The sequence below is a fragment of the Fluviicola sp. genome, from assembly GCF_029266855.1.
In the GTDB taxonomy this organism is placed as follows: Bacteria; Bacteroidota; Bacteroidia; order Flavobacteriales_D; family Crocinitomicaceae; genus Fluviicola.
Genome location: NZ_JAQSWB010000002.1, coordinates 57,672 through 721,077 on the forward strand (window position 1 = coordinate 57,672; position 663,406 = coordinate 721,077).

Below are 663,406 nucleotides of genomic sequence, written 5' to 3' on the forward strand. Positions count from 1 at the left end.
CGTTGATCTGGACAGGTCCTGCATCTGCTGTGATGGTTCTTCCGAGTCCTGCACCGCCTTGGTCGTATGCACCGTCTAAAGTGACCCCGCCGCTTCCGCTTGGTAAAGTGATTGTATTGCCTCCGGAAATCGAAAGACTTTGTCCTGCAATGGATAATGTCTGAATCTCGTTGGTCGGATTTGCATCTGCATCATTCGGGTTGGTGATATAACCTGCATCATTTGTAAATGCGCTCACATTTGTCGGAGTATTGGTCAGATCGTTGTAATCACCGCTAAATGAGCTTCCGCTTCCTGCTTCCTCCGCATATAATGCGTATGGTACACTCAGAAGCTGCGAGGTTCCACTGATGCTGTAAACTGTTCCGCCGGCAGGATCTGTTTCTGTTTTTATGTAATAATTTCCGGTCGACCAGTCAATGGAAGCAAAGGTTCCAGCTACCGGAGTTCCGGCGCCAATTTGTAAAGTTGCTAATCCATTGGCATTGGTTGTTGTGGTATGTCGCTCAATATAGACTGCACTTCCTGTCGGAGAACCTGTGAGGATCGAAATCTGAATCCCAACTGGCGTATTGGATATCAATGTATTTGAATTGTTTCTGATGACCGATTGATAAGTCATTTTTTGAGGTGCCTGTGCAAAAGTCAGGATGCCTAAAAGCAAGAAGGATGTTGTAGCAATGATTTTTTTCATGATTAATGTTTTACGATTTTAAGTGTTTGAATTAAAGCATTTCCCGAAGAGATATTTAGCAGATACTCTCCGTACGCAAAAGATGTTAAGTCAATAATGGTTTGGGGTGTTTGAATCACCGATGAGGCCAGGATACGGCCGCTTAAATCTACCAGCTCATAATCGAGTTCCGGATCTGAGTGGTCAATGTCTAAATAAAGGATTCCGCTTGTTGGGTTCGGAAAAACAGCTGTAAGCAATGACGGAGATTCCTTTATTCCCGAAATATCTTCAACTTCGTAGACTTGCTGCACACCCTGGTTGATTGAACCTGTACTGCCCGAACTGTTGATATAGTCTGTTTGCCCGATTGAGTAGCTGACAGATCCGCCGCTTCCGCTTGCATTTCCTCCCGAAACAGTTGTGTTCTGCTGAGAAAATGAGTAGAAACAGAGGTTGCCAAATAAAATAAGTGACAGGAGTTTTTGTTCCATAGTAGTATATTTTGTTGAGTCCCGAATATACCAAATTATTGAAGTTTCCAATGGGCGTGAATTGTTAAAAACACCTGATTTATTTTGTCCCCCAATATTTATCGGTGCTATTTTGAGCTTAATTGCAAGTCAATCAGTCAACTAAAATCAGGAAGGTTCGAATTTGACCTTGTTGACTGCTGTGGCTGGGTAATCACTTTATTTTCACTATTGTTAATTAATTCTTCAATTGTTAAAAATGAAAAGTTTAACAAAGATAATTGTTTGAATTAAAACGATAATTCGTAATATTCCATAACTAATATCAAATACTATTTTATGAAGAAAATGGAACTTTTAGCGACTTCTTTACTATGTATGGGAAGTTGGATGAGCACTTATGCTCAGGAATTTAAGAAGGTACCTGTTCCAAAAGGAACCTACTCGGAAACAAAATCTTTTGAGCGGATTAATCAGAAACGTGTGAATAATGCATTCCAGGGAATAAACGAGGTTTACTCCTTCGATTTTACCGGTACACGAACGAAATCTGTTTCTCAGGAGATTGAATCTACAGCAAATCTTGCACTCAAAAAATCCGGATTTATCGGCTATTCAAATGCTGCTTCTATCTCCGGTTTGCTGGCAATGCGCCCGGAAGTACTTTCGGTTCAATTACCTTATGAGGATCGGATCTTAACCCTTGACCTGGTTCAGGTGAATATTTTTACGGATGAGTTTAAACTGGAAACAAGTACCCCGGGGATGGAGAAAGGAGTAAATTTCGGATTGTATTACCAGGGAACGGTTCGCGGCGAAGATGCGGTAGTGGGAGTTAGTTTCTTCCGGGACGAGTTCTTTGTTTTGGTTAACAGAAATTCGGAGGAAGATGCAACGATCGAAGCTGGTCTGATACGCCTTCCGGAGAATAAGACGGGAATACATGTGGTTTATTCAGATGATGATTTGAAAAATAAACCTGTTTATTCATGTGGCTCAGAAGAATTGGAGCAATACCAGGAAGCTGTTGAGCGGCTTTCTTCTCAAAAAGAGAACCTGGAGCAAATGGAAAAGGCAACTTACAAGTGTGTGACTTATTTTTGGGAAACACGGTATAATTTGTTCACTTCGAAAGGAAGTGCGCAAGCCGTTACAAATCACATAACCAACATATTCAATAATTTCAAATTGCTGTATGAAAACGAGCAGATCGGTTCGAAACTCAACCAGCTTTATGTATGGACAACAGCGGATTCTTATAATGATGATCTGAATACGTTCTCGGCTAACCGTTCAAATTTCGGGGCAAATATTGCTACACTGTTTTCGAACACAGGTGGCGGAGGTGTTGCCTGGTTAGACCAGTTGTGTGGAAGCAATGAATATTACAAACACGGATTTTGCGGGGCCGTCGGAGGAACGGTAAATGCAATCCCAACTTATAGCTGGGCGGTAAACGTTACGGCGCACGAAATTGGTCATAATTTGGGATCACCGCATACTCATGCATGCAGCTGGACAGGCGGCGCGATTGACGGATGTGGTCCTGCAGCAGGTTACAGTGAAGGATGTAACGGCCCGATTCCTTCGAATGGCGGAACGATCATGAGCTACTGTCATTTGACAAGTACCGGAATGAACTTTACACTTGGGTTTGGTCCTCAACCGGGAAACCTGATCAGAAGCCGCGTGAATAGTTGTATCACACTGACTTGCAATACTGATGGCGGTGGCGGAACTTGTACAAGCGCATTTGAACCGAATGAAACTCAGGCTGCTGCCACAACACTCACAAGCGGAACACCGGTTTCAGCTGCAATCGCAACTTCCGGAGATATCGACTTCTTTAAGATTACTACTTCTGCAGTAACAAACAATGTCTTTAATCTGGTAGGACCTTCGGGTGTGGATTTCGACCTGGTAATTTACAATAGTGCCGGAACTCAAATCGGTTCAGGAGCGGGAAGTACGGCAACGGAATCCGTGACGTTGAACGGACAAGCTGCAGGAACGTATTATGCGAAAGTGTTCGGGTATAACAATGCGTTAAGTGCTACATGCTACACGTTTACCGCGACTGCAACTGTTGCGAATTGTTCATCGGCTTACGAACCGAATAATTCACTGGCAGCTGCTGCAACGATTCCATTGGCAACAACGATTTCGGCTGCAATTTCTTCAAATACGGACCAGGATTACTATAAAGTCACAACTACAGCGGCAGGAACTCATCAGTTTGCCCTTGCCGGACCAAGTGGAGTTGACTACGACCTGAATGTATACAACAGTGCAGGTACAGTAATCGGATCCGGAACCGGTTCCACAGCCACCGAGAATGTATCAATCGCAAACCTTGCGGTTGGAACTTATACGGTTCGTGTTTTTGGTTATAACGGAGCAAACAGTGCAACTTGTTATACCTTGAATGTCGCGAGAACTTCAGCTGCTTTCTTTGGAGAAGAAACTACTGCTTCAACGTATTCGGTTTATCCGAACCCGACAAAAGACAAACTTGCCATAAGTTCATCAAACCGGGATGAGGTCATGAATGTTGAAGTAATGGATATCAACGGTAAAGTGCTCTCAAGCCATGAGTTACGAAGTGATAATGTGATTGATGTTTCAGACATCAGTTCGGGAATTTACTTTGTGAAAATTGTTTCAAAGGACAATGAAGTAACACAGATTAAATTTGTGAAGGAATAAGAGATCTGCCCAAAGCTGATGGGCATTAAAACTGTTACGGAGGGGACGCGGTGATCGCGTCCCTTTTTCTTTTATAACAACAATCAGTGAATAGTGACTACTCTCTGGATGGTATTCGACCTTTTTTTTACACCCAAAACGGTATTGGTTCAAGCCTGAAACGGAATGTAATTTTGCAAAAAATATCTGAAGCCAGATAAACAACACTTTTGTGAAAAATATATTTCTTTTTATTCTTTTAATGTCAAGTCCGCTTTTGTTTGCTCAAAACGGAGTGATAAGCGGGAAGATTCTCGATAATGATCAGGCAGTTCCATTTATTACCATTGCATTGGAAGGGACGGAATTGATCGCAACGACGGACGAAAACGGAAAGTTCCTGCTTTCAAATATTCCATTCGGGAAATACGTGTTGAAAACACAGAGCGCAGAGCATGAGCCTGTAGAAAAACAAGTTGATCTGAATCAGCCGGCACTTGATTTGGGAGTTTTAAAAGTGATCAAAATTGCCCAGATTGATGAAATAACAATTTTAGCTAAATCCAAAGTCCAGGAGGTGAAAGAACAGCCCTTTGCTGTGGAATCGATTGACATGAAACCGGTTCAGAACTTGAATCTCAATGTCAACCAGGTCTTGAACCAGTCAACCGGGGTCCGCATTCGTGAAAGCGGTGGCCTGGGTTCCGATTTTGTTTTCTCACTGAGTGGCTTTACTGGAAACCAGGTGCGCTTTTTTGTTGACGGATTACCAACTGATGTAATGGGAAGATCTTTCAGTATCAATGCAATTCCGGTTAATAACGTGGAACGGATTGAAATATATAAAGGGGTTGTGCCGATCAATTTGGGGTCGGATGTTTTGGGCGGCGCGGTCAATATCGTCACAAACAACGGCATTAAAAATTTCCTGGATGTTTCATATGGCTTTGGGTCTTTCAATACGCACCAGGTAAGCTTGGTAGGAAGATACACCACCAAGAAGGGGTTCATTGTCAGCGCAAGCGCATTTTACAATTATTCGGACAATGATTTCAAGGTCGATATCAATTTATTTAATAAGCAGACAGGGAAGATTGATGATCAGACTACTTCTGTTCCCCGTTTCAATGATGCTTTCAAATCTGCAACCGGGATGCTGGAATTTGGCGTGGTCAATAAAAAATGGGCTGACCGTTTCTTGTTTGGTTTAATTGCGAATACCACATATAAAGAAGTACAGCAGGGAGCAAACATGACTATTGTTGCAGGCGAAGTACACCGCACGGAAAAGAGTTTGATCCCAACCCTGAAATACGAAAAGAACAACCTCTTCATCCGGAATTTGAGTTTAAAAGTATCGGCTCTTTATAGTACCATCGAGCAAATGACAGTGGATACGAGTTCCCGGATCTATGATTGGAGCGGTAATCACACGATTAAATCTCTGTCGAATACTTCGGGAGAATTGAACTGGTATAAAACCCTTTACAGGTTTAATGACCAGGCTGGATTGGCAGTTGCAACTTTGAATTACAAACTGGGAAAATACCATCAGTTTACTTTGAATAATACGTATTCCCGTGTCAGGAGGGTAGGGAGCGATCCGCTGAAGGTTGATCCGCTTCCGTTTGAGGATCCGAATATTTTGGAGAAGAACTTTACGGGAATTGCTTACCAGTTGAAACTATTCCGCGACCGTTGGACAACTTCGGTTTTCGGGAAGATGTTTAACATGAATTCGGTTCTGTATAAATCAGATGATAATACCGGTGAAGTTCGTAGGGCAGATAACCAATTTCAATTGCCGGGATATGGCATCGCAAGCAGTTTCTTCGTGCTGAGCTACCTGCAGTTGAAAGCTTCTTATGAAAATACTTACCGACTGCCGGAAGGACATGAAGTTTTTGGAGATGGATTGTTGCAGCTTCCCAACCCGGATTTGCAGCCCGAGAAAAGTCAGAACTTCAATGCCGGCTTTCTCTTTGGAAAACGTTTCAAAAAGCATTTGGTGAATGTCGACTTCAATTACATGTACCGTTTGCCTGAAAATTTAATCCGCTCGGTGGCTATTGGAATTACTTCCCGTTACGAAAACCTGAGCCAGGCAAAGGTGAATTGTTTTGAAGGAGCGATCAGTTATTCTTATAACGACCAATTCAAAGTGGAATTCAATGCTACTTACCAGAACATTCTGAATGCTTCTTTGAAACCAAACGGGGAACCGGATGAATTGTACCTGGATCGTTTGCCCAATGCTCCGTACCTGTTCGGGAACGGTTCCTTCACATATAACTCAAAGCAATTCGGGAAGCACAAACAGCGTGTCGGATTCAACTGGACAACTTCTTACATCGAAGAGTTTTATCTGAAATGGCCGAGTCTTGGATCTTTAAATTCAAAATTCATTATCCCGAGACAAGTGGTGAGTAATGTTTCCCTTAGTTTCACAAGTCATGCAGGCCGGTACAATGTTTCCGTATCCTGTATGAATCTCTTTGATGCGATGTGCTACGATAATTTCCGGATTCAAAAACCGGGCAGAAGTTTTAATGTCAAGCTTCGCTACTACCTGCAAAAACAATAATTAGAATCAAAAAAAGTCAAAATGAAAACAAGAAGTACACTTGTAATTGCTGTAATCTCCCTTTTGGGAATGACAACAATTGCTTCATGTAAAAAGAAAAAACCGACTGAAGAGGAAACACTGATTCCTTCTTCAGGATATGTTTTGGGATTGAAAACCACCAGTGCCGGTGCAGATGCCGAATATTTGGTAACTGCAACAGATCTGATGTCCGGAACAATTTCGGCTACAGGTAACGGAATGGAGCAAATGGGGTGGATGTATTACCACCAGGTAGGAAATAAGTATTTGGCAATAGATTACACCAATAATGTTTGTACGGGATACCAGATCGCAAACAGCAGCTTGTCATCTACCGGAAGTTTTGTGTTTGACCGCCTGGATGCATTGACCAACGATCCGTCCGGAAATGTATTTGCGGTAAGTGCGCCTTGGGGTGGAGGTTCATATGATTGTAAGTTCCAGACGATCAACCCGGGTTCAATGTCGATAACAAGCACACAAAATGTGGTGTTGAATGTCCTGTACAACGATACAATGGCACAATTGAATATGTGGCCGACACAGACATACATCGAGAACGGGAAATTGTTCGTGTCTTACTACCCGCTTCATGGAGCTTCATGGGATACTCCTCAAACAGACACAGCTTATGTAAATGTGTACACTTATCCGGGTCTGAACTATGTTTCAACATTTAAAGATACGCGTACCGGCCCGATTGGGTATTACGGTGGTTCTCCGGCAATGATCGTGGACGAAAACGGAAATCATTATACCTTCTCTACTTGTTCATTGGCAGCAGGATTTACACAGTCTACAAAACCTTCCGGGATTTTGAAGATCAATGCAGGCCAGCAGCAATTTGATAACAGTTATTTCTTCAACATTGAGTCTTACGGTTATAAAATGCTTACGGGAACATATGTTGGAAACGGGAAAGTGGTAGCTCGTGTAATTCCAACAGGAAGTGATAATCAAATGTGGGGAGCTTTCAGTATTGATAACCCGATCTGTAAGATTGCTGTCTTGGATCTGAATAGCCAAACGTTCACATTGGTAAATGATGTTCCTGCACACGGCGGACAATATTACACGCCATTCCATATCGAAAATGGCAAAGTATTTATTTCAGTGAATACAGGTACAAGCGCTCACATCTATCGGATTGATCCTTCAAATGCATCAGCGCAGCAGGGCGCAGCAATTGACGGGAAATCAATCCAGTGTTTCTTCAAATATTAAACACATACCTATAACCCGTTTACTGCGAACAAAAACCGTAGGGTGATTTACTCTACGGTTTTTTAATGTGAAGTCACAATAACTGGAAAAACCCGTTTTGATCAATCTTGCTTCCGTCCTGGAAAGTTCCTTTTATAGTAAAGAAATAGGTTCCGGGATTTTTTTCCTGTCCCTGCCAAAGATGATCCAATTGATTGGAAATATAGAGTACATTTCCCCAGCGGCTTATGACTTTGATTTCTAATTCAAGAAGCGGGCAGGTACTCTCAAAATGTACTTGGATTTGATCACTGTCAGCTTCTTTTTCAAGCTTGCTCGGTGCTTTAATAACACATTGGGTTGACGTTTGTGCAGATAGGATTCCGCAGAAAGCCAAAAACACAATAAGAAGGGCGAATTTTTTCATATACCTGTTTACAATCGGAAGCAGAATAGGTTCATATTGAGCATACTTGGATGGAAATCTATCGAAATTAACGTTTACTTCGTGAAAGATTTCTAATTTTACGGCAAACTTAAAAAATGAAATCTGCAGCTCTCCTTCTAGCTCTGGCTATTGCCACACCTATTGCTATTGCCCAAAAAATCGAAATATGGAAGCCGAATAAAAAAGGCTCGTTTTATGTTTACTGGGGTTGGAACCGGAGTGCTTACACCAAATCAGATATCACCTTTTGGGGTAAATCATACGATTTTAAGTTAAATAATGTCATCGCAAATGACCGCCAGTCCTTATACCGGGCGAATTTGTATTTGAACCCGTCTACCATGACGATTCCACAATACAACTTAAGGTTTGGCTATTACCTGAAGGATAAGTACGAAATCTCAATCGGGGCAGACCACATGAAATATGTGATGAAAAGCATGCAGACAGTTGATATGGAAGGAAATATTGAGAATTCCGGAACTGCTTATGATGGTGCTTACGACCACAAACCAATGGTGATGGATACTTCATTCCTGATGTTCGAACACACGGATGGTTTGAATTATTTGAACGCGGAAATAAGAAGATCCGATGCCCTGATCAATGTGAGAGGTTTTAATTTGAGTACTGCTTATGGTGTAGGTGCCGGAGTATTGGTACCGCGAACAAACACAACGCTTTTAGGAAATCAAAGACACGATGAGTTTCATCTGGCGGGTTACGGGCTTGGTTTGGTTGGAGCATTGAAGTTGAATTTCTTCAGGTATTTCTTTATCCAGGCTGAAGCGAAATACGGCTTTATTCATATGCCGGATATCCGTACAACTACAGATCCTGCCGACAAAGCGAAACAGCATTTCTTCTTCATGGAGTATGACGTGGTTTTCGGGGCTCAATTCCAGTTAACAAACAGGGTTAAGAGTTCCGTCAGGTTTAATCGTTAATTCTTTTCTTCGGAGAAGAGTAAGATTTTCGGATTGCCGGCCTGACCTTCGTTGGAAATGTAGAGATCGCCGTTTTGCATAATGGCAATTCCTTCTGCTTTATTAAATTTTTGAGGATCTAAAACTTCCAGATGCTGAATCTGCCCCTGTTGGTTGAAGACGAATAAATAGTAATCGGAGGCACTTAAAACGTACAGTAATTGACTTTTCGGATGAATGTATAGGCCTGAAAGCTGGAACTTCAAAGCAACTTCCTGCTCTTCCGGATTTTTCCTGCTTTCCTTTGTAGGTAGCTGAATCTGATTTGATTCTGCAAATTCTTTGATGGTTGTAATATCGTAGGTGTACAAAGGACTTTTTACCAATTGTTTCCTGCGGTAATCAAAAGCATAAATTGTGCGCAGATTTTTATAAGCAGGACCTTTCCCGACTTTACTTTTTGAACCGATCAGCAAGCGTTTGTTCTCTTTGTCGAAACACAAGCCTTCGTTGTCTTTGTTTGGAATCCCGGTTTCAATAGAATCAATATCAGGATTGTTTTTGGTAAAATCGTGGATTTGAAAAAGCACACCGTCACTGCGCAAAACATAAAGGTCTTTTCCAACAGGAGCAATTCCTTCATAATCCCCCGGTCCGGCGAAATGGATTTTGCGGCTGACGGTTTGTGTGGTCAGATCAAACAGAAACGCAATTCCGGCTTCATCCTGAACACAAGCCAGTGTTTTGGAGTCAATAACTGTTAGTCCGGAAACCTCGTGAAGTTCGTTCGGCAGAATAATGCATTGTTTTTCCTGTTTCAGTTGATAGGGTATAGTATTTTGAGCAAGAATAACCTGCTGACCAATAAAGATAAAAAGTCCAAGAAACAAACTTGTTTTCATGTGGTAAATTTAAGAAAGAGCAGACAGCTTGGTCTTTGATTTAAGACAAATTAACTCCCGGAAGTCATTTCGTGGAACAGCTTTGCATTTCGGATGAGTTCGAGAAGTTCCGGTTTTTTGAGTAAGCTGGAACTCAGTTCGACGTACCGTGTTTTTTTTCCTGCCCCCTCCAGTAAACCGTGCTTATTCGAAAGTTCTGCTCCTTTACTGAAAGAGAGTTTTACTCCTCTTTGAGAAGGGAGAAGCACACAAACCATTCCTTTGTATCCGGGTCCATAGCTGAAAGCAAGCATCTTTGCCGGAATATCCAATTCCTGGTGACTGCCGGGCAGTTCGCGTTCAAGTAAAAATTGGGCTTCAAGAAATAATTCTCTAACCGGATGCGGATATCCTCCTAAAAAGATTGCTAAGGCAGAACTCATTAAAGATCAAATTTTCGTTGGTTCAAATCCTTAAATTTAGTAACCTTTTGAATATAAAGTGCCCAAAGAATACTTCCCCGGTAGAAGGAAACGGGTATTTTTTTGTCCAGTTTCTTCCATTTCCTGCGCTCTTTGATGGAAGATGGAAGGTGATTGTAGAAAGACATGTGGGCTTTAAACACGGCACCGAAATGCGGAAATTGCCCTTTCAGTAAAAAGATAAGAGCTGCAAGTCCGTCGAAGCAAAACCTCCTGAAAAGTACATAGGTCAATGCGGTGCGCTGATTTTTGTGGATCATCAGAAGACTGTTCCGGAAGTTCAGGAAAGTCTTTTTGGGGTTCATGTAATTAAGCGTTCCACCACCGACGTGATAAACCACACTCAGCGGATTTACTTCAAAATGAAGTCCCATTCGTTGAATTCGCCAGCAAAGATCGATTTCTTCCATGTGGGCAAAAAAGCGCTCGTCCAAACCTCCAGCTTCCCAATAGATCTCCGACCGGATCATTAAACACGCTCCGGTAGCCCAGAATATTTTGGAAGGATAATCGTATTGACCTTCGTCTTTTTCTACATGGTCCATAATTCGCCCGCGGCAGAAAGGGTAGTGGTATTTGTCCAGGAAACCTCCCGAAGCTCCGGCATGTTCAAAGGTGTCGCGCAATTTGAACGAATGAACTTTTGGCTGACAACCGGCAACTTCTTTGTTATTCATTGTTTCAACCAAAGGTAGAAGCCAGTTTTCACTTACTTCCACATCGCTGTTGAGCAGGACATAATAATCTGCTTTAATTTGTTTCAGAGCATCATTGTAGCCTTTTGCAAATCCCCCGTTTGAACTGTTGACTACCAGTTCCAGGTCTGGAAAATGTTCTTTCGTCCAGGCTACGGAACCATCCGTCGAGGCATTATCTGCCAGGACCACGCGAAATGGTTTGGAATGCATGATAACTTCCGGCAAAAATTGCTCTAAGAAATGTAAGCCGTTCCAATTTAAAATGACAACGGCAATATCAGGATTTTGCACAGATGAGGTTAATCTTGTTTGTAATAGTAGTTGCTGTTTCCTCCGTATTGACTGTTTCCTTCTGTGTTGTCAACACTGTTGCTTGAATTGTTTCGTTTTACGAGCATTTCCTGCCATTTGTAATTTTGCTGCTCTCCGACCATATCCGAATGAAGCAAACGGTATGCATTGTTTACAAGGTCGGGGTTGTAGAAGACGAAGCGCTTATTGCTGAATGTTTTGATTTTGTAATAATGCCAGATCTCATACGGGTATTCCGATGGGGAAGTTTCGCGCACAATGATCGTGTTCGGCTGTCCGTATTGCAGGAAGACTCTTCCGCGGTCAGTTTCAAATCCGTCCTGGAAATTGTTCCCGTAATTCTGTTGAACCAGGATGACATTTTTCTTGTAGATCAGCCATTGGGAAGTTGCATTTGCCCCGGATGTCTGAACCCAAAATTGCTGAATGTGTTTGCGGCACAAATCAGGACTGTTTGCTTTCAGTGTTTTAATAATGGATTTCACTTCTGCAGGTCGTGCGATAGGAATCAAACTTGCCAGGTAGTACTTTAACGAATCATCTGTAATGGAAGCCTGGAATGCGGGATCGAGGATGATCTCATCTACAGTTTCCGCAAGTTCAATATCATTGATGCGTTCAAAGAAGTAATCAGTCGTCTGACCGATTGTTTTGCTGTTGCGGTCAATGATCTCCAACGTAAGGTGATAAGACCCGGAAGGCAATTTTGAAATGTCTATATTTCTAAGGATCGGAACAACCGGACTGGGTTTGATTTTTGTAAAACGCGAAAAGCCGGGCATTACTTGGTTTGTCTGGGTAGAAACAATTTGCTGTCTCAATCCGAAGCTGCTGTCTTGGATCAGGTTCGTATTGTATAATTCCACGTAATAGGGAATATTTGTCATGTATTGATTATAGAAGTTGGAGATTCTGGGGATAATCTCGTAACCGCTTTTCTGAAAAGGAGATTCCATATTGTTGCTTGGTGAAGCAACTTCTGCAACTAGGATGTCTGAAGTGGATACTTTTGTGAAATGGTCCGGAATCGTGATCTCAAGTTGTCCGTCAAGGGTTTTGTCTTTTCCGTTTAGGTCCATTAAACTTACATGCGCAATATAATTTCCGGGCTGCAGAGGAATGCGGATATTGTCAAAAAAATCTTCCACGATCGAATCGCGCATTCTAGGACTTTCCAATGCAAAAGCATTGGTGTAAACAGTATCTCCGCTCGGCTGGCTGGTTACGATGGTAGAAACGGCAATCTTTGCCTGTAGCGCTGAGTCAACGGCTGTAAATTTGATAGTATATGCTGCATATTGAAACTGCAGATCGATATATGGTCCTTGTTCAGGTGAATAGTAACTTTTATAATCAATGAATGCTTTCATCTGATTTTTCTGTCCAAAAGAATTTGAAACGAGAATCAATAAAGTCAAAATCACCAAAAGTGGCTTTTTCATAATTCTAAAAATAGTTATTGTAAAGTTAATGAATTTGAAAGGATTTACCGAAATGGAATACTGATAAAAGAAAAATCATTGATTAAACGGTGCTGATTTTCAGGTAACAAGTAAATAACTTTTATTTTTTTTTCAATTAATACTTGTCAAAAAGGAAAATAGCACTACTTTTGTCGCGGAGAATTGGCAGAGTGGTCGATTGCGGCAGTCTTGAAAACTGTTGTACCGCAAGGTACCGTAGGTTCGAATCCTACATTCTCCGCAGGAAATTGAATCCCGACAACCAAAGGTTCGTCGGGATTTTTCTTTTGCGGCTCATCGAAATGTATTTCGATAGAGACACAATGTTTGAGGCGCTTACCAGTCGCCTCCGTATCTCATAAACAGTATTAATCATTGCTTATTTGGTTCAAAAGCGAGTGTCCGCCGCGGCGGAAGCCAATAATTTGCGTATTTGTGGTAGAAAATTAAGTCAGGGTATCAATTGTGATTAATTCCCGATGCACCGCGTCCCTACATTTTACATCATATTTCAATAAATTATTTACACATACAATTTCTGGCAGTTCGCACAGACGAAACTGCGGCGTTTTTTGACACCCGTAATTTTTCTGACGATCGGCAGGTTACAGCGCAAACACCAATTCTTGGTATGTGCCAGCCAGTGTTTTTTCAATTCGTATTGTTTTTTCCATTCCAGGAATTGGAAGCTGTAGATCCGGGCTTCTTCAATAAGCTTGTTCAGTTTTGCAGCTGGCAATTTCCCCACCAGTGATTCCGGATGGACTTTTATGCGGTAGAGGACCTCGTTCTTGATAATGTTCCCGACCCCTGCAAAAATATCCTGTTCCAGCAAGGCATCGCAAACCAGCATGTTTGGACGTTCTTTGAGCTTTGTTTTCGCTTTTCCGGGATCCCAGGCATCATTCATTACATCGACACTCCAGTCGTAATGAGAATCCAGGTCGTCTTCCAGGAATTTCACCGAACAGGAATAAAAATTCAGTTCACCGTTCTCAAAAGTAAAGGACAAACGCGCCGCTGCGTCCGGTTTCTTTTCATCGATCCGGTAACTGCCGAACAGCAGGAAATGGATCCGGAGGGTGAAGCCGGTGAAGCAGACCAGGAAATGTTTTCCCCAGCTTGCAAATGCGAGAACCTTTTGTCCTTCCAGGCGGGACTGATCAATTTTGCTGTTGCCGCTCACTTCCAGGATCTTTCTTCCCGAGAATTTCAGGGCTTCTTCTTTTAAAATAACGATAGACGGACCTTCGGGCATAGTGCTTTGTTTCGTGAGAAAAAAACTGCCGATGCAGTCTCAATTGTCAGTGCATCAGCAGTTCGATTATTGAAAGAGTATTAATCACACGGAAGATCTGCGCGATCCTTTCTGCGATTATTTACCACCAGACTTTTTCTTTTTGGATGCTTTATCCGGGTCGATATCCCAGTTGTATTCCCCATTTTTAGGCAAAGTAGCCAAATCAACCTCCGCTTTGCGTTCTGCACTTAAAGCCTTATTGGTTTCTTGCACGGATTTTTCTGTCCGGTTAGTTCCTGAAGCTTTCTCATTCAGCAGACTTTCCGTATCTCTGATGTGTTGCACCGGTTCTTCAACAACTTGCCATTCTTCACCCATTTCCGGACTTTTCCCTTCGTTCCATGGACCGGAAAAACTTCCTTCCGACATATTGAAGTATTTGTTGCTAAATTTGGGATCGCTTTGCAAAATACCCGGAGGGAAGTTCGGTTGAATACTTTCCAGTGCTGCCTGGAACATCTGCAGATGAGCCACTTCACGTGTCATTAAAAAACGCAGGGTTTCTTTCACATACACATCATCCGTAAATTTCATGAGGTTCTCGTAAACGAGTTTGGCAGTTGCTTCTGCTGCAATATTCACGCGCATATCCACCGTTGGATCGCCCATTCCCATTATGTAGGTTGCTGACCATGGATTCCCGTTGCTGTCGGTCAGAGTTGGTGTTCCTCCGCTCACCAGGAAGAAATGCGGATCTACCAATGCATCGTGAATATAGGTTTCTTTAGCAGCTGTTCCGTCCAGCAATTTATTCAGATCAGACTCGTCCGCTGCATTTTTTAATTCGCCATTCACACCGGTAAGCAACATCTGAATAGTTGCCCCGACAATCTCCAGGTGACTGAACTCTTCCGTGGCAATATCCATCAGCATATCATACTTATCCGGATAGGGTTTCCTGCAGCCAAAGGCCTGTACAAAATACTGCATGGCCGCTTTGAGTTCTCCATTGGGTCCGCCGAACTGTTCCAATAACAAGCGGGCAAAACGCGGATCCGGTTTCGAAACCCGTGCTTTAAACTGTAATTCTTTTACGTGATGAAACATAAGATTTATTTTTAGTAATGAATATTGACTATCGGAAGCCGCACTGCAAATACTGTGGCCTTTCTCAAATTTGACGAGAACCTGCCGGGAATGTGTTATATACCTTCCCTGAAAATTTGCAGGATTTACAGGTTGTGTCGTAGGTTAATATTGGGGTTTATACCAAATTTTAATAATATAGCTTACTATGGCAAATACTCAATATAGATCACGTACTGATCAAGTATGGATCAAGTATGGATATAGTATGAAGGATGTATGCGAGTGTGAAGGATTTAACAAGAGTCCGTCGCGGCAGAAAAACTGAAGTTCCATCTTACGTTCTCGATCCGAAGCGATCAGTTTGCGAATACTCTTCATGCCTGATTTCGCATGCAAAACGCCATTACTTTCCTGTCGGTTTGAACTTTTTTGTATCTTTAAATAGGAAAGATTATCAGATATGACACCCAAAGAAGTTTTAGAGAAATGGATTCTCTTGTTCAACCAGGCAGATGCTGAGCAACTGGCTGAATTGTATGCTGAAAATGCAGTTAACCACCAGGTGGCTAATGAACCGGTGATCGGGAAGGAAGCTATCAGGGAGATGTTTGTCCGGGAATTCACGCATGCCGAAATGGTTTGTATCCCGGAAAATATTTTTGAAGACGGGGAGTGGGCGATCATGGAATGGGTTGATCCGAAGGAAATGCGCGGCTGTGGTTTTTTCCATGTTATTGACGATAAAATTGTCTTTCAGCGTGGATACTGGGATAAGCTGTCCTTTCATAAATTATATGATATTCCTTTAAGTATTCATTAACACTCTCCCGGATAGGATGAAACCTGCAGACCTGATCGAACTGATCAAAGCAAATAAACTGGTAGAAAAGGAAATCACCGTTGAACGCAATGGGTTTCTGAAAACAGCCGGAAGTACCGATACCAACATTTATTTCATAGAAGAAGGGAGCTTACGGGTATTTGTGAGGGATCAACTCGAAGAACGGACCATCCGATTTGGTTATCAGTACAATATTTTGGTTTCTCTTGATTCGTTCTTAACCGGAAAACCTTCGGAATTCGTGATCCAGGCGATCAAAAGAACGCGTGTGAAGGTCATCCCGAAAAAAGGCTTCATGGATTTTATATCCCGGGATGAAAATCATTTGAAATTGTGGATTAAGATCCTTGAAGACCTGGTGATTCAACAAATTGAACGTGAAAAGGATCTCCTGACAGCTTCTCCCAAAGAACGTTTCGAACGCGTATTGAAGCGAAGTCCGGCCTTGTTCCAGGAAATTCCTAACAGGCATATTGCAAATTACCTGAGAATGACTCCGGAAACACTTTCCCGCTTAAAAAAGTCTTGATTTCAATCAATGTTTTTTGGCCTATGTTTCAGGACCTTTGTCAAAAAAAAAAGATCATGAAAATACAGACGGAAGTACTCCTGGTTGATTTGACAAACAGAACAAAACAACTGATCCGGGAAGCCGAAGCCTTCAAAGACCTGGCGGAACAGACCCTCAATTATAAACAGGATCCGGAGAGTTGGAGTGTGCTGGAATGCCTTGAGCATTTGAATTTATACGGACGTTTTTATCTTCCTGAAATTGCAAAACGGATTTCAGAACAATCTTCGTCATCCTCCCTCTCAATCCCCCTCCAAAGGGGGAAGAATGAGTCCGTGTTCAAAAGTGGCTGGCTGGGGAATTATTTTGCAAACAGCATGCTTCCTAAGGAAAAACTGAATAAGATGAAGACTTTTAAGAATATGAATCCACTGAATAGTAAACTGGATAAACAAGTAATAGAGGAATTCATCGGTCAGCAGAACGAAATGCTTCGCTTATTGGAGGAAGCCCGCAAAGTTAACCTGAATAAAACGAAAACAGCGATCAGTATTTCAAAGCTTATCAAATTGAAATTGGGAGATACCTTCCGTTTTGTGATCTATCACAACCAACGGCATATGGTTCAGGCACTAAGAATAAAAAAATGAAAATGTAAAATTGATAAGGATTGGAACGGAATTTAAAATCTTTTCAATTCTTTATTTTACATTTTCAATTACCCAATTCGTGTTCCGTTTTTCACCGGTCGTTCCGGCTGGAGTAAAGTAACTTCTTTGTTCTCGCCAATTCCACCCAGGATCAGGCATTCGCTCATCATATTGGCAATTTGTTTGGGAGGAAAGTTGATAACGGCAACGACCTGTTTCCCGATAAGTTCTTCCGGCTGATACAGATCGGTTACCTGTGCGGAAGTTTTCCGGGTGCCGAATTCCCCGAAATCAATGGTGATCTTATATGCAGGATTCCGGACTTCCGGGAATGGTTCTGCGAAAATAACTGTTCCGACTCGCATTTCGACTCGCATGAATTCGTCCCAGTTAAGGGTCTTGTCTGTTTTCTCCATGTTTAAAATCAATTGACCCAAAGTTAAGGACAAAGGTCAACTCTCTAAACAGATTCCGGCATTTCCTTCTGAATTTATAATTGTGCAAAGGAATACTAGTTCGTTTTTTAAATTTTTATAAACCTGGATTTACACTGCTCCCAGCAACCATGCCCGATAATTAGTGTATAGCCAATTAGTTTATACTCGATTCCATCGCAATTGGTGACAGTAATTGTTTTGTTTGAATGAGAATAAGTTCCGGAGGATGGAGATAAGGCATCTGTTTCGGGAATACATAGATTTCCATTGGAAGTGATGGTGCCGTCCGAATGAAAAGTAACCGTTTTTTCACTTGTAACCGTTTGGAATTCTCCATCATCACCCGGAGAATAATAATACAGACCGGTCAATTTATAAGTGCCCATCAACATGCCGCTATTCGGTGTGTTTTCTTTTTCCTTTTTACAGGCAGGGAGCAAACCGATCCCAAGAAGAGCTAAAAGTAAAAATGCTGTTTTCATACTCATTCAATTAAGCAGGTGATTCATCGAATATAGGTTCTTTGTAATGATTCCTGCGAGTGAAAGGTATAAAGCAATAAATCTGCTGATTGATTGGTGTTTAAAATTGATTCTGATATGAAATACCCAGACACATTCTCCCATGATCACGCAGCTTGGTTCTGTTCATTTGGAACCGCTCAATTCCGGTTTTCTGTCCTCTGTACAAAATTGATGTATTGAAAACTCAACTGTTAGTAAATCCTAAATTCGGTCCGGAGCTCGTTAAATTAAGCCAAAATATTCCAGTCGATTTCTTTTGACATCTTAAGTTTGAGACCTATCATTTAAATTATATCTATGGAATTGCCTAAATTGTTTCAAGTCATCGGTGCGTCCGGTGCAATTTTTCTTACGAGTTTCGGAACATTTGCCCAAATTGAAAATCCACCATCGGTAAAAGGTCGGTGGGGAGTGAGTGCCGGATTAACAATGGACCGATATAAAACAGATGTTTCTGTGTATCGTGGAAATAAGACCATGGGTTTACTGCCTATGCTGACTTACACCCATGGAAAAAACCAATTTGAACTGGGGCCACAGTTTTCACTTTTAAAATCAGGTCATATGGATATTCACCGATATTTTGGAGTGAATCTCAATTACAAACGTTATTTCAATGGATTTGGAAACCGCTTTGTACCGTATTTATATAGTGGAATCGGGTTTTCAACCACTAGTTCTAATACGGTACAGGATAACGGGAGTGGAGTGATTACTTCAAGATACCCTTATAACTACAAACAAGTGGGGGTTAACCTTAGTATTGGTTACGGATTGGAATGGCAGATCGGGAAAGGATTTTATATAGGGTCATCTGTTAGTTTCAACCCAGGTATTTATTCCGTTCGGAAATCTGATTTTATGTCTGACATAGACTGGATTAATAAGAGTAGCGGAACCTTTGGAAGACTTGATTTCAATGTTAATATGCAATTGGGATACCGTTTTGGGAAATAGTTTTAGTGAAGTTGTTGAGACATAAAAAAATCCCCGGTCACTGAGCGTAGTCGAAGTGCCGGGGATTTCTATTTTGATCGGTTTATCTTCCTAATAATACATCAACCGCTTTTTTCAATTGTGCGTCTTCGCCTTTCAACATGGTGTTGTAGTCGTTGGCTACCTTGAAATCCGGCTCACATTGGTTGTTCTCGTAATATTTTCCGTCCATGGTCATTACGCCCACTTGTGGAATTCCGAATACCAGGGAGTTGTCCTGCAGGTTTTCCCACCAAACGGCTGTTCCTGTTCCGGGAACAGGCATTCCGATTAGTTTTCCAATGTTCAGTGTTTTGTAAACAACCGGGAACATGTGTGCGTCGGAATAATTTCCTTCTCCCATGATCACACAGCTTGGTTTGGTCCATTTGGAACCGGGCTCAATTCCGATTTTCTGTCCTCTTGGTACAAAATTGATGTATTGTTTTCCAGACAGGAAGGTCGCCAGGTCGTCATGCAGCCAGCCGCCGCCATTAAACCGGGTATCTACGATCAAGGCTTCTTTATTGATGTATTTACCCATTACTTGGTTGTAGAACTCACGGTAGCTGTGATCATCCATCCCACGGACATGCATGTAGCCCAGTTTTCCGCCGGATAACTTTTCAGTCATTGCCTGCATGCGTTTAATCCAGCGCTGATAAAGTAATTCACTTTGCGCTCCTGCAGAGATTGGTTTGATGATCTCTTCCCAGCGCTTTCCGCTTGCAGGATCAAAGATTGAAAGCAAAACCGTCTTACCTGATTTCCGGTTTAAAAGCGAATAGTAATTCAGATCGGGTTTGATCTCTACACCGTCAATTTTTTCAATAATCGCTCCGGCTTTTACTTTTGTTTCGGAACTTACTAAAGGTCCTTTATCCAATACCTCGGCAATTTTGATTCCTGTTCCTGTAAAACTTTCATCTGCAATGATGCCAAGCTGAGCTGTTTCATCTGCATTTTCACGAGGCGGATAGTAACGGCATCCGGTGTGTGATGCATTTAACTCACCCAATAATTCACTGCACATTTCAGCGAAATCATAATTGTTGTTGATATGCGGAAGGAAGCGGGAGTAAGTTGTTTTGTAATAATTCCAGTCGGTTTTCTGCAAATCTTCCACATAGAATTTTGTTTTCACTTGTCTCCACATATGCTCAAAAAGGTAAGCGCGCTCTGCATAACTGTCCTGTGTGCGCTCTGCTCTGAACGGAATGTCTTTGCGTTCTCCCTTTTCCAGGTCCAGGCGGGTTAATTTTCCTTCGATAACGGCATAGATGTTTTTACCTTCCTTATCCATCGATGTGCTCCAGACGCCACCTGCCTTTAGCGGAATGAGCATCTTTGTTTCACGATCTTTGAAGTTGCGTACATACAAGTTGGTCCCATCCTCATTCGGAGTCAGGTAGTATAATTTTTCTCCTTTTGGATCCAGGAATGCATCCTGCAGGAACGAAGAGTTCTCTGTCAAACGCACCTGGCGGTCCATTAATCCGTCCAGATCAATTTTCAGGGGTTCTGCTTTTTTGCTGGAATCTGCTTTCTCACCTTTTCCTTTTTTCGCAGGTTCAGCTTCTTTGGATTTCTCTTTTTCCTTATCGTTTTTCTCTTTTTGTTCTTTCCAAAGTTCGTAATCAGCCTTTTTCATTTTGAAAAGGTCATAAGCATTCTGATCCAGGAAGATGGCGTATGCATCCTGTTGTGAACCATGACTGGCTACATTTTTCATTCCATCCCTGTTCGAGAACCATAAGACTGCTTTTCCATCCATCTGGAACTTTGGTCCGCCGTTTGAGAATCCATTCTGAGTCAGTTCCAGCATCGGTTTGCTGCCGGTCACATCTACCAGTCCGATCTGTTCGTGCCAATTTCCATCCTGTAGGAAAGAGACCAAAATGTATTTACTGTCGGGTGCCCAGTTAAAAGTTTGGTCCCCGTCACTGTATGAATAGTTTTTTGTTGAAGGCAGAACATTGCGGATCTTCTTGCTGGCGAGATTATAAACACTCACTGCAGTTCTGTTTTCAAGGAAAGCGATCTCCTTACCATCCGGAGAATATTGCGGTTGGAAAGATTCGTTTTCAGTTACGATCAGTGCTTCTTCTTTTAAAAGAGTGGAGGCATAGAAGTAGCTGTCTTCTTTCCGGATCATGCTCGTTTGATAAATTCCCCAGATCTTGTTTCTTTCGGAAGCATATAAAACAGCTTTACCATCGGGTGAGAAACTGATGTTTCGCTCTTCTTCCGGTGTATTGGTAATTTGCTTGGTAACTCCATTTTCCAGTGAAACAGCAAAAACATCCCCGTGATTGGTAAAGACAACTTCCTTTCCGTTGGGAGAAACGGCAATTTCCGAAGCGCTCCCGGTTTCTACTTTGTTTTTAGTATCTGCATTCCGGTCCTCAGCATTGATTTGAATACTGATCTTTTCAGGGTTCTGACCTTCTTTTTGAGTGTAAATCTCCCCGTCATAACCATAACAAAGCGTATTGTTTTCGGAAACCGAAAGAAAACGCACGGGATTTTTATCAAATTTGGAAACCTGGGTCGCTGAGCCTGGTGAACTAGGATTCATTTTCCAAACATTATAAGAACCGCTTTTCTCACTTAAATAATAGATACTGCTTTCGTCGTTCGTCCAAACCGGGTTTCGGTCCTCGCCTTCAAAATCTGTCAGTTTCGTGAATTTATCACCGCTCTTTTCATACATCCAGACATCGCGTGTTACAGATGACTGATGGTGTTTTCTCCAGTTATCCTCGTATCCTTTTTTATCGTGGAAGATCATTTTGGTTCCTGCTTTGTTCCAATGAATGTTCTCAGCAGTAATTGAAAGTTCCTGTTTTTCACGACCACCTTCGACTCCTATAGAATAGATCTCTCCCAAAGCGCCGTATGGAAATTGTGACATAGCTGCATTGTCAATACGCGCAGCAATGAATACAACCCGTTTTCCGTCCGGGGAAACACATTGAGGATAATCATTGCTGGAATGGAGTGTCAGTCTTTTGGTACTTCCACCCTGTAAGGGCACAGAGAATACATCAAAATTCCCGTGGCGGTCTGATGCGAAATAAATGGTTTTTCCATCCGGAGAAAATACCGGCATGAAATCATATGCATCGCTTAAAGTGACAGGAGAAGCCGTTCCGCCTGAGGCAGACACCTGGTAAATATCTCCTTTGTAAATAAATACGATCGTTTTTCCGTCGGGTGAAATAACGGGGTAACGCATCCATAATGGTGAGTTTGGTGTTTGTTCCGGTGGGTTAGGCATTCGAAGGCTCATAACCATTGCGCCAATCATGACCCAAGCAAATAGTTTCTTCATAAATTAAGTTTAGGTTTTAAAAATAGAGAAATATTAGGGAAATACCGCCAGGACAAATGTGGGACGGATAGAGAAAAGTTCAAACGGTTTAAAAAGTTGAAAAGCGAAATTCGGTTCCTGTAGTAGGCAATAATGAATTATTTTTGATTTAGGTTTCCAACCTTTCTAAATATTACGCGTTATATTCTTAAATAAATATTTAATAATATAACCATTAATTAAAAACAGTAAGCTTATGAAGAAATTTACTCAATTATTTATGATGTGTTTGGCACCGGTAGCTTTCGGACAAACAAACCATCAAATTGACGCGCAGGCGGCATCCTGGTCACCAAATGATTTGACTATTGATCTTGGAGATTCGGTAACATGGGTAAACAATGGTGCAGGTTCGCATAATTTGAACGGGACTACGGCAACTTATCCTGCGAACCCGGAATCGTTTTCCATGTTGACAATCGGAACAAACTGGACATTTGGAAAGCGCTTCAACGTTCCAGGGATTTATATGTACCGTTGCAACCCTCATTCTGCTATGATGACAGGAAAAGTGACAGTTGTTGACCCAAGCCTAGGTTTAGGAGAAAATACAGCTTCAACAATCACTTTTGGTCCGAACCCGGCAAACGAAACGATTACCATTCAAACAAAGGCAACAGATTTCAATGTTGTAATTTATGACATGGCAGGAAGCCAGGTATTGTCAGAGAATTTGAAAAACAAGAATCAATTGAATATTTCTTCTCTGAAACAAGGGACGTATGTGATTGAGATCAATGCAGAAGGAACAATCCTTCAGGACAAGTTTATTAAGAATTAAGCCTGATCAAAAAAATCAAAAAAGTATGGGCCGGGGTGGAATCTTTCACTCCGGCTTTTTTGTGTAATTTCATTTTTCGTTTCAGGTTTGCCAACAATTGTGTATATTTTTGCCACACTAATTTAAAGTAGTCATGGATACAAAAAACGAACTTTCGACTCTTCGTGTTTCTAAATTGGCAGAACATATCATCGGTTCTGAGATCATCAAATTAGCGGCTGAAGTTAATGAGAAGATCAAACAGGGTGAAAAGGTTTACAATTTAACTATCGGAGATTTCAATTCGAAAGTTTTTCCAATTCCAGCTGAATTAAAACAATTCATCCAGGAAGCATATGAAGATGATCAAACCAATTATCCTGCCGCAGACGGAATGTTGGAATTGCGTCAGGCAGTTTCTCAATTATTGAGTAAGCGCGGTGATTTGGAATACGCAACGGACGAAATTGTTATCACAGGTGGTGCACGACCGGCGATCTATGCCATTTTCAAGGCTGTTGTTGATCCGGGAGACGCAGTTATTTTTCCTGTTCCGTCTTGGAATAACAACCATTATACTTATTTGAATGAGGCACGCCCGATTTTAATCGAGACAAGTCCTGAGAATAATTTTATGCCACGTGCCGAAGAGATTGCTCCCTTTCTTCCGGAAGCAAGTTTACTGGCATTGTGTTCACCGCTGAATCCTACCGGAACTGTTTTTACGAAAGAGGATCTGGAACAGATTTGTGATTTGGTTATCGCGGAAAACAAAAAGCGTGAATCTGCAGGTGTGAAACCCTTGTATGTCATGTACGACCAAATCTACTGGCCATTAACCCACGGAACAATTGAACATTACAATCCTGTATCCCTTCGACCTGAAATGCGTGAATATACTTTGTTCGTTGACGGGATCTCAAAGTCCCTGGCAGCAACCGGAGTAAGAGTAGGGTGGACAATGGGTCCGAAATTCGTGATCAATAAGATCAAATCCATTTTAACTCACGTAGGAGCCTGGGCTCCTAAAGCAGAGCAGCTCGCAACTGCAAAGTATTTAAATGAATTAAGCCAGTACGATACTTATCTGAATCATATCAAGTCGGAAATTAATGCACGTTTACTTGGTTTCTATAATGGAATTCAATCCTTGAAATCGGCTGGACACAAAGTGGATGCAATTGCTCCGGAAGCAGCAATCTACTTAACCGTTCAGTTCCAGTTACATGGTTTGAAAACTGAATCCGGAAACGTATTGGAAACAACACAGGACGTTACAAAATACATCCTCGATGAAGCCAAAGTAGCTATTGTACCGTTCTACGCCTTCGGTTCTTCTGCTGATTCAAGTTGGTACAGACTTTCTGTCGGTACATGCAAACTGGAAGATGTGGATGGAGTCATTTCTAACCTGAAAGCAGCATTGGAGAAGTTGAGGTAATTCGTTTTTATTATCGATTAAAATATATAATTCAGCACGGACCTCTGGTTCGTGCTTTTTATTTTGGCTTCTTTCAAAATTTTTTTAAAACCCGGCTAAGTTGAATTTCACAAGGTTTTACGTGTTTTTGTGAAATAATAATCAATCCTTTTTCCGGGAAAAGATATTCACATTTTTAATTTATTGAGATCGGGATGCCATTATTGAAGCGATTTTTTATTTAAATTTCACTCCAGAACTACAAAACTATATTCAAAATTAAACTACGCTTATGAGAAAACTCGTCTTTTCTGTGACCTTGTTGTGCGGATTTACTTCCTTTTCGCAGGGTCTTCAACCAAAAAATCAACAGCTTGCCTCTCCTCAAGAAGTTGAAAAATGCAGCCAGCATCACCACATGCAGGAAATGCAGCTAAAGGATCCGGCCCGTTTTGCCACGATTTTTAAAGATCCTTTGCCCAATCAGGGAACAAAATTCAAGCCGAATACCGGAACTGAGAAATTAACCGGAGTTATTTATACCATTCCTGTTGTTTTCCACATTATTCACAATAATGGTTCGGAGAATATTTCGGATGCTCAAATACAAGATGCTTTAAATATTCTAAATCGGGATTATCGAAAATTGAATACTGATACAAGTACAATTGTAAGTGCTTTTCAAGGTGATGCTGCAGATGTGGAGATTCAATTTGTTTTTGCTACCGTAGCTCCAAACGGTGCATGCTTTTCCGGTATTACGAGAACGGTTAATGCGATAACCAATAATGGTGATGATGGCGAAGTTCAAGTAGCTGCAGTCGTTAGCGGAAATAATGTTTACCAGGGAATCTGGCCTCATAACCGCTACTTAAATATCTACGTAGCGAATGATATTGGTGGAGCTGCCGGTTACACCTTTAATCCGAACAACGGGGGGACAGCTCAGGAACAAATGTATTACAATGGTATTTTTGTTCTGGAAAATTACACCGGATCCATCGGAACTTCGAATGCTACGAACAGCAGAACGCTAACGCATGAAGTTGGTCACTGGTTAAATTTATCTCACGTATGGGGGGCAAATAATAATCCCGGTTCGGCAGGTTGCGCTGGTACAGATAACGTAAACGATACGCCGGCAACACAAGGATCAACATCATGTACGCTTACCCAAAATTCCTGTTCAACCGACAATGCATATTGGGGATTTGATCAGATAGATCAGGTTCAAAATTACATGGATTATTCTTACTGTACCAAAATGTTTACACAGGGCCAGGTAGACAGAATGCGTGCAGCAATAATAAGTTCCGTAGGTGGAAGAAACAATATCTGGACAACTGCAAACTTAAACTTAGTTGGCGGCGGCCCGGGAACATCTCTTTGTGCATTGGATTTTAACGCAAACCAAACAACGATGTGTACGGGAACAACCGTTACATATACACCAAGTCAGACAACGGGAATTGCAACATACTCCTGGACTTTTCCGGGTGGAACACCTGCAACATCAACGGCTGCGAGCCCAACGGTTACATATTCTACTACGGGAACTTATAATGCAAGTTTAACTGTAACAGCAACTTCCAACGGAGCAAGTTATTCGAAATCGAAAACCAATTATATTACTGTCTATTCAGCGACAACTGTTAGTTTGCCAATCAGCGAAGGGTTTGTGTCAACGACATTCCCGCCAACAGGATGGACAATTATTGATCCGGGAGCTACTACAGGAAGCTGGACGAGGTCTTCAACAGTAGGTCGTGCGCCAACTGCCGGCAATTCATTAAGATTTGATAATTATAACCTGGAATCCGGAATTGATGAAATGCGCTTGCCTAAAGCTGATATAGCGGCTTATTCCAGTGCCCAGTTGGTATTCGATGTAGCTTATGCACCTTACAATGCAGCTTATTACGACGGATTAGATGTATTGGTTTCTACTGATTGCGGGAATACTTTTACTACAGTTTACTCGAAATCAAATACAACTTTAGCTACTGCCAATGCAACACAGTCTTCTTTTTCACCAACGACAGCGCAATGGAGATCCGAGACTGTGGATTTGACTCCGTTTGTTGGGAACAGTTCCGTTTGGATCGTTTTTAAGAATAACGGAGGAAACGGAAATAATTTGTACATAGATAATATTAATGTTACCGGAGTAAGCGGAACACCAGCTGCACCGGTTGCGTCATTCAGTTCAACGGGAACTACTGTCTGTGCAGGACAATCCGTTACTTACACCAGTACTTCTACGAACAATCCTACTTCTTACAGCTGGTCATTCCCAGGAGGAACACCTGCTACATCCACTTCTGCGAGCCAGGTTGTAACATATGCTGCAGCAGGAACTTACAATGTCTCTCTGACCGCTACAAATACCGGCGGATCAAACGTATCGAATCAAACGGGGTATGTTACGGTAAATGCCATTCCGGCAGCACCAACTATTTCAGCAGGTGGAGCAACGACTTTCTGCCAGGGAGGTTCGGTTACATTAACTTCTTCTGCAGGCTCAGGGAACACTTGGTCTAATTCATCCTCAGCAGCTTCGATCACGGTATCTTCTTCCGGAACTTATACTGTTACAAATACAGTTGCTGCTTGTACTTCACCGGCATCGAACAGTATTTCTGTAACAGTTAATTCAAATCCGAATGTTACTTTCAGCAGCGTACCGACATTGTGTTCAACAGATGGTCCGTTTACATTCACGCAGGGGAATCCGGCAGGAGGAAACTATACGGGAACCGGTGTAAGCGGAAATCAGTTTAACCCGGGAACTCTTGGGGTAGGGTCAACTGTGGTAAGCTATAACTATACAAATGCGAATGGTTGCTCCGGTACGGCTCAAACAACTGTAACGGTTGACGCTTGTGCGTCTATCGGTGAAAACGAATTGGATTTGATCTCGGTTTATCCGAATCCCTCAACAGGATCGATCACTATTCATTCGGGTGAAGTGAATCTAAATGCGATTAAAGTATTTAATGCACTTGGTCAGGTTGTTTACGAAGTAAATGGTTTGAAAACTGTAAAACAGGATGTAGATTTGAGAAACATGGCAAAAGGTGTTTATACACTTCGTGTTTTAACAGAGATCGGAACACAGCATATTCCGATTGTATTGGAGAAATAAGAATTAATAATTGAATTTAGAGAAGGCTGTTACATTGCGTAGCAGCCTTTTGTTTTTTTTAATATGATATCGTGATATAACGAATGGTAAAAACAGGGTGTTAATTTTCTGAACAAAAGATTGAGCTATTGTTTTATTTAAAAAACCTGTACGGAAAATCGCAACTCATAAAAATCAAGTGCAGAATTCCGTTTTTAATTCCTATGCATACCTAGCAAATTTGTCCTGAAACTTAAAATGAAAACCATGAAAAAAATAGTTCTAATGTGTTTGGGTTTATATGCATACAACTCCTTTGCACAAACACCTCAGTTGCCTTCTATGGTGATTGCGGGTATAGAAGTAAGAAACATCGCATCCAATGAAGACATTCTCCGCTCTGTGATATACAAAAGCCTGGTAAATTCTAAGAAGTATGTTGTCAATGACCGTTATGATGTAGCGGAGAAATTGGGTGACAATAAAATGAAAGAATGCATGGGAAAGGAATGCCTTGGAAAAGTTGGGGCTCAATTGAGTGCAGATTTTGCTATGAGTGCCAGCTATGAGGGCTTGGGAGACAGAATCCTTATTTCCATGAAAATTGTCAATGTGAAGACCGGTGAAATTGAGCAAAACGAGATCGAGCAATTTGAAAATCAGCCCCGGGAACTAAACAGGATGACTGATATTATGATCTATAAATTATTGAAAACAGATGTGGACTTAACGGTTTACAAAGCTTTGTTCTTTAAAGATGGTCCGACAGCGAGTGCAGGATTGGGGAAAATGAATAATTCCGGTCCTCGGATTGGATTTGCTGTAGCAACAGGAGAGAACGGAGAGTTTTTTACCCGGAATGAGCGGGACGGAGGAGTAGGGACTATGCCTGTTCTGTTCAATATCGGATATCAATTGGAAGTACAATATGCAGGAAGCGAAAAGTTTAGCGGTTTGTTCGAGTTTTTAGGAAATGTTGCGGGAATGGAACACGGAACTCCAATTCCTTCACTTGCGATTATGCACGGTGTCCGCTTTGGAAAAGGGGCTTGGGAAATTGCCATGGGTCCCTCTTTTACAATGAAACGTCTTGTCTCCGGAACAACAGATTACGATGGAAGTTTTAAGACTTACCAGGAGCTCTATAGTTTGGGAGTAAGTGACGCAGCGAGTATGGATTATTTCAAAAGACCTGATACCAGGGGAGCAACTTACTTTTCTACTAATTTCATTTTCGCAGTTGGAAAAACATTCCGCCCCGGAGCTTTGAATGTTCCCTTGAACTTTTATGCAAGTATGAATAAATATGGAACTACCTATGGAGTTTCCTTAGGGATCAATATTACCAGATCACGTAAATATACCTACACCAAATAAAAATAAATTAACAGAAAAAATCCCGGTTTCCATAAATATGAGAGCCGGGGATTTTAAATTTGAATGATTTTTAACATATAGTTATAAGTAACTATTTTTTGTGATTTATGAGTGTTTTGGTGTGGTTTTTGAGTAAATCATATTTAATGAATCAATCTTAAAAATCTAAAAATCATGAAAAAAATTTTACTCTTTTGCCTTTTGATCTATTCTACCGGATTTGGTCAAAATTTTACAATTTCGGATCAACACCATTATGGTTCTTCGGATTCAGATAATCTCATAAAAACTATTAAATGCCAGGATTCCGGATTTCTAATGGTCTTGAAATCAAATGGAAGCAATCACGATAAAACACAGGCTAGTTTTGGAGGGAATGATATTTGGGTAGTCCGTTTGAATGCAGACAAAAGCATTCGCTGGGAAAAATCGTTCGGTGGAAATTCAGAAGACATCCCTTATTCGGTTGTTGAATTATCCGATGAGAATATTTTGATATTGGGGGCAAGTGCTTCTGGAGTTAGTGGGAATAAAACAAGTGGAAACTTTGGATCAAATGATTATTGGGTACTTAAATTGAATGCTTCCGGGACTAAAATATGGGATAAGTCCTTCGGATCATCCAGTTATGATAACCCCATAGCTATTCTTGCAATTTCCCCGCTAAACTATTTTATTGCAGGTATTTCAGGGGGAGGAGTTTCTGGTTCCAAGAACAGCCCAAGTTATGGAAGTTCGGATGTTTGGTGTATCGGAATTGATTCTTCCGGAACCGAGATCTGGCAACAAGCGTATGGAGGAACCGGTAATGATGGAGGAGTTATTTCTGCCGTACCAACAGGGATTTGTCCATTACAGAACGGGAATGTGTTATTGTTAACAGCATCTAATTCCGGAGTTTCCGGAGTTAAAACCTCTCCGAATTACGGTATAACGGATGCATGGGTACTTGAAATAAATCCGGCTGACGGGCAATTAATTCAACAAAACGGTTTCGGGGGAACAGATGGTGATTACCTGTACCAAGCTCTCCAGATAGGAAATACAATTTACCTGGCTGGAAGTTCCTCATCTGGTGTGAGTGGGAACAAGCAGTCCGTTTTATATGGAGATCATGCTGCCTGGTTGTTGAAATTGGATGAAAACCTATTGATTCTTTCGGATCAATGTTTTGGAGGAACAGATCAGGCTAGTTTTCATGCCGGAATTACCAAAATAAGCAATGGATTCGTTGCTTATGGCGTTTGTGACAGTGATGAGAATCCTTGGGTTACAAGAGCTGTTAACGGAGATCATGATATTTGGTTTATGGGATTCGATGATGCAGGGAATTACCAATGGAATTATTCATTCGGGTCTGCAACTGGTTACGATAGGGTTACTGATCTAATAGAGAACTCACCGAATGATTATACAATTTCGTTTGGGCTGAGTGGAGGAGCTGCGAATGGTGATATTACTATTAATGGATACGGATCTGATGATGCTTACTTACTGGATTTGACTACCAGCTTGGGAGTTCCCAATCTTTCTTCCGATTCATTTTCCATTTACCCCAACCCGGTAACCAGTTCGTTTTCGATTAACGGATTAAATGAATCTGCATCCTATGAAATTTCTGATTTGAAAGGTTATACAATAGAGTCAGGTAATTACAGCGGTGCTATTGATACTGAAAAATTCATTGCGGGCATGTATACTATTCGCATCGTTTCGGGTTCTCAAACAATAATCAAGAAATGGATTAAAAACTAACTCGTACTTGATTTCGAAATCCCGGCCCTATCTATAGGACCGGGATTTTGGTGTAACTCAAACTTTCAATCGTCTGGTAAAGCTCATGATAGCGGCAAGAACTACAAATAATCCCAGGCTGCCTACAATTAAGGCATAGGTTTCAAGATTAACAATCACATAAAGGAAACTGTAAAGAATTGAAATTGCCATAAAAACAGTGAGCGAAAACTTCAGCGACCGAAGAACGGAGTAGGCATACCAACTTAATAATGATATGATTCCGATACTTGCTGTGAGGTAAGAGTATGCGAATCCGAATTGCTCAGAGAAAGAAAGCAGAATTGCATAGAACAGAATCAGCGAAAGCCCAACCATCAGGTAGTGAATCGGATGGATTACCATTTTTCCAATTAATTCGATGAGGTAGAAAACGGTGAATGTTAGCAAGATGACAAGGATAGCGTATTTCACTGTCCGTTCATTCAGTTGATAATGATCAATACTTTCCAAAAATTCGACGCTTGCAAAATCAGTTGAAGAAAAGCGATTCGGTTCTAAATTCCCATGCTTTGGATTTTGGGCAATGTTCATGATCTTCCAGGAACTTGAGAACCCTTTCTGCTGTTTGAATGAATTTGGATCGGGCAGGGAGCTTCCTGTAAAAGACGGTTTTGTCCAATTGGAAGTCATTGTGAACTGGTTCTTTTTTGCGTGACCCTGAAGAACAATTTTCCCGGATCCGTTTACAGAATAATTCAGGTCGACATTGATTTTGGTGGTTGATTTGTCGATAGCGAACGGAGCAGTTGCATAGAATAATTTGGATGAATTGGATTTGGCATAAGTCTCTTCTTCGATTTCCAGTTCTTTTCCGTTTAGTTTAAGTTTTCCGATATCTGAAATGCGGCAGCGCGGATCACTAAGTAACCCGATTTGTGCGTGTTCGAGATCCAGGTTCGGGTCGTTTAGTTCCGGAATAAAGTTGGCTTTGCTGAAAACCGAACATTGGAAAACCGGGAAGTGGTAGATTCCGCGTTTTTTTGAGCTAACCTGTACATTTAGCTTATTACTTTCTTTTTCGGGGAAATAGAAGAGATAGGAGGCTTTTTTCTTGGCATCCTTGAAAGGGATACGAAGCGCAATTCCACTATAAAAAAAGTCATTTCCCCATTCGGAGCGTATTTCTTCCTTAATATTTTCCGCCCGTTCTTTCCGTTCTTCAATTAGAAATATTACTCGTGCCAGTGGAATCAGAAGCATGATGGTAACTGTCCCGATTAAGATAAAACGTCCGAAGGATGAATTGAGAAACTTCATAAAATTGCTTGTTTCCAGTTTGTCTGCTGTTCCTGATTGATTTTCCATTTTGTTAGATTTAAAAGAACTTTGAATTTCAAAGTAGATGAATAAAAAAATAGCTATTTGCTTGTTTTGATTAATTGCTCAAGCGCGGCCAGATGCTTGGCAAAGGTCTGTTTTCCTAGTAGAGTTGCTTCATAAGTCGTATTGGGTTTTTTGCCGATAAATTGCTTTTTAATGTCAATATATTCCGATTGTTCCAGGGCTTTGATATGCGAAGCCAGGTTTCCGTCCGTCACATCCAACAGTTCTTTCAGTCGGTTAAAATCCACCGTGTCATTCACCATCAAAATAGACATGATTCCCAGCCTGATCCGATGATCAAATGTTTTGTTGATATCTGATATAATACTTGTCATTGCTTCTTATCGTATTTCAGATACATGAATGCGCCATATATAATGTGGCAAACTCCGAAACCGAAGGTCCAAAAGTATAAACCATATTCGACAAAGAGACTATTTGCCAAGCCTAAAATGATGAAAATAAAACCTAAATTTCTCAACGTTTCGAAAGAATAACGACTGGCGTTTACCAGGCTGATTCCATAGAACAACAATGTAACAGGGGGAACAAGCGCGAATTCTCTTTTTGAAACCAGGATGATTGCAAACAAACCTCCGGTAATCAAAGGGACCATGAAGCTCATAACGAACAGCTTGGATATTTGATTCCAAACAAGTTCTTGTTTCTTTTTTGCTTTTCGGATGGAAAAAATGACACCGGTAATAAATGATAATACCATCACAAGTACAGCAATGATTGTGACAGACAAAAATTCAAAGGAGTTGAACTGAACAGGAAACTCAAAATTGTCCCTCATTGCGTAAACTATTCCACCGCCAATCAAAGCATAGGTTCCTGCAAGGATTCCCGAAACTCCGGACAAGGACAAAAACTTCGAGGATTTTTGCATCATTGATTGGATCTCCTGAAGCTGGGCTAAATATTTTTCACTTTCCATAAAAGAACTTTGAAATTCAAAGTAAATTAAAATAAATGAATCCGGAAAATATTTTTGTGTTTTTTTTGAAAAAATGTTTTAGTCTTCCTTGCAGTTACATTTCTTCTCCGGAACAGGATCATACCCATGTCCGCCCCAGGGATGGCAGCGACTGATTCTTCTTGTTCCGAGCCACAAGCCTTTTATTGGTCCGTGAATTTTCAATGCTTCGATCATATAAGCAGAACAGGTAGGATCATATCTGCATGCATTCGGCAGAATGGGGCTGATGATCCACTGATAGATTTTCACAGGGATGACCAATAGGGAAATAAAAAACTGCCTGATGTATTTCATGATTTCTTACGGGCAAAGTTACGCAAGAATGGAACACATATTTCGTAATTTTAGCCAATACTTATGGAAGAAATTCAAAAGAAGCGAAAAAAGAGCATTGCATTTCGATTGGGAAATACTTATTTGAGTAAAAAAACGGCAGGTATTCGCAACAATGAAAGGCATGGTTATACGCTGAATGCTACTCAAAAAGTGCAATTGAAAAACTTGCAATTGCGAGTTTACCTGGTTGCCGGGTTGATTGGTGCAGCTGCTGTATTGATTGTCATCTTCCCCTTTCATTTTACCCGGTTACTCGATGCTCAGCGCTTTGATCTTTTCGGATATCAGTTTGATTTTGAACTTTACTATACGATATATGCCGTTGCAATGATCTTCCCGGAAATCTGGCTTTTGAATATGTTGAATATTTATGCCGTGCGACGAATTTGTGAGATTTATAAATACCCGTCGGTTTCCCAGACTGATTACCAGGAGCAGGTAGCATTATTAACGGAAGCCGGGTTGGAAATGCCTGCCAAACACATGCAGCTCCTGGAAATTAATCCATATATCGGACTCACAAAGTTTTCTTATTACGCACTTTTGATCGGAACAAAATTAAAAGCAACACTTTCGAATGTTTTGATGAAGTTTCTAGTGAGGCGTTTACTTGGAAGATATGCTTTACGAATTGTAACCGATTTGCTTGGAGTTCCGATTTTTGCTTTTTGGAACGCATGGAGCAGCAGGCAAGTGATGAAGGAGGCACAAATGCGCATTGTTGCAACAGCTGCCACCAAGGATTTTATGAATGAATTTTCGGAAGAAGAGTTGCTTCGTGTCGAAGAAAAACTAAACAAATTATTTCATTTCATTGCCCAGCAAAAGAGACAATACAATTTCGCGTTGTACTCATTCATGAAAGAGATGTTGCTTATTTTTCCGGATCTCGATCTGAAATACGATCGTGAAGTAAAGGTGGATGAGTTATTCGGTGAGGATTCTGAAGTAAATAAGACGATTGCACGTTTATTGATTTTTGGTTTGATTGTAGATGGAACACTTTCTGTCAAGGAAAGATTGACCATGAGAAAAATAGCAAAAGAACCCTGGTTTCCGGTTTCTATCGATGAAGTGGAAGCGATCCTGAGAACGTATGTAAATGGTGAGGGATTAAAGCGTTTTTGAAAAATTCACAAATCTATTGCTTTTTTCACCTTCTTTTCTTAATTTGCATCACCCAAAACCCACAAGACATGAAACGCAAAACTCTCCTTGCAATACTTGCGTGTATTCCATTTATCGGTTTCTCACAAAATTCCACATGGGAAAAAGAAATGATTGCTGTTACAGAAGGTACTTCTGAGCATATTATTATGGGATCTGCAGGAATTCAGTCCGCACAATGGGATCAACTTCAGCATCCCAAATTTTGGCAGCAGATCATGACTCTTTCCCCGGATTCTGTTTTGGTAAATGTAGGATCTACCCGGCAGATTATTGCAAAAATGTCGAACAAGGATTGGCATTCTCAAACTGAAGTTCAAAAAACAGAATTTAAAGATAGTGTTCGTACTTTATTGGGTTTGAATACGGATGAACGGATCAATGTCACTACCGGGAAGAATGATTTCTATCGTTTTGACCTGGTCTTTGAAAGTTTGCCTAAAGGAGTTTCTGCCTTCGAACAGTTTGGAGTAGATCCCTGGTATGCACAATCTATTTTATTGATTGAAAGTCCCGGTAGAATGCAAAAATCATCGGTTGGCGCTTATGGCCCGTTTCAATTGATGCCGGCAGTGGCCCGCTCCATGGGATTGACTGTTAATCGTTCTGTAGATGAGCGGAGGGATTTCATGCGGTCAGCTTATGCTGCCTCCCAATTGCTAAAACGGATTTGTATTCCTTCGGCAAAAGGTATTGCAGAAGGTGCAGGTCTAACTGTCGATGAGCAATCAATCTGGTTTCGTTTACTTACCATGCACGTGTATCATGCGGGGGCTTTAAATGTGAAAGCAGTGGTAAATGCAATTGGTCCGGTTAGCTCAGGAGAAGAGTTGATTCAAAAGATGTGGGTTACCAGTGCCGCAAGTTTTGGAAATGCATCTCAGAATTATTCCCAATTGGCTTTGGCTGCACATATCCAATTGAACCAGATCATCCAAGGAAAAGGAATCCCGGTTTATAGCTGTAATATAGTTGAATAAGAAATCAGGCTTTCTTAAACAGGATACTTAATGAATTGACACAATGACGAGTGTCTTTGGGAGTGAAATGTTCACCGTTAAAGACATGTCCCAAATGGCCGTCGCAGTTTGCACAAACAATTTCTACCCGTCTTCCGTCCGGATCGGGAATACGTTTAACGCTTCCGGGAATTTCATCATCAAAGGAAGGCCATCCGCACCCGGAATCAAATTTGTCAGAACTTTTATATAGTGGAGCTTCGCACCGGCGGCAAACGAAGATGCCTTGTTCATCCCATTTGTTGTATTGACCGGTGAAGGGATATTCTGTTCCTTTTCGAACAATAATTCGTTCTTCATCAGGAGTTAGGGGATTCCAATCTTTCTTTTCTTTCATCAGGTTTAATTTGGCACTACAAGGTACAAAAAAAATGCATGTGATGGAGTGCTTTGTTTGAGTAGGTGTAGAATTTAATGTTGTGGTAATATGTTGATTTTCAACGTTGTCCCAATATTGGGGCATGGGGTTATTGGGATTTCCCAAAATCCCCGATTTGCAATAAAAAAAGGCTGCCATTTTACCTGGCAGCCTTTTAACGAATTAAAAGAAATTATTACACACTCATACCATCAATTTTTCCCATGATTTGCTTTGCGTAAAAATCAGTGATTTGTTTCAAAATATTGGTTTTCTTATTCTTTGCAGCAATAACTATTGTCGAGCCATCTCTGTTTGCATTGATCGTCACGTATTGAAGAATTTCAACCACTTTCGCTTCGTCTTCCAAATCCAAACTTGCGATATCCATTTTTTCAAATGCTATGAAGAGGGAGAAACTGTCTTCGCCAAAATTCTTTGCATAAGGAGGCAATTTTAATTTTCCTCCGCTTGCTTTCCCGCTTGAAGTAAAGATTCCTTCTTTATTCGATTTAATGCGGACATCCCCCATAATGTAAGTATCTCCTTTCTTTTCTCCAAAAACGGAAAATTGATCATCCATTATTTTTTGCAGAATGTCGCCTTTCGGACCGAGGCCAAGGAAACTTGTGTATTCCAATTCCATACCCATTGCAGATCTGGCATCTCCTTTGAAAACAATACCGGCGTGACCAGAAAACAATTTTGAGAAAGGGTTTTCTCCTAGAGCCATTAACGCAAATTTTGCTTCACCCGGAAAATCCTCTGTCAATCGTTTTTGAGCAGTTGGCAGGTAATCGTCTAAAAAGCTTTCACCTTTTCTCAAATCCAGGTTCATTGCAATTCCCATCCACGGATCGCCACCACCAAGCTTACTTACTAAAGTCGAGCCATTTTTATCCTTAAAGAACAACTCATCTTTCAAATCGTCGGAGAAAAGATTTGTAGATTCAACAGTAGCCATTCCGTTGGTGAAATTTGCGACAGTTTTGATATAAGCATTCTCCACCAAAGCATCCAGGTGTTCTTTCTTTTCGGTAGAAAGGTTTGTCAATTCTGTATTTGATGTCGCCAATAAACGGGCAATGTCAATTCCTGAAACAATATCTCCTTTTTCCTCAATGATTTCTTCAGCTATATCTTCCGAAAGATCACCTTCAGTTAAAGTGAATGCTTCTTTTATTTCGGCTTTGCCGTCGTAATCACCAGGTTTACTGATAATAATCAGAAGTTTGTTCCGGATCCCGAAAGTCACATCGTCTTCTTGGTGATAAGAAATGTCGCCGTCTTTGTCAAGCGCATATCCCATTTCACTGATGATCGACGCCAGGCTATCCTGGTCTTTAATATTGATTAGTGCGTAAACTGTTTCCGGAGTTGCGTCATGACCAAAAGGAGCTTCCAGTGCATAGTAAATAGGCTTGTCAATTTCCAATCCTTTTTTCCAGTTACCCAAAACACTTCCTAAGATGGTATTCACTTTCGGAATGCTTTTATAATCTGCATTATTCAGGATATTCATGGCGCTGATGTGACCAAAAGCAACTATTTTTTCATTACCTTCAATCATAGCTGAAGCAGCTTCTGCAGCATCCCGCTCTTTTGAATCGGATGAACATGAACTGATGAATAGAATCCCGCAAAACGTGAAGATGCTGATTATTAACGATTTATTGTATTTTTTCATGGATAAATTTTTGTTTCAAATTGACACTCAAATGTAGACTTTCTTTTTAATTTCGAAGTTCATATTTACAATTTTTATTCCAAACTTAAAACATTGATCCCGTGCATTTTATTGAACCATATTTTAATTGGAGACACTTGTACATCGCATCTGAGGATTCACTTTCTCCGTTTTATGACAGAGAGTACAGCGAATTTGAATTTACAGACCGGATCTACAATTTCCTGATCCATCCCCAATGGGATAATATCGGATCGAGAACCTTATTCACAAAAATCTTATTTGTGGATTACGAAGAGGGATATGCAATCATGGAGTTTATAGGTGAATGGAACGATGCGATCGAAAACGATGTTATGACACTTAAGCGGAATGTGATTGAGGAAATCATGTCGCATGGAATCAATAAGTTTATCCTGATAGGGGAAAATGTATTGAATTTCCATTATTCGGACGATTGTTATTATGAAGAGTGGTTTGATGATGTGGAAGAGGGATGGATCGCATTAGTTAATTTTCACGATCATGTTATCAGTGAGTTCGAGAAGGCGCGGGTAGATCATTATTTTGTAATGGGTGGAGATCTCGAAGATATCGAATGGAGAACAAGTACACCTTCGCAGGTGTATGAGCGGGTGGATGAATTGGTTCAAAGAAGAATTGGTTAATGAAAATGTGGGCGCGCGATTAATTACGTACTCACAGACGAATCCACAACGCGGATAAAAACACAGTTGGCACGCGATGAGTCGCGTACCAACTGTGTTTATGATGTTTAAATTACTTTGAAATAAAAACCCTTTTCATTGTCATATTGTTGTCAACAGAAACATGGACCATGTAAATCCCACTGTTTAGCTCATTGTCAAGTCGTACGGAAAGTGAACTTTCACCGGCGCTAACCATCCCCAACTTTTCCGTGAAAACAGATTTTCCATTCAAATCCACTAAATTGACAAAAACGGAACCATCTACTTTACTGTCGAGGTGAATATTTAAGGAATTCGTGTTTGGCTGGTAGCCAACCTGTGTTTCAAGTTTATTCGTGATCTCTTCCATTGATGCTTGAGAACCGAATTGATGTTGAGAAGTACGAATAACATCTCCGTCACTGCTGCTGCTGCTGTTAGTTTGGTTGGTTGCCAGGTAGAAAGTAACTGTCCCTACATTGGTAGCAGGTGATGTCCAGTTAAATGACCAGCTGTTTAGGCTTGTACCTGCCAGTTTGTGAGTAACACGTGTTTTCCCTCCCGAAACAATGGATTTAGTATGTGTTGCATCCGTAATTGCAATAGTTCCTGCAAGGGTGTTATTTGGATTTAAAGCAACAATTTCAAAACCATTTTTAGGATTGTTTGAAGCCATTGTTACCTGGACCTGGTAAGTAGTACTTGGTTCGTACTCTGTTACAGGATTTCCGGCATGCATAAGCGTAACCGAATTAAATCCTGAACCGCTTTGTACTGTTCCTGCATGACATTGGGTGCAGGTTCCATCCCCTGGTGCCCCGGTTCTTCCGCCCGGACTTCCAGCCTGATTTAAACCTGAGTGAAAATTCTTACTGAATTTTTTTACTTTTTGGACGGATTCATTGCCTGAAAAACTCACAAGAAACCCTGTGGCTGCAAGGAGTCCGATATAGATGTAATTCTTATTCATAGTCATTTTTTAAGTTGTTTCATAAACTGATTGATACAAAGCTATTTAAGTCAGCGCTGTTTGTTGTTATGAAATTGCGGTAATAAATTATGAATTTCCGAAGTCTAATTGTTCATTTTACCCTGTTGCATCCAGCATTGAAATTGTTGTAGGAGTGAATCTGCCAATGCCGGGCCGCCTTGTGGCATTAATTGAGGAGTTCCGTGCATTGCATTTAACATAGCATGCGCATTTTCCGAAATCTCAGTGTAATTGGATAAAACCGGAGATGTTCCGGCACCGCTTCCATGACAACCGGCGCAGTTTTCCTGAATCATCGGAGCAATTTGCTGACTAAATGAAATCGTACTTGTACAAACTATTTCTGGCTGCGTGGGCGGAGCTTTTGCCTTGGAGCATGCACTTGGTATGAACAAGGTAAGAACAGTTATGCTGCTCAATGCAAAGAAAATATTAATCGTTTTTTTCATTCGATCATTTAATAAATAAAGGTTTAAAGCTCATCCATGAGAGTGCAGGAATGAATACAAAAGGAATCATATATCCTTTGAAATAGTCGATCATAGCCATTGCATCTTCATTCTTAAATTCGGGATCGTCCATGGCTAATACGTAAAAGACAAGTGAAACAGAAAACCCGGAAAGAATGAAATGGGCAATGAAAGCCGCCAGTGATTTGTTTTTCAAAAGCGCATAGATTCCAGCGCTAAGAATACTGATTCCCAAAGTGATCATCAGGGAAAAGCAAAGCAAATGCCAATAGCCGGTTGCTTCGGTAAAATCGACAATGGTGTTTTTATAGAAAGACGAATAAATCCATGCAACTACCGAAGAAAATAATCCGGCTGTTATTGCTAAGAAAAAAAAGCGTTTGAACATACCGAATCTATTTTTCAGTTACAGGTATAGAGTAGGAAATATTCATTATATCCGGAACGGCATCGCTTTTATGTCCTACACCATAATCAATCCGATTAACTGTGAATTTACCAGAAAAGGTCAGATCATTTCCGGATTTGGTTACGGTAGCAGGAATTTTTTTCTCCTTGGTAACTCCCTTCATTGTCAGTTTACCTGTAATGGAATAATTATCACCGGCTTTTTCCACTTTGGAAGAAACAAACTTGATGGTAGGATACTTACTTGCTTCGAACCACTCGGAAGTTTGTGATTTTTTATTCTGCATGGAATTTCCGGTATTGATGGAATTCACCTCAATTGTAATGTCGAATTTAGCATTATCCAGATCACTCTCGTCAAACTTGATGGTTCCTTTTGCCTTTTTGAATTCTCCTGACGGATCTTTACTTTTGAATGCAATCGTAAATCCTTCTTTGAAAGTATAATCTTTTGTTGCTGTAAGTGTCACAAATGCTGAACTTGCAAATAGACATAAGGCCAAAGCCGGGTAAATTATTTTTTTCATAATCAGTTGTTTTATTGTTTTTTAGTCAATAGCCATCAGTAATCACATTACTGTCCGAACTCGAACTTTCTTCCGATACAAAAACCAATCCTAAATTGACCTTTTAACCAGTTGTCGTAAGTATTGGTGATAAATTGCGTTTCTCCGAAGCCACGGGCATTGGTCAGGTAAATGGTGAAGTTATGTCCGAAAGTCAACCACTCAACGGCAAAGCCGAGGCTGTTGAAATTGGTTTTCCGCATTCCTTTATCCTGGAATACCTGGTAATATTCAACCATAATCCCCAAACGTTGTGTAATAGACCAGCGCATTGCACCGCCTAAAGAAAAGAGCGTGTTTTGATCATCCGCAGCAACATAATTCCGGTGTACAACAGTTGGTATCACTGCAAGACTAACCAGGTCTCCGAATTTACGGGCAATATTTAATTGTGCCGAATACGAAAAACGGTGTTCCTGCTTCGGGAAATGAGCAACAGCAGAGATATCCGGAAGAGCTTTCATATAAGTATAAAACATGCTTCCTGAAACAGCCAGTGAAATGGGCATTCCTTTTTTACGCTGCTGAAGGATCCGGTATTTGGCAAATCCATCGAGCAATGACCGGTATGGAGCTCCTGTTCCTTTACTTCTTCCCACGCCAACCATTAAATGATCGGTAATCCCGTATTCGAATGCCAGGCGAATATCACTTGAGTTGTCAAGGCCAAACCAATTTTGGACTCCGCCACCTGAACCTGCCAAATCACCAAAACGGTGTTCTACCCGAAATTCCAGTACGCCTTTGCGTAAACATTCTACCGAATGGCCGCTTACAATCCGGGTGGACTGGAACGTTTGTTCAACCAGGTTTGTATCAACAGAACTCTCGGTTTCCTCTACTTCAAGGGAGTCTTCCTGGGCGATTGAAAAATGTGTAAAGCAACAAGCTGCTCCTATAAATAATAGTTTATTAATCATTCTAGTTAGTTTCTTTTTGTTTGCCAAGATAATATTTACCCGGATAAATAACTATGTTTTAAATACAGAAATCCGTTGATGGTTGGAATGCTTTTTCAAAAACAATCTACTTTGCCGGTAGGAAACAGGTTCTAATATAGGAATCCTAAAATAGCTTATTTGTTGGTTAGTTGAGCTCGTTTAATTAACTAACTTTGTAATACTGAAATGTATAATGACAGTAAACAACTTAATAACTTGCGTATTTTTATTGTTCTTTTTGAATGTCCATTCGAAGGAGCAATATGTTATTCTTGAATGGAAATTCAAAGGAATAGAGGAGGGGTATGACCATTTGAATAGGAGTAAGATAAGTGTTGATGGTAAAGAAATGCCAGTTTCAAAATCATTTCATCAAAGTGAATGGGGTACTTATCAATTGAAACTTTCGAAAAAAGAACACAAAATCCGCCTGGTCAATGAAGCCTATTACAATGGAAAATGGGCCGAACACACGTTTGAAAACCAATTTAGCATTAATGCCATTTGTGAGTTTGAATTGAATGCAAGGGAAGTTTCCAAGGTTCAAATCGAATTTAATCTTGACGGGGGGAATGTTTCAATTATCCGCTTCGATACGAATGGTATTGAATTGATCAGGAAAAAAGCAGCCTTCAAAGGGAGGCATTATCCGATGAAAATTGACTGGAGCTTTATTCATGTGGAAGAGGGTTACGACCATTTATCGAGAATGCTAGTTTTCGTAGATGACATTGAATATGGAATTTCCCCCCAATCACAAGAAAGCAAAGGCGGGGGCTTTTCTGTAAAGATTCCTAAAGGCTCACATCGAATCCGGATCGTTAATCAGTCATTTGTGAATGGGGTCTGGCAGGATCACACGATCATTAACAATTATTCCGTAGAAGCTATTTATGAAAAATCACTGGAAATAAGGAAGTCAATACACGTCACTCTGATCATTGACCTCAATGACGAGCATACGGTAAATACGTGGGAGTTTAAGAAAATATAAAGGGATCAGGGGGCAAGGTTCCAAAAATAAAGGCCATCCTTTTGGATGACCTTTTTAATATGGGAAAAAGTTCTTTTTAACTTTGAACTTCTCTTATCCGTTCCAAACACCCATTGAATTGAACTTCTCGATTCGTTCTTCAATGCGTTGTTCAGGATCCTTCGGATCCAATTCTTTCAAGTATTCAATAATTTTTGTTTTTACCGTTTGAAAGCTTGCTTCCTGGTCTCTGTGAGCTCCTGCAAGAGGTTCTTCAATGACATCGTCAACCAATTTCAAACGTTTCATATCTGAGCTGGTCAATTTCAATGCTTCGGCAGCTTTTTCCTTGTAATCCCAAGATCTCCATAAGATGGACGAACAGGATTCCGGAGAAATAACGGAATACCAGGTGTTTTCAAGCATTACAACCTTGTCTCCGACACCGATTCCCAAAGCTCCACCGGAAGCACCTTCACCAATGATGATACAAATTACAGGAACTTTCAACTGCATCATTTCATAGATGTTGCGCGCAATAGCCTCTCCTTGACCTCTTTCTTCTGCCTCAAGTCCCGGAAATGCTCCAGGAGTATCGATGAAGGTCACAATCGGTTTGTTGAATTTTTCAGCCAATTTCATTAAGCGTAAAGCCTTGCGATATCCTTCCGGATTCGGCATTCCGAAATTACGGTACTGGCGCATTTTGGTGTTGATCCCTTTTTGCTGACCGATGAACATCACTGTTCTTCCGTCAAGTAATCCGAAACCACCGATCATCGCTTTGTCGTCTTTTACCGTCCGGTCACCATGTAATTCCTGGAAAGAAAAACCAGTAATCGCATTGATGTAAGCAAGGGTATAAGGTCTGTCCGGATGACGGGACAGCTGAACGCGCTGCCAGGGAGTCAGCTTGCTGAATATTTCCTTTGTTTTTTTTGTGAGATTCTCTTCCAAAACACGGATTTTATCAGACATATCAACACCAGTGCTGTTTCCGATCTCCCGCGTTTGTTCAATTTGTTCTTCTAAAGCCTTTAAAGGTTCTTCAAAATCTAAATATGTTGACATAATTGCTATTTTGAGGGGCGAAATTTACGAAAATAGTTCGCATCTATTATTTTTACAGCATGATTAATTTTCCAACATGCAAAATAAACCTTGGTTTACACATCTTGCAAAGACGGCAAGACGGATACCACGACATCGAAACTGCCATGTTGGAACTTCCCTTCAATGACATCCTTGAACTCATTGAAAGCAGAGAGTCCGGGTTCACTACTTCCGGTCTAGAGATTCCGGGATCCGGCAATTTAGTGTCAGATGCCGAAGCAGAATTCAGGAAGCATAAATCAATCCCGGCACTTGCTTTTCATTTACACAAACTGATCCCGATGGGAGGCGGGTTAGGCGGCGGATCCTCGGATGCAGCGTTTGCCCTGAAACTGATGCGGGATGCCTACGCACCTGAAATCGGGAATGAGCAATTGAAAGTTATGGCTTCAAAAATTGGTTCGGACTGCGCTTTTTTTATCGATGGCGGACTTCAGTTTGCTGCGGGAAGAGGAGAGATCTTAACTCCCTTGACTTTCGATCTGAAGCATAAATATGTGGTCCTGGTGAATCTTGGAATTCACGTTTCAACAAAGGAAGCGTATGAAGGAATTACCCCGAATAATAATCGGGTATCGCTAAAAGAAATTCTGGAAAAACCGATTGGGGAATGGAAAGATCAGTTGATAAATGACTTTGAGGAGTCAGTTTTTCTGAAATATCCTGAATTAGCGACGGTCAAAAATGACTTATATGAGCACGGAGCAGTTTACGCTTCTATGACGGGATCCGGCTCGACAGTGTTTGGAATTTTTGAATCGGAAATTCAGTCCGTTCAATGGTCGCGGAAAGTGCAATATGAAAAGTATCTGAAAATTTAGTGTTTGATGAAGTTCAAATGTTCGATTCGACCATCTGTTTCCAGTACAAAATAATAGGTGCCGGCTTTTAATCCGCTGACGTCGATACCTGTTCCTAAAAGCTGGAGGTCTTGTTTTTGTCCAAGAATATTATATGCCCCATGAAGTTTCAGACCGGTGAGGTGTCCATCCTTTGAAAGCACATGGATCAGCTCATTTCCTGGATTGGGGAAGAGCACCAGCGTTGATTCTATTTTCATTTCAGGAACAGAGGCCGAACTTAAGGGATCTGCTTCAAACAGAAACAAACCTCCCAAATCTTGTCCTACGAACATATTAAGAAAACCATTTCCGTCAATATCATCCACGAAAACGGTACTGTAAAGACCAACCTCCAAATCAAGGTAGCTGTCAGAATACAAACTGAATACATCCCCGTCAGCCAGGTGCCCGTCAATGTTGTGGTAATAATTGAGTTTTCCGTTATAAGCTCCGACAAACAAATGGGTTGTATCATTTACCCGGAAGAAATGAGGTGCGGCATATCCGTCCGGATTCGGAGAAATATCTGCCTGACCTACGTTTGCACTGATAAGTGTGAAAACCGGGTTTGAACTTGTACCGGTATTTTGATAATAGGAAATTTCCCCTGTTTTCTTTCCGATGACTAAATCCTGTAAACCATCCTTGTTCAGATCGAATAATTGTGGAAATGCGTACGAAACTACCTGGATGGGAGTTCCTGTGTGGTCGTTTACCGGGGTAGAGGGGCTGAAAGCCATTGGGTTTCCTGCTCCGGCAGTATTTGTTAAACGGATTAAGCTCCCATTTTCCCGGCCAATGATCAGATCCTGGTCGCCATCGCCATCCAGATCTCCGAAAGCAGGCACTGCTCTTAGTCCCAGTCCAAGTGATGAAAGGCTCAGATAATCATTATTAACCAGGGTGAATTCAGGATTTGCTGCCGAACCGGTATTTCGATAGAGCTGAAATACGGATTCGAGACTTAATGTGGGCTTGTACCGGATGAAGTTAGCAATTAGAAGATCCTTCAATCCGTCTCCGTTCTCGTCTACTAAAACAGGGATGCTTCCCAGCCCATGGTCGATCATATCTTTTTGCAGAAAGTTATCTTCCTGGAAGACAAAGTTCGGAAGTGCATTTGTTCCAGTATTTTTGAATAACTGGACACTGTTTTGATTTTCGGAAACTGTTCTTGCATTCGGTGCCACAATCAAATCCTTGTTTCCATCAAAGTCGACATCTTCCCAATACATAGCAGGAAACAGCTGCATATAAGCAGGATGCGAAACAGAAGGGTAATTATGGTCCTGACTGATCATTGCTGAATTGGTGTTCGGAGCCGTTCCGCCATTCATTAAAAGCGTAATATTGGGATAAGCCACATCTCCCAGGATTAAATCCATTACACCATTGTTGTTGACGTCAATTGCCAGCAGGGTAGAGCCGGAATGACTCCCGCCACTTTCGTTTTCCTGTTCTCTTCCCGGGTTCTCCGGCCTTAAAGGATTTGGTATATCCCCATTTTCGCAAGGATATTCCGTTTCATTTAAAAACAGGTTATTATTATTCGGGTCCTCACTAAATTTCCCCCAGCATTGGTTTTTCAGTACAAAGGTGAGGGAATCCGGAATTCCATAAAGCTCCATACTTTGATTCTGATGGTATTCCACGTTTTGCCCGCCGATGTGAAAGGTCAAAATATCCATGTCCCCGTCGAAATCCACATCGGTGTAAGCCGGTATATCACTTGCGCTTACGTAGAGATTGGAGATATCACCGACATAATCCGTCTGAAGAATTTCCGTGATCAATTGCCACTGCAAGCCCAGTGATGAACTTCCAATGTTCCTGTAAACCTTTATTCCCCCGATTCCATAAGTGAACAAGTCCTTTTTTCCGTCCGAGTCATAATCAACAAAAGCAGCGCGGTATTTACAGTCCGGGAAATAGAGGAAACCTTTATAAACGTAGTTGTATCCATGCACGGATGCATTGATCACATGTTCCATGAGAACGAATTCATCTCCGCTACGATCAAAGATCACCAGATCTTCCAATCCGTCGAAATTATAATCGATACTTGAGAACTGACCGTAATTGATACCTCCGGCCCAAGGGTTTTTCAGGGTTGTGCTTCCTGTTTTTACAGGAATATTCGGGTTGTACTCAAATCCCAGGTATGTTTGGCAAAGCGCGGTATTCTGAAAGCCAATAAGAGTCATTAAAATAAGAAAGGCCTTTTTCATTTAACAGGATTGCAATACTTCTTCAAATTAAGGTAAAATATCGCCCAACTCCAAACCTGTTTTTGGGGTATATAAAACAAAAACACTGAATTTTATCAGGGTCCCAATAATTTGTTAAAATTTCGTTTTTTAAAATGTTTGTACTTAAAATTAACATAAATCTTCATATGATAACAAGGTTGGGCTTTTTAAAACGGTCTAAATTGCGATTTGGATAAAATATTGCTAATTATTACGTTAAATAATTAACAAATCAATAATTTCTTTTTTACCCTTGTTTTAGGATGCTTCACCCTGAATTGACTTGGATTTAACTATTTATTTAAGTTTTTACTTTTTCTACTAAATCGGTTTACCACCTAGTGTTTTAGGATCTCAATTGGCATATCAATTTTGTTTGTAGCAAGGATAGTAACACTTTTGCAGTGTTACTTAAATTATAGATTATGTTGAAAAACAAAACCATGAATTTTTCAGGGTTCATTTTGTGCTTTGCACTATTGATACTTGGATCAGGAAGTTTGTTTGGACAGGTATCCGGAATAAAAACCATTCCGACTGATTATGCCACCATTGCAGCCTTCGTTACAGACATCAACGCAAACGGAATCGGAGCGGGGGGTGTCACTTTAAATGTTCCTTCCGGACACACAGAAACAGCACCGGCAGGAGGATTTACAATCACAGCTACCGGAACAGCGGCAAATCCGATTGTTATTCAGGGAACTGGCGGAGCGCCTTTTCCAATTATAACAGCTTCTGCGGCACTTACAGCCGGAAACCTCAATGACGGAATCATTCGATTGAGCGGGTCTGATTATGTAACGATTTCCGGATTGGACTTACGTGAGAATTCAGCAAATACAACTACAACAGCTGGGTCTAACAACATGACTGAGTGGGGAGTGGCATTGATTTATGCTTCAGCTACAAATGGCTGTAACAATGTAAGCATTCTCAATAATTCAATTTCCTTAGGGGTCACTTATCAAAATGCATTTGGTATCTATGCGAATTCAACGCATACAATGGCGGCTGTTACTACCGGTGCAACTGCCACGGGCGCCGCAGGTGGTAATTCCGGATTAACAATTACTGGAAATACGATTACCAATGTAAATAACGGTATCGTAGTTGTTGGACCTACTGCAGCTGCGGATATGAACGATGGAATCGTTATCGGTACATTAGCGAACCCGAATAATATCACTTATGGTTTGACCGGAACTTTTTCAAGTTATGTGAATGTTTCAGGTACTGTAAATGGAATTTTGGTAAGAAACTCAAAAAATATAAGTCTTGCTTATAATACTTTAACAAGTAATGGAACAGTAACTGGGGGTACTTTGAACGGAATTTTAATTCAAGCTTTTTCAAATACACCAAGCGGTACGTTTACACAAAATGTAAACAACAACACAATCAACATAAAATCCAATGTTGTTGGTGGTGCTGTTAATGGAATCAACCAGCCGAGCGGTTCGGCTTCCGCAACATCAATTTGCAACATCAATAACAATTCATTTACAGGGTTTGGTCATACGATTGCAGCTGCATCAGGTACATTAGCGATGATCAGTTCGGTGAGTGCACATTTAACTACCAATATTAATGGAAATACTTTTAACAATTTAACTGTAAATACCACTGGAAGTGTGACTTTTATCGGGCATAGCTATACAATGCCTGCGAATGGGACAAAATCTGTTTCAAACAATGCGATAATTACTGGATTTAATAAAACAGGTGGGGGAGGAACCGTTACATTTATGACCACCGGAGCAAGTTCTCCAAACTCTGCGACATGTAATTATTCAAATAATATCATGACGAATGTTATATTGACAGGAGCGACTGGTTTTGTGGGTATTACTGATTCAGACGGATCTGGTTCTTCGCCATCAAAAACATTTAACGGGAACACTATTGGTTCGATTACCGGCGGTACTTCTTCAATTACTGGAATTACCGTAGCTTATTTGGGTGGTAATTCCAGTATTTCATCTAACAATATATCAAATATTACGGGACAGTCATCAATAACTGGAATCAATATTGGTAGCAGTTTTAATGGTGCCACAGTTGCTAATATTACCGGAAATACCTTAGCATCATTAATTTCTTCTGGTACTGGAGCTGCCGTAACAGGAATTGCTTGTTCGAATACCTCGCCGCTAATTAATATTTCGAATAATGACATTCATGGGCTTTCTTCTACCGGAGCAAGTTTGGTGAATGCTATTGGAATTTCAGGTGCAACGCTTACAAATTTGAATGCGAACCGTATTTACAGTTTGACAAATTCTAATGTTGGAGGTACTGTATTTGGAATTAGTGTTACAGGTGGCACAAGTGTTAATGTGTACAATAATCTTATTAGTGATCTTACTGCACCGATTGCAAGTGGCGCAGATGTTATTAGAGGAATCAATATTAATTCATCATCCACTTCTGCTGCGTATGGAGTTTATTACAATTCCGTTTATTTGAATGCGACGTCTTCAGGCACAAACTTCGGTACAACGGGAATTTATCATCAGGCAAGTGCAACAGCTTCAACGGCTGCTCTTGATATGAGAAACAATATTATTGTTAATGAGTCTACTCCAGCTGGAACCGGTTTAACTGTTGCGTTCCGTCGTTCTGGGATTCAGCTGAATAATTTTGCTTCTTCATCGAATAAGAACCTGCTTTATGCTGGAACTCCTTCAGCATCACGTTTGATTATGCATGACGGAACTATTTCATATCAAACTATGATACCTTATCAAGGAGCAGTTTTACCGCGAGAAGCAAATTCATTTACCGGAGAAGCTACATTTACCGGTTCGGGTTATGGAACAGCTGGAAACTTCTTTATTAACTTAACAGGAGCAAGTTCAGATTTCTTGCGTCCGGTTGCCGGAATTGTCACACAGGTTGAATCAGGTGCTTCTCCAATAGGAACACCATCAATTACAACAGACTTTACAGGAGCGGTTCGTCCAGGTATGCCAGATATCGGGGCATATGAGTTCTCAGGAACTACACCTGCTCCAGTAATTACACTGAATTCAGTTACACCTCCCACTTCTACACAATGTGTTGCAGCGGCTCGGTTAGTATCTGTTAATATAACCACTGCTTCAGGAACAATCACCGGGGCAACTATTGGCTATTCTGTGAATGGTGTCCCGCAAACAAATATTGTAATGACGAATACCTCAGGATCTACCTGGGAAGGGACAATTCCTGCTCCAACACCTGGGAATGCTGTAATTGCATGGGGGGTAGCTGCTACAAATTCACTTGGTTTGAATGGTTCGTATACAGGAACAACCTATACTGACGAGCCACTTACAGGTGTCACCGCAACAGCGAGTGCTTCTTCAACTACCCTTTGCGTTGGTTCATCTTCTGTTTTAACTGCAACATTAGCGAAAAACGGAGCTGCTACAATTGGAACAGCTACAACTTTAACAGGGGCAATTGTACAACCAACAGCATTTTGTAACAGATGGTCTTCATATCGTATGCAGACTATTTATACCGCTGCCGAATTAACGGCAGGAGGTTTGACTGCGGGGCAGATAACTTCAATGTCGTTCAATATTGCGACATTAGGGGATGCTGCAACCAATGCAAACTTTGTTGTTAAGATTGGAACTACAGGATTAACGGCATTTACGGATTTCGTATCTACTACAGGTTATACAACTGTTTTCCCAGCTGCAACATATACACATGCTATCGGTGTGAACGTTATCAACTTCTCAACTCCTTACATCTGGGACGGAACGTCTAATATTGTTGTTGAGGTTAGTCATGACGGTGCAAATGCAACGAATAATGCTCAGACATATTATACCGCAACTGCAGGAAACATGGTCGCATGGTCCACAAATGGAGGAGCAACCGGAACGCTGAGTACTAATAGATTGAATGTAACACTCACAGGAGCTGTGGTGCCAGCAATTCAAGCCATTTCATGGTCTGATGGAGTGGGTACAGTTGGAACAACAAATCCATTGACAGTAACACCATCTGCAACAACAACTTATACCGCAACAATTACAGCTGCAGGTTGTACCGTTTCACCATCTCCGACAACAACAGTTACGGTGAATCCTTTGCCAAGTGCTCCAACAACAGTAAACAGTGCACAGTGTGGTGTTCAGGTACCAACAGCAAATGTTACGTCTACATCAGGCTTACCGACTCCGACATTTAATTGGTATGCTGCTTCATCCGGAGGAACTGCTTTGCAGTCAAATACTTCCACTACATACACATCTGCAGTAGCAGCAACAACTACATTCTATGTAAGTGAGTTGAATACGGTAACAAGTTGTGAAAGTGTGCGAGTACCGGTAACGGTTAACGTTTCAACTCCGGACCAGGTTTCATTGACAGCGTCTGCTCCTGCAATTTGTATCGGCGGATCAGTAACTTTGACAGCTGCTAATCTGAATCCGACACCATTCCAGACTTATACTTATTCAACTGAAAGTGCAACAAGCGGAAGCGGTGCTGAAACTCCACTAACAGGAGCTTCCATTTCTGTTACTCCGACTGCTGCGGGTACATATACTTATACACTTACCGGAACGGACGGCGGCTGTGCTGCTTCTGCAACGGCTACAGTACTTGTGAATGCTCTTCCATTGCTTGCAGCGGTAACTGCTCTACCGGCAACTGTTTGTAGTGGAGATAATATTGCGCTTACTGCAAATGCAATCTCTTCTAACGACGGACCATTTGCGGTTGGAGCCGGTGCGCTTACCGGATCATCTGATTATTTCAGCCCGTTCTATCACAATTATGGTGGAGTTAAAGAACAATTTGTGATTCGTGCTTCAGAATTAACTGCGGCAGGTTTAACTGCAGGGAATATTACCTCTGTAGCACTGAATATCGGAACAGTTGGAACTACTTATGCAGGATTTACCATTCATATGGGAACAACTGCAAGTGCAGATTTGTCTGCGGGTCTTATTCCTACGGCTTCTTTGACCCAGGTATACTCAAACGCTGTGCTAACATTGACTCCTGCGAGTTTGAACACCTATACTTTATCTGCTCCTTTTGTTTGGGACGGAACAAGTAACCTGATCGTTCAAACATCCTGGAGTAATAACAATGGCGGAGGATCATCTTCTGAGGTCAGTTATGATAATACAGCTTATGTTTCAACAGCATACTACCGCGCAGACAGTCAAACACCTGCGGTTGTTTTAGGAGCTACAACAGCAACGGCAACAAGATCTTCCAGACCAAAAATGACTTTTGGAATGAATCACAACAATTCATATACCTGGTCATGGGCTCCGGGAACCGGGTTAACTACTCCGTCAGCAACTACTTCGATCATAAATACAAGCGGATCACCGGTAAACCAGGTGTTTACAGTGACTGTTACTGATATGATAACAGGATGTTCGACTATGGGATCAACTCCGGCGGTAACGATCAACAATGCAACAATTGCTCCTACAGCAAATAACAGTATTCAGTGCGGAACCGGAGTTCCAACAGCTTCCGTTACCGGAACAGGAACACCAGGAAATACATTCTCCTGGTATTTAGCTGCTACGGGTGGTACTGCAATTTCAGGACAGACAGGAAGCTCATTAAGCGGATACTCTGTTTCAGCAACAACTACATTCTATGTTTCAGAAAACAACGGAACCTGTTCAAGTGCGAGAACTCCTGTAACTGTTACGGTTACAAGTCCACCGGCAATTGCAATTGCAGGAACGACAACTATTTGTAACGGAACATCAACGTCTTTAACTGTTACAAGTTCCAATGATCCGAACTATACCTATACCTGGTCAGGAGGATTAGGAACCGGAGCAACAGTTACTGCTTCTCCAAGTGCCAATACTTCTTATACAGTTACTGCAACAGACGCAAGCGGCGGGGCCAATAACGGATGTGTTACAACAGCTACAACATCCATCACTGTTAACCCAGCACCGGTAAGCTTCCCGGTTACTCCTGCTACAGCAGTAATTTGTAACGGAGCTGTTCAGCAATTGACCAGCGGAGGATCTGCAGGCGGAACGGCTATTTTAGGAACAGGAACAACTGCTCCAGGAACAACTTCATTCCCGAATCCATTGAGTGCTTACTATGGTGGTACCAAACACCAACTGTTATTTACTGCGGCAGAACTTACTGCTCAGGGAATGATAGCGGGAAGCAAGATTAATTCGGTAGCGTTTGACTTAAATGCTTTTGCAGGAAATGCTTGTACAAACTTTACAATTCGTATGGGGAATACTGCGAGTACAGCTCTTACAGGATTTGTTACCGGAACGACTACCGTTTATGGACCTACAACATTTACTCCGTCGGCTACAGGTTTGGTAACCTTTACACTTGTTACTCCATATACGTGGGATGGTATATCGAACATTGTTGTTGAAACTGTTCATAATGCCGGAAACGGTGGAAACGGTTCGGGAACACGCACGAATACAACTACGACAGCAACAAATACGGTTTACTACGGTTCTTCCGATAACATTGCCGGTGGTATTGCAGGATTTGATGCATTGACAAGCTGGGGTACTTCAGGTGCTAGTGCTTTAAGACCAAATATGCGTTTTGTTTATACGAACATTCAACCGACATGGACTCCTTTAAGTTCGTTGTATACGAATGCAGCTGCAACAACCGCATATACAGGTACAACTTCAAATACTGTTTATGCAAAACCTTCGACAACAACGACTTATGTCGCGACTTATACCGGAGATAACGGTTGTACTTCTCAAAGTACTTCAACAATTACTGTTAATCAGCCTTCAAGTTCATCTTTGGCGGTGATTGCATGTGATTCTTACACATGGGCACAAAACAATACTACATATATAACTTCCGGAGCTTATACGGCTACGATTCCGAATGCTGCAGGTTGTGATTCAGTGATTACTTTGAATCTTACAATTAATAACAGAACATTTGCTTCTGTTAGTGCAACAGCATGCAACAGCTATACATGGGCTCAAAATGGAACTGTTTATAACACATCCGGATCATATAATGATACTATTACAAATGCTGCCGGGTGTGACTCGGTGGTTACATTGAACTTAACAATCAATCAGCCAACAACAGCCACTTTAAATCAAACGGCTTGTCAAACGTATACATGGCCTGTTAACGGTATGACCTATATTGCTTCCGGAATATATACAGCAACGATTATGAATGCTGCAGGTTGCGATTCGGTGATTACACTGAACTTAACAATCGGTGGTCCTTCTGCATCCCTGGTTCCTGTTACAGCGTGCGTATCATACGTATGGCCGCAAACAGGTTTGACATATAATACATCAGGTGCTTATAATGACACAGTTCCGAACATGTATGGTTGCGACTCGGTAATTACTTTGAGTTTAACAATCAATCAACCGACAACCAGCACGGTGTTCGAAACGGCATGTACTTCATATACATGGGCTCAAAGCGGAACGACTTATATGACTTCAGGTTTGTATACTGCAGTTATCCCGAATGCGGCAGGTTGTGATTCAACGATTACGCTGAATCTGACAATTAACCAGCCGACAACGGCCAGTGTTTCCGCTACTGCATGTACATCTTATGTATGGGCACAAAACGGAATGACATACAATGCATCCGGATCATACAATGATACAATTCCAAACGCTGCAGGTTGTGATTCAGTGATTACATTGAACCTGACAATTAACCAGCCGACAACATCAAGTGTTTCCGCTACTGCATGTACATCTTATGTATGGGCACAAAACGGAATGACATATAATGCATCCGGATCATACAATGATACGATTCCAAATGCTGCAGGTTGTGATTCGGTGATCACTCTGAACCTGACGATCACACCATTTGTTGCAACAGCAACAGATAATGGAAATGCTACAATTACTGCATCTGCCGGTACAACTTACCAGTGGATTAATTGTACTACCAACACTGCGATTTCAGGAGCAACAGCGCAAACATTTGCTCCAGCTGCAAACGGCACCTATGCCGTAGTAGTGTCAAATGGCACGTGTTCGGATACTTCCAATTGTGTGAACATTTCGAATGTTGGAATCAAAGAAAACACGATCTCTTCCATTTCTGTTCATCCGAACCCGACTCACGATATCGTTATTGTGACAATGGATGCTTCTTCAGCTCTTGTTGAAGTAATGGATGTTCAGGGGAAATTGATTCAAACAACTCAAATTAAGTCAGGTGATCCGATTGATCTGAGCACTTATGAAAGAGGAGTTTATACTTTAAGAATTAAAACCGAATTCGGGACTTCTCTAGAAAGAATTGTGAAGAACTAAGAATCTGATCTTATTTTTCTAAGAAGTTAAAGCGGTCATTCGAAAGAGTGGCCGCTTTTTTTGTGACTGAACTTTACCGTTTATAACGTCTTTAACTGTGTTCTAAGAGCTTTTGCAGATAAGAAGAGGATTTCCCCGTTTCGGTATTAATTCGTTCGCCCTGAAGGCTTACTCGAAAGAGCAAGTGTAAGGCGGAGAGCTTTTTTTTAACCCCAAAGAAGAAAAAGCAAGGCTTTGAAGACGAAGCATAGTCAGAAATGACGTGATGCAAGGTAAAAGAGCGCAAAGAGTTCCATGGCGCAAACTTTGCTTCTTTGAAGTTAACTGTGAAAACTACTCTTCCTTCTTGTTTTAAAGAATACAGAACCTATAAACCAAAAACCTCCGCTGTCGGCTGACGAACGGAGGTTTCCTGTTAAAAATGTTTATTGATTATTTAGTTAAAGGCTTTATTTCCGATTCCACCGGAACGAACTGCCCGATCACATCTTTAATGTCTTTAAGTTCAACCCAACTTTCGTGTTGTATGATCAGGTTGTTTTGTTCGTTCAAGGTACAGGAAACGTAACCGTCTTTCTGTTCCATAGCGGCACTGATCTGTGTAAAATCCGAATTACTGATGGTAGTTTCAGCGTAAAAGATATGTGAAACGATTTGTGAAACGTTTTTGGACTGATTGTAACGTGCTTTTTCCTGATTTAATTCAAATACAGATGTTTGTGAAAATACACCATTTGAGAAAAAACATATCGCGAATATAAAGAGTGTTTTTTTCATCTTAGTCAATTTTAATAATACGTTGTTTTTGAGAGGATGTACTGCTTGTAACAATCAGGGTGTAAACTCCTGAAGTTAAAGAAGAAATATCCCGATACAGATTTGTAATTCCTTCGTTGAGGGAAACTTGTTCTTTCAGTATGGAAACTCCTTTTTGATCCGTAATGTCAATATTCATTATTTCTTTCCGGGAGCTTTGAAGCTGAATTACCAGTTGATCCTTCATAGGATTCGGGTAGGCACTGAACAATCCGTCCGAATCTTCTTTGGAATGAACCGAGATGATTTTTGAATCTGTTCTTTCCCCGTTCAGGTCCACCTGTTGTAATTTGTAGAAACTTGTTCCAAGCGGTACTCCCTGATGAATGAATTGGTATTCCTGAGCCTCGGAACTTGTGCCGACTCCCTGGATAATGCCGATCTTTTCGAAATGTTCTGCATCCCTGGAATACATCAATTCAAAGTAATCGTTTTTGTATTCGCTTTCCGTTCTCCAGGAAAGAATATTCCCGATGCTTTCCGAATTTCCATTAAATTCTGATAGTTCGACTGGCAATATTCCGGTACCAGTCCATCCCGAAATGGTGAATTCACATCCGTCACCCGAATTCCCGTCAATCATTAACATGTAATTATTTCCAATTGTAAGGCCTGTGGCAGTTACCGTTCCCAAAGTGGTGTTTCCGGGATTGTAGCAGTTAGACATAGAAGTAAATCCGGTACAGCACCCTGACGCATCATAAGTTACACTATATACATGGGCCTGGATTCCCCAACCACTTACGCATCCTGTTACAGAGGCAATAGGGAAGGAGTGAGAAGTGCTGCTGGCAGTAAACTGATACCAGGAGTTGTTTTCGATGGAACCACAGAATACAGAGTTTACGTTACCAGGCAAATCTGCAGTAAAGGTTACATCCGTTGAAGCACTGAACGTTCCGGGTCCCTGGGTTAAAATTGCAGGGGAGGGGCAATTATCGTTCGTCAGTGCCCCTCCACAAGGGGTCCCAACAATTACACATATGGAAAAGGTTCCTGTTCCTCCGCCGTAATCCCACATTCGAATATAAACTGTAGATCCAGGGGCCAGTCCGCCGTGATGAATGAATGACATGTTTCCGTTAGGGGAACTATCGTCGTCACATTCCAGCAAGGTAAGGGATCCGCAAGTTCCCGAGTATAATGCCATTCCGCTGTCTGTCATTGTTCCTGTGTTCGTATTGATCTCAATCGCTCCTGATGAAGGAACCACCGCTGAAAACCAAACATCCTGACCTGAGTAGGAGGCACAACCCGGAGCTGTGACTCCGGCAGTATTGGTTGCAGCTACATTCGTTCCCGCTGTATAGCTACAGGAAGCATTTACTGCCAGGGCAGTTGCCGAACAAGGGTTGTCGTTAGCGGGTTGGGCAAAACATGAGATAGGAGGTAACACGGTTAGTGAGAGCAGTAGTAGTCGTACGTTCATAGTTGTTATTATTTGTTTTAATAATAACGAAAACTTTAGGTGGTGCTTCATTAAATGAACATGTGTGTTAATTTAATGAACAAATTAAACCTTAGAGAAAACAAAAAGGCAGATCGAAACGACCTGCCTTTTACTAAATCTGTTTACTAAACTTATTGCTTAACTAGTTGAATTTCACCACGTAATTTCACGTCTTCTCCAACCAACACACCACCTGTTTCAAGGGCAGAGTTCCATGTAAGGCCGAAATCTTTGCGGTTAATGGATGATTCAAAGCTAAAAGCTGCTTTTTCATTTCCCCAAGGGTCTTTTCCCACTCCGTGGAACTCAATGTCCAGAGGAATTCTCTTGGTAATTCCGTGTAATGAAAACTCACCTTCTATGACACCTGATTTTAATTCGGGAAGTTCCGCTTTAAAAGTGATTTGCGGGTGGTTTTCCACATCGAAGAAATCTCCGCTTTTTAAGTGTCCGTCGCGTTGTTCATTACGTGTATTTACAGAAGATGTATCTATCGTTGCATCAATTACTGCATTTTTAAAACCGTCTTCGGCTTCAACAGTTGCGTTTACGGTATCGAATGTTCCGGTTACTTTTGTGAACATCATGTGTTTTACGCTAAATCCTACTTCACTGTGAGAAGGGTCAATTGTCCATTTTGTTGTACTCATTTTGATTGATTTTTTTGATTATTAATTGTTTGAAGTCATTAGGTTTAAAGATGTGTGGATTCAATCCGTTTAGTCTTGAGGTCTTAATATCCTAAAGTCTAAAAATCCTAATATCCTAATGTCTACTTTATTGTTACTAATTGGTCTAAAGTCTTCCGGACTTTTTTGTGATGTTGTGTGTGATCTTCTTCCGAGCGGTAACCAAAGGTGAGGACCAAAACTGCATGATCATCCGTTAATCCTAAGATCTCATCGTATTTCTCTTTTTGAAAGCCTTCCATCGGGGTGCTGTCGATTCCTAAAGTTGCCGCCATTACCAATCCGAATCCCAATCCGATATATGCTTGTTTTGTATTCCATGCAATAAGCTCTTCCGAACTTAGGTTGGACAATACTCCGACAATATTTTCCTGGAAACGGTTGAGTCTTTCCCGTTCTACCTCACGCACTTCAACGATGCGCTGCATGTAAGTGTCCAAATGCCGGTTCTCCATATTGCGATTCACCGTGAAAACGATCAGATCCGAAGCATCCGTAACGGGAGACTGGTCAAAAGCTGCGGCTCTCAGTTGCTGACGCAATTCCGGAGACTTGACGTGGATCAACCTGAAAGGCTGTAAACCGTAGGAGGTCGGAGCGCTGTTAATTGCTTCCAGGATCTCCTGCATATCCTCAGTACTGATTTTCTTCGTCGGATCGTATTTCTGTGTGGCATACCGCCATGCTAAGGCATTCTTCATTTCTCTTTTTGTTACAATTTCACTTCCATTGGAACTTCCATGAGCAGGAGCGTAGAGTCTTTCGTGATATGCAAAGTTACGGATGAAGTATCCATTATTCCTAATGCATCCCGACGATTTAACTGTTGTCCGTCGATTACAGAACTTCCTTCAATCTGCATCACATATAAACCGTTAGCCGGATTTTTGAATTCGTAAGTAAGCGTTTTGTCCTCAGTAAATTTCCCCATGTGAAACCAGGCATCCTGGTGGATCCAGACTCCCGCATCGTCTTTGTCGGGCGAAAGGATCTGAACGAACTCGTTCGGATGTTCATTCACAGCGATCTTTTGCTGATCGTAACGCGGTTCTACATTGCGTTTGTTCGGGAAGAGCCAGATCTGGAATAATTTCAGGTCCTGGTCTTCATTCGGGTTGAATTCGGAATGCTGTACACCTGTTCCGGCGCTCATTACCTGGATTTCCCCGGCGTTGATAGTTGCACTGTTCCCCATAGAATCTTTGTGCGCAATTGCTCCTTCCAAAGGGATCGTGATGATCTCCATATTGTCGTGAGGATGTGTTCCAAATCCCATTCCCGGTGAAACAGTGTCGTCGTTCAATACGCGCAGCGTGCCGAAGTGAACTCTGTCCGGGTTGTACCAAGAAGCGAAGCTAAAAGAATGTTTAGCGTTCAGCCAGCCATGGTTGGCGTGACCTCTTGAGTTTTCTGAATGGAAGATTGTTTTCATATTATATTCTCCTTTTTGGATGATTTGATGAAGCAAAGATACAACTTAATTTGAATTAATTACCATGGTAAATATTATTTTATCATTTTTTAAGAATTGATTTTAATATGGGGTGCAGCGGGCTAAATCATGTATTATAATTTAACATTTATAACTATATCTATGCTTTATCTATGCTTCATCTATGCTTCATCTATGCTTCATCCATACTGTAAATATGCTTTAACTATGGAATGTAGTGACTAGGGCGCTGTCCTTCGGCTTTCCTGTCCGTCAAATGACAGACAGAGCCTCAGTCTTCGTCCGCTAGCGTGTTATCCCTCGGTTTTTCCGTCTTGTGAGACGGAACCTCAGTCTTCGTCCGCCGCGGCGGACTCTTATCTATGCTTCAATCATGGTTCATTCATGCTTGAAAGACGGAGTACCTATACTAGAACTACGTTATGTCCCTCGGCTTTTCACTCTTGACCAAAGCAGATCAAACAAATGATCGCTTCGGGTCGAGTGAGACGGAGCATTAGTCTTCGTCCGCCGCGGCGGACTCTTTTGAATAGGATTTGAGGTGCGATTAATCTTCTGATTTCTAGCAGCAACGGGGCTTGAGAAGAACAAAAATTACTTTTTTTTCAAGTTTTCCTTGTTAAAATGAAAATACAGTGTATCTTTGCAACGCTTTTAACGTAAAGCATTACACAATTTCTTAATCAGGCTGTTGCCTGATTCGTGAAAACGGAAAGAAAATTGGTTTGGTAGTTCAGTTGGTTAGAATACATGCCTGTCACGCATGGGGTCGCGGGTTCGAGTCCCGTCCAGACCGCAGAAGCGGTTTCCGCAACAACGTTAAAAGCATAGCTTATATGGCTGTAAGCTTAGAAATCCTCAAGATGTATCAAATGTCTTGGGGATTTTGTCTTTTATGGCAATTTCAATTCCCTTGTAAAAAGTAACTCTTGTGTTAACTCCGATGAATTTTTCGGAGTTATTTTTTGTCTTTTTTTACCGGACTTTTACTTTTTGTTTTATCCTATTTCCTCTAAGTTCGAAGTCCTAAAATTCCATGTTTAAAACTTTTTTTCGATTCCAAATCCCTTGCTGGGACTGGCTTGTATGCTTTGAAAATTGTTAAATGACATCGATCTTAGATTCAGAAAATACGCTTCACGGGTATTATGTAATGAAAAGAGAGATGAAAAAGAAAACAAATTTGGATCTGCCGAAAATCAATTTGCTGTTGAGATCGGAAAAAAAGATGGATGGAAGAAGCCGATTAACTTATGTAATTCGGTTCAATGGTGAAACGATTAGAGTTGCGTCTGGTCTCACACTGAATAAAGAGGATTGGAATAGTAAGAAACGAGATATTACGGGAAGTGGGGACGACGCTTGGCGAGTACGAATGAAGACACGTGCTAAAATGGCTGAGTTTGATAAGTATATGCGCAATTATGAAGCGATGGGTGGAACTATTACCCGATTGGTGATTGAAGATTTCTTTAATGATAAGCGTTACGATGATTTTTATTGCTACTATGAAACTGTCATTGAGAGAAGAAATGATCTAAAAGCCCCGACACGCGAAAAGTATGCTCTCTGCTTGAAAGTATTGAAGGATTACTGTAAAAGAAGTAAGATAAACAAAGTGAAATTTGTTGACATAACACCGGCTTTCTTGTCTGATTTTGATAATTACTTAGTTTATAATCTTGATGTTGCTGATGCGACAGCGAATAACTATCATAAATGCTTGAAGTATGTATTTAATAGAGCGATTGTTGATGGAATCATGACTGTCTCTCCATACAAGGGATTTAAACCGATTAAGACAGAGGAACGTGCTGGAAGAGAAGCCTTGACTTTAGAAGAGGTGGAAAGTATAACGCATTTGGATATTCCTGAAAGCGAACGTTTGATGATTCGTATTCGAGACTATTTTGTTTTCCTATTGAATACCGGACTTCGTTTCCGTGAATTGTTTGAATTAAGTACGGAGAAATTAAAGTCAGAGGAAATTGTTCGGGAGAATGGTGAAAAGGAATTGGTAACGAGCATACTTGTTCGTGCTACGAAGACAGAGAAAACATATTGGGTACCTCTTAATGCAAGGGCAAGAAGAATTCTATTGCGCTATCGCACGAATAATGGATTAGAGGATGGATTGATTTTCCGTGAAGTTAAGAACCAAGTGTTTAACCGTAAACTTAAGATGATTGCTGCCCTTGCAGGAATTAAGAAAGACATGATTAGTCATTTGGGACGACATAGCTTTGCAACCAACTTGCGAAGAAATGATGTTTCGTTGGAGGATGTTTCTGAATTATTGGGGCATAGTAGTACGAAAATGACAAAACGTTACGCGAAGGTAGATATGGGGCATTTGAGTAAAGCGGTTAACCGTCTATAAATCCTGAAAAAATTCTGCTAAACTGATCTTGTGAATATCCAGTATTTTGAGGAGGGTTTTGAGAGTTGCGTTTGTTCCGCTCTCGACCCTCCAATACTGAACCCTATTTAAATTATGGTCATAGGCAAAACTCTCTGCGCTCGTGTAGTTCGCTTTGATCCGTAACTCCTTGATTTTCTTTGCAACAAGAAGGATTCGTTTGTCTTGTATGTCTGCCCCTTTTTCCATTGACGGGGAGCAAGTTGCGCCATAAAACTGTAAATTGTAACCGCATAAATGCGAATTTATTTTTAGCTTAGATTCAAAATGCTGAAAATGAAACGATTTGTAACTATGGTTTTTGTGGGATTTACCGTTTTTTGTATTGCCCAGAATAATGCTGTTTCCCTTGAATTTGTAAGTGAGACTAATGAAAGGGTTTTGCTAACCCCAATGAATGATTCTTTGAAAATCGAATATCCGGCTTATCGGTCAATAGCAATATTATATTTAGATACTGCTGTAATAGAAGTAGGAGGATTTGCTTTCTATTCTGGAACTTGCGGAAACTTTGAGGTCAATGTTCAATTTATCGAAGAAAGTGAATGTGCCATTGATTCGGAGTGTAAAGAATTAAACTTGGGCTTATGTAAATTGAAAGAAACAAATCCATTTAAAGTTGGTAATTCTTCCTCTCCAGGAAATGATAAAAACGATAGGAGCGGTTCGGGTTCGGCAAGGAATAGGAAGATGATTCGTAAACCAAATACTGATGCTATTCAGAGTGATGAAACTTGCATAATCGTTTTGAGAATAAATGTCGACGGTGAAGGAAACATAGTTGGTGTTCCTATCGCAGATCGAAGTCAAACTACCACTACAAACTCTGCTTTGATCAAAAAGGTAATTGAAGTCGTTAAGAAGGAAACGAAATACGCCAAAGCAAATGGAAAAGCAATGGAGAGCATGACGATCCGAATAAAATTAACCGCTAGTTAGATTATTATTCCAAACTGCAATCTAAATACTTTTAATTCTGCTATTCATAATTGGCTTAAAATAGCTAGATTCAGCATTAAACCATATCACTACGAAACAATGAATAGGTATTTAGATATAGAAGATCGAAATGAAGATTACAATTTTATTCAAAAAGAAACCTTTAGAGCCGAAAAGGGAATTCGAGCAATAGGTATTATGTACCATGATCATTCGAACGACCGCAAATCTTATGATAATGTTTTCCGCTTAAAGGATAATATTGAATATAGATTAATGGCTGCAACCCACCAATACTTAGTGTTTCTTAGAGAGTTGGCATTATCTGAAAGAACTTTACACGAAAGATACATGGAGAATCCAAACAGCTTATATGAAGTTGTTCCTGGGAGAAACCCATATCTTATAAAAGTTGAAACGGAACTTTCTTCAATATTTGACAGCATTGTTTTTCATTTATCTTCTGTCTTTGATTATTTAAGCCATTCTGTTTGTTATATGTATTTTACAAATAAAGAAAAGACGGTTTACTGGACCAAGCTTGCAAAAACTGTTAGAGGAGAATTTAAGGATAAGTTTGATTTTTCCCTTGCTTTGGATGAAATGGATAGACGATTTGTAGGCAGGTTATATGATTATCGTTCTAGGCTTTTACATAATACTCGGGATAAACATAGATTTGACGTTTACGTTCAAAATAATGATTCTTCGGTGAGGTTAAAAATTGCTTCATCTGATTCGGTGATGAAACATTTTACGCTTGCAAAAGAAAATATTGTTGAAGGACAAGAAATTACATTGACATATCTTGCATCTTGGTTGCTTCGAAGAACGTTCATTGAAATTGAACACCTGTTGGATGCTATAAAGATTGATATTCAAAAAAATTCCCACTTTCAAAAAAATGTTAGGGAGCCAAAACCGCAATTCGGGGATTCATTATTTACGATAGCAATTGCAGAACCCGGTACACCTTTCTTACGACCCGTTTCTGACGGAATATGGGAAGATTATAAATCAGAATGATTGTATGAATCCTATTGAAAAGCTATATGTTATTGGGAACGGGTTTGACCTACATCATGGTATCCGATCTTTGTATACAGACTTTAAATTGTACTTAGAAGAAAAGGATAATGAGTTAATTGAAGCTCTTGAGAAGTACTTTATTGCGGATTATCTTTGGTCGGATTTCGAAGCTACATTGGCTGATTTAGATACTGAGGAAATAGTTGATGAATGTTTAATGTATTTTGAATCTTACGGTGTTGATGATTGGAGTGATGCATACCACCATTCTTACCAATATGAAGTGCAAAAGAGAATTGATATTCTTACGAGCAAAATGAAAGAACGATTTACAGAATGGATTATTCAACTTGAAATTCCTTCAGTATTAGATGAACTCGTTTGCCTTGACCGAGAAGCCTATTATATAAATTTTAACTACACTTCTACGCTTCAACGATTGTATAAAATTCCTGAAAGCAGAATTCTACATATTCATAATAAAGCTGTTGACTTAAATTCTACACTAATCTTAGGGCATAGTCGCGATCCTAACGAGCAAGATAATCTTTCAGGATATAATGATGAAGACACAGATGTTAGGATAGCGGAAGGAAACGAGATATTGGATAAGTATTTTGAAGAAACATATAAATCGACGAATACAATAATAAAAGAGAATAACTCCTTGTTCCGAAACTTGGCTAATGTTCGTGAAATCTTTGTTTTAGGACACTCTTTATCTTTGGTTGATCAACCATACTTTGCGGAAATCGTTCGTAACATAGATACTACTTCTGTAAAATGGACGATTAGCTATTATAGTAGCAAAGCTATCGGAAGTTACGAAGCTGTCATGACAAAATTAGGGATCGATCCAATGTTAATCCAATACAAGAGAATTGGTGAAATTGGTACAATGCAATTGTCTATATTCTGATTCTTTTAACCACCATGAAAATGAAAAACAATTTAGAAGAACTAACTATTTATTGCGATGAATCTGGATTTACTGGAGATGATTTGCTGAAAGAAGACCAGCCATATTTTATTTATTCGGCAGTAAATATGACCGAAAAAAATCTAACGGAAATTAAAGATTATATTGAGCGCAATTACAATTTACAAGGTGGGGAGATAAAAGGCAAAAATATTGTAACACGTGCTGCAGGGCAAAAGGTAATTAAATACATTTTTGAAAAATATGCACATCTTGCAAGATTGGTGTTTCATGATAAAAAGTACGCTCTTGCGGGAAAATTAGTTGAGTATGGTATTGAACCGTATTTAAAGTCAAATGAGTTATTCTACAAATCTGAACTACATATTTACCTTGCTTCTGGTTTTTACTTGGATCTAAAATTGAAACATGAATCTGCCGAGCGATTATTCGAAGACTTTGTAGCTTTAGCAAGAAGGCAACTTACATTTGAAGATTCTCTGTTTGCTAGTAAATCTAAATTATCGGGTCAACTAAATTGGATGTTTGAAATAATCCGCCATAAACCGGAAATCATGTTAAATGAATTGAACTATGATGATACTTCTCCTCAGTCCAACTGGCTACTTGATCTTACGACAACTTCCTTGTTTGGTCTGTTAACAGAATGGTCTAAAAACAACGAAATACTGGAAGTAATTTGCGATGATTCTAAGGTGTTTAACAACAGTTCTATTATCGAATCATATAATAGTATGGGACTGAATAATCGACGGTCGGATTTCTTGGGTACACCAATCGGTTTTAACCTGAAAAAAGATATTGTAAATAAAAGTTCGAAGGATGAAATCGGATTGCAAATTGCCGACTTGTTTTCTGCAACGCTAAATTATTGTCTAAAGAATAGAGAATTGGAATTCAGCAAATCAATTCTGAAAATAGTTCATGAGACTTGTATATGCACTCCCGAATCATTTTGCTTAATGCCAACGATACAGGAAAATGTTAAAGAATACACCGATGAGAAACTAGTGTTTTACCACCAATTTATGTATAAGATTTATGTTGATGCGATGAGTTTATAGGAATAAAGGAGTTTTCTTTAATTTCTAATGAGCTGTACAAATTGAACTTTCTTATTTGAAATGATCGATTAATGCTTTGATCTTTCTGCTATGCCATAGATATTCGTTCTGATGAAAAAAGGAAAGAAAAAAGATGTTCTGACATTGATTGAAGGAGACATTGTAAATGCAAAATTGATAAACACTTTCCGTGGACTGGGTATAGACGCGGATATGTATCTTACTGATTCTTCGGAGGTGATTTTTCGAATGCTTAAAATACAGAATCCCGAAGAAGAGTTGCTTGAAGGCTATTTTGAACTGCTACGATTAGGTGATAGAATCGACTTTTCCAATTCGAGGCATGAAGCAAGGAAGCTAGCTAAAAGAATCTACTCACTAATTTGTCAGGATTCTTGTTGAATCTTATTAGTTTTCAAGCTTTGAACGACAATCTTGTCGAGGTATGAAAATCTTAATAAAAGATCAGATGGAATTGTAGTAATCGCAAGTATCACATTACCTTCTATATAATCCAAAGCTGGAACGTTTAAGGGATGAGCGAAAATTACATCTTTAATAATGTCCTCTATATAAGGCATTATCATCATTTTTGGATTTGAGTCAAATTTTATAACTCTCTGGATAGTTTTGCAAATGGGTAATTCCGGATTTGTTGTAAGTTGCATTTTGTTAATGGGATCGGTTGATCGATTAATGATTTTTAATCTTACGATAAGATACTGCTGATTATCCTCATTATGCAACCGACTTTCTTGATAATTGATGTTTACCAGTAGTTCTTTAGCTTTTTCTTCTTTTCTCTTAATTCTTTTTCTTCTTTGAAGAGCAAATACTCCGAGTATTATAGCTAAAGCAATTCCTGAAATTACAGGCCAAAAGAAACCAGAATTAATGTTTTCTTGGCTAAAAAGCGTTTGAGATGTATCCGAACTAAGTATAAACATGATTTTTTAATGTAAATATAGATCAAAAAGTAGCCCTTATATTGGTGTCTTCAAATGTTAATTATTGTTAATAAGCAATGTCGCTCATTCGTTTTTTAGTGGCTCGCGCCTATTACATATAGAAAAGGAAATGGACAGCAGTAAATTATACATTGGGAATCTGAAAAACCTATCCTACAAAAATTTAAAACCAAAGAATCAAAAATATAGTCCTGGAGAAAAATATCTTTTGTACAGAACCGATAATCCCTCCGATAGGGACTGGCATATCTCGGTTTATGTAAAAGAGAAGAACGGAAAGACCAGTGTTACCCTTTATGGAAGTATTCGGAAGTGGTTTTACGGTAAGTATACTTATCGAAATTTGACAAAAGAGGACTTTGTTGAATGTATTGATTTGATTTCTGAACGTCTGGGAGTTTCCGAAAATGAAATGTGGGGAGCAAGGACGATGCAAATTGAAATTAGCCTTAGCTTAATATTGAAACCCGACATGGCGTACTTCTTAAATACCTTTGTTGATTACAAGGGATTTGATGTAGTTCCTTATGGGCATAACTATCGTGCTTTTGTAGGAAGTAGTAAAGTATTAAAGTTCTACAATGCAGGAAGAAAAATTGGTAAAGGATTGGGGTTTTCTGAAAGTAAAATTGAACGGATCGAAAGCTATTTTCTTCGTTATCGAGTTGAAGTAAAGATTGATGATTTGTTACATGTAGAAAGAAGGATGGGAGAAATATTAATTACTCCCGGAACCATTCTTAAAAATTGGAATGAAATTTACTCCTATCTCAGAATGTACATTGCAGATATTGAATGTTACGGAATACCAAGTAGTAAACGAATCCAGTTGAAAGAAGGTAGTAGAAGGGATTATGAGAATTATCTCATCGAAGCCGGAGTAATGTACAATACAATACAGAAATGCTTTGAAGATATTCGACTGCTAAAAAGTGGAAAGCCGAGATTTGAAGCTAAAAAGCAACTAAAAAGAACTTTAGAAAATATGGGATCGCATACTTCTGACAAAGATCGTTTTTTGGAATGTTTCGACCGCAAATGCGCCCAGATCTGCCCACCCTAATAATAAGAGGGAAAGATACCCTAAAAAAGGAATAGAATAAAAATGATAAACAAGTAAATGAAGAAGGAAAAGCGAACTTGAGAATACAAGTAAAAACAAGTTTGATTATTCTAAACGAAATATGTTTGATTGCTTGATATGTTCTTAAAGATTAGAATAAAGAAAAATCTCTTTTAGAGAGGAAATTGGAAAGGAAAGAATGAAGTTCGTTCGAGAATGGTGACTTACTGGCGAAAATTCGGCTTCTCCTACCTTTTGACGGTAAATCGGGACGAAAGGTTAGATTGCATTTTTGAAGTGGCGTTAAATGAGCCGAAATTGAGTTTGTAATTAACTACGTAAATAGATTACGTTCTTTGGTTCGAAATTCGCATGTTAAACGGAAAACGATATGAAAGGAAAAAACATTGTAATTGTGGTTCTACTTGGACTTTTGCTTTTTCTTCTTGGTTGGACAATGAATGAAAGAGAAAGGGCAAGAAGAAAAGATAAAATGATGGATCGACTAAGAGAGGAAAACAAAGAATTGAAAATGGCTTACCTCAGTTTGCTTGAAAAGTTCTTAAAAGCAAATGGGGTTGAGCCGAGTGTGCTTGAAGAACTACATAAATTGAAGTCGGAAATTGATGAAATGGAAACGGAGATTCATGTAGAACTTGAATCTGTAATTAAACGCATTTCAGACGGAGAAGGAACCAAAGCTGTAAAGGATTTGGCTAAAATAGTTGAGAATACATTGAAGGAAAAGGCTAAAACTGATGAATCTTTTACAAATAGAAGACCTATGTTAAACGATCTTCTTTTGTATGCTAAAGAAAAGGGGCTTATTTGTTCCAGATTGTATGAAAATGGTTTGAAGTTAAAGGAGCTTAGAAATTTGGAAAGTCATGAACTTGCTCCTTCTTGTTCGAAGTTGGAAATTGGAATGTCTGTTTTTGCAGGAATTGAGATTATTAGTGCGGTTCGTTAAATTCTAACATCGAGAAATCGCAAAAACACATTAGAATCCAATTTTGATGTTATTTTTGTTATGAAAATTTAACCATTATGAATGATTTTTTAGCTTGGTCGGGTTGGGCTTTTGGACTTATATCTACCGTAATTGCTGTTTTCCAGTTTAGAAAGAAGGAAGAACTAAAGAAAGAGGTTAGAACTGCACAGGCTAACATCGATAAAGTTGTTATGGAAGCCAGAGATAAAGGTGTTGCGATTAACATTAATAATGGTGATATAACGATTAGTTAGTGGCTAAGAATAATATTGAAATAAAAACAAATTTTGGGAATATTATTCTAACCGATAATAATCCTGCTAAAACCAGTTTACTTGGTGATTTAATCGTCGAATTTTCAGGGTTAGCAAGTGAACTCGATTTTGAAGATTCTGATGTCGCTGTTCCTTTTGAGATTGAAGATAAAATCACCCATAATTCCGTTGTTAAATATCTGTTTTTGTTCGAAAATTATATTTCTAATGAGGCACTATTAAGACGAGTTTACTCTATTGTTCATGAAACAAAGCCTTTAGCTAGAGCAATGATACTTAGGTTGGTGAATCAAGAATATCGTAAGTGGAAAGGGCACTTATTAAGAGAGACAAGTGATGTTGCTAAGACCGAAATTGAGCATATAAGAGAAAAAAGTGATTTTCTAATTGAAAAAGTCTTGATGGATGTAAAGCAAAGACTTATCGGTATTGTGAGTATTACTAATGTTGAGGAAGAGTTTATTAATGAATGTATATGCATTGTTATTGCTGACGCATTTTTTGAATGTAAAATTTTAGAGAACCCAAATACATGATTGTTACTTCGGACATATCCCCAGAAAGAAACCTATATTTTTTAGGTGGGAAGATATTGGAAAAACTTCCGAAGGATGAGCCAATGGATTCTCTTACTGTATTTGAATATTTGAGAGAAAAATTCGGGATTTCGTTCCCACTATTTATGTATGCTTTAGATTGGTTGTATCTAGCAGATTTAATTGATTTAACCCCAAACGGAGATATTAGAGTATGTTTTTGAGAACTTTAAACATATACAAGGGAACTGAAATCCTTCGGTCTATATCTTTCAAAAAGGGTATGAACTTTATCGTTGATAATACTCCTGTAAATGATGTTAAGCAATCGGGCAATAGTGTTGGTAAAACTACTGTTTTACGTCTAATTGATTATTGTCTTGGATCAAATGGAGACAGTATTTGGAAAGACTCTGAATATAAAACTAAAGAGAATACTGAGGTCAAAGTTTTTCTTGAAGAGAATAATGTTGAAGTTGAACTAGAAATAGTCGATTCTTTGGATGAAGCGAAAAAAATCACTTTGTTAAGGAGGAATTTCTTGAACGGTAGGGATAAGAAAATTTGGATCAATTCTGAAAAAAAATCGGATAACGAGCTAAAGTTATTCTTAAATAAGGAGTTTTTTGGAATCAATGGAGTAAATCCGAGTTTTAGATATATGATCGCAAAGTTCGTCCGAAACGATCATCATCGAATGTCGAATACTCTACGTTATTTGCATCAGGCTACTACTGACACTATTTACGAATCGATTCACCTAAAATTATTAGGGATCAACTTTGAACCAGAATTAATTAGCGAGAAAAGCCAACTTAATGAATCTCTTAAAACAGAAGGAAAAATAATCGATCGCTTAACTAAGGATTTTTCTGAAAATGCTTTAAAGCAAGCTTTAGCTGTAATTGAGCGTGATATAGAAAAATTGAATACTTCTAAAAATGCTTATAAGATTAGTGGAACAGACCAAAATCTAATTGATGCCCTAAATGAAACTAAATACCAATTAAGCAAAAAGTCTGAGGAGATCGCTGAATTAGAGTTAAAATTGAAATTAATCGAAGAGTCTGTAAATGAGCTTAAAATCGGGATTAGTAAGACTGATTTAGGTGCCTTAAAGGCAATTTACGAGAATGCTAAAATCTACCTTTCTGAACTGCATAAAAAATTTGAAGATGTAATTACTTTCCATAATTCTATGGTAGATAATAAGATTGCTTATCTAACGAGAAATTTGGATTCTGATAAAAGGCATTTAGAAATTATTAAACTTGAACAAAGTAAGTTGTTAAGTGAAGAACGGAAACTGGTTCAAGAACTCAATTCGATTATATCTCTTGATATCTATAACGACTTGATTTTCGAATTAAATAGAAAATTTGAGGAGAAAGGAAGAAAAGAAAGTATGTTAAATCAAATTCAAGAAGTACAAAAATCGATCAATGAGAAAACAAACCGCTTGGAAGAGATCAATAATATCCTAGCATCTTATGAGGAAGAGTTAAATAGTAAAGAGTTAACTTTTAATCAGTTTTTTGCTGAAATTTCTAATGATTTGTATGGTGAACAATGTATCCTAACTCATAGTAAAGTGAATGAAAACTATAAGTTCGGAATACAGGATTTACAGGCGAATAAAGGGAGCGGTAAAAAGAAGGGGGAAATAGCTAGCTTTGATTTGGCTTATATCAAGTTTTCTGAACTAACTGGAATTAGAGCCCCAAAATTTGTTTTACATGATAGTCCCGAAGACGTGTCTATTAACCAGCTTTTGACCTTGGTAAAAATTGCGAATGAAATTAATGGGCAATTTGTTGTATCTGTTTTAAAGGACAAATTCCTTAGTTCGGAAGATGCAAAGGCTGTTATTGATAACAACAAAATCGTTGAATTGTCGGAGTCAAATAAACTGTTTAAGTTTTGAGTTTTCACTCCGATTCTAACTCCGATTACTCATATACGATTCTATATCCCTATATTTACAACGATACTAAAGGAAAGGATGTAGTCCCGTCCAGACCGCTAAAAAACGTTAGAAGAAAATAGCTTATATGGCTGTAAGCTTAGAAAACCCTAGAGTGTATCAAATGCTCTAGGGTTTTTGCTTTTATGCAACTATTTACTTTCAAATGAGACAACTGTTTTACTATTTAACGATTCTTTTATTGCTTTCCTCTTGTGGCCAGCCAACGAAGTATGTCGTTAAGAATAACCTTGTTTATTTTCAAGGTTGGAACGAAGCAAAAGGAAATTATGAAGTACTTTTGAAAGGAGTATCAGCAAAGTCTTTTAAGGTGATTGATACCGATTGCAACATGATTGTAGGGAAGGACAATAAAAGTGTTTTTATTGACTATTCTAAATTGGAAAATGCCGATGCGTCATCTTTTGAATATATTGGAAATTATTTTTTTAAAAGCAAAGACTCCGTTTACTTTTTTGGTTTTTACAACTCCTTTGATGATTGTGAGGTTGTTGGAGTGAATCCGGCAACTTTCCAAATAGACAAGAAATATCCCTGGGCTTATGACAGACACCTTGTTATATATGGTCATACCGTTTTAGATTCAGTAGATTTTGAGTCATTCAAAGTGATTGATAAATTAAAAGCTCAAGATAAATATGCAAATTATGTTGATGGGAAAAGAGTCATCAGGAAATAGAGAAAGAAACTTAAGATGTATCAAATGTCTTGAGGGTTTTGTCTTTTATGGAAATTGATTTTCATGGAAAGCTACTTCGTTTATATCAACTATTTTGAGAAGTTTGACAAGTATTATATTGGTCAAACAGAAAACTTTGAATCACGATTACGTCTTCATAATTCGGGTTTAGTTAGATCTACAAGCTCTTTCGATAGGCCATTTATCTAGAAATTCAGACAGTTTTTGGTGTGGGTTGGAAGTGTTTAATTGTGACATAGTGATTTTTGTTAAATGAAATAGTGTTGCTAAAATCTTACTAAAAGGCCTCCCGTTCCAACCACTCCAATCCATTTGGTAAATCTAAAGAGCTAAACTCTAAATGAATCACTCTTCTTCGTTTTTGATTCTGTGTTTTAGAGGATGAGTGTAAGAGAAGTGGTTTCATTAATTGAACACCTCCTTCTTTCACTTCCATTAGTGCCGGATGAGCGCCTGCTGTAATAGTTTTGATTTCATCATCAGTAAATCTTTTGGTGTGTGAGCCCGGAATTACTTTCAACGCTCCGTTTTGTTCAAGAGTAGTGTCTAAATGAATTCGAATCGTAAAGATGTTGTGGAGAAATTCTTCTGGTGGACAAACTGAATTGATCTCTTTCTTTTTGGTCCAGGATGTAAATCCAACGGTCTCAATTTTCTTCTGAATATTAATTGGAATATCCTGATGCCAACTGACGAACCAATTAGAATCATCCGGCTTATCAAAATAAATCGACTTCACAAGAAAAGCATTCGGATCTATTGATTTTACTAAACGCTTTAAGTTTTCGTTAAAAATGAATTCTTTTAATGAAGGAATACCTTTGATTAAAGTTCTTTTCCCGAAAGTTGGTTCATCATTGTCAGTGAAATAATCATGGAGTTCTTTGCCTATTCTTCGAATTTCTTTCCTTGTATAAAGATCATTGAGAATTGAATAACCGTTTTTCACCAACTTCTTACTCGCAGTTAGGGCATCAGAAGCTGATAATTGTGAATTATACATATCCAACCCATTCTGAAACTTCTCTTGAATTCTGCGTTTCAATGAAATAGGCTTCAACACTTGCATAGCTTCTCCAAAACCAAGGATCAATCGTTCCAACTCAAAATTCTGATGAACTGAAAGTTCTATGATTACTGCTCCATTGTTGAAGGTCTCTCTTACCTTTTGCGTATGATGTAAAGGTTTTGTCAGAACATACGGAGCATTTTTCTCATCTACTTTTAAGACAATTCGATCCACATGCTTCTCGTCTAAGACCGTTACACCAATCGTGTTCTTATAAAAGGTGTCGCCATCAAAATTTTCGTTGATATGATCAAGTTTCGTGTCGTAGTCAATACTAATAATCCGGTCTAAAGCAAAAGTCAGTACATTACCCTTTTTGTTTTTTTTACCTACCAAAAACCATCTGTTGTTGAATTCTTTCAAAATAAAAGGGTGAATAGTAATCACTGAACTTTCATTGGCTTTAAATGACTGATAGCGAAGTTTTAGAACCATCTTTTTTAGAATCGCCTGATACAAGACATCCAAGTGTTCCAGCCCCTTCAATTGATCATTCTTATCCAAATGAATAATTGCCGGTCGATGTGTTTTTTCTGTATAAATCTTATCCTCCAACCGTTGAATGATTCCTCCTAACTCTGAGAATAATGAAAAATCTTTGAATTGCTTCAACATCTCCACAGTCTCTGAAAGTACATGCATGTCATTTTCGTTCAATGGAATATCTGTGATTGTAAAATCCGGATCTTCGTAACGATAGAATTTCTTATCATATACTTCAATTGGAGCATTGTAGCCCAATTTATCACTTCGCATTAATTGAATATCGAGTTGAATGGTGCGTTTGCTAACGTTTGCATCTTTTCCTTCGTATTCATATAATGCGTCTGAACACGCTTCAATCAAATCTTCCAATGTCCAATTTCGATAACTGTTTTGTAAACATTTATCAATTGTTCTATAACGAATTAGTGCATTTTTGTTTTGTGCCATGAACTAAAATTAATTCTTTTTTAAATGTGCGCAGAATAATTGCGCAGTTGAGTTAAATCTTTGTATTGTTCTTAGAAACAAACATAGAAGAACCTCCGTCAATAATGGGATTGGCGGAGTAATCAAAAAAGAGGAAAATGAAAATTGACGGAAATACAATTATCGAATTAGGATTCAGACCGGGTAAATGGTTTAAGGATGCTATCGAACATATTAATACAAATGAATTGAGTGAAACGGAAATGTTGAATTACCTAGAGCAATACCGATTGCCTGATCAGATTCCTTTAAACTTGGAGCCGGCTAAATTCGCTATCAATATTAAAGCTGAAAATGAATTGGAAATTGATAATGTGGAAAAAGTAATTGATTCAATGAATGAGTTAATGAAGACCCCAACTATTGTTGGCGGAGCAATTATGCCAGATGCTTGTCCTACAGGTCCGGCCGGGTTGATTCCCGTTGGTGGTGTTGCAGTGGCAAAAAATGCGATTCATCCGGGAATGCATAGTGCGGATATTTGTTGCTCAGTAATGTTAACGGATTTCGGTAAAGCAGATCCAAAAACGATTTTAGATGCTGCTCATGCATGTACACATTTTGGTCCGGGTGGTCGCCCGAGAGGGAAACAATTTGCTTTGCCCGCGGAGTTGATTGCACAATTTGAATCGAATCCGTTTTTGAAATCAGTGAGAATGTTGTCATTGGCACAGGAGCATTTAGGAACTCAGGGAGATGGAAATCATTTCTTATATGTTGGGAAGTTAAAATCAACAGGAAACACGGTTGTGGTAACTCATCATGGATCAAGAGCTCCGGGGGCTAAATTATATGAACAAGGAATGCATGTTGCGGAAAAGTTCAGAAAAGATTTGTCTCCTGAGACAATGAAGCAAAATGCATGGATTCCATTTGAAACAGAAGAAGGACAGAATTACTGGAATGCGTTGCAAATTATTAGAGAATGGACAAAGTTGAATCACTCAACAATTCATGATTTAATTGTTGCGGAAACAGGGTCAACAGTTGAGAATAGATTCTGGAATGAACATAATTTTGTGTTCAAGGATGGAGATTTGTTTTACCATGCTAAAGGTGCAACGCCATTGGACAGTAAGTTTATGAACGACATTACTGGTCCACGATTGATTCCATTAAACATGTCGGAACCAATCTTAATTGTCGACGGAGAAACAACGACTAACAATCTAGGATTTGCTCCTCATGGTGCAGGAAGAAATATAAGTAGAACGGCGCATAGAAAAAGTAAAGGTGAGCAATCAATTGAAGCCGTTTTTGCAGAAGAAACAGAAGGCTTGGATGTGAGATTTTTCTCTAATGAGATAGATATTACGGAATTGCCGAGTGCTTATAAAAGTGCTGCAACTGTTCGGAACCAAATGAAAGAATTTGGATTAGGAACAGTGATTGATGAAGTTGAACCTTTTGGTTGTATTATGGCCGGAGACTTTGAAAAAAATGCTCCCTGGAAAAAGAAAAAACGTCTAAACGCTTAGAAATAGTAAGCGTTAGCGAAAACGTAACAACAAGAAAAAATGGAAACACTAAAGAAAATGTTATTTAAGTTAATGTCTCAAACTCTTTCAACGAAAGAGTTTGAGACTTGGCTTTATACTGATGATTATATTAAAAGTCAATTATTGGAAAACGAAATGATATTTGAATTAGTGAGCATTAATCTAAGATCCAAGCATGCCTTTAAGGAATTAGAAAAGTTTTGCTTCAATCATTTTGATCAAGAAGAATGTTTAGTCCAAATCGTAAAATACAATTGTGAAGTGTATTTGGATACTAAAACGGATGAGGCAACTGAAAATTTCATTCGAAACATTTGTTGTTTCCACGATTGGAACAATGATTATTCACTGATTTCACAAATTTATTATTTGGCTGATGACTGGGACCTGGTACTTGATGGTTATACCGACAAACAACAGGTGAAAAACGAGCTTTACAGCTATGCAGAAATTTTCTTAGAGAGATTGCAAAAATTGGATGCAGAAGAATCAATTCAATTGCTCCGAAATGGAATAGAATTTAAGAAAGTAATTCCAGAACCACCAAAAACTGATGTGATTGAGACTAAAAGTAAAGGATGGTTTCAGTTTTGGAAATAAAACTTTTAACCTGCGCAAAATAACTGCGCAGGTTTGGTCTTCCTTTGTCTTATCGAAAAAACAACAGATTCTCTCATGCAATTTGGCGTGAGGGATTTATAATAAAATGAATTTATGAAAGATCAAATACTTAAGAAATTGCAAGAAGTTGAGCTTAACCATAGCATTGAAATTCTTTTTGCCGTGGAATCTGGAAGCAGAGCTTGGGGATTTGCTTCACCTGATTCAGATTATGATATTCGTTTTGTTTATAAGCGAAAAATGGAAAGTTATCTCAGTTTGTGGGATTCAAAAGATAGCATCGAGTTCATGACGGAAGATGATTTAGATGGCTCAGGCTGGGATTTGAAAAAAGCAACTTTACTATTGGCAAAATCGAATGCTTCATTTTTGGGATGGTTGTTTTCACCAATTGTCTACATAGATCGTGGTGGAACACTGGATGCGATGAAACAGTTGGCAATCGAAAATTTCAATCCGATTGCAGGATTTTACCATTATCATAGCATGAACAAAGGTTTCTATGAACAATTGGAATCAAAAGAACTCAAACTCAAAGCTTTTTTCTATGCAACTAGAACCGCTTTTTGTGCGAATTGGATCTTAAAGAATGAAAAAATACCACCAGTTTTATTTCAGGATTTGTATTCTCTCATTGATGAAGAAAATGCCCAATCTTTAGATAAGCTTATCGCACGAAAAGCACAAACGAATGAATCCGGATTCTCTGCTATTGACGACAAATTAATCGCTTTAGTAAAAGAGATTGTTCTGGAAAATAATAACTTGAAAGACTCGATCAAGGCTAAAAAAGCAAATGTTGCTGATTTTGATCGGTTTTTCATCAATCAATTATCATGACTATTGACGAGCTGAAAAAATCTGGATACATCATTTTTGAATGTATCAGTGGTAGTAGAGCTTATGGATTAGATACGCCAAACTCTGATACAGATATTCGTGGTGTTTTTATCTTACCAGTAGATGATTTCTTTTCCTTGGAATACATTGGGCAAGTAAATAATGAATCCAATGATATTGTTTACTATGAATTGAGAAAGTTCATTGATTTGTGTGCGAACAACAATCCCAATATTTTGGAGATGTTAAATGTTCCGGAACGATGTGTTTTGTATGAACATCCACTTTTCAAAACAATCTCAATGAACATTTTTCTAAGTAAGCAATGTGAGTTATCATTTGCTAACTACGCTTATTCACAAATAAAAAAGGCACGTGGTTTAGAAAAGAAGATTGTGAATCCAATGGAAAAGGAACGGAAATCGATACTGGATTTTTGTTTTATACTCGATGATGGAAAGTCTGTGGAACTTAAAAAGTTTCTTGCAACTCAGAAATTAGATCAAACTAATTGTGGACTCAGCCGAATTCCGCACATGAGAGACTGTTACAACTTGTATGTTTCAAATGAATGGAGTTTTTCAGGAATTGCCAGGAATGAATTATCCAATGATGTTAACCTGAGTAACATTCCAAAAGGAGAAACCCCTATTGCAATGCTGTTTTTCAATAAAGATGGTTATTCTTCCTATTGCAGGAAGTACCGGGAATATTGGGATTGGGTAGAAAAACGAAATGATGTACGTTATTCCAATACAATCGTCCATGGGAAAAATTATGATTCAAAAAATATGATGCACACCTTTCGCTTGTTGCACATGGCTAAGGAAATAGCGGTTGAAGGTAGGATCATTGTAGAACGTTCGGATCGTGAATACTTGCTTGAGATAAAAGATGGAAAGTATGGATATGAAGAATTGGTTGAAAAAGCTGAATTATTGAAAGCAGAACTTGTAGAGCTATATCGCCATTCATCGCTTCCAGATTTTCCGGATACCGATTTAATTAATATGCTTTTAATCCAAATTAGAAAAGAATTCTATTTGGAAGTAGAGCAACTATCAACTTGATTCTACGTCAACTTGTGGATTATATGAAATAAAATGATTGAAAGAATGAAATATATGTCACAACCCTCGCTGTATTACAGTTTCTGTCCGAATTATTTTCAGGACATGGGGATACTTTGTGCAAATTTTTCAATCAGTATGAGTTAGAAATAAGGAATAATTGAAGATAATAACACGAGCGTCCATAATTTGGACGCTTTTTTTTTGATTTTTTTTTCAGAAATGAGAAGATAAATAATAGATATAGAAAAAGCGTAGTTGAAACATGAATCAATTGGGAGACAGTCAATTGGAAAAAATGTACAATACTCACAACAAGTGGGGTGGAATTCTATTGCTCAAAAACACAGTTAACTAATTGATTTGCAGGTTGTTAAATTCATTTTTTATTTGGTTTATTGAAAAGGAATACTAATATTTGCACCGTCGAATTGAAATGACAAAATGATTAGAAAAATGACACATATAGAATTACATATACAGTTTCAGCCATTATCGCTGCCGTGTTATCCAACACAACGATTTTGTAGTCCGAAGTCGCGCACTAATATTCGGGAGGATGTTTTAATAGAATAGATATATCATTAAAAAGACAATCTAATTCAAGCATCTCCTCCATGAGATGCTTTTTTTATGCGCCAAAAACAGGAAGGGAGAATAGGTAAATATTGGTTTGTTACGCTCACCTGCTAAGTGAGTTCACGGCAACGTGATGAAGGTTCAATTCCTTTGTTCTCCGCAAAAGACAAGATGGCCGAATGGTTAAGGCAACGGATTGCAAACCCGTTTTTTTATGAGTTCGAATCTCATTCTTGTCTCTTTACTCGGGTAGTAGAGGAGTTAGGTTTATCTCGCCTCATTTGGGATGAGGAGCACGTAGGTTCGATTCCTACCTATCCGACTTAATGGAAGTGTTGAGTCAGCCGCGGCTGAGTTGGCTCACCAGACTGTAAATCTGGTCTCTTAGGAGCGTGTAGGTTCGAATCCTGCCACTTCCACAATGGCACTGTGGCTTTAGCCAGAGCACTCGACTGTCTCTTGAGTTGTTCGTTTCGAATTCTCGGAATCAGTGCCATGAAACTGGGAAGATAACGATGGTTGTTTACCCGCCTTGGACGCGGGAGGTTGCAGGTTCGAATCCTGCTTCTCAGACGAAGTAACCAAATCAAGTTTATTTGAGTTTGGTTCAAGCTGAGACACGCAGGAAAGACAAAGTCAATCCTGCTTCTCAGACAAAATGCCCTGTAGTGTAAAGGCAACACACAAGAATTTGATTCTTGGACTATAGGTTCGACTCTTGTCAGGGCAACAATAAATGCGGAGATGGCGGAATGGTATACGCGTCTGTTTTAGGAACAGAATTTTGAGAGTTCGAGTCTCTCTCTCCGTACAATTGGAACAGTAGCAAAGTTGGTCAATGCGCCGGATTGAAGATCCGAAGATACAGGTTCGAATCCTGTCTGTTCCACAATTAGGAGTTTGAGGATAAAACGTTGGGATATGGTTCTAAAGATGCGAGTCCTAACCTTGATATTCCTACAAAAAATAAAAGATTTTCTCTACGCAGAATAATTGCGCAGCAGGTATTAATCTTTGTTGTGTCGAAAGACAAAACGTTCATTTAAATATTGCAGGTCAAGAATAAGTTACTTCAAAAACTACCCGTCACGTAAACTAACTTATTCAATTACCTACTTAATTGAGGCAGTAGCTCAGTTGGTAGAGCAGGTTAGCTTTTAAATTACCCATGGTCAATAAAAGCTTACTTCAGCACTCCTAATGCCCAGGTCGTGGGTTCGAATCCCACCTGTCTCACTATTAAGGTCAAAACCAACTTACTACAGATTGGTCTTACGGTTCGAATCCGTCTTTGAGAGTTAGTTAATTACCTTATAAAACAATGGGTCAACATGATCTTACTTCCATGTCCAGGTTCGAATCCTGGTCTCCGCAAGGAGGGCGACTGGTTGAATTAGATCATGAATTACCCCTAAAAATAATATGGTCAATTGTTTCTTACTTCTTGGGTATAACCCATCACTTATAGGAAATGACAGAGAAACAAAATTACCTGATTATTAAAATTTAAAAAACTAGAATTATGAAAACAGAATTATTAAAAGTATCAATCAGAAAAAATGCCATTGTGATTCCACAAGAGTGGATTGTAAGTGATGGCGCTAAACATATTAACGAGACAACAAGTGTACTTTTAGCGAATTGTTCTAAGTTGGGATATACTTTTTCTGAAGATTTACTAAACAAAGTGAATAGAATTTCTCCAAAGACACAATTGGAGTTGTTTGAATTATTGAAAGGCGTCACAGGTGTGAACAAGAACTGGACACCTTTAGTAAAGCAATGGAATGTACCAACCGGAGAATCTGTTATTGATCATATTATTACTTGGTTTGCCAATGTTTTTCAAACCAACAAAGGAACCAAACTCCCTTGTGGACACTTAATTCCGAATAATACGTTTCCAATTGAACGATACAATGGGTGTCCATTCTGTGGAACTCCATTTGAATTTGATAAGTTGGATTATGTTTCTGGAGCGAACAAATTGAAAACATTGGAGTTATGGACAGAAGATGATTTGAAAAAATACTTTATGAGTCTTTTGGAATCACCTGTTGCTTTAGATGCTACCCAAGTCGACGACCTTAAAGTCCTAGTGACTCATTTCGACATACCATCAGGTGTTGAAGTTAAGATAAAGGAAACGTTGATGGTTGTCATTGACGTTCTCGTTGAACAAGATCATTCAGAATTGGCAGGTCAGTTTTTCAAAACACCTAATGATGTATTGAGGTACTTATGGTATAATCATACTGGGTTTTTACAAATTATCGAACCAAAAACAATCGTGAACCGATTGGAGAAAAATGCAAAAAACTTGCACCCACAGCTTGACAAGAGTATGGAGACAAAGATTAAGTCATTGGCTGATTTGAAGTTAAAGTATACTAGAAGTGAATGTCAACGATATGCGACGTGGTTAAACAATTTAACCTTAGACATTGTTGACCAATGTGAAATGATGCACCCGAAAAGAAGTATGTGGGTTCGAGTAATCAGAGCATTGAGATTAGCGGAATACAGTAAACGAAAAGGATTTGAAAACTTAGCTGAATTATTGGATACGTTCTACAACGAAAAATACGAGGTATGGCAAGGTAAAGTAAATGAGAACAAATTGAAATCAGATACTGAAGGTACTTTTGCTTTATTAAAGCAGAGACCAGGATTATTTACCAGATCATTGTTTTCTTCCATGTTATGGTTCGGGCCAGATGTGTCGATTAAACACTTCAAAGAAGTAATGGATAAAGTTCCATCAAGATTGATTTTTACATTGAATATGTATGCTGAAATATATTTCGATAAAAGTTCATCTAGAACTGTAAAACCTTTGGGAGGAGTGAGTAAGAATATTCCTTCGAATAAATTACTTCAATTGTATACTGATCAGGAATTGAAAAGAATGCAGTCATTAGTTCAGTCCTTGAGTTTAGAAGTCATCAAAAGTAACTTCAGTAAAGTGGGGAATACGAATAGCACGATCTACATTGACAAAGGGTTATTTAATATTCCAATAGCTATTGGAGATAGAAGTGAACATCTTCAAGACTTACCAGGTGCTTTAATGGGAACCAAATTCAAGGTTGAAGGAGATACTGTTCGATTATTTTTACAATGGGGAGAGGGGCTTCCTGCTCAGCATCTTGATATGGATTTGAGTTGTAGAGTAGTCTATGAGAAAAAGAATGAATTTTGCTCCTATTCACAACTTGTGATACCAGGTTGTAAGCATAGCGGAGATATTCAAAGTATTCCTGATAAAACAGGGACTGCTGAATACATTGATGTTGATTTGAATGAATTAACTCGATCAGGAGCAAAGTATGTGAGTTTCGCTTGTAATGCTTATACGAATGGCAGCTTGGCACCAAACGTAGTAGTTGGTTGGATGAATAGTAACTCTCCAATGAAGATTTCTTCAAGTGGTGTAGCTTATGACCCTACAGCTGTTCAACACCAAGTAAGAATTAAACAAAGCCTTACAAAGGGTATGGTGTTTGGGGTTCTTGATGTAGAGAATAGAGAGATCGTTTGGTTAGAAATGAGCTTTGGAGGACAAGTAATTCAAGATTTCAATCTTTTGACTTTAGAAGCATTATTGAACAAATTGGATGCTAAGTTAAAGATTGGAGATTTATTGAACATGAAAGCAGATGTACAAGGTTTAGCTATCATCGAAGATGCTGAAAAAGCAGATGAAGTGTATGACATGAATTGGGCTTTAAATACAGCTGAAGTTAGTAGGTTGTTCTTGGAATGATGAAGTCAATTTGCTTCACCATTGCTTCGTGTTGATTTATTAATTGTCCAGAAGTCTTTAATGTCAAGCATTTTGAAATGCTACTCTGAACTGTAAGCTTAGAAACCCTCAAGATGTTGGAAATTCCGACCTTTAGCGTCAGAATATCAAATGTCTTGAGGGTTTTGTCTTTTATGGAAATTGATTTTCATTGAAATCCAGATTGTTTACTTTTACTATCGGATCAATCTCAAAATTTGGGACCAGACATAAACTTAAAACAAAAGTCACATCATGATAAATCATAAACTTCAAGACAACATATTAAGTGTCTCAATTGCCAATAAGGATTTTTCGTATCGCATTTCTCTAAAGAAATTGGGAAATAGAATAGACTGGAAAATAGGCGGGAAGGATACGGAAGGTATTGTTATCAAAAGTGTTTCAACCTGGACGCTTCAATTGTTTACAAAAGCAATCACGGATTTCAAATATGTTGAACAGTTTAAGGCCTTGGTCCAGGAACACTGTCCAAATAACGCGATACATTGGGATGACACATTCATGGCTGTGAAAATTCAAAACGAATACAATGCATTGACTAAAACCGATGATTCACTGGATAATCAAAACGAGATTATAGCGATGCTGACTGAAAAGTATGATCTTGATTATTGAGTAATTTCGTTTTCGTGAGAGTAACTATCATTTCCAATAAGCCATGGAACAAGTATTCCGGATGCTACAGGAAATTCTACTTCAATACATATCCTAGTGTCACAAACCAGGAAAGCCCGGATAGTCCGCCAATCTTATTCGAGTAGGGTGTTAAGTTGTTTTGATGTCCCGGGCCAAACCAGGTTTTACGCCATTTGTCCTTGGTGAGGTCAACTCCGTATTCCGCAAAAAGAGAGAGTGCCACAGGTCCCATTTTTACTTTGGGCTGAACAGACAATTTCGGGGCGAAATAGAGGTTTCGCTGATGCAGTCCGGGATTTGTCAGCAAAATTCTTCCTGCGTCAAAACCCAAATTGAAGATCAGATCGAAATTTTTGACTTGAGGAAAAGCATCCAAGCCCAGAAAGGTCAGCCCGACATTAAATCCACCTGATTTTGCTGTCACACTATCGTTTATAGAAATCCGCTGGGGCAGGTAGGCAACGATCTGTATATTCCCGATAAAGTATTTTCCACCGGTATCCAGAGAATCTCCCAAAACCGTGATTCCTGCTCCAAGAAACTGCAGAGGAGAGGACCATTTAAAATCAGAGAAGGTGCTGTATCTTTTTTCTACTGCAGAGCCGAACATTGGCTTATGTAACGTCCGGAAGCCATAGATCAGATCCACAGAGGGGATATCCCGGCTGTTTCGCTGGCCAAAGGTCAGGAAGCAACTGAAACAAACTAAAATGGTTATTCCGATTCTCACAGCTTAAAATTAGGGATATTCCCGGATAAAGTATGAAGGGATTTACTTTTATCGGTACGAGAGCCAGCTTTGGGAGGTTGCGCAGTGAGTCAATAGCTTCTGATTTAACATTCGCGTGAACTGGGGATAGTTAACTATCCCCTAAACGCAATTTGTTTCAAAAAGTTATTAAATTGATTTTCATGTTGAAATCAGATTTTTCAAGTGTTACCAACACAGCTGAAACATTACCCAAAATGCTGTACTGGGTTTTCAATAAATCTATTTTCTTAATACTTAGGTGCAGATTGCATTACCAATTGTTTTTTTTAACTCAATCATCTTTTGAAAACCACGTTTGTCTTAAGTGATCGTTTCCTGATTTATATGAGCTCCAATGAATAGAATTTTGAACTATTTCATTGGCTTTTGACAAACTAAGGTTGTAAATCTTCATTACTATCTTAGTACATGTAATTTGAGTAGCACCCTTATTTTTAACAATATGGATAACATCTTCATAGTTCATATCTGAATTTACAAATTCTAAATACTCATTTTCATTTTGAATCATTACTTTAATTTTAGTTAGGTCAATAGTCCAGTCCAAAACCATTCCAGGGTTTGCGGAAGAACTATTTTCTACACGTACTCCTTTATAGTTTAATTCAGTAAATCCTTGATCTTTAGCCCATCTATTTACAGAAGCTCTAAGCTCTAATAAATCTTTTCTTGATAAATCCCCAAGCTGGCGCGAGCATTTTTCTCGTGCTAAAATTAACAAACAATGGCATAAAGAATATCATTTTGTTTTCCTTTCCGAATACAAGGTTCATTAATGTGTTTTGAGCTTGCAGAATGCATGAAAATGAAATAGGTGAAGAATAATCCTCACCTGTTTTTAAAATTTCACGATGATATTTTGCTTAATAATCAGTTAGTTATATATTTTGAATGGTCGAAAGTGATTATTGATAACACTACCTCTTTTTCTAATGGAGGTGCAATTTTGAGACAGCACCAAAACGAAAAACCCAGTACAAAATGCTGTACTGGGTTTAATAAATCTATAATCTTTTATAATATTCATAGGTTTCACCTGTCTCCCTCAATTTAAATCTTACCAACCCATAAACTTTATTCCAATTAAAAAAATCAATAAGTGCACTTCTACCATTACTATAATTACCATTCGTAAAATACAGGGTTTCAATACTATCCTTAAAAGCTGGAATTTTAATTTTCTCAGTTTGAATTTTTTTATCCTGATCAATACTTTTAGTCACCCAATAGAGCCCAAATGCCCAAATAACTCTTTTGTTATAACCATATATGCTGTTTCCAGTAGTCCCCCTTATTCCAGCTGTAGCACTCTCGGTTTTGCTCATTTTTTGAGAGAGGAAAGTATAATGGCTAGATTCATATTGATTTGGCCCTAATTCAAATCTATTACAAGGAGAAAATTCTTTTTTCTTTTCGATCAACTCCAATGTGTCGAAATTTCCCTTATCACCAGAGAATATAATTTTATCTGAGACTTTATAACTCTTAACCCAATCAAAATCTCCTTTAGGAATACTTATTTTTTTACATGTATTCCCCGAATCACAACTAAAATTACTAATTATTAGTAACAGAATAAACAGTACTTTGTTCTTATCCATATTTTTATATTTTAGCGAAATCCTAATGATTTAATCACTTCATTCATTCCATGAAGTTCCAATCTCCAATCAAAAAACTTTTTACTGGCAGACATTGTATTCAAATCTTCTCCTTTTTCAAAGGGTAACGGAAGCTTAGGAGCTAATGTATGTATTTTACCGTTAGCCCCGAGGTCTAGTGGTCCTAAAAGATAATTGAGAACTTCATATTCGATCACATAAGCTCTAATCGTGGATTGAGATTTACCTTCAACCCCATACCTTTTCATTGTCCTTGTTGATAGACCCGCAGCATTAAAAGTATAGGCCGTTTTACCAGAAACAAGGGATGCAAGGCTTGCTAGTCCACCTCCAAGTGAGTGGCCTACAAAAATTGTGTTTTTCGTATCCTTATAAATGTTTCCAATTCGCGCCGCCATCTCATACTGCTCTTCTGATCCACCACCTCCTTGCTTCACGTTTGTCAACCAGTCTTTTCCCTGATTAGTTCCAGCAAAAACGACTCCATAAAAATCGATATCATCAATAGTTCGTTTGTAAATCCCAACTCTTAATCCACTTTTACCTGCGATAATCTTCTGCAAATGATAACCACCAACAGTATTATTATCTTCTTCGCTTTCTTTTTGACTTAGTAGGGTTTCAACACCTTCAGTATAGTTGTTTTGAAGATATATATTTTCCTCTAACATTGCCGATTCTCGGAGAGTTGGTCCAACATATTCATCGCCTTGATCCCAGTAGATGCCAGACTTATCATTGTTTTGTAGCAGTTTATAATAAAAAACTTGATCTTCTAGCCCGCTTGCTTGAGAACGTGATAAAAATGTTTTTCCAACATTTTCAGGTATCATTAAACCATTTTCAGGTTCAAGCCCTTCTAATTCAACCGTATGAATTACTTGATTTCCAGAAAAAGCATATGGAGTCCAATATGGGTATTTACCTGCCAACGGATCAATCGCAAAGAAACGACCGATTCTCGGATCATGCATACGATACTCATAGTTCAATGAATTCCCCGCCCCTTTGATCTCATCATCTCGCTCTTGCCCCTGAAACCCATAGCGGTAGGTGTTGTCATTTCCATGTCTGCCGGCCAGTAATGTTCCGTATGGGCTGTAATCTGAGTAGGAAACAATATCTGCCGCATAGCGGGGAGAGGACTGGATCTTCAAACCATAGATGCTGCGGTTTACCTCGTAAAAGGCAAAGTCTATCAGCATCGGAACCGTCGGGTTCTGATCGGCACTGGTATGTTTCAGTACTCCGTTGTAATAATACTGGATGCTGTTATTGGACCGCGAGATCTTCAATACTCCGCCCGGGGCATAGGCACCGTGTGTTCCGTATGTTTGCCCGGAGACAAGCACCCCGTTTTCCAGTACGGTTAAACCGCTTGCGTGAGTATACCAGCCGTAATTGATGGTCGACGCCCCACTGCTTGCATTTATGTAGGACAAGCCAACATCAATGTATTGATTCGCAGCTGCATTTGCGCCACCCAAAGTCCATTCGAAAGAATCTCCCTGTGACAGGGTTTCAACGGAAGCTCCGCCGCTTGGTCCCCAGCCGGTGCCTGCGGTTGTTCGGGTAATTATTCCTGAACTCACCGTAACACCTGCCATGTCCTTATATAGAGGCTGAAGCTGGGAGTTTGTTTCGGAAGGGGGGGCTTTTACTTTCCGGTCGCTGATCACTTCCAATACGTTTCCAAGGTGGTTGGAAAGTTCATAACGCTTATCTCCAACAATTCGTCTAGTGTAATCCGGGGAAGAAACTCCTCTTGGCGGAGTCACCATATTCCATCCACGAGCAATTTCCACGTCGGTAGATTCTGATGTTGACTGAGTGTATTTCTCATCAAATAAGATCACATTTTCCAGTTCCGTTCCCAGCCTTTCAGCTCCATGGATGAAGTGGTCATTGATTTTATAATTGTCGGTATAATTGTTCACCGATCCGGAAGTATTTACATAGGTGCGTGTACGCCCGTAAGTCGCCATGACATTCCCACCTGCATCGTAACTGTAATAAGTCCACTTAATGATCGTATGCAGGGCGTTCATGTACTCCATTTTGGCAATTCTGCGGTCCATCGGATCGTAGATGTATTTCAGGTCATGTGAGCCGTCAGATAAAAAATCAATCTTTTTGACTTTCCCGGTCACCGTCCACTCAATCTTTCCTATTCCTTCCTGGGCATCTGAAATGAGCTGCCCGTTGATATTGTACTTATAGTTTACGTTAGTTTGACCATTTTCAATATCCTCCGAATGAGGGTCGCCTGTTACTGCATCCAAGACCCCTCCGAGACGGTTTCCATTAGTCGGATTCAGAACTGAACTTCCGGACTGTGTATAATACATGTATGTGAAATCGTCCATTGGAAGACTTGCGGCGCCTCCTAATCCTTCACCGTTGCGCTTGAGAGAGGAAAGGTTTCCATTCTTGTCAAAAGTGTAACTTTCCTGAAAAGCACTTGAAGAACCTCCTCCGGAACGGTACAAAGCAGCCCCAGTGAAATCATTGTTCGTCTGAAGGTTTGTGGCATGATATACCTTCATTTCACGGATGCGCTGCAACTGATCGTATTGATAATTGTTTGCCAGGATGTCGATCTTTGCCTCATTCAGATCCCGCAAGGCAGTCACCATGTGCGTAATATTTCCATTGTACAGGCTGGCCATTGACAAGCCGAAAGCATGGGAGTCCGTGTTCAGGTTTTGATCTGTAACGGCACTTGTTCCTGCAAAGTAATCGTTGGTATAGACCTGTGTACTTTCTGCAGCGTCTTTAATTGCCTGGTAATCCTTGTCAAAGTAACCCAAGGAGAAACCAACCGCATCTACTCCAAAGAATTGGTTATCCGCATTGGAATTTCCGTCCTTTCCAATATCTCGTGTACGATCCAGGGTTGAGCTATTTGCTCCTTTCAGCCAGCCTTGCAGGTTGTAGGCGTAATCGGTACCCTGCACCTGGTCATGACCCAATTCCCTTCTTGCAAGCGAACCATGCAGGTAGTAGAAGTATTTCGCGTCCAGTTCCCAGAAATCACCGTTATGAGAAGTGTAGGACCTTACCAGTCGGTTATTTGCATCATAGTGGTACCGGTGGCGGTACTCATCGCTAGCTCCTTTTTGGTACTGCACTTCTTCCACATTTCCGGAAATCAGGTCGTAAATATAATTGGTGCGCTTGTGTTGCATACCGATGGATGCCAGGTGATTATTGGTAGCAATCATGGTTTTCACATTTTTGTGCACATCATAGCTATATGATAGGACCGAGATCACCTCCGTTCCTGTGGATACTGTCACATTTCCATTTCCGTCGAGCACATTGATCCCGTTTGCGTCTACAATATAATCTGCTTGCCGGTGCATAACAGCTCCAATGGTATTTCGCAGGTTCTCCTGTCCGTCGGTGCCGAAGGCCGAAGCCAATGTAACGTCAGGGGATGCATTAGAAGGATAGAAGGCTGTTCCCGAAGGTGGATTATAACCAGTTTCGTAAAATGTATGCGTAAAATCCAGGATACGGGTTGTCGGGAAGTTCTGATTGGTTTCATCTGCCGCAATTGTCGCCAGGTTTTCGTTTGTCAACTTAACAAACTCACCTGCGTCGGTCACGCGTCCCAACTCATCGTATTTATTGAAGGTGGCCCGTCTTTTTGCCGATTGTTCGGCATTTTGTGAAAAGCGCACACGGTACAATTTATCCAGGAACAGATCAGATCTACCACCATCAGGAGTGTAACTACTTACTAGCGCATTGAGTCCATTGTACACATACCGGGTTTCCATGTCGTGGGCCGGGAAGGAAGGGGTATTACTTGGCAGTAAACAGTTATCGATCTGAGTCTGGTTGAAGGGGTGAACTCCCTGCGGAGGAACCGTTTGGGTTAAATTACCAGCCAGGTCATAATAATAGAGTGTATACTGATATTCCATCAGTTTATAAGTCATTCTGAAATCTTCGCGTGCATTCAGGCAGGATTTCATTTGTTCGTAGAACTGGCTCCACAAGTTTTCTATTACCTGGTTGTAGAGCACCTGTGCATCGGCAGTTGCCTGCTGGATTTGGGATTGGATACAATCCGTTTCCAATTGAGAAGCCATATCCGGGATCAGGTCATTGATTGTTTCAAAGGAACTTCCAAGGTCACCGGAAGGATCTCCGGCGCCGGCGCCGCATTTATAGTCAATAGGTTGTGAACATCCATACCCAGGAGCGTTATACATACAACGGGTATAGAGCGCGGAAATTACTCCATTCGGACTTGGATCAAGCGGTGCTGTTCCCGGAATAAGAGATACAGTCAGGTTCAGGCTGGAATTACTATTGCCGTAAAAAGGCGTCTCATTGTAATTTGAAACGTTGTGAGTATATGTGAAGGGATCTAGTTCCAATGCTCCGTCGATGTAATTCTCGCAGAAGTAAACTCCATTCGTGGGGTCTTTCAAAGGAATATCAAAATCTTTTGAAGAGTAGGTACAACTCCCATCTGTGATCTCAAATTGAAGGTAATGTTTCCTATATGGTCCATGCTGGTATGTGGGTGTACATTGAAATGCAAGCATTGAGTTATTGGAAATAACCACATTCGTATTCGGATAAATATATCTGACAGAACCGATCGTTCCGTTAGGCAAGGTAACATTTGTCAATGTTTTGACATACCACATCGGGATATTTTGTACAGGTACGTTCTGAACTCCGACAGTGGGACAGGTGGTACAGGTAATAACCGATTGAATCAGGGTGTTCAGATCCTGGTTCATTGCAGTGAAGTTTGTTGTTCCAGCGTTTCCGCCACCTGTGCCTGAAGAGGTAGGAGGATCAACTTCGAAAGGTAAATTCGAAGTTGTACTGTAACTGCATCCGGTCGTTGTCAATAAACTTTTAATCGCATCGTATTGAACTTCTCCTGGCGCATTCGTAATGGTGTTTGCCGGATCCGGATCATAGAACAGACCCAGGACATTCTCATTTACAGGACTTGGTGCTGTTGTAGCTTCACAAACCGATCGTGAATAATTGTAGAATAACTGGACCAGTCCGCCACTTGTTGAAGAGGAGGAATAAGCAGACTGCAAAGCAAGGGCAGCAGTCGAATTGTAAGGAGTGATTGTCGTAAAGCTGCTGATGCCAATTGCCGATAAACATGTTGGAGATAAAGAAGTCATCCAGATATTGACGTTGTCGATCGCTTTTTCGTGGCAGGTTTTTGTATTCAGTGTTCCATTGATAGCAGCATCTGCAATTGCATCTATTGACGCATAAGTCATTGGCGGGATCATGAAAATGGCATTCTGATCATCGTAGAACGTACAGCCAGCCAATTGTTTCACCAACTGCCATTTCACCTTTAAATACAAGCCTAAAAACAGCTGTTTCTTTAAATCGGTAATTTCATCCGTTGTCATCGGATCCCCTTCACACGCTGATAGAGATGCAATACGCGCTGCCATTGCAGTAACCACTGCGTAAAGATTCCCGCTGTTTACCAGGGGCCAATTGGTCGAACAATCGCTATATGCCGGCAGGTTATTCGCCGCACCAAAATTATTGATCTGGGAAGTCAGTGAAGCCAGCATTCCAAATGTATTGTTTGCGTGGTCATAAGCTGCATCATATGGCTGGTAAAATACACCGCTGGTAGGGGTCGTTGCCGGCCAGGGAGTACTCATAATAATTGCCGTAATATCCAGGCTGGCATTCTGAACATCGATCCATTTCTCACATCTGCCGTTCAAAAGCATACAATATTCTCTGTGTACCGGTAAGAGTGCTGTTGCCATTGCAGAAGTATAGATCAATGGATCTTGAAGTTGAGCAATGGTATAAGAAGTTCCATTGATGGTCACAGGACCAGCTCCTAAAGATGTCCAGAAAGAACTGGAATGATTTTCATACAGTACCCCACCGACTGAGATCTGGTGAATGAGCCTTTGGCGCTGTGCTTCGCAACCCTGTACTTCATCTACTGCGATTGGTTCTGTGTCCGAGTTATGGTTTTCAATACCACACTCATTGAGAACGCATGCATCGATCAAAGCTGTTTGCCCGGATTTTCCCAACCCAACCCAGGCTGCCTCACCATGTTGCTGGATGTAGTCCAAGCGAACAGAGTATGCACATAAGTCTTCACAATCTGTGAAACAGGCTGTTATATCTACCGTTGACAAATAACTTTGTAAAAAAGAATCAAAAGAACTGGTTCCCTGTGCGTCCAATTGTGCCTGGAAAGAAGCGATCATCGACTCTTCGTCGACAGTAAGCGTTTTTATAATGCGGTATTCACCAACTTCGGGTAGGGTTACCACATAAGCCGAACTTGTATAGGCAACCAGCTGACAAACCGAAGAAGGAGTGATCGATTCCTGGATAGGAGTTCCGATCGTTTGCCCGAATTGATCTTTTACTTCGATGCGTAATTTATAGGCACAATCCGGACAAAACTCACCAAGGGATAACTCGTGTCCTTCAATAACCAGTATTTGCGATGAAATATGCTGTGCGATGGTGGTCAATGAATAATTCAATGTAATGTTTGATCCCGGGATCGTATTCAGGTAGGTATGTTCCGAAATCATCGAATTTCCTATCTGCACATTATTGTCATTCAGTGGCGTCGTAATGATTTCTTCCGTATAATCCAGTTTGCGTAAAGCTTCCGGGGCATCACCTGCCAATGCAGTTGCGATGGTGTTTCCCCGCTTATCGTAATAGGTCACACTCAACTGATCATTTGCATCTTCCACCATATCTTTGCGGTAGCCCTGCGGGAAATCACTCACATTGTCACCGAATAAGCGTTTCAACTCAGCCACATTGGTACTTCCATACCAGGTCCGGGCAGCGTGAATTCCGTTTGCCTGGAACTCTTCACCGATCCCTCCGACACGTTCAATCCGTCCGGTTCCGTCGTTGCGGAAAATCGTCTGACTAAAGACATAACCATTCGCATTGGGAATGGCATCGCGGAACAGATCCCCGAAAAAATCATTGTTCTGACTGAAGTATTTTGCAGAACCTGAAGTATTCAATAAAGGAGGAATAACTGACTGTTCAATTTCCTCTTCATCAAAAACACTTCCGGAAGCCAGGTTAAAATTGTTTTTAAACAAGAGGTTACGCCCCGCAACCGGTGCAGGTATCACACTAACTGTCTGACGGCCTTCATTATCATACTTGGACTCACCAACCAGGGTAACGTTATCCGAAGTGTTATAAGTCAAATTCTGACGTCCGCGGTTGCTCCCATCGAAGTAGGTGAGTGTGCTCACACTTTTCCCATCATCTGCATAAGATATTCCATACAGCCAGGTCTTCGTTGAATCAAATTCGGATAGATTTGTAATCTCATATTTACAAATTGATAGCTGTACACTGGAAGTAAGATAACCCCATTTTCCGGTCCGGATATCATCTGAAATTCCATTCGTCTGATCGGCAAAAGTGCTTACTGGCCTTACGCGGAAATAGAGTTTTCCCTCCGGATATGTTTTATCCAGTTGGTAGCTGTTCCCCCATACACGTACGCGAGTCGGTTCTAATAATTCGAAGGGTAAGGAAAAACCCGTTAATTCATTTGGAGATGTCGGTTCAGCAAGAATGACCTGTGCATATTCCGGACTGTACTTATCGATAAAAACCCATTCCAGGTCATATTCTTCCGCACCCTGCAGGTAATTCCAATACAATTTATATTCTGCAGGGACAAAATTGATCCTGCTGATATCTTCCACAACTGCTGAGGTATTCAGATTATAAACACGTTCAGGTCTTAGTTCCATGATCAGATCAATATCTGACGGAATCGTATTACTTCCCTGCGGATTAGATACTGCGGTTGTTGCCCCTGCATTCAGATTGCCATAATTTCCTGTCACACTTGTGATCTTGATAGCATATCCGAGTGCGGAAGCAGGGAGAGGGATCTCAAGATAATCCTCGTATACCCTGCTACTTGCTTCATTACTGATTTGCAAATTGCCAGGAGTAGTGACTCCGTTTAGCAAATAAGTGAAATTAACCTGCATATTCCAATCGTAGTTATGAGAAACATCCGATTGCATATGTCGGGTATAACTCAGACGAACGAAGGCTCGCATTTTATTAAACGATCGCGTATCTTCCCCTGATATGCGCTGGGGTTCAAATAAATTATACTGGGTTACCAGTAAATCTTTTTTAGCTACCTTTCTTAGCCAGGTACCATCACCTGCGTAGGATAAAAAGACAAAGAAAGAACATAAGGTGAGGAGGATAGCTTTCATAAATCGGTGGAAATAGAATAGGATTTATACTTATTCCCGGGAAGAAATTTCCCGGATTGCTGGATATAATAATCTTTTTGGTCCAGGTCAATTTCTTTGGAATTGATCAGGAATTTGGTGTAGTCCAATAAAATATAATGTTGTTTTTGCTGACTTGATTCTACATATTCATAACTGATTTTTTCAATCGTGTGATTCGTTACATTTATAGAAACTATTAACTCTTTTAAATCATCTAAACTCGTGACCGAATAAGACCGGATCCCAGCTTCTTCGGAAATTAAAACAGGTTTGAAGTCTACTTTGGTTTGCTGTTTTTTCATCCAGGAAACGAACTCGTTCATATGTTTATCTCCCATGGAATTCAAGCGTGCGGCATGTTTGCTTTTGGAAACAACCATAATGGATTCATTTTCCTTGTCCACATATACACCATATTTTTCATTGGTGAAAATTTCCAGGTTATCAAAAAGGGAAACTGACATTTTCCCTTTTTTAGTAATCCCGGTATTTATCGAACTGACCAAATCACCTCCCTTTTTTGAATAAACTTTACAGACAACCTGAATTTTAACGGACTTCGCCGTATCCAAGACGGAAGAGACCGCTTTCAGATCATCGATCAAACTTTGAGCCTGTGATGAATATGAGAACAGGAATAAACCAGCTATAATCGTGCAAAACTGTTTCATAGACATTTATTTTTTTAATCTGCTTCTGCTTTCCGAAACACTGAAAATTCCTTTTTCCGTTTCCTGCTTCGTTAAAGTCAATGCACCCTGTTCGTTGTAATGATAAAAAGTCGCATAATTATCTACATTCAGAGTAGCTTTTAGCCAGAAAGTAATCGGATCGTAAACAAAGGTTTTCATTCCCCCGGTTTTCGGAGATAAGCGTACATCGTCTACATATAATGGCGTACTCCCGGTATTGAAGCGGATGGCAAAAATATTATTATCAAATACGCCATCATTGCCAATGTTAAATTCAATATCCACTTTTTGCCAGCCTTCGATTATTTTACCATAAGTATATTTCACGGTAGTAGTTGCCGAAGGTGCTGGCGGTAACACCCAGGCCAAAGTGCTTTGGTTAATCATAATAGGCTGCACCAAATTGGATGTCTGATAGGTTTTGACGTCCTGATTTGTACGGGATACCCACATGGAAAGAACATATGTTTTATTCTTTTCAAAACAGAATTTTTGCTGTTCAAACATCAGTGAGCCGTTTACCTTCATCATTTTCTTTCCTGAATGTGCTTTCATTCCGTCGGTGCCGCTTGCAGGAAAGGTTGTTGTCGCTACTACGGAACTTTCCACATTCGCAACAGAACGTTTTTTCAGCATGGTGATTTTCCCGTAATAGTAACTGTTGTTTGGAAGGAATTTATCCGCGTCACCAGGTTTACATACATAAGGTTTAAACGTACACTTCACTTCATAAGATCCCACAGCAACACTGCCCTGGAGCCTTCCGTTTAAGGAGAGTGATTGGTTTCCTTTTTTGTTCGCGGAAGCTTTGCTCACCAAAGTGATTCCAAAGGTATTCTCCAGCTTACTTGATTTGTTTTGATATGTCTCCAGTGTCGGAGTATTATTCCCCATATTGTAATTACTTGCATCAACCAAAGCTGCAAAGGCAGTGGCTTCATCCGGTGTTTTAAACTTAAAGGTGATCTCCACCACATCATTGTTAGCGGTATACAATGCATTTGAGAAATTCACTATTTCCGTAACAAGTAATTTCTTAGGAGCATTGACGGTATTGTTATAGAAATTCAAACCATTTTCTCTCAATGATTGTCCGAAAGGAACGCTAGCAGTTGAAAAGGTTTCAAAATCCATTACACCCAATTCATGCAAGGAGGCATTTCCACCAACTCCAATAGATAGAGAATTATCATATCCGTACAGAGCAGAAGAATAAATTCCCAAACGGTTTACATTTTCCGTTTCATAAGCTTCCGTATTGAAGCGGGTGATTTCATTGGTCCATTCCCAGTCTTTATAAGTATACGGGCCTCCAACACCATTTGTATAATCTTCGGGAAGCCCCAGGTTCCAGTCAAACATCGGAACTGCTTCGTCAAAGACGCCGTCATCGTACAATTTCGGATCTGTATCTGTTGCATTGTATGACAACAAAGCAGAAGATTTGCGTTTACCAACATAGGTATAGGATTTATAGGATCTCCAGATCCCGGCGTTTCCTGTTAAGTAAGGATTCACCTGATCATCTCCAATAAATGTTTCGCCATACATAATAATAGGGTTTCCTCTTTCATCGAGCATGGTATTTCCCAGACGGTCTTTCATTGGGAAATCTAAGGTTTGGTAGGTTCCGGGGATCTCATCTCTCCAGCTGTCCATGAATAGGCTGGCAGTTGCAGAAAGTACGTTTGCGTTTATTTTCTTCGCGGTATACGCAGTTCCATCTCCCAATGTCAATGAGATATTGCTTAAGCCATTGTTTTCAATACTTCCTTTCGTCAGGTAATTACCGGCCATCGTAGCATAATGGTTTCTTCTTCCGGAACGGATAACACGCAATGACGCATCTGTAAGACTCCCTGGGATAGATCCGAATGGAGCATGAATCATTCCCGATGCTTTTAAATCCCCATTGTAAGTCCAGCCCAGGAAATAACATTTCACACCATTCACAAGCAATTCATCTCCCCGAACCAACTCATTTGTGCGATCAACCGGAGTTGTGGCGTTAAATGTATAATAGCAATTGCCGGAAGCTAAATTTAAGGTTGTTTTGAAGCAGTAGTCAATGTTCCTGGAAGCATGCCCCATTAAATCGTACTGATAATACGCAGGAATACTATAACTGTAGAAATCATCTCCAAATTCATTTTTGGTTTTTACCAGGATCGGATTCCCGGAAATTTCATCGTATGCCATAATTTCAGATTCATTGCTGCTTTGCAAATCCCTTGAAATTGTTTTCTTTAAGATTCCGGCACGATGAATCACCTTATTAGTCACATAGGTTCTGAAAAGCTGTTTTGTGTTGCTATACGAAGGCCATACACTTGGTAAAGGGAAAGGGAGAGGAGCAACGTCGAGGTTAAATGCCGCACCGGCACTTACATGGAACGACTTGGATTCCCGCTGATCGGTAAACAGATCAACTTCCACGCCCAGTAATTTCGTGCTTGACGGGGTGTGTGAATTGTCATTCGGTATAACCGATACTTCGTTGTTCAGTTTCCAAACCTGTTCCCCCATATATGAAATGGGGTCGCATTGGTATTCATAACTTGTTTCGGTGATCGGACTGATATTTTTTACGTAATTATTAATCTCATAGGTCTTGATTCCTTTCGGTTTCCCATGCATGTCATTCAACTCAATTTTGAAGGCTTGAGTACCATGATAGTAATTGTATTTCAGGGAACCGATCAATGGAATCGGGATCAACAAATTATAACTATCCAGTGTACTGTTCTCTTCCTTCAGCTGACTTGCTTCCACCATCGTGGGGAATTCCTTTGCAGTGTAGAAATAGTGCTCCGTAATTCCACCGGTGCGGCCAACAGGAGGAGCCCCCCCAGGAGCTGCATTTTTTATTTGGTTATCTGTATTGATAGAAGAAACTGTTACTTTCCGATATCCGACATTTGCCCCCGGGAAAAGCGCTTCGTTGAAGGGAGCCTCTGTAAATAAATTATTCTTGCTGAAATAGTTTTGCTTTTCCGCATAAAAGTACGGGTATTTTAAGGCGTTCTCATCGCCACCGGCTTGTGGTTCATAAGCAGCTACACCGCTGGAAATCAGCTTTCCGTTTTCTTCGATCGTATATTCGTAACGCTGACCGTATGTCCGGTTATCCGCTGTTCCACCACCTGTAGAAGTTCCCCAGTCATCCGTAATGGAAATTTCCTTAACACGGTGCCCGCCTCCGAATTTAATTTTATCCGGGCTTGCCAAACGAATACAGGAAAGATTCAGATTGATATCACTGCAGAATTTCTTACCTGCGCAATAATTTTTAACACCACCCCAATTTATGAGCATTTCGGGCAGGATATTCATGAATGCCCCGATTTTGCCCATGAAATTACTTTCATTCACATCATCAGAAAAACCGGCCTGATCCTGGAACAATTCCGTGGCGCTTGTTTGAAGATAGGTCCACCCGGCAATAGCCATCGGGTGGTAAGTATATTTCTGAGAAGGTTTACGAATCTTGGAGGTTGATTTGACCGTAACATATCCGTAAGTGTAACAGGATATTCCGTCAACAGATGCAATATGTGAATTGTTCTCCAGGTCTACTTCAGCAACTCCGTATGTGCGTACGTCAAGGACTTTCGGACCATTTTCCATAGGCAGGTATCCGGACACATAGTCATGTACACCGGAGGTCAATTTCATTTTGGTCTTAAAATAGAGGTAACGCTCACCATTTTCCTGGTGAATAGGTTTGACATAATCATTAAAAACGATTGCGGCACACTCATCCAGGGTATTAGAAGTTGGGATAGGCTTCTCCAATTTAAAGTAAACCCGTTTTTTTTCCGGATCCGTTTCAAAATTTTCTTGCTTGTCTTCGTAAATGCGTCCCGGGTTATTCGTATTCCCTAAAGAAGCTATTTTGAACATCTGATTGGCGGTTTTATGCTGTACATACCCGTAATCGTCCGCCTCGTATTTGACATTGATCTCTCCTTTACTCGGTAAGATGATTTTGCTTAAACTCCAGGCAGAAGCAAGTCCGTCCTGGGTAGATTTTGTAATCTCCCTGGTGGCCTGATCTTCAACAGAATGCGTGTATGGCGGTTTCCAGGTGATTAAGTCATCCCAATGTTGGTTAAACTGATTTACATAAGGGAAGTTGTTTGCAAATTCATGATCAATCCTGGGTTTGTACATTCCCCAGGAATCGTAAGCACCCGTTTGAAAGTAGGGATTGGCATACGTTGTTCCGGCCGGACCGTCAGCAGCTGCTTGGTATTGGAAACTATAACTGTTATTTAAGCCCCTCGTCGAGCCATTGCTCATAAAAGAAAGTTTAGTGAGCATCAGTTTTCCATGACTATTGATTGTGTTTTTTGAATTAGGAATTCCCCTGCATAATTTATACTCATAATCAAAAACGATCTTTTGCAAGAAACGTGCGTTCTCTCCCAGGTCTTCGAATGATTTTTTATCATAGATAACAATAGCATCTAATTTCAAAGGAACTTGCTGGTCCGATAAATCCGTATCCGTTGTAGTTCCGATTTCCGCAGATGCTTCCACCATGTCTTCCCGTTCGCTCATCTTGAAGATAGCCACGTGAGTCTTGGTTTCCATCCGACCCATATACCACAATTCTTTTTCTCCGTAGCTGTAAGACGCTTTATCGTCTTCATCCGTATAAGACGCTCCCTGGCTAAAGAAGGCCTTGGAACGGTCATAAGGAGCTCTCCATTTGTAATTCGTTGCTTTGTTTACATAAGAGAATTTCACCCAATAACCCAAATCATCATTCGAAGGGCCGTTATTGGTAATATCTACATAATCCGCTCCCTGAACCGAAGTCAATAAATAGGAGTGTGCAAAGGGTGATTTTTTTACTTTTTTGATATACTGATGGCCTTTAGCATATTGCTTGTAATCCACTTCATTGTTTTTGAGATCGATATTTGTCAGATAGGTTCCGTTTTGGATCCCACCTTCTGTGGAAAATAAATTTTCAACTTCTGCATTGTTATAAGCCGGAAGTGCATACACATAGTGCGCTCCTTCTTCGTTCAAAACCTTGAACCCGGCATAATGAGAACCGATATTTACACCATTTCGCGTACTTCTGTTAAAGCTTACGGATGGCTGCTGTGTGAGGTCAAGTGAACTCCAGTTATAATGTTTAACCTGGTATTCTCCCAAATTGGTTACATCCGAATTTTTTAAATTGCTGATCGTGGTATTTCTTTTTGAGCGGGGCTTTCCTATAGTTTTTTTTCCAGTAGAAAAGGTCGGGAAATCTGCATCTTTCATGTGGCGTTTCCCACCATACATCGTTGTACCACTTCCCGAAGTTCCCTTTGGTGCAAACTTCAATTTCGGAAGAGATAGGTCAAACTGGTAATCGATATCTGAATTCTCCAGGATAGCGGGTTCACCGTGAGCTTTGTAATATACGTTTTCGTCTAAGGTGGTTGTGGTAGAGGATGAAGGATGTGAAGCTCCGAATTCATTGTTCAATTCGTTGTTCTCATCCCAGGCCCCCTGGGAAGTATATCCATAATTCAAATTTATCTGGATTCCTGCCTCAGCAACTCCACCGGCGCCAACTTCTACATTCAAACTACCGCCGTAAATATCGTTTCGCAATTTTGGATCGTGTACCCTTCCCACATCATTGCGGTGCGGACGGAAGTAACCGCTCAATCCCTGACCTGATGAAGCGTATGTATCATAGGTATAGTTTGAAACAGGAAGATAGGGAGCCGTAGCAGTTATTTGCCCGTCGCGCTCCCTGGAGAAGTCCTTTGAGTATTTTTCTCCCGATCCTGCACTTGTATTACCAAAATTATCGTAACCGAGAACCAGGTGCTTGCGCCCACTTTTGTTCTCATCATTCATGTCTTCCGTATTGAAAAAGACTGACCCCCCATAACCTGCATAGACATAAGTAGTTTGCACACCTCCGTATAATCCGAAAGAAGCATTCCATTTGTTCATTTTAAAGGCAAGAGACGGGGAAAAAGCACTTCGGGCAAAGGTCATAGAAGAACCTGCATGTGATTGTTTGTTTTTAAGTGTTATCCCAAATGTCGCAGCAACCAATCTCACCAACGCACTCGGTTTTTTTGTCCTGGTAAGGGAATAATCCATAGATAGTTTTCCATCAAACGTAAGTTTGAACTCATGATCCATCTGGTTGCGTTTGTAATTATCCTTAAAACCTAACTGAGTACTTACACCCACTCCATTGTCCGAATCCAAAGACAAACCTGTTCCACCTTGCACATCACCTATTCCCGCAGAGATACTCTTATCCATCGAAATTCCAAGTCCGCGATAATTGTTATAGTATATAGAAGTAGAATAACTTGACGAAGCTGTAAAATCCGCACCAACCAATTCAAGCTTGGTGTTGAATGAAGAACCGACTGTCATGTTTTGTTTCATATCGGATTTCACTTCCAGGTAATCCCCGGTGGCAGCAGCATTATCACCGGATTCCGTACTTTTGAATTCATCCGGTAAACCGCGCATATTGCGGACCAAACTTCCGGGATTGATATTCCAGCCCAATCCAACCCAGGATGCTTCATCATCAACGGAAGCCCCTGCGTGATAAGCCAGGTTAATCGGATAGCCACCGTTTGGACCGGGCAAGTTAAACAGGGGAATGTTGTAGTTGAAATCACCGCTGAAAACATCTACCATGTCTGTTGTTCCGATCGGTTCAAATGACTGAACCTCCGGTTGCGACGGACCCTCCGTAAGTGCCAGTGAAACCGTTGGCTGAACGATCTCGAAAAAGATACTCAGCATTAAAAGTGTGCAAAGACCTTTAAATCCTCTGGAGGATCTGATCCGGGTTAACAATCCTTTATTTTTTAACATAACAAGTGGTAAATAATTCTTTATCAAATTCTATTTTAATCAATCCTTCTCCGAATTGCTGATCCCTGTAAAGGAACACCGGGTTTTCCTTCGGATCCTCCAAGGCAGGAAACTGGAAGAATACATCGATGGAAGGTTTTAAACCGTAATTGCGCTCGTAATGATGGAAGACACAAGCGACTGCCTTACCGTCATACTCAACGGAAACGTCTTTGGCCAAATCAAATGAAAGGTAGCCTTCGCGTTCCAGAACTTCTGATTTGGAAGTGGTATTTGTTTCCAAAACAGGTTTTCTATCCAATCTGCTAATGCGCATTTGAATCGTAAACTGCGGATGGGGATCATCCGCTAAAGGCGGATTCAGTTTTGCTTCAAACAACAGGTCTCCTGCTTCATCGCTTTGGATATAGCCATTGTCCACATCATTGATATATGCTTCGAATTCCTCTCTGGATTCAAAATCCTTTTTGGAGGAAGAACAGGCAGCAACAAGGAAGAGTAAAACAGGAAGTAAGAAGCGCATGGTTATTTATCTATAAATTCCTGGAATTCTTTCGTCACATCATTTTTATCAGAAGCATACATGATGGTCCCGTCACCCATTGCGGCAAATAAATAAGTATACCCTTTCTTCTCTGCAAACAAGCGTGCTTTATCATTAATTTCTTTGCGGATCTGAGCAGTATATGTATCCTTCAGACGCATATTTTCCTGTTCGTAATTCTCCTGGAGTGTCAAAAAGCGTGTTTTCGTATCTTCAAATTTCTGAAGTTCCAAACCGGACGCATTCTTTGATTCGATCTTACCTGAAATTAAGGAAAGCTCCAACTGCAAAGAGTCTAACTCACTTTTGCGTGCGCTAAAGACTTTTTCCAAGTCAGTTTCCAACTTTTTCTTCAATGAACAGTCATTGTAAACTTTGTTGAACTCAAAATATGCGGTGTTATCACTTTTTCCAAAAAAGTAAAGACCGATCAGTACCAGATTGGTAATAATTAGCACTGAAAAACCGATGTAATTGATTTTTTTCAAAATTATTTGTTTTAGTTATTATATTATGAATTATCCGCCAATTCCTCCCGGGGCACCTTCCCCTTCAGGTGTACACGAATTATACTCATTGTAAAAACGGAGGACCATTTTCTCTTTTTTATCACTGATCACTTCAAGGATAAAGAAACCCTGACCAATACAGCCGTTTGTTGTAGTTAAGTCGAGTGTAAGGTAATTCTCTCCATAAATCACCTGAACCGCTGGAAAGCTGGTCTGTGTTTTCATTAGAAGTCCTTTTTGATCGTAAATATTGAACTTCATGTTGTTTTGAGTGTCGTAATTTTGATTGAATACAAAACGTAGTTTCCCGTTTTTCATCGTATAGTAATAACCATCCAATTCATGAAAAAGCGTTGCATAAACATCACCGGATGAATTACACTTAAGGGAGGTAGCGATATTTACCCCATCGTTAATAACCGTTGTAAAAGGAGTTAAGACAAGCTGGGTACTAAGGCTTGCTATATATGGACTAGTGGCACCCGATGCCAAAGCTGTGACAGTGTGATCTTTGTAAAAAAGCAGGTTTGAACCAAATTTGACCACCCGTATCTTGTCGGTATAAGTCACTCCAGTGAGTTTAAATGTACCGGAAGTACTTTTGTAATAAACTCCATCGCCTGTAGCAGGGTCGGAGCCTGCTTTCCGAAATTCCAGGTACCCATTTTGAGTAAGTGGGTTGAATGAAACTAAAGCCGCTGTATTTACCAATGACACATAAACACTGCGATTTGTTGCGTTCCCCGAATTAAAAAAAGGAGTTGCCAAAACCCAACAGTCGCCAATATCTGTATTAGAAGCACGGGCACCGGCGTAGGTGGAGGTTGGTGTGGTTACATTTTGAAGAACGGTTGAGCTAAGGGTTTGGATTGCCATTTCCTTTGTTTCGGACCATATTGCTTGATAACCGATGAAAAAAGAGAGAGTAGCGACCGAATGAATATTCACCGCCATTGTTGATGTGTTGTACCCATTGATAGTCCCTGATAATGTATAACTTCCTACAGGTAAATTGGATATGGGGAGAATCAATGATGTGGAACCTTGTATGACACTGCTTGTGAACGTTGAATAATAAGCACCATCCTTGTTAAGCACTAAAGTATATCCGCCGATAACTGTAGAAGCGGGAGGATTAATCAGCAGCAAATTAATATTCGCATCTCCCATGGAACCATAACAAGTTGTTTGATTCACTGAATTTAATAATATCGCGGCTGATGGACGAAGTTGGGCCCTACTTTTAAAGGCAAATGCCAAAAGTATGACCAATAGAAATAATCTTTTAATTAGATTCATAACACCGATGTTATTTGTAATACGTTTCATAGATCTTTTCCTCATCCCTGAAAAGTGTTAAGCGAAACATCAGGTCAGAATTATTGAATACCCCGCATTGAATTGAAAATTCATTTGTTGCGGAATCAAATTGAAGTTGACTGTTGGTAGTATGAAGATTTTGATCAAATCCGGATTGCATGGAAAAAACGGTAGATAATGAATCAGGATAAATTTGAACCAGTTCTATTTGAATATCAAGTGAATCGTTTATTTCGAGATAACCACTGATTGAATAGGAAATGGAATCGCTTGCTATTGAATCCTTTACCATTGGATTGAAAACAACAGATTGGGAATATATTACTCCATTAAAAAAAAATAATGTAAGACACGCAAGGAATAATTTAGGCATAAAGGTTTAAATTAAGTTGAGTTGTTACTCCAAATTTGGTTAGAATCAGTTTCTGTTACAAAATTAGAAATCCTACTGTAATAAATACTAATTTTGTCAAAAAAATATAAAACCAAATCAACTAAATCTATGGTTGCCAATTTGTTTAAAACGATTTTTTTACTGGGACTTATATTATCTCATTCATTTACAGGTTTTTCTCAAAAGATCGAAATCGAAAATAAGTTCCACATCAAGCAAGATGATAAGTCCATTATTTTTCACGTGCTGGATACTGATGAAAGCCGGTTAAAAAAATATAACCCGAACAAAAGTTATTATTGGTTCAAGTCTCAAAAAGTTTTGATTACCCAGGGGGGAAGTTCGGGAAGTTTATTGAATGGTGATTATGAATCTTTTTACAAGAACAATCAGTTAGCAGAAAAAGGACTTTTCAAAAAAGGATTGAAGCATGGTGTCTGGAAGCATTGGGCTCCCAACGGGATCTTAATTCACCAGGAAAACTGGTCGAAAGGAATTCAGATCGGCAAGCAGTTATATTACAACCGGGAAGGGATCATTCAAAAGACAATTGTTTATAAATCCAGCGAGGTTCAGATTATTTCGAGAGACACAACGATCCTGAAAAATAAGAAGATGGTCCTGACAACTGTCAATGATTCCACGGGTAAGCTAATTTCCCAGAGCCGTTATTCGAATTTTAAATTGGATGGTACTCAGATTTCCAGGGATCAAAACGACAGTTTGATTAAAACAAACTACAAAAAAGGGGTTCTGGTTACAGAGAAAGTTAAGGCAGGGAAACAAAAAAACGAACATTCCGGTTCTGAAAAGAAATCCTTCAAGGAGAAAATGAGCAACTTTTGGGGAAAACTGAAATTCTGGAAAAAGAAAGAGAAGTCAAAGGAACCAAAACCTAAAAAGAACAAAAGTACTGACCGGGAAGAGACACAACCTAAAGAAAAGAAAAAGCGAAACAAATGATTCGCGCTTCAGCCATATCTTACGCCATCGTTTTCGCGTTGTTTATCGGACTCCTTGCTTCAAGTGTATTCTTCATTTTCAGTGCTCAAAAACGCATCGAGTTTGTACATACAAGCCAGGAGCACTTATTACTTGATTCGTACCAGGGAATTCAATTGGGTTTGCAGCAGGTTAAGGTAAACGACTCACTTCAGTTTGTTCATGAAAGCGGGGATACCAGCATCATTCATAAATCAATTTGGGGATCTTATTACCTGGTGACGAGCCAAACGTTTAAAAATGAGCGGTCGGTTAACAGGTCAGCACTTATTGGAAGTGAATTTGAAGGATCACTACCGGCTCTTGTGATAAGATCCGGTTCGGACGGATTGCGCATCTGCGGAGAAACGTTCATTGAAGGAGCTGTTTATTTACCCAATAAACGGGTTGAACTGGCATATATCGGCGGAAAGAACTATTCCAATCCCGAATTGGTTTACGGTGAAATAAACGACTCAAAGGATTTGAAACTCAATTTGTCAACCCATTTCGGAAACGTTTCCCCGAAAGATTTCGTAGGAAACCTGAATCCAACAGCTTATAGCTGGAAAGATACCAGCATTAGCTTCCTGGAAAACGGGGCCTACTATCAATCACTGGATCCGATTCAAATCCGGTCGAAATTCCGCGGAAAGATTATTATTCAAAGCTTCGATTCATTAGTGGTTTACAAAGAAGCCCAATTAACTAATGTGATTTTGATTGCTCCTAAAATTTATATTAAGCAGGGGTTCTCGGGAAATCTTCAGGCCTTAGCATCGGAGTCAATCGTTCTGGAAGATTCAGTGACCTTGAGTTATCCGAGTACATTGATCCTTAATGAGCACGCAGCGAGTACGAATTACAAACCTCACTCGGTATACTTAGGAGCTAACAGTTCTGTATTGGGCGGAGTATTACTGACCACCCAACAGTATGATTTCAGAAAACAACCCAAATTGACCATTCAAAAAAACAGCGTAATTGCAGGAGTTGTTTTCAATTGCGGGATCTCCGAAGTCTACGGATCAATCATCGGAAGTTTGAATACGGGCGAAACACTGACTTTGGCAGGAGGAGGCTCTTATACGAACCATTTACTGGACGCGATCATTTCAACCAAACGGCTCCCGCAAGATTTTGTTTGTCCTGCCTGGTTTGAATTCTCAGGTTATTCACGAAAAAAGATCATTTCATGCGAGTTAGAAAGTTAAAAGCTTCCAGCATCGCTGAAATCGCGATCGCGCTGTCAATCATTGCTATTTGTTTTGCACTGGCTTCGCGGCTCTTTATCCAAAGTGCGCGCTCTACGGTTCAATTCCAGGAAACAATAGAACAGAGCGAGTTCCAGTCGGTTTTGTTTACGAGTTATTCCCTGGATTCGAATGTTTATAATCCCAAGTTGTGGGAAGACAAATTAACGACGATCGAAACAGTCATTACTGAAAAGGATTCTGTCAGAACAGAACAATTATTATTGAAAAACAGTGTTAAAACAAATTGGATGCAGGAATTTACCTGGCCGAAAGAACGATGAGGAGAGAAATTCATATAGCAGCATTTTCCATTTTGGAACTGGCAATAGTGCTTTCCCTTACCGGGTTGTTTATCTCCTTGTTTTTCCTTTCCGTAAACAGTTTCAATAAAGCACTGCAACAGGAGATTGTCATCAAAAATGAATTGAATTCCTTTTTCCAGTTTCGATCGAATTTTTGGCTGGACATGGAAAAGTCGGACTCGTTTCAACTGGATAAAAACAAACTAAGCTGTTTTCATGCGGCTGACCCGGTCATTTATGAAATAATTGATGAAAAACTAAGCCGCTCGCACATGGAACATCAAACTGTATTTGATATCGGAGCGATTGCAATCGAAAAAAACCTTATCGGTAAGAGGGATATAGTAGAATTTAAATTGGAATGGAAAAATACAGGGTTCTCACTGTCCTATCCGCTTCAGAAACAAAATCAAAACCAGATAAACACATATTTTAAGAGAGGATTATGGAAGAGGTAGCCAAAACGAGTTTTTTAAAAAAAGAGATCGTTTTAGGTAAGCCTTTAAACGATAAGTTCAAGGAGCATTTCTACGGCGAATTTGCTACACTCATTGAAAGTGGGATCGATATGCGCCGCGCTTTGCAATTGATCATAGATGAACAGGAGAAGAAAAACATACGCGGACATATTGAAACATTGCTGGATGATTTGGTAAAAGGAAATTCACTTTCCGAATCCATGCAAAAATCTACACACTTCACTCCTTATGAATACCAGAGTATTCGCATCGGGGAAGAATCCGGGAGGCTGAAGAATGTGCTTTTTTCCTTGTCAAATTACTTTGCCTCGAAGGTAAAACTGAAAAGGCAGCTGGTGAGTGTTTTCACTTACCCGGCATTTGTATTTTCAATTACAGTCGGGGTACTTTATTTTATGCTGAACTTTGTGGTTCCGATGTTCAAAGATGTTTTCAAACAGTTCGGACAAGAATTGCCCTGGCTCACACTGAAGATAGTTTGGCTGTCTGAAAATTTCGGATCCTTCGTGTTCTATTTCCTTCTGATCGGCCTTGGAACCGGATTTTATCTTTTCTCACAGAAGAATGAAGAATGGTTCCGGAAATTTAGCGGGAATTTCATTCTTAAAATCCCGATTTTCGGCAAACTCATTCAGAAGATTTATATTGCGCGTTTTTGTCAGAGTATGGCGTTATTGCTGGAAGCCAGGACACCCCTGGTAAAAGCCCTGGACCTGGTTTCGGAAATGATCCGTTTTTACCCGATGCAACAAACGATCCTGGCTGCAAAAGAAGAAATTTTAGCAGGAAATTCACTGCATGAAGGACTAAGTAAGTTCGATATTCTGGATAAAAGATTAATTTCGCTTATTAAAATCGCCGAGGAAATCAATCAGTTAGATCAAACTTTCCACCGATTAACCATTCAGTACAACGAAGAAATTGAATATCGGACAAAGATGATAGGAACGATAATCGAGCCAGCCATCATTGTAATCATCGGTGTAATTGTCGGAGTAATCATGGTATCCATGTACTTGCCAATGTTTAACTTAAGTAATGTCATTAAATGATGAAATTGAATAAACATAGAAAACTAAAAGCATTCTCACTTGCAGAAATCCTGATCGTTCTTGCAATCATGGGAATTCTATTGATGTTGGTTATTCCAAATCAAAGTGGTATTGCTACACGGACCAAAAGTATGGAAGCCCAGCAGGAATTACGCATGATCCACAATTTACAATATGCCTATTTTTTACAGTATTCCAAGTATTCAATGGATGGTAAGGAGATCAATTACATTCCACATAAATTAATTACCGAAGGGGGCACTGCACTTTACAGAATAAGTATAATCGAAGCATCACCTTCCGGATTCAAGGCAAAAGCAGAAGCCGTACAGGATTTCAACGGTGACGGGAAGTACAATATTTGGGAAATCGACCAGGAAGGCCAACCAAAAGAGACACAAGTAGATTAATGATTTTAATCGCAATCATATCCCTTTTAATAACGATCCTTTACCAGGATTTCCGCTACCGTGAGATTTGGTGGTTCACTCCTCCTTTGCTTTTGATCAGCGGTTTTTGGTACAAATGGGACATCATCAACTGGGAATACTTCCTGTATAATTTTCTGTTTATCGGTGTGCTTATCGGTTTTTTGGTCATTTACGTCCGGATTCGTTTTGGCTCAACCAATTTATTCAAAGACTATTTTGGGCTGGGGGATGTGTTGGTTTTATTGGCAATTACGCCCTTATTCGGATTCCCGTTTTTCATCTACTTTTTCACATTCAGCACAATTGTCAGCTTGATCGGATATGTGTTGATGTCGCTTTTCAAAGCTCAGAAGTCGATTCCTTATGCAGGTTATATTTCCTTATGCACGATTATATTTCTGGTATTTGTTCACTATAAAATAACTTCATTCATCGACGGAATATGAGTGATTTGAACAACATACAGGTTTCTGCAGAATTGCAACAGTTGATTCCATCTGATTTGGCATGGCATTACCGGGTAATTCCGGAAGAAATCACAGACGAAGCAGCAAAATTTTATGTGGACGGGGCTCAAAACCTGGCAACCGTAGAAGAGGAACTAAGTGCATTATTGGGAAAAAAAGTTGAATTAACAGCTGGTAAAACCGAAATTATTCAACGTGCGCTCGGTAAGTTTTTCAGAAGGGCAAACCAGGAAAAACAATTGGTCTTTAATTCCAATATTGATTTCGTAGACCGGATTATACAGGACGCGAATCACCTGGGAAGCAGTGATATTCATATTGAGATCTATGAAGATCGTGCACGTGTCAGAATCCGTATCGACGGGCATCTGATCGAGCGTTTTTCCATCGATAAATCAGAATATTCTGAATTGATCAACAAGGTAAAAATACGTTCCAACCTCGATATTTCCGAAAAAAGATTGCCTCAGGACGGACGCATTCAATACGAGAACTTTGATATCCGGGTTTCCATATTACCCACACTGCACGGCGAGAAAATCGTAATGCGTATTTTGGGAAAAGATGCGTCTTCGATCAATATTGCCCAACTAGGATTAACTGAAAATGACCTGCGTAATTACCTCGAAGGAATTAAGAAACCACACGGTATTGTACTCATCAGCGGACCAACCGGTTCAGGTAAGACAACCACTCTGTATGCTACCCTGAAACAACTGAACGATGAGAAGCGGAACATCGTAACCGTCGAAGATCCGATCGAATACACATTGGAAGGGATCAACCAGGTCCAGCTTAAAGAACAGATCGGCTTGACCTTTGCAAGTGCCTTGCGTTCGTTTTTAAGACAAGATCCGGATGTAATTATGCTTGGAGAGATCCGGGACGGTGAAACAGCACAAATGGCAATCCGGGCTGCATTGACAGGACATCTTGTTTTGTCTACGATTCACACCAATTCTGCCTGGGGAACCATTTCACGTTTGATCGATATGGGGGTTCCTTCGTTTTTGATAGCGAGTACAATTAACACCTCTGTTGCTCAGCGACTGCTAAGAAAGTTATGTGTCGATTGCAAACAGGAAGTAATTACTTCTCCGCTAGACTGGCCGCGAAGTTTTGACGAGAGTAATATTCCCGAGAAGGTATTTGAAGCTGTTGGCTGTGATAGTTGTCATTTTACAGGCTACAAAGGAAGAACAGCAATTTACGAGGTAATTCCGATCGACTTTGAACTCTCGGAAAGTATTAAAAACAATGAATCCACTGTTGAGCAACAACTGATTGACAGGAACATTATAACATTGAATAAACAAGCACTTGAATTAATTAAATCCGGAATAACTTCTTTGGAAGAAGCCTACCCGATATTAACTGAAATCTAAATGAAACAAACCCTTTTTATTTTCTTCCTGCTTTCTATAATCAGCATTCCGCTGGGAACGAAAGCGCAGAATTTTACCGAGCCATTACTGAGGGCAAGACTCGACAGTTTGAGTAACACCTCAAAAGGTTTGAACAATACCTTCCAGCTGAATGTTTCAGGATTGCCGCTTTCTGAATTGGTAAATTCCATTGCACTCGAAAATAATCTGAATATCAGCATCGACCCTGTGCTTAACAATGCCGTCTCATATAACTTCTTTGATGCAAGGGTGAAAGACGTACTGGTATTTCTTTACGAGCATTTCGATATCGAATACCGGTTTGTGGGAAATATCCTGGCGATTACCAAACGCGAGTTAAGAAAAGAAATTCCGCAGCCAAAGATCGAAAAGAAGATAGACGTCAAATACAATCCCTCCAACGAATTTTTATCTGTTGACCTGAAGAATGACAGTCTTTACAAAGTGATGAAGGAAATCAGTTCTTTAAGTGGAAAAAACATCGTTATTTCTCCGGATGTCCGCGACAAACCGATTACAGGATACTTTTTGAACCGTCCATACGACCAGGTGATTCAAATGACTGCAAAAGCAAATGGCCTGGAAAGTTCTATCGACGAAAGTGGGATCACCTATATTTTCGCAGCGAAACCTGAAAAAAACAACACCGCTCAAGGTGGTGGAGCCGGATTTAAGCCCACAACAGATTTTGAGCAAACAGGTGTTCAAATCAAGAAAAATGAATTTGGAACCTTGGACCTGATAGCAAACAATGCGGAAATGTCTGATATTATCAAATATGCCTCACATGAACTCCTGACTCCTTATTTTTTCTACAACAAACCGGAGGGAAAGGCAAGTTTTCAGCTCCAGAATGTGACTTTCCCGGAAATTCTGAATCTATTGTTTGTGGGAACTAAATATGCTTACAGGGAGGACAATAAACTGTTCCTTATCGGAGAGAACAAATCCGAAGGTATTCGTGTAACAGAGGTAATTCGAATGGAGAACAGGACGATCGAAAATGTAAAAGCATCTATTCCGAAAGAATTAATTCAGGACCTGGACGTCAATGAATTTACGGAACTCAATGCCCTGATCGTTACGGGACCTGCAAGAAAAGCAAGTGAATTACGTGCGTTTCTTTCGTCCATAGACATTGTTGTTCCTTTAGTTCAAATCGATGTAATGATCCTGATCTCGGAACGTTCCAGCACGATTAAATCAGGAGTTAAAATGGGATTGGGGGATAAGCCTACTGTAACCAGCGGAACTGTTTTTCCAACCTTGGATGTGAACCTGGGAGCGAGCACACTGAATAGCATCCTGAATACGATCAATGGCTTTGGTATTGTGAATTTGGGGGCTGTAACGCAAAACTTCTATATGTCACTTCAGCTTCTTGAATCCAATGGAATGATCGATGTAGAAAGCACACCAAAGATCACAACTTTGAGCAGCCATCAGGCAACAGTTTCCATCGGGCAAACAACTTATTACCAGGAACAACAGGTCAACTTCCAGAATACGGTTGTGAACCAGGGAGTATTGACCTCCAAAATCTGGAAATCAGTAGACGCAAACCTGACAGTAAAAATTAAACCTTTCGTTTCTTCGGATGGAAATGTTACAATGGATATAACGCTGACCAATGACGATTTCGACGGCAGTAAGGTAGATCCGACAGCACCGCCAAATGCCACAAAACAAACCTTCGAATCGGTTATCCGGGTTCAAAATGGAGATGTGGTATTGTTGGGTGGTTTGGATAAAAAACAAAACAATAACAGCGGAGAGGGAGTTCCTTTATTGTCCCGTGTTCCGGTAATTAAATGGTTGTTCAGCAGCCGCAATAAAGTAAAGCGTAAATACAAACTGCATATCATTATTCGACCAACGGTAACTTATTAATGAAAATCCCTTTCCAAAATAGCGTCCCCAAAAAATATAACCTGATTCTGATTCACAATCAATCAGGGGAATTGCTGTTTCATTATACCTGCATGCATGAGCGAACCACGGTTCATGATCTGACTTCCTTTGAATCGATCGAACAAATACTAAAGAAGGCAGATAAAGGCATTCCGTTTATTATTCACGTAAGGGGTGCAGGAATTCTGGCAAGGAGTGTTGAAAATGCTCCCAACTACAAAGAACGCTTATTGGTTTCGGGAAGAGAAGACGAATTTTACTTCAATAGCTATCAACGGTCAGGGTCTGTTTTGGTGTCTTTTGCGCGAAAGAATATACTCGACGAATTTTTGAATCCCGTCAGGGCTGTCAAAGGATTCATTTGGGCTTTGTACATTGGCCCGTCCTTGCTTCCGTTCAAATCGGAAAATCCGGTTACCATTCAATCTGATTATGTGCTTTCGTTTCCATCTTCGGACCAGGTAATCATTTTAAAGAACGAAGAGGAACTCTCAGAAAAACAAGTCCTGAATTCTTACCTGGAAGCAATCGTCAATTATACCTTCGCCAAGAATAACAATCCGGATCAATTCCACCAGGGAATCGACGAGGAAACTTTCAGGCAAACGAAGAGTAACTACAAAGATTATAAGCTTTTCAGAACGATAGGAGTCAGTATTTTGGCCTTTTTCCTGATTGCGCTTACAATCAATTACTTTGTGGTGAATCATTTGAACCAGCTAGCTGCAGATTATGAACAGGAAATTGCCGGATACCAGGATAATTTTGCTGTCAGGGATCGCACCAAACAGGAAAAGCAACGCAAACTGGTCTTGTTTCAAAACTCAGGGATGCAATCGGGTAATCTGCTTTCTTATTATGCGGATGAGACCGGAGCCACTGTACCTAAAGGGATTCAGTTCACAGAAATGCAATTATTCCCGCTTGTGCAGCCACTCAAACCGAAACACAAAGTAGAAACTGATAATTCAAAAATCATTATCAAAGGAATTACCGTCAATAGTAAAGTTTTAGATGACTGGATGGAGGATCTGGAAAAGAAGGAATGGACTCAAAGTGTGGAGGTTATTAATTATTCCAGAGTGGATGACCAGCACGCAATCTTTCACATTATAATACATATCCGGGAATGACGCTTTTTGAAAAATATAGCTACAAACAAAAGAACCTGGCATTGCTTATTATAGCTGTGCTACTTTTTGCTGTATCCTATAAAAGAGCTTTCAGTAAAACGATTGAAACGAATAGCTATATCAATGAGTTGGAAATTAAAAAACTGGAAGCATTAAACTCCCAAAAAGAAATTCAAATCCTTCAGAAACAAGTTGCTCAACTAAATAAATTGCTTGGAAAGGAAAACGTTTCGGTTGAAGAAGTTCAACAAGGTTTTTTAAACTTTCTGGCCCGTAAATCACCCAGAATTTCAGTGAAACAAATCGATGAAGTTTATGGATTTGAGCATCCAGATTTTAAGATCAATACGTTTAAGATTGAATTAAAAGGAGACTTCATTTCCATATTGAAATTTATAAACACATTAGAACAGTCCTTCGATGATGCACGTTTGATCCATTTTCAAATGAGCTCTGAAAAAGACCCGGTTACAGGTAAAATAGATTTAACAACAACCTTATTAATTCAGAATTATGTCCAGAAAGTATATCAATAGACTTTTAGTGCTTTTCATTTCTTTTAGTCTTTTCGGCTGTAAAGATTTCATTGAGAAGAACATTTCCGAAGATACTCCGATATTAGTTCTTCCGTCAAATAATGCAACCATTAATGCAAACCCTGTTCACATCAAATGGGAAGAACTGGAAGGGGCAACCAAGTATCGAATCGAAATCGTAAGTCCCGAATTCGGGAATATTCAAAGCTTTCCTTTGGATTCAATCGTGACCGGAACCAATTTTTACTTCGGATTGGATTCAGCGCAGTACGAAATCAGAATCACAGCAATGAATGCCGGATTCAGTTCAAAACCTTCTGCCATCAAGCGTTTTTGGGTCGGAACATCACAGGGAGGAGGAAATTCTGTTGTGCTGCTAAGTCCAAATGGGAATGCATACGATAACGAGGATTTTAACGGGAATTTTTCCTGGGGTATTGTGGCAAATGCAGAAAGCTACACTTTTGAACTTCACGAATCGAATACCTTTGCCGGTCCGAATGTCATTCCTCCTATAGATCAAATTGGTATAACAGGAATAAACGCTGGTATTACCGGAAACGATTTGGCAGAAGGAACCTATTGTTGGGGTGTAAAAGCATACCTTATCGGTGGCGGTGAAACTAATTTCTCCAAACGTATTTTCTATATTGACAAAACAAATTCCCCGTTGGCAAGTCTCAGCTCTCCTTCAAATAACTCAGCTATCAGTACCGGGACAATTACTTTTACCTGGAGTTTACCTGCAGACATTGGAGTTGTTCAATCTCCCCGAACAAGCAAAATCCAAGTGGCACATGATACCGGGTTTACAGATCTGGTGGAAATAACTCCAGATGTTTTCGATGATGAGAACACAAAAGAAATAGAATTACTTACTCCAGGAACCTATTATTGGCGAGTTATTGTAATGGATGAAGCTGGAAATATAACTACTCCGACAACTTATTTTACCTTGACATTGTCTTGAAAAACAAACGATTCACATATATTTTACTGCTTGTTGTAGGATTTATCTACTTCAAACTCTTTGTACGCATCAGTTCCAATATTTCCGAGGAATCTAATTTACCTGTTGCCCAGATTAATGAGATGCAAATTGAAAACATCCGCTCCAAAAAAAGCTTCCGTCTGAAAGCAAATTACCCGGACCCGTTTTTAAAGAATTCAGGAATAGTTCAAAAAACTGCTGCAAACCTGGATCCTAACGCTCCTCCGCCTTTACCTAAACCCAAAAAGGAAAAACCGATTGTTTACTGGCCGAGCATTAAATACTATGGAATAGTCCAGAAAAGCAGTTCAAAAAAACCACGGGCACTCATTTCTGTTGATGGGACAATGTATAAGATTTATCCCAATGAAGAGATCTTTGACGGTTTAGTGGTAAAATCAATTAAGCGGGAAAGCATTGAATTCTATTTCCAAAGGGAAACAAAAACGATTCAATTGAATTGATAGGTTTGGGTTTCCTCCTTTAGATCATTTCTTTATCTTTCGTTTTGCGTAAAGCCACATCAGTCAGGGTAAAGCAGATACATTACCTAAGGGGATAAATCCGAAGATTATTTCAAAAGAATAAAAAGCCCAAAATCAGGAAATCCTGCATACAGTGAGAACCAGCTTAAGCGCAGTGTCAGGGAGAATCAGCGCAGCGGAATAACAATTTATTCCTGATTTACAATGATTTACCGGTTGCAAAAGCTGATTGTAATTCAATATTTACTCCGGGCCTTAAATAAATTGTATGTACCTTAATCAATATTATTCACGAATCAGAAATTAAAACAAAAATTATTATGAAGAAGATCGGAACAATCATGCTTGGCTTATTGGTAGTAACCACCTTTTTGGGTGCATGTAAAAAAAAGGAAGTCGTTGGTCCAACTGGTCCGGCAGGTGCAGCAGGAAATGCGAATGTTAAAAGTTTTACAGTTGCAACAGTTGCGGCGGATTGGACGGGTGACCAGGTAGCGGGATATTCGATCACTTTAAGTGTTCCGATCATTACTGCTGATATCGTTGCGACCGGTGCCGTGATGTGCTATCTGGAATACGGTGGAACAACTTATGCACTTCCATATTCTTATTTGTATGGAGGAGGTTATACCAGACATATGTTATTTAACTATGAATTAGGAACTTTAACGGTAGACCGGGTAGATGATGACGGATTAACCGTTAATCCCGGAAGTTCTTCTACAAAAATCAAAGTAGTAGCAATTTCATCTACCGGATTAATTCAACATCCAAATGTAGATTTAACAAACTATGAGGAGGTAAAGCAGGCATTTAATTTATAATTCAAACAAACCGAATAAAAAAACGAGGACATAATCATCCTCGTTTTTTTATTGAATTTTTTTACACTTATGAGTTAATTAAAACCGGCGTACCGCTCTTATTTCAAAAGCTGCAGCTTTGTTAATTGTGAAAAGATTTGTTCCGATAGGAGTGATATTCACTGCGATTGCATCCGAATTGTTTGCTTCTTTTGAACTCCAGTAGGGAGATGTCAGTAAATTGGTTCCGCCGTTCGCTGTTGCAGTTGCATCAACAATAGCATAGTTAAGCCCAAGACGTTCTAATTCTGCAGGTGTTGGAAGGTACCAATCGGAATAGGTGGTCGTTCCTTCGGTAATTTGCAGTTCATTACAGGTTGCCGCTGCATACGGGCTGCCATCATCACCTATAGCCAGGTGTGCTGCAATGATGATCACATTGTTAGCCGCACCTGCATAAATACCATTTCCATCAGCACGTGTTTTACCATAAGTACCGGCGAACCATTTTATAGCAGGCAAATCGTTTTTAGTAACTGCCAAACCATGCTGTCCGGTCTCATCTACGTAAAATACGATCCCACCTTGTGCAAAATCACCTACTTCATATTTCACCAGGCCGGCAACATATCCCATGCCGGCAATGTCTGTGGAATCAGTGTGATTGTTCCAGTTTGCAGTATCTGCAGCTGTAATTCCTGCTGCAACAGATGCATCAAAAATAGGGTCGTTCTCATTCGCACTGTTTGCGTGCAAAGCATACGGAACGCTTAATAACTGTGTGGTTCCGCTGATCGTATAATTCGTTCCGCCTGCAGGGTCTGATTCCGTTTTTACAAAATAGGGTCCGGCCGACCAGTCAATTGCCGAAAAAGTTCCCGAAATAACTGTTCCGGCTCCGATCTCAATACTCACTAAACCATTGATATTGGACACTGGTACTTGTGTTTCCTGGTAAACTGCACTTCCGCCGGGGCTTCCCTGTAAAATACTCACTCGCATACCAATGCTTTGGTTTGTTACCAGGGTATTGGATGCGTTGCGGATTACAGCCTGATAGCTCATTTTTTGAGGTGCCTGTGCAAATAGGTTAAAGGCAAGCAAAAGCAAGATTGCGGTATTTAAAATGTGTTTGTTCATGTGTTAGTTTTTAATGATTTTGAATTCTTTTACTAACTGACCATTATCAGTTATTTTTAATAAATAAGAGGCCGGAGCTAAGCGGTCCATCGAAACGGTGGTTTCGTTTTGGATGATCTCTTTTTCCTGAACAAGTTTTCCCCCGATATCAAACAAGTGATACGAAAGTTTTCCCTGTGTGTGCTCACTTACCGAAATAGTCATTGATCCGCTGGTTGGATTTGGAAAAGCAAATAGTTCCAAAGTGATGTTCTGATCTTCTATTCCGGCTGTGGTGACGATTTCATAGGGTTGTTGAACTCCCTGGTTCACTTCTCCGCTTGTTCCGGAATTGGATGTGTAAGCAACCTGTCCGATGGTGTAGCTGCATGTTCCTCCGGTCCCGCTGGCTTCATTGCCTGCAGCCGCAACAGTTTCCTGTGCCTGCAGTCTGCCCGAGCCGGCGACAATGAGTAATACGGCAACAATTAGTTTTTTTTGATCCATACTTTTACATTCATTTGATTTATGTGATGAATAATGTGTTACGATTTAAGACGGACGGATAGTTTCGGAGTTGCATGGATTTTTATTACTAACGTTTTAATAATTTATCGTTGAATTTTTGATGCTATGAGATGATGGTAATGAATAAAAAAAGCGCAGGATTTGCTAATCCTGCGCTGCTATTCAATGACTTGTCACATAAAACTATTTAATAAAGCGCATTCAGAGACTTATCATGCGTTTTTAGGATTCAAATTTTATTGCTTATAAAACTTACCGGACTGGGTTAATGTCTTCAATAAGTAAATACCGGCAGGGAGCTGGGAAACGTCTATTTTTAGGCTATTTTTGCTGCTTTCAATGATTTTGGTCTGCGAACTGATTTCCTGTCCCTGACAATTATAGAGCAGGTAGGAGTCAGTTTCTGAACCTGCTGACTCAATACTTATTTCATTCATTGCAGGATTCGGATAAATGATTACCTGCCTGCCTGAGTAACCGTCAATAGTTATTGCTGCCAACTCCGAATAGGAAGTATGTCCATTAAAATCCACTTGTTTTAAGCGGTAATACGAAATCCCCGAATAGGGATTTTCGTCCAGTGAAGCGTAACTAATAAGCCCGGATGAATTTCCGCTTCCGTCCACTTTACTTATTTCTTCCCAATGATAGCCGTCTGTGGAACGGGTAACCACGAAATAATCATTATTTGTTTCGCTGGCGGTTTGCCACAGAATCACCACCTCTTTTTTGTCATTTAATTCGGCACTGAATGAAAGTAGGGTAACCGGCAGCGGCGTAGCGTTCATTCCCTGGGTGCCAAAATACAATTGCGGGTAAATCCACTGGCTGTAAACCTGTCCGTCTTGAGAAGTTGCCGGATCGTATTGGATACGGGCGCGTACTTTTGTCTGGAACCCGGGTTTTGTAATATCATTTGTTAATTGTGTTCCTGTAATTCCCAGGTTGCTGTAGTTGGTTTGCTTTGCCGTAAACAGTGTGCTTTTGGTGATGGTTGAAGAACTGGTGAAAGGTTGACCTTCTTTTTTAACTTCCCATACTAATTTTCCTTTGGTCCGCCCCTCTGGATTTTTAGCAAATAATCCGGCAGCAAACTGTACGGATAAAATGTTTGATTGCATGATAGGGGTAGTAGTACTTGTATTGTATAAAACCATATTCCTGCGGAGTCCGCCGCCTGCATTTCCTTTAAATGTAAACAAGGCTCCTTCCCCTGTCTGCACATTGGTATATGTGGTAGCTCCTACCAGGATATCACTGTAACCATCTCCGTTTATATCGCCAGCACTGGCAACGCTGATCCCAAAACTGGAGTTTGCCTGGTTGCTTTCAAGAAACGTGGATCCTGAAGTACTGATCCCGGAAGAAGATCCGTGATAAACAAAAACGACACCCTCATTTGTTTGACCGTTATCGTATTGATATGCCCCCACAACCACGTCACTATAACCGTCGCCATTTACATCACCGGCCCCGTGTACGCTGAAACCGAATAAAGAACTCGCTTGATTCGACTCCAGTGAGGTAGCCGGTGTGCTGTTGATCCCGCTTGCGGAACCGTGGAATACAAATGCTCCTCCCTCATCGGTTTCACCATTGTCATAATATTGTGCTCCTACGATAATATCGCTGTAACCATCTGCATTGACATCTCCTGCCGGGAATAAATTCCTGGCAAACCAGGCGCCTGCCGAATTCACTTCCAGCATGGTTGAATACGTGGTATTGATCCCGGCCACTGAACCGTGGTATACGAAAGCTGCTCCTTCATCGGTTTGCCCGTTGTCGTAATATTGTGCTCCTGCAATGATATCATCGTATCCGTCACCGTTTACATCGCCGGCCCCGGAAGAACGTCCAAGTTTAGCGCCGGCCTGGTTGCTTTCAAGAAGTGCGGTCGCAGTGGCAGCAATTCCTGTGGAAGACCCGTGATATACAAAAACAACTCCTTCATCTGTTTGTCCATTGTCGTATTGGAATGCTCCTACTACGATATCACTGTATCCGTCTCCGTTGATGTCTCCCGCGGAAGCAACACTATTTCCCATTAAGGCACTGGCCTGGTTGCATTCAAGCATTATTGCGGCGGTGGTATTCAACCCGGAAGAAGAGCCATGAAAAACAAAAGCTGCTCCTTCATCCGTTTGCCCGTTGTCATATTGATGAGCACTTATGATCGCATCCGAATATCCATCACCGTTTACATCACCGCAACTGGAAACACAATACCCAAAATTCGCACTTATCTGGTTAGATTCTAATATCGATGTAGCCGTTGAACTCAACCCGGACGAAGAACCTAAATATACAAAGGCAGCGCCTTCGTCAGTCTGTCCGTTGTCGTAGAGCCAGACACCGACAATTACATCGCTGTAACCGTCTGCATTCACATCCCCAATGCTGGAAACGGAAAAGCCCAATTGTGCATTTGCCTGGTTGCTTTCAGCAATTACGGCCACAGTTGTGCTCACACTGCTTGCAGAACCATGAAACAGGTATACGGTTCCTTCATCGGTTTGCCCGTTGTCATAATTATAAGCGCCTATTGCGATGTCGCTGTATCCGTCTCCGTTTACATCGCCCGCTCCCGAAACGCTGTAACCCAGATAAGCTGATGTCTGGTTACTCTCGATCGTAGAACCGGCTGTTGTGTTAATCCCGCCTGATGATCCGTGATATACAAATGCAGCACCTTCATCGGTCTGTCCGTTATCGTATAAATATGCCCCTGCAACGATATCACTGTAACCGTCTCCGTTTACATCACCGCCGCCTGAAACACTGCTGCCCATAAATGCCGAAGCTTGGTTGGATTCTATTGTTGCTGCAGCAGTGGAATTAATACCGCCTGATGAGCCATGGTAAACAACTACTGCTCCTTCATCCGTTTGTCCGTTATCGTATTGATATGCTCCAACGATGACATCGCTGTAACCATCTCCGTTGACGTCACCCGCACCCGATACGCTGAAACCAAACGAAGAGCTTACCTGGTTATTTTCCAGTGTGACAGCGGCTGTGGTATTGATTCCTCCTGAAGAGCCATGATAAATAAAAGCGCGACCTTCGTCTGTCTGTCCATTGTCGTATTGATAAGCACCTACAATCACATCGCTGTATCCGTCACCATTCACATCACCGGCTCCTGATACACTGAAGCCCATAAATGCGCCTGCCTGGTTACTTTCGATCGTGCTTGTTGCCGCAGTGTTCACTCCACCCGAAGAACCATGAAATACAAAGATCCTTCCTTCATCAGTTTCCCCATTCGTACAGGTATGCGCTCCAATAATCACATCGCTGTATCCATCCGCATTTACATCACCTGCTACGGATACGCTTCTTCCGAAATTGGCGGAGGCAACATTGCCTTCCAACACAGATGAAGCCGTACTGCTGATTCCCGTTAATGAACCATGATAAACAAAGGCAGCACCTTCGTCGCTTTGACCGTTATCGTATTGTCTTGCTCCAACGATTACATCGTTATAACCATCTCCGTTTACATCACCGGCATTTGAAACACTGGTGCCAAAAAAAGCATTTGCCTGATTGCTTTCCAAAGTGGTGATTGCGCTTGTACCGATACCACCGGAAGACCCGTGGTAAATAAAGGCAGCACCTTCGTCAGTTTGTCCGTTATCGTATTGGTGAGCACCTACGATCACGTCACTGTAACCATCTCCATTCACATCACCGGCACCGGAAACACTGTAGCCCAAGCCTGCAGAAGCCTGATTGCTTTCCAATGCGGTATTCGCATTGGTGGGACTCCCACTTGCAACAATAGGATCTATCGTAACAGGATAGGATGCATTTTCTGCGTCAACGACCAAAGCAAGCTCCTGTCCATTAATTTCTATATGTGCGTTTAAGGTTCTTTTTTCTGCGTCCCACACTTTTAAGTCCGAATAGGTAAGTGTTTGATTTTCGTTGCTAAATTCCACTGAAGCAGACGATATTGGTTTTACAGTGACCCCTTTAACTTGTAAGGATATGCTTAGTGTTTTACTTCCTGCCGGGGCACTTTCCACAATAAAGTTCTGTCTTACTCCTTCCGTATTGTTGATGTATTGTTCGGTAAAACCTTCGTGCTTATATTCTATCACATTGTTGTTATGCGCAACTCCTGCCTGTTCCTGTGGAGCAGCGATCAGTTTGTCGTCCGCATATACACCGATTGTTTTTAATGTTGCCTGCCAGTTGTGATTTAAGCTATCTTTCCTGTTTTGAAGTTCCAGTTTACCGGGTGAATAATAACTCCGGATATTTTGACTACGATTGGGACTTTGAAAAAGTTTCTTTTCAGTATCGTAAGTTATAAAGTACTCTCTCTCCGAAAGGTCTTTTTGAATGGCAGCATACCAGTCACCGGAAATGTCTGTCTTTATCTTTGAGTCCGGAACTTGAATATCGGAAAAAGAGTCGACAGTTTGTTTCTCAGCTTTCGCATTTTTGATGTTTATTGTAAAATACCCCACAGCAAGGATACAAACCAAAAACGAGACAATTAAATTACTTTTCATCTATTTAGATTAAATGGCATCCACCATCTTTTTTAGTGGAATGATTCCAATTTTAACTCGTTAGGTTTGATAAATAAACAGGCCCCGAAGGGAAAAATAGCGTGCAAACTTAAAAAATTCATTAAAATAATTGTCAGTTAATTTTGCTTTTCCTTGATGTTGAAGCTATGTCAAATCAACCTTTTCCTGGAATGATGGCTTGAATAAAATGGGGTAAAGGAATTGTTGGGAAGCTGTTTTTGTCTTATTCTCAGTGGAATAGTGTTTTGATAATAATAAAAAAGCCGGTATTAAGCCGGCTTTTTTTTATAGTCTAAGATGAATGTCAACTTATGATATTTCAATCATCTTTGGCGCTTGCTTTTTCGCTTCCTCTTTTTTAGGAATTGTCAGACACAACAGTCCGTTTTCATAGCGGGCGTTGATGTTCTCCTGGTCGACCACATCCTTAGGAAGCTGAAAACTTCTCTGGAAGGACTGATAGCTGAACTCTCTGCGTGTATAACGATCTTCGGTTTCCTCGCTGCTTTGCTGTTTTGAAGAAGAGATCGTTAACAGGTTGCCGTCGAGCGTGATCTGAAAGTCCTTTTTGTCCATGCCCGGAGCCGCAACCTCGACTTCAAAATTGTCGCCTGTCTCGCGGATGTTTACTGACGGCATGGTAGTACTTGTTGACGAATAATTGTTGTTTCCCCAGTTAAAAAGTTCGCGGCCAAAAAAATCGTCGAACAGCGGGGAAAATGCGGGAAATCTGTTCCCATTTCTTTTTGCTGGATTCATAACCTACTTTTTTAAGTTAAACAATATTATAAAGAACATAAGGCAATAGCCTTGTAATGAGATCTGTACAAATAAAATGCCACTCCGGATTAACTGATATTTTTTCAGGATTTGTGACAAAATTTCTGGTTTCATGAAATTTTTGCAGGATTTACAATGCTAAAATGACCTGCAAAATAAGAACAAGCAAGAAAAAATTGTTTGAATCCGGACACAAAAAAATAGGCCATCTTGGAGACGGCCTATGTATCTCGGTTCTTCTTTTTTTCGATCAGTTGCGTGAAATAACGACCTTTTCATGAAAGGTTCCTCTTGCGGTATCTATCCGGATAAAATAAACTCCGTTCGGCATTTCGTTGAAATCTATTTGTTGAAGCTGAAGGTCAACCGGAGTTCCGATCACTTTTCCTTCCGGGTTCATTACGGTTATTCCTGTCACTTTTGCTTCCGTAAGAATGTTTACGATACGCTTTGCAGGATTAGGGTAAACGCTGACGCTGTTTTCCGGAAACGAGCAATTCTCGAGATAATCGATATCATGAATAATCGTTTGACCGTTATTGTCGGTTTGAGATAAACGATAATACATGCTTCTCCCCGGGTTTGAGGCATCGATCCAGGAATAATTCGTCAGCGTTGTTGTAGTTCCCTCACCGTTAACTGTTGCTACGGCCTTCCAATCTGCGGCATCAAGACTGCTTTCGATTGTGAAAAAATCATTATTAAATTCACTGTCAGTACTCCAGCGGAGAACAACCTCTTCGTTTTCACATGTTGCGGAAAAAGCTAAAAGTTCTACCGGTAAAGGATTGGATGAACTAATAGATGCAAGGGTGAAAGGACCGAAGTCTGTAACCGCAGCGCCCGAGACAACTGTTCCGGAAGCAGTGGTTCCTGTTGTACCCCCATTTCCTTTATCGGTCCATTGTGTACCGTCCCAGCGAGCAACACGCAGATCACTTAGAATAGTGACCCCGCAGCTGCGCGTATCCCAGCTCAGGGTTGTTGCTGCATTCGAAGTACCCGTTGTCCGATCGAGCATCCAGTATTCACAATCTGACACATGGTGCAGCGTTGGTTCCAGGCTTGAAGTGCTGTAAAGCGCATTCGGTGATGTCTGGAAATATTCGGCTCTGAACTGGTCCGTGATAACTCCGGGTGCAGAAATAGCAATCGGTGCGTAAACCACGTTTTTCCCAACCGGGAAAACAAAGGCGGTATTTCCTGTTTTCACTGCCGGACCCGAAACAAAACTGTTGTTGCTGGTACCCGTAACAGCTGATGTAGCTGTCAGTGTCAATATGTTTGTCGTTGTCGTATTCAGGTATCCGTCCGTAAAGGTCAACAATCCGCGAACGTTCAGTGCCTGGGCAAGTGTAACTCCTGTTGCATTGGTATTGTTCAGCCGCAGGTTGTTTAATGTGGTGACTGAGCTTCCGCCGAAGGTTTGCAGGTTAGAACCCGCAAGCGTAACGAGCGTCCCCGAATCGGAAATGGTTCCGTTGTTGGTAACGTCGCCGTATATGGTCACATTTGCCCCGGTGAATGTCCGGAGATTCCCCGAATTCGTTAGTTGCGCCCGGATTTCCAGAGAGCCGGTGAACAATACAAAACCGATAATAATGAACTTTTTCATAATAACTCGGGTTTTTATTGGATCGAAAGGTTTAGCGTCTGAACGGTAATATCAGTTATAGCCGTTTGATTCGCTACCCAAACTTCAATGTAGTCACCAGGTGCAAGCGATACACGACAGGAGATCGGCAATGACACCTGGTCTGTGCTGTTTACCACTTTAATATCTTGCCGGGATTCCGGGATAATAACTCCGTTCTTCGCAATATAGAATGAGAAAAATCGGTTACTGTTCGGCTGAGAAATACTCATTGCACCTGATACAAAGAACGAACGCGTTTTACTTCCACCATAGGTAAGCCGGTTATTTACAGGACTGGTCATCCGGAACAGACTCGTTGAAGTTGTTGTGCCCAGAACTTTTACAGGAGTATTCATGGTGGTAAATGTTGTTGCAGTTGGGGTGCTGATATAGATGTTCCCACCTGCGACATCATCTTTCTGAGTATTCAAACCATTGGCTTCGACCTCCCATGCGTTGGAGAAGGATCCGGTTACGTAAGTTCCTGTTCCCACAAACATGATCACTTTGGCAGCTCCTGCGTTGAGACTGGTAATTCCACTAATGTGAAGTGCAGTTGCGGTGTTTGCTGAACTTGTCAGGCGGTCACCACCAAGAATCTGGATCACGTTAAAAGTACCGATAAAGCGTTCGTAAATATTGGAGTTAGAGATATCCCAAAGGGTATTGTTTAACACCACGTTATTATCATTCTGAAAAGTGATCCCGTTTGTGTTTACAAAATAGGCCGTTGTTGCGAAGAAAACAGTTCCGCCCACTCCTGCGATTGTTCCGATACTGTTACAACCGAGGAAAAAACAGTTCTGTACGACCAGATTCTGATTGGCGCCCAATGCGTCTATATTGAAAACGCTTCCTGCGTTTGCTGTTATTGAAAGAAAACGGAGGTTTCCTGTTGTGTTACCTGAAAACATCGCGCCTCCCCCGGTATAGATAAGTTTATCGTTCGCGGAATCCTCACCCTTTATGGTACAGCCATTCAGGGCGATAGAGTTCGTTAGAATAATTGTCCCGTTGATCTCGTATTCAACCCCGGCAGTAAGGGTGATCACACCGGCTACGGGAGCAGGAAAATCTGCAGCTGATCTTACACGTACATAATTATCGCGTGCACTGCTCAGTAGGATCCATCTGGTTGAATTCCAGTAATAAAAGCCGTCAGGAAGTGTTCCTCCATCACTGTACACAACTGTTCCTTCCGCAATTGCTGCAGTCATCGGAGCAGAGCTTGTAAGACTGTTCAGAGGAACTCGTGGAGGCAAAAACCCCTTGTTGGTGCTTTCCAATTCAAGCATGGAATTGGCGTTAATCGTATTCGGATTATCACCGATCTTCACCTGGGCTGTCAGGTTTGTTATACCGGCAGCAATAGTAATTAAAAGAAATAGTTTTTTCATAACTCTTATTTATGATTCATTTTAAACACTCTTTCCCTGGTTACCCAAGACAATACGCAGTAGTTATGAAGTGATATAGTATTGAATAGTAAGTTACAATAAGTAATCGGAACTTCCAAATATTAACAGGTAGTTAATTTTTTCATATTATTTGTATATAAAAAAGCCCCGTCTCCTTTGGAGACAGGGCTATATGCTGGCCAATAATTTCCTAAGACACTTCTTGATCTTCCGGAGGTACGTCTGCCGGTGGATTAGTATTGGCCTTTTGTATCTCTTCAACCTGTTGTACAAATTCCGACACTTTCTGATCGGTATAAACACCGTAAGCATCAGTAAGTGTACCTTTTTCACCTGTACTGGTTTCAATTACATAAAGAATTGCATTGTCAGAGGGATCAGATTCTCCTTCAAAACGGTAAAAATTAATGATCTTTACCTGGGCAGGTTCGAATACCTCATGAGTTTCAAGTGATTCCAGCCCGTTCTTCAATGCTTTGAACTGTGTGGAATAACCCTCCCGCGATAGTTTGATTGTGGTTGAAGACAGCGTTTTCATCGAATCGTGATCGCTTCCTTCTCCTTTATCAGGTCTGTCCTTGAATTCCTCTGTTTCCATCCTTTATGATTTAATTAACACTCTATTTTCCTTATTCTCTCTTACCCTCATTCTGATTTTTAGAGAGCTGTCCTTCTAATTTAAGACATTCAATGCTGGGGAAAAAACGATATAAGATCATTTAAGATAATTTGGCGACTCATATTTAGGCTGAAAAGATTTTTACCTTGACCGTATTAAAACAGGAATCCATGATCCGATGGTGAGTATTTGAGCAATGGTGTCGATGAGGTAAACTTTACTTATAACGTCGTTTAAACTATAGTACAGATCAATTCCCATAAGTCCTACCGCGGAACTTATCGAAAGGCAAGTAACTGCCGAAGAGTTTTCCCTGTTAAACAGTTCGACTATGAATGCTGCTGCTGTCTACTTAAACATATTATCAGCGTCGAGATGTTTTCTGAACGTTTCGGCAGAATTTCCAACTTCCCGGACAGCTTCTTTAAATTCTGATTCTGTACAACCAAATTTTCTTGTCCAATAAGCAATTTTTCTCTCTTCGTTTAAATTGATCCGGTTTCTGTCCTGAATTCCGCGATCCTCTAAATTGTCTGCCATAATTCGTTTATATTAGGGAATACATGACCATTATCTTCGATAATTAATCTGGGCAAAGTTCTCTAAATCAGTTAAAAGGGATGTTACATGCAAATACTGTAAATGTTACATAATTCACACCCAGTAGAAGGTTGCAATCTCCATTTGTTGCAAATGTTTTGGATTTTTGGTTTTGGTAAAAATGACTCTTATATTTCAGAATATGGAATTTGAAGTAAATGCGGTACAGTGGATAGGGATCTGTCTGATGGTTGTCGGTTTAATGCTGAATACAGCCATTTTTATATTTTCTTATTATAAGATCGTTGCTGTTATTCATCAGCAGCAGGAAGACAACGAGAAAGAACACGAAAAGAAAAGTTTCCCGGTGATCCGGTTTATCTTTCGGTTCAGAAAAGTGCTCAAGGAGATCTCGGAAGGTGAAAAAGGCGAGAATTTTGAACTGATTATTGCTTTTTTGAAATGGACCTTATTACTGGCAGTAGTTATGATCATTCTTGGTTTACTGCTGTTCTTGGTCGGACTCTTATTTTAACATCCCGAAGTCCTAACATCCTAATATCATAACATCTTAAAATCTTACAGTTATGGCAAAATATGGGGAAAAGGCTGGCGAGAAAGTGGAAAAAGCCATGCATGAAATGAAAGAAGGCAAGTTGAAAACAGGCTCAGGGAAAAAAGTAACAAGCAAAAAACAGGCAGTAGCTATCGGACTCTCCGAAGCCCGCAAAGAGGGCGGGAAAGTTCCGAAAAAGAAAGATAAATCCTGAACGGAAATTATTATTGGTTTATAATGGATCATCAGGTCCTTGTGTTCTTCGTGTGCTTTGCAGTCGAACTATACTGCAAAGTGCACAAAGAGCATGAAGAAAATTGAGAACACCTATTTTTCTTTGTACAGCTTGTAATAAGAAAAAGCCGCCACTCCTCCTATAAGTGAAAACACTCCAAGCATCCAAAAGACGTGTTGATACCCGGCTATTCCTTTCGTATCATCCAATAAAAATCCCATAACCGGCCCGGCAAAAATATCGGGGGTGAAACCAATAAGAGAAATCAGGCCAACTGCCGTTCCCGTTAGCTCCAAAGGAATCCGTCCTTTTCCCATCACTGCAAAATACAAACAGCGCGCTGCATAAACTCCGCAGGCAACAATTAAAATAGAGATCAGGAACAGGGCAGGAGCGGAAGCTGTAACCAATCCGAAGGCAAATAGCAGCGATCCCGAGAATGTAATGACAAAACTCACAAACAATAAAGCAGTAGTTTGCCAGCGGTCAGCCAGTAGCCCGATAATGATCCCCACGATCGGTCGGATAAACAGCAGGAAAGTACCTGTTTTGGCAGATTGCACCTGGTCGTAATGCATCACATCCTGTGCATACAAGGAAAAGATGTCTGTGATTTTGTATCCGACATAAGCACAAAGGATGATGGTCATAAGCAGCCAAACCGAAGGCAGCTTTAAGACTGCGCGAATTTGTGAAAAGGTGATTTTGTCGACTTTCAGTTCCGCTTCCGCTTTGGGATCCAGTTTCATGAAAAGCCATACCAGGATTCCCACAAGAATAACAATAACAGAAGAGATCAGGATGACTTGTTTAAATGCGGTTTTACTTTCGTGGATCGTTGCCTGTGAAATCTCAGAAGTAAGGAAGAGTGAAAAAACAAGTACGCCCATCGTAGCGAATAAAGCTCCGACCAATCCGCGCCCGCCATCTAAAAAACCAAAAGCTTTCCCCTGGGAAGTGGATCCGCCCCAGGCACGGGTAGCCTTGATCATCGGTGCCCAGAACAGGAAGATCGTTGTAAATCCCCAGTAACCGTAAAGAATTTTCAGAAGGGTGAAATTCGGGAATGCTGCGTAAACAAAACCACCGAGCGCTGTCATCCATAAGGCTATGGCAATTAATTTCCTCGGGGCAAATTTGTCGGCCAGCGGACCTCCGGAAATATATGAGAACAAAGCAACAATGCCGTAAATCGAAAAGCAGACCCCGAGTTGAAAGTTGTCCAGGTCAAAAGCTTCCAATACGATAGGGCGAAAGACACGTGAAAGCACAAAGGGAAGAATGAAAACCGATTCACCTGCAAGGATAAGCAGCAACAGAAAATACCAGGGAGCCTTTTTCGGGTTCATTGTTTTCGCAATTGGATACTAAACATACATATAAACAATTGAAAATTGAAAAAATTAAGACTCAAGATAAAAGCCTTAGGCGGATTCCAGCATTTAGTCTTAAAATCTTAATGTCTTAATGTCCTGATATCTTCAAGTCTTGACACAAAAAACTTTTTTTATTATTTTTCCGGGATGAATTTGGACGCAGTATCTTTTTTAATTGAGCAGAGTCTTGCTGAATTAGGAGTGGATCCGGGATTATGCCGAGCTGATAAACCCGGACAATGGAATTTAACCTATAAAGGTTCAACAGTGTGGATTGATGTATTCAACTTTCCGCAAAACCCCGAGAAGTATTATTTCCAGGTGATGAGCCCCTTAACGCGTATCCCTGATCGCAACCAGGAAGCTTTTTTCAAGAACCTGCTGGAGATCAATCACACGATGTATGGATCCTGGACAAGTTTAAAAAGTGACTGGTCCTACGTGCTTTCTTTACGTGAGGCCGATAACCTGGATAAAAGTGAGATCGACGCAACGTTGGATCGCGTGGCTTTTTATTCCTCGGATTATTTTGGTAAACTGACTTTTAAATTTGAAGGCAGCTGGGATCCGAAACCAACGGATAAGCCGGTGAATTTTAATTAAATGACAAAGCAGTTACTCAATTACAAACAGGCCGTTTTTTACTGCATACACTACTAATCCGGCAGCATTTTTCGCGCCTGTTTTGACAATTAAACTTCTGCGGTGATTATTAATGGTGAGAGGGGAAACAAACAGGTTAAAAGCAATTTCTTCCGTGGAAAATTCGCGGCAGATCATTTGAAGCACTTCAATCTCTCTTGAAGTCAGCTTATTGGCTTTTTCAATAAAGGTGTGCTCTCTTCGGACAAGTTCTTTTAAGAAGGGAGTGCGGAGTGCTGATGCATAATATTCTTCTCCCCTGGTAACGGTTTCAATTGCGGAAATCACTTCTTTGACCGATGAATCCTTGGTCAGGTAACCATTGGCCCCGAGGTCGTAGGCCTGTATCATTTGTTTCAGTTGATTATGCATGGTCAGCATGATTACCGGGACGGATGAAAAGGTGCTTTGCCGCAACGCTTTCAAACATTCCAGCCCGTTCATTTCAGGCATTTCCACATCCATTAAAACAACATCGATTCCATTTACTGGAATCAGTGCAAGTGCATCTTTTCCGTTGGAAGCCTCCACTATTTCAAAATCCGGGTTCGACTGTTTTAGTAGTAGGTGCACTCCTTCGCGGAATACAAAATGATCATCAACGATTAGTATTTTCATAATTGATTTTTTGAAGTGGGATCATGATCTGTAAATTCATGCCGGATGCACTTGGAAGTTCGTTCCATAGCTGCCTGCCCCCTATAATTTCAATGCGCTTGGTAATGTTTTGTACTCCCAGCCCAAGGGTAACCAATTTCATCTGAAATCCTTTCCCGTTATCCTGGTAACTTAAGAATAAATAATCGCTCGTTTTTTCTATTTTGATAGCGACCTGCGTAGCATGGGCATGACGAACGGTGTTGACGAGCAGCTCCTGGAAAACTCGTATCAGTGAAGTTCCCTTAACGGGGTCAATTACAGGGAAATTATCCGGCATGGAAAGTATAATGTCGATATTCCCGAATTCATTGATAAAGGCGATCTGTTCCCGGAGCACGGTTTGGAATGACTTGGCAGAGTTGACTTCAGATGAGATCATATGTGCAATATTCCTGCATTGATGAATAGCTTCCTGCACCTGTCTTTGCATTTTTACCAATAACTCTTTTTGCTCGGAAGCCTGGGTTTGTTCCACCAGGAAACCGATTTGCATTTGAGTAATGGAAAGCATTGGTCCCAGGTTGTCATGCACTTCCCTGGAAATAGTTGCCCGTTCCCGTTCCTGTGCAGTAATAATGGATTCGATGGCATTCGCCTCATTTTTTCGTAACTGCCTGTAAAGTCTCGTCATCACATAATAGATCCCGATTCCAAAAATAACGATGAGCAAGGTTACAACAATCAATATGACGAAAATGATATTATCCACGGCGTAATTTGATGATTTCAGAGGTGAAAATAATTGCTAAAACACTATAAAATAGGAAAATATTGAAAAGGTGAATATGAAAGAATAGTTTATATGAATATACATTCATTATCATCTCCTGCCAATGGAAGGTCGTGACAATGGTGGCGATAAGTGAATAAATCAAAAAGCTTAAATTGATTTTTAATTGAAACCTAAAATCGTCCGATTTCGGAGTGAGAAGTAAATCAGTTAACTGCAGCAGAAAAGCCAGGAAGAAAAAGCTGAAAATGATTAGGCTTGAACTACTGGGGAGAATGCATCGCGGGTGATAATACCCGCCGTAAATAAGATGTACGACTAAAATGCTGTATAGAATGAAATAGGTATATCGCTTCCAGGCCATCTGTGTATTGATAGATAGGAAGCCGAACAAGAAAGGAGTTGATAAAGTGTAATAGATACTGAATACAAAGCTGTTGTAAATGTAATGTCTTGCAAGATATAATGAAACACATTCAGAAAGGAGGACCAGAATTAAGTAGATCAATAGAAAAGAAACTCCGGAACTAAAGTTGTTTAAGGGTGACTCTCTTTTCCATGGTTCGGGAAGTTTGTCAATGGATCTGCGTAACTGAAACAACAGCGTTCCTGCCAAAATGATTTCCACACTGATCACTGATAAATAAATTATATCAAATAACATGTCTTTTTGAGTCACTATCCGTCTAAAAGTAAGCAGATCTTAAATATGTTTTTATTTTGATCTAAAATAACTCATACAAACCGCAAGATGTATTGTTTCATCTTACGGCTGTTGAGTGGTGATAAGGTGGTGGATAAAGCTATAAATAGGATTGTTATATAAATTTCCTTGTTGTACCAGATCAAAAGTATAGATGTTTAAAAAAAAACAAATGCTTAGTTCTAAGCATTTTTTAGGAAAAAAACCTGCTAATAAGCGATTCTTTATTAGACTCCTTTCCTGCGATACAATTTGATGATTTCAGAGGTGAATACGCACCCGAATGAAAAATAAAACAGGATCATGTTTCCTATCTGAAGAAGGAAAATAAAAGGGTGATTGATTATATGATCTGACGTAATATCTGACCAGTGAAATGACGTAAGAATATTACCTATAAGCGGAAAGATTAAAAAGACCAGGCAGATTTTTAGTTTAAACGTAAAGTAATCTGTTTTAGGGTTAATCAGCAAATCAGTTAAGTGCAACAGGCCGGCCAAGAAGAAAACGGTGTTTAATATGATGTATGTGGCAGTAGGATGACTGGAAAGTGGATGAAAATATCCGCCTTGAATCAGGTGCCCTACCAGAATCGCATACAATACCACATAACCGTACCGTTTCCACCGGGTTTGTGTATGTATAAATAAAAAACTGAACAAAAGTAAAGTCGCAATACTAAAATAGGTGCTGAACACATACGCGTTGGGAATACGATGTCTGGCAAAATAACTTGTGATGAGTTCGTTTAAAAGAGCAAAGAATAAAAAGATTATAAAAAAAGAAATGCTTTGGCTGAAATTTTTAAAGGGTGCGGATTTTCTCCATCCTTCTGTTAATCTGGCTGTAGATTTGCGCAACATTATCAGGTAGATACCGGAAGAAATGATCCCGAAAGTTATTGCCAATAGATATAAAATAGATACTAACACGCTCTTTTTCTGATATTAAAGTTTCAATCTTTTTAAAGTATAAATCAATCAGATATGCTTTTCGAATAATATGGTTTCCTGCAGGCTCTAAAAATAGACTTTTGTATATAATTTAAGTAAATCATTGTGATTAAATCCCTGACAGATTCAATTTAACCGCAAGATGTACGAAACTTCCTGCGGTTTTTTAGAATGATTTGGTGTTAGATAAATGGGGTGAATATGTTAATCCCGATCTTAATCTTTAGAGAATTCAAAATTAGAGGAATCCAAATAAATAAATATGGTTAGAACTAAGCATATTTTAGAAAAAAGGGATTGAGGTTGTTTTTTTATCTCACGTGCCCGCGACGCAATTTGATAATTTCTGAAGTGAATACGCATGCAAATGAAAAATAAAACAGGAACATATTTCCAAGTTGAAGCATGAAGAGAAAAGGGAAATTAATCACATGGTCTGAAGTCATATCGGACCAGTGAAAGGAGGTGAGAATGTCGGCCATAAGACCGAAGACCAAAATGATCAGGCAGATTTTTAGTTTAAACTTGAAATGATCTGTCTTTGGATGAATCAGTAGATCAGTTAAATGCAATAGTGCGGCTAGGAAAAATATACTGTTCAATAATAGGGAAGCGGTGGTGGTGTGACTGGAAAGCGGGTGGTAATATCCCCCATTTATCAGGTACCCGATAAGAATGGAATACAATATAATATACCCGATTTGTCTCCAGCGGGCTTGCGTGTTGATAAATAAGAAACCGAATATCAGGAAGGTCGCCGTAGTGAAAAAGATGCTTAATACATAACCGTTTGGGGTATTGCTCCGGGAGAGATAACTTGTAATGAACTCGTTGAAAAAGGCAAGTACCAGAAAGATCACTAAGAACAGAATACTTAACTTGAAATTTCTCATGGAAGCGGATCTTCTCCAGCCTTCCGGTAATCTGGCTGTGGATTTACGCAACATAATCAGAAACAGAATGGAAGTAATAATTCCCAACGCGATTACTGACAGAAATAGTATGGATACAATTAACACGTTTATTTTTTTTGATACATGGTTTTAATCATTGGTTTCTTTTCCGCTTTAAAAGTAGCCTTTTTGGGTCGGATAAATCAATAGACATAGTTCTAAGCGAATTTTACTTAAATTGGATTATTGCATCCTTCATATTATTTGCGACGTAATTTCAGAATCTCACTGATGAATATAAGTGCAAGTGAGAAATAAAATAACATCATATTAATAAACTGAATCTGGAAGTAAATTTCAAACCAGTTCTCGTTTCCGTCAAGTGACCATTGAAAGGAAGTTGCAATACTTGCAATTAACATGTTTATCGAAAAACTCAGATTTATTTTCAATTGAAGTTTAAAATAATCTGATTTTGGATTAAGAAGCAGATCCGTTAAATGTAAAAGTGCAGCTATGAAATAAATACTGTAAATCAGTAATGCTGATGTGCCCGGAAGTATACACTTTGGATGGTAATATCCTCCGTTAATCAGATATGCAATGATAATAATATAGAGCAGGAGATAGGTGTATTGCTTCCAAACCGTTTGTGTATGCTTATATAGAAAACCGAATAAAAATACACTGCTTATTGTGAAATCGAAACTGAAAATAAAACTGTTGTAAATATGTTGTTTTGCAAGATATTGAGAAACAAATTCAGTAGTAAGATTACATAACAAGAAAATGGTTAAGAAAGAAATACTGAGAGTGAGGTTTCTTAGTGAGAAGGAATTTCTCCACGCTACCGGTAATTTTTTATCGGATTTTATGAGCTCGAATCTCAATATAATTGAGGAAACGATTGCTGTACCGATCAATAAAAAATAAAAAACACTTTGAAATAGCAGCATAGTGATATTTGGCAATAAAAATACAATTCCATCGAAGGAGTAGGTTCAAAAGAATTGAAATTTATCAATCGGAAAAATAGTACTGACTTTCAATTCTAACTCATACAAACCGCAAGATGCTTAGGCTCATCTTACGGTTGCTGAGTATGATAAGGTGGGTAGATAAAATGGATTCTATGATTATGTAATCAGATGATTACCTCTTTATCTGGGATCAAAAGTACGCGTGTAAAAAATAATCCATATGCTTACTTCTAAGCATTTTTTCAGAAAAATGACGAGTAAAGTTAATCCGTGAAAGGATTATTTTTTTAAAACAGGAAGGAATTCGGAAGATTCTTTAGCTCTATAGTTTATGGAAAATACGTGTTTATGAACAATAGGATTTTAGCTACATAATCGTTTGATTGAGTTGTGTTCCAATTGCCATGTCCCGCTCCCTGGTACATTGTAGCCTGGTTGTAAACCCCATGGGCAGTAAGTTCATCATGTAAACGGGCCATTTGTGTTGAAGGGATCAATAGATCCGAATCTCCGTAAAATGAAATTGTTGGAGGAGAAGCTGCGGTTACCCTGAGCGCCGGACTGACTTCTTCAATCCCAGCCTGATTTTGGATGCCTCCGGGGATCAATATATTGTAAACAGAAGCATAAAGCGGATTGTTCAGGTAATTCGGGTCCGTGAGATCGGTCGGTCCGACCGTATTGCAAATCGCTTTTACATGATGATCCGGGTCAAATGCGTATGAGTAAAGCAGAGAAAGGTGTCCGCCGGCAGAATTTCCGAATAGAAAGAACTGTGAAGAAACATTGTATTTCGGATCACTTATTTCCGTTAAAGCCGATTGAATATCGTGGATTTGTTTCGTATAAGCCGGGCTTGTTTCCGAAGCCAGGCGATAATTGATATTGATAATCGCATGATTCGGATAGTAAGTCTTCAGAGAATTCAATAAATAGGTGAAATCTGCCTTGTCACCACCGGTCCATCCGCCTCCGTGGATCAACACGAAAACTTTGGTTGAAGCTGAACTCCGGTTGGCCGGAAGATAAATATCCATTTTCTGCTGACTTTCGGTGCCATAGGAAATATTCTGTAGATCGTAAGCCTGATCCGTATTGTAGCTTGGTTCAGGATCCGGATCGTTCTTTTTACAGGCCGAATTAACCAGGACCAATAAGAAAATCAGCGGGGTAATGAGTGTTTTCGAAAACCGGAAATTGAGATACATAACTTAAAGCCTTTGCACTAAAATAAGTTTTTTTATTCGCCTACAAAAAGCGTGCTGGGTTTATGTATCTCAAATCAGGGTTTGTACAGGCTGAATTAACACTTTTTGGCATTGATTTTGTTATTCACGGGTTTTTGCAAATGAATATGAATAAACTTCTTACTCTTTTAATGATTCTTATTGGTTTCTCAACAGCTTACGGTCAGATAGCTATCGGAACCCCGGGGGCGCAGCAAATCTTTGGTGCGGTTTCAAGCCTGGGAAGAGATATTGTCCGGGCTGCAGAATACAAGAAGGAGAAAGAAGCACAGGAAGCGCGCGAAGCGGAATACGCTGGTATTATTGCACAAGCGGATGAATTGTTTATTGCCGGGAAATACCGGGAAGCCGGTGAACTTTACAATCAGGCTTTAGGTCTCAAACAGGATCAATACCCAAGAGATCAGATCGCCAGATGCAATGCCGAATTAGCCCGGCTTAACAAAGAAGAATACCAGCTCCTGGTCGATAAAGCCGACAGTTCTTATGCACAAATGAATTACGATTTGGCGCTAAAAAATTACACGGAAGCACTCGCGAAAAAAGATCTGCAGTATCCGAAGGATCAGATCAGGAAAATCAAGGCAGATCAGGAACGCTGGGACAAAGTACATTTCAGTGGCTTACTGATTTCCGATTCCCGGACAGATGAACTTTCTTCCCGGGCATACGCCAATGATCCTTTTTCTGATTTTATAAAAGCCGGGAAGTATTTCCTGATCGATGAATTTTTGGTTTATTCCAACTTTCAGACATTGGACGGAATTGCTGTTCCTGCCAACACCCGGCTGGTTATTTACAGCGAACCGTATTTCAAAGGACAGGTACTGCTTGATGTGGTTGGTCCGGTAATCATTAATAATCAAACTAAAAAGTCTCATGCTGCTTCTGCGGAAGCTCATTCACGTGAGTTTATCGCACCGCTTCAAACGATTTTCCCTCCGTCGGTTCGAAGCTGGAGCAGTAGTGATATGAATAAATGGATCAAAGGTTCCATGGAAATTAGTACCCTTTAAAAACAAGATAATTATGAAAAGCATTCTTACATCTGCCTTATTGATTGGTTTTGCCGCTTTCTCCCCGGCGCAAAATTCCAGCAGAACACCTTCAGGTAATCAGGAAACAACCGGAAATAGTCCGCTTGCTGTTCGAAGTCCGGATGAAAGCTCAACTTCTGAAGCTATTGCAGTTTTGAACACCATTCGACAGGGCCTGAAAACAGAAACCAAAACGCAATCCGTTTTTACAGAAGCGGAATACCGGACACTAATCGGTAACGCGGATAATTTCACATTGGAACGGAAATACGATAATGCATTGGTGTTATATAACGAAGTCCTGAAAAACAAAGAGGATCAATATGCGAAAGACCGCATTCTTGAAGTTCAGGCATTGCGTGCAAAACAGCAGCAACAGGAAGAGCAACAGCAAAAAGATGACATCCTGCGTGCAAAGGCAGAGTCTGCATCATCCAATAATTCAGTGAAACACATCGTTCATTTTACAGGAGCCTTGTTATCGGATGAATTCTCTTCTTCTGGCGGGACTACTAAAATTTTCGATAGCCAGGATCCGTATTCTAATTTCCTGCGACCGGGGAAATACGACATACTTTCTCACTATTTGCAGAAATCCGGGCATCATACCCTGGATGGAATCGCGATACCTGCCAATACCCGCTTGATTGTTTATAAAAATCAATACTGCAGAGGAGAAATTTTGCTCGATATTACCGGTCCGGCAATCGTGAACAATGTCATCTGGTCTGAAATGGACGCTTACAAACAGGTCAACACAAAAGAATTCAACGAACAGCTTCAACCTTATTTTCCGCAGGCTACCCGCAGATGGAGTACGGGTAATATGCACGAATGGACAAAAGGATCCATGGAGATTCGGATGGAAGTTTCTGAGTGAGGTTTTTGAATGAGATCTCTTTAATCGGGAAAGGCCGCTTGTATTCCTTATTTACGGGATGACGAACGGCCTTTTTGATCAATAAAATAGAAAAAGTCGTCTGCACCCAACCGGGATTTCAGACGACTTTTCGTTTTTAAGCAAGAACAGCAGATTAACCAATCAGGTGAAAACGCATGATACTGTTTGCAGGTTGAGTTCCTGTCAATTCAACATACACTTTTTTGTTGTTGATAATAGCTGAAATTGCTGTTTCGTTGACCATGGAAGCAATCAGGGTCGGTACATAAAACCACGTGTTTTTGAATGCCCCGCTTTGGTCAGTAAGCATGACGTAAGCCCCACCGTTTTCGATTGGTCCTGATTGATTTACCGTTGCTACGGTCCATGTTGTTGCTACCGCTTTTTCTACAGCTGGTGTTCCTTGAGGAGATGCAATATTTGACATAATTTATTAAGTTAAATTTTCCTACTTATGAGGCTTTCGGATAGTTGCCTCCTGTTGATAACTGAACAGGAACAGGTCGTTTTTTTGAGTGGGTTCTGCTCCACCTTGTGAAATACTGGCTATAGCTGATGCAAAGATTGGAAGGAGTTTCGGCTTAGGTAAGAGTAGAAATAGGGGATTATTCGAAACAGTTAGATTCCCCTGTTTTTTCATTTTTAGCGGGTATTTATACCTGTTTTGGGTTGGTCTTAGTCAGGTCAGCAGAACTTTTAATTAGATTTGAAGTGTTCCTGAAAAGGAATGAAACTGGATTTTCACTTTAACTGCATTCACATGAAAAAGAAATTGCTCCTAATCAGTTCATTGATCCTGAATTGTACATTAGTCATCCTGTTGGCTTTCCGAAATTCCGGAAAAGACTCTCAAACTTCTCAGCATCACTTCCCGGTTGTTAATTTAACAAGTCATAGAGACAGCTTAACTACGGTTTTAGCAAATGTGAAACGTTTTGTTACTGTTTTTGATAGCACGGATCATGATATTCTTCGCGCTTTCACCATTTCCGGTCATGACATGCTGCAGGTAATGGGTGCGGACACGACTGTTATGAAACAATGCGTTTATGATAGTTGCAGGGCATATTTGGGATACGACATAAATCATCATTTCAAATTGTATCTCACTCCGGTTAAAAATCAAAGAGATGTGTTTTTAAACTTTGATCTGCGAAAAAGAGTCAACAATGTTCCGGACAAAAGCAGTTATGTGCTGGATCTGATAGCTCCATGTCCCAATACCTGTGATACTGCAAGTGCACTTTATACCTTTAAAATGCCCAATCGATGAATACCACCAAGCTGATGCTGGTATTATTTCATCTGCCGATATTTGCGGTGGCGATTCACGCTTTCTTTTTGTACAAAAAGCTAGATCTTGGACTGAAACTGCTTGCCGGATACTTATTGGGTACCGGAATCTTATACGCCATATCACTTTTTCTTTGGTTCCTGCACATCAATAATCTCTGCATTTTACATGTGATGGTGCCATTGAGGTTTGTGTGCCTGGTTTTGATCTACAAAAACATCCTGAACGGATATGTTCGTTGGTGGGCACTGTATTTGCTGGCCGCCGGATTTTGTGTTTACTCCGTAATAAATACTATTTACTGGGAGCCCTGGAACACTTTCAATTCAGGGGCAATGACTATCGAAAGTATTTTGATGGTGATCCTGTCTTTGTCAACTTATGTTTTTTTGATGGACAAACGCATGACAGAACATCTCAGGCATTCCTTGCGCTCTGTTGAATGGATTAATTCCGGAGTATTCATTTATTACACATCCTCATTGATTCTGATGTACTTCGGAGTGCATATTATCCAGGCGATCAATCCCGAATTGAGCAGATATACATGGATTGTCCATGCAATTCTCTCGGTAATTATGTATTATTGTTTTTGGAAAGCAATATGGAAACGAAAGACCACATAACATTCATTGAAACCCTTTTACCCTTTGTGGGGATCGTTTTCCTGATAGCCCTCGGGGTCGTTCTGTTGACCCAGCAATTCCGGAAAAATCTTTACAGGGAACAACTCGAACAGGAAGCTCTTAAGAATCAGCATCAGACAGAATTGCTGCGATCCAGTATTTTGGTGCAGGAACAGGAACGTAAACGAATAGCCCAGGATATGCATGATGATTTGGGAGCGGTACTCTCGATTACCCGGATGCATTTATTGCAGGCAGAACGAAAGATTGGCACTTCTAATGAAGAATTGCTTGGTGACTTGCAAAATATCCGTCACCTCACTGAAAACTCCATAGAAAATATGCGCCGGATCAGTCATGAACTGATGCCTCCCCAATTGGAAAAATTTGGAGTTCTCCAAACCCTGGAAACCATTTGTGAGCAATTGACTTCCGGAGGAAAAATAAATGCGGAATTGTTGGTGAAGGATCAAATTGTCATCGCGGATGAATTGATAAGTCTGACTCTTTACCGGGTTTGTATGGAATTGATTAACAATACGATCAAACACGCGGAAGCAACTCAATTGAAATTAATCATTTCCGCTTCGGATGAAAAAATTCGGGTACATTTCAGTGACAACGGAAAGGGAATACCCGGGGAAACCAAAAACCAGGGGGCAGGATTGAAAAACATAAAAAGCAGACTAAGTTTTTTTGGCGGAGACTTTACGATTGATTCCCGGAAAAATGGATTTAATGCTCTTGTTTCACTTCCGTTTCAACCAATTAAAGCAGTAGAATGAAAGAACGCATTGCGATCGGATTAGTAGAAGACCAGGCCTTATTCCGAAATGGAATCAAAGCTATTTTGGGGGGCTGGGACGAACTGGAGGTCATTTTTGAATCGGGAGACGGTTATTCGGTCATCGAACGCTTGCAGAAAAGTACAGACGTTCCCGACGTAATGTTGGTAGATCTTTCTCTTCCTCCCGACGGTGCCAAGGCCTATTCCGGCGAGCACTTAACACTTGATCTGGCAGCACATTTTCCTGAAATGAAAGTACTGATCCTGTCGGCCTATCAGGATGAACAGTTCATCGCACGTCTGATTGAAATCGGTGCACACGGTTACCTGGTGAAAGATAGTGATCCGCTCGAAGTATACCAGGCAATCATTAGTATCCGGCAAAACGGAGTGTACATCAATCAATTGGCCCTCAGGGCAATTCAGCGCAACTTCGGGAAAAAGACCAAAAGTTTGCTTCCTCCGGCCACCGATCTTACCCGGAGAGAAATCGAAATCCTGCAATTGACCTGTGAACAACTAACAGCTGAAGAAATTGGTGAGAAACTCTTCATCAGCGTAAAAACCGTCAATGGTCATAGAGCAAACCTACTCTTGAAAACCAATTCCCGTAACGTTGCCGGTTTGGTGATGTATGCCGTAAAGAACGGTTTGGTGGAGGTGTGAGGAATTTTATCTTGTCATTATTTAATAAACAAGAAAATCCAATGTGTTGAGCATTGGATTTTCTTGTATGTGAGCAGCAGTAGATAATGGTAATACAAAATCAATTCACGACTAACTTATAGCGAAACAATTTGCGTGTTTGAATTTCTACAATATAAGTTCCGGCAGGCAGCTGTTCTGAAACCATCGAATATTTTTGATTTGCTACGTTATCTGTCCGGTAAACAACTTTTCCGGTATTGTCAATGAGTTGAATGTACTCGATCGGATATTCGGAAGAGAATAATGTGAGTTTTTCATTGTTTAATGGATTCGGGTAAATATTCACACCATGATCAACATGCGATTCCAGTCCTGCACTTTGATCAATGATGGAAAAGTAATTTCTATTGGAAACTTCCGTATAAGAATCGTTGGTAAACATGACGATAAAATAATTTCCGATACTTGCAGGTAATAGAGAATCAGTCAGTGTTTTGCTTCCGGAAGCTTGACCGTTGAAATAAGAATAACTGACTAAGGGATCAATATTCGGATTGTCCTGCGCATGATAAATTCCAAGCCAGTCTTTTGCAATTCCGGGAGCATCGGTCCAGGTTGCGATAATAGATTCGCCCAAATCATAGATTGGTTTGTCGATCCATAAATTGGTGATTGTATCGCCAACGCTGAAGAAATAAGGTTCGCCGATCACCTCTATTCCTTTGAAATAATATTTGACACTGTAATACCCTTTTGGAATTGGGTTTACCACAAATGATTCGGAAGTTTGATTCACTTTTGCCGCAAATGCAGCAGGTTGAACACCATGCGTAAAACCAACTTTGATAACTTCAATGGAGTCAGCAATATGTGGCGCATTTTCAACGTATAAATTAATGGATTGACCAACAGGATATGAATTGGTGTCTGAAGTAATTGTCGGAATCAAACCATAATAGAAATAATCTCTCGGAGCAATTTCATTATAAGCATCCAATTCAAAGTAAGCAGCAAAATAAATATCGGAAGCAGTTAGAACATTCGATCCGAAATTCATTGTTCCATTTCCACCGGAGCAATACTGCCAGGAAGTGGAAGCGACAGGCCCTGGTGTTTGTCCGGTATGATAAATTCCAATCCAATCTGTTGCATTTCCGGGACCATTTGCATAAATGACCTGCAAGGGTGAGCCAAGATGGTATGAAGTGGAATCCATAGTGAGGTAAGGCAATGCAGAAAAGGAATTGTAAACGACTAAAGAATCAATCGGACTCCAATTCGACCAATTCAGGTTTCGATCACGGTGGCGGACTCTGATATAATGCTTTCCATTGCCCAGTGATCCGGATGGAATGGTGTAATTCAGGATGTTTACTCCCGCGTTCAGATCCCGCGTCGAATCAGCTGCCTGTCCGGGAGCCTGACCAAATAAATTTTCGTAATCTCTTAATTCATCCAGTTCCAAAACAGAGAAATCAGATGCTTGTGAAACCTGGAATTCCGTTGAGTTCAATAATTCGGTTGTTGAAGTACTAAATACGGATGATTGAACGGTGGTGGGCAATTCCAATGAATCTCCGAAATTAGTGGTAATTGAAGGAGTATTCGGAATTGCTTGGTTTTTATATCGATGAAACTCATCAACCAGTTCATTATTCTTCCATTCGGAGTTGGCAAACATCATAGGACTTCCGATCGAGTAAGTTTCAATATCTACTTTCCCATTAGTCACATCAAAGTCCATGATTTGATAACACCAGTTAGAAATGGTTTTTTGTATGTATTCAAAATCCTGCTCAGTTGATTGACCCCAATATTGATCCCAGGCAGTACCACCGGAAATAATATTATATACTGGTTTTTCTTTGAACTGACCCCGGGAATAAATGTGATGATGTGCACCGACATGCATAAAATATTTTTCGTGTTGCATACACATCGGGACAGCATTGTTTTTAATCCACGAAGAAATATCTCCGACATATTGTTCAGACTCATACGGGCGGTGACTGAATGTTAAAACCCAATCTACTGTATTGTCATTGTCTGCAGCGTTTAAAACTGATTGTAACCAATTGTATTGAGCAGTCCCTGTATGTTCCGAACTCAAACTGATAAACAACACATTTCCAACCTGCATAGAATAATAATTTTCCGTTCCTGAGCTTATGCCCTGATAAGCTAATTGATCCAGGTAAAAATGAGCATAGTAAGCGTTCATCCCCATTGCACCATATGTTTCATGATTACCAACGGTTGTTTGAATTGGGATATAACCCGACAATTCTTGATTGTAAGCAAAGTGAATATTTTTGTATTGTGTAAGATTTCCTAAATCCACCTGGTCACCAACCATAAAAGTCAGTTCAATAAAATCAGATGGATCACCACCATATTTTTCGAAGATTTTCTCTTTTGCACGATGCACCAGAGTATCATATCTTCCGGTAGTTTGAATTTGATTATCACCCATAATAAGGAACCGTAAGTGGCCGTCAGAAGAAGCCGCCTGTCCCGGAAGAGGTTTTGTTTTAAAACTCAGGGTATCCGATGAAAGTCCATTGGAATGAACACAATAATAATACTTCGTGTTTGCATTTAATCCGTTCAAAAGCCCGGTATTGTAATAATAACTGATTGTTCCATCATTAAACAATGATTGGTTACCGGTTACGGTAAGATTCAAATTGCCAGGAGAAGTTCCCAAAGAAATAGTTGAACTTCCTGCATTTTGCGAAATCCAATTGACATAAATCGAATTTGGAGTAGGAGCCTGAAGATAGGGCTTAATGGTCTGTGCAAATGTAAAAACTGAGAGTCCCCAAAAGCACAGTAAAATAACTGATTTCATAGTAATTTTTCTTTTGCACAAAGAAAGCTTGGAAGAATTACTAGCCTGTTAAGAGCTTATTATTTGACTGGCAAGAAATGGTGAGCTAAACAATAAATCGATTTAGTTCTGTAAATCAGCTTCCCAAAAGTGTAACCAAAAACACCTGCCTTCTTTCATCGGAAGTTGATAGATTTCCGGTTCACACCTAGGTCATGTATAGATCAAGTACGGGTCAAGTATGGATCAAGTATGGATATAGTATTAAAATGTTATGGATTTAACATCCCGAAATCACTCTCTTTAAGGACTAGTTCAACATTGATAACCGAACTTCCGTGTTCATCTGTGCTCCTCCGTGGGAAAGAATAAGCTTTAAGTTTTAAAATAAAATTCTCACAAATGTAAAATCCCTGATTGTAATTCGCAATTCGACATTAATTAAACTATTTTTGGCACAACTTTTAGTCCCTCACTAAAAACGAAATCTGAAATTATGCACAATACCTTATTACTCATCCTTCTTTTCGTTGTTTCGCTTCCTTCGCTCTTTGCTCAGGAAGCTGAGAAACTGAAAAAATATCAGTCAGCGGTTTCCAAACATACTTATTCCAAAGGTGATACGATAATTGTTGGTGAACCGGGGAAGAACGTGTTCAGTGCAAAGAAGAAATACAGCGGTATCTTTGTTAAAGACAAAAAGAATGTATGCGGATACAGCGAACTGGATTCTGTAATTTCAGGATCAATGTGTGTGATCAAAAATATCTTGTCATTTCAGGAACATTGCACCTTTGAGTTTAAAAATTCAGTGGTCTTCGAATTACAAGGGCCAAATAACCGCATCGTATACATGCCGATCGATAAGGCCTTACAGGCAAAGGAATTGATCGTATTCACCAGTCCGGTCAAAACAAGCGGTACGGAGTGGCTGGATGAACAAAACATGTTTCTTTTAAACCTGGAACAATCCAAAGGAAGTTCTGCGGATAATGCCCTGCGGTACTGCAAGCTGACTGATCCCCGGAAAGGAAAAGAATACGAACTGAATCTGAATCAGTTTGAAAAAGAAAAGAATGAATGGATCAAAAAACTGGATGTAGCCCGTAAACAGGTTCGAATGAAAGATACTTTCCTTCTTAGTTTGCCCGCCTACCTGGGGAAATACGCATTCGACAAGGGCGAGTTCCTGATTGTAGATAATCCTGCAGCTTACGGCTCAAAAGCATTGAAAGTTTCCAGCGACAATAAGGTGCTTTTTGATAATTATAAAAGTTTTTCAAGCATTCGGTCTGCTAAAGAGAATGCTGATTTTTTCCTCAATGTAAACACTCCCGACTACAACGGTAACCGGAAAGCATATGCCCTGATCAAAGTGATCTGTACTTCCATAACCAAGGAACCTGTTCCTGGCGGAGCAACTCCTGAAAATCCGGGGAATAACATTTTCCACCTGACGATCCTGGAGATTTCCATGACAGATTCCGAAAACCAGGATTACAATTACATCGGGATGAAGAAGTTGAAATGACTTTCCGCAAAATCGGTCTGAAGCGGAAGGCTGTTGATGTCTGTAATCGGGACAAGAGGTCGCGTAGCGAGCGAAGACGAATAGCAACAAACGTCAGTTCGAAAGCTATGAGGTAGCATTTTTGCCTACTTTTTTTGCCTTGGAAGAGGCCGCAAAGCGGGTGAAGACGAACAGCAACAAACGTTAGTGCGAAAGCTGTAAGGTAAAGTAGGGGTAATTCACGGTAACTTCCTATTGCGCGAAAACTGTCGCATCAACGGTAAAACCACCACCATCAGGATCGGCATACAAAACAGAAGTGAGGGGTTTTCATTAAGCGATGTACTTTCATCTTCGGTACACATGTTTTGGAAAACAACCCCGGCAAGCATGAAGAATTCGATCGAAAAAACAATGGCAGAAGCTAAAACGATTCCCATATTCTGGTTCAGGATATAAGAGAAAGGAGGGTAGAACAAATAAAGGAGCACAATGAGAATTACAAAGACCAGTAATCCGATCAGGAACCACAGGTAAGATTCCCAGTTGTTTTCAGGAATATCCCCCAAAGCAATTTCGCGGATCGCATCCACTGAAAAATCGGTAATACTATCCCTGATCTCCGGGTTCCCATTGGTAAACCGGGCAAGGTAAAAATGACTGTTCATGCGGGTAAACAAACCAACATTCTCAATATCGTCCTTCGAAAAAGGATCGCCCTCCACATAATAATCATCGATTACGTTCGTCGGATTCAGCAGTACTACTTCACTTGCCTTGATCATCAAACTGTAAAGAAAATCCTCTCCGATAATTTCAGGGTCCTTTTGTGTGTGAAAGAACACTTTGAGTTTCATCTTTGAAATGTCGTAATCTTTGGCAGCGTTCAGTACCATTCTTACTGATTTCACAAATTGAGCCATAGCCCTTTTTTCCTTGAAATTGAAATCCGGGAAATAAAGATTGATTGAACGGATCTGCGCAGTATCGGATTGAAGGGTTTTGAAAATGTAGGAAATTGCCCGGACAACTGCTTCCTCGTTGGTTAGAAAACGATTGGTGCGATAAGCCCCGGTGAAACGGAAAAGAAGCTCGTTACTTACGGCCCCGGCTACAGGAACGCCCGAGTTAAACTGTCGCTGTTTAAATTGCAGGTCCTCATCAAGGGAGAATTCCTTAATGGAAATACTATTGGACAAAGCTCTTGGGAACCGGTGGTTTCCAAAGTAATTGTAAAAAAGCTCTTTTCCCGAGACACTGCTCAGGTGACGTAAAATACTGTCAAGGATCTGCTGATTCTTAACCAGTTCATTCAAAGTGATTTTACCCTTGTAGTATTTTTTCAAAAAGGCGTCCGCATCGGAAACATAAACGGTATCGTGAATGTAGATGGTATCAAAATAAGGTTCGAAAAAGTAGGGGTCTTCCAATGCCGGAATATCCCACGGCGCCACGTAAGTTTGTCCGCGCTGTCCTTGCCCCGAAACCCGGAAAGCAAAGGCAAATAGTATCAATAGTCCTGCAATAATTTTCATAATCAATTCTTAATTCACAAGTTTTCCTTCTTTTTCCAGTTCTTTTCGGATGGTGGTTTTAAGCATTTCAAAATCGAGTTTCCCGGAAGCTTTAGGATGGTATAATTGTAAAGCACAGGATTGCACCACGTTGAGCATGCTTCCCCCGGAAAGTTTGATAATGGCCGCTTCACGCAGGAGTTCTTCCGATTGATCATCGAGCCATTCTTTCGGGATCAGGCGCTTCCATAAGTCATAGCGCAGTTCCTGGTTTGGAACAGGGAAGTACAAAATAGACTGAAACCTGCGGAAAAATGCCTCGTCCAGGTTGTCTTTAATGTTGGTTGCCAGGATGACCATTCCGGGATAATCTTCGATGCGCTGAAGCAGGTAAGCGACCTCCTGGTTCGCATGACGGTCATTGGAATCGGATGTTTCTGTTCGCTTTCCGAATAGAGCGTCTGCCTCATCGAAGAACAAAATCCAGTTCTGATGCTCAGCCCGGTCAAAGATCTTGGCCAGGTTCTTTTCCGTTTCCCCGATATACTTGGAGACCACCATCGACAGATCGATCCTGTAGACGTCCATCCCGTTTTGTTTTCCCAGAAGTGAAGCGGTAAGTGTTTTCCCGGTTCCCGGCGGACCATGAAACAAACAGCGGTAACCCCGTTTCAGAAACTTATCGAGTTTCCATTGCTCATTAATGGTTTTCCCGTGTTCCAGCCAGCGCGTAATCTGATCCAGCTCTTCCTTTAAATTATATTGAAGCACCAGGTCATCCCATTCCAATGGTGTTTCCATTCGACGGGCAGGAAAATCACTGCTGTAATCCGGACGATAATTTCCATCGTGATACACTTTGGCCAAAAGTTCATCTGAGGCGCATAGTTTTCCGCTTAAGTAAGGTTCTCCGGCTCCCTGGCCTTCCAGTCGAACAATATTTTCTTTATAAAACCAATGACTTTGATCAAACAGGTTCACCACCACTTTCCGTTTTTCCTCCGAGTTAAGAGCCAAAAGAAAAGCTGCAGTTTCACCTGTTGGCAGAAATCCGGTATGGGAAGTTCCTTTCCATCCTCCGAATTCGGTATACTGACGATCCAGGTTTTTATTGAGAATAAAAAACAGATCCAGGCTTTGCGGGCTCACATGTGGCATCAGGGCCAACAATAGAATTACCTTCTCTTCCCAGGAAAGTGCTTTGCCTGCCCACTTTTCCAGCTCATCGGTTTTTGGAAATGGAATTTCCTCCAATGATTTGTACTCGCTTTCCTGCCCGAAATAGAGCGCAAAAGCTGTGTGAAGCAGTGTTTGAAAGTATTGGATGGAGTTTTTCATATCTTATTTAGTATCCTGTTTTGGATTATAAATCCTCATTTGATATTTGTCCCAGAAGACGCGTGGATTGCCCGAAATCCGGGTCTCTCACTTCACCTGTGGGTAAATCGGTTTGCTCGGGTGAAGAAATTCTCCATCGTTTATTAACAGAAGATGAACTATTATTGAAAAGGTCATGAGGAGTTGTCTGTGCTTCCTGAATAGTGATCTCTTCCGGGATATCTTCTTCTCTGCCTGCATCAATATATTTTTGACGTACTGCTTCTTTAGCACCGGCGATATCGAAGCCCATACGCTGATAAAACCCCTGTTGAGTTGTTGCCGGTTTGGATACGACAGCTCCTGTTGCTCCTTTCGACAGTGCATCCATGGCCATAAGGTTTACAAGCAGTGCACCGAGTCCTGAACCCTCTTCAGGATGTGATTTTACATGTTCCAGAACAACATACAACTGATCATGGCCCAGGTTTATGTATGAGTATATCAGTTTCCCTGTTTGGGCTGTTTTTTTATTATGAGTCCCTCTATTACCGTTTTTACTAAGAGTTACTTCTTTGGCTTTTATACTTGTACCGGTGTGTTCTATATCGAAATAGCGGTTTGTCTCTTTGTTGTGATACCATTCTACAAGTTGGGCAGTTTCTTGCTGAGATTTGGAATTGCTCAGCGTTTTTTTTTCTGTTACTTCCGTTGCAGACAAACTTTTAGCTCCCATTACATCGGCTTCTTTTTCCAATGCACTGTCATCATTGATATTGGTAGTCCCTTTCAATTGCCGGGTGGGCTGTACACGTCCCTGTTTTTGCTGAACCACATGCCATGCCTCGTGAGGCAGATGCTTTTCCTGTCCCGGAGCTACATGGATATCTGTTCCCTGTGCGTAGGCATGCGCTTGCAGGGCTGAAGGCTTGTCGGAATTGTAATGTACTTTCACATCATCCAGGCTGTGCCCGGAAAGATTTTCAACACCTGATTTTAAGTTATCGGGCAAACCTGTTTTATTCTCCTTAAGTTGAGTTGTTTCAGGTTTCCCCTGAACAGGTTCTTCTTCCTCCGCAGCCAATTGAGTAGTTCCGCTTTTGTAGGCCTGAAGAATTGATTTTTTCGGTGCCTGGTTTTTAGCTTTCGTTTGAACGGAAGGATTGTTAAGCTGTTTTTGTTTTACACGTGTTTTCATAGGAATGATTTTAATTACCATAGATGTACTCCTCCGTTATGGCCATGTTTCCGGTGAACTTCCATGTCTACCAATACCATTTTATATGGGTTCTTCAAATGATGCCAGGTCCATTTGGACTTTCTGTAACTCGTAATTTGAGATGCTTTTCCGCTCTTTCCATACTTAACTTTGGATAATAAATGATCCCCGATTGCAAAATGTTGTCCCCGGTCTTTGGTGTTGATCGTTTTTCCTGCCTTATTCAAATCCACTTCAGTATTTGGATCAACCGGATTGCTCCACGCTGTAGGAGTACCATGAGGTGTGTCAAAGTTTATACATCCTTTATCGTCAGTTTTGTAAGCAACATTCTGGTAGCTTCCGTAACTTTTCGGACCTGAGACAACATTCGGTTTTCTTGCAAATTGCGTCACATTATTCGTTTCAATATAACCATCAATTGCTTCTTCGTCATCGTACTCTTCCAGTCCCTGGTGGTCTGCCCAGTTGATTGCTTCTTCATCACTATCGTCATAAGTGTCTTTTTCTGCGGATCCGCTAAATTCGCCATCTATAAATCTGCCTACAATTTCGTCCAGGCGATCTTCATATCCTCTGTTGATAAGGAACATACGCAAGGAATCCATGTCTTCAGCCGTTTTTAATTTGGTTTCGGATAAAATCTTTGAAATGGATCGGGTTATCGGTTTTAACTGGCTGACATTACCGGGTATTGCCTTTATGGAAAGAGATTGAGGACTTTCGCTATCGTTTTTTTGCTGAACAACCGCCTTAGCTCCCATCACGTCCGCTTCTTTTTCCAAACCTGCATCGTCATTGACCGCAACGGTTCCTTTCATCTGCATGGTTGGCTTTACCCGACCTTGTTTTTGTTGCGCCACATGCCATGCTTCATGCGGGAGATGCTTTTCCTGTCCGGGGGCCACATGAATGTCTGTTCCTTGCGCGTATGCATGCGCTTGTAAAGAAGCAGGTTGCGAAGAGTTGTAATGTACTTTCACATCATCCAAACTATGTCCGGAAAGGTTCTCAACTCCTGATTTTAAGTTATCCGGCAAACCTGTTTTATTTTCTTTTGCTTGTACTAGTCCTTCTTCACCGGATTTTAACTGGGCAATACCGCTTTTATAAGCCTGCAGAATAAGACCTTCATTGGCTTGATTCTGAGCTTTTACCTGAATGGAAGAGCCTTCTGATTGTTTGGATTGTGAATGTGTTTTCATACTCTGCAATTCTGTTTAACTACCTCTTTCGATCAGATAATTTCTTCGTCCTCCTCTGCTAATTGTGTTGTGTCAAACTTTCCCTGAAGGGGCTCTTCTTCTTCAGCAGCCAATTGTGCTGTACTGTTTTTGTAAGCCTGAAGAATAGATCCTTCCTGTGCCTGGTTTTTCGCTTTTGTCTGAAAAGGACTGCTTTGCTTTCCTCCACCTGTATTGATCTTACTTGCTTTCATATATTGTTCTTTTGAAATTTAATTTTTCTAAATTTTGCATTTTCAATTAACTTACCTCCATTTCACCTGAATTGCTTTCTGCATCCAGCTAAATTTAATAGTTCTGAAACTCCAGGGCACGTGGTCCAGCAGCATGTCGTATGCTTTGGATTCGACGGTGAGTAAATGCAGATCCTCTTGTTCTTCCAGCCTTCCTTCCCTGCGTAAAAAGCTTTCCTGTAAACCGGTAACGGTAGTGTTTGTCAAACGTCCCCAATTCTGTAAAACTCCCTCCAGCATTGCATGCACTGTATTCTTTTCTTCGTCACTGAGATTTGATTTGGCCGGGATTGGGGTTCCCGTTTTGAAATTGGTCAGAAGTTTATCTAGCTGCATGGTATATTCAGGAAAATCTTCGTCCCCGAAAACGGCGTATTGCATCAGGAAAATGGCTTTTATCCGGGCATCCCTGTTTTTAAACTTCCCGTTTTCCGTTAAGTCCATCATCGCAAAAAGCCGGGGAAGAAAGGGAGAGATCAAAACCAGGCCTGCATTGTCTATGTATTGGTTTGTATTTGCGTTCTCTTCTTCGGGTTCAAGTTCAGGCTCAGGTTCCGGATCGTTATCGGAATCTTCTTCTTTTACTTCCCCGGGAAGATTGTCCGGATCTTTTTCAAGTGCCAGGTGTAATTGCTTGAGCAGGACGTCCTGGCTTTTTGCTGCGATAAATTCCCCGATCAACTGGACCCGCTGGCCGCGACTCAAACTCTTTTTGATCAGGTTCCACAATTCATAGATGAGGTCTTTTTGACTCCGGTGCCTTGCATTTTTTGTAAACTGGAAAACGGTTTGCAAAAACAATTGGTTATGAATACGGATGTTCCATTTGCGCTGGATGAAGTCCATCATTGTCTTAACAGAATCCAAAATGGGAATAAGGAAATTCATCCAGTCCAAATCCTGTGAAATCGCATTCATCATAGGTGTGCTCCGCTCATTTTCTGCGAAGTAACTTAATAGCAGCTTCTTGTTTTCTTCCTGCTTCCTGATAAGTAAGGATGCACCGGCAGATTGTTCGGAAACCTCCGAATCGATCTTCAATTTGATGGAAGTTAGTATTTTGAACAGGTTGAAGGGCAGTGAGAAATTCGAGTTCTTGAAATCCGAACAGAAAAAATCAACCAGTTGTTTCAAGGTCAAATTGTAATGAGCTCCCGTTTTTTCTAAAATGCGCTGCACAATGTGTTCCTGATTGAATACCTGGTTTTTGACCTCTTCCAGCACATCAAACAGGAAAGTCCATTTCAATCGCTGAATGGAGACAATGGTACGTCCTTGGATCTTTGTTCCGTTTCCCGAATAATTCAGTACTTGCATGAATGCAGAGAGTTCGCTGGATTTTGAAGGAAGGATGACAGCTAATAAACGATGTCTGGCAGATTCTTTTAAACGGTCGAGCAATAGCTCTCTGAACAGAACAGAACTCAATTTTGCTTTTAGGTCAAGGATTTGTTCTTTATTCAATTTCGAATTTTCTTCCAGTAACTGGATTTGGAAATGAACGGAATCGAATGTTTTGCTCTGCTCGGATTTTGGTTTTCCCTGGATCCATTCTTGATAAAATTGCCGTATCAGTTCGCGGAGCCCGTTTTGAGTTTTCCACGAACTTGTTTCCTGGTAGGCAAAGGCTATTATTTGCCAGACTTCAATGTTGTACCGGGCAGAAAGGCGTTTAAAGACCTGCCACACCAGGTATTCCCTGTTGATTGAAGAACTTTTTGAAAGTGCCAGCAGAGGAAGAATGACCTGCCATTTGAAAAGTAAAAATTCGCCGCTTGATTTCCCCTGAAGTGCTCCGCTTTGGTTTTGCTTATTCAAATGCTGTGAGTATTCGATAACAAAATCCGCATCGGCAGGAACAAGTAAGCGCACGAGATCATGGATCTCTGTTTCGCGGAGTGGTTTAATGATTTGAAGAACGTTTTTCTCATTCTCAAGCAAAACACGCAGCTGGTTCAGATCATTTTCCTGTAATTTGAGTTTTTGACCGGACGATTTCAATTCGCGCAAGATGTGCGGCCACTCATCCGGTTTCTGGATACGGATCGCCATAAACGAATGGTACTCTTCTTTTTTTAATTCGTTTAGAATAACCTGTAGACCGGATGGAATGACATCCCCGAAATCCTGATCAAGAATAAATGTGAGTGTTTTCAACAGTTCACCATAGCTCAGGTTGACGTGCGATGCCAGGTTCGCGATCGTCTCACGGACGAAGAGTTTCTTATTGAATGCGGAACTCTGATTTCCCAATAAATAAGCATAAACCACTTTCCAGATGATCACCTTTCGTTCTTCTTCCCGGATAGGAACGCGCGGTGCTTCTGCATACTTGATACGCAAAAATGTTACGTAGGATCGAATGAACGAAAATTCCCTCGGAGCCATCAGTTTTACAATGTCAAACAAACTGGAATCTTCGAACTGGTAGATCATGCGGTGTTGAACACTTGTGTAATGGCCGTATGATTTCAGAAACGAACTCAATTCTTTGGACCTGTTTTTAAGCACCTGCTGAAATAAGATGCTTATATTTTTGAAGCGATTGGCTAAATTCCAGTTTAAAGTTCCATGGAGCAGAAATTGCTTTAAGGCTTCCAACTGGTAATCCGCTTCTTCGAGCCGTTTATCTTCTTTTCTCGTCGGGTATAAAAGTTCTCGTTGTAAAGACTCTTCTAACTTTTCCTCCAAAAGCCGTTCGAAATCTTTTTCGAAATCCTCTTCGGCAATGCTTCCCAGGTCTATGTCGAGTTTTGAAATTTCAATTTCGAATCCGTACTGATCGCAACGCATCAATACCCGGTCTGCAACGGCTGTTATGTGTTTTTCGGCAAAGAGCTCAAAATCGCGATACCAGCTCTGAATAAAAGATTCACTGCTGGCATTTACATGAAGCGCTATGGACGAAATACTGTTCATTGAATATCCTTTAAGAAGGGTTTACTCACCCGGAAAAATGCCTTGATTGATTCTGAAAAATGAACCAGTTCTTTGACTTTTCTGCTTGCAAGAGCTTCCCGCCATTTGTAATAGATTTGTTCAAAATCATAGATATAGTCAGGCTGTACCTGGTATAGTTTAATTCTTAAATGCGCGGGGAGTCGTTCTCTCAAAAGTTGCTCAAGGCGTTCGTGCATTTCTTCATTCTCAAAGCGGCTGGAAGCAATAATGGATAAGGTGTTCCCTTCATTTTCGTCGTGCTTATCCGGATGTGCAAACTGCAATAAGCGGTGCTCCACCAAATAAAATAAGTGTCTTTCCGGGTTCAGGAAACGTATGAATGCCCAAAATCGATTGGCGGAACGGATCAAATGCTCTCTGGTTCTGTAAGAGCCTAAAATCATCCAGTCTTCCTTTCCAGGATAGCGAAAAACCAGAATCCAGCGGCCGTTTTCGCTCAGCTGGATCATGCGGTAATTGCCGGCATTAGCCCCAACTTCCAGGAAGCTTTCGAATAGTGCATTCCTGCGGATGAGGCTGATCTCTGCTTGCAGGGAGGGCAAATATTCTTCTTTCCAATCCATTTCCTGCACCGGAATATTTTGTGGAGATTCATTAAAAATAGGATTGTAGAACACTCCGGAAATCGGAGCAATGTCTAAATAAACTTCGTATTGTTCGAAGAAAACGGAATCCGGAAGCAGGTCAAGCCCCTGTTTTTGGAGCAGTTCCCGGATCGGAATTTCAGACTCGATTTTCTTTCCGTGAAGCAGGGAAAACAATTCTTTGAACACCACATTGCTTTCGGTGGGACTTAATTTATTGAAAGACCGGAAACGGTTTCTATTGAGTTCGGGCAGTTCTTCTGTCAATGTTGCCCGGTAATTGATCTTTGATTTCGGAGGCTGGAAATCCTGGAAGAACTGTGCGGTATCTTCTCCGTACAAGGTGTCCAGGATATCAATAAATCCGGATTTTTTATTCTGAATGGATGTCGAATTCTGTAATTGATTGTTCTTACTGAATTTGGCCCTGTCGACTACTTTTGCCACGTCCGGGATAGAAACCAGTGAAACTGTTCCCGCCGGAGGAGTGTCCTTGAAGCTGATCAGCTGCGGAGCGCTTTGGATTTGTTCGGTTACATTCGCCATCATGAAATCCATCATAAGCAAATAGCCTTTTAACTGTAAAACGTGTGCTTTGTTGCGTTCGGAAGCTTCCTGGGGAAACCCGCGTGTACCGATTCCATAAACATCCGGGAAATCCAGTTGAAAGGAATGATAATTGTGGATTTTGATTGCTTCTTCGGATTTATCTGGTCCGTACGTCTTTTCAATCTGGGGAGTGTCTTCCTCTCTTTTCTTGCGTTTCCCCGCTGATTTTGTCAGGATTTGAATATCATCCCAGCGCAGATCTTCACAGAGGTTCCTGTTTTTATGATATAGGACAAATAACTCTTCTTTAATGTTCTCACTTGTAATTGCCGGGTTTCGTGTGGAAACAGAAGCACGGATGGAATAAAAGCCTTTCTTGAATTCCACTGAACAGCTTTCAAGGTTTTCAATGTTGTCGAGGAATAACTGCTCGTAATCCTCAGGTGTGACGATCGATTGAGCAAAAATAAGTTCGGCAGGTAAAATTCCTTTGCTCGCATAATCGGCACTGTCCGGACCAATGAATGAACGAAAAGGAAGTTCAAGCTTATACTGAAGTTCAAACAAGGCGTAGTTCATGTTGTCCGAAATGGTAACACCGGGATCATGGACGTTGAAATCTGTCCAGACATCACCGCTTAATTCCTGCAGGCGCTCCAGTGTTTTTTCCTGGAGTTCCTGGTAAAAATTGTCCGTACGTTCTCGTTTCCTTATAAACATAGCCTACAAATTTTCCATCAATGGGTTATCCCATAGTGATGTGATTGAACCTTGAATAGAAATATTGCCCCCAAGCATAAATCGTGTTCTGACCTGCAATTTGCAGGCACGCTCATTCCTGGATTTTACCCAGCGGATCAGCAGCTTGTTTCCAAACACGCCGAAATGAGACCTGATTTTTCGGATCCTGGGTTTTGCTCCGAAACAATGAGTAGCGTGTGCAACCAAAACGGCGTGTTTTCCGGTGTGGCGTTTTCCCATAACACAGATGACTTCCAATGCATGAATTCCTTCCAGGAAATCCGTCAGATCATGCCATTTTCCATCTGCTGAGATATTCTTCAATACTTTTTTTCCTGCGCGTTGCTCCGAATGCAGGGTTCCTTTCACGTTGATGTCACAACCTTCCTTGCCGATCTCAATTTCACCGTTTTGTTTCAATAGGATCAGTTGTCCCTTTCCAGTATCGTTGACATGACTGATCTTTAAATCGTTATTGAGTACGTCGAATTCCCAACGTCCACCGATATCATCTGTCATGTTTTGGAGAAAGGTCATTACTGTTCCTTCCTGTTCGGAGATGGGAGCAAGTTTAATCCCGGATTGGGCATCTTTGGAAAAACCGTCATCCAGGATATTGACAGTTGAATCAATTAAATTTTTAAAATCATCAGCGCTCGGACGTTGTCCCTTACTAAAACCTTCAATTAATGTATTTCTGTTTCTGATAGCCATGATGCTGTTATTTTCAGAGGATAAATGTTTTTCCGATCTCCATATCGCCTAAACCATAAGGATCGATCGATTTGTTTTTTTCCTCTATTTGTATAATGTGTGTTTCTGCCGGAACAAATAATTTGTACGGCCTGTTGGGAACAAGCAGCTCGGCTTCTTCTTCGTGTGTGTACAGATGGTAATAATTTCGTTTTCCGGCTTCGGTTTTATCCTGCGACACGCGAATAATGGCAAAATAATCTATCTCAGCCACAAAATCGATTTCCTTGATAGCATTGTAGATCCGTGAAATATGAATGGGCTCACCGAATTTCGGAAGGACATTCTTGGCTTGCCATGGTGCGATGAAATTGTCACAGATCTCTTGAATTGCTTCCAGGGATACTGCCTGGTTTTCATCCTTCAGACGGATCACACATTTTACCTGCAGTTCCTCGTAAACAGGATTGACAACGTCAACGATTACATTTTTGGAAGCGCGCTCACTCAGGTAATCTTCAATACGGGATAGCAGCCCCGAAGGAACCATCGGTTTTGAATTATTGATTGTTTTTAATTTGTTTTGTGGAATTACAACTACGGTAACAACACCCTGTTTGTCATTTTTCAGGTTGGTATTCGGAAGGCACAACACTTTGCCGATGTCCGAAAATTCCTGGAGTGTAAGTAGCTCAAAATCTCGCGCGGTAACTGCTCTTCCTCGATGTGTAACAAATTCCGAAACACGTACCTGCATACTTTTCAGATCTTCAAGTTCCTGTCCTGCATAATAAGAAGTGATCTGCTCAATGCTCGTAATCCCTGGGAGTTTTTTCTCCGGTTCAAGAAGTCCGTTTGAGTTTTTGAAGGACTGCATCTTTTCAACGGAAGCTTCATCGGTTTCCAGTACAACCAAACCGGCATTATTATAAACTGCACGTATTTCGGGAACAAACTCGTGGTTCTTCACAAATCCGGTCCGGATCCATAAAACACCATCTTTGTCATATAGATTCGGAGGAATGTGAGGCGGAAAGTGATAAACTAAATTCCCGCTTACGGTCATTTGCTTTGTTTCGTCTTTCAAAATAAAACCGCGTGGAATTTCTTCCCAGTGGTAACCATCGCCCCAGTACATAATGATCTTGGGAATATCATCCACGGTCATCTCGTTGCTGACGGCTTCAAAAACGATAAATGTTGAAAAGACCTCGTCTCCTTTTACATTTTTAAAACCCATTAAAATACTGGCATCTGTTTGCTGTGAAAAAACAAAGGGAATCCCGGTATTGGTGCTGGAATCAACAGACGACACAACCCCGAAAGGATGCAGCTGGTCTACCAGTACATGGCTGTTTCGGGTATTTTTCCGCAGGTCAATAATGTCTTCCGAACGGTAATTCAGAGTGATGTTTTCTACATGTGGAAAAATGGGAGGAAGTAACACCGGTAGGCGTTTTTTTCTCCATTTCTTCATCATCATGCGTTCCGTGAATAAATCCCGGTATTCCTGGCTGCCAAATCCCATATCCGGACTTTCAAGCGTTAGTTTTACAAAACCGGTACGGGTTTTAATAGTGTATTTGTAGGTGTCTTCGGAATGCTCGAAGGGTACCATTTTTTTGACTGATATTTTCGGGAAATCACTTTCGTCTGAAACAGCCTTATCCAGTTTTGCAGCATTCGGATCATCCACCTCGGCATCCCGGAATAGCGAAAAGCCACTTTTCCCTGTAGTAGGAAACCAGCTGTTGTCGCTCAAATAACGTGTGCGGATTTTAAAACTGTTATTGTCAATCTGTCCGGGATATGCGGCATAATGTCCTTTTAATCCCTTCGGATGCAAGGGAAGCTGGTTCCATTTGACGCAAATATCGATACTGCTGGTGTTTTTAATCGCCATTTCGTAATTCCCGATTGCCATCCAGGTTCCTGCAGAAGTATTGATTCCAAAAGGAGGAAATGATTTCGAATTGTCAATTTTACCTAATTCATTGTAAACCTGGACATCATTGATTCCTTCCACTTTCGTTCGGATCAGGATTCGCTGAATCCGCAATTTGTGGATCCACGAATAAGGGTAGAGCCAGGCATCGAAATTGAGCCGGATTTGTATTGCAGGGAATTCCGATTGAAAATGATGAACTTCTTCCGTACATCCAACTGTGGAAGGGAAATCTTCCGGAAGCAAAAACTTCAGGATCAAACGGTTTCGGGTCGTGTCTTTTTTTACTTCGAAAATAGTCACGTTGGTCCAGCCTGTCGGAGTACTAATGGTTATGTAAAAGAGGTTGTTGAAAATGTTTGCCCGGATTTTCTGACGAACTCCCTGGACCCTGGTTAATTCCCGTCGGTCTAATTTCAACGCACTTAATTCCTGTTTGGTGAATTTCAGTTTATGTCCTTTCAGATTGCTTAACTTGATCTTTGCTAATTCTTCCTTTACCAGTTTGAGTTGCTTCGCTATTTGCAGATCGGTTGTGTTGAGCGACTCTAATCTTTGCTTCTCCCACTTGAGTTTCTCCCATTTGAGTTTCACTAACTCGAGTTTTACTAATTGAGGTTCTATCTTTTGAAGCGTTTTGAGCCATTCTTTATTTTCGGCTTCGAAGTAAATATTCACTACCCGTTTTCCTTCTCGTAAGAGTAGAGAAGGGGCAGCAATCCGGATCCCGATAGCACGGGTCTCGCGTGAAAATTCATTGTCGAAGATCAGCGTGCGGTCCTGAACGGGTTTATCGTGCAGGAGATCCCGTGTTTTAATTGCTGTTACAAAATTCAGATTTGCGGCAGGGTAGTGGTAAGGATTTCGCTCAAAACAAACGGTGTACGCGCTCAGAGCTTCAATATCCTGGACAACCAATTCGTTTTCAAGACGATAGGTCAGTACGTTTTGATCTGTGTTTTTCCGGTTGAAGCCGGTATTTTTTTCAATAGTGATTGTTCCCGGAGTGGCTTTGTCGAATGCAAGCCATACGCGATCTCCTTTTACGGAAAGCGGACTTACTTTGAGGTATTCGGTCAGGTACCAGTTTGCAAAATCATTCCAGCGACCATTGTATTTCTCTGTTACCTTCTGGAGGTTTTCTATAAAAGCAAGGAGCAAAGCCTGGGAAGGTTCCATTTTACCGATCGCCTCGTGGGCATGCTTCATCTGGATGTTTTCACGCAAAGCTTCCAGTTCGCCCAGGAAATCTTCAAAATAGCCTTCCGGAATCTCTTTTTCGTTGTAAAAGCGGATCCATCCTGCAATTCGAATCAGTTTTTGGAGCATAGCGGCCTTGTCGTTGTCCAGCATTTTAAACGTGCCGGGAACGTGCAAGCGATCCAATCGATCCTTTCTGCTATGTCCGTCTCTTGATTTCATTTATTACCTTTTCAATTCAATTTTACATTAATTCGTAATTACAGCTGTGTTCCCTCCAGGAAGTAGAACGGATAAACCATACTGCTTCGGCTGTTTGTTTGTCGAATAGTGAATTCGATCTTAATCCATAAGATTCCCTCCATCGCATCACGGATTTCCACATCCACAGAATCTGTAGTAATCCGCGGTTCACCTTCGCGAATAGCCTGTTCGATGATGTCTATGATCATGGTGCGTTCCGAAAGATCAATCTTTGAGAATACCCATTTATCAATCGGACAACCGTAGTTGTAGCGGAATACGCGTTCCCCGGGAATGGTTGAAAACAGGATTCGCAAACTTTCCCAAATATCTTCTTCATCGGAAACCAGGTGAACGCCGCGCTGATTGAATCGCACGGGAAAACCCCAACCGGTTCCTAAATATGTTTTGTCTTCCATTTTATCCTCCAATTAGTACGGTTGGACATCCAAGTACGATTGCTCCTCCGTGTGCACAGGTGTCACCCATGCGGGCAGCGGGTTTCCCACTGATCATGACGGTTGCCGATCCTTTGACAATGCTGTCGGGCGGACCAACACAAACACACATATCACCCATAACAGCCGCAGGCAATCCGCCGATCAGAACTGTTGGTGCTCCGGGTCCGGTAATTGGTCCGCCAACGTGTGGTACAGGAGGAACTCCCGGTGTCACCATCGGGCAAGTGTGCATATCTGTTAATCTGGCTGCTAAACTCATCGTATCTTAATTGATCATTACAATTGCTCCTTTCACTGCCGTTTGACCGGCCGCAGAGATTTCTGCCGAAGCATTTCCTTTCGCTGTAAAACTGGCATCGGCGGTCAGCTCTACATTCGTGCCTTTTACGGCTACGTTCACTCCTGCCTTCACATTAGCGTTTGTACCCGCATCTACTTTTACTTCTGTTCCGGCTTTGATCGTAATTTCTTTGGCCGCCTGGATCAGGATTCCGCTGTCGGAAAGCACGATTTTGTTTCCGTTCTGATCTGCCAGGGTGACGGATTTGTCCTTATCACTCAGCACCACTTTATTAGCTCCCGGAGTTGTTACCGTTACAACCTTGTTTTCATCGTCCATTTCGAATTTGATACCGGCTTTGGTTTTCAGAAGCTGAATCGGGTTTTTGGCATCGATCTCTAGTGGAGCTGTATTGGCCGAACTATACATGCTTCCCAAAATAACCGGGTAAGTAGGGTCGTTGTTGAGAAAACCGAGTACCACTTCATCGCCGACGTTGGGAATAAAAAATGCTCCGAAACTTTTACTGCTCCAGAAATTGCTCATGCGCGCCCAAACCATATTTTTATCGCTGTTCAAAAGTGGAATTTCCACCTGGATCCGGTATTCTTTACCGGGGTCGCCATCAATTTTATGAACCACTCCAATGTGTAAACCTTCAATTCCCGGAAGAAGCCCTGAAGCGGGAGGAGCTACGACATCCGGATTTTGAGTTGCCATTTCGGGGTTGATTCCCATCCCTGCAGTTGTTAACCATTCACCGTCCTGGATTTCGTGTTCTACAGATCCGATAAAGGCATCTCCGTTGAATCGCTTTCCAAGTCCATCCAGGGTGATCAGGCATCCTGGTACCGCAAGTGAACTTCCCTGGAACTTGATTTCGCCCTGGATCCGGGCTAAACCGGCTTTCAATGACTGGGCATCTGCCCAGGCCTGGAGCTGTGAAGAATCACCGTAACTTTCGGTTTGGATTCCCCAGCGGTCTCCACCGATGGCCTCCGATAAAGCCGAAGCTGTCTGATCTCCCTGTTCATTTAAAGTTTGTGTAGCTGATGCTGCGGTAATAACTGCTTGTGTAGCGATATCCCAGGCATAGGCATCAACCCCCAATGTCTGATCGGAAGTTTGAAGTTCTCCCCGGAAAGAGATGAGGTCTTCGCCATAGGTTACTTTCAGGACCGGCGAGCCCGAAACAACCGGTTTGATCACCTTTACATTAGCCCCATCCGAAAGAACAATTAAGCCGTTTGCATCTGCGCGCGAGCAGATGAAATCCCAATCGGAGCAGTAATATTGGACCATTTCCGGGTGAGTAACCGTGGTAGCATCTACCGTAGGTGTAACTCCGGAATAGGTGCCGAGTATTTCATTGATAATAGCACTGTCTGTTTTTTGGTCGAAGAAGTTGTTTTTCCGCGATAAAGTTGAGGGAAATACCAGATCGGCACACTCAATTTCTAAAGTTGTCGCTCCTTCTTCCGGAATATCTACGTTGTGTGCAATAACCACTCCTTCGAAAATGATGTGTTCATTGCTTTGGTAGCCCGCTTCAACACGGACTTTTTTCCCGGGAGCGAATGTTTCGTCGTCGCTTTCCGGAATTTCCTTGGTGGGCATATTCCCGGCTTCAAAAACCAGGGTTGCCCGACTGATACGATTGACTTCTTTTCGAATCCGGATAGAGACCGCTTCGAAAACATCACTTATTTTGCTTCCATCACTGTAAATGGAAAAAGTTACAAGGCCTTCACTATTTTTTTCCGGTGATACACTCATTTTCTTGCTAATGGAGGGAATTGAATTTTTGTTCCCGGTTCAATCTTGCGGAATTCACTCAGGTTATTGTATGCAGCTATTTCATGACAAAAAGAGGCGTCGCCGTAAATTTCATCACAGTAACGGGCAATGCTGTCGCCCGCACGGAATGTAATTATCCTGGAAAGATCCGGGGAGTTCATTTGTGTCGTGTCTTTGTCAAAATAACCTGCAAATGAGAAAGTAACTTTGACTCTTAAAGGTTTTCCGTCGGGTGAAAATAAGCTGTAATCATAGTTGATGCTTTCAACTCTTCCCCGGAAGATAAAGGTTCCCCAAATCACCTTGGTGTAACTTGGTTCGTGACTTTCCGAATTGATGCGATAAATGGCTTTCTCCAATTGATTGATCCGGTCTTTGATCTTTCCTGTTTTACTTGGAATGATTCCGGTGTCATCCATTAGTACATCAAAAGAGAGACTGTCAAGCGACTGAGACTTGAATTTTTTCAAATTGGCTACCCCATGAGCTTCTCCGTTCGCGGAATAGTTCAATTTTTTTCCAAGTTTCAAAGTTGCAGGATTCACTTGTGTAGTGAATTCCCCGCTTTTCTTTGACTCGGAATAACTCTGAGTCTCATACCCCAGGATCTTCAGCTTGACTAATTCACCCATTATCGATCTCCTTTTTTGATTCGTTGTTTGCGCAATGTGTCCTGAACCTCTCTCAAAATATCTTTTTTGAGTTTGGCTACTTTTAAATCAAGATCACCCCTTGAGTTCGTTTTTCGCTCAATGGTAGTCCGTATACTGATTTCTTTGATAATTATTGACATAGTATTAAGAACGTTTCAGGGTCGTGTATGCAAATTCAAGGGTTTCGATCAAAATGGTGTTGGATTGTGAATCGAGACCTGCGACATCCCATTTAACCGGGTATGCTTTTGAGCAGGTCCAGGTGTAAACGGGGGTTCCGTCCTGACCCAGCAAATTCACAATGATATCCCTTGGAACAATGGTTTGTGAAAAATCACCTTCCATTATTTTTTTGATCCAGACAACATCATTGCGGTTAATGGGATTCAGGGCTCTTTTCAAAACCAGGTTACCATGCTTCACTTGTTTGGGAAGGAGGTGCGTATATTCATTCACACCCCCTTCTTTAACACTTTCTGTTTCTATTTCAGCTGATAATCCAGTCACTTCTTTGAACGCAAACTCTTCATTTCCAATTTTCACCTGGAAATAAAAAGCAACCGGAAGTTCCCATTTTTGCTTACTCATGATACATTAATTATTAACTGTTAGCGATTGTTAAGCCTTCATGCGCAATCTCAACAGTCTCAACTGCAACTTCGTTACCATCTGATTTCATATCGGTTCCGGTAATTTTGGTTGGCCAGGCATTGTTGAGCGTCCATACCATTGTCGGTGCTCCGGCTTCATCCAATAAACTGATAACTACTGTCTGACGTTCGATGGTGTTCATTTTGATTTTGTTGAACCAATCCCAGAATCCGTTGTCTTTCACAAAAACTCCTTTTTTCAGGGTTACGTTCCCGGTTTTCTTAATTCCCGGCATTTTAATAGTTGAAAACTCTTTACTGTTTCCATGTCTGTACTCAATGATTTGAGCTTCGATGTCCAGTCCGGATACTTCTTGAAACGGAACTTCTTTATCACCTAATTTTACCTGAAAATAAAACTTCGGTAATGGCCATACATTATCTTGCTTGTCTCCTGCCATGATTTCTTATTTTTTAATTTAATTCGATTAGTACTTGGATTTAATCCAATTTTCCCGATAACTATCGGGATTCAATTTTGAATTATTTTAGCTTTTCTGCATTTGTTGCTGGAATGTGATCTCAATGAACTCTGCTGGTCTTGAAATTGCTACCAGAATAGTAATGCGCATAATTCCTTCCAAGATGTCTTCCGGGGTCATGGTATCGCCCAGTCCGATGTGCACGCTGAATGCATCTTCCGGACTTGCTCCTGCCAAACCGCCTCTTTTCCAGATTCCGTTTAAGAAATTACTGATCATACTTTTTACACTTACCCACGTGTTTGCAACGTTCGGTTCGAATACATAAGCTTTTGAAGCATTTTTAATGGACTCCTCCAACATGATCATGGTTCTGCGTACATTGATGTATCTCCAGTCCAGTGAATTCCCATCCAAAGTACGTGCTCCCCAAACTTTTACTCCTTCACCTACGAAATAACGGATCGCATTCACTGCTTTACCATCCATCGGAACGTTTAAGTCTTCCTGGTCTCTGAAAGAAACACTTACAGTCGGACTGATTACATTAGCAACCCCAATGTTTGCTGGTGCTTTCCAAACCTCTTTTGTCCCATCTACCAAAGAGTAGATACCTGCCATAGCAGTTGAAGGCGGAAGCATGTTTACGATTAACAGCATTTCACGCATTAATTCACTGTAAGCTGAAGAGTGACGAGCCAGTACTTTATGTGTAGTTTCAATATCCAAAATATCTAGTGTCGGAATTTTCGCTTTGTTCACATTCGCAATAAAGTCTGTCAGTTTTCCGTCTTTATCAGTCTCGGTAAGAATTGCTGAAATGGCATCCGGATCTTCAAAGTTCAGGAAACTGATATCGGTGTCCGGAACAATGGAAGTGTTTAACCATGGGTAATAAACTGCACCGTAATCTAAAAACTCGGTAAGAATTTTCTCACGGAATTCAGTGATATTCTTGTTGTCAGCATCATCCCGGTATCCGTCGAATACATCAAAAATAGCCACGCGGTTTTGCATTTCTCTACCGCAGTGTTTCAGGATCTCTACCTGAACATTCGAACAGCTGTCGACTGTTTCCAGGAAAACTGCTTCGGGTGCCAATACCATGGTTGGTTCCTGCTCTTTCAAAAGTGCAGTGATTCCTCCCATCAATTTTGCTTCTACCAGGTCATTTTTATACCCTTCGTCAACTGAAACAATGTAACAGGGGCCACCGCCATTCGCGAAGAAAAAACGCATCTGGTAGTAGAAATTGTACTTGTCGTTTCTTTGAACAGTGAACTTCTTGCCGTTTAATTCAAGCGCGGCAATTCCCAGTTTCGGATCTGCATCATCACCTTCTTTCGCTTCAGAAACTGAAAATATTGGAGTTGGAGCTCCGCCAAAATATTGTCTGAATTCTGCTAAAGAGCTCACTTTCCATGGCTTGTTTAACAAGGATTTGTTTCCGTCTTTGGCAAACTCCGTATACCCGATAAATGCAGGTACGGCAGTAGCAGCTTCGACAACGGAATTGGGAAACGCGTTCTTTTCAACGACGTATACTCCGGGTGTTTTCATTGTACTCATATTTGGATTTATTGTATTGATTTATAAATAGATATAACTTGTTATGGTGTCCTTCGGACTGAAGGGTGAAAGTGATTGAACGAGTGGGAAATCGGGTAGTCTGCTCAATAAATTCTCGCCGCTTTTTCGGAGCTCCCACAAGTGGAACTGGTAGGCGCTTTTTTGTTTGAGCGGCAACGTCTCGGATGATACGAAGCGGTAAAGTGTTTTTTCTGTTCCCGGAAGGCTTAACTCTTCCCGTTTATCAAATAAAACCTTTCCGCGCTGTTCGCGAACTTCCAGTGGATCCATCGCATATGTCTGGGAAGGAAATACTAAAAATTCAATATGTTTTAAGGCACTGTTCAGTTTTAGTTCGATCGTTTCCGGGTTCGTAGCACTGAGCCTTTTATCAGTGACCGGAATGTTCAATAATTTCCAGGTTCCGTCTTTGTTGTAATCGGTGAGTGACCAGTCGGAATCATCCGTGGTAGCTTGATCAGTGTAATAGTAGAAATCTGCTTGCTTGGTTTTCAGCTGGAAACACAAAGTGACATCACTTTCCAGTTGGAGTTCATTTTCTGAAATGAGGATCCAGGTACACGAATTCTGCTGTTTGAAAAGTATTCCGGCTTTTTCAAGTTCCCGTTTCGTAATTGAATTCGGTTCAAGGAGCAAGCCACATTGCTGCGTATCAAAGTATTCATGTACTATAACAAGCTTCAGCCAAATGCGGTATGAGTTCTCCCGGATCATTTCAATTGAGTATTGCTTTGAGGTTTAGAAATAATGTAGGAAAGATCCATGATCTCTCCGGCGTCTACTTCCAGTAAGCGGATCTTGCAAAGCACTGACGGATAATAATTTTCACCTGAAATACTCCAGAGATTCGAAAGTTCATGCATGCTGAGATTCACAACTTCCAAAGAAAAAACAAGGCCTTCGTTGGAGCCTCTTACCATGTTGTTTTTTTGAATAAAAGCAACTACCGCTGAGAATAAACGAAGCGATTCTTCGTATTGCTTTTCCTGGAAAATAACTGAGATCAAAATATTCAGATTGATTTGCCACGAAGGAGCGCTTTGAGCCGAAGTGGAATCGGAAACTGTTCTCCGCTGAAAATTGACTCCCCCGGCTGTTTCACGTTCTAAACCAGCAAGCGTGATTGCAACGCGGTTCGGAAATGCTTTTGCTGTGTCTTTGATGGGCGAGATAAATACAATATCTTCTGTTAACCTGAAACGGATTTTCAAGTAATCATTCAATTGTCCGGAAAGCAGTTGTAGTGCCTCGAAAATCATTTCAGTGAAGGGTTATCATTTAATTTACTTACAAGGATAAGTTTAGATGGCGAAGTTTTATTTCGCCATGTATCTTTTCTTTATTTTAAAAAGAACATCACCGAGAATGGCTCGCTGGTCCGGTTTTAAATGCCTCGAAGCAATACTACAGACGCTTTCCAGCAAGTCAACTTCAGATAGGTTTAGTTGCTGATAACCAAACTGGTATTCGGAATCTTTGTAGAAATAGGCTTTCCGCTTACTGCAATATTCAATGGGTGCGAAAAGGCCCAGGAAAGGATCGTCCTTCATGGAATTCAAATCCAGTTGAATAGTACGGCGGGAAACCTCATATCCGAGATTTCTTTTGCAGGTTTCAGTAATAGTAGAAGTTTTTACATAAGTATTCTTCTTCAGGAGCTCATCGATAATGGTATATCGGGCAATAGCAAATTTGTTTTGAGGCATGTTGTAATGAATAGTGATATTCCAATGGCTTCCAAAAGAATAATACCCCAAGATGACACCTGTGACGCAAGAGTTGTGAAATATGGAATAATGGTCTTTACCATTGAAATGAGTGAACAGTGAGCGCTAAAGGTAATAATTGTTTTAAACCGGCAACATTTCCGTCAAAAAATAAATGAAATTTTAAGAAGTGGTTGAATAAGTGGGGAATCAGTAATTATCAATTTTATACTTGTCAAGTATGTTAAATTCTAACCGCTTGATAATTAATAACTAACCCGTTTATAATTAATGATTAACCAAAAAGATCTCCTGTTTTTTCGATCAGTTTGGGAACTTCCAGCGATAAGCCACAGCTCTTATTCAGCTGCCTGATCAAATAATCCGTTAACTGTGGCGTATACAATTCATCGGGTTGGTGCATGTAGAAGTGAATTTCTCGGATGTCTTTTTGCTGCCACGATTTGATGCGCTTCACCCAATCGTCAATGCGCTCATAATCTGTCGGGTGAAGCCCGTTTCCTACGAAGCGTATGAACGTTACGGGAGAACTTACTTCCATGTGGGCACAATCTCTTCTTCCCGAAACATCTGTTATGACTGCTCCGACAGATAATTCATGCAGAACCTGGAATAATTCGCTTCGAATTTCAGAATCTTTAAACCAATCCGGGTGGCGAACCTCCAGAGTAATATCCAGGTCTTTGGGTAGTTTTTGCAGATAATTGAAAAGTGCTTCTCTTCGCTGCGGACCAAAACGCTCGCTTAACTGCAGGAACAAAGGGCCTAAATGTTCACCGAAGTTAACCACTGAGTCCAGGAAACGGTCTGTATCGGAATGTGCTTTTACACTGGAAAGATCGCTGTAATGACTGATTGATTGCGGGAACTTCGGACAGAACTTAAAATTGGTTCCGGCTGCTTTCTCTGCCCATTTTTGAATCGTCGCTGCCGGATAGATCTGATAATGGGTAGTATTGAGCTCAATCCCATTAAAGTTTCGGATATAATGATCAAGGTATTCGGATTCTTTTGTTTTGGCAGGATAAATCAGTCCGACCCATTCTTTCCGGCCCCATTTTGCTCCGCCAATAAATAATTCGGGCTGTTTGGCAGCTGGTTTTAACTGTTGCGTAAAAACACCATCTTCAGGTAAGCGAAAATTTACTTTCTCCAATAAAGCACGATCTGTTTTTCCGAATTCCATAGATTAAAGTTAAATCAAAAACGATTACCTTTCGTCCCCAATCAAATGATACCCATGAAAAAAACCATTATTTTCTGCTCTGTAATTGTTTTTGTAGGTCTGCTTTTTACCATGTACTATACGGCGACATTTTCAAAGTTTAATAAATCCGACTGGAATCATAAGCAATTCAATGGAACTTACGACAGGAGGGATGATATGCTTGAAGACTTGCTGAAAAATTATCACCTCAAAGGAATGAGCGTGCCTCAATTGAGAAGCTTGTTCGGATCACGTGATGCGGAGTTGTTTATGATAAATGATACGTTAAAAATGGAAATGATTATCTCAAGGGGAAATGGATGGAAGCCCTTAACCAAAAGCCTGGTGCTATACCTGGACAAAGATTCGATTGTGACCTCATGGAAGATAAGAAAATACCGCAAAAAAGATTTAAAGGAATTCAAACAACTCATTTTGAGATATAAATCTACAAGACAAGTTCAGTAATCCAATGTTACCTTAATGTTAAGTTTAAAAACTGTTCAAAAGTTCTTCTAACAAGCAAAAATTAAAAATCGTAACTTTCCGGTGTAATCAAAAACAGCAGATTGAATTTACCTGTAATTGGCTGAAAGTGAAAATGTTGTGTTATGGCTATACCTGTTAGACTTGTCAAAGATTTGATCGAATTCTCTGACACTATTCCGGATCTTCAGGGAACCGGTATGAAAGTATTCGCTTACGGAAAAATCAAGAATATTTACTGGCTCGCAAAAGACATTATTAAAAGTGTTGAGATCGTTCAGTACCGCAACCTGGAAGATTATTTTAATGCTGGAAGTGGTGATCCCGTTTCCCGCTTGTTTGGCCGCACAAATCTGCCGGCAGAAATTGAGTTCTTTATTAATCAAAAGGACGAATACCCGGCTTTGTTTGTGAATTAAGCAGAACTATTTTTAACCACGAAGCCCACAAGATTTTGTATACTTGGTGCATCGATATTTTCTTTAGAACACTTCTTTAACCGCTAAGAAACGGAGGTCGCAAAGTTCCTGAAATCCTCTTTGGGCCTTTGCGGTTAAATAAATTTTCACAATTTTTTGTTTTGAAAAACATTAAATAATATACCAATTGGTATTTAATTAGAAAAAAGACTTACATTTGTTCTTGAAATTGAATCAAAAATTCATGACAAAGGCAGAACGTACACGTCAGTTCATTATAGAAACAACGGCTCCGATATTTAACAGTAAAGGATACGAAGGAACTTCTATTTCGGATATTACGGCTGCAACCGGACTCACGAAAGGAAGCGTTTACGGGAATTTCAAAGACAAAAATGAATTGGCTGCCGCCGTTTTCGATTACAACCTGGAGAAAATAAGAAATGGGATCGTTAGCCGGTCTCTGGGATTAAAAGATCCTACGGAGCAATTGCTTGTTTATGTGGATTTCTATGCTGAGGTCTTTGATAAAGTGGTTATTGGCGGAGGTTGCCCGATCATGAATACTGCCATTGATTCGGATGATTCTAATCCCTTGTTGTATGATCGTGTTCGTTTGGCTTTAACGGATTGGCATGCACATGTGGAAAGTGTGGTGGCATACGGAGTAAAGAAATCGTTTTATGCTCCCGGAACCAATCCGGCTGAATTTGCGGATAACTTCCTGTCATTGATCGAAGGCGGTGTTTTACTGTCGAAAACCCTGAAGAACAAAAGACATTTAATGTCGAACTTGAATCTGATCCGGAAAATGATCGGGGAAATGACAATTTGATTTTTTTTACCTAAAAATATACCGGTTGGTATATTGTGGAATTACGAACGAGTTAAAAATAAAAAAAACGTGGAAAATAAAGCATACATTTTAGCAGCTACCCGAACAGGAACCGGAGGTTTTATGGGGTCCTTGAGCTCGCTTTCTGCACCGCAACTTGCTGCGGAGGTCATAAAAAGTGCACTGACAAAAGCAGGAATTGAACCAGCTAATGTGAACGAAGTGATTTTGGGAAATGTGCTATCTGCAAATATTGGCCAGGCTCCTGCAAGACAGGCAGCTCGTGCTGCAGGAATTCCCGATGAGGTGGATGCCACAACGATAAACAAGATTTGTTCTTCGGGAATTAAATCTGTTTCCTATGCGGTTCAGTCTGTTCTCTTGGGTACGAGTGATGTGGTGGTTGCCGGCGGAATGGAAAGTATGTCGAATGCGCCGTATTATATCGAAAACCACCGGGAAGGACATAAAACCGGTCACCAGAATATCATTGATGGAATGCTTAAAGATGGTTTGTGGGATCCCTATCACGATTTCCATATGGGAAGTGCTGCCGAATTAGCCAATACGAAATATGGAATCTCGCGTGAAGAACAGGATGAATATACCTTGAGATCATTTGCCAAAGCAAAAAGTGCACACCTCTCGGGAAGTTTTAAGGATGAAATAACGCCGCTTACGATTCGAACAAAAAAAGGAGAGTTTATTTATGATTCCGATGAGGATATCGAAAAGCTGAACCCCGAAAAAGTGAGCCAGCTGAAACCGATCTTTGAAACCGATGGATCAATTACAGCTGCGAATGCTTCGAACCTGAATGATGGTGCCGCTATTCTGATCATTGTCTCAGGGAAATTCCTGGAAGCACATAACTTAAAGCCTCTGGCCCGTATTGTTGCTTTTTCGGATGCTGCTCAGTCCCCGGAATGGTTCACAACTTCTCCGTCCATAGCCATTGAAAAAACACTTCAAAAAGCGGGGATTGGAATCGATGAGATCGATTATTTCGAAATGAACGAAGCATATGCGAATGTTCCGATTATTAATGCGCGTTTGGCAGGAGTTGATCCGGAAAAGGTAAACATCAAAGGCGGTGCGGTTGCGATGGGTCATCCTTTGGGAGCTTCGGGAGCCAGGATCCTGGTGACACTGACACATATCTTACAACAACAAAACGCAAAATATGGCATGGCTGCTATCTGTAACGGTGGGGGCGGCGCTACGGCAATGCTGATAGAAAATATACAAACGAGGTAAAATATCAAAGACTAAAAATGTAAGACCTCGGGCTTTTGACAGATTCTGTCTTTGATCTTGAGCCTAATGGTCTTTCAGTCTTCTTTTTCAAACAAACAAATAAATAAAACAAATGAAAACAAACGGAAACACAATCTTAATTACAGGAGGTTCTGCAGGAATCGGGTTCGAATTGGCAAAACAATTTTCTCAATTGGGAAACAAGGTCTTGATCACAGGGCGAAATGCAGACAAACTAAAACAGGCCGCTGATCAATTGGAAAATGTTATTCCAATTGCAGGAGATGTAACGGATCCTGAAAGTACGGATCGGCTGCTTGCTAAAATCAAAGAGGACCACCCCGAATTGAATCTGGTCATTAATAATGCAGGTTATACGGATGTGTATGAATTGGCTGCGAATGCAGGTGCTTACTCAAAAGCAAGTCGTGAGATGGAGACAAATTATTTGTCTGTTGTCAGTTTGACTGAGAAATTACTCCCGACATTATTAAAAAATGAAGATTCAGCTATTGTAAACGTTACTTCTATCGTTGCCTATTTTCCTCAAAAAATGCTTCCGACTTACACCGCAAGTAAATCTGCGTTGAAGGCCTATACGGATATTCTACGCGAGACTTTTGAAAACCGTGTGAATGTATTTGAATTGATCCCGCCTTTGGTAAATACAGAGTTTTCGAAGGAAATCGGCGGAGAAAACGGAATTCCGCCAAAAGAAGTTGCCGATGAATTGATCCGCGCTTTAGAGAAAAACCAATGGTTGGTCCCTGTCGGAATGTCAAAGGAATTTGTAACAGTATAAGTAGTTCAAAGGATTCAAAGTGTTCAATCAGATCAATTTTGAACTTGTTTAACTTATAACGTATGGAAGCAATCAAACAACGCGAACGCATGTATTCCTGGGGAAATCCCCTGGAGGGAGTGGAATTGTCGAAGAACCTTTCAGGTTTGGATTATTTGTTAGCGATCAAAAGAGGGGAGGCTCCGGCTTCTCCTTTGATGAATACACTTGATTTTTCGATCGGGGAAATCGAAGAAGGGAAAGCGGGTTTTTATTTTGAACCGCAAGCATTCCATTACAACCCCAATGGAAGTGTGCATGGCGGAGTGATCACGGCGATCCTCGATTCGGCAATGGGTTGTGCGCTGCATTCTCTTTTACCGAAAGGAATGGTTTACACCACCTTGGAATTGAAGGTCAATTTCCTGAAAATGGTTCGTGCCGGAGCAGGGAAACTTACTGCGAGCGGAAAAATAATTCATTTGGGAAGTAAAACGGCATTGCTGGAAGCTTCACTAACGGATGAAAACGGAAAAAAATATGCGTACGGGGTTTCAACTTGTATGCTTTTAAAAAACGAATAAATGAAACGTGTAGTTATAACAGGAATGGGAACTGTAAATCCCTTGGGTAAAACAGTAAGTGAATTTTGGGAGAACAGTTTGAAGGGGAAAAGTGGTGCACGCAACATTACCCGCTTCGATGCTGCTCATTTTAAGACTCAATTTGCCTGCGAAATTGATTCCTTCGATCCTGCCAGGTATTTGAGCCATGCGGAAATCAAGCGAAGTGATCTCTTTACCCAGTACGCGCTGTATGCAGCTGCCCAGGCCCTGGAGGATTCGGGATTGGACCTGGAGCGGATCTCGCCTTTTGATATAGGCGTTATTTGGGGAAGCGGACAGGGAGGAATGGGAACTTTTGAAGAAGAAGTGAAGCAGTATACCCAATCGAACTTCATTCCGAAATTCAATCCCTTCTTTGTTCCGAAACTCATTGCCAATATGGCTTCCGGGATGATTTCCATTAAATTCGGTTTACAGGGAATTAACTATACCACGGTTTCAGCCTGCGCTACTTCCAATACTGCCTTGATGGATGCCTTCAATTATATTCGTTTGGGAAAGGCGAAAGTATTTGTTTCCGGTGGTTCCGAGGCCCCGATTACCGAAGCTTCCGTAGCCGGATTCAATGCAATGAAGGCCATGTCGACAAATAACGCTTCTCCTGCAGAAGCGAGCCGTCCCTTTGATACGCAGCGCGATGGATTTGTGATGGGAGAAGGTGCCGGAGCGTTAATCCTGGAAGAATACGAACATGCAAAACAACGGGGAGCGAAAATTTATGGGGAAATGGTCGGTGCTTCCATGACGGCTGATGCCTATCACATGACTGCCACACACCCGGATGGGATAGGGGCGATCAAAGCAATGGAATTGGCAATGGAAGAAGCGGGTTTGAATCCCCGGCAGATCGATTACCTGAATGCACACGCCACATCCACTTCGGTAGGTGATTTAAGTGAGATCACGGCTATCCGGAGTGTATTCGGAGATGAGAGTCCTTTGAGTATCAGCGCAACCAAGTCTATGACCGGACATTTATTGGGTGCAGCCGGGGCTGTGGAGGCGATTCTGTCTGTTAAGTCCATGAATGAGAACATCATTCCTCCGACGATCAATCTTCACAACCCGGATCCGGCAATTCCGGGGAAATTACATCTTGTAAAGAATACAGCCTTTGAAAAGCAGGTGAAAGTAGCAATGAGCAATACTTTCGGTTTCGGCGGACACAACAGCATTGTCATTTTCAAAGAAATTTAATTGATAAAGACTCGAATTAGCCTCAATAAGCAACTAATTGCAAGTTTATCTCAAATTCCATTCATTCGTAATCAGGAATTCGCAATCCGTAATTATTTTTAATAGTACATTTACTACAACTAAATTCAGACGAATGAAAAATTTAAAACTAATTGCTGTACTTGGATTGGGATTCATGACAATTCAATCTTGTACAAAGCAGAGTGAGTTGTGTGATTGCACAGACATGGCTACTGAAATGATGAAAGGCGACCGTGAGCACAATTTTGACGGAACGTTCCAGAAAAAGTATATGGAAGAGCACAAAGCGGAAGAAGCTAAGTGCAAGAAAATTTACGAAGGGAAGGAGGACAAAGCAAGCCAGGAGAAATTGCGTAAAGAGATGAAAGAATGCAGTGGTTACGGTGAATTTAAGGAAGAGACTATTAAGTCTATGGAAAACCTGAAAAAACAAATGCCGGAACTTTCCAAAGAAATTGATGAGTCTATCAAGCAGATAAAAGCGGAATGATTCATTCAAATAAATTGAAAAGCCTTGACATTTATCGTCAGGGCTTTTTTGTTAAAAGATACTTCGTAGATAAGAGTCAGCGCTAGCTGACGAAGACTGAGGCTCTGTCTCACAAGACAGAATAGCCGAAGGACAGCGCTAGTCCGCCGCGGCGGAAGGCTCCGTCTCACTCGATCCGAAGCGATCATTTGTTTGATCTGCTTTAGTCAAGACGGAAAAGCCGAAGGACATAACGTAGATAGAGCGTAGATAGAGCGACTATAAAGCGACTTTTGTATTGAAATTTAACAGCTTGTCTCTCCAGCTAGCGCGAGCGTCTTGCATGTGCTAACCGGAATTGCTGGTAGGGCTGAATTTTTTTTTCGCTCCTACTGGTAAAAAACCACTTCTTCCAACGTTAAGAGGGGATTCTTTTGTATTTTCGTTACTGAAAAATTGAAAGTAGAAAAACGCTTCATGAAAAATAAAATCACTGAACTTTTTCAGATAAAATATCCCTTGATTCAGGCCGGAATGATCTGGTGTTCCGGGTGGGAACTAGCCAGTGCAGTTTCCAATGCCGGCGGACTTGGAATCATTGGTTCCGGTTCCATGTATCCCGAAATTTTAGACGAACATATCCGTAAATGCAAGGAAGCAACTCAAAAACCTTTTGCAGTAAATCTCCCGATGCTTTATCCGAATATTGAGGATCATATTCAAACGATCATTAAACATCAGGTTCCCATTGTATTCACTTCAGCCGGAAACCCGAAAACGTATACCGCCCGCTTAAAAGAAGCCGGGATTACGGTTGTTCATGTAGTCTCTTCGGCAAAGTTTGCACTAAAGGCGCAGGAAGCGGGTGTTGATGCGATTGTAGCGGAAGGATTTGAAGCGGGTGGACACAACGGTCGCGATGAAACGACTACCATGTGCCTCATTCCATTGGTAAAAGCAGCAGTTTCTATTCCCTTGATCGCTGCAGGAGGAATCGGAACAGGAAGGGGAATGCTCGCTGCTATGACCCTGGGGGCGGATGCAGTTCAGATCGGTTCCCGTTTTATTGCTTCACCTGAATCTTCTGCTCATCAAAATTTCAAGGAAGTGGTTTTGAAAGCTAAGGAAGGTGATACCATGCTGACACTGAAAGAACTGACGCCAGTGCGCCTGGTTAAGAATGCCTTCTTTGAAAAGGTGGAGGAAGCTTACGAACGCTGCGCTACCGATGAGGAGTTGAACGAACTGCTGGGAAGAGGCAGGGCAAAACGTGGCATGTTTGAAGGCGACCTGGTGGAAGGCGAGCTGGAAGTAGGACAAATTTCGGGGCTGATCTCTGAAATGAAACCCGCCGGAGAAATTGTCGAAGAAATAATAACCGAATTTAAGCTTGCTTTGAATGAACGAAGCGAGGCAAAATATGCATTTGAATGATCGCATTTAATCGATTTAAATTAGAGAACGGCTTGACGGTTCTGCACCATTTTGATCCCACCACTCCGATGGCGGTAGTCAATACGCTTTACGATGTCGGTGCGCGTGACGAATCGGAAGAGAAGACCGGCTTTGCTCACTTGTTTGAGCATCTGATGTTTGGCGGCTCTGTCAATATTCCCGACTTCGATTCACCTTTACAGCGGGCGGGCGGAGAAAGCAATGCGTTTACCTCAAACGATATTACGAACTATTACGATGTGCTTCCCGTTCAAAATATTGAAACTGCCCTGTGGCTGGAAAGCGACCGGATGCTGTCGCTGGCGTTTACGCCAAAAAGCCTGGAAGTGCAGCGCAATGTGGTCATTGAAGAATTTAAACAGCGTTACCTGAATCAGCCTTACGGAGATGTATGGCTGGAACTGAGACCGCTGGCCTATAAGAAACACCCTTACAAATGGGCGACGATCGGGAAAAACATTCAGCACATTGAAGATGCGACAATGGATGATGTAAAGGCATTTTTCAAAGCCCACTATCATCCTGCAAATGCCATTCTGTGCATCGCGGGAAATATCTCGCTGGAAGAAACCCGGCGTTTGGTTGATAAATGGTATGGAGACATTCCTGCATCCCTGAAACCGGAACGGATTTTACCGAAGGAACCGGTACAGAAAGAATACCGGGAATTGACCATTGAGCGGAAAGTCCCGAGCGATGCATTCTACTACTGTTTTAAAATGCCTGAAAGAAAAAGTTTCGAATATTATGTCACGGATATTATTTCTGATGCCCTTGGACGCGAAAAATCTTCCCGCTTGTATTCCGGCTTGAAAAAAGAACTGAAACTGGTTACCTCGATCAATGCATACATTACCGGATCAATGGACGAAGGTTTGCTCATTATCGACGGGAAACTGAGTGATGGCGTTTCCTTTGAAGAATTGGATGCTGCGCTATGGCCTTTGCTGGAAGTGATCAAAAAAGATCTGATGTCTGAAGCGGAAACTTCCAAGCTTTTAAATAAGATCAGAACGGTGAAGGAATTCCAGGAACAAGGTTTGTTGAATCGTGCAATGAACCTATGCATGTACGAATTATTAGGTGATGCAAACGGTGTGAACGAAGAAAACAATTTATACCAAAGCATCACGGCTCAGCAAATGAAAGTAGTCGCAAATCAATTGTTTAAGAAAGAAAACACTTCTCTTTTACGCGTTAAATCCATCAAAGAATGAATATGAGAACCATGCAGCCTGAAACGAAACAGGTAGATCATATTTCGTTTGTGAAACCTCAGATTTTTGATGTTACACAGCATGTGAAACTTCTTTGGATGAAGGAGGTTCCGAATGATACTGTGCGCCTGGACCTGTTCTTTGATGCGGGAATTACACGCGGAAATAAAAGTATTCCGGCAATTGTTCATAGCTTATTGCTCAGCGGAACAAAGGAATTTTCATCGGTAGAAATCCATGAGAAAATTGATGCCCTGGGCGGATTTTTGGATACGGATATTTCTTTTGAAAATGCGGTAGTAAGTATTTACTGCCTGCGCGAACACATCCGCCAGATTTCCAATATCGTTGCAGACGCTATCCAGGGACTTGCTTTCAGGGAAACAGAAGTAGAAGATGTTTTGCGTTCCATGAGACAACAGTTTGCTGTTAATCAGCAGAAAGTGAAATATGTGGCACAGCAGCAATTCAGAAAGTATTTGTTTGCCTCCAATGCAGATTATTCCACTATTTCCGAAGAATCCGATTACGATGAACCGGCTGTTTTGGCTTATAAGAAATACTGGAGAGAACATTACCTCGAAGGACTTACACGGATTACCCTTGTAGGAGACCTGGAAGTGGATGAGGTGGATGCCCTGATCGATTTATTCGGTAAATGGGCTGTGGATGGAAAAGTACAACATGCCGGGGATTTCAAATTCCAGGCACAGCGTATTGACTTTCCCAAGAATGACGCGGTACAGTGTGCTGTCAGAATGGGACGGTTTTTGTTCCCGAAATCGCACCCGGATTACATTGATTTCCAAGTGCTGAATACCATTTTAGGAGATTATTTCGGCTCGAGACTGATGTCTAATATCCGAGAAGACAAAGGCTATACTTACGGCATTGGTTCGGGAGTAATGGATATGAATAAGACCGGCTATTTCGTCATCGTAACTGAAGTAGGAAAAGAGGTATTGGATCTTACCCTGCATGAGATCAAATTTGAATTGGAGCGTTTGCAGAATGAATTGGTTTCTGACGATGAGCTGGACCTGGTCAAAAATTATATGCTGGGTCAGCTGCTGAAAAGTGCAGACGGACCTTACGCCATGCTGGATATGTACAACAGTGTGGATATGTACGGCCTCACATTGGAATTTTACGATGACGCCATTCAGAAGATCAAAGAGATTTCTCCTGCCCGGGTACAGGAATTGGCCCGGCAATATCTGAACTTTGAAGACTTTTTAATCATTACAGCCGGCTAAAAACACAACGCATTCGCAATTTGTACGTTTTTAAAGTAGGTAACGTAAGAAATTGGATGATGACAATTATAAAGTAGTGTTCCAACCTTTGCGCTCTCCTTTTCTTTGCGGGTCAAAAAGAATTGTTTTTTAATTCTTACCGTTAAGCAAATGATACAAAGGAATCTTTTGAATAGAGATTTGCGCTAAAACTGTCACTTCAATTCTTATGTTGGATTTTAAACTAAAACGACGATTTTTACGTTAAATATATTTATGATTCGAGTATTTCTCCTGGTGATCTTAAGTGCTTTCTGCCTGAAAGCTAATGCTACCCACGTAATGGGTGGTGAGATTACATGGACGTGTACTGGAAACGGCTATGTCTTTCAATTGGTGTTTTACCGCGATTGTAACGGCGTGGACGTGAACCCGGTCTCTGAAAATCTGAAGATCTGGAATCACCCTTCTTTGTCGACTATCCCGGTATTATTCGTCAGCAGAACAGATATTTCACCCGCTTGTACTCCCGTTGCAGGTTCCCCGAATCCTCTATCTTGTGGTTCAGGCCCTAATGCCGGAAATGGAGTGGGAGCAATCGAAAAGATCATTTATCAGTCTAATCCCGTTATCTTGTCGGGTGTTCCTCCCGCTCAGGGCTGGATTATTACATACAGCAATTTTTCAAGAAACAGCAGCATTACCAACCTGTCGAATCCAACCAATTACGGGGTGACGATCAGGGCTACAATGTATGCTATTCCCGGAGCTGTAGCCGGAGTTTGTTCGGATAACTCTCCAAGGTTCCTGCAGGATCCTTATTTGGTGCTTTGTGCCGGTGAGAACTACGAATACAACATGCACCCGGTTGATGAGGATCTTGATTCGGTTGTAACGATTTTAGGCGCTCCAATGGACCGGATTGAAGGTACAAGCTATAATCCGCCTGTTGATCCCGATTTTGTGCTTTTTGAACCAGGTTTTAGTGTCACAAATCCAACCCCGGATGCTTCTTTCAATGCTGGAAATGTTCCTCTGACCCTGGATTCTCAAAACGGACATTTGAGTTTCCGCTCGTTTACCATTGGCGGATTTGTAGTGAAAGTTATTGCACAATCATACCGGAACGGAGTATTGATCGCTGAAGTAGAGCGTGAAATGCAGCTGATCGTTACTAATTGCCCGGCGGCTAATAATGCACCGGTGATAAACGGACCTTTTGCAGGTCTTTTCGAAACAACAGTTGATGCGGGAACACTTGTCAATTTTACACTTACAGCAACAGATGCTGAATTTTTACAGGACGGAACACCGCAAAATAATTACCTGATAGCAAGTGGTTCTCAATTCGGAACTAATTTTACCAGTACTTCCGGTTGTGATGTGGCACCGTGTGCAACTTTGAATCAAACTCCTGTAATTACAGGAGTTCAGGGAGTGTCGACCAATTTTTCATGGCAGACAGACTGCGCGCATTTGATTGATGCGTTTGGAAATACAGACGATGAGAAAACCTATACTTTCGTATTCAGAGTGCAGGATAATTTCTGCCAGATTCCGAAAACAACTTTTAAAACAATTACCATTCATGTAAAGAACCCGGGAATCATTCCGGCTACAACGATCAATTGTATCTCTTCACAGCCGAATGGTGATCTGAATATTACCTGGGATCCCGTTTTAAATCCCAATAACACCTTTGTTGATTTCGAATTGTATTCCATCCAGAACGGCCTGATCGGGAATTACCCGATTGGAACTACTACGGTTACTGTTCCGAATCCCGGTGTTGAAAATGATTATTATGTACAGGTGCAGTCAGGGTGCAATGTTACTTTGTCTAGCGATACGGTTAAAAATGTGCATCTGGACCTGCTGAATCCCGCAAACGGAACGGCAGTATTGGATTGGAATCTTCCTGCTCCGAATCCGCTGCCCGGAATGGATAACTTTTGTACGATTTACCGCGAATACCCGGCCGGAACATGGACATCCATAGCTGTTCTTCCTTACAATACCACTCATTTTATAGATACCATCGATATTTGTTCCGCTTTCCTGAATTACCAGGTAGTTTATTCAACGCCGACCTGTCAATGGTCTTCCAATATTGTCGGGGATAACCTGCAGGATGATATTACCCCGAAAATCCCGGTTATCTCAAGTGTTTCCATTGATACGCTTACGGGGAATGTGATCATTACCTGGGATCAGAACTACGAACCGGATACTTACGGTTACATTGTTTATCACAAAGATGTGAACGGATTTATCGTAGAGATCGATACCGTTTGGGGAATTGCGAATACCACTTACACACACCCGATTCCGGTCACGGGCCCGGAAACGTATTCGATTGCCGCGTTTGACTCTTGTTTTACACCTGCGATTCCGCCAACTTATCAAACTTCGGCTAAGGCTGAGCTGCATTCCAGCATGTTCCTCACTTACAGTACGAACAGTTGTACAGCCCAGGCAGCGTTGTCGTGGACACCTTATCTCGGATGGGGAACAAGTCTGACCGGTTACACCATTTTTGTCCGGGAAGGGACAGGACCGTGGATTCCGGTTACAACAACTACCGATGAGTCTTACAACCTGGATTGCACTCCGCTCCAAAATTACAGCGTCTTCATTCGGGCGAATAACTCGAGTGGGTTTGAATCCTTTTCAAATATTCAATCTTTTACCATTACGGCACCAACTCCTCCGGCAATCAATTATTTGCGCGTGGCAACGGTAGATCAAAATACCATTGTGCTGAGACATGAGATCTCAACGGGAACAAGTGTACAGGCGATCCGCTTTGAAAAGTTCAACCTGTCTACCGGTCAGTTTGATCTCCTGGGTGTCGTTCCTGCTTCAAGTTCTACCTTGTCAATCACCGATTCGGATGTCGATGTAGACAATTTCAGTTATACCTACCGTGCAATTGTTGTGGATAGCTGCGGAAACCTGGGTGCAATTTCGAACAGGGCAAGAACGGTGTTACTGCGCGTTACAGCCGATCAAACCCGCTTATCGACTTATTTGAACTGGTCTTCTTACGGAGATTACGATGGAGGTGTCTTGCAATACCAGGTTTACAGGGGGATTGATGGTGTTTTCCCTTCTGCTCCAACAGTAATTCTTCCGCCGGATCAACGCTATTATGAAGATTTGGTCGACGAATTGGGCTTTGAGCACAGCGGTAAAGTGTGTTATTACGTAATAGCCGAAGAGGCGATAAATCAATACGGCTTCCAGGAACTAAGTCTTTCAAACGATGTGTGTGCGGTGATAGAACCTTTGGTTTATGTACCGAATGCCTTCACTCCGGGCGGATTAAACCCCATTTTTATTCCGGTCGTTTCATTCCAGGATGTTTCCAAGTATGAATTTTCCATTGTAGATCGCTGGGGCCAGGTAGTATTCCAAACAAACGATCCGACAGTGGGTTGGGATGGAGTTCATCAGCAGAGCGGGAAATTAGTTGCCCCGAATCTCTACGTCTACGTTCTGAAAGTAGTCGATGGAAATAACCAGGAGTATTACTTCCGCGGAAATGTGAGCGTTATACATTAATAAATCGTTTTCCTCCCACCTCAATTCCTCCAAAAGGGAAGCTCAAAACTGGGTACTCAGAATCGATCAATTCAAACTGTTCAAATAAGTTATTCTACTTGTAGTTCCATTTTTTTTGAAAATCGGATCAAATTTCCCCCTTTGGAGGAGGATAAAGGGGGAGGACATAATTATAAGTTGTATTTTTAGCTTATGTTGTCACGATTTTTGCGAAAATTATCCGGTGGAATCTTCTTTCTCAGAAATAGTTTAACTCCCCGGCAGTTCTTATTGATTTCAAGTGTGATTGTCGGACTCTCATCCGCACTTGCAGTGGTGATACTTAAATCCTTTGCACACATGGTGCTGGTCTTCGCCAAAGAACTCAATCAGCAATTGCATTTTAAGTATGTTGATTTCATTTTACCGGTTTTCGGAATTGTATTGACAATCTTCATTACGCGCAAACTGCTGAATGGTAAACTGGAGAAAGGAACCTGGCGCATCATCTACGCAATCAATAAGAAGTCCAGTATCATGCCCCGGAAGCAGATGTATGCACAAGTCATAACCTCATCCGTTACTGTCGGTTTCGGCGGCTCTGCCGGACTGGAATCACCGGTTACGATCACCGGCGCGGCCTTCGGTTCCAATTATGCACGGGTTTACAAGCTCTCGACAAAAGAACGGACTTTATTACTCGCCTGCGGTGTTGCAGCCGGAATAGCAGCAGCTTTTAATGCACCGATCGCCGGAGTCTTGTTTACGATGGAAGTGCTGCTTGCCGATGTCGGGATCACCGCTTTTATTCCCTTGATGCTGGCTTCGGCTTCGGGTGCCCTGCTTTCAGCTGCTATTCTGAACGAGAGCATTCTTTTGTCCTTTAAGAACATGGAAGCTTTTGAAATCCACAACGTTCCTTTTTACATCGTTCTGGGTGTTCTGACAGGAATCATTGCCGTGTATCATTCACGCGTTTTCAACCGGATCGAAACCTGGGTGGAGCACTGGAAACTGAAACCTTATCAAAAGGGAATAGCAGGAGCTCTACTTTTGTCTACACTCATTTTTATTTTCCCATCTTTATTCGGTGAGGGCTACGATAGTATCCGTTCGCTTTCGACCGAGAAAGTCTTCAACCTGCTGGATGGAACCTTATTTGAATCCTTCAAGCAATCGTGGTTCCCCTTGCTGTTTATCGGGGCTGTTATTTTCATGAAAGCCATTGCAACCGGCTTGACTCTGGGCTCGGGAGGAAACGGCGGGAATTTTGCCCCTTCGTTATTCGTAGGAAGTTATACCGGCTTTGCATTTGCCTATGGCTGGAATCTGACCGGAATCGGTTTTGCGCTTCCGATCACCAATTTCACCATGGTGGGGATGGCCGGTTTGCTCAGCGGTTTGTTTCATGCACCCCTAACTGCAATCTTCCTCATTGCAGAGATCACGGGAGGTTATGGCCTGATGATTCCTTTGATGATCGTTTCTTCTATCAGCTTTGCCATTTCAAAACGCTACCTGAACCACTCGCTCGATATTGTAAAGCTTGCAGATGAAGGTCATGTAGTGCGCGCAGACAAAGACCGTCATATCTTGTCGTCGATTGACAGCGAAGACATCCTGGAGGAAACCCTGGTAGTTTTGAAACCCGACGATACCGTTTCGACCTTGTTCTTAACTGTCCAATATTCGCCCCAGGCCTTAATCCCGATCGTTTCGGATAATGGAATCCTCCTAGGAATGATCTACCTCGACGATCTGCCTACTATTTTACCGGTTTATTCTTCCGAACCGAAAACACCTCTGGAACTTGTTATGGAGCCTATCCGGTATTCCCTGAACCCTCGAAACACAATGGAACAGGTGATGGAAATGTTCGAACATTCCAAATTGAACTACCTGCCGGTGATCGACAACGACCAGGTAATGGGTTATTATTCCAAGCATCGTCTTTTGGAAGCGTATAGAAAACGGGTGATGGAGAATATTGTGGAGTGATGTTCACCTAACCCTTAACAATAGATAAAATCAGGATTATGCATCAAAAAGAAACTCTTGAATTAAAAAACGGCGATTTCTGTCTTGTCATAGCAGGAACGCATAAAGGCAAAAGCGGAATTGTCCAGGATCTGAATACAAGTAAAACGGGGCATATTACAATTACGGTTTTACAGGAAAACGGAGTGCGATTTAAAACCTTGGGGAGAAATGTGCAAATACATATTAATCCCACGGACGAGCGCGGAGGGACACAGATGTAGCTAATACATTGTACAATGACAACTCTGCTACGTTTTGAGAATGAATACGGATAGATATTCCGAACCAGCGGGACAGGTTGTGTCTATTTGATTAGTAAAGTTAAGGCTCGACAAGAAAAATTTGATTCCAACTTCCCGTACTAAAATCTAAAGTACAACCTCCCAGGATTTAATACTCCATGATTCCAGGATACTGGTACCTTGAAGAACTTCCCATTTAATAACCCCAACACCATTTGCAAAATAGTAAATGATATCATATGCGGGTAAATCCACCCGAACTTTTTTGATATGTTGGATACTGTTTCCATTCAGGTTCATTGATGGGATTGTTTCCAGCAGCTGAACACCATTGCCAGAAGTAAATGACTCCGCATTACTGAAAATATACGCCTCATAATTACCTGGAACAAACGTCTGTTTGTAGAGGGAACTCCCAATAATATTATAGTTGAAATGTTGATTGTTAAAAGAGCACTCTATCTGCATTTGGTATTTCTCTGCGTATGCACTGCCACAAGAACTTCCTCCCCCGGATCCGATTTGGGTATTGATGGTAGAAACGACCCGTTGGCTGTCAATTTCAGTAGTTGAATCATTTCGGTAGACCCAATAAGAATTTTCTTTGAAAAGATATGAATCAAAAGAAGAACTGATAGTGGTGTATGAATGGGTATACTTTCCTTCACAGGGATGCTTGCTTTTCTTGCAGGAAAATCCAACTAATACAAGGATGATATAAGGTAGGATGTATTTCATTGTTAAGATGGTTTGTTCAGATGATGAAATTAGTTGTGAATAGTTGGAAATTCTGCATATTTAAAACTCCGTGTTCTTCCATTTACTACCTCAGGCTATTCCTTCATTGAAGGAGCCTTTGTCTTCATGTGCTTTGCACATTCTTATGGGAGAGAAAAATCAAATCTTCAAATACCTGCCGAATGACATTCTCCAATGTCTTCACTTCGCTAACGAAGATCAGCCAGATAATGAAATTCCAAAGAGCTGAACCTCCAATCATTATAAGAATCCGAGACCACCAGTGTATGTTGGGGTAACGGTTAAAAGGACCGAAAAGGGTAACAGCAATAATCCCTAATTGAACGAATACCAGGATCATCCATACAATTTCCGAGAACTTCAACTTTACATCAACTCGCGTAAGGTTCTCAGACAAGTGAACCAGCCGAATATGTGCATCAGGCTCAATACCCGCCCGCTTGGACATGGTTGCTTTGCGGGAGACCACGAATTCATCCCAGTTGAATTCAATGGAATAAGACTCAGTTTCAAGTACATTTCGATAGATCTGATCTTTACCTTTCAGGTTTTTCAAGCAGCCAGTTAAAACCTCCTCGTTTTGATTTATTTCGAAGCTGTATTGTTTCTTTAAAAACATGTCCGAATAAGATCAGCGGGAAATATATCCCAAAAACACGATTGACTCAAATACAAAAATTCCTAAACCAATGTAAACCAATAAACGGCCTCTTTTCACTTTGGAAATGGAACTTTCTTTGTAAAGATGTGGAGATGCTTTGTATGTCTCCAAGGCAATTTTAGATTCATCAAAGCACATCTTTGTAAGAATTAATGCAATCATAAAAAACGGAACAATAAAGAAAATGAGTGCGAAAAGTCCTTTTAAAAAAATGCTTTGATCGTTTGGCAGGATAACTTGTTTGGCAGGGTCAATAATCTGTGGGAAATCGTTATCAATTAGTTCAGACATTTTTTTGATTTAAAGTAGTTGTTTTGGCAAAAGTAAGTATTATTTCTCTGTACCATCGCCAAATGCAACAACACGGAGTTACTATAAATCTGCGCTCCTCTGCGCAATGCGCCAACGCTGTGCGCCTATGCTGAAGCTTCGGCGTAAGCATAAGCTAAGGCGTAAGCGTTCTGCGGGAGCAATCTTGTACAGCTTCTTTAAACAACAAGAGTCCTGCGTAAATCTCGGATCTGCGTGCTATACTTGGGTTTATGAATCTGCGCTCTTCCGTGGGAGAAAATGCAGCAGCTTTTACGGCAGCAGCTTCATAATATCAGCCGGCTTATTCGTCAAATTGAATTTCAATGTAAATCGAATCCGTTCGGCATAGTTCTCAGTCAGGTAAGCCTGGGTAATGTTGTCCGATTGGTAAACGGGGAAGTAAATCCCGAAAATACTCCCCAATCGCATGGCTAATCCAACATCAAATACTTGTGTCGGTTGTGTTTTGAATGCCTGGTCGAATATTCCGAAATCGGCATAGATCCCGAAGATCTTCGGTCCGATGGGGGTTTCCAGGTAGAAATTTGCAGCGGTCATCCAGGTGGTCGTGGTTCCGAAATAACCCGATTGACCATTCCCGACAGTGGAACGGAATCCGCCCATGTTGTCCAGGCGCTGTTGCGACCAAATACCGCTTTGTTCCGAACGGCCGAAGAAATAATCCTCAATAAACAAATCCTGGCTTCCGCCTGCACCACTTAAAGCGAAGGCATAATCTGTTACATTCCCGGATTTGTACATGTCGAAATTCCAGTAGTTTCCTGCAAATAAACGCAATTCAACCCAGCGCGAACGCTTGTTTTTGATGTAGCGGTATTTGTAGGTTGCTGCGACCGATGAGCGGGAAAGGTTGTCGCTGTTTACCGGGTTTGCGGCATAATCTGTTCGCACCTGCAGATCTACCTTGTGATCTTCTTTGGAGTAGTTGAAATCATATTGCAGGTAGCCGCCGATCAGCTCGCGTTGTTTCGGACGGAATACATCCAGGCGATACATGCTTTGCAAGCGAATGGTCTGACTGATCGGTCCGCCGATGCGATTGCCGATCTTTGCCGTCCAGTAGGGCAGCACTGCGACATAATATCCATTGTTCATTCTCGTGGTATCATTCTTAAATGATCGCAGGGAAATCCCGAGGCGGGAAAGTTTGAGATTTTTCTTTGGTAAACAGGTAATGCTTGCTTCTGCGATCCCCGAAATTCGCTGTCCGTAGAACGAATACATGGGAGCCAGGAGGAATTGAAAACGCTTTGTCGGAAGGCTGAAGTTGTGAAGTGCCAGGCCCAGCATAAAGCGGTCGTACTCGTTCCCACCCAGGATCGGGCTCCAGAACAGGTTACTTCTTTTCGGTTCGTTTTTTCCAATGAGAAACTGTAAACGGGGCGGCTCGATCTTCCCGAACAAGCCTTTTTTGTGCCAGTAATTATTGCTTTGAACAATTTCCGGAGCTCTTCCGCTGGCATTGATCTGCACGGCATCCATCTCCGAATCAAAAGTCACTTCTGATTTCTCTGCTCCGTTTTCGACCCACAGTGTCTGGATCTTTTGCCCGTCGCGGAAACCCGCTACTTCGATCGGTCCGTTGACCTGCCCTGTATTTTTTACGGTAACAGTTGTTTTTCCCCCAAACGATCTCACTTTTGTAATCTTGTAGTCGATGTGGTTTGTAGTCTGAATGAGATCATGAAACAGCCACGACAGATCTTTTCCCGAAACGCGTTCCAATACCGCACGCATATCTTCGGGTTGCGGATGCTTGAAACTCCATTCCCTGTAATAGGTTTGCATGGCCTGGTCGTACAGCGAATCGCCCAGGTATTCTTTCAGGTAATTAAAAACCAGTCCGCTTTTCATATACATCACCGCGCCGTAATTCGTTCCCGAAAATTTAGCAGAGTGTGTTTCTATCGGCTGATCTTCCCCGATTCCTGCTACGATGCGGTAAATAAAATCGCCTGAATCGTAATGACTCAAATGATCGAAATGGAATCTTCCGTTCAGAATCTGGTCGGATAAATAGGTGTTTTTCGGATATTTCGTATACATGTAGCGCAATTCGTTCATGGTATTCATTCCTTCGTCCATCCATCCGTGAACGCGCTCATTACTTCCCAGAATTCCGTAGAACCAGTTGTGCCCGACTTCGTGAACGATCACTACTTCCAATGCTATGTCCGAACTTGCATTTCCGATCACGGTTACGTTCGGGTATTCCATTCCACCGCCGGCAGAGATAGTTCCGTCTACTGCTGTCACCTGGTTGTAAGGATAATCACCGTTCCAAAGTGAGTAGTAGTACGTTCCGTCGTGAATGTATTCAGGAGCCTTCTTCCATAAACCTGCGTTTTTTGGAGTGAACAGGGCCCAGGTCGTTACTTTCCTTTTGGAATGAGGCAATTCAACTTCGCCTTTCAACACGGCATAACGTTTATCGGCAAACCAGGCAAAATCGTGTACATCTTTTTGGGTATAACGAATCGTTTTCCATTCAGGAGATGAGGCGGGAAATTTATTCGAGCGGTTTTCTTTTTGCAGCAGCGTTTGAAAATTTTCTTTGGTATAAGCTGCTTTTTCATTCATGAAATCAATTTCGGATGCTGTCTGCAGATCTCCCGTTGCTCCGACCACATAGTTTTTGGGAAGTGTAATCGACACATCAAAGGTTCCGTATTCGGAATAGAATTCTCCTTGGGTCAGATAAGGCATCTGGTTCCATCCGTTTTTGTCATAAACTGCAGGTTTCGGATACCATTGGGTGATTTGATACGATTGTCCGACATGTCCCAACCGTGAAACTTCCCCGGAAGGAATTTTGACATGAAAAGGAGTAGTAACGGTGATTGATTCGCCCGGTTTAATTGGTGTATTCAAATTTAGTTTACCGATATCCGGGTTTTCGGGATCAAGTGTAAAAGAAACATCCTGTCCGTTGACCTGGAAATGCAGCGAGTCAATTCCTCCGCGGATGGAATCTTTCCCGAAGCTAAGGATGGGATCTCCCTGTTCATACAACTGTTTCCCCAGTGCTGTTTTTCCGCTCGCATAGGCATTTGGCCACAGGTGAATGTAAATGAAATCCAGGCTTTGGGGAGAATTGTTGTGATAGACGAAACTTTCGAACCCGCTCAGGCTGTGTTTTACATCATCCAGTTTGACCGTGATCGTATAATCGACCTTTTGCTGCCAATAGGATTGGGAATAGGAGGGTGTGTAAATGAACCCTAAAAAAAGGAACGCCAGGAGTAGTTGCGATTTCATAGTTTGGAAATAAGAATACAAATTTAAGAATAATGAGTTTCCAGTGGGTAATTTTCTATTTTACCACAAATGCACAGATTTTTCATGGCGCTTACCAGTCGCCATCTAAGCGAGACCGGTAGGCGAGCAATTAATCTGTGCATCTGTGGGAAATGAGTGGAGAAAACCTGTACTTTTACTCCATGCAACGCTTTTTAATTATTCAAACAGCTTTTTTAGGGGACGTCATTTTGGCCACTCCCGTGATCAGTGAATTGAAGCGTCTGCATCCGGAAGCAGAGATCGATGTGCTGGTACGAAAAGGCAATGAAGCGATCCTGCAGAATCACCCTGCCATTCACGAAGTGTTTTCCTTCAATAAGAAACAAGGGAAGTGGAAAGAGATCAAGCGTTTGATCGGGCTTTTCAGATCCAAAAGATACGACGAGGTGATCAACCTGCAGCGTTTCGGAAGTTCTGGCCTGATAACCTTTCTTTCCGGTGCAAAGAAGAAGGTTGGTTTCAATAAGAATCCCTTTTCTTTTTGCTACAATATCAAGATTCAACATGAAATAGGAAAAGGGAAGCATGAAGTGCAGCGCAACCTGGAATGTATTGCCCATCACGGAGCACAGTCTTTGGTTCGTCCGGAAGTTTTTCCTTCAGACCAGGACCGGGCGAAAGTTGCGGCTTATACAAACGGTCCGTTCTATACACTTGCTCCGGCTTCCGTTTGGTTCACCAAGCAGCTCCCGGAGAAAAAATGGATCGAACTGGCTACAAACCTGAAGCGAAAAGGAAGTGTTTTCCTCGTAGGCGGACCTGCTGACTTTGAATTGTGTCAACGCATTCTTCAAGCCGCGGATTTACCGGGTGAGAATAACTTAGCAGGAAAACTGAATTTATTGGAATCCTGTGCACTGTTTGAAAAGGCTGTGCGCTGTTTTGTAAACGATTCCGGTCCTTTACACATGGCCACCGCGGTGAATGCTCCGGTAACCGCGTTTTTCTGTGCTACCGTGCCGCGTTTTGGTTTCGGACCGCTTTCGGATGACAGCGAGATTCGTGAAACGAAGGAAGCACTGATCTGCCGGCCTTGTGGTTTACATGGCGGAAAGATCTGCCCGGAAGGCCATTTCATGTGCGGAAGGATTGATATAAGCGTTTAACCACAAAGTACACAAAGATCACGAAGTCTATTTATAATTAGTTATTTATATTGTTAGTATAATAACACATACAGTTGTAACTATAATGGGATATAACCAGGTTTAATTATACCCTCGTGTGCTTAGTGCTCTTCGTGGTCATTTCAATGGCAAACTCACCCGGATCGTTGTTCCTTTCCCGATCTCGGAGTGAACAACATATACTTTCCCTTTGTGATATTCTTTTACAATCCGCTTCACCAAAGATAAGCCCAATCCCCAGCCGCGTTTTTTGGTGGTGTAGCCGGGTTCGAAGATGGATTTGAACTGTTTGGGCAATAAACCTTTCCCGGTATCGGAGATTTCAATGTAGACCCGTTCGGGAACTGTTTTAATACTCACGTCCAGTTTTCCTTTGGATTCCATGGCATCCACTGCATTCCGTATAATGTTTTCCATTACCCATTCCATCAGTGATTTGTTGTGACTAACCATGATGGGCTCACTTCCGAAATGCGTCGTCATTTCTACTTTTTGCGAGATGCGCGGACGCAGGTAATCCATCACTCCCTGGATGGTTAAGCGAATATCGCTTTGCTTGAGTTGTGTTTCCGACCCGATCTTTGAGAAACGCTGAGAAACGGTATCCAGGCGTTCGATGTCTTTTTGCATTTCTGCAATGATGTTCTGATCCACGTCCTGTGTTTCCAGCAACTGGATCCAGGCCATTAAAGACGAAAGCGGTGTTCCCATCTGGTGGGCGGTTTCTTTTGCCATTCCGGCCCAAACCTGGTTTTGTTCCGCCTTCCGGAAGGTGCTGAAGAGCAGGTAACCGATAAAGATGAATAGCCCGATGATCAGGAACTGGATGTAGGGGAAGAACTGCAGCTGTTTCAATTCATCCGAATTATCGAAATAGAGCAGGTTGACCTCATCGCCGCCAAAAGAGATCTTGATGGGTTCGTTTACTAATTCGAGCGAATGCAAGGTCTTTTCAAGATTTTCAGCGGAGGTTTTTTCTTTGGGTAAGTTGCTTGAGATCAGCGAGTCCTTGTTCTTATCCATCAGAACAACCGGGATCAGCTTCGAGTCATTGATGAGTTCGTTGTTGAAAGCTGAAATCAGGGAATCGCGCTCTTTTTCCAGTTGGATGGTTCGTTTGGTATCGGTATAAAAGGAAGTCATGGTCAGGCCTTGAACTACTTCGATCCGGAAAGGCTCGTGGTTTTTCTCCCAGATTTTGGTTAATGACAAAAGGCTGTCTTCGTATTTCCGGATCAATTCTTTTTTGGACAGATCGGGGTACATTGAACGCAGATCCGCCGTGTCGAAATCGATATTGGTGTAGCTGGAGATCTGGTTTTGATCGTCTACCAGGATTACCGGGATGTCTTTGTTTTCGTTGATGATGCTTATTGGGAAGCGGTAATCGGGAAATACATCGCCTTCAATAGGTTTGGAGATTTCCTTCGTTGCGTCGAGGTATAATTTGATCTTGCGGCGCTCGTACCCGCGCAGCTGCTGGAATGCCCTGTTGGTAAACTCCACCAGTTCGGCCTTTTTCTTGATGGCATCTGCCCATTGTTTTGCACGCAAACGTTCCCGGTCGGATACTTTTTGCACGGTTGAATTCGATACCCAAAGCGAAGCCGCAACTGTGATGAGAGCGATCACCAGCAACACGATTTTCCATTTCTGTTTGTTGGAGTATAAATTCATTTGTTACGAATGTAATTAAAAACGTTGTTTTGGGTGTGAAATTGCCTCAGGATACTCTTTTTTACCGCAAAGAGTGAAAGAACGCAAAGTACAATGAATGTTCCATTACTCTCTGCATTCTAAGAAAAGAATTAAAGGAATTATTTTTTTAAGATGGAAAGAGGAGGTTCCTAAGTTGAAAAATTCTTCTTAACTTAAGAATGATAACTAATTACTATTCGAATGACTGAAAACGAATTATCATCGATTATTATTGGAGCTGCTATTGAGGTTCATACAGAACTAGGACCGGGGCTTCTTGAAAATGTTTACGAAACTTGTTTGTATTACGAATTAAAACAACTTGGGTTAAAAGTTGAAAAGCAAGTAGAACTTCCCTTAACCTATAAGAATATTTATCTTGAAACTGGATTGAGAATAGATTTGATTGTTCAGGATAAGGTAATTATAGAACTTAAAGCTGTAAAAGAGTTATGCGATGTTCATGTTGCACAAACCTTAACATACCTCAAACTGACTGATCTCAAACTTGGTTTACTGATTAATTTTAATGAGGCACGGCTAAAGTATGGGATACAGCGAGTTGTAAACAAGTTATAACGACAATTTAAAAACCTCTGCGCTCTTTCACTCTTTGCGGTTATAAAGTGTCTTATTTATCTTGATTCTGAATTAATGATTTCAATCTTTCAATCCCTTTTTCATTAATTTTGCACCTGCAAAACAAAATTATGGCTGACTTTTTTTACCAGGAACCTTATCCGATCCAAAAGGATACGACCGAATACCGCAAAGTTTCTTCCGACTATGTAACTGTGGAACAGATCGGGAACAGGGAAGTGCTGAATATTGATCCCAAGGGATTGGAATTTTTGGCCCAGGAAGCATTGAGTGATGTTTCGTTTTACCTCAGAACTTCTCACCTGGAGAAATTGCGTGCGATCCTGGACGACCCGGAAGCAACGGATAACGACCGCTTTGTGGCTTACAACTTACTGCAGAATGCAACGGTTGCAGCTGAAGGACAGCTTCCTTCCTGCCAGGATACCGGAACGGCGATCGTGGTTGGTAAAAAAGGAGAAGACGTTTACACCGGCGCGAATGATGCCGAATACCTTTCGAAAGGAATTTACAATACATACCAGGAAAAGAACCTGCGCTATTCCCAGATCGTGGCTTTAGACATGTTCGAAGAAAAGAATTCGGGTTCCAATCTTCCTGCACAGATCGATCTTTACGCCGGTCAAGGTGCGAAATACGAATTCCTGTTTTTGGCAAAGGGTGGTGGTTCTGCCAACAAAACATTCCTGTACCAGAAAACAAAATCCTTACTGAACGATGCTTCACTGGAGGAATTTATCAAGGAAAAGATCAAAGACCTTGGGACTTCCGCTTGTCCGCCGTACCATTTGGCCTTCGTAGTAGGCGGAACTTCCGCTGAAGCGAACCTGGCGGCTGTGAAAAAAGCTTCTGCAGGTTATTACGATCATCTGCCTACGGAAGGAAACATGGGAGGTCAGGCTTTCCGTGATTTGGAGTGGGAAAAACGCATCAACAGGATTTGCCAGGAAAGTACGATCGGTGCGCAGTTCGGTGGGAAATACTTTACGCACGATGTACGGGTGATCCGTCTTCCGCGTCACGCGGCCTCTTGTCCGGTTGGATTAGGAGTCTCGTGCTCGGCTGACCGCAATATCAAGGCGAAGATCACCAAAGACGGTTTATTCGTTGAGCAGCTGGAGAAAAATCCGCGCCGATTACTACCTGAAATTCCTCCGCATTTGGAGCCGCCGGTAACTATTGACCTAGACAAACCGATGGCTGAAGTATTGGCCGAATTATCCAAATATCCGATCAAAACGCGTTTGAAGTTGAACGGAACATTGATCGTTGCGCGCGACGCAGCTCATGCCCGCATCAAAGAAATGCTGGATGCAGGTGAGCCGATGCCGGATTACTTCAAGAATCACCCGGTATATTATGCAGGTCCTGCGAAAACCCCGGAAGGAATGGCTTCGGGAAGTTTCGGTCCTACAACGGCCGGTCGTATGGATTCCTACGTGGACTTGTTCCAAAGCAAGGGCGGAAGTATGATCATGCTGGCAAAAGGAAACCGTTCGAAAGACGTAACGAATGCCTGTAAGAAATACGGCGGATTCTATTTGGGATCGGTTGGTGGCCCGGCAGCGATCTTAGCGAAGGAAAACATCCTTTCGGTAGAGGTTGTTGACTTCGAGGAAATGGGAATGGAAGCAGTGAGAAAGATTACGATCAAGGATTTCCCGGCGTTTATTATTACGGATGATAAAGGAAATGATTTCTTTGAGAATTTGTAAAAAACTCATCTCAAAATAATTTCCACCTTTTTGTCATTGCCACAAAAAAGTGGAGCCAAAAAGGTCTAGGCCTATACTCGAAAATCTAAAAACTACGCGACATTCCGCGAAAGCATTCGAAACTCACCGTCATACTGACGGTTCAAACAAGGAATGCTTTTTTTCGCTTCATTTGCTTGTTTTTAACGATTTCCAGCGTAAGGGCCGGTTTTAGATTTCCCTTAGTTGATCTATTTCTGGCTGCGAACGAGAAAAGAAAAAGGGATCACCTTCATATAGATAATCCCTTTCACACTAAACAAATAAAACCTCGTGCTCTTTGTGTGCTTCGTGGTTAATAAAAACGGACCTTACTATGCTGCGGCACTTCCTTTTGGTCCGTTCTTCGGTCCTCCGTTGTTCCCGATGATCTTCCGGGAGGCTTTGTAGGTGTCGAAGAAGGGCTTGTTGGTGCTTTGGAAGAGGCTGATAAAGCGGTCGAGCTGGTTGATGAGCAGGGCGTTGAGCTGTTTCTCCAGTTCGCGGATGCTTTTCGTCTCGATGGAGCGTTCAATGATCGCTTGTCGTACGGAGTTCTTGCGTTCTTCGAGGACTGTTGCCATGTCTCGGAATTCCTGGATGCGCTGTGCATCGATTCCTACACTTGTCAAAAAGCTTTCATAGGTTTCAAGATCTTCCAGTAATGTGGCACTGACAATTTTCAAACGTTCTGCTCCCATGCTTTTGAGTTTGGTGAGCGACTCCCTGTGGCGTTCAAGCAGAATGAGGTTGTTTGTCTGTGTTGCATGGAGGAACAATCCTTTTTTGAGGTAGCTGATGTCCCGGATCAGTTGATCCATGAAGGCTTCTTTGTCTTTAGTGATCCCCTGCGTTACGGTGTTTTGCTGGTTGAGCCTGTTGTTCAGCTCGTTGAGCAAGCTTTCGAATTGATCTACTGTGTTTACGAATGCCGGAACTCCGCTCCAGGTGCTTTGATGGTCTTTACCACTGCGAGTACATTCTGGTACATGGCCAGGTGGTTCAATGTGGTCTTTTTCATGATTTACCGAATTAATGGTTAATACCTGCATAATGAAAATGGGTGCCAACTTATTGTTTCACCGATTGTTAAGGGCCGTTAAAACCCGGGGTTTATTGAGCAAAGTGCAGTTGCTTTTTTTCAAAGCGGCGGTTTGAATGAGCGACTATTTTCGTTTCCGGAGCTTCTTGTGGGGTCACTTAAGAGTACTTGCAGGGTTCACTTCGTTCACTTGTAGGGTTGGTTGGAAGTACCTGTGGGTCTAGCTGCTTTTGGTTGTGGGGTATCACGGGAGTACTTGCAGGGTAGTCTCTTCTTACTTGTAGGGTTCATCTACTTTAAAGGGAGAGAATGAGAGCGAGCATGATGATTTAATTCCTCATTCTGTTTCTGATTCTCGTTCTGATCTGTGGGGTTCACTTTGTTCACTTGTAGGATATGATGGAAGCAGTTGTGGAGCATGCTTCGATTACTTGCGGGGTAGGATGGAGATATTGTAGGATTCCCGGGTTTCGTATATGAACTACCTCGAAGTACTTGTGGGCTTAGTTGTTTTCAGTTGTTGGGTGATTTACTATTTTTATTGTATGGAAAAACCTGACTGGGTAAATGACGATAAATTGCGGACGTGGAATAATGGCTGGACAATTGGATATTACGCACTTCTTTTTTTGACCTTTCCTTCCGGATTTATTTTAGGATTTAATCGCAATCCGTCAAACTATGTACTATTAATTATTGGAATCGTTATTTTCTACTCGGTTTATGAGTTAATACTTTTGTCTTATACCCGTGTTACCTATTTGAACGGGAATCTGGAGTTTAAAAGACCGCTTCTTAAGTTCAGTCTCTTATTTCGCAATAAAAACAACAAAATGCGCATTCGACCCGATGAATGGACAGAAGTGTACCGCTATTGGCATAAAGGCGGCACGGCTTATTATTTTCGGAATAATGACTCTGATGCTTATTTTGTATCAGCCGAGGGATTGACTATTTTCTATTCGGATCTGGGGGCCCTTTTTTCTCATGGGGTTAAAATAACTAATGCTTTTCCGAGAGATGCGAAAAGGAGGATGAGGAAGGTGCAGGGGAGGGTGATGTGATCGGAGCGATGGAAAAAATCGGAGATAAAGTTATTTATCTAATGCGTTCAACAATTCATCAATCCGATTATTTGAAAAGTCATAAACTCTGGAGCCATTTTCACCAACATGTTTCATTTTCGAACCCCTAATCCACAATTGATCTTTTTTCAGCCGTCCTTTCAAGTCATCAAACTCATTTATATAGAAACCAACTGGAATGAAATTCTCATCTAATGCGATCAGATAAAGTTTGTCAAACGCGCCTGTCCCCATGTTCAACGGTGCAATTGTTTTTGTATTAGAATGAGCAGAAACACATTTTACTTGAACTTTGATCTTACTCTTTGTTTTAGAATCGACATATTTAATATCATATTTCTTTCCAGATTTCGCATATTCAATCAATTCACTATTTGATAATGATTCGATATGTTTTTTTGCATAGTACTCACCTATAACACCTGTCTTCTGATCGCCTTTTGGAAGGATTTCACTATGTTGAATCGTTTCAAATTCTTGGTAAACACTGGCATAAGCCTTTATGAGGTCTGTAATGGTTTTGTGGTTTGACATAGTTGTAATTATTTTTATTGTTACGATGATGGAATATTTTAACCTACCAACGGCCAATCCTTAAATTGACCCTCTGCTTGTTCTATAATTACTTTTAGTATGTTATCGAGTTCAGAAAATGGAACTTTACCTTTCAGTTCTTTTTTGACTGCCAAACGAATAGCTGCTTTTGCATTTTCTTTCTTCGTCCAGTCCAATTGCAAATTTTTCTTCATAGAATCTACCACGCGGTGAACCAAATCTTGAATTGGTCCTTGTACGTTCAGTAGTTCGGTCCTAGTGGAAAGCAAATCATAAAAAGCCAATTCATCTGTAGTTAAACCAAGCTCTTTCAATCGTTTGTCTTCTTCCAAAAATTCCTTCGCAATATCCAAAAGGTGCTTGATTGTAGCAATGCTATCTAATGTGTTTTTGTGGTAACTGCTCAAAACTTTTTCCAAAGCTTCTTTCAACGATGACATCTTGGTCATATTAGACATTAAACGTGCACGGATTTCATCGTTGATGATGCGTTTGAGTAATTCAATTTTTACGTTTTCGTTTCCTTTGCTCTTCGCAATGGCTTGAAAACGATCGTCAATAATAGAGATGTCGGCGTTCTCAATATCATACATTTCCGCCAAATCAACAATCTTATTGGCAGCAAGGGATTTGCTAATCAAATCCTTTATAGCTTCTTGTTTCTCTCGTTTTTGTCCGGGTGGAATTTTTATTTTTCGGATAACCTGTCTGAATTTTTGAATGACTGCAACGTCTTCCTGAATTTCCCAAATCCGTTCATCTGAAGAAGTCATCGCGACCAGTTCTGTCAACTTCCTTTCTTCTTTCAAGAAATTGTCAGTAGTGGCGTCATCTTTCATTAACGCATTTAAAACTTCACTAGACCAATTCATAGATTGGGAAGCGGAAAATTGTTCGATTTCGGTTATTTCAAATCCGCCAATTAAGGTTTTTGTAAGGTCTAATTGATTCAAACACAATTCCACTGCTCCATCCAAATCAAATGTTGGTTTACCTGTTCCACCACCACTGGTATATTTTTTTGTTGCGTCTGCGAGAAAATTTGAAATACCAATGAAATCCACAACTAAACCGGAAGGCTTATTCTCAAAGACACGATTTACGCGCGCAATAGCTTGCATCAGGTTATGGCCTTTCATGATTTTGTCAACATACAGAGTATGCAAAACCGGAGCATCCATTCCTGTAAGCCACATATCTCGTACGATGACCATTTTCAAAGGATCATTCGGTTTTTTCAAACGCTCTTTGATGGCTTCCATTTCATTACTGGTGCGAATGTGCGGATTCCACGCAATAGGATCTTTCGCGATGTTTCCAGTCATTATTACCGCTATTTCCGGACAACCTTCTAATGCATTCAGAGCATCAAACATTTTAACACAGTTTCTTCTGCTCATGCAAACAATCATAGCTTTCCCATCTAGTGTTTGGGTACGCTTAGTGAAATGTTCGAGAATATCTTTTGCGATTTTATCTACTCGTTCTTTTGCTCCGGCAGCATCTTCGATAGCTGCCCAAACTGCATTGCTTTCGTCAGTGTCATCGGCAGTTGTGGCTTCCAATTCCTGGGTGTATTCCCCTTTGATATTCATCGGAATCATCTTCGGCTCATAATAAATAGGAACCGTTGCTCCATCCTGAACCGCTTGTTTTATATCATAAGTATGTATTGTTGGACCAAATACCAGTTCGGTATCTGCATCTTTTCCATCTACCGGTGTTCCTGTAAATCCCAGGAAGGAAGCATTTGGCAGAGCGCGACGTAAATTTTGAGCGTATCCACCATCATTAAAACCGTATTGTGTTCTATGGGCTTCATCCGCCAGGACTATAATATTTGTTCGTTCTGAAAGAACCGGATGTTTATCTTCCTTCCCCCTTTGTTGTGAATCAGAGGATTGAGTTTCCCCCTTTGGAGGGGGATTAAGGGGGAGGACATCTTTTAACCGAAACTTTTCAATGGTCGTAAATATTACCCCACCACCGTCTGAACTTAGTAAATGTCTCAATTCATCGGTTGACGTAGCGTGTTGTACATCTCCTACCAAATCTTTGCAGAAAACAAAATTATCGTAAAGTTGTTCATCCAAATCATTACGATCTACCTGAATAACAATAGTCGGATTCTTCAATTCTGCCTTGGCACGAAGAATTCCTGTAAGAATGGCCATTGAAATACTTTTTCCGGAACCCTGGGTATGCCAGATAACACCTAAGCGACCATCACCTTTCGGTTTGATATTTTCTAAGGTGCTTGAAACAGCTTTCCTGATTCCGTAGAATTGATGATACTTTGCTCCTTTCTTGATCAGTTTTCCATTGTGATCTTCATGGAAAATGAAGTTTTGGATATAGTTCAACAATACTTGCTTCGGAAATAAGCCTGCAATTAAGGTGTTTAATTGTTGTTGATTGTTTTGAATAATTGTTTCACCATCTATGGTCTTCCAGGGAGCAAACCATTGGAAAGCTGCATGATACATTCCGTGCAATGCTTCTCTACCGTCTGAAATAATTGTCAGGGCATTGAAATCAAAAAGCTGTGGAATATCCAGGGTATAGTGCTGTATCTGACGATGTGCTTCCTCTACGCCAACTTCCTGATCGAATAAATTCTTAAACTCGAAAAGCACCAATGGCAAACCATTAATGAATACAACTAAGTCCGTTCTTCGTTTGTTCTTTCCCAGAATAGTAATTTCATCGGAACAAATGAACGAGTTGGCCTCCGGGTTTTCATAGTTAATAGGATAGAGATGTTGTGCACATTCTTTTCCATCTTTGTCTTTCCAACTAACCGCTTTTCCTTGTGTTAATTTCAAATGAAACTCACGGTTGCGGTAATCCAGATCCATACTTTGCAGCTGAGTAAACTCTGCCATTGCTTCATTGATGGCAGTTGATGGAATATTCGGATAAGTCTTAGTAAGAAAGGAACGCAGTTCTTCTTCCAAAACCACTTTTTTGAGGTCACGCTGCAAGGCATTTCCTCCAATATAGAGATAACCCAGATCTTGCAACCATTCGATGGCTGCTTTTTGGATGGTTATTTCGAGGAGGTTGGACATGCTTACTTTTTGATGATGAAAGTTAAAAACTTTCTGCAAATATCGGTAACAATATATTTCGAAGTACTTGTTCCTCTTGGGGCCGTTTTCCTAGAAATTTCCTTGATTAATCCAAGTGAAGCTAATTCCAACATATAAAATTCAATTTCTCCGTTCTTATCTTTTGTTGCGTATTCGTTTAAAGAATCACCAGGGAAGCTTGGTTTAGTTGAATGTAGGTTCACATACGATTCCAGTATTGTATAACTCTTATGTAAACCTATACCAAGTTCAAACTGTTCGTTCTGCGCCAATTCCTGGATAAGGATAATTTGAATCTCGTTTACTTTATCCAACAGATCCACAAACTTCATGAACAATAAGTGATCGGTATCTATTTTAATCTTCAATAGGAGAATATCCCTATAACGGTCTTTTTTAAACTCCGATTTGGTGTTCTCCACTTTTTTCAATACCTGGTCCAGCAGGTCGCTGAACGATTCATTTTTTAAATTGTCGAAATTGAAGTCTTCACCAAATTCCGAACGGATTTTTGTGATTAAATCATCCAAAAAAGAGAGTGCACGTTTTGTTTTTACATCTGACTGGAAATTCAGGATATCATGAATTATTGGTCCGTAAATCGGAATATTTTGAAGGATATATTTTTGAGCCAGCCCGGATGCTTGCAGCAGTGAGTCTTTCCATTCCTTGTTTTTCTCAAATTCATCATTAACGCTTAGATCGTTCATATTGATTCGTGGATTAGTTTTTCCGCATCTTTTACACGGATTTCACCACTGATTAGTTTGGGGAGAAGGGTGTCGCGGAGAGTGGTGAGGGCTTGGTTTTCGAGGATGTTAGCATCTACTTTGTTTGCAAATCTTTGAAGCTGATCTTCTATCTTATCTTGTATTGTCAGGGGTGCAACTATAACTTTAATTTCACCTAATGCTATTCTACTTAATTCCGTTTGCCCTGTACTGCCCTCGCCTAATGATTCAACAATTTTCTCTATTGAAATCATTAGTCTTCCGAAAGTGTATAGTCTTAATTTCTCAAGGTCACATCTAACAACAGTGACATGAGAATCAACCACAGTATCTTCGTCTAAAGATAAAATTGGGGCTAATCTACCTAGAGTTCCAACTCCAGTCGAGTTGACCAAAACATCTCCAACTCTTAACAAACGACCTTCTACCGATTTACTAATTGAATCATGACGTCTTGTTAAAGAGAAATCAATTAGGTGGTTTCTGATACATTTTTGATTGATTACTCTCACTCCTTTTTCTTCAATATATTTTGGAGAAACTCCTCTTCTCAATTCAGTTGATATCTCAGACAAATTTTTCACCTCCCAATCTTTTGGAATCATTCCCAATTCACTTTCCACAAATTCGCTATCCTGAAACGGACCAAAATCCACAAACCAATGCTTGTAAAGGGTCATGGCCATTTCCTCCAGGGTTTTGTTTTGTTGGAGGTTGAGCTCAATCTTATCGTCCAAGGCAGAGAGGATGGAGGCTATGGCTTTTTGTTCTTCAATTTCTGGGAAATTTAAGTTAACTTCATTTAAAGTACTCTGGGTTAATAATGGTTGGCTTGATCCGCCAGCGAATTGATTTAAATTGGTTTTTTTTAATAAATAGAAAAGAAACTTACTGTCGAAACCTTCTAAACACACCGCTTTCATTGCGTTATCTGATAACCAAATAGGTCTGTTTTCAAAGTATACCGAACCGCAATATGCACCAACTCTGCCAATAATTATAATAGTGTCAACTGAATTGAATTGGTTTGTATAACCTAAAATTCCGTTTCCTCCGTATATGGGAACTTCACCAGTTTCATTAGGTTTGGATTTACCATTGCTTATTGCTGCAACTTCAGAAAGTTTATATGTTTTCCAGTTTTCCGGCATTTATTTCTTCTCCAGATTAATTCCTAAAATATTAGCAAGTTGTTCTGCTTTCATTTCTCCGCCGTGTTTGCTTTCCTTGTCAAAATACAATTTATCGAATTTTTCTTTGTCTTCTATTTCAGCAAAGAGTTTCTCCATTTTAGTGGGATCAGGTGAACTGAGATTACTTTTAATTTCTGATGCAATAATTGGATACGAACTTTCCAGAATGATCCAACGGAAAAGGATATCACTGTTGAATTGAATGCGTTCCGCCCATAAAATATTACGGTACATAGTATATTCATTCGCTAAGCGAATAATAGATCGTGGGTTTGGCTCAATCAATGCATGATGTTCAGTCAACAAATGTTTGATGTCTTCCTGGTTTTCATCCAATATTTCGAGCATGACATCCGATACTTCGGCTTCAGTTGCTCCGTATCTTGTTTCTAGTTCATTTAATTGAGACATATCCGTATTTCTTCCTGTTTGATTCAAGCTTCTCAATTCCTGCTTGATATCTTCACGTGTTCTTTTGGAGATTGCTGTTGGTTCTTCATCATTACTCCCCAAAATATAATTCCAGTACTTCTTTTTGGACGATTCGCTCATTTGAGGCAAGCGGATAGACAATTGAAAGGCTTTTTCGAGGAACAGCTCACCTAATTTTTGGTTTCCACTAACCACTTTATCAAATTCCACATAATTCTTTTCGAAACAGGTTGCGATCCAGTCCTTGTCGCCGGCCACAACATACAAAACACGCTTTTCTTTAAACAAAGTTTGAATGCCTTCAAGCAGTTCTATAGTGTATTTCTTATTACAACGGTCTAAATCATCAATAAAAACAGCTACTTCATTTTTTTCGCGATTGATATTATTGATTAATCCCTCAAAGTGAGATTTAATGGATTGCATAGGATCTGCAGATCTTTTTACAAAAGATTCAGCGTCGGATGCATTTCGCATAAAAAAGGGAGTAGAAACGAATTTCGACATGGTATAAATGACACCTACTGTTGCGCCAATACTAACAATGAGTTTTGCAAAAACATCCAAGGCAAGCCCTTTCGTTTCAGGATCGTTTTTAACACTTGACGGATAATTTGCTGCTGCTTCAACAAAAGATTTACCATATATCACTAAAAGAAAAACGGAAAGTAAGAATACACCGAACTGAATTACCTTTTGCCATTTGGTGTATCTAAGAATCCGTCGTTTGTTCTCTGACCATTTCATACTTCTTCTGCTGCACCAATTTGCGTTTTCTTTTCTTATCGACTGTTGATAGATTTGGTCAATGAACGACCACCAAGGTGGAGTAATATGTTGATTTTGCCAAGCATTGTATTTTACAACAATCCAGTTTCTTTTATCCGTTTTCAGATTCTTTTCAAGAAGATTTAAAAAAGTGGATTTTCCGGATCCCCAGGAACCCTGAAGATGTACCATGAACGAGTTCCTAGGATTCTTATCGAAAATATCCTCGTTAATTAATCTCGCCAAAGATTTTGCAACCGGTTCTCGATTTAATCGATCAATCGTTTCTACAACATCAAGGTGGAAGGGGATTTTGTCATTGCTTAATTCTATTTCTGGCTCTTCCGGTAGGCGATCAAATTCTCCACTTCTTTTAGTTGTGTAACTCATTAATGAATCGTCACTCAACAGAAAATCAAACTCACCTAAACTTAACCCATTGAGTTTTAAAAGTCTTGTAAATTGGTTTGCGTTAAGGGTATTTAAAGGTGAGCTCCATTTACTTTTAATTAAGCTACTCTCATTGAAATAAGAATCAGACAATAATTTAGCTCTTTCAATTCCTTCCCGAAAAAGAAAAATAACCTTAAGAGTTGCGAATTCAGCGGATTTATTGACAACAATTAAAAGACCGTAAGTTCTTTTCGTTCCTTTAACATCAAATCCAATAAGTAAATCACCAACTTCTAATTTTTTAAAATTATTTTTGAATTGACTGTTTTTGTCTCGTATTGGGTAATCATAGGTAGATCCAACTTTTAGTTGCTCTTCTTCATAAAACTGAATAGAAGCATTGATCCACCATAATGATCTTTTTGACTCAAGGATATATAGTTGGAAGTTTATTAATTCTTCACTTTCATCATAATTTTCAGAATCAATTAGTTGTGTTTTATCCAAATCGATAAATTGAAATGAACTAGACAGTTTGTTAGAACCTTTTTGACTTTTTAACCAATCCCTTGTACAGGTAACAAAAATTGACAGGTTTGGATAATATTCTGTCAATTCAGCAACTTCTTCAATATTTCTGTCAACACGGTCAATGTTTTCAATAAACACAGTCGTTTCTGCAGATTCGATATTATGAGATTGAAATCCAATTCTTTCTACAACTTCCTTCAGGGGAGTATGTTCATTAATTGCAAATAAGTCTATAAGAATGCTATTATCAAATTTTTGTTTGAGTTGTTCAACCAAGGTAGTCTTCCCGGTACCCCATTCACCAACTATAATAGCACGATGAAACAATTCAGGAATATCGTCAGTTATTACAGATATGTAGTGAACACCAGAAATTAAGCTAGAATAATCTTTGGCAACCTTTAGAAGTCCAAAATCACTTGACTCTACTACTTTTTTCATACCATATAGTTCAGATAATGTTTTATTGCCTCGCTATTTTTTAATTTTTGAAAAATTCTTTTTTATTCGCTCTTGCAATTCCTTACCCTTCTCAAACTGTTCCAATAACTGCGCTTGCAAACGTGCTATTTTTTCTTCAAAAGGTTCACTGTCTTTTTCAGCAGCTTCTGTTCCTACATAGATTCCGGGAGTGAGTTTGTAATCTTGTTGTTGTACTTCTTCCAGCGTTGCTGCTTTTGAGAAGCCGGGTATGTTTTCATACTTATTAGTACTGGTCATCCTCCCCCTCGGTCCCCCTCCAAAGGGGGAAGTTTGCAAATTCCGCCATAAATGATACGTTTCAGCTATTTTTTGGATATCCGCATCGGTGAATACGCGTAATTTACGGCTTGCCATGGTTCCCATTTTGGAAGCGTCCAGAAACAAGATTTCATTGTTGCGTTTGCGGTGAACTCCGTCTTTACCATCCCGATTTTTACTCAGGATAAAAATGCATGCAGGAATTCCTGTAGTCAGGAATAATTTATCCGGTAAACGCACAATGGCATCAATCATGGAATTGTCCACCATAAACTGGCGTACATTCTTTTCGCCTTTGTTGTTGGAAGTCATAGCGCCATTAGCCATTACAATTCCGGCTGTTCCGGTATCACTTAAATGACTCCAGAAGGTCTGCATCCACATATAATTGGCTGAACCATCTGTAGTAAATTCATCCCGTGGCCCAAATAATCGTGGATCTGTTTCTGGTAAATCTTCCGGATGCCAGTTACTCACATTAAATGGAGGATTGGCCAGGATGAAATCTGCTTTCAGGTTCGGGAATTTATCATCTAACAAGGAGTTCCCAACTTTGATGTCAAAAGATAAACCACGCAGCATCAAATTCATCATACATAAACGGGATGTTTGCGCTGTCATCTCTTGTCCATAAATGGAGATGTCTTCTTTATTTCCACCATGCTCCTGAATGAACTTCAAACTTTGAACAAACATTCCTCCGGAGCCGCAGGCAGGATCAAATATTCTTCCTTTATAGGGCTCTAATAATTCGGTTAAAACACGTACAACACTCCCTGGAGTAAAGAATTGCCCTGCACCAGAACCTTCTGCTTGTGCGAAACGCCCAATATAAAATTCATAGATTCGCCCAAGAATATCACTTTCGGGATTTTCCTTTTCAGAAAATTTCGGGTGAGAAAGTAGGTTGATAATTCCAGCAGTTTGCTTATTGGAAAGTTCACTGCGGACAAAGATGCGTGGCAGGATGTTTATCAATTGCGGATTGTATTCAACTAATAACTCTTGAATCGTTTCAAATGCATCATCAATGATTACTTTAATGTTGTCTTGCTCTGCATTGTCTTTCAGAAATTGCCAGGAAGCGGTTTTCGGAATCACAAACGTATTTCGTGCACGGTATTCGTCACGATCCTCCATTACATAATTCTTTTCTGAATCATCTATAGTGTAATAGGAAGATTTCGGATCATTCAGTTGTTCTTTGATTTCTTCCCGGACGATTTCAAATCGCTCACTTAAGTGTTTCAAAAACACAAGTGGCAGAATGTAGTTTTTATAATTGTTCTCAGAGACAGCACCTCTCAATTCGTTAGCTGCGTCCCAGAGTTCTTTTTCAAAATTGATATCGGCTTTAGCCATTGTTTGTGTTGTAAAATTTGAAGAGTATAAAGCTAGTGAAATTGTTGGTTTTGGGAGGGTATTGAAACATTGTTTTTAACCAAGTATTCCCCTACCTTTACCAAAAAAATCAATCAATGGAACCACTCGACCAACCAATCGACCTTCATTTTAGAAACGGGAAGGTATTTCCTTCGAATGTACTCATCCTGGGATATATTTTTCTGGGATTGTCTCCGCTGGTCTTTTTTGGGAATATGTTCCTGGGGGCCGGTTTGTTTTTGGGTGGGGTGTTTATCGCCTTTACGAGCAATCATGTGGTGGTGGATCTGGAAACTCAGACCATCAGGGAGTATACAGCTTATTGGGGGTTTATCAGGATCGGGATAACAACGGATTACCGGAAGTATGGCATTTTAACGGTGGTTCCGGTCAGACAAACTACAACAACATATGCCCGCTCGATACATTCTACCAGTTATACGGATTATTTGTTCGCTGTTTGCCTGCTGGGAAGCAATTATCGGGGGAAAAAGGAGCTCACTAAATTTCCGCAAAAGTCACTGAGTGAGAACCTGGCAAAAGAATTGACCCACCGCATGGGAATGGAGTACTTTGATTACGATCCGATGGTGATCCGAGAGAAGATGCTGGGAAGGTGATTACCTTACTTTTTCATTGCCAAAAAGTAAGCAAAAGGCTAGGCCTGTACTCGAAAATCTAAAAACTACGCGACATTTCGCGAAAGCATTCGAAACTCACCGTCATACTGACGGTTCAAACAATGAATGCTTTTTTTCGCTTCATTTGCTTGTTTTTAACGATTTCCAGCGCAAGGGCCAGGTTCAGATTCCTCTTAGTTGATCTATTTCTAAGAAGTGAATAGCTGACTCATTTTTTAACTCCAAATCTACCTGTCGGCGGAAAGCGAGTGGGAGAACACAAAGTTAAATGCTTTAACCTCCCGTCCTCTGCGCCTTTGCGTTTAAAGAAAATGAGGATCGTTGCAGGCACGATTTTTGTTGCAACCAGCATTTTTCCGGCGGGGGAATAAACCTTTCGCGCCGGGAGGAATCAAAGCTTGTACACAAACCCATTTTATGCAGATCCGATTCAAACTCGTTGTACTTCTCATTTCCTTTCTATCCTGCTGTATTGGCTACGCACAAACCGAACTTTCCGGTAAGATCACCGACAAGCAAACTTCCCTGATGGATGCACGCATTGAGCTGCTTTCGTCCATGGATTCTTCTGTGGTCAAAGTCACGGCTTCGGATGAGAACGGGGCGTACAGGCTCACCGGATTGATACCTGGAAGCTACATCGTGAAGGTCAGTTTCTTTGAATATACCGACCAACTGAAACGCATCGTACTTCCGGAAGGACTTACGGTGATGGATTTCGAGATGAAAACCGATGCCAAACTGATCGAGGGGGTGACAGTGGAAGCAAACGCTGTGCGGGTAGAACAAAAGGGAGATACCACGCAGTACAATGCGGATGCTTATAAAACGAACCCGGATGCAACGGTACAGGACCTCATCACGAAGATGCCGGGAATTACGTTGGAAAACGGAGTGGTAAAGGCACAAGGCGAGCAGATCACGAAGGTGATGATCGACGGACAGGAATTCTTTGGCGATGATGCCGCAGCGGCGATGAAGAATCTCCCGGCTGAGATCGTTTCGAAGATCCAGGTTTACGACCAGGCAAGTGACCAGTCGAAGTTTACCGGGATCTCGGATGGCAATGAGGCGAAGGCTTTGAATATCGTAACGAAAGCGGGAAAGAACCAGGGACAATTCGGGAAGATCTACGCGGGTTACGGAACTCCGAACGACTTGTACATGGCAGGAGCAAATGTGAATTTCTTTAAGGGCACGCGCCGCATTTCTGTTGTCGGGATGTCGAACAATGTGAACCAGCAAAACTTTTCTACCGATGATATCTTAGGAGTTACAGGTTCTTCCGCCAGCTCACAGGGCAGGGGCGGACGTGGCGGAATGGGCGGCGGAGATAATGAGAATTACCTTGTGTCGCAGCAAAACGGGGTAAGTACCACGCACGGGATCGGCCTGAACTATTCCGATAAATGGGGCGTGAAAAAGAATACGCGCGTTACGGGAAGTTATTTCTTCAACGGATCGGAAACGGATAATTCACAGGTCACTAGTCGGAACTATGTCTTATCAACCACTGCCGGTCAGCGCTACGACGAAGACTTTAATGCCTTGATGAAAAATGCCAATCACCGCCTGAATTTCAAATTCGATATCGCACTGGATTCGATGAATTCCTTGGTAATCACTCCGAAACTGAGCTACCAGGGGAACGACCGCACGCAGGGGACATACGGAACAACTGTGGATGGAAGCAACGTCCTGATCAATCAGGTCAATAACAACACTTTCAGTGACAATAAAGGTTTGAACGCAAGTACAAGTGTATTGTGGCGTCACCGCTTTGCCAAACCGAAACGCACGTTTTCAGCGAATATCACAGGAACCTATAACATCCGGGAAGGAAACAGCGGTCAGCAATCTGTTTCACACTATTACGACGAATTCGGTCAGGATTCGATTGCGGGAATCAACCAGCATTCGGACAATGAAACGAACGGTTACGGTGTGAACGGCCGCTTTTCGTACACGGAGCCGCTAAGCGAAGCCTGGTCGAGCGAGTTTTATTATGCTCCGGCGTATTCCGTAAGTAACGCGGATAAACGCACCTACGATTTTGATTCGCTGACAAATACCTATGCTTTTATGGACACGACGCTTTCGAATGTGTTCGAGAACCAGACCGTAGTGCAGGAGGGCGGAACCAATTTCCGGTTCCAAAAGAAGAAAGTGGGATTGCAGTTGGGAATTGCTTACCAGAATTCGGTCTTGATGAATGTACAGGAATTTCCTACTACGCGCAATGTGAATTTACCGTTCAACTCCATCCTGCCGAATGTGCGCTTCAAATACGATTTCACGAAGTCGAAAAGCATGATGCTGGCTTACAGGGCCGGAACGCGGAACCCTACAATAGATCAGCTTCAGAATGTCATCGACAACTCGAATCCCTTGTCCCTTTCCTCAGGAAATCCCGATCTGAAGCAGCAGTACAATCACCGCTTATTCGGTCGCTTCAACGCAACGAATGTGCAGAAGGCAACGAATTTCAATGTCTTCTTCGGCGGCGAAGTAAACAACAACTACATCTCGAACAGTACCATTATTGCAACAAGCGATACCGTGGTAAACGGGAACGTGGTCCTGCAGCGCGGCGCGCAGTTTCGTCAGCCCGTAAACCTGGAGGGAAGCTGGAATGCACGTTCAACGATCTCCTATGGTTTTTCACTGACGAAATTGAAACTGAACGTGAACTTCTACCTGGGCGGAGCTTATACGGTTGCACCGGGCTTAATCAACAATGTGGTAAACAAAGCGAAGACAGCCAATTCAAATGCCGGGCTGACCCTTTCGAGCAATATCAGTGAGAACCTCGATTTTACGGTCGGGTATACGATCAATTACAACAACGTGGTGAATACCCGTCAGAATGTAGCTCAAAACGAATACTTCGTGCACAATGTCAGCGCGAAATTCAACTGGATCATCAAAGAACGTTTGGTAATCAATACGAATTACTCGTTGAACTCCTATGCCGGTTTGGGCTCGGGCTTCAACCAGACGATCATGCTGTGGAATGGCGGGATCGGCTATAAGCTCCTGAAGAAGAAACAGCTCGAATTGCGTGTTTCGGTATTCGATATCCTGAATAACAATAACAGCATTACACGCAACGTCACGGAATCCTATATCGAAGACGTGAAGTCGAACGTGTTGAACCGCTATTATATGTTCACGGTGACGTACAACCTGCGCAATTTCGGAACGAAGGCCCCGGCTCCGGAACCTCGTGGCGAAAGATCCCCCTTTGAAGGTCCGCCAGCGCATTGATTGGGTATTGTGCTGCTTCTCCCCTTGAGGGTCTGATGACTCTGACGAGTATCAGACTCCGTCATGAGGAGACCGAGAGGGGTGGTATCGAGACAAACACGTGCGGGATACTCGAACTGACAAGCGGAACGCGAGATACATTATGGTGTTACATATGTGTGCAGTATTTTCCTCTGACACTTGTCTGTTTTACCACAGATACACAGATTAGAGCTAGCCTACCGGCCTCGCTTTAAAGAGGCGACTGGTAAGCGCCTCAAAAAATCTGTGCATCTGCGGGAGAAAAATAGGAGTGGGTGTCATCCCCGATAGCTATCGGGAGTAATTAATTCCCGATGCTCGCGTACCTACCACAGGTCTTTTCAAAAAAATCTCAACCTCCCATAGGGGTAAATTGATTCTCAGTTGTCTTAAATTCAAAAGATGATAACTTTGCCCTTGTGAAATACACCGGGGTGGAAGAAAAACAAGTGATAACACAAGTTGTGACAGGAGATCTAAAGACATTTGAGATGGTATTTCGCGATTATTATAAACCGCTGGTTCGCTACGGCAACACTTTTCTGAAGGATTCGGATGAAACGGAGGACGTTGTTCAGCAGGTATTTGTCTCCCTTTGGGAAAAAAGAACGCAGTTGGATATTCATACTTCAATCCGGGCGGTTTTGTACAAGTCTGTACAGAATGCCTGTTTGAATAAGATCAAGCACCTGAAAGTCCGCGATACTTATGCGGAAGAAATGATGGCAGTGGCTGTTCCCGAAGAGACTTCCGACCCGGTCCAGGTGAATGAACTCAATGAACGGATTCAACAGGCACTGGAAAGTATGCCCGAACAATGCGGACGCATTTTTAAGATGAGCCGCTTCGAACAGTTGCGTTACCAGGAAATTGCCGATCAATTGGGCTTGTCGGTGAAAACCGTGGAGAATCAAATGGGGAAAGCCCTCAAAATTGTACGTGAAGAGTTGAAAGACTATTTGCCGATACTTATCCTTTTTTTCATTCAAACGCTATGAAAACAGTACATGATATGGATGCGCTGATCGGCAAATTCCTTACGGGCGAAGCGAGTCCAGAAGAAGCAATGTTCCTGGAGGACTGGATTGCTGAGTCGGAGGATAACAAGCGGTATTTTGAACAAAGTGCCAAAGCATTGGGCTTGGTGGAGAAAGCGGTTTCAAGTGATGCTGCCTGGACGAAGGTGGAAGCACAGCTGAAAGAAACTCCGGTCCGGAAACTGAATGTCGGATGGATCTCTTCGATTGCTGCGATCCTGATCATTTCTTTTGGTGCGTTACTATATATGCTGAATCCGGGTGAGGAAAACACTGTTTTCACTGCCGGGAATAAGGAAAAGAAGATTGAGCTTAACGATGGGACGGATATTCGCCTGGCTGCACATTCGAGCATGGAATTATCTGCCGGTTACGGAAAGGAGAACCGTTCGCTGAAATTGAAGGGCTCGGGCCATTTCTCTGTAAAACACAGTGAAAAACTTCCGTTTATTATTGATGCCGGACCGATTCACATCAAAGATCTCGGGACCGAATTCGATGTAATAACGACCGATGACACGATTTATGTCCGCGTGGAAGAAGGAATTGTGGTAATCTACGACAACAAAGGAATGCAACTTACCCTTCATGCAAATGAAAGTGCTCATTATATTATTTCCAGCGGTGATTTGAAGTTGGACGTGCTGGCGGAAAACCTGAAGAAACAGTATAAAACCATCCTGCTTGACAACCAGCGCCTGGAAGATGTGGTTGATCTGCTCAATAAAACTTATAAAGTAACTATTCGAATTGATAATCCCGCCTTGAAAGATTGCCGGATTACGACCGAGTTTTTGAATGAAGATCTGGACACCGTCCTGATGGTCATCTCCCAGACACTCGAAGTAACTATTATCCGGGAAAAAGAGAATAACTATGTGATTAAAGGACTGGCATGTATACAATGATCCGTTTTTTAGGTACCGTTTTCCTTTGCTGCATTGTTTTTACTTCAAACGCGCAAACTCCTTACCTGGAGAAAAGTGTAACCATTCGCTCGGGGATGTATGCTTACGAGGATTTGTTCAAACAGATTTCCAGTCAGACCGGTGTGGTGTTTTCCTATACCGGCTTCGACGATAAACAGCGTGTATCTGCAAAGTTTGACAAACAGCCGCTCCGGATTGTTTTGAATACGCTTTTCGATAACGGGAGTTGTGGCTTCAAGCTAAAAGGAAAATACGTGATCATTACCTGTAAATCAGCTCCGAAACCGAAGACGGATAATGCCTCGGCAAGTAAGTCCGGTGTCATTGTGAACGGGTACATCCTGAATGCGGAAGATTCTTCGGAAGTGGCCGAATCCAGTGTTTATTTACGACAAAGCAAACAATCGGCGCTGACCAATGAGTACGGTTATTTCAACCTGTCCCTGCCTAAAACTGCCGATGTGCTTTCCATTTCCGTGGCAAAAGAAAATTTCAGGGATACGACGGTTGTGATCTTTTCCCAGCAGCGAAACACGATCGTGATTTACCTGCAGCCCAAATCGACTCCGGTAAGCATACTGACAGATGATTCCACGCGTGTAACTCTTTCGATCGATTCCGTAAAACCGGCAGCAGCACAAGTCCGGGATACCATTCCGAACCCGACTCCATTCTGGAAAAAGTTCGCAGAAAGCCGTGCCAACCTGAGAAATATTTCAGACACTTTGTTTACCAACGTTTCGTTTTCATTGATTCCGCCTCTTAGTACCAATCGCCTGCTTTCGGTAAATACCGTGAACAAATTTTCATTCAATATATTGGCAGGATCTTCTAAGGGAATTGATGTTTTCGAGCTGGGAGGCCTGTTCAATTTCGATTACGGGAATGTACGATATGTACAGGTCGGTGGTTTGGCTAACCTGGTTTCGGGAACATCATCCGGGGTGCAGGTGGGCGGATTGTTCAACACGGTTGGAAAAGATGTGAGCGGAGTGCAGGTCGCGGGTTTACTCAATCTCGACCGCGGAAAAGTAAAGTATGTCCAGGTAGCCGGAATTGCCAATGTGGTGAAGGATACGGTTACAGCTATCCAGGTTGGCGGAATTACGAATATAAACCGTTCTTACACGCAGGGAATTCAGATCGCAGGGATTTATAACCAGTCGAAAAATGTGTTTGGAGGCCAGCTTGCCGGAATTGCCAACTACGGTGATACGGTTTCCGGTGTGCAGATCGCCGGGTTGGTGAACACAGCGCGCGCAGTCAATGGGTTCCAGCTTTCAGGCTTGCTTAACAGGGGCGGAAAAGTAAACGGTTCGCAGCTCGGTTTCATCAATGTGGCCGATTCCATTACCGGAGTGCCTATCGGATTTTTGAGTTTTGTAAAAAAGGGATACCACAAAGTGGAAATTGCCTGTGATGAAAATTTACTGACAACGCTCAGCTTCCGCACCGGTGTGGATGTGTTTCACAATATACTTATCGCCGGTGTGCAAATTGACAAAGGACCTGCCTTGTGGACCTTTGGTTACGGCTTGGGATCTGCCATTCGACTAGGAAGAAAATGGTACCTGGACCTGGATCTTACGATGCAGCACCTATATTTGAACAACACCGACTTTAGCTACAATACGCTGACGAAAAGTTTTCTTGGTGTCGAATACCGTTTCGGAAAGAATTTCAGCATTGCCGCCGGACCTACTTTGAACTGGTACAGCACCGAAACCACTGCTGCGGATACGGATCCGATCTGGAGTAAGATCAGTCAGCGGACATTGGAGAGTCCTGAAGGATCTTATTCCAATGGAAATCCTGTTAGCTCTTATACCAATCGTTTGTGGATCGGGGCAAGATTGGCTTTGCGGTTTTTCTAGGGTTTTTGTTTCCTCCCTCAAGGGGAGAGGCTGAAAAAAAATCATTTTCCAATAGGGGTAAATCCGGGCTCAGTTGTCATAGATACAACTAACAAAATAAAGTCTTTATGAAACATTTAAAATTGATGATTCCGGCGCTTGTGATCCTTGCCGCTTCATTTACATCTTGTAAGAAACACCTGTTTAATTCGATTAAAGGAAAAGGAGAAAAAGTAACTGAGACCCGGAATTTGAGTGGTTTCAATAAAATTTCATTTTCTATTGACGGCGATCTGAGTTATGTGCAGGACTCGGTTTATTTTATTGAAATAACGGCACAGCAAAATGTTTTGGAAGTTATTACGACAGAAATGGACGGCGGAACGCTGAAAATCGATTCCGATAAATGGATTCGTAAGCACAGCGGAATTAAGATCATTGTCCATTCACCCAACATGTATGAGTTTGACCTGAGCGGAAGCGGAAACATCGAATCATCATCCGCAATTTTAACGACGCAGCTGGACTTAAATATCAGCGGTTCCGGGAATATAACACTTGCTTCGGTTCATGCAGATGAGTTGGAAGTGAAGATCAGCGGTTCGGGAAATATTGCAGTTTCAGGCGGAGTGGCTACTAATCAAAAAGCGACGGTAAGCGGCTCCGGGGATATTGAAATGGCGGGTCTGACAGCAAATTATTCAGACTCTAAAATCAGCGGATCGGGATCTGTTACCGTTTGGGTATTGGATCAGCTGAACGCTAACATTTCGGGAAGCGGGGATATCCGGTATAAAGGAAATCCGATCGTAAATACAACAATCAGCGGTTCAGGTTCCGTAATCCATCTCTAGCTAATTACGAATTTCTAATTACGAGTTACGAATTGATTGATTTGAGACAGCTTTACGATTTGCTTGACTAGTAAAAAAGCGTCTCTTTAAGGTCAATTTCTTTAACTCGGAATTAGGAATTCGGCATTCGTAATTTAATCTTTCAAAAATCATGTTTCAAAAAACAACGAAATACTTCGTGTCGGGAATCCTTTGTTTTATTGTCAATGCCTGTTTCTCCCAAACACAAACGGTTCGGGGCACAGTTATCGACAATATTTCCCAGTCTTCCATTCCGGGTGCGGTCATTCAAATAGCCGGACCGGATTCCGTGATCCGTGCCGTAACAGATGAGGCCGGTAAGTTCAGCCTGTCACATATTCCCGTAGGAAGCAGGACGATTGAAATCACAGCTTATGACTACAAACCGGTAGTAATGCAGAATGTTACCGTGAATGCGGGGAAAGAATTGGTCCTGACTATCAACATGGAAGAAGACCTGAAAAAAATAAGCGAGGTTGTCATCACGGCCAAAGCTGATAAGAACAAACCGCTGAATGAACTTTCTACTGTCAGCACCCGGACGTTTTCCGTTGAAGAAACACAGAAGTTTGCAGCTGCGGTAAATGATCCGGCGCGCATGGCGACTTCTTTTGCCGGTGTGGTAGTTGCCGGCGACGGGAATAATCATATTTCGATTCGCGGAAATTCACCCAACGGTCTTTTATGGCGAATGGAAGGTGTGGAAATTCCAAACCCGAATCATTTTTCGAATGTTGGAACAGCGGGCGGCGGAATCTCTATTTTAAGTGCACAGCTTTTGAGTAATTCCGACTTTTCAACCGGTGCTTTTGCCGCTGAATACGGGAATGCGCTTTCCGGGGTATTCGACCTGCGATTGAGAAAGGGAAATAATGAAAAGCGCGAATACACCGTGCAGCTCGGAATTTTGGGATTGGACCTGGCAGCTGAAGGGCCGTTTAAAAAAGGGTACGAAGGTTCTTATCTCATCAATTACCGCTATTCTACTTTAAACGTATTGGGGAAGATCGGCATTCCGATCGGAGACGCAAATACCAATTTCCAGGACCTTTCGTTCAATGTTTATCTCCCGACCAGGAAGCTGGGCAAGTTTACCCTATTTGGTTTCGGCGGATTGAGCTACCAGACAACTACCGCTGAAAAAGATTCTGTTCGCTGGGAGCAGGATGATTTTCTCCGCTTGAACACGAATTTTTACAGTAACACAGGTGCGGTTGGAGTTACAAATACCAAGCTTTTCAAAAACAAATCGTATTTAAAAACTGCTTTGGTTTTTTCCGGGACTGAGAACGGATACAAACAAGATCGGCTGGAGTTTGATTATGCTACATTTACACGCGAATACGAGCAGCGATTTGTACAGAATAAACTCACGCTTTCAAGCACCTACACTCAAAAGATCAATGCAAAGAACAACATCCGGACCGGGTTCATTTTGAATCATCTTGGCTACAGCTTAATCCAGAGCGATATGGGAGATTCTACCGTTTTACAGGAACAGATCAATGAAAAAGGCGGAACAGAAACCATGCAGGTGTTTTTCCAGTGGAATATGCACCTCACGGAAAAGCTGACAGCGAACCTGGGAATCCATTCTTTTCAATTATTCCTGAATAACAGCAGTTCGTTGGAGCCGCGGGCATCGCTGCGGTATGATGTTCATCCGAAACACCACCTTACCTTGGGTTACGGTTTACACAGTCAGCTGCAGCCAATAGGTGTTTACTTCGTGGAGCATACTGAAAACGGCACAACCACACTTCCGAACCGCAATCTGAAGTTAAGCAAAGCACATCACTTCGTTTTCGGGTATGATTTCGTCCTGAACGAACACGAGCACATCAAAACAGAAGTGTATTACCAGCATTTATTCGGTATTCCGATCAGTAAAGATCCCACAAGCACGTATTCGATCCTGAATTCAACAGATGGATTCCCTTCCGAACCTTTAAGTAATTCTGGGCTTGGGAGAAACTACGGTTTGGAGCTGACTTATGAACGCTTCCTTTTCAAAAATCTTTATTACCTGCTTTCTGCTTCCTTGTATGAGTCCAAATACAAAGCAGCTGACGGAGTTTGGTATGATACGCGATTCAATACCAATTATGCAACTTCCTTAACTATCGGGAAAGAATGGAATTTGAAAAACAAAGAGAAAAGCAGAACTCTTGGTGTAAATATTAAATCCATCTATGTCGGAGGGTTCCGCTATACCCCGATTGATCTGCCTGCATCCGTAGCAGCCGGTGAAGCGAAGTATGACAGGTCGCAAACTTATCAAAAGAGAATGCCCGATTATTACAGACTGGATATTCGTTTGAGTTTGAAACGGAATTATAAAAAGGTTACAAGTACTGTTGCGATTGATATTCAGAACACAACAAACCGAAAAAATGTCGGAGGGCAGTATTTCAATAACAAAACCGGCGAAGTGAAGTACTGGTACCAAACAACCCTGATCCCGATATTAAGCTATCGTCTGGAGTTTTGATGAAGGTTTTTTAGACTCTAAGACCAGAGACACAAGACTAAAGACAGGAATCCGTCTAAAGGCTTGTGTCTTATAGCCTGATCTTTTAATTCTTTCGAAAACGCAATAAACACTATCTTAGATGCAATAACAAGATGTAAATGCTCGATTTTTATTTCATACCTAACGATCAGACAAAACCACCTTATCCCACGGATCTGGAGTTTGCCGGTGAATTGGATGGGAATGTTTTTGGACGCCTGCAATCGAAAGGAATTATTGATAAGCGCTTTGACTATTATTCAGATTTTCGATGGAGTGAAGTGCTTTTGAAGCAGATACGTAAAACAATTGATGATAAACAACTGCATTCGGATACGGATGTGAAGAAATTGCTTCAATTCGTGGATACTGCACTTGAAAAGCAGAGTGGATTGATTGCTTATGGAGATTAAGCTGTGTTAATCCCTTGCCCATGGATTTTCCAATTCGGCATACGTAATTATTTAAACCATATTCTCAGGAACGACCCATTGATCAAATTCTTCAGCAGTCAAATAACCCAATTTCACAGCCATTTCTTTTAAGGTTGTTCCTTCTGCGTGTGCTTTTTGAGCAATTTCCGCTGCTTTGTAATAACCTATTTTGGTATTGAGTGCAGTTACAAGCATTAAGCTGTTGTTGACGTGTTTTTTAATGTTAGCTGTGATGGGTTCGAGTCCCACGGCGCATTTGTTGTTAAAGGAAACACAGCCGTCGCCGATCAATCGTGCGGAATGCAGGAAGTTGGCAATCATAAGGGGTTTGAATACGTTCAGTTCGAAATGTCCGTTTGAACCGCCGATACCGATTGCTACGTCATTTCCCATAACTTGTGCAGCGATCATTGTCAGGGCTTCACATTGTGTGGGATTTACTTTTCCTGGCATGATGGAAGACCCCGGTTCGTTGTCGGGAATGTGGATTTCACCGATCCCACTGCGCGGACCTGAAGAAAGCATACGGATGTCGTTGGCAATTTTCATTAAGCTTACGGCCACTGTTTTCAAAGCGCCGTGTGCTTCTACGATCGCATCATGTGCTGCCAATGCTTCGAATTTATTTTCGGCTGTAACGAATGGTAAGCCGGTCAGGCTTGCAATGTGTTTCGCTACATTTTCGGAATATCCCGGAGGTGTGTTGATGCCGGTTCCAACTGCTGTTCCGCCAAGAGCTAATTCGCTCAAATGGTCGAGTGAATTCCTAATGGCTTTCAGTCCGTGGTTCAGTTGGCTCACATATCCGCTGATCTCCTGGCCTAAAGTCAGGGGAGTTGCATCCATGAAATGCGTTCGTCCGATCTTCACAACATGCATGAAGTCTTTGCTTTTTTGAGCAAGCGTATCACGCAGCTTCTCTATTCCGGGAATCGTGACATTGATCAAAGTCTGATAGGCAGCAATGTGCATGGCGGTGGGGAAGGTATCGTTGGAAGACTGTGATTTGTTCACATCGTCGTTCGGATGCAGCACTTTTTCCTTGTCTGTCAAAGATCCGCCGTTCAATACGTGTGCGCGGTAGGCAATCACTTCATTGACGTTCATATTGCTTTGTGTGCCGCTTCCTGTTTGCCATACAACCAAAGGGAACTGCTCGTCCAGTTTTCCTTCCAGGATCTCGTCCGCCACCCGACCAATGAGGTCGGATTTTTCCTGTGACAGAATTCCGGCATCCAGGTTTGTGAGGGCAGCAGCTTTTTTGAGATAGGCAAAAGCGCGGATAATTTCTTTGGGCATTCTGCTAATATCCTGAGCGATTTTGAAATTCTCGATGCTGCGTTCGGTTTGGGCTCCCCAGTAGGCGTCGGCCGGGACTTTCACTTCTCCCATTGTATCTTTTTCGATGCGGTATTCCATGGTGTTTTTGATTGAATTTAAAAAAGAATCCGTCTAATAAGTCTCCCGCAGAGGAGAACAGATGTATGTAGCGGATTTTTCACTTTTTGTTTGTGTGTTTTAACTCCTAAAATTATCGATTATTAAGTTACGGAATAATCGTCTTTTTGGGTTGTTTTTTTGGAATTAGTTTGTCTCTGCCGGTTCGAATAATTCTGCTTTATGTCGTTCCGGATACATTTCACTGCGTCATGAGACGAAAAAGAAGTGAAAGAGATCTATTTCTTAAAAAAACATAAGCCACTATACTAAAAGTGATAAAGTGCGTAAATTTAAGAGTACTCCGATTCCAGGTTGTCTCCATAAGAAATTAATTCACATCCAATACTGTTTAAACTGCGTAGTTATGGAGATGAATATTCGAATGAGTTTACTGGTACTGTTGTTCCCATTGATGAGTTATGGACAATTGGCAGATTCACTTTACGAATTCCAGTCTTTCCGGCTAACGTATGAGAACGACATTTTCACAGCAAGTGACCGTTATTATTCACAGGGAATTTTTCTTCAGTACGAGCATCACAATATGAAGCTCAACTGGCTGGAAAAGTTTTTCATCCGGGTTCCGGATATTGAGCGAAACTTTCAAACCGGGGTATCACAAAGGGCCTATACTCCTTCAACGATTTTGTCGGATACCTTACTGGTTGGCGACAGGCCTTACGCCGGGACAATAACTTATGGCGCTCAATTTTTTTCAAGGAGCAGAAGCAGGAATTATACCCTGAACTGGGGCGTCAACGCCGGCTTCATTGGAAAACCCGCATTCGGAGAGTACACCCAGACAACTGTCCATAAGTGGATTGATAATGCCATTCCGATGGGGTGGGAGCACCAGTTAAATACCAGTTTTGTTGTGGACCTGAACTTCGGGGTGAGCAAGTCTTTCTTTAGCAGAAGCAGGTGGATCCGCCTGAGTCTGACTGACCTGGTAACGATGGGGACACTAACGAATGATATGCGCTTGCAGGGATATTTGAAGCTCGGTTACATCGGACTACGCAGGCAGTTTTACCTGTATTATTTACCCGAATTGCGGATTGTCGCCTATGACGGGACTCTTCAGGGAGCTATTTTTGCCGTGCCGAGTAAAGCCGCGCTCCCGGCCAGATCGATCGAACGCCTGGTCTCTGAGCAGCAAATCGGGATTTACCTGCAATACAGTCCTTTCTTTGCAAGCGCTCATTTTCACTACCAATCCCGCTTGTTTAAATATGCCTGGAACCATATGTGGGGTGGACTTACAATTGGTTACATGATGTGGGATAGTTATAAGAAAAAACGGTAGGGACGCGATGGATGGGGGAACAATCACTCCCGGTAGTTATCGGATCGCATCTATCCTCGTGTGCTTCGTGTTCCTTGTGGTTAATCTACCACGAAGAAATTTTCCCTGATGTTGGTGGAGGGTTTATTTTTTATGAACCGTCAAATATGTACTCACCACCCGGAACCCGATGGTTGGCCGAGCATCAATAATTCCTGTGTTGGGATCGGGAGCATAAATTTGAATTTCCTCTCCACTACTTCTCCATGAACCTCCTGCTGTTCCGGGTTCAGTTTTATCAATTCCTTCATAAACCATTTCAGCAACGTTACCCGACATGTTGTATAAACCCAATGCATTCGGCCAGAATGATCTGGATGGAGCCGTTAAGTCGGAATTATCATATTTAATCTTAGAGAATCCGGTTGTATCAACTTGATCTTTGATAAGGTCATGTGTGAAGTTGGCCTGGTACATTCCGTCTGAATTTCTACGATATTGCCCATTCCACGGATAGGGAAGCTGTTTGCCCTCGTTTGATGCAGCTTTGACCCATTCTACACGAAGCGGCAAACGAACATCGTTGTATTGCACCTGTTTTTCATCACCGACATATTTTCGCACTTCTTCCGAAAGCCATTTACAGTACAATTCGGCCCCTTCGCGGGAAACGTTCACAATCGGGAAGTCATTATAAGCTTTGTGAGAAAAGTAATGCTCCTGATAAGTGTTTCCACCGTTCTTGAATTCTTTGCTCCATGCCGATTGATCCGGCTTCGCTTTCATGAATTCGTCTTTCCGTCCCTGGATGATCAAATCAAACAAAAAGGTGCGGTATTCGAAATTGGTAACTTCCCCGATTCCCATATAGAAGGCCTGAACGGAAACTTGTTTACCGTTATAGTCAAACGTACCGCTTGGAATGTAGACATAGGCACTCTTGTCGTGCTTTGCCAGGGCTTTCAGCATGGACCGTTTTTTCTTTTTGGTGATGGCAATTTCTTCTTCCGTCAGCCTGGGGAACTGGTAGGGAAGTTCGTCCATTCCTTTCGGCGGAAGCATTCGGCGGTTTTGGTTATTTTCTTCCGGTTCTGCCATTCCCGTGTTTTCAGGAATGAAAGGAAGTTCGGTAAACAATTCCTGGATTGCGACCAGGGAGGAGGTGGATTTGTGAATGGAGTTTTGCTGACTTTTAGTTTCAGGCTGAATTTGCTCTGCTTTCACGGAACTGTTTTGTAAAACTACTTCTTTGACAGGTTTATTGACTGAATTTTGATTCGGGGTTTTGCTTTCTCCCTTATTCCATAACAGGAATACAGAAAGGCTTATTGTGCTTACAGTTGCTAACATGATGATCCATTTTTTGGTGAATACTCGGGTTGTTTTGGTCTTATTCACCGAAGGGCTGTTTACAGCAGAAATGAATCGCTCTTTGGTCTGTTCAAACGACTGTACGGCCTGATCCTGCTTTGCAAGCCGGAAGAGCTGGTCTAAATTTCGTTGTTTATCCATGGCTTTGTACTGTTTTTAAAGCAGATTCATAAGTAAGGATCTCCATCAGTTTTTCGCGTCCGCGTTTCAGCCGTTGTTTTACCGCTGATTCGGATGCGTTTTGAATGATGGTAATCTCCTGAATACTGAATCCCGAAATTTCAAAAAGGATAATGCTCTCGCGCTGTTCGGCAGATAACTGCGCCAATGCTTCGTACAAATAATGAATATCTGCATGCGACTGTGGATTGGCGTTTCTGTCCGGAACTTCCAAATGAACATTTCCTTCCGGAATCCGGTTTTCCCGCTTCTTTTGGTGATAATTCCCTAAAACACGTACACAAATGCTAAACAGGAAGGAGAGGAAGGCTTCTTTTGATCTGAGGGAATCGAACTTTTCGTAGGCAACCAACAGGCTGTCGTTCATCAGATCCCTGAAATCCATTTCATTGTAAACCCGCGCTCTGCAGAAGCGTTCAAACCGTTCATGAACCGGTTCGTAGAGTTTGAGAAATGCGTCTTGCTTGTCCTTCATTCGTGTTAATCATACATTGGGTACAACTGTATGTTTGACAAAAATGGAAAAAGTTACATTGATAATTGAAAATTAAAATATAATCCCGATAACTATCGGAATCAAAAAACCCAGCAGGGGCGCGATTAATCGCGCCCCTGCTGGGTTTATAACGGATAAGTATTTGTTTTTTTACGATATTAATGATTGCGTCGTGTGCCTAACTTGTTCTCTGCAACACCACTTTCCCGCTCAGCCAATGATTGTTTTCATCTAAATAGCGGATGAGGTAGATCCCGGTGGCGTAATTCGATAAATCGACCTGGATGCGTTCGTCTTTTTTCAATTTCGGAAGGATCTGAAGTACTTTCCCGCTCAGATCGGAGACATACAATTCTTTGATATCTGTATTCGGAAGGATGGTGATCATTCCATTTGTCGGATTGGGATAATAGCTCCAGGTAATGTTCAGGGCTTTCGGATCGGGTTTCACTCCGCTCGTATCACTTGAATCTGCAGCAGGAATTGTCGACACAATGGAATCCGGGATATTCAACGCCAGGTCGGGAATGTTCTGCTGGCAATCCGGCATGTAGGTATAACTTTTCAGGATGCGGACCATGATGGCATTCAGCGTTTCCACTTCGTAACTGTCTGTCGATGGTTTGATGTGGCTGTTCCCGATTCCGCTGTGATCGGTCAGGAAAGTATAGGTTCCGTTCGTTCCCAAAGCCAAAGTGCGCATTAAGTATTCGGTACTTTTGTCGATCCCGCTCGCCCCGATAGGAACAATGCGAATGCCTTTCTCAGCTGCTTGGAGAATTAAACGCTGAAGGCGTTCGTTTACAACGGCATTCTGGTGCGGCGGTGCATCCAGAACCAAAAATAAGATCCGCGCCCGTGCATTTTCGCTCCAACTCAGGTTATTAATGGCAGAATCGAGACCCACGTCCATCGCTTCGGGGAAGTCGCCACCACCACCGGCATACTGCTGGTTAATGAAAGCGTCTGATTCGGATAAAATGCGGTTAAAATCCATGCTTTTAGTAACATATGAATCTCCTGCGTCCCTGTAATAGACATTCGCGAACCGGAAATTCAATTTGTTACTAATTTGTTTTGACTGGAAAATGACATCACTCATTTCCGCTTGCAAAAAGCTGATTTCATCGCCCATGGATCCGGTTGCATCTACTACAAAGGCCACGTCGACATTTTCCACTTCCTGGCAGGAGATATCCAATTTTTGGTGATTCAATCCGTTTTCAAAAGCTTTGACTTTATTGATGGTGGACGTTTTCCCGTTATATGAGATTTGGATGGATAGTTTTCCATCGATCACTGGTGTTTCGTTTTTAATGGTCAGCCAGCATTCTGCTTTCCCGCTATTATCGGTTCTGCTTGTAAAAACAACATCCCGGTTCAAAAGCAATTGAACAACCGCATCCACAATTGGAATTCCGCTTTCGGATTGAAGCATGACCGTATATCTTCCGGATGGAGCGATTTGCCAGGTTTTTTGGTAGCTTGCCAATTCTCCTTTGGAAAGATCCTGCCACATTTTCCACTTGGAAAAATCATTTATTTCACCCGCTGTAAGTAGTTTTGAACTGGCAGAAGCTCCAACACCAAGCCCGCCAGAGGTTCCGTCGACAGAAGCCCAACCGCTTGTGGTGACACCGGGCGTAGTAGCCATGACGGCCCCAACCCGGGTGGGTGTTCGGGAAAGATCTTCCCGCTTGTACGCTTTGGCAGATTTGGATTCAACGCGATAAGATTCAACGGCAAGTTCTTCCAGGGCTCTTCCTTTAAAATCGCCGTCTTCGGATCTGGTGGTGTGCGTTGGAGGTTTACTCGGATCAGCTTTCATTTTGAAATCAGCGACTTCATCTCCGGTAACTTTAATTTCTTTCGTGATGGGTGAGTAGCCGGCATAATTCATGACACAGACGTATGTTCCGGTGTCAAGCGCAACGGCAAAGTTCCCCAGTTTATCCGTGAGGACAGAAGCAACTAATTTATCTCCTTTGTAAATGTCCACATTCCCGTAGCGAAGGGCTTCACTGTGGGCCTCCGTGTTCATGTTTCCGGAAAGTGATTGGGAAAAGGCAGCGCCGGTTCCAAGTAAAAGGATGCAAAGTAAGGTAACGAATCTCATAACATGCAGTTTAGAATTATTACTAGTTACACTTGAGATGCGTTTGGGTTCAAAAATCCATAAATAATTACGCATGCCGAACTCCAAGTTCCGAATTAAAAAGAGTATGCTTAGAAAACACCTTATTTACGACTATCCTGAAGTTTACATCGGATCAAATAATTCGTAATTATTCAACGGTAAATTCCTCCTTTTCATCCGGTTTGGATTTTTCTTTCAGCTTTTCACCGAACTTTTTGAGTCCTTTTTTCTCCTTTTCGATCTTTTTCTTTTCTTCGAAGGGATTCACTTCTTCTTCCTTTCCGAATTCGATTTTCAGTACTTCGTAATCTTTCTTCGGCGGCTGGTATTTTTTAATGGTGGTATCTTTTTTGAATAAACCCAATTCTGACTTAAGAATGGAGATTGCTTCCTGTTTTGCTTCCTCGCGGTTTTGTTTTGCATCTTCCTTGCGCGAAGTTTTATCCCATTCGATGATCGGATTGTCCAGGTTTCCGTACATGCGCACGAAGACTTTGATTCCCGTTCCGTCGTCTTCTACAATCCCGAATTCGGATTCGTCTTTTTGCTGCTTTAACTCGCGGAAACGGAAGGCAAATTTGTAGTCAATATCGTTATTGAACTTGTGTTTTCCGTCTACAGTAATATTAAGAGCGCTGGTTTTGATCTCCATTTTCGGGATAATGATCACGCTCTTTTTGATGAAAATGGTGTTTTCGAGCGTTTCGAACTGGATGTTGTTTAATTTATCCTGCAAAGCATCAATTTCCCTCGACTTCAGGATCATTTTGGTCTTGGTGGTTTTCAGATCTTTTGTAAGAGCTGTAAAAGTGCTGACGTTTTTCAACTGTCCACCGATTATTTTCAACTGGATCTGGGCCTCGAGTTCGTCTTTCAGAATACCGTAACTTAAATCAAAGGGAGCTTTCAGGTCCAGAATGGCTTCGGCACGACCGCTGATATTATCTTCTTTAATCACCTCCTGGTCAAAGTTGTTCCATTCGCGGAAGATCGGTTTGAAATAAATGTCTTTTGAGCTCAGACTGGTTGCCAGCTGAAAATATTCAGGAGCAGATTCTACAACGGCAAACGTTCCGCGAACAGTTGCATTTGCTGTGATTCCATGCAGTTTTTGAATTGAAATACTCCTGTTTCCAACCGTCATCTCACCATTGATCTGTGAGAAGGTATGATGATCCATGTGAATTGCATCCACGTTCAATTTGACATTTCCGTTGATCAGGGTAGGGAGCATCCACTCCCGGTTTGTGGTCGTGGTTTTCGGATCTCCTGCAATGCTGTTGGTAAAATCTTTCAGGTTGATTTTTTTACTTTCTGCAATTACGGCTACATCAAGAGTGTGCTTATCCTGCAAGAACAGATCAATGTGATTAAAGCTTCCGTTCAGTTCCAAATCCGATTCACCCAGGCGTACTTTCAGGCCTTCCAAAACAGCATCGCTCCGGTTTAGAATAAGATTCCCGTAAATATCATAGAACTTGCGTGAATCGTTTTGGAGCCTGAGATCGACATTATCCATCAAAGCTGTTCCATTTCCGTCAACGATCTCAACAAGGGCTTCACCGTTTTCAATCACAGTTTCCAGGTAAAAATTGGTGTTGACCTTTACTTTTCCGGAAAGCTCTTCGATTTTCGGTATTTTGAACAGGGCGTGAATTACTTCCAGGTCCAGTGAACCTTTTGCCGCACCGCGGTAGTTGGGTTTCGAGAATCTGTGAATAGCCAGGTGTCCTGAAAAGGGACCGCTGATGGTTTGGAAGGATACGTTCTTAATGCTTAGTTCTTCTCTGTCCTTGCCCTTCAAGGTGGAATAATAGCCTTTCAGATCAATGTTGCGAAGTGTCAATCCTTTGGTTGGTTCCGTTAGTCTTCCATTGTCAATAGAGAAATTACAATCCACTTTCGGATAGGAATCTTTTTTTAATTTGTTTTGGAAATCCAGGTGAAATGTTGCAGTTCCGGAACCTTTCAGTTCGGAAACGGTTTTCACTTCCTTTACCGCCAATTTATTCGCCAGGTCAGCTAAGGGGATTTTATTCGCATCAATGCGGAGTTTGACCTCACTTGTATCCACATTCACATCAAAGTCAAATGGAATTCCCGAAAGCAGTAGTTTTCCGCGTGTAATATTGAAGGTCTCAGCCACCTGGTCAATATGAACGGAAACATTTGTTGAAGCCTGCTGATTAATGATAAAGGGAACCAACCCGTTTTGAATCCGCTGAATATAGAAATTGGCTTTTGTTGCAATATCAAATTTATCCTGGGTGAAATTACCAACCAGGCGAATATCCTGAACATGTGTTCTGTAGCTGTTTTCATTCACCCTGTTCGAATAGGAAAAGCGGATCCCGGTTGCATGGATGGCTTCCAGGGTCAGGTTGAAACTCGTTTTTTCTCCGGATTCAGACTCCTTAAAAATATCGTAATTGACGGCTCCTTTTTTGTCGACCTTGAGTTTAAGAGTTCCCGGACGGATATCAATTTTCTTTACATTGTATTTCTCGTTCCAGATATCCATCGGGTTGAATTTCAGACGGATTTGTTCGGTAAACAATAAGGTGTCGTTCTTCGTGGAGTAGGAGAAAGCATCCTGGATGAAGACATTATTGAAGTCGAGGCTCAGATTTGGGAAGGTTCCCCAAAATGTAACGTCGATCTCATCCACATGAACTTCGGTTTTTAACGTTTTATTAATTTCAGAAATAGCGTAATTGATAATGTCGTCTTTGAAGACATAAAGCAGGAAGCTGATGACCATAACAAGGCTCACAAGGATCCCAAAGAACCACTTCACAGATTTCACCAGCCACTTCTTCCACTTCATACATCAAATTTACACCGAAACCAGGCTTGAAATTAGCCGGCACCCAATAGTAATTAACGTTCGATTTTTAATTTGTTTCAGTTTTGGGTAGATGATGTTTGAAATGGTGGGGCTATTTGTAGGTTTTAAGCGTATAGTTATTTTGGAAAGTCACTTTTTTAGTGGCTTAATTGATTGTTGGTCAACTTGTTATTGCGGGTTTGTAAACCATTTTATTAATACGTTAACGGATTAAGAGTATAAAGTTGATTTACAGGTTTTACACCGGATTTGTAAACCATTTTATTAATAGGTTAACAAATAGGTGCTCTCTTAATTGATTCACAAGTTTTTTACACTGGGTTTGTAAACCATTTTATTAATTGGTTAAAAAAAATAGCTTCTAACAGCTTGATTCAGACACCTAATCATCCCCGTAAGTAATTTACTTACAATTCATCTTGATTCACGGTCAGACAAAAAAAGGAGCCAGCTGCGACTGACTCCTCTCGTGTTAACCTCCTCTTCTTCCAGGGGACGTTATTGGTTTCGATGGTGTTGAACTTGGTGTCGAAACGGGAGCGCTTACGGGGCGCTGCACCGGAGTTGACACCGGTTTTACCGGTGGTGGTGTATATCTTGGTTCTGTTTTGACAGGTTCCGTTCTAACCGGCTCCGTATAAACAGGACGTGTTCTGATTACTTCCGGTTCTTTGTAAGGTTCAGGTGTTTTAACCGGTTTTACAGGCTCATTTTCGGTGGACGAACCGGAATTTGTTGTTTCTACAGGCTTGCTGCTAATCGGCTCTTTTTTAACCGGTCTTGTTACTCCTGTTGATGTGCCTTCTTTTCCGGTTGACTCAGGATTGCCGGAACTTGTAGTTTCACGGTTATTAACAAGGGGTTTATCACTTACTGTGCCAGGAGCAGATCCTCCGGAAGCTTGGTCTCTTGGAACTCCGCCATTGCCTGTGCTCCCGTGATCACCTAGTCGAGGTTCCGGATAACGCTCTCTATATGGTTTTTGTCCCGGGTTTACATTTGGTGTCGGATTTCTGATCGGATCCAATTGTCTTCCTGCTGTACGATCCGGAATATTCGGTTTTGGAGTTGGCTCGATACGAAGGAAACCGTTGTCGTAGATACATGCACTCAAATCACTTCCTGTAAATCCTCTGCGCTCACATTCTCTTTGTGCTCTTCTGCGGTCGTCTTCATTCATATCACCTAAAGTTCTGTGAACTCTTGGGAAAGATTCATCCGTGAATGCATAAGTGCTTTGGTTGAATCCGTAATCAAATAAAGATTCTTCCGGAGTTATGCGGTATTGTCTTGCAAAATCCTTCGCTAAAAATGCCAGGTATTCTTTTTCCAGTACCTGGTCACGCTGATTGGTCGAACCGAAAACTCCCATGTTCCAGTTAGAGGAAGCAATTCCTCCTTGCTGGTTGCGAACATCAAAGTCGTCTGAGCTTCTTCCGTTTGCGTTCCCGAGGATTCCGTCGTAATTATCTGCACATGGGTAAATTTCTACTGCAATATTGTAAAAGCCCATTCCACCGGTTTGAGAAGCGTCTAATTTTACGCGCTCTCCTGTAGGCCAGGTTACTACATAGTCGTTTTTACCTGAACGGCTGATTGTTCCTCCATGTTCCAGGTAGTAATTTGTTCCCTCAACGTAAACCGGCTCTCCGCCGATTCGAAGCGGTGTTGTGGTGTTTCCGTCCGGTTTTTCATTGGCATAAAAGCAAACGCGGTCGCCACCGACATTCATCGCTACGGCAGTGTTCAGCGAAAAGTCGTCTGATTGATTGCGCTGGCGAACCTGCACGTTGACATTTCCGCTTCCTGATTTTACAAGTGTAAATTCTCCTACGGTCTGGAACGAATAAGTAGCTCCGTCAAAAGATTTTAAATGCGGGTCACCGTAAGTTCTTCCCATGACCGGTTTACAATCAGGAGTTCTGCTTGTGAAGCTGTTTAATCGTGACCATTGGGAACGTGAAGCACTATCGCTTGTGTTGGTACTCGATCGCTGAATATGAGATCGGACTCTGTCTTGAGTAGTACTTGGCATTGCGCCAAACATTTCTGCGGGGGTGTATTCTTCCGGGAAATTACGATCCGGTGTCGGTTTTTTATTCGCCATTGCTTCCATAGAGGAAGCAAGCCACTCGCCCCGAACGGCATCCCAGGCAACCAAATCTTTCCTGATTGGCTGGAAGTCTGTTCCGAAGTTTGATTTTTCCTGCGCGTTTACTGTTCCAAGCACTGCAAGAGCGAATAATCCAAAGAATGTAACGTGTTTTTTCATAACAGTTGGTTTAATTCGAAATGCAACTAAACAATAAACGTACCGAAAAATGAAGAGATTAAAAAATGTTAAAATAAAAACGAATTATCATTGAATAAAATAAAAATTTAAAACAAGATCTATTCCTATAGAAGTATTACCAACAAATAGTTAATGGATTCCGAGCGATTTATACCTAAATATTTGCGTACATTTGCCCAAATAAATTAAGAAAATGAGTCTATTGACAGTTGGTAGTGTGGCATTTGATGCTATTGAAACACCATTCGGAAAAACAGATAAGATCGTAGGTGGTGCAGGAACCTTTATTGCATTGTCTGCTTCAAACTTTATAAAAGATCAGCGGATCGTTTCGGTAGTAGGAGATGATTTTCCACAGGAAACATTGGATCTGCTTCGTTCTAAAGGTGTTGCGCTTGAAGGGCTGCAAATCAAAAAAGGCGAAAAGACATTTTTCTGGTCAGGTCGTTACCACAACGATATGAATTCAAGAGATACTTTGGTGACGGAATTAAATGTATTAGGTGATTTTGATCCGATCATTCCGGAATCATACCAAGGTGCAGAATATTTGATGTTGGGGAACTTGAGTCCGCAGGTACAGCGCCAGGTGATCGAGCGTTTGACGAAACGTCCGAAGCTGATCGCAATGGATACGATGAACTTTTGGATGGATATCGCTTTGGACGATTTGAAGGAAACCTTAAAGCTGATCGATGTGTTGATCATCAATGATGAAGAAGCTCGTCAGTTGTCTGGAGAATATTCTTTGGTAAAAGCGAGTCGTGTAATTCGCGCAATGGGTCCTAAGACTTTGATCATTAAAAAAGGAGAACACGGAGCATTGTTGTTCCAGGACGATAAAGTATTCTTTGCACCGGCTTTGCCTTTGGAGGATGTATTCGATCCGACCGGAGCAGGTGATACGTTTGCGGGTGGATTTATCGGGTACATTGCGTCAACGGATGACACTTCTTTTGAAAATATGAAACGTGCTATTATTGCAGGTTCTGCATTGGCATCTTTCTGCGTAGAAAAATTTGGAACACAACGTTTATTGGAAATTACAAAGGATGAAATCGAGGCGAGAATTGATCGTTTTGTTTCCCTGACAAATTTCGAAATGTCAACTGTAGTTGGTTAAATATTTGTAAATTGAGAAACCACTAAAAGCTTTATCATGGAAAAGGCAAGTTTATTAGAGTCGTTAAAAAATCTCGTGCAGCAGGAAGATGCGCTGGCTGTAGCGCGCGAAGTGAGTGAATTACGGAATCAGTTCGAGGATGTAATTCTGGAGGAGGATCGTCAGTTCCAAATAAAACAACTGGAAGCTCAGGAAAAAGGAGAACCGGTTGAGGAACGTCCGACAGATCCGGTACGAGAAGAATTTTATAAACTACACAATGAATTCCGTGATCGCAAAGGAGGATTGCAGAAAGCTAAAAAAGAAGCTGAAGAATCAAACCTGCGCCGTAAAAAAGCATTGCTGGAGCGTCTCAAGGATGTGGTAGAAAAAGAAGAGAACATTGGTGCGGCGATGACTGCATACAAAGAGATTCACGATGCCTGGAAAGAAGTGGGAGATATTCCCCGCGAAAAGCGCCAGGACATTCAATCGGAATATTCCCGCTTATTGGAAACATTCTTTTACCATATCAAAATTTACCGCGAATTACGCGAACATGACCTTCATCGGAATCACCAGCTGAAACTGGATGTGATACGCCGGATCCAGGAATTGTCAAAAATAGAACACGTTAAGGATATTGAACAGGCGATCAAAACGCTTCAGAACGAATGGGACGAAACAGGTCCGGTTGGAAATGACGCATGGGAAAGCCTGAAAAACTCGTATTGGGATGCCGTAAGAGCAGTTTACACACGAATCCAGGCATTCTACGACGAAAAACGAACGGAACTGGCGGCAAACCTGGAACTGAAAAAGGAGATTGCACGAAAAGCAGCCGAACTGGTAAAGGATTTCACTTCAAGTAATACGAAGGAATGGGATACGGCAACGGCTTCTCTTTTGACTTTGCAGGAAGAGTGGAAGAAGATCGGTTTTGGTCCGCGGAAGGAAAACGAAGAGGTTTGGAAGGAATTCCGTGCTTCTTGTGATGACTTCTTTGCTAAGAAAAAAACATTCTTTGATTCGATCAGGGGGAAGTTTGATGAGGTAGCTGCCAAGAAACAACAATTGGTTGATAAACTGGAAGCCATTAAAGATTCTACGGATTGGAAGAAGACCACCGACCAGATTTTAACGATCCAGAAAGAGTGGAAAGCATTGGGAAGTGCCGGACAGCGGTTTGAACAAAAATTGTGGAAAGAATTCCGTGCTGCCTGTGATCATTTCTTTGAAGCAAAACAAGCTCATTTCAGTTCGAAAGACAAAGAGTTTGAAGAGAATTTAACGAAAAAGATGGAATTGATCGACCGGATCAAAGCGGTTACGATTCCTGAAGATAAAAAAGAAGCATTGAACCTCCTGAAAGGCTTTGCAACCGAATTCAACGAGATCGGACATGTTCCGATGAAAGAAAAAGACCGTGTTTTCAATGCATACAAAGAGGCTTTGGATTCTCATTACAAGAAATTGAAATTAGAAGGTGCGGAGCAGGAAAAAATGCTCTTCCAGGCACGTTTGGATACAATGAAAGGCGATCCGAATGCTGAAAGGGCTCTGGCAAGAGAGAAATACGACCTGCACGATAAAATTAACAAGCTGAAATCCGATATCTTACAATTTGAAAATAACCTTGGTTTCTTTGCGAAATCAAAAGGGGCAGACTTGTTGAAGAAAGAAGTGGAAGCGAAAATTGCCGCTGCTCAACGCAAAATCGAAGAGCTGAAAGCAAAGATTAAAATGATCCAATAATCGATGAATCGCTCCATAAATATTTTACTGATATTCTTCTCTTTCCCGGCATTTGCATTTATAATCTGTGTAGCGTTCGACATCCGCTTTTTAAATATTGCGATTGCGGAGCTTCCGTTTAAGTTTCACATTTTCATAGGAGTAGCAACCTTTTTATTGCTGCTGATCATCCGGAGATCTGTGAGTCGTTGGGTGGGAGTTTCCATGACGCGAAAACCCGAACGTTTTTTGTGGAGCACACCGGTTTCGGCTGAAAGGAAGAAGCAGGTTCGCTTATTTTTGACCATTGAAGCGCTGATAGCACTTTTCGCCATGATCACGGTATTTCTTATTACTATGGAAGCCTGGCCGATTGGGCTTGTCTACGGAATTATGGCGCTTGATCAATTGGTGTTTTTGGCGATTGCACAATCGTGGTTCCGGGTGGGTGTTACTCATAAGGCAGTAGTTGTGGCGGATCGCGAGGTTCGTTTGTTGTTCTTTTCCGGATTGAGAAGAATAGAAACGCATCAACAAACACTTTATTTCGAATACATTGAGGACCTGCAGCTCTTTTTTCCCATAAACTGTATTCCGGAAGGAAAGTATGGCGAATTCAGAACGGTATTGGAAGAACGGATTAATCGCGACCGGGTGTTCTTTTCGGAAGGATTTAAAGCATTAAAGTAGCCAGGATTGCAGGAAGCAAGATTAGAAACACTTGACTTCTGTCTCTTCAAAAGAATAGTTAACGATCAAAATAGCACTGATGAGAGGATTACTGAAAAAACCATTATTACTCGGATTTTTGATCGGGCTGATTTTATTGGTCTTATGTATTTTTGTTCCCATTCCGATGTACGACGGGATCTTTTACTATGATCGGGAACTGGTTCATTTCCAAGTAGAGTCGAAAGTTGCTTTGAGTTATTATTTTGGGTTCGGTTTGGATAAAACGCTAAGTAATGGAGTATTGCCGACCCGCTTCGAATTGAAACCGATAGGATATGCGCTTTTTGTACTGATCCATGTTGGTTTACCCGCTTTAGTTGGTATTCGCTTCAAGATGAGCAATGCCCGTAACGCTTATTCCGAATCCTCTTCGGCGAAGACAGAAGAAATCGAAAACACTTCGAATGACTAAAGATTTCCGCAGCTGGCTGTTATTATTTATTTTAGCATTGATCTGGGGCAGTTCGTTTATTCTGATGAAAAGAGGGATGTATGACGAAGCAGGAATACCCATTTTTTCAGATTCGCAGGTCGGAGCACTAAGAATAGCCATTGCCGGTTTGGTGATGCTGCCTTTTGGCTTGATGAATTTGCGTAAGATTAAGAATTGGAAACAAGTTGTATATCTTTTACTGGTCGGGACTTGCGGCAATTTCTTTCCAGCCTTTTTATTCACTTTTGCCGAAACCAAATTATCGTCAGGCTTAGCCGGAATGCTCAACAGTTTTACCCCGTTTTTCACTTTGATCTTAGGCTTTTTGTTCTTTAAGCAGACCATTAAACTAAAGCAGGTGATCGGACTTTTTATTGCCTTTTCCGGGATTTGCATCCTGGTTGGAATTTTGAACAATGCTCCCCTTGAAATTTCCCTATTGCATGTAGGAGCAATTTTGCTGGCAACGGTGATGTATGCAACCAGTTTGAACACGATCAAATTTAAGCTTAGCGAATTCAAATCTTTGGAAATTACTTCCTTGTCTTTTAGCTTCCTGGCAATACCCGCCTGGATTATTGTCTTGAGTTTGGATACATCGAGCGTTCTCAAAACAAATGAACATGCCTATGAAGCCTTGGGCTATATCAGTATTCTGAGTATTTTCGGAACCTGTTTGGCTTTGCTTTTGTTTAACCGGATCATTGCTTTGAAATCACCAATGTTCGCAAGTTCGGTAACTTATATGATCCCGATCGTTGCTGTCATCCTGGGAGTATTTCTAAATCACGAGCAGTTCCATGTTTCCCAGTTCCTGGGGATGATTGTGATTGTCGGCGGGGTTTATCTGGTGAATTCGAAGAACCAGAGGTAATTCCACATTATAAGCACGCAGATTTGCAGATTTTCGCAGATAATTAGTTCATTAGATCTTATTTGCTATACGAGCAATTCCTTCCCGCATGTTTGATGCATTGAAATTAACTAATAGTCCAAGTTTTACTTTTGTCAATTTAAGATAAGTTGTTAACTGCTTAAAATGGATAGCGGAAAAATCAGTCACTGATTTAATTTCAACTATTACTTTGTCTTCCACAATTAAGTCAAGTTTATAACCAACATCCAGTTTTACATCCTTGTATTGAAATGGTAACTGTAACTGGCGTTCAACTTTTAATCCGGCTTTTTTAAGTTCATAATATAAGGCTGCTTCATAAGCGCTTTCTAATAGTCCGGGACCAACCGTATTGTAGATTTCAAAGATCGCTCCTCTTATTTTATAAGATATTTCATTTTCTGTCATAGATTGAAACTAGTAACAAAAAAGAAAAATTGAGCTATTGATTTTTTAGAAAATTATGTTTAACTTATTGTAAGTGAGTTGTTAATGTGCTTTTCGCGCTCTTTTGTTAAGTGTCCTTTTAAACTACTAACTAAAGCAATGGGATCTGCGAAAATCTGCTAATCTGCGTGTGTTTTAAAATATTCAAGCTCACACGATTTTCTTTCGGAACCACTTCCCGGCATCTATATAGAAAAGACCTTTCACTGAAAAGGAGTTCAAATAAGGATTGTCGAACAAATTGCGGAAGGTATTGAAGTAACCGTAATCCAGCCCGTTTTTCGAAGCATAAATGTTGTATTTCCAGACGAAGCGAATCTCACTTCCGGGATAAATCACCCAACGCAGGTCAAAATCAACTGTAAAGGCATTAAAACTGGTGTTATGGTAGCTCTGACCTAAAGAATCTGTTCCGCTATAAGAAGACGCATGATAACTTCCGTCATCCGATAATGCCATAAATGATCGGTAAGAAACTTCCTGCCAGTAGTGATTGAACTGCAGTTTTAAACGAAAGGTTTTTGTAAAGGTGTAATCCAGGGAAATGGAGTTGGTAACAATCCAGCGTTCCCGGTTTCCAAGTGTGATCTGATCTGTGTAATTGGTATCACTGACTCTGACGTACCCGAAATTATGGAAGTAACGGTTAACGGTAGAGCTTAATACGGTGAAAACCTTTGGAGCAATTCGAATCCGCGGACTGATGTTCAAATCCAGGTTCGACATACCCTTTCTGTCGAAAATACGGTGATATGCATAGAAATCCAGTGCAAATCGCTTGGAATAATCGCTTGAATAAAAACCTCCGTACTGGAAGGATGCGGGAAAGTGAACCGGGATTCCGAATGTGCGCGATTCAAAGTAGTCTCTTTCCCCCAAGGGATAATAATTCAGAGATACTCCCGTGGAAAGGAATTTTTTAGTAGTTACAATGTATTCCGAATTGATCGACCAGTAGCCCAGTTTGGTAGGCTTGTACAAATACTCGATGTTGCTTTCTGCAGAAAAGTTTCTTCTCAAAAGCCGCTTGGTAGCCTGGTAACCTGTCCAGCGGTAACGCCCGTAAAAACCTAAGAAGTTATTCCGGGGTAAAAAGCCCAGTTCATTGGAATTGTAATTATTATCGGAATCATAGTAGTCGATATTGAACTGGTTAACTCCCTTTACTTTTTGAAAACTAATGGAGGAAGCACGACCTACACTTACATTGTTCCCGGTGGAATTAATTGAAACTTGCGTATTTGCCGAAATACTGTAGACTTTCGATTTATTGAACACCAAACCTTCCAGTGTGCTGACATTGGAAACAAGATTGATCTCCGGCCGGAATACATTTGTGTTTAAGAGCGAGATATTGGCGTTGTTTTTTAAGTTCTGGGATAAAACGAAAACATTGTAATTCGAAAGGGGATGAGCCAATACTTTGTGGTCGTTTCCAGCAGAGTCTTCATAGTGAAGAAAGGATCTGTTTTCAATGGCATTGAACACCCCGATTCCCAAACCACCTTTTGTTCTTCCCGATATTTTCAGGGCATTAATCAATTGTGCCCGGGCAGGAATGGAACTGATGCGGTTGTTCGGATCTTGTGCAGCTGAGTCGATTGCCTGCTCTTTCAAATAGCTTTCTGCCCCGATTCGTCGTGAGTAGAAGAGATCTCCGATTCCAAATAAATCCATTCCTTCCAGGAAGAAAGGCCTGTTCTCCGGGTAGCGGACTTCAAACGGAGAAAGATTCAAAATCAGCCGGTCAGAAACGGTTTGACCGAAATCCGGTATCAATGTGGCATCCAGTGTAAATGATTCGCTTAGTCCGACCTTCATGTCCATGCCGAATCTTGGACGGAATCCCCAGTTTTGAGTCTGGGTGTTTTCATCGTAGCTGTCTTCCAGGTACATGGTGGAGTAGGGAGAAAATGAAAGTCGCAGGGGATTGCCTAAGTTTTCAAGGCCTTTCAGGTAACCACTTTGTGCAATTTCACCGTATTGCTGCGGATCAACGGCTGACCAGTGAGAAGTTTCGCGGTTCCTGCGTATGTTTCGAACGTAATTGATCCGCCAATTCTGGATCAGTTCTTTAGGAAAGCGCAATTGGGTAAGCGGAATCCGGATCTCAATGCTCCACCCTTCAGCGATCCGTTTTACTTTACTCCTCCAGACTGCATTCCAGGAATAATCTTCTTCGTTTTGATTGATAATTGCATCCAGTTCGGTTCCGGCAGCGGTTACGTAAAACCCGAAAGCATTTTGTCCCGAACCATAAGGATCAATTAAAACTCCGAACCAGTCCGCATTTCCGTAGTCATCTCGCTCGGATAAGAAAGCGATAATGGAGTCTGGCTGGTTGTCTGTCAGTTTAGCACCGATGTAAATGTATTGGTCGTCGTACAAAAACTTCACTTCGCTTTTGAACCGGCTTGCAATTCCCGGATTCGGATAGTTATTGATAAAGTCCGTTGCTGTCTCGGCTTCATCCCAGGCAACTTCCAAAAGCATACCGTCTAAAAGAATGGCATGATTTGTTTTCTTCCCTGAAACAGTTTTTTGAGCCAGAAAGGAAAATGAAATCAGAATAAAAGTTAGAAGTATATGGTAGCTTAATTTCACCCGACAAAATTCGTTATTTTTGATAATATAAAGTCATACATATGTCAGGAATAAACTTTCTAAGTCGTTTTACCCTTATTTTCCTCATTGCCGGAGCAGTTACTTCCTGTGGTTTAAAGTATGTTCCGGGACCAAGCCTGGAAGATTTGGCACAAAGCCGGAAAGCAAGCCTGGAAGCACAACTGGGAAGAGATTTTGCAGCGGTAAACAAGAAATATATTCCGCTGACTTATGGTGAGACGGTGGTTGTAAAGCCGCAGTCTTATGAGCGTTTGGATTCGCTTTTCGAAGTGAAATACCGTTTGAGCCAAAATGGTTTCCCGACTAAAGAGATTGATCCGCTCATTGAAGATCAAAAGATGGCTTTGCTTGCGGATACTACTGAAGTTCTGTATATGGAAACTCATTGGTTCGAGCTCGTTCAGGATACGACCTGTGAATTTATCGTTGCCCAGTGTTTTTTAAATAACCGCAATGTACTTCGCAAAATGGATTTCATTGATGAATTTAAAACAGGGATTTCCAACCAGTTTTGGGCGGAGAAGTACATGAAGGAAGAATGGCTGACAAGAGATTTGGGCTACACTTCTAACGATGATCTGAGCTTTTACACGATGATGAAGAACAAGGAGTTTAGCTTACAGGGAGAAGAAAAGACCCTTTTCCTGGAAAACCTGTTCGTCGTAATGCGTATTGCAAGTGAAAATAGAAGTACGGCAGCTCAGGGGATTGTACTCAAACTGGCTGCCCGTCAAATGAAAAATGAGATCCCTGGTTTCCAGGTCGCAGATTATGTCTTTTCATTCAAAAAAGAACTGGATCCCGAAACCAAACAAAGTATTTATGTTGTAGAAGCGGCCTCGAATAAGGATAAAAATGTTGTAGTTACCAGAAGGTACGATAGTTTTTTTATGCCTTTAAATTAAATCGAAATGCAAAACGGTTTGATCTTCTCGTTCGGATATAGATAATGCTGTAGTCGCTGTGAAAGCAATTCCTTCCTGTGGTGTTTTCCGGGAGTTCCGCTCATTTGGTAGTGGAATGTGAGTGTATCAATCTTCAGATTCCAGCCGGTGTTGGCTTTGGTGAACAAAATTTCTTTCTCTCCCAGGCGGATCTTATTGCCGGATTTCAGAATGATCGATTTATTCGGATTGAGTCCCGAATCCCGTACAGCATTTTTGAGTGTCTGAAGGATTTGCTTGTTTTTCGGTGTGTTTTCAGCAAAAGTAAGAAGCTTCCCTTCGTATTGGATCATTCCGCAAAAGGATTTTCCTGAAAAGATCTGAAGTTGGTTCTTCTCAAATTTCTGTTCTCTTTTCCATGAAATAAAAATAAAACATACGCATAAACCAATTAGTGAATTTCGTGGAATGCTTTGTTTGATCAGTAATTTGTACGAACAATACCCGATGAATGCTCCGATCACCAGGAATTGAATGAAATTGAGTTCAAATCCGGCGGAAACTCCTCCCGGAATTTGATTCACGTACTGAATTCCGATAACCAGCACCTGGAGTGAAATGACTGTCAAAAAGATGATCAGTAAATTGAAGTAGGGAATCCATGCTGTGAAGATGAGTATGATCAAAAATAACAGGACCACAAATCCCAGGAGCATTACCACAACATTGGAAAGTAGGAAATAATTCGGGAATTGGTGAAACCAGTAAAGCATGAAAGGAGTTGTTGCGATGGTTGCTGCAATTCCCACTGCACTTCCTTTCCAAAGCCAATCCAGCCATTTTTGCTTCACTAAAATGAGCTTGTAAACGGGTGTTTGAAATAAAAGGATCCCGATCAAAGCAACATAGGAGAGCTGAAAACCAATGTCGAATAAATAATAAGGATCGTACATCAATAGTACAATTGCAGATAAAATCAGGTTGTTCATTCCGCTGTTTTTCCTGCTGAGTAATTGTCCCAAGGCCAGGATGCTGAACATCACAACTGCCCGGATAACCGAAGGTGAAGCGCCACTTAGCAACCCGAATCCCCAAATAAGGATCACAGAAAAAAGAATGGCTTGTTTCTTTGAGATCCACCGGCTGAAGAAACCGAGGACATATTGGAAAATGATCAAAATAATTCCCACGTGTAAACCTGAAACTGCAAGTACATGCATTGCTCCGGTATTGGAAAAAGAATCCAAAACTTCCTGGTCAATATCGGCTTTGTTTCCCAGGAGAAGTGCAGTGCCGATTCCGGCTACGGATCCGGGAAGCCAGGATTTCAGTTTGTCTCCGATCTGGTTTTGCCACTTCGAAAAGAAAATACTCGGGTTTTCACGCGAACCGACCTTTGAAATAAAATTGGACGCAATGAAAGCCCGCCCCGAATAATAATGTGTTCCGTAGTAGTATTCGGCATCAAAACTGCCCGGATTAGTTTCGTTCCTGAAAGCTTCTACTTCGGTTCTGAATGCGACATAATCACCGATAGTATATTCTCCTTCCAGCGTATCGAGTGTTAAAATGATATTTCCCTGTGCAGGAACCTGGCTGCTTCCGGTGCTTGTTTTTTCAAGAGATATATGAATGGTTTGATAACCGGATTCGGAAAGTTTACTTTTAAAAACAGTTCCGAAGTTTACTTTGTTTGAAAGTTCTTCCGGACGGGAAAGATCTTTTTTTGCCAGTTCCAGTTTGCAAAATCCCATCAGCATGAAAAAGCAGCTGAAGGCAGCAATTGGAATACTTCTGAAAAAAGAACCTGTTTTAAACAGATGACCGAATAACAATGCTAAAAGGCAAAGAGCAAAAACGGAGGTAATTGTTAGTCCGGCAACTTCGGAATTTTCCCCGGAAATAAATGAAAAGAGAATACCCAGTATGAGACCCAGTGAAATCGATAATAGTGGCATTGTGTGTCGTTCTTTTTCAATTAAACAGTACTAATCTAATAAATTGTTCAATTGAGAACACCCCAAATTAATTTTTCTTTGTTTCTTTACAATCAAAACTTTACAAACCAAATTATGTTGAAACTGAATTATTTTGTACCTGCTATTGCCCTAACCCTAAGTCTGGCATCGTGTGGAGGTAGCGAGACTGAAAAGAAAGAAGTCGCTACTATAGAAACTACAGAAGGAACAGATGGATCATCCGATGATGATTATGTATTGCCTCCTCCTATTAGTATTGCAAATGCGTTTAAAGCTGCAGGTTTGGCTTACAAAGCCAATAAAACTAACCCGGTTGAGAATGCTGATAATTATTCGGTGAAAATCGATCAATTGATCAATTTGGGAGTTTATTCTACCGACATGGCTTATTGCGCAATTAATTCGAAAACACAGGAAGCGCGCGATTATTTGGCGGCGATCCAGAAAATGGGATCGAAAGTAGGATTGGAAAGCGTGTTTTCAGATAAAGAATTGATTACCAAGTTCGATAAAGGATTGGGGGATACAGAAGCATTGACCGATGTGATTTATGAGATCCAGGACAAATCCGATGAATATATGGAAAATAACGACCTGAAATATTTGGGAGCTATTCAATTCTCAGGAGCATGGATCGAAGGACTGTATTTGGCAATCGACAATACCAATGATAAAACAAATGTTGGAAAATCCCTGGTTGAACAAATGAGTTTGTTGAAAAACATTATCAAAGGTTTCAAAAGCCATCCGGCACAGGAAGATGCCCGCTTAAAAGCAGTAATTAAAATGTATGAAGGTATTTTGAGTACTTACGAGGGCCTTGCATCCGTAAAGAAAGTGTCAAAAAACATCAATATTGAAACGCCGCAATTGACAGAAGCTGAATACCAGGCTTTGGCAAAAGAAGTGAAAATGGTACGTTCAAATATTGTTAAACCTGGAAAATAATTTTTATGATCAAGCTATTTAAGATAAGTCTGCCGTTTGCCATTTGTTTATTGTGGATCGGATTAGTTTCCGGAGGAAATGATAGTGTACTGGAAGCTCAAATGAGCACCCTGAAACAAGAGTGTAAAGAACTAATCAAAGGAACCCGTTACGAAGGTTCTAAAATAACCTACTTTACATTGGGTTCTTCCAAACAGATTAAGAATATCGAGGTTTACACCTTTTTACTGGATGAGTATAAATTTGCAATCAGTGCAAAGAAATGTTCTGCACCGCTGACAGTGAAGATTTATGATGCTCCTGCTGATAATAAAGAACGCGTTTTAATCAAAGAGTTTAAAAAAGCGCAGGGTAAAAACCTGAAATTCAGCACCGCTGAATTGAATGACGCATACGTGGCAAAAATCCCGGATGCAGACCGTTTAAGAAATATACATATCGAATATACGATCGGTTCCGGAAAAGGAAGTAAAGAAGGAATTGTTTTAGTATACGGTATTGAACCTTAATTGCAGAAAGCAGGCATATTATCATAGATAAAGCCTATCTTTGCACTAAATTTTATAAGTGATGATTAATGTAACTCTTCCTGACGGATCAGTTAGACAATACGAAGCAGGAGCAACAGCATTGGATGTTGCTCTTAGCATTTCTGAAGGATTGGCCCGTAACGTATTGGCAGCCAAAGTGGATAACGTGGTAATCGACGCAAACCGTCCGTTGACCGGTGACTGTGCATTGCAGTTGCTGACCTGGAACGACGCGGAGGGAAAATCGACCATGTGGCACTCTTCAGCTCACTTAATGGCAGAAGCACTCGAGTTTTATTATCCGGGAATTAAACTGGCTATCGGACCTCCGATCGCAAACGGATATTATTACGATGTCGATTTTATGGATTATACTTTCAAGGAAGAGGATCTGGAAAAAGTCGAACAAAAAATGAAAGAGCTTGCAAAGCTGAAAAATCCTTATGTACGTAAGGAAGTTTCTAAAGCGGATGCATTGGCTTACTTCACTGAGAAAGAAGATCCGTACAAATTGGAATTGATCCAGGATTTACCGGATGGCTCCATTACCTTTTATACACAGGGGAATTTTACGGATCTGTGTCGCGGACCTCATATTCCGGATACAGGCTTCATTAAAGCTGTAAAACTGATGTCGATCGCTGGTGCTTATTGGCGTGGTGACGAAAAAAATAAACAGCTGACGCGTGTTTACGGGATTACTTTCCCGAAACAGGCCGAGCTGACTGAATACCTGGAGAAAGTGGAAGAGGCAAAACGCCGTGACCACCGTAAGCTGGGTAAGGAATTGGAATTGTTCACATTCTCTCAGAAAGTAGGACAAGGTTTGCCATTGTGGTTGCCGAAAGGAGCTGCACTGCGTGAACGTTTGGAAAATTTCCTGAAGAAAGCACAGCGTAAAGCAGGGTATGAGCAGGTAATTACTCCGCATATCGGGAATAAAGAATTGTATGTGACTTCCGGTCACTATGAGAAATATGGAGCAGATTCTTTCCAGGCAATTAAAACTCCGGATCCGGATGAGGAATTCTTATTGAAACCGATGAATTGCCCGCATCACTGTGAGATCTTTAAAAGCAAGCCGCGTTCGTACAAAGACTTACCTGCCCGCTTTGCGGAGTTTGGAACGGTTTACCGTTATGAGCAAAGTGGTGAGCTGCACGGTTTGACTCGTGTTCGCGGATTTACCCAGGATGATGCACACATTTTCTGTACACAAGACCAGGTAAAAGAAGAGTTCAAGAAAGTAATTGACCTGGTGTTATATATTTTTAAGACACTTGATTTTCAGAATTTCAAGGCGCAGATTTCTTTGAGAGATCCTGAGAACCCTTCAAAATACATTGGTTCGGATGAGAACTGGGCGAAAGCTGAAAATGCAATCATTGAAGCAGCTGCTGAGAAAAACCTTCCAACCATCGTTGAATTGGGTGAAGCGGCATTTTACGGTCCGAAACTGGATTTCATGGTTCAGGATGCTTTGGGAAGAGAGTGGCAGCTTGGTACAATCCAGGTGGATTACAATTTACCTGAGCGTTTTGAGTTGGAATACACAGGTGCGGATAACCAAAAACACCGTCCGGTAATGATTCACCGGGCACCGTTTGGTTCGATGGAACGCTTCGTTGCCGTATTGTTGGAGCACTGTGCGGGAGACTTCCCTTTATGGTTGGCAACAGAGCAATTTGCCATTTTGCCGATTAGTGATAAATACAACGATTATGCGAAAGATGTTTTAGAATTGCTAAATAATTCCGATATTCGCGGATTCGTTGATGACCGTAACGAAAAGATAGGCAAGAAAATACGTGAGGCGGAACTGAAAAAAATCCCGTTCATGCTGGTTGTAGGAGAGAAAGAAGCTGAAGAAAAGCAAGTATCTGTAAGACAGCGTGGAGATGGGGATAAAGGTTCGATGGCAGTAGAAGCTTTCGAAACTTTGGTTCGTTTAGCGATAGAAAAAGAATTGTCGACAAATGTTTAATTAACTGAATGAGAAAAGACAGTAGAAAACCAGTAAGAAAAGAAAATAACGACGAACACAAAATAAACGGGAAGATCACCGCTCGTGAAATTCGTTTAGTTGTTGAGGGAGAAGAACCACAAGTATTGAGCTTGGCTGCAGCATTGCAATTAGCCGAAGAGCAGGATTTGGATTTGGTTGAGATCTCTCCGAATGCCGTTCCCCCGGTTTGTAAGATTATGGATTACCGTAAATTCTTATACAACCAAAAGAGAAAACAAAAGGAGTTAAAAGCGAAGCAAAGTAAAGTCATCTTGAAAGAGATTCGTTTTGGTCCGAATACAGATGATCACGATTTCCAGTTCAAACTGTCGCATGCGCGTAAGTTCCTGGAGGAAGGTTCAAAAGTAAAAGCATATGTATTTTTCCGTGGTAGAACGATTGTCTTCAAAGACAGAGGAGAAATTCTCTTATTGAAATTTGTTCAGGAATTAGCTGATTTGGGAACATTGGAGCAAATGCCGAAATTGGAAGGGAAGAGAATGATTGTAATGATCAACCCTAAGAAAAAATAAATGTAGAATGCCGAATGAAGAATGCAGAGAGAATCTTCTCATCATTCTGAATTCTACATTCTGAATTAGAATAAAGTTGATAAAGTGTTCATTTTTTAAAAGAGAAAAGAAATGCCAAAAATGAAAACAACATCCAGTGCAAAGAAGAGATTCACTGTAACTGGGTCTGGTAAGATCAAGAGAAAACACGCTTTCAAAAGCCACATTCTTACGAAAAAAACCAAGAAGCAAAAACGTAATTTGACTCACGCAGGTTTGGTTCACCAAGCTGATTTGTCGAACGTTAAATTAATGTTGAATATGAAGTAAAGCAGGTCCGCTAATGCGGAACGCTTCACTTTGTAAAATTTAAGCTCCGATTCGATACGAGGTATCTGTTTACGGAGCGGTATTGTTAACCAAGTAATGAGTACAAAGTCAGTTGAAAAAATACTGCACTCCTTATTAAAAACGAAAAAGTTATGCCAAGATCGGTAAATCACGTTGCTTCAAGAGCTCGCAGAAAGAACTTTATGAAGTTGGCCAAAGGATACTACGGCCGTAGAAAAAATGTTTGGACAGTAGCAAAAAATGCTATTGAAAAAGGATTGAACTATGCTTACGAAGGACGTAAGCAAAAGAAAAGAAACTTCCGCTCATTGTGGATCACGCGTATTAACGCTGGTGCACGTTTACACGGAATGAGCTATTCTCAATTCATGGGAGCTGTAAACAAAAGCGGTGTCGAATTGAACCGTAAAGTTTTAGCTGACTTAGCAATGAACCACCCTGAGGCGTTCAAAGCTGTAGTTGACTCTGTGAAAAAATAAAAATCGAAAATACACTTTATCAATAGGAAAAGGCGGTTCGTAAGGATCGCCTTTTTTTGTGTTTGCTATTTGAATAAAACTTATTTTAGAATAATAAAAAACACCATGATAAAATCCCTGTTCTTTTTGTTACTGCTCTTTTTTACAAATTACACTTTGTTTGCCCAATATCCGGACATAGTAAAAAGCGACTCGATCACTTATCCGGTTCACAAGAATAATATTGGTAAGATTACTTTCATGGGGAAGACTATTCCTATTGAAGTGTTTAAAGAATCCGACTTTCTAACCAATTTCGTGCTCAAAGAGAAAACAGATTTGAATATCCGGGTTTTTATGGGGAATTCATTAACCAATTACCTGCACGTACTTTCGCCTCAATTACCTGTTGATGAGCTTGTCAAAAACGGAAACTATCAATTTACTTTTCGGGTTGACGGAAAAAAAATATACGAAGAGAATCTGAATCCAGGAGCGGGAAGTGCTGAGAGTAAAAATCAGAAAACGATTTTTCGTGTTCCATTCATCAGCTCTTCAAATGAAGATTCGTGGGGAATATTCCTCTGGAATCGGTTTTTAATGAGTGGTGGACAAGATGCATTAACAAGTGGGGAACATACACTCAAAATAGAAATCAGGCCTTATGTGAAACTAACGGAGGTTCTCGTTGGAGAACTCATTGCTGAAGGACAAATCAAGTTAGTGGTTCCGGAAGTAAAAGTCGCTGAAAAATTGGCCAGGATCCAATCAATTAAACCACTAAAAGATTGGGTGCTGTCAACCGATCATATCGATACAGCGAAAATAGAACTATTGAACAAAAAGATTCTCACAAAGGATTACAAAGACATTACAAGTATTGTGGTGATCAAAGAGGGGAAACTGTTGTTGGAAGAATACTTTAACGGTGCTAAAAGGAATACGCTACATGATACGCGGTCTGTGGGGAAATCTTTTGCTTCGACCTTATTGGGAATTGCTATCCGGGATGGATACATTAAAAGTGAAACACAACCGTTGAATGCATTTTACGACCTAAAGAAGTATCAAAATTATTCACTCTCCAAAGACAGTATCCAACTCAAAGATTTGTTGACAATGAGTTCGGTCTTAACGGGTTTTGATATGGATCAGCAATCTCCCGGAAATGAGGAAAAGATGTATCCAACAGCTAATTGGGTCGATTTTACTTTAAATCTTCCTGTAGATGAATCAAAATTGATAGAAAAGAGGTGGGAATATTTTACAGCTGGTGTTGTTGTGTTGGGAGATGTAGTTCATAAATCTGTTCCGGATGGTTTGGAAAACTATGCAGCCAAAAACCTTTTTCAACCACTTGGAATTACCAACTACAAATGGCAATTCACACCTCAAAAAGTAGTAAATACGGCGGGAGGTTTGCAGATGCGCTCTTTGGATTTCGCTAAATACGGACAGCTTTATCAAAATCAGGGTTTATGGAATGGGAAACAGATTTTACCGAAAGATTGGGTGGGGAAAAGCCTTTCCCATCAAATACCCATTGCGAAAGATGAGTATTACGGTTACCTGTTTTGGAATAAGATCTACGAGGTGGAAGGCAAGGAGTACGAGGTTTATTATTGCAGTGGAAATGGCGGGAATAAAGTCATCATTTTCAAAGATCAGCCTTTTGTGATTGTTATTACTGCAACAGCCTATAATCAGCCATACTGTCATTCCCAGGTAGATTCGATGATCCGGAATTATTTGATTCCGGCGGTTGTGAAATGAATCCTTTTAGAATAGACGGTAGATAAGTTTATGAATAAATAAATTCTTATTCTTTCTCCTTCAAAATAATCCGTGCAAACTTCCAGGTGCGGTTCACTTCCGGACTGAAATTAAAAACGTATTGCATTTCGCTATCCATCAGTTTGGGACTTATCGTTTGCTGAAAATCCGCTTCGAATTTGGAAATTAGTATCAGCTCATCCACTTTTTCACTGCTTTGGTAATCAAAAACACTGATGGAGGAATGTTCGGTTCCTCCCCAATCGGTCCGAACTTCAAATTTTAAAATATCTCCCACAGAAACTTTCAGCTCCAGTATTTGATTGTTTCCCTCGTAAACGGTTGCAACTAACTTCTGGTTAACGTAGATCCGCACTTCATCCAAACCGTCCGCATAGGTAAACTTTCCCACCAGGAGCATGAGAAGAAAAAGAAACTGTTTCATGACACTTATTTTGTTTAAAAGGTACGGAAAATCTACAAATTTCTCATCTTTTTTTGAACCTAAATAGGAAAAATTGGAAGTCTTCACTGGTCGTAAATACTTTACGTGGTTGATAAGTATCTTTGTATTGTTGATTAATTATTAATCATTTTATGATTTTTAATTAATCAAAAGTGTAATTTTGTAATAGGAATGAAGATAAGAAAAAATTTTAAAATGCAAGTGAATATGCTCACTTCGCATTAAAAGATTTATCGCGACTTAGTGTTCAAAAAACCATTGTTTGGTAGTTGATTCCACACCTGTCGTATTTCAAAAACTTCGTTTTCTCTTGTTCGGAAACGTTATGCAGTCGTAAAAATTTAAAAATACGAGACATGAACGAACAACAACGCAGTATCGTTCACATGGATTTAGATACCTTTTTTGTCTCCTGTGAACGCTTGGAAGATAGCCGCCTGAATGGTTTGCCAATCTTGATTGGCGGAGCATCCGACCGTGGGGTGGTAGCCAGTTGCAGTTACGAGGCCCGGAAGTTTGGTATCCATTCCGCAATGCCGATGAAAATGGCCAGGGAGCGCTGTCCGGAAGCAATTGTTATTAGTGGAAATTCGGCGAATTATACGAAGTATTCCCGCATGGTGACGGATATTATCCAGGAAGCAGTTCCGGTGGTGGAAAAATCATCTATTGATGAGTTCTATATGGACCTTTCAGGAATGGATCGCTTTTTTGGCTGCTATAAATATGCAGGTGAATTGCGGCAGAAGATTATGAAGGAAACAGGACTCCCGATCTCGTTTGGCATGTCGGTAAACAAAACGGTTTCGAAGATCGCAACGGGAGAAGCGAAACCTAACAACCAGATCAATATCATTGACGGAGCAGAGAAATTGTTTTTGAATCCGCTGTCAGTGCAGAAGATCCCAATGGTCGGGCTGAAAACCTATCAGCTTCTTTGCAATTTGGGAGTGAAACGCATTGGAACCATTCAGCAAATGCCGGTAGAAATGCTGGAAAGCGTGCTCGGGCAAAACGGAATTGCGATTTGGAAAAAAGCACAAGGAATCGATAACAGTCCTGTAATCCAATACAGTGAACGAAAATCGATTTCCAGTGAGCGCACATTTGAAAAGGATACGATCGATATAGTCCGATTGCGTTCCATTGTTTTCGCTCTGGCTGAGAACCTGGTATTCCAGTTGCGCAAAGAGAAAAAAGTGTGTGCCTGTGTGACGGTGAAGATCCGCTATTCCGATTTTCAAACCAAAACCTTGCAGCAGCGCATTCCTTATTCTGCAGCAGATCACGAGATTATCCCGATTGTGATGAACCTGTTTGAAAAATTGCATAATCGCCGGCTTTTGGTGCGCTTGGTTGGAGTACGGATGAGTGAGTTGGTTCATGGGAATTACCAGATGCGCCTGTTCGATGAAGGTTCCAGGTTAGCCACCCTGTATCATTCGATGGATGATATCCGGGAGCGGTTCGGTGAACGGGCAATTCAAAGAGCTATAGGAATGCGTGTGAAAAGTATCGGGCATTTCAATCCTTTTAGAGGGGAAACTCCAATGATAGTTGCAAACCGGATTGTCTGACATTTCCGCTGAAGGAAGAGAAATGGGAGCGGAATTATCGAATATCCGGATCAACCAGGGTTTAAAACTATTCGGAGAAATACTTTACTGAAAAACAGAACTGATTATTACCGAACCAACCACGAATACAACTAACCTGACTGCACCGGTTGTTTCCCTCCGTTTACCACCTGAAACCTAACAAACGGAGGGGAATGACTTTTACAAAATGAAACAAATGAAAACCTAACCACAACATAGATCAGTTTCCCTCTGTTCACTAACAGCTGCCTAACCTGCTGCCATCTGAACACCTAACCACAGATGGAGGGGAATGATTGGATCAGGTTCCTGGATGTCACGGCTGCTGCCGGATTAAAAGAGAAGGTATAAGTACCGTGACATCAGGAATTTGGTTTTTTTGTTGCGAATTCGCGATATCGCGAACAGCCCTTTGTTTTAAAGGGATTCAGAGCTTTTTTAGGTCAAATAATTAAATAAGATGATATGCTGAATGTTCATTCGTGTTACAGCTTAAAATACGGAATGGTTAATCCGGAAGAATTGGTTAAATGGGGCATGACCTCGGGATACGAACGCATCGCATTGACGGATATTAATAATACTTCAGCGGTCTTGAATTTTGTCCGTTACAGCCAGGAAAACGGTCGGATTCCGGTTGTAGGGGTTGATTTCCGGAATGGGGTTTCCTGTTGTTATGTGGTACTGGCTAAAAATAACGAAGGGTTTACCGAAATAAATCAGTTCCTGAGCAAGCATACGCATAAAGAAGAGCCTTTTCCGTCCAGGGCCCCGAAGTTTGAACATTGCCTGGTGATCTATCCCTGGGGAAAGGAACCTGATAATCTTGAAACCTATGAGTTTATCGGTGTGGATGTCTGGCAGTTAAATCGCTTCCGGATGAATTCTGCCAACCACTCCGATAAGTATCTGGCACTTCCGGTTATGACCTTTCGATCCAAACGCGATTTTAATACCCATCGTCTGCTTCGCGCGATCGATGAAAATGTACTGCTTTCAAAACTCACCCCTGAGAATCAAAGCAGGGAAGATGCACTGTTTTTGAAGAGATCGGATTTATTAAATAATTATGGAGAGTTTGAATATTTGGTCCTTCGTTCGGAGGAAATACTGAAGCAATGTTCCATTGAATTTGACTTCGCTCCAGTAGCAACTTCCCAAAACCTGGCACTTTATACGGATTCCCGGGAAAATGACCTGGCACTAATCCGCTCGCTTTGCGAAAAAGGATTAATGCAGAGATACGATATCAGTACGACTGAAATCCGGGAACGAATTGAAAAAGAGATCAAAGTCATTGATGAGAAAAATTATGTGACCTATTTTTTGATCGCCTGGGATATTATTTCGTACGCAAAATCAAAAGGATATTATTATGTGGGAAGAGGAAGCGGTGCAAATAGTTTGGTCGCTTATTTACTGGGGATTACAGATGTTGATCCGCTGGAACTGGATCTGTATTTTGAGCGTTTTATCAACCTGTACAGGCAGAATCCACCTGATTTTGATATTGATTTTTCATGGCGTGACCGGGACGATGTGATCGAATATATATTTAATCGTTTTGAAAATACAGCTTTGATCTGCACGTACAATACCTTCCAATACAAAGCTACACTGCGCGAGTTGGGTAAAGTCTTCGGTCTGCCGAAAACGGATATCGATATTCTTTCGGGTGATAAAAATGATTTGCGGAAAAATGATCCTATCCAGGAATTGGTGTTGAAGTATAGCAAGCTGATTGCCGGGCTGCCTTCACATTTGAGTGTTCATGCGGGAGGAATGATAATCAGTGAAAAACCGATCAATTATTTTACGGCCACATTTTTGACTTCAAAAGGGTATAAAACTACCCGGTTTTCAATGATAGAAGCCGAAGATGTAGGTTTGTATAAGTTTGATATCCTTTCGCAAAGAGGCTTGGGAAAGATTCGGGATACACTGGATATTATCGCATATAATCAGCCTGAAAATCCGCCCCATGATATTCACGACGTGCGGAGATTTATTGCAGATGATAATATCAATAAACTACTTCGGGAGGCAACAGCGATAGGTTGTTTTTATGTCGAATCTCCCGGAATGCGTATGTTGATGATCAAATTAAGAACGAATACTTACCTGGAGTTGGTTGCCGCAAGTTCAATTATCAGGCCGGGTGTAGCTTCTTCGGGAATGATGCGGGAATACATCCTCCGGCACAGGGATCCCGAACGAATCAGGCAGGCACATCCTGTTTTACTGGATATTATGCCGGATACTTACGGAGTAATGGTTTACCAGGAAGATGTGATTAAGGTAGCCAACCAATTCGGTGGATTGGACCTGGCTGAATCGGATGTGCTTAGGAGGGGAATGTCGGGCAAGTTCAGATCCCGCGATGAATTTATGCTTGTTCAGAATAAATTCTTTGAAAATTCAAAGCAAAGAGGCCATTCGGAAAAGGACATCCGGGAAATTTGGCGGCAGATCGAAAGTTTCGCCGGGTATGCTTTTTCCAAAGGTCATTCGGCATCGTATGCTGTAGAGAGTTACCAGTGCCTGTATCTGAAAGCTTATTATCCACTGGAATATATGGTTGCAACGATCAATAACTTCGGAGGCTTCTATCGTACAGAAGTTTACGTGCTGGAGGCAAAAAAACTTGGCGCGCGTATTGAAGCTCCATGTATCAATAAAAGCAGGGGAGAGACAATGCTTGAGGGAAAGGTTATTTACCTGGGATTTCAACACATTGCAGGAATTGAATTGAAACAGCTTCAGCGCTTAGTTCGGGAACGCGACCTGGGTGGTGAATTCAAGGGGTTTAATGATCTTTTACAACGGATTTCTCTTCCCCTGGAACAATTATTATTGTTGATCCGTGTCGGAGCACTTCGTTCATTTGGAGTTCCAAAGAAGGAGCTTATGTGGAATGCGCATTTAAACTTTCACAAAGTACTGGTGAAATCGGAAACTCAGCCGCAGTTATTTTTACAGGAACACCGTGAATTTGTGTTTCCCGAATTAAGTGAGACTGATTTCGAAGAGGTTTTTGAACACATGGAATTGCTGGAATTCCCCTTATGTAATCCCTTCGATATTTTGGAAGAAAAACCGGTTGATTATGTACTGGCAAAAAACCTGGTGAATCATATCAATCAAAAAATCTGCGTTTATGGTTATTTTATTGCATTGAAAAAAATTGTGAGTGCCAAAAACCAGATCGTACATTTCGGGACGTTTTTTGATGTAGAGGGAGAACAATTGGATACTGTTCAGTTTCAGGATGCTGCATTAAAGTATCCGCTGAGGGGGAAAGGGATTTATGCGATTCACGGAAAAGTTGCGGAAGAGTTCGGTCATTTTACTATTGAAGTTGAACGGATGGAAAAAGTCCCATATCGAAAGGATGTGAGGTATACGGATTGATTGACTTTAAGAGAAACAAAAAAAGCCACACAAATAGTTTTTGACAAGTCAAATAATTAAAAAAGTTGTATTTTCGCAGACACGAAACTACACTACGCATCTAATCAGAAAATCAACATGAAATTGTTTGAATTTTTCAAGTATAAAAAAGCTCCGGTAAAAGATAAAGAGCCTTCATTAGTATTGAGTTCAGGTGATAATATCATTGACAATATCCAGCAGGAATTCATCAGCATGGCAACGGGTAATGCTGAAAGAATTGTTCGTGCATTCAATTCGAAATACGATGGGGCATTCGATTATTCGATCCGAAGTTTAAACGTCCTGGACAGCCTGATCGAAGATTTTTCTGATTTTGCAGATCTTTCAGACGAAGAAATAATTGATGATTTTTGTGCTCAGGCAGGATCCTATATCCTCGAAGTAGCAAGAAGAAATTATGGCGGAACTTACTTTTGGCAGGATAGTTTGAGACAACCGCTGCTTAAAACGGGGCTTCCTGATTTTGAAATATCCATTTTGACCTTTGAAAAAGTAAAAAACCGCATCGTTAACGGCGATGAGGATAATATTCCTTACTTCTTCAAAGGATATTCGGAACGTGTCCGCAAAGCGGCAAAAGGAGATGAAGTGATATTTGTTTAACGAAATATCCAATCGACTCTAATCCGCTTTTTTCTTCTTTCCGAAAAATTTCTTTTTGCGATTCTTATTATTTCCCCCGGAAGAATTAGTGGAATGACCTGAAGTCTTCCATTCGGGAGTAGGTCCAAACTCTTCAGGAAGAGCTACCCGCTGGATTTCCATTTCAATTAAGCGTTCGATACGTGAAAGCTTCGGCATATCTTTTTGATTAATCAAAGTATAGGCTTCTCCTTTTGTATTTGCACGTGCCGTTCTTCCAATTCGATGAACGTAATCTTCAGCATCTCTCGGCGCATCGTAATTGATCACAAGGTTGATTTCTTTGATATCGATTCCGCGACTCATTACATCCGTTGCAACCAGGATCCGTGTGCGTTTGGAACGAAAACCTCTCAATACTTCTTCCCGTTCTTCTTGTTCCAGGTTGGAAGAAACACCCTGCGTGTTTTTGTATCCCGCTTTTCTAAGTGCATAAACGATTTCGTGTACCTTGCTTTTTGCAGAAGTAAAGATGATTATGCTGTCGTAGTTTACACGTTCTTTTAAAATGAAATCAAGCACGGCGTTCTTTTGTTCATCAGAGCAAAGAATCACATTTTGACTAACTCCCGCCGCGGGTTTCGAAATAGATAAAGCAATTTCCTTCGGATGAATCAGGATCTTGGATGCCAGGTTCTTGATTTTCGAAGGCATTGTAGCACTGAAAAGTAAGGTTTGTCTCTTTTTTGGGAGATGAGAAATGATGCGTTCGATATCCTCCGAAAATCCCATGTCCAGCATCTTGTCAGCTTCATCTAAGATCAGGTGTTCCAATTGAGAGAAGTCAACATAACCCTGCATGATATGAGATAGTAATTTTCCGGGAGTCGCAACAATAATATCCGTTCCTTCAACCAGCGCATTTTTTTGCTCTTCCCAGCGAGTACCGTCGCCGCCACCGTAAACTGCAGTAGAACCAACAGAAACGAAATAAGATAAGCCCTGAATTTCCTGTTCTATTTGGATGGCAAGTTCTCTGGTGGGAACAAGTATTAATGTGTTTATCGAAGCATCTTCTTTTCCCGTCAGTTTATGTAAGATAGGAAGAATAAAGGCGGCCGTTTTACCTGTTCCTGTTTGTGCGCAAGCTAACAAGTCACTGTTTGCAAGGATTTCTGGAATGGAAAACTGTTGGATAGGAGTTGCGTTTTCGAAGCCCATATGATGGATGGCTTCAAGGACCAAATCGTTTAATCCTAGTTCATTGAATTTCATAAAAGCAAAGTTAGTTAATCTTATTTAAGGAGATACTCTTTTTGATGAATAGATCGTTTCTTAATAAATTGTTAAAAACGAAAAAAAAGAGCTTCTTCAAGCAACTAAATAGTTACTATATCCGTTTAGTATTTATAGATTTGCGTTATGAAGAAAAAAGTTTTAGGTGCAAAATATTGCCTGGCCTTACCATATGTCTTTACCTTTGATTATACATCCAGATCCATTTGTATGAAAATGCTCTCCTTAATCATCGCGTTAGTGAGCTTTACTCACATTTCCAGTGCTCAGATAGCTTCTGATAACTTAAATTGGGTTTCCGGAAATTCTGTCACTTCAGCTGCAAGTCCGTCTTTTAGTATTTGTGGTGGTTCTGTAAATTATACAATCACTTCTCCTATTGGATTTAAACATGTTTCTACAGCAGGGAACCCTGCCTTGACAGATGGAATTATCATACCGGCTGCTATTTTCGATCCGTCGCAAATTATTCCAATGACCATTACGTTCTCCCAGCCAGTATGCAATTTACGTATTCGATTTGATGATATAGATGGTGCTCAAAACGAATATTTGAGTGCAATTTCTCCGGCTTACAGTGGTTTGACTGATGTAATTGGCAATCTGTTTGATCCTGGTGCAGCTTCCAATCAAATGATTTCTGATATTGATAATGCACGTGGATGGATAGAATGGGACGGTCCGATCACAAGCATTTCGTTTAACTACAACCGTCCCGGGGGTGGTTTCGGACTTGTTATTGATTCTATGATTTTTGAATGTTGTTCGACATCTCCATGCAGCCAATATCCGCTGTTGAATATTGGAAATGATACAACGTTGTGCCCGGGAACCTCGATGACTTATTCAGTTCCTGCAGGATATGATTTCTATAATTGGAATATCGGCGCAGGAAATCAATCAAGTGTAACGATCACTTCTCCTACTACATTGATCTTAAATGTAGCGAATTTCACTCAGAATTTAGTTGTTAATGGGGACTTTGAAGCGGGAAACACCGGTTTTACAACTGGATATAATCCGGGCATGGGAGGAAGCTTCGGTTTGTTGTCAAGTCCGGGTACATATGCCATTACTACAAATCCCAATTTGGTTCACTCAAATTTCGGAACCTGCAGTGACCTTGGAACAACCGGTCCAGGAAATATGCTGGTTGTTAATGGATCGGATATTCCGAATACGACTGTTTGGTCTCAAACGATTGCAATTGATCCGAATACAGATTATTCGTTTTCTGCTTGGGTTACCAGCGTAGAAAACATTACACAGGCAAACGTTTCGGTTTTGCAGTTCTTCATTAATAATGTGCAGATCGGACCGGTATTCAGTCCTACATTATTGTCATGCAATTGGCAGCAATTTACCCAAGTATGGAATTCTGCTGCAAATACTTCCGCTACGATCAGTATTGTAGCCCAGGTTTCCAGTGGGAATAATGATTTTGCTATAGATAATATTACTTTCAATACAATTTGTCCGCAAACGGATACGATCGTGATCTCATATGATCCGTCTCAGATCAGTGCAGGGCCGAATTTAACTTTCTGTGAAAATGAGTCGGAAACGATCCAGGCCACTGCTAATTTTGCTAATCCGAATTTCACATGGGTTTCGGGACAAACAGGCGCTACGATTACTCCAACTTCTTCCGGAAATTATATTGTACAGGCAACTTCACCCAACGGTTGTAATTTATCTGATACGGTTTCGGTAAATATCAAAGCGATGCCTTGGGATTTTGATACTGTTGCTTCAGTTCCTTCGGATTGTGGAATTAATAACGGGGCAGTTTATGTATTGATGACCGGAAACTTTATTGGTCAGCCGCTTTATACCTGGAATGGTCCTGGAGCAAATAATCCGAATCAGATCAATGCTTCCGTATGGCAAAATCTTTCTCCTGGATGGTATTACATTGATGTGGAGAATAATGGCTGCCACCGGACGGATTCTGTTTTGGTTATGCCTTTAAATCCTCCGGTAGCACAAGTTTCTGCAAATCCGACTTCCGGTTATGGTCCCTTACCGGTTACATTCACGAACGGAAGTACGAATGCCAATACCTTTGACTGGTACTTCGGAAACGGGAACAGTACCACTACGACTGATCTGTCATCGCAAAACCAGGTCTATGATTCTGTCGGAACGTATACGGTTATGTTGGTGGCTATCAATGGAAGCTGTACAGATACCGCTTTTGTTACGGTGACAGTAATTCCTCCTTATGTACCACCTGTTATCCCACCTATCGTACCTGTTGATCTGAAAACTCCAAATATCTTTACACCGAATGGGGATCATGTTAATGATTTCTTCACGTTCGAATTGCTGAACATAAAGGCGTTAGATGTGACGGTTGTCAATCGTTGGGGAAATCCGGTATATGTTTCCAGTGCAGTACCATTTAGCTGGGATGGAAAAGATTCTGCCGGAAATATGATGGATGAGGGCGTGTATTTCTACAAATACACCGCAAAAGGCGCACAAGATGAATTGTTGGAAGGACAGGGATTCGTGCAGCTGTTTAAATAGTAAAAACCGCAACACTTAATATTTGGCGGGCTTGGATCATTTTTTCTGAGCCCGCCATTCTTTTAAACTCAATTCCTGATCCTCCACCGGATCGTAATAATAGATCGATTTATCGGGATAAATTCTAAATTCAAAATAGGTTGCCAGGGCTTCTCCGTTATCTTCTGCAACTGAAACGCCGTAATATTCCTGGTCGTCGGATGGTTGGGAAGAAATGCGTCCTACCAAATGCCGTTTTCCCTTTGATTCGCGTTCTATTTTATCTGATAAAGCTTTCACCTCCGGGAGTTGCCAAACTTTGCTGATCAGCTGGTCTTCCGTATTGGTGATTTTTACATGCGTATCTTCTTTCGGCTTTTTTGTTTCTTTCTTCTCTTTGCTGTCGCCGGAATCCTGTTTCAATTCTTCTTTGATGTTCTGAGATTCAACCGGGACTTCACTGATCTTCTTTTCGTCCTGGTTATCACCGCAGGAAAGCAGAAGGCTTGTTAAAAGAATGGCTGTTATTGGTGCGTACTTTTTCATGTAAACAAGTTAATATAATTTGGTATATTTAGTAATAAATTTAACACCTCTTGTATGAAAATAATAATTGGTTTAATAGCATGTTTTGCCAGCACGTTCAGTTTCGGACAAGTTGCTTTGGCTATGCCTGAATATAATGTCGTTTACCGCGGTTACGATAACAAGTTTGAAATCGGGGCAGGTGCAGATACCCGCTTTATAGTTTTGGAAAGCACCCAGGCTGAAGTTTTCAGGGGAGATTCGTGTTTTTATGTCAGACCTACCGGGCCTGAAAAAACAATTACACTTACCATGAAAAACCTGAAAGAGAACAAGGTGCTCAAAACATATGAATACCGGGTTTTGAATTTACCGGTTCCTTCTGTTTATATCGGAAATGCTTTGGAAGGCACAACGGTGGTTACTTTGGATCAGGAGCTTGTACGTGTTGGTTATGAAGAGACTACGGTTATTCAAAGTGCGGGATTTGAGGTGATCAGTTACGAGGTCAATTCGGTATCCATTGAAAAACCGCTTGGTGTAATTAACGGAACGAGGATCACGCAGGAAGTAATGGATGCACTGACAAAAGCCAAAGCAGCTAATAAGGGAAAACAGATTACTTTTAATTTGGTTGTCCAGGCAAAAGGCAAAGACGGTCTGATCCGGAAAAGAACTGCGGCGTTTATTTATTAGAACAATAAAGAAACCAGGAACTTTCGGCTATTAAATGACTTTGAAGAAAGAAAAGATTCGTTGAAGTTTTCCTACCTTTGCGCCATGATTTCCGGATTTTCTCGTTGTATATTCCCTGTAATGTTCTTTTTTTTGCTTTTTGGCTGTAAGTCGGAGCCTAGAAATTCTAAAAAAGAAGAATTGGTATCTTCCGTGGATCAATTTCAATTTCCTGTTTTTAATCCTGTTCCCAAATCGTTCGTACCTCATTATTACGACAGTATCAGTTTATTCTACCGCAACCGCATAGCACCTGATTTTAACGGGATGTTCCTGGTTGCAAAAAACGGGGAGATTATCTATGAGCGCTACAAAGGAATGGCAAATCACCGGTTCAAACAACGGGTTGATAAGCATACGCCTTTGCATGTCGCTTCGATTTCGAAAGTCGTAACGGCAGTTGTAATCTGTAAATTGGCTGATTCACATCAGATTATCCTGGATAAGGACATTCGCTCCTATTTACCGGAAATCATGTATGATGGAATTACGGTAAGAATGCTCCTGAATCACCGAAGCGGGATTCCTTATTACGGCTACTTTCCTTATTCGATATGGCCCTCAACAAAAATGCTGACAAATCAAAAAATTGTCCAGCTTTTGAATACCTACAAAATGCCTCTGTACTTCCCTCCGAATTCGCAATTTTCGTATTGTAATACCAATTATGTTTTACTGGCTTTAATCGCCGAGCGGATTACGAAGAAGAAATTTCCGGCGCTTGCCCGGGAACTGATTTTCGAACCATTAAAGATGACCGATTCTTTTATCAATGACGGATCGAAGAATTCGGATTCACTGGCACAATCCTATGATTCAAGGAACAATGTAGAACCGTTTACTAATTTAGATGGTGTGTATGGGGATAAAAACCTGTATACAACTGCAAGGGACTTATTAAAACTGGATAAGGCAACTTATTCGAATGCCTTTTTAAGTGATTCTATCAAGAAAGAAATTTTCCGCGGCTACAGCTATGAACGGAAAGGGAAAAGTAATTACGGATTGGGTTACCGGATGCGCGAAGATAAAGGGAAATCAACTTTATTCTTTCATACCGGCTGGTGGCACGGAAATACCGGTTGTTATGCATCCTTGCGGAAAGATACTATTTGCATGATTATCATTTCCAATCACTATACCCGGAAAGTGTTTGCAATCAATAGGTTGTCTACTCTTTTTGGAAATTATCCTTATGAACCGTTGATTGATACAAGGGAAAACTTCGTTCGTCCCAATGCTGCTAAATTACATATGAGCCAGGCAATCCGAAGAAAGAAATGAGTTTGAAATCAGATAATTTATGTCATTGCGGAAGTCAAAAATCGTTTGAGACTTGTTGTGAACCCTTTCTTTCGGGAATAAGTTTACCGGCTACCGCTGAAGAGCTGATGCGTTCACGTTATTCCGCTTATGTAACGCGAAACGTTTCGTATATCCTGGAAACAACCTCTCCTGAATTCAGGAAGTACTACAATCCGAAATCGATCATGGAGTGGGCAGTCAACAGTACCTGGATTAGTTTGGAAATCCTCTCTTCTTCGGAAAATCGTGTCAAATTTGTTGCTTCTTACCTGGATGAGAACGGCAGCTTAATGCGGCATACCGAAAATTCCCGGTTTGAAAAAATAGCCGGACGCTGGTATTTTATGGATGGGAAATAATTACAAATGTTTTTTTAGTCCTGTATTTCAACAATTCGGCATTCGTAATTAGAAATTACTCAAAGAGTTCAGTCAAAACCCGTCCTTTCCCGGTTGGCATAGAGAAGTGCAGTATTTCCGCAATGGTTTTACTGATGTCTAATTGTTCGGAACAATTTTTCGATTCCACGTTCTTTTTGAAGTCAGGCCCGATGGCCAATAGACTGATGTGTCTGCATCCTTCACAATTATCGCCGTGACTGATGTATCCGTCTTTGTGCCCGTCGAGGTGGCGGCCGTGGTCATTTGTGACGATAAGTGCGGTTTTGTCCTTTAGTCGTTCATTTGACTGAATCAGATTCCACAATTGAAAAGCATAATCGTCACATTTTTGGATCGATTTAAGATACATATCCCATTGTTTCGAATGAGCATATGAATCGGCAGCTAACAGATTAATAAGCATCAGGTGAGGCGGATTGTTTGCCGAAAGCACTTCCGTGACCTTGTCGAATGTTTCCTGGTCGCCCGTATAATCAGCCCCGTTACCGTGAAGCCCGCAATAAGTGGAGGGTTTATAAACATTCCACCATTTTTTATAGTTCGTATTCCCCAACACTTCCAGCTTTCCTTTGCTTGAAATAATCCAGGCATCGGTTTTTGGAACTCCTTTTTCTTTCAGATAATACTGAAACATGGATGGGTATTTGGGCAATTGTTTTCCTGCATTCGAAATGCTGTGATACCGCCCGGTAATAATTGCGGAATGTCCTGAAATAGTATATGTTGGCCCGTTGTTTCTGAAATTACTCAAAAGAACCCCTTCCTTTTTTAATTCATTTCCTAAATGCGGAATGTATTGGTAAGTAGTATCGCCAAACGTCTCAGTGAAGCGCGGACCATCTATAATAAGAACAATAACATATTCTGTTTTGTATTTTCTTGTCTCATTATTTGGTGATTTATTGAGATTGAAGGAGGAAGTAAGAAGTACTCCAACTGCAATTACCACTGAAAGTAACAATTTAGCCATGTTTCATTTTGAAGCCTTAAAGTTACTTTTTTAAATGAAATACGGAGGTTGTGAATTATTGGCAATTTAAAATATATTCAGTTTTGTAACGTTTCCTAATTTTGGAATTCTAAACTGAGATTTCTGCTTATGGTGAACTTTTTAAAGAACAGCTGCCTGCTTCATTATGTTAAATTTTCGGACCCGAATAGGAACAAAATGTTGTTTTTTATTAAATTACTATCAATTAGGTCAGATGAGGTCCAGTTCATCACAAACACATTACGGTAATTAACAGATTTGCTCAAGGAGATTACAACTATTTATATTTCAACTTATGAAAACGAAGAGAGTATTAATTATTGATGATGAAATTGACGCCAGGCGAGTAATCTCTAAATATTTAGAGCGTTATTTTCCGAACTTCCAGATTCTTGGTGAGGCGGATTCCTTTAAATCAGCAGTGCAATTAATCAATGAAACAGAAGCCGATCTAATATTCATCGACATTAATTTAGGTGATGGAACCGGCTTTGATGTCTTGGATGAAAGCGATGCTTTTGCTGCTCAAATCATTTTCACTACTGCATTTGATCAATATGCTGTAAAGGCATTCAGATACCAGGCGCTCGATTATTTAATGAAACCGATCGATTCCGAGTTATTCGTGGAGGCAGTAAATCAGGCGCTGGACAAAGTAAGGGAAAGACGCTCAATGAGCGCTGATCAAATGGTGATTTCTTATGGAAACGGTGAACGCAAAATCTCTATTCCAACCGCCGACGGAATGTGTTTTGTCCGTTTGGATTCAATCGTTTCTTTCGAGGCTGACAGCTCTTATTGTAAAGTATTCCTGGATGACGGGAAGGAAATACTGGTTTCGAAACCACTGAAATTTTTTGATGATAAATTGAGTACAAACGTGAATTTCATTCGTCCGCATAAATCATTTATTATCAATATGAAATATGTCGAAGAATACCTTAAGGAAGAAGGTGGTTATATCAAAATGAGGAACGGTTTGAAGATTCCGATCTCACGTCAAAAGAAAGAAGATGTGATCCGCGATCTGCAAATGCATTTTCTGTAAGGATGCGACGCATAGGGAATTATCACAACACACCCACTTTTATTTTCTCCCACAGATGCACAGATAATTAGAGGCGCTTACCAGTCGCCTCCTTTTTTGTAAACCTCTAAATCATTGATATTTTTAAAAAAGCGAGTGCGATGCGCCTATGGAAAGTGTTGTACTTCAGAAAATGGCTTGGGCGCGAATAATACATATATCCCGACGCATCGCGTCCCAAAAAAATGACGTGTTACGTACCCCGAAAAAGATAAATCGCGCCCCAAATACTTCACGTATCTGCAAAAACCGTGTCTTTATGGGATCAATTTCTTATAATCTCCCGTAAACAATCCCACATTCAATACCGCAGTCCGCAAATTGAATTCGGAACTTAACTGGCGGTTCTTTGCCTGGATAATAGAAAACTGGATTTCACGTAATTCGAATTGCGTTAATGAACCGTTTTCAAATGATTTCTGCGCAATCTCAAACATTGCCGTGGTGTTAACGACCGAACTGTTTTCCAGGCGATACATACGTTCTGAATAAGTGTAATCCTGCCAGGCTTTGTCTACTTCCGTTTTGATCGTTTGCTCTTGCTTCTGAACTGCAAATTCCGCATTTTCTTTTTGAAAGCGATTGTTTTTTACTGCTGTTACATTGGCTAAACCATCCAAAATGGTCCAACTTAAAGTAAAACCAATCCCAGGTCCGATACTTCGGTTTGAAGAAAGCAGTCCGACTTCACTTTGTGATACGGCCGCCGAATAATTTGCGTAAAAGGACAATTGAGGGTAATAACGGCTTTGGATTTCTTTTCGCTGCTGATCTATAATGGCAATCTGACTTTTCTGAACCAGTAAACTGGTGTTTTGTGATAAGGCATTTTCCAGGATAATGCTTTTGTCAAGTGCGGGAAGTGCAGGTATGTTATCATCCACATCGAAGGATATTTCTCCGGCTTCACCCATTACCATTGCCAGGTCTGCTTTCATTTTACTGATAATATTCAAATGATTCAGGTAATTGGAACTATCCGTATTCAAATCCAGTTTTGCCTGAAGTAATTCCAAATCACTTGCGGCGCCATTCTTCGACCTTAACGCAATAAGATCAAATCGTTCCTTCGAAAGTTGGATGGCCTCTTCGTATACAATTTGCAAACGTTTATAATATTGCAAGCTGTAATACAAAACTGAAGCCTGGTAGATCGACATTTCCATCTGGGCAGTCAGGTTTACTGTCGCCAGGTCCTCGGTTAACTGAAGTCGCTTGTCTCTTGCAAACATGGCGAATCCGTCGAAAAAAGTCCAGTTCAAACGAGCCGAGGCGTTCAGTGAGTTGTTATTTGCTCCTGTTTTTTCATTCACCTGCCCGGAATAGAATTCCTGTCGGGTATTGGTTGTTGTCCAGGTCTGATCGGCTGTTATGGCTATTGTCGGTAAATATCCCGCCGTACCGATATTATTGGTGTTATCAGCGATTTTCAGATTGTTGCGCTGGATCAGTACATCGAAGTTTTTTTCCAAAGTGCGCTTAATGACTTCTTCCAGGCTCAGGACTTGTTGTGAAAAAGCGAGCTTACCTGAGAAGAGTATGAAGAGAAGAATGATTTTTTTCATGCCTTTATTTTCGATTTTTTGGATGTCAAATAGATGTATAATCCCGGAATGACAAATAAGGTAAATATTAAGGAGAATGCTAAACCACCCACAATGGTGATTCCCATTGAGATCCGGCTGGTTGCAGCGTCACCAAGTGCCAGTGCAATCGGAAGTGCTCCTAAAATAGTTGCCAGCGTTGTCATCAAAATTGGTCTGAAACGTTGAGATGAGGCATCAATAACGGCGTCTTTGATGTTTAAACCTTCTTCGCGGCGCTGGTTTGCGAATTCCACGATTAAGATTCCGTTTTTGGTTACAAGACCAACCAAAACAATGATCCCGATCTTTGAGAAAATATTTAATGTTTGATCTGTAAGCCATAAGGAAACGGTTGCTCCCGCTAGAGCAAGCAGAACCGTACTGATTATAATGAGCGGATCGCTGTAACTTTCAAATTGTGCGGCAAGGACCAAATAAACCAGGACCAGGGCCAAAAGAAATGCAAAGATCACACTGTTTCCGCTTTCGGCGAACTCTTTTGAGGTTCCCGCTAAACTGTGAGAGAAACTTTCGGGTAGTACTTTCTCAGCGATCTTATCCATTGCTGCAATCCCGTCTCCGATTGTAAATCCATCGTTTGGTTGTGCAGAAACTGTTGCGGCGACGTATCGGTTATAACGGAATAATTGCGGCGGGCTTGATTCATTCCGGATTGAAACTAAGTTCTCAAGCGGGACCAGTGTTCCGGAATCTGTACGAACCTGGATGGCATTCAGATCCGAAGGATCATCGCGTTTGTCTTTTTTTGCCTGACCGATCACCTGGTATTGTTTTCCGTTCATGATGAAATAACCGTAGCGCTGTCCGGAAAAATACAATTGTAAAGTTGACGCAATTTCGTTTTCGTCCACTCCCATACTTGCTGCCTTATCGCGGTCAATCTCAACTTGTAACTCGGGTTTGTTGAATTTCAGGTCTACATCTACGATCTTGAAGGTTGGATCGCTCATGGCCTGTTCCATAAACTTGGGGAGCACATCTTTCATGGCTTCGAAAGTGGGAGCCTGGAGTACGTATTGAACAGGGAATCCGGCAGAGCGCCCACCACCGATAGTCTGTTCCTGGATAATGAATGTGCGGGCAAAATTGTACTCACCCAAACGTGCATTCAACAGGTTGACAATGTCTTCCTGTGAACGTTTTCGGTCTTTTACAGGAACCAGGTTCAGACGAATAAATCCTTTGTTGACTCCTCCTGCATTAAAGCTGGGGGAAGTAACGGCTAACAGGTTGCTTTTTTCCGGAAGGGTATCTACCAGGTCGATCAATTGCTGCTGATGCAGGTCCATGCGTTCAAAAGAAGTTCCTTCCGGTGCATTCGACATGATCTGGAAACGGCCTTTGTCTTCCATTGGTGCTAATTCGTCCTGCAGCCCTAAAAAGGTCAAAACAACCAGGATTAACGATATTCCCATTAGGATAAATGCAATCCAGGGACGTTTCATGAATTTTGAAAGTGTGTTTTTATACCCGTTCATTAATTTATTCAGCCAGACTTCAGACATTTTGTAGAAGCGCGAATGCTTTTCTTTTTTTCGCAATATCCTGGAACTCATCATGGGGGTGAGGGTGAGGGAAATGAATGCGGAGATAATAACAGATCCGGCCACTACGACTCCAAACTCGCGGAACAAACGCCCTGTTAAGCCTTCTAAGAAGATTACAGGAAGGAAAACGGTTGTTAAAGTGATTGTTGTGGAAATAATTGCAAACAGGATTTCTTTCGAACCTTTATGGGCGGCTTCTTTTGGGTTTTCACCGCGTTCAACACGGGTATAGATGTTTTCCATTACTACAATGGCATCATCGACCACAAGTCCGGTTGAAAGCACAATTCCCAGTAAAGTCAACAGGTTGATTGAGAAATCCGAGATATACATGATGAAGAAAGTCCCGATCAATGAAATCGGAATAGCGATGATCGGGATGAGGGTTGTTCTCCAGTCGCGAAGGAACAAGAAAATAATGACCACTACCAGGCCGAAGGCTATCAGGATCGTTTCTTCTACTTCCGAAATAGATTTGCGGATATTTTGAGTAGAATCGAGCGCCACTCCCAGGTGCACATCTTTTGGAAGTTCTTTTTTGATCTGTTCTACTTTTTTATAGATCTCATCCACTATTTCGATATAATTTGCTCCCGGCTGCGGGTTAACAGCAATACCGATCATTGGAATTCCATGATTTCCGCGTAACAGCGTACGTTCATTTTCCGGCGCTAAAACTGCTTCACCAATATCTTTCAGGCGAACGATCTGTGTTCCTTTTTTGGCAACGATGAGTTTGTTGAATTCCTCTTCAGTTGTTAAGCGGCCAAAGGTTCTGATGGTTAATTCAACTGTATTTCCTTCAATTCTTCCGGAGGGTAATTCCACATTTTGATTCAGGAAAGCATTTTTCACATCCAGGGCTGTTAAATCCAGACCGGCCATTTTTTCCGGGTCGAGGTTGAACTTCATGGAAAACTTTTTCTCCCCCCAAATCCGGATTTCACTAATCCCTTTGATCGTTTGAAGACGTTCTTTAAAGACATTGTTCCCCAATTCGGTCAGTTCAAGTAAACTTTTCTTATCGGATTGAACGGTCAGAGAGAAAATAGTCTCTGCATTGGCATCTGATTTTGCAACGATAGGCGGGTCCGAATCCTGGGGAAGATTCCGGACAGCTGCCGAAACTTTGTCGCGTACATCGTTTGCCGCTGCATCCAGGTCAACGCTCAAATCAAATTCCACAGTTATGGTACTTCTGCCGTCTGAACTGGTTGAACTGATGGTGCGGATTCCCGAAACACCATTGATCGATTCTTCCAGTGGTTCTGTAATTTGCGATTCGATAACATCGGGGTTTGCCCCGGGATAATTGGTAGTAACCGTTATAATGGGCGGATCCACGGAAGGGAATTCACGGATTCCCAAAAACAGGAACCCGATGATACCAAAGAGTACCACGATAATTGACAAAACGGAAGCAAGTACCGGTCTGTTAATGCTTAAGGATGCGATATTCATTTGGATGCGATTTTAGTTTTCACAGGCATTCCCGCACGAACTGCCAATAAACCTGAGATTAAAACCTGGTCTCCTTCTTTCAGTGCTCCGATAATTTGAACTTTTTCAGGAGTCCGGATCCCGATTTCTACAGGAATCTCTTCCACTAATCCATTACGGACCACAAAGATCTTTTGACCTTTTAGGATCGGAACGATACTTTCCGATGGAACCATGAATGCGTTTTCTTCTTTCCCCATGTCGTAACTGATTGAAACAAAAGAACCGGCAATGAGGTTCCCCAGGTTCGGAAGTGAAGCGCGAACGGTCATCATGCGGGTGCCTTCATCGATCCGTGGTTCAAAAGCATATACTTTTCCTGAATACTTTTTGGAATCCCCGTCGGTTTTAAATTCAATGATTTGCCCGATTTTGACATTTCGTGCATATTTTTCAGGAACCGAGAATTCAATTTTTACCGGGTTTTCCTGTACAATGGAAGTGATTAGGGTGCTTGTAGAGATGAAAGCTCCTTCACTTACATGCCTTAATCCGATCTTCCCGGAAAAGGGCGCGCGGATAGTTGCTTTCGAAATCTGTACATTCAACAGGTCCAGTTTGGCTTTCGCATCTGCAAGTGCTGATTGGGATACCTCATAATCCTGAAGGCTGATTCCTTTTGCCTGGTACAAACTTCTTTTCCGTGCTTCATCTTTTTCTGCCAAATCCTGCTCTACCAGTAACTGGGCTTTTTGAGCTTTCAAAATATCAGAATCCACCTGGAGAATAATACTGCCTTTGCTTACATGTTGTCCTTCTTTGAATGAGATACGCTGGATCCGGCCGGCTACTTCAGAATATACATCAACTTGCTCGTTTGGTATCACAGATCCGGGAATTGCGATGGAACGAGCGACCTCTCCAGCTTTTAGTTGAACAACATCTACGGTAACTACCGGAGCTTTTTGTGCTTTTAAATCTTCTTTTTCTTCGCCGCACGAATGTAAGAAAAGTGCCAGTGCGAGCATAATTGGTGAGTGTTTGAATATCATAGGTTTACTTTTTATTGTAGAAAATTTCAAATTGGTCTGCCGGTATTTCTTGTGTTTTTGTAATGAGCTCAGTGAGTATTAACTCAAAATTAGCGTGTAAACTCGGGTCTAACAAGCTAAAGAAGTAATCATTTGTTTCTTTGATTCCCTTTTCGATTTCCAAAATCCAGGGTTCTGCTTTTGGTGTAATACTGAGCAAATGCTGTCTTCGGTCGCATGGATTTGTTTTGCGCTCAATAAAGCCGTCAGACTCCAAAGCATCCAGGATGCGGACCAGTGAAACCTTATCTGTCAATAGCTGATTTGCTAATTCCTGCTGACAGGCAAGGCCGTTATTTTTTCCAATCAGATACAAAGGAAAATAATAACGCTCCACTGGTGTGTGTTCCATCCGTTGTGCTAATTTCCCGATATATTGCTTCGTTAAAAAGCTGAAAAAGCGGCCCAGTGGCCATTCTTGTGTTGTCATTCGCTATTTAATAGTTAACAAAGCTAACTATTAAAGGTGTGTACTAGTTTTGATTTTAACTTAAATTGACTAAAATTATCAGATTCTGTTACATTTGTTCCTCAAACGTATTCTTATATATTCACTTTGATCAGGTACATTTTATGGGGGCTTTTTTTGGCGGGATTTACACTAAGTGTATCTGCTCAGTCAAACCGCATTTCATGGGACTATAATTACAAACATTTTGGAATTGACAACGGCTTGCCCAGCTCGGAAACTTACCAGGTTTACCAGGATAGGTCAGGTCTTTTGTGGATTTTGACCGACCGGGGAATCGTCAGGTATGACGGTTTTCGATTTAAAACCTACACGGTTGAAAATGGCTTAAGCGATAATGTCAATTTTAGAATACATGAAGATCCAAATGGAAATGTTTGGTTTATTGGGTATAATGGATTGTTGAGTGTTTATGAGGATGGGGAAATGAAACCTTATCGTTTTAATTCGATCCTTCAAAAAAGATTTTTTACCGGACACAATATTTTTGCCTCAATTTATGTCACTAAGGATGGCTCTGTGGTTTACGGAACCAACAGAGAGGAAATTGTATCCATAAACAAGAAAGGGAAAGTAACTGTTTTGTTGAAAAAATTAATAGATACAATACACTTTTTCGAGTTTGAAAATCAAATTGTATTCAGTAATTATTCAATGACGAATAAACCAACCACAGCTTTTTTTCATCGGAATGGCAAGCGTTTTTTTTGGGGTAAAATTTATTTTAACGGAACTGTAAGGCTGAAAAAGCACCAAGGGTATTACTTCATCATGTGCGGTAGAAGTTTATTTCTGAATTACGACCGGAAGTTTAAATTGTTTCCAGACACACACGAAGTGATCTCGCTGGATTCAGATGGTGAATTCCTGTATGTCGGGTATTACAAGAATGGAATGAAAAAATACCGCTTCGATAAAACCCGGAAGCAACTTGTTCTTGTTCAACATTATCTGTCGGAACATTCGGTTAGTTCTGTTTGTAAAGACCGGAATGGCGGTTTGTGGATAACGACTCTTGAAAAAGGGGTGTTTATGATCAGTGATGAAGCATTTACCCAATTGTCTTACACAGGAAAACCCGTCAAAGAAGATATCCGGTTTATTAACGGGAATAAAAGTAAAGTTATAATCACCTATTATGTAGGAAAATGGCAGCAGCTATATCCCCCTTATTTGTTGAAGGATTACGGGAAAACGCTCCTGTGGAGCAACCTGATACCGTACAGGGATAGATTTGCATTTCAGAAGAATCAGCTCGACTGGAGTGACTGGCCTGAGGTGGATGATTCCTACGAATTTAAACCGCACTACGCTTCAGGTTCTTCTATTGTTGGAATCCGGCTTGATTCGTATAAAGTAGATGAGGTGCGGGATTCCTCAAGGGAGGTTTTTGATTTACATACCCTGCATAAGTTTAAAATCCCGGGTCCGTACTTGCGGTTTTATTTGGTGCCGCACAAGAAAATTTTCTTCGTATTGAATGAAGGAGTATTTGCTTTTGACATAAGATCCAGTTTGAAATCAAGCTATAAGAATATTCTGAAGGGAAGGATCTCTCAATTGAAATATCATAAAGATTGGGGGCTGATTGCCTTTTCGAATGTTCAGGGTCTTTTCAAAATAGATATTGAGCATGAGAAAGCGCGGGAATTTGCACCCGATCTTAATTTAGGCAAGCAAATCTTAACGGTTTTTTTCGATGAGCAAAACCGGCTTTGGATAGCCAGCGGAAAAGGAATACACCTGCTGACAAAAAAGAACGGGAAAATTTCCGCAAAATTGCTAAGCAGGGATTTGTTGTCCAGCCGGGAAATCAACGATATGTATTCTTATGAAAACCTGCTTTACCTGGCAACTAAGTCGGGGGTCCAAAAAATAGATTTCCTGAATGTTAAAAAGGAAATGAGTGCAAATCCTATTAACATACTTTCTGTTCGTGCCTTTACTAAAAATAAGCTCTTGAATGTTGCGGAAATTTATCCCGCCAAAACGGATCTGATCCGGATTGCACTTGGCAATATTGACCTGAACAGGCGTAATGTGTACCGTTATCGTTTTAGAAAAGATCAAACCTGGACAAAATCTGATAAAGGTGAAATTACATTGAGTGACCCGGCCGATGGAAAATATAACCTGGAAGTAGCCTACTTAAACCTGAACAATGAATGGTCAAAACCGAAGCAGCTATTTAGCTTTGAAGTGGAAAAGATCATTTTCCTCCGGTGGTATTTTATTCTCCTTTATGTTGTGTTGATTGTGATCCTGTTTTACATTATTCTGAAACTTTCGATCCAATCCGTGAATAAGAAAAACTACATGTTAAATCGAATGATGGAGTTGGAACGGATGGCTTTGGCTGCACAAATGAACCCGCATTTTATTTTTAACTCCCTGAATTCAATTCACAGTTTCCTCTTGTACGAAGAAAATGAAAATGCAGAAAAGTACCTGGTTCGTTTTGCTAAATTGATTCGGCAAACCCTCGCGAATTCGAGAGTTTCTTATATTACCATTGAGGAAGAATATGATACTCTGAAAAATTATATTCTGCTTGAGAGCATGCGGTTTAAACAGGTTTTTTCATTCCGGATAGATTGTGATTACCGCCAATTACCTTCAAGTCCTTGTATTCCACCGATGCTGATTCAGCCTTATGTTGAGAATGCGATTCTTCACGGATTGGTAAAAAGAACCAGCGGAGGTGAATTGTACCTGAAATTTTATGTGGAGGACGAAGCGTTGAAAGTGATGATCCGTGACAACGGGGTGGGGTATTCGGAATCCAGGAAGAAAAAGCGGGACTCAAATCATAAATCTTACGGTACCCAAATTACCGAAGAGCGTTTGAAGTCATTGCAGGGGAAAAACAAACAGGCATTTACGGTTTCAATGAGCAGTGTGGATGATTCAAACCAGGAATTCCCGGGAACCTGCGTGATAGTAAGTATTCCACTTCCCGGTTAAATTCCAATACCGTGCCTTCGGCTCCGTTCAGTCCGCTTTTCAATTGATTTCAGGACGCTGAGCGCAGTCGAAGCGTCAATTTACTTAACCATGGATACTCTCTCCTTTTCCGTATTTATCCATCAGCGAAGCTTCAAATTCCAGGAATAATTTCCAGCGGGCATCGACATCAATCCCTTCGCCATATTTGCGGGCGAAATTCAAAAACACCGTATAATGCCGTGCTTCACTTTCCATTAAACTGCGATAGAATCCGCGTAGATCTTCATCATTGATTTCTTCTGACAGAATTTTGAACCGTTCACAACTGCGGGCTTCAATCATAGCTGCGAAAAGCAGTTGGTTTACCATGTGCGATTTTTTGGGATTCCCGGAATGGGTTACTTTGAGAAACCCATGAAGATCGTGCACATACGGATCGCGGCGTTCGAATCCCAGCTGGTAGCCCCTTTCCAGGATTTTGTCATGTACCATACCGAAATGTTCCATCTCTTCCTGGCAAATTTCAATCATGGCTTTGACCATATCAGGATACTGCGGATATTGAACAATGATAGAGATTGCGTTACTGGCCGCTTTTTGCTCACAAAAAGCATGGTCTGTCAGAATTTCAGCAATGTTTTTCTCTACAATATTCACCCAGCGTGGGTCAGTTGGCAATTTTAAACCTAACATAATTGAAAATTTACTGCAAATTTCGTTATTTCTTGAATTCAAATCCTAGTTTTGTCAGAATAATGTTCGGTGGAAAAAATGTTGTTATCATTAACATCCGTGTTCTTTCGCGTTTCTCCGTGGGAAAAATCGGACATTCGATTTAAAAATAGTGAATTATGAAGTTTCTATTGTTACTGTTCTTTGTTTGTTTCGGCCTGATCTCGAACCACGCATTCTCCCAAAAGAACGCCCCGAAAGTGGTGGTTGGAATTGTAGTGGATCAAATGTGTTATGATTACCTGTACCGCTTCTATCCGCAATTCGGGAAGGACGGGTTCAAACGTTTGATGGATAAGGGAACTCATTTTAGAAATGTGACGTATAATTATGTTCCGACTTACACAGGACCCGGACATGCATCCATATATACTGGAACGACCCCGAGTGACCATGGAATTGTTGCGAATGAATGGCATTACAGGCCCTTCGGAAGAGAAGTGAATTGCGTAGAGGATACTACGGTTTCAACTGTCGGTTCAAATAGCTCTTTTGGAAAATGTTCTCCGGCTTTTTTGCGCTCCAACACAATAACCGATCAATTGAAACTTACTTATCCCGGCTCCAAAGTAATTGGAATTTCAATCAAAGACCGGAGTGCGATTTTACCTGCCGGACATTTATCAGACGGGTCGTACTGGTACGATTATGCAACCGGTAACTTTATTACTTCCACCTTTTACAGAAAAGAACTTCCAAACTGGGTTAGCCGGTTCAATGCACAGAATCTGGTCTCGAAATACGTAAATCAGCCCTGGAATTTACTGAAGGATTCGACTTCTTATACCTATATCAAACAAGACAATTCACCTTATGAAGGATTGGTTGGCGGAAAGACCAGCCCTGTTTTTCCTTACGATTTCAGCAAGGTAGCAGCGTCTGATCAATTTACTTTGTTTACAATCATGCCTGCCGCAAATACCTTTTTGACAGATTTCGCGATCCGTGCACTTTCGGAAGAACAATTGGGAAAACATGCAAATACCGATTTCCTGACGATCAGTTATTCTACCCCGGATATTGCTGGTCACGCTTTTGGTCCGTATTCTCTGGAGATGGAAGATATGTACTTCCGCCTGGACCAGGAATTGGCACGTTTGTTTCAAACAATGGATAAGGAAGTAGGTAAAGGGCAATACGTAGTTTTTTTAACTGCGGATCATGCTGTAGTTCCTGTTCCGCAATTCTTGAAAGACCATCAGTTACCCGGAGGCTATTTATTCCTGAAAAATAAAATGGATAGCCTGAGGGCGGCTTGTGTTGCTAAATTTGGAAAGGATTACCTGAATACTATTGAGAATGACAATGTTTATTTGACCAATGATGTGCTCGGTACCGACAAGGAATCCCAGGTTATTTCGTTTTTCAGAACAGAAATCACAAAATGGACGGAGGTAAAACGCGTTTACACCAAAGAGGAATTGCTTTCCAAAACGGATGAAAATTGGCAGCAAATGGTTGCTTCAGGTTACGATAGGGAGCGAAGCGGTGAATTGATCTTCATTCTTCAACCCGGTTATTTACCTAAGACTTCAGATACTCCCGGATCACACAAAGGAACAAGTCACGGCTCTGCATTTAACTACGATACGCACGTTCCTGTATTGTTTTATGGAAAAGATATTTTGCCGCAGGAAGTATTCACAGCTTATGAGATCGTGGACATTGCTGCCACTTTGGTGCATATATTAGATGTACAGCGCCCGAATACGGCAACCGGGAAACCGATGCTGGAGTTGTTTAAAAAGAAATAAGCGATTTAGTAAATAAACCTATTAGTTAACTTACTAATCATTTGCAATTAATGAACTCACAGACAGGTTTTTATAGGATTAATTATTTATAGTAGAACGGAAAATGCACAATAATTAGGATGCAACTGAACATCAGGATATGGAAGCCATCCTTGTTTTTTTTACATTTTTTATTGAAAAATCTTTCCTTCTGCTTGCAAGAATTGAAATAATCACTAATTTTGTGCACCCAATACGGGAAAAGGGTTTGAACGAAACCCTGAAAATTGAAATAGAATTTAATCCTTTAAATAGGAATTAAATATGCGGATGTGGTGAAATTGGTAGACACGCTAGACTTAGGATCTAGTGCCGAGAGGTGTGCGGGTTCGAGTCCCTCCATCCGCACTTCAAGATGGTCTCGTTGTTTGTCAATGAAGACCATTTTTTGTTTATACAAGTTTTAAGAATTAAAAGAAAACGGAATGAACGTAACACGTCAAGAAGTTAATGCAGAAACAGCATTGTTAACAGTGCAGGTTTCACCGGCAGATTACCAGGGTAAAGTAGCTGCTTCCTTAGAAAAATACCGCAAGCAGGCAAAAATTCCGGGATTCCGTCCGGGAAAAGTTCCAATGGGCTTGATTCAAAAGCAATATGGAAAAGGTGTTTTAGCTGAAGAAATGAACAAATTGGTTTCCGATGCTTTATATGCTTACGTACAAGAAAATAAATTAGAAATTTTAGGAAACCCGATCCCCAAAGAAGGAACGGAAGTAAAAGGAGATTTCGACAATCCGGGAGATTTTGAATTCGTTTATGAGATCGGGTACTCCCCGGCAATTGATTTGAAATTGACTAATAAAAGCAAATACGATTACGTACAGGTTAAGATCGACGATAAGTTGATCGATCAGCAAATTGATGATTTACGTCGTCGTTACGGAAAAATGACTTCTACTGATGAGGTTGGTGAAACGGACATGCTTTTGGCTCAATTTGTTGAGTTGAACGAGGACGGATCGATCAAAGAAGGTGGAATCATGCATTCTTCAACAACTTCCATGGAGTTTATCGAAGACAAAAAAGTGAAAAAATCATTGATTGGTAAAAAAGTAGGAGACAAAGTAACCGTTTCTGCTACGGCAATTACCCGTGGTGATTCGGATAAAGCAGCAATGCTTGGAATCAAACCGGAAGAATTGGCAAACCATTCTGATTCATACCAAATGACGATCAACGACATCAAACGCATGGAATTGGCTGAATTGAACCAGGACCTGTTTGATAAATTGTTCGGTGAAGGTGCCGTTTCTTCTGAAAAAGAATTGCGTGAGCGCATCGGAAATGATTTAAAGAACATGTTTGCAAATGATTCGGATCGTTTATTGACTCGCGAAGTTTACCGTGATTTGGTGGAAAATACTCCGGTAAATCTTCCGGATACGTTCTTGAAGCGTTGGATCCAATTGTCGAATGACAAACCGATCACGATCGAACAAATTGAAGCAGATTACGACAGCTACGCAAAAGATTTGAAATGGCAACTGATCCAGGGACATATCTTCAAAGCGAATGATATTAAATTGGACAATGCTGAAGTGATTGAATTTACAAAAGGATTGATCGCTAATCAGTTTGCACAATATGGAATACCTGCACCGGAAGATGCAGAGTTGACAAAACAAGCTGCAAGTGCTTTGCAAAACCGTGATGAAGCAAATCGTATCTACGATATGATGGCAGAAACAAAATTGACACAATTCTTCAAAGAAACCGTGAAATTGAACTCGAAAGAAATTTCTTACGATGAGTTCGTTGAAATGGCATCGAAATAATTATAAATAGCATTGATTAAAACATAGGGGCGGAAAATTTTCCGCCCCTATGTTTTTTATACCCACTTTGATCCCTACTTTTTTTATTTTTGATTCCATGAATAATACATTATCTCCCGGACTGATTACCGCAATTCTTATCGGATACTTTGGATTACTGATCCTGATGGCATATCTGACATCCAGAAAGGCTGATACGGATTCCTTTTTTACAGGAAATCGGCAGAGCCCATGGTATCTCGTGGCTTTCGGGATGATTGGGACCTCACTTTCAGGAGTCACGTTTATTTCTGTTCCGGGGAAAGTATTTTCAGAGGGAATGGCTTATTTTCAAATAGTCTTAGGATATATTTTGGGCTATGTGGTAATCGCCCAGATTCTGATGCCGCTTTATTATCGCTTGAATGTCACATCTATTTATGAATACCTGAACAAACGTTTCGGAATTGTCAGCTATAAAACCGGTGCCGCATTTTTTATTTTGTCCAGGACACTGGGTTCTGCAACCCGTCTCTATTTGGCAACGGAAGTACTTCAAATGTTCCTTTTCGAAGATCTGGGAGTTCCGTATTGGGTAACAACATTAACAACGATCGTGCTGATTTGGGTATATACTTTCAAAGGTGGGGTACGGACGATTGTTTATACCGATGCTTTCCAAACCATCTTCCTGGTTTCATCCGTGATTATTTGTACGATCATTATTGCACAGACATTGGGAGTCGACTTCTCCGGCTTGTATAACAAAATCACTTCTTCGAGTACGAAGAACGGTTATTCGATGTCGCGAATTTTCTTCTTCGACGACCCGAATTCTCCCTTGTACTTCTACAAACAATTTTTCGGAGGAATGTTCCTGGCTATAGCCATGACCGGTTTGGATCAGGATTTAATGCAGAAAAACCTGACATGTAAATCGATTGGTGATGCACAGAAAAACATGTATTCCTTCACTACCATTCTGGTGATCACAAACTTCCTGTTCCTGCTTTTGGGCGGTGCATTATACGTGTATATTCAATCAACCGGTTTAGAGGTTCCGGCAAATACCGATCATACTTTCCCTACACTGGCTCTGAACAATTTCGGTTCCATAGCCGGAATTTTCTTCCTGCTTGGGATCACCGCGTCATCCTATGCTTCGGCAGATAGTGCTTTGACGGCCCTGACCACTGGTTTTTGTATTGACTTCCTGAACTTCAACAGGAGGGAGGAACAGCAGAAAAAACGCTATAAACTGGTCGTTCACATTGGCTTTTCACTCTTGTTCCTGCTGATTATTCTTGCCACCAACTGGTATGTGGATACTACGCCAGGTACAGATCTGATTGGCTTGATCCTGAAACTGGCAGGTTACACTTACGGACCTTTACTCGGCTTATTTGCCATTGGTATTTTCACCAAACGCGTTTTGAATGAAAAATTGGTTCCTGTAGTTTGTGTTTTGATCCCGGCGCTGTGTTATTTCATCAGTAAATACTCTCAAGCCTGGACCGGCGGCATTTTACAGCCCGACGGAACCTATTTGGGTGGATACATCTTTGGAAATGAACTCTTAATCCTGAACGGACTATTGACTTTCATTGGTCTTTGGTTCATCTCCGGACGTAACACGAGTGAAAGCTTTTTAATGGAGAGTAAATAATTCGTTTACATTGAACTGGAACAGCGTTAGTATATTTACAAGTTTAGTGGATTAATTCGCGTTGCAGTGCCATTCCGGGAACGAAGTAAGAAAAATGTTATTTTCGTTATGTTTGCCAAAAGCCCGTCCGGCAGTTGACGGATCGGGGTTTCAGATCCTGATCTGCTACTTTTGGCCTAAAACATAGAAAAGAATATTTTTCACGAGTGACTTTGAATGGCACAATTAAGATAAGGATGTTTTGCATACTTTTTCAGCCTTAGCAAAAAGTATGAAAGAAAATATGATTATGAAGAAAAAAGCATTTCTCTTCGACCTCAACGGTACCATGATCCACGACATGGACTTTCATTTGGAAGTTTGGAACAAGATCCTGAATGAAGACCTCAAAGCGGGTTTAACCTTAGCCCAGGTAAAGCAGCAAATGTATGGAAAGAATCACGAGCTGCTGGACCGTGTTTTCGGAAAAGGGACGCTCGATGAGGAAACGATCAGTCGATATTCCCAACGAAAAGAAGATCTCTACCAGGAACTGTATCGTCCGCACCTTGCACTGATTCCCGGTTTGGAAGATTTGTTGAGGAAAGCAGGTAATTCCGGAGTTTCCATGGCGATCGGATCGGCGGCAACGCGCTTCAGCATTGATTTTGTACTGGATAACCTGGATCTCCGTTCTTACTTCAAAGCAATTGTCGGTGCAGAAGATGTTTCAAGAAGCAAACCCGATCCGGAGGTGTTTTTGAAAGGAGCGGAACTTTTGGGCATTGAGCCGGAATCGTGTATCGTATTCGAAGATGTGCCGAAAGGAGCAGAAGCAGCATTGAATGCGGGAATGAAGGCAATAATTGTTACAACTACCCATTCTCCTGAAGAATTTGCTCAATACCCGAATATCTTGTTTTTCATCGAGGATTATACTGATCCCCGTCTTACCTCTTTGTTTTAAATAAATCCCAATTCATCATTCGGAATTCGATATTCGTAATTCAGATTTCCGTATCTTCACTTTAACAAATAGCATTACCATGAATATCATTCTTCACGATAACGAATTGCACCTGCGCTTTGCACCATTAACGCTTACACGGCCTATTGGTGATCTGAGAGTGGGAATTTTGACCAACAAGGAACGATGGGAAAAATGGATTCCGGAAGCTACGATTTCCTTTCAAACCGAGAAGTATCTTTCTAAGAAGTTTCCGCGTTTAGATGGTGAAGGAGAAGTGGAAGTAAATGCTGCAATCATTCCGAATGAAGCTATTGCCGCGGCAGTGGTGCATCTGGAAGAAAACCAGGTCTTGATTTCAGAGAATACCTGGATCGCGCGAAGAGGGAATGCTACTGAAAAAATCAAATGGACGGAACAGCATCCTTTGGAACTGACCCAGCGCTGGGATTTATTCCAGAAGAATGATGAAATTTTGATAGCTGATTACTTTTTACTTACTGGCGGACGGGAATCGCAATACATACCGGCTTCAAATACAATTATTGGCGATCCTTCATTGATCTTCCTTGAAGCTGGAGCATCAGTCGAGGGTTCCTTCCTGAACACGTCTTCCGGACCTATTTATATTGCCAAAGATGCTGAAATCATGGAAGGATCAATGATCCGCGGACCGTTTTCTCTTGGCGAACATGCAGTAGTAAAAATGGGTTCCAAGATCTACGGAGCAACCACTATCGGGCCGTTTTGCAAAGTAGGAGGCGAGATAACCAATTGTGTGTTCCAGGCATACTCCAATAAGGGCCACGATGGTTTCTTAGGGAATTCCTTGGTAGGAGAATGGTGCAATTTTGGTGCGGATACCAATACCTCGAACCTGAAGAATAATTATTCCATGATCCGTTCCTGGTCGTATGAAACGGGTGCTGAAGTGGAAACCGGTATGCAGTTTATGGGTGTTTGTATGGGAGATCACAGCAAATGTGCGATCAATACCATGTTCAATACGGCAACGGTAGTGGGTGTTTCCTGCAATATTTTTGGCGGAGATTTTCCTAAGAAATTTATCCCTTCGTTTTCCTGGGGAGCTGTGAACGGAACCGAATTATTCGAACTGATCAAAGCCAAAGATGCTGCCAATGCAATGATGAAAAGACGCGGTTTGGAACTCACCGAAGGCGATCACTACATCTTTGACTATCTGGCAAAACACGGCGGATAAGCTGTTCCGGCTTTTGCTTATTTCATGAATAAAAAATCTGCGTTGATCTATCAAATCTGCGTGAGATTTATCTTACATGTTGGTTGCTTGAAATACGCTATTTCTTCTGTGTTCCTGCGCCAACGCTAAGGCGCAAGCGTTCTGTGGGAGATAATGATCCAAATTAAGCCTAGGACTTATTTCAAAGTCGTTTATGGATGGAATGTTCCTTCTTTGTGTTCTTTTACCTTGCATCACGTCATTTCTGACTATGCTTCGTCTTCAAAAGCCTTGCTTTTTCTTCTTTGCGGTTAAAAACACACCTGTTTACATAAATGATACAAAAAGAATCAGCGTAATCAGCATACCCGATAGCTATCGGGATGCGGGAAAAAGTGAATGTGTTACTATCTGCGCTCCTCTGTTTTAATCTCCCCCGTGCTGCGAACACAAACCATTCGGACTTTTAGTCTTGTGTTTACATCTTTTTTTGGCCTGCGTTTTCCCGGAACACTGAACAGCTGTGCTTCTTTCCTCTTTTACAGCGGGCTCGTGCTTTTCTGTTTCAACTGAACTTTTTGATGAGTTCCAGGTCCAGCAGTCAATGCAAAGTGTCTTTTCAATAACTGTTTCCTGGTCGTCAGGCAGGCCAGGATAAAAATCAATTCCGCTTAGTTTTTCAATGCTGTCAATGGATACCGCAAAGGTGCGCGGATCATTTTTAGAAGCAGTATTTGGCATAATAAATCCGATTCCTTTTACACCGGGATCGGAATAATCCAAAACAACTTTGTAGTAATATTTCGGAACGGAGACTTTGTTTTTTCCGATTGTTTTGAGCCCTTTTGAGAGAAGAGGCCCGGTGACGATATAAATGGAATTGTTTTCAATGGCCCATTCTCTGACCAGTTCTTCTGTTTTCTTCCAGATTCCCCTGTTGAAACTAGGTTCCTGCGGACTCATATTGCTGTAGTAAAAACTTTCGGCAACCGTAATTTCCGACCAGCCCATATCTGCTGCGGGAGCTAAGTGACCTCTGTCATAACCCGATCCCAGGTAATCCTTATCACAAGCCGTCCCTGTTTTTACTTCCGGATCCAAAAGGAATTTGTCGGTTCTTTCAAACAGATTATTGGTCTCTTTTTTCGTCAGTTCATAAGCCACCCACTGTGCCTGTTCATGCGTTTCGTTATATACAAAAGAATAAGCAGCATGAGTAATTACCAGCTCGTTGGAACCGGTTTTCGGGATTTCCAATTTCAGAATTGATTTCGGTTTAATGAAATTCAATGAACTTTCCGGTTTTGTAGAAAGGCTGTCATCGTGAAGCGCAAGGTCTTTTCCGGTGGTTTTATTCTCTGCTTGTGCGAAAACAACTGATTGAACGGATAGGCAAATTAAAATGATCAATGCTTTCATAAGTTCCTGTTTCAGAGTTCAGAGTGAACACACAAACCTAGTCATCTCAAGCTTGAAAACCAACAGTGTTTTCCACATTTTTTCCGTGTGGGAAACCACAAGAATAATTCACCTGAACACCTCATGGACATAGTTCTGGAATAGTATAAGTATACAGCGTAGGTAGAGCGACTATAAAGCGACTATATCCCGTAGTTAAAGTATAGATACCCCACCTTGAGACGTAGCGACTGTAAAGTCTGCTACTGTCTCCTTTTACACTGCGAAACTTTAGTGAAGCAGTGTTTTACATTCAAACTACGAAGCTCGAAAGAGCGTTGAAAGCCCTGACCGTAGCGACTGTAAAGTCTGCTACTGTCTGTACTGAATTTTAAAGATCACCTGATTCAAGTTGTTTTTTTCATCCAACCCTTTTGGAATCATCATCGTTCTTCCTGTTAGGTAACAAGAATGTTTAACACCTAAAAAAATCAACATGAAGATAATTTCTACCTGTCTCGTTCTGTTAATAAGCGGATTTGCTTTTTCACAATTCAACAGAACTTTTATGCACGCCAACTGGTCTGGTGCCGCATCTTTTACTAACTATAGCTATTACGATTCTCAAAACAAAGTTGTCCTGTGCAGCGCACAGGGAAGTGGAGCGAATGAAGCCAGTATTGTTACGCAATACATTTCCAAATATGGCGACCTGGAATCATTTGATCAGCAGACATATCCGGTAGACCTCCCGGGGACAATGCAGTTTACCATGTTGCTGACAGCCATTGAGCAAGGGAACGAACGCTACTATGTTTTAGGTGCAGGCTCTCCTTCTTCCATGAAATTGCTTTGGTTGAAGGTGAATAAAACTACCGGAGCCTTGTTAAGTACTCTCACAAGTACCGGAAATTACAAGACTTCCTATTTCGAACCGAAATTGATAGGGAATGAATTGGTAACTTATGCAGTGAAAAGTTCTGGTGGTTTGGTACGCATTGCCTTAAATACCGGGACGTTTTCTGCACCCACAGAGGAATTGGTAAGTGCTGCTATCACAAGCACAGCTACTTTTACAAATACATTGACATCCGGTTTTAAAAGTGGAAATGTATTTGTTCTAAACGGACTGGAGAAAGTGGTTTGGGGTGTTGGAGTTCCTTCGGCAATTATCTATACACGTACAGCAGCAAATACCTATACAACGCAAAATATCGGAATTACAACTCAACGTTCGGTAAGCTCTTTTTTAATCGATCCAACAACCATTGGAATTACAAATGGGATCAATATTGAACACTACAATGCAGCGGGAACATTGACCAATACCGGATTCTTCTCATGGCCGGCAAATTCGATCGCAAGCCAGGTTGAATATGCAAATAATCAGTACCATATTTATTACAAGTATTCAAATGTAACGAACGGAATTTTCTTTAAGACGGATCAGGCTTTTCAGATCCTGGACTCGGTATCTACGAATGTATCGATCTATCATTTGTTTAAATCTTCCAATGGCATGCTAGTGATTGGTTCGGATAGCGAAAAGGGATTATCCCTTGATTTGACCGGAAATGTGAAAATGGGAAGAACAGCTTATTGTGAGGCATACTCATCTCTTCCGGCTTTAAGATACGAGGAGTATGGAACGGAATTGACATCTGGTCAGAATTTAAGTGCAAGCATCGGGTTGGGAACAAAAGTAATCACAAGTCCTTACGGATTACCCGGAGCAACTTACGACGGTCTCTCTGGCTGTTACAACTTAAGTGAGCACTTTGTAGGCTTTATCGGATCGAATGATACGGTTTCAAATCCCTTGTCAAGCTTTTCGGATCAGTACGATGAACTTCCCGGTCCATATACCACAAGCGCATTGTATGATGAACTTCTCGAGGCAAAATACAATCGCCCGTATCATTTAAGCCTTCAAATGATAGAAGATCATATTGATTCGGTGCAATCTGGTTCTTCAACTTATATTCCTGTTTGGCAAATTAGGAATTGGCCGGCACACGGGAATGCAGCTTTAGGTCAGGCAGCAGATCTTGCCCCTTTTGTAGATAATAATTCAAACGGAGTCTATGAACCGCTTCAGGGTGAATATCCAAAAATATATGGAAACGATTGTGTGTTCAGTATTACGCATTACAGAGATAACGGGAACACCGATAAAGCGCTTGAATTTCACAGTTATGTCTACACCCAGGCTTGTGATACCACAGAAACTTTTGATAATGTATTGATGCGCAAAGTTCAGATCCATTCTCGTGGAGCAATCATTGATTCGTTGTTCTTTGGCGGACGTTTTGACGGGGACCTTGGAAATTTCAGCGATGATTATGCAGGAACAAATGTAGGGCTTGGATTAGTTTATAATTACAATGCCGATGCGTTTGATGAAAACAACTCGGGAAGAATCGGTTACCAGGATACACTTGCTGCTCAGGGACTCATGGTGTTAAAAGGATTCAAGCAGGCCAATGATGGCTTAGACAATGCGATCGGGATTCTACCCGGGCAATCGGTAAATGGTTATGGTTTCAATGATGGGATTGTAGATAATGAATACACTGGCCTGTCTTCAGTGAATATATTCTCCGGAACCAATGCCCCGATTGGAATGTCTGACCCAACTTCTGCTACTCAATGGTACAATGTATTGAATGGATTGTTCCGGTTTGGTGATCAGATGTATTATGGAGGAAATGGATTTCCCGGAGGATCATGTGTAACAACGATTGAGACAAATTACATGTATCCAGGAGATTCAGACACTTTGAATTGGGGGACTGAAGGTGTTGACCCCGGATTTGCGTGGTCGGAATTTGAACCATGTGGAAGCGGATCAACTTCAAATCCTGCTGGCGATCGCAGAGGTGGATACTCCTTTGGTAAAACTGCTTTAAACAATGGCGGTGTTGTTGAATTGGATTATGCGTATTTGATTAAACGCCAGTCTGCTCCGGCAGCTACTATTTTCGAACCGGTAACTGATTTATTCACGAAAGCGAGTGCAATTAGAAGCGCATTTTTATCCAATGACGGACCATGTGGAATTAACTTTGATCCGATCCCTGAAGATTTGGGAATTGGAGAGAACTCAACAAACGGGGAAGATCTCTTCACAGTCTACCCGAATCCGACTGCCGGTCTTATCCGCGTTAACGGAATTTCAGAAACAGGAGCAACCATCCGTATCTTTGATATGAATGGAAAACTCTTGCAAACGGTAACGGATTACCAGGCAATGCAGGTAATTGATCTAAGCGAATTGGAAGGAAACCTCTTCATTCTGCAAATTAGCTCGGATTCTAAAACAGCACAGGAAAGAGTTGTTAAATATTAACCGCTGTCAGTTCGAGTTCCCTTAGCATAGCGAAGGAGTATCGAGAACGACACAAACCTTTATTCAAAACCCATTCGTCATTGGATGAATGGGTTTTTAATTTTCTAGTTCATACATCTTCCTGGAAACACGCACACGTAATTCTTTTGAAACCTGCTGCACCAATTCCATAGTCTCCCGATACATCCCTCGTACTTTCGGAGCATTGCACTCATCTGTTTTCGATTTGAGTTTGTCCCATGAATTTCCTTCTTCTGTCCAGGATCCCACCAAAACACCGTACCTGTAGAGTGAGGCACTGACTACAAAACGAAGGGAAGAATAATAGACGTAATTAACCGGATTCCCAAAAGAACAACTGTCAATATATCCTTCCCGGTTCATTGATTCGTTCAGGTTCATAGATGTTATTATCAGCACATAATCGGCGGTGTCGTTTTGAAGAATGACCTTGTTTTTATCCAGGTAAGAGATGAGTTTCGAATTAAACCTGGAAGCAATTTCATTAGTGGAATAATCATGTGCATAATTCGGGCTGTGCCACGATTCGGTGGGATCATTCGGGTCGAAAGGCGGGAAGTAACCTTCCGGATAAACTTCTGAATTGGCAGGTGTAATGAATTGAACATCAACTGCGTGTTTTAATGTTTTACCCTTTTTACAGGAAATAAAAAGCAACGACAACATCAAAATGGATAGAACAGGTTTCATGCATGTAGTTTAATCACCGACCGAAATCAAATTGCGTGCCAATCGTTAATTTTTTGTTAAGCTAAATGCTAAGACTTAATTATTTAGTCCTGATGTCTTATAGTCTTAATATCCTGATATCAAAAAAAGTTATCTTCGTTAAAGAAACTTTCGGCTTATGAAAAAAGAATACTGGGACGTTAGCGACGAGCAAGTCATTGAAAAAACCGGCAAATCGATTGCTTTTTGGATGGAAACCCTGAAAGATTTTAATGCAGGAGAAAAGAAATCCAATGAAGTGGTCGCATTTCTGCAGGAAATACATGCCGTTCCCCGTTATTGGGCAAGAACACTTACCACCCTTTTTTTGAAAAGTACCGTGAATTGACGCTTCCAAAGTTTACCTTCTTTAAAAATGGACATCAATCGGTATGAAAAAGTTAATTTCGGTTAGCCTGATTTTTGTTTTCATTCATTTCACCGGAAAATCACAGGGAACTTTCACCTTTTCTGATACTGTCGTTGTAGCAGGTCAGCAGCGCGAACTGACAGATATTCGTTTCGCAATTTGCAATCATTCACCATTGATATACGATAGCACGAACATAAATGAACTGGACAGCCTGATTGATTTTCTGCAAAAGAACAGGCAAATTTCAATTGAGATTGGAGTTCATACGGATTCCAGGGGAAGTGATTCGATGAATTTAAAGATTTCTCAAATGCGCGCCGATTCCGTGAGGGAATATTTAACCAAACGTGGTGTGGAAAATTCCAGGATGCTTGCAAAAGGCTACGGAGAAACGCAATGCCTTGTTTCTGAAGAAGAAATCAATCGATACAAAAAGACAAACAAAGCGCAATACAATAAATTGCACATAGCAAACCGCAGAACCGTAATAACAATTATCCCTTAAACAATCCTAAGCAGGAACTGCAACAGGTTCAGGTTTCCCTAACTGGTACAAAAAGGCGAAATGTGAACTCACGGCACCCATAAATGTCTGGTTCTCCAAATATTCAACCCCGAATTCTTCAGCCGTTTCTTTTACGATCTCCGCAATTTGAGGGTAATGAACATGAGAAATATATGGAAATAAATGATGCTCAACCTGGAAGTTCAAACCACCGACATACCACGAGATCCATTTGCTCTTGCGGGCAAAATTCGCTGTTGTCTGAAGCTGATGAATTGCCCAGTCGTTTTCAATAATCCCTTCTTCGTTTGGAAGCGGGTGGCTCGTTCCTTCAACAGTATGTGCCAGCTGAAAGACCAAAGCAAGAATAAATCCGGCAATTGCCTGCATGATTATAAATCCGGCAATGGTAGTTCCAACCGGTAACCCGATGATCCCGATAGGCAAATAGATTGTTGTAAAAAAGTAAACTATTTTCAGTAAAATGATCTGTGTGAACTTCCGGATGCTGCTTTTCTTTTCCTCACAAAAGGTTTTGTGCTTACGGTATTGAATGAATTGAACGAAATCTTTCAGCGTAACCCAATATAATGTCAGGATCGAATAAAAGAAAACAACATAGATGAACTGGAAACGGTGATAAGACTTGCGCTCGGAATGAGGACAAAAACGCATCAGTAATTTATCGTCAATATCTTCATCCATATTTGCCACATTTGTATAGGTATGATGCAATACATTGTGCTGCATTTTCCAGTTACAGACGGAGCCACCCAATAAATTAAGGGTGTGTCCCATGAAATAGTTCAAAGTCTTGTTCTTTGAAAAAGCACCGTGATTGGCGTCGTGCATTACGCTCATTCCAATTCCTGCCAATGCAAATCCCATAAAGGACCAGATCAGTAATTGAGCGTAATTGGGAAGAGGAATAGTAAGAAGTAAAACGAAGGGTGTAAGGTAGGTCGCTAACAAAACAAAGGCTTTAATGTAGAGCTTTCTGTTTCCTTGTTTTTTGATCTTGTTTCCGCTGAAGTATCCATCAACGCGTTTCTTTAGTGTGGGAAAGAAGTGTTCAAGATCCTTCTTCTTCCATTTTACGGAACCTATTTCGCTCATTCAGTTTTTTTAGAGTCCGGCAAGATAGAGATAAAAAACCGCTTTGTGTCATTTATCCAAAATCTTTAGACTAACCCTTTAGTTTTGACGATTGAATTGAAATAATGAAAATATTTAACGACTGTTGAATCAGTGTTTTAAAGAAGTTGTTTAAATGCTGGGATTCCAATTTGCAGCCTTAATTTAACCGTATACCAGTTATTTGTAATTCGCAATTTGTAATTCGGAGTTGCCATGTCAATTCGTCAGGGATTTCGGATTGGCACAACACTTGACAAACCATGTCGTCAGCAGTTTTTTGTGCTTTAGAATAAGAACAATGACATTTTGACGTTAAATATACACATACAATGAAAGATTCATTCGATAATACAATTATAGTCTCATCTGAAGAAGACGCAGAGTTTTTGCCTTTGATGTCTCAGGACGACGAAGACAATATGAACAAAGAGATCTTCCCGGAAGATCTGCCTATTTTGCCTTTGCGAAATAATGTGCTTTTCCCCGGGGTAATGATTCCCATTACAATTGGTCGCGACAAATCCTTAAAACTATTGCAGGATGCCAATAGCGGGAAAAGGGTGATCGGAGTGGTTTCCCAAATTGACCAGGAAGAGGAAAATCCTGAATTCAATGACCTGCACCGCGTTGGTACAGTGGCTCAGATCGTTCGTTTGTTAAAAATGCCCGACGGAACTTCTACAGTGATTATTCAGGGAAAAAGACGCTTTGAGATTGCGGAACCTTATCAAACGGAACCGTACATGCGGGCGAAAGTAAATTTCCTGACAGAGATCTTACCGGAAAAAGACGATAAGGAAATGGAACTCTTGTTCCGGAATGTCAAGGAATTGGCACTTCAGATTATCAAAGACAGTCCGAATATTCCTTCGGAAGCTGCATTCGCAATCGGGAATATTGAATCACCGACATTCATGGTGAATTTCATTTCCTCCAATATGAATGCGGATGTAAAAAAGAAACAGGAGCTCCTGGAAGAATTGGATTTCCGCAAGCGTGCACGCATGGTGGTGGAACATTTGACTCTCGAATCCCAACTGCTTGAAATGCGTAATGAGATCCAGTCGAAAGTTCGCATGGATATGGATCGTCAGCAGCGTGAATATTTCCTGCATCAGCAGATCAGGACTATCCAGGATGAGTTAGGGGATAATCCGCAGGAACAGGATGTAAAAGACCTGGAAGACCGTGCAGAGAAAAAATTGTGGAGCAAGGAGGTTTCCAAACTGTTCTATAAGGAACTGGCGAAATTACAGCGTATGAACCCTCAGGGTGCGGAATATACTGTTCAGCTGAATTACCTGGATACCTTACTTGATTTGCCGTGGAATGAATATTCAATCGATGACCTGGATCTGAAACGCGCTGCAAAGATCCTGGAACGCGATCATTTCGGACTGGAAAAAGTAAAGGAGCGTATTTTGGAATACCTGGCTGTGTTGAAACTGAAAGGCGATATGAAATCTCCTATTTTATGTTTCTATGGCCCTCCGGGAGTTGGTAAAACTTCTCTTGGTAAATCGGTTGCTGAAGCTTTGGGACGCAAATATGTACGCATGTCACTGGGTGGTGTGCATGATGAAGCTGAAATTCGCGGTCACCGGAAAACATACATCGGTGCAATGCCTGGTCGTGTGATACAGCACTTGAAAAAAGCGGGAACCGCAAACCCGGTGTTTGTTCTGGATGAAATTGATAAGCTTGGAAGAAGTAATCACGGAGATCCTTCTTCTGCTTTGCTGGAGGTACTTGATCCGGAGCAAAATTCCTCATTCTATGATAATTACGTGGAAACGGAATTTGATCTTTCGAAGGTCATGTTCATTGCTACTGCAAATAGTTTATCTACCATTCAGGGGCCTTTGCTCGACAGAATGGAGATCATTGAAGTGAATGGTTACACCATTGAAGAGAAAATTGAGATCGCGAAAAAGCATTTGTTGCCGAAACAATTGGAAGCTCATGGTATCACGAAAAAGAACCTGGTATTAGACCGCAAGGCTCTTGAACGTATTATTGAGAATTACACCAATGAATCCGGTGTTCGCGGTTTGGATAAAAAACTGGCGAAATTGGCTCGTCATAGAGCAAAACAGGTTGCTTTGGAAGAAGAATACTCTGAAAAAATAGCTATTGAAGAACTGACAGGTATTTTAGGAGCCGGACGCGAAAAAACGAAATACGATAACAATGATGTGCCGGGAGTAGTTACCGGATTGGCCTGGACTAGTGTCGGAGGTGACATCCTGTTTATCGAATCTTCTCTGACGAAAGGAAAAGGGAAATTGACCCTGACCGGAAACCTGGGAGAGGTAATGAAGGAATCTGCAGTAATTGCACTGGAATTCTTAAAAGCTCATAGCGACTGGCTGGATTTGGAACAGGAATTATTTGATGAAAAAAATGTCCACATCCACGTTCCGGAAGGCGCAACTCCAAAAGACGGTCCTAGTGCCGGGATCACCATGCTGACCTCTTTGGCAAGTTCTTTCTCGGGTAGAAAGGTGAAGAAAAACCTGGCTATGACGGGTGAGATTACTTTGCGAGGTGAAGTGCTTCCTGTTGGCGGGATCAAAGAAAAGATCCTGGCGGCTAAACGCGCAAATATCAAAGAAATTATCTTAAGTGAGCGCAACCGGAAAGACGTGGAAGAGATCACAGCCGATTATGTGAAAGGACTGAAGTTTCACTATGTCAAGAAAATGAAAGAAGTCATTGATCTGGCATTGGAAAAGCAAGGTAAATAAGAAAGTTATTAGGTTTGTTTTATAGTGGGGACGCAATTGTATTGCGTCCCCACATTTTTTTATCTTTGAAAACCAAATAATCAAAACAAGTGGTTTTTAGTAGTACACTTTTTCTATTTTACTTCCTGCCATTATTCCTGCTTGTTTATCATGTGGTTCCCAAATCACTGAAGAATTGGACAATCTTCTTTTTCAGTATCTTATTCTATGCCTGGGGAGCTCCTGTTTTTGTTTTTATTCTTTTGGGTACTTCCCTCCTTGATTTTTTACTGGTCAGGTCTATTCACCGGTCCGAAGAAGAAAGAAAGCGGAAAGTGCTGCTTATTCTCTCTCTTGTTATCAATTTAGGTCTTTTGGCCTATTTTAAGTATTCCAATTTCTTTATCGGAAATGCAAACGAATTACTGGAAAGTTTCGGTTTAAAGGAGGTAAGCTGGACCAAAGTAATTATGCCGATCGGGATTTCGTTTTTCACTTTTGAATCGATTACCTACACGGTCGATGTCTATCGCAGAAAACACGCTCCTCTAAATAACCTGAAGGATTATCTTTTATACCTCCTGGCTTTTCCCAAGTTAATTGCAGGACCAATTGTCCGTTTCCAGGAAATTGCAGATGAGGTTATTGAACGCAAAGAGAATATTGACGAAAAGCTCATTGGGTTTTACCGCTTTTCTATTGGCTTGGCAAAGAAAGTATTGATTGCGAATGTTATGGCTGAACAGGCAAAAGTGATCTTTGAAAGTGATTTCCATCAATTGAGCGCTTCAACAGCCTGGATCGGGATTTTAGCTTACACCATGCAAATCTATTTCGATTTTTCGGGGTATTCGGATATGGCCATTGGCTTGGGTAAGATCATGGGGTTCCATTTTCCTGAAAATTTCAATAGTCCTTATAGTTCAAAAAGCATTACTGAGTTTTGGCGTCGTTGGCATATGACGCTGGGAAATTTCATGCGCGATTACCTCTATATTCCCTTAGGAGGAAACCGGGTGTCATCGAAATCCCGTTTATACTTCAATCTGATCCTGGTGTTTATTTTGTCGGGATTTTGGCACGGTGCATCCTGGAACTTTGTTGTTTGGGGAGCATTTCATGGTTTTTTCCTGATTCTGGATCGCATTTTCCTCGTCAAACTTTTAAACCGCCTGGGAAGTGTTCTATCCATTGCAATAACCTTCCTGATCGTAATGATGGGCTGGGTCATTTTCAAGATCGAGGACGATATGAGTAAGGTAGGACTTTATTTTGAGCGCTTATTCGATTTCAGCTGGGATAACACTTTTGTGCCGCTTGCAAATTTCTGGCCTGTATTGATCGTAGCAGCGTTCTTTTCCTTCCTTCCGGCCTTATCAATCGGGAAGAAAATGCAGGATTTTGTTTATAGCAGGAATACCTATTCATTGACTGCAAACGGCTTGTTTCTTTTCGTGACTATTGTTTTGTTTGTGCTTAGCGCGAGTTCGGTTACTTCGTCAGGTTTTAATCCCTTTATTTATTTCCGTTTTTGATGAATCAGCAACCGGCATATAAACGATTGAAACAGGTTGTTTTCTTTGGAATCATCGCTTTATTGTGTATTCCGATGATTCAGCATAAGTTTCGTTTTTTTGAAGAGAAACCTTTGAACGGATCGTTTGAACTTTCATCCAAACCTAAATTGACCAAGGAAAGCTGGTTCTCGGGGAAATACCAGGAAGGACAGGATAAATACATTACGGACCACACAGGTTTCCGGCCGGCTTGGATCCGTATATATAATCAGTGGAATTACAGTTTGTTTAATATAGCACATGCTTCCGGGGTGATAAGGGGAAAAGAAGATTATCTCTACGAGGAAAGTTATATAAATGCTTATTATGGAGCTGATTTCCTGGGAGAACAGAAAATTGAAAGGATCACAGCAGATTGGAAATCCATACAGGATACTTTGAAGGAAAAGGGAATTGATTTGGTGGTGATTCTTGCTCCCGGAAAAGCCAGCTTCTATCCGGAGTATATTCCTGAAACATATAAAAGACCCCGGACCGGGAATACCAATTATGAGGTGTTTAAAAAACAATTCCACAAACACGCTGTAACTTACATTGATATGCATAGTTGGTTTGAATCGATGAAGAAGGAGTCGAAATACCCGCTGTTTTCAAAAACAGGAATTCACTGGAGTGCCTACGGTCAGTTTTTGGCGATGGATTCGCTTAGTAAATTTGTCTCAAAACGCTGTAAAACTGAAACTCCTCATTTGGTGTTGGAGACCATTGTGGAGTCTGATAAGCCAATGCTTGGTGATGATGATATCGGGCGTGGAATGAATTTGATAGTTGGAATTCCGGATTTGAAACTGGCTTATCCGAGGTTTCATCCGAACCGGAAACCAAAGAAGGATGATCCGAAAGTATTGGTTATTGCGGATAGCTTTTATTGGCCTTTATTCAATTCAAATTGTTCCAACTTCCTGTTTAACGGAGGCAAGTTTTGGTATTATAATGAACAGATTTATCCGGCTAGCTATACTAAAGCCACCTTGGTGAAAGATCAGTCTTTGGATCAAAAGTTAAAAGAAAATAAAGTGGTTTTTCTTCTGATCACCGATGCTAACTTGCACAAATTCAGTTTTGGTTTTATAGAAATGGCCTGCGCAGAATATGGAATCAAAAAATAAAGGGACCGTTTTCACGAGTCCCCTTACTGATTTAGGTGTAGGTGTAGAATCTATTGTTAATTATTAAGGTTTTACTTCTTTCGGTGGTTCAGGCTCAACGATCATTGCCGGTTTTCCGGCAAGTGGAATTTCTTCCTCGTACGGAATCATTTCTCCTTCGATAACAGGCTCTCCCGGGATAGGGATCTCACCGTTTTTCACATCGCATTTAACGGCTTCGGCTTTCAGTGTTAAGATTAACTTCTTTCCCCTTGCAAAAGATTCTATGCTTTGTTTCTGTAAAGTATCTCCTGTATGATTTTTTGCCAGGTAGATCAGGTCAAAAGTTTCCTCCTTCAGATCTTTTCTGTTCACTGTTAGTTCAAAGTTTCCGTCTTTATCCGTAATGCCTATCAGGATCGTTTTACCATCCTGCTGGATTTCAACGGGAGATTTTGCTAGCGGTTTTCCTGTTTGTTCATCTTTCAGTTGCCCGCTTATTTTTAACGGAAACTTGAGTTTGTTGAATGCTTTTTGTTTCACAACTGTTGCATCATCCGGTGCCGACTCACAGGATGAGATTACCGGACCCAAAAAACCAAGTATACCCAGTAAAGATAATCCCACCCGATAGGAAGCGATGGACAATGCAACATGTGAAGTTTTAGAACTGATTTGATGATTATGAAAAATTCCGCAAACCTTTCCCGGGTTCGACGTAATGATTTGTTTGATTTCAGTTTCTGATTTATGACGGAAATCCGTCAGTACTTTTTCACAACTGGAACAATAATAGCCGCCATTGCGTTGTTCCATTCGCGTATGCGACTGATTACAAGGAAGTGACATGATGGGCTTGTCCATAATTGCAGTTTAGTAAAATGAAAGTAGGAATTAATTAATTCGCTCATTTCAAAAAAATGTGAAGTGTATGTTTGCTTTATTCGGAGGGTTTGTTTCTGGTTTTTAAAGAAGGAATGGTACAAGCTGTATGGTGAATTGTTTTCTGCGGAAATCTGCGAAATCTGTGGGAGAATTATTTATTTGTTGTTTACCTCTTTTTAATAAGTAGTAATTTTACCTTGAAAAGTTAGTTGCTGAAAGTCTTTTAGCTAATTTAAAAGAGAATTCGAATCGATGAGAAAATTGAATAGCGTTTCACTGGAACAGATCAATCAATATTCAAATAATACCATGCTGGGACATTTGGATATTAAATGCGTGGAAATCGGGGAAGATTACATTGTGGCAACTATGCCTGTGGATCACCGGACACACCAGCCTATGGGCTTGTTACACGGTGGGGCAAGCGCTGCCCTGATCGAATCGATTGGCTCTATCGGTTCTACATTATTGCTTGATATCAGTAAAGAAGTACCTGTTGGAATCGAGATCAATGCCAATCATATCGGGAGCGTAAGAACCGGTTCTGTGAAAGGAATAGGGAAGATCGTGCATGCTGGATCGCGTACACACATTTGGCAGGTAGATATTTTTGATGAGTCGAACAATAAATTGATTTGTACTGGTCGTTTAACAGTAATGATTGTTCCAAGGTCGTGAAAGATTTAGTCATTTATAGATTACCTAAAGAAAAAGAGCCTGTAATCAAAAGAGGTACCTTTTTTGCTTTGAAGGAAGAGGAAAAGCCTTCGGGCTTTGTTGTTTCGGATTTTCTCCATGAACGGACCTATCATTTCAAAGAATCCGCAGACCTGGATATTGCTTTTGACTTTCATTACAGCAAGGAAATACCAACCGTCATTTCACGAAGAGATTACCAGATCGAAGCTCAGGCTTTTTTGAACTCGTTTCCCCTTCTTGGTGTGGAAAAAGGTGTTTTTTCGAGAGTAAAACAAACGCCTTTTGAAGGTGAAAGAGCCTTTGATCTGTTCCACATGCTGGAAAATACTTATCCCAATGCATTTTGTTACCTGATCTCTTCCCGGGAATTCGGAACCTGGATCGGGGCCACTCCCGAATTGCTGATGAACCAGGAAGGAATGGTTTGTAAAACCGTTGCGCTGGCAGGAACCCACGGAGAAAATGAAGAACACGAATGGACACCGAAGGAATTGGAAGAACATGCTTTTGTAGTAGATGCGATCAAGGAAAGTTTGGAACGGAATGCCTGCGTTGAAATTGAATCTGAAGGCCCATATGTTGTTCAGGCTGGACCGGTTCAGCATTTAAAAACTGACTTCAAAGCACTTCTTACAAAACCGAATGCATGGTCCATTGCTTTGGATCTGCATCCTACTCCAGCAGTTTGCGGAACACCGAGAAGAAATGCAATTGAAGCAATTGCAAGCAGGGAAATGCATGACCGCGGATTATATACCGGATTTATTGGTTTGTTTGAAGAGGGAAATACCAACCTGTTTGTAAATCTTCGTTGTGCACAGCTCTTCCAGGATAGAGCCTTTTTATATGTTGGCGGAGGTTTTACCATTGATTCGATTCCGGATATGGAATGGGAAGAAACAGAACACAAGGCTGAAACGCTGATGCGTGTGATGAAAAAAATTTATTAATCACCTTTCCGGTGTTAATTCGCCAATTGCACTAATTTCACCGAAGTTTAAATTATACTGATTTATGAAAGTCCTGGTTCTCGCTGCTTTAACAGCATCCGTAGTCTTGTTTAATAAGATCTGTGCTCAGAATTTGAAGCCTGAAAAAGCTGTTTCCTTAAGCATAGATGTTCCTCCAGTGAACTTGGATTATATTGGGAATACAAGAATCTTTGTTGATCCGGTTCCAAACGATTCTTACAATATTCGGGGAATGTTCATTAAGAAGTTTAATGATCGTATTTACTCGTTCGTAACATCCATCGAAGCAAGTGATATGTATGTAACTTTCTCAATGAACAGGATTACCAAAAAGAACGCTGCTCCTTCAACTTCCTCTTCTACAAATACAGATAAAAAGGGAAATAAAACAACTACGACGACATATCGCTACGACGGAGAAGAACAAATTGACCTTGTTTTTAACTTGATACTTGCGAATGGGCTTACTGTTAAAAGCTATCGGGAATCCGGATATAGCCAGTTTTCAGGTACTTCAGCTAAGAATTACGAGAGTGCAAAAATAGAGTATAACAACAACAAATCGAAAAAAATAGCTGGTACAGTAGAAGATTTGGTTGGAAAAATTTATGCTAAAATGTGTGCAGATTATTTCATCGGGAACAGGAATATAGATTTGTATGCAATCGGTGCAAAATCTAAGAAACAGGATTATTCGGACCTCAATGAGGCGGGAAACCTTTTAACTAAATGGTTTACAACCAATCCTACAGATAAGTCGGCCCCGGAAGTAATGAGAGCATTGCAGCTTTATGACGAGGCCTTATTGGAATATGAACCGGGATCAAAAAAGAACCGGGTGGACAATGAAATAGCTGCGGTCTGTTATTATCAGAAAGCATGTGTTGAATTCTACTTGAAGGATTACCGCAAAGCGGAGGAATTAATCCTGAAATCCGAATCACTGGATAAACGGATCCACTTCAGCCAGGAAAATATGAAAGACCTGCTGAAGTTGTTGAGAGACCGGAAGGTATTTAATTGATATTTTGAACTTTGACACTTTGACTCGGCTTTGTTACCATAGTTTGTCTTAATTAAAGGTGACTGAGCGGACTCGAAGGCAACTTTTAATTAAATTTACACCATGATTTCAAGTGCAAAATTGGAAGTACAGCTTTTGGTTGACGGCTGTAAAAAAATAGGTGTAACACATGTGGTTATTTCTCCCGGATCCAGAAATGCTCCTTTGAGTATTGCTTTTGACGAAGATCCGCACTTCCGGGTTTTTGTGGTGCCTGATGAGCGTGTTGCAGCATTTTATGCACATGGAATGGCTCAGAAATTGAAAGAACCTGTAGTGATTACCTGTACTTCCGGATCCGCGCCCTTGAACTATTACCCGGCAATTGCCGAAGCTTTTTACCAGGAAACTCCTTTGATTGTTATTTCTGCTGACAGACCCTTGGAGTGGGTGGATCAGGGAGATGGACAAACAATCCGGCAGGAACGCGTATTTGATAACATGGTCTTGAAAAGTGCCCAGTTGAATGAAATTCACTCGGACAACCAGCGCTGGCATTTCGAACGGAATTTATCGGAAGTGCTGCAGGCTGCAATTGGAAACAGGAAAGGTCCTGTTCATTTGAATATCCCTTTTTCGGAACCTTTATATGAAACGACAACGGATATCCATATTCTGAAGAATTGGGTGGAATTGGCTGAAACGGAATCCGTTTTGTCAAAGAGCAGTAAAATTAAACTGGAAAATTTGTGGTCCGGTTCTGAAAAGAGATTGATCATTGTAGGGCAACTTCAAAAAGATCCGGATTTACAGGAGCAACTGGAAAAATTAGCTTTGGACGGTTCCATTGCTGTTTTGGTAGAGCATACTTCCAATATGTATAGTCCGTATTTTGTTTCCAATATTGACAGAACGCTGAATATCATGCCTGAATCGGAGGTGCAGTCCTTTCATCCTGATTGCATTGTAACCATTGGAGGAGCAATTATTTCAAAGAAGATTAAAGCGTTCCTGCGTCAGTCCAAAGCACCAGTGATTCGTTTCGGAGCAGATTTTCCGTTCATGGATACTTACCAGAATCTGCGTTTTACAGCAACGGTTTCTGCTTCTGCTGGCTTGGAATTCATTCAGCAGCTTGTAGCAAGTAACCCGCATAAATCGCGCTTTGGTTTTGCATGGAAAAAGGTGGATCAATATGGATCGGATGACCAAAAACAAGTTTGTGCTGCCCAGCCCTGGAGTGACCTGAAAGCGATGGAATTTGTCATGGATGTCATTCCGGATTATTGTAATCTGCATATTTCAAATAGTTCCCTGATCCGTTATGCCTTGTTGTTTGACCCGATTAAAACGGTGAATTACTGGTGTAATCGCGGTACTAGTGGGATTGATGGCAGCAGCTCTACAGCGGTAGGATCTGCAATTGCTTCTCCGAACGAAGCACATATACTGATTACCGGAGATTTATCGTTTTTCTACGATTCCAATGCTTGGTGGAGTAAGCATTTACCATCTAATCTGAGGATTATTGTGGTCAATAATGGCGGTGGAGATATCTTTAATATTATTCCGGGGCCTAAATCAACAAAACAATGGAAGAAGATTTTTGTTGCAGAACAGGAATTATCTGCAGAAGACATTGCTAAGACTTATCAGTTGGAATACTTCGCGGCTTCTTCTCAAATCGATTTGGATGAACACCTGGATACCTTCTTTTCGGAAAGCACTAACGGGAAGCCTAAACTTCTGGAGATTAACACCATGGATGAGCAGAATAGTGCTGTCCTGGAAGCGTATTTCAAAGCCTTTACGAAAAGAAGTTCCTGAGAAAATTTCGAACTGTGACTGAGCAAGTTTGGAACGGTGATTGAGCATAGTCGGTGACTGAGCGTAGTCGAACCGAAAAAAAACAAAGAGAGCCCAAACTGCTAAAAACTACTACGAAAAAGACAGCTGGACTCTCTGATTGGTTTGAATGCCTCTAAATAGGGCAAGGTTCAATATTGCTAATGTAAGTAAATCAGATATTTAAAACAAAATTTAAAATCCAAAAATTCTGTTAAAAATGAAAAAAATCACAAATCCATTTTTTATAGTTTAATTGACATTAAATTTGTCACAAAAAAGGAATAGTGGAATTTGAGATATTAACAACAGGCATTGGAATTTTTTACCTTGTGGTATTAACCTTATTGGAGATCGTATTGGGGATCGACAATATTATTTTTATCTCAATCATTACGGATTCACTTGTAAAACAAGATCAGCGAAAAGCCCGGCTTTTAGGTTTGAGTCTGGCCTTGATAATCCGATTGCTGTTGTTGAGTGTAGTCTCATGGATTATGCAATTGGATCAGAACTTTTTATTTAAAGGAATAGAATGGCTCCACTATTTTCCATATACGGATGAAAAAATTACAGGTCACAGTTTAGTATTATTGATCGGAGGACTTTTCCTGATATACAAATCGGTTGGAGAAATGCACTCAAGTGTAAAAGGAAATCACAACGAACTCAAGAAAAAGAAAAAAGTGCGTTTAGGATCGGTTGTGATGCAGATTGTCGCAATCGACTTTATTTTCAGCTTCGACTCCGTAATTTCAGCAATTGGTATGACGAATGATATTCGCCATGAGGCACATGGACAAGATCCGTTTGTAATTATCGTTTTGGCTGTAGTCATTTCCATGATCATCATGTTGATCTTTGCAAGGCCAATTGCCAATTTCATCAATGCACGACCAACTATTAAAATGATTGCGTTAGGTTTCCTGGTTACGATCGGAGTATTGTTAATTGCGGAATCATTCGGTCAGCATATTCCGAAAGGATATATTTATTTCGCGATGGTTTACGCCTTGTTTGTTGAGTTTCTCAATATCCGTATGCGTAAAAACAAAAAGGAACCTGAGTTGTGAATCCGGAAGAAATCCTGACGATTCTTCGTGTTGAAAGCCCGGATGAGGTAGAAGAAGCAATTGAAACGGAACTTTTTGAGATCAAAAAATCCATTCTTGCAAAACCCTTGTTAAGATTGACACTTAAATCGAAACTGGCTCGTTTGGATTTGCTGGCTAAAATTTCAGAAAGTCAGCAGCTTTATCAAAATGATCAGGTGCCTCAATTCCGCTACGATCTGCATACAAACGAAGAGGTGCTTGTTTTATGGGAAAGCTACATGAAAGCCAAAAGTCAATGGAAAATTGCTTTTACTCAAATGCAGACACCACGTAGTTTAATCGGGATTCTGGAAGAGGGATTGGCGATGGAAAGAGCCTTTTCGGAGCAGTTTGAGCCTTTGACTTGGTTGGATGAAGAGCCTGTTTTTGGAGTTGAGCCGGATCCCATGTTGATCCAAAATGGTTTGAAACAGGCCGCACGAAGAGGATGGCTTACATTCTCAGACCTGGAAAAGAATAAAAGTGAACTGGAAAAAGACCTGTTGCTAGCGATAAAGCGCTTATCTTTGCTGCCGAAATACCTGTAAAGCAATATCAAAATAGTTAAAACAATGAGTGAAGGAGTGTTTGATAAATTAAGAGAACAATTAAGCCTGGAAGAATGGCCGAATGTCTATTTCTTTAAGTTTATTGTACCAAATACTCCGCAATCTTTAGCTCAAACAACTGCCTTGTTTGATGAAACGGCACAGATTCAGTTTCATGAGTCGAGCAACGGTAAATTTGTTAGTGTAAGTGTAAAAGAAATGATGCTGGATGTAGATTCGATCATTGCAGTGTATGAAAAAGCTCAAGTAATCCCGGGAATTATTTCCTTGTAAAATATGAAAAAAAGAACCGTATTGACCTTGGTGGGTCTCAGTCTCTTGATTACCCTTTTGATTTTATTCCGGGTGAATTTTGTGAAAGGAATCCGTTCCTGGGAAAGTAAAGTTTTAGGGACTCTAATAGCATTGGCCGCAATTACGATGTTGTATATTGCGTATAAGTCAGTGATCAAATATTTTTCAAGAGGCACATTGAAAAAAGAGGATTATGCTTTGCTTTTTGATTTGGAAAGCAAAACCCAAAGTGGTGAGGTAGAATTCTATTTTACGATAGAACAAAACAAAAAAGTTGTGTTTTCAATTTTGAATGCAAAAATGGAGGCTATCAAAGTACTCCAGGACAGAGAGTTTCCTTCCGGGGGGCACATTGTTCGCTTTGATGCCAAGGACCTGGACAACGGGACTTATTTCTATTGCCTGCAAACAGATAATCAAAAAACAATGAAGAAAATGTTTGTTCAGCATGACAATCTGACAGTGTAAATTGTCTTGGCAAAGCTTTTGACAAACAAAAAACAAATAGTAACTTTAGACCGACGAAAAGAAGTCGCATAAAATTGAAACAATTATGGCATTAGAAATCACAGATGCAAACTTTGAAGAGCTTGTATTGAAATCAGACAAACCGGTAATGGTAGACTTTTGGGCAGAATGGTGTGGTCCATGTAGATTGATCGGTCCAATCGTTGAAGAAATGGCAAATGAATACGAGGGTAAAGCAATCATAGGAAAAGTAAATGTTGACTTAAATCCTGGAGTTTCTGCTCAGTTTGGAATTCGTAATATCCCTACAATCATTTTTGTTAAGGGTGGAGAAATTGCTGACAAATCAGTTGGTGCTGTTCCGAAAGGTCAGTTGACTGCTAAGTTGGATGCATTAATTTAATTTTAGAATTCAATAGAATAAAGGTCCGCAAGTCGGACCTTTTTTTTGAAATTCACAACCAGTTTACATGAAAAATTTTTGGAGGCGCCTGCGATTGTACGGATTAGGCTTTGGAGTAGGATTGATCTTTGTTTTTTTCTTTTTTAGAAACAGGGGCTGTACGTGGTTGCCTGAAAACAGGGTTAAAAACACCTTCTTGGGGAAAGTGATCGTGGTGTCGGAAGACAACCAGCGGATTTTTGATCAGCATGAGTTAAGTGATGAGGAAATCATATCTTTTTTGAATGACGGGTCAATTTCCTTCGGTTCAAGTAAAAAGCAGGGTGCTACGAAAGTTTATAAGATCGAAAAAGAAATAGACGGTAAAAATATAGCCCTGTGGTTTTCCATGCCGGAAGACGCTTTTGTTGCTGAAGCTGTATGGCCAAAAGGGTCTATTCAGAAATTTAAAAGCACAACGGAAGGCTATGGCCGCATGATTAGTTTTCCGCATGTGAACAGCCTTGTTTATCTCAAAGAAAGCGATGAGTTGACTAAGCAAATGGCTGAATTTGGAATTGTAGATGAAGAACATGTTCAGTATTTGTTGAAAAAAGCCGGTTTAATAGACTTCTCGAAAACAAATTTCAATGCAGAACCGATGCCTGAGCAGTTTGTTGTTTTGCCTCGTAAAAACGGTGATACATTAACTGCCAGAACTACCTGGTACAAGGATCATATCGAATTTTATGAATTTGAACGCAATTAGCTTTGGATTTAAGGCATTTCATCACAATGTTCTGTTAATAAATCCTATTTTAACACTCACATAACCTAAAGGTTTTTACTAATTTTGTCCAATGGAATTTTCAGCGCTGCAAATAGCTACTATCCTAAACGGTGAAGTCGTTGGTAACTCGGATGTTACAGTTGCTGGCTTAGCTAAAATTGAAGAGGGAACTACAGGTTCACTTTCGTTCCTGTCTAATCCCAAGTACGAAGAATATATCTATACAACGCAATCAAGTATTTGCATTGTAAATAAATCATTTACTCCTGCGAAGGCACTGCCTGAAACACTAACCCTGATTAAGGTGGATGATGCTTATGCATGTTTTGCAAAACTACTGGATGTTTACAACCAGATGCGCCAAAAACAGCCGAAAATCGAAACTCCGTCTTTTATTGCTGAATCTGCTAAAGTTGGAGACGGCTTGTATTTGGGGGCGTTCGCTTATATTGGGGAGAACACGGTAATTGGCAAGAATGCTAAGATCTATCCGCAGGCATATATCGGGGATGGAGTGGTCATTGGTGATGACTGCACGATCCATGCCGGTGTAAAAGTGTATGCCGATACGAAGATCGGGAATCGTTGTGTACTGCATGCCGGTGTTGTAATTGGTAGCGATGGGTTCGGTTTCGCTCCGGATGAGAACGGAGTTTTCTCAAAAGTACCCCAGATCGGGAATGTAGTTTTGGAAGACGATGTGGAGATCGGTTCGAATACGACGATCGACTGTGCAACAATGGGTTCTACTATCATTCGTCAGGGAGTAAAAATCGATAACCTGGTTCATCTGGCTCACAATGTAGAAGTTGGACATCATTCCGCGCTTGCAGCACAGGTTGGTGTTGCCGGTTCTGCGAAAATTGGTAAACACGTCATGGTGGGTGGTCAGGCTGGAATCAGCGGGCATCTTCATATTGCCGATGGAACTAAGATCGTGGCACAATCCGGAATCCCGAATACGGTTAAAAAAGCGGAAGTACTCATGGGTTCACCTGCTATTCCAATGGACGATTATAAAAAATCATTTGTCGGATTCAGAAGGCTTCCAATCATTATTAAGAAATTATCAGAACTAGAAGATAAAATTAAAACCCTTTCAAAACCTGCAGAATAATATGTCGGAAAAACAATTTACCCTTAAAGAAAAAATCACATTCAATGGAGTTGGTTTGCATACCGGAGAGTCCGTTACAATGGAAATTCATCCGGCAGCTGAAAATCACGGATACAAATTCCAGCGACTGGATGTAGATGGTCAACCGATAATTAAAGCAGATGCGGATTTGGTGGTTTCTACTGATCGTGGAACTACGCTTGAATCAAATGGTGCTAAAGTATATACGACAGAGCATGTTTTGGCGGCATTGTACGGATTGGAAGTGGATAACGCATTAATTACACTTACCGGGCCCGAGATTCCGATTATGGATGGTTCATCTCTTCTGTTTGTGAAAGAAATTCAGCGTGTTGGAAAGCAAGAGCAGAATGCTGAACGCCAATACCTGGAATTAACAGAGAACATTAAGTGGGAAGATGCTGAAAGGGGAATTGAATTTTTGGCTGTTCCGGATAAAGAATATCGTGTAACGGTAATGGTGGATTATAATTCACCAGCTTTGGGAACACAGCATGCAAGTATGTACCACATCGGTGAGTTTGAAAAAGACATCGCTGCATGCAGAACATTCTGCTTCCTTGGAGAATTGGAATTCCTGGCACAAAACAACCTGATCAAAGGTGGAAGCCTTGACAATGCAATCGTTTTGGTTGAACGGAATGATGTGAAGGAAGAAGAATTGGATCGCCTGGCAAAATTGTTGGGAAAAGATAAGTTAAAGGTGAACTACGATGGGATCGGGGTTTTGAACAGCTTGAAATTACAGTTCGAAAATGAACCGGCTCGCCATAAATTATTAGACATCGTAGGTGATTTGGCTTTGGTAGGGAAATTTATCAAAGGACACATTTTAGCTGCTCGTCCCGGACATTCGGGAAATACGCGTTTTGCAAAAGTCTTGAAAGAAGAGATTAAAAGACAGGAAAAAGGTAATCGCAAATTTGATTTGGAACGCGAACCACTCTATAACATTAACGATATCGAGCGCATGTTGCCTCACAGATATCCGTTCTTATTGGTTGATAAGATCATGGAGATCACGGAGGATAAAATTGTTGGTGTGAAGAATGTGACAATGAATGAGCCGATGTTTCAGGGACATTTTCCCGGAAACCCGATCTTTCCTGGAGTTCTTCAAATTGAAGCTACAGCTCAGTGTGGAGGTATTTTTGCCTTGAGTAAAGTAGAAGATCCGCACTTGTATTCGACCTATTTCATGAAGATTGACAATGTGAAATTCAAGCAAAAAGTTGTTCCGGGAGATACATTGGTATTTGAATTAACATTAATTTCACCTATTAGACGCGGATTGGTTCACATGCGTGGAAATGCTTTTGTGAACGGCAAACAAGTTATGGAAGCTGAAATGCTTGCACAAGTCATTAAAGATAAAGCAGAAGTATGATAAGTCCACTAGCACATGTTTCTCCCAATGCAAAATTAGGAGAAGGGGTAGTTATAGAAGCATTTAGTACAATTTACGATGATGTAGTAATTGGAGCAGGAACGAAGATCCATCCGAATGTGACCATTTATCCCGGTGCTAGAATTGGAGAAAACTGTGAGATCTATCCGGGTGCAGTTATTGCTGTAATTCCTCAGGATTTGAAATTTGACGGCGAATACACTACTGTGGAAATCGGTGACAGAACCGTGATCAGAGAGTGTGTTACTATCCATCGCGGTACAAAAGATATGTGGAAAACAACAGTTGGAAACGATTGTTTGTTAATGACTTATGTGCACGTTGCCCACGATTGTCAAATTGGAAATAATGTCATCATGGCAAGTTATTCCGGTTTGTCGGGTCACTGTGTAGTGGGAGATTATGCCATTTTGGAAGGCCGCTGCGGATCCCAGCAATTTATACACGTTGGTGCACATGCATTTATCGCAGGTGGATCACTGATCCGAAAAAATGTTCCTCCTTACGTAAAGTGTGCACGTGAGCCGCTTACTTATGCAGGGATCAATTCCGTAGGACTTAGAAGACGTGGTTACACAGACGAACAGGTGCGTGAAATAGAAGATATTTACAGAATCATTTTCGTTCAGAACAACCATATTACGAAGTCACTGGATATTGTAAAAGAATCCATTCCCGATTCTCCTATCAGAAGAGAGATCTTGTCATTCATCGAAGCTTCGGACAAAGGAGTAATTAAAGGATTGATATAACAATTGTTTTTCGAAATTAATTGTAAATTAGCTCAGTAGACTGTTATTCATGCTATCAAAGAAGACAAAATATGCATTACATGCTTTGACCTACCTGGCAAAGAAAGATGCTAATGAGCCAACTTTGATTCTCGAAATTGCAGAGAATAGCCGTATTCCCCGGAAGTTCCTGGAATCTATCTTGCTTGATTTAAAAAAACAGGGAATCCTGAATTCAAAAATGGGGAAGGGCGGAGGTTACTTTTTAAGACAACAACCTGCACAAATCCAGATCTCAACGATCATTCGACTATTTAACGGCCCGATTGCCTTGCTTCCGTGCGTTAGTCTGAATTATTACCAACGTTGCGATGAATGTACGGATGAAATGACCTGTGGCTTAAATAAAGTGTTTATCGATGTTCGGAATGAAACACTCCGTATTTTAGAAAATAAATCAATTCAGGATATTGTAAATCAGGAATTGTAATCAGTCAGCCGTGGCTGGATAAGACAAACAATCAAGTGGTACATAGAAATCAAATTATTGAAGTTAAAATCGACGATTTTGCATTTGGCGGTCAAGGTATTGCACGCATGAAATCGGAAGAAGGGGATTTTATTTTATTCGTTGAAAATACCTTTCCGGGTCAATTCGTAAGAGCGCGTGTTGACAAGAAAAGAAAACGGCATGCCGAATGTAAATTACTGGAAGTTTTAGAGCGTTCTCCTTTGGAAAAACCGCTGCCATTTCAGGAGATTTCAGGTGCGCCATATTTGTTTGTCCCGATTGAAGTTCAGCAAGAGTATAAGAAGAAATCTACATTGGACGTTTATCGTAAGATTGGAAGAATTCAGGACCCGAATGCTTTGTTTGACACCTTTATTTCTTCCCCTGAGGCATTCTTTTACCGGAATAAAATGGAATACAGCTTTTCATGTATTGAGCACGTTCCCGAAACAGGCGAAGAAATTGATGATGCTTTTGCTCTTGGATTCAAACGAAGAGGAACCTGGTGGAAGGTTGAAAACCTGAATAAGCCGAGTGGTTTGTTTGATGAGCAGTGGGAGACCATTCTGCCTGAATTTCGGGATCTTTTGAAAACATTCGGACTTCCTGCCTGGCATCCGCCGAAAAAAGAAGGTTTCTTCCGGCATATTGTAGTCCGTAAATCTTTCGAACAAGATCAGTTGCTTTTACACATCGTTACAAGTTCCGTAGGAATTAAGAAATTCGATACCAAACAAGTTGTCGCTTTTCTGAAAGAGAAATTAGGAAATCGTTTGGCAGGTATTTGGCATACGATCAATGATAATATTGCTGATAGAGCGAAGATAGAGAACGGGACAAGTACCCTGCTTTTCGGAGATTCTGTGGTGGTAGAAAAAATGCTCGGACTTTCCTTCGAGATCAGTATGGAAAGTTTCTTCCAGACAAACCCCAAGAGTGCCGAACGTTTATATACCAAAGCCATCGATTACGTTTGTGATCATGCGAAAGACGGTGGAGTAATTATGGATTTGTTCTGCGGAACAGGAACTATCGGCCAGTTAGTGGCACAACGTGTCAATGCAGGTGAGATAATCGGAGTAGATATCGTGGAGGAAGCGATTGAAGATGCCAAGCGAAATGCAAAGCGCAATAAACTGGAGCATCTTCATTTTTTTGCTGCAGATGTAGGTAAATTCCTTTCACTTCACCCGGAATACTTAAATCGTATTGATACCATCGTTCTGGATCCGCCAAGAGCCGGAATTGCCCCGAAAACATTGCAAAAAGTAATGGCGCTGGGAGCATCTCATATGGTGTATATTTCGTGTAATCCTTCAACACAGGCGCGCGACACTGAAACTCTGGAAAAAGGCGGTTATAAACTGACTAAATTGTCTTTGGTAGACCAATTCCCGCATACCAGCCACATTGAGGCAATTGCGGTGTATGAGAAAATAGATTAACAGGTAGGGCGAAAAATTTTTCGCCCCTACCTGTTTTAATCACCAAATAAAAGGAATCACCGCTTTGCGGTCTCTCGGATAATCCGGAAATGTATGCTTATACCACTTGTGATTGGCCAATGCTCTTGGAAATAAGTTGCAAAAGGTAAAGAATGCAAAGCAAAATGCCGGAAGATTCCAGCACAGGATTGCAAAACCGATCCACTCCAATAATTCTCCTCCCAGATTTGGTGCAGAGATCAGTTTAAACGGCCCTCCGTAAGGAATTTTGTACCCGTCTGACGGGTTCTTTCTCAAGTTGATTAAAACAGTGTCAGAATAGATGTTGGTAAACATTCCGATTACGAACAGACTTGTCCCAAGAATAAATTGCCAGGAAGTGAACCAATCATTCGTATACGAAGAGAAATGGGTGAGGTAATAACCGATCAGGAACCCGTTCGCTAAATTGTGGAACATGGCCATTCCAACAATGCTGACAGGAATTTGCTTGCCTTTGGTGCGTGTTCTGAATGGGTAAATAAAACTTCTGTTGACATAATGGGCGCTAAATAAACCGATAATGGTCCAGTCGACGGCTGAGAGGGTTTTCGGACTTGTTAAAACAAAGTAATACAATACGACTAAAACAAAGGTTTCCATAACTACCCATCCCCAGCGATTTGGCATGCTTGGGCCCCATTTGGAACTGGCAAATTTCCCATAAGGTGCATCTTTGAATTGAAGACCTAAAAATGCGATAATTCCCACACCGATCCAGGCGTAGCAGTAGAAATAGAAAGTGTCTTGCGTCATATCAGTGATTCTCGTGGTGCCAAGATAATAAATCTTTCATCGTTTCATCAATTGGTCGGGGATTATGACCCAAATCCCTTTTTGCTTTTTCGGATTCGATGAATTTGTTCCCGAATTCCAGAATTTCAATACTTTCACGTGTAACGGAAGGATCTTGTTTGCGGATTTTGTAATAGAAACTGATGAAAGGGAGAAATGACTTTACCAGGCTAGCCGGAACTTCAAAACAGGGAATGCGCTTGTTGGAAACTTTAGCAACTACCCGCGACAGATCTTTTAAAGTATAATATTTCCCGCCGAGGATGTAAGATTCTCCCAATTGTCCCTGGGTTAAAGCATTGCAAATGGAGTTTGCAATATCGCGAACATCGACCCAGTTATAACCGCCCTTAAAGACAAAAGGAACCCGTCTTTTCGCCATGGAAATGAATGCATTGTTTTGTTTGCACCGTGCATAATTCGGCGGACCGAAAACACATGTCGGATTCACAACAATGACCGGTAATCCTTCTTCGAAATATTTGCGGGCGATCAACTGGCCGTCTCTTTTACTTTTGTCGTAAGAATAAGCCTTGTCAGAAACAAAATTGCGCGTTTCGTTCAATGTTTGATCTATTGGAAGGTGATCGTAGGCATGCACGGAAGACAGGTGGACAATGCGCTTTAAGTTACTTTTTTTAGCTGCTTTCAACACATTTTCGAGCCCTTCGATATTGGTTTTCTGAACCAGCTGATTCATATCGCCGTTGATTGAAATAAGTGCTGCACAATGAATAAGGTAGTCACAGTCTTTCATTAATTCAAGCAATGATTCTTCATCGTGTAAAGAACCTTTTACGGTTTCAATGTTTCGGCTTTCGAGGAAATTGCTTTTTGAATGAATAAGAGCTTTAATAGTGTAGTTGCGGCGGATCAGTTCTTCGATAACCGCATTTCCGATATGACCGTTCCCACCAGTTATCGCAACTTTCATTACTTTCCTTTTGCCTTTACAATAATCAGAACTGTGTGCATCAGGATCTTTAAATCCAAAGCAATGGATCTGTTTCTGAGATAAAGCAGGTCGAATTTCATGCGCTGAATCATCTGGTCCACATTTTCTGCATAGCCGTATTTTACCTGTCCCCAGGAAGTAATTCCGGGTCTTACCTTGGTTAGTTCCAGGAATTGAGGTTCTCTTGCTTTTATCTGATCGATGAAAAATTGTCTTTCCGGTCGGGGCCCCACCAATGACATATCGCCTTTCAATACATTGAAGAATTGAAGAAACTCATCCAGGCGCGCCTTGCGCATAAACTTGCCGATCGGAGTAATCCGTGGATCATCCGTGCTTGAAAGCTGCGGGCCTGCCTTTTCAGCGTCCACATACATGGTTCGGAATTTTATGATCTTAAAAGGTTTCCCGTTCAAACCGATGCGTTCCTGGAAAAACAGGATAGGTCCCGGAGACGAGAGTTTAACAGCAATTGCAAGAAACAGGTAAACGGGGATAAGCAGGATAATTGCAACCAGGGAAAAGACAATGTCGAACAAACGTTTGGCTGCCCGCTGCCAGTAAGGCATTACTTCCGCATTTACTTCCATCAGCAACGCACCGAAGATATTGTTCAGCTTTACGGATCCTGATAGAATATCATACATGTCCGGAAGGACCTTGATCACAATATTGTCGTTGTTAATTCTGGAAACGATCGTTTTCAGGCGCTCATGCTCTGTACTTTCGAGAGCAATAATTACTTCTTCGACCCGGTTTTCCGAGATAATTTCCTCTAACTGGTCAACATGACCCAAGTAAGGGATTTTGTTTTCCAAAAGTTTATCAATCCCGTTCAGGTTAACAAATCCGACAAATTGATTTCCGCCTCCTTTTTCAATACCTTCGATTTCCTGGTAGATCGCAACTGCTTTCTCCGATCCCCCGATCAGCAATGTTTTAAATCCGTCTCTTCGCGAGTGAATTCTTCTTACAAGAATGCTGGTAATAACAAGCCTGGAAAAAAAAGTAAATCCGAAATGGAGCAGAGCTAACGTTAAGAGTGAACGGTAATAATTGAAATATGTATTTACATCGTCATCTATCAGTAAGGCAAAGAATAGAACGATGGATCCGAAAATTGTTGCAAATGCAGTATAAGAAAGGATTTTTAAGCGATATAGTCTTCGGACATCCTGGTAGGTTCCCTGAAGCGTGTAAAACAAGAGCCAGAGCAAAGGAATGAAGAGAATTCCGTAGTAAAACGTTTGATTAAATGAGAACTCTTCGCCTTCAATGTTGGTCTTTCGGTAGTAATAGAATAATGCCCACGATAAAGCTGCCGTTAAAAAATCACTCCCAATAAATAAACCTCTAAACAATTTTTGCATTCTCAATGATGATTCTAGAAGTGTACTACTTTAATGTTATCGATATAGACTTCACTTGAACTTAAACCGTCATCTAAGAGCATTCTAAGGTATTGTTTGTAGGAAATTCCGTTTGGTGTATTCGAAACAACGTCTTTCAAATCAATATAGATTTTCTTCCACTTCACATCACTGGTTTGCTGTGAAACAGTGAATCCGCCATGATCAACCTGGGCTCCGTTTTGTATTTCAATCATTCCGGTCAGAATTGAATTGGTGTTTTTGTAATCAAATTCAAGATAGACTTCCGCCCCGCTTTTAGGCAAAGGCAATGCCGGTTCTGTTATTCCCACCCATAATGATTGGGCAGAATTCAGGGCGATGTGTCCGTAATTCCCCCAGGGACCGTTGCTGCTATTACTCTCTACGGTCATTTCTGCAGTGGAAACAGAAGCATCCTTAACAAGTTTCACAGAGGAATCTTCGAAATCTTCGATCCAGAATTGAGTGTTCGCAAAATACCTGGTTGACGGATTAAAGGTATAAGTCTCTCCTTCGGCAAGGTCCATGGTAACTTCATATGGTTCTGCGAAGGGGTAGATCTTTTTGGTTGAGGCAAGACCATTGTTTTTAAATGCCGGATATAAGGTAACCTTGCAGGAACCGGAAACAAGAACAGGGATTTTACATGGAACTTCAAACACACCGATTATCTTCCCGTCAACATACACCCAAACATCTGAGAAATTGTGGGTCAATTCACCGGTAGGATCATTGGAACTTGGATTTGAATTAAGGGTCCAGGTGTTTATTTCAAGCCACACAGGGAGTGGATTATTCTTTACACAACTGGATAATCCGAACGAAAGAAGAACAAAAAAGTATAAATATTTCATAGATAAGCCTATCCGCATCTAACGCAAATTTACGTTAATTATTGTCGAAAACCGAGAGATGTGCGGATTTCAGTTTGTCAATAATCTGATATGCTACATCTAAGGCGCGGTAAGCATCATCGATCGAAACCACAACAGGCTGATTATGAACGATAGAGTTGTAAAATGACCGGAGCTCTTCCTGGATTGCATTCGTCTTTTTAATCTCGGGTTTTAATGCCGAAAAATTGACGTCATCATTGAGCTGAAAACTGAAAAATCCCGGGGCTTCCTGGTCTTTCGGAGTAATCATGATCTGGTCAACCGACTGATTTAAGAAATCAATTACGAGGTAGCCTGTTTTTTGGAAAATCCTCGTTTTCCGCATATTGTTCAGCGACATCCGCGATGCGGTAAGATTCGCAACACAACCGTTATCGAATTCGATTCGAACAGAAGTGATATCGGGAGTTCTGCTAACAACGCTGACTCCACTTGCAGAAATCCTTCGGATAGTTGAATTTACGCAGCTCAAAACGATGTCCAAATCGTGAATCATCAGATCCAGGATCACGGAAACATCGGTTCCTCTCGGATTGTATTGTGCCAGACGATGAATCTCGAAGAACATCGGTTTCACGATCAGGGGTTCGGCAGCCTGGAAAGCAGGATTAAAACGCTCAACATGACCAACCTGGACAATGACACCGGCTTCCCTGGATAGGTCCAGTAAGATCTTTGCCTGTTCCGTAGTTTCAGCAACCGGTTTTTCAATGAATACATGCTTACTGGAACGGATTGCTTTATACCCGATATCAAAATGGTGAAGTGTAGGTGCAACAACATCCACACAGTCGGATGCATCGATCAGTGCCTGCATATCTTCCCATCGCTGAACATGATATTCTGATTTTGTTTTTTCTGCGGATTCGTCCGAGGGGTCATAAAAACCAACTAATTCGAATAGATCACTTAATTCCAGGATCAATCGAATATGGATTCTGCCCAGGTGTCCAGCTCCAAAAACGCCGATTTTAAGTTTCTTATCGCCCATAGGACAAATTTAAGGATTCACCCAAACGAATCCGGTAATGAAGATTAGTGTTATTAACAACGAATGTTTAGTTGCGAAAATGAAATCTGAATTGCCTCATTTTCTGACGAATACTGCATGAAAGAAAAAAAAATCAAATTAGCTATAGGATTTTCAATAGAAATACTTATTTTTGCGCCACAATACGGAGGTTGTAGCTCAGTTGGTTAGAGCGCTGGTTTGTGGTACCAGAGGTCGCGGGTTCGAGACCCGTCTCCCTCCCTAAAACAGAATGAGAAACAGTGCGAGAGCGTGTTTCTCATTTTTGCTTTATCTCGTTTTCAGGGTTCAAATAAAAAAGCGCGGTAAATAATTTACTGCGCTTTTTATGTTCGGGAACTTATTGTTTCGTTTCATCTGTCGTGAATCCCTTCTTTGAATTCTTCAATCATTTTCTTGTTGAAAGCAGGTAAGTCCTGTGGCGAACGGCTGGTAACCAATCCTTTGTCGACCACAACTTCTTCATCTGTCCAGGCTGCTCCTGCATTTTGCAAATCAATTTTAACGGACTCAAAAGAAGTCATCTCGCGACCGGCCACGACACCTGCGCTGATTAATACCTGCGGTCCGTGACAAATTGCAGCAACCGGTTTTTTTTCGTTAAAAAAATCCTTGACAAAATCGAGTACCTTGTTTTCTCTTCTCAGTTTGTCCGGGTTGATCACGCCGCCCGGAATAACCAACCCATCGTATTCCGAAGCTTTCACATCGTCTACAATGTTGTCAACGGGATATTCCTTTCCCCAATCACCTTTATTCCATGCTTTGATTGTTCCACCCTTCAGGCTTACAATTTCAGCCAGCCAACCTTGCTTTTCAATTGCTTCTTTCGGTGATTGCAACTCACTTTCCTCAAATCCGTCTGTAGCCAAAATGGCGATCCTCTTGCTCATATCACTATCATTTAATGTTCAATCTGCAAGTTACGGGAGCATCGCCAACATTAAAACTGTTTGCTGTTAAAGTGTGATAAAGGATGTTAAAGCTATCCGGAAGCGAAGGATGAGTGGACTAAAAATTCAGACGGAACTGCACCGTAATATCTGATTTTCGGGATCCCTTTATTTCTTCCGGACCGGAACTCAAAACTGTTCTGTTTGAATATAAGAAAGTTCCGTAACGGATCCACAGATCGCAATGTCTCAGGAAGGAAAAACGAATCATGGCATAAGCTCTCGAGCCTTGGTAATAATAGGCAGGAATAGAGAATACATAAAGCGCATTGTTCTCAAAAGTATAGATTCGGGTGTCATAACTATCCGTATCAAATAGGGCGTAACGCAGGGTCAGATCGAACGGCAGATTCTTAGGTTTGAACAAAAAGTCCTGGGTAAAGATCCAGCCGTCTTCCGCTGCATTGCTTTTCCTATTTATGGTTACGTATTCCAATCTGCTTTTGAGTGTAAAACTTTCAAGCACTTTATATGACATGTTCAAACGGTAATTGTTCTGAACTACATTCTCTATTTCAGTGATGCTACCATCTGTATTCCTCGAATTCTTTTGCCGTGTCTGCTGTCTGAAACGAGCATAGATTTCGAAAACTTTATTGGGTTTGTAGGTCGGTTGAACTAAAAATTCGTGTCCTTTCGAAGGAGCATCAACCTGATATTTTAACCATGGGAAACGAAAGAAGTCGACGTAAGAACTGACTGACCAGGCAGGGGCAAGCTTCACTTTGATCCCGGAAAAGATTCCCGTCTCATTTTGAGTATTGCTCCCCTCCGAAAAACCGTTGTTGTAGAACGAATAGTATCCCTTCGAATAATTTCTGTAAATAACGGAAATGGAAACATTGGGATCCAGGATAGCCATCAACCCGTGAAGCTGGGCAAATGATTTGGAATGTGTACTGTAGGAAACCTCTCCGAAGAAGTTGAAATTCCGGAGCACGAAGTTGTAATCTCCACTGATAGCTGTCGTGTTTTTGCCTCTGAAAGCGTACAAGTTGTAGGGAACAGTGTCTTTTTGAAGTTCCTGGCTGTATTGTTGGTTCACTACTGCAAGACCGGCATTGAAGCGGGTAGAGTTGTAGCTTAAATAATTGCCGATCACTTGTTCGCTAAGTTTATTTTTTCGTGCAATCTCACTATTGGTGCGATGCAGTCCGGAAAGGTCGATGGTAGTTACAAATTCCAGGTCATCTGTTAAGGTGTCGCTTATTCCGGAGCCGTCGATTTTCTTGTTACTGTAAAACGTCAGCAGGTTCCACTTTTTGTAACCGATTATTGCTGCGCCTCCTCTGAAAAAACGGTTCTCATCTACAGAAGTATAGGGTCTCAACAGATTAGCTGCTTTTTTGGACGAAAAAATATCTGCACTTTTCCCAAAGGCATAACCGCTCCACGTGTTCAAGCCCTGCCCGATTTGAATTTGGTAATCTCCGGCAGCAACTGCGCGGTTGTATTTTCCTCCTTTATAAAAAGCGTGGAAGGAGTAATAGTCAAAACCATTCTTCTGCGATCCTTTAAAAAATTCTTCGCCGGCATCTTTTTCTGCCGTAACACCTAAACTGATGTTTGTTCTGTAGGTGTATCTGAACCGGGTGTAATATTTATCCGGATTCCCGCGGTAAAAGCTGTTTGAGTTGTTTAAAACTGAATCTGAGACAGGAGTATATCCTTTTTTTTGTTCGGGAGTTCGTTGATAGCGTGTATACCATTCGATCTTCCCGTTTTTAATGGCGTCCTTGAATGTTATGTGCATGTTTTCAAGGCGATCATCTACTTTTACGAATGGGAGTACGAGAGAGATCGTATTTAAATCCCAGTATTTTAAGGATTGAAGTTCGTAAATACTGATAAATTTCCCGAATTGTTCCACATGCAAAAGTGCATCTGTGATTTGAACTTCTGTAAGCAAACCTAAAGCACGCAATTCATCGGGGTTGGTATTGTTCAGGTTGATCGGATTGTCGAAGAAGTAATTCAATTGATCAAAAATATTGGTGAGATCCAGTTCTTCTGATTCGGACTGCTCGGCAATGAATTCTACGCGTTGCTGGATAATCTCATTTCTTTCCTGGCTAAAAAGACCGGAACTGATGCTGATAAAAAAAATAAATAAGAGCCTATTTTTCCGCATCTTCTTTGAATTGGTAGTTTAAGCCGAAGTTAGGAGACCAGCCAAGAGTTTGGTGGTATTTTGAACCCAGATCAATTGAGAATCCCGCTACCTTATAACCGATTCCAAGAGCTAGTTCCATCGGTGCACTTTGAGCTCCGAAACGGATAAAGAGCGCTTGTACGGGCTGATATTCCACAGCACCTTTAAACGAGATTTTAGTGATAACTTGTTTTTCGACTTCTGCAAAAACAGATACTTTTTTAGAAGGCTTAAACTGGCATCCGCCACGAAGGACTGTGGCAAAGCGGTCGGTGACGGGATTGATCCGCTGTCTTCCGATATTCATAACTGAAACACCGAGGCTCCATTTTTCTGAAATTTTTGCAAGGAGACCGGCTTCTATGGTACCGCTAACTGTCGATCCGTAGTTTCCCCCAAGACGAAGTGTTTGAATGTTTCCCTGGACACCAAGCTGAAGAAAATCGGTGAATTTCATGCTGTATCCCAAACCGGCACGGGTATTTCGGTATTGTTGGTATCCAAAAAATTGTGCTCCGGCAGTAATCACTCCTACTTTCAAAGGAATGGCGATTGCCAATGCCTGCGTTTGAAGTTCTTTGGTAAGAAAGCGCGTTTCGTAATAAGCCCCGAAAGAGATGGTTTTAATAGAGGCGGCTGCACCCGGATTGTGGTGATAAGCCCAAACATCATCCAGGCAAACGCTGGTATTTGCTAGCGATACGGCCCGGGAACCAACAGGATTCCATCCTTGTCCAAATGAGAAGAGGAAGGAATATGTGAATAGTAGAAGTAGTATTGATCGTATCATGTGTTATTTTGAGAACAGTCGCTTTTTGAGGGGTATTTTCTTGAGAAAGTAATCTTCTTCCGTGAGAAAGAACCAGTTATTCCCGCCGTCTGATGAAATGGCATACAATTCATATGAGTTGTCAGATTCTTTATCTGATTCTTTGCGAATAGTATATTTGCGCTCTATCCATTTCCCCTCGCTTTTCATTTCTCTGAATAGGGGATTGTCCAAATTACTTGCTTGCTGATTTGGATTACTGAAATGCTGAATGAATTGAGAGTCTCCAAGTGAAGTATAATACCGCACAACCGCCGGATGGGTTAAACCCGCATATTCGAGCGTATTATTGGTATTGTAAGATTTGATGTATTTGGACAGTTGCTTGTTTAGCCTGTTTTCCTGCTCGGCAGAAAGTGTACAGGCTGCCGCCAGTAGAATTACAATCAGGAAACTTAAATACTTCAGCACGGATAATTGGTTTTTGTCTCTGACTAAAGTAATTTTTTTTTGGATAAAATTCACCTGTAGGAGATGAATAATTTTTACTGGAAATACGCTGCTATTTCTTCTGAACTCATTGGAACATAATTAAATGAGCACGAGATCATGTCCTGGATCCGCAGTTTCTCGGGAAATTGAACAGCCTGGATTGTCTGATGCTTCATTTTTCCCTGTTGAATGGTGACCTCGGTAAACGAATCGGCACTTTCTATTTTATAGAAACGGTCAAAACCGTCAAGTTTTCGGAATATCGGGAAGGAATTTTCCATAAATCATGAAAATGTGATAAAAAAAGTAGGGGCGAAAAATTTTTCGCCCCTACTTTTTATTTAAAGATTGTTTAATTCACTTTGAAAATAACGCGTCTGTTTTTCGCCAGTTTCAAATCTTCATCATCTGTTTCTTTCACTTCAGGACTCGGAGTTTCACTTCCTTTGCTCTCTGATTTCAACCTGGAAGCATTAACTCCTTTTGAGATCAGGTATTCCTTAACCACTTGGTTACGCTTGGTATCCATGTCAGCATAGAAATCTTTTTTCTCAGCGAGTTTATCCTCTTCTTCATTGTTATGTCCTATAACTGTGATTGTCATAGCCGGGTTTTCATTCAGTACTTTTGCTACAATATCAAGAGCAGCCTTTGCTTGAGGAGTAAGGTATGTTTTGCCAAAACCGAAATAAACTTCTTGTTTTTCGATACGATCTTTTGTAGACATTTTATCGTTATCGGCAACTTGTTTCATGTAAACAGTTGTTGACAGTTCATTTTTGTCCTTATCAGCGTCATAACACTTACAGTCTTCATCTTTATCCAGCATTGTTACAACAACATCGTCGATGTAGTAATAAGCTGCAACAATTTGAGAGATCTTTGAATCTTTCGGTTTTTTGTTTGTTTCGTATTTTGTGTCCTGGTCAGAAGTGAAGTTTCCGATTGTAAGGAATTTCTCACCACCTTCAGCTTTATATGAAGCACAAACCTTTTCCCAGTTATAAGAAGCATTGAAAACTTTATTGTCCGGGTGTTGGATTTGTGTTTGATCGATCAGATGAACTTTTTGGTCTGTTCCGAATTCTTTCTTCGAAATATTTGCACCGATTTGGTTACAAGCATACTTCGACGATTCAGACATGGAAACGTAGAAAGAAATACAATATGTAACATCTTTTTTCAAAGGTGTTTTTAATTTAGTCATAATGTAGGTTCTTGGAAGCTTGTTTCCATAAGAAAAAGCATAGATCCCGGCGTAGTTTTCACCTTCTTTGGCACCTTCTTTTCCAAAAGAATTCTCAGGTACACCAACATCCGGTACTTTTGAATCGCTTAAAAAATAGTCTGCCCGAGCCCCGGTTGGAGATTTCCATCCGGTTGCCAAATCGATTTGACCTAATTTTTTTGGTTTCCCTGCATTGGATTCGAATCCACCATTATCTACAAGGTTGTCCCCATTTTGTGCAGATGCAATAAGTGGCAGTCCAATTAAAGCACCGAATGCAACAAGTTGTTTTAGTTTCATACTATTTGGTTTCATAAGATTTTACAGTTTTAATGAATGTTTTAACCTTTTCTGGGTCGACATCCGGATAAACACCGTGGCCTAAGTTAACAATATGTCTTTTATTATTACCGAACGAATTTAACATTTTTATCGTTTCAGTTTCAATACTTTGGTGAGAACCGTATAATGCACAAGGATCTAAATTCCCTTGAAGCGTTTTTGAATTACCAACCAAAGATCTCATTGCAGGAATATCCATATTCCAATCGAGCCCAATCGTATTACAATCCAGTTTCGCCAGGGCAGGGATAGAAGTGATAGCTCCTTTTGAAAATAAGGTAACAGGAACATCCTCAATAGCTGACGCTATTTGTGAGAGGTAAGGAAGTGAAAAAGTTGCGTACTGTTCCGTTCCTAAAATTCCAGCCCATGAATCAAAAACTTGTATCATACTTGCTCCGGCTTTAACTTGTGCTTTTAAATAAGCAATTGTAATATCTGTGACGTGCTGTAGCAATCTATGTGCCAAAGTCGGATTGGTGTACAGTAATTTTCTTGCTTCACTGAAAGTTTTTGAGCCGTGACCTTCTACCATGTAACAAAGAATTGTCCAGGGCGCACCCGCAAAACCAATTACCGGAACTCGGCCATTTAGTTGTTTTACAGTTAGGCGGATTGCTTCCAGTACATATCCCAAACGGTCTTCGACATCAAAATCAAACTCCAGGCGTTTCGCTTGCTCTTCAGATCTGATTGTATGTTCAAACCAGGGACCGCGCTTTTCGATCATTTGGTACGGAATATTCATTGCTTCGGGAACGACCAGGATATCTGAAAAGATAATTGCAGCATCAACGCCCAGGATATCTACAGGTTGAATGGTTACTTCAGCAGCTAATGCCGGATTTTCAACCAATTCCTTAAAACCGCTCACGCTTTCGCGAACTGCGCGGTATTCGGGTAAAATTCTTCCCGCCTGACGCATTAGCCAAACCGGGTATCGTTCAATATCTTCGCCTTTCGCAGCACGTAAGATCAAATCATTTTGCAAATTCATCGTTGCAAAAGTAAGGTTTTATGGAAAAGAGTCGGAACGAAATATCAGGAAAGTTTATTCGGAGTCAAACTTTTCCAACACTTCTTCCAGGTGTTCATTATCGACTATTTCGGAACGTTTGAAGTTTTTTTGAAAAAGAGCTCCTTTTCGATGATGCTTTTTATTGTAAGATTGAGCATAACTATTGAATAAATCGGATAATCTTCGGCTTAGGAATTTATTTGATTGGAATGGTTGTTTAGCTGATGCTTTTAAAATTTGAAGCTGATTGAATTCAATCACAAGGTGAAACTCTGTCGGGGAAAGTTTTAAAGCGTGTAATAGACCAATTGGTTCCAGGTACTTTTCAATTTTCGTTTGAAACAGCTTGTAATCATCAGCTTGTCTGAATAGTAATTCCGGTTGGACGGAAGAGTTGTGAATGTAGTATGTAAATGTGGCTTCCATGAATGTGATTTTAGAATGAAATTAAAATGGAATATTGATAAATCCAACTAAAATTCACGGATTTTAAAAGCTAAAAATCGTTCTAGGGTTTATAACCCTAGAAGGGTGGTCAACTTTTTTTGATGTAATTTAATATATGCGCGACCCCACCCAATTCCATTTTCACGCCCATTTAATCTCCGCTTTTCCCCTCTGAACCAAAATCTCATTAATCCTCGAAAAGGGCTTGCTTCCGAAAAAACCTCTGTAGGCTGACAAAGGAGAAGGATGCGGCGCTTTGAGAATGAAATGTTTGTTCGGATCTACCCGTGAAGCTTTTGCCTGTGCCGGTGATCCCCACAATACAAAGATCACTCCTTCCAATTGATCATTAATGGTTTGGATCACATCGTCCGTGAATTTCTCCCAGCCTTGATTTGCATGTGAAAGTGGTTGGCCTTCCCGAACGGTCAGAATGGAGTTTAACAGTAAAACCCCTTGCTTTGCCCAGTGATTCAAATCTCCGTTCGGAGGCGCTGGAATTCCCAGATCGTCTTCCAATTCTTTGAAAATGTTTTGTAAACTTTTAGGCAATGGACGTACATGCGAATCGCAGCTAAAACACAATCCGTGCGCATGACCCCTTGTAGGGTAAGGATCCTGGCCCAAAACGACTACTTTGATCTGATCAAAGGGACAACTGTCAAAAGCCCTGAAAATATACTTTCCTTCAGGGAAAATCTGGTTGGGAAAGCGTTGATATTCTTCTTTTACGAAATGTGCCAGTTTTTCAAAATAGGGTGCTTCAAACGACTGATGAAGTGCTTTTTCCCACGAAGGATGTATCGAAACTTTCATTCGGCGAAGATAATTAATCTGTTTTTACTATGTTCGCAATCTAAATTGAATAAATGAACTTAACAAAAACCTTGATCATGCTCTTAACCGGAGTGATTATTTCCACCGATTGTTTTTCACAGCAAGATCCAAGAGCTTCCTTCTTCTGGAACCAATATATGCATACCAATCCTGCAATGACAGGTGCGATTTACAAGCATCACGCAAATGCACAATGGCGGAATCAATGGACGAAAGTCAACGGAGCTCCAACAACCTTGTGGCTCAATTATGCTATGAAGCTGGATTCGATCAATAGTGGGGTTGGGGTGAGTTATGAATACGACGTGATCGGATTGAATAAGCAACATACGGCATTGGTTTCATATGCTTATCATATTCCCATTAAAAAAATGTTCTTGTCACTAGGTGTTTCAGTCGGTACATTGACTATGTTGTTTGATAAAACCGGAATAATTTTTAATGACCCGAATGATCCGGGAATACCCAAAAGCAGCCAAACTTATTTTCGTGGAGATTTGGGAATCGCTTTACACGGAGAGAAATGGAATGCCGGACTGAGTTGTACCAAATTGAACGGGTATTTCACAAGAAATTCCGGTACATACGATATCGCTCCTCATTATTGGTTTTTCGGAGATTATACTTTTCAGTTAGGACAAAATTGGAAATTGACTCCGCGTGCTCAAGTAAGCACTGATATGTTGAAAGTACATTCTATTGTGGCTTTAGTTGCATCCTGGAAAAATCTATGGTTTGGGTCCACAGCTGCATTTCCTGGGAATGGATTTGAACTTGGACCGATGATCGGTTACGATATAGCTGGAAAATTTCGTTTGGGTTATTGTTATGAATTTGGAGTCAACACCCATTTTAGCAATGCAATTAATAACAACAGAACCCACGAAATCATCCTTTCTTATCAGTTGAAATAATTCCTTTTACGGAAGGTCATTGAGCGTAGTCAAACTGCCTTCTCGCCTTTACCTTTTCACTTTGCTTTTTTTGAACTACTTTTGCACCCAATAAACAGCAATCATGAGCAACGACGTAGAAATTGAAAAGCGTAGAACCTTTGGGATTATCTCGCATCCCGATGCAGGTAAAACAACCCTGACTGAAAAGTTATTGCTTTTTGGTGGTGCAATTCAATCTGCTGGAGCTGTGAAGAACAATAAAATCAAGAAGACAGCGACATCCGATTTCATGGAAATTGAAAAACAGCGTGGGATCTCCGTTGCTACTTCCGTGATGGCTTTTGAATATTCCGGAAAGCAGATCAATATTCTCGATACTCCCGGTCACAAGGACTTTGCCGAAGACACCTATAGAACGCTAACTGCGGTCGATAGTGTGATTTTGGTGATCGACTGTGCGAACGGGGTAGAGGAACAAACAAAACGATTGATGGAGGTTTGCCGTATGCGTAAAACGCCGGTAATCATCTTTATCAATAAAATGGACCGTGAAGGAAAGGATCCCTTCGAGTTGCTGGATGAATTGGAATCTTCTTTGGATATCAAGGTTCGTCCATTGGCCTGGCCGATTGGAATGGGTGATCGCTTCAAAGGAGTTTACAACATTTACGACAAGAATATCAACTTATTCGCTGCAAATAAAACAAAGATCTCTACCGATATCGTTTCCCTTTCGGACATTGATTCGGCTGAGCTGGATGAATTGGTAGGAGATAAACCTGCGGCGGAATTGAGGGAAGAACTGGAAATGATTGAAGGTGTTTACGATGCATTTAATCGTGAAACGTACCTTTCGGGAGATGTTGCACCTGTGTTCTTTGGTTCTGCAGTAAACAATTTCGGAGTAAAAGAATTGCTGGATACATTTGTTCGTATTTCTCCTTCACCGAGAGGAAGAGATGCAGATACAAAACGGGTGGAGCCGTCCGATAAGAAATTCTCGGGCTTTGTATTTAAAATTCATGCGAATCTGGATCCGAAACACCGAGATCGGATTGCTTTCTTGCGAATCGTATCCGGGAAATTCGAACGAAATACCTTCTACAACCACGTGCGGTTGGATAAGAAATTCAAGTTTCCCAATCCGACCTCATTTATGGCACAGGATAAAAGTGTTATTGATGAAGCCTATCCGGGTGATGTGATCGGTTTATACGATACGGGAAATTTTAAGATTGGTGATACGCTGAATGAAGGAGAAAACTTTATGTTTAAAGGAATCCCAAGCTTTTCACCCGAGCTTTTCCAGGAATTGGAGAATTTGGATCCGATGAAATCCAAGCAATTGGAAAAAGGAGTTTCCCAGTTAATGGACGAAGGAGTAGCACAGTTATTTATCCAGCAACCCGGGAACAGAAAGATCATTGGTACCGTCGGACAGCTGCAGTTTGAAGTAATAGCTTACCGCTTAGACCATGAATACGGTGCAAAATGTCGCTTCGTTCCTAAAAATTACCACAAAGCCTGTTGGGTCACTACCGATAACGAAGACCAGTTGAAAGACTTCATGCGTGCGAAATCACAATACCTGGCAAAAGATAAAGATGGTAATTTGGTATTCCTCGCTGAAACTTCATTCTTGCTTCAAATGGCAGAAAAAGACTACCCGGATTTGACATTCCACACAACCAGCGAATTCAAGCTGGAAGCGAAATACATGTAATTGATTCAAAGGTTTAAATTTTTGGTGAAATTTAATCTGCGAAAATCCATTAACTTCTCAAAAGTGTAAACAGCTATGAATGAGAAAACACGCATCTTCTCTGCTTTAAAAACAGTGAAGTATGGATAGAGTGTGGATAGAGCGTAGGTAGAGCGACTTTAAAGCGACTATAGAGCGACTTTTGTTAAATATTTAACTCGCAATTTTACTGCATTTTCGCGTTAATCTACCATCTGTTTGAAGAAAATCCAGTCTTAAAATCCCAAAGTCTAGTATCTAATTGTTTTTCTCAAAAATGTAAAGTGTTTCCCCTACACGAATATCAGAGTCTTTTGTTTTCGGTCTTAAGTCTCTTCTTAAAATCCTAATGTCTACAAATCCGGTAATTCCTCCAAAAACACATCCGGATTCATACATTCCACGATCACGTGGTTCAATCCATTGGTCATCCAGAAATAAGCAGCCTTACTTTCCTGGATATAATTACTCGTCTGCAAAAACACCTTCTCATCCAGTGAAATTTCCGGTGCCTTGCATTCAATGATCAGTTTCGCTTTACCATAACTGTCAACTATAACCACGTCACAGCGCCTGTTTTGCCCGTTGATCTTAAGCAAATGCTCGCTGTTAATGCGCTCAATCGGAGTGTTCTTGTGGTAGATGAGGTAATGGATTACATGCTGGCGAACCCATTCTTCAGGTGTCAAAAGCAATTTCTTTCTGCGGATAACGCACCAAACGAAAAATTCGTCCTTCTCTTTGGAAAGCTTTAAGGAAGCAGAGGGTAAATTCAACGAAGGGTAAGACATAGATGCAAAATTACGAATTCCGTTCAGTGAATTACGAATACCGAATGCCTAATTCCGAATTCATTCGATTCTGCTAAGTAGGAAATTTACTCCTGGTTAAGGTGATTTATCTTTAAAAGGAGACTGAGCGTTGAAAACCTTGACCGAAGCGTCAATGGGAGTCGAAGTTGCCTTTGTAATAAAATCAATCCATAATTCGTGATTCGTAATTCGTAATTGATTTGTAATTTTGGTAAATGGATCACAAAGCGCTTCTGAAAGACATCAAGAACGGCCAGTTCAAGCCCATATATGTGCTGCATGGTGAAGAACCGTATTTCATAGATTTGCTCTCCGATGCCTTGATCGAACATGCTGTGGATGAATCCGAAAAGGATTTTAACCTTGCTGTTTATTACGGAAGAGACCTGGATGTTCTGACTTTAATGAGCGAAGCCCGCAGCTTTCCCTTCATGGGGACAAGAAAGGTCGTTGTCGTTCGCGAAGCACAGGATTTAAAAGATATTTATGAACTGGAAAAATTGCTTCCGAATTTGGTCGAAAGTAATATCCTTGTTCTCTGCCATAAATACAAAGCTCTTGATGGAAAACGGAAGTTCACCAAAGAGATCGCGAATGTTGGAGTAAACTTCAAATCAGAGAAAGTAAAAGATTATAACCTGACGGAATGGATCGCAACCTATGTCCGTTCGGAAGGATATGAAATCACTTCCAAAGCAGCCGCCTTATTGGGTGAGTTTTTGGGAAATGACTTGTCCCGGATTGTGAACGAATTGGACAAACTGGCAATAGTTCTCGAAAAAGGCACGAAGATCTCTGATGTACATATTGAAGAAAATATCGGAATTTCAAAAGATTACAATGTTTTCGAGCTGGTAAATGCCATCGCAATCCGCGATACCTTAAAGGCGTTTCAAATAGCTGATTATTTTGAGAAAAACCCCAAGGAACATTCCATTATCGTAGTCATTCCGTCTGTTTTTAAATTGTTTACCAACATGATGCGCGTTCATTTCGCTCCCAATAAAACACCTGAAGCTATTGCCTCTTCGGTTGGATTGCATCCTTTTGTAGCGAAAGAATTGATCCGTAATTGCCCGAACTATCCGCCAAAGATTTTAGCCCGGAACGTAGAGATCCTGCATAATTACGATTTGAAAGCAAAAGGAGTAGGGAATAGCTCTACCTCTGACGGTCAGTTATTAAAAGAAATGTTGGTTCAAATACTCAATTGATGAGACGCTTTTTTCTCCTTGAAATCCCGGACTCGGAAACCTTCACGCTGCCTGAAGAAGAATCGAAACACATCATTCGCGTATTGCGGTACGAAAATGGAGATCAATTCCTGCTTCTGGATGGTTTAGGATTAATTGTAACAGCAGAAGTGATAGAAGCGCATCCGAAGAAATGCCAGGTGAAAGTGGTTTCCAAGGAACAAAAGACGCGAAAAGAACCCGGGTTTCATTTAGCCATCGCCCCGACAAAAAACCTGGATCGCATGGAATGGATGGTCGAGAAAATAGTCGAAATAGGAGCAACAAAACTGACTTTTCTGAATTGTGAACGCTCGGAACGGGTTCAGCTGAAACCGGAACGTTTGCAGCGCGTGGCTATTTCTGCTATGAAACAGGCACAGCATGACTTTTTATTGGAGATCGAAGAACTTCAGAGTTTTAAGGATTTCGTAACAAATAACCCGAATGGCGGATTGGCTCATTGTATGGAAGGAGACAAAAAACCGGTCAGTGAGTTGAAGCACCCTTATCGAATCCTGATCGGCCCGGAAGGCGACTTCAGTGAAGCTGAATTGAAACTTGCTTTGAAACACGGTTATGAAGCTGTACATTTGGGCGAGGCGCGGTTAAGAACGGAAACAGCAGGAATGGTTGCTTGTGTTTTAGCCATTAACAGTTAACTAGATGAAAGCATTAATTATAATTGTCACGTTTTTTCTTAGCACACTATCCCTGGCTCAGGGAAGTTATCAGATTGCATTCCTGAAATATAGCGGCGGTGGAGATTATTATGCCAATCCGACTGCTCTGCCAAACTTGGCTCAATTTTGTAATACAAATCTCGGAACTACGATCTCAAAAGAAGCTCCTTATGTAGATGTTGGTAGTCCTGAATTGAGTTTGTATCCCTTTATCCACATGACAGGTCATGGAAATGTGGTCTTTTCATTGACTGAAGCTGAAAACCTGAGAAATTACCTGTTGGGCGGCGGATTTTTGCATATTGACGACAATTATGGAATGGACAAGTTTATCCGCGAAGAACTGAAAAAAGTCTTTCCGAATAATTCATTGGTGGAACTTCCTTTTTCTCATCCCATCTTCCATCAGAAATACGATTTTAACGGTCTGCCGAAGATCCACGAGCATGATGGTAAAAGACCACAAGCTTTCGGAATTATTATTGAAGGAAGACTTGTTTGCTTGTATACCTATGAAACGGATTTAAGTGATGGCTGGGAAGATCAGGCGGTTCACAACGATTCGGAAGAGAAGAGGAAGCAGGCACTTCAAATGGGTGCAAACATCTTAATGTATGCCTTTTTGGGCAATTCCAAATAAATAATTTTCTACTGTTAACATAAGCTAAAAGGTTTAAAACTTCTTTTATTGCTCGTTCATTTTAGCTAAATTACCCGTAAGTTCACATCTAAAATATAGATATATGAGTTGGTTATGGGCATTAGTAATTGGAGGCGTTGCCGGCTGGCTGGCTGGTGCGATTATGGACAGTTCCAGAGGTGGGATTTTATTCAATATCATCTTGGGGATTTTAGGAGGTGTTGTCGGTACCTGGTTATTCGGCTTATTGAATATTTTTACCGCTGATAATATTTGGGGAGTTTTATTGACTGCTACGGTCGGCGCGGTAGTTATCATTGTTATAGCCCGCTTGATTACAGGCGGCAAAGTTTAATATACACATTACACATTAGCAAAAACTAATGTGCAATTGACATCAGTCAATTGACTGGTTGTTAGAGTTAAAAAAGGGGTTCTGCACTAGCGGAACCCCTTTTCATTGTAGGACGCGATGCATCGCGTCCCCAAAAAGGTTATTTACATTTTATTTGGTACAGTAATTCCCAATAGGTTCATGGAACTTTTAATCACCTTGGCAACGTTTTTACTGACAGTTAAACGCAGTGCCTTTTGCTTTTCATCCGTTTCACTTAAGATCATTACGTTCTGATAGAAATGATTGAATAATTTCACCAGTTCATACGTATAATTCGCAACGGTCGAAGGAGTATAGGTTTTTGCAGCTTCCTCAATGATGGAAGGATACAGAGCCAGTTGCTTGATGATTTCCTTTTCGGCAGCCCCGATTTCAGTGTTTGTGTCTAATTTGAAATCGCTCGCCTTTCCAAGAAGGGATTGGATCCGTGCATGAGCATATTGAATGAAAGGACCTGTGTGGCCGTTCAGTTCAATGGATTCGGCAGGATTGAATAGCATGCGTTTCTTCGGATCGACTTTTAGTAAATAATACTTCAATCCACCCATTCCAATCGTTTTGTATAAGGTTTCACGCTCTGCATCGTTCATTCCGTCCAAATGACCGCGTTCTGAAGTCATTTCTTTTGCACTTTCGATCACTTCGTCCATCAGGTCATCTGCATCAACAACAGTTCCCTCCCGCGACTTCATTTTCCCTGAAGGCAGATCCACCATCCCGTAAGACAGGTGAAAACAGGATTTTGCCCAGGAATAACCAAGTTTATCTAAGATCAGGAAAAGCACTTTGAAGTGATAATCCTGCTCGTTACCTACGGTATAAATAATTCCGCTTAGTCCGGGATAGTCATTGAAACGGTCTACTGCAGTTCCCAAATCCTGTGTCATGTAAACGGATGTTCCGTCCGAACGCAGTAAAAGCTTGTGATCCAGTCCTTCGCTGGTCAGATCTATCCAGACCGAACCATCTTCTTTTTTGTAGAAAACGCCTTTGCTCAATCCTTCGTTAACGATGTCTTTTCCCAGAATAAACGTGTCGGATTCGTAATACAAACGGTCGAAATCAACCCCCATTTTCTCATAGGTTTGTTTAAATCCGTCGTAAACCCAGCCATTCATAGTTGTCCAGAGTAAATAGACTTCCGGATCACGCCCTTCCCAGCGAACCAACAAATCTTTCGCCTCGCGTAAAATAGATGTTTCGTTTTTAGCAAGCTCTTTGATCTTGTCATCTAAACCGGCAATTGCTTTCTCATCTTTACCCGCTTTTGCTTCGGTGAATTCGTGATATTTAGCAACAGCTGCTTCGGAGTAACCTTCGAAATTCCCGGCATTCCACTCAGCAATAATTTCTTTTGCTTCGGCATTGAACTGTTTGTCGAATTCAACATAGTATTTCCCAACCAGTTTATCTCCTTTGAGTCCCGTATTGTTTGGGTTCTCGCGTTCTCCCTTTTCATTCAGCGGGGAAAACTTTTGCCAGGCAAGCATGCTCTTACAAATGTGAATTCCGCGGTCGTTAATGATCTGGGTTTTGATCACCCGGTGGCCATAAGCGTCCAGGATTTGTGCAACGGAATAACCCAAAAAGTTATTGCGTAAATGACCTAAGTGCAATGGTTTGTTGGTATTCGGAGACGAATACTCTACCATGATCTCGGATTTTGAGTTTTTTTCAGCCGATCCGAAATGAATGTTCGAATCAATTTCACTCAATTGCTGTGTCCAATAATCGTTCGGGAAACTTAAGTTTAAGAATCCGCCAATAACCGAATAATCGCTCACACAGCGAATATCGTCCCTTAAAAAATCACCAAGCACGTTTCCAATTTCCTGCGGGGATTTTCCTGCAAGTTTGATCAAAGGAAATAATACCAAAGTGGTATCTCCTTCAAATTCTTTCTTTGTTTTTTGAAACTGAATCAGCGAGTCAGAACATTCAAAACCAAATAACTGATTTGATTTTTCAATGATTGCCGACTTGATTAAATCTTCCATTGGGACTGTTTATGTTATTATTTGTTTTATTCAGACTTTTCTCCGTGGTGAACTCAGTCTTTTTTCAAGAATGCTAAGCGCTGAGCGGAGTCGAAGCATCAATTATTCAACACAGCTGCCACCGAATCCAGTAATGAAAATGCGGTTTCTGCCATGGTGTTTGCTTTATTGTCCAGGCACGGATTTACCTCTACGAATTCGATACATACCGTTTTTGGGTTTTGTGCCAGCAAAGTTAATATTTCTTCAGCTTCCTCGGGAAAAATACCGTTTCCAACCGGAGTTCCGGTTCCGAAAGAAGTGATTTGCGGGTCCATTGAGTCTACATCAAATGATACATAGATCAACTCACAGCCTCCCAGTTGCTCCAAAACCCGTTGAACGATAATTTGGGCACCTTCTTTTCTAACCGCTTCAACAGTGTGATTTGTGATATTGTTCTCGGCGATCAGTTGATTTTCTTCGAATTCAGTATCTCTTACCCCGATGAATACCAGGTCTGAAGCCTTCACTTTCGCTGCATTGGTGTACTTTGTTTTAAGTTCTTCCCAAATGCTCACTGTTTCTTCCGAAGGCGAATTGCGTTTGTATTTTAAATTGTCGTTTCCAAGTGAAAGGCTCAAAGGCATTCCGTGAATGTTCCCGGATGGAGTCGTATATGGAGAATGTAAATCCCCATGTGCATCAATCCATACAACACCTAAACGTTTTTCGGGAAATGCAGCTTTTATTCCGGCAATAGTCCCGGCGGCTGAACCATGGTCTCCCGCTAAAATAATAGGGAAGGAGCCTTTGTTCAGCAAGTCTTTTGTGGCTTCTGCAACTGATTCGAATACCAATTTATAGCCAATCAGGTTTTTGGCATGTTCTGTTTCGTTCTTTTGATCTAAAAATCGATTGTAATCAGGTAAAGGATGAAGCGGGTATAATCCGAAAAATGGATTGTTTGCTTTTCTTGCTGCTGTCATAATAGCCCCGGGGCCAAGAGATGAACCTCTGGTGCCGGCTGCCAATTCCGAGTTGTTTACAATGATTTCAATTTTCCGATGCATAACATAGTGTTAATAGCGCAAAAATACATATTTGCTTTAGTCTGACTATTTTAAGTTATGCATGGTCTCGAAACCTTTTCAACAATTTGGCGTATTAACTTATTATTAAAGAGTTTATATGTTGGTAAAGCATTCATCCATACTGATTGGAATTTGCATCGTTCTCCTGTGTTCATGCTCTTCGAAAGAAGAAGTGATCAATGAAGGGACGATCATTTATTCGGCGGATTACCCAAATCACAAAAAGAATATCTTCTTGTATAATATTCTTCCCAAAGAAATTGAGATCAGCTTCAAAAACGGAATCGTGCGAAACGATATCAGTAGGGGAAACTTTCAGAATATTTTACTTTTTGATTGTAACCAAAAGCAAATGGACATTTATTTCCAGTATGGTGAAGAGGCATTTAAAACAAAACTCACTCCGAAGGAAATTCAACGTATGCTAAATGAACAAACGCAGTATGATATTCAATTCACGGAAGTAACGGATACTCTGGCCGGGTTTAATGTCAAGAAAGCACTCGCTGTAAACAAAAAAGATAAGAAGGATGTTATCACGCTTTGGTATACGGAGGAAATTGAATTGAAGAACCCGAATTGGTACAATACCTTTAAGGAAGTTCCCGGTGTTTTACTGGCATATTCTGTTGACCGATTTGGAATCCGAATGGATTACAAAGCCACCAGGTTTATTCCGAAAGTAGATGAGTCAAAAAAACGCTTGTTTACTTTGCCGGCAAAAGGTACATCCATCAGCTATGATGAGTACAATCAAAAAATGAACAGTTTATTCGCAACATTCGAATGAGAGATCGACCACAGCGGATTAGCGTGATTTTACGGTTTAATAATGAGTGTTTACCTTATCATTGAATAAGCGTCGCTGGAAATTTAAAACTACCTTCACACAAAAAAAGAGAAATGAAATTAATCTGTATTATCAGTACGGTTTTATTGACCGCATTTTTAGGATTTTCCCAAAAATCGTTTTCAGGCATCCTGAAATACAAAGCAACCGTAATGGCTCCCGATACGAATGCAGTTTGGAAATCCTGGGGCGTTACATTGTATACAAATGATACACTTGTTCGCGTGGAAACAGAAACAGAACAGTTTGGAGTTCAGGTGTATATTCGGAATATGTCTTTGAATAAAGCATACCTCTTGTTGGAACTGGATGGGAATAAATATGCTATTCAAACGGACTTGTCAAAGAAAAATGATTCTGTTCCCACTAGTTATACAGTCAAAAAGAAAGGGGGATCTAAAAGAATTGCCGGGCTAAAAGCCAAAAAGTATTTGGTAAAAGATGAAAACACGGATGGTTTCTACTGCTATTTCTCTACCAAACTGAGCAACAAATACCTGCAGGTTTACCCTGAAGTAAAGGGCTTGGCACTGGATTATTATATCCCTTCTCAGGACGGTTTGATCCATTATGAATTAGTGGAGAAAAAGGATCAGCAAATTAATCGGGATTTGTTTGGAATTCCGTCAGATTATAAGCGGATCAGCTTCGAAGAATTTATGCGGGCATTCTATTCGAATAATGAACAGTAGTTTGTTTATAGTTAAATGAATTCCTGTTAACCAAAGCTGCTTTCTATCCTTATCTTCGTAAGATACTTCGTGAAGAATGACATTGGAAAACGAATACAGGCAGAAAAGCGAGCAAGCAGCAGAAGATAAAGCGAAAAAAGAGACGAAGGGAAAGCCTGCGAAAGAACGCAAGCCTTCCGATAACGCTTTGATGGACCGCTTGTCTAATCGCTTCGATAAAAAGCGGGTCAAAACGATCTTGGGAATTGCAATGGTTTTGTTCTCCTTCTTCACCTTTCTTTCGTGTTTTTCCTATTTTTTCACCTGGACTTCAGATCAGGACCGTGTGCTGGATGTTTCTCTCTTTGGTTTTCTGTTTGACAATAATCCGGAACCGGTAGAGAACTGGCTCGGTAAATTCGGCGCATGGATGTCTCACTTGTTTATGTACCGCTGGTTCGGAGTTTCATCTTTTGCAATCTCGTTCATTATTTTCCTGATCGGGTTTAAATGGATGCTGAATATTTTATTGCTCCCGATTAGAAGGTCGATTGCAGTCGCAGTTCTATTCATGGTTTGGAGTTCTGTATTCTTAGGATATTTTGTTGAACACATTGATTATTTGGGTGGGACTTTTGGTTTCGTGATTAACCAATGGTTGAAACTGACAATCGGAAGTTTCGGAAGTTTTATAGCAATCGTAGCTCTTTTATGGATTGTTTTGGTAATTCTGTTCAATGCCGATATCATGTCCTGGTGGAATCGTGCAAAGGGAGCAAAAGAATCGTTTTTTGAGGATGATCAGCCGCTTGCAGCCAACATGACGGATATTCATGTGGTCAATACGATTCGTGAAGATCAAATTCGTGCTGAACAGGAAGCCGCAGAAGTGCGTTTCGATGAGGAGGATGAGGAAGATGAATCGTATGGTGATGGCGAAGAAAGCTTTATCGTGATTCAGCCCGGGGCCGAAAAAGAACCGGAATTAGAACCCGAAGCACCGCAAATAATTGATGAAGAAGAGGAGGAAGATGAAGAAAGTGACTTCAAAGTAAGCATTGCCAAAACAGAAGCAACACTTTCGGATGATGAGTTTAATTCGATCCGACAAGAATATGGCGATTATGATCCTACCTTGGATTTATCGGGTTATATGCTTCCTCCGATTGATTTGTTGAAGGATTACGGAAACGGACAAGTTTCAATCAATAAACAGGAATTAGAGGATAATAAAAACAAGATTGTCGAGACGCTCTCTCATTATAAGATTGATATTGCCAAAATCAAAGCAACGGTCGGACCAACAGTTACTTTGTATGAAATCGTACCTGCTCCCGGCGTTCGTATCTCGAAAATCAAGAATCTGGAGGACGATATCGCTTTGAGTTTATCGGCTCTGGGAATTCGTATCATTGCACCGATCCCGGGCAAGGGAACTATCGGTATTGAAGTTCCGAACAGCAGTCCGGATATGGTTTCCATGAAATCGTTGATCGCTTCGGAGAAATTCCAGAATTCTGATTTCGAATTGCCGATCGTAATGGGTAAAACGATCACGAATGAAACCTATACCTTTGACTTAACGAAAGCACCTCACTTACTGGTTGCAGGAGCAACAGGTCAGGGTAAGTCGGTTGGACTGAATGCTATTTTGGTTTCCATTCTCTACAAGAAACATCCGGCCCAGGTTAAATTTGTACTGGTCGATCCGAAAAAAGTGGAGCTGACGCTGTATAATCGCATTGAACGCCATTTCCTGGCAAAACTGCCGGGAGAGGAGGATGCAATTATTACCGATACCTCGAAAGTTGTTGCTACGCTGAATTCTTTATGTATCGAGATGGATAACCGCTACGAATTGCTGAAAGAAGCGCAGGTTCGTACGATCAAGGAATACAATGCCAAATTCATTGCGCGCAAACTGAACCCGGAAAAAGGACATCATTATTTGCCATATATCGTTGTTCTGATCGATGAGTTCGCAGATTTGATCATGACAGCAGGAAAAGAAGTGGAACATCCGATAGCACGTTTGGCGCAATTGGCCCGCGCAATCGGAATTCACCTGATCGTTGCAACACAACGGCCTTCGGTTAATGTAATTACCGGTATGATCAAGGCAAATTTCCCGGCCCGTATTGCATTCCGTGTACTTTCCAAAATTGATTCACGCACCATCCTGGATTCTTCCGGAGCCGATCAGCTGATTGGTCGCGGAGACATGCTGATCTCTCTCGGACAGGACCTGATTCGCGTTCAATGTGGTTTTGCGGATACACCTGAAGTGGAAGATATTTGTAAATTCATCGGAGAACAAAGAGCGTATCCGGAAGCATTGATCCTTCCTGAGTACGTGGGTGAAAATGGTGGAGAGGACCGGGATATCGACCTGGATGAGGTAGATTCCATGTTTGCCGATGCAGCCCGAATTGTTGTTATTAATAACCAGGGTTCGGCCTCTTTGCTGCAGCGCAAACTGAAATTGGGTTATAACAGGGCGGGCAGAATTGTTGACCAACTGGAGGGATATGGAATCATAGGACCTTTCCAGGGAAGTAAAGCGCGTGAAGTACTTTTCAGTGATTTGGAAAGTTTGGAAGAATTTCTGCGCGCGAAAGGGATCAGCTAAATCAATTAAAAATTGAGAAGGGGAAATACTGTCCTTGTGAAAGGAAAAACGCCCATCAGAGTTGTTTTCATTATTAAACTTTTCAATTCGCCATTTTAAATTATTAATTGTGTCAATTATGTAACATGATTCTTGGCACAATTTCTGATATTTGCAGAGAAAATTGTAAAACATGAAATACTTATTTATTTGCTTAACCTTATTGGGAAGTACTTTATCTTATAGCCAGGATGCAAAAGCAGACGGAATTCTTGATAAGGTTTCAGCGAAAATAAAAGGGCTGAAGACATTTTACGTTGAATTTAGCGCAACAATCAAGAATAGCTCAAACGGAACAAATTCAAATATGTCCGGGAAAGGATGGGTAAAGGGTGATAAATTCAGTGCAACTTACGGTGAAACAACTCTTATCTCTAATGGAATTAAGACCTGGAGTATTGTAAAGGAAGAAAAGACTGTTTACGAAACAGATGCATCAGGTGCGGATGAAGAATCGATCAATCCGAAAAAATTGATGACCATTTGGGAAACCGGTTTCAAAAGCAAATATGAGAAAGAGGAAACGTTGAACGGAGAAAAAGTGCACGTAATTTACCTGTATCCAAAGACCCCGAAGAAAGCAAATTACCATACAATCATTATTTACATTTCGAAGGAAGATAGCGAATTGAAAAAAGCGATCCTGAAAGCAAATGACGGAACTGTTTCAACATTCACGATGACAAAATTCACGTCAAACCCGGCTATAGAAGACAGCAAGTTTGTATTTGACAAATCAAAATATCCTGGTTATACAGTAGTGAAAGATTAATATGTAGGATGCGATTAATCGCATCCCCATAAAAACAGTAAGGGCGGAAAATTTTCCGCCCTTACTGTTTTATATCGTTATTGAATTAGAATTCATATAGTTCAATCAATGCCTGTTTGAATCGGTCCAAAGGCAGGAATTGTTTTTCCAATGCTACTGCAAACGGAACAGGTGTATCCAGTGAAGCTACACGTTTAACGGGAGCATCCAGTGCATCAAAACAGTTTTCGTTGATCAGAGCGACTAATTCCCCGCCAATTCCGCCGGTCATGCAATCTTCATGAAGAACGAGTACTTTCCCTGTCTGGCGAACAGCATCGTAAATGGTTTCCGTATCCAATGGAAGCAATGTTTTTAAGTCGATCAAGTTTGCGGAAATCTCAGGATGTGCATCCAAAACTTCCAGTGCCCAATGAACTCCCAATCCGTAAGTGATAATCGTCAGATCATCTCCCTTGCGGACATAACCGGCTTTTCCAATCTCGGCAGTATAATAATCATCAGGAATATCCTCACGTATGCTTCGGTACAGGAATTTATGTTCAAAGAACAGAACGGGGTTCGGATCTTCAATAGCTGCATTCAATAATCCTTTCGCATCTCCCGGGAAAGCAGGATAAACCACTTTTAACCCTGGTGTGTGGAAGAACCATGCTTCGTTGCTTTGGCTGTGGAATGGTCCGGCAGCAGTATTTGCCCCGGTTGGCATACGAACTACTACATCCGCATTTTGCCCCCATCTCCAGTGTATTTTGGCTAAATTGTTTATAATCTGGTTGAAACCGCAAGTCACGAAGTCTGCAAATTGCATTTCGACAATAGCTTTCATTCCTGCAATGGATAAACCTAATCCTGCTCCAACAATAGCAGATTCACAGATCGGTGTATTGCGAACGCGTCCTTTTCCAAATTCCTCTACGAAACCTTCGGTGACCTTGAACGCACCGCCATATTCAGCAATATCCTGTCCCATGATAACCAATTCCGGATAGCGGATCATACTTTGTCTCAATGAATCGGAGATCGCATCAATGAAACGTTTTTCAGTTTTTGTTTCACTTGCCGGATGAATGACCGTTTGAGTGAAAGGAGCGTAAATATCGTCGAGTTCTCTCTGAAGATCTGCTTCGATCGGACTTTCGGCAAATGCAATGTCCAGCCCGTTTTGAATTTCTTCTTTAATTTCCTGTTGAATCTCTGCAATCAATTCGTTCGTTAAAACACCTTGCTCCAATAAATAAGCTTCATAATTTGAAACCGGGTCTTTTTTCGCCCATTCATCCTGAAGTCCTTCAGGATAATATTTGGTCCCTGAAGCTTCCTCATGGCCACGCATTCTGAACGTCATACATTCCAGTAAGAATGGTCTTGGTTTCTGACGGATAGAATCTGCGATTTTACGCACGGTACGAATTACGTCCAATATATTGTTTCCATCAACCTGGAAAGCGTCCATTCCGTAACCGATCCCTTTATCGATAAATTGTTTGCAGCGAAACTGCTCGTTACTTGGAGTAGATAATCCCCAGCAATTATTTTCGATTGCAAAAATTACCGGGAGATCCCAAACTGCTGCAACGTTCAGTGATTCATGAAAGTCGCCTTCCGACGCACCACCATCTCCTGTAAATACAATTGTTGCGTTATTGTTTCCTTTTAATTTATTTGCCAGTGCAATTCCATCTGCAATTCCAAGTTGCGGACCAAGATGAGAGATCATCCCCACAATATTGTAGTCTTTTGTTCCGAAATGGAAAGAGCGGTCACGGCCTTTTGTGAAGCCCGACATTTTTCCCTGGAATTGAGCAAAAAGACGATTCAAAGGAATTCCACGTGTAGTGAATACACCCAGATTACGGTGCATCGGAAGAATAAATTCTTCTTCCTTCATCGCATATGCAGATCCCACGGAGATACCTTCTTGTCCCCAACCGGAAAACCACTTGGTAATCTTCCCCTGGCGAAGAAGAATAAGCATCTTTTCCTCGATCAGGCGCGGTTTTGCAAGCGCTTTATAAATAGTAACAAGCTCTTCGTTTTCGAAGCCTGCTCGATCAAAATCAATCAATCTTTTAGTCTTTTCTTTCTCCATACTGAATATCGCACACAAATGTATTTTTAATAAACAGAACATGAAAGTCAAATCCTAAAAAGTTGACAACAATTCCTAGTTATTTTTGACAGTTCCTAAAAATGAGTTCTTGTTAACAATCAAAGCATTTTATTCAAGAGAGTTAAAATACTCATTTCCAATTTGCTGATTCGATCACTTTTATTAGATTTAATCACTAACTCAAAACACCATGAAGAGAATGCACTTGCTTACGACACTTTGTTTTTCATTGATTTCATATACCATGACATTTGCTCAGGATGTAGAATTTTCTTGGGCTAAAGCTATGGGAAGCAGTATGCAGGATGCTGCATATGAAATGGTAGTTGATGATTTTGGGAACGTATATACTACGGGTATTTTTTCGCAAACTGCTGATTTTGATCCCGGGCCGTCTGTGCAGAATATGGTTTCCAATGGGTCTTACGACATGTTCATTACAAAATTGGATGCTGCGGGTAATTTAATCTGGACAAAGCAAATAGGGGGAACACTTCAGGATGAATCCAGAGCAATTGCAATAGACCCATTGGGTAATTTATATATTACCGGGCTCTTTCAAGATACGATAGATTTTGATCCCGGCCCCGGTAATTATGAACTGATCGCTGCTGAGGCAGATGTATTTATTTGTAAACTGGACTCTGACGGGAATTTCATTTGGGCAAAACAATTCAAAGCAACTGAATTTGGATCTAATTATGGTTTATCAATTAAAGTGGATGAAATCGGAAGCATATTTACAGCAGGTCAATTTGGGGGAGAACTGGACTTTGATCCGGGAGCAGGAGTAACAAATCTGGTTTCTGAAGGAGCTTCAGATGGGTTCATTTCCAAATTGGATTCCAACGGCGATTTTCTATGGGTAAAGCAAATTGCAGGTCCCGGTTTTAATCCAATCATGTCTCTTAACCTGGATGATTCCGGAAACATTCTCACAACTGGTTTTTTCCAGGAAACCACGGATTTTGATCCTGGAACGAGTGTTTTTAATTTGTCTTCAGCAGGAAGTAACGATATTTTCATTTGTAAGCTGGACCCTGACGGAAACTTCGTTTGGGCAAAACAATTTGGAGGCGTTGGTCAGGATGATGGGAACTCATTGATTACGGATTCTTCGGGGAATGTTTATACTGTAGGGCTTTTTAATGGAACAGTAGATTTCGATCCAGGACCAGGTATTCAAGATCTTTCTTCAATGGGTAGTTATGATGCGTTTGTTTCTAAACTGGATTCAGCAGGAAGTTTTCTTTGGGTTAAACAAATTGGAGGAGCGCATACTCAGACAGCATCTTCAATCGCTATGGATACTTTAGGTGATTTATATGTGACCGGATATTTCTCCGGTACTACAGATTTTGATCCTGGTTCGGGTGTTTATAATTTGTCTGCATCGGGTGGGGGAACAGTAACGGTTGACGCATACATTTCCAAGTTGACAGAAAACGGGGACTATTTATGGGCAAAGAATTTTGGGCAGTTTGGAAATGAACGCCCAACTTCTATCGTAGTGGATGAGTCAAGGAATATATATACTTCCGGGTATTTTAGCGGTCTGTCTGACTTTGATCCAGATGCTGGAACATATATAATTCCGGGTGTAGGAAGTGTAGATGTCTTTGTTTCAAAACTTGAATTTGTATGCAATTTAAACGCTTCGGCAGTTTCTTCGCATCCTGTTTGTTATGGTGATTCGAGTGGCAGTGCAGCTATTAGTACCGTTGGAGGAACAGGAGCAATCTCGTATTCCTGGCCTTTAATCGGAGGGAACGGAAATACAGTCGGTGATTTACCTTCTGGCTCTTATTCATGCGTGGTATCCGACCTGAGTTCCTGCAATGATACTGTTACGTTCGAAATTATTGATCCAGATGAAATATGGAATACGCAATCCATTACGCTTTGTTATGGGGAATTTCTTGCGGTTGGAAATAATAATTATTCAACAGATGGAGTCTACGTTGATACCTTGCTCACGTCAAATGGCTGTGACAGTATTTTAACAACTACCCTTTCGGTAGAAAACCCGATAGATGTTTCAACGACCAGCTTGGGGCAAAGTATGTTTGCAAATTTTGTGGCATCCGCTTATCAATGGATTGATTGCGCCAATAATCAGCCTATTGCAGGTGAAATCAATCAATCTTTCCTGGCGTCACTTGATGGGGATTACGCGGTGATAGTTTACGATGGTAGTTGTTCAGATACTTCAGCTTGTATTTCTGTCACTACTGCAGGAATAGAGGAGAGTAATCGGAGTGTTCTTGAAATTTATCCGAATCCGGTAAGTTCAATGCTGTATGTTTTCTTGAAGGGGCCTTCAGAAGTTTCTATTATTGATTTGACAGGGAAGCTGATTCTACAGGAAACACTAAGCGGAGCGGAGAATGCGATTGATGTGGAAAGACTGGTTGCAGGAGTCTACTTACTGCAAGCAGGTAATCAGGTGAGACGCTTTATTAAAAAATAAATTTTACAGACTAAAGGTGCCTTTGTTTAGTCACACTTTCCTGTTCCGAACAGATTAGTGGTTGATTTGCTTATGAGCCAAAAAAAACCGCCCTGATTGTTCAGGACGGTTTTCAGGATATTTATTTTTTCGATTATACCAAACCTTGGTCAATCATAGAATCAGCAACTTTTACGAAACCTGCAATGTTTGCACCTTTCACATAGTCAACATTTCCTTTGGCATCTTTACCGTATTTAACACATGCTTCGTGGATAGAAATCATGATATTGTGCAATTTAGCATCTACTTCTTCAGCAGTCCAGCTTAGACGTAAAGAGTTTTGAGACATTTCCAAACCTGAAGTTGCAACACCACCTGCGTTAGATGCTTTCCCCGGAGCGAATAACACGTTAGCAGCCTGGAATGCACCAATTGCTTCAGGAGTAGAAGGCATGTTAGCACCTTCAGCAACACAGATTACACCATTTGCGATCAATGCTTTTGCTTCGTCACCATTTAATTCGTTTTGAGTAGCACAAGGCAACGCGATGTCAGCTTTCACTTCCCAAGGACGTTTTCCTGGAACAAATTTTGCAGATGGGAATTGTTTAACGTATTCTTCAATTCGACCACGTTTTACATTTTTCAATTCCATTACGAAAGCCAGTTTCGCAGCGTCGATACCTTCTGCATCATGAATGTAACCTGATGAATCGGAAAGTGTAACTACTTTACCACCCAATTGAGTAGCTTTTTCACAAGCGTATTGTGCAACGTTTCCTGAACCTGAAACAACAACTGTTTTACCTAAGAAAGAATCTTCTTTTGTCGCCAGCATTTCTTTTGCGAAATATACAGTACCGTATCCTGTAGCTTCCGGACGAATCAAAGATCCTCCCCAGTTGCGTGCTTTTCCTGTTAATACTCCTGTAAATTCGTTACGGATACGTTTGTATTGACCAAACATGTAACCGATCTCACGACCACCAACACCGATATCTCCGGCAGGTACATCCGTATCAGCACCAATATGACGAGAAAGCTCAGTCATAAAAGATTGACAGAATTTCATTACCTCGTTATCTGATTTTCCTTTAGGATCAAAATCAGAACCACCTTTACCACCTCCCATAGGAAGAGTCGTTAATGAGTTTTTGAAGATTTGTTCAAATCCTAAGAATTTCAAGATAGAAAGGTTAACAGAAGGGTGGAAACGAAGTCCTCCTTTGTATGGCCCGATCGCAGAGTTAAATTCTACGCGGTAACCACGATTTACCTGAATTTCACCTTTATCATCCAACCACGGAACTCGGAACATAATCGTTCTTTCCGGCTCAACGATTCGATCCAAAATTTTTGCAGTCTTGTATTTTGGATTTTCTTCCATAAAAGGAATAACTGCTTCAGCAACTTCATGAACAGCTTGCAAAAATTCTGCTTCATGACCGTTGGTTGCTCTTACTTTGTCCATAAAAGCGTCAATCTGTGCTTGGTATTTACTTGACATATTATTAAATGCTTTTGTTTTACGTGGGGCAAATGTAACTAATTTTAAAAATGAAGCCGAAATTTTATAGAACATTATAAGTAATCGAAATATAATCGGTGTGAGACCCGTTTTGTTTCTTCAAAAGAGGGTATTGATAATATTTAAAAAAGGAAGAGACAACCTATCCTTAATAATTTCGTCTTTTGCATGTGTTATCAATAATTTATAGATGAAGAAAATTGTTCTACTAATCACTTTTAGCCTTGCTTTATGCAGCTTTCAGTCCTTCGGGCAGGTGTATGAAAAAATTTACGAATTATCCGGTTCCGCAGTTCAAAATAAGATGAATCAAAATAAGATAGACGGTGTTGATATCTTATCTGGTGTGAAAGCACATCATGTTATCGGACTTAGCGGAATAAGCGTTTCTCAAAAAGGAGCCCTTGAAACTTTATTAACTAATGATGCCCGAATTACTTCCTTTGTTTTAAGTGATGACGTGACTTCTATTATTATAGAATCACAAGCTGTTTTTACAAAAGAAGAGTTTGCAGCATTGATTCAAACCATGAATGGTGTAATTACCGGCTATGCAGCCGAATATTCGATCTAACCCAATTACTAAGAGATTTAATACTATGAGAACGATTAAAAATACGTTGCTTTCATTAGGACTACTACTGAACCTGAATGTACTTGCACAACTTGCTCCCGGAGCAAATTGTAATCAGGCAGGATGTTCAACAGCAGGTTCCTATGCGAGTAATACAGGTGTTCCAAGCATGGGGAGTTACCAGTGCTTAGGCTCAACGCCCAATGCAAACTGGCTGGCATTTTCCATTGGAACCAGCGGAAGTATTCACTTGACTTTGACGCAAACAACTGCCGGTGGAGGTGGAATTGACGTGGATTTTGCCTTATACGGACCTTATACCAGTGTTGCTGCCGGTTGCCCGATCGGGCCGAACACACCGACTGTAGACTGTTCTTATTCCGCGTCTTCTACGGAATTTGTAGATATTGCAGGTGCAGTTGCCGGACAAGTCTATATTCTATTGGTAACGAACTTTAATGGTTCCCCAGGAACAATCAGTTTGCAACCGAATACCTCAAACCCATCAACAGGTGGTGTTAGCTGTAATGGTATTAGCTTCAGCGCTACTGCTACTTCAACTCCTGCAACTTGTAATCAGGCTACAGGCTCGGTATCAGTAACTGTGAACGGAGGATTTGCTCCATATACTTATATTTGGAATATCCCTGGAAACCCAACAACTCAAAGCGTCAGCAACGTTGCGCCGGGAACATATACTGTTCAGGTGTCTTCAAGTCCGAACCCGGCTAATGGGGTTGCTGTGCCTCCAACAACAGCAACTGTAACGGTAGCAAATATCAATACAACATATAGTGGAACTACCACCAATGCTTCTTGTCCGATGGGACATAACGGTACTGCTACGGCAAATTATAACATTCCTGGTAACCCAACAAGTGCTGGTGTTACAGCTACTTACCAATGGAATGATCCGGCGGCGCAAACTACAAAAACGGCTTCTGGACTTTTACCTGGAACTTATAGCTGTACTATTACTTTATCGAACGGATGTACCGGAACAACTACTGTAACAGTTGGTGCTAACCCGGTTGCATATTCTGCTACTTCTACTTTGGTTTCATGCCCTGGAGGTTCGGATGGTACTGCAACTGCAAACATGGCTCCTGTAGTTGGAACTTTATCTTATGCATGGAATGATCCTTCCGCTCAGAGTACACAAACTGCAACAGGTTTATCTGCTGGCTCTTACTCTTGTGTCATCACATCAACTATCGGATGTACAGGAACTGTGAATGTAACGGTAAATGAGATTCCGGGAATGACAGCAAGCTTTACTACTATTAGTGATGTAACCTGTAATTCAGCTAATGATGGAATTTTAACCGTAGCTGTTGCTCAGGGAACTCCTCCTTACAGTTATGCTTGGGATCATTCGGCTTCAACTTCTGCTACGGCAAATGATTTGTATGTTGGAATGAGTACAGTAACCGTTACGGATGCACTGGGATGTATTATTACCAGAACCGAAACCTTAGCTCAACCACCGGCTTTACAAATTACTTACGTAACTCCTGATCAAATTATCTGCCCGGAATCTTCAACAACGATCAGCGTGAACGGAACTGGCGGAAATGGCCCCGCAAATTCAAATTACACATTTACCTGGAAAGAAAACGGAGTGGTAATCGGAACAGGAACATCAATTGTGGTAGATCCAATAGACACAGGGACACAATATTGTGTGGAACTAACGGAAGCATGTGGTTCTCCAAGTACCGATACTTGTATGATGATCACTTTCCCGACATCGCTTGCGCCTGTTTATCTGGCAAATAAACCATATTCTTGTCTGCCTGGAGATTTGATCTTCTATTTGGATCCGGCTTCTATAGACAATGATGATCCGATTGATTCAGTATTGGTTCAATTGGGTAATGGTGATGAGAGTGTTGTTTATGGGAATGACAGTATTCATTATATCTACACAGCGGCAGGAATTTATACGATTGATGTCACTGTTATTTCAGAATTGGGATGTGTAACAACAGCCTCATACCCTGGAATTGCAAATGTTATTGCAAACCCGGTGGCTGACTTTACAATGTCTGCAAATCCTACTACGTTTTTTGAAACAGTAGTGAAAATGCAGGATAAATCTAGTCCGACTGTCGTTCAATGGACGTGGTCTTCGCCTGGTTCGGATCCGAACAACAGTACATACCAGAATCCGACATTCCATTTCCCGGAAGGAATTGTAGCAACTTATACGATTCAATTGGCGGTTGAAACTCCGGAAGGATGTGTGGATACGGTTGAACGAATTTTGACAGTGAACAGCGACATCATTTTCTATGCTCCAAATGCGTTCACACCAGACGGTGATGAGTTCAACCAAAGCTGGAAGTTCTATGTTTCGGGAATTGATGAGTATGATTTCGAATTAATGATCTTCAACCGTTGGGGAGAAGTCATTTGGGAAACTCATGACGTAAATTCAGCATGGGATGGAACATATAATGGCACTCCTGTTAAGGAAGGAGCTTATACCTGGGTTGCCAGGGTGAAAGATCTGTATTGGGACGATGCGAAAGTATTCAACGGAGCCATTAACCTTATTAAATAAAACACCAGACTACTTTTAATATAGATCAGGGAATCCCGGTCCGCTTCGGTGGACCGGGATTTTTTTTGTAATTATTTAACATTGAATGATTTACAGTTAGATATGGTGTTTTACCATGGTGTTTCGAAAATAAAAAGTTAATATATTGAAAATGAAAGGAATATGTAATGACTATTCATCATTTATTTATGTGGTTTTGTTAAATAAATGACTTCTGAATTATTTGTTAAGCGTTGTTTTTCAGTTGTTTATACCGTTTACCTGTTGTTTTTCTTTATTTATATTCATAATAAGCAACTATGAATTAAAAAAATCGTTTTAAAAGCAACACAATAAGGTAATTATGAAGAAGATAATTTTAATATGTGCGTTGTTGTTTGTTTCAAACAGTGTATTAAATGCCCAGGTAGCACTTTGTCTGGGTCAGGATGCGACAGTTTGTGCCGGTCAAACGGTTCAAATAACAAATTGTTCGGGGGGAGGGCCAATATTAGGGTCGGGAATTACTTTAAATAATGCGACAACTCTTCCTCAGCTTTCGGATGATTCTTATTCAGGATTGATTCCAATCGGATTTACATTTAATTTTTATGGAGCTAATTACACCAATTGTGTAATCGGATCAAATGGTCTGATCAGTTTTAATGCTGCAAATGCAAACACCGGCTGTCCCTGGAGTTTAGTAGGGATGGGTACCTTGCCACAAACGGCAAACCTCACCACAACGCGAAATTCAGCGATGCTATTCTATTCGGATATCAATCCTTCTCAAGCACCCATCGGACCTATCAAATATCAGACGATTGGAACTGCTCCGAACAGGAAGTTTGTGGTCTTGTTTGAAAGTGTGAATGCCTTTCAATGTCAGAACACTTGTTATTATGGTGCTATCGTATTTTATGAGACAAGTAACATCATTGATATGATGATCGGGCAGAAACCGAATTGTGCAACCTGGAATGGCGGTTTGGCAATTCAGGGGGTTCATAATTCAGCGGGTACAGTCGCAACAATTACACCGGGAAGAAATAACACGGTTTGGAACGCGAATCAGGACGGTAAACGATTTACACCGATTGCGCCAAATAATACTTCTAATTATTCTGTAGCAACCGTTCAGTATTATACCGTTACATCAACATCGAATAACAGTATTCAGTGGGCCAGTACAAATGGGGGACTATTCCCATATGGCGGTGGGGTATTAAATATAACAACCGTTCCTCCGGGGACCACGGGTTATTATTTAACAGCTACTGCATGTAATGCGGCGGTCGGAGGAGTAAGTGATACCACTTTTATTACGAGACAAGTCGTTTCGGGCACGGCAACGGCAACCACAGATTATTGCTTTGGAGGCGTTGGTACCGCAACCGTGAATCCGACACAAGGGGCGGCACCCTTCACTTTTACCTGGTCTCCAGGAGGTCAGACAACTCAAACTGCAACAAATTTAGTCTCGGGACCTTATACTGTTCAAATAACAGATACATTGGGCTGTAGTGCAAATGTAAATGTGAATGTACCGAATACCAACGCCACATTCAGCGGTTCTTCCACATTGGTAAGTTGTCCTGGAGGCAGCGACGGAACTGCTACGGCAACGATGACTCCTCCACTTGGTGTTGTTTCGTATAACTGGTATGATGCAGGCGGACAAACGACACAGACTGCCACAGGTCTAAGTGCGGGTACTTATCATTGTATTGTTTCTACATCTCAATCAACCGGCTGTACGGATACTGTTGAGGTAATTGTTTCAGAAATTCCAGGTATGGTATCGACCATTATTAACCAATCAGATGTTACGTGTAATAGTGCAAATGACGGAATAGTGGAAATCAGTGTAGTGGATGGAACGGCTCCCTATACTTATTCATGGGATAATTCTGCTTCAACAGGTCCTTTAGCGAATGATTTGTATGCGGGAACTCATACGGTAACAATAACAGATTCAAATAACTGTGTAATCACAACAACCACAACAATTGGTGAGCCGGCCCCTTTAAAAATAACGAGCCTTACTCCGGATACGATTATATGCCCTGAAGCTTCTATAGTGTTGAATGTACAGGGAACAGGCGGTAACGGCAGTTCATATTATACTTTTACGTGGAGGGAGAACGGAACTGTGATCGGCACGGGAACTTCTATTACGGTAGATCCGGCTGCTACGGGAACTCAATATTGTGTTGAATTAACGGAGCAATGCGGGTCGCCAAGTACGGACTCATGTATGATGATCAATTTCCCTACTGCAATTGTTCCGAATTATGTTTCAAATCTTCCGTATTCCTGTTTACCTGGTGAATTTGTTTTCATTAATCAATCGAACAATAGTGCGGAAATTGATTCGGTTGTAGTCGATTTTGGAAATGGGGATATGGGTGTGTTTTATGGTGATTCGAACTTAACATATACTTATACAACAGCCGGAATTTATACCATAAGTGTTGTAACAACTTCTATTCAGGGGTGTGTTACTACCAATACATTCCCGGGGATCGCGAATGTAATTGCAAATCCTGTGGCAGATTTTTCCATGTCGGCAAATCCAACAACTATTTTTGAAACGGTTGTTAAAATGCAGGATAAATCGAGCCCTAACGTTGTGAACTGGGAATGGACTTCAATTGGATCAAATCCAAACAGTAGCACTTATCAGAATCCAACGTTCCATTACCCGGAAGGAGTTGTCGCAACATATACCATTCAGTTGATCGTTGAAACTCCTGAAGGATGCAGAGATACTTTAGAACGGATCTTGTCGGTGAATAGTGATATTATTTTCTACGCTCCAAATGCGTTTACGCCTGATGGTGATGAATTCAATCAAACATGGAAATTCTATGTTTCGGGAATTGATGAGTATAATTTTGAACTAATGATCTTTGACCGTTGGGGGGAGGTTATTTGGGAAACACACGATCCTAATACTGCTTGGGACGGCACCTACAATGGTAAGGTTGTTCAGGCCGGAGCTTATTCGTGGATCGCTAGTGTGAAGGATTTGTATACGGATTCCAGGAGAACATTCAAGGGAGCAATTAATATTCTTAAATAGATTACCGACTACTTTTAATATATAAAGGAAGGCCCGGACGATAAATGTCCGGGCTTTTTGCTTTGAAAGCATTTATTCCATGCTTATTTTTGCACGCTTTAATGCAACCATTTATCCCTGGATAATTGATTGGGGAATCTAAAGCAGGAAATTATGAGAAACTTAATTGTTGGATTGACCTTGTTCGTGTTGGCATACACAGTAAATGCTCAAACTGCAAAAGATTCAAGCAGGATAATTATTCCTGAACTCAAGCTAAATATTAATAAATCAGGGACAAACTACATTAAAGGTACTTTTTTGGCCCAAACCTGGGCCAGGTATTCTGATTTCAATCCGGGAACTACTATTGACGGAACACCGAAAGCAAGTTATGGCGATATTGGCATCAGGAGATGGCGTATCCAGGCTTTTGGACAGCTGACAAACAGGGTTTATTTCTACACCCAATTCGGTCAAAACAATTTCAGTTTTTTGCAACCAAGACACACCGGTGCTTTTTTACACGATGCAGTTACGGAATTCAGGGTGCTTAATCAAATACAGATCGGAGGAGGATTAACAGCTTGGGGCGGTGTTTCACGCTTTTCGTCACCCGCTGTGGCAAATATTATGGGATTGGATGCTCCGATTTACCAGCAGGCAACAAATGGAATCAATGACCAGTTTGCCCGTAAATTATCACTTTATTTAAAAGGTGAAGTTTCTAAATTGAATTATCGTATAGCCCTGAGCAGACCAATGTCCGTGAAGAATAGTACCGTACCTGTTCCACCGATTAGTTCAAGCTCGAACTTTAATACGGAAGCTCCCCGGGCTCAGACTTCAGGATATTTGTTTTGGCAGTTTTTCGAGAAGGAGGTGACACCAAATCCATATATGAGCGGGACTTATCTCGGTAAAAAGAAACTATTGAACCTTGGAGCAGGCTGGGTTCAGCAAAACCAAGCAATGTGGCATACAGATCCTGTGGGAGATACAATTCGTACAAGCTTGCTGCTGCTTGGAGTGGATGTATTCCTGGATCTTCCGATCGGAAAGAAAGGAGCAGCATTGAGCGCTTATGTAGCTTACAATAATTTCAACTACGGGAAAAATTATATCAGGATGCTGAATGGGATGAACCCCGCAAACGGAGTAAATGCGGAAGGAACATTAAACGGACCCGGTGTAAACTATCCGATGATCGGTACCGGGAACATCGTCTTTGCACAATTTGGATACAAATTCAAAGATGATCTCTTAAAAGATAACGGAACTCTGATGCCTTATTTGGAAGTCCAATACTCGCAATTCCAGGCATTGAAAGACCCGGCTGTAATGTTGGAAGGTGGAATTAACTGGCTGATTCACGGGACTCATGGTGCTAAATTATCTTTGGGTTGGCAGAACAGGCCTGTTTTTGAAAATAATGCTTTGGGAGAGGCTGTTCAAACGAGACGTAAAAATATGTTGGTGCTACAATATCAAATTGCATTTTAACTTTTCTATATTTATACATTATACTATCAACATCACAAACACATGAAGTATTTAGGCATGCTCGTATTTGCTCTGGTGCTTTCTTTCCATGGCAAGACACAAAAGATCCAACGTTGTGATTCCATTCCCACGTTGAATTCAGAGATTTTGAAAGTTTTAAAACCTTATATGGGACAGAAGATCCTGAGGGGGGAATGCTGGGACATTCTTAGTTTGGCATTGAATGAAACCCATGCCAAGTGGAATGGGTATGATGTTTTTGGAACGCCTTATGATTACAAAAAAGAATGCGTTGCTCCGGGTGATATCATTGCATTTAAAGGGGTGAAATTCGGTGGAATGCAGAATGGGATCAAGTATTTCGAAGAAATGGAAAAACATTTTGCCGTTGTGAAGGAAGTAAGAGAAAATGGAGAATTGCTGTTACTTCATCAAAACACAGGTAAATTTGGAAAAAAGTTAGGTGAATCGAGTATCTTCATCGGAGATCTGAAGAAAGGGAAACTGGATTTTTTTCGCCCGACGTATTAGTCAATCCGCATTCTGATCCGCCATTCTTTCGGGAAAAGATTATTGAATCTGTTCCCCAGATGTTTGATCCAGCCGAGTCTTGTCCCTTCGAAGGAGACCGTATTAAATCCGTGCTTTCCATCGAGGCTGAATGTTTCACCTTTCAGGTAATGCAATGCCTGTTCGCGCGTCAAAGGAATATCGGTGACGTGCTCTGAAAGAAGCTTTGAGTCAAGAGCGAGTGCTTCATTCGGAATTAATCCTTTCCTGGAAATTTCCCCGAGTTCTGTCCCCAGTTTGATGATCCGAAGATTGGAATGCAGTGTCTCTGCCAATTCTGATAAGCCAGCCGGAATAGCAAATACGTAATTGTTCCATTGAATAAATTCGGATGTTGAATCGCCAACCCATTCGTTGAACCAGGCCTCCGGTTTTAATCGCGTCAGTGAGCTTTTTTTCTTTGATTTGATCTTGTGTGTACGCTCTTCTCCTTGTTTTTGAATGACAACGACATAGAAACCTTCTGTTTTCAGTTCCGAAGGAAGTGCATAATATCCGATCCCATCACGTCCTTTTTTAGCAAAGGGAATCTCCATGGAATGAATTTTGGAATCCGTCTGGTCTAAGATCCAACGTACGTTTTCTTCGTTCTCATCGGTGTTGAAAGTACAGGTTGAGTAGATCAGATATCCATTTGGTTTCAGAGAATCCCAAACATCCATCACGATTCTTTTCTGCCGTGCCGCACACAATTTTACAGATTCGACGGACCACTCGTTGCGTGCTTCCTGATCTTTTCTGAACATCCCTTCACCTGAGCAGGGAGCGTCAATCAGGATGCAGTCAAACAAACTTTTCAGACCTTCGAAATCTGACGGATCATTGTTGCTTACCAAAGTGTTTTTAGCACCCCATTTGGTCAGGTTTTCCTTTAAAATCTTCGATCTGTTCTGGATCACTTCATTTGCAAGTAACAAGCCTTTTCCATTCAAAAAATCCGCAATAAGCGTGCTTTTTCCTCCCGGTGCAGCGCATAAGTCTAGTAAAACAGGCTCGTCAGGAAAATCCAATTGTCTTAAAATCCAATCGATAAATTGTGAACCGGCTTCCTGCGGATAGTACCGGCCCCCATGAAAATGCGGATCCAGGGTGAAAACGGGTCTTTCCTGGAGATAAAATCCGGTTTTCGACCACGGAATTTCTTCCAGATCTTTAAAAACAGAAGGGCCTTTAGATGAATTGATCCGGATTGCAATCGGCTGTTCTTCATTCAAAGCCCGGAGCAGTGAATCTCCCAGGAATGGATCATGGCTTACTCGTTCAACGAATGCTTCGGGGAGTTCAACTTTTTTCATGGCTTCACAAATGGTAATCGTGCGTTTGCACTAACAGTCTGATCTGCAAATTGATTGTTTTCTGCCAGGAACTTTCCGGCAATTGCGATCATTGCAGCATTGTCTGTACAATATTCAAATTTTGGAATAAATACATTCCATCCGAGTTTTTTTCCTTCTTCCTCCAATTTCTTTCTCAAGCCTGAATTTGCAGAAACCCCACCGGCAATTGCGATGTCTTTGATTCCCGTGTCAGCTGATACTTTCCGGAGTTGTTTGAAAAGAATCTCCAAAATGGTAGCCTGTATAGACGCACACAAATCAGCCTTATTTTCCGCTATGAACTGCGGGTTTTTGGCTACTTCTTTCTGGATGAAATAAAGTACGGAGGTCTTTAAACCACTAAAACTGAAATTGTAACCCTCAACCTGAGGCTTTGCAAAAGAAAAGGCAGCGGGATTTCCTTCTTTCGCGTATTGATCAATTAAGGGACCGCCCGGATAAGGGAAGCCTAATATTTTTGCTGTTTTATCGAAAGCCTCTCCGGCTGCATCGTCGATAGTTGTCCCAAGCACGATCATTTCTGTCGGAGAATCAACCCGGACCAATTGCGTGTGTCCACCTGAAACGGTCATGCAAACAAATGGAAAGTGTGGTACGGGAACTCCTTCATTGATGAAATGAGCCAGAATATGGGCATGCATATGATGAACAGCAACCATTGGTTTGTTCAGTGCAAGACCCAGTGATTTTGCAAATGCAGTACCTACAACCAATGAGCCCATCAGTCCGGGACCTTGTGTAAATGCAATTAAATCAATATCTTTAAGTGAAACAGCGGCTTTTTTTAAGGCTGCGTCAACTACGGGAATGATGTTCTGTTGATGTGCACGTGAAGCTAATTCAGGGACTACGCCACCATATTGTTCATGAATTGCCTGGCTGGCCGTAACGTTAGATAAAATGGTATCATCTTTGAGTATGGCAGCTGAAGTATCATCACAAGATGACTCAATTCCTAAAATTACTAATGATTGTTGGCTCAACTTTGTTAAATTTGTATATAATACATGACAAAAGTACTCAAAATACTAGGTAGAATAGTAGGGATTTCTTTTGAATGGGTGCTTTTGGTGCTCATACTCTTGGCATTTGCCATTCGTACAAGCCAATTTCAAACTTATTTGGGATCGCTCGCGACTAATTTTTTATCTAAGGAACTAAATACGGAATTGCGCATTGGCAAGATCGATATTGTTTTTTTTGATAAGATTTATTTGAAGGACGTTTTTGTGCGGGACCTTCAAGGGGATACTCTGGCCTCGCTGAATCAGATCATGGTTCGCGTCAAGAGCTTTGACCCGGGAGGTGAATTCATCAACCTGAGAAGCGTTGGGCTTCTGAAAGGAAGAGTAGGAATTACACGGGATTCGATCAATGGAGATTACAATTACGAGTTTATTGCTGATTATTTCTCAGGCAAAAAATCCAAGAAACCCAAGTCGGATCCGCCTAAAGTTACGATTGATAATGTGAATATCGAATGGGTGACTATTTCCTATGACGATAACCGGAAGGGCCGGAATACCTACGGAATGGATTATGACCATTTGAGGTTTAATGATGTAATCCTTCACATAGTTGATTTCGAGGAGGAAAAAGGAGTTCTGTCATTTCAGTTAAAGCATTTGCAAACCCAGGAAAAATCAGGTTTTTGGTTAAAGCGCTTATTCGCGAACGCGGTTATCGATCCGCATAAGGGAATTCTGTTGAGTAATGTGGAAATCAATACTTCGCGTTCCACGATCTATGCTTCCAAATTAAACATGTTGATGAATTCCCTGAAAGGAATTAATGATTTCGTGGATAGTGTGTCATTTGATGCGGTAATAGATTCTTCGCGGGTTAGCTTTTGGGATGTCTCCCAATTTGGGACAGCTTTGGAAGGGATGAACGAAATGGTTTCATTGAGTGCCGTTGTAACTAAAAAAGTAAAGAATTTAAAAATAGACAACCTGGATTTGCGTTTTGGCTCCCGAAGTGTTGTACGCGGGAATTATTCCCTGCCGGATTTCAGGGATCTTTCAGCTTCGGGTTTTAATGAACAAATTGATTATGCATTCATTGATTTTTCGGATGTAGAAGAAATCAAACTTCCCAAAGATGCAGGAAGGAATAATATGAACTTTGCTGAAATGATAGACAGGCTTGAGTATGCCGAACTTCAAAATACCAGTGTGAAGGGTTCTGTAGACAAGTTTGCCCTGAAAAGTGATAAATTGAGATCAGAACTGGGTTCTGTTCAAGTAGATAACGAGATCATTTTTAAGAAACTCAAAGAAGGAGGCTATTCATTTGACCGGACAAGCGATAAACAATACGACATTGTAGTTGATAGCTTTAACCTGGCGAAATTCCTCGATAACTCCCAGTTTGGAAATGTAGCCGGCCAGGTTTATTTAAGTGGTGTGGTTGGCCAAAAAGATATGATCCGATTGGAAACACTCGAAGGGGATATCACGAAATTCAGGTTCAATGAGTATACTTATTCCAACATTAAAGTAAGCAACGGTTCATTCATTGAAAATGTCCTGGATGCGGACCTAAACGTTGATGATCCTAATTTAAAGCTGGCATTTAACGGAGCTATTGATGTCTCTAAAGTCCAGCATTTCGATTTCAAAGTTCAGATTGAAAAAGCGAACCTGGGACATTTAAACTTTGTGAAAGACCCGGAATCCTCATTTACCGGAAACCTGGACCTGGATCTCAGAGGAAGTTCTCTGGAAACGTATGAAGGTTTAATTAATGCCAACAGCATTGAGTTCATTGAGAAAGGTAAAAAAATGACTTTGCCGGAATTAAGTCTTTACATCGAACGGAATCCTGAAAGTGACCGCTTTGAGCTGCGAAGTGATATTGTGGATGCCGATATAAATGGAAAGATCAATTTCAAAACGATTCCTATCGCTGTTAATAACGGACTTTCCGATGCATTCCCTTCTTACTTTTCTCCTAAGCCTTTTCCAAAGGGAATGGAATCGAAAGATCATTTTGACATGACTGCTACGATTAAAAATTCACAGGACTTCTTAAATATTTTCGCCCCGAAATTAGAGATCGCTTACGGGACTGTTGTGAAAGTTGAACTTGATTCACGGGCACATCACCAGATGCTGGATATACAATCGTCCAAAATAAGCTATGAAAAGCTGATGAACGAGAAGAGTGATGCTTACATGACCAATGTGGTTTTACATCAGGAATTTACACACGGAACCGGAACGCTAACATTGAATGCCGGCAAGACCCAATTAAGGGATTCCCTGGATGTGGAGAATATCCAGCTCACAATGGACGGGACTAAAAACATTTATAAGACAGATTTAAGCTGGAATATTGGGGTGCCGAATACTTCCGAATTTGATTTTGTTGTAGACGTTCGTGAAGAAGGGGAGTTTGATATCCAGGTAAAACCTTCCTATTTCTCAGTTAAAAACCACAAGTGGGAAATTATGAACACCGGTCAGCTGATCTACAAGAAAAAACACCTGGAGATTAAACACCTGATGCTGGAAAGAGAGAATCAGTTCTTATCGGTTAATGGTATTTTATCCGAAAACCCGGAAGATTATCTGACAATCAATGCGAATGAATTGCATGTGGAAGAATTCTCATCACTTTTGGGATCGGAAATCAAAATGCAGGGAAGTTTGGATGGAACTGCCCGCCTGGCAACACCGTTTACAGATATTAAAGTTGACGGAGATTTTGTTTTGAGAGATCTTTTCCTGGAGGGACAGGAAGTCGGGGATGTTCACTTGAACGGTATCTGGGTCGACCTGGAAAAAAAGATCATTCTGAACGGCGATTTAAAATACCGCGATCTGCAAACATTTGATTTCAACGGCTACATTTTGCCGATGAAGAAGGATGATAACATCAACTTCGACCTTGAGTTTAAGGACATGAATTTATCTTTTGCAAATGCTTTCATGGATCCGAAAGTCATTTCAGATATTTCGGGAACCATCAAGGGAGTTATTCAAGCAAAAGGAAGCTTGGAAGAACCGGAAATTACCGGAAATCTGCAATTGAAAAACGGAGGTCTGAAAGTTGGGGTTCTGGGAACGCACTACAGCCTGAGCGGTCCGCTTAAATTTGACGGAAAGAACGATGGTATTTATGGAGCGTTCCCGGTACTGGACGATGATGGAAATACTGCTTATGCACTTGCAACTATATTCCACAACAATTTCAAAGATTTCTCACTAAGTTTTGATGTGGCTTTTGATGAATCCGTGGGTGGGTTCAGGGATCCTGTCAGTAAACGGCCTTTGCGTCCTACAGATAAATTCATGGTATTGAATACCGGGTACAAGGAAGGAACAGTGTACTATGGAAAAGCATATGCAACAGGTACGGCGAGTATTCTGATCGAGAAGGGAAATACTGAAATTGATGTCAGGGCAAAAACTAAGAAAGGAACTGAAGTCATTTTGCCAATGTATGGCGCAAAAGAGATCGGTGAATTTGATTTCATCGACTTTAGTACGGATAGCATTGAAGCAGAGAGGAAGCTGGATTTAACGGGAGTTAACTTGAACCTGGATATTACCGCAACACCTGAAGCAAATATACGCTTGATACTGAATGACCAGACACAGGAAGAAATACGTGCAACAGGCCGGGGTAATATTCTTTTATCAGTCGATAACCTGAACCAGATCCGAATGACTGGTCAGTACATTATCAACAGCGGACAATACGATTTCGTTTTGAACCCGATCAGGAAAACCTTTGAAATAGACCAGGGAAGTAACATTACCTGGACAGGAAGTCCGTACGATGCAAATCTGGATATTAAGGCGTACTACAGGGTAAATGCAAGTTTGGACGAATTGAACCGCGACCAGATCGGTGGATCCTCGGAAACGAAATCGGAGGTGCGTTGTGTTCTGAATATTGGTCAGACGCTTTCGAATCCTTCCATTACACTGGATATTGAGGTTCCGAACGTCAGTGAATCCGGGAAAGCTGTACTTAGTAAGATCCGGTCAGATAAAGACGAATTACAAAAACAATTCTTCACCCTTCTGGTGTTTAACAGGTTCCAGGGAGTGGGAGGAAGCTCAAACGGCAGTTACGGTGGAGTTGCAGAAGTAATTACACGCCAAATCAATGCGGCTTTGGATCAGTTGTCCAAAGATGTGAAAATGAACGTTGGTTACAATGATAACTCAGTAACGGGCGATAAGAATTTCCAGTTCGGGTTGCAGCGCGCATACGGGGCAAAACAAAACATTGTGTTAAAAACCTCTTTGGGGGTTTCGAACAATACTTCTACCGGTGCTACTCAGAATTCCCTGATCGGTAGTTTTAACCTGGAATACCTGATCAACGAGGATGGAACTTTCCGGGTTTCGATCTTCAATGAATCAAATGACAAGGGAATTCTGAGTAATAAGGATAAAGGGGAATTCACCCAGGGTGTTGGTTTACATTACGAAGAATCTTTTAACAACATCAGCGAATCGCGGATCATTGAGTTTTTTGCAAACTTGTTCAGAAAGAAAAATAAGGTAAATAACTCCAAACGGAAAAACCGCGTTCCCGTAGATTATATTCCGGGTCAGTCGCCTGCTATTCCGGAGAAAAAAGAGGATGACGTTCCTATTGTACCTGAAGAACCAAAAACAGAACCTGAAGAAACAACTCCCAATCCTTAATTTCTTCCATTTTATAATTAAAGTATCCCGATCTTATAGGTCATTAATTGCACTTTAATTACTTTTACTCCATTGAAATTGTCTATGAAAAAAGTTTTAATTGCAAATAGAGGAGAAATAGCTCGAAGAGTAATCCGCTCGTTAAAGAAAATGAATATCGCTACCGTAGCGATCTATTCTGATGCCGATGCCTTGGCTCCGCACGTTCAGGAAGCGGATGAAGCAGTGTATGTCGGAAAATCCCCTTCGTCGGAATCTTATTTGCAACAGGACCTGATCTTAAAATATTGCAAGGAATTAGGGGTTGAAGGAATTCACCCGGGATATGGTTTCTTGTCGGAAAATGCAGGTTTTGCGCGAAAAGTAAAGGAAGCAGGTATTAAATTTATCGGACCTTCCCCCGAAGCAATGGAATTGATGGGAGATAAGCTTTCCGCAAAACAGGCAGTGAAAAGTTATAACGTTCCTTTGGTTCCCGGAGTTGACGAAGCGATCACCGATGTTGAAGCTGCTAAAAAAATTGCTGCAGAAGTCGGTTTCCCGATCCTGATCAAAGCATCCGCCGGTGGTGGTGGAAAAGGAATGCGCCTGGTAAACAACAATGAGGAGTTTGAAGAGCAAATGAAAATGGCTCAAAGTGAAGCGCGTTCTTCTTTTGGTGATGATGCGGTTTTTATTGAAAAATTTGTAACAAAACCTCGTCATATTGAAATCCAGGTTTTTGCCGACCAGTTGGGGAATACAGTGTACTTGTTCGAACGTGAATGCTCTATCCAGCGCCGTCACCAAAAAGTTATCGAAGAAGCACCTTCTGCCATTTTATCACCTGAACTCCGCCGTCAAATGGGAGAGGCTGCAGTGGCTGTTTGTAAAGCATGCAATTACGAAGGTGCAGGAACAGTGGAATTCCTTTTGGATGCAGAATTGAATTTCTACTTCCTGGAAATGAACACGCGCTTGCAGGTAGAGCATCCCGTGACGGAAGAAATTACCGGGACCGATTTGGTTGAATGGCAGGTACGCGTTGCAAGAGGAGAGCGTTTACCCAAATTACAGGACGAATTAAATATTCACGGTCACTCCATTGAAGTACGTGTTTATGCAGAAGATACACTGAACGGATTCATCCCGGATATCGGAACATTAAACAGGTACCGCAGACCGAGAAAAGATATGGCGCGCGTAGACGATGCGTTTGAAGAAGGAATGGAGGTTCCGATCTACTACGATCCGATGATTGCCAAGTTGGTTGTTTGGGGTGAAACACGTGAGGAAGCTATTGAAAAAATGATCACTGCGATAAACAATTACCAAATTTCAGGATTGAAAACTACTTTGGACTTTGGTAAATTTGTGATGATGCATCCGGCATTCCGCTCAGGCGATTTCGATACTAATTTCGTGAAACATTATTTTGAAGACCCGACAGTAATGTGGGATATGTTTAAAGATGAGAAAGCGGCCCTGGAGGCAGGGATCGGTCAGATCTGGAATGACCTGACTGAGAAAGCAAATAAAAATGCTGCTTCAAGAAACATTACTTCCACCTGGAAATTACATGCACATTAACGAATTTGATGAAATATAAAAAGGCTACTGATTCACAGTAGCCTTTTTTTGTTTAGTATAACCTGATTTTCAGAACCAGTTGCAGCCTGCTGTTTCTGTCAAAGGTCTTGTTGAACGAATTGTTTTTGGTAATATCGGTGAAGCCGAAATGATAAAGAGCATGTGCCGACATGTATCTGCTGAATTGAAATGAATACCCAAGCGAAGCAGAGAAGTTGAAACGATTAAAAGTGCTGTAGTACAGTTTACTGTTTACTCTGCTGTTTTCCTCAGAAGTATAATTCTGAATTTCATAACGTTCCCCCGGATCTTTAAGCAGGTATTCAACTCCCAAGCCTGCTGTCAACCTGTGTTTCGCTGCCAGCTGAAAACTCATTTGTGGAGCAAAACTGATGTAATTCAGGGTAGTTTTATTCAGAATGGTAGTTGTATTATCCGAATCTGTGGTGTCACCGACCTTCCGTTTGTAGGAGATCCTGGAGATGGAATGGTATTCCAACCCTGCTCCGATAGTAAATCTCGGGTTGATCTGATAACTGTAAGAAACTCCGATACTTTCTCTGAATGTTGCCCGGTTTTGCAATTCTTTCATTCCAAACAAAGTATTCACTCCCAGGTTGATATACACAGAATGTTTCCTGAAATCAGTATCCGCTTGATGCGGAGGATTCGGTATAGTGATTAAATACTGAGTTGAGTCCCCCGGAAAAGCTAAATATGCCGGTCTTGTCGGTAAAACTGTGAGATCGGATTGTAACAAGGAATCACGGATTGTTTTTCCGGTTAATTTATCCTGAGAGTCATCGGAATCCGGACTTGTGTTCCGTGTATCTTTTTGTTTCACTGTATTATGCTCGGATTCATCCGGATTAACTTGGTCCGAAGCAGCAGGAATGAAAGTTGATCTTTTGTGTTTTTTCGTTTTGTTTTTGGTGAATTTACTTCTCGTTTTATCTTTTTGATTTGTTACACTAATGTTTGAAGCAGCTCTGGTTTTGCTTTCAGTATTATTTTTTACAGATTTTTTATCGTCTGCAAAAGGTTTTTTCACCCCCTTTGTTTCCGCAGATTGTTCCTTGTTCCCCTTAGCCTTTGTTGAAATTGTCGAACCGGTTTGAGTATCCGGTTTTATGCTGCCTGAAACCTTGTTTTCGGCCAATGGATGTCTCGTATCCGTATTTGAAGGAGCTACTCCATTTGTGAAGAAATAAATCCCGATCAACAATAAAGCAGCAAAACCTGTCGACGAAATGATCCACCAAATCAACAGACGGCGTCTGCGCTTTTGTTTTTCCGCGTCGTACAATGCAAAGGCATCCTGCATGTAGCTTTCGTTGAATTCCAATCCTTCCGGAATAGGATAGTCTTCTGTGTTGTTAAAATCTTTCATCTTCACCTTAATTGAGGTCTAACATTTTTCGCAATTTCTTCTTCGCATCGGAATAGTGCCACATGCTGGTATTTTCATTGATGTCCAGCAAACTGGCAATTTCATGATGTTTGTAGCCGTCAATCGCATATAGATTGAATACACTTTTGGTCATAGGAGGCAACAGGTTTGCTTTCTCCCTGATCAGTTCAATTCGTTCCTGCAGCAATTCATCCACTTCCGTATCCCATGATGTTTGGGAATATTGAGTAATATCTTCAATGGGCAGAACGCGTTCTCTTTCGCGTTTTTCCTTTTTCAGTTCGTTCAAAATGGTATTGATCAGTACGCGCTTTGCCCAATAATCAAATGGATTCTCAGGATGGTATTGCTTTAGGTTAAGCAAAATGTTTACAAAACCCAAATTGAAATAATGAACTGCCTGCTCTTTTCCATTCGCATAGCGATAAGCTGTACCGATAAATTTGGCATAACATTGCTTATAGAAGAGTTCCTGCGACCTTCTGTCTTCTTCAATACAACGCTTAATCAATTCGCTTTCCAAGGGATACGTTTTTAGTTGTATTAAAATTTAGCTGTTAAACCGATCGATAATAATGGTCCGCCAAGTCCTACTTCAGTGAGCAAACTCATGTTTTTACTGAAGTTGTAGCGTAATCCATAGCATAACCTGCTTGCAATCGGGAAACCGCGTGAAAGATCAAAACTTGAATCGCCCGGGACTCCTTCCTGGTCATCTTCTCTGAACTTGCTGAACTTCAGGTTAACTCCCAGTGCAGTGTAGAAATAAGTATTCACTTTCGGACGGTCAACAAAAAAATGACGGGTATATACTACCTGGAAACGCAAACGGTTCATGCTGTAAAATATCCCTTTGCTGGAAATGTCATAAGATGAAGAAGTGCTGTTCCAGATAGAATCGGTTCGCGTACCTGAAGCCCGGTATCCATTGTAGGTTGCCATGAAACCAATGCTGTTTTTTTTGTCCCATTTGTAATCAAATCGCAGGAAAAGTGGTTTGATTTTCACATCCGTAACAACGATGTCTGTCTGAGAAGACCGGATATTGTTAATGGAATCACTGACATAATACATCGTTACTTCCTGGTTAGGACTGTGGAAATAGCTTACTAATCCATATCCCAGGGAAAGGTTGAATTTTTTATAGGTGCTGTCAGCTACTTGCGTGCGACCAACTACCGGTATTAATATCCCGATTAAAAGCACGAGTTTCCAAATGGAATGTTGAGGTGTTCTTTTCATATGCTACTCAAAAGATGAGGTTCCGGTGAATAAACAATTGTCAAATCAAAAACCTTTGGTCAAATGTTGTTTTTTTTTGAAAAAAAATTCCGCTGTAAATTTACAGCGGAATTTTGATAATAAAATTAGCAAATGGAAGTGGTTTAGAATCGATAGTGAAAACCGACATTTAATATAGGTCCGCCGATTCCCAGTTCCGCATTTGCACCAAAATGTTTCGAAAAGGAATAACGCAATCCGGCATAAGTTCTCAATGAAATCGGGAAGTAAAAATTATATGGATATTCTCTGCTGGAGGTCAATTCTCCATTGATCAGCAATCTCCTAGTTTGATTGTTGATACCAATACCTCCTCCCAGGTACACATCTAAATTCGGATTTGAAATAGGGAAGTGATATGCCAGGCGTATTTGTGTTTTGAAACGGTTGATAATGTATTCGGCATCATTTTGTATCCCGCTGCTGTCTGTCATTGTTCCGGTAGATCTTCGTTGCAGGTAATAAAAGTCAATTCCCAAACTGAACCCAGGATTCAATAAATGATCATAACGAAGACCAAAAGTTCCCAGGTTATTAAAATGATTGAATTCAAACTGATCCTGGTCGCTGTTTATGGCCGATAAAGCCTGGAGATTTAAATTAGTTTGCGGACCATAAGAAACTTCCAGGTAGTTCTTCATTTTTGAAACGGGTTCTTCCTGCGCTGATGCAAATGTTCCGCTTAATAAAATAATTGTTGCAAGGGTGCCTGCTTTTTCGATTATTCTTTTCATGATATTTAATTTTAGTTGTTCTGTCTATAAGACAATTTTCACTTCAAAATCCTTGGGTTGAAATGAAGAAAAAAACGTTTTTCTATCAAAAAAGGTCCGCATTTGCGGACCTTTGTACCTCGAAGTAGGGGTGACTGACAGGGTACTTATTGCTTGATGAATTTTTGTTGTTGGGAGCTGCCGTTTTCAAAGAATAATGTACAATAATATATTCCGTTGGTGAAGTCAGCTGTTTCCACCTGGTAATTGAATTGGTCTGCATCCGTTTCAAAAACAGTTCTGCCATTTAAATCGGTAATGCGGATGTTTTGCATCGGCAGATCGCTTTGAATTCGGAGTGCCGATGTAACAGGATTGGGAGCTAGTATGAAAGCGGAGGTTTCCTCTTCTAATCCGGCAGGAGTGTTGTAAACGAAGCTTAAGTCATCTATGAATAGTTGGTTGCCGACACCGGATCCATTATAGGTATTGCTCATAATAATCTGGATTGAATCCGGATTGCCATTTTCCGTATAAGTAATCGGAATACTGAAACGAACATAGCTTGAACTGGCGTTTCCCAGATAACTGGCAATACTAATTGTTTCTGTACTTTGTGTTCCGACATCCCATTTCGTTGAACTGAACTGCAGTTGAAAGGGTACATTGGTCGGGGAAATTAATTTGTACCAGCCTGTCAATGAATCCGGGCGCTGAGTGAAAGCAGCTCCTGCGGTTCCTGTCCCGCTCATCATATCAACATTTCCCAGCATGATAATTCCCGGTACTGTGTCCATTTCGCCATCACCTCCAATATCGCTCACACTCGTAACAAGCTTTAGTGCGTAATTGCCGGAATGTGCATCTGTTGATTTGACTGCTGTCGGATCAGCTCCGAGCATGGTCATAACGTTCATACCCGACCAGTTTTGCGGATCTTCATAAAAAGTATAATCTACCCATGTTTCAAATCCACCGTTTGGAATTGACTGCGCATTTAAGAAAGATGTTGCGCCTAATAGTGCAAGTAATAAGAAATGTTTTTTCATCGTTTTTTCTTTTGATTTACACTACAGACAATTTCCTGCGAAAAAACCTTTGGTCCGAATGAAATTTTTTTCACCCTGCCAATTATTGGTCCGTTTTCCTGGTTTTCCAATTCTCATACAATTCACTGATCTTTTCTACCAAACGGTGATCGCGTTTAGTGATTTTCTGCTGATCGTGTGAGTAAACCGAGATACTCAGTTCACTGCAATGCCTGATTGTTAAATCCGGATGATGATCCATTTGATCTGCTAATTGTGCCACTTCGACCAGGAAGAAAGCAAGTTCTGTTTGGTTTGCGAATTCTACGACGGTTCTAAATCGATTCGCTATGATGCTCCAGTTCATGAGAGTATAATTTAGTAAGTGTTTCTATTGCTTTTTTTAATTGTGAAATATCTTCAATCACGAAGTATTTCTGTTGGATCTCGCTCGTGCAAAAATCCGTTTGAAGAATGGTTTCCACCTTGAATTCGGAATGGGTCGTTCCCTTTGTAGAAATACTTGAGATGGATTCGTGAAAAGAGGAAATGATTCCCGCTCCGAAAATACGTAGTTTGTTTTCTTCCGAAATCAGTCCGAATTCAATGGTAAACCAATACAGGCGCTGTAATTCCACTAAGATACGTGAATCATGGCTAAACCGCTTGCCCAGCATTCCGAACTCATGAACAAATTCCGAATACCCCGGATTGCAAAGCAAGGGAATATGCCCGAAAATATCGTGAAACATGTCCGGCTCTTCCAGGTAATCAAGTTTCTCTTTTGAACGCAGCCAGGTAGACGAAGGAAATTTCTTTTCCGACAAAAGGTCGAAAAATTCCTCCACTCCGATCAATCCAGGTACACAATAAATTTCCCAGCCTGTACTCATTTTAAACCACTCATTGATGCGCTCGAAATTGGGTAATTCCATTGGGTTCAGCACCTTTCTCATCTTTTCCAGTGATTCCAGGTAATCGGAACATGCCTTTTCCTGCAGGTTATTCACTTGCCGCTCGAACAGCAGCGACCATACGGCCAAATCCTCACTGGTGTACTTTTCAAATTCTTGTTCCATTTCAAAAAAAATTAAATAAAAAAAGCCCGATTCATAAGAACCGGGCTTTTCAGCTATAAAAGTTTACATAACGACTTATTCGGTTCCCTGGATTAGAAACTGATAATAATAAGTATTGCTATGCATGTGTTTGTTCATGAGGCAAATGTAAGAAAATGTTTTATAAATAACGATTAAGGAAAAGATTTGTGAATATGTGTTTAGCTATGTTTGATGATTTCAGTAGGATTCTTTTTGGAAATTAATTCAATAAAAAGATATGGATAATTCCCACATTTCAAATGACGCGCGAAAGGATTTAATGTTTACCTTTAGCGCACCAAAAAATTTAAAAAGTTGTCATGAACTTACACGAATATCAAGGAAAAACAATTTTACAAAAATACGGCGTGGCAATCCAACGCGGAGTTGTTGTAGAAAAAGTAGAAGATGCAGTTGCTGCAGCTAAGAAATTGACAGAAGAAACCGGAACTGGTTGGTATGTGGTTAAAGCACAGATCCATGCTGGGGGCCGCGGAAAAGGTGTCGTTGAAGAAACTGGTTCTCATGGTGTAGTTCTTGCAAAAGGAATTGATCAGGTTGAAGAAAAAGTAAAAGGAATCCTTGGTGGTCATCTTGAAACAGCTCAAACAAATGGTGTAGGGAAATTGGTTAGCAAAGTATTGCTTGCTGAAGACGTTTATTACCCTGGAGAAGCTGAAGTAGAAGAGTTTTACATGTCTGTTTTATTGGATCGCGAAAGAGGTCGTAATACGATTATGTATTCTACTGAAGGAGGAATGGATATTGAAACAGTTGCTCACGATACACCACATTTGATTTTCAAAGAAGAAATCGATCCTCGTGTTGGAATTCAAGGATTCCAGGCGCGTAAAATCGCTTTCAATCTTGGTTTGTCCGGAGAAGCATTCAAGCAAATGACAAAATTCGTTGTGAACTTGTATAGTGCTTATGAAGGATGTGATGCGGCAATGTTCGAGATCAACCCGGTATTGAAAACTTCAGATAATAAAATTATTGCAGTTGATGCGAAAGTTACTTTGGATGGAAACGGATTGTTCCGTCATCCGGATTACGTAGCAATGAGAGATACATTGGAAGAAGATCCATTGGACGTTGAAGCTGATGCAGCTGGATTGAACTTCGTGAAATTGGACGGAAACGTTGCTTGTATGGTAAACGGAGCTGGTCTTGCAATGGCAACTATGGATATTATTAAATATTCCGGAGGTAGCCCGGCAAACTTCCTGGATGTTGGTGGAACAGCAAATGCTGAACGTGTTGAGAAAGCATTCCACATCATCTTGAAAGATCCGAACGTGAAAGCAATTTTGATCAATATCTTCGGTGGTATCGTTCGTTGTGACCGTGTTGCTCAGGGAGTTGTTGATGCATACAAGAGCATTGGAAATATTCCTGTTCCGATCATTGTACGTTTGCAAGGAACAAATGCTGTTGAAGCGAAGAAGATCATTGATGATTCAGGATTGAATGTGCATTCAGCTGTATTGTTGCAGGAAGCAGCAGATAAAGTGAAAGAAGTATTGGCGTAAGTCAAAACAGAATAAAATAGAAGAAGCCTTTTTCCGCCATGGTGGAGAGGGCTTTTTTTATTTCCTGTTAGACATCACAGATTGAAAAAATGTCACAAGAATAAACCCTGCTGAAAACGTTCTGCAATTTGTCCTGAAAGCCTTGCTATCACTGGCCAGTACCTAATATCGCGAACATGCAACCGGTTTAGTGAGAATCCTGCTGAAAGTGTTCTGCAATTTGTCCTGAAAGCCTTGCTATCACTGACCAGTACCTGATATCGCGAATATGCAACCGATTTAATGAGAGTCCTGCTGAAAATATTCTGTAATTTATCCTGAAATCCTTGCTATCAACCTAATATCGAAATCCCGATAAACTTCGCGTGAGTTCAGTGGAAACCTTATCAGATGCAACTTAAAGTCTGTGCATCTACCGTTTCAACCTACACAAACGTAAAATAAGTTGCCAGCAAGAACATAACAATCATAATCGCCCACAAAAATCGTCCTGCCCGGATATAATCGATACGCTCTTTGCAACGGAATAACCAAATACAATAGATGATCAGCAAAAGAGTTCCCACACCGAATGTAATTCGTTGATTCGGATAGAAATATTGGATGAATAATCCGCTGATCACAAATGTAAAGAGTAGAAATACGACTACCCATTTGCTTTTTTGCTCGCCGATCTTAGCAGGAAGCGTGTAACATCCATCACTGAGGTCACCCTGTAAATCAGAAATGTCTAAACTCAGTTCGCGGGGTACAATGATTGCGAACGAAATAAGTGCAAACAAATCAAAGAGTAGTTTTAGTTTTTCGCTGTTCAAAGCATGAAGATCTGCTGCCAGGTATTGTTTAATAACCAATGCGATACAAGCTGTCATCGCAGCCATGAGCAGGTTTCCGAAAAGAGGAGTACGTTTGAGCCACAGGTTGTAAACAAAAGAGAAAAACACGATGCTGATTGATATCCACCACCAGTCGGGAAAATAGAAATAGGTCAAAGTAATACTCGAAACTAAAACAAGGATCATGAGCAAAACAAAAAGTAAGTAACTTTCTTTCAGACTGTAAATGCGTCCGATAATTCGTGTATTGGGTTTGTTCACTGCATCGATATCCCTGTCCCGGATGTCATTCAAAACACAACCCGCAGCAATCAGTAATTGAACGGTGAAACACAGTAATAGAATGCCCGACAACGGAGTTTGAATGTTAGATTCTCCGAAATAATAAGTACTCAGATACAATGCAATAAATGGAATCATAACAACCAGTTCATGAAACCAGCGCATTAAGGTAAATGCTGCTTTTACTTTACTAAACATCTTATGAAAACAGTTTAAATGAGACATATTGTTTGGCACTTTGAGCTAAGCCTTGTGTACGACTCTTTGCCGGAAGGATCACGATCCAATGATCCGCTTGATGGTGTTTTTGTTTTCCAACGACATGAAAACCCAATCGTAAGTATTTCGTCAACAAACGTTCATCCAGACTTGAACGGGCCATTAAAATAATATGATGTTTGGGATAAGAGTTTAAAACACGCAGGTAGTAATTCATGAATATCCTTTGTCTCATGTTGGTAAAAAGCGGATGGGCAGAATTTCCCGACAAGCGATCCAGGAAAACGTAGGGTTCATCCGGAACGAGTGAAAGTGTAAGGTAATCTGTTGTTTCATGCGGTTGAAGTTGTTTACTGATGAGCCTCTGATCCGTATAAGATCTGCTTGAAAGTAAGGGAGTTTTGGTTTTCCGGTCTCGTACAACAATGAAATCGAAAGCAGCTCCCATGTCTTCATCGGTATAAAAAGCTTCCGTGCGAATCATTTGAACTTCAGCATAAGCCGTTTTTCTTAAGTGCCGTTCTGCCTGAACCAATGGATCATTTGATTTTGTTTGGAGCACATTAATGGATTCGAAATGAATCCGATGAACGGAAATGTTCCGTTTCAGCCGCCATTTGATGAACAGATAACACAGCAGGAAAACTCCAATGATTATAAGAATGGCAAGCATGATCAAATAAAATAAGGAATCGTTTCTATGACTTCGTTAGAGGTATTTGCGCGAACCAAAGTGGGTCTGAACTGTGATGCATCTTCTTCAGCGACTAATCGATAACTCAATACATGAATGTGATCTCCTTTTTTGAAGTGATGTGAAGCCGCTCCGTTTAAACTGACAAATCCGGGATGTTTACCGATCACAACATAGGTACTGATTCGTTCTCCGGTAGTTTTATTATTGACGAAAACTTGTTCGAATTCCTGAAGCTTTGCCGCTTGAACCAGTTCTAATGGAAGAGAAATACTTCCGGGATAGTCCACAGAGCTTTCATTGACAATGAGTTCTTGAATTTTGCTTTTCAGTAAGTTTATCATGGCAGCTATAAGTTTGAGTCAAATATATTAGTCGTGTTTGTGTTATTAGTTGCGATTTTCCGTACTCGTTTTTTTGGGGTAATGAAAAATGAAAAATATTCTCCTGAAAAGCTTGATGGTACTGGCCAGTTCGCAATATCGCGAATTTAGATCCGGAAGTAAAATTTTACCGGATTAAGACTTATTATCTCCCACTGAGGAACATGGAAGTACACGGATGAATGTTAATCATAAATGATTAAACCTCCGTGATCCTCTGTGCACGTCTGTGGGATTAGTTTCTAACCAACTCCTCTTTTGCACAGGATTCCCTTCAAGTTTCTTTACTAATTCGAAATACATGGAATACTGCCCATTCTACGACGAAAAAACGCAGACTTTGTACTTCACAAGTAAACGAAATCTTCTCCAATCCAAAGACTTCAAAAACGTTCAGGAATTCCAGGAATACGTGAACCAAAATGAGAATGGGTTGAGTAAGATTTATAAGGTAAAGATTAAATTGTAGAAATTACTTATTAGTATATTTACCAGTCCTTTAATGAATGATGATTAAATAATACAAAATGAAAATAGTCCACCTAGCATTAATACTTTTGGGTTTGGGATCATTTAGCTTTTTTATAAAAGGAGATATCCCTAAATTTTTCGCAATCGAAAAAGTAGATGATTCCACTAAAATTGTTGCTTATGGTGGTTTTCTGGATGAAAATGGCAAAGATTTTAATTTTATTATTGAGAAACCAGATGAAATCAAGGAGTTTATTTCCGGAATAGAATATGGAGAAAAGGTTTACAACGTGTTTTCTGAAGAGTCGATTGAGATACACGTGGTTCAAAATTATCAAGATATTACATCTTTGACAGTTATTCCTAAATATAAAAGGGTTTTCACAAATAACGGGTATTCATACCAATTCGATTTAAACCAATTAAACTCATGGCGAAAAAAATATCATTCGTTGAAATATACTTACAAGGGAATGGATTTTAAAACCAGAGAAGAGTTCGAACAATTCTTAAGTATTCAAAAGCAAAATCCAGATTTTTTATATTCATCCAGACCAGCGTTTAGATACGAAGGGAGTTTTGAAATACAATTTCCTAAAAACGAAAAGTTTAAGAATCCTCAAGCGATTATGGATTATTTGAAACCTATTATCAATGAAGTCGAACCCGATGAGGAAAAATACGGGATGTCTTACATTTTAGGCGATAAAAACTTTAATAATAGTGATCAATATACTATAACAATATCAGGATCAAAAAGAATTTTTAATGAACTCAAAGTAGATAATTATAAAAAATCAAATTGGGTTTTAACAGTCGAAAACGCAATTTTCTATTACAAAGAAAAATAATTTCAGGATGAAATAAAAAGATTAGTCATTTTCCTTATTACGTAGTAATAAGAAACCACTCTCAATTATTTTTTTTCCATTCGCACACAACCATGTCATTTTTTATGCGTTATCTTTGCACTGTCGCTCAAGGGATGTCGACAAAAACAAGTAGTAACAATTTTAAAACCGAAGCAATGTTCAAATTACATACAACATTAGGAGCTCCAACTGGTCTAGAGACTGGTGTGCTCGGGCTTTGGGTTTTTCAATAGCGATTATCAAAATCAATCATATGAAAATCCGAAGCTCTTAGAGGTTTCGGATTTTTTTTTGTTTCAAATGCTCCTTACCGAGAGATTCGGTGATTGAGCGGAGTCGAAATCCCGAAATCTCTTGAACTCACATTGAGTTAATCAAAAATTTTTAAAATGATTGGATCGAACTACTTGTTCGAATTCCACTTGGATTGAAAGAAAATTTCAAGGTCAAGGCTTTCTGAAATTTTTGTTGCGAGTTTACTGAGGTAAATCACCAACTGAAAATTTCGGAATGATGCAGAGATTGGAATTTTACTTCAATCCTTAGAACCAAATATCATGGGAAATAAGATAAAGGGGAAAGACCTGCTAAAAATAGGCTTCCCCAACGACAACTCTGTAAACATCGCCTTAGGGTTGATCAGCAGATATAAAAAGAAAGAAAGTAAAGACCGGGTTCTGAAAGAGCTGTCCGAATTGCTTTACGCTCCGGATGAATACATCGGAGATGGCGTTTGGGGCAAAGTTGCCGAAGGATTGGTCGCACCTGTCGAGGTGAAATTTCACGAACTGAAGATTGAGCGCGTTCCGTTTTTGATCTACGGGGAAAACGAGATTGATGACAAAACAAAACATCAGTTTTACCAGGCTTTGAAACTGCCGGTTTCCGTTCAGGGAGCATTGATGCCGGATGCACATTATGGCTACGGTTTACCGATCGGTGGTGTGCTTGCAACAGACAATGCCGTGATTCCTTACGGTGTGGGTGTGGATATCGGTTGCAGAATGTCGCTGAGTATTTTTGATGCGCCGGCGTCTTTTTTCAACGGAAGAACGCACCAATTAGAGAATTTACTTTCGGATCACACGAAGTTCGGAATGTACGAAACTCATAAGATCAAGCACGATCACCCGGTTATGGAAAGTGCTTTGTTCCGCGAGATCCCGTTCCTGAGGAAATTAAAAGGAAAGGCTTACCAGCAATTGGGAACTTCCGGCGGAGGAAATCATTTCGTGGAATTCGGAACGGTAAGTATCACTGCTCCGGATGCCGGAGTTCCTCCAGGAGAATATTTCGCTTTGCTGAGTCATAGCGGATCACGGGGAATTGGTGCTGCCATTGCCAAACAATACACGCAATTGGCCATCAAGCAATGTCCCTTGCCAAGACAGGTTCAGCATTTGGCCTGGCTGAATCTCCATACGCACGACGGACAAGAGTACTGGAATGCGATGAACTTGGCCGGTGAATATGCAAAAGCTTGTCACGATGATATTCACGCACGATTGACCAAAAAGTTGGGGCTCCGCATGTTGATGACGATAGAGAACCACCACAATTTTGCATGGAAAGAAACCGTGAATGGCAAAGAATGTATTGTGCATCGGAAAGGTGCAACACCGGCAGGAAAAGGCGAATTGGGAATCATTCCCGGAAGTATGACAGCACCGGGCTTCATTGTCCGCGGTTTGGGAAATGCTTCCAGCCTGAACTCCGCATCACATGGGGCAGGACGTGTGTTTTCACGCTCTGAATGCAAGAGCAGGTTTACAAAAAGTGAGATGATGAAATCATTGAGCTCTGCAGATGTAAGCCTGATCGGTGGAGCAGTGGATGAATGCCCGATGGCTTATAAAAACATCCACCAGGTGATGGGAAACCAGCAGGAATTGGTGGAAACAATCGGGACATTTTCTCCGCGGATTGTGAGGATGGATAAGAGCTAAGTAACAGCTTAGCGAAGACTGAGCAAAGCAATGACAAATTGCTTGATGCGAAGGACAGTTAAATACAATACATATGGAAACTAAATTAATACATATCACAACAGCGAAAGGTCCTTTGGAATGCCAGTTGGCGGCCGGGAAAATTTTGGGTGCTTTGCTAGCAGATCTGAGACAGAAGGGCTTGCAGGCCGAAACAATGGATCGCATTGCGGGAGCTGAAAATGGGACGATTTTATCAGCAACGGTAAGGGTTAGCGGACAGGATGTTCAGTCAGCCATTCAAACATGGTTAGGGACGGTTCAATGGATTCAGAAGAGTCCGTATCGTCCCAATCATGGGCGAAAGAATTGGTTTGTCGGGATCTTTGAGGTAAATCAGGCGGAAGCCCTGTCGTGGAACGAGAATGACATTGTTTATCAATCCGTTCGGAGCAGTGGAGCAGGCGGACAGCATGTCAACAAAGTAAGCTCCGCAGTTCGTGCAACGCATACTCCCACAGGAACGACCGTTTTTGTCCAGGAAAGCCGCTCACAGCTTCAGAATAAGAAGATTGCACGTGAACGTATTCGCGAAAAGCTGGAAAAAGTTCAAAACGGAAAGTTGGTGGAAATGGTGAACCAAACGTGGTCGCAGCATCACGAACTGGAACGGGGCAACCCGGTAAGAACCTTCACCGGAATGGACTTCAAACCGAAAAAGGAAACGAAGACATACAAGAAACAACGCAGTATGTTGAAAAACGAATTGCATAAAGAACTAAAATTATGACAACAAATAGTTACTTGGTTAAGGCATTGGATTATTATCCATATAACCTGGAAGAAGCTCTGGAATCATTGAATTATGCAATGGCCTACGAAGAAAATAATCCGATTGCACTTTGCCTGATGGGAAGGGTACATTTGGAAATATTCAAAAACTATACTGAAGCAAACAGTTATTTCAGGGAAGCACTTGCGGCAAGTGTAGATTACCTCGAAACGTATGCTTACTTTTTGGATTGCCTGTTAATTCAGGAAGATTTTGAAGAAATGACCAAACTGTTGGCCTTTGCCCGAAAACGTAGAGGAATTGACAGAGGATTACTCTTCTATTATGAAGCCTTGCTTTTGGAAAAGCAAATGAAGTTCAAAAAAGCACAGAAGATGATCAAAGAGGCGATGCTTTTGGCACAAACAGGTTCCTTCATGTCTGATTTGGAAGAAATGAAGAAACGGATCGAGAAGAAGATCGGGTTGAAGTAAATGTAAAAAAAACAAAGGCGCCCATTATCGAGCGCCTTTGTTTTTTTGTTAGTTTTTGACAATCCGTATCATGGATTGATGTTTATTGTCTTCTACATAAAGCAGGTAAACACCATTGGCATATTCACTAATTGATAAGCTCGTTTTTAGATAAAACTCATCACTTTCTAAAAGACGTCCATTGGAATCAAACAACTTAAACTTGGTGAGCGAGTTATTGTCAGATTCAAGAGTTACCGATGAACTGCTTGGATTTGGATAACAACTAAAATGGGTGTTTTCAAGTGCAGTTAATTCTGCAAATTCAATATCTCCATTGTTGAAGTAAATAGCTTGTGTTATGCCAAAATACTGATCCATTGATTTTTGGCTGCAGTATATTGTCAATTGAAGCAGATAAACTCCGTTACCATTGTTTAGTACATAATTTGCCGTGTCAAAATTGGACCCGTTCGAATCAATAATATTCCAAATAACGGTAACCTGGTTGCCATTGGCCCAGATCGAATCAATGTAGGCAGTGTCAATACCATTGTAATAGATGTCACAGTTGCTTAACGTATAACCCAACGAATCTGTAGCAAGAGAATCAATAAATCCATTGTTGTAAACAAAATTACTATCTGCCGGAATGACCACTGTATAGTTCGAAGTATCTCCGCAGTTCTCAATTACAGACAATGTATGCAGACCAGGACAAAGGTTACTTACCAGAGTATATCCGGATGAAGAAATTGGAGTACCTCCATCTAGGATAATCGTTGTCGGCATTTGCCCGGTTAAGTCAACAGCAAGTTGCCCATTGCAATTTTGATCGTCTGAAGGAATGGAATACGTAATCACTCCAATAGGTACTGATGGGGTAATCGTGAGATTCAGTACTATTAAAGAGTCACAACCCTGTGCATTACTGTAAGTTGCGGTATAAAAACCACTTACAGTATATGTTTGATTGGTTTCTGTCCATGAGTAGGAATTTCCACAGTGATTAACCGCAATGGTATCAGAGCTATTTGGTAACAGGATCAAATGCAACACTACTACCGAATCACATCCCTGAGCATTCGTAAAGGTTGCAGGGAAATAGCCACTGGTGCTATAAGTCTGGTTAGTTGATGGCCAAAAATAAGATGTATCACAGGTGGAAACTGCAATTGTATCACTTAAAGGAGTAATTGCAATAGTAAGATCTAAGTGAACAATTGAGTCACAACCATACATCGAATAAACGGTGTCGGAATAAATTCCGCTTATAGTGTAAATTTGATTGTTGGCAGCCCACGTATAGGAATCGCAACTGGTCGCTGTTTCAGTTGTTTCATAAGAAGTTACAAAGTCTAGATTCAAAACAATGACCGAATCACAGTTGTTGGAATTTATGAAATTTGCTGTGTAGAACCCGGGACTGTAATAGAAATTGTTGGTGACGCTCCAGTAATACGCTGTACATGCATTGGAAACAGTAACAGTATCATATGTGCTGTATGATTGTAAATCCAGGAATTTAATGACCTGGCATCCGGTGTTATTTACAATCGTATCACTGTAAAGCCCTGATGTGTAATAAATTTGATTGTTAAATGACCAATGGAATCCACAAGTATTGCTTACATGAATCGTATCAGTAGGAAAACTCATGAGTGAAAGGTTGAGTGTTACGATGGAATCACATCCGTAAACACTTTGAACGGTATCGGTATAATTTCCTGATAGATTATATGTTTGGTTGTTTAAAGGCCAGGTATAACTATTCCCGCATTCAGCTGTATTCTCGTAAGTATGTGAAATTGGCTGAATGATTAGGTCTAAGGTAATAATCGAGTCACAACCGGAAGAATTGCTTAATTGTGCCGTATATTGCCCGGACGTTTGATATGTAATACCTGTTTCCGGCCAGAAATAATCTCCACAACTGTTTACAATTACCGTTTCGTTAAGCGTTCCGTTGAAGTTAAACACTAATTGATTCACAATGTCGTCCTCTCCGTTGGTTTCACTCGCAAAAATAACGGAGTCTGCATCTGTAGAATAAGTCAGACCATTGATCCATGTGTATGGTGTACAGGATTCAATACTGTCCGTTTGGATTGAGAATTCAGGCAAAGGCAAATTCGCCAGGTTTGGTGCGAAAAACTGGTTGACATTATCAAAATTACCTGCAAGGAATATGCGGTCTCCACTCACATGTAAATCCTTCATGTTGCTACAATTCGGATACCAATTAGAAACCATTTGACTGGAGATTAAAACTGCACCGAACTGGTTTCTTGCTGCAGACTGTATTTGAGTAAAAGAACCCACTCCAAACAAATAATCATCAGACAAGGTGATTGTAAGTACTTCTCCGTTAAACTGCGGAGACCACTGCATGAGTTCAAAATTGGAAGCTTTAAAGCGGCCCACATAATTAGCAGCTCCATCGAGACAACCCAGGAAATTCCCGGCAAAATACACACTGGAGTCAGAAATTGCAATATCATTTACACGCCCGGTAAATCCTAAATTGAGACTGTTAATGGTTCCTGCACCCAAATCAAAGGAAGCGAAGTTTTTCCTTGTTTGTCCTGAAACAGTTGTGAATTCACCTCCAACCAATAATTTCCCGTTGAGCTGTTCGATGATATTCACTTTTCCGTTAGCAAAAGGGTTCCAGGAAGTTAGTGAAAGTGTCGTTAAATCAATTGCAGCTAGTCTTCCACGAGATTGCCCGCCTACCAATGCGAAATCTCCGCCGGCATACAGAGTTTGTCCGCTTAATTCAAGTGTTCTAACTTGACTATTGAAGGCAATATTATTGCCCAATACGGCACCGGTAGAATAATTAACTGCAGCGAAGAAGCTTCTATTAATACCATTAATCTGGCTAAAATTTCCGGCAAGGAATAAAGTGTCTCCCTTCATGGCTAAATCATGAACAAAGGTTGAATTAGTTAATGCGATCTTTAAATCACTTGCTTTACCGGTTGTTTTATCAATTTCAGCAAAACGGGTTCGGACTTTTCCTCCAAACGACTTAAATCCTCCTGCGAAAAAGCGATAAGAATCACTTGTTGCGAAGGCCATCAAATCATTGAACGCATCATACCAGTAATCCGGGATTGAAACAGGACTCAGTGCACTTCTGCTTACCTGGATATTGTTTGAAACAGCCTGTCCGGAGAAGGAGGTTAAACTTCCAAATAGGTAAATATTCGACTGGTCGGTATATACCTGTCTGATTTGTCCTACGGCATTAAAATTCACCGGTAACAACGTTCCATTCTTAAATGCTGCAATGGACTGACGAGGTTGTCCGCTTACGGTGGTGAAATTACCGTAAACCAGTAAGGTGTCTTCTCCCAGTGCTTTTAAATAATACCCCGATGAACTGCCCACATTTGGGTTTGGATTAAAGGAAGACAAGGAAAGATCCGAGCGGTTAAAAGCTTTAAATACAGAAGGACTTCCTGAATAGGTAAGAGCTAAGACATGAATAAGGTCACTGGTGATTGCTAAGGACAGGATTGATTGTCCGATACCTGTTTTACTGGTAATAATAGCTCCTGTTTGAATATTGTAAAAGCGAACTACATTTGTAGCTACTGCCACTAGGGTATCACCCATCAAATCGAGCATTTTTGCATTTTGAAGAGCATAGGAAGTAAGGATAGCTCCGGAAGTATGAGAAATCCTTACTGCGAACTGATTGATTTGTCCGCTGACGGTAAAACTTCCGCAAACAACAGGGTCATTGTCATATAATTTAATATCCCACACTCTTCCGTCTAGGTTAGGATTCCAGTTAGTGATCTGAAGATTTTCATCCAGGTGTACAAGGTAATTACGAATCGAATCGCCTACCCGTGTAAAATCGCCACCGATAAAAAATCCGTTTTGTCCGTCAGAAACAACCGTATTAATTGCTCCGTTGAATTTAGGTCTTGGAACGTTATTGTTAAAATCACTGTGATTGTAAACAGCGGCAAATCGCTGGTTCGGACCGATGTAATTGAAACTTCCGGTAACAAACAAGCTGTTAGGTGCCTGAGGTGTTTCAAATACTTTGGTCACCATTCCGTCAGTAACCCACGTAGAATCGCTATAATCTTCCGTATTGTTTGTGATCGTCAATGATAATCCATTGTAAGTATCTTGTCCGTTGAAAATGGTCGTTTTCCAATAGTCACCACTTTCATAAATCCGAACCATTGGTGTATACGGATTGGGCTGCCAATCGTAAAACAAATCAGCAGTTACGGTATCGAGGAAAGTAACTTCATCAATTGTTGGAATAATATATAACGTAGAATCACATCCAAATACATTGGTGAAATGCTGCGTGATATTCTGATCTAATTTGGTGTAATTAATCCCATTAACAGTTACATAATATTGTCCGACAGGATAAATAGTGTCTGCTGAATTTTGTAAGCTTAGGTGTAAAATTGCTGTAGAATCACATCCGTTTTGACTGGTAAATTTTTGAATATGATCTCCTGCTACGTCGTACGTCACATTATTCCAGGTATAGCTGCATGAAGTGCTTATTGAAAAATTGCTGGTATCGGCACATTGTATTTCCATAGCCTCAATGCGTTTTCCCGTAGAACAAATGAAATCTCCTACAACTTCCAATTTAGGATAAGGCTGGGGAGAAGCCATGCTTGGAGTAAAATGGTAGGACTCATAATTGGATGGATGCCTGGAAATTTCAATTCCGTCATCAAAATGCACAAAATGATAGTCTTCCGTGCGGGTAATGTAGTAACCATCTTTAACCACAAGCCTGGAGTGGAAGACATTGGGAGCGTTATTATTCCCGAAATCAGTCAGGGATTGCGTATTTAGATTGTACACCGCAATATACTCACGATTTAAACCATTCACCTGGTAGAAGGCGCCTTCGGCAGTCAATAAAGAATCAAATATGTTTACACGCGTAATTGCGTCATTGAATTCGATGTTCAGGGGAGAAATTGTAAAGTTATCCAGGTTGAAAGCGGCAAAATTCATTCTTTCCGAACCCATAATGGAATCGAAATTTCCACCGATGTAAAGTAAATTGTCCTTCACAGCCATGTCTATGATTCCCTGGAAATAGAGGTTGTATGTATGCGGAGATTGATATTGTAACTGCTGCGTAGCTTTGCTGTAAACTGAAAATGCATAGATTGGATTTCCGGTTGTGGAATTTGTTCCGTTAATAATCAACTGATTTTCACTTTGAACCATCTTTTCAACAGAGATCAATCCCGGAATTTCAAAATCAAGTAATGCTCCTGTGTGAATGTTTAATGCAGCCACGCCATTACGTGGAACACCATTTATTTGGGTGAAAACTCCGGCAATAAATAAAGTATCTCCGGAGCCAAAAGCAGAATTAATCTCCAGGTTGTTGTTCGCGTAACCGTCAACAGCCTGGAAGTTAAGGCACCAGTTTTCAAGCTGAAGTGTTTCACCGTCAAAGACTGCCAGGTTGGTCAATCCTCTTATTTGTTCAATTTCACCGTCACATCCCGAAAGAACCACTTTTCCCTGCAATGGAAATGTAAATGAAGTCAAACGCAGGTAGGTTACACTCAAAGAATCTACGGAGTTGGTTAGCAGATCATAAATGAAACACGCACTGCTTGCATTATTGTTGCCCCAATTCACAGGAGCACCTGAGATATAGAGTTTATCCTGCTCAATATTGAATGAAAGAACTTCGGTACGGAAATTAGGATCTGTTCCGTTCAACAATTCGGTGGTAGTTTCTGTAACAGTATTTAATCGTTGAATGGTTTGTGTAGCTCCCACATTCCGGGGAATAAACAGATCATTCCCATAAACTGCCAGATCTCGACAACCATCCGCATTGGCTAACTGGAAATTGCCTAGCTCGGCAGTGTTGGCATCCAATACGGCAAACTGGTCTCTTGAAAGGCCATTAACTGTTGAAAAACCTCCCGCGATGTAAATTTTCCCGTTTAATTCTTCAATTGCAAGAATTACTGCATTGGCGTTTAAATTAACCGTATAGGAACTTAAGGTAGTACCATCGTTTTCAAGCATAAAAAGCTTGTCTTTGGTAATTCCGTTGACTTTTGAGAATGCTCCGACAACAAAAATGTGATCGTTTTCTCCTGTGATATCATACACTTCTCCATCGGTGTTGAAAATCTGGTTTGTAACAGTAAGATCTGCCAGGTTGATTACTGCGAAATTCTTTCGGGCTACCTGGTTTACATGAGAGAAGTCCCCGATCAGGTAAAGCAGGTTTCCACGACGAAACAACTTGCGAATGGTTCCTTCAGTGATTCCCAGGTAAGTTTCTTTTGTTACTGAAATGTTGAAACCGGTGATTTGTCCCTGAGCGTTAACATGTGCAAGAGAAGATCGGGATACATTCAAAAAAGAGTCGAATTTTCCCCCAAGGTATTTTCCGCCGTTCCCATCCGGAAATTGACAATACACGCTTCCGTTGATCGATTCGGTATTTTGAATTCCAATTCCGAAATGATCTGTGAATTGGGTTTCTGAAGCTTTGAGGGTCTTACTCTTGAATTTTCCTACTGCAATGTATTTGTCTGTTTCAGCAGAATAACTAAAACTCTTTACGTCCAATAGCCCGGTAAAAGCATCCACTTTTTTTAAAACCTGGGATTGAAGCGTAATGGGTAATAATAGAAGAAAAATCCAAGTTGATTTAAGGTAGTTTGACATGAGTATAAAGTTTGAGCAAAAGTATTAAATGAAGAGGACATTTCCATGTTTTTAACAATGGTTTTCAATGAAATGTAAGATAAAGATTCCAGCAGACTTTCGCTGTATTAAAATTCATACTACTTTTGTCGTTGAAAAATACTTACTTTGCGTTTAAGATCTTTATTGACAACCACCTTATTAGTTACCATTATTTCTTTTAATTCATCAGCAGGAGAACCGGATTCTTTATCTGTCAATGTCCGTTTATTGGTGAAAAAAATCCAGGGTAAGCATGTGAAACCAAGAACGGTTGATGCGGTATTCGGTAACCAGGTACATGAATATTTGTGTTCTTTTGTGGATCGGGAGAAAGAGATTCTACGAAAAGAAGACTTGACCTATTTAAAAGATTTGAGCTCAAAATTGAATGAAGATATTCAAAACGGCAGGCAATTCTATTTCTCGGAATTCAACCGCATCGCGCTGGAAAGATGTAAAGAGATCCAGGCTATTCAGAAAGCTTATTTAAGTAAACCGGTTCTGCTCAATAGCACCAAAAAACACGACCCGAAGGAACAGGATAATTTAACTGAGAAGAATTATAAAACCTACTGGGAGAATAACCTGTGTTTGGCTGTTATCTCTGAAATCATTTCCCTGCATCCGGAAGATGCTAAAGTTCTGTTGAAAGATTCCCTGACCCGGTTTGAAAAGAAAGCCCGGTTAAAGATTGAAAAGGAATACGCAAATTACTTTGAAGCGATTCAGACCAAAGGTTTCATGCAGGAAATGTATTTGAATGCCATCGCAATGAGTTTTGATCCGCATACCCTGTATTTCAGCCCGGAACAAAAGGATGGCTTTATTGAAGAGCTTTCAACCCAAAAGGAAAAGTTTGGCATTACGTATGGTTTGGATGAACAGAACAGGGTGATTTTAACAGATATCCTGCCGGGAAGTTCAGCCTGGTTAAGTAATGAGCTTTTCTCAGGTGATCAGATCCTGAAGATCAAATTCGGTTGGAAAAGTGGAGCATGGCTTGAAATCGGTAACGGAATCAGCGGGTTGACGGAATTATCTGATGCTTTTGGGAAATACCAGGGAAAGGAAATTTCCATTTTGGTAAAGGATAAGGATGGCTACGAAGTTCAGGTCGATTTGGAAAAGACGTTAGTTTATAGTGATAACGATAATATCAAAAATGCTTTGATGGCAGGTCCGAAAAATATCGGTTATATCAGCCTTCCCGATTTCTATACCGCTTATTCTGCTGATATGAACGAGCAGGGATGCGCAAACGATATGGCAAAATGCATCCTGAAATTAAAGAAAGACGGTATTGAGGGACTGATCCTGGACTTACGCGGAAATGGCGGCGGATCACTCTATGAGGCAGTTGCACTTTCCGGTATTTTCATTGATTATGGACCGATCTTAGCCATGAGTGACAATAAGGGAATGGTCCAGGTTTTAAAAGATATTAACCGTGGGTTTATTTATGACGGACCTTTGATGGTGCTGATCGATGCAGAAAGTGCTTCGGCTTCTGAAATTGTAGCTGCGGTTCTGCAGGATTATAAGAAAGCAATCATCGTGGGTGTTCCAAGTTTCGGGAAAGCAACCAGTCAGATCGTTTTCCCGCTGGATCCTTTGGTAGGTGATTTTTCGACCCTTCAGGAGAATCCCGATTATGGCTATGCGAATATTACGGAAGGATTTCTTTACCGCGTAAATGGAAAATCGAATCAGGCGATAGGTGTGCTGCCGGACATCGAATTGGGAATGAGCTCTTTTGATTCGATCGAGGAAAGAGAACGTAATTATGAGAATGAATTGATTCCGGATCCGATTGATAAGAAGATCGTTTATACACCTGCACCAAATCCTTTACCTGTTGAGACACTTGCTGCATTTGCCGTAAAACAGCGCAGTTCGGGAATTTATGCGGCCTACTACAAAGTCTTGGACTCTCTTGCAGCAGGCTATGATGAGAATCAAACTATTTCCCTGGATCTGCTTGATCACTGGAACGAAAGACTTCAGAGCAAAGCTTCAAAAGAGCACTTTAAAGTAGTGAAGAACAATACGAACTGGGGTCATGGAATTCGTTCCAATTCGTTCGATAAAACGGTTTATGCCAAGAACCCGGTACTTCAAAAATACTTCGAGGATTTTGCAAGCCGTTTGAAATCGGATATTGAACTTTTTGAAGCAGTCGGGATAATGAATGAATGGTTACAGACAATCAATAAATAAAGGCTACACGAAAAAGGTCCGTTAACGGATCCGATAATAAATACAACAAAAACAGAAACAATGAAAAATCGATTACTTAAATTAACCTTAATGATTGCCTTCCTGGGGGCGGTAAATACTTATGCCCAAACAGCGGTAGAGTACATGAATGTATTTACAGCTGAATATGGCAAGATCCAGCAGGATATGTGGGACTATACAAGTTCTGTTTCACATGGTAAAAGTGCCCGTAAAGTAGAGAAAAGAAGAGCTGAATTAATTCAGACTTCGACCGCAGCTTTGAACAAGGCAAAATCTGCCAAAGCATATAATGGTTCAACTCAATTCCGTGATTCCGTTATCGAATTCCTTCGCATCAATAACATCGTATTGAAAGAGGATTATGCGAAAATTGTAGACATGGAAGCAGTATCTGAAGAGTCGTATGATGCAATGGAGGCATACATGTTGGCACGTGATCGCGCGAATGATAAATTGGTACAGGCATCTGAGATGGTAGGAAGAGAACAAAAGGTATTTGCCGGGGCAAACAATATCAATTTGATCGTCTCCGAAGATGCATTGGATAAAAAGATGGCTGTTGCCGGTGATGTTTACCGCACGTACAATGAAATTTACCTGATCTTCTTCAAAAGCTACAAACAGGAGCTGTACCTGATGGATGCGATCAATCGGAAAGACATCAATGCAATTGAGCAAAACAGGAATGCACTTATTTCGGCTGCAAAAGAAGGTTTGAAAAAACTGGAAGGGGTAAAACCGTATAAGAATGATAAAAGCATGGTGGAAGCAACCAAAAAATTGTTGGAATTTTATATTGATGAAGCAACAAATGAAACTCCGAAAATGGCTGATTATTTCATGGTTACAGAAAACTTTGATAAAGTGAAAAAGGCTTTTGATGAGATCCCGGAAAAAAAGCGTACCCAGTCTGATGTAAATGAATTCAATAAAGCAGTGAATGATATGAATGCAAGCGTAAATACCTACAACGCAACAAATCAGTCATTGAATAAGAAACGTTCGTCTTTAATTGACAACTGGAATAATACAGCAGGTAAATTTACGGATACCCACGTTCCGAAAGGAAAGTAAAAGATCAGCAATTGCTGAGATTAACGACAAAAGAAACCCAAAACCGATTCAGAAATGAGTCGGTTTTTTTGTAGTAGGTACGCGATTTATCGCGTACCACTATTCATCGCGTACCGCTATTTATCACGTACCACTATTTATGACAGGTCATAAGCATAAGAGTCCGCCGCGGCGGACGAAGACTGAGGCTCCGTCTCACTTGATCCGAAGCGATCATTTGTTTGATCTGCTTTGGTCAAGACGGAAAAGCCGAGGGATAACGCACTAGCTGACGAAGACCGAGGTTCTGTCCGTCATTTGACGGACAGGAAACCAAGGGGTATAGCTACTATATTCCATAGTTAAAGCATATTTACAGTATGGATGAAGCATAGATAAAGCATAGATAAAGCATAGATATAGTTACGTTTGTATATGTTTTTAACACCTAACAGGTATATTTAACTATTCAAATTCGTAATTCGGCATTCGCAATTCTCTCTGTTGGCGCGAGGCTCCGGCTCGTGCTGCCATTGTCTTTAATTTTTCGTGCCACAGTTTCGTCTTAAGTCCTAATATCCTAATGTCCTAAAATCCCCCGTTAATCCAAATATTCCTTATCTTACTCAAAACTTCTAAACCCTAATAATGCGTTTCTTCCCTCTTTCCGCGTTCTCAGTAACGGTACTTCTTTTTATAACTGGCTGTGAGCTCAATCCTTCCAAAACAGTGAATGGAGTTTATGCAGATGAACAATTAACAGATACTTCCGGGACGAGTATTGCAACGCGTTTCCTGCCCCCCGACGGTTATGAACGAAAACCGCAGGACAGCAGCAGTTTCGGATTCTACTTGCGCAATCTCCCGCTTAAAAAACATGGTTCCGCTGTTCATTTATACGATGGAAGTTTAAAGGGAAATCAAAGTGCACATGTTGCGGTGATTAATATGTCTGTCGGAAACAGGGATTTACAGCAGTGTGCGGATGCGGTAATGCGTTTGCGCGGAGAATACTTGTTTCGTAACAAGATGTTTTCGGACATTCATTTTCGCTTTGTAAGCGGATTCAATTGTGAGTATACTAAATGGCGTGAAGGAAACCGTGTAGCACTGAAGGGAAATGCTGTTTTTTGGCAGAAATCGGCTGCGGCGGATAAAAGTTATGCTTCTTTCCTGAAATACATGGAAACGGTGTTCAATTACGCAAGCACACTTTCATTGAACAAAGAGTTGCGTTCCATTGAATTGAAGGATGTGGAGATCGGTGATGTGCTGATCCGTGGCGGGTCACCCGGACATGCAGTAATTGTGGTGGATCTGGCAGAAAACGCGGATGGTGAAAAACTGGTGCTCTTAGCTCAAAGTTACATGCCTGCCCAGGAAATACAGGTATTGATGAATCCGATGAACAGAACAATTTCGCCCTGGTACAATCTGAATGAAGGAATGAAGATCTATACTGCTGAGTACACCTTCGAGAAGTTTCAACTGAAACGGTTTTAGATAGAATCGTGAACTCCAAATTCCAAATACAAAATAACCTGGGTTCGCCAGAGTAAACCTTTTGCATTTTGCATTTTCAATTTTGAATTTAAAAGTATCTTTGCATCAATGAATTTCCTGAATAAGAGTATGATTAAATATAAGACAGCCGAAGAAATTGAAATTATGCGCCAGGCAGCTCTGGTTGTTAGCAGAACATTAGGGAAGGTGGCGGAAATGATTCGCCCGGGAATAACCCCGCTTGAGTTGGATCAAATGGCCGAAGCTTATATTCGCTCTCAGGACGCAATTCCGGGATTCTTGGGATTATACGGATGCCCGAGTACCTTGCTTATTTCGGTAAATGAACAGGTAGTTCACGGCTTGCCTACTGAACGACCAATCCAGGAAGGAGACATCGTTTCTGTGGATTGTGGAGCTGTTTACAAAGGATATTACGGAGATCACGCTTATACTTTTGCAATCGGTAAAGTTTCCGAAGCAAAGAGAAAATTGCTCGATGTTACTTTGGAGTGTTTGTATTTGGGAATTGACCAGGCCCAGGTAGGAAATAGAATGGATGATATCGGTTGGGCAATTCAAACGCATGCTGAAAAACATGGTTACGGAGTTGTTCGCGAACTGGTAGGTCATGGTTTGGGAAAAACACTGCATGAAGATCCGCAGGTTCCGAACTATGGAAAAAGAGGTCGTGGAAAAAAGATCATGAATGGTTTAACCATTGCCATCGAACCAATGATCAATATGGGTACGGAAAAAGTTATTCAATTGGAGGATAACTGGACGATCGTCACTGCTGATGGTCAGCCGAGTGCTCACTTTGAACACGATATTGCGGTAGTAGACGGTAAACCGGTAATTCTTTCAACATTCGATTACATCGAAGAAGCTTTGGCTAAGAAAAATGACTAGTGAGCGCATTGTTCTTTTAAGTATTCTGACGGCTTGTATTTACGCAACAACCATTTTTGCGGAAAGCGGTATGTTTATCTTACCTTTTGGTGTTTTCAAACCGGCTCTTTTTGCATTGGCTGTTCTTTTGGTAATTGTCAATAAACGGTTCGGATGGCAGGAAATAAGTTTGTTGCTTGCCACTTTTTCACTGGCTCTGTCATCTAAGCTATTATTGCAATTGGTGATCTCGGATGAAACATTGAATACACACATACCGGAGGTAGAAACATTCGTTTCGTTTTCCTTAATAGCATTCACCTTGTTCTTTTTGTTGTGGCAGGTTTTGATCGCATGGGATGATAAAACCCAGTTCAGGTGGCTTCAAATCGTAAACGCATTGGTGATGCTGACATGTATTTGGATGAACATGTATGCCTGGCTGATTGTGCCCACGTTGATGTGGCTGATGAGTGTTTTCCTAAGCCGCAATCAAAATCCGATGCATAAATCGTTTGCCGGATTGTTCGGATTCGTTGTATTCGGTACCTGGATTTCAGCCTTGGTATTTGGTGCCGATGTGGTTCTTGGAAGTTTGTAACTTTTCAGGTTCCGGGGCATTATTTTGTAAGAATCGACTGTTTATGCAACACCTTTTACTCCTTATTTGCTTATTCCCCTTGATCCTGAATGCTCAAACCATGCAGGAACAAATTGATTTCGTATTGAAAACACCACCGCGAAGCAGTGAAAAGTATTCCAAACCGGCTAAAAAAGATCTGATATTCCTGGAAACAGCATTCAATAATGCCATTTTTTCTGATAAAACCGTGCTGAATGCGGTAAAGGATAAAGTGATTCAGAAAATCGAACTGGTTTATACAACTTACAGGAAATCTGAGAAATTCGACCAGCACGGATTGAACAGGAAACGATTGGAGAGCTTATTTTTGGCTGCTCCCAACTGCTTGTCCCAATCGGGAATTGAATGGGTCTTAGTTGCCCAGACAGGATGTAAATCTGCAGAAGAAGGAACGAATTTCTTTCATGGCTTTGTAATTACTTACCGTGATCTTCCTGACGAAGTTTCTGTAAAGGTGGAATCGAATTTTCTTCGCGAAGTTGCATCCGGGAAGATCAAATCATATGCTTACGACAACTATTTGAAAAGAGAAACCGAAAAACTGGAAAGAGATTCCCTGGAAGATGTGGAACCGGTGATCGTTCTTCCGAAATTTCCGCATAGCGAACAGGCACGCATCAACTATTTTTCGAAATACCTCAATTTCCCACCTGAGTCATCGAAACCTGCAAAAGTAGATGTTCAGTTCATTATCAGCAAAGAGGGAAAGATCACGAAGATTGTTTTCCCAAATTCTCCCGGTCCCTCGCCTTATAAAGATGAGGTAAGTGAATTCATTAAGAATATGCCGGATTGGACTCCGGGAACCCTGAATGGTAAACCCACGGAATGCATGGTCCAGTTTTCTGTTGACTTTATGGAACGGGGAAGCGTAGTGCCTTCTCCATTGGAAGTTTTTGCAACCGAAGTTCCCCCAAAAATGAAACCGAAACTGCCTGCATATGACTACAGTGCGATTAAGCCGTCTCCTTCTTCCAACCAGGTAAGCAAAGCACTTACAAAAATGGATTGGTCCAAAGCTACTTTAGTCTGCGATGTAACCGGTAGTATGGCACCATTTAATGCACAGGTAATAGAATTTATCAGTAATCAATTGAAAAATAAGCTTCAGGCTCCTAAGCAGTTTGTGTTTTTCAATGACGGTGATAATCGAAAAGACAAAACAAAGAAAATTGGTCAGACAGGCGGAATTTATACCTATACCTCAGCTAACCTGGATTCGATTTCCGAACAGATGATCTTTGCTATGTCAAAAGGCTCGGGTGGCGATTTGCAGGAGAATAATGTGGAGGCTTTGATCCAGGCTCTGAAAAGTTATCCGAGAACAGAAAAGTTGATCCTGATTGCTGATAACTTCGCTTCTCCCCGGGATATGTCTTTAAGTGGTAATATTGGAATTCCCGTTCATGTGGTGGTTTGCGGCGGAACAGTTTTAAACGAAGATTATTTGGATTTGGCATATCGCACAAAAGGAGCGCTAAGTTTTAATGGGATTGATTATTTAGACTTTCACACTTTTGAAGATGGTTCTACGATGCATATCGGGAAGACAACTTATATTCTAAAAAAAGGTCATTTTGTTCAGAAGAGAGATTGAAAAAAATAAGGGTTTGAAAATCTTTCACCTCTACTTTTTTTGATGTTTTAACAAGCGGTGATAAATCTTATTCCTACATTCACTTAGAAACCAATCGAAACTGAAAACTATGGAGTCTGACAAGGACAAAATTATTCGCCTGGAAGAAGCCTATCGGAAACTGTGGGCTGAACACGAAGATCTGAAGATTCGAATCAAAGAAAACTACGCTGAATTCAAAGTTTTGCGTGATCAGATCGGAATTGAAAAACCAGTTGTTTCAACCCTTTCCGAAGCGATTCCTGTATCATCTGAGGTAACACCGAAACCAGTTACGGCAACTATTCCGGGATCAGAACGGCCAACCCCCGCTCCCAAAAAAGAGAAAACTTCCTGGGAACAGTTTATCGGTGAGCAATTGTTGAGTAAGATTGGAATTGCGATTGTACTGATCGGAGTTGGTATCGGCGCGAAATATGCCATCGACCATAACCTGATCGGAGAAAGCGGGCGGGTTTTTGCAGGCTTTGCTGTTGCATTGGTGTTGGGAATTTTCGCATTTGTTTTCCGTACAAAATACAAATCATTCAGTGCTGTGCTGGCAAGCGGAGCAATCGGTGTCGCTTACTTTATGACATACGCAGCTTACAGTTTTTACCAGTTAATTCCTTCGTCAGTGGCTTTCGGCGGCCTGTTGGTATTGGTTCTGATAGCTGTGTTTTTGGCAATGTATTACAACATGGCCATCATTGCCCATTTGGGATTGATCGGAGCTTATATTCTTCCGCCATTGGTATCAGACGGATCGAAGCATATTTCTTATTACTTGCTGTATATGCTTATTATCAATATCGGGATGCTGATCATTTCAATTGTACGCAAGTGGCCTACTATCCAGTATCCGGTAATTATCTGGACAAGCGCTATCTTCTTGATTTGGTTTAATACCGATTTCAATTTTAAAGCAGATGCAAGTATAGCAGCATCGTATTTAGTAGCTTTCTTCGCTTTGTTCGTTTTCGGAATTGTTGGAAGGAATCATTGGAAGAAAGATGAACTGGTGGGACATCAGCTGGTTCAGCTTGTTTTGGTCGGGATCTGTTATTTCGGAGCAATAGGTTTTGTGCTGGACAAAGCACCTTTCTGGCAAACGATCGCCTGTAATCTGATCGGTGTTGGAGTATATTATCTGAATAAGATTCTTTTTGAGCGTGAAAACCGACTCGAATTCAAACGTATTTTCCTGGCATTATCCCTGTTCGGCCTATCTAATTTACTCACCTCGTTTTGCGGCGATTATTCTTACATCTACGTGATGGTGACCGGAGTTTTGCTTCTGTTCTGGCTGTCCAAAGAGATTGCACGAAACCTGGAAGAAATCATCGGGATTATTTTATTGGGACTGGCAACACTTTGTGTTCTTATAGAAGTTTTCATCCAGTCTTTCCAAAAGACAGAACTTCCTTATTACCAGAATGAATTAGTGATTACTGTCGGACTGGCTGTAATTGCAATGGGAATAACTTTTGCACTCTTATCCAGGTATCAACCGGAATCCCATAAAAACATCGCCTGGAAAACGGCAGGTATTTTTGCATTACTGTTCGTGCTGTTTGTTGGTTGCTATGCGCTTAGCGTACACATGGAGTACATTCGGGGAACCGAGCTCAAATTGAATGTCGCTGATGTGAAAAAGAGTATGGAGCAGTATCAAAGACTAAACCAGTTCGGAGATACGATGATCTTATGGCAGTATGCCTGGATTTCTCTTTCTGTTCTTGGGATCAGTATCTTCAGAAGATTGGTCTTACGCCGTCAGGAGAACTATTCGAATGGAGCAATGATATTAGGTACTGTGGTTCTTGGAATTTCCCTTTTAGGATTTACCGGAAGTATTTCAAATGTTTTATCTGTTTCTGAAGGAGAAACTTATTGGAATTCTTTCAATTTGGCACATTATGCCTTGTTTGCGGGTGTGATCGGGACCGTTTTATCTGTTCGTTCTTATGGGAAACAGGAGGATTGGACAAAAGCACTTGCTTTGTTAATGATCTTATGGATACTTTCCCTGGAATTGGTGCAGTGGTCTTTGGTTTCCGGATTTGGAGCAGGTTACAAGATCCTTTTATCGGTATTGTGGGTATTCTTTGCTGTTGTCATGATTGTAATTGGGATCAAGCGAAAACAAGCCATTATGCGGATTACAGCTATGGTTATCTTGGGTCTTACCATGTTGAAGATGTTCTTTTATGATTTAAGTACTTTGAGTACGATCTATAAAACGGTTGTATTTATTGCAATCGGAGGATTGTTGCTGGTCGGTGCTTATTTCTATCAGACTTTATCTAAACAGGAAGAAGTGCAGAATGAGTAAGTGATATTAGGGTACTAAGACTTCAAGACTAGAAGAGATTCGGTCTTAATGTCCTAATATCTTAACGTCCTAAAATCTAAATTCTCTATCTTTGCACCATGGTAAAAATCCGTGATATCGAATTGGGTGAATTTCCACTTCTTTTGGCACCGATGGAAGACGTGAGTGATCCGCCTTTCAGGGCTCTTTGTAAGAAACATGGAGCTGATTTGATGTACACTGAATTTATTTCCTCGGAAGGATTGATCAGGGATGCGATTAAGAGTCGGCAGAAACTGGATATCTTTGATTATGAAAAGCCGATTGGAATTCAAATCTTTGGTGGTGATGAGGATGCAATGGCTATGTCAGCAAAAATTGTAGATGCCACGAATCCGGATCTGTTGGACATCAATTTCGGTTGTCCGGTAAAGAAAGTGGTTTGCAAAGGGGCTGGGGCCGGAGTTTTAAAAGATGTGGATCTGATGGTTCGCCTGACAAAAGCCTGTATCAATTCCACCAAATTGCCTGTTACCGTTAAAACCCGCCTGGGTTGGGATCATTCGATGATCAACATTATGGAAGTTGCAGAAAGACTTCAGGATATTGGTGTGGAAGCTTTGTCTATTCATGGGCGAACACGTGCCCAGATGTATAAAGGTGAAGCGGACTGGAGTTATATTGCAGAAGTAAAGAACAATCCGCGAATCAAGATACCGATTTTTGGAAACGGAGATATCGATACTCCCGAAAAAGCGCTGGAATATAAAAATCGTTACGGAGTTGATGGGATCATGGTTGGTCGTGCAAGCATCGGTTATCCATGGATTTTTAATGAGATAAAACACTTTATGGCGACTGGAGAACACTTAGCTGCTCCGGGAGTAAAAGACAGGGTAGAGGCAGCCAGGGATCATTTGATGATGAGTGTGAACTGGAAGGGAGAACGTTTGGGAGTTGTTGAAATGAAACGCCATTATACGAATTACTTCAAAGGAATTGCTCATTTCAAAGAATACAGAACCAAATTGGTAACTTCTTTTGATTTGCAGGAGATCCTGGACACGCTTTCCTACCTGGAAGAGAATTCGGAAGAGTTTATCTTTTCGAATCCGGTTTAGAAAACACTATTGTTTCTGGTTGAAATCATTGGTTTAGTTGCATGTTCGCGATATTGCGAACAGCCCTTTATTTAACTGTGTTTCCGGATGATAATTGGTCGCAGATTCGGAATTAATTCACTGTTTTTTTATAGGTATACTTCACCCGCACATGTTCGAATGGTGCATAGCGCGTTCCGGCAGTAAATGTCAGTTTTTTAGCCGCATTTTCAGCTTTCATTCTGGAAGGGGTAGACTTGATAGTTGACTGCTCGCCGATGATTTTTGTTCCGGTTACAATTCCTTCGCGGTTAACGGCTAATTCTACGACAACTGTTCCATCAGCTATACTTGGAATAGTGAAGGTCTCTTCGGTTGTCAGTAATTTGCGGCCCGAGTCAACCAGTGTTCCTGTAAGTACTTGTGATTCAGCCTGGGAATAGCTCAAAAAAGCAATTGTAAGTAGAAATAATTTTTTCATTGTTCAAGTTTACGAAATTTCTGCCCAATTTGGTTTGTCCTGAAGCCTTTTTATTGCCTCAATCCGCAAGAACGTATGTTCCGGTTTCTCCAATCTTGGATCGTCTGTTAAAAGCTCTCTTGCTTTCTCCCTGGCTAATGCAACAAGCGGGCCATCTTTTGCCAGATCTGCAATTTTCAAATCCAGGTTACCGCTTTGCTGGGTTCCCATGATGTCTCCCGGGCCTCTCAATTCCAAATCGACTTCCGAAATTTCAAATCCGTCGTTGGTGCGAACCATGGTGTGAATGCGTTTTTTGGTGTCAGCAGACAACTTATTGCCCGTCATCAGTAAACAGTAGGACTGCTCAGCTCCACGTCCCACACGGCCCCGTAACTGGTGCAATTGAGATAATCCGAAGCGCTCGGAACTTTCGATCACCATAACCGATGCGTTCGGAACATTTACTCCTACTTCAATGACCGTTGTTGCAACCATTATCTGGGTTTTACCTTCAACAAACTGCTGCATTTCGTAGTCTTTCACATCGGGTTTCATTTTTCCGTGCACAATGCTTACACGGTAATCCGGAAGCGGGAATGAGCGGCTGATCGCTTCGTAGCCATCCATCAGGTTGTTGTAATCCAGGGTTTCGGATTCCTGTATTAAGGGATATACAATATAGATCTGTCGTCCTAAAGCAATTTCCTTACGGATAAAGCCAAAAACCAGGGAACGGTCTTTTTCAAAATGATGTTTTGTGGTAATTGGTTTTCTCCCCGGGGGAAGTTCATCAATAACTGAAACATCGAGATCTCCGTAATAGGTCATTGCAAGTGTTCGCGGGATCGGAGTAGCAGTCATGACTAATATATGCGGTGGCGAAGTGTTTTTCTTCCACAAACGCGAACGCTGTTCCACACCAAAGCGATGTTGTTCGTCAATTACTACGAGCCCCAGGTTTTTAAACTGAACAATGTCTTCCAGGAGTGCATGTGTTCCTACCAGGATGTCTATTTCTCCGCTAAGAAGTTGTTCGTGGATAATCTTCCGTGTTGCTTTTTTCGTGGATCCAGTAAGTATGGCGATTTTAACAGGGGTACCTTCAAGTAATTCGCTTAAACCTGTGAAATGCTGATTCGCTAAAATTTCTGTCGGAGCCATAAGTGCTCCCTGTAATCCGGAACCTATTCCCATTAAAATGGTGAGTAAGGCTACGACTGTTTTTCCACTTCCAACATCTCCCTGCAGCAAGCGGTTCATTTGAAAACCAGAACCAATATCCCTTCGGATTTCTTTCAGTACTTTCTTTTGGGCATTGGTTAGTGGAAAGGGTAGATGGTGTTCGTAGAAATCGTGAAAGATTCTCCCTACTTCCGAAACAACCTGGCCGCTGCTTTTCTGCATGTTGATCGACTTTCTCAGAAGTAATTCGATCTGGAGATGTAATAGCTCTTCGAGCTTGAAACGTGTCCGTGCCCTTTGAGCCAACGTAACATCTGCCGGCATGTGAATTGCACGAATAGCAGCTCCAAATGCCGGAAGTTTTAATTCTTTGATAAATTTCGGAGGGATCGTTTCTTCAAAATATACTTTTGTCGCCAGATCCAGAAGACCTTCTACCAACTTCTGAATACCTTTCGAGTGTAAGCCAGAAGCATTCAGTTTTTCGGTAGAGGAATAAACAGGCTGCCATCCCATGCTTGCTTCGTTTCCTGTTGCAGGTGTTAATTCGGGATGGGAAATGTTCCAGGTATTCAGATAAGGTTTTGCTTTGCCAAAAACAATGTAGGTGGTGTTTAATTTCAGGTTCGGTAAAATATACTTGTAACCCTGAAACCAGAGTAAGTCGATAATGCCCGTATTGTCCTGGAATTTTACATTCAAACGCTTTTGTCTTCCGGTTCCGGTCTCCGAAACAGAGATGATCTGACCTTTCAATTGCACGTAGCCATCCATTTCAGGAATGTCTCTGATCAAATGAAATTTGGAGCGGTCAATGTACCGAAAAGGGAAGTGGTAAAGCAGGTCGTAATAAGTCGCAATCCCTAATTCGTCCCGGAGTAATTTGGCTCTTTGCGGACCAACTCCTTTGAGGAATTCGATGTGAGTTTGCAACCATTGATTCATGTTGCGAATTTAGCTAATTGGATATTAAGATGCTTGAAAAAGAAGGGAAGTCTTAAATATTTAATCGATGGATTAAATTGAAGGTTTTCAGTCGTAGTGAAGCAGGAACCCTGTAAATGATAAATGGAGTCCAGACAGGCGTCCGAACTCCATTCACTAATCAACCTAACCTAACCACCTAAATCAGTACAAAGTTACATGTATTTTGTGATTAAGGAAAATATTTTTAGTTAAAATTATTTTAATACAGGGTTTTTATAGATGAACGGTAACAATGGATTATTTTTTGTAAGAATCAAGTCCGTTTTCCAACCATTTTTTAAACTCACTGGGATCTTTATGTGTATCGTAAGTTGCTGCTCCTACGTTATGCATTGGCTTTCCATTCTCGTCATACATTATATAATAGGGCTGCGCAGAAACATTAAACTCTTTAATTTCCATGTAACCCCATTTATCACCATAGGTTCGGAGCGTTTTGAATTTTCCTGGAACAAGCTCTACTTTAACTTGTTCATTTTTAGGTAATTTTTTCCGGTCGTCTGTATGTAAAGAAACTATTACCACATCTTTTGTCAAATGTTCAATGACTCCAGGTTCGCCCCAAACACTTTCCTCCATTTTACGACAGTTTACACATGTATATCCAGTGAAATCCACGAATAATGGTTTTCCTACTTTTTTAGAATGCGCCAATGCCAAGTCAAAGTCGTGAAAAACATTTAGTCCTTGAGGACCCAATTCCATGCCCTCGATAAAGGTCTGTTCTCCTTCAGGTTTAGTGGACTCCCCAAGTAATCCTCTTGGAGATTCACTGTAATATTGAGGAGGAGGGAATGCATTAATTAATTTCAAAGGAGCTCCCCATAAACCGGGTAACATGTAAAATACAAACGATAAGGTGAATATTCCGAAAATCCCACGTCCGACAGATACTTTTTCAATTGCATCATCGTGTGGGAATCGGAAGAATCCGAATAGATAAAGGGATAGAACCAAAAAGATACCAATCCAAATTGCAATAAATACTTCACGTTCTAAAATATGTGCCTGCCAAGTGAAATCAGCATTTGATAGGAATTTGAAAGCAAAAGCCAGTTCCAATAAGCCTAGAACAACTTTTACCGTGTTTAACCAGCCTCCTGATTGAGGAAGAGAGTTTAGCCAGCTTGGAAACAATGCAAACAAAGCAAATGGAAGAGCAATTGCACTCGAGAATCCTATCATCCCAATGATTGGTGCAATTCCTCCTTTTTCAACAGCAACTACTAATAGGTTCCCAACAAAAGGTCCTGTACATGAAAACGAAACCAATGCCAAAACCAATGCCATGAAAAAGATTCCAACTACACCGCCTTTATCAGCTTTTGCATCCGCCGAATTCACCCATTTTGCAGGTAATCGAATTTCGAATGCTCCAAGAAATGAAATTGCAAAAACAACTAATAATGCGAAGAAGAATAGGTTCAAATAAGGGTTCGAAGAGATGTTGTTAATTGCCTGTGAATCTTTAGTTACCGCAGTAACGACAGTTCCTAAAACGACATAAATAAGTATGATTGAAAGACCGTATAAAAAGGCATTTTTAATCCCGGTTTTACGATCTTTACTTCGTTTTGTGAAAAAACTCACCGTCATAGGGATCATTGGAAACATGCAAGGAGTTATTAGTGCCAAGAGGCCGCTTCCGAAGGAAATCAGGAAAACTTCCAGCATACTCTTTTTTTCGAGTTCATTTTCGTTTGCCGGTTTCGATTCCTTTTGAATACTTGCGCCTTTTTTGTTCTTCGACTGGTCAATTTCATTATTGTTATCGGGCTGTTTGGAATTGTTTGCTGAAGCAGTGTTTTCTTCTCCAACTACTTCCAATCCCAATTTTCCGTCAGCAGTTTTACATCCCTTCACCGTAACTGAGGCTGTGGATTCAAACGGAGCAAGACAATAACTATTGACTTTACATGTCTGGTAACCGTATTTGATCTTTACTTTGAAGTCTTTATCAGACAGAACTTCAATTTTTTGTCTGAATTTGACAGTTCCGATGTGATATGCCAGATCTTCATCCGATTCTTCGTCGTGATGCAAAATAGGTTTCGGCTCGGTTTGTTTTCCAACCAATTTGAATTCTTTGGAAGGAAGCACGTCAAAGTTGGTAGCAATACCGAATGATCCTTTCGGCAGGAAAAGTGCATTAATTTCCCAGCCCGGAACAACAGTCACTTCTGCTACGATGGTTGACTGACATTTGTCACCTTGTTCAACTGAAAATTTCCATTTGACCATGTCTTCTGGAAATTCAACCTGAGAAATGGATTGGAAAGAACTAAAAGCTAGAATTAGCAGCGAAAAAAATTGGGTAATCCTCATGTGTGATAATTGGATATTATGGAATTGTTATGGAAAAATCGATGTCGACAGGAGGGAGGCACATAACTTCGTTACAAACCATGAAGGTCACATAACCCTTTATTACCTCTCCTGATTTTGCTTTGGCTACTTTGCGCGAAAATGTGACTTCCGTTTTGAAGAAATCCAATGCAGCTTCAAAGTTTTCATCGTATTCGTGAATGGCTTTGGGTTCAATGACTTCACCTTCAAATTTTACATTTGGATTTTCAGTAAATGTAAAGCTGGTTGGAACCGGTCCGATGGTGTTATTAATGTGCTGGCTATATAAATGCCAGCCTTCGGAAATGATTGCTTTCATTTGAATTTCCTTCGTGCCCGGATTGAATGAGAAATCCCATTTCACCCGGTCCTGGGCAAAAAGTGAGGTGCCAATCAATAAAAAAGAGCATAAAAAAAGCAGTCTACGCATGGGCTTTAGTTTGTTTATCCAAAGCTACAAAACGAAAACTGCCTGACAATAGGAGTTTATATACTTTTCTTGAAAAGCTAAAACTTTAATTCCACGATATGATCAATGGGAATCCACATGCCGCCTTTCAGACAAATGTATTTTTGCCCGGTGGCCCAAATGGTTGTATTGACCCGTTTGAGACCTTCGTCATCGTGAAAAATAATGCCGATCTTGTGATGGTAACCATTACCTAATCGTGTAGCTTCTTCTAGTTTTGCGCGAATGTCTGATTGTTGTTCAAACTCAACAGGATGTTTGAAAGACAAATCTTTCACCACCTCTTTTTCGACTGTAACTGGTTCCATTGTGTAGGGTTTTATAGCATGTTCAATCCGAAATTTAATAAAAAAATAATTTCAAAATAACATTTCGTGAAAAAAAATATTCCCTCTTGCTTTATACCTTGTATAGTTTGATTATCAATGAAGTAGCTTGATGAGCTGTGTGGTTTTTTGAAATTGCAATCCCGGGAATCCAAATTATTTCCTCTCCGCTTTTGAAAACGGGGTAGGTCTTTCTCCATTGTTCCGGAATCCCGGAATCCTTTAATAATTTGAAAACCGAACTTTTTCCTTTTACACCGATCCTCCAAATGATATCCGCTGGCCCGGCAATATCTTGTTTGATCGGACCCTTACATTTTCCAGGATCCAGGTACGCTTCCCAATGATTGAAATTTTCCGGTAAGAATTCAACTTCTTCAATCTTGAATTCCCATTGCATTAAATCTGCGAAATTTGAATTCCATGAAAAGCCATCCTTTGTTTTAAATATTGGACTGTTATCGATTTTGGCACTCAACTTTGCGTCTTTCAATTCCCGGATGCGTTCGATAATCCAGAAAGGCCATTTAAACTGATAGCAGCAAACGATCTGCTCTTCAAGTGTGAGGCTTGTCCATTCCTCAAAGGAAATATAAGCTTGTTTCTTCCAGGTTTCCAGTTTCGGGCTTAAGGCAGTTTGAAGCTCCTCTTGTGTTTCGCGAAATGCTTTTTGGATCACTTTAACGGAATCCGTTAATTCGGGATTGGATTCCAGCATTTGAGGAATCAGGACGTTCCGGAGCTGGTTTCGTTTGTAATGGTTTTCCTGATTACTTGCGTCTTCTCTCCACTCTATGTTGCGGTCTATCGCAAAGCGTTTCAAATCGCTTTTCGTGATCTCTAAAAACGGGCGGATAATTCCATTTCGTTCGCGGTGCATTCCCCCCAATCCGAATAGACCTGAACCGCGAAGCAGCTGCAAAAAGAATGTTTCGATCTGGTCATCCTGATGATGTGCCAGGAGAACCCGGTTATTCGGAGATCTTTGAATGAAAGATTGAAACAGTTCATGGCGAAACTTCCTGGCCGCTTCCTGTAAATTGATTCCTTTTCCTTTGGTTACTTCTACCGGGCAGCGAACCACTTCGATCTCCAATTGGTGTTTTTCCGCCAATTCGTGGACAAATGTTTCATCTTTGTCGCTTTCTTCACCTCGTAGCTGGTAATTAACATGAAGAATCAGTGGTTTGTAGCCCAGGTGAACCAGCACTTCGAGTAAAACGGTTGAGTCTAGTCCGCCCGAACAGGCAACGCACAGGTTAAAAGATTCCAATTCTAACCCGGAAACCGCTTCTTTCACCATTGACATGTTCCGAAAAGGGATAAGATTTTGTTTACTTTCACCTTACACTCCTCGTATTCAGCCTCTGCATCCGAGAGAATGGTAATTGCACCGCCAACTCCGCAGGTAAGTTTCTTTGTATCCTTATTATAGACTAAAGTACGGATCAATACGTTCAGATCGAAGTCAGAGTCGGGATAAATTACACCGAAAGAGCCGGAGTAGAATTCACGCGAAAAGCCTTCGTGTTTTTCTGCCAGTTCGACGGCCGCTTTTTTAGGAGCACCGGTCATAGAGCCCATTGGAAAGCTTGCTTTCAGGATATCCGAAAAAGTCATTCCTTCTTTCAATTCACATGAAATAGTTGAGATCATTTGATGGACAGTCGGGAAGGAATAGATTTCACAGAGTTCATCCACCTTCACACTCCCTTTTTCGGCAAGCTGTGACAAATCATTCCGAACCAGGTCCACGATCATGATATTTTCAGCCCGTTCTTTTTGACTGCTTCGCAGGTTGTTGCGATACTGCAGATCCTCCAGGTCTGTTTTTCCTCTTGGAGCAGTTCCTTTAATCGGCTGGGAACTTAAGCGTGTCCCTTTCTTTTGAATAAAACGCTCGGGACTTGCCGAAGCAAGCATCCAGCCCGGAGTTTCTGCCATGGCTGCAAAAGGAGTCGGGTTCTTCTCCCAAATGGTATTAAAATAAGGCTGGATCGACTGAATTTCAATAGGAGAAGATTCAATTAGCTGACAGAAATTCAATTCGTAAACATCGCCCAGCTGAATGTGTTCTTTGATCTTATTTACGCGTTCCAAATAACTTGCTTTGTCGATTTTAGCAGTCCATTCAACAGTTTGTGGGGCTTCATTTCTTTCGAATAGCTGTTCGGCTAATAACTGATGGCTTTCATTGTATTCTCCTTCTAAGAGATAAGCTGTTGTACTCTCATATGAATAGGTGCTTTCAGGTACCCAGACACGAAGTAAAGGTAATTGGTTCGCTGTATGCGGAACATTTAAGATATCCAGTCCCAACTGGTAATTGATAACTGTAAACAAGGTTCTTCCTTCGCGCTCACGCATAAATGTATCGAGTGCATTCCAATTGAGGTCGGGACCCAGGATAAATTCAGATTCACACCCGATTCCAATAAGGAAGGAGTTTTCTGAGTTTCTGAAAAGGGCACGTTCGATCATGATACAAATGTAATTGCGAATTGCAAATTACGAATTACGAATTACAATTTTTTGGGACATCAGGGTGGGAGGATTTAGACAAAAGGCTGTAAACGAAAAACCATAAGACAATAGCTGACACGAGCCGGAGCCTTGCGCCAACAGAGAGGAATACCGAATACCGAATTACGAATTTGAATAGTTAAATATATCTATTAGGTGTTAAAAAGATATACAAACGTAACTATATCTATGCTTTATCTATGCTTTATCTATGCTATATCCATACTGTAAATATGCTTTAACTACACTTCATTTATGGATTTTCCTGATCCTAAAATGACTGTACGGTTTTAGTTTGGACTTTGAATCAAAGGAGGATTTATAAGTGAATGAGGGAATGGGTGAAATTCAGAAAAATGTTTAAAAATTGATGACTGACTGATTTTGGGATTTTGCAAAAACCCAATGTCCCAATATTGGGACCGATTTGATATTCAGATGATTAAATTGAGTCTCACTATTGAATTGAGTCGATTTTTCAATTCTAAAAGTTATCCGTTAAACTATTTGATTTATGTCCAAATCGCTTCATTTTATTGGAAACGATTAAATTCGTTCAAAACCCAAGCATGTTATACCGACTCTTAAAAGCGATTATTTCATTTGGAATCCGGCATTATTACCGTGAGATCAAAGTAGTGAATGAGCATATACTGGATAGGGAAACCGGCCCATTGATCATCATAGCGAATCATCCGAATACTTTGATGGATGCCTGGATGGTTGGGTTCGTGAACAGAAGGCGGGTACATTTTATGGCCAAGGCCACTTTTTTCAATTCACCGTTTAAGCGCAGATTACTCGGAGCCCTGGGAATGATCCCGATCAACCGGAAGTCGGATGGTGCAGTTTCTGGGGTAAACAATAAGGATTCCTTTGAGGCATGTTACCAGTTATTGGAAAGAGGGGATATCCTTGTGATTTTCCCGGAAGGGACCAGTTTTTTGGAGCGGAAACTCCGGGAAATCAAGACCGGAACAGCCAGGGTAGCACTGGAAGTTGAACGAAGAAACCAAGGGAAACTGGGATTGAAAGTGATTCCGATCGGGTTGAATTATATCTCTGCGGATTCTTATCGTGGGAAAGTACTGGTTCACGTGGGAAAACCCATTGAACTCGATGATTTGTGGAAGGAATACGAGGTGAACCAGGCTAATGCTGCGAAATTGCTTACGGAAAGATTCCGTGTTGAGTTATCACGTGTATTTGTGAACATGGACGATTCTGCCCGTGAGGACTTGGTGGAGCAATTACGAAGTTTGTTTGTAACAAAGTATACGAGCCGCACACGTTTAGGCGGACAAGCAGATGTAGCCAATGAAATGAACTTTATGAAATCGGTACAGGCCCGGCTGGAGGAATACAGTTTGACATCGCCGTGGAAGCTGGATGAAATTCAAACGGAAACCAGCAATGTATTTGCCTCACTCCAGTTTTTAGGGATAAAGCCCGATTTCCTGGACCGACCTTACAGACCCGTATTGTTTTTAAGGCAATTTATCCAGAGCTGGTTATTTGTGATTGTTACCGTTCCGGTATTCCTGGTTGGTTTCGTTCATCATGTTGTTCCCTATTGGCTGATCGGTTGGATCGTTCCGAAGATGAGCAAAGAAGTGGAATACCACGCACCCTTATCCATTTTACTGGGATTGCTTTTATATCCATTGAATTACCTCGGGTTTGGTTTGACCGTACACTTTTGCCTGGATCTGAGCTGGCTGGAAACCTTGGTCTACTTAGCTTTACTTCCCTTATTCGGAACCTTTGCACATTTTTATATGCGTTACATGCATCATTTGAATTCAAAACAGCGATTCGGGCGATTTGCACGAAGACGCAGTGCGATTCTACAGAATTTGAGAGAACAGCGCGAGCAGTTGAAAGACTTGATTTTTAGAGATTAAGCAAGTGTTAAGGTCTTGTGAACCGGGGTGAAATTATTTTTTTTACTTTTTTTTAAGTAAAATCCTTTGATAGAACGATGCATTTATTAATTTTGCGCCTGTCTTAGCTAGTCCTAAGACACGTTCTTTGTAAGAATTTTGGAGGGATGGGTGAGTGGCTGAAACCACCAGTTTGCTAAACTGACGTACTGGTAACGGTACCGCGAGTTCGAATCTCGCTCTCTCCGCATAAAAAGTCAGGTGAAAGCCTGAATTTTTCTCTGAGGGCTTGCAAAAGTGAAATAAGTGAGTATCTTTGCACCCTCAAAACAGAGAAAAACTACTTCAAAAACGATTGGAGTAAATTGAAATAAAAGCCTAGTTCGGGGCGTAGCGTAGTCCGGTCATCGCGCCTGGTTTGGGACCAGGAGGTCGCAGGTTCGAATCCTGCCGCCCCGACACAAGAAAAGGGGATGAGCAATCATCCCCTTTTTTAGTTTAATGTAGTGAGTCACTTTCCCGATACGCCGCATTTTCCAAATGAATTAGGCCCCGTAGCTCAGTCCGCCGCGGCGGAAGCAACTGCCTAGGTTGTGAGTTAAAAAAGAAATTAGGCCCAATAGCTCAGCTGGATAGAGCAACTGCCTTCTAAGCAGTAGGTCTCAGGTTCGAATCCTGATTGGGTCACGAAAAAGCCGTACCGGATTTCCGGCACGGTTTTTTTTTGTTTATATTAGTTACATGCCATACTATTCATACGTACTTCGTTCATTAAAGAATGGGATCCTTTATAAAGGCTCAACTGAAAATCTTGAACAGCGCTTACAGTCGCATAATTCAGGGTTGGTGAATTTCACCTCAAAGCATGTGCCTTGGGAAATGGTGTTATTTGAAGAGTTTGAAACACGGTCAGAGGCAATGAAACGAGAGAAATGGTATAAGACTGGAGTCGGGCGAGATTGGATTAAGGAGCAATTGGGCCCGTAGCTCAGTCCGCCGCGGCGGAAGCAACTGCCTTCTAAGCAGTAGGTCTTTGGTTCGAATCCAAACGGGGTCACCAAGCGAGACATGCAATTTACATGTCTCGTTTTTCTTTTATTCTGTACCAATTGATTTTATTAGTTTTTTGAATTAATTTTTGAACTAAACCTTTGTCATTACTACAAGTAATTATTCTTTTTTGGTTCGAATCTAGTTGACTGTTGGATTTTAATCTAAGAAAGACGAAAAGAAATGCCTATTTTGCATTATGTAATTCTAGTTCTTAAATAGAACCATATTATTCGCTTTTATCGCAAAATAAATTTACTTCATACCAATGTCTGACTATTATACTCCCGACCCAATTTGGTTGGATTTCAAAATAGAGAACCGGGAAGATTATGTAGATAAATATGTAATCAAAGGAAACTTCCATTCAAGTGTTCACGAAGACATAATCAAGAGTTTCAAAACCGTTGAATACTTAATGGCTCACGCATATTACCATTGGGAACTTTACGATCAGGTTTTAGTAAAGCTGCTTTCCATCTTTGAAATGTCCGTCAAGTTGAGATCCAAAGAACTCAATAATCCATTGCAATTTCAGACTAGAAATGGAAGAACACGGGACAAAAAGCTTGTCCAATTGATTGATGAATTAAAAAACTTCGGATATCCGGCCAATTTGATCCGAGATTTACAGTGGTTAAGAAAACTAAGAAATATAGAATCACATCCTGATGGTCATCATTTCGCTGGAGCAATGAAAAAGAGAGCTGTGATTCCAGGACTGAATATGATTAACCGGCTTTTTATTGATCCCATTGTATTGACTTATCAAAACGAAAGCAACGAACAGTTATTGAAGAGTAAAAACACATTTACCGATGATGTGTTTATTCACTCGTTCAAAGGAAAAAATGTGTTGGTTCATGATCTCGAATTCTTGGCAAATATTGAACTGAAAGGTAATACATGTGAATATTGGAAAGCAAACCCAATATTGACCGATACATATGCTTCATTCAGCGAAATGAAATTCTCAAGTCCATTCATATTCTTCCTAACTGATGTCCAAATTGAAAACGGAAACTTAATAGCAACAGATTTCCAAACTAAAAAGCCTGTAATACTTCAAAGAACAAAAGTCGATGTAAACCTCCAGGCTTACCAGTTACACATAGACGCAATTGAAAAATTGGAACATACCCCAAAATTTGGCTTGGAATCTTCACATCGAAACTACCTGAACACTCATTTAGAAGAATTCACTTATATAAATTGTTGGACTAATTGATTTATGTGTTTCTTAACCAATTTTTTAGCCATATTACTGTCCCATCAGGATAAAATATAGCCCAATCGGTAACAGAATTGTCTTTACTATTAGCCTCCTTCACATAACCGTATATTCCAAAATATTCTTGCTCATTCCATGTCAGTGATGAATCTGTTAGGGGCAAAATAACTGTATTTTCATACCCATCAAATCCATCTCCAAGCCCAAGTTCCCATGGAATCCATTTTGAATCCTTACTGTTTGGTGTAGCAAGAAGGATAAATTTGTCTGAAGACTTTATTTTTCTTCGAAGAATACCTGCAGTTGAAGTACTTGGAGTATCTGGTAACTGATCGTCTAGATAATCAATATAAACTCTAACCCCTAAGGATTGGATAAGGTCAACAATTGGTTTTACCCACAATTTATCTTTTCTACGATATGAAAGAAATACTACTTTATCACTCGAAATGGAAAAACGCTTTGATTCATTAAGTACTTCAGATTTTTGAAAAGTTTGGCTACTTAATCTATTAAAAGTTAGATAACTCATATCTATATTGAATATTTTCTTATTGCTTTAACTATTGAATTTGTATTCCAATTTACCATTTCAATTGCATTTTCCCTGACAATAGAAGAAACACGCTGCTGCCCCCAAGGAATTATTCCAATTATTGGTTTGTTATATTTAAGAGCTAGCTTAAGTTCTCGCTTAATCCATTCACTATGAGTTGCATAAATTCCAGACATTATTAGGATACAATTCACTGGACGAATTTGTTTTTCTAATTCATTTGTTAAATGTCCAATACTTACTTCACTGTTTGGATCTACTTTAGGTCTATGTATTGGAACACTGTAATCCCTAAAGTAGAAATATGGAGCCTCTCTAAGTAAATTTTCCAATCGGTAGTAATGATCATTATACCTCCATGCGTGGCTTAAAAAAAGATCATATGTTTTTAACTTAGGCATATTAGCTAGTTTTTGTTTTTATGATTAGGTCCTTTGTTTTATTGAATGTTTCTAATTCCCATTCTACTGAAGTTAATTCCGTAAATAACTTTTCATATTGTGAAGCAGTTTCTTCCTGATCCAACAGTAGACTACAATTGGAGTAACTTGCATAAATCCATTTCAAATCGTTTCGCCATTCATAATCACCCTCGTTAAATACATCATTCAAATGGTCAATAATTTCTGAGCATGTCCTTTTGGCTTCTACCTTATAATAAATTTTATCTTCAAGATTTTCATCTATACCAGATAACAATAACAGGCATAAAGCATAGTTCTCACCAGTATAGTAATCTGTATTTACTGTGAATCCTTTTTTATAATACTTGAGTGCGCTTAAAAGAGATTCTTTATCCTGGGTGCTTTCCCATAATCTTTTATAAATTGCGCCAGTAATTCCCAATGTTTCAGGATCGTTAGTTTCATCTGGATTATTGCTTTGAATGATTGTTAAAGCTTCAGTCAAAGCAGAAATTTTTGACGGGGATTCGCTTTTGTAAACTGACAAAGCAAACTGTTGAGTGAAGTATGTTTCGTTAGGAACCATTTTTTGAGCTCGTTCCCATAATTTTCGTGCTTCAATAAAATTACTTTTGTTCATTTCCGCACGTGCATGTTCAACAAGAGTATAGATACTATCTCCTTTTTCTGTAAGTTCTTTAATAATTTCAATGTATTCCTCCTCATTTAAATTGTGAGGAGATAGAGTTTGAATGAATTCAAATAAAGGACTGTCTGTTTCTTTTGCTTTGGAAACTGTTTCAATTAATTGTTTTAAATCTCTAACACAACGATCAGCTTCACTTTTTCCAATATCATCTCCTAAATGTTTATAATGGAAAATTTTGCTATGACTTAAATCAAATGGTAACTTGCCCTCATCTTCTTTAATAATTATAGTTGAATAAGGTTTTGCAGCATGTCTGATTCCTAATTCATAGATCGCATTTGGATTATATGTTGATATATCTGCAATGACTAGATCGGCATAAACAAGCATAGTGTACATACTTTTATCAATCAATCCACTTTCAATAATTTCATCACCTCTTACACATTGATAACCTGCTGCCGAGGCAGCAGGTTTAATGACATTTAAATAAGTCTTATCAAGATCAAATGTCTTTCCTGTTTCCAGATCGGATTTCTTTCCGTATCCCATTATAACAAAACAAATTGGTTTTTTCATCGTCGAATATTTTTAGAGTTATTTTGGATACACGGTTACTTTTTGTCTAACGTCCGCAAATCGTTTTTCAAAAGCTAAGTCAATATATTTGTTTGGGTCTTCAATAAAATCTTCCCATTTTACTAAAACGCAATATCTTTCATCTTCCGACCAATGACATTTCCCAATTTCTGGAATATAATAGTTACGACTAAACTCTTTAACAACTGTTTGATCATTAATAAATACAGAACCACAAGTAATTCCACAAGAGCAAGTGTAGGTTCCTTTATATATTGCATTATAGGATTCCGGCAAAACGACTCCAAGAATACCATTTCTGGTATTATCTGCCCCATGATATAATGATGCTTGCAATTCACGTTTGATATATCTTTGTTCATATCCCACGTTTTCTGAACTACGACTACCAATTAGGTGAATAGTAACGGTGGAATCTGAAAGGTGGTTTTTGCGAATTTTTCGCATTATATAATCCTCATCTTCTGAATCAATTGCATCATTCAGTGATTTGTCAATTATATCAATTTCAGGATGATTCTGAATAGATTCTTTGTACTTATAATCTTCAGTTTTGAATGAAATAAAACACTTATGCCCCATGATCTATCCTTTAATATTTTTAGGGTCATTTCCATACGAATTTTTCTCGCGAATTTTTCCATCTTTCCCGTGGATTAAAACTTCAGATTTTTGATTTGTTGCTATCTTTTTAGCAATAGTATCCGCTTCTTTTTGTGTTTTAGTTATCACAGTAGCTTTGCTGTTTCCAGCACCTTTCACCTGCCATCCGTCCGGATGAGGTGTTACATGTTGATTTTTCCCTTTCGACATTTGTTCGAATTTTGAGATTTGTAATACATGCCAACTCTCGTAATGACACACGAACCTGAAGGGAGAAATTGATTAATTACATTTTGATAGTAGTAGTAGTTCTAAAAAACTATGTACTTTCGTACCTGTCAAAACTGATTGTTAGTGAATCTTTGGTCGGTGACACTTCCAGTCAGGCAAAAAATCAACAGCTCTCTTCAGGGCTGTTTTTTTGTGTTTTGAATTTAGTCAACTTGTATGCCAAGGCACCCAAACTGCCAAAAAGACATAAATTTTAACATAATAGATTGCTTCTATGACAGTATTATGACATTTTTGTCACTTTTTATGATAATAAATGTCATAACGGGACGCTAAATAAATTGATTTTTTCCTTAGTGATTATTACAGCTTCAACACAAAAGAATAAAATCTAATAGCTCTTTTCGACATTACATTTTATTCTTTTGTGTTCGACTCTAGTTGCGGTAGGGTCACAAAAAGAAAAAAGCATCGCGAGAGTGATGCTTTTTTCTTTTTGTCCCTCTTTGCTCACACTCCACACTCACACTGATTAGATGCTTTTTTCTTTTCAGTATTGAGTGTGAGGACTGAGTGTGGGATTCGTGTTCGAAGCTTGAATTCTATTTCCCCCTTCGGAGGGGGACCGAGGGGGAGGACAGGCCTAATCTCCCGCAAACCATTGATTTTATTGTGCTTCCTTATCGGATCAAAGTCGTTCGAATCTAATTGGGTTTTCAGGTGAAATTTCTATTCGATGAAAAGTTTTAAATCTTGTATCAAATGGGTCGAAATATATCTATACGGGATCACTAAAAAAAAGGGAAGCGTCAATTAACCGCTTCCCTTTTTTATTTCCTTTTCTTCCCTCTTAAATACGAGGATTTTTTTAACCATAAAATTGAATCTGAAAGTTATATCCGGTTCTTCTTATTTCTTGTTGATCGCGGTAAACCCGATGATTCCAGTGATTACTACGAGAGCAATAAAAATAAAGAATATAACTTTTGCTATGGAAGCCGCTGCTTCTGCGACCCCTCCAAATCCGAATATCGCAGCTACAAGTGCGATAACAAGAAATACTGCTGTCCATTTTAACATGACTATCTGATTTTAGTGAATAATTTTTATCTATATCTTCTAAACAAGAAACAACATTCATAATCATTAACCTAATATTTTAGTGTTGTTTAACAGACTTGAAATCCTGACAATTTAATAAAGCTCTGGCGCGGGTAATTGTTAAACATCCCCTATTATTACAGAGAAGTATAACTAAATAGATTAAAAAGTCTTCAACAGAATTTATTTGATGCTACTATTTATGTCGTAATACAAAATGAAACAATTACGCCTGCGTTAGGTAAACGCATTTACTGCAAAGCGTGTTTCCAACACCTGTCTTTCGATGTGTTATTCACGTTTTTCCACGTTAAGAACCAGTAAACCATCGATTTTATCCACGGTCGAAATCTATTAACTTTCTTACAAGATCAATTCCCCATTCGAATCCGTAGTTAACACTTCACTCATGTAATCGAAAAATGGGCGAAGTTCCCGGAATGTTCGATCTAGTCTTTCAGCGAAGTCTGACTGCAGTACTTCTTTGTCCGTAAAATCATGTCTCAAAATAAATTGCTTTTTCCGCAATAGCTCAATAGCAGGATGATCCTTATCAAAACCTTTTGGGGCTGTTTTTACCCCATCACCCTTTAATTCCCCGAATACCTCTATAAATTTAGGTTGACTTACCAGCTCCTTCCATTCTTCGTAATTGAAACTGATATCCTCCCGAATACGTTTTAAATCATCCTGATTCGGAGAAAAGAATCCGCCGGCCATAAAACTGTTTCCAGGTTCCATGTGAAAATAATATCCGCCTCGCAAATATGCTGTTGCTCTGCTTAATCGGATTCCGAAATGTGTTTTGTAGGGAGTTTTATCTTTTGAAAAACGCGTATCGGCATAAATACGAAACAAACTTGCTTTCCCTGATGGTGTTTCAATGGAGTCATGAATCTTCATTTTTTCGAGCAGAGAATCCGCAAAAGCAATGGCGTTTTGATGTGCCTTCTCATAAACCGATTTGTTTGTTTGGAACCAATCACGGTTATTATTTGCTTTTAGATCGGACAGGAAATCCAGCGTATATTGTTGTATCATAGTATAAAGGTATGAAGAAGTAAGTCCTATGCTGATACTTAATTTAGACTTTTTCTTTTTTCAGCATTGAGTGTGAGGAATGAGAGCGGGATCGGTGTTCGAAGATTCAATTCGGTTTCCCTGACGTCCCGATAGTTATTGGGACTGACGCTTATCAGACTCTGTCAGAGGGAGGATAAGCCAAATCTTCCGCAAGCCTTTGATTTTAGTGTGTTTTTCTGTCAAATCAAAGCGGTTCGAACCCTATTGGCTTTTGGGTAAAATTTTCTTCTAAAAAAAAGCCGTTTCCCTATCCGAAGATAAAGAAACGGCTTGTATTACTTAGTATTTGCTTAGCGTTTTGAAATAGTCACTTTGCGAACAGTATGTTCCGTACCATTATCTATTTCCACCAGAATTACTTCCGCTGCAACAGAAGAAGGGATTGCTAGTTGGAAATGCTGAGCACCAGCTTCGGTAATCCGCGTTTCGCGAGTGATTTCCTTGCCGTCTATCGTTCTCAGTGTCACTGTAGCTTCACCAGATACCGAGGTCGTGAAATCAACATTCAGTTCGTCGGTTGCAGGATTCGGATAGAGGTTCACCGAACTATTCTCTCGTGACGACTGCACTCCTTTTCCGGATGATGATTTCGGGCAGTTAGCCATTATATCCTTGCAGATCTGCTTCTCACATTTTTGTCCGTTCGGTTTAACTGTCGAAATTGTCAGACAAACCACATACGCACCGCTTCCTGGAAGTGGAACGCTGAGATTAGGACCTGTTCCTGCGTAAGATCCGTTGATCGTCCAGGTATAGGTTGTCTTGATCATACATGCCGGGATGAGCCCCTGAGCGGTAAGGTTCAGGTTACAATTTACGACGTTATAGAGGAAGTTTCCGTTCACCTGTGCACAATTACAACCCGTGCAGTTCTCCACTCTTACATCTTTGCAAACCTCCTTCTCACAGATCGTTCCATCAGGAAGAATACTCGAAACTTTTACACACACCACGTACACTCCGTTACCAGGGAATACGAATGGCATTGTCGGACCATTACCTACAACCACTCCGTTCACAGACCATTCGTAGTGGAAGTTTTGCATGCAGGAATTGCCCTGTGCAACAGCGTTGAAATTACCCTGGCACAGATCTACGATAACGTTCATATCGGCTGTTAAACCTTCGCAGTTACAAGGATTGCATTGTACTTCGACATCTTTGCAGATTTCCTTTTCACATACCTGTCCGTCGGCTGTAACAGTAGTTACTTTGAGACAAACGGTGTGCATACCATTCGTGGTGAACGGATAGTCGAATGTTTGACCTGTTCCTGCCGGAGATCCGTTTACTGACCATTCGTAATTGGTATTACCATAACAACTGGAATTTGTATTGCCTGTGAAATGACCGTTGCAATCAGCATCCAATGTGTAATTGAAGTCTGCAAGCAGGGATTGACAGTTGCATGGCGGTGGCGGATTATTACCGCATAGCGTAGAAATGTAACCGGAAAGAAGGAATCCTCCAATCTGATCAATGAACTGCACTTTTGCACGCACTTTCCAGGTTCCCGGTACAGGGCTCACAACTGTATAGTTTACAGATGGTCCTATCCAGTACTGGTTTGGAGAGCCCATTGTAAACGTCAGTGGAATACTCGGACCGGATGGAGGAACAAGTTCCAGGGAAGTTAGCACATCATCCCAGGCAACTCCGAAATTAGTTGTGAATGAAGCAATTCCTGCCGGAACATTGAAATCGCGGTCGAATGTTTGTATACCACTCGGATCATTGTAAGTACCTGTCGAATTTATCCAGCAGGCATTTGTCAATGCAACCGGAGTTGGCTGCCAATAACCCGGAAAGCTGGCAACACGACGCGTAACCGGTCCGCCGGTACCTGCAGAAATGATCCAGTTCGGATCTGTAGCACCCAAGGCAATTGCAGCTCCTGAGTTATCGATTCCCGTGCTGATGTTATATTTCGGACAATGCTTTACTTCTCCTGAAAGAAGGAATCCACCGACGCTATCAATGAAACGGATAACTACACGGATTTTCCACGTTCCCGGTACGGGGTTCGCAACGGTATAGTTTACTGATGGTCCTACCCAGTATTGGTTTGGAGATCCAACCGGTACAGTCAGCGGAATACTAGGACCGCTTGGAGGAACCAGTTCGGCAGACAGGAGTACATCATCCCAGGCCATTCCGAAATCAGCAAGAATGCTGCCGTCTAACGGGCTGACTGTGAATGAACGTTCGAAAGTGTAATCTCCGGGCGTACTTCCGAAAATAGAGCCTGTTTCATCAATCCAGCAGGCATTGGTGGTAGGCATCGGAGTAGTTTGCCAGTACGGGGAATAGGTTGCTTCACGGCGAGCAAGCGTGGCACCGTTAGGGCCGGCAGTAATCTGCCACCAGGAATCAGGACTACCTACAGATACAGGTGCAAAAAAAGCATCCAGTCCTGTGCTGACATTTTGAGCGAATATGTTGTTTACAAATAACAGCAACAACAAAAGTGAATAGTGAATTTTTGTTTTCATGTTATGAAAAATGAATAGGGTTAATAACTTGGTGGTTTTCAGGGAGGAAGACGGCGGATGCGTTCGGGTTACGAACTATTGAATAGTGTTTCCATAATAAGATGTGAAAGTGTTCCAGCCAAATTATTGCAATTTGAGATTGAAATAAATAGGCATATCAATAATTGTTGAAAAAAAATAAAGAGAATGTCCCTATTCATTGAGAAATCAGAAATGAATTTGTTTTGATTTAAACATAAAAGCTTGTTAATGTGTTTTTTAACAGTATTATTTTCATTCAATATTCAGCGATTTATCGTTTTTGTTCTCTTCGAAATAGCTAAGATTAGTATATAAGTGAAATGTTTTTTACTTTTGGGTACTTTATCCTGAATCAGGATCAAGCAATGGGAAATTAGCTCATCTGGCTAGAGCGCAACGCTGGCAGTGTTGAGGTGATCGGTTCGAGTCCGATATTTTCCACCTTCGCCCTACGTAGCTCTGCAAGAGCGAAGTAGGGCTTTTTTTATCTAAACTCGTCTCGAAACGATTCCACAATGGGCTTCGGTGGACTCGGTCCACCATTCTTCTACAGAAGTGTAGCTCTGCAAGAGTGAAGTAGGGCTTTTTTTATCTAAACTCGTCTCGAAACGATTCCACAATGGGCTTCCGTGCTTACGCTGAAGCTTCAGCACAAGCGTAGTGGACTCGGTCCACAAAACCTTTCCTTCAACCGTTTTTTGACCCCATATTTTTCACTATCTTAAGTAGAGAACAACAAAATAATTATCACTAATGCAATACGTTTACCTACTCAAATGCTCTGATGGAACAACTTATACAGGTTGCACTCAAAATATCGAAGAACGATTAAAAAGACATAATAAAGGCGAGATCCATTATACTTCAACCCGGCTTCCACTAGAACTAATCACTTATATCGCATTCACTGATAAATACAAAGCATTTCATTTTGAGAAATATTTAAAATCTGGTTCTGGAAAGGCATTTTTGAATAAGCGTTTTTTATGATTCTTGATTTCATTAAGTTGCTTAACCTTCAAACTGATTCGATCCCTTTGCACGAGAGGTGTTGTATTTAGATTTTTTGATAGTACCGAATCTTAATTATTACTAGCCAACATCATCGTTCGGGCTTTCTTTTTGATCAAACTGACGATGTCCTGATAGTCGGGATTCGACTAAGTTGATTGCAAATATTTCAGCTAAGTGTCAAGTTTTCAAAGTGTGAAAGAAGCATAAAACATTCCTGAAAGATTTGTTAGGACATAATTAAGACCTACCTTATAACTAACCAAAGGGATTAAAATAGTTTATAGCGAGCTATTTTCTTGGGGTCCTGAAACCAAAACAACTAAATAGACAGAATTAGTTTTAATTTAAAAGTTTAGTGTTTTGAAATTATTTATAAAGTATATGGTCAGTCTTCGTTGTAAGATGGTCGTGAAGGAAGAATTAGAAAGTTTGGGTTTACAACTCGCAAGAGTTGATTTAGGAGTCGTTGAACTCCGGGATAAAATTCCCGAGGAAGTAATTGAAAAATTACGCAAAAATCTAACAAGGTGCGGATTGGAATTACTTGATGACCGGACAAGTATCCTGATTGAACAAATCAAAGGTGTTATTATTGAAATGATCCATTACTCTGATGAATCTCCTAAAATGAATTATTCGGATTATATCAGCGAAAAATTGAAGTACGATTATACGTATCTATCGAATTTGTTTTCCAAAGTAAAGGGGATGACGATTCAGCAGTTCATTATTATGAACAAGGTTGAGCGTGTAAAAGAACTCCTGATGTACGACGAATTGAATTTGACGGAAATTTCCTATAAACTCAATTACAGCAGTGTAGCGCATATGTCCAATCAATTCAAAAAAGTCACGGGACTCTCGCCTTCAAGTTATAAGCAGTCGAATGTAAAGAGAACCAGCCTGGAAAATTTTTGATAGTATATATTCACTATTCATACAATCAAAGTTGATTGTAATGTAGGAAATGTGTAAATCGTTTATGGAGAATTGTATATTTTTCAATTCTCCATTCCATATCTTAGGATTTATTGAAAGTTGAATAACAAACAAGTTAATTCATGCTGGAATGAAAGCTTCATCGGGTCTCTTAAAAATTTTCGATATGGAAAATTATAAAAAGGATTTTATCCATTTCGAGCAAGTAATTAATCCTACCGTTAAAACCGAACTTTTACTTGGAAGATCTTACCAATTCGATTTGGGTTACAGAAGAGTAAATGAGAGGGGGAAAGATTTCATGATGAAATTCAGAATCTTAGTCCCAAAAAGCAGGGATGAAGCTGTAGTAATAATTCATGGTTACAAATTTTCAGTTCACAATACATTCGTCATAAATCAGAACCTTGAAAAAGTGGCTGATTTTTTCACCTTTCTTGTCCTTAAATCTTTGAAACAAGTTAATAAATCACTTCCCGAAGGGAAAATTGAACTCCCACCACATAAATCACTTTTAAAGGCTATTCTTTTAATGCTCATTTCCAGGTCTAATTGATCCTGGTAATTCTTCGTCCGACAGAAAAACTTTAACTAGTCTGTATAGGACAGGCAACCTTTGACCATCTTGAATTGTATATATGTCACAAGACATTAAAACAAAACAAATACAATGAAAACTATTCGAATTAATATACTCCTGTTGTTACTGATCCTGGCAGGGAACTCTTTTGGTCAGCTGACTTATTTGGGAACACCTGCTCAAAAATTAACTTATACTACCAACGCACTTATAAAATTAAAGCAAGACACCCTCTATGTGCCGACCGAAAACGGCTTGTTCAAAAAATCGGTCATGTCTACCGATACACTCTGGATTCCCGCGGGATTTCAAGGAATGAAAATAAATGATTTTGTATTGATCGGACCGGACTCGATTATTTGCGTTGTTGATAGTACGGAAGGAAATACGGTATTTAAATCAATCAATAACGGGATGTCCTTTTCGAATGTCACAAATGGTTTTGGCGGTACGGGAATTGATTTTCTGCAAGGAACCAGAATTGATGTGAATCCGGAGAACCATCATGAAATTATCGCAATGACCGGATCATGCGTTGCCCGTTCTACTGATTTTTGTGCGAGCTGGACACCGATTTATCTGGATTGGGGATATTCGCTCTACCAGCCTTGTGTGCTCCGCTATCACCCCTTGAACAGCGCCCGGATGTATTCCGGAGGTGAGCTTTCACTTTTTGACTCTTATTTGGCATACTCCTTTGATTCGGGAACAAACTGGACAATGTCGGCTGTGGAATCCAATAATGCTGTAAATGGTATTGCCTTCCATCCGACAAGCGCTGATACTATTTTTATAGGAAAAGAGGGCAAGATAACCCGCTCTGCTGACGGAGGTGTTACCTGGTCGGATGTGTTTCCAACTCCCAACTATGAATACATTTATGCGATTGTTTACGATGAAAACAATTCTAACATCCTGTATGCGGCAGGTGCGGTAAACGGAGTTAATGATATCGTCCGGATTTTCAGAAGTCTTGATGGCGGCACAAGCTGGGCGGAATGGGTAACACAATCCTTCCCCAACAGTGATAAACAGGTAATAAGCATGGTGATGTACAACACTGTTTTATGTCTGCTTACCCGTGATCATAATGCGAATTTAACGGGTGTATATAAACTGGATCCTTCTACCGCATCTGTTCCTGAAATAGCAAATAATAAAATCAGCATTTTCCCCAATCCATTTTCTTCGGAGACAACTTTGCATACCGACAAACCCTTAAAGAATGCAACTCTCACAATAGAGAATTCTTTCGGTCAGACAGTGAAACGATTAAAACATATTTCCGGAGAATCAGTTACTCTTTCCCGCGTCAATCTCCCGAACGGCATGTATGTTATCCGCCTGAGAGAAGGAAACGAAGTCTATACGGGAAAATTAATAATCACCGACAACTGATTTCGATATAGTCATTTTTAAACTTGGCTTTTAGATTAACAAAGCAATCCTAAAAAGGGAAGACCGTTTTACGAAAGTTTAACGGTCTTTTTTTTGATTAACCTGTGATTTTCATAAGCTATTTCTGAAATTGTATAACAATTATTGCAAGGAAGGTGACTAATTTTTATTCCTAAAGAATTGTCAACTGCTTAAAAATAATTGGATATGAAACAGATTATTTTCTTTTTGGGCTTACTCATATTCCCAATATCAGCCCTTACACAAACAAAAAAACAAGTACAGGAAGATACTTTGCCTGCTCCGTTTGCTACTAAATCCACAAGGAATTTATGTAAAGTGATCGGCTGGGGAGATCAAAAGCCTGTTGCGCCAAGTGGTTTTGTGGTTGAGAAATTCGCCGAGGGATTTGATAATCCGCGCTGGATGTATGTGACGCCTAACGGTGATGTTCTGGTTGCCGAATCAAATACCAACCTTTCTGTTGTGGAACAAGTGGGAGGGGCCATAATCGGTGCGGGCCAATCAAATACCTTACGCCGGAGCGCAGACCGGATCACTTTGTTGCGTGATACGAATAAGGACGGAATTCCCGACCTGAAAGATACTTTGCTCACAGGATTGAACCAGCCTTTCGGTATGCTGGTTATCGGGAACTGGCTATATGTTGCAAACACCGATGCCCTGGTTCGTTTTCCTTACAAAGCCGGACAAACTGAAATCACAGCCAAGGCTGAAAAAATTGCGGACATTCCTGCCAATGACAAGAATCAGCACTGGACCCGGAATATTATTGCGAATGAAGACAATACCAGAATTTATATTGCTGTAGGTTCGGGAAGTAACATTGCCGAAGGCGGGATTGATAAAGAATTATTGCGTGCTAATATCCTGGAAGTGAATTTAGACGGTTCGGACCTGAAAGTTTATGCTTCCGGACTGAGAAATCCGGTTGGAATGGGTTGGGCTCCGGGTACCAAAACACTTTGGACGGTGGTCAATGAGCGCGATGAACTGGGAGATGAACTCGTTCCTGATTACCTCACAAGTGTTCAAAGAGGCGGATTTTACGGGTGGCCTTATTGCTATTTTGGTCAGCATATGGATCCGCGTGTGAAAGAAACACAGCCCGAATTGGTAAAGAAAACAATTGTGCCCGATGTGAACTTAGGTGCTCATACGGCATCCTTAGGCTTGGCTTTTTATACCGGAACTGCATTTCCTAAAAAATACCAGGGTGGTGTGTTTATTTCTCAGCATGGTTCATGGAACCGTTCGGTGTTATCCGGGTATAAAGTTGTTTTTGTTCCTTTTGCAAAAGGGAAGCCTTCAGGTAAACCGGAAGATTTTTTAACCGGGTACATTGCCGACCTCGAAAAGGATGAAGTGCGCGGAAGACCTGTGGGGCTGACGTTATTGCCCGATGGTTCACTTTTGGTCGCGGACGATGTGACAAACACCATTTGGAGAGTTCGTGCCGGTAAGTAATAACAACGTATGAAAAAGGCAGGCGTCTTAGTTTTTATTGCAATGAGTTGTGCTTGCATGGGGCATGCACAGAATGACTCTATCCGAACCCTGGGAGAAGTGACTGTAAATGCTTATCCTTCCAAACCCCTTCTTTTGCATTCTGCATCCAGCGTGTCAATTATCGGGCAAGAGCAGATTCGTGATTATACCAATCAATCACTGGTACCGGTGATGAACTCAGTTCCCGGCGTCCGTATGGAAGAACGTTCTCCGGGCAGTTACCGTCTATCCATCCGGGGTAGTTTATTGCGGTCGCCGTTCGGGATTAGGAACGTTAAGATCTATTTGGATGAATTTCCTTTGACAGATGCGGGAGGTAATACCTATTTAAACCTAATCAACGCAGGCAGTATCCATGCTATTCAAATCATCAAAGGACCTGATGGCAGCATGTTCGGAGCAAATACAGGCGGCGTGATTCTTCTCGATCCGGAAAATAGATCAGATTCAGCGATAGCAGGTGTTTCCATCAAAACGGGCTCATACGGTTTGTTTGACGAGCAGCTAAGTTTTGATAAAAAGTGGAAACGTTATTCTTTAAGTATCGATCAGTCGTATCAGCGCTCAGATGGTTACCGGGAAAACAGTGCCTTACAACGAAATTACCTTCATGCTATACAAAAATGGAACTATAAAAAAGGGAGCGTGAAGTTATTGCTTTTAGGGTCACATCTTCATTATGAAACACCGGGCGGACTTACCTTATTACAAGCAGAAGCAAATCCCCGGCAAGCGAGATTGGCAACTGCAACTTTACCGGGAGCATCAGAACAAAAGGCCGGTATTTACAACACCACGGCTTATGCCGGAATTTCCAATGAATTTCATTTTTCACCCATTTTTAAACACGTACTTACCTTGTTTGGCAGCTATACCGATTTCAAAAATCCCTTCATTACCAATTATGAAACACGGAAAGAACAATCTTCGGGTGTTCGTACTTATTTTGAATTGGGAAAAAAATGGACTATCCTGGATTGGAAATGGGATTTGGGAGTTGAATGGCAGCAAACCAAAAGCCGGATTGCCAATTATGACAATAATTCGGGGAGTAAAGGAGAACTGCAGGCATCCGATAATCTGAAAGTGACCCAAAATTTCATATTTACTCAGTTTTCCCTATTAATTAATAAGCGGCTGGGGTTGGAAGCTGCACTTAGTTTGAATCAATATTTCTACCATTTTAAGAATACCTTTCCTGATCCACAGGAGGCGTTTACAAGAAGAGAATTAACTCCACAGTTCATGCCGCGTGCCGGGATCTCCTATCGCATTATCCGTCAGCTAGTTTGGCGGGCATCGGTCAGTAAAGGATATTCTCCGCCAACTTTAGCAGAAATCCGTCCATCAAACAACACGATCTACAGCGACCTGCAATCCGAATCAGGTTGGAATTATGAAACGGGTTTTCGTTTTAAGTCATTGAATCATCGCTGGTATGGGGATGTGGCGGTGTTTAGATTTGATTTGCAGCAGGCAATTGTGAGAAGGGTAGATGACAATGGAGTTGAATATTTTGTGAATGCAGGTGGTACAAATCAAACCGGACTGGAACTTCAATTGTCCGGAGAACTTGTCCGTCACCAGACACAAGGTTTCATACGTGGGTTGGATGTTCAAAACAGTTTTACGTATTCTGATTTTACATTTACCAATTATTCCATTGATGCCATCTCGTACTCAGGAAACAAACTAACCGGCGTTCCGAAGTTTGTAAATGTCACCAGCCTGAAACTCTTTTTTCCTTTAGGCTTCAGTTTATTCTTTTCGGATAACTACACCGACAAAATACCGCTGAATGATGGTAATTCTGCTTATGCTTCGTCATATCACTTATTCTGCTCAAAACTGAATTGGGAGTACAGACTTAAAAACAACATTCGTTTTCAGGTATTCGCCGGGGTGGAAAACATCCTGGATGTGTTTTACAGTTTAGGAAATGATTTGAATGCAGCAGGAGGAAGGTACTACAATCCGGCGCCGGGAAGGACTTATTATTTTGGGATCCAGTTAAGGATTTGAGTTTTCGTTTTTTCGAATTATTACGTACTATTGAACTGTCAAAACAAGTCTTCATTTTATGGACGTACAAGAACAGATCAAAGAGTATATTGCCAGCCAACCTGAAGCAAAGCGTGCTGATATGGAAGAACTGCATCGAATTATTCTGGGAATAATGCCGGGATGTAAAACCTGGTTCCTGGATGGGAAGAACAGTGAAAATAAAACGGTTTCCAATCCAAATATCGGATATGGAGTGCAAACCATGAAATACGCCGATGGAAAAACCAGGGAGTTTTATCAAATCGGTATGAGCGCGAACACAACGGGGATTTCTGCCTATATTCTTGGTATTGAGGATAAGAAATACTTGGCTGAAACCTATGGAAAAGATCTCGGTAAAGCGAGTGTAAGTGGATATTGCATTAAGTTCAAAGCGCTGAAAGATATAAATATTGAGGTACTTGAGGCTGCCATACGATATGGGATTACTCAATCACGGTAGCCTGGAAGAAAAAAGCTGGATCAGAACAGTAACCGTAAGCTAACATAGGCATTATCATAAAGCGATGACTAAATTCTTTCTATTTCCATTTTTGCTGCTCCCTCTGTTTTCGGTTGCGCAGGGTATCAGTCAAATTGAACAAGCACTTCATGGAACGTGGCACTTACAACACACAACAGAAGGCTCTATTCCCGATAGTTTGTATTCGCAACTTAAATCCGAGGGCGTCCAGTTTATGGTTTTTGATGAAGAGGAAGAAGCATTTATCAAGTTTTCATTCCTGAGAGAAACGGAAGATTATAGTGATACATACAAAGGTAACTACCGGGTATACCGCGATCAGAAAAGTCATGCTATCCGGATTAAACTGAAAGGACCATTCGCAGGTTGTGAGCAGCGATACATCGAGATTGTTTCAATAAGCGACACCACGCTCACCATTCGATCTTGTATCAATCCCATAGATCTGGTGTTTGTGAAAAGTCCATTGCCCAAGGATCAAATTGTACAAACCAAAGCAACACTTCAGGGTAAATGGAACCATGTTAAAACAGAGCATAGTTGCACTATTGAAGATTCGGTAAAAAGAATTTCCAATCGCTATGATCACGTAGAATCTCTTCAATTTTACCAGGATTCAGTACGGATTTTATTCAGCAAAAATCAGCAAGTGATCAGTTCTGAATATTATATTCATCATGACCTTCGATTTGACTTATTAAGTTTGGAGATTCCAATTTTGTCGAGTCATAAATGTGATGCACCATCTTTTGTTGAGTTAACGAACGATCGAATGGTTCTGTTTTTGTGTGATTGTGATTTTTCCAGGGTGATCTACGAGAAACAATTCGAAGTGAAGGAAGAATAGTTGTTAAGCAATCGTTTGTAAATCAGGTTTTATGGCGCAAATTATTTACTGATTTCCTGTGTAATAAAGAACTGCAGAATCAATTGGTTTGGTTTATCCTGAGTTGTTTTTGGTTTCTGAAAAAAGGCGCTTCCCCCCCCAAATCCAAGCGGGCTGCTTCTTGGTAGAACAAAAAAATCTGTTATCTTTAGACAAACCGGATATACTATGAAATTAAAATGCACCATGACCCTTGCAGCTATTCTGCTGATAACAAACTATTGTTCCGCTACCGAATGGTATGTAGGAGCTACAAGAACATATACTTTGCCCAGCCAGGTGAGAAACCTTGTAGCTGATAATGATACCGTTTATCTTGACGGCGGGATCTATTTAAATGATGCTACAAAATGGACCAAAAAGAATCTGAAGTTTATTGGGCTGGGAACCGGCAGCAACAGAAGTATTCTTCAATTTTCAGGTGATATCGCTAACGGAAAAGGCATCTTTGTTTTTGAATCACCCGGAACAACGGATAATCCATACCTTGAAAACATTGTTTTTGACGGAGCCCGGGTTTCGGATGCCAACGGCGGAAACGGTGCAGGAATCCGATTCCAGGCAAACAATATCACCATCAAGAATTGCCGTTTTGTAAATTGCCAGAACGGAATCCTGGAAGGAAACGGAAGCGTTACTACCAGCAATGTGATTATTCTCGATTCTGAATTTGAAAACAATGGTTACCAATTACCGAATGATCCCACTCATTCGGGATATGAACACCATATTTACATCGGTGCCAGTACAGATACACTATTGGTACAAAATTGTTATTTCCACCATCCCCGCGGACAGGCGAATTCAATAAAGACGCGGGCTCAAAGAAGCTATATTCTGTATAATTTAATTGATGAGGAAGCAACGGGTTACGGAAGCTGGGAGCTGAATATAGCCCAGGGAGGAATGAATGTGATTATTGGAAATGTGTTCATTCAGGGTACTTCCGGTGCCAATCACGGAATTATTGGATACGACGCGGCTACTAATCCGCTGGAAGATTTTTATTTCGTGAACAATACGGTGATTAATCAATATCCGGGCAACATCAAGTATTTCAATACCGTTCCATCTTCAGGAATAAATACGTTCAAAATCTATAACAACATTTTTGCCTCGGTTCCGGGTGCCAGTAATACCTTATTCAGCACCAATACACCGGCTGCCCTGGATTCTGCTGGGAATGTGTTGTCGTTGAACTATTCAACTTTCGGCTTTGCTGACATCAGCTCAAATGATTATTCACTTACTGCAGTTGCATCAGCTGCAATTGATCAGGGTGTAAATGCGGGTGCTACTTCATTGGCTTATTCATTACTTCCGGCTTATATGTATCAGTCAAACACATCAGCTTTAATGTCCAGAATCACTTCAGGAAGTGCAATTGATATCGGCGCATATGAATATGCAGGCTTCGCATCAATTGATCCGGAATTTCTATTGGAAGACTTGATCGTATATCCCAATCCTTCTTCGGGCTTGGTGTATATAAATCTTCAAATGCCTGAGGATAAGCAAACAGGAACAATTGAGGTGTACAACACTCTTGGAGCACTCGTGTTTTCAGATTTAAACACGCAGTGGACGGAAACTTACCTGCTGGATTTATCGTCATCGCCTGAAGGTGTTTACCTGCTTAAGATCAATAGCGGGGAGACAGTTACTGAGAAAAAGATTGTGATCCGGTAAACTTCTTTTTGATTCGCTGAAATTGAGTCATTGTAAGGACTAAACTTTAACTTTGAATTCAAGTCTAACAGATAATGGAAATTCCGGTAAGACAGATTTCAGATACGGATCGGATTGAACTGTTCAATATTAGAACAATTGAAGCTTTATTGGATGGGAAATCCATAAATCATGATCTGCACAGACATACTTATTTTTTCATACTTGCTATCCGGAACGGTTCGGGAAAACACGAAATTGATTTTATAGATTATCCGGTTGGTGATCATATGATTTTCATACTTCGCCCCGGGCAGGTTCATCAGTTAAACCTGGATAAAAACTCCCGGGGATTTTTAATGGAATTCAATTCGGAATTTTACTTCCAAACCGATACTGCAAGCAAACAACGTTTCGGGAAAGCGACTTCCAAAAGTTTTTGCTCCTTGGCGCAACTCCGATTTGACCGGCTTTATGATATCCTGGCTGCTATTCATACCGAATATATCCATAAACAAGCAGGGTATTCTGATGTGATCAGGGCAAACATGGACATTTTTTTTATTGAATACCTGCGGGAAAGTAAGTCGCCTGATCAAAGACGGATTACCTCATTCTCATATGAACAGGAACGTTTTGAGGCGTTTCAGGAATTGCTGGAAACCAATGTTGTAAGCCATATACCGGTGATCCGGTATGCTGAGATGCTGGGCCTTTCGGTATATCAACTCAACCGGATTGCGAAAAACGTAGCAGGAAAAACGGTTTCCGAATTGATTAACGACCAACTCATTTTGGAATCTAAAAGATCTCTTTTAGCAACCTTGAGTCAGGTAAAGGATATCGCTTACTCTTTGGGTTTTGAGGATGTCTCTTACTTTATCCGGTTCTTCAAAAAACATACGGGGTCTTCTCCCGAAGCGTTTAGAAATCATTTTAAATAAATCCTGTTAAAGTCAATAATTGTCCTGTACCCAGGACTTTTATCGCATGTACTTTTGTCGGAAACTAATTCATTCATGAGTATGAAGACAAAAGCCCGATTAATGATGGCATTGAAAATTTGGATTGTCATTTATCCTTCCATTACATTTTTTCTGTTCCTTTTCTCAAAATCCTTATCCGGATTAGCGCTTTATGAGCGTACATTCTTATTGACAATTACCCTCGTTCCATGGACCGTATTTGTAGGTGTCCCATTAGTGGATATTCTTTTAAACTATGTTTTAAATAAGAGAAAAAAGCAAAGTGAAGATTCTGATCCCGAATAGTTAAATTCTCACGCAAATATTAAACTTTAAATTAAATCAATATGAAAATCATTCTGGTAGGTGCCTCAGGTACTATGGGAAAACACTTGGTTAAAGCCTTTGAAAATGAGCATGAAATCATCAAAGCAGGTTCCAAAAGCGGAGATATCCTGGTGGATATTACATCAACCGAATCAATTGAAAATATGTTCAGGGAGGCAGGAGAATTCGATGCACTAATTTCTACTGCGGGTCCAACGCATGTGGGATCCTGGAAAACACTTAATGATCAAACTTTCAGAAAAGGTGTTGAAGGAAAAATGATGGGACAAATCAATCTTGTCCTGATCGGTCAGCATTACATTAATTCAAAGGGATCGTTTACTTTAATTAGCGGAGCTCTTTCCCACGATCCCCAATTGAATTTTGCTAATGCTTCGGCTGCAAACGGCGCTATAGAAGGCTTTGTAAGGGCAGCAGCAATAGAGCTTGAAAATGGTATACGGATTAATGCGGTCAGTCCGACAGTTATTGAAAATTCCCGACAATATTTTCCTTATTTTCCGGGAGATATTCCGGTAACAATGAAACAATTGGAATACGGATTTCGGAAAAGTGTTTTCGGAGCAAATACAGGACAGATTATCAAACCGTATTAATCCTGAATTATTTGGCAGGCAAAACCATTAATTTACGGGTAAACAGTTCCGAGGATGTTTGCAGAATAACGGAATACATCCCCGCTGTCAGTTTATTCTCCAGGTCCAATAAATATTCATCCTTATTTCCGGGATAAATGGTTTTTGAATAGATCGTTTTACCCGACAAATCCGTAATGAATAAGACGCTTTCGTTTTTCGGTAAATCCCTGAGATGAAAATGTAACTGATTATCACTAACAGATAATGGATTCGGATAAATTGAAAAAGCGTAACCATCGGGAAGATCCATGTTTACGGCCTCCATACCGAGGTAAACAAATTTACCATCAGTATCGGTTTGTTTGAGTCTGTAATAAGAAACTCCGTTCCAGGGATCGAAATCGTGAAGCGTATAATTTTGCACCGATTGATTGTTTTCACCTGCCTGAACAATGCCCACTTCCTCGAAAGAAGTACCGTCATTGCTTTTTTCAACTGTGAAATAATCGTTGTCGTTTTCTGTTTGAGTTACCCAATTAACATCTACTTTCCTTCCATTGATCAGAACGTTAAAGCTGAGTAATTCTACGGGCAAAGAATTTGCTGCCTGGGTTGAAGCCAATGTAAAAGGACTGAAACTGCTTACGGCTGCACCGCTAATAATGGTCCCGGCAGCAGCAGACCCGGTTGTTCCTCCGTTTCCTTCGTCAGTCCAGGAACTTCCATTCCACCTGGAAACACGCAATGATGAAACATCGGTAATATAGGATGCCCCGCAATCAGGTGTGTTCCAGCTCAAAGTTACACTTACATTCGATGTTCCGTTGGTACGGTCAAGAATCCAGTATTCACAAGAACTCAAAGTGGCGAATGAAGGATCATACGTTGTGTAATCACCATACGACTGGCCTGCTTTGAAATACTGTGCAGTAAAATGGTCCGTTGCATTTCCGGGAGCGGAAATTGAAATACCCCTGTATATCCCGCTATTTCCAACAGGAAAGGTAAAGGCGCTATTCCCTGTTTTTCTTACCGGACCGTTTACGTGACTCGCATTGCCAAAACCTGAAGCAGTACTTCCTGATATGAAATTCAGATAATTGCTTGCTGTAGAATTGATGATCCCACTTGTGAATGTTGCTGTCAAGCCGATATTCAAAGGCGCATTCAGTGTAAGTGTACCTGCAGATTTATTCATTACAAAACGCTGGATCAATGGAGTTGAGCTGGCGGATGTTAGCGATTGATTGCTTCCCCCGGTAAATTCAACAATTCCCGCTCCACTTCCGAATGTGATGCTTGTAGCACTATTTATAACGATGTCACTTGAAAAATAACTGGTCGAATTGTATGCAGGAGACATCGCACCGGAAGAGGATTGAACAAATGTAATCGCCGCATTATAGGTGTCACCTGTTGTATTTCCCAGTCGCCATTCTGCAGTACTGCTGTTTGTGAGGTTGGTTGTTCCATTGAATATATTCGATCCGTTTGAAAGCGTTGCGGTATTTCCATTTTTGACCATGTCTGCGGTTCCGTTATAGGTGCAACCATTCAAATAAATTTGCGGGGCAGTAAAATTCACATTTCCATTAAAGACACAGGAAGGTCCGATCCGCAGGATTCCTGTTCCGGTAAACGTCAGGTTTTGGGCAGTTCCACCAACGGTTGTTCCCTGTGTGAATCTTCTGATTTCAAGTGCTCCGCCTGAAAACCCGGTGCCACCGACACTGATTGTTTTTCCTTCGGCCATGCTGGAAGCTCCCGGTGCATTCCATCCGATGGTAACTCCCACTCCTGCGGTTGAGTTCACAATAATATTCCCGTTAAACCGTGTTCCTGCTGAAATATCAGATAATCCGACCGAAGATGATCCGGTATTAATAAGGGTGAGGTCTGTATTAAAAGTGTCGGCAACCGTCGCTGCCGTTACAAAATATCCGGTCCCGGAATTGACAAGCGTTGTTGCCCCATTGAATATGTTTCCACCGGTTCCGGAATTATTGGTTGCACCTTTCTTTTCCAGGTAAGCTGTCCGGTTGTAGGTACAGTCATTCAAATAAATTTGAGGAGTACGGAAATCCACATCGCCATTGAAAGTTGAAAGGGGGCCCAGATACAGGATTCCGGTACCGGTAAAAATCAAACTTTGCGGGGTAGTTCCAAGTTGGGTGAAGCACTTCAACAGAAGCCTTCCTGCTGAAAACCCGGTGCTACCTACCGTAATTGTTTTCCCACTGGCTAATGTGGATGATATGGCGGTTCCGGGTCCGTTCCCAAAGGTAATTCCGGCACTAGCGGTACCATTGGTGGAGTTGATAATGATGTTTCCGTTATATTGGTTTCCAATTGAATGATCGGACATGGCGATCCAGGCTGAACCGGTATTTGTCAGGGTTAAATCGGTATGAAAGATATCGGGTGTAATAAAAGCCGTTGCAAAAAAACCGCTTCCTGAGTTTGATAAGGTAGTAAGACCGTGAAATACGTTTCCTCCGTTACCCAGATTATTGGTTCCACCTGTCTTAGCCAATGAAGTTGTGCCATAAAAGGTACTGCCGTTTAAATAAATTTGCCCGGCAGAACAAGTTAAAACAGGGGCAAAGGAAGTGCTTGCTCCAAAGGTCGTTCCGCTGAAAGTAACGATCCCCGTAGTGCTTATAGCACAGCTTGCTGCAGTTCCCAGACTATTTGTAATGGTTCCGGAAGAAAAGGTCATGTTGGCAGTACTTGATACAGTCAGGTTGTTTCCATTCAGGTCGATAGTACCGCTATATCCGCTGCTTGTCATTCCGCCGATGGTTGGTGCAATATTAAGAATACAGTTACCGTTACTTCCGCCTGCACCATCGTAAATTGCAAAATCACCCGAGCCCGGAACAGAAGCTCCACCGGTTCCACCCGAAGTGGCTGACCAATTGGCAATATCATCCCAGTTTGCTGTTACTGTAGCTATCCAATAGCGATTGGCAGCTAATGTTCCCTTTGCGAAAAGGAAGAACAATCCGAATAGAAGAATGAGTTTTGTATTATTGATCCGCATAGTGATTATAATTAACAGGACGTTATTAACTTAACAAAAATACAGCTAAAAAACTACTCATTTCTATTATTTGGGGTTATTTACCATTTGGATCGAAGGTCTAACTGATTATTTTCAACCTTCACGTCCTTTTATCCGATTCAATGCAGAATCCTAGTGAGCTTTTTAGTATTTGATATGCTCTGAAACAGACCGTTTGCCGGATCCGTCACTTTTTCAACACCTGCTTTTTTTGTCAATGGCAACAGAACATACGATATTTGGCTTAACTAACATTTTAAATGAGACAATATATGTCAATAAAACCTTTTCATTTAATGCTGCTAAGCAACTTGATTCTCATAGCCCTGAGCACAGAATCATTTGGACAAAACTTACAGTGGACAAAACAAATAGGTAGTGCCGGATGGGATGAAGGAACTTCCATAAAAACAGACCAGAATAACCAAGTTTATACAGTGGGACTTTTTATCGGGACTGTGGATTTTGATCCGGGTACTGGGGTTTTTAACCTGACCTCTGTGGGAGAAAAGGATGCCTTTGTATGTAAATTTGATGCTGCCGGTAATTTTATCTGGGCGAAACAATACGGAGATAGTGCAGCTATTGATGAAAAAAGTTCGCTCGACATAGATGCTTCAGGTAATCTGTATATCACGAATTCTTTTTTGGGAACCGTAGATTTTGATCCGGGTGCCGGAAGCTTTAATTTAACCTCTCAAGGGGTGGACAGGGATGTTTTTGTCCAGAAATTGGATCCAGATGGTAATTTTATCTGGGCCAAACAGATTGGGGGACCATTTGTTCCTTCATTTCCAACTCCTGCTCACAGCAATGCGATCTCAGTTGATCCATCCGGAAATTTGTACCTGACCGGCTATTTTGACGGAACAATAGATTTTGATCCGGATGCAACGTTGACCTTCAATATGACTTCTCAATTCAATGCCAGTGATGTTTTTATATGTAAATTAAATTCGGACGGAGATTTTGTTTGGGCCAAACAATTCACCGGCACCCTATCTAATGGTGGAGTTGGTTATGCTATTGACGTAGACGATAGTGGTAATGTATATTCTACCGGAACAATCGGAGGCGGAGTTGATTTTGATCCGGGTCCGGGTACTTTTTATCTTAATCAGTCGGTGTCTCTTCAAACTGAAATTTATCTTAGCAAATTAGATGCATCAGGCAATTTCGTTTGGGCGAAAGCAATGGGGCCGGGTGATGGTTCTGCCATTTTGGTGGACGGAAATAGTAATGTATATTCCAGTGGTTGGACTCCTTCCGGGTACATAGCTGCTATCAACAAGCATGATTCGGCCGGTAATCTTCTATGGGCGAAAGAACTTGGCGGACTAAGCGGGGAATCTATAGCATTGGATAACAACGGCAATGTATACACAGCAGGTCTTTGTTTTGGTACAAACGATTTTGATCCGGGACCGGGAGTTTTTAATCTTACGGGAGGAAGCAGCGACTCTTATATCAGTAAGTTGGATTCTTCGGGTAATTTCATTTGGGCCGGTTTGTTAACGGGAACCGATCAGGTTTGGGTAAATTCCATAGATACGGATACGAATAACAATGTTTATACTATAGGTTATTTTGACGGAACAGCTGATTTTGATCCTTCCGCAACTGTTTTTAACCTGACTGCTCCGGCTATGGCTTATGACATTTTTATCCATAAACTAAGCACAAATGTGGTTGCAGGAATTACCCAAAATAGTTTTGAAGAAGAAATCACAATATACCCGAACCCAACCGAGGGTGAGCTTGTGATTGAATTTGCAAAAGAAAAAGATGACCTGGATTTGGTTCTCAGGAATAGTTTCGGACAAGTAATTAATACAAAATTTATAAGTACTGAAAAAGGGATAGAACTACAAATTAACGGAGAGAGTGGTATTTATTTGTTGGAAGTATCCGATGATAATAATCACAAGGCGGTGCTTAAAATTATCAAGAAATAAACTACTTGTAAGAAAGAAAAAGAGCATTTGACAGAAGTTAAATGCTCTTTTTTTGTATGGTTTACCTAAATTATATTTATTGGAGAACGATCACTTTTTGAGTGCCTGTTTTTCCGTCTTTATCGGTAGTTGTAAGTGTATAACTTCCCGGTTTTAATTGTTGTATATTGATCTTTAGTTGAGCGGCATTTGCAGTTCCTTCAAGTATTGTTTGTCCCAATTGATTTGTAATTGCCCAGTTGCTGATATTGTTTTTGGAAACGATTGTAAACTCGTTCTCGGCTGGGTTGGGATAAACACGAACCCGAAGTTCTGTTTTTTCGGAAACACCGTTTGTACTTCCGCCACCGTCAATTCCCATTCTCATTCCGTTACCAAAAGTCGTGGTCCAGATAGTATTGTTGTTTTGCGGATCAAAGAAAACACGTGTGGGATGCTGAAAGGGATATTCTTCCAGGTTGGAGAAAATTGGAGCTGGTGAATTCAGGTTGCTGCTGTACCACAGGCCGTCTGCCTCGGTTGTTACGTAGATTTCGTTCACGTTCTGCGGATGGACTGTAGCAGATTCCACACGGTGAGAATCAAAAATACGCGCCCAGTTTGTTCCGCGGTCTGTTGTTCTGTATAATCCTCCCAAATCGTTCGAAGGACCTCCCCAGCCACTATACACGGCCACGTACCAGGTGTTTTGAGCAGCATCGTGTGGATCAATGATAACATCCTTTGTCCAGTAGTACATACCCGGCGAACTTACATCCTGCCAGCTTGTACCACCGTTTGTCGAGATAAAGATTCCCGAACTTTGTGTGAATGCGCTGTTAAACCGGCGTCCGGACCAGCTTGAAACCAGCGTTCCGTCGTTAAGAATACGAATGTTGTAAGGATGACCTTCCGTACGCGGCGGAGTTCCGGTAATAGCCCAAGTAGAAGAAGCATTACTTCCCAGGTTGGTGGTTTTATAGATTCCACCGTTCTGACTATGAATAACACTCGCATATAGTTCATTGGCATTATTCGGGTTGATTGCCATCCAGATTACAGGCATATCGAAATCATGCAGCATGTTCCAATCCTGACCGTCGTTGGTGGAGTAAAGGATGGCTCCTGAACCATTATCAATTGCGTTATCCTGCAGGTAGGTACTCTGATACATATCGTGAACACTGGAAACTGCTGCATACAATGTTCCGTTCGGGGCTTCTATAACCTGGTAGACCGTATTGTAATCGATTCCCGTATAATTTTTGGCCCATTTTTGTCCCCCGTCCGTACTTCGGATTGCGGTAATATCCGTATATGCTGCGAAAACAGTATTGTTATCGGACCAGTGCATGTACCAGGACGCGGTGTTTTCCAGGCCATTTCCCGCATAAGATTGTCCGGTTGGAGTGGCACTTCCTGCCGGATTTGCATCGGCTGCCTGAACGTAGGCCTGTGACCAGTTTGCACCTCCATCAGAACTGATGTGTGCAAATCCGAAATCGGTAATGATTACCGTATTTGCATCATTTGGTGCTGTTTCAAGCCCGAAGACGATCTCGCCAAACCACCAGTTCTCATCTCCCTGGTATCCGCTCCATCCCGTAGTGATATTCTGATTGTTTACACCCATGAACGTTTCTGACCAGCTTGTACCGGCATTCGTTGTTTTGTAAACTACCGGGAAACTGTTGTTGGTATTCGTCCCTCCGACATAAAAGGTATTGATATCGTTCGCAGCAGAGGAGATCAGGAAAATCTCATGATCGGTATCGATACTGTTATATGCGTTTGTCCAGCTGGCTGATCCAACGTCCAGTTTAATGATCCCGGTGCAAATTCCGATGTCGAGCGCTTTGATCCCCGGGTAAAGGTCACCCTGATCAGCCGTCGTTCCCATTAGCCGTGTTGTGCCTCCGGACTTCGCCCCCGTAAACGAAATGAAACCGTTTCCTGCCGGAATCCCCGGAGTACTGCTCAGTGAGAAAGAGGTGCCTCCGTTGGTTGAAACTAGTAATCCCTGTCTTGTTCCGATGTATATATTATTTCCATCCCAAAAGACTCCTGCAATATGGAAATCACTCATGGAGAATACGCTTTGGAAGCTTGTACCGCCGTTGCCTGAAAAGAACAATTCATCATAAGAAGCTACCAGGAGCCGATTGCTTGATTGCGGATCGGCAGACAAGTACCATGTTTCTGAACCGGTAGGATCTTGGGCAGTAGGTGACCAGTGGATTCCGCCATCGGTACTTTTGGCGGGAAATCGCTCTTCCGTAAGATAATCCATATTCACAGCGTATAGAATATTGGCGTTAGAAGTAAACTCAACCGTATTGATTCCACCGGTTGAGATCATTTCCCGGAAATGAACGATATCCCATGAGGCACCTTTATTGGTAGTATGAAACACTTCCGACATATCGCATTGCAGATACATGTTGTTGGCGTCAACCGGACTGATACTCGGACAAAATAACGCACCTCCACCGCCAATTCCACGACTCTGCCAGGAGGCCGGTTGGGCTATGGCAAGTACTGGAATCAGCATCATTAAGCTTAACGTTTTCTTCATATTTTGTTTTTTGATGATTCAAATTACAATTTTTATCCGAAGCAATTGTAATCCGTTTTGGGTTCTTATTGTAAATAAATAACGATTCCTATAAGGTAGAATAAAACCAGTTTTAAGTTCTTTTAAGATACCTGCACGACTTTTTGTTATACATTCATGAGAAATCCTTCAGTTATGTCTCTTTTCTCTAACTTTAAAAATGCCTACCGTTTATTTAAACAAGTGGATCTGGAACAACTTTCCCAATTGTCGCAAAAAGTGGACCTGGCCGAGGTGATAAAGAATGTCGGGAAAATGGATGACAAACAATTATCCGGCCTGGTAAAACTAATCGGGGGCAGTAGGAGTAAAAAAGAACTTCCTTCAATTGACGGCGATTTTTATAATATCAGTCATACATTAACTCCGCAAGAAAGAGCATTGCAGCTAAAAGTCAGGGCTTTCATGGAAAATGAGATCAAACCCATTGTAAATGATTATTGGATAAGAGGGGAATTTCCTCATCACCTGATTCCAAAAGTGGCGGAACTGGACATTTGCGGGATTACTTATGAGGGCTTCAGCAGTCCTCTCAGGTCTTGTTTGCTGGAAGGTGTTCTGGCGATGGAAATGGCACGGGTGGATGCTTCTTTTGCAACCTTTTTTGGTGTGCAAAGCGGATTGGTCATGGGTTCCATTTATTTGCTTGGATCCGAAGAGCAAAAACAGGAATGGCTTCCGGAATTGAAAAGCTTCCGGAAAATAGGAGCCTTTGGCTTAACGGAACCGGAAGTAGGCTCAGCAGTTGCGGGTGGCTTAACGATGAAAGCAAAGCGCAGCGGGAACAGCTGGACTCTGAATGGACAAAAAAAATGGATTGGCAATGCCACTTTTGCAGATGTGATTATTATCTGGGCAGAAGATGAAGAGGACAAGCAGGTGAAAGGATTTTTGGTCCGGAAAGATACTCTCGGACTGGAGGTGGAAAAAATGGAAGATAAAATGGCATTGCGGATCGTTCAGAATGGTATTGTGACCTTAACAAACTGTGTCGTAGAGGAAAAAGACCGTTTGCAAAATGCCAATACGTTTAAAGATACAGCAAATGTTCTGCGCATGACCCGTGCCGGCGTAGCTTGGCTTGCGGTTGGATGCGCCCGCGGAGCTTATGAAGCGGCCTTAAAATATACCCGTGAGCGGAAGCAGTTCGGGAAACCGATTGCCTCTTTCCAGATGATACAAAATCACTTGGTAGAAATGCTCACTAACTTAACCGCAATGCAAACCATGGTGGCGCGTTTGTCGGAATTACAGGACCAAAAAGAACTGACAGACGAGCATGCCTCGCTGGCAAAGGTGTTCTGTAGTCTGCGTACCCGCGATATTGTGAGCAAAGCACGTGAGGTAATGGGTGGAAACGGAATTCTTTTGGAATACGATGTCGCGCGATTTGTTGCGGATGCGGAAGCGATCTATTCTTATGAAGGCACTAGGGAGATCAATACCCTGATCGTCGGACGGGCAATTACGGGATACAGTGCCTTTGTGTAAATACCCAACAGTTCTTCACTAAATCTTTATATTTTCTTTACACCTGCGAAAGTACTTTTGACTGTTCATTCCCACAAGAGGGATAGTATAAACATTCATTCGTATCAACATGTCAAAGAACCATCATCACGCCTTATCGTTTGCGGGATTGATTATCACAGTAGGAATTATCTTCGGGGATATTGGAACATCACCACTTTATGTATTAAAAGCAATCGCAGGAGACAGGAAACTGACCGAACAACTGATCCTGGGAGGCTTGTCCTGTATTTTTTGGACGCTCACTTTACAAACTACGATCAAGTATGTTATCATTACACTGCGTGCTGATAATAAGGGTGAGGGCGGTGTTTTTTCATTGTATACTTTGGTCAGAAGGCGAAAAAACTGGCTTGTAATACCTGCCATGATCGGAGGTGCTGCTTTACTGGCAGATGGAATTATAACACCTCCCATATCGGTTTCTTCGGCAATCGAGGGCTTAACATCTGTTTATCCGGGAATTGAAACCCTCCCGATCATTATCGGAATTATTGTTGCACTTTTTGTAATCCAGCAATTCGGAACTTCTTTTGTTGGCAAAGCATTTGGCCCGGTGATGATGATCTGGTTTCTTATGCTGGGAACACTCGGGATTTCTCAACTCCTCACAGACGTGAGTGTTTTAAAGGCATTGAATCCCTATTATGCTTATGATTTACTGGTAAATTATCCTGGCGGATTCTGGCTGTTGGGTGCTGTCTTCCTATGTACAACCGGTGCAGAAGCTTTATATTCCGATTTGGGTCACTGTGGAAAACAAAATATCCGGGTGAGCTGGATTTTTGTAAAAGTAATGCTTGTAGTTAACTACTTTGGGCAGGGAACCTATTTATTGCATCATCTTGGAAAGCCGATCAATGATGAAAATCCGTTTTTCCTGATCGTCCCTGACTGGTTTCGCCTCACATCCATTATTATAGCTACAGCTGCTGCTATTGTCGCCTCGCAGGCCCTGATCTCCGGATCGTTTACATTGATCAATGAAGCAATCCGCTTGAATTTATGGCCAAGAGTCCGTGTTCGTTTTCCGTCGGATATCAAAGGACAAATTTATATTCCGTCTGTAAACTGGTTTATGATGCTTGGATGTATTGCAATGGTATTATACTTCCGAAAGTCGGAGAATATGGAAGCTGCCTACGGATTGTCGATTGTTTTGGCAATGGTCAGTACCACCATCCTGTTGTATTTTTACATGGTGCGCAGGCATTGGAATCCGGTACTGCGGACTTTACTCACATTCGTCTTTCTGCTGGTGGAGAGCGGCTTTTTAATTGCCCAGGTCGAAAAATTCCCGCACGGAGGTTATATTACTTTGATGCTTGCTGTTGCTTTGATAAGTTTGATGTTTATCATCTTCCGAAGCAAGAAGATCCGTACTAGCTACCTGGAATATGTCAAGATCAAACATTATTTGCCGATTCTTCAGAAATTATCTGCAGATGATCAAATTCCTGTTTATTCTACACATTTGGTTTATCTGACAAGTGCTGAAAGGGTTGATGAGGTTGAATCGAAAGTGTTTTATTCCATACTGGAGCAGCAACCCAAGCGTGCGGAGCGTTACTGGTTTGTGCATGTAAAAACAGACGATGAGCCCTATACGCTTGAATACAAAGCAACCAAGGTTACCACGCAGGGAACTAATGATATTATTCGCATCGACTTCAAACTGGGGTTCAGGGTGCAGCCTAAATTGGATACCATGTTCCAGCAGGTGGTTTCGGAAATGGTGGCAAATAAAGAGATTGAAATCCATAGCAGATATGCCAGCGAGTATCATCGTTCAGACAACATTGGTGACTTTCGTTTTGTAATCATTCGTAAATTTCTTTCCAATGACAATGAACTGCCCTGGTTCCAGAAGATTGTCATGAATGCGTATTTCGTTTTAAAAGGTTGGGCGCTTACGGAAAGAAATGAGTTTGGACTCGATCCGAGCAGCTTGGTGGAAGAACAATTTCCGTATGTTTTATCCAAATCAACTCCTCAGAATGTTAAACGTGTAGATTAGGCATGACATGCTTATATTTGAATTATCATGACAGGACTAAGTGAGATCCGTTTAAAACCTTTGTTGTGGCAGATCATCGTTTGTATCCTGCTCATAGGGATCCCTGCGGGAATCTGTTTCATATTTGCAGATTTGATCGGTTACCAGGTAGTTGCCTTTATTTTATTATTGATCGTTTCGCTTATTGCTGCCATTTTTGACCGGTGGCCGGTATTGATCTCGGCTACATTAAGTGCGTTTATCTGGGATTTTTTCTTCATCCCACCCAGGTTCACCATCACCGTTTCGTCAAGAGAGGATTTTTTCCTGCTCTTAATGTACTTCGTAATAGCCTTGTTAAATGTGGTGATTACACGTAAGATCAAAGAAACGGATCAGAAAAAGCGAGAGCAGCATGAGCAGGAGCGAACAATTGCGCTTTACAATACCTTACTGCAAACACTTTCCCACGAACTTAGAACGCCGATAGCAACAATAATCGGTTCAGTAGATACACTCAACGAACAGAAAGACCGCCTGACTCCTGCGCAGGAAGCTGCTTTAAAAGATGCCATTCACGATTCGGCATTGCGATTAAATGACCAGGTCGAAAAACTGCTCCGGATGTCGCGGATTGAGGCAGGTGAATTTCCCTTGCTTAAAGATTGGTGCAGTATTCCGGAATGGGTTCATTCCTCTTTGCAGCGCAATGAAAATCTGCTGAGCGGCCACACGATTAAAGTGGAGGTAATGGAAAATTTACCTTTGTTTAGCCTGGATACGGGCCTGATGGAGGTTGCTTTGTTCAATTTGCTGCAGAACGCACATTTGTATACTCCCATGGGAACAACAATTACCATCCGTTGTGCAATCGAAGATACTCATTTCAGGCTGGACGTTATGGATGAAGGCCCTGGTTTTCCGGAAGAAAGTAAAACGGAAGTATTTGAGAAATTCTTTCGACTGCCTCAATCAAAAGTGGGAGGAACCGGCCTGGGACTTTCCATCGTGAAAGGAATTGTTGAGGCACACGGAGGTACGGTCATTCTGGAAAACATCCCGGAGTCGGGTGCTAAATTTATCATTCGGATTCCTACGGAAATGTCTTACTTTAATACATTCGGACATGAGTAAAGCAGAAATTCTTGTTATCGATGACGAACCCCAGATTCGTAAATTGCTTGAAATTAACCTGGAAAGCAATGATTACAAAGTATATATGGCAGAAACGGGGAAAGAAGGTTTGCTGATGGCTGCAAATCATCCGCCCAACCTGATCATACTCGATCTCGGACTTCCTGATAAAAGCGGACATGCGGTTCTGAAGGAACTCCGCGAATGGTACAATAAACCCATTATTATACTTTCTGTACAGGACGATGAAGAAAGTATCGTTAAAGCTTTGGATAACGGTGCGAATGATTACCTCACAAAACCCTTTCGTTCCCAGGAATTACTTGCCCGGATCCGTTCAGGATTAAGGCATTCGGATCATCAGACTATCCAGAATGTACTTTCATTCGAAGAATTGGAACTGGATTTAATTGCCCGTGTTGTGCGCAGAAACGGTCAGGAGATCAAACTGACATCAACTGAATATTCGCTTTTGATCCTGCTTGCAAAATATGCGGGAAAAGTATTGACCCATCAATTCATTCTGAAAGAAGTTTGGGGTCCCGGTTACCAGATGGAGACGCAATATCTCCGGGTATTTGTAGCACAACTGCGAAAGAAAATCGAAGAAAATCCGAACCAGCCAAGACATCTGCTGACAGAAAGCCGTGTGGGGTACAGGTTCGTCTGAATGGATCTTTATAAATTCTTTATGGCAAAGGGCTGTTCTTTTATTCGGACCTTATAGCTGAAACTCTTCCTTTGTGCCAACAAACACAAACGATGAAACAATTTCTCTTTCTCTTTTTTCATGCCCTTCCGGCATACTTTCTTTCTCAAACGAGCCCAACCGATAAAAAACCATTTGCTGATATTGATATGACCTGGCAAAATGGCTCTGACCGCAGGGATTCGCTTATTTGGGATGGAAAATATTTCACCCCTTCTTTCATGATCGATGTAAATTATAATTACGCTTTCAATAACCCGGTTGATAACACAGTCATCGGGTCAACAGCTTTAGCCCGTTCCAATGAAATTCAGCTGTCTTCTGTAAATCTTGGCGGTGACTTTGTCTATAAAAATGCCCATGCAAGAATAATGACACAATTCGGTACCCGTTCCGTAGTGGTTCCGCGAAATGATTACAGTGTTTACAAGGGACAATACGAACTTGCAAATGTATACAGGTATCTCAGTGAAGCTTATGCGGGTTATCACTTCGATAAATGGTACGGGATAAATATTGACGCGGGCCTTTTCATGTCTTATATCGGTTTGAATTCTTACTACCAATCGGAAAACTGGGAGTATCAGGCGTCATTTACATCCGATAATACTCCCTGGTTTTTCAATGGACTGCGCGTTCAGATTTATCCTACAAAACACCTGAAGATCGAACCGTGGATCATTAATGGCTGGCAGAGCTATGGAAAATTCAATGCAATGCCCGGTTTTGGGGGGAATATTACCTGGATGCCAAACAGTAATTTAAAACTGCTGACCAATAATTACTATGGAACCGATGCTGCCGGAATTCCGGACAGGAAACGTTTTCATTCGGATAATAGTCTGTTGGTAAGGTATTACAATAAACCGAAGGCTAAAATTTCACGAATGGCTTTCTCACTGACAGGTGATATTGGTTTTGAGAAGGGCGGAGGAGTGAATGGTTTTAAAGCAGATTCGTCAGCTCCCAAACAATATTTTTTGAGCGCCATGTTTTATAACCGGATTTGGTTTGCAAAAAACAAAATGGCCTGGACAATCGGTGGTGGTGTAATGAGCAACCCGGGGCGTTATCTTGTTCTGTATCCGACAGGTCAGGCAAGTCCGCTTCCGGACCCGCAAAACCCAACCCAAACCGAAGGTGCATTTCCCTTTAGTGCCAACCCGGGAGATTTATTCAATGGCTGGGATTGCTCAACAAATTTTGACTGGATGCCGAATCAAAGTATTACGGTCCGGGTAGAATATGTTTACCGGCATGCAAGTATTCCTTATTTTGCAGGCAAGGGAGGGGTGACTTCTCCTTCCGGGTATACCACAACAACACTTCCCGCAGATTGGCGCCCGGATCTGGTACGTTCGGAAAGTCGTGTTATACTTGCTCTCTTGTTTCGAATTTAAAACTTTAAGTAATTGATTTTTAGATATTAATGGGTGGTTTTGTGTTTTTATTTGTATGTTTGGTTAAACCATTATACACATATTATGAGAACAATCACTATTCATTTTCGGGCGCTGCTCTTGTTCGCGTTTCTATTGTCGTCGTCAGCTCTCTTTAGTCAGTCGGGCTTTACTTACTTTTACAGCAAGAACATCAAACTTCATGTTAGTTCCAGGCCCATTGCTGAGACATGTACTCAGGTGCGCTTGTTGGTCCATTACAGCGGTTCAAGTTCGGGAACGGTAACAAGCTCTGCCCATTATTTTAGTTTGGGCCAAACGAAAACAATAACAGTTCAGGTTCCGGGAGGAACTACGGTAACAGGTTATTCGTGGAAATTTATCATGGCGAACGGAACTGTTGTTTTCAATTCATCATCCGGGTTTGGGGAGTTTAATGAGAGTCCTGTGGGCGGAGGCGATTGGTGCAGTGACAGCCTCAGTGACCTTTTGTTTATTAATCATCAGTCTGCATTGACAATATTTTATTTAGGTTCTTTCTTAGATGGTGGTTAGAAATCTAAACAGATTCATAAAGAGCATTCGCATTAGCCGGATGCTCTTTTTTTTGTTGTTACAGGTAATTTTTTTACTCAAAATGAACTAGTATATATCTATTAATCGTAATATTGCAATATAGTTATATTACGATAGATATGGGGGCAACTAAAACAGACCATTTTTCAGAAGAACAAAACAAACTTGCTAATATGATGAAGGCTTTGGGACATCCTGCCCGGATCGCTATCATGGAATACCTGATCAAAGTTGATACCTGTATTTGTGGAGATATCGTAAATGAATTGCCATTAGCGCAACCTACGGTTTCACAACACCTGAAAGAATTGAAAAATGCCGGACTTATAAAAGGAAGCATCGAGGGAACGGCAATTTGCTACTGTGTAGACAAAGAAGCTATTGCAATGTTACAGCGCTACCTTGCCAATACGACACTCCAATTGGAAACTAAAGAAAAATCTTGTTGCTAAATTAAAACTCAACCATGAAACTTTCAGAGATAAAAGCCATTTTACCAACGCTTGAGAATGTAGCATTTCAAACTCCCGACGGGACATTCGTCCCCGAACATTTCCACGTTACCGAGGTAGGCAGCATTCAAAAGCATTTCATTGATTGCGGAGGGACCATTCGCAAAGAACAAGTTGTGAATTTCCAGTTATGGAATGCCAACGATTTTGAACACCGCCTGAAACCAACGAAACTGTTGAATATTATCAAGCTTTCAGAAGAAAAACTAGGCATTGAAGACAATGAAATCGAAGTGGAATACCAAAGTGATACCATTGGGAAATACGACCTTGGCTTTAACGGTTCACATTTCCTCCTGATCCCTAAAACTACTGCGTGTCTTGCATCTGATGCCTGCGGAATTCCGGCCGAAAAACCAAAAATAAAGCTGTCGGAGCTTAGAAGTGCTGATGAAAATAGTTGTACTCCGGGCGGAGGTTGTTGCTAGGGACTTTTAGAAGGATTTAAGATTCGAAACTACACTTTGACTAACTGGTTCGAAAGAACAAAAAGAAAACATTCATGCATAATAAGATAAGCCATTATTTAGATGACTTAAGGGATCAATTTGATTCCATTTCTACAGAACGAAAGGAAATTCTGGCACAAATTGCCACCTATATCCGTTCGAAAAAAGCAGCGGGAAAACCTGCTGATCTGGTGTATATCTGCACACATAATTCACGGAGAAGTCACTTCGGACAGGTGTGGGCAAAAACGGCTGCAGATTATTACGGGATTGACGAGGTCAATACCTTTTCGGGTGGAACAGAGGCAACAGCCTTTAACCGGAATGCAATAAATGCTTTGATAAGAGCGGGCTTCGAAGTGAAGCAAATGACTGATTCTGAAAACCCGGTTTACCATGTTTTACATTCCGAAGGAGAGCCAAGCGTCTGCTTTTCGAAAGTATATGATCATGCCTCAAATCCGGCTTCGGAATTTGCAGCAATTATGACCTGCAGCGATGCCGAAGAAAATTGTCCGTTTATTCCGGGAGTTGAGCTCCGGGTGGGAACAACTTACGATGATCCGAAAGAGTTTGACAATACTCCGCTTCAGGACGAAAAATACGACGAGCGTTGTAAGCAGATTGCTTTGGAAACACTGTATGCATTTTCAATCATAAGGTGATTATCGACTTCCAAAACACAAATTCATGAAAAAATATCTTGCCGAGATTATCGGAACATTCGCACTTGTTTTTTGCGGCACAGGTGCAATTATTATCAACCAGGAATCTAACGGGGTTATTACTCACGTTGGGGGTGCCATTACATTTGGTTTAATTGTTTCAGCCATGATTTACAGTTTGGGTGATATTTCCGGAGCGCATTTGAATCCGGCCGTTACCATTGCCTTTTGGGTTTCGGGATCATTCCCGCTAAGCAATATTGTTCCCTACATTCTGAGTCAGGCAGGAGGTGCATTTCTGGCAAGTTTTGTACTCAAATTCCTGTTTCCGCTAAACGATACGCTGGGAGCTACTTTACCCGCAGGTTCAGCAATGCAATCCTTTGTTCTGGAACTGATATTGACCTTCATTTTGATGCTTGTGATCCTGCAGGTTGCTAACGGAAGCAAAGAACAGGGAATGTTTGCAGGTCTCGCAATCGGTGGTGTTGTATTGTTGGAGGCAATGTTTGCAGGTCCGGTTTCCGGAGCTTCGATGAATCCTGTCCGCTCACTTTCACCTGCAATTGTTTCAGGGCATACGGAACACCTTTGGGTATATATAGCCGCTCCGGTTGCAGGGGCAATTCTGGCAGTTGGTTGCTGGGTAATTTTAAAAAAAGAAGAAAAGAAAACGAATCTATGAAAGCAAAAAGAACAATTTGGACAACGATTACAGGTGGATTAACTTCGTCCGCCCCGGTTTTATTAGCGTGCTGCAAAAGTGGCGCCTGTGTGGGAGTTTGTGCCAGTCCGGTAGCATCTCTGTTTGGAGTTTCTTCTGCAACGATTGCCAATTCTCCTGTGATCAATGCACTTGAACCGTTATTGATTGCAATCAGTGCCGTGTCGTTTACAATCTCCTATTATTCTCTCTACATCCTTCCTAAGTTCAGCTGCAATACCGGGAATTCATGTGAATGCGGCCCGGGTGACAAGGAAAAGCGCAAGGTGAAGCTTTCAAAAGCAATCTTTTGGATCGGGTTGGTCCTGAGTTTAAGTTTTCTGAGTTATTTTGAATATTCTAAATACCAGGCGGCAACTTCGAAACAAAGTGAATGTTCAACAGCTAAGCCGGAATCATGCTCCACTTCGGGGGAATGCACTGAAAGCGGATGCGAGTAAGTGAAGAGCATCTCAAAAACCCTGGCTTATCATGCGTAATTGACTAAATTTACAACTCAGTATCGATTGAAGAACATGTCAAAAACACCCATTGAAAAATTATTGAATCCCTTTCACAGGTTCATTCACCAGGAATTTACCGGTGGAATAGTTCTTTTTGTCAGCGTAGTGATCGCCATTGTGTGGGCTAATTCTGCCTGGTCGGATTCGTATCATCATTTATGGGAAACTAAATTCTCTGTAAGTTTTGCAGGAAAGACATTGGATTATCCCTTGCATATCTGGATCAACGACGGACTCATGGCACTGTTCTTTTTTGTGATCGGACTGGAGTTAAAACGCGAGTTCAGGGTCGGGGAATTATCCACCGCTAAAAAGGCAGCTTTACCCATGGTGGCTGCACTTGGAGGAATGCTTGTGCCGGCACTTATTTTTACATTGATCAATTGGAATGAACCCACACAAAAAGGATGGGGAATTCCAATGGCTACCGATATTGCATTTGCTCTTGCTTTATTATCCCTGGCGGGGAAACGGATTCCTTTATCCGTGAAGGTGTTTCTTTCTGCTTTGGCAGTTGCGGATGACCTGGGAGCAGTATTGGTGATCGCATTTTTCTATACGGCGCAGATCTCATTTTTACCTTTGCTGATTGCCGGATTGTTTCTCCTGGCTCTTGCCTTGGGGAACTACTTGGGAGTGCGAAGTATGACATTTTACCTTGTGCTTGGAATAGCGGTTTGGATTGGTTTTTTGTTTTCAGGTGTTCACGCTACTATTGCTGGGGTGTTAGTGGCATTTATGATTCCGGCACGGACGAAAATCGATGAAAAGGAATTCGTTGATAAAGCCCAAAATTATGTGTCTGAATTCGAACAGGCGATCCCATTGAAAGGTGATCTGACGACGGAAGAACAACATGAAATTATACAGGATATTAAATCGTTATGCAAGGATGCGGAAACTCCTCTGCAGAAACTGGAGAACAACCTCCATCCCTGGGTGGCGTTTGTAATTATGCCTTTATTTGCCCTGGCGAATGCGGGAATGGTGGTGAACGGGAACTTTTTTGGTTCTCTTATGAACCCTGTTAGTATCGGAGTAATCGCAGGTTTGATCCTTGGCAAATTCATTGGAGTATTTTCCTTTACATGGCTTATGGTCCGTTTTAAAGTCGCAGAGTTGCCCGAAAAGGCAAATTGGACTCACGTGATAGGTGTTTCTGTGCTTGCAGGAGTTGGCTTTACGATGTCGCTTTTTGTCACCGGGCTTGCGTTTAGTGACATGGAAATTATTGATCAATCCAAATATGGAATCCTGACTGCATCTGTTGTTTGCGGTGTGGCCGGGGTATTCATTCTGAAACGTTCACGTTGATTGGTGAATAGCTGTGAACTATTACACTGGCATACAAAAACTTCTTTTTTTAATCCGGCAAATGTCCTAAATTAGGTAGGAAGGAATTTAAAGAAATAGAAGATGATACAGAGAGATAAACTATTTAGCAGTTTTTCTGCTACAAATACGGATGAAGCATATTTTTTTTATAAAAATGTGCTTGGTTTAGAAGTAGAGAAGGGAGAAATGTCGATTCTGACTATCCATGTAAATGCGGGAATGAAAATCGTCATTTATCCCAAACAGGATCATATCCCTGCAACTTTTACCGTTCTAAATATTCCGGTTACGGATATTGACGATGCAGTGAATGAATTAACTAAAAAAGGGGTTTCATTTCTTCAGTATGATATGCCATATATCAAAACGGATTCAAAAGGAATTGCCCGGAATGCCGGTGGACCTGCGATGGCATGGTTTATGGATCCTGCGGAGAATATTTTGTCACTGATGCAGGAATAGAAATCAGCCTGATGATGCGATAAGCACATGCTAAAAAAAGAAAACGGGAATTTGGCTTTACCAGATTCCCGTTTTCTTTGCACCGCTTTTTTTACAAACCGAATGCCAGTCCAACCCGGATACCGAAGTTGGAGTTGTAATCATCGCCGCGAATTGCCATAAAGCCGGTGTAATAATTTAAATCGGTATTTAACCACAGGTTCGTGCCCAGTTTCCAGTTGAAACCAAGTGATGCATTCAACCCGATATCGAATTTCTCATAATACGGAGTAACATCCGATGTTCCGGTACTGTCTAAATCATTGGTTGCATCGATCAGGAATCCCAGTGATGGTCCTACCGTTATTTTCGGACGGAAATCGTCTGCGAAATCACCGAAAAAGTACACGAATTTCAGAGGTACACGGATGTACTGTAAAGTCAGATCATCTTCATTATCTCCGTTTTGAACGCGTGCTCCTTCAACCGACCACAGGACATCTGCGGCAAATCCAACGTGCTCACTCGTACTGTAATTGAGAATTATCCCCGCATTCCAGGATGGTTTGAACACATCTTTTCCGCTTGTTTTTCGGATCCCCGTATGACCAAAACCGATGGCCGGACCGATTGAAAATGTTTTGTTATTGTTCCCTGGTTCCTCCTGGGAAAATGCTACAGAAAATATAAATAATGCTGCAGCCACTGTAAGAATCTTTTTCATATTTCTGTCATTTAAGAATAGTTAAAGCAAAGATTATAGAATTGATTTGTACTTCTGTTATATCCAAATCCGGGAAGCTTACATAACTCACAGGTTTACCAATCGACTGCTTAAATGCGCGGCCGCGAATAAATAGAGTAAGAGGGTTTGCTTAGTTAGAAATACCTACAAGTATTAAATAAGGCCACTGAAAATTTCACAATTGTGGTAATTATGCAAATCACTTTCACAATCTTATAATCCAAAACCCTGTCTTACTTCTTAATTTCAGGAGAAGAATATTTTTTAGGTTGCACGACAGGGTGAATATGGAAGAGGGGTGACAAAAGACCCTCTTCCATATTCATTTTTTAATCCACTGTTCATGAAAATACTTATGAGGATAGCAATAAACACATTGGCACTTTTTGTAATCACAGGCTGGGCAATCGTTTTCTTTATATATAAGGAAGGAGGATTTTTCCATCTGACACTGATTATTGGTGTCATGGCATTAATACTGCAATGGATTCCTAATAAGGCCCAAACTCCGACAAACAAAAGAGCAAAAATTAAAAATCCGACAAAAGGACTTCATAAGGGCGCAACCGCTAAATAATATATGAATACTGGTATGGAAGATTATAAGAAAGACTTTACTCAATTCGAACAGATCATCAACCCTATCATTAAAACTGAAACTCTGAATCGGAAGGCAACACAATTTGGATTAGGCTACCGGAGCATCAGTAATGAATCAAAAGATTTCGTGATGAAGTTCAAGATCATCTCGCCATGGGATCATGGAAAAGCAATAAAAATAGTACACGGATATTCTTTTAGGGTCAACGATACATTTATTATTCCTCACAGTTCGGAAAAGCTGGCCAACTTTTTTGCTTTCCTGGTGACAGAATCTTTGAGAAAAGTCAACGGATCCTTACCGGCAGGAGAAATAGAAATACCGTCGCACCATGCTCTTTTCAGGGCCATTTTTCTCGTGCTGACATCCAAATGCAATTAAATTCAGTTAACCATGAATATCGATTTAACTATTTTCAGGAATTCCATAGGAAGAATACTGAAATTCCGCACTTACTCCAAAGGAGATAACTTCGTTTTTGAAGAAGATTTTCATGCTAGACTTTTGGAGGTTGCCAGCGATTACCTGATTGTTGAACAAACTTTTACCAGGTCGAATGATGCATTTGAAGAAATATTGACGGTTCAGAAAAGGAAACTTTTAAAAGGAAACTTTGCAATTGATACCGGTGAAATTCAAATGTCTCATTGACTAACAAAATTGTGTGAATTATGTAAATAGTTTCGAAATAAGTGCAAACGCTTTGATTCCGATCTCTTTAATTTAGTTCAAAATTAGTCATGTAGCAGGCTAGATTAGGTGGTTTTTAAGTTTTTAGGTTAAAAGGGGGCGAAAGCCCCCTTTTTTATTCAGAAACATCTTACTACCATAATTTCCTTAAGGTTCCCGTTAGAGTTGCCTTAAATTCACATGCTATTGAGACTTCACAGATCACGTATGAATCAAGTATGAATCAAGTATGGATCAAGTATGGATATAGTATGAAGGATGTATGAAACAGTTAAGGATTTAACATCAGTAGTTACGGGATGATTTTCTTTGCTCCTTCGAGTCTTTGCATTTTAGAATCATGTGTTCTATGAGCCTTCGCTGATTGCATGTACTAGTGTGCTTCGGTCTTTGTGGTCCTTTGCGTCGTTTGCATCTTTGTTCCTTCGCTGTAGCTACGGCGCAAGCGTTGCAGTTTAAATAGGGGGCAAATTGATTAATTCTCTATGCGTCGTTCCTTTATAATGCTTTTAACGTTTGTTCGAATTACCATAGCCGTTTTTTCAGTACCTTGAATATTCTAAATATCAGTATCATGGCGGCGAAAAAATTACAAACTGTTCGGTTCGCAACTGGTGCGAAGAACAGCTTCCAGCAAACGCTCATAAAACGTGCGAATGCTTATTTTAAGGAAAACAATATTTCCCCTTTTGCAAATACCAAAATGTGGGTGAAGACCATTGTCATGCTTTCATTGTATTTTGTTCCATACGCGTTTATGGTAAGCGGTTTCGGAGCTGGAAACGGATGGCTGTTCTTCGGGTTTTGGTTCTTAATGGCAATCGGAATGATCGGAATCGGAACTTCTGTTATGCACGATGCGAATCACGGAACTTACTCTCCGAAGTGGAAAATAAACCGCTTCATCGGTTCCATCCTGGAGGTGATCGGTGGTTATTCGGTTACCTGGAAAATACAGCACAATCAATTACACCATACCTATACCAATATTGCCGGTTTGGACGATGATATCGATAGTATTAAATACCTGCGCTTTTCTCCGCAACAACCCTATTATTGGTTCCACAAGTACCAATATCTGTATGCCTGGTTCTTTTATTCTATGATGACACTCTTCTGGATGACAGCGAAAGATTACCTCCAGGTGGTCAGGTACAAAGATCACGATCTGTTGGTGAGTCATAAAGTTTCGCTCGGTCAGGCTTTATTCAGAATAACGCTTTATAAATTGTTCTATTACGGGTATATCATAGTATTGCCGATCCTGTTCTCAGGAATGCCCTGGTACGCTGTGGTTGGCGGTTTCTTGTTAATGCACATGGTAGCAGGATTGATACTGTCCTGTATTTTCCAGCCTTCACATATTGTGGAAGCCTCAACCTTTGAATTGCCTGTGGAATCCACGGTCGGGGATAAGGAAATGGAAGACTCCTGGGCCATTCACGAAGTGGAGAATACAACAGATTTTGCACCCGGAAAGGGTTTTTTGACCTGGTTCATAGGTGGCTTGAATTACCAGATAGAGCACCACTTATTTACCCGGATCTGCCACGTTCACTATCCGGATCTTGCCCCGATAGTTAAAAAAACTGCGGCAGAATTCGGGGTGACATATCACGTAGAGCCTACTTTTTGGAGCGCACTCCGGGGGCATGTTAAAATGCTGAAGAAACTGGGTAGGAAATAAGTTGGTGTCCAAGAATTTATCCTTAGAAATGTAGGAATTTTGTAAATCCTTTAGAAAAAAATATAAAACACTTCCATTCCGAAACTTCTAATTTAGAAATGAAATATAGAAAGTTGTAATAGCAAACTACGTTTAGTTAGGTTAAGGGGGCGAAAGCCCCCTTTTTAATTTTGAATACTTGCCCCGCCCGGTTAGAAGTTCACTGTGAGAACAAAAAAGAGAATAATGATGCAATCCTCCTGATTGGAATGAATATCGTTGATTTATACCATTTTTTTGCTTGCATGTACACTGGTATTTTGCTTTATATGAATCAATACCAGGACCAGGTTGAAAGCAGCTAAGGCAAATACGAACCAGGCAACTCCGGGGTGACTTTCCATCTTACTCTGCCACAGAATGAGAATCAGCCCGCCAATAGTTATTTCCATTAACAACAGGAAAGTAAGAACGATGGGTGCGAAAAAGGTTCCCGGTACTTTTCTTCGAAGAAGTAAGATTCCGGTGAATAAAATACCCGGAAGTACAAATGCGATATCAAGAACCTGCACCGGATTGGTAAACAAGCCTGCTGACTGAAGGCTGCCCGGAACAGTGTCATGCAAAGATGCAGGAACGATTTCGGAAAGCCACAAAAAGTAAAACAGGAGTGAAATGAACACGAAATAAATGCCTGTAATCTGTTTTAATAAGGGACTTGATTGAACCTGCAGCGGTATTGCCCGGTACCAATAAAGGAACATCAGGTAGAGAAGCGAGTAAAAATGAAAGCAAACAATCAGGCAATAGAAAATGAATAGATGATTGAAATGAATATCAAAACAATAGATCAGGTAAGTATAAATGAAATAAATAGTCATCCCGGCCCACAGAAGAGAAACGTACCATTTGTTCCGCCTGATGAATCCAGCGGTAAGCAAATAGAGGGGAATAAGTCCCAGGTTGATTATATCCTGTCCCATTGACTGGACTTTCCAGTTTTCAGTTTCAGCTGCATAAACCGGGGAAAAAAGTCCTTCAAAACATGTCCAGCACATCAGGGATCCGGTTATAATGGAAAGGAGCCAGAAAATAGTTTGATGTTTCATGGGAATAGCTTTAGCCACAAAGCTAAGGTGTCTGATTCTTACTAAAAATGACATTCCTTATTCCAATAACTGATCTGGATCAGTTTAAGTGTGTTGTAAATTGCTTATAGTCTGAGCTTTATATGAAACGATTTTCTTATTTATAAAGTGGTTTTAATCCGCATCCTGGTAATAAACAGGCTCATCAGGGTCAGCTTTTTTACTTAGAAATTCACCCTCCGTATTTTGTTCTGCTAGAGTCCAGCTGTCAGTTGCTGTCGTTTCCAACCAGACACGTCCCGATTTTCGGAATACCTGCAGTCCGAGTCCATATCCTGCAGAAAAGAGTTCTTCTAGCTCACTGACCTTCATATCGGGTGTAATGATAATCTCATCTGTACTATAAACCGTCCTGCAATCCGCTAATGTTAACTCTTTGGGAATTAAAAACTGGTTGGAGGAAGCCTCTCCGGATAAATGTTTTTTGGAGAAAAACTCCAGTTTGAGAAAAGGAAATGCTTTTGTAAATGAATTGCTGATCTCCTCGAAACTTTGCTGATTATTGATAATTAATTTCATGGCTGTATAATTTGGTTTTATTCATGAAGTGTAAGAAGAGGAACTTTAGTGCGAAAAGCCATTGCTTTTGTATGCGGTTCGCGGAATAAACGGCTGATTGCAGAATGTTCCCGGGTGATCATTACCACCATATCGATGTCATGCTTCGCTACAAAATCATTAATACCCGCAACAACATCCTTGTTTTCCCTGTAAAAAAAAGTATGGTGAATAAATTTCAGAGAGTGAATAAGCCTGAAGCCTTCGGCAATTTCTCCGAAAGTCGGGATTACTTTTGATTCGGTATATATATTCAATGCTTGTACATGTGATTTGAAGAGCCTCGCCAATTGCTTTAGAGGTTTTAAAACTGTTTTATTATCCGTTTCAACAAAATCAACTGCCAAAACAAAGTTTTTAGGTTCTTTGAATTTCACTTCTTTGCGTATAACCATCACTGGAATTTTTGATTCCCGGATCAGTAAGGAAGCTGTACTGCCCAGAACTCGTTCTTCTAAATATCCAGCTCCCTGATTGCCGATGACAATAAAGTCGACTTTTTCTTTTTCTGCGTAGCAAATGATTTCCTCATATGCGGCTCCGGCTACTGTGTGGTAGCTGATCTTAGCATCAGGATTGGTTTTTAGAATCTTTTCTTTTAGCTTTTCCAGGGATGATTTGGTCTCTTTTTCAAGCTCCTGCTCACTTGGTATAATAAGCAGGGGATCATACATTGATGCCGGAACGAAATAGACATGAAAAAGTAAAAGTTCTGCTCCTGTTTTTTTTGCAAGCTGAACAGCATAATCCAAAGCATTATCGGATAAGATTGAAAAGTCTGTTGGCACAAGGATTTTTTTCATAGGATGTGTGTTTTAAGATTTGAAGAATAATGCATCCATTGACCAGCAGTGCCATTCCAATGGTGTTATTAAAAGGAACAGAAGAATTATCAGCCTGGGGAATACATTGCGCATATTCCAAAGCGGTTCATTGATTCCAAAACCCAAAGCTGCGACAATCAGGTTGATACCAAGCAAGTAAAGGGCTGCAAATTCAAATAATCCCAGGATGAGCAGTAAACCGCAGATCAATTCCGTATAAACGGTAAACCACGCACTGAATACGGTGAGTAATCGGGGGATTTTCTTCTGTATAAATGTTTCATGATACGTGGCAGCTACCTTTCTCAATCCAATATTAAATGCAGCATCGTAACCTTGAAAAAGAAAAAGCAGACCAAGGAATACACGCGCAATGGTTATTGCAGATATGTAATGATATTGTTCGATGATTTCCATAACGGTTCTTTTCTGAAAGTAAAATTACCTGGGATCATAACGGAGAGCAATGAGATTAATCAGTATTGCATGTGATGAATATCATCGGTGACACCTCAAAAGTAAGTTGGTTTAATAGTGAAAAGTGTTGTTGTCTGATTTTAACTTTCTTTTCATTTAACCCATTGCTGAATGAATTAACTTACAGTTATGGAAGATTTTTTACGCTATACTTTTTGGGGAAACACCGTTTATTCGTGGGTGTTTGCTTTGGGGATCGTAGTAGTTTCCCTACTTGTAATTCGTTTGTTCCGCTATGTTATTCTCAGACGATTGAAGACCTGGTCCGCGTCGACCTCCGCAACATGGGATGACTTGCTGATATTAGGCATTGAACGGCTTGTTGTTCCGATTCTTTATGTAAGTTCCCTGTATTTTGCGATCAGTACCTTGCGCTTATCACCAAAGGCGGATAAAATCCTGCATATTCTTTATCTGGTAGCACTGACGTATTGCATTTTGCGTTTGATCAGTGCGGTATTCCGGCGTTTGCTGATAACATTTGCCGCCCGTAGGAGCAGCCAGGGAATGGGGGAACAATCGGTTTCCGGATTAATGATCATCCTGAATATTGTGATTTGGATCGTTGGGATCATCTTCCTGATCGATAACCTGGGTTATAATGTTACTACGCTGATCACCGGTCTGGGAATTGGGGGAATCGCAGTAGCACTTGCAGCCCAAACGATCCTGGGAGATTTGTTTAGTTATTTCGCTATTTTCTTTGATAAGCCTTTCGAGATCGGTGATTCGATCACTATTGGCGACCAGTCCGGAACAGTAGAGCGAATCGGGATCAAAACCACCCGGATCCGTACGCTGAGCGGTGATCAGCTAGTTTGTTCAAATACCGATCTGACCAATTCCCGGGTGAATAACTTCAAACGCCTGGAGAATCGCCGGATCGTTTTTACACTGCGTGTAATATACAACACACCATACGAAGTACTGGAAGAAATACCGGTTCTTGTAAAAACAATTATCGATAAACAGCCGCACGTGGAATATGGCCGTGGACACCTCGCAGCTTTTGGAGACTGGAGTCTTAATTTCGAATTTGTTTACAATGTCCTGAGCCCCGATTACGGAATCTACATGGATGTACAGCATGCAATTTATATGGAGATCATTAAGGTTTTTAAGGAACGGTCCATATGTTTCGCATTCCCAACTCAACCCTTTATTTCAAATGAATCGGAAGGAGAAGTAGGAGGAAACGACAATTAAAGTTTAAAGTCAGCGCCTCGATCATTGATAGCCATTATTTACTTCAGGGAAGATAATTGACAGGTAATTCCACAATAGTAGAAGTTATGCAAATAGACGTAATAATTATGTAATTCATCCTTTTTTCAGTTCTCTATTTTTGAAAGGAAGATTTGAAGGAAGATGGAGTAATTAAACTTCTTTCATTTAAACTAGCAGCAATGGGAAGAATAGTACCGATGGGACACATCGCCATCGTAGTGCATGGAGGTGCAGGAGATGATTCGGAATATATTGTAAAGCATATCTCAGAATATGAAGAAGGAATAAATGACGCAGTAACTGCTGGTTACAATATCCTGAAAAAAGGAGGAAGTGCCCTTGATGCAGTGGAGGCTGCAGTGATGTCCCTGGAAAATAATCCGTTTTTCAATGCGGGTAAGGGTTCGGCATTGACTGCTGCCGGTCATGTTGAAATGTGCTCCTCCATAATGGATGGAAAGAACAAGAAAGCAGGAGCTGCTGCTATTGTGACGAATATTCGTAACCCTATTTCGTTTGTCAAGGAACTCGCAAAGGATTCTACATTACTTTACTTAGGAGGTGATGAAGCTTTGGAGACCGCGAAAGATCTGGGTATAAAAACCGAGCCGGAAGCTTATTTTATTACAGAACATCAATGGGATGCTTTTGAAAAAGAACGCAAAAAAGATGCGGGTAAAAGCAAAGTCTTAAATAAATACCTGAAACGCCAGCATGGCACTGTAGGCGCTGTAGCAATTGATGTTGAAGGGAATCTTGCAGCCGGAACTTCTACCGGTGGAACAGAGTATTGCCAGCCGGGAAGGATAGGTGACAGCTCCATGATTGGTGTGGGAACATATGCAGACAACAAAACTGCGGCTGTTTCCTGTACCGGTGATGGTGAGTATCTGATCACAGAAGTACTGGCTTATAATATTGCTGCTACGATCGAACATACGGGTTGTACAATCCAGGAGGCTATTGACGAGGTTATTCTGGTTAAAAATAAAGACAGGGCCTGTGACTTGGGCGCCATAGGCGTTGATGCCAAAGGAAACATAGGGATCGCGTTTAACAGCGAACGGATGTTCAGGGGGTGGAGGACACGGGAAGACAGCGGAATAAAAATATATAAATAAAATGCTCAATTTAAAACAAGGATCATGAATCAAATTATTCCTAAAGGCAGATTATTAATTATTGGAGGAGCAGAAGATAAGGGAGATGAGAAACCGGAAATAGCAGAACACAATCCCAAGTATGTTGAAATGGAGATCCTGAAACAACTGGTTGCCGGAAAATCTCGGAACCCGCGGATTGAAGTAATAACTACCGCCTCGAATGAACCCGAAAAGCAAAAGCGAAAATACGAAGAAGCGTTTGAAAGGGTAGGTTATAAAAATGTAGGTTTTTTGAATATCCAGAGCAAAGAAGAAGCCCGGGACGAAAAATTTGCGGCCAGGATTAAAAAAGCAAAGACTGTTCTGTTTGCCGGTGGCGATCAGTTTAAGATTGCAACTATCCTGGGAGGAACTATGATTGCAGAAACAATCAAAAACAAGTATTTTGAAGATAAGGATTTTACCGTTGCCGGAACAAGTGCCGGCGCTGCTGTTGCGCCTGAAGTGATGATCCAGTCAGGTGGTACCTATGAAGCACTTTTTGAATCGGATCTGAAAACCGGGGGAGGACTTGGTTTAATGGACGGGTGCATTATTGATACGCATTTCATCAAACGAGGCAGGTTTGGCCGGCTTGCACAGGCAATTGTGCGTAATCCCGGACAAATGGGGATTGGCCTTGGTGAAGATACGGCCATCATTATCAAAAAAGGATGTGAAGCAAAATGTTTGGGTTCGGGGATGGTAGTAATCATCGATGGCCGCGATATTGAACACACCAATATCAACGAAGTGAAAAACGACGGAGCTATTTACGTAGATAACCTGCGGGTGCATTTGCTGGTCAAAGATTGCAAATTCAATATCCGGACTTACAAACTCGAATATCCCAAACTAAGAGAAGAAACATGATTAAGTGCAAAAGTCCCGAGGATAAATGGGATGTATGTACCCTAATCTGTCACCTCAAAATCACCGGGGGTGATCCACGATTTCAGCGCCTGCCGGCAGGCGCTCTTTTCTTTTCCACAAATACACAATTTAGTTGCTTGTTTCTGCCAATTAATAGGAACAAAGTCTTCGCTTAAATGATGTGTGGTAAAGAATATATGTACTTAAGCCAGGTGACTTATATCAGATTATAGAATGTTCAAGTTGGTAAGATTCTAAAGTTCTAAAGTTGCATGTTCGTCCGCCGCGGCGGACAAACAGCCCTTTATCAGACTGGGATTTAGAGTAGAAAATCACCTGAAATATTGGTGCAAAAAATAGGGACTACCTCACAAAAGATAGTCCCTATTGAACAGTGTCTCAGACTAAGTAATATTTGATCTGCTTATGATGCTGCATTGGCAGCATCGCGCATTTGTTTGATCTTATCGTGACCGGCTTTGATCTTTGAATACTGATCTTTAACAATCAGCAGGAACTCTGTTCCGCTCAAAGCTTCACTGTCTATTTCTGTCTGGTATGTTTTCACCGCAGCATCTTCACCAAATTCGCATGAATTCAGGATTGCTTTACGGTCTTTACTGGTCAAAGCAGCTTTGATATCCATCCATACACGATAAAGTTTACCGGAAACAGTTGTCCCCTCAATAGGAGTCCCTCCCAGTTTGCTTACTTCCTGTACCAGCTCACGACGGCAATCCTGGCTTGTTTTCATCATTTCAGAGAAAACACTTTTCAGATCCCCCTCATCAGTCTCCTGTGAAGCTGTTAAATATCCCTGGATACGATCATTATTGATCTGGATCAGGTTATTCAAGCTGTCAATGATCTCTTGCTTATTTGTTTCAACTTTGCTTTCCATGTTCGTTATTTTTAAATTGTGATTAATCCGTTTTTATTTCTTTTGATCTTTGCATTTCTCTTTACATGCTTCGGAATGCTCCAAATGTGTGCGTAAAGATGGAAGCATGGACGATGCGAAATTCCGGATATCAGAATCTTCGGCATTGGAAGAAGCCTTTTCGAATTTACGAATAGCACTTCGGTGTCCTCTGACCATCATACTGCAGTATTCCTTGTCGAAATCCATACCACTTTCTTCTTGTAGATCATCGTATGCATCCTGTCCGTCTTCAGTTAAAACCTCCGGAATTGTAATTGCTTTGTCCGCAGCCAATGCTTTCAAATCAGCTAAAGCCGCTTTGTGTTCGTCTACCATCATTTTACCCAGCGCTTTTGTATCGGCCATCGTACCTTTTTGCTGTGCCAGCTCGCCCAATTTGATCTCTTCCAGGTTGATAGCTGCTGCTTCTACAAGGAAGTTTGCATCCTTTTCTGACTTCCTGTCATCAAAGCGCTCTTCGTTTTGATCTTCTGCAATCTCCTTCGAATCATCCGGATTACCATTATCACAAGCGTGAATAACTAGCAGACTCAGACTTAAGAATCCTAAATAAAGAATACCTCTTTTTGTTGTTCTTACATTTTTCATGATCATTAATTTTTGGTTATAACTAGAATAAATCATACACAATCAAATGTGCTGATATGTGTGTGTTAAGTAAAATTGCAGACGTTTAACAAAAAACGTGTTACACTTTATTTTTGAAAATTTGCACTATTCCCACTTTCATTATTTGCAAGTTCAGATCTATGAGTTGCTAATTGCCAGTGTTTTCAGGCGTTCTACTCAAGATTGAGCCCGGGCAACCGGTGAGGAACGGACAGCTCCTTTTAGCATTTTTTATGGAATTGGCATCGGAAACTACATCCATACCTGATTTATGAAATAAAGAGGGAAGAATATTCATTTAACCTCCGCTACACTGCAGATACGCGCTTGTTTAACAGGAGTTTCCGAGTCTTAAAAATTCCTAATTATAGGATTTATGTAAATCGGTGAAATAATTGTGTAAGAAACTGCCTCTGTCACCACAGTATTTTTACCTACAGAGCTGATAGGACGTGGTATTCAATGAATTGAGCCGCTTTTTAGCTCAAATTTTACACACACTATAATAAATAAACCATGGAAATTAAAAACATACAAGTAATGAGAGGGCCAAATTACTGGTCGAATTACAGGCAGAAACTGATCGTGATGAAACTTGATCTGGGAAAGTACGAAGAGCTTCCAACAGACAAGATCCCGAATTTTTATGAACGAATCATGCGCGCACTTCCGTCTTTATATGAACACAGATGTTCGGAGGGAAAAGAAGGTGGATTATGTGAGAGAATGCAGGAAGGAACCTGGCTTGGACACGTTATTGAGCATGTGGCGCTTGAATTGCAGGTGCTTGCAGGAATGGACTGCGGATATGGGAGAACACGGTCTACCGGAGAATATGGGGTGTATAAAGTGGTTTTTTCTTACTTGTCGGAAGAAGCAGGATTGCACGCAGGAAAAGCTGCAGTGGAATTCGTTGAAGCAATTGCGGAGAAAAAGCCTTATGATATTAAGAGTGTCATTGAAACCCTGAAAGAGATCTGGGCCGACGAAATGCCTGGTCCGAGTACCCAAACGATCCTGGATGAAGCGATCCGGAGAAATATTCCTGTAACACGTTTGGATGACGATTCGCTTTATATGTTGGGTTATGGAAAGAACCAGCAGTTGTTTCGTGCTACGGTAATGGGAACTACTAATAACCTGGCGGTGGAATCCGTAGCATGTAAGTGGTTCACAAAGAACATGCTTCACAAAGCAGGAGTATCGGTTCCGAAAGGTGTAACTGTCAGAAATAAAACGGAATTGGAAGAGGCCATGGAAGAGATCCCATTTCCATGGGTGATCAAACCGATAGACGGAAACCATGGAAGAGGAATTACCGCAAACATCAGAAACAGGGAAGCAGTACTTAAAGCAGCAAACCAGGCATGGAAAGTATCCGATAAGATCATTGTGGAAGAATATGTAGAAGGTTCGGATTACCGTTTCCTGGTAATTAACTACAAACTCATTGCCGTTGCGAAACGCACTCCGGCTTGTGTTACCGGAAACGGAAAATTGACGATACGTGAATTGATCGCTAAAGAAAATGAAAATCCGAAGCGTGGATCAGGACACGAGAAAGTGCTCACTAAAATTAAAATAGATTACGATACGAAAGGTCTTCTTAAAGAAGCGGGATTGACTTTAGATGATGTTTTGCCACTGGGGAAAGAATTACAGCTGAAAAAAACGGCTAATCTTTCAACTGGCGGAACATCTACGGATGTTACGGATAATGTTCATCCTTACAATGTTTTTCTTGCCGAACGCATTGCACGTCTTTTCCAATTGGATGTCTGCGGAATTGATATTATGGCGAAAGATGTAGCTTACCCGGTCCAAAGAGGAAACGGAGCGATTATTGAAGTGAATGCAGGTCCCGGATTCAGAATGCACACACATCCTTCGAACGGCACGGCACGCGATGTCGCAAAACCGGTGATCGATATGCTCTTCCCCAATGGCAGTAACGGAAGAATTCCGATTGTAGCCGTTACGGGAACCAACGGTAAGACAACAACAACCCGCTTAATAGCGCACATCGCACAGAAGTCAGGAAAAAATGTTGGATACACCACAACAGAAGGAATCTATATTAACGGTCATACGATCTTGGAAGGTGATTGCAGTGGTCCGCAAAGTGCACGGACAATTCTTGCCGATCCGATCGTTGATTACGCGGTGCTTGAATGTGCGCGTGGAGGAATTCTCCGCTCAGGATTGGCTTTCAACGAATGTGACATCAGTATTGTTACCAATGTTACTGAAGACCACCTGGGCTTGGGAGATATTCACACCCTTGAAGATCTGGCACAAGTCAAAGAAGTTGTTCCGAGAAGTACTTCGGACGATGGGTATGCAATCTTGAATGCGGATGATGACCTAGTTTACGGGATGCGTAAAGCGGTATCCTCCCATGTGATATTATTCAGTATGGACAGTGCGAATGAGCGGGTTGAGAATCACTGCAACAATGGTGGAATGGCAGTTTTTGTCCAAGACGGATTTTTTGTGGTGAAGAACGGGGAAACCGTGATCAGAATATTGGCTGTTAACCGTGTTCCGATCACTTATGGAGGTAAAGCAGAGTTTATGATCGCTAATGTTTTACCTGCAATTGCTGCCGGAATTGTTTCCGGATTTACAATTGAAGATATCCGAACGGGATTGGCCTCTTTTATTCCTTCTCCTGAAATGACACCGGGAAGAATGAATCTTTTTGAGTTTGCTCATTGCCAACTGATGCTTGATTATGCGCACAATGCTTCCGGTTTTGATGGTATTCAAAAATACATGGAGAATGTTGATGCTTCTTCTAAGATCTGTATTATCGGGGCCACAGGAGATCGCCGGGATATGGATATCCGGAACCTGGGGAAATATGCGGCTTCTATTTTCGATGAGATCATTATCCGTCATGATAAGGATAACAGGGGAAGACCGAATGAGGAAATGACGCAGCTGATCATGGAAGGGATTCATTCTACGAATAAGAATCCGCGCGTGGAAGTGATTTCCGATGAGGCGGCAGCGATCGAGTTTGCAGTTAGACATGCACCACAGGAAGCCTTCATTTTTGTGTGTGCCGATCACGTGAAGCATTCCATTGAGTTGGTAAGAAAACTCCAGGATAAACTGCTTTACTCGATGTCGAAAGTGTCCTAATTTAAAAAATACCACACATGTTAAACAAAGGCAGACTTTTATTAATCGGAGGCGGTGAAGATAAAGGGGAGAACCAGGTTCCCATCGCAGCCCATAACAAACAGTTTGTGCACCTGGAAATTTTAAAAGAATTGGTTTATGAGAAATCAATGGACGGGCGGATCGAAGTAATTACCACTGCAACCGGTGTTCCATTGGAAGTTCAGGCAATTTATGAGAAAGCGTTTAAGAAAGTAGGTTATACAAACGTGGGATTTATGGATATCCAAAGCATATCCGATGCCAAAAATGAGCACTACCTGGAACGGGTGAACAAAGCGGATACTATTCTGTTTTCAGGAGGAGACCAGTTCAAAATAGCGACGATCATCGGTGGTTCGCCAATTGCTGAGGCAATTTCCAGGAGATACCGTCACGATTCGAAATTTACTGTTGCCGGGACAAGTGCCGGGGCAATGGTGATGTCGAAGCTGATGATCCAAAGCGGGGGAACGAATGAGGCGCTGATCGATTATGATCTCCGGATCAGTTCCGGACTGGGTTTGATCCACGATTGTATCATTGATACTCATTTTATCAGTAGGGGCCGTTTTGGAAGACTGGCACATGCGGTCATCACAAATTCCGGTCAGCTTGGTATCGGATTGGGTGAAGACACGGCATTGCTCATACGAAAAGGCCGTAAAGCCAGATGCCTGGGCTCTGGAATGGTAGTCATTATTGATGCCCGGCATATTGAACAGACAAATGTAAGTCATGTGGAAAAAGGTGACCCGATCTATGTGGATAACCTGCGGGTGCATTTGTTGGTGAGGAATTGTGAGTTTAATATTCACACCTGTAAATTAAGTTACACGAATTTTAAGACCGAAGATGAATAAGATCGCAATAGCTATACACGGCGGAGCCGGACAAAACAGCAAATTCATTGAAGCCAATTACAAAGGTTATATGGAAGGACTTAAAACTGCTGTTGAGCACGGACATGAATTACTCATCAATGGAGCTTCGGCTCTTGATGTAGTAGAAGCAACGGTTCGCATCCTGGAAGATAACCCTTTGTTTAATGCAGGCAAAGGTTCTGCTTTAAACAGTGAAGGAATGGTTGAAATGGATGCGGCGATCATGGACGGACATCTGCTTGCTGCAGGAGCCGTTTCAATGGTCACTCAGGTAAAAAATCCGATCTCACTCGCAAGGAAAGTAATGAGCAATACGAAACATGTGCATATTGCCGGATACGGAGCATTAAAACTAGCTGAATTGAATTCACTTGAATTAATGCCGAATGACTATTTCATTGTAGAAAGACAGATCAATGAACTGAAAGAAGAAAAAAGCTACGGACACGGCACAGTCGGATGTGTAGCCTTAGATTCCAGGGGAAATATGGCTTCTGCTACTTCCACCGGCGGATTGTCGAATAGTTTACCGGGACGCGTCGGGGACAGTTGTATGATCGGGGCCGGCTGTTATGCGAATGCTCATTGCGCTTCTTCTTGTACCGGCGACGGTGAATTGATCATTATCAATGTAATTGCACATAAAGTTGCAGCATTGCTGGAGCTAAAAGGAATGCCATTACAGGAAGCCTGCGATTATGTGATCCGGAACCTTGAAAATCCGATCAACGGGGATGTAGGAATGATTAGCGTCGATGTAAATGGAAATATAGGGTTTTCATTCAATTGTGACCGGATGCACCGTGCAAGTATTGATCATACAGGGGAACTGGTGGTAGATATTTATCAAACCGGCCATTCAATGAAATAATTAATTATAACTAATAAAAATAACTGGTATGGAAACAAATCAGACAGTACTTATTACCGGAGCCACCAGTGGAATAGGAAAGGAACTTGCGCTTTTGTTTGCAAAGGAGGGCTACAAGCTGGTTATTGTTGCGCGCAACAAACAAAAACTGGAGGATACAGCAGATTTACTTAAAGAAAATGGTGCTCCACAGGTAACCCCGGTCTCATGTGATCTTTCCGTAGCCGGAAATGCCCAGCGCTTGTATGAAGAGATCCGGGAAAGGAATATTACGGTTAACATACTGGTTAACGATGCAGGAGCAGGAGAACATGGCCCTTTCAAAGAAACATCCCTTGAAGAAGAATTGGCTATCATCCAGCTGAATGTGGCATCGCTTGTGCATTTGACCAAACTGTATATGCGGGAAATGGTCGAACGGAATGAAGGGCGGATTTTACAGCTCGCTTCAATTGCTTCCTACCAGCCCACGCCTTTACTGGCTGTTTATGCGGCAACAAAAGCTTTTGTACTGTCTTTTACCGATGCATTGATCAATGAATTGAAAGATACGAATGTTACCATGACAGCATTGATTCCAGGCCCGACCCATACAGAATTCTTTGTCCGCGCACATGCAGAAAATGTCAAAGCAACTGAAAATATGGAAGAGCCGGATGTTGTTGCAAAGATCGGATTTGAAGCATTGATGAGCGGGAAACCACATGCGATTGCTCCGGGTATGACTTCACAGATCGTGATGAGTTCACTGATGAATAATCAACAGGTAGCAGCAATGGCGCGTAAACAGATGGAGGAAAAAGAAGTTCCCTCGGAAGATGGTTCTACACAAATTTGATATAAATAATATCGTATCCCGATATTCAGAAGGAATTGGAACTGACAGCGGTGATATCGGGTTTAGGTGGAGTTTTCACAATAATTAACCCCGTGACTTTTCGAAATGGATTAACTTGAAGAGTAAACAATACCCTCGCGTATGAAAGCAATCTGGAAAGGGGCGATCAGTTTCGGGCTGGTCAATATTCCCGTAAAATTATACAGTGCAACGCAGCAAAGTTCACTGGACCTGGATATGGTCGATCCGCGCGATATGAGCCACATCAGGTTCAAGCGGATCAATGAAGATACGGGGAAGGAAGTGTCATGGGAACACATTGCCAAAGCCTATAAGCTGAAAGAGCAGTATGTGCTGCTGGAGCCCGAGGATTTTGAAGCTGCCGCCCCGGAGAAAAGCAAGATCATTCAGGTAGACCATTTCGTGGATGAAAGTGATATCGATACGATCTTTTTTGAGAATTCATATTATGTGGAACCTGAAAAGTCGGGAGTCAAGGCTTATGCACTGATGCGGGAAGCACTTGCCAAATCCAAAAAGGTGGGAATAGCGCAATTCGTTTTACGCACGGCAGAAGCATTAACTGTTTTGAAACCCCGCGGAAATGTACTGGTACTGAGTAAGATCCGTTTTGCACAAGAAATCCGCGATACCGACGAATTGAAATTACCGGCAGCTTCGGAAGTAAAACCAGCAGAATTGAAAATGGCTATGGCCCTGATCAAACAATATACAACGCCTTTCAGTATTGATAAGTTCAAAGATGAATACGCAGCATCACTTCTGAAGATCATTAAAGCCAAGGCAAAAGGCAAAAAATCCAAAGTCCCTGCCATGCGGGTTGTTCACAGTAAATCGAAAGACCTGATGGAACAATTAAAGGCCAGTTTGCAGAAAAGTAGTAAATCAAAAGCATCCTGATTATGGCATTGGAACGTTATCGAGAAAAACGAAATTTCGGGGAGACTCCCGAACCTTCGAGCGGAAAGGAAAAATCATCGGCGAAACTCACATTCGTTGTCCAGCGGCACGATGCGTCTCATTTACATTACGATTTCCGCCTGGAAATGGACGGCGTACTAAAAAGCTGGGCAGTTCCCAAAGGCCCGTCGATGAAAGCAGGAGAAAGGCGGCTGGCAGTTCATGTTGAAGATCATCCCTTGGCTTACGGTAAATTTTACGGAGAGATTCCCGAAGGAAATTACGGGGCGGGAATTGTGGATATTTGGGATAATGGAACCTATGTGCCACTTGAACCTGAGAAAGGTAAATCTGACGAAAAGTTATTCCTGCATCAGTATTACAAAGGCGATCTGAAGTTTATACTAAAGGGGAAACACCTGAAAGGAGCTTTTGCATTGGTGCGTATGAATGACGGTACGGATAAGAACTGGCTCCTGATCAAGAAATCCGACGAGTACGCCGTAAAAAGCTATAATATTGCTTCAATCGACCCGATTAAGCCTTATCATAAAAAGAAACCCGCTGCATCAAAGAATCAAAAATCAGAAGCGCCGAAAAAGAAAGAAACGAAGGATAATCTTGGCCTGGAAACAGAAGCGGAACCGGATCTTCCGAAGACAGCGATCAATCAGGCCTGGATTAAACTCAAAAAACCGATGCTCGCAACACTGGCTGAATCTCACAATGATCATCCGGATTGGTTGTATGAACCCAAGTACGACGGATATCGTGCGATTACAAAGATCAGTGGGGGAAAGGTGGAGATCGTTTCGCGCAACGGGAATTCATTTAATAAGCAATACGAAAGCCTGATCCCCGAATTGGAAAAGTTCGAGGACGACCTGATCCTGGACGGTGAAATCGTGATCGAAGACAAAAAGGGAATCAGTAATTTTCAATTGCTCCAGAACTACATCAAGACACGCAATGGCATTTTGCGTTATTATGTATTCGATATTTTGTACCTCAACGGATATCCTGTCACACAGCTGCCACTAATCCAGCGAAAGGAACTTCTGGATGCTGTTTTTGCAAAAGTAAAACTCACCAACGTGCAGCCGTCACCGCTTGTAGCGGAACACGGTAAGGAATTGATGGGACGCCTCACAAAACTGGGATATGAAGGAGTAATAGCCAAGGAGAGCAATAGCCCGTATTTTCCGGGTTTGCGTTCCGATTCCTGGCTGAAGCTTAAAACCCGTCAATCACTGGAGGCCATTATCTGCGGGTACACCGCTCCTCAAAACAGCAGGAAATTCTTCGGTTCATTGATCCTTGGAATTCACGACAAAGGAAAGTTGGTGTACATCGGCAATTGTGGAACAGGATTTACCGAAACCTCTTTAAGGGAACTGCACGAGCAATTTGAGAAACTGAAAACGGCAAAAAGTCCCTTTGATGTGACGCTGAAAATGACTCGTCAAAAAGGAAAACCGACATGGATGAAACCGGAATTGGTTTGCAATGTGGAATTTGCTAATTGGACAGATGATAAACATTTACGCGTTCCTGTTTTTATGGGACTGAGAATAGATAAAAAAGCAGTGGAAGTGATGAAAAATAACGATACAAAACCCGATTCCAAACCGAGGATGGAAAAAACGAAGACGGAGGAAACCGGCCGTGCAGCTAAAAAAGCCTCTTCCAAAATCCAGAAATACGAAGAGAATGATACAGAACTGAAGATCAATGGCAAAGTGCTGAAGATCACCAACAGGAATAAAGTATATTTCCCGGAAAGTGATATAACGAAAGGTGAGATCATCGATTATTACCGTAAGATCAGCAAGTTTATACTTCCTTATCTGAAAAACCGTCCCGAATCACTCAACCGCCACCCGAATGGAATTACGAAATCCGGTTTCTATCAAAAAGATATGGATACCACGCAGATCCCCGAATGGGTTCGCACCGAAAAACAATATTCGAAATCGAACGCCGAATATTTGGATTACCTCATCTGCGACAACGAAGCCACTTTGGTTTATATGGCGAACCTGGGTTGTATTGAGATCAATCCGTGGCACAGTACATATGACAAACCTGATTACCCGGATTACATGATCATGGACCTGGATCCCGGTGAGATCGGGTTTAAAGAAGTGGTCAGAACGGCTTTGAAGATCCGGGATGTCTGCACCGAAATCGGGATCACTACATTTTGTAAAACCAGTGGAGCAACGGGACTGCATGTATATATTCCCCTGAAAAAACGGTATACCTACGACGAGATCAAACTCTTCGGGGAATTGCTCGCAACCGCAGTTCAGCAGCAACTTCCCGACACTACGAGTATTGAACGCACTGTTTCAAAACGGACAGATAAGATCTACATTGACTTCCTTCAAAACCGCAAGGGACAAACCATCGCAGCAGCCTACAGTGTTCGACCGAAGCCTGGGGCCACCGTTTCCACCCCGCTAGAATGGACGGAAGTCAACGAACGCCTGGATCCGAAGGCTTTCACTATCTACACCATCTTTGATCGCCTGGAAGAAAAAGGAGATCTCTGGAAAGGTGTTTTAGGCAAAGGGGCCGATATTGGGAAAGCATTGGAGAGGTTGGAAGGGATGATTTAATTCAAATGCTAAACAGGAAGTTTATTTCGTTTTCAAATATCTAAAGATCAGTGTCTTGAAGTTCCAAGATGTTTCCCTTCAATAATGCGTTCTACGTGTTCGATTTCTTCTTCTGTTCCGTTGTAGAGCATGAGGAAACGGCCTTCTTTCAGATGCTGTTCGTAGGAAATGTGGTCTTCCTTTACGCCCAATTCTACAAGGATCGTTGTCAATCCCCCAGTAACGACACCAAGCTGGAGACCTGCAAGTGCACCTACAACTGCTCCGGCTCCGAATAAAACTCCCAGGCCGGGAATAGCAAACATACCGACTCCGGTGAGCAGGCCAAGTGTAGTACCTAGCACCGTACCGACAGCAACAGGTGCTGCAACTATAGCATTGTTGGATTTTACGTGGATGTTATCGTCGATCACTTCTGCGTGACCAACGAGTGAAACCTTTGACATATCCACACCGCTTTCGCGAAGTGCTTCCAGTGCTTTCAAGGCCTCATCATGTGAATCGAAGACGGAAATACTTTTTTTCATGACGTTCAAAATTAATCGCTTACACCTTGTAATTTACGCCAATTTGAGATGGGGAAGGGATAATGTTTGTTAAAGAGTATTCGCCTCTGTGGGGTTGGAGATTCGGAGCTTATTTAAAAAATAAAGCGCAGGATATTTCATCCTGCGCAGTGATTTAATTTAGATGAGCCGGATTTTAATGGATAAGGAGTTTTCCGGTTCCGGAGCTGTTCTTCCCCGATGCTTTGTAAATGTAAAGACCTGGAGTTGCGGATAAATCAATGTCGACCGTTTTACTTGCCGGGGCCGATTCAAAGATAATTGCTCCAAGCTGGTCGTATATGGTGATCTTTTCAATCGTTTCCGAAGCTGATATCTGAATTTTTCCATTGGATGGATTCGGCCAGGCCGATAAACCTGCAAATTCCTGTCCTTCATTCAAACTCAGTGTTTCCGGTGAGATTTTCACCATATATGCGTCACCGTATGCAGAGATCCAGCCATTGCTTTCTGCAATGTAATTCCCTTTTCCAACTACCAATACCTGGTTGTCAGAAGTGGAAATACAGGCCAGTCCCCAGCAATGTGAGCCTGTGTAAATAGAACCGTTGTAAAATGGTCCGACCTGGTTCATTGTGTAGGCATTCAGGATCTGTCCGTTATCATTTATGCAAAACAGTGCCATTTGACCGACATTCTGAGGATCTCCCAGTGCATCGTCGAAATTCTGGTCGATCTCCCCTGCAGCCACAAAACCGTTTGCGAAAGGAACAAGATCATCGCAGAAACCGAAATTAATGTCGCTGCCGTTATGCGTATCGAGATATGAAATCGACAAGCTGTCACCGTCGGACCCTGCAACACGGATAACCGTAGGAACAACTTTACCGTTGTGAGTGAATCCGGCAGCAACCAGGTAATCTCCGGCGCCGTTTTTCACTAAACCTACTTTTTGGTCACGCCAAAGTGAATTGCGCACATACTTCTTTGTCCAGTGAACAGTTCCGTCAGATGCTGCCAGTTTTGTTACGGCCAGATCATACATCCAAAATGGCGCACCACAGTATCCGCTCATTACAACATCAGATCCATCCCGGATAATGGATGTCACGGCAATCACTTCACCTGCATAATCATGTGACCAACTGGCAGTTAGATTTCCGGGGGTAAAACGTTTCACGATAGAAGCTGAGCCCTGAGTGTAAGATAAAATGTAATCTCCGTCCGGAAGCTGGGTATGGGCTAAATAAATATAATTTGATGCCGGCCCCATCGGTCCGTAGAATTTGGAAAGTGTGTCTCCATTCGTTTCGTCGAGTTTTACAAAAGTAAGCCGCCCGTAACCGGTTGCGAAAACACCATACAGATCATTATTATTGTCGCGGTATAACTTGGAAAGGTTATCAAAATTCCCATAGGTTGGTCCGTAATAACGTGTCCAGAGTGAATCTCCGTTTGCATTCACTTTAGCCAAATAGGCCATGCGTGGTGCTTTTTCGGCAATTCCCCCGATGAGGTAGCCGCCATCGGATGTTTCAATGGTTGTTTTCGCCGTTTCAACCGTATTGTTGATGGCATAATCCGAATAAATATATTCTTTCTCCCATTGTATTTGAGCAAAAGAAATGGTGCTTACTGTAATGGTGAGCAGCGTGTTGAGTAAGTATTGTACTGGTTTTTTCATAGCTGTAAATGAACTGATTACACTTGCAAAGTTGACATGATTTGAAGTTCCATGCAATACATCAAATGATGTATTTACCGGAAATAAGAGAAATGAGTTTTTGAAACTAGCACACAATACAGGAAGTTATGGATTTATAAGGGAAACAAAGAGATAAAGCACTGTATCTTATTGCGAATATCAACAATTGAAGCGTTTTTATGTTCATATTTTCACAATTCTAAAAAATATGTAAATCGCCTGGCATAATTTATAAGAGCTCCATACTTAGCACTTCTAAATTTGATAATACAAAATGTGAAATAAAATTTTGAAAATGTGGATAACCTTATGGTAAATCGAGTACGTTAGGTAAAGGGGGTGAAAACCCCCTTTTAAAGAGTCTCCAAAAAAAATGAAGTTTATGTAAGTAATAGAATGTCAGTCTCTCTTATTCCTTTTTTAAGAGTATTAATTGTTTGAATAATTGATTACCGGGATTTAAAGTTTAGGATTCACCATTAAAAAGAATGATTATGAGAGTAGTAATAAGCACATTAGCACTTATAGTAGGCATGGGTTGGTCCGTCGCATATTTCAGATTTGATGCCGGAGGGGCGTTTCATCTGACCCTCGTCGTTGCGTTGGCAGCTTTGGCAACACAATGGCTTCCCAGCAGTAAACCATAATTGCGAGAATAATGTAACATCTTAACGCTTGAGCCTCAAAATTCAAAATGATTGAATAATTTGAAAAAATTGTAAATTATTTTAACTTCGACTGGATTTTTAGAGATAAATAAATTTTGAGAGTTTATATTAAGTACATGGTCAGCCATCGCTGTAAAGAGAAGATAGAAAAAGAGCTTACAGCATTAGGTCTTATGGCATCTGAAATTGACCAGGGTATTTTAGAATTCGAAGAGGAATTAACGGCAGGGCAACGCTTTCAACTAAAAGAGGGCCTTTTGGAATTGGGGTACGAAGTTGTAGATGTATTTGACAGTATATTATTGGATCATATTTCAGAATCAATCACAGAATTGATTTATAAGAATCCTCGAATGCCGAGAGAAAATTATCCGGCATATCTGACAAAAAAAATAGGGTTCAATTATTCGCGAGTTGTGAATTTGTTTTTGCAGGTTTATGAGATTGATTTATCTCAATACATAGATATACAACATGTTGAACGGGTAAAAGAAATAATTTTATATGAAAATTGGACGATACAGGAGATAGCAGCAGCATTTCAATACAAAAATGTGGCTGAACTTACAAGATTGTTTAAAAAGGTTACAGGCTTGACACCATCTTATTATGAAGAAATAAAGAAAATACGCCTGGATTTCCGGAACAAAATGAATCCGGATTAGTTAACCTTTTAATCTACAAAACTACAATGCAACCAATGCAATTCGGTTTAAGTTGCCTAACGATTAAAAAACGATGCGAAAGAGAAACAGATTTGACTTATTTCCTAGTTAACATTTATTAATTGTTGTTAAACACGTTTTAATTTTGAGACTGTATATCAAATACATGGTAAGTCTTCGCTGCAAGATGGTAGTGAAAGCTGAGTTTGAAAAACTAGGTCTGCCCTGTGTGATCGTAGATTTAGGAATTGTAGAAACTGTGGATGAAATCACCAACGAGGAAAGGGAGATCCTGAGAAAGAATTTATCTAAATCAGGATTGGAACTCCTGGACGATAAAAAAAACATGTTGGTGGTAAAAGTCAAAGACACGATTAATGAAATGATCTATTACTCGGAGGAAGTACCGAATGTTAACTATTCGGACTATCTCAGTGAGAAATTGGGATATGATTACACCTATCTTTCCAATGTGTTTTCCGAAGCAAAGGGGATGACCATTCAACAATTTATCATAATCAATAAGATCAAACGGGTAAAGGAACTTCTACTTGATGACCAGCTAAGCCTTACGGATATTTCTTACAGGTTAAATTACAGCAGCGTATCTCACTTATCTAATCAATTCAAGAAAATTACCGGGTTTACTCCTTCCGTTTACAAACAGATGATGAATAAAAATGACCGGCATTTAGGAAATCAAGAGCCTGAATAAAACTTACGTATTTCTTTGCCAAGCTGGTAGATATAATATAAACAGGTTTTTATTGGTTGTTACCTGTGTAATAAGCTGTATTTGATTTCTTATCCCACAGACGAGCACGGATGAGCACTGAGGATGTGTGTTCATCATGCAGTATAAGTTAGATTCACTAATAATCATTGAGTTTTCGAAAAATGTTTGCTTTTAAGTAGTCTGTATTGAAATTAACTAATATTCCAAGGCGTATTCCAGATAGCTTCAAATAAGAGATTAGTTGTTTGTGATGTACATTTTTTAATGTTTCCACGGATTTGATTTCTATGATTATCTGGTCCTCCACTAATAGTCTATACGGTAAGCGTCTTCCCAAATAACATCTTTATAATTTAAAGAAAGTTTCACTTGTGCCTTAACGTTTAGTCCTCTGGTCTCTAATTCATGCTTTAATGCAAATTCGTAAGAGGATTCAAGAAGACCCGGCCCCAATGCAAAATAAACTTCGTAGATAGCTGAACGAATTTGATAGCTGATTTCATTTTCTGTCATAATTAAAGTTCGGATGAAGAAAATCCAAATCCAATAGGAGGATAGGTTTTATTCCTCGTTTTATTTCTTTATTTTCTATAGGGTATTCCGAGAATAATAAGGTGTTTTCCTTTGATACCTATGAAACCAATTTTCACTTCTGTGTTCCTCCGTGGGATATAATAAGTTTTAGTTGTTACCTGTGTAATAAGCTGTATTTGATTTCTTATCCCACAGACGAGCATGGATGAGCACAGAAGATGTGGTTATTTCTGTTTACCGATTCGAAATCGGTAAGTTACCTTCCGAAGGTATAAATCAATAAAAAGATGAAACCGCTAACAGCGAGCAACCCATGAAAAATCGCCAGGCTTTTCGGCAGGGACCTTCCCGTAATGTCGCGTGCAAAAAGAACAATTCCTCCTAAGGCTGTAATAATAAAAAGCACTACTATTTGAACCGTATCAGCACCGGATTTGACCATATCGACAATTAAGAGGATAAGTGCCGTTGCCGCAAACAGACCATGAGTAATTGCTGCAACTCTGGGTACCTGCCTTTTCTGTAAAACAAGAGATAACATGTAAAGTCCGATCAGTGCCGCCAGAGAAAAAAGCCCGATCGCTGTGTAAATTAATTCCATAATCGTTTTTATTAATTGCTGGTATTGAGGACCGTAAAACCGGTTTTTATTTCTTCCTATCTAATTTAAGGAAAATCGTTGGCATTTTTTTGATTTGGAAATTTTTATATAAAACCGGGAATCCCATGTTTACCCTATAGTATTGAATTTGCTTACTAATCCTTAACAAATATTATAAAATGAAGGTTAGGAATGATTACAAGCTTATATACGCGATCACTAATTCTAACAATTGTAAGAATTATGCAAATCGACACGAAGATTGTGTAAGATATTTTCGTGTTCGGATTCTTAATTTTCAACTAGAATTCAGACGCAAAAAATATAAATATTATGGCAACTAAAACAACAAATCAAAACGGAGGGGCATCAAGAGAGTCCGGGTTAAGAGAATTGTTCCTTGACGAATTAAAAGACATCTACTGGGCGGAAAAGGCATTGGTAAAGGCATTGCCTAAAATGGCAAAAAAAGCCACAAGCAGTGAGCTTGTAGCTGCAATAGAAGATCATCTTTCAGTAACGGAAACTCACGTTGAACGCTTGGAGCAGGTTTTTGATACGCTTGGGGAAAAAGCGGCAGCAAAAAAGTGTGAGGCGATGGACGGACTGATTACCGAAGCTGAAGACCTGATGAAGGAGATCGAAGATGGAGTTGTAAGAGATGCCGCAATCATTTCAGCTGCTCAAAAAGTAGAGCACTATGAAATTGCAAGCTACGGAACATTGGTTGCTTTCGCTAATACCCTGGGAGAATCTGAGGCAGCCGAACTGCTGGAGGAAACTTTAGATGAAGAGAAAGAAGCTGATCAGCTTTTAACTGAAATCGCTATGTCGTCCATTAACCTGGACGCGGCAAGTGAAGAATAAAATTATCAGCTAATTATTGATAATGAGTTACACAGCAAAGGGGGAGTTTAAAAAGTTCCCCCTTTAATATAACAAGCTACTTGCAATTCAATTCCCATAATACTGAACCTATTTAAGTTCATTCAAAATTTAAAGAGATGAAAGCAGAGAAAGATAAGTCGACAACGACGAAAACGGAAAAAGATAGACCAACAGCGACCAGAACAGCAAAAGGTCAGTCGACAGGGATGAAGTCAGCGAAAGATAAATCCACAGAGATGAGAATAGAAAATGATAAGTCCAATGTGATAAAAGCAGAAAATAATAAATCCACAGGAACAAGAACAGAAAATAATAAATCTGCAGAGATGAAAACAGAAAAAGATAATTCGACTAACGACAACAATTCCGGAGGCTTTTCAAAAGTTGCGTCAGCATTCGTTACAGGTGCTGCTGCCGGATTGACAGTTGGAGTTTTAATCGCATCGGAAAAAGGAGGTAAAATAAGAGAAGCCATTATGAACTTACTCAATGAATTCAATGAACAATTAGAGGAGAAACAAAATGGCAATTCGTGATGTTGTACACGGTTGAGACGGGTTTTTTAACAGTCGGATCATCCTCTTTTTGAGCTTCCCTTCTTAACTTTGTGTATGCCAAAGCTTTATTTCGATTCGAGACGGTATGCGGATCTTCCATTACACTATGGAAAGGTCCCGCCATGGCTGGCAGAACGGATGCGTTTGCTTGGCGGAGCCATTGTTGAAGCGATTGTGCTCGAGTATGGAAAATCAGCGGTTTTGAGTCGCTTAAGCGATCCATTCTGGTTCCAGGCATTTGGCTGTGTACTCGGAATGGATTGGCATTCTTCGGGGATTACCACATCTGTTATGGGAGCACTGAAAGGTGCTGTTAATCCGCGTGCTAGTGAACTTGGAATTTATATCGCAGGAGGAAAAGGAAAACACTCACGGGAAACCCCGAATGAATTGCTGCGTTTTTCCGACAAGACAGGACTGGACGGTAAGGCACTTGTGCGTTCCAGCAGGTTAACAGCGAAGGTCGACAATAATACCATCCAGGATGGCTTTCAAATTTACATGCACAGTTTTGTAGTAACCGACCAGGGGGAATGGGCAGTGATCCAGCAGGGAATGGATGACTCTTCCGGTATGGCACGCAGGTATCACTGGCATTCGGAAACTGTCAAATCATTCATCGAAACACCGCATAGTTTTATTTACGGGAAAAACCAGGGGGAGATTCTTAATTTGACGGATACAAAGGCTAGTTCTGCAAAATCAGGGATCCTGGATCTGGTAGCTGAAAAACCTTCACTTATTATTCCCGAAATACAGAAACTGATTCTTCCCGGTCACCATGAGGTGAGAGCCGAAGATGTTAACCTGAAACGGCTGGGAAGTGTTCTGGCACTTGCCCACGACAAAGGTTTGCGCGATTTTGAATCATTGCTTTTGCTGGAAGGTGTAGGGCCCAGAACCGTCCAATCATTGGCTCTTGTTAGTGAGATTATCCATGGTACACCTTCGCGATTCAGTGATCCGGCACGCTTCTCGTTTGCGCATGGCGGCAAAGACGGGCATCCGTTTCCGGTTCCGACAAAAGTGTATGATGATACGATCGAAGTTCTCAGGACAGCCGTAGAGAAATCGAAAATCGGAAATGCCGATAAGACCCAGGCGATTAAAAACCTGCACCTGGTGGCGCAGATTGTTGAGCAACAATTTGTGCCTGACGAAGATCTGTTCGACAAGGCAATAGCAAAGGAACGGGCTGAATCTTATCGATATGGCGGACGGACCATTTACGGAAAAGCCCAGCCTCCGAAAGATGACGGGCAGCTGAGCTTGTTTGAATAACAGTTTGATCTGTTTGTCTAAGACTTGGAGCTTTCACGCCCCGGACTATTAATCGGAAGGCCTTTTTTCGGGTTTCGCCGATCCGTCTTTTTAGCGTTTTCCTTCATTCCTTCCTCATTGTGTAATTTAACCTCTTCGTCTTTGTTTTTTTTCGCTTCTCGTGTCATATTCATCAGTTTAATTAATACTCAATCAACCGGTGTGCTCGCCATGTGTATGAACTAAAGTTAAGCTATCCGGAGGTCGTTCGGAAAATTTTATTGTTGTAAATTGTTAAGTAATGAAAAGAGATCAATACATCGGCTGTTCGGGATATTACTATCCGGCATGGAAGAAAAAATTCTATCCCGAAGGCTTACAGCCAAAAGGCTGGTTGGAGTATTATAGCAGTGTTTTCAACACCGTTGAATTGAACGGAACCTTTTACCGGACTCCAAAACCCGCGGATCTGGAAAAGTATTACGCTGCTACGCCATCTGACTTCAGGTTTTCGGTTAAAATGAGCAAGCAGATCACACACATTCGAAAATTAAAAGAAACCCAGGATTTAATCAGGGAATTCCAGGATCTGATCCTTGCCGGACTAAAGGAAAAATGCATGCATTTCCTTTTCCAGCTTCCGCCGTCTTTTCATTATACCGATGAAAACCTCTCACTGGTACTGGAGGCTATTCCACACTTACCGGAAAATGTAATTGAGTTCAGGCATATTTCGTGGTGGAATGAAGTTGTACTGCAGAAATTATCCGATGCAGGAATTACGTTTTGCAATGTGGATTTCCCGGGAATGGAAACCTTCTTCATGCACAGCACTTCTTCCTTTTATTTGCGTTTGCATGGAAACCCGGTTTTATTTAAATCTGCCTATGAGGTCGAAGAGCTGAATAGATTTTACAACGGTGTTCCGGAGGATAGTTCCAACAGCTGTATTTATTTCAATAATACTTATTACGAAGCGGGTTATACCAATGCGAAACAGCTGCAGGAAATAGCTGCAGGAAAAATGTCTTAAAATTCCCTATTGAACTTCTGGTGCCGGCGAGTTAGAAATAATACACCTGGTTTTCTTAAGCTGAAAAAATTTTACAATTGTGGAAATTATGCAAATAGTTTAGGGAATTTTATAAGCACTTCATCTTGCATCTTCCTAATTTTAAACAGAGTTAGAGTGGTCCATGTGTGGTAGTGTGGGTTAAATGTTAACAGGGGGAGATTGAGGTGAAGGTTAAGCTCCCCCTCTTAACAGTGCTCTAAAAATTACTGGATCAAAACATATTATTTTCTTGTTTAACTTGTTGATTATGAGATTAATAATTAGCTTGATAGTGCTTCTTGTTATTTGGGTTGGACTATTGCTTATGTTTTCAGATAAAGCCGGATAAGATGAGTGAAGAAAATGCAATGAATCGCCGAGCTGTGGAAAATGGACAGTGGTAGGGAAGGAATATAACCCACATATTTTCAATCTTATGAAAAGAGCTAATTTTCTGACCCGCAATGCACTTTCAATCACATTCTTCCTGTTATTGGCCTTTTCCATAATCGGACAGATTTACACCGGTTGGAAGGAGCATAATGATTTTTTAAATTCTTACGATCAACCCGGAACAAGTATGTCTGCCTATCTGACAAGCGGCCACTTTCTTCAGGCAACATTTGAAAATTGGGAAAGTGAGTTTTTCCAAATGGCTTTGTTTGTTATTCTGACTGTTTTTATGAAGCAGGAGGGTTCTTCCGAATCACGTCCGATGGAAGATGGATCGGGAGACAAAGAAGGTGAATGCGAACCACTGAAAAACTCGCCGTGGCCGGTGAAGAAAGGAGGTTTGGCGCTCCGGATTTACAAACATTCCTTATCCATTGTTTTGACGCTGCTCTTCTTTCTTTCCTTTGGTCTGCATTGGTATGGCAGCTTCCTGGATTATAACGAACAACAGGCATTGGAAGGTTTACCGCTGACTACGGGTATTGCTTACCTGGGACATTCCAAATTCTGGTTTGAATCTTTTCAGAACTGGCAGAGTGAGTTTCTCTCTATTTTTGCCATTATTTTCCTTTCGATCTATCTTCGTCAGGCAGGTTCATCGCAATCAAAAAAGGTCAATGCACCGCACTCCGAAACAGGGGAATAGTGTTTGATGACTCGCTTAGCTAAGCTTTTGTTCTTTAAGCAATTTCAAAATAAGCTTATACAACTCTAAAGCCGCTTTTGTTTTAATCTCTAAGGGAGTTCCACGGAATAATTTTTGAAAATCATAGGTCTTCCGCTTATAACGAATCGCATAAAAGACAGTTCCTACTGGTTTTTCTTTCGTTTCACTTCCATCAGATGAAGCAAGACCCGTTATAGCGGCATATACATCAGCTGCAACAAGTTCTGATAGATTTTGAGTCATCTGCCTGGTTACTTCCTGCGATTCGCAAGTGTAACGCTGAATGCTTGTCTTTTTTACATTCAACAACTCCATTTTTGCCTTGGGTGTATAGCACACCAGGGAAGCGATCAATACATCGGAAACACCGATGCAGGAAGAAAGTTTCATTGCGGCAAGACCGCATGTCATGCTTTCGGCCAAAACCAGCGTCAAACCTTCTTCCTGCATGTGTCGGATCAGATCATTTGCCTTATTTCGCATAAATACATTTCTTCCTGATTAATAGTTCTCCTGGGATACCAAATACATTTTCTTTGATCGGGAATTCCGGATCTTTTGCTGTTTTTCGATCGTTATCCGCGCGATTAAATAACTAATAGTTGATTCTGCTCCCTGGTTTAAATTGATGTGTTCCCGTTCCAATCCGTCATAACATCCTCCAGTGCACGGGTTGTAAATGATGCGCGACAAGTGATTGTTTCCCAAAAACCAGCTGAAGGCCAATTGGGATTTTTCAAGATAGCTGGTGATACCGAACACTTCGTAAAAGTGGTCAAGAGCCAGAATTGTGTAAGCAACATCAATTGGCTGTTCCCCGAATTCCTCCGGTTTCTGGCCTTTATGCAACCAGCTTTTGTTGGAAATCAGTTTGATTCCTGTTTTGGTGAATGTAAGAGACAAGAGGAAATCAAAGGATTTCTTTGCAACCATTTTATAGAATTTGTCGCCTGTTTCTTTCCAGGCGCACAATAATGCTTCAGGCAAAATACTATTGGCATAGGTCAGGTAACTTTCAAACCAGGGCCAGTTTTCTTCTGATTCGTGTCGATAGATATCAATAAGGCGATCTGCCAATAATTTAATATAGGAAGTAACTATCGGAGACTGGTCTTTCAGGTTGCTGAAATACAATCCTTTAATAGTAAAAGCTATCGAACGGGGAGAATGCATGTGTTTTACATTTTTCAATGCCTTTTCAAGAATACTTCTTGCACGTAATCCGATTGATTCAGGAAGAATGTGTTCTTTTGAAATGATATAACCCAGGGCCCAAATTGCTCTCCCGTTTGAATCGGAAAGATTTGTTTCATTGTTCTGAGCCGTAAACTGTTCATTACGGTCTACGTAATTCAGGAAATCTCCTCCAGGCTGCTGGCAGAATGCAATGAATTTTAGATAAGTCTGAATAGCCACTAAACTTGCTCCGTCAAGTGTCGCTTCGTAATACATACATCTTGCAATCATTGCCCGCGAATTATCATCCAGTGTATACCCGGAATCCAGGTCGGGCTGATTGATTTTGGAAAATTGGACAATCCCGAAACGGTTAGTCAATTTACTGAAATGCGATAAATTGATATCCGGAAGCGCGTATTGAAGTTCTATTTTGTCGGATGCCAATCGTTGGAAAAGAGTGGCATGAGCAATCGACGAATTTTCCCAAGCTGTCGGAGCAATACGTTCTAAGCCGTTGGTACTGAATTTGGTTCTCAGAACATCATCATCCAATAAACGCTCAACAGCTTTCGCCAGTTGATCCGTGTTTTTGAAATCAACAATGATTCCCGTTTCATCATTCAGGAATTCCTTTGCATGTGGGATAGGAGTAGAGATAATGGGACAACCACAGCTCATGGCATAGGAAAAGGTTCCGCTGACACTTTGGTTCGGATCCTGAGAAGTAAACAGGTAAATATCCGTTAGTTGCAGGTATTCCAGTAAATCCTTCAGCGACAGGTAGCGGTTGACGAAACGAACATGTTCTTCCAGTTTTAACTCATTTACCTTCGACTTTAACATTTCCCGGTAAGCTTCTCCTTCCGAAGCAACTACCGAAGGGTGCGTTTTTCCGAGAATTAAGAAAACTACATCCGGATTGTGAGCAACGATTCGCGGAAGCGCCTCCAGTGTTGTTTCTATTCCTTTACCGGAACTCAATAAACCGAATGTTGAGAGGACTTTTTTACCTTTCAGCTCGTATTTTTCCTTTAACACCTCTTTATCCGGATGGTGTACAAGGTGTGTTCCGTGTGGGATCACCGTTATTTTCTTCGGGGGAATAGCATATTCATTTTTCAAAAGCTCAGCTGCGTGGTTTGTCATTACAATAATTGAATTGGAAGAAAGTCCCACATTTCGAACACGTGCTTTCAACTGTCCGTTTGGATTTGGCAATACCGTATGAAATACGGTTACAACCGGTTTTTCCAGTGTGTGAAGAAATTTCTGCAGGGTGCTTTCATGATCCGAAGGGAAAAGCCCAAATTCATGCTGGATGACTACTACGCTTATGCGCTTGTTGTTATTGATCTTATTTGCCAGTGAGGCATATTCAATAGGTAAATCTGTTTGAAGTGTATAAGTGACTTCCTCCGGATAAGCGTAATCCATCGATCCGCTTTGAAGCGCACATACTTGCAGCTCAAACGAGTTGTCAAATTGCTGCTTCAGTGCGGTAAGTAAGTCCTGGGAATAAGTTGCAATCCCGCATTCCCTCGGAGGATAGGATGAAATCAATAGAACAATCGGTACCTCCAGCTTAGACAGTTGGAAGTTAGCTGTTGGCAGATGGTTTATAAAAACCGGTTGCGTGAATCGATTTTCGCCGTTAATTGGATGCTTCATCTTTAATTGTATTTAGTTTGAGTTCTGAAATGAGTTCTGCAAGACTAACTGATGCATAAGCAATTTGTTCGTCTGCAGCCCCGTAATAAATGTAAAGGATGTCGCCAAAAAGTGCAGTTCCGCAAGGGAAGCATACATTGTTTACTTCTCCTTGTAGTTCCCATTCTTCTTCTGGTTCGAATAAGGGATAAGGTAAACGGGCAATTTCCTTTTTAGGGTCATGGATGTCTAGTAAAGCTGCACAAGCAGCATAAATATTTCCTTCGGGCGTACACTTAACTCCGTGGTAAATCAAAAGCCACCCAAGAGGTGTTTCTATTGGAGGAGCGCCTGCACCGATGTAATTTATTTCATGTTCATATTTAGGGAAGAGGATGGTATTTTCCTCAAGGTTTGAAATGTGTTCTTTCCAGAATGCAGGTGTGAGCTCACTTAGTTCATTGACCGCCACCAGTTGAATATCCGGTTTTATCCGGTGAAGAAAGTGAAGCTTCCCCTGGATTCTCCGCGGAAAGAATAGTACGTCTTTATCCCAAACCAGATTATTGTGGTCAACCTCAATTTCCGGGTTGCACGGACTTGGGTTAAAAAAGTCCCAGTACCGATGGTTCACATACCCGGGATCTCTTACAAGTGTTTCAAATTCGGAATAGGAGAGCTGCGGGACGATAATTCCCTTCTTTTCAAACTGCTTAAGATCCTTTGAAGTTGCCAGGGCTCCCAAGGCATTAATTCCATCGTAAGCAGTGTACGTGAGATAATATGTATCGTCAATCAAGCAAATACGCGGATCTTCTACTCCCTGTACTTCATAAGGAAATTCAGGTGAAATAAGGGCTTCAGTATTCCGGCTCACAATTTCATGCGGACCGTCGAGCCTGCAGTAACCGATAGTAGAATGATTTCCCTTTTTTACAGCTCTGTAAAAGAGATGCACAGTATTTCCCTCGCGTATTACAGCCGGATTGAGCACTCCATGACTTTCAAAGTCAAGAGCTGTCTTTTCTAATAGTATGCCTTCTTTTGTAACCTCGACCATAGCTGTGTTCCCCAAACGTAAGTGGTTCCAGGGGAGTGTAAAGTTCAGTTGCAGAGCCAGCAGAATCGTTACACAATTTTTGGCTGAACTTACATAATCATCACATTTCACAATTTTTGGGAGATTCCAACACGATGGATTTCTCTCTTTTTTAGAGGGAATCCCGCTAAATTAGAAAGTGTCATTCTTTTTAAATCAGGATTTGACACTCATGCCGGCTCCTGTGTTTTTACCTCCCAACTGATCTTCAACTTCTTACGTTACTTATTCAATAAGTAATCGGAATTCCGTATGTTTGGGTAAATCATTCTGCTCACTCATGTGAATCTTTTAATCATTATTCAAAACGAAGAACTATGAAGACATTAGTACTTGGAATCATCGTAATCTGCAGCTTTACCACCAAATCTTCAGCTCAAAGTGCCAACTGGAATGCTCCGGTTACAGTAGCGTTGGGAACTACATATAGCAATATTTATCCCCGGATAGCCTTAACAACAGGAGATAATCCGCAGGTGATATGGGAAAATGGCGGAACTGACAAAATTTATTCTGCTCGCTGGAACGGATCAGGTTTTACCACTCCATTGGCACTTAATCCGGACGGAGTTGTTCCATACATTGCAACATGGACAGGAGCTGAAGTAGCAACATCCGGTGACACTGTTTTTGTGGTTTTCAGTACAGAACCAATCGGTGCAACAGCCCAGGTATATACTATTCGTTCGCTCGACGGAGGTGTGACGTTCGAAGATACAGTTCGCGTTGACCAGATTGGAACAGATATTCCTCGTTTTCCGTCGGTAGCTGTTGGCTTGAATGGCAACCCGGTCGTCAATTTCATGCGTTTTAATTCTTCTTTTGAAGATCCGGAATATTCCGTTTCACGTTCCGCAAATGGAGGGGCATCTTATCTTGCTCCGATAAACCCGACTTCTTCGGTAACAGGCTTTGTTTGCGATTGCTGTCCGGCAACGGTTGTTGCAGAAGGCAATAAACAGGTGCTCTTATTCCGGAATGATGATAATAACATCCGTGAAATGTGGGGCTGCTATTCTATCGATGGAAGTGCAAGTTTTACAGCTGCCGCCGAAATCGATCAAACAAACTGGATGATCTCATCCTGTCCTTCCAGCGGGCCTTCCGGTGTAATTATGGGTGACTCACTGGTTTCAACTTGGATGAGTAATAGTGATGTGTACATCAGTTCAACGAATTTAAATAACCAGCAAATCGGTGTTCACCGAAAACTTTTCCCAATGGGCTTGGGTGTTCAGAATTTCCCGGTAATAGCCGGTAAAGGCGATACGCTTGCCGTTGTCTGGCAAGGTTCCAACGGCGGATCCACTGATGTTTTCTTCACTTATTCAGTTACTGGAACTGCCGGCCTGGGAGTAAATATCGATACATTGACAGCGGGAACAGTAGGTGGTCAATCGCGCCCGGATATCCAGTTTTCAAACGGGAAATTTCATATCGTCTACAGTGATAATGTTGGTACTAATGTCAAGTATTTACAGGGAACAATCGATCCGGCATCACTATCCGTAAACGAATCTGATAAGGCTCCTGAACTGGCAATTTTCACCACACAATCCGAAGGAAAAACAAGCCTTCAGGTAAAATCTGGGTTTGATACGGAAGCCGTGATTCAATTGATCAATACTGCAGGACAGCAGGTATCAACCAGCAGGCAGCAAATCACGAAAGGAGTTTCTACCGTTTCGATCCCGGAAGGAATTCAAAAAGGGATTTATTACGTGGTATTGGAAACAAAAGCGGGGAAGGTTTATAAGCAGAAGGTGGTTTTGTAGAGATATATTTCATTTGACTAAATAAAAAAGGCATCCACAGTTGTGGATGCCTTCTCTTTGGTTATTGGTGTTAATTATGATCGTACCCGTGCCCAAGTGCGACCACATCAACTTCTTTTAATAAGGCTTTTGCCTTTTTGTTTGAAATCTGGCGTTTGAAAATATCGAAGATCAGGTAAACACATGGAACGACGATCAGCGTTAGTAACATCGAACTGGTCAAACCACCGATCAATACCCAGGCTAATCCTGCTTTCCATTCAGCTCCCGCTCCGTGTGCGAATGCAATCGGCATCATACCGAAAACCATTGCAAGTGTTGTCATCAGGATCGGACGTAAACGCGCCTGACCTGCAATGATCAACGCTTCAACCGTATTGTGTCCGTCGGCTTTCTTCTGGTTGGTAAAGTCTACGATCAAAATCGCATTCTTCGCTACGAGTCCGATCAGCATGATCATACCAAGCATCGAGAAGATACTGATTGGTTCCGATGCCAAAGCAAGTGCCAGCAAAGCCCCGATAATTGCCAGTGGAATAGAGAATAAGACCACCAGCGGATAAGCATACGAATCGTACAATGCAACCATGATCAGGTAAACAAAGACGATAGAAGCTAAAATTGCCAGCAAGAGGTTCCCGAATGCTTCTGCCATGTTCTTTGCATCTCCTTCGAAGGTATAAACCGTATTTGCCGGAAGCGGATCTTTTTCTATCCGTTTCGCAAATTCATCTGTTACCTGCTGACTGGAAGTACCCAGAACCTGGGAAGTAATTGTAATGGAAGGGATGCGGTTCTTGCGTTCCAGTTTGGATGGCCCGCTTGCCTTACCGATCGTTGCAAATTGGCTTAATTTAATTTGTTCTCCCCTGTCATTGATGAAATAAACTTCCTTCACATCGGATGTGCTTTTTCTGTCAAAATCATCATAATTCACCAGGATATCATAATCTTTCCCACCTTCTGTGTACTTGGAATTATCGTCTCCGTTGAATGACATTTGCAAGGTCGAACCAACGGTGCTCATATTCAATCCCAATTCAGCCATTTTATCGCGGTCAATGTTTACCGTAATTTCCGGGTTTCCGGATTCAACGGATACTTTTACCTCAGCTGTTCCTTTAATGGATTTTAATGTTTCCAATACTTTGGAAGCAGCCACGTAATTCGAGTCCATGTTGTTTCCTGCTACTGCGATCTGGATTGGTGCATCGTCTGCCCCACCCATTATACCAACGGATGCAGAGTTCACTTTAACATCCGGAAGCATCCGTTCCAGATCTTGTTTCATCAACTGGGCAATAATAGCCGCGGATTTGTCACGTTTTTCTTTTTCAACGATCTTCACCGTCAGCTGGGCTTTGTTATTGGCATTACTCTGAGATCCCATGTTCCCGCTTGCTGTTCCCACACTGGTGAATACATTGATCACTTCCGGCTTATTGAAGAGGTAATCTTCCACACGCTGAACCGTGGCATTCGTTTGCTGAATCGTGGCATCCTGGGGCAATTCCAGCGAGATTACGAATTCCCCGCGGTCTCCTTGGCTCACGAACTCACCACCGATATAAGGTCCGAGCATTACCGGGATGATAATTATCCCAAAGAATGCCGCTAAAGTGATGTACCGTTTTCTACGTAGTGCAACAGTTAACATACGTCCGTAAGAGGTCGTGATGTTTTTCAGGATGCGTTCAAAAGCCATAACGATTCGTCCGCCCAATGTTTTGTTGGTTAAGACAGTTTCTTTCGCAAAACGTGAAGCCAATAATGGAGTCAGCGTAAAGGATACGAACAGGGACATCAGGGTCGAAATAACGATTACCAATGAGAATTGGGAAAGCAGGTTCGAAATCAAACCACCAACCATTGTCAGCGGAAGGAATACCACGACGTCTACGAGGGTAATCCCCATTGCCGTAAATCCAATTTCGTTTCGACCTTCCAGTGCTGCTTTTTTGCGATCTTTCCCCATTTCAAGGTGGCGATAGATGTTTTCGAGTACTACGATCGAGTCATCGACAAGAATCCCGACTACCAATGAAATTGCGAGCATTGTCATGAGGTTCATTGTGAATCCAAGCAGGTACATGGCAATGAAAACAGAGATCAGTGATGCCGGAATGGAAATCATAATGATAAATGCATTTCGCACACTGTGAAGGAATAAGAGCATCACCAATGCTACAATGAAAATTGCCAGACCAAGGTCAGTTACAACTGCATCTGCTGCTGCAATGGTAAAGTCGGATGAATCTGAAGCGACCTCGAATTTTAATCCCTGTTTAGCATATTGCTTCTCCAGTTTTTTGAATTCTTCTTTCACCATTTTACTGATCTCAACTCCATTGGCATCAGTTTGTTTCATGATTAGAAGCCCAAGCGAGTTTGTTCCGTTGATCCGGTTATACGTTTTAATCTCTTTGGAAGCATCTGTAACACTTGCTACTTCGTTCAGTCTTACCGGAGAGCCTGTTTTCGGATCGTTTAAGATCACCAGGTTGTTCAACTCATTTAGGTCCTTGTATTTTCCGCGTAAACGAACAAGTGCCTGGCTATCATCACTTTTAACTTTACCTGTAGGTAATTCCAGGTTTGCACTGCGGATGGCATTGGTGATCTGAAGGATCGAAATACCATAGTTTGAAGCCGCTTCCCGGTCTACCTGGACTTTAATCTCGCGTTCTTCACCTCCAACCATGGTTATCTGTGCCATACCTTCCATTTTTGCAAGGGAAGGGGAGATGTCGTCTTTCACCAGTGAGTAAAGCTCTGTTGGAGGCATTTTTGCCGTTACACCGATGTTCATGATCGGAGCTTCATCAAAAGAGAATTTACCAAGCGACGGAGAAAGGACCTCTTCCGGTAAAGTGGAAAGTATTGCATTGATCTTTCGCTGAGCTTCCTGTAATGCTTTATCAGGATCCGAATCATTTTTCAGCAGCAAAACAACGGAAGAAATACCTTCCATGGATGTTGACTGAATATCGTCCAGGTTTTCTACACCCGAAAGTGCGTCTTCTATTTTTTTGGTAACCGAGTTCTCTACTTCAGAAGGAGAAGCTCCCGGATAAACTGTTGTAATAGTTACAACCGGAATGGAGAATTTCGGCATCAGCTCGTAATTCAGTTTGGAATAGCTGAGAATTCCGAGGAAACCCAGGACTGCGAAGATCACAACGATCAACGAGGGTCTCTTTATGGCTAATTCTGTAATAGACATATTTCTAATTTTTTAGTTTTTTTGAAGACAAGGAGTTTGTTGTAATTATCAATCATGGATGTTGGGAATTATAAAGACAGAACTTCCGGCTTGATAAATAATAATTCCTTCATTGATAATTAGACTCTGTCTAATTTACTTGATGATCTTAACTTTTGATCCGTTATCGATATTCAACTGACCTGTTTTTACCACCTTCATTCCCTGAGTTAAACCGGATACGACCTCGATCTTGTCATCGTCCACTGCACCGATCTCAATTTTTGTCAATTTTGCCTTGCCATCCTGGATCACAAATACTTTCGGATCCTTGATACTTCCTGCCAGACATTTCAAAGGAATTGTCAATGCTTCTTTTGTTCCGCCGAATGTGAACTTCACTTTCCCCGTCATCCCGGATTTAAGAGGGGTTTTTGACGGGTTTGTGAATCGGATTTCCGTGTTGAATTTCTTAGATCCGTCTGCTTGCGGTGAAACAGAAACCACTTTTCCCGGGATTGTAGAATTGGCGTAGAGATCAGGAGCGATATTAACCGTTTGTCCAGCTTTCACCCGAACAACCTGATTATCCAACAGCTTCACGCTCATTTTCAGGGATTTGATATCAACGATATCTGCAATGGCGGTTCCGGGAGCCAGGTAACTTCCTTTTTCAATGGCCACGTTTGAAACAACACCGGAAATAGGAGAAACAATGGTTGTTAATTTCAGACTGTGCTGCAGTGTTTTTACTCTTGCATCGGCCGTGTTCATGTTCATGCGCATTTCCTCTACCTGTTGTTTGTTCACAGCACCGCTTGCAACCATGCGTTCGTATTTTTCCAGATCCGATTTAGCTTTCTCCAAAGTTGTTTTGGCCAAAGCAAGATCGATGCGGATTTGCTCGTTATCCAATGTTGCGATCACTTTACCTGCATTTACGTAATCCCCGTTTTCGACATTCAACGTTCTTACGCGACCTGAAACTTCCGAAACAAAACTCAACTGGTGATCAGGAACAAAATTCCCGTTCAGTTCGAAGTCCTGGGTAACGGTTTCCATCTTCGGTTCGGCAACTGTTACCGGGAAAACGGTCATTTTTTTGTCCGTAATAGATGCATTTGCATCCATTTTTGCTTTGTTACTTCCCAGTTTCATAATGATTACAAGGAGGATTACGATTCCGATCAGAATTGGTAAAATGATTCGTCTGAATACGCTTTTCTTTTTTGGCTGCTGGCCAGATTTGTTATGTAGTTCTTGATTTTCCATGTTAGTTTTTTTTATCCTGATGTTTCGTCAGGGATCTTAATTACTTAATATTTCCAATATTTCCAGTTGATCTAATCAGGTCGAGTTCACCCAATTTTACTTGTACCAATGCCTGCAGGTAGTTTGTCTGTGCATCTCTCAGTGATGTTTCTGCATTCACGATGTCAGTTATCGTAGCAATGCCTCCGATAAATTGAGCCATGGTCACGGTATATACTTTTTGGGCCAGTTCAATATTGCTTTGCTGACTGGTCAATGCAGCCTGGTTTGCCTTCAGGGTATTGTTTGCATTTTCACGCTGCATTTTTAGATTCTCAGTTATATATTGCTCCTCTAATACAGATTGCTCCATCTGGATCCTTGTTTGTTTCACGCGCGAATTTTTAGCAAAGCCATCGAAAATTGGAATCGCTAAATTCAAACCGATATATGAAGTAGGGAACCATTGTGCATCCTTCTCGAAAATGCGCAGGTTGTTCTGCATATTTTGCACCGATGATTGAAAGCTCAACGAAAGGGATGGCAAATAGCCCGCTCTTATCTGCTGCAGGGTCACCGAATATATTTCACGTTGCGCCTGTACCAGTTCCAAATCTGTATTATCAAGTGAGTTGGTGTCAATAATTGTTGCCGACTGTTGATTCAGATCAATCGCAGTCACCCCAATCGATGTGTCAAGCGGCATTCCCATGTAATACTTTAGCAGCAATAACTGTTGTTCGTAATTATTGGTACTTGTAATCAATTGAGTTTGAAGGTTTGTTTTATTAACCGTCAGTTTATCCAGGTCCAATTGCTTTGCAGCGTCATTCTCGAACTGGATTTGAGTGATCTTAAACAAAGAATCTATCTGACCCAGGTTTGATTCCACCAGTTTCATTTGTGTAAATGAGATCTGGGCTGAATAGTAAGCACTTGCAATGTCATAAATCAATTGTTCTTCCGTCTTTTTTGCATTGATCTCCGAAATTTTGGTGCTTTGTTTCGTCAATTTCATCGCATAAATCAACGATTGATTGTATATGACCTGTTTTGCATCGATTCCGGCACTTGTGTTGTATTTAGTACCAAATTGCACAGGTACCTGGGTTCCCGGTTGCCCGATAAGTTCTCCCGGAAGGATGGAGGTTTGCAGTTTGAGATTGTCCTGGAAAGATATCGAACCGTTAACCTGTGGCAAATATTCCGAACGTGTTTCAGTTCTTTTTTCGTTGGCACGTTCGATCTCTAATTTAGACTTCAGTACGCCGGCATTCTTTGTTATGCCATACTGGACGCATTGCTGCAGTGACATCTCTCCGGATTGCGCCCTGACAAAGCTCATGCTCCCGGCCAGTAGGGCAAGCAGCATCAGTAAGTGCGGGCGATAATTTTGTGTTCTCTCCTTCATACTAATTGTTTTTGTTATTTTGTGTGTTACGATTGCACCATTCCTGGTAAAGCCTTGGGAATTCGATGCTTAGGTATTCTATGAATTCAATGAATTCAGCCATTTGCCGGTTGAACTCCGGGGTTTTTGAAGTACGCTGATCCAGTGCTTCTTTCATAATTTTGATGACTCCAAAAAATTTCTGGAAGCTGTCCGTAAAACTTTCCTGCCATTCCACGATATTGCTGGCGAAATAACGCTTGCGATCCCCGGGACGTGTTTTGTAAATTACCCGTTGAGTGAGGAGCAAAGTGTTCAGAGCCGAACTGGTTGTACTTTTGCTGATCCCAAGCAACTCACGGATCTGGTCAAAAGTTAATTCCGGTTCGTCGCAAACAATCAGTAAAGACATAATACGACCTTCCATTGGGGGAATCCCATGCTGCTCATAAAAGACTCCCATCCTTTCGATGAGTTCTCTTTGCTCCTGGGTCAATTGAACGTTTGTCATATTTCTTTCTTTAAGATCCTGGTTCTTCTTCAGGATTTTTGGTTCCTGCAAAGTTAATTGGTTTTTTTAGTTCTGAAAATACCGAACCAAAAAAACTTAAGATTTAACATTTGTTTGCGGTTCAAAAGTAACAGTGGGATTTCTTAATGGAAACAGATAATCGGCGAGTGGTAGAAGAGATAAGGTGAGCAGCTGGATTTTTGTCCTAAACGAGAATAATTAGTCGGGTAAAGATGAAGTCAAGAAATTTCGAAAAACACCGTGTTACGGGGAGGTGAGATTTGTGTAACAATCGGATTTTATTCTGTAAGGTTTCGTAGATAGTTAAGGGTCACCTTTGGCAACAACAAAGAGTATTCATTCTTAAAATAAAAGTCATGTCAGCAGAAAAAAACACAAATTCTCAAACGGATAACAAAACAGAGTCATTTAAAATTTCAGGTGATTGGACAAAACAATCTGTTCAATTAAAAGAGAAATTCAGTCAATTAACAGATTCGGATTTGAAATTTGAACCAGGTAAGGAAAATGAATTACTTCAACGCGTTGAAACAAAATTGAATAAAAAGCGTGATGAGGTGATTAACATCATTAACAAATGTCAGGTATAAATATTGGTTTAGTTAGAGCGCAAACAGATTACTATCAATTCGACTAATAGTTATCTGAGTTCTTTCTAGGGAAACGCAATCGAGTGAAGAGGATTGCGTTTTTTTTATTATAGTTTTTTCTGAAGTCCAAACTAAAGGTCTTCGTGAAAAGATTCAAAAAGTTGAAGGTTTTACTTATTGAAATTGTGAGATATATGTAATAATCGAAATTACTTGTGTAACGCTCCCTGTTCATCAACAGACCACCTTTACATGAGTGAAAACACATTCACATTTTAATCTTATAACCATGAAAAAACACAAATTGTCTTATCTGATTTTACCTCTTTTGATCCTCATTCTTGCGGGTTGTTCTGCAACCAAAGCAGACGATGTGGATAAAGCAGCTGAAGAGGTAGAAGATGCAAAATTGAATCTGGATGAGGCAAACAGGCAATACGCTAAAGAAGTGGCTAGTTACCGGACGTCAATGGAAACGGACTTGAGAAATAATAAGTTGAGGATCGCAGAATTAAAAGAAGAAAGAACGGATGCAAAAGCTGACGCACTCGCTGACAGAAATGCGAAAATTGAAGCAATCCAGAAACGCAACGACGAATTGGATTCCCGCATGAGACAGTATAGAAGTGATAACCGGGAGAATTGGAAAGAGTTTAAAAGCGAATTCAATCACGATATGGATGAATTAGGAAAAGCTTTCAAAGATCTTGGACAAAACAATGTAAAATAATACAAATAAACAATTTGACAGGATGAAGGTTCTTTATTGCTCAAATCAATAAGTAGAGTAGTTATTCTGAGAATTGGTTAGTGGAAGGAGTCCGCATCGTCGGACTCTTTTTTAATAACTGAAAACATGGAAAATCACATCAAAAAATTGCCATTGTACGCCTTTTATGCGTTTTTTCTTCGGGTACAGTCTTTGCTAAGCAATAAAGACAGAAATCACCGGATCCATCAGCTAGAAACAATGAAAATGAAGGATCGAATATCCAAAATCGGAACCAGACACCCCGAACTTTCAAAGTATTTGAATGATATGCCAGAGTTTTCTCACAATTTAAATGATCCGAAAATCAGGCTTAGAGATCTTAGAGGATATAAGAACCATTTACTGGAACTTCTTGAAAAATATGAACTTGAATCTCATAAGGATTCCTGGTTCATATAATTACTAAAAAATGATAAAAACCAGTGATTGATGTAATCTTTCGCTTTTAGTATGTAATGATATTGAGTGGAAATGACTGCACCTTTGTTCAGTGGAAATACTTTCACATTTAATCATTTAAAATGAAAAAAACAGGTTTAATATTATTGACCTTAATCGGATTTGGAGTTACAGTTATTGCACAGGAATCAGAGAAATATGACCGCCGTGATAAATTCACTGTGGGAGCAAGAGTCGGCGCGAATTTATCAAACGTTTGGGATTCCGAAGGAGAAGAGTTCGAAGCAGACGCTAAGTTGGGATTTGCGGGCGGTGTTTTCGCAAGTATTCCAATCGGGAGATATATGGGAGTTCAGCCGGAGATTATTTTTTCTCAGAAAGGATTCCAAGCTTCAGGAATACTACTTGGAACAACATATTCATATGAGAAAACTACAAATTGGATCGATATTCCTTTGCAGTTTCAAATCAAGCCAATTGCGTTCTTAACTATTTTGGCCGGCCCCCAGTTCTCTTTCCGGGTAAGTGAAAGAAACGTCTATAGATATGGAAGCAATAGTGCGGCACAGGAAGAAGAATTCGAAAATGACAATATCCGCAAGAATATCTTAGGGATTTCAACCGGATTTGATATTAACATTTATCATGTGGTTGTTTCGGGGAGAGCTTGTTGGGACCTTCAAAATAATAAAGGTGACGGAACTTCAAGCACACCGCGTTACAGAAATCAGTTTGTACAATTGACGGTTGGCTTTAAGATCTAATATTCACAGTAGAAAAAATGATGAGTTATGGATCAGGGTTTAAAATTGGCAGGGCGTATTTTTAAGTTTATCATCAAAAAATCAATAAATATGAAAACAGGAGAAGACAAAATGAAGAATGACGGAAAATCCGGAAATACTTCAAGAATCGTAGGTTCTTTGGTTGCAGGCGCAGCAGTAGGTTTGGCAGCTGGAATTTTACTGGCACCCGAAAAGGGTAAAAAAACACGGGCTAAATTAATGGACGATGCGAAAGACCTGACAAATAAACTAAAGGATAAAGCAAACGATTTCAAAGACAAAGCAAGTAATTTCAAAGATCAGGCAAGTGATCATATTGAAGAAAAAGCAAATGAGATAAAGGATAAAGCAAACGATTTAAAGGATAAAGCAAGTGATGGAATTGATGCTGTTACTGCTAATCTTAAATCATCCTGACCGAGGTGAACTAAATATAAATTAACGGACATGGGTCATTTGGTAAGTTTTGCCGGATGACCCTTGTTTTTGAATTGAAATTCACCGGAAAATAGTAATTTATTCCAAATCAATGCGGAACACTGTTAAAAGATTAGGTCCGGTGATTAATTATCGTATCTTCACAAACATTCAAAAACAACCGGTTTTGAAAATTTATATAAAATACATGGTCAGCATCCGCTGCAAAAACTTGGTTGGAATTGAACTGAAAAAACTGGGAGTTGTTATGCCTAAAATAAATCAGGGCATGGTGGAGTTCCAGGAAAAGCTGTCCAAAGCACAAAAAGACCAGTTTAAGAAACGCATTCTAAACCTAGGATTTGAGGTTTTGGATGACATCAATAGTGATTTGTTGGATCGCATTTCAGGATTAACTACTGAGCTGCTTTCCAAGAACCAGGAAATTCCCCGGCAGGACTACCCTGCATACTTGATTAAAAAATTAGAATTCGATTATTTAGAAATTACGAATTTATTTTCCGAAGTACATGGGATCAATTTACCTCAATATATCGCAATCCAGCAGGTCGAACGTATGAAAGAAATGCTTCTGTATGAAGACCTGAAGGTAAAGGAAATAGCGGTACTGCTTCATTACAAAAACGGAGCGCAGTTAACACGAGTATTCAAAACGATTACAGGTTTGACCCCATTCTATTTCAAAAAGATGAAGGAAAAACGCCACGAGATTCGGATGGGAAATGAATCCGAGTAAAAAACAATATAACACATACTTATACTAAAGATTAAATCCCTATGAAGAGCCAAGCAGATTACAATGATTCGGAAATAGAAAAAGCTAAATCTCACATTGTCGTCGAAATTATCCAATACGTGCCCAACGCTATTCTGAGTAAAACAATTATAAAAAAGACTACGGGAAATATTACCGTTTCGTCATTGGACGCCGGAGAAGAATTAGAAGAAAAACACTCCCCCTTCGATACGTATGTACAAATAATCGATGGAACTGCAGAACTCGTTATAGATAAGAAATTATTTACATTGAAATTAGGACAGGGTATTATTATTCCGGCGCACGCCAGACATAAATTAAATGCCCATGAGCAATTCAAGATGATTAGTACGACGATCAAAAGCGGTTACGAAGACTAGCAAGCAGGGATCTGAAGAGTTCCCATTAAATATTTTATTGACTGTTATAAAAAAAACCTTCAAGATTTGAAATTATATATCAAATATATGGTTAGCCAGCGTTGCAAAATGGTCGTAAAAGAAGAATTGCTTAAGCTTGGTTTGCACACTGTTGTGGTTGATTTGGGAGTGGTGCAGATCACTGAAGAGATTTCCGATGAAGATCGGGAGAACCTGAAGGTGAACTTGCTTGGCTATGGCCTGGAACTCCTGGAAGACAAAAAAAGCATTTTGATCGAGCAAATTAAAGGAGTGATTGTCGAAATGATCCATTATTCGGACGAAATGCCCAAAGTCAATTACTCGGACTACATCAGTGAAAAGCTTAACTATGATTATACTTACCTTTCCAATGTGTTTTCCGAAGTGAAAGGGATTACGATCCAGCAATTTATCATCATAAACAAGATAGAACGTGTCAAGGAGCTTTTATTATATGATGAACTGAATTTGACTGAAATATCCTATATGCTCAATTACAGCAGTGTAGCCCATTTGTCAAACCAATTCAAGAAAGTGACCGGGCTGTCCCCTTCGTTCTATAAACAAATGAAACAGAAAAGAAATAATAACCTGGAGAATCTCTGATACTTGTTGGATTTTGAATTTCACTGTGTTATTTAGTTACGTATATTCGTGTCGAATGCTTGGATTTAGGCGAATAAGATGAAAACTGCAAGATATACAGCAACTTTAATAGGATTGATAACGACGGTAATATGCGGACTAGTCTCATTTACAGTTTTATTACCGTTTTTAACTCTATTACCAACAGCGGTACCATTGGAATTTATCTCAGGATTGATTTTTGGAGAAAGTAATTACCCAAATAAATTTAAATTAATTCTATCATTGGAATTAACTCTCCTTTTAGTTTTATGTGCTTGGTATTTCAAAAAGCTGATTAAACAGAGGCAGGAGAAAAAGAAGCTTGAAACTAAATCATTGATTATATTTTTCATTATCCTTCAGTTTGTAGTGCACCCGATCGGATTCTATATTTGGTTGCTCAATACTCCAGAAATGGACCCCTCGGATTCAATGATAGGATTTTATATTAGTGAAACTTTCCCATACAGCGGATGCTTTTTTATTTTCTTGGGTATTGTAATCGATTTGATAAGAAACCGGGAAATAAAAGAAACCGGCTCCGCTAATGCAGGCCGGCTTTCTTAAGTTTAGCTTTAGTTATTCGTAAATAACTTTAACCGATTTGAAATCCTTGTCGCTCTTAAATTCGATCAGGTAAATACCTTTCTGGTATCCTGTCAGATCGATTTCTTTCTCGCGGACTTTTGCTTTGGGTAAAGACAGTACCTTTTGTCCCATAAGCGAATAAACATCAATGGTATATTCCTCATCTACGTTAATTGAAACCTTGAATTTTCCGTTATTCGGATTGGGGTAAACGGTAATCTCCGAAGCATTTTCCAGTCCCCACGGCTTAATTTCCTCAGTAGATTCTTCTTGTTTTCCATTTTGCATCTTCAAACCCGGGCTATTTCCGGGATAACTGCAAGGGTGAATAAACGCCTCGAAGTAATTGGAAGAGTTGGTTGTGGATGCAAAACCAGGATTAAGATCAATGTATGTTCCTGCACGATACGTAATCTTGGAAGTGGGACCAACTTTGGATGTGGAAATAATTTGATTGATCACCTCGTAAAATGCATTGGTGTTTTGAGCAGCTGTAAATTCAAACGCCGTATTTCCCGGACAAAACAGATCGTGCTCCCAGATTCCGCGCCCGATGGTGGAAACACGCAATTTATTTATTTTGTAGTTGATTTCTAACCCCGAGACAGGAATGTTTGGCAGGTTGACACCCAACTTTGTCCAATAACAGTTTGCAGGATTTGTTAAACTAATGGTAGACTTGTCTGCATAGTAGATTCCTGCATCGGTTGCTACGTAAACTCCGCCATTACTTCCTTTTTCAAACACAACCTGCAAAACACGAATGTTTGGTAATCCCCCTGAACCGGGAATCCCCGCAATATTATTAAATACAGGAGAATTTGGATTCGTGTAATCGGCTCTGATCACTTCAAGAGGTGGCCACACTCCTCCGCGAGTCAAACACACAATGTTCGGATTGTTATTATCTATAGCTTGGAGACTGGAGTTGTTATAATCATCCAACTCCTTCCAACTGTTCTTAACGTTCGTGGCAGAAGGGTCAAGCATGTTCGTACTCCGGTATAGTTTGCCATCATAGGTCATATTGTTCCCCTGAGATACATAGCAATAACTTGCATTGCTTGGTGCTGGTAGAATTCCCCAGATGAAATACTGGTTCGAAATAACGGGTGATGGAAACGTTTTGAAATCTGAAATTTGCTCGATCAAACTCGAAGAATATCCCCTGTTGTCAGAGCGATACAAATCCTCATATAATAAACCTGATACATTTGTTGCAGCTTTACAGTAAAGGATATTCGGATAGGCCTTATTCTGAGCGTAAGTTACACCAAAGTCGTTGCTGGGAGGAAATGCAGTATACGTATACGAACCTGCTAGGCCTCCCGTTGAAGAAACAGCGGGTACACTTTGTTGATGTGCTGCCCACACGTAATTGGAGTTGGAATAATCGATTAATGGTTTCATACCATCACCGCCAAAAACTGTTTCCCAGGCCGGGATCCAACTTCCGGAATAAACTCCACTACTTAAAACCGATCCGTCATGATCTAGTCCCATGATAATTTTTTCCGGATTCAAAGCGTCATTAGAAGATCCGGTGACTTTTGCAACACCTAAACCATTGCTTCGGGTAGACAAAGTCGCCACCTGATCAGATGAATAATTGACACCTCCATGAGTTGTTACATATACTTCATTGCTACAAGTGCCACAAGTGGAACGCGGGGTGATGAAGTATTCCACATCTACATGGTAGGGAGTAGGACTGCCGGTTGAAACCCAGGTCCAACTTACACCACCGTTAGTAGATTTGTAAAAATAAATCCCTTGGGCTGCATACATAACGCTGGCATTGAAATTTGAAACCGCAAATGCATATCCTTCACCGACATGATTAGCAAACGATGATAACAAGGTAGGAACCCCAAAGCTTGTAAGATCATATTGATATAAAGCAGCAGATGAGTTGCGCTGGATGACATATAAACTATTCGGTGCATTATCTGAAACAGCCAAACTTACAAGAGTAACCGCTGTGTAAGCGGGTTGATTCGGAACACTCGTCCAGGAACTCCCGAGGTTAGTCGTATAAGCAATATTCCAGGTTGATCCATTTTTATAACTAACATACAAATGAGAGCCTCCGTCTGTGCGGAATTCCATATCGTAAATGGATCCGTTCAATACTTTTGACCAGGTTACCATACTCATACTGTTGATGTTGGTACTTACATAAAGACCAATGGATGTCGCAAGATAACCTACATTCGGTGCATTCGGATCGATCAGGATTTTTTGCAGGACTGCAGGTTCGCCGTTGGCTGGATTAACAGGATCCAAATCCACGTAATCTGCAATAATGTGCCAGGTAGCTCCCGCGTCGATTGTCCTGTAAAGCCCGCAATTTTTACCAATTGCATTATCAGAGTCGTACAAAGATCCTCCGGGAGCAGAACAAGCATACCAGGTAGTTTCATTATCCGGGGCAAATTCGGCCCATTTACAACCCGACCGCGGCCATAAGTCTGATCCTGCATTCGACCAGTTTTGTCCTTTGTTGGAAGAGTAAAATAAACCACTGACTGAAGACCAGCACATGAGTTTGTTGCTATTCGATTTGTGGATAACGATTCCACGAATAACACCAACACCCAAATCTCCACCACCAATGGAAGTTAACCCTGAATTTGGTTTGTTGTAGGGCCCCAATTCCATCCAGGAATCCATATTCCCCAATGATTTCGATGTGGGAGTTCCTTTTTTTGAGGCAACTGCTAAACTGTTATTGTACTCACGGGTTGTCCCGTTCGGAGCAATACGTGGTTCCCAATATTTGAGCCATTTCCGGTATTGGGTGTATTCACTTCCTTCCGCATTCATGGCTTCATCGCCTATTTGTTGACGTAGTATTTCAAAATACGCGTCCTTCTGTTCTTTCAGTTCGCTAAATGGAATGTCACATTCAGGAATTCCCTGTTGTGCATACAGTCTTTCTTGTTTTGTTCAATGATGTACAATGACATTTCCTCCACTTTTTCCAGTAGTTTTGCGGTCATTTGACCTACGTCCATGCCTTCTTTTACAACTTCTTCAGCAGAAGGGATATTCGGCAGGTGTTTGTTTTCTGTAACATACTTTTCTAATTCCGGTAAGGACATCAGCTTATACTCAGGAGCAAATACATAATCAGCCCATTGTGCGGAACAATTAATTGCGACACGTACTTTTTCTGTCAAAATCCCTGTTTGTACAAACAACTTGTAGTTTCCATTCGGAATGCAAACAGTAGAAGGATCACCGATCAGCATATTTCCGTTTACGGTAAGTTGTGCTGTCGGGTTGTCAGTATTGATACCCACCCTTCCATTATTTGAGAGGAACAGAAAGTAGTTTCCGAAACCTCCGGATGCCATGGATGGCTTCCAAAAGTTTAAACCTTCTCTACCAGGAATAGATGTAGTGTATTCGATTCCCCATTCTCCATGCGGCGCAACGGAAGGAGTACCTCCAAGAAGCATCATTGGTCCTCCTGCTGAATTTGTTCCCGTTATACGGAGAATCCCATCATGTACATGGAGCTTGTCCGCTGGGGTTGTGGTACCTATTCCCAGGAAACCTGTTGTTTTCAAACGCATGTACTCGCTTCCTGCTGCCTTAAAAAGGACATCAAAAGCGCTCGTTGAACCTAAAAATTCATTGGTTGTTGTAATTGCATTTGTTGCAACGGTGGCTTGTGCGAACGCTTCCTGCGAACACACAATGAATGATAGAACAAAAAAAAGATTTTTTTTCATTGTGAATAATGATTAGAATTAGTCTCTACTCTGATGCGGATTTTCGAGGTGCTCCGTTGTTGATTAAATGTAAATTATCTTCAATTTGTTCGGCTAAATTTTTAGAATAAGCCTTTATTGAAAATCCTACACATATAGGAACGTGTTTCCCTGATAAATAGTTGGTGGAATTATTGTTTTTTTATTGATGCAATATAATTACTCAAATCTTTAGGCGATTATCTTCACAAAAAAAGCCTTATCTATCGAGGTAGATAAGGCTCTCATAAGCTTGAGTTTAATTATTCGTAAATAACTTTAACCGATTTGAAATCCTTGTCGCTTTTAAATTCGATGAGGTAAATACCTTTCTGGTATCCTGTCAGATCAATTTCTTTCTCGCGGACTTTTGCTTTGGGTAAAGACAGTACCTTTTGTCCCATAAGCGAATAAATATCAACGGTATATTCTTCATCTACGTTAATTGAAACCTTGAATTTTCCGTTATTCGGATTCGGGTAAACAGTAATCTCCGAAGCATTTTCCAGTCCCCACGGTTTACTTTCCTCAGTATATTCCTCTTGATCTCCGGTTTGCATCTTCAAGCCAGGGCTATTTCCGGGATAACTGCAAGGGTGAATAAACGCCTCGAAGTAATTGGAAGAGTTGGTTGTCGAAATAAAACCCGGATTGAGGTCTATGTAAGTTCCGCCGCGGTATGTGATTTTAGAAGTGGAACCTACAACTGAAGTTGATGTTATCTGGTTCAGAACCTCATAAAATGCATTGGTGTTTTGAGCAGCTGTAAAGTTGAACGACGTATTTGCCGGACAAAACAGATCGTGCTCCCAAACTCCACGCCCAATGGTAGAAACCCTCAGTTTATTGACCTGGTAATTGATTTCCATTCCTGCAATAGGAATGTTTGGCAGATTGACTCCCAATTTTGTCCAAAAGCAACTGGATGGTGTTGTCAAACTGATTGTAGAGTTATTGGCATAATAGATTCCTGCATCCGTTGCTGCGTAGATTCCACCGTTACTTCCTTTCTCCAAAACAATATGCAGAACACGGATGTTAGGTAACCCTCCTGAACCCGGGATTCCTGCAATATTATTGAAGACCGGGGAAGTAGGATTGGTATAATCTGCCCGGACTACTTCCAGGTTAGCCCAGACGTCACCTCCGCGTACCAGGTAAACAATGTTCGGATTGTTATTGTCGACCGCTTTGAGACCGGAATTACTATAGTCATTTAATTCAATCCAACCGTTTTTAACATTCGAGGCAGAAGGATCCAGTATATTTGTACTCCGGTATATTTTACCGTCCCAAGTTACATTGTTCCCTAAAGAAACATAACAATAGTTGGGATTACTTGGAGCAGGATTGATCCCCCAAATAAAATACTGGTTCGAAATGACCGGGCCAGGACTTGTTTTGAAATCTGAAATTTGCTCGATCAGACTTAAGGGATATCCACGGTTATCGGAACGGAACAAATCTTCATACAATAACGATGAACTGATATTTGTTGCTGCCTTGCAATAGAGGATATTCGGATAAGTTTTGTTTTGAGCATAAGTCACACCAAAGTCATTACTGTTGGGAAATGCGGTATAAGTATATGAACCTGCTACCCCTCCGGTTGAAGAAACAGCGGGTTTACTCACCTGATGTGCCGCCCACACGTAATTGGAATTGGAATAATCAATCAAAGGCTTCATTCCGTCACCTCCAAAGACTGTCTCCCAACTGGGAATCCAGCTACCTGAATAAACTCCACTACTCAGAACAGATCCGTCATGGTCTAAGCCCATGATGATTTTTTCCGGGTTCAAAGCTGCATTGGATGCTCCGGTGACTTTGGCAACACCTAAGCCATTACTTCTCGTAGATAAGGATGCAACCTGGTCGGATGAAAAGTTCACACCTCCATGGGTTGTTACATAAACTTCGTTACTGCAGGCTGCACATGTTGCACGCGGTGTGATAAAGTATTCTACATCATCGTGATAGCGGGTAGGGGCGCTGGAAGAAACGACTGTCCAGGTTACACCGCCATTAATCGATTTATAGAAACGTGTACTTCTTGCAAGATACATGATGTTGGCATTGAAGTTTGATACGGCGAATCCATATCCGGCCCCTACATGATTGTTGAACGATGACAATAGGGTAGGCACTGCAAAAGTAGAAAGATCATAGCTGTATAGAGTGGCGGCCGTACTACTAGTTAAGTAAGGGTCTCCGGGAATACGCTGAATTACATAGAGTGTATTCGGGGCATTGTCTGAAACTGCTAAACTTACGTGGTTAACCGAGGTGTAAGCAGGTTGATTCGGAACACTTGTCCAGGAACTTCCCAGGTTGGTTGTGTATGCGATATCCCAAACTGAACCGTTTAAATAACTTACATACAGGTTAGATCCTCCGTTTGTGCGGAACTCCATATCATAAATTGAACCGTTGAGCACTTTAGCCCATGTAATTGTACCTGGTGCAAGGTTGTTGATATTCGTACTGACGTAAAGTCCGATGGAAGTTGCAAGATAACCAACATTCGGTGCATTCGGATCGATCAGGATTTTCTGCAAAACTGCTGTTTCTCCATTAGCAGGATTAACAGGGTCCAGATCCAAATAATCCGCAATGTTGTACCAGTTTACCCCGGAGTTGGTGGTTCTGTAAAGTGCGCAATTTTTACCGATTGCATTATCCGAATCGTAATAAGATCCTCCGGGAGCCGAACAGGCATACCAGGTGGTTTCATTATCCGGTGCAAAATCGGCCCATTTACAACCCGACCGTGGCCATAGATCTGATCCTGTATTTGACCAGTTTTGAGCTTTGTTCGAGGAGAAAAACAATCCGCTCGCAGCAGACCAGCACAGGAGTTTGTTGCTGTTTGTTTTATGGACAGTTATTCCACGGATAACCCCGATACCCAAATCTCCGCCACCAATGGAATTTAATCCATAATTCGGTTTATTATAAGGTCCCAGTTCCATCCATGCATCCATATTCCCCATGGCTTTGGAAATCGGTACACCTTTCTTTTGCGCAGCCAGCCTGTTATTGTAATCCCGGGTTGTTCCGTTGGGAGCAATACGCGGTTCCCAATATAGGAGCCATTTCTGATACTCGGAGTATTCACTTCCTTCTTCGTTCATGGCTGCATTACCTATTTGTTGACGTAGTATTTCAAAATACGCGTCCTTCTGTTCTTTCAGTTCGCTAAATGGAATGTCACATTCAGGAATTCCCTGTTGTGCATACAGTCACGTCCATTCCTTCTTTTACAACTTCTTCAGCTGAAGGGATGTTAGGTAGATGTTTGTTTTCGGTAACATACTTTTCTAATTCAGGCAAAGGCATGAGTTTGTAATCGGAAGCAAATACATAATCTGCCCATTGTGCGGAACAATTAACTGCAACTCGTACTTTTTCCGTCAGGATTCCTGTTTGTACGAACAATTTGTAGTTAGCATTTGGAATACAAACAACCGAAGGGTCTCCAATCAGCATGTTTCCGTTTACAGTAAGCTGTGCTGTCGGATTGTCAGTATTAATCCCGACTTTTCCGGTGTTTGCCAGGAACATAAAATAGTTTCCGGAACCTCCGGATGCAAGGAATGGTTTCCAAAAGTTTAGTCCCTCTCTTCCCGGAACTGCTGTGGTATATTCGATACCCCATTCTCCATGTGGCGCTGTTCCGCCCGGCGTACCTCCAAGGATCATTTGTGGTCCTCCTGCAGGATTTGGCCCGGTAAGACGTAGAATTCCGTTGTGTAAATGCAATTTTGCATCCGGGGTTAGAGTACCGATTCCTAAGAACCCATTTGTTTTTAGCATCATGTACGGAAGTCCGTTTGCTTTGAAGGCAACATCAACATTCGTGCTTGATCCGAGGTAATGACTCGAGGTGATTGCATTGCTTGCAATAGTTGCTTGTGCAGACGCTTCCTGCGAACACACAATTAATGATAGAACAAAAAAAAGATTTTTTTTCATCGTGAATAATGATTAGAAGTTGTCTCTACTCTTTTATACGGATTTTCGAGTTGCTCCGTGGGTAACTAATGTAAACTTTTTTTATTTTAATTAGCAAAGTTTAACAATAAATTCATGCCAAAAATTTTGCGCTACTAAAAATGTAGTTGTTTGATTGTCCGGTGTTTACAGCCGTTCATTTGTTTGAATAAAACATTTCTCGCAATATGTTAATTCATACTCTCAACAAAAAATTAGCACTACTTTTAGGTGCAAATTCCCGGGAATGATCGGGCTTAAAATTTACATTAGTATGAAAATAAAAATTACAAACAAAGCAATCTTATTCCTTGCGTTAGGAATGGCTTCTTTCAGTTCAGTTGCTCAAAAGGTCAACATGCCGGCACCAAGCCCTTTACAAACAGTTACACAAAAATTCGGTCTTGGAGAAGTAACAGTTGAATACTCCCGTCCCGCAGTAAAAGGCCGTACAATTTTCGGAGAAGTAGTTCCTTACGGAAAGATCTGGAGAACTGGGGCAAATGCTACTACAAAAATCACGTTTACAGACGATGTGAAATTGGAAGGGAATGCAGTGAAAGCAGGAACTTATGGTTTATACACAATCCCGAACAAGGACACTTGGGAAATCATGTTGTATAAAGATCTTACCCTGAACGGAAACGTAGCGGAATACAAAACGGAAAATGAAGTTTTGCGCTTTAAAGTGAAGACAATGAAGATCCCGATGAAAATGGAATCTTTGATGATTAATTTCGGCGATGTTGCTCCAACAGCTGCAACTCTGACTTTGCTTTGGGAAAACACGGTTGTGCCGATCAAAATGACAACTGATATTGATGCAAGAGTTATGCAAAGTATCGATGAATCTATGAAGTCGGATAAACCGGATTATTTCAGATCCGCAACATATTATTTCGATAATAACAAGGATTTGAAACAAGCGCTGACTTGGGTCACGAAAGCAACGGAAGAAAACCCGACAGCATTTTACATGTTTAACCTGAAAGCTCGTATCGAATACAAACTGGGCGACAAAGCTGCCGGAAAAGCAAGTGCGGAAAAATCCATTGCCTTGGCTAAAGATGCTAAGAACGATGATTACATTGCTTTAGGTGAAAAATTATTGGCTGATAACAAGTAATATTTATCATTTAAAATGAAAGCCTTTCTACTTCGGTGGAAAGGCTTTTTTTGTTTTCTATTGCTGTAGCTTCTGCGTAAGCGTTGTGCGCTATTGTGGTTATATATTTTACCGCATAGGGACATAGATCACATAGTTTTTAGTTACTCACGAGGTCATTGAGCTGAGTGGAGTCGAAGTACCTTTTTTCTTCACAAACAATTGAATAATCCCCGCAATGATCAATACAAGCAAACATCCGATCACATTTAGCCAAAGGAATGAAATGACATCAGCCACATAAATCCCGATAACGATTATTTCGGTGATGATTGCTCCCCAGAAAACAGCCTTTCCTCCAATCCGTTTTAAATAGAATGCTACCAGGAAAATTCCCAGGATGGTTCCGTAAAATAAAGATCCCAATACGTTTACAGCTTCAATTAAACTTCCCAGTTTACTGGCAAACATGGCGGTTGCAATGGCAAAGATTCCCCAGCCGAATGTAAACCAGCGGGATGCCTTATAATAGTGCAATTCACTTTTGTCTTTCACCCACATGCGCTTATAAAGATCAATCACCGTTGTGGAGGCTAATGAATTCAATGCTGCGGCAATACTTCCCCAAGCGGCCAGGAAGATCATGGCGATTAACAGACCGATCAGCCCTTTCGGAAGGTTTTCTACGACAAAATATAAAAAAATGTAATTCGTATCGTTTGTATCTGCCGTGCTGTCGGCTTTCTTCATAACAGCCAGTGCATCTTCGCGAACGGCTTTTGTTTGAGTTTCTATTTGTAGTAAATCAGCCTGCAGGGTTTTGATCTTTGGTTGGTCTTCCGAATGGAGGGCATTTGCCAGGCGGGTCGTTTGTGTCTGACGAATAGCATTTAACGAGTCGTTCTGGATCTGAAGTGTCCGGAATTCTTCCCTGTATTCTGAAGTTAAGACTTTATCAACTTCTTTCTGGTTAAAGAAAATAGGGGATTGAAAGAACATGTAAAACACGAAAACCAAACTTCCTACCAATAGAATGAGGAATTGCATCGGTACTTTTACCAGTCCGTTCATTAGTAAGCCTGTCCGACTCTCTTTGGTGTTTTTTGCTGTGAGATAACGTCCTACTTGTGACTGATCTGTTCCGAAATAGGAGAGTGCAAGGAAGAATCCGCCGATTAGTCCGCTCCAAATGTTGTACTTGTCTTTCCACCATTCGGAATCCGTTACGTCGATCTTTGTTTCAATGACATTTAATTTCCCCATTTTACCGGCTACATGCAATGCATCAGTGAAACTGACATTTTTCGGGAGCATGTGAACAACCATGTATCCTGCAAGGAACATTCCGATAAATACCACGATCAATTGCTGCATTTGGGTGTATGTGACGGCTTTTGTTCCTCCTGTTACAGTATAAATGATCAAAAATCCACCCATTACCAAATTCGTATAATAAATATTCCAGCCAAGCAGGGAAGCAAGGATGATTGAAGGGGCATAAATACTGATTCCGGTGGAAAGTGCACGCTGAACCAGGAATAAAATGGAGGCAAGTGAGCGGGTTTTCAGATCAAACCGCTGTTCCAGGTACTCATAGGCTGTAAAAACCTTTAATTTGTGGTAGATTGGAATGAAAGTCACGCATAAAACAACCATTGCCAAAGGCAGACCGAAGTAGTATTGTACAAAACGCATTCCGTCGGTATAAGCCTGCCCTGGTGCTGAAAGGAAGGTAATGGCACTTGCTTGCGTTCCCATGATGGAAAGCAGGATGAGGATCCAGCTCATGGAATTGCTGCTCTTGAAATAACCGTCCAGGGTTTTTTCACTTTTGCTTTTATATAAGCCATAACCAATTACAGCAAGAAGTGTAATTACAAGGACAATCCAGTCAACTGCACTCATGAGAAATGTTGTGTAAAAAAGTAAAAGAATAAGATAAGAACTACTAATGCCCCAATCACTCCGGCATAAGCCCAATTCCAGTTTTTATGATCGTTTTCTTCCATACATGCATTCTGTTTCTCTTCTTCTTTTGGATTCACTTTGATGACTGCACTAACGCTTGTCATTTTATCACTAGCTTTCGCTAGTTCTTATTCTGAGGCAAACTCAGTAAATTCACAAACAAACGGTATGCTCCCGGAATCCCGGCAGGAAGCTCCCTGAAAAATACTAATCCGGTATAAACAAAGTTCCCCTTTCCGTGTTTGGCAATGATCAGGCTTCCTTTACTTGGTTTTTCGTTCGGATCCTGCATGGAAAATACGGTTTCATAGTGTGAATCCAATTCGGTAGCAAAATAAATTCCCCGTTCCTGGATCCAGCCGTCGAAATCTCTTTCGGTAATCACATTCGGAGTGTTTAATACCGGGTGCTTCGGATTTATAAATTCAACTTTTGCGTTATCATCCGTTACACGATCTCTGGAAATGGTGAAAGGATAGGGTCCTATCTTCGTTTCCATCGGAGCGATGCGGTTGTTGGTATTATACTGTACGATCAGGTTTCCTCCCTGGTGAACATAAGCCATTAATTTTTCATGGTAAACAGGCAGACGGTCATTGGTGTTGTAGGCGCGAATCCCGGTTACAATGCTTGAGTAAACACTCAGGTCTTCTTTGGCTAATAGTTCATCTGTTAAGAAAGTAACGTCGTAACCGATTTGGGTCAGGCAGGCAGGAACATTATCTCCCGCTCCCGGAATATAAGCGATCTTGTTTTTGGTTTTCTTTAGATCTAAGAATACAATCTTTGCTTCCGCATCGCTTAAAATAAATTGGTAGGGAATATGATCGTATTCGATACGTGTTATGCTTTTTGAATAAACGTTCCCGTCAACAGAAACAGAGGCTCGCAATTGACCGTCTTTACCGTTTTTATCCGGAGTCAGTATCGCTTTTACAATTTGTTCGTCGCCTTTTTTCTCCAGGTTGATCTCCGGGTTTTTAATCTCAATCTTCCAGCCGGTGGGAACAGCGACTTGTACGTTTCCTTTTACCTTTGGCGCATTTGCTTTCACTACAAACGAAATTTCTTTTGGAGTAAGTGCGCTGAAAACAAGCACCTGGTCCGAAATATTGATCGTTACGGGAGGTAAAATTTCGAATGGACGATAAACTTCACCTTTCACGGGATCAGTTGATTTGAAAACCAATCCGCGCGCTATCTGGAAATCAATTCCATCGATAGCAAGGTGATAGATCACACTTTTTGAAGCCCGGTTTTCAGGTACGCCGATTAAGGCCGGATCTTCTACTGTATACATTCCAACTGTATGCGGCTCAACAAGCCAATATGGTGCCGAGTAAGCTGTTGTTTTCGGTAGTATTTCTTTTTGATCAATGATTTCCAGCTTGTTAGTGCTTAATTGCAGGTTTGTTTCTTTGTTTGTCTGATCAATAAATGAGATTGATTTCAGTTTTACATTACCGGGATTCCGGGCAATGATCTGGGCTGAAATACTGATCTCATTTCCGGGAACGGCGCTATAATCGTTTACATAGGCTTCCATCCACAATCCGGCGCATTGCAGGATCAATTCCTGGCAAGCTGCCAGTTTCACCTTCTTCCAATAGCGGGTACTCGGATCTTTATCATCCAATTGTTGCAGTTTGGCATAGATACTTTCCAGCGCAGGTAATGATTGTTCCGGGTGCTGCGGATTGAAAGTTGAAATGCATTTGGAGATCAGTTCATCGATATTCCCGGCCGTTGAAAGCCTTTTCCATGAAGCATCGACTCCTTCGAAAATGTCTGTTGAAGCAACTTCTCCTTTTAAAAACTTAAAGTATTCGATGCTTTCTCCGCGCTGTTTCGCAGAACCGAATCCCTGACTTTTATGCATGGAGCGGCTATTCGCTGCAACTTCACCGTAATTCATTCCCAGTAAAGGGTTGTACGTTCCGACATTTAATTTGAGTTGATCTTCTGAAGTTGTATTGTTTCCGCCGAAATTAAAAGTGTTCCAGAATATGCGCTTAGTCTGCCAGACTTCCACTTCTTTTAGCTGTTCGGGAAATTTTGTGGGATCTGCGGCCAGGTCAAATGCTTCCATTGCCAGAATTGCTGAGGCAGTATGATGTCCATGACCACCTTCTCCGGTTGTAGGGAAACGACAAATGATCACGTCGGGCTTAAATCTGCGTATGGTTAAAACGACGTCAGCCAGTATACTGTCTTTATTCCATATTGTGAACGTTTCTTCCGGATTTTTAGAAAACCCGAAATCGTTTGCACGGGTAAAGAACTGTTCAGCTCCATCTGTTCTGCGGGCCGCGAGTAATTCTTGTGTTCGGATCAGGCCCAAAGCTTCTCCCTGTTCTTTTCCAATGAGATTTTGTCCGCCATCACCGCGGGTAAGTGATAAATAACCGGTTCTGAAATTTTTCTCTTTTGCCAGGTATCCCAGCAGCCGGGTGTTTTCATCATCCGGGTGGGCAGCTACATATAGAACCGAACCAACGGTATTGAGTTTCTTAATTCCAAGCAGAATCTCTGCTGAATTGAGTTCCGGGGAAGTTTGAGCAAGTAGGTTTTGTCCGAATAAAAGTGTAAGACCAAGAGTGAATTGTTTAATCATGATGTGTGTGTCTGTGTAATATCGTGCGCAATAATAACGGAAATATGCCATTTGGAAGCTAAAAACCTCTTGGCTTTAACAATTCTTTAAAGAGTTTACGGATTACAGCGTTCCTTTTTTTGTAACTTGAATAAATGTTTTTGCAACTTCGCAAAAGCCTGATTGAAGCTCATGGGGTATCGGATTCTACTGTTTTTAATCGTCAATTTTGCTGCACTGGTAATCGGTGGACTTTTCACGCAATCCGGTGCCTCTTCGGAATGGTATCTTTCACTGAATAAAGCACCGTGGACTCCACCTGGCTGGGTGTTTGGAGCTGCCTGGACAACGATCATGATCTGTTTCGCGGTTTATATGGCTTTAGCTACCAAAGGAGTGAAAAGGGTAGGCGTTTTAATGACTTTATTTATTCTCCAATGGATTTTGAATGTGACCTGGAATCCGGTATTCTTTTATTCTCATGAAGTGTTGGCAGGTTTAATAATTATTAGTGCATTAACACTTTTAATTGCTGGACTGTTATTCCGTTATTGGTCGGATTTGAAATGGAAATCGATCCTGATTCTGCCTTATCTCATTTGGCTGGTGATCGCGACCTCACTGAATTGGTATATCCTGGAGAATAATTAGGATTTGAATTAATCCAAATCTGTTTTTTCCGGTTTTAGGTCGTGATTGATCCGGGAAGTCTTTTTGGTGTCTTTCATAAAGACATAGACAAACAGCGATAATGCAATACATCCGGTAATGTACCAGTAAAAATAAGATTTGTGCCCCGAGTTTTTGAACCACAAAGCAAGGTACTCTGCTGTTCCACCAAATAATGCTACAGTCAGGGCATAAGGTAATCCAACTCCCAGTGCACGAACTTCTGCCGGAAATAATTCTGCTTTTACTACAGCATTGATACTGGTGTATCCGCTCACAATGATCAATCCTGCCATCAGCAGGAAGAATGAGACCCAAACGGATTGTGTATTGCTGAGTGCCGTTAACAAAGGAACTGTGAAAATTGTTCCCAGAACTCCGAAACTAATCAAGAGGGGTTTTCTACCTATCTTATCCGATAAAGCACCGAAAATTGGCTGTAGAATGACAAAGATCAGCAGGCTGATAAATGAAAGCAGGGTAGAGAGGTCTTTGCTCAAACCAACTGTGTTTACCAGGAACTTTTGCATGTAGTTGGTGTAAGTGTAAAAGGCAAGTGTTCCGCCGAGTGTCAGGCCTACTACTGTTAGGATAGCTTTTGGGTGTTTCAGCAATTCTTTGATCGTACCTTTCCTCTTCGTTCTTTTGAGAGCTTCAAATGCCTCCGTTTCATGCAGGTTTCTGCGAAGATATAAGGCAATAATGGCGAGCATAGCCCCGATAACGAAGGGGATCCGCCAGCCCCAGCTGTGGAGTTGTTCTTCGCTGAGGATGAGTTTTTGCAGGATGAGCTGAATTCCCAAAGCAATCAGTTGGCCTCCAACCAGCGTAACGTACTGAAAACTGGAATAAAAACCCCGTCGATTTTCAGTGGCCATTTCACTTAAATAAGTTGCAGAAACGCCGTACTCACCGCCAACACTCAATCCTTGCAGTAATCGTGCGAGCAGGAGAAGAATGGGAGCCAACACGCCGATGGTTTGATACGAAGGCGTTAATGCAATCAATAAGGATCCGAACGACATAAGCAATACGGAAAGTGTCATGGCTTGCTTTCTTCCCAGCCGGTCAGCAATTCCCCCGAACATCCAGCCCCCGATGGGACGCATTAAAAAACCTACTGCAAAGATTCCTGCAGTATTAAGCAATTGTGCCGTAGCATTTGAGTCCGGGAAAAAAGCTCCTGAAAAATAAAGCGAAAAAGCAGAGTAAGCATACCAGTCATACCATTCCACCAGGTTTCCGATCGAGCCACCAATAATAGCTTTTAGGCGCTGTGCTGATATTTTTTCTTGTTTCATGCACCGTAAATTTAGAAAACAAACGCGTTTTTCATGAGGAATTTACAGTTTTCGGATTTCAGAAGTATTTGCAGATCCTATTTCAGTTTTTCCGAAAAAACGCGAACACGCATATGTTGTGCTTCGCAACTAGCGCAGGTCACCAGCTCCTCGATCACAACAAATGTTGCCTGGTTGTGTTCAGTTAAACGATACTCACCACGTTTTAAAATCTTGCAATCTTTACACATCGCCCCGGGATTTTCATAGATTGGCTTCAGGTATTGCTCTTTAAGCTTGGCCGCACGTTTGTCGAAAAACAATGCTGCACTTGATACAGTGGCCAGATTGACCCGTTCAAGATGCATTTCCACATCTTCATTTTCCCGGTAACTGACAGTGAACATTCCGGATGGTGTTACCATGAAAAAATGTGTTGCTTCCTCTGCTTCATAATAATTTAATTTGGGAGGAGAAATTCCATAGGTCATAATGTCGTATGGAATAACCAGGTCAGTCAACTTAAACTCGGATCCCGGATGAATTTCTAATAGCTTATAATGAGCTGAGCGCTTGTTTCCTTCCCACAGATCAAGGGCATAATAATAAGCAATCCCGGACTTTTCCGGATCAGAAACAACCTCCATTCTACCTGCGCTTGGTGAAGATCCTTTAGGAGGTTCAACCTGGAAAGAATATTCTTTTGATTCAACCGAAGTCGCCTCATCAACTGACCATATATCAATATTTACCAACTGTGTTTTGGGTGTTGTATAATTATAAGCAAAGTACTGTTTACCATCAATGCTGCCGATAAAAAACGCTTTAGTGTCATCCTCTTTCGAAACAGGCACTTTATTCAGCAAGTGAACAGATACTTCGGCTCGGTTCGTTTCCCGGTGCAGGGTGATGCGTTTGACACAATTCTCCTTGATTCCCTTTTCCGGTTTGCCAGGACTGGTAAAAGATTTGCTGGTCGTCTGCATAGAAACGAGAAATACGGGATCACCATCCGCTGTAATATAGCTGTCAATTCTACCCAGGAAATAAGCGCCTTTTTTGAAGTTATCACAATCAGGATCCTCAAACAAAGCATGTGTAATTTCTGCTCCTTTTGTTCCCAGTTTTTCTACCATGATGCTTCCGCATCCCGAGATTCGCTGATCTTCTTTGTTTGATAGCCCATAATATTCCGGAAATAATACATAACGGGTGTCTGTCTTAGGATCAATCAGGGTATTGTCTGTATACAGAATCCTGGCTTTATAGTCTATTTTTTTTTCTGAGTCTAGTTTAAAAGGTCCTTCTTTGAGTTTTCCCTCTGAGGTATAGGAATAAATAGCGTCTTTAGAAAAATCCAGATCAAATGAACCATCATTGTAAATATAAGGTACCGGGTACCAGTGATTTTCTTTCGTATCTATATCGAATTCGACAGTTTGTGCGTTGCCTGTCAAATCAAAAACAGAACAAAGTAGAATAACAAAGAGATATTTCATTAGATGATTATTTGGTTCTGCGAAAGTACCTTTTTTTTAATAAATGTAGCGTTTTGAAAGAATTGTCATTTCTTTTTTTGGGGGACAAATAGGTCGTAAATACCCTACGATCTGTGACCTTATCTTTGTAATGTAATCAAGAGAGATAGAGAAAATGACGATAAAAAAGACAAATCAAATAAACGAATAAAGATCAACCTAACCTAACCACCCCAATCCATAGCGATCCACTCGGTGGATTTGCTATCGGGTTAATCACCTAACCAACCAATCACTAATCAACCTAACCTAACCACTAAACGATTTGTTCCTTCTCTGACTTCATCAGAGAAGGACAGTCGTATTTTACCATCAGATACTATCGTAATTAATTCGCAATTCGGAACTCGCATTTTGTTATTATGATCTATCTTTATTTGAAATTCAGATCCGGGCAAGACTTTCTTTTGAATTTTTAATTTTGCATTTTTAATTAAAACGCATGATCTACTTACAATATGTTCAATCGCCATTTGGAGAACTGGTCCTTGGAGAATTCTCTGGTCAGTTATGTTTATGTGATTGGAAATACCGCAAAATGCGTGATCAGGTTGATATGCGGATCCAAAATGGATTACAAGCTGAATTTAAGCTGGAAGAAACCGATTTTTTGAATGAAGTAAAATTCCAGCTCAATGAATATTTTGCCGGGGATCGCAAAAGCTTCGAGCTGCCTTTGCGCTTTGTCGGAAGTGACTTTCAAAAATCTGTTTGGGAAAAACTGATTACTATTCCTTACGGTACAACCACCAGTTATATGGAATTATCCCGTTCCCTGGGAGACGAAAAAGCAATTCGTGCTGTGGCTACGGCAAATGGTGCAAATGCGCTTTCAATCATTGTTCCCTGTCACCGTGTTATCGGAAGTGATGGGAGTCTGACAGGCTATGCCGGTGGATTAAAAGCAAAACAAAAGCTTTTGCAGCTGGAGGGAATGAATTTTGGTGAGCAGCTGGAATTGTTTTAAACAGGACTTAAATGTTAATTAATCATTAAAAATACACTTCCGGTAAGTCTTAAGTGCCCTAAATTCAATCGGTTTCCAAAAGGATACTAGTATAAAAAAGAAATTGAAATGAAAACAATGGAATTATTTACCTAGGTTTGTATTTTTGAAATAAGACATGAATTTAAAGAAAGGATTATTGCTGGGACTAACCAGCGGGATAGTAGCCGGAGGTGTGAGCATGTTATACAACCAGGTTTACAGCGAGGCATTTTATATCGATTTTAATTCGGTATTGAACGCAACCGGAATGTTCGGAGCTTGTATTATCGGCTGTTTACTTATGGGAACGGGCTATGTGATCGCTGCACGATTGAAAAGACCGCTTTTGATTCCGATCTTAAATGTTTTATATTGCATCTTAAGTTTTGCAAGTATTATCGGAGTGCTGTCATTCAAACTTCCTTTGGATGTAGAATTCCCTGAAATGTTCCCCGGACTGGCTGTTCCAATGCACTTCTTTCCGGCTTTAAGTTTCTTTGCATTGGTTCCATTCTTCTGGAAATACGAAACACGTAATTAATTAATAACAAACAAGAGCAAGCACTGCTTGCGAAAAAAGATATCCGTGGTAGCGGATAATGAGAATTAGTAAATAAGTAAACAAATAAATACAAACAAATAAATAAAACAAACATGAAACGTCCAGTAACAATTATAGCAGCAGCTTTCGCAGGTTTGGCGCTATCTTTCACAGTCGCAACAACAGCAATTTGGTCATCAGACGCATCGCATTCAAGACTTGGTTTTACCGTTACTCATATGGGAATCTCTGACATGAATGGTAGCTTCAACGACTACGAAGTAAAAATGACTGCAACAAAAGAAGACTTCTCTGATGCAAAAGTTGAGTTAACAGGTGATGTTAATAGCATCAACACAGCAAATGAAATGCGTGACGGTCACTTGAAAGGTGCAGATTTCTTTGACGCAGAGAAATTCCCGAAATTCACTTTCGTAAGCAAATCGTTTACAAAAGTTGCAAAGTCTAAAAACGAATATAAAGTAGTTGGTGATTTGACATTACACGGTGTAACGAAAGAAATCACAATGACTGCTGTTCACAACGGAACAATCACAAATCCTATGAACAAAAAAGAGGTGAGTGGTTTCAAAATGACCGGAACTATCAACCGAATTGATTTCGGTGTTGGAGCAGCAAACCCTGGAATTGGTAACGACGTTAAAGTTACTGCTGACTTGGAATTGGTTAAAGAATAATCATGAAAAAAATAGGTTTTTTTATGGCAATACTCCTCCTGATTGGGGGAGTATTTGCGTTCACACAGGTCAAAACCTGGAAAGTATCGAAAGATTACAGTGTTGAATTCTCTGCTAAAGGGGTTAACGGAATCTTTAAAACGTTTAGTGCTACCATCAATTTTGATGAAGCAAAACTTGCTGCTTCCAAGTTTGTAATGACAATCGATGTGAATTCGATCAATACCGGAAATGGCCTGCAAAACAAACACGCCCTGGGTGCTGAGTGGTTTAATGCAGAGAAATATCCGAACATCAAATTTACTTCTTCTTCTTTTGAAAAAACGGAGAAAGGGTATTCCGTAAAAGGAAAATTACAGGTGAAGGATGTCACTAAGGATGTCACGATTCCGTTTACATTTACCAAATCAGGTAGCAAAGGGAAATTCGTTTCTTCGTTCACAATCGAACGCTCTGATTACAATGTAGGTAAACCTGGTGGTGATGTGGGGAACAACATCAAATTAAACGTTACAATACCTGTCACCAAATAATTTCAAATACCGAATTTGGAAAAGTCTCGTCTGCTTCGGTTGACGGGACTTTTTTGTTTAAAGGTACCTTCGACTGCTGGTGACTGAGCGTTGAAAACCTTGACCGAAGCGTCCATGGGAGTCGAAGTCACAGCCACTTCTTCCTCTTGAAATACCACAAGGTCAATACCGAAGAGCTGATCATCAACACAATGGCTATCGGATATCCGAAAGAAAAATTCAGTTCGGGCATCACCTGGAAATTCATCCCGTAAATACTGGCGATAAGTGTTGGTGGCATAAAGATCACTGAAACAACGGTAAAGATCTTGATGATCTTGTTTTGTTCGATGTTCACCAAACCCATTAAGGTGTCCTGAAGATATTCCAGGCGTTCAAAACTGAATTGTGTATGCTGAAGCAGCGACATGACATCTTTCATGATAACGCGCAAGCGCTCCCCGGTTTCTTTGTCAATAAAAGGAGAACGCATTAAAGCTGAAATCAGGCGCTGTTTATCCGTGATACTTTCCCGGATCAAAATAGTGTTTTCCTGCAATTCTGCGATCTTGCGAAGCGTTTTTTCCTCCGGATCGGATAAACTCTGTACTTTGCGGCTGATCACATTGGTAATACGGGTCAAACTTTCAATATAATCTGCATCCAGGTCGATCCGTGTTTCTAAAAGCAAGACCCATATCTGTGAGCCTGAACGAATAAAATCCTGTCGGGCAACCTTGATTTTCTTGACAACTTCTGCAAAAGATTGCAATTCGACTTCTCGGACTGTAAACAAGATATTTCCCTTCAATAAGAAAGAAACCGGATGAATCTTGGGTAAATCTTTCTCTTCTTTCAAAAATCCACTGTTGGCCTTGATCGAACGATTGTCCTCAGAATACCGCGAACTGCTCTCAATTTCCACTGCTTCCTTATAGGTTGGCAGCTTCACCTTAAAAAATGTGCAGACCTGGTCCTTTTCTTCCTTGCTGGCGTGAAGTAAGTCAATCCACAAATACTTTTTATTAGGGTCGAGTACTGCTTTTTCAGGATATTTTTCCCAAACCAGCTCATTTTCGTGTGTGTAAAAAACGCGAATCATAAGGACAGATTTTGAGTTGAAAAATTAAGAGTTACAAAGATGACTTTTTTCCGCTGAAATCAACTAATAACGGGGGCGTATTTTCATTTAGTTGCTTATAGATTCTTATTGATTGCACGTTAACCTGTTTGTCAGTTCGAGTATCCCGCATGCTGTTCTCGATACGTCCGACTGAAATGTGGACTCCTGATAGTTATCGGGGACGAACCGACATAAGCAGGATGTATCAAGAATTGACAAATAAAAAAAGAGAGTGGTAAACTAGAAACCACTCTCTTTCAGTCATGCCGGAAAAATCACTGCGATGTTACTTTTTCCGGGCATTGACCAACCAAATTGGTTTTTCTTTCACAAGAGGAACCAAGTCACGAAAGATCATGCTGCTAAATGAAAACACCATTTAGACACGAAAGGTTGCATCGTTTGAAAAAGAATTTTTACTGATGGAAAAATCTAAGATTTATACAATTTTTTAAGCTCCGAATACCTGATTTCTGAATCATTAAAAGTATCTTAGGCTTACTTAATTCTGAATATGATTGGAAAACCACAACTCACCGAACAGCGGGAACAGCCTGTGTTTCACTTAGGATTGACCATGGCCGGTGCCGTTTCTGCCGGATGCTATTCTGCTGGAGTTATGGACTATTTGTTTGAAATTCTCGACTTATGGGAAAGAGCGAAAGCCGGTCAGACTGAAATAGACCCGGACCTGATTCCAACTCATAAAGTGATCATTGAAGCTATGGGCGGAGCTTCGGCAGGTGGAATGACAACCATGATGTCGGGATTGTATGCTTTGGGAAACGAGATTAAACCCGTAACAAAGCCTTTGGGAGATTCTTACGGTCATCAGAATATACTTTACGACAGCTGGGTTCATCTGAATGACGATCAGGAAAAAACGTTTAAAAAACTATGGAGCAACTCGGATTTTGATCAATCGGAGAATAAACTTTATTCTTTGCTGAACACTCAATCCATTGATGATATTGCCAAAAGAGCTTTTGATTATTATAGGTCAACCAACCTAAAAGAGAGTGTTAAAGCTTTGCCATCCTACATTTCGCAGGATCTGGAACTGATTTTATCACATACACTGCTTCGCGGAATTCCTCTGGAAGTGGATTTCTCAACCATAAGACGAAAAGGAGATGATTACCGGCCGACTCATACTTCGTACGAACATGCTTTGCTTTCGCATTTCAAGTTAAACTACGGAAACCCGGTTGATCCGGCTCATTATTTTTGGTTCAATCCGTATGAACCGGCCGAAAGGGAACGAATGATCAATTCAACAATAGCTACAGGTGCTTTCCCGCTCGGATTGAAATTCCGGAAATTCTCAAAGAAACAGTTTTCTCCCAGCTACATCAAAAGTATGCTCAGACGGTCTATTTTCTCGGATTTCGGGAAAGTAAACCCGGATGAAACGAATATCCTATTGTTCGATAATCTGCCCGAAGATTATGAAACGATCACAGTCGACGGTGGAGCTGTAAACAATGAGCCATACAGTGAAGTCGCAAGTATTGTCCATAACCGTGCTATGCAAAGCGGTACGGGTAAACTGAATTTCGGAGTAGTTATGATCGATCCATTTCCGGATATGATTGATAAAACGAAAGTCTATGCGGAAGAGGAAGATCTGATCAGTGTGGTTCCGGCTCTTCTTGCAACTTTGAGGCAGCAGTCGAAGATCAAGCGCAAAGAGATGATCGAAAAACTGTCAAAGGACTATGTAAAAGGCCAGATCTATCCCAAAAGAAATATTTACAATGCAAAAAAGCAAAAAGTAGGGGTGGAGAAGTATCCGATTGCAAGTGGATCTTTTGAAGCGTTTGGCGGATTCCTGGATGTGAAATTCAGGGAGCATGATTTTTTCCTGGGAAGAGATAATGCCCGCAATTTCTTCCGGTACTTTTTTAGTTTGCCTGAAGACGCGAAAAGTCCGATACATGAGCACTGGACAGAGGAAATGAAACAGGTTTTCGGTTTCATACATAAAGATGAGAACAAACTGTATCTGCCCATTATTCCTGATTTGAAATTACTGGAAACGCTTCACATGAACCGAAAGCTGGATGAAGCTGATCGGAATGAGCTCAAAAATAAAGCCTATCGTTTGTCGGGAATGGAATTTGCCTTGTACACGGTTCCCAATCGTCCGGAATACGATCCGACAGAATTGTTTGAAATGGAAAGTGTTATACAGGCCCGGTTCAAACGAATCCTGGAAGTGAGCAAGGCTCGTTTACTTGATACTAAAAAGTCCGAAGCGGAAAACAAAAAAAGCGCGAATTACGAAGAGTGGGTAAATGGATATTACTTTAAAAGTCCCTGGAAAAAGCTTGTTTCCAAGTGTATCCGCATGGGAATCCACGTAGTTTTTTCATTGACAAAAAGATCACTGTCTAAAGCAATTACAGAATCGGCAATTAAGGCAATTATCAGCGACCTGGATGAGAAAAACCTCCTGGCAAAAGCAAAAAAATAATTATCAGTTCCTAATAATCAAGACGGATACTTCCTTGATAATCAAACCATTCATAATTGATAATTGATAATTATTTCTTCCTGCGCGTATCTGTGATAATAAGAATTTTCCATTCTCCGGAAACCTTTACCAATTGAAAGGCATTTACTCCTTCATGTGAATAAACATTGTCGACATAAAACGCATATTTGGTCCAAACTGTCGCCAGGTTCTCATCGATTTTGATTTCACAGGAAAGAAGTCGTTCGTCCCAAATTTCGGTGTGAGGTGTTCCTATCGCATTCAGGAAAGAAGTGATGGAATCCTGGTGCAGTTTTGCTTCACCTTTCTTGTTTATAAAACTGCTGTTTAAAGTTGCATTCGGTAAAAATGTTTTATGCACCTGGGCACTATCACCCTTTCTCATTCCGTCGAATAACTGATCAATGACTTTACGCACTTCTTTTTTTTCGGCTTTCTGAGATTGAACGAAGAAAGGAACAATAAATAATAAGAAAAGAATAGCTCTCATAAGCATTTGGTTTCTTCTAAGATAGATCATTTCCTTCAATATAAATGAGAACGATGATTGATTCCTCCTCATTCTAGATAATTATTCTTCTTCTTTAGTCTTCCGCTTAATAATGGTTCTCGGCTCATCAAAACTTTTCTTCTTGTAAGGGAAAACATCTGCCAATTCTCCGCTGTAATAGAATTCATAGGCTACAGATCCAAAAGTGTAGTCGGTGTCCTTGATCTTGTAAATCGAACCGCCAACTGCAGGATTAGGTTTTGGAATCGATCGCTGGAACCCCAGGTTAAACAAGGAGGCCAGGATTTCCGGACGGTCATCGATCGGGTGACCGGCTTTTTCCCATTGGGTTTTTATTTCTCTTAAAAATAAGGCAGTGTATAAATAGGAGTAATAATGATTTTCCCATTGAACCAGACGCTGCAAACGCAAATCCAGGGTATCATTAGCTTGTGTAGCGTAATTGATTGTTGAATCGAAATCCAAAAGAGCTTCGTATTTCTCTCCCGGGTAAAACGCACTGTTCTTCTCTGCCAAAAAGCGTTCGATGGTCATTGCTGTTCCATTCTTAATTCCGGTTACACCGTATGAAAGGTGGTTTTCCAGTGCAAGGACCTTCAAAGGACCGATATAACGTTTGTAAGATTCCCTGCTGGAATTAAATAAACGGATTTGCTCTCCGACCAGGCATGCTACAATCAAACGTGGCTCGACTCCCGTGACATGATATACCGAATCGATGTATTTTTTATCCTTGGTAACAGCTTGCTTGAAATCCTGCCATTCCGCTATGTTCATCCATTCGAAGACACTCAGTCCGGTGGTTTTCTGCGAAGCGTTTTTATGCTTGTATCTCCATTTTGCCAAGGCTTTGCGGTAAGATTTATTCTTTTTCAATTGTAAATCCACGGCATCCAGCATCCGCAGTGCTAATTTTTCGTCTTTGTTTGCGGTATAAACCGAAAGAATGTAATTGGCGTTTTTCGGATAGAAATCATTTACGAGCATGATCCGGTTCAGGACTTCAAAACGGTGTTTGATCATGGAAACGGAGTCAACTTTGAAAGATTGATCGTATTTGTCATGCATTTCCGAGAAATAGCGGTTGTTCTCGTCTACCGATCCGCCTTCATTTGTCCAGCTGAATTTAACGGCAAAATAGGTAGCAGTAAGGATGAAACCATAAGCTGCAAAGCCGTATAGAAGGATGGTGTAAGGTATTTTGAACCATTTTTTCCTTAAGAAGGAGAGTGCCATTCGTGTTGATTTAAAACTGGTGCAAAGCTAGGAATAGATTCGGATTAAAGTTTGCCTTTAACAGATTCAAAATTACCGTTCAGTAAATAAATTCTTTGCATTCTGTCGTCTTTGCGTCCTTGCACTCTTTGCGGTGAAAAAACAGGGAGATCATGGACTATAATTGAAGTGATAAACCCGCATGAATAACTCCTTTGTAACCGAAACCGATCTCAGTAAAAAATGCAAAAGATTTCCCGAATCGGAAACCAAGTGCTTCCAGCTGGAAATTGAAGTAACGGTATTTACTTTCCTGGATCTCCTCATTGACACCATCGTAATTGACACCGCCTATTGTACAAGCGACTTCCAAACCGGAATACATTTGGAACCATTTCCTCGAAATATAGTGGTAATCAGTTCCCAATCCAATGGTGAAATAGGAATGCCGCAGGGTGCCATCTCTCATATTATCATAGTATACGTCCGATTGGTCCGATTCAAAATAACCGGCTACTCCAACTGTCCATCGATCGGCAACTGCCAACTTGTAACCAAGTCCGAAAGCCGGTATATAACGGTTGTTACCGTAAGACAAATGACTGGATGAAGTATAGCCGTCTGCCATCATATTTGAGCCCAAACTAAGAGCGTCATTGGTTGTAAGTAAACCGACTCCTGCATATATTTCATGAGTGCCTTTTTCCTGGGAATTTGCCTGCCAACTGAATAGTAGGGAAAACAAGATTAAAAAGTGAATTTTGACGCAGCTCATAATGGATTGTTTTAAGGAAGTAAGTTAGTGAAATTATTCTTCAGAACAGGTGTTAACTGAACCAACCTATTTCTTGATCCCTTTAAATGACGCGATCCGGATTTCTTGTGTCAGATTAGAATGTGCATCCGCCAGCTTTTGGATCGGAACAAAACGTCCTTTGCCAAAATGTGCTGCTTCTTCCATTAAATGTGCATCTCTTTCCCTGGTTTGAATCCCGACAACTGAAAAGATCACACCATCCTTTGCGTATTTTTGAACTGTTTTTTGGTAGTCTTCGGAGTCTTTATTAAATGCACCGTCTGTTATGACAATGACCATATTCGCTTTGTTCGGATCGTAATTTTTCATGACTTCCTTATAACCCAGCTTGATTCCTTTTCCACCTGCTGTCATCCCAAGTGGTTTCAGCTTCGAGATGGATTGTTGCAATTCTTCTTTGTGATCACCGGATGCCGGACTCTGGAATACTTCTGCGGTATTGGCATAGGTTACCAGTCCCATTTTATCCTGGGGTCTGAGTGTACTAACCAGTTGGTTCAATGAATACTTCATTAAGTCCATTTTTTCTCCCATTTTCATGGAACTTGAAATATCAAGAACGAAAACCACATTGACATCTTTGAAATAAGATGGGTCAAAATTATCTGTTGGGATTGTAACCAGGTCTGGCATAACCTTTTGGGTTACGGTATCAACACTTTCGTTCTCCATTTGCTCGTTCAATCGTTCTTGTGCTTCCTCCGGAGCAAGGTGCTGTGCAATTTCGTCGGGTTCAGGAACCGGTTCTTTTGTCGGTATCGGAGGATCATAAGCCGGGTTTTTCGCCAATGGAATCGTTATTTCTGAGATCTCTGGTCCAACATAAACTCCGGCCTCTTTGGTCAGGTATCCTTCTTTACTCACAATGAAATAAAAGAATCCAGGAGGCAATTTATCTTCGAATTTCCCCAGTTTACCTGTGATCCAGGTACCGCTTGGTCGTCCGTTATGGACAATGCTTACTGTTGATTTTGAAAGACGTTCTTTGGTCTCTTTATCGATCGTGATAATCGTTAATTCGCTTGGTTTGGCTGATTTCACGGGAATAGCATTGAAATCAGGACATTTGGTGAGATATTGGTCTTCCGGAAGATCTTCGGTCAGCTGGCCTTTTAATTGATAGACAACAGGTGCCTCGGTTTGATCGCTCAGGTGTAATTTGACAACAAAGTTGAAATCTCCCTGTTTCTTGGGATTGACTTGTATTCTTAATTGAACCGCCGAGTCGGGAACAATCTGATCGGAAGTAAGCCGGTAGGTAACTTCAGGGCTGTGCTCAACCCGCAAAATATAGATCTTTTTTTCTTTCGGATTCCCGATTTTCAGGTCAATGTATCGGGTAGAACCCGCATCAATTTTCCCGAAGTCAAATACATCATCTGCAATGGTTTGCTGACCACGAACGGATCCACAGAATACCAACAGACAAATGAGTGATGCAATTTTCATACGCGATTGTTCAGTCTAAAATACAATAAATTCTCCCCTGCAAGAAGAATGCCATTAGGAATTTAACCTGAAAGAAATAAGCGTTAATGAAGAACAATGTTACGCCTGGGTGATCGTCTCTTCTTGAAACAGGAAAGCTTATCTTTTTAACTCGTATAAGTAAGTCACGTATTGGTCATCAATTTCGCGGACATAGCGATCCATTTTCAATTGATAATCCGATACACTTTTTTTGACAAGACGGAATCCGAATTTTTCAATTCGTTCTTTTTTGGGATACTTTTCCAAAAAGAAAACGGTCGTTACAAATAAGTTAACGGTATCTTTTTTTATCCTGGTAGAATCCAGTTCTTCAAATTTATTGATCGGATTAAAGCTTACGTTCGGATCTAGGTAAAACCGCTCATTCAAAAACCAGGGACTGTAAGGATTAGAATAGGGCATGGAGATCAGATTAACCGGCTTTCCCTGGTAATTCTCGTGAATAAAACGGGTGATTCCATTTCTGCCTAATCCGGTAGAAGTAGTTGCAAGGATCGGTAAGCCGACAAGACTTGTCGTTAAAATCCCCAAACTGCATAAACCGATCAGTGTAAGTGCTATCTTTTTTGGAATTGCATCAATAAGTAATTGGAAAAATTGAACAAAAAATAAAGGGAAGAAAAACAGGATAGGGAATAAAAAACGCTCTTCCTTATGTTCAATAAGGATATGGACCAGGAGAAAACTCAGGATCATCCAAAGAAATACCGATCTGCCTTTGAAGAGTAAGACTGCAGTAAGACTAAGAAAGATAAGAGATCCGATAAGCTTGGTAGGCAGATGGAACATCCTGTTAAAGTAATAATCCCAGGATGAGGTTCCAAAACTGGAAGCGGTATCGTTTAGTACATCGTTCTTAAAAAAGGTCCAGAAATATTCCCAGGGAGTAAAAACCCAGTCGGAATAAAACCAATGATCTATGAGTACACCAATTAATAAAGGCAATGAAAAGCCCGCAAATAAAAGGAGGGTTGTTTTCAGTTTGTCAGTTCCGAAGATCAGGTGGTGAATCCCAAAACCGGCAATGGCAAAAGCAATTTGGAAACGAAACAGGAAACTGAATCCGAAGAATATCCCGGTAAAAACTATTGTTTTCCATGTTTTTTTGGGTGTGCAAAAGCTTCCCATTGCAAAGATCAAAAAGATCGCAGACCAGGTTTCGGATGAAAACCGGACACCCAAATACGGGACATACCAAATAAGCAATAGAAAACCCAGGAACAAATGGTGAAACAATTTATTGGATTGCGGATGTTTTCTTGATTGGATCAGGTGCTTTGTGTTCCTGTAAAAGAAAACGAGTGCTAAAATAAGCGTCAATCCCGTAATTTCCCTTAATAAAAAAGAAACGGTATAAGGATCTGTAATACCAAACAGTTTGAAGATGGAAATGAAGACAAAAGCGATCGAAGGTTGAATGGTCGATCTGATTTGATTGTGATATTCCCAAACGAGATCGTTTGGAGTATTCCAGCCGGCTTTTACTCCTGCAAATTCAAGGATTTGAAAATGTTCGTCCGCATGAAAGAAACCGACACTGTAATATGCTGTAATTGTAAAAACTACAACGGAAATAAAAATGAGAATGGATGTAAGGGATAACTTTGCCAAGATACTTCGGTTTGATTAGTAAAGTCCCTTCATGAGGTCATGAAGGGACGTACTTTTATTATTTTGACCATTCTTTCAATGACTCATTGAACATTTTGGTATAGTTATCGTATTTTGTTTTTTCAGACAAAGCCAATCCTTTTTTCGCAGATTCGATCGCTCCTTTTTTGTCACCCAATTCTGCCTGGATCAATGATTTTGTGCGAAAAAGCCAGAATGCTTCAGGTTGCATATCAGTAGCTTTTGTTGCCCACTCCAATGCTTTTTTCAAATCTTTTTTATTTTCTAAATAGTAATCAGCTGCCTCAGCGTAATCATTTGCAGAAGGTCCGGACATCGTTTTGTTGATGTTAGCCATCACTTTAGCATCTGTTGGAACTTTGAAAGGAAAAGTAGCAGATGTCTGATCCCATTTCAATGTCAAAGTAGCTCCGTTTACAGACTCCAATCCATCGATTGAAATGGTGAATGTTTCAACAACTTCTTTCAATGCAGTCGCTTTTGAAGAAACCGTCAATGCTACTTTTTTATCATCCCATTTTTCAGGAGTCCCCCAATTTTCCGTATTTGTATAGAAAATCAGATCCCAGGATTCTTTTGTCGGTTTTGTGTAAAGCGCATAAGTTCCCGGTTTCAAAGAATCTTTCCCGAAAATCAATACATCGGAATTGGTAAACTTCGTGTTTTCGTTTGCACCTGTTCTCCAAACTTCTCCGAATGGAACAACATCGCCAAAAACCACACGGTTTCTCTTGCTTGGTCTGGAATATTCAATCGTTACGTCCGTAAGACCTACTTTTTGCTCCAATTTGCCCATTGGACTGGCTTGTGGCGCTAATTGCGCGTTAGAGATTGTACTTAGACCAATCGCTAGAATTGCTGTTGTGAATAATTGTTTCATGGTATTGAATTTTAATTGTTATACAAAAAAAAAGTTGGGGTTTAACCCAACAATTTCTCTAAAGCGGAAGCCAAATTTTCGTCGGCATTTCCAAATTTGTTCATATAGTCCGTGTGCGATCTTTTGATCACTTCAAATGCTTCTTCTTTGCCATAAACATGAGTAATCTCAACGTTTTTAGCACCTCCGTCCAAATCTTTGTAAGTCAGGAAGAAATGGCGGACACGGTCAATGACCATTTTAGGCATTTCGGAAATATCTTCGATCGATCCGTAAGCCTGGTCACCTTTTAAAACAGCGATGATTTTATCGTCAGCTTCACCACCGTCCAGCATTCGGAAACCTCCGATCACTTTCGCATCACAAATAATATTTCCGTTGTTGAATGAGCGCTCGGAAAGAACACAGATGTCCAATGGATCACCGTCACCAACGATGTCTGTTCTTCCTGTTTTTTCATTGGAGAAAGCAGCTACTTCTTTATCGCAGTATGTTTGCGGAACAAATCCGTACAAACAAGGCATGTGATTCGATAGTTTTTGGGGTCTGTCAACCATAATATAACCGGATGGTTTGTGAATCTCATATTTGATTGAATCTGCCGGAATGATTTCAATAAAGGCATTCACAATTGCCGGCTGCTTTTCACCGATCTCAATTCCATGCCAGGGATGCGAAGTAAAACGCTTACTCATCGCATCAATAACTGCTTTAATTTCTGCTTTCATAGGAGCAAATGTAATAAGAAAAAGCGTAGCTTTTGAAGACTGAGTCACGACAAACGTCAGTGCGGAAGTGACGAGGGATAAGCGCCAGTCCGCCGCGGCGGAAAGACTGAGTCACGACACTTACGAAGTATGCACCGCAGGTAAACGTCAGTGCGGAAGTGACGAGGGATAAGCGCCAGTCCGCCGCGGCGGAAAGACTGAGTACGACACTTACGAAGTATGCACCGCAGGTAAACGTCAGTGCGGAAGTGACGAGGGAGAAGCGTCAGTCCGCCGCGGTGGAAAGACTGAGTACGACACTTACGAAGTATGCACCGCAGGTAAACGTCAGTGCGGAAGTGACGAGAGAGAAGCGTAGCTTTTGAAGACCAAATTATGATCCGGGACGTTTGGGGTCAGTGCGAAAATAATTTGGAAAAAAGCCAATAATTAATCTGAATACTTGTCCCGACACTTTGGGATCCGAATATCCATATCCTAAAATCCTGAAGTCCTAATGTCCCGAACTCTCAATAATTCGCATATCGCGCTGTGGATAAGGAATTTTTATTTTGTAATGCCTAAACAAACGGTCGATCTCAAAACGGATCTCTGATTTATAAACATTGACATCCCAGCTCTGATCAGCCCAAAACATGACTTCCATTTGAAGCCCGTTTTCTCCGAAATCGTTTAAGCGAACGTCTACGCCTTTTGTTTTGTGGACTTTCGGGTGACTCAAAACAGCTTGTTTCAGGATTTCACTCACCAATTGGGTATCGCTGCCGTAAGCAACGGTTACCGGAAGTCTGAACCGGGAAAGCGTACTTCCGTGGCTCCAGTTTTCAATGTATTCCTGTGTGAGCTTAGTATTGGGAACAATGAGTACATTTCCGTCCCTGGTTTCGATTTGTGTAGTTCGAACGTTGATCCGGATAATCTTTGCTACCATCGATTCGGATGATTTTCCGTCATTGATCTCAACTACATCTCCCACCCGGATACTTCCTTCAAAAAGTAACACGAAGCCGGAGAACATGTCTTTGAACACGTCCTGTAATCCAAGACCCAAACCAACTAAGAGCGCTGCTGATCCTCCGAGAAATAGTTTCGCATCAACATCAAGGGCTGCTAATATGCAAAAGAAAGCCAGTACATTGATAATGTATTTGGCAACCTGGGTGTAGATATACTCGGTGCCGATTTCCGTAATCCTGTTTCGTTTAAATCTCCGCTGAATAAACAAACGGACAATATTTAGAGTTACCCGCGCACCGAATACGATTAGAACAACAAAAATGACGTTTTCAAAGCTGACCTTGATCTTCGATGTATCGATGAAATGGTAATCCAAAAATTCACGGAACGTAACTCCCTCATTGTTGATATTGAAACTCTTGACAGATACATATGCTGCCAGCGCAAAACCACTTTGACTAAGCAATCTCAGCCAGGTAGCTTTACGCCCTTCCAAGTGAATGTTCGCAGAAGTTAAATAGCGTTTAACCGAACGGTGAATGAGCTTTTTCAGGATGTATGCTAAGAAGAAAGAAACCGCAATGATCAGTATGTTCACATACGAAACGGCAATTAGACCAAGCTTGAATTGTTCTTCCAACATGTCCTAGTCAATTGTTTGGTTAAGCTTACTCATAAGAGACATTTTCACGCGTTCCAGAACAACTTGTTCCGACAACAGATCTTGAAATTGCTCATCTGTAATATTTTCACCTAATTCTTGCAGTTCTGCAGTGATTTCTTTAATGCGGCTGAGAACATATTTTTTCTTATATCCATAAATAGAGTTGATGACCAAAGGTTTTAACTTATCAAGCTCTCCATTTGTTTCTACATTATATTTCAGTAACCATTGCGGGCTTAACTCATGCTCATCAGTTTCGATTTCAGCAACCCATTTGGCGATTTCAGGGTCTTGGTGGCGAAGCCAATACGAAACCTTGTAAAGTGTCTTGGATGCTAATCCGTCCACAATCTGCTGATAAACTTTTTGAAAAAGAGGGAATTGGAATGCGATCTGATCTTTCGCTAATTCATGATTGATCAATTCGGCAACGCTCACTTCAACCGTGTGTGCCAATCCATGCTCATCAATGTGATCAGTAGTGATGGCAAAAACACCGTATTTCACCAAAACGCGCATCAATTCGAATTCCTGAATAGAATACGGGTGTTTTACTTCCGTTGCAGTTGTAGCTTGTGGAGTTGGTTCTGTAAAGGTATCTGTGAGTGAAGGATTGGAAGCAATGAGCGGTTCATCCAGTTCCTTGGCAATATTGCTCTTTCGAAGCTTGTTGAGTTCATTGATCACAATGCTCTCATCGAAGCCGAAAACACGTGCAATTTCACTCGTAAATACAGAACGTGTGATCTGATCAGGAATCAATGAGATGGATTGTACAACATCACGAATGATCTGCGCTTTCTGCAATGGGTCGTTATTCCCTTCTGCAAGAAGCATGGAAGTCTTGAAACTTACAAAATCCTGAGTATTGGCTTTGATGAAATCCATCAATTCCGTCGTACTTACTTTTTTGGAGTAGGAATCCGGGTCGTCTCCATCAGGGAAAAGGACCACTTTTACATTCATTCCTTCCTCTAAAATCAGATCGATTCCGCGGAAAGAGGCTTTGATTCCTGCTGCATCCCCATCATACAAAATGGTGATGTTCTGGGTGTAGCGTTTGATTAACCGGATCTGTTCCTTCGTAAGTGAAGTTCCGGAAGAAGCCACTGAGTTTGCTACACCTGCCTGGTGCATGGAGATGACATCTGTGTATCCTTCACAGAGAAAACAATTGTCGTATTTGATAATGTCTCCTTTTGCAAAGTACAATCCATACAAAATCTCACTTTTGTTGTAAATGATACTTTCCGGAGAGTTGAAGTATTTCGCTACTTTCTTATCCGTGATCAGAGTTCGTCCTCCAAAGCCTAATACACGACCTGAAATGGAGTGGATCGGGAACATCACACGGCCACGGAAGAAGTCAAAGCTGCGTTCTTCTTTCGTTCGGGTTAATCCAACAGATTCTAAATATTCCTTTTTATATCCCTTTCTTAAAGCTGCTTTGGTGAAATCATCACCCGAGTTCAAACAATATCCTAATTGGAATTTCTTAATGATATCAGCTCGGAATCCGCGTTCTTCGAAATAGGAGAGACCTATGTTCTGGCCTTCAGAATGTTCATGCATGTTCTGCATGAAGTGCTCCTTGGCAAATTCATTGATGATGTATAAGCTTTCCCGTTCGGTGATTACGGCCATCTCTTCCGCAGTTTGCGGTTTGTCTTCCGGAACCTGGATGCCGTATTTGTCTGCCAGCCATTTTAAGGCTTCCGGGTAGGAAAAGTGTTCTTTTTCCATGAGGAAACTAACCACCGTTCCGCCTTTCCCGGAAGAAAAGCACTTGAAGATCTGTTTTGCAGGAGAAACCATGAAGGATGGTGATTTCTCATCTACAAAGGGGCTCAATCCTTTTAGGTTAGATCCTGATTTTTTTAAATTCACAAATTCCCCGATCACCTCTTCAATACGAGATGTCTGCATGATTTCATCAATAATATGCGGGGGAATGCGTGACATGTTATTATATGTTCTTTAATCTGTGCTGCTACTGCTTGATTTTCATTAAAAGCTTTGCCGAGTCTTCACCAGCCATGGCTGGCTCTTGTCGAAAGCAATGCTTTCTCTTATTGGATAATTTCTTTGTTTCCGTAATCCTTTTCTGAAGCAAGGCTTCCGTCTTCTTTGTAGAATTTCCAAAGACCTGACTCAACATCCATGTTAAACTCACCGGTGTAACGCATAGCTCCGTTAGGGTAACGAACAAAAATGAAACCGTGTTTTTTTCCGTTTACATATTCTGTCATGGAAAGTTCATTTCCTCTTTCGTCGTAAAAGAACCAGCGGCCGTTTCTCTGGCTGTTGTCATCCTGTGGACCTTTAAATTTAATGGCTTTTCTCCCCGGATAATATTCCGTGTAAATTCCGTTTTTAATTTCAACCAGGTCGTCGGCAGTTTCTTTTTTGGGAGCTTTTTTCTCTTCTCCGCAGCTGCTCATCGTTAGCGAAATAAGGGCAATAAAAATAAGACCAAAGATTTGTTTCATGATTGTTTTAATATTGGTTCAAAGGTAATTAAGTTTTGTCTTTTTTAGAACGTAAATTTTTGATGATGCGTTGATTTGATGAATTGAAAAATAATTATCAATTATAATTATCAAGGGAATTCTCACCTTATTAATTAAACCATTTATAATTGATAATTACTTATCTCTCGTAACCGTATATTCCACCAAGCCGATCAACGCTCTTTTCGATTCCGAATCGGGAATGTCAGTTAACAGGTCGAGTGCTTCGGTCTTTAATTCGATCATACGTTTGTGGGCATATTCAATTCCTCCGCCTTCGATCACCAGTTGAATGGCCCGATTCACATATTTCTTTTCCTCGTTGTGGTTTTTCACAATGTTCATCAATTCCTTGCGAATTGCTTTCTCACTGTGTTGAAGTGCGTAAATAAGAGGCAGGGTCATTTTGCGTTCACGAATATCATTTCCGGTTGGTTTCCCGATGTTTCCCGGAGTTCCGTAATCGAAAATATCATCTTTCACCTGGAAAGCAAGACCAACCAGTTCTCCGAACCTGCGCATGCGGTCTGCCATGTCTTCACGATCAACGGATGCAGCAGCAGACTCACAAACCGTTGCAATTAAACTCGCTGTTTTTTGACGGATCACTTCGAAATAAACTTCTTCGGTAATATCGAGTTTCCGTGCTTTTTCAATTTGAAGCAATTCTCCTTCACTCATTTCACGAACAGCGCGTGCAACAATTTGAAGGGCACGTACATTGTCATTTTCGAGAGAATGGAGCAATACCCTGGAAAGCATGTAATCACCAACCAGAACAGCAATTTTATTCTTCCAAAGCGCATTCACGGAAAAGAAACCGCGACGCTCATTTGCATCATCCACTACGTCATCATGAACCAGTGTTGCTGTATGCAGTAATTCCACCAAAGAAGCGCTTTGATAGGTCTTTTCATTGATCTCTCCAAGCATTTTAGCTGTAAGGAACAAGAACATCGGTCGCATCTGCTTTCCTTTTCTCCGAATAATGTAATGGGTAATTTTATCCAGTAAGGGAACCTTTGATTTCATACTCTCATGGAAGCGAACCTCGAAGAGTTTCATTTCTGTCTCGATGGGCGCTAAAATCTCCTGAACTGTCATGAATACAAATGTACTTTAAATTGAAAAGTGAAAAGTGAAAAGTGAAAAAAATAGAGAATTGAATTAATAGACAACATTTTAAGAGGTAGGATAGAAGCTGAATCATTTAATTATCAAGTATGAGAATCTCTCTTGATAATAATTGATAATTTTTCTTGACTCTAAACAGTTTTCAAAACCCGCTTATCGATCATCTTATTCTTATTGGCTAACTGCCCACAAGCTGCATCAATGTCTTTTCCGCGGCTGCGACGAACATTTACGATGAGGTTGCACTTTTCCTCCAAAAAGCGGGCGAAATCATCCACTTTCTGACGGTCAGCCTGTCTGTATTCTCCGTCATCGATCGGGTTGTATTCAATGATGTTGATCTTGCATGGAACTATTTTCGCGAAATCGGCCAATTCCCTGGCATCTTCCAATCCGTCGTTGAAGTCCTTAAAGATGATGTATTCGAAAGTAATGCGGGAACCCGTTTTCTCGTGGAAATACAACAAGGCTTCTGAAAGTGCTTCCAGGTTGTTGCTATCGTTGATATCCATGATTTTTGAACGCTTCACATCATTTGCTGCATGAAGGGATAGTGCCAGGTTGAATTTCACCTGGTCGTCGCCCAGCTTTTTGATCATTTTGGCAATCCCGGCTGTTGAAACGGTAATGCGTTTGGGAGACATTCCCAGGCCGTTCTCATCGGTGAGAATCTCCGTGCTGCGAACCACGTTCTTGTAATTCAGCAAAGGTTCTCCCATTCCCATGTATACAACATTGGAAAGGCTGGTGTTGTACTTATCTGTTGCCAGGTTTTTCAAATAAACTACCTGGTCCACGATTTCTCCTGCACTGAGGTTGCGCATCATTTTCAGGCGGCCTGTTGCACAAAATGCACAGGATAAACTGCACCCGACCTGCGACGAGATACAAGCCGTCATCCGGGATGTTGTTGGAATGAGAACTCCTTCAATTACCTGGCTTTGTCCCTCAATTCCAAAAGCACATTTGATTGTTTTATCAACGGAAATTTGCTGATCTTCAACAGTGATGCCGTCAAAATAAAAAGCTTCCCGGAGTTTTTCCTGCAAACTTTTTCCAATGTTTGCCATGTCATTGAAATCATGAACATTTTTCTTCCAGATCCAGTCGTAAACCTGTTTTGCACGAAATGCAGGTTCGCCGAATGCAACGATGGCTGCTTTCAGTTCTTCCGGGTTTAAATTTCTGATATTGATCAATTTGGATGACATGACTTACTTCAATGAGGGTACAACGTTTGCGCCAAAGTTTGTGCCATCGCTAAAGCTATTGGCGACATGCGATCAGCGACGGCGCAAAGATACGGTACTTTTTTCTACGATCCTGGAAAAATCAAGAACTTACAATTTTTTATAATCTTCGTAAAGTGTATTTAAGAAGTAAGAGCAATTCAATTGTTCTCGTTTGAAGTCGCTTTTAGAGTAAGTATCGTCGCCGATGATTTTCTGTTCCATGTAATAAGTGAAATTCCCTTTGTCGGTTCCCCAGCCGTAACCGCGGATAATCGAATGGAAGGCAAATTGAGGAACTTTTGGGTTCATTAAGTCCTTGCTGTACGGATAACGTGCCGGTTTTCCTTTCATCTGGTAGATCAGAGTGGCTGCAATATCTGCTTGAGATCCGACTGTACTCATGCGTTTTCCGCGGTAGGATTTTTTGATTGGTTCTCCGTAAAATAAAAGAGGAACGTGATAGAATTTCCCTCTTCCCGGATCAACGATTCCCGGTGCAGCATGCCCGTGATCCGCAACAAATACAAATAAGGTGTTTTTGTACCAGGGGTATTTCTTACAGTTTTTCATGAATTCTCCCAAACATTCGTCTGCATAAACCAGTGAATTCATGAAATCGGCTTCTTCACCCGTAAAGTGTTTTCCTTTTCCTTTTGGTTGATCATAAGGAGCATGTGTACTTCCTGTAAAAGCACATTGCAGGAAGGGTTTCTTATTCTGGTTGATTTCCCGGATAAGGAATTTGTAAAGATCGCGGTCAAAGAAATTTAGCTTTCCTCTTGGCAGGTCGGAAGGGAAATCCGCTTCGTCTTTTACTACATCGAATCCATGGTCCATAAAGTAACCGCCGATGTTTCCGTATTTCAGATCTCCGCTGAAAATGTACGAACTGTGATATCCCCAGGCTTCCATGTCTTCGTTCAGACAGTGAAGTTTTCGGTGCTTTTCGGGTTGCATGGATATGGAAACTTCTGGTAAGGTATAATGACCGCTGAAAATACTGGAGTTTCCTATTTCGGAAGTTGTTCCGGTTGCATAAATATTGGTGAAGAGTACTCCTTTTTCTGTTAGTTTGTCGAAATTCGGTGTTGCCCCTTTATTCGGGCTCAAACTGCCGATTGCTTCAGCTGACCATCCTTCCAAAACAATAAACACCACATTTGGCCTGTTGTTCTCAAGAAAGTAATTGGAATGTTCTCTTGGATAACTATACCATTCTTTAACTTTCTCACGGGCTACCTTTTTGTCTACCTTGGGAATAAAGGCATCAATTTCAGAACGATTATAAAGCAGGTAGCTTTTCCCGAAGAAATAGAGTGAGTTGATGGAAATATCATTTACAACTGCTTTGTTGGAATAGCTCGCCGCATTAATATTTAACGGGACGGGTTGAAAACCGCCTCTTAAGAACATGAAAAAGAAAAATCCGGCAATGGCATAAGTAACCGGAAGTGCAATCCATTCGAACCAATGCCTGATATCTGCTTTCACAATTGGTTTTTTTGTGAAGAATTTTCTTGAAAGAAAGACGTATATCGCAAACTGGATCAGCGCATACAAAATATACCAGAAGATCATGGAATAATTTGCGGTCCGTGCTACTTCATCCGGATGTGATAAATGCATGAATACTCTGGAAGTAAGCTTGTGATTCCATTCTCCGTAAGCAACGATTTCACCTGCCTGGACTAAAACCAGGAAGACAATGAAAAGAACCAGTGAAATTCGAAACAAGCGCTTCCACCAGGTCCAATTACTGTAATAACTCATTAAACGGAACAAAAATGGAATGGTCGAAAGTACTGCTGCACTTGCTAAATCCAGGCGGAATGAATACACGAAGGTCAGTAACCATTCTCCGATACCGGCCTCTTTTAATTTCCCGAAATGATGGATTGAAAATAGAATCCGGTGTATGTCAAAACAGACAATCCAGAAAAGAAGGAGCTTAAGTGCATCACGAAAAGGACGAAGCATGCGAGTTTAAATAGGGTACAAATTTAGAGCTTATTTCTTACGATGGTGATTTTGAAGTGCTTTTTTGATTCTTCTAAAGACTTTGAACTCTCCGCAGCTAAATCCTTTGGGACGGATGAAGTCTAAGGCTCCGTCTCACTCGATCCGAAGCGATCATTTGTTTGATCTGCTTTGGTCAAGACGGAAAAGCCGAGGGACATAACGTAGTAGCATAGGTACTCCGTCTTTCAAGCATGAATGAGCCATAATTGAAGCATAGATAAGAGTCCGCCGCGGCGGACGAAGACTGAGGCTCTGTCTCACAAGACAGAATATCCGAAGGACAGCGCTAGCGGACGAAGACTGAGGCTCTGTCTCACAAGACAGAATATCCGAAGGACAGCGCTAGCGGACGAAGACTAAGGCTCCGTCTCACTCGATCCGAAGCGATCATTTGTTTGATCTGCTTTGGTCAAGACGGAAAAAGCCGAGGGACATAACGTAGTTGTAGCGTAGGTACTCCGTCTTTCAAGCATGAATGAGCCATAATTGAAGCATAAATATAGCATAGATATAGCGACGTTTGTATATTTATTTAACATTGTGAAGATGTATTTAACTACATCAACTTCTCCCTTCGTTGGCGCGAGACTCTAGCTTGTGCCATTGCCTATTAGTTTCGTAATTCGGCATTGGCAATTGGTAAAAGTGTCAGTTTCTCTGTCAGCTTGTCGCTTTCTTTGGCTGTGGCAAGGTAGTTGACTTATCTGAGTCAAAAAATTGACAATAATGGCAGAAGAAGTAGTTCAAAACGAGGAGTTTAACCAGGATTCTGATACGCAAAATCAGGATAATCAGGAGGGAACGGTGAACGAGCAGGTTGAAAACGCTGACAATTCGTCAGTAAATGCAGATGCGCCTTCAGCTGAAGATCAGATTGCGGCTTTAAATGACAAGTATTTGCGTTTGTATTCGGAGTTCGATAATTACCGTAAACGTACGAACAAAGAAAAGATCGAATTGATCTCAACTGCCAGTGCGGGTGTATTGAAAGATATGTTATCTATCATGGATGACTTTGAACGTGCGATCGCTAATAATGAAAATTCGGAAGACATTTCTGCTGTAAAGGATGGTTTCAAACTGATCCACCACAAGCTTAGAAATTTACTGGAAGGTAAAGGATTAAAACAAATGGAGGCAAAACACCAGACTTTTGATTCTGAGCTGCACGAAGCAATTGCAAATGTTCCGGCTCCGTCAGAAGATTTGAAAGGAAAGATTATTGATGACGTTGAAAAAGGGTATTACCTGAATGATAAAGTAATTCGTTTTGCAAAAGTAGTTGTAGGACAGTAAATATTTCAGACCAAAAAAACATGGATAAAAGAGATTATTACGAAGTTCTTGGCATTTCAAAAAGTGCATCGGAAGCTGAAATAAAGAAAGCTTACCGCAAAATGGCTTTGAAATATCACCCCGATAAAAACCCGGGGGATGCCGAAGCGGAAGGGAAATTTAAGGAAGCTGCTGAAGCATACGAGGTACTTTCTGATGCAAATAAAAAGGCACGTTATGATCAATACGGTCATGCCGGATTAGGCGGAAATGGCGGATTCGGTGGCGGTATGAACATGGACGATATCTTCTCTCAATTCGGGGATATTTTCGGTGGAGCTTTTGGTGGCGGAAGTTTTGGCGGTTCAAGAGGAGGAGGTCAGCGTGTAGTGCGCGGAACCAATCTTCGCGTTAAAATGAAATTGACACTGGAGGAGATAGCAGAAGGTGTTACGAAGAAGATTAAAGTCAACAAGCTGGTAAATGCTGATGGCGTAACATACAAAACGTGTGCATCTTGTAACGGAACAGGTAGAATCACGCGTGTAGCTCAAACGTTCTTAGGAGCAATGCAGACACAGTCTACGTGTAATACCTGTCAGGGTGCCGGTAAAATGATTGATCAAAAACCTTCTGATGCAGATAATCATGGATTGAAGCGACAAGAGGAGGTGATCGAAATTGAAATCCCGGCTGGGGTTGAAGAAGGGATGCAATTGAGTGTTTCCGGAAAAGGAAATGCCGGACCATTCAACGGAATCCCGGGAGACCTGATCGTTGTGATCGAAGAACAGGCACATGAAGACCTTCGAAGAGATGGTGAACACTTGCATTATGAAGCATTTATAAATTTTGTCGATGCGGTTTTAGGTGAGACAATAGAGGTGCCGACTGTGAACGGAAAAGCTAAAATTAAGGTTGAGCCGGGAACTCAAAGCGGTAAGATGCTGCGTCTCAAAGGGAAAGGTTTACCGATTCTTCAGGGCTACGGGCATGGAGATTTGTTTGTACATATTAATGTTTGGACGCCGAAAAAAGTAAGCAGGGAAGAAAAAGAAATCCTGGAGAAATTGAAGGAAAGTGAAAACTTTAAACCAAGCCCCGGACAAAATGAAAAAGGATTTTTCCAGCGAATGAAAGATATGTTTCAATAAGTAGATTGAAATCAATGAAAGTCGTCTAAGAAATTGGACGGCTTTTTTTATTTCTTGTAAAGACAGATTTCACAAAATTGAGCCATCGCACAAAAAGATCTGCGGAAATCTATCTGATTTGCATGCTGAATAATGACCATAATTAACTGTGTGAAAAGCTTGCTGGGACTGGGCTGTTCGCAATATCGCGAATTTGCAACCAGCTACTGAAATTCTGCCTTTTTGTCAACTTCCATTGAACTCCAATTTTTAGTGCATTTTTTTTCAGTTCCAAGATCAAAATAACTCCCCCAAAAAGAATTTACCGACAATCCCCCCGAAAACACCGAATAAAAATTCTTTTCATTAGATTTACCTGATGAGAAGATTTACTAGTCCGTTAGAGCCTGATATTGGGTTTAGACACTATTTACTGGGTCTTGTTGCTATTCTTATCGGTGTTTATTTTTTAGGAGCTTCTTTGATTGGTCTTCTTATTTCAACGAAGTTTCCTGCAGGCGAAATCCAGGGATCGTTTTCAGATGCTCAGAACCTGTTCTCTAAAAATGAATTCTTCGCTTTAAATATGATCCCCTTTGCATTGGGAATCTTAACAATCGCATTTTGCTCCAGGCTTATTTTTAAAAGACCATTCAGAAGTTTTTTAACTGCCCGACCAAGATTTGATTTTACCCGTTTTTTCTTTTCCTTCGGTTTGTGGTCTACCTTAATGATGGTTTCTTTTTTCATCACTTTTATTGACCTTAATCACCAGGTTCGCTGGAATTTTCAGAATGAACACTTTTTTTATCTCCTGCTCATATCGATTATTCTTGTACCGATCCAAACCGGGTTTGAAGAAATTCTTTTCAGGGGCTTTCTCCTTCAGTTGTTTGGAAAGGTCACACAAAAGGGGATTTATTTGATTGGTATCAATGCAGTTCTTTTTGCCTCGGTGCATTTAATGAATCCTGAAGTTGATACCTTGGGAGCGCCTGCAATTTTGTATTACATTCTGTCAGGAGTTTTTGCGGCATTAATTACGGTTATGGATAATGGATTGGAACTTTCCTGGGGTTTTCATTTGGCAAACAACCTCTTTGGGATTGTTATAGTGACAAATGATTGGCAGGTGATCAGGACTGATGCCTTGTTTAAAGACGTGTCTCCTCCGGGATTAGGTTGGGATATGTATGTAACCATGTTCCTGTTTTATCCGTTAATGATTCTTGTTTTTTGGTTGGTTTACCGATGGAAAAACTGGAATAAGGTACTTTTACAAAGTAAATGAATCATTTTTTTGATTAAATGTTAGAAATTCAAGAGCTTACAAAGCGCTACCAACGAAAGGCAGCAATAGATCAGGTGTCATTCAGCCTCCGGAAAGGAGAGGTTTTTGGATTGCTTGGTCCGAATGGGGCAGGTAAAACAACACTTATCCGGATTATTAATAAAATAATCGAACAGGATTCCGGAACGATCCGGTTTAATGGAGATTTGTTGCAGCAAAAGCATTTGGCCCATATTGGTTATTTACCGGAAGAAAGAGGTTTGTATAAGCAAATGACGGTGGAAGCTCATGCTCATTTTTTAGGTGCTTTACGCGGAATGAGTAAAAGTGAAATCAATACTTCCCTGGATTACTGGCTAAATAAATTCAATTGTCTGGATTGGCGAAAGAAACGGATTCAGGAACTTTCCAAGGGAATGGCACAGAAAATCCAGTTCATTTACGCGATTTTACATGAACCTGATCTGCTGATTTTGGATGAACCTTTTTCAGGTTTTGACCCGGTAAATATTGAATTGATAAAAGCCGAACTGCAGGAAATGAAATTGAAAGGAAAAACCATTTTGATTTCAACGCATAATATGCAGAGTGTAGAGGAAATTTGTGATCGGGTGGTGTTAATTCATCAGTCCAAAAAAGTATTGGAAGGACGTGTGAGCGAAATCCGGGAGAAGCAAAAAACCGGGGAATACGCGGTGAAATTCAGGGGGAATATGATTGCCTTTGTCAACGCCCTTTGGATTGGATTTGAACTCATAGATAAAGAAATTTTAGGCGATGACCGTTTTATTGCACGGGTGAAAATGCGAGGAGATAATTCGTTTGAAGATTTATTGAAGACCCTAATTGGCCAGGTGAAGATCGAAGCAGCCTGGGAAGTTTTACCAAGTATGAATGAAGTGTTTATTTCAACTGTAACAGCAGGCAACGATGAGAAATAGTTGGATAATTGCAATGCGCGAATTGCGCGAACGACTGGGAAGCCGCTCATTTTTATTGATGGCCATCTTAGGCCCATTGGTGGTTCTTACGTTTACCTACCTGATCTTCCAGTTCGGAGGAAAGGAACAGCAAAAATGGCATGTATTGATTGTAGATCCTGCAAATGTGATGGAACACAAGATCATGTCGGGGGAAGATCCGAATATTGAGTATTCGTTTGCTACGAATTATATTGAGATCGAACAGTTCGCTGAAGACAAACGCTTTACTCCGTATGACGCAATGGTGGAGGTAAACGAAAAGATTCTTTCCAATAAATCCTGTTTCTTATTTTACCGCGAAAAACCGTCGTTCAATATGTCGGTCAATATTCGCTACCAGGTTGAAAGACGCCTGGAGGAAGTTCTTGCAAAGGAATTCACGGATTTGTCTGTGTCCGACTTCAGGAAAATAAAACAGCCCCTGAATTTTGCTTTCAGAAATGTCTATGACCCGAATGATGTAAAGAGTGATTTGTCAGGATGGGTTGGTTTATTCTTCGGAGCAGTGATCTTTGTCTTTATCTTCCTGTTCGGAATGACGATATTACGCTCGGTGTCCCGCGAAAAGACGAATCGGGTGGTGGAAATTTTGTTGGCAACAGTGAAACCACGTTCCTTAATGCTTGGAAAGATTCTAGGTATCGGTATAAGTGCTTTTATCCAGGTGTTTTTGTGGGTATTGATCATTGGTCTGGGCTTATACTTTATGCGTGAAACTATTTTCGTGGATATTTATGATGCGTCCAATCAGATCGAAGGGCAGGTGAGTGACTATAACCAGTTCGTGGAGTTGGTATTTGACCGGGTTCAGTTTGGAGTGATGTTGTTTTATTTCTCACTCTTTTTTGCTTGCGGATATTTATTCTACGGTGCGTTTTTTGCTGCATTGGGAGCAATTTCCGGTTCTGAATCCGACGGACAACAATTCCTCGTTCCCCTTATCCTGATACTTTGTTTTGCATTGTACGCCGGTTATTTCGCCCTGGAAAACCCTGATAGTCCGTGGACTACATTCTTACTGTATTTCCCGTTTACAGCACCTGTTGTTGCAATGGTAAAATTATCCATCGGATTTACGGATGGAGATGCATATCAATTGTTTGTTTCACTATTTTTATTACTGATAAGCTCAGTTGGTGTGATTGCAATAGCAGCACGATTATTCAAAAATGGTCTGCTTCAGTTTGGTCATACCCTGCGATTTAAAAATATTATTCTTTGGTTGAAAAGCAAGTAAAATGCGTGTAGCCGTTATTGATCTGGGGACAAATACCTTTAATCTTCTCGTTGCGGATGTACATTCCACCGGGTTTGATATTGTACATAATTCGAAAGAAGGTGTCGCTCTGGGAATGGGGGGGATCAATGAAGGACGGATTTCTGGAGAGGCAATGGAGCGGGCATTTCGTGCTTTTGAAAAATTCAAAGGGATTTGTAATGGCTTAAACGTTGCAACGATTACCGGGATTGGTACTTCAGCTGTCAGAGATGCTGATAATAACGAAGAATTCCTCAGTGAAATAAAAAAGCGTTTCGGTATTGAAATTGAGATCGTGGATGGATTGGAGGAAGCGGAACTGATTTATCAGGGTGTGAGCTGGTCTTACCATTTCGAAAAGACCTCACTTATTATGGATATCGGTGGTGGAAGTACAGAGTTTATCCGCATTGAATCCGGTAGGGAATTGGAGTTTCTGAGCGCAAATATTGGAGTTTCAAGAGCAATTCAATTATTTCAATTGGAAGATCCCCTGTCTAAAGAAAATCAAAAGGAACTGATCTCCTGGTTTGAAGAAAATGCAGGAGAGCTCAAACATTTTTCTGCCTGCGACGTACTTGTCGGAGCTTCCGGAAGTTTTGAGACTTTTTATGAAATGGTTCACGAGGAAGAATTCCCTAATAAACTGGAAAATATCCGGCTTTCAAGAGAGGAACTGATGGCTACTTTGAATTGGATCATTGAATCAACCTTTGAACAAAGAGAAAACCATCCGTTTATTATTCCGATCAGGAGAAAAATGGCCCCGATCGCTGCATTAAAGACCAAATGGATCGTCGAAAAATTCGAAATAAAAGAAATCGTAATCTCGCCCTGCTCCCTGAAAGAAGGAGTCCTAAGAAGATTCTTCTGAGAATTACGAATTCCTGATGATTTAAAGGGAAACAAAATTTATGATCGATGCTTTGTAAGTTGAGTAACCTAATTTTAGATCCAGCCGAAACATACGCTATTAATTCGTAATTAGGCATTCGTAATTCGTAATTTAATAGCTATTTTCGTTCACCAATAAAAACACATGGCAAAGATTTTAATCATTGATGATGAGCGTGCTATTCGCAGGGCATTGCGTGAAATTCTGGAATTTGAAGATTTCCAGGTAGACGAAGCTGAGAATGGAGTAGAGGGACTTGAAAAAGCCAAAAACACCTTATACGATATTATTTTTTGCGATATAAAAATGCCTCAAATGGATGGCATGGAAGTTTTGGACGCATTAATTGCTCAAAAGATCGAGACACCGGTTATTATGATCTCAGGACACGGGAACATTGAAACGGCTGTGGATGCAATTAAAAAAGGAGCTTTCGACTTTATTGAAAAACCATTGGACTTAAACCGTATTCTGGTTACAATCAGAAATGCAAAGGACCGTGTGGTTTTGGTTGAAGAAACAAAACAGCTGAAAACCACTGTCCGCAAGTTCAAAGGATCATCTATCATTGGTGAAACGGAAGGAATCTTCAAGATCAAGGAAATGATTGAGAAAGTGGCCCCTTCTGATGCGCGTGTTCTCATTACGGGGGCAAACGGTTCGGGGAAAGAATTGGTGGCACGTTCGCTTCACGATCTTTCCAACCGGAGAAAAATGCCATTTGTGGAAGTAAATTGTGCGGCTATTCCAAGCGAATTGATAGAAAGTGAATTATTTGGGCATGAGAAAGGCGCATTTACCTCTGCTGTAAAGGATAAAAAGGGAAAATTCGAACTGGCTTCGGGTGGAACGCTTTTCCTGGATGAGATCGGGGATATGAGTGCTTCGGCCCAGGCAAAAGTACTAAGAGCTTTACAGGAGAATGTTATTCAGCGCGTAGGCAGCGAGCGGGATATTAAAATTGATGCTCGTGTTGTAGCTGCAACCAATAAAGATCTAAGCCTGGAAATTGCTGAAGGGCGCTTCAGAGAAGATTTATATCACCGTTTGGCAGTGATTTTAATTCACGTTCCTTCATTAAATGAACGCCGTGACGATATCCCGATGCTTGCAGAACACTTTATCGCCTTGGTTTGCAATGAACACGGGATTCCGAAGAAAGAGTTTACAGAGGATGCACTGCTTGAATTACAGCAAACCGATTGGACAGGAAATATCAGGGAACTAAGAAATATTGTGGAACGTTTGGTGATTCTGTGTGGCAATAAAATTACGGGAGATGATGTGAAAATGTTCGCAAATCCGAAAAAGAAATAGCAGGAACGCAATATAAAAAGTAGGGCCGCGATACTTCGCGGCCCTACTTTTTATTCAAATTTAAATTCAAATTATTTTTTCATTTCCTTAGCTCCCATTTTCATCAGGGCATAAGTGAATTCACACCCTTTCTTTGCTTTCAGGGTAGTTAAGATCTTCTCGATTACTTCTTCTTCTGATTCTGAAGTGTATACCTTATCGTATTTTTTCTCCAAATCTTTCGAGCAAGTCTCCATATCTTTTCCAAGATCGATCATTGCCTGCGCATCTGCCATTCCGGTTTTTAAATCTTTCATCATAACCTCTGTCATAGCAGCTTGCATATCTGTTCCGTCTTTTTCAGACTTGATGATAGCATCTTTCATGTTGTCGGAAATTCCGTCAGAAGATTTGTTTACACAATCGCACATGTCTGTTGCCATTGCATCGTAATCAGCATCATTTGCCATGTTACAGGAAGTAACAAGAACCGCACTTGAAACCGTAAGTAATAGTAATAATTTTTTCATCCTTTATTTTTTTCTTTAAAACTAACCAAAATAATTTAATGGAAAATGTAGAATTGATAAGTGTGAAAGCATAATTGATAATCGACAAGAAATTGCGTTGGGGCTATTCTGATCAATTCGCCATAGCTGATCCCAATAATTCAATTCCTCCCCACTCAAGAACATCAAATCCGTCTCGGTTGAGTTTCTGTAAAACTTGCGGCTTTTGTATTTGCGGCTTTAGATTATCTGTATTCGACCAAATCATGTAAACCCGGTTTAGATGCAGGGGTTTCGGTTCAATATTCAAACTTGCGAACTCGTTACAGGCATCGTTCAGTATAAATTGGATCATTACTTCTTCGTGTTGTTGAAGCTGCGGGCCCCAGAAAGTGATGAAATCCGCTTTTTCCTTATCGTTGAAACCCAACTCGGATAAATAGTTTTCCAATGAGGTAACAATAGTTGATCTGGTAAGAATAAAACCACCCAGTTTTGGGTCAAACGTGTTAAAGTTTTGTTCCGATTCCCAGAATAGATACGGATAACGTGTTCCGGAGATATCAATAGAACCGTCAGGATGCGCAGTGCCTCTCCAGCCCCCGGAATATTCCGGATAAGAGAAGGTCAGATTGCCTTTTGGTTTTAATTGCACGGAAAGCTCGGTGTCTTTTTCGGGATAAAGGTATATAACTGGTTTCTTGACTGGTCTCATTTCATTTTGATCTTTAAAATGAAGTGAAATGATCGTGATTTGGCCTTCTTTTATTTCGATGCTGTCGGTCTCTATCTCCTGGAAATTTTGGTCGTAGAAAAACTGAAAAACACTCTTTTGTGGTTTTCGGATGATGACGCATTCATTTTTGTCGTTGAGTTTAATCGTTTCATCACTTCCGTTGATGCCGAATTTCAATTTTCTTATCGGATTATAATCCGAATCGAATTCACAGATAATTTTGATCCTGCTGCCCATGCGGCTTAGATGATTATCCTTTTCATAATGAACAAAATAATCAGGGATCCATTCAGGTCTATTGGCAAACAGATTGCTGCTGACTAATAAAAAAAAGAGTAGTGTGCGCATAATTTATAAATTTGATTGAATTTCAATTCCTCCCCATTCTACCAGGTAGTTATTGGTTCGGTTAACAGGTTTTAGCTTGGTTAATTTCAAGGGAAGTGTCTCGTCCTTAAGATCGTTGATTTCTTTAAAAATGATATAAACCCGGTTTTGAGTGAATCCATTCGAAATGTCAAGGGAAGCGATATCCTGAATGGCTTCATTTTGAATCCACAATACCTCAACATAATTCATTTTTTGCATGCGGGGCCCCCAATAGGTAATGAAATCTGCCTTTTCCTTTGCATTAAATCCTAAGTGATCCAAATTTGCTGAAAGGTATGCAGTTGTTTGTTCTCCAATTAGTTGGTCGGCATCTTCCCAGTTCAATTTTAAACGTTCTGCAGACAGCTGTGCATCCCAAAACAAGTAGGGATAATTTGTGCCATTCATTTGAATGATGCCGCTCTTACTTGCGGTTCCTTTCCATTCATCCTGATAGGCCGGATAAGTGAATTGCAGTTCAGCATCTGTTCTGATCTTTAAAGTGAATGCTTCTTCTGTTTCACTATACAGGTAAATAACCGGTTTTTCTAACATGATCTGTCTGCCGGAGTTATTATAGGATTCTTTAAAGTTTAACCCGATTTCATAGTAATGTCCACCGGTCAATTCTTTTTCGAAATGAAGTTCTTCAAAATTTGCGTTCAGGAAGAATGATAAGGAGTGTTTTCCTTTTGGCAAGAGGAAGTTAAAGCTTCGCTTCTTATCGGTAACGGTATACTTTTTCATTTTTCCATCGATCTTTACCTGGATAACCGCAGCATGCTGGTTCAGCATTAACTGATTGTAGTGATCCGTCACATTAAAAACCAGTCTTACACTGTCCTGATGAATAGATTTGGAAAGGCTGTCTTTGATTACCCAAACGGATGGATAAGATTCTTTCAAACCGGAAAATCCGTATAAAGGAAGGGACAGAGAAATTAATAAAATCAATTTTTGAATCATAATGCGGTGTTTTTTAGTTCAAATCCTCCCCATTCCAATAAATTGAATCCCTCGCGTTTAAAAGCAGGAAGGTCAATTGGATGAAGAAAAGGTGTCAGGGTTTCGTTCCATTCGGAGAAGCCAATATAAAGCCGGTTGATCGTTTCGGGCTTTGGATCGCACTGGATCGTTGCAAATTGATTACAATCTTCCTGCAGGAAAAATTGAATAAAAACGGTTTCGTATTCAGTTAAACGAGGTCCCCAGTAAGTAATGAAATCGGTTTTTTCAGTAGGAGTCAAACCTGCTCTTGAAAGTTGTTTTTCCAGGAACGGAATCACTTCCTGCTTAGATATGCGGTAACCATTGGATTGGTCTTTTAACTTGAAATCTTGCTTCGAATCCCAAAAAAGGTAAGGGTAAATTTGTTTGTTTATCTCGATTTCTCCGTTTGGATAAAGTGTTCCTTTCCACTGGTCAGTGTAAGGCGGGTATGTAAAAGTGAAATCATTCGTGGGATTTACCCGTAAAGAAAAATCGAGTTTAACGGGAGTCTGCAGGTAAATAACCGGTTTGTCAACTTCGATCATCAGGTTTTCAGAAATAAAACTGATTTGTGCATCATTTGTCGTCTGATTCTCAATCAGGATCGTATCACTAATTACCTCGTCATAACCAGGCCCCGGCCAGAATTTGAAAATGGTTTTTCCTGCCTTGATCTGGATCGTACGTGTGTAGCCCGGAGCAAGAATAAAGGTGTCCGCCACTTCATTGATCGAATAATAAATGATAGTTTCATAACCTTTTGGGATTTCGCTGAAATTTATGCTGCTGAAATGAAGTGTGATTTTTGCTTCTCCGTTTTTGATAGCCGTGTTTTTAGCCGTGTTATATATATAAAAACCGGGAATGGATTTTCGTTGTTCGAAAGCTTTTATCGGGAACGCTATTCCGATCAATACTAATAAGAGTAAGGAAATGATTTTCATGATTCGATATTAGAACAATTAGCTATACATTCCAAATTCAGTTTCGTTCATAAAGGGTTGAAATCAGAAATAACGATAATTTGTAGTAAAACAAGCTTTGGAAGATTAAAGTTCTTATTTTTGGGTGCAATAATTTATACTTATGGATTTAAAGGGATTCTTTCAAAGAAACTGGATTTACCTGGCAATGATCGGGGCAATATTGATTGTTTTGGCGGTATTTTTCAAACCTCAATTTGATGGCTATGCTGTGAAACAACACGATATTAAAGAAGGTTTGGGAATGGGTAACGAAACTAATTTGTTTCGCGAAGCCACCGGGGAAGAACCAAAATGGACAAGTTCCGCCTTTGGTGGAATGCCTACGGAGCAAATTTCCATGTTGAATCCGGGAAACTGGTTTAAAACCATTTTAAATGGCTTTTTCTCTATTTTTCAAGGGCCGCTTGGATTAATTTTCCTTCATTTCCTTTGTTTCCTGGTATTTGCCAGACTATTGAAGATAAAACCTCTCATTGGTCTTTTAGGCGCAATTGCATTTAGTTTTGCAAGTTACGAGTTGATCGTGATTCAGGCAGGACACGTTGCAAAATCAGGAGCAGCAGCATTTTTACCTGCCATTTTGGGAGCATTTATCTATGCGTTTCGGACAAATAGAAAATGGGGAATTATCCTGGCGGGGATTTTTATGACTTTTGAATTGGAAATGAATCACGTCCAGGTAACATACTACTTCCTGTTTGTATTGCTTTTTGTTGGGATTTACCTGTTTGTTGAAGCTGTCAAAAATAAAGAAATTAAGAAGTTTGTAATTACGGCAGCAGGTATAATCGGCGTTTTTATAATAGCTTTTGCGATCAACAGTAGTAATATCATTCTGTCAAATGATTACGCCAAAGTAAGTATTCGTGGAGCAAATGACATCAGCATTACCCCTGATGGACTCCCGTCAAAAATACAATCTTCCGGATTAGACCGGGATTACATAACGCAATGGTCTTATGGAGTTGATGAAACATTTACTCTTATCTCTCCTTATGTAAAAGGTAGTGCATCTGAACCAATAGGATTATCTCCATTTGCAGAGAAAATTGAAAACGGCGATTTTACTGAAGATCAGAAAAAAACAATTTTTGAAGGAAATTCATATTGGGGGACGCAGCCGATTACTTCCGGCCCGGTTTATCTTGGTATCATTGTTTGTCTTTTAGCATTCTTAGGCTTATTCTTCCTGAAAGACAAAATCAAATGGCCATTATTTGCAATCACCGTATTGGCTATTTTTCTATCGTGGGGTAAAAACTTCATGGGATTGACGAACTTCTTTATTGATCACGTTCCGGCATATAACAAGTTCAGAGCGGTAACAATTATTTTGGTAATAGTCGAGTTGACTATTCCGATTATGGGAGTTTTGTTCCTGAATGAATTGGTGAAACAACGTGAAGCAATTATCGCTCAAAAACGAAAGTTCTTAGCAGTTCTGGGAGGGTTCGTTTTATTCCTGATCGTTCTGCGTGTAGTAGGTTTGGGTGACAACTATACGAACCCGGCGGAAGCAAATCAATATGCAGGACTGACAGTAGAAGAAATGTCAAAGCAAATCATGCAGCTTGATCCGCAAATGGCAGCACAGCAATACCAGTTGGACTTGAGCAATCCACAACAAGTTCAGCAATTCGCTCAAATGCAGGTGGATTCAAGAATAGAGCAATATTCTGCGTTAAAAGAAGCCAGAAAAGTAATCTTCAGTTCAAGTATGAATCGTTCCATTTTGTTTTCGATTCTCGCTGCGGGATTATTCCTCGTGTTCCTTTATTCAAAATCAGAAAAATCAGCAACTTCAATTCTGATAGGAGGATTAGTAGTCTTAACGCTGGCCGACATGGTTCCGGTGGCATACAATTATCTTGGTGGAATCGAGACGCCGACAGGTGATCTAAAATACTGGGAAGAAAAATCAGTATCAGCTTATCCTATTTCAACAACAAAGGGCGACGAAGAAGTGATGGCTGCCGAACTTGCCGAAAATCCTGGATTAGCTGCGGTTGTAAAAAAAGGAGAAAGCCTTGGTAGAGCTAAGGCAGATGAATTGGGGTATGATGGTATTGCAAGATCAAACGTAATCAATTCTTACCGTTTCCATGCTTTAACGATGGCAACCAATTATCGTGTGCTTGATTTTGCAGGGGCTTTCAACAGTAGCCGCGCTTCCTACTTCCACAAATCTCTTGGAGGATACCACGGGGCGAAACTTCGCAACATCAGTAATCTGATCGATTTCCACATTTCAAAATCGAACAATCGCGTTTTGGATATGTTGAATGTGAAGTACTTCTTACAATCGGACCAACAAGGATTGGATACGGCGATTTATAACAGAACAGCATTAGGAAATGCTTGGCTGGTGAAATCTGTTAAAGAATTTTCTTCGCCGAATGATGAGATCCGTGCGCTTGGAAATAAATTCAGGTTGGAGAACAGAGGTCCGGGTATACTTCTGGTAAATGGTATGCCAACAAAGAAAGCCGGTATTTTTGGTGGAGAAGACTTGAAATACCTGTTGCAGGGCAAGGATACTATTCCTGTTCAATTGGCAAATGGTTTGTCAAAAGGACAAGATGCAATGTTCGTAATAGATGTTCGCGGAACTACGAACCTGGTGCCTTTAATGACATTGGAAGCGGATACTGCAAAATCTTTTACGCCGTTGGTTTATATGAATGTTGAAAGTTCATTTGATCCTAAAAATGAAGCTGTAATGCTGAATTCATTTGCGAAAAACCTGAGTGCGAAAAAATTCTCTGCCGATGGTTACGTTAAATTGGAAAAGTCTGTTCCAAACAAGTTAACTTATACCGCAGAGGTAAAAGGAAATCAATTGGCAGTATTCTCTGAAATTTACTACCCGATCGGTTGGAAAGCCTTTGTAGATAACAAGGAAGTTCCTATCCTGAAAGTGAATTATTTACTACGCGCACTGGAACTGAAAGACGGGCACCATAAAATCGAATTCGTTTACGATTTACCAAAATATTATACGACTAACATGATTGCCCGTGTAGGTAGTATCATTCTTTTTGTACTATTGGGAATTGCTTTATATACTGATTTCAGAAACAGACGAAAAGAAAAAAACGTCGTTAAACAATGATTTATCTTAAAATATGGACATCCTTGAATTAATAGGACGAAAAAGAGAATTGTTTTCGATAGATATTGAAAACAACCAATTGGAAATAGATCGTCTGGTTAGTTCAAGCCATTTTTTAGTGATTGGCGGGGCAGGTTCTATCGGTAAGGCCGTAGTTAAGGAAATTTTCAAGCGCAATCCATTAAAACTGCATGTTGTAGACATCAGCGAGAACAATCTTGTTGAGTTGGTGCGTGATTTACGAAGCACATATGGTTACATCGACGGTGATTTCAGGACTTTTGCTTTGGATGCAGGAAGTAAAATCTATGATGCATTCATTAAATCTGATGGCGAATACGATTATGTGTTGAATTTGTCGGCGCTGAAGCATGTAAGAAGCGAAAAAGATCCGTACACGCTCATGCGCATGCTCGAGGTGAACGTACTGAATACCATTAAGACCGTAGAGCAGTCGATCGCCAACGGAGCAAAAAAATATTTTTGTGTTTCTACTGATAAGGCTGCCAATCCCGTAAATCTTATGGGGGCTTCAAAACGGATTATGGAAATGTACCTCGTAGATCTGGGGAAACAAATTTCGATTTCTTCAGCCCGGTTTGCCAATGTAGCTTTCTCAGATGGTTCCCTGTTACACAGTTTCGAGGAACGGCTGAAACAGAATCATCCGATCGTTGCGCCAAACGACGTGAAACGTTATTTCGTAACTCCACGTGAGTCGGGAATTCTCTGCCTGATGTCTTGTCTTTTTGGAGAAAACGGTGAAATCTATTTTCCGAAACTGGACGAGAATGAGCACTTGGTTTCCTTCACGGAGATTGCAGATAAATTCTTATTGGAGAAAGGTTACCAACCGGTTTACTGTCATTCGGAAGAAGAGGCTCGCACTTCCGTCATGGAACTGAAAAAGGAAAAGAAATGGCCTTGTTTTTACAGTTCATCGGACACCACAGGGGAAAAAGCATTTGAAGAATTCTATACACAAGACGAAAATATTACGTTGGATACATACATTGATCTGGGAATAGTGAAACAAAACCTTTCCGTAGATAAAAATCTGCTTACGGGTTTTCAGCAGTCGATCTCATCGATGATCGACAGATCGAGCTGGTCAAAAGAAGAATTGATCGACTTGTTCCATTCATTATTGCCCGACCTGGATTATGAAGACAAAGGAAAATATTTAGACGCTAAAATGTGAAATATGGGAGTAGCAAGTTCCAGAATAATTATTGATATGGTTCGTGATCGATTCAAGAGTTCTGAATTTATTCCATTGCACGCGCCGACCTTTAGAGGAAATGAGAAAAAATACCTGAATGAATGTATTGATACGACTTTTGTTTCCAGTGTCGGTGCATTTGTAGACCTGTTTGAAAAAAACTTATCCGAATTGATAGGGGTGCCGAAAAGTGTTGCGGTAGTCAATGGAACCGCTGCTTTGCATTGTGCACTGAAATTACTTGGAGTAGATGAAAAGCAGGAGGTAATTTCGCAGTCTTTGACTTTTATAGCAACGACCAACGCAATCTCTTACCTGGGAGCAAAACCGTTATTTATTGATGTGGATTTGGATACCATGGGACTTTCTCCTATAGCATTGCAAGCTTTTTTAACGGAATTCGGCGATCTGAGAGAAGACGGAACGTACAATAAAAAAACACATAAAAAAATAGGTGCCTGTGTAGTAATGCATACCTTCGGTTTTGCTGCAAGGATACAAGAATTACAAGCAATTTGTACTAAGTGGAAAATTCCGCTCATAGAAGATGCAGCAGAAGCGATCGGAAGTAGCTCATATGGAAAACCATTGGGTAGTTTTGGTGACTTCGGAGTTTTCTCCTTTAACGGGAATAAGATTATTACTTCAGGAGGAGGGGGCGCTCTGGTTTCCCCGAAGGAAGAATGGATGATTAAAGCAAAACACCTGACAACAGTAGCCAAAGTACCGCATGCATACGAGTTCATTCACGACGAAATAGGTTTTAATTACCGGATGCCAAACATTAATGCGGCATTGTTATGTGCTCAGATGGAACAGTTGGATGATTTTATCCAACGGAAACGCACTTTGGCCGGTTCTTATAGGGAGGAATGCGAATCGCATGGATTGAAATTCAGATGGGAAACGGAAAATACGAAAGCCAATTTTTGGTTGATGTGTATCGAAGCACAGGACAGAAAAGAACGGGATGAGATTTTGGAAAATACAAATGCCCAAAAGGTGATGACACGTCCGATCTGGCGTTTGATGCATCATTTACCGATGTTTAAAGATTGTCAGAGGGATAGCCAGGTAAATGCCCAATTTCTTGAAGACCGGATAGTAAATATACCAAGCAGCGTCATTTGATGGAAAAAGCAGTTTACCTAGTCGGTGGATCCGGACATGCACTTGTGGTAAGAGAAATCATTGTCTTAAATCACATGTATATCAAAGGATATTTTGATTTGAGGCGATCGGAATTAATGCCTCCCGAAGTTGAGTACCTGGGAGTGGAAGATACAGCAAAACTTTCTGACTGCCTTCCCGGAGCATCCTTCTTTCCAGCTGTTGGAGACAATGGTTTACGTGAAAAACTAATTCGCTTTATTCGAAGTGAGAACCGGAATGAATTGGTATTGATTCATCCGGATGCCGTTGTGTCAAAAAACGCCATTGTCGGTTTGTCAACGATGGTCGGACCAAAAGCAGTAATCAATCCTTTTTCCAGGGTTGGGGAAGGTGTGATTATCAACTCTGCAGCAGTGATAGAACATGAATGCCTGGTTGGAAATTTTTGTCATATTGCACCAGGGGCAATGATTTTGGGAAATGTACGTATCGGAGATTCAACCTTTATCGGGGCAAATGCAGTGGTGAAACAAGGAGTGAAAATAGGTTCGAATGTGATCATTGGAGCTGGATCCGTTGTTCTGAAAGATGTGCCTGATAATTGTACGCTCGTAGGAAATCCAGCTAAAATAATCAGATGATGTCAAAAGTATTAATTATAGCTGAAGCGGGGGTGAATCACAATGGTGATATGAAAATCGCCTTTCAGTTAATTGATGCCGCAGTTGAAGCAAAGGTGGATTGGATTAAATTCCAAACATTCAAAGCAGATAAACTCGTATCAAAAGAAGCTAGGAAATCCGAATACCAGATTCGTAACACGGGGACGAAGGACGAATCTCAATATCAAATGCTTAAAAAACTGGAGCTTAGCCACGAACAGCACCTGGAATTGATAGCATATTGCAAAACCCGGAATATTCGTTTTTTCTCCACAGCTTTCGATCTTGAATCACTTCAGTACCTTTCGGATTTGGGCTTTGACTATGTTAAAATACCGTCGGGAGAAATTACCAATTTGCCTTATTTAAAACTGGCTGCAATCCTTTTTGATCACGTGATTCTTTCAACCGGAATGGCTTCATTAGATGAAATTAAGGAAGCTGTTGAAGTGTTTTTGGACGCAGGGTTATCCAAATCAGCCATTACAATTTTACACTGTAATACGGAATATCCAACTCCGATGAAGGATGTAAACTTGAAAGCAATGTTGGAAATTCAATCCGTGATTGGTGTTGATATTGGTTACTCCGATCATACACTGGGAATCGAAGTTCCGATTGCTGCGGTTGCATTGGGTGCGAAAGTTATTGAAAAGCATTTTACACTCGACCGGAGGATGGAGGGACCTGACCATGCGGCATCTCTTGAACCTGATGAACTGAAACAAATGGTTCGGAGTATCAGGAATGTGGAAGAAGCAATTTCGGGTAGTGGACACAAGGAACCGTCACCTTCGGAAATGAAAAATATTCAAATTGCACGTAAAAGTATTCACATAGCTGCATCGGTACCAAAAGGACATGTTTTGAAGGAAGGGGATTTGCTGATACTCCGACCCGGAACAGGAATTTCACCTATGAAAATCAACAAGATCATAGGCCGCAAAGTTAAGAGAGATCTCACTGGAGGTGAATTACTTAATGAAGATGATTTGGAATGAATATAGCTGTACTTACTAGTTCACGTGCTGATTATGGGATCTATTTACCCTTACTGCGAAAGTTGCAGGAAGATCCGGAAATCCGGCTGTCGATCATCGCATTCGGCACACACACCTCTTCTTTTCATGGACACACTATTGATGTCATCAGAAAAGATGGATTCCAGGTATCACATGAATTAAATACACTGGTGAATGACGATTCTCCATCAGGAATAGCAATGTCTTACGCAAAAACAGCTGAGAGTTTTGCATCCTTTTGGGCAAAAAATACAGCGTATGACTGGATTATCTGTTTGGGAGACCGGTTTGAAATGTCAGCAGCGGTACAGGCTAGTATTCCTTTTCAATACAAAATTGCACACCTGTATGCCGGTGACACTACATTAGGAGCTATTGATAATATTTACCGCCATCAGCTCACATTGGCTTCCAAACTACATTTTGTGAGTATTCCCGAATACCAGCTTCGCGTAACGGAACTGATAGGTAAATCAGGTACAAGTAGTGTAATCGGTTCATTGAGTCTCTTGAATTTAAAGGAGCTGGATCCGGAAAGTCCGGAGGAATTCTTTTCGAAATGGGGAATTTCCTTGCATCGGAAATTTATTTTGGTTACGGTACATCCCGAAACCGTGAATTTCCAACTGAATGAAGTATATGCGGGAATTACAGAATCCGCATTGAGACAGTGCCTTTCCGGATTTGACCTCGTTATTACGATGCCAAACGCAGACACGAACGGTGAAATCTACAGAACTTGCTTTCAAAGATTGAAAAAAGAAGCTCCGGAAAAAGTGCATTTGATCGAGAATTTCGGAACGAAATCCTATTTCACTGCAATGAAACATGCTGCGCTGCTTGTTGGGAATTCCTCATCAGGTATTTATGAAGCGGCAAGCTTCGGGAAGATGGTGTTGAACATCGGTGACCGGCAGAAAGGCCGTATCGCACCACAGAATGTAAAGCATGTGCGCTTCAATGAGCAGGAAATTGTGGATGCGGTTCTTCAGAATGAAAATCTTACATTTGATGGGGACAATCCTTTCTCTGTAGAAAACGGGGTAGAACTGATTATAGAACGATTGAAAAATTACCAATAATGAGCCTGAAAAAACATTTGTTATCTGAAAATGCTTCGATCAATGAAGCGCTTGTCAAAATCAATGATTTGGCCCAGGATGGTATCTTGTTTGCACATAACGAGAAAAATGAGCTGGTAGGTTCAATTACGGACGGCGATATTCGCAGAGGGTTGATCCAGGGCTGCGCTTTGAATGCCCCGGTCCGGGATGTTCTGCAGGCGCATCCGAAATTTGTACGGAAGTCAGAGAACGCGGTGAAAAAGCTGATTGAACTCCGGGAAAAAGGTTTTCGAATCATCCCGATCCTGCATGACGATTCCGATGAGATTATCGGGATCCTTAATTTTCGTCTGAAACATTCTTACCTGCCGATCGAAGCGGTGATTATGGCCGGGGGTAAAGGTCAGCGTTTACGTCCGTTAACTGAAACAATACCCAAGCCTTTGCTTATGATCGGTGAAAAACCGATTGTGGAATACACTATAGACCGTTTGGAACGCTACGGGATCAATAAGTTGTGGTTATCAGTCAACTACCTGGGAGACCAACTGCAGGAATTTGTCCGGAATAAAGAAACAGACATGGAAATCAGCCTGGTTAGAGAAACCCGGCCGCTTGGAACGATTGGGTCGATCACTTTGATCGATTCTTTCCAAAAAGATACGATCCTCCTAAGCAATTCAGATTTGTTGACAAATGTGGATTATGAAGATTTCTACGTGGATTTTATGGAGTCGGATGCCGATTTGAGTATTGTGACTATTCCGTACAAAGTAGAAGTTCCGTATGCCGTTATGGAAGTATCGAACGGGAACATTTCTGATTTTAAGGAAAAACCAACCTATACCTATTATTCGAATGGAGGAATCTATTTGTTCAAGAAAGAAATGCTGGAATTTATTCCGAAAGGTGAGGTGTTTTCGGCAACTGATTTTATGAGTAAACTGATCGAAAACGGAAAGACAGTGCGTTCATTTCCGCATCACGGATACTGGCTGGACATCGGAAGACACGATGATTTCAAGCGTGCACAGGAGGATGTTAAATTATTCGACTTTTGAGTATGGTTTTGAAAGAAGATATTTTGGTCGTTATTCCGGCACGAGGTGGATCGAAAGGAATTCCCCGGAAAAACCTGAAGCTTCTGGGTAATAAACCCTTGATCGCATATACCATTGAAGTTGCCAGGGAATTATTTGAAGATACACAGATCTGTGTTTCAACAGACGACGAGGAGATTGCAGCATTTGCCCGAACTTACGGGAATATTGTACCTTTCATGAGGCCTGCTGATTTGAGCACGGATGAAGCTTCTTCACAGGAAGTAATTCTTCACGCATTGGACTTTTACAGGGAAAAAGAATATAAAGCGGTTATTCTGCTTCAACCCACATCACCTTTCAGGAAAAAAGAACATATTGAAGCTTGTGTGGGAATGTTTGATTCCTCAGTGGATATGATTGCCACTGTTTCAGAGTCACATGCAAATCCTTATTTTAACCTGATGGAAGAAAACAGCGAAGGATTTTTAACCCGCAGCAAACCTTCCGATTATACGAGAAGGCAGGATTGTCCGTCGGTTTACGCATTGAATGGGGCAGTTTATGTGATCAATACACAATCCGTGCGAACTAAACTCATTGCCGGATTTGATAAGGTCAGAAAGGTTATGATGAGTAGTCTGGAATCGGTTGACCTCGATACTCCGCTGGATTGGAAAATTGCAACGCTGATATTGGAAGAGTCAATCAAAACGGGAAATTAAAGAATTATTTTCCTGCAACAGCTTCTTGTTTTTGCAGTACGCAGATTAAAAAACAGCACCTGTAACCGGAACTGCTCGAATCATTCATAAAAACAGTATCTTTGATAGCCAAAATAAATTGAATGAAGATTGCGCTAATTACAGGTATTACTGGTCAGGACGGGTCATATTTAGCAGAATTGCTTCTTGAGAAAGGATATGTAGTTCATGGAATTATTCGAAGAGCGAGTGTTTTTAATACGGAACGTATTGATCATCTGATTGGAAGGGAACATTTCATCCTGCATCATGGAGATGTGACTGATAGTTCGAATATCAACAAATTGATGTCGACGATACAGCCTGATGAAGTGTATAATCTTGCAGCGCAAAGCCATGTTCAGGTTTCATTTGAAGTTCCGGAATATACCGCCCAGGTGGATGCAATGGGAACCTTACGAATTTTGGATGCATTGAGAAATTACTGTCCGAATGCGAAGTTCTACCAGGCATCAACCTCCGAATTATATGGAAAAGTCCAGGAGATTCCTCAAACTGAGAATACACCGTTTTATCCACGAAGTCCTTATGGAGTAGCGAAAATTTATGGATTTTGGATCGTGAAAAACTTCCGTGAAGCGTACAACTTGTATGCTTGCAATGGAATTTTATTCAATCATGAAAGTGAGCGCCGCGGAAAGACCTTCGTAACCAGGAAAATTACCATCGGACTAGCTGAAGTTGCACAGGGGATTCGCAACACCTTGTCTTTAGGGAATCTGGACTCCAAGCGAGACTGGGGCTATGCCAAAGAATACGTGGAGGCTATGTGGCTGATGCTTCAGCAGGATGAGCCGGAGGATTTTGTAATTGCAACCGGGAAAACATATACTGTCAGAGAATTCATCGAGAAAGCCGCAAAGTATGTTGGTTTTGATATCGTTTGGGAAGGAACAGGCGTGGATGAAGTGGGGATTGACCGTACTACAGGTAAAAAAGTGATTGAAATTAATCCAAAATACTTTAGACCGACAGAAGTGGATTTGCTGATTGGTGACGCAACCAAAGCATTCAACCAACTGGGTTGGAAAGCAAAAGTGGAGATAGATGAACTGGTCAGGATTATGATGGAAAATGATATTGAGCTGGTCCGGAACACTAAGCGCTAGGAAGATGGAAAAACACGACAAAATATATATAGCTGGCCACAATGGAATGGTTGGAAGTAGCATTGTCAGAAAATTAAAGCGTGAGGGATTTACGAATTTGATCACCAGATCTTCTAAAGAACTCAATCTGATCAACCAGGCGGATGTGCTGGCTTTTTTTGAAGAGACAAAACCCGATTATGTATTTATGGCAGCAGCCAAAGTAGGAGGGATTCAAGCAAATAATACTTACAAGGGTGATTTTTTGTACGACAATCTGATGATCCAGACAAATGTCATTCATGCCTCTCATCTGAATAAAGTAAAAAAATTACTATTCCTGGGAAGCTCATGTATCTATCCGAAATTTGCTCAGCAACCGATTTCCGAAGACAGTCTGTTGACTGGAACTTTGGAACCGACAAACGAACCGTATGCGATTGCTAAAATTGCAGGAATCAAATTATGTGATGCTTACAGGGATCAACATGGTTGTAATTTTATTTCCGCCATGCCTACGAATTTGTATGGACCAAATGATAACTACGATTTATCGAATTCCCACGTGTTGCCGGCAATGATTCGCAAATTCCATGAAGCAAAGCTTAATGGTGAAAAAGAAGTAGTTGTTTGGGGAACAGGCAAGCCGATGCGCGAATTTTTATATGTCGACGATTTAGCCGATGCGTGTTTTTTCCTGATGGAAAATTACGACGAAGCAGGTGCCATTAATGTAGGAACCGGATTTGACATCACCATTGAAGATCTTGCTCACCTGGTAAAGAAAATTGTAGGTTTTGAAGGGAAAATTGCCTTTGATACCACCAAACCGGACGGAACACCTAAAAAGCAGTTAAATGTAGCTAAGATCAATGCACTGGGTTGGAAAGCAACCATTGACTTGGAACAAGGCATTCAGCGGGCTTATGAATCCTTTTTGAATCAGTAAAAAGTGAACCGGTTTTGAAAAGAATTACAATAGTTTCCAGGCATTATCCGCCCAATAAGAATATCAACGGGGTACTGGCTAACCAAATGGCTGAATACCTGATCAGGGACTCCAATGCTGAGGTGACAATATTTTGCATGGATGCGGAAGCGGATGGAGGTGGAAATACATCTTCCGTTGAAGTATTTGGGAATGTAGTTCGCTTGAAACAACGGTTTAATCCGAATAGGAAGATTGGAAAACTATTGAATATGCTGTACGATGGCTATATTCTGATTAAGAAAAGCAAAAAACATCCCTCGGATCTAGTAATCTGCACCTCAAGTCCGCCTTTATTACCATTTTGGGCTTCCCGCTTATTGGCGGACAAGAAAAAATGGGCTTTTTGGTCCTTGGATCTTTTTCCTGAAGGATTTGTATCTGCAAATACCATCAAGGAAACCAGCTGGATTTTTCGCTATTTAAAAAAGAAAACGTACCAAAACGCACCTGATTTATTGATTGCACTTGGTAATGAACAAGCAAAACACATTCAACAGAATTATTCAAACCCTGTTCCAACTATTATTTTACCTGCGGGTGTTAGTTTGGAAGACAGCAATGAAGTATCTTCCGGAAATGATAAACCGATTTGGTATAATCCGGAATTAATTACCTTGGGGTATTTTGGAAACGTAGGGCAAGCACATAATCCGGAATTTATTAAAGAAGTAATCTCGGCTTCAGCCCAAAAGGGCTTTCAGTTTGTTTTGTCCGTTTATGGAATAAATGCACAGGAGGTTAAAGAGTATGCTCAAAATTTTGCGCATGTAGTTTTGGTGGAGAATGGACTTGCCCAGCATCATTTGCAATACATCGATGTTCATTTGGTATCTTTAAGAACGTCATGGACACATGCAGCCGTACCATCCAAAGCAGTTACCGCCATTTCAACTGGCAGACCGATCCTGTTTTGTGGAAGCGAAGAAAGCGACAACTGGCAGATGTTTAAAGAAACAGCCTGGTTTATCCCTGAAACAGAACAGATGAAACAGGAAATCAAGCGGTTTATTTCCGGAATTGATAAAGAAGAGATCGAATTAAAAGGTTCATTTACCAAAAATATGATAGTAACATTGAAACAACATGTGTTGGCTGCATATTTACAAATAGGAAAACATGATCAGTAAATTCTTTCAGACGGTTCTCAATTTGGGCAAAGTTGTTTTCAAGAGCAATTACTTCCTCCAGATGGAAAAATCGCTTGATGAAAATATAGTTGTGATGGGCAACGGGCCATCTTTGAAAAACGACATTGTGAATCACCTGGAAATTTTCAAAAATGCTCATTTGGCTGTGGTCAATCATTTTTGCTTGTCTGAATTTTTCTTCGAACTAAAGCCCAGAAGCTATTTCCTTCTGGACCCGGATTTTTTTACGGATGCTTCCGGTTTCAAAGGAAATGTCGGGAATACATTTGCGATCCTGACAGGAAATATTGAATGGGAAATAGACTTTTATGTCCCCTACAAATTCCGTAAATCCCTGCTTGTTAAGCGATTGAAAGAAAACAGTAGATTCAAAGTGTATTTCGTTAATTATGTTCCTGCCAAAGGTGGATTTACAACGATCAATCACTTGCTGTACAACTGGAACCTAGCTACTCCGCAATGCCAGAATGTATTGATATTCACCTTGTTTATCTTAACAAGGAAATCGACGAAAAACATCTTCCTGTTTGGGGCAGAAAACGATTGGCATGTTAATGTGATTGTAAACAAAGACAACTTTTTGGAACTTCGGGACAGACACCTTTATTCTGAGAATAAAGAAATCAAACCGATTGTATTGCTGAATGGAAACAACAGGCGAACTATGGCGGAATTGCTTGAAAGTTCCGTTAAAGTCTTTAGGGCTTACATGGAATTGGAGAAATATGCCCAAAAGAGAAATGTCAATATTTATAACTGTTCCGGTAATAGTATGATCGACGCTTTTGAACGCCTGGATAACGAGGAATTCAAACAAAAACTGCATGAAAGTTCTACTTATTAATACTTACGAAGCGCAGGGAGGAGCAGCAATTGCATGCAAACGGCTTCTCGGGGCACTCAATAAAAGCACCGAAGTTGAAGCAAAACTTTTGGTAAACCTGCGTCAAAATAACTCCGTAAATGAACAGGTATACGAAGTCGCAGATACCAAGCTCAAAAAGCTAATCAGGAAGTACTTGTTTTACCTGGAAAAAGTTCTTTTTATCCCTTACGAAGTGTCCAAACAAGAGCGATTTGCTTTTTCTACGGCTTACTTCGGGACTGACATCAGTAAACATGCATTGGTGAAGGAAGCCGATATTCTGCACATTCACTGGACAAATCAAAGTTTTCTTTCATACAGGAATATCCAACAACTGGTTAACCTGGGAAAACCGGTTTTCGTAACCATGCACGATATGTGGTATTTTACCGGTGGCTGTCATCACTCGCGCGGATGTATGAAGTTCACGGAAGATTGCGGCAATTGCCAGTTCCTGAAAAATGCTGGTTCAACGGATTTGTCTTATAAATTGCTGAAGAAAAAGAGAGATACTTATGATTCAAAAATGACTTTTATTGCCTGCAGCAATTGGCTGGCTGACCTTGCAAAACAAAGTAGTTTACTTCAGCGGAATTTAGTAACCACAATTCCGAACCCGATCGATACCAGCATCTTTTTGAAAAAAGAGAAATCCATTGCGAGAAAAGCATTCAATTTACCGGAAAATAAACTGTTGATTTTATATGCAGCGGCTAGAGTTGACGACGAGCGAAAAGGATACAAATACCTGGCAAATGCACTGAAAGCTATCAGCGATTCTGATCTCGAAATAAAGAAAAACATAGAGATCGTAGTTATGGGGAATGTGAAGAACAAAGAAGACATTGATTTTCATTTTCCAACCCATTTTTTGGGAAGTCTGAGTAAAGTAAATGAGATCGTTGATTGTTACAATTCAGCAGACTTATTCGTAACACCCTCTTTGGAAGAGAATTTACCCAATACCATTATTGAAAGTATGGCATGTGGTACTCCGGCGGTTGCATTCAGGATCGGGGGAATTCCGGATATTATTGATCACAAAACAAACGGATATCTCGCCAACTACCGCGATACACAAGATTTGGTTAATGGGATCGAATGGGTACTTGCTCAAAAAGACATCGCAGAGAAATGTATCGAAAAAGTGGAAAATGCGTTTTCAGAACAAGTGGTTTCGCGACGGTTTATTGAATTATATCAATCAAATTTTTGATGAATTCCCTTTGATAACGATGAAAGGTGAAAGCAATTTGCTATCGACCGGAATGATTTTTGTGACTGCTTTACCCAAAACAAATAGCGTTTTGACAAGTGCTTTCACAAAAATTGACTGTTCTTTTATATTGTCCAGCCAAATACTGAATTTACCCATATAGTAAACGGAAACATTTTCAATTTTCAACTCTTTAGCAACGGATTTCAGAAAATCAAGGTCCATGCAGCTGATATTATGCACATCATAATTTGGTCGGTTGAATTTTCGCTGTAGCCAACCGTTCACACCCCTGAAATTCGGGATAATGATCAGTAATTCTCCTCCGGGCTCCAGGAAATCCAGATGCCGTTGTACAATTCCTTTTGTATCATTAAAATGCTCGATAAGCCCAAGGGAATAGACCAGGTCATATTTTTTGGTAATCTCATGTGTTAATGTCAGATCATCTTCCAAAAGATGGATGCTGTCCTTTTCCAGCTGATTCGCCAAAAGCAAATCTTCTACAATTGATCGGTCAATAAAATAATCTACAAGAGCAGTTTCAAGTTTGTATTTTTTCTTGACGTAAACAGAAAAAGTTCCCGGAAAACCTCCCAATTCAATAATGGAAGCAATATTTTTATTCGTAATTATGTTGTCCAATTCGCGGTGTTGATAGCCTTTTTGTTCTACTTCTCCAATCAACTCGTCCCGTTTGTTATTCCAATAATCTTCCCAAAACTTTCGTTCGGTAAGTAAATCCTTATTTTCCATTCAGTTAAAAATAATTGCCGGCATCATAATACAGCCGCTTTTTCTATTGAATCAGTTTTCGCTGCCAACCGAATTTCGAAGGTATTCATTTTTATTAATATCCGCTAATTGATGAGATTTCTTGATCTGGTTTCTAATTTCGTTTAACTTTGCTCTTCGTTTGAAAAATACATGGGGCTAGTCCAAAAAGATGCTTTTAGAACAACAATTATTTCCTATTTTGGGATTCTAATTGGCTACCTGAATAAAGGTGTTTTGTTTTTGGCAATTCTTTCTACCGCTCAAATAGGATTGATCAACCTGATTATTTCGATAGGGACCTTGTTTGCCCAGCTGGCGAATTTTGGTGCTGTATATGCAACCTGGAAATTCTTTCCGTTCATGCGGAATGAAGGAAAAAAACACCACGGATTTCTTGCGTTCCTGTTGCTGATTGTCGGTATGGGAATCTTGACCTATTCTGCTTTGTACATCCTGTTCCGGGAACAGATCCAGGATGGCTACATCGAAAAATCGCCGATGTTCCTGGACTATTATTACTGGGTACTCCCGATCGGGATTTCGTATGTGCTCTTCATGGTTTTGGAAATCTACCTTCGCAGCCTTTACAAGAATATTATCGCAGTATTTGCTTATGAAGTCGTACTTCGCCTGGCTACAACCCTTATTCTGGTTCTAAAGTGGCTGGAACTGATTTCCTTTGAGCTCTTTGTAGGTTTGCACAGCCTTTTGTATATAATCCCGACAATGATCCTGGTTGTTTACCTTAAAAGGATTAATGAGTTCAATGTAAAACTTTCTTCCATTCAAATTCCGAAAAGACTAAAGCGGATTGTCTTTTACTTTTCGTCTTTTTCATATATCAATACACTGGGGGCAGTTTGGGTCAATTCACTGGATGTACTAATGATAGCTCAGCTTGTGGGCTTAGCCGGAACAGGAGTTTTTACCACCGTTATTTTCCTGACTAGTGTACTGCAGGTTCCATATAAATCGATTACGAGAGTAAGTGCCCCCTTAGTTTCTGATTACTGGAAACATAGGCAATTCGATAAGATGAAAGCATTGTATACTCAGGTTAGTTCGGTTTGCCTGGTGATTGGTTTGGCCATGTTCCTACTTTGCTGGGTAAACATCGAATTCCTGTTCTCATTCCTGAAACCTGAATTCAGGGAAGGTATCTGGGTATTCTTCTTCATTATGATGGGAAGACTGGTAGATATGTATTTCGGACTGAACGGAGCAATTTTTTCGACTTCCAAGAAATACCGCTATGACGTCATTTTTACCCTGTTTTTGATAGTCGCGGTTTATCTGTTAAATTCCCTGATGATCCCGATGTGGGGAATTGTAGGTGCGGCCATTTCTACTTCAATTGCGATGCTTGTCTATAATGTTGGAAGATTGTTGTTCGTATGGTATGTATACAAATTACATCCGTTCCACCGAAATCAATTTATTATTATCGGACTTGGTGTTGTGACTTTGTTTGCCGGACAGTTTACAGAAGGGCTAATAAACAACAAGTGGATCCAATTTTTGTTTGAATCCACTTTAGTCGTTGTTTTATTTTTTGGTCCGATTTATTTCTTCTCGCTGGAGAAAGAAACCATCAACTATATCCGAAAAGCACTTTTGTTTATTCGTTCAAAAGTACGCCGCTAATTAAGCAATCGCTTGTTTGACAGCTTCGATAGCCTGGCTTAAGCCCGAAGCATTTTTACCTCCTGCAGTAGCGAAGAATGCTTGTCCGCCTCCGCCACCCTGGATCATTGATGCAACCGATTTCACCAGGTTTCCTGCATTCCATCCCTTTGTTGACACCAGGTTTTCGTCGACCAAAATACTGATAGCGCATTTGTCGTCTTCTTTCGATCCGATCACTGCGAACAAATTGGAAACTTCGCCTTTCAACTGGAATAAAATATCTTTAACGGAACCGGCATCCAGATCAATAATGGATTCCAGGAATGAGAAGTCTCCTTTTGAAACAATTTTTGTCTTAAGATCCGCCTTCACCAATTTTGCCTGTTCTTTTTTGAAATTTTCAACTTGTTTCTGAAGCTGGTTGTTTTTGGAGATCAAGTCTTCAACTGCTTTTGAAACATCTTTCGGATTCTTCAGCAATTCATTTACCGACTTCAATTTTGATTCCTGGTCTGCATAATAACTTTCTACAGCTACATTGGTAATTGCCTCAATCCGGCGAATTCCCGCTGCAACAGCAGATTCGGACTGGATCTTGAATAAACCGATCTGTCCGGTGTTTTTAACATGTGTTCCTCCGCATAGCTCCACTGAGTCACCAAATTTGATAACGCGAACAGTATCTCCGTATTTTTCACCGAACAAAGCCATAGCCCCCATTTCGGTTGCGACTTCGATCGGAACATTGCGTTTCTCGTCCAGGTCAATGCTCGCACGAATGGCTTCACTTACCAACGATTCGATTTTTGCCAGTTCTTCATCTGTAACTTTCGAGAAATGAGAAAAGTCAAAACGCAAATAGTTCGGATTTACCAATGATCCCTTTTGTTCAACATGTGGTCCGAGGACTGTTCTCAATGCGTGATGCAGTAAGTGTGTAGCCGAGTGATTATAAGCTGATAAATGACGTTTTTCCTTATTTACTTCTGCTGTAAATGGTTTGGATGGATCTCCGGGTAATGTTTCGGATAAATGAACGATCAGGTTGTTTTCTTTCTTTGTATCGAAGATCACCACTGATTCGGAATCATTGTAAATTCTTCCTGTATCGCCCACTTGTCCACCACCTTCAGGATAGAAAGGGGTTTTGGAGAAAACCAATTGGTAGAATGTTTTTTGTTTTTGTGAAACCTTGCGGTATTTCACTATTTCAATCGCAGTTTCCAAATAGTCATAACCAACGAATTCTTCTTCGGAATCTGTGAGTAATTGTACCCAGTCATCTGTTTCAATTGCTGTTGCTGCTCTTGATCGGTCTTTCTGTTTACTCAATTCTGCATTGAAACCTGTCTCGTCAACTGAAAGGTCGTTTTCGCGGGCAATCAGACTGGTTAAGTCGAAAGGGAAACCGTAAGTATCATACAATTCAAAAATTGCCGGTCCTACCAATGTTGTTGAGTTAGCGTTTTTTGCGGAAGCAATCAATCCTTCAATACGCTTGATTCCCTGCTCCAAAGTTCTGAAAAATGACAATTCTTCTTCACGAATGACCTTTTCAACCAATTCGCGTTGTTTGATCAGTTCGGAGAAAGGATCTCCCATTGTTTCGGAAAGAATAACCGATAATCCCGAAAGGAATGGTTCTTTCAATCCCAGTGTTTGGTATCCGTAGCGAACTGCACGTCTCAAAATCCGGCGAATCACATATCCTGCTCCGGTATTGGATGGCAATTGTCCGTCTGCAATAGAGAAAGCAATGGCGCGCACGTGGTCTGCGATCACACGTAAAGCAATATCTGTTGTTTCGTTTTCTCCGTATTTCTTTCCGGAAATACGTTCCATGTGCCGGATCAACGTTTGGAAAAGGTCGATATCGTAATTGGAAGTTTTGTCCTGAAGAGTCATGGCTAAACGCTCCAATCCCATTCCTGTATCTACATGAGTTGCAGGAAGAGATTCCAGGCTTCCGTCTGCTTTCCGGTTGAATTGCATGAACACGTTGTTCCAGATCTCGATCACTTGCGGGTGATCCTCATTCACATATTGTTTTCCGTCTCCTTTTGCACGTTCTGCTTCCGGGCGATTATCTACATGGATTTCAGTACAAGGTCCGCATGGTCCCGTATCACCCATCTCCCAGAAATTGTCTTTTTTGGAAGCAAGGATAATGCGGTCTTCTGCTATGAATTTTTTCCAGATGTCGTACGATTCCTGGTCTCTTGGAACACCATCTTTTTCGTCTCCTTCAAAAATAGTAACATACAGGCGGTCTTTCGGAATTTTATAGACTTCTGTCAGTAATTCCCAAGCCCAGGTAATTGCATCTTCCTTGAAATAATCTCCGAAGGACCAGTTTCCGAGCATTTCGAACATGGTATGATGATAGGTGTCAACACCTACTTCTTCCAAGTCGTTGTGCTTTCCGGAAACACGTAAGCATTTTTGAGAATTGGCGACACGACGGTTTTTTGGAACTGCATTTCCAAGGAAAAAATCCTTGAATTGGTTCATTCCGGCGTTCGTAAACATCAAGGTTGGGTCATTTTTCACAACCATTGGTGCTGAAGGAACTATCTGGTGTCCTTTCGACGCAAAAAAATCAAAAAACTGCTTGCGAATTTCGTGTACTGTCATTGCTGTTAACTTGTGAACTAGCGTTCAATAATATTTAATGAGCGCAAATTTAGTCGAATAAGTCAATTTTGCAGATGAAAATCCCCGAAATATTTAGATTACTTGGCCCTATACATTAATCGAAGCACAACAAAAACGCAGATAACTATTGTTGTTACAAAGAATACATCCGGGAAATTTCCGAAAACTTCCTGTAAAATAGGTTTTCCATTTTTGTAGATCACCGTTTTCACATTGAAGATCTTCAAAAGAGTTGCACAAATCAATAAAATTCCAAGCAGCATAATAGACCCGAAACGGTATATGTGTCTTCTGATCTCCGTGTTTCCAATCGTGTTTCCTTCTTCTCCCAGTTTGATGTTGTGGCGAAGCCCCTCGTGTTTGAAGCTGGTCACGATAGCTTTGATGTCTTTTGGAAGTGTCTCTACCAGGTAAAGGTAGTCTTCAGCAGAACTGATGATTTTCGATTTAATATTTTTCCATCCGAAACGTTCCTTGATTTTTTCCACCGCATAGGGTTTCACCATGGCGATCATGTCTAATTTTACGTGAAGTGATTCAGCTACTTTCTGGATGGTCACCAATGTTTTTAGTAGCATATACAGGTTGCTCGGAATTGTGATGCCGTATTTCATCAATAACTTGAACGTATCGGTGAACAAGCCTGAAATATCAACTTCATTGTAAGAATAATAGGTGTATTTCAGCGTCAGTTCCTTAATCTCGAATTCGAGACTTTCCATTTCGCGGAAGTTTTCTACTTCGGTCAGTTTCAAAAGGGCTTTGGCAATTTTATGAGGCGCGTTCTCTGAGAACCCGATCAGGAAATCGATCAAACCATCAATTTGTTTTGGCTTTAAACTCGCACACATCCCGAAATCTATCAGGACCAATTGATTGTTGTGCCGGATAAACATATTGCCGGCATGCGGATCTGCATGGAAAAAACCGTGTCTCAGGATCATGGTTAAAATAACGTTCACACCGTTTTCTGCAATCGTTCTCGGATCAAATCCCTTTGCTACAAGATTAGCAAGGTTGTCAGGCGGTTCCCCTTCGATGTACTCCATGATCAGCAACTTCGAAGTTGAATATTTACTGTAAACTTTAGGAACATAAACACGTCCGTCGTCTTTGAACATGTGTGTAAAACGCATCATGTTGGAAAGCTCATTCATGAAATCCAGTTCTTTCAGGATGGTTTCTCCAAAATCTTCAATAAAACGGATTAAGTTGAAATTACTGATCTCGGGATACTGATCCTGGATTTTTCGGGCAAAAATTTGAAGCAGTTTGATGTCCAGACGGATCTTGTTCCGGATATTCGGACGCTGTACTTTCAATACAACTCTTTGTCCGGTATGCAGAGTAGCCAGGTATACCTGGGCAATGGAAGCCGAAGCAATATGCTCTTCGTTGAATTCGGAAAAAACAGTGTCAATTGGAGCACCGATTTCATTCTCAATGATTTTAATGGCAATGTCATCGGGAATGGGCCGGGCGGAGGATTGTAATTTTTTCAATTCCATTCGCAATCCCTCCGATGCTATGTCGGGCCGGTCTGCAAGGATCTGTCCGAATTTGATAAATGTTGGACCAAGATCTTCAATAATAAGTCGTAAGCGCTCGGATCGGGTCTTCCTGTTTTTACCTCTGGGATCGAAAATTACTCTTAATGGACCCGTAGTTAGCCAGTTGGCGATGTAATGTCCTGCGATGATTCGAATGATCGACAGTAATCTAAAAAAATTCTTAAGACTTGAACTAAAGCGAAAGATCCACATACAGAACGATATTTATATCAAATGTAACTTAAAGTTTAGTATAGTATGAGAAGGTAAGTGAAATTCAGAACAATTATTTAGATTTTAGCATTCATTCACATTTTTTCTATCTTTAGCCACTTGAAAACTGAAAAACTATAATATACAATGGCTAAAAATATATGGCGGGTAAAGCCGATGAGTGCCTTTGAGGCAGACATGAAGAAAAACGACTTAAAACGCGTGTTAACTAAGTGGGGATTAACTTCTTTAGGGATTGGGGCAATTATCGGTGGAGGAATTTTTACCTTAACTGGTATTGCGGCTCATAATCATGCCGGACCAGCTTTAGCGATTGCTTTTGCTATTGCAGGTGTTGGGTGTTTGTTTGCCTCACTGTGTTATGCTGAATTTGCTTCTGTTTTACCGGTGGAAGGAAGCGCTTATGCTTATTCCTATGGAACGATGGGAGAGGTGTTTGCCTGGATTATCGGATGGAATTTGATTTTGGAATACATGATGGGTGCTACAACCGTTGCAGTAGCATGGAGTGGTTATTTTGAAAAGCTCCTCCATCAATGCGGTATACATCCCCCCATGTGGCTCATGAATGATCCTGTTACTGCTGCTCAAAAAGCACATGATGCCGGAATAGCTGCACCTGGTTTTGCATTTAATCTTCCTGCATTCCTGATTACCTGGGTTGTAACATCTATTTTGGTAAAAGGAATTAAAGAAGCTGCAAAAACAAATAACCTGATCGTAATTTTAAAATTAGCTGTTGTATTGTTTGTGATTTTTGTTGGATTCTTCTTTATTGATACGGCTAATTACACACCATTTGTGCCTAAAGCTGAAGTGATCGATGGTGTTTCTCACTACGGTTGGGGATTTGGTGGAGTACTGACAGCTGCAAGTATTGTATTCTTTGCATACATTGGCTTTGACGCAGTTTCAACACAATCCGGTGAAGCGATCAATCCGAAAAAAGATGTTCCTTTTGCAATTATTGCATCCCTGATTATTTGTACGGTATTGTATATCGCCGTTTCACTTGTATTAACAGGAATGGTAGGATTTAAGGATCTGGATATTAAAGCTCCTGTTGCTTCGGCTTTTGAAGGAATCGGAATGCCCTGGGCAACGGTTCTCATAACAATTGCTGCTGTAGCGGGCTTGACTTCTGTAATGCTTGTAATGATGTTAGGTCAGACACGCGTTTTCTTAGGAATGGCTAAAGACGGCTTATTGCCGTTCAAAATCTTTGGAGTGGTACATAAGAAATTTAAAACACCTTATAGAAGTACCTTGATCGTTGGTTTAATTATTTCAATTGTTGCTTCATTAACTCCAATTGATAAGGTTGCTGAAATGTGTAGTATGGGAACCTTATTGGCCTTCTCCATGATTTCGGTTGCCGTTCTGATCTTGAGAATTAAGCAGCCTGATCTGCCACGACCTTTTAGAACACCATTCTTACCGGTTGTTTCGATTTTAGGAACACTATTTAATGTTGGTTTGATGTTTTTCGTGAAACCGGAAACGTGGGTGGCATTTTTAATCTGGACAGCTTTAGGCTTTTTAGTGTATTTCGCTTACAGTAGAAGACACAGTAAAGTCAACCAGTTTAATTTCGAACAATCATTGGGTGGACATGACGCCATTGTGAATGTTTCGGAAAACCTAACTGACGACGATAAATAGAAGAAAATTATTTAGATAATTGTCCTGCTTCGCCTGAAGCAGGACTTTTTTTTGACTTATGGAAGAAAACAACACTAAAAAATCGCTCGGACTACTCGATGCTACTTTCCTGGTTGCGGGAAGTATGATCGGTTCGGGAATATTCATCGTCTCGTCGGAAATGTCACGTGATTTGGGAAGCTCCGGATGGTTGCTTTTCACCTGGCTGATCACCGGTGTGATTACCCTTTTCGGAGCCTTGAGTTATGGTGAACTGGCTGCGATGTTCCCAAAAGCAGGCGGACAATTTGTTTATATCCGGGAAGCTTGGGGTAAGTTGCCTTCATTTCTTTACGGTTGGACCACTTTTGCTGTCATACAGACTGGAGTAATTGCTGCTGTAGGTGTAGCATTCGGGAAATTTGCAGGAGTTTTCTTTCCCGTTTTAGTGGATAAAACGCTGTTTGAATATGGTGCTGTGAAGATTAACGGCGCAAATTTCGTTGGAGTCGGTACAATTCTGCTATTGACAATTATAAACGTTCGCGGAATCAATTACGGAAAGATCATCCAGGCCATATTCACAAGTTCTAAGTTGATTGCTCTGGCTGTTTTAATTGTTGCTGGAATCATTGTCGGATTCTATTCCGGTTTTTTTGATGAGAATTTCCACAATATGTGGGAAGCAAGCTCCACAAAAAAGCAGGCAGACGGAAGCTGGCTGACGACGGATCTGGCCGGGGTCGGATTAATGATCGTTCTTTCTACAACCATTATCAATTCTTTGTTTTCTTCTGATGCCTGGAATAACGTGACCTTCATTGCGGGAGATATCCGTAATCCTGAAAAGAATTTGCCACGCGCCTTATTCCTGGGAACATTCATCGTAACCATTTTATATATTTTGGCGAATGTGGCTTACCTGGGATTACTTCCGCTTCACGGAACTCCTTTTGAAGGTGATTTTGTCTATACAAAAGAAGCGGTTCAGTCCACCGGGATTCAGTTTGCAAGTTCGGATCGGGTAGGGACTTCGGCTGCTTATATGCTGTTTGGAAATGTTGCAAATCTGCTGATGGCAATCCTGATTATGATTTCCACTTTCGGATGTAATAATGGATTGATCATGGCAGGTTCCCGTTTGTTTTATGCCATGTCAAAAGATGGTTTGTTCTTTAGCAAGGCGAGCAAATTGAATCGCTTTGGTGTTCCGGCCTGGGCCATGTGGATCCAAAGCTTGTGGGCTATTGCCTTGTGTTTCTCCGGTTCTTATGGTATCCTGATCAAATTCGCAACTTTCGGATCGATGGTTTTCTATATTGTCACGATCCTGGGACTGTTCAAATTGAGAAGAACCATGCCGGATGCTCACAGACCTTACAAGGCCTTTGGTTACCCTGTCATTCCGTTTCTCTATTTGGTCTTTGCAGCAGTGATCTGTGTTTCTCTGACATTGTTTACTTTCTGGGACACCTTCGGAAGTATTTTGCTTATCCTGGCCGGTATTCCGATTTATTACCTGGTGTTTAAGAAGAAAGAGGCAATAGAATAATTCCCGGCTGAAAACAATTCTTTTGTTTATTGGTCGCCGGAACATGCAGCTACCACGGTTCGCCATTTTAACGAATTAGCGAATAGACTAAATTGTGACTGCTATAAGATAACCTTTACGAATTATGACAAAATGACATAATGAGTAACACGGATTTGCCAGGTTCGTCAGTCATTTTTCGTCCGGAAGTTTAAAAACTGCCATTTTTGACAGGAAAAGGACCAAAGTATGTACTGGCATAACCTTTGACTTATGGAAGGAAATTCGAAAAACGAAAAAATAAATAAAATGGGAAAAATAATTGGAATCGATTTAGGAACAACAAACTCATGTGTTTCCGTAATGGAAGGAAATGAGCCAGTTGTAATCGCAAATTCTGAAGGTAAACGTACAACACCCTCTGTTGTGGCATTCGTAGAAGGTGGAGAACTTAAAGTTGGGGACCCTGCGAAACGTCAGGCGATTACCAACCCAACAAAAACAATTTCCTCTATTAAGCGTTTCATGGGATCGTCTTTTGATGAAACGAAGAAAGAGACTGGACGTGTACCTTACAAAGTAGTAAAAGGTGATAACAATAGTCCACGTGTGGATATTGATGGTCGCTTGTATACTCCGCAAGAAATCTCTGCAATGATTCTTCAAAAAATGAAGAAAACTGCTGAAGATTATTTGGGTCATGAAGTTTCTGAAGCAGTTGTAACTGTTCCGGCTTACTTTAATGATGCACAGCGTCAGGCAACAAAAGAAGCAGGTGAGATCGCTGGTTTGACTATCAAACGTATTATCAACGAGCCTACAGCTGCAGCTTTAGCTTATGGATTGGATAAAAAAGGAATTGACCAGAAAATTGTAGTATTTGACTTTGGTGGTGGTACTCACGACGTTTCTGTCCTTGAATTAGGAGACGGAGTGTTTGAAGTATTGGCTACTGATGGTGATACTCACTTAGGTGGTGATGACGTGGATGAGGCAATCATTGCTTGGTTGGCAGATGAATTTAAATCGGAAGAAGGTTTGGATTTACGTCAGGACCCAATGGCTTTGCAACGTTTGAAAGAAGCTGCTGAAAAAGCGAAGATCGAATTGTCTTCTACAACTTCAACAGAGATCAACTTGCCATACATCATGCCGGTGAACGGTATTCCGAAACACTTGGTTAGAACATTACAGCGTTCGAAATTCGAACAATTGATCGCTTCGATCGTTGAAAGAACAATTGCTCCTTGTCGTTCTGCTCTTCAAAATGCAGGTTTATCTACAAGCGATATTGATGAGGTAATCCTGGTAGGTGGATCAACTCGTATTCCTGTAATCCAGGATGCAGTTCAGCGTTTCTTCGGAAAAGCTCCTTCTAAAGGAGTAAACCCGGATGAAGTAGTAGCAGTTGGTGCGGCAATTCAAGGTGGTGTATTGACAGGTGAGGTGAAAGATGTCTTGTTATTAGATGTTATTCCATTGTCTTTAGGTATTGAAACAATGGGTGGTGTATTTACGAAGTTAATTGAGGCAAATACAACCATTCCAACTAAGAAATCTGAGACTTTCTCAACAGCTGCAGACAACCAACCGGCAGTAGATATTCACGTATTGCAAGGTGAGCGTCCAATGGCAGGCGACAACAAAACATTGGGTCGTTTCTCATTGACTGACATTCCACCGGCTCGTCGTGGTGAACCACAAATTGAAGTAACATTCGATGTGGATGCAAACGGAATCATGCATATTTCTGCAAAAGACAAAGGAACAGGAAAAGAGCAGTCAATTAAAATTGAAGGATCTTCAGGTTTGTCTGATGAAGAAATCAAACGTATGAAAGCGGAAGCTGAAGCGAATGCTGATGCAGACAAAAAGAGAATGCAGGAAGCTGAAACTTTGAACAAAGCAGATTCATTGATCTTCCAAACGGAACGTCAATTGAAAGAATACGGAGATAAAATTCCAGCTGATAAAAAACAACCGATCGAAGATGCATTAACAGCATTGAAAGCGGAGTTTGAAGCGAAGAACATGGATAATCTTGAACCGGCAATGGAGCGCTTGAATACAGCATTCCAGGCAGCTTCTCAGGAAATGTATAACGCAGCAAATGCTGGTGGTGCAGATCAGGGAGCACAAGGTGGAAACACTGGAAATTCAGGAGATGAAGTAACTGATGTTGACTTCGAAGAAGTGAACGATAAGAAGTAACGAAATAAGTTATACGAAGAAGGGTTTCTGCTTGGCAGAAACCCTTTTTTATTGTTCAAACTTTAAATTATTGGGATGATGAAATAATCCTTAGAAAGACGTAATATTGCGGAATTACATCAACGTTTCGAATAATACTTCAAAAAACCCTTTTCAATCCTCAAAGGAGTTTCAAAGTTTGTTTCATACAATCCGCCCGTTCCCAATCCTTGCGGTAAAACAGGATTAAAATCAGCCGTAAATTGTGCGATGGCATTCAAACCGATATTACTTTCCAAAGCGGAAGTGATCCACCACGGAATTTGACGGGCTTCGGCTAATTCAATCCATTCGCTTGTTCCGCTAAATCCACCATGCAGACTGGGTTTTAGAATAATGTATTGTGGTTTGATCGTTTCAAGAAGATCGATTTTTCGTTCTCTTTCGTTAATTCCGATCAATTCTTCATCCAGTGCAATTGGTAAAGGAGTTTTTTGACAAAGATCCTTCATGTCATTCCAGGAACCGGCTTTGATTGGCTGTTCTATGCTGTGCAAATCCAGTTTGGATAATTCCTTTAATTTCCATCCTGCATCGTCCATCTTAAACGCGCCGTTCGCATCTACGCGAAGAATAATTTGAGAAGCATCGTATCGTGACCGGATTCCTTCCAATAATTTTAGTTCCTGCTTGAAATCAATGGCTCCGACTTTTAATTTGATACATGTAAATCCGGCGGCGAGCTTTTCTTCGATCTGACTTTGCATATAGCTTTCATCTCCCATCCAGATCAGTCCGTTAATTGGAATACTGAACCCTGTAGGGGCTTTTGCAGATTCGAAGTAGATTCGTTTACCTCCGTTTTTCAGATCAAAATAAGCGCTTTCCAGGCCAAATAGGATGGACGGATGACTGTTCAAAAGCCCTCTGTTTTCAATGAAGTGAAGCGGGTTTTGGCATACTTCCTCCAGTTTTTGCTCGTACGTTTTGTCGGAAATGTAATCAGGTGACAACCCCGGAATGATGGAACACTCTCCCAAACCTGTGATTCCTTTGGAATTGGTCAGTTCTAGCTTCCAGCCTTTCTTTTGGGTTAGAATCCCTCGACTTGTTCCGCTTGGACGTTTAAAGTCAAGCGTGAATGCTTCAAACGAAGCCCGGAGTTGGTTCAGAGGATCCATTGGTTGATAGAAACACTAATAACGTAAAGTACGCTTATGAAAAAGGTTCCGAGTGCTACTGTCTTGAGTTGGGAATCCAGCTCCTTGGGAACAGTGTTTTTTGAAACAAAAACCAGGTGTTTAATAAATAGAATTCCCGGAAGAAGCGAGATAAATCCAAGCCAGTTTTTAGTTAGGATCAAAAAAATAACCCAGCTGATAAAAGCACCGATAATCAGAAAGAAATGATACTTTTTGGCATTGGATGCTCCCAGTTTGACTACCAGTGTACGCTTGCCCACTTTTTCATCGTTCTCGCGATCCCGCATATTATTCAGGTTCAAAACGGAGGTGCTCAGGAAACCGATGGTAACGGCGGGGAAGATCAATATCCAGGACAAACGGTCTGAAAATAAAGGGTAAACTCCCATTACACTGACTAACCCGAAGAAAACAAAAACAAACAGATCGCCTAATCCATTATAACCATATGCCTTTTTTCCAATGGTATAAGTAATTGCTGCAAATACGGAAGCGAGCGCCAGGCCTATATAGATGCTTATACTCGCAGGAGAAAGGTTTTTGGTGCCGAAATAAATCAATAGCCCCGCACTGATAAAAGAAAGCAGGGAAGTGAGAATAACTGCATTTTTCATAGCACTTTTTGAAATCGACCCGGATTGCACAGCACGCATTGGACCAACCCGTTCCGAATTATCGGCACCTTTTAATGAATCCCCAAGGTCATTCGCCAGGTTGGATAAAATTTGAAATAAAAGGGTTGTTGTTAAAGCTAAAGAGAATATAACCGGATTCCAGTAACCCTGAAAAACGGCTACAAACGAACCAACTAATATGCCGGAAATGGATAACGGAAGTGTTCTTAATCGAAATGCACTGATCCAGTCTGATGAATTTGCCATGTTCAAATTTCGTTATTTTATCCCTTCATTGGTCTATTTGGCACTTTAAACTTCAGGATTTAATAAAAAAATGGTTTCTTTGTTTCATTAAACTTAATATATGAAAAAAATACTTGGAATATTCATCATTTCAGTTGTTTCATTTAGTACCTATTCACAAGAAGATGCTGAAATGGATTCGGGAGATAAAAATTTCGTTATCAAATTCTGTCCGACACAAATAGTTGCCGGTGAATTAAATTTCAGCTACGAACAACGAATTGCACGGATTTTTAGTTTGGAATTGGAAGTTGGACCTACAATTTCTCAATTTGGATTGAATTTCGGTAACCAGCGATTATGGAGAGGGAATGACGGACTGGAGATTTGGCAGTTTGATCCGATCGACGCGGAAGCAAAATCAGCAGTTGGATTTCATGTGTCCCTTGCTCCGAGATTCTATCCTGCTTCGGACGACAATCAGTTAAAGGGACTTTATCTGTCTCCTGTTTTTAAATACAGAAAGTACAACTATATCAATGAAGATCAAACTGGAAATATTGATGATGCAAAGTCAAATATCGACCAGATGATCTTTAGATTTAACCTGGGATTCCAGTTTTGGCCTGGAGACAATAATTTTAGTCTTGACATGTATTTTGGTGTCGGATTGGGAACGTATAATATCCATGGACAATATATGGATGCTTATGTTGATGGTCAGGGGAATACTCAGGTCGGCTGGACTTCATACAACGATACCGGAATTCGCTTCAATGCCGCTACAGGTATTAAGTTTGGATTTGGAATGTAATAAAAAGCCTTTATAAAAGAATAGCCTTTCTGAGAAATCGGAGAGGCTTTTTTGATTGTCAATTATCAGAACATAGCTTCGTAATACGTGATAAAATTTGGGTATTCATAATTCATAATTCATAATTCATAATTCATAATTCATAATTGACAATTAATATATGCGTGCATAATTATTTGTATATTTGAATGTAATCAATTTGAAGATGGAAAAATTAGCTCTCTGCAACTTATTGAATATCCGGCATCCGATCATTATGGCTCCTATGTTTTTAGTGTCGAATGAAGAAATGATCATTGCCGGTACTGAAAATGGAATTGCTGCTGCTATTCCTGCACTGAATTATCGTTCTCCCGAACTGTTGAGAGAAGGTATAAAACGCATGAAAGCAAAGGCAAAAGGTCCGATCGGAATCAATTTGATTGTAAATGCATCCAATATTTATGTGGAGGAGCAATTGAAAGTTTGTATCGAAGAAGGAGTGGATTTCTTTATTACTTCTCTGGGTTCTCCCAAAAAGGTGATCGAAGCGGCGCACGGAAAGAATATGAAAGTTTTTTGCGATGTGACGGATGTGGAGTATGCAAAGAAAGTAGAATCATTGGGTGCCGACGCTGTAATTGCTGTGAACAATAGAGCCGGAGGACATGCCGGAAGGATTGATGCGGCAACTCTGATTAAGAGCATAAAAAAGGTCATTTCGATCCCAGTTATTTCGGCTGGTGGAGTCGGAACAAAAAAGGAAATGGATGAATTGATCCAGGCAGGTGCGGATGGATTTTCTATTGGTTCCGTTTTCATCGCATCAGATGAAGCGGGAGTTTCACAGGAATACAAGCAAGCCTGTGTGGATTACGGCGAAAAAGATATTGTAATGACTTCCAGGTTATCGGGAACGCCCTGTACGGTTATCAATACGCCTTATGTAAAGGAAATCGGTACGGAGCAATCCTGGCTGGAGCGCTTTTTGAATAAGAATAAGCGTTTGAAGAAGTGGGTAAAGGCAATGACTTTTTACAGGGGGATGAAATCTTTGGAAAAAGCGGCTTTTAGTGCAACTTACAAAACGGTGTGGTGTGCAGGACCGAGTATTGAGCATGTGAAATCCATTCGGCCGGTTAAAGAAATTATCGAAAGTCTTACAAATCATGAATAATCCGAACCTGAAAAAATATGCCTGGATGCTCCGCCTGATGGGAATTTTCAAAATTCCTTTGATCGGATATGTTCGCCCCCGTTTAGTCGAGATCAATGACACCGATGTAATTGTCCGGATCAAATTAAGGCGAAGAACCAAAAACCATTTGAAGAGCATGTATTTCGGAGCTCTGGCCGTTGGTGCCGATGTTACTGCTGGCTTGCACGCGTTTTATTTTTGTGATGAACTGAATGTTCGTCCTTCTTTTGCTTTTAAGGGTATGAAGGCCGAATTTGTGAAACGGGCAGAAACGGATGTAATGTTTAGCTGTAACGAAGGAGCTGTTATCCGGGAACAGGTTTTGAAAGCAATTCAGACAAATGAACGCCAGAATCATTGGGTTAAGGTTACTGCCAAAGATCTGAACGGAGAAGTGGTTGCTCTTTTCGAAATGGAAATCTCAGTCAAGATCAAATAAAATTTAATTCGTAATTCGGCATTCATAATTCGGCATTTATAAATAAGTCTATCTTTGCCGAAAATAAAATCGAATGAATCGTATTACCTCTGAAGCCTGTAAGCAGCTGATTCAAAATAATGGGGCAGAATTGATCGATATCCGTGAACCGTGGGAAGTTGAAATTTGTTCCATTGGCGGAACAGCAATTCCCATGCATAGAATTCCTGAAGTGGCTGACTCAATGGATAAGTCAAAACAATACATCATTTTATGTAAAACAGGAAGAAGAGCGGAATCTGTAGCTAATCTATTGGAATGCGCTCATGGATTTCAGCATGTAGCCATCCTGGAAGGAGGTATAACGAATTGGTTCGAAACGTTTGAACCAACTTACGAAATGTATTAAGCAATTACTATGATTGAATTATTTAAGCACCTGATTCATTTGGATTTCGATTGGATCGTAACAACATATAAAGACGCTATTTATATTGTGTTGTTTATCGTGATTTTTATTGAAACCGGATTGGTAATTATGCCTTTTCTGCCCGGAGATTCATTGCTTTTTATGGCTGGAATGTTTGCTGCAAAAGGAAATTTGAGTTTGGCGCTTATTTTATCATTACTGTTTTTTGCCGCAGTCCTTGGAGATAATGTCAATTACTGGATCGGAAGAAAATTAGGTCTTGGTGTTTTCGAATGGAAAATCCGGGGCAGACAGTTGGTAAAACCATCTTACCTGGAAAAAACAGAGCAGTTTTTTGAAAAGCGTGGTGTTGCTGCAATTATTATGGCCCGTTTTGTTCCGATTGTAAGAACATTTACACCCTTTGCAGCCGGAGTAGGGAAAATGAAATACAGAACTTTTTTATTGTATGATATAATCGGTGGATTCCTTTGGATCTTCTCAATGACCCTGGCGGGATATTTTTTAGGTGAAATCAAATGGATCCGCGAGAACAATGAGAAAGTGGTATTGATCATTATTCTAATTTCTGTATTACCGATGTTGATTAGTTTCATTCGTTCCAAAATGGCGAAGAAAAATGCCTGAATTCGGATTAGTAGGTAAAACTTTAGGACATTCCTTTTCGAAACAATACTTCGAGGAAAAATTCAGGAAAGAGGGCTTGGATCATACCTTTAAGAACTTTGAATTGTCCCGGATAGAAGAGATACAGGATGTTTTTAGTATTCCAGACCTAAAAGGGCTTTCTGTTACAATTCCCTATAAAGAATCAATTATTCCCTTCCTGGATTCCTTAAGTGAAGAAGCTCAGGCAATCGGGGCGGTTAATTGTATTCGTTTATCGGAAGACGGACAAAAAACCGGCTACAATACAGATGCATTTGGTTTTCATCAAATGATCAAACCCTTCTTAACCAACGAACACGAACGGGCAATAATCCTGGGTACCGGCGGTGCTTCAAAAGCTATAGCTTACGTTTTAAAGAATATTGGTTTGGATGTTCTTTGGATTTCCCGCAATCCGGCGAAAGAAAAGGAATTTCCATACGAAGCTCTCAACGAACACATGCTGCGAGCCTGCAAGGTTATTGTGAATTGCACACCGGTAGGAACCTTTCCGGATATAGACAAGTCAGTGCCTTTTCCTTTTGAACACCTCACAGATAAGCATTTGTGTATTGATCTGATCTATAATCCGGAAGAAACCAAATTCCTCCATGAGTCAAAGTTACAGGGTGCTGCAACCTTGAACGGACTTTCCATGTTGAAAGAGCAGGCAAATAAGGCTTGGGAAATTTGGAATGCTTAGATAATTCTAATTCTTAGTAAATTTGTTCCATGCAGTCGGTAAAACAATTGATCAGGGAAGGAGAGCATCAGCAGCAGGATTTCAAATTTCGTATTGATGACTCCAAAAAGATTGCAAGAACACTGGTTGCCTTTGCAAATACGGATGGCGGAAGACTCCTGATCGGTGTAAAGGACAATGGGAAAATTGCAGGCGTTGATCCTACGGAAGAAATTCATATGATTGAAGCAGCAGTGGATATGTATTCGAAACCCAAGCTGGAATTTCAATCGCGTGTCTGGCAGGAAGACATGAAATTGGTTCTTGAAATTTCTATTGAAAAATCTCCGAATAAGCCCGTTTTAGCTTTGGATGAGGAGGGGAAATGGAAGGCTTATGTGAGAAGGAAGGATCACACTTTACTTGCCAATAAAATATTGCTTAACGTTTGGAAACACGAACGGTTTGATCAAAAGAAACCCGAGAAAATAGGAGAAGATGAAACCAGGTTATTAGCCATTATCGCAACTAATCCCGGAATTACTCTAAGTAAAATTTATCGCGTGTCAAATCTGCAGAAATCACATATTGATCGTTTGCTCGTTCTGTTTATTTGCTGGAATCTGGTTTCTATGATGATGAATGAAAACGGGACTTTCTACCAGATCAAAGAAAACTGAGAAGCTCTATTTTAGTGATAATCAGTCTATTTTTTAGGAATTCCAAAATAAAGTCATATATTCGCGCCAAATTTGAGGATGAATAAAGCTTTTTACATTTCAAGTTTGGTTCTTAGCGTACTATTCGGGTTTATAATCATTTATTACATTGAATTGGTTAGCTACTCGAGGTATTCCTCTTTTTTGGATAGCTATAACTACTTGGATTCCGGTGCGGAAAAGACCGAAGAAGCTGCATTGATTAGTCTGTTATTCTTTTCTTTTTTTATTACGACATTTTTACTCGGATTAATTAAAATTAAACGGGTTACAAATAAGGTTTTGTCAATTATTGGCTTATCCGTATCGGCATTGTTTTTGCTGTGGGATCTGGTCATGTGGAGCTCTCCGTCGAGCTTAAGTTTTGACGAAGTAGGTATAGGTTTCTTCTTTTTTACGCCCATGGTTGTAGCTTTTTCCATTGTTGGGATAATTCAGTCGAACAGGTTTAAAAGACAAGGGGTTCTATACAAACAACAAGTGGAATCTGATTTATTGGATTCCTAAAAAAATATAATTTTAATCGAAGCGTTTAATGTATTACTATATTAGGCGTAGAAAAACACAAACAAATGGGTAGACCTCCAACAAAACCAGCAAGATTGCGAGATGGTTTTTACATTGAAGTAAGAAATTCAGGATCACAGGGTATACGAATCAGAAGAGATACTAGAGAGCAAATGCTTCTTGCAGCTGAAGATTATTCACGTACAAAAGACGTTGTGATTCTTGGCGAAATGAAAGATGATAAGTGGATTGATCAATAAAAATCATTCATCGCATAAATTGTGAGAAAGAGGTTTTTCGGAATGAAAAACCTCTTTTTTTATTAAGTAATTCGTAATTCGTAATTCGTAATTCGTAATTCGTAATTCGTAATTCGTAATTAATGAATAACCACCAGTTTCACGGGAGATTTTTGTTCAGTCGAACCATTGTAACGGACATAGTAAACACCAACCGAAAGTTTGTCTGTTCTTAACTCAACTTTTGAGCCTGCACCTTCTAATGATTGTTGGCTCACTGTTTCCCCGTTCATGTTTACGATCTCAATGCTTCCGTTTTGAATAGTCTCGTCAAAAACAATATTTACATAAGAACTTGCAGGATTTGGAACCAGGTGAAATAAAGGTTTTTCATTTTCTGCAAGACCCGTGTAATCAATATTGTAAAGCACTTCAAAATCATCAAAGTAAAATCCGTCACCTCTTGTTCCGCCATCGGATTTTAAAATGAAACGCACTTTGATACTGTCTCCGATATAATCGCTCAGATTAATCTCTTCCAATACCCAGTTTGATTCTGTTCCTTCGTATACCGGCTCGTTATCCGGTTGCACCGAACCATTCGCACTTGTCCCGGCAACCGTATAATTTCCACACTGACCGATCCAGCTTGTGCCGTTGTCAGTAGAAACCTGGAATTGGCAATAATCGTAATCGGCTTCGATTTCCCACTTTGCATAAAACTTGATCATTGCTTCCGTAACGTGCGTCAAATCAATGGTATTGTTGAATTGATAAGTTCTGGTCACATTGTTGGCATAATCGCCTCCCGGGGAATCTGTGAATGAATTGCTCGGAGAAACGTAGGTTGAATTGGTTGTTGTCCAGCTTCCTGTCCAGTTCACCGCACTGTTTGCTTCGTCAATAAACTGTGAAGTCACACTTCCGAAAGTTTTCACAATCGTATCGTGTTTTGTCCAGCCAATATATTCGGTATTCAGTACATATTTGATTTCATCTCCAAATTGAATTGTTGGATTCAAAACATAAGAGATCCCGCTATTCTCAAGGTCCATAATCGCAAGGTTGTGAGTGCTCGGTGCTCCCACAGACTGAATTCCCGAAATAGGAGTAATGCTCACGCTGACAGGTCCGTTCTCAAGTCCCAGACGGTAAGCACTGTGGTTGAAGTTTCCGGTTGTGGCAGCGATCATTCCCGGGTCTAAATCTTTTACTTCCAAATAACGGTGTGTCAAATGAGATAAGATCAGATTCGGAAAAACCATCTCCTGGCAAATTCCCGTAATCTCATTGATCGCAGGCCAAAATCCACCGCTTGTATTACTTACCTCCGGTGTCATTGCGAAGATCTTGGGTTTAATAACCGTGTCTTCTTTGTACATATAATCATCGGAATCTCCTGAAGCAGGATACAGAGCCGAAGATTTTTTGTTCTCATAACCGTTGTATTGAACCATGTGGTGTGTAAATGCATCGAAGTAGTTGTGATCTTCAGCAAACTCATTGGTTGTGGTTCCTATTGGAAATAAAATATCACTCGCGTAGGTATGCGCATTGAAAGCGTATTGAAAATTTCTGTTTTCACAAAACCATTTGATTGCCTGGGTTTCAGGTTCTGAAAATGGTGCTGTTCCGCAATAGGTGTCATTGCTCTGTGTAGTTGTTGTTCCGGTTGTTCCCCAACCGTATGAGTAGTTCCGGTTTAAATCCACACCATAGCTTCCGCCGCTGTTGAGTCTGCGGTTCTTTCGCCACATACCGCCACCATTGGGATCTGTTGTTTGGTTATAGACATATCCGTCGGGATTGATCATGGGAACAAAATACATTTCAGTGTTATCTACCAGGTATTTGATCTCATCACTTGTAGTATAGTTTTCCAGTAAATACCACATGTAAAAAATGACTTCGGATAGTGAATTTGGTTCCCGGGCATGATGAATAGCTGTATAAAGAACTTCCGGTTCTGTCTCGTCTGAATTCGGATTGTCACTTAAGCGAAGCCAGTAAATAGGCCTGTTCTGGATACTTAAAAAGTTACTAATGGTGTCCTTCACCGAAATCAGGTTCGGATACTGTGTTGCCATTGCATCAATTTCTGCAATAAATTCCTGGTAGGTATAAAATCCTCCCATAGTGCCGAGGTTGAAATTTGCAGGAACTTCCGGTGTAAAGGTTGCGGAACCTGATGTCGGAGAACAAATTGCATTTTTTTCGGGCGCAGGAGAATTCGCGTCCAGGTTTACGTTTTGATTCACGTAATAAGCTTTCACGTCTGCAATCAGAATTTCTACTTGAAATCCTGCATCGCGAATTTGCTTTATTTCATTTTTGGAGAAGTCTGAAATAAAGAACTGATCGCGTTTTACAACACCGTGATCGATGCCGATTCCAAGTTCAGCCAGTGTTTGAAGACCTTTTGAGTCTGCCATGACTTTTGCCCTGGAATATTCCTGGGAGAATCCCCAATACGAGATCAGGAAGGAAAATAAAAGGAGAGTTGTTTTCATAGAGTATATAGTTTGCTATAAAAATAACGAATTCTTATGCATTCTGCATAAATAAGTTAGAGAATTAGAAATGACTGAATGAAGGCGAAATCACTTCGGAGTTGCAGTGTGATTACACTAACCAATTAGCTAAAAGGTTTACGATGGGCGTAAACAGTGAACGTGTTAACTAAAAGGTTTACGATGCGCATAAACAGTCAACGTATTAACTAAAAGGTTAACAGTTTTTGATTCAAACGATCCCTAAATTACTTTCGGATATAACGTCATCACATTAACCATTTAACTAAAAGGTTAACAAAATTTGAATCCGAAATAATCCCGATTAAGCCTTTCCGGTAATGTCAAATAGCAATTCTATCTTTCAAACCAGAAAAAAAATTATTTCTTCCACTCAAGCGTCTCGATCAAATGAATGATGTCTGCTTTCAAATAGTTGAGCGACGGACGAAGCGAATCGTAATTCGGTCTGCAATTCATCAGAACTTCTCCTCTAAGAAAATGAGAACTTGAATCTGTCAAGTAAAATTGAAAGTTGGTTGCTACGTTTCCTTCAAATTCAAAGAGCGTTCCATAGACTTTTCTGTCAGGAAAAATAAAGTTCTGATCCTTGATTTTGGTTGCTTTGATTTGATGCTCGTCTACCTTGTCATTGGATAAGTTAATGTAACGAACCAGCGTATCTCTGTTTGGAACAGGATAATAATTCAAATATAAAATCCCGTTCAGCGGACCCAGGTTGACTTCCTTGTGATTGGTAAGTTCTCCTTTATAAGTCAGGGGTTTCGCAAAATAAATTTTGGATAATTCGAAGGAATAGGTGCTGGCATCGTCGAGTTTTACGTACTCGTGTTCCGGGAAATTGGTTCTCAGGTATGTGGGAGGCTTTGGAATTAATAATTCATCACCTCCGCAGCTGCTGATTAGAAATGCAAGTAAAAATGCTGAACCGATAATTTTAATCATTTTCCTGAATTGTTTTAATCATTTTTATTCTTCGTTTATCGGAACTTTCAACGAGCAGTTTGATGTTTCCGCAGCGAATGTATTCGTTATTTCGCAGAATCCTGCCGGCTTGTTCAATAATAAATCCGCCGATAGTATCCGATTCTCCTTTTGTTTGTTCGAAATCTTTCCCGTCAATCTCCAGAACTTTGTAGAAATCTACCAATGCTGTCCTGCCTTCGAAGAGGTAAGTGGAATCATCAATTTTTGTATAGATAAGATCATCGTCATCAAATTCATCCGTTATATCACCGACTATTTCTTCTAGTACGTCTTCCAGTGTCACCAATCCGTTTGCCCCGCCGTATTCGTCAACAACAATGGCCATGTGCATTTTCATATCCTGGAACTCCTTCAGCAAATCGTCGATCTTTTTGTTCTCAGGTATGAAATATGGTTTTCTCAAAAGTGCTTTCCAGTCAAATGTTTCATTGTTGATGAAAGGGAGCAGATCTTTGATATATAAAATTCCAATTACGTTATCTAAGGTAGTTTCATGAATCGGAATTCTTGAATATCCTGCATCCAGTATCACCTCTAAAACTTCCTGAAAACTCGCTTCGTCCGAAATGGTTACAATATCCATGCGGGATTTCATGATTTGTTTTACTTCCGTATTTCCAAATTTGATGATTCCCTCAAGGATCCGGTGCTCGTCTTCGTTGTCGGAATCTTCTTTGGTAAGGGCCAGGGCGTGCTCCAAGTCGTCGGTCGATAAGTTGATTCCTCTTTTCTTAGCGCGTTTGTTGATCATATTCGTTCCGTTTACCAGCAACCAGCGCAGCCAGGAAAATGGCGGGAGAATATTGATGAAAATGATCGGGTTCGACATGAATCGAGCCGTGGATAGGGTGTTTCGGGAAGCATAAAGCTTGGGAGCAACTTCTCCAAGTAGCAAAAGAAATGTGGTGATTCCCACAACTTCTATCAGGAAACGGATTGTATTGGGTTTGTCCGACTGCGGGAAAAACTGGTCTATAACTTCAGTCGCAAGAATAATGATGCAGACATTGATAAAGTTATTGGTGATGAGAATCGTTGCCAGCAGATCTTTCGGCTTTGAAAGAAGCTTTAGGATTGCTTTTGAGCTCCTGGATTGTTCGTCTTCCAGGTTTTTCTTTTCTGTCGGGCCTAACGCGAAAAAAGCAACTTCCGATGCGGAAATTAACGCAGAACAGGCAATTAAAATTAAAATAATGATCAGTGAAAGGACATGGTCAGATACATTAAACCCCGCATGAATACTGACGGGAATAATATCTGAATCTAATCCGGGTATGCTGTCCATAGTTAAAATGGTAAATCGTCATTGGGACTAATGTCCAAATTCATCGGGCTTGGGTTTTGTGGTTCCTCTGTCGGGTACGGAGGAGTATTTGAACCGGATGGTTTTTCCTGTTCGTTTCTTGGTGTCAGAATAGTCAGTTCATCTGCAACAACTTCTGTTGTGTAGCGTGTTGCGCCCGCCTGATCTGTCCACGAACGGGTTTTTAATTTGCCTTCAACATATATTTTTTGCCCCTTGCGCACGTATTTCTCAACAACTTCGGCCAATCCTCTCCAGACAACAATGTTGTGCCAGTCTGTGTTGTCCTTACGCTCTCCGGTTGCTCTGTCTGTATAAGTTTCAGATGTTGCTATCGGGAAGCTTGCAACTACAGTACCGTTTTCCAATCGTCTCACTTCCGGGTCTTTTCCCAGGTTCCCTATTAAAATAACCTTGTTTACGCTTCCTGACATAATCTTGAATCTATATATACAAATATAAAATTACGAATTTCGATTTACGAATTACGAATGAATTCGATTTTTAACTCGCAATTCGGCATCCGCATCCTGATAGCTCTCGGGACGGGATTATTTTGACTCCAGGTACTTCTCCATCAGCCGGTGCGTAGGATAATCCTGTAATTCGCTTTTAGCCACAAAGCGAAGGTCGAGTCCTTCTATTTCGGATTCATCGGTAGTATAAAAATAGGCGTAAATATGCTGATGGCTTAAAATATGTTTGGTTTGATATGAAAGGGAGGCAGAATCCTTGAATTGAGAGGGCATAGTGTCATCATCGCTTTCTATAAGCGGAAATTCATACAGTTTCTCCCAAACATCTTTTCCTCTTCGTTGGTCTAATGCAATTTCGATTCCTTTTTCGATATGTAAATAATGGAAATAACGTTTCCGGACTTTTGTTTTTCCCTTCTTCACGGGGAGTTTCTTTATTAGTTCCGGTTTGAAAGCACTCACGCAGCTTTGATTTAGTACACAGCTTTCACAATCGGGATTATTCGGAGTGCATTGCATCGCTCCGAATTCCATGATTGCCTGGTTGAAAAGGGCTGGTTCTGCTTCCGGGATCAGCGAATCTGCCAGCTCCTGGAATACTTTTTTTCCTTTGCCGCTGTCAATGGGTTCGTCAATTCCGTAATACCTGCTGAGGATTCGGTACACGTTTCCGTCAACAACTGCATGTGGGAGATCAAATGCAAAAGAAGATATTGCTGCTGCTGTATATGGTCCGATTCCTTTTAACTGAATTATTTCTGCATATGTTTTTGGAAACTCCCCTTCATATTCATCTCGGACTTGTTGAGCTGTTTTATGCAGGTTCCTTGCACGTGAATAATATCCCAATCCTTGCCAAAGTTTTAAAATTGATGATTCATCTGCATTGGCAAGTTGAATCAAAGTAGGGTAGTTTTCGATGAATTTAAGGTAGTAGTTCATACCTTGGTCAACCCTCGTTTGTTGCAAAATGACCTCAGATAACCAGACAAAATATGGGTTTTTCGTACTCCTCCAAGGAAGCTCACGAGCATTTAGTCTGTACCAATCGCTTATTAGTAGAACAAAATCAGCCATTTAGGGAAAAAATTGATAATTTTTAAAAATAAAGCAAAAATAAACGCTTTTGCTGACTACTTTTGCACCTGGAAATCACATTGTTGAAAAAACTTTAATTTATAATAAGATGACAAAGGCAGATATCGTTGCTGAGATTGCAGAGGAAACAGGATTGGAAAGAAATGAAGCACAGAAGGCTGTAGAGGCATTTATGACTTCTATTAAAACTTCTTTGACTAAAGGTCAGAACGTTTATTTAAGAGGTTTTGGTAGCTTCATTGTGAAAGAGAGAGCAGAGAAAACAGGGCGCAATATTTCAAAAAACACAACGATTATTATCCCAGCTCATAATATTCCTTCATTCAAACCGGCTAAAACTTTTGTTGAAGAGGTGAAGAATAAGGTGATTGTGAAATAATTCCATCTTTTTTACTACAACTAGTTTGTGGGAAAACTTATTTTAATATCTTTGCACTCCTGTTAACGCAGGAGTGCTTTTTTTAAAAGCTGTTGAAATTGAAATAATTGAATTAATAACCATAAAAATAATATTGCTATGCCAAGCGGTAAGAAAAGAAAAAGACATAAAATGGCGACGCACAAGCGTAAGAAAAGACTAAGAAAAAATCGTCATAAAAAGAAGAAATAAGAATCTTCTTAAGATAGTTGGAAGAGCTTAGTAAGTTATTTTGCTTACTAAGTTTTTCTATTTTAGTTACTTTCTAATTATACGTTCGTGAGTTTAGAACTAGTTGTTGACACCCGTGATGGTGGTGTTTGGCTTGCTCTCTTGCGCGATGGGAAATTGATTGAGTTGCATCAGGAACAGGGCGGAAGTACTGATTTTGCCGTAGGTGATATTTACCTGGGAAAAGTCAGAAAAGTAGTTCCTAGTCTTAATGCAGCTTTTGTGGATGTCGGATACGAGAAAGATGCGTTTTTGCATTACCTTGATCTGGGTCCGCAATTTCAATCTTTGAACAAGTTTACCAAAGATACCCTGCAAGGGAAGCAGAGTGTTGCTGATCTGCTTTATTTTAAGTCGGAAAAGGACATTCCAAAAGACGGAAAAATTACCGAAATTGTATCAACTACATCACCAATATTGGTTCAGGTTGCAAAAGAACCAATTTCAAGTAAAGGGCCTCGTTTAAGTGCAGAATTGACACTTGCCGGGCGCTATTTGGTATTAGTACCCTTTTCGGAAAAAATTTCGATCTCCCAAAAAATTAAAAGTCAGGAAGAACGCGATCGCTTGCGTCACTTGATGGATGATATCAAACCAAAAAACTTTGGAGTGATCATTCGTACAGTTGCTGAAAACAAAAAAGTGGAAGCAATTGATCAGGACCTGCGCAATTTGATGGAGAAGTGGAAAACGATGCATGCGAATCTGAGACAGGCAACTCCTCCTCGTCGTGTGTTGGGTGAAATTGATAAAACATCATCCATTCTCCGTGATTTGTTAAATGCTGATTTTTCAAACATTCATGTAAGCGACGAAAGGCTGATGACTGAATTGAAGGAATACATCAGCGGAATTGCTCCCGGTCGTGAAAAGATCCTGAAATTGTACGACGGAAAACTCAATATTTTTGAGCGCTTCGGAATCAGTAAACAGATCAAAACGATGTTCGGTAAAAAAGTTCCATTGCCTTCCGGCGGTTACTTGATTATTGAACACACGGAAGCTATGCACGTAGTCGATGTGAACAGCGGAAACCGCAAAGGTGCAGACGGACAGGAGTCCAATGCCCTGGCAACAAACATCGAAGCTGCAGAAGAAATTGCTCGTTTACTTCAATTGCGCGATATGGGTGGGATCGTTTGTATCGATTTCATTGATATGCACGACAAGGAAAACAATAAGGACTTGTATGAGAAACTGAAGGAGTTTATGCGTTCTGACAGAGCGAAACATAATATTCTTCCTCCATCCAAGTTTGGAGTTGTTGAGATCACACGCCAAAGGGTAAGACCTGAAACGGATATCAATACTTCTGAAACTTGTCCTACTTGTAATGGTACGGGTGAAGTACAGGCATCCATTCTTTTTGCTGAAGAAATTGAGATGAATCTGAATTTCTTGCTGGCCGATAAAAAAGAGAAAAAAATTACGCTGCTTGTTCATCCTTACCTGGAAGCTTATTTCAAAAAAGGATTGATCTCGAAGCGTTGGCGTTGGTTCCTGAAATATAAAAAATGGATTGATGTGCGCGGTGTAACGGCATATCACTTACTGGAATACAATTTCCTGGATAAAGATAATAACGAAATTGCTCTCTGATATGGGGAGCAATTTTTCGTTAAAGTCTCCCCCTTTGGAGGGGGAGAAAGGGGGAGGAATACTAATGTCTACATGAATGAGATGGATCAAGAAACATCAAAGAAAAGCCCGGAAAAAAAATCTTTTTTAGAGGCGAAGACTAAAATAGAATCATACTGTGCTTATCAGGATCGCAGTCATTTCGAAGTGAAAAATAAGCTATTTTCCTTTGGACTTAGTTCAGATCAAACAGATCAGTTGCTTGCTTATTTAATTGAGAATAAATTCCTGGATGAAGGTCGTTTTGCAGAATCCTATGTGTCGGGTAAACTCCGGATTAAGCATTGGGGGAGAATTAAGATCAAACAGGGATTGAAACTGAAACAGATTCCTGAAAATATCATTCAGCTGGCTTTTAAGACAATTGATCCGGATGAGTATTTTTCGATCCTCAAGAAGGAAATCCAAAAAAAACAAAAGGACCTTTCTGCTGAGAAAGATCCCTGGAAAAAGAAAGCTAAAGTGCTTCGGTATGTTCAGTCAAAAGGCTTCGAAAACGATTTGATCTTTGATGCTCTGTCTGCTCTAGGTGAGGAGTAATGTTTTTGAAAGAGGATTGCCCCGTTTCTCCCCTTGAGAATCTGACGTCCCGATAGCTATCGGGACTGACGAGTATCAGACTCCGTCATGAGGAAATCGAGAAGGGTAGCTCTCTTTGTACCTGTCCGACACTTCGGAGTCCTATGACCTTTGCGGTGAAAAAAGTTATTTTCTATTTAAAAGTCGATTTCTTAAACAACCCCAATATTTTCTTCTTGTCTGCCTCGTTGTTATAAGCAATCGTCACTGTCATGAATTTATTCTTGACAATCGAAGTCAGTAATAACTGGTTGGCGAAATTCTTATTGTATTTGTCATACAGTGAAATCTCATAGCTGTCAAATGTAACTCCGCTGACAGTTAATTGGCCTGCAGTCGAATCCAGTGAAATCCGTTGGCTTAAGTAGTTGTTGTAAATCATCGAATGGATGTTCGAAATATGACGCTTATATTCGGCTTTATCCCCTGTAAACTCTTCCCAGCTGGATTGAAAATTATTCTCGAAATTCTTTTGAAAGGCAAGTGTCCGTTTAATGCCCGACATATCTGAAGAATCACCGCTAGCTTGTTTACTGCGTTCGTCCATGGATTCCAGGCTCGACTTTGATGTAACGATCCAGTTATCCGGGAATTCCATCGTCCAGCCCAATGCCTGGCTTGTAAATGTATTGCCATTGAAAGTGCCTTCGTCTACTTCCTTTGAATAGTCCTTTTTACTCGGTCCTCCGCAAGAGTTCAGTAAAAAAAGTGCTATTGATAATGCTGGAATAATTGCATGTTTTAGTTTCATAATTTTGGATTTTGGTTCATGTTAAATAACTACTATTTTTCGAATAATTTCCCTGGATTCGTTTTTGTCGTCGTAAAGATGAATCCTGAGCTGGTAAGTTCCTGCAGAAAAACCGACCGGAATTTCAGTATAGCTGAAATGTGCACTATTGCCCTGGGAAACTTGTTTCCCGTTGAGATCAAAAACCTGCCACTCGGTTCTTACCGTTTCGATTGGAATTGACAGGAAGATCTTTTCTGAGCTTGACACCGGATTGGGGAAAAGTGCAATTTCATCGGTAAGTGGAAATGATCGCAGCATCTTTTCCCGGTCAAAGTGAAGCAGGAATAAACCGTATTGTCGGTCCGAAACCAGTAATCTTTCTGATGGAAGATCAGCGAAAATTCCCCAGTTGCCATTCATTTTGTAAGGGCTCTCGTCCGGGTAGGTGTCATAATGGGCAATTTCCAATGGAACTGTATACCGCAAATCAAAGATTCGGATTCCTTCATTGTAATAAGCGATAAAGGCAAAATCATTCGTGGCTTTGATATTATGGGGAACAGATCCGTTTTCATAGTTCGTCCCGAAGTAATTAGTGATCGTCACTACCGAACCGTTGAAGTTGCAATTCTTAACACGCTTGCCATTGGTTTCATCGGCGAACAAATACCGGGTGCCATCCGGGGTTAACCAGCCCTGATGATTGTAACCCTGATCGGTATAAATGGATTTGGAATCCAGGTAATCCGGAGTACTTGTGTTAGTGAAATCATAAACCCGCAATCCGTCGTAACCGCAGTTTAGAATAGCAATCCCGTTTCGAACGTAAATGTCATGTACTTCATTTACATCACCGGGTCCGCTCCAAAGTTCTTGTAACTCCAATGGGTCGGCCAGGGAAAAGATCTTCATGGGCGCGTCAATTACTTGGGTGTTAACTGTGCTCCTGTGAATACACGAGTAAAGTTTTTCCTGGACGGTGTCAATAAAAATATTGTGAACCCGCCCGAATTGCAGGGTGTCTTCCTTGATTAAATAAATGGAGTCAGGTAAATACTGAAGATCGATAATTTGAAGGCTGCTCACACCTTCGTCGCAAACAGCGTATAGGTAATTTCTGAAAACAGCATATTCCCGGTGCTGGACAAAAGTGCTGGAATACCTTCCCTTGATAAATCCTTTTGAAATTAGTTTGTCCTGGTCGTTAACAAGGAAGACATGTGTTCCTTCGGTTGATCCGATTACAGCATATTCACTGCCATTCTGAACAAAACCAAAACAATCGGAATAACGAACCTTAGAAGAATTGGAGATCAAACTGTCCTGGTGCCATTGATCCAGGAACGTGATATTATGAAATGACTGACCGGATATGGTATTGTTTTGACAAAGAAAAAGTATTAAAAATGCTATTTGTGAAGTCCATCTCATCTCTACCAAAGATAATTATTATTCAAAGTCAATTAATACCGCATCTTTAAATGTAAGGAATATGATGTGAAATGTAAAGCTTATTTAGCCTGACTCTTTCACCAAAGTGTTTATAAACCGAAATACCGGAGGAAACGGACATCTTTATTTAAAGACACTTCACAAATGATGCATAAATCAAGCATGAATCAAGTATGGATCAAGCATAGATAAAGCATAGATATAGCGACGTTTGTATATATTTTAAACAAGCCTGATTAATATTAAACAGGATGTGCTCTACCTGTGCAGGTTGATTTTCGAATCTTGTTTACTTGCAGATCCAAAATCTTTTGATTCCAATGCTATTGGAACTTGAAGTTTGCCGGGATACAATTTCTAATTCGCGATTCTAAAATATGTTAGAAACTGCATAAATTCGCTAAAGGAACCGGAATTTGACTATTTTTATCACCTGAAATTAAAACCCACGTGACGCGAGCTGTTGTAATTATTCCAACGTATAATGAAAAAGAGAATGTTGAGCGGATGGCTCAGGCTGTAATGGCTTTGCCTGTTGCGATCGATATTCTTTTTGTAGATGATAATTCTCCTGATGGAACTGCGGCAATTATCCGTGAGTTGATCACACAGTTTCCCGGTCGTATTTTCCTGGAAGAAAGACAGGGTAAGCTGGGCCTGGGAACGGCTTATATCCATGGGTTCAAATGGTCTTTGAATCAGAATTACGATTATATTTTTGAAATGGACTGCGATTTCTCGCACAATCCGTTGGATTTACCTAGATTATTGGAAGCCTGCACTAAAAAGGGTGCCGATGTGAGTATCGGATCTCGTTATACAAGAGGAGGGAAGGTTCAGAATTGGCCCATGGGACGAATTCTTATGTCTTATTTTGCTTCCGTTTATGTCCGGATGATCCTGTTTATTGGTATTTCGGATACTACTGCCGGATTTATGTGCTATTCCAGTAAGGTGCTAAGAGCGATCGATCTGGATAATATTCATTTCAAAGGATATGCCTTTCAGATCGAAATGAAATATGCCGCAAAGAAAAAAGGATTTAAAATATTAGAGGTTCCGATCACGTTTATAGATCGTCAGTTCGGAGAATCAAAAATGTCTTCGAGCATTTTCAAAGAGGCTTTCTTTGGTGTTTGGAAAATGAGAAATTTAAAAGTGTGATGGGAAAGGTTTTACTGAAAGGCGCAACGCTGGTAAATGAGGGGAAGGGATTTGTTGCGGATGTTTTGATCGATGGAAAACGCATTTCGAAAATAGCTCCTTCAATTGCTGTTGACGGATCGGTAAACGAGATTAATTGTGACGGATTACACTTACTTCCCGGCTGCATCGACGACCAGGTCCATTTCAGGGAACCGGGCTTAACTCATAAAGCAACTATTCAATCGGAATCAAGGGCTGCTGTTGCAGGAGGAATCACTTCGTTCATGGAAATGCCGAATACGGTTCCGAATACGCTGACCCAGGAATTATTGGAAGCAAAATACCACCGGGCTTCTGAAGTCTCTCCTGCAAATTATTCCTTTTTCATGGGTGCTTCGAATGACAACTATGATGAGGTGATGAAAACAAATATCCAAAATGTTTGCGGAGTCAAAATATTCATGGGCTCATCCACCGGGAATATGCTGGTCGATAATACGAATACACTGGAACATCTCTTTGCAAACGTTCCAATGTTGATCGCTACGCATTGTGAGGACGAGGCAACGATCAGAAAGAATCTGGAGGAATACAAAGAACAGTTCGGTGAAGATATCCCGATGTCTGCTCATCCTTTGATCCGGAATGCAGAAGCCTGTTATCTTTCGTCTTCCAAAGCGGTGGAACTGGCTAAAAAGAACAATACCCGATTACATATTTTACACATTTCTACGGGAATCGAAACGGAACTTTTCCGGAATGATATTCCTTTGGAACAAAAACGGATTACTGCCGAAGCATGTGTACATCATTTGTGGTTCTCGGATACAGATTATAAGGATAAAGGCGCATGGATCAAATGGAATCCTGCTGTAAAAACTGCTGCCGACAGAGATCAGATCTGGAAAGCGCTTTTGGATAACCGCATTGATGTGGTTGCGACAGATCATGCACCGCATACGATCGAAGAAAAACAGCAGCCTTACCTGCAGGCTCCTTCCGGCGGACCTCTTGTTCAACATGCCTTACTAGCAATGCTGGATGCTTCCGCAAACGGAAAGATTCCATTGGTAAGAGTTGTGGAAAAAATGGCCCATGCGGTTGCAACCTGTTTTCAGATAAAAGATCGCGGATTCCTGAGAGAAGGCTATTTTGCGGATCTTGTGTTGGTTGATTTAAGTAAAAAGTCAACGGTAACAAAAGAATCCCTGCTTTACCAGTGCGGATGGTCTCCATTCGAAGGAACAACTTTCTCTTCAAGTATTGAGAAGACTTTTGTAAATGGTGAATTGGTTTATGACAATGGTTTGACCGGTATTCAAAGCGGAGAACGTTTACTGTTTAACCGATGAGAAAATTCCTGGGCATATTCCTTTTGGTGATCCTGCAATCCTGCAATAGTGAACTGCATGGTTTGGATAAGCCGGATGACCTGATCCCTAAAGATCAAATGATCGTTTTGATGACGGATATGCTTGTTTTGGAAGGACACATCCAAACAACTTATTCAACCGTTAACCGTTACTACAAAGTAATGAGTGCTTCTGGAAGGGATTACTTGAAGACAAAGCATATTTCCGAGAAACAATACGAGGATTCGTTTGTGTATTATACCAGCAAACACGAAGAGTACAAGTTGATGCTGGATAAGGTAATGGAAAATTTGCAGAAAGAATCCATTGAATTGCAGAAGAATCCTTAGTGACAGTCCGATTTAATGGAACTCATCAGCTTTTTAAATTCCGTATGATATTGTTTTTCATCGAACCAAAGCTTTTGGTTTTCAAGAACACAATTCCACCAGCCATATCTTAAAACTTCAATTCTGGCCCATAATTCCTGGTCTGAACTGTTCCAGCGCTGTTCAAATGACCGGATGATCGGCTCTGGATCAAGAGCTTCAGCAACTTCTTTGTCGTGCATTTCTTTCCAAAGGTTCAATAATGTTTTTCCACCTTTGTCCAGCGCAGTGACGTATTGTGAACAGTCCTTACAATAAGGAGTTCCCTTTAGTACTTTCGGTTGATTTAATGCGATCACAGCTTTTTCCCGCAGTAAACATTGCTCTTTAAGATTTGCCAGGCGCATTTTTTTGATATTAGTCCAGTATTCGCCTTTCGGGTATTCCATCTGATCCAGCTCTTTCAGAAAATTACCACATTCGAATTGAATGTTTTTCACTTTCAGGTAAGCAGTGTCTTTGGGTGCGTATGCTAAAAAGGGCTGACTGAGATCAGATGCCTGGATTAAGGTGTAGTGTACATTTTGCACTTGCTGGTAATTTGCCTTGCTGCTGTCGATCTTCGCATTAAAAAGACAGGAACCCTCATACCAGTCGAAATTCAATTCCTGGGCTTGAAGAAAAGAGAATGAGCTTAAAAAGCAGGCTAAAAGAAGGTGTCTCATCTTATTTTTCGTTCAGGATTTTTACTTAAAAAACTGGTCCAGCTGTTTCCCTTGCTCTTATTGTTTTCACCGATTCCTTTTGAGAAATGATGACAAACAGCAGCGGCTAATCCGTCAGTGGCATCCAGGTACTTGGGAAGTTCATCAAAACGAAGCAGTGTTTGCAGCATAATAGCCACTTGCTCCTTGGACGCATTTCCATTGCCGGTAATGGCTTGTTTGATCCGTTTCGGAGTATATTCTTCGTAAGGAATGTTTCTGCGTAAGGAAGCTGCTATTGCAACACCCTGGGCTCTTCCCAATTTTAGCATGGATTGAACATTCTTCCCGAAAAAAGGAGCTTCAATGGCCATTTCGTCTGGTTTGTATTCTTCCATTAGTCCGTCTATCCGGTCAAAAATTCGTTTCAACTTATCGGGTTGATTGTCGAGTTTGTTCAATTGGATTATTCCAAAGTTGAGCATCTCAATTTTCGTGCCCTGAATATGGATTAATCCGTATCCTAATACAGTTGTTCCGGGATCAATCCCTAAAATTATTTTATCTTCGGCCATGCAAATGAAAGAGAAGGATAAAGCTACTAAAAAACGGGCTGGTTTGATTACATTATTCAAATTATTGGTTTTTACAGCCGTAATCTGGACCTTGTATTTTCAGCTCAGAAATGTGGATTGGGAGCACGCCAAAGGTCTTGAGATCAAACATTGGTGGGCACTCGTTTTGGCTTTACTGCTTCTTGTTCCGAATTTGTGGATGGAATTCCTGAAATGGAAGATCATTACAGCTCCTCTGAATGTGGATGCCAAATTGGTAAAGAATGCATTTTGGGCGGGAGTAGCCTCTGGCTTTATGTCTCCCAACGGCTGGGGAAATTTCCTGGGAAGACTCATTTTCTTCCAGAGACGCCAAACGATATACATCATTTTTACAACCTCACTGGCCAATCTTAGCCAGCTAATACCGACCTTGCTTTTCGGATTGTTTGCAGTGCTTCTAAAGTACGGGAATACGAATGCTTTGTGGATTTCCACAAGTATTGGGGCCGTAGTAATTCTGCTTTTTTACTTCTTCGGGGATTATCTGCTTCCTCAAAAGAGAAGCCGGCTTCCTTTTGTGAGAAGACTGCAAAGTATCAGGGGAAGATACCAGCAACTGAAATGGCCTTTCCTGGCTTTTTCTTCCATCCGTTTTTTAGTGTTCAGTTTACAATATGCACTTTTGTTTGTGACTTTCGGGTATACCGATTTCTGGTTTCTGATCACTCAGATTTGGTTGATTTACTTGTTCACTTCTTTCATTCCTTCTTTATGGTCAGGAAAGGTTTTGATCAGGGAAACTGCTGCCTTGTTTGTTTTTGCAGGAACAGTTGTTTCAGTTCCGGATGTTATCGTATCGAGTATTATTATTTACCTTATAAATATCGCTTTGCCGGCATTTATGAGTAGTTTTATTTGGTTACCGAAGAGAAAAAAATAAGTTATGTGGTTGATTGGTTCCTGGGTACTTCTTTATATGCTTTCGATCTTGACATTGCTGTTTGGTGTGAACCGTTTGAGGATCAGCAGAAACTCAAAAAAGATGATGGCAATTGATGAAATTTCAGTGGTGATTCCTTTTAGAAATGAAGCAGCTAACCTGAAAGAGTTCCTGGATTGTATTTATGCTCAGCGATACCAGCCGGCACAATGGATTTTTGTCAATGATCATTCTTCTGATTCTTATATAGACTTGTTCAGGGAAATGGATTCATTTCCAGTGCGACTACTACATTTGCCGGAAGAACAAAGAGGAAAGAAGCGGGCAATTCGTTTTGGAATGGATCACGTTCGTACAGAATACTGCCTGACTATGGATGCGGATGTTTCATTCGGAAAGGATTACATGAAATCGATGCTCCTGCTTCCTGAAGCTGAGTTGATCATCCTTCCCGTCGAGATGACAGGTACAAAATGGTGGCAGTCTTTCTTTACATTGGAATATCTTTTCACTACACTTTTGAATAAAGGAATTGCAGGATGGTCAAGACCTGTGAATTGCAGCGGGGCAAACCTGCTGATCCACGTTTCAAGCTTTGATCAGGTGGATGATATCGAAGAACACGACCATATTTTAAGCGGAGATGATATTTATACCTTAAGAGCTTTTAGAAGCGCCGGAAAACGGATCGAGATCGTAGAGAATGAAGCACTGAAAGTGGAAACTGAAACTCCGGAAACACTTTCGGAAGTGATGGAACAGCGTGTCCGCTGGCTCGGAAAAACAAATCATGTGGCCGATTCACTGAATAATTTTTTAGGAGTTTGGGCGGTCGGACTTCATCTTTATTACTTCCTGCTTTTGATAATCACTTTTTTTGCCGGAGTTTATTGGCTTACCTTCCTGCTAATTGCATTTAAGTACGGAATGGATTTCATCTTGGTGAAAATGGATAAAAAGAAACCGAAACCCTTTGATTTGTTAGGTTTGGGACTGTTCGAGTTGTTTTATCCGATTTATTTGTTTGCGCTTCTGGCATATCTCATGGTCTCTCAGCCGGAATGGAAAGGACGATAATTTAGGTCTTTTTAGTATTTACAGGAGGCATTTGTCCCTATTTTTATGATGTTCTTATTCCAACTCAGTTTAAAAGATGACTGAGGGAATCAAAGGCAGTCTTTTTAAAGCAGACAAATTTGGAACATTCAAAACGATTTACACAAACAACCCGTGGGAAGTTAATTCTAGCCTTCGGTTTAGTGTTGTGTGTTTCGCTGTTTACCTGGATCGTTAATCGCAGTGCATTCGACCGGATTAACACGGTTGTTGAAGATTTGGCAAAACCGAATAACCGCTTGAATGCTTTGAATGACCTGCAAATGGAAATGAGCCGGCTCAATGATTTCTATCGGGCGGAAGCTTTACAAAACAGGTACAATCCTTCCAACGAATACGATAAAAGGGTTTCACAGATCTCAAACAGGCTGGCTCAACTGAAGGATTCCTTTGCAGATAACTCCTCGCAGGTCGAACGACTGGTCCAGGTGGATTCTATCTTCGTACGGCGAAATAAACTTTTTGAAAAATACCTCAAGATCAGGTACAATTACATTCACAACGGATTAGTGGACAAACAGTTCGAAGAATTGGCGGATCGTGTTGACCGGGAGAATTTAAAAGTCGACACAAATGTGGTTACTACAGAAAAGCAAACGAAAACGTACACCTATTTTGATCCGGTTGTAAAAGAAGAAGTTCCGGTAAAGAAAAGACGGTTCAGGCGGAAGAAGCAGGTGGTCGTCGAGACAAAGCCGTATGTAGTTGTGGAAGAGAGGATGAATGTTCACATAGATACACTAGCTGTTTCCCAGAAAAAAGATAGTATCCTGGAAAATATTCGCATTTCTCTGGACGAGGTCGAATCAGAACGGAATTCGGGCCGGAAGTTCTTGCAGAAACAGGAGTTGATCCTCATAAAAAGCAATGAGATCTTGTATAATCGTTTATTGGAGATAATAGGTGAGGTGAAGAATGAAGAAAGCCTGAATACGCACCTGAGTTCTGCTATGTCGATCCAAATTGCCCGGGAAACTGTTTCATTTACCAAGATTTTAACGGTGATTTTTGTACTGGTGGCTTTTGTTCTCATTGGCTTTATTATCGGGGACATATCGAAATTCAATCGTTATCGCAGGCAATTGGAGGCATCCAGGGAAGAGGCAGAATTCCACAGCCAGGCAAAGCAGCGCTTTCTTTCCAATATGAGTCACGAAATCCGTTCACCCTTGCAGACGATCGTTGGATATTCTGAGCTGTTGATGAATGAACAGGGACATGATAAATCTAAAATCGAGGTGGTTTCGAAAGCTTCTGAACACTTGTTGCAGGTTGTCAATGAAATCCTGGATTATTCGCGCATCATTTCCTCCAATTTTAAAATCGAGAAGAAAGCTTTTCAGTTAAAAGAAATGATTGATGAAGTTGCAGATTTATCTGCTTTTCAGTGCAGTCAGAAAGGTATTCAATGGATTTTTCAAACGGATGAATTTGAACAAGGCTCAGCAGTGATTTCCGATTCGTTTCGCTTGAAACAAATTTTGATCAATGTAATCAGCAATGCAGTAAAATTTACTCAGCAAGGTTCGGTTTCGTTAAAAGTTCAGATGAAGGATCATGCGAATAGTTTGGATGTGTATTTCACTATTTCCGATACCGGCATCGGGATGGATGCGAAAGATCTGAAGCTTGTTTTCCAGCAATTTGAGCAGGCCCGAAACGCACCCGTTCAATCCGGAACAGGCTTGGGTTTAAGCATTGTAAAAGAACTGGTAGATGCCCTGAAAGGTAAAATGACTGTAAAAAGTGTATTGGGAAAAGGAACGGAATTTAAACTTCACTTCTCTTTCGAAAAAGCACAATCAGGCGAATTACAAACTGTAGTTAACAAGTCGGAAGAAGCAATTGAATTGGATGGGGAGATTTGGGTTGTAGATGATGATCCGCTTATTTTAAAGTTATGTGAACAATTATTAAAGCAAAAGAATCTGAAATTCAGGTGCTTCAGTGATCCGGGAGAACTGCTGGGAACGGATTGGAATGAAGACGTGAGAGTGATATACGCCGATGTCCGTATGCCGGGAATGAGCGGGATCGATTTATGTGCACGCTTGAGACAACGCGGACATAAGCAGGTGAAGATCATCGCACTTACTGCCCAGGTATTACCGGAAGAAAAGGAATTGTTCCTGCAAAGCGGCTTCGATGAAATTGTTCTGAAACCCTTTAAAAGCAATGAGTTTTATGAACCAATTCGCAAACTTAATATGCGGGAAACAGAATTTGATTTTTCCGGATTAAAAGCCATGATCCCAGATGAGACGGAATTTAAAGAAATCAGGATCCAGTTTGTATCCGATTCAAAGTCTGATTTAAAAGCTATAAAAACAGCTTTGAGAGAACAAAATACACAGGATATTTTGTTATTGGTTCACCGCCTGGCAGGAAGGTTTGGACAAATGGGATCCCGGAATCTAGCACAAAAATTGCGAGCCTTGGAAATTCAATTGAAGAACAGCGGTCGCGGAGTTGTTTTCTACGAGGTAAATGAGATCATTCCGGAACTGGAAAAAGCAATTGAAAGCGTTTGATAGTGTCAGCCATAACTGACGTATCGAGAACAAATAGCGGGAACAATTCAATCCAGCTGGTACTTTTCCATTTTACTGTAAAGAGTCTTCCGGTCAATGTTTAAAAGCCGGGCAGCTTTTGTTTTGTTGTATCTGGTCTGAACCAGGGCATTTAAGATCAACTCGCGTTCATTGGTCTCCTGAACCAGCTTTAAGTTATTCGGGTTGCTTTTGTGAGCGCGTGAGATCATTTCTTCAGGGAGTAAGTCAATTCCGATTTCGTCATTTTTGCTCAACAGAACAGAACGTTTGATCACATTGCGCAGTTCCCGTAAGTTTCCCGGCCAGTCGTATTTTTTGAAAACTTCAATGATCTCGGGAGAAAGCCTTTTTACAGAGCGGTCCAACTCATTATTTGATTGTTCTACAAAGTATTGAATGAAAAGTTCCAGGTCGGCCCCTCTTTCGCGTAAGGCAGGCATCTGAATCTTGAATTCATTGATACGGTGATAAATGTCTTCCCTGAAATTACCTGCTCCGATTTCCTGGAGTAAGTTTTCATTTGTTGCACTGATCAGACGAATATCGATGGGAATGCTTTTTCCGCTTCCAACGGGTTCGATTGTTCGTTCCTGAAGCGTGCGCAGTAGTTTGATCTGAACATCATAACCCAGGTTCCCGATCTCGTCCAAAAACAGGGTTCCCCCGTTTGCTTTTTCCAGCACTCCAACTTTATCTTGCAATGCACCCGTAAAGGAACCTTTCGCATGTCCGAATAATTCGCTGGCGGCAAGTTCTTTGGAAAGTACTCCGCAGTCGACAGCTATGAACGGTCCGTCAGAACGTTTGCTTTGATTGTGGATGGAACGGGCGATATGCTCCTTTCCTGTTCCGCTTTCCCCGATGATCATCACGGACATTTCCGTAGGAGCAACCAGGTCAACATATTCGTATAATTTTTTTGCTATCGGACTTTCGCCCTTTATGAAAGCTGTTTTATTAGGAGGAGTGGCTGATACCTGAGTTTTAGGTTGCGTTTTTTTAGTTAAAGCCGATTCAATTACCAGCAATAGTTCATCCGGATTTATGGGCTTGATGATATACTCAAAGGCTCCGGATTGAATGGATTTCACCGCAGTTCTTACATCGTCAAAGCTGGTAATGATCACAACCGGAAGGTTTGGAAAGTGAACTCCCATTTTTGCAATGAGATCTATCCCGATTCCATCTGGTAAACGGTAATCCAAAAGCAGCAGATCGTATTTTTCTGAACTCAGTGATTTTTCACCTGACTGGAGATTAGGGGCAGTGCTTACTTCATAACCTTTCTTGTTTAAAAAAGCAGTTACAATTTTTGCGAAAGTCGGATCGTCTTCAATTAACAGGATTTTTTTATCCAAAGCTCTTGTTTTGTGATTCCTAATAAAAATAAGAAAGGTCAAGCAAAAGCAAGACCTTTCTTAGGATTATTTAAGGAAAAACAGGTTATTTGATAACTGTTCCGTCTTCATTGAATTTTACGACATTCAACTCAGATTTAGCATTCCATAATTCAACTTCGTAATAAGTTTTCTCAGTTTTATTTTTCACGATGTAAGCATTTTTAGCTGTCCATCCCTGGAACGCGTCTTCAGTAAGTGATTTTCTTACAGCTGCAGGTAATTCCTCCAATTTGATTTTTACTCGGTCCGGATTGGTTGCGTCTGTTACTTCTGTTTTTGGAGCCTTAGCTGTTTCCGTTCCTGTTTGAGCGTTTGCGAATACTGTTGTGGTAATTGCTATTGCTGCGATGATTAACTTTTTCATGGTACTTTTTTTTAAGATTCTGCAGTCTCCAATGGAAATATAATGCCAGTGCCTGAATTCAAAATTCAAAATGGAAAATTAAAAAGCAAAACCTATTGTTTATCAGTGTTTTGGGAAGGATTAACTGCGATCAGATAAAAAGTAAATTGATTTGCCAAAATGGATAAAAGTGTAGAATAAAGCACCAAACCGGGGAATTATTCCACGATTTTTCGAATAATTACCTGCTTAATAATTGATCGGGGAATCCAGTTTTAATTGCTGGACTACCTTTTTCTGAAGAGGGAAAAGGGATATAAAGTACAATGTACCGATTCCGGCAAGAATAATAAAATAGCTGTTGGTGGTGAGTACAAAGCAAACGATAGCAAAAATGATAGATGCATCTATTATCCCCATTTGAATGATCCTTACAGATGTATACGATTTGATCAGTTTCAATGGGTTGGTTTCGTTGTGGACTTTGGCGAGCATGGATTTTCCGAGAAAAATACTTACCGATACTGCGGTCACCATGAAAATTGGTGCGATCAGCTGGAAAAGCTCATTGGTATTTGTTTGTTGGCTTCCAGCTTCAACAATGAGACTCATTGCTGTTAGAAAACTGAGAATACCGAAAAGAAAAGCTCCGAAAAGGATTCGAATTAATGTAAGATTATTTGTCAGTTTACGGGCAACGTCTTCTTTCATAGTATTTAGGATGTAAAAAAGCCCCGGGATTTATCGCCGGGGCTTTTATTATTAGAATGGTAAATCGTCGTCGTCGCTTGGTGCCGTTGATGCACTTGGTGTAGCAATCGGATCCAAACTCATTGCAGTTGGTCCGCCAGCCGGAATTCCACCTCCCATTGCAGGAGATCCGACCTTTTCAATTCTCCATGCTTCCAGTGTATTGAAGTATTTAACTTCTCCTTGAGGGCTTGTCCATTCACGGCCTCTTAGGTTGAAAGACACTTCAATTTGCTCCTGCGTGTTAAATCCATCAATCAGACTGCATTTATCTTGCGTTAATTGAAACAGGATATCCTGAGGATACATACTTGCATTATCAGTTAAAACAAATTCTCTCTTTGAAAACTTTTCTGATACTTGAACGGTATCATTTTTCACCTTTAATATTCCGGATATTTTAAACATATTTCTACGGGTTATTTACAATTTTTAATCGTTAAAAGAAAGCAGGGTCATCCAGGCTCCTTCAATATCATTTTTATTAATTAATTCTTTTGCACGTTGATGCAGAGCAAGTTCCAGCTTTGCCGGTTCGTCTTCTAAAGTTAGGAATAAATCACTTAATTCCAATAGTTTATACTCGTTTACATCTGTTTCATTTGGTAATTCCGTAACACCGGCCAACTGCGCCAGATCATTTCCTGTTAGGACAGAACTGACACGGATATCATCCGGGAGCTGATCAAAACCAATACCGATTGTTGTAATCGGTTTTGTGATCTCGAACATGGAGGCCTCATTTGCATGACAATACCAGTTTCCTCCCATTCTGGCTACCAGGTTAATCTTCTTCTGGTCAATAGTTCCATCCTCTGCCAAAATTTCTTCGTGAATGTGAATTTTGGTTACTTCGCAAATAACCAAATTTCCTGCACCTCCCTGATCTCCCAGTTCGCGTACTTCTAAAACCTTGCACTCAAACTGAACAGGTGCTTCCAGAACACGCATGGGTCTGATCGTATCTGATTTTATAGGGGTAAGACCTGATTTAACGAATTCATCCACTTCCGGACCGAAAGGAGAACTGCTCAAACTCATTTGATGCAGGATGTCCATATTCACAATGTTAATAACCACTTCGGGAATATGCTTGACATTGTTATAAGTGTCCTTGGTCGTATTGGTTCTCCCGTTTCTGGCAGGAGAAAAAATAAGGATCGGTGGAGCTGCCGAAAACACATTGAAAAAACTGAACGGAGATAAGTTGTTTACCCCGTTTTCATCGATTGTGGAAGCAAAAGCGATGGGGCGTGGTCCGATAGCTCCAAGCAAATAGCTGTGAAGTTTGGGTACGGGAAGTTCTTTCGGATCGAGCGTTAACATTCTTGAAATTTCTACAAAAGTAGAAAAATCAAAGAGGCACTTTGAAGTCACTTGTCAGAATTAATTAACAAAATGACATGCAGCGAAACCCTATTTATTTTTCAATCCCTTTTCTTGAAGAATTACGTATAAGTTCGGATTCAATTCAAAGGAATAATCATGACCAATTGCATAAGATCCCCATTTGGATGAACAAGCCAGTTTCTGTTTTCCGTTCATGATAGGCATATTGAATCCCGGAATACAATTAATCCAGCGAAACTGTACTTTGTTCTTCTTGTATTTCAATTGAAGGGTAGGCGGGTTCTTTTCTCTCAGGTATTGATCAAATACTTTTGAAAGATCCACACCCAATTCAACCGACATAAACTGCTCGATTTGCTGGGTCGTAACTGTTTGATGGTAAAATGTTGCATTCATTTTCCGAAGCATCATGCGGAACAAGGAATCGTTCGCATGGATTGTTCGAATGGTGTGAAGCATATTGGCGGCTTTGTTATACATATCACCGCTTCCTTCGGTATTTACGTTGTACGGCCCGATGACCGGTTTGTCATTCAGGATGTTTTTCCGGAGCCCCTGGCAGTATTTGTCTGCATCCTCCGTTCCGAACCAATAATCAGTAAAGAGCGTTTCGCTGTAACAGGTAAATCCTTCGTGGACCCACATATCTGCAATGTCTTTCGAGGTAATGTTATTTCCATACCATTCGTGCCCGCTTTCATGGACGATAATAAAATCCCATTTTAATCCGATTCCCGTTCCGCTTAAATCAGAACCCAGATAACCGTTCTTATAACCGTTCCCGTAAGCTACGGCACTTTGGTGTTCCATTCCCAGGTAAGGAGCTTCAACCAATTTGTAACCATCTTCATAGAAAGGGTAGGGACCGAACCAGTATTCCAAAGCCTTGAGTGTTTTTGGTGCGTCCTGGAATTGCTTTTTGGCCTTCTCTTCGTTTCCTCTTAAAACCCAGTAATCGATTTCGAGATTTCCTTTTTCACCTGCAAAGTGTTCGTGCATGTTTACATAATCTCCGATATATGGGATCATGCAGTAATTATTGATCGGGTTGCTTACATTCCATGAATAAGTAGCCTGGCCTGTATTCTTTATTTCTTTACCGGCGAAAATCCCATTACTCACACAAACCAAATCACCTGGACAGGTGTAGTGCATAGTAACTCCATTATCCGGCTCGTCGAATTGAGAATCTTTACACGGAAACCAAACACTTGCTCCTTGTCCCTGGCAAGCAACTGAAACCCATGGTTTGCTATTTTGATCTTTGGCCCACACAATTCCGCCATCCCAGGGTGCGCGTTTTGCAACTCGTGGTTTTCCGTGGAAATATACCGTTAGCTCATTATCATCTTCACCGCTTATTGCACCTGGGATAAAATAGGCATTTCCGTCCTTTCGAAAAGTCAATTTTTTCAGTTCGTTTTTTGATAGAATACTGTCAATAATCATTGGTTCCTGAAGATCGATCTGTAATTCAGAAGTATTTTTTGTTCTTAATTCCAGGACAGAAAAACGTATTGTGTTTTTACCGTGAATCTCCTTCTTTTCTATGTCAAATGTTACACTCAGGTCATAGTGTTTTAAATCCCACCAATTGCGGGAGCTTCCGTATGTACCTCTTAGGGAATCTGCATGAGTGAATTGAGCGTACGACGACGATGCAGAAATAATTAAAAGGAAAATCAGCAGGTGTTTCATGAGTTGTTTTTTGGTGAATTTAATCATTCTTTAAATGATAGCTGGGTACTTCCTTAGTGCTAAGCAGTTTGCCGCTGCTGCACTAAGTATTCGATAGCTGACGCTATCTCTTATTTCCGTACAAATTATCATTTTCTGCCAGCCTGAACAGAACGATTTCTTTGATCAGTTTTATAGGAAGAGGCTCGTTTAAAGGAAATTGAACGGAACCTTTTCCTTGCTTGTATTTGGAAAGTTCTTTTTCGAATGCTTTGTGACCGGTTGGAGTAGCATAAAACCCGACGTGTGATTTGTATCCAGCAAAATAAACCAGCGGCTTCCCGTTCACTTTATATGCTGGCATCCCGTACGAAATCGATTCTACAGCTTCCGGTGCGGTTTCCCGAATCAATTTCCGGATTGCAATTAATCGCTCCCGGGTTTCTCCTTCAAACTCCTGGATGTATTCGTCTACGGTTGTGAACGTTGTTTTCATATTTTTGAGACTAAAGACGTTAGATATAAGACTATAGACAGATCAAGTCTTTGGTCTTGAGTCTTACGTCTATGAGTCTTCTAAAAGTAAATATAACTCAAAAATTAAATTTTGAAAACAAGCCCTTGCTCAGATAAGAGTTTTCTTAGGATTGGAAGAGAAGTTTTACCGATTCCGTGAAACTGCAGGATTTCTTTTTCCGTGTACCGGGAAAGTTCTTCCAATGTTGTAATGTGATTATTTTCCATTGCTCTTCGTGCAGGAGCAGAAAGATCGGAAAAAATACCCGCCCCAGATTTTCGCTCTTCTTCGCAAACCGGGCAAGTAGGACAATCACTGCTTTTGAAATAATGATGACCTTTTTTACAAATTCTCTTTGTTTTTTGTGACATCTCTTAAGCGTATTCTTTTTGGTTTGATGTATTTCGTCAATCTGCTATTGGTCGGATATTTCCTGTTTTTTGTCAGGTTATTGGCCACAATCGCAACAAGGAGAAGAATCAGCACACCTGATAACACCGGAGATAAAACATACATGAATCCCAGGTCTTTGATCTTGGGAGTTCCGATGACTGCAATCAGGGCAGTTGCGCCGCCGGGAGGATGAAGTGTTTTCGTCATTTGCATGGCAACGATTGAAAGACTAACTGCAAGAGGTGCAGAGATCCAAATGGGATCGGGAATGAGTTTGTACACACATACACCTATGAAGGCCGAAATAAGGTGTCCTCCAACCAGGTTGCGCGGTTGAGCCAGCGGACTTTGAATTGCTCCGTAGATCAATACACTGCTTGCTCCGAATGAGCCGATCAGGAAAATGTTTTCTAATTTGTCGAGTGATTGTGCCTGGGTTAGAGCAATCAAACCAATTCCAAAAAAAGAGCCGATGAATGTCCAGAGGTGTTCTTTTGCATCGACCAGTGTTTCTTTGTATAAAACATAGCGTGCTTTTCGGATGGATGTATTTCCTTTTTTCTTGTTGCTCATGCGGATTCTTGGTTTACAAATTTAAGCACACTTTGATGAAATCTAAATCTTCTTTCTCAAATCAGGCATCTTTTGCCGAACATGTTGGCTCGTGGGTTACAGGAAAATTACACGAATTGGCAATGAAACACTGTTTATTGGCTTCGTGGTGTAAACTGTTTGCCAGTTCAGTTTGAGTTGGATCGGTAATTACCACTTTCGGGCGAAGTACCACGGAAGTAAAACGACCACCATTGGGGTCTTGAATCATTTTTCCAATCGGCTGGTCTTCATACTCAATGACCCTGATTCCGGCATCCGCACACAAATGAAAATACCAAAGCATATGACAACTGGAAAGGGATGCCAAGAAGAAGTCTTCCGGATTGTGTTTTGTTTTGTCACCACGAAATGGTACATCCGCTGAGCATAATAGATCGGGTTTATTCGGAATTTGAAGGGTAAATTCTCTCCCGTATGCTGCGTAATCTGAGGTTCCGCTTCCTTTATTCCCGGTCCAGGAAATGGTGGCTTCGTAAGTATGTTCTTTCATAATTTGCGAATGAATGTTGTTGAACGGATTATTTGGAGTTTTCGAGAACCAATGTAGAAAATTGTCTTTCCACGGATTCTCCTGTTTTGGTGAGTACTACTTCTTTTTGATCATCTTCATGCTTCAACTTAAAGGGGCTGCGCTCCACTATTTTCATTGCTTCATCCGGGTTGTATAAGGTGAAACCAAATGGAGTGAAGGGAAGAGTTTCCATAAAACTGCGGTGTGCAAATGTAAGTGAGAACTGGCCTCCGGGTTTGAGAACACGCGACAGTTCTGTAAGTAATGCCAGCGGATCTTCCCAGAAATAGATGGTATTAACGGTGAATAATTTGTCGAAGTGATTATCCGCGAAAGGGATTTGTTTTCCGTCATACAATACGAAATACGCCTTTTGGGCATTAACGAGGTTTTTGTTCAACTGCTGTCCTTCCTGGTTCATTAGTGTTGAAATCTCTAAACCGGTATAATGGATATTCCCGCATTGAGAAAAAAGAAATTCCAGGTGACCGGCGTTTCCATGGCCCAGCTCCAAAACAGAATCTCCCGGAGTCAGGTTCAAATTCGAGATTGCATTTTTTGTCATCCCGATATTCGTTTCATTCATCATCTGTGCAATTTCATTGCCTTTTTCTCCCGATGGATGGCTTAATTGGGAGGCAAGTTCTGTTAATTGTTCTTTCTCCATTTCTTGTTTTTTACGAAGATAATCATAGAATTACGAATTACGAATTACGAATTACGAATTACGAATTAGAAAGTTTAAATTAGAATAGAATTAGGAATCGTAATTAAGAATTAACATTCACCTAACGTGTAAACCCCGAAATATGGGGAATTTTGCAGCAAAAAATGGAATTATTTATCAGTGTCTTTGCAGCTTTATTCTCAGTTTTGAACCCTTTGGGAACAGTTCCCGTTTTTGTTGGATTGACTAAGGATGATACGAAGCATAACCGCGACAAAACATCCTTCTGGACTTCTGTCAATGTATGCATCATCCTTTTGATTTCTTTTTTTGCCGGTAAGTATGTTTTGAATTTCTTCGGAATCAGTATTACATCCTTGCGTGTGGCCGGAGGATTGATTATCGCGACATCCGGCTTTGCTTTGCTTACAGGATCTTTTACCAAACACAAGGGGATGAAAAAGGCAAGTGTTCAGGCTGATTTGGAAACAAGGTCAGAGGTTTCACTGACACCTTTGGCAATTCCAATGCTGGCTGGGCCCGGATCGATATCGCTTTTAATTACCTACAATCAATCGTTTAATAATCAGGAGCAGCATTTGTTATCTGTTTGTGCAATTATTGCGGTTTGCCTGGTGATCTATTTAATTTTGAGAACATCCCATTTTATTGTGAAAGCATTAGGAGCTTCGGGGATCAATGCCATTTCGCGAATCATCGGATTTATAGTCATCGCAATAGGAGTGGAGTACGTTTCGTCTGCAGTGCAGGAGATCTTAAAAATTAAAAATTAGAAATGCAAAATTCAAAAGTAGACTGAGTAATTGAGGAGATTACTTTTTGCATTCTTAATTTTGCATTTTGAATTTGTTTACTGGTCCTCTTGCGGACTGAAAGTAATGTCAAAAATTGTTTCCGGATAAGTTTTCAATTCCATGGTTCCCTCCAGCTGGTCTGTCAATGATTCGATGAGGTCTAATCCGAAGGATCCCTGTCTTGAAGGAGCTTTCCAGGTACCGCTGTCCCGGTAGATCAATTTGCATTTTTTGCCCTGGTGATGCATAAATGAAATGGAAATGAGGCAGTTTTCGTAATCGTCAAATGCATATTTCAGTGAATTGGAAATTAATTCGTTAAGGATTAGGGCGATTGGCACTACGGAACGCAGACCGATGGAATCAATATCACATTCTATTTTCAGGCTTACCGGGTATCCGGATTGATATGAGGAAACCAGGTCGGAGGATAGGTCATGCAGATATTCCCGTAAATGCAGAGTGGAAAGATGATCACTCTGATACATTTTTTCATGGATCATCGACATGGCAATCACGCGGTGTGTGGCATCCTTAAACTTGGCAATTGCTTCGGGATTCTCCAATTCCCTGGATTGCAGACGCAATAAACTCGTGATGATCTGAAGGTTGTTTTTCACCCTGTGATGAATTTCTTTCAGCATCACTGTTTTTTCTTCGTTCTGTTTCGAGATGATGTTGTATTGTACCTGAAGTACGTCCTGAGCTTCGTTCAGTTTCTTTCTTCCTACCTCATTAGTTCGAATGTTTTCCCATCCCAGGTATCCGATAATTGAAAAACACAAAAGGCAGTTTATAACGGTAGCTACTAGTTGTTCATGCGTCAGGTTTCGCATAATTTCCATTTGCTGATCCAGGAAATAATAGAAATAAATTGACTGGGCGGTTGCGTGAAATAAGGTAAATAACAATCCCCATCTGGCGCCTAAAACAATAAATGCCAGGAGAATATTTATGACCATCCAAAAACCATTCATAAAATGCGGCTGGTTTTGAACAAGGAACAGGCTGATAACGCAGCAGAATGCACCTATGATGCTGAAAATAATGGTGGGTAAACGAAATTTTCCCGTTTTGAAAATATAAATAGTGGTTACCAAAACAGTAAAGAATGATAACAATGTGATAAAGGCAGTGGTTGTGCTGGAATAAATAAATAAAACAATGCTTAGTATTCCGATAACAATGCTCAAAAATAAAGACAGGCGGTATGCCAACATAAGTTTGGTCTCATCTTCGAAATTTGTTTCATTAAAGAACCTCGGAAAGAAAATTCGCTTAAGCATAGACTAGTTTTGGTAAGTGAAGATACTGAATCTTTGATTTCCTGATTCGATTATGTAATGAATTATTAGAAATCAGCAGAGAATCTCAGTTAAGGGCATTAAAAAACCCTGATTCCGTATTTACGGGACCAGGGTTTTAATTCTTTATTTCGTAAGTAAGAGTTGTTTCCTACTTTTTTCTGTCTACTTCAACAGTTGCTAATTCATCGGCTTGGTAAGCACCCGAATCTAACTTGTCTTTCAGTGTCTTGAATGTTTCAATCGTGTAGGATACATCTTCCAAAGTGTGTGCAGCAGTTGGAATAATACGCAACATGATCACATCTTTAGGAACTACCGGATAAATAACGATCGAACAGAAAATATTGTAGTTCTCACGTAAATCAAATGTCAGATTCGTTGCTTCTGCAAGGCTTCCCTTCATGAAAACCGGAGTTACCGGAGAGTTTGTTGCACCGATATCAAATCCTGCATTCTTAAATCCAGTTTGAAGCGCGTCTGCGATCTCCCATAATTTGTTTTTCAATTCAGGACGTGTGCGCAACAATTCCAAACGCTTGCGAGCCCCGATCGTGATTGTGATCGGCAATGCTTTTGCAAACATCTGGGAACGCATGTTGTAACGGAAGAACTCAACGATCGATTCTTTTGCACAAATAAATCCTCCGATTGAAGACATGGATTTAGCAAAAGTTCCGAATAATACGTCGATTTCATTTTGAACTCCCTGAGCTTCACCTGCACCCTGGCCGGTTTCACCAAGTGTACCGAATCCATGTGCATCATCAACGAATAAACGGAAGTCGTATTTTCCGGATTTACGGAATTCAACAATTTCTTTTAATTTTCCCTGGTCACCTGCCATTCCGAAAACTCCTTCAGTGATAACCAAAATACCACCACCGGTTGTTTCAGCAAGACGGGTAGCATTTCTCATTTGCTTATCAAAGCTTTCCATATCGTTGTGCTGGAATACGAAACGTTTACCTGTGTGCAAACGCATACCATCCAAAATACAAGCATGTGCTTCCGAATCATAAACAATGATATCGCTGCGGTCAACCAAACAGTCGATTGCAGAAACCATTCCCTGATATCCAAAGTTTAAAAGAATGCAATCTTCCATTCCCATGAATTCAGCTAACTCATTTTCCAGTTTTTCATGCTCACTTGTTTGACCGGTCATCATACGAGCTCCCATAGGATAAGCCAAACCGTATTGTGCTGCTGCCTGTGCGTCAGCTTCACGAACTTCCGGATGATTAGCCAAACCTAAGTAGTTGTTTAAAGACCAAACCAAACACTCTTTCCCGCGGAAAATCATTTTGTTACCTAACTCACCCTCTAACTTTGGAAAGGTGAAATAACCATGAACTCCTTTGGAATACTGCCCGATAGGTCCACGATTACGTTCAATTTTATCAAAAATATCTGCCATACTTTGTTCATTTTCCATTAACCGATTTTGTACCGGTTAACAGTTGAGACTGCAAATTTAGCAGTATTCTAACTCATATTACCAATTTGTAATGAAAATTAATTAACCAAGAAATGAACAGGGGTGGATTTACAGATAGAATTAAAAGGTTTTGGAGATAGTAGTGGCGAAAAATTTTCACCACTACTTATTATTTTAAAATGCTTCGTCTGTATCAACAAGATAACGCTCCTTTATGATATTGCAGTGATGAATAACATGTCCCACAATGATCCAGCCAAGATTGCGCGGAGTGTTCGGACTATTATTTGCCGTACCGATCGAATCCAGCATGGAACTGTTCATTCCTTTAAACAAGGAAATACTTGCTTTTCGAACATCGATGAATTCTGATCTCAAATCTTCCAATGTACGTTGTTCCGTGTTGTTGTGCTGACTGTACCAACCTTCGTCAAATCCATCGAGGGCAGTTTTGTCTTTGCGTGAAAAACGAAGAGCGCGGTATTGAAAAATACGCTCTGTTTCTATGAAATGAAGAATAACGCCTTTTAACGTCCATTTGTCATCTGCATACTGGAAATCTGCTTTGGATTCAGGCAGACTTGCAATAAAATCAGCGGTGTCATCCAAATCCTTTTCCAGTGCAAGCATCAGGTCTTCCTGCCCGATCGTTCTTTCAAAATAATACTTTGCATAAGCAGGAGCAAATTCCGGGTTGGGTCTTCCTATGAAAGGATTTTGATTGTTCATAATTACAATGATTTATCTAATAAATACACAAAAGCCGCCATACTTGCACAGCCTAGTTCGAGTTCACGTTTGTTTACGCTTTCAAACACATCGCTTGCTGCATGGTGAAAGTCAAAATAGCGCTGTGAATCGGGAACGAACCCGAATAATGGGATTCCTTCGTAATGTTGTTTCAGCGGAGAAATGTCCACACCACCATAACCTGCTTCGAAGTGATGCAGATCGTAAGGGGCAAGCAGCGGTGCAAATCCTTTGATCAATTGAATGAAGGGTTCTTTCCCGTCACACTCAAAACCATCCGGGCTGAATCCGCCGCGATCACTTTCTACGGCAGCAATTTGCTTTTGATTTTCTTGCTTTGCCCATTTTGCATAGGCGTGACCTCCTTTGTTTCCGTTTTCCTCGTTCATAAAGAAAACTACGCGGATTGTATGTTTTGGTTTGATTCCCGAAACCTTCAAAATGCGCAGTGCCTCCAGGCAATGAACGATTCCGGCACCATCATCGTGAGCACCTTCGCCGGCATCCCAGGAATCCAGGTGTCCACCTATTGTAATGACTTCGTTTGGTTTTTCGCTTCCGGTGAGTTCTCCCATGACATTGAACGAAGGTTCATCCGGGAAATCCCTGCAATCCATTTCCATGATAAAGGTTATTTTTCCCTTTGAAAGAGCTTGTGAAAGCTCATTGGAAGAAATGGTGGATAATGCTCCCGCCGGAATTTTTGAAACACCTTCCTCGTAATACATGGAACCTGTATGTGGAAAATGATCTTCGGGCAAAGCCAGTGAGCGGATCACAACTCCGACTGCTCCCAATTTGGCACTTTCAGCTGCACCCTGTCCGCGGATACCATAACAGCCTCCGTATGCTTTAAAGGTGATAATGTCTGCAGGATTCATTGGCTGATTCAGGAAAACGATCTTTCCCTGTACGCTTGCTTTTGTAGCTTTCTTCAGTTCATCCAGGGACTTGAATTCGATCACTTCCGCTTTCAAAATTCCATTCGTTCCGATTGAACCTCCCAATGCCAGGATATCAACCTGGATAATCTCTCCTGTACTGTTTTGAAACCAGGCAGCCTCTTTATTTCCTCGTTCCCAGTGCGGAACCATGACAGGCTGCAGGTATATTTTATCAAAACCATAAGTTTCCATTTTACGTTTTCCCCATTCAACTGCCATTTGGGCTTGTGCCGAACCTGAAAGCCGCGCACCAACACCTTTACACAACGAGCGCAGGTCTTCGTATGATTTCCCCCGTACTAAGGCTTCATCAAAGAATTGACGGATGATCGCAGAGTCCTGCCCGGAGCCTTTTTGAGAGAACGAAAAACCCGATACCAGGAAAAGCAGTGCAAACGAATAGTATTTCATAGTTGTGAAAATCTTAGTTATTGTAATGCTGCGAAAATAAGAACGAAATGGCAAAGTGTTTCAGAAAGGACTTCATTTTGTTCTATTTAGGACTTTTCTTTTTTTTTTGGAAGTAATTTTCTTGGTCGTTTTCGCCTATTCAAAAGTGGCGGTTCAGTCCCCCACAGGGACATTTGTGGTTAATTACATATTAGTTCTCCGCTCAGCATTGTTGTGAAAATTGCCACCTTCGCCAAGCACCAAAACTGTTATGTGCAACTCTAAAAAGAAAGAGGCTGCTAAAAACAACCTCCATCAATGCGACCTTTTTATGATTTCTCTATTCCTAAACGAATAGCCTCTTCAACGGGAGAATAGCCCGCATCAGAATCCGAAATAGACAATTCACCCTTTAACAACAAAGGTGGTTGTGCCATAAATTTAGGAGTACTTCCTCTATGTGGTTGAGCTGAATGAATCAGGAACGGATGACATAGGTAAACTGTACCCGCTTTACCGGTGGCATACACTTTTTTTCTTTTTGGCAACTCATCTAGCTTGCCCGCAAGTTCCATAAAGGAAAGACCTTCATCTCCCTCTTTAGACAATAACTTTGCAACATCAATATGAGAACCTTCATAAATGACAGTTGGAGCATCATTTAGACTAACATCGGAATACAAGATCAACATCAATAATGCCCGTCCTTTTGATTTGACGTTGGCACGCCATTCGAAATAATTGTTCGGGTCATTTCCCGGAAAACTCGTATCTACATGTTTACCAATATCATTAGGTTGTTTGGCAGATGGAAACCTGATAGGAAATGATCCTACATTTCGACAAGGAATCCATTTGTTTTTACCAATTAACTGATCAAATGCATGATGTAACTTTGGAGTGTTTATGGAATTGATAAAAGGTTCATCTGTGTACATTCCCAAACGAATTACAGGCTCAATCCAGGTTGAAGGATTTGACCTGTCGCAAGGAAGGTCATTCCATAGAATTTCTAAAGCAGCATCTGCAATTTCCTTGGAAAATGCATGATCAAGGCGAACAAAACCGTTATGAATAAAATGCTGTATTTCTTTTCTGCTCAGTATATCTGACATATTTTTTTGTTTAAAAACCAGCCAACACATCAACAATATCTGTCAACATCAGACTTGGTATTTGATTATCAATAAAATGAATTAATAATAGGAAGAAACGCTTTGTATCAATAAAGCGCATTGCTTAAGAATTAAGCTTGAAAAGGAGTATTATAACATTACAGTCATTCTCATATTGACAAAATTAAAAAAGTATTTCTAAACGTCAAAACGAAAGGGTATGCACATTGTCAAAACGAACTCATTTGTTGGTCGGAGAAAATTAACAGAACAGTTGGCGGATATTCATAAGTAATTGCCGGTTTTTTATAACATCTGTGCAAATAGTCGGATATACCTTTGTCTTAACAAAAAGGCAAAATAGGAAAGCCGAAGAATTTCCTTCGTTTAAAATAAAAAAAGATTATGAAAACGAAATTATTATTACTTACAGTATTTACAATTATTAGCTTCTCTTGCACATTAATGGCCCAATCTATTTCCTGTGCTGATTTTACAGTTTTGGAAATAAATCCGGATCCATCGGATTCAAGTCTGTACAACGTTAGCATTCAATTTTCTGAACCCTCAACTAGCCATGTCAATTACCCTTATGTTTCTGCTGTGCTCGACTGTAATGGTGATACAGTGGCAACAGGTGGAATGTCTTTCTTTGCTCAGATCGGACAAACTACAAATGATTATCAGGTTACGCTAAGTGGATCTTTGGCTTGCGAACCTTTAACCGTAGTTTTTGTTTATGGTATAGATGCCTTTGATATTGACACGTGTTTACTAAGCTTCGGAACGACTAACGGATTGTCCAATAGATCTGAAATTGCAGATGCATTTTCTTTATTTCCCAATCCTATAAAAAGTCAAGTTACCATTCAAACCGGGGTAAGCCAATTGGGTGCTGACTACTTCGTGTATGACCATACGGGAAAGTTGATGCTGACAGGAAGGATAGATTCAGAAAACACACCTGTGGATATGAGTAATTTATCGCGAGGTATTTATTTGTTTCGTGTTGGATTGGATTTAAAACAAACGTTTAAAGCAGTGAAGGAATAACCATCTTTACGCAAACATACTTTCTGTGAAATCATTTGCAATTATAAATTATCTTTGCAAAAAATTATTTTATGGCATTGAAATGCGGAATAGTTGGTTTGCCGAATGTTGGTAAGTCAACTTTGTTTAATTGTTTGTCAAACGCTAAAGCGCAATCTGCGAATTTCCCTTTCTGTACGATTGAACCGAATGTGGGAACTATTTCAGTTCCGGATCCCCGTTTGGAGAAATTGGAATCAATGGTGAACCCGGAGCGTGTGGTTCCGACTACAATGGAAATAGTAGATATTGCAGGTTTGGTGAAAGGAGCTTCAAAAGGTGAAGGTCTGGGTAACCAATTCCTGGCAAACATCCGCGAAACTGATGCTATTTTGCATGTGTTGCGTTGTTTTGAAGACGGAAATATTATTCATGTAGACGGACGTGTAGATCCTGTTAGTGATAAAGAGATTATTGATATCGAATTGCAGTTGAAAGATTTGGAATCGATTGAAAAACGTATTCAGTCTTTGGCTCGAAACCTGAAGTCGGGAGATAAGGAAGTTATCAAAGAAAACGACTTGGCATTAGCAATTAAAGCTACGTTGGAACAAGGGAAATCTGTTCGCTCAATGAGTTTTGATGAAAAAGAACAGGAAATCGTACAGAAATTTCAACTGATCACATCAAAGCCGGTTATGTATGTTTGTAACGTGGAAGAATCTGCTGTTAAAACAGGGAATGCACATGTAGATGCAGTTCGTGAATCGGTAAAAGATGAAAATGCTGAAATCTTAATCGTCGGAGCAAAGATCGAAGCGGATATTACGGAATTGGAAACCTATGATGAACGCCAAATGTTCCTGGAAGAACTTGGTTTGGAAGAACCGGGCGTTAATCGTTTGATCCGTTCGGCTTATTCGCTATTGAATCTTCAAACATATTTCACGGCAGGAGTGAAGGAAGTACGTGCCTGGACGGTTCCGATCGGTGCAACAGCACCTCAGGCTGCAGGAGTGATCCACACGGATTTTGAAAAGGGATTCATCCGTGCGGAAGTAATGAAATACAATGATTTCACCACTTTAGGTTCTGAAGCTGCAGTAAAAGAAGCAGGGAAGTTTAAAGTAGAAGGGAAAGAATACATTGTGCAGGATGGAGATATCATGCATTTCAGATTTAATGTGTAAACATTGAATAGATATTATTTGAAAATCCCGGCATGAATTGTCGGGATTTTTTTTTGAGCATTTTTATTTATCCTGGTAAAGGAAGGATATTCGTACTCTTATCCTTTTGAAGCAAAAGTCTTCATTCGAATAAGCTTGTTAATATCATTATTTAATGATTCCTAATTTTATTTATCTAACAACACTTATCAATTTACCAAAAACTAATTCTCTGTAAATCACACCATTTAAAACTCTTCTTGGCGCAAATATGAATTTGTCCCGTTTTGTCCTGCTGAAACTGACCATCAGCACTCGTTGAATGGCTAATTTTGCACCAGTTTTAATAAGAATTTTTATGAAATCAACAGTACTCTTGCTCTTATGTACCGTCTTTTTGATGACTGTACGGGCACAATCCCTAAGTCCTGTATCACTGGAACAATTAGTGAATACGGATATTCCCACAACTCAATTCAACAGCCAGGTTGCAGCCGATCCGACAGGAGGGTATGTGATCATCTGGACCACCCAGGAAAATGGGGGAACTATTATTGCCAAACGTTATGATAATACGCATACAGCTGTTTCAGGAGAAATAACCATCAATACCGAAAGTTCATCCAATATCAATATTGAGCATTGGGAAGACGGCAAATATGTTATTTCTTACCTCGAGAGCAATACCCTAAAGTTTGTGGTTTTGAATGAACTGAATGTCCTGGGGGCAGAAGTCACGGTTTTGGCATCTGTTTCCAAGTATGATCTTTCTCCGAAAGGAGATTCCCTGGCTTTTATTTACAATAAAACAACCAACAATCAATTGTACCTGAGAGGATATAACCTTTCTTCCAATGCCTGGCTCAATACAGAAGTGCTGGTAACAGAGATCGGGGGTTCGAGTTATGATGAGCCGAATATCGTTTATCACAGCAATGGACGAATGACGGCGATTTACCATTTATATATCAACACTTCCGGGTGTTGTACATTTGACCGCCGGGTGATGAGAAAGACATTCAGCAGCTCCTTCATTGCTGAAATTCCGGAATATGCCTTGTGGGCTATCGGTTCCGAGTATAATGTGGGAAGTGACCTGGATGCAAGCGGAAACAGTAGCAATGAAGTGATTGTTACAACAACTCATGGAACCACTTCCTCTCAACGATACCTGCGCATGTGGATTTTAGGGAATACAGGTTCGGCAATTGTCAATAATGCGGTGTTACTGCCAGTGGTAACTACCAACGATTGGTACGATAATATTGAAGGACATTTGTATGATAACGGAGATTTTTTAATTTCTAAGTCTATCCGAACAGGAGGCTATACAAATCCCAATGAGAATGAAGCATACGTTATTTATGGAAAAAACTACAATGCAAGTAACAGCGGACTTTTACGCATGAACAGTACAGTGGCCGGTGAGCAGGAATATACGAGCGTAGCTAAGTTGCCAAATGGAGCCTTCATTGGATGCTGGTCCGGAAACGGGTTCCAGGGAGACACACGCGGAATTTATGCACGCGCTTACAATGCTGTTGCTTTTCCTACCGTAGCATTTAGCAATGCAGGTGCTTATACGGTGAGTGAAACAGGAACCACAGCAACAATCGGTGTAACCCTTGCAACACAACCCACTGCAAATGTGACAGTGAACCTTTCTTCTTCTGATTTGACGGAAGGAACCGTAAGTGTAGCTCAACTAACGTTTACTACATCTAACTGGAACGTAGCTCAGAATGTGGTGGTGACCGGAGTAGATGATGCTGCTGATGACGGTGACATCTCTTTCAACCTGGTTGCTTCAACTACCGGGAGTGCGGATGCCACATACGCCGGCTTAGCGAATAAGAATCAAGCGATCATTAATTTGGATAATGATGCAACCACAACAATGCCTTCTGCTCAGAGTTTCTGTAAATCAACCGGAATGAGCGGTGTTAATGCCATCATAACGAATGTCGGGGCCGCAATTACTTCAGTAAGCGGAACAAGCAGTAATCAAAGTGTTGTTGACAACAGTGATATTACTGTAAATAATTTGGGAGGAGGAACGTATGGGATTGTTATCAATAACCTGAATAACAATACATCGGGTACCACTCAAATTACACTGACGGCAACGGATGGCGTATTTAATTACACGGGAAGTTTTAATGTGACTACTACAGGTGTTAACTTGGTAGCAACAGCATCTTCCAATGCGATTTGTGCGGGAGAGTCAGTAACTCTTTCTGCAACAGGTGGACAGAATATTTCCTGGAACAACGGCGTTGTAAACAATGTAGCGTTTACACCTTCAGCAACGGCAACATATACCGTTACAGCTGATAACGGTGCGGGATGTTCAGAAACTGCTACTCAAACCATTACCGTAACTGCTGCTCCTGCTGTTCCGACAGTAAATGCAAACGGGCCATTATCCATTTGCGGAAGTGGATCGGTAACTCTGACTTCTTCTTATGCATCGGGAAATACCTGGTCAAACGGTTCTACTGCATCCAGCATCACGGTATCAAATGCAGGAACATATTCGGTAACGTATTCAAACGGCGGAACGTGTTCTGCAACTTCTGCTCCTGTGGTTGTAACTGTTAATGCCACACCTGCAACGCCGGTTATTACTCCGAACGGACCAACAACATTCTGTGCTGGAGGTTCGGTCACTTTGACTTCGTCACAAGCAAATGGAAATAGTTGGTCAACGGGAGCTGTTTCCCAAAGCATCAACGCAGCAACTACAAATACTTACGTACTTACTTACACGGATGTCAACGGATGCGTATCTCAGGCTGCAAGTGTACTGGTAACGGTGAATCCTGTTCCGGCGGCGCCGGTGGTGACACCAGGTGGTCCAACGGCCTTTTGTTCCGGCGGATCGGTAACTCTGACGTCTTCTTATGCATCGGGAAATACCTGGTCAAACGGTTCTACTGCATCCAGCATCACGGTTTCAAATGCCGGAAGTTACTCAGTGACTTATTCCAACGGGGGAGCTTGTTCCTCGGTATCTGCACCGGTTGTTGTAACCGTGAATAACATCCCTTCTGCGCCGGTGATTACTCCAAACGGACCAACTACCTTCTGCGAAGGCGGTTCAGTGACTTTGACTTCGTCTCAGGCAAATGGAAACTCCTGGTCAACGGGAACTGTTTCTCAAAGTATCAATGCTACGGCAACGAATACCTATTTGCTGACATATACAGATGCAAACGGATGTGTTTCTCCGTCTTCAAGCATTTTGGTTACTGTTCAGTCAGCACCAAATGTCTCTGCCGGTCCTGACCAAACGGTTTGTGAAGGAACTTTGGTTACGTTGCTGGGGTCGGGAGCAAATTCTTATTCCTGGACAGGAGGAATTACAAATGGGGTAAGTTTTACAATAAACAATCAGACAACCTTTGAAGTAACGGGAACTGGAAGCAACGGATGTCAGAATACCGACCAGGTGACAATATTCGTGAATAATGCACCGAATGTAAGCGCAGGACCGAATGTGGTTGTGTGTAACGGGGAATCAGTGACTTTAAACGGAAGCGGAGCTGCATCTTATGATTGGGATAATGGCGTTGTGAACGGTGTTTCTTTTATGCCTGTTTTGGGAACGACAACATACACTGTTACCGGAACGAATGCAGCAGGCTGTGAGGCTGAAGATGAAATGACAGTAACTGTAAACCAGCTGCCAAGTGTAAGTATTTCAACCATTCCTATTTTCTGCTTATCGGATGGTCCGGCGGCTCTTGCTCAAGGATTGCCTTCAGGCGGAACCTATTCCGGAACAGGAATTACAGGAGTAATTTTTACCCCTTCCACGGCAGGATTGGGAATTCATCCGGTTTCTTATACGTACACGGATTTGAATGGCTGTGAGAATACTGCTAACGGAACAATAACGGTAGACCAGTGTTTGGGAATCGATGAGGAAGCAATTGCGGGATTGTCGGTTTATCCGAATCCTACAACCGGATTGACAACCATTGAATGTTCCGGTTCATTCAATTACCTGGTGATGGATGCACAGGGAAGAAAAGTGCTTGAAGGAAATGCTTCCGGGAAAACACCGATCGATTTATCCGGATTCAGTGACGGAGTTTACCAGGTCGTGATCCGAACTGAAACTGCTTCCACCAATGTAAGAATGGTGAAGAACTAAATAAATCAGATAACTATTAAAGAAAGGCATTCGTTACTCAGCGGATGCCTTTTTTGTTGTCAACCAATCTAACTTTCTATTGATTACATTAAGTTGTAATAATGCTCCTTCATGCACTCACGCTTCATGAAATGACCACGAAGAGCACGAAGCACACAAAGAATATTTATTGAGTGATATTTTCCCTTCAGAGTGAAACGCTTCACGCCGTTTCGTAAAAGCTTTTCATTGAAATTGATAAGATAGCCGAACTCCTTTTTAGCAAGTTTCATATAGGTTAAAATTTGAGCTTGGTGAACGGGTACTAGCTTGAAAACTAAAAAAACTTCGTGCTCTTCGTGTGCTTTGTGGTCGAATAAAATCGAAAGTTGGGATCATTTTTTCCATAGATCGAAAATTGGAATTTAAACCAAACAAAAAGCACCAGCCAACGACTGATGCTTTCCACTTATCCATTTAAATTTGACGTATGGTACTACCTCCAACCGCCTCCCAAAGCTTGGTACATGGCAACCATATTCGAAAGTTGTTCCTGCTTGATCTCAATTAAATCGAATTTGGATTCAATCGCATCGCGCTGGGTCATCAGCACTTCCATGTAATCTGCTTTTGCGGATTTAAACAGGTTGGTTGAAATGGTAATGGATTGTGTCAGTGCATCTACCTGTTTCTGTTTCAGGTCGTAACTGTTTTTCAGGTTCGTAACTTTCGACATGCGATTCACAACCTCTATATAGGCATTCAAAATGGTTTGTTCGTAACTGTAAACTGCCTGGATCTGTTTTGCATTTGCCGAATAATACTTTGCTTTGAGCGCATTTCTATTGATCAACGGCGCTACCAGGTCACCTGCAATATTATAAAGCAGGGATTGCGGCGATGTGATCAGGTATTTTACATTGAAAGCCTGGTAGCCAACTCCGGCAGTGATGCGCAGGGAAGGGTAGAAGTTTGCTCTTGCAACCTTTACGTCCAGCTTGGATGCGGAAAGGTTCAGTTCAGCCTGTCGGATATCTGGTCGGTTCTGCAGTAGTTGTGAAGGAATCCCGGAGTAAACCGTATCGGGAACCATTTGCTGGAAGGCTGCTGAATTCCGTATGACAGGCTGTGGAAAACGGCCAACGAGGAAGTTGATCCTGTTTTCCGCTTCAACGATCTGTTGTTGCAGGTAGAACAAATGACTTTGATTTTTATAAACCTCGGCTTCAAACTTTTTTACGGCCAACTCGGTCACTTCACCGGCTATCTTCTGAAGTTTCACGATCTCCAAAGCATTTTTCTGGATTTCCAGGTTTTGTTTCAGGATCTCCAATTTGTTGTCGTAAGCCATTAGTTCATAATAGGAATTGGAGATCTCGGCTACGAGATTCGTCACCATGAAGTTTTTCCCTTCTACTGTTCCCAGGTAACGTGAAGCTGCCGCATCTCGTGCGTTTCTCAATTTACGCCAGATATCCACTTCCCAGGATGCGTTCACACCAACTGAAAAGTTTCCGAGCGGATTGGGGAATACCTGGCCCTCTGTAATTGGAAGGTTTTCTTCAACTGCTCCATCGCGGGTATAGCGACCAACCTTTTCTACACCAGCTCCAACAGCTACTCCGGCGGAAGGTAAAAACTCACCTTTTTTTGCCCGTACCTCGGCTTGTGCAACAGCGATTTCTTGTATAGTGATGTTCAGCTCCTGGTTGTTTTTCAAAGCGGTATCGATCAGAGCTATTAGGTATGGATCTTTGAAAAAAACGTTCCATTTGATGGTTCCTGTATTACTCGTGTCTTTTGAACTTTGATAAGCTCCCGGAGTGTATTTGTTTTCCGTCTTGGAAGCTACTTTCAGGCTTTTACATGCTGTGATGCTTATTGCGACAATCGCAATAACTACCCAGCTTCCGATCTTGTTTTTAATGCGCATGGTCTTCAGTTTCATCTGTTGTTGGAAAATTATCTACGGCATGAACAAAGTCTTCGGTTAAAGAACTGTCATCCTCATTTTTGATTAGTTTGCGACCCGCTGCCAGTGTGCCGAAAATGTAGTACAACCCAGGAATAATAATGACTCCGAAAATGGTTCCGAAGAGCATTCCTCCAAGTGCACAGGCACCGATTGTCCTGTTTCCGATAGCTCCCGGACCTGTTGCAATAACCAAAGGGATCAAGCCGGCAATGAACGCGAAGGATGTCATCAGAATTGGTCGAAAACGCACTTTTGCGCCTTCAATGGCAGCTTCCAGGACCGTTGAACCCTCATGGTGTTTCTGCATGGCAAATTCTACGATAAGAACTGCGTTCTTTCCGAGAAGCCCCACGAGCATGACTAATCCTACCTGGGCATAGATGTTGTTCTCCAATCCCATTAGTTGAAGGAGGAAGAAAGATCCGAAGATTCCGGCAGGGAGTGAAAATAGTACGGCTAATGGAATAATAAAGCTTTCGTATTGGGCTGCCAGTACAAAATACACGAAGATCAATACGACAATAAAGATGTAAAGCGCTTCATTTCCCCGCATTACTTCGTCTTTTGAAAGTCCTCCCCAATCGATGTCGTATCCTCTTGGCAGTGTTTCTTTTGCAACTTCCTGGGCTGCCTTTATGGCTTCTCCGCTGCTGTATCCTTTTGCTGCGGAACCGCGAATGGAAGCTGTAGTATACATGTTATAACGGTTGATTTCATTAGCTCCCTGGGATTTGACAATCTTCATGAAGGCTGAAAACGGGACCATTTCACCCCGGTCATTTTTGACATACAATTTCATGATGTCTTCAGGTAATCTTCTGTATTCCGGGGATGCCTGAACGAAGACCTTAAAGAAACGCTGATATTTAATGAAACCAAGTTCATAGGTACTGCCGATCAGTATCGACAAGGTGTTCATCGCATTTCCGATGGAAACGCCTTTTTGCATTGCCAGATCGTTATTGATCTGAAGTTCATACTGCGGATAGTTCGCGCTATAGAACGTAAACAAACCTGTGATCTCTTTTCGTTTGCGCAAAGCATTCATGAAATCGGTATTTACCCGTTCCAATTCCAGGTAATCTCCCGTATTGGTTTTATCAAGTAACTGAAGAGAGAAACCTCCTGCAGCACCGTATCCCGGAACTGCCGGCGGATCGAAAAATTCAATGGTTGCCCCCGGAATGACCTTTGCTTTTTCCTCCAGTTCGTAAATGATTTCCTGTACGTTGTGTTTTCTTTCCGACCAGGGATCCAGGTTAATCAAACAGGTTCCGGCATTGGATCCGCGTCCTTCTGTCAATACTTCATAACCTGCCAGGGCAGAAACAGACTTGATTCCGGGAACTTTTTCTGCAATACCTTGCAATTTACGTGCAATGTCATTGGTTCGTTCCAAAGTGGATCCCGGAGGTGTTTGAATAATGGCATAGATCATTCCCTGATCTTCACTCGGAATAAAACCGGAAGGTAATTTCTGACTTAGTCCGAAAATTCCAAGCCCAAATGCAAGCAGGATGACGAATGTTACGAGTCTCCTGTTTACAATTCGTTTTAAAAGCCCGACGTATCTTCCTGTCAGTTTTTCAAATCCACGGTTAAACCAATCCAGGAAGCGGTTGACAGGTGTTCTCTTTCTCGGTTTTCCGTGATTGTTCTTAAGTAGCATGGCGCAAAGAACCGGGGTAAGTGTCAGTGCCACTAAGCCGGATAATACGATGGAAGTTGCCATGGTGATCGCGAATTGCCGGTAGAAAATACCCACCGGACCTGTCATAAATGCAACCGGTACAAATACGGCGGTCATCAGTAAGGTAATTGCAATGACAGCACCGCTGATCTCTTTCAATACTTTTTTGACCGCATGATAAGGAGAAAGATGTTCTTCTTCCATCTTGGCATGAACGGCCTCGACGACGACTATCGCATCATCCACCACGATACCGATTGCCAGTACCAATGCAAACAAGGTGATGAGGTTAATGGTTAAACCGAAGAGCTGCATGAACATGAAAGCGCCGATTAAGGAAACCGGTACGGCAATGGTTGGAATAAGAGTAGAGCGGAAGTCGCCAAGGAAAAGGAATACCACCAATGCAACAAGAATAAATGCTTCACCGAGTGTGTGGACTACTTTTTCAACGGATGCATCCAGGAAGTTCGAAACATCATAACTGATCTCATATTCCATTCCCGGTGGAAAGGAAGTCTTTTTCAGCTCTTCCAGTTTTTCTTTTACCCGTTCAATGACTTCAGTTGCATTACTTCCATACGTTTGTTTTAAGACGATCGCTGCAGACGGGTATTCGTCTTTGTTGGAATAGATATCATAATACTCACTGCCGAGTTCTACATTTGCAACATCTTTCAGCCGAAGAATTTCCCCTTCGGCATTTGACCGGATAATCACGTTCTTGTATTCGTCCGCTTCATTGAAACGACCTTTGTAGGTCAATACATACTCCAGGGCTTCTGCACGTTTACCGTCGCTTCGCCCAATTCGTCCGGGAGAACCGATAACACTTTGTGTATTTAGAGCTTCCATGATCTCATCAGTAGAAATGTTGTAGGCCCGCATGCGATCAGGTTTCAACCAAATGCGCATAGCATACTGACGGCTGCCCAAAATACTCGCCTGACCAATTCCGTTGATCCGTTGCAGTTCGGGGATCATATTCACCCCGGCAACATTGAATATGAATTTCATATCGGCCTTAGGATCTTTGCTGTATAGGTTGACGTACATCAGCATACTTGGCATAATGCGGTTTACGATGACTCCTTCGCGCTGTACAAGTACGGGTAAACGGTTCAATACCTGTGCAATGCGCGTATTGACTTGTACCAAAGCCTGATCGGGATCGGTGCCCAGGTTGAATACAATTTGAATATTTGCCTCTCCTGCACTGGTTGCGTCGGAAGTCATGTATTTCATTCCCGGAACTCCGTTTACGGCTTGTTCCAACGGAATGAGAACGGATTCGGTGAGTACTTTCGCACTGGCTCCCGGGTAAGAGGCCCTTACAATAACTGTTGGGGGAGCAATTTCAGGGAACTGGGATGTCGATAAACCACTGATGGCAAGTACGCCCATGAAAATGATGACCAGTGAAAGCACAATGGCTAAAACAGGTCGATGTATGAATTTGTTAAACATAATTTTGTCGGATTAAAATGGTTTACTCTGTGTAAACTTTCAGATGGGAAAGCACTGAATTCGGTTCCTGGTATTTGTAAGTGATTTTGTCTCCGTCCCTTACTTTGCGAATCCCTTCCAAAAGAATTCGTTCTTCCGCTTTTAATCCGTTTTTTATTACATACAGATCGGGCATTTCCGAACGGATAACAATCTCCCTGGAATGCACCACATTGTCTTTGTCAACGACATAGACATATTTTTTCTCAAGAATTTCAAATGTTGCTTTCTGTGGAATGATCAATGCTTTTTTCAGAGGAACCACCATCTGGATACTTCCGGTTTCACCGTGTCTTAAAAGTACTTCCGGATTCGGGAAGGTAGCACGGAAAGCTATGTTACCGGTTTCATTGTTGAAATCTGCTTCAATGGTTTCTACTACTCCCGGATACTCGTATAGTTCATTGTTTGCCATTAATAAGCGCACATTTTTCATGTTGTCGCTTTGGGAAACTGTTTTGAAATTTAAATATTCGGCTTCCGGAACATTGAAATAAACCCAAAGTTTGCTGTTGTCTGAAAGAGTGGTCAATAAATCTCCCTCGTTAACAAGGCTTCCCAAACGAACCTGGAACCGGTCCATAATTCCGTCGAAAGGAGCTTTTATTTCGGTGAAGCCCAAATGCACGCGCGATAAGGATAGTTCTGCTTTCGCTTTATCGTATTTTGCTCTTACTAGTGCTAATTGATTTTTAGAAATGATGTTGCTGTCAGCCAGCATTTTGGCATTTAAGTATTCGGTTTTTGCATAATTTGCTTCTGCCTGGGCTTTCTGCATTTCAGCCTCATACATCATGGGCATAATTTGGAACATCAACTGTCCTTTTTTTACCAGTTGTCCTTCATCTACAAAGATCTTTTGTAAATAACCTTTTTCCAGGGCCCTGATCTCAATGTGCTGGATGGCATGAATTTGACAGACATAGTCTTTGATAATGGTTGTATCTTTCAATAAGGGACTTGTGACCAGCAGCTTGCCGGCAGCTTCCTTTTCTTCTTTTTTTGATTGGCATCCTGTGCTGATTATTGCTGCACACAAGCCTGCGAGAATGAAAACTCTCTTCATAATAATCTTGTTTTGACGTAAATTGTGTCGTGGATTTCCGGGGATAATTTTCCGAAGGTTTATTAGTTAATCAATATCAAAGCACTGATTAACCATTAAGGAAAAAATTCTTAGACAAGGGATCTTGTCATTCCGGATTCTATATTCTGAAAACCTGGAAAACCAAGTGTCTCTTACTGAATGTAATAAAAGACAATTGTTCACAGAACATGGAGCTGTTTTTTCCATTTCCGTAAAGATAATCGAGCGATTGATCTACCGGAATGTCAGCAAAATACAGATTGTTATGAAAGTGTTTTTCGGGTGAAAAGTCTTCTGTTTCCTCTTCAATGTTTTCAAAAATAAGTTCCGTTTCTTCAGGTGGGATAGAAGAGCTGGCCTTGATGACAGCGCCGGAATGTGCCGGAGCAACCTGATCGTGGCTTTGCTTTGCCGGATTGAAATTGATTGTTGAGACAGAAGAAAAAGAATTTGCCTTATCGGAAGGATAAGTATTCAGCTGATTGTGTCCATAGACTTGGATGAAACACAGTACCTGAAAAAATCCAATAAGCAAACTTTTCATGTGGTAAAGCTAAGTCAGAGTTGAAAGACCGCCAAATTTTCCGCTGTTAAATATTGGTTAATACAGTCGGCTAAGCAAGAAGCAGGAAATCCTTCGGATGGAAAGTAGCTATTTTAAGGCGGGTTAACTTCGTAGTTAAAGCATAGTTAAAGCATAGTTAAAGCATAGATACTCCATAGATAAAGCATAGATATAGCGATGAATGTATATGAATACAACATTCTGTATATAATCTAACAAAGAGAATATCGACTTTTAATCTTGTCGTCCTCCGACTGCACTAGGCATAAAAAAAGGTCCTCATTTCTGAGAACCTTTTAAAAATAGTGTTATGAATTAATATTCATCTTCATTAAATAAGAAGTCGTCTTTAGACGGATAATCTGGCCAAATTTCTTCAATGCTTTCATACACATCGCCCTCATCTTCCAAATCTTGTAGATTTTCAACCACTTCTAAGGGTGCACCTGCTCTAATTGCGTAGTCAATCAACTCGTCTTTTGTTGCAGGCCAGGGAGCGTCTTCTAAGTAGGATGCTAGTTCTAATGTCCAGTACATGTCTTAGTATATTGTTGTTTATTTGCGCAAAAATAATCTTATTCTAAAAAAATCCAAGTGTTTTCTTCACGATTAAAAAAAAAGTTTTTTTTCTCTTTTTAATAATTTGAAAATCAATTGGTTCTTGGCTTCCAAGGAGTCTCCGTAGCATTTAGTTCGTGTGCCAGTTTTCGGGAGAGGACAAATAAGTAGTCGCTGAGCCGGTTCATATATGCACTGATAAGCGGATTCACTGCTTCGGATTCACCCAATTGTGACACTAATCTTTCAGCTCTTCTGCAAATACAGCGTGCAATATGACATTGTGAGACAGTCACATGTCCTCCCGGAAGCACAAAAAACTTCATGGGTGGCAGCTCATTATCCATTGCATCGATCTGATCTTCCAAATAAGTGACATCAGTTTCATAAAGCTCCGGTAAGGTCATTTTTGATTTAACCGGATCAGCCGCAAGGTTGGAACCAATTGTAAATAAGCGGTCCTGGATCTCAATTAGAACCTCTGATTTGGAATCTTCATTGATCAAATCGCGTAGCAAACCGATGTAACTGTTCAGTTCATCAACTGTTCCGTAACTTTCGATCCGGATATGATGTTTCGGAAGACGGGTTCCGCCAATCAAACCGGTTGTTCCGCCATCTCCTTTTTTGGTGTAAACTTTCATGATTTAAAGTTAATTATTTCTATTTATTTGTTCCGAATGTTAATATTAACAAATAGAAGAATTTTTATATATTTGATTCAACGAAAACTAGTAATTAATTGCAACTTACCTGGTGTTTTTTAATATTCTCATTTAAAAAAACACCAATTTATCAAAGCAGTATGAATAAAAAAAGTCTATTAGCAGGTGCATGTCTTGCAATTTTGGTTGCCTGCGGAACCGCAAAGAATTCAACACCTAAAGTAGAAGTAATGCCTACCCAGGGAGATGTTGATCGAGTACAAACCAAATTTCCGGGGTATACATTGGATGAATTACATGAGGGAAAGAAATTGTTTGAAGCAAACTGTAATTTATGCCATCGCCTGAAAAAACCTGCTTCAGAACCGGAAGAGGAATGGAGAACAATTGTTCCGCGAATGGTTAAAAAGGTAAACAACAAGGAAGGACACCATGTGGATCCTGCAGGAGAAGAGAAAATTCTGCGTTACCTGATCACAATGGGGTCGGTTGGAAAATAAATAAATCGATAGGGACGTGATGCTTCGCGTCCCTATGTTTTTTGTCATGACTCGCAATAATTAAAATAACCGGGTCTTGAATATCTTTGGCCTGATTGTAAATTGTTCTTTGGTTTGTTCTTCCCGCCGCCAAAGAATTCCCATTCGTCCCAAATCAATAGTAACATGAAACCGCGGATCTGTAACTAGGTAGTTCCAGCAATCCCACATATCCTCGCTCCAGCGAATATCATCCAGTATGAAAGCTGTATTGCTGTGTGTGTGTTCAAATAGAGAATCGATATAATGCATGGTAGCTTTCCCGGAATGATTTCCGTCGAGAAAGATCAGGTCGTAAGTTCCGATAGCCGGAAGCTTTACAAAATCATCAAACGAACTGCAGATTGTAGTAATCCCGGAAAGATTCCAAGCATCAAACTGCTGGGAAGCTTTGGATAAGATCGCATCACAGCCTTCGACTGTTATCAGATGACCTGCCGGATTCCCTGATTTTAAATGAATTGAACCCGTTCCGATTGAGGTTCCTAATTCCAGCAGAAGCGCCGGTTTATAGTGATGTGTAATTTTCCATAGGATCTCGCCATACAATCCTTTGCTGCTGGCGTTCCGTGCTAAATCGGAAACAGATCGAAGGGCTCCCATTTGCCTGGACCCTGCACCTAAATCGGTGATTTTGAACTGTTCCCTGTTGTTTTTGATCTTTTGCAACCATTTTTTTCGTGAACTGAGAAAATTTTTATTCACTTTTGTCGTTAAACAGTTGTCGACAAAGTCGAAAACAAAGGGGGAATGAATTCCATGTCTGCCTTTCGACTTGAGTAAAAATCCGAAAATTGATTTGGAATTTTGCATGATACAAAGAAACAAAAAAACGCTACAGGAAGCATGCTTATGCTAAAAACTACAATAGAATTACAACTTGAGCGCTTGCGTGCTCCACAGCCGGCTTTAAACCTGGTCGCTGCTTGCAGGATTCAGGAAGGGATCATCGTTTTGAGCGAGGAAAAAATCGCTAACCTGGCTCAATCATTTTACCATTCAGATAAGAAAATTTCTTTTTTTATTCCCGCTTCGGGCTCGGGTTCCAGGATGTTCCACTTTTTGTTTGAGTTTTTGGATAACCCGAACGAAAGCAATAGTGGATACGTGGAGCGTTTTCTTACCCATATTGAAGATTTTGCATTTTTCTATCAATTCCCGGTATCGATTCAGAAAGCATTGCGAAACAGGAGTATGGACCTGGATGCTTTCGTTTCATTCATCTTGAATAACAAAGGATACGGATTGGCTCACCTCCCGAAAGGATTGATACCTTTCCATAAGAACGGACCTTTTTTATTGTGTCCCATCCAGGAACATGTGGTTCAGGGGCAATTGTTGAATCAGAATTCATGTTCTTTCCATTTTACCATTCAACCGAAATTCCAGGAATATATCCAACGCCAATTGGAATTTTTAGAGGGGATGACTTCTAAAAAGTTTGACGTGAATTTTTCGGTTCAAAACATAGAAACGAATGCGATTGCCTTTGATGATAATTTTCAGCCGATTCTCAGTCCTGAAGGAGATATTCTAACAAGACCGGCTGGTCATGGTGCTTTATTGGAAAATTTCGCCATGGTGGATGCAGATCTGATCTTTATTAAGAATATTGACAATATCCAGCACTACAACCATTCTGAAATTGCGATCGAAACCCAGCGGATGCTTGGAGGTTTATTTTTGGAAGTTCAAACTGAAATAGAAAACCTGCTTGCAGATTTCTCTGAATCTGCCTGGAATGATTTTAATGAGAACTACCAATTATTCCATGACTCGGCAAATAATTTATCGAGTAACGAAAAACTGGAACTGCTCAAGCGGCCTCTCCGCATTTGTGGTATGGTGCAAAACGAAGGACAGCCAGGTGGTGGACCATTTTGGGTTGAAAATAATGGTGAGATTACCAAACAGATCGTTGAAAAAGCCCAAATTAATCCGAAAAGTGATCAGGTACGTGTAATGATCCAGTCTTCACATTTTAATCCGGTGATCATGGTCTGTCAGGGAAAAAACAGCGATGGTTCAAAGGTTGATTTAAATGCGTTCAAGGATGATGATGCATACTTCAAAGTAAGTAAATCGCATAAAGGCCAATCTATCCATTTTGTGGAATTACCCGGATTGTGGAACGGATCAATGGCGAAATGGAACACGGTTTTTGTGGAAATTCCAAGCCAGACTTTCAGTCCTGTGAAATCAATTTTGGATCTATTGGATAAGTCACATCAACCGATGTAATTCAAAAGACAGCTGAGCGGAGCCGAAGCACCTTTATTTTGCATTTGAAGTGATTCAAGTTGACTGAGCCCTGAAAACCTTGACCGAAGCGTCAATGGGAGTCGAAGTCAACTATTATTCAATTAATACAATTTTTGTCGTTTCAACAGGTATTTCACCAGTACGTCCTGTATAGGGTCTTTAATGTCTACGGTATAAAAATCGACGTTATACTGCGTGCATTTTAAATTGACTTCGTTGAAATAACGATTGATCTCCGTGGTATATTTTTCTTTGATCTCAGCCGGCTGAAGTTTCATCTTTTCACCTGTTTCCATGTCAATCAGGTTGACTGGATTATGCCCAAGTTCAAAATCAATTTCAGTCGCTTTATCCATGACGTGAAAGAGAACCACTTCGTGTTTGTTGTGCTTCATGTGCTGGATACTCTGCATAAACTCATCCAGCCTGGAAGGGTCGTCCAATAGATCCGTGAAAATAACGATCAAACTTCTTTTATGGCATAATTCGGCGACATCGTGTAAACAGGAAATCGTTTCCGTTAATTTGGAATCAATAGCTTCATATTCATGCAGTTGCTTTTCCATTTCATGCAGCAAAAAGCGATGATGAGCTCCGGAGGATTTTGCCGGAGTGTGCAGGAATAAGCGATTATGAAACAAGGAAAGACCGACCGCATCGCGCTGTCTTTTTAATAATTCCGATAAAGATGCGGCTGCAAGAACTGAAAACTCCAGTTTGGATAAAGTATTCTTTCCGCTGTAATACATAGACGACGAAACATCAACCACCATTTGACAGCGGAGGTTCGTTTCCTCTTCGTATTTTTTAGTGAACATTTTCTCGGAACGGCCATAGAGTTTCCAGTCAATGTGTCGTGTCGATTCCCCCGGATTGTATAAACGGTGTTCTGCAAACTCCACAGAGAATCCATGGAACGGACTTTTGTGCATTCCGGTAATAAAACCTTCCACAACCTGTTTTGCAAGTAATTCAAGATTGCCGAATTGAGCTAGCTGGTCTTTTTGTATTGTAGACAACATGGTTCGAAAATACGTATAAATGTGATTGTTATTGTGGAAGTTTCACGAATTTTAAGAAAGAACTTCAGTTTCTGCTTCGATGAATACTTCGGATGCTTTTTCCTCTTCTTTGCGTGCCCGGAATAAGGTGCCGAAAATCACCCCGAACACAACCAGGCAAACACCGATTAAAGAAGCGAGTTCCAGTTTTTCATTGAAAATGAACCAGCCTGATAACAAAGCATAAACAGCACCAATGTATTGAAAGGGTGCGACAATGGCTGTGTTTGTCGATAGAAATGCACGTGTCATCAATACCTGAGCTATTTGGGTAAATATTCCGATAGTCAGTAAAATAAGCCATTCAATACCTCTTGGAAATGTGAAATCGAACAGGCACCAGATTCCTGTCAACGGAAGTGCGAGCATGGGGAAGTAAATCACAATATTGATGGTTTCTTCTGTTTCCCTGAGTTTTGAGATTGCATTATAGGCTATTCCGGATAAAATCGCAGAAAGAACTCCCATCCCCATCCAAAACAGATCCAGGTTTTGCTCACTGAAACTGCCCGTAAGTCCGTTGAACCCAATAAAGATCACACCTGAAAAAGCGATCAAACTGCTGAAATATTGAATTCTGCTAACTTTTTCCGAGAACAGGCGGGAAGCAATTAAGACGGTGAAAATAGGAGAAAGATATTGCAGGGTGGAGGCAATTGCCAGTGGAAGTTTGTGCAATGTAAAGAAGAAGATCGTTAGTGCAAGCATTCCGGCTGTTCCTCTCAATAAAAGCCATTTTTTATTGTTCCCCAATAGCGGGAGACCTCTGTATTTTATAATCGCCGCACTGATTGAAAATGAAACCAGACTCCTGAAGAATACCAGTTCGTGGGCAGGATATTTTTGCAAGCCGTCTATTATAGCATTATCAAGATTTCCGAGCATCTTAACAAAGAAGTTTACCACGAAAAATGCTATTCCGGAAAGAATAATGTAAATAATGCCTTTAATCATATTGCAAAATTAGAATGTATGTTCAATCTTAGCCCATGTTTGATCAATTTCTGCGTTATGTGTAAAAATACTTTTGTAGATTAGGCGTAAAAATAGGGGTTATGAAAAAGTTTCTGATGCTGTTGTTCATTCTTATTTCCATTGCAAATTCAAATGCCCAGATTGAGAATGATAAATGGAATATTACCGGGGAATTAACGCTTCCTATGGGAATGGCAAATAAGATGTTTAAAAACTACTTAAACGGACTGATTAATGTGCATCCTAAACTTCAATACAAACCTTTTGAGCACTGGTATGTCGCTTTCGGACCGAAATATTCCTACTATAAAGTAAATGAGTATAAAATTCCATTTGAGCCGGACATAAATGACGATGCGGTGGTGAATCACCAGAAAGTAGTATCCATGCGCGGAGGAATGCATGTGCTGGGTGGTGATGTGGAATTGGGATGGACCAGTTGGGTTGCCCCGCGATTAGGACTGGAATTGGGAGTTCGCGCCGGGATTGCCAATAATCAGTTTATTACAACAGGAACAAAAGCATACGGATCACAACAGGTGACGTGTGGATACATAGAGCCTGCTTTCAGCATAGTACTGGCTTCGGATGAAGCAGTTGCTTACCGTTGGATCGTGAGCTACAATTTTTCGGGGTATAAGTTTAACGGGAGCAGAATCGGCTCTACAAGTACGGGAGGATATACTGCCGGAGATTTGAAGGCTCCTACTCAAACACTTTCCATAGGATTTGCAATGACTTTGTACTTCAATAATACTCGTACAGACGTATTTCTTGACGAACCTTAGAGTATAAAGGGATTTCGACTATGCTCAATCCCCCTTTCACTAAAAAAATTCTATTTAATAAAAGACGGTTTTCACTCAATCAATATCAATATGATATTCGTTTAACAAGGTGACTGAGCGTAGTCAAAGTCATCCTGTTTAACTCTTTCCACCATTCACGGTATTTTGGTTACCATTCACCGATTTTTGATGGCTTGCTAATCTTTTCATCCCCAAATTTGCCCTGTTTAATAGTTTATTTAATCGAAAACACCTGATTTTTCAGGATTTCTGAATTATTTATTCAATTAAATCAAAGAAATTTAAACGCTTGTTTAAAATTAGTGTTTAAATTTGTCGCGATTTTAAAAATATGAGCAAAGAATTATCGACAGAAGAGAAGATCCGCGAAGCTGCAAAGAATGTCTTTATCGCTAAAGGGTTTGATGGCTGTACCTCACGGGAAATCGCCAAAGCTGCCGGAATGAATGTGGCGCTTGTAAACTACTATTTCTGTTCTAAAAAACAACTGTTTAAACTCGTTTTTGAAGCCGCACTGGAAGATTTTATGCTTTCAACGGTGGAAGTCTTCAAAAAAGATCTCAGTCTGGAATCTAAAATGAGGATTTTCATCGAAAGGGAATTTGAATTCCTGATTCTTCACCCGGATATTCCCCGTTTCATTTTATCGGAGCTTTCACGTGGTGATAAGTGCGAGTTTGATCATGCAGGAATCCTTGATAAAATAGCTGATACCGGCGTTTTTGAAGAGTTACTGGATGCACAGGAGAAAGGAATTATTCGCAAAGTTGATTTGACGAATTTGATGTTGTTGATCATGTCAAATTGTCATTATCCCTTCATGGCAAAACCATTGATGAAGTATTTGAATGGTTTGTCGGAGGAAGAATACCAGGAGCGTTTAATGCTCCAGAAACAATACGTTACGGAAATGCTAATCGGGTATTTATTTATCCCAAAAACAAATAATTAACACATCATTTAAACAAAGATTTAATATGAGAAAAGGTTTATTAGGTGTACTCATGGTCCTGGGAGTTGGAAGTAATGCTTCAGCTCAGGTATTGGATCTTGAAACATGTTTGAAAATGGCGGACACGGCCAATTTATCCATTGTTAACTCCCGTTTGGACGTAACAATGAATAAAAGCCAGATTTCGTCTTACTTAACTGCGCGTTACCCCAAGATTGTTGCGAATGCTGATTACAGGTACAACGCGATTATTCCCGGTCAGCTGCTCCCGGCTGAAATGTTTGGAGGTCCTCCAGGCTCTTATACTACTGTGAAATTTGGTGTTCCATATGTTTTTAGTAACTCCATCCAGTTGCAGCAAATCCTTTTCAATCCTCAGGTTAATTATGGTATCAGTACGCTGAAGATCCAGCAGGAAGTAATCGAAATTCAGCAAAAAATTACGGAGCGTGACAGCAAGGCGCAGGTTGCAAATACCTTCTTCAACCTTCAGGCAATCAATAAACAGCTCACGTTCATAGATTCGAACCTGGTGAATATTGACCGATTGATTGGTAATATGGAAGCGATGGAGAAGCAAAAAATGATCGTTAAAACAGAAGTTGATAAGCTTCGTATCAACAGATTGAACTCGGTAAATGCCAAACAAACACTTTTGGCAAACCAAGAGCAATTGGAAATGCTCTTGAAAATCCTGATCGGATTGCCGGAAGAGCAGAAAATCACACTGGCATCGGACGATCTGGTAGAGAAATCCATTTTAGTGGAAGGAAATACCATCAACTACCCGGAATTGGAATTGGTCGGCGCGCAGATACGCATGAATGAAGAAGAGAAAAAAGGGAACAATATGGCTTACTTACCTTCTTTGTCTTTTGTTGCGGGATACAATTACACCTACAATATGAAACCTGAAGACAATGTACGTCAGGGAATTCCGTCAGCATTTTTAGGAATTCGCCTGGATTGGACTTTGTTTGACGGGATGGAAAAGTACTACAAACAAAAGGTTACCAAGATTTCACACATGAAATTGGAAAACCAGAATGAGTTGTTAACTCAGCAGCTGCACATGCAGACTGAAAATGCAAAACGCCAGATCGAAATTCAGGTGAATTCATTAGGGATCGCCCAGGAACAGCTGAAACTTTCGCAAAGTGTTTACAGGCAAACGGAACTTCAGTACAATGAAGGAACTATTGACTCGAATGACTTGATCAAGGCTAGTACGGATTTACAGCAATCGCAAACCAACCTGGTTTTGGCATATGTGCAATTGCGCCAAGCCGAACTGGAATATTTGAAAAACATAGGGAATATTAAATAATTAATCAGATTAACTTAGATAGAAATGAAAAGAGTTATTATTATAGTCGTCGTAGCAGTAGTTTTGGTAGGGCTAGTTGTGTTTAAATTAAAGTCGAACCAGAAAGAGGTTCAGGCAAAAATTTTCATTAACGATGTAAATGCAGCAGTGTTAGTAAAGACTGCAAGCCCAACTACTCACTCATTTGAAAGTTCACTTTCTTTTCTCGGAACATTTGAACCGGCTCGTCAGAACGTGATCGGATCAGACGCTAACGGAAAATTGGTGAGTATCCGTTTTGAAGAAGGAGACCAGGTAAAACAAGGTCAGTTGTTGGCAAAGGTAGATGATGAAATGCTCCGGTTGCAGCTTGAGAACGCAGAAGTTGGATTGGAAGGCCAGAGAAATGACGACAAACGTTATTCCAACCTGGAGAAGGAAAATGCTATTTCAGGAGTACAGGTTGAAAAAACAAAATTGGGAGTTCGTTCAAGTGAATTGCAAAAGAAGCAGATTCAAAAACAAATCAGAAGCACATCAATTACTGCACCGTATTCAGGGGTAATTACACGTAAGATGGTTGATTTGGGATCTTTTATAGGGCAGGGAACACCTTTGTTCGAATTAACAGATATTTCAAGCTTAAAGTTGACGGTAAATGTTCCTGAAAGAGATGTATTGAAATTTAAATTGGGTCAGGCAGTGACAATCCGCGCTGATATCTACGGGGTAAGAGATTTTCCGGGAAGAATCACTAATATTTCTGTTGTAGCGGATAGAGCACATAACTTCAAGGTACAGGTTACCGTTCCGAATCCGAAAAGAGAATTAATGGCAGGAATGTACGGTTCGGTTCGTTTGAAAAACAATGAAAGCGTTACAGCACTTTCCGTTCCGAGAGTTGCTTTGGTTGGTTCGTCTAAAAATCCACAGGTCTATGTTGTTCGCGATAATGTTGCGTATTTGACAACCTTCACTGCCGGAACTTCAGACGGAGATTACATTGAGGTGGTCGACGGAATCAAAAAAGGAGATGTGATTGTTGTAAAAGGTCAGGTGAATCTTCAGGACAAAACAAAGATTAAAACCAATTAAATAAATTAAGGTCATGACATTAACGGAACTATCCATTAAGCGACCTTCCTTCATTATTGTAATTTTTACAATTTTGATTGGTGGAGGTCTGATAAGTTACAATCAATTGAGTTATGAGTTATTGCCGGATTTCTCTCCGCCAATTCTTACGATTACAACTTTATATCCGGGTGCTTCCCCTGCAACGGTGGAAACACAGGTGGCGAAACCTATGGAAGACGCCTTGAGTGGTCTCGAAAATATTTCTGAGGTAACCACATTTTCCATGGATAATGCATCTGTAGTGATGCTGGAATTTAAAGCTTCTGCAGATATTGACGTCGCTTTGGAGGATGCACAGCGGAAGATCAATAATATTTTGAATGAGTTGCCGGAAGGGACAAAAGCTCCGACAATCGCAAAAATTGAACCCAATGCATCTCCGGTACTCCAGGTAAGTGCGATAGCTAAAAATATGGGCGATCGTGAGTTCATGGAGTTGATGGACAAAGAACTTCTTCCGCAGATCAAACAGACCAAAGGTGTTGCGGAAGTGCAGGTGATAGGTGGTGAGAAACGCGCGTTCAGAGTGGATGTGGATAAAGATAAACTGAAAATGTATGGTTTGTCTTTAACACAGGTAAACCAGATCGTAGCTGCTGCAAACGTTGAATTCCCTACCGGTAAATTGAAAAATGAAACCGAGCAGATGACAGTGCGTTTGGCTGGAAAATTCCAGACAGTTGATGATTTGAAAAATCTGATCATATATACGGACGGAACTTCTTCTGTTCGATTAGGTGATGTTGCTGATGTTACGGACGGATCGGAAGATGTGGTAACTGTGAGCCGCTATAACGGGGTAAACGGGATCGGACTTCGAATTAAAAAGCAAAGTGATGCGAACGCTGTGGATATGGCGAACCTGACTAAGCAAAAATTTAAAGAGATCGAAGCCAAATATCAGAAAGAGGGAATCAAATTTACGGTTGCAACGGATACTTCAATCCCTACAATCGAATCGGTAGATGCAGTATTGCACGATTTGGAACTGGCGGTTCTGCTGGTGGCAGCTGTAATGATGCTTTTCCTGCATAGTTTGCGTAATGCGATGATCGTATTGATCGCTATTCCGGCGTCTTTGATCTCCACTTTTATTGCGATGTACATGCTGGGTTATACGCTCAACCTCATGACGCTGCTCGCAATGTCCCTGGTGATCGGTATTCTTGTGGATGACTCCATTGTGGTACTGGAAAATATTTACCGCCACTTACAAATGGGGAAAGGCCGCAGAAAAGCTGCTTTGGACGGACGAAATGAAATCGGATTTACTGCTTTGGCAATTACCTTAGTGGATGTCGTGGTATTCTCTCCGGTGGTTTTCATTGAAGGAACAATTTCTGATATCTTACGCCAATTCTCGGTGGTTGTGGTAGTCTCCACACTAATGTCCTTATTAGTGTGTTTTACCCTAACTCCTTGGCTGGCTTCGCGTTTGGCAAAAGAAGTGAAACTGAATCCGAAAAATCCTTTCCAACGCTTCCTGATGTGGTTTGAAGCTATGATCAAATCATTTACTGACGGATATGTGAAATTGGTTGCCTGGTCCTTGAAACACAAGATCATCATGGGACTTGGCGTACTGGCGATCTTCTTCGCAAGTATGGCTACTATGGGGCTAGGTATTGTCGGGCAGGAATTTGTGGCCCAGGGAGACCAGGGGAAATTCATGATCAAGCTGAAATACGATAAGAGTACTACTTTCGAAGAGAATAATGCTACAACATTGGAGATCGAACAAATGATCTTAGCCCAGAAGGATGTTATTGACATTGTTTTTGCAAACGTCGGTGGTCCGTCTTCAGGGATGGGTGCGGCTTCTTTTGGACAAGAGAACAGATCTGAGATCACAGTGAAGATGAAGAAGGATATGCAGAAAAAATATCCGACTTTAAATTACATGGATGAGATTCGGAAGAAGATTCAGGATAAATATCCGGGAGTGGAGGTGAAAGCTTTAAACATGGGAATGGTGGATTCGGAAGAAGCCCCGATTGAGATTTTCCTTTCTTCGGATGATTCTGAGCTCTTGATGAGAGAAGCAAGACGACTGAAAACAAAAATCCTGAGTATTCCCGGAGCGAAAGACCCGAGTATCTCCACAGATGAATTTTCTCCTGAAGTCCGTATCGAACTGGATCGCGAGAAAATGGGGCAGTTAGGTTTGCCGATCGCCAGTGTAGGGATGCAGCTTCAGAGTGGTTTAACAGGAAATGATGACACACGCTTTGACATTAAAGGTGAAGAATATGATATTCGCATTATGCTGGATAAATACGACAGAAGCAACGTGGACAATATCCGGGAAATGGCTTTTGTTACCAATGACGGGAAGCAGGTTCGCCTAAGTGAATTTGCAGATGTTTCTATTGAGAACGGTTACGGTCAGCTGGAACGGAAAAATCGTATTTCAAATACAACTTTGAGATCTTATGTATTGGGAACTGCCGCAGGTACTGTTGCAGATTCGATTACTAAATATCTGGAAAAAGCGCCACTTGATAAAAATGTGCGTATGCTTTGGGGTGGGGAAGTAAAACGTTCGAAAGAATCCATGGGCGCTTTGGGTACGGCAATGGGGATCGGTTTGATCCTGGTTTACCTGATCATGGTAGCACTTTATGACAATTTCATCTATCCTTTCGTTGTATTATTCTCAATCCTGGTTGCCCTGATCGGTGCGATTTTAGCTTTGAACTTATCGTCGTCGAATATGGGAATCTTTACGATGCTCGGTATGCTGATGTTGCTGGGACTCGTCGCCAAGAATGCCATTTTGATTGTGGATTTCACCAATCACTTGAAAACGGAAGGGCGATCTACATACAATGCGCTTCTCGAGGCAGTTCGCGAACGTATGCGCCCGATTTTGATGACAACCATTGCTATGGTGATCGGTATGATTCCAATTGCTACGGCAACAGGTTCCGGTGCAGAATGGAAAAACGGACTTGCCTGGATTTTGATCGGAGGTTTGACAAGTTCAATGTTCTTGACTATTATTGTAGTACCAATTATGTATTACCTAGTTGACAGATTGCAGGTGAAATTGACAAGAAAGAAAATAAATCTCGAAGGAGATGATGATGCTACCGTTCACGGAGTGATTTAGATTAACTAACACATGGAATCCGGCAGACTATCACTGCCGGATTTTTTTATGACTGGATTTTTAGTAATTTCGATTTGAAGTCTGTTTTTAATGAATAAGTTATCCGTTTTCCTATTCCTGCTTTCGATTGCTTGTAGTGGTTCTCTTGGTTTTTCACAGGAAGGTGCTTTCAAGCCACTTGATATTTCTTTTGATCTAGGCAAACTGAAACAACTGGATTTCGGAGTCGATTCACTGGATCCGGATACCATTCTATTTCACTTGTTTCCTGCTCCGATGAGCGAAGACGATCCGGAATTATCCGAATGGAAAACCTCGGCTTATTGGACGTGTTCTTCCTGCTGGCGTGGAGAGTTGTACTCATTTGAAGAGGACGAGGATTTTGAGAAAGAATTGATTCCTTACGAACGTAATTATACTTCCTGTACATCCATTTTGAACTATAAAACAAAAGATGGGATTGAGAGGGCGATGGCAAGTTTTTCAAGTTCACAAACGAATGATGGAACCGGAAGATTTACAAGAGGTGTATTGAGTCTTGCTCATTTTGAAAAGCAAAACGGGAATTGGAAATTAATCGACTTTAATCCTTTTGTGAATTTACAGGGAAGTTTTACACTTGCTTCTCCTGTTGATGCAGTTGTGTTTAATCCAAATGGCAAAGTGTATTTCACAATTCACGGCGGGGAAGCAAATGGGGTCTCTCCGGAAGATTACTGGCCCCTGTACCAGGGATTGTATGTCATCGATGGAGAATCATTGAGTGATGTTTTGTACTTGAAAGGAGCAAGCTGTCGGGAAAATGGTGAAGCCGTAGGAAGTGTTTGGGATACGGAGATTATGAAGATAGAATCTAATGTATTTGGAACGAATATTGAAACAAAAACGACCGGATTAATTGTGAAGGAATACAATTGGTTCCTGCCCAAAGCATTGCAATTTATTTCAAAATCGGATTTTGATTTACTTCCCTTGCGTTTCAGCTTTACAGCAAACCAGGCATTCTATTATACAACGACAGGATGGAGGTTTGAAAAACCTGTTATTACTATTTGGTATACTGATTCGAAAGGAATAAAACATGAACAGCTAGTTACTACTCAAAATACCTGCGTTAAATGAAAATAGTCATCTCTACTTTAGTTTTGTTTTTTAACCTCTCTGCATTAAATGCACAGGAGAAAAAGATTTATATCGAAGATTTCACAATCAACGATCAAATTCTTTACGGGGTAATTGATGGGAAATATCCGGTGACGATGTATTTGAAATTTGAAGAATACTCGCCTGAAAACTGGTTGTTTTATTCCATATCGGGCTGGTATTATTATGATAATGTCAAAAAGAAAATTCCACTCGTTGGAATTTATTCGGGAGGTTTGACACTGTATTCCTTTACTGATCCTGCACGTGCTGACAGTATCAAACACCTTGTTTCACCGGTTTCCAATCCTTGGGAGAGCGTTGATGAGCTAATGAATCGATCAGGATTTAATGAGAAATTTTCTTTTGATTATAAAGACTATCAATATGTCGGAACTTGGGAAAATGCTCAAAAACAACTCACGGTGAACTTTAGTGTGAGTGAGATTAATCTGGATAAATCACAGGAGTTCCTGGTTATCCCACTTCAAAATGGTGGACTGAAGCGCATTGATCTGCGTCAGTTCGGGCCGGTAAATAACGGTTATTCCATTTTTGCTTCAAAGCAGGATGCAGGTGGTTCCAAATTAATCCTGAAATATGAGGTTTCTTCTACGGCAAACCCAAATGGAATGTGTGGTGCAGGTTTCGAAATTGGTTACATGCTGCTGACATTTGATGCGAAAGGAACTTTGTCGGATTATCGTTTTGAAGATGTGGAAAGTTGCCTGGGGAATATGTGGTGCGAAACAACTGAGGTTCCGAATACGGATGGAAAGAAACTTATTTGCAAAGTAACTGATTCGGAAGAAAAGGTCCGGACTGTAACAATCGATGGAGTGAACTTTACCCTGGTTTCAAAATAAATCATGAAACGAAGAAAGAATCGGTTTTATACTGTTTTGGTCGGGATTTTATTTCTTACGATTGCAGGTTTAGCTTCTTTGTCTTCTGGGTATGAAACTCCCGGATCGACAGGCAAGAAAAATAAGCGCTATGAAATTCGAATTGAGAAATTCCAGGTGCTTGATAGTATTCGAAATCGCCTTATCCCATATGCCTTATTTGCTCCTGTACTGAAAAAAGAGAAGGTTGATTCCATTCGCCTGGTCATTTTCAGTCATGGTTACGGATCAAATTATCCCAAAAATTATCTGAATTATTCATACCTGACCAAACGGCTGGCAAGAGAAGGATTCTGGACACTGAGTATTCAGCATGAATTACCCGGGGATAGTCTGATACCCACTATGGGAATCATTCAAATCGTTCGTATGCCGTTCTGGAAAAGAGGAGAGGAAAATATCTTGTTCGTTTTGAATCATTTTAAGAGGACAAACCCTGATCTGATAATTAGGTCGGTCGACCTGATCGGTCATTCAAACGGCGGGGATATGAGCGTTTTAACTGCTAAAAACCATCCGGAGTTTATTCGGAAAGTTATTACATTGGATAATTTAAGAATGCCCATTCCAAATGTTTCAAAACCCCAGTTTTCGAGTTTGCGTTCAGTAGATAAGAAAGCTGATACATTGGTTATTCCTCCGGAGGAAGTTTGCATCACTTGTGGAATAAGGATTATTCAGTTAAAACAAACGACTCACAATCAGATGAATGATGAAGGTTCACGCAAACAGAAAAAACAGATCAATAACTATGTCAAAAAGATCCTGGAAGACCGGTTTTAACCTTAATTTAATCTTTGGTGGATAAGTGCAAGATTATCCACCAGTTACCATGGTAGTTATTTTTGATCCAGCTAATTAAAAAATTAATCTCTCAGCAAGTAGTTATATCGCTGAATCGTATTTTCCAATCCCAAATAGATCGAATCGGAGATCAATGCATGACCAATAGAAACTTCTGCCAACTGAGGGATGTTTTGCTTAAAGAATCGTAAGTTCTCCTGGTTCAGATCATGACCGGCATTTAGTCCTAAACCCAATTCCAATGCACGATTTGCTGCAATTACAAAGGGTTGGATTGCTTTCTCGGGATCCTGCGAAAATGCTTCGGCATAGGGTCCTGTATACAATTCCACCCGGTCAGCTCCAGTTTTCACAACATATTCAATATTTTCCAAGTCGGTATCTACAAAGATAGAAGTACGGACTCCCCAGGATTTAATTCTTCGGATGATATCCTGTAAAACTTCCAGATGCTCTTTTGTATCCCATCCGGCATTACTTGTTAAAACATGTGGCGGATCAGGAACCAAGGTGGCTTGTGCCGGTCGGATTGCCTGGATCATTTCCATGAAACGCTGGTCGGGATAGCCTTCAATATTGAATTCGGTAGTTACAACTCTGGATAAATCCACCACATCTTTCCCCGTAATGTGTCTTTCGTCTGGTCTCGGATGAACTGTAATTCCCGCAGCGCCAAAGCGCTCACAATCTATCGCTACCTGTACAACATTCGGTGTATTCCCTCCACGTGCATTTCGGATCGTAGCAATTTTATTGATATTTACGCTTAGCTTTGTCATGACTTTCTTTTCTTTGAATTGCGAAGATAAAGAGGATTTATCGCTTATGGATGTTAAAGTTCTTGAAAGTTCACTTAAGAGATTTTAACGTTTTTAAGAATCGTATTTTCACTTAAAATTGTATCATTGAATTATGAAAGCAGTTTCAGTAATCACTTTTTTAATCTTAACCACGCTTCTGAGTGGTTGTTTTCTTTTCTCACCTTCAGCAGTAAAAACCAATCGCAAGTACCTGCCGAATGCACCTTATGATGCAATCATTGTTCCTGGCGTTCCGTATGACGGAAAACATTGGAGTGAAGCAATGAGAAACCGGGTTCAGTGGTCCATTTATCTCTATAAAAAAGGAATTGCAAAAAATATTATTTATTCAGGGGCGGCTGTTTACACCGAATATGAAGAGGCGCAGGTTATGGCACTTTACGCAGAAGCTCTTGGTATCCCTAAAGAGCACATATTTCTCGATCCGCGATCTGAACACAGCACCGAAAATATTTATTATTCCTACCGGCTTGCAAAGAAAAACGGATTTCAAAAAATTGCGCTGGCAACTGATCCTTTTCAATTGAACGGGATGCGTCAGTTTATTAAGAAATTTGAACTTCCGGTTGACCTTTTACCTATTATTAAAGATACATTGTTGAAGCAGGACCTGACAGAGCCTCTCATTGATCCGGCTTGTGCCAAACGGGCAAATTTTGTTTCAATTGTAAGCAGGCAATCAAAATGGCAGCGCTTGCGGGGAACTTTCGGACAATATATTTGTTGGAAAGAGGAAGATCTGAAAACAAAACACCTTCGGAAAAAGTATAATGATCGAATAGAACCCTGAATCGGGTTTAAGTTTGGATTCCGGAGTAAAAAGTACCCGGATTAGCGATTTCCGTAGATTAAATTTTTACAAAGTTTTCTCCCGTAGCGAGGTTTTTACTACTTTGGCACATAACATGACAGCAAGAGAAGTAATAACAGACGAAATTCCCCCGTTAATTCATACGGATTCCGGGGAGAAAGCACTGATTTGGATGGAAGAGTTTAAAGTTTCTCATCTTCCGGTATTAAAACAAGGTAACTTTGTGGGCTTAATTTCTGAGAGTGATATTTTGGATAAAAAAGACCTGGAACTATCATTGGATGTACTGTTCGATCACCTGCCAAGACCTTATGTGTCTGAAAATGCACATATTTACGAAGTATTGGGTAAAATGGCTGAACACCGCATTTCGGTTTTGCCTGTCCTGGATCTGAACGAGCAATATTTAGGCTGTACAAGTGTTCACCAATTAATGACTTTAATTGCAAATACTGCAAGTATTAAGGAAGTTGGCGGAATTGTTGTCCTGGAAATGAATCGCATAGATTATTCACTCGCACAGATCGCTCAGATTGTGGAAAGTGAAAATGCGAAGATCTTATCTTCCTTCATTATGACTTCGACCGATAGTACAAAAATAGAAGTTACCCTGAAGATTGCCGAAGTCGATTTATCCCGGATTATTCGTTCTTTTGAACGTTATGATATGGTCGTTAAAGCGAGTTTTCAACGTTCGACAGACCAGGACGATATGCAGTTCAGATATGACGCATTAATGAATTATTTAAATATCTGAGATGCTGGTAGCTGTTTATAGTAAGAAAGTCACTAAAGCTACGATCCCTACTTTTATGCGTTTCGTTGCTGCAACCGAACGATATGGTTGGAAGTTAATTCTTCAAAAAGACCTGAAGGACCAACTGGTAAAGAAAGCCGGAATTTGCAAAGATGCAGAGGTGTTTACAAATCATGAGGATTTTCATAGGGGAATAGACCTTGCATTTAGTATTGGGGGAGACGGGACTTTTTTAAGAACTGTAGCCTATATCCGTGATTCGGGTGTTCCTATTTTAGGTATTAATACCGGGAGATTAGGGTTCTTGGCAAATATAGGTGACGAATTATTTGAAGATGCCCTGGAACTGGTTCGCCAAAAAAGATATGATTATCAAAAAAGATCCTTGCTTCGTGTGGAGACAGAACGAAGTATTTATGGTTCCGACAACGTTGCCATGAATGAGGTAACTCTCCTAAAGAAAGATACTTCATCCATGATTACTGTCAATACCTTTTTGGATGATAAATACTTGAATTCATATTGGGCAGACGGATTGATCGTTGCAACTCCAACAGGTTCTACCGCCTATAATTTAAGTTGTGGCGGTCCGATCGTTACTCCTGGTTGCCAGGTTCACATTATTACACCGATTGCACCGCATAATTTAAATGTTCGTCCGGTGGTTGTTCCGGATAATATGCCTATCAAATTAAGAATCGAGGGAAGAGAACGGAATTATTTGATCTCATTGGACGGGAACGCCAAAAGTATCAAGCAGAATGAAGAAGTTTTGATTAGAAAGGCAGAATATATGATTAATGTCATTAAATTAGAGGACACTAATTTCTTGGATACGATCCGTAACAAAATGTCGTGGGGAAAAGACCAGAGAAACTAACGTTTTAGGAATGAAATCAAAAAGAACATCACTTGCGGATATTGCCGAAAGTTTAAATGTTTCAAAATCTACAGTATCATTTGTATTGAATGGCAAAGGCAAACAGTTCAATATTAGTGAAACAACACAGAAACTAATCCTGGAAAAAGCAAAAGAACTGAACTACGTTCCGAACTATTTTGCGAAAGGCTTGAGAGAAGGTAAAACACAAACTATCGGTTTGGTTTTGGCGGATATTTCCAATCCATTCTACTCGGAATTGAGTAAAGCAATCCAGGAATCCCTATATGAAAAAGGATACAGTTTGTTCATTGTTTCAACCAATGATGACAGTACAATGGAGCTTAAACTGATTCGGGATTTGATTCTTCGTTCCGTTGACGCTTTGATTATCGCTCCGTGTAACGGAATTCCCGCATTAAAACCGGTTTTAGACGAAACACCTATCCCGGTGGTTTGGGTTGATCGGATCGGTGATGAATTTGCTGATTTTGTGGGCGTTGATAATTACATGGAGTCTTCCATGCTGGTTAAAAAGTTCTCAGTGAAGCCAAAGAAATTGGGCGTTTTACATCCGAAAAGGTCGGACGTAATGACTATTCAATTGCGTATTGATGGCACAAGATCAGCGTGTGAAAAACTGGAAATTCCTTATGAATTGGCGTCGTTGAGCGAAAATGAAAAAGAGAGTGTAGAGAAAATGAAGCAAATGATCGCTGATGGTGTGGATTCGTTTGTAGCTTTAAATAACAAAGTGGCACTTCACGCAATCAACGCTCTGAATATCCTAAAAGTAGAAATTCCCAAAAAAGTACGTATTATTTCTTTTGACGATTCGGAAGCATTCTCTTATTTTGCACCTCCTGTTACCGCATTAAGCCAACCTGTGAATGGTATTGGCAGGGAGACGGTTGAAAGACTTATGGACAGATTGAAAGAGTCTACAGAAAACAGAAAGCATCTGATGATGGAGTGCTCATTCATTGAAAGGGGCTCACATTAATTCAAACAGATAATTTTTGACTCCATATTCAATCTCTTGTAAATTATAAATATCTCATAATCTGTCTGATATCGAATTGACAAAAAACCGTCAGCTTAGGCCGACGGTTCTGTAGCGGTAATAGATGTGTTAGAATTTCTTCTCTAACAAATATATCCTGGGGTAGATCTACTTCCAAATTATTTTACTTGTTCATGTAAATTATTCGGCAGGTGTTAAAAAAGAAGCTATGAATGCTTAGAATTCACACTATGAATGCGATCTACTTTTGGATCAAAAACCGGTGATTTTCTGAAATAGTCTCTTGTTTATTCCATGCTTTTAATATATAGACGCCTTGCGTTAAGGATGTAATCAGTTGATTTTCAGATTTATCATTGTTGTTTAGTACTTCAGTGACTGACTTTCCGTTTAGGTCGTAAACCTGGTAATAGATAGCTTTGTCTGCAAAATGAATGGAGATAATGCCTTCTTCTGACGATAGGTTTGTAATCAATTTTTTAGCATCAGCAGAGCAGTTAAAGGCCGAAATCAAATCGCTGTAATCCAATTTGCCATCCATATCAACGGCAGTCAAGCGATAGTAGATCTGTTTCTCCCATTTTCGCTGATCGATATAGGAGTATTCAAGGGGAACTTCAGAGCTCCCACTTGCCTGGATACTTGAAAGGGGATAGAAAATCTGACCATCATATGTGTACTCAATCAAATAATGATCTAAACGGCTTTCTGTTTCTGCCTTCCAGAAAAGACGGTTGGATTCACCATCACAATCGGTCTTGAAAACGCTTAATTCAACAGGCAGGACTACTGTTGAGGGACAAAAATATTGTTGATTGTTTAACCCGCCGGTTGCAGCAGTCGCACCCCAATAAACCGTATTGTCCCCTCCAAAAACTGAAGTTACGAAGTTTCCGTTACAGGTTAAACGCAAATTTCCATCAACGTAAATTTTAAGATTAAGAGTTGAAGGATCCCAGGAAATCGTGATGATATGAGTTACTCCGTCATCCAAATTTGCTGAAGAAGCAAAAGCAGGAGTAGGTCCGCAATAAGGAGCGGCTGGTCCCTGCAAGTTTCCATCGATTTCTACCGCAATATGATCTGCCAGCAAATCGTATATATGTGCAGGATTATCGTTGTCATATGTATCAAATTCGATAACAAGGGAGTTCGGAATACCACCGGCACCCAATTGTCCTCCCGCAGTTCCGCAAGCTGTCGGATTTGGCTGGAAAGTGAAAGTCGTTCCATCTGCCCCGTTGATGTTATTACCAAAATAATAATTCAATGTCAAATTAAACGGTTGATTGAAATCAATCACCGTATTATTCCATGCACAACCGGTTTGATTGACTGTTTCTGGAGTGAGTTCGATACAGCTTTGTCCTCCGATTGTTTGGTAACTCGCATTTCCGTTCAAACAATAATTACCAGTGTTGGCAACCATTCGATATGCTAGTGTGACATTTGAAGTTAGGTCATGGTTACAATTGTATTTTGAGATCAAAATCCGAACAGTTCCAGTGAATGTTGCAGTCCAGTTAATAGAAGCATTGGAGGAACAAATATCATCGGCGTATACGATTTCGGTAACCCCGGCAGCATTCAGTAAAGTCAACTGAGTATCAATCCCGGAAGAGGCACCACCGGCACAAAAAGTAAATTCATACTGGTTACACTGGACAACGTTAATTGTATAATATCTTCCGTTTTGGGTGGCTACGGTTTGATATGCAGCACTTGGAGTAAGTGTTCCTGCTGCTGTTCCTCCTGTACATGCTAAGAGCGGAATAACGCAGAACCCACTAAAAAGTAGTAATAAGATGGTTTGCTTCATAATAATAGTTTGAGCAAACATACTAAAACGATATAGTTATTTCCTAATTTATTAATATATTATTTACTAAAAATTTAGCATATAGTAATCCTGATCGAATATTTCGCAACAAAACAAAAAGAAAGCCCTAACAATAAAAGTCAGGGCTCTCCGGTTTCAGCTCATTGCTTCGAATTAAAAACTCGGACTGCTGATTGTTTTGAAAGTCCGCGTGACGACTTTTGAATTTTTTGGATATTTGACTGAATAACCCAGTTCCAGGTTGACAGTTTCGCCTGGTTGAATTGTTACAGTGTAAGAAACTTCTCCGGTGACATCATCTTTTTTACCGCTTCCAATGGTTTCAACGGTAACCGATATTTCACTGTCTCGTGACAAAGGAATTTGGTCGAATACGTTGATTTTAACCGGAACAGTTCTGTTGTTTCGAAGCTGGATGTCATAATAGTAAGTGTCTTTTTTCGTACTTCCTGAAATTTTCTTGGTACTCATTTCTGATCTCAGTTTTCGCAATACCTGGATCTTTGAATCACGCCCGAATGAAAGGCTTAGGGTATCATCTACATTATTCGTATTGATCTCGCTTACACCAACATAATTACCTGCAAAATAGACGTTAGTTGGTCCCGGAATCAAATCCAGGTCCTGCCAGCCTACAATATTTGCCAGTAAGAAAGATCCATGGTCCAGTTTCGGAATGGAAACGTGAGTGAAGGTTGCAGGCATATTGATCTCTTTGATCTCAACGATGTATGGTTTTGCATCTGTTGGACAGGAGAATGGGTGAGCGATCGGGAAATCTACGTTCAAATCAGAGATCTCGATTTGTTTCATAGCAACAGTGCTTACTTTTTTACCTTCATTTTTGCTTCCCGCTCTGTCTGACTGAAAGTACTCTCCGTTTTCGCTTACCTTCTGATCCAATACATAGTTATCATACGCACGCTGGTTAGCCATGTTGATTTCGTTCATGACCTCATTGCGGAATTCTGTTTTTTGCTGTATAGGCTGAACATAAGATTTTTTGCTGTAATCTGCTTGTTCACCGTATCTTAAATAAAATGGGTTCAAGACAGGAGAAGCTGCGCTGAGTAAAGGGTCTGAGGTACTCAAAGTTAATGCAACGTTCTTCCACTCGTTCCCCGTATTGTTGTAAACTTGTGCTTTGTACTTCAGATTGATCGGCTGATTCAGATCGGTAGCAGATAAGTCGTAAGTTGCTGCCCAACCGCAATCGGAAACCAAGTATTTCAAAACTCCCGAAATGTCGGTATTGTTATCTGCATCGATCAATACGATAACCTGGTTACTTCGTTGATTTTCTGTGTAATTCAATTCCGTTAATTTGAAGCGGGTATCACTTATTTTAGCTGATAGTACTTCTTGTTCTTTTCGGATTTTGGTGACTGTTTTATTGATCTCAAAAGTGCGTGTACGGTAGTATTCTCCTGCAGCTTTTATTTGATCGATCGTCAAAGTATTCTGACCTTTTAAATCCTTATTTGTATTCAAAATCCCGAGCTCAGCCTGGTAAGAACTTAACAGATCTACATTCAGCTGGTGACGGTCTTTTAATTGTTCGAGTGAATCGGCTAATACTTTAATTCTTGGATTCCATTGTTCGGCAGCCAAAAAATCCATTTCAGTTGAAATTGATACCAGTCGAAATGTACCTGATCCGCTAAATTGGATGGTCCGCGGATCTGCAAATGCCGATATTCCTGAGAAGATGATTTTGTTTCGTCCCTTTGTCAGTTTAACAGGTGTCTCGTGAGTCATTTCACCCGCAGTAAGAAATAGCTTGACTCGTTTGATTTCTGTTTTCAGAACCTGCTCATTCATATTCTGAGCAAGAGATATGAAGGGTCCGAGGATTACTAATAGGTTTATAATGTGTTTTTTCATAGAATTGGGTTTTAGCGTGAATACAAATTAACAGGACATTCGTTCAAAATAACATTGTTTTATTTTAAACATATTGTGTTAAAACAAAAACTTTGTGAAATAAATATTTATATCTAATTTTGTCCTCTGAAAAGTAATAATAAAATGAACTCAAAACTCTTAGAATCTGTAGCTAACGAATATGGAACTCCTGTTTACGTGTACGACGAAGCAAAAATCATTTCACAATACAATCGTTTGAAAAATGCTTTTGGTCCACAGGAGGTGAAATTACATTATGCCATGAAAGCATTAAGTAATATCAATGTGCTGAAAACATTAAAGGAAGAAGGCGCGGGTTTGGATGCTGTTTCGATCGAGGAGGTACAGTTGGGCTTGAGAGCAGGTTTTGAGGCTGGTGAAATTATGTATACACCAAACGGAGTGGCTTTTTCTGAAATAGAAGAGGCGGTTGCTTTAGGTGTAATGATTAATATTGATAATCTGAGTGTGCTGGAACATTTCGGAATGGTTTACGGGGCAAGTGTCCCGGTTTGTATCCGGATAAATCCGCATATTTTAGCCGGTGGTCATGCAAACATTTCTGTGGGCCATATTGATTCTAAATTTGGAATCTCAATCCATCAGTTGAGACATATACAGCGGATTGTGGAGCATTACAAGCTGCATATTGTTGGTTTGCACATGCATACCGGAAGCGATATTGTAGACGCAGATGTGTTTTTACAGGGTGCTGAGTTGTTATACCAGGCCGCTGGTTATTTCACGGAATTGGAGTTCATGGACTTCGGTTCGGGCTTTAAAGTCGCTTATCAGGAGGGGGATTTCGTAACACCGATTGAAGAAATAGGAACCAAGATCGGAGAATCCTTCCAAAATTTCTGCAAAGAGTATGGCAGAGAACTTGAATTGTGGTTTGAACCCGGAAAGTTCCTGGTGAGTGAAAGCGGTGTGCTGCTGGTTTCGGTAAATGTTGTGAAACAAACTACTTCCACTGTTTTTCTTGGGGTGAACAGCGGTCAAAACCACCTCATTCGTCCCATGTTCTACAATGCATATCACCGGATTGAAAATATTTCAAATCCCGACGGACATAAAAAATTGTATTCTGTAGTTGGTTATATCTGTGAGACAGATACCTTTGCTTATGATCGTCCGATTTCGGAAGCAAAGGTTGGGGATGTACTGGCGATTTATAATGCCGGAGCTTATGGCTTCAGTATGAGTAATCAATATAACTCGCGTTTAAGACCGGCCGAAGTCTATATTAAAGAAGGAATTCCTCAGTTGATCCGGAAAAGGGAAACACTGGAGGATGTCGTTCGTAATGAAATAGACTTGTCAAAAAGTTCTTCTTATGTTATCCAAAATAGATAAGCATAAGCTTTTCGTTAACCTTCATTGAGTCAGTCAGTATTACGGCTGGCTCAGTGTTTTTTAAGGGCTTGTTTCTTTGCGATCAGAATCAGATCCGTATCTGTTTCGGTTTCAGAAACAGGGTAGGGCTGAACTTGTTTTGAGAGAATTTGAAACCCAATTTGTTCCAGAAGCTGAACCAAAAATCCGGCTTCGTAATAATGCATCATTAACTGCTCACCCGTACTTGAAGCTTTTAGGCGGGAATTTTCATACAGATCTTCCATTGTACTCAAATAAAGAACCCCGTTTTCGCTTAGTTTCTGATACACTTTTTGAAGAAACGACTTAACCTGATCTATTGAGAGGTAAGGGAATAAAAAACCAACGATAATGGCATCAAAATTTGAATCCAGTTGATCGATCTCCATCGCATTATAAACTGTAAATTCAGCTGTCGGATTATTTATACGTGCCAGTTGTATCATATTTGGAGCCAGGTCGATTCCCAGCAGTTTTAAATCGGGTCTGCGATTCAATAAAAAATGACTGATGTTACCTGGACCACATGCAACATCCAGAACAGAAGCGCCTTCTTTCAATTGCGCTGAAAATTGGAGCAGTGATTCACTGTACAGTTCTACTGAAAAGAAGCGCTGCTGGTAAGTATCAGCCAGTTTGTTGAATAAATCAACCGCTTTTTGATTATTTGTTGCGTTCACAATTTTTTCGGGTAAATTAGATAAAATATTTGCTTTTATGATGCGTACGTTAGGATTTGTTATTGCCACGTCTTTATTGATACCACTTCTCTCTTTTTGCTCGAATAAGGGTGAGAAAGTGAATGAAAAATCGGAAGTAAACGAAAAAGGAAGATTAAAAGGAAAAAGAAAAATCTCTGCATTGGCAGATTCACCTGGAAATTATGAGTTTAATTACAATGACTCACTAAGTGATTATGTGAATGCTTATAACAAAACCCTGTCATTATTTAAAACAGCGATCAGTGAAAAGGATATACCAACTCAATTTGGGAATGCTCACGTGTTGGTTTGTGGAAAACAGGGAAATCCTCCGCTTGTTTTACTTCACGGAATGAACGCCAGTTCTACCATGTGGTATCCGAATATGAAAACACTGGCTAAAAACTATCGCGTCTATGCGATTGATTTTTTATTGGAGCCGGGAAAATCGACTTGCAATAAGGGATATTTGAGTAAAGAGCAAATCACAGACTGGTATGATGAAATATTTTCGAAACTCGGATTAGATTCATTTTACTTACTCGGGTATTCTCGCGGTGGATGGCTTGCAATGGCAATTACTTTAAATAAACCTGAAAAAGTAAAGAAACTTGTGTTGGTGAGTCCTGCCCAAACATTTACCTGGATTCCACCCAATTCTGCCATATTGAGTAATGTCACTTATAGCATTTCTCCGAATAAAAAGAATTTAGGAAATATATTATCGGGATTATCAGCGAGAAGCACAAATATAAGTGAAGTATACCTGGACCAATATTTATTAGGTACAACAAAGGAAAATATTTCCCCGCATATTTTTAATATGACTCCCTATTCCCGGAAATCTGTGGAGACTTTAGGAATGCCGGTTTTGGTATTGATTGGTGATAAGGACATTATAAATAATCAACGGTGTCTGAATAAAGCGGAGAAATGGCTTACGAATGTTCAAACCGGAACCATTCAAAATGCAGGGCACTTTATGAGTTTTGATCAGCCTGACACCTTTAATACGCTTGTTCTAAATTTTCTGGGGGAATAGAGTGAACTGCGCTTTTTCAAGTTCATTAACTGTTGAGCGCAGAATTTACTTGCTTTTCTTGGATTTTTTTGCTGTTGGATTGTATTTGAGACAACGGTCGATCCAAACCTGGAGGTTTTCCTGTTTTTCAAATCCGGGTTCGGAAACAAGCAGGTAGTTCTTCATTTTCCGTTCTCCCATAATCATCGGTTCGACATAGTTTTGTTCGATGAGTTCTGAAAAATCTTCGTCGCTTACCCTGCAAAGCAGCAGGTCTTCATTCGTGATTTTATCACTGTGTGTGCAGCAGAGCATTTTTTCGTCAACCATGAAACATATGCCCATGAACATTTTCTTTTCCTCAAAATCGACGGATCTCTGTAAAAGACACGCCCGAATTCGTTGTGCAGTAACTTCGTTATAAGCCATTCCCAATCAATTAATATACTAACTAAGATAAAAAGATATTAATTGTTTTTGAATTAATGCAGCTTTACGAAGCTAACGCTGTTCTCAATGAATCAGTTCCGTTGTAATCTTTGCAGAAAGCAGGCACAAAGGAATCCCACCTCCCGGATGTACACTGCCACCGGCGAAATACAGCCCTTTTATTTTTGAGAAATTGGGGTGGCGGAAAAATGCAGCCATCCTGTCATTTGAACTTGCTCCGTAGAGTGCTCCTGCAAAACTATTCGTGCGCTCTGAAATGCGAACGGGATCCAAATAATCCTCTTCTTCGATCAATGGTTCCAGATCTGTTTTCAGAATTCGGTTGATCTTTTCAATACATGCCTGTCGGATTTTCAAACGAAGTTTTTCCCAATCCTGACCCCGGTCGCTGGGAACATTTACCATTACAAACCAGTTTTCTTTTCCTGCGGGAGCATCAGCCGGGACCAATTTCGAAGAAATGTGTATATAGACTGTCGGGTCACTGCTTACCATGTTTTCATCAAAAATGGCTTTAAATTCCTCCTGGTAATTGGAGCTGAAAAGGATATTGTGTACATCAAGAGTCGGGAAAGTTTTTTTGATTCCCCAATAGAAAATGAGCGCAGAACTGCTTGGTTCCTGGTTCATAGTTTGTTTCGGTGCTTTTTGATCGGGAATTAATTGATTGTAGCTTTGTTTCACATCACAATTACTAATGACAAGTTCAGCCGGGTAGCTTTCTTTTTCGGTTTCAATCCCTATAACCTTTCGATTCTGCAATTGAATGCTTTTTACACGCTCATTGAAGTGGAACGTAATACCAAGTTCTTCAGCCAGCTTCATACATGCTTCCAAAATATGATGCATTCCCTTTTCGGGAAAATAGGACCCGATCCCAAATTCAAGATGTGGAATACTGTTGAGTACTCCGGGGGCTTTATATGGATTGGAACCATTATATGTGGCGTACCGGTCGAAGAGTTGAACGAGTTTCGGATGATTCAGCCGAACCTGATTAACCTCGTGCATGCTTTCAAATAAATTCAGTTTCCGGATGGAAGCTACCGTTTTCAAAATATCCAGCGAAATGTAAGAACTGAATTTATGCAATGATTTTTCTAAAAAGGAATGTTTGGTCCGCTCGAATAAATAAGAACTGTGCTCCAGGTATTCTTTCAAGGGCTTGGAATCTACTTTCAGCTTGGTTTCAATCTCCTCGAGTAATTTCTTCTGATCAGCATAAGCATGGAGAACGATCCCGTCTTCATAGAAATAATGACAAAGCATTTCCAGTTGCTGATAGTTGAAATAAGCCCTGGGATCTTTCCCGGATGTTTCAAATAATTCGTCGACCAAATAGGGAAGGGTGAAAAGCGAAGGTCCGGCATCAAAGCGATAATCGCCCAATTGAATTGTAGTCAGTTTCCCACCGGCATAGTGATTAGCCTCGAAAACGGAAACGGAATATCCTTTTTTTATTAAACGGATAGCGCTGGCAATTCCTGCAATTCCGGATCCGATAACAATTGCTTTCTTAGCCATAATCTAAAAGTAGTTTATTTCGAAATAACCTATTGGAATTGGAAGTTTAATTTATCATATTTGATTTTTTCGAAATTATGGGAAGAGCAATTGGAATTGGAGGAATTTTCTTCAAATGTAAAGATGAGAAAGCCATGAAAAAATGGTACAAAGAAGCACTGGGATTGAACCCAAACGATTACGGTGTGTTGTTTGCTTTTAATGGGAATTCGCACCCTACAGCTTATTTGCAGTTGGGAACCTTTCCGGAAACAACAGATTACTTTGGTGAAGAAAGTCAGCGGGCAATGATCAATTTCCGGGTAGAAGGGATCGAGAGCCTGGTGGTGCATTTACAAACCATGGGAACCGTGATCTGCGATAATATTGTAAGCTACGATTACGGTAAGTTCGTACATGTTTTAGATCCTGAAGGCAATAAGATCGAATTATGGGAGCCTGTTGACGGACCTTTTGACTCAGAAACCATGCAGGAAATGCGTTAAACCAATTTCTTAACTTAAGTCAATGAATTCCGGGAAGGACTGCAATACTTTTGTGTTAAATAAAAATCAGATCAAACATGAAAGCGGTTTATTGTACAGCGTATGGAAGTCCCGAAGTCTTAAAAATGGTGGATGTTCCAAAACCTTTACCCCAGGCAGATGAATTATTGATTCGAATTCACGCATCGGCAGTGAATTCCGGAGATGTGCGGATTAGAAAGGCAGATCCCTGGGCTGTGCGCTTGTTTTTTGGGTTTTCCAAGCCGAGGAAATCAATCCTTGGAGGTGTTTTTTCCGGAGAAGTAGTAGAAATTGGACAAGCAGTCACACAATTCAAAGTGGGAGATTCCGTTTTTGGTTCCACAGGAATGGAATTTGGTGCTTATGCTGAATTTAAAACTCTCAAAGAAAGAGCTGTTTTAGTTCCAAAGCCTGAATCTTTAAGTCATACCGAAGCTGCGATCATTCCTTTTGGAGCAATGACTGCTTTGCATTTTATTCAAAAGGCAAAAATTAAAGCCGGACAAAAAGTGTTGATTTACGGCGCTTCCGGAGCAGTTGGTTCTTCGGCTGTTCAATTGGCAAAGACCTTTGGAGCGGAAGTAACTGCCGTTTGCAGTGGTGCAAATATGGAACTGATGAAAGAGATCGGAGCAGATAAAGTGATTAATTATCAGCAGGAAGATCTATCTGTACACAATGAGAAATACGATGTGATCTATGAAGCTGTGAATAAACTATCCTTTGCACAAAGCATCCGACATCTTAAAAAAGATGGTGTATTAATCCTTGGGGCGGCCGGATTTCCTCAATTATTACGTTCAGGATTTGCACGAATGTCCGGAAGAAAAGTTCTGACAGGATTAATCAAAGAATCAGTGGAATCCATGACCTTCATTAAGGGATTGATTGAACAGGAAAAATTTCAACCCGTTCTGGATCGCACGTTTTCTTTAAATCAAATTGCTGAAGCGCATGAATACGTGGATTTGGGACATAAAAAAGGAAATGTAGCGCTTAAAGTTACTCCGGATGCCTGAGAATTTATTTCAAAGTAAGCCGCTTCCGTATTCTGCTGAGGGATTCCGGTTTAACACCAACATAACTTGCAATAATGTATTGAGGTACTTTTTGCAGTAAGACAGGTCTTGTCCGCATCAGGTTCAAATAGCGCTCTTCCGGTGAGTCTGTAAAATACGATCCTGAAAGTTCCTGTTGCTCTGCAAATACTTTTTCCATGACTTTGCGTGAAATGGTTTCTAACTTTGGAAATTGCCGGTAAAGCTGCTCTTCTTTTTCCCTATTTCCAACAACCAAAGTACATGCATCCACGCATTCTAAAAAGTGTTTCGACGGGATACTGTTGGTCATACTTTGCATGGAGATGACCCATTGTTCTTCGGTAAAGAAATTATTGGTTTTTTCTTCCCCTTCGATGAGGTAGTATTGTCGCACACAGCCGTCCAAAACAAAGTAGGTTTCAGACGAAATGTCTCCTTCCTTTAACAGAACGGTTCCTTTCGGATACTTTCTGATGGTTAATGTTGCTACAATCCCATCAATTTCTTCCCTGGTGAGTGGAAGAATTCTTGAAAAGTAATCAAGGAGTTTTTGTTCCATTTGTTTGTAAGCTTAAAGCCGAGTAAAATTACGGATTCAAACTCAAATCCAAATAAAGAATTGTTTCAGCGGTAGGAATACCGAGGCAATTCGAAACCAAAAACGCTCACTTTTTCTTACTTCAGGCGCATTCCGATCCCGATTCCCAAGTTCCATCTTCCATTGGCTGTTGCTGTTTTTGCATTATAATAAAGCGGAACCTGGATGGCGATCTTTTTGTAACAATACGTAAGACCAACTCCCAGGTTAGGAGTAACAGGTGAATTCTTAAACACGCCATGATCTTCTTTGTAACGCAGAGAAGGCAGCATTCCAAGGATGATTTTGGAACTTTTGTGGGTGAAACTGATATTTGGACCGGTGAAATTTAAGAAAGCACCTTTATCAATATAACCTGCTACGATTATACCATCGAAGGGTTTTAATTGAATCTTCGAAGTTGATTGTATGGTTTCGGATTTTGTTTCCTGGGCATAAGAAGAGAATAGCGCGAATAAGGAGAATGTAATGGAGAATAGTGCAGCGCAAGTAAACTGTTGTTTCATTTTTTTTGTTGCAAAGTGAATGCTTTTTTGGATAGATTTAAAGTGGTGCTCAGATGAATGTACTAAAGGGAAGGAAATATGTAATGAATGCAGTTTGGGTATTAATACACCCATAAATAATATTATCAGACATTATTACCATGGTAAATGGTGGATAATCTTACACTTATCCCTGGAAAGTAAAAGACCAGCGAATTTTATCCCACTCGTCCAGCATTTGTTCATTCTTCGACCAGAAATAGGTGTTCCCAATATAGTGTCCCCTGATCAAACCACTCCGCTCTATTAAGCTTACGTGATGATTAAGAGTCTTCTTATGCAAAGGAATAAATTGCTCCAACATTGGAATATTCATTATCTGGTAGTTATCCAGATATCCTAAAATTTGTATTCGTGCAGAAGCAGATATTACCAAGCCCAATTCCGCATTTCTATTTGTTCGATGATCAAAAACATGTTTCTTTTTCGCTCCCATAAAATAGTGTTTTCCTATTTAATTTAGTGAAAAAGTTGATTTGTGCAAAGGAGGAAAATATTTTTCTTGTTGATTTTTTTCTTCCAGCTTATATTTTTAAAATACTGATAGTCATTTGTTTATTAATTTTATCTAAATCAATACCTAACTTTCTTATGTAAAAATTTGCATACATAACATTCTTATGTATATTTGTCCTATGTATTCATCAGAACTTTTAAAAGGTACGCTTAAAACAATCGTTCTCAATCTGCTCAAGGACAACGGCAGAATGTACGGTTATGAAATTACACAACGCGTCAAAGATCTCACAGCTGAGAAAATTCAAATTACCGAAGGAGCACTTTATCCGACATTGCATGCGCTTGAGTCACAAGGCGAATTGCAAACGGAAGAGGTGTTTATAGGTAAACGTGTACGGAAGTATTACACGCTCACTGAAAAAGGGCAGTCGACGGCCAAAGAGAAGGTAAACGAGTTGGTAGACTTTATGAATACCATGAAGTTTCTGTTGGATTTAGAGCCAAGAACTGGAAATGGTTAGAGTTTCAGACGAGCAAGTTGATTTTATTCTTCGGGAAATCGAAGCGCATGGGGTTACTATTGAAGATCTGCAAAGGAACCTCCTGGATCACATGTGCTGTATTATTGAGAATGAAATGTCCGAAACAGACAACTTTGACCAGTTCTTTCAAAGGCTCTTACCTCGTTTTTTTAGCGACAACTTGCGTGAAATTCAAGAGGAAACAGAATTGTTATTAACCTTCAAACATTTTTACGCCATGAAAAAAACAGTAAATATTTCAGGACTTTTAGCAGCTGGTTTTACCCTGATGGGGTCAGTTTTAAAAGCCCTTCACATGTCGGGAGCCGGAGCCAGTTTCGTCTTGGGAATAATTATTTTTAGTTTGATCTTTCTCCCACTAATGATCGCCCTTAAATTCAGAGATGAAGGGTCTAAAACGGATAAGTTGGTTTTGAGTTTTGGATTCTTAGTCGGAATCGTTACTTCCTTAGGGTTCCTCTTCAGACTGATGCAGTGGCCTGGAGCTGGCATCATGATGCTGTCAGGCCTGGTGGCTTTTATCTTCGTGTATGTGCCCATCTATTTTTTCTCACGGGTCAGACGAGCAGATCTGCGATTTAACACAACTGTAAATTCCGTTTTGATGATGGCCTGCGGTGGATTGTTATTTGCGATGTACAATTTGGGCTACTCGACGAAAGCAGAAGAGTCTTCTCAGCAAGCATACCGCCTGTTGAATGAGGAGGTGGATAAGATGGATCAGCCGGTAATTGCATCAGTAAATCACCAGGATGTAATTGCACTACAGAAACAAGTGATTAAGTTGAATCGGGAAATTATTGATTTGAAATCGATCATTATCAGGAGTTCAACCCGATTGACTAAGTCTGAATACAGTGGAATGACAGAGGATCAGGCTTACGGCAAATTACCAAAAGAAGAGGCAATGTCTCGGATTATGAATGAACCGGTGAAAAGCAAATGGGGAAATATTTGTAAGCTTATCAACCAGGTGAACGGAAGGTTGGCCGTGGCATATCCGGCACAAAAAGACCTGGTATTTGAGATTAGTTCTATTGATCTGGAATCAAACACAACAAAAATTGCCTTGCAAAATTTGACCTTGATCCAAATGCACTTGCGCTTATTGAAATTAATCGCCAGCTAAATCAAATGATTTTTTGAGTACAGTTAAACAAAGCAAAGAGGGGAATTTTAATTAATTCCTCTCTTTTTATTTTGCATTTTCATCCACTTCAAAAATCCCAAATGTATTATGATCCAAATCGATGAAGTATCCTTGCCAGCATCTTCCCGGAATTGCAAATTTGGGGATTGCGACCTGTCCACCTAATTTTAATATCAAATCTGCAGTTTGATCGAAACTGCTTACCTGAATAGAACAGGTAAAGGCATTCGTTCCAAATTCCTTGGGTGGGGTTTTTGCCGGACGTTTTAATAATCCGCCGTACATGTTTTCTGTTTCTATCCGGTAATATTCGATTGGGACGAGTTCTTCCTTTATAAATTTCCACCCGAACAATGATTCGTAGAATGTTTTGTCCCGTATTGGATCGGATGATTGAATTTCAAAATAGGCAATGGTATTCATAGTTCTGCTTTTATCGAAGATACTGGAAACGAATTAAATAAAAAAAGAGAGAGCTCAAAATAAGCCTCTCTTTAACTATAATAAACATGTTTTAGTATTCGGAATGAATCTCAATTATTTAAAGAAAGGACTGTATTGTTCCACTTTTTCTTTATTTCCTGCTTGTTCGTAGGATATAAGCATTAGCCGTAAGACATTCATATTTGAAGGGTCTTTGGTATAGATAGTTTCAAATACTTTGCCGGCCTCTTCATAATTATTGGCAGCACCATATGAATTACCTAAGTTGGAAGCCATTTCTATATCATCCGGAAACTTCTGAGCTCCTTTTTTGAATACAGTAATAGCTTCTTTGTAACGTTTTAAATTGAATAAGGAAATACCATAGTTTTTGTAATTGGTGGAGGTGGCGTTTTTGTCCGTAACACCTTTCTTTAAAGCCTTAATTGCGCGATCATAATCTTTTACTATGAAGTGGGCATCTCCCAGGTTACCATAAAGTGAAAGATCATATGGGTTAAGTTCAATGGCTTTGTTTGTATAATGAATGGACTGCTCATATTGTTTCAATCGATAACAGGTAACTCCTAGATTGGTATAGGACCCGGCATCCAGTGAGTCAATTGAAATGGCTTTTTTGAAACTTGAGCTGGCAAGAAGTAATTGTTGTTGTGCGCTTATGGAATCAAGTTGATCGGTGTCCATTTTCAGCACTCCGTAATTGAAATGAACGCGCGCGCTGTTGGGGCTGTTTTGAACATCAGCGGTGAAAAGCGTTGAGTTGGATTCCCAGGCTTTATTGCGTTGAATGGTTTGAACACTAAAAATAACGCTTGCAAGTACTGAAAATAAAACTCCGGCCGATTGCCACTTTTCGGTTTGCTGAACCTTGAATAAGCTAAATACCGCAATAACAAATGCCATAATGATTCCTAAGGATGGCGCATAAATTAATCGGTTGGCATAAGTTGTCCCGATCAATGAGAAAATGTTGCTTACCAAAGTTATTGAAATGAAGAAAAACAGGATTCCAAATGCGATTTCAGGCTTTGTTTTACGAGTTTTGACAACAAGTATAGTGGATAAGGCGAGAACCAACAGGGTACCGATTACGGGAAGGGAAGCAAAGCTTAAACAAGGGAGTTGATTGTAGGAATAATCATAACTCAGGTTGTAAGGAACGATGCTTTCCAAAATATAACGACCTAAAATGCCGATTCCGGTGGCATAGCGTGAACTGCCTTCACATGAAACCAGGGAATTATCGTGATAAGTATAATGAATGGGTGGGGTGGGATCGGAATGAATCACCATCTGGTGCAGGATTAACCAGCCGCCTGTGATGAGTATTAATGGCAGTAATTTTTTTAGAACTGAACCAACAGCTTCTTTTTTTACCATCCAAAAGTAAAGTCCGAAAATCGGCAGATACATGATTCCCGCTTCCTTTGATAATAAACAGGCAAAGAATAAAAGTGCTGTTTTTATTGCGTCGATCGGTTTCCCGGGTCTTGCTTTTAATAAGCTGAAAAAGGTGAGCAGGAAGAATAAAAAACAGAGGATCTCATCCCGGCTTTTAATATTGGCTACTACTTCAGTATGGCTTGGATGGACCATGAAAATAAGAGTGATCGCAAAGGAAACCCACACGGAATAACCTGGAAGCAATTTCAATAGGAGTTTGAAAAGTAAGCCGATTGTTAGGGCATATAAAAGAACATTGACGAAATGATGTATTTGAGGATTATCAGGTGAAAATGCCCATTCAATAGCGAACATGATCATGGATAAAGGACGGTATAGGCCTGCATTAGCATCCCAGAATCCCTTCCAGTAAAAAGTGGAAAATAGATCAGGGATTCCGCCAAAACCTTCATGTACAAAGCGGTTGTTTTGAATGACTGCCAGATCATCCAATACAAATCCATGCTGGATGGTTGAACTGAATAGGAAGAAGGCAGCAAAGCTTAAAAGCCAGAAAAGTCTGCGTTGTATCAGACGGGAATTATCAACTAATGGAACAGAAACAGGCACTTTATGTGATGACTGCTTAACAGGAGAAGTTTTTTTATTTGACATGACCTTGCTAAATTAGGCTTATTTGTCTTTGTTCATCACTTCGCTGGTGAAAAACAGGGATTCATGAAATTATATTTTGATTGGTCGGTTTGAAGTTTTGTAAAATAAAAAAGCGGCGGTCATTTGACCGCCGCTTTTTTATTTATTAATGGGTCAACTATTGTTTCACCAATCGTTGGGTATGATTACCTGACGTTGTTAGGATGTTCACCAGGTAAACTCCTCTTTCAAAGGCTTCAACTGAAAGCACTTCCCCGGTTTGAGCATGGTCAACAGTCATCACGATTTTTCCTTTTGCATCGTAGATAACAATGGAAGCTTCGTTCGTACCTGTAAAGGTAACCATCACATAGTCCCGTGTCGGATTCGGAGTCAACGTAACTTCAAATGAAGTCTTGTTTTCGTCTAATCCAACCTGGTCGATAACCACACAGTTTGATGTATCACTGCATGAACCGTTTGTAACGATCACAGCATAAGAATCATTGGAAGTTGCCGTAAAGCTGGCATTTGTTTCTCCGGCAATTATTTGCCCTGAACAATTAATCCATTGGTAAGTACCTGTTCCTGTAGCTTGTAAAGTAATTGCATCCAAAGATGTAATTCCGGCTACCGGAGTCGTAACAATCGTTAAA

General features: G+C 40.9%; 560 protein-coding genes, 17 tRNA genes and 1 pseudogene (1 of these 578 running past the window's edge). 317 read left to right on the plus strand and 261 right to left on the minus strand.

The features are described 5' to 3' along the window. Both K0S23_RS05695 and K0S23_RS05700 read right to left on the minus strand, forming a co-directional pair. Positions 1–694, minus strand: partial view of a hypothetical protein gene (locus K0S23_RS05695; RefSeq protein ID WP_300355454.1) — the 5' portion only. Its footprint begins 941 nt before the window's first position; 694 of the gene's 1,635 nt are visible here — the first part of the coding sequence; the start codon lies at positions 692–694; the stop codon falls past the left edge of the window. Positions 695–696: 2 nt separating this feature from the next. After that, positions 697–1,167 carry a T9SS type A sorting domain-containing protein gene (locus K0S23_RS05700; RefSeq protein ID WP_300355456.1) on the minus strand — a complete coding sequence of 157 codons (471 nt, stop codon included), beginning with the start codon at positions 1,165–1,167 and terminating at the stop codon, positions 697–699. 318 nt (positions 1,168–1,485) lie between these two features. Here K0S23_RS05700 and K0S23_RS05705 point away from each other — a divergent pair, with 318 nt between their 5' ends. The 3 genes from K0S23_RS05705 (at position 1,486) to K0S23_RS05715 (ending at position 7,660) form a co-directional block, all read left to right on the plus strand. Next, on the plus strand, positions 1,486–3,852 hold the full coding sequence (locus K0S23_RS05705) for a T9SS type A sorting domain-containing protein (protein WP_300355457.1): 2,367 nt from the start codon (positions 1,486–1,488) through the stop codon (positions 3,850–3,852). 211 nt (positions 3,853–4,063) lie between these two features. Continuing rightward, the gene (locus K0S23_RS05710; RefSeq protein ID WP_300355458.1) at positions 4,064–6,415 is read left to right on the plus strand and encodes a TonB-dependent receptor; all 2,352 of its coding nucleotides are present in this window, start codon (positions 4,064–4,066) and stop codon (positions 6,413–6,415) included. A gap of 21 nt (positions 6,416–6,436) precedes the next feature. Then, the gene (locus K0S23_RS05715) at positions 6,437–7,660 is read left to right on the plus strand and encodes a DUF4374 domain-containing protein (protein ID WP_300355460.1); all 1,224 of its coding nucleotides are present in this window, start codon (positions 6,437–6,439) and stop codon (positions 7,658–7,660) included. A 73-nt stretch (positions 7,661–7,733) separates the two neighbouring features. On the opposite strand, the gene K0S23_RS05720 is transcribed toward K0S23_RS05715, so the two are convergent. Next, positions 7,734–8,066, minus strand: coding sequence for a gliding motility-associated C-terminal domain-containing protein (locus K0S23_RS05720; RefSeq protein WP_300355462.1), 333 nt, complete (start codon positions 8,064–8,066; stop codon positions 7,734–7,736). A gap of 116 nt (positions 8,067–8,182) precedes the next feature. Between K0S23_RS05720 and K0S23_RS05725 the strand changes: the two genes are divergently transcribed. Beyond that, a complete protein-coding gene (locus tag K0S23_RS05725) occupies positions 8,183–9,034 on the plus strand; it encodes a hypothetical protein (RefSeq protein WP_300355464.1) in 852 nt (283 codons plus the stop codon). Here the strand turns inward: K0S23_RS05725 and K0S23_RS05730 are convergent. Genes K0S23_RS05730 through K0S23_RS05745 form a run of 4 tightly spaced genes read right to left on the minus strand, consistent with a single transcriptional unit; the run spans position 9,031 to position 12,828 of the window. Beyond that, positions 9,031–9,915 (minus strand): SdiA-regulated domain-containing protein, encoded by an 885-nt coding sequence (locus K0S23_RS05730; protein WP_300355466.1) that lies wholly within the window; start codon positions 9,913–9,915, stop codon positions 9,031–9,033. The two genes, K0S23_RS05725 and K0S23_RS05730, sit on opposite strands and share 4 nt — an antisense overlap. 50 nt (positions 9,916–9,965) lie before the next feature. Continuing rightward, positions 9,966–10,337: a hypothetical protein gene (locus tag K0S23_RS05735; protein WP_300355468.1), complete on the minus strand. Its 372-nt coding sequence runs from the start codon at positions 10,335–10,337 to the stop codon at positions 9,966–9,968. Next, complete coding sequence (locus tag K0S23_RS05740) at positions 10,337–11,365, minus strand: glycosyltransferase family 2 protein (RefSeq protein WP_300355470.1); 1,029 nt, start codon at positions 11,363–11,365, stop codon at positions 10,337–10,339. Before K0S23_RS05740 ends, K0S23_RS05735 begins: the two co-directional genes overlap by 1 nt. Before the next feature lie 8 nt (positions 11,366–11,373). Further along, complete coding sequence (locus K0S23_RS05745) at positions 11,374–12,828, minus strand: GWxTD domain-containing protein (protein ID WP_300355472.1); 1,455 nt, start codon at positions 12,826–12,828, stop codon at positions 11,374–11,376. Positions 12,829–13,005: 177 nt separating this feature from the next. Between K0S23_RS05745 and K0S23_RS05750 the strand changes: the two genes are divergently transcribed. Continuing rightward, positions 13,006–13,090, plus strand: a tRNA-Ser gene (locus tag K0S23_RS05750). 282 nt (positions 13,091–13,372) lie between these two features. Here K0S23_RS05750 and K0S23_RS05755 read toward each other — a convergent pair. Beyond that, entirely contained in the window at positions 13,373–14,107 is a 735-nt protein-coding gene (locus K0S23_RS05755; protein WP_300355474.1) for a DNA-formamidopyrimidine glycosylase family protein, read from the minus strand. Between the two features lie 117 nt (positions 14,108–14,224). Further along, positions 14,225–15,196: a manganese catalase family protein gene (locus tag K0S23_RS05760; RefSeq protein ID WP_300355476.1), complete on the minus strand. Its 972-nt coding sequence runs from the start codon at positions 15,194–15,196 to the stop codon at positions 14,225–14,227. 442 nt (positions 15,197–15,638) lie between these two features. Between K0S23_RS05760 and K0S23_RS05765 the strand changes: the two genes are divergently transcribed. Genes K0S23_RS05765 through K0S23_RS05775 form a run of 3 tightly spaced genes read left to right on the plus strand, consistent with a single transcriptional unit; the run spans position 15,639 to position 17,180 of the window. Continuing rightward, a complete protein-coding gene (locus K0S23_RS05765; protein ID WP_300355478.1) occupies positions 15,639–15,998 on the plus strand; it encodes a nuclear transport factor 2 family protein in 360 nt (119 codons plus the stop codon). A gap of 16 nt (positions 15,999–16,014) precedes the next feature. Then, on the plus strand, positions 16,015–16,548 hold the full coding sequence (locus K0S23_RS05770) for a cyclic nucleotide-binding domain-containing protein (protein WP_300355480.1): 534 nt from the start codon (positions 16,015–16,017) through the stop codon (positions 16,546–16,548). Positions 16,549–16,604: 56 nt separating this feature from the next. After that, positions 16,605–17,180, plus strand: a complete 576-nt coding sequence (locus K0S23_RS05775) for a DinB family protein (protein ID WP_300355482.1) — start codon at positions 16,605–16,607, stop codon at positions 17,178–17,180. Positions 17,181–17,248: 68 nt separating this feature from the next. Here the strand turns inward: K0S23_RS05775 and K0S23_RS05780 are convergent, their stop codons facing one another. Both K0S23_RS05780 and K0S23_RS05785 read right to left on the minus strand, forming a co-directional pair. Beyond that, positions 17,249–17,596 (minus strand): tRNA-binding protein, encoded by a 348-nt coding sequence (locus K0S23_RS05780; protein WP_300355484.1) that lies wholly within the window; start codon positions 17,594–17,596, stop codon positions 17,249–17,251. 107 nt (positions 17,597–17,703) lie between these two features. Then, a complete protein-coding gene (locus K0S23_RS05785; RefSeq protein ID WP_300355486.1) occupies positions 17,704–18,099 on the minus strand; it encodes a lipocalin family protein in 396 nt (131 codons plus the stop codon). A gap of 339 nt (positions 18,100–18,438) precedes the next feature. Here K0S23_RS05785 and K0S23_RS05790 point away from each other — a divergent pair, with 339 nt between their 5' ends. Beyond that, entirely contained in the window at positions 18,439–19,098 is a 660-nt protein-coding gene (locus tag K0S23_RS05790; protein WP_300355488.1) for a hypothetical protein, read from the plus strand. A gap of 82 nt (positions 19,099–19,180) precedes the next feature. Here K0S23_RS05790 and K0S23_RS05795 read toward each other — a convergent pair whose 3' ends face one another. Next, positions 19,181–22,450, minus strand: a complete 3,270-nt coding sequence (locus tag K0S23_RS05795) for a S41 family peptidase (protein ID WP_300355490.1) — start codon at positions 22,448–22,450, stop codon at positions 19,181–19,183. Between the two features lie 235 nt (positions 22,451–22,685). Between K0S23_RS05795 and K0S23_RS05800 the strand changes: the two genes are divergently transcribed. The 5 genes from K0S23_RS05800 (at position 22,686) to K0S23_RS05820 (ending at position 30,925) form a co-directional block, all read left to right on the plus strand. After that, a complete protein-coding gene (locus tag K0S23_RS05800) occupies positions 22,686–23,270 on the plus strand; it encodes a T9SS type A sorting domain-containing protein (RefSeq protein WP_300355492.1) in 585 nt (194 codons plus the stop codon). Between the two features lie 133 nt (positions 23,271–23,403). Further along, complete coding sequence (locus K0S23_RS05805; protein ID WP_300355493.1) at positions 23,404–24,690, plus strand: aminotransferase class I/II-fold pyridoxal phosphate-dependent enzyme; 1,287 nt, start codon at positions 23,404–23,406, stop codon at positions 24,688–24,690. Positions 24,691–24,961: 271 nt separating this feature from the next. Continuing rightward, a complete protein-coding gene (locus K0S23_RS05810; protein ID WP_300355494.1) occupies positions 24,962–27,814 on the plus strand; it encodes a M43 family zinc metalloprotease in 2,853 nt (950 codons plus the stop codon). A 246-nt stretch (positions 27,815–28,060) separates the two neighbouring features. Then, positions 28,061–29,170: a hypothetical protein gene (locus tag K0S23_RS05815; RefSeq protein ID WP_300355495.1), complete on the plus strand. Its 1,110-nt coding sequence runs from the start codon at positions 28,061–28,063 to the stop codon at positions 29,168–29,170. Positions 29,171–29,344: 174 nt separating this feature from the next. Then, positions 29,345–30,925: a T9SS type A sorting domain-containing protein gene (locus K0S23_RS05820; RefSeq protein ID WP_300355496.1), complete on the plus strand. Its 1,581-nt coding sequence runs from the start codon at positions 29,345–29,347 to the stop codon at positions 30,923–30,925. A 57-nt stretch (positions 30,926–30,982) separates the two neighbouring features. Here K0S23_RS05820 and creD read toward each other — a convergent pair whose 3' ends face one another. The 4 genes from creD to yidD all read right to left on the minus strand — a co-directional run bounded on the left by creD (position 30,983) and on the right by yidD (position 33,566). Further along, positions 30,983–32,272 carry a cell envelope integrity protein CreD gene (gene creD / locus K0S23_RS05825; RefSeq protein ID WP_300355497.1) on the minus strand — a complete coding sequence of 430 codons (1,290 nt, stop codon included), beginning with the start codon at positions 32,270–32,272 and terminating at the stop codon, positions 30,983–30,985. A gap of 53 nt (positions 32,273–32,325) precedes the next feature. Beyond that, positions 32,326–32,625, minus strand: a complete 300-nt coding sequence (locus K0S23_RS05830; protein WP_300355498.1) for a transcriptional regulator — start codon at positions 32,623–32,625, stop codon at positions 32,326–32,328. Next, complete coding sequence (locus K0S23_RS05835) at positions 32,622–33,230, minus strand: hypothetical protein (protein ID WP_300355499.1); 609 nt, start codon at positions 33,228–33,230, stop codon at positions 32,622–32,624. The genes K0S23_RS05830 and K0S23_RS05835 overlap by 4 nt, the downstream gene beginning before the upstream one ends. Before the next feature lie 78 nt (positions 33,231–33,308). Continuing rightward, positions 33,309–33,566 (minus strand): membrane protein insertion efficiency factor YidD, encoded by a 258-nt coding sequence (gene yidD, locus K0S23_RS05840; protein ID WP_300355500.1) that lies wholly within the window; start codon positions 33,564–33,566, stop codon positions 33,309–33,311. A gap of 63 nt (positions 33,567–33,629) precedes the next feature. On the opposite strand from yidD, the gene K0S23_RS05845 reads away from it, so the two are divergent. Continuing rightward, positions 33,630–34,736, plus strand: a complete 1,107-nt coding sequence (locus K0S23_RS05845) for a hypothetical protein (protein ID WP_300355501.1) — start codon at positions 33,630–33,632, stop codon at positions 34,734–34,736. A 68-nt stretch (positions 34,737–34,804) separates the two neighbouring features. Further along, positions 34,805–35,755: a transglycosylase SLT domain-containing protein gene (locus K0S23_RS05850; protein WP_300355502.1), complete on the plus strand. Its 951-nt coding sequence runs from the start codon at positions 34,805–34,807 to the stop codon at positions 35,753–35,755. A 4-nt stretch (positions 35,756–35,759) separates the two neighbouring features. Here the strand turns inward: K0S23_RS05850 and K0S23_RS05855 are convergent, their stop codons facing one another. Together K0S23_RS05855 and K0S23_RS05860 are read right to left on the minus strand one after the other, a co-directional pair. Beyond that, the gene (locus tag K0S23_RS05855; protein WP_300355503.1) at positions 35,760–36,131 is read right to left on the minus strand and encodes a methionine-R-sulfoxide reductase; all 372 of its coding nucleotides are present in this window, start codon (positions 36,129–36,131) and stop codon (positions 35,760–35,762) included. Between the two features lie 217 nt (positions 36,132–36,348). Then, a complete protein-coding gene (locus K0S23_RS05860) occupies positions 36,349–37,839 on the minus strand; it encodes a hypothetical protein (RefSeq protein WP_300355504.1) in 1,491 nt (496 codons plus the stop codon). Between the two features lie 137 nt (positions 37,840–37,976). On the opposite strand from K0S23_RS05860, the gene K0S23_RS05865 reads away from it, so the two are divergent. Continuing rightward, positions 37,977–38,507, plus strand: a complete 531-nt coding sequence (locus K0S23_RS05865; RefSeq protein WP_300355505.1) for a hypothetical protein — start codon at positions 37,977–37,979, stop codon at positions 38,505–38,507. A 112-nt stretch (positions 38,508–38,619) separates the two neighbouring features. On the opposite strand, the gene K0S23_RS05870 is transcribed toward K0S23_RS05865, so the two are convergent. From K0S23_RS05870 to K0S23_RS05890, 5 genes are all read right to left on the minus strand, one after another. Then, the gene (locus K0S23_RS05870; RefSeq protein WP_300355506.1) at positions 38,620–39,498 is read right to left on the minus strand and encodes a choice-of-anchor V domain-containing protein; all 879 of its coding nucleotides are present in this window, start codon (positions 39,496–39,498) and stop codon (positions 38,620–38,622) included. Between the two features lie 104 nt (positions 39,499–39,602). After that, a complete protein-coding gene (locus tag K0S23_RS05875) occupies positions 39,603–39,968 on the minus strand; it encodes a hypothetical protein (RefSeq protein WP_300355507.1) in 366 nt (121 codons plus the stop codon). Between the two features lie 4 nt (positions 39,969–39,972). After that, positions 39,973–40,377 carry a hypothetical protein gene (locus tag K0S23_RS05880; protein WP_300355508.1) on the minus strand — a complete coding sequence of 135 codons (405 nt, stop codon included), beginning with the start codon at positions 40,375–40,377 and terminating at the stop codon, positions 39,973–39,975. Between the two features lie 7 nt (positions 40,378–40,384). Beyond that, positions 40,385–40,924 carry a YceI family protein gene (locus tag K0S23_RS05885; RefSeq protein WP_300355509.1) on the minus strand — a complete coding sequence of 180 codons (540 nt, stop codon included), beginning with the start codon at positions 40,922–40,924 and terminating at the stop codon, positions 40,385–40,387. Between the two features lie 47 nt (positions 40,925–40,971). Continuing rightward, a complete protein-coding gene (locus K0S23_RS05890; RefSeq protein WP_300355510.1) occupies positions 40,972–41,883 on the minus strand; it encodes a DUF5777 family beta-barrel protein in 912 nt (303 codons plus the stop codon). A gap of 214 nt (positions 41,884–42,097) precedes the next feature. Here K0S23_RS05890 and K0S23_RS05895 point away from each other — a divergent pair, with 214 nt between their 5' ends. Next, positions 42,098–42,898, plus strand: coding sequence for a hypothetical protein (locus K0S23_RS05895; protein WP_300355511.1), 801 nt, complete (start codon positions 42,098–42,100; stop codon positions 42,896–42,898). A gap of 93 nt (positions 42,899–42,991) precedes the next feature. Here K0S23_RS05895 and K0S23_RS05900 read toward each other — a convergent pair whose 3' ends face one another. Further along, complete coding sequence (locus K0S23_RS05900) at positions 42,992–43,948, minus strand: acetyl-CoA carboxylase carboxyltransferase subunit alpha (protein ID WP_300355512.1); 957 nt, start codon at positions 43,946–43,948, stop codon at positions 42,992–42,994. 59 nt (positions 43,949–44,007) lie between these two features. On the opposite strand from K0S23_RS05900, the gene ispE reads away from it, so the two are divergent. Continuing rightward, the gene (gene ispE, locus K0S23_RS05905) at positions 44,008–44,811 is read left to right on the plus strand and encodes a 4-(cytidine 5'-diphospho)-2-C-methyl-D-erythritol kinase (RefSeq protein WP_300355513.1); all 804 of its coding nucleotides are present in this window, start codon (positions 44,008–44,010) and stop codon (positions 44,809–44,811) included. Here the strand turns inward: ispE and K0S23_RS05910 are convergent. Further along, positions 44,808–47,060, minus strand: coding sequence for a T9SS type A sorting domain-containing protein (locus tag K0S23_RS05910; protein WP_300355514.1), 2,253 nt, complete (start codon positions 47,058–47,060; stop codon positions 44,808–44,810). The two genes, ispE and K0S23_RS05910, sit on opposite strands and share 4 nt — an antisense overlap. Positions 47,061–47,506: 446 nt before the next feature. Between K0S23_RS05910 and K0S23_RS05915 the strand changes: the two genes are divergently transcribed. Continuing rightward, positions 47,507–55,372 carry a T9SS type A sorting domain-containing protein gene (locus tag K0S23_RS05915; protein ID WP_300355515.1) on the plus strand — a complete coding sequence of 2,622 codons (7,866 nt, stop codon included), beginning with the start codon at positions 47,507–47,509 and terminating at the stop codon, positions 55,370–55,372. A gap of 432 nt (positions 55,373–55,804) precedes the next feature. Here the strand turns inward: K0S23_RS05915 and K0S23_RS05920 are convergent, their stop codons facing one another. From K0S23_RS05920 to K0S23_RS05940, 5 genes are all read right to left on the minus strand, one after another. Continuing rightward, positions 55,805–56,149 (minus strand): hypothetical protein, encoded by a 345-nt coding sequence (locus K0S23_RS05920; protein ID WP_300355516.1) that lies wholly within the window; start codon positions 56,147–56,149, stop codon positions 55,805–55,807. 1 nt (position 56,150) lies between these two features. Then, positions 56,151–57,617, minus strand: coding sequence for a T9SS type A sorting domain-containing protein (locus K0S23_RS05925; RefSeq protein ID WP_300355517.1), 1,467 nt, complete (start codon positions 57,615–57,617; stop codon positions 56,151–56,153). Positions 57,618–57,769: 152 nt separating this feature from the next. Then, positions 57,770–58,288, minus strand: coding sequence for a YceI family protein (locus K0S23_RS05930; protein ID WP_300355518.1), 519 nt, complete (start codon positions 58,286–58,288; stop codon positions 57,770–57,772). A 122-nt stretch (positions 58,289–58,410) separates the two neighbouring features. Then, entirely contained in the window at positions 58,411–59,028 is a 618-nt protein-coding gene (locus tag K0S23_RS05935) for an NAD(P)H-dependent oxidoreductase (protein WP_300355519.1), read from the minus strand. Positions 59,029–59,039: 11 nt separating this feature from the next. Further along, positions 59,040–59,759: a pirin family protein gene (locus K0S23_RS05940; protein WP_300355520.1), complete on the minus strand. Its 720-nt coding sequence runs from the start codon at positions 59,757–59,759 to the stop codon at positions 59,040–59,042. Positions 59,760–60,502: 743 nt separating this feature from the next. On the opposite strand from K0S23_RS05940, the gene K0S23_RS05945 reads away from it, so the two are divergent. The 7 genes from K0S23_RS05945 (at position 60,503) to K0S23_RS05975 (ending at position 66,573) form a co-directional block, all read left to right on the plus strand. Continuing rightward, positions 60,503–60,576, plus strand: a tRNA-Asp gene (locus tag K0S23_RS05945). Positions 60,577–60,885: 309 nt separating this feature from the next. Then, positions 60,886–62,160 carry a site-specific integrase gene (locus K0S23_RS05950; RefSeq protein ID WP_300355521.1) on the plus strand — a complete coding sequence of 425 codons (1,275 nt, stop codon included), beginning with the start codon at positions 60,886–60,888 and terminating at the stop codon, positions 62,158–62,160. 315 nt (positions 62,161–62,475) lie between these two features. Then, positions 62,476–63,138 (plus strand): hypothetical protein, encoded by a 663-nt coding sequence (locus K0S23_RS05955; protein WP_300355522.1) that lies wholly within the window; start codon positions 62,476–62,478, stop codon positions 63,136–63,138. Between the two features lie 99 nt (positions 63,139–63,237). Continuing rightward, positions 63,238–64,164 carry a hypothetical protein gene (locus K0S23_RS05960; protein WP_300355523.1) on the plus strand — a complete coding sequence of 309 codons (927 nt, stop codon included), beginning with the start codon at positions 63,238–63,240 and terminating at the stop codon, positions 64,162–64,164. 4 nt (positions 64,165–64,168) lie between these two features. Beyond that, complete coding sequence (locus K0S23_RS05965) at positions 64,169–65,086, plus strand: bacteriophage abortive infection AbiH family protein (protein WP_300355524.1); 918 nt, start codon at positions 64,169–64,171, stop codon at positions 65,084–65,086. Positions 65,087–65,106: 20 nt separating this feature from the next. Next, entirely contained in the window at positions 65,107–66,171 is a 1,065-nt protein-coding gene (locus K0S23_RS05970; RefSeq protein ID WP_300355525.1) for a DUF3800 domain-containing protein, read from the plus strand. Between the two features lie 111 nt (positions 66,172–66,282). Further along, entirely contained in the window at positions 66,283–66,573 is a 291-nt protein-coding gene (locus K0S23_RS05975) for a hypothetical protein (RefSeq protein ID WP_300355526.1), read from the plus strand. Here the strand turns inward: K0S23_RS05975 and K0S23_RS05980 are convergent. Next, entirely contained in the window at positions 66,558–67,118 is a 561-nt protein-coding gene (locus K0S23_RS05980) for a hypothetical protein (RefSeq protein ID WP_300355527.1), read from the minus strand. The genes K0S23_RS05975 and K0S23_RS05980 overlap by 16 nt on opposite strands. 130 nt (positions 67,119–67,248) lie before the next feature. Between K0S23_RS05980 and K0S23_RS05985 the strand changes: the two genes are divergently transcribed. The 8 genes from K0S23_RS05985 (at position 67,249) to K0S23_RS18535 (ending at position 72,877) form a co-directional block, all read left to right on the plus strand. Continuing rightward, entirely contained in the window at positions 67,249–68,202 is a 954-nt protein-coding gene (locus K0S23_RS05985; RefSeq protein ID WP_300355528.1) for a hypothetical protein, read from the plus strand. A gap of 391 nt (positions 68,203–68,593) precedes the next feature. Beyond that, positions 68,594–69,172 carry a hypothetical protein gene (locus K0S23_RS05990; protein ID WP_300355529.1) on the plus strand — a complete coding sequence of 193 codons (579 nt, stop codon included), beginning with the start codon at positions 68,594–68,596 and terminating at the stop codon, positions 69,170–69,172. Positions 69,173–69,249: 77 nt separating this feature from the next. Further along, positions 69,250–69,447 carry a hypothetical protein gene (locus K0S23_RS05995; RefSeq protein WP_300355530.1) on the plus strand — a complete coding sequence of 66 codons (198 nt, stop codon included), beginning with the start codon at positions 69,250–69,252 and terminating at the stop codon, positions 69,445–69,447. Then, positions 69,447–70,004, plus strand: a complete 558-nt coding sequence (locus K0S23_RS06000; protein WP_300355531.1) for a hypothetical protein — start codon at positions 69,447–69,449, stop codon at positions 70,002–70,004. The genes K0S23_RS05995 and K0S23_RS06000 overlap by 1 nt, the downstream gene beginning before the upstream one ends. Further along, complete coding sequence (locus K0S23_RS18530; protein WP_366944290.1) at positions 70,001–70,228, plus strand: ABC-three component system middle component 6; 228 nt, start codon at positions 70,001–70,003, stop codon at positions 70,226–70,228. The genes K0S23_RS06000 and K0S23_RS18530 overlap by 4 nt, the downstream gene beginning before the upstream one ends. Positions 70,229–70,287: 59 nt before the next feature. Further along, positions 70,288–71,928 (plus strand): DUF2326 domain-containing protein, encoded by a 1,641-nt coding sequence (locus tag K0S23_RS06005; protein WP_300355532.1) that lies wholly within the window; start codon positions 70,288–70,290, stop codon positions 71,926–71,928. Between the two features lie 205 nt (positions 71,929–72,133). After that, the gene (locus K0S23_RS06010) at positions 72,134–72,667 is read left to right on the plus strand and encodes a DKNYY domain-containing protein (RefSeq protein ID WP_300355533.1); all 534 of its coding nucleotides are present in this window, start codon (positions 72,134–72,136) and stop codon (positions 72,665–72,667) included. Between the two features lie 63 nt (positions 72,668–72,730). After that, the gene (locus K0S23_RS18535) at positions 72,731–72,877 is read left to right on the plus strand and encodes a GIY-YIG nuclease family protein (protein WP_366944291.1); all 147 of its coding nucleotides are present in this window, start codon (positions 72,731–72,733) and stop codon (positions 72,875–72,877) included. 88 nt (positions 72,878–72,965) lie between these two features. Here K0S23_RS18535 and K0S23_RS18540 read toward each other — a convergent pair whose 3' ends face one another. Continuing rightward, on the minus strand, positions 72,966–74,690 hold the full coding sequence (locus tag K0S23_RS18540) for a WYL domain-containing protein (RefSeq protein WP_366944292.1): 1,725 nt from the start codon (positions 74,688–74,690) through the stop codon (positions 72,966–72,968). 137 nt (positions 74,691–74,827) lie between these two features. On the opposite strand from K0S23_RS18540, the gene K0S23_RS06025 reads away from it, so the two are divergent. The 14 genes from K0S23_RS06025 to K0S23_RS06090 all read left to right on the plus strand — a co-directional run bounded on the left by K0S23_RS06025 (position 74,828) and on the right by K0S23_RS06090 (position 83,761). Further along, the gene (locus K0S23_RS06025; protein ID WP_300355534.1) at positions 74,828–76,207 is read left to right on the plus strand and encodes an RtcB family protein; all 1,380 of its coding nucleotides are present in this window, start codon (positions 74,828–74,830) and stop codon (positions 76,205–76,207) included. Positions 76,208–76,246: 39 nt separating this feature from the next. After that, a complete protein-coding gene (locus K0S23_RS06030) occupies positions 76,247–76,828 on the plus strand; it encodes a hypothetical protein (RefSeq protein ID WP_300355535.1) in 582 nt (193 codons plus the stop codon). A 114-nt stretch (positions 76,829–76,942) separates the two neighbouring features. Beyond that, on the plus strand, positions 76,943–77,689 hold the full coding sequence (locus K0S23_RS06035) for a nucleotidyltransferase domain-containing protein (protein ID WP_300355536.1): 747 nt from the start codon (positions 76,943–76,945) through the stop codon (positions 77,687–77,689). Beyond that, a complete protein-coding gene (locus tag K0S23_RS06040) occupies positions 77,686–78,759 on the plus strand; it encodes a nucleotidyltransferase domain-containing protein (protein WP_300355537.1) in 1,074 nt (357 codons plus the stop codon). Before K0S23_RS06035 ends, K0S23_RS06040 begins: the two co-directional genes overlap by 4 nt. Before the next feature lie 744 nt (positions 78,760–79,503). Then, positions 79,504–79,577: transfer RNA gene (locus tag K0S23_RS06045), tRNA-Cys, on the plus strand. Between the two features lie 7 nt (positions 79,578–79,584). Then, positions 79,585–79,660 (plus strand) — tRNA-Pro (locus K0S23_RS06050). A gap of 6 nt (positions 79,661–79,666) precedes the next feature. Then, positions 79,667–79,757 (plus strand) — tRNA-Tyr (locus K0S23_RS06055). An 82-nt stretch (positions 79,758–79,839) separates the two neighbouring features. Further along, positions 79,840–79,911, plus strand: a tRNA-Pro gene (locus K0S23_RS06060). 86 nt (positions 79,912–79,997) lie between these two features. Next, positions 79,998–80,068, plus strand: a tRNA-Gln gene (locus tag K0S23_RS06065). 8 nt (positions 80,069–80,076) lie between these two features. Further along, positions 80,077–80,149, plus strand: a tRNA-Leu gene (locus K0S23_RS06070). A gap of 5 nt (positions 80,150–80,154) precedes the next feature. Then, positions 80,155–80,227: transfer RNA gene (locus tag K0S23_RS06075), tRNA-Phe, on the plus strand. 233 nt (positions 80,228–80,460) lie between these two features. Continuing rightward, positions 80,461–80,574: transfer RNA gene (locus K0S23_RS06080), tRNA-OTHER, on the plus strand. A 286-nt stretch (positions 80,575–80,860) separates the two neighbouring features. Further along, a complete protein-coding gene (locus K0S23_RS06085; RefSeq protein WP_300355538.1) occupies positions 80,861–83,104 on the plus strand; it encodes a hypothetical protein in 2,244 nt (747 codons plus the stop codon). Between the two features lie 273 nt (positions 83,105–83,377). Beyond that, positions 83,378–83,761, plus strand: a complete 384-nt coding sequence (locus K0S23_RS06090; protein ID WP_300355539.1) for a hypothetical protein — start codon at positions 83,378–83,380, stop codon at positions 83,759–83,761. A gap of 76 nt (positions 83,762–83,837) precedes the next feature. Here the strand turns inward: K0S23_RS06090 and K0S23_RS06095 are convergent, their stop codons facing one another. The 10 genes from K0S23_RS06095 to K0S23_RS06140 all read right to left on the minus strand — a co-directional run bounded on the left by K0S23_RS06095 (position 83,838) and on the right by K0S23_RS06140 (position 104,676). Next, complete coding sequence (locus tag K0S23_RS06095) at positions 83,838–84,512, minus strand: hypothetical protein (protein ID WP_300355540.1); 675 nt, start codon at positions 84,510–84,512, stop codon at positions 83,838–83,840. A gap of 313 nt (positions 84,513–84,825) precedes the next feature. Beyond that, positions 84,826–85,275 carry a hypothetical protein gene (locus K0S23_RS06100; RefSeq protein WP_300355541.1) on the minus strand — a complete coding sequence of 150 codons (450 nt, stop codon included), beginning with the start codon at positions 85,273–85,275 and terminating at the stop codon, positions 84,826–84,828. A 283-nt stretch (positions 85,276–85,558) separates the two neighbouring features. Continuing rightward, entirely contained in the window at positions 85,559–86,155 is a 597-nt protein-coding gene (locus K0S23_RS06105; RefSeq protein WP_300355542.1) for a hypothetical protein, read from the minus strand. A gap of 11 nt (positions 86,156–86,166) precedes the next feature. Continuing rightward, positions 86,167–94,440, minus strand: coding sequence for an RHS repeat-associated core domain-containing protein (locus K0S23_RS06110; protein ID WP_300355543.1), 8,274 nt, complete (start codon positions 94,438–94,440; stop codon positions 86,167–86,169). After that, positions 94,437–95,132, minus strand: a complete 696-nt coding sequence (locus K0S23_RS06115; protein ID WP_300355544.1) for a hypothetical protein — start codon at positions 95,130–95,132, stop codon at positions 94,437–94,439. Before K0S23_RS06115 ends, K0S23_RS06110 begins: the two co-directional genes overlap by 4 nt. A 6-nt stretch (positions 95,133–95,138) precedes the next feature. Beyond that, the gene (locus K0S23_RS06120; protein ID WP_300355545.1) at positions 95,139–102,011 is read right to left on the minus strand and encodes a hypothetical protein; all 6,873 of its coding nucleotides are present in this window, start codon (positions 102,009–102,011) and stop codon (positions 95,139–95,141) included. Continuing rightward, a complete protein-coding gene (locus K0S23_RS06125; protein WP_300355546.1) occupies positions 101,998–102,534 on the minus strand; it encodes a hypothetical protein in 537 nt (178 codons plus the stop codon). Before K0S23_RS06125 ends, K0S23_RS06120 begins: the two co-directional genes overlap by 14 nt. 2 nt (positions 102,535–102,536) lie before the next feature. Beyond that, complete coding sequence (locus K0S23_RS06130; protein WP_300355547.1) at positions 102,537–103,043, minus strand: OmpH family outer membrane protein; 507 nt, start codon at positions 103,041–103,043, stop codon at positions 102,537–102,539. A 30-nt stretch (positions 103,044–103,073) separates the two neighbouring features. Beyond that, positions 103,074–104,261: a hypothetical protein gene (locus tag K0S23_RS06135; protein WP_300355548.1), complete on the minus strand. Its 1,188-nt coding sequence runs from the start codon at positions 104,259–104,261 to the stop codon at positions 103,074–103,076. A gap of 112 nt (positions 104,262–104,373) precedes the next feature. Next, complete coding sequence (locus K0S23_RS06140; RefSeq protein WP_300355549.1) at positions 104,374–104,676, minus strand: hypothetical protein; 303 nt, start codon at positions 104,674–104,676, stop codon at positions 104,374–104,376. Between the two features lie 174 nt (positions 104,677–104,850). Between K0S23_RS06140 and K0S23_RS06145 the strand changes: the two genes are divergently transcribed. The 14 genes from K0S23_RS06145 (at position 104,851) to K0S23_RS06210 (ending at position 117,032) form a co-directional block, all read left to right on the plus strand. Beyond that, positions 104,851–105,741: a hypothetical protein gene (locus K0S23_RS06145; protein ID WP_300355550.1), complete on the plus strand. Its 891-nt coding sequence runs from the start codon at positions 104,851–104,853 to the stop codon at positions 105,739–105,741. Beyond that, positions 105,738–106,973: a hypothetical protein gene (locus K0S23_RS06150; protein ID WP_300355551.1), complete on the plus strand. Its 1,236-nt coding sequence runs from the start codon at positions 105,738–105,740 to the stop codon at positions 106,971–106,973. The genes K0S23_RS06145 and K0S23_RS06150 overlap by 4 nt, the downstream gene beginning before the upstream one ends. Beyond that, positions 106,955–107,296, plus strand: a complete 342-nt coding sequence (locus tag K0S23_RS06155; RefSeq protein WP_300355552.1) for a hypothetical protein — start codon at positions 106,955–106,957, stop codon at positions 107,294–107,296. The genes K0S23_RS06150 and K0S23_RS06155 overlap by 19 nt, the downstream gene beginning before the upstream one ends. Next, positions 107,260–107,775, plus strand: coding sequence for a hypothetical protein (locus K0S23_RS06160; RefSeq protein WP_300355553.1), 516 nt, complete (start codon positions 107,260–107,262; stop codon positions 107,773–107,775). The genes K0S23_RS06155 and K0S23_RS06160 overlap by 37 nt, the downstream gene beginning before the upstream one ends. Beyond that, entirely contained in the window at positions 107,763–108,848 is a 1,086-nt protein-coding gene (locus tag K0S23_RS06165) for a type II secretion system F family protein (protein WP_300355554.1), read from the plus strand. The genes K0S23_RS06160 and K0S23_RS06165 overlap by 13 nt, the downstream gene beginning before the upstream one ends. Then, positions 108,848–109,258 (plus strand): type II secretion system protein, encoded by a 411-nt coding sequence (locus tag K0S23_RS06170; protein ID WP_300356187.1) that lies wholly within the window; start codon positions 108,848–108,850, stop codon positions 109,256–109,258. The genes K0S23_RS06165 and K0S23_RS06170 overlap by 1 nt, the downstream gene beginning before the upstream one ends. Further along, entirely contained in the window at positions 109,258–109,725 is a 468-nt protein-coding gene (locus K0S23_RS06175; RefSeq protein WP_300355555.1) for a prepilin peptidase, read from the plus strand. The genes K0S23_RS06170 and K0S23_RS06175 overlap by 1 nt, the downstream gene beginning before the upstream one ends. Further along, complete coding sequence (locus tag K0S23_RS06180; RefSeq protein ID WP_300355556.1) at positions 109,722–111,131, plus strand: GspE/PulE family protein; 1,410 nt, start codon at positions 109,722–109,724, stop codon at positions 111,129–111,131. The genes K0S23_RS06175 and K0S23_RS06180 overlap by 4 nt, the downstream gene beginning before the upstream one ends. After that, positions 111,132–113,042 carry a type II secretion system protein GspD gene (locus tag K0S23_RS06185; protein WP_300355557.1) on the plus strand — a complete coding sequence of 637 codons (1,911 nt, stop codon included), beginning with the start codon at positions 111,132–111,134 and terminating at the stop codon, positions 113,040–113,042. Then, positions 113,042–114,196: a hypothetical protein gene (locus K0S23_RS06190; RefSeq protein ID WP_300355558.1), complete on the plus strand. Its 1,155-nt coding sequence runs from the start codon at positions 113,042–113,044 to the stop codon at positions 114,194–114,196. Before K0S23_RS06185 ends, K0S23_RS06190 begins: the two co-directional genes overlap by 1 nt. Continuing rightward, entirely contained in the window at positions 114,193–114,732 is a 540-nt protein-coding gene (locus K0S23_RS06195; protein ID WP_300355559.1) for a hypothetical protein, read from the plus strand. Before K0S23_RS06190 ends, K0S23_RS06195 begins: the two co-directional genes overlap by 4 nt. After that, positions 114,710–115,702: a hypothetical protein gene (locus K0S23_RS06200; protein ID WP_300355560.1), complete on the plus strand. Its 993-nt coding sequence runs from the start codon at positions 114,710–114,712 to the stop codon at positions 115,700–115,702. Before K0S23_RS06195 ends, K0S23_RS06200 begins: the two co-directional genes overlap by 23 nt. Then, the gene (locus K0S23_RS06205) at positions 115,699–116,187 is read left to right on the plus strand and encodes a hypothetical protein (RefSeq protein ID WP_300355561.1); all 489 of its coding nucleotides are present in this window, start codon (positions 115,699–115,701) and stop codon (positions 116,185–116,187) included. Before K0S23_RS06200 ends, K0S23_RS06205 begins: the two co-directional genes overlap by 4 nt. A gap of 341 nt (positions 116,188–116,528) precedes the next feature. Continuing rightward, positions 116,529–117,032: a hypothetical protein gene (locus K0S23_RS06210; RefSeq protein WP_300355562.1), complete on the plus strand. Its 504-nt coding sequence runs from the start codon at positions 116,529–116,531 to the stop codon at positions 117,030–117,032. Positions 117,033–117,110: 78 nt separating this feature from the next. Here K0S23_RS06210 and K0S23_RS06215 read toward each other — a convergent pair whose 3' ends face one another. The 8 genes from K0S23_RS06215 to K0S23_RS06250 all read right to left on the minus strand — a co-directional run bounded on the left by K0S23_RS06215 (position 117,111) and on the right by K0S23_RS06250 (position 128,198). Next, on the minus strand, positions 117,111–118,151 hold the full coding sequence (locus K0S23_RS06215) for a hypothetical protein (protein WP_300355563.1): 1,041 nt from the start codon (positions 118,149–118,151) through the stop codon (positions 117,111–117,113). Between the two features lie 3 nt (positions 118,152–118,154). After that, a complete protein-coding gene (locus K0S23_RS06220; RefSeq protein ID WP_300355564.1) occupies positions 118,155–118,637 on the minus strand; it encodes a T9SS type A sorting domain-containing protein in 483 nt (160 codons plus the stop codon). A 257-nt stretch (positions 118,638–118,894) separates the two neighbouring features. Beyond that, positions 118,895–123,184: an FG-GAP-like repeat-containing protein gene (locus K0S23_RS06225; RefSeq protein ID WP_300355565.1), complete on the minus strand. Its 4,290-nt coding sequence runs from the start codon at positions 123,182–123,184 to the stop codon at positions 118,895–118,897. 330 nt (positions 123,185–123,514) lie between these two features. Next, positions 123,515–123,964, minus strand: a complete 450-nt coding sequence (locus tag K0S23_RS06230) for an Hsp20/alpha crystallin family protein (protein WP_300355566.1) — start codon at positions 123,962–123,964, stop codon at positions 123,515–123,517. Positions 123,965–124,235: 271 nt separating this feature from the next. Beyond that, a complete protein-coding gene (locus K0S23_RS06235; RefSeq protein WP_300355567.1) occupies positions 124,236–125,600 on the minus strand; it encodes a T9SS type A sorting domain-containing protein in 1,365 nt (454 codons plus the stop codon). Between the two features lie 14 nt (positions 125,601–125,614). Beyond that, on the minus strand, positions 125,615–127,018 hold the full coding sequence (locus K0S23_RS06240; RefSeq protein WP_300355568.1) for a hypothetical protein: 1,404 nt from the start codon (positions 127,016–127,018) through the stop codon (positions 125,615–125,617). Between the two features lie 211 nt (positions 127,019–127,229). After that, on the minus strand, positions 127,230–127,637 hold the full coding sequence (locus K0S23_RS06245) for a hypothetical protein (RefSeq protein ID WP_300355569.1): 408 nt from the start codon (positions 127,635–127,637) through the stop codon (positions 127,230–127,232). Between the two features lie 369 nt (positions 127,638–128,006). After that, complete coding sequence (locus tag K0S23_RS06250) at positions 128,007–128,198, minus strand: DUF3606 domain-containing protein (protein WP_300355570.1); 192 nt, start codon at positions 128,196–128,198, stop codon at positions 128,007–128,009. 202 nt (positions 128,199–128,400) lie between these two features. On the opposite strand from K0S23_RS06250, the gene K0S23_RS06255 reads away from it, so the two are divergent. Both K0S23_RS06255 and K0S23_RS06260 read left to right on the plus strand, forming a co-directional pair. Beyond that, complete coding sequence (locus K0S23_RS06255) at positions 128,401–128,733, plus strand: hypothetical protein (protein ID WP_300355571.1); 333 nt, start codon at positions 128,401–128,403, stop codon at positions 128,731–128,733. 52 nt (positions 128,734–128,785) lie between these two features. Next, positions 128,786–128,968 (plus strand): DUF6496 domain-containing protein, encoded by a 183-nt coding sequence (locus tag K0S23_RS06260; protein ID WP_300355572.1) that lies wholly within the window; start codon positions 128,786–128,788, stop codon positions 128,966–128,968. Positions 128,969–129,081: 113 nt separating this feature from the next. Here the strand turns inward: K0S23_RS06260 and K0S23_RS06265 are convergent, their stop codons facing one another. After that, entirely contained in the window at positions 129,082–130,338 is a 1,257-nt protein-coding gene (locus K0S23_RS06265; RefSeq protein ID WP_300355573.1) for a nitrate/nitrite transporter, read from the minus strand. 174 nt (positions 130,339–130,512) lie between these two features. Between K0S23_RS06265 and K0S23_RS06270 the strand changes: the two genes are divergently transcribed. After that, positions 130,513–130,968, plus strand: a complete 456-nt coding sequence (locus K0S23_RS06270; RefSeq protein ID WP_300355574.1) for a YbjN domain-containing protein — start codon at positions 130,513–130,515, stop codon at positions 130,966–130,968. 12 nt (positions 130,969–130,980) lie between these two features. On the opposite strand, the gene K0S23_RS06275 is transcribed toward K0S23_RS06270, so the two are convergent. The 6 genes from K0S23_RS06275 to K0S23_RS06300 form a co-directional block, all read right to left on the minus strand. Continuing rightward, positions 130,981–131,625, minus strand: a complete 645-nt coding sequence (locus tag K0S23_RS06275) for a response regulator transcription factor (RefSeq protein ID WP_300355575.1) — start codon at positions 131,623–131,625, stop codon at positions 130,981–130,983. Continuing rightward, positions 131,606–132,376 carry a histidine kinase gene (locus K0S23_RS06280; RefSeq protein ID WP_300355576.1) on the minus strand — a complete coding sequence of 257 codons (771 nt, stop codon included), beginning with the start codon at positions 132,374–132,376 and terminating at the stop codon, positions 131,606–131,608. The genes K0S23_RS06275 and K0S23_RS06280 overlap by 20 nt, the downstream gene beginning before the upstream one ends. Then, positions 132,369–133,061 (minus strand): hypothetical protein, encoded by a 693-nt coding sequence (locus K0S23_RS06285; RefSeq protein WP_300355577.1) that lies wholly within the window; start codon positions 133,059–133,061, stop codon positions 132,369–132,371. The genes K0S23_RS06280 and K0S23_RS06285 overlap by 8 nt, the downstream gene beginning before the upstream one ends. 1,303 nt (positions 133,062–134,364) lie before the next feature. Beyond that, a complete protein-coding gene (locus K0S23_RS06290) occupies positions 134,365–135,072 on the minus strand; it encodes a hypothetical protein (RefSeq protein WP_300355578.1) in 708 nt (235 codons plus the stop codon). A 134-nt stretch (positions 135,073–135,206) separates the two neighbouring features. After that, positions 135,207–135,902: a hypothetical protein gene (locus K0S23_RS06295; RefSeq protein WP_300355579.1), complete on the minus strand. Its 696-nt coding sequence runs from the start codon at positions 135,900–135,902 to the stop codon at positions 135,207–135,209. Positions 135,903–136,255: 353 nt separating this feature from the next. Then, the gene (locus K0S23_RS06300) at positions 136,256–137,134 is read right to left on the minus strand and encodes an alpha/beta hydrolase (protein ID WP_300355580.1); all 879 of its coding nucleotides are present in this window, start codon (positions 137,132–137,134) and stop codon (positions 136,256–136,258) included. A gap of 62 nt (positions 137,135–137,196) precedes the next feature. Here K0S23_RS06300 and K0S23_RS06305 point away from each other — a divergent pair, with 62 nt between their 5' ends. Further along, the gene (locus K0S23_RS06305; protein ID WP_300355581.1) at positions 137,197–138,189 is read left to right on the plus strand and encodes a hypothetical protein; all 993 of its coding nucleotides are present in this window, start codon (positions 137,197–137,199) and stop codon (positions 138,187–138,189) included. Between the two features lie 13 nt (positions 138,190–138,202). Then, the gene (locus tag K0S23_RS06310) at positions 138,203–139,090 is read left to right on the plus strand and encodes a hypothetical protein (protein ID WP_300355582.1); all 888 of its coding nucleotides are present in this window, start codon (positions 138,203–138,205) and stop codon (positions 139,088–139,090) included. 154 nt (positions 139,091–139,244) lie between these two features. Here the strand turns inward: K0S23_RS06310 and K0S23_RS06315 are convergent, their stop codons facing one another. Beyond that, on the minus strand, positions 139,245–139,538 hold the full coding sequence (locus K0S23_RS06315) for a hypothetical protein (RefSeq protein ID WP_300355583.1): 294 nt from the start codon (positions 139,536–139,538) through the stop codon (positions 139,245–139,247). 333 nt (positions 139,539–139,871) lie between these two features. Here K0S23_RS06315 and K0S23_RS06320 point away from each other — a divergent pair, with 333 nt between their 5' ends. From K0S23_RS06320 to K0S23_RS06335, 4 genes are read left to right on the plus strand one after another with little or no spacing between them, the layout of a single operon-like run. Beyond that, the gene (locus K0S23_RS06320; RefSeq protein WP_300355584.1) at positions 139,872–140,384 is read left to right on the plus strand and encodes a hypothetical protein; all 513 of its coding nucleotides are present in this window, start codon (positions 139,872–139,874) and stop codon (positions 140,382–140,384) included. Beyond that, entirely contained in the window at positions 140,381–141,031 is a 651-nt protein-coding gene (locus tag K0S23_RS06325; RefSeq protein WP_300355585.1) for a hypothetical protein, read from the plus strand. The genes K0S23_RS06320 and K0S23_RS06325 overlap by 4 nt, the downstream gene beginning before the upstream one ends. Next, positions 141,010–141,816 (plus strand): sensor histidine kinase, encoded by an 807-nt coding sequence (locus tag K0S23_RS06330; protein WP_300355586.1) that lies wholly within the window; start codon positions 141,010–141,012, stop codon positions 141,814–141,816. Before K0S23_RS06325 ends, K0S23_RS06330 begins: the two co-directional genes overlap by 22 nt. Continuing rightward, positions 141,813–142,484 carry a response regulator transcription factor gene (locus tag K0S23_RS06335; RefSeq protein ID WP_300355587.1) on the plus strand — a complete coding sequence of 224 codons (672 nt, stop codon included), beginning with the start codon at positions 141,813–141,815 and terminating at the stop codon, positions 142,482–142,484. The genes K0S23_RS06330 and K0S23_RS06335 overlap by 4 nt, the downstream gene beginning before the upstream one ends. A 100-nt stretch (positions 142,485–142,584) precedes the next feature. Here the strand turns inward: K0S23_RS06335 and K0S23_RS06340 are convergent, their stop codons facing one another. Next, positions 142,585–145,317 (minus strand): fibronectin type III domain-containing protein, encoded by a 2,733-nt coding sequence (locus K0S23_RS06340; protein ID WP_300355588.1) that lies wholly within the window; start codon positions 145,315–145,317, stop codon positions 142,585–142,587. Positions 145,318–145,792: 475 nt separating this feature from the next. On the opposite strand from K0S23_RS06340, the gene K0S23_RS06345 reads away from it, so the two are divergent. Next, positions 145,793–146,827: a DUF4852 domain-containing protein gene (locus K0S23_RS06345; protein ID WP_300355589.1), complete on the plus strand. Its 1,035-nt coding sequence runs from the start codon at positions 145,793–145,795 to the stop codon at positions 146,825–146,827. Positions 146,828–147,045: 218 nt separating this feature from the next. Here K0S23_RS06345 and K0S23_RS06350 read toward each other — a convergent pair whose 3' ends face one another. The 20 genes from K0S23_RS06350 to K0S23_RS06445 form a co-directional block, all read right to left on the minus strand. Next, on the minus strand, positions 147,046–148,341 hold the full coding sequence (locus K0S23_RS06350) for a hypothetical protein (RefSeq protein WP_300355590.1): 1,296 nt from the start codon (positions 148,339–148,341) through the stop codon (positions 147,046–147,048). 9 nt (positions 148,342–148,350) lie between these two features. Continuing rightward, complete coding sequence (locus tag K0S23_RS06355; protein WP_300355591.1) at positions 148,351–149,658, minus strand: ATP-binding protein; 1,308 nt, start codon at positions 149,656–149,658, stop codon at positions 148,351–148,353. A 25-nt stretch (positions 149,659–149,683) separates the two neighbouring features. After that, on the minus strand, positions 149,684–150,835 hold the full coding sequence (locus tag K0S23_RS06360) for a DUF4157 domain-containing protein (RefSeq protein ID WP_300355592.1): 1,152 nt from the start codon (positions 150,833–150,835) through the stop codon (positions 149,684–149,686). 14 nt (positions 150,836–150,849) lie between these two features. Next, complete coding sequence (locus tag K0S23_RS06365) at positions 150,850–152,061, minus strand: DUF4157 domain-containing protein (RefSeq protein ID WP_300355593.1); 1,212 nt, start codon at positions 152,059–152,061, stop codon at positions 150,850–150,852. 32 nt (positions 152,062–152,093) lie between these two features. Then, a complete protein-coding gene (locus K0S23_RS06370; protein ID WP_300355594.1) occupies positions 152,094–152,294 on the minus strand; it encodes a hypothetical protein in 201 nt (66 codons plus the stop codon). Positions 152,295–152,345: 51 nt separating this feature from the next. After that, positions 152,346–155,252 carry a contractile injection system tape measure protein gene (locus K0S23_RS06375; RefSeq protein WP_300355595.1) on the minus strand — a complete coding sequence of 969 codons (2,907 nt, stop codon included), beginning with the start codon at positions 155,250–155,252 and terminating at the stop codon, positions 152,346–152,348. Next, a complete protein-coding gene (locus K0S23_RS06380) occupies positions 155,249–157,147 on the minus strand; it encodes a hypothetical protein (RefSeq protein ID WP_300355596.1) in 1,899 nt (632 codons plus the stop codon). The genes K0S23_RS06375 and K0S23_RS06380 overlap by 4 nt, the downstream gene beginning before the upstream one ends. Positions 157,148–157,150: 3 nt before the next feature. Further along, complete coding sequence (locus tag K0S23_RS06385) at positions 157,151–157,882, minus strand: hypothetical protein (protein WP_300355597.1); 732 nt, start codon at positions 157,880–157,882, stop codon at positions 157,151–157,153. A gap of 13 nt (positions 157,883–157,895) precedes the next feature. Further along, a complete protein-coding gene (locus tag K0S23_RS06390; RefSeq protein ID WP_300355598.1) occupies positions 157,896–161,228 on the minus strand; it encodes a hypothetical protein in 3,333 nt (1,110 codons plus the stop codon). Positions 161,229–161,266: 38 nt separating this feature from the next. After that, a complete protein-coding gene (locus tag K0S23_RS06395; RefSeq protein ID WP_300355599.1) occupies positions 161,267–161,668 on the minus strand; it encodes a GPW/gp25 family protein in 402 nt (133 codons plus the stop codon). Position 161,669: 1 nt separating this feature from the next. Further along, a complete protein-coding gene (locus K0S23_RS06400) occupies positions 161,670–161,969 on the minus strand; it encodes a PAAR domain-containing protein (RefSeq protein ID WP_300355600.1) in 300 nt (99 codons plus the stop codon). 6 nt (positions 161,970–161,975) lie between these two features. Further along, the gene (vgrG, locus tag K0S23_RS06405) at positions 161,976–163,766 is read right to left on the minus strand and encodes a type VI secretion system tip protein VgrG (protein WP_300355601.1); all 1,791 of its coding nucleotides are present in this window, start codon (positions 163,764–163,766) and stop codon (positions 161,976–161,978) included. After that, positions 163,763–164,419, minus strand: coding sequence for a hypothetical protein (locus K0S23_RS06410; protein ID WP_300355602.1), 657 nt, complete (start codon positions 164,417–164,419; stop codon positions 163,763–163,765). The genes vgrG and K0S23_RS06410 overlap by 4 nt, the downstream gene beginning before the upstream one ends. A 165-nt stretch (positions 164,420–164,584) precedes the next feature. After that, a complete protein-coding gene (locus K0S23_RS06415; protein WP_300355603.1) occupies positions 164,585–165,028 on the minus strand; it encodes a phage tail protein in 444 nt (147 codons plus the stop codon). A 13-nt stretch (positions 165,029–165,041) separates the two neighbouring features. After that, positions 165,042–165,491, minus strand: coding sequence for a phage tail protein (locus K0S23_RS06420; protein WP_300355604.1), 450 nt, complete (start codon positions 165,489–165,491; stop codon positions 165,042–165,044). An 87-nt stretch (positions 165,492–165,578) separates the two neighbouring features. Further along, on the minus strand, positions 165,579–167,081 hold the full coding sequence (locus K0S23_RS06425; protein ID WP_300355605.1) for a phage tail sheath C-terminal domain-containing protein: 1,503 nt from the start codon (positions 167,079–167,081) through the stop codon (positions 165,579–165,581). 21 nt (positions 167,082–167,102) lie between these two features. Then, positions 167,103–167,816 carry a hypothetical protein gene (locus tag K0S23_RS06430; protein WP_300355606.1) on the minus strand — a complete coding sequence of 238 codons (714 nt, stop codon included), beginning with the start codon at positions 167,814–167,816 and terminating at the stop codon, positions 167,103–167,105. After that, positions 167,813–168,361, minus strand: coding sequence for a DUF4255 domain-containing protein (locus tag K0S23_RS06435; protein WP_300355607.1), 549 nt, complete (start codon positions 168,359–168,361; stop codon positions 167,813–167,815). The genes K0S23_RS06430 and K0S23_RS06435 overlap by 4 nt, the downstream gene beginning before the upstream one ends. 57 nt (positions 168,362–168,418) lie before the next feature. Beyond that, positions 168,419–168,808 carry a hypothetical protein gene (locus tag K0S23_RS06440; RefSeq protein WP_300355608.1) on the minus strand — a complete coding sequence of 130 codons (390 nt, stop codon included), beginning with the start codon at positions 168,806–168,808 and terminating at the stop codon, positions 168,419–168,421. Positions 168,809–169,103: 295 nt separating this feature from the next. Continuing rightward, the gene (locus tag K0S23_RS06445) at positions 169,104–170,015 is read right to left on the minus strand and encodes a DUF72 domain-containing protein (protein WP_300355609.1); all 912 of its coding nucleotides are present in this window, start codon (positions 170,013–170,015) and stop codon (positions 169,104–169,106) included. Positions 170,016–170,069: 54 nt separating this feature from the next. Here K0S23_RS06445 and K0S23_RS06450 point away from each other — a divergent pair, with 54 nt between their 5' ends. The 14 genes from K0S23_RS06450 (at position 170,070) to K0S23_RS06515 (ending at position 185,838) form a co-directional block, all read left to right on the plus strand. After that, positions 170,070–170,504, plus strand: coding sequence for a hypothetical protein (locus K0S23_RS06450; protein WP_300355610.1), 435 nt, complete (start codon positions 170,070–170,072; stop codon positions 170,502–170,504). A gap of 143 nt (positions 170,505–170,647) precedes the next feature. After that, positions 170,648–170,941, plus strand: coding sequence for a hypothetical protein (locus K0S23_RS06455; protein WP_300355611.1), 294 nt, complete (start codon positions 170,648–170,650; stop codon positions 170,939–170,941). A gap of 244 nt (positions 170,942–171,185) precedes the next feature. Further along, positions 171,186–171,776 carry a TetR/AcrR family transcriptional regulator gene (locus K0S23_RS06460; protein ID WP_300355612.1) on the plus strand — a complete coding sequence of 197 codons (591 nt, stop codon included), beginning with the start codon at positions 171,186–171,188 and terminating at the stop codon, positions 171,774–171,776. A gap of 69 nt (positions 171,777–171,845) precedes the next feature. Beyond that, positions 171,846–173,033, plus strand: coding sequence for an acetyl-CoA C-acyltransferase (locus tag K0S23_RS06465; protein ID WP_300355613.1), 1,188 nt, complete (start codon positions 171,846–171,848; stop codon positions 173,031–173,033). A 112-nt stretch (positions 173,034–173,145) separates the two neighbouring features. After that, positions 173,146–173,835 (plus strand): SDR family NAD(P)-dependent oxidoreductase, encoded by a 690-nt coding sequence (locus K0S23_RS06470; RefSeq protein ID WP_300355614.1) that lies wholly within the window; start codon positions 173,146–173,148, stop codon positions 173,833–173,835. Positions 173,836–173,897: 62 nt separating this feature from the next. After that, positions 173,898–174,398, plus strand: coding sequence for a PaaI family thioesterase (locus K0S23_RS06475; RefSeq protein WP_300355615.1), 501 nt, complete (start codon positions 173,898–173,900; stop codon positions 174,396–174,398). Beyond that, entirely contained in the window at positions 174,399–175,637 is a 1,239-nt protein-coding gene (gene fabF / locus K0S23_RS06480; protein ID WP_300355616.1) for a beta-ketoacyl-ACP synthase II, read from the plus strand. A gap of 133 nt (positions 175,638–175,770) precedes the next feature. Continuing rightward, positions 175,771–176,148, plus strand: coding sequence for a hypothetical protein (locus K0S23_RS06485; RefSeq protein ID WP_300355617.1), 378 nt, complete (start codon positions 175,771–175,773; stop codon positions 176,146–176,148). A 456-nt stretch (positions 176,149–176,604) separates the two neighbouring features. Then, positions 176,605–177,561: a nitronate monooxygenase gene (locus tag K0S23_RS06490; protein WP_300355618.1), complete on the plus strand. Its 957-nt coding sequence runs from the start codon at positions 176,605–176,607 to the stop codon at positions 177,559–177,561. After that, positions 177,558–178,799, plus strand: coding sequence for a pitrilysin family protein (locus tag K0S23_RS06495; RefSeq protein WP_300355619.1), 1,242 nt, complete (start codon positions 177,558–177,560; stop codon positions 178,797–178,799). The genes K0S23_RS06490 and K0S23_RS06495 overlap by 4 nt, the downstream gene beginning before the upstream one ends. Next, complete coding sequence (locus K0S23_RS06500) at positions 178,796–180,055, plus strand: pitrilysin family protein (protein ID WP_300355620.1); 1,260 nt, start codon at positions 178,796–178,798, stop codon at positions 180,053–180,055. The genes K0S23_RS06495 and K0S23_RS06500 overlap by 4 nt, the downstream gene beginning before the upstream one ends. A gap of 255 nt (positions 180,056–180,310) precedes the next feature. After that, positions 180,311–183,598 (plus strand): gliding motility-associated C-terminal domain-containing protein, encoded by a 3,288-nt coding sequence (locus K0S23_RS06505; RefSeq protein ID WP_300355621.1) that lies wholly within the window; start codon positions 180,311–180,313, stop codon positions 183,596–183,598. Between the two features lie 192 nt (positions 183,599–183,790). After that, complete coding sequence (locus tag K0S23_RS06510) at positions 183,791–185,575, plus strand: chloride channel protein (protein ID WP_300355622.1); 1,785 nt, start codon at positions 183,791–183,793, stop codon at positions 185,573–185,575. A gap of 38 nt (positions 185,576–185,613) precedes the next feature. Further along, positions 185,614–185,838: a KOW motif-containing protein gene (locus K0S23_RS06515; RefSeq protein WP_300355623.1), complete on the plus strand. Its 225-nt coding sequence runs from the start codon at positions 185,614–185,616 to the stop codon at positions 185,836–185,838. Positions 185,839–185,985: 147 nt separating this feature from the next. Here K0S23_RS06515 and K0S23_RS06520 read toward each other — a convergent pair whose 3' ends face one another. The 4 genes from K0S23_RS06520 to K0S23_RS06535 form a co-directional block, all read right to left on the minus strand. Then, complete coding sequence (locus K0S23_RS06520; protein ID WP_300355624.1) at positions 185,986–186,597, minus strand: hypothetical protein; 612 nt, start codon at positions 186,595–186,597, stop codon at positions 185,986–185,988. A 124-nt stretch (positions 186,598–186,721) separates the two neighbouring features. Then, positions 186,722–187,174, minus strand: a complete 453-nt coding sequence (locus K0S23_RS06525; protein WP_300355625.1) for a hypothetical protein — start codon at positions 187,172–187,174, stop codon at positions 186,722–186,724. 75 nt (positions 187,175–187,249) lie between these two features. Further along, positions 187,250–187,570 carry a hypothetical protein gene (locus K0S23_RS06530; protein WP_300355626.1) on the minus strand — a complete coding sequence of 107 codons (321 nt, stop codon included), beginning with the start codon at positions 187,568–187,570 and terminating at the stop codon, positions 187,250–187,252. Positions 187,571–187,861: 291 nt separating this feature from the next. Continuing rightward, a complete protein-coding gene (locus tag K0S23_RS06535; RefSeq protein ID WP_300355627.1) occupies positions 187,862–190,870 on the minus strand; it encodes a M1 family metallopeptidase in 3,009 nt (1,002 codons plus the stop codon). A 152-nt stretch (positions 190,871–191,022) separates the two neighbouring features. Between K0S23_RS06535 and K0S23_RS06540 the strand changes: the two genes are divergently transcribed. Next, positions 191,023–192,018, plus strand: a complete 996-nt coding sequence (locus tag K0S23_RS06540; RefSeq protein ID WP_300355628.1) for a glycosyltransferase family 9 protein — start codon at positions 191,023–191,025, stop codon at positions 192,016–192,018. 138 nt (positions 192,019–192,156) lie between these two features. Here K0S23_RS06540 and K0S23_RS06545 read toward each other — a convergent pair whose 3' ends face one another. After that, positions 192,157–193,716: a HAMP domain-containing sensor histidine kinase gene (locus K0S23_RS06545; protein WP_300355629.1), complete on the minus strand. Its 1,560-nt coding sequence runs from the start codon at positions 193,714–193,716 to the stop codon at positions 192,157–192,159. Between the two features lie 222 nt (positions 193,717–193,938). On the opposite strand from K0S23_RS06545, the gene K0S23_RS06550 reads away from it, so the two are divergent. Both K0S23_RS06550 and K0S23_RS06555 read left to right on the plus strand, forming a co-directional pair. Continuing rightward, a complete protein-coding gene (locus K0S23_RS06550; protein ID WP_300355630.1) occupies positions 193,939–194,316 on the plus strand; it encodes a GxxExxY protein in 378 nt (125 codons plus the stop codon). Between the two features lie 131 nt (positions 194,317–194,447). Further along, complete coding sequence (locus K0S23_RS06555) at positions 194,448–196,052, plus strand: fumarate hydratase (protein ID WP_300355631.1); 1,605 nt, start codon at positions 194,448–194,450, stop codon at positions 196,050–196,052. A 353-nt stretch (positions 196,053–196,405) separates the two neighbouring features. Here K0S23_RS06555 and K0S23_RS06560 read toward each other — a convergent pair whose 3' ends face one another. Next, positions 196,406–197,122, minus strand: a complete 717-nt coding sequence (locus K0S23_RS06560; RefSeq protein WP_300355632.1) for a hypothetical protein — start codon at positions 197,120–197,122, stop codon at positions 196,406–196,408. A gap of 535 nt (positions 197,123–197,657) precedes the next feature. On the opposite strand from K0S23_RS06560, the gene K0S23_RS06565 reads away from it, so the two are divergent. After that, entirely contained in the window at positions 197,658–198,176 is a 519-nt protein-coding gene (locus K0S23_RS06565) for a hypothetical protein (protein WP_300355633.1), read from the plus strand. A 30-nt stretch (positions 198,177–198,206) separates the two neighbouring features. Here K0S23_RS06565 and K0S23_RS06570 read toward each other — a convergent pair whose 3' ends face one another. The 6 genes from K0S23_RS06570 to K0S23_RS06595 are packed head-to-tail and all read right to left on the minus strand — an operon-like array spanning position 198,207 to position 207,995. After that, positions 198,207–198,731 carry a hypothetical protein gene (locus K0S23_RS06570; RefSeq protein WP_300355634.1) on the minus strand — a complete coding sequence of 175 codons (525 nt, stop codon included), beginning with the start codon at positions 198,729–198,731 and terminating at the stop codon, positions 198,207–198,209. A 38-nt stretch (positions 198,732–198,769) separates the two neighbouring features. Continuing rightward, positions 198,770–201,823: a type I restriction endonuclease subunit R gene (locus K0S23_RS06575; protein ID WP_300355635.1), complete on the minus strand. Its 3,054-nt coding sequence runs from the start codon at positions 201,821–201,823 to the stop codon at positions 198,770–198,772. Positions 201,824–201,825: 2 nt separating this feature from the next. Continuing rightward, positions 201,826–202,554 (minus strand): hypothetical protein, encoded by a 729-nt coding sequence (locus tag K0S23_RS06580; protein ID WP_300355636.1) that lies wholly within the window; start codon positions 202,552–202,554, stop codon positions 201,826–201,828. Further along, complete coding sequence (locus K0S23_RS06585; RefSeq protein ID WP_300355637.1) at positions 202,551–203,726, minus strand: restriction endonuclease subunit S; 1,176 nt, start codon at positions 203,724–203,726, stop codon at positions 202,551–202,553. The genes K0S23_RS06580 and K0S23_RS06585 overlap by 4 nt, the downstream gene beginning before the upstream one ends. Beyond that, entirely contained in the window at positions 203,727–206,333 is a 2,607-nt protein-coding gene (locus K0S23_RS06590; RefSeq protein WP_300355638.1) for a P-loop NTPase fold protein, read from the minus strand. 33 nt (positions 206,334–206,366) lie between these two features. Beyond that, positions 206,367–207,995 carry a class I SAM-dependent DNA methyltransferase gene (locus K0S23_RS06595; protein ID WP_300355639.1) on the minus strand — a complete coding sequence of 543 codons (1,629 nt, stop codon included), beginning with the start codon at positions 207,993–207,995 and terminating at the stop codon, positions 206,367–206,369. A gap of 116 nt (positions 207,996–208,111) precedes the next feature. On the opposite strand from K0S23_RS06595, the gene K0S23_RS06600 reads away from it, so the two are divergent. From K0S23_RS06600 to K0S23_RS06635, 8 genes are all read left to right on the plus strand, one after another. After that, positions 208,112–208,636: a hypothetical protein gene (locus K0S23_RS06600; protein ID WP_300355640.1), complete on the plus strand. Its 525-nt coding sequence runs from the start codon at positions 208,112–208,114 to the stop codon at positions 208,634–208,636. 438 nt (positions 208,637–209,074) lie between these two features. Beyond that, positions 209,075–211,924, plus strand: coding sequence for an outer membrane beta-barrel protein (locus tag K0S23_RS06605; protein ID WP_300355641.1), 2,850 nt, complete (start codon positions 209,075–209,077; stop codon positions 211,922–211,924). A 440-nt stretch (positions 211,925–212,364) separates the two neighbouring features. After that, on the plus strand, positions 212,365–212,943 hold the full coding sequence (locus tag K0S23_RS06610) for an RNA polymerase sigma-70 factor (protein WP_300355642.1): 579 nt from the start codon (positions 212,365–212,367) through the stop codon (positions 212,941–212,943). Further along, positions 212,940–213,890, plus strand: coding sequence for a FecR family protein (locus K0S23_RS06615; RefSeq protein WP_300355643.1), 951 nt, complete (start codon positions 212,940–212,942; stop codon positions 213,888–213,890). Before K0S23_RS06610 ends, K0S23_RS06615 begins: the two co-directional genes overlap by 4 nt. Beyond that, positions 213,878–215,785: a hypothetical protein gene (locus K0S23_RS06620; protein WP_300355644.1), complete on the plus strand. Its 1,908-nt coding sequence runs from the start codon at positions 213,878–213,880 to the stop codon at positions 215,783–215,785. Before K0S23_RS06615 ends, K0S23_RS06620 begins: the two co-directional genes overlap by 13 nt. Positions 215,786–215,892: 107 nt before the next feature. Further along, complete coding sequence (locus K0S23_RS06625) at positions 215,893–216,618, plus strand: head GIN domain-containing protein (RefSeq protein ID WP_300355645.1); 726 nt, start codon at positions 215,893–215,895, stop codon at positions 216,616–216,618. Between the two features lie 151 nt (positions 216,619–216,769). Then, a complete protein-coding gene (locus tag K0S23_RS06630) occupies positions 216,770–219,130 on the plus strand; it encodes a TonB-dependent receptor (protein WP_300355646.1) in 2,361 nt (786 codons plus the stop codon). Positions 219,131–219,270: 140 nt separating this feature from the next. Next, positions 219,271–219,564: a hypothetical protein gene (locus K0S23_RS06635; RefSeq protein WP_300355647.1), complete on the plus strand. Its 294-nt coding sequence runs from the start codon at positions 219,271–219,273 to the stop codon at positions 219,562–219,564. A 51-nt stretch (positions 219,565–219,615) separates the two neighbouring features. Here the strand turns inward: K0S23_RS06635 and fumC are convergent, their stop codons facing one another. Further along, complete coding sequence (gene fumC, locus K0S23_RS06640; protein WP_300355648.1) at positions 219,616–221,004, minus strand: class II fumarate hydratase; 1,389 nt, start codon at positions 221,002–221,004, stop codon at positions 219,616–219,618. A gap of 385 nt (positions 221,005–221,389) precedes the next feature. Between fumC and K0S23_RS06645 the strand changes: the two genes are divergently transcribed. Then, a complete protein-coding gene (locus tag K0S23_RS06645) occupies positions 221,390–222,331 on the plus strand; it encodes a lipid A deacylase LpxR family protein (RefSeq protein WP_300355649.1) in 942 nt (313 codons plus the stop codon). Between the two features lie 123 nt (positions 222,332–222,454). On the opposite strand, the gene K0S23_RS06650 is transcribed toward K0S23_RS06645, so the two are convergent. The 5 genes from K0S23_RS06650 to K0S23_RS06670 all read right to left on the minus strand — a co-directional run bounded on the left by K0S23_RS06650 (position 222,455) and on the right by K0S23_RS06670 (position 231,614). Next, positions 222,455–223,822 carry an SUMF1/EgtB/PvdO family nonheme iron enzyme gene (locus K0S23_RS06650; protein WP_300355650.1) on the minus strand — a complete coding sequence of 456 codons (1,368 nt, stop codon included), beginning with the start codon at positions 223,820–223,822 and terminating at the stop codon, positions 222,455–222,457. Continuing rightward, positions 223,815–224,336, minus strand: coding sequence for an RNA polymerase sigma factor (locus tag K0S23_RS06655; RefSeq protein WP_300355651.1), 522 nt, complete (start codon positions 224,334–224,336; stop codon positions 223,815–223,817). The genes K0S23_RS06650 and K0S23_RS06655 overlap by 8 nt, the downstream gene beginning before the upstream one ends. A gap of 199 nt (positions 224,337–224,535) precedes the next feature. After that, positions 224,536–226,473: a T9SS type A sorting domain-containing protein gene (locus K0S23_RS06660; protein ID WP_300355652.1), complete on the minus strand. Its 1,938-nt coding sequence runs from the start codon at positions 226,471–226,473 to the stop codon at positions 224,536–224,538. Positions 226,474–226,642: 169 nt separating this feature from the next. Then, positions 226,643–229,321 carry an AsmA-like C-terminal region-containing protein gene (locus K0S23_RS06665; protein WP_300355653.1) on the minus strand — a complete coding sequence of 893 codons (2,679 nt, stop codon included), beginning with the start codon at positions 229,319–229,321 and terminating at the stop codon, positions 226,643–226,645. 493 nt (positions 229,322–229,814) lie between these two features. Then, positions 229,815–231,614, minus strand: coding sequence for a VWD domain-containing protein (locus tag K0S23_RS06670; protein ID WP_300355654.1), 1,800 nt, complete (start codon positions 231,612–231,614; stop codon positions 229,815–229,817). 214 nt (positions 231,615–231,828) lie between these two features. Between K0S23_RS06670 and K0S23_RS06675 the strand changes: the two genes are divergently transcribed. From K0S23_RS06675 to K0S23_RS06695, 5 genes are all read left to right on the plus strand, one after another. Then, a complete protein-coding gene (locus K0S23_RS06675) occupies positions 231,829–232,758 on the plus strand; it encodes a PfkB family carbohydrate kinase (protein WP_300355655.1) in 930 nt (309 codons plus the stop codon). 36 nt (positions 232,759–232,794) lie between these two features. Next, positions 232,795–234,492: a DUF349 domain-containing protein gene (locus tag K0S23_RS06680; RefSeq protein WP_300355656.1), complete on the plus strand. Its 1,698-nt coding sequence runs from the start codon at positions 232,795–232,797 to the stop codon at positions 234,490–234,492. 3 nt (positions 234,493–234,495) lie between these two features. Then, a complete protein-coding gene (locus K0S23_RS06685) occupies positions 234,496–235,161 on the plus strand; it encodes a hypothetical protein (protein ID WP_300355657.1) in 666 nt (221 codons plus the stop codon). A 79-nt stretch (positions 235,162–235,240) separates the two neighbouring features. Next, on the plus strand, positions 235,241–235,615 hold the full coding sequence (locus K0S23_RS06690; protein ID WP_300355658.1) for a hypothetical protein: 375 nt from the start codon (positions 235,241–235,243) through the stop codon (positions 235,613–235,615). Then, positions 235,608–236,510 (plus strand): DMT family transporter, encoded by a 903-nt coding sequence (locus K0S23_RS06695; protein WP_300355659.1) that lies wholly within the window; start codon positions 235,608–235,610, stop codon positions 236,508–236,510. Before K0S23_RS06690 ends, K0S23_RS06695 begins: the two co-directional genes overlap by 8 nt. Positions 236,511–236,561: 51 nt before the next feature. Here the strand turns inward: K0S23_RS06695 and K0S23_RS06700 are convergent, their stop codons facing one another. Both K0S23_RS06700 and K0S23_RS06705 read right to left on the minus strand, forming a co-directional pair. After that, a complete protein-coding gene (locus K0S23_RS06700; protein ID WP_300355660.1) occupies positions 236,562–236,939 on the minus strand; it encodes a GxxExxY protein in 378 nt (125 codons plus the stop codon). A 189-nt stretch (positions 236,940–237,128) separates the two neighbouring features. Continuing rightward, positions 237,129–239,582 (minus strand): DUF5916 domain-containing protein, encoded by a 2,454-nt coding sequence (locus K0S23_RS06705; RefSeq protein WP_300355661.1) that lies wholly within the window; start codon positions 239,580–239,582, stop codon positions 237,129–237,131. A 41-nt stretch (positions 239,583–239,623) separates the two neighbouring features. Here K0S23_RS06705 and K0S23_RS06710 point away from each other — a divergent pair, with 41 nt between their 5' ends. Beyond that, entirely contained in the window at positions 239,624–240,508 is an 885-nt protein-coding gene (locus K0S23_RS06710) for a hypothetical protein (protein ID WP_300355662.1), read from the plus strand. On the opposite strand, the gene K0S23_RS06715 is transcribed toward K0S23_RS06710, so the two are convergent. Then, positions 240,505–242,445: a ComEC/Rec2 family competence protein gene (locus K0S23_RS06715; RefSeq protein ID WP_300355663.1), complete on the minus strand. Its 1,941-nt coding sequence runs from the start codon at positions 242,443–242,445 to the stop codon at positions 240,505–240,507. The two genes, K0S23_RS06710 and K0S23_RS06715, sit on opposite strands and share 4 nt — an antisense overlap. 114 nt (positions 242,446–242,559) lie before the next feature. Between K0S23_RS06715 and K0S23_RS06720 the strand changes: the two genes are divergently transcribed. The 7 genes from K0S23_RS06720 (at position 242,560) to K0S23_RS06750 (ending at position 249,043) form a co-directional block, all read left to right on the plus strand. Further along, the gene (locus K0S23_RS06720) at positions 242,560–243,414 is read left to right on the plus strand and encodes a hypothetical protein (RefSeq protein ID WP_300355664.1); all 855 of its coding nucleotides are present in this window, start codon (positions 242,560–242,562) and stop codon (positions 243,412–243,414) included. A 5-nt stretch (positions 243,415–243,419) separates the two neighbouring features. Beyond that, positions 243,420–243,923: a hypothetical protein gene (locus K0S23_RS06725; protein ID WP_300355665.1), complete on the plus strand. Its 504-nt coding sequence runs from the start codon at positions 243,420–243,422 to the stop codon at positions 243,921–243,923. Between the two features lie 61 nt (positions 243,924–243,984). Then, the gene (thrS, locus tag K0S23_RS06730; RefSeq protein WP_300355666.1) at positions 243,985–245,928 is read left to right on the plus strand and encodes a threonine--tRNA ligase; all 1,944 of its coding nucleotides are present in this window, start codon (positions 243,985–243,987) and stop codon (positions 245,926–245,928) included. Positions 245,929–245,936: 8 nt separating this feature from the next. Continuing rightward, entirely contained in the window at positions 245,937–246,482 is a 546-nt protein-coding gene (gene infC / locus K0S23_RS06735) for a translation initiation factor IF-3 (RefSeq protein WP_300355667.1), read from the plus strand. 111 nt (positions 246,483–246,593) lie between these two features. Further along, a complete protein-coding gene (rpmI, locus tag K0S23_RS06740; protein WP_013685072.1) occupies positions 246,594–246,791 on the plus strand; it encodes a 50S ribosomal protein L35 in 198 nt (65 codons plus the stop codon). A gap of 152 nt (positions 246,792–246,943) precedes the next feature. Continuing rightward, the gene (gene rplT, locus K0S23_RS06745) at positions 246,944–247,291 is read left to right on the plus strand and encodes a 50S ribosomal protein L20 (RefSeq protein ID WP_294859496.1); all 348 of its coding nucleotides are present in this window, start codon (positions 246,944–246,946) and stop codon (positions 247,289–247,291) included. Positions 247,292–247,396: 105 nt separating this feature from the next. Further along, positions 247,397–249,043 (plus strand): serine hydrolase, encoded by a 1,647-nt coding sequence (locus tag K0S23_RS06750; protein WP_300355668.1) that lies wholly within the window; start codon positions 247,397–247,399, stop codon positions 249,041–249,043. Positions 249,044–249,089: 46 nt separating this feature from the next. On the opposite strand, the gene K0S23_RS06755 is transcribed toward K0S23_RS06750, so the two are convergent. Continuing rightward, the gene (locus tag K0S23_RS06755; RefSeq protein WP_300355669.1) at positions 249,090–249,488 is read right to left on the minus strand and encodes a hypothetical protein; all 399 of its coding nucleotides are present in this window, start codon (positions 249,486–249,488) and stop codon (positions 249,090–249,092) included. A 377-nt stretch (positions 249,489–249,865) separates the two neighbouring features. Here K0S23_RS06755 and dinB point away from each other — a divergent pair, with 377 nt between their 5' ends. From dinB to K0S23_RS06770, 3 genes are all read left to right on the plus strand, one after another. Next, on the plus strand, positions 249,866–251,086 hold the full coding sequence (gene dinB / locus K0S23_RS06760) for a DNA polymerase IV (protein ID WP_300355670.1): 1,221 nt from the start codon (positions 249,866–249,868) through the stop codon (positions 251,084–251,086). A gap of 486 nt (positions 251,087–251,572) precedes the next feature. After that, complete coding sequence (gene dnaE, locus K0S23_RS06765; protein WP_300355671.1) at positions 251,573–254,518, plus strand: DNA polymerase III subunit alpha; 2,946 nt, start codon at positions 251,573–251,575, stop codon at positions 254,516–254,518. A gap of 117 nt (positions 254,519–254,635) precedes the next feature. Beyond that, complete coding sequence (locus tag K0S23_RS06770; RefSeq protein ID WP_300355672.1) at positions 254,636–255,163, plus strand: hypothetical protein; 528 nt, start codon at positions 254,636–254,638, stop codon at positions 255,161–255,163. A gap of 18 nt (positions 255,164–255,181) precedes the next feature. On the opposite strand, the gene K0S23_RS06775 is transcribed toward K0S23_RS06770, so the two are convergent. After that, positions 255,182–256,417, minus strand: coding sequence for a DEAD/DEAH box helicase (locus K0S23_RS06775; RefSeq protein WP_300355673.1), 1,236 nt, complete (start codon positions 256,415–256,417; stop codon positions 255,182–255,184). Positions 256,418–256,564: 147 nt separating this feature from the next. Between K0S23_RS06775 and K0S23_RS06780 the strand changes: the two genes are divergently transcribed. After that, positions 256,565–258,970, plus strand: coding sequence for a gliding motility-associated C-terminal domain-containing protein (locus K0S23_RS06780; RefSeq protein ID WP_300355674.1), 2,406 nt, complete (start codon positions 256,565–256,567; stop codon positions 258,968–258,970). 36 nt (positions 258,971–259,006) lie between these two features. Here the strand turns inward: K0S23_RS06780 and K0S23_RS06785 are convergent, their stop codons facing one another. Further along, positions 259,007–259,495 carry a hypothetical protein gene (locus K0S23_RS06785; protein ID WP_300355675.1) on the minus strand — a complete coding sequence of 163 codons (489 nt, stop codon included), beginning with the start codon at positions 259,493–259,495 and terminating at the stop codon, positions 259,007–259,009. Between the two features lie 54 nt (positions 259,496–259,549). Between K0S23_RS06785 and K0S23_RS06790 the strand changes: the two genes are divergently transcribed. From K0S23_RS06790 to K0S23_RS06800, 3 genes are all read left to right on the plus strand, one after another. Then, complete coding sequence (locus K0S23_RS06790; protein ID WP_300355676.1) at positions 259,550–260,170, plus strand: GldM family protein; 621 nt, start codon at positions 259,550–259,552, stop codon at positions 260,168–260,170. A gap of 120 nt (positions 260,171–260,290) precedes the next feature. Beyond that, positions 260,291–261,493, plus strand: a complete 1,203-nt coding sequence (locus K0S23_RS06795) for a serine hydrolase (protein WP_300355677.1) — start codon at positions 260,291–260,293, stop codon at positions 261,491–261,493. After that, positions 261,490–261,873, plus strand: a complete 384-nt coding sequence (locus K0S23_RS06800) for a YchJ family metal-binding protein (RefSeq protein ID WP_300355678.1) — start codon at positions 261,490–261,492, stop codon at positions 261,871–261,873. The genes K0S23_RS06795 and K0S23_RS06800 overlap by 4 nt, the downstream gene beginning before the upstream one ends. Before the next feature lie 55 nt (positions 261,874–261,928). Here K0S23_RS06800 and K0S23_RS06805 read toward each other — a convergent pair whose 3' ends face one another. Continuing rightward, a complete protein-coding gene (locus K0S23_RS06805; protein WP_300355679.1) occupies positions 261,929–262,885 on the minus strand; it encodes a sulfatase-like hydrolase/transferase in 957 nt (318 codons plus the stop codon). A gap of 316 nt (positions 262,886–263,201) precedes the next feature. Here K0S23_RS06805 and K0S23_RS06810 point away from each other — a divergent pair, with 316 nt between their 5' ends. Further along, positions 263,202–263,954, plus strand: coding sequence for a LytTR family DNA-binding domain-containing protein (locus K0S23_RS06810; RefSeq protein ID WP_300355680.1), 753 nt, complete (start codon positions 263,202–263,204; stop codon positions 263,952–263,954). 296 nt (positions 263,955–264,250) lie between these two features. Here the strand turns inward: K0S23_RS06810 and K0S23_RS06815 are convergent, their stop codons facing one another. Genes K0S23_RS06815 through K0S23_RS06830 form a run of 4 tightly spaced genes read right to left on the minus strand, consistent with a single transcriptional unit; the run spans position 264,251 to position 270,108 of the window. Beyond that, complete coding sequence (locus K0S23_RS06815) at positions 264,251–265,558, minus strand: TolC family protein (RefSeq protein WP_300355681.1); 1,308 nt, start codon at positions 265,556–265,558, stop codon at positions 264,251–264,253. Next, positions 265,555–268,608, minus strand: a complete 3,054-nt coding sequence (locus K0S23_RS06820; protein WP_300355682.1) for an efflux RND transporter permease subunit — start codon at positions 268,606–268,608, stop codon at positions 265,555–265,557. The genes K0S23_RS06815 and K0S23_RS06820 overlap by 4 nt, the downstream gene beginning before the upstream one ends. Next, positions 268,605–269,639, minus strand: a complete 1,035-nt coding sequence (locus K0S23_RS06825; protein WP_300355683.1) for an efflux RND transporter periplasmic adaptor subunit — start codon at positions 269,637–269,639, stop codon at positions 268,605–268,607. The genes K0S23_RS06820 and K0S23_RS06825 overlap by 4 nt, the downstream gene beginning before the upstream one ends. A gap of 4 nt (positions 269,640–269,643) precedes the next feature. Continuing rightward, the gene (locus tag K0S23_RS06830; protein WP_300355684.1) at positions 269,644–270,108 is read right to left on the minus strand and encodes a MarR family transcriptional regulator; all 465 of its coding nucleotides are present in this window, start codon (positions 270,106–270,108) and stop codon (positions 269,644–269,646) included. A gap of 126 nt (positions 270,109–270,234) precedes the next feature. On the opposite strand from K0S23_RS06830, the gene K0S23_RS06835 reads away from it, so the two are divergent. Further along, entirely contained in the window at positions 270,235–273,111 is a 2,877-nt protein-coding gene (locus K0S23_RS06835) for a histidine kinase (protein ID WP_300355685.1), read from the plus strand. 84 nt (positions 273,112–273,195) lie between these two features. Here K0S23_RS06835 and K0S23_RS06840 read toward each other — a convergent pair whose 3' ends face one another. After that, on the minus strand, positions 273,196–273,786 hold the full coding sequence (locus K0S23_RS06840) for a tRNA-(ms[2]io[6]A)-hydroxylase (RefSeq protein WP_300355686.1): 591 nt from the start codon (positions 273,784–273,786) through the stop codon (positions 273,196–273,198). A gap of 158 nt (positions 273,787–273,944) precedes the next feature. Between K0S23_RS06840 and K0S23_RS06845 the strand changes: the two genes are divergently transcribed. The 6 genes from K0S23_RS06845 to K0S23_RS06870 all read left to right on the plus strand — a co-directional run bounded on the left by K0S23_RS06845 (position 273,945) and on the right by K0S23_RS06870 (position 281,209). After that, a complete protein-coding gene (locus K0S23_RS06845; protein ID WP_300355687.1) occupies positions 273,945–275,579 on the plus strand; it encodes an alkaline phosphatase family protein in 1,635 nt (544 codons plus the stop codon). 305 nt (positions 275,580–275,884) lie between these two features. Continuing rightward, positions 275,885–275,966 (plus strand) — tRNA-Leu (locus K0S23_RS06850). Between the two features lie 77 nt (positions 275,967–276,043). Continuing rightward, positions 276,044–277,396 carry a trigger factor gene (gene tig, locus K0S23_RS06855; RefSeq protein WP_300355688.1) on the plus strand — a complete coding sequence of 451 codons (1,353 nt, stop codon included), beginning with the start codon at positions 276,044–276,046 and terminating at the stop codon, positions 277,394–277,396. Positions 277,397–277,493: 97 nt separating this feature from the next. Continuing rightward, entirely contained in the window at positions 277,494–279,041 is a 1,548-nt protein-coding gene (locus K0S23_RS06860) for a sodium:solute symporter (protein WP_300355689.1), read from the plus strand. Positions 279,042–279,330: 289 nt separating this feature from the next. Next, positions 279,331–279,987 carry an HAD family phosphatase gene (locus tag K0S23_RS06865; RefSeq protein ID WP_300355690.1) on the plus strand — a complete coding sequence of 219 codons (657 nt, stop codon included), beginning with the start codon at positions 279,331–279,333 and terminating at the stop codon, positions 279,985–279,987. Positions 279,988–280,066: 79 nt separating this feature from the next. Then, positions 280,067–281,209, plus strand: a complete 1,143-nt coding sequence (locus K0S23_RS06870; protein ID WP_300355691.1) for a putative sugar nucleotidyl transferase — start codon at positions 280,067–280,069, stop codon at positions 281,207–281,209. Positions 281,210–281,614: 405 nt separating this feature from the next. Here K0S23_RS06870 and K0S23_RS06875 read toward each other — a convergent pair whose 3' ends face one another. Further along, positions 281,615–282,607, minus strand: a complete 993-nt coding sequence (locus K0S23_RS06875; protein ID WP_300355692.1) for a DNA/RNA non-specific endonuclease — start codon at positions 282,605–282,607, stop codon at positions 281,615–281,617. Positions 282,608–283,082: 475 nt separating this feature from the next. Between K0S23_RS06875 and K0S23_RS06880 the strand changes: the two genes are divergently transcribed. Next, entirely contained in the window at positions 283,083–285,935 is a 2,853-nt protein-coding gene (locus K0S23_RS06880; RefSeq protein ID WP_300355693.1) for a T9SS type A sorting domain-containing protein, read from the plus strand. A 96-nt stretch (positions 285,936–286,031) separates the two neighbouring features. Here K0S23_RS06880 and K0S23_RS06885 read toward each other — a convergent pair whose 3' ends face one another. Next, on the minus strand, positions 286,032–286,646 hold the full coding sequence (locus K0S23_RS06885) for a hypothetical protein (RefSeq protein WP_300355694.1): 615 nt from the start codon (positions 286,644–286,646) through the stop codon (positions 286,032–286,034). Positions 286,647–286,803: 157 nt separating this feature from the next. Here K0S23_RS06885 and K0S23_RS06890 point away from each other — a divergent pair, with 157 nt between their 5' ends. Together K0S23_RS06890 and K0S23_RS06895 are read left to right on the plus strand one after the other, a co-directional pair. After that, a complete protein-coding gene (locus K0S23_RS06890; protein ID WP_300355695.1) occupies positions 286,804–287,013 on the plus strand; it encodes a hypothetical protein in 210 nt (69 codons plus the stop codon). Between the two features lie 43 nt (positions 287,014–287,056). Then, complete coding sequence (locus K0S23_RS06895) at positions 287,057–287,542, plus strand: OmpA family protein (RefSeq protein ID WP_300355696.1); 486 nt, start codon at positions 287,057–287,059, stop codon at positions 287,540–287,542. Positions 287,543–287,548: 6 nt separating this feature from the next. Here the strand turns inward: K0S23_RS06895 and K0S23_RS06900 are convergent, their stop codons facing one another. Next, positions 287,549–288,658 (minus strand): acyl-CoA desaturase, encoded by a 1,110-nt coding sequence (locus K0S23_RS06900; protein WP_300355697.1) that lies wholly within the window; start codon positions 288,656–288,658, stop codon positions 287,549–287,551. Between the two features lie 350 nt (positions 288,659–289,008). Between K0S23_RS06900 and lon the strand changes: the two genes are divergently transcribed. From lon to K0S23_RS06915, 3 genes are all read left to right on the plus strand, one after another. After that, on the plus strand, positions 289,009–291,426 hold the full coding sequence (gene lon / locus K0S23_RS06905; protein ID WP_300355698.1) for an endopeptidase La: 2,418 nt from the start codon (positions 289,009–289,011) through the stop codon (positions 291,424–291,426). A gap of 89 nt (positions 291,427–291,515) precedes the next feature. After that, on the plus strand, positions 291,516–292,940 hold the full coding sequence (locus K0S23_RS06910; RefSeq protein ID WP_300355699.1) for an MBOAT family O-acyltransferase: 1,425 nt from the start codon (positions 291,516–291,518) through the stop codon (positions 292,938–292,940). Beyond that, a complete protein-coding gene (locus tag K0S23_RS06915; protein ID WP_300355700.1) occupies positions 292,940–294,091 on the plus strand; it encodes a hypothetical protein in 1,152 nt (383 codons plus the stop codon). Before K0S23_RS06910 ends, K0S23_RS06915 begins: the two co-directional genes overlap by 1 nt. Positions 294,092–294,154: 63 nt before the next feature. Here K0S23_RS06915 and K0S23_RS06920 read toward each other — a convergent pair whose 3' ends face one another. Further along, on the minus strand, positions 294,155–294,934 hold the full coding sequence (locus K0S23_RS06920) for a hypothetical protein (RefSeq protein ID WP_300355701.1): 780 nt from the start codon (positions 294,932–294,934) through the stop codon (positions 294,155–294,157). Positions 294,935–295,207: 273 nt separating this feature from the next. Here K0S23_RS06920 and K0S23_RS06925 point away from each other — a divergent pair, with 273 nt between their 5' ends. The 15 genes from K0S23_RS06925 (at position 295,208) to rlmD (ending at position 308,303) form a co-directional block, all read left to right on the plus strand. Continuing rightward, positions 295,208–295,633 (plus strand): hotdog fold thioesterase, encoded by a 426-nt coding sequence (locus K0S23_RS06925; RefSeq protein WP_300355702.1) that lies wholly within the window; start codon positions 295,208–295,210, stop codon positions 295,631–295,633. Then, positions 295,630–296,604, plus strand: coding sequence for a chorismate-binding protein (locus K0S23_RS06930; RefSeq protein ID WP_300355703.1), 975 nt, complete (start codon positions 295,630–295,632; stop codon positions 296,602–296,604). The genes K0S23_RS06925 and K0S23_RS06930 overlap by 4 nt, the downstream gene beginning before the upstream one ends. A gap of 64 nt (positions 296,605–296,668) precedes the next feature. Then, a complete protein-coding gene (locus K0S23_RS06935) occupies positions 296,669–297,649 on the plus strand; it encodes a hypothetical protein (RefSeq protein WP_300355704.1) in 981 nt (326 codons plus the stop codon). Between the two features lie 102 nt (positions 297,650–297,751). Next, positions 297,752–299,455 carry a 2-succinyl-5-enolpyruvyl-6-hydroxy-3-cyclohexene-1-carboxylic-acid synthase gene (menD, locus tag K0S23_RS06940; RefSeq protein ID WP_300355705.1) on the plus strand — a complete coding sequence of 568 codons (1,704 nt, stop codon included), beginning with the start codon at positions 297,752–297,754 and terminating at the stop codon, positions 299,453–299,455. Positions 299,456–299,760: 305 nt separating this feature from the next. Then, positions 299,761–300,546 (plus strand): TerC family protein, encoded by a 786-nt coding sequence (locus K0S23_RS06945; RefSeq protein WP_300355706.1) that lies wholly within the window; start codon positions 299,761–299,763, stop codon positions 300,544–300,546. Beyond that, complete coding sequence (locus tag K0S23_RS06950; protein ID WP_300355707.1) at positions 300,543–301,115, plus strand: hypothetical protein; 573 nt, start codon at positions 300,543–300,545, stop codon at positions 301,113–301,115. The genes K0S23_RS06945 and K0S23_RS06950 overlap by 4 nt, the downstream gene beginning before the upstream one ends. A gap of 24 nt (positions 301,116–301,139) precedes the next feature. Then, on the plus strand, positions 301,140–301,409 hold the full coding sequence (locus K0S23_RS06955; RefSeq protein WP_300355708.1) for a DUF493 family protein: 270 nt from the start codon (positions 301,140–301,142) through the stop codon (positions 301,407–301,409). Between the two features lie 3 nt (positions 301,410–301,412). Continuing rightward, positions 301,413–301,898, plus strand: coding sequence for a hypothetical protein (locus K0S23_RS06960; protein WP_300355709.1), 486 nt, complete (start codon positions 301,413–301,415; stop codon positions 301,896–301,898). An 85-nt stretch (positions 301,899–301,983) separates the two neighbouring features. After that, positions 301,984–302,301 (plus strand): thioredoxin, encoded by a 318-nt coding sequence (gene trxA / locus K0S23_RS06965; RefSeq protein WP_300355710.1) that lies wholly within the window; start codon positions 301,984–301,986, stop codon positions 302,299–302,301. 67 nt (positions 302,302–302,368) lie between these two features. Then, complete coding sequence (locus tag K0S23_RS06970; protein ID WP_300355711.1) at positions 302,369–303,049, plus strand: hypothetical protein; 681 nt, start codon at positions 302,369–302,371, stop codon at positions 303,047–303,049. 91 nt (positions 303,050–303,140) lie between these two features. Then, positions 303,141–304,187 carry a UDP-3-O-(3-hydroxymyristoyl)glucosamine N-acyltransferase gene (lpxD, locus tag K0S23_RS06975; RefSeq protein WP_300355712.1) on the plus strand — a complete coding sequence of 349 codons (1,047 nt, stop codon included), beginning with the start codon at positions 303,141–303,143 and terminating at the stop codon, positions 304,185–304,187. 1 nt (position 304,188) lies between these two features. Further along, on the plus strand, positions 304,189–305,595 hold the full coding sequence (locus tag K0S23_RS06980; RefSeq protein ID WP_300355713.1) for a bifunctional UDP-3-O-[3-hydroxymyristoyl] N-acetylglucosamine deacetylase/3-hydroxyacyl-ACP dehydratase: 1,407 nt from the start codon (positions 304,189–304,191) through the stop codon (positions 305,593–305,595). Beyond that, positions 305,592–306,368, plus strand: a complete 777-nt coding sequence (gene lpxA / locus K0S23_RS06985; RefSeq protein ID WP_300355714.1) for an acyl-ACP--UDP-N-acetylglucosamine O-acyltransferase — start codon at positions 305,592–305,594, stop codon at positions 306,366–306,368. Before K0S23_RS06980 ends, lpxA begins: the two co-directional genes overlap by 4 nt. Before the next feature lie 49 nt (positions 306,369–306,417). Next, complete coding sequence (locus K0S23_RS06990) at positions 306,418–306,837, plus strand: Rrf2 family transcriptional regulator (protein ID WP_300355715.1); 420 nt, start codon at positions 306,418–306,420, stop codon at positions 306,835–306,837. A 35-nt stretch (positions 306,838–306,872) separates the two neighbouring features. Further along, complete coding sequence (gene rlmD / locus K0S23_RS06995) at positions 306,873–308,303, plus strand: 23S rRNA (uracil(1939)-C(5))-methyltransferase RlmD (RefSeq protein ID WP_300355716.1); 1,431 nt, start codon at positions 306,873–306,875, stop codon at positions 308,301–308,303. A 39-nt stretch (positions 308,304–308,342) separates the two neighbouring features. Here the strand turns inward: rlmD and K0S23_RS07000 are convergent, their stop codons facing one another. The 5 genes from K0S23_RS07000 to K0S23_RS07020 are packed head-to-tail and all read right to left on the minus strand — an operon-like array spanning position 308,343 to position 313,370. Beyond that, positions 308,343–309,098: a DUF1295 domain-containing protein gene (locus tag K0S23_RS07000; RefSeq protein ID WP_300355717.1), complete on the minus strand. Its 756-nt coding sequence runs from the start codon at positions 309,096–309,098 to the stop codon at positions 308,343–308,345. 1 nt (position 309,099) lies between these two features. Further along, a complete protein-coding gene (locus K0S23_RS07005) occupies positions 309,100–310,071 on the minus strand; it encodes an NAD-dependent epimerase/dehydratase family protein (protein ID WP_300355718.1) in 972 nt (323 codons plus the stop codon). Then, positions 310,071–311,462 (minus strand): sugar transferase, encoded by a 1,392-nt coding sequence (locus tag K0S23_RS07010; RefSeq protein WP_300355719.1) that lies wholly within the window; start codon positions 311,460–311,462, stop codon positions 310,071–310,073. The genes K0S23_RS07005 and K0S23_RS07010 overlap by 1 nt, the downstream gene beginning before the upstream one ends. A gap of 14 nt (positions 311,463–311,476) precedes the next feature. Continuing rightward, complete coding sequence (locus tag K0S23_RS07015) at positions 311,477–312,337, minus strand: hypothetical protein (RefSeq protein WP_300355720.1); 861 nt, start codon at positions 312,335–312,337, stop codon at positions 311,477–311,479. Positions 312,338–312,371: 34 nt separating this feature from the next. Then, complete coding sequence (locus K0S23_RS07020) at positions 312,372–313,370, minus strand: Gfo/Idh/MocA family oxidoreductase (protein ID WP_300355721.1); 999 nt, start codon at positions 313,368–313,370, stop codon at positions 312,372–312,374. Positions 313,371–313,556: 186 nt separating this feature from the next. Here K0S23_RS07020 and K0S23_RS07025 point away from each other — a divergent pair. Then, positions 313,557–313,632: transfer RNA gene (locus K0S23_RS07025), tRNA-His, on the plus strand. A gap of 130 nt (positions 313,633–313,762) precedes the next feature. On the opposite strand, the gene K0S23_RS07030 is transcribed toward K0S23_RS07025, so the two are convergent. The 9 genes from K0S23_RS07030 to K0S23_RS07070 all read right to left on the minus strand — a co-directional run bounded on the left by K0S23_RS07030 (position 313,763) and on the right by K0S23_RS07070 (position 321,626). Further along, positions 313,763–314,302 carry a type 1 glutamine amidotransferase domain-containing protein gene (locus K0S23_RS07030; RefSeq protein WP_300355722.1) on the minus strand — a complete coding sequence of 180 codons (540 nt, stop codon included), beginning with the start codon at positions 314,300–314,302 and terminating at the stop codon, positions 313,763–313,765. Between the two features lie 118 nt (positions 314,303–314,420). Continuing rightward, positions 314,421–316,493, minus strand: coding sequence for a hypothetical protein (locus K0S23_RS07035; RefSeq protein ID WP_300355723.1), 2,073 nt, complete (start codon positions 316,491–316,493; stop codon positions 314,421–314,423). Further along, entirely contained in the window at positions 316,480–317,304 is an 825-nt protein-coding gene (locus K0S23_RS07040) for a hypothetical protein (protein ID WP_300355724.1), read from the minus strand. Before K0S23_RS07040 ends, K0S23_RS07035 begins: the two co-directional genes overlap by 14 nt. Before the next feature lie 3 nt (positions 317,305–317,307). Then, on the minus strand, positions 317,308–317,754 hold the full coding sequence (locus K0S23_RS07045) for a hypothetical protein (protein ID WP_300355725.1): 447 nt from the start codon (positions 317,752–317,754) through the stop codon (positions 317,308–317,310). A 74-nt stretch (positions 317,755–317,828) separates the two neighbouring features. After that, the gene (locus K0S23_RS07050) at positions 317,829–318,056 is read right to left on the minus strand and encodes a hypothetical protein (protein WP_300355726.1); all 228 of its coding nucleotides are present in this window, start codon (positions 318,054–318,056) and stop codon (positions 317,829–317,831) included. A 71-nt stretch (positions 318,057–318,127) separates the two neighbouring features. After that, on the minus strand, positions 318,128–319,303 hold the full coding sequence (locus K0S23_RS07055) for an OmpA family protein (RefSeq protein WP_300355727.1): 1,176 nt from the start codon (positions 319,301–319,303) through the stop codon (positions 318,128–318,130). 1 nt (position 319,304) lies between these two features. Next, entirely contained in the window at positions 319,305–320,342 is a 1,038-nt protein-coding gene (gene hemE / locus K0S23_RS07060; RefSeq protein WP_300355728.1) for a uroporphyrinogen decarboxylase, read from the minus strand. Positions 320,343–320,396: 54 nt separating this feature from the next. Beyond that, positions 320,397–320,789 carry a hypothetical protein gene (locus tag K0S23_RS07065; RefSeq protein WP_300355729.1) on the minus strand — a complete coding sequence of 131 codons (393 nt, stop codon included), beginning with the start codon at positions 320,787–320,789 and terminating at the stop codon, positions 320,397–320,399. A 162-nt stretch (positions 320,790–320,951) separates the two neighbouring features. Continuing rightward, complete coding sequence (locus K0S23_RS07070; RefSeq protein WP_300355730.1) at positions 320,952–321,626, minus strand: uracil-DNA glycosylase; 675 nt, start codon at positions 321,624–321,626, stop codon at positions 320,952–320,954. 53 nt (positions 321,627–321,679) lie between these two features. On the opposite strand from K0S23_RS07070, the gene K0S23_RS07075 reads away from it, so the two are divergent. After that, positions 321,680–322,561 carry a PorP/SprF family type IX secretion system membrane protein gene (locus K0S23_RS07075; RefSeq protein WP_300355731.1) on the plus strand — a complete coding sequence of 294 codons (882 nt, stop codon included), beginning with the start codon at positions 321,680–321,682 and terminating at the stop codon, positions 322,559–322,561. A 103-nt stretch (positions 322,562–322,664) separates the two neighbouring features. Then, positions 322,665–324,266 carry a peptide chain release factor 3 gene (locus K0S23_RS07080; RefSeq protein ID WP_300355732.1) on the plus strand — a complete coding sequence of 534 codons (1,602 nt, stop codon included), beginning with the start codon at positions 322,665–322,667 and terminating at the stop codon, positions 324,264–324,266. Positions 324,267–324,637: 371 nt separating this feature from the next. On the opposite strand, the gene K0S23_RS07085 is transcribed toward K0S23_RS07080, so the two are convergent. Continuing rightward, positions 324,638–325,075, minus strand: coding sequence for a type I restriction enzyme HsdR N-terminal domain-containing protein (locus K0S23_RS07085; protein ID WP_300355733.1), 438 nt, complete (start codon positions 325,073–325,075; stop codon positions 324,638–324,640). A gap of 236 nt (positions 325,076–325,311) precedes the next feature. On the opposite strand from K0S23_RS07085, the gene holA reads away from it, so the two are divergent. The 4 genes from holA to K0S23_RS07105 all read left to right on the plus strand — a co-directional run bounded on the left by holA (position 325,312) and on the right by K0S23_RS07105 (position 328,006). Further along, a complete protein-coding gene (gene holA, locus K0S23_RS07090; RefSeq protein WP_300355734.1) occupies positions 325,312–326,310 on the plus strand; it encodes a DNA polymerase III subunit delta in 999 nt (332 codons plus the stop codon). Next, a complete protein-coding gene (locus K0S23_RS07095) occupies positions 326,310–326,990 on the plus strand; it encodes a 16S rRNA (uracil(1498)-N(3))-methyltransferase (protein WP_300355735.1) in 681 nt (226 codons plus the stop codon). The genes holA and K0S23_RS07095 overlap by 1 nt, the downstream gene beginning before the upstream one ends. Before the next feature lie 4 nt (positions 326,991–326,994). Beyond that, positions 326,995–327,651 carry a DUF4159 domain-containing protein gene (locus tag K0S23_RS07100; protein ID WP_300355736.1) on the plus strand — a complete coding sequence of 219 codons (657 nt, stop codon included), beginning with the start codon at positions 326,995–326,997 and terminating at the stop codon, positions 327,649–327,651. Between the two features lie 103 nt (positions 327,652–327,754). Further along, a complete protein-coding gene (locus K0S23_RS07105; protein ID WP_300355737.1) occupies positions 327,755–328,006 on the plus strand; it encodes a GlsB/YeaQ/YmgE family stress response membrane protein in 252 nt (83 codons plus the stop codon). A 143-nt stretch (positions 328,007–328,149) separates the two neighbouring features. Here the strand turns inward: K0S23_RS07105 and argS are convergent, their stop codons facing one another. Continuing rightward, on the minus strand, positions 328,150–330,045 hold the full coding sequence (gene argS / locus K0S23_RS07110) for an arginine--tRNA ligase (protein WP_300355738.1): 1,896 nt from the start codon (positions 330,043–330,045) through the stop codon (positions 328,150–328,152). 98 nt (positions 330,046–330,143) lie between these two features. Next, the gene (locus tag K0S23_RS07115) at positions 330,144–331,097 is read right to left on the minus strand and encodes an arginase (protein ID WP_300355739.1); all 954 of its coding nucleotides are present in this window, start codon (positions 331,095–331,097) and stop codon (positions 330,144–330,146) included. A 118-nt stretch (positions 331,098–331,215) separates the two neighbouring features. Here K0S23_RS07115 and K0S23_RS07120 point away from each other — a divergent pair, with 118 nt between their 5' ends. The 4 genes from K0S23_RS07120 to K0S23_RS07135 all read left to right on the plus strand — a co-directional run bounded on the left by K0S23_RS07120 (position 331,216) and on the right by K0S23_RS07135 (position 336,079). Continuing rightward, entirely contained in the window at positions 331,216–331,908 is a 693-nt protein-coding gene (locus K0S23_RS07120) for a hypothetical protein (RefSeq protein ID WP_300355740.1), read from the plus strand. 113 nt (positions 331,909–332,021) lie between these two features. Beyond that, a complete protein-coding gene (locus K0S23_RS07125; protein ID WP_300355741.1) occupies positions 332,022–332,660 on the plus strand; it encodes a hypothetical protein in 639 nt (212 codons plus the stop codon). A gap of 76 nt (positions 332,661–332,736) precedes the next feature. Continuing rightward, entirely contained in the window at positions 332,737–335,268 is a 2,532-nt protein-coding gene (locus K0S23_RS07130) for a DNA translocase FtsK (protein ID WP_300355742.1), read from the plus strand. Between the two features lie 172 nt (positions 335,269–335,440). Next, the gene (locus tag K0S23_RS07135; RefSeq protein ID WP_300355743.1) at positions 335,441–336,079 is read left to right on the plus strand and encodes an outer membrane lipoprotein carrier protein LolA; all 639 of its coding nucleotides are present in this window, start codon (positions 335,441–335,443) and stop codon (positions 336,077–336,079) included. Between the two features lie 85 nt (positions 336,080–336,164). On the opposite strand, the gene K0S23_RS07140 is transcribed toward K0S23_RS07135, so the two are convergent. Further along, on the minus strand, positions 336,165–338,171 hold the full coding sequence (locus K0S23_RS07140) for a dehydrogenase E1 component subunit alpha/beta (RefSeq protein WP_300355744.1): 2,007 nt from the start codon (positions 338,169–338,171) through the stop codon (positions 336,165–336,167). Positions 338,172–338,382: 211 nt separating this feature from the next. On the opposite strand from K0S23_RS07140, the gene K0S23_RS07145 reads away from it, so the two are divergent. Further along, positions 338,383–340,662: an SBBP repeat-containing protein gene (locus K0S23_RS07145; RefSeq protein WP_300355745.1), complete on the plus strand. Its 2,280-nt coding sequence runs from the start codon at positions 338,383–338,385 to the stop codon at positions 340,660–340,662. Positions 340,663–340,795: 133 nt separating this feature from the next. Here the strand turns inward: K0S23_RS07145 and gdhA are convergent, their stop codons facing one another. Further along, positions 340,796–342,151, minus strand: coding sequence for an NADP-specific glutamate dehydrogenase (gene gdhA / locus K0S23_RS07150; RefSeq protein ID WP_300355746.1), 1,356 nt, complete (start codon positions 342,149–342,151; stop codon positions 340,796–340,798). Positions 342,152–342,362: 211 nt separating this feature from the next. On the opposite strand from gdhA, the gene K0S23_RS07155 reads away from it, so the two are divergent. The 5 genes from K0S23_RS07155 to K0S23_RS07175 all read left to right on the plus strand — a co-directional run bounded on the left by K0S23_RS07155 (position 342,363) and on the right by K0S23_RS07175 (position 350,389). Then, positions 342,363–342,746, plus strand: a complete 384-nt coding sequence (locus K0S23_RS07155) for a hypothetical protein (protein ID WP_300355747.1) — start codon at positions 342,363–342,365, stop codon at positions 342,744–342,746. A 25-nt stretch (positions 342,747–342,771) separates the two neighbouring features. Beyond that, positions 342,772–345,312, plus strand: coding sequence for a gliding motility-associated C-terminal domain-containing protein (locus K0S23_RS07160; RefSeq protein WP_300355748.1), 2,541 nt, complete (start codon positions 342,772–342,774; stop codon positions 345,310–345,312). 343 nt (positions 345,313–345,655) lie between these two features. Continuing rightward, entirely contained in the window at positions 345,656–348,376 is a 2,721-nt protein-coding gene (locus K0S23_RS07165) for a gliding motility-associated C-terminal domain-containing protein (RefSeq protein WP_300355749.1), read from the plus strand. A 153-nt stretch (positions 348,377–348,529) separates the two neighbouring features. Further along, positions 348,530–349,858 carry a hypothetical protein gene (locus K0S23_RS07170; RefSeq protein ID WP_300355750.1) on the plus strand — a complete coding sequence of 443 codons (1,329 nt, stop codon included), beginning with the start codon at positions 348,530–348,532 and terminating at the stop codon, positions 349,856–349,858. Between the two features lie 42 nt (positions 349,859–349,900). Continuing rightward, positions 349,901–350,389: a hypothetical protein gene (locus K0S23_RS07175; RefSeq protein ID WP_300355751.1), complete on the plus strand. Its 489-nt coding sequence runs from the start codon at positions 349,901–349,903 to the stop codon at positions 350,387–350,389. Here K0S23_RS07175 and K0S23_RS07180 read toward each other — a convergent pair. Together K0S23_RS07180 and tsaD are read right to left on the minus strand one after the other, a co-directional pair. After that, positions 350,386–351,723: a hypothetical protein gene (locus K0S23_RS07180; protein ID WP_300355752.1), complete on the minus strand. Its 1,338-nt coding sequence runs from the start codon at positions 351,721–351,723 to the stop codon at positions 350,386–350,388. The genes K0S23_RS07175 and K0S23_RS07180 overlap by 4 nt on opposite strands. After that, positions 351,720–352,748, minus strand: a complete 1,029-nt coding sequence (gene tsaD / locus K0S23_RS07185) for a tRNA (adenosine(37)-N6)-threonylcarbamoyltransferase complex transferase subunit TsaD (RefSeq protein WP_300355753.1) — start codon at positions 352,746–352,748, stop codon at positions 351,720–351,722. Before tsaD ends, K0S23_RS07180 begins: the two co-directional genes overlap by 4 nt. A 24-nt stretch (positions 352,749–352,772) precedes the next feature. Here tsaD and K0S23_RS07190 point away from each other — a divergent pair, with 24 nt between their 5' ends. Then, positions 352,773–357,431, plus strand: a complete 4,659-nt coding sequence (locus K0S23_RS07190; protein WP_300355754.1) for a translocation/assembly module TamB domain-containing protein — start codon at positions 352,773–352,775, stop codon at positions 357,429–357,431. Between the two features lie 84 nt (positions 357,432–357,515). After that, a complete protein-coding gene (locus K0S23_RS07195; RefSeq protein WP_300355755.1) occupies positions 357,516–359,000 on the plus strand; it encodes an acetyl-CoA carboxylase biotin carboxylase subunit in 1,485 nt (494 codons plus the stop codon). 52 nt (positions 359,001–359,052) lie between these two features. Here K0S23_RS07195 and K0S23_RS07200 read toward each other — a convergent pair whose 3' ends face one another. From K0S23_RS07200 to K0S23_RS07230, 7 genes are all read right to left on the minus strand, one after another. Further along, on the minus strand, positions 359,053–360,390 hold the full coding sequence (locus K0S23_RS07200; RefSeq protein ID WP_300355756.1) for an outer membrane beta-barrel protein: 1,338 nt from the start codon (positions 360,388–360,390) through the stop codon (positions 359,053–359,055). Positions 360,391–360,397: 7 nt separating this feature from the next. Further along, on the minus strand, positions 360,398–360,934 hold the full coding sequence (locus K0S23_RS07205; protein WP_300355757.1) for an RNA polymerase sigma factor: 537 nt from the start codon (positions 360,932–360,934) through the stop codon (positions 360,398–360,400). Positions 360,935–360,954: 20 nt separating this feature from the next. Then, positions 360,955–361,653 carry a hypothetical protein gene (locus tag K0S23_RS07210; protein ID WP_300355758.1) on the minus strand — a complete coding sequence of 233 codons (699 nt, stop codon included), beginning with the start codon at positions 361,651–361,653 and terminating at the stop codon, positions 360,955–360,957. Between the two features lie 143 nt (positions 361,654–361,796). Further along, positions 361,797–362,426, minus strand: coding sequence for an outer membrane beta-barrel protein (locus K0S23_RS07215; RefSeq protein WP_300355759.1), 630 nt, complete (start codon positions 362,424–362,426; stop codon positions 361,797–361,799). 146 nt (positions 362,427–362,572) lie between these two features. After that, positions 362,573–363,454: a T9SS type A sorting domain-containing protein gene (locus K0S23_RS07220; RefSeq protein ID WP_300355760.1), complete on the minus strand. Its 882-nt coding sequence runs from the start codon at positions 363,452–363,454 to the stop codon at positions 362,573–362,575. An 82-nt stretch (positions 363,455–363,536) separates the two neighbouring features. Next, positions 363,537–363,800, minus strand: coding sequence for a 4a-hydroxytetrahydrobiopterin dehydratase (locus K0S23_RS07225; RefSeq protein ID WP_300355761.1), 264 nt, complete (start codon positions 363,798–363,800; stop codon positions 363,537–363,539). Next, the gene (locus K0S23_RS07230; protein WP_300355762.1) at positions 363,769–364,512 is read right to left on the minus strand and encodes a phenylalanine 4-monooxygenase; all 744 of its coding nucleotides are present in this window, start codon (positions 364,510–364,512) and stop codon (positions 363,769–363,771) included. The genes K0S23_RS07225 and K0S23_RS07230 overlap by 32 nt, the downstream gene beginning before the upstream one ends. A gap of 341 nt (positions 364,513–364,853) precedes the next feature. Between K0S23_RS07230 and sucC the strand changes: the two genes are divergently transcribed. After that, complete coding sequence (sucC, locus tag K0S23_RS07235; protein WP_300355763.1) at positions 364,854–366,065, plus strand: ADP-forming succinate--CoA ligase subunit beta; 1,212 nt, start codon at positions 364,854–364,856, stop codon at positions 366,063–366,065. Between the two features lie 425 nt (positions 366,066–366,490). On the opposite strand, the gene K0S23_RS07240 is transcribed toward sucC, so the two are convergent. The 3 genes from K0S23_RS07240 to K0S23_RS07250 are packed head-to-tail and all read right to left on the minus strand — an operon-like array spanning position 366,491 to position 368,440. Further along, entirely contained in the window at positions 366,491–367,381 is an 891-nt protein-coding gene (locus K0S23_RS07240) for a UbiA family prenyltransferase (RefSeq protein ID WP_300355764.1), read from the minus strand. A 1-nt stretch (position 367,382) separates the two neighbouring features. After that, entirely contained in the window at positions 367,383–368,075 is a 693-nt protein-coding gene (locus K0S23_RS07245) for a hypothetical protein (protein ID WP_300355765.1), read from the minus strand. Between the two features lie 2 nt (positions 368,076–368,077). Beyond that, the gene (locus K0S23_RS07250) at positions 368,078–368,440 is read right to left on the minus strand and encodes an aspartate 1-decarboxylase (protein ID WP_300355766.1); all 363 of its coding nucleotides are present in this window, start codon (positions 368,438–368,440) and stop codon (positions 368,078–368,080) included. Between the two features lie 566 nt (positions 368,441–369,006). Between K0S23_RS07250 and K0S23_RS07255 the strand changes: the two genes are divergently transcribed. The 4 genes from K0S23_RS07255 (at position 369,007) to K0S23_RS07270 (ending at position 373,013) form a co-directional block, all read left to right on the plus strand. Further along, a complete protein-coding gene (locus tag K0S23_RS07255) occupies positions 369,007–369,801 on the plus strand; it encodes a hypothetical protein (protein ID WP_300355767.1) in 795 nt (264 codons plus the stop codon). A 578-nt stretch (positions 369,802–370,379) separates the two neighbouring features. Then, a complete protein-coding gene (locus tag K0S23_RS07260; RefSeq protein WP_300355768.1) occupies positions 370,380–371,768 on the plus strand; it encodes an RtcB family protein in 1,389 nt (462 codons plus the stop codon). A gap of 73 nt (positions 371,769–371,841) precedes the next feature. Further along, the gene (gene prfH / locus K0S23_RS07265) at positions 371,842–372,537 is read left to right on the plus strand and encodes a peptide chain release factor H (RefSeq protein ID WP_300355769.1); all 696 of its coding nucleotides are present in this window, start codon (positions 371,842–371,844) and stop codon (positions 372,535–372,537) included. Continuing rightward, a complete protein-coding gene (locus tag K0S23_RS07270; RefSeq protein WP_300355770.1) occupies positions 372,534–373,013 on the plus strand; it encodes a hypothetical protein in 480 nt (159 codons plus the stop codon). Before prfH ends, K0S23_RS07270 begins: the two co-directional genes overlap by 4 nt. 48 nt (positions 373,014–373,061) lie before the next feature. Here the strand turns inward: K0S23_RS07270 and K0S23_RS07275 are convergent, their stop codons facing one another. Next, complete coding sequence (locus K0S23_RS07275; RefSeq protein WP_300355771.1) at positions 373,062–379,697, minus strand: T9SS type A sorting domain-containing protein; 6,636 nt, start codon at positions 379,695–379,697, stop codon at positions 373,062–373,064. Between the two features lie 147 nt (positions 379,698–379,844). Here K0S23_RS07275 and K0S23_RS07280 point away from each other — a divergent pair, with 147 nt between their 5' ends. The 8 genes from K0S23_RS07280 (at position 379,845) to dusB (ending at position 391,096) form a co-directional block, all read left to right on the plus strand. Next, positions 379,845–381,935, plus strand: a complete 2,091-nt coding sequence (locus K0S23_RS07280; protein WP_300355772.1) for a S41 family peptidase — start codon at positions 379,845–379,847, stop codon at positions 381,933–381,935. A gap of 60 nt (positions 381,936–381,995) precedes the next feature. Beyond that, the gene (locus K0S23_RS07285) at positions 381,996–383,030 is read left to right on the plus strand and encodes a hypothetical protein (RefSeq protein ID WP_300355773.1); all 1,035 of its coding nucleotides are present in this window, start codon (positions 381,996–381,998) and stop codon (positions 383,028–383,030) included. Positions 383,031–383,657: 627 nt separating this feature from the next. Further along, positions 383,658–384,512, plus strand: coding sequence for a DUF4846 domain-containing protein (locus K0S23_RS07290; protein WP_300355774.1), 855 nt, complete (start codon positions 383,658–383,660; stop codon positions 384,510–384,512). 129 nt (positions 384,513–384,641) lie between these two features. Beyond that, the gene (map, locus tag K0S23_RS07295) at positions 384,642–385,424 is read left to right on the plus strand and encodes a type I methionyl aminopeptidase (RefSeq protein WP_300355775.1); all 783 of its coding nucleotides are present in this window, start codon (positions 384,642–384,644) and stop codon (positions 385,422–385,424) included. Next, positions 385,417–386,004, plus strand: coding sequence for a hypothetical protein (locus tag K0S23_RS07300; protein ID WP_300355776.1), 588 nt, complete (start codon positions 385,417–385,419; stop codon positions 386,002–386,004). Before map ends, K0S23_RS07300 begins: the two co-directional genes overlap by 8 nt. 43 nt (positions 386,005–386,047) lie before the next feature. After that, positions 386,048–387,643: a hypothetical protein gene (locus tag K0S23_RS07305; RefSeq protein WP_300355777.1), complete on the plus strand. Its 1,596-nt coding sequence runs from the start codon at positions 386,048–386,050 to the stop codon at positions 387,641–387,643. A 109-nt stretch (positions 387,644–387,752) separates the two neighbouring features. Beyond that, positions 387,753–389,996 carry a DUF2339 domain-containing protein gene (locus K0S23_RS07310; protein WP_300355778.1) on the plus strand — a complete coding sequence of 748 codons (2,244 nt, stop codon included), beginning with the start codon at positions 387,753–387,755 and terminating at the stop codon, positions 389,994–389,996. A gap of 98 nt (positions 389,997–390,094) precedes the next feature. Further along, positions 390,095–391,096, plus strand: coding sequence for a tRNA dihydrouridine synthase DusB (gene dusB, locus K0S23_RS07315; RefSeq protein WP_300355779.1), 1,002 nt, complete (start codon positions 390,095–390,097; stop codon positions 391,094–391,096). Positions 391,097–391,208: 112 nt separating this feature from the next. On the opposite strand, the gene K0S23_RS07320 is transcribed toward dusB, so the two are convergent. The 7 genes from K0S23_RS07320 to K0S23_RS07350 form a co-directional block, all read right to left on the minus strand. Next, on the minus strand, positions 391,209–391,556 hold the full coding sequence (locus K0S23_RS07320; RefSeq protein ID WP_300355780.1) for a hypothetical protein: 348 nt from the start codon (positions 391,554–391,556) through the stop codon (positions 391,209–391,211). A gap of 9 nt (positions 391,557–391,565) precedes the next feature. Then, positions 391,566–393,665: an ATP-dependent DNA helicase RecG gene (gene recG / locus K0S23_RS07325; protein ID WP_300355781.1), complete on the minus strand. Its 2,100-nt coding sequence runs from the start codon at positions 393,663–393,665 to the stop codon at positions 391,566–391,568. Between the two features lie 279 nt (positions 393,666–393,944). After that, complete coding sequence (locus K0S23_RS07330) at positions 393,945–395,948, minus strand: cytochrome c biogenesis protein CcdA (RefSeq protein ID WP_300355782.1); 2,004 nt, start codon at positions 395,946–395,948, stop codon at positions 393,945–393,947. Between the two features lie 100 nt (positions 395,949–396,048). After that, positions 396,049–396,483 (minus strand): protein-disulfide reductase DsbD domain-containing protein, encoded by a 435-nt coding sequence (locus tag K0S23_RS07335; RefSeq protein WP_300355783.1) that lies wholly within the window; start codon positions 396,481–396,483, stop codon positions 396,049–396,051. A gap of 77 nt (positions 396,484–396,560) precedes the next feature. Beyond that, positions 396,561–396,830, minus strand: a complete 270-nt coding sequence (locus tag K0S23_RS07340) for a hypothetical protein (protein WP_300355784.1) — start codon at positions 396,828–396,830, stop codon at positions 396,561–396,563. A gap of 91 nt (positions 396,831–396,921) precedes the next feature. After that, positions 396,922–398,157 carry a tRNA lysidine(34) synthetase TilS gene (gene tilS, locus K0S23_RS07345; protein WP_300355785.1) on the minus strand — a complete coding sequence of 412 codons (1,236 nt, stop codon included), beginning with the start codon at positions 398,155–398,157 and terminating at the stop codon, positions 396,922–396,924. Further along, positions 398,145–399,329 (minus strand): anthranilate synthase component I family protein, encoded by a 1,185-nt coding sequence (locus K0S23_RS07350; protein WP_300355786.1) that lies wholly within the window; start codon positions 399,327–399,329, stop codon positions 398,145–398,147. Before K0S23_RS07350 ends, tilS begins: the two co-directional genes overlap by 13 nt. A gap of 611 nt (positions 399,330–399,940) precedes the next feature. Here K0S23_RS07350 and K0S23_RS07355 point away from each other — a divergent pair. From K0S23_RS07355 to K0S23_RS07385, 7 genes are all read left to right on the plus strand, one after another. After that, positions 399,941–401,275, plus strand: a complete 1,335-nt coding sequence (locus K0S23_RS07355; protein ID WP_300355787.1) for a lysophospholipid acyltransferase family protein — start codon at positions 399,941–399,943, stop codon at positions 401,273–401,275. A gap of 140 nt (positions 401,276–401,415) precedes the next feature. Further along, positions 401,416–401,502 (plus strand) — tRNA-Ser (locus K0S23_RS07360). A 136-nt stretch (positions 401,503–401,638) separates the two neighbouring features. Then, positions 401,639–401,713: transfer RNA gene (locus tag K0S23_RS07365), tRNA-Pro, on the plus strand. A 154-nt stretch (positions 401,714–401,867) separates the two neighbouring features. Further along, positions 401,868–401,941, plus strand: a tRNA-Arg gene (locus K0S23_RS07370). A 54-nt stretch (positions 401,942–401,995) separates the two neighbouring features. Next, complete coding sequence (locus K0S23_RS07375; protein ID WP_300355788.1) at positions 401,996–402,241, plus strand: GIY-YIG nuclease family protein; 246 nt, start codon at positions 401,996–401,998, stop codon at positions 402,239–402,241. Continuing rightward, a tRNA-Arg gene (locus K0S23_RS07380) sits at positions 402,232–402,314 on the plus strand. Before K0S23_RS07375 ends, K0S23_RS07380 begins: the two co-directional genes overlap by 10 nt. Before the next feature lie 258 nt (positions 402,315–402,572). Further along, complete coding sequence (locus K0S23_RS07385; protein ID WP_300355789.1) at positions 402,573–403,532, plus strand: hypothetical protein; 960 nt, start codon at positions 402,573–402,575, stop codon at positions 403,530–403,532. A gap of 1 nt (position 403,533) precedes the next feature. Here the strand turns inward: K0S23_RS07385 and K0S23_RS07390 are convergent, their stop codons facing one another. The 8 genes from K0S23_RS07390 to K0S23_RS07425 form a co-directional block, all read right to left on the minus strand. Beyond that, entirely contained in the window at positions 403,534–404,067 is a 534-nt protein-coding gene (locus K0S23_RS07390) for a toll/interleukin-1 receptor domain-containing protein (RefSeq protein WP_300355790.1), read from the minus strand. 2 nt (positions 404,068–404,069) lie between these two features. Then, the gene (locus K0S23_RS07395) at positions 404,070–404,492 is read right to left on the minus strand and encodes a TIR domain-containing protein (RefSeq protein WP_300355791.1); all 423 of its coding nucleotides are present in this window, start codon (positions 404,490–404,492) and stop codon (positions 404,070–404,072) included. Between the two features lies 1 nt (position 404,493). Then, positions 404,494–405,723, minus strand: a complete 1,230-nt coding sequence (locus tag K0S23_RS07400; RefSeq protein ID WP_300355792.1) for a TRAFs-binding domain-containing protein — start codon at positions 405,721–405,723, stop codon at positions 404,494–404,496. 18 nt (positions 405,724–405,741) lie between these two features. Next, positions 405,742–406,326, minus strand: coding sequence for a TIR domain-containing protein (locus K0S23_RS07405; RefSeq protein ID WP_300355793.1), 585 nt, complete (start codon positions 406,324–406,326; stop codon positions 405,742–405,744). 3 nt (positions 406,327–406,329) lie between these two features. Continuing rightward, on the minus strand, positions 406,330–406,557 hold the full coding sequence (locus tag K0S23_RS07410) for a DUF2188 domain-containing protein (protein ID WP_300355794.1): 228 nt from the start codon (positions 406,555–406,557) through the stop codon (positions 406,330–406,332). Positions 406,558–407,487: 930 nt separating this feature from the next. Next, on the minus strand, positions 407,488–407,658 hold the full coding sequence (locus K0S23_RS07415; RefSeq protein ID WP_300355795.1) for a DUF1328 domain-containing protein: 171 nt from the start codon (positions 407,656–407,658) through the stop codon (positions 407,488–407,490). A gap of 384 nt (positions 407,659–408,042) precedes the next feature. Continuing rightward, entirely contained in the window at positions 408,043–408,720 is a 678-nt protein-coding gene (locus tag K0S23_RS07420) for a DUF2461 domain-containing protein (RefSeq protein ID WP_300355796.1), read from the minus strand. A gap of 332 nt (positions 408,721–409,052) precedes the next feature. Continuing rightward, positions 409,053–411,254 (minus strand): hypothetical protein, encoded by a 2,202-nt coding sequence (locus tag K0S23_RS07425; RefSeq protein WP_300355797.1) that lies wholly within the window; start codon positions 411,252–411,254, stop codon positions 409,053–409,055. 388 nt (positions 411,255–411,642) lie between these two features. Between K0S23_RS07425 and K0S23_RS07430 the strand changes: the two genes are divergently transcribed. From K0S23_RS07430 to K0S23_RS07490, 13 genes are all read left to right on the plus strand, one after another. Beyond that, a tRNA-Ala gene (locus tag K0S23_RS07430) sits at positions 411,643–411,716 on the plus strand. 312 nt (positions 411,717–412,028) lie between these two features. Next, a complete protein-coding gene (locus K0S23_RS07435; protein WP_300355798.1) occupies positions 412,029–412,265 on the plus strand; it encodes a GIY-YIG nuclease family protein in 237 nt (78 codons plus the stop codon). Between the two features lie 384 nt (positions 412,266–412,649). Continuing rightward, positions 412,650–413,207, plus strand: a complete 558-nt coding sequence (locus K0S23_RS07440; protein ID WP_300355799.1) for an AraC family transcriptional regulator — start codon at positions 412,650–412,652, stop codon at positions 413,205–413,207. A gap of 187 nt (positions 413,208–413,394) precedes the next feature. Further along, complete coding sequence (locus tag K0S23_RS07445; protein ID WP_300355800.1) at positions 413,395–413,784, plus strand: hypothetical protein; 390 nt, start codon at positions 413,395–413,397, stop codon at positions 413,782–413,784. Positions 413,785–413,898: 114 nt separating this feature from the next. Continuing rightward, positions 413,899–415,206, plus strand: a complete 1,308-nt coding sequence (locus tag K0S23_RS07450) for a T9SS type A sorting domain-containing protein (protein WP_300355801.1) — start codon at positions 413,899–413,901, stop codon at positions 415,204–415,206. A gap of 207 nt (positions 415,207–415,413) precedes the next feature. Then, complete coding sequence (locus K0S23_RS07455) at positions 415,414–416,694, plus strand: sorbosone dehydrogenase family protein (RefSeq protein WP_300355802.1); 1,281 nt, start codon at positions 415,414–415,416, stop codon at positions 416,692–416,694. Between the two features lie 9 nt (positions 416,695–416,703). Beyond that, on the plus strand, positions 416,704–418,758 hold the full coding sequence (locus K0S23_RS07460; RefSeq protein WP_300355803.1) for a TonB-dependent receptor: 2,055 nt from the start codon (positions 416,704–416,706) through the stop codon (positions 418,756–418,758). Positions 418,759–418,816: 58 nt separating this feature from the next. Then, positions 418,817–419,242 carry a DUF1801 domain-containing protein gene (locus K0S23_RS07465; RefSeq protein WP_300355804.1) on the plus strand — a complete coding sequence of 142 codons (426 nt, stop codon included), beginning with the start codon at positions 418,817–418,819 and terminating at the stop codon, positions 419,240–419,242. Positions 419,243–419,306: 64 nt separating this feature from the next. Then, positions 419,307–420,110: a hypothetical protein gene (locus K0S23_RS07470; RefSeq protein WP_300355805.1), complete on the plus strand. Its 804-nt coding sequence runs from the start codon at positions 419,307–419,309 to the stop codon at positions 420,108–420,110. A gap of 207 nt (positions 420,111–420,317) precedes the next feature. After that, a complete protein-coding gene (locus K0S23_RS07475) occupies positions 420,318–421,838 on the plus strand; it encodes a T9SS type A sorting domain-containing protein (RefSeq protein WP_300355806.1) in 1,521 nt (506 codons plus the stop codon). A gap of 74 nt (positions 421,839–421,912) precedes the next feature. Continuing rightward, the gene (locus K0S23_RS07480) at positions 421,913–422,761 is read left to right on the plus strand and encodes a helix-turn-helix domain-containing protein (protein WP_300355807.1); all 849 of its coding nucleotides are present in this window, start codon (positions 421,913–421,915) and stop codon (positions 422,759–422,761) included. A gap of 75 nt (positions 422,762–422,836) precedes the next feature. Next, positions 422,837–423,088 carry a hypothetical protein gene (locus K0S23_RS07485; RefSeq protein ID WP_300355808.1) on the plus strand — a complete coding sequence of 84 codons (252 nt, stop codon included), beginning with the start codon at positions 422,837–422,839 and terminating at the stop codon, positions 423,086–423,088. 41 nt (positions 423,089–423,129) lie between these two features. Continuing rightward, positions 423,130–423,726 (plus strand): short chain dehydrogenase, encoded by a 597-nt coding sequence (locus tag K0S23_RS07490; protein WP_300355809.1) that lies wholly within the window; start codon positions 423,130–423,132, stop codon positions 423,724–423,726. 7 nt (positions 423,727–423,733) lie between these two features. Here the strand turns inward: K0S23_RS07490 and K0S23_RS07495 are convergent, their stop codons facing one another. Further along, positions 423,734–426,751, minus strand: a complete 3,018-nt coding sequence (locus K0S23_RS07495) for a T9SS type A sorting domain-containing protein (protein WP_300355810.1) — start codon at positions 426,749–426,751, stop codon at positions 423,734–423,736. Positions 426,752–427,068: 317 nt separating this feature from the next. On the opposite strand from K0S23_RS07495, the gene K0S23_RS07500 reads away from it, so the two are divergent. Next, complete coding sequence (locus K0S23_RS07500) at positions 427,069–428,727, plus strand: T9SS type A sorting domain-containing protein (RefSeq protein WP_300355811.1); 1,659 nt, start codon at positions 427,069–427,071, stop codon at positions 428,725–428,727. Between the two features lie 76 nt (positions 428,728–428,803). Here K0S23_RS07500 and K0S23_RS07505 read toward each other — a convergent pair whose 3' ends face one another. Then, positions 428,804–431,281 carry a T9SS type A sorting domain-containing protein gene (locus K0S23_RS07505; RefSeq protein ID WP_300355812.1) on the minus strand — a complete coding sequence of 826 codons (2,478 nt, stop codon included), beginning with the start codon at positions 431,279–431,281 and terminating at the stop codon, positions 428,804–428,806. 174 nt (positions 431,282–431,455) lie between these two features. Between K0S23_RS07505 and K0S23_RS07510 the strand changes: the two genes are divergently transcribed. The 13 genes from K0S23_RS07510 (at position 431,456) to K0S23_RS07570 (ending at position 443,315) form a co-directional block, all read left to right on the plus strand. After that, on the plus strand, positions 431,456–432,811 hold the full coding sequence (locus K0S23_RS07510; protein ID WP_300355813.1) for an acyl-CoA dehydrogenase family protein: 1,356 nt from the start codon (positions 431,456–431,458) through the stop codon (positions 432,809–432,811). Between the two features lie 109 nt (positions 432,812–432,920). Then, entirely contained in the window at positions 432,921–434,867 is a 1,947-nt protein-coding gene (locus tag K0S23_RS07515; RefSeq protein ID WP_300355814.1) for a KUP/HAK/KT family potassium transporter, read from the plus strand. Positions 434,868–434,894: 27 nt separating this feature from the next. Further along, positions 434,895–435,980, plus strand: coding sequence for an ATP-binding protein (locus K0S23_RS07520; protein WP_300355815.1), 1,086 nt, complete (start codon positions 434,895–434,897; stop codon positions 435,978–435,980). Continuing rightward, on the plus strand, positions 435,973–436,650 hold the full coding sequence (locus K0S23_RS07525; protein ID WP_300355816.1) for a response regulator: 678 nt from the start codon (positions 435,973–435,975) through the stop codon (positions 436,648–436,650). The genes K0S23_RS07520 and K0S23_RS07525 overlap by 8 nt, the downstream gene beginning before the upstream one ends. A 92-nt stretch (positions 436,651–436,742) precedes the next feature. After that, the gene (locus K0S23_RS07530; protein ID WP_300355817.1) at positions 436,743–438,089 is read left to right on the plus strand and encodes an outer membrane beta-barrel protein; all 1,347 of its coding nucleotides are present in this window, start codon (positions 436,743–436,745) and stop codon (positions 438,087–438,089) included. Positions 438,090–438,173: 84 nt separating this feature from the next. Then, positions 438,174–438,644, plus strand: a complete 471-nt coding sequence (locus K0S23_RS07535) for a hypothetical protein (RefSeq protein WP_300355818.1) — start codon at positions 438,174–438,176, stop codon at positions 438,642–438,644. Positions 438,645–438,784: 140 nt separating this feature from the next. Beyond that, positions 438,785–439,117: a metalloregulator ArsR/SmtB family transcription factor gene (locus K0S23_RS07540; protein WP_300355819.1), complete on the plus strand. Its 333-nt coding sequence runs from the start codon at positions 438,785–438,787 to the stop codon at positions 439,115–439,117. Positions 439,118–439,131: 14 nt separating this feature from the next. Beyond that, positions 439,132–439,605, plus strand: a complete 474-nt coding sequence (locus tag K0S23_RS07545; protein ID WP_300355820.1) for a DUF6428 family protein — start codon at positions 439,132–439,134, stop codon at positions 439,603–439,605. Positions 439,606–439,679: 74 nt separating this feature from the next. After that, the gene (locus tag K0S23_RS07550) at positions 439,680–440,291 is read left to right on the plus strand and encodes a protein-tyrosine-phosphatase (protein ID WP_300355821.1); all 612 of its coding nucleotides are present in this window, start codon (positions 439,680–439,682) and stop codon (positions 440,289–440,291) included. A gap of 25 nt (positions 440,292–440,316) precedes the next feature. Then, the gene (locus K0S23_RS07555; protein ID WP_300355822.1) at positions 440,317–440,976 is read left to right on the plus strand and encodes an aquaporin; all 660 of its coding nucleotides are present in this window, start codon (positions 440,317–440,319) and stop codon (positions 440,974–440,976) included. Continuing rightward, positions 440,973–441,455 carry a hypothetical protein gene (locus K0S23_RS07560; RefSeq protein WP_300355823.1) on the plus strand — a complete coding sequence of 161 codons (483 nt, stop codon included), beginning with the start codon at positions 440,973–440,975 and terminating at the stop codon, positions 441,453–441,455. Before K0S23_RS07555 ends, K0S23_RS07560 begins: the two co-directional genes overlap by 4 nt. Positions 441,456–441,530: 75 nt before the next feature. Beyond that, complete coding sequence (gene nhaA / locus K0S23_RS07565; protein ID WP_300355824.1) at positions 441,531–442,832, plus strand: Na+/H+ antiporter NhaA; 1,302 nt, start codon at positions 441,531–441,533, stop codon at positions 442,830–442,832. Positions 442,833–442,934: 102 nt separating this feature from the next. Next, on the plus strand, positions 442,935–443,315 hold the full coding sequence (locus K0S23_RS07570; protein WP_300355825.1) for a VOC family protein: 381 nt from the start codon (positions 442,935–442,937) through the stop codon (positions 443,313–443,315). A gap of 91 nt (positions 443,316–443,406) precedes the next feature. Here K0S23_RS07570 and K0S23_RS07575 read toward each other — a convergent pair whose 3' ends face one another. Next, complete coding sequence (locus K0S23_RS07575) at positions 443,407–444,018, minus strand: outer membrane beta-barrel protein (RefSeq protein ID WP_300355826.1); 612 nt, start codon at positions 444,016–444,018, stop codon at positions 443,407–443,409. 364 nt (positions 444,019–444,382) lie between these two features. Here K0S23_RS07575 and K0S23_RS07580 point away from each other — a divergent pair, with 364 nt between their 5' ends. The 4 genes from K0S23_RS07580 to K0S23_RS07595 all read left to right on the plus strand — a co-directional run bounded on the left by K0S23_RS07580 (position 444,383) and on the right by K0S23_RS07595 (position 447,017). Then, positions 444,383–444,616: a hypothetical protein gene (locus K0S23_RS07580; RefSeq protein ID WP_300355827.1), complete on the plus strand. Its 234-nt coding sequence runs from the start codon at positions 444,383–444,385 to the stop codon at positions 444,614–444,616. A gap of 3 nt (positions 444,617–444,619) precedes the next feature. Further along, positions 444,620–445,021, plus strand: a complete 402-nt coding sequence (locus tag K0S23_RS07585) for a hypothetical protein (protein ID WP_300355828.1) — start codon at positions 444,620–444,622, stop codon at positions 445,019–445,021. A 12-nt stretch (positions 445,022–445,033) separates the two neighbouring features. Then, entirely contained in the window at positions 445,034–445,291 is a 258-nt protein-coding gene (locus tag K0S23_RS07590) for a hypothetical protein (RefSeq protein WP_300355829.1), read from the plus strand. 613 nt (positions 445,292–445,904) lie between these two features. Continuing rightward, a complete protein-coding gene (locus K0S23_RS07595; protein ID WP_300355830.1) occupies positions 445,905–447,017 on the plus strand; it encodes an acyl-CoA desaturase in 1,113 nt (370 codons plus the stop codon). 263 nt (positions 447,018–447,280) lie between these two features. Here the strand turns inward: K0S23_RS07595 and K0S23_RS07600 are convergent, their stop codons facing one another. The 4 genes from K0S23_RS07600 to K0S23_RS07615 form a co-directional block, all read right to left on the minus strand. Beyond that, entirely contained in the window at positions 447,281–448,105 is an 825-nt protein-coding gene (locus K0S23_RS07600) for a hypothetical protein (protein WP_300355831.1), read from the minus strand. Between the two features lie 153 nt (positions 448,106–448,258). Then, the gene (locus tag K0S23_RS07605) at positions 448,259–448,663 is read right to left on the minus strand and encodes a hypothetical protein (RefSeq protein ID WP_300355832.1); all 405 of its coding nucleotides are present in this window, start codon (positions 448,661–448,663) and stop codon (positions 448,259–448,261) included. Between the two features lie 17 nt (positions 448,664–448,680). After that, positions 448,681–449,505, minus strand: coding sequence for a universal stress protein (locus tag K0S23_RS07610; protein ID WP_300355833.1), 825 nt, complete (start codon positions 449,503–449,505; stop codon positions 448,681–448,683). Positions 449,506–449,517: 12 nt separating this feature from the next. Beyond that, the gene (locus K0S23_RS07615) at positions 449,518–449,943 is read right to left on the minus strand and encodes a DoxX family membrane protein (protein ID WP_300355834.1); all 426 of its coding nucleotides are present in this window, start codon (positions 449,941–449,943) and stop codon (positions 449,518–449,520) included. A gap of 189 nt (positions 449,944–450,132) precedes the next feature. On the opposite strand from K0S23_RS07615, the gene K0S23_RS07620 reads away from it, so the two are divergent. From K0S23_RS07620 to K0S23_RS07630, 3 genes are all read left to right on the plus strand, one after another. Then, positions 450,133–451,209: a mechanosensitive ion channel family protein gene (locus K0S23_RS07620; protein ID WP_300355835.1), complete on the plus strand. Its 1,077-nt coding sequence runs from the start codon at positions 450,133–450,135 to the stop codon at positions 451,207–451,209. A gap of 200 nt (positions 451,210–451,409) precedes the next feature. After that, positions 451,410–452,351: an isoaspartyl peptidase/L-asparaginase gene (locus tag K0S23_RS07625; RefSeq protein WP_300355836.1), complete on the plus strand. Its 942-nt coding sequence runs from the start codon at positions 451,410–451,412 to the stop codon at positions 452,349–452,351. 24 nt (positions 452,352–452,375) lie between these two features. Then, the gene (locus K0S23_RS07630; RefSeq protein WP_300355837.1) at positions 452,376–453,245 is read left to right on the plus strand and encodes a cyanophycinase; all 870 of its coding nucleotides are present in this window, start codon (positions 452,376–452,378) and stop codon (positions 453,243–453,245) included. Between the two features lie 424 nt (positions 453,246–453,669). Here K0S23_RS07630 and K0S23_RS07635 read toward each other — a convergent pair whose 3' ends face one another. Both K0S23_RS07635 and K0S23_RS07640 read right to left on the minus strand, forming a co-directional pair. Continuing rightward, positions 453,670–454,146 (minus strand): PA2169 family four-helix-bundle protein, encoded by a 477-nt coding sequence (locus K0S23_RS07635; RefSeq protein ID WP_300355838.1) that lies wholly within the window; start codon positions 454,144–454,146, stop codon positions 453,670–453,672. A 33-nt stretch (positions 454,147–454,179) separates the two neighbouring features. After that, positions 454,180–454,776: a DUF4142 domain-containing protein gene (locus K0S23_RS07640; RefSeq protein ID WP_300355839.1), complete on the minus strand. Its 597-nt coding sequence runs from the start codon at positions 454,774–454,776 to the stop codon at positions 454,180–454,182. 537 nt (positions 454,777–455,313) lie between these two features. On the opposite strand from K0S23_RS07640, the gene cphA reads away from it, so the two are divergent. The 6 genes from cphA to ligD all read left to right on the plus strand — a co-directional run bounded on the left by cphA (position 455,314) and on the right by ligD (position 464,097). Then, positions 455,314–457,944: a cyanophycin synthetase gene (gene cphA, locus K0S23_RS07645; RefSeq protein WP_300355840.1), complete on the plus strand. Its 2,631-nt coding sequence runs from the start codon at positions 455,314–455,316 to the stop codon at positions 457,942–457,944. Between the two features lie 17 nt (positions 457,945–457,961). Beyond that, positions 457,962–458,825, plus strand: coding sequence for a cyanophycinase (locus K0S23_RS07650; protein ID WP_300355841.1), 864 nt, complete (start codon positions 457,962–457,964; stop codon positions 458,823–458,825). Next, positions 458,818–459,717, plus strand: a complete 900-nt coding sequence (locus K0S23_RS07655) for an isoaspartyl peptidase/L-asparaginase family protein (protein WP_300355842.1) — start codon at positions 458,818–458,820, stop codon at positions 459,715–459,717. The genes K0S23_RS07650 and K0S23_RS07655 overlap by 8 nt, the downstream gene beginning before the upstream one ends. A 28-nt stretch (positions 459,718–459,745) precedes the next feature. Beyond that, positions 459,746–460,555, plus strand: a complete 810-nt coding sequence (locus tag K0S23_RS07660) for an SDR family oxidoreductase (RefSeq protein ID WP_300355843.1) — start codon at positions 459,746–459,748, stop codon at positions 460,553–460,555. A 141-nt stretch (positions 460,556–460,696) separates the two neighbouring features. Continuing rightward, positions 460,697–461,476 carry a Ku protein gene (locus K0S23_RS07665; RefSeq protein WP_300355844.1) on the plus strand — a complete coding sequence of 260 codons (780 nt, stop codon included), beginning with the start codon at positions 460,697–460,699 and terminating at the stop codon, positions 461,474–461,476. A gap of 2 nt (positions 461,477–461,478) precedes the next feature. Further along, entirely contained in the window at positions 461,479–464,097 is a 2,619-nt protein-coding gene (gene ligD / locus K0S23_RS07670; RefSeq protein ID WP_300355845.1) for a DNA ligase D, read from the plus strand. A 47-nt stretch (positions 464,098–464,144) separates the two neighbouring features. On the opposite strand, the gene K0S23_RS07675 is transcribed toward ligD, so the two are convergent. Beyond that, positions 464,145–464,624 (minus strand): hypothetical protein, encoded by a 480-nt coding sequence (locus K0S23_RS07675; RefSeq protein WP_300355846.1) that lies wholly within the window; start codon positions 464,622–464,624, stop codon positions 464,145–464,147. Positions 464,625–464,799: 175 nt separating this feature from the next. Further along, positions 464,800–466,287 (minus strand): T9SS type A sorting domain-containing protein, encoded by a 1,488-nt coding sequence (locus tag K0S23_RS07680; RefSeq protein WP_300355847.1) that lies wholly within the window; start codon positions 466,285–466,287, stop codon positions 464,800–464,802. A gap of 515 nt (positions 466,288–466,802) precedes the next feature. On the opposite strand from K0S23_RS07680, the gene K0S23_RS07685 reads away from it, so the two are divergent. From K0S23_RS07685 to K0S23_RS07695, 3 genes are all read left to right on the plus strand, one after another. Further along, entirely contained in the window at positions 466,803–466,955 is a 153-nt protein-coding gene (locus K0S23_RS07685; RefSeq protein WP_300355848.1) for a lmo0937 family membrane protein, read from the plus strand. A gap of 116 nt (positions 466,956–467,071) precedes the next feature. Beyond that, positions 467,072–467,641: an AraC family transcriptional regulator gene (locus K0S23_RS07690; protein ID WP_300355849.1), complete on the plus strand. Its 570-nt coding sequence runs from the start codon at positions 467,072–467,074 to the stop codon at positions 467,639–467,641. Between the two features lie 145 nt (positions 467,642–467,786). Next, positions 467,787–468,356: an AraC family transcriptional regulator gene (locus K0S23_RS07695; RefSeq protein WP_300355850.1), complete on the plus strand. Its 570-nt coding sequence runs from the start codon at positions 467,787–467,789 to the stop codon at positions 468,354–468,356. Positions 468,357–468,513: 157 nt separating this feature from the next. Here K0S23_RS07695 and K0S23_RS07700 read toward each other — a convergent pair. After that, a pseudogene (locus K0S23_RS07700) lies at positions 468,514–468,890 on the minus strand (GxxExxY protein). A gap of 277 nt (positions 468,891–469,167) precedes the next feature. After that, positions 469,168–469,512 carry a hypothetical protein gene (locus K0S23_RS07705; protein WP_300355851.1) on the minus strand — a complete coding sequence of 115 codons (345 nt, stop codon included), beginning with the start codon at positions 469,510–469,512 and terminating at the stop codon, positions 469,168–469,170. Between the two features lie 333 nt (positions 469,513–469,845). Here K0S23_RS07705 and K0S23_RS07710 point away from each other — a divergent pair, with 333 nt between their 5' ends. The 3 genes from K0S23_RS07710 (at position 469,846) to K0S23_RS07720 (ending at position 472,238) form a co-directional block, all read left to right on the plus strand. Then, positions 469,846–470,379, plus strand: coding sequence for a ferritin-like domain-containing protein (locus K0S23_RS07710; protein WP_300355852.1), 534 nt, complete (start codon positions 469,846–469,848; stop codon positions 470,377–470,379). Between the two features lie 137 nt (positions 470,380–470,516). Continuing rightward, the gene (locus K0S23_RS07715; RefSeq protein WP_300355853.1) at positions 470,517–470,936 is read left to right on the plus strand and encodes a YtxH domain-containing protein; all 420 of its coding nucleotides are present in this window, start codon (positions 470,517–470,519) and stop codon (positions 470,934–470,936) included. Between the two features lie 75 nt (positions 470,937–471,011). Beyond that, positions 471,012–472,238, plus strand: coding sequence for a DUF763 domain-containing protein (locus K0S23_RS07720; protein WP_300355854.1), 1,227 nt, complete (start codon positions 471,012–471,014; stop codon positions 472,236–472,238). Between the two features lie 17 nt (positions 472,239–472,255). On the opposite strand, the gene K0S23_RS07725 is transcribed toward K0S23_RS07720, so the two are convergent. Continuing rightward, the gene (locus K0S23_RS07725; protein ID WP_300355855.1) at positions 472,256–472,405 is read right to left on the minus strand and encodes a hypothetical protein; all 150 of its coding nucleotides are present in this window, start codon (positions 472,403–472,405) and stop codon (positions 472,256–472,258) included. A gap of 113 nt (positions 472,406–472,518) precedes the next feature. Here K0S23_RS07725 and K0S23_RS07730 point away from each other — a divergent pair, with 113 nt between their 5' ends. Beyond that, positions 472,519–473,250 (plus strand): DUF72 domain-containing protein, encoded by a 732-nt coding sequence (locus tag K0S23_RS07730; RefSeq protein ID WP_300355856.1) that lies wholly within the window; start codon positions 472,519–472,521, stop codon positions 473,248–473,250. Positions 473,251–473,707: 457 nt separating this feature from the next. Continuing rightward, complete coding sequence (locus tag K0S23_RS07735; protein WP_300355857.1) at positions 473,708–474,370, plus strand: DUF6766 family protein; 663 nt, start codon at positions 473,708–473,710, stop codon at positions 474,368–474,370. Between the two features lie 15 nt (positions 474,371–474,385). Here the strand turns inward: K0S23_RS07735 and K0S23_RS07740 are convergent, their stop codons facing one another. From K0S23_RS07740 to K0S23_RS07750, 3 genes are read right to left on the minus strand one after another with little or no spacing between them, the layout of a single operon-like run. Continuing rightward, entirely contained in the window at positions 474,386–474,874 is a 489-nt protein-coding gene (locus K0S23_RS07740) for a CinA family protein (RefSeq protein ID WP_300355858.1), read from the minus strand. An 18-nt stretch (positions 474,875–474,892) separates the two neighbouring features. Further along, entirely contained in the window at positions 474,893–477,238 is a 2,346-nt protein-coding gene (locus K0S23_RS07745) for a glycosyltransferase (RefSeq protein WP_300355859.1), read from the minus strand. Beyond that, positions 477,222–478,388: a pesticidal protein Cry7Aa gene (locus K0S23_RS07750; protein WP_366944299.1), complete on the minus strand. Its 1,167-nt coding sequence runs from the start codon at positions 478,386–478,388 to the stop codon at positions 477,222–477,224. Before K0S23_RS07750 ends, K0S23_RS07745 begins: the two co-directional genes overlap by 17 nt. 245 nt (positions 478,389–478,633) lie before the next feature. Here K0S23_RS07750 and K0S23_RS07755 point away from each other — a divergent pair, with 245 nt between their 5' ends. After that, positions 478,634–480,091, plus strand: coding sequence for a T9SS type A sorting domain-containing protein (locus tag K0S23_RS07755; protein ID WP_300355860.1), 1,458 nt, complete (start codon positions 478,634–478,636; stop codon positions 480,089–480,091). A gap of 70 nt (positions 480,092–480,161) precedes the next feature. Here the strand turns inward: K0S23_RS07755 and K0S23_RS07760 are convergent, their stop codons facing one another. The 4 genes from K0S23_RS07760 to K0S23_RS07775 all read right to left on the minus strand — a co-directional run bounded on the left by K0S23_RS07760 (position 480,162) and on the right by K0S23_RS07775 (position 486,496). After that, positions 480,162–483,314 carry an efflux RND transporter permease subunit gene (locus K0S23_RS07760; protein ID WP_300355861.1) on the minus strand — a complete coding sequence of 1,051 codons (3,153 nt, stop codon included), beginning with the start codon at positions 483,312–483,314 and terminating at the stop codon, positions 480,162–480,164. A 135-nt stretch (positions 483,315–483,449) separates the two neighbouring features. Beyond that, the gene (locus tag K0S23_RS07765) at positions 483,450–484,565 is read right to left on the minus strand and encodes an efflux RND transporter periplasmic adaptor subunit (protein ID WP_300355862.1); all 1,116 of its coding nucleotides are present in this window, start codon (positions 484,563–484,565) and stop codon (positions 483,450–483,452) included. 40 nt (positions 484,566–484,605) lie between these two features. Then, the gene (locus K0S23_RS07770) at positions 484,606–485,955 is read right to left on the minus strand and encodes a TolC family protein (RefSeq protein ID WP_300355863.1); all 1,350 of its coding nucleotides are present in this window, start codon (positions 485,953–485,955) and stop codon (positions 484,606–484,608) included. A 1-nt stretch (position 485,956) separates the two neighbouring features. Beyond that, positions 485,957–486,496, minus strand: coding sequence for a MarR family transcriptional regulator (locus tag K0S23_RS07775; protein ID WP_300355864.1), 540 nt, complete (start codon positions 486,494–486,496; stop codon positions 485,957–485,959). 326 nt (positions 486,497–486,822) lie between these two features. On the opposite strand from K0S23_RS07775, the gene K0S23_RS07780 reads away from it, so the two are divergent. From K0S23_RS07780 to K0S23_RS07815, 8 genes are all read left to right on the plus strand, one after another. Further along, positions 486,823–487,056, plus strand: a complete 234-nt coding sequence (locus K0S23_RS07780) for a hypothetical protein (RefSeq protein WP_300355865.1) — start codon at positions 486,823–486,825, stop codon at positions 487,054–487,056. Between the two features lie 289 nt (positions 487,057–487,345). Beyond that, positions 487,346–487,786 (plus strand): peptidase M23, encoded by a 441-nt coding sequence (locus K0S23_RS07785; RefSeq protein WP_300355866.1) that lies wholly within the window; start codon positions 487,346–487,348, stop codon positions 487,784–487,786. A 563-nt stretch (positions 487,787–488,349) separates the two neighbouring features. Then, on the plus strand, positions 488,350–488,991 hold the full coding sequence (locus K0S23_RS07790; protein ID WP_300355867.1) for a porin family protein: 642 nt from the start codon (positions 488,350–488,352) through the stop codon (positions 488,989–488,991). A 90-nt stretch (positions 488,992–489,081) separates the two neighbouring features. Then, positions 489,082–489,429: a YtxH domain-containing protein gene (locus tag K0S23_RS07795; protein ID WP_300355869.1), complete on the plus strand. Its 348-nt coding sequence runs from the start codon at positions 489,082–489,084 to the stop codon at positions 489,427–489,429. A 187-nt stretch (positions 489,430–489,616) separates the two neighbouring features. Further along, positions 489,617–490,186 (plus strand): AraC family transcriptional regulator, encoded by a 570-nt coding sequence (locus K0S23_RS07800; protein ID WP_300355871.1) that lies wholly within the window; start codon positions 489,617–489,619, stop codon positions 490,184–490,186. A gap of 41 nt (positions 490,187–490,227) precedes the next feature. Then, positions 490,228–490,587 (plus strand): cupin domain-containing protein, encoded by a 360-nt coding sequence (locus K0S23_RS07805; protein ID WP_300355873.1) that lies wholly within the window; start codon positions 490,228–490,230, stop codon positions 490,585–490,587. 66 nt (positions 490,588–490,653) lie between these two features. Further along, positions 490,654–491,214, plus strand: a complete 561-nt coding sequence (locus K0S23_RS07810; RefSeq protein ID WP_300355875.1) for an AraC family transcriptional regulator — start codon at positions 490,654–490,656, stop codon at positions 491,212–491,214. Positions 491,215–491,292: 78 nt separating this feature from the next. Continuing rightward, complete coding sequence (locus K0S23_RS07815) at positions 491,293–491,802, plus strand: hypothetical protein (RefSeq protein ID WP_300355877.1); 510 nt, start codon at positions 491,293–491,295, stop codon at positions 491,800–491,802. Between the two features lie 12 nt (positions 491,803–491,814). Here K0S23_RS07815 and K0S23_RS07820 read toward each other — a convergent pair whose 3' ends face one another. From K0S23_RS07820 to K0S23_RS07835, 4 genes are all read right to left on the minus strand, one after another. Next, the gene (locus K0S23_RS07820) at positions 491,815–494,649 is read right to left on the minus strand and encodes a T9SS type A sorting domain-containing protein (RefSeq protein WP_300355879.1); all 2,835 of its coding nucleotides are present in this window, start codon (positions 494,647–494,649) and stop codon (positions 491,815–491,817) included. Between the two features lie 56 nt (positions 494,650–494,705). Beyond that, a complete protein-coding gene (locus K0S23_RS07825) occupies positions 494,706–495,563 on the minus strand; it encodes a hypothetical protein (RefSeq protein ID WP_300355881.1) in 858 nt (285 codons plus the stop codon). A 281-nt stretch (positions 495,564–495,844) separates the two neighbouring features. Further along, complete coding sequence (locus K0S23_RS07830; protein ID WP_300355883.1) at positions 495,845–498,715, minus strand: T9SS type A sorting domain-containing protein; 2,871 nt, start codon at positions 498,713–498,715, stop codon at positions 495,845–495,847. A gap of 82 nt (positions 498,716–498,797) precedes the next feature. Next, entirely contained in the window at positions 498,798–499,556 is a 759-nt protein-coding gene (locus K0S23_RS07835; RefSeq protein WP_300355885.1) for a hypothetical protein, read from the minus strand. A 292-nt stretch (positions 499,557–499,848) separates the two neighbouring features. On the opposite strand from K0S23_RS07835, the gene K0S23_RS07840 reads away from it, so the two are divergent. Next, complete coding sequence (locus K0S23_RS07840) at positions 499,849–500,700, plus strand: DUF2911 domain-containing protein (protein ID WP_300355887.1); 852 nt, start codon at positions 499,849–499,851, stop codon at positions 500,698–500,700. 147 nt (positions 500,701–500,847) lie between these two features. Here K0S23_RS07840 and K0S23_RS07845 read toward each other — a convergent pair whose 3' ends face one another. The 3 genes from K0S23_RS07845 to K0S23_RS07855 are packed head-to-tail and all read right to left on the minus strand — an operon-like array spanning position 500,848 to position 505,261. Then, complete coding sequence (locus tag K0S23_RS07845) at positions 500,848–502,584, minus strand: sodium:solute symporter (RefSeq protein ID WP_300355889.1); 1,737 nt, start codon at positions 502,582–502,584, stop codon at positions 500,848–500,850. Then, positions 502,581–502,751 (minus strand): hypothetical protein, encoded by a 171-nt coding sequence (locus K0S23_RS07850; RefSeq protein WP_300355891.1) that lies wholly within the window; start codon positions 502,749–502,751, stop codon positions 502,581–502,583. Before K0S23_RS07850 ends, K0S23_RS07845 begins: the two co-directional genes overlap by 4 nt. Positions 502,752–502,768: 17 nt before the next feature. Next, positions 502,769–505,261, minus strand: a complete 2,493-nt coding sequence (locus K0S23_RS07855; RefSeq protein ID WP_300355893.1) for a PIG-L family deacetylase — start codon at positions 505,259–505,261, stop codon at positions 502,769–502,771. A gap of 171 nt (positions 505,262–505,432) precedes the next feature. On the opposite strand from K0S23_RS07855, the gene K0S23_RS07860 reads away from it, so the two are divergent. After that, positions 505,433–505,891, plus strand: a complete 459-nt coding sequence (locus tag K0S23_RS07860) for a TspO/MBR family protein (protein ID WP_300355895.1) — start codon at positions 505,433–505,435, stop codon at positions 505,889–505,891. Positions 505,892–505,899: 8 nt separating this feature from the next. Here the strand turns inward: K0S23_RS07860 and K0S23_RS07865 are convergent, their stop codons facing one another. Together K0S23_RS07865 and K0S23_RS07870 are read right to left on the minus strand one after the other, a co-directional pair. Beyond that, entirely contained in the window at positions 505,900–507,210 is a 1,311-nt protein-coding gene (locus tag K0S23_RS07865) for an MFS transporter (RefSeq protein WP_300355897.1), read from the minus strand. A gap of 77 nt (positions 507,211–507,287) precedes the next feature. After that, a complete protein-coding gene (locus K0S23_RS07870) occupies positions 507,288–508,688 on the minus strand; it encodes a hypothetical protein (RefSeq protein ID WP_300355899.1) in 1,401 nt (466 codons plus the stop codon). Positions 508,689–509,169: 481 nt separating this feature from the next. On the opposite strand from K0S23_RS07870, the gene K0S23_RS07875 reads away from it, so the two are divergent. The 4 genes from K0S23_RS07875 to K0S23_RS07890 all read left to right on the plus strand — a co-directional run bounded on the left by K0S23_RS07875 (position 509,170) and on the right by K0S23_RS07890 (position 511,487). Next, positions 509,170–509,694 (plus strand): methylated-DNA--[protein]-cysteine S-methyltransferase, encoded by a 525-nt coding sequence (locus tag K0S23_RS07875; RefSeq protein ID WP_300355901.1) that lies wholly within the window; start codon positions 509,170–509,172, stop codon positions 509,692–509,694. A gap of 157 nt (positions 509,695–509,851) precedes the next feature. Continuing rightward, a complete protein-coding gene (locus tag K0S23_RS07880; RefSeq protein WP_300355903.1) occupies positions 509,852–510,256 on the plus strand; it encodes a hypothetical protein in 405 nt (134 codons plus the stop codon). Between the two features lie 113 nt (positions 510,257–510,369). Further along, positions 510,370–510,954 (plus strand): YceI family protein, encoded by a 585-nt coding sequence (locus K0S23_RS07885; protein WP_300355905.1) that lies wholly within the window; start codon positions 510,370–510,372, stop codon positions 510,952–510,954. 23 nt (positions 510,955–510,977) lie between these two features. Further along, positions 510,978–511,487 carry a YceI family protein gene (locus tag K0S23_RS07890; RefSeq protein WP_300355907.1) on the plus strand — a complete coding sequence of 170 codons (510 nt, stop codon included), beginning with the start codon at positions 510,978–510,980 and terminating at the stop codon, positions 511,485–511,487. Between the two features lie 127 nt (positions 511,488–511,614). On the opposite strand, the gene corA is transcribed toward K0S23_RS07890, so the two are convergent. Next, positions 511,615–512,568: a magnesium/cobalt transporter CorA gene (gene corA, locus K0S23_RS07895; RefSeq protein WP_300355909.1), complete on the minus strand. Its 954-nt coding sequence runs from the start codon at positions 512,566–512,568 to the stop codon at positions 511,615–511,617. 535 nt (positions 512,569–513,103) lie between these two features. Here corA and K0S23_RS07900 point away from each other — a divergent pair. Continuing rightward, positions 513,104–515,065, plus strand: coding sequence for a hypothetical protein (locus tag K0S23_RS07900; protein WP_300355911.1), 1,962 nt, complete (start codon positions 513,104–513,106; stop codon positions 515,063–515,065). Positions 515,066–515,135: 70 nt separating this feature from the next. Here K0S23_RS07900 and K0S23_RS07905 read toward each other — a convergent pair whose 3' ends face one another. The 13 genes from K0S23_RS07905 to K0S23_RS07965 all read right to left on the minus strand — a co-directional run bounded on the left by K0S23_RS07905 (position 515,136) and on the right by K0S23_RS07965 (position 530,834). Next, positions 515,136–515,576 (minus strand): nuclear transport factor 2 family protein, encoded by a 441-nt coding sequence (locus K0S23_RS07905; RefSeq protein ID WP_300355913.1) that lies wholly within the window; start codon positions 515,574–515,576, stop codon positions 515,136–515,138. 81 nt (positions 515,577–515,657) lie between these two features. Continuing rightward, positions 515,658–516,833: a hypothetical protein gene (locus K0S23_RS07910; RefSeq protein ID WP_300355915.1), complete on the minus strand. Its 1,176-nt coding sequence runs from the start codon at positions 516,831–516,833 to the stop codon at positions 515,658–515,660. 157 nt (positions 516,834–516,990) lie between these two features. Beyond that, positions 516,991–517,587 (minus strand): transporter, encoded by a 597-nt coding sequence (locus K0S23_RS07915; RefSeq protein WP_300355917.1) that lies wholly within the window; start codon positions 517,585–517,587, stop codon positions 516,991–516,993. A gap of 66 nt (positions 517,588–517,653) precedes the next feature. Beyond that, positions 517,654–519,078 carry a VWA domain-containing protein gene (locus K0S23_RS07920; protein ID WP_300355919.1) on the minus strand — a complete coding sequence of 475 codons (1,425 nt, stop codon included), beginning with the start codon at positions 519,076–519,078 and terminating at the stop codon, positions 517,654–517,656. Positions 519,079–519,216: 138 nt separating this feature from the next. Next, positions 519,217–520,731: a hypothetical protein gene (locus K0S23_RS07925; protein ID WP_300355921.1), complete on the minus strand. Its 1,515-nt coding sequence runs from the start codon at positions 520,729–520,731 to the stop codon at positions 519,217–519,219. 58 nt (positions 520,732–520,789) lie between these two features. After that, positions 520,790–521,632, minus strand: a complete 843-nt coding sequence (locus K0S23_RS07930; protein ID WP_300355923.1) for a DUF2911 domain-containing protein — start codon at positions 521,630–521,632, stop codon at positions 520,790–520,792. 41 nt (positions 521,633–521,673) lie between these two features. After that, on the minus strand, positions 521,674–522,327 hold the full coding sequence (locus tag K0S23_RS07935) for an inorganic pyrophosphatase (RefSeq protein ID WP_300356191.1): 654 nt from the start codon (positions 522,325–522,327) through the stop codon (positions 521,674–521,676). A gap of 526 nt (positions 522,328–522,853) precedes the next feature. After that, positions 522,854–523,960: a mechanosensitive ion channel domain-containing protein gene (locus K0S23_RS07940; RefSeq protein WP_300355925.1), complete on the minus strand. Its 1,107-nt coding sequence runs from the start codon at positions 523,958–523,960 to the stop codon at positions 522,854–522,856. A 3-nt stretch (positions 523,961–523,963) separates the two neighbouring features. Continuing rightward, positions 523,964–525,943, minus strand: coding sequence for a DNA primase (gene dnaG, locus K0S23_RS07945; RefSeq protein WP_300355927.1), 1,980 nt, complete (start codon positions 525,941–525,943; stop codon positions 523,964–523,966). Between the two features lie 107 nt (positions 525,944–526,050). Beyond that, entirely contained in the window at positions 526,051–526,470 is a 420-nt protein-coding gene (locus K0S23_RS07950; protein ID WP_300355929.1) for a hypothetical protein, read from the minus strand. A 156-nt stretch (positions 526,471–526,626) separates the two neighbouring features. Continuing rightward, positions 526,627–527,595, minus strand: a complete 969-nt coding sequence (locus K0S23_RS07955; RefSeq protein WP_300355931.1) for a polyprenyl synthetase family protein — start codon at positions 527,593–527,595, stop codon at positions 526,627–526,629. Between the two features lie 161 nt (positions 527,596–527,756). Next, positions 527,757–528,836: a 23S rRNA (adenine(2503)-C(2))-methyltransferase RlmN gene (gene rlmN, locus K0S23_RS07960; protein ID WP_300355933.1), complete on the minus strand. Its 1,080-nt coding sequence runs from the start codon at positions 528,834–528,836 to the stop codon at positions 527,757–527,759. Positions 528,837–528,965: 129 nt separating this feature from the next. Beyond that, positions 528,966–530,834: an LTA synthase family protein gene (locus K0S23_RS07965; RefSeq protein WP_300355935.1), complete on the minus strand. Its 1,869-nt coding sequence runs from the start codon at positions 530,832–530,834 to the stop codon at positions 528,966–528,968. A 768-nt stretch (positions 530,835–531,602) separates the two neighbouring features. Here K0S23_RS07965 and K0S23_RS07970 point away from each other — a divergent pair. The 7 genes from K0S23_RS07970 (at position 531,603) to K0S23_RS08000 (ending at position 539,028) form a co-directional block, all read left to right on the plus strand. Continuing rightward, entirely contained in the window at positions 531,603–532,172 is a 570-nt protein-coding gene (locus tag K0S23_RS07970) for a nucleotide exchange factor GrpE (protein ID WP_300355937.1), read from the plus strand. A 20-nt stretch (positions 532,173–532,192) separates the two neighbouring features. Beyond that, entirely contained in the window at positions 532,193–533,305 is a 1,113-nt protein-coding gene (gene dnaJ / locus K0S23_RS07975) for a molecular chaperone DnaJ (protein WP_300355939.1), read from the plus strand. Between the two features lie 358 nt (positions 533,306–533,663). Further along, positions 533,664–534,575 (plus strand): CPBP family intramembrane glutamic endopeptidase, encoded by a 912-nt coding sequence (locus K0S23_RS07980; RefSeq protein ID WP_300355941.1) that lies wholly within the window; start codon positions 533,664–533,666, stop codon positions 534,573–534,575. Between the two features lie 17 nt (positions 534,576–534,592). After that, a complete protein-coding gene (locus K0S23_RS07985) occupies positions 534,593–535,516 on the plus strand; it encodes an ATP-binding cassette domain-containing protein (protein WP_300355943.1) in 924 nt (307 codons plus the stop codon). Beyond that, positions 535,506–536,795, plus strand: coding sequence for an ABC transporter permease (locus K0S23_RS07990; RefSeq protein ID WP_300355945.1), 1,290 nt, complete (start codon positions 535,506–535,508; stop codon positions 536,793–536,795). Before K0S23_RS07985 ends, K0S23_RS07990 begins: the two co-directional genes overlap by 11 nt. A gap of 1 nt (position 536,796) precedes the next feature. Continuing rightward, positions 536,797–537,690, plus strand: a complete 894-nt coding sequence (locus tag K0S23_RS07995) for a hypothetical protein (protein ID WP_300355947.1) — start codon at positions 536,797–536,799, stop codon at positions 537,688–537,690. 165 nt (positions 537,691–537,855) lie between these two features. Further along, on the plus strand, positions 537,856–539,028 hold the full coding sequence (locus K0S23_RS08000; RefSeq protein WP_300355949.1) for a sigma-54 dependent transcriptional regulator: 1,173 nt from the start codon (positions 537,856–537,858) through the stop codon (positions 539,026–539,028). A gap of 71 nt (positions 539,029–539,099) precedes the next feature. On the opposite strand, the gene K0S23_RS08005 is transcribed toward K0S23_RS08000, so the two are convergent. The 4 genes from K0S23_RS08005 to K0S23_RS08020 form a co-directional block, all read right to left on the minus strand. Then, entirely contained in the window at positions 539,100–539,537 is a 438-nt protein-coding gene (locus K0S23_RS08005; RefSeq protein WP_300355951.1) for a hypothetical protein, read from the minus strand. 112 nt (positions 539,538–539,649) lie between these two features. Continuing rightward, the gene (locus K0S23_RS08010) at positions 539,650–540,600 is read right to left on the minus strand and encodes a hypothetical protein (protein ID WP_300355953.1); all 951 of its coding nucleotides are present in this window, start codon (positions 540,598–540,600) and stop codon (positions 539,650–539,652) included. Positions 540,601–540,603: 3 nt separating this feature from the next. Continuing rightward, positions 540,604–541,587 (minus strand): hypothetical protein, encoded by a 984-nt coding sequence (locus K0S23_RS08015; protein WP_300355955.1) that lies wholly within the window; start codon positions 541,585–541,587, stop codon positions 540,604–540,606. Further along, complete coding sequence (locus K0S23_RS08020; protein WP_300355957.1) at positions 541,584–542,555, minus strand: hypothetical protein; 972 nt, start codon at positions 542,553–542,555, stop codon at positions 541,584–541,586. Before K0S23_RS08020 ends, K0S23_RS08015 begins: the two co-directional genes overlap by 4 nt. Before the next feature lie 142 nt (positions 542,556–542,697). Here K0S23_RS08020 and K0S23_RS08025 point away from each other — a divergent pair, with 142 nt between their 5' ends. The 13 genes from K0S23_RS08025 to K0S23_RS08085 all read left to right on the plus strand — a co-directional run bounded on the left by K0S23_RS08025 (position 542,698) and on the right by K0S23_RS08085 (position 557,904). Beyond that, the gene (locus K0S23_RS08025; RefSeq protein ID WP_300355959.1) at positions 542,698–545,709 is read left to right on the plus strand and encodes a YfhO family protein; all 3,012 of its coding nucleotides are present in this window, start codon (positions 542,698–542,700) and stop codon (positions 545,707–545,709) included. Positions 545,710–545,722: 13 nt separating this feature from the next. Next, complete coding sequence (locus tag K0S23_RS08030; RefSeq protein ID WP_300355961.1) at positions 545,723–546,910, plus strand: UDP-N-acetylglucosamine 4,6-dehydratase; 1,188 nt, start codon at positions 545,723–545,725, stop codon at positions 546,908–546,910. Positions 546,911–546,913: 3 nt separating this feature from the next. Continuing rightward, positions 546,914–548,062, plus strand: coding sequence for a LegC family aminotransferase (locus tag K0S23_RS08035; protein ID WP_300355963.1), 1,149 nt, complete (start codon positions 546,914–546,916; stop codon positions 548,060–548,062). Beyond that, positions 548,062–548,685, plus strand: coding sequence for an acetyltransferase (locus tag K0S23_RS08040; protein ID WP_300355965.1), 624 nt, complete (start codon positions 548,062–548,064; stop codon positions 548,683–548,685). The genes K0S23_RS08035 and K0S23_RS08040 overlap by 1 nt, the downstream gene beginning before the upstream one ends. Then, entirely contained in the window at positions 548,685–549,707 is a 1,023-nt protein-coding gene (neuB, locus tag K0S23_RS08045; RefSeq protein ID WP_300355967.1) for an N-acetylneuraminate synthase, read from the plus strand. Before K0S23_RS08040 ends, neuB begins: the two co-directional genes overlap by 1 nt. After that, entirely contained in the window at positions 549,704–550,810 is a 1,107-nt protein-coding gene (neuC, locus tag K0S23_RS08050) for a UDP-N-acetylglucosamine 2-epimerase (RefSeq protein ID WP_300355969.1), read from the plus strand. The genes neuB and neuC overlap by 4 nt, the downstream gene beginning before the upstream one ends. After that, positions 550,810–551,853: a nucleotidyltransferase family protein gene (locus K0S23_RS08055; RefSeq protein ID WP_300355971.1), complete on the plus strand. Its 1,044-nt coding sequence runs from the start codon at positions 550,810–550,812 to the stop codon at positions 551,851–551,853. Before neuC ends, K0S23_RS08055 begins: the two co-directional genes overlap by 1 nt. Before the next feature lie 2 nt (positions 551,854–551,855). Further along, positions 551,856–552,557, plus strand: coding sequence for an acylneuraminate cytidylyltransferase family protein (locus K0S23_RS08060; RefSeq protein ID WP_300355973.1), 702 nt, complete (start codon positions 551,856–551,858; stop codon positions 552,555–552,557). Positions 552,558–552,679: 122 nt separating this feature from the next. After that, a complete protein-coding gene (gmd, locus tag K0S23_RS08065) occupies positions 552,680–553,705 on the plus strand; it encodes a GDP-mannose 4,6-dehydratase (RefSeq protein ID WP_300355975.1) in 1,026 nt (341 codons plus the stop codon). Between the two features lie 4 nt (positions 553,706–553,709). Further along, the gene (locus K0S23_RS08070) at positions 553,710–554,633 is read left to right on the plus strand and encodes a GDP-L-fucose synthase (RefSeq protein ID WP_300355977.1); all 924 of its coding nucleotides are present in this window, start codon (positions 553,710–553,712) and stop codon (positions 554,631–554,633) included. A 14-nt stretch (positions 554,634–554,647) separates the two neighbouring features. After that, positions 554,648–555,802, plus strand: coding sequence for a glycosyltransferase family 4 protein (locus tag K0S23_RS08075; protein WP_300355979.1), 1,155 nt, complete (start codon positions 554,648–554,650; stop codon positions 555,800–555,802). Beyond that, positions 555,792–556,667, plus strand: a complete 876-nt coding sequence (locus K0S23_RS08080; protein ID WP_300355981.1) for a hypothetical protein — start codon at positions 555,792–555,794, stop codon at positions 556,665–556,667. The genes K0S23_RS08075 and K0S23_RS08080 overlap by 11 nt, the downstream gene beginning before the upstream one ends. After that, positions 556,648–557,904, plus strand: coding sequence for a glycosyltransferase (locus K0S23_RS08085; protein WP_300355983.1), 1,257 nt, complete (start codon positions 556,648–556,650; stop codon positions 557,902–557,904). The genes K0S23_RS08080 and K0S23_RS08085 overlap by 20 nt, the downstream gene beginning before the upstream one ends. On the opposite strand, the gene K0S23_RS08090 is transcribed toward K0S23_RS08085, so the two are convergent. Then, the gene (locus K0S23_RS08090; protein ID WP_300355985.1) at positions 557,893–558,660 is read right to left on the minus strand and encodes a class I SAM-dependent methyltransferase; all 768 of its coding nucleotides are present in this window, start codon (positions 558,658–558,660) and stop codon (positions 557,893–557,895) included. The two genes, K0S23_RS08085 and K0S23_RS08090, sit on opposite strands and share 12 nt — an antisense overlap. 171 nt (positions 558,661–558,831) lie before the next feature. On the opposite strand from K0S23_RS08090, the gene K0S23_RS08095 reads away from it, so the two are divergent. Then, on the plus strand, positions 558,832–560,325 hold the full coding sequence (locus tag K0S23_RS08095; RefSeq protein ID WP_300355987.1) for a polysaccharide biosynthesis C-terminal domain-containing protein: 1,494 nt from the start codon (positions 558,832–558,834) through the stop codon (positions 560,323–560,325). On the opposite strand, the gene alaS is transcribed toward K0S23_RS08095, so the two are convergent. After that, entirely contained in the window at positions 560,326–562,941 is a 2,616-nt protein-coding gene (gene alaS / locus K0S23_RS08100) for an alanine--tRNA ligase (RefSeq protein WP_300355988.1), read from the minus strand. Positions 562,942–563,039: 98 nt separating this feature from the next. Beyond that, positions 563,040–564,725 carry an AarF/UbiB family protein gene (locus tag K0S23_RS08105; protein ID WP_300355990.1) on the minus strand — a complete coding sequence of 562 codons (1,686 nt, stop codon included), beginning with the start codon at positions 564,723–564,725 and terminating at the stop codon, positions 563,040–563,042. A gap of 147 nt (positions 564,726–564,872) precedes the next feature. Here K0S23_RS08105 and K0S23_RS08110 point away from each other — a divergent pair, with 147 nt between their 5' ends. From K0S23_RS08110 to dnaK, 3 genes are all read left to right on the plus strand, one after another. After that, entirely contained in the window at positions 564,873–566,408 is a 1,536-nt protein-coding gene (locus K0S23_RS08110) for an amino acid permease (protein WP_300355992.1), read from the plus strand. A gap of 58 nt (positions 566,409–566,466) precedes the next feature. Beyond that, positions 566,467–567,939 carry an amino acid permease gene (locus tag K0S23_RS08115; RefSeq protein ID WP_300355994.1) on the plus strand — a complete coding sequence of 491 codons (1,473 nt, stop codon included), beginning with the start codon at positions 566,467–566,469 and terminating at the stop codon, positions 567,937–567,939. A 288-nt stretch (positions 567,940–568,227) separates the two neighbouring features. Then, positions 568,228–570,129, plus strand: a complete 1,902-nt coding sequence (gene dnaK, locus K0S23_RS08120) for a molecular chaperone DnaK (protein WP_300355996.1) — start codon at positions 568,228–568,230, stop codon at positions 570,127–570,129. A gap of 119 nt (positions 570,130–570,248) precedes the next feature. Here the strand turns inward: dnaK and K0S23_RS08125 are convergent, their stop codons facing one another. Together K0S23_RS08125 and menA are read right to left on the minus strand one after the other, a co-directional pair. Further along, positions 570,249–571,289: an o-succinylbenzoate synthase gene (locus tag K0S23_RS08125; RefSeq protein WP_300355998.1), complete on the minus strand. Its 1,041-nt coding sequence runs from the start codon at positions 571,287–571,289 to the stop codon at positions 570,249–570,251. Further along, positions 571,277–572,191: a 1,4-dihydroxy-2-naphthoate octaprenyltransferase gene (gene menA / locus K0S23_RS08130; RefSeq protein ID WP_300356000.1), complete on the minus strand. Its 915-nt coding sequence runs from the start codon at positions 572,189–572,191 to the stop codon at positions 571,277–571,279. The genes K0S23_RS08125 and menA overlap by 13 nt, the downstream gene beginning before the upstream one ends. A 100-nt stretch (positions 572,192–572,291) precedes the next feature. Between menA and K0S23_RS08135 the strand changes: the two genes are divergently transcribed. From K0S23_RS08135 to K0S23_RS08165, 7 genes are all read left to right on the plus strand, one after another. Continuing rightward, positions 572,292–572,984, plus strand: a complete 693-nt coding sequence (locus K0S23_RS08135) for a hypothetical protein (protein ID WP_300356002.1) — start codon at positions 572,292–572,294, stop codon at positions 572,982–572,984. 205 nt (positions 572,985–573,189) lie between these two features. Beyond that, positions 573,190–574,140 (plus strand): nitronate monooxygenase, encoded by a 951-nt coding sequence (locus K0S23_RS08140; RefSeq protein WP_300356004.1) that lies wholly within the window; start codon positions 573,190–573,192, stop codon positions 574,138–574,140. Beyond that, positions 574,133–574,600: a DUF4442 domain-containing protein gene (locus K0S23_RS08145; protein WP_300356006.1), complete on the plus strand. Its 468-nt coding sequence runs from the start codon at positions 574,133–574,135 to the stop codon at positions 574,598–574,600. The genes K0S23_RS08140 and K0S23_RS08145 overlap by 8 nt, the downstream gene beginning before the upstream one ends. Before the next feature lie 73 nt (positions 574,601–574,673). Beyond that, complete coding sequence (locus K0S23_RS08150) at positions 574,674–574,988, plus strand: rhodanese-like domain-containing protein (protein ID WP_300356025.1); 315 nt, start codon at positions 574,674–574,676, stop codon at positions 574,986–574,988. Positions 574,989–574,997: 9 nt separating this feature from the next. After that, the gene (locus K0S23_RS08155) at positions 574,998–575,636 is read left to right on the plus strand and encodes a VTT domain-containing protein (protein WP_300356027.1); all 639 of its coding nucleotides are present in this window, start codon (positions 574,998–575,000) and stop codon (positions 575,634–575,636) included. After that, positions 575,629–576,360: a shikimate dehydrogenase gene (locus tag K0S23_RS08160; protein ID WP_300356029.1), complete on the plus strand. Its 732-nt coding sequence runs from the start codon at positions 575,629–575,631 to the stop codon at positions 576,358–576,360. The genes K0S23_RS08155 and K0S23_RS08160 overlap by 8 nt, the downstream gene beginning before the upstream one ends. A gap of 29 nt (positions 576,361–576,389) precedes the next feature. Continuing rightward, the gene (locus tag K0S23_RS08165) at positions 576,390–577,019 is read left to right on the plus strand and encodes an RNA-binding domain-containing protein (RefSeq protein WP_300356031.1); all 630 of its coding nucleotides are present in this window, start codon (positions 576,390–576,392) and stop codon (positions 577,017–577,019) included. A 197-nt stretch (positions 577,020–577,216) separates the two neighbouring features. On the opposite strand, the gene K0S23_RS08170 is transcribed toward K0S23_RS08165, so the two are convergent. Continuing rightward, complete coding sequence (locus tag K0S23_RS08170; RefSeq protein WP_300356033.1) at positions 577,217–577,480, minus strand: hypothetical protein; 264 nt, start codon at positions 577,478–577,480, stop codon at positions 577,217–577,219. 150 nt (positions 577,481–577,630) lie between these two features. On the opposite strand from K0S23_RS08170, the gene K0S23_RS08175 reads away from it, so the two are divergent. Next, entirely contained in the window at positions 577,631–577,825 is a 195-nt protein-coding gene (locus K0S23_RS08175; protein WP_124745017.1) for a hypothetical protein, read from the plus strand. Between the two features lie 119 nt (positions 577,826–577,944). Here the strand turns inward: K0S23_RS08175 and K0S23_RS08180 are convergent, their stop codons facing one another. The 5 genes from K0S23_RS08180 to mutY form a co-directional block, all read right to left on the minus strand. Next, positions 577,945–580,314 carry a M14 family zinc carboxypeptidase gene (locus tag K0S23_RS08180; RefSeq protein WP_300356035.1) on the minus strand — a complete coding sequence of 790 codons (2,370 nt, stop codon included), beginning with the start codon at positions 580,312–580,314 and terminating at the stop codon, positions 577,945–577,947. 381 nt (positions 580,315–580,695) lie between these two features. Then, positions 580,696–581,280 carry a hypothetical protein gene (locus K0S23_RS08185; RefSeq protein ID WP_300356037.1) on the minus strand — a complete coding sequence of 195 codons (585 nt, stop codon included), beginning with the start codon at positions 581,278–581,280 and terminating at the stop codon, positions 580,696–580,698. Continuing rightward, positions 581,273–582,607: a gliding motility-associated protein GldE gene (gldE, locus tag K0S23_RS08190; protein ID WP_300356039.1), complete on the minus strand. Its 1,335-nt coding sequence runs from the start codon at positions 582,605–582,607 to the stop codon at positions 581,273–581,275. Before gldE ends, K0S23_RS08185 begins: the two co-directional genes overlap by 8 nt. Positions 582,608–582,609: 2 nt before the next feature. Further along, positions 582,610–583,059 carry a single-stranded DNA-binding protein gene (locus K0S23_RS08195; RefSeq protein WP_300356041.1) on the minus strand — a complete coding sequence of 150 codons (450 nt, stop codon included), beginning with the start codon at positions 583,057–583,059 and terminating at the stop codon, positions 582,610–582,612. A 117-nt stretch (positions 583,060–583,176) separates the two neighbouring features. Next, the gene (gene mutY, locus K0S23_RS08200; protein WP_300356043.1) at positions 583,177–584,178 is read right to left on the minus strand and encodes an A/G-specific adenine glycosylase; all 1,002 of its coding nucleotides are present in this window, start codon (positions 584,176–584,178) and stop codon (positions 583,177–583,179) included. Between the two features lie 109 nt (positions 584,179–584,287). Here mutY and K0S23_RS08205 point away from each other — a divergent pair, with 109 nt between their 5' ends. The 3 genes from K0S23_RS08205 to K0S23_RS08215 all read left to right on the plus strand — a co-directional run bounded on the left by K0S23_RS08205 (position 584,288) and on the right by K0S23_RS08215 (position 587,026). Further along, complete coding sequence (locus tag K0S23_RS08205; protein ID WP_124745023.1) at positions 584,288–584,578, plus strand: HU family DNA-binding protein; 291 nt, start codon at positions 584,288–584,290, stop codon at positions 584,576–584,578. A 318-nt stretch (positions 584,579–584,896) separates the two neighbouring features. Then, the gene (locus K0S23_RS08210; protein ID WP_300356045.1) at positions 584,897–586,447 is read left to right on the plus strand and encodes an Rne/Rng family ribonuclease; all 1,551 of its coding nucleotides are present in this window, start codon (positions 584,897–584,899) and stop codon (positions 586,445–586,447) included. Positions 586,448–586,528: 81 nt separating this feature from the next. Further along, positions 586,529–587,026: a regulatory protein RecX gene (locus K0S23_RS08215; RefSeq protein WP_300356047.1), complete on the plus strand. Its 498-nt coding sequence runs from the start codon at positions 586,529–586,531 to the stop codon at positions 587,024–587,026. Between the two features lie 172 nt (positions 587,027–587,198). Here K0S23_RS08215 and K0S23_RS08220 read toward each other — a convergent pair whose 3' ends face one another. Next, complete coding sequence (locus K0S23_RS08220; protein ID WP_300356049.1) at positions 587,199–587,816, minus strand: hypothetical protein; 618 nt, start codon at positions 587,814–587,816, stop codon at positions 587,199–587,201. 21 nt (positions 587,817–587,837) lie between these two features. Next, the gene (locus K0S23_RS08225; protein ID WP_300356051.1) at positions 587,838–589,229 is read right to left on the minus strand and encodes a choice-of-anchor B family protein; all 1,392 of its coding nucleotides are present in this window, start codon (positions 589,227–589,229) and stop codon (positions 587,838–587,840) included. A gap of 471 nt (positions 589,230–589,700) precedes the next feature. On the opposite strand from K0S23_RS08225, the gene K0S23_RS08230 reads away from it, so the two are divergent. The 3 genes from K0S23_RS08230 to K0S23_RS08240 are packed head-to-tail and all read left to right on the plus strand — an operon-like array spanning position 589,701 to position 592,098. After that, positions 589,701–590,414: a polyprenol monophosphomannose synthase gene (locus tag K0S23_RS08230; RefSeq protein ID WP_300356053.1), complete on the plus strand. Its 714-nt coding sequence runs from the start codon at positions 589,701–589,703 to the stop codon at positions 590,412–590,414. After that, the gene (locus K0S23_RS08235; protein ID WP_300356055.1) at positions 590,414–591,748 is read left to right on the plus strand and encodes a dihydroorotase; all 1,335 of its coding nucleotides are present in this window, start codon (positions 590,414–590,416) and stop codon (positions 591,746–591,748) included. The genes K0S23_RS08230 and K0S23_RS08235 overlap by 1 nt, the downstream gene beginning before the upstream one ends. After that, entirely contained in the window at positions 591,745–592,098 is a 354-nt protein-coding gene (locus K0S23_RS08240) for a DUF4296 domain-containing protein (RefSeq protein ID WP_300356057.1), read from the plus strand. The genes K0S23_RS08235 and K0S23_RS08240 overlap by 4 nt, the downstream gene beginning before the upstream one ends. Here K0S23_RS08240 and K0S23_RS08245 read toward each other — a convergent pair. Further along, complete coding sequence (locus K0S23_RS08245; RefSeq protein ID WP_300356059.1) at positions 592,095–592,802, minus strand: hypothetical protein; 708 nt, start codon at positions 592,800–592,802, stop codon at positions 592,095–592,097. The two genes, K0S23_RS08240 and K0S23_RS08245, sit on opposite strands and share 4 nt — an antisense overlap. Further along, a complete protein-coding gene (gene ruvC / locus K0S23_RS08250; RefSeq protein WP_300356061.1) occupies positions 592,799–593,356 on the minus strand; it encodes a crossover junction endodeoxyribonuclease RuvC in 558 nt (185 codons plus the stop codon). The genes K0S23_RS08245 and ruvC overlap by 4 nt, the downstream gene beginning before the upstream one ends. Between ruvC and K0S23_RS08255 the strand changes: the two genes are divergently transcribed. The 3 genes from K0S23_RS08255 to K0S23_RS08265 all read left to right on the plus strand — a co-directional run bounded on the left by K0S23_RS08255 (position 593,355) and on the right by K0S23_RS08265 (position 597,925). Continuing rightward, positions 593,355–594,278, plus strand: a complete 924-nt coding sequence (locus K0S23_RS08255; RefSeq protein ID WP_300356063.1) for a hypothetical protein — start codon at positions 593,355–593,357, stop codon at positions 594,276–594,278. The genes ruvC and K0S23_RS08255 overlap by 2 nt on opposite strands. A gap of 3 nt (positions 594,279–594,281) precedes the next feature. Beyond that, a complete protein-coding gene (locus K0S23_RS08260) occupies positions 594,282–595,355 on the plus strand; it encodes a glycosyltransferase (RefSeq protein ID WP_300356065.1) in 1,074 nt (357 codons plus the stop codon). Between the two features lie 119 nt (positions 595,356–595,474). Further along, complete coding sequence (locus tag K0S23_RS08265; protein ID WP_300356067.1) at positions 595,475–597,925, plus strand: hybrid sensor histidine kinase/response regulator; 2,451 nt, start codon at positions 595,475–595,477, stop codon at positions 597,923–597,925. Positions 597,926–597,972: 47 nt separating this feature from the next. Here K0S23_RS08265 and K0S23_RS08270 read toward each other — a convergent pair whose 3' ends face one another. The 11 genes from K0S23_RS08270 to K0S23_RS08320 all read right to left on the minus strand — a co-directional run bounded on the left by K0S23_RS08270 (position 597,973) and on the right by K0S23_RS08320 (position 606,169). Further along, on the minus strand, positions 597,973–599,304 hold the full coding sequence (locus tag K0S23_RS08270; RefSeq protein WP_300356069.1) for a sigma-54 dependent transcriptional regulator: 1,332 nt from the start codon (positions 599,302–599,304) through the stop codon (positions 597,973–597,975). Positions 599,305–599,389: 85 nt separating this feature from the next. After that, complete coding sequence (locus K0S23_RS08275; RefSeq protein ID WP_300356071.1) at positions 599,390–599,710, minus strand: hypothetical protein; 321 nt, start codon at positions 599,708–599,710, stop codon at positions 599,390–599,392. A gap of 228 nt (positions 599,711–599,938) precedes the next feature. Further along, entirely contained in the window at positions 599,939–600,400 is a 462-nt protein-coding gene (locus K0S23_RS08280; RefSeq protein ID WP_300356073.1) for a hypothetical protein, read from the minus strand. 51 nt (positions 600,401–600,451) lie between these two features. Further along, complete coding sequence (locus K0S23_RS08285) at positions 600,452–600,847, minus strand: DUF3127 domain-containing protein (RefSeq protein ID WP_300356075.1); 396 nt, start codon at positions 600,845–600,847, stop codon at positions 600,452–600,454. A 24-nt stretch (positions 600,848–600,871) separates the two neighbouring features. Next, positions 600,872–601,765, minus strand: coding sequence for a flavin reductase family protein (locus K0S23_RS08290; RefSeq protein ID WP_300356077.1), 894 nt, complete (start codon positions 601,763–601,765; stop codon positions 600,872–600,874). A gap of 90 nt (positions 601,766–601,855) precedes the next feature. Continuing rightward, on the minus strand, positions 601,856–603,487 hold the full coding sequence (locus K0S23_RS08295; protein WP_300356079.1) for a M1 family metallopeptidase: 1,632 nt from the start codon (positions 603,485–603,487) through the stop codon (positions 601,856–601,858). Positions 603,488–603,590: 103 nt separating this feature from the next. Then, a complete protein-coding gene (locus K0S23_RS08300) occupies positions 603,591–603,962 on the minus strand; it encodes a DUF1801 domain-containing protein (protein WP_300356081.1) in 372 nt (123 codons plus the stop codon). A 104-nt stretch (positions 603,963–604,066) separates the two neighbouring features. Further along, positions 604,067–604,354 carry an RNA polymerase alpha subunit C-terminal domain-containing protein gene (locus tag K0S23_RS08305; RefSeq protein WP_300356083.1) on the minus strand — a complete coding sequence of 96 codons (288 nt, stop codon included), beginning with the start codon at positions 604,352–604,354 and terminating at the stop codon, positions 604,067–604,069. Beyond that, positions 604,326–604,949 (minus strand): HPP family protein, encoded by a 624-nt coding sequence (locus K0S23_RS08310; RefSeq protein WP_300356085.1) that lies wholly within the window; start codon positions 604,947–604,949, stop codon positions 604,326–604,328. The genes K0S23_RS08305 and K0S23_RS08310 overlap by 29 nt, the downstream gene beginning before the upstream one ends. Positions 604,950–605,010: 61 nt before the next feature. After that, positions 605,011–605,481 carry an OsmC family protein gene (locus K0S23_RS08315; protein ID WP_300356087.1) on the minus strand — a complete coding sequence of 157 codons (471 nt, stop codon included), beginning with the start codon at positions 605,479–605,481 and terminating at the stop codon, positions 605,011–605,013. A 28-nt stretch (positions 605,482–605,509) separates the two neighbouring features. Beyond that, positions 605,510–606,169 (minus strand): class I SAM-dependent methyltransferase, encoded by a 660-nt coding sequence (locus tag K0S23_RS08320; RefSeq protein ID WP_300356089.1) that lies wholly within the window; start codon positions 606,167–606,169, stop codon positions 605,510–605,512. Between the two features lie 164 nt (positions 606,170–606,333). On the opposite strand from K0S23_RS08320, the gene K0S23_RS08325 reads away from it, so the two are divergent. Continuing rightward, the gene (locus K0S23_RS08325; RefSeq protein WP_300356091.1) at positions 606,334–606,963 is read left to right on the plus strand and encodes a MarC family NAAT transporter; all 630 of its coding nucleotides are present in this window, start codon (positions 606,334–606,336) and stop codon (positions 606,961–606,963) included. A 77-nt stretch (positions 606,964–607,040) separates the two neighbouring features. Here the strand turns inward: K0S23_RS08325 and K0S23_RS08330 are convergent, their stop codons facing one another. From K0S23_RS08330 to K0S23_RS08350, 5 genes are all read right to left on the minus strand, one after another. Then, entirely contained in the window at positions 607,041–608,270 is a 1,230-nt protein-coding gene (locus K0S23_RS08330) for a sensor histidine kinase (RefSeq protein WP_300356093.1), read from the minus strand. 169 nt (positions 608,271–608,439) lie between these two features. Then, positions 608,440–609,708, minus strand: coding sequence for an aminotransferase class I/II-fold pyridoxal phosphate-dependent enzyme (locus tag K0S23_RS08335; protein ID WP_300356195.1), 1,269 nt, complete (start codon positions 609,706–609,708; stop codon positions 608,440–608,442). Positions 609,709–609,903: 195 nt separating this feature from the next. Further along, positions 609,904–610,458 carry a DinB family protein gene (locus K0S23_RS08340; RefSeq protein ID WP_300356095.1) on the minus strand — a complete coding sequence of 185 codons (555 nt, stop codon included), beginning with the start codon at positions 610,456–610,458 and terminating at the stop codon, positions 609,904–609,906. Between the two features lie 2 nt (positions 610,459–610,460). After that, complete coding sequence (locus K0S23_RS08345; protein WP_300356097.1) at positions 610,461–611,834, minus strand: M20/M25/M40 family metallo-hydrolase; 1,374 nt, start codon at positions 611,832–611,834, stop codon at positions 610,461–610,463. A gap of 308 nt (positions 611,835–612,142) precedes the next feature. Then, complete coding sequence (locus K0S23_RS08350) at positions 612,143–612,928, minus strand: hypothetical protein (protein WP_300356099.1); 786 nt, start codon at positions 612,926–612,928, stop codon at positions 612,143–612,145. Between the two features lie 405 nt (positions 612,929–613,333). Between K0S23_RS08350 and K0S23_RS08355 the strand changes: the two genes are divergently transcribed. The 3 genes from K0S23_RS08355 to K0S23_RS08365 all read left to right on the plus strand — a co-directional run bounded on the left by K0S23_RS08355 (position 613,334) and on the right by K0S23_RS08365 (position 619,288). Further along, entirely contained in the window at positions 613,334–613,981 is a 648-nt protein-coding gene (locus K0S23_RS08355; RefSeq protein ID WP_300356101.1) for a T9SS type A sorting domain-containing protein, read from the plus strand. Positions 613,982–614,058: 77 nt separating this feature from the next. Continuing rightward, positions 614,059–615,150 (plus strand): redox-regulated ATPase YchF, encoded by a 1,092-nt coding sequence (gene ychF / locus K0S23_RS08360; RefSeq protein WP_300356197.1) that lies wholly within the window; start codon positions 614,059–614,061, stop codon positions 615,148–615,150. A 337-nt stretch (positions 615,151–615,487) separates the two neighbouring features. Next, positions 615,488–619,288: a T9SS type A sorting domain-containing protein gene (locus K0S23_RS08365; protein WP_300356102.1), complete on the plus strand. Its 3,801-nt coding sequence runs from the start codon at positions 615,488–615,490 to the stop codon at positions 619,286–619,288. Positions 619,289–619,371: 83 nt separating this feature from the next. Here the strand turns inward: K0S23_RS08365 and K0S23_RS08370 are convergent, their stop codons facing one another. The 7 genes from K0S23_RS08370 to K0S23_RS08400 form a co-directional block, all read right to left on the minus strand. Continuing rightward, positions 619,372–619,650 (minus strand): GxxExxY protein, encoded by a 279-nt coding sequence (locus K0S23_RS08370; protein ID WP_300356199.1) that lies wholly within the window; start codon positions 619,648–619,650, stop codon positions 619,372–619,374. A 113-nt stretch (positions 619,651–619,763) separates the two neighbouring features. Further along, positions 619,764–621,200, minus strand: coding sequence for an efflux transporter outer membrane subunit (locus K0S23_RS08375; protein WP_300356104.1), 1,437 nt, complete (start codon positions 621,198–621,200; stop codon positions 619,764–619,766). Continuing rightward, positions 621,190–624,399: an efflux RND transporter permease subunit gene (locus K0S23_RS08380; protein WP_300356106.1), complete on the minus strand. Its 3,210-nt coding sequence runs from the start codon at positions 624,397–624,399 to the stop codon at positions 621,190–621,192. Before K0S23_RS08380 ends, K0S23_RS08375 begins: the two co-directional genes overlap by 11 nt. 22 nt (positions 624,400–624,421) lie before the next feature. Next, positions 624,422–625,504, minus strand: a complete 1,083-nt coding sequence (locus tag K0S23_RS08385; RefSeq protein WP_300356108.1) for an efflux RND transporter periplasmic adaptor subunit — start codon at positions 625,502–625,504, stop codon at positions 624,422–624,424. 139 nt (positions 625,505–625,643) lie between these two features. Continuing rightward, a complete protein-coding gene (locus K0S23_RS08390) occupies positions 625,644–626,069 on the minus strand; it encodes a hypothetical protein (RefSeq protein WP_300356110.1) in 426 nt (141 codons plus the stop codon). 336 nt (positions 626,070–626,405) lie between these two features. Continuing rightward, positions 626,406–626,627: a DUF2795 domain-containing protein gene (locus K0S23_RS08395; RefSeq protein WP_124745056.1), complete on the minus strand. Its 222-nt coding sequence runs from the start codon at positions 626,625–626,627 to the stop codon at positions 626,406–626,408. A gap of 113 nt (positions 626,628–626,740) precedes the next feature. Further along, a complete protein-coding gene (locus K0S23_RS08400) occupies positions 626,741–627,292 on the minus strand; it encodes a cob(I)yrinic acid a,c-diamide adenosyltransferase (RefSeq protein WP_300356112.1) in 552 nt (183 codons plus the stop codon). A gap of 161 nt (positions 627,293–627,453) precedes the next feature. Between K0S23_RS08400 and K0S23_RS08405 the strand changes: the two genes are divergently transcribed. Then, positions 627,454–627,813 (plus strand): hypothetical protein, encoded by a 360-nt coding sequence (locus K0S23_RS08405; RefSeq protein ID WP_300356114.1) that lies wholly within the window; start codon positions 627,454–627,456, stop codon positions 627,811–627,813. Between the two features lie 60 nt (positions 627,814–627,873). On the opposite strand, the gene K0S23_RS08410 is transcribed toward K0S23_RS08405, so the two are convergent. After that, positions 627,874–628,521, minus strand: a complete 648-nt coding sequence (locus tag K0S23_RS08410; protein ID WP_300356116.1) for a class I SAM-dependent methyltransferase — start codon at positions 628,519–628,521, stop codon at positions 627,874–627,876. A 177-nt stretch (positions 628,522–628,698) separates the two neighbouring features. Between K0S23_RS08410 and K0S23_RS08415 the strand changes: the two genes are divergently transcribed. After that, positions 628,699–630,093 (plus strand): DUF4301 family protein, encoded by a 1,395-nt coding sequence (locus K0S23_RS08415; RefSeq protein WP_300356118.1) that lies wholly within the window; start codon positions 628,699–628,701, stop codon positions 630,091–630,093. 122 nt (positions 630,094–630,215) lie between these two features. On the opposite strand, the gene K0S23_RS08420 is transcribed toward K0S23_RS08415, so the two are convergent. Both K0S23_RS08420 and K0S23_RS08425 read right to left on the minus strand, forming a co-directional pair. Next, positions 630,216–631,136 (minus strand): DUF58 domain-containing protein, encoded by a 921-nt coding sequence (locus K0S23_RS08420; protein WP_300356120.1) that lies wholly within the window; start codon positions 631,134–631,136, stop codon positions 630,216–630,218. Between the two features lie 51 nt (positions 631,137–631,187). Further along, positions 631,188–632,129 (minus strand): DMT family transporter, encoded by a 942-nt coding sequence (locus K0S23_RS08425; RefSeq protein ID WP_300356122.1) that lies wholly within the window; start codon positions 632,127–632,129, stop codon positions 631,188–631,190. Positions 632,130–632,230: 101 nt separating this feature from the next. Between K0S23_RS08425 and K0S23_RS08430 the strand changes: the two genes are divergently transcribed. The 8 genes from K0S23_RS08430 (at position 632,231) to K0S23_RS08465 (ending at position 642,297) form a co-directional block, all read left to right on the plus strand. Then, positions 632,231–632,938, plus strand: coding sequence for a hypothetical protein (locus tag K0S23_RS08430; RefSeq protein WP_300356124.1), 708 nt, complete (start codon positions 632,231–632,233; stop codon positions 632,936–632,938). 352 nt (positions 632,939–633,290) lie between these two features. Then, positions 633,291–633,911 (plus strand): TetR family transcriptional regulator, encoded by a 621-nt coding sequence (locus tag K0S23_RS08435; RefSeq protein ID WP_300356126.1) that lies wholly within the window; start codon positions 633,291–633,293, stop codon positions 633,909–633,911. A 25-nt stretch (positions 633,912–633,936) separates the two neighbouring features. Further along, the gene (locus K0S23_RS08440) at positions 633,937–635,238 is read left to right on the plus strand and encodes a TolC family protein (protein ID WP_300356128.1); all 1,302 of its coding nucleotides are present in this window, start codon (positions 633,937–633,939) and stop codon (positions 635,236–635,238) included. 24 nt (positions 635,239–635,262) lie between these two features. Further along, positions 635,263–636,312 (plus strand): efflux RND transporter periplasmic adaptor subunit, encoded by a 1,050-nt coding sequence (locus tag K0S23_RS08445; protein ID WP_300356130.1) that lies wholly within the window; start codon positions 635,263–635,265, stop codon positions 636,310–636,312. Between the two features lie 13 nt (positions 636,313–636,325). Further along, the gene (locus K0S23_RS08450) at positions 636,326–639,466 is read left to right on the plus strand and encodes an efflux RND transporter permease subunit (protein ID WP_300356132.1); all 3,141 of its coding nucleotides are present in this window, start codon (positions 636,326–636,328) and stop codon (positions 639,464–639,466) included. Between the two features lie 90 nt (positions 639,467–639,556). Beyond that, entirely contained in the window at positions 639,557–640,588 is a 1,032-nt protein-coding gene (locus tag K0S23_RS08455) for a hypothetical protein (protein ID WP_300356134.1), read from the plus strand. Continuing rightward, positions 640,585–641,475, plus strand: a complete 891-nt coding sequence (locus tag K0S23_RS08460) for a hypothetical protein (RefSeq protein WP_300356136.1) — start codon at positions 640,585–640,587, stop codon at positions 641,473–641,475. Before K0S23_RS08455 ends, K0S23_RS08460 begins: the two co-directional genes overlap by 4 nt. A 3-nt stretch (positions 641,476–641,478) precedes the next feature. Then, entirely contained in the window at positions 641,479–642,297 is an 819-nt protein-coding gene (locus K0S23_RS08465) for an alpha/beta hydrolase (RefSeq protein ID WP_300356138.1), read from the plus strand. Positions 642,298–642,380: 83 nt separating this feature from the next. Here the strand turns inward: K0S23_RS08465 and K0S23_RS08470 are convergent, their stop codons facing one another. Next, positions 642,381–643,097 (minus strand): pyridoxine 5'-phosphate synthase, encoded by a 717-nt coding sequence (locus K0S23_RS08470; RefSeq protein WP_300356140.1) that lies wholly within the window; start codon positions 643,095–643,097, stop codon positions 642,381–642,383. Between the two features lie 133 nt (positions 643,098–643,230). On the opposite strand from K0S23_RS08470, the gene K0S23_RS08475 reads away from it, so the two are divergent. From K0S23_RS08475 to K0S23_RS08490, 4 genes are all read left to right on the plus strand, one after another. After that, positions 643,231–643,929, plus strand: a complete 699-nt coding sequence (locus tag K0S23_RS08475; protein WP_300356142.1) for a YdcF family protein — start codon at positions 643,231–643,233, stop codon at positions 643,927–643,929. 115 nt (positions 643,930–644,044) lie between these two features. Further along, positions 644,045–644,707 carry a CBS domain-containing protein gene (locus K0S23_RS08480; protein ID WP_300356144.1) on the plus strand — a complete coding sequence of 221 codons (663 nt, stop codon included), beginning with the start codon at positions 644,045–644,047 and terminating at the stop codon, positions 644,705–644,707. 1 nt (position 644,708) lies between these two features. Beyond that, positions 644,709–645,587 carry an NAD kinase gene (locus K0S23_RS08485; RefSeq protein ID WP_300356146.1) on the plus strand — a complete coding sequence of 293 codons (879 nt, stop codon included), beginning with the start codon at positions 644,709–644,711 and terminating at the stop codon, positions 645,585–645,587. Positions 645,588–645,597: 10 nt separating this feature from the next. After that, positions 645,598–646,590 (plus strand): LacI family DNA-binding transcriptional regulator, encoded by a 993-nt coding sequence (locus K0S23_RS08490; protein WP_300356148.1) that lies wholly within the window; start codon positions 645,598–645,600, stop codon positions 646,588–646,590. Positions 646,591–646,852: 262 nt separating this feature from the next. Here the strand turns inward: K0S23_RS08490 and K0S23_RS08495 are convergent, their stop codons facing one another. Together K0S23_RS08495 and K0S23_RS08500 are read right to left on the minus strand one after the other, a co-directional pair. After that, complete coding sequence (locus tag K0S23_RS08495) at positions 646,853–648,430, minus strand: T9SS type A sorting domain-containing protein (protein ID WP_300356150.1); 1,578 nt, start codon at positions 648,428–648,430, stop codon at positions 646,853–646,855. 174 nt (positions 648,431–648,604) lie between these two features. After that, complete coding sequence (locus K0S23_RS08500; protein WP_300356152.1) at positions 648,605–650,335, minus strand: DUF4139 domain-containing protein; 1,731 nt, start codon at positions 650,333–650,335, stop codon at positions 648,605–648,607. Positions 650,336–650,479: 144 nt separating this feature from the next. Between K0S23_RS08500 and lysA the strand changes: the two genes are divergently transcribed. Further along, positions 650,480–651,712: a diaminopimelate decarboxylase gene (gene lysA / locus K0S23_RS08505; RefSeq protein ID WP_300356154.1), complete on the plus strand. Its 1,233-nt coding sequence runs from the start codon at positions 650,480–650,482 to the stop codon at positions 651,710–651,712. 50 nt (positions 651,713–651,762) lie between these two features. Here lysA and K0S23_RS08510 read toward each other — a convergent pair whose 3' ends face one another. Continuing rightward, positions 651,763–652,413: a class I SAM-dependent methyltransferase gene (locus K0S23_RS08510; RefSeq protein ID WP_300356156.1), complete on the minus strand. Its 651-nt coding sequence runs from the start codon at positions 652,411–652,413 to the stop codon at positions 651,763–651,765. Positions 652,414–652,450: 37 nt separating this feature from the next. Here K0S23_RS08510 and K0S23_RS08515 point away from each other — a divergent pair, with 37 nt between their 5' ends. Beyond that, on the plus strand, positions 652,451–653,476 hold the full coding sequence (locus tag K0S23_RS08515; protein WP_300356158.1) for an alpha/beta hydrolase: 1,026 nt from the start codon (positions 652,451–652,453) through the stop codon (positions 653,474–653,476). 45 nt (positions 653,477–653,521) lie between these two features. On the opposite strand, the gene K0S23_RS08520 is transcribed toward K0S23_RS08515, so the two are convergent. After that, complete coding sequence (locus tag K0S23_RS08520; RefSeq protein ID WP_300356160.1) at positions 653,522–653,884, minus strand: TfoX/Sxy family protein; 363 nt, start codon at positions 653,882–653,884, stop codon at positions 653,522–653,524. 84 nt (positions 653,885–653,968) lie between these two features. Beyond that, the gene (crtD, locus tag K0S23_RS08525; RefSeq protein ID WP_300356162.1) at positions 653,969–655,429 is read right to left on the minus strand and encodes a 1-hydroxycarotenoid 3,4-desaturase CrtD; all 1,461 of its coding nucleotides are present in this window, start codon (positions 655,427–655,429) and stop codon (positions 653,969–653,971) included. 77 nt (positions 655,430–655,506) lie between these two features. Here crtD and K0S23_RS08530 point away from each other — a divergent pair, with 77 nt between their 5' ends. Then, positions 655,507–655,914, plus strand: coding sequence for a VOC family protein (locus K0S23_RS08530; RefSeq protein WP_300356164.1), 408 nt, complete (start codon positions 655,507–655,509; stop codon positions 655,912–655,914). Positions 655,915–655,991: 77 nt separating this feature from the next. After that, a complete protein-coding gene (locus K0S23_RS08535) occupies positions 655,992–656,954 on the plus strand; it encodes an NAD(P)-dependent alcohol dehydrogenase (protein WP_300356166.1) in 963 nt (320 codons plus the stop codon). 4 nt (positions 656,955–656,958) lie between these two features. Here K0S23_RS08535 and K0S23_RS08540 read toward each other — a convergent pair whose 3' ends face one another. The 3 genes from K0S23_RS08540 to K0S23_RS08550 all read right to left on the minus strand — a co-directional run bounded on the left by K0S23_RS08540 (position 656,959) and on the right by K0S23_RS08550 (position 658,554). Beyond that, positions 656,959–657,534, minus strand: coding sequence for a Crp/Fnr family transcriptional regulator (locus K0S23_RS08540; RefSeq protein ID WP_300356168.1), 576 nt, complete (start codon positions 657,532–657,534; stop codon positions 656,959–656,961). A gap of 116 nt (positions 657,535–657,650) precedes the next feature. After that, a complete protein-coding gene (locus K0S23_RS08545; RefSeq protein ID WP_300356170.1) occupies positions 657,651–658,079 on the minus strand; it encodes a hypothetical protein in 429 nt (142 codons plus the stop codon). A gap of 166 nt (positions 658,080–658,245) precedes the next feature. Further along, on the minus strand, positions 658,246–658,554 hold the full coding sequence (locus K0S23_RS08550; protein ID WP_300356172.1) for a helix-turn-helix transcriptional regulator: 309 nt from the start codon (positions 658,552–658,554) through the stop codon (positions 658,246–658,248). Between the two features lie 199 nt (positions 658,555–658,753). On the opposite strand from K0S23_RS08550, the gene K0S23_RS08555 reads away from it, so the two are divergent. Both K0S23_RS08555 and K0S23_RS08560 read left to right on the plus strand, forming a co-directional pair. Next, complete coding sequence (locus tag K0S23_RS08555; RefSeq protein ID WP_300356174.1) at positions 658,754–659,098, plus strand: PadR family transcriptional regulator; 345 nt, start codon at positions 658,754–658,756, stop codon at positions 659,096–659,098. Beyond that, positions 659,091–660,248 (plus strand): hypothetical protein, encoded by a 1,158-nt coding sequence (locus K0S23_RS08560; protein ID WP_300356176.1) that lies wholly within the window; start codon positions 659,091–659,093, stop codon positions 660,246–660,248. The genes K0S23_RS08555 and K0S23_RS08560 overlap by 8 nt, the downstream gene beginning before the upstream one ends. A gap of 66 nt (positions 660,249–660,314) precedes the next feature. On the opposite strand, the gene K0S23_RS08565 is transcribed toward K0S23_RS08560, so the two are convergent. The 3 genes from K0S23_RS08565 to K0S23_RS08575 form a co-directional block, all read right to left on the minus strand. Continuing rightward, entirely contained in the window at positions 660,315–660,692 is a 378-nt protein-coding gene (locus tag K0S23_RS08565; protein WP_300356178.1) for a VOC family protein, read from the minus strand. A 114-nt stretch (positions 660,693–660,806) separates the two neighbouring features. Then, positions 660,807–662,771 carry a tetratricopeptide repeat protein gene (locus tag K0S23_RS08570; RefSeq protein ID WP_300356180.1) on the minus strand — a complete coding sequence of 655 codons (1,965 nt, stop codon included), beginning with the start codon at positions 662,769–662,771 and terminating at the stop codon, positions 660,807–660,809. Between the two features lie 157 nt (positions 662,772–662,928). Beyond that, positions 662,929–663,406: T9SS type A sorting domain-containing protein (locus tag K0S23_RS08575; protein ID WP_300356182.1), on the minus strand; the 478-nt coding region annotated here is incomplete at its 5' end.

Bases quoted from the DNA above. Each gene is read 5' to 3' on its own strand.
- K0S23_RS06785 (WP_300355675.1), bottom strand. From the start codon at position 259,495: ATGAAAAAGTACGCACCAATAACAGCCATTCTTTTAACAAGCCTTCTG.
- K0S23_RS07335 (WP_300355783.1), bottom strand. From the start codon at position 396,483: ATGCGTAGACTGCTTTTTTTATGCTCTTTTTTATTGATTGGCACCTCA.
- K0S23_RS07200 (WP_300355756.1), bottom strand. From the start codon at position 360,390: ATGAAAGATTTTAACAACACAGAAGACTATCCTATTCCGGAAGGATTG.
- K0S23_RS06870 (WP_300355691.1), top strand. From the start codon at position 280,067: ATGAATATCATTCTTCACGATAACGAATTGCACCTGCGCTTTGCACCA.
- K0S23_RS05720 (WP_300355462.1), bottom strand. From the start codon at position 8,066: ATGAAAAAATTCGCCCTTCTTATTGTGTTTTTGGCTTTCTGCGGAATC.
- neuB (WP_300355967.1), top strand. From the start codon at position 548,685: ATGTCAAAAGTATTAATTATAGCTGAAGCGGGGGTGAATCACAATGGT.
- K0S23_RS07455 (WP_300355802.1), top strand. From the start codon at position 415,414: ATGAAACAGATTATTTTCTTTTTGGGCTTACTCATATTCCCAATATCA.
- K0S23_RS07910 (WP_300355915.1), bottom strand. From the start codon at position 516,833: ATGGCACTCTCCTTCTTAAGGAAAAAATGGTTCAAAATACCTTACACC.
- K0S23_RS07435 (WP_300355798.1), top strand. From the start codon at position 412,029: ATGCAATACGTTTACCTACTCAAATGCTCTGATGGAACAACTTATACA.
- K0S23_RS08315 (WP_300356087.1), bottom strand. From the start codon at position 605,481: ATGAAAGAACATACTTACGAAGCCACCATTTCCTGGACCGGGAATAAA.
- K0S23_RS07340 (WP_300355784.1), bottom strand. From the start codon at position 396,830: ATGGAACCAGTTACAGTCGAAAAAGAGGTGGTGAAAGATTTGTCTTTC.
- K0S23_RS08320 (WP_300356089.1), bottom strand. From the start codon at position 606,169: ATGGAGAAAGAACAATTAACAGAACTTGCCTCCCAATTAAGCCATCCA.
- K0S23_RS06170 (WP_300356187.1), top strand. From the start codon at position 108,848: ATGAAATTGAATAAACATAGAAAACTAAAAGCATTCTCACTTGCAGAA.
- lysA (WP_300356154.1), top strand. From the start codon at position 650,480: ATGAACTCAAAACTCTTAGAATCTGTAGCTAACGAATATGGAACTCCT.
- K0S23_RS07845 (WP_300355889.1), bottom strand. From the start codon at position 502,584: ATGAGTGCAGTTGACTGGATTGTCCTTGTAATTACACTTCTTGCTGTA.
- K0S23_RS06435 (WP_300355607.1), bottom strand. From the start codon at position 168,361: ATGATTTTCGAGGCACTACAACTGCTTTCCGGACAATTGAATGATTAC.
- K0S23_RS06635 (WP_300355647.1), top strand. From the start codon at position 219,271: ATGCTCGATTTTTATTTCATACCTAACGATCAGACAAAACCACCTTAT.
- K0S23_RS06350 (WP_300355590.1), bottom strand. From the start codon at position 148,341: ATGAAAATTATTGCAGGACTATTGATACTATTTGCCTTTGCTTTCCGG.
- K0S23_RS06860 (WP_300355689.1), top strand. From the start codon at position 277,494: ATGAATAATACATTATCTCCCGGACTGATTACCGCAATTCTTATCGGA.
- K0S23_RS05780 (WP_300355484.1), bottom strand. From the start codon at position 17,596: ATGGAGAAAACAGACAAGACCCTTAACTGGGACGAATTCATGCGAGTC.
- K0S23_RS05810 (WP_300355494.1), top strand. From the start codon at position 24,962: ATGAGAAAACTCGTCTTTTCTGTGACCTTGTTGTGCGGATTTACTTCC.
- K0S23_RS06190 (WP_300355558.1), top strand. From the start codon at position 113,042: ATGAAAATCCCTTTCCAAAATAGCGTCCCCAAAAAATATAACCTGATT.
- K0S23_RS07950 (WP_300355929.1), bottom strand. From the start codon at position 526,470: ATGAAACAAATCTTTGGTCTTATTTTTATTGCCCTTATTTCGCTAACG.
- K0S23_RS06265 (WP_300355573.1), bottom strand. From the start codon at position 130,338: ATGAACCCGAAAAAGGCTCCCTGGTATTTTCTGTTGCTGCTTATCCTT.
- K0S23_RS07465 (WP_300355804.1), top strand. From the start codon at position 418,817: ATGGACGTACAAGAACAGATCAAAGAGTATATTGCCAGCCAACCTGAA.
- K0S23_RS06805 (WP_300355679.1), bottom strand. From the start codon at position 262,885: ATGGCTAAATTGTTACTTTCAGTGGTAATTGCAGTTGGAGTACTTCTT.
- K0S23_RS07270 (WP_300355770.1), top strand. From the start codon at position 372,534: ATGACAACAAATAGTTACTTGGTTAAGGCATTGGATTATTATCCATAT.
- K0S23_RS06010 (WP_300355533.1), top strand. From the start codon at position 72,134: ATGAGACAACTGTTTTACTATTTAACGATTCTTTTATTGCTTTCCTCT.
- K0S23_RS08110 (WP_300355992.1), top strand. From the start codon at position 564,873: ATGGCTAAAAATATATGGCGGGTAAAGCCGATGAGTGCCTTTGAGGCA.
- K0S23_RS07300 (WP_300355776.1), top strand. From the start codon at position 385,417: ATGACTAGTGAGCGCATTGTTCTTTTAAGTATTCTGACGGCTTGTATT.
- K0S23_RS06025 (WP_300355534.1), top strand. From the start codon at position 74,828: ATGAAAATTGACGGAAATACAATTATCGAATTAGGATTCAGACCGGGT.
- K0S23_RS08095 (WP_300355987.1), top strand. From the start codon at position 558,832: ATGGGGCTAGTCCAAAAAGATGCTTTTAGAACAACAATTATTTCCTAT.
- K0S23_RS07130 (WP_300355742.1), top strand. From the start codon at position 332,737: ATGACATTGGAAAACGAATACAGGCAGAAAAGCGAGCAAGCAGCAGAA.
- K0S23_RS06665 (WP_300355653.1), bottom strand. From the start codon at position 229,321: ATGAAGTGGAAGAAGTGGCTGGTGAAATCTGTGAAGTGGTTCTTTGGG.
- K0S23_RS07275 (WP_300355771.1), bottom strand. From the start codon at position 379,697: ATGTCAAACTACCTTAAATCAACTTGGATTTTTCTTCTATTATTACCC.
- K0S23_RS06770 (WP_300355672.1), top strand. From the start codon at position 254,636: ATGAAATTGTTTGAATTTTTCAAGTATAAAAAAGCTCCGGTAAAAGAT.
- K0S23_RS06295 (WP_300355579.1), bottom strand. From the start codon at position 135,902: ATGCTGCTATTTCAAAGTGTTTTTTATTTTTTATTGATCGGTACAGCA.
- K0S23_RS07580 (WP_300355827.1), top strand. From the start codon at position 444,383: ATGAAAATACTTATGAGGATAGCAATAAACACATTGGCACTTTTTGTA.
- K0S23_RS08280 (WP_300356073.1), bottom strand. From the start codon at position 600,400: ATGAAAGAAGACGTTGCCCGTAAACTGACAAATAATCTTACATTAATT.
- K0S23_RS06955 (WP_300355708.1), top strand. From the start codon at position 301,140: ATGAGTGAAGGAGTGTTTGATAAATTAAGAGAACAATTAAGCCTGGAA.
- K0S23_RS08220 (WP_300356049.1), bottom strand. From the start codon at position 587,816: ATGAAACTAAAACATGCAATTATTCCAGCATTATCAATAGCACTTTTT.
- K0S23_RS05700 (WP_300355456.1), bottom strand. From the start codon at position 1,167: ATGGAACAAAAACTCCTGTCACTTATTTTATTTGGCAACCTCTGTTTC.
- K0S23_RS06825 (WP_300355683.1), bottom strand. From the start codon at position 269,639: ATGATATTCAAACACTCACCAATTATGCTCGCACTGGCACTTTTCTTA.
- K0S23_RS07485 (WP_300355808.1), top strand. From the start codon at position 422,837: ATGAGTATGAAGACAAAAGCCCGATTAATGATGGCATTGAAAATTTGG.
- K0S23_RS08325 (WP_300356091.1), top strand. From the start codon at position 606,334: ATGGAATTATTTATCAGTGTCTTTGCAGCTTTATTCTCAGTTTTGAAC.
- K0S23_RS08485 (WP_300356146.1), top strand. From the start codon at position 644,709: ATGCTGGTAGCTGTTTATAGTAAGAAAGTCACTAAAGCTACGATCCCT.
- K0S23_RS08215 (WP_300356047.1), top strand. From the start codon at position 586,529: ATGGATCAAGAAACATCAAAGAAAAGCCCGGAAAAAAAATCTTTTTTA.
- K0S23_RS18530 (WP_366944290.1), top strand. From the start codon at position 70,001: ATGATTGTTACTTCGGACATATCCCCAGAAAGAAACCTATATTTTTTA.
- nhaA (WP_300355824.1), top strand. From the start codon at position 441,531: ATGTCAAAAACACCCATTGAAAAATTATTGAATCCCTTTCACAGGTTC.
- K0S23_RS08520 (WP_300356160.1), bottom strand. From the start codon at position 653,884: ATGGCTTATAACGAAGTTACTGCACAACGAATTCGGGCGTGTCTTTTA.
- K0S23_RS06115 (WP_300355544.1), bottom strand. From the start codon at position 95,132: ATGAAACAGTTTTGCACGATTATAGCTGGTTTATTCCTGTTCTCATAT.
- K0S23_RS07875 (WP_300355901.1), top strand. From the start codon at position 509,170: ATGATCTACTTACAATATGTTCAATCGCCATTTGGAGAACTGGTCCTT.
- K0S23_RS07010 (WP_300355719.1), bottom strand. From the start codon at position 311,462: ATGCAAAAATTGTTTAGAGGTTTATTTATTGGGAGTGATTTTTTAACG.
- K0S23_RS08300 (WP_300356081.1), bottom strand. From the start codon at position 603,962: ATGAAAACAACGTTCACAACCGTAGACGAATACATCCAGGAGTTTGAA.
- dnaJ (WP_300355939.1), top strand. From the start codon at position 532,193: ATGGATAAAAGAGATTATTACGAAGTTCTTGGCATTTCAAAAAGTGCA.
- K0S23_RS07245 (WP_300355765.1), bottom strand. From the start codon at position 368,075: ATGCTTGCCATTCTTATAATCATTGGAGTTTTCCTGCTGTGTTATCTG.
- K0S23_RS05965 (WP_300355524.1), top strand. From the start codon at position 64,169: ATGAATCCTATTGAAAAGCTATATGTTATTGGGAACGGGTTTGACCTA.
- K0S23_RS07020 (WP_300355721.1), bottom strand. From the start codon at position 313,370: ATGGGCGATAAGAAACTTAAAATCGGCGTTTTTGGAGCTGGACACCTG.
- K0S23_RS07445 (WP_300355800.1), top strand. From the start codon at position 413,395: ATGGAAAATTATAAAAAGGATTTTATCCATTTCGAGCAAGTAATTAAT.
- K0S23_RS08490 (WP_300356148.1), top strand. From the start codon at position 645,598: ATGAAATCAAAAAGAACATCACTTGCGGATATTGCCGAAAGTTTAAAT.
- K0S23_RS06440 (WP_300355608.1), bottom strand. From the start codon at position 168,808: ATGCCTCAAAACAAATTTGCTATTGCCCGATATACCATTATCGATGAG.
- K0S23_RS05885 (WP_300355509.1), bottom strand. From the start codon at position 40,924: ATGAAAAAAATAATTTACCCGGCTTTGGCCTTATGTCTATTTGCAAGT.
- K0S23_RS07585 (WP_300355828.1), top strand. From the start codon at position 444,620: ATGAATACTGGTATGGAAGATTATAAGAAAGACTTTACTCAATTCGAA.
- infC (WP_300355667.1), top strand. From the start codon at position 245,937: ATGAGAAAAGACAGTAGAAAACCAGTAAGAAAAGAAAATAACGACGAA.
- K0S23_RS08245 (WP_300356059.1), bottom strand. From the start codon at position 592,802: ATGAGACACCTTCTTTTAGCCTGCTTTTTAAGCTCATTCTCTTTTCTT.
- K0S23_RS05735 (WP_300355468.1), bottom strand. From the start codon at position 10,337: ATGAGTTCTGCCTTAGCAATCTTTTTAGGAGGATATCCGCATCCGGTT.
- K0S23_RS07765 (WP_300355862.1), bottom strand. From the start codon at position 484,565: ATGGAAAATCAAGAACTACATAACAAATCTGGCCAGCAGCCAAAAAAG.
- K0S23_RS06230 (WP_300355566.1), bottom strand. From the start codon at position 123,964: ATGAATCCAGCAAAAAGAAATGGGAACAGATTTCCCGCATTTTCCCCG.
- K0S23_RS07770 (WP_300355863.1), bottom strand. From the start codon at position 485,955: ATGAAGGAGAGAACACAAAATTATCGCCCGCACTTACTGATGCTGCTT.
- K0S23_RS06715 (WP_300355663.1), bottom strand. From the start codon at position 242,445: ATGCCACTATTATCGATTTCACTGGGTCTCATACTGGGTATTCTCTTT.
- K0S23_RS08150 (WP_300356025.1), top strand. From the start codon at position 574,674: ATGAATCGTATTACCTCTGAAGCCTGTAAGCAGCTGATTCAAAATAAT.
- K0S23_RS08555 (WP_300356174.1), top strand. From the start codon at position 658,754: ATGTATTCATCAGAACTTTTAAAAGGTACGCTTAAAACAATCGTTCTC.
- K0S23_RS07590 (WP_300355829.1), top strand. From the start codon at position 445,034: ATGAATATCGATTTAACTATTTTCAGGAATTCCATAGGAAGAATACTG.
- K0S23_RS07735 (WP_300355857.1), top strand. From the start codon at position 473,708: ATGAAAAGAGCTAATTTTCTGACCCGCAATGCACTTTCAATCACATTC.
- K0S23_RS05855 (WP_300355503.1), bottom strand. From the start codon at position 36,131: ATGAAAGAAAAGAAAGATTGGAATCCCCTAACTCCTGATGAAGAACGA.
- K0S23_RS05960 (WP_300355523.1), top strand. From the start codon at position 63,238: ATGAATAGGTATTTAGATATAGAAGATCGAAATGAAGATTACAATTTT.
- K0S23_RS06900 (WP_300355697.1), bottom strand. From the start codon at position 288,658: ATGAGCGAAATAGGTTCCGTAAAATGGAAGAAGAAGGATCTTGAACAC.
- K0S23_RS06680 (WP_300355656.1), top strand. From the start codon at position 232,795: ATGGAAAAGGCAAGTTTATTAGAGTCGTTAAAAAATCTCGTGCAGCAG.
- K0S23_RS06655 (WP_300355651.1), bottom strand. From the start codon at position 224,336: ATGAAGGACAAGCAAGACGCATTTCTCAAACTCTACGAACCGGTTCAT.
- K0S23_RS07195 (WP_300355755.1), top strand. From the start codon at position 357,516: ATGAAAAAAGTTTTAATTGCAAATAGAGGAGAAATAGCTCGAAGAGTA.
- prfH (WP_300355769.1), top strand. From the start codon at position 371,842: ATGGAAACTAAATTAATACATATCACAACAGCGAAAGGTCCTTTGGAA.
- K0S23_RS06690 (WP_300355658.1), top strand. From the start codon at position 235,241: ATGAGAGGATTACTGAAAAAACCATTATTACTCGGATTTTTGATCGGG.
- dnaK (WP_300355996.1), top strand. From the start codon at position 568,228: ATGGGAAAAATAATTGGAATCGATTTAGGAACAACAAACTCATGTGTT.
- K0S23_RS08545 (WP_300356170.1), bottom strand. From the start codon at position 658,079: ATGAAACAACAGTTTACTTGCGCTGCACTATTCTCCATTACATTCTCC.
- K0S23_RS06615 (WP_300355643.1), top strand. From the start codon at position 212,940: ATGAAAACAGTACATGATATGGATGCGCTGATCGGCAAATTCCTTACG.
- K0S23_RS06980 (WP_300355713.1), top strand. From the start codon at position 304,189: ATGTCGGAAAAACAATTTACCCTTAAAGAAAAAATCACATTCAATGGA.
- K0S23_RS08015 (WP_300355955.1), bottom strand. From the start codon at position 541,587: ATGATTCAAAAATTGATTTTATTAATTTCTCTGTCCCTTCCTTTATAC.
- K0S23_RS07635 (WP_300355838.1), bottom strand. From the start codon at position 454,146: ATGGAAAGCAAAGTTGAAACAAATAAGCAAGAGATCATTGACAGCTTG.
- K0S23_RS18535 (WP_366944291.1), top strand. From the start codon at position 72,731: ATGGAAAGCTACTTCGTTTATATCAACTATTTTGAGAAGTTTGACAAG.
- K0S23_RS08035 (WP_300355963.1), top strand. From the start codon at position 546,914: ATGGGAGTAGCAAGTTCCAGAATAATTATTGATATGGTTCGTGATCGA.
- K0S23_RS06710 (WP_300355662.1), top strand. From the start codon at position 239,624: ATGTCAGGAATAAACTTTCTAAGTCGTTTTACCCTTATTTTCCTCATT.
- K0S23_RS07570 (WP_300355825.1), top strand. From the start codon at position 442,935: ATGATACAGAGAGATAAACTATTTAGCAGTTTTTCTGCTACAAATACG.
- K0S23_RS07725 (WP_300355855.1), bottom strand. From the start codon at position 472,405: ATGACACGAGAAGCGAAAAAAAACAAAGACGAAGAGGTTAAATTACAC.
- K0S23_RS07220 (WP_300355760.1), bottom strand. From the start codon at position 363,454: ATGAAAAAACATTTCTTATTACTTGCACTATTAGGCGCAACATCTTTC.
- K0S23_RS06725 (WP_300355665.1), top strand. From the start codon at position 243,420: ATGATCAAGCTATTTAAGATAAGTCTGCCGTTTGCCATTTGTTTATTG.
- K0S23_RS06890 (WP_300355695.1), top strand. From the start codon at position 286,804: ATGAAAAAAGAATACTGGGACGTTAGCGACGAGCAAGTCATTGAAAAA.
- K0S23_RS07660 (WP_300355843.1), top strand. From the start codon at position 459,746: ATGGAAACAAATCAGACAGTACTTATTACCGGAGCCACCAGTGGAATA.
- K0S23_RS07555 (WP_300355822.1), top strand. From the start codon at position 440,317: ATGAAAAAATATCTTGCCGAGATTATCGGAACATTCGCACTTGTTTTT.
- K0S23_RS06360 (WP_300355592.1), bottom strand. From the start codon at position 150,835: ATGAAAACACGTGTAAAACAAAAACAGCTTAACAATCCTTCCGTTCAA.
- K0S23_RS06520 (WP_300355624.1), bottom strand. From the start codon at position 186,597: ATGAAATACATCCTACCTTATATCATCCTTGTATTAGTTGGATTTTCC.
- K0S23_RS07310 (WP_300355778.1), top strand. From the start codon at position 387,753: ATGGAGTCTGACAAGGACAAAATTATTCGCCTGGAAGAAGCCTATCGG.
- K0S23_RS07175 (WP_300355751.1), top strand. From the start codon at position 349,901: ATGAAGTATTTAGGCATGCTCGTATTTGCTCTGGTGCTTTCTTTCCAT.
- K0S23_RS05770 (WP_300355480.1), top strand. From the start codon at position 16,015: ATGAAACCTGCAGACCTGATCGAACTGATCAAAGCAAATAAACTGGTA.
- K0S23_RS06935 (WP_300355704.1), top strand. From the start codon at position 296,669: ATGAAAGTCCTGGTTCTCGCTGCTTTAACAGCATCCGTAGTCTTGTTT.
- K0S23_RS06960 (WP_300355709.1), top strand. From the start codon at position 301,413: ATGAAAAAAAGAACCGTATTGACCTTGGTGGGTCTCAGTCTCTTGATT.
- K0S23_RS06180 (WP_300355556.1), top strand. From the start codon at position 109,722: ATGAGTGATTTGAACAACATACAGGTTTCTGCAGAATTGCAACAGTTG.
- K0S23_RS06245 (WP_300355569.1), bottom strand. From the start codon at position 127,637: ATGGAAACAGAGGAATTCAAGGACAGACCTGATAAAGGAGAAGGAAGC.
- K0S23_RS08060 (WP_300355973.1), top strand. From the start codon at position 551,856: ATGGTTTTGAAAGAAGATATTTTGGTCGTTATTCCGGCACGAGGTGGA.
- K0S23_RS08450 (WP_300356132.1), top strand. From the start codon at position 636,326: ATGACATTAACGGAACTATCCATTAAGCGACCTTCCTTCATTATTGTA.
- K0S23_RS08175 (WP_124745017.1), top strand. From the start codon at position 577,631: ATGGGTAGACCTCCAACAAAACCAGCAAGATTGCGAGATGGTTTTTAC.
- K0S23_RS08115 (WP_300355994.1), top strand. From the start codon at position 566,467: ATGGAAGAAAACAACACTAAAAAATCGCTCGGACTACTCGATGCTACT.
- cphA (WP_300355840.1), top strand. From the start codon at position 455,314: ATGGAAATTAAAAACATACAAGTAATGAGAGGGCCAAATTACTGGTCG.
- K0S23_RS07550 (WP_300355821.1), top strand. From the start codon at position 439,680: ATGCATAATAAGATAAGCCATTATTTAGATGACTTAAGGGATCAATTT.
- K0S23_RS06535 (WP_300355627.1), bottom strand. From the start codon at position 190,870: ATGAAATCGCAACTACTCCTGGCGTTCCTTTTTTTAGGGTTCATTTAC.
- K0S23_RS07290 (WP_300355774.1), top strand. From the start codon at position 383,658: ATGCGTTTCTTCCCTCTTTCCGCGTTCTCAGTAACGGTACTTCTTTTT.
- K0S23_RS07415 (WP_300355795.1), bottom strand. From the start codon at position 407,658: ATGTTAAAATGGACAGCAGTATTTCTTGTTATCGCACTTGTAGCTGCG.
- K0S23_RS06915 (WP_300355700.1), top strand. From the start codon at position 292,940: ATGAATCAGCAACCGGCATATAAACGATTGAAACAGGTTGTTTTCTTT.
- K0S23_RS07115 (WP_300355739.1), bottom strand. From the start codon at position 331,097: ATGCATCGGAAAATTGAAATCATTGTAAACAACTCGGAATTGGCAGCC.
- K0S23_RS07935 (WP_300356191.1), bottom strand. From the start codon at position 522,327: ATGAGTAAGCGTTTTACTTCGCATCCCTGGCATGGAATTGAGATCGGT.
- K0S23_RS07795 (WP_300355869.1), top strand. From the start codon at position 489,082: ATGAAAACAGGAGAAGACAAAATGAAGAATGACGGAAAATCCGGAAAT.
- K0S23_RS05790 (WP_300355488.1), top strand. From the start codon at position 18,439: ATGGAATTGCCTAAATTGTTTCAAGTCATCGGTGCGTCCGGTGCAATT.
- K0S23_RS05895 (WP_300355511.1), top strand. From the start codon at position 42,098: ATGACAGTAAACAACTTAATAACTTGCGTATTTTTATTGTTCTTTTTG.
- K0S23_RS08380 (WP_300356106.1), bottom strand. From the start codon at position 624,399: ATGTTTAACAAATTCATACATCGACCTGTTTTAGCCATTGTGCTTTCA.
- K0S23_RS06410 (WP_300355602.1), bottom strand. From the start codon at position 164,419: ATGGGTGAATTAGTCAAGCTGAAGATCCTGGGGTATGAGACTCAGAGT.
- K0S23_RS08010 (WP_300355953.1), bottom strand. From the start codon at position 540,600: ATGCGCACACTACTCTTTTTTTTATTAGTCAGCAGCAATCTGTTTGCC.
- K0S23_RS06120 (WP_300355545.1), bottom strand. From the start codon at position 102,011: ATGTTAAAAAATAAAGGATTGTTAACCCGGATCAGATCCTCCAGAGGA.
- K0S23_RS06225 (WP_300355565.1), bottom strand. From the start codon at position 123,184: ATGAAAAGTAATTTAATTGTCTCGTTTTTGGTTTGTATCCTTGCTGTG.
- K0S23_RS06005 (WP_300355532.1), top strand. From the start codon at position 70,288: ATGAACTTTATCGTTGATAATACTCCTGTAAATGATGTTAAGCAATCG.
- trxA (WP_300355710.1), top strand. From the start codon at position 301,984: ATGGCATTAGAAATCACAGATGCAAACTTTGAAGAGCTTGTATTGAAA.
- K0S23_RS07095 (WP_300355735.1), top strand. From the start codon at position 326,310: ATGAGACGCTTTTTTCTCCTTGAAATCCCGGACTCGGAAACCTTCACG.
- rlmN (WP_300355933.1), bottom strand. From the start codon at position 528,836: ATGTCATCCAAATTGATCAATATCAGAAATTTAAACCCGGAAGAACTG.
- K0S23_RS07065 (WP_300355729.1), bottom strand. From the start codon at position 320,789: ATGGAAGCCACATTTACATACTACATTCACAACTCTTCCGTCCAACCG.
- K0S23_RS06380 (WP_300355596.1), bottom strand. From the start codon at position 157,147: ATGTTTATAAGGAAACGAGAACGTACGGACAATTTTTACCAGGAACTC.
- K0S23_RS08560 (WP_300356176.1), top strand. From the start codon at position 659,091: ATGGTTAGAGTTTCAGACGAGCAAGTTGATTTTATTCTTCGGGAAATC.
- K0S23_RS06470 (WP_300355614.1), top strand. From the start codon at position 173,146: ATGAAAACAAACGGAAACACAATCTTAATTACAGGAGGTTCTGCAGGA.
- K0S23_RS08240 (WP_300356057.1), top strand. From the start codon at position 591,745: ATGAGAAAATTCCTGGGCATATTCCTTTTGGTGATCCTGCAATCCTGC.
- gdhA (WP_300355746.1), bottom strand. From the start codon at position 342,151: ATGTCAAGTAAATACCAAGCACAGATTGACGCTTTTATGGACAAAGTA.
- K0S23_RS05755 (WP_300355474.1), bottom strand. From the start codon at position 14,107: ATGCCCGAAGGTCCGTCTATCGTTATTTTAAAAGAAGAAGCCCTGAAA.
- K0S23_RS08295 (WP_300356079.1), bottom strand. From the start codon at position 603,487: ATGAAACACCTGCTGATTTTCCTTTTAATTATTTCTGCATCGTCGTCG.
- K0S23_RS06310 (WP_300355582.1), top strand. From the start codon at position 138,203: ATGAAAAGCATTCTTACATCTGCCTTATTGATTGGTTTTGCCGCTTTC.
- K0S23_RS06660 (WP_300355652.1), bottom strand. From the start codon at position 226,473: ATGAGATTCGTTACCTTACTTTGCATCCTTTTACTTGGAACCGGCGCT.
- K0S23_RS06990 (WP_300355715.1), top strand. From the start codon at position 306,418: ATGCTATCAAAGAAGACAAAATATGCATTACATGCTTTGACCTACCTG.
- K0S23_RS06865 (WP_300355690.1), top strand. From the start codon at position 279,331: ATGAAGAAAAAAGCATTTCTCTTCGACCTCAACGGTACCATGATCCAC.
- K0S23_RS07650 (WP_300355841.1), top strand. From the start codon at position 457,962: ATGTTAAACAAAGGCAGACTTTTATTAATCGGAGGCGGTGAAGATAAA.
- K0S23_RS08415 (WP_300356118.1), top strand. From the start codon at position 628,699: ATGCTTATGCTAAAAACTACAATAGAATTACAACTTGAGCGCTTGCGT.
- K0S23_RS06140 (WP_300355549.1), bottom strand. From the start codon at position 104,676: ATGGTAAAGGATTCAATAGCAAGCGATTCCATTTCCTATTCAATCAGT.
- K0S23_RS06585 (WP_300355637.1), bottom strand. From the start codon at position 203,726: ATGCCGGAAAACTGGAAAACATATAAACTTTCTGAAGTTGCAGCAATA.
- K0S23_RS07000 (WP_300355717.1), bottom strand. From the start codon at position 309,098: ATGACGCAAGACACTTTCTATTTCTACTGCTACGCCTGGATCGGTGTG.
- K0S23_RS05800 (WP_300355492.1), top strand. From the start codon at position 22,686: ATGAAGAAATTTACTCAATTATTTATGATGTGTTTGGCACCGGTAGCT.
- K0S23_RS07575 (WP_300355826.1), bottom strand. From the start codon at position 444,018: ATGAAAAAGATTCTTACAGTGGCTGCAGCATTATTTATATTTTCTGTA.
- K0S23_RS07920 (WP_300355919.1), bottom strand. From the start codon at position 519,078: ATGAAAATTGCATCACTCATTTGTCTGTTGGTATTCTGTGGATCCGTT.
- K0S23_RS07840 (WP_300355887.1), top strand. From the start codon at position 499,849: ATGAAAATAAAAATTACAAACAAAGCAATCTTATTCCTTGCGTTAGGA.
- lon (WP_300355698.1), top strand. From the start codon at position 289,009: ATGAAAGATTCATTCGATAATACAATTATAGTCTCATCTGAAGAAGAC.
- K0S23_RS07375 (WP_300355788.1), top strand. From the start codon at position 401,996: ATGCCATACTATTCATACGTACTTCGTTCATTAAAGAATGGGATCCTT.
- K0S23_RS06500 (WP_300355620.1), top strand. From the start codon at position 178,796: ATGAATATGAGAACCATGCAGCCTGAAACGAAACAGGTAGATCATATT.
- K0S23_RS06630 (WP_300355646.1), top strand. From the start codon at position 216,770: ATGTTTCAAAAAACAACGAAATACTTCGTGTCGGGAATCCTTTGTTTT.
- K0S23_RS07790 (WP_300355867.1), top strand. From the start codon at position 488,350: ATGAAAAAAACAGGTTTAATATTATTGACCTTAATCGGATTTGGAGTT.
- K0S23_RS08420 (WP_300356120.1), bottom strand. From the start codon at position 631,136: ATGTTGTCTACAATACAAAAAGACCAGCTAGCTCAATTCGGCAATCTT.
- K0S23_RS07410 (WP_300355794.1), bottom strand. From the start codon at position 406,557: ATGTCGAAAGGGAAAAATCAACATGTAACACCTCATCCGGACGGATGG.
- K0S23_RS07680 (WP_300355847.1), bottom strand. From the start codon at position 466,287: ATGAAAAAACCAGTACAATACTTACTCAACACGCTGCTCACCATTACA.
- K0S23_RS08355 (WP_300356101.1), top strand. From the start codon at position 613,334: ATGAAAACGAAATTATTATTACTTACAGTATTTACAATTATTAGCTTC.
- K0S23_RS07675 (WP_300355846.1), bottom strand. From the start codon at position 464,624: ATGAAAAAAAGTATTTCCGTCTTCGATTCACATGATGAGGCCTTGAAA.
- K0S23_RS06595 (WP_300355639.1), bottom strand. From the start codon at position 207,995: ATGGCTAAAGCCGATATCAATTTTGAAAAAGAACTCTGGGACGCAGCT.
- sucC (WP_300355763.1), top strand. From the start codon at position 364,854: ATGAACTTACACGAATATCAAGGAAAAACAATTTTACAAAAATACGGC.
- K0S23_RS06670 (WP_300355654.1), bottom strand. From the start codon at position 231,614: ATGAAAAAACACGTTACATTCTTTGGATTATTCGCTCTTGCAGTGCTT.
- K0S23_RS05875 (WP_300355507.1), bottom strand. From the start codon at position 39,968: ATGAAAAAAACGATTAATATTTTCTTTGCATTGAGCAGCATAACTGTT.
- K0S23_RS06150 (WP_300355551.1), top strand. From the start codon at position 105,738: ATGATTCGCGCTTCAGCCATATCTTACGCCATCGTTTTCGCGTTGTTT.
- K0S23_RS06300 (WP_300355580.1), bottom strand. From the start codon at position 137,134: ATGTATCTCAATTTCCGGTTTTCGAAAACACTCATTACCCCGCTGATT.
- K0S23_RS05830 (WP_300355498.1), bottom strand. From the start codon at position 32,625: ATGACAAGTATTATATCAGATATCAACAAAACATTTGATCATCGGATC.
- K0S23_RS07890 (WP_300355907.1), top strand. From the start codon at position 510,978: ATGGCAATACTCCTCCTGATTGGGGGAGTATTTGCGTTCACACAGGTC.
- K0S23_RS07080 (WP_300355732.1), top strand. From the start codon at position 322,665: ATGAGCAACGACGTAGAAATTGAAAAGCGTAGAACCTTTGGGATTATC.
- K0S23_RS07085 (WP_300355733.1), bottom strand. From the start codon at position 325,075: ATGTCTTACCCTTCGTTGAATTTACCCTCTGCTTCCTTAAAGCTTTCC.
- K0S23_RS06355 (WP_300355591.1), bottom strand. From the start codon at position 149,658: ATGAAAAACTCCATCCAATACTTTCAAACACTGCTTCACACAGCTTTT.
- K0S23_RS06545 (WP_300355629.1), bottom strand. From the start codon at position 193,716: ATGAATTTATACTCCAACAAACAGAAATGGAAAATCGTGTTGCTGGTG.
- K0S23_RS07835 (WP_300355885.1), bottom strand. From the start codon at position 499,556: ATGAAAAAAAATCTTTTTTTTGTTCTATCATTAATTGTGTGTTCGCAG.
- K0S23_RS06895 (WP_300355696.1), top strand. From the start codon at position 287,057: ATGAAAAAGTTAATTTCGGTTAGCCTGATTTTTGTTTTCATTCATTTC.
- ispE (WP_300355513.1), top strand. From the start codon at position 44,008: ATGATTAATTTTCCAACATGCAAAATAAACCTTGGTTTACACATCTTG.
- K0S23_RS08170 (WP_300356033.1), bottom strand. From the start codon at position 577,480: ATGGAAAAAGCTACAACCATGGGCGTAAAAAAGAAGAAACCTATACCT.
- neuC (WP_300355969.1), top strand. From the start codon at position 549,704: ATGAATATAGCTGTACTTACTAGTTCACGTGCTGATTATGGGATCTAT.
- K0S23_RS06830 (WP_300355684.1), bottom strand. From the start codon at position 270,108: ATGACAACACAAGAATGGCCACTGGGCCGCTTTTTCAGCTTTTTAACG.
- K0S23_RS06790 (WP_300355676.1), top strand. From the start codon at position 259,550: ATGAAAATAATAATTGGTTTAATAGCATGTTTTGCCAGCACGTTCAGT.
- K0S23_RS07985 (WP_300355943.1), top strand. From the start codon at position 534,593: ATGTTAGAAATTCAAGAGCTTACAAAGCGCTACCAACGAAAGGCAGCA.
- K0S23_RS07955 (WP_300355931.1), bottom strand. From the start codon at position 527,595: ATGACAGTTCAGGAGATTTTAGCGCCCATCGAGACAGAAATGAAACTC.
- K0S23_RS07240 (WP_300355764.1), bottom strand. From the start codon at position 367,381: ATGTTTAGTAAAGTAAAAGCAGCATTTACCTTAATGCGCTGGTTTCAT.
- K0S23_RS07930 (WP_300355923.1), bottom strand. From the start codon at position 521,632: ATGAAACAATTATTCACAACAGCAATTCTAGCGATTGGTCTAAGTACA.
- K0S23_RS07230 (WP_300355762.1), bottom strand. From the start codon at position 364,512: ATGGAACAAGAATTTGAAAAGTACACCAGTGAGGATTTGGCCGTATGG.
- K0S23_RS07405 (WP_300355793.1), bottom strand. From the start codon at position 406,326: ATGGGGCATAAGTGTTTTATTTCATTCAAAACTGAAGATTATAAGTAC.
- K0S23_RS08225 (WP_300356051.1), bottom strand. From the start codon at position 589,229: ATGAGATGGACTTCACAAATAGCATTTTTAATACTTTTTCTTTGTCAA.
- K0S23_RS06925 (WP_300355702.1), top strand. From the start codon at position 295,208: ATGAGAAAATTGAATAGCGTTTCACTGGAACAGATCAATCAATATTCA.
- K0S23_RS05870 (WP_300355506.1), bottom strand. From the start codon at position 39,498: ATGAATAAGAATTACATCTATATCGGACTCCTTGCAGCCACAGGGTTT.
- K0S23_RS05920 (WP_300355516.1), bottom strand. From the start codon at position 56,149: ATGAAAAAAACACTCTTTATATTCGCGATATGTTTTTTCTCAAATGGT.
- K0S23_RS07515 (WP_300355814.1), top strand. From the start codon at position 432,921: ATGTCAAAGAACCATCATCACGCCTTATCGTTTGCGGGATTGATTATC.
- K0S23_RS06305 (WP_300355581.1), top strand. From the start codon at position 137,197: ATGTATCTCAAATCAGGGTTTGTACAGGCTGAATTAACACTTTTTGGC.
- K0S23_RS06540 (WP_300355628.1), top strand. From the start codon at position 191,023: ATGAGTGGAGAAAACCTGTACTTTTACTCCATGCAACGCTTTTTAATT.
- K0S23_RS07785 (WP_300355866.1), top strand. From the start codon at position 487,346: ATGAAAAAACACAAATTGTCTTATCTGATTTTACCTCTTTTGATCCTC.
- K0S23_RS06620 (WP_300355644.1), top strand. From the start codon at position 213,878: ATGTATACAATGATCCGTTTTTTAGGTACCGTTTTCCTTTGCTGCATT.
- K0S23_RS07500 (WP_300355811.1), top strand. From the start codon at position 427,069: ATGCTGCTAAGCAACTTGATTCTCATAGCCCTGAGCACAGAATCATTT.
- K0S23_RS07120 (WP_300355740.1), top strand. From the start codon at position 331,216: ATGTTGGTAAAGCATTCATCCATACTGATTGGAATTTGCATCGTTCTC.
- K0S23_RS06530 (WP_300355626.1), bottom strand. From the start codon at position 187,570: ATGTCTGAACTAATTGATAACGATTTCCCACAGATTATTGACCCTGCC.
- creD (WP_300355497.1), bottom strand. From the start codon at position 32,272: ATGGAAAATCAATCAGGAACAGCAGACAAACTGGAAACAAGCAATTTT.
- K0S23_RS06510 (WP_300355622.1), top strand. From the start codon at position 183,791: ATGTTGTCACGATTTTTGCGAAAATTATCCGGTGGAATCTTCTTTCTC.
- K0S23_RS06605 (WP_300355641.1), top strand. From the start codon at position 209,075: ATGCAGATCCGATTCAAACTCGTTGTACTTCTCATTTCCTTTCTATCC.
- menA (WP_300356000.1), bottom strand. From the start codon at position 572,191: ATGGCAAATTCATCAGACTGGATCAGTGCATTTCGATTAAGAACACTT.
- rpmI (WP_013685072.1), top strand. From the start codon at position 246,594: ATGCCAAAAATGAAAACAACATCCAGTGCAAAGAAGAGATTCACTGTA.
- K0S23_RS07815 (WP_300355877.1), top strand. From the start codon at position 491,293: ATGAAAACTGCAAGATATACAGCAACTTTAATAGGATTGATAACGACG.
- K0S23_RS07460 (WP_300355803.1), top strand. From the start codon at position 416,704: ATGAAAAAGGCAGGCGTCTTAGTTTTTATTGCAATGAGTTGTGCTTGC.
- K0S23_RS07100 (WP_300355736.1), top strand. From the start codon at position 326,995: ATGAAAGCATTAATTATAATTGTCACGTTTTTTCTTAGCACACTATCC.
- K0S23_RS06560 (WP_300355632.1), bottom strand. From the start codon at position 197,122: ATGCAGGTATTAACCATTAATTCGGTAAATCATGAAAAAGACCACATT.
- K0S23_RS07760 (WP_300355861.1), bottom strand. From the start codon at position 483,314: ATGTCTATTACAGAATTAGCCATAAAGAGACCCTCGTTGATCGTTGTG.
- K0S23_RS08155 (WP_300356027.1), top strand. From the start codon at position 574,998: ATGATTGAATTATTTAAGCACCTGATTCATTTGGATTTCGATTGGATC.
- K0S23_RS07260 (WP_300355768.1), top strand. From the start codon at position 370,380: ATGGGAAATAAGATAAAGGGGAAAGACCTGCTAAAAATAGGCTTCCCC.
- K0S23_RS05730 (WP_300355466.1), bottom strand. From the start codon at position 9,915: ATGAAAACAAGTTTGTTTCTTGGACTTTTTATCTTTATTGGTCAGCAG.
- K0S23_RS06645 (WP_300355649.1), top strand. From the start codon at position 221,390: ATGGAGATGAATATTCGAATGAGTTTACTGGTACTGTTGTTCCCATTG.
- K0S23_RS06920 (WP_300355701.1), bottom strand. From the start codon at position 294,934: ATGGACAAGCCCATCATGTCACTTCCTTGTAATCAGTCGCATACGCGA.
- K0S23_RS06700 (WP_300355660.1), bottom strand. From the start codon at position 236,939: ATGACAGAAAATGAAATATCTTATAAAATAAGAGGAGCGATCTTTGAA.
- K0S23_RS06590 (WP_300355638.1), bottom strand. From the start codon at position 206,333: ATGAAAAAAGTAGTAGAGTCAAGTGATTTTGGACTTCTAAAGGTTGCC.
- K0S23_RS06090 (WP_300355539.1), top strand. From the start codon at position 83,378: ATGATAAATCATAAACTTCAAGACAACATATTAAGTGTCTCAATTGCC.
- K0S23_RS07780 (WP_300355865.1), top strand. From the start codon at position 486,823: ATGTCAGCAGAAAAAAACACAAATTCTCAAACGGATAACAAAACAGAG.
- K0S23_RS07330 (WP_300355782.1), bottom strand. From the start codon at position 395,948: ATGGTCAAATGGAAATTTTCAGTTGAACAAGGTGACAAATGTCAGTCA.
- thrS (WP_300355666.1), top strand. From the start codon at position 243,985: ATGATTAATGTAACTCTTCCTGACGGATCAGTTAGACAATACGAAGCA.
- K0S23_RS07125 (WP_300355741.1), top strand. From the start codon at position 332,022: ATGAAATTAATCTGTATTATCAGTACGGTTTTATTGACCGCATTTTTA.
- K0S23_RS06375 (WP_300355595.1), bottom strand. From the start codon at position 155,252: ATGAACAGTATTTCGTCCATAGCGCTTCATGTAAATGCCAGCAGTGAA.
- K0S23_RS07870 (WP_300355899.1), bottom strand. From the start codon at position 508,688: ATGAAATATCTCTTTGTTATTCTACTTTGTTCTGTTTTTGATTTGACA.
- K0S23_RS06875 (WP_300355692.1), bottom strand. From the start codon at position 282,607: ATGAAAGCATTGATCATTTTAATTTGCCTATCCGTTCAATCAGTTGTT.
- K0S23_RS08435 (WP_300356126.1), top strand. From the start codon at position 633,291: ATGAGCAAAGAATTATCGACAGAAGAGAAGATCCGCGAAGCTGCAAAG.
- K0S23_RS06845 (WP_300355687.1), top strand. From the start codon at position 273,945: ATGAAGTTTCTATTGTTACTGTTCTTTGTTTGTTTCGGCCTGATCTCG.
- dnaG (WP_300355927.1), bottom strand. From the start codon at position 525,943: ATGTCACGCATTCCCCCGCATATTATTGATGAAATCATGCAGACATCT.
- K0S23_RS07595 (WP_300355830.1), top strand. From the start codon at position 445,905: ATGGCGGCGAAAAAATTACAAACTGTTCGGTTCGCAACTGGTGCGAAG.
- K0S23_RS07135 (WP_300355743.1), top strand. From the start codon at position 335,441: ATGAAATACTTATTTATTTGCTTAACCTTATTGGGAAGTACTTTATCT.
- K0S23_RS06200 (WP_300355560.1), top strand. From the start codon at position 114,710: ATGTCCAGAAAGTATATCAATAGACTTTTAGTGCTTTTCATTTCTTTT.
- K0S23_RS06720 (WP_300355664.1), top strand. From the start codon at position 242,560: ATGTTGAAACTGAATTATTTTGTACCTGCTATTGCCCTAACCCTAAGT.
- K0S23_RS07655 (WP_300355842.1), top strand. From the start codon at position 458,818: ATGAATAAGATCGCAATAGCTATACACGGCGGAGCCGGACAAAACAGC.
- K0S23_RS05890 (WP_300355510.1), bottom strand. From the start codon at position 41,883: ATGATTAATAAACTATTATTTATAGGAGCAGCTTGTTGCTTTACACAT.
- K0S23_RS06425 (WP_300355605.1), bottom strand. From the start codon at position 167,081: ATGAGTACAATGAAAACACCCGGAGTATACGTCGTTGAAAAGAACGCG.
- corA (WP_300355909.1), bottom strand. From the start codon at position 512,568: ATGATTCGCGTTTTTTACACACACGAAAATGAGCTGGTTTGGGAAAAA.
- K0S23_RS08180 (WP_300356035.1), bottom strand. From the start codon at position 580,314: ATGAAAACAACTCTCCTTTTATTTTCCTTCCTGATCTCGTATTGGGGA.
- K0S23_RS06450 (WP_300355610.1), top strand. From the start codon at position 170,070: ATGAAAAAAACCATTATTTTCTGCTCTGTAATTGTTTTTGTAGGTCTG.
- K0S23_RS07495 (WP_300355810.1), bottom strand. From the start codon at position 426,751: ATGCGGATCAATAATACAAAACTCATTCTTCTATTCGGATTGTTCTTC.
- K0S23_RS07040 (WP_300355724.1), bottom strand. From the start codon at position 317,304: ATGATACGATCAATACTACTTCTACTATTCACATATTCCTTCCTCTTC.
- K0S23_RS08455 (WP_300356134.1), top strand. From the start codon at position 639,557: ATGAATAAGTTATCCGTTTTCCTATTCCTGCTTTCGATTGCTTGTAGT.
- recG (WP_300355781.1), bottom strand. From the start codon at position 393,665: ATGAATCAATGGTTGCAAACTCACATCGAATTCCTCAAAGGAGTTGGT.
- K0S23_RS06695 (WP_300355659.1), top strand. From the start codon at position 235,608: ATGACTAAAGATTTCCGCAGCTGGCTGTTATTATTTATTTTAGCATTG.
- K0S23_RS06250 (WP_300355570.1), bottom strand. From the start codon at position 128,198: ATGGCAGACAATTTAGAGGATCGCGGAATTCAGGACAGAAACCGGATC.
- K0S23_RS07830 (WP_300355883.1), bottom strand. From the start codon at position 498,715: ATGAACGAAGAAGGAAGTGAATACTCCGAGTATCAGAAATGGCTCCTA.
- K0S23_RS08375 (WP_300356104.1), bottom strand. From the start codon at position 621,200: ATGCGCATTAAAAACAAGATCGGAAGCTGGGTAGTTATTGCGATTGTC.
- K0S23_RS08105 (WP_300355990.1), bottom strand. From the start codon at position 564,725: ATGTGGATCTTTCGCTTTAGTTCAAGTCTTAAGAATTTTTTTAGATTA.
- K0S23_RS06685 (WP_300355657.1), top strand. From the start codon at position 234,496: ATGAATCGCTCCATAAATATTTTACTGATATTCTTCTCTTTCCCGGCA.
- K0S23_RS05930 (WP_300355518.1), bottom strand. From the start codon at position 58,288: ATGAGTACAACAAAATGGACAATTGACCCTTCTCACAGTGAAGTAGGA.
- K0S23_RS08395 (WP_124745056.1), bottom strand. From the start codon at position 626,627: ATGTACTGGACATTAGAACTAGCATCCTACTTAGAAGACGCTCCCTGG.
- dnaE (WP_300355671.1), top strand. From the start codon at position 251,573: ATGCTGAATGTTCATTCGTGTTACAGCTTAAAATACGGAATGGTTAAT.
- K0S23_RS07285 (WP_300355773.1), top strand. From the start codon at position 381,996: ATGAAAAATCGATTACTTAAATTAACCTTAATGATTGCCTTCCTGGGG.
- K0S23_RS07320 (WP_300355780.1), bottom strand. From the start codon at position 391,556: ATGAAAAAATTATTTCTACTTACAATTGCTTTTTTGAGCTATTCCCAG.
- K0S23_RS08550 (WP_300356172.1), bottom strand. From the start codon at position 658,554: ATGGGAGCGAAAAAGAAACATGTTTTTGATCATCGAACAAATAGAAAT.
- K0S23_RS08040 (WP_300355965.1), top strand. From the start codon at position 548,062: ATGGAAAAAGCAGTTTACCTAGTCGGTGGATCCGGACATGCACTTGTG.
- K0S23_RS06400 (WP_300355600.1), bottom strand. From the start codon at position 161,969: ATGAGTTTAGCAGCCAGATTAACAGATATGCACACTTGCCCGATGGTG.
- K0S23_RS07610 (WP_300355833.1), bottom strand. From the start codon at position 449,505: ATGAAAAAAATCCTTGTGCCAACAGACTTTTCAATCTTATCCGATAAT.
- K0S23_RS08470 (WP_300356140.1), bottom strand. From the start codon at position 643,097: ATGACAAAGCTAAGCGTAAATATCAATAAAATTGCTACGATCCGAAAT.
- K0S23_RS07820 (WP_300355879.1), bottom strand. From the start codon at position 494,649: ATGAATGCGGAAGGAAGTGAATACACCCAATACCGGAAATGGCTCAAA.
- ruvC (WP_300356061.1), bottom strand. From the start codon at position 593,356: ATGGCCGAAGATAAAATAATTTTAGGGATTGATCCCGGAACAACTGTA.
- K0S23_RS07005 (WP_300355718.1), bottom strand. From the start codon at position 310,071: ATGAAAGTTGCGATAACTGGTGGGAACGGTCATATCGGAAATGCGGTT.
- K0S23_RS07850 (WP_300355891.1), bottom strand. From the start codon at position 502,751: ATGACAAGCGTTAGTGCAGTCATCAAAGTGAATCCAAAAGAAGAAGAG.
- K0S23_RS06125 (WP_300355546.1), bottom strand. From the start codon at position 102,534: ATGCGCTTCTTACTTCCTGTTTTACTCTTCCTTGTTGCTGCCTGTTCT.
- alaS (WP_300355988.1), bottom strand. From the start codon at position 562,941: ATGACAGTACACGAAATTCGCAAGCAGTTTTTTGATTTTTTTGCGTCG.
- K0S23_RS08140 (WP_300356004.1), top strand. From the start codon at position 573,190: ATGGAAAAATTAGCTCTCTGCAACTTATTGAATATCCGGCATCCGATC.
- dinB (WP_300355670.1), top strand. From the start codon at position 249,866: ATGAACGAACAACAACGCAGTATCGTTCACATGGATTTAGATACCTTT.
- K0S23_RS06880 (WP_300355693.1), top strand. From the start codon at position 283,083: ATGAAGATAATTTCTACCTGTCTCGTTCTGTTAATAAGCGGATTTGCT.
- K0S23_RS08535 (WP_300356166.1), top strand. From the start codon at position 655,992: ATGAAAGCGGTTTATTGTACAGCGTATGGAAGTCCCGAAGTCTTAAAA.
- K0S23_RS07350 (WP_300355786.1), bottom strand. From the start codon at position 399,329: ATGATCGAACGTGCCCTTTTCAGAAACTCAGAAAACTCCTTCCTTATT.
- K0S23_RS06395 (WP_300355599.1), bottom strand. From the start codon at position 161,668: ATGGAAGACAAAACATATTTAGGAACCGGTTGGGGTTTTCCCGTGCGA.
- K0S23_RS08000 (WP_300355949.1), top strand. From the start codon at position 537,856: ATGGCAAAGATTTTAATCATTGATGATGAGCGTGCTATTCGCAGGGCA.
- K0S23_RS07170 (WP_300355750.1), top strand. From the start codon at position 348,530: ATGAGAAACTTAATTGTTGGATTGACCTTGTTCGTGTTGGCATACACA.
- K0S23_RS08530 (WP_300356164.1), top strand. From the start codon at position 655,507: ATGGGAAGAGCAATTGGAATTGGAGGAATTTTCTTCAAATGTAAAGAT.
- K0S23_RS05915 (WP_300355515.1), top strand. From the start codon at position 47,507: ATGTTGAAAAACAAAACCATGAATTTTTCAGGGTTCATTTTGTGCTTT.
- K0S23_RS08025 (WP_300355959.1), top strand. From the start codon at position 542,698: ATGGATTTAAAGGGATTCTTTCAAAGAAACTGGATTTACCTGGCAATG.
- K0S23_RS06390 (WP_300355598.1), bottom strand. From the start codon at position 161,228: ATGAAATCAAGAGACGGACATAGCAGAAAGGATCGATTGGATCGCTTG.
- menD (WP_300355705.1), top strand. From the start codon at position 297,752: ATGATTTCAAGTGCAAAATTGGAAGTACAGCTTTTGGTTGACGGCTGT.
- K0S23_RS06675 (WP_300355655.1), top strand. From the start codon at position 231,829: ATGAGTCTATTGACAGTTGGTAGTGTGGCATTTGATGCTATTGAAACA.
- K0S23_RS07665 (WP_300355844.1), top strand. From the start codon at position 460,697: ATGAAAGCAATCTGGAAAGGGGCGATCAGTTTCGGGCTGGTCAATATT.
- K0S23_RS06625 (WP_300355645.1), top strand. From the start codon at position 215,893: ATGAAACATTTAAAATTGATGATTCCGGCGCTTGTGATCCTTGCCGCT.
- K0S23_RS06780 (WP_300355674.1), top strand. From the start codon at position 256,565: ATGAAGAAAAAAGTTTTAGGTGCAAAATATTGCCTGGCCTTACCATAT.
- K0S23_RS07530 (WP_300355817.1), top strand. From the start codon at position 436,743: ATGAAACAATTTCTCTTTCTCTTTTTTCATGCCCTTCCGGCATACTTT.
- K0S23_RS08160 (WP_300356029.1), top strand. From the start codon at position 575,629: ATGCCTGAATTCGGATTAGTAGGTAAAACTTTAGGACATTCCTTTTCG.
- K0S23_RS07540 (WP_300355819.1), top strand. From the start codon at position 438,785: ATGGGGGCAACTAAAACAGACCATTTTTCAGAAGAACAAAACAAACTT.
- K0S23_RS08310 (WP_300356085.1), bottom strand. From the start codon at position 604,949: ATGAGCAACAAGAAAAAAGGAAATACATCCATCCGAAAAGCACGCTAT.
- K0S23_RS07715 (WP_300355853.1), top strand. From the start codon at position 470,517: ATGAAAGCAGAGAAAGATAAGTCGACAACGACGAAAACGGAAAAAGAT.
- K0S23_RS07625 (WP_300355836.1), top strand. From the start codon at position 451,410: ATGGGAAGAATAGTACCGATGGGACACATCGCCATCGTAGTGCATGGA.
- K0S23_RS08445 (WP_300356130.1), top strand. From the start codon at position 635,263: ATGAAAAGAGTTATTATTATAGTCGTCGTAGCAGTAGTTTTGGTAGGG.
- K0S23_RS06415 (WP_300355603.1), bottom strand. From the start codon at position 165,028: ATGAGTAAGCAAAAATGGGAACTTCCGGTTGCTTTTTATTTCCAGGTG.
- K0S23_RS08330 (WP_300356093.1), bottom strand. From the start codon at position 608,270: ATGCTTAAGCGAATTTTCTTTCCGAGGTTCTTTAATGAAACAAATTTC.
- K0S23_RS06795 (WP_300355677.1), top strand. From the start codon at position 260,291: ATGTTCTTTTTTTTGCTTTTTGGCTGTAAGTCGGAGCCTAGAAATTCT.
- K0S23_RS07805 (WP_300355873.1), top strand. From the start codon at position 490,228: ATGAAGAGCCAAGCAGATTACAATGATTCGGAAATAGAAAAAGCTAAA.
- K0S23_RS06575 (WP_300355635.1), bottom strand. From the start codon at position 201,823: ATGTCCAACCTCCTCGAAATAACCATCCAAAAAGCAGCCATCGAATGG.
- K0S23_RS08425 (WP_300356122.1), bottom strand. From the start codon at position 632,129: ATGATTAAAGGCATTATTTACATTATTCTTTCCGGAATAGCATTTTTC.
- K0S23_RS05990 (WP_300355529.1), top strand. From the start codon at position 68,594: ATGAAAGGAAAAAACATTGTAATTGTGGTTCTACTTGGACTTTTGCTT.
- K0S23_RS08385 (WP_300356108.1), bottom strand. From the start codon at position 625,504: ATGAAGAGAGTTTTCATTCTCGCAGGCTTGTGTGCAGCAATAATCAGC.
- K0S23_RS08515 (WP_300356158.1), top strand. From the start codon at position 652,451: ATGATGCGTACGTTAGGATTTGTTATTGCCACGTCTTTATTGATACCA.
- K0S23_RS07990 (WP_300355945.1), top strand. From the start codon at position 535,506: ATGAGAAATAGTTGGATAATTGCAATGCGCGAATTGCGCGAACGACTG.
- K0S23_RS07390 (WP_300355790.1), bottom strand. From the start codon at position 404,067: ATGAGTTATCTAACTTTTAATAGATTAAGTAGCCAAACTTTTCAAAAA.
- K0S23_RS07525 (WP_300355816.1), top strand. From the start codon at position 435,973: ATGAGTAAAGCAGAAATTCTTGTTATCGATGACGAACCCCAGATTCGT.
- K0S23_RS06255 (WP_300355571.1), top strand. From the start codon at position 128,401: ATGGAATTTGAAGTAAATGCGGTACAGTGGATAGGGATCTGTCTGATG.
- K0S23_RS08400 (WP_300356112.1), bottom strand. From the start codon at position 627,292: ATGAAAGTTTACACCAAAAAAGGAGATGGCGGAACAACCGGTTTGATT.
- K0S23_RS06325 (WP_300355585.1), top strand. From the start codon at position 140,381: ATGAATACCACCAAGCTGATGCTGGTATTATTTCATCTGCCGATATTT.
- K0S23_RS08440 (WP_300356128.1), top strand. From the start codon at position 633,937: ATGAGAAAAGGTTTATTAGGTGTACTCATGGTCCTGGGAGTTGGAAGT.
- K0S23_RS08080 (WP_300355981.1), top strand. From the start codon at position 555,792: ATGATCAGTAAATTCTTTCAGACGGTTCTCAATTTGGGCAAAGTTGTT.
- K0S23_RS06370 (WP_300355594.1), bottom strand. From the start codon at position 152,294: ATGAAAGCAAGTAAGATCAATACAGGTGGAGGAAAGCAAAGCAGTCCT.
- K0S23_RS07740 (WP_300355858.1), bottom strand. From the start codon at position 474,874: ATGCGAAATAAGGCAAATGATCTGATCCGACACATGCAGGAAGAAGGT.
- K0S23_RS08005 (WP_300355951.1), bottom strand. From the start codon at position 539,537: ATGAAAAAATTATTACTATTACTTACGGTTTCAAGTGCGGTTCTTGTT.
- K0S23_RS05955 (WP_300355522.1), top strand. From the start codon at position 62,476: ATGAAACGATTTGTAACTATGGTTTTTGTGGGATTTACCGTTTTTTGT.
- K0S23_RS06030 (WP_300355535.1), top strand. From the start codon at position 76,247: ATGGAAACACTAAAGAAAATGTTATTTAAGTTAATGTCTCAAACTCTT.
- K0S23_RS08020 (WP_300355957.1), bottom strand. From the start codon at position 542,555: ATGAAAATCATTTCCTTACTCTTATTAGTATTGATCGGAATAGCGTTC.
- K0S23_RS06800 (WP_300355678.1), top strand. From the start codon at position 261,490: ATGAGTTTGAAATCAGATAATTTATGTCATTGCGGAAGTCAAAAATCG.
- K0S23_RS06175 (WP_300355555.1), top strand. From the start codon at position 109,258: ATGATTTTAATCGCAATCATATCCCTTTTAATAACGATCCTTTACCAG.
- K0S23_RS07075 (WP_300355731.1), top strand. From the start codon at position 321,680: ATGAACTTAACAAAAACCTTGATCATGCTCTTAACCGGAGTGATTATT.
- K0S23_RS06555 (WP_300355631.1), top strand. From the start codon at position 194,448: ATGGCTGACTTTTTTTACCAGGAACCTTATCCGATCCAAAAGGATACG.
- K0S23_RS07215 (WP_300355759.1), bottom strand. From the start codon at position 362,426: ATGAAAAGAATAATCGAAAAAGCAGGCACCCTTGCAACAATTATTTTA.
- K0S23_RS07520 (WP_300355815.1), top strand. From the start codon at position 434,895: ATGACAGGACTAAGTGAGATCCGTTTAAAACCTTTGTTGTGGCAGATC.
- hemE (WP_300355728.1), bottom strand. From the start codon at position 320,342: ATGAATTTGCAAAATGATTTGATCTTACGTGCTGCGAAAGGCGAAGAT.
- K0S23_RS07600 (WP_300355831.1), bottom strand. From the start codon at position 448,105: ATGAAACATCAAACTATTTTCTGGCTCCTTTCCATTATAACCGGATCC.
- K0S23_RS06750 (WP_300355668.1), top strand. From the start codon at position 247,397: ATGATAAAATCCCTGTTCTTTTTGTTACTGCTCTTTTTTACAAATTAC.
- K0S23_RS06220 (WP_300355564.1), bottom strand. From the start codon at position 118,637: ATGGATCAAAAAAAACTAATTGTTGCCGTATTACTCATTGTCGCCGGC.
- rplT (WP_294859496.1), top strand. From the start codon at position 246,944: ATGCCAAGATCGGTAAATCACGTTGCTTCAAGAGCTCGCAGAAAGAAC.
- K0S23_RS07710 (WP_300355852.1), top strand. From the start codon at position 469,846: ATGGCAACTAAAACAACAAATCAAAACGGAGGGGCATCAAGAGAGTCC.
- K0S23_RS07560 (WP_300355823.1), top strand. From the start codon at position 440,973: ATGAAAGCAAAAAGAACAATTTGGACAACGATTACAGGTGGATTAACT.
- K0S23_RS07400 (WP_300355792.1), bottom strand. From the start codon at position 405,723: ATGAAAAAACCAATTTGTTTTGTTATAATGGGATACGGAAAGAAATCC.
- K0S23_RS06185 (WP_300355557.1), top strand. From the start codon at position 111,132: ATGAAACAAACCCTTTTTATTTTCTTCCTGCTTTCTATAATCAGCATT.
- K0S23_RS07050 (WP_300355726.1), bottom strand. From the start codon at position 318,056: ATGGAAAATTCCTTCCCGATATTCCGAAAACTTGACGGTTTTGACCGT.
- K0S23_RS07395 (WP_300355791.1), bottom strand. From the start codon at position 404,492: ATGCCTAAGTTAAAAACATATGATCTTTTTTTAAGCCACGCATGGAGG.
- K0S23_RS08465 (WP_300356138.1), top strand. From the start codon at position 641,479: ATGAAACGAAGAAAGAATCGGTTTTATACTGTTTTGGTCGGGATTTTA.
- K0S23_RS05940 (WP_300355520.1), bottom strand. From the start codon at position 59,759: ATGAAAACAATCTTCCATTCAGAAAACTCAAGAGGTCACGCCAACCAT.
- K0S23_RS07860 (WP_300355895.1), top strand. From the start codon at position 505,433: ATGGGGTATCGGATTCTACTGTTTTTAATCGTCAATTTTGCTGCACTG.
- K0S23_RS06110 (WP_300355543.1), bottom strand. From the start codon at position 94,440: ATGAAAGCTATCCTCCTCACCTTATGTTCTTTCTTTGTCTTTTTATCC.
- K0S23_RS06455 (WP_300355611.1), top strand. From the start codon at position 170,648: ATGGCTATACCTGTTAGACTTGTCAAAGATTTGATCGAATTCTCTGAC.
- K0S23_RS05705 (WP_300355457.1), top strand. From the start codon at position 1,486: ATGAAGAAAATGGAACTTTTAGCGACTTCTTTACTATGTATGGGAAGT.
- K0S23_RS06330 (WP_300355586.1), top strand. From the start codon at position 141,010: ATGGAAACGAAAGACCACATAACATTCATTGAAACCCTTTTACCCTTT.
- K0S23_RS06755 (WP_300355669.1), bottom strand. From the start codon at position 249,488: ATGAAACAGTTTCTTTTTCTTCTCATGCTCCTGGTGGGAAAGTTTACC.
- K0S23_RS06235 (WP_300355567.1), bottom strand. From the start codon at position 125,600: ATGAAAAAGTTCATTATTATCGGTTTTGTATTGTTCACCGGCTCTCTG.
- K0S23_RS07755 (WP_300355860.1), top strand. From the start codon at position 478,634: ATGAAGACATTAGTACTTGGAATCATCGTAATCTGCAGCTTTACCACC.
- holA (WP_300355734.1), top strand. From the start codon at position 325,312: ATGGATCACAAAGCGCTTCTGAAAGACATCAAGAACGGCCAGTTCAAG.
- argS (WP_300355738.1), bottom strand. From the start codon at position 330,045: ATGGAAGATTTAATCAAGTCGGCAATCATTGAAAAATCAAATCAGTTA.
- K0S23_RS06345 (WP_300355589.1), top strand. From the start codon at position 145,793: ATGCACAATACCTTATTACTCATCCTTCTTTTCGTTGTTTCGCTTCCT.
- K0S23_RS06550 (WP_300355630.1), top strand. From the start codon at position 193,939: ATGACTGAAAACGAATTATCATCGATTATTATTGGAGCTGCTATTGAG.
- K0S23_RS05995 (WP_300355530.1), top strand. From the start codon at position 69,250: ATGAATGATTTTTTAGCTTGGTCGGGTTGGGCTTTTGGACTTATATCT.
- K0S23_RS06340 (WP_300355588.1), bottom strand. From the start codon at position 145,317: ATGAAATCAGTTATTTTACTGTGCTTTTGGGGACTCTCAGTTTTTACA.
- K0S23_RS07620 (WP_300355835.1), top strand. From the start codon at position 450,133: ATGGAAGATTTTTTACGCTATACTTTTTGGGGAAACACCGTTTATTCG.
- K0S23_RS07940 (WP_300355925.1), bottom strand. From the start codon at position 523,960: ATGTTGGAAGAACAATTCAAGCTTGGTCTAATTGCCGTTTCGTATGTG.
- K0S23_RS08340 (WP_300356095.1), bottom strand. From the start codon at position 610,458: ATGAACAATCAAAATCCTTTCATAGGAAGACCCAACCCGGAATTTGCT.
- K0S23_RS08135 (WP_300356002.1), top strand. From the start codon at position 572,292: ATGAAAAAAATACTTGGAATATTCATCATTTCAGTTGTTTCATTTAGT.
- K0S23_RS06105 (WP_300355542.1), bottom strand. From the start codon at position 86,155: ATGGATAAGAACAAAGTACTGTTTATTCTGTTACTAATAATTAGTAAT.
- K0S23_RS07225 (WP_300355761.1), bottom strand. From the start codon at position 363,800: ATGAACTGGAGCATCATAGCGAATCGATTTAGAACCGTCGTAGAATTC.
- K0S23_RS06570 (WP_300355634.1), bottom strand. From the start codon at position 198,731: ATGTCAAACCACAAAACCATTACAGACCTCATAAAGGCTTATGCCAGT.
- K0S23_RS06195 (WP_300355559.1), top strand. From the start codon at position 114,193: ATGACGCTTTTTGAAAAATATAGCTACAAACAAAAGAACCTGGCATTG.
- K0S23_RS08460 (WP_300356136.1), top strand. From the start codon at position 640,585: ATGAAAATAGTCATCTCTACTTTAGTTTTGTTTTTTAACCTCTCTGCA.
- K0S23_RS08235 (WP_300356055.1), top strand. From the start codon at position 590,414: ATGGGAAAGGTTTTACTGAAAGGCGCAACGCTGGTAAATGAGGGGAAG.
- K0S23_RS08495 (WP_300356150.1), bottom strand. From the start codon at position 648,430: ATGAAGCAAACCATCTTATTACTACTTTTTAGTGGGTTCTGCGTTATT.
- K0S23_RS08305 (WP_300356083.1), bottom strand. From the start codon at position 604,354: ATGTCACAAAAAACAAAGAGAATTTGTAAAAAAGGTCATCATTATTTC.
- K0S23_RS05935 (WP_300355519.1), bottom strand. From the start codon at position 59,028: ATGAAGAATGCCTTAGCATGGCGGTATGCCACACAGAAATACGATCCG.
- K0S23_RS08390 (WP_300356110.1), bottom strand. From the start codon at position 626,069: ATGAAAAGTTTGCTTATTGGATTTTTTCAGGTACTGTGTTTCATCCAA.
- K0S23_RS07140 (WP_300355744.1), bottom strand. From the start codon at position 338,171: ATGGAGAAAGAAAAGACTAAAAGATTGATTGATTTTGATCGAGCAGGC.
- K0S23_RS06285 (WP_300355577.1), bottom strand. From the start codon at position 133,061: ATGTTATTTGATATAATTTATTTATCAGTGATCAGTGTGGAAATCATT.
- K0S23_RS05805 (WP_300355493.1), top strand. From the start codon at position 23,404: ATGGATACAAAAAACGAACTTTCGACTCTTCGTGTTTCTAAATTGGCA.
- fabF (WP_300355616.1), top strand. From the start codon at position 174,399: ATGAAACGTGTAGTTATAACAGGAATGGGAACTGTAAATCCCTTGGGT.
- K0S23_RS06505 (WP_300355621.1), top strand. From the start codon at position 180,311: ATGATTCGAGTATTTCTCCTGGTGATCTTAAGTGCTTTCTGCCTGAAA.
- K0S23_RS08500 (WP_300356152.1), bottom strand. From the start codon at position 650,335: ATGAAAAAACACATTATAAACCTATTAGTAATCCTCGGACCCTTCATA.
- K0S23_RS06035 (WP_300355536.1), top strand. From the start codon at position 76,943: ATGAAAGATCAAATACTTAAGAAATTGCAAGAAGTTGAGCTTAACCAT.
- K0S23_RS07510 (WP_300355813.1), top strand. From the start codon at position 431,456: ATGTCTCTTTTCTCTAACTTTAAAAATGCCTACCGTTTATTTAAACAA.
- K0S23_RS05760 (WP_300355476.1), bottom strand. From the start codon at position 15,196: ATGTTTCATCACGTAAAAGAATTACAGTTTAAAGCACGGGTTTCGAAA.
- K0S23_RS07535 (WP_300355818.1), top strand. From the start codon at position 438,174: ATGAGAACAATCACTATTCATTTTCGGGCGCTGCTCTTGTTCGCGTTT.
- K0S23_RS06335 (WP_300355587.1), top strand. From the start codon at position 141,813: ATGAAAGAACGCATTGCGATCGGATTAGTAGAAGACCAGGCCTTATTC.
- K0S23_RS05820 (WP_300355496.1), top strand. From the start codon at position 29,345: ATGAAAAAAATTTTACTCTTTTGCCTTTTGATCTATTCTACCGGATTT.
- K0S23_RS07470 (WP_300355805.1), top strand. From the start codon at position 419,307: ATGACTAAATTCTTTCTATTTCCATTTTTGCTGCTCCCTCTGTTTTCG.
- K0S23_RS08185 (WP_300356037.1), bottom strand. From the start codon at position 581,280: ATGATTAAAATTATCGGTTCAGCATTTTTACTTGCATTTCTAATCAGC.
- K0S23_RS06240 (WP_300355568.1), bottom strand. From the start codon at position 127,018: ATGAAAAAACTATTTCTTTTAATTACTATTGCTGCCGGTATAACAAAC.
- K0S23_RS07055 (WP_300355727.1), bottom strand. From the start codon at position 319,303: ATGAAACTAAAACAACTTGTTGCATTCGGTGCTTTAATTGGACTGCCA.
- K0S23_RS07030 (WP_300355722.1), bottom strand. From the start codon at position 314,302: ATGAGCAAGAGGATCGCCATTTTGGCTACAGACGGATTTGAGGAAAGT.
- K0S23_RS07155 (WP_300355747.1), top strand. From the start codon at position 342,363: ATGAAGAAAATTGTTCTACTAATCACTTTTAGCCTTGCTTTATGCAGC.
- yidD (WP_300355500.1), bottom strand. From the start codon at position 33,566: ATGAAATACATCAGGCAGTTTTTTATTTCCCTATTGGTCATCCCTGTG.
- K0S23_RS06565 (WP_300355633.1), top strand. From the start codon at position 197,658: ATGGAAAAACCTGACTGGGTAAATGACGATAAATTGCGGACGTGGAAT.
- K0S23_RS08350 (WP_300356099.1), bottom strand. From the start codon at position 612,928: ATGTCAGATATACTGAGCAGAAAAGAAATACAGCATTTTATTCATAAC.
- K0S23_RS08405 (WP_300356114.1), top strand. From the start codon at position 627,454: ATGAATAAAAAAAGTCTATTAGCAGGTGCATGTCTTGCAATTTTGGTT.
- K0S23_RS08285 (WP_300356075.1), bottom strand. From the start codon at position 600,847: ATGTTTAAAATATCCGGAATATTAAAGGTGAAAAATGATACCGTTCAA.
- K0S23_RS08475 (WP_300356142.1), top strand. From the start codon at position 643,231: ATGAAAGCAGTTTCAGTAATCACTTTTTTAATCTTAACCACGCTTCTG.
- K0S23_RS05795 (WP_300355490.1), bottom strand. From the start codon at position 22,450: ATGAAGAAACTATTTGCTTGGGTCATGATTGGCGCAATGGTTATGAGC.
- K0S23_RS07180 (WP_300355752.1), bottom strand. From the start codon at position 351,723: ATGAAAAAAGTTGAACTCCCCGAAGCATTCGTTGAACGAGTAAGCCAT.
- gldE (WP_300356039.1), bottom strand. From the start codon at position 582,607: ATGGACAGCATACCCGGATTAGATTCAGATATTATTCCCGTCAGTATT.
- K0S23_RS05725 (WP_300355464.1), top strand. From the start codon at position 8,183: ATGAAATCTGCAGCTCTCCTTCTAGCTCTGGCTATTGCCACACCTATT.
- K0S23_RS05925 (WP_300355517.1), bottom strand. From the start codon at position 57,617: ATGAACGTACGACTACTACTGCTCTCACTAACCGTGTTACCTCCTATC.
- K0S23_RS08085 (WP_300355983.1), top strand. From the start codon at position 556,648: ATGAAAGTTCTACTTATTAATACTTACGAAGCGCAGGGAGGAGCAGCA.
- K0S23_RS07420 (WP_300355796.1), bottom strand. From the start codon at position 408,720: ATGATACAACAATATACGCTGGATTTCCTGTCCGATCTAAAAGCAAAT.
- tilS (WP_300355785.1), bottom strand. From the start codon at position 398,157: ATGTCAATGGTGAAAGAAGCGGTTTCCGGGTTAGAATTGGAATCTTTT.
- K0S23_RS07685 (WP_300355848.1), top strand. From the start codon at position 466,803: ATGAGAGTAGTAATAAGCACATTAGCACTTATAGTAGGCATGGGTTGG.
- K0S23_RS06260 (WP_300355572.1), top strand. From the start codon at position 128,786: ATGGCAAAATATGGGGAAAAGGCTGGCGAGAAAGTGGAAAAAGCCATG.
- lpxA (WP_300355714.1), top strand. From the start codon at position 305,592: ATGATAAGTCCACTAGCACATGTTTCTCCCAATGCAAAATTAGGAGAA.
- K0S23_RS06495 (WP_300355619.1), top strand. From the start codon at position 177,558: ATGATCGCATTTAATCGATTTAAATTAGAGAACGGCTTGACGGTTCTG.
- K0S23_RS06155 (WP_300355552.1), top strand. From the start codon at position 106,955: ATGCGAGTTAGAAAGTTAAAAGCTTCCAGCATCGCTGAAATCGCGATC.
- vgrG (WP_300355601.1), bottom strand. From the start codon at position 163,766: ATGAGTGTATCACCGGAAAAAAATAGTGAAGGCCTTGTAACTTTTTCC.
- K0S23_RS07255 (WP_300355767.1), top strand. From the start codon at position 369,007: ATGAAAATAGTCCACCTAGCATTAATACTTTTGGGTTTGGGATCATTT.
- K0S23_RS07505 (WP_300355812.1), bottom strand. From the start codon at position 431,281: ATGAAGAAAACGTTAAGCTTAATGATGCTGATTCCAGTACTTGCCATA.
- K0S23_RS06885 (WP_300355694.1), bottom strand. From the start codon at position 286,646: ATGAAACCTGTTCTATCCATTTTGATGTTGTCGTTGCTTTTTATTTCC.
- K0S23_RS07965 (WP_300355935.1), bottom strand. From the start codon at position 530,834: ATGCTTCGTCCTTTTCGTGATGCACTTAAGCTCCTTCTTTTCTGGATT.
- K0S23_RS07615 (WP_300355834.1), bottom strand. From the start codon at position 449,943: ATGGAAATCATCGAACAATATCATTACATATCTGCAATAACCATTGCG.
- mutY (WP_300356043.1), bottom strand. From the start codon at position 584,178: ATGGCTGATTTTGTTCTACTAATAAGCGATTGGTACAGACTAAATGCT.
- dusB (WP_300355779.1), top strand. From the start codon at position 390,095: ATGGTAAAAATCCGTGATATCGAATTGGGTGAATTTCCACTTCTTTTG.
- K0S23_RS07545 (WP_300355820.1), top strand. From the start codon at position 439,132: ATGAAACTTTCAGAGATAAAAGCCATTTTACCAACGCTTGAGAATGTA.
- K0S23_RS05785 (WP_300355486.1), bottom strand. From the start codon at position 18,099: ATGAAAACAGCATTTTTACTTTTAGCTCTTCTTGGGATCGGTTTGCTC.
- K0S23_RS06460 (WP_300355612.1), top strand. From the start codon at position 171,186: ATGACAAAGGCAGAACGTACACGTCAGTTCATTATAGAAACAACGGCT.
- K0S23_RS06315 (WP_300355583.1), bottom strand. From the start codon at position 139,538: ATGTCAAATATTGCATCTCCTCAAGGAACACCAGCTGTAGAAAAAGCG.
- K0S23_RS06320 (WP_300355584.1), top strand. From the start codon at position 139,872: ATGAAAAAGAAATTGCTCCTAATCAGTTCATTGATCCTGAATTGTACA.
- K0S23_RS07385 (WP_300355789.1), top strand. From the start codon at position 402,573: ATGTCTGACTATTATACTCCCGACCCAATTTGGTTGGATTTCAAAATA.
- K0S23_RS08480 (WP_300356144.1), top strand. From the start codon at position 644,045: ATGACAGCAAGAGAAGTAATAACAGACGAAATTCCCCCGTTAATTCAT.
- K0S23_RS07480 (WP_300355807.1), top strand. From the start codon at position 421,913: ATGGAAATTCCGGTAAGACAGATTTCAGATACGGATCGGATTGAACTG.
- K0S23_RS08570 (WP_300356180.1), bottom strand. From the start codon at position 662,771: ATGTCAAATAAAAAAACTTCTCCTGTTAAGCAGTCATCACATAAAGTG.
- K0S23_RS06515 (WP_300355623.1), top strand. From the start codon at position 185,614: ATGCATCAAAAAGAAACTCTTGAATTAAAAAACGGCGATTTCTGTCTT.
- K0S23_RS07475 (WP_300355806.1), top strand. From the start codon at position 420,318: ATGAAATTAAAATGCACCATGACCCTTGCAGCTATTCTGCTGATAACA.
- K0S23_RS06815 (WP_300355681.1), bottom strand. From the start codon at position 265,558: ATGAAAAAAATCATTCTTCTCTTCATACTCTTCTCAGGTAAGCTCGCT.
- K0S23_RS08365 (WP_300356102.1), top strand. From the start codon at position 615,488: ATGAAATCAACAGTACTCTTGCTCTTATGTACCGTCTTTTTGATGACT.
- K0S23_RS07865 (WP_300355897.1), bottom strand. From the start codon at position 507,210: ATGAAACAAGAAAAAATATCAGCACAGCGCCTAAAAGCTATTATTGGT.
- K0S23_RS08345 (WP_300356097.1), bottom strand. From the start codon at position 611,834: ATGAAATACTATTCGTTTGCACTGCTTTTCCTGGTATCGGGTTTTTCG.
- K0S23_RS07705 (WP_300355851.1), bottom strand. From the start codon at position 469,512: ATGGAATTAATTTACACAGCGATCGGGCTTTTTTCTCTGGCGGCACTG.
- K0S23_RS07855 (WP_300355893.1), bottom strand. From the start codon at position 505,261: ATGATTAAACAATTCACTCTTGGTCTTACACTTTTATTCGGACAAAAC.
- K0S23_RS06650 (WP_300355650.1), bottom strand. From the start codon at position 223,822: ATGGATAAACAACGAAATTTAGACCAGCTCTTCCGGCTTGCAAAGCAG.
- K0S23_RS07070 (WP_300355730.1), bottom strand. From the start codon at position 321,626: ATGAAAGTTTCGATACATCCTTCGTGGGAAAAAGCACTTCATCAGTCG.
- K0S23_RS08055 (WP_300355971.1), top strand. From the start codon at position 550,810: ATGAGCCTGAAAAAACATTTGTTATCTGAAAATGCTTCGATCAATGAA.
- K0S23_RS07980 (WP_300355941.1), top strand. From the start codon at position 533,664: ATGAGAAGATTTACTAGTCCGTTAGAGCCTGATATTGGGTTTAGACAC.
- K0S23_RS05835 (WP_300355499.1), bottom strand. From the start codon at position 33,230: ATGGAAAGTGAAAAATATTTAGCCCAGCTTCAGGAGATCCAATCAATG.
- K0S23_RS06385 (WP_300355597.1), bottom strand. From the start codon at position 157,882: ATGGCTATCAGAAACAGAAATACATTAATTGAAGGTTTTAGTAAGGGA.
- K0S23_RS08430 (WP_300356124.1), top strand. From the start codon at position 632,231: ATGAAAAAGTTTCTGATGCTGTTGTTCATTCTTATTTCCATTGCAAAT.
- map (WP_300355775.1), top strand. From the start codon at position 384,642: ATGATTAAATATAAGACAGCCGAAGAAATTGAAATTATGCGCCAGGCA.
- K0S23_RS08275 (WP_300356071.1), bottom strand. From the start codon at position 599,710: ATGAAAAAGTTAATCATCGCAGCAATAGCAATTACCACAACAGTATTC.
- K0S23_RS05860 (WP_300355504.1), bottom strand. From the start codon at position 37,839: ATGAAAAAATACAATAAATCGTTAATAATCAGCATCTTCACGTTTTGC.
- K0S23_RS07995 (WP_300355947.1), top strand. From the start codon at position 536,797: ATGCGTGTAGCCGTTATTGATCTGGGGACAAATACCTTTAATCTTCTC.
- K0S23_RS08540 (WP_300356168.1), bottom strand. From the start codon at position 657,534: ATGGAACAAAAACTCCTTGATTACTTTTCAAGAATTCTTCCACTCACC.
- K0S23_RS06365 (WP_300355593.1), bottom strand. From the start codon at position 152,061: ATGAAAACACATTCACAATCCAAACAATCAGAAGGCTCTTCCATTCAG.
- K0S23_RS06840 (WP_300355686.1), bottom strand. From the start codon at position 273,786: ATGTTAGGTTTAAAATTGCCAACTGACCCACGCTGGGTGAATATTGTA.
- K0S23_RS05880 (WP_300355508.1), bottom strand. From the start codon at position 40,377: ATGTTCAAACGCTTTTTTTTCTTAGCAATAACAGCCGGATTATTTTCT.
- K0S23_RS05775 (WP_300355482.1), top strand. From the start codon at position 16,605: ATGAAAATACAGACGGAAGTACTCCTGGTTGATTTGACAAACAGAACA.
- K0S23_RS06165 (WP_300355554.1), top strand. From the start codon at position 107,763: ATGGAAGAGGTAGCCAAAACGAGTTTTTTAAAAAAAGAGATCGTTTTA.
- K0S23_RS07490 (WP_300355809.1), top strand. From the start codon at position 423,130: ATGAAAATCATTCTGGTAGGTGCCTCAGGTACTATGGGAAAACACTTG.
- K0S23_RS07905 (WP_300355913.1), bottom strand. From the start codon at position 515,576: ATGAGAGCTATTCTTTTCTTATTATTTATTGTTCCTTTCTTCGTTCAA.
- K0S23_RS07190 (WP_300355754.1), top strand. From the start codon at position 352,773: ATGACAAAAGTACTCAAAATACTAGGTAGAATAGTAGGGATTTCTTTT.
- K0S23_RS05815 (WP_300355495.1), top strand. From the start codon at position 28,061: ATGAAAAAAATAGTTCTAATGTGTTTGGGTTTATATGCATACAACTCC.
- K0S23_RS06210 (WP_300355562.1), top strand. From the start codon at position 116,529: ATGAAGAAGATCGGAACAATCATGCTTGGCTTATTGGTAGTAACCACC.
- K0S23_RS07165 (WP_300355749.1), top strand. From the start codon at position 345,656: ATGAAGAAGATAATTTTAATATGTGCGTTGTTGTTTGTTTCAAACAGT.
- K0S23_RS08565 (WP_300356178.1), bottom strand. From the start codon at position 660,692: ATGAATACCATTGCCTATTTTGAAATTCAATCATCCGATCCAATACGG.
- K0S23_RS07720 (WP_300355854.1), top strand. From the start codon at position 471,012: ATGCCAAAGCTTTATTTCGATTCGAGACGGTATGCGGATCTTCCATTA.
- K0S23_RS08145 (WP_300356006.1), top strand. From the start codon at position 574,133: ATGAATAATCCGAACCTGAAAAAATATGCCTGGATGCTCCGCCTGATG.
- K0S23_RS06040 (WP_300355537.1), top strand. From the start codon at position 77,686: ATGACTATTGACGAGCTGAAAAAATCTGGATACATCATTTTTGAATGT.
- K0S23_RS06270 (WP_300355574.1), top strand. From the start codon at position 130,513: ATGAATTTGGACGCAGTATCTTTTTTAATTGAGCAGAGTCTTGCTGAA.
- K0S23_RS07210 (WP_300355758.1), bottom strand. From the start codon at position 361,653: ATGAAAAGAACACCTCAACATTCCATTTGGAAACTCGTGCTTTTAATC.
- lpxD (WP_300355712.1), top strand. From the start codon at position 303,141: ATGGAATTTTCAGCGCTGCAAATAGCTACTATCCTAAACGGTGAAGTC.
- K0S23_RS06485 (WP_300355617.1), top strand. From the start codon at position 175,771: ATGAAAAATTTAAAACTAATTGCTGTACTTGGATTGGGATTCATGACA.
- K0S23_RS07745 (WP_300355859.1), bottom strand. From the start codon at position 477,238: ATGAAGCATCCAATTAACGGCGAAAATCGATTCACGCAACCGGTTTTT.
- K0S23_RS08125 (WP_300355998.1), bottom strand. From the start codon at position 571,289: ATGGATCCTCTGAACCAACTCCGGGCTTCGTTTGAAGCATTCACGCTT.
- K0S23_RS08255 (WP_300356063.1), top strand. From the start codon at position 593,355: ATGCAAATGAAAGAGAAGGATAAAGCTACTAAAAAACGGGCTGGTTTG.
- K0S23_RS05900 (WP_300355512.1), bottom strand. From the start codon at position 43,948: ATGTCAACATATTTAGATTTTGAAGAACCTTTAAAGGCTTTAGAAGAA.
- K0S23_RS05765 (WP_300355478.1), top strand. From the start codon at position 15,639: ATGACACCCAAAGAAGTTTTAGAGAAATGGATTCTCTTGTTCAACCAG.
- K0S23_RS07640 (WP_300355839.1), bottom strand. From the start codon at position 454,776: ATGAAAAATGTAAGAACAACAAAAAGAGGTATTCTTTATTTAGGATTC.
- K0S23_RS05980 (WP_300355527.1), bottom strand. From the start codon at position 67,118: ATGTTTATACTTAGTTCGGATACATCTCAAACGCTTTTTAGCCAAGAA.
- K0S23_RS07035 (WP_300355723.1), bottom strand. From the start codon at position 316,493: ATGCGGAAAAATAGGCTCTTATTTATTTTTTTTATCAGCATCAGTTCC.
- K0S23_RS05975 (WP_300355526.1), top strand. From the start codon at position 66,283: ATGAAAAAAGGAAAGAAAAAAGATGTTCTGACATTGATTGAAGGAGAC.
- K0S23_RS07105 (WP_300355737.1), top strand. From the start codon at position 327,755: ATGAGTTGGTTATGGGCATTAGTAATTGGAGGCGTTGCCGGCTGGCTG.
- K0S23_RS05910 (WP_300355514.1), bottom strand. From the start codon at position 47,060: ATGAAAAAGGCCTTTCTTATTTTAATGACTCTTATTGGCTTTCAGAAT.
- K0S23_RS07145 (WP_300355745.1), top strand. From the start codon at position 338,383: ATGAAGAGAATGCACTTGCTTACGACACTTTGTTTTTCATTGATTTCA.
- K0S23_RS07825 (WP_300355881.1), bottom strand. From the start codon at position 495,563: ATGAAAAAAAATCTTTTTTTTGTTCTATCATTCATTGTGTGTTCGCAG.
- K0S23_RS07425 (WP_300355797.1), bottom strand. From the start codon at position 411,254: ATGAAAACAAAAATTCACTATTCACTTTTGTTGTTGCTGTTATTTGTA.
- K0S23_RS08290 (WP_300356077.1), bottom strand. From the start codon at position 601,765: ATGTTAACGCTCGATCCGAAAGAACTTCCCGTACCCAAACTTCACAGC.
- K0S23_RS06600 (WP_300355640.1), top strand. From the start codon at position 208,112: ATGGAACCACTCGACCAACCAATCGACCTTCATTTTAGAAACGGGAAG.
- K0S23_RS07250 (WP_300355766.1), bottom strand. From the start codon at position 368,440: ATGATAAACTTACTGAAAAGCAAAATTCAAGAACTCATTGTCAATGAA.
- K0S23_RS06820 (WP_300355682.1), bottom strand. From the start codon at position 268,608: ATGAATATCGCATCCTTAAGCATTAACAGACCGGTACTTGCTTCCGTT.
- fumC (WP_300355648.1), bottom strand. From the start codon at position 221,004: ATGGAATACCGCATCGAAAAAGATACAATGGGAGAAGTGAAAGTCCCG.
- ligD (WP_300355845.1), top strand. From the start codon at position 461,479: ATGGCATTGGAACGTTATCGAGAAAAACGAAATTTCGGGGAGACTCCC.
- K0S23_RS07450 (WP_300355801.1), top strand. From the start codon at position 413,899: ATGAAAACTATTCGAATTAATATACTCCTGTTGTTACTGATCCTGGCA.
- K0S23_RS07885 (WP_300355905.1), top strand. From the start codon at position 510,370: ATGAAACGTCCAGTAACAATTATAGCAGCAGCTTTCGCAGGTTTGGCG.
- K0S23_RS06085 (WP_300355538.1), top strand. From the start codon at position 80,861: ATGAAAACAGAATTATTAAAAGTATCAATCAGAAAAAATGCCATTGTG.
- K0S23_RS06580 (WP_300355636.1), bottom strand. From the start codon at position 202,554: ATGAACGATCTAAGCGTTAATGATGAATTTGAGAAAAACAAGGAATGG.
- K0S23_RS05845 (WP_300355501.1), top strand. From the start codon at position 33,630: ATGGAAGAAATTCAAAAGAAGCGAAAAAAGAGCATTGCATTTCGATTG.
- K0S23_RS07730 (WP_300355856.1), top strand. From the start codon at position 472,519: ATGAAAAGAGATCAATACATCGGCTGTTCGGGATATTACTATCCGGCA.
- K0S23_RS08205 (WP_124745023.1), top strand. From the start codon at position 584,288: ATGACAAAGGCAGATATCGTTGCTGAGATTGCAGAGGAAACAGGATTG.
- K0S23_RS08030 (WP_300355961.1), top strand. From the start codon at position 545,723: ATGGACATCCTTGAATTAATAGGACGAAAAAGAGAATTGTTTTCGATA.
- K0S23_RS07630 (WP_300355837.1), top strand. From the start codon at position 452,376: ATGAATCAAATTATTCCTAAAGGCAGATTATTAATTATTGGAGGAGCA.
- K0S23_RS07970 (WP_300355937.1), top strand. From the start codon at position 531,603: ATGGCAGAAGAAGTAGTTCAAAACGAGGAGTTTAACCAGGATTCTGAT.
- K0S23_RS07605 (WP_300355832.1), bottom strand. From the start codon at position 448,663: ATGAAATTAATTATCAATAATCAGCAAAGTTTCGAGGAGATCAGCAAT.
- K0S23_RS06275 (WP_300355575.1), bottom strand. From the start codon at position 131,625: ATGAAAATACTAATCGTTGATGATCATTTTGTATTCCGCGAAGGAGTG.
- K0S23_RS05970 (WP_300355525.1), top strand. From the start codon at position 65,107: ATGAAAAACAATTTAGAAGAACTAACTATTTATTGCGATGAATCTGGA.
- K0S23_RS07160 (WP_300355748.1), top strand. From the start codon at position 342,772: ATGAGAACGATTAAAAATACGTTGCTTTCATTAGGACTACTACTGAAC.
- K0S23_RS05985 (WP_300355528.1), top strand. From the start codon at position 67,249: ATGGACAGCAGTAAATTATACATTGGGAATCTGAAAAACCTATCCTAC.
- tig (WP_300355688.1), top strand. From the start codon at position 276,044: ATGAACGTAACACGTCAAGAAGTTAATGCAGAAACAGCATTGTTAACA.
- K0S23_RS07900 (WP_300355911.1), top strand. From the start codon at position 513,104: ATGATTGGAAAACCACAACTCACCGAACAGCGGGAACAGCCTGTGTTT.
- K0S23_RS06215 (WP_300355563.1), bottom strand. From the start codon at position 118,151: ATGAACAAACACATTTTAAATACCGCAATCTTGCTTTTGCTTGCCTTT.
- K0S23_RS07915 (WP_300355917.1), bottom strand. From the start codon at position 517,587: ATGAGCTGCGTCAAAATTCACTTTTTAATCTTGTTTTCCCTACTATTC.
- K0S23_RS05745 (WP_300355472.1), bottom strand. From the start codon at position 12,828: ATGAAAAAGCCACTTTTGGTGATTTTGACTTTATTGATTCTCGTTTCA.
- K0S23_RS18540 (WP_366944292.1), bottom strand. From the start codon at position 74,690: ATGGCACAAAACAAAAATGCACTAATTCGTTATAGAACAATTGATAAA.
- K0S23_RS08335 (WP_300356195.1), bottom strand. From the start codon at position 609,708: ATGGCAGATATTTTTGATAAAATTGAACGTAATCGTGGACCTATCGGG.
- K0S23_RS06430 (WP_300355606.1), bottom strand. From the start codon at position 167,816: ATGATCCGGGAGAACTCATACCGCATTTGGCTGAAGCTTGTTATAGTA.
- K0S23_RS06475 (WP_300355615.1), top strand. From the start codon at position 173,898: ATGGAAGCAATCAAACAACGCGAACGCATGTATTCCTGGGGAAATCCC.
- K0S23_RS06445 (WP_300355609.1), bottom strand. From the start codon at position 170,015: ATGGAATTCGGAAAAACAGATCGTGCTTTATTGGAGAAAGTAAATTTT.
- K0S23_RS08070 (WP_300355977.1), top strand. From the start codon at position 553,710: ATGGAAAAACACGACAAAATATATATAGCTGGCCACAATGGAATGGTT.
- K0S23_RS07880 (WP_300355903.1), top strand. From the start codon at position 509,852: ATGAATTTAAAGAAAGGATTATTGCTGGGACTAACCAGCGGGATAGTA.
- K0S23_RS08260 (WP_300356065.1), top strand. From the start codon at position 594,282: ATGTGGTTGATTGGTTCCTGGGTACTTCTTTATATGCTTTCGATCTTG.
- K0S23_RS07305 (WP_300355777.1), top strand. From the start codon at position 386,048: ATGCAACACCTTTTACTCCTTATTTGCTTATTCCCCTTGATCCTGAAT.
- K0S23_RS06490 (WP_300355618.1), top strand. From the start codon at position 176,605: ATGAAAAATAAAATCACTGAACTTTTTCAGATAAAATATCCCTTGATT.
- K0S23_RS05950 (WP_300355521.1), top strand. From the start codon at position 60,886: ATGACATCGATCTTAGATTCAGAAAATACGCTTCACGGGTATTATGTA.
- K0S23_RS06775 (WP_300355673.1), bottom strand. From the start codon at position 256,417: ATGAAATTCAATGAACTAGGATTAAACGATTTGGTCCTTGAAGCCATC.
- K0S23_RS06420 (WP_300355604.1), bottom strand. From the start codon at position 165,491: ATGGCAGGAGACAAGCAAGATAATGTATGGCCATTACCGAAGTTTTAT.
- K0S23_RS07015 (WP_300355720.1), bottom strand. From the start codon at position 312,337: ATGAAATATTTATACTTTTTTGTTCTTCTTTCGTTCGGATTATCCAGT.
- K0S23_RS05715 (WP_300355460.1), top strand. From the start codon at position 6,437: ATGAAAACAAGAAGTACACTTGTAATTGCTGTAATCTCCCTTTTGGGA.
- K0S23_RS08195 (WP_300356041.1), bottom strand. From the start codon at position 583,059: ATGTCAGGAAGCGTAAACAAGGTTATTTTAATAGGGAACCTGGGAAAA.
- K0S23_RS06970 (WP_300355711.1), top strand. From the start codon at position 302,369: ATGAAAAATTTTTGGAGGCGCCTGCGATTGTACGGATTAGGCTTTGGA.
- crtD (WP_300356162.1), bottom strand. From the start codon at position 655,429: ATGGCTAAGAAAGCAATTGTTATCGGATCCGGAATTGCAGGAATTGCC.
- K0S23_RS08090 (WP_300355985.1), bottom strand. From the start codon at position 558,660: ATGGAAAATAAGGATTTACTTACCGAACGAAAGTTTTGGGAAGATTAT.
- K0S23_RS05850 (WP_300355502.1), top strand. From the start codon at position 34,805: ATGAAACGCAAAACTCTCCTTGCAATACTTGCGTGTATTCCATTTATC.
- K0S23_RS08165 (WP_300356031.1), top strand. From the start codon at position 576,390: ATGCAGTCGGTAAAACAATTGATCAGGGAAGGAGAGCATCAGCAGCAG.
- gmd (WP_300355975.1), top strand. From the start codon at position 552,680: ATGAAGATTGCGCTAATTACAGGTATTACTGGTCAGGACGGGTCATAT.
- K0S23_RS06810 (WP_300355680.1), top strand. From the start codon at position 263,202: ATGAAAACGAAGAGAGTATTAATTATTGATGATGAAATTGACGCCAGG.
- K0S23_RS07355 (WP_300355787.1), top strand. From the start codon at position 399,941: ATGTTATACCGACTCTTAAAAGCGATTATTTCATTTGGAATCCGGCAT.